Genomic DNA, 902,531 nt, shown 5'->3' with positions numbered 1-902,531 from the left:
GCTGGGCTGGAGTTCTAAGTTATGTCAAATAACGACCAAAAGCGCGACGAAGGCTACATTGAGAAGCTGGTTCAAGTTAACCGCGTAGCCAAAACCGTAAAAGGCGGCCGTATCTTCACTTTCACCGCGTTGACCGTGGTTGGTGATGGTAAAGGTCGCGTTGGCTTCGGCCGTGGCAAGTCGCGTGAAGTGCCTGCTGCGATCCAGAAGGCAATGGAAGCTGCTCGCCGCAACATGATCCAAGTTGATCTGAACGGTACCACCCTGCAGTACGCAATGAAGTCCGCTCACGGCGCTTCGAAGGTGTACATGCAGCCTGCTTCTGAAGGTACCGGTATCATCGCTGGCGGCGCTATGCGTGCTGTCCTCGAGGTTGCTGGCGTTCAGAACGTTCTGGCCAAGTGCTACGGCTCGACTAACCCAGTAAACGTGGTTCACGCCACTTTCAAGGGTTTGAAAGCAATGCAGTCCCCTGAATCCATTGCCGCCAAGCGTGGCAAAAGCGTCCAGGAGATCATCTGATCATGGCTACCGTTAAAGTAACGCTGATCAAAAGCATGACCGGCCGTATCCCTAACCACAAACTGTGCGTTAAGGGTCTGGGTCTGCGTCGCATCGGTCACACTGTAGAAGTCCAGGATACTCCCGAGAACCGTGGGATGATCAACAAGGCTTACTACATGCTGCGTGTCGAGGGTTAATCGATGAAACTCAATGATCTGAGTCCAGCGCCGGGTTCCCGTCGCGAAAAGCATCGTCCGGGCCGTGGTATCGGTAGTGGTTTGGGTAAGACTGGTGGCCGTGGTCACAAAGGTCAGACTTCCCGCTCCGGTGGCACCATTGCTCCAGGCTTTGAAGGCGGTCAACAGCCGCTGCATCGTCGCCTGCCAAAGTTCGGTTTCGTATCCCTGAAGGCCATGGACCGCGCAGAAGTGCGTCTGTCCGAGCTGGCTAAAGTGGAAGGCGACATCGTCACCGTGCAGTCCCTGAAAGATGCCAACGTGATTAACCAAAACGTACAGCGTGTGAAAATCATGCTGTCCGGCGAAGTTACTCGCGCTGTGACTATCAAGGGCATCGCAGCCACCAAAGGTGCGCGTGCGGCTATCGAAGCAGCTGGCGGCAAGTTCGAGGAATAAATGGCTAAGCAAGGTGCTCTCTCTGCGCTCGGCAAAGGCGGTATGTCTGAACTCTGGGCTCGTCTGCGTTTTCTGTTCTTGGCGATTATCGTCTACCGAATAGGCGCACACATCCCGGTTCCAGGTATTAACCCTGACCGACTCGCAGACCTGTTTCGACAGAATGAGGGGACCATTCTTAGCTTGTTCAACATGTTTTCCGGCGGCGCGCTGGAGCGGATGAGCATCTTTGCACTGGGGATCATGCCGTACATCTCGGCATCGATCATCATGCAGCTGATGACCGCCGTCAGCCCGCAGCTGGAGCAGTTGAAGAAGGAAGGTGAAGCTGGCCGTCGCAAGATCAGCCAGTACACCCGCTACGGCACTGTCGTCCTAGCTCTTGTTCAGGCCATCGGCATGTCCGTTGGCCTGGCGGGGCAGGGCGTTGCGTTCACTGGTGACTTTGGCTTCCATTTCGTCGCGGTATCCACTTTTGTGGCTGGTGCGATGTTCATGATGTGGCTGGGTGAGCAGATTACTGAGCGTGGTGTTGGCAACGGTATCTCGATGTTGATTTTCGCAGGTATCGTCGCCGGTCTTCCGAGAGCGATCGGGCAGTCTTTCGAGTCTGCGCGTCAGGGTGATATCAACATTTTTGCCCTGGTTGCCATCGGTTTGCTGGCAGTAGCGATTATCGGTTTTGTGGTGTTCATTGAGCGTGGCCAGCGTCGTATTGCTGTTCACTATGCCAAGCGTCAGCAGGGCCGCAAGGTGTTTGCTGCGCAGACTAGCCACTTGCCGCTGAAAGTGAATATGGCAGGCGTTATTCCTGCTATTTTCGCGAGCAGCATTTTGCTGTTCCCGGCTTCGTTGGGTGCCTGGTTCGGTCAGTCTGAAGGTATGGGCTGGTTGCAGGACATCTCGCAGTCGATCGCTCCTGGTCAGCCGTTGAATATTCTGCTGTTTAGTGCAGGGATTATTTTCTTCTGCTTCTTCTATACGGCGTTGATGTTCAATCCGAAAGACGTAGCGGAAAACCTGAAGAAGTCCGGTGCCTTTATTCCGGGCATCCGTCCAGGTGAGCAGTCTGCGCGCTACATTGATGGCGTTCTGACCCGCTTGACCATGTTCGGTGCTCTATATATGACGGCCGTCTGCCTGTTGCCCCAGTTCCTGGTGGTTGCAGCAAACGTTCCGTTCTACCTTGGCGGGACCTCGTTGCTGATCGTGGTCGTGGTTGTTATGGACTTTATGTCGCAAGTACAATCGCACCTCGTTTCGCACCAGTACGAATCCCTGATGAAGAAAGCCAACCTGAAGGGTTACGGCAGCGGCATGCTGCGCTGACCCATAAGGTTCGAGGAGTTGGTGATGAAAGTTCGTGCATCGGTGAAAAAGCTGTGCCGTAACTGCAAGATTATTCGCCGCGAAGGTGTTGTTCGAGTAATTTGCAGCGCGGAACCGCGTCACAAACAGCGCCAAGGCTGAGTGTGATTGTGCTTCAAGCCCAGCAGCTAGTGCGCTGCTGGGTTGATTATTTGTTATTACAGCGATATTATCTCGCGCCCTATTTCTTGGCTTCCGGGGCGTAGGTAGCTGTCAATTGGAGTCCCACTGAATGGCCCGTATTGCAGGCGTTAACATTCCAGATAACAAGCATACTGTTATCTCGCTGACCTACATCTATGGTGTTGGTCGCACGACTGCGCAGAAAATCTGTGCAGAGACTGGGGTCAACCCAGCCGCAAAGATCAAGGATCTGAGCGACGAGCAAATTGAACAGCTGCGTGGCGAAGTGGCGAAGTTCACCACTGAAGGTGACCTGCGTCGCGAAATCAACATGAAAATCAAACGCTTGATGGATCTGGGCTGCTACCGCGGTCTGCGCCATCGTCGTGGTCTTCCAGTGCGCGGTCAGCGTACCAAGACCAACGCGCGTACTCGCAAAGGTCCGCGTAAGCCGATCCGCAAGTAATCGCACCAGCGAATCGACAGGAATTTAGTCATGGCAAAACCTGCTGCTCGTCCTCGTAAAAAGATTAAAAAGACAGTGGTTGATGGCATCGCCCACATCCACGCGTCTTTCAACAACACCATCGTGACCATCACCGACCGTCAAGGTAACGCTCTTTCCTGGGCAACCTCCGGTGGTTCGGGTTTCCGCGGTTCCCGCAAGTCCACCCCGTTCGCTGCTCAAGTAGCTGCTGAGCGTGCTGGTCAAGCTGCGCTGGAATATGGCCTGAAAAACCTCGACGTTAACGTCAAGGGCCCAGGTCCAGGTCGTGAATCCGCAGTCCGCGCTTTGAACGGCTGTGGCTACAAGATCGCCAGCATCACCGACGTGACGCCAATCCCGCATAACGGGTGCCGTCCGCCGAAGAAGCGCCGCGTGTAATCCAGGAGATTGTAAAGAATGGCTCGTTACATTGGTCCAAAATGCAAACTGGCTCGTCGCGAAGGCACCGATCTCTTCCTGAAGAGCGGCGTGCGCGCTATCGAATCCAAGTGCAACATCGAAGCAGCACCTGGTATCCACGGCCAGCGCCGCGGTCGCCAGTCCGACTACGGCACCCAACTGCGTGAAAAGCAGAAGGTCCGTCGTATCTACGGCGTTCTCGAGCGTCAATTCAGCGGCTACTACAAAGAAGCTGCTGGCAAGAAAGGTGCAACCGGTGAAAACCTGCTGCAACTGCTCGAATGCCGTCTGGACAACGTTGTATACCGTATGGGCTTCGGTTCGACTCGTGCCGAATCCCGTCAGCTGGTATCGCACAAGTCGATCAGCGTAAACGGTCAGACCGTTAACGTTCCGTCCTACCAGGTTCGTGCTGGTGACGTGGTTGCTGTTCGCGAGAAAGCAAAAAACCAACTTCGCATTGTCCAAGCTCTCGATCTGTGTGCCCAACGTGGCCGCGTAGAATGGGTAGAAGTAGACACTGAGAAGAAGTCGGGCGTTTTCAAGAACGTTCCAGCTCGCAGTGATCTGTCCGCCGACATCAACGAAAGCCTGATTGTCGAGCTCTACTCCAAGTAAGGGCTAGAAAATAGGTGCATCCATGCAGATTTCGGTAAATGAGTTCCTGACACCCCGCCATATTGATGTGCAGGTTGTCAGTCCAACCCGCGCCAAGATCACCCTCGAGCCTCTCGAGCGTGGTTTTGGCCACACCCTGGGCAACGCGCTGCGCCGCATCCTGTTGTCCTCAATGCCCGGCTGTGCAGTAGTCGAGGCCGAGATTGACGGTGTGCTCCACGAGTACAGCGCCATCGAAGGTGTACAGGAAGACGTAATTGAAATCCTGTTGAACCTTAAAGGTCTGGCTATCAAGCTGCACGGCCGTGACGAAGTTACGCTGACCTTGTCGAAGAAGGGTTCGGGGGTGGTTACCGCTGCCGATATTCAGCTGGATCATGATGTCGAGATCGTTAACCCCGATCACGTAATCGCTAACCTGGCGTCTAACGGCGCCCTGAACATGAAGCTCGTAGTAGCTCGTGGTCGTGGTTATGAACCGGCAGACTCGCGTCAGAGCGATGAAGACGAAAGCCGCAGCATCGGTCGCTTGCAGCTTGACTCTTCGTTCAGCCCGGTTCGCCGTATCGCATACGTGGTGGAAAACGCCCGTGTCGAGCAGCGTACCAACCTGGACAAGCTGGTTATTGATCTGGAAACCAACGGTACCCTGGATCCTGAAGAGGCTATCCGTCGTGCTGCAACCATCCTGCAACAGCAGTTGGCTGCGTTCGTCGACCTCAAAGGTGACAGTGAGCCAGTGGTAATCGAGCAGGAAGACGAGATCGATCCGATCCTGCTTCGCCCGGTTGACGATCTGGAACTGACTGTACGTTCGGCTAACTGCCTTAAGGCGGAAAACATTTACTACATCGGCGACCTGATTCAGCGTACCGAAGTAGAACTGTTGAAGACTCCGAACCTTGGCAAGAAATCCTTGACTGAAATCAAGGACGTTCTGGCCTCCCGCGGTCTGTCCCTCGGCATGCGCCTCGACAACTGGCCGCCTGCAAGTCTTAAGAAGGACGACAAGGCGACTGCCTGATCGTCGTAATCACCGAACGTTGTGTTTGGTAAGGAATGAACCATGCGTCATCGTAAAAGTGGTCGTCACCTGAGCCGCACCAGCTCGCACCGCAAGGCCATGTTCCAAAACATGGCGGTGTCGCTGTTCGAGCACGAGCTGATCAAAACTACACTGCCGAAAGCTAAAGAACTGCGCCGCGTTGCTGAGCCGCTGATCACTTTGGCCAAGACAGACAGCCTGGCTAACCGCCGTCTGGCTTTCGACCGTACTCGTTCGAAAGCTATCGTTGGTAAGCTCTTCAACGACCTGGGCAAGCGTTACGCTACCCGTGAGGGTGGCTACCTGCGCATCCTCAAGTGCGGTTTCCGCGCTGGCGACAACGCGCCTATGGCGTACGTCGAGTTGGTTGATCGTGCTGTCGGCGGTGAAGCTGTATCCGCTGAGTAAGACGTCAAATACAAAGAACCGGGCCTAGTGCCCGGTTTTTTGTGTCTGCTGTATTAGAAAATTACTATCGATAGCAATCATTTAATGCATTTGATGCTGTCATCTTGATGGTCGATACTCCTCGTCAGCCGATTAGCCGGCAGTTCCAAGACTGACAGAGGAAGATTGAGCATGAGCCAAAACAAAACGCTTACCACCGCAAGTGGCGCTCCAGTCGCCGATAACCAGAATTCCCGTTCTGCTGGCCCTCGTGGCCCGCTGCTGCTCGATGATTTTCACCTGATCGAGAAGCTTGCCCACTTCAACCGTGAAAACATTCCTGAGCGTCGCGTACACGCCAAGGGCTCGGGCGCCTACGGCACTTTCACTGTGACCCGCGACATCACCGAATACACCAGCGCCAAGCTTTTCGAGTCCGTGGGTAAGCAGACTCCTACCTTCCTGCGGTTCTCCACCGTAGGTGGCGAGCGTGGTTCGGCTGATACCGAACGCGACCCGCGCGGTTTTGCCCTGAAGTTCTATACCGAAGAAGGTAACTGGGACATCGTCGGCAACAACACGCCTGTGTTCTTCATTCGCGATCCACTGAAGTTTCCCGACTTTATCCACACCCAGAAACGTCTGCCGCAGAGCAACCTGAAGAGCGGCCAGGCCATGTGGGACTTCTGGTCACACTCTCCCGAGGCGCTGCACCAGGTCACCATCCTGTTCTCGGATCGCGGGATTCCGGACGGCTATCGTCATATGCACGGCTTCGGTAGCCACACCTACAGCTTGATCAACGCCAAGGGCGAGCGTCACTGGGTGAAATGGCACTACAAGACCCGGCAGGGCATCAAGAACCTGGCACCGGCCGAGGCTGCCCGCCTGGCGGGTACCGATCCGGATTACGCCCAACGTGACCTGTTCAACGCGATCGAACGCGGCGACTTCCCGAAATGGAGCGTATGCATTCAGATCATGACCGAGGCTGAGGCTGCTGCTCACTACGAGAACCCGTTCGACGTGACCAAGACCTGGTCGCAGAAGGAGTTCCCACTGATCGAGGTCGGTGAGCTGGAGTTGAACCGCAACCCGCTGAACTACTTCGCGGAAGTCGAGCAGGCTGCCTTTGGTCCTAGCAACATGGTTCCAGGCGTCGGCCTGTCGCCGGACCGCATGCTGCAAGGCCGCGTATTCGCTTACGCCGATGCTCATCGCTATCGTGTCGGCACCAACCACCAGCAACTGCCGGTCAACGCCCCGCGCAGCCCGGTGAACAGCTACCAGCGCGACGGCTCTATGGCCTTTGGCAGCAATGGTGGCGCGGCGCCGAACTATGAGCCGAACAGCTACGCCGATGCGCCGAAGCAGGCTCCTCGCTACGCGGAGCCGGCGCTGGCCCTCAGCGGTGCGGCGGACCGTTACGATCACCGCGAAGACACCGACTACTACAGCCATGCAGGCGCTCTGTTCCGCCTGATGAATGATCAGCAGCAAGTCCTGTTGATCAACAACATCGCCGGCGCAATGGCGGGTGTCAGCTCGGACGTGGTCCAGCGTCAGTTGCAGCATTTCTTCAAGGCTGACCCGGCTTATGGAGAAGGAATCGCAAAGGCGTTGGGCGTACAGCTTAACTAAGTCTAAACGAGAAGCAGAACCGCCCTCATCTGGGCGGTTTTTGCGTTTTTTCGGCTACTTTTCTCTGAAAATCTTCACTTTGTTAGCGTTTTTCCAGTGACCTGCAAGTCAGCTTGGTTCAAAATACAGACTTTCAAGCAGGGAGATGTAGGGCGATGCAAGGTCACCCGGACGTAATCGATTACCTCAACACGTTGCTGACGGGCGAGCTGGCGGCACGTGACCAATATTTCATCCACTCGCGCATGTATGAAGACTGGGGCTTCAGCAAGCTCTACGAGCGCATCAATCACGAGATGGAAGAAGAGACTCAACACGCCGATGCATTGATGCGTCGCATCCTGATGCTCGAGGGCACGCCACGCATGCGCCCTGACGATCTGGATATCGGCACTACCGTGCCGGACATGTTCGCCGCCGACCTGCGCCTGGAGTACAAGGTCCGCGCTGCACTGTGCAAAGGCATCGAACTGTGCGAGAAGCACAAGGACTATGTCAGCCGCGACATCTTGCGTGTGCAGTTGGCCGATACCGAAGAAGACCATACCTACTGGCTGGAAAAGCAGTTGGGGCTGATCAAGTCGATCGGTCTGGAAAACTACCTGCAGTCGCAGTTCTGATGTTCTAGCCCGCGTCTGCAGGCAAATGCAGGACTGACGAGCACAAAAAAGCCCCTGCCATTTCACAATGGCCGGGGCTTTTTCATTGGGCTCAGGCCCGGTCGCGGGTCAGCAGTGGCTTGAGGTAGTAGCCGGTATGGGATTGCGGCATTTCTGCCAGCTGCTCCGGCGTACCCTCGGCAATGATCTGTCCGCCCTTGGAACCGCCTTCCGGCCCCAGGTCCACCAGCCAGTCGGCGGTCTTGATCACGTCCAGGTTGTGCTCGATCACCACCACGGTGTTGCCGTGGTCACGCAGGCGATGCAGAACGTCCAGCAACTGCTGGATATCGGCAAAGTGCAGGCCGGTGGTCGGTTCGTCGAGGATGTAGAGGGTCTTGCCGGTGTCACGCTTGGACAGCTCGCGAGACAGCTTGACCCGCTGCGCCTCACCGCCGGACAAGGTCGTCGCCGACTGCCCCAGCTTGATGTAGGAAAGCCCCACATCCATCAGCGTCTGCAGCTTGCGCGCCAGCGCCGGCACCGGGTCGAAGAACTCCCGTGCTTCCTCGATGGTCATTTCCAGGACCTCGTGGATGCTCTTGCCCTTGTACTTGATCTCAAGGGTTTCGCGATTGTAGCGCTTGCTCTTGCACACATCGCACGGCACGTAGATGTCCGGCAGGAAGTGCATTTCCACCTTGATCAGGCCGTCGCCCTGGCAGGCTTCGCAGCGTCCGCCCTTGACGTTGAAGGAGAAGCGGCCCGGACCGTAGCCGCGCGAGCGCGATTCGGGTACCCCGGCAAACAGTTCGCGGATCGGCGTGAACAGCCCGGTGTAGGTCGCCGGGTTGGAGCGCGGGGTGCGACCGATCGGGCTTTGATCGATATCCACCACCTTGTCCAGGTGCTGCAGGCCATTGATGCTGTCGTGCGCAGCGGCTTCCAGCGTGGTCGCGCCGTTCAGCGCCGTGGCGCTGAGGGGGAACAGGGTGTTGTTGATCAGGGTCGACTTGCCCGAGCCGGAGACACCGGTCACGCAGGTCAGCAGGCCGATCGGAATCTCCAGATCGACGTTGCGCAAGTTGTTGCCGCGAGCCCCCTTGAGGGACAGTGAAAGCTTCTTGTTGCGCGGCGTACGCTTGGCCGGCACGGCGATTTTCACGCGCCCTGACAGGTATTTGCCGGTCAGCGAGTCGGGATGGGACATCACCTCGTCGGGAGTGCCCTCGGCGACGATCTGTCCGCCATGCACGCCAGCGCCCGGGCCGATGTCCACCACATAGTCGGCCAGGCGAATGGCGTCCTCGTCGTGTTCGACCACGATCACCGTATTGCCGATATCCCGCAGGTGCTTCAGGGTGCCCAGCAAGCGATCGTTGTCGCGCTGGTGCAGGCCGATGGAGGGTTCGTCGAGGATGTACATCACCCCCACCAGGCCGGCGCCGATCTGGCTGGCCAGACGAATACGCTGCGCCTCGCCGCCGGACAGGGTATCGGCGCTGCGATCCAGGGTCAGGTAATCCAGGCCGACATTGACCAGGAACTGCAGGCGCTCGCGGATTTCCTTGAGGATCTTGTCGGCAATCTCGCCACGGCGTCCGGTTAGCGACAGGGTGCCGAAGTAATCGGTGGCATCGCCGATCGGCAGGCTGGTAACGGCCGGCAACGTCTTCTCGCCGACCCAAACGTGGCGGGCTTCGCGACGCAGGCGAGTGCCGCGGCAATCCGGGCACGGCTGGGTGCTGAGGAACTTGGCCAGCTCCTCACGCACGGTGGCCGACTCGGTCTCGCGGTAGCGGCGTTCCAGGTTCGGCACTATGCCTTCGAACGGGTGGGAGCGTTTGACGATATCGCCACGATCGTTGAGGTACTTGAAGTCGACGTTCTGCGTGCCGCTGCCGTTGAGAATGACCTTCTGCTGGTCGGCCGGCAACTGGTTGAACGGTACTTCCAGGCTGAAGCCGTAATGCGATGCCAGCGAGCCAAGCATCTGGAAGTAATAGACGTTGCGCCTGTCCCAGCCGCGAATCGCCCCCTCGGCCAGGGTCAGCTCGCCATTGACCAGGCGCTTGATGTCGAAGAACTGCTTGACCCCCAGGCCATCGCAGGTCGGGCAGGCACCGGCCGGGTTGTTGAAGGAGAACAGCTTGGGTTCCAGTTCGCTGATGGCGTGGCCACAGATCGGGCAGGCGAAGCGCGCGGAAAAGATGATTTCTTCACCGGGTTCGTCGTCCATCGGCGCCACCAGGGCGATACCGTCGGCCAGCTTCAGCGCGGTCTCGAACGACTCGGCCAGACGCTGCTGCAGGTCGGCGCGGACCTTGAAGCGGTCGACCACCACATCGATCGAGTGCTTCTTCTGTTTATCCAGCTTCGGCAGCTCATCCAGCTCGTAGAGCTTGCCGTTGACCCGGGCACGGACGAAGCCCTGGGCGCGCAGTTCCTCGAAGACCGATAGGTGCTCGCCCTTGCGCTCGCGAATCACCGGCGCCAGCAGCATCAGCTTGCTGCCTTCCGGCTGGGCCAGCACCAGGTCGACCATCTGGCTGACGGTCTGGGCTTCCAGAGGGATGTCGTGATCCGGGCAGCGTGGCGTACCCACACGCGCATACAGCAGGCGCAGGTAGTCGTAGATCTCGGTGATGGTGCCCACGGTGGAGCGCGGGTTATGCGAGGTGGATTTCTGCTCGATGGAAATTGCCGGCGACAAACCTTCGATGGTGTCGACGTCGGGTTTTTCCATCATCGACAGGAATTGCCGGGCATAGGCCGACAGCGACTCGACATAACGGCGCTGCCCTTCGGCGTACAGCGTGTCGAACGCCAGGGACGATTTGCCGGATCCGGACAGGCCGGTGATGACGATCAGTTTGTCCCGTGGCAGGGTCAGGTCGATGTTCTTCAGGTTGTGGGTTCGGGCCCCACGAATCAGGATCTTGTCCAAAGTGGCCTCGCTCGGCGGGCGTCGAAAACGTAGGAGTATAAGGGCAAATACTGGATGGATGCACACTATCAAATGAGGTCTGTGCAGCCGTAGATGAAACCTGCGCGGCAAAGCGTCGCCATATACCCCGTCAATCGATCGGACTGGTAGAATCGCCGCCGGTTCACACGAGGTTTTTCCATGCATGATCCCCACAGCGAGCGCATGAGTGGCGCCGAGACCCGCGCCGCAAGCGGTCTGGCCCTGGTGTTCGCCTTCCGTATGCTTGGCATGTTCATGGTGTTGCCGGTCCTGGCGACCTATGGGATGGACCTGGCGGGAGCGACCCCGGCCCTGATCGGGTTGGCGATCGGCGCTTACGGCCTGACCCAGGCGATTTTCCAGATCCCGTTCGGGATCATTTCCGACCGCATCGGCCGTCGTCCGGTGATTTACCTGGGGCTGATCGTCTTTGCCCTGGGCAGTGTGCTGGCGGCCAACGCCGATTCGATCTGGGGCGTGATCGCCGGGCGCATCCTGCAGGGCGCCGGGGCGATTTCCGCGGCGGTCATGGCGCTGTTGTCGGACCTGACCCGCGAGCAGCACCGCACCAAGGCCATGGCCATGATCGGCATGACCATCGGCCTGTCCTTTGCCGTGGCCATGGTGGCCGGCCCGCTGCTGACCCGCGCTTTCGGCTTGCCCGGGCTGTTTTTCGCCACCGGCGGCATGGCGCTGCTGGGCATTTTCATCGTCGCCTTCATGGTGCCGCACTCGACCGGCCCGTTGCAGCACCGCGAATCCGGGGTCGCGCGCCAGGCCCTGTTGCCGACGCTCAAGCACCCGGACCTGCTGCGCCTGGATCTTGGTATCTTCGTGTTGCACGCGATGCTGATGTCGAGCTTCGTCGCCTTGCCGCTGGTCCTGGTGGAAAAAGCCGGCCTGCCCAAGGAACAGCACTGGTGGGTCTACCTCACCGCGCTGTTGATCTCCTTCTTCGCCATGATCCCGTTCATCATCTACGGCGAGAAGAAACGCAAAATGAAACGAGTTCTGCTGGGCGCGGTCAGTACGCTGCTGCTCACCGAGCTATTCTTCTGGGAGTTCGGCGACAGCCTGCAGGCGCTGGTGATCGGCACGGTGGTGTTCTTCACCGCGTTCAATCTGCTGGAAGCTTCGCTGCCGTCGCTGATCAGCAAGGTTTCACCGGCCGGCGGCAAGGGCACGGCCATGGGGGTCTACTCCACCAGCCAGTTCCTCGGTTCGGCGCTGGGCGGCATTCTCGGCGGCTGGTTGTTCCAGCATGGCGGTTTGTCGGTTGTATTCCTGGGTTGCGCAGGGTTGGCTGCACTCTGGCTGGCCTTTGCTGTTACCATGCGCGAACCACCTTACGTGACGAGCCTGCGCTTGCCGTTATCGCCCGAAGCGATCCGCGAAGCCGGTCTGGTCGAGCGCCTGAAGGCCGTTGTTGGGGTAACAGATGCAGTGATGGTGGCCGAAGAAGCCGCCATTTACATCAAATTGGACACCGAATTATTGGATCGCGCGACCCTCGAGCAGCTGGTCAACCCAGCCCGATCGGCGTGCGAAGCCTAGGAGAACGTTATGGCCCGTGGGGTTAACAAAGTCATATTGGTCGGCACTTGCGGCCAGGATCCTGAAGTTCGCTACCTGCCTAACGGTAACGCCGTGACCAACCTGAGTCTGGCCACCAGCGAACAATGGACCGACAAGCAGACCGGTCAGAAGGTCGAGAAGACCGAGTGGCACCGTGTGTCGATGTTCGGCAAGGTCGCGGAAATCGCCGGCGAGTACCTGCGCAAAGGTTCGCAGGTCTACATCGAAGGCAAGCTGCAGACCCGCGAGTGGGAAAAAGACGGCATCAAGCGTTACACCACTGAAATCATCGTCGACATGCAGGGCACCATGCAGCTGCTGGGCGGCCGTCCTCAGGGCGACCAGGGCCAGGGCATGGGCAACTCCGCGCCACGTCCGCAGCAGTCGCGTCCGCAGCCTTCGCAGGCGCCACAACGCGAATCGCGTCCAGCGCCTCAGCAGTCCTCGCCACAGCCGGCGCAGAACTTCGACGACAGCTTCGATGACGATATTCCGTTCTGATCCCTCGGAACGCAGGTCATGAGTGAAAAACGGAGCCCTTGATGGGCTCCGTTTTTTTTGGCCGCTCGAAACACCGGCCTGGTGTCGACGCTTTAGAGTTCGACTCGCCGCAGCCTCCCGGTCAAGGGGACGGGCGGGCCGTCGGGGGGGGGCAAGGGGCGGCCACTCAAGCCCATGCCTTCGCTGATCAGTACGGCCCCTGGTACCAGGCACAGGTTGGACGGGGTATCCAGGCCCTGGGCGAGGATACTCACTTCTCTTGTCGGCAGGTTGCAGCACAGCAGGCGGCCGCTGAAGCGGGCGAAGCCGCCGTGCAGGCATTCGCCGTCCCAGTCCGTGAGCAGCGGTTGCAGCAGACGGTCGCAGAGTTCCAGCACCAGCAGCTGTCCCGTTGGGGTCAGTGCCAGGCCGGTGGGCAGTTGTAGGCCTTCGATCAGGACTTCGCTGTGGCCGCTTTCCGGCCAGACCCGGATCACCTGGCCGGCCTGGTCGGCGAAGTCGATGCCCCGGCGGCTCGGGTCCTGGTGCAACTCGCCGGAGAACAGGCTGATCAGCATGGCGCCGGTGCTCGGTTCGTAGACCAGGGTAACGGGCACCGCATCCTGATCCTGGCCCAGGTCGGGCAGCTCGACCAGGACCCGCTCATCGCCGGTGCCACTGAACTCCACCAGTTGGTTGCTATCGGGTTTGACTGCCAGCCAGCGATGACGCGTGGGGTGATAGCACAGGGCGTTGAGGTTGCCGCGGCTGTGAAACAGAGGCTCGGGAGGGCTACAGGCCAGGTCCAGGACTTTCGAGCCTTCGACGTAGTCGGTCAGGCTGGCCAGGCAACGCCCCGCGCCGCAGGCGATATCCGACAGCCCCAGGATTTCGTCGCGCAGCATGCGTGCCTGCATGTTCATGGAGCGAAAACCATGGGCCAGCGTTTCGGGCATCAGGTAGGCACCCGTCCGGCGTGGGTCGGGGCGCAGTCGGCTGATGCGTCCACTGAACGGTTGGTCCGGCCGCCCGGAGCCGGCTTCGGCCAGCAGCAGGCTGCCATCGGCTTGCAGACAGAGGCCCCGGGGGTTGAGCAGGTTCTCGCGAATGACCGTGTGCGCACGCAAGTCTTCATGGGGCCGGGGGGGAATCCGTAGGGGAGCTGTCATCGGTTCTCTCCAGTTGGCATTGGGTCGGTTCATAGCGGCGGCTGCCAGGGCTCGCTGCTGTCCTGCCCGGCGAAAGCCCAGGGACAGAACAGCAGGAGCAATGGCAACAGGCGGCGCAAGAGACGGACGTTCATGGCGGCACTCCTGTGAAGGGCCGGGTGACGCTGTGTCACCCGGTGTTCCCGGTACGGGACTCCTGTCAGCAGGGGGGGAAGTCCTTCATGCTCAGGGGCATCGGCGGGTAATTGTGTTTCACCAGGGCGTTGGCCCAAAGCTCCAGCACGGCCCGCCGGCTCTGCGACATGTCACGGGTGATGGGCATCGAGAGCGTGCTTTCTTCCTGGTACTCCTTGCTGATCAGCACGATCAACTGGTCGATGGCGCCTTCCACGCGCTGCTGGGAGTTGAGCGGCATGAACTTGTTCATGATCGGGTACAGGTAATAGAAGGGCAGCAGGATCTGCGGGTAGATGAAGTTGTTCCACATCAGCTGGCTGGCGTTCAGGTCCCGGTAGATGGTGTTCCAGTAGTCGATGAAGTCCTGCTGCAGCTTCGGCTCCAGCGGCAGCACCCGCAAAGGTGCGAGGCAGTCGGTGTAGGCCTCGGAGTAGTTGAAGCTGAAGGGCACGGCGGGCATCTTGCCGCCTTCGGGCAGGAAGAAACGCAGGGTAGGGAAACCCGGTGCCTCTGCCCTGATTCCCAGTCGGGCGACACCGCTGGCGTCGGTGCGGATCCTGGCGATGCTGTAGTTGACGCTGCTGGTAGCCGTTTCGTCGCGCAGGGTGCCGGTCTGGGCGATGGCATTGTCGAAAACCAGGCAGGGGCGCAGGTTGACGGTAATGGGTTGGTCGAGGAACTGCTGATAACCGACCGGTTCTCCCTCCGGCACGGTATTGGAGGTGACGACCGTGCGCCTGTCCGTGAGCCGGCGGCCGCTGCCAGTGGCCAGATAGCTGACAGCCACCGGCGTGTCGATGAACTGCGGCCGGTTGGAGCGATTCAGCGTAGGTTCTTCCGGGTAATCGTAGAACAGGGTGAAGTCGGCTTCGTTGCTGAATGCCAGGTAATAGTCGCTGGTGGTCACCATATAGGCGTTGCCGTATTCGGCGACCAGCAGTTCGGTGCCCTCCGGCGCGGGCTTGCCGTCCTTCTGCACCATGATCGTCAGCGTCTTGTGGTCGCCTACGTCGATGAAGCCTCCACTCTCGACCACTTCGGCGGTCCACTGTCGCTGGGTGGCGGCGATCACCGGTTCGGCGCTTGCCAGCAGTTGTTGCAGTTCCAGGGGGCCGCTCTCGAGCAGGTTCTTTTGCTCGACAGTCAGGGGCAGGTCGAGAATGCCTGAGCGCTGGTTGAAGGCCGACTGACGGTACAGGGAGTAGGTGATCATGACGGCGGAGATGAACCGGTCTTCCTGGCGCACTCCCAGGTGGAGGATGCCGGCATTGAATTTCTCGGCCACCGCGATGGGGGCCTCGGGATCGACCGGATAGAACGGAATGCCGTTGGACAGATCCAGCGACAGGGTGTCGCCGGTGATCTGGACAGGGATCACGCCCAGCGTGGCCTTGGTGTCTTGCATATCGCCAGGCGTGGTCTTGTAGACCGGCACCGGCTCCGCCGGGACCAGGCGCCGGCCAGCCGGGGCGGTGGGGAATTCGTCGTCGAACCACAGGCCCAGGGTACCCGCCGTGCTGCTGTAGGCCGGGTTGTAGAAAATATCGGCGACGTTGTTCAGCCCCTGCTCATACATCCGCTGCACCTGGGCCACGTCCTTGGGGTTGCTGGAATGGGTATTGACCGGCGGGAAGTCGTTGAACACGCCGTTCTTGTCGTAGTAGGTCAGGTAGGTGGAGAAGCGGAACATCAGCCCCTTGGCGCCTTGCTCGATCATCTGCTGCTGGAGCTGTTGCAGCAGGAGCGAATCGCCGACGGCCCAGTCCAGGTTTTCCCTCGCAAAGCAGGTCTGCCAGGTGGTCGTCACATAGCTCAGGCCGCCGAAGGTGGATGCCCAGTTGAAGTTCAGGAAGCGGTCGAGCATCCGGTACTGGCGGTTGAGGGTCAGGCCGCACTGGGCGTCGCCCAGCACCAGCTTGTCGAAATACAGCGCGGTGAAGGTGTTCTGCCAGGGGCTGATATCGACGAAGCGTGCGGGCGTGGGCGCCTTGCTGCCAAAGGGGTTGCCGAGCAACTGAAAGCTCTTGCTGACCAGCGGGTCCCGGTCGATGTAGGTATTGGCCTGGAGCTCGCCACCAATGATCGTTGACTGGGTGTCCTTGTAGCTCACGGTGCCGCAGGCATTGTCGCCGAACAGGTCCCATTCGGCGGGCATGAACGGATTGCGGAAGGCCCCGGCATTGGTCGGCACCTGCAATACATAGCGAGGTACCTGAGTACTGGACAACGGCTGGATGGTCCAGGGCATCAGCGCTTCGGGGGCGTTCTGGGGATTGATGTCGTAGTAGTTCAGGAACTGCCAGTTGAGGTCCATCCTGACCGCGTCATAGAGCGGCAGTGCATCGTTGTTGTTGGCCGTTGGCGGGTTCCAGAACATATGGCCGTTGAGGTAGATGCGGGGGAAGTTCAATACGCTCATGTCAGGCTCCTTAGCGTTGCCACTGGGCGCGTTTAAGCGACCAGACAAAGTCCAGTTTGTTGTAATCGGCGAAGTCCGAAGCCGGCAGCGGGGTGGTGGGGTAGACGATCCCGCCGTCCTCTTTCATCGCGAAATTGAAGTAACCCTTCTGTTTCGAGTAGGCCGCGGTACCGTGGCAGGCCAGGCACGATGAGGTGTCCTGGAAGGCCGACTCCAGTTGCGAATTGGCCAGCACCTGGGTCACGGGTTGGAACTCGACCCCGATCAACTCGTACTTCGAGAGGTAGGGGTAGTTGCCCTGGAAGCTGCTGTTGACTGGTATGGAGGGGGGCGTCGGCCCGGTGGTGTTGGTCATCGGGGTGGCCGGCACGGCGTTGGTCACGGTGTACTTGTGGTTGTTGACGTTCTCGAAGGTGGTCCAGATCCACTCGGGGCTCAGCTTGTTGATCACGTGCATGCCGCTGAGCGCGGCATAGCCGACCTGATACTGGTTCTGGTGGGGGTAGTAGGCCTGGATGACGTAATAGCCGTCGTTTTCCAGCTGTTGCTTGAACGTGGCATCGGTGCCGATCCAGATCCAGGAGGTTTTTACCTCCCAGGAGGTCTCGGGAAATTTCAGGTTGCTGGTCAGCGCGTACTGACCGTTCATGTTGTAGACCTGTTTCTGCACGATGTAGTCGAAGGTGCCCTGGCCCATCTGCAAGAGAAAACGCACCGGCTGGCCCCGTTGCGCCGCCGGTACCTGGCCGCCCATCAGCAGGGGCAGGCCGTCCACCTGTAGCGTGCTGTCCAGGTCATGGAAGGTCCGGTCGAGGTTCATCCCCAGTTGCCGGGCCTGTTCCAGGACTGCGTCGGGCGCGGGCTGCTCCGGCAGGTAGGGCTGGGGCGGGGCACCATTGGGCAGGAACACCTGACTCGAGGGCTTGAGCCCTTCCCAGACCCGGTTGGGGCTGCCCTGGGCGGACGGCTGGTTGAGGCAGACGAACCAGTTCCAGGCCTGGGTCTCGGGACTGGCGAGGAAGTCGCTGCGGGTCTTCTCGACGTTGGTCCCGTAGGTGAAGAAATTGCTGCAGTCGTAAGGGCTGGCGCTCTGGGCCTGGGCCAAACCGGCCACGGCACTCAGAACTGTTATAGAGATGGCTCGCCGCATGGAAGCTCCTTGGCATTGGCCGGGTCGTGGTGAGGGCGCTCCAGGAAGTACTGCAGGAGCAGTTGCTTGACTGCCGTGGCCGGAAGCTGGTCCGGCAACGACAGACCGCAATTGGTGATCAGCAGCGGACCGGTCGCGCGGCTGGCCGGCAAGCGTCCATGGCTGCCGCGGACCAGCCGGGTATCGAGGGGGATCAGGTCCATGTAGTAGCGAAAGCCGAGTTTCTTCTGCAGCAGGCGCCGCGCCGCTCGCAGTTTCGGAAAGCGGATGGCCGGATCGATGAACAGTTCCAGCGGGTCGTAGCCCGGCTTGCGGTGGATGTCCACGGTGCGGGCGAAGTCGGGGGCCAGGCAGTCGTCGAGCCAGTAGCGGTAATCGAACCAGTAGCCGGCGGCGGCCACCGCCACCAGTTCGCCGCTGCGCTCGTGGTCCAGTTGCCAGTCCCGTTGCGCGGGCTTGTCCAGCACCTGCTCGATGCCCGGCTGGCGCTGCAATAGCGCCTTGACCCGGGCCACGTCCTCGGCGCGTTTCACGTAGACATGGGCGATCTGATGGTCCACCACGGCGAAGGCGGCGCTGGCGCCAGGGTCGAGCAATTCCCAGCTCAGCGACTGGCGGACCTGCAGCCATCCTTCACGGCGCAGCAGGCGGTTGATCGACACCGATTGCCGGACCGCCTCGATGCCGTATTCGGAGAGCAGCATCACCCTGGCGCCCTGGGCTTGGGCGAAGCTCAGCAGGCGCCCCACCTGCTGGTCGATGGCGCGGACCTCGTCGGCGATCGACGGGTCTTGGGGTCCCAGGCGTTGCAGGCTGTAATCCAGGTGCGGCAGGTAGATCAGTTGCAGGTCGGGTCGGTTGAGCTGGAACTCGGCCATGGCGCAATCGACGATCCAGCGGCTGGAGGCGATGCCCGCCGCGGGGCCCCAGAAACCGGGGAAGGGAAACTCGCCGATCTGCCGCTCGAGGGTCTGGTGCAGGCTGGCGGGCGTCGAATAGAGCCCGAACACCTTGCGCCCATCGGCCGGGTAATGGGGGCGTGGAGTGATGGCCGCATCCACCTCTGCGTGCATGTTGAACCACCAGAACAACTGGCTGCAGCGAAAGTCGGGGCGCTGGCGCTTCAGGGTCTGCCAGACCTTTTCCCCCTGGACCAGGGCGTTGGATTGCAGCCAGAAGCGCACTTCGGCCTGGTCGCGAAAGTACCAGCCGTTGCCGACGATGCCGTGTTCCGCGGGCGTCAGGCCGGTCAGCAGCGAGGCCTGCACGGTCGAGGTCACGGCCGGAAACACCGGTTGCAGGCTGGTCATCGCGGCGTTGCGCAGCAAGGCATTGATCCGTGGCGTGGCCTCGCCCAGCAGGCTCGGCGTCAACCCGACCACATTGATCAGCAACAGTGGTGGGCAGCTTGTTTCAGACACCATGGGGGCAGGCCTCCTGCGCGGGGGATGGGGCGCTTAGCAGTTGCCGCTCTCGTAATTGCCCTTCGACCCAGCGCAACTCGGCAACGATGCCCTGGAGCAGCGCCTGTTCGGTCTGTGGCCGCAGCGGAGCGGGCAGTACGTTCCAGCTGTAGGTTTCCACCTCCAGTACCGGGTGCATTTCCGGGTGCTCCGCCAGGTAATCGAAGGTCTGCAACAGCGCGCTCTGGCTGCCGCTGAGTTCGGGCAGCAACAACTGCTCGCTGAACAGCGGCACATGGAAATGAATGCGCAGCTCGGGGCAGGACGCCAGCTCGCCGGCCTGCAGCGCAGCGGGCAGGTCCGGCCAGGCCAGCAGGCGGCCCTGGTGGTCCCGGGCTTTGACCTGATGCAGGTAGGTGGCCTCGACAAAGTCCCCCAGGGCCGTCAGCACCTGCTGGCGCCGCAGCGGGTCTGCTTCCGGCAGGCGGCAGATCAGGGCATTGGAGAGCTGGATCTTGCCCACCGGCACACCGGCCTGGCGCAGCCGCTCCAGGGCGTCATGGCAATGCTCGAAGACCACGGCTTGATGGCAGACATCGAAGCACAGGGCCAGATGCTCATGGTGAGGATCCGTGGCTTGCCAGCGACGGAAGAATTCGATGGCCTGGTCGGTGTGCTCCAGCACGCAGTCGGGCTCCATTTCCAGGCAGAACAGGATCTGCTTGCCGGTCTCCCGGCGCAGCCTGGCCAGGGCCTGGGTCAGCTGGCGCAGCTGCTGCTCGGCCCGTTGCCGGTGGGCCAGGCTCCAGGTGGCGGCATACCCCAGCGGTACGCTGGAAATCACCCCTTTGGGGCAATCCTGCGGCAGGGCCGCGGCCAGGATCCGCGCCAGTTGCAGGCTGTACTCCAGGCGCTGCGGGTCGGCCCAGTTGGGCAGATAGACTTCGGCTTTCACCGCACCCTGGTGGAACTGGCCGTAGGGAAAGCCATTGAGCGAAGTCAGGCGCAGCCCGCTGTGCCGCAACAGCCTGAGAAATCCCATGAGGGCCTGCGGCTGTTGCAGCTCGGCCGCCGCCTGGGCGCTGATCCACAACCCGCTGTCCTGTTCGGGCAGGCCGCGTTGCTGGCGCACGCCCTGGAAGTGCGTCTCGATCGAGGCGCTCAGCGTGGCCAGGTCGGGGGCTGGGTGCACGTTGCTGCAATAGCCGATCCGGGCGGCGCTCCAGCCCCGACGAGTGCTCATTTGACCACCGGTTCCTGGCCGCGCAGGGCGGAGTTGTCCTGCCACTGACGACGCTGGTCGATGGGCAGCGGGGCACTCACCCACTGCTTGTCCAGCTGCCCGCTCTGGGCGAAGAAATCCACCGGGTTGTGGAATAGCACCTGCTCCACCTGGGCTTCGCTGAAGCCGGCGGCGAGCATGGCCTGTCCGGTCTTGGGCACCTTGAGCGGATCGCTGATGCCCCAGTCGGCGGCGCTGTTGACCACCATTTTCTCGGTGCCGTACTCCTTGAGCAGGGCCACCATGCGCTGCTCCGACATCTTGGTGTTGGGGTAGATGGAGTGCCCGCGCCAGCAGTCGCTGTCGAGCACCAGGGGCAGGGTCAGTTCGTTGAGGTGATCGATGATCACCAGATGTTCGACGATGCCCACTTCGCGGATCACCGCCAGGGTGCGCTTGGTGCCGCCGATCTTGTCGCGGTGCGGGGTGTGCACCAGCACCGGCAGGTTGAACTGCTTGGCCAGTTCCAGTTGCGCGGCGAGAAAGCGGTCTTCCTCCGGGGTGATGTCGTCGTAGCCGACTTCCCCTACCGCCACGACGCCGTCCTTGACCAGATAGCGCGGCAGGATCTCCAGCACCTCGTTGGCCAGCGACAGGTCATTGGCCTCCTTGGGGTTGAGGCCGATGGTGCAAAAGTGGTGGATGCCGAACATGCTGGCGCGAAAGCGTTCCCAGCCCAGCAGGGTATCGAAGTAGTCGATGAAGCTGCCGACGCTGGTGCGCGCCTGGCCTTGCCAGAAAGCCGGCTCGATCACCCCGGTGATGCCAGCGGCGGCCATGTTCTGATAGTCGTCGGTGGTGCGGCTGACCATATGAATATGCGGGTCGAAGTATTTCAGCATGGTGAGTCCCTGATGTGGTTGTAGAAAACCGTGGTGGCGCCTGGCTTGTTCAGGCGTCGGCCGTGAGGTGTTCGAGCCAGTGCGGCGGCAGTCGTCGCTGCTGGCACAGGTCGCGCAGACGCAGACGTTGGGCCGGGCTCAACAACTCGAAGGCGATGACCTGGGGCAGCCCGTCGGAAACGTTGCGCTGCGCCGCCAATTGCTCCTCCATCAGGTCCAGCGCCAGCTGGTTGAGATCGACGCTGCGCCGCTGGGCCAGGCCGTTGATCCGGCGGCTGTCCAGGCCCATGCCCAGGCTCTTGAGCACCAGTTGATTGAAGGCCCGGTCGTTGTAGTGGCGGGCCGGGAAGGGGTTGTCCAGGGCGATGGCGGCGAACACCTCGCGGTTGTTGGTACGCCCCGCCTGCAGCGCCAGGTCGAGGCTGTGGCCTTGGCTATCCAGGTCGTCCAGGGCCTTGAGCAGGGCGCTCTTTTCCGAGTCGTCGGCCCAGAGGAACAGCTGGCGCAACAAGGGCAACCGATCGGCGCTGGCCTGCTGTTGCAGAAGCTGCGCCAACAACAGCGCGCGGGCCAGCTGGCTCCGGGTCCAGCCTTGGCTGTCGGGCACCAGGCTGTCACCGAGGCGGCGTTTGCACTGGCTGCTGAGCAGCACCAGGGTATTGGCCGAAGGCTTCCGGGCCAGTTGTTCCAGGGCCTCTTGCCACCAGCGGCGGGTGTCGGGGGCGAGCTGTCCGTCGAGCTGCCGGCGCCGTTCGGCGAAGGCGGCATGGCGGGGGGCGAGCGCATTCGAGGATGGGGCAATGACGTCCATGCTCATGTCGGCTTGATCCAGCGTTGAAGGTGGGGAAGCAGGAAAAACACCAGTACGCACAGCAGGCTGCCCAGGGGTTGGTTGGCCAGGGCCAGTACCAGGGCATCGAACAGTGGCAGGGCGGCCAGGCCGGCACCGATAAAGGCACGGATCTGCCGCTGCCGCGGGTTGGCCAGATGGCGCCGGTAGTGCCAGCCCAACCAGCCCAGCCACAGCAGCAGTACCAGCCAGAACACGCCGTTGTCGGCATAAGCGACCAGGGCCAGCGGGCTGAGCATCAGCAGCAGCGGCAGGCGGCTGAGCAGCTGGTTCTTATGTTCCAGCCGGGCCAGGTAAGTCAGGCCGGCGATGTAGGCGCCCAGCAATGCGGCGCACAACCACAACGGTTGCGGTGGCATGGCCAGGCTGGCGGCGGCGGTCAGGTACAGGGCCGAGCGGCAGCCGCCCATGAGCCAGACGCTGTGGGGGTGTTTTTTGTGCAGCAGGTTGTAGGCCAGGATGAACAGCAGCAACAACCCGGCGCTGGCCAGCAGCCAGCGAGGCTGGGCGATCAACTGGCTGAGCCCTAGCAGCGACAGCAACGCCAACAGCAGCAGGGCGGTGGTGGCCAGGCTCACCTGAGTGCGACTGACCAGGCCGAGGACAATGGGGCGCGGGTTCTGGTGCTGCTGATCCCAGTCGGCATCCAGCAGGTCGTTGAGCAGCATGCCCGCCAGGTAGAGCGCCGAGAGCACCACCAGCAGCAGGGTCCAGACCAGCGACGAGGGCGGCGCCAGGGCGGTGGCGCTGCTGGCCAGCAGGGCGGCGGCCAGGGCGTTGGTCCACACCGTCGGCAGGTTGGAGACCCGCCCCAGGGTCAGCCAGGTGCTCAGCGCTGAAGGCGTCATTGCGCGCAGCCCTCGCTCCAGGCGAAGTCCGCTCTGCCGAGGCTGGCCAGGCGCAACAGGGCTTGTTCCATCACTGGCAGTTCGATGTGGTGCACATCGATGGACTGGCCCAGGCGGTTGAGCATCGGGATCGACAACTGCCCCCCCAGGTGCTGGCGGAACTCTTCCAGCCCTTGCAGCACCAGAGAGCCACCCTGGGCGTCTTTCAGGCGCAGTTCCGCGGGGCACAGGTTGAAGCCGAGCTTGTCGAGCACGTGTAGCAGGCGCTGGGTTTCCCCATCGGACAGCAGGCCGATGGCGTTGGCGTAGAGCGCATCCAGAGCCATGCCCACGGCCACCGCCTCACCATGGCGCAAGCGGTGCCGACTGAGGTTTTCCAGCTTGTGGGCGGCCCAGTGGCCGTAATCCAGAGGCCGGCCGTTGCCCCGTTCAAAGGGGTCGCCGGCACCATTGATATGGCCCAGGTGCAACTCGGCGCAGCGGCGGATGGCATAACGGCTGGCGCTGTGCTCGAAGCTGGCCAGGGCCTCGACCTGCTGCTCCATCCACTGGAAGAACGCATGATCCTTGATCACCGCGACTTTCACTGCCTCGGCGAGGCCGGCGATCTGGTCCCGGTGCGACAGGCTGAGCAGCAGCTGGAAGTCGTTGATCACTGCCGTGGCGGGGTAGAACGCCCCCAGCAGGTTCTTCTGGGCGAAGGCGTTGATGCCGTTTTTCACCCCGATGCCGGCGTCGTTCTGGGCCAGCACCGTGGTCGGGATGCGGACCAGGCGCATGCCCCGGTGGAAGGTGGCGCAGGCGTAGCCCACGGCGTCCAGTACCGCTCCGCCGCCCAGGGCCAGCACATAGCAGTGCCGGTCCAGGCCATGCTGCAGCATGTGCGCATACAACTGCTGGAGCACTTCCGGGGTTTTGCTCAGTTCCCCCGCCGGCACCGCGATCGGCGCGGCCTGCAGATGCAGGTCGGCGGTATGGGCGCTGAAGTAATCGCTGATCTGCCGTGGTAATTGCGCGGAGCACTGCAGCAGTTGCTCGTCGACAAACACCAGCACGGTGGTCCGCCCCGGATGCTGCCGGGTGAGTTGCTGGTGCAGGCAGGCATTGTCCGCCTGGAAGATGTGGTCGGTGAACAGTACCGGATAGTGGTAGCTCACCTCGAAGCGACCCTCCAGGGAGAGCGCTCGATCACCCTGCGGCTGCGCGACGCGTGACTTGAGCAGGCTGCGGCCGCCCAGGAACAGACCCGGCAGGACCATGCTGGCGAGAATGGTCGCCAGCAGGGCGTTCTGCTCTACCAGCAGACTGCCGATGGCGCTGTAGGCCAGGGCCAGTCCGGCGTTGGCCAGGGTGGTGACCAGCAGGAACTGGCGCAGCGGGTAGCGCTGCATGCCGGCGGCCAGCACCGAGGTCTCGGCCAGCACTGGCACACCACGCAGGCAGACCAGCGACAAGGTACTGAGGCGATAGGCCAGTTGCCCGGGTTGCCAGCTTCTGAGACCGAGCCAGTTGGAGAGCAGGCGAAAGTAGCCTGCCCCCAGCCAGTAGCCCAGGCAGGCTCCCAGGCACAGGCCGATAAAGATCACCAGGTAGCCGCCGATGGCACCCAGGGCTGCCACGGCCAGCAGCGCCACCAGGCTTGAAGGTACTGGCAGCAGCACATCCAGCGTCAGCAGGGCTACCAGCAGCAGGGCCAGGCCTAAACGTTGCGTGGGGTCGGTGGGTAGCAAGCTGCCCAGATGATTCAGCAGCTGTTGGATCTGCTGTTCGAACAGCAGGAAGCTGGCGACCACCAGGATCGAGAACAGGAATAACGAGAGCCAGTAATTCTCAGTCGTACCCTTCAGCGAGAAGGCACGAGGCAACGAGCTGCGCTTCATCAAGCATCCCTCTTGATTGATATGACTTATTCCGTGTCAGTTCAGCTTGTAAGGCAGGGGAGATGTTCGGTTATTGAATTCCTCGAAAGGTTCTTATTGGTTTTTGCCCCGTTGGAGAACACTTGGATGGCGATTAGTCATCAACTTAGCCAAGGCCGAGAGTTTTGCAAGTAAACCGAGCGAGCTGGCTGCAATACGCTTTTCTGATTCGTTGGAAAGCCTGGGGATAATGTGTTTTTACTGTTGCGAATAGTCTTGTGGATGGACTGTGATGACCTGTTTTTGTGGGTTTTAGTCAATGGGCTCGGGGCAGTGCAAGATTTTTTGGTGTGGTGTTCGGCTATAGAATGTATTGCCTTTTTTCATATGCAAGAGAAGTAGCCAAAAGAAATAAGCGCCGCAATTTATAAAGGGAATACTTTGGAAAAGTAGTGGGATAAGGCAGGATTTGAAATGACTGTTCTTAGGCTGACTATTAGTTGGCTATTGAGTAGGTGGCTTGTTGGTTTGGCTTTATTGAATTGTGTGGGCGAATTTATTTGGGGGCTTGTTTAAGGAAGCGGTTGTTTTTTTGGTAGTAAGAATCATTCGTGAAGTTGTTCGGTTAAGTTGCCTTGCTTGAAACAATGTGTATTGCCGTGCGCCATGGACCTGGCCGTTTCTGCACCGGTTGTCCGTGACGATCGGGCTGCACGGCGGCTGCGGTGAGGGAGAACTCCCCGCAGCCGTGGGCTCAGGCCGGAGTGACGCGTTCGGCGGCAAGGAACTCTTCGGTGGACAAGACGCTGGCATAGGCGAACGCCAGGGCTGACATGACCGCGCTCTGAACCTGTGCCGCGGCGACTCGCTGGCCATTGAACTCCAGGTCTAGGGTGGCGCAGGCGTCATGGATCACTTTCACCGGGTAGCCCAGGTCGGCGGCGGCCCTGGCGGTACCTTCCACACACATGTGGCTCATGCTGCCGACCACCACCAGTTGTTCGATGCCGTGCTGGTCAAGAATGGCCTTGAGCTCGGTTTCGCGGAACGAGTTGACGAAGTGCTTGAGCACCACCGGCTCGTCGGCGCGGTTGCTGACCTTCGGGTGCAGTTGCGCGCCGCTGGAGCCGGGGGTGAAGAACGGTGCGCTGTCGGAGGTGAATTCGTGGCGGATGTGCACCACCTGCTGGCCGCTGTCGCGGAAGGCCTGGATCAGCCGCGCGGCGTTGTCGGCGGCGGCTTCGGCGCCGACCAGGGGCCACTTGCCGTTGGGGAAGTAGTCGTTCTGGATATCGATTACGATGAGCGCTTGCTTGGCCATGGGTGTTTCCTCTGAAGTAGTGGTTGGCTGTGGAGTCCAGTATTGGCTCCGGCGGGCCGGTCGAGGATTGGCCGCACCGACAATAGCAGGGGGAAAACTGACAATGGGTATGGAAAGCGCAGTCGCCGAACTGGGCGTGCTGATCTATCCCGGCGCACAGATGGCCGCGGTGCATGGCTTGACCGACCTGTTCGAGGTCGCCAACCGCATTGCCGCCGAACAGCGCAGCACACAGTTGCCGCTGCTGCGCATCAGCCACTGGCAGGCCCAGGCCGACCAGGCGCCCGTACGGGTGTACGACAGTCACTCGGGTGCTGACGGTCCATTGCTGGCGGTGCTGATCCCACCCTCGGTGGCCGGTTTTTCCCAGGCGCAGGCACCGCAGGCGCTGATCCAGTGGCTGCGCCAGCAGCATGCCAATGGCGCGACCCTGGGCGGGGTCTGTGTCGGTTCGATCCTGCTGGCCGAAAGCGGCCTGCTCGACGGCCGCAGCGCCACCACTCACTGGACCTCGGCGAAGCGGTTCGCCGAGCGCTACCCGAACATCCGCCTGAACGCCGACAAGCCGATCGTCGACGACGGCGACCTGATCACCACCGCCGGCCTGATGGCCTGGTCCGAGTTGGGGCTGCGCCTGGTCGACCGCCTGCTGGGCCCGAGCATCACCAGCGGCACCGCGCGTTTCCTGGTGATCGAACACAGCGACAGCGCCAGTCAGTGCGGCAGTAACTTCGCGCCGATCCTCGGCCATGGCGACGCGGCGATCCTCAAGGTGCAGCACTGGCTGCAGGCCAATGGCGCGGTGGACGTTTCCCTCGCCGTCATGGCACAGCAGGCCGGGCTGGAGGAGCGCACCTTCCTGCGGCGCTTCCGGGCCGCCACCGGGCTCAAACCCACCGAATATTGCCAGCACTTGCGGGTAGGCAAGGCACGGGAAATGCTCGAGTTCACCAACGGCACCATCGACCATATCGCCTGGACGGTCGGTTATCAGGACCCGGGGGCGTTCCGCGCCACCTTCAAGAAGATCACCGGGCTTGCGCCCAGCGAGTATCGCGCGCGTTTCGGCGTGACACCGCCGGCACCGCTGGCGCGGGCCGGGCAGGGCTGACCCCGCGGGTCGTGCAAAATACCGGGCGTCGCCGGCCGATCGTGCAAAATAAAACAGGCGCAATGCCAGCAGCGATGGCCTGGAGCGCTTATTCCATGGGGGCATTCGACTTCCCCCTGGCCCTGGCGTGATCCCTGCACCCTGTCTTGTACATTCATCACGCCGATGACAAAGGGGGACGCATGACCCCGACGCAACGCAAGAAGCTGGTGGTCGCCCACTCGGTCCATCCGGGGGCCTCGCAGCATGTCGTGGAAACCAATCGCGCGCTGGCCCGCTGGCTGGCGCAGATCCTCGGGTTGCAGTTCGTCGGTGACTACGACCCGCTCGTGCATGGGCAGAGCGAGCTGTACCTGTTGCCGACGCAGACCATCGTCGGCCCCGCCGCGGCCCGGCAATTGCGGCTCAAGGGGCCGGACGACCTATGGGGCGGGTATGTCGAGCATGACTTTATCTGCACCAAGGCCATTACCCATGGTCTGTTGAACAGGAACGCCGTGGCCCCGCCGGGCTGGGCGGCGCTGTTCTCCCAGCGGGTGCGCAATGTGGTGCTGGACGGCCTGAGCGTGTTTTCCCTGAATGACGCCCGGCCAGCGGCCAGTCATTTGCTTTACAGCGGGCCGATCCGCATGAAACCGATCCATGCCTGCGCCGGTCGCGGCCAGCAGGTGATCGAGAGCCTGGAGCGCTTCGACGAGATGCTGGCGCAACCGGACGTCGCCCGGCAGTTCAATCAAGGCGTGGTCCTGGAGCAGGATCTGCAACAGGTGGCCACCTACAGCGTCGGCCAGTCCTTTATCGCCGGCCACGTCCTCAGTTACTGCGGCCAGCAGTACCTGACCGAAGACTCCGACAGCGAGCAGGTCTACGGCGGTTCCGAGCTGTTGGTGGTGCAGGGTGGCTACCCTGAGTTGCTGGCGCTGCAACTGCCGCAGCAAGTGCGCCTGGCGGTGCAGCAGGCGCGGGTTTTCGACGCCGCCGCCGATGAGGCCTATCCCCGATTCTTCGCCTCCCGGCGCAACTACGACATCGCCCAGGGCCTGGACGCCGAAGGCCGGCAGCGCAGCGGCGTACTCGAGCAATCGTGGCGCATGGGCGGTGCCAGCAGCGCCGAAGTGGCGGCTTTGCAGGCCTTTATCGAGCATCCGGAGATGCGCGCGATTCGTGTGTCCGCGGTGGAAACCTATGTCGACCGGCCCTTGCCGGCCGATGCCATCGAGGTCTATCGCGGGCCCGCGGAACATAGTGACTTTCTTCTCAAATATGTAACGGTCCAATCCTATGACGGCTAGAAGCGAAAGCATTCAAATCGACATCGATGACGAGCAGATGCGCGGGACTTTCCTCAGCCCCAAGTCGAAAGTCCCCGGCGTACTGTTTGTCCACGGCTGGGGTGGTAGCCAGGAGCGCGACCTGGAGCGCGCCCGCGGCATCGCCGGGCTGGGTTGCGTGTGCCTGACCTTCGACCTGCGGGGCCACGCCGGCAGCGGCATCCCGCTGAACCGCGTGACCCGCGAAGACAACCTGCGCGACCTGTTGGCGGCCTATGACCGCCTGCTGGCCCATCCGGCCCTCGACACCTCGGCGATTGCGGTGGTGGGCACCAGTTATGGCGGCTACCTGGCGAGCATCCTGACCTCGCTGCGACCGGTGCGCTGGCTGGCGCTGCGGGTCCCGGCGTTGTACCGCGACGAAGCCTGGAACAGCCCCAAGCGCGACCTGGACAAGGCCGACCTGCTGGATTACCGCAGCAGCCTGGTGCGTGCCGACAGCAACCGGGCGCTGCATGCCTGTTCGACGTTCACCGGGGATGTGCTGCTGGTGGAATCGGAAAACGACGAGCATGTGCCCCACGCCACGTTCATGAGCTACCGCGCGGCCTGCCAGCAGACCCATTCAATGACCCACCGGATCATCGATGGCGCCGACCATGCCCTGAGCGATCCCGTGTCGCAGCAGGCCTACACCTCGATCCTGGTGGACTGGATCACGGAAATGGTGGTGGGAGAACGCTTGAGCATCATTCAGTCGCGATAGTCGCAAGCGCTGGTTGAATGAGGCGCGCAAGCTCGCTCCTGGAGAGGAACGCGCGCGTGCGCGATAGCCTCAGCTGCCTTGGCGCGGCTTTTTCTCCACGCGCAACGCCTTGGCCCTGGCCTCCACCACCAGGTACATCAGCAGCGCGATCAGCAGCGGCAGGATGAAGTAGATCGCCCGGTAGGCGATCAACCCGGCCAGCAGGCTGCCGCGGGACACCTCATGTTGCAGCAGGGCGATAAACACCGCCTCCAACACCCCGAGCCCCGCCGGAATATGGGTGATGACCCCGGCGATGCTGCTGATCAGCAGCACCCCGAGCACCACCGGGTAATCGAGCTTGCTGGGCAGCAGGGTAAAGATCACCGCTGCCATCAGCGACCAGTTGAGTGCGCCCAGGGCCAGCTGCAGCAAGGCCATGTGCAACGAGGGCAAGTTGATCTCGACCCCGTGTATCGACCACTCGCGCCGTCGGGAAAACCGACAGGCCGCCAGGTAACCCACGCCCAGCACCAGCAGCAGGACGCCCACCCCCTGCAACGCGCCGTTGCTGAGTTGCCAGCCGGGCGGCAACTTCATCAGGCCACTGGCGAATACCGCGCCGGCCAGGGCCATGTAGCCGAACCAGTTGGTGGCCAGGCTCAGGCCGAGGATCTTGGCGATATTGCCGGTGCTCACCCCGAGCCTGGAATACAGCCGGTAGCGCATGGCGATCCCGCCGACCCAGGCGCTGAGGTTGAGGTTGAAGGCGTAGCTGATGACCCCCACCGGCAGGATCTGCCGCCAGCCGAGGTTCTGCCGGATGTAGGTGCGACCGATCAGGTCGAAGCAGGCATAGACCAGGAAGCTGGCCAGGGTCAGGCCCGCGGCGATGACCAGGGTGCGCACCTTGAAGTCGGCCAGGGTGCCGAGCACTTCGCTCCAGTCGATGCGCCGGGCCAGCAGGGTGAACAGCACGATCAACAGCAGGAAGAAGGCGATGGTCAGCGGTTTCTTCAGGCGTTGCCAGCGCGACCGGGAGTGCGATGCGGCGGGCGTCGAGCCATGGGCGTCAGTGCGGCTCATGGGGCGACTCCCGCGGGGTGGCGGCCTGGCCGAAGGGTTTCAGTTGCGGCTTGTGGGCGGGCAGCCAGCCGGCCCAGGCGGGGAAGTGACGCAGGATGTGAAACACCAGGAAACCCACGGTCAGGCGCCACAAGCGGCCACGCCCGGAGCCCTTGGCCGGCATGGCCTGGCAGTGGTCGCGACTGAGCCGGTCGAGGCGCTCGAACAGGTCGCGATTGAACGCCCGGTCGCGGATCAGCACATTGGCTTCCAGGTTCAGCGACAGGCTCAGCGGGTCGAGATTGCTCGAGCCCACGGTGCTCCAGTCGTCGTCTACCAGCGCCACCTTGCCGTGCAGTGGCCGTTCGCAATATTCGTAGATGGTCACGCCGTCCTTGAGCAGGTAGTCATAGAGCATGCGTGCCGCCAGCCTGGCCACCAGCATGTCCGGCTCGCCCTGCAGGATCAGCCGCACCTCGACGCCACGGCGCGCGGCGTTGCGGATCTCGCGCAGCAGCCGATAGCCGGGGAAGAAGTAGGCATTGGCGATTACCACCCGCTGGCGGGCCCCGCGCAGTACCAGGCGGTAGACCTCTTCGATATCGCTGCGGTGCTGGCGGTTGTCGCGATAGACCAGGCGCACCTGGCCGTCATGGTCGGTCAGGGCCAACTCCGCGCGGCGCTGCCGGCGGCGTTGCCACCAGTAGCGGGCGCGGGCCGGGCGGTCGCCTTGCAGCAGGGCGAAATGGTGGATATCCACCACCGCCGGCCCCTGGATCTCTACCGAATAATCCTGTTTGGCCTGGGGGCCGAAATCGGCCAGGTGATCGGCGGAGAAGTTGATCCCGCCGACAAAGGCGATGGCGCCGTCGACCACCACGATCTTGCGATGCAGGCGGCGGAACCAGTTGGTGCGCACCCCGAAAATCGGCTGTGCCGGGTCGAATATCTGCAAGCGCACCCCGGCGTTGCTCATGGCGGCAAGGAACTCGGTGCTCAATTCGCCGCAACCGAAGCCGTCCAGGCTGACGATGACCCGCACGCCACGCTGTGCGGCCTCGATCAGGATACGGTGCAGCTCGTGGCCGACCTTGTCCTCGAAGAGGATGAAGGTCTCCAGCAGGATCTCGTTCTGCGCCTGGCGCAGCACTTCGAACACCCGGGGAAAATACGCCTCGCCATTCTCCAGCAGCACCACCCGGTTGTTGCTGTGCCAACCGTACTCGAGGTCCATCCGTAGCGGCTCGTGGGCCAGCCCCGCGTCAGGCGGGTGGTCCACCGTGGTTTTTTCCAGGGGCATGTCGTTCATAACTCGACCTCGACCGACAGCGGTGCGTGATCGGAGAGATGGGACCAGGGATGGGTGTCCAGTACCTGGGGCCGGTGGATTTTCAGGTGACGCACGTAGATCCGGTCCAGCCGCAGCAGTGGTAGGCGTGCGGGGAAGCTGCGCGCCGGTTTGCCGTGCTGGCTGACAAAGGCCTCCTGCAAGCCACTGGGGGCGAGCTGTGCATCGGCGCGCAGCCGCCAGTCGTTGAAGTCGCCGGCGACGATCAAGGGCGCATCGACGGGAAGCTCGGCGATCAGCTGCAGCAGCAGATCCAGCTGTTGCTGGCGATGGCTTTCGCGCAACCCCAGGTGCACGCAAATGGCGTGCACTTCCAGGGCATCGCCGGGCAGGCGCAGCACGCAATGCAGCAGGCCGCGGCTCTCGTGCCCGGACAGGGAGATGTCGAGGTTGTCGTAGCGAATGATCTGGAATTTCGAGAGCAGCGCATTGCCGTGGTCGCCGGCCGGGTACACTGCGTTGCGTCCATAGGCGAACTGCGGCCAGATGCTGTCGGCGAGGAATTCGTATTGCGGCATGCTCGGCCAATTGTTGTAGCGCTGCGGGTGCTGGTCGTGGGCGCCGTGCACCTCCTGCAGGAACACCACGTCGGCGGCCACGCTGCGCACCGCCTCGCGCAGCTCGGGCAGGATGAAGCGCCGGTTCAGGGCGGTGAAGCCCTTGTGGGTATTCACCGTCAGCACTGTGAAGCGGCGCGTGGCGGCGAGCCCGATCGCGGGCGGTATCGGGTTGTTGGCCGACTCGTCATGGCTCATGGCAGTACCCCGGGCGCGGCAGGCTCGCCGGGCGCTGTCGCCAGTACCACGCCGTGCTGGCGCAGCAGATGGGTGAATTCGGGCACGGCAAAGCTTGCGTGGCGAATTTCCACGGCATGGCGCATGGCTTTTTTGCCGTAGGCCTTGGTGCTGGCGTGGCCGTTGAGGCGTGGTTCGTGCTGGCGGGCGAGGGCGGCGGCCTGTTCGGTATCGGCGGGCAATTGCTGAAGAAAGGCGCCGAACAGCTCGGCGTCGAACCGAAAGCTTGGCGCAAACTGCCACAGGATCGGCCCGAGCTTGTTCTTGAGCTCCAGCACGCCCGAGGCGAAGAAGTTGGCGATCGGCTTGTGCACATCCCGCAGCCGCAGGATATGGGTGATGTAGCGCGGCGCCTTGACGCTGAACACGAAGTCCTTGGGCGTATCGGCATACCAGTCGGCATAACGCTCGGGGGTCTGCAGCGCGTAGAACGAACCGTTGATTTCGATGCTGTTGACTGCGCGCGAAGCGAATTGCAGCTCGCGCTTGTGCGTCAGCCCCTCGGGGTAGAAATCTCCACGCCAGGGCTTGTAGCGCCAGCCGGAAATACCGATATGAATCGCCGCCATGTCCGCTCCCGTCTAGGGGCCTTCGAACCGCCTCTGTCTTTTGATGACTGCCCGGCTGACGGGAAAGTTTCGACCTTCCTACGGACGGTGTTTTCCAGCCCGTAGCCGCGGGCTGGCGGGTAATGGGCCGGCCGACGGTGGCAAATCCTGCGCCAGGCAGTCGCTAACGCCAGCCCCGCCAGGCGCCACCCTTTATGACCGGGCATAAAAAAACGCAGCCGGCCAGGGCTGCGCTTTTCTGGTTGGGGCCTGCTGGTGGGCTCAGTGCCCGACCACCACCCGGCTCGATCCCTCGGCCGGCTCGGCGTATACCGGGCCGAGGCGATCCAGGCGGCCGCTCCAGGCGGTCAGGGCCAGGGCGCCCAGTACCACCAGGCCACCGATCCAGGCGGTGTGGATCAACCCCAGGTGGGCGACGATCAGGCCGCCACCCCAGGCGCCGCCGGCGATGCCGAGGTTGAAGGCGGCGATGTTCAGGCCCGAGGCCACGTCTACCGCTTGCGGGGTGTGGTGTTCGGCCTGGCGCACCACGTAGACCTGCAGGCCCGGTACGTTGCCGAAGGCCACGGCGCCCCACACCAGTACGGTGGCCAGCGCCAGCCACGGGTTGCCGGCGGTGAAGGTGAGCAGGAACAGCACGCCGGCCAGCAGGGCGAAGATGATCTTCAAGGCGCTGATCGGGCCGCGCTTGTCCGCCAGCTTGCCGCCCCAGATGTTGCCTACGGCGACCGAGAGGCCGTAGACCAGCAGCACCAGGCTGACGGTGCTGGCGCTGAAGCCGGAAATGTCCTGGAGAATCGGCGCGAGGAAGGTGAAGGCGATGAACGAGCCGCCGTAGCCCACCGCGGTCATGGCGTACACCAGCAGCAGGCGCGGTTGTTTCAACACTTGCAGTTGTTGCAGCAAGGACGCCGGTTTGCTGTGGGCGATGTTTTTCGGCACGTAGATCAGGCTGCCGATAAAGGCGATCACACCCAGGGCGGATACCGCGAGGAAGGTTTCGCGCCAGCCGAAATGCTGGCCGATAAAGGTCCCCAGCGGCACGCCGGTGACCAGGGCCACCGTCAGGCCGGTGAACATGATGGCAATCGCGCTGGCGGCTTTTTCCTTGGGCACCAGGCTGGTGGCGATGGTCGAGCCGATGGAGAAGAACACGCCATGGGCCAGGCCGGTGACGATCCGCGCCAGGACCAGGGATTCATAGCTGGGCGCTTGCCAGGCCAGCAGGTTGCCGAGGGTGAACAGCACCATCAGCGACAGCAGCAACAGCTTGCGCGGGACCTTGCCGGTCAGCGCGGTGAGCACCGGCGCGCCGACGGCGACACCCAGGGCGTACAGGCTGACCAGCAGCCCGGCGGACGGCAGGCTGACGCCAAGGTCGGCGCCGATGGTGGGTAACAGGCCAACGATGACGAACTCAGTCGTCCCGATGGCGAAGGCGCTGAGGGTCAGCGCGAGCAAGGCAATGGGCATGGCTGCAACTCCGGTGGATTTGACAATGGAGCGCAGTGTCCGGATTTGAATCGTGCGGAAAAATAGCGGTTCCGGTATTTGATATTTGACCTGAAGGCAAATATCGAGCTGAGCGCGATCACTGCGCTTCTGTAGGAGCGAAGCTTGCTCGCGATAAGGCCGACGCGATGCACCAGGCCGCCCACGACCCGATATCAGTGGCGAATCAACCGGGTCCGCAGCTCAAGGCTGGCCTGCGGCTCAAGGTCCAGCCAGACATGCGGTTTGCCGGCGATCTCGGCGGCCGCGGGCAGGCCGTCGCGGTACACCAGCCGGTTGCCGGCCAGGGCCGGAACCTTCGGCCCGGGCAGCAAGGTGCCGGCGAGGTTCAGCGGGTCGACGCCACACACCGCGATCAGGCTGCCATCCAGCGGGCGGCGGCGCACTTCGCGCAACAGGGCGATGGCCTCGGGCAGGGCGAACTGCTCGCCGGCCAGGCCGCTGACAAAACGCCCGCCGCGAATTTCGCCGCGGGCCTCCAGCCGATGGAAGGTGCGCAACAGTTCGCGCCAGCTCGGCAGCCAGTCGGCCTCGCGTTCCAGCAGGCGCCAGAACACCACGCCATAACGCCGCAACAGGGTCATGGCGATGTGTTCCAGGGTGGCCGGTGGGGTTGCCTGCCCATGACCGCCGACGCCCTCCGGTACTGGCGACGGACGCCGTAGCAGGGCCCAGCGCCCTGCATCGTCCATGCCGCCGACCACGGCCCCGCGCCCGCGTCGGCCGCTGCGGGCCAGACGCTTGCTGGACGGGGTGATCAAGGCGCGCAGGCCGGCAAAACTGTCGGCATTCACCCACCCTGCGGCCACCAGTTCCTGCAGGGCGATCTCCAGCTCGGTGCGCAGGACATGGGCTTCATGCTGCAATTCATCGAAGAACAAGGCGCCGTGCTGGCTCAGGGCCTCATGGACCTTCTGCGCCTTGGGCGACAGCGCGCTGCTGTCGGGCTGTGCGCCCAGCCCGCTCCACAGCGCGACCTGGCTGCGCGGCAGCAGCACGATCGGCGTGTTGCGCAGGGTCGCGCCGGCGGCTTTGTGCGGCGCGCTGAGCCGGCTCCAGACCACCTTGCCGTTGCGGCACAGCTCATCCAGCCAGGTGGCGGAGTAATCCTTGATCCGCGCCGGCAGCAGGTCGCTGTCCCAGGCGCCGGCCGCGGCGGCATAGCCTTCGAACTGGGCGACCGTCTGCGCCAGCATGGCACTGCCCTGGCCCTGGGTGGCGCTGGACAGGTGCTGCCAGTCAAACAGAAAACGCATCAGGTCCTGCAGCGACACCGGTTCGATTTCCCGGCGCAGGCGTTTGACGGTGTAGCGATGAATCCGCGCCAGCAGATGCCGTTCGCACCATTCCTCCCGGGCCTCGCCGGGGCTGAAGCGGCCCCGCAGCACATAACCTTCGCCTTCCAGCTGCGCCAGGACCTGGGCGACCTTGCTGGCGCTCAGGCCCAGGGGCATGGCGATGCTCTCCAGCGGCAACGGGCCGAAGCCACTGAGCCGGGCTCGAATCACTTCGACCACCGCTTCATCGCGCTGCCATCGCTCATCGAAGCCGGGCGGCGCCTCGAGGAGCGGTTGCAGCAGCGCCTGTGGATAAATCGCCCGCAGGCAGCCCAGGCGCTCGATGGCCAGCCACAGGGCCTGTCCGCCGCCGATCTGCAAGCGGCTGGCGCGCCCGCTGTCCGCCAGGGCTTGCAGCCAGTCGGTCCACTGCGGGTTGGCCTGGGCTTCGTCCTCGCTGATACAGGCCAGGCTCATCAGCGCTTCATGCATTTCATCCGGGCTGCCGGGGGCGGGCCAGGCTTCCTCGCGCACCGACTGGATGGCCTCGGCATCCAGGGCGCCCAGATCGTCGCTGGATTCGGGGTCGCTCCAGCGGCGGCTGAGCACGGCCTGGGTGCGGCGCTCTTCCAGCGGTGCGTCGTCGAGGAAGGTGTAGGGCCGGGCGCTGAGGATTTCCGCGGCCAGGGGCGAGGGCGCCGGCAGGTCGCGGCTGATCAGGCGCAGCTCGCCGCGCTCCATGCGCCGCAACAGTGCCAGCCAGCCCTCGCTGTCCATGGCTTCGTGCAGGCAGTCGTCGAGGGTCTGTTCCACCAGCGGATGATCGGGAATCTGCCGTTCGCCGGCGAGATTCTCCAGGCAGGCGATCTGGTCGGGAAACACGCTGGCGATCAGGTCTTCGCTTTTCATCCGCTGGATCTGCGGCGCTACCTTGCGCCCGCCGACAAAGCGCGGCAGCGCCAGGGCCACCCCGGCATTCCAGCGCCAGCGCACGCCGAACAGCGGCGCCTCCAACACAGCCTGGACCAGGATGTGTTCGGCGCTGTTGCTGTGCAGGTAACGCCAGACGTCGTCGAGCTCGAAACTGTGGCCGGTGGACAGCGACAGCACGATGGCGTCTTCGCTGGCGGCGGCCTGCAGTTCGAAGTTGAAGGTGCGGCAGAAGCGCTTGCGCAGCGCCAGGCCCCAGGCGCGGTTGATCCGGCTGCCGAACGGCGTGTGGATGATCAGTTGGGTGCCGCCGGACTCATCGAAAAAACGCTCCATGATCAGCGTGTCCTGGGACGGTAGCGCGCCCAGGCTCTGGCGTGCGCGGGCCAGGTAGTCGACCAGTTGTTCGGCGCTGGCGGCGTCCAGGACCAGGCTGTCGCCCAGCCAGTCGAGGGCGGGCTGTAGTTGGCCGGGGGGGGCGCCGAGCAACTCGTCGAGCCGGGCCAGCAGGCGCGCCACGGCAAATGACAGTTCGGCGCTGCGCCCGGGGGCTTCGCCGAGCCAGAACGGAATGGTCGGCGGCTGGCCGTGGGCGTCCTCGACCCGCACCCGGCCGGTTTCCACCCGCAGAATGCGGTACGAGGTATTGCCCAGCTGGAACACATCGCCGGCGATGCTTTCCACCGCGAAGTCTTCGTTGACGCTGCCGATATTCAGCGCCTGGGGCTCCAGCAGCACGGCGTAGTCGGCGTTGTCGGGGATGGTGCCGCCGCTGGTCACCGCCGTCAGCTGGCTGCCCCGACGACCGCGCAGGCTGCGGTTGACGGCATCGCGATGCAGATAAGCGCTGCGCATGCCCTGACGCCCGTTGTAACCCTCGGCGAGCATGCGCAGCAGCGCCTGGAAATGCCCTTCGTCGAGGTCGCTGTAGGGCGAGGCGCGGCGGATCATCTCCAGCAGCGGCTGCTCCTGCCATTCCTGGTTGCTGACTTCGGCGACGATCTGCTGCGCCAGCACATCCAGCGGCGCCCTGGGGATCTGCAGGGTGTCGAGTTCGCCGCGATGCACGCAGTCGAGCAGGGCGGCGCATTCGATCAGGTCGTCGCGGGTCAGGGCGAACAGGCGGCCCTTGGGCGTGCCGCCGACCTGGTGCCCGGAGCGCCCAACCCTTTGCAGAAAGGCCGAGATCGAACGCGGCGAGCCGATCTGGCACACCAGGTCGACATCGCCGATATCGATGCCCAGCTCCAGCGAGGCGGTGGCGATCAGTATTTGCAGGTCGCCGCGCTTGAGACGCTGTTCGGCGTCCAGGCGAAACTCCTTGGCCAGGCTGCCATGGTGGGCGGCCACCGCGTCCTTGCCCAGGCGTTCGCTGAGGTGGCGGCTCAGGCGTTCGGCCAGGCGCCGGGTGTTGACGAATACCAGGGTGGTACGGTGCTCCCGCGCCAGTTCGGCGATACGTTCGTAGACCCGTTCCCAGACGTCGTTGGCCATCACCGCCGACAGCGGCACGGGCGGCACTTCGATGGCCAGGTCCCGGGGGCGAGCGTGGCCGATGTCGACGATCTCGCAGGGGCGTTCATGGCCGACCAGGAAACGCGACACCGCTTCGATGGGCTTCTGCGTGGCCGACAGGCCGATGCGCGTCAGCGGCTCGGCGCAGAGCGCTTGCAGGCGCTCCAGGCTCAACGCCAGGTGGCTGCCGCGTTTGCTGGCGGCGATGGCGTGGATCTCGTCGACGATCACCGTGCGCGTGCTGGCGAGCATTTGCCGGCCGGAGGCCGAGCCCAGCAGCACATACAGCGATTCGGGGGTGGTCACCAGGATATGCGGCGCGCTTTTGCGCATGGCGCTGCGGTCTTTCTGCAGGGTGTCGCCGGTGCGCACCGCGGTGCTGATGCGCAGTTGCGGCAGGCCCATGCGTTCGAGTTGCGCGGTGATCCCGGCCAGCGGGTCCTGCAGGTTGATCTGGATATCGTTGCTCAAAGCCTTGAGTGGCGAGACGTAGACCACCAGGGTCTGTTCCGGCAGCGTGCCGCCGTTTTCCAGGCCGCGATGAACCAGCTCGTCGATCACCGCGAGGAAGGCGGTCAGGGTCTTGCCCGAGCCGGTGGGCGCGGCGATCAGCGTCGAGCGGCGCTGGCGGATCAGCGGCCAGGCCAGGGCCTGGGCGGCGGTCGCCGCCGGGAAGCAGCTGTCGAACCAGGCGCTGACCGCGGGATGAAAACCCGGCAGGGCGTTGGCGGGGATCTGGGGAAGGTTCATGCACAACGTTATGCGACCGCCGGAGTGAAGTTGCAAGCCTGCCTTGTCGCCGCTGGCGGCAGCAGCCCTGAAGGGCTGTGTGCTTTGTTGCTCTACACTTTCTCAGTGACGGTTGCGCCGGAAACCCGCAAAATGCAACGATTCTGAGCAATATTCATGGCCAAACCCGCGGGTCTGGCCGATTCAAACCATCGTTCCGAACAGATTGGGCCTGCTGACTCTATGCGAATGCGCCTTATGTTACTGGGCGGCGGAAATGCCCTTGGGCAGGCGCTGATTCGCCTCGGTGCGGAGGAAGACATCGGTTTCCTCGCCCCCCGTCCGCCGCAAGACGGCTGGGATGCCGCGAGCCTGACGCAACTGCTCGACGACACCCGCCCGGATGCCTTGATCAACCTTGCGTACTACTTCGACTGGTTCCAGGCGGAGAGTGTCCCCGAGGCACGCCTGGCTGGCCAGGAACGGGCGGTCGAGCGGCTTTCCGAGCTGTGCCAGCATCACAACATCATTCTTCTGCAGCCTTCCAGCTACCGGGTGTTCGACGGTTCGCGGGCCACCGCCTACAGCGAAAAGGACGAACCGGTACCGCTGGGTCTGCGTGGCCAGGCCTTGTGGCGGATTGAGCAGAATGTGCGCGCCACTTGCCCACAGCATGTGCTGCTGCGTTTCGGCTGGCTGCTGGACGATAGCGCCGAAGGCACCCTGGGGCGTTTCCTGGCCCGTGCCGAGCAACCCGAAGAGCTGCTGCTGGCCGACGACCGTCGGGGCAACCCGACGCCAGTGGACGATGCCGCCCGGGTGATCATCTCCGTGCTCAAGCAACTCGATTGCGCCGCGCCGCTGTGGGGCACTTACCACTACGCCGGCCATGAGGCGACCACGCCGCTGGCGCTGGGCCAGGCGATCCTCACCGAGGCCCGCAGCCTGCATCCGCTGGCCATCGAAGCGCCGACCGCCCAGGCCCACGCCGCCCGGCCGGACGCCGCTGAAGAACCGCAGCACGCGGTGCTGGCCTGCAAAAAAATTCTGCACACCTTCGGGATCAAGCCGCGCGCCTGGCGCGCGGCACTCCCGGCTCTACTGGATAGGTTTTATCGTCATGGCTGATGGCCCAATCTTGATCACCGGCGGTGCCGGCTTCATCGGTTCGCACCTGACCGACGCTTTGCTCGCCAAGGGCTACTCGGTGCGGATCCTCGACGATCTGTCCACGGGTAAACCCGGCAACCTGCCGCTGGACAACCCGCGGGTCGAACTGATCCAAGGCGACGTCGCCGACGCGGCCCTGGTGGCGCGGGCCATGAGCGGCTGCCGCGCGGTGGCACACCTGGCGGCGGTCGCTTCGGTACAGGCTTCGGTGGACGACCCGGTGCGTACCCACCAGAGCAACTTCATCGGCACCCTCAACGTCTGCGAAGCCATGCGCCAGGCTGGCGTCAAGCGTGTGCTGTTTGCTTCCAGCGCGGCGGTTTATGGCAACAATGGCGAGGGCGAATCGATCGACGAAGACACGCCCAAGGCACCACTGACGCCCTATGCGTCGGACAAGCTGGCCAGCGAGCACTACTTCGATTTCTATCGCCGCCAGCATGGGCTGGAGCCGGCGATCTTCCGCTTCTTCAATATCTTCGGGCCGCGCCAGGATCCGTCCTCGCCGTACTCCGGGGTCATCAGCATCTTTTGCGAGCGCGCGCAGAAAGGCCTGCCGATCACCGTATTCGGCGATGGCGAGCAAACCCGCGACTTCATGTATGTCGAAGACCTGGTGGACGTGCTGGTGCAGTCCCTGGAAACACCGCAACTGGAAGTCGGCGCGGTCAATGTCGGCCTGAACCAGGCCACTACCCTCAAGCAGTTGCTCGAGGTCCTGGGCGAGGTGGTAGGGCAGTTGCCACCGATCAGCTACGGCCCGGCGCGCTCCGGGGACATTCGCCATTCGCGGGCGAACAACCAGCGCCTGTTGCAGCGCTTCAAGCTCCCCGAACCGACGCCGATGAGCATCGGGCTGGCACGTTTGCTGGGCCGCTGAGCTTTCCCCAGCGATGAAAAAAGGCGCCTTTGCAGGCGCCTTTTTTTGTCTGGCCGATTTAGAACTTGTAGCCCAGGCCGACCATGTAGACCCATGGATCGACGTCCACGTCGACCTTGGCCCGGGTGCCGCCGGCGACCGCGTTGTTGTTCACGTAGGCGGTGGTGTCGATGTCGACGTAGCGCACCTGGGCGTTGATCATCACGTTGTCGGTCAGCATGTAGTCGGCACCGACCTGCCAGGCCAGGCCCCAGGAGTTCTTCGCCCGGAAGTTGTCGAAACCGGCTGCGCTGGCGCGGCTGCCGACGTGTTCGTCATAGATCCAGGTGTAGTTGATGCCGGCACCGACGTAAGGCTGGAAGGCGGCCTTGTGGTCCAGCGGGTAGTACACGACGCTCAGGGTCGGCGGCAGGTGCTTGAGGGTACCGAGCTTGCCGTTGGCGGCGTCCAGCGCGGTGCCCTTGAGCTTGACGTCATGCTCGAACGGGGTGGCCGCGAGCAGTTCGATACCGACGTTGTTGGTCAGCATGTAGGCGAAGTTCAGGCCCAGCTGGGTGTCGCTGCTCATGGTCGCCTTGCCGCCGAGGTTGGCTCCGGCCAATGGACCGCGGTCGACCTTGACGTCGCCGCTATCGGCTTTCGGATTGACGGTGATGGCACCGGCGCGAACGATGATGTCGCCGGCTTCGTGGGCGTGGGCGAGCGGGGCGGCGAGCGCGAGCGCGAACAGGGAGGCGCTGAGCAGGGACTTGTGCATGGGAGCTCCAAAGGACGATTCGAGTTGGCTAGGTCCAATGGTAAGGATCGTCAAGGAACAGGCTTTGACTCAGCTCAATGAAAACCGGATCAGCGCGGGAACGAGGGGGGCAGAGGGTTCTAGGCGCTTTGGAGTCGATCGCGAGCAAGCTCGCTCCTACATGAACAATGCGGTTCTCTGTAGGAGCGAGCTTGCTCGCGATGAGGTTATTTGCGGCACTGCAAAACCGGCGGTTTCACTCCTGCAATTCGTACACGTAAATTTTCTCTGCCTCCATCTGGTAACCCGCGTCGGCGATTTCGCTGGTGGACGCCTTGACCTGCATCGGCCCCTCGATCCAGTACGGCTGATACAGCTCGTCGAGCTTCACGCCGACGGCGCTTTTCACATGCACTATCTGGTTCGACGGCGGTGGCGGCACGTGGATGCAGGCGCCGAAATACGGCACCAGCAGAAACTCCGTGGTGCGGCCTTCCTCGCTGACTTCCAGCGGCACGATGTAGCCGGGCAGGCGCACCGACAGGCCGTCCAGGCTCTGCACCACCGGAGCGTTGGGCATGTCCTGCTTGGCCGCCGGGGCGGACTCGGCGGCCAGGGCGTCGCTCATCTGCGACAGGTCGTGCAGCGGCTGCATGTTCGGCACCTCCGCCGGCGCGTCCGGCGGGATCATTTCCGACCAGGCCAGGTCACGGGGTTCGGCGGCCCATAGCGGCAGGGCGGCCAGCATCAACAGCGCAAGCAGGGCACGGGGCATGCCGGAGCTCCTCATAACCAGAAGTTCCTCATAAACGGATGGACAGGCCATCGGCCAGCGATTGTCGGTAGGCGCGCCAGGCCGGCACGCTGCCCATCAGCAGGGCGGCGATCAGGATACCGCCGAGCAGCGTCCACTCATACTCGCTTGGCCAGGACAGCGGCAGGTACAGGCCGTAGCTCGACTGCACATAACCCTGGGCCAGGGCGATGCCCAGGTACAGCAGGCCCAGCCCGGCGAGCACACCGGACAGCGCCAGGGCGAAGGCCTCCAGCACCAGCAAGGTCGCGATATGCCAGGGGCGAGCGCCGACCGAACGCAGGATCGCCATTTCCCGGCGGCGCTCGTTGAGGCTGGTGAGGATCGCCGTGAGCATGCCGATCAGGCCGGTCAGCACCACGAACAGCGACACCACGAACAAGGCCTTTTCCGCGGTGCCCATCAGGCTCCACAGCTCCTGCAGGGCGACCCCGGGCAAGATCGCCAGCATCGGTTCGCCGCGGTATTCATTGATCTCGCGCTGCACCGCGAAGGTGGCGATCTTGCTGTTCAGGCCGAGCATGAAGGCAGTGATCGCTTGCGGCGTCAGATCCATGTTGCGCGCCTGGTCGGCGCTGATGCGGCCGTTGCCCTGGGCCGGCACGCCGTTGTGCCAGTCGATATGGATCGCCTCCATGCCACCGAGGCTGATGTGCAGCGTGCGGTCCACCGGGGTGCCGGTGCGCTTGAGGATGCCGACCACGGTGAAGGGTTTGTCGTCATGCTTGACCAGGCTGATGGCCGCTACGCCGTGGGCCAGCACCAGCTTGTCGCCGAGCTTGTAATGCAGGGCCTCGGCGACTTCGGCGCCCAGCACCACTTCGAACGGATCGCTGGCGAACTCGCGGCCGCTGGCCAGTTGCAGGTTCTGCTGGTGGCCGTACTGGTAATGCTCGAAGTAGGCCGCGGTGGTGCCCATCACCCGGTAGCCGCGATGGGAGTCGCCGAGGGAAATCGGGATCGCCCATTTCACTTTCGGGCTGCTGGCAAAGTGCTCGAAGCTGTCCCAGCGAATGTTGTTGGTGGCGTTGCCGATGCGGAACACCGAGTACAGCAGCAGGTTCACCGAACCGGAGCGGGCGCCGACGATCAGGTCGGTACCGCTGATGGTGCTGGCGAAGCTGGCGCGGGCTTCGGTGCGCACCCGTTCCACCGCCAGCAGCAGGCAGACCGACAGGGCGATGGCGAAGGCGGTGAGGATCGCGGTGAAGCGGCGGTTAGCCAGGCTGGCCATGGCTAGACGGAACAGATACATCTCAGACCTCCGCGGGCGTGGCGGCGCGATTGAGTTCGGCCAGCGACAGGTTGCGATCGAACAGCGGCGCCAGGCTCTGGTCGTGGCTGACGAACAGCAGGCTGGCCCCGGCCTCGCGGCATTCGGCGAACAGCAGGCGGATAAAGGCTTCGCGGGCGTCGTAGTCCAGCGCCGAGGAGGGCTCGTCGGCGATCACCAGTTCCGGCTGGCCGATCAGCGCGCGGGCGGCGGCGACCCGTTGTTGCTGGCCGATGGACAGCGAGTCGGCGCGGCGACCGAGCAGGCCGGGGTCTTTAAGCCCCAGGTGGGCGAGCAGGGTGGCCGCCGCCTGGTCGACACTGCCGTGGCGCTGTACGGCGCGGCTGGCGCGCAATTTGGAAAAGTGGCAGGGCAACTCGACGTTCTCGCGTACCGAGAGAAACGGCAGCAGGTTGAACTGCTGGAAAATGTAGCCGGTGTGATCGACCCGGAAGCGGTCGCGGGCGCCGGCGGAGAGTTCGGTCAGCTCCTGGCCCAGCAGGCGGATGCTGCCGCGGCCGGGTTTCTGCACGCCGCCGAGCAGGCCGAGCAGGGTGGTCTTGCCGCTGCCGCTGGGGCCCTTGAGGAACAGCGTTTCACCCGCTTCCAGGCGAAAGGCCGGGATATCCAGCAACTGTGGATGGCCGGGCCAGTTGAAGCCCAGGTCGGACAGTTCGATAAGTGCTTGGGTCATGTTGGGCCGATCATGGAGTGAGTTTTGTAGCCGCTGCCGAAGGCTGCGATAAGGTCCGCAGGACCTTGCGAAAACCTCAAGAGCAATGACCCCTTCGGGCTCGATCGCAGCCTGCGGCAGCGGCTACAGGAGTTGCGGTCAGAACTTCAGGCTGGCGGCCTTGGAGGTCGCTTCCACGCCTTGCTGGCCACTTGGCGAGATGAGTTGTACCTGAATTTTCTGGGTGGCGGGGAAGGTCTTGAACACGCCGGCCAGGTCCAGGTTCTTCAGCGCGCCCGGCGTGGCACAGGTGAACTGGTAGTGCGCATGGATCTCGCTGTGTTCGTGATGATGCTCGTGGCCGCCGGCATTCTTCGCGTCGTCATGGTCTTCGTCGTGATCTTCGGGCTTGTCGCCGAACAGCGGGCTTTCCAGTTCCTGTTGCGCCACCACGCAACCGGCGGCGGGCGGCAGGCTGAACAGCGCCAGCGGTTTTTCCAGCTGGGCGCGCACGGCGGCGACCTTGGCCTTGTCCGCGTCGGTGCTGGCGGCGTGCTCGAAGCCCACCAGGTTCATCGCCGGGCTTTCCAGTTCCAGCTCCAGGGTCTGGCCGTCCAGTGCCGCGTTCAGGCGGGCCACGCCATGCTCGTGAGCACCGAGGCTGCCGTGCTCATGGTCGTGGTCGTGTTTTTCGGCCGCGTGAGCGATGGCCAGGGGCAACAGGGCGAACGGCAGGGCGAGCAGCAGACGACGCATGGCAAGTCTCCGGGAGCGAACATGAAAATAATGTTATGTAATCTTATAACGGAAGTGGCGAGAGTTTGACCGCCTGCTTGGCGTTGCGCAAGACGCATGGGAGCATGCTCGTCAGAAAATTTCGGGAGCAGAGCGATGGTGCGGATTCGTGGAAGCATCGGCGAATGGCCGGTGGATTTGACCCTGGAACTGGACGGGGCCGACTGGGATCAGTTGAGTGCCCGACTGGGGACGCCGTTGCAGGCGGCCAAAGCCGAAAGCGGCGCGCCCGTGGCCAAGCCGGCGAGCCAGGATGATGCGTTGTGGCAGATCACCCAGGACCTGCTGCGCAAGGCCGGGCAATTGAGCGGCCCGGATCTTTTGGAGCAACTGGAAGGCCTGACCGGCAGCGCCGTGGCGGGCAAGCGGCTGTTGGTGCGTTTGCGCCATAGCGCACAGGTCAAGGTGGTGAGCGGCGGCGATACGCCGCTCTACAGCTGGATCGAGTAGGCGAGGGCTGCGCCGGCTTGCGATAAACCGGCGCGGCTATCAGCTATGAATCAGTACAGCGCGGCGAACAGCTTGCGACGGTAGGTGGTCACCAGCGGGTGGTCGTTGCCCAGAAGCTCGAACACTTGCAGCAAGGTCTTGTGCGGCAGGCCTTCGTTGTAGCTGCGGTTGCGGATGAACAGCTTGAGCAGGGCATCCAGCGCCGCGTCGTACTGCTGGCGCGCCAGTTGCTGGATGGCCAGCTGATACACCGCCTCGTCATCTTGCGGGTCCTGCGCCAGGCGGCTTTTCAGCTCGGCGCTGTCCGGCAGGTCGGCAGCCTGCTTGAGGAAGGTGATCTGCGCCTTGGCCCCGGCCAGCGCCGCCTTGTGTTCATCGCCGGTGACCGCGTCGAGTACGGTCTGGGCTTCGCCCAGTTCGCCGCGTTCGGCCAGGCAGCGGGCGTAGAGGATCAAGGCCTTGGCGTTGCTGTTGTCTTCACCCAGCAGCACTTTGAGCGTGGCTTCGGCATCGGCGATGCGCCCTTCGGCGAACAGCGCTTCAGCCAGCTCCAGCGGGTCGGCGGCCTTGGGCGGTGGCATCTGCACATGGGGTTCGAGCATGGCGCGCACCGCGGATTCCGGTTGCGCCCCGGCAAAACCGTCCACCGGCTGACCGTCCTTGAACAGCACCACGGTCGGCAGGCTGCGAATGCCGAAGCGGGCAACGATGTCCTGCTCGATATCGCAGTTGACCTTGGCCAGCAGCAGTTCGCCCTGATAGCTCTCGGCGATCTGTTGCAGCATCGGCATCAGCGCCTTGCAGGGCGCGCACCATTCGGCCCAGAAATCCACCAGCACCGGCTTGTGGAACGAGTTCTCGATCACCGACTGGTCGAAGTCGGCGGTGCTGGCGTCGAAAATGTACGGCGTGTCCTGACTCATGGGGGATCTCGAAGAACGTGAATGGGCCAACTATAAGGCTTGGCGGGGGGCGGCTGAAAGCGGGGTATCGGGTGGCCGGTAGATTGTTTCGCGGGCAAGCCGCGCTCCTGCAGATGCTGCTGGACGTTGCTCGATAGAGCACAAGGTGACTTGTCCTTCATCAATCGCGCTGCGCGTGATACAGGCTCACATCGCGGAACTCCCAGGGCTCGGCCAGATCCGGCAGGGTCAGGGCGTGGAGCATTTCCAGGCGTTGGTACAGCGGATGCTGGAAGTCCTTGACCCGGGAATCCGCCACCAGCGCCTGGCGTCCGCGGCTGAGGAACTCATCCAGCAGCGGCAGGTTGGCGCGGTCGTAGAGCACGTCGGCCACCAGGATCAGGTCGAAGCGATCCGCTTGCGCGAAAAAGTCCGTGGAGTAACCCAGTTCAACCCCGTTGAGCGTCGCATTCGCCTTGCAGGCGGCGATGGCCAGCGGGTCGAGGTCGCAGGCCACCACTTCCAGCGCGCCGGCTTTCAGCGCCGCGATACCGGCCACACCGGAGCCGGCGCCGAAATCCAGGACCCGCTTGCCTTGCACCCACTGCGGATGCTCGGCCAGATAGCGTGCCAGGGCCAGGCCGCTGGCCCAGCAGAAACTCCAGTACGGCGGTTCGTGGAGAATTCGCCGGGTTTCTTCCGGGGTGAAGGCGCGGTCCATGTTGTCGGCATCGATCAACCACAGCTTCAGCTCGGTGTCCGGCAGTTCGCAGGCCACCAGTTGGGCGTCGCCCAGCAGTTCGCTCAGGGCGCGTTGCAGGTCGAGCGGTGGGGTCATGGTGCTTTGACGAACTGCAGCTGGCCCACGGCCTGGGTGGTCGGCTGGGTGATGAGTTGCGCCGGCAGGTGCAGGATCAACTGGCCGGACTGGCTGGCACGGCCGCGCAGTTCAACGCGGGAGCCTACCGGGAAGACATCGGGATTGAAGCGCAGGCGAAACGGCAGGACCTTGTTGTTGCCGATCAGGTTGCTGCTGGCCAGCAAACGTTGCGGCCGGCCGCGCTCGTCGATCACCAGCAGCGCCAGTTCCACTTCGGCACCGCTTGGTACGCCCTGCAGGGTGCCGCTCAGTTCACGCTGGTAGGCCGGCAGGGGGCCGAGGTCGGTGGATTCCCGGGCTTTTTTCACACTCTGCTGGGGCGGCACGGTGGAGGCGGCCGGTTTCGGGGCGTCGCTGCTGCAAGCCACCAGCAGGCTGAAAAGGCTGAGCAAAACGAGCGGTCGTAGTGGCATGCGAAGCTCCAACAAGGCGAAATTCCATGTGCAAAACATAATAGTCGGTCTGTATACCGTAAAGGCTATGGCTTGTCTTGCCAGTGGGATGCGCTACCATGGCCCTCCCTTTTTTTGTTGCCTGCCACCATGCACTGTCCCTTCTGCGGTGCCAACGACACCAAGGTCATCGACTCGCGTCTGGTCGCCGAAGGCGAACAGGTGCGCCGCCGGCGTGAATGCCTGGCCTGCGGTGAGCGTTTCACCACTTTCGAAACCGCCGAACTGGTGTTGCCGCGCCTGATCAAGACTGACGGCAGCCGCCAGCCCTTCGACGAAGAAAAACTCCGCGCTGGCATGCAGCGTGCCCTGGAAAAGCGTCCGGTCAGCGTCGAGCGCCTGGAGGCCGCGCTGGTGCATATCAAGCACAAGTTGCGCGCCACTGGTGAGCGCGAGGTCAAATCCCTGGTCGTCGGCGAACTGGTGATGGCCGAGCTGCAAAAGCTCGATGAAGTGGCCTATATCCGCTTCGCTTCGGTCTACCGACGGTTCCAGGATCTCAATGAGTTCCGCGAAGAGATCGACCGTCTCGCCCGCGAGCCGGGCAAAGAATGAATACCTCCAGCGAACAGGCGGTGCTCGACGCCCACTATATGGCGCGCGCCCTGGAGCTGGCCGCAAAAGGCCGTTTCAGCACTCACCCCAACCCCCGGGTCGGTTGCGTGATCGTGCGCGACGGCCAGGTCGTCGGCGAAGGCTGGCATGTGCGGGCCGGCGAGCCCCATGCCGAAGTCCACGCTCTGCGTGCCGCCGGTGCCAACGCCCGCGGCGCCACGGCTTACGTGACCCTCGAACCCTGCAGCCATCACGGCCGTACGCCACCGTGCGCCGATGCCCTGGTGGATGCCGGCGTGGCGCGGGTCGTGGCGGCGATGCAGGACCCCAACCCGGAAGTCGCCGGCCGTGGCCTGCAGCGCCTGGCCCAGGCCGGCATCGCTACCCACAGCGGGGTGATGGAGCAGCAAGCCCGTGCCCTCAACCAGGGTTTCCTCAAACGCATGGAGCACGGCCTGCCGTTCGTGCGGGTCAAGCTGGCCATGAGCCTGGACGGGCGCACCGCCATGGCCAGTGGCGAAAGCCAGTGGATCACCGGCCCCGCCGCGCGTTCCGCGGTGCAGCGCCTGCGGGCCCAGGCCAGCGTGGTGTTGACCGGTGCCGACACGGTGCTGGCGGACAATGCCCGGCTGACGGTGCGGGCCGAGGAGCTGGGGCTGGATGCGGAACAGACCGCCCTGGCCATGAGCCGTCCACCCTTGCGCGTGTTGATCGACGGCCGTTTGCGGGTGCCGCTCGATGCGCCGTTCTTCAAGGCGGGGCCGGCGCTGGTCGCCACCTGCGCGGCGGTGGAAGAACAGTATGCCAACGGTCCGGAATGCCTGATCGTGCCGGGCGCCGATGGCCAGGTGGACCTGCGTCGGCTGTTGGGCGAGCTGGCTGCCCGCGGCGTCAACGAGGTGCTGGTGGAAGCCGGCCCGCGCCTGGCGGGGGCGTTCGCCCAGCAAGGTTTGGTGGACGAGTACCAGATCTTTGTCGCCGGCAAGTTCCTCGGCTCTACGGCCCGGCCGCTGCTCGACTGGCCGCTGGCGCAGATGAGCGAGGCGCCGCGGCTGAAAATCATTGAAATGCGCGCCGTAGGCGATGACTGGCGAGTCATTGCCATTCCTCTGCCAGCAGCGAGCGTATAATTTCGGGCCTTCGCCACGCGGCGACCCTGTTCTCGAGGAGGACTCCATGTTTACAGGCATCATCGAATCCATCGGCAGCATCCGTGCATTGACCCCCAAGGGTGGCGATGTGCGGGTGTATGTGGAAACCGGCAAGCTCGACCTGGGCGACGTGAAGCTGGGCGACAGCATTGCGGTGAACGGCGTCTGCCTGACCGCGGTGGAACTGCCGGGCGACGGCTTCTGGGCCGACGTCAGCCGCGAGACCCTGGACTGCACCGCTTTCCATCAGTTGAAGGCCGGCAGCCGGGTCAACCTGGAAAAGGCCCTGACCCCGACCACCCGCCTGGGCGGTCACCTGGTCAGCGGCCATGTCGACGGCGTCGGCGAAGTGGTGGCCCGGGAAGAAAATGCCCGCGCCATCCAGTTCCGCATCCGCGCGCCCAAGGACCTGGCCAAGTACATCGCCCACAAGGGCTCGATCACCGTCGATGGCACCAGCCTGACGGTCAACGCGGTCAATGGCGCCGAGTTCGAGCTGACCATCGTCCCGCACACGCTGGCCGAAACCATCATGGCCGACTACCGGCCGGGTCGGCAGGTCAACCTCGAAGTCGACCTGCTGGCGCGCTACCTGGAGCGCCTGCTGCTGGGCGACAAGGCCGCGGAGCCTTCGAGCGGTGGCATCACCGAAAGTTTTCTGGCCGCTAACGGCTACCTCAAATCCTGACTCAAGGGGGTGCCGCGTGGCGCTCAACAGCATCGAAGAACTGGTTGAAGACATCCGCCAAGGCAAGATGGTCATCCTCATGGATGACGAAGACCGCGAGAACGAAGGCGACCTGATCATGGCCGCCGAGTGCTGCAAGGCCGAACACATCAACTTCATGGCCAAGCACGCCCGCGGCCTGATCTGCATGCCGATGAGCCGCGAGCGTTGCGAGCTGCTCAAGCTGCCTTTGATGGCGCCGCGCAACGGTTCCGGGTTTGGCACCAAGTTCACCGTTTCCATCGAGGCCACCACCGGCGTGACCACCGGCATCTCCGCCGCCGACCGCGCACGCACGGTGCAGGCTGCCGCCGCCAAGGACGCCAAGGCCGAAGACATTGTCAGCCCGGGCCACATCTTCCCGCTGATGGCTCAGCCGGGTGGCACCCTGGCTCGCGCCGGCCACACCGAAGCCGCCTGCGACCTGGCGCGCATGGCCGGTTTCGAGCCGAGCGGGGTGATCTGCGAAGTGATGAACGACGACGGCACCATGTCCCGTCGCGCCGAGCTGGAAGCCTTCGCCGCCGAACACAACATCAAGATCGGCACCATCGCCGACCTGATTCACTACCGGATGATCCACGAACGTACCGTTCAGCGGATTGCCGAGCAGCCGCTGGACAGCGAATTGGGCCAGTTCAACCTGGTGACTTACCGTGATTCGGTGGAAGGCGACGTGCACATGGCGCTGACCCTGGGCAACATCTGCGCCGAAGAACCGACCCTGGTTCGCGTGCACAACATGGACCCGTTGCGCGACCTGCTGATGGTCAAGCAGCCTGGCCGCTGGAGCCTGCGGGCCGCCATGGCCACGGTGGCCGAGGCCGGCAGCGGCGTGGTGCTGTTGCTGGGCCACCCGCTGGACGGCGACGTGCTGCTGGCGCATATCCGCGAAACGGCCGAGCACGTGCCTGCGAAAAAACCGACCACCTACAGCATCGTCGGTGCCGGTTCGCAGATCCTGCGCGACCTGGGTGTACGCAAAATGCGCCTGATGAGCGCGCCGATGAAATTTAATGCGATATCCGGTTTCGACCTGGAAGTTGTAGAATACGTGCCCTCCGAATAAAAGCCGGTTGTTGCGGGCTTGAAATTCGCGGTTCAAATATCACTAGTGAGCGCGTAGTGAACGCGCTCCGGCTCTTTAAGAGATTTGTCGAATGACCCTGAAGACCATCGAAGGTACCTTCATCGCCCCCAAAGGCCGCTATGCCCTGGTGGTCGGCCGTTTCAACAGCTTCGTCGTCGAAAGCCTGGTCAGCGGCGCCGTTGACGCCCTGGTCCGTCACGGCGTGAGCGAAAGCGACATCACCGTGATTCGTGCCCCTGGCGCCTTCGAGATTCCGCTGGTTGCGCAGAAAGTCGCGCAGAAGGGCGAGTTCGCGGCGATCATCGCCCTGGGCGCGGTCATTCGTGGCGGCACTCCGCACTTCGAATACGTGGCGGGCGAATGCACCAAGGGCCTGGCCCAGGTGTCCATGGAGTTCGGCGTACCGGTCGCCTTTGGCGTGCTGACCGTCGACTCGATCGAGCAAGCCATCGAACGTTCCGGCACCAAGGCCGGCAACAAAGGTGCTGAAGCTGCCTTGTCCGCTCTGGAAATGGTCAGCCTGCTGGCGCAGTTGGAGGCCAAGTGATTAGCGACGATAGCGATCGTTTCAACCCGCGTGATCCGAAACCTGCGGACGCTGGCAAGCCATCCAAGAGCGCCAAGCGTCGCGAAGCCCGTCAGCTCGCGACCCAGGCGCTGTACCAATGGCACATGGCCAAGCACTCGCTGAACGAGATCGAAGCGCAGTTCCGGGTCGACAACGATTTCACCGACATCGACGGTGCCTACTTCCGTGAGATCCTGCACGGCGTTCCGGCCAACAAGAATGAGATCGACAACGCTCTCACCCCTTGCCTGGACCTCACCATCGAAGAGCTGGACCCGGTCGAACTGGCGGTTTTGCGCCTGTCCACCTGGGAACTGCTCAAGCGTGTCGATGTGCCGTACCGCGTTGTGATCAACGAAGGTATCGAGCTGGCCAAGGTCTTCGGTTCCACCGACGGCCACAAGTTCGTCAACGGCGTACTCGACAAGCTGGCCCCGCGTCTGCGTGAAGCTGAAGTGAAGGCATTCAAGCGCTGATCCGCGCTTGCAGCTGCCATGGGCGAGTTTGAGCTGATCCGTAACTTCTTCGCTGCCGCGCCTTGTGCGCAGGGCGGCGAGGGCGTTGCACTGGGGATTGGCGACGACTGCGCCTTGCTGGCTGTTCCCCCTGGCGAACAGTTGGCGATTTCCACCGACACCCTGGTGGCCGGTGTGCATTTCGCAGATCCCTGCGACCCTTTCCTGCTCGGCCAGCGCTCGCTGGCGGTGGCGGTCAGCGACCTGGCGGCCATGGGCGCCGCGCCTGTCGCCTTCACCCTTGCCCTGACCCTGCCGACGGTTGACGCCGGTTGGCTGCAAGCCTATGCCAACGGCCTGAGCGCCATGGCGCAGAGCTGCGGCGTGCGCCTGGTAGGCGGTGACACCACCCGCGGCCCGTTGACCCTGACCATGACCGTGTTCGGTCGCGTGCCCGCCGGCCAGGCCCTGACCCGCAGTGGTGCCCGTCCGGGCGACCTGCTGTGTGTCGGCGGCGAGCTGGGCAATGGCGCCGGTGCCCTGCCCCTGGTGCTCGGACAACGCAGCGCCGAGCCGGCGGTCGCCGAGCCTTTACTGGCCCATTACTGGTCGCCGCAACCGCAACTGGCCCTGGGCCAGGCGCTGCGCGGCAAGGCTACCGCGGCCATGGATATCTCCGATGGCCTGCTGGCCGACTGCGGGCACATTGCTGCCGCTTCAGCTGTCGGCTTGCTGATCGAAAGTGAAAAACTGCCGATGTCCCGGGCGTTGTTGAGCTTTCTCGGTGAGAATGGCGCCCGCTCGGCGGCACTCAGCGGCGGTGACGATTACGTGCTGGTCTTCACCTTGCCCGAAGCCGAGCTGGCGCCGCTGCTCGCCGCCGGCTGGCCGGTGCATGTGCTGGGCCGGGTCGTGGCCGGGCAGGGCGTGGTGCTGCTGGATGCCGAGGGGCGGGACATCACCCCGAACACTCGGGGCTATCAACATTTTCGGGAGACACCGTGACAGATCATCCCAAACAGGTTCCGGCAGAGTTCGTGCCGCCCTCCGTCTGGCGTAATCCCTGGCATTTTCTGGCCTTCGGCTTCGGTTCGGGCACCTTGCCCAAGGCTCCGGGTACCTGGGGCTCGCTGGTGGCGCTACCGTTCATCCCGCTGTGGCAGATGCTGCCGGACTGGGGTTACTGGCTGATGCTCGGCATCACCATGCTGTTCGGCTTCTGGCTGTGCGGCAAGGTGGCCGACGACCTGCGGGTGCATGACCACGAAGGCATCGTCTGGGACGAAATGGTCGGCATGTGGATCACCCTGTGGCTGGTGCCGGAAGGCTGGCAGTGGTTGCTGGCGGGTTTCCTGATGTTCCGCTTCTTCGACATTCTCAAGCCCTGGCCGATTCGCTGGATCGACCGGCATGTGCACGGTGGTATCGGGATCATGCTCGACGACGTGCTGGCCGGTGTCTTCGCCTGGTTGGCGATGCAGGGGCTGGTGTGGTGCTTTACCTGAGGAATCAGCCATGCCGGCCGTTCGCATTCTGCTGGTAATGCTCTGTGTCTTGACCGCCAGCCTGGTCCGGGCCGCCGAGCCGGCGGCGCTTCCCGGCGAAATCCGGGTGGCCAGCGAGGAGTGGGACAGCTACACCCAGGCCGATGGCCAGGGCATGGCCTGGGATATCCTGCGCGAGGTCTTCGAGACCCAGGGCGTGAAGCTCGACATGCGCAGCGTGCCGTACACCCGCTCGGTCGGGCTGGTGCAGCGGCGTGAAGTCGACGCCCTGGTCGGCTCCTATCGGGACGAAACCGATGGCGCCCTGTATCCGCGCTGGAATTACGACACCGACCATATCTATAGCCTGGGCCTGGCGACGAACCCGCCGCCGACCCTGGCCACGCTCGGCAACTACCGCCTGGTCTGGGTACGCGGCTATCGCTACCAGGACTACTTGCCCAATATTCAGCGTTTCAATGAAATCCGCCGGCGTGTCGGTATCTTGCCGATGCTCCAGCAAGGCCGCGCCGACTTCTATATCGATGCCCTGACCGAGGTCGATGTTGTCCTGTCCCAGGCCGGGGACCGCTCGCAGTTCCGGCGCAGCCATTTGGCCGAACTGCCACTGTTCCTGGGTTTTGCCAACAATGAACGTGGGCGGGTGCTGTGCGCCCTGTTCGATCGGCGGATGGCCGAGTTGGTGAAAAATGGCCGTTTGCGCCCGATTTTCCAGCGCTGGCAGCAGCCCTATCCGTTCGATACCGGGCGTCCGCCTGAAGACCGTTGATCTAACTTCTCGATCTTTATGTCCGATAATTCAGCCTAAGCGTCTGTCGGAAGCTGCTGTTACAATGCCGCCTCTGCGAATCTCCAGTCCCATACAGATCAGGAGCACAACGGTGCCCGTCGTTTTTGTTGCCGCTTCCAAGCTGCCTACCCCTTTTGCGCAATTCACCATGCACGGTTTTCTCGATGAAGCCACCGGCCGCGAGCACGTCGTGCTCAGCCTGGGTGATATTGCCGATGGCGCTCCGGTGCTCGGCCGGTTGCACTCCGAATGCCTGACCGGCGATGCCCTGTTCAGCCAGCGCTGCGACTGCGGTTCGCAACTGGAAGCCGCCCTGCAGGCGATCGCCCGCGAAGGCCGTGGCGTGCTCCTGTACCTGCGTCAGGAAGGCCGCGGCATCGGCCTGCTCAACAAGATCCGCGCCTATGAGTTGCAGGATGGCGGCGCCGACACCGTGGAAGCCAACGAACGCCTGGGCTTTGCCGCCGACCAGCGTGACTACGCCATGTGCCTGCCGATGCTCGAGCACCTGGGGGTGAAATCCCTGCGGCTGATGACCAACAACCCGCGCAAGGTCAAGGCCCTGACCGAGATGGGCATAGTCGTCGCCGAGCGCGTTCCGCTGCATACCGGCCACAACCCGCACAACAAACTCTACCTGGCCACCAAGGCCAGCAAGCTCGACCACATGATGGGCAACGAGCACCAGGGCGAGGTAGACCGGGCGTGACCCGCGGTCAGGTCCGGCGGCGCCTGGCCGTCAGCTGGTGGCAATACCTGGCGCTGGCGCTGCTGCCGCTGTTTGTGATCAACCTGGTGTTTGGCCAGGGCGAGCCGCTGCTGCCGATCCTGGCGATGCCGTTTTTCATTGCTGGCGTAGCTTCGATGTTTGTCAGCCTGCGCTTTTTCGGCGGCTACAAACGGGCCTTGATCGCCACCCATAAAGCCCTCGATACCCCCGAAGAGCCAGCGGCCTGGATCGAGCTGGCGGCCCGCCGTCGCGCGGCGTTTCTGGCGGCGGCCCTGCCGGCCTGGGTCGGTGCCCTGGCGGTATTCGTCGGCCTGGAAGCGCTGCCGCTGATCCTGCTGGCGCTGTCCACCGCGGTGCTGTTCTACCTCTACCGCATCCCGCGTCAGCTCGGTTGATGCGCCGCTGGCTGGCAGTCCTGCTGCTGGCCCTCGCAGGCCCGGCGCTGGCCGTGGAGCGCGTGGTCAGCCTTGCGCCTTCGCTATCGGAAATCGTCGTCGAACTGGATTCCGCCGACCTGCTGGTCGGTGTGCTCGACGCCGGCGAGCGCCCCCCTCAATTGCACAACCTGCCGTCGGTGGGCCGCTACGGCCAGCTGGACATGGAGCGGCTGCTCAGCCTCAGGCCGGATCTGCTCCTGCTCTGGCCCGGCAGCGTCGGCCCGGCCCAGCGCGAGCAGCTCGCTCGCCTGGGCATCCCGACCCTGGTGGCCGAACCCCACAGCCTCGACCAGCTCACCACTCAAATTGAAACCGTTGCCGCCCGGCTAGGGCGCCCGCAACGTGGCCTGGAGCGTGCCAATGAGTTGCGGCAGCAACTGGCCGGCCTGCGGCAACGCTATGCCCGCAGCGCGCCCCTGGCGGTGTTCTATCAGGTCTGGGACCAGCCGCTGTACACCGTGGGCGGCGGGCAAATCATCAGTGATGCCTTGAGTGTGTGCGGCGCGCGCAACGTGTTTGCCGACCTGCCGCTGCCGGCGCCCCAGGTCAGCGTCGAGTCGGTGTTGCAGCGCAACCCTGAAGTGATTCTGGCCAGCACCCAGGCGCAACTTGACGCCTGGAAAGCCTGGCCGCAATTGAAGGCGGTGGCGCAAGGCAGGTTGTTGCTGATCAGCGATAAAGGCCTGGAGCGGCCGAGCGGGCAGATGATCGCCGCGACGGCCAAGCTCTGTGAGTTGCTTGATTCCGAGTAGCCGCAGCTAGCGCATCGCGGGCAAGCCTCGCTCCTACAGAAAAATGTGCAATCCCCGTGTAGGAGCGAGGCTTGCCCGCGATAGCGTTCTTACAGGCCCGACCTGACTAAAGCTCCGGCGTCCAGGTCACCCCGAACATCCAGGCCCGGCCTTGCTCCCGATACCCGTACTGCGCGCCGTCATGGCTGTACAGCACCCGGCTGTAGGACTTGTCGAGCAGATTGTCGACCTTCAGTTCCAGCCGGACTTCGCGAGTCAGCGCCCAGCTGCTGCGCAAGCCCAGCAGGGCATAGCCGTCGAGGCGTTGCTGATTGGCCAGGTCGTCATAGCTGCTGCTCACTGCTTGCCAGCTGGCGCCGAGGCCCAGGCGGTCGAACTGCCGATCCAGGTCCAGGCTCAAGGTGCGCCGGGCACGACGGGCCAGGGTGTGGCCGGTGTCGCGGTCGCGGGGATCGATGATCGCCAGCCCCAGATTGCTCTGCCAGCCGAACAACTCCTGCTGCAGCGTCGCCTCGAAGCCGTTGATGCGTGCCGAGGCGACGTTCTGCGGGCGCGAATTGCTGCCGAAGATAATCGCGTCTTCCAGGTCGGTGCGGTACAGCGAGGTCTCCAGGCGAGTGCTCTCGCTCAACTGGCTGCGCCATTGCAATTCGTAGCTTTTCGAGGTCTCGGGCTTGAGGTCGGGGTTGCTGAAGTCGGGGTAATACAGGTCGTTGAAGGTCGGGGCGCGGAAGCCTTCGCTGTAGGTCAGCAGGACATCGTTGTCTGCATTCAACGGCAGGGTGAGGGTGCCGCTCCAGCTGTTCTGACCGCCGAACTGCTGGTTCTGGTCACGACGCAGGCCCAGTTCGGTGGAGAAACTGTCGGCCTTGAAGCGATGCTGGACAAAGGCCGCGCGGTTCCAGCGGCTGTCTTCGGCGAAGGCGGTACTGCTGTTGACCCGGTCTTGGTACCAGTCGCCGCCGCCGATCAGGCTGTTGCGTTCGTCGAGGGTCAGGTCGTTCTGCCAGTTGACCGAGTCGCGATAGGTGTTGAACACCGTGCGTTCGTTGCTGAGCTTGTCGAAGGTCTTCTCGCGGTTTTCGCTGTGGCCCAGCTCCAGGCGCGACTTCCAGACGTCGTTGATACGCCCGTCGACATAGCTGCTGAAGCTGCTGACCGCGAATTCGCTGTAGGGCTTCTGGGGGAGGCTCTCGAAGGCGTTGCCATTGAAATACGAACGCCCGAAGGGGTTGTCGAACTCGCTTTTACCGCGGTTATCCAGCAGGTTCAGACCGGCTTCCCAGTCGTCGTTGAAGGCGTGGCTCAGGCTCAGGCTGAGGGACTGGTTGCGGTAGGCGTCATTGTCGCGATCGCTGGCATAGGACTCATGGGTGCGATTGCTCCCGGCCGTGTCGTCGAGGCTGGCACCCAGGCTGAAGCGGGTCTGCTGGTCGCCGCCGGACAGGCCGATGCTGCGCTCCCAGCTCTGGTGGCTACCCACTCCCAGGTGCAGGCGGGGTTGCAGGCCCTGCTCGGCGCTGCGCCGGGTGAAGATCTGGATCACCCCGCCGATGGCGTCGCTGCCGTAGATCACCGAGCGTGAACCGCGCAGTACTTCCACCCGCTCGATCTGCTGGATATTCAGATGCTGCAGATTGCTGTCGCCGGAGCTCGAACTGCCGATGCGCTGGCCGTCCACCAGCACCAGGGTCTGCGCCGACGAAGTGCCGCGGATATAGATCCCCGGCAGGCTGCCCCGGCCGCCACTCTGCGCCACTTGCACGCCAGGCACCCGTTGCAGCAGGTCGGTGACGCTGGAGGGTTGCAGGCGGTCGATGTCGTCGCGGGTGAACACGGTGTTGGCGGCGCTGCTGTCGTTGCGGGCCTCTACCTGGCGGTTGGCGCTGATCAGCGTGTCGGGCAGCTTGAGGGCCTGTTCGCGGTCGAGAGTGTCGGCCAGCAGTTGGCCGGTGGGCAGCAGGGCAATGGGCAGGACGAGGAGGGCGGGTTTCATCGGCAATCCGTGGCGCTTGGCGAGCGAGGCGGGAGCGGGGGGATAACTCCTGTAGCCGCTGCCGAAGGCTGCGATCGGCCCCGAAGGGGCCGTCGCTTTTAAGGTTTACAGGTTACAGGCCGAGCCGTTGCAGGCGTGCCCGTACGGCGGCTTCGATACCGGCTTCGTCCAGGCCGCATTCGGCCAGCATCTGCGCCGGCTTGGCGTGTTCGACGTAGAGGTCCGGCAGGCCCAGGTGCAGGATCGGCTTGAGGATCGCCTCGCGCGCCAGGAACTCGCCGACCGCGCCACCGGCGCCGCCCATGATGGCGTTCTCTTCGATAGTCACCAGCAGTTCGTGGCTGGCGGCGATTTCGCATACCAGGGCTTCATCCAGCGGCTTGACGAAACGCATGTCGACCACAGTGGCATCCAGCTTGTCGGCGACTTTCAGCGCCTCGGCCAGTTGCACGCCGAATACCAGCAGGGCGACCTTGCTGCCTTGGCGACGGACCACGCCCTTGCCGATCTCGATCGGCTGCAGGTCCTTTTCGATGGTGGCGTTCGGGCCGGTACCGCGTGGATAACGCACGGCGGCCGGGCCGTTGTACAGGTGGCCGGTGCTGAGCATCTTGCGCAGCTCGTTCTCGTCGCTCGGGGTCATCACCAGCATGCCGGGGATGCAACGCAGGAACGACAGGTCGAAGCTGCCGGCGTGGGTCGGGCCGTCTTCGCCCACCAGGCCGGCGCGGTCGATGGCGAACAGCACGTCGAGGTTCTGCACCGCTACGTCATGCACCAGCTGGTCGTAGCCGCGCTGCAGGAAGGTCGAATAGATCGCCACCACCGGCTTGGCGCCTTCGCAGGCCATGCCGGCCGCCAGGGTCACGGCGTGCTGCTCGGCAATCGCCACGTCGAAGTAGCGCAGCGGGAAGCGCTCGCTGAAGGCCACCAGGTCCGAGCCTTCCTTCATCGCCGGGGTAATGCCCACCAGGCGCGGGTCGGCAGCGGCCATGTCGCACAGCCATTCGCCGAACACCCCGGAGTACTTCGGCCCACCGGCCTTTTTCGGCGCGGCGGCAGGGCTGTCCAGAGGGTCGAGCTTGGTGATGGCGTGGTAGCCGATCGGGTCGACTTCCGCCGGGGCGAAACCCTTGCCCTTCTTGGTCACCACGTGCAGGAACTGCGGGCCCTTGAGATCGCGCATGTTGCGCAGGGTGGCGATCAGGGTCGGCAGGTCGTGGCCGTCGATCGGGCCAATGTAGTTCCAGCCCAGCTCTTCGAACAGGGTGCCGGGAACCAGCATGCCTTTTGCGTATTCTTCGGTGCGGCGGGCGATTTCCCAGGCGCCGGGCAGGCGCGACAGCACCTTCTTGCTGCCTTCGCGCATGCTGGCGTAGGTACGGCTGGAAAGAATCTTGGCCAGGTAGTTGGACAGGCCGCCGACGTTGCGCGAGATCGACATGTCGTTGTCGTTGAGGATCACCAGCATGTTGGCGTCCACTTCCGGCGCGTGGTTCAGCGCCTCGAAGGCCATGCCCGCGGTCAGGGCGCCGTCGCCGATCACCGCGATGGCCTTGCGCTCGCTGTTCTGCAGGCGGGCGGCAATGGCCATGCCCAGCGCCGCGCTGATCGAGGTGCTGGAGTGGCCGACGCCAAAGGTGTCGTACTCGCTCTCGGAACGCCGCGGGAAGGCGGCCAGGCCGTCCTTCTGGCGCAGGCTGGCCATGCGCTCGCGACGACCGGTGAGGATCTTGTGCGGATAAGCCTGATGACCCACGTCCCACACCAGACGGTCGTCCGGCGTGTCGAAGACGTAATGCAGCGCGATGGTCAGCTCGATGACGCCCAGGCCGGCACCGAAATGCCCACCGGTCTGGCCGACCGTATAGAGCAATTCCAGGCGCAACTCATCGGCCAGGGTTTCCAGCTCGGCTTCGCCTAACCGGCGCAGGCCGTCCGGCGTGTTGGCACGGTCGAGCAGGGGCGTGGTCGGGCGCTTGCGGGGAATCTCATGAAACGTCGTGGGCATCAGGCGAATCGTTATAGGTATAAAAGAGGCGGCAGTTTACCTTATGCATCGCAAGCTGCCCACGCAGAGCGCGGAACTTGGCCGATATGCGGTCTGCCGCGCCGGGGTCGATCAACTGCGTCGTTCGACGATATAACGCGCCAACTCCCGCAGGGGCTCGGCGCCCGCGTCAAAGGGTCGCAGTGCGTGCAGGGCCTGATCGCGCAGTTCCAGGGCATAGGCTTTGGCCGCTTCCAGGCCGAGCAGGGCCGGGTAGGTCGGTTTGTCCCGGGCGATGTCGGCACCCTGGCGTTTGCCGAGGGTCGCGGTATCGCTTTCCACGTCGAGAATGTCGTCCTGCACCTGGAACGCCAGGCCGATGGCCTGGGCATAGGTCTGCAGGGACTTGAGCTCGTCTTTTTCGGCCCGGCCGCTGGCCAGGGCGCCGAGCTTGACGCTGGCCTCGATCAGCGCGCCGGTCTTGTGCCGGTGCATGTACTCCAGAGCTTTCTGGTCGAGCTTGAGACCCACCGAACCGAGGTCGATGGCCTGGCCGCCGACCATGCCCGCCGGGCCCGCGGCCAGGGCCAGGGCGCTGACCATCCGCAGGCGGATCTCAGCGTTCGAATCGCTCAGGCGCGGGTCGAGCAGGGCGCTGAAGGCCAGGCTCTGCAACCCGTCGCCGGCGAGAATCGCACAGGCTTCATCGAAGGCTTTGTGGGTAGTTGGCTGGCCGCGACGCAGGTCGTCGTCGTCCATCGCCGGTAGATCGTCGTGCACCAGGGAATAGGCGTGGATCAGCTCCACCGCGCAGGCCGCGCCGTTGGCCTGTTCCGGCCGTGCACCGAGGGCTTCGCAGGCGGCGTAGGCCAGCAGCGGGCGCACGCGCTTGCCGCCGTTCATCACGCTGTAGCGCATGGCCTGGTAAAGACGGGCCAGCTCCGGGCTTGGCGCGTGGAACAGGGTTTCCAGTGCAGCATTGACCCGGGCCTGGCTGCTGGCCTGATAGGCCGCGATCATTCTGGCTGTTCCGCGTCGAAGGGTTCTTCGGCCAGCTCGCCATCGCGCTCCAGCAGGATCTGCACCTTCTGCTCGGCCTGGGCCAGCGCCGCCTGGCAATCGCGGGTCAGGCCGATGCCTTGCTCGAAGGCGGTCAACGAGTCTTCCAGCGACAGCTCGCCGTTCTCCAGACGCTCGACCAGCGTTTGCAGGTCGGCGAGGGATTGTTCGAAATCTAAGGCAGCTTTTTTGCGGGCCATGGCGGCTATCCCGGTTGACGTTAAACCGGCGCGACACTAGCAGACATGGGGTTTTGGGGCAAATGAGCGGCGATTGGCGAACGGCTCGGCAGGGCGATTTTCTGCCCTGGGTCAGGGGCCGGTTGCGCGGGTCGACCTTCTGTCGCCATTTCTTGCTTTACGACAAGGAAAGTTGCGCGCACTTGCCTTGCAATGCCCCATCGTTGATTGGCAAGGAGAAGCTGCAATGAGTGTTTTTCGAAGTGTATTGGGGGCCTGGGTGCTGCTTGGCAGTTGTGCCAGCAGCCTGGTCCTGGCCGGTGGGGCAGAGGGTTTGCAGCGGGTGCAGGTCGAGCTGGTCGCACCGCCGCTGGTTCATCCTCATGAGCAAGTGGTCAACGGGCCGCCCAAGGTGGTGCAGTTCCGCATGAGTGTCGAAGAGAAAAAAATGGTCATCGACGACCAGGGCACCACGCTCCAGGCCATGACCTTCAACGGGTCCATGCCCGGCCCGACGCTGGTGGTGCATGAGGGTGACTATGTGGAGCTGACACTGGTCAATCCGCCGACCAACAGCATGCCCCATAACGTCGACTTTCACGCGGCCACCGGCGCCCTGGGCGGGGCGGGCCTGACCCAGGTGGTGCCGGGGCAGGAAGTGGTGCTGCGTTTCAAGGCTGATCGCAGCGGTACCTTTGTCTACCATTGCGCGCCGCAAGGCATGGTGCCGTGGCACGTGGTGTCGGGCATGAACGGCGCACTGATGGTGCTACCCCGTGACGGCCTGCGCGACCCTCAGGGCAAGCCCCTGCATTACGACCGCGTCTACACCATAGGCGAATCCGACCTGTATATCCCCAAGGACAAGAACGGCCACTACAAGGACTACCCGGACCTGGCGTCCAGCTACCAGGACACCCGTGCGGTCATGCGCACCCTGACTCCGAGCCACGTGGTGTTCAACGGCCGTGTCGGCGCCCTGACCGGTGCCAACGCGCTGACCTCCAAGGTCGGTGAAAGCGTGCTGTTCATCCATTCCCAGGCCAACCGCGACAGCCGTCCACACCTGATTGGTGGCCATGGGGACTGGGTCTGGACCACCGGCAAATTCGCCAACCCGCCGCAACGCAACATGGAAACCTGGTTTATCCCCGGCGGCTCCGCGGTCGCGGCGCTGTACACCTTCAAGCAGCCGGGTACCTACGTGTACCTCAGCCACAACCTGATCGAGGCCATGGAGCTGGGGGCCCTGGCCCAGATCAAGGTGGAAGGGCAGTGGGACGATGACCTGATGACCCAGGTGAAAGCGCCGGGGCCGATCGTCGAGAGCAAGTAATAGGTGGACGGGCGGGGATATTGCTCGGATCTTGAACATTTCGTAAAAGTCCGTAGTATCCTCGCCATGCTCATCGACCAAATCAAAGCCCTGGCCAGCGACATCCGTATGCAGATGCTCGAATGGCTGAAGGATCCGGAAGGCAACTTCCCGCCCCAGGGGCATGACGCGCCGAAAGAAATCGGCATCTGCATGACTCACCTGCAGCACAAGGCCGCGCTTTCGGCGTCCAGCACGTCCAGCCATCTGGCGATCCTGCAGCAGGCCGGGCTGGTCGAGGCCACGCGTATCGGCAAATGGACTTACTTTCGCCGTAACGAAGCGGCCATTGCTGCTTTTGCCGAGCAACTGAAGCGCGAACTCTGAGTTTTTTTACTTGAACATTTCGTTATTTTTCGAAATGAAAAGGCAACCCAGGAGGATCTGTTCATGAAAGCAATCTACGTACAACCCGGTGGTGGCTACGACAAAGTAGTGGTCGGCGAGGCGCCGGCCGCGGCGCCACAAGCGGGCGAAATCACCGTGCGCCTGCGCGCCAGCTCCCTCAACTACCACGATTTCGCGGTGGTCAGCGGCATGTGGGGCCCGACTGAGTCGCGCATCCCGATGGCCGATGGCGCCGGTGAAGTGGTAGCGGTGGGCGAGGGTGTCAGTGAATTCGCCGTTGGCGACTCGGTGGTCAGCACCTTCTTCCCCGAATGGCTGGACGGCCGGCCGAATGTCATAGGTTTCGCCACGGTGCCGGGCGATGGCCTGGATGGTTACGCCCGGGAAGTCGTCACCGCCCGTGCCACCTCCTTTACTCGTGCACCCAAGGGCTGGAGCCACGCGGAAGCGGCGACCCTCACCACCGCCGGCCTTACCGCCTGGCGTGCGCTGGTGGACGACGGCCGGGTGACCGCTGGCGATACCGTACTAGTGCAAGGCACCGGCGGCGTGTCGATCTTCGCCCTGCAATTCGCCAAGATGCTCGGCGCTACCGTGATCGCCACCTCGTCCAGCGATGCCAAGCTGGAGCGGCTGAAAGCCCTCGGCGCCGATCACCTGATCAACTACCGCCAGGACCCGACATGGGGCGAAACCGTGCAGAAGCTCACCGCCGGCCGTGGCGTCGATCACGTGATCGAAGTCGGCGGCCCCTCCACCCTGGAGCAGTCGATGATCGCTGCGCGGGTCGGTGGCCATATCTCGGTGATCGGCATCCTGACGGGGGTTGCCGGTGAGTTCCCGATCGTCACCGCGTTGGTCAAGCAACTGCGTCTGCAAGGCGTGCTGGTGGGCAGCCGCCGGCAGCAGCAGGACATGGTCCGCGCGATCGACGCCAACGGCATGCATCCGATCCTCGACAAGCACTTCGCCCTGGACGCGATGGTCGATGCCTTCCGCTATCAGGAAAGCAACCAGCACTTCGGCAAGATCATTCTCGATATCTGATCCTGCTTGGCCGGCCGCCGCGGATCACTCGCTCTGATCCGTGGTGGCCAGCACCTCGTTGATCTTCCAGCAGCCTTTGTCCTTGACCAGCAGCAGGTCGACGATCTGCGTGGTATCCGGCGTATTACCCAGGGTCACCGACTCATGCGCCGAGGTGCCTTGCACCTGCGGTTCGCTGACCTTGATCTGGGTCAGCCACTCATCCATGTAGTCCTGGGTCTTGAGGAAATAATCCTCTTCCAGGCCCTCGGGGCTGCTCATCTGCTTCTTGATCCGTTCGATCAGCGTTTGCGTGACGTACTGCTGCAGGTGCGGCAGGTCATCGGTGATCGGGTCTTTTTCGTTGCTGAAACTCTGCAGGTACCAGTTGTAGAAGGCCTCGGCCACCGGCTTGGGCGAGCTGGCGCAGTCGGCGAAGGCGAGGGGCTGATGGAAAGCCGCGGCGAGGAGCAGCAGGGGGAACAGCTTTCTCATGGGGACGTCCTTACAGGAGTTAAGACATTGAGCCGTTGAGACATCAGATTTATGACCGAGTGCTCGATTTCAACACGCTGTGGCCCGGATCGCTATCGGCCTGTGCGTTGGCAGCGCTTTGCAATACAAATACGCTTTCAAATGCTGTAGTCTTCAAACTACAGTCGCGGGATGATCGAGATCAAACAGACCGCGACCTTTATGGAGTGGGAAAACAGGCTCAAGGATTCCAGAGCCAGGGCGTTGATTGCTGCGCGGATTTTTCGCCTGGCCAACGGTCTTGCCGGGGACGTGTCCCCGGTGGGCGAAGGCGTCAGTGAGTTGCGCATCCATTACGGGCCGGGCTACCGGGTTTACTTCCAGCAGCGCGGCTTGCAACTCGTCATCCTGTTGTGCGGCGGCGACAAGAGTCGCCAGAGCCGCGATATCGAACTGGCCAAATACCTGGCCCGTCGTTGGAGTCGATCATGAACGAACCACTATTCGACTATGACCCCGCCACGGCCTTGCGCGACCCGCAAGCCATCGCCCTGTTCATGGCGGACGCCTTCGAAACCGGTGATGCCGGCTATATCGCCAAAGCCCTGGGTGTGGTGGCGCGGGCCAAGGGCATGACTGAGCTGGCCCATGAAACCGGGCTGTCCCGCGAGCAGCTGTATCGCTCGTTCAGCGACAAGGGCAACCCGACCCTGAAGACCCTGCTGGCGGTGATGCGTGCACTGGGGTTGGACATGACGGCGCGGGTACATGGGGCGTCTTGATGGCTGGGCCGAGCCGCCAATGTCGGGGGGGCGGTCCTGCCTAACACGCCTGGCGGGAATTCATGGAGCACGGGGCGAATGAGCTTCGCCCCGTTCCAGCGTTCGCCGATTTTTAACGCCCCGCGCCAGCCTCGGCCGGCCGGTTAGTGTCGAGCAACGCGCTCACTACGGCATTGGCCATCTCCATCGAGTGGATCATCGACCAGATCAGCCCGCGCTCCACACCGCTGGCGCGTTCGCTGATCTCGTCGCTGACCTGTACCGCGCAATCCAGTAGTAGCGACACATGCACCAAGGCCTCTTCGGCGCTGACGCCGGGGCGGTGGCTTTCAGGTTGCCGAGGATTGAGGTTTCAGCTGTATTCGCGGCCAGGGCCAGGCGGATGCGCTGGGTGGCGAGATCGTGTTCGGGGGTTCTGAATTGCCCGGGCAGGGGCGGATCGGGAACAAGCTTTTTCATGGTGCATCTCCAACGTGAGTGGAGCTGCCAGATGTCGCTGCTAAACGATGGGGTGGCAGCTGTACGCAGGTTAGCAGGCCGGTCACATTGGAAAACCGACGCATCCGAAGATGCCCTGCGCACAGCCACCATGACAGGCAGAATAAAAAATCTACCGACCGGTGACATCGATGCGCCCAATGTGATGTTTCGAGCTGCTAAACCCGATCACTGAATAAGCAGTGACAGGCCGAGCCTAGACAGCAGGTTTCACAGGCGCAAGCGGGTGGGAGTTTCTAGGAAAAGTCGCTCAATAGAAAGCGAAGAACCTTACTTTTGCCGGGGCAGAAACGGGGGCCGATGACCTGTCCGGTCCCATCGGGTTACGCATGAACAGGGTTTTCCAGGCATTAAAAAGCCGGCTTGTGGCCGGCTTCTCGGGGACTGGCTTGGTTCATTTTTGGTAAACCGCACCAGCCTGCAAAACGTACACCCAGCTCTTGCGGCTGGCTGTGGGACTTGGCGAGAAAATCATCTGCCGCGTCGGGCGGATCTGACCGGTTGAACAGGTCGATGCGCAAAGGTGGGGCGCAGCATACTGATATTCGAAGAGAATTCCCAGCGCAAAGCGTTAGCCGGAGCCTGTGACGAGGGTGAAAAGCAGAGGCGTTTTGTATCGGAGGGTGTGATTGGCGGGGGATGGAGTGTTGTTCTGGGGAGATCGCGGGCAAGCCTCGCTCCTACGGGGAGGGCATTCGACAGGCATAAAAAAGCCCCGGGTCAGCAGGGCTTTTTCTTGAAGCTTGGCGCTGGAAGCTTGCAGCTGCTTAGCCTTTGTAGGCGGCAACCGACTTCGTGATCGCGGCGCGGGCGGCGTCGGCGCCGTCCCAGCCTTCGATCTTCACCCATTTGCCTTTTTCGAGATCTTTGTAGTTCGCGAAGAAGTGCTCGATCTGCTGAATCAGCAGTGGCGGCAGGTCGGTGTACTCCTTCACGTCGACATACAGCTGGGACAGCTTGTCGTGTGGTACAGCGATGACTTTGGCATCGCCGCCGCCGTCATCGGTCATGTTCAGGATGCCGACCGGACGGGCGCGGATGACCGAGCCTGGAGCCACCGGGTAAGGGGTCACGACCAGCACGTCGAGGGGGTCGCCGTCGTCGGCCAGGGTGTTCGGGATGTAGCCGTAGTTGGCCGGGTAGAACATCGGGGTGGCCATGAAACGGTCAACGAACAGGCAATCGCTGTCTTTGTCGATTTCGTATTTGATCGGCGCGTGGTTGGCCGGAATCTCGATTGCGACGTAGATGTCGTTCGGCAGGTCTTTGCCAGCCGGAATCTTGCTGTAGCTCATTGGGCGATGCCCCCGTTAGTTGACCAAAATGTCTTGGCCGGATTGACCAAAAAGTGGCGGCGATTATAGGCATATTCCAAGGGCTATGCCACGTACCGAAGGACGTATGGACGCCTTGGGCCAAACGCCGCGAACCCTATGCAGGAGCCGTCGGTCGACGCTCGATTGCTTGCGAAAAGAAGAGTCGCCGCAGCCTGTTTAGTTCAGAGACACCCGTCAGGATCGACGATTATTTCGCCAGCGGGCGCGTTCCGGCAGGACGCCTCAGTGTTGCTGGTAGTGCGGGTCGCTGGCCTGCAATTGCTGGAGCCGGGCCAGCGGATTCTGCCGGTAAAACAGCTGCAGTTGCTGGTAGACCTTCGGATAGGCCTCGTGCAGCAGATCCGGGGCGCTGAAGAAGTACTCGCTGGTGACGGCGAAGAATTCCGCGGGGTTTTCCGCGGCGTAAGGGTCGATGGCGGTTTCGGCGTCCGGGTTGTGATCGAGCTGGCGGTTGAGGTCGTCGTAGGCCGCCTGCATCACCTGCGCCCAGTCGCTGATGCGCATGTCGCTGTGCAGCGGCGGCAGGCCGTTGGCGTCGCCGTTGAGCATGTCCAGCTTGTGCGCCAGCTCGTGGATCACCAGGTTGTAGGCTTCCCAGCCGCCGCTGGCGAGCACGCCGGGCCAGGCCAGGATGATCGGGCCCTGTTGCCAGGCTTCACCGCTGTGTTCGCCGTCCCATTCATGTTCGACGCCACTGGCATCGCGATGGCGCTGGGGGCTGAGGAAGTCGTCGGGGTAGAGGACGATTTCGTGGAAGCCCTGGTACCAGTTCAAATCTCCCAGGTGCAATAGCGGCAACTGGGCCTGGGCGGCCAGCAGCAGGCGTTCGAACTGGTGCAGCTCGACCCCGGGCAGGGCGCTCAGGTGCTTGTCGTCGAGAAACAGGACGCTGGTTTCCCGCAACCACTGGTCCTCGGCATCGCTCAGGCCGTCGAGAAAGGGCAGGTGCTGGCGCACCCGTTGCCACATTTCATCGGCAACCGGGTGCTTGGCCAGCCGACGCCGGCGGCGCCAGGCACTGAGGGGCCACATAGCGATCAGTGGCTTTCAGCCTTTGCCGCCGAGCGGCCCAGGCGGCTGCGCACCACGCCGATGATCATCGGCACCAGCGACAGCAGGATGATCCCCACCACCAGCAGCGACAGGTTTTTCTTGATGAACGGCACGTTGCCGAAGAAGTAGCCCAGGGTCACCAGGCCGCCGACCCACAGGATGGTGCCGGCCACGCTGAAGGCGAAGAAGCGCGGGTACGGCATCTTGGCCACGCCGGCGACGAAGGGTGCGAAGGTACGGATGATTGGCAGGAAACGCGCCAGGGTCACGGTTTTGCCGCCGTGTCGGTCGTAGAAGTCGTGGGTCTTTTGCAGGTAGTCGCGGCGGAAGATCTTCGAGTTCGGGTTGCTGAACAGTCGTTCGCCCACCGTTCGCCCGATGATGTAGTTGGTGCTGTCGCCGAGGATCGCCGCCAGCATCAGCAGGCCGCCGAGCAGCACCGGGTCCATGGCGCCACCGGCGGCGACCGCGCCGGCGATGAACAGCAGGGAGTCGCCAGGCAGGAACGGCGTCACCACCAGGCCGGTCTCGCAGAAAATCACCAGGAACAGGATGGCGTAGATCCATGGCCCGTAGTTGGTCACCAACATGTCGAGGTAAACGTCGAGATGGAGGATGAGGTCGATCGGGTTGAAATCCATTGGGGCACCTGTGGTGACGGCCCGACTCGGCGGGCCTGTGCGATGACTGGGGCAAAAACTTACAGCTGGCGCAGATTCATCTTACGCCCCGAAAAGGTCGGCATTATAAGACCTGATAGGTGAAATGGGCGTTGAGTTTGTAGCGAGGGATGTCTTGACGGCGCTGGCTGGCCAAAGGCGAAAGATCGTGGCCTTCGGCAGCGTCTTCCCAGGCGCTGTCGAAGGTTGTGATCGGGTGGTTGCAGAGGGGTTTAGTCGTCGCTGATCGGCAATATGTAGTTCTTGAACTCGGTATCTTCGCGAAAACCGATGGATTCATAGGTTTTCTGTGCCACTTCGTTGTCACTGCTGGTGGAGACACGCATGCGTACGGCCTGGGTGTCCTTGGCCATTTTCTTCGCGGTGCGGATCAGGTTGTCGGCCACCAGTTGTCGGCGAGCGTCTTCGGCGACGTAGATATCGTTGAGGATCCACACGCGCTTCAGGGACAGGGAGGAAAAGCTGGGGTAGAGCTGACAGAAACCGAGGAGTTTCTTATCGTCATCGTCGGGCAGGGCCAGGTAGATCACCGATTCCTTGCGGCGCAGGCGCTTTTCCAGGAAGGCCCGGGACGAGTCCGGAAAAGGCAGGGCGCCATAGAACTCGCGGTATTTGACGAACAGGGGGGTCAACAGATCCAGGTGTTCGAGGGTCGCTTGAGTAATCCGCATGAGTTGTCCTCAACTTCGAATGGATACGACGGCAAACGGTTCATTACTCGGGCAGCCGTGTTTCGATGCTGCCTAAAGCCTGGAAAAAGCGCAATCGTCTCGAAAAGTCATGGCTTTGCAGGCCCCAGCAGGAAATTGCCCTTGGTGGTGTCGGGCGAGTCGCTGTCCAGCGTGTTCACCTGGGCCTCGTCTTTCAGGTTGACCCCCGAGAGCTGCCGCCTGCAGGCCTCGCGCATCAGGTACAGCAAGCGGTGGGCCGCCATGCCGTAGCTCAGGCCCTCCAGGCGCACGTTGGAAATGCAGTTGCGATAGGCATCGGTGAGCCCGACCTTCGGGTTGTAGGTGAAATATAGCCCCAGGCTGTCCGGTGAGCTGAGGCCCGGGCGTTCGCCGATCAGGATCACGGTCATTTTCGCCCCGAGCAGCTCGCCGATTTCGTCGGCCACCGCCACCCGGCCCTGTTCCACGAGGATTACCGGCGACAGCGACCAGCCTTCGGCCGCGGTCTGTTCTTCAAAACGGGCGAGAAACGGCAGGGTATGGCGATGCACCGCCAGCGCCGACAAACCGTCCGCCACGACCACCGCCAGATCCACCCCGCCCGGGTTGGCGGATGCGTGATCGCGCAGGGCCTGGGCCGAATCGTCGCAGAGCTTGCGCCCCAGGTCCGGGCGTTGCAGGTAGCTGTGACGATCGCTGGCTGCGCTGTGCAGCAGCAGGCTGTCGCGGCCGCGTTCGGCCAGTTGGCTGCTCAGCCCGGCATGGTCGAAGGGCAGGTGCACCGCATCGCGGGCCTGGGCGTGGGCGAACTGGAAGTCCAGCTGGGCGCCGGTGGGCAGGCTGGTGCCGGTGCGGCCCAGGGCGATACGCGCCGGGGTCAGGCGGCGCAGCTCCAGCCAGGGGTTCTGGCTGTCGGTCGGATGTTTGTCCATGAGCCTGTCCTTACTGAAGCTGTGCCAGTGCCTGGCGGAAGGCCGGCGGCAGGTTGTGGCCGAACTGCACCTTGCCGTCGGGCTGGGTGAAGATGCCGGTTTTCGCCAGCCACTGCTCGAACTCCGGCGCCGGTTTCAGGCCCAGGGTCTGGCGGGCGTAGAGCGCGTCGTGAAAGGAGGTGGTCTGGTAATTGAGCATGATGTCGTCGGAGCCGGGGATGCCCATGATGAAGTTGATCCCGGCCACGCCCAGCAGGGTCAGCAGGGTGTCCATGTCGTCCTGGTCGGCTTCGGCGTGGTTGGTGTAGCAGATGTCGCACCCCATGGGCACGCCCAGCAGCTTGCCGCAGAAATGGTCTTCCAGGCCGGCGCGGATGATCTGCTTGCCGTTGTACAGGTACTCCGGGCCGATGAAGCCAACCACGGTGTTCACCAGGAACGGCTTGAAGTGCCGGGCCACGGCATAGGCGCGGGTTTCGCAGGTCTGCTGGTCGACGCCGAAGTGGGCGTTGGCCGACAGCGCGCTGCCCTGGCCGGTCTCGAAATACATCAGGTTCTGCCCCAGGGTGCCGCGCTTGAGGCTCAGGCCGGCCTCGTAGCCTTCCTGCAACACATTGAGGTTGATGCCGAAACTGGCGTTGGCCGCCTCGGTGCCGGCGATCGACTGGAACACCAGGTCCAGCGGCACGCCACGGTTGATCGCCTCGATGGAGGTGGTGACGTGGGTCAGCACGCAGGCCTGGGTGGGGATTTCATAACGCTGGATGATGGCGTCGAGCATTTCCAGCAGGGCGCAGATCGAGGCGATGCTGTCGGTGGCCGGGTTGATGCCGATCATGGCGTCGCCGTTGCCGTAGAGCAGGCCGTCGAGAATGCTCGCGGCGATACCCGCCGGTTCGTCGGTCGGGTGGTTGGGCTGCAGGCGGGTCGACAGCCGTCCACGCAGGCCCAGGGTGCCGCGGAACCGGGTGACCACGCGGATCTTCTGCGCCACCAGCACCAGGTCCTGGACACGCATGATCTTCGACACGGCAGCGGCCATTTCCGGGGTTAGCCCGGGTGCCAGGGCACGCAGGCTCTGTTCGTCGGCGGCGTCGCTGAGCAGCCAGTCGCGAAAGCCGCCGACCGTGAGGTGGCTGACGGTGGCGAAGGCGGCCTTGTCGTGGGTGTCGATGATCAACCGGGTGACTTCATCGGTCTCGTAGGGAATCAGCGCTTCTTCGAGGAAATGCTTGAGCGGAATATCCGCCAGGGTCATTTGCGCGGCGACCCGCTCGCCGTCGTTGAGGGCGGCGACGCCGGCCAGGAAGTCCCCGGAACGCGCCGGGCTGGCCTTGGCCATGACCTCCTTGAGGCTGTCGAAGCGGTAGGTCTGGGCGCCGACGGTGTGGGCGAAACTTGCCATGCAGGTTCTCCGTGACGACGCAGGGACGTGGCCCCTGCGTCGAGGTTTTCGGCGGTTAGTGCAAGGCTTCTTCAGCTTTCTGAATGGCCGCGAATTCTTCTTCGGGCGTGCCTGCTACCAAGTGATGCCGACTGTAGAAAGCAAAGTAAGCAATTAATACTCCATAGATGATCGCGGCGCCAATGACCACCCGCGGATCCACCAGGAAGCCCGCCACCACAGCGATGCAGGCCAGTACCAGGGCCACGCCGGAGGTGAAGATGCCGCCCGGGGTGCGGTACGGACGATCCATTTTGGGGCGGCGGATGCGCAGGGTGATGTGTGCGGCCATCATCAGTACGTAGGAGATGGTCGCGCCGAACACCGCCACCAGGATCAGCAGGTCGCCCTGGCCGGTCAGCGACAGGCCGAAACCGATGATGCCGGGGATCACCAGCGCCAGGACCGGCGCCTTGCTTTTGTTGGTTTCCGACAGCTTGCGCGGCAGGTAACCCGCGCGGGACAGGGCGAAAATCTGCCGCGAGTAGGCGTAGATGATCGAGAAGAAGCTGGCGATCAAGCCGGCCAGGCCCACCAGATTGACGAAGCTGCCCATCCAGGTCGAGCCGCCGTAGGCCTTGGCCAAGGCTTCCACCAGCGGGTTGCCGGAGGTCAGCAGGGCGTTGGCCCCCGCGCCACCGGGGCCGATCACCAGGATCAGCAGGGCGAAGCTCAGCAGTACCAGCATGGCGCCGATCAGGCCGCGGGGCAGGTCGCGCTTGGGGTTCTTGGTTTCTTCCGCGGCCAGCGGGACGCCTTCGACCGCCAGGAAGAACCAGATGGCGTAGGGAATCGCCGCCCATACACCGACATAACCGAACGGCAGGAAGCTGCTGGCACCCACGGCCTCGGTGACCGGGATATCCAGCAGGTTGGCCACCGAGAAGTGCGGCACCATCGCCACCAGGAATACGCCCAGGGCGATGGCGGCCACGGCAGTGATGATAAACATCAGCTTCAGGGCCTCGCCGACCCCGAAGATGTGGATGGCGATGAACACGATGTAGAACGCCAGGTAGATCATCCAGCCGCCGATGCCGAACAGCGATTGGCAATAGGCGCCGATAAACACTGCGATCGCCGCTGGGGCGATCGCATATTCGATGAGGATCGCGGTGCCGGTGAGGAAGCCACCCCAGGGGCCGAAGGCGCTGCGGGCGAAACCGTAGCCACCGCCAGCGGTGGGGATCATCGAGGACAGCTCGGCCAGGGAAAAGCACATGCACAGGTACATGGTGGCCATCAGCAGGGTGGCGAGGAACATGCCGCCCCAGCCGCCCTGGGCCAGGCCGAAGTTCCAGCCTGCGTAGTCGCCGGAGATGACGTAGGCCACGCCCAGGCCCACCAGCAGGACCCAGCCTGCCGCGCCTTTTTTCAGTTCGCGTTGTTGGAAATAGTCGGAGCCGACTTTTTCAAAGTCGACCGAAGAGCCAGCCGACTGCACGCCGGTATGTTCGCTAGGCATAAGGGTTCACCTGTTCTTATTGTTGTGCCCGGTCGGCAGACCGGATCGGTGTTGCAAGGCGATGGAGTGTTCTGCCTTGAGGTCGTCATCGCGAGCTTGCGCGAGCGGCCCCCAAGGGTGAAACCGCGTTGACGGCTTCACCCTTGTCCCTGGCGTTGCTGGTTTTTAGAAGAAGCCCAGCGGGTTGATGTCGTAGCTCACCAGCAGGTTTTTGGTCTGCTGGTAGTGGTCGAGCATCATCTTGTGGGTTTCACGGCCGACGCCGGACTTCTTGTAACCGCCGAACGCCGCGTGGGCGGGGTACAGGTGGTAGCAGTTGGTCCACACACGACCGGCTTTGATCGCCCGGCCCATGCGGTAGGCGCGGTTGATGTCGCGGGTCCAGAGGCCGGCGCCAAGGCCGAACTCGGTGTCGTTGGCAATCGCCAGGGCTTCGGCTTCGTCCTTGAAGGTGGTGATGCTCACCACCGGGCCGAAGATTTCTTCCTGGAACACACGCATCTTGTTGTTGCCCTTGAGCAGGGTCGGCTGGATGTAATAACCGCTGGCCAGGTTGCCCTCGAGTTTCTCCACCTTGCCGCCGGTCAGCAGCTGCGCGCCTTCGCCCTTGGCGATTTCCAGGTACGAGAGGATCTTGTCGAACTGCTGCTCGGAGGCCTGGGCGCCGACCATGGTGTCGGTGTCCAGCGGGTCGCCGCGCTTGATCTGCTCGACCTTTTTCATCACCACTTGCATGAACTCGTCGTAGATCGACTCTTCCACCAGGGCGCGCGACGGGCAGGTGCAGACTTCGCCCTGGTTGAAGAACGCCAGCACCAGGCCTTCGGCGGCCTTTTCGATGAAGCTCGGTTCGGCCTGCATGATGTCGGCGAAGAAGATGTTCGGCGACTTGCCGCCCAGTTCCACGGTGGACGGGATGATGTTCTCGGCGGCGCATTTCATGATGTGCGAGCCCACTGGCGTCGAACCGGTGAAGGCGATCTTGGCGATGCGCTTGCTGGTGGCCAGGGCTTCGCCGGCTTCTTTGCCGAAGCCTTGCACCACGTTGAGCACGCCCGGCGGCAGCAGGTCGCCGATCAGCTCCATCAGCACGCAGATGCCCAGCGGGGTCTGCTCGGCCGGCTTGAGTACCACGCAGTTGCCGGCGGCCAGGGCCGGGGCGAGTTTCCAGGCGGCCATCAACAGCGGAAAGTTCCACGGGATGATCTGCCCGACCACGCCCAGCGGTTCGTGAATGTGATAGGCCACGGTGTTGCCGTCGATTTCCGCGGCGCTGCCTTCCTGGGCCCGCAGGCAGCCAGCGAAGTAGCGGAAGTGGTCGGCGGCCAGGGGGATGTCGGCGTTGAGAGTTTCCCGCACGGCCTTGCCGTTGTCCCAGGTTTCGGTGATGGCCAGCAGTTCGAGGTTCTGCTCGATGCGGTCGGCGATTTTCAGCAGGATCAGCGAGCGGGCCTGTGCCGAGGTAGCACCCCAGGCGTCGGCGGCGGCATGGGCGGCGTCCAGGGCTTTCTCGATGTCTTCGGCGGTGGAACGCGGGAACTCGGCGATCGGTTGGCCGTTTACTGGCGAGGTATTGGTGAAGTACTGACCTTTGACAGGCGCGACGAATTCGCCGCCGATGTAGTTACCGTATTTGCTCTTGAACGAAACGATAGCGCCTTCAGTACCGGGGTGTGCATAACGCATGGTGGGTATCTCCTGGCTTTTGTGCTTATAGGGGAGGACGCGCTGTTGCGCTTGTAAAAGCGTAGAGCAAAGCCCGGGCCACTGCGTTGCGGGCCAGGAAAATCAAGGGTTTACGAATGTTTCAGCGGCTGCGTACCGGGCGTATGTGGCAGTTGTGGCACAGGCCGGGTGACACTTTGTACCGCTTGTGGCACAGCCTGTGACTCATTGGTCGAAGCAGCATTGCAATGCATCCATGGCTGGAGGATGCTGGTGGGCCGCGAGGATCTGAAGAACTCTTCTGTAGCCGCTGCCGCAGGCTGCGAACGACCGCGAAGCGGGCGCTGCTCTTCAGATCGCGGAAGCCCCTGCGGGGCTTGGCGCAGCCTGCGGCAGCGGCTACAGGTGGGTGCCTTCTGAGCAGTCAGCGCAGCAGGAGAACAATAAGAAATGCACAGCAATCACCTCACCCGGCACGCCCAGCAAGTGCTGACCGTGACCCAAGGCAAGGCCCATCTGCAGGGGCCCGGCAGCGATCCTTCCATCGCCCGCTCCTGGCTGCGTTGCCTGGAGGACTATCACCTCGACCCGGCCCTGAGCATGGCGCCCACCGTGCTCGAGCACGGACGTCTGCTGGAAAGCCGCGAACGCCTGCAGCAGGTGCTGCAGATCGCCGGCAACGAGATGACCAGCCTGCACCAGCAGCTGTCCGGCGCCGGCCATGCGGTGCTGCTGACCGACGCCCGCGGGGTGATCCTCAACTGTGTCACCGCGCCCGCCGAGCGCAAGATTTTCGAACGCGCCGGGCTCTGGCTCGGCGCCGACTGGAGCGAGGCCTGCGAGGGCACCAACGGCATCGGCACCTGCCTGGTGGAGCGCCAGTCCCTGACCATCCACCAGGACGAACATTTCCGTGGCCGCCATACCGGCCTGACTTGCTCGGCCAGCCCGGTGTTCGACCCTCACGGTGAACTGCTGGCGGTGCTCGACGTTTCCTCGGCGCGCCCGGATGTGTCGCGCCAGAGCCAGTTCCACACCATGGCCCTGGTCAACCTCTCGGCGAAGATGATCGAGAGCTGCTATTTCCTGCGTTATTTCGACAATCAATGGCTGCTGCGTTTTCACCTGCAGGCCGAGTCCGTCGGCTTGTTCAGCGAAGGCTTGCTGGCATTCGACGGGGAAGGGCGGATCAGCGCGGTGAACCAGAGCGCCTTGAACCTGCTGGGGCATATTCGCGGCGGCTTGCTGGGCAAGCCGGTGGAAGCTTTTTTCGACTGCTCGCTGGACGAGTTGCTGGGCCGCGCCAGTGTCAATGCCAGCGCCAGCTGGCCGCTGCGCACCCGTGATGGGCGGCATCTGTTCGCGGTGTTGCGTGGCCAGCCGCGCAGCGTGCCGCAACCGCTGCCGCCGAGGGCGCAGGCGCTGGAGCGTCCGCGCCTGCCCGAGATCTGCCTGGGCGATGCGGCCCTGCAAGACGACTTCCGCAAATCCTTGCGCGTGTTCGAGCGCGATGTGCCGCTGTTGATCAACGGCGAAACCGGCTCCGGCAAGGAGGCGTTCGCCAAGGCGGTGCACCATGCCAGCCAGCGGGCGGAGAAAGCCTTCGTTGCCTTGAACTGCGCGGCCATTCCCGAAAGCCTGATCGAAAGCGAGCTGTTCGGTTATCGCGGCGGCACCTTCACCGGGGCACGCAAGGAAGGCATGCGCGGCAAGTTGCAGCAGGCCGATGGCGGCACGCTGTTCCTCGATGAAATCGGCGATATGCCGCTGGCCTTGCAGACCCGCCTGTTGCGGGTGCTGGAAGATCGCATGGTGGTGCCTATCGGCGGCGAGCCGCAGGCGGTCAACGTACGCATCATCAGCGCCACTCACCGGGACCTGCTGGAGCGGGTGCGGGATGGCAGCTTCCGCGAGGATTTGTATTACCGGCTCAATGGCCTGGAAATCGCCTTGCCGGCGCTGCGCGAGCGCAGCGACAAATCCCAGTTGCTGGATTTTCTCCTGGCGCAAGAGGCCGGCGACCAGCTGGTCTCGCTCGACGGCCCGGCACGCCAGGCCCTGCTGGACTTCCACTGGCCAGGCAACGTGCGGCAACTGCGCAACGTATTGCGCACCCTGGCGGCGCTCTGCGACGACGGACGCATCGGCCTGGAGGATGTGCCGGCGATGATTCGCCAGGGCCGTCCGGCGCCAATGCCGGCAGCTGCCGAGGAGGCGGGCGGATACCCGTTGGACGATGCCGAACGCCTGGCCTTGCTCAATGTGCTGGAACAACAGCGCTGGCATATGACCCACACCGCCGAGCAGCTGGGGGTGAGCCGCAACACCCTTTATAGAAAGCTGCGCAAGCATGGGATTGCTCGCTAGGCGCGGCACCGCGTTATCGTTCATCGCGAACAATCGAGCGTCGACCGGCTGCTCCTACAGGAATGCGCACTGTATCTGTAGCAGTGAAGCTTGCTCGCGATAGACGGCGCAGCCGCCGATACATCGGTAACCGCGGTCCAAGGCTCCAGCGGCGTTCGAGCGATTCCCCGGCAAAAGCCCCACAGAACTCGTCACAACCTCCGGCAGTGACAACAGCCTGTTCCCCCATCAGCTAAAGAGTGCGATTTGCAGCCCTCTACGCTAACCTGCCTCGATGTTTTACGAGGCCTTCTATGCACATTCATATTCTCGGTATTTGCGGCACCTTCATGGGCTCGATGGCGGTTCTGGCCAAAGAACTGGGCCATCATGTCACCGGCTCCGATGCCAACGTCTACCCGCCGATGAGCACCCAGCTCGAAGCCCAGGGCATCGAGTTGACCCAGGGCTACGACCCGGCCCAGCTTGACCCGGCACCGGACCTGGTGGTGATCGGCAATGCCATGTCCCGCGGCAACCCGGCGGTGGAATATGTGCTGAACAAGGGCCTGCCCTATGTTTCCGGCCCGCAATGGCTGGCTGACCATGTGCTGCAAGGCCGTTGGGTGCTGGCGGTGGCCGGCACGCACGGCAAGACCACCACCAGCAGCATGCTGGCCTGGGTGCTGGAGCATGCGGGCATGAGCCCGGGCTTCCTGATCGGTGGCGTGCCGCAGAATTTCTCGGTGTCGGCCCGCCTGGGCGGCACACCGTTCTTCGTGATCGAGGCCGATGAATACGACAGCGCCTTCTTCGACAAGCGCTCGAAGTTCGTGCACTACCGTCCGCGCACGGCGATCCTGAACAATCTCGAGTTCGATCACGCGGACATCTTTCCCGATCTGCCGGCGATCGAGCGGCAGTTCCACCACTTGGTGCGGACCATCCCGAGCGAAGGCCTGGTCATCCACCCGACCACCGAGCCGGCCCTGCAACGGGTGATCGACATGGGCTGCTGGACCCCGGTGCAAACCACCGGCGCCGGCGGCCAATGGCAGGTCAAGCTGCTCAGCGAAGACGGCTCGAAGTTCGAAGTAATGTTCGAAGGCGAGGCCCAAGGCGTGGTCGAGTGGGACCTGACCGGCCAGCACAACGTCGCCAACGCCCTGGCGACCCTGGCCGCGGCGCGCCATGTCGGTGTGGTGCCATCCATGGGCATCGCTGCGCTGAGCGCGTTCAAGAGCGTCAAGCGGCGGATGGAGAAGGTGGCTGAAGTCCATGGCATCACCATCTACGACGACTTCGCTCACCACCCGACCGCCATCGCCACCACCCTGGACGGCTTGCGCAAGCGCATCGGCGATGCGCCATTGATCGCGATCATCGAGCCGCGCTCCAACTCCATGAAGCTCGGCGCCCACCGTGACGGGCTGCCGGAAAGCGTCAACCAGGCCGATCAGGTGGTCTGGTACGCGCCGGCCAATCTCGGCTGGGACCTGGGCGCCACCGCCGCGCTGTGCAGCGTGCCGTCGATTGTCAGCGACTCCCTGGAAGGCATCATCGAGCGGGTGAAGAGCCAGGCCAAGCCGGGCACCCACGTGGTGATCATGAGCAACGGCGGCTTCGGCGGCCTGCACGGCAAGCTGGCCGAGGCACTGCGATGAACAACGGTCCGGAACGCATCACCCTGGCGATGACCGGCGCCTCGGGCGCCCAGTACGGCCTGCGCCTGCTCGATTGTCTGGTGCGCGAAGATCGTGAAGTGCACTTCCTGATCTCCAAGGCCGCGCAGTTGGTGATGGCGACCGAGACCGACGTGACCCTGCCATCCAAGCCGCAGACCATGCAGGCCTTCCTCACCGAGTACACCGGTGCGGCAGCCGGGCAGATCCGCGTGTATGGCAAGGAAGACTGGATGTCGCCGGTGGCCTCGGGCTCCGGTTCGCCGGCGGCGATGGTGGTGGTGCCTTGCTCCACCGGTACCTTGTCGGCCATCGCCACGGGCGCCTGCAACAACCTGATCGAGCGGGCGGCGGACGTCACCCTGAAGGAACGCCGCCAGTTGATCCTGGTACCGCGTGAGGCGCCTTACTCGAGCATCCACCTGGAAAACATGCTCAAGCTGTCGAACATGGGCGTGACCATTCTGCCGGCTTCTCCGGGTTTCTATCACCAGCCGCAGACCATCGACGACCTGGTGGATTTTGTCGTGGCGCGGATTCTCAACCTGTTGAACATCCCGCAAGACATGCTGCCGCGGTGGGGCGAGCATCACCTGAGCAGCGATGAGTAAGTCGCTGCTGATCCTGCTGGTCGCCCTGCAACTGGGCGGCTGCGCCACGGCACGCACGCTGAACGCGGCCAAGCCAGGCGCACCGGTGGTGTATTCCGGGACGCGCCTGGATCTGTATGTGATGCAGGGCGGTTGTTGCCCGATGGATCGCTTCGGTGCCGAAGCGCCGAGCTATCCGGGTGTCGATCTGCCGGCCAGCGCCTTGCTCGACACGCTGCTGTTGCCGCTGTCGGTGCTGACGGTATTGGGGGTTGGTTTCCAGGCTACAGGCGGGTTGTAACGACCTTGTAGCCGCTGCCGAAGGCGGCGATCGGTCGCGTAGCGGCCGTAGAGGCGGGCGGCGCGGTGGTGCGGCAAATCGCGTCGTCAGCATTGCGCCTGCTGCGCAGTCGATCGCAGCCTGCGGCAGCGGCTACAGGCGCGATCCATGGCGTTTATTTGCCCAGCTTGCGCAATTCGTCGGACTCGACGATCCGCACTCCATCCTGCTCTTCCAGCGCCAGGCGCCACATGGCCCGGGCCAGATGGCAGGCTTCGATGCCGTGGTATTTGCCGGGAATCAGCTTGGACAGCGGGCCGGCCAGCTGTTCGGCGAGACGCGGTTCGATGCGTTCGCCAAGCAGCAGCGACGGCCGGCAAATAGTCAGTTGCGGCCAGTCCTGGGCCTTCAGCGCCTGTTCCATTTCGCCTTTGACCCGGTTGTAGAAAATCGAGGATTTCGCGTCCGCGCCCAGGGCGCTGATCACCACCAGGTGCCGCGCCCCCATCTCCCGCGCGCGTTTGCCGAAGGCCACCACCAGGTCCAGGTCGACGGCGCGGAACGCCTGTTCGGAGCCGGCTTTCTTGAGGGTGGTGCCCAGGCAGCAGAACGCCAGGTCCACCCGGCCGCTGAGCTGCGGCAGGAGTACCGCCGGCTCGCCGACCGGGTTTTCCAGGCGCGGATGTTCGCTCAAGGGCCGCCGGCTGGGCGCCAGTACGCGGGTTACCGTGGGTTCGTTGAGCAGGCGGTCGAGCAAGTGCTCGCCAGTCAGGCCGGTCGCGCCGGCGAGCAAGATATGCTGAGGCGTCAAGTACATAGTGTTTCCCCCTTGATACTGTTTCAGCTTAGTTGCTCTTTGCTTCCTTGCTGTCGTTGGCGGCGCTTTGCAGCGCCTTTCGTGCTTGTTGCTTGCGCAGATGCTGCCAGTGCGCCAAGACCCCCTTGGGCGCCCAGATCTGCGGTTCGGAGGCTTCGAAGTTGTCCGCCAGTTCACGTTCGGCCACGGTCGCCCTGGCCAGCTTGAAGGCCTGTTCCAGGTCGTCGGTCTGGTTCAGCGCCTGGGCGAACAGGGCGTCGCCGAAGTAGGTGAAGTCGGCTTCTTCCGAGCAGCCGAACGATACGCGGTCGGCCTGCGAAGCGGTCATGATCAGGGTCCGCTCATCCTTGAGCGCGGGAATGAACCCGCCGGAATAACAGGCCGAGATCACGATGATCTTGTCGCGGTTTTTCAGTGGCGCCAGTACCGCGGCCAATTCGTCGGCAGGCAGGTCGGCCAGCTCCAGGCGCGGCTGGTCGAGCACCAGTTCGTGTTCGCTGGTGCCGTGGCTGGTCAGGTAGATAAACAGCAGGTCTTCCGGGCCGCTGCGTTCGGCCAGGACCTGTACCGCGCGCCGCAGGTTTTCCCGGGTGGCCATGGGCCGGCTGTCGAGGCGGTCGCGATGGTTGACCAGGCGGATCTGCCCGTAGGCGCCGAAGCGGGTGGCGAGCATGTTGCTGACATAGTCGGCCTCGCGCAGAAACACGCTTTGCTTGCCATCGCCGGCCAGCGTCAGGCTGTAGAGCTCGATGGCGGGGGTCGACGCCGGTACCGCGCCGAGGGCGTCGTCGAGCAGGCGGCCCTGGGCCAGCAGGCCGGTCTCCAGTGGGTCGGGCAACAGTCGGCCGTCGGCATCGCGAACCCGCAGGCCATTGATCCAGTCGCCGCTTTGCACGGAGCCATCGCGCAGCACCAGCACGCCGTGGCCCTGGTAGTTGTCGCCTTCGAAGCCGCCGATATAGAAGCTGCCGTCGCTGAGGTTCAGGCGGCCCTGGCCGCTGAAGCGCCAGTCGCTGAAACGGCCGATGTAGTGGCTGCCGTCGACGCCAATCAGCTCTCCCTTGCCACTGAGGGCGCCCTCCTTGAACTGGCCGATCCAGACATCGCCGTCGGCGTTTTCGTAGCGGCCCTTGCCGCTGAGCTGGTTCTGTTTGAAGCCGCCGACGTAGAGGTCGCCCTCGGCGCTGCTGAAGGTGCCGTTGCCTTCCAGCTGGCCATCGACGAACTGGCCGCTGAACTGGTTGCCGCTGGCATCGCTGCGCTGGCCCTGGCCATTGGGCTTGCCGCGGGAGAACTGGCCCTGGTACTGGCTGCCGTCTTCCAGCTCGAGGCGGCCGAGCCCGGAATACAGGTCGGATTTGAATTCGCCGCGGTAGGTCATGCCGCGTTCCTTGAGGGTGCCTTCACCGTCGCGCCGGCCCAGTTTGAAACCACCGGTGTAGCTGCTGTCCTTGGTGGTCAGGCTGCCCTGGCCGTGGAACAGGCCCTGCTGGAATTGTCCGCGGTAGATCTCGCCGTCGCTGCCGTGCCATTCGCCCTGGCCATGCCACTGGCCGCTGTCGAACTGGCCGGCATACCAACTGCCGTTGGGGTAGTCGATGCGGCCTTGTCCCTGCAACAACCCGTTGACCACATCGCCGCGGTAGCGACCACCGTCCGGCAGACGGGCATCGGGAGGCAGCAGCGATTCGCCGTCTCCACATGCGGTGAGCAACAGGGTCAGAGCCAGGGGTACAAGTGGGCGCATAGCGGGATCCGGATAATTAGGGGACCGAGTATGCCGCAGCAACGAGGCTTATATATAGAGAGGCTGCGCGAAACAGCGTGAGCTGTTTCGCATCAGGAAGGTTTCAGACAAAGCAGAGGGACAAGGGCTCGGCGATGTAGGCTGGTTTTTCCTGGCCTTCGATTTCCAGTGTGGCGGTGGCCTTGAGCAGCCATTGGCCGGGTTTCTTCTCGGTGACGTCCACCAGATCGACCTTGAGGCGGACTCTGGAATCGACCTTGACCGGCTGGATGAAGCGCACGCTGTCCAGGCCGTAGTTGACCGCCATCTTCAGACCCTCGGGCAGGATCAGGATGTCTTCCATCAGTTTCGGGATCAGCGACAGCGATAGGAAACCGTGGGCGATGGTGCCGCCGAACGGCGTCTGGGCGGCTTTCACCGGGTCGACGTGGATGAACTGGAAGTCACCCGTGGCTTCGGCGAACAGGTTGATACGCTGCTGATCGATGGTGAGCCATTCGGAACGTCCTAGTTCCTTTCCGACATAATCTTTGAGCTCTGCAACAGGAACATACGGCATTGAGACTCTCCTTGGGTTCATCGGTTTTATCGTTCTAAAGGGGCGGGGGGCGTACCCCCTGACCACCCACTGTAGATCATCATGGGGGTTTGCTCCGGTCAACCTTCCATGCTTTTGGCGAATGCCGGTGCATAGCGTTCGCGTGCTTATAATGCCCGGCGTTTTTTCGGGGGGGATGAGAGATGTTGTTACGCGGTCTGACATGGCTGGTGCTGTTTCAATTGCTCGGCACGGCGATCAACCATCTGTTCCTGCCGATCCTGCCGGGGCCGATTGTCGGTCTGCTGTTGCTGCTGATTTTCCTGGTGGCGCGCGGCGAGGTAGGCGAGCCGCTGAACCTGGCCGCCTCCAGCCTCCTGCGTTACCTGCCGCTGTTGCTGGTGCCGCCCGCGGTGGGGGTGATGGTGTACGCGGCGGATATCGCCGCGGATTTCTGGGCGATAGTCGGCGCCCTGGTGTTGTCGCTGGTGATCTCCATGGCCTTCGTCGGCGTGCTGATGCAGCGGCTGGTCAAGCGCCACGGACATCGGGAGGACGGCCAATGATGTTCGACTGGCAGGGCGCCTGGACGTCGGTGATCCATCATCCCTTGTTCGGTATCGGCATTACCCTGGGCGCCTATCAACTGGTGCTCGCGGCCTTCGAGAAAACCCGCTGGATCTTTCTGCAACCGGTGCTGGTCTCCATGTTGCTGGTGATCGGTGTGCTGCTCAGCTGCGGCCTGAGCTATGCCGAGTACCGCAAGAGCACGGAGATCCTCAGTGTTCTCCTGGGCCCGGCCACGGTGGCGCTGGCCGTACCGCTGTACCTCAACCTGCGGCGGATTCGACAGTTGTTCTGGCCGATATTTACTACGCTGGTGATTGGAGGGGTGGTCGCCACCGGCCTGGGCGTATTGCTGGGGTGGTGGTTCGGTGCCGAGAACATGATCCTGATGACCATGGCGCCGAAATCGGTGACCTCGCCGATCGCCATGCTGGTGGCCGAACAGATTGGCGGTGTCGCAGCGCTGGCCGCGGTATTCGTGTTGATCACCGGGGTGATCGGGGCGATTTTCGGTCCGGCCATCCTCAATCGCCTGCAGGTGCATAGCCCGGAAGCCCGAGGCATGGCGCTGGGCATGACGGCTCACGCAGTGGGCACTTCGGTGGCCTTGCAGGAAAGTGATGAGTGCGGTGCTTTCGCGGCGCTGGCGATGAGTCTGATGGGTGTGGCCACGGCGGTCTTCCTGCCGTTGGCGGTGTCGTTGGTGGTTTAAGGAAACCTGTATGAGCCTGGCGCTTTTCCCGCTGAATACGGTGCTGTTCCCCGACTGCATTCTTGATTTGCAGATTTTCGAGGCGCGCTACCTGGACATGATCGGTCGCTGCATGAAACAGGGCAGCGGCTTCGGCGTGGTATGCATCCTCGAAGGCGAAGAGGTGGGCATCGCCCCGGAAGGTTTTGCGCGGGTGGGTTGTGAAGCGCTGATCACCGACTTCCATCAGCAGGACAACGGCCTGCTGGGGATTCGGGTCAAGGGCGGGCGGCGTTTTCGGGTGCTGAGCAGCGAAGTGCAGCGCGATCAGTTGCGGGTGGCTGAAGTCGAGTGGCTGGACGAGGCGCCGGAGCGGCCGCTGCAGGATGAAGACGGGGACCTGATCGCCTTGCTCAAGGCGCTGGCCGAACACCCGATGGTCGAAGCCCTGAACATGGGCACCGAAGCCACCGGCCAGCAGTCGCTGGCCAACCAGCTGGCCTACCTGTTGCCGTTCTCCGAGCTGGACAAGATCGACCTGCTGCAACTGGACGATCCGCAGCAACGCCTGGATGCGATCCAGGCGTTGCTGGACGAGTTGCAGGGCGAACTGTTCGCCTGATCCTGATCCCAATCCTGTAGCCGCTGCCGCAGGCTGCGATCGCCCACACAGTGGGCGCAGATTCCGAAACCGCTGAAGGCCTTCGGCCTATCGCAGCCTGCGGCAGCGGCTACAGGGGCGTTCGCTCTATCTAGTAGGCATAACGCAGCATGGCGTGCGGCAGATGCCTGACTGCCTCGAAACCGAACAACGCTACCAGCGCCGGCAATACCAGCCACCAGATCTTGGCCGGCATGGGTTCCAGCGGGGTCTGGCGCTGGGCGAACCACAGGCTGGCGGCGCACACGCAGGCGGCAAGCATGGCGCCGGCAAGGATGTCGGAAGGCCAATGCGCGCCCAGGTAAATCCGCGACACGGCAATCACGGCCGCCGGCAGGCAGCCCAGCAGCAACCAGGTCAGGCGCATGCGCGGCGGCTGGCCGCGACCGGCGAGTATCGCCAGGGTCAGGAACAGGGCGAACGAACCGGAGCTGTGGCCGCTGGGCATGCTGTAGCTGGTCAGTGGGTCGGTCAGGACTTCCGGACGCACGCGGGCAAAGAAGAGCTTGGTGCCGGTGTTGGCCAGCGCGGTGCACAGCAGCGTGGCGCCCGCAAAAATCGCTTGCCGCCATTGCCGGGCAACCAGCAACAGCAGGGTGACCAGAGCGCTGGCGAACAGCATGGTGCGGAATTCGCCGAACTGGGTGAGCACCACCATCACCTCGTCCAGTGTCGGGCTGCGGTGCTCCTGGACCAGCGCCATCAGGCCCTGATCGAAATGGTTCAGGTAGGGGTAACCGATGAACAGCCCCGCCAGGATCGCCAGGCTGAGGCCAGCCACCAGCGGGCTGGCCTTGCGATGGCGGCGCACGGTGCTGTTGATGCTCAGGCCCAGCAGCACGGCGATGCTGGCGGCGACTATTCCCGCCTGCGGCCAGAAGCCTTCAGGCAAGGGCAGGCGGATCGCCGCGCCCGTGGCCCAGCCCGGCAGCAGGTAGGCGACTGTCCAACCGGCCGCGGCCAGCAGGCTGACGGAGAAAAAACGCGGGAACGACATGTCGAACATGCCGGCGACCATCGGCAGCATGGGCCGCAAGGGGCCGATAAAGCGCCCGACCAACAGGCTGGCGATGCCATACCGCTGGAAATAGGCTTCGGCGCCGTTGATCCATTCCGGATGATGGCGCAGGCCCGGCAGGCGACGGATGTTCTGGTGAAATCGGCGGCCCAGCAGATAGGACACCACATCCCCGAGCAAGCCGCCGAAGAACCCCAGTGCCAGGGTTTCACCCAGGGACAGTGCGCCGCTGCCGGCCATCACGGCAATGGCGAACAGCAGCACGGTGCCAGGCACGATCAGGCCGGCAATCGCCAGGCATTCGACGCAGGCGACGATGAACACGGCTGCCGCCAGCCATTGTGGGTTCATCGTCAGCCAGCCGGTTATTCCGTCGAGCCATTGGCCCATAGGTTTTCAACTCCGGTTATTCGGTGGTTTAACTGTAGAAGCGGACTTGCCCGCGATAAAACCATCCGCGGGCACGCCGGTTCCTGCGAAAGGGATCAATCGAGCAGCAAATAGTCGCGACCTTCGACCTGCCCGCGACGTAGCGGGTTCCGGGTGCAGTAGGGTGCGTAGGCGGCGTCGACAAAGCGGTACATCAAGTGCTCATCGCGGCCGTGAGGGATGCCCAGGCGGGTGGTCTGGATAACGCTGGCGACGGGCGTGCCGACATCCTCGACGAACAGCACTTCATGGTCGAAGCGCTTGGCATCCCACACCGGGACTTTCAGGCCCAGGGCCTTGCACAGCAGGGTCTGGCCGGCGCAGAGCTTCTGCGAGGGGCGCGGCCGGCCGCTGGCATCGGGATTGTTCAGGAGCATCTGCGCCAGGCTGGCGGGGCCTGAGACTTCGTCGACCCAGGGGTAGGCCGACTTGATCAGCACCGCGTTGCCCGGTCCCTGGGCGCTGAAGTTCAGCGAATCGCCACCGCGGGCGTAGTACATATAGATGTGGCCACCGTCCAGAAACAAAGCCTTACGCTTTTCTGTGTAGCCGAGGGAGGCATGGCTGCCTTTTTCCTCGCAGTAATAGGCTTCTGTTTCGATAATGCGCGCCGACAGCCACAGATCGCCGACCCGATGGCGGATGATTTTGCCGAGCAGTTCACGGGCCAGGACCTGGGCGTCTCGATCGAAAAAGCGGTCGGGCAGGGCCTTGGGCAGCGTCGGAGTGGACAGAATGGACATGATAGCCAGGAGCGATGACGGGAATTGGGTCGGAATGATATCAATTCCAGGCTTAATTCAGGCTGAACGAGAGGTATTTGCCGTCCATTTCGACCATCCGCCCGTGACCGCTGTCCGTGGACCGGCGCGACAGCTATAATCAGCCGCTTTCCTCTTTGCCAAGACCACAGCAGACCATGACTGAGTCCGTTCTTGACTACATGACCCGTTTGGGTCGCGCTGCCCGTGAAGCCTCGCGGGTAATCGCCCGTGCCACCACTGCGCAGAAAAACCGCGCATTGCTGGCGGCTGCCGATGCATTGGACGCTGCTCGCCCCGAGCTGAGCGCGGCCAATGAGCAGGACCTGGCCAACGGCCGGGCCAATGGTCTGGAACCGGCATTGCTCGATCGTCTGGCGCTGACTCCGGTGCGTATCGACGAAATGATCGAAGGCCTGCGTCAGGTGGCCAAGCTGCCTGACCCCATCGGTGAAATCCGCGATATGCGCTACCTGCCTTCGGGCATCCAGGTCGGCAAGATGCGCGTGCCCCTGGGCGTGATCGGCATCATCTACGAGTCGCGTCCCAACGTGACCATCGATGCGGCCAGCCTGTGCCTCAAGTCCGGCAACGCCACCATCCTGCGTGGCGGCTCCGAGGCGATCAATTCCAACCGTGCCATCGCCACCTGCATTCAGCAAGGGCTGGCGGTGGCCGGCTTGCCGGCGCAAGTGGTGCAGGTGGTGGAAACCACCGACCGCGCGGCCGTTGGCGCGCTGATCACCATGCCCGAATTCGTCGACGTGATCGTGCCGCGTGGCGGCAAGAGCCTGATCGAGCGGGTCAGCCGCGACGCCAAGGTGCCGGTGATCAAGCACCTGGACGGCGTCTGCCATGTGTTCATCGACGTGGCGGCTGACCTGGACAAGGCGATTCGCATCGCCGACAACGCCAAGACCCAGCGCTACGCACCCTGCAACACCATGGAGACCCTGCTGGTCCACGCCGGTATTGCCGAGCGCGTATTGCCGCCGCTGGCGGCGATCTATCGCGACAAGCAGGTCGAGCTGCGCGGTTGCCCGCGTACCCGTGCCTTGCTGGGCGATGATGTGATCGAGGCCACCGAAGAAGACTGGCGTACCGAGTACACCGCGCCGATCCTGTCGATCCTGGTGGTCGACAGCCTGGACGCGGCCATCGAGCACATCAACACCTACGGTTCGCAGCACACCGACGCCATCGTCACCGAGAACTTCACCGACGCCCGGCGTTTCCTCAACGAGGTGGATTCCAGCTCGGTGATGGTCAATGCCTCGACCCGGTTTGCCGACGGTTTCGAATATGGCCTGGGCGCGGAGATCGGTATTTCCACCGACAAGCTGCACGCCCGTGGTCCGGTCGGCCTGGAAGGGCTGACCAGCGAGAAATATGTCGTCTTCGGCGACGGTCATGTGCGCACTTGATGAGCAAACGTATCGGTCTGCTGGGCGGTACCTTCGACCCCGTGCACATCGGTCACCTGCGCAGTGCGCTGGAGGTGGCCGATTCGCTGGGGCTCGATGAGCTGCGCCTGACCCCCAGCGCGCGGCCGCCGCATCGCGATGCACCGCAGGTGTCGGCGCTGGACCGTCTGGCGATGGTCGAGTGTGCGGTGGCGGGCGTTTCACCCCTGGTGGTGGACGACCGTGAGCTGAAACGGGACAAGCCGTCCTACACCCTAGACACCCTGGAACAGATGCGGGCCGAGATGGCCGCGGATGACCAGTTGTTCCTGTTGCTGGGCTGGGACGCTTTTTGCGGCCTGCCTACCTGGCATCGCTGGGAAGAGTTGCTCCAGCATTGCCACATCCTGGTGCTGCAACGCCCGGATGCCGATAGCGAGCCGCCGGATGCGTTGCGCAACCTGCTGGCGGCGCGCTCGGTGAGCGATCCCCTGGCCCTGCAAGGGCCCGGAGGACACATTGCATTCGTCTGGCAGACACCGCTCGCGGTGTCTGCCACCCAGATCCGTCAACTGCTGGCCAGCGGTAAGTCGGTACGTTTCCTGGTGCCTGATGCGGTCCTGGCCTATATCGATGCACACGGTCTTTACCGTGGGCCGAACTGAAGGCGCGCTGCCGGCTGATGCCGTGCAACGCGCCACACATACGAGCTGAACGAGTTTTATATGACTAACCAAGTAATGAAAGGCGAAGATCTGGTCAAGGTGGCAGTCGCCGCGCTGGAAGACGTCAAGGCCCAGGACGTCCTGGTGATCGATGTTCGCGAAAAGCAGAGCATCACCGACTATATGATCATCGCCACCGGTACTTCCAACCGCCAGATCGGCGCGATGCTGGAAAAGGTCCGCGAGATGGTCAAGGCCCAGGGCGTCAAGCCGCTGGGTGAAGAAGGCAAGGGCGACAGCGACTGGGTGCTGCTGGACCTGGACGACGTGATCGTGCACATGATGACCGCTTCCGCGCGCCAGTTCTATGACCTGGAACGTCTGTGGCAGGGCGCCGAGCAGAGTCGTGCGGCCGATGGCAAGCACCACAGCCCGGAGCACACTCATGAGCACTTCACCAAGCTCAACAAAGACCAGCAATAAGGGACGGCTGTGCGCCTGCGTCTGATCGCTGTCGGTTCACGCATGCCCAAGTGGGTGGAAGAGGGTTGGCACGAGTATGCCAAGCGTCTGCCATCCGAGCTGGCGCTGGAACTGGTGGAAATACCGCTCAATACCCGTGGCAAGAACGCCGATGTGGCCCGTTTCATCCGTCAGGAGGGCGAAGCCATGCTGGCCAAGGTCGGCCCGAACGAGCGGATCGTCACCCTCGAGGTCCACGGCAAGCCCTGGAGCACCGAGCAACTGGCGGTGGAGCTGGATCGCTGGCGCCTCGACTCGCGTACCGTGAATTTCATGGTCGGCGGCCCCGAGGGGCTGGCGCCGGAAGTCTGCGCGCGGGCGGATCAGCGATGGTCGCTGTCGCCGCTGACCTTGCCGCACCCGCTGGTACGGATCCTGATCGGTGAACAGCTGTATCGCGCCTGGACAGTCCTGTCCGGGCACCCTTATCACAAATAGTCCGCGCCCCTAATGTCCCAGCCGATCCGTATCAAGGACCACGAAAAAGACGCCCGTCTGGTGCGTGGCCGGGTCGTGTTCGGGGCTATTGCCGTGGTCTGCCTGATCGGGGTGCTGATCGCGCGGCTGTATTACCTGCAGGTGATCCAGTACGACTATCACTCGACCCTGTCGGAAAACAACCGGGTTCATGTCCAGCCGATTCCGCCGACCCGCGGCCTGATCTTCGACCGTAATGGCGTGGTGGTGGCCGACAACCGGCCGAGCTTCAGCCTGAGCATGACCCGCGAGCGTTCCGGCGACTGGCGCCAGGTGCTCGACGTCATTGTCGAGGTGCTGGAACTGACGCCGGAAGACCGGGCGCTGTTCGAGAAGCGCATGAAGCAGGGGCGTCGGCCGTTCGAGCCGGTGCCGATCCTGTTCGAGCTCAACGAAGAGCAGATCGCCCGGATCGCGGTCAACCAGTTCCGCCTGCCTGGGGTGGAAGTGGTGGCGCAGTTGGTCCGTCATTACCCCCAGGGCGCGCACTTCGCGCACTCGGTGGGCTACATGGGGCGGATCAACGAGAAAGAGCTGAAGACCCTGGACCCGGTGAACTACAGCGGCACCCACCACATCGGCAAGACCGGTATCGAGCGCTTCTACGAGCCCGAGCTGCACGGCCAGGTGGGTTACGAAGAGGTCGAGACCAACGCTCGCGGCCGCGTGTTGCGAGTGCTCAAGCGTACCGACCCGATTCCTGGCAAGGACATTGTCCTGAGCCTGGACATCAAGCTGCAGGAAGCCGCGGAGGCGGCATTGGGTGGCCGGCGCGGCGCGGTGGTCGCGCTGGACCCTCGCACCGGAGAAGTGCTGGCCATGGTCAGCCAGCCGAGCTTCGACCCGAACCTGTTCGTCACCGGTATCAGCTTCAAGGCCTATGCCGAGCTGCGCGATTCCATTGACCGTCCACTGTTCAACCGGGTGCTGCGCGGTCTGTATCCGCCGGGCTCGACCATCAAGCCGGCGGTGGCGATCGCCGGTCTTGATTCCGGGGTGGTGACGGCCTCCACACGGGTCTATGACCCGGGCTACTACCAACTGCCCAACTACGATCACAAGTACCGTAACTGGAACCGCAGCGGTGACGGTTACGTCGACCTCGACACTGCGATCATGCGGTCCAACGACACCTACTTCTATGACCTGGCCCACAAGCTGGGGATCGATCGGTTGTCGGCCTACATGAACAAGTTCGGGATCGGCCAGAAGGTCTCGCTGGACATGTTCGAGGAGTCGCCGGGCCTGATGCCGTCGCGGGAATGGAAGCGTGCCACCCGTCGCCAGGCCTGGTTCCCGGGCGAGACGCTGATTCTCGGGATCGGCCAGGGTTACATGCAGTCCACCCCGTTGCAGCTGGCCCAGGCCACGGCACTGGTGGCGAACAAGGGCAAATGGAACCGTCCGCACCTGGCCAAGACCATCGAAGGCGAAAAACCGGTGGATGAAAACCCGATGCCGGACATCATCCTGCGCGATCCGTCGGACTGGACAAAGGTCAATCACGGCATGCAGCAGGTGATGCACGGCGCCCGCGGTACGGCGCGCAAGGCGGCCATCGGCTCGCAATACCGGATCGCCGGCAAGAGTGGTACGGCCCAGGTGGTCGCGATCAAGCAGGGCGAGAAGTATGACCGCTCCAAGGTCCAGGAGCGCCATCGCGACCACGCCCTGTTCGTCGGCTTCGCGCCGGCGGAAAACCCGAAAATCGTGGTCTCGGTCATGGTCGAGAACGGCGAGTCCGGTTCCGGCGTGGCGGCCCCGGTGGTGCGCCAGGTGATGGACGCCTGGCTCCTCGGTCCGGATGGCCTGCTCAAGCCTGAGTTTGCCGGCCCTATCAGTGCGGAGGCTACGGCCCGTGAAGAGTAATTTCGATCGCATCCTGTCCAGCGAGGATGTGATGCGTCGCCGGGCGACGTTGCTGCAGCGCATGCACATCGACGGCCCATTGCTGATCCTGCTGCTGACCCTGGCGGCCGGCAGCCTGTTCGTCCTGTATTCGGCCAGCGGCAAGAGCTGGGACCTGCTGGGCAAGCAGGCGACGTCGTTCGGCATCGGCCTGGTGTCGATGATCGTCATTGCCCAGCTCGAGCCCCGGTTCATGGCGCGCTGGGTGCCGCTGGCCTATGTGTTCGGCGTGATACTGCTGGTGGTGGTGGATGTCATGGGCCACAACGCCATGGGCGCCACCCGCTGGATCAACATCCCCGGGGTGATTCGCTTCCAGCCTTCGGAATTCATGAAGATCATCATGCCGGCGACCATCGCCTGGTACCTGGCCAAGCGCACCTTGCCGCCGCAGCTCAAGCATGTGGGCATCAGCCTGGTCCTGATCGGTATTCCGTTCATTCTGATCGTGCGCCAGCCGGACCTCGGGACCTCGCTGCTGATTCTCGCCGGTGGCGCCTTCGTGCTGTTCATGGGCGGGCTGCGCTGGCGCTGGATTCTCAGCGTGCTGGCTGCCGCGGTACCGGTGGCGATCGCCATGTGGTTCTTCATCATGCACGACTACCAGAAGCAGCGGATCCTGACCTTCCTCGATCCGGAAAGCGATCCGCTGGGCACCGGCTGGAACATCATCCAGTCCAAGGCGGCCATCGGTTCCGGCGGCGTCTTCGGCAAGGGCTGGCTGCTCGGCACTCAGTCCCACCTGGACTTTTTGCCCGAGAGCCACACCGACTTTATTATCGCGGTCATGGGTGAAGAGTTCGGCCTGGTGGGCATTTGCGCCCTGCTGCTGATCTATCTGCTGCTGATCGGTCGTGGGCTGGTGATCACCGCCCAGGCGCAGACGCTGTTCGGCAAATTGCTCGCCGGCGCCCTGACCATGACGTTTTTTGTTTACGTTTTCGTCAACATCGGTATGGTCAGTGGCCTGTTGCCGGTCGTGGGGGTGCCGTTGCCGTTCATTAGCTACGGAGGAACTTCGCTGGTGACGCTGCTGTCAGCGTTTGGGGTTTTGATGTCGATCCATACCCATCGTAAGTGGATCGCGCAGGTTTGAATAAGGTGAAGAATTCAATGCAAGTAATGCGTGGCTGGACTGCTCGGTATGCACCGTGGGTCGGTCTGGTAGGCATCCTTGGTGCGGCGCAGGAAGCGCTGGCCGGCGGCGAATACGAAGGTTCCCCCCAAGTAGCCGAATTCGTGGGCGAAATGACTCGCGACTATGGCTTTGCGGGCGAACAGCTGATGGGCGTGTTTCGCGAGGCCGAGCGCAAGCAGTCGATCCTCGACGCCATTTCCCGGCCCGCCGAGCGGGTCAAGCAGTGGAAAGAATATCGGCCGATGTTCATTACCGACGCGCGTATCGCCCGCGGTGTGGACTTCTGGCGCCAGCACGAAGCGGTACTGGCCCGTGCCGAGCAGGAATACGGCGTGCCGGCCCAGGTGATCGTGTCGATCATCGGCGTCGAAACCTTCTTCGGGCGCAACACCGGCAATTACCGGGTGATCGATGCCCTGTCGACTTTGGGCTTCGATTACCCGCCACGTGCCGAGTTCTTCCGCAAGGAATTGCGCGAATTCCTGCTGCTGGCCCGTGAAGAACAGGTCGACCCGCTGACCCTGAAGGGCTCCTACGCGGGTGCCATGGGTTTGCCGCAGTTCATGCCGAGCAGTTTTCGCGCCTATGCTGTGGACTTCGACGGTGATGGCCACATCAATATCTGGACCAATCCGGACGATGCCATCGGCAGCGTCGCCAGTTATTTCAAGCGTCACGGCTGGGAAGCCGGGCAGCCGGTGGTCAGCCGGGCCGAAGTGCGTGGCGATCAGGTCGACGAAGGCCTGACCACCGGTATCGAACCGACGAAAACCGTCGGGGAGTTGCGGGCGCTGGGCTGGTCGAGTCATGATGCGCTGCGCGATGATATGCCGGTCACGGCTTTTCGCCTGGAAGGTGACAATGGCCCCGAATACTGGATGGGCCTGAAGAATTTCTACGCGATCACGCGTTATAACCGCAGCGTGATGTACGCCATGGCCGTACATCAGCTCTCTGAACAGCTGGTCCAAGCACGGGGCGTCAAGTAATGCTGGCATCGCCAAACCGCAAACCCCTGAAGCTGGTGGCTCTTGCCGCGTTGTCCTTGCTGGTGGTCAGTTGTTCGTCAACCCAGGCGCCGAAACAGAAAGGCCCGACGACGGCCGTACGTGCGACGCCAGGCCTGGACATCAACCGTGCCCACAAAGACGGCGCTCCCTGGTGGGACGTCGATGTATCGCGTATCCCCGACGCCACGCCGACCCTGCACACCGGTCCGTACAAGGCCAACCCTTATACGGTGCTGGGCAAGACCTACTTCCCGATGGCCGAATCCAAGCGTTATGTCGCTTCGGGCACGGCTTCCTGGTACGGCACCAAGTTCCACGGGCAGAACACCGCCAATGGCGAGGTGTATGACCTGTACGGCATGAGTGCCGCGCACAAGACCCTGCCCTTGCCGAGTTATGTGCGGGTGACCAATCTGGACAACCACAAGAGCGTGATCCTGCGGGTCAACGACCGTGGGCCATTCTATTCGGACCGGATCATCGATTTGTCCTACGCCGCGGCCAAGAAGCTCGGTTATGCCGAGATCGGCACCGCCCGGGTCAAGGTCGAGGGCATCGACCCGCAGGAATGGTGGGCCCAGCGCGGCCGGCCGGCACCCTTGATGCTCAATGAGCCGAAAGCCGCGCCAGTGATGACGGCGTCCACGGGGACCGTCGAGCAATGGACGCCACCTGCGCAGCAGCACGCCGCGGCCGTCGTGCCGGTGCAGCTGGATGCAAAAAAAAACGCTTCTGCGCAAGCCTCTGGCCAGTATCTGCAGGTGGGCGCCTTCGCCAACCCGGACGCTGCCGAGCTCCTGCGCTCGAAGTTGAGCGGGATGGTGAGCGCTCCGGTGTTCATCAGCTCGATCGTGCGCAATCAACAGACCCTGCATCGGGTACGCCTGGGGCCGATCGGCTCGCCGGGTGAGATCCAGCAAGTGCAGAACAGTGTTCGGCTGGCCAATCTGGGGCAGCCGAGCCTGGTAACCGCCGAGTAATCGGATTCTGATTCATGGTTCACCCGCGGTATTTGGGGGGGAACCCAGGTTGTTGGCTCGTCGTACAACAAAAGCCCGGCAAGGGTCGTGAGTGAACAACTGAACACGCGACAGCCCTTTAGAAGGCTGTCTGAATAGTTTTGTCCGCGAGGACAAGTTTCCATTAGCAATTTCGAGAGACGGATGAACATCACCACCTTTGCCAAACGCCTGTGTCTGCTTGTCCCGCTGATCATCACGCCTGCCGCCTGGGCGGTAGAAGTGATGCCGTCGCCACCGCAGCTGGCCGCCAAGTCCTATGTGCTCATGGAGGCCAGCAGCGGTAACGTGCTGGTGGAGAACAACGGTGACCAGCGCCTGCCGCCAGCCAGCCTGACCAAGCTGATGACGGCCTACATCGCGACCCTGGAAATCCGTCGCGGCCAGATCGGCGAGAACGACCCGGTGACCGTCAGCGAGAACGCCTGGCGTACCGGCGGTTCGCGGATGTTCATCAAGGTCGGCTCGCAGGTCACTGTCAGCGACCTGTTGCACGGCATCATCATTCAGTCGGGTAACGACGCCAGCGTCGCGGTTGCCGAGCACATTGCCGGCAGCGAAGACGCCTTTGCCGACATGATGAACAAGACCGCCGGCGATCTGGGCATGAGCAACAGCCACTTCATGAACCCGACCGGCCTGCCGAACCCCGAGCACTACTCGTCGGCGCACGACATGGCGGTCCTGGCTCGCGCCATCATTCACGAAGACCCGGCTCACTACGCGATCTACTCGCAGAAAGAGTTCTTCTGGAACGGCATCAAGCAACCTAACCGCAACCTGTTGCTATGGCGTGACAAGACCGTCGACGGCCTGAAAACCGGTCACACCGACGAAGCCGGCTACTGCATGGTGTCCTCGGCCGTGCGTGACGGCATGCGCCTGATCGCCGTGGTGTTCGGTACCAACAGCGAGCAGGCTCGCGCGGCCGAAACCCAGAAGCTGCTGACCTACGGTTTCCGCTTCTTCGAAACCCAGACCTTCTACCAGAAGGGCACCGAGCTGGCTCAGGCCCCTGTCTGGAAAGGCACCACCTCCCAGATCAAGGCCGGCCTGGCCCAGGACCTGACCATGACCATGCCAAAAGGCCAGCTGAAAAAGCTCGCTGCCAGCATGACCATGAATCCACAATTGATCGCGCCTATCGCCAAGGGCGACGTGATCGGTAAAGTCGAAGTGAAACTGGACGACAAGGTGGTGCACAGCGCCGATCTGATCGCTCTGGACGCGGTCGACGAAGGTGGTATCTTCCGCCGCATGTGGGATAGCATCCGTCTATTCTTCTACGGCTTGTTCAACTGATATTGTCGACCCGCGCGGCCCTCGCTCTGAAATAGAGCGGGGGCCGCGTCCGTCGCCACGGCTTACGAGGCCGTTACGCCATGACAGACACCGAAGTAAAGGCGCCAAAGATCGAATTCCCCTGCGCGGATTACCCGATTAAGGTGATCGGCGACACCGGCGTGGGTTTCAAGGACAAAATCATCGCGATCCTTGAAAAACACGCGACCGTTGACCACAAGACCCTGGCCGAGCGCCAGAGCACCAACGGCAAGTACACGACCATCCAGTTGCACATCGTCGCCACCGGTCAAGAACAGCTGTACGACATCAACAGCGAGCTGCGGGCCACCGGCTTCGTGCACATGGTGCTGTGATGCCACAAACGCTGGGCTTTCGCGAGCTCGGCCAGATGGCCTACGAGCCGGTCTGGCAGGCCATGCAACGCTTTACCAACGAACGCGGCACCGACGCTCCCGATGAAGTCTGGCTGGTGCAGCATCCGCCGGTCTTTACCCAGGGCCAGGCGGGCAAGGCCGAACACCTGTTGCTTCCCGGGGATATCCCGGTGGTGCAGGTCGACCGGGGTGGCCAGGTGACCTATCACGGTCCTGGCCAACTGGTGGCTTATCTGCTGCTGGACGTTCGCCGCCTGGGTTTTGGCGTGCGCGACCTGGTCAGCCGGATGGAGCAGTGCCTGGTCGAGCTGCTGGCCAGCTACGGCGTGGCCGCGGCGGCCAAGCCGGATGCCCCCGGCGTTTACGTCGATGGCGCGAAAATCGCCTCCCTGGGCCTGCGGATCCGCCATGGTTGTTCCTTTCATGGCCTGGCCTTGAACGTGGACATGGATCTGCAGCCGTTTCGACGGATTAACCCCTGTGGCTATGCCGGGCTGGCAATGACCCAGCTGAGCGACCACACAGGACCGATTGAATTTGCCGAGGTAAGTGCCCGGCTGCGTGCGCAGCTCGTCAAACACCTCGACTATGCTGAGCAGACGACCCTAACGGGCGGAATCGACTGATATGACTACTGCGCAAGACGCTGTGCAAACCCTGATCCCGACGCTGGATGTTTCCGAGCGCCCGGCCCGTGCGAAAGTTGAAACCGGCGTTAAATTGCGCGGTGCCGAGAAAGTCGCGCGTATCCCGGTGAAGATCATCCCGACCACCGAACTGCCGAAGAAACCGGACTGGATTCGCGTGCGTATTCCGGTTTCCCCGGAAGTCGACCGGATCAAGCAATTACTTCGCAAGCACAAATTGCACAGCGTCTGCGAAGAAGCCTCCTGCCCGAACCTGGGTGAGTGCTTCTCCGGCGGTACCGCGACCTTCATGATCATGGGCGACATTTGCACCCGTCGTTGCCCGTTCTGCGACGTCGGTCACGGCCGTCCGAAGCCTCTGGACGTCGATGAACCGATGAACCTGGCAGTGGCCATCGCCGACCTGCGCCTGAAGTACGTGGTGATCACTTCGGTCGACCGCGACGACCTGCGCGACGGCGGTGCCCAGCACTTTGCCGACTGCATCCGCGAAATCCGCAAGCTGTCGCCGAACGTGCAGCTGGAAACCCTGGTCCCGGACTACCGTGGCCGCATGGACGTAGCGCTGGAAATCACCGCTGCCGAGCCGCCGGATGTGTTCAACCACAACCTGGAAACCGTGCCGCGCCTGTACAAGGCCGCGCGCCCGGGTTCGGACTATCAGTGGTCGCTGACCCTGCTGCAGAAGTTCAAGCAGCTGGTGCCGCACGTACCGACCAAGTCCGGCCTGATGCTGGGGCTGGGCGAGACTGACGACGAAGTCATCGAGGTCATGAAGCGCATGCGCGAGCACGACATCGACATGCTGACCCTCGGCCAGTACCTGCAACCGTCCCGCAGCCACTTGCCGGTGCAGCGTTTCGTGCACCCGGACACCTTCGCCTGGTTCGCCGAGGAAGGTTACAAGATGGGCTTCAAGAACGTCGCCTCAGGCCCGCTGGTACGTTCCTCCTACCACGCCGACGAGCAGGCGAAGCTGGCCAAAGAAGGCCTGGTCTCCTGATGTAATACGCCCGCAAGGTCTTTTCCTTGCGGGCGTCATCTTCCGTTACGCTCGCGTCTCCCTCCCTTCATAGATTTTTCCTGCAAGCGCCGTGGCGTTTCGGCACTTCTGTTTGCCCGCTTTCATGGCTACTGTGCACTAGAGAATCCACACAGGGAGAACCATTGGATGACCCTCCAACCGACTGACGTCCTTTGTGCACAACGGCCAGTGCCGGCGCTGCCTTCGCAAGGGCTGATCGGCTTGATTGCACCCGCCGGGCCCGCGGCCCTGGATACCGAGCAAGCCGCCCGCTGGATGCGCGCTCGAGGTTATTCACTGCGGATTTATCCTGGGGTCCAACAGAAGGACGGCTATCTGGCCGGTAGCGACGAGGTCCGCCTGAACGACCTGCACGCCGCTTTCGCCGATGACGATGTCGATACCATCCTGTGCCTGCGGGGCGGCTATGGCAGCCCGCGCTTGCTCGACCGGATCGATTACGACCTGCTACGCCGCCATGCCAAGCCGTTTGTCGGCTACAGCGACATCACCGCGCTGCATCTGGCCATCAATCGTCATGCGGGTTTCGTGACCTTTCACGGGCCGATGCTCAATGCCGACTTGTTGGGTGACAAGCAGCCACCTACCGAGTCCTCGCTGTTCAGCCTGCTCCGGGGGCAGTTGAAGGCTGGCAGCCTGCTGCCGCATCCGGCGGCTTATTCCTTGACCACCGTCGAGCCTGGCATCGCTTGCGGTCAGTTGCTGGGAGGCAACCTGTCGTTGATCGCCGCGACCATGGGCACGCCATACGAGATCAATGCTGACGGCATCATTCTGTTTATCGAAGACATCAACGAGCCGCTGTACCGGATTGACCGTCTGCTGACGCACCTGCGCCTGGCGGGCAAGCTCGACAGGCTTCGCGGTGTGCTGGTGGGGGATGTGGCTGGAGTGGAGCCCCAGGTGCTTGCCGTACTGCTCAAGCAGACCTTCGAACCCTTGCGCATTCCTGTTCTGGCTGGATGGCGCAGTGGCCACTGCGATCCGAACCTGACCCTGCCGATGGGGGCGATGGTCAGGCTGGATGCGGGGGAGAAGCAGTTGATCCTGGAACAGGACGTGGTATTCGGCTGATCAGCCCGTGCTCGCTGCCCTTGTCGGAGCGAGCTTGCTCAACTATGGCGTCCCTACGATTCGGCGCACAGGCCTGGCTCAACGCGAGCGCAGGCTCTCCAGCAGCTTGTGGGTCGGATAGCCGTCGGCGGGCCAGCCCAGCGATTGTTGGGCGCTGCGAATCGCCTTGCGGGTATTGGCGCCGATAATGCCATCCGGGTTGCCGGCATCGTAATTGTTGGCACTGAGCAGGCTCTGCAGCTCGATGCGCTCGGAGCGGCTGAGGGGCATGTCGTCCTTCGGCCAGACGCCGTTGATCAGGCCTGAACCGTTGAAGCGTTGTGACAGCAGGTTCACCGCCAGGGCATAGGACGAGGAGTTGTTGTACTTCAGAACGGCGCGGAAGTTGTCGAGGATCAGGAACGCCGGACCGCGATAACCCGCCGGCAACAGCAAGGCTGCCGAAAGCTGCTCGGCGCCGGCCGGAACGCTGGCGCCGTTGGGCAGCTGCATGCCCAGGCGCAGCCATTCGGCTACCGGTTTGCGGATCGCGCCATCCGCCAGCGCATAGTCGAAGCCGTTCGCCAGCTGCACTTCGAAACCCCATGGCTGGCCCTTCTGCCAGCCGGAGCTTTGCAGATAGTGCGCGGTCGAGGCCAGGGCGTCGGCCGGGCTGTTCCAGATGTCGCGGCGGCCATCGCCGTCGAAGTCCACGGCATGGGTGTTGTAGGTGGTCGGGATGAACTGGGTCTGCCCCATCGCGCCGGCCCAGGAGCCGAGCATCTTCTCGGGCTGGATGTCGCCGTGCTGGAGAATCTGCAGGGCGGCCAGCAGCTGGCTGTTGGCAAAGGCCGGACGGCGACCTTCGTAGGCCAGGGTCGCGAGGGAACGGATGACCGATTTGTTGCCCTGGAACTCACCGAAGTTGCTTTCCATACCCCAGACCGCCACCAGGGCCTGGCGATCGACGCCATAACGCTGTTCGATCTGCTGCAGGATGTCGGCGTACTGATTGAGCAGTGCCTGGCCCTTGCGCACGCGCAGCGGCGACAGGGCACCGTCCAGGTATTCCCACACTGGCCGGGTGAATTCCGGCTGGCTGCGGTCGGCCTTGATCACGCCCATGTCCGGGGTGATGCCGGCGAATGCACGGTCGAAAAGATCGGCGCGGATCCCGGCGTTCAGGGCTTCGACACGGAAGCCTGCCTGCCATTGGGCAAAGGTCTGGGTTGGCTGGATGTCCAGGTTGTCGACGGCCAGCGGAGCGACGGTTGCAGGCGCGGCGAGAGGGGCGGCTTGAATGCTTTGGAGTGGCTGGGCATCTGCGGCGGTGGGTTTTTCCGCGCAGGCGACGAGCAGGGCAAGGCTGGAGGCAGCGATCAGTTGGCGCAGGTGCCAACGACGGGAAAGACAAAAGGGCATGCACAGGTCCAGAGAATACGAATCAGATACAGACCTTATCACGCCGGCGGGGTTCTCCGCTTTATGCAGCCAGAAAGTAAGAAGCCTCCCAGCTTTTAGACTGGAAGGCTTCGCGGCGGTAGCTGCCTTTGCCCTTGGCGGGTCGTTCCTGACGGCTGCGGAACAGTGGCTGGGCGATGATGGATTTGGCCTTGTTGGGGCCATGCTTGGATGGCTTGCTCATTTTCGGTTCTCGCTTGAGGTGGGTTTGCGCGGCAGATGATCGGCCAGCTTGACCCTGCTGTCCAGCCCTGTGATGCGTAGGGTTTTTCAGCAAACCTTACGGGTTCCCCCCATTCCCTGTAGGAACGAGCCTTGCTTCTGCAAGACGTTGGGGTTACTCGGCTGGGAGAGGCAGGCGTTGCCCGGCCATCAACAGCGACAGGCGGCTCAGGCTGCTCCAGGGCGAACCGGCGGCCTGCCCCTTGATCTGCGCATCGATACGCTGGGCGTCGAGCAGCAATTGCGCCCAGCGCGGCGCGGAATAGCGCTGCAGGGCCTTGCTCATCAGCGGCTTGCGTTTGTCCCAGACGGGCGGACGGGCCTGGCTGAACACTTTATCCAGCGGAGTGCCCTGGCTGTACTGCAGCGACATGTTGGCCAGCGCCCGCAATTCCCGGGACAGTGCCCAGAGAATCACCGGCGGCTCGACACCTTCGCCGCGCAGGCCTTCGAGCATGCGCAGGGCATGCGCGGCCTCGCCATTGAGGATGGCGTCCACCAGCCCGAAAACATCGAAGCGCGCACTGTCGGCGACTGCCGCTTGCACGGTTTCCACCGTGATCTGGCCACCCTCGGCCATCAGCTTGAGCTTTTCGATTTCCTGGGCCGCGGCCAGCAGATTGCCTTCTACCCGGGCCGCAATGAGTTCCACGGCGTCCTGGCTGGCGGAAAGCCCGGCCTGGGACAGGCGTTGGCGAATCCACTGCGGCAACTGGTTGGCATCCACCGGCCAGATCTGAATGAACTGGGTCTGCTCGCCATCGATCAGGGCCTTGCCCCATTTGGTCTTTTGCGCGCTGCCATCGAGCTTGGGCAGGCTGATTAGCAGCAGGGTATCTTCGGCCGGCCGTGAGCAGTATTCGATGAAGGCCGCGGCGCCTTTATCTCCGGGCTTGCCCGAAGGCAGGCGCAGTTCCAGCAGGCGTTTTTCGGCGAACAACGACATGCTCGCGCCGGCTTGCAGCAGCGTTCCCCAATCGAAATTGGCGTCGGCGCTGAATACCTGGCGTTCATCGAAGCCTTGCTGGCGGGCGGCGGTGCGAATGGCGTCGGCGGCTTCCTGGCACAGCAACGGGTCGTCGCCACTGATGACATAGACCGGTGCGAGCGTGCCTTGCAGGTGTTTGCCGAGTTGAGCGGGGGCGAGTTTCATAAGGAAGGGCAAGCGGGGCGCTTGCGCGCCCCACGAGACTTACTGGTTCGGCAGCTGCATGGGCGACTGTTGCGGGGTTTCCGCCTCAGCCTTCTGCGCGGCTTCCAGCGCCTCGGCTTCGGCCTTGGCGCGGGCATCCGCGGTCTGCTGCAGTTGATCCAGCTGGGGCGGGGTCAGCAGTTGCAGGCGCAGCATCATGTTCTGCACCAGGTCGCGACGCATTTCCTTACGCACTTCCAGCGACTCCTGGTCGGAACCCACCAGGTTGTTGCCGTCGTGGATGTAGACCTTCTGCACTTGCAGCTTGTCGCTGAGCAGGGTCAGGTTGTTCTGGCCCTGGATCTCGTAGTTCAGCACGGTGGTCATTTCATATTCGGCCGAACGACCGGCACCGGCGTAGCTGAGGCTGCGCTGGGATTCCTGCTCGCGGGTCAGCACCAGCTTGTAGGGCGCACCGGCGTAGACCTTGACGCCACTGCTCTGCAGAACCTGGCGCAGCTGGGTCACGGTTTCGCCGTAAGCGTTACGGGCGCTCAGGTCGAGTTCCTTGATCGCCAGTTCGGTGGTGCCGGTACCGCGCAGCTGAAAGCCGCAGGCGCTCAGCAGTACGGCCAGGCCCATCACCAGGAGGTTGCGTTTGATCATCTTGTTGCTCCCCTTGAAACCATGTGGGCCGACAGGGCGGCCCTGGAGGTTTTATTCGGCGTCAGCCTTGGGCTGACGCCTGATCCAATTAGCTAGCGACGATATTGACCAGCTTGCCAGGCACGACGATCACTTTACGAATCGTCAGGCCTTCGGTGAAGCGCAGCACGTTCTCGTTGCTCCGGGCGGCGGCTTCGATCTCTTCACGGCTGGCGCTGGCCGGCATTTCGATCTGGCCACGCAGTTTGCCATTCACTTGAATGACCAACTGCAGGCTGTCCTGAACCAGGGCGTTCTCATCCAGCACCGGCCAGCCGGCGTCGATAATGGCGCCGCTGCGACCCAGCTGGCTCCACAGCTCGTGGCTGATGTGCGGGGTGATCGGCGCCAGCAGCAGGGCCACGGTTTCCAGGCCTTCCTGCAACAGGGCTCGGTCCTGCGGGGTAGCTTGCGGTGCTTTTTCCAGCACGTTCATCAGCGTCATGACCTGAGCGATGGCGGTGTTGAACTTGTGGTTCTGGCCGACGTCCTGGCTGGCTTGCTTGATCGCCAGGTGGATGGCACGACGAATGACTTTCTGTTCGTCGTTCAGCGAACCCAGCTCCAGTGTTCCCGGCAGGCCCTGGGCTACGTGAGCCTGAGCCAGGCGCCAGACGCGCTTGAGGAAGCGATGGGCACCCTCGACGCCGGAGTCGGACCATTCCAGGCTCATGTCAGGCGGCGAAGCGAACATCATGAACAGGCGGCAGGTGTCCGCGCCGTACTGTTCGATCATCGACTGAGGGTCGACGCCGTTGTTCTTCGATTTGGCCATCTTCTCGGTGCCGCCGATTTCCACCGGCAGGCCGTCGCTGATCAGCTTGGCGCCGACGATCTTGGCCTTGCTGTCACGCTCCAGCTCGACATCGGCCGGGTTGTACCAGGTGTAGGCACCGTTGGCTTCGCGGCGGTAGTAGGTCTCGGCGACCACCATGCCTTGCGTCAGCAGGTTCTTGAACGGCTCGTTGGAACTGACCAGGCCCTCGTCGCGCATCAGCTTGTGGAAGAAGCGGGCGTAGAGCAGGTGCAGGATCGCGTGTTCGATACCGCCGATGTACTGGTCCACCGGCAGCCAGTGGTTGGCCGCGGCCGGGTCGACCAGGCCACCCTCGTATTTTGGCGAGGCGTAGCGGGCGTAGTACCAGGAGGACTCGACGAAGGTGTCCATGGTGTCGGTTTCACGCTTGGCAGGCTTGCCGCATTTCGGGCAGCTGCATTCGTAGAACTCGGGCATGCGCGCCAGTGGCGAACCGGCGCCGTCCGGCACCACGTCTTCCGGCAGCACTACCGGCAGTTGGTCTTCCGGTACCGGTACATCACCACAGCTGTCGCAGTGGATGATCGGGATCGGGCAGCCCCAGTAGCGCTGGCGGCTGATGCCCCAGTCGCGCAGGCGGAACTGGGTGCGGGATTGGCCGAGGTTTTTCTTCAGCAGGGCAACTTCGATGGCATCGAAGGCGCCGGCAAAATCCAGGCCGTTGAACTCGCAGGAGTTGATCAGTTCGCCGTGCTCGCCGTAGGCGTCCTGCCAAGGCGCAGGCGTTTCGTCGCCAGCGCTGGTGCGCACCACGTTCTTGATCGGCAGGTTGTACTTGGTGGCGAATTCGTAGTCGCGCTCGTCGTGTGCCGGAACGGCCATTACCGCGCCATCGCCGTAGTGCATCAGCACATAGTTGGCGACCCATACCGGGAGTTTTTCACCGGTCAGCGGGTGTTCGACGAACAGCGAAGTCGGCAGGCCTTTCTTCTCTTGAGTGGCGATGTCGGCTTCGGCGACGCTGCCGCCCTTGCACTCGGCGATAAAGGCTTGCAGCGCCGGGTCGTTCTGCGCCGCCAGGGTGGCCAGCGGGTGCTCGGCGGCCACGGCGACGTAGGTCGCGCCCATCAGGGTGTCAGGGCGGGTGGTGAAGACTTTCAGTGCGCCCGCTTCGCCGATGGAGGTCTGGTCGTAGGGGAATTGCACTTCCATGCCACGGGATTTGCCGATCCAGTTGCGTTGCATGGTCTTGACCTGCTCGGGCCAGCCCGGCAGTTCGTCGAGACTCTCCAGCAGCTCATCCGCGTAGGCGGTGATCTTGAAGTAGTACATCGGGATTTCGCGTTTTTCGATCAGCGCGCCGGAACGCCAGCCGCGGCCGTCGATCACCTGTTCGTTGGCCAGGACGGTCTGGTCGACCGGGTCCCAGTTCACGGTGCCGTTCTTGCGGTAGATCACGCCTTTTTCGAACAGGCGAGTGAACAGCCACTGTTCCCAGCGGTAGTAGTCCGGCTTGCAGGTAGTGACCTCGCGGGACCAGTCCACCGCCAGGCCCAGGCTGCGCAGCTGGGACTTCATGTAGGCGATGTTTTCGTAGGTCCACTTGGCCGGTGCAACGTTGTTCTTCATCGCGGCGTTTTCCGCCGGCATGCCGAAGGCGTCCCAACCCATGGGTTGCAGTACGTTCTTGCCTTGCATGCGCTGGTAGCGGGAGATCACGTCGCCGATGGTGTAGTTACGCACGTGCCCCATGTGTAGCTTGCCGCTGGGGTAAGGGAACATCGACAGGCAGTAGTAAGTTTCCTTGCCTGGCTGTTCACTGACTTCAAAGGACTTTTGCTCATCCCAGAACGACTGGGCGGCGGCTTCGATTTCACGGGGCTGATAGTGTTCGTGCATGGCTACTTTTGAACTGAATAGGGGTGGCCTAATCCTCTTCAATGCAACGTTGGGCGGTGATGACGCCAGATATGGCGTTTTCGCTACCCAGTCGAGCTGGAAGTGGAGTTACAGGAAGCGCCGTAGCATACATGACCGCGCTCTACCGAGGGAAACCCTGATTACGCGCCGTGGGCCGTTGGTCGCGGCACCCTGCCGGTTTCGGCAGTGCGGCTAAGCTCAAAAAGGGGGAGTGATTCTTACTTTCATGAGGTGAGTGGATGGTTGAGTCGCAGCGAAAAGTTACAAAACCCGAGTTGTACGAACGATTGATAGATCGTCTGGCTTTGGCCTTGGATACAGCGAAAACAGCAGGGAGCTTGCGTAATGAGCGTCCTGCGGAGTTGGAGTTGCGGGGCCTGAGTCACGCCGAGCTCGAGGTGATCAAAGCCTATTTGGATCGTAGCGAGCGTGAGACGCAATTGAGCGTGCTCGAATGCCTGAGGCACGAAGTGACTCCACATTCGGCCAAGGTCATCTGGTTGAAAGACAAGGTGCCCGCCCGGGATGCGGTAAAGGTCCGATCCCTGCAGTTCAAGTGAGTCTGCGCAGCCCATGCGGGCATCTGCGCAGCGTCAACGCCGCGTACCTTGTGCGTGAAATCTGTTTCGTATCTGTTGTCGCTTTGCTTTTACCCACTTAGGCTTCGAGCATCTTTGGAGATGCTCGATGCCTTTTCGTTATTTCGTCAAACAACTACTCCTGCCGCCAGGTCTTCTGTTGCTGCTGCTTCTGCTTGCCTGGTGGTTTCGCCGCTCGAGGCCGCGACTGGCCGGTGTGTGTTTTGCTCTCGGCCTGGGCGGGTTCTGGTTGATGAGCCTGCCTGTGATGGTGGAGTGGGGCGCCAGTGCCCTGGAAAGTGAGCCGGCGCTGACGCAAAGCCAGTGGTCGACCCTGGCCAAACAGGCCGATGCGATTGTGGTGCTGGGGTCGGGGCGTGAACGTGGCGACCCGGCCTGGGGTTCCGACCAGCCGACCGGTGTCGGCCTGGAGCGCCAACGCTATGCGGCGCGCCTGGCCAAGGCTTCCGGGTTGCCGATTCTGACCAGCGGTGGCCTGCACTACGGCACGCCGCCAACGGAAGCCGCGCTGATGGCCGAGTCGTTGATGAACGATTTCGACGTGACGGTGCGCTGGCAGGAAGGGCGTAGCCGCACGACCTGGGAAAACGCCCAATTCACTGCGCAAGTGCTTAAGCCGCAGGGTGTCAAGCGTGTGGTGCTGGTCACCCAGGCCTGGCATATGCAGCGGGCTGTCTGGAGTTTCGAACAGGCAGGATTCACTGTGGTGCCGGCGCCCGTGGGGTTCCTCGGGGTGGATAACGCCAGGCCGCTGGGTGGCTGGATGCCGGAGTTCAAGTCGATCTGGCAGAGCGGCCAGTTGTTGAACGAGGCGGTGGGGCTGGTGGGCTACAAGCTGTTTTATCGTGGAGAGTAGATTCATCGTGAGCCGGCCCGCTCCTGCAGAAATCGCAAATTCCTGGCAGGAGCAGCCGCTCGACGTTCGATGGCTCGCGATGACGTCAGACGGTCTTGGCGATCCGGCTGGCCAGCAGGGCCCAGCCGAACAGCAGGACGCTCAGGATGATCAGGGGCCACGAGCGCCACTGCAGGTAAGGCGTCAGGTTGTGCATCGGCACCACTTCGCCGTACAGGATTCCGCGTTCGAACTGCGGAATCTGCACGCTGATCTTGCCGAACGGATCGATCAGGCCGGTCACCCCGTTGTTGGTGGCGCGGATCATCCAGCGGCCGGCTTCCAAAGCTCGCATCTGGGCCATCTGCAAGTGCTGCAACGGGCCGATCGAAGTGCCGAACCAGGTGTCGTTGCTGATGGTCAGCAGCAGGTCGCTGCGGGCTGACAGGCTGGCGGCGAATTCCGGGTAGACCACCTCGTAGCAGATGAACGGCGCGATCTGGTAACCCTTGGCTTGCAGTAAAGGCTGGTCGGCGGGGCCGCGGGCGAAGTCCGACATGGGCAGGTCGAAGAACGCAATCAGGCCGCGCAGCAAGTCCTGCAGGGGCACGTACTCACCGAATGGCACGAGCTTCTGCTTGAGGTACTCGCCATCGCCTTCGCCGACTACGGTAATGCCATTGAAGTAGCGCTTCTGATGGTGCACGTCCTGGCGGATCGGTACGCCGGTGATCAGCGCCGAATGCCGGTCGGCGGCGAAATTGCCCATCATGTTCAGATAACCTTCGGCCGACTCCTTGAGCACGGGCACCGCGGTTTCCGGCCATACCAGCAGATCCACGCGCTTGGAACTGAAACTCATGTCGCGGTACAGCGCCAGCTGGGAGTTGAGTTGCGCAGGGTCCCATTTCAGGCTCTGTTCGATATTGCCCTGGATCGCCGCCACGGTCAGCGGCTCGCCCGACGGGCTGGTCCAGGCATGTCCCTTGAGCGCGATGCCGATCACCCAGGGGGCGACCAGCAGCACCAGGCCGGCGGCGATAAACCCCTTGCACCCGGCACGGATCAGGCCGGGCAGGTTGTAGAACAGGGCGGCGGTCAGCGCCAGGGCAAAGGAGATCAGCCACATGCCGCCCAGAGGGGCCAGGCCGGCCAGCGGGCCGTCGAGTTGGCTGTAGCCGGAATAGAGCCAGGGGAAGCCCGTCAGGAACCAGCCGCGGAAGGCTTCCTGGCCCACCCAAAGGGCGGCGAAGGCCAGGGCATCGGCGAGAGGGGCTTCATTGCGACGCAGCCAACGCGCCCAGAGCCAGGCCGGCAGGGCGAAAAAGAAGGCGATGGCGGCAATGAAGGCCAGCATCAGTAAACCGGCCAGCAGCACCGAGGCGCCGCCGTAGGTATGGATGCTGACGTAGATCCAGCTGGTGCCGGCGGCAAACAGGCCGAAGCCGAAACACCAGCCGCGCCACAGCGCCTGACGCGGGCTCAGCTCGCGCAGGCCGGCATAAAAGAAGCCGACCGCCAGCAGTGCCAGCGGCCAGATGTCGTACGGCGCCAGGGCCAGGGTGGTGATTGCGCCAGCCGCCATGGCCAGCAGGTTACCGGGCCAGCCGGGGCGGGTTAAGCGCAGCATGTCGATCCTTAGCGGGGGATAGGCGTTAGTCGCAGCAGATGAATCCGACGGCTGTCGGCATTCAGGATACGGAAGCGATAGGCACCGATTTCGGTGATTTCGTTACGTTTAGGCAGGTGCCCGAACGCGCTCATCACCAGGCCGCCGACGGTGTCGAACTCGTCGTCGGAGAACTCGCTGTCGAAGAACTCGTTGAAGTTCTCGATCGGCGTCAACGCCTTGATCAGGAAATCGCCGCTTGGCAGGGGCTTGATGTAGCTGTCTTCCTCGACGTCGTGCTCGTCTTCGATGTCGCCGACGATCTGCTCCAGCACGTCCTCGATGGTCACCAGGCCTGCCACGCCGCCGTACTCGTCGATGACGATGGCCATGTGATTGTGGTTGGCGCGGAACTCACGCAGCAGCACGTTCAGGCGCTTGGATTCGGGAACGAAGGTCGCCGGACGCAGCAGGTCCTTGATGTTGAAGCTGTCGCCGTTCTCCTTGAGGATCAGCGGCAGCAGGTCCTTGGCCAGCAGGACGCCCATGACGTCGTCATGGCTTTCGCCGATCACCGGATAACGCGAGTGCGCGGAATCGAGGACGGACGGCAGGAATTCGCGGGGAGTCTGGGTCGCCTTGATGCTGATCATCTGCGAGCGCGGAACCATGATGTCCCGTACCTGCAGGTCAGCGACCTGGATGGCGCCTTCGACGATGGCCAGCGCTTCGCTGTCCAGCAACTTGTTCTGATGGGCTTCGCGCAGCAGCTCCAGCAGCTCCTGGCGGTTTTTCGGCTCATGGGCAAAAGCCTGGGTCAGTTTACCCAGCCACGACTTTTGCCCGCTGCTCGATCGGTCTTCGCTCATAGCGATTACTCTAAATCCTTGGTTGTTACAGATGGATGTTCTTCGGTTTCGTCGTCCGCATAAGGGTCGGGATGACCCAGTTCTGCAAGCAACGTTCGTTCCAGTGCTTCCATTTCTTCGGCTTCGTCGTCATCTATATGGTCGTAACCCAATAGATGCAAGCAGCCGTGAATCACCAGATGGGCCCAGTGGGCCTGGAGGTCCTTGCCTTGTTCGGCGGCTTCGCGCTCGACCACTTCGACGCAGATCACCAGGTCGCCGAGCAATGGAATGTCCAGCAGTTCGTCCGGCACGTCGGCGGGGAACGACAGGACGTTGGTGGCGTAGTCCTTCTGCCGCCAGGTGCGGTTCAGTTCGCGGCCTTCGGGTTCGTCCACCAGGCGGATGGTCAGTTCCGAGTCGGCGGTGCGCTGGCGCAGGGCCAGCTCACACCATTGGCGGAACAGGGCTTCACTGGGAGCAGGCTTGTCGCTTGCCAGTTGCAGATCAAGCTCAAGCATCGTGGCGATTGCCTTTTTCCGCGGCGGACTGGGCGGACTCGTCGGCCACGCGCTGCTCGAAGCGCTCATAGGCTTCGACGATGCGTTGCACCAGCGGATGGCGCACCACGTCCTTGGGCATGAAGTGGGTGAAGCTGATGCCCGGGACGTCCTTGAGGACGTTGATCACATGGGCCAGGCCGGACTTGGTGCCCTTGGGCAGGTCGACCTGGGTGATGTCGCCCGTGATCACGGCGGTGGAGCCGAAGCCGATCCGGGTCAGGAACATCTTCATCTGCTCGACGGTGGTGTTCTGGCTTTCGTCGAGGATGATGAAACTGTTGTTCAGCGTACGGCCGCGCATGTAGGCCAGCGGCGCAATCTCGATGACCTGGCGTTCGATCAGCTTGGCGACGTGTTCGAAGCCGAGCATTTCATACAGTGCGTCATACAACGGGCGCAGGTACGGGTCGATCTTCTGGGCCAGGTCACCCGGCAGGAAACCGAGTTTCTCACCGGCTTCGACCGCCGGACGCACCAGCAGGATGCGTCGTACCTGCTCGCGCTCCAGTGCGTCCACCGCACAGGCCACGGCCAGGTAGGTCTTGCCGGTACCGGCCGGGCCTATGCCGAAGTTGATGTCGTTGCCGAGGATTTCCTTGACGTAGCGCTGCTGATTCAAGCCGCGGGGGCGAATCATGCCTTTTTTGGTGCGCAGGGCCACGGCCGCTTCGGCGACAGGGTGATTGTCCAGTTCTTCGACGGCGGATTCCTGGAGGAACAGGTGAACCATGTCCGGCGACAGCTCGGTACCCTTGGTTTCCCGGTACAGGCGGCGCAGGAGGTTTTCCGCGGAGGTGGTGTGCTTGGGTTCGCCGATCAGTTCGAACTGATTGCCGCGGTTGCGGATCTCGATGGTCAGGCGCTGCTCGATCAAGCGCAAATGCTCGTCGAATTGCCCGCACAGATTGGCGAAGCGGCGAGCCTCAAAGGGCTCGAGGATGAAACGATGTGGTTCTATGGGTGCGTTCAAGGTCGTTTTTTAGCCGCCCAACGGCAATAAGGGATGAATTCAAGGATAACGCCAGCGGCCTGGGTGCGAAAGCTCTTATACAAAGCAATGTCTTTCGCCACATTTTCCTTGGAAGCCGGCTTCCCGGCGATGGCGTGCCCGAGGCCGCTACCGCTGGTCAGCCAGCATCGGCAGGAGGTTATTGCAGCAGCGATCCGCGCAGCGAGTGAGGCTGGGCCGAGTCGATGTGCACATCGGCAAACTGGCCGATCAGCGTCGGGTTGTCGCAGCGGAAATTGACGATGCGGTTGTTTTCGGTCCGCCCCTGCAGTTCGCCCGGGTCTTTCTTCGAATAGTCGGTGACGAGGATGCGCTGGATCGAACCGACCATTTGTCGGCTGATTTCGAATCCTTGCTGATTCAGCCGATGTTGCAGCGCGTTCAGGCGTTCCTTTTTCAACTCTTCCGGGGTGTCGTCCGCCAGGTCGGCCGCCGGGGTGCCCGGGCGCTGGCTGTAGACGAACGAGTAGGAGAAGTCGAAGCCGACGTCTTCGATCAGCTTCATGGTCTGTTCGAAGTCTTTTTCGGTCTCGCCGGGGAAGCCGACGATGAAGTCCGAGCTGATGCAGATGCCCGGCACGGCGGCGCGCAGTTTGCGCAGCTTGGATTTGTATTCCAGCGCCGTATGGTTGCGCTTCATGGCCGCGAGAATCCGGTCGGAACCCGATTGCACCGGCAAGTGCAGGTGTTTCACCAGTTCCGGCACTTCGGCGTGGGCCTGGATCAGGCTGTCGGAGAACTCCAGCGGATGGGAGGTGGTATAGCGGATGCGCTCGATGCCATCGACCGCCGCGACCACACGGATCAGTTCGGCGAGGTCGGCCAGGCGGCCGTCGTGGGTCTGGCCACGGTAACCGTTGACGTTCTGCCCCAGCAGGGTGACTTCGCGCACGCCGTTTTCCGCCAGGTGGATGATCTCGCAGATCACGTCGTCGAACGGCCGGCTGACTTCCTCGCCACGGGTGTAGGGCACCACGCAGAAGGTGCAGTACTTGCTGCAGCCTTCCATCACCGAGACATAGGCACTCGGGCCGTCGATGCGTGGCTCTGGCAGGTGGTCGAATTTCTCGATTTCCGGGAACGAGACGTCGACCTGCGGCAGCTTGCTGCTGCGGGCGGCATCGATCATTTCCGGCAGGCGGTGCAGGGTCTGCGGGCCGAAGACCACGTCGACATAGGGCGCGCGATCGCGGATGGCCGCGCCTTCCTGGCTGGCCACGCAACCGCCGACGGCGATGACCATGTCCGGGTTGGCCAGCTTCAGCTCGCGCCAGCGACCCAGTTGGGAATACACCCGGTCCTGGGCTCGTTCGCGGATCGAGCAGGTGTTGAGCAGGATGACGTCCGCGTCTTCGGCGCGGGCGGTGACTTCCAGGGCCTGGTGTTCACCCAGCAGATCGACCATGCGCGAGCTGTCGTACTCGTTCATCTGGCAACCGTGGGTTTCTATGTAGAGCTTCTTGGCCATGGACGGAGTCATCACGTGATTCAAAGAACCGCGCATTATAGGGAACATGGCCTGAGGTTCCTACCGCTGCGCGTCCGGTGGCTATGCTATAGTTCGCGCCCTCTTTTATATCCCCCGATGTGTTACCCGCCCACCATGACCAAACGTGAAGCTCCAATCTACAAGGTGATTTTCCTCAACCAGGGACAGGTGTTCGAAATGTACGCCAAGCAGATCTATCAAAGTGATCTGTGGGGTTTCCTGGAGGTGGAAGAGTTCGTCTTTGGCGAGCGCACGCAAGTGGTCGTCGATCCGAGCGAAGAGAAGCTCAAGGCCCAGTTCGAAGGCGTGGTACGCAGCTTTGTGCCGATGCATTCGATCGTGCGCATCGACGAGGTCGAGCGCCTGGGTACACCGAAGATCAGCGAGGCGCGTGGCGTGAGCAACGTCATGCCGTTTCCGATGCCGATGCCTGAGAAGTAAAGGACTGTATCGAGTGTGCTATCGCGAGCAAGCTTGCTCGCGATGTCATCAAGGCAGGGGTGAGAAGGGCGAACGCCCGTCGGCGCTCTGCAATTCCATCAGGTATTTGCGGAAAATCTGCCCCAGCACCTGGGTGGCGACTTCCAGCTCGTCGCGCTGCATGTGCTCAGCCACTTCGTCAGCCGTGTCCAGTGCCTCTTCGGCGCCATTGACTGCCGCCATCTTCAGCACGATATAGGCCTGAACGTTGTTGGCCGGTACGCCTTCGCCGCGAAAGAACATGGTGCCGAGTTTGAATTGCGCCTGGGCGTGGCCTTGCAGCGAGGCCTTTTCAAAGTAGCTCAGGGCCTGATTGAGATCGCGCGGGGTATTTTTACCTTCGTAGTAGAACTCGCCCAACTCGTATTGCGCTTGCGCATCCCCTTCGTCAGCCGCCTTCTGGCAGACCGCCAGGGCCTCGGACAGATCCTGTGACTGAGTATTGAGGGTGCAGCGACCCATCGCTGGGATCAACAACGAGTTGCCGCCTGCTTGTGCGTGCGCGAGCAGGGGCTGAAGGAGCAACAGGCAGCCCAGTGCAAGGGCGCGGCCGGTGCGGTTCATGGGAATCGACTTACCTCTGAAGGGCGCGCGGACCCATCGAGGGATCCAATAAGCGCGCATTATGAAATAAGCAGGGCCAACCTTACAAAGTCTTTACTCGTTTTTCTGCTGCGCGGGCGCGATATCCGCCGCTTTCGGGGCCGTTTCGGGAGTTGGGGCGCGAATGCAGCGTAAAACAGGCGCCAGCAAGTGTGGCGCCGGTTTGGTGGGGAAGGTTACTTCAGGGCAGCGAAAGCGCGTTCGGCCGCGTCCAGGGTCAGTTTCAGCTCGGCGTCGCCGTGGGCGATCGAGGTGAAGCCGGCTTCGAAGGCACTCGGGGCCAGGTAGACACCGCCTTCGAGCATCAGGTGGAAGAAGCGTTTGAACAGATTGGCATCGCTGGCCATCACATCGTCGAACGTGACGATGTCGTCGGCGCCGCTGAAATACAGGCCGAACATGCCGCCCGCCTGGGTGGTCACGAATGGGATGCCGGCGGCGTCGGCGCGTTGCTGCAGGCCGTCGAGCAGGCGGCTGGTGTAGTCGCTCAGCTCGGCGTGGAAGCCCGGACGGCTGATCAGGCGCAGGGTGGTCAGGCCGGCGGCCATGGCCAGCGGGTTGCCCGACAGGGTGCCAGCCTGGTAGACCGGGCCCAGCGGCGCGATGTGTTCCATGATCTGGCGTTTACCGCCGAAGCAACCCACCGGCATGCCGCCGCCGATGATCTTGCCGAAGGTGGACAGGTCCGGGGTCACCCCGTAGTGCGCCTGGGCACCGCCCAGGGCGACGCGGAAACCGGTCATCACTTCGTCGAAGATCAGCACCACGCCGTGCTTGTCGCACAGGCTGCGCAGGCCTTCGAGGAAGCCCGGGGCCGGTGGCACGCAGTTCATGTTGCCGGCCACCGGCTCGACGATGATGCAGGCCACTTCCTGGCCGACCTCGGCGAGCATCTTCTCGACCGCGTCGATGTCGTTGAACGGCAGGGTCAGGGTGTGTTTGGCGAAGGCCGCCGGTACGCCGGCCGAGCTGGGCACGCCCTGGGTCAGCGCGCCGGAGCCAGCCTTGACCAGCAGGCTGTCGGAGTGGCCGTGGTAGCAGCCTTCGAACTTGATGATGCTGTCGCGACCGGTGAAACCGCGGGCCAGGCGAATCGCGCTCATGGTCGCTTCGGTGCCGGAGCTGACCATGCGCACCATTTCCATGGACGGCACGATGGAGCAGACCAGGTCGGCCATTTCGGTTTCCATGGCGGTCGGTGCGCCGTAGGACAGACCGTGTTCCAGCTGTTTGCGCACCGCGTCCAGCACATCCGGATGGCTGTGGCCAAGGATCATCGGCCCCCAGGAACCGACGTAGTCCACATAACGCTTGTCGTCTTCGTCGGTGACGTAGGCGCCTTCGGCGTGTTTGAAGAACAGCGGCGTGCCGCCCACGCTCTTGAACGCACGTACGGGCGAGTTCACGCCGCCGGGGATGTGTTTCTGGGCATTGGCAAACAGGGTTTCGGAACGAGACATGATCGGACTCTCGAAAATCAGCGGTTAGAAGAGGGCGTTGAAGGCGCGGGCGCGGCGGGTCACTTCCTGGGCGCTGTCGGCGCCGAACAGGCCATGGACCACGGCCAGCAGGTCGACGCCATGGGCGACCAGCGGCGCGGCGTTCTCCAGGGTGATGCCGCCGATCGCGCAGATCGGCAGGTGCAGCCGGGCGCGGGCCTGGTCCAGCAGCTCCAGGTTGGCCGTCGGCGCGCCGGGCTTGGTGTTGGAATTGAAGAAGCGACCGAAAGCGACATAGCTGGCGCCTTCCTTGGCGGCTTGCTCGGCCAGCTCCAGTTGGGCGTGGCAGGTCGAGCCGATGATCGCCTGGCGGCCGAGCAGGGCACGGGCCGGAGTCAGCGGGCCGTCGGTCTGGCCCAGGTGTACGCCGACGCCAATGCGCGCGGCCAACTCGGCGTCGTCGTTGATGATCAGTTGCGTCTTGTAGCGCTCGCACAAGCTGTGCAGGGCTTCGGCTTCGCGCAGGCGGCGGGCCTCGTCGCTGCTCTTGTCGCGGTATTGCAGGAGGGTCACGCCACCGTCGAGCGCCGCCTCCACGTACTGCAGGAATTTGCCGGCCAACAGTTGGCTGTCGGTAATGGCATACAGACCACGTAGTTTCATCGAGCGAGCCTCATGGCTTACGAGCAGAAGTCCAGTGGCAGGCGGCGCGGTACGAACTGGCCTTGGCCCAGTTGCTCGGCGTCGCGCAGGGTGCGCCAGGTGTAATCGAGGGCCGACTTCACGGCGCTGGCCAGGTTTTCACCCTGGGCCAGGCGTCCGGCCAGGGCGCTGGCCAGGGTGCAACCGGAACCGTGATAACTGCCCGGCAGCCGCTGGCAGGTGTAGGTGTGACGGCTGCCGTCGCGGCTGTACAGGCGATTATGCACTTCATGCTCGTCGCCATGGCCGCCGGTGATCAGCAGGTGTTTGACGAACGGCAGGAGCTTTTCCGCGCACTGGTCCGCAGTGCCTTCGGGCAACTCGGCGAGGATTCGTGCTTCCGGAAGGTTCGGGGTGGCGATGGTCGCCAGTGGCAGCAGGCGTTCACGCATGGCGTAACCGACCTCGTCCTTGCCCAGGAGTCCGCCGCCGCCGGCGCGCAATACCGGGTCGCAGACCATCGGCAGGTGCGGATGCGCCTGCAACAGCTCGACCACAGTGTCGACCATTTCCAGCGAGCCGAGCATGCCCAGCTTGACCGCGGCGACCGTGGAGTCGTTGAGGACGGCGTTGGCCTGGGCCAGCACCCACTCGCGATCCAGCACACGGAAGTCGCTGACGTTGACCGTATCCTGCACGGTCAGCGCGGTCACGGCGGGAGCTGCATGGCAACCCTGGGCGAGCAGGGCTTCGATATCTGCCTGCAGGCCGGCGCCACCACTGGGGTCGTGGCCGGAGAGACAGAGGACAACGGGGCGAGAGCTGTAGATATTCATGGTGCGCGAGCTTACCACCAAACGTCTTTTTTGCACGGCTCCTCGCGTGTCGGCCGGGGCTGGTTTTTCCGCCTTGCCGACAAGTTGACCGAGGCAACAGCTCTAGATCAATGGATAGCGCTGAAACGCCCGTTCTAGAGCCTTTAAACTAAAACTTTTCATGGTGTTCTTTGGCCATCAACGGCTATGCTAGAGTGGATCCAAACCAATAACAGGTCATGCCGGTTTTACGTCTACTCAAAGGGAAATGGGGGGCTTCCTGACACCACCGGACAGGCCACGCTGGGGCTTTATGCGCTATTTGCTGATGTTGCTGTTGAGCTTGCCGATGCTGGCTGGCGCGGTCGAGTTCGACGAGTTCACCCAAAGCCTGCCCTTGGGTCGGGTGATGCAGGTGTTTGAAGACGCGAGTGGTCAGGCAACGATCGCGGATGTCAGCACAGCGGCGATGGCCGGCAGTTTCAAGACCCATGACAAGGCCACCCTCAACGCCGGTTACTCCCGCTCGGCATTCTGGCTGAAAATCCACCTCAGCTACCGTCCCGCCAACCCTTCCATACGACACACCTGGCTGCTGGAGCTGGCCTATCCGCCGCTCGATCATCTGGAACTGTATGTGCCCGATGAAACCGGGGGCTACCGTCTGGCCCAGCGCACCGGCGATGCCTTGCCGTTCGACAGCCGACAGATCCGCCAGAACAATTACCTGTTTGACCTGAGCTTCGCGCCCTACGAGCAAAAGACCCTGTTCCTGCGCCTGCAGAGCCAGGGCTCGGTCCAGGCGCCGGTGACGCTCTGGTCCAGCACGGCGTACCTGGAAGCGCAGCCGGTGCGCCTGTATGTACTCGGCCTGATCTACGGCGTGCTGCTGGGGATGCTGGTCTACAACCTGTTCATTTACCTGAGCGTGCGCGACACCAGTTACCTCTATTACATCCTCTACATCGCCTCGTTCGGGCTGTACCAACTGTCGGTGAACGGCGCCGCGGTGGAGTACTTCTGGCCGGACAACCCGTGGTGGGCCAACGCGGCAACGCCATTTTTCATCGGCGCGGCGGCCCTGTTCGGCAGCCAGTTCGCCCGCAGTTTCCTGCAGACCGCCAGCCACAGCCGTTGGGTCGATCGCCTGCTGCTGGTGCTGATCCTGTGCAGCGCCGTGGTGGTGGCCCTGTCGCTGATGACCAGCTACGCCCTGGCGTTGCGTCTGGCCACGGCCCTGGCGCTGATCTTTACCGTGGTGATCTTCGTCTCCGGCATCGTCGCCTGGTGCCGCGGCATGCGCGTGGCGCGCTACTTCATCATCGCCTGGTCGGCGTTCCTGGTGGGCGGGATCATCAATACCCTGATGGTGCTGGGTTATCTGCCGAACATGTTCCTGACCATGTATTCCAGCCAGATCGGTTCGGCCATCGAGGTGGCGCTGTTGTCGCTGGCCCTGGCCGACCGCATCAACTCGATGCGCGAGCAGCAGGCGCAGACCCTGTTCGATGCCGGGCAGAAGCTCGAAGTGCTCAACCAGCAACTGGCCCACAGCAACCGGCTCAAGGATGAGTTCCTCGCCACCCTGACCCACGAACTGCGCACGCCGATGAATGGGGTGATCGGTTCCCTGGAGCTGATGCAGACCGTCGATCTCGATCCGGAGCTGGAGCAATACCAGCAGACTGCCGCCGGTTCGGCCCGGGACATGATGCGCATGGTCAATGGCATCCTGACCCTGACCGAGCTGCAGGCCGGCAAGCTCAGCGCCCAGCACGAGACTTTCAGCCTGCGTTCGCTGCTCGATGCCTTGCTGGGCCAGTTTTGCGCCAACGCCTCGGCCAAGGGGCTGGGCTTCGATGTCGACCTGGCCGCCGGGTTGCCCGATCGGCTGCTGGGCGATCGCGGCAAGTTGAGCCAGTGCCTGGAGTGCCTGCTGGACAATGCCATCAAGTTCACCCGGGTGGGTGGCCTGGTCCTGCGAGTGACTGGCAAGCCGGTGGCAGCCGGGCGGGTGGCGATGACCTTCGCGGTGATCGACACCGGCATCGGTTTCGTCAACCTCGATGAGGCCTCGTTGTACCAGCGCTTCTTCCAGCTCGATGGATCGATGACCCGTGAGTACGGCGGACTGGGCGTGGGGCTGGCGATCTGTCGGCAACTGGTGGATCTGCTGGGCGGCCATCTGACCCATGAATCGGAGCCGGGGCGTGGCAGCTGTTTCCGCCTGGAGGTGACCTTCGAGGTGGACGGCGAGCAGCCGATGGCCTCCCAGCCGGCCCTGCGGGTCCGCGCCGTCCGGCGCATGCCGCAGGATTGCAGTGTGCTGCTGGTGGACGACAACAGCATCAATCAACTGGTGATCCGCGGCATGTTGCTCAAGCTGGGTTATCAGGTACGCACGGCCGAGAACGCTCGCGGGGCGCTGGCGTTGTTGCGCCGGGAGTCGGTGGATGCGGTATTGCTCGATTGCCAGATCGAGCAGGCCGAGGCGCTCAAACTATGCGACCAGGTGCATGGCATGCCGGGTTGCGCCGGCTTGCCGGTGCTGCTGGTGTCGGCCTCGGCACATGGTCTGGATGCTGAGCGCTGCCTGCTCGATTACCTCTCTTGGCCGGTGAAATTCGAAGAGTTGCAAAGCGTTCTGGCGCGTCGGGTACTGGCCTCGGAACAGGGCGAAAGCGCCGGCATTTAGGCGGGTATGCCACTTTGTTCGGTGGGGAGGGGGTGCTTAACTGAGGTTCTGGCACACCCCTCAAGGAGCCCCGACATGAACCTGCATCAGTTCGCCGAGACCCACGAAGTCACCAACCAGCCACCTTCCCTGGACGGTACCAACCTCTATCGAATCGATCTGCCGTTGCAGGAGTGGGCACGGCGTTTCGGCGCCGGCTGGGCCGAATCGCGGATCGACGCCTACGGTGCCCTGGCCGGTGGGCCGCTGATGGAAGCGGGGTTCCTGGCCAACCAGAACAAGCCGGTGTTCACCAGCCATGACCGTTACGGGCATCGCCTCGACCTGGTGGAGTTTCATCCGGCGTATCACGAGCTGATGCGCACCGCCATCGAGCACGGCCTGACGTCCTTGCCCTGGGCTCATCCGCAATCCGGGGCGCATGTCGCCCGCGCCGCCATGACCTATTTGCACAGCCAGGCCGAGGCCGGCAGCGGTTGCCCGCTGACCATGACCTTCGCCTGTGTGCCGGCGCTGAAGCTGCAGCCGGATCTCGCCGAACAATGGCTGCCGAAAGTCCTCGCCACCGAATATGACCCGCGCAATGTCGGCATGGCCCACAAGGCCGGCGTCACCATCGGTATGGCGATGACCGAGAAACAAGGCGGTACCGATGTGCGCGCCAACACCACCAAGGCGTATCCGGTGGGTGCTACGGGGCCGGGGCAGGCTTATGAACTGGTGGGCCACAAATGGTTCTGTTCGGCGCCGATGTGCGACGCCTTCCTGACCCTGGCCCAGACCGAAAAAGGCCTGACCTGCTTCCTGTTGCCTCGCCATCGTCCGGATGACAGCCGCAACCAGTTCTATATCCAGCGCCTGAAAAACAAGCTCGGCAATTGCTCCAATGCCTCCAGCGAAGTGGAGTTCCGTGGGGCCCTGGCGTGGATGATCGGTGAAGAAGGGCGCGGTGTGCCGACCATCATCGAGATGGTGGCCATGACCCGCTTCGATTGCATGGTCGGCTCCAGCTCGCTGATGCGCCAGGCGCTGACCCAGGCCGCCCATCATTGTGCCCATCGGCTGGTGGGCGGGCGTGTACTCAGCGAGCAACCCTTGATGCAGAACGTACTGGCCGACCTGGCGCTGGAAAGCGAGGCGGCGCTGGCCTTGAGCCTGCGCATGGGCCGCGCGCTGGACAACCTGGATGACCCGCAAGAAGCCATGTTCTCGCGACTGGTGACGGCGGTGGGCAAGTACTGGATCTGCAAGCGGGCCCCGGCAATGATCAACGAGGCCGCCGAGTGCATGGGCGGCGCCGGTTATGTCGAGGAGAGCATTCTGCCGCGGCTGTACCGCGAAGCGCCGGTCAACTCGACCTGGGAAGGTTCCGGTAACGTGCAGTGCCTGGATGTGCTGCGCGCCTTGTCCAAGGAGCCGGGCGTGCTCGATGCGTTGTTCGCCGAGCTGGGCGATGGCCATGGCGACAGGCGCCTGGCCGCGCATATCGCCAACCTGAAAGGCGCCTTCCAGGACACCGACGACATTCAGTACCGCGCCCGCCAGCTGACCGAGGACATCGCCCTGGGCCTGCAGGCCAAGCTGCTGCTGGAAGCCGGCAACGCGGCGGTCAGCGATGCCTTTATCGCCAGTCGCCTGGGTTCGGCGGGAAGGGTCTACGGCACCTTGCCGCGAGGGCTGGATGTGGAAGCGATAGTCGCGCGCTCCACCCCGACAGGCTTCTGACTGGTTTGTTGTAGGAGCGAGCTTGCTCGCGATAAATAGTCCAGGCTACCGATCGGCTGGGGCCTGAAAGATCTTTCGCGAGCAAGCTCGCTCCTACGCATATTCCGCTGTTCCCGTGAGACGGCGTTGCAGGCAAGATGAAGGCCTGCAAGATCAGAACACAGGATGCTTACCGTGACCGAAGCTTTTATTGTCGTTCAAACCGCCGAGCAAGCCGTGGACCGGCTTGCCGCTTTGCATGAGCGGGCCACCACGTCGCTGAGCCAGGCGCTCAAGCGTTACCTCAAGGATCGTGTCGAACCGGACGCCGAACAGCGCGCGCTGTTTCGTTACCCGGAATTGCGCCTGACTTATCTCTGTCAGGGCGAAGTTCCACAGACCACCCGGGCCTACGCCAAGGTCCAGTTGCCGGGCACCTACAGCGTCACGGTCACCCATCCCGCCGCCTTCCGTAAGTACCTGCTGGAACAGCTGGTGCCACTGATGCACGACTTCACCGTGACCGTGGAAGTGGGCGTCAGCGAGCAGAACATCCCGTATCCGTACGTGGTCGAGCAGGGCGATGAGCTGGCCGGTTCCGGCGTCACCGCCGCGGTGCTGGCGCGGGTGTTCCCCAGCACCGACCTGTCCGCCGCCACCGATGGCATCGCCGACGGGCTGTACGATTGGGAAAACACCCATCCGCTGCCCCTGGCGCTGTTCGATGCCGCGCGGGTGGATTTCTCCCTGCGCCGCCTGGTGCACTACACCGGCAGCGACTGGCGCCATGTGCAGCCATGGATCCTGCTGACCAACTACCACCGCTATGTCGACCAGTTCATCACCCACGGCCTTGAGCAGTTGCGCAGCGATCCGCGGTTCGTGCGCATGGTCCTGCCGGGCAATGTGATCATCGAGAAGGGCATGGACCACGGCGAAGCCTCGTCGATCGCCGCCGGGGTGGTCTGGCACCGCTACCAGATGCCGGCTTATCACCTGCAGGCCAGCGACGGCCACGGCGTGACCCTGGTGAACATTGGCGTCGGCCCGTCCAACGCCAAGAACATCACTGACCATTTGGCGGTATTGCGTCCGCACTGCTGGCTGATGATCGGCCACTGCGGCGGCCTGCGGCAGTCGCAGACCATCGGCGACTACGTGCTGGCCCATGCCTACATGCGTCGTGACGGCATTCTCGATCGCGTGGTGCCGCCGAACATTCCGATTCCGGCCCTGGCCGAAGTGCAGCTGGCGTTGCAGCAGGCCGCCGCCAACGTCACCGGCGAGAAGGGCGACGACCTGAAAAAACGCCTGCGCACCGGCACCGTACTGACCTACGACGACCGTAACTGGGAGTTGCGCTGGGCCCAGGAGCGTCCGCTGATCAACCTGTCCCGCGCCGTGGCGGTGGACATGGAAAGCGGCACCATCGCCGCCCAGGGGTATCGCCTGCGGGTGCCGTACGGCACCTTGCTGTGTGTCTCGGACAAGCCGCTGCACAGTGAAATCAAGCTGCCGGGGTCGGCCAACGCCTTTTATGAGCGCGCGGTCAGCCAGCACCTGAAGATCGGTATCGCCGCGGTGGATCTGCTGCGCACCGAGCTCAACTCGCTGCACTCGCGCAAGCTGCGCAGCTTCGACGAGCCACCGTTCCGCTGATCGCGGGATGGTCATTTAACGGTCGGGCCACTAGCATGGTCGGCCCTGACCGTTAGATGTTCTGTTCGCCATGTCTCGTCCTCCTCGTCCCGCTTCCCGCCGCCCCGGCGTGAAGAGCCCTTCGTCTTCTTCCGCGCCGCGCCGAGTTGCCAAAGCGCCACCGGCCGAGCCGAAGCTGATCCTGTTCAACAAACCCTTCGATGTGCTGACCCAGTTCAGCGACGGCGAAGGGCGGGCGACCCTCAAGGACTTCATCGCGATCCCCGGCATCTACCCGGCCGGGCGCCTGGACCGCGACAGCGAAGGCTTGCTGCTGCTGACCAACGACGGCCAGTTGCAGGCGCGCATCGCCGACCCCAGGCACAAACTGGCCAAGACCTATTGGGTGCAGGTGGAAGGGGAACCCATGGCCGAGCAATTGCAGCGTCTGCGTGATGGCGTGGAATTGAATGACGGCATGACCCTGCCAGCCGAAGCCCGGCAGCTGGAAGAGCCGCAACTGTGGCCGCGCAACCCGCCGGTGCGCTTTCGCAAGAGCGTGCCCACCAGTTGGTTGGAATTGATCATTCGTGAAGGGCGCAATCGCCAGGTGCGACGCATGACCGCGGCCGTGGGGTTGCCGACATTGCGCCTGGTGCGGGTCAGGATCGGCGACTGGACGATCGAAGGGCTCGATCAGGGCCAGTGGAAGGAGGTTCCGGCGCGCTTATAAGGCGCCGGATTCGATCAGGCCGATCACCACGCTCTTGATAATGAACGCGGCCACGCCCAGGCCCAGGACGAAGAACAGGATGAAAGAGCCGAAGCGTCCGGCCTTGGACTTCTTCGCCAGATCCCAGACGATGAAGGCCATGAAAATGATCAGGATGGTCACCAGGCCGGTCATCATCCACTCTTCGAATACTGCAGGATCCATCGAACATCTCCAGCGCGGGCAAGGCTAAAAGGCGGGGGCGAGTATACGCCAAGGGGCCGCGACCGGGCATTGATCCAGGTGCGCTTCGTCGTCACACCACCGGGGTCTTCCGTAGGAGCGAAGCTTGCTCGCGATAGCGATCTCTAGGTTCAGGTGATGTGTGGCCTGGAATATTTATCGCAAGCAAGAACTGGGCTTCCCCCTCGCTCCTACAGGATGACGGCAGCTCAGTTGCGCAGGTGAGTCAGCGGCAGTTCGGTGCTGTTGAGCACCTGATTGAGCACGAAGCTGGAGCGCACGCTGGTCACGCCTTCGATGCGGGTCAGATGGCCCAGCAGCAGTTTCTGGTAGTGATCCATGTCCGGCACCACCACCTTGAGCTGGTAGTCGGCGTCCATCCCGGTCACCAGGCTGCATTCGAGGACCTGCGGCAGGCTGCGGATCGCCGCCTCGAAGTTCTCGAAACGCTCGGGGGTGTGGCGGTCCATGCCGATCAGCACGTAGGCGGTCAGGCTCAGGCCGAGCATCTTGCGGTCCAGCAGGGCGACCTGGCGGGAAATGTAGCCGTCGTCTTCCAGTTGCTTGACCCGACGCGAACACGGCGAAGGCGACAGGCCGATACGTTCGGCCAGTTCCTGATTGGAGATGCGGGCGTCGCGCTGCAATTCCGCCAAAATGCTGAGGTCGTATCGGTCGAGTTTGCTCATGGAACAGGCCTTTTTAATAAGTATTGCGCAATATTATCTATCCTGAGTTAAAAATTGCGCAAGTCATGTTTATTGGAGCAATCTTCGCAATCCTCTGTCGACGCGCCAGGCCTATTCTTATCACCAGAATCACTGCCCGGACATAGAGTCCACTGCGGCCCGCCGAATCAGGCCTGCCGCGGCCGCCAATCCCACAGGGTTGAGCCGGCCCCCGGGCTACACACTGTCCAGAAGACGGCGTGAGGTGAGCCGGCGCCATAAGCGTCGAGCACGGACGAAATTCTCAAAGGGGGACCGACGGGTCCCCCTTTTTTATTGCCTGCGCGCCAGGAAATATCCCGTGGCGCCTCAATAAATAAGTGTTGCGACTGATAACCTGTGGCAGAACCGGCCTGGGCTTTTCCAGTCTTATCTACAGGCCCCCATCCGTAGTGAGGAATAGCATGAAATCGCGCATCTGGCGTTTGGCAGGTGTTGGTTTGCTGTGTGTGAGCGTCAGTGCGCAGGTGCTCGCCGATGACCGCGATAATCGCAATGACGGTCGCGGTGGCTCCGATGGCGGCCAGCGCGGTGGCGAGGGGCACCCGGGCAGGGGGCAGGGGCGTGGCGAAAACCAGCCGCCGCGCCCGCAGACTGAAATCATTCGCGGCGACAACAGCCAGCAGTTCGAGCGCAACGTCGAGAACGGGCGCTGGCAGAACCACGGGCCGAATGATCAAGGGCGGAGGCGACCGGCACAGCCGTCCGCCAACCTGCCGATCCAGGGCCGCCCCGATACCGTCCGCCAGACCCAGGAACCGCGCCAGGGTTATTACCAGGACATCCCGCGCCGCAACGACTACAACCCGCATTGGCAGGCCGGCGGGCCGGGCTCGCGTCCCTACGACTATCGCTGGCCGGGCCGTCCGGAGGGGCGTGGCAATGGCTGGGGGCCAGGCCCGCAATATCGGCCGGGTTATGTGATCGATCGTTTTCCGGACCGGCATTACCGTGTGCCTTATCGCGGCCGGGACTATTACTTCTCCGGTGGCTATTGGTACCGCCCAGAGGGGCCGCGTTACGTTGTGGTGCGCCCACCCTACGGGATTCGCGTGGCCTACCTGCCGGACTACGCGCGCGAGGTGTGGATCGGCAGCGCGCTGTTCTTCCTGGCCGCGGGCGCCTACTACAGCTACGAGGCCAGTACCCAGCAGTACGTAGTGGTCGAGCCGCCGGTGGCCAGCCCGCCGCCGCAGGCCGGCAATGATTACAACGTGCTGGCCTACCCGGTCAGCGGGCAGAGCCCGCAGCAGATCAATCAGGACCGCTACGACTGTTATCGCTGGGCGGTGCAGCAGAGCGGCTTCGACCCGGCGGCGATGACCTATCCCCCGGCGCCGCAGGTGGTCCAGACCTACCGCCAGGCCCAGGGCGGTTGCTTGAGCTCGCGCGGCTATCAGGTGACTTACTGAGTCCGGGCGGCGAGCACCGCTTCCTGCGGGTCGGCGTGCACCAGCACCTCGGCCCGCGGGTAGGCCGCATGGATCGCCTCGGCGGCCTGATCGCTGATGCCGTGGGCCACCGACAGGGTCAGCTCCCCCGGTAATTCCAGATGCAGTTGCACGAACCAGTGGTTGCCGGAAATCCGCGTGCGCAGGTCATGGGCGCCGAGTACCCCGGGCACGGCGCATACCAGCTCCAGCATGTGCTGGCTGACCTCGGGCGGCAGTTCCTCATCCATCAGCACCGCCACGCTTTCCCGAGCGATCTGGATCGCGCTCCACAGGATGTAGACGGCAATCGCCAGGCCGAACCAGGCGTCCAGTTGCTGCCAGCCGAAACTGGCCAGCACCAGCGCCAGCAGGATGCTGCCATTGAGCAGCAGGTCGGAGCGATAGTGCAGCGAATCGGCGCGTACCGCGGTGGAGCCGGTTTCGCGGATCACCCGGTATTGCACCATCAGCAGCGCCACGGTCAGCGCCAGCGACAACAGCATCACGCCGATACCGATCCAGGGCGCGCCCAGCGGTTCGGGGTTTTGCAGGCGTTCGACGGCCTGTACCCCGATCAGCACCGCGCTCACCGCGATGAACAGCGCCTGGGCCATGCCCGACAACGATTCGGCCTTGCCGTGGCCGTAGCGGTGGTCTTCGTCGGCCGGGCGCAGGGCATAATGCACGGCCAGCAGGTTGAGGAACGACGCGGCGCCATCGAGCAGCGAGTCGGTGAGGCCGGCCAGCAGGCTGACCGAGCCGCTCAGCCACCAGGCGATGGCCTTGGCCACGATCAGGATACTGGCCACCGCCAGCGAGGCGCGGGTGGCCAGGCGCAACAGGCGTGCGTGTTCCGGGCTACTGCTCATACAAGGTTTGTTCCTTCAAGAAACGCGAGGGTCAGGCTGCCGGTTGCAGACCGTACAGGGCCAGTTGCTGCGCGCTGCCCTTGTGCTGGATCAGGCGTGGATCGTCCAGAGGGAAGCTGCGGCCCAGCTCGCTTTCGAGGATAGCCTGCAACTTGTGGTTATCGACCTGGCCGTCGGCGCCTATGGCTTGCTGCAGCTTGTGCGGGTCGACCTGCGCGGTCTTGCCCGGTTCCAGGTAGATGGCGCCGGTGGCGAAGTCGACGCCAAAGGCGATCAGCCCCGGGATCACATAAAACAGCAGGCCCACGGCGTCGAGCACGGCTACCAGCGGGTCGATCTTGCCGTCGATCTGGCCGCGCCGGTCGGGGAAGAAGATCGAGCCGCAGGCGGTGAGCTGAGTCAGCAGGGTGGCAACCAGGACGCCACCGATGATGCGGAAAGGAATACGCATGTAAATCTCCTGAACAGACACGAAAGAGCAAGGCTGAAGCGTTGCCGGTATGAATTCAGACCGTGATTAACGCCAGGCAGTTCGCCGTTATACTCGCGCCTCTGTTTGGGAGCCAGTATGAATTCTTTGCCAATTGATGAAGTTTTACCCGCTCTGCGTGAAGCCCTGGCGACACGCCACGAGGCCGTGCTCGAAGCACCGCCCGGCGCCGGTAAGACCACCCGTGTGCCTTTGGCCCTGTTGAACGAACCCTGGCTGGCCGGACAACGCATTCTCATGCTCGAACCGCGGCGTCTGGCGGCGCGGGCGGCGGCCGAGCGCCTGGCCAGCGAACTGGGGGAAAAGGTCGGCGAGACCGTGGGCTACCGCATCCGTCTGGATAGCAAGGTCGGCCCGAACACCCGCATCGAGGTGGTTACCGAGGGCATCCTGACCCGCCGCCTGCAAGACGATCCGGCGCTGGAAGGCGTCGGCTTGCTGATCTTCGACGAATTCCACGAGCGCAGCCTCGACGCCGACCTGGCCCTGGCCTTGAGTCTCAATGGCCGCGATCTGTTTCGCGACGAGCAGCCGCTGAAAATCCTCCTGATGTCGGCGACCCTGGAAGGCGAGCGCCTGGCCGGGCTGCTGGACGACGCGCCGATCCTGCGCAGCGAAGGCCGCATGTTCCCGGTCGATGTGCGCTGGGGGCGGCCCTTCCAGCCGGGCGAGTTCATCGAGCCGCGGCTGGTGCAGACCCTTCTTGAAGCGCTGAACGATGAAAGTGGCAGCGTCCTGGTGTTCTTGCCGGGGCAGGCCGAGATCCGTCGGGTGCACCAGCAGTTGGCCGACGCCCTGGGCGAGCGCCCGGAGATGCTGCTCTGTCCGCTGCACGGTGAACTGGACCTGGCGGCGCAGCGCGCGGCCATCGAACCGGCCCCGCCCGGCAAGCGCAAAGTGGTGCTGGCGACCAATATCGCCGAGACCAGCCTGACCATCGACGGCGTGCGCGTGGTGGTCGATGCCGGGCTGGCACGGGTGCCGCGTTTCGACCCGGGCAGCGGCATGACCCGTCTCGACACCCAGCGTATTTCCCGTGCCAGCGCCACCCAGCGCGCCGGCCGGGCCGGGCGCCTGGAGCCGGGTGTGTGCTATCGCCTGTGGTCCCAGGACCAGCACGAACAACTGGCGGCCTATGGCAGCGCGGAGATTCTCCAGGCGGACCTGGCGGGCCTGGCCCTGCAACTGGCCCGCTGGGGTGTGGCACCGGCGCAACTGGTGTGGCTGGATGTGCCGCCCGGCGCGGCCTATGCCCAGGCCCAGGACTTGCTCGAACGCCTCGGAGCGCTGACGGCCAAGGCTGGCGAGGACTGCAAGCTGACGCCTCATGGCCAGGCAATGGCCGAGTTGCCGGCCCATCCGCGCATTGCCCATCTGCTGTTGCGCGGCCAGGCCCTGGGGCTGGCGGACATGGCCTGCGACGTCGCCGCCTTGCTCGGCGAGCGCGACATCCTGCGTGGCGGCGGTGCCGACCTGCATAGTCGCCTGGTGCTGCTGTCCGGCGAAGAGCGCGCGGCCCGCGGCGCCCAGGGCGGGGTCCAGCGGGCTCGGCAACTGGCCCGGCAATACCGTGGTTATCTGCGCGGACAACCAAGCCAGGCGGTGGCGGACCCGGATCACCCGCGCTGGCTGGGCGCCTTGCTGGCGCTGGCCTATCCGGACCGGGTCGCCCAGCAACGTCGTCCCGGCGGCGCCGAATACCGGCTGGCCAACGGCCGCGCGGCGCTGTTCAGCGAGACCGACAGCCTGATGAAGCAACCCTGGCTGGTGATCGCCGACCTGGGCAGTCGCCAGGGGCAGCGGGAAGAGCGCATCTACCTGGCGGCGGATTTCGACCCGGCGCTGTTCGACTCGGTCCTGGCCGAGCAGGTGCGCTGCGTCGATCAGCTTGATTGGGACGAGCGCGAAGGGGTGTTGCGTGCCGAGCGCCAGCGCAAGGTCGGCGAACTGGTGCTCAGCCGCGAACCGCTGACCGGCCTGGACGAGGCGGCGCGCTGCCAGGCCCTGGTCAATCTGGTGCGGCGCAAGGGCCTGGAGCTGTTGCCCTGGACCCCGGAGCTGCGCCAGTGGCAGGCCCGGGTGGCTTTGTTGCGCCAGCTCGATCTAGAGGCCAAGGGCGAAAGCCAGTGGCCGGACGTCAGTGACGCGGCGCTGCTCAAGAACCTGGAAAGCTGGCTGCTGCCGTACCTGGGCAAGGTTTCGCGCCTCAGCCACTTCGCCAACCTGGAACTGGCCAGCATTGTCCACAGCCTGCTGCCCTGGCCGTTGCCGCAGCGCCTGGACGAGCTGGCGCCGCACCACTTGACGGTGCCGTCCGGCTCGTCGATCCGTCTTGATTACAGTGAACAACCGCCGATTCTCGCGGTGCGCCTGCAGGAGTTGTTCGGCTTGGCAGAGACACCGCGGATCGCTGGTGGACGGCAGGTGGTCAAGCTGCACCTGCTGTCCCCGGCGCGGCGGCCGGTGCAGGTCACCCAGGACCTGGCGAACTTCTGGCGCAGCACCTACGCCGAGGTGAAGAAGGACCTCAAGGGCCGTTACCCGAAACACTACTGGCCGGACGACCCGCTGGTGGCCGAAGCCACGGCCCGCGCCAAACCGCGCAAGTAACCAGTGTGTAGCCGCTGCCGAAGGCTGCGATAGGTCCGCAGGACCTTTAGCGCCAGTGCCGACGCCAGCGACCGTTCCGGCCGATCGGCGGCAGCGGCTACGGTGCGGCGGGCAGCAGGAAGCGGGCGATCAGTGGCAGGTGGTCGGAGATGCGCAGGGTGTCGTCCTGCCGTACCTGGGCCTCGACTCGCTTGAGCCGCGGGCTGTGGAACAGGTAGTCGACGGTGCGATCCGGGCCGCTCAGGGCCGGGTCGTTGGGGTAGTGGGTCAGCCACAGGGCGCGGTCGATACCGCTGGCTTCGTTGTTGGTGGGAATCATCGGGTACTTGTCCCAGAGCGTGTGCAGCGCGCTGTCGGCGGAGTAGGGCGTGCGTTGCTCGGGGGCGAGCCGCTGGTACTGGCCCAGGGGCAGCAGGCTGAAGTCGCCGCCGATCAGCCAGGGCGTACCACGGGCTTCGAAGCGGTCGAGGATCCTGGTGACCGCGTTCACCTGGGCTTGCAGGGTGTCGTCGGGTTTCGTCGCGCGCTCCAGATGGGTGTTGAGCACCGCCATCTGCCCGCCGTCGCTTAACGGCAGGTAGCTGACCAGCACGGCGTTTTTCGGCTGGAACTGGCGGCTGAGGAGATTGGCCTCGGGCACCGGCAATTGCAGGCGTTCGGCGTGTTCGATGCGGTAGCGGCTCAAGGTCGCCAGTTGCCGGCCGACGCTGCCGAAGATGTGCGGGGAGGGTACGAAGTCGGCCTTCCAGTCGAAGGCCTGTGTGCTGCACGGATACAGGTCGGTCAGGCGTTCCTGCAGCAGCTTGAGCTGGTCCTGGTAGCCGCTGGCCTTGGCGCCGTCGTCCAGCTCCTGCACCAGCACGATGTCCGGCTGTTCATCGCGAATCACCCGGGCCACTTCGTCCAGGCTGAAGGCCATGTCTTCCGGGGTCGGGCGCTCGTCCGGCCCTTGGGCCTGGTCGTTCCAGAACACGTAGCGCTTGCCTGCCAGGTACTGCACGTTCCAGGTCATCACCTTCAGCGCCTGGCCCGGCACCAGGCTGGGCACCTTGCCGGTGCAGGCGACCGGCAGCGACTCCTTGGCGTCGGGGCGCCAGGTCAGGCTGTAGACCAGGGCTGATAACAGGCCTGCGCTGATCAGCAGGCCCAGGAGGATGAAGCGAAATAGGCGGGGCATCGGCTCGGCTTATGGCGTTGCTGGATTGAGCCCGAGCATAACCGAGAGCGGGACCGCGGCCCAAGGGGTAGAGCGGTCGGCCCCCGGGGTCATTGCTGGTCAGGCGAGTCGCCGATCAGCATGAACAGGCGGAATACCACCACGCTGGTGAACAACTGCAGGAAGCTGTGGGCGCTTTCGATCAGCAGCGACAGCATCGGACCCGGCTCGGGGTACGCCGCCAGGCTGGCGCCCTTGAGCACCCACAACGGGGCCATCACGGCCAGGATGCAGACCAGGATCCGCAGGAAGTGCCCGCGGGTCAGGCGGAAGCTTTCCTTGATCGCGGCCAGTGGTTGCAGGCCCTTGAGCACCAGCAGGTATTCGGCGAAGGCCAGGGTCACCATCAGCCACAGCCCGGGCAGGAAATACAGCGACAGGCCCAGCAGGATCAGCAGGGTGTTGATGGCGGTCAGCAGGGCAAAGCGCGGCCACAGGCTGACGGTCGCGGCGAGCAGGTCGCGGGCCAATGGCGATTCGCCACGGCTGCGGGCATCTAGAAACAGGATCAGTACCCCGGTGTAGAGCGGGTAGATCAGCAGGCCGACGATCACGCTGTAGCCGGGAAAGGCCTCGGGGCCCAGCGAGCTGTCGACCGCCTGCTGCAGCAGCGCTTCGAGGACCACCAGCGGCAGGCACAGTTGGACGATACGGCCCAGGTTGCGCTGGCAGAAGTACAGGGAGTCGCGCAGAACGGTTAACGGATTCATCAGTGGTTATCGCAGATCACAAAAAGCGGTTGGACACTTTAACCGATGCAGCCCCGGGGCGAGCAAACGTAAACGTTAGGTAAAGGCCATTGAAAGCTCGCTGGGCAGCCCCATTACTGGTTGCACCTTGCGCATGACGGACAAGGCCCCGTTTTTTACCGGCAATCTAAAGAGGTCGCCATGAACAGCGAAGAGCAAACCCTGATCGATGGACTGTTTTCACGGTTGCAGCAAGCCGAGAAGGATTCAGCCCCGCGCGACGCCCAGGCCGAGGCGCGGATCAAGGAGCATCTGACCCGGCAGCCTGCCGCCGGGTATTTCATGACCCAGGCGATTCTGGTGCAAGAGGCGGCAATCAAGAGCCTCGACGAGCAGAACAAACAACTCACCCAGCAAGTCCAGCAACTGCAGGCCGAGCTGCAGCAGGCCGGGTCCCAGGCCGCGGCGCCGGCGCCCAGCAGCGGTGGCGGCTTCCTTTCGAGCATCTTCGGCAGCGGTTCCCGCGATCCGCAGCCGGCGCCGACGCAAAGCGCTCCGGCCTCGTCCGGCGGTGGCTGGCGCGAACCGGCGCGGCCGGCGTTCAACCCGCAGCCGCAGCAGAACTACCCGCAACAGAGCTATCCCCAGCAAAACTATGCCGCGCCACCTCAGCAGGCTCCGGCCGCGGCTGGCAGCAGCTTCCTCGGCGGCGCGCTGAAAACCGCCGCCGGTGTGGCGGGTGGCGTGATGCTGGCGCAAGGCCTCAGCAGCCTGTTCCACGGCAACCAGCAGCCGCAGGAAATCGTCGAAGTGATCAAGGAAGAACCGGCGCCCGCCAGCGACAACGCGGGTGGCTGGGGCAATGACGAGCAGCGCATGGCCAACAACGACTCCTGGGGCAACAACGACCAGGGTGGTTTCAGCGATGCCGACTACGGCAACGACGACAGCTCGTTCTTTTCCGACGACGATTCCTTCGTCTGATCCGCCATCGGTCCGGAACGCAACAGCGTCCCGGACCGATTATTCGCGGAACCTTCCTTCTGGCTGGCATACTGAGCGACTTTTCAGGGTTTGAGTCCCGGCCCAGTTCGCGCGCGTGAGCGCCATGAGGATAAGCGGTGAAAAAAATCGCTGTGTTCGCCGATGTCCAGAATCTCTATTACACCGTGCGCCAGGCCTATGGCTGCCACTTCAACTATGCCGCCCTGTGGGCCGATATCAGCCAGCAGGGGCAGATAGTCGAGGCCTACGCCTATGCGATCGACCGGGGCGACAGCAAGCAGCAGCAGTTCCAGCAGATCCTGCGCAACCTGGGCTTCACGGTAAAACTCAAACCCTATATCCAGCGCAGCGACGGCTCGGCCAAGGGCGACTGGGACGTGGGGATCACCATCGACATCATGGACGCCGCCGCCCATGTCGACGAAGTGGTGCTGGCTTCCGGTGATGGCGATTTCGACCTGTTGCTCGAGCGCATCATCAGCAAGCACGGGGTCGAAGCGGTGGCCTATGGCGTGCCGGGGTTGACCGCCAATTCGCTGATTCGCGCGGCCACGCGCTACGTGCCGATCGAAGGCGCGCTACTGCTCAAAAGCTGAGCTGACTATTTTTTGTACGGAGCTGGACAGGTTTGGAACGCATCGCAGTCATCGACTTTGAAACCACCGGGATCTCCCCGAGCAGCAGTTGCCGGGCCACGGAAATCGCCGTGGTGATCCTTGAGCAGGGGCGCATCGTCGAGCGTTACCAGAGCCTGATGAACGCCGGCGTGCGGGTGCCGGCCTTCATCGAACAGCTGACCGGCATCAGCAACGCCATGCTGCGCGGCGCGCCGCCGGCCGAGCAGGTGATGAACGAGGTCAACGAGTTCGTCGGCACCACGCCGCTGCTGGCGCACAACGCTGCGTTCGACCAGAAGTTCTGGGACTACGAACTCGGCCGGATCAAGCGCACCCGCTTGCAGAACTTCGCCTGTTCCCTGTTGCTGGCGCGACGGCTGATGCCGGCGGCGCCCAACCACAAGCTCGGCACCCTCACCAGTTTCGCCAGCCTGCCCCATACCGGCCAGGCTCACCGGGCCATGGCCGATGCGGAAATGGCCGCCAACCTCACCGCCCACCTGGCGCTGGAGCTGCGGCAGAAACACGGGCTGCGCGAGCTGTCCCACGATTTCCTGTGCAAATTGCAGAAAGTGCCGGCCGCCAAGATCGGCGAACACCTCAAGCGCCATCGCGGCGCCTGACTCCCGTAGCCGCTGCCGCAGGCTGCGATAAGGCTCGAAGAGCCTTCCGAGGCCCTCAAGAGCGCGTCTCCTTCGGAGCCGATCGCAGCCTGCGGCAGCGGCTACAGTCGGCGCTGGCTGGGTTCACTTGCCGTTGCTTTCCAGATGCCCCAGCGGCACGCGCTGTTCGATGGCGCTGGAGAGCACGATCGAGGTCTTGCTGAACCCGTACTTCGCCACCCGGTTGATCAGCTCTTCCAGCTCCGGCATCGAGCCGACGGCGGCGCGCATGATCACGCACGGATCGCCGGTGACCCGCTGGCATTCGGTGAGTTGCGGGATCCGGCTCAGTTCGTCGTAGGCCTTCTGATTGCCGTGCTGGGCCATGCGCAGTTCGATCACGCACTGGATCGGCAGCCCGAGCTTGGCCAGGTCGACCTTGGCCTGGTAACCGGTGATCACTCCGCTGGCTTCGAGTTTGGCCACCCGTTCGGCCACGGCCGGGGCGGAGAGGTTCACCTTGCGCGCCAGCTCGGCGTAGCTCGCTCGGCCATTTTCCAGCAGGGCGGCGAGGAGCATGCGGTCATATTTATCCATGATAAGGCTCTCAAACTCAGCGACTTTCGAAAGCATGGTTTATAGCCAGAATCTCCATGTTTTGAAAAGTGTACCGATGCTTTAAACAGGTTTTGTAACTTAAGTTCCGCCGGCCGGCTTTCTAGAATAACCCTCTCCCTCGTCCTGTCTTCGAGCTTCCCATGCCTGGCCTACGCCGTTTTCCCTTGCCCCTGATTGCCGCCTTTTTTGCGTTGTACGTGATCTGGGGGTCGACCTACCTGGTGATCCGTATCGGTGTCGAATACTGGCCGCCGCTGATGCTCGCCGGCATCCGTTTCGTTATCGCCGGCAGCCTGATGTACGGCTTCCTGCGCTGGCGCGGGGCGCCGGCACCGACCTGGGCGCAATGGCGGGCGGCGGGGGTGATCGGCATCCTGCTGCTGAGCTGCGGCAATGGCGCGGTCACTGTCGCCGAACACATGGGCGTGGCGTCCGGAGTGGCGGCCCTGGCGGTGGCCACGGTGCCGTTGTTCACCCTGCTGTGCGGTTACTTCTGGGGCGCGCGCAACACTCGCCTGGAATGGGCCGGGATCGTCCTCGGGCTGATCGGCATCGCCATGCTCAACCTCGGTTCCAACCTGCAGTCGAGCCCGACCGGCGCGGCCTTGCTGGTGTTCGCGGCGGCGGCCTGGGCCTTCGGTTCGGTGTGGAGCAAGCACCTGCCGTTGCCGCAAGGGGCGATGGCCAGTGCCGTCGAGATGCTGGTGGGCGGCGTGGTGCTGCTGATCGGCAGCTGGTTGAGCGGCGAGCAACTGGCCGCCGTTCCGCCGATCGAAGGCTGGGCAGCCCTGGCGTACCTGATCGGTTTCGGCTCGATCATCGCCTTCAACGCCTACATGTACTTGCTCAAGCATGTGCGTCCGGCGGCGGCCACCAGCTATGCCTACGTCAACCCGGCGGTAGCGGTGCTGCTGGGGATCGTGTTTGTCGGCGAGACCATCGGCCTGGAGGAGGCGCTGGCGATGGTGGTGATCATCAGTGCCGTGGTGTTGATCGGCCTGCCGCAGTGGAGCCGACCGAAAGTGAAAGTGCTGGCGGAAGAAACGACTGCCTGACACTGGCGGTCGTGATTGCCTGAACCCCCGGGCGAGCGCGCTGCGTTCGCCCGGGGGGCAGTTACAGGGGCATCAGTTACAGGCGCCTTCGTCGCGCCAGACCTTGCCGCTGCCTTCGCCTCCGGTATACGCCGGGTTACCCGGTTCATTGCCCTGGGTCCACCAGCGCGCGGTATAGAAGTGGCCGTTGTGGCTGACCTTGTTGCCGGTCAGGTACGCGCTCTTCGCGTTCCATTGCCCCAGGCAGAGGCTGGGTTGTCCACCTTCCTCGACGCTGACCTTCACGTTGTGCTCGCTGACCGCTGTGTGATGGCCGTTGCTCAGTTCGAGGCTGAAGCGGTAGTTGGCGTCCTTGCCGGTCTTCGGTGCGATGAACGTCAGTTGCGGCCCGTTGGCCTGGAAACTCAGGCTCGGGGTGACGCTCCAACGGTACTCCAGGGGCAGGCCCGCGGGGTCGCTGGAGCCCGAGGCGTCGAGCCGGACCTGCTCGCCGGCCTTGGCTTGGGTCGCACCGTTGATGCTCGGTAGCGGTGGCTCGACCTGAGTGTCGTTGTCGCATGGCCCCAGATCCTTCCACACCTTGCCGCTGCCGTCGGCGCCGGTGAAGTTCGGATTGCCGGGTTCGCTGCCCTGTACCCACCAGCGGGCCATGTATTGGCGACCCTTGTGCTGCACCTGGTTTTTCTCCGTATAGACCTTGCCGGCTTCCCACTGGGCTTGGCAGCTGGCCGCGTTGCCGCCGGCCTTGACCAGCACTTCATGGCTGGCGCTGCTGCTCTGCTTGCCGTTGCTCAGCTTCAACGTGAAGCGGTAGCGGGTGTCGCTGGCCCGTTCGGGCGCGCTGAAGCTCAGGCGCGGGCCGTCGAAGCTGAAGTCCAGGGCCGGCGTCACTTCCCAGGCGTAACTCAGGGCATTGCCCTGCGGGTCGCTGGACGCGGAGGCATCCAGGACCACCTGCTGCCCGGCCTCGGCCTCGGTCTTGCCATTGATCACCGCCACCGGCGGCAGGTCGGCGTCGACCGGCTTGAGGGCGGCGGACTTGACCTCGTTGTCGGCGCTGAATTCGCCATCGGCGAGCAGCGTCCACGGACCGTCCGGGCCGGCGCCGCCATACACCTGGTAATCCTTGATATTGCCGCTCAGGCCCTGGTCCTGGCGTGGCAGGTAATGCAACTGGGAGAAGCGGCTCTCGGTGCCCAGGTCGATCACCAGTTGATGGGGATAACCGGCCCCGGTCGCCGAGGCCCAGTAGGACTTGGGGTTGCCGTCGAGGATGTTGCTGCCGGGCGAACCGGCCTGGGTGCTGCTGGCGGAGTGGATGCGCCAGCCGCGGGGCAGGGATTTGCCGCGGGCATCGGCCAGGTGCAGTTCGGCGATGCTGGCGCCTTCCTTGCCATCCACCGAGGAATTGGCCACCAGCCGCACATAACGCGCCTTGACGGTTTCGTTCTGGGTGGCGAAGGCGTGACCCTCGATCACCATGCCGGCCACGCTCTTGTTCTTTTCCACACGCAACGCCAGGTACCAACGGCCGGCCTGCGGATCGTTGACCGCCAGGGCCACGCCGTTGTTTTCCAGGGAACGGTAGTCATAGTCGCTGACGCTTGGCTGGCTGCCCTGCTTGAGCAGCAGTTGGACCTTGCTCGACGACTCGTTCTGCGGGCCCTGGGTCACGCTGAACACCAGGCGCTGGGTGCCGCTGGGGACGTCCAGGGGGAAGTAGCGTATTTCGTCCTTGGCCAGATCGACCGACTGTTGCAGCAAGGGTGTGGCTTGCTCGTCGGCCAGGGGCACCACGGCAGGCGCGTAGGCGGAGATCTTCGCTGCGTTCTCGCGCCAGACCCTGGCCATGTTCGCGGTCTGCGCATCGCCCAGCGGCACTCCACGGCTGTCCTTGAGATCCGGGTTGGAGTAGTAGGGCACCTGGTTGCCGCAGAGGATGGTGCCGACCCGGCCGTTGTTGTAACCGAAGCGGTAGCTTTTGCCGTCCGAGCAGTGGCTGCCGCCGATGTTGTGCGCCAGTTCATGGCGAAACACCGTCGGCCCATTGATGTAGTTGATCGAGTAGCGCCCGTTGACGTAGGCCCAGCCGACGGCCGTGTCCTGGCCCGGGACGCCGCGCACGAAGCTGGCGACCAGGTCCGGGCTGTACTGCTTGATGCCGTCGGCGAACACTTTGCTGACCTGGCTCAGGGAGCCTGTGGTGATCGGCATGTCATCGCTGACCACCTGGGTACCTACCAGGCGTAAACGCACGCCCTGGATCTGCGATTGCTGCACGGCGCGGTTGACCGCCACCACCTGTGCCAGGGCATAGGCTTCGGGGTCACCGATAAACCTGGCCGACGCCTCCGAGAAGCCTGCCAGCAGGTCGATGAGGATGTCCCCGTTGGCGCTGCGATCAAGCTGATAGCTGCGTTGGCCGCTGCGCGATTCGAGCAGGTTGGGCTGCTCCTTGCCCGGGACTTCCAGGGAGTCCTGGGCATGGGCCGGGCGTTGCGGGCCGTCGAAGCGCAACAGCGACTGCTGGCCATCGGCGGTGCCACGAATGATCGCATTGGCTTGCGGCAACAGCGCGACGAAGCTGCCATCGGCGCGACTGGCGACAATCATTTCGTCCTCCGGCTGCAAGCTGCGGCTATGGGTCTTGCCGACCAGCACCCTGAGGTCCTTGAAGCCATCGGCCGTGGTCGGCACGAGGCTGCGGATGCTCAGGCCGGTTTCCTGTTGCAGGCGTTGGGTGCCGACCTCGGCCGTACTGCGGGCTCCCGGGGCGAGGGTCTGGAGGTTGATGAAGGGGCCGCTCTGGGCGGCCGGAGCCTGCGAGCCGGTCTCCTGGGCCAGTAGCTCGCCGCTCACGGGCAACAGTACGGCCGCCGCGAGGCTGGCGCAGTAAAGGCGGTGGGCGCGGGAAAACGCGGTCAATCTGAAGCGAGGCATAACCATTCCTGAAACCGCACGGACGCCCCCCAGCCGATCGGGATCGACAGAGTGCCTGTGCGGGTAAGTGATGAATAAGGAGGTGTGCCGGCGGCCGGGATCATAGGCGGTGGGTCACTGCCCTGTACATTGACCCGGCGGCTTTTCGTACCCGTCCGAAACGCTCGGTGTCCGGGCGCAAGGTATTTTTACGTGATGCCTGGAAGAGGCCTCCGCTTGAGAGTGTCGGGTAGCGCGCGAGCAAAAACGCCGGGCATTGCCCGGCGTTTTTTGTTCCAGCCTGTCGTACTCAGTCCGGGTTGGACAGCATCACCAGCGCTAGCAGTACCAGGACGAAGGCCAGCATGAACAGCAGGCTGATCCCGGCGACGCGCCACAACGAGAAGAAAGGCCCCTTGCTGAGTTTGTGTTCGATGACAACCGGACCGAAGAGCTGGCGTGCGTAGGTGTTCATCGCAAAAATCGGTGGCAGTACGAAGACCACGGCTGGAACGCTTTCCGGCAGCACCGCGCCCAGCACCATCATCAGGATGAGCAGGCCGATACCGATGTACCAGGCCTTCTTCACTTCGCTTTCACGGCCGAGCGCCTTGAGGTTGGCGGCGATCATGTAGGACCCCGCCACGGAAGTGCCGAGGAAGGTGGCAAGGCCGACAGCGTTGATACTGTACAGGCGCAATGGCGCAGTCGCCGCCGGGGTCTGCAATTCGGCGGTCGGTGTCTGGAAGGGGTTGGGTGTATCCATACAGGTCAGGCTCCTGGATCTTCAAAGGTGCGATAGGGAAAAAGGGGCTGAATTCTCCTCCCGTACCTCAAGGCGCGTCCACCTGCATTCTTCATGCCCGCCAGCTGGCGAGCTGTAGCGGGGCAACTCGTCAGCCCGAAAGAAACCCGCCTGAATTAGGGTAAACTGCCGCCCATTGCACACCTGCGCTGACAATCTCCCTACGGTATCCCCATGACATTCGCCACTCTTGGCCTGATCGAACCCTTGCTGCGCGCCCTCGAAACGCTTGGCTACCAGACCCCGACACCGGTGCAGGCGCAAGCCATTCCGGCGGTGCTGGGCGGTCGCGACCTGATGGCCGCGGCCCAGACCGGCACCGGCAAGACCGCCGGCTTCGCCTTGCCGCTGTTGCAGTTGCTGGCCATGGAAGGGCCGAAAGTCACCGCCAACTCGGTGCGCGCCCTGATTCTGGTGCCGACCCGCGAACTGGCCGAACAGGTGCACGAAGCGGTGCGCCAGTACGCCGAGAACCTGCCGCTGCGCACTTACGCGGTATACGGCGGCGTCAGCATCAATCCGCAAATGATGAAGCTGCGCGGCGGCGTTGACCTGCTGGTGGCCACGCCGGGCCGCCTGCTCGATCTGTTCCGCCAGAACGCGCTGAAGTTCAACCAGTTGCAGACCCTGGTGCTGGACGAAGCCGACCGCATGCTCGACCTGGGCTTTTCCGAAGAGCTGGCGAACATTTATCGCGCCCTGCCGAAAAAGCGTCAGACCCTGCTGTTCTCCGCGACCTTCTCCGATGACATCCGCCTGCTGGCCGGGCAGATGCTCAACGACCCGCTGAGCATCGAAGTCAGCCCGCGCAACGTTGCCGCCAACACCGTCAAGCAATGGGTGGTGACGGTGGACAAGAAGCGCAAGCCGGAGCTGTTCAGCCACCTGCTGCGCAAGAACCGCTGGAAGCAGGTGCTGGTGTTCGCCAAGACCCGCAACGGCGTGGACGCGCTGGTGGAAAGGCTGCAGGGCCAGGGCGTGAACGCCGACGGCATCCATGGCGACAAGCCCCAGGCCACCCGCCAGCGGGCGCTGGACCGCTTCAAGGCCAGCGAGATCCAGATCCTGGTGGCCACCGATGTCGCGGCCCGTGGCCTGGACATCGAGGACTTGCCGCTGGTGGTCAACTTCGATCTGCCGATCGTCGCCGAGGATTACATCCACCGCATCGGCCGCACTGGCCGCGCCGGCTCCACCGGTGAGGCGATCTCGCTGGTGTGCGCCGATGAAGTGAACCTGCTGTCGGCCATCGAGATGCTGACCCGCCAGACCCTCAAGCGCCACGACGAGCCGGACTTCATCCCGGAGCACCGGGTGCCGGAAACCGACGCCAGCGGCCAGGTGATCAAGAAGCCGAAAAAGCCGAAGAAACCCAAGACTTCCGGCGGTGGCGGCAAGCGCAACCTGGGCAAGTGGGTGGACAGCGGCGAAGTGGCCGAAGCCCCGGCGGTGAAACCGGTGCGCAAGGTGCCGGCGTTCAACACCGGGCCGCGCAAGCGCAAGCCGTAAGCCAGAGGCCAACACCGCCCCTGTAGCCGCTGGCGCAGCCTGCGATCGAGGACGCAGTCCTCGTAAAACCAAACGACCCGGTTCTCCTGGAGAAGCCGGGTCGTTTGCTTTGGCGGCCGCTGCGCGGCCGTTCGCAGCCTCGCTTCGCTCGGCAGCGGCTACAGGGCGTAGGCCGGGTTCAGGCCTTTTCCCGCAACCACTCGAGCATTCCCAACCCCGCTGCCCGCCCACTGGCGAAACACGCGGTGAGCAGGTAGCCGCCGGTGGGTGCTTCCCAGTCGAGCATCTCCCCGGCGCAGAACACGCCGGGCAATTGCTTGAGCATCAGGCGTTGGTCCATGGCCTCGAACGTCACCCCGCCGGCGCTGCTGATGGCTTCGTCCAGGGGCCGGGTTTTCACCAGGGTCAGCGGCAGGGCCTTGATCGCCTTGGCCAGCAGCGCCGGGTCGGCGAAGCAGTCGGCGCTGGTCAGTTCACGCAAGAGCGCGGCTTTTAACCCCTCGATGCCCACCTGGCTGTGCAGGTGCTTGGCCATGGAGCGCGAGCCCCGTGGCTTGCTCAGCGCGGCCTGGATCCGGTCATGGGGTTTGCCCGGCAACAGGTCGATATGCACCGTGGCGGTGCCGTGCTTGTTGATTGCCTCGCGAATCGGCGCCGACAGCGCGTAGATCAGGCTGCCCTCGATCCCGGTGGTGGTGATCACGCACTCGCCGAGGCGGGGTATGTCGTCGTTCAGGCCAATGGCCACGTTCTTCAGCGGGGCACCGGCGAACTTGCTGCGCAGCAGATCGCTCCAGTCCTGCACCTCGAACCCGCAGTTGCTCGGTTGCAGGGGCGCCAGTTGCACGCCGCGCTGCTCCAGCGGCAGCATCCAGGCGCCATCCGAACCCAGGCGCGACCAGCTGCCGCCACCCAGCGCCAGCAACACGGCGTCGGCCTGAACCGATTTTTCGCCTTCCGGGCTGTGGATGCGCAGGCTGCCATCGACATTCCAGCCGAGCCAGCGATGGCGGGTGTGGATAACCACGCCGGCATCGCGCAGGCGCTTGAGCCAGGCGCGCAGCAGCGGCGCGGCTTTCATGTCGGTGGGGAACACCCGGCCCGAGCTGCCGACGAACGTCTCGATGCCCAGGCCGTGAATCCATTGGCACAACGCCTCGCTGCCGAACTCGCGCAACAGCGGGGCCATCTGTGGGGCCCGTTCGGCATAACGCGAGAGGAAGGCCGGGTAGGCCTCGGAATGGGTGATGTTCATGCCGCCGACCCCGGCCAGCAGGAACTTGCGGCCTACCGATGGCATGCCGTCGTAGAGATCGACGCGCAGGCCCGCCAGGCTCAGCACCTCGGCCGCCATCAGGCCGGCGGGGCCGCCACCGATAATGGCGACGTGATGGGGCTGGGTGGTGCGGGATAAGGTCATGGCGGGCGGCGGCGTGGCGGAATAAGCCGGGCATTCTACCCGAGGCAGGCCCGTCGCCAATGCTCCATGCGTCCCGCAGCGGCTTATGCAGGGGGCTGATCAAAAAACGTTCAGTGCTCTGCAGGGCTTGTATCCCATGGGCTGCAGAGGCTTGCGCGCAGGTTATCCACAAGCCGCTCCACAGAGATTGGGGGTAAGGCACCCACAATTCCATGACCGCCTGATGAAGGTTTTTGTAGCCGCTGCCGCAGGCTGCGATAGGTCCGCAGGACCTCCAGCGCCAGTGCCGACGCCAGCGACCGTTCCGGTCGATCGCAGCCTGCGGCAGCGGCTACAGGTGTTGGTCGAAAAATGAGCAGTGGGCTGGAAGGCTTGTATTGCCTGGCGTGCAGCGGCTTACGCTCAGGTTATCCACAAGCGGTTCCACAGCGGTTGGGGGTAAGACGCCCATCTTTTGATGACAACCTGATGACGCGACCAGCCCCTATTTCCGTAGCCGCTACCGCAGGCTGCGCAAGGTCCGCAGGACCTCCAGCGCCAGTGCCGACGTCAGCGAGCGTTCCGGTCGATCGCCGCCTGCGGCAGCGGCTAAAGGTGTTGGTCGAAAAATGAGCAGTGGGCTGGAAGGCTTGTACTGCCTGGCGTGCAGCGGCTTACGCGCAGGTTATCCACAGGCGGCTCCACAGCGGTTGGGGGTAAGACGCCCATCTTTTGATGACAACCCGATGACGCGACCGGCCCCCGTTTCCGTAGCCGCTGCCGCAGGCTGCGACAGGTCCGCAGGACCTCCAGCGCCAGTGCCGACGCCAGCGAGCGTTCCGGTCGATCGCCGCCTGCGGCAGCGGCTACAGGTGTTGGTCGAAAAATGAGCAGTGGGCTGGAAGGCTTGTATTGCCTGGCGTGCAGCGGCTTACGCGCAGGTTATCCACAAGCGGTTCCACAGCGGTTGGGGGTAAGACGCCCATCTTTTGATGACAACCTGATGATGCGGCGGCGCTCATTTTTCAATGGCAACCCAATGACGTCCACACCCGTTGCGCGCTGTGGTGCAGGATACCGTGGCGCCGGGCCAGGGCCTGGCGGTCCTTGCTGTAGCCACCGCCGATCACCCCCAGCACCGGGATGTCGCGGCCCAGGCAATGGCGCATCACCTGTTCGTCGCGGGCGGCGACGCCCTGGTCGGTCAGCTTCAGGTAACCCAGGGCATCGTCCTGGTGCACATCCACCCCGGCGTCGTACAGCACCAGGTCCGGCTGGTACAGCGGCAGCAGGTAATTGAGGGCATCGTCGACCACCTTCAGGTAGTCGGCGTCGCCCATGCCCATTGGCAGGGGGATGTCCCAGTCGCTGCTGGCCTTGCGCGCCGGGAAGTTTTTTTCGCAGTGCAGCGAGACAGTCACGGCATCCGGGGTATGTTCGAGAATCCGCGCGGTGCCGTCGCCCTGGTGCACGTCGCAGTCGAAGATCAGCACCCGGCCGACCCGTCCGGCTTCCAGCAGGTAATGGCTGATCACCGCCAGGTCGTTGAAGATGCAGAAGCCCGCCGGGTGGTCGTAGTGGGCGTGATGGGTGCCGCCTGCCAGGTGACAGGCCAGGCCATGCTCCAGGGCCTGTTCGGCGGCCAGCAACGAGCCACCGACGGCGCGCACGGTGCGCCGGGCCAGGGCTTCGTTCCAGGGCAGGCCGAGGCGCCGCTGGTCTTCCCGCGACAACTCGCCGGCCATATAGCGTTCGATATACCCAGGGTCGTGGGCCAGGGCGAGAATTTCCCTGGGGCATAGTTCCGGGCGCAGCAGGTCGGCATCGCGGGTCAGGCCGCTGTCCACCAGGTGGTCGCGCAGCAGGCGAAACTTGTCCATGGGGAAGCGGTGCTCCGCCGGGAACTCAGGGCTGTAGTCTTCGTGGTAGATCAGCGGCAGTGGCATGGCAATTTCATGTAGGAATCCGAAAAGGATCCTACCAGCGATGTAGACTGGCACGCATGGAAATGGAGGGGACGATGGAGCCGATACTGCAACTCGAAAGTGCTCGACTGCTGTTGCGCCAGTGGCGCGACGAGGATTTGCCGGCGTTCGCGGCGATGTGTGCCGACCCGCAGGTGATGCGTTATTTTCCGGCCCCCTTGAGCCGCCTGGAAAGCGCCGCGCTGATCGGTCGGATCCGTGGGCATTTCGCCGAGCACGGTTTTGGCACGTGGGCGCTGGAGCGCAAGGATACCGGGGCCTTTATCGGTTTTACCGGGTTGGGCGTGGTGGGCTTCGAGGCGCCGTTCACCCCGGCGGTGGAAATCGGCTGGCGCCTGGCGCGCGAGCACTGGGGCCTGGGCTATGCCAGCGAAGCGGCCTGGACCGCGCTGCGCTGTGGTTTCGATCGCCTGGCCCTGAAGGAGATCGTCGCCTTCACCACCACCAGCAATCTGCCGTCGCAGAAAGTCATGCAGGCCATCGGCATGCAACACGCTGCGCACGACGATTTCGATCACCCAAAGCTCGGCAGCGAGCATCCGCTGCGTCATCATGTGCTGTATCGCATCAACCGCGAACAATGGTTGGAAACCTTGCATGGATAGCAGGTCGGGGGCATCTGGAGTGTGCCCATGTGTGTGAACCCGATTGAATCGACCGCAGCAGCGAAGACTGCGCGGCATTGCTCTGTGTGAGGAGAGTCTGAATGAGCCACGTGTTGGATGATCTGGTCGACCTGTTGACCCTGGAACCGATCGAGGAAAACCTGTTTCGCGGTCGCAGCCAAGACTTGGGTTTCCGCCAGCTGTTCGGCGGCCAGGTATTGGGTCAGTCCCTGTCCGCGGCCAGCCAGACTGTCGAAGAGGCCCGCCATGTGCATTCGCTGCACGGTTATTTCCTGCGCCCGGGCGACGCGGCGTTGCCGGTGGTGTACCAGGTCGATCGGGTACGCGATGGCGGCAGTTTCAGCACCCGCCGGGTGACGGCGATCCAGAAGGGCAACCCGATCTTCACCTGCAGCGCCTCGTTCCAGTACGACGAGGAAGGCTTCGAGCACCAGGACACGATGCCCCAGGTGGTCGGCCCGGAAAACCTGCCGTCGGAGCTGGAGATCACCCAGCAGCGCGCGCACCTTATCCCTGAGCACATGCGCGAGAAACTGCTGTGCCCCAAGCCCATCGAAGTGCGCCCGGTCACCGAGAAAGACCCCTACAACCCGCAGCCGGCGGACCCGATCAAATACGTCTGGTTCCGCGCCGACGGCAGCCTGCCGGACATTCCCGCGCTGCATAAATACCTGCTGGCCTACGCCTCGGACTTCGGCCTGCTGACCACCTCGATGCTGCCCCATGGCAAGTCGGTGTGGCAGAAGGACATGCAGGTCGCCAGCCTCGACCATGCGCTGTGGTTCCATGCCGACCTGCGCGCCGACGACTGGCTGCTGTATGCCATGGACAGCCCGTGGGCCGGCAATTCCCGCGGTTTCTCCCGTGGCAGCGTGTTCAACCGCGCCGGCCAGCTGGTGGCGTCGGTGACCCAGGAAGGCCTGATCCGCCACCGCAAGGACTGGGCATGAGCCTGGCCGAGGTTCGGCATTGGGTGTTCGACATGGACGGCACCCTGACGGTGGCCGTGCATGATTTCGCGGCTATCCGCGAAGCGCTGGGGATCCCGCCGGAGCATGACATCCTGACCCACCTCGCGGCCTTGCCCGCCGCCGAAGCCGCGGCGAAACACGCCTGGCTGCTGGAGCACGAACGCGACCTGGCGCTGGGTTCGCGCCCGGCGCCGGGGGCGGTGGAACTGGTGCGGGAGCTGGCGGCGCGGGGCTATCGCCTGGGCATCCTGACCCGCAATGCGCGGGAGCTGGCCCATGTCACCCTGGAGGCCATCGGCCTGGCCGACTGCTTTGCCGTCGAGGACGTGCTGGGGCGCGACGAAGCACCGCCCAAGCCTCACCCGGGCGGCTTGCTGAAGCTGGCCGCGGCCTGGGAGGTGGCGCCTGCCGAAATGGTGATGGTCGGCGACTACCGCTTCGACCTTGATTGCGGTCGCGCGGCGGGCACCCACACGGTGCTGGTCAACCTGCCGGATAACCCGTGGCCGGAGCTGGCCGACTGGCATGCCGAGGATTGCAGCGCGCTGCGGCGGATGGTGCTGGCTTAAAAAGCATCGCGGGCAAGCCTCGCTCCTACGGATCTGCGTTGTAGCCCTCTGCCGGGTACGACAACGAACCTGTAGGAGCGAGGCTTGCCCGCGATAGCGTTCTTGCTGATCTCACTCTGTTTATTGGCCGAACAATGCCTTCTGCCCCTCGGGCGAAGTGAACATCTTGTCGCCGTCATGCCCGACCCCGGGCACTTCGATCAATTGCTGTTGCAATCCCTGGGGATGGCGCTGTTTCAGGTAGTCGAAGTAGTTGTGCCCGCGAATCAAGCGGTAGGCGCCCTGGGCCTCGGCGGCGCAGCTGGTGTCCAGCGCCGGGTGGTGCGGGTCGGTGTCCTGTTTGCCTAGCAGGTAGGTGATATCGCGTTTGACGTAGCGCTGTTCCAGTTGCTGCGCGGTCTGGCCGGCGGCGTAGGCCGGCAGCTTGAGCAGGCCGTACTTCCAGCGGTTGAAACCGGGGCACGCGCCGGCATCGACCTTCACCGGGCGCTGCTCGTCGAAGTAGGCATAGGACGACGGGTTGGCGATGACGTAGCGCAGCTTGATGCCGTCATCCTCCAGGCCTGGATGGTGCTGGCCGAGCAGGGCGAAACGCTGCACCACCTGGGCGCCACCGGAGTGGCCGGCGATGACGATCTCGGTCAGGGACGGGAACTGCTGGCGATCGCTCAGCCGCGTGATGATCGCGTCCAGCACCGCATAGGAACTGATCGCCCTGGGCCCGCTGGACGGCTCGCCGGCCATCCAGTCATTGCCCTGCCAGCGCAGCAGCGAACCGGGTAATTGGTGACGCTCGATATCGCTCTGGTTGAGAAACTGCGGGGCGACCACCAGGGTGGACGCACTTTGCCCGGCCTGGCTGGCGGCCTGTTCGGCGCTTTGCAGGTAGGTCTGGGCGTTACGCAGGCGTCCGTGGACAATGATCAGCGCCCGCTGGACCTCGGGCAGCGGCCGCTGCCAGTCCTGGCTCAGGCCGATGGCCAGTTCGCCGCCTTCGAGGTTCAGCCGCGCGGGGCTGATCGTCTTGACGCCATTTTCCGCTGCCTGCGCGCCGGCGCAGATCATCCATAACGTGAGCAGCACCAGTACCCGGCGCATTACAGACTCTTCGCCGCGAAGGTGTCGCACTGGCCGACTTGGCCCTGGGTGAAACCAGCCTTGAACCAGCGTACCCGTTGCGCCGAGCTGCCATGGGTGAAGGAGTCCGGTACCACGCGGCCCTGGCCTTGCTGTTGCAGGCGGTCGTCACCGATGGCGTTGGCGGCGTTCAGGGCTTCTTCGATATCCCCCGGCTCCAGCCAGTTCAGGCGTTTCTGCGCATGGTTGGCCCAGACGCCCGCCAGGCAGTCGGCCTGCAGCTCCTGGCGCACCAGCAGGCCGCCGTCGCCTTCCATCTGCCGGCCTTGTTGGCGGGCCGCCTGGATCTTCGCCGAGACGCCGAGCAGGGTCTGTACGTGGTGGCCGATTTCGTGGGCGATCACGTAGGCCTGGGCGAAGTCGCCGGCGGCCGAGAAGCGTTGGTCCATCTCGCGGAAGAAGTCCATGTCCAGGTACACCTGCTGGTCGGCCGGGCAGTAGAACGGGCCGGTGGCGGAGGTCGCCGAGCCGCAGGCGGAGTTCACCCGGCCACGGAACAGGATGAGCTTGGGTTGCTGATAAGTGCGTCCGGCCTGTTGGAAGATCTGGCCCCAGGTGTCTTCGGTGTCGCCGAGGATGGAGCGCACGAATTCCGCCTGCTCGTCGTTGGCCGGCGGCGCCTGGCGGGTCTGCTGGGTGGTGGCGGGCGCCGAGGACTGGTCCATCTGCCCGACGAGTTGTCCGAGGATTTGCAGCGGGTCCTGGCCGGTGACCCAGCCGATGCCGACGATCAGGATAATGGCGGTCAGGCTCAGGCCCTTGCCGCCGCCAAAGCGCAGACCGCCGCCTCCACCGCCGCCACTGTCATCGCGAGCATCCACCACGTTGTCGCTGCGCCGTCCTTTTTTCCAAAGCATGGGTGAATCCTCGTTCTAATTTGCTGATCAGTGTTGCTGGTGAGTAGGGCAGACGCCAGTCCGGTCGTCAGCCTTTTGCATGCACGCTACCATGGCCCGCAGCCGCATCGATCCTGTCGCGACACATCCGGGGCCTCCTTTGAACATCGATACCCGCATCAAATTCCGTCACCTCGTATGTTTTCTTGAAATGTCTCGCCAGGGCAGCCTGGCGCGGGCGGCGGATGTGCTCGCGGTAAGCCAGCCGGCGATGTCGAAAACCCTCAAGGAACTGGAAGAACTGCTCGACACCCGGCTGTTCGCCCGGAGCAAGGCCGGGCTCAGCCTGACCGAGGCCGGCATGGCCTTTCTGCGTTACGCCGGGCCCTCGGTGCAGGCCCTGCGCGAGGGGGTGAACACCCTGCGCGGTGGCGAATATGCCGCCGGCGTGGTGCGCCTGGGTGTGCTTTCGACCGCCGAAAGTCTGCTGCTGCCGGAGGTGGTGCGGCGCCTGCACGAACGGCATTCGGCGCTGGTGGTGAGCGTGGTCACCGGCCCCAGCGCCTACCTGCTGTCGCAGTTGCGGGTCGGCGATGTCGACCTGGTGGTCGGGCGCATGACGGACAGCCCGCAGATCCAGGGCCTGAGTTTCGAGCATCTGTACAGCGAGTCCATGACCCTGGTGGCGCGCCCCGATCATCCGTTGCTGCACGGGCCATTGGACCGGCATGCGCTGGAGCAGTACCCGCTGGTACTGCCGCTGGCCGGCACCACCATCCGCAAGTTCGCCGACAGCCTGTTCGTGCAGTGCGGCATCAGCCAGTCGCGCCAGCGCCTGGAAACCCTTTCGGTGGCCCTGAGCCGGCGTTACGCGCTGTCCAGCGATGCGCTGTGGATCGCCCCGCTGGATGCGGTGCGCCTGGACCTGGCCAATGGCGAGTTGCGCGAGATCGACCTGGGGCAGCGCGAGCCGGGCGGCTCGGTGGGCATCTCCAGCAACGCCAGCCTGCCGCTGTCGCTGGCGGCGCAATGGTGCGTGGAGGTGCTGCGGGAGGTCGGGCAGGCCTATCGCGAGGGGCGTTATCCATAACCTATTGGTTATGTATTGGAGGGGGCTTTTCAATAGTCGTCGGGCTGCTGTTGTTTGAAACTGTGTGGGCTGCGCTCCATAAATCAAACAACAGGAGACCGACATGTCCGATGCAGACAGCAGTCGTTTCGTTATCCGTGACCGTAATTGGCATCCCAAGGCCCTGACCCCCGACTACAAGACCTCCGTGGCCCGTTCGCCACGCCAGGCGCTGGTGAGCATTCCGCAATCGCTGAGCGAAACCAGCGGCCCCGATTTCTCCCATCTGAAGACCGGGCGTTTCGACAACGACCTGCTGCTCAACTTCAATAACGGCGGCTTGCCGGTGGGCGAGCGGATCATCGTCGCCGGCCGGGTCTGCGATCAGTACGGCCAGCCGATTCCCCACACTCTGGTGGAGATGTGGCAAGCCAACGCCGGTGGTCGCTATCGGCACAAGAACGACCGCTACCTGGCGCCCCTGGACCCGAACTTCGGCGGTGTCGGCCGGGTCCTGACCGACCGCGACGGCTACTACAGCTTCCGCACCATCAAGCCCGGCCCTTACCCGTGGCGCAACGGCCCGAACGACTGGCGCCCGGCGCATATCCACTTCTCCATCAGCGGGCCGGCGATCGCCACGCGGTTGATCACCCAGCTGTATTTCGAGGGCGACCCGCTGATCCCGCTGTGTCCGATCGTCAAGTCGATCGCCAACCCGGACGCGGTGCAGAGCCTGATCGCGCGGCTGGACATGAGCAGCGCCAACCCGATGGACTGCCTGGCCTATCGCTTCGACATCGTGTTGCGCGGCCAGCGCAAGACCCACTTCGAGAATTGCTGAGGAGCCCGCCATGCCTATCCAATTGCTGCCTGAAACCCCTTCGCAAACAGCCGGCCCTTATGTGCACATCGGCCTGGCGCTGGCCGCCGCGGGCAACCCGACCCGCAGCGACGAGATCTGGAACCGGATGGCCGGGCCCGACGCCCAGGGGGAAAAGATCCTGCTGATCGGCCATGTGTATGACGGTAACGGCCATCTGGTGCGCGACTCGTTCCTCGAGTTCTGGCAAGCCAACCACGAGGGCGTCTACGACCCTGTGTTCGATTCGGAGAAAGCCTTCAACAGCTTCGGGCGCACGGCCACCACCTTCGATGCCGGCGAGTGGATGCTGCACACGGTCAAGCCGGGCGTGGTGAACAACGCCGCTGGGGTGCCGATGGCGCCGCACATCAACGTGGCGCTGTTCGCCCGGGGGATCAACATCCACCTGCATACCCGCCTGTATTTCGCCGACGAGCCGGAAGCCAACGCCGCCTGCCCGGTGCTGAACCTGATCGAGCAGCCGCAGCGGCGCGACACCCTGCTGGCGCATCCCTGTGACGTGGATGGGCAGCGGGCGTACCGCTTCGATATCCGCATCCAGGGGGAAGAGGAGACGGTGTTCTTCGATTTCTGATTGGCCATCCGTAACCGCGGGCGTCTCCTGCGGAGCCGATCGCAGCCTCGCGGGCTCGGCAGCGGCTACAGGGATTCCGTGCTTTCTGTAGCCGCTGGCGCAGCCTGCGATAAGGTCCGCAGGGCCTTCAAGCGATCTCAATAACCACGCTCTCTTCGAGGGTGATTGCTGGCTTATTCGTAAGCGCTGGCGCCCGCGATGTGCCGCCCGGCGATATAGCCGAAGGTCAGCGCCGGGCCGAGATTGATACCGCCGGCGGGGTAGTGGCCGCCCATGATGCTGGCCATGTCGCTGCCGGCGGCATACAGGCCGGCGATGGCCTGGCCCTGGCCGTCGAGCACCTGGGCGTGGGGGTTGACCTTGAGCCCGGCGAACGTGCCGAAGCAGCCCGGCTGGACTTTCACCGCGTAGAACGGCCCCTGTTCGATGGGCGCCACGCACGGGTTGGGTTGCTGGCGCGGGTCGCCCTGCTTGCGGTTGTAGGGCGTCGAGCCCCGGCCGAACAGCGGGTCCTGGCCTTGTCGGGCATGCCGGTTGTATTCCGCCAGGGTGGCGCGCAAGCCGTCCGCATCGATGCCGCAGGCCTGGGCCAGCTCCTCGATGCTCGCGCCACGCTTCAGGTAGCCACTGCGGATAAAGGGCGCCAGCGGCACCGGGAAGGGCCGGGAGATGCCCAGGCCATAGCGGCGCTGGAAGCCGTGGCTGCAGATCAGCCACGACGCCACTTCTTCGCTCTCGGGCGCCGCCGCGACCATCGCTCGCACATAGTCGTAGTAACCGTCGGCTTCGTTGACGAAGCGCTGGCCGTTGCGCAAGACGCCGATGACTCCCGGCTTGCTGCGTTCGATGATGTGCGGGAAATGTCCGCGGCTGCCGTCCTGGTAGGGCACCGCGGAGACCGGGGCCCAGGCCACGGGGGATTCCATGTCGGTATCGACCCGGGCACCGACGCTTTCCCCCAGGCGCAAGCCGTCGCCCGAGACCGCCAACGGCGGCAGGGCCAGATGCTCGTGGCCGGTGGGCGTGCGTGGGAACAGCGCCTTGCGCCGCTCGATGTCGTTGGCGAAGCCACCGGCCGCCAGCACCACCGCTTTGCGGGCGCGGATACGAATGGGCCCCCGGGTGGCGCTGCTGACAATCGCCCCGGTCACCGCGTCGCCGTCACGCAGCAATTCGGTGACCGGCGCCGATTCCCAGAGCAGTACGCCAAGGTCCTGCGCCGACTTGGCCAGGCGCGCCACCAGAGCCACACCGTTGACCAGTTGCAGGGCGCGGCGATGGGTGATGAGGTCGAGCAGGTGGCGAGCGACGCGTTTGCTCACGTGCCAGGCCGCCGGCAGCGAGCGACTCAGGTTGAGGAAGGCCGTCAGGTCGGCGCCGGCCATGATCGGCATGCCGATGAACGAGGTTTCGCGCATCGTCTTGCGCAGGCGCTTGAGCAGCGTGCCGACCTCGCGCCCATCGTAGGGCGCGGCGATCACCGAGCGTCCGCCGGTGCCGGCGCCCGGCGTATCGCCGTGGATATCGGCGATGGCGTTGCCGTCGGCGAATTGCAGTGCGGTATGGCGCTCGAAGAACGACACCATGCGCGGGCCGGCTTCGAGGAAGGCGTCGATCATTGCTGGCCGGTAGCGTTCACCCAGTTCATGTTTCAGGTAAGTACGCGGCAGTTCCACGTCCTCGACTATGCCGGCCCGTCGCGCCAGCGGGTTGCACGGCACCCAGGCCCAGCCGCCGGACCAGGCGGTGGCACCGCCGAACACCGGGTCTTTCTCCACCACTATGACCTTCAGGCCATGCCAGGCCGCGGTCACGGCCGCCGAAAGGCCGGCGGCGCCGGAGCCGACGACCAGCACGTCGCAATCGATATCGGGGTGGTGCAGGGAGGCGGTGGCAGGCATGGAAGAAGCAACTCCGCTAAACGAACGATTATTGTTTTTGGAACTTGATTCCAAAAAATATACGGAGTCGAATAGTCGGCAGCAAGGCGAGGGCAGGATCATCTGCGCCGTGCCGAGGTTTTTATGGGCGGTTATCGAACGAGGCCGCGGTGTGTTTCCCATTGCGCCGGTTGTCACTAGAATCGGCCAAATTTCGTCTGGACCCGACCATGGCCGGCAGTCAAATCGAGCGCGTCTTCAGCGTTCTGGAAAGTCTTACCAGCGACCCTCGCGGCCTGCCGATGCAGACCCTGGCCGAGCAGCTGGGCATCCCCAAAAGCGCCACCCACCGGCTGTTGGCGGAGCTGATCCGCCTGGGTTACGTACGCCAGAACCCGGACAACCTGCGCTATCACCTGTCGACCAAGCTGGTGGCCATGGGCTTTCGCTACCTGTCCAGCAGCGGCGCGGATATCGTCCAGCCGGTGCTCGACCGGCTGGCCCAGGAAACCGGCGAGCTGGTGCGCCTTGGGGTGATCGAGGACGAGCGCCAGACCTGGATCGCCAAGTCCCAGGGCGCCCGTTCCGGGTTGCGCTACGACCCCGACATGGGCCGCGAGGCGCCGTTGTTCTATACCGCTTCCGGGCATGCCTGGCTGGCCTGCCTGAGCGATGCCGAGGCGTTATCGCTGGTGGAGCGCCAGGCCGCCGAGATCCCCGCGGACCTGGGCCCGAACGCGCCGCGCTCGAACATCGAACTGCTCGAACGCCTGCGCCTGGCCCGGGAACAGGGCTACGCCTGGGTCGAGGAAAGTTCGGCGGTGGGCACCTCGGCGGTGGCCGCGGTGGTGCGTCATCCGGTCGACGGCCGGGTGGTTGGAGTGCTGAGCATCGCCGGCCCCAGCGCGCGCATGCCGCTGGCGCGCCTGCATGAACTGGCGCCGCTGCTGTTGAAGTTCACCGACGAACTCTCGGCCGCCAGCCAGGCCTCCGAACTCTTCAGCTGACCCTGTAGCCGCTGGCGCGGCCTGCGATCGGCTCCGCAGGAGCCGCAAAACCGCTCACTACGGGTGGGGCAGGCTGAACGCGATCGCCTGTTTTGCGGCCGCTGCGCGCCCGATCGCAGCCTCGCGGAGCTCGGCAGCGGCTACAGGGTTTCCTCGTGTTCTGTAGCCGCTGGCGCAGCCTGCGATCGGCTCCGCAGGAGCCGCAAAACCGGCCTCTGCGGTGGGACAGGCTGAATGCGGTCGCCTGTTTTACGGCCGCTGCGCGCCCGATCGCAGCCTCGCGGGGCTCGGCAGCGGCTACAGGGTTTCCTCGTGTTCTGTAACCGCTGGCGCAGCCTGCGATAAGCTCGGGCCACGCTGGTCGCAGGGCCTTCCCGATCTCAAGCCTTAAAGCTGTTCGCTGATCGGACACTATTTCGTTTTGCTCTTGTGTGAAAGTGGAACCGAGTTCTAAATATTTGAAATCTCACGTTCCCATAACAATCACAAGAGGATCCCGCCTTGCACTCGCCTTTGCGCATTGCCCTGATCGGCGCCGGCAACATGGGCCAGCAGCATTGCCAGCACCTCAAGACCCTGACTGAGGCCAGGCTCTGCGCCGTGGCCGATCCCGGTCCGCTAGCCGCCGGGATCGCCGCGCAGTGGCAGGTGGCGTATTACCCCGACCATGGACTGATGCTCGAACAGGCCCGCCCCGACGCCGTGATAGTCGCCAACCCGAACAACCTGCACGTCGGCACCGCCCTGGATTGCCTGGAGGCCGGGGTGCCGGTGCTGCTGGAGAAACCGGTCGGCGTGCACTTGGATGAAGCGCGCGAACTGGTGGCCGCGGTGAAAAGCAGCGGTGTTCCGGTGCTGGTGGGCCATCACCGGCGCCACAATCCGCTGATCGTTCGCGCCCATGCGCTGGTGCGGGGCGGGGCATTGGGCCGGCTGACCACGGTCACCGCGCTCTGGCAGTTGCAGAAGCCCGACAGCTATTTCGAGATTCCCTGGCGCCGCGAACCCGGGGCCGGGATGCTGCTGACCAACCTGATTCACGACCTCGACCTGCTGCGTCATCTGTGCGGCGAGGTGCATCAGGTGCAGGCCGTCACCAGCAACGCGGTGCGTGGTTTTGCCAACGAGGATTGCGCCGCCGTCCTGCTGCAATTCGCCAACGGTGCCCTGGGCAGCCTGACCGGTTCCGACGCCGTGGCGGCGCCCTGGAGCTGGGAGCTGGATTCCGGCGAAAACCCGGTATACCCGCGCCAGGCCGACCAGCCGTGCTACCTGCTGGCTGGCACCGCTGGCGCCCTGAGCATTCCGCAGCTCAAGCGCTGGCAGTACGCCGAGGCCGGCGCCGGCTGGCATCAGCCGTTGCTGGCGGTCGAGGAACCTTTCACCGCCGCCGAGGCCCTGCGCCTGCAGTTGCAGCATTTCGTCAGCGTGGCGCGGCGCGAGGTCGAGCCGCTGGTCAGCGTGGCCGATGCGGCGCGGACCCTGGCGCTGATCGAGGCGATCCGCGAAGCGGCGGTGACCGGTCGGGCCTGTGCCCCGGCGCTGATCGAGGGATGAGCATGAGCGAACGTATTCTGTCCCTGGCCAGCCTCACGGTGCTGGAAATTTCACCGCCGCAGATGGTCGAGGTGGCGGCCCGTGCCGGTTACAGCCACGTCGGTTTGCGCCTGGTACCGGCGACGCCACAGGAGCATCACTTTGCCCTGGTGGCCGATGCCGAGCTGCGCCGACAGACCCTCAGCCGCCTGCGCGACACCGGCGTCGGCGTGCTGGATGTGGAGATCCTGCGGCTCGAGCCGCACACCCGGGTGGCGGATTTCGAAGCGGTGCTGGCGGTCGGCGCGGAGTTCGGCGCCAGCGAGCTGCTGGTGGCCGGCAACGACCCCGACGAGGGGCGCATGACCGAGCGCTTTGCTGAACTGTGCGACCTGGCGTCGATCTACGGCCTGCACCCGCACCTGGAGTTCATGCCCTGGACCGATGCACGCAACCTGGAACAGGCGCTGCGGGTGGTGGAGAACGCCGGCCGCGACAACGCCGGCGTGCTGGTGGATGCATTCCACTTCGATCGCTCGGCCTCGCGCCTGGAGAACTTGGCAAAGGTCGCGCCGGCGCGGCTGCGTTATGCCCAGCTGTGCGACGTGGCCGGCCCGCGACCGGACGATATGCAGGAGATCCTGCGCCAGGCCCGCAACGAACGGCGTTTCCCCGGGGATGGCGATTGCGACCTGGCGGGGCTCTTGCATTGCCTGCCGGCCAACCTGCCGTTGAGCCTGGAGATCCCCACGGTGAAATTGCTCGAGCAGGGCGTCGGCGCCTTGGAGCGGGCGCAGATCGCCCTGGACAAGACCCGGGCGTTGTTGGCGCGGATTTAGCGGGTAGCAGGTGTGACCCTTTTCGCGGGCAAGCCTCGCTCCTACGGACGCCGCGTCTGTAGGAGCGAGGCTTGCCCGCGAAGCTGTTTCTACAAACAAAACCTATCTTGAGAGACCCTGCGGATGACCCTCAGCACACCCCTTTCCGGTGTCAACCAGCCCTTCAAGGGCATCCTGCTGGTCGTCGTGGCGACCTTTCTGTTTTCCAGCCACGACGCCCTGTCGAAGTACCTCTCGGGGTTCTATCCGATCGTGATGGTGGTCTGGGCCCGCTACCTGATTCATACCCTGCTGATGGCCGGGATCTTCCTGCCGCAATCGGGCCTGCGAGTGTTGCGCACCAAGCGGCCGTTGCTGCAGCTGGCGCGGGCCTTGTGCCTGCTCGGCACCAGCCTGCTGTTCACCTCGGCGCTGCTGTTTATCCCGCTGGCGGAAGCCACCGCGGTCAACTTCCTGGCACCGGTGCTGGTCACCGCGCTGTCGGTGCCGCTGCTGGGCGAGCGGGTCACGAAGGGCCAGTGGCTGGCGGTGATCTGCGGCTTTATCGGCGTGCTGATCATCGTTCACCCGGGCGGCGACCTGTTCACTCCGGCGGTGCTGCTGCCGTTCTGCTCGGCGCTGTTTTTCTGCTTTTACCAACTGCTGACCCGCAAGCTCGCCGAGCATGACAGCCCGACCACCAGCAACTTCTTCGCCGGCCTGTGCAACACCCTGGTGATGAGCGCGCTGGTGCCGTTCTTCTGGCAGGTGCCGAGCTTTATCCATGGCGTGCTGATGCTGGCGCTGGGGGCCTGCGGCATGACCGCCCACCTGTTCCTGACCCAGGCATTCCGCCACGCGGCGCCGGCGCTGCTGGCGCCGTTCGGCTATTGCCAGATCGTTTTCGCCGGGCTGCTGGGCTGGCTGTTGTTCAGCCATACACCGCAGCCGATCACCCAGCTGGGCATCGCGGTGATCTGTCTCAGCGGCCTGGCGGCTGCCTGGCAACAGCGCCGGAGCTGAGCGGAATTCATCAAGGGAGCGCCAGCCGGGTATTGGCTGGCAAGAGGGAGAACGAAAAAAAGCAGGCCCGGAACCGGGCCTGCGAGAGGAAAGCGTCAGTCTTCTACTTTCGGAATCTTGCGGGGGGCCATGAAGTACATCCAGGTCAGGGCAATGAAGTACATCGCCGGGATCAGGGTGAACAGCACGGTGTAGTTGTTGTTGGTGACGGTCAGGATATGGCCCACCAGCTGGGTCATGAACATGCCGCCGATGGCTGCGCACATGCCGCCGAAACCGAACACCGTGCTCATCATGTGCTTGGGCGTGTAGTCCATCACCAGGCTCCAGATGTTGGCGGTCCAGGCCTGGTGCGCGCCGATGGCCAGGGAGATGGCGAGCACCGCGATCCACAGGTTGCTGGCGCCGGCGGCCATGACCACGCTGACGATGCAGCAGGCGAACAGCAGCATGGACATCAGGCGCGCCTTGATCGGGTTGACTCCGCGGCCGATCAGGAACGACGAGAGGATGCCGCCGCCGACGCTGCCGAAGTCGGCGGTCAGGTAGATGATGATCAGCGGGATACCCATCTGGGTCACGTTGATGCCCAGGTTGTATTGCTGGTTGAGGAAGGGTGGCAGCCAGTACAGGTAGAACCAGAACACCGGCGCGGTGATCGAGTAGGCCAGGGCGAAGGCCCAGGTGCCGCGCATGCGCAGGATGCGCGAGAAAGGCACGCGGGTCTGTTCCGGCTCGACTTCTTTCTGGATGTACTCGAGCTCGGACTGTTTGACGCTCGGGTGGTCTTCCGGGTTGAAGTACTTCAGGCCCCAGAACAGCAGCCAGACACCGCCCAGCGCGGCCATGCACAGGAATGCCGCCTGCCAGCCCCAGGCGTGCAGGATCAACGGCAGCAGCATCGGGGTGAACATGGCGCCGACGTTGGTCCCGGCGTTGAAGATGCCGGTGGCCACCGCGCGTTCGCCGGCCGGGAACCACAGGCGCGTGGTCTTCACGCAGGCCGGGTAGTTGGCGGCCTCGGTCAGCCCGAGGATGAAGCGGCAGACCATGAAGCCCGCGGCCGAAGTGGCCAGGCCGTGAGCGCCGGTGGCCAGGCTCCACAGCAGCACCGCGAAGAAGAACACGCGCTTGACGCCGACCCGGTCGATCAGCCGTCCTTGCAGGACGAAACCGATGGCGTAGCCGACCTGGAACCAGAAGTTGATGTTGGCGTAGTCCATCGCCGTCCAGCTCATTTCCTTGGCCAGGATCGGCTGCATCACACCCAGTGCGGCGCGGTCGATGTAGTTCAGGGTGGTGGCGAAGAACACCAGGGCGAGCATGCCCCAGCGGGTCTTGCCGACCGCCATGGCGCCGCGGATCTTGTCGCCGATGCCGCCGGAGGCGGTGCCGAGGCTCGGGGCCATGCGGGAGCTTTGAGAAGGAATCATGTGTGCCATCCGTTCAATGACTGACGAGGGACAACTCGTCGGGACTCAAGGGCGCGTGATCGATCGTCGGCTGGGCGGACGGGCCGCGGGTGAACGCGATGATCGATCGGCTGAGTGCTTTCGGCGACGCGCGTCGGGCGCGGCGGTGGAAAGCGGGCTGGTCAGCGTGCAAGCACGGTTCAGCCCAGGGGCCGTAGTGCGTCCGTCTGAAGGCGGCGGTTGGAGGCGTGGCCGGGTGAGAGCCGCAGGGCCAGGCAGAGAGGTGTGGCGTTGAGTGCAAGCATTAGGGTGTACCCGATTTTTGAAATTTTTATGGTGTGTTCTGGGTCTTTGGCGATTGAAGCCAGCGGTTCGGGGCCGGCTCAATGTGCTGTCGATGGTGCGCAGCGGACGAAAAATCGTCAATTCGCCAACGGCCATTTTGTTCGATAATCGCACGAAAAACTAACTGGTTCGTACACTTTGAATTGCTGTCTGTACTGCCCGGCTCAATAATCCGCCCCATCCAATAACAAACGTACCTGTAGCCGCTGCCGCAGGCTGCGATCGCCCGCGAAGCGGGCGCGGGATCTTCAGTGCGCTGGAGGACCTGCGGCAGCGGCCACAGGCACGGCGCCCGATCTGTGGTCATTACCGGGAGTTGAAACATGCAGCGTTCCATTGCCACCGTCTCCTTGAGCGGTACCCTGCCGGAAAAACTCGAAGCCATCGCCGCCGCCGGTTTCGACGGCGTGGAGATTTTCGAGAACGACCTTCTCTACTACGACGGCAGCCCCCGGGAAATCCGCCAGATGTGCGCGGACCTGGGCATCGCCATCACCCTGTTCCAACCCTTTCGCGATTTCGAAGGCTGCCGCCGCGATCGCCTGCAACGCAACCTGGAACGTGCCGAGCGCAAGTTCGACCTGATGCAGGAACTGGGCACCGACCTGGTGCTGGTGTGCAGCAATGCTGCGGCCGACAGCGTCGGCGACCGGCAGATCCTGGTGGACGACCTGCGCCTGCTGGCCGAGCGCGCTGGCAGCCGTGGCCTGCGGATCGGCTACGAAGCCCTGGCCTGGGGCCGGCACGTCAATACTTATCAACAGGTCTGGGACATCGTCCGCGAGGCCGACCATCCAAGCCTGGGCGTGCTGCTCGACAGCTTCCACACCCTGTCGCTCAAGGGCGACCCGGCGGCGATCGCCGAGATTCCCGGGGACAAGATCTTCTTCGTGCAGATGGCCGACGCGCCGATCCTGGCCATGGATGTGCTGGAGTGGAGCCGGCATTTTCGCTGCTTCCCGGGGCAGGGCGATTTCGACCTGCCGGGGTTCCTCGCGCCGATCATCAAGAGCGGCTACACCGGGCCTTTGTCCCTGGAAATCTTCAACGACGGTTTTCGCGCCGCGCCACCCCGGGCCAATGCCGCGGACGGCTTGCGTTCGCTGCTGTACCTCGAAGAGAAAACCCGCCAGCGCCTGGCACAGGAAGCCACGCCGGTGGCCAATCTCGATACGCTGTTCGCGCCGCCGCCGGCCAGTGAATACGGCGGCACCGAGTTTCTCGAGTTCGCCGTGGACGAAGCGCTGGGCGCCAAGCTCGGTGGCTGGCTGGAACGCCTGGGGTTCGCCAAGGCCGGCCAGCACCGCTCGAAGAATGTCAGCCTGATGCGCCAGGGCGATATCAACCTGATCCTCAACTCCGAGCCTTACTCCTTTGCCCACAGCTTCTTCGAAGCCCACGGCCCTTCGGTGTGCGCCACGGCGATCCGGGTCAAGGACAGCGCCAAGGCGCTGGAGCGCGCGGTGGCCTACAAGGGCCAGCCGTACCGCGGGCTGGTGGGCCCCAACGAACTGGAACTGGCCGCCGTGCGCGAGCTGGATGGCAGCCTGATCTACCTGGTGGATCAGGAGCAGGGTGGGCAGCACCTGTACGACACCGATTTCAATATGCTTCCCGGGGTGGTGGCCAAGGGCGGCCTCAAGCGCATCGACCACATGGCCATGGCGCTGCCGGCCGACAACCTCGACAGCTGGGTGCTGTTCTACAAGAGCCTGCTGGATTTCACCGCCGACGACGAAGTGGTGCTGCCCGACCCCTACGGGCTGGTGAAGAGCCGAGCGCTGCGCAGCCGTTGCAGCAGCATTCGGTTGCCGCTGAACATTTCCGAGAACCGCAAGACCGCGATCTCCCATGCGCTGTCCAGCTATGGCGGCTCGGGTGTGCATCACATCGCCTTCGACTGCGACGACATCTTTGCCGAAGTCAGTCGGGCCAAGGAGGCGGGCGTGCCGCTGCTGGACATCCCGCTGAACTATTACGATGACCTGGCGGCGCGCTTCGATTTCGACGACGAGTTCCTCAGCGAACTGGCCTACTACAACGTGCTCTACGACCGTGACGCCCAGGGTGGCGAGCTGTTCCACGTCTACACCGAGCCGTTCGAGGGGCGCTTCTTCTTCGAGATCATCCAGCGCAAGAATGGCTATGTCGGGTATGGCGCGGCGAACGTCGCGGTACGTCTGGCGGCCATGGCCAAGTCGCGCAGTGGCGGGGTGCGACAGGCCAAGTTGTAGGAGTTTCGTAACGGCGGCGGCAAAGGGCCGCCGTCCTGCTTTCCTTCGCTGCGCGACGCGGCCCATAATCGCCCGCGTGTGCAGCGATGGCCGTGAGCCCCAGAATGACAATGACCACAGAACTCTCCGTAGTGCCCGAGCAGTCCGTGAACGAGCCGCGCAAGAGTCGCAAGAACAACCCGGAAAAGACCCGCGAGAACATTCTTCAAGAAGCCATTGTGGAGTTCGTGCAGCAGGGTCTGTCCGGCGCTCGGGTGGATGCCATCGCCGAGCGCATCCACACCTCCAAGCGCATGATCTATTACTACTTCGGCAGCAAGGAGCAGCTGTACGTCGAGGTGCTGGAGAAGCTCTACGGCGATATCCGCAGCACCGAAAGCCGCCTGCACCTGGCGGAACTGGCGCCGCGCGATGCGATTCGCCGGCTGGTGGAGTTCACCTTCGATCACCACGACCGCAACGTCGATTTCGTGCGCATCGTCAGCATCGAGAACATCCACAACGCCGAGTACGTGAAGCGCTCCGAGGCGATCAAGGCGATGAACAACACCATCCTCCATGCCCTGGGCGAGATCCTCCGGCGCGGGGCCGACGAGGGCGTGTTCCGCGCCGGCCTGGACCCGCTGGATGTGCACTTGCTGATCAGCTCGTTCTGCTTCTACCGCGTGTCCAACCGCCACACTTTCGGCGAGATCTTCCAGATCGACCTGCCCGACGAGACGATCAAGCAGCGTCACCGCGAGATGATCTGCGAGTCGGTGTTGCGTTACTTGCAGGCCTGATTGCCTAAAGGGTTGAGCCCCGTTGCCGATCGATCAGACGGCACAGGGTTTCAACCGCATCCTGCATCGACTCCGCCCGGGTATTGCCAAAGCCCATCAACAAGCCAGGACGTGGCCGGCCCTGGGCACCAACGAAAAACCCTGACAGCGGCGCGACGCCGATTTTTCGGGCATGGGCGGCGGCAGCGATAGCCTGGTCGTCGAGGCCATCGGGCAGTTCGGCGAGCAGATGCAATCCGGTAGCGCTGCTGGCTACCCTCATACGCTCGCTGCCGGCGTTGTGAATGGCTGCCAGCAAGGCTGCGCGACGTTGTGCATAAACCGCCTGGCTACGACGGATATGGCTACCGAGGTGGCCATTGCCGATGAATTCCGCCGCCGTCGCCTGGAGCGACAAAGGTACGCGGTGGCCACTGCCATTGCGCACCTTGCACAACACGTTCACCACCGCCTCGGGGGCGACCAGGAACCCCAGGCGCAGCCCCGGCGCCAGCAGCTTGCTCAAGGTCCCCACATAAATCACCCGCCCCTGATGACCGTCCAGGGCCTTGAGCGCCGGTGTTGACGCGCCGCCGTAACGAAACTCGCTGTCGTAATCGTCTTCGAGGATGAAGGCATCGGCATCGTGGGCCCATTGCAGCAAGGCCAGGCGTCGCGCCAGGCTCATGCCGACCCCCAGGGGATACTGGTGCGAAGGCGATACCAGCGCGAGCCTGGCGTCCGGCGCGAGCCGGCGGCCGGCCTGCACATCCAACCCTTCTTTATCTACTGCAACGCCCACCGCCTGCACGCCAGCCAGCAACACGCTGCGATAGGCCGCATCGTAGCCGGGGTTCTCGACCCAGACGCGATCTCCCTGGTCGGTGAGCGCCAGTGTCGCAATCGACACCGCCGCTTGGGCACCGGGAGTAATCACGATGTGACTGGCCTGGCAGACCACCCCGCGTGCCGCGCCCAGGTAAGCCGCCAAGGCTTCGCGTAATGGCAGGAAACCCTGTGGGTCGCCGTAGGACAGGTCGGGAAGCGGCCGGCGTCGCCAGAACCGACCTTCCAGGCGCCCCCACAGGGCATAGGGAAAGGCGTCCAGCGCCGGCAGGCCCGGAGTCAGCGGCCAGGCGGCGGAGGCCATGGACATCGAGTCGTTCCCCGTCAACGCCCGGGCCCGGGTGGAGCCGATGGTGGCCCCTGTCCGGGCGGGCGGCGAGGCCGTTGGTTCGGCGATGCGGGCCATGACATAGGTGCCCGAACCTGTCCGCGCCTCCAGGAACCCCTCGGCGATCAACTGCCCATAGGCCTCGGTCACGGTCATGCGTGACAGCCCCAGCTGGGCCGCCAGCACGCGTGAGGCCGGCAGGCGGATCCCGGCCTTGACGCTGCCATCGGCGATGCCTTTGCGCAGGAACAGCAGCAATTGCTCGCGCAAGGACAAGTGGCCGTCCTTGGCCAGTTGCAGACGGTTCCAGATGGGATAGGCGGTTTTACGGGTTTTCATCGAGGACCTGTGGATTGTCGGACTGCGCGACAAGCTGGAAAAGTGGTCTGGGATATTGATGGAAAGTGGATATTTTATATAGACCATTACCCGCGGATACTCCCTCACCTCGCCAACACATCCAGAGGGGCCCACCGATGAAAACCGCCAGCATCAGAATTGCCGACCTGCTGCATCCGAGCGTTGCCGCGCTGATTTCGGTCATCGTCAATTACGGGGGAACCTTCATTCTGGTTTTCCAGGGGGCCAAGGCGGCCGGATTGAGTCCCGAGCAGACCGCTTCGTGGATCTGGTCGATCTCGATCGGCGTCGGCCTGACCGGCGCCTGGCTAAGTTATCGCTATCGCGAACCGATCATTACCGCCTGGTCGACCCCGGGCGCGGCCTTCCTGATCGCGGTACTGCCGAGCACGCCTTATCCGGAAATGATCGGCGCCTTCATGCTGTCGGCTGTCGGCTTCGTCGTGCTGGGTATCTCGGGTTATTTCGAGCGGGTGGTGAAGCTGATCCCGCCGGGAATCGCGGCCGGTCTGCTGGCGGGCATTTTGCTGCGCTTCGGGATTGGTGCTTTCGACGGGGCGGGGGTGGATCCTTTGCTGGTGGGCGCGCTGCTGCTCAGCTATGTGCTGCTACGCCGCTTTACCGCGCGTTATGCGATTGTCGGGGTGTTGCTGATCGGCATCGTGCTGTTGCTCGGGCTGGGGCAAGTCAGTTTCGCCAGCCTCGAACTCAAGCCGGCCGTGCCGGTGCTGACCTTGCCGGTGTTCTCGCTGAATGCGCTGCTGAGCGTGGCCCTGCCGTTGTTCCTGATCACCCTGACCGGCCAGTACATGCCCGGCATGCTGGTGCTGCGCAACGACGGATTCAAGACCAGTGCCAATCCGATTCTCACTGCGACAGGGATGGGCTCTTTGTTGATGGCGCCGTTCGGTTCCCATGCATTCAACGTCGCCGCGATTACCGCCGCCATCTGTACGGGCAAGGAGGCGCATGAGGAGCCCGCCAAGCGTTATCTGGCCGGGCTCGCTTGTGGGGTGTTCTATCTGCTGGTGGGGATTTTCGGCAGCACCCTGGCGGCGCTGTTCGTGGTCCTGCCGGCGACCTTTATCACCACCCTGGCGGGCCTGGCCCTGCTGGGTGCGATCGGCGGCAGCCTCGCCACCGCGCTGGTCGAGCCTAGTGGCCGGGAAACCGCCTTGATCACCTTCCTGGCGACCGCTGCCAATATCACCTTGTTCGGTTTGGGCGGCGCATTCTGGGGATTGCTGGCGGGGTTGCTGGCGCACGGCGTGATGCACGGCCGGCTGCGGCCAGCCGGACGTCATGAACGCGCGTAGTCGCAAGGGGAGGAATGCAACGGGCTGCCTGACCGTGTGACAGGCACCTGTCGAGAGCGGAGCTGATCACAGCCCCGCACCGACCCGGTCATGCATTGTCAGCCATTCATGCTCTGGAAATGCGCGAGCATGCGCTGGGCATCCGGCGTTATGCCGCTGAACAGCTCGAACGCCTTCACTGCCTGAAACACCGCCATGTTGCCGCCGTCCAGGGTGCGGCAACCGAGGGCGCGGGCGTTGCGCAGCAGTTCGGTTTCCAGTGGGAAGTAGACGATCTCCGCGACCCACAGCTCAGGGCGCAGCAACTCGACCGGCACCGGCATGCCCGGCAGCTTGGCCATGCCCATCGGCGTGGTGTTCACCAGGCCGTCGGCGGCGGCCAGGGTGGTGGGCAGGTCGACGCCGGCCTTGGCCCGGCCGGGGCCGAAATGCTGGTTGAGGTTGTCCGCCAGGCTCTGGGCGCGGGCGCTTTCCACATCGAAGATATGCAACTGTTGCACGCCTTCGCTGAGCAGCGCATGGGCCACTGCCGCACCGGCACCGCCGGCGCCCATTTGCACCACACGCTCCAGGGCTACGCCCTGCAAGCCGCGGCGGAAACCTTCGGCAAAACCCAGGCAATCGGTGTTGTGGCCGACGCGCCTGCCGTCCTTGAGCACCACGGTGTTCACCGCGCCGATGCCGCGGGCCTCGGGCGACAGCTCGTCAAGCAGCGGGATGATGCTCTGCTTGCAGGGAAAGGTGATGTTCAACCCGGTGAAGTTCATGCGCTCGGCGGCCAGCAGCAGGTCGGGCAGAGCGTTGCTGTCGAGTTGCAGATGGTCCAGGTCGATCAGCCGGTACAGGTAGCGCAGGCCCTGGGCATCGCCTTCGTGCTCATGCAGCGCCGGGGTGCGCGAGGCCTGGATGCCGGCGCCGATCAGTCCGGCCAGTACTTTGTTCTGCTGGGTCATGCCTGGGCTCCTTGAAAACGCTGGCTGAAATGCGCCAGGGCCAGGCGATAGCCATGGCTGCCGAAGCCGCACATGACCGCCAGGGCGATGCCCGAGACAAAGGAGTGATGGCGGAACGGTTCGCGGGCGTGGACGTTCGACAGGTGCACTTCGATCACCGGCAGCTCGCTGGCCACCAGGGCATCGCGGATTGCTACCGAGGTGTGGGTCCAGGCCGCCGGGTTGATTACGATCCCGGCGCAACGGCCACGGGCGCCGTGAATCCAGTCCAGCAGTTCGCCTTCGTGGTTGGTCTGGCGAAACTCCACGGTCAGGCCGAACTCCTCGGCGGCACGCCCGCATTGGGCGGAAATGTCGGCCAGGGTCTCGTGACCGTAAGTGGCGGGTTCGCGGGTGCCGAGCAGGTTCAGGTTCGGGCCGTTGAGCACCAGAACGATAGGGCGCATGAGGGGAATTCTCCGTTGTTATTGTGGGCGCGGCTTGAGCGGCCAGCGGCTGTCGCTAAATTGTACTAACTAGTTAATTTGGTCAATGAGCCGGGGGACGGCCCCGAAATAATGGTTCGATAATCGAACAATACCCGGATGAGTGGAGAAGTTCTTTCACCTTCTCGGCAGAAGATGCGTATTCATATCAATTGAAAGTAATTCTTAGTAAGCCGTAAGATGCCGGCCAATTTCCTTCAAGTTCCAGGGAGTCGGTTTGTCGGACGTGGATCTCAAGGGGCTGTTTCTCAAGCATGCCGCTACCTTGCGTGGGTATCTGGCGCGCAAGGTACGGGACCCGCAGTTGGCCGCTGATCTGGTGCAGGAGAGTTTCCTGCGGCTGGCCGAACAGACGCGCGGCGAGCGCATCGACAATTCCCAGGGTTATCTCTACCGAACGGCGAACAATCTGCTGATCGACCATGTCCGTCAGGAAGCGCGGCGCAAGACCGACACCGTGCCCCATGAGGCCCTGGCCGAGATCGAAGACGAGCAGGCCGGTCTGGAGGCTCAGGCGATGGCGCAGCAACAGCGCAAGGCATTGAAGCAGGCCATTCTGGAGTTGCCGTCGCGCACTCAGGAGATTTTCCGCTTGAACCGGATCGAAGGCATGACCCACGCCGAAGTGGCCAGGCATCTGGAGATTTCCGACAGCTCGGTGCAGAAACACCTGTCCAGGGCCCTGGCCCATGTGATGCAGCGCCTGGCTACCGGCGGTCGGGCGGCCGACGAGTGAGTTACGGTAAAAACCGGGGTCAGTCGTCACTGCTTATATATAACGAGAAATCGAGATTCACACGTGAATAGCCAGGGTCCGCAAGAGCGCAGTATCACTGAGGCCGCCGCCGACTGGGCGGTGCGTTTGCATGCCGCTGGACTGAGTGCCGCCGAGCAGGCCGAGCTGGAGCAATGGCAGGCGCGGGACCCGCGCCATGCCCAGGCGCTGGCGTTTGCCCGGCAGACCTGGGACGCGCTGGGCGAGCTGCGCCTGGAGCCGCAACTGGCGCAAGCGCGTCGGGCGCCCGCGTCCCGAGCCACGGCTATTCCCCGGCCGCGCCGTCGGCGTTTCCTGCCGCGGGCGGCCAGCGCCGCGGTGCTGGTGCTGGCCGTCGCGCTCGGCGGGTGGCAAGGGCCGCAAGCCTTGCTGCACATGCAGGCCGACTACCTCACCGGCAAAGGCGAAGTGCGCACCGTGCAGCTGGCCGACGGCAGTACCGTGGAGCTGGATTCGTCCAGCGCCATTCGCCTCGATTTCAACCAGACCCAGCGCCATGTGCATTTGCTCGCCGGCTCGGCGGTGTTCGACGTGGCGCCCATGGGCGGCGAGGAGAGCCGCCCTTTTGTGGTCGAGAGTGCCGGCGGGCAGACCCGCGCCCTGGGCACGCGCTTCGTGGTGGGGCGCGAGAGCGACCGGCAGGCCTGGGTCGGCGTGCTGCAACACAGCGTTGCCGTGAGCCTGGATACGCCAGCGCAGCAGGGCGCTTCCGAACGGGTGCTGCAGGAAGGGCAGAGCGCGCGCTACAACCCGCTGTCGGGGGTGGTTGCCCTGGAAGGTGTCGATCTGCAACGGGCCACCGGCTGGCGTCGTGGCGTGCTGGTGTTCGATCGCCAGCCGCTGGCGCTGGTAATCGAACAGCTCAATCGTTATCGCCCCGGCCGGGTGGTGCTGGGTAATGAGGCCTTGGCCCAGCGCCAGGTCAGCGGCGTATTCCGCCTGGACATGCTCGACACCGCCCTGGCCACCCTGACCCGGGAACTGCAGGTGCGGCACTTCGATCTGGCCGGCGTCAGCCTGATTTACTAAGGCCTGGCGCCGCCTGTTTCCTCCCCGTGAAAAATAATTGGAAAAAACCTTACTGAGTTTTCCTGCCTGGCACGTCTAGCTAACTGAGATGCATTCGCATCAATAAAACAGCCAGCGCAGGAATACGAGTATGAGGGTAAGCAGTCGCACTGGAGTTCACGCCGCAAGCCGCTTGGCCCTGGCCATTCACCTGGGCGCCGCGGGGCTGCTGCTCGATGCCGGCCTGGTGCGCGCGGCGCAGAGTGCCGCTGTTGCCGGCGCCGAGCAGCCAAGCCGCCTGATGTTCGACATTCCTGCGCAAGCCCTGGACAGCGCCGTGCTGGCCTTCGCCGAACAGGCCGGGCTGCAAGTGCTGTTCGACAGCCAGCGCCTCAAGGGCCTGCACAGCTCGCCGCTCAAGGGCAGCTACAGCGTCCAGGAAGGCCTGGCGCGTCTGCTGGGCAATGCGCCAGTGGAATACCGCTTCACCGGCGACAGCCAGGTCACCCTGAACCGTGTCGCCGCCGAGCACCAGGGCGCTTTGGCCCTGGCCACCACCACCGTGTCCGGCAACCTCGAAGGGCGAAAAAGCGATTGGGTCTACAGCACGCCGCGTTCGGTGAGCGTCGTCAGCCGTGAGCAGATCGATCGCAACCCGCCCCGGCACGCGGCGGACATGCTCGAAGAAACCAGTGGCGTGTATTCGGCGGTCAGCCAGCAGGACCCCGGCCTGTCGGTGAACATCCGCGGCATCCAGGATTACGGCCGGGTCAACATGTCGGTCGACGGCATGCGCCAGAACTACCAGCAGAGCGGCCACCAGCAACGCAACGGCACCCTGTATGTCGACCCCGAGCTGCTTTCCGAGGTGGTGATCGAGAAGGGCGCGTCCTCCAGCATGGGCGGTGCCGGGGTGATTGGCGGGATCGCCAACTTTCGCACCCTGGAAGCCCGCGACCTGATCAAGCCGGGCGAGGAAATCGGTGGGCGCATTCGCTTGACCAGCGGCCTGGGCGGGCGCAGCAACGGCACGCACTTTATCGGCAGTTCGGCCTTCGCCATCGGCACTGAGGTCTGGGACATGCTGGTCGCCGCCAGCGAGCGGCACCTGGGCGACTACGATCCGGGGACCCGCGGCAGCATCGGCGAACTGCGCACCGGCGGCTGGCGGGACCCTTCGATCAACGACCGGGTAAAGAACTCGCCGGTGGCCTATTCAGGTTCGGTGATGCGCTCGCGCCTGGCTAAGCTCGGGCTGAACCTGCCCCAGGACCAGCGCCTGCAATTCAGCTACCTGACCACCCAGGTGTCCTACGACGACGCCAACATGCTCAACACCGAGAAGGACCAGTTGTGGGAGAAGCTGGGCAGCAGCGATGTGCGCTCGCAGAACTTCGCCCTCGACTACAGCTACACCCCGGACAACTCACTGGTGGACTTCAAGGCCAAGCTCTATTACGTCGACAACCGCAACGACCAGAGCACCCTGCAACGGGGCATCACCCCCGGTTATTCGATCACCTACCAGACCGACACCTACGGCGCCCAGGCGCAGAACACCTCGACCTTCGCCCTCGGCGAGCTGTCGACGCTCAAGGCCAACTACGGCCTGGAGTTCTTCTACGACAAGGTGCGCCCGGACTCCAGCCAGCCGCTGGCGAGCGGTTCGGCGGTGAACGCCCCGGCCTCGGAAGGCATGACGCCCAAGGGCGACCGTGCGCTCGGCAGCCTGTTCGCCCGCCTGGACTATGACTACGACGGCTGGCTAAACCTGAATGCCGGGTTGCGCTACGACCGTTACCGGCTGCGCGGCGATACCGGGATCAATACCCGCACCTTCATTCTCGGCACCACCCGGCAAACCACGGTGCCGGTCAACTATGACGTGGACACCGAGGAAGGGCGTTTCTCGCCGACCTTCGGCCTGTCGATCAAGCCCGGCGTGGAATGGCTGCAACTGTTCGCCAGCTACGGCAAGGGCTGGCGTCCGCCGGCGATCACCGAGACTCTGATCACCGGCCGCCCCCACGGCGGCGGTGCCGAGAGCATGTACCCGAACCCCTTCCTGCGTCCGGAGCGTTCCACCACCTGGGAAGCCGGGGTCAATGTGTTCAAGGAAAACCTGTGGTTCGACGATGACCGGCTGGGGATCAAGGTCGCCTACTTCGACACCCGCGTCGAAGACTTCATCTTCATGAACATGGGCATGCAGCCCCCCGGCTACGGCATGGCCGGGATCGGCAACAGCGCCTACGTCAACAACCTGCAGGACACCCGCTTCAAGGGCGTGGAGTACCAGCTTGACTATGACGCCGGGCGCGCCTACGGGCAGTTGGCCTACACCCACATGATCGGCAGCAACGACTTCTGCTCGAAGACCGCCTGGCTGGGCGGAGTGACCCAGACCGTGAAGAACAGCACGGCCGGTCGCGCCCCGGTGGTCGGCATGCGTCCGGACCAACAGGCCAACAGTGCCAGCCACTGCAGCGCGATCCTCGGCTCGGCCGAACACATGCCGATGGATCGCGGCACCTTGACCCTGGGCGCGCGCTTCTTCGAGCGCAAGCTGGATATCGGCGCCCGGGCCCGCTACAGCGCGGGCTACTCGGAAGGCGGCAGCAACACCCGCACCACCACCAGCGTCTACCCCGCGGACTGGAAGTCCTACACCGTTTACGACCTGTACGGCAGCTACCGCGCCACCGAAGAACTGACCCTGCGCCTGGCGATGGAGAACGTCACCGACCGCGCCTACCTGGTGCCCATGGGCGACGTGCTGGCCTTCACCCTGGGGCGTGGCCGCACCTTGCAGGGCACCCTCGAATATCAGTTCTGACCGCTTTTGCCCAGAGAAGGGCAAAACCGCAGCGGGCATCGGCCCGCTGCGGAGTGACCAACCTATGTACTGGAGTTTTGCATGAGCATTTCCATTTCCTACAGCGCTACCTACGGCGGCGTCAGCGTTGCGAACTACCTCAATGACTGGTCGGCCTACTTTGGCGACGTCAACCATCGCCCGGGCCAGGTGGTCGATGGCACCAACACTGGCGGCTTCAACCCGGGCCCGTTCTCGGGTACCGAGTACGCGCTGAAGAGCACCAACAGCGACGCCGCGTTCGTGGCCGAAGGCAACCTGAACTACACCCTGTTCGAGAGCCCGAGCCACACCCTGTGGGGCAACCTGAACACCGTCTCGCTGGGCGACACCCTGACCGGTGGCCCGAGCGCCGGCGGCTACAACCTGGTCAGCCAGGAAGTCAGCTTCACCAACCTGGGCCTCAACAGCCTGCGCGACGAAGGCCGTGCCGGCGAGGTGCACAAGGTGGTCTATGGCCTGATGAGCGGCGACAGCTCGGCGCTGGCCGGGGAGATCGATGCCCTGCTCAAGGCGATCAGCCCGAACCTGTCGATCAACTCGACGTTCGACGACCTGGCCGCGGCCGGTGTCGCCCACGTCGCCCCGGCATCCGCCGCCGCGGCCGACATCGGCCTGGTGGGTGTGCAGGACGTGGCCCAGGACTGGGCGCTGGCAGCCTGAATGGCCGCTTGAGGCATAAAAAAACGAATGAAAGATCGCTCTTCCATTCGTTCGCTTGAATCACCCCCGTCGCCCGAGTTTTCGGAGGCCAGGGCGGCGGCGGTGGCAAATTCTGGGGAGCGCCGCGATGGCTGTCAACGCACGCGGCGCGCCTCTTGCCGACCCGCTCCGACGGAACGGGTGGCTGTGTATTTCTCGACTCCCAACAGGACACCTCGATGAGCAGGCCGAACCCACTTGCCGGTTCCGAGACGCTGGCGGCCCTGGCCGCCTATAAGAGCGGCTTCTTCAACATCGGCCTGTTCTCGGCGGTGATCAACCTGCTGATGCTGGCGCCCGCGCTGTACATGCTGCAGGTGTACGACCGGGTGCTGGCGTCCGGCAACCAGATGACCCTGTTGATGCTGACGCTGATGATCGTCGGTCTGTTCGGCCTGATGGGCGCCCTGGAGTGGGTGCGCAGCCAGGTGGTGATCCGCCTGGGCACGCAGATGGACATGCGCCTGAACCAGCGGGTCTACGACGCGGCCTTCGAGGCCCAGCTCAAGGGCAGCCCGCAAGCCGCCGGCCAGGCCCTGAATGACCTGACGGCCCTGCGCCAGTTCGCCACCGGCAATGCGCTGTTCGCGTTTTTCGATGCGCCGTGGTTTCCGGTCTACCTGCTGGTGATCTTTATGTTTCACCCCTGGCTCGGTTTGCTGGCCCTGGGTGGCGCGCTGCTGTTGGTGGCCCTGGCCTGGATCAACCAGCACATCTGCCAGGCGCCGCTGGCCGAGGCCAGCGAGCTGTCCATCGGCACCAGCCAGCAGGCCACGGCCAACTTGCGCAACGCCGACGCCATCGAAGCCATGGGCATGCTCGCCGCGCTGCGCGGGCGCTGGTTCGGCGGGCACCAGGCGTTCCTGGCCCAGCAGAACCTGGCCAGTGAAAAGACCGCGTTGATCAGCGCCTGGTCCAAGGGCGTGCGCCTGGCCCTGCAATCCTTGGTGCTGGGCCTCGGCGCGCTGCTGGCGGTGCAGGGGGAAATCACCCCGGGGATGATGATCGCCGGTTCGATCCTGATGGGCCGGGTGCTCAGCCCCATCGACCAACTGATCGCCGTGTGGAAACAGTGGAGCTCGGCGCGCCTGGCCTATGCGCGGTTGTCGGAGATGCTGCAGGCCAATCCGCCACGCCCGGCGCGCATGAGCCTGCCTACGCCCAAGGGCGAGTTGAGTGTCGAGCAGTTGAGCGCCTGCGCCCCCGGCAGTCGCCGGCCGGCCCTGGCCAACCTGGGGTTTACCCTGCCGGCCGGGCAGGTGCTGGGAGTCATCGGCCCCTCCGGTTGTGGCAAGTCGACCCTGGCGCGGCTGTTGGTGGGGGCCTGGACGCCGCTGGCGGGCAAGGTCCGCCTCGACGGCGCGGAACTGGGCCAGTGGGACCGCCAGCAACTTGGCCCGCACATCGGTTACCTGCCCCAGGATATCCAGCTGCTCGCCGGTAGCATCGCCGAGAACATCGCGCGCTTTGGCGAGGTGAACGCCGACCAGGTCCTGGCGGCGGCGCAGATGGCCGGGGTGCATCAGCTGATCCTGCAACTGCCGCAAGGCTATGACACGCGCCTGGGGGAGGGCGGGGCTGGACTGTCCGGGGGGCAGAAGCAGCGCATCGCCCTGGCCCGCGCGCTGTATGGCCTGCCGGCGCTGATCGTGCTCGACGAGCCCAACGCCAACCTCGATGAGGCCGGCGAGCAGGCGCTGTTGCAGGCGATTGCCCAGCTCAAGCAGCAGCGCCGCACCCTGGTGCTGATCACCCACAAGCCCAATGTGCTGAGCCTGACCGACCAGCTGATGATCCTGCGCGAGGGCCAGCTGCAGGCTTTCGGGCCGACGACGCGGGTCCTGGAAAGCATGCACAAGCCCAAGGCTCCGGTGGCGCCGGCGAGCACCCCGGCGGCCAGCATGAATGTCAGTTATCGCCTGGGCGTGGCCGCCACCGGCGAAGGAAAAAAAGCATGAGCCAAGCACAACCCATAGGTCGCCTGCCGACCGCCGACAACAACTATCGCGCCCCAGGCAACCTGCTGGCCCTGGACGAGAAGAAATACTCGCGCCTGGGCTGGCTGCTGGTGCTCGGCGGTTTTGCCGGCTTCCTCGGCTGGGCCGCGCTGGCGCCGCTGGACAAAGGGGTGGCGGTGGCTGGCAAGGTCATGGTCTCGGGGCATCGCAAGGCGGTGCAGCACCCCAGCGGCGGCATCATCGAGCGCATCGAGGTGCGCGACGGCGAAGTGGTCAGCGCCGGCCAGGTGTTGATTCGCCTCAAGGAACTGCCGCTGCGCACCCAGGTGCAGTCACTGCGCACGCAGTTCCTCGGCTCCCTGGCCAGCGAGGCCCGCCTGAACGCCGAGCGCGATGGCAGCCAGGTGCTGGCCTTTGCCCCGGAACTGCTGGCCCAGGCCGATGACCCGGAGGTGGCCGCCACCATGGCCCTGCAACGCCAGCTGTTCAGCAGCCGCGCCCAGGCCCTGGCCATGGAGCAGCAAGGCATCGCCGAAAGCATCGCCGGCTCCGAGGCTCAACTGCGCGGCACCCGCGATTCCCAGGCGAGCAAGGTGCTCCAGCGCAGCGCCTTGGACGAACAACTGCAAGGGCTGCGCGAACTCGCGCGCGACGGCTATATCCCGCGCAACCGGCTGCTGGACAGCGAGCGCCTGTATGCGCAGATCGACGGTTCGATCTCCGAGGATTTCGGGCGCATCGGCCAGTTGCAGCGGCAGATCCTCGAGATGCGCCTGCGCATTCGCCAACTGGCCGAGGAGTTCCAGAAAGAGCTGCGCAGCCAGCTGGCCGAAACCCGTACCCGCAGCGAAGACCTGCGCAACCGCCTGGCGTCGGCCGAGTTCGAGCTGGCCAACAGCCTGGTGCGCGCACCGGCGGCCGGGGTGGTGGTGGGGCTGGAGGTGTTCACCGAAGGCGGGGTGGTCAAGCCAGGGCAAGCGCTGATGGAGATCGTGCCCCAGGGCGAGCCGCTGCTGGTGGAGGCGCGGGTGCCGGTGCAGATGATCGACAAGGTGCACCCCGGGCTGCCGGTGGAGTTGATGTTCTCGGCCTTCAGCCAGAGCACCACGCCGCGGGTCGCCGGGCAGGTGACCCTGGTGTCGGCCGACAGGCAGGTGGACGAGCGCACCGACGAGCCCTATTACACCTTGCGGGCCGAGGTCAGCGCCGACGGCATGCAGCAGCTGCGCGGCTTGCAGATCCGTCCGGGCATGCCGGTGGAAGCCTTTGTGCGCACCGGCGAGCGCTCGATGCTCAATTACCTGTTCAAGCCGTTGCTGGACCGCACGCACATGGCACTGGTGGAAGAATGAACCGGCGTTTTATCCCCTGGCTGCTGGCCAGCCTGTATGGCCTGTGTACCCCGGCGGCCCACGCCCTGGGGCTGCTGGACGCCTACGCGCTGGCGGTGCGCAACGACCCGACCTTCCAGGCGGCGATCCAGGAACGCGACGCCGGCGAGGAGAACCGCGCACTGGGCCGCGCCGCCCTGTTGCCGACCCTGTCGTGGAACTACAACAACTCGCGCAACCAATCCGAGGTGACCCAGACCACGCCCCTGGGCGACTCTTCCACCGATCGCGACTACCGCAGCTACGCCTCGACCCTGACCCTGCAGCAGCCGCTGCTGGATTACGAAGCCTATGCGCGCTTTCGCCAGGGCGCGGCCCAGGCGCTGTTCGCCGACGAGCGTTTTCGCAGCAAGAGCCAGGAGTTGGCGGTGCGGTTATTGGGCGCCTACAGCCAGGCCCTGCTGGCCCAGGAACGTATCGAGCTGAGCCAGGCCCAGCGGCGCGCCTATGCCGAGCGCCTGCAACTGAACCAGCGTTTGCTCAATGGCGGAGAAGGCACCCGCACCGACGTGCTGGAAACCCAGGCGCGGTTGAGCCTGGCCCTGGCCGAGGAGATCGAGGCCCGCGACCTGCAGGACAGCGCCCTGCGTGAGCTGGAAGCGATAGTTGGCCAGCCGCTGCGGGTCGACGAGCTCGACCCGCTGGCCCGCCGATTCGCTATCCAGCCGGTGCAGCCCAACCGCTTCGAGAGCTGGCGCGACCTGGCCATCGCCAACAACCCGGAACTGGCTTCCCAGCAGCACGCGTTGCAGGCCGCGGAATATGAAGTGGAACGCAAGCGCGCCGGGCATCTGCCCACGGTCAGCCTCTACGCCAGCAGCCGCCAGACCAGCTCGGATTCGGAAAGCACCTACAACCAGAAATACGATACCAACAGCGTCGGCATCCAGGTCAGCCTGCCGCTGTTCGCCGGCGGCTCGGTTTCGGCGTCGACCCGCCAGGCGGCCAGCCAGCTGTCCCAGGCGCAATACGAGCTGGATGCGCAGACCGCCAACGTGCTGATCGAGTTGCGCAAGCAGTTCAACCTCAACACCAGCGGCGCCGCGCGGGTCCGGGCCTATGAGATGGCGGTCGAGTCGGCCGAAGCCCTGGTCCAGGCCACCCTGAAAAGCGTGCGCGGCGGCGAGCGAGTCAACCTCGACGTGCTGGATGCCGAGCAGCAGCTGTTCGGCGCCCGGCGCGACCTGGCCGATGCGCGGCATGCCTACCTGCTGGCGCGGATCCAGCTCCGGTTCTATGCCGGCCTGCTCAATGAACAAGACTTGCAGCAGCTGGCCGGCTACTTTCGCCCCATCAGCTGACACTCTTCTGTAGCCGCTGCCGCAGGCTGCGATAAGGTCCGCAGGACCTTCAGCGATTTCAAGATCGCCACGGCCGTTCCGGTCGATCGCAGCCTGCGGCAGCGGCTACAGGAAACCGTGGAATGCAAACAGCCGTCACGAGGACGGCTGTTTGCTGTGCAGCGGGGCGGGTTCAACGCCGGGTCAGCAAGACCCCGGATTCCATGTGGTGGGTCCACGGGAACTGGTCGAACATCGCGCAGCGGGTGATGCGGTGGGTGTCGTGCAATTGGGCGATGTTGGCCGCCAGGGTTTCCGGGTTGCACGAGATGTACAGGATGTTGTCGAAGCGCCGGGTCAGCTCACAGGTGTCCGGGTCCATGCCGGCGCGCGGCGGGTCGACGAACACACTGCCGAACTCGTAGCTCTTCAGGTCCACGCCCTGCAGGCGGCGGAACGGACGCACTTCGTTCAAGGCTTCGGTCAGCTCTTCGGCGGACAGGCGCACCAGGGTGACGTTCTCCACCGCGTTTTCGCTGAGGTTGCTCAGGGCCGCGTTGACCGAGGTCTTGCTGATCTCGGTGGCCAGCACCTTGCGCACCCGGGTGGCCAGGGGCAGGGTGAAGTTGCCGTTGCCGCAGTACAGCTCCAGCAGGTCGTCCGGGCGATCGCCCAGGGCGTCGTAGGCCCAGTTGAGCATCTTCTGGTTGACCGTACCGTTGGGCTGGGTGAAGGCGCCTTCCGGTTGGCGGTAGCTGAAGGTGCGCCCGCCGACTTCGAGTTTCTCCACCACGTAATCGTGGCCGATCACTTCGCGCTTGCCCTTGGAACGGCCAATGACGCTGACGTTCAGGTCGGCCGCCAACTGGCTCGCCGCGGCGTGCCAGTGCTCGTCCAGCGGGCGGTGATAACACAGGGTGATCATCGCGTCGCCGGCCAGGGTGGTGAGGAACTCGACCTGGAACAGCTTGTGGCTCAAGGCGCTGCTGGCTTGCCAGGCGGCCTTGAGTTGCGGCATCAGCTGATTGATGCGCGGGCTGGCGATCGGGAATTCTTCGATCAGGATCGGCGTGCGTTTGTCTTCCTGGGAAAACATCGCGTAGTGACGCTCGCCGGCTTCGCGCCACAGGCGGAACTCCGCGCGCAGGCGGAAGTGCTGCAGCGGCGAATCGAAGACCTGTGGCTCGGGGGCATCGAACGGCGCCAGCAGTTCACGCAGGCGCGCGACCTTGTCGGCGAGCTGGGTGGCGTAAGCCTGGGAATCGAAAGTCATGCGTTGAACCAACCCAACTTGATCACAAACAGTACCGACAGGATCACCAGCGGCGCGTTCAGCTCACGGGCGCGGCCCGACAGCAGCTTGATCGCGGTCCAGGCAATGAAGCCGAAGGCGATGCCGTTGGCGATGGAGTAGGTGAACGGCATGGCCAGGGCGGTGACCACCACCGGCGCGGCGACGGTGATGTCGTCCCAGTCTATTTCCGCCAGGCCCGACGTCATCAGTACCGCGACGAACAGCAGGGCCGGGGCGGTGGCGAAAGCTGGCACGCTGGCCGCCAGCGGCGAGAAGAACAGCGCCAGGAGGAACAGGATCGCCACGACGATGGCGGTCAGGCCGGTGCGGCCACCGGCGCTGACGCCCGCGGCTGATTCGATGTAGCTGGTGGTGGTCGAGGTGCCCAGCAGGGAGCCGGCCATGGCCGCGGTGCTGTCGGCGATCAGGGCCCGGCCCATTTTCGGCATGTGGCCGTCCTTGCCCATCAGGCCGGCGCGCTTGGCGACGCCGATCAGGGTGCCGGAGTTGTCGAACAGGTCGACGAACAGGAAGGCGAAGATCACGCTGACCAGGCCGATGTCCAGCGCGCCCTTGATGTCCAGTTGCAGGAAGGTCGGCGCCAGCGAAGGCGGCATCGAGGTCACGCCGCCGAACGGGGTGAAGCCCAGGGCGATGGAGACGATGGTCACCGAGAGGATGCCGATCAGGACCGCGCCGCGGACCTTCAGGGCTTCCAGGGCGACGATCAGGGCGAAGCCCAGGGTCGCGAGGATCGGGGCCGGTTGTTTCAGATCACCGAGGCCGACCATGGTCGCCGGGTTGCCGACCACGATGCCGGCGTTGTGCAGGGCGATCAGCGCCAGGAACAGGCCGATACCGGCGGCGATCGCCGAGCGCAGCGGCAGCGGGATGCTGTTGATGATCCATTCGCGGATCTTGAAGATCGACAGCAGGAAGAACAGCACCGCCGAGATGAACACCGCGCCCAGCGCCACTTGCCAGGTATGGCCCATGTGCAGGACCACGGTATAGGTGAAGAAGGCGTTCAGGCCCATGCCCGGAGCCAGGGCGATCGGGTAGTTGGCGATCAGGCCCATCACGGTCGAGCCGATGGCGGCGGCCAGGCAGGTGGCGACGAACACCGCACCCTTGTCCATGCCGGTCTCGCCGAGGATGCTCGGGTTGACGAAGAGAATGTAGGCCATGGCCAGGAAGGTGGTGAGGCCCGCGAGAATCTCGGTCCGCACATTGGTGTTGTGTGCCTTGAGTTGAAACAGCCTTTCCAGCATGTCTGCTCCCCGTGGCGCGCAGGGCGCCGTGAATGTATCGACCCAGACAGCAAAGCACAGACCATAAAAAAGCGTCCGGGGATTTTGTGCGGGTCGGAAAAAGCCGCGCATCATACCAGCAGCGCAGGGCTATGGCTGCGATCCTCGGCGATGTTTTGCCCGAGTGGCGACTGGGGCATACTGCGCCGACGTTTTGGGGGGACTTATGCACAGCACGATAAAAACGATGGCCTTGGCGGTAGTGGCCAGCAGCCTGTGGTTGGGCACGGCGCCGGCCATGGCCCGTTCCGCGCCACCCTTGAGCCAGGTGGAAATCCTCAAGGTCGAGTCGCAGTCCTGTGGCCTGGAGGATGTGTCGGACGGACGCGACAAGACCGCCTGCGATCACCAGGGCCCGAACATCAAGGTGTACGTGCTGGAAATCGGCTATGGCCGCCAGCCCCGGGTGGCGCTGGACGGCTTCGAGGTCAACGGCACGCGCGCCGCGGTCTGCGAAGAGGGTTCCAGCCTGGTGCCGTGCGGCAACTCCGGGATCACCGTCGGCTACATCTATACCTTCGACCTGGCCGGCAAACAGGAAGGCACCTTCACCTTCAGCAACACCTCGCTCAACGCGCCGGGCAACAGCATGAGCGCGCAGATCTACATCAAGTGACGGCAGCGTCCGAACGCGGAGGGCTTTAAAGCTGACTAAGCTTTAAAGACCCTACCGCGGACACAGCCCATGACCTTTAGAGCCCTGATTCCCCTCGCCGAGGGTGTCGACGACCTGCAAAGCGTGACCCTGATCGATGTGCTGCGCCGTGCTCAAGTCGAAGTGCTGGTGGCCAGTATCGAAGGGCGGCGCATGCTCACCTGCGCCCGCGGCACCCGCATGACCGCCGACGGCATGCTGGTGGATGTGCTGGCCCAGAACTTCGACCTGATCGTGCTGCCCGGTGGCGCTGTCGGCGCGCAGCACCTGGCGGCCCATCAACCGCTGATGCAATTGGTCAAGGATCAGGCCGCCGCCGGGCGCCTGTTCGCCGGCATCGCCGAAGCGCCGGCCCTGGCGTTACAGAGTTACGGGGTGCTGCGCCAGCGGCGCATGACCTGCCTGCCCAGCGCCAGCCATCAGCTGTCGGGCTGCAACTTCGTCGACCAGCCGGTGGTGGTGGATGGCAACTGCATCACCGCGCAAGGCTCGGGGGCGGCCCTGAGTTTTGCCCTGACCCTGGTGGAACAACTGTGCGGCAGGGGCCGGCGGACGGTGGTGGAGGGGGAGTTGCTGGTTTAGGGGCGACTGCGACTGACGCTCAAAACCGGGTAACAAAGGCTAATTAGCCGCTCCTTGCACAGCCCATCCGATCACACCTATAGTTCGCGCCGTCGCTGCCAATTCAGCGAACGGGTTTGGTCACCCGAAATTAAGAAGGCGCATGCGCCACCCTGGTATTGCGGGCATTTTTTCTATGCCCGCACGCTTTATGGTGGGCTGTGCGCGGGACACCTTCGGGTGTGCCGGGTGCCTTCTTTCCCGGTTGACCAACCTGTGCACAGTCCGCCACCTATCGTTTGGTCACGATTGGGGGCGGTCATTCATAAAGAAGGATTTAAGGATGAATACCCCGAAAACTACCGCTCACTATGTGCCGCTCAAATCCAACATAAGCCGGCCAGGCGTTTTCTTTATCAACGCCAACGCTTCCTCGGAGGCACTTCACGAAGCGGCGGAGCAACGTATGCGTGCGGCTGCCAATCTGCTGGAAAGCCTGTGCTGTCTGAACTTCAGCCACGGCGATGTGAAAGACATACCGCACATCATCGATGTGCTCTATCTGCTGACCCGGGATGGGTGCGATCTATTGGAGGCGGCAAAATGGCGAGTGGTCGATGAGGCGCAGCCCAGCCACTGACGCTTGAGTCTGGCCGCGCCTGTCAGGCGCGGCTTTCGGCCTTGGCTTGTTCTTCCTCCGGCCCATGCATGCGATCGCGACGGGCCAGGGTCGGGAACAGTTTTATCCACACCCCGGTCACCAGCAGGGTGCCGACTCCGCCCAGCACCACCGCCGGCACGGTGCCGAACCAGTGGGCGGTAAGCCCGGACTCGAACTCGCCGAGCTGGTTGGAAGCGCCGATGAACAGGCCGTTGACGGCGCTGACCCGGCCGCGCATTTCATCCGGGGTTTCCAGTTGCACGAAGGAGGCGCGGATCACCATGCTGATCATGTCCGCCGCGCCCAGCACCACCAGCACCGCAAGCGAAAACCAGAACGAGGTCGACAGGCCGAAGGCAATGGTGGCGACGCCGAACACGCCGACGGCGGTGAACATCACCCGGCCGACATGGCGGTCGACCGCAAAGCGCGCCAGCCACAGCGACATCAGCAGGGCCCCCACCGCCGGCGCCGAGCGCAGCAGGCCCAGGCCCCAGGCGCCGGTGAGCAGGATGTCCTTGGCGAACACTGGCAGCAGGGCGGTGGCGCCGCCCAGCAATACGGCGAACAGGTCCAGGGAGATCGCCCCGAGAATGTCCGGGCGGCTGCGAATGAAGCGTACCCCGGCCAGCAACGAATCCAGGGTGGCCTTGCCCTTGTTCAGCGGCGTCTGCCGCGCGAGCAGGTTGAGCATCAGGCAGCAGGCGATCACATACAGCAGCACGGTCGGGCCATAGACCCACACGCTGCCAAAGGCGTAGAGCAGGCCGCCGAGGGCCGGCGCGACGATGGTCGCCGATTGCTGGGCGGACTGTGCGGCGGCCACGGCGCGCGGGAACAGCGCGCTGGGCACGATGCTCGGCAGCAGCGCCTGGGTGGTCGGCATCTCGAAGGAGCGGGCGGCGCCCAGCAGGAACGCGAGGATGAAGATCATCTCGCGAGTGACGTTATGGGTGGCGCTGCCGATGGCCAGGGACAGGGCGATCAGCGCCTGCAGCGACTGGCAGATGGCTGCCACCTTGCGCCGGTCATAGCGGTCCGCCACATGCCCGGTGTGCAGCATGAACAGCACCCGCGGCGCGAACTCCACCAGCCCGACCAGGCCCAGGTCGAGCACGTTACCGGTCAGTTGGTAGAGGTTCCAGCCGATGGCCACGGTGAGCATCTGGAAGCCGCTGGCGGTGAAAATCCGCGCCAGCCAGAAAGCAATGAACGGACGGTGATGGCGAAGCAGCAGAGGGTCTTGGCTGGGCATCTGAAAGGCAGGTCTGGGCGTGGAGTAAGGCGAGGTTATCACCAAGATGTAACCAATAGTTGCAGAATCCTTAGCCTCGCATCTATCTCGTTCATTCGAAATAACCCAATCCCTGTAGCCGCTGCCGCAGGCTGCAATAAGGGCCGAAGGACCTTCGAGGGAGCAGAAATCGCCACGACCGTTCCGGTCGATCGCAGCCTGCGGCAGCGGCCACAGGGAGAGCAAAACTTCGGGGAAACCCCGTACTTGACGTGGTGAGGCAACCTGTCACGCGACAAAAGACCACACAAACCAACGGCGAAAATGCGACTACTCTTTCAGCGTTGATTGATCCAGATCAAAACCTTTTCCAAGGTTGGGTCTGGTGGCCAGATGGCCAGACTCCCTGCGTTGCGATGGGTTTAAAAAGAACGAATTCGAATTCGCCACACTCCAGATCCGTGGGGGCAGTGGGTGCAGGCCTCCAGCCGGCAGCCGGTATTACCTGACAGAGGAAAGCTTATGTTCGGTTTGGAGGCACTAGATCTCGCCCGAATTCAGTTCGCGTTCACCATCTCGTTCCACATCCTGTTCCCCGCCATCACCATCGGTCTGGCGAGCTACCTGGCGGTGCTCGAAGGTTTGTGGCTCAAGACCCGCGACGATACCTACCGTGACCTGTACCACTTCTGGTCGAAGATCTTCGCCGTCAACTTTGGCATGGGGGTGGTCTCGGGCCTGGTCATGGCCTACCAGTTCGGCACCAACTGGAGCCGGTTCTCCGATTTTGCCGGCTCCGTTACCGGGCCGCTGCTGACCTATGAAGTGCTCACCGCATTCTTCCTCGAAGCCGGCTTCCTCGGCGTGATGCTGTTCGGCTGGAACCGGGTCGGGCGCAAGCTGCACTTCTTCGCCACCGTAATGGTGGCCATCGGTACGCTGATTTCGACCTTCTGGATTCTCTCGTCCAACAGCTGGATGCAGACCCCGCAAGGCTACGAAATCGTCGACGGCCGAGTGATTCCAGTGGACTGGCTGGCGGTGGTGTTCAACCCGTCGTTCCCGTACCGCCTGGCGCACATGGCCACGGCCGCCTTTGTCGCCACCGCGTTCTTCGTCGGTTCGTCCGCTGCCTGGCACCTGCTGCGCGGCCGCGATAACCCGGCGATCCGCCGCATGCTGTCGATGGCCATGTGGATGGCCCTGATCGTCGCGCCGATCCAGGCCGTGATCGGTGACTTCCACGGCCTCAACACCCTCAAGCACCAGCCGGCGAAAATCGCCGCGATCGAAGGGCATTGGGAAAACGTCGGTGACGAGCCGACCCCGCTGATCCTGTTCGGCTGGCCGGACATGAAGGCAGAAAAGACCAAGTTCGCCGTCGAGATCCCGTATCTGGGCAGCCTCATCCTCACTCACTCGCTGGACAAGCAGGTGCCGGCGCTCAAGGAGTTCCCGCCGCAAGATCGGCCGAATTCGACCATCGTGTTCTGGTCGTTCCGGATCATGGTCGGCCTCGGCATGCTGATGATCCTCACCGGCCTGTGGAGCCTGTGGCTGCGCAAGCGTGACCGCATCTACCAGAACCGCGCGTTCCTGTACCTGGCGCTGTGGATGGGCCCATCCGGCCTGATCGCGATCCTCGCCGGCTGGTTCACCACCGAGATCGGTCGCCAGCCGTGGGTGGTCTACGGGCTGATGCGTACCGCGGATGCTTCGTCCGGGCACAGCCTGATGCAGATGAGCATCACCCTGGCGCTGTTTGTCGTGGTGTATTTCTCGCTGTTCGGGGTCGGTATCGGCTACATGATGCGCCTGGTGCGCAAAGGGCCGAAGACCAACGAAGGCGCGGAAGTCAGCCACGGTGGTCCTGGCCAGAAACGCACGCCGGCCCGTCCGCTGTCGGCCGCCGACGACGATGCCGAAGACAACGGCACCAGCCTGAACAAGGGGAATTGAGTCATGGGTATCGATCTTCCGCTGATCTGGGCCGTGATCATCATCTTCGGCATCATGATGTACGTGGTCATGGACGGGTTCGACCTCGGGATCGGGATTCTCTTCCCGTTCGTCAAGGACTCCCGCGACCGTGACGTGATGATGAACACCGTCGCCCCGGTCTGGGACGGCAACGAAACCTGGTTGGTGCTGGGCGGTGCCGCGCTGTTCGGCGCCTTCCCGCTGGCCTATTCGGTGGTGCTTTCGGCGCTGTACATGCCACTGATCCTGATGCTCATCGGCCTGATCTTCCGCGGCGTGGCCTTCGAGTTCCGCTTCAAGGCCAAGGAAGCCAAGCGCCACATCTGGGACAAGGCGTTCATCGGCGGTTCGGTGGCGGCGACCTTCTTCCAGGGGCTGGCGCTGGGCGCCTTCATCGATGGCCTGCCGGTGGTCGACCGCCAGTACGCCGGCGGTTCGCTGGACTGGTTCACGCCGTTCACCCTGTTCTGCGGTGTCGCGCTGGTGGTGGCCTATGCCTTGCTCGGCTGCACCTGGCTGATCATGAAGACCGAAGGCAAGCTGCAGGAGCAGATGCATGACCTGGCGCGACCGCTGGCTTTCGTGCTGCTGGCGGTGATCGGTGTCGTCAGTATCTGGACGCCGCTGGCCCACCCGGAAATCGCTTCGCGCTGGTTCACCCTGCCGAACCTGTTCTGGTTCCTGCCGGTGCCGATCCTGGTGCTGGTGACCATGTACGGCCTGCTGCGCGCGGTGGCCCGCAATGCTCACTACACGCCGTTCCTGCTGACCCTGGTGCTGATCTTCCTCGGCTACAGCGGCCTGGGCATCAGCCTGTGGCCGAACATCGTGCCGCCGTCGATCTCGATCTGGGACGCCGCCGCGCCGCCGCAAAGCCAGGGCTTCATGCTGGTGGGCACGCTGTTCATCATCCCGTTCATCCTGGGTTACACCTTCTGGAGCTACTACGTGTTCCGCGGCAAGGTCACCCACGAAGACGGCTACCACTAGTCAATGCGCCGCTCCCCGTGCGGGAGCGGATCTGCTCGCGATGGCGCCCCGAGCGACGCCATCGTCTCCATTCCGAGAGGAGTATTCGATGATGGCTGGTAAACCCACGTTGCAGGAAATCGAAGAAGCCGAGAAGAAACCGCTCTGGCAGCGTCTGGGCTGGCTCGCCGGGATCTGGGTCGGCAGCGTGCTGGCGCTGTTTATCGTCGCCAGCCTGATGCGCATGTTCATGAACGCCGCGGGCCTGACCACACACTGATTTTTACTACCGCTCATCCCATCCCGTTGCCTTGTGGCACGGTTTTATAGCCCTCCTCTGGAGGGTTTTTTTTTGCCTGCGCGATTGCCAAGCTTTTCTTCCGTAGGAGCAGCCGGTCGACGCTCGATTGCTCGCGATGAACGATAACGCAGTGCTTCAGGCATTCCGCGTGGCACGTATCGCGAGCAAGCTTCGCTCCTACAGAGAGGGGGATTATTTGCGGGCTTTGAGGATCACGAACTTGGGCGTGGCGGCCACTTGCTCGACGCCGCGGAACAGCCGCGCCAGCTTGCTGTGATAACCCAGGTGGCGGTTGCCGACGATGTACAGCGCGCCGCCCACCACCAGGGCTTCGCGGGCCTGCTGGAACATGCGCCAGGCGAGGAAGTCGCCGACCACCTGCTGCTGGTGGAAGGGCGGGTTGCACAGCACCACGTCCAGCGACTGCGGTTCCTGGCCGGCCAGGCCATCGCCGGCGCGCACGGTCACTTCGCGCTCGCCCAGGGTCGCGCGCCAGTTCTCCAGGGCCGATTGCACAGCCATGAAGGATTCGTCCACCAGGGTGTAATGGGCATCGGGGTTGTGCAGGGCGCTGGCGATGGCCAGCACGCCGTTGCCGCACCCCAGGTCCGCGACCCGGGCCTTGCCGAGGTTTTTCGGCAGGTGCGGGAGGAACGCGCGGGTGCCGATGTCCAGGCCTTCGCGGCAGAACACGTTGGCGTGGTTGAGCAGCTCGATGGCGGGCTCGTCGAGCTTGTAGCGGGTCGGGTAGGGCGAAACCGCCGGGGGTTTCGCCTCCGGGGTGGCGATCAGTAAACGGGCTTTTTTCACCGCCAGCGAAGCCTGTACCGGGCCGATATAGCGTTCCAGCAGGTCGCCGGCGGCCCGTGGCAGGTGCTTGACCATCGCCGCCGCCACCACCTGGGCGCCCGGGGCCAGTTGGCCTTGCAGGCGGATCAGCTGTTCTTCCAGCAGGGCCAGGGTCTTGGGCACGCGGATCAGTACGCGGTCGAACGGCCCGGTCAACGGCTCGCTGGCCGGTACCACTGTTACGGCGTCGAATGGCAGGCCATTGCGCACCAGGTTTTTCTCCAGCGCCAGCGCGCCGAGAAACGAATCGCCGCTGCTGTGCACCTGTACGCGTCCGACCAGGCTGGCCGCCAGCGCGCCGAAACTGTCGTTGAGCACCAGCACCCGGGTGTCCGCCGTCGGCTGCTGTTCGGCCAGGTGATTGAGCAGGTACTCGTCCGCCGCGTCGAAAGCTTGCAGGGGCTCGTTCTGTTGTTCGGGCTGGCGGATCAGGTCGAGCTGGGCGAAGGGGCTTTCGAGCAGGGGCATGGGACGGACTCTTGGTAATCGGTGAATGTCCTGCCGGCGGGAGGGGCGCGATGCGGGCTGGACCGTTCGGGCAGGTGGCGCGCAGGCCGCGTGGCAGGTGCCCGAAGAGGGGGCCAATGGTACGTTTTTTTGCGCTCGATTGCCCGCGCTCTATGCCATTACAAACCACCGGTGTTTCTGCCGCGCGCTTTGCGGGACACTAAGGGCATTCGCTTATTGGAGCCTGCCATGACTGCCAGTGCAGAAAAATACACGCGCCAGACCTTGCTCGACGTCCAGCCCCTGACTCCCAGCCTGTTTACCCTGCGTGCCACGCGGGATGCGGGTTTTCGCTTTCGCGCCGGGCAATTCGCCCGGCTGGGGGTGACCAAGGCCGATGGCAGCACGGTGTGGCGTGCGTACTCCATGGTGTCTTCGCCCTTCGACGAGTTTCTCGAGTTCTTCTCCATTGTCGTGCCCGGCGGCGAGTTCACCAGCGAGCTGAGCCGGCTGGGGGAGGGCGATACCCTGATGGTGGACCGCCAGGCGTTCGGTTATCTGACCCTGGACCGTTTCGTCGATGGCCGCGACCTCTGGTTGCTGTCCACCGGCACCGGGATCGCGCCTTTTGTTTCGATCCTGCAGGACTTCGAAGTCTGGGAGAAGTTCGAGCGGATTATCCTGGTCTACAGCGTGCGCGAAGCCAAGGAACTGGCTTATCAGCAATTGCTGGCCGAGCTGAAACAGCGCGATTATCTGGCGGAAGTTGCCCACAAGCTGCAAGTCATCACCACGGTGACCCGTGAACAGCATCCGGGCAGCCTCAACGGGCGGATCACTCATCTGATCGAGAGCGGCGAACTGGAACGTGTCGCTGGCGTGCCCCTGAGCGCCGAGCACTCGCGAGTGATGCTCTGCGGCAACCCCCAGATGATCGACGACACCCGCGCCTTGCTCAAACAACGGGACATGCACCTGAGCCTGACCCGGCGGCCCGGGCAGGTGGCAGTGGAAAACTACTGGTAAAAAAATGGCGCCGCCTGCAATACCAGCAGGGGCGCCGTTTTGTTGCGGCAGAAGCCTCAGGGCTTGTTGTTCTGCGCCTTGAGCAGGTCGCGGATCTCGCCCAGCAGCTCTTCTTCCTTGGTCGGAACCGGCGGCAGGGTTGGCGCCACGGCCTCTTCGCGTTTCAGGCGGTTGATCGCCTTCACACCCATGAAGATGGCGAAGGCAACGATGATGAAGTCGATCAGGCTCTGGATGAATTTGCCATAGGCCAGCGTCACGGCCGGTGTCTCGCCGACGGCGTCCTTGAGCGTGATCGCCAGATCACTGAAGTCCACCCCACCGATCAGCAAACCGATTGGCGGCATCACCACATCGCCAACAAACGACGAGACGATCTTGCCGAATGCGGCGCCGATAATAATACCGACGGCCATGTCGACCACATTACCTTTGACCGCGAAGGCCTTGAACTCACTTAGCACGCCCATAGGTTATTCCTTGTTACAGATGAGGTTGGTGAACGCAGTGTAATTCAGCACAAGGCATCTTGCTTGCAACAACTGCTTACAGCGTTCGCAGTTATCGACCGAGTTAACGGCAAATAGTTTACAAAGTGCCATCAATCGCGCGCGAAATACCCGCGCTTGCTCTTACATACCAGCATATTTTTTCAATCAGACTGTTGCGACCTTTCTATTTAGAGTTCGACTCTTTGGTCACTAGCCTCTGACAGGCGCACCTGGATGCGTTCGATTAAAACCAGAGGAATAAAACATGACCATGATCATTGGCCTTGGGAGCTTTTCCCAACGACGCGTATTGGGCGTACTCGCCGCCAGTATGCTTTCTCTTTCCGTACAGGCCGCCACTCTGACCCGCGACAACGGGGCCGCGGTGGGCGATAACCAGAACTCGCAGACCGCGGGCGCTACCGGACCGGTATTGCTGCAGGATGTGCAGTTGATCCAGAAGCTCCAGCGTTTCGATCGCGAGCGCATTCCAGAGCGGGTGGTGCATGCCCGTGGCACCGGTGCCCATGGTTCCTTCACCGTGACCGACAGCCTGAGCGACCTGACCAAGGCCAAGGTATTCGCCGCCGGCCAGGTAACACCGGTATTCGTGCGTTTTTCCGCGGTAGTGCATGGCAACCATTCGCCGGAAACCCTGCGTGACCCGCGTGGTTTTGCCACCAAGTTCTATACCGCCGACGGTAACTGGGACCTGGTCGGCAACAACTTCCCGACCTTCTTTATTCGCGACGCGATCAAATTCCCGGACATGGTGCATGCATTCAAACCTGATCCACGGACCAACCTGGATGACGATTCCCGGCGCTTCGATTTCTTCTCCCATGTTCCGGAAGCCACCCGGACCCTGACCGAGCTGTATTCCAATTCCGGCACTCCGGCCAGTTACCGGGAAATGGACGGTAACGGCGTGCACGCCTACAAGTTGGTGAATGCCAAGGGCGAAGTGCATTACGTGAAGTTTCACTGGAAGAGTTTGCAGGGCATCAACAACCTCGATCCCAAACAAGTGGTCGAGGTGCAGGGGCGCGATTACAGCCATATGACCAATGACCTGGTGACGCATATCAACAAGGGCGACTTCCCGAAATGGGACCTGTATGTCCAGGTCCTGAAGCCGGAAGATCTGGCCAAGTTCGATTTCGACCCGCTGGATGCCACCAAGATCTGGCCGGGCGTGCCTGAGCGCAAGGTCGGGCAGATGGTGCTCAACCGCAACCCGGCCAACGTGTTCCAGGAAACTGAACAGGTGGCCATGGCTCCGGCCAACCTGGTACCGGGCATCGAGCCGTCGGAAGACCGCCTGCTGCAAGGCCGGGTGTTCTCCTATGCCGATACCCAGCTGTACCGCCTGGGCGCCAACGCCCTGCAATTGCCGATCAACGCGCCGAAAGTCGCGGTGAACAATGGCAACCAGGACGGCGCGATGAACAGCGGCAGCACCAGCACCGGCGTGAACTACCAGCCGAGCCGCCTGATGCCGCGTGAAGAGCCGCAAAGCGCGCGCTACAGCCAGCTGGCGCTGAGTGGCAGCACCCAGCAGGCGAAGATCCAGCGCGAGCAGAACTTCAAGCAGGCCGGCGATCTGTATCGTTCGCTGAGCCAGAAGGAGCGTCAGGACCTGATCGAGAACTTCGGCGGTTCCCTGGCGACCACCGATGACGAGAGCAAGCACATCATGCTGTCGTTCCTCTACAAGGCCGATCCGGAGTACGGCACTGGCGTGACCAAGGTGGCCAAGGGCGACCTGGCCCGGGTCAAGGCCCTGGCCGCCAAGCTGTCGGATTGATCCCACCCCGCGTCACGCCCCTGGCGTGACGCTTCCTCTTTATATAGGCGCGAGGCTTGCCCGCGAAAGGCCGCAAAGCGGCTCCAATACCGGTGATGGCGTTCTAGCTGACGAACGTTTGCCCGGGCTGAAGTCATCGCGGGCAAGCCTCGCTCCTACAGAATCTTTGAGACAAGGGAGTCGCACCATGCGCCTGTTCATTTCGCTGCTGCTGGCCGCCTGCTCGCTGGGCGCTCATGCGCAGCCACCGGCCCCCGCGGACCCGGTGGCGGTCAAGGTCCAACTAGAGAATTACTACTTCGATGCGGCCCGTCGCGGTGACGTCGAGATGCTCAATACCTTTATCGAGGCCGGTTATTCCCTCGATACCCAGGACGAGAAGGGCTACACCGCCCTGATCCTCGCGGCATATCACGGCCAGGGGCCGGCGGTGGAGCGTTTGCTGGCCGCCGGTGCCGACGCCTGCGTGCAGGATAAAAGGGGCAACACGGCGCTGATGGGCGCCATTTTCAAGGGCGAGGTGAAGATCGCCCGGCGCCTGCTGGCCACCGACTGCAACCCCGACCAGCGCAACGGCGCCGGCCAGACAGCGGCGATGTACGCCGGGCTGTTCAAGCGGGTGGAGCTGCTCGACGCCCTGGCGACCAAGGGCGCCGACCTGAATGCCGAGGACTCGCTGGGCAACAGCGCCACGCGTCTGGCCGAGGGCGAAATCCGCACGGTGGCGCCGCGCTGATCCGCTCCAGCTGAGCTATCATCGCGGTTTTTGCCCGGGGGATCAGATGGCCAAGGCCAAGCGCATGTACGGCTGCACCGAGTGCGGCGCAACCTTTCCCAAATGGGCCGGCCAGTGCGGCGAATGCGGGGCCTGGAACACCCTGACCGAAACCATGGTGGAAAGCGGCGGTGCCGCGGCCCCCAGCGGTCGTACCGGCTGGGCCGGGCAGCAGGCGCAGATCAAGACCCTGGCCGAAGTCAGCGTCGAAGAGATCCCGCGTTTTTCCACGGCTTCCGGCGAACTGGACCGGGTGCTCGGCGGCGGCCTGGTCGACGGTTCGGTGGTGCTGATCGGTGGCGACCCGGGGATCGGCAAGTCGACCATTTTGTTACAGACCTTGTGCAACATCGCCACCCGCATGCCGGCGCTCTACGTCACTGGCGAGGAATCGCAGCAACAGGTGGCGATGCGCGCCCGGCGCCTGGGCCTGCCCCAGGACCAGCTGCGGGTGATGACCGAAACCTGTATCGAAACCATCATCGCCACGGCCCGGCAGGAGAAGCCCAAGGTCATGGTGATCGACTCGATTCAGACCATCTTCACCGAGCAACTGCAATCGGCCCCCGGCGGTGTTTCCCAGGTGCGCGAGAGCGCGGCGCTGCTGGTGCGTTACGCCAAGCAGAGCGGCACGGCGATCTTCCTGGTGGGCCATGTGACCAAGGAGGGTGCGCTGGCCGGGCCGCGGGTCCTCGAGCACATGGTCGACACCGTGCTGTATTTCGAAGGTGAATCCGACGGCCGTCTGCGCTTGCTGCGGGCGGTGAAGAACCGTTTCGGCGCGGTCAACGAACTGGGCGTGTTCGGCATGACCGACCGCGGCCTGAAAGAAGTTTCCAATCCTTCGGCGATCTTTCTCACCCGTGCCCAGGAAGAAGTCCCGGGCAGTGTGGTCATGGCTACCTGGGAAGGCACCCGGCCGATGCTGGTGGAAGTCCAGGCGCTGGTGGATGACAGCCACCTGGCCAACCCGCGGCGGGTTACCCTGGGCCTGGACCAGAACCGCCTGGCGATGCTGCTGGCGGTACTGCACCGCCACGGCGGCATTCCGACCCACGATCAGGACGTGTTCCTCAACGTCGTCGGCGGGGTCAAGGTGCTGGAAACCGCCTCCGACCTGGCGCTGATGGCGGCGGTGATGTCCAGCCTGCGCAATCGGCCCTTGCCCCACGACTTGCTGGTGTTCGGCGAAGTCGGCCTGTCTGGTGAAGTGCGCCCGGTGCCGAGCGGCCAGGAGCGCCTCAAGGAAGCGGCCAAGCACGGCTTCAAACGGGCCATCGTGCCCAAGGGCAATGCCCCTAAAGAGCCACCGCCGGGCTTGCGAATCATTGCGGTAACCCGTCTGGAGCAGGCGCTGGATGCGCTGTTCGAATGACCCCTTGTGCCACTGAAAGGAAGCAGTTGATGCAGATGACAGGAGCGGGCCTTGGCGCCCTTGGTTTTACGCTATTTTGGGTAAGCGGCCTGGCTGTGGCCAGCCAGGAAGATGCGCCGCACGGCTATCGGATCGCCCAGGAACTGCTGGTCGGCGACGGCACGGTGCTCGAGGTGCTGGAAGACCGACGCATCACCGCGCAATTGCATGCGCAGAGCTGGGGCAGCGGCCTGGACGAGGAAACTTTCGACGAGTCGACGGACAGCGAGCACCAGCCGCAGCTGGAGGCTCGGGTGCGTCTGGTGTCGGAGGTCGGCGAAGTGCTGGCCGAGCAGTCCCTGGGCTACCCGCTGGCGAAGGTGGAGAAGGCGCCGCTCAGTGGCCTGCCATACCCGGCGTTTTTCCTCACCGTCGATCAGACGGCCCCAATGGGCAGCTATAGCGGCCCGGCCACGCAGATCCTGGCGCCGACGCAAAGCCGCTTGGAGCCCGTACTGTATCGGGACGAAAACGGGGAGCAGCGCCCGCTGGCGATGGCCCAGACCGGCAAGGCGGCCTGGCGGATACTTCCATCGGCATCGGGGGCTACCGAGTCGATCGCCCAGGTGTCTTCGGCGCCTGCCAGCGAGGGTGACGATTTTGTGACCACCTACCGGATTTATCGCTGGGTGGACGGGCAGTGGACCGCCGCCAGTCGGCAACAGCCCGGTTATTGGGATATGGAAAGCGAATTTCCCGAGCCCTCGGCGTTCCCCTGAACGGCTGACGGGAAGAGGCGGGCGCTCAAACCTCCAGCAGCGCCCCCAGCTCGCGCTCCAGCTCCTGCGGGTCGGCGAGATTCAGTTCGATCAGCCGGCGCAGATGTTCGATCGACTCCAGGTCTATATGCAGGCAGACGAAGCCCAACTGACCGTGATCGTCGTGCGCCAGTCGCACGTCCATGCGTACTTCGGCGTCATCGCTCAAATGGATATCGGCTTCGAACGGCTGGCTTTCGTCCCCCAGCCAGGGATCGGGGCGCTGGATCAGCATGCCCCTGAGCGAGAGATCGACCAACTGCACGGACCAGCGATAAGGGCCCTGGCTCAGTTCGGTACGGGCATCGAAGGCGATGCGTTTGAAACGGCGACGATCGGAATGGTGTTCGCTCATGAGCAGCCCCTCTGCATGGTGAAATGACTATAGACCCGGGTTTGCCCAACCCGCTACAGCCAGCGGCGCACCTTGCGGCAATAGTCACGGTAGCGGTCGCCGAACAACTCCAGCAGATGGTGCTCGTCCGGCCGGATCACCGTCAGGTTCATCAGGTAAATCAGCAGCGGCAACAGCAGCCACGGCCACAGGCTGCCGAGCAACAGGGCGATGGCGCAGTAACCCAGGGTGTCGCCGAGATTGATGGGGTTGCGCGAGATTGCGAACGGGCCATCGCACAGCAGGCGCCGGGGTTCGCCGGCATTGCTGGTGGTGGTGTGCCGTTGCCTGAGACGCCATATCGCCCAGAACGACAGGCCCTGGCCGCCGATAATCAACAGCAGGGCCAGGGTGCGCAGCCAGCCGTTGACCGGGACCGGCAAGGGCACACCGTCGGCAAGCGACAGCGCCGCCACCAGGAACAGCAGATACAGCAGCGGTGGTGACAACGGCGGTCTATTGGGCGGCGCGGGCATGGGCACTCCAGACGACGAGTCCTTACAGGTGCGACCGCTTTTTCGCTCGGGTGGTTCAGTGCTCCGGGAACGCTTGCACCGAGGCGGTGCAAAACCTAGGAAAAAACTCAAAAGGACGCTCTAGACCAACGTGGGGGGTGGCCTTTGGGGCCAGTAGCGCTAAACTCCGGATGGCTGTCTTTCTTGTCCACCCTGGCTGGAATAATAAAATGAAAAATAATAATAGCCCGCTACGCCACTTACCCTGGCTGGTGCTGGCAATCGTAGGAGCGTGCGCCCTCGGCGTAGTGGCATTGCGCCGCGGCGAGGCGATCAACGCCTTGTGGATCGTGGTCGCTGCCGTGGCCATCTATCTGGTCGCATACCGTTACTACAGCCTGTTCATCGCTAACAACGTGATGCAGCTCGATGCGCGCCGGGCCACCCCCGCCGTGCTCAACAACGACGGTCTGGACTACGTTCCGACCAACAAGCACATTCTCTTCGGTCACCACTTCGCGGCCATCGCCGGCGCGGGCCCGCTGGTGGGGCCGGTACTGGCGGCGCAGATGGGCTACCTGCCCGGCACGCTCTGGCTGATTGCCGGGGTGGTGCTGGCGGGGGCGGTGCAGGACTTCATGGTCCTGTTCATGTCCACCCGGCGCAACGGCCGTTCCCTGGGCGACATGGTCCGTGAGGAAATGGGCCGGATCCCGGGGACCATCGCGCTGTTCGGCTGCTTCCTGATCATGATCATCATCCTTGCGGTGCTGGCGCTGATCGTGGTCAAGGCCCTGGCCGAAAGCCCGTGGGGCATCTTCACGGTGATGGCGACCATCCCGATCGCGATGTTCATGGGCGTCTACATGCGCTACATCCGCCCGGGCCGCATCGGTGAAATCTCCATCATCGGCGTGCTCCTGCTGCTGGGCTCGATCTGGCTGGGGGGCCAGATCGCCGCGGATCCCGTGTGGTCCAAGGCCTTCACCTTCACCGGCGTACAGATCACCTGGATGCTGATCGGCTACGGTTTCGTCGCCGCGGTGCTGCCGGTATGGCTGATCCTGGCGCCTCGCGACTACCTGTCGACCTTCCTCAAGATCGGCACCATCATCGCCCTGGCGATCGGCATCCTGATCACCATGCCCGAGCTGAAGATGCCGGCGCTGACCCAGTTCACCGACGGCACCGGCCCGGTCTGGAAAGGCGGCCTGTTCCCGTTCCTGTTCATCACCATCGCCTGTGGCGCGGTGTCCGGCTTCCACGCGCTGATCTCTTCCGGGACCACGCCGAAGCTGCTGGATAACGAAACCAACGCCCGTTACATAGGTTACGGCGGCATGCTGATGGAGTCCTTCGTGGCCATCATGGCGATGGTTGCCGCTTCGGTGATCGAGCCTGGCGTGTACTTCGCCATGAACAGCCCGGCAGCCATCGTCGGCGGTGACGTGGTCACTGTGGCGCAGACGGTCAGCAGCTGGGGCTTCGCCATCACTCCGGACGCCCTGCAAGCGGTGGCCAAGGACATCGGTGAAACCACCATCCTGGCCCGTGCCGGCGGTGCGCCGACCCTGGCGGTCGGTATCGCGCAGATCCTGCACACGGTGCTGCCGGGCGAGAACACCATGGCGTTCTGGTACCACTTCGCGATCCTGTTCGAAGCGCTGTTCATCCTGACCGCGGTGGACGCCGGTACCCGTGCCGGTCGTTTCATGCTGCAGGACCTGCTGGGCTCCTTCGTGCCAGCCCTGAAACGCACCGAGTCCTGGACCGCCAACCTGATCGCCACCGCCGGCTGCGTGGCCCTCTGGGGTTACCTGCTGTACCAGGGCGTGATCGACCCGCTGGGCGGCATCAACACCCTGTGGCCACTGTTCGGCATCTCCAACCAGATGCTGGCGGGTATCGCGCTGATGCTCGGCACCGTGGTGCTGATCAAGATGAAGCGTCAACGCTACATCTGGGTGACCTTGCTGCCAGCCGCCTGGCTGCTGATCTGCACCACCACCGCGGGCCTCATCAAGCTGTTCGACGCCAACCCGGCAGTCGGTTTCCTGGCCCTGGCCAAGAAGTACAGCGATGCCCTGGCCAATGGTCAGATCCTCGCGCCGGCCAAGGACATCACGCAGATGCAGCACGTGATCTTCAACGCCTACACCAACGCCACGCTGACGGTGCTGTTCCTGCTGGTGGTATTCAGCATCCTGTTCTACGCCCTCAAGGTGGGTATTTCCGCCTGGGGTAAAAAAGAACGCACGGATAAAGAATCGCCATTCCATGCACTGCCAGATGCTTGATCGAGGACTGCAATCGTGTTCAATGACCTGAGTCGCCTCGGTAAATACCTCGGTCAGGCCGCGCGCCTGATGGTCGGCATGCCCGACTACGACAACTACGTCGAGCATATGCAGACCAAGCACCCGGACAAGCCGGTGATGTCGTATGAGGCGTTCTTCCGGGAACGCCAGGAAGCACGATACGGCGGCAAAGCCGGGCCAAAATGCTGTTGATTCGTTAGTCCCTCTGTAGGAGCGAGCGTGCTCGCGAAAAACGTAAAGACGCCGAGTTCATTCTGAACGCACATGGTGTCCTTGAGTTCTTCGCGAGCAAGCTCGCTCCTACAGTTGTTTTTGCGTTCCCATTTTTTCAGGAGAACCGCTTTTGTCCTCTCCAATCCCCGTCACCGTTCTCAGCGGTTTCCTCGGCGCCGGCAAGACCACCTTGCTGCGCCACCTGCTCAAGGCCGAACACGGTCTGAAAATCGCCGTGATCGAAAACGAATTCAGCGATGCCGGTATCGACACCCAGTTGCTGGGCGACGAGCCGGTGCAAGTGATGACGCTGTCCAATGGCTGCGTCTGCTGCACCATCCACACCGATCTGACCAAGGCGCTGTACCTGTTGCTGGAACGGCTGGACAGCGGCGAGATCGCCTTCGACCGGCTGGTGATCGAATGCACCGGGCTGGCCGACCCCGCGCCCGTGGCCCAGACCTTCTTCATCGACGAAGAGCTGCGCGAGCGCTATATCCTCGACGGCATCATCACCCTGGTGGACGCCAAGCACGCCGAGCACCACTTGACCCAGACCATCGCCCAGGCCCAGATCGGCTTCGCCGACCGTCTGCTGGTGAGCAAGCGCGACCTGGTGGACGAGCAGACCTTCAATGCGCTGAGCGAGCGCCTGACCCGGATCAACCGCCGTGCGCCGATCCGTGTGGTCGAGCATGGGCGCATCGATTTGGCCGAACTGCTGGATGTGCGAGGCTTCAACCTGAATGCCGACCTGGGCGGCGGTGTCAGCCTGCGTCCGGTGAGCAAGGCGCCTTCCATCGATCGTATTTCCAGCCTGGTGCTGCGCACCGACGCGCCGCTGGATATCGACCGGCTCAGCGAGTTCATGAACGAACTGCTGGAAGAACACGGCAAGCAGCTACTGCGCTACAAGGGCGTGCTGAACATTGCCGGCGAGCCACGGCGCCTGGTGTTCCAGGGCGTGCTCAAGCTGTACGGTTTCGACTGGGATACCGAATGGGCCGAAGGCGAGGCGCGCGAGAGCGTGATTGTGTTCATTGCCGACGATCTGCCGGAAGAAAAGATCCGTGCCGGATTCGCCCGGATGGCGGCGCAGTAGTTTCGTTACACATTTGCTACGAGGTCATCGCGAACAAGCCCGCTCCGGTCTGCAGGAGCGAGCGTGCTCGCGAAACGCCGGTTACTGTGGAACCGCGCTGGCCTTGAGCAACCTTTCCTCCAGGTGAGCCAGGTGCCCGGTCATCAAGGCGACCGCGGCCTTTACGTCACCGTCTTCGATGGCATCGACAATCGCCGCGTGCTCCTGCCAGGCGCAATGGCTGCAGGCGCGGGTTTCATGGTGGGCAATCGCCAGTGACGTCAGCGGCACCAGGCTGCCGAGGAAATGCGCCAGCGGCGCGTTGCCGGCCACCTCGGCCAATTGCAGGTGGAACTCGCCGGACAGGCGGATCGCCGGGCCACGCAAGCCGCGGTCGATGCAATCGCGCTCAGCGGCGATCAGCTCCCGCAGACGCTTGAGGTTGCGCGGTACCGGTTGCTGGCAGGCGAGCCTGACCAGGGTGATTTCCGTCAGGCGTCGGGCGTGCAGGATCTGTCGCGTTTGCTCGTGGTCCGGAGCCGCCACCTGAGGCCGGTGGTTGGGCCGCAGGATGATCACCTGTTGATGGGACAAGCGCGCCAGGACCTGGCGAATGATGCTGCGGCTGACCCCGAACACTTCGCCGAGGCTGTCCTCGGTGAAACGGCTGGCGGGGGCGATGCGTTGTTCGAGAATGGCATCGAAAATCTGCGGGTAGACATCGTCGACCAGCAGTTTTTTCTCGCCGCTGCGGCGCCGTGGCAGGGCAGCGGGGAGGGGGAATGCAAGTTTGTTCAAGGCGTAGCTGGCCATGGCCTGTCTCCAGTCCGGTTACCGATACGAAAGTGTTGTGCGGCTTAGTTGCCCAGATGGTCGTCCGGGATGTTCAGCTCGATGCCCATGCGCTGGCCTTCCCTGAGGATGTGCCGGCGCATTTCGGCACTGGCCAGCGCGCTGTTCTTGTTGCGGATCGCCCGGACCACCGCTTCGTTTTCTTCCAGGCGTTCGGCCAGGTGCTCCGGCGAGTTGCGCAGGATCTCAGCGCTCTGCTTGAGGGCGTTGCTGGTCTGCTGCACCACGTTCTGGAAGATCGGGTTGGAGGTCAGGGTGAACAGCTCTTCATGGAAGGCGATGTAGGCGTTCATCCCGGCTTCGCTGTCGTTGGCGTCCAGGGCCTCGCGCATGTCCATCAGGGTCAGGCGCAACTGGCCCACTTCCTTGCTGCTGATGGACTGCGCCACCAGGCCGACGATGAACGGCTCGAGGGTGTAGCGCAGTTGCAGCACATCCTCGAGGCTGGCGCCCGCCACGCCGCTGTCGCTGGCCGGTTGTTCGTTGAGGCTGGCCTCCAGCACCACCACGCCTTTGCCGGGCATGGAGCGCACCAGGCCCAGGGTTTCCAGAACAGTCACCGCCTCGCGCAGGCTCGGGCGGCTGATGCCCAGTTGCTCGGCCAATTCACGTTGTCCCGGCAGCATGTCGCCGGAGCGCCATTGGCCACGGGCCAAGGCCGCCCGCAGCTTTTCTACCACTGAATTTACAACCGTTGACGAGGTGATCACTGTTCACTCCCTGGAATATGGCGGATGAGGCCCATGGCAGGCGCTGATTGTTGTGCCTGCCGGCGAGAGGCACAAGGCATGCCTCAGAACTCCTGCTGCTGCGCGCCGGGCAGCGGCTTGCGCGGTTGGAAACCATAGCCCTGCTGGCCGCTCAGGACTTTGTTGGCCCGTTGAATATCGATGTCTTTTTCCCAGCGGGCGATCGCCACGGTGGCGACGCAGTTGCCGATCAGGTTGGTCAGCGCCCGGCCGATGCCCATGAACCAGTCCACCGCCAGCACCAGCACCAGGCCCACCACCGGGATGGCCGGGATCGCCGTCAGGGTGGCGGCCAGGATTACCAGCGCCGAACCGGGAATCCCGTGGGCGCCTTTGGAGGTGATCAGCGATACCAGCAGGATGGTCAGCAGGTCGGACATCGACAACGGCGTACCGGTGGCATTGGCGATGAAGACGATGGCCAGGGTCAGGTAGATCGAGAACCCGTCGAGGTTGAACGAATAACCCGTCGGGATGACCAGGCCGACCGTGGAACTGCCGATGCCCAGGTGCTCCAGTTTGCGCATGATCTGTGGCAGTACGGCGTCGGAGGAGGCGGTGCCGAGGACGATCAGCAGCTCTTCGCGCAGGTATTTGAGGAACGGCAGCATGCGCAGGCCGGAACAGCGCATGACCAGCCCGAGAATCACCGCCACGAAGGCGAAGCAGGTCAGGTAGAACAGGCCCACCAGGCTGCCCAGGTGCTGCAGCGAGTCCAGGCCGTATTTGCTGGTGGTGAAGGCAATGGCGCCGAACACGCCGATCGGCGCCAGGCGCACGATCATGCCCATGATGCGGAAGATGATGTGGCTGAGTTCGTTGATCAGCCGCGAGATGCCGGAAGCGGCTTCGCCCACCAGGTTCAGCGCGCTGCCGAACAGCACGGAGAACAGCAGCACCTGCAGGATGTTGTTTTCGGCGAAGGCGCCCAGTACCGAGTTGGGGATCAGCCCCATCAGGAACTCGGAGGTGCCGTGCATGTGCTGGCTGCGCTGGGCGATGTCGCCCATGTCGGCGGCGGACAGCTGTTCCAGATGGATATTGGCGCCGCTGCCGATGCCGGTGGTAAAGGCGAAGACCAGGCCGATCACCAGGGCGATGGTGGTCAGGACTTCGAAGTAGATGACGGATTTGAGCCCGATGCGTCCGACCTTTTTCAGGTCGCCGGCGCCGGAGATGCCGCTGACCACCACGCAGAAGACGATCAGGCCGATCAGCATCTTGATCAGCTTGATAAAGGCATCGCCCAGTGGCTTGAGTTGCGAGGAGTATTCGGGGAGTGTCAGTCCGCACACGATGCCGAGCATCAGTCCGAGGACTACCTGGAGGAAAATCGAACGCGAGCACCATCTGAGCATGAGGGGAATCCTGGTCGGTGTCCCGGCTGCCGTGCGCGGAGCGCATCAGATTCGGGACTTAATTATTGTGGTCTTACCGGTATGTCCAGTGCAGGCGCAGTCTATGCCCGATTTTCCCGCGAATACAAGGGTAAATCCGAAAATTGGCATGACCGGTCTGACCAGTGGTGCTGGTCCTGTAGCCGCTGCCGCAGGCTGCGATAAGGGCGAAGGCCTTCCTGCGATCTTCAGAGTGTCGCGGCCGTGCCGGCCGATCGCAGCCTGCGGCAGCGGCTACAGGCCCCGGGCCAGGCAATTCGCGGCCGAAAAAAAGCCCGGCGCGAAGGCCGGGCTTTTCAGGTAACGCTCTGCTAATTAAGCGCCGTATACCGGCAGCTTCTTGCAGATGGCTTTGACTTTCTCACGAACGGCGTCGATCACCGCTTCGTTATTCAGGTCAGCCAGGATGTCGCAGATCCAGCCCGCCAGTTCCTTGCACTCGGCTTCCTTGAAGCCGCGAGTGGTCACAGCCGGAGTACCGAAGCGCAGGCCGGAGGTAACGAACGGGGAGCGTGGGTCGTTTGGCACGGAGTTCTTGTTCACGGTGATGAAGGCCTTGCCCAGGGCGGCATCGGCGTCTTTACCGGAGATTTCCTGCTTGATCAGCGACAGCAGGAACAGGTGGTTCTGCGTACCGCCGGAAACCACGTCGAAACCGCGCTCGATGAACACGCCGGCCATGGCCTGGGCGTTCTTCACCACTTGTTGCTGGTAGGCCTTGAACTCAGGCTGCAGCGCTTCCTTGAAGCAGATGGCCTTGGCGGCAATCACGTGCTCCAGCGGACCGCCCTGGGCGCCCGGGAATACCGCGGAGTTCAGCTTCTTCTCGATGTCGGCGTTGGCGCGCGCCAGGATCAGGCCGCCACGTGGACCGCGCAGGGTCTTGTGGGTGGTGGTGGTTACCACGTCGGCGAAAGGCACCGGGTTCGGGTAGACGCCAGCGGCGACCAGTCCCGCAACGTGAGCCATATCAACAAAGAGATAGGCACCGACCTTGTCGGCGATTGCGCGGAAACGTGGGAAGTCCAGGACCTGCGAGTAGGCAGAGAAGCCGGCCACGATCATCTTCGGCTTGTGCTCGACCGCCAGGCGCTCGACTTCGTCGTAGTCGATCAGGCCGTTGGCATCGATGCCGTACTGGATGGCGTTGTACAGCTTGCCGGAGGAGGAAACGCTGGCGCCGTGGGTCAGGTGACCGCCGTGGGCCAGGCTCATACCCAGGATGGTGTCGCCAGCCGACAGCAGCGCCAGGTAAACGGCGGCGTTGGCTTGCGAGCCGGCGTGCGGCTGAACGTTGGCGTAGTCGGCGCCGAACAGCTCCTTGGCACGGTCGATGGCCAGCTGCTCAACGACGTCGACGTATTCGCAGCCGCCGTAGTAACGCTTGCCTGGGTAACCTTCGGCGTATTTGTTGGTCAGCACCGAGCCTTGAGCTTCCATCACCGCAGGGCTGGTGTAGTTTTCCGAAGCGATCAGCTCAATGTGCTCTTCCTGGCGCTGAGCTTCTTGCTCCATGGCGGCAAAGAGATCGGCGTCGTACTTGGCAATAGTCAAATCACGGCTGAACATGGCGGTCCTCAAGGATCGGGGCAGAAAAGGGGGGCATTCTAACCCAACGGGTTTTAGATGGCATATGAAAGGACATCATGTCGCAGACAAGTGGTGTTCATGAGCTGCCCAGGCTGAGTCCTGTAGCCGCTGCCGCAGGCTGTGATCGACCACGCAGTGGTCGTGCTCTTGAGGCCACTGAAGGCCTTCGGCCTTATCGCAGCCTGCGGCAGCGGCTACAGGGATGGCGATGCCCGGGGTCAATCGAACATGAACAGTGCGTCGTTGCTGAACTGCCCTTCGAAGCTGTTGGCCGGCATCGGCCGGCCGAACAGATAGCCCTGGACTTCGTCACAGCCGTGCTCGCGCAGGAAGTCCAATTGCTCATGGGTTTCCACGCCCTCGGCGATCACCGCCAGGTTCAGGCTGTGGGCCATGGCGATGATGGCGCGGGCGATCTGCGCGTCCTGCTCGCCGGACGGCAGGCCGTCGACGAAGGTGCGGTCGATCTTCAAGACATCGATGGGGAACTGCTTGAGGTAGTTCAGCGATGAATAACCGGTGCCGAAGTCGTCGACGGCGATGCTCAGGCCGAGGTTCTTCAGCCCGTCGAGGATCTGCATCGCCTCGCTGACTTCGCGCATCAGGATACTTTCGGTCAGTTCCAGCTCCAGGCAGGCTGGCGGCAGGCCGGTGTCCTTGAGGATGGTGGCGATCCGCATGCCCAACTGGCCATCGGAGAATTGCCGGGCCGAGATGTTCACCGAGACCTTCGGCACCCGGACCTTGGCCTGGTGCCAGGCCTTGAGCTGGCGGCAGGCTTCGCTGATGACCCAGTCGCCGACATCCACCACCAGCCCCAGTTCTTCGAGCACCGGGATGAAGTCCCCCGGCGGTACCAGCCCGCGTCGCGGATGGCGCCAGCGCAGCAGGGCCTCGGCGCCGGTCAGGCGCTTGCCGTCGCCGCTGAACTGCGGCTGGTAGTAGAGGATGAATTCCTGCTGTTCCAGGGCGTGGCGCAGGTCGCTTTCCAGTTCCAGGCGTTCCAGGGCGCTGGCATTCATGTCGGCCTGGTAGAACTGGAAGTTGTTCTTGCCGCGCTCCTTGGCGTGGTACATCGCGGTGTCGGCGTTTTTCATCAGTTGGCTCAGTTCGTTGCCGTCCTGCGGGCTCAGGGCGATGCCGATACTGGCGGTGACGAAGAACTCACGGCCTTCGAGCACGAACGGCTTCACCAGGCTGGCGAGAATCTGTTCGGCGACGTGGATCGCCCGGTTCAGGGCGATCTCGCGGCTGGTCCGCGGTTGCAGGAGCAGGGTGAACTCATCGCCGCCCATGCGCGCCACGGTGTCGTCATCGTCGACGCAATCGAGCAGGCGGGTGGCCATCTCCTTGAGCATCCGGTCGCCCGCGGCGTGGCCCAGGGAGTCGTTGATTGGCTTGAAACGGTCCAGGTCGAGGAACATCAGCACCACCCAGGACTTCTGCCGCTCCGCCGATTGCAGGGCGGTGTGCAGGCGGTCCTGGAACAGGGTGCGGTTGGGCAGGTGGGTCAGGGCGTCGTAGTAGGCCAGGCGGTGAATGCGCTGTTCGCTGGCCTTGCGTTCGCTGATGTCGGTGAAGAAACACACGTAGCTGGCCAGGTCGCCTTCGTCATCGAGCACCGCGGTGATGCCGACCCAGGCCGGATAGTGCTCGCCGTTGCGACGCTTGAGCCAGACCTCGCCTTCCCAGGTGCTGTGCTGGTGCAGCTGCTTGAGCACATAGCGCAGGTGGGCTTCCTGCTGTTCGTCGACGGTGAGCATGTTCGGCAACTGGTCGAGCACCTGGGACACCGCGTAGCCACTGACCCGGCTGAACGCCTCGTTGGCCTGGACGATGTAGCCCGCCGGGTCGGTGATCAGGATCGCCGAGGTCGAGTGCTCGAATACCGTGGCCGCCATGCGCAGGTCTTTTTCCGCGCGACGCTGCTGGCTGATATCGCGGCCGACCCCGAGCACGCCTTCGAAAGCGCCGTGTTCGTCCCACACCAGCACCAGGCGCAACTCGATCGGAATCTTGCGCCCGTCGGCCCGCAGGCAGTCGAACAGGAACAACTGGGTCTGCACCTGGTTACGCAGGCGTGCCAGTTGCTCGGGCTTGTCCAGGGCCTTGCTGACCCGCTCCATCAGGGCGTAGATGCCGGTCAGTTGTTGCGGGTTGGCGATGGTCGATTGCCAGCCGTTCTGGAAGATCCACTCCACGTCATAACCCAGTACCGACTGCACCGAGGGGCTGACATAGTTGAGGGCCATCTTACTGTCGGTGGAGAAAATCACGTCGCTGATGCTTTCGGCGAGCATGCGATAGCGTCGTTCGCTGTCGCGCAGGGATTCGCTGGCCTCGATCTGGTCGGTGATGTCCTTGGCCACGCCGATGATGCGCGTGACCTGATCGTACTTGTCCCGCGCCAGGGCCTGTTCGCGGATGTCGAAACAGCGCCATTGGCCGCTGCGGTGGCGAAAGCGCAAGTGGCACTGCAGCAACTGCAGGTAGCCGGCATGCCGCTGTTCCTGGCGCAGGCGGTGATAGAGGTCGGCGTCTTCCGGGTGCAGGAGGATTTCCCAGAAATACTCGCCCATCTGGTGCAGTTCGGTCTTGTTGTAGCCGAGGGTCTGGCCCAGGTGATGGTTGCTGAAGATCATCCGCTGGCTGATGACGTCCTGCACATAAAGGTGGTCCGGCACGGTGCGCACCACATCCGACCAGAAACCCTCGCGCTCCAGCAGCGACAGCTCGATGAGCTTGCGGCTGGTGATGTCGCTGATGCTGAGGATCACCGCGCGATAGTCGCAGGGGTCTTCCGGCAGGCGCAGTACCAGCCACAGATGCTGGTCGTGGCCCTGGGCGTCGCCGAGGCGGATTTCCAGCTCCAGCTGTTTGTGCTGGTTGATCACGGTCTCCAGCAGCTGGTTGCCGATGGCGCTGTTGTGGAGCGGGCTGCCTTCGATCAGCAGTTTCCAGGCCTGCTCGCAGGAGTCGACGTTGAGCAGCCGCAGGGCCACCTGATTGACCTCGGTGACGCGCAGTTCTTCAAGCAGCAGCTGGCGCTGCTGTGGGCTGTGCTCCAGCCAGGCCTTGAGCTGTTCGCTGTCGTGCAGTTGCGCCTTGTCGAGAAACGCCGGCAGCCCGGAGATATCCAGGACACAGAGAGCGACCCCGGTGCCTTCGAAAATATCCTGATAGCGCCGACGCCCTTCGTGCAACTGACGCTGGCGGCGGCGCATGTTCAGCAACGCGATCACCGGCAGCAGGGAAAACGCCAGCCCCAGCAGGCACTTGGCGATAAACGCCGGCAACAGTTGCTCGATCACCGCGCGCTCGTCGAACAGGCCGCGCAATTGCCAGTCGCTATTGCCCAGTGGCGCGACCAGCACGCTGTTGGCGATGTCGTCGGTGCTCACCGGGGTGTTGCTGCCGTCGTCGCGGCTGAGGGTTTTCTGGTTCAGGCGGTTTTCAATGACCCAGGTCGGGTGAAAACCCTGGTCGGGACTGGGCTCCAGGGATTGGACGAAAGACGGTGCCAGGCGCAGCACCCAGTAACTCTTGAGGGCGCCGCTGGGCTGGTGCAACAGCAGCTGTACCAGCGCGCCGTTGGTGGCGTTGCTGTAGTAGTAGCGCTGGCCGCGGCTGCGGCTGGTCAGCTCGGCGAGCCATGCGGCGTCCTGGCCGTCGGCGCCACTGTCGCTGATGAGCTGGCCCTTGGCATCCAGCAGCGCGATGCTTTGCAGGTCGGGCAGGGACAGCTGCAGCCTTTTCAGCAGCAGTTGTTGCTGTTCGGCATTCTGGGGCGGCTCGACGATCGGCAGCAGGTTGAGGGCGATCTGCGCATTGAGTGCCAGGTTGAGGCTGATGTGCTCGGCCAGGTCGGCGTTGTAGTCGATCGCGTGTTGACGCTGGTCTTTGCGGGTCTGTTGCAGTTGGTCGAGCAGTTGCCAGAACAGCAGGGCGAGCAGCAGCAGGACCAGGGTCGCCAGCACGCCTTTCAGGGTGCCGCGCAGGGGCGAGCCGGACGCAGGTGCAGGTGCGCGCAGGGAAAAGGGCGGAGTGGCATTGGACAAACTGTGATCCTGCGGTTTGGCTGGACTGGCGCGACGTGCACTATAAGCCGGACGCCCGAAGGGCGGCTAGCATGCCTTGAGTTGTGGCAAAGTGCCAGTCCCGGCTGGCTGGACCTTGCCCGGCCATTGAGGTAGCTTTGCCGGTTACGCGGGAGCGCTCCAGCTCCAGACAATCAGGCTTTTTCCGTACGCAGGCATTGATCGCGATCAAATGCCGGCGCCGCGCATGGCCTGGCCCGGGCTTCGCCCGCTCTCCATTCATCAGTCACTGACGCTAGGTTCATCATGGCTCAATACGTCTTCACCATGCATCGGCTGGGAAAAGTTGTTCCGCCGAAGCGGGAAATCCTGAAAAACATCTCTCTGTCGTTCTTCCCGGGCGCCAAGATCGGCGTGCTGGGCCTCAACGGTTCGGGTAAGTCCACCCTGCTGAAAATCATGGCCGGCGTCGACACCGAGTTCGAGGGCGAAGCCCGTCCGATGCCCGAGCTGAACATCGGCTATCTGCCTCAGGAGCCTCAGCTGGATCCGACCAAGACCGTGCGTGAAGTGGTCGAGGAAGCGGTCAGCGTGATCAAGGACGCCCAGGCGCGCCTGGACGAGGTCTACGCGGCCTACGCCGATCCGGATGCCGACTTCGACAAGCTGGCCGCCGAACAGGCCAAGCTCGAAGCGATCCTGCAGGCCAGCGATGGCCACAACCTGGAACGCCAGCTGGAAGTCGCCGCCGATGCGCTGCGCCTGCCGGCCTGGGACGCCAAGGTCGAACACCTGTCCGGTGGTGAAAAGCGTCGCGTGGCCCTGTGCCGCCTGCTGCTGTCCGCTCCGGACATGCTGCTGCTCGACGAACCGACCAACCACCTGGACGCCGATTCCGTGGCCTGGCTGGAACACTTCCTCCATGATTTCCCGGGCACCGTGGTTGCGATCACGCACGACCGTTACTTCCTGGACAACGTCGCCGGCTGGATTCTCGAGCTCGACCGCGGCGCCGGTATTCCTTACGAGGGCAACTATTCGGGCTGGCTGGAAGCCAAGTCCGATCGTCTGGCCCAGGAATCCAAGCAGCAGTCGGCCCATGAAAAGGCCATGAAGGAAGAACTGGAGTGGGTGCGCAAGGGCGCCAAGGCTCGCCAATCGAAATCCAAGGCCCGTCTGGCCCGCTTCGAAGAAATGCAATCGCAGGAATTCCAGAAGCGCAGCGAGACCAACGAGATCTACATCCCGGCCGGTCCGCGCCTGGGCGACAAGGTCATCGAGTTCAAGAACGTCACCAAGGGCTACGGCGATCGCGTGCTGATCGACAACCTGTCGTTCTCCATGCCAAAAGGCGCCATCGTCGGCGTGATCGGCGGTAACGGCGCCGGTAAGTCCACCCTGTTCCGCATGCTGATGGGCAAGGAAACGCCGGACTCGGGCAGCATCGAAGTCGGCGAAACCGTGCAGCTGGCTTGCGTCGACCAGAGCCGCGAAGACCTGGACGGCAGCAAGACGGTGTTCCAGCAGATCTCCGACGGTTCCGACCAGATCCGCATCGGCAGCTACGAGATCCCGTCGCGTACCTACGTCGGTCGCTTCAACTTCAAGGGCGGCGACCAGCAGAAGTTCGTCAAGGACCTGTCCGGTGGTGAGCGTGGCCGCCTGCACCTGGCTCTGACCCTGAAAGAGGGCGGCAACGTCCTGCTGCTCGACGAACCGTCCAACGACCTCGACGTCGAAACCCTGCGTTCCCTGGAAGAAGCCCTGCTGGACTTCCCGGGCGCCGCCATTGTGATCTCCCACGACCGGTGGTTCCTTGACCGTGTCGCGACCCACATCCTGGCGTACGAAGACGACTCGCAAGCGGTGTTCTTCGAAGGCAACTACACCGAGTACGAAGCCGATCGCAAGAAGCGCCTCGGCGACGCGGCAGCCCAACCGCACCGCGTGCGTTACAAGAAACTGGCCTGATCGGCCGGTTGCTTGAAAGAAACGGAGCCTTCGGGCTCCGTTTTTTTTTGCCTGTTTTTCGGGTTCGCCAACATGGGGCGTTGCTGGCGATTCGGATCCCCTGAATGGTGCGTGAAATGCCGAAAATGGCGAAAAATTTATATCAATTGCACCATTTAAATTCATAACTGCGACATTTTGCTCTGTCATGGTGCTGTTCGAGTTGCTAAAGTCCCGGGCAAATCTGCGTTAACGACAATAAATTTGCCGAGACTTTCCCATGATCGAATCCGTCGAAGACTTCCTCGCCCGCTTGAAAAAACGCGACCCGGACCAGCCTGAATTCCACCAGGCGGTGGAAGAGGTGCTGCGCAGCCTGTGGCCGTTCCTGGAGGCCAATCCGCATTACCTGACCTCGGGCATTCTCGAGCGCATCTGTGAGCCGGAGCGGGCGGTGGTGTTTCGTGTGTCGTGGGTCGACGATCAGGGCAAGGTCCAGGTCAATCGCGGGTTCCGCATCCAGATGAACAGCGCTATCGGCCCGTACAAGGGCGGTTTGCGCTTCCACCCTTCGGTCAATCTTGGGGTGCTGAAATTCCTCGCCTTCGAGCAGACCTTCAAGAACTCCCTGACTTCGCTGCCCATGGGCGGCGGCAAAGGCGGCTCGGACTTCGATCCGAAGGGCAAGAGCGACGCCGAGGTGATGCGCTTCTGCCAGGCCTTCATGAGCGAGCTGTATCGCCATATCGGTTCGGACGTGGACGTGCCGGCGGGGGATATCGGCGTGGGCGCCCGGGAAATCGGCTTCCTGTTCGGCCAGTACAAGCGCCTGAGCAATCAGTTCACTTCGGTGCTGACCGGCAAGGGCATGAGTTACGGCGGCAGCCTGATCCGTCCGGAGGCTACCGGCTTTGGCTGCGTGTACTTCGCCGAAGAAATGCTCAAGCGCCGTGACGAGCGGGTGGAGGGCAAGCGCGTGGCGATTTCCGGCTCCGGCAACGTGGCGCAATACGCCGCGCGCAAGGTCATGGACCTGGGCGGCAAGGTGATCTCCCTGTCGGACTCCGAAGGCACGCTGTACTGCGAGGCCGGGCTGACCGAGGAGCAATGGCAGGCGGTGCTGGAGCTGAAGAACGTCAAGCGCGGGCGCATCAGCGAGCTGGCGACGCGGTTCAACCTCGAGTTCCTTGCCGGACAGCACCCCTGGGCGCTGCCGTGCGACATCGCGCTGCCGTGCGCCACCCAGAACGAACTGGACGCCGAGTCGGCACGCACGCTGCTGCGTAACGGCTGCATGTGCGTGGCTGAAGGGGCGAACATGCCGACCACCCTGGAGGCTGTGGATATCTTTATCGAGGCCGGCATTCTGTTCGCCCCGGGCAAGGCGTCCAACGCCGGTGGCGTGGCGGTCAGCGGGCTGGAGATGTCGCAGAACGCCATGCGCCTGCTGTGGAGCGCCGGCGAGGTGGACAGCAAGCTGCACGGCATCATGCAGTCGATCCACCACGCCTGCGTGCATTACGGCGAAGAAAACGGCCGGATCAACTACGTCAAAGGGGCGAACATCGCCGGCTTCGTCAAGGTCGCCGACGCCATGCTGGCCCAGGGCGTGGTTTAAGCCGGGTCGATGCGGATCACCTCGATCAACTGATCGCCTGCCGGCCGCTGCCACAGCACTTCATCGCCAAGCTGGGCGCCCAGCAGCGCCCGGCCCAGCGGCGAGCCCCAATTGATCAGGCCCTTGGCGACATCGGCCTGATCCTCTCCCACCAGTTGCACACACTGCTCGGTGCCGTGCTCGTCGGCGAAGATGACCCGGCTGCCGATCTGCACTTTCGACCGCGATGTCGCCTGGGGAACCACCTGGGCGCTTTGCAGGCGCTGGTTGAAGTAGCGCAGGTCGCGTTCGATATCGGCCAACTGCTGTGGGTCCGCCTGGTCGCCCAGCGCCGATTGTTCGTTGTGCCGGGTTTGCAGGAACGCGACCTTGGCTTGCAGTTCGCTCAGGCCCTGCGGGGTGACGTAGTTGGGCTGCGCGCTGATCTGCCGTTCCACGGGTTGGTCGGCCTGGGCGGCAGTCAGTTCCTCATTGACGAAGGCTCGGCTCATGGGCGTTTTCCCGTAATGGAGGTGTGGGCCATGGTCGCAGCCTTTTGGTTTCTGGCCATGCCTGAAAGCGACTTACTGTGAGCGATAGGCTCGCGCGGCGTCGCGGTCTTTTTCTTCTTGCCAGGCGCGTTCGCGTTCGTCCCAGTGACGTTCCCGATAATCGTTGCGGTCCTGGTTTTCCAGCATGGCCTGGCACTGGCGAAAGCCGTCGCTCCAGCCTTCGGCGTATTGCGGGTCCTTGAGGTAGCGCGGCACGTTCTTGCGAAATTCGCCGTTGATCGCCCCGGCGGCCTGGCGACCGCTGGCGCAGCCATCATCGAAGCCGTCGGCGAAGGCCGGCGGATAACCCTGCTTGAGCAACTGCTCGTGGGTCGTCTCGCAACCGGTCATCAACGCCAGCAACGCTGCCACTACCGCATACCGCCACATCTCTGACTCCCACGCCGTTCAACGGCTGATAGAGAAAGTCTAGAAGGGGATTCGTCAGTGGTCTGTGAAAGCGCGGCAAGAATGCTACCGGGCGTCAGTAGTGGTACCACTTCAGTTCCAGCATCACCTCGTTTTCCGCCGTGGCCAAGTGGCTGAACTCGCGCTGGGCGCTCAGGCGCAGGCCCAGGTTGCGCGACAGCTCCCATTGCTGGTTGAGGCTCAGGCTGCGACGCACCTCGCCATTGGTGAAGTAATCGCCCTTGGCTTCGACGCTGAAGTTGCCCAACGGGTTTTTCCACAGCAGGCCGGTGTTGAAGCCGGCCGCCGGGGTGATGAAACCGGCGAAATCGGCGTTGTGCTCGACGCGCATGGTGCCCAGGGCGAAGCCGAGCATGTTCTCGCTGAGCTGCCAGGTGCCGCCACCGCCACCGTTGACATGGCTGACCAGGGTTTCATCGTCGTGTTTGCCCGGCACCCGCTCCAGGCCGCCGGTGACCTGCCAGGACCAGGGTTGCAGCAGTTCGTTACGCGGCGTCAGCGAACGAATGGTCGCCAGGTCCAGTTGCTGTAGCTGCCAATTGTTGCCTTCATACTGGCGCAGCTTCATCTGCAGGATTTCGATCTGTGCGCCCAGGGGGAAACCTTCGGCGTTGTCATTGAGGTCGTGATAGGCCATGCGCAGCCCGTATTCGCCAAAGGCCTGGTCGCCGCGGGTGCCCACGCCGACCTGCCAGGTGCGCGATTCATGGCCGTCTTCCGGCAGGCCAGGGCGTTCGATGGACAGTTCGGGCGGCGGGTTGCGGTTGATCGCCCGCAACAGCTCGAAACTGCGCTGCGCCCGTTGCGGATCGCGCTCTTGACCGTTGGCCCGGTAGCGCTCAAGGCGATAGGCCGCATCGATGATCAACGCCTGGCGGTCCCGTGGCAGGGCCTTGAAGGCGGGCTCCTGCAGCTGTTGCTGGTCGGCGCTGACCTTCAGCACCCATTGCTGTTCGTCGCTGCTCAGCGGCTTGGCGCGCTCGAGCAGCTCACGTTCGCGGGACGGGCGGTACTCGATCTTCTCCACCAGGCCGGCTTCCTTCACCGCCTTGACGGTGTCGGTAGGAATCGCCGTCAGCGGGAATTGCCCGGTCAGGCGCAGGCTCGGACGGGCGACTTGCAGCAGCTCGAGCAAGCGGTAGGAGCAGTTCTCGTCGAAGAAGAAGTAGTCGAACTTGATCTGCTTCAGTTCCCAGACGTGCTCGACCATGCGTTCGGTTTCGGCCTGGGTCAGGTTCAGCCGGTATTCCCACAGGTCGCGGTTTTCCAGGCTGCGGTATTCCGAGAGCTTCTCCTGGTAGGGCACCAGGGCGAACAGGCCGGGATAGCCGCCCATCAGGCCTTTCCAGGCATAGAGAATGCTGTTGTCCGAGCCTTCGATATAGGCGCCGAAGTTGATCGCGTAGCTGAGCAGGGCGGTGTGGTTGCTTTGGACGTCGGCCTGATCGATGCGCAGCAGGGTATGGCCGAACATCGACGACGGGCTGTTCAGGTAGGCCGCCGGGAAAATCATCACCGTGCTGTGGGGCGAGACGTCCTTGAACCACTGGTTGAACTCATTGCAGTCCACCGCCGGCAGATCGCTCAGGCGCAGCTGGGCCTTGAGCCAGCGGGTGCGGGCGGGGTACACGCATTGAGCATGCTGGTTGCCGCTGCTGGCGGGGGCATAGAGCGCGTCAAGGGTGGCCTTGAGTTCGGCGTCGGGGTGTTCGGCACCGTCTTTGGCGAGGAAAAACTTCGGGTCGCTGATATAACTGCGCCAGCCACCGAGCTTGGCGGTTTCGTAGTGGCCAAGGGAAATCCAGAACGGATCGCTGGCCAGTTGCTGCAAACGTGAGTGGTCGATGTGTGGCGCGGCGGACAGCGGGGCGCAGACACAGAGCGCCAGGGAGGCAAGGCGTTTGAGCATGGTGGGCAACTTGAGTCGGAAAAAACAAAGACCCGGGAGGGGTCATGTCCGAAAAACAAAAGCCCGCTCCCCGAGAAGAGCGGGCGGGTCGAGATTAAGCCGGGGTGGCGTACTTGGCCAGGCGTGCATCGCTTTTCAGCACGGCCAGGGTGTTGGTGTGCACATCTTCCGCGGTCACATCGGCTTTGCTGAAGATCTGCTGGAAGTGCTCGTGGGTGACGGCGGCGAAGTGCGCGCGGTCTTCAGGAGCGACGCCCAGGACCACGGCGTAGGTGGTCAGCGCTTCGCCTTCACCTTTGGCCATGTCTTCGGAGAGCTCGTTCATCATGCCATTCATGGCAAACCAGGATTTGCCGCCGTAAGTCAGCGCGCTGTTGGTCGAGCAGCCGTTGGTGCCGGAAGTCATACCGAAGGTCGCGTTACCGGAGGTGCCGTTGGTGGTGGAGGCCAGGAAGTGAGCCGGAGTGCCGCGCTGTCCTTCGAACAGCAGGTTGCCCCACCCACAATCCGGACCGCCTGGCGCTTGGGCCATTGCATTGATGGAAACAGCGGTGAAGAGAGTACCGAGAAGAATCCGTTTCATAGCTTTGTTCTCTTTATGTGCAAACCAATGGACAAGGGTTCTGGCCCATGTCGGCGCCAGTGGGCCGGTTATTAGTCCAGCCGCGCAGCTTGGAGTTTAGGCAGATTCCAAGGGTTCCGTGTTTTTTTGCATGACATTCCTTGAAATAGACGGTTTTTATGCTGTCTGCGTGGGGCCGGGGATTTGCCCGCGCTTTCGCTGCGTCGCGCCTTGCCAGCCGCTGTACCCGGCGCCAGAATGCCCCATCTGCCCCGTCTGATGTAAGGAAGCCCGATGCCTGATCCTGTTGCTGCCAGCTTGCGTCTAGCGCCCGAAGCGCTGACCCGTCCGTTTTCCGCTGAACAGTTCAGCTTCTCGACCACCAATGATTTGGAGCCCTTTCGCGGTGTGCTTGGCCAGGAACGTGCGGTCGAAGCCTTGCAGTTCGGTGTGGCCATGCCTCGCCCCGGTTACAACGTCTTTGTCATGGGCGAGCCCGGCACTGGCCGCTTCTCTTTCGTCAAACGCTACCTGAAGGCTGAAGGCAAACGTCTGCAGACCCCGTCCGACTGGGTCTACGTCAACAATTTCGATGAGCCGCGCGAGCCACGCGCGCTGGAGCTGCCTTCGGGGGCCGCGGGTGCGTTCATCAGTGACATCAACGGCCTGATCGACAATTTGCTGGCGACCTTTCCGGCGGTCTTCGAGCATCCGTCCTATCAGCAGAAGAAAAGCGCCATCGACCGCGCGTTCAACCAGCGTTACGACCGTGCCCTCGACGTTATCGAGCGCCTGGCGCTGGAGAAGGACGTCGCGCTGTACCGCGACAGCAGCAATATCGCCTTCACCCCGATGCTCGACGGCAAGGCGCTGGACGAGGCCGAGTTCGCGCAATTGCCCGAAGCCGATCGCGAGCGTTTCCATGAGGACATTTCCGCCCTGGAAGAGCGCCTCAACGAAGAACTGGCGAGCCTGCCGCAGTGGAAGCGCGAGTCGAGCAACCAGCTGCGTCACCTCAACGAAGAAACCATCACCCTGGCCTTGCAGCCGCTGCTGGCGCCGCTGTCCGAGAAGTACGCGGAAAACGCCGGTGTATGCGGCTACCTGCAAGCCATGCAGGTGTACCTGCTCAAGACCGTGGTCGAGCAACTGGTGGACGACAGCAAGACCGACGCCGTGGCCCGCAAGCTGCTGGAAGAACAGTACGGCCCGAGCCTGGTGGTCGGTCACCCGGCCAGTGGCGGCGCGCCGGTGGTGTTCGAGCCGCACCCGACCTACGACAACCTGTTTGGCCGCATTGAATACAGCACCGACCAGGGCGCGCTCTACACCACTTACCGGCAGTTGCGTCCGGGTGCCCTGCATCGGGCCAACGGCGGTTTCCTGATTCTCGAAGCCGAGAAGATGCTCAGCGAACCCTTTGTCTGGGATGCCCTCAAGCGGGCCCTGCAATCGCGCAAGCTGAAGATGGAGTCGCCGCTGGGCGAACTGGGACGCCTGGCCACCGTGACCCTGACCCCGCAACACATCCCGTTGCAGGTCAAGGTCGTGATCATTGGTGCCCGCCAGCTGTACTACACGCTGCAGGACCTGGATCCGGACTTCCAGGAAATGTTCCGCGTACTGGTGGACTTCGACGAAGACATCCCGATGGTGGACGAGAGCCTCGAACAGTTCGCCCAACTGCTGAAGACCCGCACTTCCGAAGAAGGCATGGCGCCGCTGACCGCGGATGCGGTGGCGCGCCTGGCAACCTACAGCGCCCGGCTGGCGGAGCACCAGGGGCGCTTGTCAGCGCGTATTGGCGATCTGTTCCAGCTGGTCAGCGAGGCGGACTTCATCCGTCACCTGGCCTCGGACGAGATGACCGATGCCGGGCACATCGAACGGGCACTCAAAGCCAAGGCCACCCGTACCGGGCGGGTTTCGGCGCGGATTCTCGACGACATGCTGGCGGGGATCATTCTGATCGACACCGATGGCGCCGCCGTGGGCAAGTGCAACGGGCTGACGGTGCTGGAAGTGGGCGACTCGGCCTTTGGCGTGCCGGCGCGGATTTCCGCCACGGTCTACCCGGGGGGCAGCGGTATCGTCGACATCGAGCGCGAGGTCAATCTCGGTCAGCCGATTCACTCCAAGGGCGTGATGATTCTCACTGGCTACCTGGGCAGTCGTTACGCCCAGGAATTCCCCCTGGCGATCTCGGCAAGCATCGCGCTGGAGCAATCCTACGGTTACGTCGATGGCGACAGTGCGTCGCTGGGCGAGGCGTGCACGCTGATCTCGGCCTTGTCGAAAACCCCGCTCAAGCAATGTTTTGCCATTACCGGATCGATCAACCAGTTCGGCGAAGTGCAGGCGGTTGGCGGGGTCAACGAGAAGATCGAAGGCTTCTTCCGCCTCTGCGAAGCTCGGGGCCTGACGGGCGAGCAAGGTGCGATCATTCCTCACGCCAACGTCGCCACCCTGATGCTCGATGAGAAGGTGCTGGCGGCGGTCCGCGCCGGGCAATTCCACGTGTATGCCGTGCGCCAGGCTGACGAGGCCCTGAGCCTGCTGGTCGGCGAGCCCGCGGGCGAGCCGGATGCGGATGGCCAGTTCCCGGAAGGCAGCGTCAACGCGCGGGTGGTGGAGCGCCTGCGGGTCATCGCTGAAATGGTCAGCGAGGAGGACCTCAAGGAAGCGGAAAAAGAGCAGGCGCAAGAGGCATTGGCACAAACCAAGCCGGCATGAGCCTTGCCGCGACGAGGGCTTGGCCTTCGTCGCGGCGCCGGTCCGCTGGCGTCAACTTTCGTGAATAGACCATTCGGCGCCTGTTCAGCCGGTCAACTTTGCTTCTCAGGCTTTTCTTCCTATTCTCAGGCAAGGAGAACGACAGTCGTCACTGGATCGAAACAGTCTTCACATGAGGGCTGAATACCGGATCTACCGAGGGTCGCCGCCATGTCGCGCAACCTCTGCCTTACCCGCCAGTGTCTTGGCCTGGTCACCCGTATCGAATGCAGTATCCGCCCGCTGGCGGGAGATAACGGAATGTGGACCCTACTGTTCGCGGCCGGAATGGCTGGCGAGCAACCTTCGGCCATCAAGGCCCAGGGACCTTTCTGCGGTCCCAGCGTGGCCGAATCCATCCTTGATTCCATCGTCGAAAGCCTGACCACCCATGGTTATGAGTTGGCCGACGATCCGCAGATCTGGTGCCTGCACCTTCAGGCGCAACTACGGCAGATCAATGGCGAACGCTGCCGCCATTGACGCAATCTCCCATTAGTCCCTACCGCTGAGTCCTACTCGGCGGGTGGTGGGTTCTCCAGCTTGTCGAGCTTGACCTCAAAGCCATATTCGACGGTATTGAGTTCGCTGCGCTGGTAGGTTTCCAGCTCGGTGGGCTGTCCATAGAAGTAATGCACGTCGAACAAGGCCGGGCCGTTTGCCGGCGCCTCATGGCTGACTGCAAGAATCTCCTTCAGGTACTGGCCGCTGGCGTCCTTGGCGTAGAAACGCCAGGCCTCGGCCGGGAACAGGCGCTGGTCGACGATCAGCGCATTGCCCCGCAGCTCCAGGCCTTTGGGAAGCTGGCTGACGGGCAGGGCTTTCTTCTCGATGCTGGCCAGGAACAGCGGGATCGCACCGACGGCGTAAGCCGGGGTTTCCGGGAACAGAGTCAGGTCGTAAGTGATCGAGCTGCGCATCGGATCGACCTCGACTGCCTCCGATGGCAGTTCGATGGGCTCGCCGCGTTTGCCGTTTTCGTTCTGAGTGAAGAAGGTCACGGGGCTGTCGCCGGTGGAGAAGGACGTGCCCAGCAACTCGTCATTGAAGGTTCTCGGGTGGTCGAACTCGATCCGCGCCGCGCTGGCGTCCTCGGTGGATTGATGAACGACCACGCTTTTCTTCAAGGTTTCTTGGTCGAGGTTGGCGCCCTTGAGGTAGTTCGGTGCCTGATCGTCATACACCACTACCGGCATGGGCAGGGGCTGGATCTTGCTGTCGGTGGTCAGAGGGTCGAAACGTCGCACCGGCAGATTGAGGTCTTTGCGGGTGATGGTGGCTGCGGAGAAGTCCAGCACATTGACTTCGAGCTTGTCGATCAGGCCGTTGAAATACACCTTGGTGTAATGGCTGCGCTGTTCGCGCTCGAAGGCTTTGCGCTCATTTTCAAGCTGCTGCTCGAACGCTTGGCTCCAGGCCTCCTGTTTCTGCATTTCGCTGAGCTGTTTGGTGTAGAAGGCGATCTGTTGGCTATTTTCGTTGATCGACCCGGAGCGCGAAAGGATCTGCCCGGTAGTGTCCCGTGCCTGCACCAGCAATGGGTTGAGCGGCGTCTCGCTGAGTTCGGGCGACAGTGGGGCGCTGTTGGTCAACTCGATTTCGGCGCTGTTCTTGTCCAGGGACAGCAGTTTCACGCTGACATTCTTGTCGCTGCGTTGCTTGCCGATATCGGCCTTGCCCAGTTCGAAGGTGAGGACCTGGTGTGGCGCGATCACTTCGGCCTTGCCTTGCAGCGTCACGGGTTGGGGCTGGTTCTTGTTTTCGACTTCCAGGCCTTCGATGAACGGGTAGGTCACCGTCAGGTCATCCGGGTTGGTCAGGTTGGAACTGGACGGGCTCAACTGGATGCCGGGATCGGTTTCCGACCATTCGGGTTGGAAGGCGATGACCTTGCCGTTGCTCAGGGTCACGGATTGCCATTCCAGGCCGTGGGGGAAGGGGAATTGCGCCGGCATGTTGAAGCTGAAGGGAAACACCGGCTGCAGGTCGGTCAGGTAGTCGGAATTGGAGGTCTTGCGCAGTACGAACAGACCGTTGAGGTAGGTGTCGACCAGCGCCTGCGGGCTGGGGTAGTGCTTGAGCAGGGCCAGGGCGTCATCGCCGTATTCGGTCTCTATGGGCTTGTTCTGGAGCCGCAGTTGCGCGCGTTCGAGCAGTAACAGCGAACCGCCCAGGTCGGCGATGGCGTCCTTGAGCTTGGGGTCCTGGATAGCGTCCAGGGATTGTTCGAACTGTGCGGTTTTCTGTTCCAGGCTGACTTGCTGCTTCTCGTCGCTGGGCGAGCAGCCGCTGCTGAGCAGTACCGCGATACACAGGCCGGTACCCGCCAAAGGCAATCGCAAATCCATTCTCCAGGCTTCCTGTCCGATGTCATTGAGCTGTTCACGTGATTCCGACACTAGCAGAAAACGCTTTGGCAGACGCGCAGGTAATGGATTTGGTTGCGGTTTATGGGCTTTTGGGCGGCTGATATACTCGCCGCCGTTTTCAGACCTGTGTGAGATTCAATGGAACGTTTTATCGAGAATGCAATGTACGCCTCGCGCTGGCTGCTGGCGCCGATCTACTTTGGTCTGTCGTTGGGGCTGCTGGCCCTGGCGCTGAAGTTCTTCCAGGAAGTCTTCCACGTCATTCCCAACGTGTTCAGCATGGCCGAGTCCGATCTGATCCTGGTGCTGCTGTCGTTGATCGACATGGCGCTGGTCGGTGGCCTGTTGGTGATGGTGATGATCTCCGGCTACGAGAACTTCGTGTCCCAGCTGGACATCGACGAGGACAAGGAAAAGCTCAACTGGCTGGGCAAGATGGACTCCTCCTCGCTGAAGATGAAGGTGGCCGCGTCCATTGTGGCGATCTCCTCGATCCATCTGCTGCGGGTATTCATGGATGCGAAGAACATCGAGCCGCAGTACCTGATGTGGTACGTGATCATCCACATGACCTTTGTGATTTCGGCCTTCGCCATGGGCTACCTGGACAAGCTGACCAAGCACTGATCGCCTGGGTCACCGCTGTAGCCGCGCCGCCCGGCCGTTGTGAAACGGACGGGCGGCGTCGTTTGTGGCTTGTGCTTTTACCGGCCGAGGCATATCCCTGTAAAGGTCACGGGCTTGAACTGCGCGAGGTGCACTCATGAACCTGCACGAGTTGAATGCTTATGCCGTCGCCGGAAAAATCGACGAGCTGAACCTGATCTCCCTCGAAGGCGGCATCTATCTGCTCGAGGCGCGGATGCATGGGGCGGCCTATCCGTTGAGCGATGCCCACGGTCAGATGTTGCATCTGCGTTCGGTGGAGCATGCCCGGGAAGTGTTGCACGCCTTTCCCAAGCTGCCCTTCAACCTGATCCATGCCTCAGTGCATGACGAGATGTGTGGCCTCTCGGCCGGTACCGATGACAGCCTGCGGGTGCCCCTCGCCGTCCGCTCGGCCTGACAGGCGGGACACACGTTCATCATCGCCATGGCATCTGTGCTAGTCTGCTCGCCCTTTTGGTTCCGGGCGTCCCGGGATGCGCTGTGTCCGCACGGCGGATTTCCGAGCCGTCCGCACAGCGGAGCAGTGTCATGTCCGAAGTAAATCTGTCCACCGACGAAACCCGCGTCAGCTACGGTATCGGCCGTCAGCTGGGCGACCAGCTGCGTGACAACCCGCCACCGGGCGTGAGCCTGGACGCTATCCTGGCTGGCCTGACCGACGCGTTCGCCGGCAAGCCTAGCCGTGTAGGCCAGGAAGAAATGTCCGCCAGCTTCAAGGTGATCCGCGAAATCATGCAGGCCGAAGCCGCTGCCAAGGCTGAAGCCGCTGCTGGCGCAGGCCTGGCTTTCCTGGCTGAAAACGCCAAGCGTGAAGGCATCACCACTCTGGCCTCCGGACTGCAGTTCGAAGTGCTGACCCAGGGCGAAGGCGCCAAGCCATCCCGTGAAGACAGCGTGCGTACCCACTACCACGGCACCCTGATCGACGGCACTGTGTTCGACAGTTCCTACGAGCGCGGCCAGCCTGCGGAATTCCCGGTCGGCGGCGTGATCGCTGGCTGGACCGAGGCGCTGCAACTGATGAATGCCGGTAGCAAATGGCGTCTGTACGTGCCGAGCGAGCTGGCTTACGGCGCGCAAGGCGTTGGCAGCATCCCGCCGCACAGCGTTCTGGTATTTGACGTCGAGCTGCTCGACGTTCTGTAAGCCTCAGCTGCCGGGGTGAGCTTGCTCGCGATCCATACGCCGTGTTTGCGGTGTAGGGATCGCGAGAAGGCTTGCCTTGGCAGAGGGGTCAGGTGGGGTCATAGACGTATTTTTGCGCTCAGGCCTTGCCCTTCGGCTGTTCCAGCAGGGCGCAAGGCCCGTGCATAGCAGAACAGAAACAGGTTGCGCACCAGTTCCTTGAGCACCACTGGCTCGCTGGAGCTCAGGCCGTTGAGGTCCAGGTCGCCCTGATCCTGCAGCTCGTTCAAGGCTTCTTCTTCCAGTACCGCACAGACTTCCCCGGTTTCCCGATGCAGGATTCTCAGGTAAGGGTGTGGGCGGTCCAGCCATGCGTCGATCAAATAAGTCATGAGTCTCATCTCCTTGATGGGTTTCAATGAGAATAATTCTTATTCAATGAATAGCAAGTACCTATTGGCGGTTTCTGCTTTTTTCTGTGTGGAAATTGTTGTGGGTCAAAAGGGCTGGCCTTTTGATATATAGCGGGAAATGAGGGGAGTCTGACGGGAGCGGGGAGGGCTTCACCCCGTGCCTGGCACGGGGCGATAGCCGGAATATCAGACCTTGCGGACGAACTCGGACTTGAGCTTCATCGGGCCGATACCGTCGATCTTGCAGTCGATGTCGTGGTCGCCATCGCACAGGCGGATGTTCTTGACCTTGGTGCCGACCTTGACCACCAGCGAGGTGCCCTTGACCTTGAGGTCCTTGATCACGGTGATGGTGTCGCCGTCTTGCAGGACGTTACCGACCGAGTCCTTTTTCACGGTTTCATCGGATGCGGCCTCGGCTTCGCCGTTGGCGGACCATTCGTGGGCGCATTCCGGGCAGACCAGTTGGGCGCCGTCTTCATAGGTGTATTCGGAATTGCATTTCGGGCAGGGTGGCAACGTGCTCACTAAGGCTCCTCGGATTCAGGAAGGCTAAAAAAGCGCACATTATATAGGGTTTTGCTTGGGGATGGGGTATAGCGGGGGATCGTGGGCGAAAGCATCACGAACAAGCCCGCCCCTGCGCAGGGCAGGAGCGGGCTTGTGTGCAATCGGATCTTAGTGGGTGCGGGCTACGGCGAATTCGCTCAGTTCCACCAGCGCGTCGCGATATTCGCTCGGCGGCAGGGCTTCCAGGCAGGCAATGGCACGAGCGACATAGTCGCGGGCCAGTTGCGCGGTGTAGTCCAGGGAACCGGAGGTCTCCACGGCAGCGCGGATGCTTTCCAGGTCTTCGATACCGCCTTTCTGGATCGCCTGGCGCACCAGGGCAGCCTGTTCCGGCGTGCCTTCGCGCATGGTGTAGATCAGCGGCAGGGTCGGCTTGCCTTCGGCCAGGTCGTCGCCGACGTTCTTGCCCAGGGTTTCCGCATCGCCACGGTAGTCGAGCAGGTCGTCCACCAGTTGGAAGGCCACGCCCAGGTGATCGCCGAAGGTGCGCAGGGCTTCGCTCTGCTCTTCGGTGGCGCCGGCCAGGGCGGCGGCGCTGTGGGTCGAGGCCTCGAAGAGCATCGCAGTCTTGCCGCGGATGACTTCCATGTAGGTTTCTTCGGTGGTGCTGGCGTCCCGGACTTTCGACAACTGCAGCACTTCGCCTTCGGCGATGATGCGGGTGGCCTGCGAAAGGATTTTCATCACTGGCATCGAGCCCAGCTCGACCATCATCTCGAAGGAGCGCGAGTACAGGAAGTCGCCCACCAGTACGCTTGGGGCGTTGCCCCACATGGCGTTGGCGGTCGAGCGGCCGCGGCGCATGCCGGACATGTCGACCACGTCGTCATGCAGCAGGGTGGCGGTGTGCAGGAATTCGATGGTGGCGGCCAGCAGGCGCAGGTCGTCGCCTTCGCGACCCAGGGCCTTGCCACACAGCAGCACCAATAAAGGACGCAGGCGTTTACCCCCGGCCGAGGTAATGTAGTCGCCGATTTTCGATACCAGCGGCACTCGGGAGGTCAGCTGCTTCTTGATGATGCCGTCGACGGCGCTAAAATCGTCCGCCACCGCGCGGTAGAAAGCTTGGGGTTGCATCAGCGACAGGTGCTCCAGAAGGGTTGCGCGGCATGCTAGGACCCACGTCCGGGGCTGTCAAGGCGCGATGGACGGCCCCTTGCATCGCCAAGACAGCTTGCGTACAATCGCGCACCCTGAACTTCCTGGGCAGCACCTGCCTTACGCAATTGCACTTGGGCCGTTCCAGCCCCATGCAGCCATGCCAGCCAATACCTCTTCTTATAAAGAGCTGGGTGAGCAGGATTATCGGAGAAATACCATGTACGCAGTAATCGTTACCGGCGGTAAGCAATACAAGGTCGCTGAAGGTGAATACCTGAAGATCGAAAAACTGGAAATCGCCACTGGCGAATCCGTGACTTTTGACCGCGTTCTGTTGGTTGCCAATGGCGACGACGTGAACATCGGCGCACCTGTTGTTGCTGGCGCAACCGTCAAGGCTGAAGTGATCTCCCAAGGTCGTCACGATAAAGTCCGCATCATCAAGTTCCGTCGCCGTAAGCACCACATGAAGCGTATGGGCCACCGCCAGTGGTTCACCGAGATCAAAATCACCGGTATTCAGGCTTAATTTCAGCCTAATTCCTCACTAGGAGAATTGAACTCATGGCACACAAAAAAGCTGGTGGTAGTACCCGTAACGGTCGCGACTCAGAAGCCAAACGCCTTGGCGTGAAGATGTATGGCGGCCAGGTCATCAAGGCCGGCAACATCATCGTGCGTCAGCGCGGCACCCAATTCCACGCTGGCTACGGCGTTGGCATGGGTAAGGATCACACCCTCTTCGCGAAAATCGAAGGCGTGATCAAGTTTGAAGTAAAAGGCGCCTTCGGTCGTCGTTACGTGAGCGTCGTCGCGGCTTAATTGCGCGATCGCTGGAAAAGCCCTGTCTCGCGACGGGGCTTTTTCGTTTGTGGGGTGAGTCTCTTGCAAAACTGTTTGTATGGGCTGCCAGCGCTGGATGTTACGGCCGTTGATCGGGGTCGCTGCGCTCATTTTTGCAAGAGTCTTATGTCTTAGTGTTTTTCGGCTCGCCCGTGCGGCGAGAGGCGTTTTGTTATGAAGTTCGTTGATGAAGTTTCGATCCGAGTAAAAGCTGGCGACGGCGGCAATGGCTGCATGAGTTTCCGTCGGGAAAAGTTCATCGAAAACGGTGGTCCGAACGGTGGTGATGGTGGTGATGGCGGCTCGATCTACATGATCGCCGACGAAAACCTCAATACCCTGGTGGACTACCGCTACACCCGTCATTTCGATGCCGAGCGCGGCTCCAATGGCGGCAGTACCGATTGCACCGGCAAGAAGGGTGAGGATCTCGAGCTGCGCGTACCGGTCGGCACCACGGTGATCGACGCCGGGACCCAGGAAGTGATCGGTGACCTGACCAAGGCCGGTCAGCGTTTGCTGGTGGTGCAGGGCGGCTGGCACGGTCTGGGTAACACCCGTTTCAAATCCAGTACCAACCGTGCGCCGCGCCAGACCACGCCGGGCAAGCCGGGTGAGCAGCGTGACCTCAAGCTGGAGCTGAAAGTGCTGGCGGACGTTGGTCTGCTGGGCTTGCCGAATGCCGGCAAGAGCACCTTCATTCGTTCGGTGTCTGCGGCCAAGCCGAAAGTGGCTGACTATCCGTTCACGACCCTGGTGCCGAACCTGGGCGTGGTCAGTGTCGACCGCTGGAAGAGCTTCGTGATCGCCGACATTCCGGGTCTGATCGAAGGCGCTTCGGATGGTGCGGGCCTGGGTATCCGTTTCCTCAAGCACCTGGCGCGTACCCGTCTGCTGTTGCACCTCGTGGACATGGCGCCACTGGATGAAAGCAGCCCGGCCGATGCGGCGGAAGTGATCGTCAATGAGTTGACCAAGTTCAGCCCGTCCCTGGCTGAGCGCGATCGCTGGCTGGTGCTGAACAAGTGCGACCAGATCCTCGAGGAAGAGCATGAGGCGCGGGTCAAGGAGATCGTCGATCGCCTGGAGTGGACCGGTCCGGTGTACGTGATCTCGGCTATTTCCAAAGACGGTACCGAGCGCCTGAGTCGCGACATCATGCGGTATCTGGAAGATCGTGCCGATCGTCTGGCGGCCGACCCGGCCTACGCCGACGAATTGGCCGAGCTCGATCAGCGTATCGAGGACGAGGCGCGTGCCCAGCTGCAGGCTCTGGACGACCAGCGTGCCCTGCGCCGCAGCGGCGTGAAGAGCGTGCACGACATCGGCGACGATGATTGGGATGAGGAAGATGTGGATGACGAAGATGGTCCGGAAATCATTTACGTCCGCGACTGATTCGTTGCAGTAAACTACAAGCGCCGCTCACTGAGCGGCGTTTTAGTATCCGGGAAACGTAGCCACGAATAACTTTATGGGCGCGCTCGGTCGCGTGGCTCTCAAGCTAAGGTTGAAGAAGATGCGGAGTAAGGTGACAGGTGCGCAGCGCTGGGTCGTGAAGATCGGCAGTGCGCTGCTGACGGCGGACGGCAAAGGGCTGGATCGCGCGGCAATGGGTGTCTGGGTCGAGCAGATGGTGGCCTTGCATGAGGCCGGTGTCGAGCTGGTATTGGTTTCCTCCGGCGCGGTCGCGGCCGGCATGAGCCGCCTGGGCTGGACCGCACGACCGAGTGCGATGCATGAGCTGCAGGCGGCCGCGGCCATTGGCCAGATGGGCCTGGTGCAGGCCTGGGAGTCGAGCTTTGCCGAGCACGGCTTGCACACCGCGCAGATTCTGCTGACCCATGACGACCTGTCCGACCGCAAGCGTTACCTCAATGCCCGCAGCACCTTGCGTGCGCTGGTCGAGCTCAAGGTGATTCCGGTCATCAATGAAAACGACACCGTGGTTACCGATGAGATCCGCTTCGGCGACAACGACACCCTGGCGGCCCTGGTGGCCAACCTGGTTGAGGCCGATCTGCTGGTGATTCTCACGGATCGCGACGGCATGTTCGATGCGGACCCCCGTAATAATCCCGATGCCCAGCTGATTTACGAGGCGCGTGCCGACGATCCGGCGCTGGACGCAGTGGCGGGCGGCACGGGTGGCGCGCTGGGGCGTGGCGGTATGCAGACCAAGCTGCGCGCGGCGCGTCTGGCAGCCCGTTCCGGGGCGCACACCATCATTGTCGGTGGGCGTCTGGAGCGTGTGCTGGATCGCCTCAAGGCGGGTGAGCGCCTGGGTACCTTGCTGTCGCCTGAGCGCGGCATGCTGGCGGCGCGCAAGCAATGGCTGGCTGGGCACCTGCAAACCCGAGGTACCCTGGTGTTGGATGATGGTGCGGTGTCGGCCTTGTCCCGGGGCAACAAAAGCTTGCTGCCGGTGGGGGTCAAGCTGGTTCAGGGCAGCTTCCGTCGTGGCGAGATGGTGGTATGCGTGGCGCCGGACGGGCGTGAAATTGCTCGCGGCCTGGCCAACTACAGCGCCCTGGAAGCGCAAAAAATCATCGGTCAGTCCTCTGATGCGATTGTCGGTTTGTTGGGGTACATGGCTGAGCCCGAGCTGGTTCACCGTGACAACCTGATTCTGGTCTAAGGAAAAACCAATGCGTGTAGCAAAAGGGTTGTTGGGGTTGCTGTTGGCGATGCCGCTGCTGGCCTGCGCTGAAGAAATCGGCCAGGTGTCGACAGTGTTCAAATTTGTCGGGCCTAATGACCGCATTGTGGTCGAGGCCTTCGATGATCCGAAGGTGGAGGGCGTGACCTGCTACCTGTCGCGCGCCAAGACCGGTGGCGTGAAGGGTGGGTTGGGTCTGGCGGAGGATCGCGCCGAAGCCTCCATTGCCTGTCGTCAGGTCGGCCCGATCAGCTTCAAGGGTGAGCTCAAGGATGGCGAAGAGGTATTCAAGGAGCGCACTTCGCTGGTGTTCAAGACCATGCAGGTGGTGCGTTTCCTCGACAAGAAGCGCAATACCCTGGTGTACCTGGTCTATAGCGATCGGTTGATCGAGGGCAGCCCGCAGAATGCGGTGACGGCGATTCCGATCCTGCCTTGGGCGCAGACTCCGTAATGGTCTTCAGGGCTGGCTCCTGCAGTGGTTATTCCCTGTAGGGGCTGCCGGTCGATGTTCGATTGCCGGCGATAGTGGTTTGCTGGTCAAGGCAGTAAATCGCAGGCAATAAAAAACCGACCCTGAGGTCGGTTTTTTAACAAGCGTGTCGCTTAGGCTGCAGCAGCAAGGTTCAGAGCCTTGATGTGGCCATTCAGGCGACCTTTATGGCGAGCAGCTTTGTTCTTGTGGATGATGCCTTTATCGGCCATGCGGTCGATAACTGGCACGGCCAGAACATAAGCAGCTTGCGCTTTTTCAGCGTCTTTTGCGTCGATGGCCTTAACTACATTCTTGATGTAGGTACGAACCATGGAACGCAGGCTGGCGTTGTGGCTGCGACGCTTCTCAGCCTGTTTTGCACGTTTTTTGGCGGAAGGTGAGTTGGCCACCGTCGAGCTCCTCGAAAGACTTTTTGGGAAATAGCAAACAAAATAGGCCGCGAATCATGCCGATGAGTTGAAGGCTTGTCAAGGGCAGGTGATGCGTTCCGCTGAGTGGTTGGATCTGAAGAGGCGGGATATTTATTTCCGGCGCTTGACCTGTAAACTCGCGAGCTTTGGCTCTGTGCTGTTGCGGCGCGGAGTATCGCACAAGTGGGCGCATTGTTCGCCTGCTGTTTATCTACAGGCAAAAAACCTTTCCATGAACCTGCTCAAGTCGTTGGCCGCTGTCAGCTCTATCACCATGCTTTCCCGGGTTCTGGGGTTCGTGCGCGATACCATCATTGCGCGCACATTCGGCGCCGGAATGGCGACGGACGCCTTTTTCATTGCCTTCAAGCTACCCAACCTGCTGCGCCGCATCTTCGCCGAGGGGGCTTTTTCCCAGGCCTTTGTGCCGATCCTGGCGGAATACAAAAGCCAGCAGGGTGAGGAGGCGACCCGGACCTTTATTGCCTATGTGTCCGGCCTGCTGACCCTGGTGCTGGCGCTGGTGACGGCGCTGGGGATCATCGCCGCGCCCTGGGTGATCTGGGCGACGGCGCCAGGTTTTGTCGACACCCCGGAAAAATTCACGCTGACCACCGATCTGTTGCGCGTGACCTTTCCTTATATATTGCTGATCTCGTTGTCCTCCCTGGCGGGGGCGATCCTCAATACCTGGAACCGCTTTTCGGTCCCGGCGTTCGTGCCGACGTTGCTGAACGTCGCCATGATCGTCTTCTCGGTATTCCTGACACCTTATTTCGATCCGCCGGTCATGGCCCTGGGCTGGGCGGTTCTGGCGGGTGGCCTGGCGCAGTTGCTGTATCAGCTGCCGCACCTGAAAAAGATCGGCATGCTCGTGCTACCGCGCCTGAACCTGCGCGACACTGGGGTCTGGCGGGTGCTGAAGCAGATGCTGCCGGCCATTCTCGGGGTCTCGGTGAGCCAGATCTCGCTGATCATCAACACCATCTTCGCCTCGTTCCTGGTGGCTGGCTCGGTGTCCTGGATGTATTACGCCGATCGTCTGATGGAGCTGCCTTCAGGGGTTCTGGGAGTGGCATTGGGCACGATCCTGCTACCGACGCTGGCCAAAACTTACGCCAACAAGGACCGGCATGAATATTCGCGGATTCTCGATTGGGGCCTGCGCCTGTGCTTCATGCTGGTGCTGCCTTGCGCGCTGGCCCTGGGGATTCTGGCGGAGCCATTGACGGTGTCGCTGTTCCAGTACGGCCAGTTCAGCGCCTTCGACGCCTCGATGACCCAGCGTGCGCTGGTCGCGTATTCGGTCGGTTTGCTCGCGATCATTGTGATCAAGGTGCTGGCACCGGGTTTCTATGCCCAGCAAAACATCCGTACCCCGGTGAAAATTGCGATTTTCACCCTGATCGTCACGCAACTGCTGAACCTGGCGTTCATCGGCCCGCTGAAACATGCGGGCCTGGCGCTGGCGATCAGCGCCGGGGCCTGTATCAACGCGGGTTTGCTGTTCTATCAGCTGCGCAAGCAGCAGATGTTCCTGCCGCAACCTGGCTGGGGCAAGTTTGCGATCAAGCTGGTCGTTGCGGTGAGCGTGATGTCGGCGGTGTTGCTGGGGCTGATGCAGTTCATGCCGGCCTGGGATCAGGGGAATATGCTCGCACGCTTCCTGCGTCTGGGTGTGCTGGTGGTGGCGGGCGTGGTGGCCTATTTCGGCATGCTGGCGTTGTTCGGCTTCCGTCTGCGCGACTTCAATCGCAAGGCGTTGCACTGAGGTCCTGAGGCACTTGGACGCCGGCGAGGCAGTGGTTTTGTCGGTTCGATCACTTTGGCGCGTGCTGTTGCCTGTCACCGGCCGTCGGGTGTGGTTATAATCGACCACTTTATGAGCAAGAAGTGCGTTATGCAGCTGGTCCGAGGCCTCCACAACCTGCGCCCCCAGCATCGGGGCTGTGTCGCCACTATTGGCAACTTCGACGGTGTTCACCGTGGCCACCAGGCTATCCTGGGCCGGCTGCGTGAGCGTGCGCTTGAGTTGGGCGTGCCCAGCTGCGTGGTGATATTCGAGCCGCAGCCGCGCGAGTTCTTCGCTCCGGATACCGCCCCGGCCCGCCTGGCACGCTTGCGCGACAAGCTGCAGTTGCTGGCCGAGGAGGGCGTCGACCGGGTCCTGTGCCTGGCGTTCAACCAGCGCTTGAGCAAGCTCAGCGCCAGTGAATTCGTCGAGACCATCCTGGTCGACGGCCTGGGTGTGCAGCACCTGGAAGTCGGCGATGATTTTCGTTTTGGCTGCGACCGGGTCGGTGATTTCGATTTCCTGCAAAAGGCCGGTATCACCCACGGGTTTACCGTCGAGGCCGCGCAGACCGTCGAACTGGATGGCCTGCGCGTCAGCAGCACCCAGGTCCGCAATGCGCTGGCGGCTGCCGATTTCGTATTGGCCGAGCGTCTGCTCGGTCGCCCGTTCCGCATCGCCGGGCGGGTCCTGCACGGGCAGAAGCTGGCGCGCCAGTTGGGTACGCCAACCATCAATGTGCAGCTCAAGCGCCGTCGCGTACCGTTGTCCGGGGTGTACCTGGTCGATGTCGATATCGACGGCAAGACCTGGCCGGGCGTCGCCAATATCGGCGTGCGGCCGACGGTAGCAGGTGATGGCAAGGCCCACCTGGAAGTCCATCTTTTAGATTTTGCCGGCGATCTGTATGACCGGCGTTTGACGGTGGTTTTCCACCACAAGCTGCGTGAAGAGCAGCGTTTCGCCTCTCTGGAGGCGCTGAAGACGGCGATCAACGCGGATGTCGCCGCCGCCCGTGCCGAAGTTGCACGTATCCATAGCGCCAATCGCTAATGAAGAGCCTTAAATGACCGACTATAAAGCCACGCTAAACCTTCCGGACACCGCCTTCCCAATGAAGGCCGGCCTGCCTCAGCGCGAACCGCAGATTCTGCAGCGCTGGGACAGCATTGGCCTGTACGGTAAGTTGCGCGAAATTGGCAAGGATCGTCCGAAGTTCGTACTTCACGACGGTCCGCCCTACGCCAACGGCTCGATTCACATCGGTCATGCGGTCAACAAGATTCTCAAGGACATGATCATCCGTTCGAAGACCCTGGCGGGCTTCGACGCGCCTTATGTTCCGGGTTGGGACTGCCACGGTCTGCCGATCGAGCACAAGGTCGAGGTCACCCACGGCAAGAACCTGTCCTCGGACAAGACCCGTGAGCTATGCCGTGCCTACGCCACCGAGCAGATCGAAGGTCAGAAAGCCGAGTTCATTCGCCTCGGCGTGCTGGGCGACTGGGCCAACCCGTACAAGACCATGGACTTCGCCAACGAGGCCGGGGAAATCCGTGCCCTGGCGGAAATGGTCAAGGGCGGTTTCGTGTTCAAGGGGCTCAAGCCGGTGAACTGGTGCTTCGACTGCGGCTCGGCCCTGGCTGAAGCGGAAGTCGAGTACCAGGACAAGAAGTCCTCGACCATCGACGTGGCCTTCCCGATCGCCGACGAAGACAAGCTGGCCGCCGCCTTTGGCCTGGCCAAGCTGAGCAAGCCGGCTTCGATCGTGATCTGGACCACCACTCCGTGGACCATCCCGGCCAACCAGGCGTTGAACGTTCACCCTGAGTTCAGCTACGCCCTGGTCGACGCTGGCGACAAGCTGCTGGTGCTGGCCGAGGAACTGGTGGAGTCCTGCCTGGCCCGCTACAACCTGGAAGGCTCGGTCATCGCCACCGCCCCGGGTTCGGCGCTGGAGCTGATCAACTTCCGTCACCCGTTCTACGATCGTCTGTCGCCGGTGTACCTGGCTGAGTACGTCGAGCTGGGCGCGGGTACCGGCGTGGTTCACTCCTCGCCAGCCTACGGCGAAGACGACTTCGTGACCTGCAAGCGTTACGGCATGGTCAACGACGACATCCTCAACCCAGTGCAGAGCAATGGTGTTTACGCCACCTCGCTGGAGTTCTTCGGCGGCCAGTTCATCTGGAAGGCCAACCCGGCCATCGTCGACAAGCTGACTGAAGTCGGTGCGCTGCTGCACACCGAAACCATCAGCCACAGCTACATGCATTGCTGGCGCCACAAGACCCCGCTGATCTACCGTGCCACCGCGCAGTGGTTCGTCGGCATGGACAAGCAGCCAACCAGCGGCAACACCCTGCGCCAGCGTGCGTTGCAGGCCATCGAAGAGACTCAGTTCGTGCCGGCCTGGGGCCAGGCGCGCCTGCATTCGATGATCGCCAACCGTCCGGACTGGTGCATCTCCCGTCAGCGCAACTGGGGCGTGCCGATCCCATTCTTCCTGCACAAGGAAAGCGGCGATCTGCACCCACGCACCGTCGAGTTGATGGAAGAAGTTGCCAAGCGTGTCGAGCACGAAGGCATCGAAGCCTGGTTCAAGATGGACGCGGCCGAGTTGCTGGGTGACGAAGCCCCGCAATACGACAAGATCAGCGACACCCTGGACGTCTGGTTCGACTCCGGTACCACTCACTGGCACGTACTGCGCGGCTCGCACCCGATGGGCCACGCCAGCGGCCCGCGTGCCGACCTGTACCTGGAAGGTTCCGACCAGCACCGCGGCTGGTTCCACTCGTCCCTGCTGACTGGCTGCGCGATCGATGGCAATGCGCCGTATCGCGAACTGCTGACCCACGGTTTCACTGTCGACGAGAACGGCCGCAAGATGTCCAAGTCCCTGGGCAACGTGATCGCGCCGCAGAAGGTCAACGACACCCTGGGCGCCGACATCATGCGTCTGTGGGTCTCGGCCACCGACTACTCCGGTGAAATGGCGGTTTCCGACCAGATCCTGCAGCGCAGCGCCGACGCCTACCGGCGTATCCGCAACACCGCGCGCTTCCTGCTCTCCAACCTGAGCGGCTTCAACCCGGCCACCGATATCCTGCCGGCCGAAGAAATGCTCGCGCTGGACCGTTGGGCCGTGGACCGCACCCTGCTGCTGCAGCGCGAGCTGGAACTGCACTACGGCGAATACCGCTTCTGGAACGTCTACTCCAAGGTGCACAACTTCTGCGTGCAGGAGCTGGGCGGTTTCTACCTGGACATCATCAAGGACCGCCAGTACACCACTGGCGCCGACAGCAAGGCCCGTCGTTCGTGCCAGACCGCGCTGTTCCACATCTCCGAAGCGCTGGTGCGCTGGATCGCGCCGATCCTCGCCTTCACCGCCGACGAGCTGTGGCAGTACCTGCCGGGCGAGCGCAACGAGTCGGTCATGCTCAACACCTGGTACCAGGGCCTCAGCGAGCTTCCGGAAGGCTTCGAGCTGGACCGTGCCTACTGGGAGCGGATCATGGCGGTCAAGGTCGCGGTCAACAAGGAAATGGAAATCCAGCGCGCGGCCAAGGCCGTCGGTGGCAACCTGCAAGCCGAAGTGACCCTGTACGCCGAGGAAGCGCTGAGCGCCGACCTGGCCAAGCTGAGCAACGAGCTGCGCTTCGTGCTGATCACCTCCACCGCCAGCGTCGCGCCTTTCGCGCAGGCACCGGCGGATGCGGTGGAAACCGAAGTCGCCGGCCTCAAGCTGAAAGTGGTCAAGTCGAGCTTCGCCAAGTGCGCCCGTTGCTGGCACTGCCGTGAAGATGTCGGCGTGCACCCCGAGCACCCGGAAATCTGCGGTCGCTGCGTCGACAACATCAGCGGCGCAGGCGAGGTTCGTCACTATGCCTAATGCCGCGGGCCGTTTCGGCCGTCTGGGCTGGCTGTGGTTGAGTGTGCTGGTCCTGGTCATCGACCAGACCAGCAAGCTGCACTTCGAAAGCTCGCTGTCGATGTACCAGCAGATTGTGGTGATCCCGGATTACTTCAGCTGGACCCTGGCCTACAACACCGGCGCGGCATTCAGCTTCCTGGCGGACAGCTCGGGCTGGCAGCGCTGGTTGTTCGCCCTGATCGCGGTGGTGGTCAGTGCGGTACTGGTGGTCTGGCTCAAGCGCCTGGGGCGCAACGAAACCTGGCTGGCGGTCGCCCTGGCACTGGTGCTGGGCGGCGCGCTGGGCAACCTGTATGACCGCATCGCCCTGGGCCATGTGATCGATTTCATCCTGGTGCATTGGCAGAACCGCTGGTATTTCCCGGCGTTCAACTTTGCCGACAGCGCCATCAGCGTGGGTGCGGTGATGCTTGCGCTGGATATGTTCAAAAGCAAGAAAACCGGAGAAGCCGTTCATGACTGAACAGGTATTGGCTGAACAACGCATCGGCCAGAACACGGAAGTCACTTTGCATTTCGCATTGCGCCTGGAGAACGGCGACACGGTGGACAGCACCTTCGACAAGGCCCCGGCGACCTTCAAGGTCGGTGACGGTAACCTGTTGCCAGGTTTTGAAGCGGCCCTGTTCGGCTTCAAGGCAGGTGACAAGCGCAGCCTGAACATCGAGCCGGAAAACGCCTTTGGTCAGCCGAACCCGCAAAACGTGCAGATCATCCCGCGTTCGCAGTTCCAGGATATGGAGCTGTCCGAAGGCCTGCTGGTGATCTTCAACGATGCGGCGAATACCGAGCTGCCAGGCGTGGTCAAAGCTTTTGATGACGCCCAGGTGACGGTTGATTTCAACCATCCGTTGGCCGGTAAAACCTTGACCTTTGATGTCGAGATCATCGACGTTAAAGCGCTGTAACTAACGAAACCAGCCTGCTGTAGGAGCGAGCTTGCTCGCGAAGTTCTTCAACGATAACGCTGGCATTCAGGATGAGCGCGGCGTCTTTGAGTTCTTCGCGAGCAAGCTCGCTCCTACAGGGCAAGACACGAGGCACAGCATGCAAATCAAACTCGCCAACCCCCGTGGCTTCTGCGCTGGCGTGGACCGCGCGATCGAAATCGTCAATCGCGCCCTGGAGGTCTTCGGGCCGCCGATCTACGTGCGTCATGAAGTGGTGCACAACAAATTTGTCGTCGAAGACCTGCGCGCTCGCGGCGCGATCTTTGTCGAGGAGCTGGACCAGGTGCCGGATGACGTCATCGTGATCTTCAGCGCCCACGGCGTTTCCCAGGCCGTGCGCAGCGAAGCGGCGGGCCGTGGCCTGAAAGTCTTCGATGCGACCTGCCCGCTGGTGACCAAGGTGCATATCGAAGTGGCGCGCTACAGCCGCGACGGTCGCGAATGCATCCTGATCGGCCATGCCGGCCACCCGGAAGTCGAAGGCACCATGGGCCAGTACGACGCCAGCAATGGCGGTGCGATCTACCTGGTGGAAGACGAGCAAGACGTCGCCGAGCTGCAGGTGCGCAATCCTGAAAAGCTGGCGTTCGTTACCCAGACCACCTTGTCGATGGACGACACCAGCCGGGTCATCGATGCCTTGCGCCAGCGTTTCCCGGCGATTGGCGGGCCGCGCAAGGACGACATCTGCTACGCCACGCAGAACCGTCAGGACGCGGTCAAGCAACTGGCCGACGAGTGCGATGTGGTACTGGTGGTGGGCAGCCCGAACAGCTCCAACTCCAACCGCCTGCGTGAACTGGCCGAGCGCATGGCCACCCCGGCGTACCTGATCGACGGCGCCGAGGACATGCAACGCAGCTGGTTTGACGGCGTCGAGCGCATCGGCATCACCGCCGGGGCTTCGGCTCCCGAGGTGCTGGTACGGGGCGTGATCGAGCAGTTGCACGCCTGGGGCGCTACCGGCGCCGACGAATTGGCCGGCCGCGAAGAAAACATCACTTTCTCCATGCCCAAAGAGCTGCGCGTTCGCTCCCTGCTCTGATCAGCCCTGTCTGTCGCATAACGCCTGCGCGGCCTTGTCGCTGCGCAGGCTGACCCGCCCACTGCGGGAAAGCACCACCTGGTGCTGGCTCGTTCCCGGATCGGCCGCGCAGATGTGCAGCGTCCCGGCCTGAAAGGCGCCGCTGGGCAGCTGCGGATCACCCAGGCCACTGAAGCGCACGAAATGCTCCACTGGGCGATTGCCGACAATCGCCACCCGGGCGTCCTCCCGGCGTTCAAGCAATACCGGGTTATCGCTGTCCTGCGAGCCCTCGCCGCTGATATCCAGAATGATCCGCCAGCCTTGGCTCCAGTCATCGTTCAACCCGTGAATCACGGTCCGCTGCTGACGCAGGATGGCTTCGGTGCGCGCATTGCGAATGCCGCTGGCAAGCATCTGTGCGGCATCCAGCCGGCGTGTCGACTGGAACAACTCCCCGAATGAGGCGGTGGCGAACAGCATCAGCAGGCTGGCAAGCGCCAGGCCCACGATTATTTCGATCAGGCCGAAACCCTTCTGCGACATGTTTCTCCCTCCATGGAGTGCGCCAGGTCCGGACAATCCTTGCCCGGCCATTGAGCAAAACCTCAAACCCTCGGTCTATGAAGGTTCGAAGTGCCAGAGCCAGTTATAGCCGCTGGCCGCTCAAGGGGATGGCATGCGTCACCGTACAGAAGGTTTCACGCTGATCGAATTGCTGGTGGCCCTGGCAGTTTCGGCGGTTTTGTTGACCCTGGTGGTTCCCGCGTTCAGTCAGATGGCGCAGCGCTCCAAGGCCGACAGCGACATCAGCGAACTGCTGCGCAGCTTGAATTACGCGCGTCTGGAGGCGATCGACAGCGGCTTGCCGGTTCACCTGCGCCCGGCCGCGGTCGATTCGGACTGGAGCCGCGGGCTGTCGATTTATCAAGGCGACGGACCGGCGACGAATGTATTGCGGGTTGTTCCCGCGGTCAGTCGCGGCGCCCGGCTGACGCTAACCTCTGAATTCGACAGCATTGGCTTCAACGCGTTGGGCGGTGTATCGGCAGCGGTCCCGCCGGTCATGACTTATGTGCTGGGCGAGCAACACAGGACGATCACGCTGTGCCTGAACGGACGGATAGCGGTAAACGGGGAGTGCCAATGACGGGCAGGAGCGTGCAGGCCGGAATGACGCTGATCGAGGTGCTGGTGGCGGTGCTGATTCTCGGCGTCGGCCTGCTCGGTGCGGCGGCGGTCCAGCTCAATGCCCTGCGCTACACCGACAGTGCATTGATGACCAGCCAGGCCAGCTTCATCGCCTATGACATGCTCGATCGCATCCGCGCCAACAGCGCCGCGGACTACACCGTGGCAGCTCCCGAGGCCGGCAATTTCGGCGTGGTTCGGGACCAGGACCTCTATGACTTCCAGCGCAATGTCGAGAGTTTCGGCGGGCCGACCGCCGAGGGCCATATCAGCCTCAAGCAGGGCGTATTCACCATCAGCATCACCTGGGACGACGCCCGTGCCGCCCATGTTTCTGCCCAGCCTGCTGAAGGCTCCCGCAGTTTTGTCCTGAGCAGTCGGGTGGCGGTGGATCCGGGGAGCAAGCCATGAGACGCGGGAGCAGCGGTTTCGGTCTGATCGAAATGCTGGTGGCGCTGGCGTTGAGCCTGATCGTGGCCTTGGGCGTGACGCAGATTTTCATCTCGGCCAAAAACACCTATGTCAGCCAGAACGCCTCGGCCAGCCTGCAAGAGGATGCGCGCTTCGTGCTGAGCAAGATGATCCAGGAGATACGCATGGTCGGCATGTTCGGCTGCCTGCAGAGCATCGCCGATGCCAGCATTGCCGCGGACTTCGCCGGCCATGCGCAAACGCCGATTCGCTGGGACAACGCCAACCACCGGCTGACGCTGGTCACGGCCGATATCGGCGACAGCGGCGGCACCCCGACCTGGACCGTGCTGAGCGATTGCCGCAATAGCGCCACCGCCTACACCGGCGCCCGCAAGGCCCCCTCGGGGCAGCAGGCGTTTGCGGTGCGGCGCCTGGTGTACAGCTTGAAGGACGATCAACTGCTGATGGGCACCGGCACTGGCTCCGGCCAGGCGGTGCTGGTGAACAATGTCAGTGGGTTCGACGTGTCGTTCGGCATCGCCAGCACCGCCACGGATGTCGCGGCCTCCAGCTATAGCCGTGATCCCGCAGACCCGGCACGGATCCGCAGCGTGCGCTTGAGCCTGACCCTGAGCGATCCCCAGGCGCGAGTGCGGCCGCAGACGTTCAATGTGGTGGCCGCCTTGCGCAATCGCCTGTTGTGAGGGAGTTGCCGATGACTTCGTATCGAACGGCTCCCGGGGCGCAGCGCGGCATGGCGCTGTTGATGAGTCTGGTGTTCCTGTTGCTGCTGACCTTGATCGGCATTTCGTCGATGCAGAACGCGACCTTGCAGGAAAAGATGGCCGGCGGCCTGTGGCTGCGCAATCAGTCGTTCCAGGCGGCGGAGATGGCCTTGCGCATCGGTGAGAGCGCGGTGCAGCAGGACAGTTATGTATTGGCAGCCTGTAGCGGCGGCCACTGCGCGCCGCCCGGCGAGTCCGCGGCTGTCAGCGCCGCGGGCCACAACAGCCATTCGGGCGTGACCTGGATCGCCACCGGTAACGGATTTTACGCTGTACAGAACCTCGGTACGACGCTGGGGGCAGTCCATGTGCCGAGCAACACTTCCGCGACCCTGTACCGGGTGACCGCTGTCGGGCTGGCCGGCCACTCGCGCAGCGTGCTGGAGAGCATTTATGCCAAGTATTGAAAGGCCTGGGGGATTGCTGGCTGGCGCTTTGCTGGGCCTCTATCTGAGTGCCCCGGCCTATGGCTTCAGCCCGGCGCAGGCACCTTTGGCGAACGCGGCGGCGGTGGCACCGAATGTGATGCTGCTGCTCGACGATTCGCAGAGCATGAACAGCGTCGTCTATGCCCCGGGCTTCGATCCCGGGCTGGCGCGGGCGCCGGTCAGGCCGTGCCGGATGCAGGCGGGCGAATGCCTGGCCGGAGCCAGTCCGAGCGCGGATTCGCTTGCTCTCTCAACGCTGAGCCAGGCGGGCTGCGCCAGCGGTTATGTCGGTTTCTACCGCGACCATGCCCGGGCACAGTGCCTCAAGCTGCCTGATCCCGCGGGGAACGGCCGCACCCGTTATTCGGCTGCCTATTTGGCTTACCTGCTGGCCCTGGCCGACGGTCGCGATCGGGATTTCACCGATGGCTCGATTCCCGTTCAAGACCGGATGACCCTGGTGCGTGAGGCCGCCAGCAAGCTGGTGGCTGACAACCGCGCGCTGCGCATTGGCCTGGCGAGCTTCAACCCGCCAGCGGGCGGCGATCTGGCGCCGGGTGGGCGTATCGTGCGCGCCATCAGCGATCTGGCTCCGGTCGGCGATCAGGTCAGCCGGGCTCAGGCTGACGACAATTACCGGGTATTGCTGTCCGCCATCGGCGGGCTCAGGGCCTCGGCCGAGGCGCCGCTGGCGGAAACCTATTACGAGATCAGCCGTTATTTTCGGGGGCTGACGCCTTACTACAACAGCACGCCCTCTACCTATGGCAGCCCGATCCAGTATCGCTGCCAGCGCAATTACGGCCTGGTGGTGACCGATGGCCTGCCCAGTTACGACCACAGTTTTCCCTCCCGTGAACCCCAGGGGGCGAGCAGCCTGCCAGATTGGGATGGGGTGCCCAATGACGGCATTAATCCTGGTGGCAACGAGGAGGGCAGCAGTCTGTATCTGGATGACATCGCCAAGCTGGCGGTGGATATCGACATGCGCGCGGCAGGCATGGATATCGCGGGGAAAAGCTGGGATTCGGCGGGCTTCGCGCAACAGCACATGAACACTTACACCATCGGTCTCAACGCGCAGTACCCCATGCTGCTGGATGCGGCGAACTATGGCCGGGGCAAGTTCTACCCGGTGACCGACAAGGCGGGGCTCGACGCCGCGCTGGCCTCGGCCCTGGGCGAGGTTTCGGCTTCCGCCGCCCAGGCGGGCAGCGCCACGGCGGGGGCCGCCGGGCTGGCCAGCGGTTCGAGTTATTTCCAGGCGTCTTATGACCCCGTCGATTGGCACGGCACCATCAGGGCGTATGGCATCAGCCCCGCTGGTGCGGTCGACACCCGTACGCCGCTGTGGAGCACGGACTCGACCCTGGTTGCCGATGCGTCGCCGGGGATCTTCCAGACCTGGAACAGTGCCTCCCGAACCGCCGTTGCCTTGCGCCATGACCAATTGTCCGGCGCGCAGCAGGCCGCGCTCGCCCAGAACCTGCCGCCCGGCACCACCGCGGCCGATCTACTGGCCTGGAGCCAGGGGAGTAACCGGGCTGGGCTCAAGGTGCGTACCCGCCTGCTGGGGGACATCGTCAACTCGCCGCTGGTCATGGCGGCGCCGACCGCGCAGGACGCCGCCGACCTGCAGGGCGACAGCGACTACAGCGACTACAGCGCCTACCTGGCGAGCAAGGCCCAAGGCATGACCCCGAGCCTGTTGGTCAACGCCAATGATGGCCTGCTTTCGCTGATCGACCCTGAGAATGGCCGGCGCCGCTACGCCTATATGCCCTCCAGTGCCTTGCCGCTGCTGCATCACATCGCCGACCCCGGCTATGTCAACGGGGAGCGTCACCGATTTTTGGCCGATGGCCCGGTGGCGGTCTTCGATGCCCAACTCGGCACGGCCTGGGCAACCCTGGCGCTGGCGGGCACCGGGGCCGGCGGCAAGGTGTTTTACGCAGTGCAGCTGTATGGCCAGGCCGGCAATACGCCTCAGGCGCTGTGGGAAATCGCCGCGCCTGAGGTTGCCGATAACAGCCACCCGTTCAATGACCTGGGTTATGCCTACGCCCGCCCGGAAGTGGCACGCTTGGCCGACGGGCGCTGGGCGGCCTTTGTCGGCAATGGCTATGGCAGCCATTCCGGGGTCGCCGCCCTGTATGTGGTGGATATTCGCGATGGCTCGCTGATCAGGAAAATCCCGGTCGATGGCAATGGGCAGGAGAACGGCCTGTCCTCGGTGAAGGTTCGGGTGGACAGCCAGAATGTGGTCCAGGCGGCCTATGGCGGCGATCTCCAGGGCCATCTGTGGAAGTTCGATTTGAGCGGTTCGGCGCCGGACAGCTGGGGCCCGGCCTTTGGTGGTGCTCCGTTGTTCAGCGCTCCGGGTGGCGCGAGCCAGCCGATCACCGCGCAGCCGTTGCTGGTGGATCATCCCGAGGGCGGCAAGCTGGTGCTGTTCGGCACCGGCAAGCTCAGCGAGCTGGCCGACAAACGCAGCAAGGATGCCCAGGGCTTTTACGCGGTCTGGGATGCCCCGGCTGGTACGGGCAGCATCACCGTGGCTGACCTGCAGGCGCAAGCGATCACCGGGCTGTTTGCCGGTAGCGCGGGCTCCTATATCACCAGCACCCAGGCGGATGTCAGTTATCCGGCCGAGCAGGGCTGGTACCTGCCGCTGGGGGAGGCGTCCAGCGGCGAGCGGGTCATCAATCAGGCCACGTTGGTGGCGGGTCGCATTGTCTTCAGCACTGCTGCTGTCGAGGCGGGCGACCCTTGTTCCAGCGCCAGCAACGGCAAATTGGTCGAGCTGGACGCATTCAGCGGTAAGATGCAGGGCGACGCGGTGCTCGACACCAATGGCGATGAAGTGGTCGATGGTCTGGACACGCCTTCCAGCGGCGTCATCTTTACCGGCGGCATTCCTGCGTTGAGCGCTGTCCTTAACCGCGCTACCCGCAAAATCGTCAGCGATTCCGGCGGCGGTATCGCCTCCCTGGTCGAGAAGCCGGGTGGTGGCAGCCGCCGCATCATGTGGCGACAAATACAGTAAGTGAGAGTGAGGCATGCGTAGATCCAACCAAGGTTTTACCCTGATCGAAATCATGATCGTGATTGCGATCATCGGGCTCGTCGTCACCCTGAGCCTGCCCAGCATCACCGAGTACGTGAAGAAAACCCATCGCACGCAAATCGCCGGCCTGCTGTCGGAACAGGCGCAGAGCCTCGAGCGGTTTCATTCCAAGGGCGGTGTCTACAGCAACGCTCCGGGCCTCAGCGCCGGCAACGACGACTACAGCATCACGCCAGTCCTGGCCGACCAGAGCTTTACCCTGACCGCGACGCCGAAAACCGAGAGCATGATGGCCGGCGACAAGTGCGGCGAGTTCACCCTTAGCCACACCGGTGCCATGGGCAACAACAATATGGCCGACGGGGTGACCAGCAAGGATTGCTGGGGGCGCTGAACAATCTTCTCGGACGCTGGCGGCGCCCGGTGTTTTCATTTCCTGGACTGGACTATGGCAAAGCAACAGCAAGTGGTGATTGTCGGCGGTGGAGTGATCGGCCTGCTGACCGCGTTCAATCTGGCGTCCGCCGGGCAGCAGGTGGTGCTGCTCGAACGCTCGAATGTCGGCCAGGAATCCTCCTGGGCCGGCGGCGGGATCGTCTCGCCGCTGTACCCCTGGCGCTACAGCCCGGCGGTCACCGCGCTGGCGCATTGGTCGCAGGATTTTTATCCACAGCTGGCCGAACGCCTGTTTGCCACGACCGGTGTCGATCCCGAAGTGCACACCACCGGCCTGTACTGGCTGGACCTCGACGACGAGGCCGAAGCGCTGGCCTGGGCCCGGCGGGAACAGCGGCCATTGAGCGCTGTGGATATCTCGGTGGCTCATGACGCGGTGCCGGTGCTGGGCGGCGGTTTTTCGCGGGCGATCTACATGGCCGACGTGGCCAACGTGCGCAATCCGCGCCTGGTCAAATCGCTGAAGGCCGCCCTGTCGGCGTTGCCAGCGGTGACCCTTCACGAGCACTGCGAAGTCAGCGGGTTTATCCGCGAAGGTGAGCGAGTGCTCGGGGTGCAGACCTCCCTGGGCGAAATCCGTGGCGATCAGGTGGTGCTGGCGGCAGGGGCCTGGAGCGGCGAATTGCTCAAGAGCCTGGGGTTGGCGTTGCCGGTGGAGCCGGTCAAAGGCCAGATGATCCTCTACAAGTGCGCCTCGGACTTTCTTTCCTGCATGGTCCTGGCCAAGGGGCGTTACGCGATTCCCCGGCGCGACGGCCACATCTTGATCGGCAGTACCCTGGAGCATGAAGGCTTCGACAAGACCCCGACCTCGTCGGCCCTGGAAAGCCTGAAGGCTTCGGCCATCGAGTTGATCCCGGCGCTGGCGCAGGCCGAGGTGGTGGGGCATTGGGCGGGGCTGCGTCCGGGTTCGCCCGAGGGCATTCCCTATATCGGCCCGGTGCCGGGGCTGGCGGGGCTGTGGTTGAACTGCGGGCACTACCGCAACGGTCTGGTCCTGGCGCCAGCGTCCTGCCAGCTGTTCGCCGACCTGATGCTGGGCCGGGAGCCGATCATCGACCCGGCGCCTTATGCGCCCAGTGGGCGAATTTAATCCAGGCCGAGTTTCTTCAGCCGGTAGCGCATCGAACGAAACGACAGGCTCAAGCGCTGGGCCGCCGCCGTGCGGTTCCAGCGGGTGTGCTCCAGGGCCTGGAGGATCAGCCGGCGCTCGACTTCTTGCAGATGTTTCTCAAGGTTGATCACCTGTGCCGGTCCGGGCGTGATGGCCGGGTGGGCGCCGTTGGGCGTCAGGCGCAGGTCGCGTGCTTCGATCCGCCGGTTCTCGCACAGGGTGTGCGCCCGTTCGAGCAGGTTCTCCAGTTCGCGCACGTTACCGGGAAAGTCGTAGCCCTGGAGTGCCAGCAACGCGCTTGGCTGAAGCCGTGTCAGTTGTTGGCCGTTACCCTGCGCCAGGCGCTCGAGGATGGCGGTGGTCAAGGGTTCGATATCGGCCTTGCGCGCCCGTAGCGCTGGCACCGGCAGTTCGATCACGTTCAGGCGGTAGTAGAGATCCTGGCGAAAGCGCCCGGCATGCACTTCCGCCTGCAGCGCCTTGTGGGTGGCGCAGAGAATGCGCACATCGACCTGGACTTCCTGCTGTTCGCCGACGCAACGTATCGCCTTCTCCTGCAGTGCGCGGAGCAATTTGACCTGCATTGCCAGCGGCAGATCGGCCACCTCATCGAGAAACAGCGTGCCGCCGTGTGCCGCCTGGAACAGACCGGGCTTGTCTTCGATAGCGCCGCTGAAGCTGCCTTTGCGATGGCCGAAAAACTCGCTCTCCATCAGTTCCGGTGGGATGGCTCCGCAATTGACCGGCACGAAGGCGTGGCTGGCTCGAGGACCCTGGTCGTGGATTGCGCGGGCGACCAGTTCCTTGCCGCTTCCGGACTCTCCGCTGATATAGACCGAGGCCTGGCTCCGGGCCAGTTTGCCGATTTGTCCGCGCAGCTTGTGCATGGCGGCCGAATCGCCGAGCAATGGACCGGTGGCAGGGGGCGGGGGTGTCGATCCGGGCAGGGCACCATTCAGCAGCTCGCGCAAGCGCGCCAGGGCCACGGGTTTGCTCAGGAAGTCGATGGCGCCGGCCTTCAGGGCGTGGATCGCGGTTTCCTGGCGGGCGCAGGTGCTGAGTATGGCCAGCGGCATTCGCAGCTGGCGGCACCGGATATGCTCGAGTAATTCCAGCCCCGTGCCGTCGGGCAAATGCAGGTCGCTCAGGCACAGGTCGAAGCCTTCCCGCGCCAGCCAGTGACGCGCTTCGCCCAGGGTGCGGGCGCTGCGGGTATGGCGTTGCATCCGGCCGAGGCTGATTTCCAGATATTCGCGAATGCCTGGATCGTCATCGACGATCAAGACTTTTTGTCGTGGGCTCATGCCGCTTACTGCTTCATCCGTGAGCGAAAGAGGTGCGAGAGCACCCGCCATCCTGGCGTGTCGTGAAGTCTAGGCAGGCTTGAGGTCGTTGGCCCGCTCAAGGCCGGGCGGTGCGGGGCCGTTTGGTCGGATTCAAGATGACGCGCAGGGTAATAGCCCCGATTTGCCGAGGGTTGCCGGCCGGAAGCGAGGAGAGGAGGGGCGGTGGCTTTTTTGTAGCGAATTATTCAGCGGTGCAAACAACGTGCTTTTGACGTCATCTGCACCGCTGCGGTCGAGGTTCAGCGATCGCGGGAGATCGGACCTTGCTCCAGGTGCGCCTGGCTGCAATACCACTGTTGCTCGAGGCTCAGCGCCCGGTCGCGGGGCAGGTGCACGCCGCAGTGGGCACAACGCACCATGGGCGTGGTGCTGGGTTCGCGGGGCGCAGCGGTGCCGGAGGCGGGCTGCTTGAATTTGCGCCAGAGCCATACCGCAGCGGCAATCAGGGCGATCCAGAACAGTAGACGAAGCATGGTAGCCAGCTATGTGAGTGAGGAACCGGCAGTTTAGCCAAGGTCATGCCGGGCGCACAGTGCAATCAGCGCTGAAATCCACGGACAAAAAAAGGGAGACTCGAAAGTCTCCCTTTTTTGTGACCGCGGCGGTGTCAGTCGAACACGCCGAAGGTCATGTAGCTGAACCACGAGCGGTCGCTGTTGTTGCCTTCGGCTTCATGCTGTTCTTCTTCGACAGCGTCGCCATTGGCGTCTTTAGGCTTGAGCTCGGCCGGAATCGCGTCCTTGGCGTCCTGGTATTGCTTCATCACGTCCTGGTTGGCGCGGGTTTCTCCCGGCGGCAGCGGTGGACGGGACTCGATCAGGCCCAGGGTGGCCTTGCTCAGCCAGGAGCGGTTGTCCGCCTCGGCGACCCGTGGCACGAACTGGCCGTCGACCAGAGTCGGGTGATCGGGGTAGTTGAGCTTCAGGGTTTCCAGGCTGGTGGCGGCCAGTTCGTCCAGGTGCAGACGCTGGTAAGCCTCGGTCATCACCGCCAGGCCATCGGCCACCGACGGGGTTTCCTGGAAGTTTTCCACCACGTAGCGGCCACGGTTGGCGGCGGCTACATAGGCCTGACGGGTCAGGTAGTAGTCGGCCACGTGGATTTCGTAGGAGGCCAGCAGGTTGCGCAGGTAGATCATGCGCTGCTTGGCGTCCGGCGCGTAGCGGCTGTTCGGGAAGCGGCTGGTGAGCTGGGCGAACTCGTTGTAGGAGTCGCGTGCGGCACCCGGGTCACGCTTGGTCATGTCCAGCGGCAGGAAGCGCGCCAGCAGGCCGACGTCCTGGTCGAAGGAGGTCAGGCCCTTGAGGTAGTAGGCGTAGTCCACGTTCGGGTGTTGTGGGTGCAGGCGGATGAAACGCTCGGCGGCGGACTTGGCGGCCTCCGGCTCGGCGTTCTTGTAGTTGGCATAGATCAGTTCGAGCTGTGCCTGATCCGCGTAGCGACCGAACGGATAACGCGACTCCAGGGCCTTGAGCTTGGCTGTGGCGCTGGTATAGCTGTTGTTGTCCAGGTCGGTCTGCGCCTGCTGGTACAGCTCGACCTCGCTCAGGTTTTCGTCAACGACTTCCTTCGATGAGCAAGCAGCGGTCAGTGCGAGGATGGCGATCAGCAGCAGGTGTTTCACTTGCATGGCGGCTTGCGTCCCTATGACGGCCGCTGTCTTGGGCGGGGCCGTCCTGTTATGATGAGCGCCCCGTTGAAAAAGCCTCGGGGCAAAAGACGCCGTATTTAACCACAAGCGCGCAGCCGAAACCAAAGGCTGTGCCGACGCCTAGTCTGAGCATGTCCGATAAAATTGAACTTCGCGCAGAGGTGCCGTCCGAACTGGGCGGCCAACGCCTCGATCAAGTCGCCGCCCAATTATTCGCTGAGCACTCGCGCTCGCGCCTTTCCGCCTGGATCAAAGACGGCCGCCTGACTGTGGATGGAGCGGTTATCCGCCCGCGAGACATTGTCCATGGCGGCGCGGTTCTTGAGCTGACCGCCGAGCAGGAAGCTCAGGGAGAATGGATCGCTCAGGACATCGAACTGGATATCGTCTATGAAGACGACGATATCCTGGTGATCAACAAGCCTGCCGGCCTGGTGGTCCACCCCGCCGCCGGTCACGCCGATGGCACGCTGCTCAATGCCCTGCTGCACCATGTCCCGGACATCATCAACGTGCCGCGTGCCGGCATCGTCCATCGCCTGGACAAGGACACCACCGGTCTGATGGTGGTGGCCAAGACCATCCAGGCGCAGACCCAGCTGGTCGCCCAGTTGCAGAGCCGCAGCGTCAGCCGCATCTATGAATGCATCGTGATCGGCGTGGTCACCGCCGGCGGCAAGATCAACGCCCCGATCGGCCGGCATGGCCAGCAACGCCAGCGCATGGCGGTGATGGAAGGCGGCAAGCCGGCCGTCAGCCACTACCGCGTGCTGGAGCGTTTCCGTTCCCACACCCATGTCCGGGTGAAACTGGAAACCGGGCGGACCCACCAGATCCGTGTGCACATGGCCCATATCAACTACCCGTTGGTCGGCGATCCGGCCTACGGTGGCCGTTTCCGCATTCCGCCCGCCGCGAACCCGACCATGGTCGAGTCTCTCAAGCACTTCCCGCGTCAGGCGCTGCATGCGCGGTTCCTTGAGCTGGATCATCCGACCACCGGCGAGCGCATGAGCTGGGAGTCGCCGCTGCCGGAAGATTTCGTCTGGCTGCTGACCCTGCTCAAACAGGACCGCGAGGCTTTCGTCGGATGAGTGACTGGCTGATTCCTGACTGGCCTGCGCCGGCCGGGGTCAAAGCCTGCGTCACAACCCGTGCGGGCGGCGTCAGCCTGGCGCCGTTCGACAGCCTCAACCTGGGCGATCATGTCGATGACAACCCAGGGGCGGTGGCCGAAAACCGCCGTCGCCTGACCGATCGTTTCTCTATAAAGCCAGCCTGGCTGAAACAGGTTCACGGTATCGATGTGGTCGAGGCGGATCCGTCCGTTGTCGCCACCGCCGATGCCAGCTGGACCGCCACGCCCGGCATTGCCTGTAGCGCCATGACCGCCGATTGCCTGCCAGCGCTGTTCTGCGACCGCGCCGGTACTCGGGTGGCAGCGGCCCATGCCGGTTGGCGCGGGTTGGCGGCCGGGGTGCTGGAAGCGACGCTCGATAGCCTGAAAGTCGCGCCAGAGGATGTACTGGTCTGGCTGGGGCCGGCCATTGGTCCGCAAGCCTTCGAGGTCGGTCCGGAAGTGCGTGAGGCTTTCGTTCGGCACTTGCCACAGACCGAACAGGCCTTTGTACCGAGCCACAACCCCGGCAAGCTCATGGCTGACATATATATGCTGGCCCGCCTGCGCCTGGCGGCATGCGGTGTCACCGTCGTGTATGGCGGCGGTTTCTGTACCGTGAGCGATCCGCGTTTCTATTCCTACCGCCGCAGCCTGCGCACCGGGCGCTTCGCTTCCCTGATCTGGCTGGAACGCTAGACTCTTCTGACCTGTGTCAAGCTCGCAAGGCTTGAATCTTCCAGAATCGACCGCATCTACAGGGGTATCTGGCAGGTTTCTCTATTTAGGTGTGTCCATCGCTCCGACCTGCTCAAAAGGAAGGTGACTAATGCGTATAGACCGATTAACCAGCAAGCTTCAGCTGGCGTTATCCGATTCTCAATCCCTGGCGGTCGGCCTCGACCATCCGGCCATCGAGCCGGCGCACTTGATGCAGGCGCTGCTCGAACAGCAGGGCGGTTCGATCAAGCCGCTGCTGATGCAAGTGGGCTTCGACGTGAACAGCCTGCGCAAGGAACTGAGCAAAGAGCTCGATCACTTGCCAAAAATCCAGAACCCCACCGGCGACGTGAACATGTCGCAGGATCTGGCGCGCCTGCTGAACCAGGCCGATCGCCTGGCACAACAGAAAGGCGACCAGTTCATCTCCAGCGAACTGGTGCTGCTGGCGGCCATGGACGAAAACAGCAAGCTCGGCAAGTTGCTGCTGGGCCAGGGCGTCAGCAAAAAAGCGCTGGAAAACGCCATTAATAACCTGCGTGGTGGCGAGGCGGTGAATGACGCCAACGTCGAGGAGTCGCGTCAGGCCCTGGATAAATACACCGTCGACCTGACCAAGCGCGCCGAAGACGGCAAGCTCGACCCGGTGATCGGCCGTGACGACGAAATCCGCCGGACCATCCAGGTGCTGCAACGTCGGACCAAGAACAACCCGGTGCTGATCGGTGAGCCTGGCGTGGGTAAAACCGCGATTGCCGAAGGCCTGGCTCAACGCATCATCAACGGCGAAGTGCCGGACGGCCTGAAAGGCAAGCGCCTGCTGTCCCTGGACATGGGCGCGCTGATCGCTGGCGCCAAATACCGTGGCGAGTTCGAAGAACGCCTGAAATCCCTGCTCAACGAGCTGTCCAAGCAGGAAGGGCAGATCATTCTGTTCATCGACGAACTGCACACCATGGTCGGCGCCGGTAAAGGCGAAGGTTCGATGGATGCGGGCAACATGCTCAAGCCAGCCCTGGCTCGGGGTGAGCTGCACTGTGTCGGCGCCACCACGCTCAACGAGTACCGCCAATATATAGAGAAGGACGCGGCCCTCGAGCGGCGCTTCCAGAAAGTCCTGGTGGACGAGCCGAGCGAAGAAGACACCATTGCCATCCTGCGCGGCCTGAAAGAGCGTTATGAGGTGCACCACAAGGTGGCGATCACCGATGGCGCGATCATTGCCGCGGCCAAGCTCAGCCATCGCTACATCACCGACCGGCAGTTGCCGGACAAGGCGATCGACCTGATCGACGAAGCCGCCAGCCGTATCCGCATGGAGATCGACTCCAAGCCGGAAGTCCTGGACCGCCTGGAACGGCGCCTGATTCAACTGAAGGTCGAATCCCAGGCCCTGAAGAAAGAAGACGACGAGGCGGCGATCAAGCGCCTGGAGAAGCTCCAGGAGGAAATCACCCGCCTGGAGCGCGAATATGCCGATCTGGAAGAAGTCTGGACCTCGGAGAAAGCTGAAGTGCAGGGTTCGGCGCAGATTCAGCAGAAGATCGAGCAGTCCCGCCAGGAGCTGGAAGCCGCACGCCGCAAAGGCGACCTGAACCGCATGGCCGAGTTGCAGTACGGGGTGATCCCGGACCTGGAGCGCAGCCTGCAGATGGTCGACCAGCATGGCCAAAGCGAGAACCAGCTGTTGCGCAGCAAGGTGACCGAAGAGGAAATCGCCGAAGTCGTGTCCAAGTGGACCGGTATTCCGGTGTCGAAGATGCTCGAAGGCGAGCGCGACAAGCTGCTGAAGATGGAAAGCCTGCTGCACCAGCGTGTCATTGGCCAGGACGAAGCCGTGGTGGCGGTAGCCAACGCAGTGCGGCGTTCTCGCGCCGGGTTGTCCGATCCGAACCGGCCAAGTGGTTCGTTCATGTTCCTCGGCCCGACCGGTGTGGGTAAGACCGAGTTGTGCAAGGCGTTGGCCGAATTCCTTTTCGATACCGAAGAGGCGATGGTGCGAATAGATATGTCCGAGTTCATGGAGAAACACTCTGTGGCTCGGTTGATTGGTGCGCCTCCAGGCTACGTCGGCTACGAGGAGGGCGGTTACCTGACCGAGGCGGTGCGGCGCAAGCCTTATTCGGTGATCCTGCTGGACGAGGTCGAGAAGGCCCATCCGGACGTGTTCAACATCCTGCTGCAGGTGCTGGAAGACGGCCGCCTGACGGACAGCCACGGGCGTACCGTGGACTTCCGTAATACGGTGATCGTCATGACCTCCAACCTGGGCTCGGCGCAGATCCAGGAGCTGGTGGGGGATCGCGAAGCACAGCGGGCGGCGGTGATGGATGCGGTGTCGACCCATTTCCGTCCGGAGTTCATCAACCGGATCGACGAAGTGGTGATCTTCGAGCCATTGGCCCGGGATCAGATCGCCGGCATCACCGAGATCCAGCTGGGACGCCTGCGCAGCCGCCTGGCCGAGCGCGAGCTCAAGCTGGAGCTGAGTGGCGAGGCCTTGGACAAACTGATTGCCGTGGGTTACGACCCAGTCTATGGCGCGCGTCCGCTGAAACGGGCGATCCAGCGCTGGATCGAGAACCCATTGGCACAGTTGATTCTGTCCGGCAGTTTCCTGCCGGGGGCCACTGTGACGGCCAAGGTGGAAAACGACGAAATCGTCTTCGCCTGAGCCCGATAGGGCGTCGTTGTGAAGGAGGCCTCGCATTGCGAGGCCTTTTTTTGCATAGGGCGTTGAACTGTAAGGCAAAGGCTTGTAAAGTGCGCCCCGCAGTACGTCGCCCCAAGGCTTTTTCCTCCCCGAGGAAAAAACTGAAATAAGTTGCAAATCATTGTCTTGAAAGCAATTTAGGGGGTTGACAGAGGTTTTTAAGATTGTAGAATAGCGCGCCTCAGAGACATGAACGTAGCGATACGGACCAGGTCGACGAGGAGGCTTCTAGAAATAAAAGCCTGCTGTAAAGGTTGTAAAATTGAAATGTTCAGTTCCGTGATAGCTCAGTCGGTAGAGCAAATGACTGTTAATCATTGGGTCCCAGGTTCGAGTCCTGGTCACGGAGCCAATTTCAAGCCGGGGTATAGCGCAGTCCGGTAGCGCGCCTGCTTTGGGAGCAGGATGTCAGGAGTTCGAATCCCCTTACCCCGACCATATTTGGGTCGTTAGCTCAGTTGGTAGAGCAGTTGGCTTTTAACCAATTGGTCGTAGGTTCGAATCCCACACGACCCACCATTTTTGAAACCAGTTCGCTGGAATCGAATCTTAAGATCAGACGCCAAAAGCTCTGTTCGCAGAAGGCGCCTTTAAAAGGTGCCTTTTTTTTACCGGGGTATAGCGCAGTCCGGTAGCGCGCCTGCTTTGGGAGCAGGATGTCAGGAGTTCGAATCCCCTTACCCCGACCATATTAAAAATCCTCGTATCGACAGATACGGGGATTTTTTTTGCCCGGAATTCGGCGTCAGTTGTATCTGCCCCTTCCTGAATAAGGTTTACGCCTTCTGATCTCTTCTCAGGAGGGCGTAATGGAAGCGGGAAAAGGCGCAGTCAGTGAGGCGACACGCTGACTTTTAAATCGTTGGTCGCCGACCAAGTTGAAAAGGCGAGCTGAGTCATAAAGAGGCTCAGGCGCGCTGCGGCATTCAAGGCAAGACGACCGTTCTGATGTGGCTCCGCAAGCATGGTCGGCAGGATTGGAGCGCAGGCGCACATATTGGCTCGCTGAAGATAGTTTCATGCCTTGGGCGTGAAGTAAAAAAGCTCCGATAATTCGGGGCTTTTTTGGGGGGAGATTTGGGTTGTCCACTGTCGTTCAGTGCGTATCCCTTTGCCGGCCCTCGTTTCGCTGCCATTCACTGTCTGGCGGGCATATTCGATATAGATGAGGTGAGTAGGGGGATGTGCTGGCTGGGAGCGCTAGCTTGGCCAGGCTCGTGCCAATAAACGCAATGTGGGAGTGAACAGCTTATGTCTCTGTGGCCAGCCCCTCGTTGCGAGGGGCGTTTACAGTGCTCACAAGACCCGGCAAAGGCCATCCACGCGCTCGTAAGCCAGTTCCTTGTTTGTGGGCGGTAGCTTGTAGTCCACCATGCAGCTGCCTTCGGCCCAGCGAATCTCCAGCCGGCCCTGGTCGGGAACGCCAAAGACCAGCAGGCGCGACAGGTTGTCGACCATGCCCAGGGGCTTGCCTTGTTCGTCGTAGCCTTGGGCGCCGAAGGGGATTGGATCGCCCTTGTCCGCGCGCAGGACGAATTGCAGGCGACGACCGGTTTGTGCGGTATAGGTGGCCTTGACGATGGCGCCACGGGTTGGCACCAGCACCTTGGAGGTTTCGTTGATCTCGGTGTCGGTCCCCAGGGTCTGGGTATCCAGGTTCAGCCAGTTGTAGCGATAAGGCTGCATATAGGGCACCACCGCGTAACCCTTGCCATTGGTGCGTACGGCGTTCCAACCGGATACCCCGACGCCGTCGACGTCCGGAACTTCCAGCAAACCGAAAGTCTCGCCAAGCGGCTGGCCGAGGGTAACGCCGCCGCTGTGCACCACCAGCGAGCCAGACGCACCCAGGTCGATATGCTTGTCGTCACGCCCCTGGTTATAGCCACCACGCAGCTTGGCGACGGGGGTATCCCAGTCCAGGCTGGCGCCGGCGGTGCTGCCATTTCTCTTGCTGTGGCCGGCCTGCGCCGAGTAGCTGAGGGTCGCCTGGTCGTCCAGGTAGCCGGACACGTTCGACTGCAGCGAGGAATCACCTTTGCTCGAGCTGATGGCGTTGCTGGAGAGGCGGTGAGAACTACCCCGGCCTCCCAGTGGCATGCTGATACTGGCGGTGAGTTGCGTATCCGAACCACCGCTCATGGGATCGCTCTGGGTACGTGACACCGCCAGGTTGTAGCTGACACTGGCGATGCTGTTGCCATAACCAAATTGCCAGTTGCGCGTGCGGCCCTGCTGATTCCAGTAGTTGGTTTCATCCATGCTGAGGTACAACGAGCCTCGCTGTGACAGGCTCTGGTTCACCCGGAGGTTGATTCGGCTCTTTTGCGCGCTGAAACCGGCACGGTCCTGATACATGAGGTCGTCCACGTGCTGGCTGAAGCTGCGATAGCCTTCGGTGGAATAGCGGTAGCCGGCCATGGTGAAGGTGGTATCGGTAGCGTTCAGCGTCTTGGAGTACAGGAAGCGCGCACTGTGACCCTTGTTGCTCCTGCCGTTCTGGGTCTTCGATTCACTGCTGGTGACGTCGAAGGAAATACCGCCGAGGCTGGAGTTCACGCCCGCGCCAAGGTTGACGGCGCGATAGTCCTGGGCGAGCAGCGCACCGCCATAACCGGTCAGGTTGTCGGTCACGCCGTAGACGGCCGTGCCCTGGGTGAACGACGGCGACGGTTGGTCGGTGGAGCGATATTCACCGGCGGTGACGCTGTAGCGAAGGTTGCCGCGCCGGGTCATGACCGGCTGGTAGGCATAGGACTGCAGATATTCGCGTACCCGGCCATCCGCTTCGATGATCTTGATCTGCAGGTCGCCGTTGGAGCCGCTGGGATAGATGTCGGTGAACTCGAAAGCGCCAGGCGGCACCGACGCGGAATAGATCACGTAGCCGTTTTGCCGTACTTCGACAGTGGCATTGCTTTCGGCGATGCCGCGGATCACGGGTGCGTAGCCGATCTCGTTGTCGGGCAGCATGCCGAGGTCCGAAGCAATCTGTGCACCGCGAAAACGCACGCTGTCGAAGATCTCGCCTGGGGTGTACAGCTCGCCCAGGGAAAGCTTGCCTTTCAGGCGCTGGACGTCGCGCTCCAGATAGTTGCGGTTGCTCTTGAATTCGCTTTTTGTGCCGGTTCCGCCGGTCAGGGCGGATTCGTTGCGAAAGCGCCAGCCGGCGATATTGAAGCCGTTGCGCAGGTTCAGGTTGTGGTAGTCGCTTTTCGTTCCCCGGTTGGTGTTGCGGTTGAAGTTGGCCTGGTAGTCGCTGTAGAAGGCCGTGATGCCTTCGTCCCAAACCGAGGGGTCGACGTAACCGCGGGAATAGCGCTGGACGTATGCCTGCGGAATACTGAACTGCAATGCCAGGTTGGTGGCGTCGAAGTCCACCGCGGCGCCGGCGACCTGGGCGCTGACGTCGAACGGCTGCTCATCCTTGGCGTCCGCGGTGATGAGTCCATCCTGCTGGGCTTTGCCCGCGTTGAGGCCGAGCTCTTTGAGCAGCCCGAGCGAGATGACGGGCTTGATCTGCCCGGAGGCGTCGGCGGCGAAGGTGATTTCCTGGCGCTTGATCAGCACATTGTTCAGGTAAAGGTCGACGCTGTAGGTACCTGGCGGAACGGCGCTGCCTTTCTCAAAAAACTTGAGGTCCACCGGGGCACCCTCCATCTTCAGAAAGGAGTCGGCGAACTCGGCCTCCGCGGCGGACAGCTTCGAGGCCAGTCCCAGTGCCACGAGGCAGGTCGCGCACGCTCGCCGGGCGATCCTGAAACTGAGCTCTCTCTGAAAAATGGGCATGCAGAATCCTTTCGATCATGCATCGGATGCCCGAAGCACTGACCTGAGTAAAAAGTCGGATTAGGTAAAGCGATGCGCTCTAGCGAGCGACACGAGTGATGGCTGTGTTTCCGTTAGTTGGAAAGTTTGCTGGTGACTCGGTCCAGCCCGCCGTAATCGTTGATGCTGTCGAATTCCACAGTTGTGGCTCCGGACCTCATGCCAGTCGAGCCTTTGATCGCGACGGTGCGTGTTGCTCCTGGCGCCAGCATTTCCACGGTGGCGGTGCCTGCATCCTTGCCACTGCGCAGCGTCACGCTGCCCCCGGCAAGAGTCACATGGAACGCGGAAGGGTTGGTCACTGAAAGCGCGGCCTTGCCGCCTTGTTCCACCAGCTTCCATTGCAGGCTCTTGGCTGCATTGGCGGCAGTGTCCGGCAGGTTGGCCGGGCGGTAGAACAGCTTCACGCGCTGGCGTATGGCAATTTGCAGGGTGTTCTCGGTCTTGGCTTTTTGCGGGATTTCCTGCACGGCCAGCCAGAACACGGATTCCTTGTCGGTCGGCAGCCCCTGGCCTTGATAGAGAATACGCAGGACCTGTTGCTTGTTGCCTCCCAGGCGAACCAGGGGAGGGGTAATGGCGAACGGTACGTCGGTATTGGCCCCGTTTCTGTCTGGCTCGACCCAGGACTGGATCATGATGTCGTTCGAGCCCTGGTTCCTGACGAGGACGGATGTTTCCTTGGCTGGCGCAGCAAAGATGACGCGGGTGCCATCCAGCGTAATGCCAGCACTGGCCATCGACGCGGAGAGTGTCATGGCGCTGGCGATTGCAATACGCGCCAATAATGAGGTTTTCATAGCGGCTCCAGGTCGGAGGGAGGGGGCAGGCCCCTCCCTTTGGTGCGAGTTACTCGTAGGTCAAGGTAAACGGCAGTTGGCCGTTCGCAGCACCTGGCGTGATCTCATCGCCGTTCGCGACATAACCGGCGCGCAGGTCCAGTTTGGCGGTGTAGGTTTCTTTCCCTTCTTCGCCGACTTTCACCAAGTCACCCGAGATGGTTTCGTTCGCGGCGATGTTCACCAGCTTGTTGCTGCCGTTAAAAATGCCGATGCCCACGCCCTTTGCGCCACCAGCGGCGATTTTCAGCAGCGAGTTGTTCTTGCTGTCGATACCGGAACCACTGTTCGGGTCGAACTGCATGCTCACGGTCTTCAGGCCGTTCGCGGTGCCGCCGCAGTCCAGGTTCAGGTTGATGCTCTTACCGCCAACGATGGTAGAGCCACCAGCATTGCCAGTGAGCGAGTCGGTGCTGACCTTGCCGAGGTCGACAGAAATGGTCTGGGAACCCTTGCCGCCGCCAACGCTGGTGCCGGCGCCGCCGGTGATGGCGCAGGATGCCGCGATGATTTCGCCCTTGAAGTCGATGGTGCCATCTGCCGCGAGAGCGGAAGTGCTGACCGCGCCAGCGATAGCCATGGAGACGATGCTTTTGAGAAGTTTGGACATTTCATGTACCTGCTAAAGTTGGAGGTGCAATCTTGTGTCTTCACTTTGGTCGTTACAATAAGACCATTCTTAAAGTATTGAATGCTCTATGGATTTGAATGGCGGCTGATACTTTTTTGCCTGATATGATTTCAATAAGAAGATTCTTAAAATTTGATCGGGTGGCATGAAGTTGTCGGAATACCTGTCGGCAGCTAAACGGGACGATCGCCGCCAAAATCTTCGATCTTTGTATATAAGCAACTGTTTTGCAGGGGCTAATCCTCAGGGGTAGCAGGTTGGAGTCGAAGGTTTAAGCGTGCAGGGCAAACTATCAATGCAACTAGATAGAGCATGAGTGGCGTCTTGAGTACTATCGGGTCAGCTATCTATATGCCGAAGTAAGAGGTGACGCGGAGGCCGGCGTATGTATTCGATACGCCCGGGGAGAGCAACTTTTTGATGTGGGGGGGTTAAGTCCGGTGGCTCTTCTATTTTAGAATTAAGATTAATCTTAAAGCTGCGCGGAAAGTTGGAAATAGAGTGCAGGAAGTCTCTAGGCACTTCGATCTTTAACAGCCTGCCTGTTTGCCTGAGTCCGTGTTGAACAGGGCGCAAAAAAATGCCCCGATCGCTCGGGGCACTCTTGTCTTGGTCTACAGGCTCAGATTCAGTGCAGCTTGAGGCGTGGCTCGGTGCCGCGGCCGATCCGGCTGCCGAGCATCAGCATGGCGGTACGGAACGGGCCGTAGAGCGCCATCTGGTGCATGCGGTACAGCGACACATAGAACATCCGCGCGAGCCAGCCTTCGAGCATCACGCTGCCGGTCAGGTTGCCCATCAGGTTGCCCACGGCGGAAAAACGCGACAGCGAGATCAGCGAGCCGTAGTCGGTGTATTTGTACTCCGGCAGGGCCTTGCCTTCGATACGCAGTTTCAGCGACTTGGTCAGCAGTGATGCTTGCTGGTGAGCCGCCTGGGCCCGCGGTGGAACGTTGCGATCGGTGCCCGGTTGCGGGCAGGCGGCGCAGTCGCCAAAGGCGAAGATGTTCTCGTCGCGGGTGGTCTGCAGGGTCGGCAAGACCTGCAGCTGGTTGATGCGGTTGGTTTCCAGGCCGTCGATGTCCTTGAGGAAGCCCGGTGCGCGAATGCCCGCGGCCCAGACTTTCAGGCTGGCGGCAATCATCTGGCCATCGGCGGTGATCAGGCTGTCGGCGGTGACTTCGCTGACCGCGGCATTGGTCATGACCTTGACCCCGAGTTTTTCCAGGGTCTTGTGCACCGGGCCGCCGATCCGCTCCGGCAGGGCCGGCAGTACCCGTGGGCCGGCCTCGATCAGGGTGATGTGCATGTTTTCCGGCTTGATCCGGTCCAGGCCGTAGGCCGCCAGCTCGTGGGCGGCGTTGTGCAGCTCGGCGGCCAGTTCGACGCCTGTGGCACCTGCACCGACGATGGCCACGCTGATCTGCTCCACGACATCGGTCTGCCCGGCATGGGCGCGCAGGTAGTGGTTGAGCAATTGCTGGTGGAAGCGTTCGGCCTGTTTGCGCGTGTCGAGGAACAGGCAGTGCTGGGCGGCGCCCTGGGTGCCGAAGTCGTTGGTGGTACTGCCTACGGCAATCACCAGGCTGTCGTAGCCCAGTTCACGAGCGGGCAGCAGTTCCACGCCGTTTTCGTCGTAGGTGGCGGCCAGCTGGATCTTCTTCTGCTGGCGATCGAGCCCACTCATGCGGCCCAGCTGGAACTCGAAGTGGTTCCATTTGGCTTGGGCGACATAGTTGAGTTCGTCTTCGGAAGAGTTCAGCGAGCCGGCGGCCACTTCATGCAGCAAGGGCTTCCAGATGTGGGTCAGGTTCGCGTCGACCAGCATCACACTGGCGGCACCGCGCTTGCCCAGAGTCTTACCCAGACGGGTAGCCAACTCCAGACCGCCGGCGCCGCCGCCAACGATGACAATACGATGAGTCATGGGGATATCTCGCAAGGCTAAAAGAAATCGGTACGGTTACCCGAGCGAGCGCGATGCAGCTCATAGCGTCAGGTAACTGATAAATCGGCTCAGCAGGCCCAGGCCAATGGTGATGGTCACGACTATCACGAGGAGCATCCACGGCCGGAAGGGCCGGCGCTCGACTCGGTGCTGGGCCAGTTGCAGGTATTCTTCGACATGGCGTTGGTCGTCGGGGTTCAGGCGGCTGGTCATAAAAAGCCTCGTCAGCTAGACGTTGCGAAAAGTATGAAGGTTACAGCGCAGTGCCATCTTGTCGGGCTATGCGGCAATGAGCGGAGCATAGCTGCTCGCGGATGCCGGCCTTGTCATCCCGTGAATGATTGCGCTTTGTAACACTCACGCGGTGTTTGCGCCATGCCACGAATGGCCTGAAGGGCTCGGGCAATTCCGCTCCAGGCGGCCTACAGGCTGATACCGACATCGAAGAGGATGCTGCGCCCCAGGTTGCCGCGCAGGAAGTCCGGCGCGTCGGGGTGGGCGAACAGCACGCGGGCGAAGGTCGGCCCGACCAGCGACAACGAGCGCCAGCCCTGGCGCAGGTATTCGGTCGGCGGCGGGAAGTGGCTGTTGAGGTCCAGCACTTCGCGCTTGAGGCTGGCGAAGGCGATGATGTCCAGCTCCCCCAGGTCCATGCCGCGTTCCTTGTAGTTGTGGGCTTTTTTGCGCAGGGTCGGGGCCAGCCTGAGCAACAGTTCGTTGGCCGGAATGCGCTTGGGCTTGGCCTCGCGGCGCACCAGCTGGCTAAGGGAGAAGGCACTGCGGCGCCGTTGCAACTCGTCGCGCCATTCGTCGTTGAGGCGGCGGCCTTCGTCCAGCACGAAGAACACCTCGAAACAGGCCTCGCGAAACAGTACGTCCGGCGGCTCCTGCCCGGCGGGCGTGAACTCGTCGGCACGGTAGGGGATGTTCAAGCCTTGCAGCAGGCGTTGGCAGACCCAACGCTCACGCTCCCATTTGCGCGCATTGGACAGGAACGCGTTGGCTTGTTCGGCCTGAATGGTGAGCAGGCGCAAGTAATCTGAGTCATCCATAGTCCAAGCTTAGCGTCCAAACGCTGATCCAAGAAATACACTCTGCCGGGTCGGCGGGGGCTGACTGCACTTATAACGGATAAGTGTGACATCAGGTCAACCCTCTGCCGCTCGTTCAGGCCCGCCAGGGTTTCAGCCAGAGCCCCAAGGCGATCAGCAAGAGCAGCCCGGCCACTGTGCTGAGCCCCAGTTGCAGCCAGACATTCAATAGCGGATGCAACAGCAGCGCCGCGGCACTCAGCAGAACGGCGCTGACTGCCCAGCGCACCGGCCAGTTGATCAGGGTGAGCAATTGCTGGCGCTGCATCAGCAACAGGTTGGTCAGGAGCACACCGCCGAGGGCCGCCAGAGGAATCGCGGTCAGCCCCAGGACCAGCGGCAGGCCCGCCAGCAGCAAGGCGTTGAGCAGGCTGCCGAGCAGCTCGCAATGCAGTGGCGTGCTGGTATCACCGGCGGCATAGGCGTAACGCGCGAGCATGGCGTTCCAGGCACCAAATACCAACGACACGGCGAACCAGCCCAGCAGTGCCGGCAGCGGGCCGTCGGCGCTCTGGGCGGGCAGCAGCCAGTGGATCAGCGCCGGGCTGGCGCCCACCAGGCCGAGCGCGGCTGGCAGGCTCAGCAGGGTCGCGGCGTCGAGTCCCCGATGCAGCAGCCCCAGGCGCTGATCGCCGGACTTGCCGCTCATCAAGCCAAGCAGGACCTGATTGAGACTCATCAAGGCAATCAGCGGCAGGTTGATCAGCTTGCGCGCCAGGTTGACCCAGGTCACCACGCCTTCGCCCAGGTAGCTGGCGACCAGCCGTTCCACCAGCGCCAGGCCCTGGCTGGCCAGGTTGCTGGTCAACAGCGGGCCGAGGCGGCCGAGCAGTTCCCGGCCGGCACCGGCATCCCCGCGGACTTGCCAGGGGCGCCAGCCGGCCTGCCAGACCGCCGGCACCAGCGACAGGCACATCAGCAGGCTGCCGAGAAAAAATGCCAGCGAAAGGCCGGAGCCAAGGCTCGCCTGGCCGTAGAAAAACAGGTAAAGCACCGGTGGCAGGTTGAACAGCAGCGAGCCTAGCCCCGGCAGGACAAAACGCTGCCGGGCGTGCAGCGGGATGCTGAACAGCGCGTGCATGAGCAGGCCGGGGATGCAGGCGGCCAGGCTGCGCAGGTTGGCGGCGGCTTCGGCCTGGGCTTCGCTGTCGAGCCCGGGGCCGATCAGGCGGATCCACAACGGCGCGCTCAAGGCCAGCAGGGCATACAGCCCCAGACCCAGGCCCAGTAGGCGTGGGCACAGGCCGGCCAGCCAGGCGTGCTGGCGCTGGGCGTCGCGCTCCTGATAGAGCGGCAGGGCCGCGGCCGCGAGAATGCCGGCGGCCAGGGTCATGCGCAGGGCTTCGGGAATGAACACCGCAACCAGGAACGCATCGCTGCGGCTGCCCGCGCCCCAGGCCGCCACCAGCAGCCATTCGCGGGCAAAACCGGCGAGCAGCCCGGCGAGGGTCGCCAGGGTCAGTAGCAGGGTGCTGCCGAGCATCAATAGAACAGGGTGAACAGGCCTTTGCCACCCACCTTGTAGTTCAGGTCGTGAGGGCGCTCGCCCATGGGTTTGGCACCGCTTCCGCCGATGATCTTGTAGGGGGGAACGGCCTTGGCCACGAGGGTGTTGGCGGTCACTACGGCCCCGCGACCGATATGCGAGCCATGGGCGAGCAGCGCCCGGGTGGCGATCCAGGCGTAGTCATCGATGTAGATGGGCGCGGACACCGACCAGAACTCGGGGCTCATCGGGTCATGGCCGCCGGCGAGAATCAGCACGTGAGAGGCGATCGTCACATGATCGCCGATGATCAGCCCGGCCCGGGCGTCGATCTGACAATGCCAGGCGATCACGCTGTCATCGCCGATCACCAGGTTCTCCACCCCCAGCACCTCGGTGTTGCGCCAGATGGTCGAGCCCTTGCCGATTTTCGCGCCGCCCAGGCGCAGCCAGGCGATGCGCACGTGATGGCTGGGGATCTTGTTGATCAGGATGTTGTAGGCCTGTTCCCAGGCCCGCAACCAGCGGTCCTTGAGGGTGGCCAGGTTCTTGCCGTAGCGCGGCACCAGGGTGGTGGGGATGTCCTGCTTCAAGCGGCGATACAGGCTTCGGGCCAGGGGATGTTCGATGATCTGTTCGATGTCCACCGAGGAGATGCTGTAGCGCGCCTGCTCGCCGTCGCCCTCGACGAACAGCACGTCGTTGTTCAGCCCCCAGCTGTAGGCCTCGAGCAGTTCATCGTGGCTGACGCCCAGCTCCGAGGCCAGGGCAGGCAGGCGTTCCGGCAGATCCGCAGAATGGAAAATACGGTGTTTCATGCTTGGCGATCCTTGGGGTTGATGAGGGGGAGGGTGATGGCCGGGCGTAACCGGACCTGTTGCAGGCTCATGCCCATCAACAGCCAGAACAGACCGATCAACACGAAAGTGAAGCTGAAGTAGTGGTCGAACAGACCCGTCAGCAACGCCGCCAGCAGGCCGGAAATGCAGCCCAGCCAGAGCGCGTTGTCGGCAGTCACCTGACGGATCGGCGCCAGCGGGCGCACTTCGCGCCACCACAACAGGGTGACGGCGATGAACAGCAGCATCCCCGGAATGCCAATCTTGTAGATGAAGTTCAGCCACAGGTTGGAGATGCCCGGCAGGTCGGTGCCTGGTACCGGCGGATCGACCTTGAAGCCGATGCCCAGCGGGTAGCGCATCATCGCCTCGGGGAATTTCGCGTACTCGTCGAAACGCACTTCGGTACTGGCGTTGGTCGCCGAGAACATGGTCATCAGCCGTTCCTGCAGCGGCGGATAGAACATCACCAGGGCCACTGCGAAAGCCGCCCCGAGGCCAATGATCCGGCCGCTGTAGGGCACGCGTTTGTAGGTCAGCCAGATCAGCACCAGGGCCAGGGCCAGGATCGCCCCGCGGGAAATACTCAGCAGCAGCCCCGCGCAACCGAGGATCGCCACCGCCAGCCCCAGGGCCCGGCGCGCGCCGGTGCGGGTCCAGCCATAGAGCAGTGCCAGGGGAATGAACAGCACCAGCACGCCGCCCGTGAGGTTGGGGTGAACCCAGGGTGATGCCATGCGCTGGTAGTTGGCGGAGAAGATGTCCTTCACCGCTTCCGGGTGGGCGTACTTGAGGTCGGTGAGGATCGGGATCATCGACATGGCATTGCGCGACTTGATGAACATGCCGATCGACAACAGCAGCATCAGTAGAGTGCCCAGCAACAGGGCGATCACCAGTTTGTCGCGGTCGGCATCGGTACGCAGCAGCAGCGGCACCATGAACAGCAGCGACAGGTTCATCAGCCAGCGCACCCAGTTCACCGGGCCGTTGCCATCGGCATGAATGATCAGCATGCCCCAGACAAAGGGAATGGCGCTGAACAGCATCAGCCAGACCATGGCCCGCTCGGTGGGGCGCCAGAGCATGAGGTTGCGGGTCTTGCCGATGAACGATTGCCAGAACAGCCCGACCCACGTCAGGCCGAGCACCGCTTCACTGACCGTGGTGCGAATCCCCAGCTGCAGCGTGGTGTAGGGAATGCAGGTGGCCAGCACGGCGAAGATCAGCAGGCCCCACAGCGGCTTGCGGATCAGCGTCAGGGTCACGGCCAGGCCGATCACCACGAAGATGACTTTTGCCGGTGGCAGGGCCCACAACAGGATCCCGAAGATCAACCCCAGGGTCAGGCCAATGAATTTTCCTGGCAGCATCAGTGAAAGAGCCCTGTGAGCAAGGTGTCGAGGCGCTGGCGGTGGGCCGGCTCGGCAAATTGCCGGGCCCAGTCGCGCAGGGTATCCGGATCGGGTCTGGCGCTGTCCTGCGCCTGTTCGATCAGCGCGTTGCGCAGGCTGGCGCGATCGCGGGCATTGAAGCGCCGCGCGCCGGGTGGCGTGACCTCGTCGAGCGCCGACCCCCTGGCCACCGCGACCGGCGTGCCCTGCCACAGCGCCTCGACCACCGGCAGGCCGAAGCCTTCGGCGTAGGAGGGCTGCCACAGGCAGTCGGCATGCCGGTACAGGGCCTGTAACTGCTCGTCGCTGACGCCATTGACCCAATGCAGGCCGGGCAACTGGCTCAGGTTCGCGGGCAGGTCGCTGGCATGGCCGACCAGGACCAGCTCCGGTACTTGCGGGTTTTCCTGGCGGCAGCGCTGCCACTGCTCGATGAAGAACGGCATGTTCTTGCGCGGCTCCCGTGTCCCGACGGCCAGCCAGTAACGCTCGGGCAGGCCCGTCGGCAGTGGGCCGATGACGCCCTGGAACTCCGGCACCAGGTTGTTCAGCACGCGGAATTTAGGCCGCGCCCAGGGAAACAGCCGGGCCGCTTCGCTGCAGGAAAACCGCGAAGGGCACCAGACCTCATCGGCGACCCAGATCGACCAGGCGATCGACACGGCGTCGATCAGCCGATAGGCCACGGCCTTGAGCTGCGAACGGTGGAAGTTGCGCTGGGTCAACTGGAACAGGTCATGCAGGATCAGCACATAACGGGTGCCTGCCGGTTTGTGGCCGATGGGCAGGCCCATGTTGGCGGTGGCGATATACAGGTCGACCGACTGCTCGCGAATGGTCGCCGGCAAGAATTTGCGTTCGAAGCGCAGGCGCACGCCGGGGCGTTGCACGCCATCGAGGGGGCTCGGCCAGGCCGGACAGAAGGCGGTCTGGCGTTGCTCATGCTCCAGTGGCGCTTCGCTCACCAGCAGCAATTCGGTGTCTTCACGGGCACGCAGGGCCTGTTCCAGTGCCTTGACCTGACGGGCGATGCCCGAGGAGGGAGCGACCGTGGCCGGACGATAATCGAGGGCTACACGCATGCGGGATGCTCCTGTGTGGAGGGCAGAGTCCGGTAGATCTGTTCCAGTTCGTCACCGGCCACGGTCCAGTCGTGATGCTGGCGGGCATACAGGCGGGCGGCGCCGGCCAGTTGGGCGGCGAGGGTCGGCTCGCGCAACAGGCGAATCACGGCATCGGCCAGGGCCTGGGCATTGTCGCCTGCCAGGTAATGTTCCTCGGGGCGGATGGCCAGGCCCGAGGCGCCTTGCGCGGTGCTGACCAGCGGCAGGCCGGCGGCCATGGCTTCGAGCACCTTGAGCTTGGAGCCGCCGCCCTGGCGTAACGGCGCGATGAACAGCGCGCAACGTCGTTGCAGGTCGGGCAGGTCCGGCACGAAGCCGACCCACTCGATGCGGCTGTCGGTCCAGCGTTCGGGCCAGTGGGCCGGCAAGGCATACCCGGCCACCGCCAGGCGCGCCTCGGGGCAGTGGCTCCAGACCCGCGGGAAGATCTCGTCGAGCATCCACAGCACGGCGTCCAGGTTCGGCGCGTATTCGTAGTTGCCGACGAACAGCACCCGCTGGCTCTGCGGGTCGGCCGAGACCTCGGCAAAGCTGTGGCTGTCGACGCCGTTGACCACCACCTCGACCGGGGTACGGGTCAGCTGGCGCATGGCCCGGGCGTCGCTTTCGGTCACCGCGACCACTTGGCGGGCCGTGTCGAACGCCTTGCGTTCCCACTGCCGGCAGCGCCATTGGTCGTAGCGGACGAAGAGGCTGGCCCAGGCCGGGAAGCGGTCATAGGTCGCGCCGCCCAGGCTGGATTCGAGGTTGTGCTCGGTGAGCACGAAGTCCCGGCCGGCCCGCCGCAGCGGTTGCAGATAGGGTTGCAGGCTGTAGCTGTGCTCGACCTGGATCACATCCCAGGGCTCTTGCAGCAGGCTGTCGAAACGCTCGCGCAAGGGGCGCGACACACCGTTGACCGTGGTCAGCAGTGGCCACGGCGCGAACAGCCCGGCCAGCAGCGTGACCGGGTGCTTCAGCGGGCGCCGGGGCACCAGGATCAGGCGTTCCAGCCAGGGCTCGAGGGCGGCGCGGGTGGCGGCATCGGCCTCGGTCTTCGACTGCACCAGCAAGGTGATGCGGTGACCCCGCTCGCTCAAGGTCCGCAGCAAGTGAAACTGGCGAGTCTTGCCACCGCTGGTCATGGGCCAGGGCAGGTAGGGGAGAATCCAGAGAATCTTCACGTACGGCACTCCAGGTCGAGATCGATTACCACACGAGAATCTGCAGGGACGATTTCACGGCCGGCTGGATGCCGTCCGCGGCCTCGAGACTGGCCCGGGTTCCGCTGAGCGGATCGTAGAGCTCGGCCTGGTGCACTTGCGGCAATTTGATGGTGCCGGCCTTGGCGCTCCAGAACATCAGCAGGCGCTTACCGTCGTCGCGGGTCCAGGACACGCTGTAGAAGGTGTCGGGCAGGTTCGCAAGCTCCGGCGTCTTGCCGGGTTTGAGGCGCGCGCCGGTAATCTCGAGAAACCGCGCGAGCGCCTTGTACACCGGCTTGGGTTCGCCGTTGAGATCGAGCAGGCCGTAATGCTGGTCGCGAGCCGAGGCGCGCGAGTCGAGATCGGAAAGGGCGAAGAGAAAGATCCGCTCGTAGTCCTGGTCGCTCATCAACGCCAGGCGACGCAGGGTGTAGTCGGCCTGGCCGTCGACGCCGATCAGCCGCTGCATCTCCTTGGGCCCGGCGTAGCTTGACCAGCCCCACTCGGTGGCCCAGATCCTCTTCAGGCCGGCGCCGTGCAGCATGTCGTTGAGCTGCTTGCCGCGCAGCAGCACTTCGTTTTTGCCCGGCTCATCGCTTTCCGGGGTTTCCGAATACGGGTGGTAGGCGGCGACCATGCCCAGGCTCTGCACGCCCAGTTCGCCGAGTTTCTCGAACATCAGCGCGTTGCGCTGGGTCGGCATCTGGCTGTAGTAGGCCATGCCGCCCATGACCTGGATCTTGTCCGGCGCCACCTGGTTCAGCGCCTGATGGGTCGCTAGCAGCAGCTCGCCGTAGCCCTTGGCATCGGGTTTCGGCCGCCAGTTGTTGGGTATGTTCTGCTCGTTCCACACCTGCCAGGCGTCGATGTCCGGGTAACGCTGGGCCAGCATGGCCATGCGCGTGGCGAAGACTTTCGGATCGCGCGGCGGGTACTGATCCTGGAACGGCCCGCCCTTGGGGGCGGTGGTCACGAAGGGCGCCGAGCCTACGAGGTAGAACAGCGACTTGAGTTTCGAGTCGCTCAGGGTCCGGTCCAGTTCGTCGAGGGTGCTGAGTTGATAACCCTCTTCGGTGGGTTCGAGCCGATCCCAGTGCAGGTCGACCCGCACCCATTGCAGGCCGAGCTGCTTATAGGCGGTGATCTGTTTGCGGTATTGCTGCGGGGTGAACCACAGGAAATGCGCATTGACCCCCAGGTAGTCCTTCCACACCAGGGTGCGATCGGGGGCCAGGTTGATCGGCGTGGCATCGACCTGTTCGCTGAGCAGCAGGGCGCCGCCTACCGCCAGCGCGGCGACCAGTGGCAGATAGCGCAATAGCGGGCGACGTTTAAGGCCTGGTCGGGTCTTCATTTCGATCGCTCCTTGCACACTTCATTGAACAGTTCGGCGAAGCGCCGCGCGGTGGCGCTCCACTCGCGTTGTTGCCCGGCCTCGCTGGCCTGCGCGGCCCACTGGCGGGCCAGTTCGGGCTCCAGCACCAGGCGGCTCAGGTGCTGGCTCAGCGCTTCGACATCGCCTTGCTGATAGGTCACGCCATTGCCGCCGGCCACCTCCTCGGCAAAGGCCCGGGCATTGGAGGTGACGACCCCGCGACCGCAGGCATTGGCCCAGGACAGGGCGCCGCTGGTGCCGCGCATCTGGCCGAGCCAGGCGAGTTTTTTCGATTCCCGGTACGGCAGCACCATCACATGGTGGGCCTGGATGGTGCGGGCGATCTCGGCGGACGGCAGGTCCAGCTGCCAGTCCACCACATCGTCCAGCTGCAATTCGCGAATGCGCTGGCGCAGGCCGTCGAGGTAGTTGCCGGCCGGGTCGAAAGTCATTTCCGGGGCGGTGCCGCCGGCCAGGGTCAGGCGGACCTGGCCACGGCACTGCGGGTTGGCCGCCAGGGTGCGGGCCAGGGCTTCGATCAGGTCTTCGATGCCCTTGCCGCGGTAGATGAAGCCGAAGTACAGCAGGCGCAACGGCACCAGCGGCGGCAGTTCGGCCGCGGGGATCGGCAGGTTGCCGTGGGCGATCACCGCCACCTGTTGCGGTCGCAGTCCCATGCGTTGGCGCAGGCAGTCGCCGCCCAGCCGGGTCAGGGTAATCAGCCGGCGCATGCCGCGGGCCAGGCGCCGTTCTTCACGCAGGGTCAGCGGGTCGGCGAGCAGCGCCGCCGCTTGCGGCAGCGGGTGCGGCAGGCGTTCGAGCAGGGTCAGTGGCCAGAACAGCCGGGCGCGCCGCCAGATCAGGCGCTCCGGGTCATGCACGGTGGCCGTGCGCGGGATCCGCGGTTGTTCGCTGCTCAGGTAGTCGAGCGCCTGGAATTCGCCGAAGCGGCCACCGCCGAGTTCGGCGTGCACCAGGTCGACGCCCGTCCAGTCGAAGGCGCGCAGGCGCGTCAGCTGTTCCGCGGGATCGTGACAGCCGGCCAGCGGCGTCAACACTTCGATGCCAAGGCCGCGCAGCGCATTGCTGAAATGCGCGGCGTAGTCGGCAATACCGGTCTGTTCCGGCGGCAGCGGGGCCAGCAAGGCGATACGCATCAGGCCGCACCGCGCCAGCTGTTGATCCGCTCCAGCACCCTGGACGGTACTTCGAAGCGGCGACGGTTGAGGATCAGCCCGTCGACCTTGCCGAAGGCGGTAGTCAGCAACGACATTGCATTTTCGATCATCGGCACGGTGCTGGTCCGGGCCTCGATCACCAGGGCGATCAGGTCGGCGCGGCGCAGGATCAGGAAGGCCTCCTGGTTCGACAGCAGGGCCGAGGCATCCAGCAGCAGGACTTCACCGGGCTGGGCCGGCGCGCTGTCGTTGACCCGCACGCGCTGGCCGCGCTCTTCCAGCAGGCGGCGCAGGCGTTCGAGGATGAAACTCACGCCTTCGCCATGGCGCGCCGAGGTCAGGCCCAGGGTCAGGCCCTGGCTCTCGATGCGGTCCATGGGCAACAGGCTGTAGAGCCGGTAGATGCTCGCGGTCATGGCGGCGGGCGTGGCGTCCTCGAGGTCCGGCACACTGCCCCACAGCGGCACCTGGAACAGCTCCGGCAGGCGCGAGCCGTCGTGGATGCGCTGGTCCAGCAGGTAGCAGACATAGATGGTCAGCAAACCCACGGCGATGCCCGCGGGAATGGCGAACAGCAGGATCAGCAGGCTCTTGGGGAAGACCCGCGCCGGGTTGAAGGTGGCGTGCTCGATGATCGCGATGTTGCTGATCTGGCTGCTGTCGAGCTCGTGGTCGATACGCGCCTGTTCCAGGTTTTCCGAGTACAGCGCGTAGCTCTTTTCCGCGGTACGTAACTGCTGGGTCAGGCGGTTGAGTTCGGGCTCGTCGGTCAGTACCCGGTCGCGCTCGGTACGCAGGGCAGCCAGGGTCTTGTCGTAGTTCTCGATCTGCCCGGTCAGCCGGCGCTGTTGCAGCTGGGCATCGATGACCTGCTGCTTGACGTTGGTCACCAGGCTATTGGGCGCGATGTTCTTCGAGCGTTCCAGGCGGCTCTCTTCCTGTTCGCTGAGGGCCTGCAGGTCGTGGATGTTCTGTTCGATCTGCTTGACCGCCGGCGCCTCGGGCAAATAGGTGCGCAGCAAGCGCGCGCGTTCCACCTGCAGGGTGTTGAGCTGGCGCTTGAGGTCGAGCTGGGTCGGGTTGAGGCTGGTCTCGCGACTGGTCACCACTTCGACGGGCTGATCGAGGATCTGCTGGCGGGCGTTGATCAGGAAGCTGCTGATCCCGGACAACTGGTTCTGCGCATTGACCCGGGCATCGGTCAGGCGGTCGATCTGGCTGGTGAGGTTTTCCAGGCGGGCATCGACGCTGATCGAATCGATCTGCTTCAGGCGGCCCTGCAATTGCTCCTTGAGGCTGAGGATCTGCGCGGCCACCTTGTTGCCTTCGCCCTCATAGAAGGCATAGAGGCTCTTGCGACCGAGCACCCGGGCGCGCTCCTCGAGGAAGGTGTCGACCCAGATCTTCACCACTTGCTGCGCGATTTCCGGGTCGTCCCAGGTAAAGCTGATATCGATCACCGACGAACCCGCTTCGTGGCTGACCTGGAAGTTCTTTTCCAGGCGGGTCGCCAGGCGGTCCTGCGGGCTCTGCGGTTCCGACAGGCCGACCAGTTGCAGCAGGCTGCGCAGCGCATCGATGGCCGTGCCCATGGCCTTCTTGGCGTAGAACTTGAGGGTCTTCCAGAAACCCTGGGGTTCGGCGGCCGCGCTCAGTTCCAGGTAGCGCTGGGCGACGATGTGCACGATGGGGCGACCGGTGAGCATCTTCTCCTCATCGACGATCGGGTCGTGCTGGGTGCTGGGCGAGATCAGCGTCTGGCGATTGCCGGCTTCGATCGGCACCGTGGTGCTGTCGCGCCCGGGCTTGACCAGCAGGCGCGCGTCCGACTCGTAGCGCGTCGGCAGCAGGAAGGCGCCCAGCACCGCGACCACGATAGTGGTGATGACCGCCAGCTTGAACTCGCGGCGGAAGATGAAGAACAGGCGCAACAGGTCGCGTAGAGAGCGTATTTCGATCACGGGATCACTCCGTTGAAAGTACTTGTAGCAGTGGCTGATGGAGGCCGATCAAACGCTGTTTACTGCCCCGTCCCGGTACCGGTGGAACTGCTGGTGAAGTTGTTGATCGTGTTGCCGCTGTTCTTCACTTCCTGATCATTCAGGTCGTAGTTGAAGCCCAGGCCGATCCCCTTGTTGATCGGGAACAGCTTGGTGAAGTACATGTCCACCGCTTCCACCGTGCTGCCGATGGTCGATTGCGGCACGTAGATCAGGTCGCCGCGCTGCAGGGCGACCAGCGGATGATCGGGGTTGCTGAGCATGCTGCCGAGGTCGACGAAGTACATCTTGTACTTGCCGTCGGGACCGGTCCTGAGCAGGGCGATGTTGGAGCTGTCGGCCGACGGCAGCACGCCGCCGGAGCTGAGCAGGGCCTGTTCCACCGACACGGTGCCGGCGAGGTTGAAGAACGATGGATTGGCCACCGCGCCGCCAATGAACACCCGGTTGCTCGGGGCAATGGCGATGTTCACGGTCACTTCGGGCTCGCGGTAGACACGGGTGTAGCGTTTGGTGATTTCCTTGCCCAGGTCTTCCGGGGTCAGCAGCGCGGCCTTGATCCGGCCGATGTTGGGCATCGAGATGAAACCGTCCGGTCGCACCACGAACATCGTCATGTCGTCGGAGCTGGCCGGCTCCTGGGCATCGCGCACGATGCGCAGGGTGTCGCCGCTCTGGATCAGCACCTGGGCGGGCGGCAGGTCGGCCAGGGTCAGTGCCGCCGCGTGGCGGGCCTTGAGGGTGTCGCCGTCGGGGAGCGCGACATGGGCGGGGGTCGAGCAGCCGCCCAGCCACAGGGTGGCGGTCAGGATGCTCAACAGACAAAGCCGGGAAGGTCGGTTAATAGTCATCATGACAGCTCAGGTCCAGTAGTTTGAGAACATGCTCAAGCGACGCTTGAGCGGTGTCGGCAGATGCTGTTCGGCGTGGCCGAGGCGATAGCCCAACAGTTTCAGCGCGCTGCGCAGCAGCACTTCCGGTACGCGTTGCAACTGGCCGGCGTCACGCAAGGCGCGCAACTCGGCCTGGACGTAACGCTTGCCTTCTCCGCCCGCGGTGCCGAATGCTTCGCGGATCCAGGGCTCGCGGCCATAAAACACGCCGATATCGAAATAACGGCGGAACTCCTGCATCAGACTGTAGCTGTGCGAATGCTGTACGCAGGCGCTGGCGGCGTAGCGCACCAGATAACCGTTGAGCAGCATGCGCGCCGCGACGTGGGCGTCCTCGCTGCCGATGACGTCCTCGGGAAAGCCGCCCACCGCTTGCAGGGCGCTGCGCCGGTAGACGGAAAACGAGTCCGAACTGAAGCAGGTCTTGATCCCCAGCTCCCCGGCGTCGGCCAGGCTTTTGCTGCGGCTCTGCGGGCTGTAGTTGAAGTGGCGCGACTGCGCCTCGAGAATCCCGGCCCCGGGATGTGGCAGTTGACGACCATAGGCGAGGCCGATCCGTGGGTCTTCTTCCAGCTCCTGGATCAGGTTGGCGAAGGTCTGGGGCGTGGCCGGAATCGCATCCTGGGTCAGCAGGATCAGCGCGTCGGCGTCCACCTGTTCGCTTGCCCAGCGGCGGGTGCCGCCATGGTTGAATTGCTGGGCGGCGATGACCTCCACCCGGGCGCCGAACTGCCGGAAGCGGTCGACGGTGTGGTCCGTGGAGCTGCTGTCGACCACCAGCACGGTGTCCGGTTGCAGCGTCTGCGCGGCCAGCGCTGGGAGCAGCCGGTCGAGGTGCGCTCCGGCGTTGCGGGCGGGAATGATCAGCGCCACCTTCATCATGGTTTTACCTGCGCCGGGGCACGGCCGTAGACGTCTTCGAAACGCACGATGTCGTCTTCGCCCAGGTACTCGCCGCTTTGCACTTCGATCATCACCAGGTCGATGATCCCGGGGTTGCTCAGGCGGTGTTTATGGCCGGCGGGGATATAGGTGGATTCGTTGCTGTTGAGCAGGACCTCCAGGTCGCCATTGGTGATCAGGGCGGCGCCGCTGACTACTATCCAGTGCTCGCTGCGGTGATGATGCATCTGCAGCGACAGCGATTCCTTGGGCTTGACCATGATGCGCTTGATCTTGAAGCGGCTGCTTTCCTCCAGCACGGTGTAGGTCCCCCAAGGGCGGGTGACCGTGCGGTGCAGGCTGTAGGCACTGTGGCCGAGGCGCTTGAGTTCGGTGACGATATGGCGCACGTCCTGGGTCCGCGAGGCATCGGCCACCAGCAGCGCGTCGGGGGTGTCGACGATGATCAGGTCGCTGACGCCGACGGCGCCGAGCACCCGCTTGGGCGAATCGATGTAGCAATTGCGCACGTCATGCAGGATGGCTTCGCCGTTGACCTGGTTGCCGGCGGCGTCGCTCGGGGTCAGCTGGCGCAGCGCATCCCAGGAACCGATGTCGCTCCAGCCGAGGTCGCAGGGCACCACGGCGACCCGCTCGGAGCGCTCCATCAGGGCCACGTCGATCGAAACGTCCGGGGCGCGAGCCAGGCTGTCGGCGTCGAGTTCACGCTGGCGGCAGTGCTTGTTGTCCAGGGTCATGCCTTGTTCCAGGCAGGCCTGGGCGGCGCTCAGCACCTCGGGAGCATGCAGAGTCAGCTCTTGCAGCAGAGTATCGGCGCGGAAGCAGAACATCCCGGCGTTCCACAAGTAGTTGCCGCTGTCGACGTAGGCCTGGGCGGTGGCCAGGTTGGGTTTCTCGACGAAGCGCGCGACCTGGAAACCTTCCTTCAGCGCCGGGCCCTGTTCGATGTAGCCAAACCCGGTCTCGGGTTTGTCGGGCTGAATGCCGAAGGTCGCCAGATAACCTGCTTCGGCAAGGCTGCGCGCCTTGCCCACGGCTGCGGCGAAGGCATCCTGGTCGAGGATCAGGTGGTCGGCCGGAAGGATCAGCAACTGCGCCTCGTCGCCCCAGTACTCGCGCACATGCACGGCCGCCACGGCAATGGCCACGGCGGTGTTGCGCCCGAACGGCTCGAGCAGCAGGTCGAGGCCCAGCTTGCCCTGATTGACGTTGCGGTACTCGTCCAGCGAGCGGAACAGCAGCTCGCGGTTGGTCACCGTGACCACGCAGCTGACGTCCGCCAGGCTGCTGGCGCGGACGAAGGTCTTTTGCAGCAGGCTCTGCCCATCGCGCATGCGTATGAATGGCTTGGGCATGTTCTGCCGAGAGACTGGCCACAGGCGCGAGCCGGAGCCGCCGGAAATAATGCAGGGGATCAATCCAGTGAATGCGCTCATCAGTAGACTTCCTTCGTCGAGAGGACGGCCGGAACCGTCATGAAAACGATGTACAGATCCAGCCAGACCGACCATTTGGAGATGTAATCGAGGTCGTACTCCACTCGTTTCTGGATTTTCTGCAGGGTGTCGGTTTCTCCCCGGTAGCCATTGATCTGCGCCCAGCCGGTGATCCCGGGCTTGACCCGATGGCGCGAGCTGTATTCGCGCACCGCCTGTTCGAACGGCACTCCCGCCGCCTTGGTGGCGGTGGCGTGTGGGCGAGGCCCGACAATCGACATGTTGCCCATCAGCACGTTGAACAGTTGGGGCAGCTCATCGATGCTGGTCTTGCGAATGAAGCGTCCGACCCGGGTGATCCGCGGGTCTTCCCGGGTGGTCTGCCGTTCGGCATTGAGGTCCGCCTGCTCGACATACATCGAGCGGAACTTGAACACACGGATCAGCCGGTCGTTGTAGCCGTAGCGCTTTTGCCGGAACAGCACGGGGCCCTTGGAATCGAGCTTCACCGCCACGGCAGTGGCCAGCAGCACAGGGGACAACAGGACCAGGCCCAGCAGGGCGAGCAGGATGTCCTCGCAGCGCTTGATCAGCGGCGCCCAGCCGCGCAATGGCAGCTCGGAAGTGTTGAACATCAGGATGCCGCCGACATCGGTCATGCGGTTGTGGCCAAAGCGCAGGGTAGTGATGTCGGGCACCAGGGCGACATTCACCGACAACTGCCGCAGCCGTTGCACCAGTTCGCCGATGCGTGCGTGCGCAGCCCAGGGCAGGGCGATCAGGACCTGATTGACCTGCTCGGAACGGATCAGCTCTTCCAGGTTCTGGGTGTTGCCCAGAAAGGGCAGGTCGCAGAAGGCCTTGGGCACGCGGTCGCTGCGATCGTCGATGAAACCGATCAGGCCGGAGCGGATATCGCCGTGGCGCTGCATGTGTTCGGCAAGGAACAGCGCGCTCTCGCTGAAACCGAGGATCACCGTGCGTTGCAGGTATTTGCCCCTGGCCATCCACGAATGGAACAGGCGCAGCAGAAACAGACGCTCGATGCCAAACAGCACGAGGCTGGCGATGAACCAGACAGCCAGGTCCCGCAGGCTGAAGACCGGCAGCAGGTGCAGCCCCAGGTACATGACCAGCAGGATGCAGAAGGCGGAGGTCCAGGCCACCAGCATCGTGCGCAGACGCAGGCGATTGCTGAAGAACTCTTCGGAGTAGACCCCCTGGGCCTGGAACAGGATGACGGTGATGACGGCAAAGAACAGCAGCAGGCCGAGTACGGTTGGCCAGATATCCGCACTGGTGGATTCAAGACTCAGGAGCAGCAGGATTCCAGGCAGGGCGGCGGACAGGGCGTGCGTCAGTTTTACCCCCGAAATGAAGAGTTCCATGAATCCGGTTCGGGTCAGGAACCTGCTATCAATCGATTTCGTAAGCATCGAATCCCGTCGTTGCCAGGTAAGAACCCAGCTCTGTTAAGGGTAAAGCCACTACAGAGGCAGGCTGAAAAAACTAAGGCTTACTGCAAAAAAGTCTGTTTTTTGGCGGCCTATGATGGCCAAACAATACTATTTTTCTGCTTTGATGGTCAATGAATTGACTAATTCTGGCAGATTAATCCTTTTTTTGCATTATGCATCGGTTTTTTGACGGTTCTGCGCATCCAGGACGAATGGCAGCCTGGGCATGTGTCACGAAGTTGGCTCATTCGTGAGCGAGGGCGTGACGGATAAATGGAGTGTTGTTCAGGGGTCGACTCTTGTCCAACCGGTGGCGATTTATTCCCTTTCGCCCGTGATTACGGGGTTCTTGATGGCTGGTGCGGCCCTCGGGTGGGGGCGCTCTGGCGGTGTAGACTGGACGCTGCGAACTAACCGAAGGAAGGGGAAGAAGCTGTGAAGTATTGGTCATTGCTGTTGCTGGGTTTGATGCCATTGCTGGCGCACGCGGTGGAGGTCGGCGAGCGTCTGGCGCCCTGGACCTTGCTCGATCAATTCGACCGGGCCTACAGCCTCGACGGGCAGGCACGGACCCTGCTGGTGGCGCGCAGCATGGATGGCGCCAAGCTGGTGAACGCCGCCTTGCAGGATCGTCCTGCGGGTTATCTGGAGGCCCGGCACACGGTATTCGTCGCGGACATCCAGCGCATGCCGGCGGTGATCGCCAGGATGTTCGCGGTGCCGGCGATGCGTGATTATGGCTACCGGGTCATGCTCGACCGTGACGGGCGGGTGGCGCCGCGCTACGCCGGGGCTGTGGATAAAGTCCTGTGGCTGCAGCTCGACGATGGCCGGCTGGTGGCTCAACGCGAGTACGGCACGGCCGCCGAACTGCGCGCAGCGCTGGAGCAGGCGCAACCATGATCAGTGCCGCGCTGCTGTCGCCGCCCACTCTCGGCGCCGGCTGGCTGATCTATGTGCCAGTGCTGGTCTGGGTCGCCTGGCGCGCGCCCTGGGTCGAGCTGTTCAGCGACAGCCGGCGTCAGCATCTGCTGTTCGGTACGGTGTTCGCGTTGTTCATGTTGTGGCTGGTGCGCCGGGATTTCGATACCGGGGTGTCCTATCACTTCATCGGCATGACGGCGGTGACCCTGTTGCTGGACTGGCCGCTGGCGATCGTCGGCGGCCTGATTGCCCAGGTGGGGCTGGTCGCGCTGGGCCGCCAGGACCTGGCGGCGGTCGGCATCAACGGCGCCTTGCTGATCCTGCTGCCGGTGCTGGTCACCGAATGCTGCGCGATCCTGGTGGAGCGCGCGCAGCCGCGTAATCCCTTTGTGTATATCTTCTGTTCCGGTTTTTTTGCCGCCGCCCTGTCGGCCTTGTTGTGCTTGCTGGTGGGCCTGGGGCTGCTGTGGTTCGACGGGCGTTTTGCCATGCCGGAATGGCTGGAGGACTTCGTCGGCTACCTGTGGCTGATCATCTTTCCCGAGGCCTTCATCAACGGCATGGTGGTCAGCGCCCTGGTGGTGTTCTGCCCCGAATGGCTGGAAACCTTCAACCGCACCCGTTACCTGTCGGCACCGTGGAAGGATGACGATCCGCGTTCTTGATCCATATCAAACACGTTCGGCAGGCGCGGTCCCATGCTCGGCAAAAACCGTTCGGGAGCAGGGTCATGAGTGTGTATGAATGGGCGCGGCAGGAAGTACGCAAGAGTCTGGATACTGCGCAGCAAGAGGGGTTCGAACCGGGCTTGAGCCTGCGCGCCCTGCTCAGCGCGGTGGTGCAGGAGAGTCGGCGGGTGCGCAGCGGCGAGGATCTGGCCGACGAGTTGCAGTTTCTCGCGGAGAACCTCGACGATACGCAGGATTACGCTTTCATGCGGCCTTGAGGCTTTAGTGGGCGCGAGGCGGCAGGTCGTCGGAAAACAGATCGTCCTCGGCATCCGGGCTGACCGGAATCTTGTGTTCTTCGGCAGCCCAGGCGCCGAGGTCGATCAGTTTGCAGCGGTCCGAGCAGAACGGACGGTTGAGGTTGCTCGCGGTCCATTCCACGGGCGCACCGCAGGTTGGACATTCCACGGTCAGGGGTTGGCTCATGACTGGCCTCCACGCAAGGTAAGGTAAAAGTGATGCAGGCGTTCGACCTCGCTGTGCAGCCAGACGAGGTCGCGGTCGTTGACCAGCACATCGTCGGCATGGCTCAGGCGATCTTCGCGGGTCGCCTGGGCCTTGAGAATCGCCTGGATCTGCTGTTCGCTGATCCGGTCGCGTTGCAGGGTCCGCTCGATCTGCAGTTGCTGCGGCACATCGATCACCAGGATCCGCTGGGTCATCGCGTATTGCCCGGATTCGATCAACAGCGGTGACACCAGAATCGCGTAGGGCGACTCGGCACGGGCCAGGTGGGCGGCGATTTCATCGGCAATCAATGGATGCAGCAAGGCTTCCAGCCAGAGGCGTTGTTGCGGCACCTCGAAGATCAGCTTGCGCAGTGCGGCGCGGTCCAGTTGGCCATCGGCCTGCAGCACGCTGTCGCCGAAATGCTCGGCAATGCGGGCCAGGGCCGGGCGGCCGGGTTCCACCACCCAGCGGGCGGCGTGGTCGGCATCCACCACATGAATGCCCAGGTCGATGAAGTGCTGGGCCGCGGCACTTTTGCCACTGCCGATACCGCCGGTAAGGCCGAGGATCCAGGGTTTGAAAACAGGCTTGGTCATCTGAAACCGACAAACTGCAAATAGGAGTCGGTTATTTGACCACCCCAGAGCAAGGCAATCCAGCCGGCAATGGCCAGAAAGGGACCGAAAGGGATAGGCGTGGACATTTGCGCGCGGTTGCGGCGCAGCATGGCGATCCCGGCCAGGGCTCCGGTCAGTGAGGCCAGCAGCAGGGTCATCGGCAGAATCTGCCAACCGCCCCAGGCGCCGAACATGGCCAACAGCTTGAAATCGCCGTGCCCCATGCCTTCTTTGCCGGTCAGCAGCTTGAACAACCAGTACACCGACCACAGGCACAGGTAGCCGGCCACGGCGCCCCACAGCGCATCGTGGAGGCTGACGAACAGGTCGAAGCCATTGACGATCAGGCCCAGCCACAACAGGGGCAGCACCAGCACGTCGGGCAACAGTTGATGATCGGCATCGATCAGGCTCATCGCCAACAGGCCCCAGCTCAGGAACAGCATCAAGCCGGCCTGCCAGCCAAAGCCGAAATGCCAGGCCACGAACGCCGAGGCCAGGCCGCAGGTCAGCTCCACCAGCGGGTAGCGCCGGCCAATCGGGGCCTTGCACGCGGGGCAGCGTCCGCGCAGCAGCAGGTAGCTGAACAGCGGGATGTTTTCCCAGGGGCGGATCGGGTGCGCACAGTGCGGGCACTGGGAGTGCGGGAGCAACAGGTTGTAGGCCGGCCCGGCAGGCTCGTCGGGCAGCCCGAGGATGTCACGGGCCTGGGCGTGCCAGTCGCGTTCGAGCATCTTTGGCAGACGCCAGATCAGCACATTGAGAAAGCTGCCGACAATCAGGCCCAGGATCAGCACCGATGCTACGAAGACCAGCGGGTAGCTGGCCAGGACCTCAGTCAATGACATGTTCAGATCGCTGTGCCGAGTTGGAAGATGGGTAAGTACATGGCGACCACCAGGCCGCCGACGAGGGTGCCCAAAACTACCATGATCACGGGTTCCATGAGACTGCTCAGGGTGTCGACCAGGGTATCGACCTCTTCCTCATAATGGATCGCGACCTTTTCCAGCATGCCGTCCAGGGCCCCGGACTCTTCGCCGATGGCGGTCATCTGGATGGCCATGCCGGGAAAGATGCCGGATGCGCGCATGGAAAAATGCAACTGCATGCCGGTCGCCACGTCCTGCCTGATGCGGTTCACCGCTTGCTTGAACACCTGGTTGCCGGTGGCCCCGGCCACCGAGCCCAGGGCCTCCACCAGCGGCACTCCGGCGGCGAAAGTGGTGGACAAGGTGCGGGCGTAGCGGGCCACCGCGGACTTGTACATCAGTGGCGCTACCAACGGCAGTTTCAGCAGGCCCACGTCCAGCCAGTGGCGAAAGCGTGGTGAGCGCCGGCGGGCATGGCGCAGGCCGAACACACTGAGCAACAGCGCGCCCACCAGCAGCCACCACCAGTGCTGCACGAATTCCGAGAGGGCGATGACCAGTTGCGTGAACACCGGCAATTGCGCGCCGAAGCCCTGGAACATCGACTGGAATTGCGGCACCACCTTGACCAGCAGGATCCCCGTCACCACCAGCGCCACGCAGATCACCGCCAGGGGATAAGTCATGGCCTTGCGGATCCGCGTCTTGAGGTTTTCGCTTTTTTCCTTGTAGGTCGCCACCCGCTCCAGCAGGGTTTCCAGGGCCCCGGCCTGTTCGCCGGCATCCACCAGGCTGCAGTACAGCTCGTCGAAGTACCGCGGCCTCTTGCGCAGCGCGCTGGTGAAGCTGCTGCCGGCGGCGATGTCCTGTTTCAGCTCGCCCATCAGTTTGCGCATGTTCGGGTTATCGAAGCCCTCGGCAATGATGTCGAACGATTGCAGCAGTGGTACGCCGGCCTTGATCAGGGTCGCCAGTTGCCGGGTGAACAGGCTGATGTCGCGGGCCTTGATCGGGGGCGTGCGCTGCAACAGCGAGCTGGACTTCTTCCTGACCCTGGCCGGGTTGATGCCTTGCTTGCGCAACTGGGCCCTGATCAGCGAGGGGGTATGGCCGCTCAATTCGCCGCGCAGTTTGCTGCCTTGCCTGTCGGTGCCTTCCCACAGGTAAACACTGACTTTTGCTGCTTTGACCGCCATGGTGTCGAGTCCCGGGTTGTGATGGATGTCCTCAGGGCCGGCAGTGCCCTGTGCGTTAGCGAGTGGACCGCTGCGCGGCGCGCGGCGTCCGGCTCATAGAGTTTGAATGGCCCGATACGTTCCTTGGATGGGGCGGGCAGTGAATGCAATCGATGATCGAATGACAGCGTAGCCCGTCACGACGACCGGCCCAGGGCACTTGGCTGACAAAAAGTGTCAGATAGTGCGACTTCTGGCGCTCACTGCCGCGGCTTCGCGCCGCTAAAGCCCCGTTCAGCCGGAGTGCAGGCGCTGGCACAGGCTGTGCTATGGCTGTGTGGTGAGTGCCCAGACCCCTGGATATCCCCTGCTTGGAGCAGATAGATGAAGTATCAGAAAGGTTTTACCTTGATCGAGCTGTTGGTCGTTGTGGCGATCATCGGCATCCTGGCCACCTTTGCCATGCCGCTGTATTCCAAATACCAGGCGCGGGCCAAGGTCACCGCGGCGTTGGCCGAAGCCTCGGCGCTGAAGGTCAACTTCGAGGACGTGCTGAACCAGGGCAGCGATCCGACCCTGGAGCTGGTGGGGGGTAAGGCGGCGACGTCGAACTGCACCATGACCGCTGCGGGTTCTGCCTCGACCGGAGCGGGAACAATCGGCTGCACCATCCTCAATGCACCGGCACCGGTGCTGAACAAGACCGTCACCCTGACCCGCACCACGGCCGATGGCTGGGTCTGCACCACCACTGTCCCTGCGGACTACTCCCCTAAAGGCTGCACCGCCAGCGGCAGCTGAGTCCGGTTCTCGCTTGCCTGGCGCGTGAAACGCCACGCGCCAGCGTGCCTTTGGGGAAAATATCGAGAATTCAGGAAGTTAGCTCGCCGGGAAGTGCAACTTGCATGCAGATTATTCACAGGTCATGCATTTTGCATGACCGCGAGTGCTTGGATGATTTTTTAATTCTTTGATATTTAAGGGCTTTATTGTTTTTCTGAACTTGGCATAACGCCTGCAATCTACTTAAGTAACCCTGCTGCCAGGACTTGGAGCAGGTTTTCCAGAAGAACAGGAGTTACTCGTATGAAGAAGTTCGCTATCGCTGCTGCAACTGCTACCGCTCTGACCCTGACCATGGCTAACGTCGCATTTGCCCAGACCACTCAAGCTACTCAGGCGCCAATGGTGCTCGCGGCGGGTGAAGTGACCAAGGCCAAGGAAGCCACTTCCGACACCTGGATCACCACCAAAGTCAAAGCGGATCTCGTAACTGAAAAAGGCATTCCTGGTACCGACATCAAGGTCGAAACCAACAAGGGTGTGGTTTCCCTGTCCTCCACCACTGCTCTGACCGCGGCGCAGAAAGAAACCGCAGTCAACATCGCCAAAAACATCAAAGGCGTGAAGGCAGTATCGGCTGACGGTTTGAAAACCGACTAAGCCTCAAGCTTCTTTCCTGGACAGGGAGAAGATGCGGTAGAGGATTCATCTACCGCTTCCTTGAAGGTTCATGCGAATGGCCACAGGGAAGTGGCTCCTTTTTGTAAACAGAACAGGCCCCGGCACAGTGTGTCGGGGCCTGTTCTGTTCATGGCGGGGGAAAACCGCCGGGCCGACCCGTTTCCGGGGCGGCGGGGAGGGTGGTTATTCGGCGTCCAGGTGCATGGGGGTAATGACCCGACCATCGCTTTCGGCCTGGCCAAGGTTGGCATCGATGAAGTAGACCCGGTCGTCCGCCAGTTGGCCCTTGTCCACCAGGAAGTCCTTGATGCTGCTGGCCCGTTCCTGGCCCAACTGGCGCAACAGCACATCGCTGCCACTCCAGAACTTGATCACGCCTTCACGCATTTTCGCGGTGCGCTCTTCCTTGCCCAGGTCCTTCCATTCGGCCGGTGGCTGGGTCTTGAGGCGTGTGCGATAGATGCCCTCCAGCAGCGGGGCTTTCTCTTTCTCCGGTACTTCCAGCAGCGACGCCTGGGCCGGCACCTTGTCGCCGCGACGCTGGAGCATCTTGTAGTAGTTGTACTGGTATTCCCGCTCCAGGCGTTGCTCGGCGATCAGCGGGCCATCGCTGCTCTGCGCGGCGGTGCCTTCGATCTCCAGGCGCAGGGCCGGACGTTCCTTGAGCGCATTGGACAGCTTGACCAGCGTTGCTTCCGATTCCGGGCTCAAGTCACTCGAGCCCGGGGCGAACGAGACACTGCCCAAGTCTTGCGAACCGCCACCCGCGACCAGCCCGCCAATCAGTTTGAACGGTGCCGCGGCAGCCTTGACGATCAGGTTGCGCAGGGTCTGCCAGACAATCGGCATGACGCTGAACTGCGGGTTGTTCAGATCGCCGGTCACCGGCAGTTCGATGGAGATCTTGCCGTCGACATCCTTGAGCAAGGCGACCGCCAGTTTCAGTGGCAGGCTCACGGCATCCGGGCTGTCGACTTTTTCCCCCAGCTCCAGTTGTTCGACCACCACTTTGTTTTCGGCCTTGAGCTGGCCGTTGGTGATGACGTAGTGCAGGTCGAGGTTGAGCCGGCCCTTGCGGATGCGGTAGCCGGCGAACTTGCCGGAGTAGGGGGTCAGGTTGGTCAGTTCGACGCGTTTGAAGCTGGTGGCGATGTCCAGGGCGGCCATTGGATCGAAGGGGTTCACGCTGCCCTTGATGGTGACCGGAGCATAACGGTCGACCTTGCCCTTGATATCGACGCTGGCCGGTTTTGCCTGGCGGCTGTCGATGGTGCCGATCTGGCCATTGAGTTGCTGGACGGCCGTGGCGAAGTTGGGGGTCAGGCTGAAGTCGGCGAAGTTGGCCGAACCGTCGTTGATGGCGATCTGGCCGATATGGATGCCGAGGGGTTTTTCCTTGGCGGCCGGCTTGGCTGCGCCTTTCGGCGCGCTGTCGGCCGGTTGCGGGATCAGCAGGTCATCGATGTTGGTGGTGCGGTCATCGTTGATCATGAAGCGCGCATAGGGCTGCATCAGGTTGACCTTGTTGATCGTCAGGCTGTCGCCGTGCTGATAGTTCAGGCCTTCGAGCACCAGTTGCTGCCATTTCACGAAATCGCGGGTTTTCAGGGTGTCCAGGGTGTGCAACTGGTCGACCTGGGCGCGGCCAGTCACGCTGAATGTCAGGGGATCGATGTTTTTCAGGTCCACTGCCAGGTCGCTGCCGAGCATGCCGCTGCGCAGCTCCAGGCGAATGAACGGGCTGATGTAGGACTGGGCGACCCGCAGGTCGATGTCCTTGGTCTGCACCGCCAGCTTGGCGGTCACCGGTTGCAGGTTGACCACGCCGTTGGCGAGGATCTTGCCCTGTTTGCCCACTCCGGTGTCGAGCTTGAGGTTGAAAGGCGACTGGTTGAGGCTGTCGAAGTTCTGCACGTCGACGTTCAGCGGGCCGACTTCCAAAGCTACGGCCGGCTTGGCCTGACGGTCCGCCAGGTGCACCTGGTAATTGCGCAGTTGCACGTCCTTGAGCAGCACCTGCCAGGGTTTGCTTGGCGCCGGAGCGGGAGCCGGCGGAGTATCGGCGGCGGCCGGAGCGGGCTTGGCGGCCGGTTTGGCCGGCTGGCTGGCGAACAGCTTCTGCCAGTCCAGTTGACCATCGGCCTCCAGGGCGGCCCAGGTTTCCAGTTTCTGACTGCGGATCTTGCCGACCACCACTTGCTGCTTGGCCAGGTCGACCGTGGTCTCACTGACGTCCAGGCGCTCCAGACGGGCCAGTGGCCGACCGTCCGGGGCCTTGATGGCAAAAGGCGCCACGCTGACCGAGGCATCGCTGAGCAGCAGCTCGGTTTCCTTGGACAGGTTCAGCTTGTAGCGGGTGTTGAGGTTCAGCACGCCGTCTTCGAGGACCAGGGGCAAGGCATCGCGGACATAGGGCCACCAGGCTTTCATCTGGCCGTCGGTGACTTTCAGGGTGCCTTCGGAGGCGATCGGAGTCAGGCTGAAATTGCCGCTCCAATCGATCTGACCGCCCGCGGGGCCCGCGGCGACCAGGGTCATGTCGGCACTGTCATCGGGCAGGGTGCTGAGGTTCTTCAGCTCGAGATCGAGTTTGTCGTAGAGGAAATCGATGGGCTCGCTGGGCCGCGCGTCCTGGAAGTGCACATAACCGCCCGCCAGCTTGATGCGCCCGATACGCAGGGGGAACGGCTTGGCCTCGGGGTCGTCCGGAGTGGGTTCGCTGGCGGGCAGGTTGAACAGGCCCAGCAGGTTGAGCTTGCCGTCCTTGGCGAACAGGATCTCGCTCTTGGGTTTGTCCAGCTCGATATCGGCCAGGTGCAGCGCGCGGGTCCAGAGGCTGTCCAGCTGCAGGTTGGCGTAGAGACGTTCGAAGGCCACCTGCTCCTTGCCCGGCTCGCCGATATTCAGGCCCCAGAGCGTCAGTTCGAGACTGAACGGGTTGAGTTCGATGCGCTGGATCTTTGCCGGTACCGTCGCGTAGTTGGCCAACTGTTGATTGGCCACTCGCAAGGCGATGCCCGGCAAAATCAGAAAGCCCAACAGGCTGTACAGGGCGAGAGCGGTCAACAAGGCGCCAATAGCGCGGATCAATCCTTTGGACATGCGAGGCTTCATCTATCTGAATCGGAAGTGCGTTGGAGTATGGCATGCGTTTCCGGTTCCGAAACAATCCCATGACGGTCGCAAACAGGATTGTTCAGATTCCTCGCAACAGATCACAGATGCAGGATCAGGGTCTTGAGCGGCGGTTGCTGGTCCATGGACGGGAAGTCGCGAGCGGGTGTCAGCACCTGCCATTCGCGCACCGGGCGACCGGCTTTTTCGGCACAGCGCAGCACCTGTTCGCGCCAGTCGTCCAGCGTGACTTTCGCCAGGTTGTTGCAGCAGATCAGCACGCCATTGTCAGCGGTGGCCAGCAGGGCAGGCTTGAGCAGACTCTGATAGTCGCGCAGCAGGTCGACGGTGCCGAATGCACTCTTGGCCCAGGCCGGCGGGTCGAGCAGCACCAGGTCGTACTGGCGGTGTTCCAGGCGTGGGTAGCTGGGCAGCTTTTGTCCACGGCGCTGGCTGATGGGCAGGCCGGCCAGTTGCCGGATCGCCGGGAAGTAATCCGATTGCACGAACTGCATGGCTGGCAATTGCGGATTGAGCTGGCCGTTCTCGCGGCCGACCGCCAGGTTGCCCTCGGCGAAGTCCAGGTTGCAAACCTCGCGGGCACCGCCCGCCGCGGCACTTAGGCCGACGCCACAGGTATAGGCGAACAGGTTCAGCACGCTCTTGCCGGCGCTGTGGGCCTTGACCCAGCCACGGGCGTTGCGCAGGTCGAGAAACAGCAGCGGGTCCTGGCCGGCATGGCGACCGCGTACCCGGTAGTTCAAGCCCCATTCGTGACCGACCAGGTCTTTGAGCGCCTCTTCTTCGGCGCGGTAAACCGAGTCCTCGCGGTCGATGCGTGAGTTGCCCCGGGAGCGGTCGTTGTAGACCAGCAGGGTGTCCAGGCCCAGTTGCTGCTGGACGGTCTCGTGCAATTGCAGCAAGGCATCGCGTTCCAGCGTCTGGTGAAAGCTTTGCACCAGCAGCTGCGGGCCGTAACGATCGATGGTCAGGCCCCCGGCGCCTTCCTGGCTGCCATGGAACAGCCGATAGCAGTCGGTGCCTTGCTGATGCAGCTCGACGAGCAGGTCCTGGCGATGATCGAGGGCGGCGCGCAGCGCCTGATTCAAGGAAGACATGCGGGCGCCTTGCGGATGATTGGGCGGGGCAGTCTACCAGCTTCGGCCACCCCCTGTAGGAGCAGCCGGTCGACGCTCGATCACCCGCGAAACAAACGTCATGGCACCGCAGTGTTACAGGTATGGCGCGTCATCGTTGACGATTTATCGCGGGCAAGCCTCGCTCCTACAGGAAGGGCGCTGGATCAGCGTTCGATTGCCAGCGCCACGCCCTGGCCGCCGCCGATGCACAAGGTCGCCAGGCCTTTTTTGGCATCGCGCTTGAGCATTTCATGCAGCAGGGTCACCAGCACCCTGCAGCCCGAGGCGCCGATCGGGTGGCCGAGGGCGATGGCGCCGCCGTTGACGTTGACCTTGCTCGCGTCCCAGCCCAGCTCCTTGCCCACCGACAGCGCCTGGGCGGCGAAGGCTTCGTTGGCTTCGATCAGGTCCAGTTGCTCCAGGGACCAGCCGGCCTTGTCCAGGCAGCGGCGGGTGGCCGACACCGGGCCGATGCCCATGATCGCCGGGTCGACGCCGGCGTTGGCGTAGGCGGCGATCTTCGCCAGCACCGGCAGGCCCAGGGCCCGGGCCTTGGCGGCGCTCATCAGGATCACCGCGGCGGCGCCGTCGTTGAGCGACGAGGCGTTGCCGGCGGTGACCGTGCCGTCCTTCTTGAAGGCCGGCTTGAGCTTGCCCAGGGATTCGGCGGTGGTGCCGGCGCGCGGTTGTTCGTCGGTGGCGAAGGCCACGGGCTCGCCCTTGCGCTGGGGAATCAGGATCGGGGTGATCTCATCGACGAAACGCCCGCCTTCGATGGCGGCCACGGCCTTCTGCTGCGAGGCGGCGGCAAAGGCATCCTGGGCTTCGCGGCTGATGGCGTATTTGTCCACCAGGTTCTCGGCGGTGATGCCCATGTGGTAGTCGTTGAAGGCGTCCCACAGGCCGTCGCTGATCATGCTATCGACGATCTGGCTGTGACCCATGCGCAGACCGGTGCGGGCACCGGGCAGCACGTAATTGGCCAGGCTCATGTTCTCCTGGCCGCCGGCGATGATCACCTCGGCGTCGCCGCAGCGGATCGCCTGGGCGCCCAGGTGCAGGGCCTTGAGGCCGGAGCCGCAGACCTTGTTCAGGGTCAGCGCCGGCACGGCGTGGGGCAGGCCGGCCTTGATCGCGGCCTGGCGCGCGGGGTTCTGCCCGGCGCCGGCGGTGAGCACCTGGCCCATGATCACCTCATCGACCTGGGCGCCGTCCAGGCCGGTCTGGGCCAGCAGCTGGCGGATCACCGCGGCGCCGAGATCGACCGCGGGAATGTTCGCCAGCGAACCCTGGAAACTGCCGACCGCGGTGCGGGTGGCGGCAACGATTACGACGTCTTGCATGGCGCGAATCCTCATTGTCATTGGCGGCATCGGTCGGTGGCTATGGAAGGTGACCGATGCGCGAGAACTTGGAAAATCATGGTTGCATAGAAGGTCGCGACGCTGCCAATCGCGAACCGATGGGTCGCGTTCTGTTCGCCCGGTCGGGTATTACAGGCCCATGCGCCGGCGTGCGCGATGTATCGAGCCGTTGCGTACCGCCCAGCGCAGCATCGGCGCACTGCGGTTGACGCTGGCGCGGATCAGCTGGCGTTGCAGCAGACCCTGGTTGACGCCCAGCATATCGCTGGCCCAGTCGGGCAACAGGTCGATGCCGGCCTGCATCATCAACGAGCCAAATGGCTTGGCCAGGCGGCTTGGGGCAGGTGCCGCCAAGAGCAAACGCAGCACCTCGCGGCTGCGTTCATCGCAGAGCAACTGGGGGCGCATCCGTGCCAGGTAAGCCGCCACGGCCCGGCGCGAGCGCGGCACATCAGTGGCGCCAAGACGCTCGGCGATCAGCGCGACTTCCCCGTAGTAACGGTCCTGGTCGGCAGGCGACAGGTGCGGGTTGCGATAACGCAGGTGCGCCGCCAGAAAGCTGTTGACCTCGGCCACATGCACCCAGGTCAGCAGTTGCGGATCGCTGGCGGCATAGGGCCGGCCGTCTGGTGCGGTGCCAACAATCTGCAGGTGAATGGTGCGCACCTTGTCGATCAGCCATTCGGCATCCTGCCGCGAGCCGAAGGTAGTGCCGGAAATGAACTGTGCGGTGCGCCGCAGGCGCCCGATCATGTCTTCCCGGAAGTTCGAGTGATCCCAGACCCCGGCCAGGGCCAGCGGGTGCAGGGCCTGCATCAGCAAGGCGCTGATGCCGCCGATCAGCATGCTGCTGAAATCGCCATGCACCTGCCAGCAGATGGCGTCCGGGCCGAACAGGCCCGGGTCGCCCTTCGGGTTGTCCAGGTCGAGCTGGCCCAGCGACAGGCCACCCAGGCTCATCACCTGGGTTTCGATACGACTGCGAATGAATTCCATACCGCTTGGCTGTTCCTTGGTTGAGGCCCGAGGACCCGCTCAGAGGTTCAGGCGTTTATCGATCAGGCCCTCGACCACGCTCGGGTCGGCCAGGGTCGAGGTATCGCCCAGGCTGTCGAGCTCGTTGCAGGCGATCTTGCGCAGGATACGCCGCATGATCTTGCCCGAGCGGGTTTTCGGCAAGGCCGGCGCCCACTGGATCAGTTCCGGCTTGGCGAAACTGCCGATCTCGCGACTGACCAGACTCAACAGTTCCTTCTTCAGTTCTTCGCTGGGCTCGACGCCGTTCATCGGGGTGACAAAGGCATAGATGCCCTGGCCCTTGAGGTCGTGGGGATAGCCGACCACCGCAGCCTCGGCGATGCTGTCGTGCAGGACCAGGGCGCTCTCGACTTCGGCGGTGCCGATGCGATGCCCGGACACATTGATCACGTCGTCGATGCGTCCGGTGATCCAGTAGTCGCCGTCTTCATCGCGCCGCGCGCCGTCGCCGGTGAAGTAGTAGCCCGGGTAGGGTTTGAAATAGGTCTCGACCATGCGCTGCGGGTCGCCGTAGACGCTGCGGATCTGTGCCGGCCAACTGGCCTTGATCGCCAGGATGCCGCTGCCGGCGCCGCTGATTTCCTTGCCGTGCTCATCCAGCAGCACCGGTTGCACGCCGAACATCGGGCGGGTGGCGCAGCCCGGCTTGATGTAGCTGGCACTGACCAGCGGGCTGAGCATGATGCCGCCGGTTTCGGTCTGCCACCAGGTGTCGACGATCGGGCAGCGCTGCTCGCCGACGCTATTGAAATACCACTCCCAGGCTTCCGGATTGATCGGCTCGCCGACAGTGCCCAGCAGGCGCAGGCTTCTGCGCGAGGTGTGTTGCAGCGGCTCGGGGCCTTCGCGCATCAGCGCCCGCAATGCGGTGGGGGCGGTGTAGAAGATGTTCACCCGGTGCTTGTCGATGACCTCCCAGAAGCGCGAACTGCTCGGATAACTGGGCACGCCCTCGAAGATCAGGGTGGTCGCGCCATTGGCCAGCGGGCCGTAGACGATGTAGCTGTGGCCGGTGACCCAGCCGACGTCGGCGGTGCACCAGAAGACTTCGCCTTCGCGGTAGTCCAGTACGTATTTGAAGGTCATCGCCGCTTGCAGCAAGTAGCCGCCGGTGGTGTGCAGCACGCCTTTGGGTTTACCGGTGCTGCCTGAGGTGTAGAGGATGAACAGCGGGTCTTCGGCGTCCATCGGTTGCGGCGGGCAGTCGTCTTCGACGTCGCGCAGGGCCTGGTGATACCAGAGGTCGCGGCCTTCGATCCAGTTCACCGGGTTCTGGGTGCGCTCGATCACCACCACGGTGCTGACGTTCGGGCAGCTTTGCAGAGCCTTGTCGACGTTGTTTTTCAAGGGTATGAACTTGCCGCCGCGCACCCCTTCGTCAGCGGTGATCACGGTGCGGCAGTCGGCGTCGAGAATGCGGTCGCGCAACGCGTCCGGGGAAAATCCGCCAAAGACCACCGAGTGCACCGCACCGATACGGGTGCAGGCGAGCATGGCGTAGGCCGCCTCGGGGATCATCGGCATGTAGATGCACACCCGGTCGCCTTTTTTCACACCGCGGCTTTTCAGGACGTTGGCCAGGCGGCAGACGTAGTGATGGAGTTTCTTGTAGGTGATTTGCAGCGACTCGGCAGGGTCGTCGCCTTCCCAGATGATCGCTACCTGATCGCCGCGTTTTTCCAGATGGCGGTCGATGCAGTTGTAGCTGACGTTCAACTGGCCGCCGGCGAACCAGCTGGCGGCGCCGGTTTTCAGGTCATAGCGCTGCACGGTTTGCCAGGGAGCGCTCCAGTCGAGAAAGCGGGTGGCCTGTTCGGCCCAGAAGGTACTGGGGTGCTCGATGGATTCGCGGTACAGCCGCTGGTAGTCGTCCTGACTCAATTGTGCGGCCCGGCGGACGGCATCGGCTTGGGGGAACATGCTGATATCGAACATGACGGTTCCTTATTCTTGTTTTAGCGACAAGTAATAAAGATGCGCCTTGATCGGAAGGGGTTCAAGGGGAGGGCGGTCTTGGACGACCGATCGAGAATCGGCCCGCTGCTATGCAATGGATGGGGTTTGCACAGCAGCGGGCCGGTTCGCGAAGGGGGATTTCAGCGGGCTATCAACCGCGGTGGCGACCGCGGAAGTAGTTGATCAGGCCCTGGGTCGAAGCATCCTCGGCCGGGGCTTCTTCGCTGCCGACCAGGCGGTTGTAGACGCCCTTGCCCAGCTCCTTGCCCAGCTCCACGCCCCATTGGTCGAAGGCGTTGATGCCCCAGATCACGCTCTGCACGAAGACCTTGTGTTCGTACATCGCCACCAGCGCGCCCAGGCGGCGTGGGCTGATGCGCTCGACCACCAGGGTGTTGCTCGGGCGGTTGCCGGGGATCACCTTGTGCGGTGCCAGCTTCTGGACTTCGGCCTCGCTCAGGCCTTTTTCACGCAGCTCGGTCTCGGCCTCAGCGCGCGTCTTGCCGAGCATCAGCGCCTGGCTTTGCGACAGGCAGTTGGCGTACAGCCACTGGTGATGGTCGGCGACCGGGTTGAAGCTGACGATCGGCACGATGAAGTCGGCCGGAATCAGCTGGGTGCCCTGGTGCAACAACTGGTGGTACGCGTGCTGACCGTTGCAGCCCACGCCACCCCAGATCACCGGGCCGGTGTCGGTGGAAACCGGCGTGCCGTCCTGGCGCACGCTCTTGCCGTTGGATTCCATGTCCAGCTGCTGCAAGTGCTTGGTGATGTTGCGCAGGTAGTGGTCGTACGGCAGGATCGCGTGGCTTTGCGCGCCCCAGAAGTTGCCGTACCACACGCCCAGCAGGGCCAGGAGAACCGGCATGTTCTGCTCGAACGGCGCGGTCTGGAAGTGCTGGTCCATGGTGTAGGCACCGGACAGCAGTTCCTTGAAGTTGGACATGCCGATGGCCAGGGCGATCGGCAGGCCGATGGCCGACCACAGCGAGTAACGCCCGCCGACCCAGTCCCACATCGGGAAGATGTTCTCTTCGCGGATGCCGAAGGCTACCGCGGCGGCGTTGTTGCTCGACACTGCGATGAAGTGGCGATACAGCTCGGCCTCGGAGCCGCCCTGAGCCAGGTACCAGGCGCGTGCGGCCTGGGCGTTCTTCAGGGTTTCCAGGGTATTGAAGGATTTCGACGAGACAATGAACAGGGTGGTTTCGGCGCGGATCTTCGAGGACAGCTCGTGGAACTCGCTGCCATCGATATTGGCCAGGTAATGGCAACGCACGCCTTTCTGGGCGTAGGACAACAGGGCTTCGGACACCAGCTCGGGACCGAGGAAGGAACCGCCGATGCCGATGTTGACCACGTCGGTGATCGGCTTCTCGGTGTAGCCACGCCACAGGCCGTCATGGATGCGCCCGACCAGCTCGGTGATCTGGTTCAGCACCTTGTGCACTTCCGGCATCACGTTGACGCCGTTGACCGACAGCTTGTCGCCCACCGGGCGGCGCAGGGCGGTGTGCAGGGCCGGACGGCCTTCGGAAGAGTTGACCAGCTCACCGGCGAACAACGCCTTGATCGCGTCCTGCAGGCCGGCTTCGTTGGCCAGGCCCACCAGCAGGTTGCGGGTTTCGGAGGTGATCAGGTTCTTCGAGTAATCGAGAAAAAGCCCACAGCCGCTGAGGCTGAATTGATGAAAGCGCTGCGGGTCGGCATTGAAGGCCTCGCGCATGCTGAAATCCTGCATGGCCTGGCGGTGGTCATTCAACGCTTGCCAGGCGGGCAGAGCGGTAACGTCGTGAGGAGTGCGGTAGTACGCCATCGCTGCGGTTTTCCTTTTACTTGAACTGCCTGTTGGACACTGAAAAGCCCGGAACGTCCTGCTCGAAGAATAACGTTCGGTCAAACCTGCGCTGACACGATTAAGCACGCAGGGCGATAACAGTAACTCTCGCGTGCTGATCTGTCTTGGCTTTGTCTGACCTGCGGCCGGTACTTTTTTACACCGGCGCCTCAGAGCCGCGCACGAACGGGATTTCAGGGGGTGAGAATGACTGGGGTTCAGGCGACCTGAACCGGGATGGCATGGCTGGTGTGGCTCAGCTCGTTGCCCGGCGCCATATAGAGCATGCGTGGCTTGAAGTTGAGCAGTTCGGCTTCGCTGTAGTGAGCGTAAGCGCAGATGATCACCCGGTCGCCGACCTTGGCCTTGTGCGCGGCGGCGCCGTTGACCGAGATCATGCGCGAGCCTTCCTCGCCACGAATGGCGTAGGTGGTGAAGCGTTCGCCATTGTCGACGTTGTAGATCTGGATCTGTTCGTACTCACGGATACCGGACAAGTCCAGCCATTCACCGTCGATGGCGCAAGAGCCTTCGTAGTCGAGCACAGCGTGGGTGACTTCGGCGCGATGCAGCTTGGCCTTGAGCATGATGGCGTGCATGAGTGGTTCTCTCGGTCAGGTCCTCGAACAGGGCCCGCAGCATCGCTGCAGGCCCCGGGCGGCGGCAGTTTGCCCGAAGGTCGGGCTTCGGGCAATCGGCCTTTGGGACCTAGGTGTCGAGGTCCAGATGCAGGTTGTCGATCAGGCGGGTAGCGCCCAGATAGGCCGCCGCCAGGATCACCAGGTCGCGGTCTTGCGCGGTGGCCGGGCGCAGGGTCCGGGCGTGGCGGATTTCCAGGTAATCGGGGCGCAAACCTGCGGCTTCGAGCACTCGTTTTTGCTCGTCCAGCAGCTTTGGATAGTCCCGCTCGCCCTGGCTGATGGCCTCGGCGATTTGAGTCAGGCCACGATAGATCACGGGGGCGATGGCACGTTGTTCCTCGCTCAGGTAGCCGTTGCGCGACGACAGCGCGAGGCCGTCGGCGGCACGTACGGTGGGCTCGCCGATGATCTGGATCGGCATGTTCAGGTCATGCACCAGGGCGCGGATCACCGCCAGTTGCTGGAAGTCCTTCTGACCGAAGACCGCAAGGTCCGGCTGCACCATGTTGAACAGCTTGCTGACCACCGTGGCCACTCCTTCGAAATGCCCGGGACGGCTGGCGCCGCACAGGCCTTCGGAGAGTTGCGGCACGCTGACCCGGGTCTGGCCGTCCATGCCGTCGGGGTACATCTCTTCGACGGTCGGGGCGAACAGCAGATGGCAACCGGCTTGCAGGAGCTTTTCCTGGTCGGCGGCCAGGGTCCGCGGGTACTTGTCGAGGTCTTCGCCGGCGCCGAACTGCAGCGGGTTGACGAAAATGCTCGCCACCACGAAATCCACCCGCTGGGCCGCCTTGGTTACCAGGGCGGCATGCCCGCTGTGCAGGTTGCCCATGGTCGGTACGAAGCCGATGCGCTTGCCCTCGCTGCGGGCACGGGCCACGGCGGCACGCAGTTCACGTACGGTTTTGACAGTATTCATGCAGAAAACCCGTGTTCGGCGCCTGGGAAGGTCACGGCCTTGACTTCATTGACGTAGGCGCTCAGGGCGGCCTGGATGCTTTCCTGGCCGACCATGAAGTTCTTCACGAACTTCGGCGCGCGACCGCTCAGGGACAGGCCCAGCATGTCGTGCAGAACCAGCACCTGACCGTCGGTGCCGCTGCCGGCACCGATGCCGATCACCGGAATCTTCACCGCCTGGGTGATTTCCGCCGCCAGTTCGCTTGGCACGCATTCGAGCAGCAGCATCGCTGCGCCCGCCGCTTCCAGGGCGATGGCGTCGGCACGCATCTGCCGGGCCTGGTTTTCGTTACGGCCCTGGACCTTGTAGCCGCCGAGGATGTTCACCGATTGCGGAGTCAGACCCATGTGGGCGCAGACCGGGATACCGCGTTCGGCCAGCAGGCGGATGGACTCCGCCAGCCAGAGCGCGCCTTCGACCTTGATCATGTGCGCACCGGCCTGCATCAACTGGGCGCTGTTGTTCAGGGCCTGTTCGGTGGTGGCGTAGGCCATGAACGGCAGGTCGGCGAGGATCAGGGCGCCACTGTTACCGCGTTTGACCGCGGCGACGTGGTAGGCCATCTCGGTGGTAGTGACCGGCAGTGTGCTGTCGTGCCCTTGCAAGACCATGCCGAGGGAGTCGCCCACCAGCAGTACTTCAACGCCAGCCTGGCAACAGGTGTGGGCGAAGGTCGCGTCATAGCAGGTCAGCATGGTGATTTTTTCACCTTTCTGCTTGAGGCCTTGCAGGGTGGTCAGGGTGATGTCTGGCATGAAAAAAGGTCCTCATTCAGGCGCTCTGGAAACTGCTGCGAGTAACGCGCGTGATTCTTTATCTATGCAGGCGCACGGTCTGTTGTCGTGCTTATAAGGCCTGGATTGCGCCCTGTAACGCCGTGTTGGCGGCAACGGGACGCCTATAGTCGTGAGGAGAACTCGGGAAGTCAATTGCATGTGTTACCGCATTGTTACGGCGTGAGTGTTACCGCCGTAACTGATGCGTTTCAGCAGTCAGGCCAGGCGTTCCAGGCCGACAAATGGGCAGGCGGCGAGCAGATCGCGCAGGTGGCGGCCGTCGGCCAGTTGCAGGTCGACGGGGGCCAGTTCGGCCAGGGGATAGAGGACGAAGGCCCGGGCCTGCATATGGTAATGCGGCACTTTGAGCCGCGGCTCATCGATCAGGCGATCGCCGAACAGCAGGATGTCCAGGTCCAGGGTACGTGGCCCCCAGCGTTCGAGACGCTCGCGGCCCTGGCCGTTTTCGATGGCTTGCAGCGCGTCCAGCAGTTCGAGGGGCGCGAGGCTGCTGTCCAGGGCGGCCACGGCGTTGGTGTAACGCGGTTGGCCGGGCAGCAGGGAGTCGCTTTGATAGAAGGCCGAGACCCCCGCCAGTTGGCTGTGTGGCAACTGCGCCAGGGCGTCGATCGCGCTGCGCAATTGCTCTGCCGGGGCAGCCAGGTTGCTGCCCATGCCGATGTAGATGCGTTCCATCGGGTTATTCGCCGGAAGCGCTCGGTGCGCCGGCGGTGGCGCGTTTGCGTTTGGCGCCACTGCTGCGGCGACGCTTGCGCGGACCTGTGCCGGCTTCGTCCTTGCCGCTCAGATCGCGAATCATGTCGCGGCGACCGGCTTCGTTGGCGTCCTGATAGTCGGTCCACCATTCGCCCAGGCCATCGGTCTGTTCGCCGGCGCTTTCGCGCAGCAGCAGGAAGTCATAGCCGGCGCGGAACCGCGGGTTGTCCAGCAGTTGATCGGCGCGCTTGCCGCTGCGGCGTGGCAGACGTTCCTGCATGTCCCAGATTTCGCGGATCGGCATGGTGAAGCGTTTTGGAATGGCGATGCGCTGGCACTGTTCGCTGATCAATTCGTGAGCGGCCTCCTGCATCGCCGGAATCGGCGGCATGCCGCGTTCCTGAAGGCGCAGCACGCGAGCCGGCAAGGCAGGCCACAGCAGCGCGGCGAACAGGAAGGCTGGGGTTACCGGCTTGTTCTGCTTGATGCGCAGGTCGGTATTGACCAGGGCTTCGCTGATCAGCGTATGGGTGTAGGTCGGGTTGTACTCCAGAGCCTCGGCGCTGGCCGGGAACAGCGGATCGAACAGTTGCAGGTCGACCAGCATCTCGAAGGTGTCGGCGGCATGGCCGGACAGGAACAGCTTGAGCACTTCCTCGAACAGACGCGCCGAGGGGATTTCCCGCAGCATGGGGGCCAGGTCGCGGATCGGTGTGGCAGTGTGTTTCTCGATGCCGAAATCCAGCTTGGCGGCGAAGCGCACGGCCCGCAGCATGCGTACCGGGTCTTCCTGGTAGCGCTGGCGTGGATCGCCGATCAGGCGGACCAGGTGATTGCGAATGTCGTGCACGCCGTTGGCGTAATCGAGGATGCGTTCGCTGACCGGATCGTAATACAGGGCGTTGATGGTGAAGTCGCGGCGCTGGGCGTCCTCTTCGAGGGTGCCGTACACGTTGTCGCGCAGGATGCGCCCGCTTTCGTTGCGCGAGGACTGGTTGCTGTCTTCCTCTTCATCGTTTTGCGGGTGGTTGGCGCGGAAGGTCGCGACCTCGATGATTTCGCGACCGAAGTGGATATGCACCAGCTTGAACCGACGGCCGATGATCCGCGCGTTGCGGAATTCGGCCCGCACCTGTTCCGGCGTGGCGCTGGTGGCGACGTCGAAATCCTTGGGGGTGATATTGAGCAACATGTCGCGCACGCAACCGCCGACCAGGTAGGCCTGGTAGCCGGCGTTCTGCAGGCGTTCGACGATGTTCACCGCATAACGGCTGAACTGGGCGCGTTGCAGCGAGTGTTGGCTGCTGTTGAGCACTTCAGGCGTGCTGCGTTTGTGTTGCGTACGACGCAAGGGAGAACGGAATGACTGGAACAACTTCTTCAGCATGGGATGCACTGTTTGAAGGAATGTTCGGCCATAACGAAGAATGACCGCATGATGGGCGGGGATTCTAGCATTTAGTCGGGGGATGGTGTAGGAAGCTGCGGCGAGTCGTGTGCGGGGCTTTGGAACGCGGGTTGGCGGGGCTTTGCGTCAGTAAAGTCGCAATCGCGGAAACCACAAGGGGAGCCGAAGCTCCCCCAGAAGTGTTTGCGTGCTCTATTTTTATTATTGGTTTCGGGCTTTTTGTTTTTGTTTAACGCCCTTGTCACCTAGTTAACCCAGGATGACCCTCCCAATCGGGAGCCAAGAGCAAACGGATTGCTTTGGTCGCTGTGTTGCAATGATCGATGATCCAACCAGTTCAGGCTCTGCCTTAGGGCAGTTTTTGTTGTTCTCGGCCTGGTTGTGGGGCAAGCCCCAATGACAACGCCTCTCCAAAAGAATCAGTTAGCTGCGCCTCCGCCGTGTTGTTTTTATTGTGCGTGAGTCGATTCGTCTTATTTTTATTGTCTTATGCATTGCTTGTTATTGTTCTTGTACCAAACATATAGCAGGTGCCGTGCCAACTTTTGCGAAGCCCAGTAAAACAAGGGGTTAGGCGTGGTTTTGAGGTTTTCGCGGGCGAAAAAAAGCCGGGGCTTCGTTACCTTAAGCCCCGGCTTTTGTTACGTGAAATGACTGAGGTAACAGTTTTTTCACAAGGTCGCGTGTTACCCGCAACCCGTTACCGCCGGACTTCAGCTTTCGCTGGCGACCCCGGTCTTGCGCCGTGGGATGCCCAGGCGCTGACGGCGTTCCCACAGGCATTTGCGGCTGACGCCCAGTTTGCGCGCCAGTTCGGTCTCGGTCATATGGTCCTGGTGCTCGAGGACGAAATGCTGGAAGTAGTCTTCCAGCGACAGGTCTTCGGTCGGCTCGTGGCTGCTGTTGTTGGCGTTGGCGGCCTGGGGCGCCAGGCCGATGAATTCGTCGTCTTCCAGATCGCTCAGTTCGATATCGATACCCAGCAGCTCGGCGGAGATTTCCGGGCTTTCGCACAGGATGACCGAGCGCTCGACGGCGTTTTCCAGTTCGCGAACGTTACCTGGCCACGAGTAGTGACGAATGGCTTGCTCGGCGTCTGGAGCGAACTTCAGGTCAGTGCGGCCCACGCGCGCGCTTTGACGGGCGAGGAAGGCATTGGCGATTTCGTTGACGTCGGCGCCGCGCTCGCGCAGGGCTGGCAGTTTCAGGGCAATCACGTGCAGGCGGTAATACAGGTCTTCACGGAACTGGCCGATCTTGGCCAGGCTCTTGAGGTCGCGGTGGGTCGCGGCGATCAGGCGCACATCGACCTTCTGCGATTGCACCGAACCGACCCGGCGAATCTCGCCTTCCTGCAGCACACGCAACAGGCGGGCCTGGGCTTCGAGTGGCAGTTCGCCGATTTCGTCGAGGAACAGGGTGCCGCCGTCCGCCGCTTCCACCAGGCCGGCGCGCCCGGCGCTGGCACCGGTGAAGGCGCCTTTTTCATGTCCGAACAGCTCGGACTCGATCAGGGTTTCCGGAATGGCCGCGCAGTTCACCGAGATCATTGGCGCCTTGGCACGCTTGGACAGGTTGTGCAGGGCGCGGGCTACCAGTTCCTTGCCGGTCCCGGACTCACCCTGGATCAGTACATTGGAGTCTGTCGGGGCGACCTTGCGGATCTTGCTGTACAGATCCTGCATCGGTGGGCAGGAACCGATGATGCCGATTTCGCCGTTGCTGGCGCTGGCTTTGTCCGCACCGTTGCCCGGCTTGGCGGCCGGCCGCTCGTTGGGGCTGCTTTGCGCGGTCTGGCGGTCGCGCAGGATGCGCGCCACGGCCTGGAGCATTTCGTCGTGGTCGAAAGGCTTGGCGATGTAGTCCACCGCGCCCATCTTCATCGAGTCGACCGCCGAGCGCAGGCTGGCGTAGCTGGTCATGATCAGCACCGGGGTGCCCTGGCCGAGCTTGATCAGTTCGGTGCCGGGGGCGCCTGGCAGGCGCAGGTCGCTGACGATCAGGTCGAACGTGGGAATGCTGAAACGCTCTTGTGCTTCCTGCACGGAACCGGCTTCGCTGACCTGGTACTGGTTGCGTTCCAGCAGGCGGCGCAAGGCGGAGCGGATAATTGTTTCGTCTTCGACGATCAAAATGTGCGGCATTGATTCGATTCTCTCGACGGTCTCAGTTCACAGCGGACGTCGCTTCGACATGACGCGGTAAAGTCACCCGGATACGGGTGCCGCGTTGGCTTTCGGTGTCAGCCGGGCTGTCGATGGTGATTTGTCCATAATGCTCTTCAACGATGGAATAGACCAGTGCAAGGCCCAGTCCGGTGCCCTCGCCAGGATCCTTGGTGGTGAAGAAGGGTTCGAACAGTCGATCCATGATGCTCGAGGGGATGCCGCTGCCTTCGTCTTCGACGATCAGGTCGATCGTGTGTTCGCCGGCCTCGCTCTTGACCCGTACCGCGCTGCCCGCCGGTGAGGCGTCGCGGGCATTGGATAGCAGGTTGATCAGTACCTGGGCGAGCCGCTGCGGGTCGCCATCGACCCAGTGGTCCGGATCGCACAGGTTGAAGAATTGCACTTCGAAGTTGCGCCGGTTCAGCGCCAGCAGACCAATGGCGTCCTGCGCCACCTCGGCCAGGCACACGGCTTCGTCGTTGTGCTGGTGGCTGCCGGCGTGGGCGAAGCTCATCAGCGACTGGACGATGCGCGATACGCGCTTGGTCTGCTCGAGGATCTGGCCGCTGATTTCGGTGAGTTCGCCGTCTTCTTCGCGCTCCTCGCGCAGGTTCTGCGCCAGGCAGGCGATACCGGTGATCGGGTTGCCGATTTCGTGGGCCACGCCGGCGGCCAGGCGGCCGATGCTGGCCAGCCGCTCGGAATGCACCAGCTTGTCTTCGAGCATCTGGGTTTCGGTCAGGTCTTCCACCAGCAGCACCAGGCCGCTGTTGCCCGGGGCCAGGGGTTCGTCGATGGCGGCCTTGTGCAGGTTCAGCCAGCGGGTCTGGCCGTCGAGGGCCAGGTGCTGTTTATGCAGATGTTCATCGGGGATGTTGATGAAGCCTTGCAGCAGTTCTCTCCAGGGATCGGCGATGGTGCTCAGGCGCGAACCGACCACATGCTGCGCCGGAATGCTGGTGAGCTCTTCCATGGCCTTGTTCCACATGAGGATTTCCTGGTCCTTGGCCAGGGAACAGACGCCCATCGGCAGCTCCTGCAAGGTCTGGCGGTGGTAGCGGCGCAAGGCGTCGAGCTCGGCGGCCAGGCCGGTCAGGCGCGAGTGGTAGTCCTCGAGCCGGCTTTCGATGAAGTGAATGTCTTCGGTCACATAGTTTTCGCCGCCGGCCTTGTAGGGCAGGAAGGTTTCCACCATGTCCTGGGCCACGCTGGGGCCCATCAGGCCGGACAGGTTGGCCTCGATACGGTCGCGCAAGCGGCGCAGGGCATAGGGGCGGCGTTCGTCGAAGGGCAGGTAGAGGTCGCGCAGCGCCTGCTCGACTTCCTTCTGCGCGGCCTTGGCACCCAGGGGCTTGGCCAGCTGGGTGGCGAACTCCTGGGGTGAGGCAGCATGCAGTTCGCGACGTTGCGGCCGGCGCACGTTGTCCACCGCGCAGGCTTCGGCGGCGCTGGCTTCTTCGGAGCTGGCGTTGGTGAACAGCGAAATCAGGGTGAACATCAGGACGTTGGCGGCCAGCGAGGCGATAGCCGCCATGTGCCAACTGGTGTCGTCCAGCACGTAGATCATGTTCAGCAGCGGTATATAAAAGCCCTGCAAGTTGCCGATCAGCGGCAGCAACATGGTCACCAGCCACACCAGCGTCCCGGCCATCAGCCCGGCGATGAAGCCGCGCCGGTTGGCAGTCGGCCAGTACAGCACCGAGAGTACGCCGGGGAGGAACTGCAGGGTCGCGACAAAGGCCACGATGCCGAGGTTGGCCAGGTCCTGTTCGGCTCCCAGCAGCAGGTAGAAGGCATAGCCGGCCATGATGATGGCCACGATCAGTGCGCGGCGGGTCCATTTCAGCCAGCGGTAGATGTTGCCTTCGGCCGGTGGCTGATACAGCGGCAGCACCAGATGGTTGAGGGCCATCCCCGACAGCGCCAGGGTGGTGACAATGATCAGGCCGCTGGCGGCGGAAAGCCCACCGATATAGGCCATCAAGGCCAATGCCGGTTTGTTGGCGGCGATGCCGATGCCGAGGGTGAAGTATTCGGGATTGGTGGTGGCGCCCAGTTTCAAGCCGGCCCAGAGGATCAGCGGTACCGCCAGACTCATCAGCAACAGGAACAGCGGCAGGCCCCAGCTGGCGCTGACCAGCGAGCGCGGGTTGAGGTTCTCGGTGAAAGTCATGTGGTACATGTGCGGCATCACGATCGCCGAGGCGAAGAACACCAGCAGCAGGGTGCGCCACGGTCCTTCCTGCAATGGCGTGTGCAGGGCGGCGAGGGCGGTCTGGTTCTGCAGCAGCCAGAGTTCCAGCTGTTGCGGGCCATCGAACACACCGTACAGGGCATAGAGGCCGACGCCGCCGATGGCGATCAGCTTGATCACCGACTCGAAGGCGATGGCGAACACCAGGCCTTCGTGCTTTTCCCGGGTGGCGATGTGCCGGGAGCCGAAGAAGATGGTGAACAGGGTGATCAGCGCGCAGAAACTCAGGGCCACCCGGTGCTGCACCGGCTCGCGGGTGAGGATACCGATGGAGTCCGCGACTGCCTGGATCTGCAAGGCCAGCAGCGGCAATACCCCGACCAGCATGATCACCGTGGTCAGCGCGCCGGCCCAGGTGCTGCGAAAACGGAAGGCGAACAGGTCGGCCAGCGACGACAGTTGGTAGGTGCGGGTGATTTTCAGGATCGGGTAAAGCAGCACCGGCGCCAGCAGGAAGGCACCGGAAACCCCGAGATAACTGGAAAGGAAACCGTAGCCGTACTGATAGGCCAGGCCGACCGTGCCATAAAAGGCCCAGGCGCTGGCGTAGACCCCGAGGGACAGGGTGTAGGTCAGCGGGTGGCGGATGATCGAGCGCGGGATCATGCCGCGTTCGCTGATCCAGGCCACCCCGAACAGCACCAGCAGGTACGCGGCGCTGATCAGGATCATCTGGGTCAGGCTAAAGCTCATCGGCATCTTTTTGGCTCTGCAGGATGAAGGTCACGACGATCAGGATCAGCCAGAGCAGATACGGGCGATACCAGGCGCCCGTAGCATCGATCCACCAATCCATGATGGCGGGGGAGAACAGATAGATCCCCACTACCAGCAGCAGGACCAAGCGATAGATGTACATCTCGGCCTCTCTTTATTGTGTGCGTGCCCGAAAACGTGCGGCGATGGTAACGGATGGGCGCCAACCTGCAAGGGGCGTCAGCGGATTTGCGCTTCGGGCACGCTCAGTGTGCGTGGGATCAGTAAAGCATCCCAGTGTTCGATGCCCCAGCTCAGCACTTCCCGAGGGCTGGCATGGACCATTTCGCTGTCGGTTTTCTGCCCCAGGGCGCGCAGGGCACGCAACAGCAGTGGTGTGGCCTGGTCCGCGGCCAGCGGCGGGGAGCGGTAGGACTTGCCCAGTTTATGCCCATCCGGCTGGGTGATCAGCGGCACATGCAGGTAGCGCGGCTGTGGCAGGCCGAGCAACTCTTGCAGGTACAGCTGGCGCGGGGTGGAGTCCAGCAGGTCGGCGCCGCGGACGATATCGGTCACCCCTTGCCAGGCGTCGTCGAGCACCACTGCCAGTTGATAGGCGTAGAGGCCGTCGCGGCGGCGGATCACGAAGTCGCCCACATCCCGTCCCAGGTGCTGGCGGAATTCGCCCTGGACCCGATCGGTGAAACGATATTCCAGCTCCGGTACGCGCAAGCGGATGGCGGCATCTTCCTGGCCATGTCCGGCATTGCGGCACAGGCCCGGATAAATGCCGTGGTAGGGCTCCAGTTGCTTGCGTGAACAGGTGCAGGCGTAAGCCAGGCCCTGGTTGAACAGACGGTCGAGGACTTCGGCGTAGGCCGCGTGCCGCTCGCTCTGGCGGACCATTTCACCGTCCCACTCGAAGCCGTAGCTTTCCAGGGCCTTGAGAATGGCCGCCTGGGCGCCGGGCTCTTCCCGGGGGGGATCAAGGTCTTCCATGCGCAACAACCAGCGGCCGCCGACGGCGCGGGCATCGAGGTAGGAGGCCAGGGCTGCGACCAGCGAGCCGAAATGCAGGTGCCCGCTGGGGGTTGGGGCAAAGCGCCCGATGTAGGAAGAGGCGTGAGAGGCAGTCATGGAGAGGATGTTACTTCGTTCGGTCCCAAGGTGACGATGGCGTCTGGCGGATCGCCATCGCGAGCAAGCTCGTTCCTACAGGGGGGAGGCGGCAGAAACAAAAACGGAGCGTTCGCACGCTCCGTTTTTCATTCAAGCCAGCGATTATTTGCCGACTTGTTTTTCCTTGATTTCCGCCAGGGTCTTGCAGTCGACACACATGTCGGCGGTAGGGCGGGCTTCCAGGCGGCGAATACCGATCTCGACGCCGCAGGATTCGCACCAGCCGTATTCTTCGTCTTCGATCAGTTGCAGCGTCTTGTCGATCTTCTTGATCAGCTTGCGCTCACGGTCGCGGGCGCGCAGTTCCAGGCTGAATTCTTCTTCCTGGCTGGCACGGTCGGCCGGATCGGGGAAGTTGGCTGCTTCGTCTTTCATGTGATCAACAGTGCGATCGACTTCCTGCATCAAGTCCTGTTTCCACTTGTTCAGGATCTTGGTGAAGTGCTCGCGCATGGGCTTGCCCATGTACTCTTCGCCTGCGGTTTCAACATAAGGCTCGAAGCCGCTGATCGATTGATTCTGTTGCTTTGCTTGGGTGGGCATGAAATGGACCGCCTCTACTCATGTAATCCATTGCGCAGGATTGCTCCATCACCGACACATGCCGGCCCTGCGACTGCAAGCGGGCGAACTTACCAGATCAAATCGGACGGCGCTACTCCCGGTTGTCGAGCCCGCGTCCCGCGGCGCTTGCAAAGGTCGATGCCGCCTGGCCTGGTCTGTTCGGGGGCCTGGTCAATTAATGATTTTAGCCAAGCCTGGGCCTGGTGTCGGTGTTCTTTAATGGGTTGGATGGCGGGGCTCAAAGGCTTTGGGCTCTCCCTTGTCCCCGGGGTTGGGTAGAATCGGTTTTTTGCTCACTTCAATGAAGGAAGGCTAATGGCTCAGCCCTACAGTGCGCGCAGCCGCGCTATCGAACCTTTCCACGTGATGGCCCTGCTGGCCCGTGCCAATGAGCTGCAAGCGGCCGGGCACGATGTGATTCACCTGGAAATCGGTGAACCGGACTTCACCACGGCTGAGCCGATCATCAAGGCCGGGCAGGCCGCGCTGGAAGCGGGCAGGACCCGCTACACCGCCGCCCGCGGGATTCCCGAGCTGCGCACGGCCATCTCCGGTTTCTATCGGCAGCGTTACGGGCTGGACATCGACCCCGAGCGCATCATGATCACTCCCGGTGGTTCCGGTGCGCTGCTGCTGACCAGCAGCTTGCTGGTCGACCCCGGCAAGCACTGGCTGCTGGCGGACCCAGGCTACCCCTGCAACCGGCACTTCCTGCGCCTGGTGGAAGGCGCGGCGCAACTGGTGCCGGTCGGTCCGGACGTGCGTTATCAGCTGACACCGGATCTGGTGGAGCGCTATTGGGATCAGGACAGTGTCGGCGCCCTGGTGGCATCACCGGCCAACCCCACCGGGACCTTGCTTTCCCGCGACGAACTGGCGGGGTTGTCGGCCGCGGTGAAGGCGCGTAACGGTCATCTGGTGGTGGACGAGATCTACCACGGCCTGACCTACGGCTGCGATGCCGCCAGCGTGCTGGAAGTCGATGACAGCGCCTTTGTCCTTAATAGCTTTTCCAAATATTTCGGCATGACCGGCTGGCGCCTGGGCTGGCTGGTGGCGCCGCAGGCGGCGGTCGGCGAGTTGGAGAAGCTGGCGCAGAACCTCTACATCAGTGCCCCGAGCATGGCCCAGTACGCTGCGCTTGCCTGCTTCGAGCCAGACACCATCAGTATTCTCGAAGAGCGTCGCAACGAGTTTCAGCGGCGCCGCGACTTCCTCCTGCCAGCCCTGCGCGAGTTGGGTTTTGGCATTGCGGTAGAGCCGGAAGGGGCGTTCTACCTGTATGCCGATATCAGCGCCTTCGGCGGCGATGCCTTTGCCTTCTGCCGGCATTTCCTCGAGACCGAACACATTGCCTTTACCCCGGGGCTGGATTTCGGTCGCCATCAGGCCGGGCACCATGTCCGGTTCGCCTACACCCAGAGCCTGCCGCGCCTGCAGGAAGCGGTGGAGCGGATTGCCCGTGGCCTGCGGAGCTGGCAAGGCTGATGCGTTTTCATCCCCCACTCGAAGAAGGTCGCCTGGTCCGTCGTTACAAGCGTTTTCTCGCTGATATCGAGACCATTGGCGGCGAGTTGCTGACCATTCACTGTCCCAACACCGGTTCCATGTTCAATTGCATGGTCGAGGGCGGGCAGGTCTGGTTCAGCCGTTCCAATGACCCCAAGCGCAAATTGCCGGGGACCTGGGAAATCAGCGAAACGCCCCAGGGGCGGCTGGCTTGCGTCAATACGGCGCGGGCCAACACGCTGGTGGAAGAAGCCTTGCACGCCGGGGTGATCGCTGAGTTGAACGGTTTTACCGCCCTCAAGCGGGAAGTGCCCTATGGCCAGGAAAACAGTCGTATCGACTTCCGCCTGGACTATCTGGACGGCCCGGCTTTTGTCGAGGTCAAAAGCGTCACCCTGGGCTTTGACGGCTCCGCGGTCGCGGCCTTTCCGGATGCGGTGACCCAGCGTGGGGCCAAGCACCTGCGGGAATTGGCCTGTCTGGCGCGGGACGGTATTCGCGCGGTGCAGTTGTATTGCGTCAACCTGTCGGGTGTCGAAGCGGTGCGACCGGCCGAAGAGATCGACCCCGGTTATGCCGCGGCGCTGCGCGAGGCGGTGGCGTCCGGGGTCGAGGTACTGGCCTACGGGGTACGCTTGACCGCCGAGGAAGTGTTCATCGACCGTCGTCTGGACGTATTGCTCAACGGCTAAAGCTGAACCCAGATGCCCTGGCTGTCTTCCCGGCAGGGGATGGCCGTCAGGGATTGCCCGGCACAGGGGCCGGCCACGCATTCACCGTTTTCGATCAGAAACAGCGCACCGTGGGTGGCGCACTGGATCAGGCTGGCGCTGGGATCGAGGAACTGGTCGGGTTGCCACTCCAGAGCGACCCCGCGATGGGGGCAGCGATTGGTGTAGACGTATACCTGTCGATCGCGGCGCACTGCGAAAAGCGGCTGGCCTTCAAGGTTGAAACCTCGGCTGGAAGCCTCCGGCAGATCGCCGGGGGGGCAAAGAAACTTCATGTCTATCCTCGGTAACCGACGGCTCTGGGCTCAGGCTGTCACAGTTTTCCTGTGGGCGCTTGGTGAAACATGTCTGTGCTTGACGGTCAAATGCAAACAATTATCAAATGGCCGCTTCGCCTGTGGGGCGCTTGCTCATTTCGATGCCTGGGTTGCAGGGCATGTCACATGTACGGCGGTTTCCGTGGGCCCACTCTCTGAAGGAAATACCTTTATGCGTTCGAGTGCCCGCGCAATCGCGCTCTGTGTCGGACTTCTGGCCAGCCATGCCGCTGCGGCGGCCGAGCTACCACAACGCTGGGTGAGCGCCGGCGGCGCCTTGTCCGAATGGGTGAGCGCGCTGGGCGCCGAATCGAAGCTGGTGGGCGTGGACACCACCAGCCAGCATCCCGAATCCCTGAAGAGCCTGCCGAGTATCGGTTATCAGCGTCAGTTGTCGGCGGAAGGCATTCTCAGCCTGCGCCCGCAGATTCTGGTGGGTACCGAAGAGATGGGGCCGCCGCCAGTACTCTCGCAGGTGCGCAGCGCTGGGGTGCAGGTCGAGCTGTTCTCGGCCCAGGCCGACCTGCCGACCCTGCGGGGCAATTTGCAGCATCTGGGCAAGTTGCTGGGTAGCGAAGACAAGGCGACGCAGCTGTTCGAGCAATACCAGCAGCAGTTGGAGCAGCAGCGGGCCTGGGTCGGCCAGGCCCAGAAGAAACAGGTCGCGCCAGGTGTGCTGCTGTTGCTCGGGCATGCGGGTGGCAAACCTCTGATTGCCGGTAAGGACACGGCCGCCGACTGGCTGCTGCAGCAGGCGGGCGGACGCAACCTTGCGACCCACACGGGCTACAAGCCCTTTTCCAATGAGTCGTTGGCCGAACTCAACCCCGAGGTGCTGGTGTTTGCCGATCGCAGCCTGAGTGGTGAGGCAGCCCGCGCCGCGCTGTTCAAGGAGAACCCGATTCTCGCCTCCAGCGGCGCGGCCAAGGCCGGCCGGGTCTTCGAGATTGATCCGACCTTGCTGGTGGGAGGCCTGGGGCCGCGCTTGCCACAGAGCCTGAAAAGGCTGTCGGCCGGTTTCTATCCAGCCGAGTCGAGCCAGGCCAGCACCGCCCAATGACCCCTTTGCTTAAACCCCGTGCGCTGTTCATTGGCCTGAGCCTGCTGTGTCTGTTGGCGATCTGGCTGTCCCTGGCACTCGGGCCGGTCAGCCTGCCGTTGCTCGACACCCTGCGTGCCGCCCTGCGTTTGCTGGGCCTGCCTATTGAGGGGCAGGGGCTGGAGCAGGCTGAACTGATCCTCGGGCAGATTCGCCTGCCACGCACCTTGCTGGGGTTGGCCGTAGGGGGCGTCCTGGCCCTGTCCGGCGTGGCGATGCAAGGGCTGTTTCGCAATCCCCTGGCCGACCCGGGGCTGGTAGGCGTTTCGAGTGGCGCGGCGCTGGGCGCGGCCTTTGCCATCGTCGGTGGCTCGTTGCTGGGTGGCGTGCCGGAAGCGATCGGTCCTTACCTGCTGTCGTTCTGTGCCTTTCTCGGTGGTCTGGTGGTGGCGTGGCTGGTCTACCGCCTGGGGCGGCGCAACGGCCAGACCCATGTGGCGACCATGCTGTTGGCCGGGATCGCGTTGACGGCGCTGGCCAGCTCGGCGGTGGGCCTTTTCACCTACCTGGCCGACGACGCGACCTTGCGCACCCTGACGTTCTGGAACCTGGGCAGTCTCAACGGTGCCAGTTATTCGAGGTTGTGGCCGCTGCTGCTGATCAGCGCGGCCGTGGCATTGTGGCTGCCACGCCGGGCCAAGGCCTTGAATGCCTTGCTGCTGGGGGAGTCTGAAGCCGGTCATCTGGGGATCGATGTCGAACGGCTGAAGCGGGAGTTGGTGTTCTGTACCGCGCTGGGGGTCGGCGCGGCTGTCGCTGCTGCCGGGTTGATCGGCTTTGTCGGGCTGGTGGTGCCCCATCTGGTGCGACTGCTATCGGGGCCTGACCACCGGACCTTGTTGCCGGCGTCGATACTGGCCGGCGCCAGCCTGCTGTTGCTGGCGGATCTGGTGGCGCGCCTGGCGCTGGCGCCTGCGGAGCTGCCCATCGGCATCGTGACTGCTTTCATCGGGGCGCCATTCTTTCTGTTTTTGTTATTGCGAGGGCGCGCCTGATGCTGCGAGCGGAAAATCTGGCGGTGCGCCGTGGCAGGAAAACCGTGCTGGAAGGGATCGACCTCGAGCTCAAGCCCGGTGAAGTGCTGGGAGTGCTGGGGCCCAATGGCGCGGGCAAAAGCACCTTGCTGGCGGCCTTGTGCGGCGAGCTGAAACCCGATCAGGGGCAGGTCTGGCTGGATCAGCGTGAGCTCTCCAGGTGGGACGGCGGGCAAAAGGCGCAAAGGCTGGCGGTGTTGCCGCAAAGTTCGACGCTCGAGTTCGCCTTCCGGGTCGAAGAGGTCGTCGGCCTGGGGCGCCTGCCTTATCAAAGCGGCCGGGCGCGGGATGACGAGATCGTCCTGCAGGCCCTGCAAGCGGCGGATGCCGGGCACCTGCACGGTCGCAGCTATGTGGCCTTGTCGGGTGGCGAGCGTCAGCGCGTGCACCTGGCCCGGGTGTTGGCGCAGCTGTGGCCGGGCGCGGTCGGCCAGACCCTGTTGCTCGATGAGCCGACCTCGGCCCTCGATCCCTTGCATCAACATGTCACGTTGCAGGCCATCCGCGAATTTGCCGATCGTGGGGTCGCGGTCCTGGTGATCCTGCATGATCTGAACCTCGCCGCGCGATATTGTGATCGCCTGTTGCTGCTCGAAGGCGGGCGGCCCCACTCGCTGGACAGCCCGGCGCAGGTGCTGCGGCCCGAACCGCTCAAGGCGGTGTTCGGACTGGAGGTACTGGTGCAGGCGCACCCCGAGCGCGGCCACCCTTTGATTATCGCCCGCTGAGGCGATTCGCGGAGACGCCACATGCGTGTGTTATTGATCCTGAGTGTGTTGCTGCTGGGCGCCTGCGAGGGCGTGCCGGTCATGCCTGAACTTCCGGTCCAGGCTGAACACGGGGCGATTCAGGACCTGCGCAGTGGAAAGCTCCTGACTCCAGAGGAACTGGTCATTCGTCTGGCCCGGGCGCCGCGGGTGATTGTCGGCGAGCAGCATGACCACCCCGAGCATCACGCCTTGCAGCTGTGGTTGTTGCAGGCGATGGCGACCCAGCGCACGCAAGGCAGCCTGCTGTTGGAGATGCTCACGCCGGACCAGCAGCCGCGGGTCGACTCGCTCCGCCAGCACAAGGCGGCGCAGGGCTTGCCCGATGATCTGCCAGGTGCATTGGCCTGGTCGCCGGGGTGGGACTGGGCGCTGTACGGACCTGTCGTGCACTATGCGTTGCTCCAGCCTTATCCGTTGCTGGCCGCCAATCTGGATAGCTCCGAAGTTCGCGACATCTATCGCCAGGCACCAGCCTTGAGTGGCGAGCACTCGAATGCCGCCCTGGTGCGCAATGAGTTGCTGCAGCAAGTTCGTGATTCCCATTGTGGCCTGCTGCCCGAAAGCCAGATGCCGGCGATGCTGGCGGTTCAGCAGCAGCGCGACCGACGCATGGCCGAGCGCTTGCTGGCGGCACCGACGCCGGCGCTGCTGTTTGCCGGGGCCTTTCATGCACGCAGGGATGTCGGGGTGCCGGTTCACCTGCGGGACCTCGACGCATCGAACGGCACCGTGGTACTGATGCTGGCGCAGAAGGGCATGCACGTATCGCCGCAAAGCGCGGATTACGTGTGGTACAGCGCGCGGTTGCCGGAGAAGGACTACTGCGCCCAGATGCGCCAGTAGGCTTTTTTCAGGCAAAAAAAGACCCGGCAAGAGCCGGGTCAAATAACCGTGATTAGCCTGATGAGGAGATAATCTGAGAGTCCGAACCACTGGTCTTCCAGGTTATCGACTGATCTCGCGACCAGCTGTGATAATCATAACGATTCTCATTTCCAAGTCAACAAAGTTTTTCCTGTTTCTGCGAATTCCGCCAAACGCTCGTTTGGATTGCTTGTAAAACGGGGCTTCAAAGGTTAGCGCTCAGGCTGTGCAGGCGGCTGACTTCCTTGTTCAACAGGTCGATTCGCCGTGCCATGCTTTCGATCAGGCTATGGGCGATACGTGGATTACTCTGGGTCAGGCTGAGAAACTGGCTCTTGGGGATCAGCATCAGGGTGGATGGCTCGCTGGCAATCACGCTGGCGTTGCGTTTCTCCCCGGTAAAAATGGCCATCGCACCAAAGATCTCGTCCTTGGGCACATCCCCGACCTTGTGCCCGTCGACAAAGGCTTCGGCGTGCCCTTCGATGATGACGAACACATGATCGGCGTCATCGCCCTGGCGAATCAGCACTTCGCCCTTGGCCACGCGTTGAAAGCCGTTGCTGTTGCGCAACTCGGGCTGCTTGAGGCGGGCAACGGCATCGGAGAGCAGGGCGGTTTGTCCGATCAGGTACTGTAGAAACAGTTCGGCCCGCTGTTCGTCGGCATACAGATGCTGGAACACCGCGGAACGCTGATAGGGGATCAGGCTCAACGGCTGCTCGCTGCTGAGTTGCCAGTGAGGCAACTCAGCTCCTCGGCGCAGTCCGAGCAGATCGCCTTCATGCAGATAAAACAGTGGGCGCTCATCGACGCTGGCTTGTACCTGGCCGCTTCCGAGCAGGAACAACTGGCTGTCGGCAAGGCTGCTGGAGAGGTCTTTGGAAGGGGCCACTTCCAACACATCGCCGGACGGCAGCAGGCCTTCCAGCAGGCGCGGCGGGATGCTCTGCAGCTGATTGATCAAGGCATCGGCGTAAGCCGGTTGTTCCCCCAGTAAATACATAAAAAGCCTGCCAGGTCAGTTCTTTTGGCGTGAAGAAATGGCATCCAGCTGTTTGTTGAGTGCTTCCTTGCGTTCTGCCGGAATGTCATTCCAGTGCACATCCATCAGTGCGCCTTCAATGGCGTACAACAGCACCTTCGAGGCTCGAAACCCTCGGGTCCGCACGGCCCGATAGGCATCCACCGCCCCCAGGCGGCGCAAGTCCGAAGCGCTATGGATGCCCACCGCATGCAGCCATTGTGCCGACGTCTTGCCAAGGTTTTTCAGGTGTTGCAATTCATCATTCATCAAGCCTCCTTGCGACGGCCGAATGGTGCGTGGGCAAGTCTCAAAGGAGTGTAGCGCTCAGTAGGAAAAGCGCTGTTCTTTGGTCGGTTTTGGCGCAAAAGCTTCTAAGGCGACAGAGGAAAGTACGCCAGAAACAGAGGGAAGAGGGGGCGGGAGAAGACCAAGTCCAGCGTAAGGCAGAGAGCGCCGGACCTCGGAGCAAAAAGGGGCGATTACTTGGTGCGGTAGCGCAGGCGAGTGCCGAAATTGACGGACATCAGGATTTCATCGGCAGTCAGTTCGGGCGGAAAGTAGGCGCCGGAGATTTGCGCATGGGCCAGGCTGGCGCCTTCCATGGAGGAATTACGCAGGTCGAGGCCGCGCAGGTCGGCAGAACGGAAGTAGGCGTCGGTGAAGTCGATGCCGTCGGCATTCAGTTCACGCAGGTCGAGCCCACGAAAATCGCCGCCGCGCATGTCGACAGTCTGGTCTTTCGGGCGTTCCCGGTTAAAGCCGTCGATGTCGTCTTTGTGCAGCAAAGCGTAAAGGGGAGTATCGAGAAGTTTGGGCTGACTCATGGGGCGTCACCTGCTGGAATTATGACGCCAGTATAGTGCCACTATTTTTCAGCCGTGAAGCCTTTGCGATTTCACGGCTGAAATAGTTGATTACAAGCCTGGGAGACGCTGGCGAATGTTCGCGACCAGGGCGTCGAGGCTCCCGCTTTCATTGGTCTCGACGCGCTTGCTGCGTAGCACTTCCTCGGCGCTCAGGGCTTCGCGATTGGCTTGCTGCTGTTCGATCACGGCCAGGGTCGCGTCCGAGGGGTCGTTGCGATCGACCTGGCGTTGTGCCAGCCAGCTGGCAATGACGGCCTGCGGGGCATTGCAGTCGATGATCAGGCAAGGCGTGCCGGTCGCTTCGGCAACCTTGGCCGCGGCATCACGCTGGTCGCGCTTGAGGTAGGTGGCATCGATGACCACCGGGAAACCGGCGCGCAGGACGATACCGGCAAGTTCATGCAGGCGGTCATAGGTCGCGGTATTGGCTTGGGCATTATAAATGCCGGCATTCGGATCGTTCTGTACCTGCTGCTCGCCAAACAGGCGTTTGCGCTCGACATCGGAACGCAGGCGAACGGCGCCCAGGGCTTCCACCAGACGCATGGCCACATGGCTTTTGCCAACGGCGGAAACGCCAGAAGTGATCGCCAGGAAGCGCGATGGAATGGTGCTGTAGCTTTCTGCCAGGTTGGCGTAGTTGCGGTACTGGCGCAGGGCCGTGGCGCGCTGCATCGGACTGGCGTCGGCCGGCATGCTGAACAGGGCGACCTTGGCTCGTACCAGGGCGCGATAGGCTTTGTAGAAATTCAACAGCTCCAGGCCCTGATAGTCACCGGTCTGTTCCAGGTACTGGCTGATGAAACGGCGTGCCAGGCATTTCAGGCCGCGGTCCTCCAGGTCCATGGCGAGGAAACCGGTGTCGGCATAGACGTCAGTGAAGCGGAACGGCTCGTTGAACTCGATGCAATCGAAGATCACCACCTTGCCATCGATAAGCGTTGCGTTACCCAGGTGGATGTCGCCGTGGCATTCACGGATGAAGCCTTCGGCCTTGCGCTGGGCGAGGAGTGGCTTGAGTCGTTCGAAGCTGCTTTCGGCCCAGGCTTGCAGGGCTTCGAGCTGTTGCAGGTCGGCCTTGTCGCTGAGGAATGGGCGGATCTGCTCGAAGTTCTGACGCACCGGCTCCATGACGCTTTCCGGGGTGCCGGCTTCGTGGGCTGCCGGGACCCGTGGGGCTTCGAGGTGGAACCTGGCAATCTGCCGGGCCATTTCGTCGATGTGCGCGGTGGTCAGTTCGCCATTGGCTTGCAGCGTACTGAGCAGCTGGCTTTGCGGAAACTGGCGCATTTTCAGGGCGTATTCGATAACCGGGCCGTCACCCGCGATCTGTGGCGCTTCGGCACTGCCGGTGATCGGCAACACTTCCAGATACAAATCATCGGTCAGGCGCTGGTTCAGACGCAGCTCTTCGCCGCAGAAGTGCCCGCGCGCTTCAAGGCCGGTGAAATCGAGAAAGCCGAAGTTGACCGGCTTTTTCAGCTTATAGGCATAGGGACCGGTGAGCAGGACCCAGGAGATATGGGTCTCGATGACCTGGAATCCGTCTACGGAATGCGGGTAGAGGGCCGGGTTTTGCAGGGCGGCGATCAGGGATTGGCTCACAGGCGATCCTTCAGAGTCGGGGGAAATTCAAGGGCGTCATTATGGCCGCTGACAGGGCTAACGCAAACCTCGGGCCGCTCCTGTTGACGATGAATAAAGTGCGTATAATCCGCCGCCATGACTCGTACTCGATCCCCCCGTTCCGCTAAAAAACGTCCGTCTAGTGGCCCGCGCCCCTGGCTGGGCTGGGCCTTGAAGCTCGGTCTGGTCGCTCTGGTGGTGCTCGCCGGCTTTGCGGTTTATCTCGATGCCGTGGTCCAGGAGAAATTCTCCGGCAAGCGCTGGACCATTCCGGCCAAGGTCTATGCGCGCCCGCTGGAGCTGTTCGTCGGACAGAAGCTCAGCAAGGACGACTTCCTCACCGAACTCGACGCACTCGGCTATCGCCGCGAAAGCGTGGTCAATGGCCCTGGCGCTGCGTCGGTCAGTGGTAACACCGTTGAACTCAATACCCGCGGTTTCCAGTTCTATGAAGGCATGGAACAGGCGCAACCGGTGCGGGTGCGTTTTTCCGGTGACTACGTGGCCGAGCTGTCAGGTAGCAAAGGCTCGAAACTGGCCGTGGTACGCCTGGAGCCGCTGCTGATCGGCGGCCTGTATCCGAAGAATCTCGAAGACCGGATCCTGATCAAGATCGATCAGGTGCCACCTTATCTGCTGGAAACCCTGGTGGCGGTCGAGGACCGGGATTTCTACAGCCACTTTGGCGTGTCGCCCAAGTCGATCGCACGGGCGGTGTGGGTCAATACCTCGTCCGGCGCCATGCGCCAGGGCGGCAGTACCCTGACCCAGCAGTTGGTCAAGAACTTCTACCTGACCAACGAACGCAGCCTGAGCCGCAAGCTCACCGAAGCGATGATGGCCCTGCTGCTTGAGCTGCATTACGACAAGCGCGAGATCCTCGAGGCGTACCTCAACGAGGTCTTCGTCGGCCAGGATGGCCAGCGTGCCGTGCACGGTTTCGGCCTGGCCAGCCAGTTCTTCTTCAGCCAGCCGCTGGCCGAACTCAAGTTGCATCAGATCGCCTTGCTGGTGGGGATGGTCAAGGGGCCGTCCTATTACAACCCGCGTCGTTATCCGGAGCGCGCGCTGGAGCGGCGTAACCTGGTGCTCGATCTACTGGCACAGCAGGGTGTGGCGACTCCGGAGCAGGTCGAAGCGGCGAAGAAAATGCCCTTGGGCGTGACCAAACGCGGCAGTCTGGCGGACAGCTCGTTCCCGGGCTTCCTGGATCTGGTGAAGCGTCAGCTGCGTGAGGATTACCGCGACGAAGATTTGACCGAGGAAGGCCTGCGGATCTTCACCAGCTTCGACCCGATTCTGCAGATGAAGGCCGAGGCTTCGGTCGGGGATACCTTCAAGCGCCTGGCCGGGCGCAAGGGATCGGATGAAGTCGAAGCAGCGATGGTGGTGACCAACCCGGAAACCGGCGAAGTCCAGGCCATGATCGGCAGCCGCCAGGCCGGTTTTGCCGGTTTCAACCGGGCGCTGGATGCGGTGCGGCCGATCGGCTCCCTGATCAAGCCCGCGGTTTACCTGACGGCGCTGGAGAAACCCAGCCAATACACCCTGACCAGTTGGCTCTCCGACGAGGCGTTCTCGGTGAAGGGTGGCGACGGACAGGTGTGGAAACCCCAGAACTACGACCGTCGTTCCCACGGCACGGTCTTCCTTTATCAGGGGCTGGCCCATTCCTATAACCTGTCGACCGCGCGCCTGGGCCTGGAAGTCGGTGTGCCGAATGTGCTGAAAACCCTGGGGCGCCTTGGTGTCACCCGCGAATTCCCGGCGTTCCCTTCGATGCTGCTGGGGGCGGGGGGCTTGAGCCCGATGGAAGTCGCCACCATGTATCAGACCCTGGCCAACGGCGGTTTCAATACCCCGATGCGCGGGATCCGTAGCGTGCTGACCGCTGAGGGCGAACCGCTGAAGCGTTATCCGTTCCAGATCCAGCAACGTTTCGACCCGGGCTCGATCTACCTGATCCAGAGCGCGATGCAGCGCGTCATGCGCGAAGGTACCGGTAGTTCGGTCTACAACGTGCTGCCGCGCTCCCTGGCGCTGGCGGGCAAGACCGGTACCAGTAACGATTCTCGCGACAGCTGGTTCGCCGGTTTCAGCCAGGATCTGCTGGCCGTGGTCTGGCTGGGGCGTGATGACAACGGCAAGACACCGTTCACCGGTGCCACCGGTGCGCTGCAGGTCTGGACCAGTTTCATGCGCAAGGCCGACCCGTTGCCATTGGATATGCCACAACCGGATAACGTGGTGCAGGCCTGGGTCGACTCGCGGACCGGGCAAGGCTCGGATGCCAACTGTCCGGGCGCGGTACAGATGCCGTATATTCGCGGCAGCGAACCTCCTCCCGGTCCGGCATGCGGTGGCGAAAGCCCGGCGTCCGGCGAGTCGGTGATGGATTGGGTCAAGGGCTGGATGAATTAAGCGAAGAGGGTTTGACGTGAACAAGTGGTGGATTCCAGCTATTACAGCTCTGGCTTTGCTCAATGGTTGCGCCAGCGTGCAGCGTGGCTCGATTCCGGTGGTGGACTCCGGTACCGCAGTGTCCAACAGCGAACGCATTTCGGCCAATGGCGGCTTCCGTCAGACGACCATCAAGCGTCCTGCGCAAGCTCAGGCTCAAAGTATTCCCCAGGACTCGGGCGTGGTGGTGATGGTGCCGGGCGGGGCTGCGGCCACTGCCGCGCCGATCAGCAGCGCACCGATCACCCCGGGCCCGATCACCCCAGGTCCTATCGATACCGCGCCGATCCAGTCCGCGCCGATCAATCAGGGCAGCTACAGCCTGCCGCCGACGCCGAGCGGAGTGCCTTCGGCCAGCTCCGGCGGGCTGTCCGCCGATGAGCAGCTGGACGGTCCGGTGCTGGCCCTGTTGACCACCGCTCAGCAGCAACAGGCGAGTGGTGATCTGAACGGTGCTTCCTCCAGTCTTGAGCGCGCCCAGCGTGTCGCGCCGCGTGAGCCGCAGGTGCTGTATCGCCTGGCCCAGGTACGCATGGCCCAGGGCGATGCCCCGCAGGCTGAACAGTTTGCCCGTCGCGGCCTGAGCTTCGCCAACGGTCGTCCGGATCTGCAGGCCAGCCTGTGGGCATTGATTGCCCAGGCACGCGAGAAACAGGGCGATGCCGCTGGTGCCGCTCAGGCCCGGCAAAAAGCCAAGGTGTCGCTCTGATGGATGCACGTTTTCCAAAGATTGCCGATCAGTTGCTGTTGATCGAACGTGAGATGCGGTTGCAAGGGCTGTGGGATGACACCCCGCCGAGTGCCGAAGCGCTGGCCAGTGTCGAGCCGTTTGCCGTGGATACGCTGGAGTTCGAGCAGTGGCTGCAGTGGATCTTCCTGCCGCGGATGAAGGCGATTCTTGAGCAGGATCTGCCTTTGCCCAACGCCTCGGGTATCCAGGAAATGGCCGAAGTGGTATTCGCCGGTCGCTCGATGCAAGGCCGGGACCATCAGTTGCAGATCCTGCTCAAGGAGTTTGACCAACTGATCGGCGGCGCCCGCTAAACCTTCTGCAACCACTGCCTAGCGGCAGTGGTTGTCTATCGCCTTCTGTGTTTCCGCAATGCGCTGCTGCCGTTGTTCCTCGGTCAGGCGGCGCACTCCCCCCTCTGTGTTCTCGCTCAGGCGCGGGTTGTTCTGCAACTGCGCCAGGCTGGCCCGTGCCTGTGTGCAAAAACGCCTGCGTTCGGCTTCCTGCCTGGCGAGCTGCTGCTTGACCTGATTGTCCATGACTTGTTGCTGAGGGCCCGGCTTGTCGGGCGGCGGCGTACTGCTCGCACCTTTCGGCGCTTTTGGCAGGGTGATGGCAGTGCTGCCCACGCCTTGGGGTGGCTGGGCGTCGAAATGGGTGACTCCCTGGGCGTCGACCCATTTGTAAATCTGGCCGGCCTGGCACGGGAGGCTCATGGCGAGCAGCAGTCCAGCGGTCATGGCGAAGGTTCGCATTTTTGAATTCCTTATCCAGGATTGCGCAATTGAAGCGCAGACACTCGCGGTTTACAGGTTTTTTCTTGCGTTCTCATGCGCTTAGTTCGAATAAAGCACATTGACGTCTTGACTTGCAGAGGGCGAAACAGAAGAATCCAAAGTCCGCTGTAGAGGGACTGCCAGAAGCAGACCCACTCGGCAGAACATGAGGCGCACATCCGCGCCGACCTGCTACACCCGCAACGCGTTACCTCGCGCTGGGTGGGAAAACCCCGCAACACTTGGGGCACTCCCAATACTTGCTCAGTCAGTGCTGACGTAGTCGGCGACCACCGTCGCTCATGCTCTGCTGAGAAGTAAACCTATTAAGACCCGTCCCCTTTCAAGAGGGCGGTATTCTGGCGTTTTAGAGGTGAACAACGTGGAGCTTTTATCTGGCGGTGAGATGCTCGTCCGCTTTTTGCGTGACGAAGGCGTCAAATATATCTATGGGTACCCGGGTGGTGCTCTCCTTCATGTTTACGATGCCCTGTTCAAAGAACCGGAAGTGACCCACATCCTGGTTCGTCACGAGCAAGCGGCTACCCATATGGCTGACGGCTACGCCCGTGCCACCGGCAAGGCCGGCGTGGTACTGGTGACTTCCGGCCCTGGCGCGACCAATGCCATCACCGGTATCGCCACTGCCTATATGGACTCCATTCCAATGGTGATCATTTCCGGTCAGGTGCCTAGCACCATGGTCGGTACCGACGCGTTCCAGGAAACCGACATGATCGGTATCTCCCGGCCGATCGTGAAGCACAGCTTCATGATCAAGCATGCTTCGGAAATCCCGGAAGTCATGAAGAAGGCGTTCTACCTGGCGCAATCCGGTCGTCCGGGTCCAGTCGTGGTCGATGTCCCTAAGGACATGACCAATCCGGCTGAAAAGTTCGAATACGTTTTCCCTAAAAAAGCGAAGCTGCGCTCCTACAGCCCAGCTGTTCGTGGTCACTCCGGGCAAATCCGCAAGGCGGCAGAAATGCTCCTGGCGGCCAAGCGTCCTGTGCTGTACGCAGGCGGCGGGGTGATCCTCGGTGGCGGTTCCGCGCCGCTGACCGAATTGGCACAAATGCTCAACCTGCCGGTCACCAATACCCTGATGGGCTTGGGTGCCTATCCTGGCACCGATCGTCAGTTCGTCGGCATGCTCGGCATGCACGGCAGCTACACCGCCAACCTGACCATGCACCATGCCGATGTGATCCTGGCAGTCGGCGCGCGTTTCGACGACCGTGTCATCAACGGTCCGGCGAAATTCTGTCCGAACGCCAAGATCATCCATGTCGACATCGACCCGGCGTCCATCTCCAAGACCATCAAGGCAGACGTGCCGATCGTGGGTCCGGTAGAGAGCGTCCTGACCGAAATGGTCGCGGCCCTCAAGGAAATCGGCGAAGCCCCGAACAAGGACACAGTCGCCAGCTGGTGGAAGCAGATCGAGGAGTGGCGCGGTGATCGCGGCCTGTTCCCTTACGACAAGGGCGACGGCAGCATCATCAAGCCGCAGACCGTGATCGAGACCCTCTGCGAAGTGACCAAGGGCGATGCCTATGTGACCTCCGACGTGGGTCAGCACCAGATGTTCGCGGCGCAGTACTACCGGTTCAACAAACCCAATCGCTGGATCAACTCCGGTGGCCTGGGCACGATGGGCTTCGGTTTCCCTGCGGCCATGGGCGTCAAGCTGAGTTTCCCTGATGCTGACGTTGCCTGTGTAACGGGCGAGGGCAGTATCCAGATGAACATTCAGGAGCTGTCGACCTGCCTGCAGTACGACCTGCCGGTCAAGATCATCAACCTGAACAACGGTGCGCTGGGTATGGTGCGGCAGTGGCAGGACATGAACTACGGTAGCCGTCACTCGCATTCCTACATGGAATCGCTGCCTGATTTCGTCAAGCTGGCCGAGGCCTATGGGCACGTGGGCATTCGCGTCACGGACCTGAAGGATCTGAAGCCGAAGATGGAAGAAGCGTTCGCCATGAAAGATCGCCTGGTGTTCCTCGACATCCAGGTCGATACCAGCGAGCACGTCTACCCGATGCAGATCAAAGACGGCTCCATGCGCGATATGTGGCTGAGCAAGACGGAGCGTACTTAATCATGCGGCACATTATCTCCTTGCTTCTGGAAAACGAACCGGGCGCCTTGTCTCGTGTGGTTGGCCTGTTTTCGCAGCGCAACTACAACATCGAAAGCCTGACCGTGGCGCCGACCGAAGACCCGACCCTGTCGCGTCTGACGCTGACCACCGTGGGGCACGATGAAATCATCGAGCAGATCACCAAGAACCTGAACAAGCTGGTTGAAGTGGTCAAGCTGGTCGACCTGTCGGAAAGCGCTCACATCGAACGCGAGCTGATGCTGGTCAAGGTCAAAGCCACTGGCGCCCAGCGCGCCGAGGTCAAGCGCACCACCGATATTTACCGTGGGCAGATCGTCGATGTCAGTGCCAGCGTGTATACCGTTCAATTGACCGGTACCAGCGACAAGCTCGACAGTTTCATCCAGTCGATCGGCACCGCCTCGATTCTGGAAACCGTACGCAGTGGCGTCACCGGCATTGCCCGTGGCGATAAAGTACTCAGCATCTAACTCAAATTAGCGAACGGCCTGAACGGCCTGATATAGGGGAAATTCATGAAAGTTTTCTACGATAAAGACTGCGACCTCTCGATCATCCAGGGCAAGAAAGTTGCCATCATCGGTTACGGTTCCCAGGGCCACGCTCAAGCGTGCAACCTGAAAGACTCCGGCGTTGATGTCACCGTTGGCCTGCGTAAAGGCTCGTCCACCGTTGCCAAGGCTGAAGCCCATGGCCTGAAAGTGACCGACGTAGCCGCTGCCGTTGCCGGCGCCGACCTGGTCATGATCCTGACTCCGGATGAGTTCCAGTCCCAGCTGTACAAGAACGAAATCGAGCCGAACATCAAGAAGGGCGCCACCCTGGCCTTTTCCCACGGCTTCGCGATCCACTACAACCAGGTTGTTCCGCGCGCCGACCTCGACGTGATCATGATCGCGCCGAAGGCCCCAGGCCACACCGTACGTTCCGAGTTCGTCAAGGGTGGTGGTATCCCTGACCTGATCGCTATCTACCAGGACGCTTCCGGCAACGCCAAGAACGTTGCTCTGTCCTACGCGGCAGGCGTGGGCGGCGGCCGTACCGGTATCATCGAAACCACCTTCAAGGACGAGACTGAAACCGACCTGTTCGGCGAGCAGGCTGTTCTGTGTGGCGGTACCGTCGAGCTGGTCAAGGCCGGTTTCGAAACCCTGGTCGAAGCTGGCTATGCGCCGGAAATGGCTTACTTCGAGTGCTTGCACGAACTGAAACTGATCGTTGACCTCATGTACGAAGGCGGTATCGCCAACATGAACTACTCGATCTCCAACAACGCCGAATACGGCGAGTACGTGACCGGCCCTGAAGTGATCAACGCCGAATCCCGTCAGGCCATGCGCAACGCCCTGAAGCGCATCCAGGACGGCGAGTACGCCAAGATGTTTATCAGCGAAGGTGCTACCGGCTACCCATCGATGACCGCCAAGCGTCGTAACAACGCTGCTCACGGTATCGAAATCATCGGTGAGCAACTGCGCTCGATGATGCCGTGGATCGGTGCCAACAAAATCGTCGACAAAGCCAAGAACTAAGTTCGAGTCTTGTCAGGGAAAAACGCGGCCTAGGCCGCGTTTTTTCGTTTGGATAGACAGGTTCTGGTATAAAGCTGGATCCTTTGTGGTCCAATCGTGACCCTGGGTATCGTCGAAACTTTTCACACCGTTGCAAGGTAATGTCCATGAGCGAACGTCCCGAAGAGCCAAACCAGGCCTCTGACGCCGAAAGCCTGCTACCCATCGATGAGCATGTCGAAGAAGGGCATGACGCTGAAGGCCGTAAAGTCCGGCATCGTGGTATCTATCTGCTGCCGAATCTCTTCACCACCGCGAACCTGTTCGCCGGTTTCTACTCGATCATCAACTCCATGAGTGCCCAGAGCGCGTTGAGCGCCGGGGACGCGGCAGGAGCGAGCAAGTATTTCGCGTTCGCGGCCATCGCGATTTTTGTCGCCATGGTGCTCGACGGTCTGGATGGGCGCGTGGCCCGCATGACCAATACCCAGAGCGCTTTTGGCGCCGAGTATGACTCGCTGTCCGACATGGTTGCCTTCGGCGTTGCGCCTGCCTTGCTGGCATTCGGTTGGGCGCTGGGCGACATGGGTAAGGTCGGCTGGATGGTCGCCTTCATCTATGTAGCTGGCGCAGCGTTGCGTCTGGCTCGCTTCAACACCCAGGTGGGGACTGCCGACAAGCGTTACTTCATCGGCCTGGCCAGTCCGGCCGCGGCGGGTGTGGTGGCCGGTATTGTCTGGGCGTTCAGCGATTACGGCATCCAGGGTTCGAAGATGTCGTTCCTGGTGGCGCTGATGGTGGCGGCGGCCGGCATGCTGATGGTCAGCAATATCAAGTACAACAGCTTCAAGGAGCTGGACCTGAAGGGGCGTGTACCTTTCGTGGCGATTCTCGCCGTGGTTCTGGTATTCGCCGTGGTCTTCAGTGATCCGCCGCGGATTCTGCTGCTGGTTTTCCTCGCTTATGCGGCGTCCGGTCCAGTGCAATACCTGCTGCGTCTTCGTCGACGCAAAACGTTGCCTTAATGTAATTTCCCCCATACTCCGCAGTCTATTGGTGCATCAGTCCTCCAATACTGCGGAGTTGCCATGTTGATCAAAATCCCCAAGTCGTCTGACTGCAAAGAGTCGGACGTCACGCCTGAATCTCTTTATTTCTCTCGCCGTAGCCTGTTGGGTGGGGCCATTGCTGGCTTGGCTGCCAGTGCGCTGCCACGTTGGGCCAGTGCCGAAGACGCTGGGCGCTATCCAGATGTCGAGCCTGGCAAGGCGCCGTCATGGTTTGCGCAAAAGCTGCCGGAAACCAAATGGCAGGCGGTCAACGTCAAGGATGAGGCGATCACTCCGTTCAAGGATGCCACCCACTACAACAACTTCTATGAGTTCGGTGCCGACAAGGGCGACCCGGCTGCCAATGCCGGCGCGCTGAAAACCGAGCCCTGGAGTGTGGTGGTGGACGGGGAGGTGGGCAAGCCAGGGCGTTATGCGCTGGAAGACTTCATGAAGCCTTATCAATTGGAGGAGCGGATCTACCGGCTGCGTTGTGTCGAGGCCTGGTCCATGGTGATTCCCTGGATCGGTTTCCCGATCTCCGAGCTGCTCAAGCAGGTCGAGCCAACCTCCAAGGCCAAGTTCATCCGCTTCGAAACCCTTCAGGATCCTAAAAGCATGCCCGGTCAACGTTCGGGTTTTGCTCTGATCGATTGGCCTTATGTAGAAGGGCTGCGCCTGGATGAGGCGATGCACCCCTTGGCGATTCTTGCCGTGGGGATGTATGGCCGTGAGCTGCCCAACCAGAACGGCGCACCGTTGCGTTTGGTAGTGCCCTGGAAGTACGGCTTCAAGAGCATCAAGTCCATCGTGCGTATCAGTCTGGTAGAGGAGCAGCCGAAAACCACCTGGCAAAGCATCGCTGCCAATGAGTACGGTTTTTACGCGAACGTGAATCCCACGGTTGATCACCCTCGCTGGACTCAGGCACGCGAACGTCGATTGCCTAGCGGTCTGTTCAGTCCCAACGTGCGTGAGACACAGATGTTCAATGGCTACGCGGATGAAGTCGCTTCTTTATATACCGGCCTGGATCTGCGGAAGAATTACTGATGCGCTACCCACTCTGGCGCCTTGGCGTCTTCATCGTTGCTGCTATCTGGCCTTTGCTTTGGTTGTACCAGGCTTGGGCCTCCGCCCTCGGGCCCGACCCGGGAAAGGTACTGGTCGATCGATTGGGTCTGGGTACCCTGATCTTTTTACTGATCACCCTGAGCATGACGCCCCTGCAGAAACTCACGGGATGGGCGGGGTGGATCGCGGTACGACGCCAGCTTGGTTTGTGGTGCTTTGCTTATGTAGTGCTGCATTTAAGTGCTTACGCTGTATTTATCCTCGGGCTCGACTGGTCGCAGTTGGGCGTGGAGTTGCGTAAGCGGCCCTACATTATTGTAGGAAGCCTGGGCTTTCTCGGATTGTTGGCCTTGGCGGTGACTTCCAATCGATACAGCCAGCGTCGCCTGGGCAGTCGTTGGAAGAAGTTGCATCGGTTGGCGTATCTCATTCTCGGGCTGGGTTTACTGCATATGCTCTGGATTGTTCGGGCTGATCTTAAAGAGTGGGCTATCTACGCCTCTATTGGCGCGTTGTTGTTACTGTTGCGGGTGCCGCCGGTGACACGGCGAATCCCGCGTTTAGTGGGGAAAAACCATCTTTTGCAACAAAAGCGTAATTAGGGGTTGACGGCAGATTCTGGAAGTCTATAATTCGCCCCACTTCCGGCGCAGTCGAAACGGAAAACTCCTTGAGATTCAACGAGTTACGCGGTTTTCGGCAGTGGTTACGCTTCAGTTCATCGAAGCCCGAAGGAGTTGATTCGGCAGTAAGTTTTCGCCGAGTTAACGATTCGATCTTCTCGGTCGAAAGCGGAGAAAAAGAGGTGTTGACAGCAGCGTGTAACGCTGTAGAATTCGCCTCCCGCTGACGAGAGATCGAAAGCGCAAGTGGTTGAAGTTGCAAAGGAAACTTTGAAAACTTCTTAAAATAACCGCTTGACAGATGCAGAGGCTGCTGTAGAATGCGCGCCTCGGTTGAGACGAAAGACTTAACCAACCGCTCTTTAACAACTGAATCAAGCAATTCGTGTGGGTGCTTGTGGAGTCAGACTGATAGTCAGAAAGATTATCAGCATCACAAGTTACTCCGCGAGAAATCAAAGATGTAACCAACGATTGCTGAGCCAAGTTTAGGGTTTTCTCAAAACCCAAAGATGTTTGAACTGAAGAGTTTGATCATGGCTCAGATTGAACGCTGGCGGCAGGCCTAACACATGCAAGTCGAGCGGTAGAGAGGTGCTTGCACCTCTTGAGAGCGGCGGACGGGTGAGTAATGCCTAGGAATCTGCCTGGTAGTGGGGGATAACGTTCGGAAACGGACGCTAATACCGCATACGTCCTACGGGAGAAAGCAGGGGACCTTCGGGCCTTGCGCTATCAGATGAGCCTAGGTCGGATTAGCTAGTTGGTGAGGTAATGGCTCACCAAGGCGACGATCCGTAACTGGTCTGAGAGGATGATCAGTCACACTGGAACTGAGACACGGTCCAGACTCCTACGGGAGGCAGCAGTGGGGAATATTGGACAATGGGCGAAAGCCTGATCCAGCCATGCCGCGTGTGTGAAGAAGGTCTTCGGATTGTAAAGCACTTTAAGTTGGGAGGAAGGGTACTTACCTAATACGTGAGTATTTTGACGTTACCGACAGAATAAGCACCGGCTAACTCTGTGCCAGCAGCCGCGGTAATACAGAGGGTGCAAGCGTTAATCGGAATTACTGGGCGTAAAGCGCGCGTAGGTGGTTCGTTAAGTTGGATGTGAAATCCCCGGGCTCAACCTGGGAACTGCATCCAAAACTGGCGAGCTAGAGTATGGTAGAGGGTGGTGGAATTTCCTGTGTAGCGGTGAAATGCGTAGATATAGGAAGGAACACCAGTGGCGAAGGCGACCACCTGGACTGATACTGACACTGAGGTGCGAAAGCGTGGGGAGCAAACAGGATTAGATACCCTGGTAGTCCACGCCGTAAACGATGTCAACTAGCCGTTGGGAGCCTTGAGCTCTTAGTGGCGCAGCTAACGCATTAAGTTGACCGCCTGGGGAGTACGGCCGCAAGGTTAAAACTCAAATGAATTGACGGGGGCCCGCACAAGCGGTGGAGCATGTGGTTTAATTCGAAGCAACGCGAAGAACCTTACCAGGCCTTGACATCCAATGAACTTTCCAGAGATGGATTGGTGCCTTCGGGAACATTGAGACAGGTGCTGCATGGCTGTCGTCAGCTCGTGTCGTGAGATGTTGGGTTAAGTCCCGTAACGAGCGCAACCCTTGTCCTTAGTTACCAGCACGTTATGGTGGGCACTCTAAGGAGACTGCCGGTGACAAACCGGAGGAAGGTGGGGATGACGTCAAGTCATCATGGCCCTTACGGCCTGGGCTACACACGTGCTACAATGGTCGGTACAGAGGGTTGCCAAGCCGCGAGGTGGAGCTAATCCCACAAAACCGATCGTAGTCCGGATCGCAGTCTGCAACTCGACTGCGTGAAGTCGGAATCGCTAGTAATCGCGAATCAGAATGTCGCGGTGAATACGTTCCCGGGCCTTGTACACACCGCCCGTCACACCATGGGAGTGGGTTGCACCAGAAGTAGCTAGTCTAACCTTCGGGAGGACGGTTACCACGGTGTGATTCATGACTGGGGTGAAGTCGTAACAAGGTAGCCGTAGGGGAACCTGCGGCTGGATCACCTCCTTAATCGACGACATCAGCTGCTTCATAAGCTCCCACACGAATTGCTTGATTCATTGAAGAAGACGATTGGGTCTGTAGCTCAGTTGGTTAGAGCGCACCCCTGATAAGGGTGAGGTCGGCAGTTCGAATCTGCCCAGACCCACCAATTACTGGTGCACCCTGTAGCGATACGGGGCCATAGCTCAGCTGGGAGAGCGCCTGCCTTGCACGCAGGAGGTCAGCGGTTCGATCCCGCTTGGCTCCACCATTACAGATTGGTGTCCATCGTTTAAAGCTTAGAAATGAGCATTCCATCAAGTTGATGGTGAATGTTGATTTCTGATCTTTATCAGAATCGTTCTTTAAAAATTTGGGTATGTGATAGAAAGATAGACTGGATAGCACTTTCACTGGTGTTGTTCAGGCTAAGGTAAAATTTGTGAGTTTAATCGCGAATTTTCGGCGAATGTCGTCTTCACAGTATAACCAGATTGCTTGGGGTTATATGGTCAAGTGAAGAAGCGCATACGGTGGATGCCTTGGCAGTCAGAGGCGATGAAAGACGTGGTAGCCTGCGAAAAGCTTCGGGGAGTCGGCAAACAGACTTTGATCCGGAGATGTCTGAATGGGGGAACCCAGCCATCATAAGATGGTTATCTTGTACTGAATACATAGGTGCAAGAGGCGAACCAGGGGAACTGAAACATCTAAGTACCCTGAGGAAAAGAAATCAACCGAGATTCCCTTAGTAGTGGCGAGCGAACGGGGACTAGCCCTTAAGTGGCTTTGAGATTAGCGGAACGCTCTGGAAAGTGCGGCCATAGTGGGTGATAGCCCTGTACGCGAAAATCTCTTAGTCATGAAATCGAGTAGGACGGAGCACGAGAAACTTTGTCTGAATATGGGGGGACCATCCTCCAAGGCTAAATACTACTGACTGACCGATAGTGAACTAGTACCGTGAGGGAAAGGCGAAAAGAACCCCGGAGAGGGGAGTGAAATAGATCCTGAAACCGTATGCGTACAAGCAGTGGGAGCAGACTTTGTTCTGTGACTGCGTACCTTTTGTATAATGGGTCAGCGACTTATATTCAGTGGCGAGCTTAACCGAATAGGGGAGGCGTAGCGAAAGCGAGTCTTAATAGGGCGTTTAGTCGCTGGGTATAGACCCGAAACCGGGCGATCTATCCATGGGCAGGTTGAAGGTTAGGTAACACTGACTGGAGGACCGAACCGACTACCGTTGAAAAGTTAGCGGATGACCTGTGGATCGGAGTGAAAGGCTAATCAAGCTCGGAGATAGCTGGTTCTCCTCGAAAGCTATTTAGGTAGCGCCTCATGTATCACTGTAGGGGGTAGAGCACTGTTTCGGCTAGGGGGTCATCCCGACTTACCAAACCGATGCAAACTCCGAATACCTACAAGTGCCGAGCATGGGAGACACACGGCGGGTGCTAACGTCCGTCGTGAAAAGGGAAACAACCCAGACCGTCAGCTAAGGTCCCAAAGTTATGGTTAAGTGGGAAACGATGTGGGAAGGCTTAGACAGCTAGGAGGTTGGCTTAGAAGCAGCCACCCTTTAAAGAAAGCGTAATAGCTCACTAGTCGAGTCGGCCTGCGCGGAAGATGTAACGGGGCTCAAACCATACACCGAAGCTACGGGTATCACGTAAGTGATGCGGTAGAGGAGCGTTCTGTAAGCCTGTGAAGGTGAGTTGAGAAGCTTGCTGGAGGTATCAGAAGTGCGAATGCTGACATGAGTAACGACAATGGGTGTGAAAAACACCCACGCCGAAAGACCAAGGTTTCCTGCGCAACGTTAATCGACGCAGGGTTAGTCGGTCCCTAAGGCGAGGCTGAAAAGCGTAGTCGATGGAAAACAGGTTAATATTCCTGTACTTCTAGTTATTGCGATGGAGGGACGGAGAAGGCTAGGCCAGCTTGGCGTTGGTTGTCCAAGTTTAAGGTGGTAGGCTGGAATCTTAGGTAAATCCGGGGTTCTAAGGCCGAGAGCTGATGACGAGTTACCTTTCAGGTGACGAAGTGGTTGATGCCATGCTTCCAAGAAAAGCTTCTAAGCTTCAGATAACTAGGAACCGTACCCCAAACCGACACAGGTGGTTGGGTAGAGAATACCAAGGCGCTTGAGAGAACTCGGGTGAAGGAACTAGGCAAAATGGCACCGTAACTTCGGGAGAAGGTGCGCCGGTGAGGGTGAAGGACTTGCTCCGTAAGCCCATGCCGGTCGAAGATACCAGGCCGCTGCGACTGTTTATTAAAAACACAGCACTCTGCAAACACGAAAGTGGACGTATAGGGTGTGACGCCTGCCCGGTGCCGGAAGGTTAATTGATGGGGTTAGCTAACGCGAAGCTCTTGATCGAAGCCCCGGTAAACGGCGGCCGTAACTATAACGGTCCTAAGGTAGCGAAATTCCTTGTCGGGTAAGTTCCGACCTGCACGAATGGCGTAACGATGGCGGCGCTGTCTCCACCCGAGACTCAGTGAAATTGAAATCGCTGTGAAGATGCAGTGTATCCGCGGCTAGACGGAAAGACCCCGTGAACCTTTACTATAGCTTTGCACTGGACTTTGAATTTGCTTGTGTAGGATAGGTGGGAGGCTTTGAAGCGTGGACGCCAGTTCGCGTGGAGCCATCCTTGAAATACCACCCTGGCAACTTTGAGGTTCTAACTCAGGTCCGTTATCCGGATCGAGGACAGTGTATGGTGGGTAGTTTGACTGGGGCGGTCTCCTCCTAAAGAGTAACGGAGGAGTACGAAGGTGCGCTCAGACCGGTCGGAAATCGGTCGTAGAGTATAAAGGCAAAAGCGCGCTTGACTGCGAGACAGACACGTCGAGCAGGTACGAAAGTAGGTCTTAGTGATCCGGTGGTTCTGTATGGAAGGGCCATCGCTCAACGGATAAAAGGTACTCCGGGGATAACAGGCTGATACCGCCCAAGAGTTCATATCGACGGCGGTGTTTGGCACCTCGATGTCGGCTCATCACATCCTGGGGCTGAAGCCGGTCCCAAGGGTATGGCTGTTCGCCATTTAAAGTGGTACGCGAGCTGGGTTTAGAACGTCGTGAGACAGTTCGGTCCCTATCTGCCGTGGACGTTTGAGATTTGAGAGGGGCTGCTCCTAGTACGAGAGGACCGGAGTGGACGAACCTCTGGTGTTCCGGTTGTCACGCCAGTGGCATTGCCGGGTAGCTATGTTCGGAAAAGATAACCGCTGAAAGCATCTAAGCGGGAAACTTGCCTCAAGATGAGATCTCACTGGAACCTTGAGTTCCCTGAAGGGCCGTCGAAGACTACGACGTTGATAGGTTGGGTGTGTAAGCGCTGTGAGGCGTTGAGCTAACCAATACTAATTGCCCGTGAGGCTTGACCATATAACACCCAAGCAATTTGCGCTTAACAGCCAGATTGCGGTGTGTGAAGACGAAACGAACCGAAAGTTCGAAAAAACACACAAACTATCGCATACCCAATTTGCTGAAGCGTCGAAAGACGACTCGGCACACCGAATTTCTTGACGACCATAGAGCATTGGAACCACCTGATCCCATCCCGAACTCAGCAGTGAAACGATGCATCGCCGATGGTAGTGTGGGGTTTCCCCATGTGAGAGTAGGTCATCGTCAAGATTAAATTCCGAAACCCCAATTGCGAAAGCAATTGGGGTTTTGTTTTTGCGCGTAGAAAACGGTTCTTATCTCCAAACAATTTTGCACAGTTATTTTCGGGACGGACCTCTAGAATAGCTTCACGCCTTTTCAGAGCCAGAGCCTTGTATGTCAGATACGGTTGACGCCCCCGGGCTGTCGGAGTTGCCGCTGGACGATCTGGTGGCCTGCCACGAATGCGACTTGTTGATGCGCAAGCCAGAGCTGGCCCACGGAGAAAAAGCCCAGTGCCCCCGCTGTGGTTACGAGCTATACGCACACCGCCATAACGTCGTGGATCGCAGCTTGGCATTGGTTATTGCCGCGCTACTGCTCTATGTCCCCGCGAACTTTTTACCCATCATGCAGCTCAATCTACTCGGACAATCCTCTGAGGACACTGTGTGGAGCGGCGTTATCGGTTTGTTCAATACCGATATGCAAGGCGTGGCGGTGGTGGTGTTTCTCTGCAGCATGGGCATTCCATTGCTCAAGCTGGTCTGCCAGTTGCTCGTGCTCCTGAGTATTCGCCTGGACATAGGTCGCAGTTACGGCCTGTTGCTGTACCGCATTTATCACCACTTGCGGGACTGGGGCATGCTCGAGGTCTACCTGATGGGGGTATTGGTCGCCATCGTCAAGCTGGCGGACCTGGCTGCCATGACGGTCGGCCTGGGGTTGGTGTGTTTTGTCAGCCTGTTATTGGTTCAAGTGTGGCTTGAGGTGGTCATGTCGCCCCATCAGATATGGGATGCCCTGGCCGGGGAGGATGCGTATGCGGGCGATTGATGCGGGCATTCTGGTCTGTAATGAATGCCACGAGCTGAACAGGCAGGAACCCGATACCGATGAGCAAACCTGCACTCGTTGCGGGGCCCTGGTGCATGCTCGTCGCCCCAACAGCATCATGCGTACCTGGGCACTGCTGATTACTGCGGCGATCCTGTACATCCCAGCCAATGTACTGCCGATCATGACGGTCACGTCACTCGGCCAGGGTGACCCCAGCACCATCATGTCGGGGGTGATCGTACTGGTGCAGCACGGCATGATCCCGATTGCGGCGGTGGTGTTCATCGCCAGTATCCTGGTTCCTACCTTCAAGCTGGTGGGGATTGCCCTGTTGCTGTTTTCGGTCCAGCGCCACCAGCCGTTATCGGCGCGACAACGCATTTGGATGTACCGCTTTATCGAGTTCATCGGCCGCTGGTCGATGCTGGATATCTTTGTGATCGCCATCCTGGTGGCGGTGGTGAACTTCGGCCGACTTGCCAGTATCGAGGCCAATCTCGGTGCAGTGGCCTTTGCCAGCGTGGTGATTCTGACGATGCTCGCTGCAGTAACTTTTGATCCCCGACTGATCTGGGATAACACGGAGTCGGACGACGACAATGAGTGATTTGCCTAAAGCTAAAACCCGTCCGGCTTCGAACTGGTCGGCCATCTGGGTCCTGCCTCTGATCGCGTTGCTGATTGGCGGATGGTTGGGCTGGCGTGCCTACAGTCAGACCGGTATCGAGGTCCAGGTGCGCTTTGAAAGCGGCGAGGGCATTCAGGCCAACAAGACCGAGGTGGTCTACAAAGGGATGTCGGTGGGCAAGGTCAAGGCCCTGGCCCTGGACGACGAAGGCAACACCAGAGGGGTGATTGCCACTGTCGAGATGAACAAGGACGTCCAGCAATACCTGAAGAGCAGCACACGCTTCTGGCTGGTCAAACCGAGCGTGACCCTGGCCGGGATCACCGGGCTGGAGACGCTGGTTTCAGGTAACTACATCGCCATCAGCCCGGGAGAGGGCGAGCCTGCGCGCAAGTTCAAGGCGCTGGTCGAAGAACCACCGTTATCGGACGCCAAGCCGGGCTTGCACTTGACCATCAAGGCGGATCGCCTGGGATCGTTGAACCGCGGCAGCCCGGTGTTCTACAAGCAGATCCAGGTGGGGCAGGTGAAAAGCTACCTGCTCTCCGAAGACCAGAACACGGTGGAGATCAAGGTCTTTATCGAGCCGACCTACGCCAACCTGGTGCGCAAACATACGCGTTTCTGGAACGCCAGCGGCATCAGCATCGACGCCAACCTGTCCGGAGTGAAAGTGCGTAGCGAATCCCTGGCCAGCATCGTCGCCGGCGGTATCGCCTTTGCTACCCCGGAGAATCGCCGGGACAGCCCGCCAACCGACCCGACCCTGCCGTTCCGTCTCTACGAGGACTTCGACGCGGCGCAGGCGGGCATCCGGGTCAAGGTCAAGCTGAGTGATTTCGAAGGGCTCCAGGCAGGCCGCACACCGGTCATGTACAAGGGGATTCAGGTCGGTAACCTCAAGGCCCTCAAGGTCGACCCGGATCTGTCCAGCGCCACGGCGGAGCTGACCCTGGACCCCCTGGCCGAGGATTACCTGGTGCAAGGCACCCAGTTCTGGGTGGTCAAGCCTTCGATCTCCCTGGCGGGTATCACCGGTCTGGAAGCCCTGGTCAAAGGCAACTACATCGCGGTGCGCCCAGGTGACAAGGGCGGTGCTCCGCAACGCGAATTCGAGGCGCGGCCCAAGGCGCCGCCGCTGGACCTGCGCTCCCCTGGCCTGCACCTGGTGCTGTTCACCGAAAACCTCGGTTCGCTGGAGGTGGGCAGCCCGATTCTGTACAAGCAGGTCAAGGTCGGCTCGGTGCAGAGCTACCAGTTTTCGCGGACCCGCAAGCAGTTGGTCATCGGCGTGCATATCGAGAAGGAATACGAAGGGCTGGTGAACGGCTCGACGCGCTTCTGGAATGCCAGCGGTGTCACCTTGACCGGTGGCCTGACCGGCGGCATCCAGGTCAAGAGCGAGTCGCTGCAAAGCCTGATGGCCGGCGGTATCGCCTTCGACACGCCGGAACCCAACGTGCCGCTGAAAAAGCGCATCCCACGTTTCCGCTTGTATGCCGACAAGGAGCAGGCGACACAGAAGGGCACCCTGATCAGCATCAAGGTCGATCGCGCCGATGGCCTGCGTCCGGGCACGCCTATCCGCTTCAAGGGGCTGGATGTCGGCAAGGTCGAAGACGTCGACCTGAGCGGCGATCTGCAGTCGGTGCTGCTCAAGGCTCGGATCACCGAGGTGCCGGAGCGTATCGCGCGGGTCGGCAGCCAGTTCTGGGTGGTCAAGCCGGAGCTTGGCTTGATCAAGACCGCCAACCTGGAAACCCTGGTGACCGGGCAGTACATCGAAGTGCAGCCGGCGGCGAAGAACCTCGGCGCGCAAACCAGCTTTGTCGCCTTGCCCCAGCCACCGGAAACCGCGGTCGCCGAGGCCGGCCTGAGCCTGGTGCTGAGCGCGGCGCGGCGCGGCTCGCTGAAGGTCGGCGTGCCGGTGACTTACCGCGAGGTAACGGTGGGCAAGGTCACGGGCTACGAACTGGGCCAGACTGCCGACCGGGTGTTGATCCATATCCTGATCGAGCCGAAGTACGCGCCGCTGGTGCGTGGCGGTACGCGTTTCTGGAACAGCAGTGGGTTCGGTATCGACATCGGCCTGTTCAAGGGCGCAACCGTCCGTACCGAGTCGCTGGAGACCCTGATCCAGGGCGGCATCGCCTTTGCCACGCCGGATGGCGAGCGCATGGGCAACCCGGCACGGCCGGAACAGACCTTCCCGTTGTTCGACAAGTTCGAGGACGAATGGCTGACCTGGGCACCGAAAATCCCCCTGGGCAAATAACCCAGAAAGCAAAAAGGCCGTGATCGAAAGATCACGGCCTTTTTGTTTTACGGCTTCGGCGGTTACACCTCGTCCAGCTCCGCTTCGGCTTCTGGTTCGACGTTCAGGGTGGCCTTGACCTGATCGTGACGGCGGATGTACTTCCAGTCCGCCTCGTCGATGTAGATACCGTTCGGGCCGCTGCCGCCTTCCAGGTCGATGGCGACCTGGGCCGACACCTGCGGCTTCACGCTGGCCAGGATCGGCACGAAGCCCAGTTGCAGGCTGGTTTCCAGCAGCGCTGCCTGGTTCTTCTCGTCGATGTCCGCAGCCTCGTCGAGGTAGTACGGCAGGCGGATGCGCCCGGCCTGCTCGCGGTCCATCAAGTGCAGCAACAGGTACATGTTGGTCAGCGCCTTGATGGTCATGGTGGTGCCGTTGGACGCCGCGCCATCGATATCGGTGTGGATCACCGGCTGGCCATTGACCTTGGTGATCTCGAACGCCAGCTCGAACAGATCCTTGAGGCCCAACTGGTTGTGGTTGGCCGCTACCAGGCGGGCCAGGTATTCCTTGGCCTCTTCGTTCTTGCTGTCCTGTTCGGCGCTCTGGCTCAGGTCGAACACCGACAGGGTCTCGCCTTCTTCGTACTGGCCGGCGCTGTGGATGATCTGGTCGATGTGCTTGAGGGCTTCCTTGTTCGGTGCGAGCACGATACGGAAGCTCTGCAGGTTGGACACCTGGCGTTTGTTGATCTCGCGGTTGAACAGCGCCAACTGATGCTCGAGGCTGTCGTAGTCGCTGCGGATGTTGCGCAGGGTCCGGGCGATATCGGTGACGGCCGCGCGACGCGCCTTGCCCAGGGTCAGGGCTTCGTCGGTGCGGTGCGCATAGGCGTTGATCAGCAGTTGCAGGCGACGCTCCATGTCGTCTTCGCTGTCGAACTTGGCCACGCCCTTGAGGCGCACCTGAGCGTACAGCGCCTCAATCTGGCCATCGACCCGCTGCAGACCTTGCCAGCTGTCCTGATAGTCGTTGAGCAGGGGCAGCAGGTTGTCCATGGAGTCGTCCACCGGCTCCATGAACGGCGTGCCGAACGGCAGGTCCGCCGGCAACAGCTGGCGACGGCGCAGGGCATCGTCGAGGGTGCGTTGCTTGGCTTCCATGTCGCCGATCTGCCGGCCCACGAGTTGCAGCTTGGCCGACAGCTGCTGGACGCGTTCGGTGAAGGCGTCACTGGAGCGCTTGAGTTCGTCCTGGGCGGCTTCCATCTGCGCCAGCTGTTCCAGCTTTTCGCCTTCCTCGGCGCTCAGGGTCTGCGCGCGGCGGAAATCTTCCAGGGCTTTCTGCGCATCCAGCACCTGCTGGTACAGCGCTTCGGTCTGGGTCTTGCTCGCGGCGCGGTCGGCGGCCACTGCGGCCTGGGTTTTCAGCTGCTTGAGTTCTTTGTCCAGGCGCTCTTTCTGGTCGCGCAATGCCGCGCGATCCGCCAGGGCCTGCAAGGCCGGCGGTTCGATGTGGGAAATGTCGATGGACAGCCCCGGCACTTCGAAGCGCTCGCCCTTGAAGCCATCGAGGATCAGCTCCACGGACTTGACCCAGTCGCCGTTCTCGTCCAAGGCAATGCCATGTTCGCCCAGCGGCAGGCTGAACAACTGGCTGTTGAACAGGCGCATCAGGCGCTCGACGTCCTGTTGCGAGAATTCCTCGCGCAGGCGCGCATAGCTGTTGTTGTCGGCGTTATCGAGCTGCTGCTTGACCGACTTCAGGCGTTTTTCCAGATCCCGCAGGCGCTCTTCCAGGTCCTCGGCGGAGAACTGTCGGGACTGGGCCAGGGCGCCGGCCAGTTCGTCGTGGGCATCCTTGGCCGCCAGCAGTTGCTGCTCCAGGACCTTGACATCGTCCACCAGGGCGAAACGATGCTTGAGCACCGAGAGCTCACCGAGCCAGCGCTGGGTGCCGGTGATTTCCCGCTCCAGGCGCATCATTTCCTGGGTGCTGCTGCGCTGGTCGTTCTGCAGTGCGTCCTGCTCGTTGCGGTAGTGCTCGGCCTGGATGGTCAGCTCTTCCTTGCGCGCGCTGGCGTAGTCGGACCAGGTGCCCAGCAGCGAATCAAGCAGCGGCGACAGGCGATGCAGTTTGCCGCGCAGGATGTCGCGCTGTGTCACGCCGTTGGCCAGGGCTTCCACCAGGGGACCCGCGGCCACCAGCGAGTTGTAGTCCTGCTCCATGCGGCGCACGTCGCGGAAGGCATCTTCGCAGGCGGCGATGTAGTCGACGCTGCCGGAACGCAGGCTGTGCTCGAAGGCATCGAGGAACAGCTGCTTGAGCTTGGCCGCGGTGATTTCGCGCATGTGCAGCAGGTTGATGAACAGCGCGCGGAAGGTCTTCAGGCTCTGCTCGCTGGTGGAGCGCAGCGGGATCAGGGTCAGGTCCAGCGGAATCGAGGTATGTCCGCCGACCAGCAGGCGACGCAGTTCGTCCGGCTTGAGTTCATAGGCCTTCAGGCCCTGGCGCTCGAGGTTGGTGAACAGCTCTTTCTGCCGCAGGCAAGTGTCGTCTTTCTGGTAGTGCGCCAGGTCCAGCGAGCCGGCATAGGCGAAGAACTGGTGACCGAAACTGCCGCCCGGACCGCGCCCGGCCACGCCGATCACATGCGGGCCATGGGGCAGGGACACTTCCACCAGGATGTAGCTGGTATCGGTAGCGAAGTAGAAACGCCGCGACTGTTCCAGGCTGTACTTGCCGAAGCTCATGTCCGACATGCGTGCCAGGATCGGGAATTGCAGAGCGTTGATCGAAGCGGACTTGCCCAGGTTGTTCGCGCCGTAGACCGACAGCGGCTCTTCCAGCGGGAACAGGCCCAGGCTGTAGCCGGCGGTGTTCAAAAGGGCAAAGCGGCGGATGCCGTAGCGTTCCTTGCTCATGCGTCGAGCTCCTGTTCTTCGGCAATGGCGCGGGCCAGTGCGTCTTCTTCACTTTCCGATTCGACGAATTCGCTGAGGTCCAGCGGGTCGTCGGTCTGCAGCAGTTTTTCGTCGCTGTCTTCGTCGATCAGCACCGGCGTCGGCAACGGCAGCACGCTGTGCAGGCTGGCGGCCAGGTCACGGTCCTGCTGCACCGACAGGCACACATCGAGGAAGCGGTGCATCGGCGGCAGGAAGCGGTAGATGCCCGGCTCCTCGCCGGCAAAACCCAGTTGGGTCATGCGCCGCATGATTTTTTCTTCCAGTTCTTCATGGGTCTGCACTTCGGCCTGGATGAACAGGTCGCGGTACTTCTCCAGCAAGGACGGCAGTTCGTCGCGGCCGAGGCTGCCGCCGTCGAGCACGGCGACCGGGTCGCGGCCCTGGTCGGCCAGGTGCTCCACCAGGATGAAGGTGAACAGCGCCAGGCGCTGGGCGGTCTTGTTCACCTGGGCGGCGGCGTTCTCCGGCACGAAGTAGTAGAAACCACGGGTGTCGCATACCAGTTCGAAGCCCAGGGCCTTGAACAGGGTGCGGTACTGGTCCTGGAAGTTCGACAGCTGGGAGTACAGCTCCGGGTCGCGGCGGCTGACGTGATAACCCTTGAACAGCTCGCGAAAGATCGGCGCCAGCTGGGACAGTTCGGAAAGATCAAGATGCATGTGGAGTGCTCGCAGAATTCTCGGTCACGTCATCGCGGGCCGAGAGCAGGGCGAAGGAGCGCAGGCTGACCTGGTGCTCGTGGGTGTGGTAGTCGCGGCGTTCCAGACGCTCGCGCTTGAAGCGTTTTTCCCGCGACAGACGGGAGAACCAGTACAGCAACTCGTCGGTGGCACCGTCGGGTTCCTGCTCCAGCAGCCAGGTCATCAGGTCCGGCATCGGCAGGGCGTCTTCGCAGCGGTCGAGCATCTCGCGGACCGTACGTGGCGCCCGTGGCGCATTGCCGCCCTTGTGGGTCTTGTGCGCCTTGGGGAAGCGCGTCGGCTTCGGCTCGAAGCTGGCCAGGGCATAGACATAAGCCTCGACCTGGCCGGAGCTGCCGAGGAAGGTGCTTTGCGGACGGGTGAACAGTGGCATGGCCGCTTGCGGCACGGCGTCGATGCCCTTGCGCCGGATGGCCGACAGCGCCAGGGCCGCGCCGCGGGTCACGGCGTTGTGCCGGCGGGCTTCTTCACGCAGCGGCAGCAGCAGTTCCCGGGCGTGACGCAGGGTCAGCTGGGCGCTGGTCTGCATTTCCAGGATCCGCGCGTGGGTGCGCAGCAGCATGTCGTCGTCCACCAGGTGGCCCAGGCGCTGCTGTTCGGTGAGCATGCGCAGCAGGACGTTCTCGACCTTGCGCACGCCTTGCTCGAAGGCGCCGTCGGCGTTCACCAGCTGGATCATCGGCTCGACGTATTCGTCCCAGGTGGCCAGTACCTCGGCGTATCGCTGGCGCAGGGGAATCTGCCGGTCGCTGGTCTTGGCCCGCTCGGCGACGGCCACCAGGGCCTGTTCGTCGTTGGCGAGCTTTTTCAATACATCGCGCACGCGCATGTCCAGCAACCGCAGCTGGCGGGCCAGGTCATGGCCGTCGCGGATGTCGAAGGCGTCCTGAATGTAACCGGCCAGGCGTTCGAGGTGGCGCAGGTAGGCTTCGATTTCCAGGCACAGGCCCAGGCGGTGCTCGCGCCGCAGGTAGGCGAGGAAGTCGTGGATCTGTGCGTTGAGCTCGAAACGGTTCGGGCTTTTCGCCACCGGAACCAGGATATCCAGGCGGATCCACACGTCCAGCAGGCTGGTAATGTCCTGTGGCGTACTGTCAATTTGCTGGGTGGCCAGCTGTGAACGCAGTTCGGCGAGGCTCAGGGTGCCTTGGTCGAAGTGCTCGCACAGTGGCTCCAGAAGTGCCCAGTGTTCGGCGAGGGCGCGCAACACGCGCTTGGGTTCGATCATCGGAATGGCCGGCTGGTTGGCAATGAAAAGCAGCGATTGTACTGCATCGGAAGGCTGACGATTCACCCCTCGGTCTTGTCATGGGCTGGACCGGTGTTTTTGTGACGAATCAACTGCGGGCGATCTTCGGCGAAGGACGGTAGAATCCCCCCACTTCAGTTATCCACAAGTGGCCGACCTTTGCTTATCGAGTCCCGCCGTCGCGCTTATCTGTCCGCCATGCAGGTGGTCAGCTGGCTGCCGCGCACCGAGTTGCCCTTTGCGGCGCCGTCCCGTCCCGAGTTGCTGGTGATTGCCGAGCCCGTGGTCGAGGCCCCGGCAGCCCCTGCACCTGTGGCCAAAACGGTTGCCGAGCCTGTGGCCAAGCCTGCCGAACGGCCGAAAATCGAAGTGCCGCGTCCCGCCGGCGCTGCCGTTCGTCCGGTCAGCAAGCCCGTGGTCGATGCCGAGGAGGCCCCGGCGCCGGTCAAGGCCCCGCCCGTGCCGCCACCGCGTTTCGCCCTGCAATTGCTGCGCGCCGGTCGTTGCCTGCTGCTGGTGGAGTTACCCACAGGCGAAGCCTTCCAGAGCCGCGACCCGGCCTATCTGCTGCTCAAGGACATGCTGCGCGCCGCTGGCCTGCCGGACAGCCCGCAGATCCTCGCCGAGCCGGTGCGCTGGCCGATGCTGACCCGCGGCAATCTCGACCAGGGGCCGGACGCGGCGCGGGATTTCGTCCAGGCCTTTGTCGGGGCGCGCGTCGAAGAAGAACCTTGTGTCTGCCTGTGGCTGATCGGCCTGCCGGCGGTGCGTTTCGCGGGCGAGGCTGATGCGCAGTCCTACAACCGTGAACTCCAGGTCGAAGGCCTGGGCTCGGCCTGGGCGCTGCCTGGGCTGGAACAATTAATGGAAGAGCCACAGCGTAAGGCTGATGTCTGGCAAGCCATGCGTCGGCTGATGGCGCGTTGGAAAAGTAGCAATGAGTGACGCTTTATCGTTCCGCCAGGCCACCGAGGCGGATCTGGATGCCATCCTGAAAATCGAATACGCGGCGTTCAGCCATCCCTGGACCCGCGGCATTTTCACCGATGCCCTGAAATCCTATGAAGTCTGGCTGATGTTCGAAGGCAGCCAGCAGGTTGGCCACGGAGTGATCCAGGTGATCATCGACGAAGCCCACCTGCTCAATATCACCGTCAAGCCGGAAAGCCAGGGCCGTGGCCTGGGCCTGCGCCTGCTGGAAGAATTGATGAAGCGCGCCTACCAGAAAGACGCGCGCGAATGCTTCCTCGAAGTGCGTTCCAGCAACCAGACCGCCTACCGGCTGTACGAGCGCTACGGTTTCAACGAAGTGGGCCGCCGCCGCGATTACTATCCGGCGACAGGCGGGCGCGAAGATGCGCTGGTGATGGCCTGCACCCTGGTCGATTGACGGCGTATCGAGCCGCTATCGTAGGAGCGAGGCTTGCCCGCGATAGCGCTGTGTCAGGCAAACCGCTATCGCGGGCAAGCCTCGCTCCTACAGTTGTTAAAGGCAGGTATCAGCGTTTGCCATCCAGTGGGTCGCGCTGGGCCAGTTCGGCTTCGTCCAGGCCGTTGCCGCCGCCGATATCGTTTTCATCGACAATGCTCAGGTCCCAGTCGGCCGGCTGGTCTTCACCGGCTTCATGGGCGGAGCGGGCGCCGTCTTCGCGGATCAGGTTTTCCGGGGTCAGCTCATCGTCGTTGGGCTCATCCTCGGCGTTGCCGGTCAGGCTGGAGCCATGGATGTGCCTGTGGGGAGTACGATGCTCCACAGGGCTGGAAGCAGGGTCGCCGACCCTGGCGCCGGGTTCTTCTTCATCGAAATCCAGCTCTTCCATGGAACCCATGCGGTCTTCGTTGTCGTCGATGGGCTCGGGCTGAGGCGCGCCATAGGGACGTCGTGATTCAGTCATGACGGTTGCTCATACTTTTGGGCTTAAAGAGTGGACCCACCAGACCCGGCAAGATTCAAAGGGGTGGATAAGCGGTATCTGCATAGACGCGCGTGACCCCGATAGACAGTCGTCTGTCATAGCAACGCATCAATCCTGAGGTTTCACAGCATGAACGAACTACAAGACCTGATTGATAACAACGAGCGTTGGGCCGAAGCGATCAAGCAGGAAGATCCTGAATTCTTCTCCAAGCTGGCCCGCCAGCAGACGCCGGAATACCTGTGGATCGGCTGTTCGGACGCCCGTGTACCGGCCAACGAGATCGTCGGCATGCTTCCCGGGGATCTGTTCGTACACCGCAACGTGGCCAACGTGGTGCTGCACACCGACCTCAATTGCCTGTCGGTGATCCAGTACGCGGTGGACGTGCTCAAGGTCAAACACATCCTGGTCACCGGTCACTATGGCTGTGGCGGCGTGCGCGCCTCGATGCAGGATCGCCAGCTGGGCCTGATCGACGGCTGGCTGCGCTCGATTCGCGACCTGTACTACGAACATCGCGAAGTCCTGGGGCAACTGGCCACCGAGGAAGAACGGGTCGACCGCCTCTGCGAGCTGAACGTGATCCAGCAAGTGGCCAACGTCGGCCACACCAGCATTGTGCAAAACGCCTGGCATCGTGGGCAGAGCCTGTCGATCCACGGTTGCATCTATGGCATCAAGGACGGTCGCTGGAAGAGCCTGAACGCCACCATCAGTGGCTTCGAGCAGCTGCCGCCGCAGTACCGCCTGCGTCCGGTCGGGGCGCTCTGAGGCGCTGAAAACCCATCGCGAGCAAGCTCGCTCCTACGGGCGATGTGCCGTTCTTAGGAGCGAGCTTGCTCGCGATGGGATGTAGCTGTTACCGCTTGTCCGTCAGATATGCGGCGGTACTTCGGCACTCATCGACGGTGCCGGCGCCTTCAGCTGCTTCAGCTGGGTCTGTACCGGCTCGCTGGTGCACTTGGCCTGGGCCTGCTCCGGCGTCAGCTTGCGGATCGAGGTGTAGAACAGGGCGCAGGTCTGCTCTTTGTTGGTCACCTGCCAGTTCTGCGTGCAGCTTTTGAGTTGCACTGTCGGGTCGCTGCCCGGCTTGCTGCCCATCCCGGCCTGCCAGCAGGCCGCGCTCAGATCCTGCCCCATCACCTTCAAGCCGGCCGCGTCGGCCTTGGCCTCGTCGCCGTCGTAGTTCTCTGGATCCGCCGCGTACCAGATGTAACTCGGGTGGTTGGAGCCCAGCACCGGCACCTTCAGGCCCGCGCTCGGGCTGATCTGCGCCAGGCCCAGTACGTTCACGGTCGGGCCGTACTGCTGCTTGATCCAGTTACGCACCGGCGCGCCGAAGGCCACCATTGGCAGGGCGGCGCCGCTGGCACTCTGGCTGATCTGCTTGACCATGGTGGTCTGGTAGTCCTGGAAGTAGCCATAGACGCCTTCCAGGTCCTTGCCCGCGCTGGAGGGGGCGGCGATCGGTGCAATGTCGATGATGGTCTGGTAGCCCGGGGTCTGCTCGGCGGGAATGCCATTGGTGGTGAGCAGGGTGGCCCAGCGGTCGGTGGTGGCCGATTTCAGGTAGTCCTGGGCCTGAGTCAGCGAGTAGTCCGGCGGGAAGTGCAGCAACTCGACGCTCTTGCGGTTTTCCAGGGCCATGCCCAGGGGCAGGAACAGGTACCAGCTGTAGGTCCATTTGCCGTCGCTGTTGAGCTTGCTGGCGCCCTTGTAGGCCAGGTCGCCGGCATCCAGCAGGGCGGTCAGCGGCTTGCCATAGTCCTTCGGAACACCGCTGATGTTGGCGTACAGCTGGTTGTTATCGGTCTTCACCTTGACCTTGGCGGTGCTGTAGCCATCGCGTTTCACGCTTTGGGTCAGGTAATGCTCGACGGTCTGTTCCAGCGTCCAGTTGCGAAAGCAGATCACGTTGCAGTTGTTGGGGTAGGAGAAGAGTTGGGTGACGCGCTGGGTGTTGCCCAGCTTCAGATCGACGTTGGCCTGGGCTGCGGTGCTCAGGGTCAGGCCGCCCAGGGTCAGGGCGGCGAGGGGAAGGGACAATCCTGTGAGTTTCATGCTTGGCTCCTTGTCAGCGTTGGCCTCGTCTGGGCGAGGTAAGTTCCACCCTGAAACAGTAGCGGGTGACAAGGAAAAGGGTGGAATAAATCTTCATTTCTGCACCCACAAACGGCCGCCCGGGCGGCCGCTGCCGCCGGTTCAGGCCGGGAAGTACAGGGCATTGCTCAGGTCGCCCATGGGCGCCTGCCCCCGGGCGATCATCGCCGCGTCCCGTTGCTTGAGGCCGTCGAGCGGTTCCAGCTGGAACACCCGGGTGATCAGCCGCAGGATCGACGCGGTGTCGTACACCGTATGGTCCACCGTGCCCTTGCGGGCGAACGGTGACACCACCAGCGCCGGGATGCGTGTCCCCGGCCCCCAGCGGTCGCCCTTGGGCGGGGCGACGTGGTCCCACCAGCCGCCGTTCTCATCGACCGTGACGATCACCACCATGTTCTGCCACTGCGGGCTTTCGCGCAGCACCTTCAGGGCGCGCACGATATGCCGGTCGCCGGCGGCCACATCGGCATAACCGGCGTGCATGTTGAGGTTGCCCTGGGGCTTGTAGAACGCCACCGGCGGCAATTTGCCGGCCTCGGCATCGGCGAGGAAGCGGTTGCTGCTCGACTCATCGCCCAGGCCCGCATCGCGCAGGTGGTGGTTACGTTCGTTGGGATGCTCGGGACCGAACTGCGCGAAGTAGTTGAACGGCTGGTGGTGGTACTGGAAGTTGGGGATCTTCGGAATCCCCGCCGAATCCTTGTAGGCGTCCAGCGTGACCTGCCAGGCGCCGGCGTACCAGGCCCAGTCGATGTCCTTGCGCGAGAGCTTGTCGCCGATGGTGTCGTGGCGCTGCGGTACCAGCACATTGGGCAGGTCGGCCTTGGAATAGGCCGGGCGCTGCGGGTCGCGGATCCAGGTCGGCCAGTAGGGCGGGGCCATGGTATTGACCGCGTAGCCGTCCGGGGTCAGCAGGCTCGGGCCGAATTGCGGCGGGCCGCTCATGGCGCTGGCCGGGGATTGCTCCAGCGGCTTGAGACGGCTGTCGAGCGGGTCGTCGCTCTGCAGGGTGGCGATCTGTGGCTTGGCCACCGAATTGGCCGCGTCCGGATAAAACGGCACCGCGGCGCTGATCAGGTACTGGTGGTTGAGAAACGAACCGCCGAAGGTGCCCTGGAAGAAGTTGTCGCACAGCACGAATTCCCGGGCCATATCCCACAAGCGCAGCTCATAGCGGCTCTGGGCGTAATACCCCATGGGCAGGCCGCCGGCGTCGGCCCAGGCGACGAAACCGTCGTTCTTGCCGCCGTTGATCTGCATCTGGTTCTGGTAGAACACGTGCCACAGGTCGCGGGTGACCAAGCCCAGGGGCAGGTCTTGGCCATCGGGGCCCTTGAGGGCGAAGGGCGCGTTGGGCAGGTGCTCCTGGTACTGGGTACCGACCGGGTAGGTCACGCCATCCAGGGCCTGGGGCCCGACCTGGGTGACGCCACCCCAGACCGGCGGCAAGACCGACAACAGGCTGCCGTCGCGGTCGCGTTGCTGATAGTCGGCGGGCTTGAGGGCCGAGAGCGGTTTTTCCAGCCCCGGGAAGTCGGCGAACAGGTTGTTGAAGCTGCGGTTCTCGGCATAGATCACCACCACGTTCTTCACGTTGTCGCGCAGCGCCCGGTCCAGCTCGGCCGGCGACAGCGGGCGCTCCACCGGCTTGCCCGGCGCCGGGTCGTTGTGGCCGCAGGCGCTGAGCGTCGCGCCGACACCCAGCACCGCCACGCCGCCGAGAAAACGCCGGCGGCTGGTGTCGGTGGGTGGCTCCGTGGCCTTGGAATGTTCTGGGTCTTTCGAGTGTTCGTCGCTCATGCCGGGTCCCTGATTACCTTTCGATCAATTCGTAACAAAGTATTTCGGCTGCACGGTAGCAACCGAATATGACGGAAAGACTACAGAAAAGGCTCTGGGACGGGGCTTAGAAGATAGTAGGGGGAGGCTGGAAAGGATGTAGGGCTGCTTCTGCAGGAGCGGCCGGTCGACGCTCGATTGCCCGCGATGAGGGCATGGCGGGCACCCTCGGCCTGGCGGCCGATCGCGAGCAGACTCGCTCCTACAGGGAAGCGAGCCGCTGGCAACAGATTACGGCGCCACGGGCGGCATGTAGCTCAAGGTGGTGCCCAGTGCCCACAGCAGCACCAGCACCAGCGGTGCGTGGACCAGCAACTGGACGAAGGAGAAGCCGATCAGGTCCCGCGCCTTGAGCCCCAGCACCCCCAGCAGCGGCAGCATGTAGAAGGGGTTGATCAGGTTCGGCAGTGCCTCGGCGGCGTTGTAGATCTGCACCGCCCAGCCCAGGTGGTATTGCAGGTCATTGGCCACCTGCATCACGTAGGGCGCCTCGATGATCCACTTGCCGCCGCCCGACGGAATGAAGAAGCCCAGCACCGCCGAGTAGACCCCCATCAGCAGCGCGTAGGTGTCGTGGGAGGCGATCTGCACGAAGAAGGTCGAGATATGGTGGGCCAGGGTCTGGCCGTCGACGCCCTTGACCACCGTCAGCAAGGCCGCGATGGAGCCGTACAGCGGGAACTGGATCAGCACCCCGGTGGTGGTCGGCACGGCGCGGGCCACGGCTTCGAGGAAGCTGCGCGGGCGCCAGTGCAGCAGCGCGCCGAGCATCAGGAACAGAAAGTTATAGGTGTTGAGCCCGGAAATCGCGGTGATCGCCGGCTTGGTGGCGAACTCATGGTAGAGCCAGCCGGCTGCCAGCAAGGCCAGCAGGATGGTCAGCAGCGGGCTGTATTCCAGCCACTCACCGGGGCGGGTGCGCGGTTGTGGCTTGGGCATGCTGAAGCTCGGGTCGATGCCGCAGGCCTTGGCGTCGCGCGCCGAGTTCGGACCGGGCGCGGTGGCATAGGCGATGACCAGCGAGACCAGGATCAAGGCCAGCAGCAACAGGCCCGACTGCCAGAGAAAGATGGTCTGGGTGAACGGAATCACCCCGGTGATCGACAGGATCGACGGCGGCAGGCTGCCCGGGTTGGCCTGCAATTGCGCGGCCGAGGACGACAGGCCCAGGGCCCAGACCGCGCCCAGGCCCAGGTAGGCCGCGGCCCCGGCGGCGCGGTAGTCCATGCGCAGCTCGGTACGCCGGGCCAGGGCCCGCACCAGCAAGCCGCCGAACACTAGCGACAGGCCCCAGTTGAGCAAGGAGGCGACCATGGAGATCAGTGCGACCCAGGCCACGGCGGAACGGCCGTTCTTCGGGATGCGTGCCAGCTTGTCGATCAGCTTCACCGCCGGCGGCGAGCTGGCGACCACATAACCGCCGATGACCACGAAGGCCATCTGCATGGTGAAGGGGATCAGGCTCCAGAAACCGTCGCCGAAGGCCATGGCGGTGTCGGTGGGCTTGGCGCCCATGGCCATGGTGGCCAGGGCGACGATGACCACCGCCAGCGCGGCGAACACCCAGGAGTCGGGGAACCAGCGCTCGGCCCAGTTCGAGCAGCGCAGGGCAAAACGGGCGGAACGGCTGTCTTCAATGTCTGTGGACACGTCGATACCTCAAGTCTTTTTATGATTGTCAGGAGGTCGGTCGCCTCAGGCTGGGGCGATCGAGAACTGTGCAAGAATGCGGCAATTGGTAACCACTGCAAAGGATTGAAGTACATGCCATTCCCGCTCGAAGAACGCCAGGCGCTGCTCAAGCTCAAGGGTGTCGGCGAAAACGTGGTCGCCCGTCTCGAACAACTGGGCATCGATTCCCTCGCCCAACTGGCCCAGGCCGATGCCCTGGAGATCGTCACCCAGGCCTCGGCCCTGGTCGGCTCCAGCTGCTGGAAAAACAGCCCCCAGGCCCGCGCGGCGATCCAGGCGGCGATTGCCCTGGCCAAGGACGCTTGACGCGGTGAGCCGCGAAACGCCTTTCGCCTATCAGGCGGTCTACCGCTACCTGGTGGAGTGGCTGGACGGCGCCAGCGCGGCCGAGCAGCGCCTGCCGTCATTGCGCGCCCTGGCCCAGCGCCTCAAGGTCTCGGTTTCCACCACCAAGTACGCCTACGGCTTGCTCGAGGATGAAGGGCGGATCTATGCCCGGCCCAAGCAGGGTTACTTCAGCCGCCCCGTGCCGGCGCCAGGGCTGGCGCCGGATACGGAGTTGCTGGACAGGGTCTATGCCTACGCCCGCCAGCCCGGAATGCTGGCGCTGTGCAGCGACGCCCCGGCGATGCTGCTGTCGCTGGACAATCCCCTGTTGAGCGCCGAGCGCGAGCTGGTACGCCAGTACCCACGCTCTCAGGCACCGCTGTACCAGCCGTTTGGCGAGGCGGAGCTGCGCACGGCGCTGGCCGAGCGCTACACCCGCTCGACCACGGATTACTGGCAGGCCGAGCAGGTGTTTCTCGGCACGGATTTGCGCGCGGTGCTGGCATTGTCGCTGGATGCCCTGGAGCTGAACGGCAGCGTCGCCCTGGTGGAGTCGCCTTGTTCCTGGGCGATCCTGCGGCAATTGCAGGCGGCGAAGATCCGCGTGATCGAGCTGCCGCTGGACGCCGCAGGACGCTTCGATCGCCAGCGCCTGCATGAGGTGCTGCAACGCGAACCGGTGCGCCTGGCGCTGCTGTCTTCGACCCTGAGCGCGCCCCACGGCAGCCTGATGCCCGCGGCGGACAAACGGCAGCTGTGCCGCTGGCTGGGGGAGCACGGTATCTGGCTGTTGGAAAATGACAGCTATGGCGAGTTCTGCTTTACACCGGCGCCGGCGCGGTATCGCGATTACGCCGATCCCGAGCGGCTGCTGGTGTTTTCCACCTTCGACAAAGTCATCGGTTCCGAGGCGCCCTTCAGCTATGTGCTGTGCCGTGGCCAGGGCGCTCGCTTGCAGCGGCACTTTCTCGAGCGCGCGTTCCGCCTGTCACCGATCCGCCAGAAGGCCGTGGCCAAACTGCTGGGCAGCGGCCGGGTCGATCAGCACCTGGTTCAGTTGCGCGGCCTGCTGCGTGAACGCATGGGCCAGCTGCAGGCGCTGCTGGCCGAACACGCCGCCGAGCAGTTGCGGGTGGTTACCCCGGCCGGCGGCGCGACCCTCTGGGCCGAGGCCACGCGCCCGGTGGAGATGCTTCAGGTCTATGAGCAATTGCTGGGGCAGGGCATCGTCATCGCCCCGGGGCAGATGTTCAGCCAGCAAGGCCTGTGGCGCCATCACCTGCGCCTGAGCTTCACCCTCGACTGGCGCCAGGACATCGCCGGCGCCGTGCAACGCCTGGCCCGGGCCATCGATCAGACGCCGTAGCAGTGCCGCACCTCGGGGAAGCGGCCATCGCGCACCTCGGCGGCGAACCGCTCGCAGGCCTGGCTGATCAGCGCCCCGACATCGGCGTACTGTTTGACGAAGCGCGGCACCTGGGGCCCGCCCAGGCCCAGCAGGTCCTCGGTCACCAGCACCTGGCCGTCGCAGGCGGGGGAGGCGCCGATGCCGATGGTTGGCATCGCCGAAAAGTCGCTGATACGCCGCGCGAGGTTTTCCGCCACCCCTTCCAGCAGCAGGCTGAACGCCCCGGCTTCGAGATGGGCACGGGCGTCGGCTTCGATGGCCTGGGCCGTGGCGTCGTTCAGGCCCTGGGCCTTGAAGCCACCCATGACGTTCACGTACTGGGGCATCAGGCCGATATGGGCCATAACCGGAATCCCGCGTTGCACCAGGAACTCCACGGTCGGCGCCAGGGCCAGCCCGCCTTCGAGCTTGAGCGCGTCACAGCCGGTGCGCGCTAGCACCTCGGCGCAATTGCGGTAGGCCTGTTGCGGCGATTCCTGGTAACTGCCGAACGGCATGTCGGCGATCACGCAGGCCAGTCGGGTACTGGCGACCACGGCGCGGGTGTGGCCGATGATCTCTTCCAGGCTCATGTCCAGGGTCGAGGTGCGGCCATAGCCGACCATGGCCGTGGAGTCGCCGATCAGCACGAAATCGACGAACGGGTCCATCAGCCGCGCCATGTGGCTGGTGTAGGCGGTCAGGGAGACGATCTTCTGCTGGCCTTTCATGGCCACCAGTTGCGGCACGGTCAGGCGTTTGCTGCGGGTATGGATGCTCATGGCGGCTTTCCTGTTGCGGGTGGGAAAGTCGCCGATTATTGGCGTCCGCGGCGGCGATTCAATGCACAGGAAAAGCCTAAAAACCGACCCAGAAGGGTGTTGCGGTTGTCCCTCGCGGCGTTTGCGTAGACCATGGGCGCCTTGAATTGTGCCCAACACCGAGTGGCTTTATGTCCTTTTCCCCTGACGCGCGGCCGGCGCCGTTTTCCCGGTCCGACTACAAGACCCTGGGCCTGGCGGCACTGGGCGGCGCCCTGGAAATCTACGATTTCATCATCTTCGTATTTTTCGCCCTGACCCTGAGCCAGCTGTTCTTCCCGCCGGAAATGCCCGAGTGGCTGCGGTTGTTGCAGAGCTTCGGGATCTTCGTCACCGGCTACCTGGCGCGGCCACTGGGCGGCATTCTCATGGCGCACTTCGCCGACCGCCTGGGGCGCAAGAAGGTGTTCAGCCTGAGCATCCTGATGATGGCCCTGCCGTGCCTGCTGATCGGCATCATGCCGACCTACGCGCAGATCGGTTATTTCGCGCCGCTGTTGCTGCTGGCGCTGCGGGTGCTGCAAGGCGCGGCGGTGGGTGGTGAAGTGCCGAGCGCCTGGGTGTTCGTCGCCGAGCACGCACCGGCCGGCCATCGCGGTTACGCCCTGGGCTTTCTGCAGGCCGGGCTGACCTTCGGCTACCTGATCGGCGCGCTGACCGCGACCCTGCTGGCGCAACTCTTCACCCCGGCGGAAATCCTCGATCACGCCTGGCGTTACCCGTTCCTGCTCGGTGGGGTGTTCGGTGTGATCGGCGTCTGGCTGCGCCGCTGGCTCAGCGAAACCCCAGTGTTCATGGCCATGCAGGAACAGCGCGACAGCGCCGTCGAACTGCCGTTGCGCACCGTGCTGCGCGAGCATCGCCTGGCCCTGTTGCCGGCGGCGATTCTCACCTGCGTGTTGACCTCGGCGGTGGTGGTGTTCGTGGTCATCACCCCGACCATGATGCAGAAAACCTTCGGCATGAGCGCCAGCCACACCTTCGCCCTGAGCAGCCTGGGCATCGTGTTCCTGAATATCGGTTGCGTGCTGGCCGGGCTGATCGTCGACCGCATCGGCGCCTGGCGCACGGTGATGCTCTACAGCCTGCTGCTGCCGCTGGGCATCGGCCTGCTTTATGGCTGCCTGATCAGCGGCGGCGCCTGGGTCGGCCTGGCCTACGCCATCGCCGGCCTTGGCTGTGGCGTGGTGGGCGCAGTGCCGTCGGTGATGGTCGGTTTGTTCCCGGCGCGGATTCGCGTCTCCGGCATTTCCTTTACCTACAACATCGCCTACGCGCTGTGGGCGAGCACCACGCCTTTGCTGCTGATCGGCCTGATGCCCTGGAGCCCGTGGATCTGCGTGATCTATTGCGCGGTGATGGGCGCGGTCGGGGTGGTCAGCGCGGGGTACTTCGGTACGCGCATGCCGAGGCTGGCAGGCAGTGGGGCGCCTGGGGTCTGTGCCGGGTCCTGAGGCGCTTTCGCGCAGCAGAAAAATTCGCCCCCGCAAACGCCTGCAGGCGCCGGGGAACGCGGGCTAGAGCCTTCGCTGCCAGCCCGCGTTTTAGCCCGACCCATACCGCTGAAAGTTGTGCTTAGCCAAGGCCCATTTACCCGCTAATCTCTCGAAAAAAAACGCGCGGTCCACGCGCCAGTTTTCGGGAGCTGCCTTGATCCGGTCCGTCCTGCGTTCCCTGCGTGATTTCTCCACGCTGCCCCCGCTGCTGCAGGCGGCGTGGTTGTCCTTTGCCATTGGCTTGTTCATGACCCTGCTTCATCTGTGGATCTTCAACCTTGTCGACTATGGGCTGGACGGTGCCAACGTCGAATCCCTCAGCGGCAAGGTGCTGTATGCCGACCGTGGCGGGATGCTGATAGAGGACGCGGACAGTGGCGAATACACCCGGCTCAAGGTGGTTCGTGGCATCAGCTATCTGAACGTCGGCCATGACCAGATCCTGGGGCGCACGCTGAGCTTCACCCACCTGCGCGACGCGGTGCTGAGCTGCACCCTCGATGGCCAGGAGCTGTGCATCGCGCAATGCGCCAACGCCATGGAATGCCTGGACAGCCGCCGCGAGCGCGAGACGCCGCAGGGCATGTTGATCGTAGCGTTCGGCACCAGCCTGGTGTGCCTGGGCCTGCATGTGCTGCGCCGGCGCAAGCCCGCGTCGGGTAGCGGGATCTTTTGAATTGCCGCCGGGCACCGTTGCCCCTAGGCTGTGCGGCATCCGTTTCAGACCAGGAGCCCCGCATGCAGGTCGTGCCGATACTCGAGACTTGTGCACAGGTGCAGGCGCGTGTGCGCGAGCTGCGCAACCAGCCGGACGTGCGCAAGTACATGTACACCTCCCACGAGATTTCCGAGGCCGAGCACCGTGCCTGGCTCGACTCGCTGGTGGGCAATCCGCGGCAGTCGGTGTTCGTGGTGCTGCAAGAGGGAATCGCCTGCGGCGTGGTGTCGCTGAACGCGATCAATGCCCTGCACAAGAGCGCCGACTGGGCCTTCTACCTGGACAGCGGCTTGCAGGGCAAAGGCCTGGGCAGCCAGCTGGAATTCTGGCTGCTCGACCATGCCTTTGGCGCGGCCGGCCTTGCGAAGCTCAACTGCGAGGTGCTGGCGCTGAACCAGGCGGTGATTCGCCTGCACCAGAAATTCGGTTTCACCCTCGAGGGTGTGCGCCGGCAGAACGTCGAGAAGGACGGCCAGCGCATCGACGTGGTGCTGCTCGGCATCACCCGCGAGGAATGGGTCGCCCGGCGCCCGGATATGCTCGCGGTGATGGCGCGCCTGGGGCGCTGAAAGCCGTCATCCATAACCGCCAGATGGCAGCAGCATGACCATTGCGTCATTTTGCCGGGGCCGGCTGCCTGGGCCGGCTATCATCAGCCACGACGATTTCCACAGGTGGGGGCTTTCATGGGCGCAGGGCACAGTCACGGACAGGTTCGGGCCGGACACGAACGCACGTTATGGATGGCCCTGGGGCTGACGGGCAGTTTCATGATCGCCGAGGTGATCGGCGCCTTTGTCACCGGCAGCCTGGCGCTGCTGTCCGATGCCGCCCATATGATGACCGACGCGCTGGCACTGGCGATCTCCCTGGTGGCGATCCAGGTCGGCAAGCGCGCGGCCGATCGCAAGCGCACCTTCGGTTATGCGCGCTTCGAGATTCTCGCCGCGGCGTTCAACGCCCTCCTGTTGTTCGTGGTCGCCTTCTACATCCTGTTCGAGGCCTGGCAGCGCCTGTCCGCGCCAGCGGAAATCCAGTCCACGGGCATGCTGGTGATTGCGGTGCTGGGGCTGGTCGTCAACCTGATTTCCATGCGCCTGCTGGCCTCGGCGAGCGCCGAAAGCCTCAACGTCAAGGGCGCCTACCTGGAGGTGTGGAGCGACATGCTCGGCTCCATCGGCGTGATCGTCGCGGCCTTGGTGATCATGTACACCGGCTGGGGCTGGGTCGATTCGCTGGTGGCGGCGGCCATCGGTTTCTGGGTGCTGCCGCGCACCTGGACATTGCTCAGGGAGAGCATGAACGTGTTGCTGCAAGGCGTGCCGGACGGCATCGATATCGATCAGGTCGAACAGGCCGGCTTTCACGAACAGGGGCACGAAGAGCACGTACATTAATCACCTGCAGCCCCTGTAGCCGCTGCCGAGCCCGCGAGGCTGCGATCGACCGCGCAGCGGGCGCCGCTCTTGGGCGCGCTGGAGGTCCTTTGGACCTATCGCAGCCTTCGGCAGCGGCTACACCGATCGCGGCACTGAACTATCGGGTTGCACCCTGTAGCCGCTGCCGAGCCTGCGAGGCTGCGATCGACCGCGAAGCGGGCGCCGCTCTGTGGGGCGCCGGAGGTCCTTTGGACCTATCGCAGCCTTCGGCAGCGGCTACATCGATCGCGTGTACCGAACCATCGGGTTGCCCCTGTAGCCGCTGCCGAGCCCGCGAGGCTGCGATCGACCGCGAAGCGGGCGTCGCTCTTGGGCGCGCTGGAGGTCCTTTGGACCTATCGCAGCCTTCGGCAGCGGCTACATCGATCGCGTGTACCGAACCATCGGGTTGCCCCTGTAGCCGCTGCCGAGCCCGCGAGGCTGCGATCGACCGCGAAGCGGGCGTCGCTCTTGGGCGCGCCGGAGGTCCTGCGGACCTATCGCAGCCTGCGGCAGCGGCTACACCGATCGCGGCACTGAACTATCGGGTTGCACCCTGTAGCCGCTGCCGAGCCTGCGAGGCTGCGATCGACCGCGCAGCGGGCGCCGCTCTTGGGCGCGCTGGAGGTCCTTTGGACCTATCGCAGCCTTCGGCAGCGGCTACATCGATCGCGTGTACCGAACCATCGGGTTGCCCCTGTAGCCGCTGCCGAGCCCGCGAGGCTGCGATCGACCGCGCAGCGGGCGCCGCTCTTGGGCGCGCCGGAGGTCCTTCGGACCTATCGCAGCCTTCGGCAGCGGCTACACCGATCGCGGCACTGAACTATCGGGTTGCACCCTGTAGCCGCTGCCGAGCCTGCGAGGCTGCGATCGACCGCGAAGCGGGCGCCGCTCTGTGGGGCGCCGGAGGTCCTGCGGACCTATCGCAGCCTTCGGCAGCGGCTACAGGGTTTCAGTCGCGCTCTTCGAGCACGTAGCCGACGCCGCGCAGGGTGTGGATCAGTTTGCTCTCGAACGGGTCGTCGATCTTGGCCCGCAGGCGGCGGATCGAGACTTCCACCACATTGGTGTCGCAATCGAAGTTCATGTCCCACACGAACGAGATGATCTGGGTCCGCGACAGCACCACGCCGCTCTGGCGCATCAGCAGGTGCAGCAGGGCGAACTCCTTGGTGGTCAGGTCGATGCGCTGTTTGCCGCGAAACGCCCGGTGGCGGCCCTGGTCCAGCTCCAGGTCGGCCACCCGCAGCACGTCGGGGGTCGGCGACTGCTCGCTGCGCCGCAGCAGGCTGCGCACCCGCGCCAGCAGCTCGGGGAATTCGAACGGCTTGACCAGGTAATCGTCGGCGCCCAGGTCCAGGCCCTTGATCCGGTCCACCAGCCGCCCCTGGGCGGTGAGCATCATGATCCGCGTATTGCTGTTCTGGCGAATGCGCTGCAGCACCCCCCAACCGTCCAGCTCCGGCAGATTGACGTCGAGAATCACCAGGTCGTAGGCGTGCTGGCGGGTCAGGTGCAGGCCGTCGGCGCCGTTATTGGCGCAATCGACGACGTAGCCGCTTTCGCTCAATCCCTGATGCAAGTAGTCGGCGGTTTTCGGTTCATCCTCGATCACCAGAATGCGCATGCTGAATTAGCCTCGGTGTTTAATGCAGTGGGGCAGTCCAATAACTTCGTTGGAAGTAACGGGCTGGATGATTCAACTTTCAAAGTTGCGGATTTCAAGGTTATTAATTTAAAGGCTCTGAATTTAAAAGCTTCGAAGTGTCGTGCGGGGAGAAGTTGTTTCTCTATATTTCAAGTTGTGGATTTATTGAGCTTGCTCTCGGGTCGATGGCCGGGATGTTAATGCATAAGCCCGTGGCAGAGCGTTTGCTAACGGATTTGTAATCTTTGCGCCACCCTGTCGATAAGTACCGAAGGCTACATTTGGCCGGCACTAAATACTCACCTGTTAGTTGTTTTATGGGTGGAGTGTGGATGCGTCGTGCCGGTTCAACTTCCTCGCACCGCAGAGCCTCCGCCGTCACTCTGTATCGGTAAGGGGCCAGAACGCGTTATGCCAACCTTCATTAAAAAACTTGCCTGGATAGTCGGGGCATTGTCCGGCGTCCTGTTGTTGGCCAGTGCCGCGCTGCAGGACGCCGCGGCGGCCGAGAGTCGGGTGCTGAGCCTCGACAACGCCCTGGCCAGTGCCTTTGCCAACAACCCCGAACTGGCGGCGGCGCGCTGGGAAATCGACATCGCCCAGGGTGGCCGCCAGCAGGCCGGGTTGATCCCCAATCCGGTGTTGTCCTGGGACGCCGAAGACACCCGCCGCAGCTCGCGCACCACCACCGTCAAGCTCAGCCAGACCCTGGAACTGGGCGGCAAGCGCGGCGCGCGCATCGATGTCGCCAGCCGTGCCCAGGACGCCGCGGCGCTGGAGCTGGAACGCCAGCGCAACCAGCTGCGCGCCGATGTGATCGCCGCCTTCTACGGCGCCTTGCGTGCCCAGGAGCGCAGCGATCTGGCCGGCCGCTCCCTGGCCCTGGCCGAGCGCGGGCTGACGGTGGCCAAGGGCCGGGTCAGCGCTGGCAAGGCCTCGCCCGTGGAGGCCACCCGCGCCCAGGTCCAGCTCTCGGAAGTGCGCCTGGAGCTGAGCCGCGCCGAGATGGATCGGGCCAACGCCTATCGCCAGCTGGCGACCGTGACCGGGGCCGCCACCACCGACTTCAGCGCCGTCGCGGAGCCGGCCAGCGGGCTGCCGTCGCTGCCGCCTTCGGCGCAATTGCTGGCGCGCTTGCAACAGACCACTGAACTGCGCCTGGCCGAAATGCAGGTGGTGCAGCGCGAAGCCTCCCTGGGGCTGGAAAAGGCCCAGCGCATTCCCGACCTCGATATCAGCGTGGGCAGCCAGTACGACGCCAGCGTGCGCGAGCGGGTCAACCTGGTCGGGGTGTCGATGCCGATTCCGCTGTTCAACCGCAACCAGGGCAACGTCCTGTCGGCGGCGCGCCGTGCCGATCAGGCCCGGGATCTGCGCAACGCCGCGGAGCTGCGCCTGCGCACTGAAACCCGTCAGGCCCTGGATCAGTGGAGCACCGCCAGCAACGAAGTGCAGTCGTTCAACCAGGTGATCCTGCCGGCCGCGCAAAACGCCGTGGACACCGCGACCCGTGGCTTCGAGATGGGCAAGTTCAACTTCATCGAGGTGCTCGACGCCCAGCGCACGCTGATCAGCGCCCGCACCCAGTACATCGCCGCCGTGGCCCAGTCCACCGACGCCTGGGTGCGCATCGAGCGCATCTACGGCGATCTCGTCGGCCCCGATCGCACACTGTGAGAACCGCGTTGTTCGTCCTGTTGTGCCTGGGCGCGCTGCTGGTCACCGATTGCAGCGTCCCGCTGCCGAGCCGGGTCGAGGAGGGCGCGTCCCATTGGTGCCTGCATGAGCTGCATCGGGCGCTCGGCGATTTCTTTTTTCCACAGACCTCATGACGCGTCGCTGTTGCCGGTTGGCGCGTCGAGTCGATTTTTTCAGGAGCATGCATGGACAAGAAACGAAGCACAGCCTTGGCGTTGGCCGTGGCGATCGCGCTCGGCGTGGCCGGGTTGATGTGGCAGGAGCTGTTCCAGGCGGCGCCGGTGGCCGCGCAGGCGAAACCCGCGGCCAAGGCGGACACGCACCAGGACGGCGAGGCGCATCGGGAAGGCGAAGAGGGGCAAGCGGAAGCTGAGGGGCATGCCGAGGAAGAGGGCAAGGTCGAGCTCAGTGCCGAGCAGATCAAGGCCGCGGACATCCAGCTGGCCGAGGCCGCACCGCGCAATCTCAGCAGCTTGCTGACGCTGCCGGGGGAGATCCGCTTCGACGAGGACCGCACCTCGCACATCGTGCCGCGCGCGGCCGGAGTGGTGGAGTCGGTGGCGGTCAATCTCGGCCAGACGGTGAAGAAGGGCGAGCTGCTGGCGGTGATCGCCAGCCAGCAGATCTCCGACCAGCGCAGCGAACTGGCCGCCGCCGAGCGCCGGGTCGAGCTGGCGCGCACCACCTTCCAGCGCGAGCGCCAGTTGTGGGTCGACCAGATCTCCGCCGAGCAGGATTACCTGTTGGCGCGCCAGACCCAGCAGGAAGCCGAAATCGCCCTGAACAACGCCCGGCAAAAGATGAATGCCCTGAGTGGCAGCGCGGTGCTGGCGGGCGGCAACCGCTATGAGATGCGTGCGCCGTTCGACGGCGTGGTGGTGGAAAAACACCTGAGCGTCGGCGAGGTGGTGGGTGAGACCAGCGCCGCCTTCACCCTGTCCGACCTGTCCCGGGTCTGGGTCACCTTCGGCGTGTTTCCCAAGGACCTGAACAAGGTCCGGGTCGGCAAGCCGGTCCGGGTGCAATCCACCGAGCTGGGCACCCAGGTGCAGGGCACGGTGGCCTATGTCGGCAGCTTGCTGGGCGAGCAGACTCGGACCGCCACGGTGCGGGTCACCGTACCCAACCCGGACGATGTCTGGCGGCCGGGGCTGTTCGTCTCGGTGCAGGTGGCGACCGACACCTACCAGGCCGGGGTAACCGTGCCGCAGAGCGCGATCCAGAGCGTGGAAGACAAGCCTGCGGTGTTCGTGCGCGTCGCCGACGGTTTCCAGGCCACCCCCGTGGTGCTGGGCGGCAGCGAAGGCGGCTTCGTTGAGATCCGCGAAGGCTTGCGCGCCGGGGCGCAGGTGGCGACCACCGGCAGCTTCATCCTCAAGTCCGAACTGGGCAAGGGCTCGGCCGAGCACGGCCATTGATCCGCACTGAGTGTTTCCCTGGAGAGTGACTTCCCATGTTTGAACGCATCATTCAATTCGCCATCGAGCAGCGCATCATCGTGCTGCTGGCGGTGCTGCTGATGGCCGCCGTGGGCGTCGGCAGCTACCAGAAACTACCGATCGACGCGGTGCCGGACATCACCAACGTCCAGGTCCAGGTCAACGCCAGCATGCCCGGCTACTCGCCGCTGGAGACCGAGCAGCGCATCACCTACCCGGTGGAAGTGGCCATGGCCGGCCTGCCGGGCCTGGAGCAGACCCGCTCGACCTCGCGCTCGGGCCTGTCCCAGGTGACGGTGATCTTCAAGGAAGGCACCGACCTGTACTTCGCCCGGCAACTGGTCAACGAGCGCCTGCAGGTGGCCCGCGAACAGCTGCCCGAAGGCGTGGAGGCGAGCATGGGGCCGATCTCCACCGGCCTCGGCGAGATCTTCTTCTGGACGGTGGAAGCCGAGCCGGGTGCGCTCAAGGAGGACGGCACGGCCTATACGCCGACCGACCTGCGGGTGATCCAGGACTGGGTCATCGCCCCGCAACTGCGCAACGTGCCGGGGGTGGCCGAGATCAACACCATCGGCGGTTTCGCCAAGCTCTATCAGATCGCCCCGGACCCCAGGCGCCTGGCGGCCTACAACCTGACCCTGAGCGACCTGATGACCGCCCTGGAGCGCAACAACGCCAACGTCGGCGCCGGTTACATCGAGCGCAACGGCCAGCAGTTGCTGATCCGCGCGCCGGGGCAGGTGAAGTCCATCGAGGACATCGCCAACATCGTGATCAACACCGTGGACGGCACGCCGATCCGCGTCAGCAACGTGGCCACCGTGGACATCGGCCGCGAGCTGCGCACCGGCGCGGCCACCGAGAACGGCCGCGAAGTGGTGCTCGGCACGGTGTTCATGCTGGTGGGGGAAAACAGTCGCACGGTGTCCCGGGTGGTGGCGGAAAAACTCGCCGAGATCAATCGCTCGCTGCCCAAGGGGGTGACGGCGGTCACCGTGTATGACCGCACCAACCTGGTGGACAAGGCCGTGGCCACGGTGAAGAAAAACCTCATCGAAGGCGCGCTGCTGGTCATCGCCATTCTGTTCCTGTTCCTGGGCAATATCCGCGCCGCGCTGATCACCGCCATGGTGATCCCGCTGGCCATGCTGTTCACCTTCACCGGCATGTTCACCAACAAGGTCAGCGCCAACCTGATGAGCCTCGGCGCGCTGGACTTCGGCATCATCGTCGACGGCGCGGTGGTCATCGTCGAGAACGCCATCCGCCGCCTGGCCCATGCCCAGCAGCATCACGGGCGCATGCTCACTCGCTCCGAGCGTCTGCACGAAGTCTTCGCCGCGGCCAAGGAAGCGCGCCGGGCGCTGATCTACGGGCAGCTGATCATCATGGTGGTGTACCTGCCGATCTTTGCCCTGTCCGGGGTGGCCGGGAAGATGTTCCACCCGATGGCCTTCACCGTGGTGATAGCCCTTCTGGGGGCGATGATCCTCTCGGTGACGTTCGTCCCGGCGGCGATCGCGCTGTTCGTCACCGGCAAGGTCAAGGAGGAAGAAAACTTCGTCATGCGCGGCGCCCGCCGGGGTTACGAACCGGTGCTGCGCTGGGTGATGAGCCACCGTTCCCTGGCCTTTGCCCTGGCCGTTCTCAGCGTGCTGGTCTCGGGCCTGGTGGCCAGTCGCATGGGCAGTGAATTCATCCCCAGCCTCAGCGAAGGCGACTTCGCCCAGCAGGCGATGCGTGTGCCCGACGCCAGCCTCACTCAGTCGGTGGAAATGCAGAAGACCCTGGAGAAAACCCTGCTGGCGCAGATCCCGGAAATCGAGCGCGTGTTCGCCCGTACCGGCACCGCCGAGATCGCTTCGGACGTGATGCCGCCGAACATTTCCGATGCCTACCTGATGCTCAAGCCCAAGGCGCAATGGCCGGACCCGGGCAAGTCGCGCGAGGCGATCATTGCCGACATCGAACGGGTCAGCAACAGCCTGCCGGGCAACGTCTACGAGCTGTCGCAACCGATCCAGCTGCGTTTCAACGAACTGATTTCCGGGGTGCGCAGCGATGTCGCGGTGAAGGTCTTCGGCGATGACATGGAGGTGCTGAACAAGACCGCCGAAGAGATTTCGCAGACCTTGCAGAAGATCGACGGCGCCGCCGAAGTGAAGGTGCAGCAGACCACCGGCCTGCCGGTGCTGACGGTGAATGTCGACCGCGACAAGGCCGCGCGTTTCGGCCTCAACGTCGGCGATGTGCAGGACGCCGTGGCGATTGCCGTGGGCGGGCGCAAGGCGGGCATTCTGTATGAGGGCGACCGGCGCTTCGACATGCTGGTGCGCATGTCCGACAGCCTGCGCACCGACATCGACGGGCTGTCGCGCCTGCTGATTCCGGTGGCGGCGGCCGCGGGCAGCGTCAACGGGCAACTGGGTTTCATCGCCCTCTCGGAAGTCGCCAGCGTCGACCTGGTGCTCGGCCCGGCGCAGGTCAGCCGCGAGAACGGCAAGCGCCTGGTGATCGTCAGCGCCAACGTGCGCGGGCGCGACATGGGTTCCTTCGTCGAAGAGGCGACCCGGGCGATTGGCGATCAGGTACAGATCCCGACCGGCTACTGGATCACCTGGGGCGGCCAGTTCGAACAGTTGCAGGAAGCCTCCAAGCGCCTGGAGATCGTGGTGCCGGTGGCGCTGCTGCTGGTGTTCGGCCTGCTGTTCATGATGTTCAACAACCTCAAGGATGGGCTGCTGGTGTTCACCGGGATTCCCTTCGCCCTGACCGGCGGGATCATGGCCCTGTGGCTGCGCGACATCCCGCTGTCGATCTCGGCGGGGGTGGGCTTCATCGCGCTGTCGGGGGTGGCGGTGCTCAACGGCCTGGTGATGATCGCCTTTATCCGCAACCTGCGCGAAGAAGGGCGGATGCTCGCCGCGGCGGTCAACGAAGGCGCACTGACCCGCCTGCGCCCGGTGCTGATGACCGCGCTGGTGGCGTCGCTGGGGTTCATCCCCATGGCCCTGGCCACCGGCACCGGTGCTGAAGTGCAACGGCCGCTGGCCACCGTGGTCATCGGCGGCATCATCTCCTCCACCGCCCTGACCCTGCTGGTGCTGCCGGCGCTGTACCACTGGGCGCACCGCAAGGAAGAAGAGCAGGAACTGCAGGACCTGCTAAACGACTGACCCGCGACTGGCGTCAACCAACCCCGCCTGCGTCATGCGCAGGCGGGGTTTTGTTTATCCCGAGAGCACCCGCCTGTAGCCGCTGCCGCAGGCTGCGATGGTCCGGGCCACGCTGGTCGCAGGACCTCTTGCGATTTCAAGAGCTGCGCCCGCTTTGCGGTCGATCGCAGCCTCGCGGGCTCGGCAGCGGCTACAGGCCGATGTGTAGCCGCTGCCGCAGGCTGCGATAGGTCCGCAGGACCTCTTGCGATTTCAGAAGCGGCGCCTGCTTCGCAGTCGATCGCAGCCTCGCGAGCTCGGCAGCGGCTACAGGGATCTGGAAACATCTGCTGAAAGAGTGCTCCCGCATGCGAAAGCATGAGCAGCTAGGTTGAGGTAAATGACCTGTATGGAGAGCAAAGGAATGCTTGTCCACTCCAATGGCTACCGCCTACTCAAAGGACGGGTATCGGAAGCCGGCCGTATCTATTCGATTACCGTCGTGACCCAGCAACGGCGCCCCTTGTTTCGCGACTTTCGTGTTGGCCGCCTGGTGGTTGATCAGCTCAAGCAAGTCGACGAAGCCGATCATGTACGTTCACTGGCTTGGGTTGTCATGCCTGACCATCTTCACTGGCTATTTGAACTGCGAGACAGATCTTTGGGAAAGGTGATGTGCCGTTTCAAATCCAGAAGCAGCCTGCAGATCAATCAACACTTCGGCTGTCAGGGCCGTCTCTGGCAAAAGGGCTATCACGACCGCGCCCTGCGCAAGGAAGAGGACCTGAAGGCCATCGCCCGCTACATCATTCTCAATCCGGTGCGAGCAGGGCTCGTTCAACGTCCCGGCGACTATCCCCTCTGGGACGCCATCTGGCTTTGATGTAGCCGCTGCCGAAGGCTGCGAAAGGTCCGCAGGACCTCCTGCGATTTCAGAAGCGGCGCCTGCTTCGCAGTCGATCGCAGCCTCGCGGGCTCGGCAGCGGCTACGGGGGCAGATGTAGCCGCTGCCGCAGGCTGCGAAAGGTCCGCAGGACCTCCTGCGATTTCAAGAGCTGCGCCCGCTTCGCGGTCGATCGCAGCCTCGCGGGCTCGACAGCGGCTACGGGGACAGATGTAGCCGCTGCCGAAGGCTGCGATAGGTCCGCAGGACCTCCTGCGATTTCAGAAGCGGCGCCTGCTTCGCAGTCGATCGCAGCCTCGCGGGCTCGGCAGCGGCTACGGGGGCAGATGTAGCCGCTGCCGAAGGCTGCGATAGGTCTGCAGGACCTCCTGCGATTTCAAGAGCTGCGCCCGCTTTGCGGTCGATCGCAGCCTCGCAGGCTCGGCAGCGGCTACGGGGAGGGAAGTGGCGGGCAAAAAAAAGCGCCCCATGCGGGACGCTAAAAATTCATCTCTTTCCAAAGGAGCATTCGAAAAAACGCTTCAGAGATGAATGTGCTCGGGGTGGGCCGGCGTCAGCGGGAGGCTGTGCATGCCTGGGGCCCTGCGGTTCTGTGAGGGGCGGCGCCGGTTGCGCCGTTGTGGTTGTTTTCGCCGTTGTGCTGTTGCTGGCCGAGCCAGAATTGTTCCAGGGCATGCCTGGCGCGTTCGCTGCTGTTATCGCTGGGAAGCGCGCTGGGCTGGCCAGGCGGAGTCAGGTGGGCAGGCTTCAAGACATGATCTCCCGCAAGTGGCTGGCCGCCAGCGAAGCGCTGTCGGCTCGGGCATGCGGGCAAGTATACGAAGGCCAACCTGACGAGAAGGTGAGGGCGATATTACAGTTCTGAAAGACAGGAGTCTGTGAAGAAGTTTTAACGTCGGGCGGGCTTAGGCGCTGTCCGAAAAGTGGCTGCGCGTTGGGCGCCTTCGGCGCTATGCAGGTCATGCTGCGTTTAAAACAGCCTGACCTTCGCTTGCCGACTTTTCGGACAGACCCTTGCGCCTGCCCGGCGCAAGGGCTCAGAGAATGGCCAGCGGGTATTCGACGATCAGGCGGAATTCCTCCAGGTCGGATTCGAAGCTGCTGGAGCGCACGGTGGCCTGGCGGATGCGCAGCGACAGGTCCTTGAGCGTGCCGCCCTGCACCACGTACTTGGCTTCGATATCGCGTTCCCAGCGGCGCTGGTCGGTCAGCGGATTGCCGTCCGCACCGCGGCGCATGTACACCGAGTTGGCATTGCTGTAGTCGGCGTCGCTGCCTTTGCCATAGCGGGTCATGAACGACAGGCCGGGGATGCCCAGGGGCTGCATGTCGAGGTCGTAGCGGACCATCCACGAACGTTCCTTCGGCGAGTTGAAGTCGCTGTACTGGATCGAGTTGTCGAGGAAGATCGAGTCCGACTGGCGCAGGTAGTCGAAGTCGTCGTCGCCGTTGTTGCGCTGGTGCGACAGCGACAGGGTGTGGGCGCCATAGGTGGCGCCGATCTTGGCGCTCCAGATGTCGTTGTCGAACTCGCCGAGCAGTTTCTTGCCCTCGTCCACCGCCTTGTAATAGTTGAACCCGGCGAACAGCGAGAGCTCGTCGGAGATCGGCCAGGTCGCCGCGGTGCCGAAGTAGTACTGGTCCCAGGCGTCCTTCAGGCGGCTGCTGTAGAGGCTGAAGCTGAGGTGCTTGTTCAGGCTGTAGTCGCCGCCGAAGTAGGCGACCCAGGGCGAGTCGACCTTGCCGGCATAGAAGGTGGCGAAACCGTCGCGCAGGCTACTGCTGTCGGGCTGGCTCATGCTGTGCAGGCGCCCGCCCTGGAGGCTCAGGCCGTCGATGCTGGTGTTCTCGAAGGTGGCGCCGCGAAAGCTTTCCGGCAGCAGGCGCGAGTCGCCGTAATGTACCACCGGGGTTTTCGGGAAGACGTCGCCGACCTTGATCACGGTGTCGAGCAGGCGCATTTTCGCCGCGCCGCCGACCTTGCTGTAGTTGTCGGCCGGCTGGTTGTCGCTGTCCACCGGCAGCATGCCGAACGACCCGCGACCGCCACTGCGGCCGGCGCCCGAGTCGAGCTTGAGGCCATACATGGCAAAGGCGTCGAGGCCGAAACCGACGGTGCCCTGGGTAAAGCCGGATTCGAACTTGCCGATCAGCCCCTGGGCCCAGGCCTGCGAATAGCCGTTGCCGGTGGGGCTGGACTGGCCCTTGCGATCGTCGCGATTGAAGTAGTAGTTGCGGGCCAGCACGTTGAGGCTGCTGCCTTCGATAAAACCTTCGGGCTGGTCGTCTGCCGCGTTCACGGCCAACGGGCTCAGCCCCAGTACCGCAGAAAACACGGACAGGGACCAGCGGGTTTGAATGCGCATGTTGTTTGCTCCTGGATATGGGCAGCTATCAGCTGTTATGTCGCCTGGGGCGTTCTTGTTAGTTGTACTCGCGAACCGTCTGGTTAACGGCTGGAGTCAGCGTCGATAGTTGCAAACAACAGATAACGCGGAGGTGACCCGGTTATTACAATTCTGCAAGGATAAAAGTTGTAAGTTGTATTTGTTTTTAGTTGGAGGCCTTGTTTTATATGGGGTTTTCTCAAGGGCAAGAAGCGGTCTCGGGTTTATTACATATAAGTAATGTACCCGTGATCTTCCCGACAGGGTCTGTTGGTTATCCTCGTTGCAACTAACCAGAACGAGGAAACAGTCATGAAGTTATTTAAATTGAGTATCGCCGCGCTGGTACTTTCCATTTCGTCTCTGGCCATGGCCGAGGGCGGCGGCGACCGCACCTTCGACCGCGCCATGCAGGCAAATGAGAAGGCCATGGCGGCCTACGCGGCGAAGCAGGGCAAGGAGGCGCCGGTGGTGGAAAACTATCGCTACGGCATGCCCCTGGACATCCAGAAGGTGGTCAACGTGACGCCGCCGGCCAAGGCCTGCAACCCGGTGCCGTCACGCATGACCTATGAGGATTCGGCCGGACAGCTCAAGACCGTTGAGTATCAGGTCATGGGCCAGTGCCGCACCAATGGCAGCTAGGGCCCTAATCCTCAACGTCCTCATGGGGCGCGGGAAGCGGTTCGAGGGCTACGATCATGTCGATTTCCACCGCGGCATTCTTCGGCAGCTGATAGACCCCGAGGGACGTGCGGGTGTGCACCCCGGCCTCGGCAAAGATCGAATAGAGCACTTCGGAGGCCGCGTCGGCGACTTCGCTCTGCTGGGTGAAGTCGGCGGCGCTTTGCACATAGACGTTGAGCCGCAGGACTTTTTTCACCCGCTGCAGATCGCCCAGCAACTGGGCGAGGATCGCCAGGGCGCGCATGGTGCAAATACGTGCGGCATACCGGCCGTCTTCCAGCGAAACATCGCCACCGACCCGCCCGACCACCTTCACGGTGTTGTCGATGCGGGGGATCTGCCCGCTGACGTACACCTCGTCGCCGTTCTGCACCGCGGGCACATAGTTGCCGCCGATGCGCATTTCACCGTCGAAAGCGTGTCCCAGACGCGTCGCCACCTGGTCGAACAGGGCCTTGCGTGAAGCCTCCATAGATTGCACTCCGTCGATTGCCGTTGATTTTCCAGAGCACGACTATAGCCCCTCTTCCGGGCTCCGGAGCATGGGTTGTAGCCCCGCGGGGCCGGGGCCCGAGGCGTTTCAAAGTTTTTTGGTCGGATATGTCTTATGGGGTCTTCAGAAAAATACTCAAGCGCCGATGGCTAGAGACAATGCTGCCCATTATTACTGCCCATCGGTGCATCCCATGTTCAACAAAAGCTTGAAGCAAGAGCTGTTGGCTCTACGCGAAGAACTCTCGAGCCTCCAGCAAGTAAAGGACAGTCTCGACAGCGAAATGCTGGTGCTGGTTCTCGATCCCGATGGACGCATTTTGTCGGTCAACGACAACTTCAACCTGGAAATGCTCTACAGGGGCAGCGAACTGGTCGGTCGTCACATCGAGGACATTGTGCCGGCCCACGTCAAGACCGATGAGTTCCACCACCGTTTCAAGGCGACGCTGACCCGTGGCGAGCATTTTGCCGGCGCGGTACGCCTGCTGCGCGGCAACGGCCAGGAAGCCTGGTTGCGCTCGATCTCCCAGCCGGTTCGCGATTCCCAGGGGCGGATCAAACAGTTCTCGATCTACTCCAGCGACCTGACCCGCACCATCGAAGCCTCTCGCGAGCACGAGAATCTGATCGGCGCGCTGGTCCGCTCCACGGCGGTGATCGAGTTCGACCTCAACGGCAACGTGCTGACGGCCAACGAGCGTTTCCTCCACGGCATGGGCTACAGCCTGGCGCAAATCCAGGGCAAGCATCACCGTACCTTCTGCGAGCCTGAGGAATACAACAGCGCGGAGTACCAGGCATTCTGGAAGCGCCTGAACGCCGGTGAGTTCGTCGCCGGGCGGTTCAAGCGCATCGACAGCTACGGTCGCGTGGTCTGGCTCGAGGCTTCCTACAACCCGGTGGTCGATGCCAACAACCGGCTGTACAAGGTGGTGAAGTTCGCCACCGTGATCACCGACCAGGTGAACCAGGAGCAGGCAGTCGCCGAGGCGGCGAACATTGCCTACAGCACCTCCTTGCAAACCGACAACAGCGCCCAGCGCGGCACCACCGTGGTGACCGAGGCGGTGAACGTGATGCGCGACCTGGCCAAGCACATGCAGCAGGCCGGTGAAGGCATCGAGGCGCTGAACGAGCAGTCGCTGGTGATCGGCACCATCGTCAAGACCATCAGCGGCATTGCCGAACAGACCAACCTGTTGGCGCTCAACGCGGCCATCGAAGCGGCGCGGGCCGGTGAACAGGGACGCGGCTTTGCCGTGGTGGCCGACGAAGTCCGGCAACTGGCCTCGCGCACCAGCAAGGCCACCGACGAAATCGTCGGCGTGGTACGGCAGAACCAGGACATGGCGCGCGAGGCCGTGGCGCTGATGACCGATGGCAAGGCCCAGGCCGAGCAGGGCCTGGCCCTGGCCGCCGAAGCCGGCACGGTGATCGTCGAGATCCAGGACGGTGCGCAGAAGGTGGTGAACGCCGTCGGCCAGTTCGCCAGCCAATTGTCCAACTGAGTCCTGTCCCGGACCCGGCGTCAGGCCTTTTCCAGGCCATGACGTCGGGTGCCGAGTGGCCGCCAGGTCGACGGCCACGATCTGCTCCAACGCCAGCGCGCCCTGCGCGGGTGGTTAGGAAGTTTCCTGTCTCTATGGAAGATAAATCCTAAAGAGCCTTGAGCGCGTCAAGAACGCGTTTCCAACGCCGATGGTGAGGCTGCTGCAGTCTCCAATCACAGGCTATCGGTGTATCCATGTTCAATAAACGTTTGAATCAGAAGCTCCTCGCGTTGGGTGAGGAGTTTCGTGCGCTCGAGCAGGTCAAGGAAGGTTTCGAGCGCACCCAGCTCAGTGTCGATCTCGATCCGCAGCGCCGGATCCTGGTGGCGAACCGCAATTTCACCCAGGGCATGCATTATTCCCCCGAGGCGCTGCTGGGCTGGCCCATCGACAATCTGCTGCCGGACGATGCCCGGCCCGAAGAGGCGCACTCGCGTTTCATGACGGCGCTGGCCTGCAGCGAGCCTTTCGACGACACCCTGCGTCTGCGTCGTGGTGACGGTCATGACGCCTGGCTGAGGGTGATCCTGCAGCCGATCTTCAACTCCGAGCGGCAACTCAGGTCCTTTTCCCTGATCGCCAATGACCTGACCGAAACCGTGGAAACCGCCTGCGAGCACGACAACCTGATCGCGGCCCTGCTGCGTTCGACCGCGGTGATCGAGTTCGACCTCAAGGGCCGGGTACTGACCGCCAACGAGCGGTTCCTGAGCTGCATGGGCTACAGCCTCGAGCAGATCCTGGGCCAGAACCACAGCCTGTTCTGCGAGCCGCAGGAGTACAACAGTCCGGCCTACAAGGTGTTCTGGGAGCGGCTGAATGCCGGCGAGTACGTCGCCGACCGCTTCAAGCGCATCGACAGTCTCGGCCGCGTGGTCTGGCTCGATGCCTCGTACAACCCGGTGGTCGATGCCAACGGCAAACTCTACAAGGTGGTGAAATTCGCCACGGTGATCACCGAGCAGGTCAAGCAGGAGCAGACCGTCGCCGACGCCGCGGAGATCGCCTACACCATCTCGCAGCAGACCGACAGCAGCGCCCAGCGCGGCTCTTCGGTGGTGACCGAAGCGGTGCAGGTGATGCGCGACCTGGCGACCCACATGCAGCAGGCCAGCGACAGCATCGAGGCGCTGAACGAGCAGTCGCGGGTGATCGGCAGCATCGTCAAGACCATCAGCGACATTGCCGAACAGACCAACCTGCTGGCGCTCAACGCGGCCATCGAAGCGGCCCGCGCGGGTGACCAGGGGCGCGGCTTCGCGGTGGTGGCGGACGAGGTCCGGCAACTGGCCTCGCGCACCAGCAAGGCCACCGACGAGATCGTCGGCGTGGTCCGGCGCAACCAGGACATGGCCCGCGACGCGGTGGTGCTGATGGTCGACGGCAAGACCCAGGCCGAGCAGGGCCTGGGCCTGGCCGCCGAAGCCGGCACGGTGATCGTCGAGATCCAGGACGGCGCGCAGAAGGTGGTAAGCGCCGTCGGCCAGTTCGCCCATCAGTTGTCCGGCTGATGGGCTGGCTGCAGCCAGCAGCCTGGGTGGGGCCGCTGTCAGTCCTGCCGGTCGTTTTCGAGATGGGGCGCGATCAGGGTTTCGAACCATTCGATAAAGGCGTTCAGCCGGCGCGAGCGATGGTTGCGATTGGGATAGAGCGCGGAAATCGCCATGGACGCGGGGCGAAAACCGGGCAGGACTTCCACCAGTTCGCCCCGGTCGAGCAGGTACTGCACGTCGAAGCGCGGGATCTGGATCAGGCCCAGCCCGGCTCTGCAGCAGGCGATGTAGTTTTCGGCGTTGTTGACGATCACCCGGCTGGGCAAATTCAGTTCCAGCTCGTGACCTTCGGCCAGGTATTCCCAGGGCTGTTCGCGGCCCGTGCTGGGGGAGCCGTAGCCGACCATCCAGTGACCGTCGGCCAGGTCGCCCGGCGTTTGTGGCTGGCCGTGCCGGGCCAGATAGTCAGGGCTGGCGCAATTGATCAGGGCCAGGTGGCCCAGGCGCCGGACGATCAGGCTGCTGTCGCGCAGGGTACCGACGCGGATCGCGCAATCCACGCCTTCCTGCACCAGATCGATGGAACGGTCGGTGGAGCCCAGCGCCAGCTTCAGGCTGGGGTAGCGGGCGAAAAGCTCGGGCAGGGCGGGGGCGATGAAGCGCCGGGCAATGCGGCTGGGCACGTCGACATTGAGCCGGCCACAGACGTCCAGTTGACGGGTGTGAAACAGCTGCTCGAGTTCCACCGCATCGCTCAGCAACAGACGCGCGCGCTCCAGCAGGACCGCGCCGTCGGCGGTCAGCTGAACCTGGCGCGTGGTGCGGTGCAACAGGCGCGTGGCGAGGGCGGTTTCCAGTTGCTGTACCGCTGCCGAGACGGTAGCCCGGGGCAGTTCAAGGGCGTGCGCGGCCTTGATGAAACTGCCCATGTCAGCCACCTGGATGAATACACGGTACTGCTCGAGCTTATCCATGAATGGGGCGTTGTTCCGGAGCTTGTGGGTGGTGCGCTGGGTACTGTTGTAGGTGCGAGCAAGCTCGCTCCTACGGGATCATGTCGCACCTGATGGCGATCTTTCGCAAACGCCAATCTACCTCGCCCCTTGGCGGATTACTCGGGTCGATGACAACCGTCGATCAGAAGGCCGGGCCTCACTTGGTGGTGTAGCCGCCGTTGATCAGCAGGGTCTGGCCGGTGATCCACCAGCCGTCGGTGACCAGATGACGGATGAAGGGCACCACGTCCTTGATGTCGGTCAGGCCGGTCTTGCTGAAGCCGGACAGCGCCGCGGCGGTCTTGTGGTAAGCCACGGCGTCCGCGCCTTCGGCCGGGTAGAAGAATGGCGTGTCCATCGGCCCAGGGCCCACGGCGGTCACCGAGATGCCGCGGGCGCCGAATTCCTTGGAGGCGGCGCGGGTGAAGTGTTCCACCGGTGCCTTGGCCCCGCCGTAGGCAGCATAGAACGGCGTGTAGGCGCCGAGCAGCGAGGTCACCAGCGACACCAGCTTGCCGTGGTCCTCCAGGTGCTTGCCGGCTTCCTTGATAAAGAAGAACGCGCTCTTGGAGTTGACCGCGAACATGTCGTCGTACTCGGCTTCGCTGATCTCGACTATGGGTTTTTTCAGGACCTTGCCCACGGTGTTGATGGCGATGTCGATCTTGCCGAAATGCGCCTTGGCGTCGCTGAAGAGTTGCTCCACGGCCGCGGCGGCGGTCAGGTCGGCCTGCCAGGCGTGGGCATCGACGCCCAGGTTCTTGATCGCCGCCACGGTCCGGTCGGCGTCGGCCTTGCTGGCGGCGCTGTTGTAATGCACGGCGATGGCCTTCGCGCCATGGGCGGCCAGGTCCCGGGCGATCAGGCCGCCCAGGTTCTTCACGCCACCGGCGATCAACGCGACCTTGTCTTTCAACGAGTGGTTTTTCAAAGAATGGTCTGCCATGGAAAAGCTCCTTCAGCCTGTGAGGTGAAGGCCCAGTCTAAGCAGCCGCGAGTCAGGGATAAGCCCGGTCAATCTGGATGGATTGTCCAGGGAAATTGCCCAATCCCGACTGCCGTGCCGAACCGGGATGTCGCTACAATCGACGTTTTTCTCCTGGAGCCTTACCCATGAGCCCATCCCATCGTCGTCCGGTTCCGCTGGCCAAGGCCTACCGTCTGCTCAACCACGGGCCGACCGTGCTGGTCAGCGCCACCCATGGCGGCCAGCGCAACATCATGGCCGCGGCCTGGGCCATGCCGCTGGATTTCGAGCCGCCGAAAGTCGCCGTGGTGCTCGACAAATCCACCTGGACCCGGCAACTGCTGGAAGCCTCCGGCACCTTCGTGCTCAACGTGCCGTGCGCCGCCCAGGTCGATATCGCGCAGACCGTGGGCTCCACTTCCGGCCTGGAACTGAACCGCGACCAGGGCCGCGACAAGTTCGAGCGCTATGGCCTGGCGACCTTCGCCGGCGAGCTGATCGACGCGCCGCTGCTCGAGGGTTGCGTGGCCTGGCTCGAATGCCGGTTGCTGCCGGAACCGCACAACCATGAACGCTACGACCTGTTCCTCGGCGAAGTCATCGCCGCCCAGGCCGATGAGCGAGTGTTCAGCGCCGGCCGCTGGCATTTCACCGGGCACGATGCCTTGCGCACCCTGCACCATGTGGCGGGCGGGCATTTCCTGACGATTGGCGACTCGCTGGACGGCAAGACCCTGGCCTTGTGAACCGCCTGCGCCGCTACCCCCGTAGCCGCTGCCGAGCCCGCGAGGTTGCGATCGATCGCGCAGCGGTCGCCAAACCAGGCGCCGCATTCATCCAGCTAAACCGCGTGCGCAGGTTTGGCGAGGACTGCGTCCTCGAACGCAGCCTCGCTTCGCTCGACAGCGGCTACAGGCGGGCTTACCAGCTGACGGTGTTCAGGGCGTCGGCGAAGACCTTGAGTTTCGGCGAGTACTGACGCGACGGCGGGTAGACCAGCGACAGCGCCCGGCTGCGTCCGGAGAAGGTCTGCAGGATCGGCACCAGGCGGCCGTCGGCGAGGGCGTCCTCGACGGCGAAGTTCATCAACTGGGCGATGCCGAAGCCCCCCAGCACACCGTCCACCAGCGCGTCGCCGATATCGAAGATCAGCCGGCTGGGCACGCTGACATCGCGCACCTTGCCGTCGCGCGTGAACTGCCAGTCCACCAGGCGCCCGCTGCGCAAATTGCGCACGGTCAGGCAGTTGTGCTGTTGCAGCTCTTCCACCGTCTGCGGCGTGCCATGGCGCGCCAGATAGTCCGGGGACGCCACCGTGACCCAACGCAGCGGCGCCAGGGGCCGGGCGATCAGGCGCTGGTCCTGGATCTCGCCGGTGCGCAGGATGGCGTCGAAGCCTTCGTCGACGATGTCCACCAGCCGATCGGTCATCACCGCCTCGATGCTCAGGTCCGGGTATTGCTCGGTCAGGCGGCCGATCAACGGCATCACCACCTTGCGTCCGAACAGCGACGGCGTGCTGATTTTCAGCAGCCCGGTGGGCGAGTCGCGGCGGTCCAGCAGCAGGCTTTCGGTCTGCGCCAGTTCGGCCAGCAGCGGCGCGGCGCGCTCCACCAGCAGTTGGCCGTCCGGGGTCAGGCTGACGCTGCGGGTGTTGCGTTGCAGCAGGCGCACGCCCAGTTGCTGCTCCAGGCGCGAAATGGCCCGCGACAGGCCGGACTGGGTCAGCCGCAGATCGCCGGCGGCGCGGGTAAAGCTGCGGGTCTCGGCGACCCGGACCAGCAAACGAACGGCGTTCAGATCCATGATTAAAGTCATCACTGAAAGAGCAATGACGGTATTTATCATCTAATCAGCATCAAAGAAACTGAGGGTCCTTGATTCATCCCCCCTTTATTTTCCACACAAGGACTCGACGTGATGCCCGCCACCTCTTCAGCCAGGCCGTCAGGCTGGATGCTGCTCCTGCTGGCCAGCGCGCAGCTGATCATCGCCCTGGACGCGACCATCGTCTTCGTCGCCTTGCCGGAGATCGGCAGCCACCTGGGGTTTTCCGCGCAACAGCTGCAATGGGTGGTCAGTGCCTACAGCGTGGCCTTCGGCGGCTTCCTGCTGCTGGGCGGTCGGGCGGCCGACCTGCTGGGCAAGCGCCGTTTCTACATCGTCGGGCAAAGCCTGTACGCCCTGGCTTCGCTGGCCGGTGGCCTGGGCGGCAGCGCACTGCTGCTGGTGCTGGCGCGGGCGGTGCAGGGTGTCGGTGGGGCCATGCTGTTCCCGGCGACGCTGGCGCTGATCAACAGCCATTACCCCGAAGGGCCGGCGCGCAACCGGGCGTTCGCGGTGTGGAGCGCGGCCTCGGCGGCGGGCCTGGCCCTGGGCGCGTTGCTCGGTGGCGTGCTGACCCAATGGTGGGGCTGGGAGGCGGTGTTTCTGGTCAACGTTCCGCTGGCTGGGGCCTGTGCCTTGCTGGCCCGGCGCTGGATTCCGGCCGATGGCCAGCGCGAGCGCGGCCGGCGTTTCGACCTCAGCGGCGCCTTGACCGTGACGGTGGGCGGCACGCTGTTGGTGTTCGCCATCGTCCAGGGCCCGGAATGGGGCTGGAGCGCCCCGGCGACCCTGGGCTGCGGGGCGCTGGCGCTGTTGCTGCTCGGGGTGTTCGTGTGGATCGAACAGCGTGGCCACGACCCGCTGATGCCGCTGCGCCTGCTGGCCCATCGCGAGCTGCGCCTGGCGATGTTTCTCACGGCCTTGTTCATGAGCAGCTTCGGCGTGCAGTACTACTTCCTCGCCCTGTATTTCCAGCAGGTCTATGGCTACAGCGTGCTGCAAAGCGGCGTGGCGTTTTTGCCGGCGACGCTGCTGTGCACCGTGGGCATCTGGCTGGCCGAACGTTCGTTGCTGCGCTTCGGGCTGCGGGCGACCCTGGTCAGCGGCTTGCTCCTGGGTGCACTGGGCATTGGCGGGGTGTATGTGGCGCTGCCCGATGGGGCAGGGTTCTGGAGCCTGATGCCGGGCATCGTGGTGCTGAGCATCGGCCAGGGCATGACCTGGACCGCCATGTGGGTCTCGGCCGGGCAGGGCATCGCGCCGGGCGAGCAGGGCGTGGCGGCGGGCATTGCCTCCACGAGCCAACAGATCGGTGGCGCGCTGGGGCTGGCGCTGCTGGTGTCGCTGGCCAACGCCGGGCTGGGCGGCTCACAGGCGGCCGGCATCGAGCAGGCGGTGGGCGCCAGCGCCTTGCTCGCCCTGCTGGGGGCGCTGTTGGCCCTGCGTTTGCGAGTGCCGGCGTCTGGCTCCGAGAGCCTGGCGGCAACTGCCGAGCGCGGCTGAGTGGCAGCAGATGACAGTGCACCTGTAGCCGCTGCCGAGCGAAGCGAGGCTGCGAACGAGGACGCAGTCCTCGCCAAACCTGCGCATACGGTTTGCCTTGAAGAATGCATTGCCCGTCTTTACGGCCGCTGCGCTGCCGATCGCAGCCTCGCGTTGCTCGGCAGCGGCTACAGGGTGAGTCAGCGTGAGAGCTCAGATCCACACATCATTGGCGGCCGTGCGTTCGCCGCCTTCTTCACCGGTGTTGCGCACGCCCTTGGGTTCGATCAGCAGCAACTTGACCTCCTGTTCGGCGTACGGCTTGTGCTTCATGCCCTTGGGCACGACAAACATCTCACCCTGGTTGATGGTCACCTGGCCGTCGGCGAAGTCGATGCGCAGTTGGCCTTCGAGGACGATAAAGGTCTCGTCGGTGTGCGGGTGGTCGTGCCAGATGAAGTCCCCTTGCAGCTTCACCAGTTTGAACTGGTAGTCGTTCATTTCGGCGATGACGCGGGCTTGCCAGTGGTCGTCGAACAGGCTGAGTTTGTAGGCGAAATTCAGGCTCTGGTAAGTGATGGGCGTGGTGCTGGCCGGGTTCATGCTGCGGCTCCGTAAAGAGGGGATCGGGCCTCTACGGTAATCAGCGCGGTGCTGCGGTTCTTGTACGATTGTGCGTGCCGGGCGGCGTTCAGCGGCCGTGCATTTTCAGCCAGCGCGCTGGCGGCAGGCCGTAGGTCTTGCTGAATTGCCGGGTCATGTGGCTCTGGTCGGTAAAGCCGGCCAGCAGCGCCGCGCTGACCAGCGACTGGCCTTGCAGCAACAGCGCCCGGACCAGGTCCAGGCGGCGCATGGTCAGGTAGCGATAGGGGCTGGTGCCGAACAGCAGGCGAAAGTCCCGCGACAGGCTCCAGCGGTCGCGACCGCTGTGGGTGGCCAGTTCGTCGAGGGTGATGCTCTGGTCCAGGGCGCTGTGCATGTATTCCCGCGCCCGCTCCGCGGCCTGATAGTCGAAGCGCTGCGCCGGCCGGGAAACGCCGGACACGGCATTCAGCGCATGGGCCAGATCGAACAGCGCGTCTTCCTGTTCCAGCGGATCCAGCGGGCCGTCCATGCTGCGCAGCAAGGTGTCGGTGGCGGCGAACAAGCGTAGGTCGGTGGACAGGCCGTTCTTGATGAAGGGCAGCGGCTGGCCGCCGAGGATCTGCTGGATCAGCGCCGGCTCGATATACAGCATGCGGTAATGGAAACCGTCCTGGGTGCCGGCTTCGCCGTCGTGGACTTCATCCGGATGCAGCACCATGGTCCCGCCCGGCAGGTTATGGCGCCAGCCGCCGCGGTACTGGAAGCTCTGCACGCCAGACAGCGTGCGACCGATGGCGTAGGTGTCGTGACGGTGCAGGTCGTAGCCATGCCCGGCGAAAAACGCCTCGATACGCTCCAGCCCCCGGGCGGGAGGCGCGCGGTGGACCCAGTCTTTGCGGGGGGCGGGCTTGCCCATGAAACTGTCCTCGACACAACGTCAGGCCAGTACGGTAACCCAGGAGGGCGCACCTGTCTTCAGCGCGTCATCTGCCCGCGTCGGCTTCCTTGGCCTCTTTGCCGAGGGTGCCGAACTCGATCGGCGTCTTGATGTAGAACAGCGCAATGTCCTCGTCCTCCAGGCGTTCGAACAGCCGGGCCGACTCCTCTTCGGTGAGTGCCAGGCGGACCTCGATGGGCTGGTCGGCCAGTTCGAAAAAGTGTGCGGAGTGCAGCCGGCCGGTGTGGCCGAAGCCTTCGATGGCGGTGCTCATGGTCGCGCCGCGCAGGCCCAGTTCATTGGCCAGGTCGACGAGCCAGTCCCCCAGCATTTTGCCGTGATAGCGGCGATTCTGCTGGGTGAAGAAAATCACCAGGAAACCGTTCATGAGCGTTCTCCAATGGCCTCCATTACTTTCAGCATAGCCCCGGGGTATCGCTGGGCTTATGAATTTAATGATCGAAAAACAAAAATTAATTATTGTTTTACGATAATTAATTATTTATGGTTTCTCCCACATTCCTTCCTCTGGAGCCTTCCCATGACGTCCCAAGGTCTTGCCCGGTTCAGCCAGCGCATGTCGGCTGTCACCCTGTTACTGATCATTGCCATGCTGCTGCTCAACGCGGCGCTGTGGCTGTTTCCGCAGTTGAGCGCGGAAAATGGCTATGGGTTCGGGTTTGGCCTGAGCAATGGCCTGTCGAGCCATCTGGCTGCCGGTGCCGCTTTTCCCTGGTGGCAAACCCTGGGCGGTATTTTGCTGTCGAGCATCCCCCTGCTGGCGCTGGCCTATGGCTTGAGCCATCTGCGCCGGCTGTTCCAGAGCTATGCCCGTGGCGAGTATTTTTCCTGTGCCGCGGCGGTGCACCTGGGCAAGGTCGGCCGGGGCGTGGGGCTGTGGGTGTTGCTGGATTTTCTCTGCGAGCCGTTGCTCAGTGTCTGGGTCACCCTGAACGCGCCAGTGGGCGAACGCCTGATCAGTCTCAGCATCACTGCACCGACCTTTGTCGCGCTGTTTTTGGCGGCGTGTATTTCCATCATCGCGCGTATCCTCTGGCAGGCCAGTGAAGTGGATTCGGAAAACCGCGCCTTCGTGTGAGATCAGTATGTCAATTGTTATTCAGCTGGACGTGATGCTGGCCCGGCGCAAGGTCAAATCCAAGGACCTCGCCGCGGCGATCGGCATCACCGAGGCCAACCTGTCCCTGCTCAAGCAGGGCAAGGTCAAGGGCCTGCGGCTCGCGACCCTGGATGCGATCTGCCAATACCTGGAGTGTCAGCCGGGCGACCTGTTGATCCATGAGCCCGAGGTGGAGTAGCGTCAGCGTCCCCCCTCATGTGACAAAAGGCGGTTGTGTCATGGCGCTTGAACATTGGCTGTATGCCGGTCCGCTGCTGTCGCTGGCGCTGCTCTGGACCGTGGCCGTGGTCACGCCGGGGCCGAATTTCTTTACCACGGCGCAATTGGCCGCCAGCTGCTCGCGTCGGCATGGCATGACCGCGGCGCTGGGCGTCGCCACTGGCACGGTGCTCTGGGGCTTGGCCGGCGGCCTGGGGATCAAGTCGCTGTTCAGCGCGGCCCCGGCCCTGTACCTGGCCTTCAAGATTGCCGGCGGCTGCTACCTGATCTACCTCGGCCTCAAGCAGTTCAAGCGTAAACCGGCGCCGACCGGGGGGGGCAACGGTTTGCCTGACGAGTCGGGCCGTAGCCTGTTCTCGGCCTATCGCCTGGGCTTTCTCGGCAACATGACCAACCCCAAGTCGGCGCTGTTCGTCGCTACCATTTTCGCCACCTCGATGCCGGCGTCACCGCCGCCGTTGCTGCTGGCCCTGGCCGTGCTCACCATGGCTTCGCTGTCATTCACCTGGTACTGCTGCGTTGCGCTGTTCTTCGCCAGCCGCCGCATGGCTGCCGTCTATAGTCGTTCACGCAAATGGCTGGACCGCTTTGCCGGCAGTTGCTACCTGCTGTTCGGCGCCCATCTGGTGGCCAATCGCTGAAACCGGGGCCGGGCGCACGCCATGGATTTTCAGGGTCAGGAGACAGGACATGAGCTTCACTTTTCGCCCCGTGCAGGATCGGGATATTCCACGGATCTGCGGTTTTGCCCGGGATCCCGGCGAGTTGTTTTTCTTTTTCCCGGCGGCCAGCTGGCCGCTGACCCATGAGCAACTGCGCGACTCCATTGCCCAGCGTTCCGATTCGACAGTGATCGAGCGAGACGGCCAGGTGCTGGGTTTCGCCAACTTCTACCAATGGGGTACCCACGGCACCTGCACCATCGGCAATCTCATCGTCGATCCCGAGGCCCGCGGCGCCGGTGTCGCCGGGCAGCTGATCGGCGAGATGCTGCGCATCGCCCGGGACAAGCACCAGGCCGCGCAGGTGACCCTGTCCTGCTTCAATGACAACGTGGCGGGCCTGCTGCTGTATCCCAAGCTCGGTTTCGTGCCGTTCGCCATCGAAGAACGCCGGAACAAACAAAATCAGCGGGTGGCGCTGATTCACCTGCGACATCAGCCGGCTTGAGCGGTCCGATACAAGCGCTGAACCACTTTTTTAACGGGAACAAACCATGAGCAAGCTGCGGGTCGGGATTATTTTTGGTGGCCGTTCGGCCGAACACGAAGTGTCGCTGCAATCGGCGCGCAACATCGTCGACGCGCTGGATCGCGAACGCTTCGAGCCGGTGCTGATCGGCATCGACAAGAACGGCCACTGGCACCTCAACGACACCTCGAACTTCCTGATCAACCAGGAAAACCCGGCGCTGATCGCCCTCAACCGGTCCAACCGCGAACTGGCGGTGGTGCCGGGCAAGGCCAGCCAGCAACTGCTGGAAACCTCCAGCCAGGAACTGTTGGGCCACGTCGATGTGATTTTCCCCATCGTCCACGGCACCCTCGGCGAAGACGGTTGCCTGCAGGGCCTGCTGCGCATGGCCGACCTGCCGTTCGTGGGTTCCGATGTGCTGGGTTCGGCGGTGTGCATGGACAAGGACATCAGCAAGCGCCTGCTGCGCGATGCCGGCCTGGCGGTGACGCCCTTTATCACCCTGAACCGGGCCACCGCGGCGCGCACCGACTTTGCCCAGGCGCAGGGCAAACTGGGCCTGCCGATGTTCGTCAAGCCGGCGAACCAGGGCTCGTCCGTGGGCGTGAGCAAGGTCACCAGCGCAGCGGAGTACCACGCTGCCATCGAGCTGGCGCTGGGCTTCGATGAAAAGGTCTTGGTGGAGTCGGCGGTCAGTGGTCGCGAGATCGAATGCGCGGTGCTGGGCAACGACCGGCCGATCGCCAGCGGTTGCGGGGAAATCGTGGTCGGCAGCGGTTTTTATTCCTACGACAGCAAATACATCGACGACCAGGCGGCCCAGGTGGTGGTGCCGGCGGACCTCAGCGAAGAGGTCAGCGAGCGCATTCGCACCCTGGCGGTCGAGGCGTTCCAGGTGCTGGGCTGTTCGGGGTTGGCACGGGTCGATGTGTTCCTGACCCAGGGCGGCGAAGTGTTGATCAACGAGATCAATTCGCTGCCCGGTTTCACCCGCATCAGCATGTACCCGAAGCTGTGGCAGGCCGCGGGCATGACCTACAGCGAACTGGTCAGCCGCCTGATCGAGTTGGCGCTGGAGCGCCATGCGGCGCGCCAGGCGTTGAAAATCAGCCGCTGAATTCTGGAGTGAACAATGAGCGTTGCCACTGAAGCGTCGCAGTACCTGTTTTCCTACGGCACCTTGCAGGACAAGGCCGTGCAACTGGCCAACTTCGGTCGCGAGCTGGAGGGCAGCGCGGACGCGCTGCCGGGGTATGAACAGGCCTGGGTGCAGATCACCGACCCCCAGGTGCTGGCCACCAGCGGCAAGACCCATCACCCGATCCTGCGCCCGGGCAGCGCGGCCAGCGCGCCTATCCCGGGGACGGTGTTTCGCATTACTGCCCAGGAGCTGGCCGCGGCGGACAGCTACGAGGTGGCGGACTACAAACGCGTGAGCGTGGTGCTGCAGTCCGGGATCGAGGCGTGGGTGTATGTGAGCGTTTGAGGCCCGGGCTCAGTTCACAGTCGTGGCCATGTAGTACAGCATCGTGCACCACAGCGTTGCCCCGAGAGCCATGAACACATAGTTGATCGGGGTGAACCGCGCGTTGCTTTCGCCCAGTGGGTCACCGGCGGCGGCGTTGAGGCCGCGCTGGCCCTTGAAGGTCACCAGCGCCTGGATCGGCAACAGCACCAGGCTGGTGATATCCAGCCACAGATTGTCGGGATGCCTTTTGGACATGCCATCAAGGCCGTGGCTGATCAGCAGTATCACCACGAACTGCGAAGCCAGGTCCCACGGTAGCCAGTCATGGCGACGGCCGTTTTTCTTGATCAGGGTATTGGCTTCGCGGTACAGCGCGTGGGTGTAGAACAGCATGAGCATGGCTCGGGCGATGGGCCACATGGGTTGTCCGCTGGCCTGCTTGAACTGCTGCCAGTTCTTGTAGGCCCAGTACAGCAGGTAGAGGCCGAAGGTCAGCATGAACAGGGTCATGAACTTGGTCTTGGACACTACGTAGAAAGGGCGCTGCACGTCGCTGGCAGTGGCCAGCTGGGCTTGAGACGGGGCATAGAGCTTGTCAGACACGATCATTCCTTTGTGGGTCTACAGGGCGCGCAAGATTAACCCGGTGCGATGCCAAGGACCTATCGCGATAAATCTGAAGATGCGGTTTCAGGCGCGCCCGATCCAGGAATACTGGAAGGACTTCTCCTCGCCCCGGTGGCCGCGGCGGCGATAGCTGGCCAGGGTCGCGCTGGAACAGTAGGTGCAGTGTTCGCAGTGTTCGATCTGTTCCTCATCGATGCCTGCCGCGCGCAACAGGTTCAGGGCATAGAGGCTCAGGTCGAACCACAGCGAGTCCGGCCGGGTCGGCGCTGGCGGGGCAATCTCCGGGGGCAGCCGTGGCGCCGGGCGCTGCTGGCTCCAGGGTGTCTGCTCCGGCGACCACAGGTGGCCTTGGGTGGCCGACAGGGTGTTAATGAAATCCGGGCTGACTTCGTAGCAGCAAGGCTTGATCGACGGGCCGAACGCCACGCGCAACTGATGGGCGGCGATGCCCTTGGCGGCGAAGTGCTGCAGCACATTGTCGATGATGCCGCCGTGCAAGCCTTTCCAGCCGGCATGGACCGCGGCGACCCACGAGGCGTCCTCGCTGCTGATCAGCAGCGGCAGGCAGTCGGCGGTGATCACCGCAATGGGGCGACCGGTGCGGGTGAACACCGCGTCGCCGCGGATGATGCCGCTCGGCAGGGTGGTGCTGGCCTCCACCACCTCGCCGGTGTGGGCCTGGGAGCAGAAGAACAGGTTGGCGGGCTTTGTTGCCCCGATACGCGAAAACTCGTGACGGATGCCCGGTATCTGCTTCAACACTGGCGCCTGGAAACTCATCGGACCTTCGCTCTGTTGCCTTGGACTGCTACAGAGCATAGCGGGATCATGAGTCCTTTTGCTGACAGAGGCCTGTCAACTGGTCGGCAGCTCGTCCGATCGCGGCATCAGTTTTTCAGCGGGATATAGAGTTCGACCACGCTGTCCGGGTGCATCGGCCCGAAAAAGCGCTCCCCGGTGTACTCGAACTCCACCCCTTCATCGGCCCGCATCCCGGCGGCCGGCAGCCATTCGCTGTAGGCGGCGCGGAAGGTCTCCGGCAGGGTCTGCACCGTGCCCCGATGCTCGACCCGGGCGTACTGGCGGGCGGGGATTTCCAGTTCCACCATGCCTTCCACCAAGGGCGCCTCGGCGCTGACCGGCAGCCCGGCGACGTAGCGCCATTGGCCGTCGCCCAAGGGCTGGCAAATACCATAAGTGCCGACCGGTTCGGCCAGGCGCTGGATCTCCTGCTCCCGTGGCTCGAAGCGCTGCCACAGCTCGGCAATCGAGCCCTGGTCATCCTGCTGCCAGGCCATGCCGATGATGCGCTGCGCCGCCAGCGTCACCCGCACCGGCGTCTGCGGCGCCGGCAGGCTGTGCTCGGGCTGCGCCAGATAACGCTGCAACTGGCCGAGCACGTTCTGGCTGCGGGCGATCTGGGTTTCCAGCTCACCGGCATGGGCCTGCAACGCCTGGCGCAGACTCAACACACTGTGCAGCGCACCGCTGTCCGCCAGCCCACGAATCTCCTCCAGCCCCATGCCCAGCTGCCGCAACCAGACAATGCGCCCGAGGATGCCGATCTGCTCCGGCTTGTAATAGCGATAACCGTTGTCCTGCCCGGTCAGCGCCGGGGTGAACAGACCGATGCTGTCGTAGTGGCGCAAGGTCTTGGTGGTGAGGTCATGGCAGCGGGCCATTTGACCGATGGTGAGCATGCAAACGTCCTTTTTTGTGGTGAGGGTCGAGCGGCACTTTAGGGGTTTACCCAAGGGCAAGCTCAAGGCCGTCTTCTCTTTTTTCTGGTTATCACGGGGGGATGTTCGGACCTGTCATGGGGTCGGGGCCCACAGCGATGGAGTTCACATGAAAATGCCATCGTGGACAACGAGGGCATAGGGCATAGGGCGGTGATGGTGGATGTATGCAGCGGATGGAGCGGCTCAGACCGATTTCACCGGCTTGATCAGGCTCTCGGCGGGGATGCCGAACAGTTGGTGCAGTTTCCAGATCATTGGCAGGGTCAGGGCGCGTTTGCCGTTGAGTACTTCGTAGACCCGGTTGGTTCGGCCGATGGCGGGAGCCAGGTCGGCGGCCGACAGACCCGATTGCTCCATGCGGAACTTGATGGCGTCGATCGGGTTGGGCAGGTCGACCGGGAAGTGCTTGGCTTCATAGGCTTCGATCAGAGTGATCATCACGTCGAAGTAGTCGCCTTCTGCGGTGCCGGGTTCGGGCTCGTTATCGAACAGCACCGACACTTGCTTGAGCGCCGCGCGGTAGTCCTGGTCGGTGTGGATAGGGCGAATCTGCATGGTCGTTACTCCATTTCAACGCGGTCGGCGTCGATGGCATCGTACTGCTGGTGAGTGCCAACGAACTTGATGTAGAGGGCGCCAAAGCGGTAAGCCACGGCGACTACCAAGCGGTAGTCATTGCCTTTGATGTTGAACACCACACGACGGCTTTTAAGAATGCTGGCGCTGCAAAACTGCTCCTTGATCTGTGCCGGATTGGACCAGTTGGCATTGCGCGCTTCATCGATCCAGGCCAGAAGCGGTTGTTCGACATCCGGGTGCTGTTCCCAGAACGTCTTCAAATGATTGACGGCGATAATCCTCATGGCTCGAAATCCTAGTCCCGTCATGGGACTTAAGCAATGGGGTGAGAGAGGAAGCCGATGGACGGATAGTCATCGAGGCTACCCGTCCCAGAGGTGTGGCTCAGTGTCGATCAGCGCCTGCTGTCATCGCGGTGTGCACATCATCCATCACCGCTTTACCCATCTCACCCAGGTAATGTGCCGCCCAAGCATAGCGGTCCGCCTGTGGTTCCATGGCCGCGTCCAGGGTCAACTGTTTTGCCAGATGTAGCAGCAACGAAGCGTGTTCCAGGGCGTCGGCCAGGGGCACGTCGGCGTTGACCCGCAGCAGCGGACGTTGGCCTTCGCCACAATTGGCAAAGGTTATTTCGCCGAGGGTGTGCAGGGAGGAAGGGGACGGATTGAGGGGGTGTTTCATGGTGAACCTCCTTGATTCGAAGAATCATCACCGTCTGCCGCCAAACAGATCAGGGTGACGGGTTACGCAGGATTGGCGGACCGGGAATCAAGGCAACCGGCGAACCCGAAGGTTCTCCCACGCAACCCGTCATAACGCAGGTATGCGGGCGCAAAAAAAAGCGCCTGCAAAGGTGGGGGCGCTTGTGCGCCTCGATTCTATCAGGCCGCCAAGCCTGTTCGCTGGTTTTGCAGCGATGGTCGAACCATAGGGTGGAAGAGATGGAGTCGCAACGCTGTTACTGCGACATTCTGTGACTATGGGATGTGCGCATTTCTTGAATGCCCTAAAGGATTCTGTAGCCGCTGCCGAAGGCTGCGATAAGGCCCGAAGGGCCTTCGGCGTCAGTAAGATCGCTGCGCCCGTTCCGGTCGATCGCAGCCTTCGGCAGCGGCTACCCAAAAGGCCTAACGCACCAGTCGAAAGCCCATTGGCCCCTGTAGCCGCTGCCGAAGGCTGCGATAGGACCGAAGGTCCTCCAGCGGTCGCAAGATCCCTGCGCCCCTGCGGGGTCGTTAGCAGCCTCGCGGGCTCGGCAGCGGCTACAGGCCTGTGTTCAGCACCTTGGCCATTTCCGCGGTGGCCGCCCAGCCCAATCCGGCATACACCGGCTTGCCCACCTCGGTCGCATGCAACACGGCGAAGCTCAGCCCGCGCTGGATGAATTCGGCTTCCGCCAGCTTCATCAGCGCCGAGGCCAGCCCTCGGCGCCGGTAGGCGGGTTCGACGTACAGGTTGAGCACATAACCGCGCTGGTCCTGGGTCGGATGGGCCGGGTGGGGCGGCCAGTCGATGCTCATCAAGCCAATCGCCGCCACCGGTTGCTGGCCGTCCAGCAGGGCAAAGCCGTAATAGCGGCCATCGGGCAAGCGCTCGCGCAGCCAGGGGCGGAAGTGTTCGCTCATCACTTGCAGGGCCGCGGGTTCACCTCCCGCTTCGAGGAACATCGCCTCGCGGTGCCGGCAGACCAGTTCGAGGTCGTCGGCCACCAGTCGGCGCACCGTTAAGCCGGAAAAATCGATACCGCCGGGAATCGGGTTCATCGCCTGCACCTCGGCCAAAAAACCTGATGCTAGGAGCGATCGAAAGACGGCGTCAGACACAGAACGCAGGAAAAATCGGCATACAGCATTCATCACCCATGCCCGCGCTTGCGCGGCGTGAAAAATAAAAAGGGCCCACCTCGCGGCAAGCCCCTTGGGTTTTCCTGCGTTGGCCTCAATCCCCCAACGCTGCCCCTTCACGCCGTGGATCGGCGCCACCGGCCCATGAGGTTTTACCCTGGGCATCGCGTACCCGCACGATCGCCTGGGTGCCGCTGGTCATGTCGATGTCGGTCACCTCATGCCCCTTGGCTTTCAGCGCCGCTTTCAACCCAGGGGTGAACTGGCCTTGTTCCAGTTCGGTCGGGCCGTTGCGGCTGCCGAAGTTGGGCAGGCTGATGGCGGCTTGCGGGTCGAGGTTCCAGTCGAGCATGCCGATCACCGACTTGGCCACGTACTCGATGATCTGCGAGCCGCCCGGCGAGCCGACGGTGGCCAGCAGTTCACCGCTGTCGCGGTCGAAGACCAGGGTCGGCGCCATGGACGAGCGTGGGCGTTTGCCCGGCTGCACGCGGTTGGCCACCGGCTGGCCGTTCTCTTCGGGGATAAAGGAGAAGTCGGTCATCTGGTTGTTGAGCATGAAGCCCTGGACCATCAGGTGCGAGCCGAAGGCCGCCTCCACGGTGGTGGTCATGGACACCGCGCCGCCCTGGTCATCCACCGCCACCACTTGCGAGGTGGAGATACGCATCGGCGAGCGATCCGGGGCGTAGGCCACCTGGATGCCCTGGGGCTTGCCGGGCTCGGCCTTGGCCATGCTGCGCTCGCCGATCAAGGCAGCGCGCTGGGCCAGGTATCGCGGGGCGACCAGGCCGGCGATCGGCACCGGGGCGAAGTCCGAATCCGCCACGTACAACGCGCGGTCGGCGTAGGCCAGGCGTTCGGCTTCGGCGATCAGGTGCACGGCTTCAGGCGCCGGTTCGAGGCCGGCCGGCAGATGGGTCTTGGCCGGTTTCAACGGTGGCAGCGCATAACGCGGATCGCGGGCTTCCAGCGCCTGCAGGGTGCCGAGTATCTGCGCCAGGGCGATCCCGCCCGACGAAGGCGGCGGCATGCCGCAGACCTGCCAGCGCTTGTAGTCGGTGCACAGCGGTTCGCGCTCCTTGGCGCGGTAGCCTTGCAGGTCGTTGAGCGACAGGCTGCCCGGGTTGGCGTGGCCCTGCACCTTGGCGACGATTTCCCGGGCGACCGGCCCTTGGTACAGAGCGTTCGGGCCCTCTTTGGCGATGCGTTCGAGCACGGCGGCCAACTGCGGGTTTTTCAGCAGGGTGCCGACGGCTTTCGGCGTGCCATCGGCCTGCAGGAAGTAGGCGGCCATGTCCGGCGATTTCGCCAGGTACGGATCGGCGACGATCATGCTGTGCAGGCGCGGAGAGATCGGGAAACCCTGGTCCGCCAGGCGAATCGCCGGCTCGAACAGCTGCGCCCACGGCAGGCGGCCGTGTTTTTCATGGGCCAGTTCCAGGGCGCGCAGCACGCCGGGCGTACCCACCGAACGGCCGCCGATCTGTGCCTGCGGGAACGGCATGGGCTTGCCGTCGGCTTGCAGGAACAGCTTCTCGGTGGCCCCGGCCGGCGCGGTTTCGCGACCGTCGTACGTGCGCACCGCCTTGCCGTCCCAGAGCACGATCAAGGCCCCGCCGCCGATACCCGACGACTGCGGCTCCACCAGGGTCAATACCGCTTGCATGGCAATCGCCGCATCGATGGCCGAACCACCCTTGCGCAACATTTCGCGCCCGGCTTCGGCCGCCAACGGGTTGGCCGCGGCCGCCATATGCCGGTCGGCGTGTTGCACTTGCAGGTCGGTGCGATAACCCGAAGCGATTTCCGGGGCGGGGGGCAGGGCGGTGTGGGAAGGGGCGCAAGTGTTGCAGGCGGCGAGGCTTAAGGCGACGGCGAGCAGCGAGAAACTGGCAAGCCGGCGGTGACGCGGATTGAGGGTCGAGAACACGCGTTGAACTCCGTTCACTGGGTAAATGATGTGTCGTCCGTGGGGAGGAATGTACAACAGTGAGCGGGCCCATGCTGACCCTTTCGCTGGGCGCTACGGTGCCGGGATTGCCGGTGCTTGCGGGCAAGGCCCGATGCCGGACACTGGCCTGGAGGTGGCCGGTGGCGCTGCTGGGATTTGGCATTGAAGGCGCGGGGCGCGGGGCGCCTTGAATCAAGGTAGAAACATCATGCCGGCAATGGCAGCCACAGGCCGGCGGGCCTGCCTGTGGCTGCCTCAGGCTCGTATCAGAGCGAGATCCCGTGCAAACGTAGCCAGGCATCCAGCGCCAGCGCTGTTTCCAGGCTGTGCCGGCTCATTTGCGTATTGAAGTGGCCCTCGGGCTGGCGCAGTTCCTCGGCCATATAGGCGTGGGATACGATGCCGAACACCGGGTTCCCCGTGTCCTGCAGAAGCTGCCGGGCACTCTGGCGCAGGAAGCGTTCGTAACCCAGGTCGGCTGAGGTCGGATAGGGGCTCTTGCGGCGTTTGAGCACCGCCTCCGGTACGAAGTCGGCACAGGCCTGCTTGAGCAGCCACTTCTCCTCGCCATCCTTGCTCTTGATCGACCAAGGCACGTTATAGATGTACTCGACCAATTGGTGATCGGTGAACGGCACACGTACCTCGAGGCTGTTGCACATGCTCAGGCGGTCCTTGCGATCCAGCAGCATCACCATCCAGCGTTTCAGGTGCATGTGGCAAAGCTCGCGCATCCGGCGTTCGTGCGGGCTGTCTTGCGCCAGGTGTTCGACCTGGCGCAGCGCATCGTCGTAGCTCGCCTGTTGGTACTGGGCGAGATCGCATTGGCGGTTGAAGTCGGCATTGATAAACGCGGCCGGCAACTTCACTCGCGACGCCCATGGAAAGGACGCGGAGGCGATGACCTGAGGATCACGGAACCAGCCATAGCCACCGAAGACCTCATCGGCACCCTCCCCGGAGATGGCCACCGTGGAGTGCTTGCGAATTTCCCTGAACAACAGGTTCAACGAGGTATCCATGTCGCCGAAGGTGAACGGTACGTCCTTGGCGCGGAATACCTCCTCGCGCGCCAGGTCGGAGATCAGTTCCTCATTGTCGATGAGGACGGTCTGGTGCCGGCTACCGATGAACTCCGCGGCCAACAGGGCAAAGGGCTGGTCCTGGTCGGGACGCAGGTCGTCGCTCTTGAACTGCGCGGACTGGCCAGTGAAGTCCACCGAAAAGGAATTGATATCCCCGCCGGTCTTCGCCTTGACGATACGTTGCGCGATGGCCGTGAGGGTGGTGGAGTCGAGCCCGCCGGACAGCAGCGAGCACACGGGAACGTCGGCATACAACTGCGAACCCAGCGCGTGGGTGACCAACTCGCGGGTCTGTTGCACGGTCGTCTGCAGGTCGTCCTGGTGCTCCTGACGGCGTACCTTCCAGTAGCACTGGATCTTCATCTGCCCATTGGGGCGCCAGGACAGGAAGTGGCCGGGAAGCAGCTCCATCAGGTTCCTGAAAGGCGTCTGGGCGGTTCCCTTCGACAGCGTGAGCACGTCGACCAGCCCCGTCACCTCCAACCCCGTGGTGAACTCCGGGTGAGCCAGGATGGCCTTGATCTCCGAGCCGAAGAGCAGCCCTTCGCGATGCCGGGCATAGAACAGCGGCTTGATCCCCAGGCGATCGCGTACCAACAGCAGGTGGCCATCGCGTCCGTCGAACAGGGCGAAGGCGAACATGCCTGTCAGGTGATCGCAGCAACGCTCGCCCCATTCCAGGTAGGCATGCAGCACGACCTCGGTATCGCTGCGGGTCTGAAATTCATGCCCCGCCTGTCGTAGCTGGTCGCGCAACGCATCGTGGTTGTAGACCTCCCCTGTGTAGACCAGCGAGACCTCCTGGCCGTCCGCAAAGCGATAGACCATTGGCTGGGTACCGCCGCTCAGGTCGATGACCGCCAGCCGCCGATGCCCCAGCAGAGCATGTCGATGTTTCCATATGCCTTCGGCATCAGGCCCGCGCAGTGCGAGCGTATTGGTCATGGCGCGAATCGCAGGGTCTTCCCCTTCGAGCCTGCGCGTATAGTCTACCCATCCTGTGAGACCACACATTTAGTAACTCCTGTCATTAATCATTGAACCGCGCCAGCTCTGTCTTGAGCGAGTCATGCCACCTTGGTTGACTCGTCGACGAGGCGGGTCTTGTGCAAATACCTGCGTTATTCAGGGTTGCAAACGCCGCACCTTCCAGCCCGTATCGCTGCGGTCATAGCGCAGGCGCTCATGCAGGCGCTCCTGGCCGTTACCCCAGAACTCCAACGACTCAAGCCGCAACTCAAACACGCAATAACCCTCGGGACGCGGCAGCGGACCTTGCACGTCGGCCAGTTCCCTGGCGGCGCTGCGCATGGCTTGAACATCCTTGAGTTCTTCACTCTGGCGAGACACCGATGACATCGGATGCGTGGCATAAGGACGCTTCAGCCACGCCTCGTCAGCCTTGGCATCCGGCAAGCGCACGGCCTGGCCATTGAGGATGATCTGCTGGCTGGTTTCGCGCCAATACAGCACACCCGAGGCCCAGGGGTTCTCTGTCAGTTCGCGGCCTTTCTGGCTTGCGGCATGGGTGCTGAACAGCACCCCGGTGTCATTGATCTCACTGATCACCACGATGCGCGTCGAAGGCCGGCCCTGGCTGTCCGCCGTGGCCAGCGCCAGCGCACGGGGTTCGCGGATGCCCACGCGGCGTGCGCGTTCGAGCCAGTTGTGCAGCACGCTCATGGGATTGGCAGGCAGCGTCTGGTACTCGGGAAACGGCGCATCCAGTGTGCCAGTCAGGGATTCCGACATGCCTTTACCCAGCAGCGGCTGGCCTAGTACTGAACTGTTCATAGAACGATGGTCCCCCGTCCGAAGGTGACGCCATTGCCTGATACTTCGACCCGCGTCAGTTGATCGGCGTGGCCCTCGGTCCTGGCGAACATGAGTGAAGGGCGGCCGATTTCCACGCCCTGAAGAATCTCGATCTGCTGGCCGAACTCGATCTGGCCATGACGCGCCAGATGAATCGCCAAGGGCCCGGCAGCGGAGCCTGTGGCCGCATCCTCGACCACCCCATAGGCCGGTGAGAACATCCGGCTGCGCCAACGCCGTCCCGCGCCGGCAAAACAATTGATGGCCATGTCGTGGAAGCTGGACAGGGCACGGTGGTCGGGGTGCAGGGCGGACAACGCGGCGATGCTCGGCAGGCCGACGAACACATGACGCGGGCCGTTGTGATAGATCTCGATGGGAAAGGTCGAGTCGCTGATGCCCAGGGCCTTGAGCAATTCGGCGTCGCGCCCCAGGGCCGTCCAGGTCGGTATCGGCTGGTCCATGCTGGCGGCGACGACGTTGCCGTTCTGGCGCTCCAGGTCAAAGGCGATGGTGCCCATCTGGGTTTCCAGGAACAGCCGGTGATTGTCGGTGTGCGCCCCCAGGGCAATGGCCGTGCCCAGCAACGGGTGTCCGGCGAAGGGCAGTTCGTTGACCGGGGTGAAGATCCGGATCAGCGCATCGCCACAGTTGCGTGGCTTGAGCACGAAGGTGGTTTCCGACAGGTTCATCTCCCGGGCGATGCGTTGCATTTGCTCGGCCGACAAGTCATCGGCGTCAAAGAACACCGCGACCGGATTGCCTTCCAGCGGGGCGCTGGCAAAGGCGTCGATGATGACGTAATGGTGCATGGTTATCTCCCGGCGGCCGAAGCGTTACTCTCGACAGGTGTGTGGATGAGGGCGTGCCGCAGCAGGTCGGCGATGATGCGCGGGCCTTCCTGGGTCAGCAGCGACTCGGCATGAAACTGCATGGAGGCGAACGACGGCCCACGCAGGGCATGCACCTCGCCGGTCTCGCTGTCGCGGCTGATTTCGACGGTGCCGATGCCGTCGATGTCCAGGCGGTCACTCGAACTCTGGGCGGCGAAGGTGTTGTAGAAACCCACCCGTTCGGCGTTGCCAAACAGGTCGATCTGTTTTTGCACACCCTGGTTGGGAATGGCTTTGCGCTGCAGTTCCAGGCCCAGGCACAAGCTCAGCACCTGATGGCTCAGGCACACCGCAAGGAACGGCCGCTGCTGGCTGAGCAAGGAGCGGATGGCCACGTGCAGGTGGTTGATTTTCGGCTGTTGGACTTCGCTCGGGTTACCGGGGCCGGGGCCCATGATGACCAGGTCGTAGCCGTCAAAGCTGTATTCGTCGCTGAAGCTGCACACCGTCACCACCAGGCCCAGGGCCCGCAGTTGCTTGGCGATCATCGAGGTGAAGGTGTCTTCGGCGTCGACGATCAGTACCTGGCGCCCACTGAAGTCGGCCTGGATCTGCTCCCGCTGCTGGCTGTCCATCAGCCAGAAGTCCGAGACGTAGGCATTGCGGCTGGCCAGTGCGGCGCGCACTTGCAGGTGATTGCCGAAGCGCGAGGGCGCCTGGTTTTTCAGTGCGCTGATCAGGCCGGTGGCCTTGGCCCGGCTTTCGGCAGCCTCGGTCATCGGGTCGGAATGGCGCACGATGGTCGAGCCCACGCTGATCCGCACCTCGCCGCTGTTATCGATGTCGGCGGTGCGAATCAGGATCGCCGAGTCCAGGGAACGCCCGCCCTTGCCATCGCTGCCGATCAGCGCGGCCATGCCGCTGTAGTACGCGCGGCCTTGCGGCTCATAGCGCTGGATGACCCGGCAGGCGCTTTCCAATGGGCTGCCGGTGACGGTCGGGGCAAACAGGGTTTCGCGCAGGATTTCCCGCACATCGCGATGGGTCCTGCCTTCGATGAAGTACTCGGTGTGAGCCAGGTGCGCCATTTCCTTGAGGTAAGGGCCGAGGACATGGCCGCCGTCCTCACAGATGCGCGCCATCATTTTCAGCTCTTCATCCACCACCATGTAGAGCTCGTCGGCTTCCTTGCGATCCGCCAGGAAGTCCATGACTTCGGTCAGGTTGGGGCCGGCGGGCGGATAGCGGTAAGTGCCGCTGATGGGGTTCATCACCGCGAGCCCATCCTTGATGCTGATGTGGCGCTCGGGGGACGCACCCACGAAGGTACGGCTGCCGGTGTGGATGATGAACGTCCAGTAGGCGCCTTTCTCCCGTTCCAGCAGATGGCGAAAGAACGACAGCGCACTGGCCGGGCCGTACTCGCTGATCTCGGCCAGGAAGGTGCGCTTGATGACGAAGTTGGCGCCTTCCCCGGAGCCGATTTCGTTGGCGATCACCTGGCTGACGATCTCGGCGTAGCTCGCGTCGCTGAGGTCGAAGCGTTCGCTGTTCAACTGGATCGGCACGTTGGGCAGCAACCCCAGCAAGCGTTCGATGCTGATGGATTGCTGCTCGGTGATGTTCATCGCCAGCAGCGGCGACTGATCGTCCACCGCCTCGAAACCGCGCTCGGCGATCTGCCGGTAGGGGATCAGCGCCAGTACATCCAGGCGAGGCGCGCCGATCGAGGTGGCAGGCAAGTCGATATCGGCCAGGACCTGCGGTTCCGACATTTCGCCGATCAGCACGTCCAGCAGGCCGGGGCCGCTGGATTCCGGGCGGTACAACAGGGCAAACGGCTCGGGAGCCGGTTGCAGGATGCGTTCCATGAGGTGGGCTGCGGTCTGGCTCATAGCACTACCTCGTCGGTGGTGATGACCATGGCGCAACGGCTGGCGGCGTATTCGATGGCCATCCAGTGGTGCTCCTTGCTGAAGTCGGCGATCGCGTCGGCAACGAGGAACGGCTGGATATCGTTGGAGTAGGCGTCCACGGTGGAAATCAGTACCCCGACATGGGCGTACACCCCGCACAGGATCAACTGATCGCGCTCGTTGGCGCGCATGCGTTCCAGCAGGTCGGAGTTGAAGAACGCACTGTAGCGCCACTTGGTCAGCAGCCAGTCGCCGGGCTTGGGCGCCAGGGCGCCGACCACCTCGCGGTCGGCGGGGCTGGCCTTCATGCCCGGGCCCCAGAAGTCCTTGAGCAGCCCGCGTTGCTCCTCGCTCATGCTGCCGGGCTGGGCGGTGTAGGCCACCGGAACGCCGTTGTCGGCAGCCCACTGGCGAATGCGCGCGGCATTGCTCACGACTTCGTCACGCAGGGCGTCGGGCAAGGGGCGCAGGAAGTAGCGCTGCATGTCATGCACCAACAGCACGGCACGCTCGGGGTCGATGCTCCATTGTGCGAGGTTGACGGGCAGGTCGCGGTTGGTAGGCAAGGCGTAAGGGACGATCGATGGAATGCCGGTCATGACGACAAACTCCAGTCAAAAGGAGGCAAGGGTTGAGGAGGGCTGGTTTTTCCAGGCCATCACCGCAGTAATGGCTTGCCAGGGGTTCAGGCGCGGGTCGCACAGGCTTTTGTAGCGGCTGGCGACCTGATGCAGGCCGGCGGCATCGGAAGCGCACTCGCTGACGTCGTCAGGGGTGGTTTCCAGGTGCAGGCCGGCGGCCACGCCACCGGCAGAGGTCACGGCATGCTTGAAGGCGGCGATTTCCTCGGTGATGGCCTGCACCATGCGGGTCTTGTTGCCGCAGGGCGCGACGATGGTGTTGCCGTGCATCGGGTCGCTCAGCCAGATGATCTTGTGGCCGGCCTGGCGCACCGCTTCGACCAGCGGAGGCAGGCGCTCGGCGACCTTCTGGGCGCCCATGCGGGCAATCAGGGTCAGCCGGCCGGGTTCGCGCTTGGCGTCCAGGCGCTCACACAGGCTCAGCAGCTGGTCCCGGGTAATGTCCGGGCCGACCTTGCACGCCACTGGGTTGAGCACTTCGCTGAGCAGCGCCACGTGAGCGCCCGTTAACTGACGGGTACGCTCGCCGATCCACGGCCAGTGGGTAGAACCGAGAAATACCCGGCCCTGTTCGTCCTGGCGCAGTTGTGGCAGTTCGTAGTCGAGTACCAGCATTTCGTGGCTGGTCCAGGCCGGTGAACCTATGAGTTGCTCCTGGCCTGCCGACGCTTTCCAGCCCAGGTGCTGCATGATGTCCCGTGCGGCGCCATAGCCTCGAACCAGGCGTTGCGCATCGTGCTGGCGATGGCCGCAGACGGCCTCGCGGCCGTTGACCATGTCGCCGCGATACACCGGCAACTCGAGATCGCCAATGCGTTCGTTGTTATTGGAACGGGGCTTGGCGAACTGCCCGGCAATCCGTCCCACCCGTACCACCGGTTGCTGGGTCACGAGCCGGAACGCTCCGGCCAGGATGTCCAGCACCGCTGCTTTGCGGGCCACATGATCGGGAGTGCTTTCATCCATGTCCTCGGCGCAGTCACCGGACTGGATGACCATCGCTTCGCCGGCCGCTACACGCGCCAGGGTGGCGCGCAGCACCAGGATGTCTTCCACTCGAATCAATGAGGCGCTGTCCCTGAGGTAGGCCTGCGCGTCATGCAATTGTGATGGTTCGCTCCATTGAGGCTGCTGGAACGCTTCACAACTTAGAACCCGTTTCAGTAAGTCTTCCATGATGCGATCACTCTCACGAGGATTAAGTTGGAATGCCTTCACGTTTGATTTGCGGTACTGGAATACCCAGGGCGCGCAGTTGTTGAAAGACGTTCATGAATTCGCGATTGCGTTTTACTTTGCCGTCTTCCAGCTCGAAGGAGTGCAGGAAGTGGTTCTCGTAATAGCCTTCCGGATAGCCGGGAAAGAGGATCTTGCCGTGGCCATCACACTCGACCCAGATATGGTTAGGGTCATCGGTTTCAAATACTTTGACGTTGTACCACTCCCAGTCCGGGAAGCACTTGAGTGACCAAACAGCATGTTCGGCCAACTTGGCCTTGCCACTGATTACAATCGGCGCGCCGGTATCGGTGGTCCATAAGCCGCCTGAACCATCTTCGGTAAATAGTTCATGGCGGCGCAGGCGGTCTTGGCCTTTGGTGCGCATATATTGCTCGACCGTGGCGCGGTTCTTGCGGCGAAGTTCAGTGATGTCGCTAGCGGTTAGTTGTTGCGCTGCGCTATTGGGCATGCTCAGTCTCCAATGAATAAGGGGGGGTTATGAGGCGGGGATACCTTCACGCTTGATTTTTGGAACGGGGATGCCCAAGGCGCGAAGTTGTTGGAAGGGGTTCATGAATTCACGGTTCTGCGTGATCTTGCCGTCGTCCAGTTCGAAAGAATGGATGTAATGATTTTCGCAATAACCTTCGGGGTAACCGGGAACCAGGGTCTTGCCGCGACCGTCGCTTTCCACCCAGAAGTGGTTGGGGTTATCGGTTTCAAACACCCGGACGTTGTGCCATTGCCAGTCCGGAAAGCACTTCTCCAGCCATACGCCGAGGGCAGCCAGCTTCGTGTGGCCTTTAAACACAAGGGGTTCACCGGTTTCGGTGTTCCAGGAACCGCCACTGCCGTCCTGAGTGAACAGTTCATGACGACGCAGGCGATCTTTGCCGTTAGTGCGCATGTACTGTTCGACCGTGGCGCGATTTTTTTGGCGAAGTTCAAGGTGATCATTAAAGCCGCTAGGGGAAAGCGAAGCAGGCATGGGCAGCATCCTCCTTAGTTGGGGTTGTGTTTTTGAAAGTAAATATTTAGTTAATTGGCGCGGGTGAATGTTTACAGTTTTTAACTATTGTTCCTTCGTGGCCGTGCCGAGCGGGTGTTGTTTATACACCTGCATTTCTTGGGGGTGGAACTACCAGATCTTGTAGTGATGTAGGACGTGAACGGGCAGACTGCAGTCCGCCGGATGAACTGTTGCATTATTATGAAGAGGCAGGTTCATTCGTCGGCTGAGAGGCGGTAATGGCTTACTAGCATCGTCAGGATGCAATGTTCTATTTGGTTAGTTGTATTAGATGCAATAAATCTAGTGCTAGTGCGAAGCAGCCTATGACTGTGTGGTTTTGCTTGTTGACAGAGGGTCAGGTTGGTCTAGGCTAACGGCCTGTTTTCAACTTTGGTGGTGCTCAGAATGGAATTAGGGCAGCAGTTGGGATGGGATACGTACTTTTATAGTATCTTTGCGCGAACCATGGACATGCAGGAGTTTACAGCTGTCGCGTTGAGGGCCTTGCGCGAACTACGGTTTGATTTTTTTGCCTACGGCATGTGCAGCGTGACTCCGTTCATGCGGCCCAGGACTTATATGTATGGCAATTATCCCCAGGACTGGGTGCAGCGATATCAGGCGGCTAACTACGCGGTGATCGATCCCACGGTGAAGCACAGCAAAGTCTCGTCGTCCCCCATTTTGTGGAGCAATGAGTTGTTCCGGGGGTGCCCGGATCTGTGGTCCGAAGCCAACGACTCGAATTTACGCCACGGCCTGGCACAACCCTCGTTCAACACCCAGGGGAGGGTTGGGGTGTTAAGCCTGGCGCGCAAGGATAATCCCATCAGTCTTCAGGAGTTTGAGGCGTTGAAGGTGGTGACCAAGGCGTTTGCCGCAGCGGTCCACGACAAGATTTCCGAGCTGGAGAGCGACGTGCGTGTCTTCAATACGGATGTGGAGTTCAGTGGGCGGGAATGTGATGTGCTGCGCTGGACGGCCGACGGCAAGACCTCGGAGGAAATCGGCGTGATCATGGGGGTGTGCACCGATACGGTGAATTACCACCACCGCAACATCCAGCGCAAGATCGGCGCCAGTAACCGCGTGCAGGCAGTCTCTTACGCCGTCGCGATGGGCTATATCTGAGGGTCTTCAAGAAGGACGACTCGGCCTGTATCAAGCGGTCTCTCTCAATAATGTGTCGGACATGAAGGCTGACGGTGCGACTGCGCTGCGGTGATGCTCGCGGTGGGCCGAGAGTTTGATGGCGAGGATTTTTTCATTCTGATGCACCGTGACCGGGCCCAGTCGTTCGTAGTGGACGCCGTTGATTTTGTAATAGCGCTCCATGGTGCTGTTGACGATCCCGACGATGGCATCTGCGCCCGCCAGGCTGGCCGTCTTGAGGCTTCTCCAGAACAACGGCATCGCCAGTTGCGGTTCGCGGGTGGTGAAGCGAGTCATTTCCCAGATGGCTGGATGCTTGGGCGGCGCCCCGGCGCAGGTATGGCCGAACACTCCTTCAAGCAGGTTGGGGAACGTGGTGGGAATCAGGCGGGCGCAGCCAACGATGGCGCGGTCTTCATTGAACGCCAGGAGGTAGCGGGCGTGCTCGGTGTCGTATTGATCCCATTCGCAACCTGCCTGGCTCGGATGGGCCGGCAGCCGCCATCCGAGTTTCTCGACGAATTGTTCGTGCCGAAAGCGGCCGAGCATGAGTTTCAGCTCGTCGCTCATTTCGTTCAGTGTGTGCTCTTCCATGTGCATTACTGAAGTTTTCCTTAGGGATGAAGGGAGTGCAGTTTTATAGAGGACTTGTACCGGCTTGGCACCTGCAAGATCTGGTAGGGGCATCGGTGGCATCGAGGTGAAGCCATTCGCTGGGGACTGTGCCGAAGCGGGCGGCGACAACAGTGGCGTTGATCCGGCCGTCGGCATTGAAGGCGGCAGTCTGGCCCAGGGAGTCGTAGAGAATGGCTGGTGCGCTCATGGGGCAGGGGGTGCGGCGTTTTGGGCTTGCATCCCCCTCAGTTCAATTATTTGGCGAGGATAGGAGATACATGGAGGGAAGGTGGAGAGATAGCCAGAAACAACAAAGCCCGCACAAGGCGGGCTTTGTTGAGGTACTTGGTGGCTACACAGGGACTTGAACCCCGGACCCCAGCATTATGAATGCTATGCTCTAACCAACTGAGCTATGTAGCCAAGTGGCGCGCATTATTCGCGTAGAACGGTAAGGCGTCAAGCGCTTTTTATAAAAAAATTATCTACGCTATCAACCGTTTATCCAATTCCCTCCTGTAGCCGTCAGCGCATCCTGCGATTGCACGCGCAACGCGCCGTGAACCCTGGTCCGCGTTTTAGTCGCTACACCGTATTGGCTGGTTTGCGTCGGCCGTGCCGCTGAACGCAGGCTTCGATGTTTTGTCGTGCCGCGCATCAAGCAAAATATTCAAGTCGTTAGCAAGCTAAGGGGATAGCCGCGGCGCACCGAAAAATGGCACATTGGCCACCCCTGCAACTGCGCATCCATCTGCTGTACGGAAACTCTCATGGCTATCAGCAATGTTCAGTCCGCCTCCGTGGCGACTCCCGCGCCTTCACACAGCAGCCCCCTGGTGCTGCGCATCATTGGCGCGGTGGCGCTGGCGCATTTGATCAACGACCTGATCCAGGCGGTGCTGCCGGCGATCTACCCGATGCTCAAGGCCAGCTACGGCCTGACCTTCACCCAGGTCGGCCTGATTACCCTGACCTTCCAGCTCACGGCCTCGCTGCTGCAGCCGTGGGTCGGCTATTACACCGACCGCCACCCCAAGCCGTACCTGTTGCCGGTGGGCATGGTCTGCACCCTGATCGGCATTCTGATGATGTCCCAGGTCGGCAGCTTTGCCTTGATCCTGCTGGCGGCGGGGCTGATCGGCGTCGGCTCCTCGACCTTCCACCCGGAAGCCTCGCGGGTGGCGCGGCTGGCCTCCGGCGGGCGTTATGGCCTGGCGCAATCGACCTTCCAGGTCGGCGGCAATGCCGGCACGGCCTTCGGCCCGCTGCTGGCGGCGGCCATCATCATTCCCTTCGGCCAGGGCAATGTGGCCTGGTTCGGCCTGTTGGCGGTGTTCGCCGTGGCGCTGCTCTACGCCATCAGCCGCTGGTACGCCAACCACCTCAAGCTGTTCAAGCTCAAGCAGGGCCAGGCGGCGACCCACGGCCTGTCCAAGGGGCGGGTGCTCAGCGCCCTGGTGGTGCTGGGGCTGCTGGTGTTCTCCAAGTATTTCTACATGGCCAGCCTGACCAGCTACTTCACCTTCTACCTGATCGAGAAGTTCGACCTGTCGGTGGCCAGCTCGCAGCTGCATCTGTTCCTGTTCCTTGGCGCGGTGGCGGCCGGGACCTTCTTCGGCGGGCCGATCGGCGACAAGATCGGGCGCAAGGCGGTGATCTGGTTCTCGATCCTCGGCGTGGCGCCGTTCACCCTGCTGCTGCCCCATGTCGACCTGTTCTGGACCAGCGTGCTCAGCGTGGTGATCGGCTTCATCCTGGCGTCGGCGTTCTCGGCCATCGTGGTCTACGCCCAGGAGCTGGTGCCGGGCAACGTCGGCATGATCGCTGGGGTGTTCTTCGGCCTGATGTTCGGGTTCGGCGGGATCGGCGCGGCATTGCTGGGCCACTTGGCGGACATCCACGGCATCGAGTACGTGTACTTCCTGTGCTCGTTCCTGCCGCTGTTCGGCCTGCTGGCGATCTTCCTGCCGCGGACCCGAAAAGCCTGAGTGCATGCCTTGAACGAAAGGGCCCGGGACGTGCCGAGCTTGGGCCTGGCCGAAGAGTCGCTGGCAGCTGCCGACAGTGAGTTGATCTGCCGGGAACGTCCGTTCGCCGCTGAAACCATGGAGTAAGGTAATGACCCCTGAGCGTATAACCCTCGATGCCCTGTTGACTGGCCGCGCCGTGGCCTATAGCCGCCCGGGGTCCATGAGTGCGATCGCCAAGACCCCGCGCACCGGCAGCCTGCAGGTCGGTCCGCAGGGCCTGCTGGAAGACGAGCAAGGCGACCGGCGGGTGCATGGCGGCACCGAGAAAGCCATTCATCACTATCCCCGCGAGCATTACGCCGCCTGGGCCGCCGAGCTGGGGCCGCATGCCTTGCTGGAGCAGCCGGGCGCCTTTGGTGAGAACTTCAGCAGCCACGGCTGGACCGAGCATAACGTCTGCCTGGGCGACCGGGTCCGGGTCGGCAGCGTGTTGCTGGAGGTGTCCCAGGGCCGCATGCCGTGCTGGAAACTCAATGACCGCTTTGCCGTGAAAGACATGTCGCTGCGGGTCCAGCAGAGCGGACGCACCGGCTGGTATTACCGGGTGCTGGAGGCGGGCAGCCTGAGCGCCGGGGACGTGTTGCAGCAGGTCGAGCGCCCGTTCGAGCAGTGGCCGCTGTCGCGCTTGAGCGCGGTGCTGTTTTCCCGCGAGGTGGCGCTGGAGGAGATTCGTCTGTGCCTGGAGCTGCCGCTGGTGCCCTCCTGGCGCCGTACCCTGGAGCGCCGGGTCGAGCAGGCGGCGGTCGAGGATTGGGCCCCGCGCCTGCAGGGCACTGTGCCTGCCGATGAGGAGCCCGTTCGCTGAGCGGCGGGCGCGATCAGTTCGCCTCCAGGGTCAGGCGGGCCTGGACCAGGGCCTGAGGGTCGACCTCCAGCTGCAGCGACACCAGGTTGACGCCCTGGTTTTCCACGTCGTCCAGCCAGGTCAGCAGGTCTTGCAGCGCGCCGCCCAGGCTGAGATTGAGGCGTCCGGACTCTTCGCTGTCCATGCGTTCGATGCTCAGGTTGGCCGCGGCCGTGCTGGCGGTGATCAGGCCGGCCAGGGTTCGGCCGTTGGCCTGCGGGCCGCGGGCCTGGGTGGACGAAGGGAGTTTGAGCAGATCGGTTTGCAACTGCAGGGCCTCCTGGAACTGCTGTTCAGCCTGGCGCAGGGCCTGGCGCTGAGGACTCCAGAGCAGGGTCCAGAACAGCGTCACGGCCAGAAACAGGCTGAGCAGCTTCAGGGCCAGGCGATCGCGAGGCGGTAGCTGCTGCCAGCGGTTCGAGTAACGATTGAAAAGGGTGGTCATGGGTTAGTCCGTGATTTTCAGGCGGGCGCTGACCCCGTCGGGAGCGAGCACGGCCGAGTCGGCCTGCACATTCGCGCCCTGCTGCGCGAGGGCTTCGCGCAGGCGTTCGAGGGTGGAGAAATCCGGCGCGTTGACTTGCAGGGTCCAGCCTTGCGCCTGTTGGTAGTCCAGCCGGCGAACCCGCGTATCGCCGCCATCGCTGCCGGTCCATTGGCGGGCCAGGCTGTCGAGCCGGCGCGCCAGGCTTTGTCGGGGCTGGCCGGCCTGCTGGGCACGGGCCTGGACCTGGCGGGCGAGGTCGATCACCCGGGGCTCGTCGGGGAAGCGCTGGCGCCAGAGTTCCAGGCTGGCCTCGGTCACCTCGGCGGCCTTGTGTTGCAGCAACCAGCGATGACCCACGTCCTGGGCCACTTGAGCGCCGCAGGCGATGACCAGGATTGCCAGCAACGCCCGCCATGGCGTGCGCGACGGGCTGCGCGGGGCGAAGGCTCCCTGGCGCAGATCGATGGCTTGCGCGCTGCCCCGGGCCAACAGCGGCCAGGGCGCTTCCTCGCTGCGTTGCAGGTTGTCGGGTAGCAGCGGGGCCAGCTCTTCGAGGGCCCGGTCGTCGAGCGCCAGGCGTTGCTGGCAGGCCCCGCCGATCAGCCAGCGGTCGTGGCAACGCAGGGCCAGGGCCTGGCTGTCCGGCAGGCAGTCGGCATCGACATGAATGCGCTCGGCCGTCAGGCCATGACTGGCCAGGCGTTCCAGCAGTTGCTCCAGCCACTGCCGTTGCAGGGCGAACAGGCGACAGTGCCGCCGCGCCTGCAACGGCCCACGGGCCAGGTGCAATTGCTCGGGGTCGTCCAGCAGCCGTTCTTCCAGCACCGAATGGATGGCTTGCTGCAACCAGCGGCCGCTGCGCGGTGGTACGTCGAAGCGGTGATGGCTGGCGATTTCCGCCGGCAGCAGCAGGGTCAGGCGCTGGCCGGCCAGCACCGCCGCCTGTTGCAGCGTGCCGTGCACCGGCTCGCCGTCGGTTTGCCACCAGGTGACGGGCGAGTCGTCGTCCACGGTCACGGTGGTGAGGTAAAGCCAGGCTTGCATGGGGTTTACTCCGGAAAACGGGAAGGGGCGGCGAGGGTGCGCTGCAGTACGCTGACCTGACCGTCCTGCTCGATGCGCAGGCGGCTGATCAGGCGCAATTGGCGGTCGCCCAGTTCGACATCCAGCACCGCCTGGAAATAGCGGCTGCTGACATCGAGCCCCTGGCTGTTGATCTCGTGCTGTTTCAGCACGGGGGCGTCGAGAAACTCCTGCACCGTCTTGTAGCCATCGGCGGGACGCGCCTGCACCAGGGCGGTGGCCTGGGCCAGGTCGAGCTTGCCCAGGCTGGCCAGTTGTTCGGCCGGGGCGGTGTTGAGGTTCAGCGCCCCCGGCGTGGTTCTGACCCAGGGTCGCAGGCGTTCCATGACCGCTGTGTCGACGCCTTCCAGGCGCATCAGCTCACTGCTGTCGTTCCAGGCCAGCGGCTTGCCGTCGAAACCACGGACCGGCGGCAGGCGCCTGGGGTCGTGGGGCGGCAGGCCGAGCACTTGCAGCAGGCGTTGATAGCGCAGGCGACTGATGCGGTCGTTGGGCGTGCGCAGGGTGCCGAGGTTGAAACGCGCGCCGAGGTCTTGCAGCTGGATGCGGATACGCCCGCTGTCGATGTCGAAGGTCGGCGTGCTGTGGGCCCAGCGTTGGCCCAGGTGTACGCGCTTGGGTTCCGGCTCGTCGCGCCAGTCGTCGCGCAGTTGGCCGCGGGCCCAGGCTTCGCCACTGAGCGCCAGTTGCCACAGTTGTTGCTGCAGCAGCTGGTTGGAGCTGCCGATCAGGCTCAGGCGCTGGCGGGCCAGCATGTCACTGACGATCAGGGTCGCCAGGGAGGTGATCAACAGCACGCTGATCAGCGCGATGCCCCGTTGTCTACAGGCCTTAACCATGGTCCAGCCCCTTGAAGCCCGGCAGCAGGATCACCCGCCGCAGGCCGGGATAACCCGGAGCGTCGAGTTCCAGTTCAATCGCCTGGGGCAGGCTCAATGGCGCCTGGCCGACGGGCCAGTTGGAATGGGCCTGACCCTGGTCGTCGATGTAGCGCAGGCGTTCGAGGCGGACGCCATCGAGCAGCAGTTGTTGCGCGGCAGTGCCGGACAGGTCGGGACCGTCCACCGGGCTGCGGTACTCGCGCAGCCATTGGCTGTCGCTCCAGCGATAGGTGACCAGCAGCAGGTCGTTGCGCGCCTGTTGCAAGGGATTGCTCCAGCCGCCGCGTACCAGCTGGATGCGCCCCGGTTCGCCGATCAGGGCCTGGCGCGCCGAACTGCCATTGACCGGATAGGCGATGGCCTGGGTCAGGTCACGTTCGAAGATACCCACCGCGCGTTGCAGGCGCCGCAGTTGCAGTTCGTGCTGATGAATCCGCTGGTCGGTGTGCATCATGCGTTCGAGCAACTGATAGCAGGCCAGGCCGAGCAGGCTGAACAGGGCCATGGCGATCAGCACTTCGAGCAGGGTGAAACCCTGTTGCCGGCGTTTCATGGGCGGGCCTCCAGGTAACCGGCCAGGCGCGCGCGCTGCCGGGGCATGGGGGCGTCGGTGGAGACTTCGAGCACGATCTTCAGCAGACGCGGGTCGGGCGCCGCGGCGGTTTCGCTGGTCAGCAGCCAGTCGCGCCCGGCGAAGCGGACCGGTTCCTGGCGCTGGCTCTGGGGCTGGCGCATGCCGGCGCGCAGTTCGTTCAGGCGGTTGTCCGCCAGCCATTGCGCCAGGGTCCGTTCGCTGAGGCCGCCGTTGTTGCCGATCAGGTGTTCGGTGGCGCTGTAGAGCGACAGCGACAGCACGGCGAAGATGGCCAGGGCGACCATCACTTCCAGCAGGGTGAAGCCCGCCTGTTTATTGCACCGGGGCAAGACGCACCTCCTCGACACCGTCGCTGGACAGCGACAGCAGCGGTTGCTGGCGGTACTCCAGCTGCAGGCTGAAGGGCGAGATCTGGTCGTTGGCCAGCACCCAGAGTTGCGGCTCCTTGCCCTGGCCCAGGCGTTGGCTCTGGCCTGGTGGCTCCTGCAGGTTCAGGCGCAGTTCGCCGGGCAGCCGGTGTTCCTTGAAGCGTTTGTCGGCCTGCCACTGGCCGCCGCGGTCGAGGCTCAGCACTGTGTAGTGGTCCGGCTCCAGGCGCAGCCCGTGATTGAGGTTGTTCAACACCGCGTCTTCGCGCAGCAAGCCAATGAGGTTTTGCAGGTGCTCGGCCTCGCGCCGGGCCTTCTGCCCGCCCGAGTCGCTCTGGACCAGCCCGACCATGCTGGCCAGCAAGCCGATGATCACCATGACCACCAGCAGCTCCAGCAGGGTGAAACCCGCCATTGGCTTGCGCACCTCAAGGCTCCCAGTTGCCGATGTCGGCGTTGGTCCCGTCGCCGCCGTTGCGGCCGTCGGCACCGAAGGAATACAGGTCGTAGGCCGAGCCTTCGCGACCCGGGGCGAGGAACTGATAAGGGTTGCCCCAGGGGTCCTTGGGCAGGCGCTTGAGGTAGCCGTCGGGGTTCCAGTTGAGGGCCGCCGGCATGCCCGCCGGTTTCTTCACCAGGGCTTCCAGGCCCTGCTGGGTCGACGGGTAGTGATGGTTGTCGAGCTTGTAGATTTCCAGGGCGGTGGCCACGGCCTTGATGTCGCTGCGGGCGGCGGTGACCTTGGCCTGGTCCGGACGGCTCATGATCTGCGGGACCACCAGGGCGGCCAGGACACCGAGAATCACCACGACCACCATGATCTCGATCAGGGTGAAGCCGCGTTGGCGGGAAGGGTTGCGCATGTTGTGTGCTCTTCAGGTGATGAGTTGGTTGAGGTTGAGAATGGGCATCAGGATCGCCAGGACGATCACCAGCACGCTGGCGCCCATGAACACCAGCATCGCCGGCTCGAACAGCCCGACCAGCATGGCGATGCCGTTGGACAGCTGGGTCTGCTGCTGGTGGGCGGCGCGTTCGAGCATGCTGTCCAGTTCCCCCGAGCGTTCGCCGCTGGCGATCATGTACAGCATCATCGGCGGGAAATCGCCGCTCTGTTCCAGGGCTCGGGTCAGCCCGCTACCTTCGCGTACGGCACGCGCCACGTCTTTCATACGAGTACGAATCTGCTGGTTGGCGACCACTTCGCCGGAAATCTCCAGAGCATCAACAAGTGGCACGCCACTGCGTCCGAGAATCGCCAGGGTGCTGACAAAACGGGTGCTGTTGCTGGTCTGGATGACCCGCCCGATCACCGGCAAGCGCAGCTGGGCCTGATGCCAGCGCATGGCCAGGGCGGGCTTGCGCAGGGCCACGCGCAGGCCGACGGCGAGGCTGCCGAGCATCAGCAGCAGGAGCAGGCCGTAGTCCCGGGCGAAGTCGCTGGTGGCGATCAGGCCGCGGGTCAGCACCGGGAGTTGCTGGCCGCTGTCGATGAACACCTTGACCACATCCGGCACCACGAAACTGAGCAGGAAACCGACGATGCCGAAGGCCGCCAGCAGCAGGATGCTCGGGTACAGCATGGCCAGTTGCAGCTGCTGGCGGGCGGCATGCCGGGCCTCGGTATAGTCGGCCAGCTGCATCAGCACCTGGGCCAGGTGGCCGGCGCGTTCGCCGGCGGCCACCGTGGCCCGGTACATCGAGGCGAAGGCGCGCGGGTATTCGCCCATGGCTCGGGCCAGGTCATGGCCTTCCAGCACCCGTGCGCGGATCGCCAGCATCATGCTTTGCTGCGCGCGCTTGCTGCATTGCGCGGCGACGGCGGCCAGCACTTCTTCCAGGGGCAGAGCGGCCTGGACCAGGGTCGCCAGCTGGCGGGTGAGCAAGGCCAGTCGCGCCGGGCTGAGGCGTTGGCTGCTGGTCAGCGTGGCGCCGGAGCGGTCCTGTTGCCCGCGGGCCGGCTTGACCTGCAGGGCGATCAGGTTGCGTTCGCGCAGCAGCTGGCGGACCTGCCGGGCGCTGTCGGCTTCCTGCACGCCGCGGGTCTTGCGCCCGGCGTTGCACATGGCGAGGTATTCGTAGGCGGCCACGATCAGTGCTCCCGGGTTACGCGTAGCAGTTCTTCGACGCTGGTGACGCCTTGCAGCACCTTGTCCCGGCCGTCGGCGAACAGGCTGTGGGCATGCTGGCGCGCGTACTGGGTCAAGGCGGCCTCGCCAGCCCCTTCGTGGATCAACTGGCGCAGCGGTTCGTCGAACAGCACCAGTTCGTAGATGCCCTGGCGGCCGCGATAGCCGCTGTGCTGGCAGGCCGGGCAGCCGACCGGGTGATAGAGCAGCGGGGCCTGTTGCGGGTCGAGGTGCAACTGGCGGCAGGCCGCGGCGTCGGCCGGCGTGGCGCTCTTGCAATCGCCGCAGAGCACCCGCACCAGGCGCTGGGCGACCACGCCGAGCAGCGAGGTGCATAGCAGGAAGGGCTCGATGCCCATGTCCAGCAGGCGGGTGACGGCGCCGATGGCGCTGTTGGTGTGCAGGGTGGACAGCACCAGGTGGCCGGTGAGGGAGGCCTGCACGGCGATGTCGGCGGTTTCCCGGTCACGGATCTCGCCGACCATGACCACGTCCGGGTCCTGGCGCAGAATGGCGCGCAGGCCACGGGCGAAGGTCATGTCGACCTTGGTGTTGACCTGGGTCTGGCCGATGCCGGCCAGGTGGTATTCCACCGGGTCTTCGATGGTCAGGATGTTGCGCGTCTGGTTGTTCAGGCTGCTGAGCCCGGCATACAGCGTGGTGGTCTTGCCGGAGCCGGTAGGGCCGGTGACCAGCAGGATGCCGTGGGGGCGCCGCAGGGCGTCTTCCAGCTTGTCGCGGATCGCCTCGGCCATGCCCAGCCGCCCCAGGTTCAGGCGCCCGGCCTGTTTGTCGAGCAGGCGCATGACCACCCGTTCGCCGTAGGCCGAAGGCAGGGTGGAGACCCGCACGTCCACTTCATGGCCGCCGATGCGCAGGGCGATGCGGCCGTCCTGGGGGATGCGTTTCTCGGCGATGTCGAGCTTGGACATGACCTTGATCCGCGACACCAGCAGGCCCGCCAGTTCACGGCGCGGGCGCAGCACTTCGCGCAGCAGGCCGTCGACCCGCAGGCGCACGGACAGGTGCTGCTCGAAGGTTTCCAGGTGGATATCCGAAGCCTTGACCTTCACCGCTTCGCCGAGGATCGCATTGATCAGGCGAATGATCGGCGCGTCGTCTTCCTGCTCCAGCAGGTCGGTGATCTGCGGCAGTTGCTCGGCCAGGCTGGCCAGGTCGTCCTGGCCGGCGATCTGGTCGCCCAGGCCCTCGGCCATTTGCATGGCGTCGTCGCGTCCATCGCGATAGTGCTCGGCCAGCAGTTCGGCGAAACCCTCGGCGTCGAGTATCCGGTGGCCCAGCAGCGGGCCATGGCAGCGGCGGATCTCGGCGAGGATTTCCACCGGCGTATCGGCCCGGCAGTAAAGCCGCAGGCCGCTCTCCAGGGGCTCCAGCAGGACCCCATGGCGCTTGGCGAAACCAAAGGGCAGGCGCGCGACCGGGTTCATCGGCGTGGCTCTCTGGCGCGCATGTCGATGGTCCCATCCTGCGGGGCGGCATCGAACAGTTGGCGTGAATCGGCGGGCAGGGCCAGGCCGCTGCGGCTGTCACCGTTGGCGCGCAGCTTGCGCAGGTCGTTGTACTTGCGCTGGCTGACGTTGACGGCATCGGCGCTGCCGCGCACCAGGGTCGGCCGCAGGAAGACCATCAGGTTGGTCTTTTCGGTGACGTCCTTGGTGCTGGTGAACAGCCGGCCGAGCAGGGGAATGCTGCCCAGCACCGGCACCTTGCTGACCTGGGTCTTGACGTTGTCCTTGATCAGGCCGCCGAGCACGATGATCTGCCCGTCGTCGGCGAGGATGGTGCTTTTCACCGAGCGCTTGTTGGTGATCACGTCGCTGGTGGTGATGCCGGGCGGGGCGCTGGCCAGTTCCGAGCTTTCCTGCTCGACCTTCAGGCGCAGGGTGTTGCCCTCGTTGATGTGCGGCGTCACCTTGAGGGTCACGCCGACGTCCTGGCGTTCCACGGTGGTGAAGGGGTTGCTGGCGCCGGCGGTGTCGGTGGTGTACGAGCCGGTCTGGAACGGCACGTTCTGGCCGACGAGGATTTCCGCCGCTTCGTTGTCCAGGGTCAGCAGGCTCGGGGTGGACAGCAGGTTGTTCTTCGAGTCGCTGGACAGGGCGGTGACCAGCGCGCCGAAATTGCTGGTGCCGATGCCGATGATGGCGCCGTCCGGCAGGGTGATGTTCTTGTCCTTGCCCGAGCTCAGCAACGTACCGATCGACAGGCCGGTGCCGCTGAAGTTGGTGCCGCCGGCGACGTTGCCGGCGCGCGCCGCCCATTGCACGCCGAGGGCTTCGTTGATGTCGCCGCTGACTTCGACGATGGCCGCTTCCACCAGCACCTGGGCCCGTGGCTGGTCCAGCTGGGTGATGACTTTGTCGAGCATGCTCAGTTGCGCCGGGTCGGCCATCAGCACCAGGGCGTTCTGGCTTTCGTCGGCGCTCACCAGGATCGAGTTGCCGCTGCCCTTGCCTTCGCCGCCACCGCGATTGCCGTCTTCCAGGCGCTTGCCGATGCCGTCGAGCAGCTTCGAGAGTTTTTTCGCATCGCTGTGGTGCAGGCGCACCACCCGCGCGCTGTCATTGGCATTGCTCGGCACGTCGATGGCCTTGACCAGATCGGCCATGCGCTGGCGGGCCTGGGCGGAGCCCGCGAGGATCACCCGGTTGCTGCGGGCGTCGCCCACGGCCTTGGCGTCGCTGGGGCCGTTGCCCGTCTGGCTGATGCTTTCGTTCAGGGTCCGGGCCACATCGCTGGCCCAGGCATGCTTGAGCGCCACGGTGCTGAACGAGCGATTGCCGGCCTGGTCCAGTTCGCTGACCACCTGGCGGATGCGTTCGACATTGCTGGCGCTGTCGGAAACCACCAGGGCATTGGAGCTGGCCGAGGGCGCGACATAGGCGTCGTCGCTCACCAGTGGGCGGACCACCCCGGAGATTTCCGCGGCGTTGGCGTTGCGCAGGTCCAGGACCCGGGTCACGAACTCATCGCCCGATTGCTCGCTGGATTTGGTCTTGGCTTCCACCGCCGGCACGATCAGCACCCGGTCGCCCTGGTCCAGGGCGACGAAACCCTGGCTGCGCAGCACGCTGAGGAACAGCGAGTAGATACCGTCCTTGTCCAGCGCACTGGACGATTGCACGCTGACCTTGCCTTGCAGCCGGGCATCGACCACCAGGGTCTTGCCGGTGATTTCACCGACTTCGCTGGCCAGGTCGCGCAGTTCGGCGTCCTTCATGTTCAGCGTCCACAGGCGCTGGGTGGTGAGGGCCGCGGTACTGGGCAGGGCGCTCAAAAGAAGGCCGAGGCTGAGCACGGCGCCTGCAATCTTGGACAGTTTCATGGTGTGTTCTCTATCGCTCGCAGAAGGGCCGTGGCTTTTCGGTCGGCGACCTCCGGTGGGGTTGTCTGGGGGCTGAGCAGGCGCAGTTGGCGCCCGGGTAGCAGCAGGTTCTGTTCACGGCCGTTGCGCAGCACCACCACCTGATCGGCGCTGACACTCTTGAGCAGCGTGCCGTCGGGCAGGCGTTCGCCCGGGGAGTAGAAGGCCCGGCTGTCGGCGTACTGGATCAGGGCCCTGGATTGTTCGGGCTGGCTGCCCAGCAGGCTGGCGAGCAGGACCAGCGGCAGGCTGGCCTGCGCGCTGTCGAATTCGACCGGTACGGCGCCGAACACCCTGGCGATGTTGCGATCGTCCAGGGGCGCGGGCAGCCGCTGTTCGGCGCTGGCGCTCGGTACCGCGCTCGGCACCGGCTGGCCCGCCACGACTTGCCGGTAGGTCCAGCTGTCGAGGCCGAGCCAGCTCAGCCAGAGACCCAGGGCGACCAGGCTTACGGGCAGTAGATAGCGCTGGCCGGCGCCGCGCGGGCGCCATGAGAGCAGCGTTTTCATGGGCGTTTGGGCAGCATGCGTCTGAGCACGCCCTGCCCGCGCCATTGGTGGAGGATCACCGCGGCGATATGGCCGGCTACCAGCAGGGCCAGGGCCATGCAGCTGTAGTGGTGAAGCTCTTCGAAAAAGGTGATGGCCGCCGGGTCCTGCAAGGGTTGCGGGAGCTGCAGGCCGAACAGGTCGATCGGGCGCGACATCATCAGCACGCCGCTGAATAGCACGGTACCGAGGGTGACCAGCAGGGCGCCATGCCCGGCATGCACCAGCTTGCGCTCAGCCGCGCTCTGATGGGCGGGCGCCGCCGGAGCGGGATGACGCACCAGGTAGAACAGCCGCAGGACGAACAGCGGCACCAGCAGGGTGGTCAGCGAGACATTGATAAAGGCGATCGCCTGTTGGACCGAGCTTGGCGGCTGCAACAGGGCGCTGGCATAGCCGCTGATCGTGGCCCACAGCACAACGGCGGCGAACAGCCAGTGCAGCAGCCTGCGCGGTCTTGAGTAGTGAGGGTGATTCATGTCGATTCCCAAGGTCCGCAACGCGGTGCCGAGGCACCACGCTGCGGTTGGTCAGGTTATGGATTACTTGCGAATCCAGGCGTCCTTCCAGTTGCTGCCCACGCCAGGCTCGAACTGAGTGGCGCCAGCGTTCCACTGGATGCAGTAGCCGCTGTAAGGGAACGGCTTGCATTCATAGACGTTGCCGTCCTTGGCCAGGACCTTGGTGCCGGCCTTGTAGCCGGTCAGGCCTTTGGGGAAGACGAAGTCGTAATCACCGCCGCCGCCCACTTCCTCGGCTTTGAGGGTGATGCGCTGGCTTTGTTGCAGCTGCTCGCCTTTCTCCGGCTTGGCCACGACCACCACGTCGTACTCACCTTCGCTGACATTACGCAGCGGGATGGAGAAGTGCGGGGTGTTGTTGCCAGGCTCGGCTTGTACGTGAGCAATGCTTTCGTTCTTGCCGTTGAAGACCGTCGAGCTGATGGTGTACTTGCCGCCCTGGGCAATGGCGTTGAAGTGCAGGTCGGTGGCGTTGTCCTTCAAGGTGTACTCGGCCTGCAGGCCGGAAAGTTTCAGCTCGCCAGGAATGCTCGGCTGCTCTTTCTGGATTTCCACACGCACCACGTCGCTGTTGTTCTTGGCGTACATGGTGTTCTTGCCGTAGTTGGGAACGACTTCGTTGTTGGCGTTGAGCTCGCCCATCACATAGCCGGCATTGGCCTTGTTGACCTTTTCCGCCAACAGGAACGGCCAGGTGTTGGCCTGGGCCTGCTCGGCGGTTTCGATGTTCAGGCGGGTCTGGCGGTTCTGCTGTTCACCGGCATTGGTGAACACGCGAGTGCTGACCTTGTCGCCGACACGCAGTTGTTCAGGCTGTACCGCGCCGAGGATTTTCCAGTCGGGAATCGGCGCGCCATCGTTGTCGATGTTGACGTCGATGGCCTGGTAGAAGGTGGCGGCGGTGTCGGCGATTTTCCAGGTCGCCAGGATCACGTGGTAACCGCTGCGGTCAGCAGGAATGTTGACCTTGTGCTTGGTCTTGCCACCGGCCGGCGGACGCACGCCACCGGCGTTTTCATTGAGCAGCGGGGTCATCTCGAAGGAGTCGCGGGTCAGCGGCTGGTTCGGGTTCCAGTCTTTCTTGGTGATGTAGAACTGGTAGTAGGCGCTGGCGTGACCGGCGGAGTAGTGCCAGGTGAATTCATTCATGCCCGGCTTGATCGTGGTTTTCTCCCAGCGGGTCGCCGTCTGCTCGTTGAGCTGCGAGAAGCTGGTGATGCCGCCCGCCGGGATGGTGCCGTTCGCCGGACCGCATTGGGTGAAGTCGCCCGAGCAGTAATCCTTGGGGTAGTGATGCTGGACCGATGGCGAGTACTCGACACTCTGCGGTTCGTAAGTGACGGGGCCGCAATCGCGGTTGAGGTTGCCGCCGGTGGCGGAGCACATGAAGGCACGGGACTTCGGACTTTCGACATAACCGTGGGCGAAGGCTTGCTGGCTGGCCAGTGAAGCCAGGCCGAGGGTGATGGCCAACGGAAGCTTGCGCATGGCGCTGGCGCGGGTGTTATGAAGCATCGAATCACCTTGAATTAGGGATGTGAAAGAGTCTTTTTTGAGTTCTTCGATGCCGGCCGCCCAATGAGTCGACCTGGAATGTTCCTGGTCCGCGGCGCCCGGCTTCGAAGGGGGCCTAGGATGCCGAGCGGGGCTTTTGCCTTGTATGAGACGAGTACGAAACGGCGAGCCAGGGAATGGAACAAAATGTTTCAGGAGGGCAGCCTGGGGTTGCCCAGGGCCGGAATTGTTGCTCAGGGCTGTCCGGGATGGGTCAGGCGTGGTGTTCGATATCGCGCAGCATGCGTTCGATGACCGACAGCACCGCGTGGCGTTGCGCCTCCAGGGCCTGCTCGCCTTCATGAGTCGCACGTTGCAGGTCGAGGCAGGCCCGCATCAACGCCGGCGAATCGACCGTGCAGGCCAGGCCGCTGACCCGGTGGACCCACTGTTCGAGGAAATCCGGTGTGTCGGGCAGCGGGGCGCTCAGCAGCTCGCGCTCCTGTTCCAGGTTCCGGCGCAGCTCCTGGAGCAAGCGCTCCTTGAGCTGCGGATCGTTCTGGAAACCCTCCAGGTAGGACAGGTCGAACGTCGCGGCAGCCTCCTCGTCAGGCGCTGGGGCGAGGGGCGGCGTGAGGGGGGCGTTGAGAGATGAACTGGATAGCCCGGGCGCTTTCAGCTTGCCGAGTATTTCCCGCAGACGCTCGAGGACGATGGGCTTGATCATCAGGTCATCCATGCCGGCCGCCTGGCAACGCTGCTTTTCGTCTGCCAGGGCGCGGGCGGTGTAGCCGATGATCGGGATCCTGGGTAGCCCGCGCGCCTGTTCTGCGGCACGGACATTGCGGGCCAGGGCGTAGCCGTCCATGTGCGGCATGTTGCAATCGGTGACCAGCACATCGAAGTGGCCCTGCTCCCAGGCTTGCAACGCCGCCTTGCCATTGCTGACGTAGGTCCCGCGATGGCCGAGCCTGAGCAGTTGCTGTTCGAGCACCAGGCCGTTGGTGGAAACGTCGTCGACGATCAGTACATTCAACCCGGCCACCGCCGTAGCGCCTTGAAGGGCATGCTGCGGCTCGTCCTCGTCCGGTTGCCAGGGCAGGGTCAGTTCGAAGCTGACCCGGCAACCCTGGCCCGCTGCACTGGCGAGGCGGATGCTGCCGCCCATGAGTTCGACCAGCTGTTTGCAGATGCTCAGGCCCAGGCCGGAGCCGCCGTGCAGGTGGGCGATCTCGGCGTGGGCTTGTTGGTAAGGCGCGAAAATCTGCGGCTGCTGATCCTCGGCGATGCCGATGCCGGTGTCGCTGACATGGAACATCAGGCGGCTTTGCCGAGGCCCCGAGTCCAGCTCCTGGACCGACAGTTCGACCCAGCCCTGGTTCGTGAACTTCAAGGCGTTGGACAACAGGTTGTGAAGGATCTGCGTCAGGCGCAGGGCGTCCACCTGGTAGCGCCGCTCGGGGGGCAGGCGGTGTCGCAGCTTCAGCTCCAGGTGTTTTTCCCGGGCCTGCGCGGCGAACAGCTCAAGGCAGTTGGCCAATAGTTGATCGAGGTCGGTGGGGCCGGGCACCAGCTCCATCTGGCCAGTCTCGACCTTGTCCAGATCGAGAATATTGCCGATCAGGTCGATCATCGATTGCGCCGACTGCTGGGCGATGCTGAGGTTTTGCGAAGGGGTGGACGCGCCGCTGGTTTCCAGCTCCAGCAGGCCGACCATGGCGTTCAGCGGGGTGCGCAGCTCATGGCTCATGGTCGCGAGGAACTGGCTTTTCGCCGCGCTGGCGTCGATTGCCTGCTGCTGGGCTTCGAGCAGCTTGTGTTCCAGGTGCTTGCGCACGCTGATGTCGATCCAGCCGCCCAGCAGGCCCTGCTGCTTGCCGAGGGCGGTGTAGAAGGGCACCAGCCATTGGTAGATATGATGGGCCTGGCCATCGACCTCGATCACGCTGTCGAGGAATTGCGACTGGCGGTTATCCAGCAGCCGTTGGTGCTGCTCCTCCAGATCCAGGGCCAGGGCGCGTGGGGCGATGCCTTGCTCTTGCGGCGTGGTGCCGCGCATCTCGTCCAGGGACCGGCCGAAGAACTGCTCATAAGCGTGGTTGCAGGTGCTCAGCCGCCCTTGCAAGTCACGCACGTAAAGCGGGATGGGCAAGCCGTTGAGCAAGGCGAACTGGAAGGCCAGTTGGTCCTTGAGCTGATTCTGCGCGACGCGCCGCTGGCGGATCTGAATCCGCAGGCGCCAGTTCCAGTAAAACGACAGCAGCACCAGCACCAGGACCAGCGCGGCGCTTTGCCAGACCCAGCTCGGCAGGTAGGCCCAGAGCGAACCCTTGGTGGCGGGGCGCGCCTGGATGCTGATGCGGTCCTGGTTGCCGTCCGAAGTTTTCAACGAATACAGGAGTTTGTTGAGAATGCTCAGGAGTTCGGGGTGCTTGGCCGATACGGCGAACACCAGGGGCTCGGCCTGGGCCTGGAACTGCTTGCCGGCCCGGAGCCGGGGATTGTCCAGCTGTTGGGCATCGGCTGCGCTGTTCAGCGTGGCGTCGACCATGCCCTGTTCGACCAGATGCAGGGACTGGGAGTAGTGGTCGGTGAGTACCAGTTCGATGCTCGGATAGCGGCTCTGGAGCAGAGGCTGCAGGGGATGTCCGGCGGCGATCGCCAGGCGCCTGCCCCCCAGGGCCGCCAGCGAGCTGGGGGAACTGGCGCCCTCGCGGGTAATGAAGGCCCAGTACTCGGTGCCGAAGCCATCGCTGAATAACAGGCTCTTTTGCCGGACCGGAATCGGTGCCAGCGATAGGGCGATTTGCGCCTCATCCCGTTCCAGGCGCTGGCGGTCGATGTCCGGGGACTGGCTGTCGATGATGTTCAGTTGCAGTTGATAGTCGTCGGCCAGGCTGCGCAGCACATTGAACGCCAGTCCGGCCCATTGGCCGTCGTCCTTGCGGTACAGGTAATTGGGGATTTCGTGGGCGATCAGGTTCAGCGAAGGAAGATGCTTGAGCCAGTTGTCTTCCGCGCTGTTGAGGGCGAAGGAGTCGGTCGGCGCGAACAGCCAGGGCGAGCGTTCCCAGTGCTGCAATATCTCCTGCTTGCGCTCCCGGGAAACCGTCTTCAGCGCGGCGTTGATCAGGGGCACCAGATTGTCCTCATGCCCGCGGGCGGCGAAGCTGAAACCCATGGCCGGCAGATTGGCGACGTACTTGTTCTGCAACTTGAGGTTGGCCAGGCTGCGCATGTAGAAATTGGTGCGCAGCTGATCGCCGATCAGGGCGTCGGCTTCGCCGTCGGACAGGCGCTGCAGGCCTTCGACAATGCTGTTGATCACGATCAGTTCAGCCTTGGGATAGGCCTTGCCGACTGTTTCAGCCTGCACGTAGTAGGCCGGAACCAGCACGCGTTTGCCCGCCAGGTCAGGGGACAGGTCCTTGTCGGCGATGCGTCCGACGATGATCGGCTCGTTGTCCAGGTAGGGCTTGCTGTAGACGAACCCTGGCTGTTTTCTTTCGTACTCGGTGGCGCGGGGCATCAGGTCGATGTCCCCAGCGATCAGGGCGGCGATGGCACTGTCCACCGAAGGGTAGGGCACCCGTTGAATCGGCAGTTCGAGAAACTGACTGATATGTTCCAGGTAGTCGTTGGTGATCTGGTTGAGCACATCGTTGCCACGAGGCTCGGGTTGCTCGTTGGAGGCGCTCACTTCGGCGACCCGTAGCGGGCGAGGGGGCAGCGTCTGACGCATGGCCATCAGCGTGGCCAGGGACAGCGGAGCAGGCTCAGGCTCGGCGGCGCCCAGGGACGCGACACTGGTCAGCAAGAGCATGATCCAGAGGATCAGGCGCGGCAGGCCGGCTGGAGGGTTCGGCATAGTCTCAGGCCAGCCCGACTTCCTGGATGTACAGGTAGAGGCTGGCATTGCTGTCCAGGCCCAGCTTGCGCATGGCACTGCTCTTCTGGCTGCTGATGGTCTGCTTGGAACGATTGAGGTGCGTGGCTATTTCATTGACCGACAGCCCGGCGCCGTAGAGGCGTAGCACCTCGACTTCGCGAGGGGACAGTTGTTCGACCTCGGCCAGAGGCTCCATGGGGTCGAACAGATGCCGGATGGACGGGGAGACGAAGGGTTTGGCCTGGCTGGCGCGAATGGCCTTTTGCAGGTCGCCTTGTACCCCGCGCTTGCTGATCAACCCCTGGACCCCCAGCTTGAGGATCGAGGCCAGCAGCGCCGGGTTGTTGAGCATGGTCACCACGATGACTGCGATCTCGGGGTAACGGCGGCGCAACTGTTCGATCAGGCGGATGCCGTCGGCCTGTTCGCTGTGGGGCATCATCAGATCGGTGACGACCAGATCGCAGGGCTGTTCGGCCAACAGCTGGAACAGCCCTTCGACATTCTGGGCCTCGCCGACGATCTGCAACGTGCTGTCGCCGCTGAGCGAGGCGCGGATGCCGATCAGTGTCAGCAGATGATCGTCGACGAGTATTACTTTCCTTTGCATCTGTGGTGGGTTCCTGTCCGTGCGTAGCGAGAGCATAGAGTTAAGCAGAACGCATGCAAGTATCTGACAGTGTCAGCGGTGCGCAGGGTACTCCTGTCGAGTGGCGCGATGAAGTGTCCACCGCTTCAGGCAAAACAGGCATTGGCCTGACAGCGGGCATGGGGCAGGGGATGTCCGTAAAACATTGGCAAATAGGAGGGAGTAAGGGGGGGGCGTAACAGCCAGCAGGGCCAGGAGTCCCATCGGCGAGCCCGTGGCTTGGGTTTCAAGCCACGGGGCATTTCGCACAGGTCAGATCAGACGTTGAAGCGGAAGTGCATCACGTCGCCGTCCTTGACGATGTAGTCCTTGCCTTCCAGGCGCCATTTGCCGGCTTCCTTGGCACCGGCTTCACCCTTGAACTGGATGAAGTCGTTGTAGGCGATCACTTCGGCGCGGATGAAGCCTTTCTCGAAGTCGGTGTGGATCACCGCGGCGGCCTGCGGAGCGGTAGCGCCGACGCGGACGGTCCAGGCGCGCACTTCCTTGACGCCGGCGGTGAAGTAGGTCTGCAGGTGCAGCATCTCGTAGCCGGCGCGGATCACGCGGTTCAGGCCAGGTTCTTCGAGGCCCAGGGCTTCGAGGAACATGTCTTTCTCTTCGCCGTCTTCAAGTTCGGCGATTTCCGCTTCGATCTTATTGCAGACCGGCACCACCACGGCGCCTTCTTCTTCGGCGATGGCCTTGACCACGTCAAGGTGCGGGTTGTTTTCGAAACCGTCTTCAGCAACGTTGGCGATGTACATGACCGGCTTGGTGGTCAGCAGGTGGAAGCCTTTGATCACTGCTTTTTCGTCGGCGCTCATGTTCTTCATCAGGCTGCGCGCTGGCTTGCCTTCGGTGAAGTGCGCGATCAGTTGCTCGAGCAGGGCTTTCTGCGCCACGGCGTCCTTGTCACCGCCCTTGGCGTTGCGCGCAACTTTCTGCAGTTGCTTTTCGCAGCTGTCGAGGTCGGCGAAGATCAGTTCCAGGTCGATGATCTCGATGTCGCGTTTCGGGTCGACGCTGTTGGACACGTGGATCACGTTGTCGTCTTCGAAGCAGCGGACCACGTGGGCGATGGCATCGGTTTCGCGGATGTTGGCCAGGAACTTGTTACCCAGGCCTTCACCTTTCGAGGCGCCCGCCACCAGGCCGGCGATGTCGACGAACTCCATGGTGGTCGGCAGCACGCGCTCGGGCACCACGATGGCGGCCAGGGCGTCCAGACGCGGATCCGGCATCGGCACGATGCCGCTGTTCGGCTCGATGGTGCAGAAGGGGAAGTTCTCGGCCGCGATACCGGATTTGGTCAGGGCGTTGAACAGGGTGGACTTGCCGACGTTAGGCAGGCCGACGATGCCGCAGTTGAATCCCATGGTGTTTCCCCTCGGATAAGAGTCAGGCCTTCTGGCTGTGCAGGTTTTTCATCGCACGGTTCCATTCACCGGCGAAGATATCCGGCAGCACGCCGAGGGCAAAATCGATGCTGGCATCGAGCTTTTCCTGTTCGGCGCGCGGCGCACGACCCAGGACAAAGTTCGAGACCATGCTGGCGACGCCTGGGTGGCCGATGCCAAGCCGCAAGCGGTGAAAGGTATTCTGGTTGCCCAGTTGCGCGATGATGTCGCGCAACCCATTGTGCCCGCCATGCCCGCCGCCCTGTTTGAGCTTGGCGACGCCGGGTGGCAGGTCGAGTTCGTCATGCGCCACCAGGATTTCTTCGGGCTTGATACGGAAGAAACCGGCCAATGCCGCCACGGCCTGGCCGCTGCGGTTCATGTAGGTGGTGGGTATCAGCAGACGAATGTCCTGACCCTGGTGCGAAAAGCGCCCGGTCAGGCCGAAATATTTGCGATCGGCCACAAGGCTGACGCCTTGTTTCTCGGCGATGCGCTCAACAAAAAGGGCCCCTGCGTTATGCCGGGTCTGTTCGTATTCGGCGCCTGGATTACCCAGGCCAACGATCAGTTTGATGGCAGTCACGATAGGGGCCCTTCCTTGGAGTTGTGGATAACATCGCCGCGACTGGAGTGTGCGGCGAAAGTGGACGACAAGTGCTCATTTACCATTATGTAAACTCCGCGTTCCCGCCCGCTTTCTCGCTACGTTCCAGTCCGCGATGTTTCCGGTAACTCCGGCAAGCAGAGTGAATTACTCTGCAGCGCCTTCTGCAGCTTCTGGAGCAACACGTGGAGCGTGAACGTTGGCAACAGCCAGGTCGTTACCGTGAGCCAGAGCAACGAACTCAACGCCTTTAGGAGCCTTGATGTTCGACAGGTGAACGATGGTGCCGATTTCAGCGTCGCCCAGGTCGACTTCGATGAACTCAGGCAGGTCTTTCGGCAGGCAGGACACTTCGATTTCAGCGATAACGTGCGAAATCTCGCCGCCTTTCTTGACCGGAGCAGCTTCGTTGATGAAGTGCACTGGAACGATAGCGGTCAGTTTCTGACCAGCAACAACGCGTACGAAGTCAGCGTGCATCACGTGGCCTTTGGCCGGGTGACGTTGCAGCGCCTTGATCACGACGTTTTGCTTGGTGCCGCCAACGTTCAGTTCGATAACGTGGCTGAAAGCCGCTTCGTTTTCGAGCAGTTTGGCAACTTCTTTGGCCAGCATGCTGATGGATTCAGGGGCTTTGTCACCACCGTAAACTACAGCTGGAACCAGGCTTGCGAGACGACGCAGGCGGCGGCTCGCACCTTTCCCCAGGTCGGAACGCAGTTCAGCATTCAGAGTAAAATCGTTCATGTTGTATCTCCAAAATAACCACACTCGCCCCAGCGTTTGCGACCAGCGCTAAAGGCGATATGGGCAAAAAAGCCCCGCCCCAACAGGAATGCTGGGGCGGGGCGCTTTTCGTCATCGAGATGTAAGGCTAGGGCAGGGCCCTAGCGGAACATCGCGCTGATCGATTCTTCGTTGCTGATACGGCGAACCGCTTCGGCAACAACCGGTGCGATATCCAGTTGACGGATACGCGCACAGGCTTGTGCTGCAGCGGACAGCGGGATGGTGTTGGTCACCACCAGCTCGTCCAGCACGGAATTTTCAATGTTCTCGATTGCTCGACCCGACAGCACAGGGTGTGTGCAGTAGGCAAAGACCTTGGCAGCGCCATGCTCTTTCAGGGCCTTGGCCGCGTGGCACAGGGTGCCGGCGGTATCGACCATGTCGTCAACCAGGATGCAGGTACGGCCTTCAACGTCACCGATGATATGCATCACTTCAGAGTGATTGGCTTTCTCGCGGCGCTTGTCGATGATCCCGAGATCCACGCCCAGGGATTTGGCCACGGCACGTGCACGCACGACGCCGCCAATGTCCGGGGAGACGATCATCAGGTTTTCGAAACGTTGGTCTTCGATGTCATCCACCAGAACCGGGGAGCCGTAGATGTTATCTACTGGAATATCGAAGAAGCCCTGAATCTGGTCAGCATGCAGATCAACCGTGAGAACACGGTCGATGCCGACTACGGTAAGCATGTCAGCCACGACTTTCGCGCTGATAGCCACACGTGCGGAACGCGGACGGCGATCCTGACGGGCATAACCAAAGTAAGGAATTACAGCAGTGATTCGAGTCGCTGAGGAGCGGCGGAAGGCATCAGCCATCACGACGAGTTCCATCAGGTTATCGTTGGTCGGAGCGCAAGTCGGCTGAATAATGAAGACGTCTTTACCGCGGACATTTTCATTGATCTCAGCGGTAATTTCGCCGTCGGAAAATTTACCGACAGAGATGTCACCGAGAGGGATATGCAGCTGACGTACGACACGTCGAGCCAGATCGGGGTTAGCGTTCCCCGTAAAGACCATCATCTTGGACACGCGCAGTACCTGAAGGCTGAGGGTATACCTGGATGAGTATAAGGAAAATGGCAGGGGCGGCTGGATTCGAACCAACGCATGGCAGGATCAAAACCTGCTGCCTTACCGCTTGGCGACGCCCCTGTATCTGTTGCATCAAGTGCCTGGCACTTGGTTCCTTTTAGAGCAGGCTTTGCAGCTTGCGATGCAACATCGAAACGTTGCTTCCTTTTGCTACAAACCCTGTAAGGGTCTCTGTAAGAAGGGCCGAGACTTTATCAGCTTCAGCTTTGCTTGGGAAGCCCCCAAACACACAACTTCCAGTTCCGGTCAGTTTTGCTTCGGTAAATTTACCTAGCAAATTCAATGCGTTACGTACATCTGGATAACGCCTTGCAACCACCGGCAAACAGTCATTTCTGCCGTTTCCCTTGGGAACGGGGCGCACTTTAATGGGCGGAGTGTCACGTGTCAACAGCGGATCTGAAAAAATTTCTGCTGTACTTACAGAGACTTGCGGCACCAGCACGAGATACCAAGGTTCCTCGGGGTCTACCGGGGTGAGTTTTTCTCCCACGCCCTCGGCGAAAGCTGCATGCCCCCGCACGAAAACCGGCACGTCGGCGCCCAGGGAAAGGCCCAGCGCGGCCAGGCGATCTTCGTTCCAGCCCAGTTGCCAGAGGTGATTCAGGCCCAGCAGAGTGGTTGCTGCATTGGAACTGCCGCCACCGATGCCGCCGCCCATGGGCAGGACTTTCTCGATCCAGATATCGATGCCCAACGGGCATGCGGATTGTTCCTGAAGCTGTTTGGCCGCGCGCACGATCAGGTTGCTGTCGTGGGGGACGCCGGCGAACTCCGTATGCAGGCGAATGACGCCGTCATCGCGCACGGCAAAGGTGATTTCATCGCCGTAATCGAGAAACTGAAAAATCGTCTGCAGTTCGTGATAGCCGTCTTCACGGCGGCCGAGGATATGCAGCATCAGATTGAGTTTTGCCGGGGAGGGCAGGGTCAGTCGTGGCGCGCTCATGCTTACTGCCCCAGCTTGCGTGGTTGCCATTCCTTGATCACCAGCGTGACGTCAAGGTCGCGGCCATGCAGCTTGATCCGCTCGGGCAGCCAGTAACCGCTCTGTTGTGCATAACTCAGGTATTCGACCTGCCAATTGTCCTGTTCGAGATTGGACAGGCGGCTGTCGCCGTCCAGGGTCAGGCGACTCTTGCTGTCGGGGGCGGGCAGCCCGCGAACCCACCAGGCCAGATGCGAGACCGGCAGGTTCCAGCCCAACTGTTCTTCGAGCAGGGCTTCCGGAGTCGGGGCTTCGTAACGTCCCTGGTTGGCGACTTCCAGCGCGACCTTGCCGGGACGTCCGGTCAGGCGGGCGGCGCCGCGACCCAGCGGGCCGGACAGGCGGATATCGTAGTAATCCTGGCGCTGCAGCCAGAACAACGTGCCGCTGCCCGAATCCTTGGGGGCGCGAATGCCGATCTTGCCGTTGATCTGCCAGCCGTCGAGGCCGCTCAGTTGCTGTTTGTGCTCGCGCCATAGCGCAGGGCTGCCGTGACCCTCGACGGATTCGCGGGTGCCGAAACCCGAGCAGCCGGCGAGCAGAGCGATAAAGCCGAAAACGATAAGGTGGCGCAAAAACATAGTCTTAAAGGGTCTCTGATCCGGTCAGGCGCTTGATGGTGCTGCGCAGGATAGGGCTGTCTGGCTGGTCCTTGAGGAACTTGCTCCAGATCTGCTTGGCTTCGCGTTGCTTGCCATTGGCCCAGAGCACTTCGCCCAGGTGCGCGGCGACTTCCTGGTCGGGAAAGCGTTCCAGCGCCTGGCGCAGCAGGCGTTCGGCTTCCGCGAGGTTGCCCAGGCGATAGTTCACCCAGCCCAGGCTGTCGAGTACCGCCGGATCGTCCGGGGTCAGCTGGTGGGCCTGTTCGATCAGGGCCTTGGCTTCGGCGTAGCGGGTCGTGCGATCCGACAGGGTGTAGCCGAGGGCGTTCAATGCCATGGCGTTGTCCGGCTCGCGCTTGATGATCAGGCGCAGATCCTTTTCCATCTGGGCCAGGTCGTTGCGCTTCTCGGCCTGCATCGCACGGGTGTAGAGCAGGTTCACATCGTCCGGGTATTGCTGCAGGGCTTGCTGGAGAATCTTCCAGGCCTTGTCGCCCTGTTTGTTGGCGGACAGGGTTTCGGCTTCGATCAGGTACAGCTGGATGGCGTAGTCCGGCTGGGTGTCGCGGGCGGCGGCCAGGCGTTTTTCGGCTTCGGCGGTACGGCCGTTGTTCATCAGGATGTCGGCCTGGCGCAATTGTGCCGGCAGGTAGTCGGTACCTGGGCCGACCTGGCCGTATTCCGCCAGCGCGCCTTGCGGGTCGTTGAGTTCTTCGGCGATACGGCCCAGGTTCAGGTGCGCCGAATCGACGTGGCTTTCCCGGGCGATCAGGTCCTCCAGGTAACCCTTGGCTTCTTCCCAGTCCTTGGCTTCCAGGCAGACCAGCGCCAGGGAGTAACGCAGCTCGTCGTCTTCCGGGTACTGCTGGACCAGGCTGGAGAACTGGGCCTTGGCGTCGTCCATGCGATCCTGCTCGACCAGCATGCGCGCGTAAGTCAGGCGCAGGCGCTTGTCGTCCGGGTACTTGCGAATGCTTTTTTCCAGCAGCGGCAGGGCTTCGTCGGCGCGGCTGAGGCTCTGCAGCAGGCGGGCGCGCAGGAGGATCGGCGCGATCTCGCCTTCTTCCGGCGGATTCTGCTCCAGCAGCTTAAGGGCTTCGCGGGTATCGCCGTCCTGTTGCAGCAGCAGCGCCTTGCCGAACACCAGTTGGCCGTTGTTCGGGTGTTTTTGCAGCAGGCGGTCGAAGCTCTTCATCAGCCCGTTACGCGTGTCCTGGTCGGTGTCGGCGGCCGACAGCGCGAGGAAGTCGAAATGGGTGTCGCCCTTGCCCTGCAGGACTTTCTCCATATAGACCATGGATTCGTCGTAGCGCCCGCTGCGGGCCAGCTGGATGGCGGCGGCACGCTGGGCTTCCAGGTCGTCCGGGGCGTTTTTCGCCCAGATCAGCGCAGTGTCCAGCGCGGCCTGGTCGGCGCCCAGGTATTCGGCGATGCGAAACGCCCGCTCGGAGATGCCCGGATCCTGGGTATTGATGGCCTGGGTGACATAGTTGTCCAGGGCAATGTCGAAACGATTGCGTTGGCCAGCCAGCTCCGCGCTCAGCAGGCTGAAGACCGTGTCTTCGCTGAACGAGGAGTAAACCTTGGGCTTTTCAGGAGCCGGGGTAGTGTCTTCGACCGGCGGCGTACCGTCCGGTGAAACGGGTGCCAAGGCCTGGCAGCCGCTGAGGAAGACAAAAGCGAGGAGCAACGCGGAAGATCTATTCATATAGGAAGAGGACGACTAACCTGCGGTCGGATCATCATGACACAAGCCTTCGGCCAAACATAACCGAGACTCAGCGGATGCCTTACAGAGGCAGTCTATTGGGACAATAGTCGGCAGTGGTTGTTCTGAATCTTTCGAAGTAGGACAATTGTCGGCTTCTCGACATCATCAGCGACCTTGAATGGCCTTCCTCGCACTCGGTATTAACCACAAGACTGCTTCAGTAGACGTCCGCGAGCGCGTGGCCTTTACCCCTGAGCAGTTGGTTGAGGCCTTGCAGCAGCTCTGCCGCCTCACCGACAGCCGCGAAGCTGCGATCCTCTCCACCTGCAATCGCAGTGAACTCTATATAGAACAGGATCACCTTTCGGCGGATGTCGTGCTGCGCTGGCTGGCCGAGTATCACCATCTGAGCCTCGAAGACCTGCGCGCCAGTGCCTATGTGCACGAAGACGATGCGGCCGTTCGTCACATGATGCGTGTCGCCTCGGGGCTGGACTCGCTGGTGCTGGGCGAACCGCAGATCCTCGGGCAGATGAAGTCCGCCTACGCCGTGGCGCGTGAGGCCGGAACCATAGGCCCGCTGCTGGGGCGGCTGTTCCAGGCCACCTTCAGTGCCGCCAAGCAGGTACGTACCGACACCGCCATCGGCGAAAACCCGGTTTCCGTGGCCTTTGCCGCGGTGAGCCTGGCGAAACAGATTTTCAGCGATCTGCAGCGCAGCCAGGCGCTGCTGATCGGCGCCGGCGAGACCATTACCCTGGTCGCCCGCCACCTGCATGACCTGGGGGTCAAGCGCATCGTGGTCGCCAACCGCACGCTGGAGCGCGCCAGCACCCTGGCCGAACAGTTTGGAGCCCATGCCGTGCTGCTGTCGGATATTCCTCAGGAGCTGGTGCACAGCGATATCGTCATCAGTTCCACCGCCAGCCAGTTGCCGATCCTTGGCAAGGGCGCGGTGGAAAGCGCGCTGAAGCTGCGCAAGCACAAGCCGATCTTCATGGTGGATATTGCCGTTCCGCGGGATATCGAACCGGAAGTCGGCGAGTTGGACGACGTTTACCTCTATACCGTCGACGATCTCCACGAAGTGGTCGCCGAAAACCTCAAGAGCCGCCAAGGCGCGGCGCAGGCGGCGGAAGAGCTGGTGAACATCGGCGCCGAGGACTTCATGGTGCGCCTGCGCGAGCTGGCTGCGGTGGACGTGCTCAAGGCGTATCGTCAGCAGAGCGAGCGCCTGCGCGATGAAGAACTGCAAAAGGCCCTGCGCATGCTGAGCAACGGCAGCAGTGCCGAAGACGTCCTGATGCAACTGGCTCGCGGCCTGACCAACAAACTGCTGCATGCGCCCAGCGTCCAGTTGAAAAAACTGACCGCTGAAGGCCGCCTGGATGCGCTGGCCATGGCCCAGGAACTCTTTGCCCTCGGTGAGGGCGCTTCGGACTCTTCGGATAAAAAACCGCAATGAAAGCGTCACTGCTCAATAAGCTGGATGTCCTCCAGGACCGTTTCGAGGAACTGACCGCGTTGCTTGGCGACGGCGAAGTCATTTCCGATCAGGCCAAGTTCCGCGCCTATTCCAAGGAGTACGCGGAAGTCGAGCCGATCGTCGAGACCTATAAACAGGTGCTCAAGGTCCAGGCCGACCTCGAGGGCGCCCAGGCGCTGCTCAAGGACAGCGATCCGGACATGCGCGAAATGGCGGTGGAAGAAGTTCGCGAGGCCAAGGAACAACTGGTCGAACTGGAAAGCACCCTGCAACGCATGCTGCTGCCCAAGGACCCCAACGACGGGCGCAACGTGTTCCTGGAAATCCGCGCCGGCACCGGTGGCGACGAGGCGGCGATCTTCTCCGGCGACCTGTTCCGCATGTATTCGCGTTATGCCGAGCGGCGTGGCTGGCGGCTGGAGATCCTCTCGGAAAACGAGGGTGAGCACGGCGGCTATAAAGAAGTCATTGCCCGGGTCGAAGGCGAGAACGTCTACGGCAAGCTGAAATTCGAATCCGGTGCCCACCGCGTGCAGCGGGTGCCGGCCACCGAGTCCCAGGGCCGCATCCATACTTCGGCCTGCACCGTGGCGGTATTGCCCGAGCCGGACGAACAGGAAGCCATCGAGATCAATCCCGCGGACCTGCGGATCGATACCTATCGCTCCTCCGGTGCCGGTGGCCAGCACGTCAACAAGACCGACTCGGCGATCCGCATCACCCACATCCCGTCGGGAATCGTGGTCGAGTGCCAGGAAGAACGTTCCCAGCACAAGAACCGGGCGCGGGCCATGTCCTGGCTGTCGGCCAAGCTCAACGACCAGCAGACCAGCGCCGCAGCCAACGCGATTGCCAGCGAACGCAAGCTGCTGGTGGGTTCGGGCGACCGTTCCGAGCGCATTCGCACCTACAACTTTCCCCAGGGTCGGGTGACCGATCACCGTGTCAACCTGACCCTCTATTCCCTGGATGAAATCCTCGCCGGTGGCGTCGAAGCCGTGATCGAACCGCTTCTGGCCGAATACCAGGCCGATCAACTTGCGGCACTGGGCGAGTAAACATAAATGACCATCATCGCCAGCCTGTTGCGCGCCGCCCAATTGCCCGATTCGCCCACGGCCCGCCTGGATGCCGAGTTGCTGCTGGCCGCTGCCCTGGGCAAGCCGCGCAGCTTCCTGCACACCTGGCCCGAGCGGATCGTGCCCAGCGAAGCGGCACTGACTTTTGCCAGTTACTTGCAGCGGCGCCGTTCCGGCGAGCCGGTGGCCTATATCCTTGGCCAGCAGGGCTTCTGGAAGCTCGACCTGGAAGTGGCGCCACACACCCTGATTCCGCGTCCCGACACCGAATTGCTGGTGGAGGCGGCGCTGGAACTGCTGCCCGCCACCCCGGCCAGAGTGCTCGACCTGGGCACCGGCAGCGGCGCCATCGCCCTGGCCCTGGCCAGCGAGCGCCCGGCGTGGCGGGTCACCGCGGTCGACCGGGTGCTGGAAGCCGTGGCCTTGGCCGAACGCAACCGCCAGCGCCTGCAACTGGACAATGTCACGGTGCTGAGCAGCCATTGGTTCAGTGCCCTCCCAGGCGAGTGTTATCAGCTGATCATCAGCAACCCGCCCTATATCGCCGACGCCGACCCGCACCTGGCGGCTGGCGATGTGCGTTTCGAGCCGGAGAGCGCCCTGGTCGCGGGCAAGGACGGGCTGGACGACCTGCGCCTGATCATTGCCCAGGCGCCAGAGCACCTCGAGGCTGGCGGCTGGTTGATGCTCGAGCATGGCTACGACCAGGCGCCGGCTGTACGCGACCTGTTACTCAGCCAAGGGTTTGCCGAGGTGCACAGCCGTGTCGACCTGGGCGGTCATGAACGCATCAGCTTAGGAAGCCTGCCGTGCTGAACGATCAGGAGTTGTTGCGCTACAGCCGGCAGATTCTGTTGCAGCACGTCGACATCGACGGCCAGTTGCGGCTCAAGGCCAGCCGCGTATTGATCGTCGGCCTGGGTGGCCTGGGTGCTCCGGTGGCCTTGTACCTGGCCGCCGCGGGTGTCGGCGAGCTGCACCTGGCCGACTTCGACACGGTCGACCTGACCAACCTGCAACGCCAGATCATTCATGACACTGACAGCGTCGGCCTGAGCAAGGTCGATTCGGCAATGCGCCGCCTGTCCGCGATCAATCCCGAGATCCAGCTGGTGCCTCATCGTGCCGCGCTGGATGCCGACTCCCTGGTGGCCGCGGTCACGGCGGTGGACCTGGTGCTCGATTGCACCGACAACTTCTCGACCCGCGAAGCAGTGAATGCCGCCTGTGTCGCCGCCGGCAAGCCGCTGGTCAGCGGCGCGGCGATTCGCCTGGAAGGGCAACTGTCGGTGTTCGACCCACGGCGTCCCGAGAGCCCGTGCTACCACTGCTTATATGGGCACGGCAGCGAAGCCGAACTGACCTGCAGCGAGGCCGGTGTGCTCGGGCCGCTGGTGGGGCTGGTGGGCAGCTTGCAGGCCCTCGAGGCCTTGAAGCTGCTGGTGGGGTTCGGCGAGCCGCTGGTGGGGCGCCTGTTGTTGATCGATGCCCTGGGCACGCGCTTTCGCGAACTGCGGGTCAAGCGCGACCCGGGCTGCAGCGTCTGTGGGGGCCCACATGCGTGAGGCGCCGATCGGTGTCTTCGACTCCGGCGTCGGCGGCCTGTCGGTGCTGGCGGAGATCCAGCAGCGCCTGCCCCATGAATCGCTGCTATATGTAGCCGATTGCGGCAACATTCCCTACGGCGAGAAAACCCCCGAATTCATCCGTCAGCGTTGCAGCCTGGTCGCCGGGTTTTTCCGCGAGCAGGGCGCCAAGGCGCTAGTGCTGGCCTGCAACACCGCGACTGTGGCCGCTGTCGCCGACCTGCGTCGGGACTACCCGGACTGGCCTATCATCGGCATGGAGCCCGCGGTCAAGCCGGCTGCTGCCGCCACCCGCAGCGGCGTGGTCGGCGTGCTGGCCACCACCGGAACCTTGCAGAGTGCCAAGTTCGCCGCCTTGCTCGATCGTTTCGCCACCGATATCAAGGTCATTACCCGGCCATGTCCGGGCCTGGTGGAACGGATCGAAGCCGGGGACCTGCACAGCCCCGCGTTGCGCCAACTGCTGCAGGGTTATGTCGAACCGCTGCTGGCGGCCGGCTGTGACACCCTCATCCTCGGCTGCACCCACTATCCGTTTCTCAAGCCGTTGCTCAAGTCGATGATCCCCGAGGACATCAGCCTGATCGATACCGGGGCCGCGGTTGCCCGCCAGTTGGAGCGCCTGCTCGGCGAGCGCGAGCTGTTGGCTGCGGGGCCTGCACGCCAGGCCCGGTTCTGGACCAGTGGCGATCCGTGTCACTTCAGACATATTCTGCCGTTGCTCTGGAAAGAGGCGGGAGCGGTGCAAAGCTTCGCTTTATAAAAAATCCTGCAGAAGCGCTGATTTGCTCTGAACTTCTGTTCAAGCGCAGATTTCTATTAACGTGTCTGCGGAATCTGTACAACACCATACAAATCGTTTGAAAAGGATGTTCCTGATGAGACGAATGTTTTGTTTGGCCGCGCTTGCGGCCGCGCTGTTGGGGCAAAGTTTTTCGGCACAGGCGGCCGGCGTCGAGTTTTCGGTGGGGCAGACCGGCGATTCGACCCAGACCTATCGCCTGGGCATGCAATTCGATTGGGACAAAAGCTGGCTGCAAAGCGATGTCGGTCGCCTGACCGGCTACTGGAGCGGCGCCTATACCTTCTGGGATGGCGACGAGAAGTCCAGCAACCACAGCCTGTCGTTCTCGCCGGTGCTGGTGTACGAATTTGCCGGGCAGAACATCAAGCCTTACATCGAGGCGGGGATTGGCGTGGCGGTGTTCGCCAACACCGAGGTGGAGGACAACAAGCTGGGTTCGGCGTTCCAGTTCGAGGACCGCTTCGGTTTCGGCCTGCGGTTCAACGGCGGGCATGAAGTCGGTCTCCGTGCCACGCACTATTCCAACGCTGGCATCGCGACGCCCAACGACGGTGTAGAGAGCTACTCGCTGCATTACACCATGCCGTTGTAAGACCCTTTCAGCGATACGCCGTGGCGATGCCGCGGCGTTCGTTGAGGCAGTCCGCTTCCCCCATCTCGAATTCCCGGCAGATCAGTGGCCGTTGTTCGTAGATGCTGCACAGCATGCTGTTGCGATCCAGCGCAGCACACCAGCCATCATCCAGTCGCAACATGACTTCGCCGCCCCAGTCGTCGGTGTCGATAAAACGTTCGGGCACCCCGGTTTCGGTGATCAGCATCACTTCCAGTTGGCAGCAGCAGGCCGCGCAGCTCGAGCAGGTGACCGCCGTTTCGGCGATCTGGGTGACAGGAATAGTGGTCATAGGCGCGCAGTGTAAGGCAAGTGGCCGCAGGCTGTGTGAAACCACTGACGGACGCCTGCCGCCCTTACTCCCGATACTCCTCGGCCGCCACCCGTGACGGCAGGTTCTTGAAGGCCGCCAGGGCGCGCTCGCGGGACATCGACAGATCGACCATCGGCGGCGGGTAATCGGCCACGCCGAACAGGCCACCCATGGCAGCCGGGTTGTGGATATCTTTTTCGCTCAATCCCGCCAGCTCTGGCAGCCAGTGCTTGATGAACGTCCCTTGGCTGTCGAACCTCTGCGACTGGCTCAAGGGGTTGAAGATGCGGAAGTAGGGCGCCGAATCGGTGCCGGTGGATGAACTCCATTGCCAGCCACCGTTATTCGCCGCCAGGTCGCCGTCGATCAGGTGGCGCATGAAAAAACGCTCGCCCTGGCGCCAGTCGATCAGCAGGTTCTTGGTCAGGAACATCGCCACGATCATCCGCAAACGATTGTGCATCCAGCCGGTTTCCAGCAACTGGCGCATGGCTGCATCGATGATCGGCAGGCCGGTGCGGGCCTGCTGCCAGGCCGCCAGCTCCTCGGGGGCATCGCGCCAGGCCACGGCTTCGGTTTCCGGGCGGAAGGCCCGGTGCCGGGACACCCGCGGATAACCCACCAGGATGTGTTTGTAGAACTCGCGCCAGAGCAGTTCGTTGATCCAGGTGACGGCGCCGGGGCTACCACTGGCGAACTCGCCCCGGTTGTTTTGCAGCGCCGCGTGCAGGCATTGGCGCGGCGACAGCACGCCGGCGGCGAGGTAGGGCGAAAGCTGGCTGGTGCCGGGCCTGGCCGGCAAGTCGCGCTCGGCTTGGTAGTGGTCGAGCTGCGTCTCGGCAAAGCGCGCCAGGCGTTGTTGCGCCGCGGTTTCACCGGCCGGCCATAGCGCCTGCAGGTGCGGGCCGGGTGTGGGGAAGCCCTCGACCTGCCAGGGCAGCGCATCGGCCTTTATCCTCAGCGCGGCTTGCGCCCTGGGAGCCGCCAGCTGTGGCGGCAGGGCGCTGTGCAGCCGGTTGTAGCAGACCTTGCGAAACTGGCTGAAGACCTGGAAGTAGCCGCCGCTCCTGGTCAGCACACTGCCGGGCCGGAACAGCAGTTGGTCGAGGTAACTGTGGAAGCCCACGCCCTGGCTCTTCAGCAGGCTGGCCACCGCCATGTCACGGCGACTCTCGTGAATGCCGTATTCCTCATTGACGTGCAGCGCCTCGATGGCCAGTTCCCGGCACAGCTGCAACAGCACCTGGGGTGCCTGTTCCCAGCTCGGCGCCTGGCGGATCAGCAGCGGGATGTTCAGCCGGGCCAGGTCGCCGCTCAGTTGCTCAAGGTTACGCAGCCAGAAGTCGACCTTGCACGGCGCATCGTCATGCGCCTGCCATTGCCGCGGGCTCAGCAGGTACAGGGCCACGGTCGGCCCGCGCTGGGTTGCGGCGCTCAGCGCGGTGTTGTCATGCAGGCGCAGGTCGCTGCGTAGCCAGATCAGTTGCATGGGAATTCCTGCATTAGAGAAGCCTTAGCCCGGTCAGGGCCTGGTGTGCCGAGAGCGGGTCTGCGGCGAGGTGCAGATTGGCGATCTCGGTAGTGCAGATGGCCAGTTCGGCGTGGTGGATGCTCACTGCTGGGCCGACGATGAGTACCGGGCGGTCGAGGCCGCCGAGCAGGTGTGGCAGTTGCCGCAGGTTGATCGACTGGCTCGAGTACAGCAGCACGCCCCGCGCTTTCAGGTGTTCGGCGGCCAGGGCCAGTTCACCGGGGGGCAGCGGCCAGTCGAAGACTTCCACCGGGCAGTCGGCATTGCTGATCAGCCAGGCGCAGAGCCACAGGTGCGGCTCCAGCGGCAGGTCCGAGTGATTGATCAGCAGCAGCGGGGCGCCTTGCAGCTGGCGATTGTTGTGATAGACCCGCACCGCGAATTTGCTGCGCAGCCAGGAATGGAAAAACACCCGCTCCATCCGCATGCCAAAGCGGCCCTGCCAGCGCTGTTCGAGTTCGCCCAGCAGTGGTAGCAGCAGGTGCTCGCACAAGGTTCGTGGCGGATAGAGCGCCATGGCCTGGTTGAAGCTTTCGTCGACCTGGCGCTCGGCCAGTTGGCTGATGGCCTGAATCAGGCGCTGGCGTTGCAGGTGCCAGTCGTTGTGGGCCGGTTCGCTGGGCGCCGGCTCGGCGTCCAGCAGGTGCTTGACCTGGCTGACCGCCACCCCGCGATCGAGCCAGGTCAGGATCTTCAGGATGCGCTGCACGTGTTCGTTGGAAAACAGCCGGTGACCCTTGGCGGTGCGTTGCGGCACGATCAGCCCGTAACGACGTTCCCAGGCGCGCAGGGTGACGGCGTTGACCCCGGTCTGGCGGGTCACCTCGCGAATCGGCAACCAGCTTTGCTCATGGGCGCCATCGGATTCGCTGGCGGATGCATCCGGGTCGAGCCTCGAGTCATTCATGGTTCAGAGCGCGTTGCGCAGGCTGAGGCTTTCCGGGTGGGGCTGCAGGTACGCCTGTTGCGCGATGTAGGGATCGGGGTGCCGGCGCAGGTGATGCTTGAGCAGGGTCAGCGGCACCACCAGCGGCACGATGCCGTGGCGGTACTGGGTGATGAGGTGCTGCATTTCCTGTTTGTCGTCGCGGCTGATGGCTTGCTTGAGATAGCCGCTGATGTGTTGCAGCACGTTGCTGTGGGTGCGGCGGGTGGCGCACTTTTTCAGGGCCGTCATCAACTGGCTGAAATAACGCGGGCCGACGTGCGCCGGGTCGCTTTGGCCCATGCTGCCCAGCAGATTGCCGAGGACCTTGTATTGCTCCGGGTTGTGGGCCATCAACAGGTATTTGTAGCGCGCGTGAAAGTCGGTCAGGCGGCGACGGCTCAGGCCCTGCCTGAGCACGTCCTGCCAGGCGCTGTAGGCGAATACCCGGGTCAGGAAGTTTTCCCGCAGCACCGGATCCTTGAGCCGGCCGTCTTCTTCCACCGGCAGGTCCGGATGGCGGCTGCAGAAAGCCTGGGCATGGATGCCGCGTCCGCTGAGCTTGGCGGGGCGGCCCAGGTCCTGATAGACCTTGACCCGCTCCAGGCCGCAGGACGGAGATTTCTGCATGAAGATGTAGCCGCAGAGGCTGTCCAGTTCAGCGGCCATGCGCTGGCCGTAATCCGTGAGTGCCCGGGTGACATCCATGGTTTGGTCGACGCTGCCAACGGCCCGCGGTTGCCGCGGATCGCCCATCAGGCGGATCGGTTCGCGGGGGGTACCCAGGCCAATGGCGACTTCCGGGCACAGCGGGACAAACTCGAAAAACTCAGCGAGGGCCTGGCTGCACAGGCGCGATTCCTTGTGCCCGCCGTTGTAGCGCACAGGCGCCCCCAACAGGCAGGCGCTGATGGCGATTCTCGGCTTGTCGGCCTGGGCTGGATTGTCGGGCATGTGAGAGGCTCCGGTTTTATGTACAAAAATAAGATCTTGTACAATTTTCCCTCATCATAGGATCAAAGGTGTGCAAGTCAAATATTTTGTACAGCTTTGCCGCGCAGCCTTTTGGGTTACGTCCTGCTCATCTGTCGTGCGATTGCTGGCTGGCTAACGCATGAGATTGTGGCGCGCGTTTTTCTTCGTCTCGGAACGGTCCGACTGGCAGAAGTGTGTTCGAGTCTTGAGCGGAGCAGACAGGCTGCTGTCCATGGCGACAGCAGCAAGGTTACGCGGGGTGATGCGCTTACAGGTTTTCGTGCAACCGGCGGGCGGCCTCCTGCCCGCTGAGCCAGGCTCCTTCGACGCGACCGGACAGGCACCAGTCGCCGCACACATAGAGCCCCAGGTCGACATCCGCCAGGGCTCCCCACTCATGGCTGCTGGCCGGGCGAGCGTAGAGCCAGCGGTGGGCGAGGCTGAAGGTCGGGGCGGGCATGGCGCTGTGCAGCAGTTCGGCGAATGCGCCGTGCAGCTGTTCGATCACGGCTTCTTTCGGCAGATCGATGTGCTGGCGGCTCCAGGTGCTGCTGGCATGCAGGACCCAGGTGTCGAGGCTGTTGTCGCGTCCTGGCTTGCTACGGTTGCGGGCTAGCCAGTCCAGCGGGCTGTCCTGTACGAAGCAGCCTTCCACCGGGGTTTCCAGCGCGCTCTCGAATGCCAGGGCGACAGCCCAGGTCGGGTCCATTTTCACCCCGGCGGCGGCACTCGCCAGTTTCGGTGCGGCGGCCAGCAGGGCGGTGGCCTGGGGGGCCGGCGTGGCGATGATCACGTGGCTGAACGGACCATGGGTGAAACCTTCGGCATCCTGCAGGTGCCAATGCTGTTCGCCGCGGTAGACCTCGGTGATGCGGCAGGCGAAATGCACCTCCGTTTCGCCCAGCAGGCCACGGGTGATGGCGCTCATGCGTGGGGTGCCGACCCAGCGGGTCTGTTCGTCCGGCGACGGGGTGAGCTGGCCGCCATGGAAGTTGTACAGCTGCGGCGCCCATTCGGCGGCCCAGCCATTGGCTTGCCAGCGCTGGACTTCGGTGACGAAGCGCCGGTCGCGGGCGGTGAAATATTGCGCGCCCATGTCCAGCGCGCCGGCGTCGCTGCGTTTGCTGGACATACGCCCGCCGCTGCCGCGGCTCTTGTCGAAGAGTTGCACGACATGCCCGGCGTCTCTCAGCGCCTGGGTGGCGGAGAGTCCGGCGATGCCGGTACCAATGATTGCGATGGGTACGGTCATAGGGGCCTCGTTTACCTTTCTGTGCAGACTACGCCGTCGTTAAAATCTGTACAATTTTGTTGTTTGGTATAACTTTCGGCGTTATCGGTTTTACAGGGTGTCCTATTGTTAAACACAGAGCCTGCCCGATTGAAAAGATCCCTGCTTATAAAAATAGACTAGGGATGGGGGTAAAACGCCACGCGAGGAAGATGTCATGCACATATTGCTGACCGGCGGTACTGGTTTGATAGGACGTCAGCTCTGCCGTCACTGGTTGACCCAGGGCCATCAGTTGACCGTATGGAGTCGTCGGCCCACCGAGGTGCCCAAACTGTGTGGCACTCAGGTCCGCGGCATCGCCCGCCTGGACGAGCTCGCAGAGGAACCGGTCGACGCCATCATTAATCTGGCGGGAGCACCGATCGCCTATCGGCCCTGGACTCACAGGCGCAAGGCGTTGCTCTGGAGCAGCCGCATTACCCTGACGGAAAAGCTGCTGGCCTGGCTGGAAAGCCGGGGGCAGAAGCCCGGGTTGCTGATCTCCGGGTCGGCCGTGGGCTGGTATGGAGATGGCGGGGAGCGCGAGCTGAACGAGGATTCGCCCCCGGTCAGTGAGGATTTCGCCAGCCAGTTGTGTATCGCCTGGGAGGAGACCGCGCAGCGTGCCGAGGCCATGGGCCTGCGTGTGGTGCTGATTCGCACGGGCCTGGTGCTGGCGGCCGAGGGCGGCTTTTTGTCGCGCCTGCTGCTGCCCTTCAAACTGGCGCTGGGCGGGCCGATCGGCAACGGTCGGCAGTGGATGCCGTGGATTCATATCAAGGATCAAATCGCCCTGATTGATTTTCTTCTGCACCGCAGTGATGCCAGCGGTCCTTATAATGCCTGCGCGCCCAAGCCGGTGCGCAATCGCGAGTTCGCCAAGACCCTGGGCAGCGTCTTGCACCGGCCGGCGGTAGTGCCGGTGCCGGCCTTTGTCTTGCGTGTCGGCCTGGGGGAATTGTCGTTGTTGCTGCTGGGTGGTCAGCGCGCGGTCCCCGCGCGGTTGCAGGCCGCCGGATTCACTTTCCAGTTCACTGATTTGCGTGCGGCCCTGGACGACCTGTCCAGCCGCCTCTGAAATAGGACGTTGCATGACCGATCACGCGTTGCTCCTGGTCAACCTGGGTTCGCCGGCCTCCACCTCGGTGGCGGATGTTCGCAGCTACCTCAATCAATTCCTGATGGACCCTTACGTGATCGATCTGCCGTGGCCGGTTCGGCGGCTGCTGGTGTCGCTGATCCTGATCAAGCGGCCGGAGCAATCGGCCCATGCCTACGCCTCGATCTGGTGGGAGCAGGGTTCGCCGCTGGTGGTGCTCAGCCGCCGCTTGCAGGAAGCCATGACGCGGGAGTGGAAGCACGGCCCGGTGGAACTGGCGATGCGTTATGGCGAGCCGTCCATCGAGTCGGCGTTGCTGCGCCTGGTGGCCCAGGGGCAGAAGAAGATCACCCTGGCGCCGCTCTATCCACAATTCGCCGACAGCACCGTGACCACGGTGGTGGAGGAAGCCCGGCGGGTGATTCGGGACAAGAAGCTGGACGTGCAGCTTTCGGTGCTGCGGCCGTTTTACGATCGGCCGGAGTACCTCGAAGCGCTGGTGGCCAGTGCCAGGCCGCACCTGCAACAGGACTTCGATCATCTGCTGCTGAGCTTCCATGGCTTGCCCGAGCGGCACCTGAAAAAGCTCAATCCCGGCCACAGCCTGGAAGGCGATTGCTGCCGCGACGCGACACCCGAGGTGGCCGCCACCTGTTACCGCGGCCAGTGCCTGAGCACGGCCCGGGCATTCGCCGAACGCATGGGGCTGGCGGACGGCAAGTGGTCGGTGTCGTTCCAGTCCCGTCTGGGGCGTGCCAAGTGGATCGAGCCCTATACCGAAGCGCGCCTGGATGAATTGGCCCGACAGGGGGTGAAGAAGATCCTGGTGATGTGCCCGGCGTTTGTCGCCGACTGCATCGAGACCCTGGAAGAGATCGGTGATCGCGGTCGCGAACAGTTCCGCGAAGCGGGAGGGGAGGAATTGGTGCTGGTGCCGTGCCTGAACGACGACCCGCAATGGGCCAAGGCATTGAACACCTTGTGCGAGCGTGCGCCTTTGGCGTTGTAAACGCATCGCGGGCAAGCCTTGCTCCTACGGCAACACCGTTGGTAGGAGCGAGGCTTGCCCGCGATGGATTTCCGGCTGACGCGGATCCTCAGATCAGCGGTTCCTCAGCCTTCTTGTTCTTCCAGCCATCGTTACCCGGCAGGATCAGGTTCAGCGCAATCGCGACGACGGCGCACAGGGCGATCCCTTTCAGGCCGAAGTCGTCCGGACCTGTACCGGTACCGATCAACACCCCGCCAATCCCGAACACCAGGGTCACCGAGACGATCACCAGATTGCGGGCTTCGCCCAGGTCGATCTTGTGACGGATCAGGGTGTTCATGCCCACCGCCGCGATCGAGCCGAACAACAGGCAGAGAATCCCGCCCATCACCGGTACCGGAATGCTTTGCAGCAGTGCGCCGAACTTGCCGATAAACGCCAGGCTGATAGCGAAGACTGCCGCCCAGGTCATGATTTTCGGGTTGTAGTTCTTGGTCAGCATGACCGCGCCAGTCACTTCGGCGTAGGTGGTATTGGGCGGACCGCCAAACAGGCCGGCGGCGGTGGTGGCGATGCCGTCACCGAACAGGGTGCGATGCAGGCCGGGCTTCTTCAGGTAATCGCGACCGGTCACGCTGCCGACTGCGATCACCCCACCGATGTGCTCGATGGCGGGTGCCAGGGCCACAGGGACGATGAACAGGATCGCCTGCCAGTTGAACTCCGGCGCGGTGAAGTGCGGCAGGGCCAGCCAGGGGGCCGCGGCGATCTTCGCGGTATCGACCACGCCGAAGTAGAACGACAGGGCAAAGCCCACCAGTACCCCGGAGATGATCGGCACCAGGCGGAAGATGCCTTTGCCGAACACCGCGACGATCAGGGTGGTCAGCAGCGCCGGCATCGAGATCATCATCGCCGTCTGGTAATGAATCAGCTCGCTGCCGTCGCCGGCCTTGCCCATCGCCATGTTGGCGGCGATCGGTGCCATGGCCAGGCCGATGGAAATGATCACCGGGCCAATCACCACCGGCGGCAGCAGCCGGTCGATGAAACCGGTGCCCTTGATCTTCACCGCCAGGCCCAGGAAGGTATAAACGAAACCGGCCGCCATCACCCCGCCCATGGTCGCGGCCAGGCCGAACTGGCCCTTGGCGAGAATGATCGGGGTGATGAAGGCAAAGCTGGAGGCCAGGAATACCGGTACCTGGCGCCCGGTCACGAGCTGGAACAACAGAGTCCCGAGACCCGCCGTGAACAGCGCCACGTTGGGGTCGAGACCGGTAATCAGCGGCATCAACACCAACGCGCCAAAGGCCACGAAGAGCATCTGCGCGCCAGACAGCACCTGGCGCCAGAGCGGATCGTTGAACTCATCCCGCATGCTCAGGCGTCCTTCTGCTTGGTGCCGAAGATCTTGTCGCCGGCATCGCCCAGGCCTGGGATGATGTAGCCGTGCTCGTTGAGTTTCTGATCGATGGATGCGGTGTAGATGGTCACGTCCGGGTGAGCTTTCTCGACGGCTTCGATGCCCTCGGGAGCGGCGACCAGCACCATGGCGCGGATGTCCTTGCAGCCAGCCTTTTTCAACAGGTCGATGGTCGCGACCATGGAGCTGCCGGTGGCGAGCATCGGGTCGATGATCATGGCCAGGCGTTCGTCGATTTCCGGAACCAGTTTTTCCAGGTAGGTGTGCGCCTGCAGGGTTTCTTCGTTGCGGGCCACGCCCACGGCGCTGACCTTGGCGCCCGGGATCAGGCTGAGCACGCCTTCGAGCATGCCGATACCGGCGCGCAGGATCGGCACCACGGTAATCTTCTTGCCGGCGATCTTCTCGACCTGGACGGGGCCGCACCAGCCCGGAATCTCATAGGATTCGAGCGGCAGGTCTTTGGTGGCTTCGTACGTCAGCAGGGCACCGACTTCCTGAGCGAGCTCGCGAAAGTTCTTCGTGCTAATGTCGGCGCGGCGCATAAGGCCAAGTTTGTGTCGGATCAGCGGATGGCGGATCTCACGGATGGGCATAGGGAAAGGCTCCGGCGGCGGGCAAAAAAACCGGCCTAGATTAATCTATCCGAGGGTGTTGTCCTATAGACATCTAAGTACGTTAGTCCAGAAACGCTTGATCTGACCGGGCCGGATGCGTACCTTTGCTCGCTTTTCCGAAACTGCCACCCCCCTGGAGAGCGCCATGTCCGCTGATCTCGAGCATATCCGTCAAATCATGCGCGAGGCTGACTGCCTGTACACCGAAGCTGAGGTCGAGGCGGCCATCGCCCGAGTCGGTGCACAAATCAATGAACAACTGGCGGAACGCAATCCGGTGGTTTTCTGCGTGATGAACGGTGGCCTGATCTTCTCCGGCAAGCTGCTGACCCACCTCAAATTTCCGCTGGAAGCTTCCTACCTGCACGCTACCCGCTATCGCAACGAAACCAGCGGCGGCGAGCTGTTCTGGAAATCCAAGCCGGAAGTGTCCTTCATCGACCGTGACGTGCTGATCATCGACGACATCCTCGACGAGGGTCATACCCTGGGCGCGATCATCGACTTCTGCAAACACGCCGGTGCCCGCGCGGTGCACACCGCCGTGCTGATCGACAAGGACCACGACCGCAAGGCCCGTCCCGACCTGAAAGCCGACTACGTCGGCCTGCCCTGCGTGGACCGCTACATCTTCGGTTATGGCATGGACTACAAGGGTTACTGGCGCAACGCTGCCGGCATTTTTGCCGTCAAGGGCATGTAAGCCATGAGCGGGCCGAGCTATCTGGATCAGTCGCTGTTTGCCGAACTGACCGAAAAAGCCTCGGCCAGCCCCCGTGGTCGCCATCACCACAATTTCCATCAGATGCCAGAGCCTTGTCACCGCATGGCGGTGGGGCTGCAGCCATCCACCTATATCCCGCCCCATCGCCACCTGAGTGACGACAAGGCCGAGACTCTGCTGGTGCTCAAGGGGCGCCTGGGCCTGCTGATTTTCGACGACGCCGGTCAGGTACTGGAAAAACGTGTGCTGCAGGCGGGTGGCGATTGCATGGGCGTCGACCTGCCGGTCGGCGTCTTCCATGGCCTGGTGGTGCTTGAGCCCGATAGCCTGATGTTCGAATGCAAGGCCGGGCCTTATCGCCCGGTCGGCGAAGGTGAACTGGCCGCTTGGGCGCCCCGCGAGGGGGAGTCGGGTGTGGCTGAATACCAGGCCTGGATGCGCGCCCAGTTCGACTGAGCGCCATCCTCGCGCTTGAGCTGTAGCCGCGCCTGCAAAAATCTGCTCTGACCCATGCTAGAGTGCCAGGCCTTGTGTCCGGAGCCTGTCATGAGCCTTTTGATTCGCAGTTGCGCGGCCTTTGTTCTGATCCTGAGCCTGCCCCTGGCCGCCGCCCCGGCGCCCATGCATGCGCAGTTCCTGCCTCCCGATGATCTGACCCTGCGTGACGCCGCCCCCGAGCAGCAACAGTTGTTGCAGGTCACCGAATACTCGGTGGTCATCGGCAGCCAGCGCCAATCCAACCAGCAACCGATCCCGGTCACTTCGCCGCTGCTGGTCCGGCTCAAGGGCAAGCCGTTGAACAAGGGCGCGACCATCAGCCAGGTGCTGGTGAATTTCGACGGCGAGAGCAAAAGCCTGAAAAAGCCCCAGTTCGACGCCAAGAGCAAGACCCTCACCCTGTTCTATCCATTGGCCCAGTATCGGGTGGTGATGGACCTGTTGCGCAACGACACGGTGTATTGCCAGTTCCTCAGCTACGCCAACGGCCACATCTGGGCCGATCTGCACACCGGCGCCGTACGCTCGCGTTGAGGCCCGACGCAGCCTGGGGGTAAACTGCCTGCCCCGTGAAATGTCTGCGAGCTGGAGTCGGCAATGCGTAAAGATAAGAAACAAGTGATTGGTGACGAGATCGGCGATGCGCAGATCAAACTGTTCCTCGATTTCGAGCCGGCCGACGCCACTTCGCCGTCCCTGCACAAGCTGATCAAGGCCTATCGTGGCCTGCGTATCGACGATTTCGAGCGTTTCCTGGTGTTCTTCGTCGAGGCCGGCTACGACCTGGACGGCAAGGACGAACACGGCAAGGACTTCGTGGCCCTGATCCAGGACCAGCGCAATGCCGCCGACTACATCGAACTGATCGAAAAAGCCCGCGGCTGAAAATGCGCCGCGCCGGCTGTGGTTGTCTTTAAGCAGCCATAAAAAAACGCCCCGTTCTCCAAGAGAGCGGGGCGTTTTTCATGAGCGCGGCTTAAGCGTAGCTTTCGGCTTCGCTGCTCTGTTCGACCAACTCCAGGCTGACGTTGTTCTCGCTGTTGATCTTGCGGTACAGCGCGGCGTCGGTTTCCAGGGCCTTTTCACGGGCCGGGAAGATTTCCTTGAGCTTGCTGGCCCACTCGCCGCTGGCCTTGGCCGGGAAGCAGCGCTCGATCAGTTCCAGCATGATCGAGACGGTCACCGAAGCGCCTGGCGAAGCGCCGAGCAGGGCGGCGAGGGAGCCGTCCTTGGCCGCGACCAGCTCGGTACCAAACTGCAGCACGCCGCCTTTCTTCGGATCCTTCTTGATGATCTGCACCCGCTGGCCGGCCACTTCCAGGCGCCAGTCTTCGGCCTTGGCCTCCGGGTAGAAGCGGCGGAGGGATTCCAGACGCTGCTCCATGGACTGCATCACTTCGCTGACCAGGTACTTGGTCAGGTCCATGTTGTTCTTGGCCACGGCCAGCATAGGGCCGATATTGCCGGCGCGAACCGACATCGGCAGGTCCATGAACGAACCGTGCTTGAGGAACTTGGTGGTGAAGCCGGCGTAAGGTCCGAACAGCAGGGACTTCTTGCCATCGACCACGCGGGTGTCCAGGTGCGGCACGGACATCGGTGGCGAACCGACCGCGGCCTGGCTGTAGACCTTGGCCTGGTGATGCTTGACCACTTCCGGATTGTCGCAGCGCAGCCACTGGCCGCTGATCGGGAAGCCGCCGAAGCCTTTGCTTTCCTCGATGCCCGAAGCCTGTAGCAGCGGCAGGGCCGCGCCACCAGCGCCGAGGAACACGAACTTGGCGTCGACTTCACGGGTGTTGCCGCTGTTGACGTCCTTGATGCTGACGGTCCAGCCGTTGTCCTTGTTGCGTTTCAGGCCGGTCACGCGCTTGCAGTACTTGACCTGGGCATCGGGTGCGCTGGTCAAGTGCTTGAGCAACTGGTTGGTCAGGGCGCCGAAGTTGACGTCGGTGCCGTTGATCACACGGGTGGCGGCGAGGACTTCGTCAGCCGCGCGCCCCGGCATCATCAGCGGCATCCACTCGGCCATCTTGGCCTTGTCTTCGGTGTATTCCATGTCCGCGAAAGCGTGGTGCTTGCTCAGCACTTCAAAGCGCTTCTTCAGGAAGGACACACCGCTGTCGCCCTGGACGAAGCTCAGGTGCGGCACCGGGCTGATAAAGGACTTGGACGAGCCGAAGGTGCCTTTCTTGGTCAGGTAGGACCAGAACTGCTTCGACACCTCGAACTGGGTGTTGATGTGCACGGCTTTCTTGATATCGACGGAACCGTCGGCGGCCTGTGGCGTGTAGTTCAGCTCACAGAGGCCGGCGTGGCCGGTACCGGCGTTGTTCCACGGGTTGGAACTTTCCGCGGCACCCGAATCCATCAGCTCGACGACTTCCAGCTTGATCGCGGGGTCGAGCTCCTTGAGCAGTACAGCGAGGGTGGCACTCATGATGCCGGCCCCAACCAATACGACGTCTACTGCTTCGTTATGCGCCATTAACGCGTCTCCAAAATCTGCAGCACCAAATTGACGGCATAGCTGCCAGGAGTAAGGGGCGGTTCACGTTATGCCCCGGGTCACTCATGGCCAGGATCGCCATGTCCGAATCTTCGCAATTTTTCGCAACTTCGACGGACGCTACCAACCGGGCCTGATCCGCGTATGAACGCATTTCAGGGCAGGGCCGGCAATTCGACTTATGGTCAAGAGTCCGTTTGTGCAACCAAATCCGTAGCGGACAGGCTTCAAGCGCAAGTATCTGAGGCGTGCTCGGTCCTGTGTAATCGGGCTGTTGTAGACGCTAATGGTGCCAGTACAGACGCAAAACTATTCATTTGCTCGCCACACTCTTGTGAAGTTGTGAAAACCCGTTTTTTCACGCTCTTTTGAAGACGTGAACCTCAAAAAAGGGCTGTCCAAGCCTGGCACCGGCCCGAGGGGTGAATGCCGACATGGAGCACGTGGCATTAACGGGCGAACAGCTTAGTGGCCGAGCAATGGCAGCTCTGCAGATGCGCGAAAAGCGGTGGTTTGCAAGATGAACAGCAAGCACGCCGGCTTCACTCGATCTGTGTGGGCGGCTCTCTGTGGGCAATGCGGGGGAGCTGAAGCTGATGCATCAGCGATGCTGCGAGGCCCGATCAGGAGACGTCCTTATAATCGGGGGGAGATTGTAACGAAGAAACGCGCGGAAATGATCCTGTTTAATGACTTTTATTAGTCTTTTGGTCAGGTAGCCATCATCGGTTGCACCCGGGCGCGGGCAATGCGTGGGCTGACGCGGGCGCTGGCGGGTAGCGGCTGGTGCAACCAGTTGAGACGGATTTCCTCGATTTCCACCCAGCCGTCGCCCATTGGCGGCACTTTGCAGTGCTTGAAAGCCTGGCAGCGGCCCTGCGGGTCGAGCTTGGCGAAGCTGCGGTATTTCTGGCGCGGAGCGAACAAGGACCAGAGGAAATGCATGGCGATGTACCTGTTGGGCAGTTGCGATGAAGAATGCCGCCCGGGCGTTACATGGCCATGTAACGTCCGTGACGGGGAGGTTACAGCAAGCGCCTTGTGCCGAACCTGTATGAGAGCTGACTGACTCGCGCCGGGCCGCTGGTTAGCGGCCGCTGACCCCCGCTATACTGCGCGTCTGTCTGTGCCTGATTCCTGGAGAAATGAGCATGTTGCAACGCCTGTTGTTCGGTTTGATCACTGTGACCAGTTTGACGCTGGCTGGCTGCGCCCATAGCCCGCAACAACTCAGTCCGGAACCGAAGCTCACCACTCAGCTTGCGCCGGTCGGCCATGGTCAGCCGGTGGTCGTGAAAGTGGTCGATGGCCGTCCGTCGCCAACCCTGGGTACCCGCGGCGGGCTGTACCCTGAAACCAGTGCGATTACCGTCCAGGGCGCGCAGATCCTGCCGAAGCTGCAGGCCCAGGCCGAAGCTGCGGTACGTTTGCTTGGCTTTACCCCGACCGCCAACGCGCTGAACGCTCCGCAACTGACCGTGACCCTGGCCGAGCTGAAGTATCAGTCGCCCAAGGAAGGCCTGTACGTGACCGAGGCCACCATCGGCGCGACCTTCCGTTCCGATGTGCAGAACGCCAACCGCCGCTACAGCGGTCGCTACGGTGCGTCCCTGGACCAGCGTTTCGGCATGGCGCCGAACCAGGAAACCAATACCAAGCTGGTCAGCGACGTACTCAGCGACGCCTTGACCCGGCTGTTCAAGGACCCGAGCATCGGCCAGATTCTCGGCGAATAATGTGAGCCTTGTGTAGCCGCTGCCGCAGGCTCGGGCCGCGTTCGGACGATAAGGCCCGAAGGGCCTTGCTTGACGCCTTGAGCTCCCTACACAAAAAAGCCCGGTTTCCATTGGAAACCGGGCTTTTTTATTTCCTGTTGATTCCTGTCAGGCCAGAAGTCACGCCGCCTCGACGTAAAAATCCAGCACGCTGACGCCTGTCAGCAGGTCGGTTTCCGGCAGGTCGGCATGCTGGTGCCCGCCGAGGGCGCAATACACCAGCCAGTGGCGGTCCTGGACGTTGAAGGCCAGGGCGCCGACCAAGGCTTCCTGTTCGTCGCTGGGGGCGATCAGGTAGAGGCGGTCCTGGTTTTCTGCGTGCAGCATGACAAGCTCCGTGTCGGTTTCGAGGGGCGCCAGACTGGCCTGTTTGTATGACGAACGTATGACAGGGCGAATTAACCGGCAGGCGGCTTGTTATCTGTCGGAAAGCCCAGGCAGAAAGTGGGCCTTTGGGTAAAATCCGCGCCGCGAGTCGCCAGGGCTCGTTATCCGGTTTCATTCGAGGTTCGTGATGTCGCTGCAACTGATCTGGTCGCTGTTCAGCGCCCACCCCGCCAAGCTGATCAATATTCTTGCCTTGCTGTTCGCCTTTCCCGGTAGCTGGTTGTTGCACGCCACCCGACGTCGTGAGCAGCGTGCGCTGGCGAATCTGGCCGCCCAGGGCCAATCCCGCTCCCAGGATCTGCCGGCCCAAGTGCTGGACGATGCGACCTTGCGCATGAACCGGTTCTTCTACCGCTTCGGTTTTGCCTGCCTGGGGCTGGCGTTGCTGGTGTCCTGGATCAGTACGCGGTTCTGAAAGCCGAGGCCGCTCTCGCGAGCAAGCTGGCGATCGGCATCGTTTCCCGGCACACATTGCACAAACGACAACGGCGCCTTCTGGCGCCGTTGTCGTGTGCGATGAGCGTTATGGCAATGCCAGTCCCGCCTTGACCCGATACTGATTGCGCACCGGCGTCGCATATTGCAGCACCAGGTACGGGCGATGTTCCTCCGGGCAGGCGTCCAGGCGCCGTTGCCACTCTTCCTGGGCCTTGGCCAGTTCGTCCGCCGGGAACACCTGGGCCGCGCTCGGTACCTGCAGCGCCGGGTCGGCATCGCTCCACTGGGCGTAGGCCAGGTAATGCACCGGGAACAGGCGATAACCGCCGAGGATCTGCCGGTCCATCTCCACCGCCAATTGCTTGGTGTCCTCGAACAGCTCGCTGATCGGCGCGGCGAAGTTCACGTGGACCCGGCCCTTATAGCCGGTGATGCCCTTGGCGATGCTGATGTCGTCCTCGCCCGGGGCCTTGGTGTAGCTGCCGGTGGTGGCGCGGATATACAGCTCGCGGGCCTTGGCCTGATCGCAAGGGTCGTATTCGTAGCTGATCGACACCGGGGTCAGGTTCAGCGACTGGATGACCTCGCCGAACGGCTCGTCCTTGCGGCTCATATGGAACATCTTGAGGATCGCCGACTCGGTACGGTCGTCGCCGTCCTTGGCCCGGCCTTCGGCCTGGGCGATCCAGATCGACGCGCAATCGTTGCGGATCGAGTGGTTGATGTAGGCCGACAGCAGTTGGTAGGCGGCCATCTTTTCCCGGCGTCCGCTGATAGAACGGTGCACGATGAAGCTCTTGTTCAGACGCATCAGGTCGCTGACGAAGGGCTTTTGCAGCAGGTTGTCGCCGATGGCGATGCGCGGGGTCGGCAGCCCGGCGTGGTACACCGCGTAATTGACGAAGGCCGGGTCCATCACGATGTCGCGGTGGTTGGCGATAAACAGGTAGGCGCTGCCGGACTTGAATTGCTCGACCCCGGTGTAGGTCACGCCGTCGGTGGCCCGCTCGATGGTGCGGTCGACGTAGAACTCGACCTTGTCCTGCAGGGTCGCCACCGAAGTGACCGCGGCGAACTCACGGCGCAGCCGATGAGCTATAAGGGGTTTGAGCAGCCAGCCGAAAGCACCGGCAAAGCGCGGGAAGCTGAAGTGGGTGAGGATATCTAGAAACGCCTTGTCGCCGAGCAGTCGAGCCAGCACCGCTGGTACTTCAGTGTCGTCGTAAGGTCGGATGGCATCGAATTCGCCCATCATGCTCTCTTGTTGGAAACGGCTAGGTAAGAAAAGGTTTGGATCGAAAAATAGCCGGGCGCGGTCTGAAAAGTAAGCTCAGATCTCAATAGCCCTGCAAATAGACCGGCGATTATACGCACAAGTCACTCCGGAGGCCGCGATGCTGGAAACCGAGCGCTATCAATGTCCCTACTGTGGTGAAGAGGCCGAGGCTGTACTGGACCTGTCCGGGGGCGATCAGCAGTACATCGAGGATTGTCCGGTCTGTTGTCGGCCCATTGTGTTCACCCTGCAGACCGACGGGCAGGAATGGATGCTCGACGTGCGCAGCGAAAACGAGTGACGGGGGGCTTTATGCAGCGAATCTACGAACCGGAAAACCTGCTGGAGGCAGAGTTGCTCCAGGGCATGCTGGCCAGCGAGGGGGTCGAGGCGCATCTGGTGGGGCGGGATTTGCTTGGCGGTACCGGTGAGTTGCCCATGTTCGGCCTCCTTGGGCTGGCGGTGGATAACGATCAGGCGCAATACGCTCGGGAGCTGATCGCCGCGTACAATGCCGCGCTGCCGATGCCCGGCGACGAGCCGGCCAATCATGCCGGTGTGCTGATCTGTTAGGCTGGCCGCCGATTTTCCGAGAGTTGTTTGCCCCATGTGTGGACGTTATGCCCTGTTTCGCTGGAACCAAGCGTTTGCCGCCTTGCCCGGATTTCCGGCGGACCAGCAGGCGCAGTGGAACATTTCACCCAACGATTCGGTGCTGATCCTGCGCAGCAGCGACGGCCAGCGCAACCTTGCCCGCGCCCGCTGGGGTCTGACGCCGCCCTGGCTGACCGATCTGTCGCGCACCCCGGCCCATGCCCGTGCCGAAACTCTGGCCGAACAGCCGATGTTCCGCGAAGCCTTTCGCCAGCGCCGCTGCCTGCTGCCGGCCAACGGTTTTTACGAATGGCGCGGCGGCACCCGCAAACGCCCGTACTGGCTGACGCCGGGGGAGGGTTCGTCGCTGTTCTTCGCAGCGATCTGGGAAGCCTATCCAGTGCAGGAACAGGTCTGGCTGAGCACCGCGGTGGTCACCCAGCCGGCGGCCAGCCAGCGTCGGCCATTGATTCTCGATGCCCAGGGCCAGGAAGCCTGGCTCGACCCCGATACACCGTTGCCGATGCTGCAAGCCTTGCTGGCCAGCCCACCAGCCGCCTTGCGCGAGCGGGTGCTGGCCAACCTGGTGAACGATCCGAAGCTCAACGCCCCGGAATGCCTGACCCCGGGTTGACGCCGTCCCTGAATCGCGTGGCCTGATTCGGCGAGCGCTTCGCACGGAGTGCCGCCCAACTCGATCGCTGCCGAAGGCTGCGCAAGGTCCGCAGGACCTTTTTTACACCTTGAACTGATTGATCAGGCGCCGCTGCTGCTCGGCCAGCTTGGTCAGGCCGGCGCTGGCCGCGCTGGATTCGTCGGCGCCGCCCGCCACTTCGTTGGCCACCTGGCCGATATTGATCACGTTGCGGTTGATGTCCTCGGCGACCGCGCTCTGCTCTTCGGCGGCGCTGGCGATCTGGGTGTTCATGTCGTTGATCACCGACACCGCCTGAGTGATGGTTTCCAGGGCCTCGGCTGCTTTTGCCGCGTGCTGCACGCTTTCGTCGGTGCGGTTCTGGCTGTCCTCCATGACCCGCACCACATCGCGGGTGCCTTGCTGCAGTTGCTGGATCATCGACTGGATTTCTTCGGTCGCCTGCTGGGTCTTCTGCGCCAGGTTGCGTACTTCGTCGGCCACCACGGCAAAGCCGCGGCCCTGTTCGCCGGCGCGGGCGGCTTCGATGGCGGCGTTGAGGGCCAGCAGGTTGGTCTGTTCGGCGATGCCGCGAATGGCGATCAGGATTGCGTTGATGTTTTCGCTGTCCTTGGCCAGGGTCTGCACGACGCCCACAGCCCGGCCGATTTCCACGGCCAGGGCGCCGATGGCGGTCGAGGTGTCGCGCACGATCCGCATGCCCTGGCTGGCGGCCTGGTCGGCATGGTTGGCGGCTTGCGCGGCCTGGGTCGCGTTGCGGGCCACGTCCTGGGCGGTGGCGGTCATTTCATGCACGGCGGTGGCCACCTGGTCGATCTCGGCCATCTGCTTGTGCACGCCCTGGTTGGTGCGAATGGCGATATCGGCAGTGTGTTCGGAGGAGTCGCTGACACTCTGCACCGAGGTCACCACCTGGCTGATCATTGCCTGCAGCTTGGCCAGGAAGGTATTGAAGCCCTTGGCGATCGAGCCCAGTTCGTCGGCGCGGTCGCTGCTCAGGCGGCGGGTCAGGTCGCCTTCGCCCTGGGCGATATCGTCGAGCATGGCCACCATTTGCTTGAGCGGACGGGCGATGCCGTGGCCCACCAGCCAGATCACCAGCAGGCCGAGGCCGGCGATGATCAGGCCGACCATGGCCATGCCGAAGGTGTCGGCCTTGCGTTGTTCGGCCAGGTCGCTCTGCAGTTTCTGCAGGTCGGCCATGACAGCGTCCAGCGGCAGTTGCAGCATCAGGGTCCAGCGGGCGTCGGCCTGGCCAATGCCGAACGGCAGGTACAGCTCGATCCGTCCGTTGGCCTGATCGACGTTGTAGTTCACTTCGCCGCGCTTGAGGTTGCCCAGCTTGGCGACTTCCTCGCTGTCGAGAATGTCGCTGACCTTTTCGCCGAACTTGCTCGGGTCCTTGGTGTAGGCCACCAGCCGGCCATTGCCACCGATCAGGGCCATTTCGCCCACGCCGTTATAGAGTTTCCGGTTGGCGCCCAGGAGCATGTCCTGGATGAAGTTCACCGACAGGTCGGCGCCGACGATGCCCTGGAAGGCCCCGTCGAGCAGGATGGGCTCAATAAAGGAGGCGAGCATGACGATCTTGTCGCCGACCTTGTACGGCGCCGGGTCGATCACGCAGGATTTCTTGCTTTCCTTGGAGCACAGGTAGTACTCGCTGGCACGCACGCCAGTGGACAGGACTTTCTGGTCGTCCACGTCCACCAGTTTGTCCAGGCCCAGGCTGCCGTCTTCGTTGCGGAACCACCACGGCAGGAAGCGTCCGTTGCTGGCATCGATACCCACCACCTTGGTGTCGACATAGGCGCTGTCGTTATGGTCGATGGCGTTCTTTTCCCAGCCTATATAGGCACCGAGAATCTTCGGGTTCTGCGCGACGTTTTCCTTGATCAGGTTGATCAACTGCTCGCGGCTGAGATTGAGCTGTGGATTGCCGTCCGCGCCCTTGCTGCCGATCAGCGCGTTGATCCGCACCAGCCCGCCGGCGATCAGCAGGGGCGCCTCGAGTTCACGCTGGATCTGGCTGACCTGGGTCTGCGCCAGTCCGACCAGTCGCTGCTCGATGACTTGCTCGAATTGAGCCTGGGTTTGCTGCTGCACCATCTCCTGGGTCCGAGCGCCGGCGAACAGGGCGTACAGCACCAGGGCGACGACCACGCTGAGGACGATGGCACCGGCCAGGGCGGCCACGGAAAACTGGATCGACTTGAATTTCATAAGGGCTCCGGACGCAGGAATGACGTCTGCCCCGTTGTATCGGCAAGGCCCTCGCCGACCATGAGCGAGGATTGGAAAAATGGCTGTTTTGTAGGCTGGCATGTCGCAAATGGACAGCTGCCGGCCGTTGCCAGCGCGGAGGGGAAGGTTCTGTGAATTTTTTCCTACGGCGCCGTATCTGAAAACAGTGTGCTACACGTCCGTTGTATCTGGCGTCGATACACAACTGGGCCTAGGATACGCGCCATGTTTTCAGGGAGCGTTTTCATGAGTAAGAAGCAGGTTTTGGGTGCACTCACCGCTGCGTTGCTGCTGTCGGGTTGCCAGTCGGTCAACACCACCAGCGGTGGCGCTGTTGGGGTCGATCGCAAGCAGTACATGTTCAGCATGCTGTCGACCGATGAAGTCAACCAGTCCTACGCGCAGTCCTATCAACAGACGATCGGCGAGGCGAGCAGCAAGAACGTGCTGGACAAGTCCAGTGCCAATGCCAGGCGCCTCCAGGCGATCGCTAACCGGCTGATTGCCCAGGCCCCGGTGTTCCGCCCGGATTCCGCGCAGTGGAATTGGGAAGTCAACCTGATCAAGAGCGATGAGCTCAACGCCAACTGCGGTCCTGGCGGCAAGATCATTTTCTACACTGGGATCATCGACAAGTTGCAACTGACCGACGATGAAATCGCCGCGGTCATGGGGCATGAAATCGCTCACGCCTTGCGCGAGCACGGCCGTGAAGCGATGTCCAAGGCCTACGGTGTCAGCGCACTGAAGCAGATTGCGCTGATCGCCGGCGCGCCGCAGGAAGCGGTCGCCGTGGGCGACAACGGGGTCAACCTGCTGATGACCCTGCCCAACAGTCGCGGCAATGAAAACGAAGCCGACCTGATCGGCCTGGAACTGGCGGCCCGCGCCGGCTACAACCCGAACGCGGCCATCACCCTGTGGAACAAGATGAGCAAGGCCTCGGAAGGCGCGCCACCTGAATTCCTCAGTACTCACCCGGCGTCCGGCAGTCGTATTTCCTCGTTGGAAGCGGCGATTCCGAAGGTGATGCCGTTGTACCAGCAGGCCAAGAGGCCCTGATCGTCTGGCGTCGTTGTTGACGACAGGGTCGTGAACAAGCCGGCCCCCTGCAAAAAAAGCCCCGACTGGTTCGGGGCTTTTTTGTGCTCGCAGGTTTGCCTGGAGGCGTGCCTGCTGATGGTGCGCTTACAACCAGCCGCTGCTCTGCATGGCCTTGTACACCGCGACAATGGCCAGGATGAAGAACGCCGAGGCCGCGAGGCGACGGATCAGGGTCAGGGGCAGTTTCTCCGCCGCGAAGTTGCCGGCCAGTACCACCGGGACGTTGGCGATCAGCATGCCGGCGGTGGTGCCGATGATCACCAGCCACAGTTCCGGGTATTGCGCCGCGAGCATGACGGTGGCGATCTGGGTCTTGTCGCCGATTTCAGCGAGGAAGAACGCGATCAGCGTGGTCAGGAAGGGGCCGAACTTGCGGGCAGTGCTGGCTTCGTCGTCGTCCATCTTGTCCGGCACCAGGGTCCAGAGCGCGGTCGCGGTAAAGCTCGCGGCGAGGATCCAGTGCAAGGTCGCGTCCGAGAAGAAGCTGCCGAACCAGGCGCCTACCGCACCGGCTGCCGCATGGTTGGCCAGGGTCGCGGCGACGATGCCGGCGATGATCGGCCAGGGTTTGCGAAAGCGCGCGGCGAGAATGAGGGCAAGCAGTTGCGTCTTGTCGCCGATTTCGGCCAAGGCAACGATCGCGGTGGGAACCAGTAGAGAATCCAGCATCAGGGCATTCCTAAGGGGCGGGTCGACACGGCTATGACACGTACAGCCTTCCCGCCCCGGGTAAGGTGTGCGTGTCATAGGTCTTGTCAAACCCTGCGGTCCGTCTGTGCGGACTCTTGGGTCGCATGCGCCATGATCTGAGGATCAAGTATGTTGACGCATGCCGGGCGAGCGTGGCGCTCGCGGGAGACTACTCCCCTAGGACGGAGCGGATTCTGCCTAGGCAAAATCCATTCGGCAAGCGTTCTTTTGCAAAAAGGTTTTCAGCCGCGCTTGGCGCTGTAGATGCGAAAACCCTGGCCTTCGGCCTTGATCGAACAAGGGCCGAGATGCTCTTCGATCAGCGGTTGATAACGCAGGAAGCTGTTGGCCACCAGCCGAAGTTCGCCACCGGTTTTCAGATGTTTGGCTGCTTTTCGCAGCAGGTTCTCCGTTGCCTGGTAGTCCGTGTGGACCCCGACATGGAACGGCGGATTGGTCAGGATGGTGTTCAAACCCATAGGCGCGGCATCGATACCGTCACCGGTCAGTACCTCGGCTTCCAGGCCATTGGCGGCCAGGGTCAGGCGACTGCTGGCAGCGGCGAAGGCATCGACATCCAGCAGGGTCACATTGTTATGGGGGTAGCGACGTTTGATCGCCGCGCCCAGAACCCCGGCGCCGCAACCGAAATCCAGCAGGTGGCCGCTGGGCAGTTTGTCCAGGTGTTCCAGCAACAGGGCGCTGCCGCGATCCAGGCGACCATGGCTGAACACCCCCGGCAGGCTGACCACTTTCAGCGGCCCTTCGGCCAACGGCAGTTCATATTCCTGGGCCAGGCTTTCCAGGCTGACGGCTTGTGGCGCGTTGTCGACCGTCACTTGCCACAGCTGGCAGTGCCGCGCGCTGTCGAGCTTGCGCGGTTTGCCGAAGGGGTTGAGCTGCTTGGCCGCGCGTTCGATGCCGCTGCGTTTTTCCCCGACCAGATACAGCTCGCGCCCGGCCAGGCGCGAGGCGAGGGCGTTGAGCAGGTAGTCGGTCAATTCCTTGGACTTGGGCAGGAACAGCACGGCGTTGGCAAAGCCTGGCTCGGGGGCCGTCACGCCGAAGTGGCTGCGCCCGGCGAAGCGTGCATCCAGCGCGGCCTGGTCGCCGGCGTGCCAGCACCAGCCATGGGCGGCCGGCAGGCGGCCGAGCAGGTCATCGGCGGGCAGGCCGGCCAGCAGCAGCGAGCCTTGAAACAAGTCAGCCTGACGAAGCAGTACTTCACTGCGCGGATCCATAATCTGCTCCTGGGAAAAAAGTGGCGCAGTTTATCAACTGACGACCCGCAGCGCTGTACCGCTGAAAAACGCCTGGGCGTTTTCCGCCAGCTGGCCGACGATGCGCTGCCGGGCTTCGCGGCTGCCCCAGGCGGTGTGTGGGGTCACGATCAGCCGCGGGATGTCATGGGCCAGCAGCGGGTTGCCAGCGGTCGGAGGCTCGACGCTCAACACGTCGGTGGCCGCGCCGCCCAGGTGACCGCGGCGCAGGGCGTCGGCCAGGGCTTGCTCGTCGATCAGGCCGCCACGGGCGGTATTGACCACAAAGGCCTGGGGCTTGAGCAGGGCCAGCTCCCGGGCGCCGATAAAGTGCCGGGTGTGTTCGTTGAGCGGGCAGTGCAAGGTCAGCGCATCGACTTGTGGCAGCAATTCATCCAGCGGCAGGCGGTCGGCGCGGGCCGGGCGGCCGGGAATCTGCCCCAGCAGCACGCGCATGCCAAAGGCCTCGGCCAGGCGGGCGACGGCGCCACCCAGCTCGCCATGGCCCAGCAGACCCAGGGTCTTGCCTTGCAGTTCGACGATCGGGAAGTCCAGCAGGCAGAACTGCCGGGCCTGCTGCCAGCGACCGTCGCTGACCGCCTGGCGGTAATCGCCGAGGCGGGTGGCGAGGTTAAGCAGCAGCATGAGGGTGTGCTGGGCCACCGATGGTGTGCCGTAGCCCTGGCAGTTGGCGACGGTGATGCCTTGGGCGCGGGCGGCGGCCAGATCGACATTGTTGGTGCCGGTGGCCGCCACCAGGATCAGTTTCAGCTCGGGGCAGGCGGCCAGGGTTTCGGCATTGAGCGGTACTTTGTTGCTGATCGCCACCTGGGCTCCCTGCAGGCGCTCGACCACCTGTTCGGGGCTGGTCCGGTCATGCAGTTGCAGTTCGTCGAAGCTGTGGCGCAGCGCGCTGAGGTCGAGGTCGCCGAGGTCCAGGGAGCTGTGGTCGAGGAAGACGGCGCGGCGATTGTTAGTCATCAACTGTACCTTTTGCACGAGGGTCTGAAGGCGTAATCTGCCGAGCCTAACAGATGAAATAATTAGATACACAGGAGTGTCCATGTACCTCGCCGAGTTCTTGACCGTCGCCCTTATTCACCTGCTTGCAGTGGCCAGCCCGGGCCCGGATTTCGCCGTCGTGGTGCGCGAAAGCGTGACCCACGGTCGCCGCGCCGGCACATGGACCGCCTTGGGCGTCGGCACCGCGATCTTCCTGCACGTGGGGTATTCGCTGCTGGGTATCGGCCTGATCGTGTCGCAGTCGATCGTGCTGTTCAACGCGCTGAAATGGGCCGCCGCCGCTTATCTGCTGTACATCGGCTACAAGGCCCTGCGGGCGCAGCCGGCCAAGCCTGCTACCGAGAATCTGCACCTGGAAGCTGGCGAGCGCACCGCGCGCGGTGCCTTCACTTCCGGCTTCGTGACCAACGGCCTGAACCCGAAAGCGACGCTGTTTTTCCTGTCGCTGTTCACCGTGGTCATCAATCCGCACACGCCCCTGGCCATCCAGGCCGGTTATGGCGTGTACCTGGCGGTGGCGACGGCTACCTGGTTCTGCCTGGTGGCGCTGCTGTTCAGCCAGCAGAAAGTCCGCGCCGGTTTTGCCCGCATGGGCCACTGGTTCGACCGCACCATGGGCGCGGTACTGATCGCCATCGGGGTGAAGCTGGCCTTTACCGAGATGCATTGAGGCGGTCTTTCTCGTCCAGGTTTATAGGATATTTCTGATCATTAATTGGGATTAATCGTACAATCGTCCGCTTTTATGGCCACTCCGGCAGGTCGAGCCCCTTGACCGTCCGGAGCGCGCGAGACCGGACGCTTGATGACGATACAAAAAGTACCGCAGCAGTTGCTCTATCTGGTTTATGGCGGCAAAGAGGTTTATCGCCATGAAGCGAAGTTCAGCATTCTGACGGCCCTCGACCAGAGCAAGAGTGCCGAGCCGCTGGTGATTCGGGTCATGACCGACCGTCCCGAGGATTACCGCGGCTGGCCGGTGCAAGTGGTGCCGTTGAGCGAGCAAACGCTGGTCGAGTGGCAGGGTGACCAGGGCTACTACCACCGGCGCAAGGCCTGTGCCTTTGCCGCGGGCCTCGTGCTGGCGGACAAGACCCTGTTTGTCGATACCGACACCTTGTTCGAGGCCGACCCGCAGCGGTTGTTCGATCGCATCGCGCCCGGCCGGTACCTGATCGACGAAGACGAGTTTCTCTGGTCCGAAGTCCGTACCCGGCCTGAGTTCGTCAAGCTCGACCGCTATCTGCAGGCCAGCGGTCAGTCGGTAGCCGACGATCAGCGCCTGTTCAACAGCGGGGTTTGTGGCCTGACGGCTGGCGATGGTCCGCTGATGCAAGCCTCGATTGCCTTGATTGACGAGTGGAGCGCCCACATCAAGGACCTGCACACCCTGGAGCAGATCGCCTTGTCATTCGCCTTGCGCGGTCAATCCGTGGGCGAGAGCAAGAGTTGCATCTATCACTACTTCTCCGACAAGGACTTCTTCCACGCCATGCAAGCGCTGTTCTTCCAGCGCCATGGCGAAGCCTTCCGGCCGGAGTTGCTGCGCCTGCAGCGCGAGGTCCCACGGCGTAAACCCTTGCCGTCGCTGTTTCAGCGTTCGCGGATCAAGTTCTACTTGAGGCGGCAGAACAAGGACATGCAAAAAGTCGGACGCGACCTGCTGTATGGCAGCTGCGGCCCGATCTCGCCCTATGTCGAGGCTTGCCGCCATGTCTGGTGGGATCAGGGGCTGCGTCAGATCCAGCGCCGGGGCATGAGCCAGCAGGCGCCGATTCGCGCGCTGGCGCGTGGCGAATGGCCGGCCGGGTTGCCCAGGCCGCGTAACCGCGATGTGGAAAAACGTCTGCGCAGCTACCTGCAACAGCATTTGCAACCGCACGGGGCTACACCCGGGGCTAACTGATGGGGCTGTAATGGGGCCTGGCGCCTTGAGCTGATTCGGGGCGCCGAGCTATTCCCGCGCAGGGTGGCCGAGCAAACGGCTTGACGCTCACGCATGTGCCTTCCCATGGCGAATGTCTGGTCGCGCGAATGCTGGCTTGGAGCTAGCATTCGTACGGCTCTGCAAATCATTCCTTTGGCTGATTTGGCAGAGCCAGCGGCGCTCTAGAGTGAGCGTTCTTCAGCCACGACCGTGCAGTCACGAAAAGGGATGCTTATGTTGCAGACTCGCGTTATTCCGCCAGCCGAAGGCGCCTACCAATACCCGCTATTGATCAAGCGGCTGCTGATGTCCGGCACCCGTTACGAGAAAACCCGTGAAATCGTCTACCGGGACAAGCTGCGTTACAGCTACCCAACCCTGATCGAGCGCGTGGCCAGGCTGGCGAACGTGTTGACGGCTGCCGGGGTCAAGGCCGGGGATACCGTGGCGGTGATGGACTGGGACAGCCATCGCTATCTGGAGTGCATGTTCGCCATCCCGATGATCGGCGCGGTGATCCATACCATCAACGTGCGTCTGTCGCCGGAACAGATCCTGTACACCATGAATCACGCCGAGGACCGCTTCGTGCTGGTCAACAGCGAGTTTGTCGGGCTCTACCAGGCGATCGCCGGGCAACTGAGCACGGTGCAGAAAACCCTGCTGCTGACCGACGGCCCGGACAAGAGCGCCGACCTGCCCAACCTGGTGGGCGAATACGAGCAGCTTCTGGCGGCTGCCAGCACCCAGTACGCCTTCGAGGATTTCGACGAAAACTCGGTGGCCACCACCTTCTACACCACAGGCACCACCGGCAATCCGAAGGGCGTGTACTTCACCCACCGCCAGCTGGTGCTGCACACCATGGGCGTGGCGGTGATCATGGGCAGCATCGACAGCGTGCGCCTGCTGGGCACCAGCGATGTGTACATGCCCATTACCCCGATGTTCCATGTGCATGCCTGGGGCCTGCCTTATGTGGCGACCATGCTCGGCCTCAAGCAGGTCTACCCCGGCCGTTACGACCCGGAACTGCTGGTGGAGCTGTGGCGCAAGGAAAAGGTCACCTTCTCCCATTGCGTGCCGACCATCTTGCAGATGCTGCTCAATGCCAAGGCGGCCCAGGGCACGGATTTCGGCGGCTGGAAGATCGTCATTGGCGGCAGCGCGCTCAACCGTGCGCTGTACGAGGCCTCCAAGGCCAAGGGCATTCAGCTGACGGCAGCCTATGGCATGTCGGAAACCGGGCCGCTGGTGTCCTGCGCTCACCTCAACGAAGAACTGCTGGTGGGCACCGAGGATGAACGCACTACCTACCGGATCAAGGCCGGCGTGCCCGGACCTCTGGTGGAGGCGGCGATTGTCGATGGCGACGGCAACTTCCTGCCGGCCGATGGTGAGACCCAGGGTGAGCTGGTGCTGCGCGCGCCCTGGTTGACCGAAGGCTATTTCAACGAGCCGCAGAAGGGCGCAGAGCTGTGGGAAGGCGGCTGGCTGCACACCGGCGACGTGGCGACTCTCGACGGCATGGGCGTGATCGATATTCGCGACCGGATCAAGGATGTGATCAAGACCGGAGGCGAGTGGGTATCGTCCCTCGCCCTGGAAGACCTGATCAGCCGTCACCCGGCGGTACGCGAAGTAGCAGTGGTGGGGATCCCCGATCCGCAATGGGGCGAGCGCCCGTTCGCCTTGCTGGTGGTCCGTGAAGGGCATGCGATCGAGGCCAAGGAGCTCAAGGAGCATCTCAAGCCGTTTGTCGAACAGGGGCACTTGAGCAAGTGGGCGATTCCCAGCCAGATCGCCCTTGTTACTGAAATTCCCAAGACCAGTGTCGGCAAGCTCGACAAGAAGCGCATCCGCCTCGACATCACCGAATGGCAGGCCAACAACAGCACCTTTCTTTCGACGCTATAAACACCTCCTACCGTGCCCGAAAGGGCACGGTAGAGCCCACCAAGCAAGCGCTTGCCTTGTCAAATCCGAATTTTCAGCCATCCTTGCCGTGCCGGCATTTGCCGGACTGGCGAAAGGACCGTTCCAGAGTGGTTGGAGGCTGCAAATCACACTTTAGAGGGATCAAGCCGTACCACCTGCTGGCTATAGTCCGCCCAAGGATTTTTAAGAACGGGGCAACCGCACAACATGGGGCGATGCAACTTTGAACGATTTCGGGGCTGACTGGGTTCCGCCCGTTCAGAGCGTTTTTAAAAGTGCTCACTGCCATAACAATAAAGCACATGGAGTAGCGTCGATGACATCAGTAAACCAGTTCTGGCGCCGGGCGAAACTGCCTCTGGCCGTCAGTCTCGCCTCTACGCTCGCCGGACCTGCCTTCGGCGTCAGTTTCAACATCGGTGAAATCGAAGGTCAGTTCGACTCTTCTCTATCGCTGGGTGCGAGCTGGTCTACCCAGAGCCCCAACAAGAATCTGATTGGTGTCAACAACGGTGGTCATGGCCTGTCCCAGACCTCTGACGATGGCCACGCTAACTTCAAAAGCGGCGAAACCTTTTCCAAGATCTTCAAGGGCATCCACGACCTTGAACTGAAATACGGCGATACCGGCGTCTTCGTCCGTGGCAAATACTGGTATGACTTCGAGCTCAAGGACGAAAGCCGCGAGTTCAAGGACATCAGCGACAGCAACCGCAAGGAAGGCGCCAAGTCCTCCGGCGGGCAGATCCTCGACGCCTTCATCTACCACAACTACTCGATCGCCGAGCAGCCGGGTTCCGTGCGCCTGGGCAAGCAAGTGGTGAGCTGGGGTGAAAGTACCTTCATCGGCGGCGGCATCAACTCGATCAACCCGATCGACGTATCGGCTTTCCGCCGTCCTGGCGCGGAGATCAAGGAAGGCCTGATCCCGGTCAACATGTTCTATGTCTCCCAGAGCCTGACCGAGAACCTCTCGGCCGAAGCTTTCTATCAGCTGGAATGGGACCAGACCGTCGTCGACAACTGCGGCACCTTCTTCTCCCAGCCGGACATCATCGCCGACGGTTGCAGCGACAATCTGCGCGTGTTGAACAAGCGCTCGACCATTCCGTCGATTGCCCTTGGGCCACTGGCCGCCGCGGGCGTCGACGTCAATCAGGAAGGCGTGCTGGTGCGTCGTGGCCCGGACCGCGATGCACGGGACAGCGGGCAGTGGGGCGTGTCCTTCAAGTACATGTACGAGCCGCTCGACACCGAGTTCGGCGCGTACTTCATGAACTACCACAGCCGTGCGCCGATCTTCAGCGCCACCGGTGCTCCGCAGTCGGTCTTCGACCGTGTCGCGGCCTTGCCTCCAGCGTTCCGCGCCCTGGGCCCACTGGTGGTGGCGGGCAGCTCCGAGTACTTCGTCGAGTACCCTGAAGACATCCGCCTCTACGGCCTGAGCTTCTCCACCACCTTGCCTACCGGTACCGCATGGAGCGGTGAGATCAGCTATCGCCCGAACGCTCCGGTGCAGCTGAACTCCACCGATATCCTGTTCGCCGGTGTTCGCCCCCTGGGCGGCACCCTGGCCAATGCCTCGCTGCTCGACGGCTCCCCGGGTCAGGACCTGCACGGCTATCGCCGTAAAGAGATCACCCAGCTGCAGACCACCTTCACCCACTTCTTCGATCAGGTCATGGGCGCGAGCCGCCTGACCCTGGTTGGTGAAGTCGGCCTGACCTACGTGGGCGGACTGGAAAGCACCTCCAAGGTTCGTTACGGCCGCGATCCGGTCTATGGCCCGGGCGAACTGCCTGCCACCGGCAGCCTGGACACCTGCTCGCAGATCCTCAATACCAGCACCATCAACGGCGCGGGTCCTGGCGCGGCGACCAACAATCGCAGCCGCAACTGCAACGACGACGGCTTCACCACCTCGACTTCCTGGGGTTATCGCGGTCGTGCCATCTGGGAATACAACGACGTGTTCGCCGGTGTGAACCTCAAGCCGAACGTGGCCTGGTCCCATGACGTCAGCGGTTACTCGCCTGGCCCTGGCGGCAACTTCGAGGAAGGTCGCAAGGCCATCAGCCTGGGCGTGGATGCCGAGTACCAGAACACCTACACCGCGAGCCTGGCGTACACCAACTTCTTCGACGGCAAGTACACCACCGTGGATGACCGTGACTTCGTGGCCCTTAGTTTCGGCGTGAACTTCTAAGCACTGCATTTTCAGGAAGAACAAGAATATGAAAGTAACCAAGAGTCTGTTGCAGGTCGGTGTCCTCGGGCTGTCGCTGCTGGCGACCGGGGTCATGGCCGCGGTCTCGGCCGATGAAGCGGCCAAGCTGGGTACCTCCCTGACGCCGATGGGCGCGGAAATGGCCGGTAACTCAGCCGGCACCATTCCGGCCTGGAAAGCCTTGCCGACCAACGCCGGCAGTGTGGATGGCAAGGGCTTCCTGTCCAACCCGTACGCCAGCGAGCAGCCGCAGTTCACCATCACCGCGCAGAACGTCGAGCAGTACAAGGACAAGCTGGCGCCGGGGCAGTACGCGATGTTCAAGCGCTACCCGGAAACCTACAAGATGCCGGTCTATCCTTCCCATCGCGGCGCCACGGTGCCTGCCGATGTGTTCGCCGCGATCAAGGAAAACGCCACCAAGACCAACCTGGTCAGCGGCGGCAACGGCCTGGAAAACTTCAAGACCGCCATTCCGTTCCCGATTCCGAAAAGCGGCGTGGAAGTCATCTGGAACCACATCACCCGCTATCGCGGCGGCAGCGTGACTCGCCTGGTGACCCAGGCGACGCCACAGGCCAACGGCTCGTTCAGCCTGGTGTACTTCCAGGACCAGTTCGTGTTCCGCGACAAGATGAAGGACTACGATCCGGCCAACCCGGGCAACATCCTGTTCTACTTCAAGCAGAAAGTGACCGCGCCAGCGCGTCTGGCCGGTGGTGTGCTGCTGGTGCACGAAACCCTCGACCAGGTGAAGGAGCCGCGTTCGGCGTGGGTCTACAACGCTGGCCAGCGTCGTGTGCGTCGCGCCCCGCAAGTGTCGTATGACGGTCCGGGTACCGCCGCCGACGGCCTGCGTACCTCCGACAACCTCGACATGTACAACGGCGCGCCGGACCGCTACGACTGGAAGCTGGAAGGCAAGAAGGAGATGTACATCGCCTCCAACAGCTACAAGCTCGATTCGCCGCAACTGAAGTACGCCGAGATCATCAAGGCCGGCCACATCAACCAGGACCTGGCCCGCTACGAGCTGCGCCGTGTCTGGCACGTGGTCGCGACCCTGAAGGAAGGTCAGCGCCATATCTACGCCAAGCGTGACTTCTACATCGACGAAGACACCTGGCAGGCCGCGGTGATCGACCACTACGACGGTCGTGGCCAGCTGTGGCGCGTGGCCGAGGCGCATGCCGAGAACTATTACGACAAGCAAGTGCCGTGGTACGCCCTGGAAACCCTCTACGACCTGCAGTCCGGTCGTTACCTGGCACTGGGCATGAAGAACGAAGAGAAATCGGCCTACGACTTCGGCTTCACCGCCACCACCAGCGACTTCACTCCGGCGGCCCTGCGCCAGGATGGCGTTCGTTAACCCGCGGTAAATCGAGGCGCATCCTCGATCGACGCCCCGACTGGTTCGGGGCGTTTTTTATTGTCTGCGTTTTTCTACAAGACCCGGGGTGGCCTCTGGAGCGAGCTTGCTCGCGAAAAATACTCCAGACGATGCCACCTCCCGGTAAAACCGCGCTGCCCTTATCGAGAGCAAGCTCGCTCCTACTGGTACGCGGGGAACGCTGAAAAACCCGGTTGTATTCTTTTTCTATCCATCTGTAGCAAAAATCTTCAACAGGGGGCTTTTTACCGCTAGTCTGCCGACATCTGTATTGCCGACAACAGCACTTCAATAAGAGTTGGCCATGACTGATCTGTCCCGTATCCAGGGGCCTGCCGGTGCGGCCATTCCCGCGCCGGAAGGGCGCTTCTACCGACCTCCCTTGCCCGACGGCTACGTACTGCGGCCGCGTCTGTGCGAGCGCTTGAGCGCGGGCCTCAATGGCCGGCTGCTGTTGGTCAGCGCACCGGCCGGTTTTGGCAAGAGTTCGCTGGCGGTGGAGTTCTGCCAAAGCCTGCCGCCGCACTGGCGCAGCCTGTGGCTGGGGCTCAGTCGCCGGGACAGCGATCCGGGACGTTTTCTCGAGCGCCTGCTTGAGGGGCTGCAACAATATTTCGCCCAACTGGGCAACCAATCCCTCGGGCTGCTGAAGATGCGCCAGCGCCACCAGCCCTTCGCCTTCGAAGAATGGCTGGACGGGCTGCTCGATGAGTTGGCGGCCCATCTTTCCAGTGCTTCTCCCTTGTTGCTGGTACTGGACGATTACCACCTGGCCCAGGGGCCGGTGCTCGATCGCTGCTTGCAGTTCTTTCTCAATCATTTGCCCGACGGCTTGCTGGTGCTGGTAACCAGCCGCCAGCGCCCGGACTGGCACCTGGCGCGTCTGCGCCTGTCGCGGCAGTTGCTGGAACTGCATGAGCAGGACTTGCGTCTGACCTACGACGAATCCCTGACCCTGCTCGACCGGCACAGCAGTTCGCTGCGCGGCGAGGCGCTGGAAAGCCTGATCCTGCGCAGCGAAGGCTGGGTGGCGGGGCTGCGCTTCTGGCTGTTGGCGGCCTCGGAGGCGGGCAGTGGCGCAACCTTGCCGCAGTCGCTGAATGGCGGTGAAGGCCTGATTCGCGATTATCTGCTGGAAGAGGTCATCGATTGCCTGCCTGCCGAAGTGCAGTCGTTCCTCTACGACACGGCGCCCCAGGAACGTTTCTGCATCGACCTGTGCGATGCATTGCGCGAGTCCCACGACAGTGCCGAGATCCTGCGTTACCTGTTGGCCCACCAGGTATTCCTGGTGCCGCTGGACGAGCAGGGGCACTGGTACCGTTATCACCACCTGTTCTCCGACCTGCTGCGCACCCGGCCCACCGCCAACGCGATATTGCCGCCGGCCAGCCTGCACCTGCGGGCCTGTCGCTGGTTCAACGCCCAGGGGCTGCTGGATGAAGCGGTGGAGCAGGCGTTGCGCGCCGGGCACCTGGACGTGGCGGCGAACCTGGTACAGAACCTGTCCGAGGAACAACTGCTGGCCGAGCAGAACGTCGGCATGCTGCTGCGCTGGAAAATGGACTTGCCCGACAGCCTGCTGATCAGCACCCCGCGGCTGATCGTGCTGTACAGCTGGGCGCTGGGGCTGGCGTGCCAGCTGGACGCCGCCGAGGAGCTGGCCAGCCATTTGAGCCGCTTCCTGCCGGCCCCCTCGGCCACCGCGCAGAAATCCATGCTGGCGCAATGGCTGGCCTTGAGCGGGATCGTCGCCCGCGGACGGGGGAATCGCGAGCTGACCCTGCTGTATTGCACCGAAGCCCTGGAAACCTTGCCCCAGAAGCGTTACGGGCAGCGGTTGGTGTGCCTGTCGACCCTGTCCAACCTGGCGATCGCCGATGGCGACCTGTGGCGTGCCCGGGGGCTCAACCGCGAGTCCCTGGAACTGGCGCAGCGGGTCGGCAACCCCTTGTTCGAGGCCCTGGCCCATTACGACCGGGCCCGGGTGCTGCAAGCCCGCGGCGAGATCCTGCGGGCGCTGGATGAGGTCCGCCAGGGCTTGCAGCGCTTGTATGGCCTGTCGGCGCAACGCCTGTACGCGATACGGGCGCGGCTGACGCTGTACGAAGGTTACCTGATGGCGTTGCGCTGCCAGCCCGAGACCGGACTGGCGCGCCTGCGGGCGGGGCTGGTCGAGGCACGGGCCTGTCGCGATATCAGCGTGCTGATCGGCCATTGCGTGATCGCCAACCTGGAAGGTCACAACGGTGAATTTGCCAAGGCCTTTGCCGAACTGGCCGAGGCCGAACGCCTGATGCACATCTGGGACGTACCGCCGATCTACTACCTGGCGATGATCACCCTGGTCAAATGCGAACTCTGGCTGGCCCAGGGCCGCACGGACCTGGCGCAGGCCTGGCTGGCTCGCCTGGGGCAGACCTACACCGGCGACCAGGCCGCAGCGGCGCCGGAATTTCATCCACAGCTGCCGCTGCATATCGAATTGCAGCAAGCCTTGCTCGACAGCATCCAGGGCGAGCCGGCCCTGGCCGAGCAGCGCCTGGACAAACTGCTGGAGCATGGCCGGCAGACCGGGCGGCAGATGCTCAATGTGATGGCGCTGAATCAGAAGGTCGCGCTGTTGCTGGCCCAGGGGCGCGACCCCGAGGCCCGACAGGCCTTTGCCCAGGCGCTGGAGGCTGCCGTGGGCGGGGCATTGCAACCGTTCGAATGGGCGGTGCGGGCGCATCCGGCCTGGGTTCGCGAGCAACTTCAGCAGGGGGCGGCGACGTCATTGCGCCAGACCTTGCTCGAACGCCTGCCGGCCGCCGTGGCACGTGATTCCCTGGAGCAGCATCACGGTGAAGCCCTCAGCTCCCGCGAGCTGGCGGTGCTGCAACTGATCGCCCAGGGCTGTTCCAACCAGGAAATCAGCGATCAGTTGTTTATCTCGCTGCACACCGTGAAGACCCATGCCAGTCATATCAACAGCAAGCTGGGGGTGGAGCGTCGCACCCAGGCCGTGGCCCGGGCTCAGGAGTTGGGATTACTGGGCTGATTGAGCGCTCAGCTGATCTTGCAGGTATCGTCCTCGGCTCGCTCCTGGGGCGAAGCAGGGGGCTCTGCGGTGTTGAAGTCCAGGGTCACGGTGAAGCGCTGTTGTTCGGTGAGGACCTGGATGTGCCAGCCCAGCCTGGCGCACAACTGACGCATCAGCTCCAGGCCCAGGCCGTAGCCGAAGTCGCTGGATTCTTCTGACTGGCTGGTATCACGGATACGGTTGACGATGCGCAGTTGCAGCTGTTCGAAGGTGATTTCGATGCTGCCTTCTTCAGCATATTGCAGGGCATTGCGCAGAAAGTTACCAACCACGATTCGGCAGGCGGTCAGAGGCAGGCGACAAGGCTCGTTGCTGATGTCGAGGATCAGTTCGATATCCCGCTTGCCGATCAGGTAGCGATGCTCCTGGATCAATTCGTTGAACAACTCGGCCATGTCGATGGCTTCTTCCGGCAAGGGTTCAACGCGCTCGCGGCTCATCCACAATAGCGTCTCGGCAATGCGCTGCATGTTCAGCACCGAGCGTTCGATACGCTGCAGAGGCGGGGGCAGGGAGCCCCCGGCCTGCAGGGTCAGCAGTTCCAGATTGGCCTTGAGCACCGCCAGCGGCGTGCGTAACTCATGGCTGGTGTAGCGCAGCAGGCGCCCTTCGCGCTGGCTGGCGGCCTGCACCTGTTGCACGCTCTGGGCCAGGGAGTCGGCCAGGACATTGAACTCCTTGAAACGGAAATTCGGGCGTTGGCTGGACACCTCCTCCGGATCTTTCAGGGTGGTGGACCACTGGGCCAGCCGGCCGAGAGGGCGTACCAGCCACCAGACCAGCAGGGCGATGATGATCAGTGCCGGGATGAATACCGCCAGACTGATGACATTAATGCTGTTCAGTTCGTGATCGAGATAGGCATCCGACAACGGGGTCTCGACCTCGCCACCTTCTTCATGGTCGTGGTCGACATCGAACATGTAGAGGATTTTGCCGTCACCCAGGGGCTGGGCCAGGATCGCTTTGACTTCATCCTGTCCATCGGCGTCCAGTTCACCGAACACCTGCACGGCGCCGAAGGACAGGGTTGGCGGCGTATCCAGTAACTGGCGAATTTTCGGCGGCAGCGCTTCCTTGCCGATAACGCTGCTGAAGAAATAGTTCTGCGGCGGGGCAAGGCTTGGGTCTTTCTTGTAGTGCCTGACGAAATACAGGGCTTCTTCTTCCATCATGGCGCTGGCGGTATAGAGCAGGCCTCGGATGCTATAGCTCGATAGCAGCTGGCTGTAGATCAGCAGCACCACGGCGATCAACAGCAGGAAACTGCCGCTGATCACCCATTTCAGACTCAGGCCTTTACGCATGGGGTCCTCAACTGCACACCGACGCCAGAAATAGTGTGGATCAGCGTTTGGCTGAAATCCTTGTCCACCGCCTTGCGCAAGCGGTGCATGTGCACCTTGAGGGTGTTGCTGTCCGGCGGCTCGTCGCCCCAGACCGTCGCCTCGAGACGTTCGCGCCCCACCGGCTCGGGACTGGCACGCATCAGGCATTCCAGCAGGGTCCAGCAGGTGGGCGACAGGTGCAGTTCCTGTCCGGCGCGACTGACCTTGCGGGTGGACAGGTCCATGGTCAGGTCGGCCACTTGCAGGCGGCTGGCCTGGCCGCTGCGCCGCAGGCTCAGGGCGCGGATCCTGGCTACCAGTTCGGCCAGTTCGAAGGGCTTGACCAGGTAATCGTCGGCGCCCATGGCAAAGCTGGCGAGCTTGTCCGGCAGGGCATCCAGCGAGGTGAGCATCAGGATCGGTGTCTGTTTGCCCTGTTCGCGCAGCTGTTTGCACAGCTGTTGGCCGTCCAGGCGCGGCAGCATGATGTCCAGCAGGATCACATCATAGTGTTGGCTCAGCGCCAGGTTCAGGCCGGTCTGGCCATTACTGGCGTGATCGCAGACGATCCCGGTGATCTCCAGGTATTCGATGACGGTGTTGGCCAGGTCGAGGTTGTCCTCGACCAGCAGCAGGTGGATATGCACGGGAACGTCCCCTTGGACCTGTGTCGCTCAGTGGCCCAGAGGATAACGGAGCCGGCGCGTTTTTTACCGATGTTTACCTGGCGTTAACCTGTCGGACTCTAGGGTGGCGGCTTTTACACCAAGAGAGCGCCACCATGAACCTGTCTCCTGTCGTCAAAGGCATTCTGCTGGTCTTGATTGTCATCGGCCTGATGGCCTGTGCCTTGTCGCCCGGCACGTCTGTGGCGCGCCTGGGCGGGGGTGGGCCGCTGTCAGGGTTCTTGACCGGGAATGGGGGCGGGCTGGCAGCAGGATCGGGCTCTATTGCCTATGCCTTCTGAAAAGACCTGCGCGGGTTACACCGACCAGTTGGTGTTGTGCCTGTTGCTGATTCTTTGCGTGGCGCTTGCGCTGGGTACCTATATCGTCCGGCTCAATGCGCGTATCGATCAACAGCGTGAGCTGTCGCCGGTGCATCTGCTGGAGTGCGGCAACGGGCGCGGGGCTTTTATCGTCGATCCCCACGGCCGGCGCAGCAGCAGTGACAATTGCTATCTGATCGAAGAGGATGAGTAGCCGATGTAGCGGCCCCAGGAAAATCCGGCACTGAGTTCAAGCGCAAGAAACGTAGTTCTTGCGCTTGAATGTCGATCTACAGTGCAGGCGTACCGAGATGAAGGCCAGGTCCGGGCCTGATCTCCCTGGAAGATAAAGGAGGCTTACCATGTCCTGCGTATTCAAATTGATCAACTCGCCCGTCGGTCAACTGACCCTGGTTGCCAGAGGCACGAAGCTCGCCGCGATTCTCTGGGAGAACGAACGCGAAAACAGGGTGCGTCTCGGCCCGTTGCAGCCTGCCGACGATCATCCGGTCTTGCTGGAAACCGAACGCCAGCTCAAGGAGTACTTTGCCGGCAGCCGCGATCGCTTCGAACTGGAACTGGACTTTGTCGGCACCGAGTTCCAGCGCAAGGTCTGGCAGGCGCTGCTGACCATTCCTTTCGGTGAAACCCGCAGCTACAGCCAGATTGCCGCGCAGGTGGGCAGTCCCAAGGCCGTGCGCGCAGTCGGTGCGGCCAATGGCCGGAACCCGATCTCGATCATCGCGCCTTGCCACCGGGTGATCGGCGCCTCGGGCAGCCTCACCGGTTTTGCCGGCGGCCTGCAGGCCAAGCAGTTTCTGCTGGCGCTGGAAGGCGAGGAAACCCTGCAGTTGGCGTTCTGACTGTGAATGATTGCCGTCCCGGGGCGTGGGCGGCAGTTGTCGTTGTCTGCATTGCGCGGCAAAGCTGCGGCTGCAAGCTGTGCGAGAATGGCCCATCGATTTCTTCAGGAACATCCCATGGAAGCCGCCAAGCCCACTCTTATTCGCGAAACCTTCCCCGTCGGTCCCTTGCAGTGCAACTGCACGATCATTGGCGATCCTGTTACAAAAAAGGCCATAGTCGTCGACCCGGGCGGCAATCCCGACCTGATCATGGCGCGGCTCGACGCGCTGGGGCTGAAGGTGGTGAGCATCATTCATACCCATGCCCACCTGGATCACTTCCTGGCATCCGGACAGATGAAGGAAAAAACCGGCGCAACCCTGCACCTGCACAAGGAGGATCAGTTCCTCTGGGACAACCTGGAGATGCAGTGCAGCATGTTCGGCGTACCTTACACGCCGGTACCGGCACCGGATCGCTGGCTGGCGGACGACGAAGAACTGGCCTGCGGTTGCGGCGTGGCCCTGCATACGCCGGGACATACCCCAGGTTCCATGAGCTTCTGGTTCGCAGAGGCTAAGCTGCTGATTGCCGGCGACACGTTGTTCAAGCGCGGGGTAGGGCGCACGGATCTGTGGGGGGGCGACCAGGCCACCATCGTGCGTTCGATCAAGCAGCGTCTGTACACCCTCGACGAAGACGCGACTGTGGTGGCCGGGCATGGTCCGGACACCCGCCTGGGCGATGAAATGCGTGAAAATCCCTTTGTCAGGGCCTGACCTTTGCTGTCAAAAGTTTCACGGAATTTTTGTCATTGGCCGTGTTCAAACGCCTGCAAAGGTCTGTTGCCAACGTCCGCTGCATCACAGAATGAAAAAAGTAGGAGCTTCTCCATGTTCACCTCGCGTCGTTTGATCGTTGTTGCTACCGCTGTGGCCTTGTTGTCCGGCTGTGCTTCGCCTAACCCCTATGACAATCAGGGGCAGGCCGACGGCTCCACGGGCATGAGCAAAACTGCAAAATACGGTGGCCTGGGTGCCTTGGCCGGTGCGCTGGCCGGTGCCGCCATCGACCACAACAACCGTGGCAAGGGCGCGCTGATCGGCGCCGCGGTAGTCGGTGCTTCCGCCGCTGGCTATGGCTACTACGCCGACCAGCAGGAAAAGAAACTGCGTGCCAGCATGGCCAATACCGGGGTCGAAGTGCAGCGCCAGGGCGATCAGATCAAACTGATCATGCCGGGCAACATCACCTTCGCCACCGACTCGGCGAACATCGCCCCAAGCTTCTATCAACCGCTGAACAACCTGGCCAACTCCCTCAAGGAGTTCAACCAGAACCAGATCGAAATCGTCGGCTACACCGACAGCACCGGCAGCCGCCAGCACAACATGGACCTGTCCCAGCGCCGGGCCCAGAGCGTGGCGACCTACCTGACCTCGCAAGGTGTCAGCGGTGCCAACCTGTCGGCCCGTGGCGCTGGCCCGGATAACCCGATCGCCAGCAACGGCGACGTCAATGGCCGTGCGCAGAACCGTCGAGTGGAAGTGAACCTCAAGGCGATTCCTGGCCAGCAGTATGGTGGTCAGCAGCAACAACCGGGTACGGTTCAGCAGTATCCGTAACTGATCGTTTGAATGAAGAAATGCCCGATCCTGTGATCGGGCATTTTTGTGTGTGGCCTTTGCCAGCCTCTTCGCAGGCTTGCCAGCCGCTATCAAATCACCAGATACAAAAAAGCCCCCGGACAACCGAATGGTCCGGGGGCTTTTTACTGGACGCGGAGCCTGATTACTTCTTCAGACCATAATGCTCGTCGAGCATGCCGGGCGCGTTAGGCGTCTTTGGCGCGTAGTCCCGTGGCGGTTCCTGGTCGCGCGGTGGCGTCAGGCGTTCCCGTGGAGCCTGCACCGAGTCGGAGTGCAGCGCGGCCAGCAGGCGTTGGCGGGTCAACTCGTCCAGGGCCAGGCGGTTGGCGCCCTCGGCGAGGTGGTCCTGCACTTCCTGATAGCTTTGAGTGAGTTTTTTCACCAGGGTGGCGGTGCTGTTGAAGTGGGTGACCACTTCGTTCTGATAGCTGTCAAAACGTTCCTGAATATCATCCAGCTGACGTTGCGTGCGGTTAGGCGCGGCATTCGGCAGCAGGCGAGCGACCAGAAATCCAATGGCGACACCCGCGATCAGGGCAAGAGTCGGCAACAACCAAACTAGGAGCGAGTGTTCCACGAGTCCTTCCTCTATAAACGGCTTTGCTTTACGTTAACGGCTCGAACCTGCGCTGTATACCGCGATTCACTCGCAATAGATTGGCACAGACAATTTGCTAGACGAGTCGACCCGATTCGAGGTCACGGAGTTCCTTCCTTGCTTATGCGTGAAACCCCCGTAGTGATTGCCGGCCCGGTCGGCCAACTGGAAGCCCTGTATCTGGATGTCGCCGACGCCCGTGGCGTGGCGCTGATCTGCCATCCGAACCCGGTGCAGGGCGGCACCATGCTCAACAAGGTGGTCTCGACCCTGCAACGTACCGCGCGTGACGCCGGCCTGATCACCTTGCGTTTCAACTACCGTGGCGTCGGCGCCAGCGAAGGCAGCCACGACATGGGCAGTGGTGAAGTCGATGACGCGCAGGCGGCGGCCGAATGGCTGCGAGCCAGGCACCCGGACTTGCCGATGACCCTGCTCGGCTTCTCCTTCGGCGGCTTCGTCGCCGCCAGCCTCGGCGGACGCCTGGAAGCCCGCGGCGAGCCGCTCAAGCACCTGTTCATGGTTGCCGCCGCCGTGATGCGTTTGCGCGATAGCGACCTGCTGCCGCAGAACTGCCCGCTGACCCTGATCCAGCCGGAAACCGACGAAGTGGTCGACCCGCAGCTGGTCTACGACTGGTCCGACGCGCTTGAGCGCCCCCATGAGCTGCTGAAAGTGGCAGAATGCGGACACTTTTTTCATGGCAAGCTCACCGATCTCAAGGATCTGGTGCTGCCACGACTCTCGAATTGATTGCAGTCTGATAAGCGATTACCCATGACTACTCGTACGCGCATCCTCACCGGCATCACCACCACCGGCACGCCGCACCTGGGCAACTACGCCGGCGCCATCCGCCCGGCGATTCTCGCCAGCCGCGACAGCAATGCCGATTCGTTCTACTTCCTGGCCGACTATCACGCGCTGATCAAGTGCGATGACCCGCTGCGTATCCAGCGCTCGCGCCTGGAAATCGCCGCGACCTGGCTGGCCGGTGGCCTGGATGTGGAGCGCGTGACTTTCTATCGCCAGTCGGACATCCCGGAAATCCCGGAGCTGACCTGGTTGCTGACCTGCGTGGCGGCCAAGGGCCTGCTCAACCGTGCTCACGCCTACAAGGCTTCGGTGGATAAAAACGTCGAGACCGGCGAAGACCCGGACGCCGGCATCACCATGGGCCTGTACAGCTACCCGGTGCTGATGGCCGCGGACATCCTGATGTTCAACGCCCACAAGGTACCGGTCGGTCGCGACCAGATCCAGCACGTGGAAATGGCCCGTGATATCGGCCAGCGCTTCAACCATCTGTTCGGCCAGGGCAAAGAGTTCTTCACCATGCCCGAGGCGCTGATCGAGGAAAGCGTCGCCACCTTGCCGGGCCTCGATGGCCGCAAGATGTCCAAGAGCTACGACAACACCATCCCGTTGTTCAGCAGCGCCAAGGACATGAAGGACGCGATCTCGCGCATCGTCACCGACTCCCGTGCTCCAGGCGAAGCCAAGGACCCGGACAACGCGCACCTGTTCACCCTGTTCCAGGCTTTCGCGACGCCGGCCCAGGCCGACGAATTCCGCAGCGAGCTGCTGCAGGGCCTGGGTTGGGGCGAGGCGAAGAATCGTCTGTTCCTGCTGCTGGACAACCAGTTGGGCGAGGCGCGTGAGCGTTATCACCAGTTGATCGAGCGTCCTTCGGACCTGGAAGACATCCTCCAGGCCGGCGCCAAGAAAGCCCGCGCCGTGGCCACGCCATTCCTCAACGAGCTGCGCGAGGCCGTGGGCCTGCGTTCGTTCGTCAATCAGGTACAAGTGGCGGCGACCACCAAGAAGAAAGCGGCCAAGGCCGCGCGCTTCGTCAGCTTCCGCGAAGACGACGGCAGCTTCCGTTTCCGCCTGCTGGCCGCCGATGGCGAGCAACTGTTGCTGTCGCGCAACTTCGCCGACGGCAAGACCGCAGGTGCGGTGACCAAGCAACTGCAATCCGGCCAGGCTCTGGATCTGCGCAGTGAAGCGCTGGGTTTCAGCGTGTGGCTGGAAGGCGAGTGCGTGGCCGATAGCCCGGCCTTTGCCGACACGGCGGCCCGCGATGCGGCGATCGATGCGCTGCGCGTCGCCCTGGCGCCTGTGCAGGACTAACCGCAATCTCCCGACCAAGGGCTGATTGCCATTCTCAAGGGCCGTCGCTACAGTGACGGCCCGTTTTTGTTGCCTTGCTAACGAATTATGACGCCCCTAGAACGATACCAAGCTGATCTGAAACGCCCGGAGTTCTTCCACGACGCCGCGCAGGAAACCGCCGTGCGTCATTTGCAGCGCCTGTACGACGATCTGATCGCCGCGTCGAACAACAAGCCGGGCCTGCTGGGCAAGCTGTTTGGCAAGAAAGACCAAGTGCCGGTCAAGGGCTTGTACTTCTGGGGCGGGGTAGGGCGTGGCAAGACGTATCTGGTCGATACCTTCTTTGAAGCCCTGCCGTTCAAGCAGAAGGTCCGTACTCACTTCCACCGCTTCATGAAGCGTGTGCACGAGGAGATGAAGACCCTGGGCGGCGAGAAGAACCCGCTGACCATCATCGCCAAGCGCTTCGCCGACGAAGCCCGGGTGATCTGCTTCGACGAATTCTTTGTTTCCGACATCACTGACGCGATGATCCTCGGCACGCTGATGGAAGAGCTGTTCAAGAACGGCGTGACTCTGGTGGCTACCTCGAACATCGTGCCGGACGGTCTGTACAAGGATGGCCTGCAACGTGCGCGTTTCCTGCCGGCCATCGCCCTGATCAAGCAGCACACCGAAATCGTCAACGTCGACAGTGGCGTCGACTACCGTCTGCGTCACCTGGAGCAGGCCGAGTTGTTCCACTTCCCGCTGGACGAAGCGGCCCACGAAAGCCTGCGCAAGAGCTTCCGCGCGCTGACGCCGGAATGCACCCAGGCGGTGGAAAACGATGTGCTGATCGTCGAGAACCGCGAAATCCGCGCCCTGCGTACCTGCGATGACGTGGCCTGGTTCGACTTCCGCGAACTGTGCGATGGCCCACGCAGCCAGAATGACTACATCGAGCTGGGCAAGATCTTCCACGCCGTGCTGGTCAGCGGTGTCGAGCAGATGAGCGTCGCCACCGACGATATCGCCCGTCGCTTCATCAACATGGTCGACGAGTTCTACGACCGTAACGTCAAGCTGATCATTTCCGCTGAAGTCGAGCTCAAGGATCTGTACACCGGCGGCCGCCTGACCTTCGAGTTCCAGCGCACCCTCAGCCGTCTGCTGGAAATGCAGTCCCACGAGTTCCTCTCGCGGGCGCACAAGCCTTAACGGTTTCCGGATAAAAGAAGGGCCTGCATTGCAGGCCCTTTTTCATTTACGCGGCTTGTTGGTGAAACTGCTGCCGGTACTGGTTCGGTGACAGCTCGGTGTGCTGGCGGAACAGGCGGGCGAAGAAGCTCGCATCGTCATAGCCGACCTCGTAGCTGATGGTCTTGATGCTCTTGCGCGTCCCCGAGAGCAGGCCCTTGGCGGTTTCGATGCGCAGGCGCTGCAGGTAATGCAGGGGTTTGTCGCCGGTGGCGGTCTGGAAGCGGCGCATGAAATTGCGAATGCTCATGCCATGTTCGCGGGCCACGTCCTCGAAGCGGAACTTGTCGGCGAAATGCTCTTCGAGCCAGTGCTGGATCTGCAGGATGATCACGTCCTGGTGCAGCTTCTGGCCGCCAAAGCCGATACGCCCCGGGGAATAGCTGCGCTGCACTTCATAGAGAATGTCGCGGGCCACGGCCTGGGCCACGTTGGCGCCGCAGAAACGCTCGATCAGGTAGATGTACAGGTCGCAGGCCGAAGTGGTGCCGCCGGCGCAATACAGGTTGTCGGCGTCGGTCAGGTGCTTGTCCTGATTGAGCTGGACCTTGGGGAAGCGTTCGCTGAAGGCATTGAAGAAACGCCAGTAAGTGGTGGCTTCCTTGCCGTCGAGCAACCCGGCTTCGGCCAGCCAGAACACCCCGGTGGCCTCGCCGCAGAGCACGGCGCCGCGGGCGTGTTGCTGGCGCAGCCAGGGCAGGATCTGTGGATAACGTTGGCAGAGGGTTTCGAAATCGTCCCAGAACGCCGGGAGGATGATCACGTCGGTATCTTCCAGGCCGCCGTCCACCGGCATGATCACGTTGCTGAAGCTGCATACCGGTTTGCCATCGGGGCTGACCAGGCGGGTTTCGAAGGCCGGGGTCAGGCCCTGACCCAGCTGCTTGCCGTAGCGCAGGCTGGCCAGATGGAAGAAATCCTTGGCTTGCATGAGGGTGGAGGCGAAAACCCGGTCGATGGCCAGGATGCTGACGCGCCGCAAGGGCGTGGAGGTTTGGTTAGACATAATTAAATTGTTCTTATAGGGGAAAGTGGTCACCAGACGGCTGGATCGTCTTATTTTTTGTCGGATGTGTCCAGTGTCCTGTGTCGTACGCGTGGGCTTAGGCTCTGTGGGCCAATCCCGGCTAACAATAACGACAGGTGGCCCCATGATCCCCAGAACCTTGTTCAGCTCCGAGCACGAACTCTTTCGTGACAGCGTACGTACCTTCCTGGAAAAGGAGGCCGTGCCGTTCCATGGGCAATGGGAAAAACAGGGCTACATCGACCGCGCCTTGTGGAACAAGGCCGGTGAGGCGGGAATGCTCTGCTCCCATCTCCCCGAGGAGTACGGCGGACTGGGGGCTGACTTTCTCTATAGCGCGGTAGTGATCGAGGAGGTAGGGCGCCTTGGTCTGACTGGTATCGGCTTCTCCCTGCATTCCGATATCGTCGCGCCTTACATCCTGCATTACGGCAGCGAGGAGCTTAAGCACAAGTACCTGCCGAAACTGGTGTCCGGCGAGATGGTCACGGCCATCGCCATGACCGAGCCGGGCGCCGGCTCCGACCTGCAGGGGGTCAAGACCACTGCGGTGCTGGACGGTGACGACTATGTGATCAACGGTTCCAAGACCTTTATCACTAACGGCTATCTGGCCGATCTGGTGATTGTCGTGGCCAAGACCGATCCGAAGGCCGGCGCCAAGGGCACCAGCCTGTTCCTGGTGGAGGCGGATACGCCCGGTTTTTCCAAGGGCAAACGCCTGGAAAAGGTCGGCATGAAGGCCCAGGACACTTCCGAGCTGTTCTTCCAGGACGTCCGCGTACCCAAGGAAAACCTGCTGGGGCAGGCCGGAATGGGCTTTGCCTATCTGATGCAGGAGCTGCCGCAGGAGCGTTTGACGGTGGCGGTAGGCGGTCTGGCGTCAGCCGAGGCGGCATTGCAGTGGACCCTGGAGTACACCCGCGAGCGCAAGGCTTTCGGCAAATCGATCGCCGACTTCCAGAACACCCGCTTCAAACTGGCGGAAATGGCCACCGAGATCCAGATCGGCCGGGTCTTCGTCGACCGCTGCCTGGAATTGCATCTGCAAGGCAAGCTCGATGTACCGACCGCCGCCATGGCCAAGTACTGGGGCACGGACCTGCAATGCAAGGTGCTCGACGAATGCGTGCAGTTGCACGGCGGTTACGGCTTCATGTGGGAGTACCCGGTGGCCCGGGCCTGGGCGGATGCGCGGGTGCAGCGGATCTATGCCGGGACCAACGAGATCATGAAGGAAATCATTGCGCGTTCCCTGTAGCGCGTTTTCTCCCGCGTAGAGGCGAGCTTGGCGGGCCAGTTCGCTTCTATTCGGGAGGGCAGGTTACGGCGCCGGATTCGGGTGGTCCTTGTGGATCGCCTCGATGCCGGCCAGCACCTCATTCGACAGCTTCAGCTCGAGACTGGCGATATTGCTGTCCAGTTGTTCGAGGGTGGTCGCCCCAATAATGTTGCTGGTGACGAACGGTTGCTGGGTGACGAATGCCAGGGCCATTTGCGCCGGATCCAGGCCGTGCTCGCGGGCCAGGGCGACATAGCGGCTGCAGGCCGCTTCCGATTGCGGGTTGAAGTAGCGGCTGAAGCGGCTGTACAGGCTCAGGCGGCCTTTGGCCGGGCGCGCGCCGCCTTCGTATTTGCCGGAGAGGAAGCCGAACGCCAGTGGCGAATAGGCCAGCAATCCACATTGTTCGCGAATGGCGATTTCCGCCAGGCCCACTTCAAAGCTGCGGTTGAGCAGGTTGTAGGGGTTCTGGATCGATACCGCCCGTGGCCAGCCGCGGCTCTCGGCGAGGGCCAGGAACTTCATGGTGCCCCAGGGCGTTTCGTTGGACAGGCCAATGTGGCGGATCTTGCCGGCCTTGACTTGCTCATCCAGGGCTTCGAGGGTTTCCTCCAGAGGGGTGAAGTCTTCTTCCTTGTGCTTGTAGCCCAGTTGGCCGAAGAAGTTGGTGCTGCGCTCTGGCCAGTGCAACTGGTAGAGGTCGATCCAGTCGGTCTGCAGGCGCTTGAGGCTGGCATCCACGGCTTGGACTATGTGCTTGCGGTTGTGTTTGAGCTGGTTGTCGCGGATGTAGTCGATGGTGTTGCCGGGGCCGGCGATCTTGCTCGCCAGGATCCAGTCGGCGCGATCGCCGCGAGCCTTGAACCAGTTGCCGATGTAGCGCTCGGTGGTGGCATAGGTTTCGGCCTTTGGCGGCACCGGGTACATCTCCGCGGTGTCGATGAAATTGATCCCGGCAGCCTTGGCCCGTTCGATCTGGGCGAAGGCCTCGGACTCGTTGTTTTGCTCGCCCCAGGTCATGGTTCCCAGGCAGATTGCACTCACGTTCAGGTCGGTCCGGCCTAGCTGGCGATAGTCCATCGGGTGCTCCTTCGGCAAAACAATCATAAAAGCAGGTTGAATTTTTTTTCGCAATCTGCATAATTCCGCAGCTCTTTCTGCAGTGGAAGTGATGCGCCGCCTGCCGAAGAATCTTGCCGTATAACGGACGCGCTGACCCGAGCCCCCGATAGCGTCTGTATCCGGCTGCCTTTGACTTGTCAAAGTACGCACTATTCAGTAAGATCCGCCGTCTAATTTACAGGGCGGCCCCTGAGGCTATAAAGAATGAAAACTTTTACTGCTAAACCGGAAACAGTTAAGCGCGACTGGTTTGTCGTCGACGCTGCTGGTCAGACCCTGGGTCGTCTGGCCACCGAAATCGCGAGCCGTCTGCGTGGCAAGCACAAGCCTGAGTACACCCCTCACGTCGACACCGGTGACTACATCGTCGTGATCAACGCTGAGCAAGTACGTGTTACTGGCGCTAAAACCACTGACAAAATGTACTACTCCCACTCCGGTTTCCCGGGCGGCATCAAGTCGATCAACTTTGAAAAGCTGATCGCCAAGGCCCCTGAGCGCGTGATCGAGACCGCGGTAAAAGGCATGCTGCCTAAGAACCCGCTGGGTCGCGACATGTACCGTAAGCTGAAAGTCTATGCGGGCGCTGCACACCCTCATACTGCTCAGCAGCCCCAAGAACTGAAGATTTAACGGAATAGTTCATTATGTCGGCGACTCAAAATTACGGCACTGGCCGTCGCAAGACTGCAACCGCACGCGTTTTCCTGCGTCCGGGCACTGGCAACATCTCCATCAACAACCGCTCCCTGGATAACTTCTTCGGCCGCGAAACTGCCCGCATGGTAGTTCGTCAGCCGCTGGAACTGACCGAGACCGTCGAGAAGTTCGACATCTACGTCACCGTTATCGGCGGTGGTGTGAGTGGCCAAGCTGGCGCAATCCGCCACGGCATCACTCGCGCTCTGATGGATTACGACGAAACTCTGCGCAGCGCTCTGCGTAAAGCCGGTTTCGTAACCCGTGACGCACGTGAAGTTGAACGTAAGAAAGTTGGTCTGCGTAAAGCGCGTAAGCGTCCGCAGTACTCGAAGCGTTAATTCGCTTTCGCGTTCAAAAAACGCCCAGTCTCCTCGCGGAGCTGGGCGTTTTTTTATGGGTGATTATTTTGCGCTGTGACAACTTGCCACATCTGCAGAGCCCCTATACTACAGGGCTTGGGGCAGGGCCAAGTTGGTAATTACCTTGTCAGAGTAGGGGCTTTTCATTACCATTCGGCAAAATTTTTATAAGTTCAGATTTTTACTTAGTAGATGCCTGATTTAACAGGCCACAAAGCTGATGGGAGAGGACTGAATGAGCAATGACGGCGTGAATGCAGGCCGGCGTCGCTTCCTTGTAGCAGCCACATCCGTGGTGGGTGCTGCAGGAGCGGTGGGGGCTGCGGTCCCGTTCGTGGGGTCATGGTTTCCCAGTGCCAAGGCGAAAGCCGCAGGGGCACCGGTGAAAGTGAATATCAGCAAGATCGACCCAGGTCAGCAGATGATTGCTGAGTGGCGTGGTCAGCCGGTATTCATCGTCCGCCGCACACAGGAAATCCTGGGGAATCTCAAAAAGATCGAGGGTCAACTTTCCGACCCCGACTCCAAGAACTCTGTCCAACCAACCTACGTCGACCCGGAAGTGCGTTCGATCAAGCCAGAGATTCTGCTGCTGATCGGTATCTGCACCCACCTGGGTTGCTCGCCGACTTTCCGCCCTGAAGTGGCGCCTGCGGATCTGGGCAAGGATTGGGTAGGTGGCTATTTCTGCCCTTGCCACGGTTCCCACTACGATCTGGCTGGCCGCGTCTACAAGTCGCAACCTGCGCCTTTGAACCTGCCAGTACCCCCGCATTCCTATGAGTCGGACGACCTTATTGTCATCGGCGTCGATACGGAGAAAGCGTGATGAGCAAGTTCATGGATTGGGTTGATGCGCGCTTCCCCGCGACCAAAATGTGGGAAGACCATCTCAGCAAGTATTACGCCCCGAAGAACTTCAACTTCTTCTACTTCTTTGGTTCCCTGGCTCTGCTGGTTCTGGTTAACCAGATCGTCACCGGTGTCTGGCTGACCATGAGCTACACCCCGTCGGCGGAAGAGGCTTTCGCTTCCGTCGAATACATCATGCGCGACGTCGAGTACGGCTCGATCCTGCGTCTGTTGCACTCCACTGGCGCCTCGGCGTTCTTCATCGTGGTCTATCTGCACATGTTCCGTGGCCTGCTCTACGGTTCTTACCAGAAGCCGCGTGAACTGGTGTGGCTGTTCGGCATGCTGATCTACCTGGCGCTGATGGCCGAAGCCTTCATGGGCTACCTGCTGCCTTGGGGGCAAATGTCCTATTGGGGCGCCCAGGTGATCATCTCGCTGTTTGGCGCGATCCCGGTCATCGGTAACGACCTGACCCAGTGGATTCGTGGTGACTACCTGATTTCCGGTATTACCCTGAACCGCTTCTTCGCCTTGCACGTAGTGGCCCTGCCAATCGTGATTCTCGGTCTGGTAGTGCTGCACATCCTGGCGCTGCACGAAGTGGGTTCGAACAACCCGGATGGCGTGGACATCAAGAAGCACAAAGACGAAAACGGCGTACCGCTGGATGGCATCGCTTTCCACCCGTACTACACCGTGAAAGACATCGTCGGCGTGGTGGTGTTCCTGTTCATCTTCTGCTCGATCGTGTTCTTCTTCCCGGAAATGGGTGGTTATTTCCTCGAGAAGCCGAACTTCGAACAGGCCAACCCGTTCAAGACGCCTGAGCATATTGCCCCGGTTTGGTACTTCACCCCGTTCTACGCGATTCTGCGCGCGGTTCCGGACAAGCTGCTGGGTGTGATTGCGATGGGCGCGGCGATCGCCGTGTTGTTCGTGCTGCCATGGCTTGATCGCAGCCCGGTCAAATCCATGCGCTATAAGGGTTGGCTGAGCAAGATCTGGCTGGTGGTGTTCTGCATCTCGTTCGTGATCCTGGGGATCCTCGGCGTTCTGGCACCGACGCCGGGTCGCACGCTGCTGTCGCAGGTATGTACCTTCCTGTACTTCGCCTACTTCATTCTGATGCCGTTCTACACCAGGCTCGAGAAGACCAAACCGGTTCCGGAAAGGGTGACTGGCTGATGAAAAAGCTATTTGCTGTACTGATTCTTGCTGCTATGCCTGTACTGTCCTTCGCGGCCGAACACGGTGGTCCCGAGCTGGAAAAAGTCGACATCGACGTCTCCGACAAGGCCGCCATGCAGGATGGCGCACGGACATTCGCCAACTACTGCATGGGCTGCCACAGCGCCAAGTTCCAACGCTATGAGCGCGTTGCCGACGATCTGGGGATTCCTCACGATCTGATGATGAGCAAGCTGGTGTTCACCGGTGCGAAAATCGGCGATCACATGAGCATCGGCATGCAGCCGGCTGACGCCAAGACCTGGTTCGGTGCGGCTCCGCCCGACCTGACCCTGGTGGCTCGTGTGCGTGGTACCGACTGGCTCTATGGCTACCTGCGCTCCTTCTACGAAGACCCTGCGCGTCCATGGGGCGTGAACAACAAGGTCTTCCCGAACGTGGGTATGCCTAACGTCCTGGTCGGCCTGCAGGGTCGCCAGGTTGTTGGCTGCAAACAGGTGCAGATCGTCGAAGACGGCAAGAAGCAATACGATCCGCTGACCGGTACCGCTTTGACCCATGAAGCCTGCGACCAGCTGACCGTGCTGCCAAAAACCGGCACGCTCAACGAAGAGCAGTTCGACGAGAAGGTCAAGAACCTGGTGACCTTCCTGGCCTACTCGGCCAACCCGGTCAAGCTGGAGCATCAACGTATCGGCACCTATGTGTTACTGTATCTGGCCTTCTTCTTCGTGTTCGCCTATCTGCTCAAGCGCGAATACTGGAAAGACGTTCATTGATAAAGCTGTAATTCATTGCTGTTAATCGTGCGCGCCCAAGGGCGTCTCTGAAGGTGTAACGAGTCTGGATCATCCAGGCGTTACGGGAGGCGCCCTCTGGGCGCGCTCGTTTTTCTGCTTCCGATAATTTCAACAAGCGAGGAGGACCGCCATGGGCGTGACCAATCGGTTGGCCTGTTACTCCGACCCCGCCGACCACTATTCCCACCGGGTACGTATCGTGCTCGCAGAGAAGGGTGTCAGCGCCGAGATCATCAGTGTGGAGGCGGGGCGTCAGCCGCCGAAGCTGATCGAAGTGAACCCTTACGGCAGTCTGCCCACCCTGGTCGATCGTGACCTGGCGTTGTGGGAGTCGACCGTGGTGATGGAATATCTGGATGAGCGTTACCCGCACCCGCCACTACTGCCGGTTTACCCAGTGGCGCGTGCCAACAGCCGTCTGCTGATTCATCGGATCCAGCGTGACTGGTGTGGGCTGGTGGATCTGATCCTGGATTCCCGGACCAAGGAAGCCGCTCGGGCTCAGGCTCGCAAAGAGCTGCGCGAGAGCCTGACCGGCGTTTCGCCGCTGTTCGCGGAGAAGCCGTTTTTCCTCAGTGAGGAACAAAGTCTAGTGGATTGCTGCCTATTACCAATACTCTGGAGATTACCGATTCTGGGTATTGAATTGCCACGGCAAGCCAAGCCGTTGCTTGATTACATGGAGCGCCAGTTCGCCCGTGAGACGTTCCAGGCAAGTCTGTCTGGCGTCGAACGCGACATGCGCTAAGGCTTAAGGAGCCGCTATGAACTCCAGTCGACCTTATCTGGTCCGCGCGCTCTACGAGTGGATTGTGGACAACGATTGCACCCCGCATATGCTGGTCAATTCCGAATACCCGGCGGTGCAGGTGCCTCAGGGCTTCGCCAGTGACGGACAGATCGTCCTGAATATTTCGCCGAGTGCCGTGCGTCATTTGCACATGGATAACGAGGTGGTGACTTTCGAGGGGCGCTTCGGTGGCGTCCCGCATAGCTTGTACGTCCCTGTGCCGGCGATCCTGGGCATTTACGCTCGGGAGAATGGTCAAGGTATGGTGTTCGATCTGGAGTCGCCCGTGGATGACGAGGACGATGAAATCGAGCCGGATGATGATATTCCACCACCGGATAACGAGCCGCCGCGTCCAAGCGGTCGACCGAGTCTGAAGGTCGTGAAGTAATAAAAAAGGCGATCCATCCGGATCGCCTTTTTTGTGCCCGTACCTTTCGCCTGTATCAGTCGATGTATTCGAACAGTTTGACGATTTTCTGTACGCCGGAAACGCCCTGTACCAGATTGGTCGCCTGGGTGGCTTCCTGTTGGGTCAGCAGGCCCAGCAGGTAGACGATGCCGTTTTCCGTCACGACCTTGATGCGCGAACCTGGAATGCTGGCATCGGTCAGCATCTGGGTCTTGATCTTGGTGGTCAGCCAGGCATCGTTCTGCCGGGCCAGCAGGGAAGAGGGCGGCAGAACCTGCAGTTCGTTGTGGACTTTCTTCACCCGTTGCACGGCGCTGGCGGCCTGCTCGGCGAGTGTCTTGAGGTCGGCGCGCGGGGTCTGGCCAGCCAGCAGAACGATGCCGTTGAAGCTGGTCACCACGATGTGCGAATTGTGGTCCAGGTCCGGACTGGCCTTGGCGACGTTCACTTCGACTTTGGTCTGGATCAGTGAGTCATCGATCTTGCTGCCGAAGGTGCGGGTGCCGCGGTCATCTTCGATCGGGCTTTCGCGGGTGGCAGTAATCACCGAGCTGCAACCGCTGATGCTCAAGGCTAGGGTCAGGGCCAGTAGGCCAAGGCGATTAGGGGTCATTCTTCACTCCCGAACAGTTGGCTGTCGATCAAGTCGCAGAGGCAGTGGATCGCCAGCAGGTGGACTTCCTGGATACGTGCAGTGACATTGGCCGGTACGCGAATCTCGACATCTTCCGGCAATAGCAGGGACGCCATGCCGCCGCCATCGCGACCGGTCAATGCTACGACAATCATTTCGCGATCATGTGCGGCCTGGATCGCTTGAATAATATTCGCCGAGTTGCCGCTGGTGGAGATCGCCAGCAGGACATCGCCAGGCTGGCCCAGGGCGCGAATCTGCTTGGAAAAGACTTCGTTGTAGCTGTAGTCGTTGGCGATCGAGGTAATCGTCGAGCTGTCGGTGGTCAGCGCAATGGCTGGCAGGCTCGGGCGCTCGCGCTCGAAACGGTTGAGCAGTTCGGAGGAGAAGTGCTGGGCATCGCCGGCCGAGCCACCATTGCCGCAGGAGAGCATTTTTCCTTCGTTTAGCAGGGCGTTGACCATGACCTGGCTGGCTTGCTCGATGTGCGGTGCAAGTACGTCCATCGCCTGCTGCTTGGTGTCGATACTGGCCTGAAAAAGCTGGCGAATTCGGGATTGCATGTCCATCTGTGTGACCTTAAGTGGCGCGGCTTTCTGGCACATGAATGTGCTGCCCGCATAGCAAAGAGCAAAAATGTTGAGTGAAAATGTCCGGCTCGGCCCGAGAGCGTCGATCAGCTTTCAAAGGCATTCCGTAGCCAGTTCAAATGAGTGGTCGTACCTGGGGCGCTGTCTATGGCGACCACATCGAAACGGCAAGGGTGGTTGGACCAGCGCGACTCGCGCTGCAGGAAAAACTGTGCGGCGAGTATCAGTTTCTGACGCTTGCGTGCGTCGATGCTGCCTAGTGCGCCACCCCATTGCGTGTGTTGTCTGTAGCGGACTTCGACGAATACTACTGTATCGCCGTCAAGCATGACCAGATCAAGCTCGCCGCGTTTGCACAACCAGTTCTGCGCCAGCAGGCGCAGCCCTTGTTGTTCAAGATGCCGGAGCGCTTGGGCTTCGGCATCCTGACCGCTTTGCTGGCGTGATCGTTGTGGCATTAGCGCTGGGTGTCAGGCAGGCGAGTGATCTGGCCGCTGACGAACTCGGCCCATGGCAGCTGGCGTTGAACACGCTGGCTCGGGCTCATGGTCAGGCTGCCCGACAGGCCTTCGATGCGGCTGTCCGGCAGGGCCTTGAGTTGCCCCAGGCGTGGTGCCAGGCGGTAGGCGTCGGCGCCCATCGCATACAGTCGACCCAGGCTGCCACCGGCTTGTGGCCATTGCGCGGCGACCTGTCGGCGCAGCGGGTCATTGGCATCCAGCAGCCAAGGCGTCTCGCAGAAGCGTATGCCGTTCATGTCGTTGTACTGGTTCTGGTCGCCGCTGGCGCTGAAGACATGAGAGGTGGCGTAGACAGGTACATCGCCGGCGTACTGGAAGTTCAGGGTCGGCTTGATCTGTTGTGCCTGTTGCGGAGTGGATGCCAGGAAAATGAACTCGATGTCCTGGCGGCGCGAAGGTTGTGCGGCCACTTGAGTACCGGCGGCGTTCTGCAGGCTCTTGGCGCGGGCTTCGCTCTGGCGCAGTTGGAACAGGTCGGCAATCTGCTGGGCCAGGGCTACTGGCTGATCGACGCGTTCGATACCGACCACGCTACCGCCGTTGCTTTCCCAGTCCTGACGGAAAGCCTTGAGCACACGATCACCCCATTCGCCGCGTGGCACCAGGACCGCAGCGCGGTGCAGGCCGTCGGCGCGGGCGCGGCGGGAGACTTCGCGAGCCTCATCTTCGGCGGCCAGGCCGAACTGGAACAGTTGCGCGGGGCCTTGTTCGCCTTCGCTGTAGTTCAGCGCCAGGGTGGTGATAGGCAGTTGCGGGCGCGCGGCGAGCTGTTTGACCAGCGGTTTTTCCAGCGGGCCGACGACCAGTTGCACGCCATCTGCCTGGGCCTTGCGATAGAAGTCATCCAGCGAAGTCAGGCGCGAGCTGTCGTAGAACTCGATGCTGGGTGGTTTCTGACCGGCTTGCTGAGCCTGATAGTGCGCGGCCATGAAGCCGTCGCGCAGGGCCTTGGAGACCGCGGCCAGCGGGCCGTCCTGCGGCAACAGCAGGGCGATCTTGGACAGCGGCTGGCTGGCCAGCTCCTTGAGTTTGGTCAGCGGCAGCGGCAGCTGAATGGCCGCCGGATGCTTGGGGTTCTGTGCGCGCCAGTTGTCGATGGCGGCCTGCTGTTGTTCCAGGGTGCCGGCGGTCTTCACTGCCAGCGCCAGGCTCATCCAGCCGCCCAGGTCATCGTTGCCGACGGCTTGCAGTTGATCGGTCGGCAGGCTGGCAATCAACGCCCAGATGGCTTCGTGGTTCTTGCTCGCGGCGTCGTCCTTGAGCAGTGGCGCAATGAAAATGCGCTCCCGTGCCGCGGCGAGGGCCTGGCCGTCAGCCTCTAGTGCGCGAGCGTGGACAGTGCCGGTGCGGATCTGCTGCTCTTCCGGCAGTTCGCTCAGGCGTTGCAGGCTCGGGTGGCTCAGGGCGGTCAGGGCGGCCTTTGGCTGGTTGCGAGTCATGGCCAGTTCGGCGGCCAGGGTGCTGGCGAAAACCTGCTGGCCGGGCTTGAGTTGCTCCATCGGCACTTGTTGCAGGATTTGCGCGGCCTGGCCGGCGTTGCCCTGGCGATAGGCCAGGTCGGCAGCGCTCAAGCGCAGCAGGGCTGCCTTGTCGGGCGTTTTGCTGTTGGCGGCCTGTTCGAGCAGTTGCTCGATGCTGGCATCCGGGGTCCGTGGAAGTTCGCCAAGGCTGGAGGAGGGCGAGCTGGCGCAAGCCGCCAGGAGGGCGGCAAGGCATAAGGCAGAGAACAGCCGCAGGCAAGCGATCATGTAAGTGTTCCTGATACTCGATCAAATTAGCGTGGAATTGTACCCAAGCACTGGCCGGGGCGCGATGTTACTGGCAATAAACCGTCTATTTTAGGTCGAGCAAATGTTGCAGTGCTTTAGAACGGCAGGCGCTGTCGCAGGCGTGAGGTGCCTGTGGCGCGCATTCCGAAGGCTTCTACGCGCTACAATGGCGCTTTTACCGATCAAGAGGTGTGCGCTTTGACTGCTCCAGGTCCTTTGAATTCCGCTGCTGGCTCGCTTTATGTGGTGGCGACGCCCATCGGCAACCTGGACGACATCAGTGCCCGGGCCTTGAAGATCTTGCGTGAGGTGGCGCTGATTGCCGCCGAAGACACGCGCCACTCGCAACGTTTGATGCAGCACTTCGGGATTTCCACACCGCTGGCCGCCTGCCATGAACATAACGAACGGGATGAAGGCAGCCGTTTTCTCACGCGTCTGTTGGCGGGAGACAGCGTTGCGCTGATTTCCGACGCGGGCACGCCGTTGATCTCCGATCCGGGTTACCACCTGGTGCGTCAGGCGCGTGCGGCGGGTATCAATGTCGTTCCTGTTCCTGGGGCTTGCGCTCTGATTGCGGCCTTGTCGGCGGCGGGGCTGCCTTCCGATCGTTTTATCTTCGAGGGCTTTCTGCCGGCCAAGGCGGTAGGACGGCGCGGGCGTCTTGAGCTATTAAAGGAGGAGCCGCGCACGCTGATTTTCTATGAGGCGCCACACCGTATTCTCGAGTGCTTGCAGGATATGGAGTCGGTGTTCGGTGGCGAGCGTCCGGCATTGCTGGCCCGGGAGTTGACCAAGACCTTTGAAACCCTCAAGGGGCTGCCGCTTTCGGAGTTGCGGGCTTTCGTCGAGGCAGACGGCAATCAGCAGCGCGGCGAATGCGTTGTACTGGTAGCGGGGTGGTCAGCGCCGGAGAGCGACGAGGCTGTGAGCAGTGAGGCGATGCGGGTTCTCGACCTGCTGCTCAACGAGATGCCGCTCAAGCGGGCCGCGGCATTGGCGGCGGAAATTACCGGCGTGCGCAAGAATGTGCTCTATCAAGTGGCGCTGGATAAACAGAAAGGCGAGTAAACGCGATCGGCGGAATGGCAAAAGGCTTTTATCCCTTGTTCTTCCGCCGCTCTGCCGTTAACCTGCGCGGCGGAGAGTCGATTGGACAGTCGCTGCCCTCTATGAAAATTAGAGGGGGGAGGAAAGTCCGGGCTCCATAGGGCGGAGTGCCAGGTAATGCCTGGGAGGCGCGAGCCTACGGAAAGTGCCACAGAAAATAACCGCCTAAGCACTTCGGTGCCGGTAAGGGTGAAAAGGTGCGGTAAGAGCGCACCGCACGTCTGGCAACAGTTCGTGGCTAGGTAAACCCCACTCGGAGCAAGACCAAATAGGGTTCCAAGGCGTGGCCCGCGCTGGAACCGGGTAGGTTGCTAAAGATGTCCAGTGATGGCCATCGTAGAGGAATGACTGTCCTCGACAGAACCCGGCTTACAGATCGACTCTCCACCTTTTCCCTCCCTGCTTGAATCAATAGCAGAAGCGCTTTTGTAATACCGAAAAGATCTTACTCTTAACAAATTACTTTAACTTCGCGATACAGCTTCTTGAGCTGATTGAAGTTATTGCGCCAAATCCTTCGCCAAATTCCCGTTACCCCTCCTTTTAGTCTCCTAAATCTCCGTTCTATAAGGCTTTTCCGTCGCTCCGTGCCTTGACGGTGTGGTGGGCGCATTCCTATAGTGTGCGCAAGTGGCGGAAAGTGGCATGAAGTGGGTTTTTTGGACGTAAAACGCTAAAATTTGGAGAAACGCTGACGTGTTTCGCGGAGCTAACGCTATCAGTCTCGACGCAAAGGGCCGTCTCGCCATGCCGAGCCGGTACCGTGACGAGCTCGTTTCGCGTAGTTCCGGGCAACTTATCGTCACTATTGATGCCGTTGATCCGTGTTTGTGTGTCTACCCCCTCGACGAGTGGGAAATTATTGAAACCAAGCTGCGTGCGCTGCCTTCGCTACGTGAAGAAAACCGTCGCTTGCAGCGTTTGCTGATTGGTAATGCCGTCGACCTCGAACTCGATGGCAGTGGTCGTTTTCTGGTTCCGCCGCGTCTGCGCGAATATGCCAAGTTGGATAAGCGCGCAATGTTGGTAGGCCAATTGAACAAGTTCCAACTGTGGGACGAGGATGCCTGGAATGCTGTTTCCGCAGCGGACCTGGCAGCTATTCAACAACCGGGCGCCATGCCTGATGAACTGCGTGATTTGATCCTGTGACTATTGATAGCGGCTTTAACCACATCACCGTACTGCTTGACGAAGCCGTCGAGGCTCTCGCCGTACGTCCTGATGGCTGCTATCTGGATGGCACCTTCGGTCGCGGTGGTCATAGTCGTCTGATCCTCAGCAAGCTTGGGCCGGATGGTCGGCTGCTCGGATTCGACAAAGATCCTCAAGCGATTGCCACCGGGCAAGCGCTAGCGGCCGAAGACGGCCGCTTTGTCGTTGTGCAGCGCAGCTTTGCCGAACTGGGCTCGGAAGTGGCCGAGCGCGGCCTGGATGGCAAGGTCAGCGGCGTGCTGCTCGACCTGGGTGTGTCTTCGCCGCAGCTCGACGATCCTGAGCGCGGCTTCAGTTTTCTCAATGATGGTCCCCTGGATATGCGCATGGACCCGTCCCGCGGCATCAGCGCGGCGGAGTTCGTCAACACCGCGCCGGTGGAAGAAATCGCCCGTGTATTCAAGGAATACGGCGAAGAGCGTTTCTCCGGTCGTATGGCCCGCGCCGTGGCTGAGCGCCGCGACATCAAGCCGTTCGAACGTACCGCCGACCTGGCGGAAGTCTTGAAAGTCGCCAACCCGGCCTGGGAAAAGGGCAAGAACCCGGCAACCCGTGCGTTCCAGGGGCTGCGCATTCATGTCAACAACGAACTGGGCGATCTGGAAGCCGGCCTCGAAGCCGCGCTGGAATGCCTGGAGGTCGGCGGCCGTCTGGTGGTCATCAGTTTCCACTCGCTGGAAGACCGCATCGTCAAACTGTTCATGCGCAAGCTGGTGAAGGGCGAGGCGGACAACCTGCCTCGCAACCTGCCGGTGCGCCATGTGGCTTTCGAGCCGAAAATCAAAGTCCATGGCAAAGCGCAGACGGCCTCCGATGCCGAGCTCAAGGCCAACCCGCGTTCCCGTAGTGCTGTCATGCGCGTTGCGGAGAAGCTGCGGTGAGCAAGCTTTTCGCCAAGCCACTTCCAGGCGGAAGCTTTTTCATGCTTCTGCTGTTCATCGGCGTCCTGGTGTCCGCGATTGCGGTGTCCTATAGCGCCCACTGGAATCGCCAACTGCTCAACACGCTGTACGGCGAGTTGAGTGTGCGTGACAAGGCACAAGCGGAGTGGGGACGGCTGATTCTCGAGCAAAGCACCTGGACCGCCCATAGCCGGATCGAAGTGCTGGCCACCGAGCAACTGAAAATGCGCATTCCCGGCGCAGCAGAAGTCCAGATGGTGGCGCCATGATGAAGCTTGAAGGCGCACTCTTCCCCTGGCGGTTCCGCCTGGTGCTGGGCTTGCTCGGTATCATGGTGGCGGCGATCGCCTGGCGCATCATCGACCTGCAGGTCGTCGATCGCGACTTCCTCAAGGGGCAGGGCGATGCGCGCAGCGTTCGGCATATTCCGATCCCGGCTCACCGTGGCTTGATCACCGACCGTAACGGCGAGCCGCTGGCCGTCAGTACGCCAGTGACCACCCTGTGGGCCAACGCCAAGGAAATGCAGCTGGCCAAGGACAAGTGGCCGGCATTGGCTGCTGCCTTGGGACAAGACCCCAAGGCGCTGGCTGAGCGCCTTGAAGCGCAAGCCAATAAAGAATTCATCTACCTGGTGCGCGGCCTGACGCCCGAGCAGGGCCAGCAAGTTCTCGATCTCAAAGTGCCGGGGGTGTATGGCATCGAAGAGTTCCGGCGCTTCTACCCGGCCGGCGAAGTGACCGCGCATATGGTCGGCTTTACCGACATCGACGATCGCGGCCGCGAAGGGGTCGAACTGGCTTATGACGAGTGGCTCGCCGGAGTTCCGGGCAAGCGCCAGGTCATCAAGGACCGGCGCGGCAGACTGATCAAGGATGTCCAGGTCACCAAAAACGCCAAGGCCGGCAAGCCCTTGGCGTTGTCGATTGACCTGCGCCTGCAATACCTGGCCAACCGCGAGCTGCGCAACGCCATCGTCGAGAACGGCGCCAAGGCCGGCAGCCTGGTCATCATGGACGTGAAGACCGGCGAGATCCTGGCCATGGTCAATCAGCCGACCTACAACCCGAACAATCGTCGCAACCTGCAACCGGCGATGATGCGCAACCGCGCCATGATCGACGTGTTCGAGCCGGGTTCGACCATGAAAGCCATCTCCATGAGCGCGGCGCTGGAAACCGGCCGCTGGAAACCGAGCGACACCGTCGAGGTTTATCCAGGCACGCTGCAGATCGGCAAATACACCATTCGTGACGTATCCAAGAGTGAAGGCGCGGTACTCGACCTGACCGGGATTCTGATCAATTCCAGTAACGTCGGCATGAGCAAGATCGCCTTCGATATCGGTGGCGAAGCCATCTTCCGCCTGGCCCAGAAAATCGGTCTTGGCCAGGACACCGGCCTCGGCTTCCCGGGCGAACGTGTCGGCAACCTGCCGAATTATCGTGAATGGCGCAAGGCCGAGACAGCCACACTGTCGTATGGCTACGGCATTTCGGTGACCGCGATCCAGCTGGTTCACGCCTTCTCGGCCCTGGCTAATAACGGTCGCATCGCTCCGCTGACTCTGATCAAAACCGACAGGACACCGGAAACCGCCCAGGTGATTCCGGAAAAGGTCGCCAAGACCATGCAAGGCATGTTGCAGCAGGTGATCGAGGCGCCGCGTGGCGTGTTCCGTGCCCAGGTACCGGCTTATCACGTGGCCGGCAAGAGTGGTACTGCGCGTAAGACTTCGGTCGGTACCAAGGGTTATGCCGAGAACTCCTACCGCTCCCTGTTCGCCGGTTTCGGCCCGATGAGCGATCCGCGCTACGCCATCGTCGTGGTGATCGACGAGCCGAGCAAGGCTGGTTACTTCGGTGGTCTGGTATCGGCGCCGGTGTTCAGCAAAGTGATGTCCGGCACCCTGCGTCTGATGAATATCTCGCCGGACAACCTGCCACCTACCCAACAAGCCAATGCGGCACCAGCTAAAGGAGGGCGCGGCTGATGTCTCTTAGCCTGAACAAAATTTTCGCCCACGCTGGTCGTGATCTGCTGATTCGTGAACTGACTCTGGACAGCCGTAATGTGCGCGCCGGCGATCTGTTTCTCGCGGTGCCTGGCGGCAAGTTCGATGGTCGTGCGCACATCGCCGACGCCTTGCAGCGCGGTGCGGCTGCGGTGGCTTATGAAGTCGAAGGCGCGACCGTCCTGCCGATTACCGATGTGCCGCTGATTCCGGTCAAAGGCCTGGCGGCGCAGCTGTCGGATATCGCCGGGCGTTTTTATGGCGACCCGAGCCGCAACCTCAACCTGATCGGGGTGACCGGTACCAACGGCAAGACCAGCGTGACCCAGTTGGTGGCGCAGGCACTCGATCTGCTGGGCCAGCACTGCGGCATTGTCGGCACCCTCGGCAGCGGTTTTTATGGCGCGCTGCAAAGCGGCATGCATACCACGCCGAACCCGATTGCCGTGCAGGCCACCCTGGCCGACCTGAAAAAGGCCGGCGCCAAGGCCGTGGCGATGGAAGTGTCGTCCCATGGTCTGGACCAGGGGCGAGTCAGTGCTCTGGCCTTTGACGTGGCGGTGCTGACCAATCTGTCTCGCGATCATCTGGATTATCACGGCACCATGGAAGCCTACGGCTCCACCAAGGCCAAGCTGTTCGGCTGGACCGATCTGGGGTGCCGTGTCATCAACCTCGACGATGACTTCGGTCGGCTGCTGGCCAGTGACGAACAGGATTCGCGGTTGATTACCTACAGTCTCAAGGATCCGCGGGCCTATCTGTACTGCCGCGAAGCGCAATTCGACGACGAAGGCGTGCGTGCAACCCTGGTGACTCCGCAGGGCGAACATCATCTGCGTAGCACCTTGCTCGGTCGTTTCAACCTGAGCAACGTGCTGGCCGCTGTCGGCGCCTTGCTCGGCCTGGATTACGCCCTCGACGAAATCCTTCACGTACTGCCGAAACTGGAAGGCCCGGCCGGTCGCATGCAGCGCCTGGGCGGTGGTTCGCAACCGCTGGTGGTGGTCGATTACGCCCATACCCCGGATGCCCTGGAAAAGGTATTGCTGGCCCTGCGTCCCCATGCCAAGGGCCGTTTGCTGTGCCTGTTCGGCTGCGGCGGCGATCGCGATCGCGGCAAGCGTCCGCTGATGGCGGAAGTGGTCGAGCGCCTGGCCGACGGCGTGCTGGTCACCGACGACAACCCGCGCACGGAAGATCCGGCGCAGATTTTCGACGACATTCGTGCCGGCTTTAGCGCAGTGGACAAGGTCGAGTTCGTTTCCGGTCGCGGCCTGGCCATCGCCCAGTTGGTCGCCGGCGCTTCGGTGGACGACGTGATTGTCCTGGCCGGTAAAGGTCATGAGGACTATCAGGAAATCAATGGCGTGCGTCTCGACTTCTCCGACCTGGTGGAAGCCGATCGAGCGCTGACCGCGTGGGAGGTGGCCCATGCTTAAGGCCCTGAAACTCAGTGAACTGAGCGGACCGCTGGCGGGGCGCCTGCTGGCTGGCGATTGCGGCTTCGATGGCGTGAGCATCGACAGCCGGGCGATCAAGCCGGGCCAACTCTTTATTGCCCTGGCCGGCCCACGTTTCGACGGGCACGACTACCTGAATGAAGTCGCCGCCAAAGGCGCCGTCGGGGCCCTGGTCGAACGCGAAGTGCCAGACAGCACGCTGCCGCAGCTGCTGGTCAGCGATACCCGGCAGGCGCTCGGCCAACTGGGGGCGTTGAATCGCGCGGCTTTCACCAAGCCGGTAGCGGCGATTACCGGCTCCAGCGGCAAGACCACAGTCAAGGAAATGCTTGCGAGCATCCTGCGCACGCGCGGGCCGGTGCTTGCCACACGCGGCAACCTGAACAACGACCTGGGCGCGCCCTTGACCCTGCTGGAACTGGCCCCGGAGCACACCGCGGCCGTGATCGAGCTGGGGGCTTCGCGCATCGGCGAAATTGCCTACACCGTGGCGATGAGCAAGCCGCAGGTCGCCATCATCAATAATGCCGGTACCGCTCATGTGGGCGAGTTTGGCGGGCCGGAGAAAATCGTCGAGGCCAAGGGCGAGATCCTTGAAGGGCTGGATGCTTCCGGTATCGCTGTGCTCAACCTCGACGACAAGGCCTTCCCGATCTGGAAAGCCCGCGCCGCTGGCCGTCAGGTGCTGAGTTTTGCCCTGACCAACAATGCCGCCGACTTTTACGCCTCGGATATCCAGCGCGATGCCCGTGGCTGTCCGAACTTCACCCTGCACGCGGGCAACGGTTCCGAGCGTGTCCAGTTGAACCTGCTGGGTACCCATAACGTTGCCAATGCCCTGGCCGCTGCCGCTGCCGCGCATGCCCTGGGCGTGTCGTTGTTCGGCATCGCCACCGGGCTCAACGCGGTGCAGCCGGTCAAGGGCCGCACTGTCGCCCAGCTGGCGAAAAACGGTATGCGGGTAATCGACGACACCTATAACGCGAACCCCACGTCAATGTGCGCGGCCGTTGATATACTCGCCGGCTTTTCCGGTCGCACCGTCCTGGTGCTCGGAGAGATCGGCGAGTTGGGCGATTGGGCGGAGCAGGGGCACCGCGAAGTGGGTGCTTATGCCGCCGGCAAGGTGTCGGCGCTCTATGCCGTGGGTCCAATGATGGCCCACGCGGTCGCCGCCTTCGGTGAGCACGCCCGACACTTCGCCAGCCAGGCCGAGCTGATTGCAGCCCTGGGCGCCGAGCAAGATACAAACACCACTATTTTGATCAAGGGATCGCGCAGCGCGGTGATGGAAAACATCGTCGCGGCTTTGTGTGGTTCCAGCACGGAGAAACATTGATGCTGCTGCTGCTAGCGGAGTACCTGCAACAGTTCTACAAAGGCTTCGCGGTCTTTCAGTACCTGACCCTGCGCGGGATTCTCGGGGTACTGACTGCACTGGTGCTGTCCTTGTGGCTGGGGCCGTGGATGATCCGCACTCTGCAGACCCGTCAGATCGGCCAGGCCGTGCGTAATGACGGTCCGCAATCGCACCTCTCCAAGTCGGGTACTCCGACCATGGGCGGCGCGTTGATTCTTTCGGCAATCGGTATCAGCACCCTGCTTTGGGCCGACTTGAGCAACCGTTATGTGTGGGTGGTGTTGCTGGTCACCCTGCTGTTCGGCGCCATCGGCTGGGTCGATGACTATCGCAAGGTAATCGAGAAGAACTCCCGTGGCTTGCCTAGCCGCTGGAAGTACTTCTGGCAGTCGGTATTTGGCCTGGGCGCGGCGATCTTCCTGTACGTCACCGCACAAACCCCGGTCGAAACCACCTTGCTGATCCCCATGCTCAAGGACGTCAGTATTCCGCTGGGTATCGGCTTCGTGGTCCTGACCTATTTCGTGATCGTCGGCTCCAGCAACGCGGTCAACCTGACCGATGGCCTCGACGGCCTGGCGATCATGCCGACCGTGATGGTAGGCGGCGCCCTGGGTATCTTCTGCTACCTGTCGGGTAACGTGAAATTCGCTGAGTACCTGCTGATTCCTTACGTTCCGGGCGCGGGTGAACTGATTGTGTTTTGCGGCGCGCTGATCGGCGCCGGGCTCGGTTTCTTGTGGTTCAACACTTACCCGGCACAAGTCTTCATGGGCGACGTCGGCGCGCTGGCGCTGGGCGCGGCCCTGGGCACCATCGCGGTGATCGTTCGCCAGGAAATCGTCCTGTTCATCATGGGCGGCGTGTTCGTGATGGAAACCCTGTCGGTGGTCATTCAGGTGGCCTCCTTCAAGTTGACCGGTCGTCGTGTCTTCCGCATGGCGCCGATTCACCACCACTTTGAACTCAAGGGCTGGCCCGAGCCGCGTGTGATCGTCCGTTTCTGGATCATCACCGTGATTCTCGTGCTGATCGGCCTTGCCACCCTGAAGCTGAGGTAGAACGAGTGTCTCTGATCGCTTCTGACCACTTCCGCATCGTTGTCGGCCTCGGCAAGAGCGGCATGTCCCTGGTTCGCTTCCTGGCGAACCGGGGCGTGTCGTTTGCCGTCGCCGATACGCGGGAAAATCCACCGGAACTGGCCACGCTGTGCCGTGACTATCCGCATGTGGAAGTGCGTTGTGGCGAGCTGGACGTCGACTTCCTGTGCCGTGCCGACGAGCTCTACGTGAGCCCCGGCCTGGCCCTGGCGACCCCGGCCCTGCAAGCCGCCGCCGCCCGTGGGGTGAAACTCTCCGGCGATATCGAGCTGTTCGCGCGTAACGCGAAGGCGCCGATCGTCGCCATCAGCGGTTCCAACGCGAAAAGCACCGTGACCACCCTGGTGGGGGAAATGGCTGCGGCGGCGGGCAAGCGGGTCGCCGTGGGCGGCAACCTGGGCACGCCGGCCCTGGACCTGCTCAGCGACGACGTCGAGCTGTATGTCATGGAGCTGTCCAGCTTCCAGCTGGAAACCACCGACCAGTTGGGGGCCGAAGTGGCCACCGTGCTGAACATCAGCGAAGACCATATGGACCGCTACAGCGGCCTGCCGGCGTATCACCTGGCCAAGCACCGGATCTTCCGTGGCGCCCGGCAAGTGGTGTTCAACCGCCAGGATGCCCTGACTCGGCCATTGATCGGCGAAGGCCTGCCGTGCTGGACCTTTGGCCTGAGCAAACCCGATTTCAAGGCGTTCGGCCTGCGTGAAGAGAATGGCGAGAAATACCTGGCCTTCGAATTCCAGAACCTGATGCCGGTGCGCGAGCTGAAGATCCGTGGCGCCCATAACCAGTCCAACGCCCTGGCGGCGCTGGCCCTGGGACATGCGGTCGGCCTGCCGTTCGATGCCATGCTCTCGGCCCTGCGCACCTTCGCCGGCCTCGAGCACCGCTGCCAATGGGTTCGTGACCTGGATGGCGTGGGGTATTACAACGACTCCAAGGCCACCAACGTCGGCGCCGCACTGGCGGCCATCGAAGGCCTGGGCGCGGATATCGAAGGCAAGATCGTGCTGATCGCCGGTGGCGACGGCAAGGGTGCCGAGTTCAAGGACCTGCGCGATCCGGTGGCGGCCAACTGCCGCGCCGTGATCCTGATGGGCCGCGATTCCGACAAGATCGGCGAGGCCATCGGCGAGGCCGTGCCGCTGATTCGTGTCGGCTCCCTGGTCGACGCCGTGGCGCAATGCCGTGCCGCCGCCCAGTCCGGCGACGTGGTGCTGCTGTCGCCTGCCTGCGCCAGTTTCGACATGTTCAAGAATTACGAAGACCGTGGTCACCAGTTCGTCCGCGCCGTGGAGGATCTGGCATGAACCTGAGAGACATCATCAAGCCTTATCCATCGCCGATCATCACCGGGCGCGGCGTCGACCTCGACTTCCCGATGCTCGCCGGCTGCCTGACGCTGCTTGGCCTCGGGCTGATCATGATCGCCTCGGCCTCCACCGAAGTGGCGGCGGTGCAATCGGGCAGCGCCCTGTATTACATGATTCGCCACCTGATCTACGTGGTGCTGGGCCTGGGTGCCTGCATCGTCACCATGATGATTCCGATCGCCACCTGGCAACGCCTGGGCTGGATGATGCTGCTCGGTGCCTTCGGTTTGCTGGTGATGGTGATCATTCCGGGGATCGGCCGTGAGGTGAACGGTTCGATGCGCTGGATCGGTTTCAGTTTCTTCAACGTCCAGCCTTCCGAGATTGCCAAGGTGTTCGTGGTGATCTACCTCGCCGGTTATCTGGTACGTCGCCAGAAAGAAGTGCGCGAAAGCTGGATGGGCTTCTTCAAGCCGTTCATCGTGCTGCTGCCAATGGCTGGCCTGCTGCTGATGGAACCGGACTTCGGTGCCACCGTGGTGATGATGGGGGCGGCGGCGGCGATGCTGTTCCTCGGTGGGGTCGGGCTGTTCCGTTTCTCCTTGATGGTGGTCCTGGCGGTCGCGGCGGTGGTCCTGCTGATTCAGATGCAGCCCTATCGAATGGCGCGCCTGACCAACTTTGCCGACCCTTGGGCCGACCAGTTCGGCGCTGGCTACCAGTTGTCCCAGGCCTTGATCGCTTTTGGCCGCGGCGAATGGCTGGGCGTTGGCCTGGGCAACAGCGTGCAGAAGCAGTTCTACCTGCCGGAAGCCCACACCGACTTCGTGTTCTCGGTCCTGGCCGAAGAGCTGGGCGCCGTCGGTTCCCTGTGCACGGTGGCGCTGTTCGTCTTCGTCTGTATCCGTGGCATGTACATCGGCCTGTGGGCCGAGAAAGCCAAGCAGTTCTTTGCCGCCTATGTCGCTTATGGCCTGTCGTTCCTGTGGATCGGCCAGTTCCTGATCAACATCGGGGTGAATGTCGGCCTGCTGCCGACCAAAGGCCTGACCTTGCCGTTCCTCAGTTATGGCGGCAGTTCGTTGGTGATCTGCTGCGCCTGTCTGGGCCTGTTGCTGCGTATCGAGTGGGAGAGTCGGACCCACCTGGGCAGCGAGGAAATGGAGTTCAGCGAGAGCGACTTCGCCGAGGAGCCAAGCCATGGGCGCTAATGTGCTGATCATGGCCGGTGGCACCGGCGGTCACGTGTTCCCGGCGCTGGCCTGTGCCCGCGAATTCCAGGCGCGCGGTTATACCGTGCACTGGCTCGGCACTCCGCGCGGTATCGAAAACGAGCTGGTGCCGAATGCCGGCCTGCAGCTGCACCTGATCAACGTCAGCGGCCTGCGGGGCAAGAGCAAGCTGTCGCTGCTCAAGGCGCCATTCGTGCTGCTCAAGGCCGTGCTGCAGGCGCGTCGGATCATCCGTCAGCTCAAGCCGGTCTGCGTGCTGGGCTTTGGCGGTTATGTGACCGGCCCTGGCGGTGTCGCGGCCAAACTGTCCGGCGTGCCGGTGATCGTTCATGAACAGAACGCGGTCGCCGGTACCGCCAATCGGCTGCTGGTGCCGTTGTCGGCCCGAGTCTGCGAAGCTTTCCCGGACACCTTTGGTGCCTCCAGCAGCCGGCGTACCACCGGCAACCCGGTGCGCACCGAGCTGTTCCTCGATACACCGCGCGAGGCCCTGGCCGGACGCAAGGCGCGTTTGCTGATCCTGGGTGGAAGCCTGGGAGCAGAGCCGTTGAACAAGTTGCTGCCTGAAGCCCTGGCGCTGGTCTCCCCCGAACTGCGTCCGGAAGTGTTTCATCAGGCCGGCAAAAACCACGATGAAGTGACTGCAGAGCGCTATCGCGCCGCCGGCGTCGAGGCGCAGGTGCAGCCGTTCATCAAAGACATGGCCCAAGCCTACGGCTGGGCTGACCTGGTGGTCTGTCGCGCAGGTGCGTTGACCGTCAGTGAACTGGCTGCCGCCGGTCTGCCTTCGATGCTCGTGCCTTTGCCTCACGCCATCGACGATCACCAGACCCGCAATGCCGATTATTTGGCTCGTGAAGGCGCTGCCTTCCTGATGCCGCAAAGAACGACTGGCGCAGCGGACCTTGCCGCTCGCCTGACAGAGGTTTTGATGCAACCGGAACGACTCAACAGCATGGCCGACGCCGCACGTCGCCTGGCCAAACCCGATGCCACCCGTAGCGTGGTCGATATCTGCCTGGAGGTGGCCCATGGTTGAGAATCAGAAAGCCATGCCACAACCGGAAATGCGCCGTATCCGTCGCATCCACTTCGTCGGTATCGGCGGCGTGGGCATGTGCGGGATCGCCGAAGTACTGCTGAACCTGGGCTACCAGGTTTCCGGCTCCGACCTCAAGGCGTCGCCGGTCACCGAGCGCCTCGAGTCCTTTGGTGCGCAGATCTTCATCGGCCATCGTGCCGAGAACGCCGCCAACGCCGATGTACTGGTGGTGTCCAGCGCCGTGAACACCTCCAACCCGGAAGTGGCCACCGCCCTGGAACGCCGCATCCCGGTGGTGCCGCGCGCGGAAATGCTCGCCGAGCTGATGCGCTACCGCCACGGCGTCGCCGTTGCCGGTACCCATGGCAAGACCACCACCACCAGCCTGTTGGCCTCGGTGTTCGCCGCCGGTGGCCTGGACCCGACCTTCGTCATCGGTGGCCGGCTGAATGCAGCTGGCACCAATGCACAGCTGGGCACCAGCCGCTACCTGATCGCCGAAGCCGATGAAAGCGACGCCAGCTTCCTGCACCTGCAGCCGCTGGTGGCCGTGGTGACCAACATCGACGCCGACCACATGGCGACCTACGACGGTGACTTCAACAAGCTGAAGAAAACCTTCGTCGAATTCCTGCACAACCTGCCGTTCTATGGCCTGGCCGTGCTGTGCCTGGACGACCCGGTGGTGCGCGAGATCCTGCCGCAGGTCAAGCGTCCGACCGTCACCTACGGTTTCAACGAAGGCGCCGACGTGCGCGCGATCAATGTACGCCAGCAGGGTATGCAGACCTTCTTCACCGTGCTGCGTCCCGATCGCGAGCCGCTGGATGTCTCGGTGAACATGCCGGGTAACCACAACGTGCTGAACGCCCTGGCGACCATCTGCATCGCCACCGACGAAGGCATCAGCGATGAAGCCATCGTCCAGGGCCTGTCGGGCTTCCAGGGCGTGGGACGTCGCTTCCAGGTCTACGGCGAACTGCCGGTGGATGGCGGCAATGTGATGCTGGTGGACGACTACGGCCACCACCCGACCGAAGTCGCGGCGGTGATCAAGGCCGTGCGCGGTGGCTGGCCTGAGCGTCGCCTGGTGATGGTCTACCAGCCGCACCGTTTCAGCCGCACCCGCGACCTGTACGACGATTTCGTCCAGGTATTGGCGGACGCCAACGTCCTGCTGTTGATGGAAGTCTATCCAGCGGGCGAAGAGCCGATCCCGGGGGCGGACAGCCGTCAGCTGTGCCACAGCATCCGTCAGCGCGGTCAATTGGACCCGATCTACATTGAGCGTGGGGTCGACCTCGCGCCGCTGGTCAAGCCGCTGCTGCGCGCCGGCGACATCCTGCTGTGCCAGGGCGCCGGTGATATCGGCGGTCTTGCGCCGAAGCTGCTGGGCAGCCCGTTGTTCGCGGGCGCCGTGCCTGCCGGTCAGGGGAAGTCGAAATGACCGCCGCCTACGCCTCTCTGTTTTCGACCCTCGCGCCGAAGGATTTCGGTCGCGTCGCCGTGCTGTTCGGCGGCAAGAGCGCCGAGCGCGAAGTCTCGCTGAAGTCCGGTAACGCCGTGCTCGAAGCCTTGCTGAGCGCTGGTGTGGACGCCTTCGGCATCGACGTCGGTGACGACTTCCTGCAGCGCCTGCTGAACGAGAAGATCGATCGCGCCTTCATCATCCTCCACGGTCGTGGCGGCGAAGACGGCAGCATGCAGGGCCTGCTGGAATGCATGGGCATTCCCTACACCGGCAGCGGCATCCTGGCTTCGGCGCTAGCGATGGACAAACTGCGTACCAAGCAGGTCTGGCACAGCCTCGGTATTCCGACGCCACGCCACGCCGTACTTGGCTCCGAGGCCGATTGTATTTCTGCGGCTACGGAACTGGGCATGCCTTTGATCGTCAAACCGGCGCATGAAGGTTCCAGTATTGGTATGGCCAAAGTGACATCCGCGTCCGAACTGATCGACGCATGGAAAGCGGCCAGTACCTACGACTCGCAAGTCTTGGTTGAACAATGGATTCAAGGTCCGGAGTTCACCATCGCCACGCTGCGCGGCCAGGTATTGCCACCGATCGCCCTGGGCACGCCCCACACGTTTTACGACTACGACGCCAAGTACCTGGCTTCCGATACCCAGTACCGGATTCCGTGTGGCCTCGACAGCAATAAAGAGCAGGAGCTCATGGACCTGACGGCGAAAGCCTGCGGGGCGCTCGGTATCGCCGGTTGGGCGCGTGCCGACGTGATGCAGGACGCTGATGGCCAGTTCTGGTTCCTGGAAGTGAACACCGCTCCCGGCATGACCGATCACAGTCTGGTTCCGATGGCGGCCCGTGCCGCCGGCCTGGATTTCCAGCAGCTGGTTCTGGCCATCCTGGCGGAGAGTGTCGTCAGTAACGCAGAGCCGCGAGGTTAAGGCCATGCAAGGCGCCCAGCTACGTCATCAGCAACCCGCTCCCGGCCGCAAGCCGGTGCCGCGTGGTGCCAGCCGGATGGTGGCCAAGGAGCCGATGTCGGCGCGCCTGCCGAAAGCCAACTTTGGCGTGCTGAAAAGCCTGATGTGGCCGGTGCTGCTGGTCGCGCTGGGCTTCGGCACTTACGAGGGCGCGCAGCGCCTGTTGCCCTATGCCGACCGGCCGATCACCAAGGTCGCGGTGCAGGGCGACCTGAGTTACATCAGCCAGCAGGCGGTGCAGCAGCGGATCGCGCCCTACGTCGCGGCGAGCTTCTTCACCATCGACCTGGCGAGTATGCGTACCGAGCTGGAACAGATGCCATGGATCGCTCATGCCGAGGTACGGCGTGTGTGGCCGGACCAGGTGGTGATTCGCCTGGAAGAGCAGTTGCCGGTGGCCCGTTGGGGCGACGAGGCGCTGTTGAACAACCAGGGCCAGGCCTTCACCCCGCGTGAGCTGGCGAACTACGAGCACTTGCCACAGTTGTTCGGCCCGCAGCGGGCCCAGCAGCAGGTGATGCAGCAGTACCAGGTGTTGAGCCAGATGCTTCGCCCGATGGGTTTCTCCATTGCCCGTCTGGAGTTGCGCGAGCGCGGCAGCTGGTTCCTGACCACGGGGGCCGGCAGCGCCGGTCCTGGTATCGAACTGTTGCTCGGACGCGATCACCTGGTGGAGAAGATGCGCCGCTTCATTGCCATTTATGAAAAAACGCTGAAAGAACAGATTACGAACATCGCGCGCATCGATCTGCGTTATGCCAACGGCCTGGCCGTCGGCTGGCGGGAACCTGTAGCGCCCACGACGGCCCAACCCGCCGTCGCGAAGAATTAAGAAGAGGCAGGACCATGGCAAACGTGCAAAGCGGCAAAATGATCGTCGGTCTGGATATCGGTACCTCCAAGGTGGTGGCGCTGGTAGGCGAGGTCGCGGCCGATGGCACGCTGGAAATCGTCGGTATCGGCACCCATCCATCGCGCGGCCTGAAGAAGGGCGTGGTGGTGAATATCGAGTCCACCGTTCAATCGATCCAGCGCGCGGTAGAAGAAGCGCAACTGATGGCCGGTTGCCGTATCCACTCGGCGTTCGTCGGCGTGGCGGGCAATCACATTCGCAGCCTGAACTCCCACGGCATCGTGGCGATTCGTGATCGCGAAGTGAGCTCGGCGGACCTGGAGCGGGTACTCGACGCGGCGCAGGCCGTGGCGATTCCGGCCGACCAGCGGGTGCTGCACACCCTGCCGCAGGATTACGTGATCGATAACCAGGAAGGCGTGCGCGAGCCCCTGGGCATGTCCGGCGTACGCCTGGAAGCCAAGGTGCACGTGGTGACCTGCGCGGTGAATGCCGCCCAGAACATCGAAAAGTGCGTGCGTCGCTGCGGCCTGGAAATCGACGACATCATTCTCGAACAGCTGGCCTCGGCGTATTCGGTGCTGACCGACGACGAGAAAGAGCTGGGCGTGTGCCTGGTGGATATCGGTGGTGGCACCACCGACATCGCGATCTTCACCGAAGGCGCAATCCGCCATACCGCGGTGATCCCGATTGCCGGCGACCAGGTGACCAACGACATCGCCATGGCGCTGCGTACGCCGACCCAGTACGCCGAAGAAATCAAGATTCGTTATGCCTGCGCCCTGGCCAAGCTGGCCGGTGCCGGCGAAACCATCAAGGTGCCAAGCGTTGGCGACCGTCCGCCGCGCGAGCTGTCCCGCCAGGCCCTGGCCGAAGTGGTCGAGCCGCGTTACGACGAGCTGTTCACCCTGATCCAGGCCGAACTGCGTCGCAGCGGCTACGAAGACCTGATCCCGGCCGGCATCGTGCTGACCGGCGGTACTTCGAAAATGGAAGGCGCGGTCGAACTGGCCGAAGAGATTTTCCACATGCCGGTCCGCCTGGGCGTGCCGCACACCGTCAAAGGCCTGTCCGACGTGGTGCGCAACCCGATCTACTCCACCGGCGTGGGCTTGCTGTTGTACGGGCTGCAGAAGCAGTCCGACGGTATCTCGTTCTCCGGCATCGGTAGCCGAGACAGCTACAGCAGCGATGAACCCAAGGCCGCCTTGCTCGATCGCATCAAGAGCTGGGTGCAGGGCAATTTCTGAAGATTTACCGCAACACCGTTGTAAGCAGTAGGCGAAAAAACTAGAGAAATGAAAGGAGAGGGAAAATGTTCGAACTCGTAGACAACGTCCCCGCAAGTCCGGTAATCAAGGTTATCGGTGTCGGCGGTGGCGGCGGCAACGCCGTCAATCACATGGTCAAGAGCAACATCGAAGGCGTCGAATTCATCTGCGCCAACACTGATGCTCAAGCGCTGAAAAACATCGGCGCGCGGACCATCCTGCAACTGGGTACCGGCGTGACCAAGGGCCTGGGTGCTGGCGCCAATCCTGAAGTCGGCCGTCAAGCCGCCCTGGAAGACCGCGAGCGTATCGCTGAAGTGCTGGCGGGCACCAACATGGTGTTCATCACGACCGGCATGGGCGGTGGTACCGGTACCGGTGCTGCGCCGATCATCGCCGAAGTGGCCAAGGAAATGGGCATCCTCACCGTTGCGGTGGTGACCCGTCCGTTCCCGTTCGAAGGCCGCAAGCGCATGCAGATCGCCGATGAAGGCATCCGCGCGCTGAGCGAAAGCGTCGATTCGTTGATCACCATTCCCAACGAAAAGCTGCTGACCATCCTCGGCAAAGACGCCAGCCTGCTGTCGGCTTTTGCCAAGGCCGACGACGTCCTGGCCGGTGCCGTTCGCGGTATCTCCGACATCATCAAGCGTCCGGGCATGATCAACGTCGACTTTGCCGACGTACGCACCGTGATGAGCGAAATGGGCATGGCGATGATGGGCACTGGCTGCGCCAGCGGTCCTAACCGTGCACGTGAAGCGACCGAAGCGGCGATCCGCAACCCGCTGCTGGAAGACGTGAACCTGCAAGGTGCGCGCGGCATCCTGGTGAACATCACCGCCGGTCCCGACCTGTCCCTGGGTGAGTACTCCGACGTGGGTAGCATCATCGAAGCCTTCGCTTCCGAGCACGCCATGGTCAAGGTCGGTACCGTTATCGATCCGGACATGCGCGACGAGCTGCACGTGACTGTGGTTGCCACAGGTCTGGGCGCGAAAATCGAGAAACCTGTGAAGGTCATCGACAATACCGTGCAAACCTCCATGGCCGCTGCACAGGCGCCAGCACCTGCGCGTCAGGAACTGCCGTCGGTCAACTACCGTGATCTGGACCGTCCGACCGTCATGCGCAACCAGGCCCAGGCCAGTGCTGCGACTGCGGCGAAGCTGAATCCGCAAGATGATCTGGACTACCTGGACATCCCGGCTTTCCTGCGTCGCCAGGCCGATTGATGGAATGTATCAGGGGTATTAGGGTGATTGGTGTTCAGCAAAGGTCTGGTCTGCTATTATCGCCAGCCTTTGTTGATACCAGTTCGCAATTTGCGCTGAAGCGGCCCAAGCCATGATTAAACAACGCACCCTGAAGAATATTATCCGTGCCACAGGTGTAGGCCTGCACTCCGGGGAGAAGGTTTACCTGACCCTCAAGCCTGCGCCTGTCGACACCGGCATTGTGTTTTGTCGTGCCGACCTGGACCCTGTGGTGCAGATTCCTGCTCGCGCGGAAAACGTTGGTGAAACCACTATGTCGACCACCCTGGTCAACGGTGACACCAAAGTGGACACGGTGGAGCACTTGCTCTCGGCCATGGCTGGCCTGGGCATCGATAACGCCTACGTCGAGCTCTCCGCGTCCGAAGTCCCGATCATGGATGGCAGCGCTGGACCCTTCGTATTCCTGATTCAATCTGCCGGCCTGGAAGAACAGGACGCAGCCAAGAAGTTCATCCGCATCCTTCGCGAGGTGACAGTGGAAGACGGCGACAAGCGCGCCACTTTCGTGCCTTTCGACGGTTTTAAAGTGAGCTTTGAGATCGATTTCGATCACCCGGTTTTCCGTGACCGCACCCAGAGTGCAAGCGTGGACTTTTCCAGCACTTCGTTCGTGAAGGAAGTCAGCCGCGCCCGTACCTTTGGTTTCATGAGTGATATCGAGTACCTGCGCAAGCACAACCTCGCACTCGGCGGCAGCGTGGAAAACGCCATCGTGGTCGACGCGGATGGTGTACTGAACGAGGACGGCCTTCGCTACGAAGACGAATTCGTGAAGCACAAGATCCTCGACGCAATTGGTGACCTCTACCTGCTGGGCAACAGCCTGATAGGTGAGTTCAAAGGCTTCAAGTCGGGCCATGCACTGAACAACCAGCTTCTGCGCAAGCTCATTGAGCAGAAAGACGCTTGGGAAGTCGTGACCTTCGAAGATGCCAGCACTGCACCGATCTCTTACATGCGTCCGGTTGCGGCCGTGTAAGTAACACTCTCTTTCCTTTAGTTTTTAAAGGCTGCCTTCGGGTGGCCTTTTTTTATGCCTGCAGATTGCTGCGCGGCTGATGAGGTTATCGCGGGCAGCACGGGCCCCGTAGGAGCGAGGCTTGCCCGCGATGAGGTTAACCCACCACCCGGTTTCGCCCTTCGGCCTTGGCCTGGTACAGCGCCTTGTCGGCCATCGAGCACAGCGCTTCCAGGCTGGGCTTCGGCGTGCCCGCCCAGGTGCTGAGGCCGATGCTGATGGTGATCGGCGAGGCGCCGTCCCGGATCGGCGGCAGGAGCTCGATCGCCAGGCGGATATGCTCGGCGATACGCCGGGCGCCTTCGTTATCGGTCTCCGGCAGGACCACGGCGAACTCTTCGCCGCCGTAGCGTGCGGCCAGGTCGCCGGGGCGCCGGATATTGTCACTGATCACCCGGGCCACGATGCGCAGGGCTTCATCGCCAAGCGGGTGGCCGTAGCGGTCGTTGAAGGCCTTGAAGTGATCCACGTCCAACATCAGCAGCGACAGGGCGCTGTGGGAGCGTTGCGCGCGTCCCCATTCGCGGGCCAGGGTCTGGTCCAGGCTGCGGCGGTTGTCCAAGCCGGTGAGCGCGTCAGTGGCGGCCAGTTGCGCGAGTTCCTGCTCGGCGCTCTGGCGGCGGCGCAATTCCCGGCAAAGCAGCCAGGTCAGCCACAGCAGGCCCAGGCACAGCGCACCGGTGGCGCCGCCGACCACCAGCGCGGTGCGCTGCCAGGAGGCGAAGACTTCATTGCTGGAGAGCGCCACGATCACGATCAGCGGCAGGTCTCCGACCTGGGAGAAGGTATACAGGCGCGGCTGCTGGGTGCTGGACATGCCTTTGAAGCTGCCGTTCCCCTCGCGCAGGATGCGGATGAAATTGGGCCGTTGGCTGAAGTCCTGGCCGATCAGGTTGTCCGCTCGCGGTGGTTCCTGGGCCAGCAGGATACCGTCGCTACTGATCAGGTTGACCGAGCTGTCGCGGCCGACATTCAGGCTTTTGAACAATTGGCTGAAGTAGTCCAGGCGCATGGCCGCTTCGGCCACGCCGAGGAACTCCCCGCGCTCGCCGGACACCCGGCGGCTGAAACTGATGCGCCAATCCAGCTCGGGCGGGCGGGCGCGGAACGGTCGGCTGATCAGCATGCCCGGATCAGGGTTGTTCACATGGGACTGGAAATACTCCCGGTCGGAAAAGTTGCCCTGGCGCGGTTCGACCGAGGCGGAATCGGCGAGCACGTCGCCGCGCGAGTCGAGCAGCAGGATGTTGCCCTTGTAGGGGGCCGCGGTGGCCCGGTCGAACAGCGCCATATGGCGAATGGTCGGCGATACCTGTTTCAGGTCGTCGCGTTGCGAGGCGCTGATCAGGCCACGCAGGGATACGTCGTACAGCTCGACGTTGCGCAGCACGTCGGCGTCGATCAATTGCACGATGTTGGAGGCCGCGCGGGTGGCGGCCATTTCGGCGCTGCCGCGTTCGCGAATCAGCAAGAAGGTCACGATGCTCAGGATGGAGATGACCATCAGTGAGCTTCCAAGAATCAGCATCCTTTCCGACCGGGTCAAAGTGGTCGTGTTGCGGGGTGTCGCACTACTCACACTCATGGTTCTGACTTCTGCGGTGTGTACGTTTCAGGGGTGTTTCCGGATGAAGCAAGCAGAGTTGCAGAGACCGATCGCGCCTGCGGGCGCATGTATAAATCGCAGACAAAAAAAAGGCCAGCAAAATGATGCTGGCCTTTTGCTTATTCGCGCTTAGAACACATTGAATGGGTAATCGACGATCACCCGGTATTCGTCGGTGTCATTGTCCAGCGCCCCATAACCGTTGCCGCCACGGTTGGTGGCCCACTGCAGGCGGACCGCCAGATCCTTGGCCTTGCCACCCTGCACCACGTACTTGAGGTCGAGGTCGCGTTCCCAGTGCCTGGCGTGCTCGCCGCCGGCGCTGTACCAGTTGGCGTAGCCACGGCTGTGCGGGTCGACCTTGGTCAGGTCCAGCTCGCCGCGCGAGTAGGAGAGCGCCGAAGTCAGGCCCGGCAGGCCGAGGCCGGCGAAGTCGTAGGCGTACTTGAGTTTCCACGAACGCTCGTTGGGGCCGTTGAAGTCCGAATACTGCTGGGAATTGTCCAGGTAGATGCTGTCGCCCTGGTTGATGTAGTCGAACGGGGTGTTGCCGTTCACCCGCTGATAGGCGGCGGTGAGGCTGTGATGGCCGATGCCCAGGGTGAAATGCAGGCTGTAGGTGTTGTTGTCGATGTCGCCCAGCAGCGCGTCGCCGGTGTCCTGGGTGTGATAGAAGTGCAAGCCCGGGTTCAGGGTCACCCGCTCGTTCAGCGCATAGCTGTAGTCGAGGTCGTAGTAGTACTGGTTCCAGATGTTCTTGAGTTCGGCGGCGTACAGGCTGCTGGTCAGCCCGGGCACGCCGCTCCAGGCCACGCCGGCCCAGTTCAGGTGGCGGCTTTCGTCGCCATTCGCCAGTTTGCCGTAGGCCGTGTCGATACGTCGGCGGCCGCTCTGGTTATAGGGCTTGGTGAAGCTGGCCTGGCCGCCTTCGAGCAGCCAGCCGTCGAAGCTGTGGTTGGCCAGGCTGACCCCGCGGAAGGTCTGCGGCAGCATGCGGCTCTGGCCACCGGCGATCACCGGATTGTTGAGGAACAGATCGCCGGCCTTGAGCTCGGTGTCGAAGGCGCGGATTTTCAGGGTGGTGCCAGCCGTGGAAAACGAGGTCGGCGCTTTGCCGCTGCCATCGCTGACCGGCAGGATGCTCGAGCTGTCGGTTCCGCCACCGCCATCGAGTTTCAAGCCAAGCATGGCGTTGGCATCGATGCCGAAACCGACCGTGCCCTGGGTATAACCCGACTCGAAGATTCCCAGGAAACCCTGGCCCCATTCGATATTGTCGGGAGCCTGCTGGTGGCGGTTGCGATTCATGTAGTAGTTGCGGGCGTTGAGCTTGAGGCTTGCGCCTTCGACGAAGCCTTCGGGGCTGGCCTCGTCGGCGGCCTGGACACAGGGGGCGATAGTTGCAGCCATTGCAATGAACAACGGGCTGAGAGTTGAAGTGACCTTCACCGGTAAAAAGCTCCTTGGATGAATGATGACAGTTGTTATTGTCGATTCGGGTGTTTCTTGTTCTGGGTGAAACGAATGAAACAGGTAGTTCTACATGGCAAAAAAAAGCCGCTGTTATCAGCGGCTTTAAGACAACTTACTCCAGGGTTAGAGCAGAGAAGTTGTCGAGGGAAACGAGTCGGTAGCGGGTGTCAGCTGTCCTTCTGAACGTCCGGCTGGCGTTGTTCCGCCGTGATTTCCTGCGGCTGCTTGCCGTTCTGTTGCTTGGCAGCCAGCGCTTCCTGGGCGTCCTGGAAGGCAGCGGCGCGCGCGGCGTTATGCGCGGCGAAAGTCTGCGATTCTTCGGCCATGGCCATAGGGGCCAAGAACAGGGAGGACAAAACAAAGGCGCTGGCAATACCCATACTGTTGGACATTTCTGAAGACCTTCTTGCAGAGCAAGTTCAAATTAGGTGCGACAAAAATATAACTTCAAGACGGCTGGAAAAAGCGCCGAACAGGATAAGCACTGTTACGCCAAAAGCAATAGTTGACACCGCTTCTGTAGGCGCCAGGCTTGCCGGTGATAGAGGTAATGCGATGTATCTGACATGCCGCCATCGCGAGCAATCGAGCGTCGACCACAGAGGAGAGGGAGAGGTCAGATCGGCAGGTAGAGGCCGAAGGTGTTCATGCCGTCATCGCTGCGCACGAACACGTCGCCGCCGTGCATCAGGGCGATGGCCTTGACGATCGCCAGCCCCAGGCCGTGGTTGGCGCCGCTGTTGCTGCGGGAGGCGTCGACCCGGTAGAAGCGCTCGAACAGCCGTGGCAGATGCTCGCGGGCGATGGCCTGGCCGGGGTTGCTCACGGCGATGGCCACCTGGTGTTCCTGCACATCGATCTGCACCCGGATCACCTGCCCGGGCTCGGTGTGCTGCACGGCATTGCTCAGCAGGTTGATCAGCGCCCGGCGCAGATGGGCGATCTCGATCTGCACCTGGGCATCGCCGCGCACCTCGACCTTGACCTGGGCGTCTTCGAGGATGAAGTCCAGGTAGTCCAGGGTGGTGGCCACTTCACTGGCCAGGGAGGTGCTGGTGAGCTTGGTGGCCTTGCTGCCCTGGTCGGCGCTGGCCAGGAACAGCATGTCGTTGATGATCGAACGCAGACGTTCCAACTCTTCGAGATTGGATTGCAGCACCTCGAAATAATGCTCGGCGGAGCGCCCGCGAGTCAGTGCCACCTGGGTCTGGCCGATCAGGTTGGTCAGGGGCGAGCGCAGTTCGTGGGCGACGTCGGCATTGAAGGATTCCAGGCGCGAATAGGCCTGTTCCACCCGCTCCAGGGTCGAGTTGAACGAGTTGGCGAACTGCGTCAGCTCTGGCGGCAGCGACGACAGCTGCAGGCGTCCGGAAAGCCTCGGCGGGGCCAGGCGCTGGGCTTCTTCGGACAGCCCGATCAAGGGCTTCAGGCCGATGCGCGCCACCCAGTAACCCAGCGCCGAGGCCAGCAGCACGCCGATGATGGCCAGGCTGATCAAGGCAATCAGCAGCTGGTGCTGGGTCTCGTAGAAGGTCTCGGTGTCGATGGCGATCAGAAAGCGCAGCGGCGGGCGCAGCTCCTTGGCCGGCAGCTGGCTGACCAGCACTTTCAGCGGATAGGGATGCCCGGGCAGGGTCAGGTCGCGCATGCCCAGCGGGCCCTGGGCGAAGCGGCGGATCTGCGGGTCGGGGTTGCCGTATTCGTAGGCGGGGTCGCCGCTGACCACCCAGAAACGGATGCGCTTGTCTTCTTCGCTGAGCAGCTTGAGCTTGTTGTTGATCTTGGCCCAGTGCTCCGGGTTGCCGAAGCGCGTCAGGGCCGACTCCAGCACGCTGTAGCGCGCGTCCAGCTCGGCCTCGGGCAGCAGGCCCAGGCCCTTGTCCACCTGTTGATAGAGCGCGCCGCCGATCAGCAGGAAGATCAGCAGGGCGACCAGGGTGAACAGCCCGCTCAGGCGCAGGGCAATCGAATTACGAGGCACCGCGGTTCTCCAGCACATACCCCATGCCGCGGATGGTGTGCAGCAGTTTCTGCTCGAACGGCCCGTCGAGCTTGGCCCGCAGGCGCTTGATCGCCACTTCGACGACATTGGCGTCGCTGTCGAAGTTGATGTCCCAGACCATCTCGGCGATCGCGGTTTTCGACAGGATCTCGCCCTGGCGCCGGGCGAGCACACTGAGCAGCGAGAACTCCTTGGCGGTCAGGTCCAGGCGCGTACCAGCGCGGCTGGCCTTGCGGCTGATCAGGTCGATCCACAGGTCGGCGATGCTGATCTGCACCGGTTCGTGGCCGCCGCTGCGGCGGGTCAGGGCCTGCAGGCGCGCCACCAGTTCGAGGAAGGAAAAGGGCTTGCCCAGGTAATCGTCGGCGCCATCGCGCAGGCCCTTGATGCGGTCTTCGACGCGCTCGCGGGCGGTGAGCATGATCACCGGCGTCTGCTTGCGCGCGCGCAGCGCCCGCAGCACGCCGAAGCCGTCGAGGCCGGGCAGCATCACGTCGAGCACGATCACCGCGTAGTCGCCTTCCAGCGCCAGGTGCAGGCCCTCGACGCCGTCGCGCGCGAGGTCCACGGTGTAGCCTTGTTCGGTCAGGCCGCGGTGCAGATAGTCCGCGGTTTTCTCTTCGTCTTCGATAATCAGAACGCGCATGACCCCGCCTCAGGATGTGCTCGCCAGCGCTGGCGCTGGTGTGGGCCGATGGAATAGCCGCTCGAGCCACAAGTATATGACCGGAGTGGTGAACAGCGTCAGCGCCTGGCTCACCAGCAGGCCACCGACCACGGCGATCCCCAGCGGCTGGCGCAGCTCGGCGCCGGCGCCATAGCCGAGCATCAGCGGCAAGGCGCCGAGCAAAGCGGCGAGGGTGGTCATGATGATCGGCCGGAAACGGGTGATACAGGCCTGGTAGATCGCCTCCTGCGGCGACAGCCCGCCCTGGCGCTGGGCTTCGAGGGCGAAGTCGATCATCAGGATGCCGTTTTTCTTGACGATGCCGATCAGCAGCACCAGGCCGATCAGGGCCATGATCGAGAAATCCTGGCCCAGCAGCCAGAGCATGATCAGCGCGCCAAGGCCGGCCGAGGGCAAGGTGGAAATGATCGTCAGCGGGTGGACGAAGCTCTCGTAGAGCACGCCGAGGATGATGTACACCGCCACCAGCGCCGCGAGGATCAGCCACGGCTGGCTGGCCAGGGAACTCTGGAAGGCCTGGGCCGCGCCCTGGAAATTGCCGGCGATGGAGGCGGGCATGCCGATCTGGTTTTTCGCCTGGTCGAGCATGATCACCGCGTCACCCAGGGCCACGCCCGGCGCCAGGTTGAACGACAGGTTGGCGGCCGGGAACATGCCGTCGTGGGCGATGGACAACGGGCCGACGGTGGGCGGGTCGACCTTGGCCAGCGCCGACAGCGGCACCATCTCGCCGCTCAGGGGCGAGCGCAGGTAGAAGTAATTCAGGCTCTCGGCCTTGCCGCGCTGCCGGGCGTCCAGTTCGAGGATCACGTTGTACTGGTTGGTCTCGGTCTGGAACTCGTTGACCTGGCGCTGGCCGAAGGCGTCGTAGAGCGCTTCGTCGACATCGGTGGCGGTCAGGCCGAAACGCGCCGCGGCGCTGCGGTCGATGCTGATATGGGTGATGCTGCCGCCCAGTTGCAGGTCGTTGGACAGGTCGCGAAAGGCCGGGTTGGCCCGCAGTTTTTCCGTCAGGCGCTGGGTCCAGGTATTCAGCGTCGGCCCGTCGTTGCTCTTGAGCACGTACTGGTACTGGCTGCGGCTCGGCCCGGAGCTGAGGTTGATGTCCTGGCCGGCCCGCAGGTACAGGACGATGCCCGGGACCTTGGCCAACTGCGGGCGAATGCGGTCGATGAACTGGCTGGCGGAGACGTCCCGCTGGCCGCGGTCCTTGAGGGCGATCCAGAAGCGGCCGTTGGCGATGGTCTGGTTGTTGCCGGTGACGCCCACCGAGTGGGAGAAGGTTTCCACCGCCGGGTCGGCGCCGAGGATCTTCGCCAGGGCCAGGTGCTTTGCCACCATGTCCGGGTAGGAGATGTCGGCCGCCGCTTCGCTGGTGCCGAGCACGAAGCCGGTGTCCTGGACCGGGAAGAAACCCTTGGGAATGAAAACATAGCCGGCGATGGCCAGGCCCAGGGTCAGGCCGAACAGGCCGAGCATCAGCCGTTGATGGGCCAGGGCTCGGCTCAGCCCACGCTCGTAGAGTGCCAGCAGGCGTTCGCCGAAGCCCGGGCGATCGTGGGGATGATCAGTCGGCGCGCGCATGAACAGCGCCGCCAGGGTCGGCGCCAGGGTCAGCGACACCACCACCGAAATCAGGATGGTCGAGGTGGCGGTCAGGGCGAACTCCTTGAACAGCCGCCCGACCACGCCGCCCATGAACAGCAGGGGAATGAACGCGGCGATCAGCGAGAAGCTGATGGACACCACAGTGAAGCCGATTTCGCCGGCGCCCTTGATCGCCGCCTCGCGCATGCCATCGCCGGCTTCCAGATGGCGATGGATGTTCTCCACCACGACAATCGCGTCGTCGACCACGAAGCCCACCGAGATCACGATGGCCACCAGGGTCAGGTTGTTCAGGCTGAAGCCCATCACATACATCAGCGCGAAACTGGCCACCAGCGACACCCCGAGCACGCTGGAGACGATCAGCGTCGCCGACAGCTGGCGCAGGAACAGCGCCATCACCGCCACCACCAGCAGCACCGCGATCAGCAGGGTGATTTCCACTTCATGCAAGGACGCGCGGATGGTCTTGGTGCGGTCCGAGAGCACGGTCACGTCCACCGAGGCCGGCAGCATGGCCTCCAGGCGCGGCAACTCGCCCTGGATGCGGTCCACGGTGTCGACGATGTTGGCCCCCGGCTGGCGGAAGATCACCAGGTTGAGCCCCGGCTGGTCGTTGGACCAGGCCTGCACATAGGCGTTTTCCGGGCCGCTGATGACCCGGGCGACGTCCTTGAGCTGCACCGGCGCGCCGTTCTTGTAGGAGACGATCAACTGGCCGTAGTCCTCGGGATGGAACAGCTGGTCGTTGGTCGACAGGGTCGAGATGCTCGACTCGCCATACAGCGCACCCTTGGCCAGGTTGAGGCTGGCCTGCTGCAGGGCGACACGGATATCGGCCAGGGTCAGGCCGATGGCCGCCAGCCGGTCGGGCGAGGCCTGGACGCGGATCGCCGGGCGTTGCTGGCCGGTGATGTTGATCAGGCCGACACCGTCGATCTGGCTGATCTGCCGGGCCAGCAGGGTTTCCACGTAGTCGCTCAGTTCAGTGCCGGGCATTTGCGTGGAACTGATGCTGAGGATCAGCACCGGGCTGTCCGCCGGGTTGACCTTGCGCCAGGTGGGCAGGCTCGGCATGTCGTTGGGCAGCTTGCCCGAGGCGGTGTTGATCGCCGCCTGTACTTCCTGGGCGGCGGTGTCGATGCTCTTGTCGAGGGTGAATTGCAGGGTCAGGTTGGTCGAGCCCAGGGCGCTGCTGGAGGTCATCTGGGTCATGCCGGGGATGGCGCTGAACTGCACCTCCAGCGGCGTGGCCACCGAGGAAGCCATGGTTTCCGGGCTGGCGCCGGGCAGTTGCGCGGTGACCTGGATGGTCGGGAATTCGGCCTCCGGCAGCGGCGCTATGGGCAGCCGGGGAAAGGCGATGGCGCCCAGCAGCACCAGGGCGAAGGTCAGCAGCAGGGTGGCGACCGGATGGTCGACGCACCAGGCGGAGATCGAGCCGTGGCCCTTCATGGCTGTGGCTCCGCGTTCGCCGCCTGGATCTGTTGCGGCGGTTCGCTGAGCACTTCGATATGTGAGCCGGCCTTGAGTCGCGACTGGCCGTCACTGACCAGCAGGTCGCCGGCCTGCACGCCCTTGATGATGTTCTGGCCGCTGTCCTGATAGACCATCTGCACCGGGACGATTTCCACCTTGTCGTCCTTGACCCGATACACGAAGTGTTTGTCCAGGCCGCGCTGCACCACGCCGGGCGGTACCACCAGGGCGGCTTTTTCCACGGCGGTCTGGATCTTGATGGTCACCAGTTGGCCGGGCCAGAGCTTTTGCCCGGGGTTGCTGAATTCGGCCTTGGCGCGGATGGTCCCGGTGTTGGTGTCGATCTGGTTGTCGATCAGGCTCAGGTGACCTTCGCCCAGGCGCTCGCCCGTGTCGGAGTCGGTATCGGCGCCCAGGTAGGCGTCCACCGAGGCCGGGTGCTCGGCGACCAGCAGCCCCTGCAAGGTCGGCAGCATCTGTTGCGGCAAGGAAAACTCGACCGCGATCGGGTCGATCTGGGTCACCGAGAACAGGCCCTGGGTATCGCTGGTGCGCAGGAAATTGCCTTCGTCGACGGTGCGGATGCCGACGCGGCCGGACACCGGCGAGCGGATCTGGGTATAGGACAGCTGCACCTGCGCCGCATCGATGGCGGCCTGGTTGCCCTGGACGCTGGCCTTGAGCTGGTTGACCAGCGCCTGCTGCTGGTCGTAGGTCTGCTTGGACACGCCATCATCCACCGACAGCAGCTTGTAACGCTTGAGGTTGACCTGGGCCACTTGCAGTTGCGCCTGGTTTTCCGCCAGTTGCGCCCGGGCCTGATCGAGGCTGGCGCGGATCGAGCGGTCGTCGATGGTCGCCAGCAGGTCGCTGGCCTTGACCAACTGGCCTTCCTTGACCAGCAGCCGGGTGAGGATGCCGTCCACCTGGGGGCGAATCACCACGCTGTGCAGCGAAAGCACCGAGCCGATGCCACTGACATGCCGCGGTACATCCTGCTGGGCGACGCTGATCACCCGCACCGGCACGGCGGTCGGCGCCGCCAGTTTGGGGCTGGGCGGCTTGAGCAGGGACCACAGGCCAGCGGCGGCGAGAACGGCGAGCACGCCTGCGAGCACAAGGGTTGTTTTTCGATTACGCATGGACGCCAGCGCCGGGGGGCAGGGGGACGGGAAGATGGCCAGAATCGATGGCCCCTTTATAGCCGGCCGACCCGGTCAGCAACGTGACGCCTGCCTGACAGCGCTGTCAGCAAAGGCCGACCGATGACCTTTGGCCGATGACGGTCGCGGCCGCTCAACGATCCGTAACGCGGGTATACTGCCGGCCTTCGCGGCCCGCTTCCCCGGGCCCGGCCTTTGCTTTTCACCCGGAGCTTCCATGACTACCCCAGCACAACCGCCTGTGTCCGACGCGCCCAGCGCCGACCAGGTCGACGACGCCAGCGCGCCTGGCGAAGGCAAGCCGGCGATCGCGCCGTTCAAGTTTCCGTTCAAGCCGTCCGAGTTCGCCCAGGCCAAGAATGCCCAGCAACCCTGGTACAAGAACGGCGCCACCAACGGCCACACCAAGACCCCAGGCGCGGCGCCACCCGGCACCCGCCGCTCGATGGGCAAGCGCTGAGTCCAAGCTTCTGTAGCCGCTGCCGAAGGCTTGGGCCGCGTTCGGACGATCGACCGCGAAGCGGGCGCACGACCTTAAGATCGCCGAAGACCTTCGGCCTTATCGCAGCCTGCGGCAGCGGCTACAAGTTCCGCGAATGCCGCGATATCCCAATCCGTGCAGCCGCTGCCGCAGGCTGCGTACGAGCGGCGCGCTCGCAACGATTTGACGGACACCGGAGACTCTGCGGGTCAGCGGCAGGGCTTCATGCTGCCCGCAGGGAAATGAAGGCGTAGGTGAGCGGCGCCTCGGTCACCACCTGGGCGCCGGCGTCCTGCACTTGCCCGGCAATGTCTTCACCGGATACATGGAACAGCCACTCGCCGGTCGGCGCCGCCAGCGGTTGCGCCTGGACCCGCTCGATGGCTTCGGCCAGGGCTGCCATGTCCGGCAGGTAGGCGGTAAAGCCATCGCCCTTGAGGGCGGTGGTGTGAATGCCCAGCAGTTGGCAGATGGCTTGTTTGCTGTGGATATCGTCGCGGTCGGCCTGGCGCGAGCGCTGGATCAGTTCGGCCAGTTCCAGGTCCACCAGCTCACCGCCGACAATCAGCTGCGGGCCTTTTTCCCAGGACTCGGGCGGGCAATCCTTGACCGCCGGGTTGAGCGGGATGTGCGGATTGATTTCCATCGGGTAGATGCGGCACACCAGCGGCCGGCGTTCATAGATCCGGCACAGCTGGTCTTCGTCAAGATTCCGGCAGGGGCCGACGTTGTAGGCGGCGAAGGTGATCGCCACGTGGGCCTGGGCATTGCCGCTGGGCACCACGCAGGAACGCCGTTCGGCGTGCTCACGCTGCTGGGCCGGCAGCCCCAGGCCATTGCTCAGGAAGCCTTCCACCAGCACGATCACCTGGCCGCCATCCAGCGCCCACTGGCGGGCTTCGCCGAGGGTCAGGGGAACGTGGTGATCGTTGCAGCACTTGCCGCAGCCTACGCAGGAAAAACGAGTATTCATTGAGCCGGCAGCCATAGTCGAAAGGCGGAAGCGGCGACGGAATGACTCACATCGCCCTCTAAATAGCGCTCTCGAAGCAAGTTATGCGCCAGTCACCGGCCCTTGGCCTCGAGGGCGGGACGGATCGAATCCCATTCGGTGACATGGGCGCTCTTGCGCTGTTTGTCGTACAGGCACAGTTCCACGCCAATCTGGCCCTTCATGTGTTTTTGCGGGTACTGGCCCTGAAGCAGCAACGCGCTGTAGCCGACCCGGTCGTCGAACTGCGCGGCGTTGCCCAGCACTTTGACATTCTTCAACTGGCTGGCCTTGGTGCAACTGGCCCGTACCTGCTTGTCGAAGGTCGCCCAGGCGTCCGGGCTGGAGGCCTGGGCCTGGCTGGCGAGGAGGGCGGTGAGGCAGGCGAAGCTCAGGGACAGGGCTTTCATGGCAGGGCGCTCCTTCGTTCACGAGTGTGCGCGGGAGTATGCCTGAGGCGCCGACAATGAAAATCGCTGTAGCCGCTGCCGCAGGCTCGGGCCGCGTTCGGACGATCGGCCGGAACGGCCGCGGCGATCTTGAAATCGCTGAAGGTCCTGCGGACCTTATCGCAGCCTGCGGCAGCGGCTACAGGTTACAGCGGCGTGTGGGGAACCTGCTCACGGCGGATCGCGACCATGCCGACGCTGTCGTACAGCCCACGGGCTCGCTGGTTGTCTTCCAGCACCCGCAGGTCGACAAAGGCTTCGCGGCGCTGGCGGAAGGCCTCGAAGGCCTGCAGCAGCAAGGCCCGTCCCAGGCCCTGGCGGCGGGCCCGCGGATGCACCACCAGGTCCTTGATATAGGCGCTGGTCCAGCACTGGATCACCCCGACGACGCCCTCGGCATCCTGCGCCACCAGGCACAGTTGCGGGTCGTATTCGGCGTCGCTTTCGAAACGCTGGCGCCAGCTGTCCAGCTCCGGCACGCTCCCGCCGCCGTCCTGGTAGCCGAGGTGCATCAGGCCATGCACCGCTGCGGCCAGCTCCGGTCGATAGCTGTCGAGGCTGAAGGTGGCCGGCCAACTGGCGGGCTCCGGTTGCCCGGTCAGGTCGCGGCGCATCAGCAGGCAATAGTCGTCGGCCACGGCTCAGGCGCTCTGGGCGGCGACGTGACGGGCCGCTTCGATCAGGCAGCGGGTCAGGTCCGGCGAGGAGAACTTGGTCAGCACCGCGTTGGCGCCGGCCAGGCGGGCCTTTTCCGCGTTCATGGCACTGTCCAGCGAGGTATGCAGCAAGACGTAGAGGTGGGCGAAGTCCGGGGTCTCGCGCAGGGTGCGGGTCAGGGCGTAACCGTCCATCTCCGACATCTCGATGTCCGAGACGATCAGGTTGATCTCCTGGGCGGTGCCTTGCAGGTCCAGCAGGCAGTCGATGGCCTCCTTGGCGCTGCGCGCGGTGTGGCATTGCAGGCCGAGGTTACGCAGGGTATGCACCGACTGCTGCAGGGCCACCTGGCTATCGTCGACCACCAGGATCCGCGCGTTACCCAGCAGTTCGGCGTCTTGCATGCTCAGCTCGGTCGGCGCGGTTTCGATCTGCGCCGGGGCGATGCCATGGATGACTTTCTCGATGTCCAGCACCTGCACCAGGGTGCCGTCGACCTGGGTGACCCCGGTGATGTAGGACTTGACCCCGCCGGAGCCATAGGGCGGCGGGCGGATATCGGTGGTCAGGCAATGCACGATCTTGCTCACCGCCTGCACATGCAGGCCCTGCTTGGAACGGCTGACGTCGGTGACGATCAGGCAGCCGCCCTCCGGGTCTTCCAGCGGCCGTTCGCCGATGGCCCGGCTCAGGTCGATGACCGACAGCGAATTGCCGCGCAGGGTGGCGATGCCTTTCACGTGCGGGTGCGATTCCGGCAGTTTGGTCAGCGGTGGGCAGGGAATGATTTCACTGACTTTGAGCAGGTTGATCGCCATCAGCTTGCCGCTGCGCAAGGTGAACAGCAGAAGCGAAAGAGAGTCTGCGCGGGCTTTGTTGGAAGACATAAAAACCTTCTGTGGAAAAAAGGTGGTTCGCGCCATGGGTCGCGAACAGCTAGCGATAACGGGTTATCGACGTGCAAAGGGCTGGCTTTAGGCTTAATCCCAATATCCGCGACCCGCGCAATCCGTAGCCGCTGCCGAAGGCTGCGATCGAGGACGCAGTCCTCGCAAGATCAGCCACTGCGTCGTTTCGGTCACACCTCATGTATCGGGTTCATGGCCGTTTCGTGGCAATGCCGCCTAAGCCGATCGCAGCCTTCGGCGGCTACAGGTGAGTCACTTCAAGCCTAGCCTCTTGGCCATGCGCCCCAGGTTGGCGCGGTCCAGGCCCAGCTCGCGGGCGGCGCTGGCCCAGTTGTGCTGGTGGCGCTCAAGGCAGGCACTGATCAGTTGGCGCTGGTAGTTTTCGGTGGCCTGCCGTAGATCGCCGGTGCCGGGAAGGTCGGCCATGGTCGTCGCAGCCGGGGGCTGGGGCGTGAGCGGCGCCGAGGCGTCCGGCAGGTCCAGGTCGGCGGCGCTCAGGCTGAGGATCTTCGGTCGTTCGCGGCAATTGCCCAGGGCCTTGAGGGCGCTGCGGCCGATCAGGTGTTCCAGCTCACGCACGTTGCCCGGCCAGGCGTAGGCCAGCAGCGCCGCCTGGGCATCGCTGGTCAGGCGCAGGCTGCCCAGGCCCATGCGCGAGCGATTCTGTTCGAGGAAGTAGCCGCTGAGCAGCAGCACATCGCGGCCGCGGTCGCGCAGGGCCGGCACCAGCAGCGGGTAGACGCTGAGGCGGTGATAGAAGTCCGCGCGATAGCGGCCGCTGCGCACTTCTTCGGCCAGGTCGCGGTTGGTGGCGGCGATCAGCCGCACGTCGACCTGATGTTCCTGGTCCGAACCCAGGCGTTGCAGCTGGCCGCTTTGCAGCACGCGCAGCAGCTTGGCCTGCACTGTCAGCGACAACTCGCCCACCTCATCGAGAAACAGCGTGCCGCCATTGGCCAGCTCGAATTTGCCGCGGCGGTCGTTGGTGGCGCCGGTAAAGGCGCCCCGCACATGGCCGAACAGTTCGCTTTCCACCAGGGTGTCGGGCAGGGCGGCGCAGTTGAGGCTGATGATCGGTTTGTCGGCCCGGGGCGAGGCGGCGTGGATGGCCTGGGCCACCAGTTCCTTGCCGACCCCGGTTTCGCCGGTGATCAGCACCGTGAGGTCGCTGCCGCCGACCAGGCCGATTTCCTCCAGCAGGCGTTTGTGAGCTTTGCTCTGGCCGATCATCTCGCGGTTCTGGCCGCTGGCCTGGCGATAGACCTCGGCGCGCTGGTGTTCGTCTTCGGCGCGCAGGGCCAGGCGCTCGATGCGCTCGGCGGCGTTGACGGTGGCCGCCGCCAGGCTGGCGAACGCCTGCAGGGCATCCAGCTCGATCGGCTCGAAGCGCTGCGGGTCGAGGGCATCCAGGGTCAGCAGGCCCCAGGGGCGCTCGTCGATAAACAGCGGGCAGCCCATGCAGTCGTGGACTTCCAGGTGTTCGTGCAGGCCATCCACCAGGCCGTCGTAAGGGTCCGGCAACTCGCTGTCGCTGGCGAAGCGGGTAGGGCCGGGGTGGCTGAGCAGGGCGGCGAAACGCGGGTGTTCGCTGACCTTGAAGCGTCGGCCCAGGGTGTCGGTGCTCAAGCCGTCCACCGCCAGCGGCACCAGCCATTCGCCATCCAGGCGCAGCAGCGCGGCGGCGTCGCAGGGCAGCAGGGCGCGCATGGCTTCCAGCAGGCGGCGGTAGCGCTCGCCTTCGGGCAGTTCGCGGGACAGGTCGGAGACCAGGGGCAACAAGGCGGTGAGCAGGGATTTTGCGGTCATAATGACTCCGTATGGTCTTAATGACTATAAATGCGGCTTTGTCGATATGACTACAAATATTTCAAGTAATTGATTTGTATGGTTTTTATTGTTGGCACGAAAACTGATTGGTAAAGGGCAACCTGCAAGTAGTCAGAAAGCTCAGGAGTTGTACTTATGCTTAGCGTCGAAGATCGTGCCATCATCAAATCCACCGTTCCGTTGCTGGAAAGCGGTGGCGAAGCCCTGATCACCCACTTCTACCGGATGATGCTCTGCGAGTATCCGCAAGTGCGCCCACTGTTCAACCAGGCGCACCAGGCCAGCGGCGACCAGCCACGGGCCCTGGCCAATGGCGTATTGATGTACGCCCGGCACATCGACCAGCTCGACCAGTTGGGCGACCTGGTGGCCAAGATCATCAACAAGCACGTGGCCCTGCAGATCCTGCCGGAGCATTACCCGATCGTCGGCAGCTGCCTGCTGCGCGCCATCTCCGAAGTGCTGGGCGAAGAGATCGCCACGCCGGCGGTGATGAGCGCCTGGGGCGCGGCCTATAACCAGCTGGCGGACATCCTGATCGGTGCCGAAGGCGCGATCTACGACCAGAAGGCCCAGGCCCCGGGCGGCTGGCGTGGTGCGCGGGAGTTCAAGCTGGTCCGCCGCGAGCAGGAGAGCGCGGAAATCACCTCGTTCTATTTCGAGCCTGTGGATAACGGCCCGATTCTCGCCGCCGAGCCGGGTCAGTACATCGGCATGCAGCTGTTCCTCGAGGGTGAGGAAATCCGCCGCAACTACTCGCTGTCGGCCCTGTCCGACGCCGGCCAGTATCGCATCAGCGTCAAGCGCGAGGCCGGTGGCCGCGCTTCCAACTACCTGCACGACCAACTGCAGATCGGCGCCAGCATCCAGCTGTTCCCGCCAGCGGGCGAATTCACCCTGGCGGACAGCGACAAGCCGCTGGTGCTGATCAGTGGTGGCGTTGGCATCACCCCGACCCTGCCGATGCTTGAAGCCGCGCTGGCCACCGAGCGTCCGGTGCACTTTATCCACTGCGCGCGCAACGGTGGGGTGCATGCGTTCCGCGATTGGGTCGACGGCCTGGCCGCGCGTCATCCACAACTCAAGCGCTTCTACTGCTACGCCGAAGACGACGGCATCAGCCCGGCGGCGGACAAGGTCGGCCTGCTGAGCCAGGAACAACTGGCCGAATGGTTGCCGCAGGAGCGTGACCTGGACGCCTACTTCCTCGGCCCGAAAGCCTTCATGGCGGCGATCAAGCGCCACCTCAAGGCCCTGGGCGTACCGGAAAAACAAAGCCGTTACGAGTTCTTCGGCCCGGCCGCGGCGCTGGAGTAACCCCACCGGCCAGCCTCCGCCCGGAGGCTGGCCTCTTTGTAGCCGCTGGCGCAGCCTGCGATCGGGGCACAGCCCCGTAAACCTGGCGACGCGGTATACCGGAGCTCCGGTGTCGCCTGGTCTCGCGGTCGCTGCGCAACCGATCGCAGGCTGCGCCAGCGGCTACAGGGGCGCACTCGTAAAAATCCTTTAAAGGTTAATCCGTTCTTAACCTGTTTATCGTTAATTCCCCGATGCTGATGATAGGCGCTCGTTCGCACTGATCAGGATCATCCCATGCAACTCTCAGCCATTTCCCGCATCACCCTGGCCGCGACCCTGCTCGCCAGTCCCCTGGTTTTCGCCGAGCCGGCCTTGCTCCAACCGCAGACCCTGATCGTCGATCAGAGCCTGCCCAAGGCCCAGCGTGAAGCCATGGAGCTGGCCGCGCGGCGCTACGGCAGTTTCTGGAACAGCGGCGATGAAAGCCTGGCCAGGGCCGCGCTGGCGGAGAATTTCGTCGATATGACGCCGCCTGCAGGGCGGGTCCAGGGGCCGACGGGGCCGCTGCTGGCGTCGCGGTTCTTTCGCACGGCGGTGCCGGACCTGAGCGCAGACATCGAGCAGATGATCGTGGCCGGGGATCGGGTGGTGCTGCACCTGCATTTTCGCGGGCACTTCAGCGGGACCTTCAATGCACTCAAAGGTCATGGTCAGCGTGTAGACTTCCGGGCAACCGACATCTATCAGATCGCCGATGGCCGGATCACCGCCAATTGGCATATCGAAGACAACCTCAGCCTGATGCAGCAGTTGCAAACGCTGCCGTCGGGTTGAGCCACAGACAGAAAGGAATTGAGGATGACTGACGACACACTGCGTTTGGGGCGCGAGCGACGTTTTCTGGTGTTGCTGGGGGTGATCTGCCTGGCGCTGATCGGCGGCGCGCTGTACATGCAGGTGGTGCTGGGCGAGGCGCCGTGCCCGTTGTGCATCCTGCAGCGCTACGCGTTTCTGCTGATCGCGATTTTCGCCTTCATCGGCGCGGCCATGCGCAGCCGTCGCAGCCTCACCGTGCTGGAAGCGCTGGTAGTGATCAGCGCGCTGTTCGGGGCGGCGGTGGCGGGGCATCACGTCTACACCCAGGCCCATCCTGCGGTCAGTTGCGGCATCGATGTGTTGCAGCCGATCGTCGACAGCCTGCCGCTGGCGACCGTCTTCCCGCTGGGGTTCCAGGTCGATGGCTTCTGCTCCACGCCGTACCCGCCGGTGCTGGGCCTGTCCCTGGCGCAGTGGGCGCTGGTGGCCTTTGTGCTGACCCTGGTGCTGGTGCCGCTGGGCATCATTCGTAACCGTCGCAAGAGCGCCTGACCCGGCGCAAAAAGCCCCGGTCCCGATGTTCGGGGCCGGGGCTTTTTTGCGTGTAGGACAATGTGTGAAGGGGGCGTGATATGGGGCAATCGGATGCGCGATAAAAGTGCGACATGTTGTCACATGGTGATGTCGCAGCTGTGTTTCAGAGGATGACGTCGAGACGATTTTTCTTGCGCCAGGAGCGAAAAAAGTCTGTCAGTTCGTGTCGGCGCGGTGAACGGCCAGGCAAGCATAGCCTGCTATCTAAATAAATCGGTTCAGCCCTCGTTTTACAAGGGGTAGCGCGATGCCATCGGTGGATTTTGTACGGGTGAAAGGCGCCTTTTTCGACTTGGCTGGAAGGTGTTTTTGGGGCTTTTTATTGCGAATGAATCTCGATATGATCGCGACCCGTTGCAATAATCGCCACGCATTGTTGCGCGAGCCGATAAAAATTATTTCGGGATAAGACATGGTTTATAAAACGCTACATATCTACAATCGCCCGCACTGAATTTCCGGCGCTGCTCACCCCTGAGCATACGGCGGCGGTCGAGGGGCGTTGGACGCTCCATGCGACCCCAGGTGTCGGCACCTTCCAAATATCCGCACCAAATGGAATTGGTCTGTAAAAGGCCTTTGACCACGAATTCGAATAAGAACTCACTGCTAGCCCAGGATTTGTCAAACAACGCGTAACGCGTCGGGCAGGCCCTTATTCAATCGAAGAAAAAATGCCAACCCTTGGCACGGTGAAGTGTTGGCGATCAAAACCCAACTGCATGGCGCAAGCTGCTTTAGAGGTCGTGAGATGAGTAAAAACAGGTACCCCCGATTACTAGGCTTTTTGCCGCTGCTTGGCATGATGTTAATGCTGGGAGGCTGCAAGTGGACCTTGCTCGACCCGAAGGGACAGGTCGGTCTGGATGAGCGAAACCTGATCATCACCGCTACCCTGCTGATGCTGCTGGTCGTGATTCCGGTGATCGTGATGACCTTCGCGTTCGCCTGGAAATACCGCGCGTCCAACACCAACGCGACCTACGCGCCCAAGTGGTCGCACTCCACCAAGATCGAAATCGCGGTGTGGCTGGTCCCGATCCTCATCATCATTGCCCTGGGTTATGTGACCTACAAGTCCACCCACGCGCTGGACCCGTATCGTCCGCTGGAATCCGACGTCAAGCCGATCAACATCGAAGTGGTCGCGCTGGACTGGAAGTGGCTGTTCATCTACCCGGACCAGGGTATCGCCACTGTTAACCAGATCCGGTTCCCGGAGCACACTCCGCTGAACTTCAAGATCACCTCCGACGCCGTGATGAACTCGTTCTTCATCCCTGCCCTGGGCGGCCAGATCTATGCGATGGCAGGCATGCAGACCAAGCTGCACCTGATCGCCAACCAGAAAGCTGAAATGGAAGGCATCTCCGCTAACTACAGTGGCGCTGGCTTCACCGGCATGAAATTCAAAGCGATCTCGACGAGCCAGGAAGATTTCGACGCCTGGGTAGCCGAAGTCAAGGCCGCACCTAAACAGCTTGATCAAGCTGAATACGAAGCCCTTGCCAAGCCAAGCCAGAACAACCCTGTCGCGCTGTACTCCTCGTACACGCCGGACCTGTTTCAGAAAATTGTCGACAAGTATGAAGGCATGAAACCAGGCGCACCGGTCAAGCACGAGAAGAAAGAAGTGGCCGCTGTGGAAGGGACTGACATGAGCTCGCATTCAGCTGCTGGGGCAGAGGAGTAAACGATGTTTGGTAAATTAAGTCTGGACGCGATACCGTTCCACGAGCCGATTGTCATGGTGACCGTTGCCATGATCATCCTCGGTGGTCTGGCGCTTGTCGCGGGTATCACGTACTTCAAGAAATGGTCCTACCTGTGGACCGAATGGCTGACTTCGGTCGACCACAAGAAAATCGGCGTGATGTACATCATCGTCGCCATGGTCATGCTCCTGCGCGGCTTCGCCGACGCGATCATGATGCGTACCCAGCTGGCCATGGCCACCGAGGGTTCGCCGGGCTACCTGCCTCCTGAACACTATGACCAGATCTTCACCGCCCACGGTGTGATCATGATCATCTTCATGGCGATGCCTTTCTTCACCGGCCTGATGAACCTTGCAGTGCCGCTGCAGATCGGTGCGCGTGACGTTGCCTATCCGTTCCTCAACTCCCTGAGCTTCTGGCTGCTGGTTTCCGGCGTCGTGCTGATCAACCTGTCCCTGGGCGTCGGCGAATTCGCCAAGACCGGCTGGGTTGCCTATCCGCCGCTGTCGGGCCTGCAATACAGTCCGGGCGTGGGTGTCGACTACTACATCTGGGCGCTACAGCTATCAGGGCTAGGGACGACGCTGACGGGGGTCAACTTCCTGGCCACCGTGCTGAAAATGCGTACCCCTGGCATGAAGATGATGGACATGCCGATCTTCACCTGGACCTGCACCTGGGCCAACGTGCTGATCGTGGCTTCGTTCCCGATCCTGACCGCTACCCTGGCACTGCTGACCCTCGACCGTTACATGGATTTCCACATTTTCACCAATGAACTTGGTGGCAATCCAATGATGTACGTGAACCTGTTCTGGGCCTGGGGTCACCCTGAGGTGTACATCCTGATCCTGCCGGCGTTCGGTATCTTCTCCGAAGTCATCTCGACCTTCTCGGGCAAGCGCCTGTTCGGCCACCACTCGATGATCTACGCTTCCGGCGCGATCTCGGTACTGGGCTTCATGGTCTGGCTGCACCACTTCTTCACCATGGGTTCGGGGGCCAGCGTCAACGCCTTCTTCGGCCTGGCGACCATGCTGATTTCCATCCCGACGGGGGTGAAGCTGTTCAACTGGCTGTTCACCATCTACCACGGCCGTCTGCGTATCACCAGCCAGGTCCTGTGGACCCTGGGCTTCATGGTGACCTTCGCCATCGGCGGCATGACCGGCGTACTGCTGGCCATCCCGGGTGCCGACTTCGTCCTGCACAACAGCCTGTTCGTGATCGCGCACTTCCACAACGTGATCATCGGTGGTGCCGTGTTCGGCTACATCGCCGGTTTCAGCTTCTACTTCCCGAAAGCGTTCGGCTTCAAGCTGCACGAAGGCTGGGGCAAGGCTGCATTCTGGTTCTGGATCTCGGGCTTCTTCGTCGCGTTCATGCCGCTCTATGCACTGGGCTTCATGGGCATGACCCGTCGTCTGAACGCCACGACCAACCCTGAGTGGGTGCCGTACCTGTACGTCGCCATGTTCGGTGCGGTGATGATCGCCATCGGTATCGCCTGCCAGCTGATCCAGCTGTACGTCAGCGTGCGTGATCGCAAGCAGAACCAGACCGTTTCCGGCGACCCGTGGAATGCCCACACCCTGGAATGGTCGACTTCGTCGCCACCGCCGTTCTACAACTTCGCCGTACTGCCGAAGGCCAATGGCATCGACCCGTTCACCGAAGCCAAGGAAAACGGTACCGCGTACCAGAAGCCTGCTCGCTACGAACCGATCCACATGCCGAACAACACCGCCACCGGCCTGGTGATGGGTGCTCTGTTGACCGTCTTCGGTTTCGCGATGATCTGGCACATCTGGTGGCTGGCGATCGCTAGCCTGGCCGGTACCGTGATCTATTTCGTGATCCACGCGGCTCGCGATGATCAAGGCTACATGGTGCCGGTCGACGTGATCGAACGCATCGAAGCCGAGCAGCACGCTCGCCTGGTAGCCGAGAAGAAGATTCCGGCCAACCGTGTAGAAACCTCGTTGGAACAGGCTTAAACCATGTCGAACTTAGTGACCAATGCTGGACACACCCATGTCGATGACCATGGGCACGATGACCATCACCACGACTCGGGCGAGATGACCGTATACGGTTTCTGGCTCTACCTGATGACCGACTGCATTCTGTTTGCGTCGATCTTCGCGGTGTACGCGGTACTGGTAAACAACGTAGCGGGTGGCCCGTCGGGCCACGACATCTTCGAACTGCCTTACGTGCTCGGCGAAACCGCCTTGCTGCTGTTCAGTTCGATTACCTACGGCTTCGCCATGCTGGCGTTCTTCCGGGGCAACAAGAAGCAGGTCCTGGGCTGGCTGGCCCTGACCTTCCTGTTCGGCCTGGGCTTCATCGGCATGGAGATCAACGAGTTCCACCTGCTGATCTCCGAAGGCTACGGCCCTAGCCGCAGTGGCTTCCTGTCCGGGTTCTTCACCCTGGTCGGCACCCACGGTCTGCACGTGACCGCCGGCCTGATCTGGATGGCGATCATGATGTATCAGGTCAACAAGCACGGCCTGACCGCAACCAACAAGACCCGCCTGAGCTGCCTGAGCCTGTTCTGGCACTTCCTGGACGTGGTCTGGATCTGCGTCTTCACCGTTGTTTACCTGATGGGGACTATGTAATGGCTAATGCACACTCCCATGACAGCCATGATGCGGGCCACGGCAGCGTAAAGTCGTACGCCATCGGCTTCATCCTGTCGGTGATCCTGACGATCATCCCGTTCGGCCTGGTGATGTACCCGACCCTGCCGAAATCCATCACCCTGATGATCGTGCTTGCCTTCGCGGTGATCCAGGTCCTGGTTCACCTGGTGTACTTCCTGCACCTGGACCGCTCCGAGGCCCAGCGTAACAACGTGATCGCGTTCGTCTTCGCTGCCCTGGTGATCGTCCTGCTGGTTGGTCTGTCGCTGTGGATCATGTTCAGCATCCACACCTACATGATGGCGAAGTGAGGTAAGACCCGATGTCGCTCAAGCACTTTATCCAAATCACCAAACCGGGGATCATTTTCGGTAACGTGCTTTCTGTGGCGGGCGGTTTTTTCCTGGCCTCCAAGGGACATGTCGATCTGGCCATCTTCCTGGCCGCGATGATCGGCACGTCCCTGGTGGTGGCTTCCGGTTGCGTGTTCAACAACTGCATCGACCGTGACATCGACCTGAAGATGGAACGCACCAAGAACCGTGTGCTGGTTCAGGGCCTGATCTCCCTGAAAGTGGCACTGGTCTACGCGACCATTCTGGGTGTCGCCGGCGTTGCGTTGTTGTACAAGGTGGCCAATCCGCTGGCGGCGCTGTTCGCCGTGATCGGCTTCGTCATCTATGTCGGCTTCTACAGCCTGTACCTCAAGCGCAAGTCGGTGCACGGCACGCTGGTGGGCAGCCTGTCGGGGGCGATGCCGCCGGTAATCGGCTACGTGGCCGTGAGCAACAGCTTCGACATGGCCGCGCTGACCCTGCTGGTGATGTTCAGCCTGTGGCAGATGCCGCATTCCTATGCCATCGCGATCTTCCGCTTCAACGATTACCTGGCCGCATCGATTCCGGTTCTGCCAGTGAAGCGCGGCATCCTGGTGGCCAAGAAGCACATCCTGCTCTACATCCTGGCGTTCCTGGTGGCGACCCTGATGCTGACCTTCAGCGGGTATGCCGGCATGAGCTACCTGGCCGTCGCGGCCGCGATGGGCATGTACTGGCTGTACATGGCCTGGACCGGCTACAAGGCGGTGGACGACACCGTCTGGGCGCGCAAGCTGTTCGTGTTCTCGATCTTCACCATCACCGCGCTGAGCGTGATGATGTCCCTGGATTTCAAGGTACCGAGCGAGCTGCTGCTGACCTACGCGCCATAAGCTGCAAACGCTATGAAAAAGCCCCGCCTTCGAGAGAAGCGCGGGGCTTTTTTATTGAGTGTCAGTCAGTGGGCTGTTTAAATATTCAAATGACTCTATTCATGCAGGAAGCAGAATGATGAAGAAAAAAGCCGTTGTCGTATTTAGTGGCGGGCAGGACTCGACGACCTGTCTGATCCACGCATTGCCGCTCTATGATGAAGTGCACTGCATTACCTTTGATTACGGTCAGCGCCACCGCGCGGAAATAGAAGTGGCGCAGCAACTCGCGAAGCAATTGGGGGCGACCGTCCACAAAGTGCTGGATGCTTCGCTACTCAATGAATTGGCGATCAGCAGTCTCACTCGGGACAATATCCCGGTTCCCACGGTGAACAGTTCGGGCGAAAGCCTGCCCAGCACTTTCGTGCCAGGAAGAAATATTCTGTTTTTAACCCTGGCCTCTATCTATGCCTACCAGGTAAAGGCTGAAACGGTCATTACCGGGGTGTGTGAAACGGACTTCTCCGGCTATCCCGATTGCCGCGACGAGTTTGTAAAGGCCTTGAACAAGGCCGTCGAGTTGGGCATGGAATACCGCCTGCGCCTTGAGACTCCGCTGATGTGGCTGAACAAGTCGGAGACCTGGGCGCTGGCGGATCATCACCATCAGTTGAGCCTGGTTCGCGAGCAGACCCTGACCTGCTACAACGGCGTTATTGGCAGCGGTTGTGCCAATTGCGATGCGTGCAATCTTCGTAGCAGAGGGCTGAATGATTATCTGGGGAACAAGGCAGCAGTCATGAGCAGCTTGAGAAGCAAGATGAACCTGCAATGAAGGCTTGATCGACCGTCTCAATGGAGTTCAACACTGCATCTGCCTGCTGGATGAGTGTTGAATCCATCAATTTGAGCTAAAGCGTACTTGTACTATTTTGCCTGGCTGTCCGTTATATATCTTTTGAACAGTGACCTTGCGCCATAGGCAGGCAAGATGTTGAAGAAGGCAAAACATACCTTGATCGCGATCTGCACATAAATCATGTTCAGGATGTCGTTGTTCTCCATCGAGCCGTAAAAGGCAATGTAGCAAAACACGAAGCTGTCAATAATGACCGCGAACAGCGTGCTCAAGAATATCCGCAGGAACAGGAATCTGGAGTTGGTCAGCTCTTTTATCTTGCATAGCAAGTATGAGTTTATGTTTTCAGAAACCAGGAACGAGACCGAAGACGCCACCAGCACGGATGACACATGAATGATGACGTCATTGTACGGGGTGTCGAGCTTCCAGCCTGGCAGGCCGGGGAGAAAGGTCGAGCCATAGAGTAGGATGATAATCATGGCGTTGCTGGCAAAGGCAAAGAAAATCGCTTTTCTTGCCAGCCTGAGTCCAAAGTTTTCGTTCAACAGGTCAACGATCAGGAAGGTCAGCGGGTAAAGAAAGGTGCCCGGAGTGATAATGATGCCAAGGGATTCAAGATAAATGGGCTTGGTGGCGGCAATGCTGGTGAATATATAAAATGTAAAGAGCAGTAGATTCAGGATGATATAAATCATCCATGAGCTTTCGTGGCGGTCATTCAGGTCGTATGCGGTAAGTGCTCCTCCTTGGGAGTAGAACTTCTTGTAAATGTTTTTAACTTCCATTTTGTTCAGGTTTTCCATTATTTCGCTGTTAAGCACTTCGCTTAATTTGATCTTTATGACTTTGCCTGTGGCGATGATCATGATCACGGCCAGGTTCTTGTTGTTTTCAAAGCCCAGAAGTTTGTATTTGCTGTTCTCGAGTTCGCCTTCATAAGCTGCCATTGAACCGCTCCTCGATGATGTCACCCACCACAAATACTCGATCTGAGTCGGAGCATGGCTCATTGATGATGAACAGCTTTTTTGTCTGCCTGTCGTAAACCAGTTTTTCCTTGTCGTCGGTCGACGTTGCCTTTTGAATGATCAACAGGTCACCGGCCTCGTACAGGCCCTTGATCTCATTCTCGAGCAGCACCGCTATCAAGTTGTAGGATGCGCCGAAGTAATAAGTCAGTGGGTGAAGTATGGCCAGTTCGCCAATCCGTTTGTCCATGTTGATCATCAGCAGGCTTTCCTTGAGGATCGGAACCGCCGCCGGGTTCATGTTTCCTTGTGGGGAAATACTGCTGTCGATGATCTCCTTCTCTTCAAAATCGACGGTTTCTATTTCTTCGTAGGAGACACCGAAGAAATCGGAGATTTTGCGAATGGTGGATTGCTGTACGTTGCTGACCTTGCCTTCCAGGATGTTGTATATGGTCGTTCGGGTCAGGCCGCTGGCATTGCACAAAGACAGTTGCGTCTCGCCGCGACTTTTTATCAGGTATTTGATGTTGCTCTTCAAATACTCTGTTCTTTCTCTTCTGTGCATCAAATGCTCACCATTTCCTTATAGTCGCCACGCATAGGGTCTTTCATGGAATGCGTGCCGTGCATGACATTCAACTGCTCGACGCCAAAGGTGAGAACAGTCGGATTGATGCGGCAAGAGCTTGTCGGGTTCTTTCGTGGCCTGTACCAACTCGCTAGCACTCCTTTAGCCAGCCTGCATCCATCCTGGGATATTTCGCTGTCGGTATGGGGCGCACTCGGAATTGTCGGGAGGGTCCGGACCGGAGGCGCCGCGGCGGCAAGTGTTGCATGTCCCAGTCATGACAATAAAGCCCCGAAACGTCCGGTGCCCTGGCCTCGATTGACGAATATTCGGCGGCAACGCAAATCTGCTGTCCCCTCCTGATTCTCGGAAAAGAAGCATTTTGTTTGGAAAATGTTTAATTCTTTGATTAATTAGCGGCTCGCGAACGTTAAATCAGGAAGCGTGCTGTCGTTCGTGGCACGCAAATGACAAGGAAGGAATACCGAACGATGGCAGCTTATACAGCACCACTGAGGAACCAGGCCGACCTGCTGCGACGAGGTTTGGCGGATCTGCGGGCAGAAGACGCCGAACTGGCTGGGATCCTGGACGCTGAAGTCAGGCGTCAACACCGCACACTGTCCCTGGTTTCATCTTCCTGCGCGGCCAACCCTCGAATCCTCGCGGCGTCTGCCTCGGCACTGGTCAACGTCACCGCCGAGGGCATACCAGGCAAGCGCCATCATGTCGGCTGCGAGAACGTCGATCTGGTCGAGTCCCTGGCGATTCGCAGGGCGCGGGAGCTGTTCGGGGCGCAATATGCCAGCGTACAGTCGCATTCCGCCTCCAACGCCAACTACCAGGTGCTTGCTGCCCTGCTCGAGCCCGGGGACACCATTCTCGGCATGGCCCTCGATCATGGCGGGCACCTGACCCACGGCAGCCCTGTCGCATTCACAGGCACTCACTACAAGGCGATCCGCTACGGCACCACATCGCAGGGCGTGATCGATTACGCAGAGGTACGCCATCTGGCGCTCGCCCATCGTCCGCGCATCATCATCTGCGGTGCGACGGCCTATTCCCGGGTCGTGGACTTCCAACGCTTTCGCGCTATTGCCGACGAGGCCGGGGCCATCCTGCTGGCGGATATCTCCTCTATCGCCGGGCTGGTCGCAACGGGTCGACATCCGAGCCCGATCGATGTGGCGCACGTCACCACCGCGTGTACCCACAAGCAACTCGCGGGGCCGCGTGGCGGCCTCATCCTTTCCGGCCGGGACGCCGACACCAAGGTTCCCGGCCTGAGGGCGAGCTTCAGTCGTGTCCTTGAGCAAGCGGTATTCCCCGGGATGCAGGGCTCGCCGGCGGTCAACATGATCGCCGCCAAGGCGGCTGCGCTGGGCTACGCGATGACCCCGGAGTTCGACGCCTACATGGGACGGATTCGCAGCACGGCCGATGCAATGGCCAGCGCATTCATGGCACAGGACTACGAAGTCGTGGGCGGGGGGACGGAGAACCACACGATTCTGCTCAGGCTGCGTGGTGGGGTTAGCGGTTCGATTGCCGCCTCGGCACTGGAGCGATGCGGCATCATCGTGAGTAAAAAACGCGCACTGGGGGAAACCCGATCCTCATTCGTCGCCAATGGCTTGTGTATCGGCACGGGCTCCATCGCCCAACGCTACATCGATCCCCAGGGCTGTCGTGAAGTCGTCGAACTGGTCTGCCGGATACTGGACAAGGTGACGCCCCTCAGCGAGCAGAAGTACCGCCTGGAGCCTGAGTTGCAGGAACAGTTCCGTCTTCAGACCGAGGCTTTGTGCGCGATGTATCCCATCGCCGATTACCGGGGCAACTGAGGGGGCCCCGGCCTTTGATTCGTAGGAGCCAGCCGGCGGAAGGGCGCGCTGCACTGTTGCCCTATCCGCCGTCTGCGCGAGCAAGCCCGCGGGTACGGGTTACTGCTGTTGTAGAGCGCTGTAGCCTTCGAACGCGGTCTGCTGCTGGATCGCGGTGACGATGTTCTTGCGCGTGGCCGGCTGTTCGTTGCCGTCCTTGTCGAAGAACACTTCGCTTTCCAGTTCCGCTTCGTCGCCTTCGCCGACAAAGGCGAAACCGAGGAACTCGAAGGCTTCACGGTCGACGTTGGCCTTGGAACGCGGGCGGATCGGCAGGGTGACGCTGATGCCGTCCTTGCTGATGGCGAACACTTCCATTTCCTTCTTGGCCCGCGAGGCCTTGCTCTTGCCGCCACCCGGGCTGCTGATGGCCTGGTGGGTCTGGTTCAGCACCTTCAGCGCCAGGCCGTAGACCAGCTCCTGGAAGCTCGGGTCGTCCTTGTAGCTGGAGAGGATGCGGCTGATCGGGAACTTGCTGCTCAGGTCTTCCAGGGCGGCGCTGTCGGCGGCCTCGGCGTCCTTGAGCTGTTTGAGCTGGCCCATGAGTTCATAGGCGCGGTCGTCGTCGAAGCGGTCGTGAGCCTGGCGGATCTCGGCGCGCAATTCGCGGATCTGGTCGCTTTCCTTGGTGGACTGGAAAGCGTCGAGGACCATCTCGCTGATGGTCTTGGCCTGGGAGACATGCTGTGAAAGATTGATGGCGTTTTCGTATTCCGCTTTGGACGACAAGGCGTTTACGGATTCTTCTGTATTGGAATCGGACATTGATATTTCACTACTTCGTTTAACTGGAAATGAGGCTAGAAAAGCACCGGGCCTTTTCAGGGCGCCTAATTTATGGGACCGAGGCCCCATTGTCACGGACCAACGGACCGGTGCGAAAAGGCGTGGCTCTACTGACCCGCGATCGACGGGAAAATTCCGGCGCCGATCATCCCTGGCGAGCGTTCGCGGGGCAACGCCTCTGCCGCATTTCCTTCAGCGTCGCGCCTGCTGGTGAAACTCGGCGAACGAGACCATGCGCTGGCGCGCTGGGTCCCATAGTTTGAGCCGCAGGCAGCGGTAGATATCCCGCGGGTGCAGTGAGGTGGTGATCGGCGATTGCAGCGCCGGGATCGCCGCCATGGCTTGCGGCAGGCGGTAGAAGGGGATGCCCGAGTTGGCGTGGTGCACATGGTGGTAGCCGATATTGGCGGTGAACCAGGCCATCAGTGGACCGGTGCGCATGTAGCTGGAGGAGAACACCGCGGTGGCCGCGTAGTCCCAGTCGGCGCGCTCGGGGTAACGCACGCCGGGGAAGTTGTGTTGGCAGTAGAACATGTAGGCGCCCAGCGCCGAGCCGGACAGGCTGGGGACCAGCACCCCATACAGCAGGATGTCCGGCGCCAGCAGCGCCAGGGCGACGGCGCTCGCCAGGTTCAGCGCCAGGGCCAACAGCGACCACAGTCGATGCCGCGGCTGGGTGATCAGCGAGACCAGGCAGATGCTGAAAATAAAGATACTGAATGACGCCAGCAGGATCATCAGCGGGTGTCGGGCGACGCGGTAGCGCAAGCGCTTGAGGCGCCCGGCGCGGGCATATTCCTCGGTGGACAGCAGGGGAAAGGTGCCCAGGTCAGTGTGAGTAGAGAGCAGCGGCAGGCGGTTTTTCTCCGCGCCGACATACTGGCAGCTGTGGCCGTGGTGGTAATCGTGGGACTGCTTCCACAGTGTCGGCGGGGCCATCAGCAGCAGGCCGAAAGTCTTGAAAAACACCTCGGCAAAACGCGAGCCCTTGAGGATCGCACCGTGCATGTAGTCGTGGTACAGCACGAACATGCGCACCAGGGACAAGCCCAGCAGCACGCTGCAGCCCAGGCGCAGCGGCCACCACAGCGGCAGGGCCACGGCCGCGCCGAACAGCCCGATCACCAAAAGCGTCGAGTAGAAATGCCACCAGCTCAGGCGGCGGTTTTCCACGGTGAAGGGCAGGGTCTGGCGAATCAGCTCCTTGCCATAACGCGCCAGTTGCTCGCGGTCCAGGCCGTCGGTGGGCCAGGGGATGGCCCCCGGCTGGTGCGGCTCCTGGCCTGCGCCGGCACGGCAACAGGCAGAGGCGGTCGAGGTGTCCAGCGTGCGCATGCTCGGTGCTCTCCTTAGCCGATAACCGCTTCGTCGGGGCTGTGCTGCATGAACAACTGTGGCCGCCGGTCCTTCCACGGGCGTGCCTGTTCCAACTGGCCGGCCAGGCGGAACAACAGGCTTTCCTCGCCAAAGGCGGCGCTGAGCATCAGGCCGATCGGCAGGCCCTCGGCGTTCCAGTGCAACGGCAAGGAAATCGCCGGTTGCCCCGAGGCGTTATGGATGGCGGTGAACGGGCTGTAGTCGATCAGCGGGCCGTAGGTGCTTTCCAGGTCGCTGGAATGGATATCCACTACGCCATTGCGCAGCGGCGGCCGGGCCAGGGTCGGGGTCAGCCAGCAGTCGTAGGTCTGATGGAAGCGCGCCATTTCCCGACCGACCTGCTGCAACACCAGCTCGGACATCTGGTACTCCACCGCGCTGACGCCAAGGCCGCGTTGATGCACGGCCTGGGTCAGGTTTTCCAGCTCGCCGGGCAACGGGCCGCGTCCCAGTTGCAGGCTCATCAGTTCCACGGCGAAGGCAATGCCGGAGAACCACAGGGCGCTGAAGGCTTCGGCGAAGCTTTGCAGGTCCAGCTGCGGTGCCGCTTCTTCCACATGGTGGCCGAGGGATTCGAGCAGGCGCGCGGTGCTTTCCACCGCTGCGATGCAGTCGGGGTGCAGCGGCCGCCCGGCCGGGTCGGTGCTGGAATAGGCGATGCGCAGGCGTCCCGGTTCGCGACCGAGCTGGTCGAGAAAACGCCCCTGCATCGGCGGCGCGCGATACGGGTCGCCCGGCACCACGCCGTGGGTGGCGTCGAGCAGGGCGGCGCTGTCGCGCACGCTGCGGGTCAGCACATGTTCGTCCAGCAGGCCGCTGAGCAGCTCGCCGAAGTCCGGGGCCAGGGAGTTGCGCGCCCGGGTCGGCTTGAGGCCGACCAGGCCGCAGCAGGACGCGGGAATGCGGATCGAGCCGCCGCCGTCGTTGCCATGGGCCGCCGGGACCATGCCGGTGGCCACCGCGGCGGCCGCGCCGCCACTGGAGCCGCCGGTGGAATACTCCAGGTTCCACGGGTTGCGCGCCGGCCCATGGAAGGCGCCTTCGGTGGTGGGCAGAATGCCGAACTCCGGGGCGTTGGTCTTGCCGACGAACACCAGTCCGGCCTGGCGAAAGCGCTTCACCAGCTCGCAGTCCTGGGGCATGACCCGCACTTGCAGCATGCGCGAGGCCAGGGTCGAAGGCAGGTCCTGACAGTCGCCGAGGATGTCCTTGAGCAGGAACGGCACGCCGTGCAGCGCGCCGGTCGGCGGCGCCTTGTCCTGTGCGGCGGCCTGCGCCCGGGCCTTGTCGTAGGCTTTGTAGACCACGGCGTTGACCGCCGGGTTGAAGGCTTCGATGCGGCGTATGGCTTCCTCCAGCAGTTCGGAGGGGCGTACCTGCCCGGTCCTGACCAGATCGGCCAGGCCGACCGCATCGAAGGTGGCGTATTCGCTAAAAGACATCCTGTTCTCCCGTGCTGCGCACGCTGCTGGCGATACCGGGGCGCTCCCGCTCCGGCCTGGGTTTGATGGCATGGCCGGTTGCACAGGCCCGGCTTGCACGGGCCTGGATATATCGGCTTCACACCCTTGAAAAAAGCTGATGACTGCAAGTGATATGGCAAAAAGCCATGCATGCATCGAGCTGTGAGGCGAATATGCGCCGGGGGCGGAAATTGCGGGTATACGCCGTTCGGAGTATTAACTTCGACTGCGCGCTCCCAGAGGATGATCAAGCGTAATGGATGCGCAAGGCCGCAGATTTCGGGCCTTGCGGGAGATGGCTAAGTACGGCTGCCTGGACACAAAATAATGACTACGAACGACCACGATAGCGACGTTCCGTATGCGAATTTTTCGGAATGTCTGCAGCTTCACGCCCATACGATCCCGGACCGATTGGCCTATCGTTTTCTGCACAACGGGCGAGACGAAGAAACCCTGATCACCTTCTCTGAACTGGACCGCGCGGCCCGAGCGGCGGCGGCCCGGTTGCAGGGGCATTGCCAGGCGGGGGACCGGGTGCTGATCCTGCTCAAGCCAGGCCTGGACTATGTGATCGCCTTCATGGGCTGTCTGTATGCCGGGCTGGTGGCGGTGCCGGCCTACCCGCCGGGGGCGACCAAGACCCTGGACCGGCTGGACGGCATCATCGACGACTGCCAGCCGACGGCGGCACTGGCCAGTGGCGAGGATGTCCCGACCATCCTGGCCCGGCTGGGGCAGGCGCAGAGTCCGCGGGTGCTGGACATGGCGAGCCTCGACCTGGCCCTGGCCAGCGAGTGGCGGGCCGTCCCGGTAACCCGGGACGATATCGCCTTTTTGCAATACACCTCCGGCTCCACCGGGATTCCCAAAGGAGTGGCGGTGACCCACGGCAACCTGATTCACAATTCGCGCAGCATCAGCCGCGGTTTTTTGACCCACAAGGACAGCCACCTGGTCAGCTGGCTGCCGCCGTATCACGACATGGGGCTGATCGGCGGCATCCTGCAATCCTTGTTCGTCGGCTTCGGCTCGACCCTGCTGGCGCCGATCCACTTCCTGCAACGGCCGCTGCGCTGGTTGCAGGCCATCAGCACCTACCGCGGCACCGTCAGCGGCGGGCCGAACTTCGCCTATGAATTGTGCCTGCGCAAGATCAAGGACGAAGAGCTGGCCGGCCTCGACCTGAGCAGCTGGGAGGTGGCGTTCAACGGCGCCGAGCATGTGCGGGCGCAGACCATTGCCGCCTTCCATGAGCGTTTCGCCCGCGCCGGTTTTGCCAGCACCTCGGCCTTTCCCTGCTACGGGCTGGCCGAAGGCACGCTGATGGTCAGCGCCGGCGGCAGCAAGCGCGAGCCGGTGATCCGTCAGTTCCATGCCGGCTTGCTGGAGGACAATGTGGCATGCCTGCATGAAGGCCCGGGCAGCGACGCCGAGTTGCGCCTGCGCACCCTGGTCAGCAGCGGCCGCGGGATCCCCGGGCAGGGTCCGTTCATCTGCGACCCGCACACCGAGCAGCCGCTGGAAGACGGGCGGGTCGGGGAGATCTGCATCCTCGGCGACAGCGTCGCCAGCGGTTACTGGCAGCGCCCGGAGAGCACCGCCGCGGCCTTTCGCCCGGCCCCGCCGGCGCTCGGCTGGTCGCGCTACTTTCGCACCGGCGACCTGGGCTTCCTGCTCGACGGCGAGCTGTTCGTCACCGGGCGGCTCAAGGACCTGATCATCGTCAATGGCGTCAACCATCACCCTGGTGATATCGAGAACACCGTGCTGCGCACCCATGACAGCTTTCGCCCGGACGGCACCGCGGCCTTCAGCATCGAGACCGGCGACAGCGAGCAGGTGGTGATCGCCCAGGAAATCGAACGGCGTGCCTTGCGCAGCCTCGACCTGCCACAGCTGCTCAGCGACTTGAAAGCGCGGCTGTGGCAACAGCACCAACTGGCGCGGCCGGTGCTGTTGCTGGTGTTCGGCGGGTCGTTGCCGCGTACCTCCAGCGGCAAGATCAAGCGCCAGGAGTGCCGCAAGCAGTTCGCTCCCTGGCTGGCGGCACTCGATGATGCCGCGCCGGCCGAAGCCCACCCGCTGGACAAGTCGGTGATCGCGGTGGAGAGCAACGGCCGGGTATTGCGTGACATCACCGTCGACAGCCAGGTCGTGGAAGCATGACCAGTCTATCGATCGGCCCGGTGCATGCGCCCAAGCCCGCGGCGCTGCTGTTCGCCCAGCCGGCCTTCTGCGAACCGCGGCTGGAACTGGCCAGCCGCCCGCGGTCGGTGCTGTCGTTGCCGCCCACCGACAGCCAGCAACGGCTGCAACTGACCAGCGTGCTCAACTGCATCACCTCGGCGCGCAGCATCGCCGAGCTGACGCAGCAGACCCAGCTGGCGCTGCCGCAGATCCTGCCCTGTGAGAACTTCGTGTTCGCCAGCGGCAGGGTCCGTGCGCATCGGGTGTTCTTTTCGCACCTGATTCATCCGGACAGCGTCTCCGATGACCTGATCAAGGCCATCGTCGGTCGCGACGGCATGATTCCGCCGCTGGGCATCGACCCCATCGAGCATTGCGGGCGCCCCAAGTTCACCACCCTGGAGCGCCTGGGCAACTCGCAGGACCAGGTGTGGGCGAAAATCTTTCGCGAACACGGCATACGCAACCTGGGCTGGACCCTGCTGCCCGGATTGCACCGCAACACCTTCACCGGCTACTTCTTTCACAACATCTCGGCCACCGTGGCCCACGAAAGCAAAATGCGCATGATGGTCTTCGCCCCGTACCTGCACATCGCCCTGAACCGGGCGCTGGGCAGCAAGCTGTTGCGCCACAACCCGGGGCCGAACCATCAACTGTTGTCCATCCTGTCCAGCCGCGAAGCGGAGATTTCGCGCTGGGTGGCCCGAGGCAAGACCAACTGGGAGATTGGCCAGATCCTCGGCATCAGCGACAAGACCGTGAAAACCCATCTGCAGAACATCTTCTCCAAACTCCAGGCGTCGAGTCGGGCGCAGATCGCGGCGTTGTTCTGCGACGAGTGAGTGCTGCCTGCCTGTCTTTCATCCGGTAACCCTTCCACAGTGCTGACGGGGGTCAGTGCTTCGGCGTCGCCTGCGCCTCTGTAGGAGCGGCCGGTCGACGCTCGATTGGCCGCGATGGGGTCTGTTTGGGTGCTGCATGTTTGGGATGGTGTACATATCCATTTCTACGGTAACGGCTGCTTATGGTTTCGCCCTTACGGCGAGTCCCTTTTTACAAACGCCTAAAAAGGAACCAAAAACGCTTGCCCCTGCGTACGGCCTTCGCTGCGCTCAGGTTCCCTCGCTCCGGCGTCCCTCAGGGGGCATCGACTCCGGTCGGCTTCGCTTCGACCTCCATACGATGTCCTCGACTGCGTCGAGGGGCGCTGCGCGCCATCCCCCTGATGAACACCGGAACGAAGCCTCCCGATGGGGCGGGTAGATCAAGATCAAAAGCCAAAGCCAAAGCCAAAGCCAAAGCCAAAGCCAAAGCCAAAGCCTGGCGCGACCTACCGGTCGGCGCCAAACCCTGTAGCCGCTGCCGAGCCTGCGAGGCTGCGATCGACTGCGCAGCAGGCGCAGGGATCTTGAGGCCGCTGGAGGACCTTCGGTCCTATCGCAGCCTGCGGCAGCGGCTACAGGGCTCGCTACTCCTTACGGAGTATTGAGCTGAACCGGCATGACGCCGAGCATCGGGGTGTAGCAAATAGCCTGCTCCGTCGGGTTATCCACACTCAAAACGCGTTTGCATCATGACGCCTGCCCAAGCGTTGATCCGCTGGTTTCACCACGCGGTTGGCGCGGGCCAACGGCCATGCAAAGGAAGCGAAATACGCTGGGAGGCGACTGTGCACATAGACGAAATAACCTTTGCCGTGACCGAAACCCTGGCCAGCCTGCTGGAGGTCGATTCCGGGTCGCTGGACGTCGAGCGCTCGTTCCACGAGATGGGCGTCGACTCGGTGTTGATCGTCGGCCTGTCCGCCGAGTTCGAGGACCGTTTCGGCATCTCCCTGGACCCTGAGCTGGCCTACCTGCACGACACCGTGAGCAAGGTCAGCCAGCACCTGTACGGCGTCATCAACCAGGGCGCGTTCGGCGCAGTGGGGGAGGTCAGTCATGGCTGATTCATTGCTCAATATCACCCGCCAGGAACTGCTGGAATTCGTCGGCCTCAACGAGACCGTGGTGCGCGCCCAGGGCACCCGCATCGAAACCGCCAGCGGCCAGACCCTGATCGATTTCGTCGGCCAGTTCGGCGCGGTGCCTTTTGGTTATGGCGCGGCGCCTGTTACCGAGGCGATCCACACCTTTCTCGCCAGCGGCCAGGCCTCGCTGGTCCAGCCGCTGATCAACCCCGGCGCCGAAGAACTGGCGCGACGCCTGATCGAGCTGGCGCCGGGTACCCACTCGAAGGTGACCTTCACCACCAGCGGCGCGGAAACCGTCGAAGCGGCGATCAAGCTGTGTCGCGCCGCGACCCAGCGCGAGCTGGTGATCGGCACCCTGACCGGTTTTCACGGCAAGACCCAGGGCGCGGTCGGGGTCACCGGCAAGGCCACTTACCGCGAGCCGTTCCAGATCCGCGCCGACGGTTTCAGCCATGTGCCCTATGGCGACCTGGAGGCCCTCGAGGCGCTGCTGAAAACCCGGCGCGCCGCGGCCTTTTTCGTCGAGGCGGTGCAGGGCGAGGCGGGCATGATCACCCCGCCGCCAGGCTACCTGCTGGCGGCGCAGAACCTCTGCCGCCAATACGGCACTTTGTTCGTGCTCGACGAGATCCAGACCGGCCTGGGCCGCACCGGCGAGCTGTTCGCCGCCACCGCCCACGGTCTGGAACCGGACGTGGTGCTGCTGGCCAAGGCCTTGGGCGGCGGCGTCGCGGCCATCGGCGCGTGCATCTACGGCGAGCAGTGCTGGAGCCGCGATTTCGACCGGCACCACAGTTCCACCTTCGCCGTGAACGGCTTCAGCGCCGCCATCGGCCTGGCCGTGCTCGATCAGCTTACGGCCAACGACGGCGCCCAGCTCAAGCATGCGGCGCAGCAGGGCGCCTACCTGTACGCCGGGCTGTCGCGTCTGGTGCGCGACTATCCCGAGGTGTTCCACAGCCTCGACGGCCGCGGCCTGATGCTCGGCCTGAAGTTCCGCCGCTGGAGCGGCGAGCGCCTGTATACGCTGTCCCTGGCCAGCGCCTTCGGCGCCCTGGTGCCGATCGTCTGCGGCTACCTGAAAAGCCGGCATGGCGTGTACTGCCTGCCGACCCTCACCGAAGGCAACGTGCTGCGCATCCAGCCGCCGCTGTGCATCGAGCGCGCCGATATCGACCTGTTGCTCGAAGGCCTCAAGGCGGTGGCGGAACTGGTGGTGCACAACCAGCAGCATCGCTTGATTCTCGAAGCCCACGGCTATGCCGGGCCACGGGGTGTGCCGAGCCCCTGGGTGGTGCCCGGCAAACCGCGCAGCAGCGGGCGCTGCCTGGGACGCTTCGCCTTCCTGCTGCACCCGACCACCGCCGAGAGCGTCAACGGTGACAGCGTGGTGGACGGCCTGGGGCTGTCGGCGGCGGAAAAAACCTTTATGCAGGGCTGGCTCGACGACTTCTCCGAATGGGCCAAGCCCGACCTCGACGCCGGGGTGTCCTATCACGCCCGCCGGGTCTACAACGATGCCGGCGACTACGTCGAAGGCTGGCTGGTCGGCAGCCTGCTGCAACCGCGCGACCTGATGCGCCTGAGCCTGGGCAAGCGGCGCAAGCTGCTGGCCAACTACCTGGACAGCGTCGCCGAGCTGGAGGTGGATTTCGTCGGGCTGGGGGCCTACACCTCGGTGATTTCCAGTGCCGGCGTGGATGTCATCAACGAGCGGTTCCACACCACCACCGGCAACAGCCTGACGGCCATGGTCGGTGTCGATGCGCTGCTGAGCACTTGCGCCAACCGCGGTGCGCCGCTGGCCAAGCGCCTGACCGGGGTGATCGGTGCCTACGGTTCGGTGGGGCGCCTGGCCAGCCTGCGCCTGGGGCGCTTCTGCGAGCACCTGGTCTTGCTCGGCAATGGGGCCAATCGGGGCGCCATGGACGAGCTGCGGCTGGTGGCCGGCGAGTTGTATCGCGATGCCTTGCTGCAGATCCAGGGCGGCCACAGCAGCGGCATCGCCAAGACCCTGGTGCTGCTCCTGCCGAGCCTGGCCAGCGTCGAGCAACTGCTGGATCGCGACCTTGGCGACGAGGAGCAATTGCGTACGCTGTTCGACAGCGTCGATGCCCTGGCCCAGGGCAAGCCGCAGGTGCAGCCGCCGCTGGTGATCACCGCGGACCTGGGCCACTGGCTGCCGCGCCTGGAAACCGTGCTCTCGGCCACCTCCAATGGCTCGGCCTTTATCGACCCGCTGGTGCTGCATCAGAACGCGATCATCTGCGACTGCGCGCAGCCGCCGGACATCGGCCACGTCACCCTGGCGCTGCGCCCGGACGTCACGGTGATCGAAGGCGGCCTGATCCATCTGCCCGACCGCAGCCAGCGTTTCGGCCAACAGAACCTCACCGGTCTGCCCACGGGCGTGACCTTCAGCTGCCTGGCCGAAACCATGGTCCTGACCATGGCCGGCCTGCAGCGCGACTACAGCATCGGCAAGCGTCCTCCACTGGAGGATGCCGAAGCGATCTTCGACCTGGCCCGAGCCTTCGGTTTCGCCCCCGCGGTGGAGCAGTTGATCGAAAAAGCCGGTTAACCCTGACAACGAGAAAGGAGTCCACACCATGTCGATGCACAACGCCCGCAACGCCACCGAGAAGTACCTGCCGGGCCTGCTCGCCGCCCTCCGGGAGCGCGGCCTGATGGCCCTGGAGCAAGCCGACCCGGCCGTGCTCTGCGGGCTGTTTCGCGACTATCGCGCCGCCGGCCTGATCATCCCCGAGACCTACGGCGGCCTCGGCGCCTCGCCGGAGGAAACCGTGGAGATCCTGCGCGCCATCGGTTCGCTGTGCCCATCCCTGGCGGTGATGATGACCATGCATCACCACACCATCGCCACCATCGTGCAGCTGGGCGGGTTGATCCCGGCGGCGGAAGAGCTGCTGTGGGGCATCACCCAGAACCAGCTGCTGATCGCCTCGGCCTTCGCCGAGGGCAAGCCGGGCTCGGAGATCTTCAACCGCAGCGTCAAGGCGCGGCCGGTGAAGGGCGGTTTTGTCCTCGACGGCAGCAAGAAGCCCTGCACCATGAGCCACCACATGGACGTGATCGTGGTCGGCGTAGCCTGTGAACAGGACGACGGCAGCGTCAGCCAGGGCTTTGCCGTGGTCTTTGCCGATGGCAGCACGATCACCCGCGAACCCTTCTGGAACGCCACGGTGCTACGTGCCACCGACAGCAACGAACTGGTGTTCAACGGCGTGTTCGTGCCCAGCGAGCGCATGCTGCTGGCCGACGGCGCCGACAGCGAAGAAGTGGCCGCCACCGCCATGGAAACCTCGCTCAACGGCCTGAGCTGGTTCCAGCTGATGGTCGGCGGCAGCTACCTGGGCGTGGCTTCGGCGCTGGTCGACCGGCTGCTGAGAAAGCCCTTCGCCGACCCCGCGCAACTGGCCCTGCTGTGCATCGAGCTGGAGGGCGCCCATCAGGCGCTGCTCGGCACCGCCGGCGAATTGCAGGCACAACAGGATGCGCCGATGAACACCTACCACAAGGCGCTGTGCACGCGCTTCCTGGTGCAGGCGGCGATCGAGCGTGCGACCAACCTCAGCGTCGAGCTGTTGGGTGGCATGGCGTTCATCGCCTCCGACGAAGTGGCCTATCTGCTGGCGGCCTCCCGGGCGATCGGCTTCCACCCGATCTCCCGCAGTGCCGCCACGCCGTTGCTGGCGCAGTTCCTGCGCGAGTCCTACAGCGCCTGATTCGCCTGCTACCGCAGCCGGAGCTTCGGCGCCCCTGGCGTCGCTCCGGCCTCGGCAACATGCCTAATGGAGTAGAAGCATGAGTAGCGATTTTCTCTATCCGCCGCGCCCGGCCAATGTCGGTCGCGGGTTTCACTGCCTGGCTATTCCGCTGTTCAGCCTGCTGCTGGTGTTCAACACCGCAGCCATCGCTGTGATTCTGGCCCTGTCATGCACCTTGCAGGCCGGGCGCCGGTCATTGTCGTGGCTGCCGGGCATGAAGGCCCTGGGCAACTGGCTGGTGACGAGCTATCACCGCTTGTTGCAACCCCTGGCCGACCGCTTGCTCAAGGACCCGCGGGACGAGCCGATCCTGGCCGCCGCCATCAGCCTGGGCCTGACCGCCGGGCCGGTGTTCATCGCCCAGCTGTGGCTCAAGGAAATCTCCTGGCTGCTGGTGCTGCTGTTCTACGCCTTCGTCTATGGGCCGAACATTCGCGGCTTTGTCCGCTCCTTCAGCGCCATGCATCAGGAAGGCCATGTGCCCGGCGGTATCTTCAAGCGTTCGAGCCTGCTCGATCGCTGGGTCGGCAATTCCTTCCTGTACATGTTCTTCGCCATTCCCATGGGCCTGATCCCCCATGCGGCGGCGCACCTGCAACAGCATCACCGGGAAAACGCCGGGCCGCTGGATGTCTACGCCACCGCGCGCTACGACCATGCCAGCGCCTGGGATTTCGCCGTGTATATGGTGCGCGAGGTGATGTACCAGCAGTTCATGGTTTCGCCCTGGCTGTACTTCAAGAGCAAACACAAGCGCAGCCAGGCCCGGGCCATGGTCATGGGCAACCTGGTGCATGTCGGGCTGTTCGTCGCGCTGGCGTGCTACAGCCTGCCGATCGCCGTGCTCTACATGCTGGTGCCCTGGTGCGCGAGCAACTTCCTGATGGGCGTCATCCACTGGAGCCAGCACGCCTTCTACGGCGGCCAGCAAGACCCCAAGGACTGGATGTACAACACCGTGACCCTGCTGGAAACACCGGTGAACATCCTCAACGAGGGTTACCACGCCTGCCACCATCACTGGTCTGTCGGCCACTGGTCGGAGAGCCCGGCGCTGTTCGAGCGGCTCAAGCCGGAACTGGCGGCCGCGGGTTCCATGGTGTTTCGCGACCTCAGCGTATTCGGCCTGTTCGTACTGCTGATGCTGCGCCGCTTCGATGCGCTGGCGGACAAGCTCGACTGGTGGCAGCCGCTGGACCACGCAGAGAAAGTCCGCCTGCTGCAATTCCGGGTGCTGCCGGCGCCCATCGCGGCCCATGAACATGCCCATCAACGGCGCCTCGCCACACCGCGCAACGCCGACGAACCCACCCCCGCGCACAGCGCCCTGGGCCAGCCATGAACCGTCCCCTGACCTTGAAAGTCGCCGCCATCGAACGGGAAACCGACGATGCGGTGACCATTCACCTCAAGCAGCCGCTGCTGCGCAAAGTCCGCTACAGCGCCGGGCAGTACCTGACCCTGGAGGTCGACGTCGACGGCGCCAAGGGCTGCCGCGCCTATTCCATCAGCAGCACGCCGGGGCTGGACAAGACCCTGTCGATCACCGTCAAGCGCGTGGCCGGCGGCAAGGTTTCCAACCGCCTGGTGCAGGAGCTGAGCGCCGGCGACGCGGTGCAGACCCTCGGCACCCACGGCCGCTTCACCTTCGCCCCGCAGCCGGGCCGGGGGCGGCACCTGGTGCTGCTGGCTGCGGGCAGCGGGATCACGCCGATCTTCTCGATCCTCAAGTCGGCGCTGCACTTCGAGCCGGATGCCCAGGTGTCGCTGATCTACGGCAACCGCAATCAGGAGTCGGTGATCTTTCGCGACAAGCTCGACCAGCTGCGCCAGACCTTCGGCGAGCGTTTGCAACTGGTGCATGTGCTGTCGCGACCGGACACCCCGGGGGCCCACGAAGGGCGCCTGACCCGGCAGCGGGTGATCGACATTCTCGGCGCGCTGCCCGGCCCGCAAGCCCGCGAATACTACAGCTGCGGCCCCAGCGGCATGATGGACGAGGTGACCGCCGCCCTGGAGGCCCTGGGCATCGCCCCGGAAAGCGTGCACCAGGAGCGTTTCACCCCGGCCAAGGCGCCAGTGGCCAGCGGCGACACGGAAAAACGCGTGGAGCTGCTGATGCAGGGCCAGGCGTTCAGCTTCACGGTCGCCCCGGGCCAGACCCTGCTCGACGCGGCCCTGGCCAGCGGCGTGCAGCCACCGTTTTCCTGCCGCAGCGGTTTCTGCACGGCCTGCGTCTGCACCCGGCTGGCGGGGCAGGTACGCATGCGCGAGGACCATGGGCTGTCGGCGGACGAACTGAACCGGGGCCAGGCACTGTTGTGCGTGGGCTATCCATTGACGGACGACGTGCGCCTGCAAGTCGATTAGCGATACAGACAGAGGAAGGTCAATTCATGAATCATTCAACCCAACACGCCGCCGAGGACGAACTGCGGCTGGCCAAGCGCGCCGAACTGCGGGTCGACCGCGAACGCCAGGCTCAGTTGCAGGCACTGATGCAGCCGCAGCCGCTGAAGTTCGTGCTCTGGTCGGTACTGCATGTGCTGGTCTGGTGCGCGGCGGCGCTGTACATCCTGCTCGGCGACAACCCCTGGGGCCTGGCGCTGGCGGTGCTGGTGCTGGGCAACCAGCTGCATGCCTTCACCGTGCTGCAGCACGATTGCGGGCATGCCAGCGGCTTTCGTTCGGCGGCGCTGAACCTGTGGGTCGGGCGCTTCATGGCCTGGTTCATCGTGTTCCCGTTTTCCTCCTTCACCGAGTGCCACAAATACCATCACCGCTACCTGGGCGATCCGCACAAGGACCCCGACGACTGGAACTACACCGGCGGGGTGAAGTGGATGTTCCTGCGCATCGCCGTGTTCGTGCCGCGCTTCATCTACTTTTCCCTGGTGCGCTACGGCAAGGCGGTGCGCAACCGGGTTCTGCGCGAGCTGGCGTTCAATCTGCTGTCGCTGGCGGCGATCGGCGCCTGGTGCTACAGCCAGGGGCTGATGCTGCAATTCGTGCTGATTTTCATCGTGCCGCTGCTGTTGCTGGCGCTGGTGATCAACCCGATTTCCCGGGGCTACGAGCACTTCCCCATGGCCACCCTGGCGGTTGGCGACCCGCAGCGCCTGGACCTGGCGAAGAACACCGTGACCGTCAGCGACCGGCTGATCGGCCTGTTGTGGGCCAATATCAACTACCACGTCGAGCATCACATCTACCCCGGCGTGCCCTTCGTCAACCTGCCGCGGCTGGCGGCGCTGCTGGACAACAAGCCCTACCTGCGCGACCGCTGGCTGCTGGCGCGGATGTTCGCGCGACGTCCGGTAACAACTTGCGCCGAACCTCGGCGAGCGGCGTGAGCTACATTTACAGCGCCCGAAGGAGCGCCACTCACCGAGGATTCACGGATGACCTGTATTTTCTGCCAGATCGCGGCCGGCGAATTGCCCAGTGCCCTGGTCTATCGCGACACCCACTGCATGGCCTTCATGGATGTGCATCCGCTGGGGCAGGGGCACTTGCTGCTGATCCCGCTGGCCCATGTGGAAAAACTCGAGCAACTGCCCACGGTCATCCGCCAGCACCTGTACCAGGTGTTCGATACCCTGCTCGCCGCCCAGCGGCGCGCCGGCTTCGGGGTGGAAGGCACGCACCTGATCGTCAACGACGGCAAGGCCACCAACCAGCACATTCCCCACGCCCACCTGCACCTGGTACCGCGGCAAAGGGGCGATGGGCTGGGTTTCGGCCTGCGCATGTTCATGCACTTCACCGGCATATTCGGCCGCCGCACGCCCCTGCAGACCCTGCGCCGCCAGGCCCTGGTGATCGCCGCCGAACTCGACCCGCAGGCGCTGGAGAACCTGGCGCACCGGACCAGCAGGCTGCACGCAGCGTCAACCTGACCGCCAGGGCCGGTGAGCGGCCCACCCTCGATCCACGGAACTTCGGAATGAACAGCCGTGCATGCGCTGCGGGCGGTCTCGCCCGGCGTTTGTGCCGCCAGGAGTCAGGAACATGAGTGCGCTACTTCAGGAGCAGGCCGACCCCGCGCGGGTCTATCGGGTCGTGATCATCGGCGCCGGCTTCTCCGGCATCGGCATGGCGATCAACCTGCGCCAGCGCGGCGAACAGGACTTCCTGATCCTCGAACAGGAAGCCGGCGTCGGCGGCACCTGGTGGGTCAATCAGTACCCCGGCTGTGCCTGCGATATTCCTTCCCACCTCTATTCGTTTTCCTTCGAGCCCAACCCCGACTGGTCGCGGCGCTTTTCGCCGCAGCCGGAGATCCGCGACTACCTGCGGCACTGCGCCGACAAGTATCAGGTGCTGCAACACTGTTGCTTCAACACCGCGGTCACCGGCCTGCGCTGGCTGGAAGAGCGCGCCCTGTGGCAGGTGACGGATGCCCGTGGCGGCGTGCGTTTCGCCCAGGTGGTGGTGGCCGGCACCGGGGCCTTGTCGACCCCGGACTATCCCCGACTGCCGGGGCTTGAGCGCTTCAAGGGCCGGGTCTTTCATTCCCAGCATTGGGACCATGACTATGTCCTGGCCGGCAAGCGGGTGGGGGTGATCGGCACCGGCGCCTCGGCGATCCAGTTCGTGCCGCAGATCCAGCCGCGGGTGGCCAGCCTGGCGGTGTTCCAGCGCACGCCGCCGTGGATCATCCCCAAGCCGGACCGGGCCTTTTCCACGACCGCCCAGCGCCTGCTGCGGCGTTTTCCCGCGGTGCAGCGGCTGTTGCGCGGGCTGATCTACACCGCCCATGAAACCCGGGTATTGGGCTTCGTGTTCAACCCGCGGCTGATGGCCTTGCACAAATGGCTGGCGCTCAACCTGTTGCGGCGCCAGGTCAAGGACCCGGAACTGCGCCGGCGACTGACCCCGGACTACGCCATCGGCTGCAAGCGCATCCTGCTGTCCAACGATTATTTTCCGGCCCTGGCCCAGGCCAACACCCGACTGGTCACCAGCGGTATCCGTGAAGTCACCGAGGACGCGCTGATCACCGTCGACGGCCAGCGCCATGCCCTGGATGCGCTGATCTTCGGCACCGGTTTCAAGGCGCGCACGCCGTTCCCGGCGGGGATGATCCTCGGGCGTGGCGGGGTGGACATAGTCAACACCTGGCAGCAGGGCAGCGAAGCCTACAAGGGCACCACGGTCAGCGGCTTTCCCAATCTGTTCCTGTTGATGGGGCCCAACACCGGCCTGGGGCACAACTCCATCGTCTACATGATCGAGTCGCAGATCGCCTACATCCTCGGTGCCCTGGACACCCTGCAACGCCTGGGCGTGACCAGCGTCGATGTCGATCCACAGGCCCAGGCGCGCTTCAACCAGGGCCTGCGCCACCGGCTGCGCGGCGCGGTATGGAGCGTCGGCCGTTGCCAGAGCTGGTACATGGACCCCGACAGCGGGCGCAACGTCGCCCTGTGGCCAGGGTTCAGCTGGCAGTTCCGCCAGCAGACCCGTTATTTCGACGCCGAGGCCTATCGCCTCACCTCGCACCCCCAAGGAGTGAAACCATGAGCCATCCGGGCAAGAGCGTGTTTGTGTTCGGCCTGTACATGTTGTTGCTGGGCGCCGCGTTGGTGCTGGCGCCGAACCTGTTGTTGCCGTTGTTCGGCTTCGCCCTGACCGATGAGGTGTGGATCCGGGTGATGGGCCAGTTGGCCTTGTACCTGGGCGTCTATTACGTCTGGGCCGGCTACACCGAGCGGCGCGAGTTGATGGCCCTGACGGTGGCGATCCGCCTGTCGGTGCCGGTGTTTTTTGCCGCTTTCGTCGCCGCCGGGCTGGTGTCGCCGGTGCTGTTGCTGCTGGCCTTGCCGGACCTGTGCGGCGCGTTGTGGACCTGGCGCGCGCTGAAGGCTGCGCGGGTTTCCCGCCAGTCGCTGGGTAACGCCTGACCCCGCCAGTCTTCTGTTGCCTTGTCCCGCCAGCTAACCCTGGCGGGGTACTCCTTTGCAGTGATTACCGCGCGGCTGCATCCCCTCCATACTCGCCACCAGCCCTGGCGGGTGCCACCCATGTGGCGTCCGGAGACCTGCCGACACTTCAAAGGATCCACGATGAAGATTGAACTGATGCAACTGGCCGGTCGTGACGGCGACACGGCCTACAACCTCGAGCGGGTCCTGCAGGGCGTTGCCGACTGTGATGACGACATCGACCTGCTGGTCTTCCCGGAAACCCAGATCAGCGGTTTCGCCAGCCAGCAGCAACTGGCCGAGGTCGCCGAGCCATTGGACGGGCCGAGTATCCAGGCCGTATTGCGGGCGGTGCGCGCCAAGGGGGTCGCGGTGGTGGTCGGCATCGCCGAAAAAGCCGCCGGCCATTACTACAACACCTCGCTGCTGGTGACCCCCGAAGGGGTGGCGACGAGTTATCGCAAGACTCACCTGTGGCCCGACGAGCGCGGTCTGTTCCAGCCCGGTGACCGTTACACCACCGTGCTCTGGCGGGGCGTGCGGGTCGGCCTGCTGATCTGCTACGACATCGAACTGCCGGAAAGCGCCCGCGCCCTCGGCCAACTGGGCGCCGAGCTGATTCTGGTGAGCAACGGCAACATGGACCCCTACGGCCCGGTGCACCGCACCGCGATCATGGCCCGTGCCCAAGAGAACCAGGCCTTCGCGGTGATGGTGAACCGGGTCGGCAGCGGCACCGGCGGCCTGGTGTTCGCCGGCGGCAGCGCGCTGGTCGATCCCTTCGGCCGACTGCTGTTCGAGGCCGGCCGCGACGAGTGCCGGCAGGTGGTGCAGCTCGACCTCGGGCAACTCAAGGCCGCTCGCCGCGATTACGACTACCTGCACGACCGGCGCCTGCAACTGTCCGGCGAATACGTCGAGCACGCCGATGGCCTTCGCGAGCTGTTGATCCCTTAAACCCCATCGCTGTTTTTCCGCCGCTTTCGGCCCTGCCATAACAATCCATAATCAGCAGGCGAGGCGCACGTCCCTTGGGCGGGTGCCAACGCTCGGAGTCCTCAGATGAAAGCTATCCGCTGTTTGCCCCTGGCCCTGGCCGCACTGTTCGGTTTCGCTACGGCCCAGGCCGCCGAACCGAGCGTGCATTTCTACAACTGGTACGACTACATCGCCCCGGACACGCCCGGACAGTTCCACAAGGAAACCGGCATCAGCGTGCTGCAGGACACCTTCGACAACAGCGACGTGATGCAAAGCAAGCTGATGGCCGGGCGCAGTGGCTATGACGTGGTGGTGGCCAGCAGCGACCTGCTGCCGAACCTGATCAAGGCCGGGGTGCTCCAGGAACTGGACCGCAGCCAGCTCGGCAACTGGTCGCACCTGGACCCCGAGATGCTGGCCAAGGTGCAGAGCAACGACCCCGGCAACCGCTTCGCCGCACCCTACCTGTGGGGCACCACGGGCATCGGTTATGACGTCGACAAGGTCAAGGCGCTGCTCGGCGACCAGGCGCCGGTGGACTCCTGGGACCTGATCTTCAAGGAAGAGAACCTGGCCAGGCTCAGCCAGTGCGGGGTGGCCATGCTCGATGCACCGAACGAAATCATCCCCATTGCCCTGCATTACCTGGGCCTGCCCTACAACAGCCAGAACCCCGAGGATTACAAGAAGGCCGAGGCCTTGCTGCTCAAGGTCCGGCCGCATATCCGCTACTTCGATTCGTCGAAGTTCATCTCCGACCTGGCCAACGGCAACGTCTGTGTGGTGGTGGGCTGGAGCGGCGGGGTGTTCGATGCCCAGGTCGCCTCGCAGAAGGCTGACAACGGCCGTCATCTGGTCTACAGCATTCCGCGCGAAGGCGGGCCGGTCTGGGTGGAGAACCTGGTGTTGCTCAAGGACGCGCCGCACCCACAGGACGGCCTGAAGTTCATCGACTACCTGTTGCGTCCGTCAGTGATTGCCCAGTCTTCCGACTACCTGGGCTACCCCAACGCCAACCGCGATGCCACGGCGCTGGTGGAGCAGAAAATCCGCGACAACCCGGGTGTCTATCCGTCCAGGGAAGTGATGGCCACGCTGTTCCCGCTGGAACCGCTGCCGCTGAAAATGGAACGGGTGCGGACCCGGGTCTGGAGCAAGGTCAAGACCGGGAGCTGAGCCTGGGGGGCGTGGACAGCCATGCTGGCCAAGGGGAAAGGGGCGTCGCGCAAGGAAGGAGCAGAACTGGCTACATCCGTGTAGCCAGTTCCGAAGGGTCGGTACTACGCATTGTTCAATGAAGCTCCTGAGCAAAGTCGCAGTGAGCCAGGCGGGATATCTCGATTCATATCCACAACGGGTTCTTCATCGAACTCGAACCTGCTGCCTGAACGCCCGGTGTCGCTATTACTTGAGCGTTACATCGAGCATCGGCGGGATGTAACCGTAGTCGTACTCAGCCACCACGAAGGTCTGTTGCCCTTTGATCCTGATCCCGACCGTCGGTGCTTCGGTACCGCCGATACGAATCTGCGTGCCGCTTTTGTCGGACGGTACGCTGTCGATAAAGGAGGTCACCAGGCCGTTGGGCATCACACAGTGCGAGTAGGTCTGGAACGGCTGGGAGGACGGGTTGCCCAGCACCAGGCCGGAACCGTTCAACGGCACGTAGGGACCGAACAGCGAATCGGCGACAAAACCGTACACCCCGTCCGGCCCGGTCACGCCGTCGGCATAGGTGAAGGTGTGGCTGATGGTGAACAGGTAGTACTTGCCGTCCTGGAACACGAAGTGCGGGCGTTCGGTCTGGTCGTTGACGCCGACCGCGGTCAGCAGCGGCGGCAGCATTTCCCAGTCGTCGCCGTCTTCGTCGCGGGCCACGGCGATACCGACGCAGGCGGTCTGGAAACGGGAGTTGCCGACGTCTTCATAACCTGGCGGCACGTCGCCGATTTCTGCTTCGCCCACTGTGTGCGAGCCGCGCTCGCCGGCCACGTTGCCTTCGAACAGCATGTACAGCTTGCCGTCGTTGGGGTCGCGGAACGGCCATGGATCGCGGAAGCCCCAGAAGGGGTTTTGCGCTTCGGTCTGGTACATCTTGCCGTCGGCCTCGAACAGCGGCTTGACCTTCTCGAAGCCGACCATGCTGACGCCATGCTCGGTGGTCACCACCCGGCCGCGCACCTTGACGATGGTCGCGCCCGGCGTGACGGCGGTGTAGTACAGGTCCACTTCACCCTGTTCGTTCAACAGGATCGGCGTGCCGGCCCATTCGCGAACCGTGGGCGAAACCCCTTCGGCCATCACCCGGCCACCCAGTTCCCAGTCCTTGCCGGTACGGGAAAACCAGTAGTACATCTTTGCCCGGCCGTGGCGGTCGTTCCAGTCACGGGTGATGTCGTAGTTGCCGTTTTCGTCGATGTATTCCGGGTCGTTCGGATGACGATCTGCGGTCAGGGTGAAGATCACCGACCAGCCGTCGACGGAGGTCACGTTACCGTCCAGGTCGCGCAGCGGCATGGTGTCCCAGATAAACACCTCGTTGCTCAGTACCGGGAAATCCGCGCTGACCAGTGGCTGGGTCGTGGTGGGATCGTCCGCATGGACTTTCAGCGCATCGGCGCGAGTCCAGAGGCTGGGTTGATGGGGTGTTTTGCCGAATTTTTCAGTGTTGCTTTTCATAGGTAATACCTCGTCCGTGAATGGGTTCACATAAATGTTCATCAAAAAATACTGTATGTGCATACAGCAATTTCACCTTAAGCGAGGCGGTTTTTTGGGTCAAGAATAAATTTGCATTTATGCATATTTGCCGTTTTTGCTGAGGCTGATACGTTTCAGCTAGTTCTGTTTCTAGAAGTTCGTTTTCGGCTCGATCAACGACGATGCCTGCAAAATGCGCGCTTGGAACCGCTGGTCGGTCCGAGGGCGCAGAAGGTGAAAGGAGGGAGGCGGAACAAGGTCAAGGGCGGGAGTCGAGCCTGGGCGGATCGGTCAACGCCGCCGAGCGCTGCGAACATTGTCGCTGTCATGGCGCGGACGTAGCCTGAGCCCTCGTCGCCTGAATCACGGTCAGCAGAGGGGGATAGCTCTCATGAAGGGTGCAATCGACGCATGGGCACAACCGGCCAACGGCCGGGCGCGGCTGTTGCTGCCGGAGGTGGCGCGGCTGTTCGAGAAGTCGGGTTCCGCGCATTTGCTGGACCAGCCGCTGAGCATCGAGCAGACCGTCGAGCTGATGGACCAGGCCGGGGTCGAGAAGCTGATGCTGGCGGCCTGGTGCCGGCCGGAGCGCTGGGTGTTCAGCAACGATGAAATCGCCGCCTATACCCGGGCTTATCCCGAGCGTTTTGTTGGTGTGGCCACGGTGGACCTGAGCCGGCCGATGGCGGCGCTGGCCGAGCTGCAGCGGGCGGTGGACGAGCTTGGCTGCAAGGCCCTGCGCATCGTGCCCTGGCTGTGGAAACTGCCGCCCAACCACCGCCTGTACTACCCGCTGTACGCCAAGTGCGTGGAGCTGGGCATTCCCTTCTGCACCCAGGTCGGCCACACCGGCCCGCTGATGCCTTCGGAAACCGGGCGGCCGGTGCCTTATCTGGATGAGGTGGCGCTGGACTTCCCGGAACTGCGAATCATCGCCGGGCACATCGGCCATCCCTGGACCGACGAGATGATCGGCCTGGCCTGGAAGCACGACAATATCTACATCGACACCTCGGCCTACCTGCCGGCCTATTACCCGCCGCAGCTGCTGCATTTCATGCGCAGCTACGGGCAGGACAAGGTGCTGTTCGGCAGCAATTTCCCGCAGTTGCCGTTCGCCAAATGCATGCAGCAGGTCCAGGCCCTGGAGTTGCCGGAGCCGGTGCGGGACAAGTTCCTGCAGGGCAATGCGCGGCGGGTATTCGGCTTGTAGCGCGGCGCCTCAGGCGTGGTCCTGGTAGCGGCGCCGGCTGAAAAATAGCGAGCTGCCCATGGCCACCAGCGCCACGGCAATCAGCCCGGCATCGATCTCGCCCAGCATGGGCGGCAGGAACAGAATCCACAGCAGCCCGGTGAGGCCCAGGGCCAGGCCTGTCCACTTCCTCAGTGGGTAAGGCTTCATCCAGTAGTACAGCGGCGTCAGCAGCAGGTAGACCAGCACAAAGGGAATGTACTGCTTCATGAGTCTTGCTCGCCGCGGCCGAAGATTCCTGGGCTGGCGGCCGTGGGCCGCTCTCTGTAGCTGGGACACGTCATGTTGCACTTCCTTGTCGATGGCATGAGGCGCGCCAGTGTCCATGGCAAGCGGCTTTTGTGCAAACGCGCGGTGTCATGCCAACCGCGCCAGGCAGCCCTCGAGAATATCCAGCCCTTCTTCCAGCACCTGCGGCTCAATGGTCAGTGGCGCCAGCAGGCGGATGATGTGCCGCGACTTGCCGCTGGGCATCAACAGTAGGCCGGCGTCCCGCGCCGCGCTGAGCAGCGCGCTCAGTTGTTCCGGGGCCGGCGAGCCGTCGGCCTTGAGCAGCTCGATGCCGCGCATGGCGCCGACCCCGGTCAGGCGCCCTAGATAAGGTGTCAGGCGCTCGGCCCGCCAGTGCTGGTAGCGGCTGACGATGGCCTGCTCCTGGCGTTCGCCCCAGGTTTGCAGATTGTGGTCGCTCATCTCGTCCAGGGTCGCCAGGGCCGCCGCGCAGGCGATGGGGTTGCCGGAATAGGTGCCGCCCAGGCCGCCCTTGGGCAGGTTGTCCAGCAGCGCCTTGCGCCCGAGCACCGCGCCCAGGGGCACACCGCCGCCGATGCTTTTGCCCAGCAGGACCAGGTCCGGTTCGATCCCCAGCCGCGAGAAGGCGAAGCGCTGGCCGGTGCGGCCGAAACCGGACTGGATTTCATCGGCGATCAGCAGGATGCCTTGCTCATCGCAGAAGCGTCGCAGGGTACGGGCGAACTCGACGTCCAGGGCCAGGAAACCAGCCTCGCCCTGCACCGGCTCGACAATGAAGCAGGCCACTTCGGCGACATCGATCTCCACGCTGAACAGCCGGTCCATGGCCTTCAGCGCCTCCTCGCAGGTCACGCCGTTGTCCGCGCTCGGGTAGGGCAGGTGGTACACCGGGCCGGGCAGCACGCCGATCTTCTGCTTGTAGGGCGCGACCTTGCCGTTGAGGTTGAGGGTGGCCAGGGTGCGGCCATGGAAACCGCCATCGAAGGCGATTACCGCGGTACGCCCGGTGGCGCCCCGGACGATCTTCAAGGCGTTCTCAGCCGCCTCCGCGCCGCTGTTGGTGAGCATGCCGCTGACCGGGTAACTCAAGGGCACGAAGCGCGCCAGCCGCTCCATGAACTCCACATAGGGCCCATGGGGCGCCGCGTTGAATGCGTAGTGGGTCAGCCGGGTGGCCTGCTGCTGGATCGCCGCCACCACCCGCGGATGACAATGCCCCAGGTTGAGCACGCCGATCCCACCGACGAAATCGATGTAGCGCTTGCCATTCTCGTCCCACACCTCGGCATTCCTGCCGTGGCTCAGGCGGATGGGGTGAACGATGGAAATCGACTGGCTGATGCTTTCGCTGCTCATGGGCTAAGGGCTCTGTCTGCCTGGAACATGCGGGCTATCTAAGCCAAGAGCGGGGTGGGGCCGCAAACGAAATAAAGTGCGGGGGTCAGTATGAAAATTCCGGATGTCGGGAGGAGGGTTGGATCAGTCGTTCAGCGGCGCAACGTTCCTGGCTCTGGCCCGGCGCTGGCGCAGCAGTGCGACCGCCACCACCAGCACCACGACACCGAGGACAATCGGCAGGCGATAAGGCTTCAAATCACCGAACAGATGCTCCAGCGCATCGCCGGCCCAGTAGCCGCCGCAGACGAACAGCGTGGCCCAGAGCAGTGCGCCGAGCATGTTCAGCAGGGTGAAACGCAGCGGCGACAGACCGCTGGCGCCGATCACCACCGGGCCGACCCAGCGCATGCCATACATGAAACGCACCGCCAGCACCGAGGTCGAGGGGTAACGCCGGATCAGCCCGCTCACCCGCTCGATGGCGGCCTGCTGGCCCTTCAGGCGCGGCAACAAACGCCCGCCGAAATGCCGCCCGCTCCAGAACAGCAACTGGTCGCCGAACATCCCGCTGACCGTGGCCACGGCAATCACGGCCCAAAGATCCAGCACTTGCTGATGCGCCGCCATGCCGCCCAGGATCAGCACGGTTTCGCCTTCCAGCAGGCAGCCGAGGACGATCACCCAGTAACCGTAGGTCGCGAGCAGGGCGTGCAGGTCGAGGTGTTCGAACATGGGAATGAAAGGGCCTTTGCAGAAGTAGTCCGTAAGCTTTAGAAGCGCCGAGATATCTCTTGGCCTGCCCAAGCATAGGGGAAAAGTTTGCCTGATCGTTGACCTGTTGGTGACGCGCGCTAGGCTGGTGGCTCTATTTGAAAACGCCAGGAGATAGCTCGATGGCGCAAGGATCAGTCTTTAGAAACAGCAGCGGTCAGACTATTTACCTGACTGAGGCTATGGCGTTTCCTGGCGATGTTACGCAAGTGGAGATCATCGCTATGGGGCGTACTCGGGTCATCGCTCCGGCTGGAGAAGCTTGGGACAGTTGGTTTGATGAGGCTTCTATGAGTACGGACTTTATGGCGGACAGGGATCAACCTGCTGAACCGAAAGACGCCTGAGCGACTCGGTTTTTGCCCAGTCGCTCTCACCCCTCAGTCTTCCTCCGGCGCCAGCATCCGGGTTTTCGGCGCGCCATTGGCGTTGTGCTGGTAGATCTCCCGGGGCTGGCCGTGGTCGTTGAAGAATACCTGGCCAATGCCCGCCGAGTTCCACAGCCGTTCGCCGGCCTCGCGATGTTCGGGGCTGTAGGGCACCACTCGCATCAGCCGGCGGCGGGTGAACCAGTTCAACGGCGAGCGTGGCGAATACAGCCAGCGATTGAGACGGTCGAACCATTCCAGCAGAGTCGGTGGAAACTCGTTCTTGATGCCGCTGCTGGTGATCTGCCAGATCTGCGGGCCGCCCTTGCGGTGGCGGATCAGCACTTCGTAGACGAAGGAATAGTGCACGTCGCCGGAGAGGATCACGTAGTTACCCGGGGTGCGCGAGTGGCGGAAAATATTCAGGATCACCTGGGCCGCGCCGCGGTGGGCCATCCAGTTTTCCGCGTCCACCAGCAACGGGTGACCGCACCAGCTGAAGACCTTCTGCACCGTCTCGATCAGCTTGACGCCGAACACCGGCGCCGGTGAAACGATGATCGCCGACGGGTGATCCAGCAGTTCATGTTGCAGCTCGCTCAGAGCTTCCCAATCGAGCAGGCCCGAGGGCTGCGCCAGGTTGAACTCGCTGCGCCAGCGCCGGGTGCGGGTGTCCAGCACCACCAGCGCCGGGGTGGTAGGCAGGGTGTATTGCCATTGCTGGAAGCGCAGCAATTCGTCGATCAGGGTGTCCTGGGTGGTGCTGTCCAGGTAGAGCGCATCGCCCTGGGCCTCGGCGCTCAGGGCGCGGGTGTGTTGCAGCGGCGTGGCGAAGGCATCCGGATTGTTGCCCCAGCCCTGGCATAGCATGTAGGCGATCAGCGCATTGCCGATGATGCGTTTGGAAAACGGGTGGCCGTAGGCGGTTTCTTCCCACTGGGCGCTGAGGTTCCAGTCGTCGGTGATGTCGTGGTCGTCGAAGATCATCAGGCTCGGCAGGTGGGCGAACACCCGCGCCACGCCGTCCAGGCCCTTGGCGAAAGCCTCGATCCGCTGTTGTTCGCGCTGGTAGCGCTGCTGCTCCTTGGCAGCGAGCTGTGGTGGTCGCGGATCGATCAGACTCCAAGGCACCGGCGACCAGACCAGCAGGTACATGGCCATGACCTCGGCGAAGGTCACCAGATGGTTGTCGGCGCTGCTGCTGGTGAAGATCGGCTTCTTCACCCCGCCGAAGAAACGCTCGCGCAGGGTCTCATTGCTTTTCAGCGCCGGCAGCAATTCGGCGCGTTTGTAATAGCTGGCGCGATGCCGGTAAAGCTCAGCGCTGTCGCTCACCACCGCGCCTTCCAGATGTTCGCCGAACAAACCCAGGCGCTCGATCAGCGCATGAATCGCCCGCAGCATCGGCCCGGCCACGTCGTCGGCGTATACCTGGTCGCCGGTCATCAGCAGCAGGGCAGGGCGTTGCTGCGGATCGGCTGTTTCCGCCAGCAGGCGATCGACGCAAAGCAAACCCTCGTCCGCCGCATGATGGGGCTTGCGGCAGGAGCCGTGGACCAACTGCTGGATGCGGCTGTGCAGCACAAAATCCGGCTGCTGCTTTTGCCCATACAGCAAATGCGGCGCCCACTCGGCGATCCCCGAACTGGAGCCGTCGGCGTTGGCGATCAGCAGGTCATAGTCGATGGGCACATCGCAAGGCAGGGGATTGTCCAGCGGCAGATCTATCAGATGGATAAACGCGTGCTGGCCTACAGGGATGACCTGGCACTGCTCGGCGCTGAGCGGGTAGTCGCGGATTTGCGCCTCGCTGCCTGCCTGCAAACGCAACGTCAGCTCCAGCGCCCGCGAGCCCGCCAGCCACAGCACCAGCCGCGTGGGTTCCAGGCGGCGCAGCAGGGGGCCGGCGAGGACGCAGGGCAAGTTGTTGCTAGCAGCGGTCGAGGGGGACGTTCGAGACACGCGAATTCAAAGCTCATACGGCAGACGGAAGCGCCGATAGTACCGCAGCTGATGTCGAAGATTTGTCAGCCAGTGCTCAGGTTGCTAGGGAGAGTCGCGCAGGGAGGGGGTAAGAACTGCGCGGTACTCGTAGAGGGCTACGGGGTCTCGGGTTTATTGATTTCTCGAAGCAGATCGGCAACGGGTAATTGCAGGGTGTTGGAGTAGTAGGCCTTGTAGCCATAGGCGGTGATAAGTGCTTTGCACGGAATCGTCTTTTTGTTGGCTAACAAGGCGTTCAATTCTTCGACAGAGAGGTCGCGACGGGATTGTCCTTTATCGAGGGTTTCACTCAAAAAAGCCTCAGTGAAAAAGATTGAAGTTGGTTGATTCGCTTGAGCCGTATCAGCCTGAATCCTGCCATAGGCAGAACGCGCAATTTCATGCTCAACAGAAAAGTCATAGTCACCGTCTAATGCACAAATAAATTGAGCTGAGGCAATACCTTCTCCCATACCTCTTCCGTAGAGATCCAGAAGGTTGATGTTTGATTCGTAGCGGATGATGTACAGCGAAAGATCCGCTTTGCGTTCGACAGAAATGAAACTCAAGTCTGCTGGCGGTTTCTCATGATCTTTTGCGCAGGAGGAACAGGCGATAGCCAGTAGAAGCAGCCATAGTCTTTTCATGTTTTTTCCAGCTTGTTGGTAATGGATTCAAAGATGATATCGCAGGCGGATTGTGAGCCCACAATTGGCCGCATGAACATACCAAATGCATTTGCATGATTAATATCCATGTTTAGATTCAAATCAGGCCCGCTATTCATTATCCATCTTTCACCAAAGTCCGCGACTTTGTCTGAATCGTCAGGTTTGGATGGTGTGGCTCTGATGTTGATCCACTTCTCTGCAACCGGTGTAGGCGCAGATCCGGCAATGTCAGAGCCAAGCCACACCAGTGTACCTTCTCCGACGGGGTCGAGAGTCACCAGTGTTGTTATGGTGTACCCCCAGTCAGCCATGGTTTTAGTCAAATGCCCGCTGTTCCAGCCTCCCAAGCTATGGCCAATAATGTAAATAGGGCACGATTTATAAGGGATAATATTCAAGACATTTTTCTGAATATCTTTCTTTCCTCTAATCTGGTTGTACCCAAGCCATGCGGATCTGTATTTTCCTTGTTTTTGTAAGGTATTGGCTCGCTTATCTAAGGGCTCTTGTGCGTATTTTATATTTTCATAAGGGCCAGAAAAATAATAACTTTCCTTGTCCCCTGCACCCCCCACAAAAAACACAATGGCCTTGGTGCTTTCGATAGGAATGACTTTGTCACTCTTGTCTTTTTTATCCGTAAGCGTGTGCTCGGCTTTCAACTTGACGGGTTTACCGTTCGCCGAGGTAATGGTGTTGGCTTCCATGCGTCACTCTTCCAAAAACAACTTGATGCTTTCTGCAACATGCGAGCTGATTTCATGGGTGAAGCCAGCGGCGTCCGAAACCCCATGCTCAAGGCGCCCATCGGCACGTTGGATCACGTAAGCATGATTGGGCATCGGTTCGCCCGTTACATCGTTCACCAGCTTCAAGCGGTCGGTGAAGTTGACCGGCATGGGCAAGAGCCCGGTGAAGGGGGCGTTGACCACGGTGTCGCCAATGATGACGGTGCCGGAGCCCCCGATGATGATGTTGCCGTGCCCGCCGGTGCTGTCCAGCGTGGCGGCGTTCAAGCCATTGATGAAAACAGTGCTGGAAACCGCCCCGGTTATCGGGCTGCCACAAGCTGATTGGTCACTCTTTCGAGCGGCGGCCAGGCCGTCGAAAACGACATTGGGCGAACCCGTGACGATAGGGTTGGTGCCGTGGCCGGGAAGCGGGCAGGCGGTTGGGTCGCTGACGCGGGCAGCGGGTTTGCCACTCATGATCGGTCCTTGAAGTGTTGCGAGTCATCCCTTTGGCGCGCGCATGATGCAGTAGCCGAGCAGGTTCTTCAAACCTGAACGGAAAGCTATTTTGTATAAGAGTGAGCCTGACGCGGCTGATCTGAATCGAGTGGAGTTACACCGGTACTTGAGCGTCATTCAGCTCAACCTTCAGTGCTTGGTTGTCCTGAGATTTATCAGCGAATCTCCCTTGAACGTCTTCCGGTAGTCGGTGGTGGACGGCGCGATGGCAAAATAGTAGCTTCGATCCCCAGCGCCTCTGCTTACGGCCCCCAAAAAATGCCGTGGTCCGGCTCTTCATGCTCATTAAGGAAGACGTTCTACCCTAGCTGCCACCTATCAAGGATGAACCATGGCCACCAAGTCCACGCACTCGAACCAGCAAAAACACCTCGCCGTGCTTATCGACGCCGACAACGCCCAGGCGTCGATTGTCGAGGCGTTGTTCGAGGAAATCGCCAAGTACGGCATCGCCAGTGTGAAGCGCATGTACGGCGACTGGACCGGGCCGCAGTTGGGCGGTTGGAAGAAGCTAATGCTGGAGCATTCGATCCAGCCCATCCAGCAGTTCTCCTACACCAAGGGTAAGAACTCCACTGACAGTTCGTTGATCATCGACGCCATGGACCTGCTTTACACCCGGCGTTTCGACGGCTTCTGCCTGGTGTCCAGCGACAGCGACTTCACGCGTCTGGCCGGGCGTTTGCGCGAGGAAGGCATGACGGTATATGGCTTCGGCGAAGAGAAAACGCCCAAGCCCTTTGTCGTGGCCTGTGACAAGTTTATCTACACCGAAATTCTCCGGGCCCAGGACGTCACTGAATCCGCCGCCCAGGGCGATAAGGCCCAGGTCACCCCCGGTCCCATCGAGGAGACGGGCAAACAAACAGCCGCTTCATTTTCCAGCAGTCCGGCAAAAGTACCGGTGGAGTTCATCGCCAAGATCCTCGATGACATCGCCGAAGAGGATGGCTGGGCGCCCTTGGCCATGTTGGGCACCACCATCAGCAAGGTGCGTCCCGCCTTCGACTCCCGGCTGTACGGCCACACCAAACTCAGTGGCCTGATCCGTAGCCAGAGCAAATGGTTTGACCTGGACACCCGTGGCGGCTCGCCCACCGGCGGGGCGGTGTTGTACGTGCGCAACAAAAATAGAGCCCCCGACCAGCAGGCTCGCTGAGTTGGTCGGCCACGACCGATTCGATTGACCTTCCCAGGAGTGATCCATGCGTAACCTTTGTGCCAGCTTGTTGATCGGCGCGACCGTTCTGTTGTCAGGCTGCAACACCACACCCTATGACAGGGCCACCATCTATTACGATCGCACGCAGTTCACGACTCAAGTCAGCAAAGACTTCCCGGACATCAAGGGACCGATCCTGCAACACGGTCGCTGCTCGCTACTTATCCCCACTCCGGGCTCTACCATCGGCACCTACCACTTCTGCACCTTCGCCCTGACCCAGGACGAACTCTACGTCCAGGGCTGGGACGCCACGGCGCTGAAGTACAAGGAAATCCTGCGGGTCGACCTGTCGACCCTGAGCAAGGTCGCTTTGGATTCGTACTTTCGGACCAACCAGGTGCAACTGATCGAACAACGCCGTCAGAGCGCACTGAGTGTGATGATCGATGATGGTGGCTATCACGACACGGCAGCGACGGAGCGCGTGTACGAGACCATCAAGAAGCGCGGAGTGGCTGTGGTGAAGAGCGAAGGAATGATGATGCCGCCGGCTGGGCCGACGCCGATGGTGATTCCGATTGTTATTCCTAAATAGTAGTCAAGCTTTCAGTTAAAAATTTTAAATATCGGTAGATGACCAATGGAGTGGGTGATGATTAAGCAGTTAAAAGAGATTACCAATCTTAGAACGTATGTGGCATCAGTGTTTGTCTTTGTTTTAGGTGTGGTTTTACTTGCGCTGAGTGAGCGGTTTGGCTTTCCTGATGGGTATCTTTGGGTTAAGTCGTTAATGTCTAATATTGGGGCTCTTTTGATTGCCTCGGTATCAATTGCAATGCTTTGGGAGTTGTTCTCGAAAAGGTCTTTTTTGGATGAGTTATTGGCAAAAACTGGGCTTGCTGATGATATACGAACAGTGGGGGTTACGGGGATATCGTTAAATCCGGTTCAAGGTCCTAATTTTTCAAAGCTCATTAGATCTTGTGAGCGGCTTGATATGTTTGTTTGTTATGCAAATACATGGCGAGCTACATTTGAAGAGGATCTTAAGTTTTTGGCTTCTAAGAAAGGTAGTCGGATTAGGTTGATAGTTCCGGATCCTGATAATGAGGAGATAATGAAGGATCTTGCTAAGCGTTTTAATGCAAATGACTCTGCGACAATGCAGGGGCGAGTTAGGCAGGCTATAAATGAATATAAAGACCTATTCGCCTCTGTGGGAAATGATAAGTTGGATTTTAGTGTGTGGATACATGATGAGACTCCTGTGACAAGTTTTTATCGCTTTGATCGTTGTGCAGTCGTTACTTTGTATAAGCATGCAAAGGGGCGAGGGAATGCTCCAACAGTTATGGCTGAACGTGGTGGTAGTCTCTATAACTATATTGAAAGTGAAATTGATTCGATGATTAAAGGTATTCCTCCATACCAAAAGTTGGCTAGGCAAATCTATCCAGGGACTATTTGAGATCTTTGCATTTTTGTGTACTGCATTGTGAGTGCCAGATTTTTTTGCAGAAACGTAATTCACAAGCTACTCTCTATTCGTCGTTGCAAATTCAGCGACCGGGCTTGGAAACCCGCAAAGGTATAGGCGCACAAGCGCCCCGATCACGATTGCAGGCGCTATTTTTTTGCCTGCGGTTTCGTGTAATGGCGGCTGTGCGCGGGAGGGCTTCGGTCCTGCCGGGACCTATACCCCCGGTTTTCCAACCTGCGTACAGCTGCCACCCATTCGCTTGGAAACGAACGTGGTAGCTCTTTCTTAGGTATAGGAGCTAGTCGCATGGACGTTTTGACTCAGTATCTTCACCTCGCAATCTCCAGCCTTCCGGTAATTACTGGAGGTGCACAATGAGTACTTCAATCAAAACCCTCGGTACCGTCACCTTCGCCCCTGTCGGCGAATCCCAACATCCACTGTTTCGCGTCAACCCCGATGTGCCGCTGCGCGAGGCGCTGGAGCATGTGTCGCAGTTGCTGTTCCACGCCAAGATGCTGGCCTTGGATGCGGCCATGGAGCGGGACGATCGTTATGCCTGGGCGTCCCATTATTTCAGCGAGATGGGTAAGGCGATTGTCGATGATTTGTGTCTTGGTGAGTGGCCGGTAGCGGATAGTCGTCGGCCCTGATGTTTATCTGTTACCTGATGTAAGCCCTGAGGGAAGGCCCCTTTGATGGGCCTTCATGCCAAGGCAAAGCACCTTTCACTCGGTAATGCCAACTGCGCTCGCAGGCTTCCTTCAAGCGCAGTGGACGCTTCATGAGTGGAACAACAACGTTATGAGGATACGGAAGGGAATACTGGCTGCTATATGAGAGGGAAGGCAGGATGCAAAAAGGCCCTTAAAGGGCCTTTTTGTATTCAGGTGAAAAGCTCAATCGCTTTCATTGCACTAACCGATAACAGCATGCTTCCCCCAAGTCCCCATACAATATAATGCGATAGGGTGAGCCTTCTTTTAAGTGGCTGGGGAAAGGTGTCTATCTCGTTAGCGTCCAGTATGCCTTTTTTGACATAGGAAGTAGGTCGGGCTAAGAAACCCGCCACCATGCCGACCATTACAAGTCTTCCCCAGGGGCCCATGTGAAGATAGAACCTGCTCCCGGTTATTGCCTTGCAGTTTTTAACGTGGCCAAGTATTTCCTCCATGCGGGTGTACCCCCAATAGAGATAGATACCACCCATACTGAATATGCCAAGAAAAGTCAGGGCGCATAAAACAACAAAAAAATCATGTGGGGAGCTAATCAGGTTCATTTTCCTTTCTCATATATAAACTCTCCTATGCTTCCGCCCCCGGCTTCACCCAGTTTCCCTGCCGCATAAGAGCCCCCTCCGACGACTATCAGGCCGCACACCATGCTACCGATGCCACCTGTAGGGACTCCAATGGCTACACAGACAGTTCCAGTAGCGGCAGTACCTAGTGCCATTCCTGCAAACATTCCACCTGCTACTCCGCCGGTAAAGCTTCCGGTTTCCGTAAAGCGTACCTTCTCACAAGCCTGCTTATTCCCTGCTGAGCAAACGTCCTGAACCTTCACATAAGACGCTCCACCGCCCAACGCTGTCCCAAGCCAACCGCCCCACTTGATTACCTTGGAGGCTGTTGCAACACCTTCAATCTGTGTTGCGTATCCCGGTATCTGTCCCACCGCGCCTGCCTGAGTCCAGCGATGCACCAAGCTGCGGCTTGAAATATTCAAGGCACTCTTGAGTTTGGGGTGATCAGGGAAGGCAATGCTCATTTTCGTGACGGTTGTCAGGTTAGCGTCCAACTGCACGAACAGCTTTTTTCTTTCACTGAAGAACTCGACGCTACGAAGGTGGCCGTCTCGCAGGAAGAACTTCTGATGAAGCGCTTCGATATCCAGCAACGTTCTTTTCAAGCTATCCATATGGTTACCAACGGCCGCCGTGCTGACACCCAAGGCAGTCGAACCATAGGACAGTATCGACTCAACCTGGGCCCGATACTTGAGCATAAAAACCGCTTCCTCATCGCTCAGGGATGCCAAGGCCGCGCTGACCTTTTCCGCCGCTTCCATCAACAGCGCTTCTTCGCGAGTGCATTGGTAGTTGTCAGGATGACTGAGCACGACCAGTTGCCCAGGTTTAGCATCGTTTGAGAGTTGAGGATTGAGCCGACGGAATTTCTCCAGCACCGCCTTATCGGCTTGACCGAACAGCACCGTCTCCAGTGCCGCTCGGCTCATGGGCGTTTGCACGATATGAAAACCCGGCTCTACCAGATGCTGCGTGTCCTGCACGGACAACGGCGGTGAAACGATATCGCCGTGAGCAACGCTCAGGCCGCGCACCTGATCCCGCGGCACCGCATCGGCAAACTCGTTTTGCGGGTAGCCCTTATGAATGGCGTCGGCCCAGCGCTGGGTATTGATCACCGCCGGCCCGACGCAATCGCTGTCGAGCGGGATGGTCGGTTGATTCCCGGAGCAGACCGTCCACTGAGTGGCTACCAGTCGGTTGGCCCCGGTCGGGCAGCCACATTGCACCAGGCTGCCCTCCACCGCCGTGGCTTGCTGGTCATCCACCCAGGTGTGATGGCCCTCGGCGATAAAACCTACTGTCTGGCATACCGGGCACCAGACCGGGTCGGCAATGCGGGCCACTCGTTGATTCACGACAAAGGTGGTGCCCGAGCCGGCGATGACCTTGCCGCCGGTTGTGGTGGGGTCGCCTTCCCTGATGACAAAAGCCATGGCGTACGTTCCTGGTGAGGGATGGGCCCTCGAACGTAACGACGAATATCAGGCTGCTGAATCAGGCGATCCTGAAATGCCTATCTCCTCGGCTGGCCTCAGCCCCGCCGACTCATAACGACGCAAGATCGCTGTCCACCCCTCGCACCAACACCTGCGGTTCCCCCTGCTTGATCACCCACCGTATCAACTCGCTCACGCTGATACGGTGCTGGCGTTCGACCCATTCCAGGCCTTCGGGGCTGTAGTGCTCGCTGTAACGGCTGAGGGTCAGGTGTTGCTGGTCGTCTGACAGGCGCAGGCTGACTTCGCGGCATTGCAGGGAGGCGTCGCCGTGTTTGGCTACGCGTTGCAGCAGGACCAGGGCGTCGGTTTCAGAAGTCATCATGAGTCGCTCCTTCACAGCGGTTTTTCGCGGGGCTGGTAGCGCCTTGCTTGCCTTCCTGCACGAAGGCGGCGCGGTGTTCGGCGTTCACGTCGCGCAGGGCGCTGTAGTAGTCGGGCATGGTTTTCAGGCTGTCGGTCAGCGGCAGCAGGGCGGCGCGGCCGTCCACTACGCCGCCGACCATGGCGACAGTGCCTAGGGTCTGCACGGTGTCGCTGTTGTCGCCGAAGGGGGAGACCACGAAGTTGAGGATCTTGCCCACGGAGTCGCGGCTGTTGTCGGTGCCCAGCAGCGGCAGTTCGACGATGGGACCGTTGCCGATGCCCCACACGCCGAAGGTCTGGCCGAAGTCGGCGGTGTGGCGTGGGATGCCGAGCGGGTCCGAGACGTTGAACAGGCCGAGCACGCCGACCGTGGTGTTGACTGCAAAGCGCCCCAGGCTGTTGACCGAGCGCTGCGGGTTGCCCTGCAGCAGGTCGTTGATGAAGACCTTGGGCTCGCCGAAGTTGCTCGCGAAGTTGTGCACACCCTGTTGCATGAAGTCGGGCAGGTGGCGGTAACCGCGGGCGACCGGTGCCAGTGCGTAGTCGTCGACGGCCTTGTTGAAGGCGAACACGCCACGGTTGACCGGCTCGGCGGGGTCATAGATCGGATAGTCGACCTTCGCGCAGGCGGTTTGGGTAGTGGGGCCCGGGCTGGTACAGCCCGCCAGGTAGGACAGGGACAGCAGCAGGGCGGTATGACGAGGCAGGCGGGCGGAACACAGGAATGAGCGCATGGGCGGCGGACCTTGGGAACAGGGAGGCCGATGCTGGCATGGGCGTTTTGCTTAAAGATGTCTGCTTTATTGCGGGGTTGTCGGTTTGTTACTGCGTTGAAATATATGACGGGCCGCGTCCAATGGTTTTGAATGACAGCTCATTCCGAGCTTGAGTGATACACACTGGTGAGCAGTCTGTTGATCGTGGACGACGACCTTGAGGTCCTCGCGCTGCTGAAGAAATTTTTTGTGCAACACGGCTACTCGGTGGAAGTCGCCACCGAGGGCGCTTCGCTGTGGGCGGCGCTGGAGCGGCAGGTGCCGGACCTGATCATTCTCGACCTGATGCTGCCGGGGGAAAACGGCCTGACCCTGTGCCAGCGCCTGCGCCAGCAGCACGCCGTGCCGGTGATCATGCTGACCGCCATGGGCGAATTGAGCGACCGCGTGGTGGGGTTGGAAATGGGCGCCGACGATTACCTGAGCAAGCCCTTCGATGCCCGCGAGTTGCTGGCCCGGGTGCGCGCGGTGCTGCGCCGGGCCGGGGAGAGTCGACCGGTGACCGGGGAGGTGCCGCGCCCGTTGATCCGGTTCGCCGACTGGCAATTGGACCTGACCCGCCGCGAACTGCGCTCGCCAGACCAGGTGATGATCCCGCTGTCGGCGGGGGAGTTCGACCTGCTGCTGGTATTCGTCGAGCATCCGCAACGCATCCTCACCCGCGAGCAGTTGCTCGACCTGGCGCGCGGGCAGGCCCATGACGCCTTCGACCGCAGCATCGATGTGCAGGTCAGTCGCCTGCGGCGCAAGCTGGAGTTCGACACCAAGCGCCCGGCGATGATTCGCACGGTGCGCAATGGCGGCTATCTGTTCACCCCCAGCGTGACCCGCCAATGAGGGCAAGACACAGACCGGGCGGCCCGCGCGACACCATTGCCCGCTGGATCGCCCTGACCACCCTGATGGCGATGCTCACCGCGCTGGCCTTCAATGCGCTGTTCGTGCAGTTGGCCGGGGTCTGGGCCAAGCCGCCGTTGAGCGAATCCGGCCTGGTGGAAAAGATCGCGTCCATCAGCAATCTGATCGATGCCTCGCAGCCGCTGCAACGCGCGCGCCTGGCCGAGTCGGTCAGCGACCACGGCCTGAGCGTGACCTGGCACCCTACGCGACGGGATATCGAGGTGCCGGTAGTCGATGAGCCTGAGTACCGCGAGGGTTCGACGAAACTCAAGCAACTGCTCAGGCCGGGAGCCGGGCACATTGAAGCCTACCAGCCCAGCGACTGGCCGGAGCCGGGCGGACCTTATGCGTTGCTGATCCAGATGAGCGACGGCTCCTGGCTGATGTTCTCCTCGGTCTCGCGCAACTGGGGGCTGGACGAGGGGCCGCGTAACCTGATCGTGATCGGGCTGGTGTTGTTGTCCACCGTCCTGGTCGCCTTGATCGCCACCCGCCGCCTGGCCAGGCCCTTGCAACAGTTCGCCCTGGGCGCGCGGCGCTTTGGCGTGGACTTTCGCGCACCGCCCATCGAGCCGGTCGGGCCCCACGAGATTCGCCAGGCGATCCTCGCGTTCAACGCCATGCAGGCCCAGTTGCAGCACTTCATCAAGGACCGCACGCAGATGCTCGCGGCGATCTCCCATGACCTGCGTACCCCCCTGACGCGCATGCGCTTGCGCGGCGAGTTCATCGAGGACCCCGAGCAGCAGCGTCGGCTGTTCCATGACGTCGACGAGATGCAGGCGATGATCAACTCGGCCCTGGATTTCTTCCGTGACGATGCGCGGCTGGAGGAGGCGACGTCCTTCGATCTGGCGGAACTGCTGCAAACTCTGGTCGACGATTACCGCGACCAGTCCATCGACATCGCGTTCAGCGGCCCGCCGCGCCTGGTGTATTTCGGCCGCCCGCTGGGGCTCAAGCGGGTCATGAGCAACCTGCTGGAAAACGCCATCAAATATGGCAGCGAACCGGCGATTGAAGTGGTGGCGGATGCCGAGCAGGTGAAGGTCTGTGTGCTGGATCGCGGGCCGGGGATTCCCGTCGAGTGGCAGGAACAGGTGTTCGAACCGTTCTTCCGCATGGAAAGCTCACGCAACCGCAACACCGGCGGCGTCGGCCTGGGGCTTTCCGCGGCGCGGGCGATCGTGCTGGAGCATGGCGGCGAACTGCGCTTGCGCAACCGTGACGGTGGCGGGCTGCAGGCCTGTGTATTGTTGCCGGTGCAGGGTATCTAGCTGGCTGGCCCTGCTTCAGGATCTTTCAGCGATCCTGGAGCGGGGCCCGCTTCAAGGCTGGCTGCCTAGGCGAGTGTCGCCTGCGGATTGCGCACCGGCTCCGCGGCCGCTTCGTTGTACACCCGCTCGTCTTCCTCCATCACCCGCGACGCCCGGCCCACCAGCACAGGGTCGGGTTGATGGGCCACGCGCAGGTTCTTGCCCGGATAGTCGAGGGAATGCAGGAAGTGGCGGATGCAGTTGATCCGCGCGCGCTTCTTGTCGTCCGACTTGATCACTGTCCAGGGCGCATCGGCGGTGTCAGTGTGGAAGAACATCGCCTGTTTGGCGGCGGTGTATTCGTCCCACTTGTCCAGCGACTTGATGTCGATGGGCGAGAGCTTCCAGTGCTTGAGCGGGTCGTCGCGGCGCGAAATGAAGCGGCGCAGTTGCTCATCGCGATTGACCGAGAACCAGTACTTGAACAGCAGGATGCCGCTGTTGCACAGCATGCGTTCCAGTTCGGGCGTCTGGCGCATGAACTCCAGGTATTGCAGGGGCGAGCAGAAATCCATGACCCGCTCGACCCCGGCGCGGTTGTACCAGGAGCGATCGAAGAACACCATTTCCCCGGCGGTGGGCAGGTGCTGGATGTAGCGTTGGAAATACCACTGGCCCTGTTCCTGTTCGCTGGGCTTTTCCAGGGCGACGATCCGCGCGCCCCGCGGGTTCAGGTGCTCCATGAAGCGTTTGATGGTGCCGCCCTTGCCCGCGGCATCGCGCCCCTCGAACAGCACCACGACGCGCTGCCCGGTTTCCTTGACCCAGCTTTGCACCTTGAGCAGTTCGATCTGCAATTCCTGCTTGGCCTTTTCATATTCGGCGCGGCGCATGCGGCTGCGGTACGGGTAACTGGCCGGCAGCTTGGCGGTGGAGCTGTCTTCATTACTGCCATGGGGCGCGCTGGCCACCTGCAGGGCGACCGGCTGCTGGCTGATGGCGCTGATTTCGGCCTCGGCGTTTTTGGCCGCGGCAGGTTTACTGGCCGCACGAGGCCGGCGCGGGCGTGGGGTGGCGGGCTTGCGTGGGGCGCTTTTGCTGCTGGCCGTGACGGTCGGTTTGGCTGTGGGTGTGGCTTTTTCGGGAAGGGGACGCGCGGTGGATTCTTCGCTCATATCGGGCCTGTCTGATCGCTCCAATGTCTTTCAGACAGTCTATGGCGCACAAGTCAGGGCTTCTTGATGCGTATCAAGGAAGCTTTTGAGCAGGTTTGCATTGGCGCTTTTTAGTCCTCTGTAGGAGCGAGGCTTGCCCGCGAAACAGACGCTGCGCAGTAGCAGTCTCTCCGCGTCATCGTTCATCGCGAGCAAGCTTCGCTCCTGCGGAATCCTGGCGCGCAGGGGCTGCGGCACTTTTCTGCAGGCGAAAAAAAAGACCTTGAATTTCAAGGTCTTTTTTAAGTTTGGTGCCCCGAGGGAGACTCGAACTCCCACTTCTCTCGAAAACGGATTTTGAATCCGCCGCGTCTACCAATTCCGCCATCAGGGCTCAATGGCGGCGAAGTATAGAGACGTGCCTACCGTTGGTCAATCAGGTTTCATGGTCAATTTTGGCTATTTCCGCTAAACTTTCCGGCCCTGCTAGACGAACCCCATCATGCGTGTTGCTGACTTTACCTTCGAGCTCCCTGATTCGCTGATCGCCCGCCACCCCCTGGCCGAGCGTCGCGCGAGCCGCCTGTTGACCCTGGATGGGCTCACCGGCGCCCTGGCCCACCGTCAATTCACTGATTTGCTTGAGCATTTGCGCCCGGGCGACTTGATGGTGTTCAACAATACCCGGGTGATTCCGGCGCGCCTGTTTGGCCAGAAGGCTTCCGGCGGCAAGCTGGAAATCCTCGTGGAGCGGGTGCTCGACAGCCACCGTGTGCTGGCCCATGTGCGCTCCAGCAAGTCGCCGAAACCGGGTTCGAAGATCCTGATCGACGGCGGTGGCGAGGCCGAGATGCTGGCCCGCCACGACACCCTGTTCGAGCTGGGGTTTGCCGAGGAGGTGCTGCCGTTGCTGGAGCGCGTCGGCCATATGCCGTTGCCTCCTTATATAGACCGCCCGGACGAAGACTCGGACCGCGAGCGTTATCAGACCGTGTATTCCGAGCGCCTGGGCGCGGTGGCCGCGCCGACCGCGGGGCTGCACTTCGACCAGCCGCTGCTGGAGGCGATTGCCGCCAAGGGCGTCGAGACCGCGTTCGTGACCCTGCATGTCGGCGCCGGGACCTTCCAGCCGGTGCGGGTGGAGCGCATCGAAGATCACCATATGCACAACGAATGGCTGGAAGTCAGCCAGGACGTGGTGGATGCGGTAGCCGCCTGCCGCGCGCGCGGCGGTCGGGTGGTGGCGGTGGGGACCACCAGCGTGCGTTCCCTGGAAAGCGCGGCGCGCGATGGCGTGCTCAAGCCGTTCAGCGGCGACACCGACATCTTTATCTACCCGGGCCGGCCGTTCCATGTGGTCGATGCCCTGGTCACCAACTTCCATTTGCCCGAATCCACGCTGTTGATGCTGGTTTCGGCGTTCGCCGGTTACCCCGAAGCCATGGCCGCCTACAAGGCTGCCGTCGAGCATGGATACCGCTTTTTCAGCTACGGTGATGCGATGTTCATCACCCGCAATCCCGCGCCACGCGGCCCTGAGGATCAAGCATGAGTCGCACCTGTCGTATGTCTTTCGAGCTGCTCGCCACCGATGGCAAGGCTCGTCGCGGTCGTCTGACCTTCCCCCGCGGCACTGTGGAAACCCCGGCCTTCATGCCCGTGGGCACCTACGGCACAGTCAAGGGCATGCTGCCGCGGGACATCGTCGCCACTGGCGCCGAGATTATCCTGGGCAACACCTTCCACCTGTGGCTGCGCCCGGGCACCGAAGTGATCAAGAAGCACGGCGACCTGCATGATTTCATGCAGTGGAAAGGCCCGATCCTCACCGACTCCGGCGGTTTCCAGGTGTTCAGCCTGGGCGCCATGCGCAAGATCAAGGAGGAGGGCGTGACCTTCGCCTCGCCGGTCGACGGCGCCAAAGTCTTCATGGGCCCGGAAGAGTCGATGCAGGTCCAGCGCGACCTGGGCTCGGACATCGTGATGATCTTCGACGAATGCACCCCGTACCCGGCCGACGAAGACGTCGCGCGGGTGTCCATGGAGCTGTCGCTGCGCTGGGCCCAGCGCTCGAAGAACGCCCATGGCGACAACACGGCGGCGCTGTTCGGCATCGTCCAGGGCGGCATGCACCAGGACCTGCGCATGCGCTCCCTGGAAGGCCTGGACAAGATCGGCTTCGACGGCCTGGCCATTGGCGGCCTGTCGGTGGGCGAGCCCAAGCACGAGATGATCAAGGTGCTGGACTACCTGCCAGGCCAGATGCCAGCAGACAAACCTCGTTACCTTATGGGTGTTGGCAAGCCGGAAGATCTGGTTGAGGGTGTGCGCCGCGGTGTGGACATGTTCGATTGCGTGATGCCAACCCGTAATGCCCGCAATGGGCACCTGTTCATTGACACTGGCGTGCTGAAGATCCGCAACGCGTTCCATCGCCATGATGATTCGCCGCTGGATCCGACCTGCGATTGCTATACCTGCCAGAACTTCTCCCGTGCTTATCTGCATCATCTGGACAAGTGCGGCGAAATGCTGGGGAGCATGCTCAATACCATCCATAATTTGCGTCATTACCAACGGCTTATGGCTGGTTTGCGCGAGGCTATTCAACAGGGTACATTGGCCGCCTTTGTCGATTCCTTCTATGCCAAACGCGGGTTACCCGTGCCGCCTTTAGAATAAGTTCTAAAGACGTTTAGACCCACTTTTGCAATTATCCGGAGTGTTACATGAGCTTTTTTATCTCGACTGCAATGGCTGATGCTGCTGCACCTGCTGCTGGCCCCGCCGGCACTGGCTTTGAGTGGATTTTCCTGGTCGGTTTCCTGGTCATCTTCTACCTGATGATCTGGCGTCCACAGGCCAAGCGCGCCAAAGAGCAAAAGAACCTGCTGGGCAGCCTGCAGAAAGGTGACGAAGTTGTGACTACTGGCGGTATCGCCGGCAAGATCACCAAAGTGACCGATGACTTCGTAGTGCTGGAAGTTTCCGACACTATCGAGATGAAGTTTCAGAAAGGCGCGATCGCTGCCACGCTGCCAAAAGGCACGCTGAAGGCGATCTAAGTTTCAACTTTTACCAATCGACGGGGCGCGCAAGGCGCCCCGCTTCATAAACGGGCGGCGTGATGCTGAACAAATACCCTCTGTGGAAATACGTACTGATCCTGGCGGTGCTGGCGATCGGTTTTATTTATTCCGCTCCCAATCTATACCCTGATGATCCGGCCATTCAGGTCAGCGGCGCGAGCACCGCGTTGCAGGTCACTCAGGCGGATCTGGATCGTGCGAGCAAAGCGCTCACCGACGCCGGGATCAACGTCAAGGCAGCGACCATCGCGGCCAAGGGCAAGGGCGGCCTGTTGCGTCTGACCAAGCAGGAAGACCAGCTTCCAGCCAAGGACGTCGTGCGCAAGGCTCTGGGTGACGACTACGTCGTTGCATTGAACCTGGCACAAACCACCCCGCAATGGCTGCGCAACCTCGGCGCGCATCCGATGAAGCTGGGCCTGGACTTGTCCGGTGGTGTGCACTTCCTGCTGGAAGTGGACATGGAAAAAGCCCTCGACGCCCGCCTGAAAGTCTACGAAGGCGATGTGAAGAGCCTGCTGCGTAAAGAGCGTCTGCGCTATCGCAGCCTGCCGCAGCTGGGCGGTGCCATTCAACTGGGCTTCAGCGACGAAGCGACCCGTGAACAGGCCCGTGCGCTGATCCGCAAGAACTTCAACGATTTCGACATTGTTCCGGCCGACCTCAATGGTCAGGCGGTGCTGCGTCTGGCGATGACCCCGGCCAAGCTGGCGGAAATCCGTGAATACTCCATCAAGCAGAACTTGACCACGGTGCGTAACCGCGTCAACGAGCTGGGTGTTGCCGAGCCTCTGGTTCAGCGCCAGGGTGCCAACCGTATCGTGGTTGAGCTGCCGGGCGTGCAGGACACCGCTGAAGCCAAGCGTATCCTGGGCAAGACGGCCAACCTTGAGTTCCGTCTGGCCGCTGAGCCGGGCGCTTCGAAAGCCACTTCCGAGTCTTTCGAGTTCCGTGAAGGCAATCGTCCTCCTGCGCTGATCGAGCGTGGCCTGATCATTACCGGTGACCAGGTGACCGACGCCCAGGCGGGCTTCGACGAGCATGGTCGTCCACAGGTGAACATCAAGCTCGATGGCCACGGCGGCGAGCTGATGAGCCGTTCGACCCGCAGCAACGTCGGTCGCAGCATGGCGGTGATCTTCATCGAGCAGAAGCCGACCACCACTTACACCAAGCAAGTGGTCGACGGTGTCGAGAAAGACGTCGCGGTGCAGAGCTTCAAGGAAGAGAAGAAGATCATCAGCCTGGCGACCATTCAGTCGCCGCTGGGTAGCCAGTTCCGCATCACCGGCCTGAACGGCCAGGGCGAGTCCTCCGAGCTGGCGCTGCTGCTGCGTGCCGGTGGCCTGGCCGCGCCGATGTACTTCGCCGAAGAGCGCACCATTGGCCCGAGCCTGGGTGCCGACAACATCACCAAGGGTATCGATGCGTCGCTGTGGGGCATGCTGTTCGTGTCGCTGTTCATCATCGCCATCTACCGTTTCTTCGGCATCATCGCCACCGTGGCGCTGGCGCTGAACATGGTGCTGCTGCTGGCCCTGATGTCCTTGCTGGGGGCTACGCTGACCCTGCCGGGTATCGCCGGTATCGTGTTGACCATGGGTATGGCGGTGGACGCCAACGTACTGATCTTCTCGCGGATACGTGAAGAGATCGCCGCCGGCATGACCGTGCAGCGGGCAATCAACGAAGGCTTCGGCCGGGCATTCACCGCGATTCTCGACTCCAACCTGACCACATTGCTGGTCGGCGGGATTCTCTTTGCCATGGGCACCGGCCCGGTCAAAGGCTTTGCGGTGACCATGTCCCTCGGGATCTTTACCTCGATGTTCACGGCCATCTGGCTGACCCGCGCGATGGTCAACCTGATCTTCGGCGGTCGTGACTTCAAGAAGTTGTGGATTTAAGGGGCTGCCATGTTACGTACTATCAACTTCATGGGCGTGCGCAACGTTGCGTTCGGCCTCACTGTGCTCCTGACCGTTCTGGCGCTGTTCAGCTGGTTCCACAAGGGGTTGAACTATGGCCTGGACTTTACCGGCGGTACGCTCATCGAGCTGACCTACGAGCGTCCGGCGGATGTGATGAAGGTTCGTGCTCAACTGAGCGAGTCTGGCTATCACGAAGCGATCGTGCAAAGCTTCGGTGCGACCACCGATCTGCTGGTGCGGATGCCGGGTGAAGACCCGCAACTGGGCCACCAGGTGGCGGAGGCGCTGCAGAAGACCGGCGGCGACAACCCGGCGCAGGTCAAGCGCGTCGAGTTCGTCGGCCCGCAAGTGGGTGAAGAGCTGCGCGACCAGGGCGGCCTCGGCATGCTGATGGCGCTGGGCGGCATCCTGATCTACCTGGCCTTCCGCTTTCAGTGGAAGTTCGCGGTCGGCGCCATCGTCTCCCTGATCCACGACGTGGTGGTGACCGTGGGTATCCTGTCGTTCTTCCAGATCACCTTCGACCTGACGGTGCTGGCGGCGGTACTGGCGATCATCGGCTACTCGCTCAACGACACCATCGTGGTGTTCGACCGGGTGCGTGAGAACTTCCGTGTGCTGCGCAAGGCCAGCCTGATCGAGAACATCAACATCTCGACCACTCAGACCCTGTTGCGCACCATGGCGACCTCGATCTCCACCCTGCTGGCGATCGCGGCACTGCTGTTCTTCGGTGGCGACAACCTGTGGGGCTTCTCCATCGCCTTGTTCGTTGGTGTCCTGGCGGGTACCTACTCGTCGATCTACATCGCCAACGTGGTGCTGATCTGGCTGAACCTGAGTAGCGAGGACTTGATTCCTCCGGCTAATACCGAGAAGGAAGTCGACGACCGTCCATAACGGTTTTCCCTTCCCGGCAAGCAGTCGAAAAGGCGCGAGTATTGAACTCGCGCCTTTTTTTATGCTCCAAGGCTGGGAGAAGCGCGGGCTTGTCCCGCTTGTGATGGTCAGGAGGTTCACGTGAACAAGTCGATGCTGGTTGGTGCGGTATTAGGTGCCGTCGCTGTGACTGCTGGGGGGGCTGTTGCCACCTACAAGCTGGTCAATAGTGGCCCTGAGTATGCGCAGGTGCTGGCAGTTCAGCCGGTCAAACAACAGATCAAAACACCGCGTGAAGTGTGCAAGGACGTCACCGTGACCCGTCAGGCTCCGGTGAAGGATCAACATCAGATCGCCGGTACGGTGGTCGGTGCGCTGGCCGGTGGCCTTCTGGGTAACCAGATCGGCGGCGGTACAGGCAAGAAGATCGCCACGGTCGCCGGTGCGGTCGGCGGTGGTTACGCGGGTAACAAGGTGCAGGAAGGCATGCAGGAGCGTGACACCTACACCACCACTCAGACTCGCTGCAACACGGTCAACGACATCAGTGAAAAGGTCGTGGGTTATGACGTGAAGTATGAGCTGAACGGCAAGCAGGGCCAGGTGCGTATGGATCGTGATCCAGGTAGCCAGATTCCGGTCAACAAGGAAGGTCAGTTGATCCTGGGCCAGAACCAGCCGGTGCAATAAGCATCCAGTGTCATCATGAAAAAGCACCCTGCGGGGTGCTTTTTTATTGCCTGCAGGTTTTTGAGGCTTCTACAGGGAGAGTTGTTTTCCGATAAACCCCAGGCATAAAAAAAGCACCCCGAGGGGTGCTTTTTTGTCGCTGGCGCTTAGCGCTTCAGCGAAGCCGGCAGGTGCGGCTGGATGGCGGTGAGGACCGCCTTGAAGCATTTGGTGTTGCCGGCAACCACGTGGCCTTTTTCCAGGAAGTCGTGACCGCCGGTGAAGTCGCTCACCAGGCCGCCGGCTTCTTGGATCAGCAGGGCGCCCGCAGCCATGTCCCACTCGGACAGGCCCGACTCCCAGAAGGCGTCGAAACGACCGGCAGCCACGTAGGCCAGGTCCAGGCTGGCAGCACCGGCACGGCGGATGCCGGCGGTCTGGCCGACCAGGGCGCGGAACATGCCCAGGTAGTTGTCGAGGTTGTCCATCTGGTCGTCACGGAACGGGAAGCCGGTACCCAGCAGGGCGCCGTCCAGGCTGGTGCGGCCGCTGACGCGCAGGCGACGACCGTTCAGTTGGGCGCCGCGACCACGGCTGGCGGTGAATTCTTCCTGGCGCACCGGGTCCAGGACCACGGCGTGTTCCAGGCGGCCACGGTATTTGCAGGCGATGCTGACAGCGAAATGAGGAATGCCGCGCAGGAAGTTGGTGGTGCCGTCCAGCGGGTCGATGATCCACAGATAGTCTTCGCCTTCGCCGCTGCCAGCGTGCAGGCCGGTTTCTTCGCCGAGAATGCCGTGAGTCGGGTAGGCTTTGCGCAATGCGTCGATGATCTTCTGCTCGGCAGCGCGATCAACTTCGGATACGTAGTCTTTGGCGTCTTTTTCGTCGACCTTGATGGTATCCAGGCGCTCGATGGAGCGGAAAATCAGTTCACTGGCGCTGCGGGCGGCGCGCAGCGCGATATTCAGCATTGGCTGCATGGATAGGTCACCTAAGGTTGTTAAAGAAAGCCGAGCATTCTAGCAGAAAACTTTTGCAGATGAAGGTCGACATTCGCTCCGCTTGCCTTGACCTGCCGCTCAAGCCCATAAATACGCGGACATTTTGACGAGTGGTGGTTCGTCTGGAGCTGGTCGGCTTCTATAAGGTGCGATCCAGGAGCAGTTATTTTTGAGGCGGGAGCGCTGGCTGTTCTGTAAGATTTGCTCCCCTTTCCCGTGTCCGAGAGCGCCTCCCTTGCTGCAGAACATTCGTGTCGTCCTGGTCAATACCAGTCATCCCGGAAACATCGGCGGGGCTGCGCGTGCCATGAAGAACATGGGGCTGTCGCGGCTGGTGCTGGTCGAGCCGCGAATTTTCCCTTCCCATGAGGCCGATGCGCGGGCTTCCGGCGCTACCGACATTCTGGAAAACGCTCAGGTGGTCGCCACCCTGGAAGATGCCCTGGCCGGCTGCACCCTGGTGTTTGGCACCAGCGCCCGTGACCGGCGTATTCCCTGGCCGTTGCTCGATCCCCGGGAGTCCGGGGTCAAGGTGGTGCAGGAGGCAGGGCAGGGTGCCGAAATTGCCTTGGTCTTCGGTCGTGAGGATTCCGGCCTGACCAATGACGAGCTGCAGCGATGTCATTTTCACGTGCATATCCCTTCGGACCCGGAGTTCAGCTCGCTGAACCTGGCGACGGCGGTGCAGGTACTGGCTTATGAAGTGCGTATGTCCTGGCTGGCGGCCGAAGGTCAGCCGAGCAAGGTCGAGAAGGATGAAGTGGCGTCGCCGCGCAGTGATGAGCTGGCGACCATGGATGAACTGGAGCGGTTCTACGAGCATCTGGAGCAGACGCTGGTGGCCATCGACTTCCTCGATCCGGAAAAGCCACGGCACTTGATGGCGCGCCTGCGCCGGTTGTACGGACGCAGCTCGGTGAGCCGGGCGGAAATGAATATTTTGCGTGGCATCCTCACGGAGACCCAGAAAGCGGCCCGTGGCGAGCTCCTGAAGCGGAAGAATGATGATGTTTGAGCGTTTGCGTGAAGATATCCAGAGTGTTTTCCATCGTGACCCGGCGGCGCGTAATGCGTTCGAGGTCCTGACCTGCTACCCGGGCATGCACGCCATCTGGATTCATCGCCTGTCCGGCGCGTTGTGGGGCATGGGTTGGAAGTGGCTGGCGCGCCTGGTGTCGAACTTCGGGCGCTGGTTGACCGGGATCGAGATTCACCCGGGGGCCAAGGTCGGTCGCCGTTTCTTTATCGACCACGGCATGGGCATCGTCATTGGCGAGACCGCCGAGATCGGTGACGACGTCACCCTCTATCAAGGTGTGACCTTGGGCGGCACCAGTTGGAACAAGGGCAAGCGTCATCCGACCCTGGAGGATGGCGTGGTGGTGGGGGCGGGCGCCAAGGTGCTGGGGCCGTTCACTGTAGGGGCGGGCGCCAAGGTCGGCTCCAATGCGGTGGTGACCAAGGCGGTGCCGGCTGGCGCCACGGTGGTGGGTATTCCCGGGCGCATCATCGTCAAGTCTGATGACGAGCAGGAAGCCAAGCGCAAGGCCATGGCCGAGAAGCTCGGTTTCGACGCCTATGGGGTCAGTGAAGACATGCCGGACCCGGTGGCGCGGGCCATTGGCCAGTTGCTCGATCATCTGCAGGCTGTCGATGGGCGTCTGGAGGGGATGTGCGGGGCCTTGAAGGATCTGGGCAGTAACTACTGTGCCAAGGATCTGCCGGCGCTGCGCGATGAGGACTTTGCGGGCGTCAAGGACAAGGGCGACAGCCAGGTTGGCTGAGCCTTTCGGGGCTTTGGCGTTGATCGCGAGCTGGCTTGCTTTGTCGAAGTGAGCCTGCTCGCGCAACGTCCAAAAGAGCGTTGGCGACCCATTAGTCACCGAGCAAATCCAGGGCGTGCCATTACCCTGCAGACTTTGCTATGATTCGCGCGCTCTTTTGCGGGTAAACCTGACTAAAGTAGTAGGTCTTATAGTTGACTTAATTACTCGGGAATTGCATACTCGCTCCCATCCCGAAACACTCCGTGGTACTTGTCCATGCGACTGACTACAAAAGGCCGATACGCGGTAACAGCCATGCTTGACTTGGCGTTGCACGCGCAACATGGGCCGGTGTCCCTGGCCGATATCTCTGAGCGCCAAGGCATCTCCCTGTCCTATCTCGAACAGCTCTTCGCCAAGCTGCGCCGCAGCAATCTGGTGTCCAGCGTGCGTGGTCCAGGCGGTGGCTACCAGCTGTCGCGTGACATGCAAGGCATTCAGGTGGCCCAGGTGATCGATGCGGTGAACGAGTCGGTCGATGCAACCAAATGCCAGGGCCAGGGCGATTGCCATTCCGGCGACACCTGTCTGACCCACCACCTGTGGTGCGATCTGAGCCTGCAGATTCACGAATTTCTGAGCGGTATCAGCTTGGCTGACCTTGTGACTCGCCGTGAGGTGCAAGAAGTAGCCCAGCGTCAGGATCAGCGCCGCTGTAATGGCAAGGCGCAGCACCTGGACAAGATTGAAGCGTCCGCCGTCGAATGACAGCCAAAGAGCTAGCGGCACGTCAGCCAGCCTGATTTAGGAGAGAGTCCATGAAATTGCCGATTTACCTTGATTACTCAGCGACCACCCCGGTTGATCCGCGTGTCGCGCAAAAGATGAGTGAATGCCTGCTGGTCGACGGAAACTTCGGTAACCCGGCGTCCCGCTCCCACGTGTTCGGCTGGAAAGCCGAAGAGTCGGTGGAAAATGCCCGTCGCCAAGTGGCTGACCTGGTCAATGCCGACCCGCGTGAAATTGTCTGGACCTCCGGTGCCACCGAGTCCGACAACCTGGCAATCAAGGGTGTCGCGCATTTCTATCACACCAAGGGCAAGCACCTGATCACCTCGAAGATCGAGCACAAGGCTGTCCTGGACACCATGCGCCAACTCGAGCGTGAAGGCTTCGAAGTCACCTACATCGAGCCGGGCGAAGACGGCCTGATCACTCCGGCCATGGTTGAAGCCGCCCTGCGCGACGACACCATCCTGGTTTCGATCATGCACGTGAACAACGAAATCGGCACCATCAACGACATCGCCGCCATCGGCGAGCTGACTCGTTCCAAAGGCATTCTGTTCCACGTCGATGCGGCTCAGTCCACCGGCAAGGTCGACATCGACCTGCAGGCGCTGAAAGTCGACCTGATGTCCTTCTCCGCCCACAAGACCTACGGTCCTAAAGGTATCGGCGCGCTGTACGTCAGCCGCAAGCCGCGGGTTCGCCTCGAAGCGACCATGCACGGCGGCGGTCACGAGCGCGGCATGCGTTCCGGCACCCTGGCCACCCACCAGATCGTTGGCATGGGCGAAGCCTTCCGTGTAGCCAAGGAAGACATGGCTGCCGAAAACCTGCGCATCAAGGCGTTGAGCGACCGTTTCTACAAGCAGGTCGAGCACCTGGAAGAGCTGTACATCAACGGCAGCATGACCTCCCGCGTACCGCACAACCTGAACCTGAGCTTCAACTACGTCGAAGGCGAGTCGCTGATCATGGCGCTCAAGGACCTGGCGGTTTCCTCCGGTTCGGCCTGCACTTCGGCTTCGCTGGAGCCTTCGTACGTACTGCGCGCCCTGGGCCGCAACGACGAACTGGCACACAGCTCGATCCGCTTCACCTTCGGCCGCTTCACCACCGAAGAAGAAATCGATTACGCCGCGCAGAAAGTCTGCGAGGCCGTGACCAAGCTGCGCGCTCTGTCGCCGCTGTGGGACATGTACAAAGACGGCGTCGATATCTCGAAGATCGAGTGGGCGGCACACTAAATATAGAAGCCGCCAGGTACAGCTCCTGTAGCGACGCGGCGACTGACGCAGGCGTAACTACAGGGGCTCAAGAGCGGCCCTGATGAGTGAGGATTAAGAATCATGGCTTACAGCGAAAAGGTCATCGACCACTACGAGAACCCGCGCAACGTCGGCAAGATGAACGCGGAAGATCCTGATGTCGGCACCGGCATGGTCGGCGCTCCGGCGTGCGGCGACGTGATGCGCCTGCAGATCAAGGTCAACGAGCAGGGCATCATCGAAGACGCCAAGTTCAAGACCTACGGTTGCGGCTCGGCGATCGCCTCCAGCTCCCTGGCTACCGAGTGGATGAAAGGCAAGACTCTGGATGAAGCAGAGACCATCAAGAACACTCAGCTGGCTGAAGAGCTGGCCCTGCCGCCAGTGAAAATCCACTGCTCGGTACTCGCCGAAGACGCCATCAAGGCCGCCGTTCGCGATTACAAGCAGAAGAAAGGCCTGATCTGATTTTTGCGGATCAGCTTTCACAGATTGAGCGACAAGTAAGGAGTCACGATGGCTATCAGCATGACAGAAGCGGCTGCTCAACACGTGCGGCGCTCCCTCAACGGGCGCGGCAAAGGTGATGGGATTCGTCTGGGTGTTCGCACCACGGGCTGTTCCGGCCTTGCCTATGTCCTGGAGTTCGTCGACGAGATCGGTGAAGACGATCAGGTGTTCGAGAGTCATGGCGAGAAAGTGATCATTGATCCGAAAAGCCTGACCTACCTGGATGGCACCGAACTGGACTTCGTCAAGGAAGGGTTGAACGAGGGCTTCAAGTTCAACAACCCCAACGTGCGCGGTGAATGTGGCTGCGGCGAAAGCTTCAACATCTGAGGCTGCTCGTGGGTACTCCTTGTCATTTCGCTTTATTTGAGCTGCAGCCGAGCTTCCGCCTGGATCTCGAGCAGCTGGCCACGCGCTACCGTGAGTTGGCGCGTGCCGTTCATCCGGACCGCTTCGCTGACGCTTCCGAGCGTGAGCAGCGGCTGGCGCTGGAACAATCCGCCAGCCTCAACGAGGCCTACCAGACTCTCAAGAGTCCTCCCAAGCGCGCGCGATACCTGCTCGCGATGGGCGGCCATGAGCTGCCGCTGGAGGTCACGGTGCACGATCCGGAGTTCCTTCTGCAGCAGATGCAGTGGCGCGAAGAGCTCGAGGATCTGCAGGACGAGGCCGATCTGGCCGGTATCGCAGCTTTCAAGCGCCGCCTGAAAGTGGCCCAGGATGAATTGAACGAAAGCTTCGCAGCCTGTTGGGATGATGCTGCGCAACGCGAACAGGCCGAGCGCCTGATGCGGCGCATGCAGTTCCTCGACAAGCTCACCTACGAAGTGCGCCAGTTAGAAGAGCGCCTCGACGATTAACCCAGTGCCGCTCCGGTCGCACGCCTGATATACAGATAAGTCCAGATAAACATGGCCCTACTGCAGATCGCTGAACCCGGCCAAAGTCCTCAACCACACCAGCGTCGCCTGGCTGTGGGGATCGACTTGGGTACTACCAATTCGCTGGTCGCTGCCTTGCGCAGTGGTCTTTCCGAGCCGCTGGCCGATGCCAACGGGCAGGTCATCCTGCCGTCTGCCGTGCGCTATCACGCTGATCGTGTCGAGGTGGGCGAGTCCGCCAGGCTGGCGGCGTCTGCCGATCCCCTGAACACTGTGTTGTCGGTCAAGCGCTTGATGGGGCGTGGTCTGTCCGACGTCAAGCAGTTGGGCGAGCAGTTGCCATACCGCTTCGTCGACGGCGAGTCGCACATGCCGTTCATCGACACCATCCAGGGCCCGAAAAGCCCGGTGGAAGTCTCCGCCGATATCCTTAAGGTCCTGCGCCAGCGCGCCGAGTCGACCCTGGGCGGTGAGCTGGTGGGGGCGGTGATCACCGTTCCGGCCTATTTCGACGATGCGCAGCGTCAAGCGACCAAGGATGCGGCCAAGCTGGCCGGTCTCAATGTGTTGCGTCTGCTCAACGAGCCGACCGCGGCGGCCGTGGCCTATGGTCTGGATCAACACGCCGAAGGCGTGGTGGCCATTTATGACTTGGGTGGCGGGACTTTCGATATTTCCATTCTGCGCCTGACCGGCGGTGTCTTCGAAGTGCTGGCCACCGGTGGCGACAGCGCCCTGGGCGGTGATGATTTCGATCATGCGATCGCCGGCTGGATCATCGAGAGCGCCGGCCTGTCCGCCGATCTCGATCCGGGCAAGCAGCGTAATCTGCTGCAAATCGCCTGTGCCGCCAAGGAAGCGCTCACCAATGCCCCGTCGGTCGATGTGACCTATGGCGCCTGGTCGGCACCGCTGACCCGCGAAGTCTTCGATGCCCTGATCGAACCGATGGTGGCGCGCAGCCTCAAGGCCTGCCGTCGTGCCGTGCGTGATTCCAATGTCGAGCTGGAAGATGTCCAGGCAGTGGTCATGGTCGGTGGTTCGACCCGCGTTCCACGGGTTCGCGAGGCGGTCGCCGAAATGTTCGGTCGCCAGCCGCTGACCGAGATCGACCCGGACCAGGTGGTGGCCATTGGTGCCGCGATCCAGGCCGATACCCTGGCCGGTAACAAGCGCGATGGTGGCGAACTGCTGCTGCTTGATGTGATTCCGCTGTCCCTGGGGCTGGAAACCATGGGGGGGTTGATGGAGAAGGTGATTCCGCGCAACACCACCATCCCCGTTGCCCGGGCCCAGGACTTCACCACTTACAAAGATGGCCAGTCGGCCATGATGATTCATGTGCTGCAGGGCGAGCGCGAGCTGATCAGCGACTGCCGTTCCCTGGCGCGTTTCGAACTGCGCGGCATTCCGGCCATGGTCGCCGGGGCAGCGAAGATCCGCGTGACCTTCCAGGTCGATGCCGACGGTCTGCTGAGCGTGTCCGCTCGCGAGCTGGGCTCGGGCGTCGAAGCCAGCATTCAGGTCAAGCCCTCCTACGGTCTGACCGATGGCGAAATCGCCAGGATGCTCAAGGATTCCTTCCAGTACGCCAGCGACGACAAGGTCGCCCGCGTGCTGCGTGAGCAGCAGGTCGATGCCCAGCGCCTGATCGAGGCGGTGCAGGGCGCTCTGGAGGCGGACGGCGAGCGTCTGCTGGATGCCGAAGAGCGCATGGTCATCGAGCTGCAAATGCAGGAATTGAGTGAATTGATGCGTGGCACCGATGGTTACGCCATCGAGCAGCAGACCAAGCGTCTGTCGCAAGTGACCGATGCTTTTGCTGCCCGCCGCCTGGACTCGACGGTGAAAGCCGCTCTGGCGGGGCGCAATCTGAATGAAATCGAGGAATAACTGATGCCGCAGATCATTTTTCTGCCACACGCCGTGTTTTGCCCGGATGGCCTGGTTGTAGAGGCTGCCCCGGGTACCTCGATTCTCGAAGTGGCGCATGACAACCACATCGAGATCGAGAGCGCCTGCGGCGGCGTCTGCGCCTGCACCACCTGCCATTGCATCATTCGCGAGGGTTTCGACTCGCTGAACGAAGCCGACGAGCTGGAAGAAGACTTGCTGGACAAAGCCTGGGGTCTGGAGGCGCAATCGCGTCTATCCTGCCAGGCGATCGTCGGCGAGGAAGACCTGACCGTCGAAATTCCGAAATACTCGCTCAACCATGCAGCCGAAGCGCCGCACTGATTCAAGGAATCATCATGAGTCTGAAATGGGTTGATGTGCTGGAAATCGCGATCCAGCTGGCTGAATCCAAGCCGGATGTGGATCCGCGGTACGTAAACTTTGTCGATCTGCACCAATGGGTTCTGGCGCTGCCGGAATTCAGCGACGATCCGGCTCGCGGTGGCGAGAAGGTTCTTGAAGCCATTCAGGCCGCCTGGATCGAAGAAGCAGACTGAGTCTGTCCCGTACGCAGTTAGGCAATCCCTATAAACCCGCGTATAATTCGCGGGTTTAATTTTTCGCTTTAATCACCGTTTCTGGAGTTACACCATGGCTGTTCAACGTACTTTCTCCATCATCAAGCCTGACGCTGTTGCAAAAAACGTCATCGGCGAGATCGTTACCCGTTTCGAAAAAGCTGGCCTGCGCGTTGTAGCTTCGAAAATGAAGCAACTGTCCAAAGCCGAAGCTGAAGGCTTCTACGCTGAGCACAGCGCTCGTGGCTTCTTCGGCGAGCTGGTTGCTTTCATGACTTCCGGTCCGGTTGTCGTTCAGGTTCTGGAAGGCGAAAACGCTATCGCTCTGAACCGTGAGCTGATGGGCGCTACCAACCCTAAAGAAGCTGCTGCCGGCACCATCCGCGCTGACTTCGCTGAATCCATCGACGCCAACGCCGTTCACGGTTCGGACTCCGAAGCCGCTGCTGCCCGCGAAATCGCTTACTTCTTCGCTTCCACCGAAGTGACCACTCGCTAAGCCAAAGGCCCGTGAGTGAAGGTGAAACCATGACTACATCGACTGGCAAAACTAACCTGTTGGGTCTGACTCAACCGGAAATGGAAAAATTCTTCGACTCAATCGGGGAGAAGCGTTTCCGTGCCGGTCAGGTAATGAAATGGATTCACCACTTTGGCGTCGATGATTTCGACGCCATGACGAACGTCGGCAAGGCCTTGCGCGAAAAGCTCAAGGCCGTTGCCGAAATTCGTGGTCCGGAAGTGGTCAGCGAGGACATCTCCAGCGATGGCACCCGCAAGTGGGTGGTGCGCGTGGCGTCCGGCAGCTGTGTCGAGACCGTTTACATTCCCCAGGGCAAACGCGGCACCTTGTGCGTTTCGTCCCAGGCAGGCTGTGCCCTGGACTGCAGTTTCTGCTCCACCGGCAAGCAAGGCTTCAATAGCAACCTCACCGCCGCCGAAGTCATCGGCCAGGTGTGGATTGCCAACAAATCCTTTGGCAGCGTCCCGGCGACCGTCGACCGTGCCATCACCAACGTGGTGATGATGGGCATGGGTGAGCCGCTGCTGAACTTCGACAACGTCATCTCGGCCATGCACCTGATGATGGACGACCTGGGCTACGGCATTTCCAAGCGCCGCGTGACCCTGTCGACCTCCGGCGTGGTACCGATGATCGATGAGTTGGCCAAGCACATCGACGTTTCCCTGGCGTTGTCCCTGCACGCACCGAACGATGCGCTGCGCAACCAGCTGGTACCGATCAACAAGAAGTACCCGCTGAAGATGTTGCTCGAGTCCTGCCAGCGCTACATGTCGTCGCTGGGCGAGAAACGTGTGCTGACGATTGAGTACACGCTGCTCAAGGACGTCAATGATAAGGTTGAACACGCTGTCGAGATGATCGCGTTGCTCAAGGACATTCCTTGCAAGATCAACCTGATCCCGTTCAACCCGTTCCCGCATTCCGGTTACGAGCGGCCGAGCAACAACGCCATTCGCCGGTTCCAGGATCAACTGCATCACGCAGGCTTCAACGTCACTGTGCGCACCACGCGCGGCGAAGACATCGATGCGGCCTGTGGACAACTGGTCGGGCAGGTGCTGGATCGCACCCGTCGTAGCGAACGTTATATCGCCGTGCGCGAGTTGAGCGCCGACGCCGATATGCCGCAAAGCGCTGCGAATCGTACCTGAGAGAGGATCTCCATGACCTTGCGCGTCGCGCTGCTTCTGCTTTTTGTCAGCCTGTCGGCTGGCTGTGTTCTTTCGGGGGATTTCAACCCGATGAAGACAAGCAAGGGGCGGGACGAGGCGCGTGAGGCCTATGTTCAGCTGGGCCTGGGGTATCTGCAACAAGGCATGACCGAACGGGCGAAAGTGCCGCTGAAAAAGGCCCTGGAGCTGGACGAGTCCGATGCTGACGCCAATGCCGCTCTGGCCTTGGTGTTCCAGGCCGAAATGGAACCCGAGCTGGCTGACCAGCATTACCGCAAGGCCCTGGCTGCGCGTCCCTCCGATGCCCGTATCCTGAACAACTACGGCAGCTTTCTCTTTGAAGAAAAACGTTACAAAGATGCTTATCAGCGCTTTGAACAGGCGGCTGCTGATACCCTGTACCCCGAGCGATCCCGAGTGTTCGAGAACCTTGGCATGACCGCCGCGATGCTGGGTGAGCGTGACCTGGCCCGGCAACAGCTGGAAAAAGCCCTGCGCCTGAACCGCCAGCAGCCTCGCGCATTGCTGGAAATGGCTGAGTTGTCCTTCGAAGATAGGCATTATGTGCCCGCACGCGACTATTACGATCGTTTTAGCCTGCTGAGCGAGCAAAATGCACGTAGTCTATTGCTCGGCGTTCGGCTGGCAACGGTGTTTGAAGATCGCGACAAGGCCGCCAGTTACGGCCTGCAATTAAAACGACTCTATCCCGGTACGCCGGAATATCAGCAATACCTGTCGGAGCAATGATGAAAGCGGCGCATCCCGAAGTTCTAGCAGCGACTCGCGTCAACCCCGGTGAGACCCTGCGTCAGGCCCGCGAAAGCAATGGTTGGTCGCTGGCTGAAGTGGCCCTCAAGCTCAATCTGACCGCAAACTCGTTGAGCAATCTGGAAGCCGGCGCTTTCGACAAACTGCCGGGGCATACCTTCGCCCGCGGTTATATCCGTGCCTATGCCAAGTTGCTGGGGATGGACCAGGCCGTTCTGGTCCAGGCCTTCGACCAATACACGGGCACCGATTCCCAGGGCAGCAATGTGCACAGCCTCGGTCGTATCGAAGAGCCAGTACGGGTTTCCCACACCATTTTGCGCATCGTCAGCCTGTTGCTGCTGATCGCGGTGATCGGTGGTGGTTTTATCTGGTGGCAGGATCAAACGTCCGTGCGCACCAAGGAGCTGGTTGGCCTCAATCAGGAACACGTCGAAGTCGAAGGGGCCGACGGCACCACGCAGATTCATCCGATCGACGAGCCGGAAGACCAGGCGGTCGTGGAAGGTCAGGCCGAGGGTGAAACCGCCCTGGCCCTGCCTGAAACCCCGGCTCCAGGCCAGACCCAGGCTGATGCTACAGCCCCTGCGCCAAGCGCGCCGGCTGCCGCACCTGCGGCCCCGGTTGCTCCTGCTCCAGTGGTCGTGGCACCGGCGGCACCAGCGCCGAGCGCTTCGGCCGCGCCTGCCCCTGTAGCGCCCGTGGTCGCAGCAGCGACTATTCCGGCTGCCCCGGCAGTTCCAACTGCTCCCGCCGCCGCGCCTGTAGCCGGCGCGGGTCAGGTACAGATCCAGTTCACAGCCGATTGCTGGACCCAGATCACCGACGGCAGCGGTAAAGTGTTGTTGAGTGGCCTGAAGCGCAAGGGCGAGACCGCCGATGTTTCCGGCAAGCCGCCATTTGCCGTGCGCCTGGGTTATGCCCGTGGTGCGCAGGTCAGCTACAACGGACAAGCGGTCGATGTGGCTCCGTTCACCAGTGGCGAGACTGCTCGCCTGAAGTTAGGTCAATAAGTCATGCACGGCGAATCTCCAATCAAACGTCGCGAGTCCCGCAAGATCTGGGTCGGCTCGGTACCCGTGGGTGGCGATGCCCCCATTGCCGTGCAGAGCATGACCAACAGCGACACCAACGATGTGGCGGCCACTGTGGCCCAGATCAACCGTCTGGAAGCCGCCGGTGTCGATATCGTGCGGGTTTCCGTACCGGATATGGACGCGGCCGAAGCTTTCGGCCGTATCAAGCAGCAGGTCAAGGTGCCGCTGGTTGCCGACATCCACTTCGACTACAAGATCGCCTTGCGCGTGGCCGAACTGGGCGTCGATTGCTTGCGGATCAACCCCGGCAACATCGGTCGTGAAGACCGCGTGCGTGCGGTGGTGGATGCGGCCCGTGATCGCGGGATCCCGATCCGTATCGGCGTCAACGCCGGTTCCCTGGAAAAGGACCTGCAGAAGAAATATGGCGAGCCGACCCCGGCGGCGCTGGTGGAGTCTGCCCTGCGCCACGTCGAGCACCTTGAGCGCCTGAACTTCAAGGACTTCAAGGTCAGTGTGAAAGCCTCCGACGTATTCATGGCCGTCGAGGCCTATCGCCTGTTGGCCAAGGAAATCATCCAGCCGCTGCACCTGGGGATCACCGAAGCCGGCGGTTTGCGTTCAGGCACGGTGAAATCCGCCGTGGGCCTCGGTATGCTGCTGGCCGAAGGGATTGGCGATACTATTCGCATCTCGTTGGCGGCCGACCCGGTCGAAGAAGTGAAAGTCGGCTACGACATTCTCAAGTCCCTGCATCTGCGTTCCCGTGGCATCAACTTCATCGCCTGCCCGAGCTGCTCGCGGCAGAATTTCGATGTGGTCAAGACCATGAACGAACTGGAAGGGCGTCTCGAGGATTTGCTGGTACCGCTGGACGTGGCGGTCATCGGTTGTGTGGTCAACGGTCCGGGCGAAGCCAAAGAGGCGCATATCGGCCTGACCGGCGGGACGCCGAACCTGATTTACATCGACGGCAAGCCGTCGCAGAAACTGACGAATGACAATCTTGTGGATCAACTGGAAAAGCTGATCCGCGAGAAAGCGGCCGAAAAGGTCGAAGCCGACGCAGCGCTGATCGCGCGCGGCTAATCGAACGAATTAAGGATTTTTTGTGAGCAAGTCTCTGCAAGCCATTCGTGGCATGAACGACATCCTGCCCGAGCAGACGCCCCTGTGGCGCTATTTCGAGGGCACCGTTGCGCGGTTACTGGATAACTACGGTTACAAGCAGATCCGTATGCCGATCGTCGAGTTCACCGAGCTGTTCAAGCGCTCCATCGGTGAGGTGACCGATATCGTCGAAAAAGAGATGTACACCTTCGACGACCGTAACGGCGACTCCCTGACCCTGCGTCCGGAAGGCACCGCGGCGTGCGTGCGCGCTGTGCTCGAGCATGGCATCACTGGCGGTGGCCAGGTGCAGAAACTCTGGTACATCGGCCCGATGTTCCGTCACGAGCGTCCGCAGAAAGGCCGTTATCGTCAGTTCCACCAGATCGGTTGCGAAGTCTTCAACCTCGACGGTCCGGACATCGACGCCGAACTGATCGTGCTGACCTGGCGCCTGTGGGGCGAACTGGGTATCCGTGACGCGGTCAAGCTCGAGCTGAACAGCCTGGGAACCGCCGAAGCCCGTGCGCGTTATCGCGATGCGCTGGTGACGTTCCTCTCGGCACGCATGGACAAGCTCGACGAAGACAGCCAGCGCCGCCTGAAAACCAACCCGCTGCGCGTGCTCGACACCAAGAACCCGGACACTCAAGCCGTACTGGTGGACGCGCCGAAGCTGGCCGACTACCTGGACGAAGAGTCCCGCGTGCACTTCGAGGGGCTCAAGGCCCGTCTGGATGCCGCCGGTATCCCTTATGTGATCAACCCGAAGCTGGTGCGCGGGCTGGATTACTACAGCAAGACCGTTTTCGAATGGGTCACCGACAAGCTCGGTGCCCAGGGCACCGTCTGTGCCGGCGGCCGCTACGACGGCCTGGTCGAGCAGATGGGCGGCAAGCCTACCCCGGGTGTCGGTTTTGCCATGGGTATCGAGCGTCTGGTACTGCTGCTGGAAACTCTGGAGCAGATCCCGGAAGAGATCTCGCGCCAGGTCGACGTTTACCTCTGCGCCTTCGGGGAAGCCGCCGAACTGGCTGCTCTGGCGTTGAGTGAACGGGTTCGTGACCAGTTGCCCAACCTGCGCCTGCAGATCAACGCCGGCGCCGGCAGCTTCAAGAGCCAGTTCAAAAAGGCCGACAAGAGCGGTGCGTTGTACGCATTGATCCTCGGTGACGACGAACTGGCCCAGCAAGTGGTAGGTTTCAAACCCCTGCGTGGCCAGGGCGAACAACAAAGCATTGCCTGGGATGCGCTCGCTGCACACCTGGCCACCTGCGTCGTGCAGGGTTGAAGCTGTCAAACAGCCGATTTAGCGAATAAGGAGTATTGGGGTGTCGAGTACCGAAGATGAACAGCTGGCGGATTTGAAGGACTGGTGGCAGCGCAACGGCAAGCCCCTGGTCACCGGCGGCCTGTTGGCGCTGGTCATCGTGTTCGGCTGGCAGGCCTGGCACAAGTATCAGAACAATCAATCGCAAGGCGCCTCGATGCTCTATCAGCAATTGCTGGAGACCACGCTGACGCCTGACGGCAAGCCGGATGCAGCCCGTGTTGCAGACCTGGCCGGCAAGCTCAACAGTGAGTTCGGCGGTACTGCCTACGCGCAATACGGCAGCCTGTTCGTCGCCAAGGTGGCGGTCGACACCGGCAAGCTGGACGACGCAGCGACCGAACTCAAAGCCATCTCCGACAAGCCGGCCAACCCGACGCTGGGCGAAATCGCCCGTCAGCGCCTGGCCCAGGTCCTGGCCGCGCAGAACAAGGCTGACGAAGCGCTGAAGCTGCTCGAAGGCGATGCCGACAAGGCATTCCTGGCCACTCGCGAAGAGCTCAAGGGCGACCTGCTGGTCCAATTGGGCCGTACTGACGAAGCCCATGCTGCGTATGAAAAAGCCAAGGCCGCGCTGTCCGATGAAGCGGCGGTCGGTGGCCTACAAATCAAGCTGGACGACCTGGCCAAAGGGGATGCGTGACGTGATCCGTTGGAAACATGCAGCATTGCTGGCTCTGGCCGTTCTGGCCGCGGGTTGCAGCAGCAACAGCAAGAAAGAATTGCCACCTGCCGAACTGGTCGACTTCAAAGAAGAAGTGGTCCTGCAGAAACAGTGGAGCCGTTCGGTCGGTGACGGCCAGGGCGAAACCTACAACATGCTGGTTCCGGCGATCGACGGCAGCACCATCTACGCCGCCGACGTCACTGGCGTGGTAGAGGCACTGGATCGCATGAACGGCGACGTCAAATGGAAACAGGACCTGGAGTTGCCTGTGTCCGGTGCCGTTGGCGTGGGTTACGGCCTGGTCATGATCGGTACCCTCAAGGGCGAAGTGGTCGCTCTGGACGCTTCGAGCGGCGAAGAGAAGTGGCGCGCGCGGGTGACCAGTGAAGTACTGGCTCCGCCGTCCACCAATGGCGATGTGGTGGTGGTCCAGACCCAGGATGACCGTGTGATTGGCCTCGATGCCGCCACCGGCAACCAGATGTGGGTCTACGACAGCACCCCGGCGGTACTGACCCTGCGTGGCACCAGTGCGCCAATCACCACCAACCGCCTGGCGGTCGCCGGTCTGTCGACCGGTAAAGTGGTGGCCCTGGATATCCGCAACGGCGTGCCGGTGTGGGAACAGCGCGTGGCTATTCCGCAAGGTCGTTCCGAGCTGGATCGCGTGGTCGACATCGACGGTGGCCTGCTGTTGTCCGGCGGCACCCTGTATGTCGCCAGCTACCAGGGTCGCGTAGCGGCGCTGGACCTGGAAAGCGGTCGTCCGCTCTGGCAGCGCGATGCTTCCAGCTATGCGGGTGTCGCTCAAGGTTTCGGCAGCGTCTATGTGAGCCTGTCCTCCGGCACCGTCGAAAGCATCGACGAGCGTTCCACCACTGCGCTGTGGAGCAACGACTCGCTGGCCCGCCGTCAACTGTCGGCCCCGGAAGTCTTCTCCAGCTACGTGGCGGTCGGTGACCTGGAAGGTTACCTGCACCTGCTGAGCCAGGTTGACGGTCGCTTCGTTGGCCGTGAGCGTATCGACAGCGATGGTCTGCGTGCGCGTCCTCTGGTAGTGGGCAACATGATTTATGTGTATGGCAACAGCGGCAAACTGGAAGCCCTGACCATCAAGTAATGGTTTGACTATGCTTGGGGTTGATCCCCAAGCGGCCTTGCCCCGGCAAGGTTCGCAGCACGTCATGTGCTGCCCCGAGCACCAGCCGCTGCCTCGCAGCGGCTTTTGTATTTTCTGAATTAACGCAGTGGAGAGCCGCATGGTTCCCGTAATCGCCCTGGTGGGCCGACCGAACGTCGGCAAGTCCACCTTGTTCAACCGCCTGACTCGGACTCGCGACGCCATTGTCGGCGACCTGTCCGGTCTGACCCGTGATCGCCAATACGGTGAGGCCAAGTGGCAAGGGCGTACCTACATTCTGATCGACACCGGCGGTATCTCCGGTGACGAGCATGGCATGGACGAAAAGATGGCCGAGCAGTCGCTGCTGGCCATCGAAGAAGCCGATGTCGTCCTGTTCCTGGTAGATGCCAAGGCCGGTTTCACTGCGGCCGACCAGATGATCGGCGAGCACCTGCGCAAACGTAACAAGACCTCTTACGTGATCGCCAACAAGGTCGACAATATCGACCCTGACATGGCGCGTGCCGAGTTCGCCCCGCTGGGCATGGGCGACGCGATCCCGATCGCCGGTGCTCACGGTCGTGGTATCACGCAGATGCTGGAAATCGCCCTGCGCGAGTTCCCGAAAGACGACGCAGACGAGCCGGAAGAGGGCGAGGAAGAAGTCGTAGCCGAAGGCGAGGAAGCCAAGCGCATTCCGGGCCCGAGCGAAAAAGACGGGATCAAGATCGCCATCATCGGTCGGCCGAACGTGGGCAAGTCCACCCTGGTCAACCGCATGCTCGGCGAAGACCGGGTCATCGTCTATGACCAGCCGGGCACCACTCGGGACAGTATCTACATTCCCTTCGAGCGTAACGAAGAGAAGTACACGCTGATCGACACCGCCGGTGTGCGCAAGCGCGGCAAGATCCACGAGGAAGTTGAAAAGTTCTCGGTGGTCAAGACCCTGCAGGCGATCAAGGACGCCAACGTGGTGATCTTCGTCATGGACGCCCGCGAAGGCGTGGTGGATCACGACCTGAACCTGCTGGGCTTTGCCCTGGAAGCAGGCCGGGCGCTGGTCATCGCCCTGAACAAATGGGATGGCATGGACCCGCGCGAGCGTGACTATGTGAAGACCGAGCTGGAGCGCCGGTTGTTCTTCGTCGACTTCGCCGACATCCACTTCATCTCGGCGTTGCACGGTACTGGCGTGGGCAACCTCTACCAGTCGGTGCAGAACTCCTTCAAGTCCGCGGTAACCCGCTGGCCGACCAGCCGCCTGACGCAGATTCTCGAAGACGCCGTGAGCGAGCACGCGCCACCGATGGTCAACAACCGTCGCATCAAGCTGCGTTATGCCCACCTGGGTGGTGCCAATCCGCCGCTGATCGTGATCCACGGCAACCAGGTGGAGAAGGTGCCGAAGTCTTATGTGCGCTACCTGGAAAACACCTACCGGCGTGTTCTGAAACTGGTCGGTACGCCGATCCGCATCGAATTCAAGGGCGGCGAAAACCCGTACGAAGGCAACAAGAACACGCTCACCGACCGTCAGGTCAACAAGAAGCGTCGTTTGATGACACACCACAAGAAGGCCGAGAAGAAGCGCAAAGACAAGCGCTGACACAGCGCTTCGAGTTGCAAGCCACAAGCTACAAGTAGAAAAGTGGCAAGGGCTTGCAGCTTATGGCTTACAGCTTGTAGCTGCGACTAAAAAGGGTCCTTGAGGGACCCTTTTTTAATCGCCGCCCTTTGGGCTATTCTCGGGACCTCCCCGAGCCGCCGTAGAGCCGGGTGTTCAGCAGGGAATCACCCATGATCACCAGTAAGCTGCCGAATGTCGGCACCACCATCTTCACGCAAATGTCGCAGCTCGCCGTGGAAACCGGCGCGCTGAACCTGTCCCAGGGTTTTCCCGATTTCGATGGCCCGCAGGCCCTGCGCGATGCCGTCGCCCGGCATATCGCCAGCGGCCACAACCAATACGCACCGATGACCGGCCTGCCGGCCTTGCGCCAGCAAGTGGCGGCCAAGATCGCCCGCAGTTATGGCGTGCAGGTGAATGCCGATACCGAGGTAACCATCACTCCGGGCGCCACCCAGGCGATCTTCTGCGCCATCCAGGCAGTGATCCAGCCCGGTGATGAAGTGATCGTCTTCGATCCTTGCTACGACAGCTATGAGCCTTCGGTGGAGCTGGCCGGCGGGCGCTGCGTGCATGTACAGCTTGGCCTGAACGATTTCGCCATCGACTGGCAGAAGCTTGGCGAAGCCCTTAGCCCGCGTACGCGGATGATCATTCTCAATGCCCCGCACAACCCCAGCGGTGCGCTGATCAGCCGTGCCGAACTGGACCAGTTGGCGGCGCTGATTCGCGATCGGGATATCTACCTGGTCAGCGACGAGGTGTACGAGCATCTGGTATTCGACGGCATCCCCCACGTCAGCGTGCTGGCCCATGAGGAGCTGTACCAACGGGCATTTGTGGTCAGTTCCTTTGGCAAGACCTATCACGTGACCGGTTGGAAAACCGGCTACGTGGTCGCTCCGCCGGCCCTGAGCGCGGAGCTGCGCAAGGTGCATCAATATGTCAGCTTCTGCGGCGTGACCCCTTTGCAGTACGCTCTGGCGGACTACATGGCCGAACACCCGGAACATGTCGAAGAGCTACCCGGTTTCTATCAGGCCAAGCGCGACCTGTTCTGCGACCTGCTGGCACCTTCGCGATTCAGCTTTACCCGGGTGGCCGGTACTTACTTCCAACTGGTGGACTACTCGCAGATCCGCCCGGACCTGAATGACGTCGAGATGGCGATCTGGATGACCCGCGAGCACGGTGTCGCGACCATTCCGGTGTCGGTGTTCTACCGCGAGCCACCACAAGGACAGCGTCTGGTAAGGCTATGCTTTGCCAAGCGTGAGGAGACGCTGCGTCAGGCAGCGGAGAAGCTATGCGTGATCTGAGTGCTTTGCCCAATCTGAATGTGGCGCTGATCCAGACCTCTCTGGTCTGGCACGACCGCCAGGCCAATCTCGAGCACTTCGAGCTGTTGCTCGAACAGGCCCGGGGCGCCGACCTGATTATCCTGCCGGAAATGTTCACCACCGGATTTTCCATGGAGTCCGAAGCCCTCGCCGAGGCGGAAAACGGTCCGACCAGCAAGTGGCTGCGCAGCCAGGCCGCCAGGCTCGATGCGGTCATCACTGGCAGCGTGATTATCCAGGCCGCCGACGGCAGCCACCGCAACCGCCTGCTGTGGGCTCGCCCTGACGGTGAGGTCTGGCATTACGATAAACGCCATCTGTTCCGCATGGCGGGCGAGCACGATCACTACACGCCAGGCGAGCGTCAGGTGCAATTCGAACTCAAGGGTTGGCGGGTCAGGCCGCTGATCTGCTACGACCTGCGCTTTCCGGTGTGGAGCCGCGATGCCCGGGATACCGACTTGCTGCTGTACACGGCCAACTGGCCGGGGGCACGGCGCCAGCACTGGAACCGTTTGTTGCCGGCCAGGGCCATCGAAAACTTGTGTTATGTGGCCGCGGTCAATCGGGTCGGCACCGACGGCAAGGGGTTTGCCTACACCGGGGATAGCCAGGTGCTGGATTTCCAGGGCGAGACCCTGCTCAGCGCCGGTGAGGCCGACGGAGTATTCCAGGTCTGCCTGAATGCCGCGGATCTGGCGGCCTATCGCGCGCGCTTTCCAGCCTACCTCGATGCGGACACCTTCGAGTTCACCCAGGCTTAAAGATCTGTCGGGGTGGGCCGTTAAGGGGTAAGAGGATTTTCAGGGAGATTTGTCATGACCACTATCGGTGCCGCGAGCATCAATCCATTCCCGTTGGGGGCCGCGCCGCAAAAGCTTAACATCGCCGAGCAGCAGGCCAGCCCGCTCGAGGTGCAGGACAAGGGCGCTGTCGATGACAGCGACTCGGTGAGTGTCGACATGCAGGAGTACGGTGCCAAGGCCGACTTCAGCTCATCCACCGCTGATATCGTCGCGCAGTTGCAGAAGCAGATCGACCAGACCGAAAAGACCCTGTCCGAGCAGCAGTCGCAATTGTCCGGGGTGCAGAAGGGCCAGGCGAGCGAGGAGCAGAAGGCGCAACAGGCCTTGGAGGTGCAGGCGCAGATCGCGATCACCGCCAACAACCTGCAAGTATTGCAGGCGGCCTTGCTCCAGGCGCTGACGGCGCGGATCAATACCACCGCCTGAGCGGGGCAATAAATACACAGCCAAAAAAAGCCCCGGATCATCCGGGGCTTTTTTGTCGCCGTAAAACCGTCAGGCGGCTTTGGCGTCCAGCTGGCTCAGGGAGCGGTTCAGCGCGCTGAACAGGGCCTTGAAGCTGGCGGTGGTGATGTTTTCATCGATACCCACACCGTGCACCGCACGCTCGCCGTTCACGCGCAGCTCGATATAGGCGGCAGCCTTGGCGTTGGTGCCCGCGCCGATGGCGTGCTCGTTGTAGTCCATGATTTCCACCGGAACCGGCAAGCCGGCCACCAGGGCTTCCAGGGCGCCATTGCCCTTGCCACGCCAGTGCAGGTTGGTCTCGCCCTGGCCCTTGCCGGACACTTCCACTTCCACGGCGCTGTGGCCGTTTTCTTCCTGCAGGCGATGGCTGACCAGCGCGTACGGGGTGTTGGCCTGCAAGTATTCGCTGTGGAGCAGCGCGTGGATCTGCTGGGCGGTCATCTCCAGGCCCAGGCGATCGGTTTCACGCTGTACCACCTGGCTGAACTCGATCTGCATGCGGCGTGGCAAGCTGATGCCGTATTCCTGTTCCAGCAGGTAGGCGATACCGCCTTTGCCCGACTGGCTGTTGACACGAATCACCGCCTCGTAGCTGCGACCGATGTCGGCCGGGTCGATCGGCAAGTACGGCACTTCCCACAGCGCATCGGATTTCTGCTGGGCGAAACCCTTGCGGATAGCGTCCTGGTGCGAGCCGGAGAAGGCGGTGTGAACCAGGTCGCCGACATACGGATGACGCGGGTGAACCGGGATCTGGTTGCACTCTTCGACCACTTTGCGCACGCCGTCGATATCGGAGAAATCCAGTTCCGGATCGATGCCCTGGGTGTAGAGGTTCAGGGCTACGGTGACCAGGTCGACGTTGCCGGTGCGTTCGCCGTTGCCGAACAGGCAGCCTTCGACGCGGTCGGCGCCGGCCATCAAGCCCAGCTCGGTGGCGGCTACGCCGGTACCACGGTCGTTGTGGGTGTGCAGGCTGATGATCACGCTGTCACGACGGTTGATGTGGCGACCGAACCATTCGATCTGGTCGGCATAGATGTTCGGCGTGGCGACTTCGACGGTGGCCGGCAGGTTGAGGATCACCTTGTTGGCTGGCGTCGGGTTCCAGACCTCGATCACTGCGTCGCAGACTTCCTTGGCGAACTCCAGCTCAGTGGCGCTGAAGGTCTCTGGCGAGTATTCGAACTGCCATTGGGTTTCCGGCTGCTGGGCGGCATATTTGACGAACAGCTTGGCGGCGTTCACCGCGATCTCTTTCACGCCTTCCTTGTCCTGGTTGAAGACAATGCGGCGGAACGACGGGCTGGTGGCGTTGTACAGGTGGACGATGGCTTTCTTCGCCCCGCGCAACGATTCGAAGGTCCGGGCGATCAGGTCTTCACGGGCCTGGGTCAGCACCTGGATGGTGGTGTCGTCCGGGATGTGGCCGCCTTCGATCAGGGTACGCACGAAGTCGAAGTCGGTCTGCGACGCGGCCGGGAAGGAGGCCTCGATTTCTTTCACGCCGACGGCGACCAGGGTTTTCCAGAAGCGCAGTTTCTTCACCGCATCCATTGGCTCGATCAACGACTGGTTGCCATCACGCAGGTCGGAGCTGCACCAGATCGGCGCGCGGGTGATGGTCTTCGACGGCCAGGTGCGGTCCGGCAAGTTGATGGTCGGGAACGCGCGGTACTTCGAGGAAGGGTCTTTGAGCATGCTCATGGGGAAATCCTTATTGTCCGGGCCGAGAAGAGGCGGCCTGCCGGTGAATCAATGGGTGTGTTGTTTGAAGCAGGGGACGAGGTACCGCGACTCAACCTGGCAGTCGTGCGCTGACGAGGCAGAGGCTTCGGTGTTGACGGCGCTGAATGAGGGTGTGAGAGGTTTTCATGCCCTCAACCCTAACCACTGGGGTGAAAGATGGCAAGCAGTCGAAAAAAATTGAGATAAATCTCTTAAAAATGGTTTTTTGCGAGATTTTATTCTGTCGAGCTTACGGCTGGCTCGATCTTATTGCGCAGAGTTTTGAACCTGCGCAATCCCTGCGGGAGCCACGGCTCAGGGCTGGAAGGCCCCGATAAAGATCGCCGGATCGACCCGGGCGTCGTTCAGGCTGACGTTCCAGTGCATGTGCGGCCCGGTGGCGCGCCCGGTGGAGCCGACTTTCCCGACCACCCCGCCGCGGGCCAGTTGCTGGCCAACCTTCACGTCGATCTTCGACATATGGCAGAACATGCTGATAAAGCCCTGGCCGTGGTCGACGAATACGGTATTGCCGTTGAAAAAGTAATTGCCGATCAGGATCACCTTGCCGGCCGCCGGCGTCTTGATCGGCGTCCCCGCAGGTACCGCGAAGTCCAGCCCGGCGTGTGGATTGCGCTCCTCACCGTTGAAGAAGCGGCGGACGCCGAACTTGCTCGATAGCGGGCCGCTCACCGGCTTGTCCAGCAGCAGATTGCTCGGAGTGTTGGGGCTGAAACTGCGGTAGGCGCGGACCTGCTCGGCCAACTCGGCGTCGATGCGCTTGAGGTCGGCCGGATCGGGGTTGACCTGGCGTTTGTTCTTCAGCGTGATGTGCTGTTCCGGGTATTTCTTGCTGGTCACGCTGAAGTTCAGGCTGCGGCCGCCAGCACTGATTTGCTGGGTACCGGGTTTGACGGTCAGGGGGATGCCGACAATCGCCAGCCAGTTGTTCTGTTCCTTGACTACCAGCAGCGGTTTTCCCTGGTAGCTGGCCTTGGGCGCCTGGGCGGCGCTGCCCAGGTCGATCACCGCCACGCCGCCGGGCACCGGTTTGTTCAGCAGGCGCGTGATGTAGCTATCGGCGTGGGCGTTGAAGGTCAGGCACAGCAACAACAAGGAGCTAAGAAAACGCGGCATGGATCAATCCAGTAAAGAAAGGGTGACAGGCGTCAGGTGATTATCCTCGACCCGGACCTGCAGTTCGCCTTCGCCGAGCCGGGCCTTGAGGCGCTGTCCCGGCTGGGTCTGTGCGGCGCTGCGAATGGCCTGGCCGCGTTCGTCCAGCAGGATGCTGTAGCCACGGCCCAGGGTGGCCAGCGGGCTGACCACATGCAGGGTCTGCATCTGGCTTTGCAGTTGCAGGCGACGGGATTTCAGACCTTCGCGCATGGCCCGTGGCAGGCGTTCGGCCAGGCTGTCGAGGCGTTGCCGCAGCAGCGCCAGTTGACGCCCGGGGTGTTGGCCGACGAGCCGGGTTTCCAGGCGAATCAGGCGCTCGCGGCGGGTATTGAGGCTGCGCTCGAACGCCCGGCGCATACGCATGTCCAGGTCGTCCAGGCGCTGCGCTTGCTGGCGCAGGCGCTCACCTGGGTGACGCAGGCGCCGGGCCATGCCTTCCAGGCGCAGGCGATCACGCAGCAACCGGTCGCGCATGCGCATCACCAGGCGTCGATGCAGGCTTTCGACGCGGTGTTGCAGGTCGCTGGAGTCCGGCGCGAGCAGTTCGGCGGCCGCCGAGGGCGTTGGTGCGCGCACGTCGGCGACGAAGTCGCTGATCGAGACGTCGGTTTCATGACCCACGGCGCTGACGATCGGCGTGACACAGGCATCCACCGCCCGGGCCACGGCTTCTTCGTTGAAGCACCAGAGGTCTTCCAGGGAGCCGCCGCCACGGGCCAGGATCAGCGCGTCGAAGCCCCGGGCATCGGCCATTTTCAGGGCGCGGACGATCTGCGCGGTCGCCTCGCGGCCTTGTACGGCGGTAGGGATCAGGGTCAGGGCCACCTGTGGCGCTCGGCGCCGGAACACGCTGATGATGTCGCGAATCACCGCGCCGGTCGGCGAACTGATAATGCCGATGCGCTGCGGATGGGCGGGCAGCGGCACTTTGCGTTCGCTGCTGAACAGGCCTTCGGCGCTGAGCTTTTCCTTCAGCGCATCGAAGGCCAGGCGCAGGGCGCCGTCGCCGGCCGGTTCGACCGTATCGAGGATCAACTGGTAGTCGCCGCGGCCTTCGAACAGCGAGACCTTGCCGCGCACCTTGACCGCCAAGCCGTCCTTCAGCGCCTGGCGCACCCGCGCGGCATTTTGCCGAAACAGCGCGCAGCGCACCTGGGCACCGCTGTCCTTGAGGGTGAAATACACATGGCCGGACGCCGGGCGGGCGAGGTTGGATATTTCGCCTTCGACCCAGATGTTGCTGAACACGTCTTCCAGCAACACCCGCGCACGGCCGTTGAGCTGGCTGACGGTCAGGACTTCGCGGTCCAGGCCGAGTCTTGCAAAGGGATCTTTAATCATGGGGCGCAGTTTAAAGGCATTCGGCAAACAATCTCCATGGATCGAAACAAAAGGAGACGATGCCTTTGCCGGCCTCGAATACGCCTTCGGCGGTTAAGGCGTGAGAGCGTTGTGGAAGTGTTCGATGAACTGCTTGACCAAAGGTGTCGGATCTTGCCGACAGGCGAGGGCGACCGTGCTCTGGCAGGCCGGGTCCGCCAAGGGCAGGAAGTGCAGGCTGGCGGGCGCGATGTCACGCATCGACTCGGGCAGCAGGGCGATGCCGAATCCAGCCTGGATCAGTTGCAGCTGCGTGGTCTTGCGCGACAGTACCCGTGCCGCCTTGGGGAAAAAGCCCTGGCGCATGCACAGCTCGGCCGACAGGTAACTCAGGCCGCCACGCTGCGGATGGGGAATGGAGATAAAGGCTTCGTTGCGCAGTTGCGCCAGATCCACGCCCTGCTTGGGAGGATCTGCTGCCAGAGGGTGGCCCGGCGGCACGGCCAGCAGCAGGCGTTCGCTGAACAGTGGCGTGATCCGCACGCCCTCGCGCTGGCGCAGTACCGGCAGTCGCAGCAGGCCGATATCCAGCCGGCCTTCGGCGACTTCTTCCAACTGCGCTTCGGAAGACAGGGTGGCGATGTCCATCGAGGCCCCCGGGCACTGCTCCAGGTAACCGCTGATGGCCCGCAGCAGGCGGCCGCTCATGGACACGGTGCTGGAGTGGCTCAGGCGCAATGTTCCCAGCTGCCCCTGGCCGACCTGGGTCGCCAGTTCGCTGGCCTTGTTCAGCTCATCGAGCAGGTTGCGGGCGCGCGGGTAGAACGCTTCGCCCGCCGCCGTCAGCCTGGGCAGGCGCGCGGTGCGCTCGAACAGCGGGGTCTTGAGGTGGGTTTCCAGTTCCCTGATCTGCCGGCTGAGGGCGGACTGGGCAATAAACAGGCGTTCGGCGGCGGCGCTGAAACTGCCGCTGTCGGCGATTTCCACGAAGTAGCGCAGTTGGCGGGTTGAAATCACGCGTCATGCCTTTTTGAGATGGGTGGATGGCTTTGATGATATTAGTCGCAAGGCTTGTGGCTGGCTAAAGTCATTCCTTGATTAAAGAAGGAAGGCGAATCGATGAGCATGGTCGAGTTGTTGGGGCAGTGGTCGTGGGGGACGAGTGGCTGGTTGGCGATCGGCCTGGGGATCGCCCTGGCCTATATCGTGTTTGGCATCGCCGGGTTCGGCACGGCGCTGGTGGCGGGGCCGGTGCTGATCCTGTTCATGCCGCTGTCGAAGATAGTCCCACTGCTGGTGCTGCTGGATTTTGTCGCGGCCTTCGGCAATCTCCTGCCGTCGCGGCGGGATGTAGATCGTTCCGAGCTGTTGCGCTTGCTGCCGTGCATGGCGCTGGGCTGCACCCTGGGGGTGATCTTCCTGCTCAACCTCAAGTCCGATGTGTTGCTGCTGTTGATGGGGCTGTTTATCAGCGCTTATGCGGCGTACAGCCTTTGGGTCAAGGCAAGGCCCAAGGCGCTGGCGGCGGGCTGGGCGATTCCCATGGGGACCGTGGGTGGAACGTTCGGCGCGCTGTTCGGCAGCGGTGGCTTTTTATATGCGATCTATCTGAACAGCCGCCTGCCCAAGGATGCGGCACGGGCTACCCAGAGTGCATTGATCAGTTGCAGCACGGTGGTGCGCCTGAGCCTGTTCGCCATTGCCGGCGTTTATGCGCAACTGCCTTTATTGGTGCTGGCGCTGTGCTTGTTGCCGGCCATGGCCCTGGGCCTGTGGATTGGCCGGCGGCTGACCATGAGATTGTCCCGCGAGGCGTTCGTCCGGCTGGTGACCTGGCTGGTGCTGGCCAGCGGCATGGCCCTGATCGGTCGTTACCTGAGCACTTGACCTGTGGGGTTCAGGGATTAAGCTGCGGGCCCTCGGATCTACCCGGTATGTCGACTTCTACACTTATTGGTAGGTATCGGTTTGCTGGCGGTACTGTTCGAGCAGGCGACGCAGACTTCCCTTCAGACGCTTCAGGCCCCATCCATGAACTCGCAAAGCATCATCGTCCCGAAAATCTCCACCATGCCGGTTCACGAACCCCGCGCCCGGGCGATCGTGCGTTGGTTGGTGCGCAAGAACATCGTCGAGGAAGCCTTGAGCACCTGTGGCCGTACCGGCAATCGTATGGCGCATGCGATCGCCCCTGGCGCGCGGGATGTGGTGCTGCACCCGGAGGCCTTGCCCTTCGGTGAACCGGTCAACGGCCTGGAAATCATTACCAAGCGCTGCATCTATACCCCGGCCAAGGGGTTTCTCGAGGAAGCGGGTTGCGCCGAATGCCGCCAGGAAGTGGGGGAGGCGCTGTTCGAGAGCCTGGAGGACTGGATGCCCGGGCGCACCGATAACTTCACCTGCCCCGAGTGCGGGCATGAAGATGACATCAATGGCTTTCTGTTCTTGCAGGAGTGCGGGTTTTCCAACCTCGGCTTCATCTTCAACAACTGGGCCGAAGCCGGGTTCAAGCAGAGTTTTCTCGACGAGTTCGCCGAATGGCTGGATCAGCCGGTGAGCTGGGTGAAGGTGGAGTTGTAAGGCGATTTCGGCAGCCGGTTCCGGGTGGTGAATTCATCATCGGCAGGTGCCATGTCTGCTCGCGAAACAGATGCTGTGTTCTGGCAAATTCCCCATCCATCACCCCGTTGATAATAGACAGACTTTTACATTGAGCCCGGGTAGGTGTCTGAGTATAATGGCGCGCTTCCATTTTCCCGCTCGGGAGCCCCCGCGATGCTGCGTATCAGCCAAGAAGCTCTGACCTTCGACGACATTCTCCTAGTGCCCGGTTATTCCGAGGTGCTTCCTAACGAAGTCAGTCTCAAGACCCGTCTTACCCGTGGCATCGAGCTGAATATTCCACTGGTTTCCGCCGCAATGGACACCGTCACTGAAGCCCGTCTGGCAATCGCCATGGCTCAGGAAGGTGGCATCGGCATCATCCACAAGAACATGACCATCGAGCAGCAAGCTGCCGAAGTCCGCAAGGTCAAGAAGTTCGAAGCCGGCGTCGTCAAAGACCCGATCACCATCGAGGCTGACGCCACGGTGCGCGACCTGTTCGAACTGACCCGCATGCACAACATTTCCGGCGTTCCGGTACTGCACGATGGCGACCTGGTCGGCATCGTCACGTCCCGTGACGTGCGTTTCGAAAACCGCCTGGACGCCAGCGTCCGTGAAGTGATGACGCCTAAAGAGCGCCTGGTCACGGTCAAGGAAGGCGCCGACAAGAACGACGTGCGCGAGCTGCTGCACAAGCACCGCATCGAGCGCGTGCTGATCGTCGACGACAAGTTCGCCCTCAAAGGCATGATGACCGTCAACGACATCGAAAAAGCCAAGGCTTACCCGCTGGCCAGCAAGGACGATCAAGGTCGTCTGCGCGTAGGGGCTGCCGTCGGTACCGGTAAAGACACCGGTGACCGTGTTGCCGCCCTGGTCAATGCCGGCGTGGACGTGGTGGTGGTCGACACCGCCCACGGTCACTCCAAGGGCGTGATCGACCGCGTTCGCTGGGTCAAGGAGAACTACCCGCAAGTGCAGGTGATCGGCGGCAACATCGCCACCGGTGCCGCAGCCAAGGCCCTGGCCGCGGCGGGCGCCGATGCGGTCAAGGTCGGTATCGGCCCTGGCTCGATCTGCACCACCCGTATCGTCGCCGGTGTCGGCGTACCGCAAATCAGCGCCATCGCCAATGTCGCCGCGGCCCTTGAAGGCACCGGCGTTCCATTGATCGCCGACGGCGGTATCCGCTTCTCCGGTGACCTGTCCAAGGCCATCGTCGCCGGTGCTTCCTGCGTGATGATGGGCTCGATGTTCGCCGGTACCGAAGAAGCGCCAGGCGAAATCGAACTGTTCCAGGGTCGTTCGTACAAGGCTTACCGCGGCATGGGTTCGTTGGGCGCCATGTCCCAGGCCCAGGGCTCTTCCGACCGTTACTTCCAGGACTCCTCCGCGGGTGCCGAGAAGCTGGTTCCGGAAGGCATCGAAGGCCGTGTTCCCTACAAGGGCACCCTGACCGCCATCATCCATCAACTGATGGGTGGCCTGCGTTCTTCCATGGGCTACACCGGTAGTGCCAACATCGAAGAAATGCGCACCAAGCCAGAGTTCGTACGCATCACTGGCGCCGGCATGGCTGAGTCCCACGTCCATGACGTGCAGATCACCAAGGAAGCGCCAAACTACCGCGTAGGTTGATGCTTCAAGCAAAACGTTAAATGACCGGGGCTGTTTTATTCAGCCCCGAGTCGTTTCTGAATCACGACTGTTTTCGAATTACCTAGACGAGACTGAATCATGGCCCTCGACATTCACGCCCACCGCATCCTGATCCTCGATTTCGGTTCTCAGTACACCCAATTGATCGCCCGTCGCGTGCGTGAAATCGGCGTGTACTGCGAACTGCATCCGTTCGACATGGATGACGAAGCGATTCGCGAATTCGCTCCCAAAGGCGTCATTCTCGCCGGCGGCCCCGAGTCCGTGCACGAAGCCAACAGCCCGCGTTGCCCGCAAGCGGTGTTCGACCTGGGCGTGCCGGTCTTCGGTATCTGCTACGGCATGCAGACCATGGCCGAGCAAATGGGCGGCAAGGTCGAGGGTTCCGAACTGCGTGAATTCGGTTATGCCCGCGTCGATGTGGTCGGCAAGAGCCGCCTGCTGGACGGCATCGAAGACCACGTCGACGCCGACGGCCTGTTCGGCCTCGACGTATGGATGAGCCACGGTGACAAGGTCACCAAGATGCCGCAAGACTTCCACATCCTGGCCAGCACCCCGAGCTGCCCGATCGCCGGTATGTTCAACGACGACCTGCGCTACTACGGCGTGCAGTTCCACCCGGAAGTGACCCACACCAAGCAGGGCGGTCGCATCCTGTCGCGCTTCATCCTCGACATCTGCGGCTGCGAAGCCCTGTGGACCCCATCGAAAATCGCTGAAGACGCCATCGCCCAGGTGCGTGCCCAGGTCGGCACCGACAACGTGCTGCTGGGCCTGTCCGGCGGCGTCGACTCCTCGGTGGTCGCGGCCCTGCTGCACAAGGCCATCGGCGACCAGCTGACCTGCGTTTTCGTCGACAACGGCCTGCTGCGCCTGCACGAAGGCGAGCAAGTGATGGCCATGTTCGCCGAGAACATGGGCGTCAAGGTGATCCGCGCCAACGCCGAGGAGCAGTTCCTCAACAACCTGGCCGGCGAAGCCGACCCGGAGAAGAAGCGCAAGATCATCGGCCGTACCTTCATCGACGTGTTCGATGCCGAATCCTGCAAGCTGGACAACATCAAGTTCCTGGCCCAGGGCACCATCTACCCGGACGTGATCGAGTCGGCTGGCGCCAAGAGCGGCAAGGCCCACGTGATCAAGTCGCACCACAACGTGGGCGGCCTGCCGGAAGAAATGAACCTCAAGCTGGTCGAGCCACTGCGCGAACTGTTCAAGGACGAAGTCCGTCGTCTGGGGCTGGAGCTGGGCCTGCCGTACGACATGGTCTACCGTCACCCGTTCCCGGGCCCGGGCCTGGGCGTGCGCATCCTCGGCGAAGTGAAGAAGGAATACGCCGACCTGCTGCGTCGCGCCGACCACATCTTCATCGAAGAGCTGCGCAAGGCCGACTGGTACCACAAGGTCAGCCAGGCGTTCGTGGTGTTCCAGCCGGTGAAATCGGTGGGCGTGGTCGGTGACGGCCGTCGTTACGCCTGGGTCGTGGCCCTGCGTGCCGTGGAAACCATCGACTTCATGACCGCGCGTTGGGCGCACCTGCCTTACGAGCTGCTGGAAACCGTCAGCGGCCGGATCATCAACGAGATCGAAGGCATCTCCCGCGTCACCTACGACGTGTCGAGCAAGCCGCCAGCCACCATCGAGTGGGAATGATCCCGGCCGAGTGATCGGCAACTGATCGTTCAGGCAACAGCAATGGCGATCGAGACCTTCGGGTGTCGATCGCCATTTGTGTTTCAGGGTCTTTAAAAAGCCCGTTTTCCAGCCCTCCCGCAATACCAGGAAAGACATGGGCACATCGTCGCCCGCCTGGCCTGTGTACCCTCGACAGACATTCATCGAACTCCCAGCGGCGGCCTCTGGCGACTCCGGCGCAGGTGTTCAGAATATTTGTGGTTGTCAGTTGACAACCAATTCATTGTTGACGAGACTGGAGGCCATGGATGGCTCGCACACCTCATCCCAAGAAAGACATTGAAATGGCGCTGCGTTACGCCGAATGGCAGGGCTGGCGCGTCGAAGTCGGCGGTAGTCATGCCTGGGGCAAGATCTACTGCCCTTACAACAGCGAGGTGTGTCGTTGCGGCGAGTTCTGCATCACCAGTGTGTGGAGCACGCCGAAAAATCCCCTCCAGCATGCCCGGGCGCTGTGCCGGGTAATCGACAACTGCACGCTGAATCAGCTGCGCGGCGGGAAAGTCCCGCAACCTCGTCGGGAGTCATGACCATGGAATACCTGTTTACCCTCAACTACCTGCTGCCCGCCCACGACTGCGACCCGGACGTGCTGGTGGAGCGCCTCGGCGCGGGGGGCTGTACCGATGCGCTGGTCGGTACCGGGCTGGCGGGGCGCCTGGCGCTGGAGTTCAGCCGCGAGGCCGAAAGCGGTGAGGCGGCGCTGCTCAGTGCCCTGGGCGATATCAAGCGGATCATTCCGGATGCGCGGCTGGTAGAGGCCAGCCCGGATTTCGTCGGCCTGAGCGAGATTGCCGACATCGTCGGGGTCTCCCGGCAGAACATGCGCAAGTTGATGCTCAACCATGCCGGCAGTTTCCCCCTGGCGATCCACGAGGGCAGTGCCTCGCTCTGGCATCTGGCGGAAGTGCTGAGCTGGCTGGAGGCCCGGGGCGGTTACCAGTTGCAGCATCCGGTGATAGAGGTGGCGCGGGTCGCGCAATCCGTGAACGTCGCCAAGGAGGCCCGGCGGGTCGGCACCCCGAGCGCCGAGCTGGTGGCGCTGCTGGGCTGAGCGGGCCTGCCGCGGTGGTCAGCGTCGGGCGACGTCCGAGAAGTAGAACTTGTCCAGGGTATGGCGTGATTCGGTGTACTCGAACTGCCGGCCGTCCTGCAGGAAGGTCTGGTTGCTGACCACTATCACGTGGCTCTGGCCCTCCAGGTCCAGGTGCTGCTGGTCATCCCGGGTGCGCGGGGTGGCCTCGATGGTCCGCTGGGCGTAGCTGATCTGCAATTGCAGGGTCTGTTCGATGTAGGCGTAGATCGAGTGCTCGGCAATCTGCCGGTCCAGCCCCGGGATCAACTCGGCGACGAAGTGGTTGATGTCGAGAATCACCCGTTTGCCATCGATACGCCGCACCCGCTTGATGCGGGTAATCAGGCTGCCTTCCTCGGCCTGCAGGTGTTCGCGCAACGCGCCTTCGAGGGGAAACTGGGTGAACTCCACCACCTCGGTGCTGACGTCGTTGCCCAGGCGCGGATAGGTTTCCTGGAAGCTGACAATGCCGCCCAGCTGGAACTCGATCGGGTGCGGCGACAGCACAAAAGTGCCCTTGCCATGGATCTTCTGGGCGAAGCCGCGCTCCTGCAGCTGCTCTATGGCCTTTCGCACAGTGCCGCGGCTGGCCTGGTAGCTGTCCATCAACTCGGTTTCGGAAGGCAGACGAGCGCCGCGTTCCAGGCGCTCGGTGGTGATGCTGGCAAGCAGATCGCTGTAGATCTGGTTGTATTTACTCATGGGATGGCTCTGTGCCGTCTGCGCTCAAGGCGGGAACCTTAAGGGCCGTGAGCGGATTTGTCTATTTGAGGCGAGTGGGTCGAACGCCTGACTGCGGGTGTCGAAATGGCAATGAAACACCTTACAGCAGTTTAAGAATTTTCTGTCGCGCATGGCGCGCTCTGCCGGAGAGTGTGGATCTAGAGCCGTTTTTGCGCAGCAGAAACTCCCTGCGACCCGGGTTTCGGAGCGATGCCGGCAAACTCGTCTGTACGAGTTGTTGCTTTAACTCGTACAGACGAGTATTTTTCGCTTCGGCGTGCTGCCAATAACAAAAAACCAAAGCGGAAGAACAAGCATGAGCCACGATTACTCCACGATCGCCAGCGAGTTGCTGCACAGCCTCGGTGGCGCCGACAACCTCGAACAAGCCGCGCATTGCGTCACCCGCCTGCGCCTGGCGCTCAAGGACCCGAGCCGGGTGGACAGCGCGACGCTGAACCAGATCGATCTGGTCAAGGGCTCGTTTTTCACCGGTGGCCTGTTCCAGGTGGTCATTGGCCCCGGCGAGGTCGAAAAGGTCTATGCCGCGTTGCGCCAACTCACCGGACTGGCCGCTTCCACCATCGCCGACGTCAAGCAGAAGGGCGCCGACAAGACCAACGCCATGCAGCGTCTGGTGCGGGTGTTTTCCGATGTCTTCATGCCGATCCTGCCGGCGCTGATCATTGCCGGCCTGCTGATGGGGGTGAACAACCTGATCGGCGCCAAGGGCATGTTCATCGAAGGCCGGACCCTGCTCGAGGCCTATCCGACCCTGGACGGCGTGTGGAGCCTGATCAACCTGATGGCCAACACCTCCTTCGTATTCCTGCCGGCATTGGTGGGCTGGTCGGCGGCCAAGCGCTTTGGCGGCAGCGAAATTCTCGGCATCGTGCTGGGCCTGATGCTGGTGCACCCCGACCTGCTCAATGCCTGGAACTACGGCAAGGCCGTGGCCGGGCTGGAGGGCCAGAGCCTGCCGTACTTCGACATCTTCGGCCTGTTCCAGATCGAGAAGGTCGGCTATCAGGGGCAGATCCTGCCGATCCTGCTCGCGGCCTATGTCATGAGCGTCATCGAGAAATGGCTGCGGGCGCGGGTGCCGAATGCGATCACCCTGCTGGTCGTGCCCATCACCACCATCGTGGTCACCGGCGTGCTGGCACTGGCGGTGATCGGCCCGGTGACCCGGCACCTGGGGATCCTGATCACCGAAGGCGTGGTCACCCTGTTCGAACTGGCGCCAATGGTCGGCGGGGCGATTTTCGGCCTGCTCTACGCGCCGCTGGTGATCACCGGCATGCACCACATGTTCCTCGCCGTGGACCTGCAACTGATCTCGACCCAGGGCGGCACCTTCATCTGGCCGATGATCGTCATGTCCAACCTGGCCCAGGGCAGCGCGGCACTGGCGGTGTTCAGCATGAGCCGCAACGCGCGGGACCGCAGCATGGCCTCGACCTCGGCGATCTCCGCCTATTTCGGCATCACCGAGCCGGCCATGTTCGGGGTCAACCTGCGCTACAAGTTCCCGTTCTACGCCGCGCTGATCGGCTCGGCGCTGGGCTGCATTTTCCTCTCGCTGAACAAGGTCCAGGCCTCGGCCATCGGCGTCGGTGGGCTGCCGGGATTCATCTCGATCATTCCCCAGTACATCCCGATGTTCGTGGTCGGCATGGTCGTCGCCCTGGTGGTGCCGTTCGTGCTGACCTGCGGCTTGAGCATGAAGATCATCCGGCCGGGGTATCGCGTCGCTTGATAAATCGCATCGCGAGCAAGCTTGCTCCTACATGACCGCATATTCCTCTGTAGGAGCGAGCTTGCTCGCGATGAGGCCCCCAGGGCCAGTACCCAACCCATTGAAGGAGCCCGCCATGCAAGACTGGCAGCGTTCGGTGATCTACCAGATCTACCCGAAGAGTTTCTACAGCCACAGCGGCCAGGCCACCGGCGACCTGCTGGGGGTGGTCGACAAGCTCGACTACCTGCACTGGCTGGGTGTCGATTGCCTGTGGCTCACCCCGTTCCTGCGCTCGCCCCAGCGCGACAACGGCTACGACATCAGCGACTACTACGCCATCGATCCGAGCTACGGGACCATGGCCGATTGCGAGTTGCTCATTGCCGAGGCCGGCAAGCGCGGCATCAAGCTGATGCTGGACATCGTGGTCAACCACACCTCCATCGAGCACGAGTGGTTCCAGCAGGCGCGCAGCAGCCTCGACAACCCGTATCGCGACTTCTACATCTGGCGCGACCAGCCGAACAACTGGGAGTCCAAGTTCGGCGGTTCCGCCTGGGAATACGAAGCGCAGACCGGCCAGTACTACCTGCACCTGTTCGACCATACCCAGGCGGACCTCAACTGGGACAACCCCCAGGTGCGCTCCGAAGTGTTCAAGATGATGCGTTTCTGGCGCGACAAGGGCGTGGGCGGCTTTCGCCTGGATGTGATCAACCTGATCTCCAAACCGGCGGATTTCCCGGAAGACGCCAGCGATGGCCGGCGCTTCTATACCGACGGCCCGAACGTGCACCCGTACCTGCAGCAGATGCATCGCGAGGTCTTCGAGGGCTTTGACCTGATCAACGTCGGCGAGATGTCTTCCACCAGCCTCGAGCACTGCATTCGTTACTCGCAGCCCGAGTCGAAAGAGTTGTCGATGACCTTCAACTTCCACCACCTGAAGGTCGATTATCCGAACCTGCAGAAGTGGATCCGCGCCGATTTCGACTTCCTCCAGCTCAAGCGCATCCTCTCCGAGTGGCAGAGCGGCATGCAGGCCGGTGGCGGCTGGAACGCGCTGTTCTGGTGTAACCACGACCAGCCACGGGTGGTGTCGCGTTTCGGCGACGACGGCGAGTACCGGGTGGTCTCGGCGAAGATGCTCGCCACTGCGCTGCACTTCCTCCAGGGCACGCCGTTCGTGTACCAGGGCGAAGAGCTGGGCATGACCAACCCTGGCTTTACCCACATCGACCAATACCGCGATGTCGAGACCCTGAACATCTACCGCCTCAAGCGCGAAACCGGCGACAGCGAGGCGGACAACATGGCGGCGATCATGCAGAAGTCCCGGGACAACGGGCGCACGCCGATGCAATGGAATACTGAGGCCCATGCCGGTTTCAGCAGCGTCGAGCCCTGGATCGGTGTGCCGGCCAATGCCGCGCAAATCAATGTCGAGCAGCAGTTCGAAGACCCGGATTCGGTGTTGCACCACTATCGCCAGCTGATTGCCCTGCGCCGTCGCGAGCCGCTGATCCAGGACGGCGAATATCGCCAGCTGCTGGCCGAGCACCCGCAGGTCTGGGCCTATCTGCGCGAGGGCCAGGGCGAGCGCCTGCTGGTGGTGAACAATTTCTACGGCAGCGCCTGTGAAGTGCAGTTGCCGGAGGGAGTGATGACCGAGCGCATGGAGCAGCGCCTGGTCATCAGTAACTACGCAGACCATCAAACCCGCAGTCGCCAGCTGTTCCTGCGGCCTTACGAGTCCTTTGTCCTGCACCTGATCGACCGCTGACAACCTTCCCCGCATGAGCGCGGCGTGCCCGGTACACCGCGAGCTTTCGCTCGCCGGTAGGGCGGCGCCTGCGGGGCACACACAGAATAAAAATAATGGGGTGGCTTATGAAAACAACAATAAATCGCGGTCTCGCAGCCTCTTGCGTCTGCCTGGCCTTGCCGTTCCCGGCCCAGGCCCTGGAGTTCGCCGGTTACTTGCGTAGCGGCGTCGGGACCTCGGTCAACAGCAGCTCGCAATCCTGTTTCCAGTTGCCCGGCGCCCAGTCCAAATACCGCCTGGGCAACGAATGCGAACAGTACGCCGAGCTGGAGCTGCGCCAGGACCTGTACACCCTGGACGACGGCTCGGTGCTCAGTGTCGATGCCATGGCGTCGCTGTATAACCAGTACGACCGCAGCCTGACCTTCCAGGGCGACAACGGCTCGGCGCGCATGCCGCAGATGTATGCCCAATGGTCGAACATGCCCAGCCTCAATGGCGGCTCGCTGTGGGCCGGCCGGCGTTACTACAAGCGCAACGACATCCATATCTCCGACTTCTACTACTGGAACCAGAGCGCCACTGGCGGCGGTATCGAGGACGTGCTGATCGGCGATCTGAAATACAGCTACGCCTTCTCGCGCAAGGACAACCTGTACCAGAAGGACTACATCAACCGGCACGACTTCAATGTCGCCGGTTTCAAGACCAACCCCGGCGGCGAGCTGGAACTGGGCCTGAGCTACATCGACAAGCCCGACAGTCGCGACGCCCATCGGGGTTGGGCGATCACCGCCCAGCATGTGCAAAAGGACTTCCTCGGCGGCAAGAACAAGCTGGCGTTGCAGTACGGCGAAGGCCCGGGCACCGGGCTGGGTTACACCGGCAATGTGCAACTGGACGACAGCAACAAGAGCTACCGCCTGGTGGAGTTCTTCGACTGGCAATTGACCCCGCGGTTTGGCGGGCAGGTCGAGGCGATCTATCAGAAAGACATCCGCCCCGACGGCAACGACCAGAACTGGATCTCCCTGGGCATCCGCCCGGCCTATGCGATCAGCGAGCAGTTCAAGCTGGTCACCGAGCTGGGCCACGATCAGGTCGAGGCCCCCGGCGGCACGCGTAAGCTCAGCAAGTTCACCTTCGCCCCGACCTGGTCACCCAAGGGCCCGGAATTCTGGGCGCGCCCCGAGGTGCGTCTGTACTACACCTATGCCAGTTGGAACCAGGCCGCCAAGCGCGCGGCCAATGAGCTGGCGGCGGGGTCGGCGCTGTCCGATACCGGCGCCTTCGGCACCGCCAGGCATGGCGCGAACGTCGGATTGCAAGTCGAGTACTGGTGGAAATAAGCGATGCTGTCGGGGCTCGCGCTCCATCGGCACTTACAAGAACAAACAGCAGGTGAAGTCATGGCTACAACCCAACAATTGCAACTGCTCGCGCCGCTGTCCGGGCTGCTGATGCCCCTGGAGCAAGTGCCGGACCCGGTGTTCAGCAGCCGGGTCATCGGTGACGGCCTGTGCATCGACCCGACCTCGCAGACCTTGCGCGCGCCGCTGGCCGGTGTGGTCAGCAATGTGCAGGACAGTGGCCATGCGGTGAGCATCACCGACGACAACGGGGTGCAGGTGCTGATGCACATCGGCCTGGACACGGTGAACCTGGCGGGCAAGGGCTTTAGCCGCCTGGTGGAGGAGGGCCAGCGGGTCGAGGCTGGGCAACCGCTGATCGAGTTCGATGCCGACTACATCGCCGTGCATGCCCGCAGCCTGCTGACGCTGATGCTGGTGGTCAGCGGCGAGCCGTTCACCTGGCTGACCGCGGACCGCGCGTTGGTGGACAGCGGCCAGCCGTTGTTGCAGCTGAGCCTGGGCGCGCCTGCGCCAAGCGCGGAGCCCGAGGAAGAGGGCGAGGCGCGGTTTTCCAAACCGGTGACGCTGCCCAATCCCAATGGCCTGCATGCGCGCCCGGCGGCGGTGTTCGCCCAGGCGGCCAAGGGCTTCAAGGCGAGCATCTGCCTGCACAAGCAGCAGGCCAGCGCCAACGCCAAGTCCCTGGTGGCGATCATGGCGTTGCAGACCGCGCAGGGCGATGCCCTGCAAGTCAGCGCGGCGGGTGAGGATGCCGAGAGGGCGATCAAGACCCTGGCCGAGTTGCTGGCGAGTGGTTGTGGCGAGGCGGTGACCGCGGTGATCGCCGCCGAACCTGTGGCGGCGGTTGCGACGCCAGTGGGCAAGTTGCTGCGGGGCGTCTGCGCCTCGACGGGCTCGGCCTTCGGGCAAGTGGTGCAGGTGGCCGAGCAGAAGCTTGAGGTCGTCGAGTTCGCCAGCGATCAGGCCGCGCAGCGCGGGCAGCTGGAACGGGCGCTGGCGCAGGCCAACGCGGCCCTGCAAGTCCTGCGGGACAAGGCCGCCAGTGCAGCCCAGGGCGAGATCTTCAAGGCTCACCAGGAACTGCTGGAAGACCCGAGCCTGCTGGAGCAGGCCCAGGCCCTGATCAGCGACGGCAAAAGCGCGGCATTCGCCTGGAACCGCGCCACCGAAGCCACCGCCGAGCTGTTCAAGGGGTCAGGCAGTCCGTTGCTGGCCGAGCGCGCCCTGGACCTGATGGATGTCGGCCAGCGGGTGCTCAAGTTGCTGCTGGGTGTGCAGGACAGCGCCTGGGCCCTGCCGGAGCAGGCGATCCTGATTGCCGAGCAGCTCACCCCGTCCCAGACCGCCAGCCTCGATACCCACAAGGTGCTGGGGTTCGCCACGGTCGGCGGCGGGGCCACCAGCCATGTGGCGATTCTGGCCCGGGCCCTGGGGTTGCCGGCGATCTGCGGCCTGCCGGTACAGGTGCTGGCGTTGGCCAGCGGCACACCGGTGCTGCTGGATGCCGACCAGGGCGAATTGCACCTGGAGCCTGCGCCGGCGGTGATCGCGCAGTTGCAGGCACGACGTCAGCAGCAACAGCAGCGCCAGCGCCAGGAGCTGGAGCAGTCGGCCCAGGCCGCGGTGACCCGCGACGGCCATCACTTCGAGGTGACGGCCAACGTCGCCTCGCTGGCCGAGGCCGAGCAGGCCATGGACCTGGGCGGGGAGGGCGTCGGCCTGTTGCGTTCGGAATTTCTTTACCAGGACCGCGGCGTCGCCCCGAGCCACGAGGAGCAGGCCGCGACCTACAGCGCCATCGCCCGGGCCCTGGGGCCGGAGCGCAATCTGGTGGTGCGGACCCTGGATGTCGGCGGCGACAAACCGCTGGCCTATGTGCCGATGGAGCCTGAAGCCAACCCCTTCCTCGGCATGCGCGGGATCCGCCTGTGCCTGGAGCGCCCGCAGCTGTTGCGCGAACAGTTCCGGGCGATCCTCGCCAGCGCCGGGCTGGCCCGCCTGCACATCATGCTGCCGATGGTCACCCAGCTGGCGGAGTTGCGGCAGGCACGGCAGATGCTGGAGGACGAAGCCCTGGCCCTGGGGTTCAAGGAGTTGCCAAAGCTGGGGATCATGATCGAAGTGCCGTCGGCGGCGCTGCTGGCCGACCTGTTCGCGCCGGAGGTGGACTTCTTCTCCATCGGCACCAACGACCTGACCCAGTACACCCTGGCCATGGACCGCGATCATCCGCGCCTGGCCAGCCAGGCCGACAGTTTCCACCCGGCGGTGCTGCGCCTGATCGCCTCCACGGTCAAGGCCGCCCATGCCCATGGCAAGTGGGTCGGCGTGTGCGGGGCGCTGGCTTCGGAAACCCTGGCGGTGCCGCTGTTGCTGGGGCTGGGCGTGGATGAGCTGTCGGTCAGCGTGCCGCTGATTCCGGCGATCAAGGCCGGCGTGCGCGAGGTCGAGCTGAGCCAGTGCCAGGCCCTCGCCGGGCGCATTCTCGGCCTGGAAAGCGCCGAGCAGGTGCGTGACGCCTTGCACCAGCATCGGCAATCGACGCTGGCCCCTTCACCGGTTCTGGAGAACTGAACATGTTCGAGAAATTGCAGCGGGCGTTCTGGAAGGCCCTGACCCCGGACCTGGTGCCCGACCAGCCGAAAGCGACGACCCCGGTCAAGGACGACGCCGCCCTGGACGAGGCCGTGATTGCGGCGCTGGGCGGCGCCAACAACCTCAAGACCCGGCAGCGCGTGGCCCTGACCCGGGTGCGGGTGGAATTGCATGACCCGACCTTGCTCGATGCCACAGCCTTGCGTAGCGCCGGCGTGCCCGGGGTGATGGCGCTGGTCGGCGGCGTGGTGCATCTGCTCGTCGGCCTATCTCCGACGTAGCCGCTGCCGAGCTTGCGAGGCTGCGTACGGATGCGAAGCGTCCGCAACCCAGGCAATGCGTTGCACCTGAGCCACCACGTTGGATGCCTTGGCGGGCGCTTCGCGCCCGTACGCAGCCTCGCAAGCTCGGCAGCGGCTACAGGGGCGGTTACGCCTGCGGCCGGTCGCCGCGCCGGCCTTACTGTTTCTCAACTGCGGGTGTATCGTATTCGCCTTTTGCGGGCCCCGGCCCGCCGCGGATACGTGAGGTAGTTGAGTCCATGTCCTTTACCCGTCGACAGATACTCGGTGGTCTGGCCGGTCTTGCAGTGGTTGGCGTGGGCGCCGGCGGCGCGGCGCGTTACTGGCTGGGCAAGATGGCCGACGCCGAGGCGGGCCACGATTATCAACTGATCGCCGCACCGCTGGACGTGGAACTGGTGCCGGGCCACAAGACCGAAGCCTGGGCCTTCGGCCCGTCCGCGCCGGGTACCGAGCTGCGGGTGCGCCAGGGCGAGTGGCTGCGGGTGCGCTTCATCAACCACCTGCCGGTGGCCACCACCATCCACTGGCATGGCATCCGCCTGCCGCTGGAAATGGACGGCGTGCCTTACGTCTCGCAATTGCCGGTGATGCCGGGCGAATACTTCGACTACAAGTTCCGCGTGCCGGATGCCGGCAGCTACTGGTACCACCCCCACGTCAACAGCAGCGAAGAACTGGGTCGCGGCCTGGTTGGCCCGCTGATCATCGAAGAGCGCGAACCCACCGGCTTCAAGTACGAACGTACCCTGAGCCTGAAAAGCTGGCATGTGGATGAAGCCGGCGCCTTCGTGCCTTTCAGCATTCCCCGCGAGGCGGCGCGTGGCGGCACGGCGGGGCGCCTGTCGACCATCAATGGCGTGTCCCAGGCGGTGGTGGAGATCCCGGCCGGGCAGATCACCCGCGTGCGCCTGCTCAACCTCGACAACACCCTGACCTACCGCATCAACATTCCGGGTGTCGAAGCGCAAATCTACGCCCTGGACGGCAACCCCATCGAGCCGCGGCCGCTGGGCAAGGAATACTGGCTGGGGCCGGGCATGCGCATCTGCCTGGCGATCAAGGCGCCGCCGGCCGGTGAAGAATTGTCGCTGCGCAACGGCCCGGTGCGCCTGGGCACCTTGCGTTCGGTGGCCAACAGCGACGCGCCGACCGAGTGGCCGCCGGCGTTGCCGGCCAACCCGATCGCCGAGCCGGACCTGGATAACGCCGAGAAGCTCAACTTCAACTTCGAGTGGGTTGGCTCGGTCTCGGTGAACGTGGACAATGGCAAGCCACCGAGCCTCTGGCAGATCAACGGCAAGGCCTGGGACATCACCGACAAGACCTGCGCCGACCGCCCGATCGCCACGCTCAAGAAGGGCCAGAGCTACATTTTCGAATTGAAGAACATGACTCAGTACCAGCACCCGATCCACTTGCACGGCATGAGCTTCAAGGTCATCGCCTCGAACCGCAAGAAGATCACCCCGTACTTCACCGACACCTACCTGCTGGGCAAGAACGAGCGTGCCCGGGTGGCGCTGGTGGCGGATAACCCGGGGGTGTGGATGTTCCATTGCCATGTGATCGACCACATGGAAACCGGCCTGATGGCCGCCATCGAGGTGGCCTGATGCGGCAGATTCGCCCCGCCCGGATCATCGATCGCAGCCGCGACCAGGACTTCATGCGTGAAGCCCTGGCCCTGGCCGCCCAGGGCGCGGCCCTGGGCGAGGTGCCGGTGGGCGCGGTGCTGGTGCAGGACGGGGAAATCATCGGCCGAGGTTTCAACTGCCCGATCAGCGGCAGCGATCCCAGCGCCCACGCGGAAATGGTCGCGATCCGCGCCGCGGCCCAGGCGCTCGACAACTATCGCCTGCCCGGCAGCACCCTCTACGTGACCCTGGAGCCGTGCAGCATGTGCGCCGGGCTGATCGTGCATTCGCGTATCGCCCGGGTGGTATACGGCGCGCTGGAGCCCAAGGCGGGCATCGTACAGAGCCAGGGGCAGTTCTTCAGCCAGGGTTTTCTCAACCATCGGGTATTGGTCGAGGGCGGGGTGCTGGCCGAGGAGTGCGGCGCGGTGTTGAGCGAGTTTTTCAAGGCGCGCCGGGCCAGTCGCAACTGAGTCCCTGCCTCTGTAGGAGCGAAGCTTGCTCGCGATGACGCCAGCCCGGGCCATGCATACCTCGAACCTGGCGTGACGCTCGAAATCGTTATCGCGGGCAAGCCTCGCTCCTACACGGTGTGGGGCATTTATTTCCTGGCGACGATAACGGCGCGCATCGGCGCCGGCAGGCCTTCGACGGTCTTGCTGTGGTCGTTCGGGTCGAGGAAATCGCTCAGCGACTGGTACTTCATCCACTCGGTGCCGCGCTGCTCCTCGATGCTGGTCACGCTCACATCCACGCAACGCACATCGCTGAAGCCGGCACGACGCAGCCACAGTTCCAGGGCCGGCACCGACGGCAGGAACCATACGTTACGCATCTGCGCGTAGCGGTCTTCCGGCACCAGCACCTGATGCCGGTCGCCTTCCACCACCAGGGTTTCCAGCACCAGTTCGCCGCCCTTGACCAGGCAGTCCTTGAGCGCCAGCAGATGCTCGATCGGCGAGCGGCGGTGGTAGAACACACCCATGGAAAACACCGTGTCGAAGCCTTCCAGGTTGGGTGGCAGGTCTTCGAACGGGAACGGCAGGTGCCACACCGCGGGCTCCGACAGGTAACGCTGCACCGCCTGGAACTGGCAGAAGAACAGCCAGTTCGGATCGACGCCGATCACGCTGTGGGCACCGGCGCCGAGCATGCGCCACATGTAGTAGCCGTTGCCGCAGCCGACATCGAGGATGCGCTTGCCTTGCAGGTCGAGGTGCTTCGCGACCCGCGACCATTTCCAGTCCGAGCGCCATTCGGTGTCCACATGCACGCCGAACAGGTCGAACGGGCCCTTGCGCCAGGGCGATAGGCCCATCAGTGCGCTGCGCATCTGGGCGCGGGTGGCGTCGTCGCAGTCGGTATCGAGGGTCAGGCCGTTGAGCAGGTCGACCGTGCTCGGCTGGATCTTCGGCAGCGCGTCCAGCGCGCTCTGCCAGCGCTCCAGGTCGCCGTGGCCCTTTTCCATCTTGGTGTCGAGTTGCGCTTGCAGGGTGTTGGCCCAGTCGGCCAGCGGCGTACCGGCCAGACGGCGGGCGAGGGGGGACAGATCAATCATGGCAAGGCAATCAACGAGGCAAAGTTAAGACACTGGAACCACGGCACGACTTTCGAGAACCCGGCGGCCAGCAGGCGTTCGCGGTGTTCTTCGAGGCTGTCGGGCTTCATGACGTTTTCGATGGCGCTGCGCTTCTGGGCGATTTCCAGTTCGCTGTAGCCGTTGGCGCGCTTGAAGGCGATGTGCAGGTCGGTGAGCAGCGCATGCTCCTCGGGGTCGTTGAAGCGCAGCTTCTCCGAGAGGATCAGCGCGCCGCCGGGCAGCAGCGCCTGGCGAATGCGCCCGAGCAGGGCCAGGCGCTGTTCGGGGGCGATGAATTGCAGGGTGAAGTTCAGCGCCACCACCGAGGCCGGCTGGAACTCCAGGGCGAGGATGTCGCCTTCGATCACTTCGACCGGCAACAGCTCCTGGAACATCGAGTCCTGGCCGTTGAGGTACTCGCGGCAGCGCTCGACCATGGCCGCCGAGTTATCCACCGCGATCACCCGGCAGCCGTCGGTGCGCACATGGCGGCGCAGGGCCTGGGTCACGGCGCCGAGGGACGAGCCCAGGTCGTAGAGCACGCTGTTGGGCTGCGCGAACTGGGCGGCGAGCACGCCAAGGTTCTCGACAATGGTCGGGTAACCCGGCACCGAGCGCTTGATCATGTCCGGGAACACCCGCACCACGTCCTCGTTGAAGGCGAAGTCGGGCACCTGGGCCAGGGGCTGGGCGAAAAGGCGGTCGGGGTCTTTGCTCACGGCGGTTCCAGCGATGGAGATAGAAAGAGGGGCGGCATTGTAGCCGCTGCCGCAGGCTGCGATAAGGCCCGAAGGGCCTTCAGGGCCGCAAGGGCGACACAAGGCGCCGCCCGCTGGATTCCCCGCCTCTGGCCCTGTAGCCGCTGCCGAGCTCGCGAGGCTGCGCACGAGGACGTAGTCCTCGCCAAGCCTGCGCATGGAGTTTATCTGAAGGACCACGGTGGCCGGTTTTACGGCCGCTTTGTCGGAATGCCGCCCAGACCGATCGCAGCCTCGCGGGCTCGGCAGCGGCTACAGGCTCAGCGGGGCTTCTGGCGGAAGGCCGACGCCGCGATCCCCCATTGCCCCAGCCAGTAACTGAGGATGATCAGGTAGGGCGCGGCATCGAAGGCCACCACAAAACGGCTGATGCCGATCACGCTGTCGGAGAACACAAAGGCCACGGCGCCGGCGGCGGCCAGTTGCGCCGAGCGCTTGGGCACCTCGCTGCCCAGGCGAGCCAGGGCGCGCCAGAGCATAGCGCTGATGGCCAGGCCATAGACGATCACCGGCACCAGCAACGGGCCGAGGCCATGGCTGATCAGGATGCCCAGCAACGCCGCGCCGACGACCAGGGCCAGCAGCAGGGGCAAGGGCGCCAGGCGCCGGCAATCGCTGGTATAGGCCTTGAGATAGGCCAGGTGCGCGACCAGGAAGGCGCCGAGGCCGAACACGAACAGGTCGGCGGGCCAGGCCAGCAGCACGTCGCCGAGCAGGGAGAACAACAGGCCGAGGCTGATCCAGCGGCGATAGTCGCTGGGGGGCGCATCGTGCAGCCAGCCGAGCAGGGCCAGCACCGGCAGCGGCTTGACCAGCAGGCACAGCAGGGTGGCGTGAATGCTCAGGCCGTAGAGGAAGGTCACCGCGCCCATCAGCGCCAGGATCAGCCAGCCCATGTCATTTGACCGAAATGGCGCAGTCGAAGGCTTTCACCGGCGCGACTTCCGGGGCCCAGGGCTGTTGATAGGTCAGCAGCAGGCGCCCGGTGCCGGCTGCGAAGGCCTGGAAGCGCCAGGTGGACTGGCCGGCGCTGCCCACCAGGCCACTGTCTTCGGGGTTGCTGTAGACCTCGGGGCTGATTTTGCGCAGCACGCCGCCGGCCGAGTCCTGGATCGCCCAGCGATAACCCGTGGTCGGGTTGCTCGGCAGGGTCAGGATCAGGTTTTGCCCGTTGCTCAGTTGCACTGGGCATTCGCTCTGGTTCTCGACCGTGACGTTGTGCTTGGGTTGGCTGGCGCAGGCGGCGAGCAGGGCGAGGCTGAGGGGCAGCAACAGACGAATCGGTGACATGGGTCAGAAAGCTCCGGTCATGACAAAGGGCGAGCATAACCGAAGATTGAGGAATATGTGGTGGAGCAGGGCTGTTGTAGGAGCGAAGCTTGCTCGCGATGAACGATGACGCGGTGCGTCAGGTACTACGCGTTACCTTCATCGCGGGCAAGCCTCGCTCCTACAGGTCCGGGGTTAGAACAGCACTTTCGCCACATCGGCGAAACGCTTGGCGAAGTGCACGGTGATGCCTTCCTTGAGGTACTCCGGCAGCTCTTCGAAGTGGCCGCGGTTGGCTTCCGGCAGGATCAGCTCGTAGAGCTTCTGCCGGCGCGCCGCGATGACTTTCTCGCGCACCCCGCCGATGGGCAGGACATGCCCGGTCAGGGTCAGCTCGCCGGTCATGGCCACGCCTTTTTTCGGCGGCTGGTTGCGTGCCAGGGACAGCAGGGCGCTGGCCATGGTCACCCCGGCGCTCGGGCCATCCTTCGGCGTGGCGCCTTCCGGCACGTGCAGGTGGACGAATGCCTCGTCGAAGAACTTGGCATCGCCACCGAACTGCTTGAGGTGCGAGGTGACGTAGCTGTAGGCGATTTCCGCCGACTCCTTCATCACATCGCCCAATTGCCCGGTGAGCTTGAAGCCACGGTTGAGGGTATGAATCCGCGTGGCTTCGATCGGCAGCGTGGCGCCGCCCATGCTGGTCCAGGCCAGGCCGGTGATCACCCCGGTGCCGCTGAGCACCTGCTCGTTGCGGAACACCGGCATGCCCAGGGAGGCTTCCAGGTCCTTGGTGCCGAGCTTGATCACCGCGTCCGGTTCTTCCAGCAGCCGTACCACGGCCTTGCGCACCAGTTTGCCCAGCTGTTTTTCCAGCTGGCGCACGCCGGCCTCGCGGGCGTAACCATCGATCACCGCGCGCAGGGCCGCGTCGCTGATACTCAGGTTGGCCTTGGACACACCCGCCTTTTCCAGCTGCTTGGGCCACAGGTGGCGCTTGGCGATGGCCAGCTTTTCCTCGGTGATGTAGCCCGACAGGCGAATCACTTCCATCCGGTCCAGCAACGGGCCGGGAATCGAATCCAGGGTGTTGGCGGTGCACACGAACAGCACTTTCGACAGGTCCAGGCGCAGGTCCAGGTAGTGGTCGAGGAATTCCACGTTCTGTTCCGGGTCGAGGGTTTCCAGCAGCGCCGAGGCCGGGTCGCCCTGGTAGCTCTGGCCCATCTTGTCGATCTCGTCGAGCATGATCACCGGGTTCATCACCTCGACGTCTTTCAACGCCTGCACCAGCTTGCCCGGCAAGGCGCCGATGTAGGTGCGGCGGTGGCCCTTGATCTCGGCCTCGTCACGCATGCCGCCGACGCTGAAGCGGTAGAACGGCCGGCCCAGGGATTCGGCGATGGACTTGCCGACACTGGTCTTGCCCACGCCGGGCGGACCCACCAGCAGCACGATGGAGCCGCTGATCTCGCCCTTGTAGGCGCCGACCGCGAGGAATTCGAGGATCCGGCTCTTGATGTCGTCGAGCCCGGCGTGGTGCTGGTCCAGCACCTTGCGCGCATGCTTGAGGTCGAGCTTGTCCTCGCCGTACACGCCCCAGGGCACCGCGGTGGCCCATTCCAGGTAGTTGCGGGTGACCGCGTACTCCGGTGAGCCGGTCTCGAGGATCGACAGTTTGTTCATTTCCTCCACGATGCGCTTTTGCGCTTGAGGAGGCAGGACCTTGCCAGCCAGGCGCTGCTCGAACTGCTCGATGTCGGCGCTGCGATCGTCCTTGGTCAGGCCCAGCTCCTGCTGGATGACCTTGAGCTGTTCCTTGAGGAAGAACTCGCGCTGGTGTTCGCCGATCTTGCGATTGACCTCGGCGGAAATCTCTTTCTGCAGGCGCGCGACCTCGACTTCCTTGCGCAGCATCGGCAGGACTTTTTCCATGCGCTTGAGCATCGGCACGCAGTCGAGCACTTCCTGCAGTTCGTTGCCGGTGGCCGAGGTCAGCGCGGCGGCGAAGTCGGTCAAAGGCGACGGGTCGTTGGGGCTGAAGCGGTTGAGGTAGTTCTTCAGTTCTTCGCTGTACAGCGGGTTGAGCGGCAGCAGTTCCTTGATCGCGTTGATCAGTGCCATGCCGTAGGCCTTGACCTCGTCGGTCGGCTCGCTCGGCTGGTGCGGGTATTCGACCTCCACCAGGTAGGGCGGGCGATGGTGCTTGAGCCAGGTGCGGATGCGCACGCGGGTCAGGCCCTGGGCCACGAACTGCAACTTGCCGTTCTCGCGGCTGGCGTGGTGCACCTTGACCAGGGTGCCGTACAGCGGCAGGGCCGAGGTGTCGAAATGGCGTGGGTCTTCCGGCGGGGTGTCCATGAAGAACAGCGCCAGGGAATGGTGTTCGGACTTGCTCACCAGCTCCAGGGTTTCGGCCCAGGGTTCTTCGTTGACGATCACCGGCAAGACTTGCGCGGGGAAGAACGGCCGATTGTGGATCGGGATGATGTAGACCTTGTCCGGCAGATTCTGCCCGGGCAGGGCCAGGCCCTTGCCGGAGGACGTATGGAGTTCGGCGTTTTCCGGGTCGGCGTATTCACTCATGGTTTCAGGAAGTTCTTGCTGGTCGCTCATGGGGCACCTGCGCAATGGGGTATGCCAGGTTAGATGGGGCAGGTGACGAGCGGTTTCAATGGTGCCCGGGCCGGATCAATTATTTCAGTCCTTGTCACCGCAACGCAGTGCAGCCTCCAAAGTGCTGATTGTGAGGCTGTCATTTCTGCGCAAGAACGTTGGTAAATTGGCGGTGACAAAAAAATGACTTTATGAACCCCCTGATTTTATTGCGTGATCTTCTTCTCTTGGCAGTCTAATCTGGACCGATTAAATGTTGTCAGGAAAATGGCATTTATTTGACGCATCTTTAGCTGCCCAGAGGGACGCGTAATGATCAAAGGACTTTTCAGCGGGGAGCGGCGGGTGTCGCCGTGGGGGTGCAGGGTCGACAACAGTGAGGTCGCGGCGACGAGAGCCGTCTCATGAAGTGGCGCCATACGTTCCAGGTAAGGATCACTGGGGTATTGGCGTTGTTGCTGTTGATCGTGATCGGGGTGGTGTATTTCGCCGTCAAGGCCGCGACCAATCATGCGGTGGAAAACCAGGCGCAAGTGCAGCTGCAAACCGGCGCCCGGGTCTTCGAACGCCTGCTCGAACTGCGCGGTCGGCGCTTGCGTTATGGCGTGGACTGGCTGGTGGTGGACTCGCAGTTCCGTGAAGCGGTGATCAGCGGCGACTCGCGGGCGATTCTGGAGGCGCTGCGTCAGCATGGCACTGGCACCCGCGGCAGCGAGCTGTTCGTGCTCGGCGCCGAAGGCACGGTGATCGCCAGCACCCTGGGGGCGATCGCCGAGCGTGAGCATTTCCCCTATGACCGAGCATTGCGCACGGCCCTGCGGCAGAGCAAAAGCATGTTGATCGTCGCGCTCAAGGGCCAGCCTTATCTGCTGGTCCAGGGGCAGGTACTGACGCCGATGCACATGAATCGGGTGGTCATGGCGTTTCGCATGGACGACCTGTTCGCCAGCGAGTTGCGCTCCATGAGCAACCTGGAGGTGTCATTCCTCACCCTGCAGGACGGGCGCGCGGGGGAGCTGTTCAGCACTCAGCCGGACATTTTCTGGGCGACCATCATCACCACCCTGCGCAATGCGTCCTGGCGCGCGCGACCACAGTTGAGCGATGCCCACGGCAAGCGCTTCCTCAATCAGGCCCTGCAACTGGCCAATACCGACGATCCCGACGACCCCAAGGTTCTGGCGTTGCTGCAAAGCCCGCTGGATCACGCCTTGCAGGCCTTCGCGCCGCTGGACCGCGAGTTCCTGGTAATTGCCCTGGTGGCGCTGGTGGTGTCGCTGGCCGGCGCCCTGTTCATGGCACGGCGGGTGTCGCGGCCGTTGAATGTGCTGGCCGATGCCGCCCAACGCATCGGCGCCGGCAACTACCAGGTGCCGGTGGTGCTCAAGCGCACCGACGAGTTCGGCTTGCTGGCCGAGGCGATCAACGCCATGCAGAGCGGGATTGCCAGCCGCGAGCTGCAACTGGCCCACAACGCCCTGCACGACCCCCTGACCGGCCTGCCCAACCGGGCGCTGGCCATGGAGCGCCTGAGCAACGCCATCAGCGCCGGGCGCAAGGTGGTGCTGCTGTACCTGGGCATCGAGGACTATCGGGCGATCAACGAAGGCCTGGGCCCGGAAGGGGTGGAGCAGATGATGCGCGAAGTCAGCCGGCGGCTGTCGGAGACGGTGTCCACCGGCGACACCGCCGCGCGCATCACCGCCAACGAGTTTCTGTTGCTGCTGGAAAATACCGAGATCGATGGCGCGGTGGCCATGGCCGACCGGCTCCATGCGTTATTGAGCAGGCCGCAGCCCCTGCGTGGCGATGAAGTGCAGCGCCAGGTGTGCATCGGCGTGGCGGTCTACCCCACCGACGGGCAATCGGCGGAAGAGCTGATCAGCCGCGCCGCCATCGCCCGCCACGACGCGGCCGCCCAGCCCGGTTACCTGCAGATCTACCAGCAGGACCGCGACCTGGCCCATCAGCGCCAGATCGGACTGATCCGCGACCTGCGCCGGGCCGCGGCGGAAGGCGAGCTGTTCTTGCTGTACCAGCCCAAGCTGGACCTGCGCCACGGCCATGTGCACCAGGCCGAAGCCCTGCTGCGCTGGCAGCACCCGGAGTTCGGTATGGTCTCGCCGGCGGAGTTCATCCCCCTGGCCGAGCGCACCGGCAGCATGAACAGCCTGACCCTGTGGGTGATCGAGGAGGGTATGCGGCAACTGGCCGAATGGAACATGCGCGGGCTGCATCTGCAGTTGTCGCTGAACATCTCGGCGGACGACCTGCATGGCCACGACCTGGCGGCGCGGGTGAGCGTGTTGCTGCAGCGTTATCGGTTGTCCGCCGAGCAGTTGATTTTCGAGATCACCGAAAGCGCCATCATGCGTCACCCGGAGCAGGCGCTGGAGGTGTTGCAGAGCCTGCGCGACTGCGGCATCAGCCTGTCGGTGGACGACTTCGGCACCGGCTACTCGTCGCTGGCGCAATTGCAGCGGCTGCCGGTGCAGGAGTTGAAGATCGACCAGTCGTTTATCCGCAACCTCGACGAAACCAGCGGCGACGCGGTGATCGTACGTTCCACCATCGAGATGAGCCACAACCTGGGGCTCAAGGTGGTGGCCGAAGGGGTGGAGCAGGAGCGCAGCCTGCGCCTGCTGGAGCGCTGGCATTGCGACACGGCCCAGGGCTACCTGATCAGCCGGCCGCTGACTGCCACAGCCTTCGAGGCCTGGCTGTTGAAGTCGCGGATTTCCAGCTGAGCAGCCCTGTGTGGCCGCACCGGGCGCTGCAGCCAGAGATCTGCAGGCCCTGCTTCACGGGGTGAAGTCTGGCGCCATGAACCCTCGGCGATGGGCCGCGGCTTACTGCTTGGTGCACTCTGCGGGGAGCGCCACGACGCCGCCCATGGAGGCGAAGGCGACCATGCCGCCACTGGGCAATACGCAATTGTATTCGCCGTTGCTGGTGCTGGCGGTGAAGTAGGTCTGGGACGCGTCGCTACGCACATTGGAGACCGTGGTCACGGGCTTGCCGAGGGTGGTCTGGGCGCGGTTCTTGAGGTCGTCGTTGCTGGGTTTGGCAATGGCGCAACCGCCCAGGGCGAGCGCCAGGATACTCAGCAGGGCGAGGGGGCGAGCAGTGGGGTGGAGGTTCATGGCGATTCTTCCTTGGCATTGTTGTGTTTTCTACGGCGCAGCCGACCCCGACACCGCAGAGCGGCGGTGTTGAGAAGAGCGAGTGAGTGGTTGGCACTATATCGTCGGGGTGGGGGAGGGTCGATTAGCACAGATGGGCTAATGTCCCTTTGCAATTGCGAGGGGCGGGGTATGGGGTCAGGGCCGGCAGAAGGTCGCCGGCCCCGGATCGAGGTTCAGCTCAGCAGTTGTTCCTGCAGGCGCCGGCCGAGTACGTCCAGCAGGTCGCAACCGTCGCGCAGGGGGATGACGCAGAGCTGGGCGAAATCCTGGAGCAGCGCCGGGTTGCCGTGCAGGTTGGCGTCGCTGGCGAGGTTTTCCAGCAACTGGGCCGCGGCGCGGATGCGGTGGGCGGCGGCTTCGTGCAGCACATCCAATGGCGCCTCGGTGTCGATCAGCAAGGCGGGGATGGTGCAGTCGTTGCTGGTCAGGGCCATGTAGCGGCGGGGTGAGGTGTCGTCGATGAGCGCGGGTGGATCGGGAGTGAGTTTTTTCATTGGTCTGTTCCTAACGTATGAGTCGGAGTCGCCAGAAATCACTTCCACGTAATCAGGTGGCGGCTGTACGCAGGTGTGGAAGACCGGGACGTTAGGCACCCGGCGCACTCAAGAGTGCCCCACGCACAGCCGCCATAAAGTGCAGGCGAAAAAACGCCTGACTCACGTTGCTTTGCGCGCCTAACGATATAAGGGCTTCCACACCCTGTCACTGAGTTTGCAGTGACAGACCAAACCATAGAGTCCGGGGCCCGGCGGGACAAGGTGATGGGAGTCGACGCGTGTTGTAGGAATTTTCGCTATAACCACTGCCACACCGATCTCGGATCAATATTGGCCCTGTAGCCGCTGCCGAGCCCGCGAGGCTGCGATCGGCCGCAAAGCGGACGCCAAACCAGACAACGCGGTGTCTCAGGCCGATGGGGGATACCGCCCTTGCGTCTGCTGCGCAGACGATCGCAGCCTCGCGGGCTCGGCAGCGGCTACATGAATCGTTATCGCCCGGGAGGCTGGTGGTGGTTGGGCGGGCTCTATCGCGAGCAAGCTCGCTCCTACAGGTATTGCACCGTCCTTGTAGGAGCGAGCTTGCTCGCGATGACGTCAGGCCGGGCAATACAAAAATGAAAGGCCGAAGAAACTCCCTCCAAACGCCACCCACAAAAAAGGCGGCTACCCGCAGGTAGCCGCCTTTTCATTCACCGCCGGTAAGGCTTATTCCGACAGTTTGTAGGCGATGATGTAGTCGCCCATCTTGGTGCCCAGCGAGCCGTGGCCACCCACGACCACCAGCACGTACTGCTTGCCATCCTTGCCGGTGTAGCTCATCGGCGTGGCCTGGCCGCCCGCTGGCAGGCGGGATTTCCACAGTTCCTTGCCGTTGTTCACGTCATAACCGCGGATGTACTGGTCCAGGGTGCCGCTGAGGAAGCCCACGCCACCGGCGGTGACCATCGAGCCGCCCATGCTCGGCACGCCGATGGGCAGGCCGATCGGTACCGGCGAGCTGTCGCGGCTGGTGCCGTTCTTGTGCTTCCACACCACTTTGTTGGTGGTCAGGTCGATACCGGCCACGTAGCCCCAGGCCGGGGCCTGGCAAGGTACGCCGAACGGCGACATGAACGGATGCATGATCACCGCGTAAGGCGCGCCGGTGTTGGGTTGCACACCGGAGGTTTCGCTTTCGCGCTTGCTGCCGGCGGCGACTTCGGCGCGTGGCACCAGCTTGGAAACGAAAGCCATGTAGTTCGGGCTGGTGAACAGCAGGTGGCGGACCGGGTCGATCGACACGCTGCCCCAGTTGAACACACCGACGTTACCCGGATAGACCAGGCTGCCCTGGATCGACGGCGGGGTGTACTGGCCTTCGTAGCGCAGTTCCTTGAACTGGATGCGGCACAGCATCTGGTCGAACGGCGTGGCGCCCCACATGCCTTTTTCTTCCAGCGGCGGCGGCAGCAGGTTCAGGTCAGAACGGGCCTGGGTCGGCGCGGTGTGGTCACCTTCGACCGCACCGCCCGGCGCCGGTACTTCCTGGATCGGCACGATCGGGGTGCCGTCGCGACGGTCCAGCACGTACAGGCTGCCTTGCTTGGTCGGCTGGATCAGCGCCGGCTTGATGCCGTCCGCGGTCTTCATGTCCACCAGGGTCGGCTGGCTGCCCACGTCCATGTCCCACAGGTCATGGTGGGTGAACTGGTAGTTCCAGCGCAACTTGCCGGTGTCGATGTCCAGGGCCACGGTGCCGGCGCTGAACTTCTCGGCGCCCGCGGTGCGGTTGCCGCCCCATTGGTCAGGCATCTGGTTGCCCAGCGGCAGGTAGACCAGGCCCAGCTTCTCGTCGACGCTGGCCAGGGACCACATGTTCGGCGAGTTGCGGGTGTAGGTCTGGCCTTCCGGCAGTGGCGTGGTGACGTCGGGGTTGCCGGCGTCCCAGTTCCACACCAGGTGACCGTCGTGCACGTCGAAGGCGCGGATCACGCCGGACGGTTCGTTGGTCGACTCGTTGTCGGTCACGTGGCCGCCGATGATCACCAGGTTACGGGTGATGGCGGCTGGCGACGTCGAGTAGTAGCCGCCCGGGGTGAACGGGCCGATACCGGCCTTCAGGTCCACGGCGCCTTTGTTGCCGAAGTCTTCGCAGACCTTGCCGGTGTCGGCGTTGATCGCGATCAGGCGCGCGTCGGCGGTCGGCAGGAACAGGCGACGCGGGCAGCTGGCGGCGATCGCCTGGCCGGCGGCCGAGAGGCTGGCCGGGGTGCTGATGGCGTCGCTTTTGTTGAAGCTGGCTTCGTCGTAGTACGACACGCCGCGGCAGGTCATGTGTGCCCAGCCACGGAAGTCATCGCCGTTCGGGCCCTGGATTTTTGGGTCGAAACGCCAGATTTCCTTGCCGGTGTCCGGGTCCAGCGCCAGCACCTGGCTGTGGGCGGTGCAGGCATAGAGCATGCCGTTGACCTTCAGCGGGGTGTTCTGGTTGGTGATTTCCACCGGGTCCTTGGCGGTCGGCATGTCGCCGGTGCGGATGCGCCAGGCTTCCTGCAGCTTGCCGATGTTGGCCGGAGTGATCTGGGTCAGCGGCGAGTAGCGGTCGCCGAACTCGGTGCGGCCATACGCCTGCCAGTCGCCTTCGGGCATGGTCGGCGCGGCGCTGGCGGTGTCGGCGCTTGCACGGCCCAGTTCGCCCGAGATCTCGCCCGGATTGGTGAACTGGCTGTTGATCGCGGCACCGCCGGCCAGGACCACAGCCACGCCCAGTACCGCGGTGCTCACAGGCGCCGGGCCGTTGCGCAGCAGCGGACGACGGAACCACGGCAGCAGCAGAACCACACCCAGGGCAAAGAACAGCGACAGGCGTGGCACCAGTTGCCACCAGTCCAGGCCGACTTCCCACAGTGCCCAGACGGAGCTTAAGAACAGCACCACTCCGTAGACGAGCAGCGCGGCACTACGACCGGCCAGCAGCAGCACGCCGCTGACGATCAGGCCGATACCGGCCAGCAGGTAGTACAGCGAGCCGCCGAGCATGCTCAGCTTGATCCCCCCGGCCAGCATGGCCAGGCCCATTAGCAGCAGCAAGATACCGAGCAGGCTCGGCAGCAGGCGGCTCGGACTTGAAGCACCCTCAGTGCTCATAGTGTGGTTCTCCGTGACGTTTAAGGTAGTCCCGCGCTTGTTCACTGTAGATGACGATCAGGCGCGGGCATGGTTCAGCGGTGTTTGGGAAAAACAGTTTTATTCAGATTGGGCGCGTTGCCGGTGCGCCTCAGAACGAGCTCTGGATCTTGATCCCGCCGATCAGCGCGTCGTCGACCTTGTCCACGCCACCCGGGTGGCGGATGTATTGCAGGTTCGGGCGCACGGTCAGCCAATTAGTGACATGCACGCCGTAGTACAGCTCGGCGCTGTATTCGGTGTCCTGGGGCGGCAGGTAGGCCGGGTTGTCGTAGTCCTGGATGAGGTTGGCCTGGTTGCTCGCTTCGGCGTTCTTGCGGTAGGCCGGGTTGACGTGGACCCGGGCCATGGCGAAGCCGATGTCGTCCTTGGCGCGTGCATCGAACAGGCCCTTGTAGACCAGGCCGGCCTGGACGTAGTTGTCGATGGCGTTGGTCTTCTTGTCGTGCATCGTCGCGTTGGCGAACAGGCTCAAGCCGCGCGAGTGGTCGCTGGCCAGGCTGGTGATCTGCTGTTGCGCGCCCAGCCACAGGCCGTGCTTGCTCGAACTGCTGCGATAGGCCTCGCCGCTCAAGGCCGCCGGCTGGCCGTTGCTGTCCTTGTACACGTCGCTGGCCTTGGCGCTGCTGTAGTAGTAGCCGGCGCGGTATTCACCCGGCAGCCCGCCCGGCTTCGGCGTCCACACCAGTTCCACTGGCAGCAGGGTGCCCTGGGTGCCGCTGCCGCTGAGCTTGAAGCCATTGCCGCGCTCGAGGTTGGACGGGTTCTGCTCATAGGCGCCGATCTGCGCGTAGAGCTCAGGGGTCAGGTGATATTTGACCCGCAGCGCCCATTGGCTGACCGGCCAGTTGTACCAGACGCTGCCGGCCCAGTTGCCGACCTGGGAGCCACAGAACGCCAGGTTCTGGAAGTCGCAGGGGAAGCTGTTGAAGTCTTCGCCCTGGCCGAACCGACCGACTTTGATGTCGAGCTTCTGGTCGAAGAATTTCTGCTGGTACCACATCTGCGTCAGGCGCCAGGTCTGGCCGCGGCCCCAGACTTCCTGGGCCGAGGTGAAGCCACCGACCCGCGGGTCGTTGATGCGGTCGTTGCTGATGTTGTCGCCGTCGCGCTTGGTGATGGTCAGTTGGAACTCGGCATCGTTCCAGCCGAGGATCTTGCCCAGGTCCAGGTGGCTGCCGAAGGCGAACTGGTCGCTGAAGCGCGCGGTGCGGTCATGGTCGTAACCGCCATGCAGGTTGGCGCCCATTTCGCCGACGAAGTCGATCTTGAAGTCGTAGCCTTTTTTCGCCAGCTCGGTGCGGTTGCCATTCCAGTCGCCGAGCATCCACGGGGACTCGCTGTCGAAGGCCGGCGCGGCCTGGGCGCAGGTAGCCAGGCCGAGGGCGCTGAGCAGGGCCATGGTTTGGTGCAGGGCGGCAGGGTGAGAGACAGCGCTGTCTTTAAAGGTTTGAACGTCTGGCATAGGTGAAGTCTTGGTCTTATTCAAGGAAATGGGCAGGCAAGCAAAGGCTCGACGTGGCTCGGTTCGCGGCAGTGCGAGCACGTTAATACAGCTGATTCAAAGGGCAGGATTAAAGGTTTCAGCCTGAGCGGCGCGAAGAATAAATCAGGGGCCAGGCGAGAGAAAGGGCTTTTGTTGACATGAATCATTTCGGATTCGGTAACAGTACTGCCTCGCCGCCTGGAGCACAGGGCCTGCTGGCGCGGTGAATGCCAGGAAAGCCGTGGCGCGACGGCCCATTGCAGGCCGTCGCGGGTCAGAGCCTCAGAAGGTGGTGCGCAAGCCGACCTCGATGCTGCGCCCCTGGGCCGGGGCGATGTCGCGCAGGATCGAGCTGGCGTAACGCACGGTCTGGTTGGTCAGGTTCTCGCCCTTGACGAAGGCCAGCCACTGGCTGCTGCCGATGTCGAAGTGGTAACCGGCGCTGGCGCCCAGGGTGGTGTAGCCGTCGGTGCCGCTTTCGTTGTCCGGCACGCGACGCTGGCTGGCGGCGTGTTCGACATCGATGCGCGCCTGCCAGCGATCCAGTTCCCACAACAGGCCGCTGTTCAGGCGCAGCGGCGCGATGCGTGGCAGGGCTTCGCCGTTGTCCAGGTTCTTGGCGCGGGTGTAGTCGCCGGACAGTTCCAGGGCGAACTTGCCGTAGGCGCTTTCGCCGAGCTTCCAGTGGTCCTGGGCCTCGATCCCGGCAAACCGCGCGCGGACCCCGGAGTAGGTGTATTCCGGCATGCCGCCGGCGTCTTCCTCGCCTTCATCGTTGAGGGTACGACCGCTGCCGAGCAGCCCGATGTAGTTGGAGAAGTGGCTGTAGAACACCCCGACGCTGCCTTTGTGGGTGCCGTTGTCGAAACGCAGGGCCAGGTCGCTGGACACGGCTTTTTCTTTCGACAGGTTGGCGTCGCCGACTTCATAGGTGCCGGTGGCCACGTGGGCGCCGTTGGCATACAGCTCGTAGAAGGTCGGCGCGCGTTCGGTGTAGCCCAGGGTGGCGGCCACGGACCAGATCGGCGTCAGGGTGTAGACCGCGCCGGACGACAGGCTGCCGGCGGTGAAACTGTTGGAGCTGTCGGCCTGGCTGAAGCGCTCGTTGCCTTTGCTGTCCGGGTCGACGCGGGTGTGTTCCAGGCGCCCGCCGAGGCTGAGTTTCAGGCGCTCGGAGGCCTGTAGTTCTTCGAGGATGAACAGCGCGGCGCTGTCGGTATCGGTCTGGGGTACGAAGGCTTCCTCGCCGAGCGCGGAAAACTCGCTGCGGCTGACCTGGGTGCCGATCACCCCATTGAGCGGGCCGAGGGGCTGGTGGCGCGCTTCGACCCGGGCTTCGTAACCCTTGTTCTTGAAAATGGTGCCGGTCTCGCCGCCTTCGATTTCGCGGTGCTCGTAATCGGTGTAGCCGGCGTCGAATTTCAGCGAGCTGAAAGGGCCGTCGAGGTTGCGCAGTTCCGAGGCGAAGGCGTAGTGATCCTGCTTCATGCGGATGCGCACGTCGTCTTCGGCGGGCGAGCCGTAGTTGGAGTCGTAGTTGCTGTAGGACAGCCCGGCGTAACCGTCGTCCCAGGTGTAGGAACCGCCGATGGCACCGCCGTCCTGACGGCCGTCGCTGTTGCCCAGGCGGCCCTTTTTGCCATCGCCGTCTTCACTCGCTGGGGCGTGGCGGCTGCGGGCGTAGCCGGGGATTTTCAGGTCGTTGAACTGCCGCGAGTTGGCGTCCAAGTGCAAGGCGAAGGTGCCGTTGCCGGCTTCCAGCTTACCCGCGCTGCTGCGGGTGGTGTCGGCACCGCCATAGCGCAATTCACCGGCACCGTGGATGCCTTCGATGGCGGCGGTGGGGATGCGGTTGTCGAAGGTGTTGACCACGCCGCCGATGGCGCTGCCGCCATACAGCAGGGCGGCCGGGCCACGGACGATCTCGATGCGCTCGACGTTGACCGGGTCCAGTGGCACGGCGTGGTCGTAGGACAGCGACGACGCATCCAGGGCGCCGACACCGTTGCGCAGCAGGCGAATGCGATCGCCGTCCAGGCCGCGAATGATCGGCCGGCTGGCGCCCGGGCCGAAGTAGGACGAAGACACGCCCGGCTGTTTATTCAGGGTTTCGCCGAGGCTGCCTTGTTGTTGCAGGGTCAGCTCGTCGCCTTCCAGTACCGTGCTCGGCGCTGCCGTTTGCTGGCTGCCCAGGGGGTTGGCGGTGATGACCTGCGGTTGCAGCTCCAGGGCGTGGGCCTGGGAGGCGAACAGCAAGGCGGCGGACAGCGGCGTCAGGCGCCAGAGTAAGGAGCGAGAAGGGCGGGGGGCAGAGAGGGACATCGGTCATTCCTTGGCAAGCGCAAGGCTGTGCGCTTTGAGTCAAAAGAGAACAGGCGTGACACGGCGAGGTGTCTGGATCAGGGGTTTGTTTTGTATTGATACAATATAACATCTCTTTCTGCGCAGAAAGAAAGGAACTTTTTCAGGAGAAGGGGGCATTCGTTCCGATGTAGCCGCTGCCGCAGGCTGCGATCGAGCGGAACGCTCGCGGCGATCTCAGGTGCATGAGCGCCTTCGGCGCTATCGCAGCCTGCGGCAGCGGCTACAGTTGATGAGTGTTCGCCCTTCCACGGGCTCGAAGCCTCGGCTAAGGTGCGCGACTTCCTTTTTCTCTTGCTCGAAGGCCCGGCATGACTGCAACGAACAACGACCCGCTGCACGGCGTCACCCTGGAACAGATCCTCAAGGCGCTGGTGGAACACTACGAATGGCAGGGGTTGGCCGAGCGCATCGATATCCGTTGCTTCAAGAGCGACCCGAGCATCAAGTCGAGCCTGACCTTCTTGCGCAAGACGCCCTGGGCGCGGGAGAAAGTCGAGCAGCTGTACGTGAAACTGCAGCGCACCAAACGCCCGCTCTAAGGACCTTCGATGGCTGTCGAGCCGGTTTTTCCTTCAGGCGGCAAACGGCTGTTCACTGCGCTGGCCGCGTTGCTCGGCTGGGCGGGGCTGACGATCCAGCTGTACCTGATCCTCCATCTGCGCTGGACAGTGGACGCCAGCCTGCTGGGCGGGCTGATCAACTTTTTCAGTTTCTTCACCGTGCTCACCAACACCCTGGTGGCGGTGGTGCTGACCTGTGGCTTGAACCTGCGCAGCTCGCGCGGGCAGCGGTTCTTTCTGCAACCCTGGGTCAGCAGCGGCATCGCGGTCAGCATTGTGGTGGTGGGGCTGGCGTACAACCTGTTGCTGCGTCACCTGTGGCATCCCCAGGGCTGGCAGTTGGTGGCGGACGAGTTGCTGCACGACGTGATGCCGCTGCTGTTTCTCGTCTACTGGTGGTGCTGCGTGCCCAAGGGGCGCCTGGGGCTGCGGCATGTCGCCGGGTGGATGCTCTACCCGCTGCTGTACTTCGCTTATGTGCTGCTGCGCGGGCACGTGCTGGGGCTGTATCCCTATCCTTTTGTCGACGTGGGCAAGCTGGGCTATGCGCAGGCGTTCGTGAATGCGCTGGGGATTCTGGCGGGGTTCGTGCTGGTGGCGCTGCTGTTGGTGGGCATTGATCGGTGGCGGGGAGCTGGCTCGGTGTCATCTGGCTGAATGCTTTCGCGGGCAAGCCTCGCTCCTACAGAGGCGGGTCTGTAGGGACGAGGCTTGGCAGTCCGTCACTCTTCTTCGCTACTGTCCAGGCGCCAATAACCGGCGGCCTTGACGAACTCGTCGTCGAGCCGGTGTTCGTCCAGCAGCACCCGGCGAATCTGCCGCGAGACTTTGCTTTCCGTGGCCACCCAGGCGTACAGCTTGCCACTCGGTACCTGCAGCCCGCGCACGGTGCCGATCAGGTCCTGCTGGCCGCCGTCGCGCTCGACCCAGATCACCTCGACCTGCGCCGCGCTCTGCAGCACCTGGCGCTCGGCGGCGTCCTGGATCTCGATCACCGCCAGCACCCGGCGCCCGGCTGGCAATTCTTCCAGGCGCCGGGCAATCGCCGGCAGCGCGGTTTCATCGCCGATCAGCAGGTAGCTGTCGAAGATGTCCGGCACGATCATCGAGCCGCGCGGCCCGCCGATATGCAGGAACTGACCGGGCTTGGCCTGCTCGGCCCAGGTCGAGGCAGGGCCGTCGCCGTGCAGCACGAAATCGATATCCAGTTCACCGATGTCCAGGTCGTAGCGTCGTGGCGTGTAGTCGCGCATGGCCGGCATCGCGCCGTTGTCCTTGCCCGGGCCCAGCACCAGGGTTTCCAGGGCCGCCTGCTGTTCGGCGTTCTGCGGGAACAGCAGCTTTATATGGTCGTCGCTGCCCAGGCTGATGAAACCGGCGAGTTCCGGCCCGCCCAGGGTGATGCGGCGCATGCGCGGGGTCAGGTCGACCACCCGCAGCACTTCCAGGCGGCGGCGTTTGATCTCGTGGCTGACCCGATGAATCGATGGCGAAGTGTCTACGGTCATTCAGCTGACTCCTGAGTGGAAGAGGGGGCCGGGCCGTCGACGATGGCGCGGGCGGTGTTGTTCAGCAGGTCGCGGACGCGCAGGATTTCTTGCGGGTTCCAGCGGCCGTGGTGCATCTGCAGGGCGTGGCGCAGGTTGTGCACCGCCTCGTGGATTTCTGCCGGGCGATCGTGGCCGCGCAGCGAGCGCTTGCTGACGTCGATGCGCATGCGCACGCCATCCAGGGCAATCGCCTGGTCCTGTAAGGACAGACGGCCGGTCTCGGTCACGCTATAGCGTTTTTTCCCGCCTTCGGCGTCGCCGCTGATCAGTTCGCTCTCTTCGAGGAAGGTCAGGGTCGGGTAGATCACGCCAGGGCTGGGGCTGTAGGCGCCATCGAACATGCCTTCGATCTGGCGGATCAGGTCGTAGCCGTGGCACGGCTGCTCGGCGATCAGCGCCAGCAACAGCAACTTCAGGTCGCCGGGGGCGAAGACCCGCGGGCCACGGCCGCCGCGTTCGCGCCCGGGGCGTTTTTCGAAACCGTCGTGGCCGTCGCCGTACTCACGGTGGGGGTGGTGGTGTTCTCTCATTTTCTCTTTCTCCTGTGCGGTTAAGACATAACTTAAGATATATCTTAATGACCGCGCAAGTACTTCCGTGCTGGCCGCACCAGCCGTTTGTCGCAGAGGGGGAGAGTCGAGACAGCCCGTAGCCGCTGCCGAGCCCGCGAGGCTGCGATCGAGGACGCAGTCCTCGCAAAACGGCCTCCGCAGTGATACCTGGAGCAATGGGGTTGCCCGGTTTGCGGCCGCTACGCAGCCGATCGCAGGCTCGGCAGCGGCTACAGGCGGCTACGTTGCGGGGGGAGGTTTCAGCGTTGGGCCAGGCTGCCCAGGCATTGGGTATTGCTGCCCGGTTGCAGGTACGGCGTGAGGATCGGTGCCATGCCCTTGAGCACCTGGACCGGCAAGGCCGAGGTGAACTTGAAGGCTTGCGCCGAGACGCCTGGCACATAGGCGGTCAGGGTGCCGAAGTGGTGTTCGCCGATATAGAACACGAAGGTGGCGGTGCGGTTGATGGATTTCGAGCTGAGGATCCGCCCGCCGGAGCCAATGGCCTCGATACGGTTGTCGCCGGTGCCGGTCTTGCCGCCCATGGCCAGCGGCGTGCCGTCGGCCAGCTTGAAGCTGCCGGAGAGGCGCTTGGCGGTACCGGCATCCACTACTTGCGACAGGGCGCCGCGCAGCGCCGTGGCCACTTCCGAAGGCATCACCCGCTTGCCCTCGGCCGGGTCGTTGACCAGCTTGGTTTCATACGGCGTATCGGCGGCGAAATGCAGGCTGTCGATGCGCAGGGTCGGCATGCGCACACCGTCGTTGAGAATGGTGCCGACCAGTTCGGCCAGCGCCGCAGGGCGATCGCCGGAACTGCCGATGGCGGTCGCCAGTGAGGGCACCAGGTGGTCGAACGGATAACCGACTTTCTGCCAGCGCTGATGAATGTCGAGGAACGCCTCGATCTCCAGCATGGTGCGGATGCGGCTGTCCCGCGCGCTCTTGTGCCGACTCTTGAACAGCCAGCTGTAGACCTCCTGGCGCTCGAATTCGCTGGCTTTGACGATCTCGCTGAACTTGGCGTCGGGGTGGTTCAGCAGGTAGCCGAGCAGCCACAGGTCCAGCGGGTGCACCTTGGCGATGTAGCCCTGGTCGGGCAGGTCGTAGGAACCGGGGCCGTAGCTGTAATAGAGCTTGTCCAGGCGTTCGTCGGTGAGTTTCTCGGTGAGCTTGGCGCCCTTGAGGTGCGAGCGCACGAAACTGTTGAAACTCTCCTGGCTGGCTTCCGGCAGCAGGTAGCGGTGCACGGCCGCCAGGCGGATCGGCGTCGGGTGCATGCTGTCGAGGAAGGTGTCCAGGCGCGCCTGGGTGTCCTTGTTGCGGTATTTCTTCCAGAACCGCAGGAGGAAAGAAGTGCCCTCGCGGTCGGCGAACTTGGCCAGGTATTCCTGGCGCCGCGGGTCGCCGTCGTCCTTGAGCAGGTTGGCGCTGTTGCTCGGGCCGGCGTAGGTGCTGTAGCGCACCAGGTCGCGCATCAGGCGGATGAAGGGCAGGTTGATCGACTCGCGCAGGGCGTCGCGCAGGGTCGGCATGCGGCCGTTGTCTTCCTTGCGGAAGTTATGAAAGGTGTGCAGCCCGCCGCCGGTGAAAAAACTCTCGCCGGGGCTGGCCGAGTATTTGCGATCCAGGGCCGCCTCGAGCATTTTCGGCAGGCTGCGGTCGCTGTTCTGGATCAGGTAGTCCACGGCCCAGCGGCTCAGGCGGTCCTGTTCGGCGATCTCGACTTTCTTCAGCACCGCCGGGGTTTCGGCGCCGTACTGCTCGTACAGTTCGGCAATGATCTGCAGGTAGGTGGTCAGGACCCGCAGCTTGGCGGTGGAGCCCAGCTCCAGCTTGCTGCCTTCGTTGATGTCGAAGGGCTGGTCGGTGCTGTCGGTCTGGACCCGCACCCGCGAACCGTCCGGCGTCAGCTCGAGCAGGGTGAAGCTGTAGCGCACCTGGGTGGTGCTGGTCGGTGTCAGCAGGCGTTCGCCGAGCAGGCCGATCTCGGCGGCGAACACTGGGTCGGCCAGGTGCTTGAGGTACTCGGTGGCCTGGCGTTGCAGGTCGCTTTGCAGGGTGCTGGTGGCGGACAGGTCGAGGCGATCGAGGTCGTACAGCGGCCGGTTGAGCAAGCCGGCCAGGCGACTGCGGGCGACGCTGATGCCCTTGTTGGTTTCGATCGGCTGGATCGTCGGTTGCTGCACCCAGTCGCGGAAGGTGGCCTTGCTGGCCAGGGCGGCGGCCGACAGCGGCGCATCGATCACGCCATTCTGGGTCAGCACGCGGATATGGCTGTCGGTGAGTTCGGCCAGTTCCCGGCGGCCCTTGGACAGGTAATGCGAAGGCCGGCGCTGGGCGATCATCAACGACAGCACCTGGCGCAGGGCCAGGCCGCGTTGCGCCAGGCTCTGCGGATCGCTGGCGGTGCTCGCCAGCTGCTCGTTGACCTGGGCGAAGTCGGCGCCGTACCAGACCCGCAGCCCTTCGGCCATGCCATGCACTTCACCGTGGCCGGGCACGGCCGACAGCGGCACGCTGTTGAGGTAGTCGCGAATGATGCGCCGCCGGGCCTCGAGGGTCTGCTGGCCGCCCTGGTAGGCACGCACGCTGGCGGAAATCATCTGCCGGATCTTTTCCGCGCCGGACACGGTCAGGCCGTCCGGCGAGTGCCGGTACTTTTCCAGCTGGGTCGCCAGGGTACTGCCGCCCGCCGTCTGCCCTGGCAAGTGCAGGAGCTTGGCCACTTGCGACCAGGCGGCCTTGGCGAAGCGCGGCCAGTCCACCGCCGGGTTGGCCAGGGGCTGGTCGGGGTCGAGCAACTCGCGGTTCTCGATGAACAGCAGGCTGCGCACCATCACCGGCGGGATGGCGGCAAAGTTCGAATAGAGCTGTTGCGGGTACTTGAATTGATAGAGCGGCGCCGCGCGGCAATCGGTGATCGACAGCCCGGCCTGAATCTTCTCGGTATAGGGTACGAAGAAGCCGTTTTCGCTGTAGTTCATCAAGGCGGGGGAGAAGCGGGTCTGGGCCTCCACCACGTAACCGCGCTTGAGCAGGCGCGCCAGAAAATCATCGAGGGCGCTGTAGCCCAGGCGCTTGTCGAAGGGCCCGGCGCCGGGGTAGACGATGGCATCGCTGGGGCCGGGCACCATGGAATAGTTCAGGTCCGCGGCGAACTTGCTGAGCTCGCGCGCTTGCAGTTTCGAGGTGCGCATTTCCTTGGACGCGGCAAAGCCCAGTGCGATCAGCGCCATCAGCAGCAATAGCCAGAACAGCCGCCACCAAAGCCGGCTTGAATGGGATTTCTCAGGGATAGGCGCTTCTTCCACGCGATCAGTTGGCACTACTTTTTTACTCGAATCGGTCTGTCGCAAAGCACCCATAGTCGACTGATCCATTCACGCAGATTGATCGGACTTGTCTGAAGCTTAGACGGTGGTAGGCAATGGTGAAAAATTTGTGCGCGACCTGAAAGCATTCATCTCCCCCTGTAGGAGCGAGCTTGCTCGCGATGGTCGTCAACGATGGCTCGGTGTATCCAAAGCATCGCGGCGCCCTCGGGTTTATCGCGAGCAAGCTCGCTCCTACAGGGCATGGGGCGAGGCAAAAGAAGCTTGAGATAGAGCCATCGCGACCAGTAAATAGGTCCTAGGTAGGGGCATGACGCTGCACCATGGCTGTGCAATACTCGGCGCCGTTCAAAAATGACAAACGGCGAAAATTCCAGGTAATGCCACTCGGTAAAACCCGAAAATACCGAGATTTCTCTCTAAATTTAGCTGTTTATAGAGTGAAAAAGCCTGTCGTCAGCTTTTTATACTGCACACCCCACTGATCTTGCAGGATTTGTCCTACAAGACGTGTCGGCCCACAAGGTCGATCCGATCTGGTTGGCACGGGTTATCCATCCGTGCCTCACAGACTCGGTGGCTCATATCCAATAACAAGATGAGGTTGTATCCCTATGCCAGTTGGCAACCACCTGCCCCAAGGCGAGACCGCTCAAGGCGGCCCGCTGAAACGCGAACTCGGCGAACGGCATATTCGCTTGATGGCGCTTGGCGCCTGTATCGGCGTCGGCCTGTTCCTCGGTTCGGCCAAGGCCATCGAAATGGCCGGCCCGGCCATCATGCTGTCCTACATCCTCGGCGGCCTGGCGATTCTGGTGATCATGCGCGCCCTCGGCGAGATGGCCGTGCATAACCCGGTCGCGGGTTCCTTCAGCCGTTACGCGCAAGACTACCTCGGCCCGCTGGCGGGCTTTCTCACCGGCTGGAACTACTGGTTCCTGTGGCTGGTGACCTGTGTCGCGGAAATCACCGCGGTGGCGGTGTACATGGGCATCTGGTTCCCCGATGTGCCGCGCTGGATCTGGGCCCTGGCGGCCCTGGTGAGCATGGGCTCGATCAACCTGATCGCGGTCAAGGCCTTCGGTGAGTTCGAGTTCTGGTTCGCCCTGATCAAGATCGTTACCATCATCGCCATGGTCATCGGTGGCGTCGGCATCATTGCCTTCGGTTTCGGCAATGACGGCGTGGCGCTGGGCATCTCCAATCTGTGGACCCACGGCGGTTTCATGCCCAACGGCGTGACCGGCGTGCTGATGTCCCTGCAGATGGTGATGTTCGCCTACCTGGGCGTGGAGATGATCGGCCTCACCGCCGGTGAAGCGCGCAACCCGCAGAAGACCATTCCCAACGCCATCGGCTCGGTGTTCTGGCGCATCCTGCTGTTCTATGTGGGCGCGCTGTTCGTGATCCTGTCGATCTACCCGTGGAACGAAATCGGCACCCAGGGCAGCCCGTTCGTGATGACCTTCGAGCGCCTGGGCATCAAGACCGCCGCCGGCATCATCAACTTCGTGGTGATCACCGCCGCGCTGTCATCCTGCAACGGTGGCATTTTCAGCACCGGGCGCATGCTCTACAGCCTGGCGCAGAACGGCCAGGCCCCGGCCGGTTTTGCCAAGACCTCGAACAACGGCGTGCCGCGTCGCGCGCTGCTGCTGTCGATCTTCGCCTTGCTGCTGGGCGTGCTGCTCAACTACCTGGTGCCGGAGAAAGTGTTCGTCTGGGTGACCTCCATCGCCACCTTCGGCGCGATCTGGACCTGGGTGATGATCCTCCTGGCCCAGCTCAAGTTCCGCAAAGGCCTGAGCGCCTCGGAACGTGCCGGCCTGAAGTACCGCATGTGGCTGTACCCGGTCAGTTCCTACCTGGCCCTGGCGTTCCTGGTGCTGGTGGTGGGGCTGATGGCCTACTTCCCGGACACCCGCGTGGCGCTGTATGTGGGGCCGGCGTTCCTGGTGCTGCTGACGGCGTTGTTCTACCTGTTCAAGCTGCAACCGAACAATGCCCAACAGGGCGCGGTGCGTTCGGCGTCGTAACGCCATAGGCGATAAAACCAAAAGCCCCGGTCAGTGACCGGGGCTTTTTTATGCGGGCGCTGTTTCTGCGGTTCCGGGTTTTAGTGTTGCAATCGCCCGCTCACCGCAGCCCGGTGAACGGTCAGCTCCCCAACAGCCCTGTGGTGTCCGCATCGAACGCCGCTTTCGCTTGTTGCGCGGCGGGCGCCAGCAGGGCCAGCAACGCGGCCTCGCTGTACAGCTTGGTGCTCGCCAGGTGCTTGGGCGTTGGTTCGATGGGGATCAGCACGTCTTCATCGCTGGCGTGCAGCCAGATCGCCGCGACATGCAGCGCCGAGACAAACAACACTCGCAGCTCGAAGGTCCGGCCTTTGAGGTGCGGCGCCTTTTCCGCCAGGTTCAGCGCATTGACCGTGGCCGACGCCAGGGCGCCGTGGTTCAGCGACGAGAACTCGACCTGGCCGGCGACTTCCGCCAGTTGCGCGTCGGCAATCGAGACTCCGTCGCTGAATACCAGGTAATGCCAGTCCCCCAGCGTGGCCTGCTGCAGGCCTTTGCCCTGGGCCAGGTCTTCCAGGCTCAGCGAGTAGCCGCGGTAGGGCTCGGACAGGCTCACTTTACTGGCGGTGGCCTGGGCGAGCTGGCGGTTGACGCCGAAGCCTTTGCTCTGCAGGGCCGCCTGGAGAGCCGGGCGCAGTACCTGAGCGCCGTTGGCGGGTGCCTTGGGATAAGTCAGTTGCATGCTGCCCTCCTTAGTTTTTCCGGGTGAAGTAGGTGGTGGTCCAGTTGCCGCCGCCGTTGTACGAACGGGGGAAGGTGTTCAGGGCACGGGTCGAATAGCCGTAGATGGAATCCGCAATCAGCAGGTAGCTGCCGTTGGTGCCATAGATCGCCAGAAAGTGCGCGCCGCCGCCAAACCAGGCACAGCGCAGGCCAACGGGGCGTCCCATGTTGATCTGGTTGTCGATGGCCGAGAGTTGGATCGAGCCCTGGCTCATGCCGCCAAAACTGCGGGTGGTGCGCAGGGCCGAGTCCAGGTAGCCATACACGTTGCATGGCCCTGGCTGGTTGCAGCAGGAATTGCGCCCCAGTTCCGTGTTGGCAACCCCGCATTGAGTCCAGGAACCGGTGCGGTAAAAGTTGCCGACCGAGGCCGACAGCGCGGCCCAGCACCAGTTGGTCTGGGTTTGCTGCTGAATGCTGAAGTTGAGGCTGGCGGCCAGGGCGGCGTGTTCCGCGCTGTCGTCGACTTCGCTCAGTCCGGCGTTGAGCAGGGTGCCGACCAGGCACTGTGGCAGTGCCTCGGCAGGACCTGTGCGGGTAAAGGGTGTGTCTTCAAGGGTTAACATTTTCATCCTCCATGAGTGAAAACAAGCGTCCAGCTTGTGTCGTTGTTGCGTGTGGCGATGCAGCGTTTTTCGCAAGCCCGTGACCGGCCTGTAGGGTTCGCCATCCTCGATGGCCTGCTCCGGTCGGGCTCAGGGGTAACCTTAGCTGCAATATGCATTGATGCAAGTTTAAATATGCATTTGTGCAATTCGTTGTGGATAGGCAATCAGGCCAGAGAAGGCCTGGGAGGGGGCTTGCACGACGACGGCCCATGCAGGCCGGCTTGGATGCCACACGTCTGAAAGACCGCCGGATCAGCGATTTCGCCAATCGATGGGCAGAAAAACCTGCCATACAAGTTGAGCAACATTCAACGCGGGAGAGTCACCAATGAGACTCTTATGGAAGGGAATCTCCAGATACACGGTGATCGGCATCGCTAATACCTTTATCCACTGGCTGGTGTTCTTTTTGCTGAGCTTGGTGGCTGGCCTCAGCCAGGCGCTCAGTAACCTGGCGGCCTTTTGCGTCGCGGCGTCGTTTTCTTTCTATATGAATGCGCGCTTCACCTTCGCCGCCAGGGCCTCGGTCGGCGGCTATCTGCTGTTTCTGGGGGGCATGGGGGCGCTGAGCCTGGGTGTCGGGCATGCCGGGGATGTGTGGCGGCTGCCCGGCTTGCTGACGGTGCTGGTGTTTTCCGCCCTGAGCCTGGTGGCGGGTTTTCTGTTCGCCAAGTACCTGGTGTTCCGCGGGTGTGAACGATGAAGATCTCGCTGATCGTTCCGGTCTTCAATGAAGAGCAGGCCATCGGTCTGTTTTACCAGGCGGTGCGTCGCGAGTTGCGGTTCGAGCAGGGCGAAGTCGAGATCGTGTTTATCAACGACGGCAGTTCCGACCGCACGGCCGAAGAGGTCAAGGCCCTGGCGCAGATGGACGAGCAGGTGCTGTTGATCAACTTTTCGCGCAACTTCGGCAAGGAGCCGGCGTTGTTCGCCGGGCTGGAGCACGCCAGCGGCGATGCGGTGATTCCCATGGACGTCGACCTGCAGGACCCGATCAGCGTCATCCCACGGCTGATCGAGGAATGGCAGAAGGGTGCCGATGTGGTCCTTGCCAAACGCCGCAGGCGCACGGCCGACAGTTTTCTCAGGCGCAGCAGCGCGGCGTTGTTCTACCACCTGCTGAACCGTATCGCCTACACCCGGATCGAGGAGAACGTCGGCGACTTCCGGCTGATGGATCGCAAGGTGGTCGATGTGATCCGGACCCTGCCCGAGCATCAGCTGTTCATGAAGGGCGTCCTGTCGTGGGCCGGGTTCACCACGGTGGTGGTGGAATACGAGCGCGCCGGACGGGTGGCGGGCAAGAGCAAGTTCAATGGCTGGAAACTGTGGAACCTGGCGCTGGAAGGCATCACCTCGTTCAGCACCGTGCCGTTGCGCTTGTGGACCTACATCGGTGGCGGCATCTCGATTTTCGCCGTGCTCTACGCGGTGTACATGGTCCTGGACAAGATCTTCTTCGGCAACAGCGTGCCCGGCTACCCTTCGTTGATGACCGCCATTCTGTTTCTCGGCGGCGTGCAGTTGATCGGCATCGGCATCCTCGGCGAGTACGTCGGCCGTATCTACATCGAGGCCAAGCATCGGCCGCGCTACGTGATCAAGGACGTCATCGGCGGCAAAGACCGCCTGGGGCTCTAGCATGGACAGAATGGGCAGCTTGCTCAGCGGGGAACTCGGGCGTCGCCAGGCCTGGCTGTTTTTTCTGTGCGCCACCTTGTTGTATGTGCTGCCGCTGATCCTCGCGGACTTTCCCTATATCGATGACAACTGGCGCTCTCTGTCGGCCGGCACCGCCTGGACGGAGCAGGGGCGGCTGTTTACCGAGCTGTTCTACAACGCCCTGACCTTCAGCGGCGCTGCGCCAAACATCTTTCCCTTGCCGCTGCTGATCGCCACGCTCGCCATGGCCGCGGCCTTGACCAGCCTGACGTTCCATTACTACCCGCAGCCGACGGCGGCCTGCTGCCTGGTGCTGTTGCCGCTCTGGTACAACCCGTTCTTTCTGCAGAACCTGTCGTATCAATACGACGGCCCGGCCATGGCCTTGAGCCTGGTGGCGGTGATCTACGCCATCACCTATCGCAACCCGTACCGTGTACTGCAATGGCTGGTGCCGGCCTTGCTGGTGGCGCTGGCCATCGGGCTGTATCAGATCAGCATCAATGTGTTCCTGGGCCTGTGTTGCCTGGAGGTGATCCGCGGCGCCAATGACAAGAGTGCCTGGTCGCGCTGGTGGGAAACGATCGGCTGGAAGATCGCCCAGGCGGCCCTGGGCTGGATGATCTATTGCGTCACCGCCTACCCCTTCATGGAACAGACCCGCACCTTGCTGCTGAATGGGTCGGCGCAGCCCTTGCTGCAACTGCAAGTCAACATCGCCAGGGTGCTGGAAAAAGTCGTGCTGCTGTTTCACGGCGGGTTCGCCTGGGTGTTCGCCGCGCTGGCGCTGTGCGCCCTGGCCGGTTGCGTGCGGCTGGGGGCGAACCTGTTCCAGCGGCCGGACAGCGGCCTGAAAAAAGTCGTGATGGCCCTGGTCTGCCTGCTGGCATTGCCGCTGGTGCTTGTGCTGGTGTCGGGGATCGCGCTGTTTTTCCGCGACTTCAATGAAGGCGCCCGGACCTTGATGGGCTTCGCGGTGTTGTGGGTGCTGCTGTTCTATCTGAGCCACCTGGCGCTGGCAGCGCTGCATGAGCGCTTGCCGCTGCTGCTGATGGTGCCGCTGCTGGCGATGCTGGCGCTGTCGTTCGCCTATGGCCGAGTGCTGACGGTGCAGAAAACCCTGGTGGCCAGCGCGCTGTCGAGCCTTGAGCGCGACATCACCAGCCACCGGCCGTTGCGCGAGGCCAAGCGCATCTATATGTCGGTGACCTATTCCGATCACTGGCTGCTGGCGGCCGCGGGCTCGTTCAAGCAGATGCCGGTGCTGCACTACCTGCTGAACATCGACTTCTTCATGCTGGCCGAGAACCTGCCCAAGGTGGGTATTACCAACGTGGTCGCGGAAAGGGAGCGGCGCAATGCGACCCTGGTCGGTTACCAGGGCTATCCACCGCTGGTGGACAGCCGCTACTACCGGATCTATCTGCTGGGCGATTACGGTTTTATCGTCATGAAGGAACCGGCGCCGATCAAGACGCTGCACTGGTGAGGCGCCGGGCTTATCCGCTGGATCAGAACTGATCCATCAGCAGCACACGGCATTCCCTGGCCTGGAAGGCGTTGATCTGTGGCACCAGGCGGGTGAAGTGCTCGGTCTGGCAATGGGCCTCGAGCGCCGCGCGGTCTGGCCATTGTTCGATAAAGATGAAGTGCCCCGGGTCTTGCTGGTCGACGAACAGGTCGTAGGCGATGCAGTTCGGCTCCTGGCGGGTTTTCTCCACCAGTTCGGCGTACCAGGGGCGCACGGTGTCGAGGTGTTCGGGCTTGATGAAATCTTCGGCGATGACTTTGAGCACTTGGGTTGCATCCTTTGCATGATGGATAGCGCCCCGCCGTTGCGGCGGGGCGCCGAGTGTGGCCGGTCAGGCCGCGGCTTCGCTGTTGGGCTCGAAGCTGTCGGCGCGCGCCAGCTGCCACATGCGCGAATAGAACTCGCCGCTGACCGCGCCGGTGAGCAGTTCGCCGGGCTTGAGGAACACATGCAGCTGCGAGAACAGCTTGATCTCGGTGGCCGACATGCGTCGTACCAGGTGCTTGGCTTCCAGTTGTGACGGGTGATTCAGGCCGGCGGCGGCGAGCATTTCGGCCAGGGCCTTGAGGGTGTTGCGGTGGAAACTGAACACCCGCTGCGCCTTGTCCGGCACCACCAGCGCGCGCTGGCGCAGGTTGTCCTGGGTGGCGACGCCGGTCGGGCATTTGTTGGTGTGACAGCTTTGCGACTGGATGCAGCCGATGGCGAACATGAAGCCGCGCGCCGAGTTGGCCCAGTCGGCGCCGATGGCCAGCACACTGGCGATATCGAAGGCGCTGACGATCTTGCCGCTGGCGCCGAGCTTGATCTTGTCGCGCAGGTTCAGGCCCACCAGGGTGTTGTGCACGAACAGCAGGCCTTCGCGCATTGGCACGCCGATGTGGTCGGTGAACTCCACCGGTGCCGCGCCGGTGCCGCCTTCCTTGCCGTCGACCACGATGAAGTCGGGGAGGATGCCGGTTTCCAGCATGGCCTTGGCGATGCCCATGAACTCCCACGGGTGGCCGAGGCAGAACTTGAAGCCTACGGGCTTGCCGCCGGACAGCTCACGCAGCTGCTGGATGAAATGCATCATTTCGATCGGCGTGGAAAAGGCGCTGTGACTCGATGGCGAGATGCAGTCCTCGCCCATGCGGATGCCGCGGGTATCGGCGATTTCCTGGGTCACCTTGTGCTTGGGCAGGATGCCGCCGTGGCCGGGCTTGGCGCCCTGGCTCATCTTGATTTCGATCATTCGCACCTGCGGGTCCTGCGCCTGCCTGGCGAAACGCTCCGGGTCGAAACGGCCGTCGCTGGTGCGGCAGCCGAAATAACCGCTGCCCAGTTCCCAGGTCAGGTCGCCGCCGTTTTCCCGGTGGTAAGGGCTGATGCTGCCTTCGCCGGTGTCATGGGCGAAGTTGCCGAGCTTGGCGCCCTGGTTGAGGGCACGGATGGCGTTGGCGCTGAGGGAGCCGAAGCTCATGGCCGAGATGTTGAACACCGAGGCCGAATAGGGCTGCTTGCACTGCGGGCCGCCGACCGTGACGCGGAAGGTGCTCGGGTCGCTCAGGGGCGCCGGGCGCATGGAATGGCCGATGAATTCGAAACCCGACTGGTAGACGTCGACCAGGGTGCCGAACGGCTTGTCGGCGCTTTCGTTCTTGGCTCGCGAATAGACCAGCGAGCGCTGGGCCCGGGAGAAGGGCAGGGCGTCGCTGTCGGACTCCAGCAGGTACTGGCGGATTTCCGGGCGGATGCCTTCCACCAGGTAGCGGATATTGCCCAGGATCGGGTAGTTGCGGCGCACCGCGTGGGGGCTTTGCAGCAGGTCGAAAATGCCCAGCAGGCTGAGCAGGAAGGTGACCAGGGTGATTGGCCAGAGCCAGTCATGTTCGAGAAAGGGCAAGCTGGCGAGGGTGAAAATCACGCAGGCAGCAAAGAAGGCGTAGCGGCTCAGGAGGGACAGGCTCATACGGTTTCCTTGGTTCGGACTCTATAGATTTCGTTTTTGGGTACTCATTCTTCTTGTGTGGCCAACGATCTTGTTGTTGTAGAGAACGGCTGTGGCGCAGCCAGTGCGCGCACAGGGCAGCTTCAGGCGTCAGGCAGTGCGCGCCTGGAGAACAATCGAAAACAGTTCGGACCGGGACTTGATGCCCCGCTTGCCGTAGATGTGTTTCTTATGGACGTTCACGGTTTCGGCAAAGGTTTGCAGCTTACGAGCGATCTCCTTGCGGGAGCAACCGCTTGAGCATCAGGTGTCCGCCCTGGTGCCAGGTGTTGATGAGGGCGATAGACGATTTGCTGCTTTCCTTATTGCAACTGGTTCTCGTTTCCATGGTTGGATAATGTTACTGTATAACGAATTAAATCATCACCCAGCCCTCGGAGACTGCCATGAAAGCCAATATCCATCCCGCCTACCGCACCGTACTGTTCCACGACACCGCCGCGGATGTGTACTTCCTGATCGGTTCCACCGTGGACACCGACCGCACCCAGCGCCACAGCGATGGCAACACCTATCCCTATGTCACCCTCGACGTCTCCAGCGCCTCGCACCCGGTCTACACCGGCCAGCAGCGCAAGACCCAGTCCGAAGGGCGGATCGCCGGCTTCAACAAGCGTTTCGCTTCGTTCGGTTCGTCCGGCAAGACCGGCAACGCTTGAGGGCCCCGGCCCTTGCCGCACAGCCGCTGGTTCCTGCATCCCTGTAGGAGCGGGCGGCATCCTCTGGTCCATTCCCCTCTCTATTCCAACCCGCCCATGGAAGGCCTGGGTGGCAAGCGCTTGGTCCCGCCCGAGGCGCCGGGTGTATGGAAAAAACAGCGGCCGACTGTGTCGTGACGACGCCTCGCCAGTCATGGGATCCTTGCCGCCTCGCGTAACCGATCCAGGTTTTTCATGACTCTTTCAAGCGCTGCATCCCCCCTTATCCGTATCGCCGCGGCCCTGTTGATCGGCCCGGACGGCCGTACCCTGCTGGTGCGCAAGCGCGGCACCCTGGCCTTCATGCAGCCGGGCGGCAAGATCGAGCCGGACGAGTTGCCGGCCCAGGCCCTGGCCCGTGAACTGGAAGAAGAACTCGGGCTGCGGATCGCCCCGGCCGACGCCCGTTACCTGGGACGTTTTTCCGCACCGGCAGCCAACGAGCCGGGTTTTGTGGTCGAGGCCGAATTGTTTCGCCTCGATCTGGACACCGACGAGGTCCGGCCCGCGGCGGAAATCGAGGAGGTCTGCTGGATCGATCCGCAGGCTGGCGACGAGCTCACATTGGCCCCATTGACACGCGACCTGATCTTGCCGTTCTATCGCGCCTCGCAACTGGCCTCGGCCTGATTTTTCAAGGACAAAGGATTGCCCATCATGATTCCCCTTCACGACATGTTGATCTTCATCGCCGCAGCCTTGCTGATGGTGCTGACCCCCGGCCCCAACATGATCTACCTGATCTCCCGTTCGATCTGCCAGGGGCGCCGGGCAGGCGTGACCTCGCTGGTCGGCGTGGTGGCCGGTTTCTTCGTCCACCTGTTCGCCGCGGCGATCGGCCTGACCGCGGTCTTCATGGCGGTGCCGGTGGCCTATGAAGTGCTCAAGTGGGTCGGCGCTCTGTACCTGATGTGGCTGGCCTGGCAGGCCCTGAAGCCGGGCGCGCGTTCGCCGTTCGAGGCGCAGCAGTTGCCGCCGGATTCGTCGCGCAAGCTGATCCTGATGGGTTTTCTCACCAGCGCCCTGAACCCGAAGATCGCGGTGTTCTACCTGTCGGTCTTTCCCCAGTTCATCAGCCCGGAACACGGTTCGGTGTTCACCCAGAGCATCATCCTCGGCCTGACCCAGATCAGCGTGAGCTTCAGCGTCAACCTGCTGATCGCGCTGTTCGCTTCGGGCATCGCCGCCTGGTTCGTGCACAACCCGCTGTGGCTGGCGACCCAACGTTATTTCATGGGCTTCGTGCTGGCCGGGCTGGCGGTGCGTCTGCTGCTGGAACAACGCCAGACGGTCTGACCGTTTCATTCACCTGCGGCCCGGGGGCCTCGACCGACCATGTCCATCCAGCGCCTCGATGCCGGTCACGCCGCTGCCTACCGCGCGCTGATGCTCGAAGCCTACGAGCATCATCCGCAGGCCTTTACTTCCAGTGTCGTCGAACGTGCGGTGATGCCCTTGAGTTGGTGGGAGTCGCGGCTGAGCAGCCCGCTGGACCTGTTGCTGGGGGCTTTCGAGGATGGCGAACTGATGGGCATCGTCGGCCTGGCGTTCGAGGTCCGGGAAAAAGCCCGGCACAAGGCCACGCTGTTCGGCCTGTATGTGGCGCCGCCTTATCGCCACGGCGGCCTGGGTTACCGGCTGGTCCAGGCGCTGCTGCAGGAGGCGCGCAAACGCCCTGGGGTGCGGCTGGTGCAACTGACGGTCACCGCCGGCAACGACGCCGCCCTGGCGCTGTACCAGCGTTGCGGTTTCGTCCAGTTCGGCCTGGAGCCGCTGGCGGTGCGGGTGGGCGTCGAGTACTTCGACAAGCTCCACCTGTGGCGTGAAGTTGTCTCCCCCCTCTGACAGTCCCCGTTCCTGCAGGCCGATGGCGCTTTTCAACGCACCGCGCTGACCCCGTCCAGGGTCGAGAACGAGGTGTCCTTGGCGGTCAGCAGGAAGTCGCGCATATAGGGCGCATCCAGCATGTCGGCGCGGATCGCCGCGTACAGCGTGGCGAACAGGCCTTTTTCCCCCAGGCGCTTGGCCTTCACATAGCCCCGCGAGCTGTATTCATGCAGCGCCCAGTGGGGCATGCCGCACACGCCTCGGCCGCTGGCCACCAGTTGCATCATCATCACCGTCAGCTCCGAGGTGCGGACCTGGGCCGGTTCGATGTCGGCGGGCTCCAGGAAGCGGGTGAAGATATCCAGGCGATCGCGCTCCACCGGGTAGGTGATCAGGGTTTCGCTGAGCAGGTCTTCCGGAACGATGTAGGGTTTGCTGGCCAGGCGGTGCTGGTTGGCCACCGCCAGCATGGCTTCGTAGGTGAACAGCGGCACGTAGGTGATGCCCGCCAGCTCCAGCGGGTCGGAGGTCACCACCAGGTCCAGGTCGCCACGGGCCAGGGCCGGCAGCGGGGCGAAGGAGAAACCCGAGGCCAGGTCCAGCTCGACTTCCGGCCAGGCGTCGCGGAACTGGTCGATGGTCGGCATCAGCCACTGGAAGCAGCTGTGGCATTCGATGGCCATGTGCAGGCGCCCGGCGGTACCGCCGGCCAGGCGGGAAATGTCCCGTTCGGCGGCGCGCAACAACGGCAGGGTGGCGTCCGCCAGTTGCAGCAGGCGCAGGCCGGCGCTGGTGAAGCGCACCGGCTTGGTCTTGCGCACGAACAGCGGCATGCCCATGCGCTCTTCCAGTTCCTTGAACTGGTGGGACAGGGCGGACTGGGTCAGGTGCAGGCGTTCGGCGGCTTCGACCAGGCTGTCGGCTTCGCGCAGGGCGTGCAGGGTCTTCAGGTGACGGATTTCGAGCACCAGGGTCTCCATGAGTAAATTTTGTGATCAACACGAAAAGGTTGAGTTTGTCTCATGTTAGGTTGGCTGTCGACAATAGCGCCATCTTTTACAGGGAGGAACCCACTCATGGCCTTGGCCCACACCCTTGGTTTTCCGCGCATCGGCGCCGACCGCGAACTGAAAAAAGCCCTCGAATCCTACTGGAAGGGCGACCTTGACCGGCAGGCGCTGCAAGACGTCGGACGCCAGTTGCGGGCCCGGCACTGGCAACTGCAAAAGGACGCCGGCATCGACCTGCTGCCGGTGGGCGACTTCGCCTGGTACGACCAGGTGCTGACTCACTCGCTGACCTTCGGCGTGGTTCCCGAGCGCTTCGCCAGCAGCCAGGACGCCCAGGGCCAGCCGACCCTCGACACCCTGTTCGCCATGGCCCGCGGCGCCTCGGCGGGCTGCTGTGGCGGCGATCACGCAAAGACCCAGTACGCCCAGGAACTGACCAAGTGGTTCGACACCAACTACCACTACCTGGTCCCGGAATTCAGCGCCGACCAGTCGTTCAAGCTGAGCTGGGAACAGCTGTTCGACGAGGTCGATGAAGCTCACGCCCTGGGGCACCGGGTCAAGCCGGTGATCATCGGCCCGCTGACCTACCTGTGGCTGGGCAAGGCCAAGGGCAATGACTTCAACAAGCTCGAGCTGCTGGAACGCCTGCTGCCGGTCTACGGCGAAATCCTCAACCGCCTCAAGGCCCAGGGCGTGGAGTGGGTGCAGATCGACGAACCGATCCTGACCCTCGACCTGCCGCAGGACTGGAAGAGCGCCTTCGAGCGTGCCTACCACATCCTCCAGTACTCGCCGCTGAAAAAGCTGGTGGCCACCTACTTCAGCGGCCTGCAGGACAACCTCGGGCTGGCCGTCGGCCTGCCGGTGGACGGCCTGCACATCGACGCCGTGCGGGCGCCGGAGCAACTGACCCAGGTGCTCGACCGCCTGCCGACCTACAAGATTCTGTCCGTGGGCCTGGTCAACGGTCGCAACGTCTGGCGTTGCGAGCTGGAGCAGGCGCTGGCGCAGCTGCAAGCGGCGCAGGAACGTTTTGGCGACAACCTGTGGGTCAGCAGTTCCTGCTCCCTGTTGCACAGCCCGGTGGACCTGTCCCGGGAAGACCAGCTGGATGCCGAGCTGAAAAGCTGGCTGGCCTTTGCCGTGCAGAAATGCGGCGAGATCTCGGTGCTGCGTGACGCCCTGAACGATCCCCAGGCCCCGGCGGTGCAAGCGGCCCTGGCCGCAAGCCGCCAGGTGCAGGCCAGCCGGGCGCAGTCGCCGCGCATCCACAAGGCCGAGGTCCAGGCGCGGCTCAAGGCGGTCAGCGCCGCCGACAGCCAGCGTCATTCGCCCTTCGCCCAGCGCATTACCCAGCAGCATGCCCGCTTGAAGCTGCCGGTGTTCCCGACCACTACCATCGGTTCGTTCCCGCAGACCGCGTCGATCCGCCTGGCCCGCCAGGCGTTCAAGCAGGGCAAGCTGTCGAACAACGACTACACCGATGCCATGCGCTGCGAAATCCGCCATGCGGTGCAGGTCCAGGAGCGCCTGGGGCTGGATGTGCTGGTGCACGGCGAGGCCGAACGCAACGACATGGTCGAATACTTCGCCGAGCAACTGGACGGCTACCTGTTCACCCGCTTCGGCTGGGTGCAGAGCTACGGTTCGCGCTGCGTGAAACCGGCGGTGATCTACGGCGACCTGAGCCGCCCGCAGGCCATGACCGTTGACTGGATCACCTACGCCCAGAGCCTGACCGACAAGGTGATGAAGGGCATGCTCACCGGGCCGGTGACCATGCTGATGTGGTCCTTCCCCCGCGAGGATGTGCCGCGTGAAGTACAGGCGCGGCAACTGGCGCTGGCCTTGCGCGATGAGGTGGTGGACCTGGAAAAGGCCGGGATCAAGATCGTGCAGATCGACGAGGCGGCGTTCCGCGAGGGCCTGCCGCTGCGCCGGGCGGACTGGCAGCCGTACCTGGACTGGGCGGTGGAAGCCTTCCGCCTGACCGCCTCTGGGGTGCGCGACGAGACCCAGATCCACACCCACATGTGCTACAGCGAGTTCAACGACGTGATCCAGGCCATCGCGGCCATGGATGCCGACGTGATCACCATTGAGACGTCGCGTTCGGACATGGAGCTGCTGGAGGCGTTCGAAGCCTTCGACTACCCGAACGACATCGGCCCGGGGGTGTATGACATCCACTCGCCGCGGGTGCCGGACACCGCCGAGATGGTCAAGCTGATGAGCAAGGCGGTCCAGCGCATTCCCGCCGAGCGCTTGTGGGTCAACCCGGACTGCGGCCTGAAGACCCGCGCCTGGCCGGAGACCGAAGCCGCGCTGGTCAACATGGTCGCCGCCGCCCGTCAGTTGCGTAACCAGCAGGCCTGAATGCACCCATAGCCCCTGTAGCCGCTGCCGAAGGCTGCGAAAAGGACCGAAGGGCCTTCAGCGGATTCAAGATCGCTGCGTCCCTTCGGGCCGATCGCAGCCTGCGGCAGCGGCTACAGGGTTTTATGACCGCTGGGCAATCTTCATCAAACTGTCACGTAACTGTGGCAGCGCGCTCGACCAAAGTTCATCAGACTCGCGCTCTACTGGGCTTCTGCGTTTCGGTGTTTCTTCATGTGGGCAAGATTTTTTTCAACGACTGTTTTCCTGGCCGCGCTGCTGTTCGGCCTGCCGTCTCAGGCGGCGTCTCGCTGCGATGTCAACGTACCGACCCAAAGGGTCGAACTGGAGCAGGTGAGCCTGGCCTACCAGAGTATCGGCCGTGCCTCCGATCCGGCCCTGCTGCTGGTGATGGGCCTGGGCGGGCAGCTGATCCACTGGCCGGACGAAGTGGTCGTTGCCCTGTGCCAGCAGGGTTTTCGGGTGATCCGTTACGACAACCGCGACGTCGGCCTGTCCACCTGGCGCCAGGCGCCGGTCAGCGCCAACCTGACGTTCGAGGTGCTGCGCTACAAGCTCGGCCTGCCGGTGGCCGCGCCCTACAGCCTGACCGACATGGCCGACGACGCCCTGGGCCTGATGAATGCCCTGCAGGTCGAGCAGTTCCATGTCCTGGGCGCGAGCATGGGCGGGATGATCGCCCAGCACCTGGCGGCCATGGCGCCGCAGCGGGTCGAGAGCCTGACCCTGATCATGACCAGCTCCGGCGCCGAAGGCCTGCCGGCGCCCAATGCGGCGCTGGTGCAACTGTTGTCGCGGCGCGGCGCGCCGAACCGTGAGGTGGCGCTGGAGCAACAGGCCGACCTGCTGGCCGCCCTCGGCAGCCCGCAGGTCACCGACGATCGGCAGGCGCTGCTGCATCAGGCGGCGGAGGCCTATGACCGGGCCTTCAACCCGGAAGGGGTGAAGCGCCAGATCATGGCGATCCTCGCCGAACCGAGCCGGGTGGCCCTGCTCAACCAGCTGCGCGTGCCGACCCTGGTGGTGCATGGCACCGCCGATCCGTTGCTGCCGGTGATGCACGGCGTGCACCTGGCGGCGCATATCCAGGGCAGCCAATTGAAGCTGATTCCGGGCCTGGCCCATCGCTTTCAGGAAGCCTTCAAGGCGCCGTTACTGGCGGCGGTGTTGCCGTACCTGCAACGCCATCGTGAAGACACTTCGCACTGGGCACAGATCGATCCGCTGCCTGCGCCGAATCTTCTTTGAGCTGATGCTCATGTAGGAGCGGACGGCGCCTGGCTTCTGTAGGCGCCAGGCTTGCCAGCGATGGAGGCAACGCGGTGAGTCTGAAATATCGCCATCGCGGGCAACAGGCTTTGGTGGATCAGCGAACGATCTTGTCGACCTGGATCCCGAGTTTCTTCAGGCGGTACCAGAAGCTGCGCTCGGAAATGCCGATCAGCTGCGCGGCGGCGGCCTGCACGCCGTTGCTCTGTTGCAGGGCGGCGAGGATGTAGGCCTTCTCCACTTCGGCCAGGGCTGCGTCCAGGTCGCTGGGCACGTTGAGGCTGTCGCCGGGCAGGGCGCAGGCCCCGGCGTTCACGGGAGGTGAGCTGAACAGATAGCCCGGCAGGTCGCTTTCCTCGATCACCGCGCCCGCGGCGACTATGGTCGCGCGCTCGACGCAGTTCTGCAGTTCGCGGATATTGCCCGGCCAGGCGTAATTGGCCATGGCCTGCAGGGCCTGCGGGCTGAAGCCGGTGATGCGTTTGCCGGCGGTGGCGCCCAGGGTGTGGGCGAAGTGCCGGGCCAGGGGCGCGATATCCTCGACCCGCTCGCGCAGGGCGGGCAGGGGGATCGGGAAGACATTGAGGCGGTAATACAGGTCTTCGCGAAACTCCTTGTTGGCCACCGCTTCCAGCAGGTTCTTGTTGGTGGCGGCGATCACCCGCACATCGACCTTGCGCTCGCGCGGGTCGCCCACCGGTTCGATCACCCGCTCCTGCAAGGCACGCAGGATCTTCGCCTGCAGGGCCAGGGGCATGTCGCCGACCTCATCGAGGAACAGCGTGCCTTTGTCCGCCTGCTGAAAGCGCCCGACCCGGTCGGCCACGGCGCCGGTGAAGGCGCCCTTGCGATGGCCGAACATTTCGCTTTCCAGCAGGCCTTCGGGGATCGCCGCGCAGTTGACCGCGACAAAGGGTTTGTTGGCGCGGTTGCCGTGCTGGTGGATGGCCCGGGCGACCATCTCCTTGCCGGTGCCGCTTTCGCCGGTCAGCAGGATGGTGGCGTTGCTTTCGCGCACCGAGTCCACCGCTTGCAGGACCCGGCGGAAGGTCGGGCTGTCGCCCACCAGGCTATCGATCTGCCGGTGCTCGTCGAGCTCGGCGCGCATGCGCTGGTTGTCTTTGAGAATGTCGCGAAACTGCAGGGCCTTGCTGACGGTGATGTCCAGCTCGTCGATGTCGAAGGGCTTGGCGATGTAGTCGTAGGCGCCGTTGCGCATCGACTGCACGGCATTTTTCACCGTGCTGTAGGCGGTCATGACGATCACCGGGATCTGTGGGTAGCGCTGCTTGACCTCGGCCAGCAGCTGCGGGCCGTCCATGCCGGGCATGCGCCAGTCGCTGATCACCAGGTCGATCTCTTCCTGCTCCAGCACCTTGAGCGCATGCAGGCCATTGCCGGCGGTGAACACCTGGATGCCGTCCTGGCTCAGCGCCGAGGACAGCAGGTCGCAAAGCTTGGGCTCGTCGTCGACCACCAGCAGGTTATGCGTCATGGCTGGGCCTTTTGCTCGTCTTGATCATCTTCGTCGTCCTCACCTTTGGCCGGAATGTACAGGCTGAAGGTGGCGCCGGCATCTATTTCGCTGCTGCATTCGATGTGCCCGTCATGGTTTTCCATGATCGAGAACACCTTGGCCAGGCCCAGCCCGGTGCCCGAGGCCTTGGTGGTGACGAAGGGGGTGAAGATGCGTTCGAGCATGTCCGGCTCGATGCCCTGGCCGGTGTCGGCGACCCGCAGGATGGTGTGCTCGGCGTCCTGGGCGATGCCCAGGGTCAGGCGTCCGCCGGCGGGCATGGCGTCGATGGCGTTGAGGATCAGGTTCAGGCAGGCCTGCTTGAGCTGGCGGGCGTCGGCGTACAGGGTCGCGCCTGGCGCCTGGTCGTCGATCCGGGCGTCGATCTTGTGGCTGGCCAGTTCCGGCTCGCAGAAGCCGATCAGTTCCTCCACCAGCGGCCGCGCCAGCAGGGTCGAGCGGATCGGCGCGCTGGGTTTGGCGAAGTCGAGGAAATCGGTGATCAGGTCGTTGATCCGGCTGACTTCGCTGATCACGTATTCCAGGTGGCGCTTGTCGCCTTCGGGCAGGTCCGCCCGGCGGTGCAGCAATTGGGTGGCGGTCTTGATGATGCCCAAAGGGTTGCGGATCTCGTGGGCCAGGCCCATGGCCACTTCGCCCAGGGCGTGCAGGCGGTCGCGACGGCGCAACTGGGCTTCCAGGTGATGCAGTTCGCCCAGGCGTTCGCTCATATGGTTGAAGGTACTGCTCAGCTCCGCCAGCTCGTCGCCGCCAATCACCGGCACGCGTTGCCGGTAGTCGCCGGCGATCACCGCCTGGACCCCCTTGGACAAGCCGCGCAGGGGCATGGTCAGTCGTTTCGACACCAGCCAGCCGACGGCCAGCGACGCCGCCGAGCTGAGCAGGAAGATCAGGATGAACAGGTTGCTCTGGTTGACCAGCCCCACCAGGCTGCTGTGGCGCAGCAGGCCGCTGAAAATCACCCCCACCAGCTCGCCGCTGTCGTTGAAGATCGGCCGGTACAGCCCGCTGTAGCGGCTGGTGAACTGCTCGGTGGGTTGGCGAGTGTCGCGCAGGATGTTCTCGATCTTTTCCGGCACCTGGGTCGGGTGGTCTTCGAAACGCTGGGTGGCGAAGATCTCGGCGAAGTCGTTGGCCTTGGCCAGGTACAGGCGCAGGTCGAGGGAATGCACGTCGGCCACGCTGGTGAGGAAGCTGGCGTCCAGGTAGGTGGCGATCAGCAGTTGGTAGTCGATGCCGTCGAGGGTGGTCTGGAAGGTCGAGACCACGGCTCCCGTGGCCACGCCGCCGACCTGCAGGGTCTGCAGCACGGCGTTGTGGGCCAGGCTGATCTGCCCGACGATGTCGTCGGCGGCGGTGCTGAACACCACCTGCTGGTCGCGCTTGCGGATCAGCGCCACCACATCGATGCCCATGGAGTCGGCGATGTCGGCGGTGAGCTTGTCGTGCCTGGCCGCGTTGCGGTCGGTGGGCGACCTGGTGTAACGCAGGAACAGCTGGGCGATGCGCGCGTTGTCGCGCAGGGTCTCGGTGATTTCGTCCTCGACGATCTTGGTCGACTCCTGCAGCCAGATGCGCACGTTGCTGTCGAAGATCTGCGACAGGGTGGTGGCCGCCAGCTCTGCGGCGATCATGGTGGGGATCACGCTGACCATCCAGAACGCCAGCACCAGCTTGCGCTGCAGGCTCCAGCGGGAGATGGCGAAAGGGCGAGGGGCGCGGCGGTCTTTTCTGGTCATGAACTTTCGCTTAGTGCAGCAGCCATGGCGGGGTCGGTGCGATCCGGCCGGAGAACATATTTCAGCCCTTTGAGCAGGGTGTCGAGCAGCGGGTTGCGATGCTGGAAAAACAGGCTGTTGCCGGTGAAGGTACAGCCCAGGCGCAGCTTGCTGGCATAACCGGCCTGGCCACATTCGTAGAGCGCGATCCGGTGCTGGATACAGTAGTCGACATTGGCCATCCAGCTGCGCAAATACAGGTTGTGCTCACGAGTGATATCCAGGTCGTGGGCGAAGAATTTGTCGATCAGCCGGTGCTCGTCCAGCAGCACCAGGTTGAAGGCCACCAGTTGGTCGTCGACCCAGTACAGCACGCAGGCGGCCCGTTCCCCCAACTGCTGGAGGATACCGGTGAAATAGGGCGCGGGTAAGCGTTCGAATTGCAGTTCGCTGCGCCGCAGGGTGGCTTCGTACAGGCGCATGACCTCGGGCAGCACATCGTCGATGTTGTGTCGCCATTCGATTCGCAGCCCGGGCGCGCGCAACTTGCGGCGCAGGTCCTTGCGCGTGGACTTGCCCAGGGTGCCGAGGTAGGCATCCAGCGAGCCGAAGGGCACCGGCAGCAGGGCGCTGGGCAGGCTGGGCATGGTTTGCAGGCCGAACGCCTGGCAGCTGGCGGCCCATTGCCGATCCTGGCTGGCGGCATCCTTGACCGCCAGCAGGCCGATGCCCTGGGCGTCGGCATCGCGCCGGGCCAGGTGCAGCAGTTGCTCCAGCAGGGCCTGGCGGCGCACCGCGGGAATATGGCTGGCGGTGCCGGCGTGGCACTGTTCGGCCACCGGCGAACCGATGGCGTACAGGCGCAGTTGCAGCAGCCCCGGCCACCAGCGTTGCAGGCGTTCGCTCAGGCGCTTGGCCGGGCCCGAGACGGTGGTGTCCAGGCGATAGCAGGTGGTGAAGGCCGGAGCGACGGCCACCAGCTTCGAATCTTCGAACACTGCCAGATAGCGCCAGCTGAAGCCCTCGATGCCGGCGTTCTGTACCGCCAGGTAATAATCCCAATCTTCCAGGGCGCCGGGAAAACAGTCGTTCCAGGCGCTGCGGTCGATGGCCTGGATGCTCGAAAAGACTTGGCTGGTGATCACGTGCGGTCCTTGAGTCAGGCGAACTGGCGCTGGTCGTCGTACGCTGCGGGCCGCGGGTCCGCCTGGCGTTCGATGAAGTCCGCGCTCAACTCCACCACCCGGCGGTACTGCAGGTCGACGGTGATCATGTGGTAGCAGTTGTCGAGCAGCACCTTGACCACCGGGCCGCCGAGCTTGCGCTCGACATAGTCGGCGTTCCAGCGGCTGGTGATGTCGTCCTCGATGGAGTGCAGCACCAGGGCCGGGGTGGTGATCGACGGCATGCGTTTTTTCACCACCGCGTTCATCCGGTGCAGCTCGCGCACGGTCACCCCCTCCATGGTGAGCAGGCCGGCACTGCTGCTTTCGCCGGCCTTCATCTGCCGCTCGACCACCGCCCGCAGGCGCTCGTTCTTGATGCCGTACGGCGGCTTCTCCTCGAAGCTGCAGATGTGCACGCCGAACGGAATCTTCATCAGCAGCGGGGTGAGGAACGCCAGCTTGTTGATGCTCCAGCCGTCGTACTTGAGGGTGGTCGAATACATCAGCAGGCCGCTGACCTGCCCCGGGTGTTCCGAGGCCAGGTACATGGACATGACGGCGCCCATCGACAGGCCGCCGACGAATACCTGCCGGTGGCATTGGCGGATGCCGACGAAGGTCCGGCGCACGCCCTCGTACCAGTCCTGCCAGCCAGTGGCCTGCAGGTCGGCGTTGTTGCCGCAGTGCCCGGCCAGGGTCGGCACGTACACCGTGCACCCTGCGTTGGCCAGGCCGACGGCCACCCGACGCAGTTCCGTCGGGGTGCCGGTGAGGCCGTGGATCAACAACACCGCGACCTCGCCACTGCCGAGCACGAACCCGGCATCGCCCTGGCCCAGGTCGATGCCTTCGTCCAGATCGATCGGTGCGCTCATCGCTTCATGGCCCGGTCCAGCAGACGGTCGAGCAGGGCGATGCCGAGGTCGATCTCCGCGTAGCTGATTTCCAGCGAGGGGGCCAGGGTGATGACGTTCTTGTAGTAGCCGCCCACATCGAGAATCAGCCCCAGGCGCTGGCCGTTGATTTCGATGTCGCCCTTCATGCCTTCCTCGACCATGTAGTCCAGGGTCGCCTTGTCCGGGGTGAAACCGTCGCTGGTGCAGATCTCGCAGCGCAGCGCCAGGCCCAGGCCGTCGACGTCGCCGATGATCGGGTAGCGCTTCTGCAGGTCTTGCAATCCGGCCAGGAAGTATTTGCCCTTGTCCATGACCATCGCGCCGTAGTCGGTCTCGCTGGTCATCTTGAACATTTCCAGGCCCACCGCGGTGCCCAGCGGGTTGGAGGCGAAGGTCGAGTGGGTCGAACCCGGCGGGAACACCTTGGGGTTGATCAGTTCTTCGCGGGCCCAGATGCCGCCCAGGGGGTTGAGGCCGTTGGTCAGGGCCTTGCCGAAGACGATCACGTCCGGCTTGACGTCGAAGTGCTCGATCGACCACAGCTTGCCGGTGCGGTAGAAGCCCATCTGGATCTCGTCGACCACCATCAGGATGCCGTGCTGGTCGAGCACGTGCTTGAGCTCGCTGTAGAAGTTCATCGGCGGGATCACGTAGCCGCCGGTGCCCTGGATCGGCTCGACGTAGAAGGCGGCGTATTCGCTCTGGCCGACTTTCGGGTCCCACACGCCGTTGTATTCGGTCTCGAACAGTCGGGCGAACTGCTGCACGCAGTGGCTGCCGTACTCTTCCTTGGTCATGCCCTTGGGGCCGCGGAAGTGGTAGGGGAAGGGAATGAAGTTGGCGCGCTCGCCGAAGTGGCCGTAGCGGCGACGGTAGCGGTAGCTGGAGGTGATCGACGAGGCACCGAGGGTGCGGCCGTGGTAGCCGCCCTCGAAAGCGAACATCAGGCTCTTGCCGTTGGTGGCGTTGCGCACGACTTTCAGCGAGTCCTCGATGGACTGCGAGCCGCCGACGTTGAAGTGCACGCGGCCGTCGAGGCCGAATTTCTTCTTGGCATCGACCGCGATCATTTCCGAGAGCTCGATCTTGCCCTTGTGCAGATACTGGCTGGCGATCTGCGGCAGGCTGTCGATCTGTTGCTTGAGGGCGTTGTTCAGGCGCGGGTTGGCATAGCCGAAGTTCACCGCCGAGTACCACATCTGCAGGTCGAGGTAGGCCTGGTCGCTGGTGTCCCAGACGTAGGAGCCCTCGCAGCGGCTGAAGATCCGTGGCGGTTCGATGTAGTGGACGGTGTCGCCGTAGGAGCAGTACTTGGCTTCTTTTTCCAGAAGCACCTGGTCTTCTGCGGTAGCGATACGAATGTCAGACATGGTGGAAGAGTTCCTGAGTGTGTACGGAGTGTTCGGTGGTGTTGTCGAGGGTGAAGGTGCCGGCGTTGGCCGCGTCGTTGGGCAACAGCGCCAGCAGTGCCGGCAGTTCGGCGAAGGAGTCGAAGGTCGCGTGGGGAATGGCGTGGCGTTGGCAGTACTCGGCCAGGCGGCCCTTGGCGAACACGAAGTCGGCGCTGGCGGCCACGCACATGTCGGACTGGCCGTCGCCGATCACCAGCACCCGCTTGCCCTTGGGCGTGGATTTGCATTTGCAGTTGCCGGACGCGGCGCGGCAGGCGTCGCTGGAATGCGGGAAGTCGATGCGCCAGCTGTGCTGGTCGACCTGGCGCAGGCGGTTGGCGAGGATCGGCAGCAGGCTCACGTAGTGGCGCGCGAGGATTCGCGCGATGCCTTGCTCGATGCCGTCGCTGACCACTTCCAGGGACGCGCCCAGGCCGATCACGTGATCGACGAAGTCGGGGAAGTCGGGATCGATCTCGACGCTGTCGAAGCAGGCCAGCAATTCGGCGGGCGAGGCCTTGACCAGCGCCAGTTGGCGGCTGAGGCATTCCCGGGAGCCGATATGGCCATCCAGCCATTGCTGCTCGATGTCTTCCCAGCTCGGGTCGGCGAAGCGTTGGAGGACGTTGTCGATCACGTCGGTGCGGGTGATGGTCCCGTCGAAGTCACACACGATATGCCAGTGCATCATCTGCAGTTACCTGTTGTAGAGGAGCGCACTTTGCGCATGCCAGGTACTGGAGCAGGGACTGTGCCAAGTGGCTCAAGCCCAGGCGGGCTGGGCTTTGCGCGGGAACAAGGCGTTGGATGGGCGGGTTGGAGCTACAAATTTTGTAGCTCGCTACAAACAACATCAGTGCTTGCAGGGAGGGGGCACGGTGGTGATTGATGCGCGCATCTTCACTTAAGGAAACCCGCGCCATGTTCAGCTTCACACGCTCCGCCCTGCTCGCCGCCCTGCTGTCTCTGGGGGCTGTCTGCGGGGCTTTCGCCGAGGACGGGGGCCAGGATGGATTGAGCGGCGCGCTGGGCCTGGGCATCGGTTACCAGCCCCATGACCCCAGCGGCAGCCGGCATGACACCGTGCCCTTGCCCTATGTCGATCTGGAGTGGGGCGATGTCAGCCTCGACACCGACGACGGCCTGACCTGGGACGCCTTCAAGGCCAAGGGTTTCAGCGCCGGGCCCTATATCAACTACTTGTCGGGACGCAACGCCAACGGCTCGCTGCGCGGCCTGCGGGATGTGCCGAACATGGCCGATGTCGGCGGCTACATCCAATACGCGCCGGACGACTTCTGGCGCCTGTTCGCTTCCCTCGGCAGCGCGGTGGGCGCGGGCTCCGGCCAGGGCGGCCTGCTGGGCAAGGTCGGCGGCGAAATCGGTTATCCCCTGGGCCTGGGGATCATCGGCAGCAGTAACCTCACCGCGCATTTCGCCGACGCCCGGCAGACCCAGACCTTCTTTGGCATCAGCGACGCCGAAGCCCAGGCGACGGGCATCGGCCGCTACAGCGCCGGCGGCGGTCTGCAGAACCTGACCCTGACCCAGAACCTGCAGGTGCCCCTGGGCGGCAACTGGTCGTGGATGACCAGCGCCAGCTGGATTCACCTGACAGGCTCGGCGGCCGACAGCACCCTGGTGCGCGAGCGCGGCGAAGTGAACCAGGGCCAGGTCCAGACCGCCCTCAGCTACCAGTTCTGAGGCCGGCAAGGCCTTATCACCGGGCTTGCGGGGCGACGGCGTTTTCCAGGCCGTCATCGCGGGCCAGCCTCGCTCCTACAAAAGCGCGGCTGAATACCTCTGCCGGCATGCGCTGTTTCTGTAGGAGCGAGGCTTGCCCGCGATGCAGGCGTAGCCTGCCTTTTGTGCTGTATTTCTCTCCGGTTATCTGGATGATCTCGGGGTTTTTCGCGAGCAAGCTCGCTCCTACAGGGAGAGCCTGTGTCATTGCTGTCGCGAACCGTTTCGTTATTACGTCTGAGAAATTGGTCCACCCTTTGCACTGGCAGCCATGAACCCACTTTTCAGGAAGTTCTTCATGGCTCGTCCCGCTTATCGCCTGCTCGCCCATTCGCTGTGGGACATCGTCCCGATCCTGATGGCCCTGGCGCATTTTTCCTTCGTCCTGTGGCTGGTGCTGGCCTTTCACAGCCTGTCCTGGTGGGTGATCCTGCCGGCGGCGTCGTTGTATGCGCTCAGCCTGTCGTGGAGCATCAACAGCATTTCCCACAACCAGATCCACAACGCCTATTTCAGCCTGCCGTGGCTGAACCGCGGCTTCGATCTGCTGCTGTCGGTGACCATCGGTTTTTCCCAGACCCTGTACCGCGATATCCACAACCGCCATCACCGTGGCAACTCGGATCGGCCCGGGCCGGACGGCACCACGATCGACCCGCTGTCGATCTACCTGCATGGCCGCAACGGCCAGCCGGACAATGTCTGGGCCTATACCTTCCTGAGTTTTTTCCGCGACGACCCCAAGGCCATCTACCAGGAAATGCAGCGCAAGCGCCCGGCGGACGCGCGTTGGGTCAAGGTGGAAATCGGCGTGACGGTATTGGCCTACGTGGCGCTGGGGCTATACGACTGGCATGCGCTGCTGGTGCTGCTGCCGTTCTGGTACCTGGGACAGTCGCTGTCCTCGCTCAACGGCTATTACGAGCACCTGGGCGGCAACCCGGACCTGCCGATCGCCTGGGGCGTGAGTAGCTACAGCCGGCTGTATAACCTGATCTGGATGAACAACGGCTACCACGCCGAACACCACTACCGGCCGAAGATGCACTGGACCCGGGTCAAGGCCTTCCACCGGGAGATCCGCGAACAGCAGCGGGCGGCGGGGGTGAAGGTGATTCCGCTGGCCCATGGCCTGGGCTTTCTGCTGAAACACCCCAAGCGCTGACACCCGCGCACCTGTAGCCGCTGCCGCAGGCTGCGATCGACCGGTACGGTCGTGGCATTCTGAAGACCGCAGGTTCGGCGGGAGATTGGGAACCAAGGCCCTGCGGGCCTTATCGCAGCCTCGTGGGCTCGGCAGCGGCTACAGGGGCGTTATGCGCCCCCATGTCCTAGGCTTCTTCGCCCTCGGCCAGCAGGGCGATCCCGCTGACTATCACCAGCACGCCGACCCAGTGCAGCAGGCTGATCTGCTCGCCCAGGCCCAGCCAGGAGCCGAGCAACACCACCACGAACACCAGCGAGCTCAGGGGGAAGGCCAGGGACAGGCTGCTGCGCCGCAGGATCAGCATCCACACGAAGAACGCGCCGATGTAGCAGGCAATCGCCAGCAGCACCCCCGGGTTGACCGCCACCGCGGCCAGCCATTGCAGGTTGAAATCCATCTGGCCCAGTTGGTCGCCGCCGACTTTGGTGGCGATCTGGCCGGCGCTTTCGAAGCCGATCAGCAGGGCCCAGAGCACCAGGGTGCCGAGGCGCCCGTGGAGCCAGCCGTGAGTCTGTGCAGTCATGAAATCTTTCCTTGTGAAGCGTTGAGGGGGCTCAGGTGCTGGCGACGCACACCAGCATCACGCCGAGGGTGATGACCAGGGTGCCCAGCCAGCGTCGGCGGCTGACGTGCTCGCCGAGAATCAGCTTGCCGGCCAGGACCACGCCGCAATAGGCCAGGGCCGCCGCCGGAAACAGCAGGCTCAGCGGCGCGCGGGACAGGGCTTCGAGCCAGACGAAAAACTCGATCACATAGGCGCCGATGCCGCACCACAGCAGCGGCGCGTTGAACACCTGGCCCCAGAAGGCGTTCAGGCGAAAACCGCCTTCCAGTTCCGGCAGGCGGTCCAGGCCGAGCTTGAAACAGAGCTGGCCGATCACGTCCAGGACAATGGAAAACGCCACCAGCAAGACAACGGTCAGGGTCACGGGAACAGCTCCTCGAACAGCGCCATCAGGGCTTCGTTGGTGGTCGAATTGCGTAGCAGGTCGGCCGCGCTCCAGCGTTCGGCCGGCGGTTGGTCGGAGCGTGCTTCCCAGCGCTTGAAGGCGTTGCTGAAGGCCGGCGCGGCGAACTCGCCGCAGATGTCGATACCGAGGATGCGCTTGCCCGCCGCCAGGCTGCGCAGGGCCTGCAGCAGGTGGCTCAGGCGCATGCCGCCCTGGTCCCAGTTGGTCGCGGCGTCGGCACTGGCCAGCACGTCCTTGTCGATGGTGATCCAGATCGCCTGGGTGGGCAGGCTGGCGATCAACTGGTCGAGGAAGGCTGGCCAGTCGAGCCCGGCCAGGTTGCGCCAGTGCAGGTGGTTTTCCTGCTGCTGGTGCCCGGCGCCGTCGCCGACCCGGCCCCAGACCTTGGAGGGCGCGTGCTCCCAGGGAAACAGCTGCAGCTTGCCGTGGCGCAGCGCGCCGAGGTTGCCGCCGCGCAGCTGCGGGTTGTGCAGGTCGTCGCTGCACGGCCCTAGGGTGACGATGCGCTGGATGTGCGGCAGCTGCAGCGCCCGGTTGACCCAGGAACCGCAGTGGCGGCGCGGCGCGAAGCGCACCCAGTCGGGGTGGTTGTCGAAGTGGATCAGGCTGACCGGCTGTTGCAGGTCGGCGAGGAAGGCCGGGGTCAGGTGGTGGTAGTCACCGGAGCCGACAAAGAAGATTTCCGGCTGCGGGCCGCTGTGGGCGGGCCTTTGCCGCAGGCGTTCGGTGAAGTGGCGGTAGGTGCGTTCGGTGGACCAGAGCCGCAGTTTCGGGCCCAGGTCCAGCAGGTCCAGGCGTCGCGCCTGGCCGCTGCGCAGCCGGCGCTGGACAGGCTCCTGGGCGGTCAGGCTGTGGTCGAGATCGAGAATGTTCAAAGCAGGATTTACCCATGGCAGCGCCCCTCGGAAAAGCCTGCGTCACAGGTCGCGGACGCAGGCAGAGCGGGCTTTACAGGGTAAATGCAAGGGACGGGCCAGGGCGCTGAACGGCACCTGTAGCCGCTGCCGAGCCCGCGAGGCTGCGATCGCCCCCGCAGGGGGCGCAGAGGTCTTGAGATCGCTGAAGACCTTCGGCCTTATCGCCGCCTGCGGCAGCGGCTACAGGGGGGGAGTCAGGCGTGGACGCGGACCCAGACGCTGACCAGCACGGTGGCGGCCATCAGCCAGGCCACCGCGGCCACTGCCAGGGAGGCTTCCAGGCGCAGGCGGTCGACCATCACGTAGAGGGTCGCCAGGTACACGAAGTAGGGAATGATCGACCACATGCCGAACAGGATTGTGGTCTTCAGGTCGTCGATGGAACGGCCCTTGCCGACGATGTAGTGGGCGATCAGGGCGAAGGTCGGGAACAGCGGCACCAGGCCGGCGATGTAGTAATTCCGGGTCTTGGCCAGGGCGGCGAGGATCACCACCACGGCGGCGCCCAGGCAGGCTTTGAGCAATAAATCCACGGTACTTCTCGCAGTCTGGTTAGTGGCTCAGGCCGTATTTCTTGACCTTGTCGAACAGCGTGGTCTTGGCCATGCCCAGTTCCTGGCTGGCCTGGGTCAGGTTGCCGCCGCTGCGTTGCAGGGCGTCGCCCAGCAGGTTGCGCTCGAAGGCCTCGACCGCCTCGGCAAAGCCCAGGCCCTGCGCGGCGTTGCCGCTGGACTTCTTGAACGCCGGCAGGCCCAGGGCAAAACGTTCGGCGACGTTGCGCAACTCGCGCACGTTGCCCGGCCAGTCGTGGCTCATCAGGTTCGACAGGGTCTGGTTGTCCAGCTCCGGTGCGGCGCGGTCGAAGCGCAGGGACGATTGCTGCAGGAAGTGTTCGAACAGCTGCAGGATGTCCTCGCGACGCTCGCGCAACGGTGGCAGCTCCAGGGTCACCACGTTCAGGCGGTAATACAGGTCGCTGCGGAACTGGTTGGCGCGCCCCAGTTCGTCGAGGTCGGACTTGGTCGCCGCGATCACCCGGCAATCCACCGCCACGCTCTGGTTCGAGCCCAGGCGCTCCAGGGTGCGCTCCTGCAACACCCGCAGCAGTTTGATCTGCAGGTTCATCGGCATGCTTTCCACTTCGTCGAGGAACAGCGTGCCTTCGTGGGCGTGCTCGATCTTGCCGATGCGCCGCTTGCCGGCGCCGGTGAAGGCGTTGGCCTCGTGGCCGAAGATCTCGCTTTCGAACAGGTTTTCCGGCAGGCCGCCGCAGTTGAGGGCGACGAACTGGTGGGTGTGGCGGCGGCTGAAATCATGCAGGCAGCGGGCGACCAGTTCCTTGCCGGTACCGGTCTCGCCTTCGATCAGCACGTTGGCCGAGGTGTCGGCGACGTTGGCGATCAGTTCCCGCAGGTGCTGCATGGCCGGCGAGCGGCCGATGATCCGCCCTTCGAGGGAGTCGCGCTCGGCCAGCTGGCGGCGCAGCGACGACACTTCCCGGGCCAGCCCGCGCTGCTCCAGGGCTCGGCGGGCGACGTCCACCAGGCGCTCGGGGGAGAAGGGCTTTTCCATGAAGTCATAGGCGCCTTTCTGCATCGCGCCGACGGCCATGGAGATATCGCCGTGGCCGGTGATCAGCACCACCGGCAGGCTGCGGTCACGGGCCTTGAGGCGGGTCAGCAGCTCCAGGCCGTCGATGCCCGGCAGGCGGATATCGCTGATGACGATGCCGGCGAAGTTGTCGCCGACCCGCTCCAGGGCTTCTTCGGCGCTGCCAACGCCGACGCAGGGAATGTCTTCCAGGGCCAGGGCCTGCTGGCAGCCGAGCAGGACATGGGGGTCGTCTTCGACGATCAGGACGGTAAGGTCGTTGTTCATAGCGGCTCGGCTTGTGTAGGGCTGACCAGGGGCAGGCTGAGGACGAAGGCGGTGCCGCCGTCGGCCGGGTGCTCGACGCCCAGGTTGCCACCCGTGGCGGCGGCCAGGCTGGCGGACAGGGTCAGGCCGAGGCCCAGGCCCTGCTCGCCGGGTTTGGTGGTGAAGAAGGGTTCGAACAGATGCTTGCGCGCCTCGGCGTCGATGCCGTGGCCGTTGTCGCGTACCCGCAGGCGGTATTTGCCTTCGACGCTTTCGCCTTCCAGCCACAGCTCCGGTCGCGGCTGGGCCTGCATGGCGTCCAGGGCGTTGCCGATCAGGTTGACCAGGATCTGCTCCAGGCGGGTCTGGTCGATCCGCACCTGGACTTCGTTGAAGTCGCGGTGCAATTGCAGCGGCAGGTTTTCCAGGCGTGCGTTGAGCAACTGCAGGGCAGCGTCCACGGCCTTGCCGAGGCTGGCTTCGCCCTGGTCCTCGCCACGACGGGCGAAGGAACGCAGGCTGGCGGTGATGCGGCCCATGCGGTCGATCAGTTCGTTGATGGTCTTGAGGTTGGTGCTGGCGGTATCCAGGGCGCCGCGCTCGAGGAAACGCACGGTGTTGCCGGACAGGGTGCGCAGGGCGGCCAGCGGCTGGTTCAGTTCATGGGCGATGCTGGTGGACATCTGGCCGATGGCGGCGAGCTTGCCGGCCTGGACCAGTTCGTCCTGGGCGCGGCGCAGGGTTTCCTCGGCCTGGCGGCGCTCGCGGATCTGGCCCTTGAGCCGTTCGTTGCTGGCGCGCAGGTCGCTGGTGCGTTCGGCGATCCGCCGTTCCAGCTGGTTGTTGGCTTCCTGCAGGGCTTCGCGGGCGGCGAGGCGGGTGGCGATGACCTTGCGCCGCTCGTTCCAGGCAATCAGCAGGAAAGCCACCAGGGCGAAGGCCACGGCCACCAGGATGCCCTGGTTGATGGCTTCGCGGCGCAGGTCCTTGAGCGGGGTCAGCAGGGTGAAGTTCCAGGGCGTATCGCTCAGGGGCCGGGTCTGGGACAGGTAGCTGATTTCCTTGTCGTCTGACACCAGCTCGGTGTTGGCCGGGAAGGTCAGCTTCTCCACGCCTTCGGCCAGGCGTTCGCGGGCCAGCGGCTCCAGTTCGTTGAGGGTGAACCAGTAATACTGCAGGCTGCGCGCCAGGCGCTCCTTGGTGTCGTCGCTCAGCGGGCGTACCGAGCGGAGGCGCCGGGCCGGGTCGCTGGAGAGGATGATGATGCCGTTCTCGTCGCTGACGAAGCCTTCCAGGCGGGCGCGTTGCCAGCGTTCTTCCAGGGCCTCCAGGCGTACCTTGACCACCGCCACGCCGATGATCTTGCCCTGTTCTTCCAGGCCGTGGGCCAGGTAGTAGCCGGGCTCGCCGTTGGTACTGCCGATGCCGTAGAAGCGCCCAGGCTGGCCGCGCACGGCATTCTGGAAATAGGCCCGGAACGACAGGTCTTCACCCAGGTAGCTGTCGACGTCGCGCCAGTTGCTGGTGGCCAGCACGCGACCGGTGGTGTCCATCACGTAAATGGCCCGACTGCGGCTGCGCCGGTTCAGGCCTTCGAGGTAATTGTTGACGGTCTGCCGGTGCTCCGGCGTCGGGTCGTTGAGCAGCAGCGACACACTGGATTCGAGTTCCAGCAGGCTGGGCAGGTAGGTGTATTTGCTGATCTCGCTTTCGACCGCGCGGGCGTGCAGTTCCAGCTGGCGTTCGCCGTTCTCGCTGAGGCTGCGGATGCCGTAATGCTCGCTGATCCAGAAGCCGACGTAGCCCAGGCCGATCATCAGCGCGATGACCAGGGGCGGCAGGAACAGGTGGCGGATCAGACGGGGTTTCACGGCGAGTGATGGCGGCGCGGCGCGATAAAGAGTGGGGTCGCATTTCATCACAGATGCCTTGGGTCAACCACTGCACGATTCCTGTAGCCGCTGCCGCAGGCTGCGATAAGGTCCGCAGGACCTTCTTCGGATCCGAAGAGCACGTCTCCTTCGGAGCCGATCGCAGCCTGCGGCAGCGGCTACAGGCTGTGCTTTAGTGCTGCAGGATTTTCTCGAGGAAATGCTGCGCACGCTCGGAGCGGGCGTTGATGTCGCCGAAGAATTCCTCTTTCGGGCAGTCTTCGATGATTTTGCCGGCGTCCATGAAGATCACCCGGTCCGCGACCTTGCGGGCGAAGCCCATTTCGTGGGTCACGCACATCATGGTCATGCCTTCGTGAGCCAGTTGCACCATCACGTCCAGCACTTCGTTGACCATTTCCGGGTCGAGCGCGGAAGTCGGTTCGTCGAACAGCATGACGATCGGGTCCATCGCCAGCGCGCGGGCGATCGCCACACGCTGCTGCTGGCCGCCGGACAACTGGCCCGGGTGCTTATGGGCGTGGGCGGACAAGCCGACGCGTTCCAGCAACTGCAGGCCTTTCTTGGTGGCTTCTTCCTTGCTGCGGCCCAGCACCTTGATCTGCGCGATGGTCAGGTTTTCGGTGATGGTCAGGTGCGGGAACAGCTCGAAGTGCTGGAACACCATGCCCACGCGCGAGCGCAGTTTCGGCAGGTTGGTCTTCGGGTCGGCGATGGAGGTGCCGTCGACCACGATGTCACCTTTTTGGAACGGCTCCAGGGCGTTGACGCATTTGATCAGGGTGGATTTGCCGGAGCCGGACGGTCCGCACACCACGATCACTTCGCCTTTCTTGACCTCGGTGCTGCAATCGGTCAGCACCTGGAAGTCCCCATACCACTTGTTGATGTTCTTGATAGAGATCATACGGCAAACCTTTTTTGCAGACGCTTGACCAGCAGCGAGGCGGCAAAGCTGATTGTGAAATACACCAGACCGGCAACGATCAGGAACTCATTGGAGCGGCCGATGATGTCGCCGCTGGAGCGCGAAGCATTGAGGAAGTCCACCAGGCCCACGGTGTACACCAGCGAGGTGTCCTGGAACAGGATGATGCTCTGCTGCAGCAGCAGCGGGGTCATCTTGCGGAACGCCTGGGGCAGGATGATCAGGCGCATCATCTGGCCATAGCTCATGCCCAGTGCCTGGGCGGCGCCCATCTGGCCCTTGGGGATCGACTGCACGCCGGCGCGGACGATTTCGCAGAAGTACGCCGCTTCGAACATCATGAAGGCCACGATGCACGAGCCGAACGCGCCGATCGGGGTGTCTTCGCCGGTGATCCAGCGCAGCACGAAGGGGACCGCCAGGTAGAACCAGGTGATCACCAGCAGCAGCGGGATGGAGCGGAAGTAGTTGACGTAGACGCCGGCGATGTTCGACAGCAGCTTGCTGTGGGACAAGCGCATCAGCGCCAGGATGGTGCCGAGGACGATCCCGCCGACGACGCCCAGGGCCATCAGCTTGAGGGTCATCAGCATGCCGTTCCACAGGCCGGGAATGGCCGGGACGACGCCAGTGAAATCGAATTCCATTATTTGCCCCCCACGGAGATCAGGCCGGGCACTGCGACTTTCTTCTCGACCATGCGCATCAGCAGCATCAGGCTCATGTTCAGGGTGAAGTAGATCAGCGTGGCCAGGGTGAAGGCTTCAAACAGGTTGGCCGAGAATTCGGCGGTCTGCTTGGTCTGCGCCAGCAACTCCATCAGGCCGATCAACGAGGCCACGGAGGAGTTCTTGAAGACGTTGAGGAATTCCGAGGTAAGCGGCGGAATGATGATCCGGTAGGCCTGGGGCAGCAGCACGTTCCAGTAGATCTGCGGCAGCTTGAAGCCCATGGCGCGGGCCGCGGATTCCTGGCCGCGTGGCAGCGCCTGGATACCGGTGCGCACCTGTTCGCAGACACGGGCGGCGGTGAACAGGCCCAGGCACACGACGACGCTCAGGTAGGCCGAGGTGGTCGGGTTGAGGTCCTGCTTGTACCAGTCCTGCAGGTTTTGCGGCAGCAGGTCCGGCACCAGGAAGTACCAGATGAACAGCTGAACCAGCAGCGGTACGTTACGGAAAATCTCCACGTAGACGGTGGCGATGCCCGACACCAGGCGGTTCGGCACGGTACGCATGACGCCCAGGATCGAGCCCAGCAGCAGTGCGACGATCCAGGCCACCACGGCGATGGCGATGGTCCAGCCCAGGCCCGCGATGTACCAGTCGAGATAGGTCTCGCTGCCCACGCCGGTGGACTTGAAGAACACGCTCCAGTCCCAGTTGTAATTCATTAGGGTCTCCCCTCTGATCGATCGATGTACAAGCACCCGCTTGGGGAAATCCGTTCCCGCCTGGATGACGCCCAGGCACACGCGATCGGCTCGACAACCACCGGTTCGAGTGTTTCCAAAAAAAGCCAGCAGGTAGTGACAGGCTCCTGAAAGGGCCGCGCCCTTTCAGGAGACAAGGTTAGTCAGGAATCAGGACTTTTTATCGTCAGCCGCTTTGTCGGTCGGGTTGGCGATCAGGGCCTTGAGCTCGTCGCTCATCGGGAACATCAGGTTCAGGCCTTTTGGCGGAATCGGCGACTGGAACCATTTGTCGTAGATCTTGTTGATCTCGCCCGACTTGTAGGTGGCGACGATGGCGTCGTCCACGGCCTTCTTGAATGGTGCGTCGCCCTTGCGGACCATGCAGCCGTAGATTTCGTAGGATTGCGCGGTACCGGTCACAGCCCAGTCGGTCGGTTTGCGGGCCTTGGCCATTTCACCGGCCAGCAGCGCGTCGTCCATCATGAAGGCGACGGCGCGGCCGCCTTCGAGCATGTTGAAGGACTCGCCATGGTCCTTGGCCGAGATCACGTTCATGCCCATCTGCTTGTCGGCGTTCATCGCCTTGAGGATGCGCTCGGACGTGGTGCCGGCGGTGGTCACGACGTTCTTGCCCTTCAGGTCGGCGAAGTCCTTGTAAGGCGAATCCTTCTTGGACAGCAGACGGGTGCCGATCTCGAAGATGCCGACGGAGAAGTCGACCTGCTGCTGACGCTCGACGTTGTTGGTGGTGGAACCGCACTCGACGTCCACGGTGCCGTTTTGCACCAGCGGGATACGGGTCTGCGAGGTAACCAGGTTGTATTTGACCTTGAGATCCGGCATGTCGAGGTCTTTCTTGATGGCTTCGACGATTTTCAGCTGGATGTCGTGGGAGTAGCCGACTGGAACGCCGGATGCATCCGCGATGTAGGAGAACGGAATGGAAGCGTCGCGATGTCCGAGGGTGATGGTGCCGGAGTCTTTGATTTTCTTCAGCGTGCCGGTGAGTTCGGCGGCGACCACTGGAGTGCTAATCAGAGCAGCAGCAATGGCTGCGCCCAACAGATGGGGAACGATGCGCATCAATATTTCCTCGACATTTGTTTTTTTTATGAAGCCAGTTCGACGGCTCTCTTATACAGCGAATGCCTTGACGGCTCCTGATGTGTGTTGGCCCATCAGGCATTCGTCGAAGAGTGTAGAGCATGAGTCGTGCCAGGCCAGCTGATCCGTATCAAGACCTTGATTTGAAAGGCTATTAAATATTTATGGCGGATATTGTCGGCGGTCTTTATCCGGTTATCCGAATTGACCCGAAAGTCGCGTTCGGAAAACCGAATGCCCAGCAGGGCCGGGCTCATTCCCGTAGGAGCGAGGCTTGCCCGCGATGGCATCACCGCGCTGATCCTGTTGCACCGCGTTGCGCGGATCGCGGGCAAGCCTCGCTCCTACAAAAGCTGCGGCCATGAAAAAGCCCCCGGGCCATGTGGCGCGGGGGCTTCTTTATAGGACGGGCGATCAGGCGGCCTCGATCTTCGCCCGGTTCTGCTCGACCTTCTGCAGGTAGTGCTGCAGTTTTTCCTGCTCTGCCGGGGTCGTGAACAGCCCCAGCTTGCTGCGGCGCCACAGGATGTCCTGGGCATTGACCGCCCATTCTTCGCTGCACAGGTAATCGACTTCACGGGTGTACAGGCCGCCACCCAGGTGCTCGCCCAGGTCGCTCAGGCTGTGTACGCCTTCCAGCAGGCGCCAGGTGCGGCTGCCGTAGCTGGTAGCCCAGCGGCGGGCGATTTCGCTGGGTACCCAGTCGAACTTCTGGCGAATCGCTTCGGCCAGTGCCTGCGGGGTGCTCATGTCTTCGCCGCCGGGCAGGGTCGAGTGGGCGGTCCAGCTCGGCTTGATGCCCTTGAAGAACGGCGTTAGCTGGGCCATGGCCGATTCGGCCAGCTTGCGGTAGGTGGTCAGCTTGCCGCCGAACACCGACAGCAGCGGCGCTTCGTCGGCATTGCCGGACAGCGCCAGGGTGTAGTCGCGGGTCACGGCCGACGGGTTGTCGGATTCGTCGTTGCACAGCGGGCGCACGCCGGAGTAGGTGTGCACGATGTCCTGGCGGCTCAGCTGCTTTTTGAAGTGGGCGTTGACCACTTTCAGGATGTAGTCGGTTTCGCCTTCGGTAATCGCCACCTTCGCCGGGTCACCGGTGTACTCGCGGTCGGTGGTGCCGATCAGGGTGAAGTGGTTCAGGTACGGAATGGTGAAGACGATGCGCTGGTCTTCGTTCTGCAGGATGTGCGCATGTTCGCCTTCGTACAGCTTCGGCACGATCAGGTGGCTGCCCTGGATCAGGCGGATGCCGTAAGGCGAATCCAGCTTCAGGTCATCCTTGATGAACTTGGCGACCCATGGGCCGGCGGCGTTCACCAGGGCCTTGGCTTGAATCGAGAACAGGCTGCCGTCGGCGCGCTCCAGGTGCAGGTGCCACATGCCCTTGCTGCGGCGGGCGCTGATGCAGCGGGTCTGGGTGTGCACGTGGGCGCCTTTTTCGCGGGCGGCCATGGCGTTCAATACCACCAGGCGAGCGTCGTCGACCCAGCAGTCGGAGTATTCGAAGCCTTTGGTGATCTCGGCTTTCAACGGGCTGTCGGGACCGAACTTGAGGCTCTTGGAACCGGCGAGTTTTTCCCGCTTGCCCAAGTGGTCATAAAGGAACAGGCCGGCGCGGATCATCCACGCCGGACGCAGGTGCGGGCGGTGCGGCAGGACGAAACGCATCGGCTTGACGATATGCGGGGCCTTGGCCAGCAGCACTTCGCGTTCGGCCAGGGCTTCGCGCACCAGACGGAATTCGTAATGTTCGAGGTAGCGCAGACCACCGTGGATCAGCTTGCTGCTGGCCGAGGAGGTATGGCTGGCCAGGTCGTCTTTTTCGCAAAGGAACACGGACAGGCCACGCCCGGCGGCATCGGCGGCGATACCGACGCCATTGATCCCACCACCGATCACGGCAATGTCATAAAGCTCGGCGAGAGGGGGCGCGGGCAAGGTGGAAGTGGGCATCGACTGGCCTCGTGTTCTTCTGGTATTTGAAATCGAACATTAATGTTCATTTGCGAAAATACTAGCGCAGAAACACGCCGACAGCCAGTGAGGTTCGATTGAAAAAACTCATCGAAAGGCAGGGAAAGGAAAATTTACGAACATTGTCGGACGCAAGGCGTCCACGGCTTGCGGAAGGGGGATCTGTAGCCGCTGCCGAAGGCTGCGATCGCGCCCGAAGGGGGCGCAGGATCTCCAGTTCGCTGAAGGCCTTCGGCCTTATCGCAGCCTGCGGCAGCGGCTACGCGGGGAGGGGGTCAGACGACTTCCAGGCGAATCTTGTGCTGCTGCAGCAACTGGGTCAGCGCCGGAACCGGCTGCTGGTCGGTGACCAGGCAATCGATCAGGCTGATGGGGCCGAGGCGGATCATGGCATTGCGCCCGAACTTGCTGGAGTCGGCGGCCAGGATCACCTGCCGGGCATTGGCGATGATTGCCTGGGACACCCGCACTTCCTGGTAGTCGAAGTCCAGCAGGCTGCCGTCTTCGTCGATACCGCTGATGCCGACCAGGGCGAAGTCGACCTTGAACTGGTTGATGAAATCGACGCTGGCCTGGCCGACCACGCCGCCATCGCGACGCACATTGCCACCGGTCAGCAGCACGTCGAAGTCGTCCTTGGCGCTGAGCATGGAAGCCACGTGCAGGTTGTTGGTGATGATCTTCAGGTGGCTGTGATTGAGCAGCGCCCGGGCAATGGATTCGGTGGTGGTACCGATATTGATGAACAGCGAGGCGTGATCGGGGATCTGCGCGGCGATGGCTTCGCCGATGCGTTGTTTCTCATCGCGCATCTGGTCGGCGCGCATGGCGTAGGCGGTGTTTTCGACACTGGAGTCGTAGGCTGCGCCGCCATGGTAGCGACGCAACAGGTTCACTTCCGCCAGTTGGTTGATATCGCGGCGGATGGTTTGCGGTGTAACGACGAACAGCTGGGCCATTTCCTCGATGCTGACATAGCCGCGTTCGCGGACCAGCTCGAGGATTTGCTGCTGACGGGGAGGCAGATTCATGGGGCTTCCTTTGGGCTGCCATGCAAAATTTGCCCATGATGCCGCAGGAATCTACTCCCGACCAGTTACAACCCGATACGAATCCGCGACTTGGCTTATTCAGCGCCTTCGTGCGGTTCCCAGTCGCGGGTGCGGCTGACGGCTTTTTTCCAGCCGGCGTAGAGCTTTTCCTTCTCGGTTTCGGCCAGCTGTGGTTCGAACTCGCGCTCGATCACCGCCTTGCCGCGCAGCTCTTCCAGGCTGCCCCAGAAACCGCAGGCCAGGCCAGCCAGGTAGGCCGCGCCCAGGGCCGTGGTTTCGCGCATTTGCGGGCGCTCGACCTGGGTGCCGAGGATGTCGGCCTGGAACTGCATGAGGAAGTTGTTGGCCACCGCGCCGCCGTCCACGCGCAGGGCCTTGAGGCGCTCGCCGGAGTCCTGCTGCATGGCGTCGAGGACGTCGCGGGTCTGGTAGGCGATCGACTCCAGCGCGGCGCGGATGATGTGGTCCACGCGCACGCCACGGGTCAGGCCGAACAGCGCGCCACGGGCGTAGGGGTCCCAGTACGGAGCGCCCAGGCCGGTGAAGGCCGGGACCAGGTACACGCCGTTGCTGTCCTTGACCTTGCTGGCGAAATATTCGGTGTCGTGGGCGTCGTTGATGATCTTCAGTTCGTCCCGCAGCCACTGCACGGTGGAACCGCCGTTGAACACCGCGCCTTCGAGGGCGTAAGCCACTTCGCCGCGAGGGCCGCAGGCGATGGTGGTGAGCATGCCGTGCTTGGACTTGACCGCCTTGTCGCCGGTGTTCATCAGCAGGAAGCAGCCAGTGCCGTAGGTGTTCTTCGCCTGGCCCGGCTCGACGCACATCTGGCCGAACAGCGCGGCCTGCTGGTCGCCGGCGATACCGCCGATGGCGATGCCGCTTTTGGTGCGGCCGTAGATTTCCGAGGACGACTTCACTTGTGGCAGCATTTCCCGCGGGATATCCAGCACTTCCAGCATCTTCGCATCCCACTCCAGGGTGTGGATGTTGAAGAGCATGGTGCGCGAGGCGTTGGTGTAGTCGGTGACGTGGGTCTTGCCGCCGGTGAATTTCCAGATCAGCCAGCTGTCGACGGTGCCGAACAGCAGTTCGCCGTTGCGCGCGCGTTCGCGGCTGCCTTCGACGTTGTCGAGGATCCACTTCAGTTTGGTGCCGGAGAAATACGGGTCGGTGACCAGGCCGGTGGTGTCGCGGATGTACTCTTCCAGGCCGTCACGCTTGAGCTGCTGGCAGATCTCGGTGCTGCGGCGGCACTGCCAGACGATGGCGTTGTAGATCGGCCGGCCGGTGGTCTTGTCCCAGACCACGGTGGTTTCACGCTGGTTGGTGATGCCGATGGCGGCGACCTGGTCATGGTGCAGGCCGGCTTGCGCCAGGGCCTCGACCATCACCGCGCTCTGGGTGGCGAAGATTTCCATCGGGTCGTGTTCGACCCAGCCGGCTTGCGGGTAATGCTGGACGAATTCGCGCTGGGCGGTGCACACAACGTTGGCGTCGCGATCGAAAATGATCGCGCGCGAGCTGGTCGTACCCTGATCGAGGGCAATGATGTAGTTCTTATTCTGAATGTCGGTCATGTCGATTGCCTTGGACAAAAATAAGGAAGTGGGCAAGAGGCGCAGGTCGGGGTTGGGCAGGACCTTGCGCCGCCGGTTTCAAGAAGTTCTTACTTTGCCGTCAATGGCTTTTTCGGCATCCGTTGGAGCAGGGGCGACGGTTGGCAGGTGGCGGGCAATCAGCCCGCGGTAAGCCACGGCGCCGAGGCAGGCACCGATAATCGGCGCGAAGATCGGAACCAGGAAGTACGGAATGTCGCGGCCGCCGGTAAAGGAAATCTCGCCCCAACCCATGAAGAATGTCATCAGTTTAGGGCCAAAATCCCGCGCCGGGTTCATCGCGAAACCAGTCAGCGGCCCCATCGCGCTGCCGATCACGGCGATCAGCAGGCCGATCAGCAGCGGCGCCATCGGGCCGCGCGGCAAGCCGTTGTTGTCGTCGGTCAGGGACATGATCACGCCCATCAGGATCGCGGTAATCACCACTTCGACCAGGAACGCCTGGGCGGTGGACAGCGCCGGGTTGGGATAGGTGGAGAATACCGACGCCAGTTCAAGGCTGGCCTGGGAGCCGCGGACCATCTGGTGGGCTTGTTCGTAATCGAAGAACAGGTTGCTGTACAGCGTGTAGACCAGCAGCGCCGCGCAGAAGGCGCCGGCGATCTGGGAGACGATGTAGAACGGCAGTTTGCGTTTCTCGAAGTCGGCAAAGATGCACAGCGCGATGCTGACCGCGGGGTTGAGGTGCGCGCCGGAAACGCCGGCGGTGAGGTAGATCGCCATGCTCACGCCGATCCCCCAGATGACGCTGATTTCCCACAGGCCGAAGCTGGCGCCCGCGACCTTGAGCGCGGCGACGCAACCGGTGCCGAAGAAGATCAACAAGGCTGTACCCAGGAACTCGGCCATGCACTGGCCGGAGAGCGACGGTTGTTGTAACGCAGTTGTCATGGAAAACCTCGGTTTTTGTTGTTGTCTGGCACTGGCGTGAAGGGCGCCGAGCGTGATTTTCACCGTCGGCAGGATCCCCATCCTGGACGCGGCTTACTGCTGGGTACGGCTGTTGGATCTACCACATGATATTCGCAAACGAAAAAATATAGACAAGAAACATTACTGTCAAAGGTCGAAAGTGAACCATTAGTCATTTTATAACTATCAGTCATGTGAATGATCCTGCGGGAAGCGCATGGGTTTTGCGCAAAAGGCGCGGCCAGCCTGGTGCCGGCGGCTGCCGGGACTGAGGTATGGGCCCTGGAATAGAGCCTTTTGCTGGCGGATATCCTAGAATCGCCGGTGTTCTTTTCCCTGCCTATGGAGTTGCCATGACCCCTGCACTGGATCTGCTGAAAAAAGTTCGCGCCGAACATCGGGTGCACAGTTATGAACATGACCCGAAGGCGGCCTCCTATGGTCTGGAGGCAGCGGAAAAGCTTGGCCTCGACCCGGCGCAGGTGTTCAAGACACTGTTGGCCAGCAGTGAAAAGGGCGAATTGCTGGTGGCCGTGGTGCCGGTCGTCGGAAGTCTCGACCTCAAGGCCCTGGCGCACGCGGCGGGGGTGAAAAAAGCCGAGATGGCCGACCCGGCTGCGGCGCAGCGAGCGACCGGTTACCTGCTGGGCGGGATCAGCCCCCTGGGCCAGAAAAAGCGCCTGCGCACCTTTATCGATAACAGTGCGCAACCTTTTCCCAGCATCTTCGTCAGCGCCGGTCGGCGTGGGCTTGAGGTCGAACTCTCGGCTGCCGTGCTGGCCGAGCACACCCAAGCGGCATTCGCCGATATCGGGCGCGACTGACCGCCAGTGCGCCGATAAGTATCGGCGCTGTATGGCAAAAAATAACTTTCTCTGTGGCTGTCGGCGTCAGGACGGGCAGCCCCATGCTTGCGCGGCATGTTCAAGGAGAATTGTTTATGCAGCTTGAGTTTCATCAGGTCGATGCATTCAGCGATCGTCCATTTAGCGGCAACCCGGCGATGGTCTATCGACTGCCGGCCTGGCCGGCTGATGAGTTGATGCAGAACATCGCCGCCGAGCACAACCTGGCGGAGACCGCTTTTGTCGTGCGCGAGCCTCAAGGCTGGCGTATCCGCTGGTTTACCCCGACCACCGAAATCGCCTTGTGCGGCCATGCCACCCTTGCTAGCGCCCATGTGCTGTTCGAGGTGTATGGCGAGCCGGGGCCGCGTATCGACTTCATCTGCCAGTCGGGCTCCTTGAGCGTCAGTCGCGAAGGCGCGCAGCTTTGGCTGGATTTCCCGGTTCGCGCGCCGCGCGCGATCGATGGCCGCGAACAGCTGGAGCGCGTTTTGGGCACGAGGGTCGTGGCGTTACTGGGGGCTAACGAGTTGTTCGCGGTGCTGGAGTCCGAGCAGGCGGTGCTCGACTGTCAGCCGGACATGGCGGCGTTGGCCAAGTTGCCCTGGCCTGGCGCGATCGTGACCGCGCAGGGCAACCAGCATGATTTTGTCTCGCGCTATTTTGCGCCGGCCATTGGCATCAACGAAGACCCGGTCACCGGCTCGACCCACTGCGCCCTGATTCCGTATTGGGCCGAACGCCTGGGCAAGACGAGCCTGACGGCTTATCAATGCTCGAAGCGCGGAGGGGCGTTGTTCTGTCGGCTGGAAGGGGAGCGGGTGAAGATTGGCGGGCAGGCGACGCTGGTGGCCAGTGGCAAGCTGTTCCTGGATTGAAAGCGCAGGCGCCGGTTGAGCGGCGCCTGCGGTATCCGCTGGATCAGTGGGCGCTGCTGTAGCGGCGAACGCCCGATTCAGCTTGTGGCAGCTGCGCCGCGGTGCTGCCGGAGGCCTGGAACAGCACCAGGTGTTCGGCGGCGACGCGGATTCCGACGTCAGCGCCTATCAGATGATCGGCATGGCTTGGGAAGATCGACTCGAGCTGGCTGCCGGTCGGCAGTTGTAGGCGGTACAGGGTCGACGCGCCCTGGAAACTCTTGCCGACGATCCGCGCCTTGAGGTCGCTGTCCGGTGCATAAACGATGTCGTCCGGGCGTAGCAGTACATCCACCGCGCCGCCGGGCGGCCAGGTGTAGGCACGGTTGCCGCGCAGTACGCCGAGTTCGGTTTGCACCGATTCCGGGCTGTCCAGCTGGCCGCGAATGAAATAGCCCTGGCCGATAAAGCTCGCCACGAACGGCGTCAACGGTTCGTGATAGAGGTTGTACGGCGTGTCCCATTGCTCCAGGCGGCCTTCCTTGAACACTCCGACGTGATCGCTGACGGCGAAGGCTTCTTCCTGGTCGTGGGTCACCAGAATCGCACTGGTGCCCCGCGCCTTGAGGATGTCGCGCACTTCGTGACTGAGCTTGCGCCGCAGTTCGCCATCGAGGTTGGAGAAGGGTTCGTCGAGCAGCAGCAACTGCGGCTCCGGCGCCAGGGCCCGGGCCAGTGCGACGCGCTGTTGCTGGCCGCCGGACAGCTCATGAGGGAAGCGCTTGCCGAGGTTCTTCAGGTTGACCAGTTCCAGCAGCTCCTCGACCACCCGGTTCTTCTGCGGGTGCTTGCGGATGCCGAAGGCAATGTTGTCCGCCACGCTCAGGTGCGGGAACAGGGCGTAGTCCTGGAACACCATGCCGATCCGCCGGCGCTCCGGCGCCAGGGTGAAGCCGGCGCGGGAGATGGTTTCGCCGGCCAGCTGGATTTCACCTTCGTGCACCGGCTCGAAACCGGCAATCGCGCGCAGGGTGGTGGTCTTGCCGCAGCCGGAGGAACCAAGCAGGCAACCGATATCGCCGGCGTTGAGGTGCAGGTTGAGGTTCTGCACGACCCGTTGGTCCTGGTAGCCGCAGGCGAGATTGCGCAGGTTAAGCAGTAATGGCTGGCTCATGCGTGGTGGTACGCCGGCTCGACCAGAAACTCGAGCAGGGCCTTTTGTGCGTGGAGACGGTTTTCTGCCTGGTCCCACGCCACGGAGCGTGGATCGTCCAGCAGGTCGAGGCTGATTTCTTCGCCGCGGTGGGCGGGCAGGCAGTGCATGAACAGCACGTCTTCGGCGGCCAGGTCGAGCAGCGCGCGATTGACCTGGAACGGCGCGAACAGCTTGAGGCGCAGGGCGGTTTCTTCTTCCTGGCCCATGGAGGTCCAGACATCGGTGCTCACTAGGTGGGCGCCGATCACCGCGTCTTGCGGATCGCGCACGATGCTCACCCGGTCGCCGGCGCGGGCGACGAATTCAGGGTTGGGGTCGTAGCCTTCAGGGCAGGCGATGCGCAGTTGGAAGTCGAACTGGATCGCCGCTTCTATATAGCTGTTGCACATGTTGTTGCCGTCGCCGATCCAGGCCACGGTCTTGCCCTGGATCGAGCCGCGGTGTTCGAGGAAGGTTTGCATGTCGGCCAGCAACTGGCACGGGTGCAGGTCGTCGGACAGGCCGTTGATCACCGGTACGCGGGAGTTGGCCGCGAACTCGGTCAGGGTGCTATGGGCAAAGGTACGGATCATCACCGCGTCGAGCATGCGCGACATGACGATGGCGCAGTCGCTGATCGGCTCGCCGCGACCCAGTTGGGTGTCGCGCGGGGACAGGAAGATTGCCTGGCCGCCGAGCTGGATCATGCCGGCTTCGAAGGACAGGCGGGTGCGGGTAGACGACTTCTCGAAAATCATCCCGAGAACGCGGTTTTTCAGGGGCTCGAAGAGTACGCCGCGGTTACGCAGGTCCTTCAGCTCGATGCCTCGACGAATCACGCTGACCAGCTCTTCGGGCGTGCAATCCATCAGGGAGAGAAAGTGCCTTGCGCTCATCATTAACTACCTTTTTGCAACAGACCGCAGATACTCAAAGCCTTGTTTTATCGAGAAACGGGCGAGACCTGCGGCGAAAGCCGCACGGGGCGACGAAATAGGGGAAGGCGCGATCTTATAATTAAATGTCGCGTCTTACCAATAGCAGGCTTGGTTTCTAAGGCTTTCACCACTTGCAGAGAGTGGCCTGGGCCAAAAAAGTGGGCCATTCGTGACGTTTTACAGCATGTTCAGATGGGCCCAGTCGGATGTGGAGCCGATCCACTTTGCATAGGTCCGCAGCAGCATTTGTACACTGCGCCTCGGCCGCTTTGCAACGCGCCTCGTGGCGCATGCCGCTATCAGGCATATGGCTGGCGCGGGCTGGGTTTTTCTCTGCCGGGCTCTTGGGCACTTCGAGCAGGGCGAGAAATGGAAAGGCTCGCGGCAGGGGATCTCGGCAGAAATATTTCCTCAGGCAAAGGGCTGGGGTTATAAATGCGCACCGGCAACAGGGAAGTGCTTGGAATGGACTCGAAAGAACAGCAACTGAAGACACTGTTGGGGTTGACGACGCGAACCCTGACCGACCTGACGGCATCGATCACCTCGATGTCCTTCGAGTTGCTACGCAGCGAGGACAGCACGACGCGCAACGCCGCGCGACAGATGATCGAGCGCATGCTGACCATCAGCAGCAATCTCGATGAGCATTGGCGGCTGCTTGCCGAATTCAGCGGGGTGCAGGGCGGTGAGGCGTCGATGGACGGCATGACGCCGATCGCCCGGCAGGACGATCCACCGAGGCTGCCCTCCAACTGAGTCATCGGCTGGCTTGATGCTTGCCGATTCACAGGATGAACGTCTCTGGTGCTGATGCCGGTCTGGCACCATAGTTTTGTTCCCGCGGCCTGACGCTGGCCGCCCCGAATAAAATAGAGACTGGCCATGACCAAGACTCTCCATCACCGTGCCTGCCACCTGTGTGAAGCCATCTGCGGCCTGACCATCGAAACCACCGAAGTCGACGGCGCCGGCCCGCAGATCACCTCGATCAAGGGCGATGCCCAGGACAGTTTCAGCCGCGGCCATATCTGCCCCAAGGCGGTGGCGCTGCAGGACATCCAGAACGACCCGGACCGGCTGCGCCAGCCCATGCGCAGGGTCGGTGGCGATTGGCAGGCGATCGAGTGGGACGAGGCCTTCACGCTGGTGGCCGAGCGCCTGGCGGCGATCCAGGAGCGGCACGGCAACCATGCGGTGGCGGTCTATCAGGGCAATCCCAGCGTGCACAATTATGGGTTGATGACCCACAGCAACTATTTCCTCGGCCTGCTGAAAACCCAGAACCGCTTTTCCGCCACCTCGGTGGACCAATTGCCGCAGCACTTGAGCAGCTACCTGATGTATGGCCATGGGTTGCTGCTGCCGATCCCGGATATCGATAACACCGATTTCATGCTGATCCTGGGCGGCAACCCGCTGGCGTCCAACGGCAGCATCATGACCGTGCCGGACGTGGAGAAGCGCCTGAAGGCGATCCAGGCGCGAGGCGGCAAAGTGGTGGTGGTCGACCCACGGCGCAGCGAGACGGCGGTCATGGCCGACCAGCATGTGTTTGTCCGTCCCGGCGGGGATGTGGCGCTGCTGTTCGGTATGCTGCATACGATTTTCGCGCAGGGGTTGGCGCGTGACAGCCATCTGCCGGTGGACGGCCTGGCCGAGGTGCATGAGGCCATTTCCCGTTTCAGTGCCGAAGCCATGAGTCCTTTGTGTTCGGTGCCGGCGCAGCAGATCCGCCAGTTGGCGCGCGACTTCGCCGCGGCGGACAGGGCGGTGTGTTATGGCCGGATGGGTGTGTCCACCCAGTCGTTCGGTACCCTCTGCCATTGGCTGGTGCAACTGCTCAACCTGGTGACCGGTAACCTCGACCGGGTCGGCGGCGCCCTGTGCACCGAGCCGGCGGTGGATCTGGTGGCGGCGACTTCGGGCGGGCACTTCAATGCCTGGCAAAGCCGGGTTTCCGGACGCCCTGAATATGGCGGCGAACTGCCGGTCTCGGCCCTGGCCGAAGAAATGTTGACCGCAGGCGAAGGGCAGGTACGGGCGCTGATCACGGTGGCCGGTAATCCGGTGCTCTCCACTCCCAATGGACGGCAGTTGGAGCAGGCGCTGGAGGACCTGGAGTTCATGCTCAGTATCGACCTGTACATCAACGAAACCACCCGTTATGCGGACCTGATCCTGCCATCGACCTCGGCCCTGGAGAACGATCACTACGACACCACGTTCAATATGTTCGCGGTGCGCAATGTCAGCCGCTTCAACCGGGCGATCCTGCCCAAGCCGGAAGGCGCGCTGCATGACTGGGAAATCTTCGTCGGCCTGGCCAGGGCCTTCGCCGCGCGGACCGGCAAGGAACTCAAGCCGACCGTACCGCCGGCACAGATGATCGACAGGGGGCTACGAGCGGGGCGGTATGGCGAGGCGTCCGGGTTCAATCTGTCGGTGGCGACGCTGGCCGACCACCCCCACGGGATCGACCTGGGGCCACTCAAGCCCAACCTGGCAGCGCGCCTGAAAACCGAGAACCGTTGGGTACAGGCCGCTCCCGCGGCGATCATGGCGGACCTCGAGCGCTTTGCCGCGTTGCAGGCTCCGGCAGCCGATGAGCTGGTGATGATCGGCCGGCGCCATGTACGCAGTAATAATTCGTGGATGCACAACTACCATCGGTTGGTGAAGGGCAAGCCACGGCACCAGTTGCTGATGAATCCCGATGATCTGGCCCGGCGAGGGCTGACTGACGGACAGCGCGTGCGGGTCAGTTCGCGGGTCGGGGCGATCGAGGTGGAAGTCCTCGCCAGCAGCGAGATGATGCCCGGGGTGGTCAGCCTGCCCCATGGCTGGGGGCATGGTCGGCCGGGGGTGCAGATGAGCATCGCCATGGCCCAACCCGGGTCGAGTGCCAATGACCTGACCGACGAGCGTCAGCTGGACGAGCTATCGGGCAATGCGGCGCTCAATGGCGTGCCGGTGACGGTGGAGGCGGCCTGAGGAGTCTGTCGGAGAGGCCGAGCATGGCGCTCGGCTTTCCGTTACAATGCGCCACCGTGTCGACAACAGAGTCGGAAAGTTCAGCCGAGGTGCTCCATGGATATCATCGAAACTATTAAAGAGCAGATTGCCAACAACACCATTCTGCTTTACATGAAAGGCTCGCCGAATGCCCCGCAGTGTGGCTTTTCCGCGAAAGCCGCTCAGGCCGTGATGGGGTGTGGTGAGAAGTTCGCTTACGTGGACATCCTGCAGAACCCGGAAATCCGCGCCAACCTGCCTAAATACGCCAACTGGCCTACTTTCCCGCAACTGTGGGTAGCCGGCGAACTGGTCGGCGGCAGCGACATCATGGCTGAGATGTTCGCCAATGGTGAGTTGCAGACCCTGATCAAGGCCGCCGCTGAAAAAGCCGCTGCCAAGACCGAAGCCTGATTTGCCCCCTACAGGAGCGACAAGTTCGCTCCTGTAGGGTTGTGTGGATTTATCCACGCAATTAAAAAGCCCCGCCCTCGTGAAGAGAGGCGGGGCTTTTTTATGGGGTGAAGCTTTTGCTTGGGAGGAATTACTCGTCGCCCATCTGCGATTGCAGGTAGTTCTCCAGGCCGACTTTATCGATCAGGCCCAGTTGGGTTTCCAGCCAGTCGATATGTTCTTCTTCCGATTCCAGGATGTCTTCCAGCAGCTCGCGGCTACCGAAGTCGCCGACCGATTCGCAATGGGCGATGGCGGCTTTCAGGTCGGCATGGCCGGTACGCTCGATGCGCAGGTCGCACTCGAGCATTTCCTTGGTGTGTTCGCCGATGTGCAGCTTGCCCAGGTCCTGGACGTTCGGCAGGCCTTCGAGGAAGAGGATGCGCTTGATCAGCTTGTCCGCATGCTTCATCTCGTCGATGGACTCGTGGTATTCGTGCTTGCCCAGCTTGTTCAGGCCCCAGTCTTCATACATGCGTGCGTGCAGGAAGTACTGATTGATCGCGACCAGTTCATTGGCAAGGATCTTGTTGAGATGCTGGATGACTGTGACGTCGCCTTTCATGATGGGGTCCTGCCCTGTAATTAGCGGTATATAAGGCAGAGTCTGAGCCGCACGATGATTAGTGTCAAACCTAAGTTATTGAATAATATATGAAAATTAATCGGAATAAGAATGTTTGTGTTCCGCGTTTTGATGCTAAGCGATTGAATTACAGACATAAAAAAGCCGGACACGAAGTCCGGCTCTTTTAAATGGCGTTAATTACGCAACATTAAATTCTACTGGGTAAGGAATCGCTGGCTGGCTGCTTTGCAGTTCGGCCAGGGTTTCACGTACCACCTGCTTGGCGAGGCAGGCACATTTGCCACATTGACTGGCCACGCCGGTCGCTTGGCGTACTTCACGATAGCTGCAGCAACCGTCGTAGATTGCATCGCGGATTTGTCCGTCGGTGACGCCAGTGCAGAGGCAGACATACATAGGGTGAGAACCGTCGCTGGTTATGGCTCAATGCGACGGATCTTAATGTTAACGAGAATGATTGTCAAAGTGGTTTCCTGGGGCTTTTTGCCAGATGCGTATCTGGCAGACGAACGGTTTTTTCTAGCACGGGTGACGAACTGTCCAGCAGGGCGACTTTTTTGCGGCCTGAATCCGGGAGATGGAAAAACCACTAAGGACAGCTCAAAAACGCGGTGTATGATGTGCGGTCCTTACGAAGCGGGATCGAGTCACAGGGCTGTCGCTTGGCGGCGGCAAACTGGGCTGGATCTCATTCTTCATTCGATCACACCAGGAGATATCCAATGAGCGTACTCGTAGGCAAACAAGCCCCTGACTTCACCGTTCCCGCCGTTCTCGGCAATGGCGAAATCGTCGACAGCTTCACCCTGTCCTCGGCCATCAAAGGCAAATACGGCCTGGTGTTCTTCTACCCGCTGGACTTCACCTTCGTCTGCCCGTCCGAGCTGATCGCTCTGGACCACCGCATGGCTGACTTCAAGGCACGCAACGTTGAAGTGATCGCGGTTTCGATCGACTCGCACTTCACCCACAACGCCTGGCGTAACACCCCGATCAATGCCGGTGGCATCGGTCAGGTCCAGTACATCATGGCTGCTGACATGAAGCACGACATCGCCAAGGCCTACGACGTTGAGTCCGAAGGCGGCGTGGCTTTCCGTGGCGCGTTCCTGATCGACGACAAAGGTGTCGTTCGTTCGCAGATCGTCAACGACCTGCCGCTGGGCCGTAACATGGAAGAGCTGATCCGTCTGGTCGACGCTCTGCAGTTCCACGAAGAGCACGGCGAAGTCTGCCCGGCCAACTGGAAGAAAGGCGACAAGGGTATGACTGCTTCGCCAGAAGGCGTTGCTGCTTACCTGAGCGAGAACGCCGGCAAGCTGTAAGCCGCGCTTCACGCATAAAAAAACCGGCCCCAGGGCCGGTTTTTTTATGCGCGGTCGTTCAGCGACGGTATCAGTCGTTGAAGTCTTGCCAGCCGCCCATTTCCTTCCAGCGATTGACGATGCCGCAGAACAGGTCGGCAGTCTTCTCGGTGTCGTAGCGGGCGGAATGCGCCTCACGGCCATCGAAGTCGATATCGGCAGCCTGGCACGCCTTGGCCAGCACGGTTTGGCCATAAGCCAGGCCGGCAAGCGTCGCGGTGTCGAAGCTGGAGAACGGATGAAACGGGTTGCGTTTCATGTCCAGGCGCGCGACAGCCGCGTTGAGGAAGCCCAGGTCGAAGCTGCTGTTGTGCCCGACCAAGATCGCGCGCTTGCAGCCGTTGGCCTTTAGCGCCTTGCGCACGCTGCGGAAAATATCGTTCAGCGCGGTTTCTTCACTGACGGCCATGCGCAGCGGATGGTCGAGCTTGATCCCGGTGAACTCCAGCGCCGCGGCCTCGATGTTGGCGCCTTCGAAAGGCTCTACCCGGAAAAACAGGGTGTGCTCGGGGAACACGAAGCCCTTTTCGTCCATGCCGATGATGGTCGCGGCAATTTCCAGCAAGGCGTCGGTGGCCGAGTTGAAACCACCGGTTTCAACGTCGACGACTACCGGCAGGTAACCGCGAAAGCGTGCCGCCATTGGATGACGCGAGCCACCACCGTTGTGACCGTCCTGCTCGTCGTCGAAATGGTCTTCACTCACGCGTGTTCCTCCAGCAGGCGCCAGCGCAGTTTTTCACCGGCGCGCAGCGGGATGACGGTCAGCTCGCCGAAAGGCAGGCTGGCAGGGGCGGTCCATTCTTCACGAACCAGGGTGATGCGATCGGTGTTGGCCGGCAGGCCATAGAAGCGTGGGCCGTTGAGGCTGGCAAAGGCTTCCAGCTTGTCCAGCGCGTTGCGCTGTTCGAAGGCTTCGGCGTACAACTCGATCGCGGCATAGGCGGTGTAGCAGCCGGCACAGCCGCAGGCCGCTTCTTTGGCATGCTGGGCGTGGGGCGCGGAGTCGGTGCCGAGGAAGAACTTCTGGCTGCCGCTGGCGGCGGCGTCGAGCAGCGCTTCCTGGTGCACGTTGCGCTTGAGAATCGGCAGGCAATAGAAGTGCGGGCGAATGCCGCCAACCAGCATGTGGTTGCGGTTGTACAGCAGGTGATGGGCGGTGATGGTCGCGCCGACGTTGGCCGAGGCCTCGTTGACGAACTGCACGGCGTCACGGGTGGTGATGTGTTCGAACACCACTTTGAGCGTCGGGAAGCGCTCGACGACACGGCGCATGTGCTCGTCGATGAACAGCTTCTCGCGGTCGAACACGTCGACTTCACCGCGGGTGACTTCACCGTGGATCAGCAGCGGCAGGCCGACTTCGGCCATGGCCTCCAGCGCCGGGAAGATCTTGTCGATGCTGGTGACGCCCGAGTCCGAGTTGGTGGTCGCACCGGCCGGGTAGAGCTTGGCGGCATGGACGAAACCACTGGCCTTGGCCGCGCGAATTTCTTCGGGCTGGGTGCGATCGGTAAGGTAGAGCACCATCAGCGGCTCGAAGCGGCTGCCGGCCGGCCGCGCAGCGAGAATGCGCTGGCGATAGGCGTCGGCTTCAGCGGCGTTGCGCACCGGAGGTACCAGGTTAGGCATGATGATGGCGCGGCCAAAGGTGCGCGCGACATCCGCGACAGTATTGGTCAATACGGCACCATCGCGAAGATGAATATGCCAGTCGTCGGGACGCAGCAGGGTCAGGCGGTCGGACATTGGGGATTCCAGGCGGGTCAAACTCCAGTGAATGCTACCGGAAAAGACTCTTCCAGGCACTCGCTATCAAGTTTTGCGTGAAGCTTCCGATATCCCGAAGGTATGCCGTAAACAGGCATTTCGATTTTCGTGATGTACAAGTCAGTGGAGCCTCCCGTGCGCCAGCGTTATCTAGCCTTGCTCAGTGTGTTCGCCAGTCTTCCCGCGATGGCGCTGACTTTCCAGACCCGTCTGGAGAGCATTGAGTGGACGGTCGAAGGCGATAAATTCGAGTGCCGTCTGAGCCAGCCGATCACCGATTTCGGTTCCGGGGAGTTCGTGCGTCGCGCCGGCGAGCAGGCGACCTTTCGCCTCAAGGCCTACAACCCGATGCTCGCTGGCGGTTCGGCCACGCTGCTCGCGGCGGCCGCGCCGTGGCAGCCGGGACGGGGCGACATCAACCTGGGGTCGGTGCGGCTCGGCAATGGCGATGTGCTGTTCAACAGCTCGCAACTGCAGGCCGGGCGACTGATCGGCGGATTGATGGATGGGCGCAGCCCGGTGGTTCGCCACTATTCCCGCGAGGGCGGGGTGTCCGAGGTGCGCTTGTTGCCGGTCAAGTTCAGCAAGGCGTATGGCGACTACCAACGCTGTGTCGCCAAGTTGCTGCCGAAGAACTTCGATCAGGTCAGGCAATCCGAGGTCGGCTTCCCCGGGGGCGGCATCGACCTGGACGCCAAAGCCAAGGCCAGGCTGCAGGTGATGCTCGAGTTTCTCAAGGCCGATCCGACGGTCAATCACATCCAGCTCGATGGCCACTCGGACAACAGCGGCAACCGTTTGACCAACCGTGACCTGTCGCGGCGCCGGGCGCTGGCGGTGATGGAATTCTTCAAGGCCAACGGCATTCCCGAATCGCAGATCGAGATGCGTTTCCACGGTGAACGCTATCCATTGGCGCCCAACACTAACGCGGCGAATCGAGCCAAGAACCGTCGGGTCAACGTTCAGCTGCAACGTGTCCCGGTCGCGGAAAAACCGGCACCCCAGGCCGCTGCTCCCGCCAACGCCGCGGCGACTTCCTGAAACGGCTGTCGTCGCCCGCTCGACATAATCTGTCGCTTCGTCGTCATAAGCTGTCGCGCCTCTGTAAATTATCCGCGTTGATCGGTAGACTTGATGGCTTTCCGTAGAACCCCGTGGAGTGATGGCATGGCGGACGTAAACAAGGTCGTTCTGGCGTATTCCGGCGGCCTGGACACTTCGGTGATCCTCAAGTGGCTGCAGGATACTTATAACTGTGAAGTGGTGACGTTCACCGCTGACCTGGGTCAGGGCGAAGAGGTCGAACCGGCACGTGCCAAGGCGCAAGCCATGGGCGTGAAAGAGATCTACATCGACGATCTGCGCGAAGAGTTCGTCCGCGATTTCGTTTTCCCGATGTTCCGCGCCAACACCGTTTACGAAGGTGAGTACCTGCTGGGTACCTCCATCGCTCGTCCGTTGATCGCCAAGCGCCTGATCGAGATCGCCAACGAAACCGGTGCCGACGCCATTTCCCACGGCGCTACCGGCAAGGGCAACGACCAGGTTCGTTTCGAACTGGGCGCCTACGCTTTGAAACCAGGGGTGAAAGTGATCGCTCCCTGGCGTGAGTGGGACCTGCTGTCCCGCGAGAAGCTGATGGACTATGCCGAGAAGCACGCGATCCCGATCGAGCGTCACGGCAAGAAGAAATCCCCGTACTCGATGGATGCCAACCTGCTGCACATCTCCTATGAAGGCGGCGTGCTGGAAGACACCTGGACCGAGCACGAAGAAGACATGTGGCGCTGGACCGTCTCCCCGGAGAAGGCTCCCAACACCCCGACCTACATCGAGCTGACCTATCGCAATGGCGACATTGTGGCGATCGACGGCGTCGAGATGACCCCGGCCACCGTGCTGGCGACCCTGAACCGCATCGGCGGTGAAAACGGCATCGGTCGTCTGGACATCGTGGAAAACCGCTATGTCGGCATGAAGTCTCGCGGCTGCTACGAAACCCCTGGCGGCACCATCATGCTGCGCGCTCACCGGGCGATCGAATCGATCACCCTGGATCGTGAAGTCGCTCACCTGAAAGACGAGTTGATGCCCAAGTACGCCAGCCTGATCTACACCGGCTACTGGTGGAGCCCTGAGCGTCTGATGCTGCAACAGATGATCGACGCCTCCCAGGCCCACGTGAACGGCGTGGTTCGCCTGAAGCTGTACAAGGGCAATGTGATCGTCACCGGTCGCAAGTCCGATGAGTCGCTGTTCGATGCCAACATTGCGACCTTCGAAGAAGACGGCGGCGCCTACAACCAGGCGGATGCGGCTGGCTTCATCAAGCTCAATGCCCTGCGCATGCGTATTGCGGCCAACAAGGGCCGGACTCTGTTCTGATGCCTTGAGTCGTTTTAAAAGAGCCCCGCCATGAGCGGGGTTTTTTTATGCCTGATGTTTTAATCGATCAAGCGGGTGTCTGGAGACCATAACTAAAAGTTTCCACTGGCCATTGTTTCAATGGGACCTCGACTATCTTTCAGTCTGTTCTTTTCAATACGAAGTGTAGGGGAGTCAGGAGTAGTTATATATAGGGGGCGACGTTCAATTTTTCCTTGTAGGGCAAATCCGTATTGTTTGTAAGGAACTTCTCGGGGCGATGCTGGCCCAGGGCATGGCCATGCCACGGGCCAAATGACTGGGTTATGGTGTTTGCTTGAAAAACCAATAGCGGACTCTGGACTTACCCATGAAGAAAGTTTTGATCGTAGATGATCATCCCGTCACTCGTCTGGCTGTGCGCATGCTGATGGAGCGGCACGGCTTTGAAGTAGTTGCCGAGGCGGACAATGGCATGGATGCCCTGAAACTGTCTTATGAACATGTTCCAGACATCCTTATTCTTGATATTGGTATTCCCAAACTCGATGGCCTGGAAGTTATCGCCAGACTTTCGTCAAAAGCCATGTCGACCAAAGTGCTGGTATTGAGCCTGCAAGTACCTGGGCCTTTCTCCATGCGCTGCATGCAGGCTGGTGCGGCGGGTTATGTGTGCAAGCAGCAGGACATCACTGAATTGATCAGTGCCGTCAGGGCAGTCCTGGCCGGCTACAGTTATTTTCCCAACGAAGCCTTGCATACCCTGCGCTCGAGCCTGGGCATCGCCAGCGAGGAGGGGATGTTGTCCAGCCTGTCGGGTCGAGAGTTGATGGTCCTGAAGCAACTCGCCGGTGGGCAGACCAACAAGGAGATTGCCGAGGGCCTGTGCTTGAGCAGTAAAACGGTGAGCACCTACAAAAGGCGGCTGTTGGGGAAACTCAACGCCCGCTCGCTGGTGGACCTGATCGAGTTTGCCAAGCGCCATCAGTTGGCATGAAGGTGAGGCGTTACAACAAGGCTCGCGAGGGAAAAACCAGCGGCTTTTGCGAGCCTTCATTGCGTTGTGGGCTTGCCGGTCTGTCGGCGATGTTGGATCCCTCAGCCGCGCATGGCCTGTTTTGAAAAGAAACGACTTGGAATGTTGGCTGGCGTAACAAAAAAGCCTCCGTCAAAGGAGGCTTTTTGTTACTAAAGATCAAAGTCGTAATCGGCCAGTTGCTTTTGCAAGCGCCGCTCTTCCAGAAGGTTGTCGATGGTCCGACGTTTGCTCAAGTTGGTCTTGGCCACCTCTACCACAGGCTCCGCATCTTCTGTTTCAACAGGGGTGAAGTCGTCTTCTACGTCCAGTTGTTCTTTGCCAGTACTCATAAGGTTAACTCCAGGCTAAGACTGCCATTGGCGCTCCTTATATCGATATTCTCGGGACTGGTAAAAAAGATTTTTTCAATCGACCTATCATCAAAATCAATAGTTGCTCAATCGTCAGAGGTCTTGTGCTTGTATTCGCACAGGTCCTCGATCCGGCAGCTTCCACAGCGCGGCTTGCGGGCCAGGCACACATAGCGGCCATGGAGGATCAGCCAGTGATGGGAGTCGAGGAGATACTCCTTGGGCACGAATTTCATCAGTTTCTTTTCGACCTCCACGACATTCTTCCCGGGGGCCAGCCCTGTGCGGTTGCTGACCCGGAAGATGTGCGTATCGACGGCCATGGTCAGTTGGCGGAAAGCCGTATTGAGTACCACGTTGGCGGTCTTCCTGCCGACGCCTGGCAGGGCTTCGAGCTCTTCCCGGGTCTGCGGGACTTCGCTGTTGTGCCGTTCCACCAGCAGACGGCAGGTCTCGATCACGTTTTTGGCCTTGCTGTTGTACAGGCCGATGGTCTTGATGTACTCGGACAGGCCTTCGACGCCCAGGGCATAGATGGCGGCCGGCGTATTGGCCACGGGGAAGAGCTTGGCCGTCGCCTTGTTGACCCCGACATCGGTGGACTGGGCCGAGAGAATCACGGCAATCAGCAGCTCGAAGGGCGACGAATAGGCCAGTTCGGTTTTCGGTTCCGGATTGTCTTCGTGCAGCCTGCGGAAAATTTCCAGGCGTTTTGCGGCATTCATGGGTGAGTCATTTCCTTGAAGGCGGTCGGTGTGAGGTCGTAGAAGCGGCCCAGGCTTGCCTGGCGGCCAGCAACAGCCCCAGCAGGATAAAACCGCCAGGTGCGAGTGTAAGCAGGTGCAAGCCGCCCCGGGCGGTCAGAACCCAGCCTGGCCAGTCGACGTCGTTCATTCCCAGCAGCCATTGCAGATGATTGCCGATCGAGCCACTGCCGAAGGCTTCGCGCAATGCACCCAGGGTAATCAGCAGCAGGCAGAACTGGCCGGCGAAACGCAAGCGCACGGGGCGCAGGAAAAAATCCTGGTATTCCAGCACTACGCATTGCACGGCAATCAGGCCCAGGTAGAGGGCCAACTGTTGTTGCAGCTCGAACGCCCAGGCCTGCGCGGCCAGCATGGCACAACTGGTGAGCGTGGCGCTGAGCAGGATACTGGCGCCCAGGCGGCCCTGGCCAGCCAGGCGTGGGCGCAGGGCATTCATGCACAGGCCGAATACCGCGCTCACACAGAGAAATACCAGGGCCAGGCCCAGGGCCTTGACCAGTGAGTCGCTGGCGCCCATCAGCGGCGCGAGCATCAGGGCGTTCTGCAGGGTCGAGGATTTATTCATGGGCGGGACTTCCCAGCAGTTGTTCGCGGTGCTCGTCGAAGTAACGCAGGCTGTCGTGAATCCCCTCGACCACCGCCCGTGAGGTGATGGTGGCCCCGGCCATCTGGTCGAATTGGCCATGGTCTTTTTTCAGCGCCCAGCCGGCGTCGCCCGGATCACCCAGTGACTTGCCGATAAAACCCTGCAGCCAGGTATTCGGGCGCTCGGCGATGCGCGCGCCCAGCCCGGGCGTTTCCGAATGCCGCAGAGCCTTGCTGCCCAGCAGTTTGCCGTTGGCGGCGACGCCGATCAGCAGCTCGATCGGGCCGCCATAACCGCTGACCTGGCTGCGCAGCAGCACAGCGCTGGGTTGGCCGTTGCGCGTGGCGCGATAACCGGCGAGCAGGGTGCTGTGACTGAGCTGGATGTTATCGATGGCCAGCGGCTGATCCAGCGGCTGATTGTCGTAGCTGTCGACGGGCAGGAGATCCAGCAGATTGCGTGCCTGGATGGCGCGCTGTTCGCGCTCGATGCGGGGAGCCGTCGTCTGCTGGACGAAGAAAGTGCCAGTGGCGCCGACAGCCGCCAGCAGTGCCAACACTCCCAGACTCGTTGCGCGGTTCATGGCAGGGAAGGCTCGGGAGGCGGAGCAGCCAGGCGCTCCAGGGCGGGGACGGCGAGGTTCATCAGCAGTACGGCGAAGGCGACACCGTCCGGGTAACCGCCCCAGGTGCGGATCAGGTAAGTCAGCAGGCCGACCCCGACCCCGAACAGCAGGCGTGCCTTTGCGTTCCTCGGGCCGGAGACCGGCTCGGTGACGATAAAAAAGGCGCCAAGCATGGTCGCGCCGCTCAGCAGGTGGAAAAACGGCGAGCCGTGGGAGTCCGACCCGGAACCGTTCCAGCACAGCAGGCTGATGACGAACAGGCTGCCGAGCATGCCGGCCGGGGCGTGCCAGCTGAACACCCGTTGCTGCAGCAAAAAGGCGCCGCCGGCGAGAAAGGCCAGGTTGACCCATTCCACGCCTTTGCCGCCGAAATGGCCGAAGGCGGCATTGCCGGCGAACAGTTCATCGATGGTCAGGCTCTTGTTGATGCGCAGGCTGTCGAGTGCCGTGGCCTGGGCCCAGGCATCGGGCGCCGTGCTGTCGAGGGCTATGCCGAAGATCTGCTGCAGGCCGCCCGGCAGGTCCAGGCCATGGGAGGCCGGCCAATGAGTCATCTGCTGGGGGAAAGAGACCAGCACCAGGGCATAACCGAGCATCGCCGGGTTGAACGGATTCTTGCCGACGCCACCATACAGGTGCTTGCCGAACAGCAAGGCACAAGCGGCCGCGCTGACTGTCAGCCACCACGGGCAATACGGCGGCAAGGCCAGGGCCAGCAAGGTGGCGCTGACCAGGGCACTGCCATCGCCAAGGAAAGGACGCAATGGCCACTGGCGCAATCGCAGCACCGCGGCTTCGACGGCAAGGGCGGTGGCACAGGCCAGCAGCAGGTTGATCAGAATCCCCCAGCCAAACAGCCAGAACAGCGCCAGCAGTCCCGGCAGGGTCGCCAGAAGCACACGCTGCATGGCTTGTCGCAGGCGTTCGTCCGGTTGCTCAAAGGGCGTCATGGGCTTGTACCTGGCGCTCGGCTTCGGCCAGTCGCTCGCGGGCCTTGGCCAACAGTGGCGGCGGGGTGTCGCTGTGACGCTCCAGCTTGCTGACTTCTGCCCGCGCGTAAGCCAGTTCGGTTTTCAGTTGCCGCAGGCGGGTGTCGATCGGGCGTTTTTCGACTCGCACCAGATTGGGCGCCGGTTGCCCGCTGGCTTCTTCGGTCGCGTGCAAGGCCTGTTCTGCGTCTTTCAGTGCCTGCTGCAGACTGGCCAGTTGCTCGGCAGGCGCCTGGTTGGCCTGGGCCTTTTTCAGTTCCGCGCGGCGCATCGCCAGCTGGATTTTTGCGCGCTTGAGCTCGGCGTCTTTGGCCGGGGGCGCTGAGGCCAGGGTTTCGACCGTGGTTTCGGCCGCGCTTTCGAGCTGGGCATGAGCCTGTTCGGCGGCCATGAACTGGCGCTGCAGGACGATCAGTTGCGACTGTTGCTCGAAGGTCGGCGGATGGCCGAAGGCTTTCAGCGATTTGTTCAACTGGGCCCGGCTCATCGCCAGATCGATCTTGGCTTTTTTCACCGCCGCATCGGCGGCGGCCGCCTTTTGCGCGCGCACCCGCTCGATGGCCGCCTGCACCGGGTCCAGGCTGGTTTCACTGGGCTGCGCCGCACGTTGCGCGCGGGCGGCACGTTCAGCCTGCTTGTGCTGTTCTTCGCGTTGCAGCCGGGCATTGCGGCGCTCGAAGCGCTGGCGCGCGTGATCGCGTTTGGCGGTCCGGGCGCGCAGTTCTTCGAGACCGGTGGCCAGGCCGCCGACGATCGGCAATACGTCATTCAGCGGCAGCGGATGCATCTCGATACAGTCCACCGGGCACGGCGCCACGCAGAGATCGCAGCCGGTGCATTCGTCGATCAGCACCGTGTGCATCTGCTTGGCCGCGCCGACTATGGCATCCACCGGGCAGGCCTGGATGCACTTGGTGCAGCCGATGCATTCGGCTTCGCGGATAAAGGCCACCTGGGCCGGCGCCGGGCCGCGACTGATGTCCAGTTCCATGACCGGGATATTCAGCAGCCTGGCCAGGCCGGCAATGGTTTCGTCGCCGCCGGGCGGGCACTTGTTGATCGCCTCGCCGTTGGCGATGCCTTCGGCGTAGGGCTTGCATCCGGGGTGGCCGCACTTGCCGCATTGGGTCTGCGGCAGCAGGGCGTCGATGCGTTGAATCAGACTCATGGGTTGAGCAGTCCGTTGAAACCGAGAAATGCCACCGCCATCAGGCCGGCGCTGATCAGGTCGATCGGCAGGCCGCGAAAGGGCAGGGGCACATCGTTGTTGAGAATGCGCTGGCGCAGGTCGCTGAACAGGCTCAATACCAGCCAGAAACCGAGGCCCGCACCCAGGCCCAGGGCGAGGCCATGACCGAGCCCGCGATTGGCCTGGACCGCCAGTAGCAACGCGCCGAGTACACCGGCATTGCCCAGCAGCAGCGGCCAGAGGCCGTCGAATGGCAGCCCGGGCAACATCCGGGTCAGCAGCTTGAGCAGCGGTGCGATCAGCAGCACGCCCAGCGGCAGGAACACGAACAGTTGCAGCGAGGCCAGGCCCAGCGGTACCAGCAGCGCCTGATAAAGCCCGTAGCCCAGCAGGCTGCAGAGCAGCATCAGGCAACTGGTGGCGATCCCCAGGGCATGGATCCGCCGCCGCGCAACCTGCGGGTCGGCACTGGCCTGCAACAGCGGATCGACGCCCAGCGGCCACTGCAACACGAAGTTGTTGATCAGGGCAGCGCTGATGAGCGTGAGGACAATCTCGGTCATGTTCGTGGCCGGTGAGGGCGGGCGGATACCTGAAGACTAGGCAATTATCCGGCAAGGGCGCAGGCCCATCCAGATATGAAAATCCCCCCGCCACGCAGCGGCGCGACGGGGGGATCGATCCCGCAAGCGGAGTTACTTGATCCGCTGGCCCGGCTTGGCGCCGCTGTCCGGGCTCAGCAGGTAGATCTCTTCGCCACCAGGGCCGGCCGCCATCACCATGCCTTCGGAGATGCCGAATTTCATTTTCCGTGGCTTGAGGTTGGCGATCATCATGGTCAGGCGACCGTCGAGCTTGGACGGATCCGGGTAAGCGCTCTTGATCCCGGAGAACACGTTGCGTTGCTCGTCGCCGATATCCAGGGTCAGGCGCAGCAGCTTGTCGGCGCCTTCCACATGCTCGGCCTTGACGATCAGCGCCACGCGCAGGTCGACGGCGGCAAAAGTGTCGAAGTCGATTTCCGGCGACAGCGGATCCTTGGCCAGCTCGCCGTTGCCCGCAGGCTTGGCTTCACCGGTGTCGGTCTGGCTGGCGGTCAGGTCTTCTTTCGAGGCGTCGGTCATGGCTTGTACTTTCACGGGGTCGATCCGCGTCATCAGCGGCTTGAATGCGTTCAGCTGATGGTTGCTCAGCAGGTGCTGGTGGTCGTTCCAGGTCAGCGGGGCGACATTGAGGAACGCCTCGGCGTCGGCGGCCAGCAGCGGCAGCACCGGCTTGAGGAAAATCACCAGCTGGCGGAACAGGTTGACGCCGGTGGCGCAGATGGCCTGGACCTCATCCTGCTTGCCTTCCTGCTTGTTCAACGACCACGGCGCCTTGTCGGCGATCCAGGCGTTGGCGCGGTCGGCCAGGGCCATGATTTCACGCATGGCGCGGGCGAAGTCGCGAGCCTCATAGGCGTCGGCGATGCTCGGCGCGGCCGCCAGGAAGGCGTCGGTCAGCTCCGGAGCGGCGTTCTGGTCCACCAGCACGCCGGCATTGCCTTTGTGGATGAAACCGGCGCAACGGCTGGCAATGTTCACCACCTTGCCCACCAGGTCGGAGTTGACCTTCTGCACGAAGTCTTCGAGGTTCAGGTCCAGGTCGTCGACGCCGCGGCCCAGCTTGGCCGCGTAGTAGTAACGCAGGTATTCCGGCGACAGGTGGTCGAGGTAGGTCCGGGCCTTGATGAAGGTGCCGCGGGACTTGGACATCTTCTGGCCGTTGACGGTCAGGTAGCCGTGCACGTTGATGCCGGTCGGCTTGCGGTAGCCGGCGCCTTCGAGCATGGCGGGCCAGAACAGCGCGTGGAAGTTGACGATGTCCTTGCCGATGAAGTGGTACAGCTCGGCGGTCGAGTCCTTGCCCCAGAACGCATCGAAGTCCAGCTCCGGCGTGCGGTTGCACAGGTTCTTGAAGCTGGCCATGTAGCCGATCGGCGCGTCCAGCCAGACGTAGAAGTACTTGCCCGGCTCGTCGGGGATCTCGAAGCCGAAATACGGCGCGTCGCGGGAGATATCCCACTGCTGCAGGCCGACATCCAGCCATTCGGCGATCTTGTTCGCCACGGCGTCCTGCAGGGTGCCGCTGCGGGTCCATTGCTGCAGCATCTGCTGGAAGTCCGGCAGCTTGAAGAAGAAATGCTGGGAATCCTTGAGCACCGGGGTGGCGCCGGAAATCGCCGACTTCGGATCCTTCAGGTCGGTCGGCGCGTAGGTGGCGCCGCATTTTTCGCAGTTGTCGCCGTACTGGTCCTCGGTGCCGCATTTCGGGCAGGTGCCCTTGATGAAGCGGTCGGCCAGGAACATTTGTTTTTCCGGGTCGAAATACTGAGTGATCGAGCGCGTGGCGATGTGCCCGGCGTCGCGCAGCTTCAGGTAGATCTGGCTCGACAGCTCACGGTTTTCTTCAGCGTGGGTCGAGTGGAAATTGTCGAAGTCCACCAGGAAATCGGCAAAGTCGGCGCTGTGTTCGGCCTGGACGTTGGCGATCAGTTGTTCCGGGGTGATGCCTTCCTTTTCCGCGCGCAGCATGATGGCCGAGCCGTGAGCGTCGTCCGCGCAGACATAGATGCATTGGTTGCCGCGATGCTTCTGGAAGCGCACCCACATATCGGTCTGGATGTACTCAAGCATATGGCCAAGATGGATGGAACCATTGGCATAGGGCAGGGCGCTGGTGACGAGGATCTTGCGTGGCTCGGACATGGGGCTCGGCTACTTGATGAAACGGAGGTCGGCCACTATAAAGCGCCGAGAAATATATTTCACCCCGTGAGCCCGGTTTTCCGCGGCCGTCGTAGCCATCGGCGGGCGTGCTATATGATGCTTTGGCATCCCGCCCACGCCACGGAACAGGTAGGATAGCCGCCTGATTTTCCCGTCTTGTTATCGGAGTTGCCCATGAGCGCCGTCAATCGCGCAGCGGTGGAAGCCGTTCTTCGCCAATACACCGACCCCTACCTGAACCAGGACCCGGTCAGCGCCGGTTGTGTCCGTTCCATCGACATCCAGGGCGACGAGGTGCGTGTCGAACTGGAGATCGGTTATGCCGCCGGTCTGTTCAAGAGCGGCTGGGCCCAGTTGCTGAAGCTGGCCATCGAAAACATGGACGGCGTGGTCATCGCTCGCGTCAATGTCACCAGCGTGATTGCCGCGCACAAGGCTCAGGCGCAGATTCCGGGCCTGGCCAACGTCAAGAACGTGGTGGCGGTGGCATCCGGCAAGGGCGGTGTGGGCAAGTCCACCACCGCGGCCAACCTGGCCCTGGCCCTGGCCCGCGAAGGCGCCAAGGTGGGGATTCTCGATGCCGACATCTATGGCCCGAGCCAGGGCATCATGTTCGGCATCGCCGAGGGTACCCGGCCGCAGGTCAAGGACCAGAAGTGGTTCGTGCCGATCAAGTCCCACGGCGTCGAGGTCATGTCCATGGCCTTCCTGACCGACGACAACACGCCGATGGTCTGGCGCGGGCCGATGGTCTCCGGCGCCCTGCTGCAACTGGTGACCCAGACCGCCTGGGGCGACCTGGACTACCTGGTGATCGACATGCCGCCGGGCACCGGCGATATCCAGCTGACCCTGGCGCAGAAGGTCCCGGTGGCCGGCGCGGTCATCGTCACCACCCCGCAGGACCTGGCGTTGCTGGACGCGCGCAAGGGCGTGGAGATGTTCCGCAAGGTCAACATCCCGGTGCTGGGTGTGGTGGAAAACATGGCCGTGCATATCTGCTCCAACTGCGGCCATGCCGAGCATCTGTTTGGCGAGGGTGGTGGCGAGAAGCTGGCGACCCAGTACGGTGTCGAACTGCTGGCCTCGCTGCCGCTGTCGATGCTGATTCGCGAGCAGGCCGACGGTGGCAAGCCGACCGTGATCGCCGAGCCGGAAAGCCAGATCGCCATGGTCTATCAGGAACTGGCCCGCCATGTCGGCGCGCGCATCGTGTTGCAGGAAGCCGCGGCACCGGCGATGCCGAACATCACCGTCAGCGACGACTGAGCCGGTTGGGCCAACAAAAAAGCCCGGTGCGCTGCACCGGGCTTTTTTATGGATGTTTTATGAGCGGGCTCAGATCCGCAGGCCGCCGTCCAGCTCGAGAATCCGGCCGGTGTAATAGTCGTTCTCGAAGATGTAGGCCGCCGAATGAGCGATTTCTTCCGGCTTGCCCATGCGCTTGAGCGGGATGCCGGAGGTCATTCTTTCCAGGGCCTCGGGTTTCATGCCCAGGGTCATTTCGGTTTCGATGAAGCCCGGTGCGATGCCGGCCACGCGGATGCCGTAGCGCGCCAGTTCCTTGGCCCAGGTCACGGTCGCCGCGGCGACCCCGGCCTTGGCCGCGGAGTAGTTGGTCTGGCCGATATTGCCGGCGCGGGAAATCGACGAGATGTTGATGATCGCGCCACTGGTTTTCAGCTCGACCATCTTTGCCGCGACTTCGCGGGTGCAGAGAAACACGCCGGTCAGGTTGACGTCGATCACCGACTGCCACTGGGCCAGGCTCATCTTGGCCATCTCACCGTCCTTGACCTTGAGCAGCAGGCCGTCGCGCAGGATGCCGGCGTTGTTGATCAGGCCGTGAATGGCGCCGAAGTCTTCGGCGACCTGGGCGACCATGTGTTCCACCTGCTCTTCATTGGCAACGTTGCACAGGTAGGCGCGGGCTTCGACTCCCGCCGCCTGGCAGGCGGCAACGGCCTGGTCGAGCTTTTCCTGGTTCAGGTCGACCAGTGCCAGCCTGGCGCCTTTGCTGGCGAAATACTCCGCCATGGAGCGGCCCAGCCCCTGGCAACCGCCGGTGATAATGATTACTTTGTCATTGAGTTGCATTCGCATGCTCCGAAAGCAGAACTGGAGTGGTGTCTTTCAAGGCGCCTCTCTTGTGCGTCGGGCATGGCCTGGCTGCAGATTGAGAATTGCCCCGATGGCGTCGCTGGAACTTTGCTCCAGACGCCCGTCCGTTTTAGACGGATTCTATATAAGGAGTCATAAATTGAGCGTTGAAGCTGCGAAGCATGCACGAGAATTACTGCTCAAGGAATACCGTGGCGTGCTGTCGACGCACTCCAAGGCCATGCCGGGTTTTCCCTTTGGTTCGGTGGTTCCTTATTGCCTGGACGAGCAGGGGCAGCCGCTGATCCTGATCAGCCGCATTGCCCAGCACACCCATAACCTGCAGAAGGATCCCAAGTGTTCGCTGCTGGTGGGCGAGCGCGAAGCTGAGGACGTCCAGGCCGTGGGGCGCCTGACCTATCTGGCCGAAGCCGAAAAGCTCGAAGACGCCGCGGCGATCGAGGCGGCCGCCGAACGTTACTACCGGTATTTCCCGGAGTCGCAGAACTACCACAAGGCCCACGATTTCGATTTCTGGCGGCTCAAGCCGGTACGTCATCGCTACATCGGCGGCTTTGGCGCGATCCACTGGATCGACCAGGTGACGCTGGCCAACCCGTTCGCCGGCAAGGCCGAGCTGAGCATGGTCGAGCACATGAACAGCGATCACGCCAAGGCGATCGCCCATTACGTGGACCTGGCCGGCCTGCCGAAAACTGCCGCGGCGCAACTGGCCGGCATCGATACCGAGGGCATGCACCTGCGGATCGGCCAGGGGTTGTACTGGCTGCCGTTCCCAAGCCCTTGTAATACGCCGACACAAGTACGCGAGGCCTTGGTTTTTCTGGCTCACGCCGAGCAATGGCCGAAAAATGCCGGGGCCGAGGCTTGAATTCACGAATTGCCGACGTCATCTAGGGTCTACTGGAAGGCATTCTTCCGTAGAGGAAACCATTTGATGCGCCCTTTTCTGTTGCTCTTTCTGCTGTTCCCGGTGCTAGAGCTGTTCGTCTTCGTCAAAGTCAGCGGTGCGATCGGGTTTTTCCCGGCGCTGCTGCTGATCATCCTGGGCTCGATGCTGGGTGTGCTGGTCCTGCGCGTCGCGGGGCTGGCCACGGCATTGCGTGCCCGTGAAAGCCTGAACCGCGGCGAGCTGCCGGCCCAGACCATGCTCGAAGGCTTGATGCTGGCCCTGGCGGGCGGCCTGTTGATCCTGCCTGGCTTCATCAGCGATATCTTCGGCCTGTTCATGCTGTTGCCGATCACCCGTCGCCTGCTGGCCAACAAGATGCGCCAGCGCGCCGAAGAACAGGCCATTCGTCAGCGTGCCTTCGCCGACGACATGCAGGCTGCCCGTGGCGGACCCGCGCCGCAGCGCCCTCTGGGGCGTGAGCCGAATGTGATCGAAGGCGAGTTCGAGCACCGCGATTCCTGAGTCTCTCAATGATCGACACGGCACCTTCGGGTGCCGTGTTCGTTTTGCCCGACTGAAAATCTAAAAAAATTCATTGGGCAGCCCTTGTAATAAGCATATGCGCCCACATGTATCGGTCACCGCAAGGTTTCTGGTGGCGACACCAGACAGACTTCCGCGTCTCGCTCGTCGAGCCGCAACCGGCCACGCCGGATTTGTTAACCCGCCGGTAACGACACCGGCCGCTGAAAACCATAATTAGGAGAGATCGACAATGAAGCTTCGTCCTCTGCATGACCGCGTCGTTATCCGTCGCAGCGAAGAAGAGAAGAAAACCGCTGGCGGTATCGTTCTGCCAGGTTCGGCTGCTGAAAAAGCCAACACCGGTGAAGTTCTTGCTGTAGGTCCAGGCCGCGCTCTGGAAAACGGTGAAGTACGTGCGCTGGCCGTGAAAGTGGGTGACAAGGTTGTGTTCGGCCCTTACTCCGGCAGCAACACTGTGAAGGTAGACGGCGAAGACCTGCTGGTAATGGCTGAGAACGAAATTCTCGCCGTTATCGAAGGCTGATTACCCGCTCATTTTCCCGTTACTACAAAGTATTTAAGGAATATCGATCATGGCTGCTAAAGAAGTTAAATTCGGCGACTCCGCCCGCAAGAAAATGCTCACCGGCGTTAACGTCCTGGCTGACGCGGTAAAAGCGACCCTGGGCCCGAAAGGCCGTAACGTGATCATCGAGAAGAGCTTCGGCGCTCCGACCATCACCAAGGACGGCGTTTCCGTCGCCAAAGAAATCGAGCTGAAAGATCGCTTCGAAAACATGGGCGCGCAGCTGGTAAAAGACGTTGCTTCCCGTGCCAACGATGACGCCGGCGACGGTACCACCACCGCCACCGTACTGGCTCAGTCGATCGTCAACGAAGGCCTGAAAGCCGTCGCTGCCGGCATGAACCCGATGGACCTGAAACGCGGCATCGACAAGGCGACCATCGCCATCGTCAAAGAGCTCAAAGGTCTGTCCAAGCCATGCGCCGATTCCAAGGCCATCGCTCAGGTCGGCACCATCTCCGCCAACTCCGACAACTCCATCGGCGACATCATTGCCGAAGCCATGGAAAAAGTCGGTAAAGAAGGCGTGATCACCGTTGAAGAAGGCTCGGGCCTGGAAAACGAACTGTCTGTCGTTGAAGGCATGCAGTTCGACCGTGGCTACCTGTCCCCTTACTTCATCAACAAGCCGGACACCATGGTCGCCGAGCTGGACGGCCCGCTGATCCTGCTGGTGGACAAGAAGATCTCCAACATCCGCGAAATGCTGCCAGTGCTGGAAGCCGTTGCCAAAGCCGGCCGCCCACTGCTGATCGTGGCTGAAGACGTTGAAGGCGAAGCCCTGGCGACTCTGGTTGTGAACAACATGCGTGGCATCGTCAAAGTCGCTGCCGTCAAGGCACCAGGCTTCGGCGACCGTCGCAAGGCCATGCTGCAGGACATCGCCGTCCTGACCGGCGGTACCGTCATCTCCGAAGAGATCGGCCTGAGCCTGGAAAGCACTACCCTGGAGCACCTGGGTAACGCCAAGCGCGTGATCCTGTCCAAAGAAAACACCACCATCATCGACGGTGCTGGCGTTGAAGCGGACATCCAGGCTCGTGTGACCCAGATCCGTCAACAAGTGGCCGACACTTCGTCCGACTACGACCGTGAAAAACTGCAAGAGCGTCTGGCCAAGCTGTCCGGCGGCGTTGCGGTGATCAAGGTTGGCGCCGGTTCCGAAGTTGAAATGAAAGAGAAGAAAGCCCGCGTTGAAGACGCCCTGCACGCTACCCGTGCAGCCGTTGAAGAAGGCGTGGTACCTGGCGGTGGCGTAGCCCTGATCCGTGCCCTGCAATCGATCAGCGGCCTGAAAGGCGACAACGCCGACCAGGACGTGGGTATCGCTGTTCTGCGTCGCGCTGTCGAAGCACCTCTGCGCCAGATCGTTGCCAACTCCGGCGACGAGCCAAGCGTAGTGGTCGACAAGGTCAAGCAGGGTGAAGGTAACTACGGTTACAACGCTGCTACCAGCGAATACGGCGACATGATCGAAATGGGCATCCTGGACCCAACCAAGGTGACCCGTTCGGCGCTGCAAGCGGCATCCTCCATCGGCGGTCTGATCCTGACCACCGAAGCGGCTGTTGCTGAAATCGTTGAAGACAAGCCTGCAGCTGGCGGCATGCCAGACATGGGCGGCATGGGTGGCATGGGCGGCATGATGTAAGCCAGCCTTACCCCTGTACGAAAAAGCCCCGCCGGCGAAAGCCGGCGGGGCTTTTTTATGGGTGGGCGTTTTTGCCTGGGCCATCGCCGCGAGCAAGCGTGCTCCTACAGGTGTGCGTGGTTTTGTAGGGAGGGCTCGCTCGTGAAAAGACCTCAGGCCTTCACCGGCTCCACCTCCATCGCCGGATCGGCCTTGGCTGCCGGTCGATAGAGAATGAAGTAGTACGCCCCCAGGCAGATCAGCCAGCAGAAGATCGCGGTCCAGACGTTGTGGGAGAAGAAGTGCGCGCCCTGCAGCATGCGCCCGACCGAGAACACCGTGCCGAGGGCAAAGGCGAACACCAGCGCCTTGCGCGCCAGGCGCGGGCGGCGATCACGCAGGACAAAAAACAGCGCGAACAGGGTGAAACCGGTAGCGGCATGGCCGCCTGGCCAGCAGCGACCAGGCTTGTCGGTCGCTGGCCGGGGGCTGAGCAGTTCGCTGTAGGTTTCCTTGCCGCCGAACTCTTTCAGGCTCCACGGGCACTGCACGGCGGTGACCGCCTTGACCGGGGTGACAAAGGCGGTGGCCAGGCCCAGGGACAGCACCAGGCAACCCAGTTCGCGCTTGAACGGCTTGAGACGCTGGACGAAGAAGGCGCCGATGAAGCCGACAATGGCCAGCACTGAAAAGACGATGACCAGCTGCTTGGCCCGGTCATGCAGGATATTTTCCAGGAAATAACTGTGGCCGCCGATGAAACCGCCAGCGGCGGGGTCATAAAAGTACCGGGCCAGGTCCATGTCCAGGGTAGTCAGTTCAAGCAGCAGCAGGATGACGGCAGCCAGGGCGGGTATGCCCAGGCAGATCCACCAGTTCAGCGCTCTGGAGGCGGGGCGGGCGAGGGTCAAAGCCATGGAAAGTCCTTCGAAGGAAGCGTTGCGGTCGCGGGTTCCCGCGGAGTCTGGAGCGGCCCTTGTCGTCAGCGTGTGAACCCTGGGTGAAAAACTCGTCAAGGCCCTGGAACCCTGCGGCGGCATTCGCCCCGGGGGCTTGAACAACCCTAGCCGTCAGCCACGCTTGGCCTTAAGCTGCGCGAGCCAAGACGGCCGTAACTGTGTGCGGAGAGAGTGCCCATGCGAATTCTACTGGTTGAAGACAACCGCGATATTCTGGCCAACCTGGCCGACTACCTGGGGCTTAAAGGCTACACCGTGGACTGCGCCCAGGACGGTCTGTCGGGCCTGCACCTGGCCGCCACCGAACATTACGACCTGATCGTGCTCGACATCATGCTGCCGGGTATCGACGGTTACACCCTGTGCAAGCGCCTGCGCGAAGATGCCCGCCGCGATACGCCGGTGATCATGCTCACCGCCCGCGATCAACTGGACGATCGCCTGCAAGGCTTCAAGTCCGGGGCCGACGATTACCTGGTCAAGCCCTTCGCCTTGTCCGAGCTGGCCGCGCGGGTCGAGGCGGTCATGCGCCGGACCCAGGGCGGCGGGCGCCGGGCCCTGCAGGTCGGCGACCTGAGTTATGACCTCGACACCCTGGAGGTCACCCGCGAAGGGCGCCTGCTCAAGCTCAACCCGGTGGGGCTCAAGTTGCTGGCGGTGCTGATGCAGAAGAGCCCCCATGTGCTGCGCCGGGAAATTCTCGAAGAGGCGCTGTGGGGCGACGACTGCCCGGACAGCGACAGCCTGCGCAGCCATGTCCACCAATTGCGCCAGGTGATCGACAAGCCGTTCGGCAAACCGTTGCTGCATACCGTGCACGGTGTCGGTTACCGCCTGGCCGAGGGTCGTGATGGAGTTTAAGCAAAGCCTTTCCCAGCGGATCATCATCGCCTTTGCGCTGATGAGCGCGCTGGTCGCTGGAGCCTTCGCCCTGGGTATCGTGGCGACGGTGCACCTGGTGGAAGAGAAGCTGATTTCCGCGGGCCTGGGGGGTGACCTTCAGCGTCTGCTGTTGATGGACAACGTTTCCGACTGGAGCCACCGTCCCGAGCCGGACCAGCTGTTTTATTTCAGTGGCGGGCGCGGCGATTTCGAGCTGCCCAAGGATCTGCGGCATCTGGATCCGGGCTTTCATGAGGTCTTCCGCGAACAGCTGTCGTATCACGCCATGGTCGAAGTGGTCGACGGTCGACGCTATGTGCTGCTGCAGGACCAGAGCGATTTCGAAGAGCGCGAACGGGTGCTCTTCGCGGTGGTGCTGGTGGGCTTTGTGCTGAGCCTGGCCTTGGCAGTGTTCCTCGGCTGGGTGCTGGCGCGTCGGGTCATGGCGCCGGTGGTAAGGCTGGCGCGGCAGGTGCGCCACCGCGACCAGTTGCTGGGGCTGGCGCCACCATTGGCACCGGACTACGCGGCCGACGAAGTGGGGGAACTGGCGGTGGCCTTCGACGCCACCCTGGGGCGCTTGCGCCAGGCCCTGAACCGCGAGCGCCTGTTCACCAGCGATGTCAGCCACGAACTGCGTACGCCGCTGATGGTGCTGGCCAGTTCCTGCGAGTTGTTGCTGGAAAACCCGGCGATCGATCAGCGCGGTCGGGCGCAGGTCGAGCGTATCGCCCGGGCATGCGGCGAAATGCGCGAGCTGGTCCAGACCTTCCTGATGCTGGCCCGCGCCCAGCGCGAAGACGGCGGCATGTCGCCCCAGGCAACCTTGAGCCAGGTGGCCGAGGACCTGATGGGCCTGTGGGGCGGACCGATCCGGCAAAAGGGCCTGGAGCTGATCTTCGACGCCGGCCAGCCGCTGGACACCCGCTATAACGCCACCTTTTTGCACGCGGTGATGGGCAACCTGCTGCGCAATGCCTTGCATTACACCGAGCACGGCTTCATTCGCTTGAGCCTTGAGCCGAGCGGCTTTGTGGTCGAGGACAGCGGTGTGGGCATTCCCGAGGAGAAACGCGAGGCGATGTTCGAGCCTTTCGTGCGCGGCAACGAGAAGCGCGGCGAGGGCCTGGGCCTGGGCCTGTCGCTGGTGCAGCGGATCTGCGAGGACCAGGGCTGGAGCGTCAGCCTCAGCACCATGGAGCCCAACGGCTGCCGGTTTCATGTCGAGTTGAACCGCCGCACGGCATGATGGGTCTCCATGACTGCTGCGTGGGTCGTCACGGGAATTTCCCCGGTTGATGGCCCCAGGCCACTTATGGGAGCCTGTAAAACTCTGAAATATTTCCACTCTGGACCGGACGAAGTTTTCACAAAGACATGACCTGACGCTGACAAGCCGCTGCCTAAGGTGGGGCCATCAGATTCAGGAGACTGTGTGATGGCGACCCCGATCAAGCTGGAATTTTCCGAGAAGTACGACGAACAGCACGCTCAGGAGTATCTGCTCAAGCATCAGGATGGCGTCGCTCGCCGTCTGTCCCACAAGCGCGACGAGCAGTTGGCGCGTGCGGCGCTGGCCATGGCCGGAGAGCCGGGGCTGGTGCTTGACCTGCCCTGTGGTACCGGGCGTTTCTGGCCGTTGCTGGCGGAGAAACCCAACCGCGTGATCATCGGTGCGGACAATTCCGCGGCGATGTTGAAGATCGCCACGGTGGCGCAACCGGCCGACGTGGTGAAACGGGTACAACCCTTGCAGACGTCTGCCTTCGACATCGACTTGCCGGATAACGCCGTTGACAGCATTTTCTGCATGCGGCTGCTGCACCACATTGGCGAGTCGTCCCATCGCCTGGCTCTGCTCCGGGAGTTCCAGCGGGTTACCCGGGACAGCGTGATCGTTTCACTGTGGGTCGATGGCAATTTCAAGGCCTGGAAACGCAAGCGCATGGAAGTGCGGCGCAAGGAGGAATCCGGGCAGGAAGGTTACCAGAACCGTTTTGTGTTACCGGCTGCCACGGTTGAAGAAGAATTCAAGCAGGCCGGGTTTCGCGTTCAGGATCATCTGGACTTTTTTCCGCTCTACGCCATGTGGCGAGTCTACGTATTACGCAAGAGGTAACAGGATGGCCGTTGAATGTGCACCGGAAATGGAAGTCGCTGCTGCAGACCGTTTCGACTACTTCTGGAGTCAACAGGGGGAGTGGGTCGAAGAGCCCAATCAGCGTCGCGGCGGGGAAAGTGGCGTCCAACGTCTTCCGGGCACTGACGGGCGTGTGCTGTATGCCAAGCGCCAGGTCGGCCATATCTATCGCAGCTGGTTGCACCCCTTCGGCCGCCCCACGGTGCTGCGCGAACAGGATGCGCTCAAGGGCCTGAGCCAGCTCAACGTGGCGGTGCCGCACCTGGTGTTCTGCGGTGCGCAGCGTGACTCCCAGGGCCAGTGGCGTGCGTTGCTGGTGACCGAGGCGCTGGACGGCTTCGTGGAAATCGACCACTGGTATGCCGCTGGCGAGCGCGAGCGCCACGGCGAGGCGCTGCACGAGCGTGTGCTCAAGGAACTGGCGGCCACGCTGGCGCGCATGCACCGGGGCCGCTGGCAGCATGGCTGCCTGTATAGCAAGCATGTGTTCGTGCGGGTCACGGGTGAGGGCGAAGCGGCGAAGGTGGATATCGCGCTGCTGGACTTCGAGAAATGCCGCCAGCGCCTGACCGCTAAACGGGCCGCCGCCCATGACATCAAACAATTGCGGCGCCACTCGTCGTGGAGCACCACGGACTGGGACAAACTCTACTATTTTTATAGGACGGCGTTTGGCAGCGCTATCAAAGGCTTATAGTGATGAAGCTCGAAATTGCACGAGGTTTGTTTTTAGTAGGAGCCTTGGCAGTTGCATCCTTGGCGGTGGCTGCATGGGAGCAGCCACGCATGGAAGTCCTCAGTACGGCGCAGGGTGATGCGCATTGTCCGTTGCCACGGGTCGTCAAGACGACCCAGGGAGCCCAGCCCGATCGTGACCTGTTGTTGTTCATGTTCGGCCTGACTCAGGGAATGAGGCCACAGAGTTGAAGACCATCAAGCCCGATAAAAAGGCCTCGCATCGCGAGGCCTTTTTTATTGCGCGCCCTTCACTTGTCCGGCCTGGCCAGCAGGGTGTAGATGCAGGGCAGCACGAACAGGGTGAACAAGGTACCGATCGACATCCCCGTGGCGATCACCGTGCCGATGTCGAACCGGCTGACCGCGCCGGCACCGGTGGCCAGGATCAGCGGCACCATGCCGAAGACCATCGCCGCGGTGGTCATCAAGACCGGCCGCAGGCGAATGGCCGCGGCGGCTTCCACGGCCTCGCGCGGCGTCAGTCCCTGGTCCTTGCGCAGCTGGTTGGCGAACTCGACGATCAGGATCCCGTGCTTGCTGATCAGGCCGATCAGGGTCACCAGCCCGACCTGGGTATAGATGTTCATGCTCGACCAGCCGAGAAACAGTGGGATCAAGGCCCCGCAGATCGACAGCGGCACCGTCACCAGGATCACCACCGGATCGCGGAAACTCTCGAACTGCGCCGCCAGCACCAGGAAAATGATCGCCAGCGCCAGGCCAAAGGTCACCCACAGCGCGCTGCCTTCCTGGACGAACTGTCGTGACGCCCCGGCATAGTCGAAGGCGTAGCCTGGTGGGGTCTCTTCCTCGGCGATCTGGCGCACGGTATCGATCGCTTCACCCATGCTCACGACCGGGAATCCGGAAATGGTCGCGGCGTTGAGTTGCTGGAACTGGTTGAGCTGCCGAGGCCGGGCCCGATCGTGGACGCTGATCAGCGTCGACAGCGGCAGCGCCTCGCCCTTGGCGTTTTTCACGTAGTAGTTGTTCAGCCATTCGGGGTTGTCGCGATAAGGTCGTTCGACCTGGGCGATGACCTTGTAGCTGCGTCCCTCGATGGTGAAGCGGTTGATTTCCGCCTCGCCGAGCAAGGTGGCCAGGGTTCCGCCCAGGTCCAGCATCGACACCCCCATTTGCGCGGCCTTGGCGCGGTCGATGTCGACCACCACTTCCGGCTTGTCGAAGGCCAGGTCGATATCGACAAAGGCGAACTTGCCCGACTCCATGGCGCGTTTCTTCACCCGGTCGGACAGTTCCAGCAGCGACTCGTAATCGTTGGGGCTATTGATAATGAAGGCGAACGGCAGCCCTTCGCCGGTGCCCGGCAGGGACGGCAGGTTGAAACCGAAGACCTGCAGCCCGGCGATGCCCGCGAGCCGGGCCTGGACTTCGGGCAGGATCTGCATCTGCGTGCGCTTGCGCTCGTTCCAGGGCTTGAGCAGGAAGCCGCCGATACCCGATTGCACGCCGTTGAAGCCGTTGATCTGGAACGAGGAGTAGTACTCGGGGAACGTCTTGAAGATCTCCAGGAACTCGTCGGTGTAGGCGTTGAGGTAATCCAGGTTGGCCGGCTGGGGTGCGGTGGCCATCATGAAAATGATGCCCTGGTCCTCGTCCGGGGCCAGTTCCGACTTGGTGAAGGTGAGCAGGGCCGGGATCAGGCACAACACGATCAGGGCGAACATCAGGACCACCGGCCGAGTGTTGAGGGTGCCATGCAGCAGGCTCTGGTAGCGGCGCTTGAGGCTTTCGAAAATCAGGTCGAGGCGGTGGGCCAGGCCGCTGGGGTTTTCATCGTGGCGCAGCAGCAGGGCGCACATCATCGGCGACAGGGTCAGGGCGACGATGCCGGAAATCACCACCGCGCCGGCCAGGGTCAGGGCGAACTCCTTGAACAGCGCCCCGGTGAGCCCCTGCAGGAAGCCGATGGGGGCGTAGACCGCCGCCAGGGTGATGGTCATCGACACCACCGGCATGGCGATTTCCCGGGCGCCTTCGAGGGCCGCGTCCAGCGGCGTCTTGCCTTCCTCGATATGGCGGTGGATGTTTTCCACCACCACGATCGCGTCGTCCACCACCAGGCCGATGGCCAGCACCATCGCCAGCAGCGTCAGCAGATTGATCGAGTAGCCCATCAACTGCATGAAGAACATCACGCCGATCATCGACAGCGGAATGGTCACCACCGGGATCACCACCGAACGCAGCGCGCCGAGGAACAGGAACACCACCACGATCACGATCAGCACGGCTTCGAACAGGGTCTTCACCACCTCGTTGATCGAGGCCTGGATGAACAGCGTGGCGTCGTAGGCGATCTCCGACTTGAGGTTGGGCGGTAGCTGGGCCTCCAGCTCCGGCATGATCTTGCGCACTTCCTTGATCACGTCCAGCGGGTTGGCGTTGGGGGTTGCCTTGATGCCGATATAGACCGAAGGAATGCCGCCAAAGGAGCTGATGGCGTTGTAGTTCTCCGCGCCCATCTCGACCCGTGCCACGTCGCTGAGCAGCACCCGGCTGTCGCCCTCGGTCCGCAGGGGAATGGCGGCGAAGGCTTCGGCGGATTTCAGTTCGGTGCTGGCGTTGATGCTGGTGACCACGTACTCGCCCTTGATCTCACCGGCCGCGGACAGGAAGTTGTAGCGGCGCACCGCGCTGGTCACGTCGCTGGCGCTCAGGCCGTAGCCGGCGAGCTTGACCGGGTTCAGCCACAGGCGCATGGCGAACACCTGGTTGCCGAGAATCTCGGCCTCAGCCATGCCCGGCAGGGTTGCCAGCTTCGGCTGGATCACCCGCGACAGGTAGTCGGTGATCTGTGGGTTGTTCAGCTCCTGGCTGAAGAAGCTGATGTACATCAGCGCCGAGGCGTCGGCGGCTTCCTTGCTCAGCACCGGGTCCTCGGCGTCCTGGGGCAGCTTGTTCTTCACCTCGTTGGCCTTGGCCAGCAGCTCGGTGAACAGGCGGTCGCTGTTGGCGCCGATACGGGCGTAGACCGAGATCACCGAGAAGTTCTGGCGGCTGACCGAGGTCATGTAGTCGATCCCCTCGGCGCTGGCCAGGCTCTGCTGCATCGGTTGGGTGATATAGCCCTGGATGGTCTCGGCGTTGGCTCCGGGGTAGGCGGTGGTCACCGTGATCAGGGCGTTTTCCATTTGCGGATACTGGCGCAGCGGCAGTTTGCTCCAGGCCTGGAAGCCCAGCAGCACGATCAGCAGGCTGACCACGGTGGCCAGGACCGGACGACGGATGAACGGATCTGTAAAAGCCATAAGGATTCCTTGATCAGTTCGCGCGTGGCTGGCCGCTCTGTTCGGGGGGCAGCATCTTGTCCGGGGTGATGGCGATGTGGGCGCCATGGTCCAGCTTGATTTGCCCGGCGCTCACCACCTGTTCGCCGCTGCTCACGCCCTTGTTGATCAGCACCAGGCCGTTGCGCCGTTCGCCGGTTTCGATGAAGCGCCGCTCGGCGATCAGCACCGGCTGGCCCTTGTCGTCTTTCTCCGGGCTGCCATCAGCGGCCTTTTTCTCGGCCACCACGTACAGCGAGTTACCGTACAGGGTGTAGGTGATGGCGCTCTCCGGTACCACCACCCGGGGCTGCGGATCGGGCAGTAGCACCTGCAGGTTGGTGAACATGCCCGGCAGCAGCTTGCCGTCGGGGTTGGCCAGGGTGGCGCGCACCTGCACGTTGCGCGTGGTGTCTTCGACCTTGGGGTTGATGGCGCTGATGGTGGCGCTGAACTGTTCCGCCGGATAGGCGGAGACCGTCACGCTGACCGATTGGCCCAGGGCGATTTTCGGCACGGCCTGTTCCGGGACGAAGAAGTCCACGTACAGGCTGCTGAGGTCTTGCAGGGTGGCGATCACCGTGCCGCTGGCGAGGTAGTCGCCGACATCCACATGGCGAATGCCGATGGTGCCGCTGAAGGGCGCGAGCAGGCGTTTTTTCGCCAGTGCCGCCTTGAGCTGATTGACCGTGGCCTTGTTCTTTTGCAGCACTGCCGACAATCGATCGTATTCGCCGCGGGAAATTGCCTGGCTGCCCACCAGTTGGCTGCCGCGGCCGAAGTCCAGCCGGGACAGGCCCAGGTCGGCCTGGGCGGTTTCCAGCAGGGCGCTTTCCACGTCGCTGTCGAGTTGCAGCAAGGGCTGCCCGGCGCTGACCTTCTGCCCTGACTCGAACTGCAGCTCCTTGACGGTCCCGGCCACTTCCAGGCTGAGGTTGACCCCCTGCAGGGCCTTGAGGGTGCCGACCGTGGGCAGGCGGGTTTGCCACGGTTGTTCGCGAGCCGTGGCCACGGCCACGCTGATCGGCGGCTTGGGCACCGAGAAGAGCTTGACCTGCTGATAGATGGAGAAGGCCTTGTAGCCTGCCAGCAACAGCACGATCAGCAGGACGACACCCAACATGATAAACATGCGGCGACGCAGCATATTCCGGTTCCTTGGAAAACGAAGCTGGGAAAACCAAGCTGATTGCCGAAGACATTACTCCGACTTTTCGGGGGCTTCCAGATGACAATCCGGTCATCCAGAGTCCTGTTTTCCAATCCTGTGTGGCGGCGAAAAACTAGACCAGGTGCAAATGGTTGTCCCAGAGCCCTGCCGGCAAATCCAGGGGTTTTGCCACCAGTTGTTTCTGGCGACAGTCATAGAAGCGGCAACGCCCCTGGCCCGAGGTCACGACAAAACCATCGGCCACCGCACCGACCCCGGCACAGTCCGGCAAGGGCGCGTCCAGGCGCACTTCGGCGCTGTCCAGGTCCCAGATGAAAAAGCGGTTGCCGCGCGGGGCGGTGAGGGCCACCAGGCGCAGTTCGCTGTGCACCGCGACGCTGGCGGTGTAATGCCCCATCGCCTGCAACTGGTGCTCGGCCACCGGGAAGGCCTGGAACGGTTGGCCCGGGCGCTTGATCGCCAGCAGTTGCGACGACTCGTGGGCATCGCCCATGAACTGCTGGCCGGTGACGATGGTGCCGTCGCCGGCGATGCCCATGTGGCGCACGCTGTTCATCTGCTGGGCCAGGGTTTCCTTGCTCAGCAGGTTGCCGTCGCGCTGCATCAGCACCAGGCTCGGCTCCATGGCGTCGAGGTTCATCTCGACGCGGCTTTCCGCTTCGGTGCGAATCCCGCCGTTGGCCACCACCAGGGTTTCGCCGTCCGGCATCCACGACACCTGATGCGGGCCGATGCCGTGGGTCGGGATCTCGCCGCTGTGCACCAGGCGTTCGCCCTCGAACCGGTACACCCCGAGCAGGCCACGACCCGGATCGCTTGTGTCGTTCTCGGTGGTGTACAGCCAGTCGCCGCTCTTGTGGATCACCGCGTGGCCATAGAAGTGCCGGTTCGGCTGCGAGGCCAGGGTTTGCAGGAGGGTGCCGTCGCGCAGGTCGATCAGGTAGCTTTCGGTGCCCGGGCGACGGGCGACGAACAGGGCGATCGGCAGCGTCGGGTGGTTGACGATGTCATGGCAGCGTTGACCGACCCGGGTGGCGAACACTTGCGTGCCGTCCAGGCGATAGCCGACGGCGTAGTGCTTGCCGTCACCATCATCGCGCGCCGAGAGCAGCAGCGGGCCTTGGTCCTTGTGCTTGAACAGCGTCCAGCCACCCAGCGTGACGGCGCTCAGCAGCAGGCTGCCGAGTGCCAGAGCCTGACGTCGCAGCATGATCAGTCACCGTCGTTGGCGTTGAAGCCCAGTTGGATGCCCAGTGCCTTGGCCAGTTCGCCTTCGTGCAGGCGGTGGACGACGTTGAGGCTGTCGTAGATATCGTTCAGTTGCTGGCGGCCGGCGTCGTCGGCCAGCAGCTCGGTCAGCGAACGCTGGGTGCTGGCGAACAGCTTCAGCGAGGCGGTGTAGGCGGCGTCGATCTTGTCGGCCAGCGGCTTCTGCTCGGCCGGCAACAGGCCGCGCAGGCCCTTGTTGTCGACCCCGGCCCAGACGGTCTGGGCTGCGGCGAGGCTGGCTTCCAGGCTCTGCATGGACGATTGGCTGCGCCAGGCGTCGGCCTGGAACGGCTGTGGAATGCCCTTGCTCTGACGGCCCATCGGCGTGCCGAGCTTCTTCTTCAGGGTATCCAGCGCGGTGACCTGGACCCGCAGCAGATCGGCGATGGCCTCATGGGAGTCGGCGTAGCGCTGGTTGGGGAACTTGCTCATCTGCGCGAGCATGCCGTCGCTGGTGTTCCAGCGCGACAGGATCTCTTCGGCGAGCTGCTTCTGGCGTTCGCCAATGGCGCTCAGCAGCGGGCAGTAGCGGGCTTTCTGCTCGCTGTTTGCCATGTCGATCTTGCTGTCGAACAGGATGTATTCGTAGGCCGAGAGGCCTTGTACCACGACGCTGGACTTGGCCAGGGCGGCGGCGTCGATCTGCGGCGTGGCGCTGACCAGCTGTTCGACCTGACGGCCGACCAGGTTCTTCTTGTCCGGCCAGAACTGCACTTGCCAGGAGCGGTTGCCCTCGGCCAGCGGCCCGATCAGCAAGGGTTGCAGTTCGGCCCAGGCTTTCTGCGCGTGCAGGAAGTCGGCACGGGCGGTGTCCAGGCTTTGCTTGCCTTCACAGAAGGCCAGGGCGCTGATCGCCAGCTGGCGGTCGGCTTCGACCCAGCGGCTGTAGGTCGGCAGGATCACCTGTTTGGCGATGGCCGCCGAGGTCACGGCTTGTGGGTCCTGCGGCGAGCAGGCGCCCAGGGCGAGCGCGGCAAGGCTGGTGAACAACAGCTTGGGACGGAACATGTTCGGGCTCCCGTTTCTTGTAAGAAGGCGTTAAAGAGAATTCAGGAATGCCAGCAACGCAGCGCGCTGTTCGGCATTGAAGGATAAAACCTGTCGCTGCGCCGCCTGGGCCTCGCCGCCGTGCCAGAGCACGGCTTCGAGCAGGTTGCGGGCGCGACCGTCATGCAGGAACTGGGTGTGGCCGCTGACCGTTTGCGTCAGGCCGATCCCCCACAACGGCGGCGTGCGCCAGTCGCGGCCGCCGGCCTGGAATTCGCTGCGGTGGTCGGCCAGGCCTTCGCCCATGTCGTGCAGCAGCAGGTCGCTGTAGGGGCGTATCACTTGATTGGCCAGCTCGGGTTCCGCGGCGTCGGCGGCGGTGGTGAATCGGGGGGTATGACAGGACTGGCAGCCGGCCTGGTAGAACAGGTTCTTGCCGGCCAGCACCTGTGGCGAGCCAACCTCGCGCCGCGCCGGCACCCCGAGGTTGCGGCTGTAGAACAGCACCAGGCGCAGGATGTTGTCGCTGACTTCCGGTTCGCCATCCGGCCCGTTGCCGTTGGGGGCTTGCTTGCAGGCGGTCTGGGCGTCGGTGCAGTCATCGAAGGGTCTCAGGCTGGTGGTCAGGCCCATATCACCAGAGAACGCGTGAACATTTTGTTGATTGAGGTTGGGTTGTCCGGCTTTCCAGCCAAAACGCCCGAGTACGGTCTTTTGCTGGGCATCGTCCCAGACCCGGTTCGGCCGTCCGGCAATGCCATTGCCAGCCTTGGCTTGCGCTTGGGCATTGGCCAGGATCGCCGCCTCGGGGATGGCTTCGAGCAGGCCCAGGCCGATCATCGGCGGCGCCACGCGGGCCGAGAAGCGGGTGTCGGGATGCATCGGGCCATAACCGAGCTGAGTGATCTGCAGCTTCGGCTTGCGCAGTTCGACTTCGCTGCCGTCCTTGAAGCGCACGGTCAGCGGCTCGTACTCGACCCGCACCTTGCCTTCCGGGGCGACGCCAGGCACCGCCATGTCCTGAAACTGCCCGCCATACACCGGTTCGGGCACTATGCCCAGCTGCTCGATGACCTTGGCGTAGGCCGGCTCATTGGGGATCGACAGGCGCACCAGCATCGACACGGCATTGTCCGAGTCGGGCGTCGGCGGGTGGCCGCGGCCGTCCTTGATATGGCAGTTCTGGCAGCCGTTGGTGTTGAACAGCGGGCCCAGGCCATCGCGGGCGGTGGTGGTCGAGGGAGCGATCACCCAGGGGCTGCGGAAGAAACTGTTGCCGACGCTGAAGTCCAGGCGCCGGGTCGGCGACAGGTTGGCCGACGGCATGGAAAAGGCGTTCTGGTCGCTCTTGCGCACGGTCGCCTCACCGCCGGAACGCGCTTCGCCCGGCTCGGCCTGGGTAAAACGCGGGGCGTCATCGCAGGCACTCAGGCTCAAGGCCATGAACAGCGCAGACCAGCGAAGCAGCGACGGGGGCATCGGATATCCTGCAGGACGAGCAAAACAAGGGCGCAAAGTCTAACAGGGCAGGGGAGTTTGAATAAGAGGAATTATCGTTCCGCTTGACGTGGGACAACGCAAGCGAAGCCTGCCTGTCCCTGTCCCCTGGCTCTGGTCTGGTCCTGTAGCCGCTGCCGCAGGCTGCGATCGCCACCGAAGGGGGCGCAGGGTTTCAAGATCGCTGAAGGCCTGCGGCCTTATCGCAGCCTGCGGCAGCGGCTACAGGGGCGCGTCATAGACAGGCACAAAAAAGGCGACCCGAAGGTCGCCTTTTCATTCCCGCAACGCTGATCAGAACTCGTGATCGGCGCTGTCCGGGTTCAGGTCGCTGATACCCAGCTTGCCCGCGGCCTGTTCGATCGAACCGGTCTGCTTGACCAGCGCGGCGATGGCGTCACGCACGATCTGGTTGCCCGCGTCGTTGCCGGCGGCGATCAACTGGTCGTAGTGCTCACCCTTGTTGGCGTGATCGACCATGACCTGGATCTTGGCTTCGGTGGCGGCCAGGTCGGCCTTCAATGCGGTGTCGGCGGCCGGGTCGATTTTCGCCACCAGCGACGACAGGCTGGCGCCGGTCAGCTTGGTGCCGTCGACGCGGGTGTATTCGCCCAGGTACACGTTGCGGATGCCCTTGGCATCGTAGAAGTGCGAGTTGTGGGTGTTGTCGCTGAAGCAGTCCTGTTCGTCTTCAGGGGAGTTGGCTTCCAGGGACACCTTCATGCGCTCGCCCGCCAGTTCGCCCAGGGACAGACTGCCCATGCCGAACAGCATTTTGCGCAGGCCGCTTTCAGCCGGTTCCGCTTCCAGGGTGGCGCGGTAGTTGTCGGCCACGTTCGGCTTCCAGTTGCCGACCATTTCTTCCAGGTCGTTGACCAGCAGTTGGGTCACGGCTTTCAGGTAGGCACGGCGACGGTCGTTGTGGCCGCCGGTGGCGCCGGCGCCTTCCAGGTAGTCGGAAGCCGGACGGTTGCCGGCGCCAGGGCCGGTGCCGTTCAGGTCCTGGCCCCAGAGAAGGAATTCGATGGCGTGGTAGCCGGTGGCGACGTTGGCCTCGGAACCGCCCAGCTCGTTGAGGCTGGCGAGTTTTTCCGGGGTGATGTCCTTCACGTCGACCTTGTCTTCGCCGACCTGGACTTCAGTGTTGGCGATGATGTTGGCGGTGGCGCCCGGGTTACCCAGCGCGTGCTCGTAGGACTTGTCGACGTAATCGATCAGGCCTTCGTCCAGCGGCCAGGAGTTCACCTGGCCTTCCCAGTCGTCGACGATGGTGTTGCCGAAGCGGAACACTTCGCTCTGCAGGTAAGGCACGCGAGCCGCGACCCAGGCAGCCTTGGCGGCTTTCAGGGTGTCGGCGTTGGGCTTGGCGAGGAAGGCGTCGATCGCGGTCTGCAGGGTCTTCGCGGTGGATTCGGCATCGCTGTACACGGCGAAGACCATGTCGGCGTAATGCGCGACGACCGCCTTGGCCGCCGCTTCATCGACCTTGCCGGCCGCAGGAGCGGTGGCCGGGGCTGCGGTGCTGGCGGCTGGGGTAGCGGCTTGCGGCGCGGCAGCCTGGTCTTTGCCTTCGCCGCAACCGGCGAGGGAAATAGCGATGGCCAACAGACTGGCGGTAGCCAGAGGCATACGAATCATGGCGAACATCCTGCTTCGAGAGAGGGGTGGAGTGGCGCGGAGGACGCGCAAAACTGCGACATAATGCGAAAGATTTGCATTATGTGTAAAGGGTTGCGGTTGTAAATATTTCCTATTCAGGAAGCGATTGCGCTGGATCAGGCTTATGCGCGCAATCGGGTCTTCAGAGGATGGCCGCGTTACTGCGCTGGGCCTGTTTCAGGTAGGCGCTCAGCTCTCGTGCCGGCAGGGGTTTGCTGTAGTGATAACCCTGACCTTCGTGGCAGCCTTCGGAGATGATGTAGGCCTCTTGTTCGGCGGTTTCCACGCCCTCGGCGATCACCTGCATGCCCAGGCTTTTGCCCAGCTGGATGATCGCCCGCACGATGGTCGCATCGTCGTCGTCATCCAGCAGGTCCTGGACGAAGCTCTTGTCGATCTTGATCTTGTCCAGCGGCAGGCTCTTGAGGTAGCTCAGGGACGAGTAGCCGGTGCCGAAGTCGTCGATGGCGATCAGCGCCCCCGAGCGGCGCAGGCTCAACAGGTGCTGGGCGGCGGTGCTGATGTCTTCCATCAGGCCGGTTTCGGTGACTTCCAGCTCCAGGCTGCGCGGCGGCAGGCGGTAGATCTGCAGCAGGTTGTTGACCACCCGCGGCAGCTCGGCGTGGTGCAGTTGCACGGTGGACAGGTTGACCGCCATGCGCAGGTCGCTGAAGCCCAGGTCATGCCATTCGCGCAGTTGGCGGCAGGCCTGGTCCAGCACCCATTCGCCGATGGCGATGATGGTGCCGTTCTGCTCGGCCAGGGGAATGAACAGGTCCGGCGGGACGAAGCCGTGTTCCGGATGCTGCCAGCGCAGCAGCGCCTCGACCCCGACCACACGATGATCGCGGTAGCTGATCTGCGGCTGGTAGACCAGGTGGAACTGCTCGCGGCTCAGGGCTTCGCGCAGGTCTTTTTCCAGTTCGCGGCGCCGGCGCATCTCGCTGTCGACGCTGGCGATATAGAACTGATAACGGTTGCGCGACCGGCTTTTTGCCAGGGTCATGGTCTGCTCGGCTTTCTGCAGCAGCTTCTCGGTGCTGTCGCCGTCCTCCGGGAACAGGGTGATGCCGATGGTGGCGCGCAGGCGGATTTCCTGGTGATCGAGGGCGAACGGTGCTTCCAGGTCGTCGAGAATGCTCTGCGCCAGTTCGGCGGCTTCGTAGGGTTGTTCGATATCGGCCTGGACCAGGGCGAACTGGTCGCCGCCAAGGCGGGCGAGGGCGCCCAGGCGACCACTGTGGGCCCGCAGGCGATCGGCCAGGGCCAGCAGCAACTGGTCGCCGGTCTGGTAGCTGAACTGTTCGTTGATGCCTTTGAAGTCGTCGAGGCCGACACAGAGCACCGCGACCCGGCGTTGCAGGCGGCCGGCGTCGATCAGGATCTTGTCCAGTTGCTGTTGCAGTTGCTGGCGGTTGGGCAGGCCGGTGAGGAAGTCGTACTGGGCCATGCGCAGCAGGCTGTTTTCCGCTTCATGGCGCAGGTGCGTGTTGCGTTCGATCGACGCCAGCAACTGGTTGGCGGTATTGATCCAGATCCCCAGCTCGTTTCGCTCGTGGCCCTTGAGCAACGGGATCTGATGTTCGCTGGGGCGGTCCGGATTGATGGTGGTCAGGTGCTCGATGATCCGCGACAGCGGCTTGGTCAGCAGCCAGTGGTAAACCAGGTACAGCACCAGGCCCATGGCCAGGGCGCGCAGTACGCCGGAAATGAAAATGATCACCGAGCTGACGATAAAGCCCTGGCCGTAGGTGGCCGTGTCGAGGGTGATGCTCAGGTCGCCGTAGTATTCGCTGTAGGGGCCACGACCCACCAGTTGGGTGGTGAAGGTGCGCTCCTTGCCGAGGATCAGATCGGTCAGCCAGCGGCTGGGGGAATTCTGCAACTCACGGGTTTTTTCCGCGAGCATGGTTTCGTTGGGATGGCCAATGGAGGCCATGCGCACAGCATCATCCTGGAACAGGCCTTCGATGACTTGCATGCCCATTTCGCGGTCCAGGCTGTAGACGGCCTGGGTCGAGGGGTCGCGAAACATGTCGAGAATGCGCTGGGCATCATTAGCGACCGCCTGCCGAGTCTTATAAGCATCGAAGACGATTTGTGCGCAGCTCAGCACTACGCCCACTATCAGTGCCGACAGCAGCACAACCCGGAGCAACTTCACCGACAAGCTGTTTTTGAGTTCCAGCTTCAAAGGGTTATTCCTTGTTCCGTGCGGGTAGCGTCAAGTTGCCATGAGTATTGGCAATCCCGTGATGGCAGTCAAAGGGACAATCAGGCCCAGGATATTTCACCTGTAGGCTTGGTTGGAATGCCGGGAGCCAGCATATCCGCGCTTATCGGTTATATGTCGGTAGCCAAGCCTTGCAACTTGAGGGACGGCGGAGATTTTTTAGCTGAATAGAGAGGTTGGTCCGCCGGGCTGGCGCGGCAAACCTGGCCCTTGCCGGTAAAACGAAAAAACCCGGCAATGCCGGGTTTTTTTGACTGCAAACGGGCTTAGGCGACGAAGGTCTTGCCTTCGAACTGCTCGGCCACGAATTTCCAGTTGACCAGGTTCCAGAACGCTTCGACGTACTTTGGACGCAGGTTGCGGTAGTCGATGTAGTAAGCGTGTTCCCAGACGTCGCAAGTCAGCAGCGGGGTGTCGCCGCTGGTCAGCGGGTTGCCGGCGCCGATAGTGCTGGCCAGGGCCAGGGAACCGTCAGCCTTTTTCACCAGCCAGCCCCAACCGGAACCGAAGGTGCCGACGGAAGTCTTGGTGAATTCTTCTTTGAACTTGTCGAACGAACCGAAAGCGGCGTTGATGGCTTCAGCCAGAGCGCCGGTTGGTTGACCGCCGGCGTTTGGCGCCAGGCAGTTCCAGTAGAAAGTGTGGTTCCAGACCTGAGCGGCGTTGTTGAAGATACCGCCCGAGGAAGACTTGACGATCTCTTCCAGGGTCTTGCCTTCGAACTCGGTGCCTGGCACCAGGTTGTTCAGGTTCACGACATAGGTGTTGTGGTGCTTGTCGTGGTGGTATTCCAGGGTTTCCTTGGAAATGTGCGGCTGCAGGGCATCGTGTGCGTAAGGCAGCGGCGGCAATTCGAAAGCCATGATGATTCTCCTAATCAGGTCAGTTGCGGTGAGCGCAAGGCCGATCACGGGCGGCCAGACAAGCGCCGGGGAGTTTGTACTCTTTGCGGCGCAGGGTTCGGATCATAGCACCGGGGGTGCGGCTTAACCACGCAACAACTGTGTGGGATAGAGGTTCAAGGGGATGCCCTCGCTAAATGACGAAACGCGTTGGCGCTGTGATCGTGCCAGGCAAGGCGCGGGACGCAGAGGATGCTTTTTGCCTCTTCAAGTCCCGCAACGCAGCATGGCACGATCACAGCGCCAACCCGAAGGGCCGTCGCCCCGCAAAGCGCAATCCGTCGTTGTTCGTCGCTCATTTGGACCACCAAACCACGCTCCTCACGCCTAGTCTTGCGCTTTGCGGGGCGGCGGCGCGCTCGTCATTTAGCGAGGGCATCCCCTTAGCCTTTTGGAATAAATCACCCGGCGGTCATCAACTGGATCGCGACACTGAACATCATCACCGCCACCAGCAGATCGAGAATGCGCCAGGTGCTCGGCCGCGCCAGCCATGGAGCCAGCCATGCGGCGCCGAGGGCGAGGGTGAAAAACCACAGCAGCGAAGCACTGGCCGCGCCGACCACATAGGCGCCGGGTTCGGTCTGTTGCGCGCCCAGCGAGCCGATCAGCAGCACCGTGTCCAGGTACACATGGGGGTTGAGCAGGGTCACCGCCAGCGCACTGAGCAGCACCGCGCGCAGCGAGCGCACGGTCTGGTTCTCGCCCTGTTGCAGGCTCTGCCTGGAACAGGCGCGACGCAGGGCCTGGCTGCCGTACCAGATCAGGAACGCGGCGCCGCCCCAGCGGGCAACCGCCAGCAGCGTCGGGCTCTGCGCCAGCACCGTGGCCAGGCCGAATACCCCGGCCGCCACCAGCAACGCATCGCAAGTCACGCACAGCACGGCCACCGGCAGGTGGTGTTCACGGCGCAGGCTCTGGGCCAGGACAAACGCATTCTGGCTGCCGATCGCCATGATCAGCCCGGCCGCCACCAGCAGCCCGTTAACGTAGCTCTGCCACATGGCGTTTACTCCTCGCCCGAGGCCAGTTGCCGCAGCACGCCCATGGCGCGCTCGGCATCGGCCTTAGCGACAAACAGATGATCGTGGTAGTAGCCGGCGATCACGTTGCAACTGATCCCGGCCTTGCCCAGGGCGCTGGCGAACGCGGCGGTCAGGCCGACGGCTTCCAGGGCCGAGTGCACATTCAGGGTGATCCAGGCCGCGACGTAGTCGAAACCCAGCCCCAGCCGTTCGGCCTGCTGGCGTTCGAGGATCACCGTGAGCCCTTCCTGCTCGCGAAAGCTGCCCAGTACGTCGCTACCTTCGAGCAGCGCGCGATCGGCGATGGAGCAGAACACGTAGTCACCGTGGTTGAGCTGCGGGCTCATGCTGCGCAGCAGGGTATCGAGGGAGGTTTCGCCAGCCATGAAAAAGGTCCTTGAACGAGAAAGCATGCTGGCTATTCTCCGGTGGCAGGCTGTATAAGAAAAACCAATATTGCTGATCGCTCATTAGGAAAACTGATGTTCGACTATAAATTGCTGTCCGCCCTGGCCGCGGTGATCGAACAGGCCGGATTCGAGCGTGCCGCGCAGGTGCTGGGGTTGTCGCAGTCGGCCATTTCCCAGCGGATCAAGCTGCTCGAGGCGCGGATCGGGCAGCCGGTGCTGGTGCGGGTTACGCCGCCGGCGCCGACGGAAATCGGCCGGCGCCTGCTCAACCATGTGCAGCAGGTACGCCTGCTCGAACGCGACCTGCAGAGCCAGGTGCCGGCCCTGGACGAGGAAGGTTTGCCGGAGCGTCTGCGCATCGCCCTCAACGCCGACAGCCTGGCCACCTGGTGGGCCGAGGCGGTGGGCGACTTCTGTGCCGAGCAGCACTTGCTCCTCGACCTGATCGTCGAAGACCAGACCGTGGGCCTCAAGCGCATGCGCGCCGGCGAAGTGGCGGCCTGTGTCTGCGCCAGCGAGCGGCCGGTGGCGGGCGCCCGCAGTGTGCTGCTGGGCGCCATGCGCTACCGTGCCCTGGCCAGCCCGGCCTTCCTTGCGCGGCATTTTCCGCAAGGCGTGCAAGCCGAGCGCCTGGCTCGCACGCCAGCCCTGGTGTTCGGCCCGGACGATTTCCTGCAGCACCGCTACCTGGCGGCGCTGGGGGTCGATGGCGGGTTCGAGCATCACCTGTGTCCCTCGTCCGAGGGCTTCATCCGCTTGACCGAGGCCGGCCTGGGCTGGGGGCTGGTGCCCGAATTGCAGGTGCGCGACCAGTTGGCGCGGGGGGTGTTGGTGGAGCTTTTGCCAGATAAGCCGATCGATGTGCCGCTGTACTGGCATCATTGGCGCAATGGTGGCCAACTGCTGGGCCTGCTCACCGAGCACCTGGCGCGTTCTTCGGCGCAATGGCTGGTGCCCTTGGAGCAGCCATAAGCGTCAAGCGACAAGCTCCAAGTGGGCAGCTTGCGCTTTGGTTTTCAACTTGCAGCTTGCAGCTTGTAGCTCGTCACTGCGTTTTTTTAGGAGCAAGTCATGAAAATTCTGGTCACCGGCGCAAGCGGCTTCATTGGTGGACGCTTCGCGCGTTTTGCCCTTGAGCAGGGCCTGGATGTACGGGTCAACGGGCGTCGGGCCGAAGGTGTGGAGCATCTGGTGCGGCGCGGGGCCGAGTTCGTCCAGGGCGACTTGAGCGACGCGGACCTGGTGCGCGACCTGTGTCGCGACGTCGACGCGGTGGTGCATTGCGCGGGAGCGGTGGGGCTCTGGGGGCGCTATCAGGATTTTCATCAGGGCAACGTGCTGGTCACCGAAAACGTGGTCGAAGCCTGCCTCAAGCGCCATGTCCGGCGTCTGGTGCATCTGTCGTCACCGTCGATCTATTTCGACGGTCGCGACCATCTGGGCCTGACCGAAGAACAGGTGCCCAAGCGCTTCAAGCATCCTTATGCCGCCACCAAATACCTGGCGGAGCAGAAGGTGTTCGGCGCCCAGGAGTTCGGCCTGGAGGTGCTGGCGCTGCGCCCGCGCTTTGTCACCGGCGCCGGCGACATGAGCATTTTCCCGCGCCTGTTGAAGATGCAGCGCAAGGGCCGTCTGGCGATCATCGGCAACGGCCTGAACAAGGTCGACTTCACCAGTGTGCAGAACCTCAACGAAGCGCTGCTCAGCGGTCTGCTGGCCAGCGGCTCGGCCCTGGGCAAGGCCTACAACATCAGTAACGGCGCGCCCGTGCCGTTGTGGGACGTGGTGAACTACGTGATGCGCCAGATGGGCGTTCCGCAGGTCACGCGCTACCGCTCCTTTGGCCTGGCCTACAGCGTGGCGGCCCTCAATGAAGGCTTCTGCAAGCTCTGGCCGGGCCGTCCGGAGCCGACCCTGTCGCGCCTGGGCATGCAGGTGATGAACAAGAACTTCACCCTGGATATCAGCCGCGCCCGCCATTATCTGGATTACGAACCTAAGGTCAGCCTGTGGACGGCCCTGGATGAATTCTGCGGCTGGTGGAAGGCCCAGGACATACGCTGAAAATAAACACTGAACCGAGTTCGGGGTTCAGGGTCGATCAGGGCGGCGGGTTAGCGGTTTATACTCGCCGCATTCAGCTATCACCGCGGTTTAGAAAGGTTGCCCCATGCGTAACGATGCCAACGACGACTTCGACGATGTTCCAAGCCTGCGTGCCGATACCCTCGACGATGATTTCCCGACCACCGCCGCGGGCCGCGCGCGTACTTCGGTGCATTCGCGCAGCGTGCCGGCCGCCAAGGTCAAGACCCCGAATGCCGGGCCGCTCTGGGCGCTGGTCGGCGCCTTGTTCTTCGCCTTTATCGGCCTGGCCTGGTGGAGCTTCCAGCAGATCTCGCTGATGGAGCAGCAACTGGTCGCCACCCAGGAAAGTTTCGCCCGCATCAGCGAAGAAGCGGCGGGGCGCCTGCAGGATATTTCCGGCAAGGTGGTGGCCAGCCAGTCCAGCGTCAACAGCGACAGCGAAGCCTTGAAGCTGCAGATCAAGCAGCTGGAAAGCCGCCTGCAGGACCAGGGCAAGCAGCAGCAAGGCGTGGCCGGGCAGGCCACGGACCTGGACAAGCGCCTGGCCCAGATGACCGCGCAGGCCACCGAGCAGCAGGCGGCCAACAGCCAGTTGCAGGCACAGGTGAAAACCTTGAGCAGCGAACTGGCCGCCCTGAAAAGCGCGCCTGCCGACACCAGCAAGGTCGATGCCCAGTTCAAGAGCCTGAACGGCGAGATCGCGGCCTTGAAGAAACAGGGCAACCCGAGCGCCGCCATCGAGCGTCTGGAGCAGGACATCATCGTGCTCAAGAGTCAGCAGGACAATCGTCCCGCCGCGGCCCAGGGCGGTACCAACACCGCCGAGTTCGATGCTTTCCGCGGCCAGGTCACTCGCAACATCAATACCCTGCAGAGCCAGATCCAGAACCTGCAGCAGCAGCTCAATACCCGCCCCTGACCCTGGCGACCTTCCCGCGCGTGGCGTGGGAAGGTCGCGGTTTTGCCTCTCGCCTCCCTGCTTCGCTGAATACTCGACCATATCCCGCAGCCGTCTACGCTCTTGAAACACCAACAAGAACGAGGGACGCGCAATGAGGGGATTGCTTAGAGCCACGGTGCTGGGGTGGCTGCTGATGTTCTGCGCCAGCCAGGTCCAGGCGGCGGACGATGCCACGGCGGCCAAGGCCCTGCTGGAGAAGGCCCTGGCCTACTACCACGACCAGGGTGACAAGGCCTTCGCCGCGTTCAGCCGCCAGGGCGAGTTCGTCGACAAGGACCGTTATGTGTTTGTGGTCGACACCAAGGGGGTGATGCTGGCCAGTGGCGGGCCGTCGTCGGCGCTGATCGGCCGCGATGTTTCCGAGGTGCTCGGGCCGGATCTGCAAAAGGCCTTCAAGGACGCGCTGAAGATTCCCGAGGGCAATGGCATCCAGCAAGCCGAATACCGCTGGCAGAACTGGGCCGATGGCAAGGTCGAGCGCAAGCATGTGTATTACCAGCGGGTCGGCGAGCGGATCCTGGCGGTCGGCTATTACCTGCCACGGGCTTCCGCCGAGCAGGCCAAAGCCTTGCTGGACAAGGCGGCGATCGAACTGGTCAAGGATGAGAAGGGCACGCTGACAGCGATCAACTCGCTCAAGGGCGGCTTCCTGCAGGACGACCTGTATGTGTTCGTGGTCGACCTGGACAACCAGCGCTACGTGGCCCACGGCACCAATCTGCGGCTGATCAATACCGACTTCGGCAAGGTCAAGGACCCGGACGGCAAACCGGTGGGCGAGCCGATCCTGGCGCTGATGGCCACCCAGGAGCAGGGCGAGTATGAGTACCGCTGGAAGAACCCGGTGACGGCCAAGGTGGAAGACAAGCACGCCTACCTGCGCAAGGTCGGGCACTTCCTGGTGGCGGTGGGGTACTACAGCCCGTAAAGGTCGCTCGCCAGCCAGCTCGCCTGTAGCAGAGCTGGCTGGCGATGCCGTTATTTGACCTTGTCTTCGCGCCCGCGCAGCAGCGCGTTGGGCATGGCCAGCGCCGCCGCCAACCCGAGCAACGACACCGCCGCGCTGACCATCAGCAAGTGTTTGAAGGTCAGCAGCAACTCAGCCCGCAAGGCGCCCTGTTCCGGCCCCGGCGCGGCGTTCAGGCCGTCGAGCAGCACATTGCCCGAGTGGCCTTCGCCGATCAGCGCCGAGCCGCTCAACTGGGCGAAGCTGGAATCCTGCAACAGCGCCAGCAACAGCGCCGACATCAAGGCCACGCCCACCGCACCGCCCAGGGAGCGGAACAGATTGGTGGTGCTGGTGGCGACGCCGATGTCCCGTTGTTCCACCGAGTTCTGGCTGCCCACCAGCGACGTCGGGAACTGCATGCCCGAGGCAATCCCGCTGAACAACATGAACACACTGCTCAGCAGCACCGCCTGGGGCGGGCTGAAGGCCATGCCGAGAACGGTCAGTGGCATCAGCAGGGCGCCACCGAGGATCATCGGCTTGTAGCGGCCGGTCACCGAGGTCATGCGCCCGGCGAAGTAGGCGCCCATCGGCAGGCCGATGGCCAGCGGCAGCAGGTGCAATGCCGCGCTGTCGGCACCGGCGCCGGTGACGCTCTGAAAGCGCAACGGCATCAGCACCGTCAGCGAGATGGCCTGGAAGCTGGTGAAGAACACCGTGCACCAGCACAACATGGCGTTGCGGTTGGCGAACAGGTGCATGGGCAGCAGCGGCTCTTGCGTGCGCCGTTCATGCCAGGCGAACAGGGCCAGGGCGACGACGGCACACGCCAGCAGGCCTAGCACTTCGCTGCTGCGCCAGGCGTGGCCCTGGCCGAAATGGGTGATCGCCAGCAGCAGGGCCGTCAGGCCGATGATCATCAGCAGCGTGCCGAGGTAGTCGATGATCGGTTTGCGCTGCGGAATCGGCAGCCCGCGCAGATTGCGCCTGGCTACCAGCCAGGCGCCCAGGCCCAGGGGCAGGTTGATCAGGAACACCCAGCGCCAGGACAGGTATTCGGTCATGTAGCCGCCGAGCACCGGGCCGGCGACGCTGGCCGCCGCGTACATGCTGCTGAAATAGCCCTGGTAACGCCCGCGCTCGCGGGGCGGCACGATGTCGCCGATGATCGCCTGGCTGACCGAAATCATCCCGCCGGCGCCGATGCCCTGGAAGATCCGCGCCAGGACCAGCTGTTCCATGTTCTGCGCCATGCCGCAGAACAGCGACGCCAGGGTGAACAGGCCCATGCCGAACAGCATCAGCTTGCGCCGGCCGTAGAGGTCGCCGAGCTTGCCGTAGATCGGCACCGACACAGTCATGGCCACCATGTAGCCGGAAATCACCCAGGCCAGCAGGCTGACGTCCTTGAATTGCGCGGAGATGGCGGGCATGGAGACCGCGACTATGGTCTGGTCCAGGGCGCCGAGGAAGATCGCCAGCATCAGGGCGATCAGTACGCTGCGAAGAGCCGGTTTGGGCTGGCCAGGCTGGTTGGGATTGGACACGAAATAACCTGCGGGCAGTGATTGACCCGCAGGGTGCAAGGCGAGCGGGAATGCTCGCCAGTGTACTCGATAGGCTCCTACTCGATAGCCTCGTAAGGAAGGCCGACGTAATTTTCCGCGATGGTTTTGCGCCCGGCCTCGGAGTCGACGAAGTACGCCAGCTCCGACTCGGCGATGCGCTGGCTGAAGTCGTCGGAGTCGGGGAAACGGTGCAGCATCGCGGTCATCCACCAGGAGAAACGCTCGGCCTTCCAGATCCGCCGCAGGCAGATTTGCGAATACTTCTGCAGCAAGTCGGTGCGCTGCTCGCGGTAGACCTTGAGCAGGATGTTGAACAGCGTGCTGACATCGCTGGCGGCCAGGTTCAGGCCCTTGGCCCCGGTGGGGGGCACGATGTGCGCGGCGTCGCCGACCAGGAACAGCCGTCCGTATTGCATCGGCTCGACCACGAAGCTGCGCAGCGGCGCGATGCTTTTCTCGATCGACGGCCCGGTCACCAGGCGTTCGGCCAGCTCCTCGGGCAGGCGCCTCTTGAGCTCGTCCCAGAAACGTTGATCGGACCAGTCGGCGACATTTTCTTCTGCCGGTACTTGCAGGTAGTAGCGGGTGCGGGTGGTCGACCGCATGCTGCACAGGGCAAAGCCGCGTTCATGGCGGGCGTAGACCAGTTCGTCGTGGACCGGCGGGGTGTCGGCGAGAATGCCGAGCCAGCCGAACGGATAGACGCGTTCGAACACCTTGAGCTTGTCGGCCGGGATCGACTGCCGGGCGACCCCGTGGAAACCGTCGCAGCCGGCGATGTAGTCGCAGTCCAGGCGATGGGGTTCGCCCTGGTAATCGAAGGTCAGGTAGGGCTGGTCGCTGTGCATGTCGTGGGGGCGCACGTTGTCGGCCAGGTACAGGGTCCGGGCGCCGACGGCCTGGCGGGCTTGCATCAGGTCGCGGGTGACTTCGGTCTGGCCGTAGATCGTCACGCTCTTGCCATTGGTGAGGGTGTGCAGGTCGATGGTCACCCGGCGGCCGTCGAGGGCCAGTTCGAAACCACCGTGCACCAGGCCTTCGGCGTCCATGCGCTGGCTGACCCCGGCCTGGCGCAGCAGGTCGACCATGCCTTGTTCCAGCACCCCGGCGCGGATGCGCCCGAGTACGTAATCCGGGGTTTGTCGTTCGAGGATCAGGGTATCGATGCCGGCCTTGTGCAGCAGTTGGCCGAGCAGCAGTCCGGAGGGGCCGGCGCCAATGATGGCGACTTGAGTTTTCAGGGTTTTCATTGTTTTTATGACTCGCAAGCTTCACGCGAACAGGTTCGCTGACTGATTTTTATGTTTCGAGTGCCTGCATTTTTCACTTGTGATGCTGTCAGTTGAAGGTGAAAACTGAGCCGATACCTGTTCATTTCACCAATCGGTGCGATTATCGCCCGTCACCCAGAGGCCTGGATTGCAGTTATGAATAAGCCTGCCTTGCCTTCAATTCCGGTGTTCAAACTCTATGGGGAAAGCCTGGATTGGCCGACACCGGACCTGCTGCACTGCGAAACCATTTCCAAGCGCAGCCGCGAGCACCATTGGGAAATCAAGCCGCATCGGCATGCCGATCTCTGTCAATTACTGTTCGTGCATCGCGGCCAGGCCGAGCTTGAGATCGAAGGCCAGCGCACGTTGCTGGGGGAGTCGGCGCTGCAGATCCTGCCGGCCCTGTCGGTGCACGGCTTTCGTTTTTCCGAAGACATCGACGGTTATGTGGTGACCCTGGCGGCGCCCTTGATGGCCCATCTGCAAGCCCAGCTGGGGCATTCGGTAAATGCCCTGGCCGTGGCCGAGAGCTACCCGGCGGGCGCCGACGGCGACTACCTGAACAGCTTGTTTGCCGCGTTGCAGAACGAGTACCAGGGGCGTGAGCCGGCGCGGGAAATGCTCATGCACTCGCTGGTCAGCGTGATCATGGTGTGGGTCAGCCGCCAGGCGATCCGGCGCCGCAGCGCCAGCCAGCGACCGCAGCGGGCGCGGGAGTATTTCAATGGGTATATCCAACTGGTGGAGGCCCACTATCGCGAGCATGTGAAGGTCGAGGACCTGGCGCACAAGCTGGGGATTTCCGTTTCCCACCTCAATGGCACCTGCCGTGAACTGGCGGGCCAGCCGGCCCTGCAGATCATGCATGAGCGTCAGCTGCTGGAGGCCAAGCGCCTGCTGACCTACACCAGCATGACCATCTACGAGATTTCCGACACCCTGGGGTTTTCCGATCCCACCAACTTCACCCGGTTGTTCCGCCGCCGGGTCGGGATCTCGCCCAAGGCTTTCCGCGACCGGCTGAAGACCGATCACGAGCCGTGACGCCGCGCGCCTGCATCATTTCAGGGAGTTGAGGGTCGCGTTGTGCGGGATGCACTGGTCGACGTTGCAGCTGGCGTAGACACGTGGCTGTTGCCGGGCCTGCTCGACGCGATAGGCCGCTGTTCCATACAGCGCCAGGGTCGCGGTGCAGGTGACGAAAATGGCCAGGTATCTTCTTGTTTTGATGTTCATGGCAAACACCTCTGAACGAATACCCCTGCGCGTGTGGGGGTACTGTTATCAGCATAGATCAGCCATGTGGATCAGCCATGGCCGCCGGCCAGGTCGCGGGCAGCGTGTTGACGGGGTATTCAGCGGTCTTATCGGGCTTTAAAGGCCCTTGTCCCACTCCGGCTCCTCGGGGAAGCGCAGCACCAGGAAATCCAGCATGCTGCGCAGGGCCGCCGGCATGTGTTTGCGCGAGGCGTAGACCGCGTACATGTTCATTTGCCGGGGCTCTGCGTGGGGCAGCAGGCGCACCAGTTCGCCGCTGTGGATATGCACCCCGGCCTGGTAGCTGGGCAGCATGGCCACGCCGGCCCCGGCCATGGTCGCGCGCAACAGGGTGCTGGCTTCGTTGGCGCTGATATTGCCCTGCACAGGGACCGAAACCTGTTCGCCGTCCTGCTCGAAATGCCACAGGCTCTTGCCGAAATAGGAGTGGGTCAGGCAGTTGTGCTGGCTGAGTTCCTCGACGCGTTGCGGTGCCGGGTGCTCGCGCAGGTAGGCCGGCGAGGCGCAGATCACCGAGCGGCAGACCGTCAGGCGCCGGGCGATCAGGTTCGGGTCCAGGTCGTTGCTGGTGCGGATCGCCAGGTCGATGCGCTCGTCCACCAGGTTCACCGTGCGGTCGAGCATCTGCAAGTCGATGCTGACGCCGGGGTAACGCTTGACGTAGGTGGCCATGGCATCGGCCAACTGGGCCTGGCCGAACGAGGTGCTGACGCTGATGCGCAGCAAGCCGCGGGGCGCGTCGTCGGGTTCGCTGACGGCGGCCTGCATGTCCGTCGACAACTCGAGCATCTGCCGGCAGCGCGGCAGGATCTCCGTGCCCGCCGCGGTCAGGCTCAGCTTGCGAGTGGTGCGGTGCATCAGCCGGGCGCCGACCCAGTCCTCCAGTTCCGCCAGATAGCGCGAAACCACCGGCCGCGAGAGGTCCAGGTGGTCGGCGGCGGCCGACTGGCTGCCAAGGTCGACTACGGTGACGAAGACGCGCATTGCTTGAAGACGATCCATGATTTGCCCGCTTTCAGAAACAAACTATGTCCAAGCATCGCATTTTTTGTAACGAGTGCGGCAACTAAGCTTCATCTCCATCGCCACTTACCTATCGCCACCTACCCTGGCCACTTACGGCCGACAGACCATCGGAGCTGCACATGATCGGATTCACCTCACTCAAGCGCCTGCTGCTGGCCACCGCCACCCTGGGTTTCGCCGCCCATGCCGCCGCCGTCGAGCCGGCCCTGAAGCTGGATGTGTACAATCCGGGCGCCGCGGCGATCTTCCCGGTGACCTCGGTGCTGGTCAGCGGCAAGAAGGAAGCGATCCTGGTGGATGCGCAGTTCGGCAAATCCCAGGCCGAGCAACTGGTGGAAAAGATCCGCGCCAGCGGCAAGCAATTGACCACCATCTACATCAGCCACGGTGACCCGGACTACTACTTCGGCCTGGACACCATCACCCGGGCCTTCCCCAAGGCCAAGGTCGTGGCGTCGCAGCCGACCGTCGAGCACATCAAGGCCACGGTCGACGGCAAGCTTGCATTCTGGGGCCCGAAAATGGGCGCCGACGTGCCGGCCAAGACCATCGTGCCGGGCGTGCTCAAGGGCCACAGCCTGAGCCTGGAAGGGCAGAAACTGGACATCATCGGCCTGGACGGCAAGCAACCTGACCGTACCTTCGTCTGGATCCCGTCGATCAAGGCGGTCGTCGGTGGCGTGGTGGTCGCGGAAAACATCCATGTGTGGATGGCCGATACCCAGACCGCGCAATCCCACAAGGACTGGCTGACCACCCTGGACACCATCGCTGCGCTGAAACCCCAGACCGTGGTGCCCGGCCATTACCTGGGCGAAAGCGCCCGCTCCCTGGCTCCGGTGCATTTCACCGCCGACTACATCAAGGCCTTCGATGAAGAAACCGCCAAGGCCAAGGATTCCGCCGAACTGATCGCGGCGATGAAAAAGCGTTACCCGGACCTGGGCGAAGACAGCTCCCTGGAGCTGAGCGCCAAGGTCGCCAAGGGCGAAATGAAGTGGTGATTCGACCGTCCCCGCGCCTGGCGCGGGGGCATTCCCTGTAAGGCTTTGTGTCACTTATCGGAACTGGAGAACTGTCATGAGCAAGATCGCAATCATTGGGGCCACCGGCCGTGCCGGTAGCCAACTGCTGGAAGAAGCCCTGCGTCGTGGTCACAGCGTTACCGCGATTGCCCGTAACCCGGCGAAAATCGGCAATCGCGCCGGTGTGGTGAGCAAGGCGGTCGACGTGCTGGACGGCGCGGCGTTGCAAGCGGCGATCGCCGGTCACGATGCGGTGATCAGTGCGGCGCACTTTTCCACCATCGCGCCCAAGGCCGTGATCGAGCCGGTGAAAAAGGCCGGGGTCAAACGCCTGCTGGTGGTGGGCGGTGCCGGTTCGTTGCTGTTGCCCGACGGCAGCCGGGTGATCGATGCCGCCGGTTTTCCGGACGAATACAAGGCCGAAGCCAGTGCCGGCAGTGTGTTCCTCGATACCCTGCGCCAGGAGAAAGAGCTGGACTGGACCTTCCTGTCGCCATCGGCGGAGTTCGTCGAAGGCGAGCGCCGCGGGCAGTTCCGCCTGGGCCAGGACCATCTGCTGGTGAGCGCCGAAGGCAAGAGCTGGATCACCTTCTCCGACTTCGCCATCGCCATGATCGATGAGCTGGAAACACCGAAGCACTCCCGCCAGCGTTTCACGGTCGGTTACTGAGACATCCTGTAGCCGCTGCCGGAGGCTGCGATTGGCTGCGCAGCAGTCGTAAAACCAGATACCGCGTTTTTGCAGGTACAACGTGTTGACCGGATTACGACCGCTATGCGCTCGATCGCAGGCTGCGCCAGCGGCTACAGGGCTATCGTGCCCGGGCCTGTTCCACCAGCCAGTCCAGCAACGCCCGCAACTGCGGCGACGGTGCCGAGCGATCGGGGTGTACCAGGTAATAGCCCAGCCCCGTACGGACCTTCAATTCAAATGGCATGACCAGCCGCCCGGCGCTCAGGTCTTCGCCGATCAATGCCCAATCGCCTATAGCTACCCCCGTCCCCTGGGAAGCAACCGACATCGCCAGGTCCAGGGTTTCGAAATGCTGGCCCTTGTCGATGTTGTTCAGCACCGTCCCCGAGGCTTTCAGCCAGGTACTCCAGTCATGGGTATCCAGGGTCGGATGCAGCAGCATGTGTTGCTGCAGGTCGGCCGGGGTCTGGAGCGGTATCGCCCCTTCGAGCAATGCAGGTGAACACACCGGCGTCAGCTGTTCGTCGAACAGGTGATAGGCACCGAGGGTGGAAGGTGGCGGGGCACCGTAAATCACCGCGGCGTCGAACTGCTCGCGGCTGAAGTCCACCCCATGCTGCACCGTGGTGGTCAGCCGCACAGGCACGTCCGGACGCTCCTTCTGCCATTGCATCAGGCGTGGCAACAACCAGCGCATCACGCAGGTGGACGCCTTGAGTTGCAGGGTGTCGCGGTTCACCCCGACCTGTTCCACCCCCTCGCTGATCAGGCCGAACACCTGTTCCACCCGTGGCAGCCATTCCCGGCCTTCGGCCGTCAGGCTCAGGCCGCGGGCCTGGCGCTGGAACAAGGCATAACCCAGGTGACTCTCCAGGCCGGCGATCTGCCGGCTCACCGCACCCTGGGTGATATGCAGCTGCTCGGCCGCGTGGGTGAAGTTGCAGCAGCGCGCGGTGATCAGAAAGGTGTGCAGCGCGGGTAGGGGCGGGAGGCGTTTCATAAAGGGCCAAGGCATGACGTGAGGACATGGCGAGTATGACTTTTTATCCATTGTTCCCGCTACACGCGGCCCGTTCCAATGACGCCTTCCCCGTGCCTGGCCATGCAGCGGCCAGCCAGGCACACCGTCTCAAGCGAACAAGAAGGGCAAGACATGGCGACGTGCGGCGAAGTGTTGGTCAAGTTACTCGAAGGTTATGGCGTCGAGCAGGTCTTCGGCATTCCCGGGGTGCACACCGTCGAGCTGTATCGCGGCCTGGCCCGTTCGAGCATCCGGCATGTCACGCCGCGCCACGAGCAGGGTGCCGGTTTCATGGCCGACGGCTATGCCCGCACCAGTGGCAAGCCGGGGGTGTGCTTCATCATCACCGGCCCGGGCATGACCAACATCACCACCGCCATGGGCCAGGCCTACGCCGATTCGATTCCGATGCTGGTGATCTCCAGCGTGCAATCGCGCAGCCAGCTCGGCGGCGGTCGCGGCAAGCTGCACGAGTTGCCGAACCAGGGCGCCCTGGTGGGCGGCGTGGCGGCGTTCTCCCATACCCTGATGTCGGCGGCGGAACTGCCGGGTGTGCTGGCCCGCGCCTTCGCGTTGTTCCAGGCCGGCCGCCCGCGCCCGGTGCACATCGAAATCCCCCTCGACGTGCTGGTGGAGGAGGCCGACGACCTGCTCGACAGCGAGCCGGTGAGCATCGCCCGGGCCGGCGCTGCGCCCGCCGCCATCGCGCGGATGAGCCAGTTGCTGGCCGGCGCCAGGCGTCCGCTGATCCTCGCCGGCGGTGGCGCGATCGATGCCGCCGCGTCCCTGACCCGCCTCGCCGAATCGCTCCAGGCGCCTGTGGCCCTGACCATCAACGCCAAGGGCATGCTGCCGTCGCGGCACCCGCTGCTGATCGGTTCGACCCAGTCGCTGGTGGCGACCCGCGCCCTGGTGGCCGATGCCGACGTGGTCCTGGCCATCGGCACCGAGCTGGCCGAAACCGATTACGACGTGACCTTCGCTGGTGGTTTCGAGATTCCTGGCGCCCTGCTGCGCATCGACATCGATCCTGACCAGACCGTGCGCAACTATCCGCCGAAAGTGGCGTTGGTGGCCGACGCGCACAGCGCAACCGAAGCCTTGCTGGCCGAGTTGGGCAAACAACCGCTGAGCGAGCGCGACAGCGCCTGGGGCGCGGCCCGTGCCGCTGCCCTGCGTAGCGCACTGGAGCAGCAGTGGGACGCGCCGACCCGGGTGCAGACCCTGTTCCTCGAAACCGTCCTGCAGGAGCTGCCGGAGATCGTCATCGTCGGCGACTCCACGCAGCCGGTGTACAGCGGCAACCTGACCTTCAACCCCGAGCGTCCGCGCCGCTGGTTCAACTCCTCGACCGGCTACGGCACCTTGGGTTATGCCTTGCCGGCGGCGATCGGCGCCTGGCTCGGTGGCGCTTCCGAACGCAAGGCCCGGGGCCCGGTGGCGTGCCTGATCGGCGACGGCGGCCTGCAGTTCACCCTGTCGGAACTGGCCTGCGCGGTGGAAGCGCGCACGCCAATCATCGTGCTGCTGTGGAATAACCAGGGCTATGAAGAGATCAAGAAATACATGGTCAACCGCGACATCGAGCCGGTGGGCGTGGACATCTACACGCCGGACTTCATCGGCGTGGCCAAGGCCCTGGGCTGCGCCGCCGAGGCCATCGACAGCATCGACGGATTGCGCGATGCGTTGCGCGCGGCCAGCGATCGCCAGGGCCCGACCCTGATCGAAATCGACCAGGCCGGCTGGATGCGGGCGGTGCAGGCATGAACCCGACAAACCTGTTGAACGGCCTGTATATCGATGGCCAGTGGCATGCCGGCAGCGAGCGGTTGCCGGTGATCAATCCGTCTACCGAAGAGCCACTGGCCGTGGTCGGTGGCGGCGATCAACACAGCGTCGAGCAGGCGGTGAGTGCCGCCCAGGCCGGGCTCGCCGAGTGGGCCGCGACCTGCGGCGCCGAGCGTGGCGCGGTGTTGCGGCGGATCGCCGCCGGGGTCGCCGAGCGCCGTGAACGCCTGATGCACCTGCAGTCGAGCAACAACGGCAAGCCGCAATTCGAAGCGGCCATCGACGTCGACGACGTGATTGCTACCTTCGAGTATTACGCGGGGCTGGCCGAAGGCCTGGACGCCGCCCAGGACCGCGATGTGCCGCTGCCCAGCGATGATTTCAGCGCCCGTGTGCGGCGTGAGCCCTGTGGCGTGGTCGGCCTGATCGTGCCGTGGAATTTCCCGATGGTCACCACCGCCTGGAAGCTCGCGCCGGCCCTGGCCGCCGGTTGCAGCGTGGTGCTCAAGCCCTCGGAAGTCACCCCGCTGCCGGAACTGGAACTGGCGGCGATCATCGCCCGGAGCGGCTTGCCCAAGGGCGTGTTCAATCTGGTCTGCGGCACCGGGCTGGCGGTGGGCGCGCCGCTGGCGGCGGATCCGCGGGTGGCGAAGATCTCCTTCACCGGCAGCAATGCGGTCGGGGTCCAGGTCATGCAGCGCGCGGCGGAGACGGTCAAGGGCGTGAGCCTGGAGCTGGGTGGCAAATCTTCGCTGTTGGTGCTGGCGGATGCCGATCTCGAACTGGCGGTGGAGCTGGCTTGTAGTGGTGGTTTTTTCAACGCCGGACAGATGTGCTCCGCCACCAGCCGGGTGCTGGTGGCCGACGAGCTGGCGGACGAATTCCTCCTGCGCCTCAAGGCACGGGCCGAGGCGATTCGGGTGGCGGACCCTTTCGATCCGGACGTGGAAATGGGCGCGCTGGTCAACCAGGCGCAATACCAGCGCGTGCTGGGCCATATCGATCGCGGGCTGAGTGTCGGGGCCAAGTTGGTATGCGGTGGCGAGCGCCCGGCGGACCGCGCGCGCGGCTTTTTTATACGGCCGACCATTTTCACCGAAGTGCCCCTCGACAGTGCGCTGTGGCGTGAGGAGATCTTTGGCCCGGTGCTCTGCGTGCGCAGTTTCGCCAGCGAGGCCGAGGCCATCGCGCTGGCCAACGACAGCGAATTCGGCCTGGTGGCCAGTGTGGTCGGCGCCGATGTGCAGAACGCCGAGCGAGTCGCCAATGCCTTGCAGGCCGGGCTGGTGTGGATCAACGCACCGCAAGTGATCTTCCCGCAGACCGCCTGGGGCGGCTACAAGCAGAGCAGCATCGGCCGCGAACTGGGGCCTTGGGGGTTGCAGGCGTTCCAGGAGATCAAGCACGTGGTTCGCGCGCGGTAACAGTCTTTTGAAGCGAGATGGTTCTCTGTAGGGGGGAGTCAGACGCTGCTGCGCAGGCGCGCCATGTCGCGCAGCGGCGGGGCGCCGAACTGGCGGCTGTATTCGCGGCTGAACTGCGAGGGGCTTTCGTAGCCGACCCGGTAACCGGCGGCGGACGCCTCCAGCCCTTCAGTCAGCATCAGGCGCCGGGCTTCCTGCAGGCGCAGTTGCTTCTGATACTGCAAGGGGCTCATGGCGGTCATGGCCTTGAAACGGTGGTGCAGGGTGGACACGCTGAGGTTCACCCCTCGCGCCAGATCGTCGATGCGCAGCGGTTGCTCGTAGTTGCCGTTCAGCCACTTGATGGCCTGGCTGACCCGGTGGCTCTGGCTGTTGGCGATGGCGATCTCATACAACCGGTGGCCCTGCGGGCTGCGCAACAGCCGGTAGAGAATTTCCCGACGAATCAACGGCGCGAGCATGGCGATGTCTTTGGGTGTGTCCAGCAGGCGGGTCAGGCGCAGCACGGCGTCGAGCATCGGCGTGTCCAGGCGTTCCACATACAGGCCGCGGCCGACAGGACGGTTCGGCACCCCCAACGGCCCGGCATCGGCGATCAGCGTACTGATCTCGGCCGGGTCGATGTCCAGGCGCAGGGCCAGGACCGGCTCCAGCGGCGAGACATCGGCCAGGCGCCCGCTCAATGGCATGGAAACCGAGACCACCAGGTAGTTGAGCGGGTCGTAGTTGAACTCCTCGTCGGCCAGCCGCACTTCCTTGCGCCCCTGGGCCATGATGCACAGGGCCGGCTGGGCCAGCACCGAGGCGAACTCGTGGGAGTGGCTGTGGCGCGAGACGAACAGCGACTGGATCGCCGTGGCATAGCTGCCGTCTTCGCCGGTATTGCGAGCAATGATCCCGGCCAGCTCCGCCCGCTGTTTTTCCATTTCCGCATCCAGTGGCGGCTGCTGGGTTTCGAGCGATGACATGAAGGCCCCTCCGAGAAGATTGCGAATGGCCACAGCTTAAATTTGTGCAAGCGCCAGGGGTAGGCGATTCCTGCGTAAATCTTGCCTGATCCTGCCACGCGTGCGCGCGTGAGTAGAGCCGAGTCCTGTGCGCGGGCTGTCACTTGCTTGAAACAACGTTGTGGGTTTTTTTCCCTTACCGGGCAGGATTCGGCGTTCCCGGGCAAGACTCGCAGGATTGTGCAATAGGCCGGCAGGAATCGACTAACGAGCATTACGCCGGGCGCTTAATCTTGGATCCTGTCGCAGCCCGTCCCATGGCTGCCTCGACACCACCCTGGGAGGGTCGCACATGTCCACGCATATTCCCGTCAGCCACATGGCATTCGTTCGCGCCCGCGCCGGCCGCTCAACGGAGTTGGGTGCTCGCTTGAGCAGTCTGATCGAACCATCCCGCCAGGCCACAGGTTGCCTGCAGTTCGCCTTGCAGCATTCGCAGTGCGACGCTGACCTGTGGTTGATATCCGGATTCTGGAGCAGCCAGCAGGCGATGACCGATTACTTCTGTTCGCCGGCCATGGCGATCTTCGCCGAGCTGGTCCAGGACCTGGTGGTCAACAGCCTGGATTTCCATACTTTCAGAGATGTCTCGGCGGCCCAGGCCGAAGGCGAATACGCGCAACTGAACGGGGCACCGGTACACCAGCTGGCCAGCTGAGGGTTTAGAATGGCCGACTTTCCATTGGCCAGGACCAGCAACATGGCACGTAAAGAGTTTGCAGCATACGAAGCGGTTTCCGCCGTGGTTCCAGGTGAAGGGGGCTACAGTGCCGCCATCGCGGTCAAGGCCCTGGGTGGTTCAGGGGCACCGCGCTTTCACAAAGTCCTCGACGACCAGAAATTCAAGACCGCCCATGACGCCGACCAGGCTGCCGCGCAGAAGCTTGAGCAGTTGATCGACGTGACCGAAGACGGCGAACTGGCCTGGGCAACGGCCTGATCCAGGTTGCTGATCTGAAAAGCTATCTGATCTGAAAAACTACCTGACCGCCCCCGGGCGGAACATCTTGAACAAGGCCTCTGGCCCCAGCTGGAAATAATCCGCCGGCCCGCCGCCGCGCAGAATCGGCTCTGCCGCGGCGGTGTCGTATACCCCGTCCTTGAGCAGCCATTTGGCGATATGCACGGCGACCACTTCGCCGAGGATCAGCCAGCTGGGCACCAACTCCTGATCCGCGCGCTGCAGTTGAATGATCTGCGTGACCTTGCATTCGAAGGACACCGGGCTTTCGGCTACCCGCGGCACCGCAATCACTTTCGAGGCCACGGGCGTCAGCCCCGCCAGTTCGAACTCATTGACCTCGGCCGGCACGGCCGCGCAGCTCTGGTTCATCCGCTCGGCGAGCGGGCGGGTGGCGAGGTTCCAGGCGAACTCGCCGGTCTGCTCGATGTTGTTCAGGCTGTCTTTGCGACCGACGCTGGAGAAACCGATGATCGGTGGAATGTAATTGAAGGCGTTGAAAAAACTGTAGGGCGCCAGGTTCAGCCGGCCTTGCTGGTCCTGGGAGGAGATCCAGCCGATCGGGCGCGGGCCGACGATGGCGTTGAACGGATCGTGGGGCAGGCCGTGGCCCTGGGCGGGTTCGTAGTAATGGATGTCTTCGGACATGACGGGCTCTTGCGCGGACAAAGAGGGAAGGCCGCCATAGTGCAAGCCATTGAAAGTGAATGCCAGCCTTGCGGCGTGCGGTTTTCCCCGGGCCATAAACAACCACGCCCGGCCGAAGCCGGGCTGCGGGGCATCCCTGAGGGTTAGCCGATGGCGGCGGCAGTCCCGGTGCGATCGAAGCCGTCGGCAGCGATTGCGCCTGCGGTACCGGTGTGGTCGAAGCCATCGGAGGCGATAGCGGCGGCGGTGCCGGTGCGATCGAAACCGTCGGAAGCCAGGCTGGCGCTGGCCGAGCTGCCCGAGGTGAAAGTAGCCGAGCCGGTGCGGTCGTAACCATCGGCGGCAAAGGTATTGGCAGCCAGTACGGAAAGGGTCAGGGCGAGGATCAGTTTGCTTTTCATGAGGGTCACTCCAGGTTCGGTGAGTTTTGTGCAGTGGGTGTGAAATGGATACTACGCCAGTTAATTTGATTAAAAAGCGCAAATAAATGCTAAAAAATATCGAATTAATAGATGTTTATGGCGTCAAGAATCACTGCATAAGGCCTCTTGCCTGCTTCTGCCGCGTTTGACGCGCCGACACCGATTTCGATGGAGGCAGAGTGAGGGCTGGGCATTAACCGGTCATTAACCTGCCCGCACCGTCGAAAAATCACGATCAACGGTTTACCCGGCAGGGGCGGGAATGCTGTTGGCGATGAATGCCGGAGGGCTTGCTACGTAAGCTGGAGGGCGTGTCTTGATCGTGGAGCGGCTGCGTCGCGGCTATCGTGAGCAAGCCCCGCTTCTGTAGGAGCGAGGCTTGCCCGCGATAGGCTTTACCTGATGACACCACAGCGCGAGGGCCTTGCACCCTCGCGCTTTTTTTGTCGGTCAGTCAGTCTCGATCCGCGAGTGTTTGCGCGTATCTTTCATGGTGATGTAGACCAACAGCGACACGGCGATGCAGGCGGTGACATACCAGTAGTAACCGGTTTCCATGCCGATGCTCTTGAACCACAGTGCGATGTATTCGGCGGTGCCGCCGAAGATCGATACGGTCAGCGCGTAGGGCAGGCCCACGCCCAGGGCGCGGATCTCGGTCGGGAACAGCTCGGCCTTGACCACCGCGTTGATCGAGGTATAGCCGCTGACGATGATCAGCGCCGCCATGATCAGGAAGAACGCGCCCCACCAGCTCTGGACGGTGTGCAGGGTGGTGAGGATCGGCACGGTGAAAAGGGTACCGAGGATGCCGAAGGCGATCAGGATCGGACGGCGGCCGATCTTGTCCGACAGCGCGCCGACCACCGGTTGCAGGCACATGAACAGGAACAGGGTTGCTGCGGAAATGGTGGTGGAGTCGGAGATGCTCATGCCGACGGTGTTCACCAGGTATTTCTGCATGTAGGTGGTGTAGGTGTAGAAGGCCAGGGTGCCGCCCATGGTCAGGCCGACCACGGTCATCAGCTCTTTCGGATGACGCATCAGGGTGCGCATCAGGCTTTCTTTCGGCTTTTCCTTCTTCTTGGTGAAGGACTCGGTTTCTTCCATGCCACGACGCAGGTACAGCGCGACGATCGCGCACAGGGCGCCGATGCCGAACGGAATGCGCCAGCCCCAGGATTGCAGCTCTTCAGTGGTCAGCACGTTCTGCAGCACGATCAGGACCGCCAGGGCGATGAGCTGGCCGGAGATCAGGGTCACGTACTGGAAGCTGGAGAAGAAGCCCCGACGTTCCTTGGTCGCCATCTCGCTGAGGTAGGTGGCCGAGGTGCCATATTCGCCGCCGACCGACAGGCCCTGCATCAGGCGCGCCAGGACCAGCAGGATCGGGGCGCCGACGCCGATGGTCTCGTAGCCGGGAGTCAGGGCGATGATCAGCGAGCCGAAGCACATCAGCAGCACCGAGGCCATCAACGCGGCCTTGCGGCCCTTGCGGTCAGCGTAGAGCCCCATCAGCCAGCCGCCGATCGGACGCATCAGGAAGCCCACGGCGAAGATCGCGGCGGTGTTCAGCAGTTGCGCGGTGGTGTCGCCCTTGGGGAAGAAGACTTTGGCGAAGTACAGGGAGAAGGCGGCGTAGACGTACCAGTCGTACCACTCGACCATGTTGCCGACCGAACCGCTGAAGATCGATTTCAGGCGGCTGGCGGTGGTCTTTTCTTTGGCAGGCGCAGCTGCCGACCCAAGAGGCAGGGTTTGCGAGTTATCCATGACGGATCCTTCATTTAATTGTTTTTGTGGAGCGCGCCGAAACGCAGCCTGCTGGAGCTATAGCAGGAGCTGTGCCAGGAGCCGAAAGGCCCGGTTTAGAAGGGTCTGGAGATTTTAATGAGCGGAAATCCGCTCATTGCTGGAAGGGCGTAAGCGGAAAGCCGCCGACTTGCCCGCGAAGACGTCAGAATGAACGACACAGCCCTTGAGCTTCACTCCTCCCCAAGAAACATTTCCCGCGCCAGCCCATGGCGCTGCATCTTTTCATTGAAGGTGCGGCGCGGCAGTTGCAGCTCAACGAGCACCGCCTTGATGTCGCCCTTGTGCCGGGTCAGCGCGGCCCGCAGGCATTGCGCCTCGAAAGCTTCCTGCTGCGCCGCCAGGGACTGGCCGGGGTCGATGGTTTCCGGCTCGGGCTCGCCCAGGCCCAGCACCTGGCGTTCGGCGACGTTGGCCAGTTCGCGCACGTTGCCCGGCCAGTCGTGGCTCAGCAGGCGGCTCAACTGCGCCCCGCTCAGGGGCGCGACGCTACGGCCCAGGCGCTCGGCGGCGGCGTGGGCGAAATGTTCGTACAGCAGCGGGATGTCCTCGCGCCGCTCGCGCAGCGGCGGCAGGCGCAGTTGCGCGACGTTCAGGCGGTAGGCCAGGTCTTCGCGAAAACGCCCGGCGCGGGCTTCGTCCAGCAGGTCCGGCTTGGTCGCGGCAATGATCCGCAGGTCCACCTCGATGCTCTGGTTGGACCCTAGGCGTTCGAGCTTCTGTTCCTGCAGCACCCGCAGCAGTTTGACCTGCTGGGCCAGCGGCATGCTTTCGATCTCGTCGAGGAACAGGGTGCCGCCGTCGGCGTATTCCAGCTTGCCGATGCGCTTGCCCTGGGCGCCGGTAAAGGCACCGCTTTCATGGCCGAACAGTTCGGCTTCGAACAGTTGCTCGGGGATCGCCGCGCAGTTCAGGGCGACAAAAGGTTTGTCGGCGCGTGGCCCGAAATCGTGCAGGCAGCGGGCGACCAGTTCCTTGCCGCTGCCGGTCTCGCCGCGGATCAATACGTTGACCGGCAGCGCGGCCAGGTCGACCACCTGGCGCCGCAGGGTCTGCAAGGCGCGGGACACACCGAGCAGGGTGGAGTCGATTTTCTCCCGGGTATCGGCCTGTTCGTGCAGGCGTCGGTTCTCCAGGACCAGGCCGCGTTTGTCCAGGGCCCGGCGCAGGCTGCTCAGCAGGGTTTGCGGGCTGAAGGGTTTTTCCAGGAAGTCGTAGGCGCCGTCGCGCATCGCTTCCACCGCCATCGGCACGTCGCCGTGGCCGGTCAGCAGGATCACCGGCAGGTCGGCGTCGCGCTGCTGCACTTCTTTGAGCAGCTCCAGGCCACTGATGCCGGGCATGCGCACGTCGCTGAGGATCACCCCGGGGAAGTCCCTGGGCAGCCGGGCCAGGCAGTCCTCGGCGCGACTGAACAACTGCACCTCGAAGCCCGACAGGCTCAGCCATTGTTCGACGGCGGTGCGAATACTGGCTTCGTCGTCGACCAGCATCACCGAATTCAACATGGGATATGCGCCTCCAGGTCGATGGGCAGGCTCAGGGTGAAGATCGCGCCCTGGCCTTGATTGCCGGCGCTCAGGCGCCCGCCCAGTTCGTGGACGATAGCGTAGGACACCGCCAGGCCGAGGCCCAGGCCGTCGCCCACCGGCTTGGTGGTGAAGAACGGATCGAAGACGTTCGGCAGGTGTTCTTCGGCGATGCCGCCACCGCTGTCGATGACGCTCAGGCTCCACAGCTGCTGGTCGGCTTCGAGGCGGATTTCCAGGTGCTTGAGGGGCTTGTCGCGCATGGCGTCCAGGGCGTTGCGCAGCAGGTTGATCAGCACCTGCTCCAAGCGTATGGCATCGCCGCGGACCCAGGCCGGGCGCGTCAGTTGCAGGTGTGTGTCGACCTGTTCGTCGCGTAGCCGGGTGTCCAGCAGTTGCAGGGCCTGATCCACCACCGCCGCCAGGTCCAGGCGTTCGCGCAGGCCGCTGGGGCTTTTGCGGGCGAAGGTTTTCAGGTGGCCGGTGAGGCTGGCCATGCGGGTCAGCATATCGTCCAGCGGTTTCAGGGCCTGGTAGGCCTCGTCGATCCGCCCGTGATCGAGCAGCAGGCGCAGGGTGGCCAGCTGCATGCGCTGGGTGGTCAGCGGCTGATTGATTTCATGGGCCAGGGCTGCGGACATCTGCCCCAGGGCCGCCAGCTTGGCCGATTGCACCAGGCCGTCCTGGGCGGTGCGCAGGTCGCGGGTGCGCTCCTCGACCAGGCGTTCGAGCTCCTCGCGGCTGCGCTGGCGCAGCCTGGCCAGGCGCCAGCGCTGATTGAGGAACAGCAGCAGGAACACCAGGGTCAGCCAGGCGCCGGCCGCGGCCAGACCGGCATTGCGGCGGTCCTCAAAGGCGATCTGCGGACGTCGCAGCAAATGAAGGGTCCAGCCTTCGGTGGCCAGGGGCAGGGATTCCCACAGGTAGTCGACGCTGCCGTCCGGACCCTCGACCCGGGTCAGCGTACTGTCGTCGTCAAAGCGTCGCAGCGGCCGATGTTCGAGCGGCGTCAGCCGTTGCTTGTCGTATTGCCGGGTGGCCTGGAGTTCGGCGCGGTCGCTGTCCGACAGCGGGCGCAGTTGGCGATAACGCCAGCCTGGCTGGTTGGCGATGAACACGATGCCCCGGGCGTCGCTGACCAGCAGGGTGTCGCTGCCCTGGCTCCATTCGCGCTCCAGTTCGGGGAACTCCAGTTTCACCACCATGGCGCCGAGGAACTGCTCCTGCTCGCCCTTGACCGCGCTGGAGAGGAAATAACCGGGAATGCCGCTGGTGACGCCCACCGCATAGAAGCGCCCGCTGCCCTGGCTGCGGGTCTGGCTGAAGTAGGGGCGAAAACCGTAGTTGTGCCCGACATAGCTGCTGGGCAGGCGCCAGTTGCTGGCGGCCACGGCGAGGCCGGTGTGGTCCAGCAGCTCCAGGGTCGAGGAGCGGGCGGCGCCGTTGATTTGTTCCAGTTTGCGGTTCAGGGCGTCCTGCTGCTGCGGGCCGACCGGGCCCTTGAGCGCCGAGCGCAGTTCCGGGTCCAGCGCCAGCACGGCGGGCAGGGCGCGGTAACGCTCGATCAGGGTATGCAGGGAGTTGGCATACAGCGCCAGTTGCTCGCTGGCGCGGGCGGCATCGTCCTCCAGCGCCTGGCGCTCGGCATGGCGCATGGCGAAGGTCGCGCTGACCACGGCGCCGGCGAGAATCACCAGGGTATAGAAGGTCAAGCGCAGCGGGCGGGAGATCTGGACCATGAGTCAAGGGCAGGCTGAAAGGGGGCAGGAAAGATAACACGCCTGTCCGAGGCTTCGTTGATCGTGGACAGTCCTTGCCCGGCCAGGCATGAAAAAGGCGGCGCTGCTCATCGAGCAACGCCGCCTTGGGTAACAGCAAGCAGCGCTTACTGCACTTCTACCGCCAGGCTTTCACTGATCTTTTTCTGCCAGATGGCAGGACCGGTGATGTGCACCGACTCGCCTTTGCTGTCGACCGCGACAGTGACCGGCATGTCTTTGACTTCGAACTCGTAGATCGCTTCCATGCCCAGTTCGGCAAAGGCCAGGACCTTGGACTTCTTGATCGCCTGGGCCACCAGGTAGGCAGCGCCGCCGACGGCCATCAGGTACACGGCCTTGCTGTCCTTGATCGCTTCGATCGCGGTCGGGCCGCGCTCGGACTTGCCGATCATGCCCAGCAGGCCAGTCTGCTCGAGGATCTGGCGGGTGAACTTGTCCATCCGCGTCGCGGTGGTCGGGCCAGCCGGGCCAACCACTTCGTCACCGACCGGATCGACCGGGCCGACGTAGTAGATGAAGCGACCCTTGAGGTCCACCGGCAGGGTTTCGCCCTTGTTCAGCATCTCGACCATGCGCTTGTGCGCGGCGTCGCGACCGGTGAGCATCTTGCCGTTGAGCAGGACGGTTTCGCCCGGCTTCCAGCTCTGCACTTCTTCCGGGGTCAGGGTGTCGAGGTTGACGCGACGGGCCGACGGACCGGCTTCCCAGACGATTTCCGGGTAGGCGTCCAGAGGTGGCGCTTCCAGGGAAGCAGGACCCGAGCCGTCGAGCACGAAGTGCGCGTGACGGGTCGCGGCGCAGTTCGGGATCATGCACACCGGCAAGGAAGCGGCGTGGGTCGGGTAGTCCATGATCTTCACGTCGAGCACGGTGGTCAGGCCGCCCAGGCCCTGGGCGCCGATGCCCAGCTGGTTGACCTTCTCGAACAGCTCCAGGCGCATCTCTTCGATACGGTTCTGTGGGCCGCGGGCCTTCAGCTCGTGGATGTCGATGGACTCCATCAACACTTCCTTGGCCATCACCGCGGCTTTCTCGGCGGTGCCGCCGATGCCGATGCCGAGCATGCCCGGCGGGCACCAGCCGGCGCCCATGGTCGGAACGGTCTTCAGCACCCAGTCGACGATCGAGTCGGACGGGTTGAGCATGGCCATCTTCGATTTGTTCTCGGAGCCGCCGCCCTTGGCCGCCACGTCCACTTCCACGGTGTTGCCGGGAACGATGGAGTAGTGGATGACCGCCGGGGTGTTGTCCTTGGTGTTTTTACGAGCGCCCGCCGGGTCGGCGAGGATCGAGGCCCGCAGGACGTTTTCCGGCAGGTTGTAAGCGCGACGCACGCCTTCGTTGATCATGTCGTCCAGGCTCATGGTCGCGCCGTCCCAGCGCACGTCCATGCCCACGCGTACGAATACGGTGACGATACCGGTGTCCTGGCAGATCGGGCGGTGGCCGGTGGCACACATGCGCGAGTTGATCAGGATCTGCGCCATGGAGTCACGGGCCGCTGGCGATTCTTCGCGCAGGTAGGCTTCGTGCATCGCCTGGATGAAGTCCACGGGGTGGTAGTAGGAAATGAATTGCAGGGCGTCGGCAACGCTCTGAATCAGGTCGTCTTGCTTGATCACGGTCATGAGTCGCGCTCCTCTAAAAGACGGGAACATTTAATAAGGTGCTTGCAGCTTGGGTGCATCGGTCGGTTGCAAGCACCTTCAAGGCACGCCGGACACACTGGCGCGACGCTAAAAAGGCGCGGCAGTATACCGCGCCTCGGAGCCGGGCACACGCGCCGGCAGTCAAACCAAAGTCGCATGCCGGGGATGCGCCGGTCGGGGGATGGCGCCAGGCATGACGGTGGGCGCGGCCCCGGGCCGGATGGCGCTGGGCGGGAACAAAAATGGGATAGTTATTTTTTGGCGACACCACTAAAGTGGCAAGTGGCCTGTAGGGTAGGAAACTCTTTAAAGCCCCCTTTCGCATGGTGAGTCAACGATTGACCCATAACGCTATCCAGAGTCTTTTACTCAAGCGCTTCGTTCTTGCGGCGGGTACCTATGGACTGGCGTTGCTGCTGCTCTGGCTGGCCATTTTCAGTGGCTACTATTCGGCGCCGGTGCATTCGGCGCTGATCGATACCGGCCTGGTGGTGCTGAGCCAGGCGCTGCTGTTCTGGCTGTTTGTCTCCGGGCGCAACCTGCGCTTTCGCGACCCGAGCCTGACCGAGATCCAGATACTCCTGGCCATCGGCTGGCAGACATGGCTGCTGGCCCACCTCGATACGGCGCGCGGCACCTTCCTGGTGTTCTATCTGTTGACGCTGCTGTTCGGCCTGTTCCACCTTCCGCGCCGGGCCTTCGTGCGCTGCGCCCTGTGTATTTTCATCGGCTTTGCCGGAATCACGCTGTGGGACGGCTACCACTTCCGGCTGGCCGATCCGATGCTCGCCGTCCTGCAGGTGTGCGTGCTGTTCGCGGTGCTGATCTGGCTGTGCCTGTACGCCAGCTATGTGCAGACTTCCCGGCAGCGCATGCGGCAACGGCGCTTCGCCTTGCAGGCGCACCAGGACACCTTGCGCGGCATGATGCGACAACTGGAGGATCTGGTTGCCACCGACGAACTGACCGGCCTGTACAATCGACGGCATTTCCTGCGGCTGGCGTCGCGTGAACTGCACACGATGAGCCTGGAGCAGATGCATGGCCTGGCGCTGATCGACCTCGATCACTTCAAGCGGATCAACGACGTGCACGGCCATGCCGCCGGCGATCAGGTGCTGCAGGCGTTCGCCGCCGTAGCCAGCGCCTGCTTGCGCGATGGCGATGTATTGGCCCGCTACGGCGGCGAGGAGTTTGTCATGTTGTTGCCCGATTGCGATCCCGAACGCCTGACCTCCTGCTGCGAGCGTCTGCGCGTGGCCTTTATGGACGCCCAGTTGATCGGGGTCGAGGTGCCTGGCCTGAGCCTGTCCGTCGGCATGACCCTGGTGGAGCTGGGCGACGACCTGGACGATGCCCTGCAACGTGCCGACCAGGCGCTGTATCGGGCCAAGCGCGACGGACGCAATCGCTGCGCCGCGGCCTGGGAAAATATCGATGCCTGAGCTGCGTGTCGGTGAGCGGCAGTGGTCGGTGGTCGCGGGCAGCAATCTGCTGGATGCCTTGAATCAGGCCGGCGTGGCGGTGCCTTACAGCTGCCGCGCCGGCAGTTGCCATGCTTGCCTGGTGCACTGTGTCGAGGGCCTGCCCAGCGACAGCCGGCCCGATGCCTTGAGCGACGATCAGCGCCAGCGCGGCTGGCGGCTGGCCTGTCAGTGTCAGGTGGTGGAAGACCTGCGGGTCGAAACCTACGACCCGCTGCGCGATGGCGCGCCGGCCGAGGTGGTCGGTGTGGACTGGCTGTCGGCCACAGTGCTGCGCCTGCGTTTGCAGCCGGAGCGCAACCTGCGTTATCAGGCCGGCCAGCACCTGGTGCTGTGGACGGCTTCCGGCGTGGCGCGGCCGTATTCGCTGGCGAGCCTGCCTGGCGAAGACCGCTTTCTCGAATTCCATCTCGATTGCCGCCAGCCCGGCGAGTTCAGCGACGCGGCGCGCCAGCTCAAGCCCGGCGATGGGCTGCGCCTGGGCGAGCTGCGCGGCGGGGCGCTGCACTACGACCCGGACTGGCAAACCCGGCCATTGTGGCTGCTGGCGGCGGGCACCGGGCTGGGGCCCTTGTTCGGTATCCTGCGCGAGGCTTTGCGCCAGGATCATCAGGGCGACATCCGCGTCATTCACCTGGCCCATGACGCCAGCGAACATTACCTGGCCAAGCCCCTGGCGGCGCTGGCGGCGAGCCATGCCAACCTCAGTGTCGAGCTGTTGACCGCGACCGAGCTGCCAGCGGCTTTGGCACAACTGCGGCTTGTTTCGCGGCAAACCCAGGCTTTACTCTGCGGGCACCCCGACAGCGTCGATGCTTTCGCCCGACGCTTGTACCTGGCGGGGTTGCCGCGCAATCAACTGCTGGCCGACGTATTCCTGCCCCGCGGCTGAGCGCTGATCCGGCCTGAGCGAGACCACCCATGACCGATACCATCCTGCTTGAACGCGAGGGCGGGCTGCTGACCCTGCGCCTGAATCGCCCGGACAAGAAAAATGCCCTGACCCGGGCCATGTACAGCCAGCTGGCCGAAGGGCTGCGGCAAGCCGACGCCGACCCTGAGGTCCGCGCGGTACTGCTCAGCGGCAGCAGCGACTGCTTTACCGCCGGCAACGACATTGCCGACTTCCTCCAGCAGCCACCTACCGGTCTCGACAGCCCGGTCTTCCAGTTCATGCTCAGCCTGTTCGAATGCCGCAAGCCGGTGGTCGCCGCGGTTGCCGGGCCGGCCGTGGGGATCGGCACCACCCTGCTGCTGCACTGCGACCTGGTGTACGTCAGCCGCGATGCCCGGTTGCGCATGCCTTTCGTCAATCTCGGTTTGTGCCCCGAGTTCGGTTCCAGCCTGATCCTGCCACGCTTGCTCGGGCAGGCCAGGGCCGCCGAACTGTTGCTGCTGGGCGAAGGTTTCAGCGGTGAACAGGCTGCGCAGTGGGGGATTGCCAACCTGGCCTTGGCCGATGGCGCGGCGACCCTGGACAAGGCCCGGGAGATGGCGCTGCGTTTCGAGAAGCTGGCGCCGCAGGCGGTGCAGATCAGCAAGCAGCTGATGCGCACGCCCGATCGCGAACAGCTGCGCAAGGTGATCGAGGAGGAGGGCGCCCTGTTCACCCAGCGCCTGCATTCGCCGGAAGCGCTGGCGGCCTTGTCGGGCTTTTTCGCTAAAAGCTGAAATCGGCACCGCTCGTGTCGCCGCTACCGAAGGTTGCGATCGATTTGGGCGGCATTCCGACGAAGGGGCGTAAGGTCTCAAGATCGCTGAAGGCCTGGCGGTAGCGGCTACAGGTTCGTGAGTTCCATAAATGTGCCCCCATGAAAAAGCCCCGCAGTCTTCACTGCGGGGCTCTTTATTGTTGCGTCAGGGGACTCAGACCATCGGGTCGCCAACGTGCAGGATCTTCATGCCGTTGGTGCCGCCGGTGGTGTGGTAGCTGTCGCCCTTGGTCAGGATCACCCAGTCGCCTTTCTTCACGACGCCGCGCTTGACCAGCTCGTCGATGGCCTTCTGGCTGACTTCGCTTGGCGGCAGGGACGCCGGGTCGAACGGGATGGTGTAGACGCCACGGAACATCGCGGTGCGGGCCTGGGCTTCGCGGTGCGGGGTGAACGCGTAGATCGGCACCGAGGAACGGATACGCGACATGATCAGCGGGGTGTAGCCGCTTTCAGTCAAGGCGATGATCGCCTTCACGCCCGGGAAGTGGTTGGCGGTGTACATGGTAGCCAGGGCAATGCTCTCGTCGCAGCGCTCGAAGGTCTTGCCGATGCGGTGGCTGGAGGTCTTGCTGGTCGGATGCTTTTCCGCGCCGATGCAGATGCGGTCCATGGCCTGGACGGCTTCGAGCGGGTAGGCGCCGGCGGCGGATTCGGCCGAGAGCATCACGGCGTCGGTGTAGTCGAGCACGGCGTTGGCCACGTCGGACACTTCGGCGCGGGTCGGCATCGGGTTCTGGATCATCGACTCCATCATCTGGGTCGCGACGATCACCGCCTTGTTGTGGCGACGGGCGTGCAGAATGATTTTCTTCTGGATGCCCACCAGCTCGGCGTCGCCGATTTCCACGCCCAGGTCGCCACGGGCCACCATCACGGCGTCGGAGGCCTTGATCAGGCCGTCGAGGGTTTCGTCGTTGGCCACGGCTTCGGCGCGCTCGATCTTCGCCACCAGCCAGGCGGTGCCGCCGGCCTCGTCGCGCAGTTGGCGGGCGTATTCCATGTCAGCGGCGTCGCGCGGGAAGGACACGGCCAGGTAGTCCAGGTCCATGGCCGCGGCCAGTTTGATGTCGGCCTTGTCTTTTTCGGTCAGGGCCGGAGCGGTCAGGCCACCACCGCGACGGTTGATGCCTTTGTGGTCCGACAGCGGGCCGCCGATGGTCACGGTGCAATGCAGTTCGGTGCTGGTGGCGGTGTCGACGCGCATCACCACGCGGCCGTCGTCGAGCAGCAGCTCGTCGCCCACGCCGCAGTCCTTGACCAGGTCCGGATAGTCGATGCCGACGATGTCCTGGGTACCTTCGGTCAGTGGGTGGCTGGTGGAGAAGGTGAACTTGTCACCGATCTTCAGCTCGATGCGCTTGTTGGCGAATTTGGCGATACGGATCTTCGGGCCTTGCAGGTCACCCAGCAGCGCGACGAAGCGCCCATGCTTGGCGGCCAGGTCACGCACCAGCTTGGCGCGAGCCTTGTGCTCGTCCGGGGTGCCGTGGGAGAAGTTCAGGCGGGCGACGTCCAGGCCAGCCAGAATCAGCTGTTCGAGAACTTCCGGCGAGTTACTGGCCGGGCCAAGGGTAGCGACGATTTTGGTACGACGGACGGACATGCAAAGACTCCTGAGTTCAAGCGCAACGAGAGGCTACTATGGTCCGCAGCTGTAGTCATTGTTCGTTTGCACTACTTATTCGTTTGTTTCTTTAAACGAACATTCCTGAAGATTTTCCAACGCGGGTCGATAACGTGCACAAGACAGGAGAACCCCCATGCGATTCGTGCTCATTGCTGCCCTGGCCGTCAGTGTTGTCGGCTGTACCCGCTGGTCGATGGACCATCATCTGAATACCGCCTACCGCGCCTACGACGCCGGCAACTGCGAACGGGTGATGCTCGAACTGAGCCAGGTCGACCGCACGAGTCGCTCGCGCCCTTATATCCAGCCTGAAGTATCGATGCTGCGCGGACAGTGCCTGGAGCGGCAGAAGCTGTTCCTCGATGCCGCGCAGACCTACCAGTACATCATCACCGAACATCCGAACAGCGAGTACGCCTACCGCGCCCGCGCGCGCCTGGAAACCCTGCAGCAACTGGGTCATTACCCTTTGCGCAACAGCGCTCAGGCGCGTCCGACCGCGTTGTAATACTCGTCATCAGGCTATTGCTGATCTCGCGTGAGCCTTGAGCTAACATCTGTGGGCCTGTTTTAGAGTATTGTTTCTAAAATGGGCCGGCCGGGGCCGACAGTCCTCGGCGCGACGATGCGCAATGACCTTCCTAAATAGCGATGCATGACATGTTCACGGACCGGCGGATCGAGCGGCACCAGTTGCCGTGTTTTTTGAAAGTCTTCAATCGGCTGACCGATCGACCCATCGGTTATCTGGGCAACGTTTCCGAAGATGGCTTTATGTTGATCAGCCAGTTGCCGATGCTGATCGGCGCCGATTTCGAGTTGCGCCTGCAGGTTCCCGGCCGCGACGGCCAGTTGCAACCGATCGAGATCACCGCCTCCTGCCGTTGGTGCCATGAAGATGTCACGCCCCATCATTACGACACCGGCTTCGTGCTGCTGCGTTCGCCTCCCGAGTACCGCGAGCTGGTGACGGCCTTGCGCAGCTACTTCAGTTTCTATCCGGTGCAGACCTCCGCCTGACCGCTACAGCGTCCCGGCCTTTTTCCAACTGAGGTAACGGGTCACCAGTTCCGCCCCCAGTTCACCCGGCCGCACATCGAGCAGGGCAACGCCCTGGGCGCTCAGGCGTTCATGCAGGTCGGTGCGGGCATTCAGGTAATTGATCGTGCCGCAGTAGGTCAGGGCATCGGGCAGGTTGTGCACCGGCGCCTGGCGCAACTGATCGAGGACTTCCTCGCGCAGGCTGGCCACCAAGACCCGGTGCTGGCGCCCGAGGCGCTTGACCGCGGTCAGCAGTTCCTCGTCGTCCTCGTCCCGCAGGTTGGTCACCAGCACTACCAGGGCCCGGCGTTTCTGTCGGGCCAGCAGCTCGCTGGCGGCGGCCTGGAAGTCGGCGCAGCGCTGGCTGCTGTCCAGGTCGTAGACAGTGTTGAGCAAGGCGCTCAACTGGCCCGCGCCCTTGACCGGCGCCAGATAGCGGCGGCGTTCGCCGGCAAAGGTGCAGAGGCCCACCGCGTCGCCCTGGCGCAAGGCGACATAACTGAGCAGCAGGCAGGCGTTGAGCGCGTGGTCGAAATGCGCCAGTTCGCCGTCCTGGCTGCGCATGCGCCGTCCGCAGTCGAGCATGAAGACGATCTGCTGGTCGCGTTCGTCCTGGTACTCGCGGGCAATCGGCGTGCGTTGCCGGGCGGTGGCTTTCCAGTCGATCTGGCGCAGGCTGTCGCCCTCGCGAAACTCACGCAGCTGGTTGAACTCCAGGCCCAGGCCACGACGCGGCGTTTGCCGCACGCCGATCTGGTTCAGCCAGTTGTCGACGGCCAGCAGCCGGGCGCCGTAGAGGCGGGCGAAATCCGGGTAGACGCGCGTGCTGTCGTCGAGCTTCAGCAGCCGACGCGCCGACCACAGGCCCAGCGGGCTGGGCAGGCTGACCTCGCAGCGCTCGAAGTTGAAATGGCCGCGCTTGAGCGGGCGCACCCGATAACCCAGTTCCTGCGACTGGCCCGGCTCCAGGAGCAGCGACTGCGGCAGGTATTCGAAGCCCAGGCCATCGGGCACATGGTCGAACAGCTCCAGGGTCAGCGGTTGGGTAAAGTCGTGGCGAACCTCTAGGCGCACTTCGCTCCAGCGCCCCAGGGGCAGGCTGCCGGGCAACTGGCGCCGCAGTTGGGGCGAAGGCAGGCGCCTGAGCCGGAAGGCGTCCAGCACGGCCAGCAGCAACAGGGCCAGGAGCAGGCCCCAGGCGATCGCTTGCAGGCTGGCCGCGACCACCAGGCCGTAGGCCCGTGCGGCGCCGAGCAGCACGTCCAGCGCCAGCAATACGCCGAGCCAGGTCAGAAACAGGCGTGAGGGTTTCATTGCTTTGGCGGGCTCACAGTCGTGGTGCCGGCACTTGATCGAGCAGTTGCTTGAGCACCTGCTCCACCGACAAGCCTTCGATATCCAGCTCCGGGGCGATCCGCACGCGATGCCGCAGCACCGCCAGGGCGCAACCCTTGATGTCATCCGGAATGACGAACTCGCCGCCGCGCAGCAAGGCCCTGGCGCGGGCCCCACGGACCAGGGCGATCGACGCTCGTGGCCCGGCGCCGAGGGTCAGCCCCGGCCAGCTGCGGGTGGCCCGGGCCAGCCGCACGGCATAGTCGAGGACCTGCTCGTCCAGCGGCAGGTCGCTGGCGATCCGCTGCAGGGCCAGCACGTCCTTGGCCTGCAGCAGGGTACGCAGCGGCTGCACGTCGAGCATGTCGGCCCGGGGCGAGCGGGTGACCTGGCGGACCATGTTCAATTCCTGGTCGCTGTCTGGGTAATCCATGCGCAGCTTGAGCATGAAACGGTCGAGTTCGGCTTCCGGCAGCGGGTAGGTGCCTTCCTGTTCGATCGGGTTCTGCGTGGCCAGGACCATGAAGGGCTGGGCGATGGGCAGCGCCCGGCCTTCGAGGGTGACCTGGCGCTCCTGCATGGCTTCGAGCAGGGCGGCCTGGGTCTTGGCCGGCGCGCGGTTGATCTCGTCGGCCAGCAGCAAGTGGGTGAACAAGGGGCCCTTGCGCAGCTTGAACTGCTCGGTCTGCAGGTCGTAGACCGCATGGCCGGTGACGTCGCTGGGCATCAGGTCCGGGGTGAACTGGATGCGCGCGAACTCGCCGCCAAAGCAACGGGCCAGGGCGCGCACCAGCAAGGTCTTGCCCAGCCCGGGCACGCCTTCGAGCAGCACGTGGCCGCCGGCGATCAGGGCGGTGAGCACGTCGTCGATCACCGCGTCCTGGCCGATCACCGCCTTTTGCAGTTCGTGGCGCAGGGCCTGGGCCAGCTGGCTGGCGCGCTGGCGTTGCTGGACGGCATGCGCTTGCGCATGACCGGGCTCGGTGGCGGGAAGCGGTTCGGCGGGAAGGTCGCTCATAGGGCATTCCTGAGAGTTTGCAGGTGGGTGACCAGGCGGCTGAAGTCGGCGCTGGAAAGGCGTTGTGCCGGCTGGGGCGCCAGGGCCTGGCTGATGACGCTGTCCGGTTGCCGGGTAAGGCGGGCCAGGACCTGCCCTTGTTCGGCGGCGGTGAGTCGTTCGAAACCGGGATGACGATGCTGGGCGCGGCGCAGGATGTCCTGCCGCAGGCTATGCAGCAGCCCCTGCTGACCGGTGTGGCGCAACAGGAAGCGGGCGCTGGCTTGCAGGTGCTCGCGCAACTGGCGCCGGGCCCTGGGCATCGGGGCCTGCATCGGTCCGTGGCGAAGCCCTACATGCCACAGCCACAGGCCGAGCAGTGCCGCCAGGGCCACCAGCGCCTGGGGGAAATACTTCAGCAGCAGGCTCCAGAGGCTGTCGTGATCGGTGTCGAACAGCAGGGTGACGTCGCTGTCGGCGCTCAGGTACCAGAGCAGCCAGGCGTTGTCGTACTTGGCAATCAACGGCGTCTTCCAGATCTCGGCATCGGTGAGCACGGTCACCGAACCCTGGCCGTAGCTCAGTTGCATCATGTGGGTGGCCCGGGCGCTGTTGGCCCAGGACTGGGCGAGGTTGTCCGGGTCTTCCAGGTGGAAGTCGGTGTCGAAACCGATGTAGGCCGGCGCGTCTTGGTCTTCCAGGTAGAGCTTGGTCAGTTTCGGGTAGGGCTCTTTGCCAGCGCCTGGCGGCGGGGCTTTGAGGTCCTTGCTGAGAAACTGGCGCAGGTGCAGGCGATCGAGCAACAGGTCGCCGCTGCGTCCGGCCTCTTTGTTCCACAGCGCTTCGGCGACGAACAGCAGGCGCCCGCCGGCCCTGGCCCAGTCCAGCAGTTGCTCGACCTGCTGCGGCGTCATGTTCGAGCGCTCGCCCAGCAGCAACAGGCTGTTCTGCTGCGGCTTGAGGGTCGGCAGCACCTCCAGGCCGTTGGCGTGGTGAACCTGCAAGCCGCGCTGGCGCAGGAACATTTCCGCCGCCAGGTAAGGGTTGGCGCGGGCTTGCGGGGAGGGGCCGTGGTCGATGGTTTCCTGGTAGGGCCGGGCGTTGAGGTAGAGGTACAGCAGCAAGCCGCCGAGCAGGCCAGCGACCAGCAGCGCGAGCAGCGGCAGCAGGCGCCGGTTCATCGTGGGGCTCCCGGGCCGAACAGGGTGCGCCAGCCATCGCATAGTTCCTGCTTCAACTGCGCGGGAGGCAGGCGATGACCGTAGGCCAGGTTCTGCCAGTGCCGGGTCAGGCTGTTGCTGAACGCCTGCAGCTGGGGCAACTGCAAAGCCTTGATCTGCTCGAGGACCTGGCCCTCGGTGTCCGCCGGTTTCAACGGCAGGCGGAAGTCATGCAGGAGCCGGCTCAGTAGCGCGCGGTACAACAGCCCGAGGGCTTCGCGTGGCTGCTGTGGCCAGAGCGCCTCGGCAGCGGCGGCGACATCCTCGGGCAAGGCGTCGGGGCTGAGGTCCAGGCCGAACAGCTGGTGCGGAGCGGCTCGCGCGGGTAACTTGCCCGGCAGCGGACGGCGGCCGACAAAGGCCCGTAACCACTGACGATGACGCCACACCAGCAGGGCCAGCGCCCCCAGCAGCAGGGCCCAGAGCAGGATCTCCAGGGCCTTGGCCGCAGCGCCGAAGACGCTGCTGTCGAGCCGATCGATCAGGGCCTTGAGCCAGCCCGGTATCTCAGATTGTTCAGCGCTTTTCGGGCGGTCTTCGTCGAACCGGTAACGGGTCACGGTCTGCGGGTTCTTGAAGGGCGGCTGGTCGAGGATCTGGCTGATGCTGTCTTTCGCGGCCTGGCTGGTCAGCGGCTGATCCAGCAGGCGCGGGCTGTCAGGGCCAGTGGCCGGCTCGGCGGCCCAGGCCTCGGACAGCATGGGCAGCAGGCTCAGGCTGCCCAGGACCAGCAGCAGGGCGGCGCCACTCAAGCGCTGCCGCAGGCGACGCAGCACCAGTTCGATATCCCAGGCCTCCAGCAGCGTGCGGCGATTGAGGTAGAGGCTGAAGCCGCAGGCGACGTACACCGGCTCCCAGACAATCAGGACCAGCGCGTAAAAAGCGTTGGTCAGGTGTTCGAGCCAGAGCCAGTCCTGCTCGGCGGCGGCAATCAGCGTCTGCCAGTCCCAGTCCAGCTCGATCTGTTGTGGCAGCAATAGATAGAACAACGCCAGCAGGCCGATCCACAAGATGCCTTCCAGGTGCACGCCGATCAGGGTCAGCCAGTGCGCGGCCCCGGCATTGCGCTGTTGCAGCACCCGCACCCGTTGCTGGCGCGCCTCGCCACTCAGGCCCTCGAGCTGCACCACGGGCATGATGAAACTGCGGCTCAGGCTCAGGCGGCGCCAGGTCAGGCTGGCCAGCAGTTGTGGCTTGAGCAGTCTGGGCCATTGGCGCAGGGCCTGGCGCAAGGTCGGGGTTTCGCCGAACAGGGCTTTGGCGAGGATGTACAGCGGCAGCCGTTCGAAGGCCGGCTTGAGCCACCAGAACAGCAGCAGGGCGAGGGTAGGCGAGTCCCAGAGCAACAGGCTGAGCAGGGCGAATACCGGGAGCGTGATCAGCGCCCAGCTGGTCATCAGCAGGCGTCGGTGGCGCTGGCTCAGCAGTACTCCCAGGTCCATGGCTTCCCAAGTCGTGCGCGGGCGAATCACCACGCTGGCTTCACTCAGGCGCATGGCGGCGTCCAGCGAATATCAGGTAGGCCAGGACCAGCAGCCAGCAGATGCCGCCGACCAGGTATTTGATCCAGGCCGCGGGCCAGGTCAGGGAGGACCAATAGGCTTCGATAAAGGCAGCGATCAGCAGGAACAGGATGACCCCGCAGATCAACTGCACGCTGGTGCGCGCGGCCAGCAGCAAGGCTTCGCCGCGGGGCAGGCGTCCGGGGGCGATCAGCGCCCAGCCCATTTTCAATCCCGCCGCGCCGGCCAGGGCGATGGCGCTGAGCTCGAAGGCACTGTGGCCGACGACAAACGACCAGAAGGTGGCGCCATAGCCGATCTGGGTCAGGTGCCCGGCCACCGCGCCGATGGTCAGGCCGTTGAAGAACAGGAAGAACAGGCTCCCCAGGCCAAACAGCAGGCCGCTGGCAAAGGTCTGAAAAGCGATGCCGATGTTGTTCATGATGTAGTAGCCGAACATCATCCAGTCTTCGCCGGCGGCCCGATTGGCGAGGCGGCCCAGGCGACTGGCATCTGGATCGTAGAGGCGTTGCATTTCGGCCACCTGTTGCGGGCTGACCACGCTGTAGATCAGTTCGGGCACCAGGTACACCAGCAGGCCGATACCCAGCAAGCTGCCAAAGAACACCAGGCTGGCGGCCAGGACGAAGCGCCATTGTTCGCGCACGAGCTGTGGGAAACCGGCCAGGACAAAGCCCAGGACCCGGGCGCCCAACGGGCTGCGTTGGCGATAGAGCTGCTGATGGCCGCGCAGCGCCAGTTGTTGCAACGGGTCGACCAGGAAGCTGCTGTAGCCGCGTTCCTGGGCCAGGGCCAGGTGTTGGCACAAGCGGCGGTAATCCTCGGGAAAACGGGCATGGGTCTCGGGCGTCGCCTGGCCGCGTTCCAGTTGTTCGAGCTGTTCGCGCAGGCGCTGCCACAAGGCGTGATGACGGTTTTCGAACAGGCTCTGTTTCATGTCGGCCCCAGCAGTCCGCGGGCGATGCCATTGAGTTCGTCACGGGCCTGCGCGGGCGTTACGTGCAGAGGTTCGGCGAGCAGGGCGGCCAGCTCCTGGACCCGGTCCGCGGACAGTTGTTCCTGGCGTTCGGCGAAGCTGAGGATGGCCCGTTGTTCAGTCAGGCTCAGGGCGAAGGCGGCGGTTCTGGCGGGCACTGCCGGCAAGGTCGGGCGAACCACCGGCTGCTCGCGGTAGATCACCAGGGTGCCGGCGGCCAGGTCGCCGAGGCGCTTGAAGGTCGGGTGCTGCAGGCAACTGATGGCGCCGAGGCAATAACCGAACGGCAGCATGTCGACAAAACGCAGCAGGTTGCGGGTCAGGGAAGGGCCCCAGCCGATGGGCGTGCCATCGTCCTGCACGACCCGCAGGCCCATCAGCTGCTTGCCTGGCGAGCAGCCCTGATTCAACACCTCGAACAGCACCATGTACCACCAACTGACCAGAAACAGCAGGATCGAGCCCAGCCCCATGCCGAGCTGGCCGAGAAACCCCAGGACAATAAACAGCACGCCGAGGATCAGGCCACGAAAGCCCAGGTCGATGGCAAAGGCCAGGGCGCGCGACATCAGCCCCGCCGGCCGCAGCGGCAGGTCGATGCCTTCTGGCGTTTCGACCTGGTAGCGGGTGTCCAGTGGCGGGGGCAATGCTTTCCCTGGCAGTGCTGTCGTCTCGAGCATAGGCAACTTGAGGCTGGCCTGGTGGCGATGGATGACCGCCTGATGCTAGCAGTGTCGGAGGGGCGAACGACATCATTAACTGTGCTGCGTGACGTGCGCCGTTACCCTTGAATCATCACAAGGCTGGCCGCGGCTGGTGCCAAGCGCCTAGACTTTGCCGGTCTTTTGCTCAGGAACAGCCCGTGACTTCCATCTTCTGGTACGACTACGAAACCACCGGCATCAACCCGCGCTGCGATCGGCCGTTGCAGGTGGCGGGGATTCGCACCGACTTCGAACTCAACGAGATCGGCGAGCCGGTCAATCTTTACTGTCAGCCCAGCGACGACATCCTGCCCCATCCAGCGGCCTGCATGATCACCGGCATTACCCCGGGCCGGCTGGCCGAACAGGGGCTGAGCGAAGCCGATTTCATGACCCGGGTGCACGCCCAGCTGGCGGCACCGGGCACTTGTGGCGCCGGCTACAACACCCTGCGCTTCGACGACGAGATGACCCGCTACAGCCTGTACCGGAATTTCTTCGACCCTTATGCCCGCGAGTGGCAAGGCGGCAACAGCCGCTGGGACCTGATCGATGTGGTGCGCACTGCCTATGCCTTGCGCCCGGAAGGGATTGTCTGGCCGCGGGACGAGGAGGGGCGGGTGACCCTGAAGCTGGAGCGCCTGACCGCCGCCAATGGCATCGATCACGGGCATGCCCACGAAGCACTCTCCGATGTCCGCGCCACTATTGCCTTGGCCAAGTTGATTCGGGACAAGCAGCCGAAGTTGTATGAATGGCTGTTCCAGTTGCGCAGCAAGCAGAAAGTCATGGACCAGGTTCGCCTGCTGCAACCGCTGGTGCATATTTCCGGACGCTTTTCCGCGGCGCGCAGTTATGTCGGCGTGGTCCTGCCGTTGGCCTGGCATCCGCGCAACCGCAACGCCCTGATTGTTTGTGACCTGCACCTGGACCCACAGGGATTGCTCGACCTGGACGCCGAGACGCTGCGCCAGCGTTTGTATACCCGCCGCGAAGACCTGGCCGAAGGCGAATTGCCGGTGCCGTTGAAGCTGATCCATATCAACCGCTGCCCGGTCGTCGCGCCGCTGAATGTATTGCGTGGCGAGGACCAGCAGCGTTTGCAACTGGACATGGCGGAATATAAGGCCCGGACGCTGCGGCTAAGTGACGCACAAGAAGTTTGGCGGGATAAACTTGCGGCAATTTATGCCAGCGAGGATTTTGCCCCCAGCGTCGATCCCGAGCAGCAGTTGTACGACGGTTTTATCGGCGATCGCGACCGACGCTTATGCGAACAAGTGCGCAATGCCGAGCCGCTTCATTTAGGGCAAGAGCAATGGCCGTTCGATGATGAACGTTTGCCTGAATTATTATTTCGTTATCGCGCCCGTAACTTTCCTGAAACCTTGAACGGGGAGGAGCAAGAGCGCTGGAAGTCATTCTGTCAGCAGCGCCTGTGCGACCCGCAATGGGGAGCGCCCAATACCCTGGAAAGTTTCAATCAGGCGGCTGCCGAACTACGGCTGAGTGCTACAACGATTCAGCGTCAGGTGCTGGATGAATGGCAGGATTACAGCCGGTCGCTGGCCCTGCGTTTCGGGCTTTGATTGTTCGGCTTAGTACATTTCGGGTATTTGCCGGAAATAAAAAAAACGCCAGCAAGCTGGCGTTTTTTCATAAGGTCGCAAATCCCTCTGTGACGGGTGTACGGCTTAACCCAGCAGGGTTGCCCAGCCTTCGACCACGTCGCCGCCCCACTTGGCTTTCCACTCTTTCAGGGTTTTGTGGTTGCCGCCCTTGGTTTCGATGACTTCGCCGTTGTGCGGGTTCTTGTATTGTTTGACCTTGCGTGCGCGCTTGGTGCCGGTAGTTTTGGCGGCAACACGTGGCGCCTTAACTTTCGAGTCCGGATCCAGCAGCGCGATGATGTCGCGCAGGGACTTGGAGTATTCACCCATCAGGGCGCGCAGTTTGCCTTCGAATTCCAGCTCGGCTTGCAGTTTGTCGTCTTGCGACAGGTTCTTCAAACGGGCTTGCAGCTCTTTGATAGCTTCTTCTGTGGCGCGGTATTCGTTGATCAGGGACATGAGAATTGCCTTATGTTGAGTGCTGAGTGGCAGGTGACAGTGGCGTAATAATAGTCAGGCAGTTTCCTCAAGTAAACAATAAAGCCGGCTTTTATTTAATTTGATTAGAGTGTTTAGCAAAGATCCTGATTGATGAGTTAAATATTGTGAACGAGTCCGTACGACTATTTCCCACAAAGTTATAGGACTATTTCCAAGTGTGACTGATTCCCCTCTCGCATCGGGCATGAGCCCTACAGGCTGGTCAGAGGAATCGGATTCCGACATCACGAATACTGCAGTTTTGTCGCGCAATCGCTAGAATGGCGGCCTTTGCGAAGTTCTGGAGTTTCCCCCTCATGCGCACTTTTCGGTTGGTGATTTCCTGCCCGGACCGCGTTGGCATCGTTGCCAAAGTCAGTAACTTTCTGGCGTCCCACAACGGCTGGATCACCGAAGCCAGTCACCACTCGGATGACCTGAGTGGCTGGTTCTTCATGCGTCACGAAATACGTGCCGACTCTTTGCCGTTCGGCCTTGAAGCCTTTCGTGAAGCCTTTGCGCCGATTGCCGAAGAGTTCTCGATGGACTGGCGCATCACCGATACCGCGCAGAAGAAACGCGTGGTGTTGATGGCCAGTCGCGAGTCCCACTGCCTGGCGGACCTGTTGCACCGCTGGCACAGCGACGAACTCGACTGCGAGATCTCCTGTGTGATTTCCAACCACGATGACTTGCGCAGCATGGTCGAGTGGCATGGCATTCCTTATTACCACGTGCCGGTCAACCCTCAGGACAAGGAGCCGGCGTTCGCCGAGGTCTCGCGCCTGGTCAAGCAGCACGACGCCGAAGTGGTGGTGCTGGCGCGCTACATGCAGATCCTGCCGCCGGAACTGTGCAGCGAATACGCGCACAAGGTGATCAACATTCACCACAGCTTCCTGCCGTCGTTCGTCGGCGCCAAGCCTTACCACCAGGCTTCCCTGCGTGGTGTGAAGCTGATCGGCGCGACCTGCCACTACGTGACCGAAGAGCTGGATGCCGGCCCGATCATCGAGCAGGACGTGGTCCGTGTCAGCCACAGCGACAGCATCGAAGACATGGTGCGTTTCGGTCGTGACGTCGAGAAGATGGTCCTGGCCCGCGGCCTGCGCTACCACCTGGAAGACCGCGTGCTGGTGCACGGCAACAAGACTGTCGTGTTCTGATCCAGAGTGTTCTGATTAAAAGCGCTCTGATCGAATCCGCCGGGCCCGGGCATCCAAGCTCCGGGTCCGGCGATTTTTCATGAGGATCGACCGATGAGTGATCCACTGGACAAAGCCACATCCAAGGCACCCGCCACCCTCGGCGAGGGCTGCCTGAGCCGTTACGACCCGGACGATATGAGCGTCGAGGACGGTACCGAGTTTCCCGGCGCCGCCGAGTTGTGGCAGCAGTTGCAGCAGGATGCCCTGGATACAGAGCCGCCTAAGCCTGCTTGAGCTTCATCAGGGTGCGCAGCAAGGGGCGCCCGACCATCATCAGGAATACCGGCCCGCCGGCCAGCAGATAGAAATAGTAGGTAACGGCCCGCCAGATCAGGATGGCCGCGGCCGCCGTCGACTTCCCCACCATGGGCGCCAGCAGCGCCGCCGATGTCAGCTCCGCCGCTCCCGCGCCGCCGGGCAGCAGGCTGAATTGCCCTGCGCTCAGGGCGAGCATCTGGATCAGAAAGGTCCAGGCCCATTGCAGGTCCACCCCCAGCCCGCGCAACGCCAGGTACAGCACGCTGTAGCGCAGCGCCCAATGCATGCAGGTCAGGGCAAAGACCCCCGTCAGGGTTTGCCAGGGCAGTTTCAGGCTATCGCCGAAGGCCTTGAGGAAATGCAGCCATTTGCGCGCCCGGCGCCGACGGGTCGCGGGGCGAATCTTGAAGGGCGCAAGCAGATGGCCGCTGAGCAGGATCAGGCGACGGTGGTAGCGGGCTATCGCCAGGCAGATGCATAACCCGCCGAACAGCGAAAGGCTGCTGAGGGCCAGCAGCCATTCCAGGCGCTGGCTGAGGTTCTGGAACAGCGCGTAGAACAGGATCCCCAGCAGCGCGCAGAGGAAGAACAGCAGGTCGCTCAGCTGATCCATGGCAAACACCGCGCTGCCGCGAGCCGGGCGCACGCCGTTACGCGCCAGCAGGGCCATCAAGGTCAAGGGGCCGCCACTGCCGCCGGGCGTGGCGCACATGGCGAACTCGGTGGACATCACCACCGCGAGGCTCTTCCAGCGTCCCAGCTGGCCGCGGTGTCGGCCCAGCAGCAGGCTCAGGCGCAGCGAATTGATGATCCAGCACAGTAGGATCATGCTCAGCATGCCGAGCAGCAACGGCAGGGAAAAACGCTGGACCCGCCCCCACAGTTCGCCGCCGCCCAGCAGCAGCGGCACCAGGATCGCCGCCAGCAAGGCCATGGCCAGCCAGATCGCCCGGCTCATGGGGTACCGCGCGCCCTTGGAGGCTGGGTGTCGAGCCAGTCGGCCTTGGTCAGTGGCTGGCGTCCTTGCTCCAGCAGGCGTTCGAGGGTGTCCAGCCAGTACTGGCGCGAGTCGGGGTGACGCATGTCCACCGGGTGCAGGCCGAGGCGAATCACCGCTGCCTGCTGCCAGTGTCGTTCGCGTTGCAGGCTGAGCAGCCGGGAGGCTGTTCGGCGCCAGGCGCTGCGGGCGCTCCACACCAGGCCGGGGGCGGCGATCGGCGAGAAGTCCGGCAGCCGGTACAGATGCTGCGGGCCGCTGGTGTAGCGCAGGGGCAGTTGGCGCAGGGCCTGGCGTGTACCCGGGCTCATCAGCCAGGCGGGGGCGACGAACCCTTGCAAGGGCCAGTTGTAACGCTGGAACAATTCCAGGCCGGCATGCAGGCGTGCCAGGGCGGCGTTTTCCGAGAGGTTGTAGAACTCACCCTCATGGGTGTACACGCGACGCATGAACCAGTCATACGGGGTGCGCGGTGGCGGGCCCTCGTCGCAATGGAAGTAACCGTGCAGCACCAGTTCGTCGCCGCGTTCCAGGCGCGCGCTGAGCAGCCGGCGAAAGCCGGGATGAGCATCGAGCGGGTTGTGCCGGTGAAAATCCGGTACCACCAGCCAGGTCATCGGCACATTGCCCATGGCGTCGACGGTTTCGACGAAGGGTTGGTAGTCGATCCAGGTTTGTGGCGCGACATCGTGCAATACCAGCAGCACGCTGGGCACCCCGGCGGACTCAACCATGGGCCAGCATCGGCTGCTGGGTGCCGAGCACGGCGCGATAGTGCTCCAGCAGGCTGGCGACCACCGTATCCCAGGCGTAATAACGTTCGACATGGCGGCGCGCCCGTTGGCCCCGCTCGGCGCAGCCTTGGGCGAACAGCTCCTGCACGGCATGGGCCATCGCCAGCGGATTGTTCGGCGCACAGAGCAAGCCGCCTTCCGCGGTGACGATTTCCTGGAAGGCCCCGGCGGCCACCGCCACCACGGGAATGCCGCTGGCCATGGCTTCGAGGATCACCAGACCAAAGGTTTCCTGGTCCCCGGCGTGAACCAGGGCATCGGCGCTGGCCATCAGCCGGGCGACCTGAGGGGCCGGGCAGAACTCGTCGATCACCGTGACGTTCTCCGACACGGCGGTCGGCATGGCCGAGCCCACCAGCAGCAGGTGGTAGCGCTTGCCCAGGCGCTGCATGCAGTTGAGCAACACCGGCAGGTTCTTTTCCTTGGAACCGCGACCGGCAAAGATCAGCAGGCGGCTGTCTTCGGCAATCCCCAGTTCGGTGCGCAGGGCAGGGTCGCGATGACTCGGGTGGAAGGTCTGCAGGTCGACGCCCAGCGGCTGCACATAGACGTTGCGCACGCCCAGGCCGATCAGTTTGTCGGCCATGACCTGGCTGGGGGCCAGGACCCGGTCGAAGTTGCCGTACAGCTTGCGCACGTAGGCCTCGACATTCGGAGTGAACCAGGGGCCCATGCGGTTGCTGACCAGCAGCGGCAGGTCCGAGTGATAAAAGCCGATCACAGGTACGTCCAGCTGGCGCCGCGCATCCAGGGCCGCCCAGGCGGTGAGGTAAGGGTCGCCGACTTCGATCAGGTCCGGTTGCAGGTCATGGAGAATATTGCGCCAGGGCCCCAGGCGCAGGGGAAAACGGTAGCCCTTGCCAAAGGGCAGGGCGGGAGCGGGGACTTTATAGATACCGTCGCGTTCGCTGAAGTGGGCCCCGGGGATCAGCAAACTGTGGCGGATTCCTGGTTGGCGTCCCAGGCGACGATGCTTGGCGTCCAGATAAGTGCGCACGCCACCGCTGGCAGGGGCGTAGAACATGGTTATGTCAGCGATATGCACGATGATCATCCCTCCGATCCGGTGTTCTCCCTAGGGTTGACCCTTATCAAGGATAGATGTTCGGTCGGGATGCCGTGGCGGTTGGCGATGTGCCTGGATGAACGGTTTGCTGCGGATGCGGGAGGGATTGTCGGCAGTCCGGTGCCTGAGTTTTGTCCAGGCACCGGATGGCTGAAGGGATCAGATACGGAAGCTGCCGACCAGTTGTTTCAGGCGTGCGGCCTGCTGCTCCAGGTCGGAACAGGCGCGCAGGGTCGACTGCAGGTTTTCCACCCCTTCCTGGTTCAGGGTGTTGATCTCGGTGATGTCCATGTTGATCGACTCCACCACCGAGGTCTGTTCCTCGGTGGCGGTAGCCACGGACTGGTTCATGCCGTCGATCTCGCCGATGCGCTGGGTCACGCTGTTCAGGCGTTCGCCGGCCTGGTTGGCGATCTCCACGCTGTCCTGGCTGTGGCGCTGGCTGTTGCTCATGGTGCTGACCGACTCGCGGGCGCCGACCTGCAGTTCCTCGATCATGGTCTGCACCTGTTGTGCCGATTCCTGGGTGCGGTGGGCCAGGTTGCGCACCTCGTCGGCAACCACGGCAAAACCGCGCCCGGCCTCGCCCGCCCGCGCCGCCTCGATGGCCGCGTTGAGGGCCAGCAGGTTGGTCTGCTGGGAGATGCTGGTGATGACTTCGAGGATCTGCCCGATGTTCACGGTCTTGCTGTTGAGGGTTTCGATGTTGCTGCTGGAGGCGCTGATCATGTCCGACAGCTGGTTCATCGCCAGGATGCTGCGGTCCACCACTTGCTGGCCGTCCTCGGCCAGGTTGCGCGCGTCGCTGGCCTGTTGCGAGGCCTGGGCGGCGTTGCGGGCGATTTCCTGGGCGGCGGCGCCGAGCTGATTGATCGCCGCGGCCACGCTGTTGGTGCGGCTGGCCTGCTCGTCGGAATTGAGCATCGACGAATTGGAGGCACTGACCACGCGCAGGGCGACTTCGTTGACGTGCTCGGTGGCCGACGACACTTCGCGGATCGAACCGTGGATGCGTTCCACGAAGCGGTTGAACGCGGTGCCGAGGATGCCGAATTCATCCTGGTTCTGGATGGTCAGGCGGCGGGTCAGGTCGCCTTCGCCGTCGGCGATGTCCTGCATGGCGCGGGTCATGACATGCAGGGGCTGCATCAGCACCCGGATCAGCATGCCCAGCAGGGCGATGATGATGGCCACGGCGATGATGGTGGCAATGATGGCCGAAGCGCGGAACTCGCTGAGCATCGAGAACGCCTTGTCCTTGTCCACGGACAGGCCGATGTACCAGTTCACCGACGGCAGGCCCTTGATCGGGGTGAAGGTGACGATGCGGGTCTTGCCCTCGACTTCGATTTCGCTGAAATCGCCATTGATGCGTGGCGTGTTCTGCGGGTAGGCCTCGCTCAGGCTCTTCATCACCAGCGCCTTGTCCGGGTGCACCAGGATCTTGCCGTCGGCGCTGACCAGGAAGGCATAGCCCATGCCGTCGAAATCCAGGGCGTTGAGGGTTTCGATCAGGGTTTGCAGGCTCAGGTCGCCGCCCACCACGCCGATGCTCTGCCCGCCGTTACGCGAGGCGGTGGCGACGGAAATGATCAACTGGCCGGTGGCTGCATCTATATAGGGTTCGGTGAGGGTCGAGCCGCTGCTGCTTTCGGCACCTTTGTACCAGGGGCGAACGCGCGGGTCGAAGCCGTCGGGCATCTTCGCGTCCGGGCGGATGGTGAAGCTGCCGCTGGCATCGCCCAGGTAGGAGGCCATGAAGGTCGAGGTCAGAGCCTTCTGTTCGAGCAGGCTGGCGACCTTGGTCGATTGCGGGTCGAACGCCAGGTTTTGCGCCAGGTTTTCGATCAACAGGATGCGCCCGGTGAGCCAGGTCTGGATGTTGCTGGCGGTCACATCGCCCATTTCATGCAGGTAATTGTCCAGGTCTTCGCGGATCGCGTTGCGCTGTAAGTAGTCGTTGTACAGCGTGAAGGAAGCGAAGGCGGCAATAACGATGAGGGCGGCGGCAAGCAGGATTTTATGGCTGAAGCGCAGGTTTTTGTTCATGGCTTGTGGTGTCCGCTAGGTCTTAATGTCACGAGCGTGCTCTTATAAAAGCGCGCAAAATGGGCGGGGTTGAAAGTAAGTTGATATTTCCACCTCTCCTTGGGGAATTATCTGAACTATTTTTCAGTCTTTTCTGATCTATCGGCCGGTCAAGGCTAAAGATTAACCATGGGTGACAAAATGCCGGATTCATCGCAACTCGTTATCGGTGCCGATCTCGCGGGGCAACCGATTGCCCAGGCCATGCGCCTGGCAAACCGTCACGGGCTGGTGGCAGGCGCTACCGGGACAGGGAAAACCGTCACCTTGCAGCGACTGGCGGAAGCGTTCAGCGATGCCGGTGTCGCGGTGTTCGCCGCGGACATCAAGGGTGACCTGTGTGGCTTGGGCGCCGCGGGCAATCCCCAGGGCAAGGTCGCCGAACGTATTGCCGGGATGCCGTGGCTGAACCACAAGCCCCAGGCTTATCCGGTCACGTTGTGGGACATTCACGGGCAGTCCGGGCACCCGCTGCGCACTACCCTGAGTGAAATGGGCCCGCTGCTGCTGGGCAGCCTGCTGGAGCTGACCGACAGCCAGCAATCGGCGTTGTACGCGGCATTCAAGGTGGCCGACCGCGAAGGGCTGTTGCTGCTCGACCTGAAAGACCTCAAGGCGTTGCTCAACCACCTCAAGGACAACCCGCAGTTGCTGGGGGATGACGCGGCGCTGATGACCACCGGCTCCAGCCAGGCCTTGCTGCGGCGCCTGGCGACCCTGGAACAGCAGGGCGCCGAAGCCCTGTTCGGCGAGCCGGCCCTGCAACTGGAAGACATCCTGCAGCCGGCCAGTGACGGGCGCGGGCGGATCCATCTGCTCGACGCCAGTCGCCTGGTGCACGAGGCGCCCAAGGTCTATGCGACCTTCCTGTTGTGGCTGCTGGCCGAGCTGTTCGAGCAACTGCCGGAGCGCGGCGATGCGGAAAAGCCGCTGCTGGCGCTGTTTTTCGACGAGGCCCACCTGCTGTTCGCCGGCACGCCGAAGGCGTTGCAGGACCGGTTGGAACAGGTGGTGCGGCTGATTCGCTCCAAAGGCGTGGGCGTGTACTTCGTCACCCAGTCGCCAGGCGACTTGCCGGACGACGTGCTGGCGCAACTGGGGCTGCGCGTCCAGCACGGCTTGCGGGCCTTTACCGCCAAGGAACAGAAGTCCTTGCGCGCGGTGGCGGACGGCTTCCGGCCGAACCCGGCGTTCGATGCGCTATCGGTGTTGACCGAGCTGGGGATCGGCGAGGCGCTGGTCGGTACCCTGCAGGAAAAAGGCACGCCGGAGATGGTCCAGCGAGTGCTGGTGGCACCGCCGCAATCGCGCATCGGGCCGCTGACCGAGGCCGAACGTACTGCGCTGATCAACAGTTCACCGTTGGTCGGCCGCTATGACAAACCGGTCGACCGCGAGTCGGCCTATGAAGTGCTGATGGGGCGCAAGGGCCTGGCACCAGAGGCCGAGGCTGCGCCGGGCAAACCGGCCGCGGAGGAGCCGAGCTTTACCGATCGGGCCGGCGAGTTCCTCGGCACTGCCGCCGGTCAGGCCCTGAAGTCCGCCATGCGTCAGGCCGCCAATCAGTTGGGCCGGCAACTGGTGCGCGGGTTGATGGGGTCTCTACTGGGTGGCAGCAAGCGCCGCTGATCGGCGGCTGGCCAGTTACGCCCGTGGTTTGGCGTGGCTGGCCAGGCGCTCCAGGGCAGCGCGCAGGTTGGGATCGGTGATGCCGTCGGCGGTGGCTTGAATGGTCTCGGCGGCGTTGCTCGACAGGTCCATGGTGTGGCCGGCTGCGCCGCGTTGCACGGTGGGAGGCTGCACTTTGAACAGGATCCGCGTCAGATTATTGAACTCATTGAACTCCAAAAGCTGACGTTGCAGGCGTTTTTGCTGATAACGCAGGCGCGTCGCCCAGTGGCCGTCGGTGACGATCAGCAGCAGGCTGCCTTCACGCCAGGAGGCGACATGGCAGTGCTCGCGCGCGGCCGGTTGCAGCTGGCTTTCCAGCAGACGCTGCAAATGCGCCAGGCGCTGGGCGTGGCCGAGTATGGCTTTGAGAGGCTTGGCTTCGCGAAGGAGTACGGCGGGTGCTCTGGCCGTAAGAGGGCGAAATGCCATGATCAGACACCTGAAGTTACAGAGCCGCCATGGTAGCAGAAAGCGCTGGCCGGACCTCGTTCATCGCTGCGGCTGCGCTTTATCCATTAAATCAATGGTTAACTTCGTACTCGTCCGGGTTGAAACTGGCGCAAAAGGCCTTATTGTAAGTGAGCCCCGTCACAGCGCTGTACCAGCATCGTGGAATAACGCCACTTTCCTCACCATCGTTTCCGGGTAGAATGCTCGTTCGCATGCGGCCATGAGGGCTGCACGGGCGACTCACGGGGCCGCCCTCCATCCCTATGTGTGGAAGATCCTGCCGATATGTTTGCGCCTTTGTTAAAGAAACTTTTTGGAAGCAAGAACGAGCGTGAAGTCAAACGCATGCTCAAGACGGTACAGATCGTCAATGCCTTCGAAGAGCAAATGGTGGCCCTTTCGGACGATCAGTTGCGCGCCAAGACCGAAGAGTTCAAGGCCCGCATAGCCAAAGGTGAAACCCTCGACAAACTGCTTCCCGAAGCCTTTGCGGTCGCCCGCGAAGCCGGCAAGCGGGTCATGGGTATGCGCCACTTCGACGTACAGTTGATCGGCGGCATGACCTTGCATGAAGGCAAGATCGCCGAAATGCGTACCGGTGAAGGCAAGACCCTGGTGGCAACACTGGGCGTTTACCTCAACGCGCTGTCCGGCAAGGGCGTGCACGTGGTCACGGTGAACGACTATCTGGCCCGCCGCGACGCCAACTGGATGCGCCCGCTCTATGAATTCCTCGGCCTGACGGTCGGCGTGGTCACGCCGTTCCAGCCGCCGGAAGAGAAGCGTGCCGCCTACGCCGCCGACATCACCTACGGCACCAACAACGAATTCGGTTTCGACTACCTGCGCGACAACATGGCTTTCAGCATGGAAGACAAGTTCCAGCGCGAGCTCAATTTTGCCGTGATCGACGAAGTCGACTCGATCCTGATCGACGAGGCCCGTACCCCGCTGATCATCTCCGGCCAGGCTGAAGACAGTTCCCGTCTGTACACCGAAATCAACAAGCTGATCCCGCGCCTTGAGCTGCACGTCGAGGAAGTGGAAGGCGAGGTCACCAAAGCCGGTCACTTCACCGTCGACGAGAAGACCCGTCAGGTCGAACTCAACGAAGCCGGTCACCAGTTCATCGAAGAGATGCTGACCCAGGTCGGCCTGCTGGCTGAAGGCGAGAGCCTGTACTCGGCGCACAACCTGGGCCTGCTGACCCACGTCTATGCCGGTCTGCGCGCACACAAGCTGTTCAACCGCAACGTCGAATACATCGTCCAGGATGGCCAGGTGGTCCTGGTGGACGAACACACCGGTCGTACCATGCCGGGTCGCCGTCTGTCCGAGGGCCTGCACCAGGCCATCGAAGCCAAGGAAAACCTCAACATCCAGGCCGAAAGCCAGACCCTGGCGTCGACCACCTTCCAGAACTACTTCCGTCTGTACACCAAGCTGTCCGGCATGACCGGTACCGCGGACACCGAAGCGTTCGAGTTCCATCAGATCTACGGCCTGCAGGTGATGGTGATTCCACCGAACAAGCCGCTGGCTCGCAAAGACTACAACGACCTGGTGTTCCTGACCGCGGACGAGAAATATGCCGCGATCATCAACGACATCAAGGAATGCATGACCCAGGGCCGTCCGGTTCTGGTGGGTACCGCGACCATCGAAACTTCCGAGCACATGTCCAACCTGCTCCAGAAGGAAGGCATCGAGCACAAGGTCCTGAACGCCAAGTTCCACGAAAAAGAAGCGGAAATCATTGCCCAGGCCGGTCGTCCGGGCGCCCTGACCATCGCCACCAACATGGCCGGTCGTGGTACCGACATCCTGTTGGGCGGTAACTGGGAAGTCGAAGTCGCCTCCCTGGAAAACCCGACCCCCGAGCAGATTGCCCAGATCAAGGCCGACTGGCAGAAGCGCCACCAGCAAGTGCTGGAGTCCGGCGGCCTGCAGGTAATCGCGTCCGAGCGTCACGAATCGCGTCGTATCGACAACCAGCTGCGTGGTCGCGCCGGTCGTCAGGGCGACGCCGGTTCCAGCCGTTTCTACCTGTCTCTGGAAGACAGCCTGATGCGCATCTTCGCCTCCGACCGGGTGAAGAACTTCATGAAGGCCCTGGGCATGCAGTCCGGCGAAGCGATCGAGCACCGCATGGTGACCAACGCGATCGAAAAGGCCCAGCGCAAGGTAGAAGGCCGCAACTTCGACATTCGCAAGCAACTGCTCGAGTTCGACGACGTCAACAACGAACAGCGTAAAGTGATCTATCACATGCGTAACACGTTGCTGGCCGCGGACAACATCGGCGAGACCATCTCCGACTTCCGCCTGGACGTGCTCAACGCCACCGTCAGCGCGCACATTCCTCCACAATCGCTGCCTGAGCAGTGGGACGTGGCCGGTCTGGAAGCTGCGCTGCAAAGCGACTTCGGTGTGTCCCTGCCGATCCAGCAATGGCTCGACGAAGACGATCACCTGTACGAAGAAACCCTGCGCGAGAAACTGCTCAACGAGCTGGTGGCGGCGTACAACGAGAAAGAAGACCAGGCCGGTGCCGAAGCACTGCGCACCTTCGAGAAACAAATCGTTCTGCGCGTCCTGGACGACCTGTGGAAAGACCACCTGTCGACCATGGATCACCTGCGTCACGGTATTCACCTGCGTGGTTATGCGCAGAAGAACCCGAAACAGGAATACAAGCGCGAGTCCTTCACCCTGTTCTCCGAGCTGCTGGATTCCATCAAGCGCGACTCGATCCGTGTGCTGTCGCACGTTCAGGTTCGCCGCGAGGACCCGGTCGAGGAAGAGGCGCGCCTGCGCCAGGAAGCCGAGGCACTGGCCCAGCGCATGCAGTTCGAGCATGCCGAAGCCCCGGGCCTGGAACAGCCGGAAGCGCTGGAAGAGGGCGTCGATGTCGACGTGGCCCTGGCTTCGGCTCCGGTACGCAACGAGCAGAAACTGGGCCGCAACGAACTGTGCTACTGCGGTTCGGGCAAGAAGTACAAACACTGTCACGGCCAGATCAACTAAGATTTTCGCCAGACACTGAAATACCCGCGCCGCGACCGGCATCAGCCGTCGCGGCGTTTTTCCATTCGCCGCACTGCCTTTTGCGATGGCGGTGCACACATCAGGTTAAAGAGGAGCGCATTCATGGCTGTTGGTCTTGGTCCTTTGCCAACGTTGCACCCGGTTGCCGGTTTTGAACTTGGTATCGCTTCGGCGGGCATCAAGCGCCCGGGGCGCAAGGATGTTGTGGTCATGCGCTGTGCCGAGGGTTCTACGGTGGCCGGTGTGTTCACCTTGAACGCGTTCTGCGCCGCTCCGGTGATCCTGGCCAAGCAGCGCGTGCAGGGCCCTGTGCGTTACCTGCTGACCAACACCGGTAACGCCAACGCCGGCACCGGTGAGCCAGGCCTGGCCGCCGCGACCCGTACTTGCGCCAAGCTGGCCGAGCTGGCTGGCGTCGATGCCAGCGCCGTACTGCCGTACTCCACGGGGGTCATCGGCGAGCCGCTGCCGGTCGAGAAGATCGAAGGCGCGCTGCAGGCTGCACTGGATGACCTGTCCGTGGACAACTGGGCCGCCGCCGCCACGGGCATCATGACCACCGACACCCTGCCCAAGGGTGCCAGCCGCCAGTTCCAGCACGACGGCGTGACCATCACCGTCACTGGCATCAGCAAGGGCGCGGGCATGATTCGTCCGAACATGGCGACCATGCTCGGCTACATCGCCACCGACGCCAAAGTCTCCCGTGAAGTGCTGCAGAACCTGCTGCTGGACGGCGCCAACAAGTCGTTCAACCGCATCACCATCGACGGCGATACCTCCACCAACGACTGCTGCATGCTGATCGCCACCGGCCAGGCAGCCCTGCCGGAAATCACCGAGGCCAGCGGCCCGCTGTTCGCCGCGCTGAAGCAGGCGGTGTTCGACGTGTGCATGGAAGTGGCCCAGGCCATCGTGCGTGACGGTGAAGGCGCGACCAAGTTCGTCACGGTCGAAGTCAACGGCGGCGGCAATCACCAGGAATGCCTGGATGTCGGCTATACCGTGGCCCACTCGCCACTGATCAAGACCGCGCTGTTCGCTTCCGACCCGAACTGGGGGCGTATCCTGGCCGCTGTCGGTCGTGCCGGCGTGCCGGACCTGGATGTGAGCAAGATCGACGTTTTCCTCGGTGAGGTGTGTATCGCCAGCCGTGGCGCGCGTGCCGCCAGCTACACCGAAGCCCAGGGCGCGGCGGTGATGCAGCAGGAAGAAATCACCATCCGCATCGAGCTGGGACGCGGTGATTGCAGCGAAACCATCTGGACCACCGACCTGTCCCACGAGTACGTGAAAATCAACGCGGAATACCGTACCTGATACACCGTTACTCGCTTCTACATGGACGCGACGCATCACGTGTAGGAGCGAGTCTGCTCGCGATGGAGGCCCCGGGCCTCCATCTCCTCTGAAAGGTGCCCGACATGAATCTTCACCTGATCATCGGCGACAAACTCTATTCCTCCTGGTCGCTGCGCGCCGCCCTGGCGCTTGAGCTGGCCGGCGCGACTTACACCGAAGAACTGATCAAGCTGAACCAGCCCGATACCCGCGAGCTGATTCTCAAGCATTCGCCAACCGGCAAAGTCCCGTTGCTGAAGACCGAGCACGGCACCATTGCCGACTCCCTGGCGATTGCCGAATACCTGGTCGAGCGTTTTCCCGAAGCCGAGCTCTGGCCGCGGGATGTGGCCGCCCGTGCCCAGGCCCGCTCCGCCTGCGCGCAGATGCACAGCGGCTTTTTCGGCTTGCGCGGCAACCTGCCGTTCGACCTGAGCCGCGATGCCGCGCTTTCACCCATGCCGCCCGAGGCCCAGGCCGATATCGAACGGATGCTGGCGTTATGGGCCGAATGTCGCATGGCTGCGACCGAGCCAGGGCCTTTCCTGTTTGGTCGGGTCAGCCTGGCGGACGCCTTTTTTGCGCCAATCGCCGTGCGCCTGCGCACCTATCGGGTGGCGCTGCCGGCTGTCGATGCCGCCTATGTTGAAACGATCTATCAATGGCCAGCCTTCAAGGCCTGGCAGAAAGCCGGTTTAGAGGAAGCAGTGCGGTGAAACGAGTACATGTGGCGGCGGCCGTTATCCGTGATGCCGACGGCAGGATCCTGATTGCCCGACGTGCCGATACCCAGCATCAGGGCGGCCTCTGGGAGTTTCCCGGCGGCAAGGTCGAAGCGGACGAGGCGGTGAAAGCGGCGTTGACCCGTGAGCTGCAGGAGGAACTGGGCATTCTGGTGTCCCAGGCGCGGCCGTTGATCAAGGTGCAGCACGATTACCCGGACAAACAGGTGTTGCTGGATGTCTGGGAAGTGTGCGCCTTTACCGGCGAACCCCATGGCGTCGAGGGCCAGCCTTTGGCCTGGGTCACGGCCCGTGAGCTGGAGAACTACGAGTTCCCGGCGGCCAACCAGCCGATCGTGGCGGCGGCGCGCTTGCCGAGCGACTACCTGATCACCCCGGAAGGCCTGGAAACACCGGCGCTGTTGCGGGGCATGCAGAAGGCCATTGCCGGTGGCAGCAAGTTGATCCAGCTACGCGCGCCCAACGGCTACGACCCGCAATACCGCGACCTGGCGGTAGATGCGGTCGGCCTGTGTGCGGGCAAGGCGCAATTGATGCTCAAGGGGCCGTTCGAATGGCTGGGGGATTTCCCCTCGGCGGGCTGGCATATCACTGCGGCGCAGCTGCGCAAATACGCCAGCGCCGGACGTCCCTTTGGCAAGGAGCGCTGGCTGGCGGCGTCTTGCCATGACGCTGAAGAGTTGTCCCTGGCGCAGCAGATGGATGTGGACTTTGTGACGCTGTCGCCGGTCCAGCCGACCCAGACTCACCCTGAGGCGCAGCCACTGGGTTGGGAGCAGGCCGCCCGACTGATCAGCGGTTTCAACAAGCCGGTGTACCTGCTGGGGGGTATCGGTCCGGATCAGCGCGAGCAGGCCTGGCAGGCCGGTGCGCAAGGGGTGGCGGGGATTCGCGCGTTCTGGCCCTGAGGCCAGTCACCCGCCAGTTCGCTCCTGCATAAGTTGCAGGAGCGGGCTTGCTCGCAATCTGAAGGGTAAATGTGCCCGTTATTCGGGTTTCGCTGCCGCCTGCCAGAGAATCTCGGCAATCCCCTGGCGCTTGGCAATCAGGCGCGCCGCGACAAACAGCAGGTCGGACAGGCGATTGATGTAGGCCAGGCCGACCCCCTCCAGCGGTTCCACGGCATTCAGATGTTGGCAGTGTCGCTCGGCGCTGCGCGCCAGGCTGCGGCAGACATGGGCCTGGGCGATCAAGGTCGAACCGCCCGGCAAGATGAAGTTCTCCAGCGGCCCCAACTCTTCGTTCCAGGTATCGATGGCTGCTTCCAGGCGTTCGACTTCCGCGGTATTGAGTGCCTGATACACCGGCATGGCCAACTCGCCGCCCAGGTCGAAGAGGCGGTGCTGGCAAGGCGCCAGGACGTCGATCAGTTCCTGCAGGCCGGGATGCTCGATGCGTTGTTCGATCAGCCCGGCCAGGAGCAGCCCCAGCTGGCTGTTCAGCGTATCGACTTCGCCGATGGCCTCGACCCGCGGATGGTCCTTGGGAACCCGGCGCCCATCACCCAGCCCGGTTTCACCTTTGTCGCCGGTGCGGGTGTAAATCTTCGACAAGCGAAAGCCCATGCTTACCTCTCCAGTGGGGGATGTTCCAGTGGTGGCGGCTGACTGCCCGCCAATGGCAAACGCAAGGTGAAGCAAGTGCCCTGGCCCTGCGTCGACTGCACTTCCATCTGGCCTTTGTGATTGTTGGTAATGATGAAGTACGAAACCGAGAGCCCAAGGCCGGTGCCCTGGCCGATCTCCTTGGTGGTGAAGAACGGCTCGAAGGTGCGTTTTCGCACGTTTTCGCTCATGCCGATACCGTTGTCCTCGACCTGGATTTCCGCCCAGGGCGGGTTCAGCCGGGTGCGCAGGATGATGCGCCCGGGTTCGCTGTCGTCTACCCGCTGGTGAATGGCCTGGGCGGCGTTTTTCAGCAGGTTGAGCAGGACTTGCTCCAGTTCGTTGGCGGTACCGGGCACCGGCCCCAGTTGCGGGTCGAACTGGCGGATGATGGCCTGGCCCTTGAAGTCGAAGCCTATGGCCAGGTCGAAGTCGTTGCCGGCAATCTCCACGGCCTGGTCGATCAACGCCGGCAGGTCACAAGGCGCCATCTGCCGGTTGCTGCGCCGGCTGAAGCTGAGCATATGGGTCACGATCTTCGCCGCCCGGGCTCCGGCCTGCTGAATGCCATCGAGCAGTTGCGGCACTTCGCGGCTCTGAAGGTAATGGTTGACGGTTTCCAGCTCGATGCCGATCTGCTCGGCGTGTTCCTGATTCTTCGGCAGCTCGGGGGACAGGCGCCGACGAATGTTCTGCACGTTGTGCAGGATGGCCCCCAGCGGGTTGTTGATTTCGTGAGCCATGCCGGCGGCCAGGCCGCCCACGGAGAGCATTTTTTCCGACTGCACCATCATTTCTTCCAGGGACAGGCGCTGGGTGATGTCGTCGATCCGGATCACCACGCCGCGCCCGGCACCACCCATCAGCGGATAGAAGGTCAAGGCGTAATGCCGGGCTTCGTCATCCTTGACCCAGGTGACCCGCTCGACCTTGGTGACCGTATGTTGCTCCACGGTTTCCTTGAGTTGTGGCAGGAACGGCTTGAGCGGTTCGAAGGCGAGGAAGATCGGCTGATTCAGCGCTTCGTCCAGGCGGGTGCCGGAGAGGGCGCTGGCCTCCTGGTTCCATTGGGTGACATAGAGCTGCTCGTCCAGGGCGATCAGCGCCGAGGGCATCGAGTCGATGATGCTGTTGAGGTAGTTCTGAAAGCCGGTGAGTTTCTTTTCGATCTTGCTGCGCACCTGGACTTCCAGCTCCAGCTTGCGGTTGGTGTGACGGGTTTCCTCGGCCAGGCCCTGGGCCTGGTCATAGGCCGCCTGGGAGTCGTCGCGGGCCCGCTTGAGTTGCTGTTCTCGCGCTTCGATGCGCGACAGCATGGTGTTGAAGGCCTCGGCCAGGCTGCCGATTTCATCGTGGTTGCCACGGGCGGCGCGCAGGGAGTAGTTTTCCTCGCGTGTCACCTGCCGGGAAAGTTCTTCCAGCTGATGGATGGGTTGGGTGATCAGCCGTTTGATCTGCCGGGCAATGATCAGCCATAGCAGCACGCTGAAGATCAGGATGCCCAGGCTCGCGGTCAGGGTGCCGGTGTAGAAGGCCATCGGCAGCTCACTGCTGGCCACCAGCAACAGGTGGCCGGGGGGCTGGCCGGCGCGGGGCAGGGTGATGATCTGGTTGCTGCGAAATTCGGTCAGTTGCCAGGCTTCGATATGCCGATAGCGTTCCGGCAGATTCAGGCGTTCGCCATGTTGCAACTGGGCCAATCGGGTGCCCTTGCCGTCATAGATCGCTGCGGCACGCAGGGGAGAGTAGCTGTTGAGTTCGTTGAGCAGCTTCTCGGCGTTTTGTGGCGAGTCCAGCGCCTGCACGGCCAGGGTCGGGTTGGATACCAACCGGCCGATGGTCTGCAAGGCTTGCGGCGCCATGCTTTCCTGAGAGATCCAGTAGGCGGCGCTGATGAAGGTCAGGTTGGCGACCAGCAGTACGGTAATCAGCAGGACGAGCAAGGCGGCCAGCAGTTTTTGGCCGACCGGCAGGTTTTCAAGGCGCTGGCGCAATGGCATCGGGGACGTCGCTAGAGAGGAACACGTGGGCAGCGTAGCCGCTGCTCAGTCGCTGGGCAATCCGCGCTGTTGCAGGTGTTCCACCAATAGCCGGCGCAGGCGGCCGAGGTTGGGCAGGTGCAACTGGTGCCTGGCGGCAACGTCGCAGGCATGCCCCAATAAATAGCTGATTTCGGTTCTGCGCCGATTGGCAACGTCCTGGTACATGGAGGAGTAGTTGGCGGCGGTCGCCTGGATCACCCGCTCCACTTCCTGCTGCAGGTTCTCGGCCGCGGCGGGCTGGCCGCAACGTTCCAGCAGTTCGCTCAGCTCGACGCACAGCATCGCCACTTCGCAATGATGCTGCAGCAGGCCGCCGTTGCGGCAGTCGTGCAGGACCGTCAGGGGGTTGATCGCGCAGTTGAGCGCCAGCTTGCGCCAGAGTCGGGTCAGGATATCCGCGCTCCATTCATGGGGGATGCCGCTGGCGCTCAGGTCGTCGAGCCAGAAGGGCGCGGTGGGGTGGCTGGCGTCCCCCAGCCAGGTGTAGCCGTGGCCGGCGAACACCACGCGCCAGTCGCCATCGCGAAAGGCGCCTTCGGTGCTCGAGGCATAAATGCAGCGGGCCTGCGGCACTTGGGCGGCCACGGCGTCCTGGCTGCCCAGGCCGTTCTGCAGCAGGATCAGTTCGGCATCCGGCGTCAGGCGCGAGACCAGCTGGCTGACGGCCTGTTGCGCGTCATAGGCCTTGCAGGCCACCAGCAGGCGAGTGATGGGCTCAGGGCTGTCGACCGTCTCGCCGGGAATGGCGTGAAAACTGGCCTGCCCTTGTTCCACCAGCGTCAGCCCACCCGCGGCCTGGTAGGCCTGCAGGCGGGCCTGATCGCGCAGGATCAGGCGTGCCGGCAAGCCGGCCCGGGCCAGGCGTGTCGCCCACAGGGTGCCGAGGCTGCCTGCGCCCAGAATGTGCCAGGTCGTCGACATCAGCGTGGTGCTCGGTTTGGCAGGCGCATGCGAGGCTCGCAGTGAAGGAGGGGAAAGACCCGTTATAATGAGCCCGGATTTTAACCGCAAACCGGGCGTGCTCCATCTTTATCGAGCTGCGCCCCTTTTTTTATTGGAGAAATTACATGCCGTCGTTCGACGTGGTATCCGAACTGGACAAACACGAAGTCACCAACGCAGTGGAAAACGCCGTCAAGGAGCTGGACCGCCGCTATGACTTGAAGGGCAAGGGCAGCTTCGAGTTCAAGGAAAAGGAACTCACCGTCAACCTGACCGCTGAAGCCGAATTCCAGCTGGAAGCGATGATCGAGATCCTCAAGCTGGCCCTGGTCAAGCGCAAGATCGATGTGCAGTGCCTTGAGGTCAAGGACGCTTACGCTTCGGGCAAGGTGATGAAGCAGGAAGCCACCCTCAAGGAAGGCATCGACAAAGAGCTGGCGAAAAAGATCGTTGCCCACATCAAGGACGCCAAGCTGAAGGTCCAGGCTGCGATTCAGGGTGAGCAGGTACGGGTGACCGGCAAGAAGCGCGACGATCTGCAGGAAGCCATCGCCGCCCTGCGGGCGAAAGAGTTCGGCATGCCGCTGCAGTTCAACAACTTCCGCGACTGATGGGATTTTTCGGGAACCTCGCGAGCTTATTGGCGTCCGAGGCCCGAGTAGTGGGCAGAAACGATTGAGCCTTTATAAAGCTACTCGTTCTGCCCTTGTTTTTTGTGTGCCCGGCAGCCGGGAATCAGGAGAGATAGATGGATTTGAATGCTGAAGTGGACAACCTGGTCAAGGCTTCCCAAGCCTGGGTTCCAATGATCATGGAATACGGCAGTCGGGTACTGCTGGCCGTCATCACGCTGGCCATCGGCTGGTGGTTGATCAACAGGTTGACGCACAAGGTCGGCAAGCTGCTGGCGCTGCGTAATGCGGACCAGGCCCTGCAGGGTTTTATCAGCAGCCTGGCGAACATCATTCTTAAGGTGCTGCTGATTGTCAGCGTGGCCTCGATGATCGGTGTCGAAACCACTTCGTTCGTTGCCGCGATCGGTGCGGCGGGCCTGGCCATCGGCCTGGCCTTGCAAGGCAGCCTGGCCAACTTCGCCGGTGGTGTGCTGATCCTGCTGTTCCGTCCTTTCCGCATCGGTGACGTGATCGAAGCCCAGGGCATCAGCGGCACGGTCGACAGCATCCAGATCTTCCACACGGTGCTGCGTACCGGTGACAACAAGACCGTCATTGTGCCTAACGGCAACCTGTCCAACGGCATCATCACCAACCACAACCGCCAGATGACCCGCAAAGTGATCTTCGATGTCGGCGTGAACTACGAGGCTGACCTGCAAAAGGCCCGTGAGGTTCTGCTGGACCTGGCCAAGGACGAGCGTGTGCTGGCCGATCCGGAGCCGGTGGCGGTGGTTTCCATGCTGGGTGACAGCGCCATTACTCTTTCGCTGCGTGTCTGGGTGAAGACTGCCGACTACTGGGACGTGATGTTCCGCTTCAACGAGTTGTCTCGTGATCGCTTGAAGGCAGCGGGTATTGATATTCCGTTTCCACAGCGCGTGATTCGTGTGGTTCAGGAAGCGGCTGTTTGAGTCAGTAACGGGGATAGGGATTAAAAGTCTGATCGAGTGGTCAGGCTTTTAACGCGGTATTCGCTGGAGAGTATTTGAAACCTGGTTGTAACAATAAGCTGTCGATAACCGGAGCTTCAGCGAGCTGCCAGCCCCAATAAAAAGGCCCATCGAATGATGGGCCTTTTTTATTACTCGCGAAGTAACCGCTATTACAAGATCGACAGTGGGTAGTCGACGATCAGGCGGAACTCTTTGACATCACCTTCGGCCTGGTCGGCGTTGGCAGTGTGCCAGGCCTGACGAACGCGGAACGATAGGTCTTTGGCTGGGCCGGTCTGAACAACGTACTTGGCTTCGAAGTTGGTTTCGTGGTGCTTGCCGTCTGCGCCATAACCGTATAGGCGGTATGGGCTATCAGCGTCCATCTTGGTGCCGTCGATGTCCCAACCTTTCACGTAGCGGGTCATGAAGCTCAGGCCAGGCACGCCGTATTCGGCCATTTTCAGGTCGTAACGGATCTGTGCGGACTTCTCGTTCGGGCCGTTGAAGTCAGAGTACTGGATGGAGTTGGCGAGGAAGATCGAGTCGCCGCCACGGTTGGAGCCACGCTTGGTGGTGTCGTGGCCACCGATACCGATGTAGTCGAATGGCGTGTCGCCATTGACCTTCTGGAACCCGACGGTAAGGGTGTGCGCTTTCAGGAACGAGAAAGCCGCTGCCAGGGAGAACGTGGTGTTGCTGATGTCACCAGCCTTGGCGCTACCAGAGTCGGTGGTACGGTAGATGTTGCCGTCCAGGTTCAGCGACTGATCGCCACCCATCGGGATGGTGTAGTTCAGGTTGGCGTAGTACTGGTTCCAGATATCTTCCAGCTTGGCGCCGTAGAGCGATGCACTCAGGTTGTCGGTGATGCCGTACTTGCCACCGAAGTAGTCGATGCTGTTGGATGCGATGCCGGCATAGTTAGCATACAAGTTGCCGTTACGGGCGTTGGAATCCTGGCTGGTGCCCGAATAGAAGTGACCGCCTTCCAGATCAAGGTTTTTGATCTCGCTGCTCTGCAGTTGGAAACCGCTGGCCGTTTGAGGAAGGATACGGGAACCGCCGACCGCGAAGACCGGGGCGGTGCTTGGCTGCATGTCGCCGACTTTCAACTCGGTCTTGGAGACGCGGAATTTCACCGCAGCGCCGGCTTTGCCCTGGCTCTTGTTGACGTCGCCGTCGGAGTCGCGGCTCATGTTGCCGGTACCGCCAGTGCCGTCGCCGCCGTCCAGTTTGATCGCCAGATAACCGAACGCATCGACGCCGACGCCTACAGTACCCTGGGTGTAACCGGAGCTGAAGTTACCCCAGATACCCTGGGTCCAGTCTTTCTGGTCGTTGTTGCGATTTTTGTTGTCACGGTTGAAGTAATAGTTACGCAGCAGTACGTCGAACTTGGCGTCTTCAACAAAGCCCTTGGCTTCAGACTGGTCACTTACAAAAGGTGCGGCCGTAGCCACTTGAGTACTGGCGGCTGCTGCAACTGCCAGTGCGATCATGCTCCACTTCATCACGCGCATCGTGATTTGCTCCTTTGGTTTTTAGAAGAGTACTGCCGTCCCACCTGTTTTATTATCTGGGCGGCTCTTTCTTTTTGTGTCGGCGCAAACTTATATCACGCCGACAATGTTGGCGATACTTGCGTATCAGTCCTTTCAGCTTCTTTACGACCCTGTCGCAAAATGCTCGATCAATGTCGCAAATCCGCAGTCCGCATGTACCCGGACTGACAACTTCAGCGCTGTTTTCGAAGGCTTGAACCTGGAACAAAAAGAACTTTGGTCAAGCAGTCAAATCTCCATGGGGCAGCCTTGCCACTATTGTTATTAGTCACAGGAGAAGCCTTTTCCGATGGCTACTCCTGGGACAATGTAGGTGTGAATGCAACAAGCGTGCACAAAACGCAAAGGCACCGAGTTTTTTTCGGTGATAGCCCTTCTGGCTGTAAAAACCGCATAAAACAGTGGTTTTAAGGTCGTTTTGTTTGGGCTTGACGTTCCCTGTCCTCCTGGTGTTGATCCCTGAAAAAAACGCATGACATTCCAAAACGTTACCGGTTCACCCTGCTTAGTGAGTAGATGGCGGATGGTTAACGCACTGAGCGTAGACGCACTGTGAGGTTTTGGTGCAAAAGTTTCTTGATGCAGCTCAATCGTCATCTGGCGTCGGGCCCTGGAAGAATGCGCAGGCAAGGGGGTCTTTCGTGGTTTTCTCCTTGTTTTTTATGAGCTTCGTTCTGTCGTGGTGCAGCCCGCTGGAAAATGTTCCAGGCCGGGGCGCTCTGACGTGTGGCATCGAGGATGAATGTTGAGGCGGGATCTGCGCAGCAGAGCGATGAACGCAAGAGCTTTCGCAGGTATGCTGCCGTTCTGTCGCTTGGCGGGCAGCCGGTCATGGCGTTCGCTAAGCTGAAACTTGATGAGCTGAGCGGGAGTGCGCGCGGTGTTCGCTTTAGATCCACGACTTCAACAAGACACACTGCCCATTGGGGATTTCCCCCTTTGCCGGCTGCTGTTGTCCAACGATTCCAATTACCCGTGGTTCATCCTGGTACCGCGCCGGGAAGATATCAGTGAGTTGTTTCAATTGGATGACGCGGACCAGCAGCAACTATGGCGAGAAACCACGGCGCTGGCGGAGTTGCTTAAAGACTCGTTCGATGCGGACAAGTTGAATGTGGCGACTCTGGGTAATGTCGTCAGCCAGTTGCACATGCACGTTATCGTTCGCAAGCGCGACGATGCGGCCTGGCCTGCTCCGGTATGGGGCAAGCTGCCTGCCAAGCCCTACGGCGCCGAACAGGTGGCTGCGATTCGTGAGCGGTTACGACTGGTCCTGACCGATGATTTCAAGTTTCTGGAGGGCTGAGTCATGAACCTGGAAGAGCGGGTAACCGATCTGGAAAGCCGATTGGCTTTTCAGGATGACACCATTCAAGCCCTGAACGACGTGCTGGTAGGGCAGCAGCGGGTGGTCGAACGTCTGCAATTGCAGATGGCCGCCTTGCTCAAACGTCAGGAGGAAATGGTGGGGCAGTTCGAGTCATTCGAAGAAGAGGCTCCGCCACCACATTACTGAGCATCGGGCGGCCTGCCGTTCAGGCAATAAAAAACCGCGAGCAGCATGGCTGCGTCGCGGTTTTTTTATGGGCGTGAATCAGCGCCGCGGCAATGCCGCAATCACGTCTTCGGCTTGCAGGCCCTTGTCGCGATTCATGACGGAGAACTCCACGCGCTGGCCTTCCACCAGGACGCGGTGACCTTCGCCACGGATGGCGCGGAAGTGCACGAAGATATCATCGCCGGAGTCGCGAGAGATGAAGCCGAAACCCTTCGAAGTGTTGAACCACTTGACGGTGCCGGTATCGCGATTGCTCATGTCATAGGTTTGCGAGGTATTGGCCGAGGGAGACGATTTGTAGAAGCTGACGGCCAGGTGCAGAAGAACGGCGATCGCCGCGGTCAGCAGGCTGAACAGCACAGCCGGTTGACCTGCGATAACCGGCATTGGTGCCAGCAGGGTCAAGGTCTGCAAGACCACCGCCAGCACCAGGAGCGCGCTGACCAGGTTTTGCAGTTGGTGACGCGGGCCTTTGTTCCAGTAGGGGATAACCGGAGCCAGTGTCAGGTTGAGCAGGCCGAAAAAGGCCAGGTAAAGAGCATCGGGTTGTTGCAGGAAGGGAACGGCTTCAGATCGCAGGCTAGGGATAAAGGACAGCAGCAAGGCTGCTGCGCCCGTTAGCAGGTGGACGATTTTCAACATTTTAATGAACTCACGTTAAGACGGATCACAAGGAAGAGCTGAGCGTGCACGGTTCGCTTCTGAACAATGGGAGGCGGTGAGCACGTGCGCGGGATCAGCCTATGCGCTGAGGCCGAGAAATAGGCAACAACGACACGGCCTCTATTTAACAGCAAAGCCCAGACCTTCTCAAATCAGGCGCTGTGGCCGGGAGGAGGGAGAAAGCCCTGGTTGTCCTGAGGGAATACCGGACTATCGGGCAAAGCCTTGTTCTAGAGAGCCAGCCCCCAAAAAAGTAGAACGGCGGCTTTTCAGGCGGGTCACAACCGGCGTGGGCCTTCTTGCAGGTACTGGCCGCCCGCTTGGTGGGCAATCTGTCGCAGTGCCTCGGGCAATCCCGGGCTGCGGGTGCAGGGCAGTCTTGTTAGAGTGGTCCGGTACCTGACCTGTTGAATTCAATGTGCTAACGGAGATAGACATGGCAATCGATATCGGTATCAGTGCAGAAGATCGCAAATCCATCGTGGAGGGGCTCTCTCGCCTGCTTTCAGATACTTATGTGCTTTATCTGAAGACCCATAATTTCCACTGGAACGTCACGGGGCCGCAATTCCGCACGCTGCATCTGATGTTCGAGGAGCAGTACAACGAACTGGCGCTGGCGGTGGACCTGATTGCCGAGCGTATCCGCGCCCTGGGGTTCCCGGCTCCGGGTGCCTATTCCATCTACGCGCGTCTTTCTTCGATCAAGGAAGAAGAGGGTGTGCCAAGCGCCGATGAGATGATCAAGCAACTGGTGGCGGGGCAGGAAGCTGTGACCCGCACTGCCCGTGGCATTTTCCCGATCATCGACAAGGTCAGCGACGAACCCACCGCAGACTTGCTGACCCAGCGGATGCAGGTGCATGAGAAAACCGCGTGGATGCTGCGCTCGCTGTTGAGCGAACAATAGTCCCGCAGACCGAATGGCGCCGTTATCGGCGCCATTTGCCTTTATGGGGCGCGACTTGTCGTCTGATCATCGCTGTTCGTCCTCAGGCCGATGAGTGGGGTATGGCAGCGGGAAGCTGGCTTTGTTTCGGCGGGCGGTGGTCTATCGGCGCCGTCATACGGCTGCACAGGGCCGATTTAATGGATATAATCCCGCCCTTTGCTATATAACCCGGGCCTCGGCACGGGTTAAGCCAGACGTTAAGTACGCCGAGACGCTCTCATGCCCATGTACGACTACCAATGTGCTTCCTGTGGTCATCAGCTGGAAGCCATTCAAAAGATCAGCGCGCCTGCGTTGGTCGATTGCCCTGCCTGCCAGGCGCCCGAGCTGAAAAAAATGCTGTCCATGCCAGGTTTCCGCCTCAGCGGTTCGGGCTGGTATGAGACCGACTTCAAAACCGGCGCCAAGAAGAACCTGGCCGGTGGCGACAAAGCTGATTAAGTTGAACGACACGCGCGAGCTCTTGCATTATCCGGTACCCCGAGGTGCGCAAGGCCTCCCATCGAATTTCGAATTACGAGAAGTGAAACCACTACCATGATGCGCAGCCATTATTGCGGCCAACTGAACGAAAGCCTGGAAGGTCAGGAAGTCACCCTTTGCGGATGGGTCCACCGTCGTCGCGACCATGGCGGGGTGATCTTCCTCGATATCCGTGATCGTGAAGGTCTGGCCCAGGTGGTGTTCGACCCGGACCGCGCTGAAACCTTCGCCGCTGCCGACCGCGTGCGCAGCGAGTACGTGGTCAAGATCACCGGCAAGGTGCGCCTGCGTCCGGCCGGTGCCGGCAACGCCAACATGGCTTCGGGAATGATCGAAGTCCTGGGCTACCAACTGGAAGTGCTGAACGAAGCGGAAACTCCGCCGTTCCCGCTCAACGAATACTCCGACGTGGGCGAAGAAACCCGCCTGCGCTATCGCTTCATCGACCTGCGCCGTCCGGAAATGGCCGAGAAGCTGCGTCTGCGCTCGCGCATGACCACCAGCATTCGTCGCTACCTGGACGAGAACGGTTTCCTCGACGTCGAAACCCCGATCCTGACCCGTGCCACCCCTGAAGGCGCGCGTGACTATCTGGTGCCGAGCCGTACCCACGCCGGCAGCTTCTTCGCTCTGCCGCAATCGCCACAGCTGTTCAAGCAGTTGCTGATGGTCGCCGGCTTCGACCGCTACTACCAGATCGCCAAATGCTTCCGCGACGAAGACCTGCGTGCCGACCGTCAGCCTGAGTTCACTCAGATCGACATCGAAACCAGCTTCCTCGATGAAAAAGACATCATGGGCCTGACCGAAGGCATGATTCGCAACCTGTTCAAGGAAGTGCTGGATCTGGAATTCGGCGAATTCCCCCACATGACCTTTGAAGAAGCCATGCGTCGCTACGGTTCCGACAAGCCGGACCTGCGTAACCCGCTGGAGCTGGTGGACGTTGCCGACCAGCTCAAGGACGTGGAATTCAAGGTGTTCAGCGGTCCGGCCAACGATCCGAAATGCCGTATCGCCGCCTTGCGCGTTCCTGGCGGGGCGAGCATGCCGCGCAAGCAGATCGACGATTACACCAAGTTCGTCGGCATCTACGGTGCCAAGGGCCTGGCCTACATCAAGGTCAACGAGCGCGCCAATGGCGTTGACGGTCTGCAGTCGCCAATCGTCAAGAACATCCCGGAAGCCAACCTGAATGTGATCCTCGATCGCGTGGGTGCGGTCGACGGCGACATCGTGTTCTTCGGTGCCGACAAGGCCAAGATCGTCAGCGAGGCCCTGGGCGCGCTGCGGATCAAGCTCGGTCACGACCTGAACCTGCTGACCTGCGAATGGGCGCCGATGTGGGTTGTCGATTTCCCGATGTTCGAAGAGAACGACGACGGCAGCTTCACCGCCTTGCACCACCCGTTCACCGCGCCGAAATGCTCGCCGGAAGAACTGGAAGCCAACCCGGCGACCGCTCTGTCGCGCGCCTACGACATGGTGCTCAACGGCACCGAGCTGGGTGGCGGTTCGATCCGTATCCACCGCAAGGAAATGCAACAGGCGGTCTTCCGTCTGCTGGGCATCGATGAAGCGGAACAGGAAGAGAAGTTCGGCTTCCTGCTGGACGCCCTGAAGTACGGCGCGCCGCCGCACGGTGGCCTGGCGTTCGGCCTGGACCGCCTGGTGATGCTGATGACCGGCGCCCAGTCGATCCGTGAAGTGATCGCCTTCCCGAAAACCCAGAGCGCCGCTTGCGTGATGACCCAGGCTCCTGGCCTGGTCGACGCCAAGGCGCTGCGCGAACTGCACATCCGTTTGCGCGAACAGCCAAAGGCTGAGTAAGGCCGACCTGAAGGCGCATCTGCGGATGCGCCTTTTTCTATTGGGTCGAGATATTTGTTGCCCGCCCGCTGTTACAGGCGTTGCGGGCAATGTTTCAAAGAGAATTTGGAGCGCGTTATGGCAGGTCATTCCAAGTGGGCGAACATCAAGCACCGCAAAGAGCGTCAGGATGCCAAGAGAGGCAAGATCTTCACCAAGTGGATCCGTGAGCTGACGGTCGCCGCTCGTCAGGGCGGTGGCGAGCCTGGTTCCAACCCGCGTCTGCGCCTGGCCCTGGACAAGGCCCTGAGCGCCAACATGAGCCGCGACATCATCGATCGCGCCATCGCCCGTGGTGCGGGTGCGACCGAGGCCGACAACGTCGAAGAACTGACCTATGAGGGTTACGGCCCGGGCGGCGTGGCGGTGATGGTCGAGTGCATGACCGACAACCGCAACCGTACCGCAGCGGCCGTGCGCCATGCGTTCAGCAAATGTGGCGGCAATCTTGGCACCGACGGTTCGGTGGCGTATCTGTTCGAACGCAAGGGACAGATCAGCTTCGCGCCGGGCGTCGATGAGGACGCACTGACCGATGCGGCGCTGGAAGCCGACGCCGATGACGTGGTCGTTCACGAAGACGGCTCGATCGACGTATTTACCTCGTTCACTGGCTTCTATGCAGTGCGTAACGCGCTCGAAGAGGCCGGTTTCAAGGGCGATGACGCGGAAATTGTCATGCAGCCGACCACCAGTGCCGAGCTGGATCTGGAAGGCGCCGAGAAGGTCCTCAAGCTGATCGACATGCTCGAAGACCTGGACGATGTGCAGAACGTCTACTCCAACGCGGATATTCCCCAGTCGGTTGCCGAGCAACTCGGCTGATAGCGCGATAAAAGATCGCAGCCTTCGGCGGTTTCCCCCCTTTACACACAGGGTTACGCTGTACCTGTAGGGGAGCTGTCGAAGGCTGCGTTTTTTTGTTTTTCCGGCTTCTTCCGGCGTTACCTTAGGCAACCGAATTTTCTCTTTGCAGGCGTTATGACTCTTATTCTTGGTATCGACCCGGGTTCGCGCATCACCGGTTACGGCGTGGTACGTGATACCGGGCGTGGCTGCGTGTACGTGGCCTCGGGCTGTATTCGCACGGGCGCCGGCGAGCTGCATGAGCGGCTGCAAATTGTCTATCGCGGGGTTCGCGAGGTCATTCAGACCTACGGTCCGGTGACCATGGGCATTGAAAAGGTGTTCATGGCGCGTAATGCCGATTCGGCCCTGAAACTGGGTCAGGCCCGTGGCGCGGCGATCGTGGCGGGAGCCGAGGAGAGCCTGGAAATCGCCGAATACACCGCCACTCAGGTCAAGCAGGCCGTGGCGGGCACCGGTGGGGCCAACAAGGAACAGGTGCAAATGATGGTCATGCACTTGCTCAAGTTGACCAGCAAGCCGCAGATCGACGCCTCGGACGCCCTGGCGATTGCCATCTGTCATGCCCACACCCGTTCCAGTCTGCTGCCCCACGGCCTGGGTACCGCACGCAGTCGTGGCGGCCGCCTGCGTCTCTGATAGCATCTGCGCAAACATTTGATGAGTGGAGTGTCCCGCGCCTGTCTGCCCGGCCCGGATCTTCGCTGTATGACTCGCCGGCCGCTGATCTGGCCTGAGCTAAGGATCTGAAACGTGATTGGACGCTTGCGCGGCACCTTGGCTGAAAAACAGCCGCCGTACCTGATTCTCGATGTAAACGGCCTGGGTTACGAGGTGGAAGTCCCCATGACCACCCTGTACCGTCTGCCGTCGGTCGGTGAACCGCTCACCCTGCACACCCATTTGGTCGTGCGTGAAGATGCCCAGTTACTCTATGGCTTTGCCAGCAAGCGCGAGCGGGACTTCTTTCGCGAACTGATTCGCCTCAACGGCGTGGGGCCGAAACTGGCGCTGGCGCTGATGTCCAGCCTGGAGGTCGACGAGCTGGTGCGTTGCGTGCAAGCGCAGGACACCTCGGCGCTGACCAAGGTGCCGGGGGTTGGTAAAAAGACCGCGGAGCGCCTGCTGGTCGAGCTCAAGGACCGCTTCAAGGCCTGGGAAACCGTACCGAGCATGTTTGCCCTGGTGCCGAACCAGCCGGATGCGCCGATGCCGGTGGCCAGTGCCGAGACCGATGCGGTCAGCGCCCTGATCTCCCTGGGCTACAAGCCGCAGGAAGCCAGCAAGGCCGTTTCCGCGATCAAGGAAAAAGGCCTGAGCAGTGAAGACATGATTCGCCGCGCCCTGAAGGGAATGATTTAAGTGATAGAAGCAGATCGTTTGATCGCCGCCACGGGCCCCCGTGAGCGCGAGGAAGTCCAGGACCGTGCGATTCGCCCCGTCAGCCTGGCCGAATACATCGGCCAGCCAACGGTGCGCGAGCAAATGGAGCTGTTCATCCAGGCTGCCCGCGGGCGCAACGAGTCGCTGGACCACACCCTGATCTTCGGCCCGCCGGGCCTGGGTAAGACCACGCTGGCCAACATCATCGCCCAGGAAATGGGGGTGTCGATCAAGAGCACCTCGGGGCCGGTGCTGGAGCGCCCAGGGGACCTGGCGGCGCTGCTGACCAATCTCGAACCGCACGACGTGCTGTTTATCGATGAAATCCATCGCTTGTCGCCGATCGTCGAGGAAGTGCTGTACCCGGCCATGGAAGATTTCCAGCTGGACATCATGATCGGCGAAGGGCCGGCGGCCCGTTCGATCAAGCTCGACTTGCCGCCGTTCACCCTGGTGGGGGCGACGACCCGCGCGGGCATGCTGACCAACCCGCTGCGCGATCGCTTCGGTATCGTCCAGCGCCTGGAGTTCTACAGCACCGCGGACCTGGCGACCATTGTCGGGCGCTCCGCCGGCATTCTCGGCTTGCCGCTGGACCCGGATGGCGCCTTTGAAATCGCCCGGCGCGCCCGCGGGACGCCGCGTATCGCCAACCGTTTGTTGCGCCGGGTAAGGGACTTTGCCGAGGTTCGCGCCAAGGGCCACATCACCAAACCCATCGCCGGCCTGGCGCTGAACCTTCTGGATGTCGACGAACGTGGCTTCGACCACCAGGACCGGCGCCTGCTGCTGACCATGATCGAGAAGTTCGACGGCGGGCCGGTGGGGGTCGACAGCCTGGCGGCCGCCATCAGCGAGGAGCGGCATACCATCGAGGATGTGCTCGAGCCCTATCTGATCCAGCAAGGCTATATCATGCGTACGCCGCGGGGGCGTGTGGTGACCCGGCATGCCTATCTGCATTTCGGGCTAAACATCCCGTCACGATTGGGGGAGATGCCTGTGATAGACGAATTCCTCGATGCCGTGGACGATTAATAACCGCTTGGGCAGCGATTTATTCGCAGCTTGTGCGGTCCTAGGGGGCTGGCATTGTCGTTATTTCGCCAGAAAGCCGTTCGAGAATGAAAAACAGTTGCCCGGCCGGATTGGCAACCTGAGGAGTAAGCACTAGAGTATGCGCGCGCAAAACGGGCTTGAGTCGTTCGCACATCGTTGTCGCGTTTATTACGAAGACACCGATGCCGGCGGCATCGTGTATTACGTTAATTACCTTAAGTTTATGGAACGGGCTCGAACCGAACGGCTACGAGATCTGGGCTTTGCCCAATCGCAGCTGGCAGGGGAGAACCTGTTGTTCGTCGTGCATTCCAGCGAAGCGCGCTACCACGCGCCGGCGCGACTGGACGACGAGCTTCTGGTAAGTGCAGAAGTCATCGAATTGAACCGGGCCAGCCTGCGCTTCAAACAGCAGGTCAGGCGAGCCACGGATAATGCACTGCTCTGCGAAGGGCAGTTTCTGGTGGCCTGTGTGCGCACCGACAATTTGAAACCCCGGGCCATTCCCGAAGCTCTACGTGCGGCCTTTGCCGACGTGAGCGGCGCGGGTACACACTCAGAGCAGGAGATAAAGCGTGGAAGCTAACGTCGTCGACCATTCCTCCATGTGGAGCCTGGTCAGCAATGCCAGCATCGTTGTGCAGTTGGTAATGCTGACCCTGGTAGCCGCATCGGTGACCTCATGGATCATGATCTTTCAGCGCAGCAACCTGCTGCGTGCCGGTCGACGCGCCCTGGAGAGCTTCGAAGAGCGCTTCTGGTCGGGTATCGACCTGTCCAAGCTGTACCGTCAGGCGGGCAGCAACCCGGACCCTGATTCGGGCGTGGAGCAGATCTTCCGTGCCGGCTTCAAGGAATTCTCGCGCCTGCGCCAGCAGTCGGGCGTTGATCCCGAGGCGGTCATGGAAGGTGTCGCGCGTGCCATGCGTGTCGCGATCTCCCGAGAAGAAGAGAAGCTCGAGCAGAGCCTGCCATTCCTCGCCACTGTCGGCTCGGTCAGCCCTTACATCGGTCTGTTCGGTACCGTCTGGGGGATCATGAACTCCTTCCGCGGCCTGGCCAGCGCCCAGCAGGCGACCCTGGCGACCGTTGCGCCGGGTATCGCCGAAGCCCTGATCGCCACCGCGATCGGCCTGTTTGCCGCGATCCCGGCCGTTATCGCCTACAACCGCTTTGCGGCCCGTGGCGAGACCCTGATCAGCCGTTACTACACCTTCGCCGACGAGTTCCAGGCGATCCTGCACCGTAAAGTGCACACCAGCGAAGAGTGAGCAGGTAAATCCCCATGGCCCGAGTTCGCCACAAACGCAAGCCGGTTGCCGAGATGAACGTGGTGCCCTACATCGACGTGATGTTGGTACTGCTGGTTATCTTCATGGTGACCGCGCCGATGCTCAATCAGGGCGTGAAAGTCGATCTGCCCAAGGTTTCCAGCGAAGCCTTGCCGCAGGACAACAACACCCAGGTCCTGACCATTTCGATCAAGGCTGACAAGACCTACTACTGGAACCTTGGCAGCGAAGTCGACACCGACAAGCAGATGGACAAGGCCATGACCTTGCCGCAGATGACCGACGCCGTGACCAAGATCATTCGCGCCGGCAATGAAGGCGGCAAGCATACCCAGGTGTTCATTCGCGGCGACAAGTCCGTCGACTACGGCGCCGTCATGGGCGCCATGGGCGGACTGCAGAAGGCCGGCGTCGGTAACGTTGGCTTGATTACCGAGGCGCCCTGATGCAGCAACAGCGAGAGCCGTCCGCCTCGGAAAGCTACTTCTGGCCTAGCGTGTGGGCAATTGCCCTGCACGTTCTGGTGTTCGGCATGCTGTTCGTCAGTTTTGCCATGACGCCGGAGTTGCCGCCGTCCAAGCCGATCGTCCAGGCGACCCTGTATCAGCTGAAATCGAAAAGTCAGGCGACCACCCAGACCAATCAGAAGATTGCGGGTGAGGCGAAGAAATCCGCCGCGCGCCAGACCGAAGTCGAGCAGATGGAGCAGAAAAAGGTCGAGCAGGAAGCGGTCAAGGCTGCGGAACAAAAGAAAGAAGAGGCTGCTCAAAAAGCCGAGGAAGCGAAAAAGGCCGACGAAGCCAAGAAAGCGGATGAGGCGAAGAAGGCTGATGAAGCCAAGAAAGCCGACGACGCGAAGAAGGCTGCGGAAGCGAAAAAGGCTGAAGAGAAACAATTGGCTGATATAGCCAAAAAGAAAGCCGAAGAAGAAGCCAAGAAAGCCGCCGAAGAAGAGGCCAAGAAAAAGGCCGCTGAAGAGGCGAAGAAAAAGATAGTCGAAGACGCGAAGAAGAAAGCCGCGGAAGACGCCAAGAAGAAAGCTGAAGCAGACGAGGCGAAGAAGAAGGTCGCCGAGGACGCGAAGAAGAAAGCCGCCGCCGACGCAGCCAAGAAAAAGGCTCAGGAAGCAGCGCGTAAATCCGCCGAAGATAAAAAGGCCCAGGCCCTGGCTGATTTGCTTTCCGACACGCCGCAGCGTCAGCAGGCCTTGGCGGACGAGCAGGGCGATGAAGTCGCGGGCAGTTTCGACGATCTGATTCGTGCTCGTGCGGCGGAAGGCTGGGCTCGTCCTCCTTCGGCGCGCAACAACATGACTGTCGTGCTGCAAATCGGCATGTTGCCGGATGGTACGGTGACTTCCGTGTCGGTGGCCAAGTCCAGCGGCGATGGTCCGTTCGATGCCTCGGCGGTAGCTGCGGTCAAGAACATTGGACGTTTGACAGAAATGCAGGGAATGAAGCCGAGCGATTTCGCTCCGTATCGTTCATTCAAGATGACATTCACACCTGAGGATCTAGCCTTGTGAGAAACCTTCTTCGAGGATTGCTTGTCGTTATTTGCTGTATGGCAGGGATAGCGACAGCGGATGAAAAGAACATTCTGGTCACCAGTGGCAGTGACCGGGCCACGCCAATCGCCGTAGTGCCATTCGGTTGGCAAGGGGGCAGCGTGCTGCCCGACGACATGGCGGAAATCATCGGCAACGACCTGCGCAATTCGGGTTACTACTCGCCGATTCCAAAGCAGAACATGATCAGCCTGCCGACCCAGGCCAGCGAAGTCATCTACCGTGACTGGAAGGCCCTGGGCGCCCAGTACATCATGGTCGGCAGCATTGTTCCGGCGGGCGGTCGCCTGCAGGTGCAATACGCCCTGTTCAACGTCGCCACCGAACAGCAAGTGCTGACCGGCAGCGTCTCGGGCAGCGTCGACCAGTTGCGCGACATGGCTCACTACATCTCCGACCAGTCGTTCGAAAAGCTCACCGGTATCAAGGGCGCCTTCTCGACCCGCATGCTGTACGTCACGGCAGAGCGTTTCTCCGAGAAGAACACGCGCTACACCCTGCAACGCTCCGACTATGACGGCGCGCGCGCGGTGACCCTGCTGCAATCCCGTGAGCCGATCCTGTCGCCGCGCTTCGCGCCGGACGGCAAGCGCATTGCCTATGTGTCGTTCGAACAGAAGCGCCCGCGCATCTTCGTTCAGCACATCGACACTGGCCGTCGCGAGCAGATCACCAACTTCGAAGGCCTGAACGGCGCGCCTGCCTGGTCGCCGGACGGCCAGCGCCTGGCGTTCGTGCTGTCCAAGGACGGCAACCCGGACATCTATGTGATGAACCTGGGTTCGCGTCAGATCTCGCGTGTGACTGCGGGGCCTGGCATCAACACCGAGCCGTTCTGGGGCAAGGATGGTTCGACCATCTACTTCACCTCGGACCGTGGTGGCAAGCCACAGATCTACAAGACCAGTGCTGGTGGTGGCGGTGCGGAACGGGTGACTTTCGTGGGCAACTACAACGCCAACCCGAAACTGTCCGCGGATGAAAAAACCCTGGTCATGATTCACCGGCAGGACGGCTTCACAAACTTCAAGGTAGCTGCTCAGGATTTGCAGCGTGGCAACGTAAAAATCCTTACCGACAGCACACTTGATGAGTCGCCTACTGTTGCGCCCAACGGCACCATGGTAATCTACGCCACCCGCCAGCAGGGCCGGGGAGTCTTGATGCTCGTGTCCATTAATGGACGCGTGAGGCTCCCGCTTCCTACCGCTCAAGGCGAAGTCAGAGAACCGTCCTGGTCCCCTTACCTGAACTGACGCGGCGCTTTACGTTTTACTTAACACACTGGGGTTCATTAGGAGTTTCACGATGGAAATGCTGAAGTTTGGTAAGTTTGCTGCGCTGGCTCTGGCCATGGCTGTAGCTGTAGGTTGCTCCTCCAAAGGCGGCGACAACGCTGGTGAAGGCGCTGTTGATCCAAACGCTGGTTACGGCGCTAACACCGGTGCAGTTGACGGCTCCCTGAGCGAAGAAGCTGCTCTGCGCGCAATCACCACCTTCTACTTCGAATACGACAGCTCGGACCTGAAGCCAGAAGCCATGCGCGCTCTGGACGTTCACGCCAAAGACCTGAAAGCAAACGGCGCTCGCGTTGTTCTGGAAGGCAACACCGACGAACGTGGTACTCGTGAGTACAACATGGCTCTGGGCGAGCGTCGTGCGAAAGCCGTTCAGCGCTACCTGGTGCTGCAAGGCGTTTCCCCAGCTCAGCTGGAACTGGTTTCCTACGGCGAAGAGCGTCCAGTTGCTACCGGCAACGACGAGCAGTCCTGGGCTCAAAACCGTCGCGTCGAACTGCGTAAGTAATTCGTCATGCGAACGTGCCGTCGTGCTCTAACTGTCTTGGCTCTCAGCCTCGCGCCGCTTTCGGCGTGGGCTGCGGTTCCTGTGGTCGATAACAACTCGGGCTATAACAATAGCGGAGGCAGTTATCCGCCAGCGGGTTATGGCACGAACGGCGCCTATGCCGGGGGAGGGGTTTCGACCCCTGTCTCGGCACAGGGCGAGCTGTTCCAGCAACTGCAGCAAATGCAGGATCAAATCGCACGGCAACAAGGTGTGATTGAAGTACTGCAAAACGATATTGCGCGTATGAAGCAGGAAAGCCTGGAGCGTTACCAGGATCTTGATCGACGCATTGGAGCGGGCGGTGCACCTGCCGCGACTCCTGATAATTCTTCTGCCGGTGGCGATGCCAGTGCCGCCGGTGCAGCTGCCGGGGCTGCCTCGCAAGCTCCAGCGGCAAGCAGTGAACCGGGCGATCCGGCGAAGGAAAAGCTGTATTACGAAGCAGCCTTCGACCTGATCAAGGCCAAGGATTTCGACAAGGCCAGCCAGGCTTTCGCCGCGTTCCTGCGTAAATACCCAAACAGCCAATACGCGGGTAATGCCCAGTACTGGTTGGGCGAAGTGAACCTGGCCAAAGGTGACCTGCAAGGTGCCGGCCAGGCATTTGCCAAGGTTTCCCAGCTGTATCCGAAGCATGCCAAGGTGCCAGATTCGCTGTATAAGCTGGCTGACGTAGAGCGCCGCCTGGGCCACACTGACAAGGTCAAGGGCATTCTGCAGCAGGTGGTGGCCCAATATCCGGGTACTTCCGCCGCCCAGCTGGCTCAGCGCGATCTGCAACGCATGTAATCGAGTTTGAGCTGTTTTGAAGAAACCCGCGCTTGTCGCGGGTTTTTTCGTTAGAATCCATGCCCTTTTTATGAAACACGCTTCCTGGGATTACCGTGTTTGCGGGATTCCTCGAGGTGCCTGACGGAGGCGGACAGCCTGTTTAGCTGTTACGCCCGTGGCGACTATGCAAGACACATTGAGAATTACCGAAGTTTTCTACTCGTTGCAGGGTGAAACTCGGACTGCCGGCCTGCCCACGGTATTTGTGCGCCTGACCGGTTGTCCGCTGCGTTGCCAATACTGCGACAGTGCCTACGCCTTCAGCGGTGGCAGCATCCGCACCCTCGAGAGCATTCTCGAGCAGGTCGCCGGTTTCCGCCCGCGTTACGTCTGTGTGACCGGTGGCGAGCCTCTGGCGCAGCCTAATGCCATTCCCTTGCTCAAGCAGCTGTGTGACGCCGGTTACGAAGTCTCGCTGGAAACCAGCGGAGCCCTGGATATTTCCGCGGTCGATCCGCGTGTCAGTCGAGTGCTCGACCTGAAGACGCCGGGGTCGCAGGAAGCTCAGCGCAATCGTTACGAAAACATCGAACTGCTGACGCCGAACGATCAGGTCAAGTTTGTCATCTGTTCCCGTGAGGACTATGACTGGGCGGTTTCCAAGCTGATCCAGTATGGTCTGGAACGGCGGGCGGGCGAGGTGCTGTTCTCGCCGAGCCATCACGACCTGAATGCGCGCGATCTGGCGGACTGGATCGTTGCGGACAACCTGCCGGTGCGCCTGCAATTGCAGCTGCATAAATACCTTTGGAATGACGAGCCGGGGCGCTGATATGAATGAACAAGTTGCCACTGAAAAGCGGGCGGTAATCCTGCTGTCCGGCGGTCTGGACTCGGCCACCGTAGTGGCCATGGCCCGCGCCGAAGGGTATCGCTGCTACACCATGAGCTTCGATTACGGCCAGCGTCATCGCGCCGAGTTGCAGGCGGCTGAACGTGTCGCTCACGACCTGGGAGTGGTGGAGCACAAGGTGATCGGCCTCAACCTCAACGGTATCGGCGGCTCCGCGCTGACCGACAGCTCCATCGATGTGCCCGAGGCCCCGAGCGAAGGGATCCCCGTCACCTACGTACCGGCACGTAACACCGTGTTCCTGTCCCTGGCACTGGGCTGGGCGGAAGTGCTGGGCGCGCGGGACATCTTTATTGGCGTCAACGCCGTGGACTATTCGGGGTATCCGGATTGCCGTCCGGAGTTTGTCGAGGCCTTCGAACGCATGGCCAACCTGGCGACCAAGGCCGGGGTAGAGGGGCAGGGGTTCCGTATCCAGGCACCGCTGCAGAACCTGAGCAAGGCCGATATCGTCAAGGCGGGCGTCAAGCTCGGGGTTGATTACGGCCTGACCGTGTCCTGCTACCAGGCCGATGATCAAGGGCGTGCTTGCGGCAAGTGCGACAGCTGCCGTCTGCGCGCGGAAGGGTTTGCTGCGGCCGGTGTCAGCGACCCAACACCTTATTTTTGATTTTTTTCATATTGGGTGTTGAATTCTTTTTATAAATCAGTATTATACGCGCCACCACACAGCGGGTCGTTAGCTCAGTTGGTAGAGCAGTTGGCTTTTAACCAATTGGTCGTAGGTTCGAATCCCACACGACCCACCATTTTCTAGCAGTATTTAAAATCCGAAAGGCCCACGAAAGTGAGGATTTTCGGGTTTTTTTTTGCCTGCAGAAAATGTAATGGCGCACTGGATTGGCCTGTTCACCGACCTTCGATACGCAGCGGCAGGCTGTCGATCACCTGTGACAGCGTTTGCTCCAGTTCCGCCTCTTCTTTTTTTACCCGTTCCGGGATTCTTCGGCGTTGTCGGTATTCGCTGGGGCTGGCGCCCGCGAATTGCTTGAAGGCGCGGGCAAAGTAGGACGGGTCCTTGAAGCCGACTTCATAGCCGATGCTGGTGATGGGCATCTGGCTGTTGTCGAGCAGATTCTTGGCGCAATCCATGCGTTTGCTCAGGATGTAGTCCATGAATCCCAGGCCATGGACCTCCTTGAACAGCCGGCTGAAGCGAAACGTGGTCATGCCGCAACGCTTAGCCAGCTCTTTCTGGTCGATGCTTTCACGAAAATTCTGCTCGATGTACAGCAGCACATCGCTGAGTGCCTGATGTTTCTGGTGCTCTACGGTTAGCCGGATGCTGTCCGGCAGGGACGGGCCGTGTTCGATCTGCAGCGTCTTGTTGTCGGGGCCGCTGCTGTGGCGCAGTTCGTAGAGCTGCTTCAGCGCATGCAGGAAGCGCCGGATCTCGGCACTCGAGAGAGGGAGCACCATGTATTCCCAGACACGCGAGCGCATGGCCCAGACGGCGAGTTCTTCGGAGTGTTGCACCGTGAACATGGCGATGGGAATGGAGGGAATCTTGTGTTTGATCTCCAGCAACAGATTGAGCCCCGGCATGTCCGGGCGGTCATAGTGCATGCAGATCATGTCCGGTAGAGGATGGGTGTCCTTTTCGGGCAGGGACGCATCTGTCGACACCCGGCAATCGCAGGTTGGGCGAAACAGCGCGATCAGTTCTTCAGAGGACCGGTCGCGGGTGAGGTCGAACCATAAAAGAGAGGGTTTTTGGGCCGACTCAGGTTTCATTTCCTTATTCCTTCCTGGTGTCTCGCTGTCACTTCCTGGGCTGTCAGTATCGCCACTGGGCTTTGCGGGCAAAGGATCAAGTTCTGATAACGCTTCATAAATTTTCTTGATTACCTTCTATGTCTGACAGCGAGATAAGAGTCACAGGCAGCTCCTTGCTGTTGCGATCGCCTTTTCTTGCACCACCGGCCATGGCTGAATCAATTTAGTTTTATATGAGAACAGTTCCTTTTCTGAAAAAAAAACTCCCTCTGCCAGGTTTAGTTTCATTGGTGTTCTTTGCTGTCTTGCCAAGCATTGCAAAAAAGTCCTAGAAACCGGCAATAAACTCCTAACTCTTTCTGTTAGCCCCTGACTAGGATTCAGTCAGGCGGCACAAATACTGATCGCCTTAAAGCAACTTTTCTTATATATGAGGTGAACAAAATGAATCTGCAAACAATCAAAACCTCGGTGCTGGCATTCATCAAGGACGAAGAGGGTCTGACCATCGTGGAATACGCCGTGGCCGGTGGTCTGATTACGCTGGGCGCCGTTGCCGCGTTCGTGACCCTGGGCGGCAACGTGGCCACCGCCATCACCAGTCTGGGTTGCGCTGTTCAGGGCGTGGTGTGCTAACGACAGCCGTTGTGCCGAGTCTTCAGTCCTGGGCGGGAGCTGCTTGTTGCTCGTACGCGGCCAGACTTTTTGGGTCTGGCTGCGAAGAGCGGTTTCCCTCGGGCTGAGGCCGTACCTGTGGTGCATGTGTGTTTCCGCCGTTGTTCTGTCTGCGCTCGTCTGGACAGGATGGAGCCTTCTCAATCGGTATGTGCAGTCAGCGCACAGTAGATGACGGATGGCTCCAGTCCTGGTCTCGAGCGAGTTCAAATTGTCAAAGTGACCTTTGGCCGAGCACGGCTCCATCGCTCTACCGCAGCCTGCAAATTCTCTTTCCAGCTTCAGGAGTATCGTCGCTGTATTGCTCGCGTGAAGATCAAATCCTGATATGGAAGCCTCGGTTTACTTCGTTTCGCACTATGGTTGGGGTGCAGCGAATATGGCCGGGGCTTTTGTCTTTGTCGGCCAGTGCTCAGGCCGGTCTTTCATCGACGGCAAGACTGTTTCAAGGCGACTCTTCAATTATTCCTTCCTTAGATAAGCCATTTGTTCCTTGTGTTGTTTCTGGTGCTTTTTTGCATCTTTCAACAACAGCAATAAAGTCCTAACGATCAGCAAAAAACTCCTAACCCTTCCAATGCTTCCCTGACTAATGTTCAACCAGGCAGTACGACAGTGCTGCTCTTAAACAAAAACACTTGAGTGAGGTGGGAAAATGAATCTGCAATCGATCAAGACTTCGATCATCAAGTTCGCCAAAGACGAAGACGGCCTGACCATTGTGGAATATGCGGTGGCCGGCGGCCTGATCACTTTGGGCGCTGTTGCTGCATTTATCACCTTGGGCGGCAACGTGGCCACGGCCATCACCAGCCTGGGATGTGCTGTTCAGGGTGTCGTCTGCTAATACGCCAACTTCCACCGAGGGCTGCAGTCATGGGCAAAGAGCAATTATTCGTTGTTGCATTGATGCTGGGACTGCTGGGGATTGCGGTGGTGAGCGATCTTCGTCGCCACCGTATTCCCAACCTCTTGGTGCTGGTGGGGCTGGGGCTGGGGATTGCCGGCCAGGTCTATTCCTCAGGCGTCATCGGGTTTGGTTATGGACTGCTGGGCATGTTGATCGGTTTTGCCGTTTTTCTTCCCCTGTACGCCTTTGGCGGGATGGCAGCCGGCGACGTCAAGCTCATGGCCATGGTTGGCACTTTTCTCACTCCGCAGCACGCCCTCTGGGCTGCATTTTTCAGCCTGATCGCCGGCGGCGCGTGCGGGGTACTGATTGTGTTGGTACGTGGTCAAGTTCAACAGACCATGGGGCGCTACTGGCAGATTTTGAGAGCCAGGGCCTATTTTTCGCCGGCGGACGATGAAGTGGCCGGCAAACCCTTTCCCTATTCGGTTGCGATCCTGCTCGGCACATTGGCCAGCTTTTACCTCTGGTTGCCCCTTGGCCAGTAGCTCAGGAGAACATTATGTACGCCATCAGTAACAGCCGTCCGACCGGCAATGACCGGGAAGCAGTGCAGCGACTGGCTCCACAGCCACGCACGATCCTCGAGACCGGGCTGGCCGACAATTTCCTGGGAGACCTGGTCTGCAAGCATTTGCACGATGCGGGTGTACTGGACATGCCTCGACTGGTAGAGCGCCTGGCGCTGACGGGGGCGGTGGTTGAAGAAGTCCTGACCTTCCTGCGTCAGGATCACCGGGTCGAGATCCTTGGCCAAGCCGGTGGCCAGGGCTTGCGCTACGGGCTGACCGAGCGCGGCCGCAATGCTGCCCGCGATGCCTTGTCGCGCAGTGGTTATATCGGCGCGGCGCCCTTTCCGGTGAGCGCCTATCGCTCGCTGCTCAAGGTACAGACCATTCACCATGGCCGTATCAGCGCCCGGGACATGCAGGCTTCCTTCGGCTCCATGGTGCTGGCGCAGAACATGCTCGATCAGTTGGGCGTGGCCCTGAATTCCGGGCGCGCCATCATGATTTACGGGCCGGCGGGGACGGGCAAGACCTATGTCAGCAGTCGCTTGATCCGGCTGTTTTCCGAGTCCGTCTGGGTGCCCCATGCGATTGCGATCAACGATGCGGTGATCGAGATCTATGACCCCCAGGTACACCGGCGCCTGGATGTCGGCGATCCGCAAAACAGCCTGATGCTCAATGAGGGGATCGACCGCCGGCTCCTGTGCTGTGAACGGCCGATCGTCATCACCGGCGGCGAGCTGACCATGGAACAGCTGGATATCCGCTACGACCCCTTCACTCGCCAGTACCAGGCACCGTTGCAGCTCAAGGCCAGCAATGGCCTGTTCGTCATCGACGACATGGGGCGCCAGCGCATGGCGCCCGCGGAATTGCTCAATCGCTGGATCGTACCGATGGAGGAGAAACGCGACTTCCTCAACCTCGGCGGCGGGCGGCACTGCGAGTTGCCGTTCGACCTGATCCTGGTGTTTTCCACCAACCTGAACCCGTTGGAACTGGCCGACGAGGCGTTCCTGCGGCGGATTGGCTACAAGCTGCAGTTCGGCTACCTCAAGCCCGAGGAGTACGAACGTATCTGGATTCAAGAGACAGAGCGCCTGAACATCCAATACGACCCGCTGCTGTTGCGCTACGTCCTGGATGAACTCTATGGCGCTGAAAACATGCCGCTGGTGCCTTGTCACCCACGGGATCTCTTGAGCATGGCGCTCGATCGCCAGCGTTATCTGGGCGCCAGCGGCCCCCTGTCAACCCTGGAACTGGAGTGGGCATGGCACAGCTACTTCGTCCAGCTCGACTTTCTTTGAGTAAGGAGATTTCGACATGAGTTCTCGTACTTTCACTCTGGTGACCCTGTCCGTGGTTCTGGGCCTGGGCGCGGCATGGATGGCCAACACCTGGCTCAATGCACGGCTCAACGCCACCCCCGACGATAACCAGCAGAACGTGGTGGTGGCGACTGTGGAAATCGCTTTCGGGCAAATGGTCGAGCCACAGCAGGTCGCGCTGGTCCGTATGCCCAAGGAAACGGTGCCCGAGGATGCTTTCGATGCGACCGAGAAGGTGGTGGGCAAGATCGCCACCTTCTCCATGCTGCGCGGCGACATCCTGCGCGGTGCGCGTCTGGCCGAACACCTGGGCGGCAGCACCCTGGCGTCGCTGATCGAGCCCACCAAGCGCGCGATCTCGGTCCGGGTGGACGACGTGGTCGGCGTGGGTGGCTTCCTGTTGCCGGGCAACCGGGTCGATGTGCTGGCTACCCGGCAGACCGGCAATACCGGCGATGCCGAATCCAAGACCATCCTGGAAGACTTGCGGGTGCTGGCGGTGGACCAGACGGCCAGTACCGACAAGACCCAACCGGTGGTCGTGCGCGCCGTGACCCTGGAAATGACCCCCCAGCAGGCCGAGGAACTGGTCAAGGGGATGGCGGCCGGCAAGCTGCAACTGGCCCTGCGCAATCCGCTGGACAACCAGAAGCAACCGGCGATGGTCGAGCCGGTCGCCATGATCCAGGAAGTGCCTGCCCCGCCAGTGGTTCGGCCGATTGTCCGGCGTCGTCCCAGCGGCGATAGCGGGATCACGGTGATCCGCGGGATCGAGGTCAACGTTGTGAAGTCCCAGCTGTAAATGATCGGGTACGACATAGACGAACAATGAGGGCTTGATGATGAGTGCGCGTATCCAACAGCCATTGAGTGCATTTCCACGGCAGCAGCGCGGCGCAATGCTTGTACTGGTGGTGATTGCCCTGGCCGCGATGCTGCTAATGGGGGCCCTGGCGTTGGATGGCGGCCATATGCTGGTGAACAAGTCCCGCCTGCAAAATGCAGTGGATGCCGCGGCGCTGAGCGGTGCCAAGACCCTCAGTACGGTAATGGGTACCACGGGAGCCGCCAGCCTGGCGCAGAACGCTGCGCTCAATACCCTGACCCTGAATGCCAATGCCAGCGGCAATCAGGAGCTGGCCACCGCCATCGCCAACAATGTCGGCGGCTTTGCCACGGTGGAGTTGGCGTCCACTGTCTATGGGCCTTTCTCTTTCCCGGGGCCGGCCAATGCGAGTTACGTGCGGGTGACGGTCACCAACTATTCCCTGGCCGGATTCTTCTGGGGCGTCTTTCAGACCCTGGGCAATGGGGTCGGTAACAAGTTCGTGAGTGCGGTCGCTACCGCCGGGCCCAGCCCCGCCAGCCCTTGCGACCTCACACCGCTGATGGTGTGCGGCGACCCGACGAAAAACAACCCGTCCACCGGGATGTTCTGGGGGTTCCAGTTCGGCGATCCGCAGGTGCTGAAAACCGCCGCAGGCAACAGCTCGCCGATTGGCCCCGGCAACTTCCAATTGCTCGATTTCGGCTCCGGCGGCAGCACGGTCAGGCAGGGCTTGGCTGGCGGTATCAGCCAGTGCAACAGCGTCGGTTCGAATGTCCAGACCAAGCCGGGGAATACCGTGGGGCCTGCCTCGCAGGGCCTCAATACACGCTTCAACCAGTATTCCGGCGGTCTCAAGGCTGCGGACTATCCACCGGACCTGGTGATCACCACCAACCCCAAGTCGTTCACTTACGACGATGCGCTCGCACAGATTCAGTACAACAATCAGGCGGTTACCTCCAGCAGCGGCAATTTGTCCGCGGGTGGCAGCGCCTTGTACGACTACAACAACTGGGTGCAGGACTCCGCCAACTGCGTTGCCGGTAGCGGTGGTGGCTGCCAGAGCGGTGGGTCGTTCGAGCGGCGGATCATCAAGATCGTGATCGGTGACTGTTCGGGCAAGAACGACGGGGCGTCCTCGATACCGGTGTTGGGTTTCGGCTGCTACTTCGTCCTGCAACCGGCGTCGCAAAAGGGCAATGAGTCGCAGATATTCGGTCAGTTCGAGAGTGTGTGCGAAGGCGACAACGTGCCGGGTCCCAACCCGGCCAATACCACCGGGCCGCAGATCATCCAGCTGTACAAGACCTATATCGACAACAGCCAGACGCCAAGTACCGATTCTTAGGAGGCTTTATGGGACGCAGAGGATTCAGGTCGCCGCGCAACCAGGGCGGCTTGGCGATGGTGGAGCTGGTATTGACGTTGCCGCTGCTGCTGTTGCTGATGCTGACCTTCGCCGAGTTCGGCCGCATGTTGTTCCAGTACAACAGCCTGATGCAGGCCAGTCGCGATGCCGGGCGTTATGTCGCTGACAAGGCGTGGAACGCCACCCTCGGCAAGCTCGACCTGAGCGGCACGCTGCAGACCCAGGCCAAGAACGTCGCTGTCTATGGCGTGCCCGCCAACCCCAATGGCTACCCGGCGGTGGTGTCGGGGCTGACGCCGGCGAATGTCACGGTCACCACGGTGGGAGCCCAGCATGTCCAGGTCAGCATTACCTACACCTATGTGCCGGTGATCGGCAGTGCCTTGCCCGCCTTGTATGGCAGCAACGTGCCGCTGGGCCTGGCCTTGACTTCCACTGTCGTCATGAGGGCCTTGTGATGAACGTCAAAGGTATGCGTGGGCTGTACACCGTCGAGTTCGCGATCACCAGCCTGGTGCTGTTCACCGTGCTGTTCGGTGTGCTGGAAATGGGCCGGCTGTACTTCACGGTCAATGCCCTGAATGAAACCGTGCGCCGCGGTGCGCGTCTGGCGGCAGTGTGCGATATCCAAGATCCGGTGATCCTGCGTCGGGCGATGTTCAACGCTTCCACCGACGGCGGCCCGAGCAGCCTGCTCAATAACCTGACGGCTGCCAACCTGAACCTGGTTTATCTGGACGCCAACGGCGCGGTCGTCACCAGCCCCAACGATCTGAGCGGTACCGGCGGCTTTGTCGCCATTCGTTATGTCCAGCTACAGGTATTCAATTTCAGTTTCAATCTGCTGATTCCTGGGTTCAACGGGGTGTTTGTCTTACCGGTATTCAGGTCGACCGTGCCACGTGAAAGCCTCGGTCGGCAGCCCCAGGCAGCAGTCACACCGGAGATCACGCCATGTTGAGTACCCGAGAAGCGCCCGTCGCTGCCGCTACTGAAAAGCAAGGCAAACGCCTGCTGATCAGTGGGCGCGACGTGACCACCTTGAATCATCTGAAAGCGTTGAGCCAAGGGTTGCCGAACTTGCAGGTAACCACTCGCCTGGTGAGCAACGGTCATACCGATCCGCTGTATGGGCTGGAGCAGATGCCCGACTTCCTGCTGTTGCGCGTCAGCCATCTGTGGCGCGAAGAGCTGGCGGCCTTGTTGCAGCATCCGCTCAAGGAGCGCCCACCGCTATTGGTCTGCGGCCCGCTGGATGAGCGCGAGGGCATGCGCCTGGCGATGCAGGCCGGCGCCCGGGACTTTCTCCCCGAGCCGGTAGCGGCAGAAGAGTTGCAGGCGGCCATCGGCCGTATGCTCATGGAGGCCAATGCGGAGCAGGGGACCGGTGGCAAGCTGATTGCGGTGATGAACGCCAAAGGCGGTTCGGGAGCCTCGATGCTGGCTTGCAACCTGGCGCATCAGCTCTCCATCCGCGGTGGCAGGACCCTGCTGCTGGACCTGGACCTGCAGTTCGGCAGCGTGGCGCATTGCCTGGATGTGGTGCCTACCCACAGCCATGTGGATGTACTGAAGCAGATCGAGTCCCTGGACAGCATCGCCTTGCGTGGCTATTGCAACCACTTCAGCCCGACCCTGCATGTGCTGGGCGGGCGTACCGGGGAGCTGTGCCTGACGCAGGATGTGCATCTGGACCAGCTGGAAAAACTGTTGCGCCTGGCCCGTGGGACCTACGACTGGGTCGTGGTGGATCTGCCACGACAGATCGATCACCTCACCGGCGTCACGCTCGAACAGGCCGATCGCATCTACGTCGTGCTGCAGCAGAGCCTGAGCCACCTGAAGGACGGTACCCGCCTGACCCGCATCCTGCGCGACGACCTGAATGTGCAGAGCAACCGGATACAGGTGGTGGTCAACCGCTACAACAAGGCCTCGCCAGTGAGCCTCAAGGATATTGCCGATGCCCTGCGCTGCACGACCCTGCAAGCCGTGCCCAATGACTATGCGGTGGTCAGCGAGAGTCAGAACACCGGTGTGCCGCTCGAGCTGCATGCGCCACGTTCGGGGGTGACCCTGGCCCTGCGCGAGGTGACCCAGAACCTGATCGGAATCGAGGTCGCCGAGAAGAGTTTGTTCAAACGTACCTTCAATCGTCTGTTCGGAGGCTAGGCCATGCTCAGCGACTTTCGTAATCGCCTGCGTCAGCAACCCGGTAGACAGGCACCGGCAGAAACGCAGGACGCGTCCCTCGACGGCAAAGAGTGCGCCAGCGTGCTCATGGCCTGGGAGGCCAGTGTGCCGGACCTGCTCTATGAAACCAGGACCAAGCTTGGCCCGATGGAGGCCGAGTGGCGGGAAAAGATCTACCAGCAGTTGCTCAAGGTCATGGACCTGTCGCTCCTTGATTCCCTGGAGCCGGCCGAAGCCGGGCGGCAGATCCGCGACATCTGCCAGCGCCTGCTCGACGAGCATTCGGCGCCGGTCAATTCCAGCAGCCGTCAGTTGATCCTCAAGCAGATCGCCGACGAGGTGCTTGGCCTCGGACCTTTGGAACCGCTGCTGAACGACGCGAGTGTGTCCGACATCCTGGTCAACGGTCATGCCTCGGTGTACGTCGAGCGCTTCGGCAAGCTGCAAAGAACGGATGTGCGTTTTCGCGACGACCAGCATCTGCTGAATATCATCGATCGCATCGTTTCCAGCCTGGGGCGGCGCATCGATGAGTCCTCGCCGCTGGTGGACGCTCGCCTGAAGGACGGTTCGCGGGTCAACGCCATCATTCCACCGCTGGCCATCGACGGGCCGAGCATGTCGATCCGCCGCTTCGCCGTGGATTTGCTCAACACCGAGAGCCTGGTGCAGATGGGTACCCTGACCCCGGGCATCGCCCTGATGCTCAAGGCCATCGTCCGCGGCCGGCTGAATGTCCTGATCTCCGGGGGCACCGGCAGCGGCAAGACCACCATGCTCAACGTGTTGTCCAGTTTCATTCCGCACAACGAGCGGATCGTGACCATCGAAGACTCGGCCGAGCTGCAACTGCAGCAGCCCCATGTGGTACGCCTGGAAACCCGTCCGTCGAACATCGAGGGCCGTGGCGAGGTGGGCCAGCGGGAGCTGGTGCGCAACAGCCTGCGTATGCGCCCGGACCGCATCGTCATCGGTGAGGTGCGTGGCGCCGAGGCGCTGGACATGTTGACGGCGATGAATACCGGCCACGACGGCTCGCTGACCACCATCCACGCCAACACCGCCCGCGATGCCCTGGGACGGATCGAGAACATGGTGTCGATGACCGGGGCGACCTTTCCGATCAAGGCCTTGCGTCAGCAGATCGCTTCGGCCATCGGTGTGGTCATCCAGTTGGAGCGGCAGGAGGACGGCACGCGGCGGCTGGTCAGCGTGCAGGAAATCAACGGCATGGAAGGGGAAATCATCACCATGACCGAGATCTTCTCTTTCGTGCGCAGTGGTCTGGGCGAGAAAGGCGAGGTCCTGGGCGAATTCCGCCCCACCGGCATGGTTCCGGCGTTTCGCGATGTGCTGGCCAAACGGGGCATCGAGCTGCCGCTCAGCCTGTTCCGGCCAGACTGGATGGAGGGCTAGTCATGCATCAGATCCCCAGCGAGTTCATCCTGGCGTTTCTCGGCATGGTGTTCACCGCCATATTCCTGCTCAGCCAGAGCCTGGCGGTGCCGGTGTTCGGCGAGGCCGGCAAGGTGCGCAAGCGTATCCGCAGTCGCCTCGACCTGCTGGAACGGGCCAGTAACCTGGAGAACATGCAGTCGGTACTGCGCCAGAAATACCTGCGTCGCCTGTCCCCGCTGGAGGCGCGTCTGGAGCAATTGCCAGCGATGGAGGCCCTGGCGCAGATGATCGAGCAGGCCGGGCATGAGTACCGCGCCTATCGGGTGCTGATGCTCAGCCTGGTCCTGATGATGGTGGCTGGCATGGGGACGTGGCTGTTCACGCAGCTGTGGTGGGCGGCGCTCCCGGCTGCTGCTATGGCCTTCTGGCTGCCGGTGTTGAAAATCTCCCGGGACCGCAACAAACGCTTTGCCCTGTTCGAGGAGCAATTGCCGGATGCGCTGGATGCCATATGCCGTGCGCTGCGTGCCGGACATCCGTTCAACGAAACCCTGCAGTTGGTGGCCGACGAGCACAAGGGGCCGGTTGCCCACGAATTCGGCCTGACCTTTGCCGACATCAACTACGGCAACGATGTGCGTCGGGCCATGCTTGGCCTGCTGGAACGCATGCCGAGCATGACCGTGATGATGCTGGTGACCACTGTGCTGATCCATCGCGAGACGGGCGGCAACCTGACCGAGGTACTGGATCGTTTGAGCAGCCTGATTCGCGGCCGCTTCCGCTTTCAGCGCAAGGTCAAGACGCTCTCGGCCGAAGGGCGCATGTCGGGCTGGATCCTGGTGGCGATGCCTTTTGTACTGGCGGCGGGGATTGTGCTTTCGAGCCCGACCTATCTGCCTCTGCTCATCAATGAGCCACTGGGGCAGAAGATGGTGCTTGGCGCGTTTGTGGCGATGCTGGTGGGAATCTTCTGGATACGCAAGATCATCCGGATCCAGGTGTGAGCACAATCACTCGTAGGGGGTGAGGTCATGGAGTATCTGCTGAGTCTGATTAAAAGTGTGGTCGGTAGCGAGCAACTGGCCCGCCTGCTGTTCGCCGGGGCCATCGGCCTGAGCGTGGTGCTGGCCGTGGCGACCCTGATATTGCTGGTGCAGGGGTTGCAGGACCCGGTGCACCGCCGTCTTCTGCTGATCAAGCGCGGTCATGGCGGCGATGGTCACCGGCAGCAGGGGGCGCCGAGCAACCTGCAATTGATGCTGGAGCAGGTCGGCCAGCGTTTTGCCTCCGGTGAACAGGAGCAAGCCTCGGCGACCCGGACCTTGCTGATCCATGCGGGCTTTCGCTCCCCGGCCGCTGTCCAGATGTACTGGGCGGTGCGCCTGCTGACACCGTTGGCATTGGTGGCGCTGGCGGTCTTGGCGCTGCCGCTGATACCGAAGGTATCGCTGCTTCTGGGGACGGGGCTGGTGATCCTGGCGTTGGGGGTAGGCTGGCTGGTACCGGCCATCTATGTCGACAGCCGCAGGAACGCGCGGATGACCCGTTTGCTCGTCGCCTTTCCGGATGCGTTGGACTTGATGGTGGTCTGCGTGGAGTCAGGCCTTGCCTTGCCCCAGGCGATCGAGCGGGTATCGGAAGAGATAGCGGTCAGCCAGCCTGAGCTGGCCATGGAGCTGGCACTGGTCAACTCCGAGATCCGGGCCGGGATTCCCAGTACCGAAGCGCTCAAGCATCTGGCCGAGCGTACTGGGCTGGAAGACATTCGCGGGTTGGTGAGTCTGCTGGCGCAGAGCATTCGCTTCGGGACCAGCGTGGGGACGACCCTGCGTGTCTATGCCGAGGAGTTTCGTGACCGGCGCACCCAGCAGGCCGAAGAGAAAGCCGCGAAAATCGGCACCAAGCTGGTGTTCCCGCTGATCTTCTGCCTGTGGCCAAGCTTCTTTCTGGTAGCCATAGGACCGGCGATCATCGGCGTCTTCAAAGTATTCGGGAAGTTATAAAAGAGGGGAGGGGCAAGGGCCATCGGCATAGATGGCATTGCCCCCTCTGAACTGAACGCCATCGCGACTTGCTGTCACTTCGAACCACCTGACCCACCCGAACCTACGTACTCTTTGTAGTACTCGGGGATCGGGTGTTTGTAGTTGTCCAGCCAGCGCTGCAGGGTCAGTTCCCGTTCGCTGGGCGAGGCGTTCTGTGGGATGGGCGACTTGACCTGGTTACGACTCTGCAGCAGCAGCCAGGTTTCGGTCGACTGTTGTGACAGGGAGGCCGGGCCGGGTTCGATCGCCTGGGTCACCAGCGGAAGAAGCAAGAGTCCCAGGCAGCTAAGCGTTTGGTATTTCATCACTACCTCTGCGTTATTGGTTGATTGACACTCGATGGCGACGAATCCGTTGCAGTGACTGCCTGATCCTTAGCTGACTTCTTCGTCGCGTTCCTGAGTTTTTCGGCCCGCTCCTTGGCACTGGTGACTTGTTCGGGTTTCAGGCCGGCACGATTGACCAGGTCCGAGGCCTGTTTCCAGTTGCCTTGATAAATCAGCAAGGTCACCAGGTTGAGGGTTGCCAGCTGGTTGTCCTGTTTCAGCTCCATGGCCGTGAGGAACTCAAAGCGGGCCTGGTTGGTATTCCCCTGGTTGAGGTAGACCACCCCCAGGTCGTTGCGGATTTTCTCGTCGGTGGGGGACAGGCGTGCCGCTCGTGTCAGATGTTCCAGGGCCTGCGCGTTATCGTTGCGTGAGGCTGCCAGTTGGCCCAGGCCATGCTCGCCTTCGGCGACCAGGCAGGTGCTGAGCAGGCTGCGGTACAGGGGTTCGGCCTCGCTTTGGCCGAGTTGGCGATAGATCTTGGCCTTGCGCATGCGCACCTGTGGCAGGTCTTCCGGCAGGCGTTGCAGATTGGCCAGGCCGGCGTGCAGCTTGCCTTCGTCGATCATGTCGTCGGCCAGGCTCAGCGACAGTTCCTGATCCGAATCCAGCTTGCTGCAGGCCTGCTTCGACCAGCTACCGCCGCCATTCGTGGCGCAGCCGCTGAGCATGAGCAGCCCTAACGCCGCAATGACTACTTTCATTTTTCCCTCCTGGAACAATCCGATTGTCGAGGAATGGCCAACACCGGACTTGCCGAGTCCGGTGTCATTGCGCCTGAGTGTGGTGAGCAACGAACCAGGTCCCTGGTTCATTGCGAAAGCCCGCTGGCGGCCTGGTCAAAATTGCCGTTTTCCAGGAAGTACAGACGGAACCAGTTCGGGTCGTAGTTGCGCAGTGGCTCGCCAGGCAGTGTTGGCAGCTTGGCATTGACCGCCAGCGGTTGCACCAGATGCGGAGTGACGATCATCAGCAGTTCTTTCTCTTCGCGCCTGATCGAAGAATCACGGAAAAATGCCCCCAGGATCGGGATCTCTCCCAGGCCGGGGAACTTGCTCACGGCCGTGCTATTGGTGGTGCTGATCAGGCCGCTGATCACGAAACTCTCGCCGTCGGCCAGGGAGATGCTGGTGTCGGTGCGACGCACAACCAGGGCTGGCACCGAGATATCGTTGACGGTAATCCCGTTGGTGAAGTCCAGTTCGCTGACTTCCGGGGCGACCTTCAAGGCGATGCGGTTATTTCCGACGATTGTGGGGGTCAGGGTCAGGCGAATACCGAATTCCTTGTACTGGATGGTAATACTGTCGCTGCCGCTGCTGGGGACCGGGATCGGCACTTCACCACCGGCCAGGAAGCTTGCGCTCTGTCCGCTCAGTGCCACCAGGCTCGGACGCGCCAGGGTATAGGCAAACCCACTGCCTTCCAGGGCGTTGATCAGCCCAAGGACGTTACCGCCGCCAATGCCGATATTAAACATGCCGTTGTTGAGCGGTATGTTCGGCCTGAGGCCACCGATATTGCCGGGCGTCACCGTCGTCCCCACCGGGGCGGTGCCCGGGGAGCTGAACAGAAAGTTACCGCTCTTGCCGAAGATCGAGGTGCCGGCCTCTTTCAGCTTGGTGCGGCTGACTTCGACAAAGCGGATATCGGTCTGCACCTGGCTGGCCAGAGCCGGATCTTCGGAAGGGGGTAATAGCGAGCTCACCATTGAATGGGGGCCTTTGCCCTGGACGAACACCATGCTCTGGCGAGGTTCCTTGTCGCAGGCTGTCCAGACCATCAGGCTGGTGGCGCCGGGCGCAATACCCGTCAGCAGGTACGAATCCCGTCCATTGAGATACACATCGGCAATTTTCGGGTCGCCCACGGCCAACCGGGTAATGGCGACGGGGGAGTGCATTATCGTCTGCTGACCCTCTCCCACTTCCACCGTCGACGGCAGTGGCTGCAATCCAGCGCAGTTATTTGACGCCGCCATGGCCATTCCGGTGGGAAGACCAGCGACAATCAATGTCCACGCCACTCTCCTGAGCACCTGTACACAATCACTGTTCATGCACTGCTTCCTTGTTTGGGCTGGGGGAAACCGCAAGGGCCGGTCAGCAGGGATCATCTCTCCGTCATCTGAACCAGAGCCCGCCAAGTGTTGCTGCAACCAACCAGCAGTTAGCTGTTTCTGTAACTGACGTTAGCGCAGAAAGGTAAAATTGCTATGAAGTGTAAAAAAACGCTTGGTCGATCGAGGGGATTCACCGCCAGGCCGAGACTCGCCTGCATGCAATGCGCATAAATGGTGCAAGTGCGCGTTGCGCGTCACTGAACCGTTTGCGCTGTCGGGGCTGCAATTGGCAGGCTTTCATGCCCTTGACCGATGCCTGCTCCATGCCGGGGCGAGCCGTGTGACACAGGTCAGAATCATCTTTTACATCAAGGGGATATTCTGTAGCCTTGCGCAGTTTCAACGCTGCACCTACCTGATGAATACTCACTCTCCCGGCGGTACCCTCAATGGGTCCGGAGCCGGGTGTATACTCGACTTTCGCGCATAAGCGCCCGCAGGTCTTGCGATCATGACGCACATTTCCGAACGCCTTCTGGTTCAGGCCCACCTTGACGCCAAACAGCCCAAGCCGCTGACGGTCGCAGAGGAAGCCCATTACCGTACCGCGATTGCTGCCGAGCTCAAGGCTCAGGACGCCGTGCTGGTGGCTCACTTCTACTGTGATCCGGTGATTCAGGCCCTGGCCGAAGAGACCGGCGGCTGTGTGTCCGACTCCCTGGAAATGGCCCGTTTCGGCAACGCTCACCCGGCCAAGACCGTGGTGGTTGCCGGTGTCAGGTTCATGGGCGAGACGGCGAAGATCCTCAACCCCGAAAAGCGGGTGCTGATGCCTACCCTGGAAGCCACCTGCTCCCTCGACCTGGGGTGCCCGGTGGAAGAGTTCTCGGCGTTCTGCGACCAGCATCCGGAACGCACCGTGGTGGTCTATGCCAACACGTCGGCGGCGGTCAAAGCCCGTGCTGACTGGGTGGTGACCTCCAGTTGCGCCCTGGAAATCGTCGAAAGCCTGATGGATAACGGCGAAACCATCATCTGGGGGCCGGACAAGCACCTGGGCACCTACATCCAGCGCCAGACCGGTGCCGATATGCTGCTGTGGGACGGTGCCTGCATCGTCCACGAAGAGTTCAAGTCCAAGCAACTGGAGGACATGAAGGCGCTGTATCCCGATGCGGCCATTCTGGTCCACCCTGAGTCGCCAACGTCGGTGATCGAGTTGGCCGATGCGGTGGGTTCCACCAGCCAGCTGATTGCCGCCGCGCAGCGCTTGCCGAACAAGACGCTGATCGTGGCGACCGACCGCGGCATCTTCTACAAGATGCAGCAGCTGTGCCCGGACAAGGTGTTCATCGAGGCGCCAACGGCCGGTAACGGTGCGGCTTGTCGCAGCTGCGCCCACTGCCCGTGGATGGCCATGAACACCCTGGAGCGCACCTTGCAGAGCCTGCGTGAGGGCAGCAACGAGATATTCGTCGACCCGGCGTTGATTCCCCAGGCCATTCGTCCGCTCAAGCGCATGCTGGATTTCACTCAGGCGGCGCGGATGAAGCTGGCGGGCAATGCCTGATCGCCTTCGACAAGCGCACAGAAAAACGCCCCGAGATTCGGGGCGTTTTTCTGTGCGGCGGATTATTTTTTCTGCTTGGGAATGCGCACGATCTGGCTGGAAGAGTAGATGTCGTGCCAGCTGCGCTTCTGCTTGTCTACCAGGATCCAGATGAAACCCAGCCCGGCGCACAGCCAGGAAGCGATCGAGACCATGAAGCGCAGGAGGGCCTGCCACAGGCTGATGCGGCTGCCGTCGGCGTTCTGCACACGAATGCCCCAGACCTGCATGCCTAGGGTCTGGCCGGAATGGGTCCAGAACTTGGCGAAGAAGGCGAACAGCACGAACAGCAGGACGGTCGAGTAGAGCGGATCGCCGTCCAGGGCGCCGGATTCGGTCAGGGTGCGCATCCGGGTTTCACCGAGGATCTGCAACTGGATGAACTTGTAGATGCCGCCCGTGACGATCAGCAGTGCGGTGCACAGCAGGAAATCGTAGAACATCGCTGCCAGACGACGGCCCAGGCCAGCGGCGGGGAAATCGCCCTGGGGGGTTAGCAGGTGCTTCGGCATCACAGGCCTCTCGATCGAAAGAAAGAAGCCATTTTACGGAATTGCGCGCACAAAAAAGCCCCTGATGTCAGCATCAGGGGCTTTTTCGTTACAGACGATCAGCCTTCGGCTTGAACTTCGTCAGCCTGCATGCCTTTTTGGCCCTGCACAGCGATGAAGGTCACTTTCTGGCCTTCTTTCAGGCTCTTGAAGCCGTTGCCCTGAATAGCGCGGAAATGCACGAACAGATCCGGACCGCTTTCTGGAGTGATAAAACCAAAACCTTTCTCGTCGTTAAACCACTTGACGGTACCGCTCTGACGTTGGGACATTTCTTATTTCCTTTGACGCTAAAAAATTAATGACAGTCTCTTTCTCATGAAGGAGTACTGGGCTGGGTTGCAGGAAAGTAAGAGACGTCGAACGGGTTGTAGCAAACTTGTTAGCTACTGCCCAGGTCACGATTCCAAGCGACCCATGCAAACACAGTGGGGAAACTCTACGCCAACTATGGGAGAAAAAACAAGCCCTGCGAAACCCCGGTTTTCCTCAGCTTGGTGGCTGTTTGCCGGAACTAGGCATCTGGGCTTATTCGATAGGGTCGTTCAATTGTTTTCAACTGTTATAAGGCAAGTTCAATATCGAAGATATGCACTATTTTATGGCGGTTGCGTTACAGATTAGTGCACTTTTAACGCAACCGCGTTACTTATAGAAACAGTTGATCAACCACGATAGTAGCGTTGTGCAACGAATGGCATTTTGCTTACAAGCATTGGCACCTTTTTCCCACGAACAATTGCCCAAACTGGCGTATCGAGTGCGACATAAGCGCTATCGATGTAACCCATGGCCAACGGACCACCCAGGGTCGGGCCAAAACCGCCGCTGCAGACACTACCGATCACCTCGCCCGCTTCGTTGACGATCTCCGCACCTTCACGCACCGGTGTGCGTTCCTGGGGCAGCAGGCCCACGCGTTTGCGCTTCACGCCATTGAGTTGTGGGGCGAACACCTGTTCCGCGCCTGGGAAGCCGCCAGCCCGCGCGCCATCGGCGCGCCGTGGCTTGGAGATGGCCCACAGCAGGCTGGCTTCGATCGGCGTGGTCTGGCTGTTCATGTCATGGCCATACAGGCACAGGCCGGCTTCCAGGCGCAGCGAATCCCGGGCGCCGAGGCCGATGGCGGCCACTTCCGGTTCGGCCAGCAGGGCGCGGGCCAGGGTTTCGGCGTCAGCCGCCGGTACCGAGATTTCGAAACCGTCTTCGCCGGTGTAGCCCGAACGGCTGACAAAGCAGTCCACGCCCAGCAGCTTCACGCGGGTGAATTGCATGAAGGTCATCTTCGCCACTTCCGGCGCCAGGCGCGCCAGCACGGTGACGGCTGCCGGGCCTTGCAGGGCGAGCAGGGCGCGCTCCTCGAACAGCGGCTCGATGCTGCACAAATGGCCGATGTGCTGGCGCAGATGGGCCAGGTCCTGGTCCTTGCAGGCGGCGTTGACCACCAGGAACAGCTCGTCGTTGCCCAGGTTGGCGACCATCAGGTCGTCGAGGATGCCGCCGTTTTCATTGGTGAACATGGCGTAGCGCTGCATGCCCACGGGCAGGTCGATGATGTCCACCGGCACCAGGGTTTCCAGGGCCTGGGCGGCCTTGGCGCCGGTCAGGCGGATCTGGCCCATGTGCGAGACGTCGAACAGGCCGGCCTGCTCGCGGGTGTGCTGGTGTTCTTTCATCACGCCCAGCGGGTATTGCACGGGCATGTCGTAACCGGCAAACGGCACCATGCGCGCGCCGAGTTCGAGGTGCAGCGAATGCAGCGGGGTCTTCAACAGTGTTTCGGTGGACATGTTCAGCTCCTGGGTAAACGTGAGATGCGTATGTGCGTGCATCAGCACTCGATGATGTTGACGGCCAAACCGCCGCGGGCGGTTTCCTTGTATTTGCTTTTCATGTCGGCGCCGGTCTGGCGCATGGTGCGGATCACCTTGTCGAGGGAGACGAAGTGCTGCCCGTCGCCACGCAAGGCCATGCGCACGGCGTTGATCGCCTTGACCGAGCCCATGGCGTTGCGCTCGATGCAGGGCACCTGCACCAGGCCGCCGATTGGGTCGCAGGTCAGGCCGAGGTTATGTTCCATGCCGATCTCGGCGGCGTTTTCCACTTGTTGCACCGTACCGCCGAGCACTTCGCACAAGGCCCCGGCCGCCATCGAGCAGGCCACGCCGACCTCGCCCTGGCAGCCGACTTCGGCGCCGGAGATGGAGGCGTTTTCCTTGTAGAGAATGCCGATGGCGGCGGCGGTCAGCAGGAAACGCACCACCCCGTCTTCGTTGGCGCCGGGGATGAAGCGCATGTAGTAGTGCAGCACTGCCGGGATGATGCCGGCGGCGCCATTGGTGGGCGCGGTGACGACGCGCCCGCCGTTGGCGTTTTCTTCGTTGACCGCCAGGGCATACAGGTTGACCCAGTCCAGTACCGACAAGGCGTCGCGCAGGGCCGCCTCGGGGTGCTTGCACAGCTGGCGGTGGAGGGCGGCGGCACGGCGCTTGACCTTCAGGCCACCCGGCAGGATCCCTTCGTTGCGGCAGCCGGCATCCACGCAGTCCTGCATCACTTGCCAGATCTTCAGCAGGCCGGCACGGGTTTCCGCTTCCGGTCGCCAGGCACTTTCGTTGGTCAGCATCACCTGGCTGATGGACAGCCCATAGGTGGTGCAGTGACCGAGCAAGTCCTTGGCGCTCTTGAAGGGGAAGGTCAGCTTGGTGGTGTCTTCGACGATGCGGTCGGCACCGGCGGCGTCCTCGTCGACCACGAAGCCGCCGCCCACCGAGTAGTACTCGCGGCTGCGGATCTGCAATCCGGCGGCATCGAAGGCGCGGAAGATCATGCCGTTGGGGTGGTAGGCCAGGGGTTTGCGGATCATGGCCAGGTGTTCTTTCTCGTTGAACGCGATGAGGTGTTCGCCGAGCAGGTTCAAGCGTCCGCTGCTGCGTATTTCCTGCAGGCGAGCGGCGATGTTTTCGGTATTCACGGTATCCGGGTGTTCACCTTCCAGGCCCAGGAGTACGGCCTTGTCGCTGCCGTGGCCCTTGCCGGTGGCGCCGAGCGAGCCGTACAGCTCGACCTTGACGCAGGTGGTGGCGCCCAGCAGTCCGTCGCGCCGCAGGCCTTCGACGAAGCGCGCGGCCGCGCGCATCGGGCCAACGGTGTGGGAGCTGGAGGGGCCGATGCCAATCTTGAACAGGTCGAACACGCTCAAGGACATGTTGGTTCTCCGGTTTCTTATTGTGTTGATCGGCACGCACGGGGGAAGCGGGTATTGCGGTTCGGTCTGGCCGGTATTCGTCGCCAGCCGCCTCGCTCCTACAGGTATACGCAGAAACCGTAGGAGCGAGGCTTGCCCGCGATGGACGGCGATGCCGTCTTAGGCGTCCTGATAGCTTTCGATCGACGGGCAGGCGCACACCAGGTTGCGGTCGCCGAACACGTTGTCGACGCGGCCGACCGGAGGCCAGTACTTGCCTTCGATCAGCGAGGCCACGGGGTACACCGCCTGTTCACGGCTGTAGGGGTGCGACCACTCGCCAACGATTTCCGCCGCGGTGTGCGGGGCGTTTTTCAGCGGGTTGTCGTCCTTGTCCAGGCTGCCGTTTTCCACCGCGCGGATTTCTTCGCGGATGCGGATCATGGCGTCGCAGAAGCGGTCCAGTTCTTCCCTGGATTCGCTTTCGGTCGGCTCGATCATCAGGGTGCCTGCCACCGGGAACGACATGGTCGGGGCGTGGAAGCCGAAGTCGATCAGGCGCTTGGCGACGTCGTCGACGCTGATGCCGCTGCTGTCCTTGAGCGGGCGCAGGTCGAGGATGCACTCGTGGGCCACCAGGCCGTTGCTGCCGGTGTAGAGCACTGGGTAGTGTTCTTCCAGGCGACGGGAGATGTAGTTGGCATTGAGGATCGCCAGCTGCGAGGCACGCTTGAGGCCTTCGCCGCCCATCATGCGGATGTACATCCAGGTGATCGGCAGGATGCTCGCGCTGCCGAACGGCGCGGCGCAGACCGCGCCTTCCTTGCGTTCCATGGCCGCGTGGCCGGGCAGGAACGGCGCCAGGTGCGACTTGACGCCGATCGGGCCGACGCCCGGGCCGCCACCGCCGTGGGGAATGCAGAAGGTCTTGTGCAGGTTCAGGTGCGACACGTCGCCGCCGAACTTGCCCGGGGCGCAGAGGCCGACCATGGCGTTCATGTTGGCGCCGTCGATGTACACCTGGCCGCCGTTGTCATGAATGATGCCGCAGATTTCGCGGATGCCTTCCTCGAACACGCCGTGGGTCGACGGGTAGGTGATCATCAGCGCGGCGAGGTGCTCGCGGTGCTCGATGGCCTTGGCCCGCAGGTCTTCGATATCGACGTTGCCACGGGCGTCGCAGGCGGTGACCACCACGCGCATGCCGGCCATGTTGGCGGTGGCCGGGTTGGTACCGTGGGCGGACGAAGGGATCAGGCAGATGTCGCGACGGTCGTCGCCACGGCTCTGGTGATAGGCACGAATGGCCAGCAGGCCCGCGTATTCGCCCTGGGAGCCGGCGTTCGGCTGCAGGGACACCGCGTCATAGCCGGTGGCGGCGCAGAGCATGGCTTCCAGTTCGCTGGTCAGTTGCTGGTAGCCGGCGCTTTGCTCGGCCGGGGCGAACGGGTGCAGGGCGCCGAATTCGGCCCAGGTGATCGGGATCATTTCGCTGGCGGCGTTGAGCTTCATGGTGCACGAGCCCAGCGGGATCATGGTGCGGTCCAGGGCCAGGTCTTTGTCCGCCAGCTTGCGCAGGTAGCGCATCAGCTCGGTTTCCGAGTGATAGCGGTTGAACACCGGATGGCTGAGGATCGCCGACTGACGCACCAGCGCCGCCGGGATACGGCTCTGTACCGTACTGGCCAGCGCGGCGAAGTCCGGTAGCGCCTGACCGTCGGCCAGCAGGCTCCACAGCGCTTGTACATCGGCCTGGCCGGTGGTTTCGTCCAGCGACAGACCCAGGCGTTCGGTGTCGATCACCCGCAGGTTGATGCGCTGGGCGCGGGCCTTGTCGTGCAGCGCCGCGGTGCGTGCGCCGGTGTGCAGGGTCAGGGTGTCGAAGAAGTTTTCCTGCTCGACCTTGATCCCCAGCTTGCTCAGGCCCTGGGCCAGGATCGCGGTCAGCTGGTGGATGCGCCGGGCAATCCGGCTCAGGCCTTGGGGGCCGTGGTACACGGCGTACATGCTGGCGATGTTGGCCAGCAGCACCTGGGCGGTGCAGATGTTGCTGGTGGCTTTCTCGCGACGGATATGTTGCTCGCGGGTCTGCATGGCCAGGCGCAGCGCCGGCTTGCCGAAACGGTCCACGGACACCCCGACCAGACGGCCCGGCATGTCGCGCTTGAACGCGTCCTTGGTGGAGAAGTAGGCCGCATGCGGGCCACCGAAGCCCAGCGGCACACCGAAGCGCTGGGCGCTGCCGATGGCCACGTCGGCGCCGAATTCACCCGGTGGGGTCAGCACGGTCAGCGCCAGCAGGTCGGCGGCGACCGCCACCAGGGCGTTGGCGGCGTGGAAGCGCTCGGTCAGTTCGCGGTAGTCGAACAGGTCACCGTTGCTCGCCGGGTATTGCAGCAGGGCGCCGAAGAACGGGCTGACGTCGGTCAGCTTGCGCTCGTCGCCGACCACCACGTCGATGCCCAGCGGCTCGGCACGGGTGCGCAGCACGTCGAGGGTCTGCGGGTGGCAATGGCTGGAGGCGAAGAAGGCGTGGCTGCCCTTGTTCTTGCTCAGGCGCTTGCAGAAGGTCATGGCTTCGGCGGCGGCGGTGGCTTCGTCGAGCAGGGAGGCGTTGGCGATCGGCAGGCCGGTGAGGTCGCTGATCAGGGTCTGGAAGTTCAGCAGCGCTTCCAGGCGGCCCTGGGAGATTTCCGGCTGGTATGGGGTGTAGGCGGTGTACCAGGCCGGGTTTTCCAGGAGGTTGCGCAGGATCGGTGACGGCGTGTGGCAGTTGTAATAGCCCTGGCCGATGTAGGTCTTGAACAGCTGGTTCTTGGCGGCGATGGCCTTGATCGAGGCCAGTGCGTCGGCTTCGCTCTGGCCGGCGGGCAGGTCGAGGACGCTGGTGCCCTTGATGCTGTCGGGGATCACGCTGGCGCTCAGGGCTTCCAGGGAGTCGAAGCCCAGGCTGTTGAGCATGGCTTGCTCGTCGCCTTGGCGCGGGCCGATGTGGCGCGCGATGAATTCGTTGGCGGTGCTCAGGTTGACTTGAGTCATGGCGGTTCCTCAGGCGTCGGCGTTGGCTTTGATCAGGCGGTCGTAGGCGTCCTGATCCAGCAGTTGGCCGACAGCGGCGGCGTCCGCGGGAATGAAGCGGAAGAACCAGCCTTCGCCCAGCGGGTCTTCGTTGACCAGCTCGGGGCTGGTTTCCAGGGCCGGATTGGTTTCCACCACTTCCCCGTCCAGGGGCATGTATACGCCGCTGGCGGCTTTTACCGATTCCACGGTGGCGGCTTCGGCGCCCTTGTCGTAGGCCTGCAGTTCCGGCAATTGCACGAATACCACATCGCCCAGGGCGTTTTGCGCGAAAGCCGTGATGCCGACGGTAACGCTGCCATCGGCTTCGGTACGCAGCCATTCGTGATCTTCAGTAAAACGCAACTCGCTCATGGAAACTCCTCAAGGGGCCAGATTCGTCTGGTGGACGCGATTGAATGCTCGTGCAGGGCCGAGCGGAATGGATAAGCCCTTAGCAAAAATGCGGCCAATGTTTTTTAGTTGTTATTAATCAATGAGTTATGAGTTGTTGGTGGTGGCCGAAAGCTAACGGCTGTAGCGAAAACGCTACAGCTGGAGGGCCAGGGAAAAGCCTATGGGGATCAAAGCCTTGCGTAGCGCCGATTACAACTGGCTGTAGCGATATCGTTCCGCTGTAGCGCTTTCAGTACAGGTGGAGGTCGCTTTCAGATGCGACTACGCCACCTGTAGCCGCTGCCGCAGGCAGCGATAAGGCCGAAGGCCTTCGGCGATCTTGAGAGCTTGCGCTCCCTGCGGGAGCGATCGCAGCCTGCGGCAGCGGCTACAACATCAAAAGCCGCGGCGGCTCAGGGCTTGCTGGGGATACCGTATTTGCGCAGGCGATGGGCGATGGCGGTGTGGGAGGTCTGCAGGCGGCTGGCCAACTGGCGGGTCGAGGGGTAGTTGACGTAGAGGCCTTCGAGCAGTGCCTTCTCGAACTCCTCGACGGCCTGTTCCAGGCTTTCGACTTCGGTGTCGTTCTGGCGCGCCACCGAGGTGCCGGCGATATCCAGGTCGCCGATGTCCACCAGGCTGCTTTCGCAGATCGCCGCCGCGCGGAAGATCACGTTCTGCAACTGGCGCACGTTGCCCGGCCAGCGGTTGCCCAGCAGCGCCGGATAGGTGCCGGGCGCCAGGCGGCAGACCGGGCGCTGGATCTGCGCGCAGGCCTGCTGCATGAAGTAGCGCGCCAGCAACAGGATGTCCTGGCCGCGCTCGCGCAGGGGCGGGACTTCCACATTCAGCACGTTGAGGCGATAGAACAGGTCTTCGCGAAAGCTGCCCTCGGCGACCATCTTTTCCAGGTCGCGATGGGTGGCGCTGAGGATCCGCACATTGACCTTGACCTCACGGTCGCCACCCACCCGGCGAAAGCTGCCGTCGTTGAGAAAACGCAGCAGCTTGGCCTGCAAGTAGGGCGACATTTCGCCGATCTCGTCGAGAAACACCGTGCCCTGGTTGGCCAGCTCCATCAGCCCCGGCTTGCCGCCGCGCTGGGCGCCGGTGAAGGCGCCGGGGGCGTAGCCGAACAGCTCGCTCTCGGCGAGGTTTTCCGGCAGGGCGGCGCAGTTCAGCGCCAGAAACGGCGCGCCGTGCCGCGCACTGATGGCGTGGCAGGCCCGCGCCACCAGTTCCTTGCCGGTACCGGTTTCGCCCTGGATCAGCAGCGGCGCATCCAGCGCGGCGACGCGCTGGGCGCGGGCCTTGAGGGTGCGGATGGCCGGGGAGTCGCCGAGCAGCGCATCGAAGCCTTCGGCATGGTCGTGGTGCAGGGCCGACAGGCGTTCGCCGATGCGATTGGGCTGATACAGGGTCAGCAGCGCGCCGGCGTCGGTGATCGGCGTGGCGTCCAGCAGCAGGGTCTGGCCATTGAGAGTGATTTCCCGCAGGGGCAAGCGAAAGCCCTGTTCCAGCAAGGTTTCCAGCAGCGCCGGGTCGTCGAACAGCTCGGCCACGCTTTCCCCGGCCGGCTCGCGGCCATAGAGGGCAATCAGCGCCGGGTTGGCCAGCAGCACCTTGCCAGCGCTGTCCAGGGCCAGCACCGGGTCGGTCATCGCCGCCAGCAGGGCGTCGAGCTGCAGGTGGCGGCGCTGGCCGGGCAGGATGTCGACCACCGTCACCGCCTGCACGCCGCGCACGCTGAACAGCGCGTCGCGCAGCTCTTCCAGCACTTGCGGGCTGAGGGTCGGGGCGTCGATGTAGACGTTGGGCGGCACCATCTCCACCGCATCCAGGTTGAGGTTGCGCCCACCGAGCAGGGCCAGGACTTCCTGGGTGATACCGACGCGGTCGATAAAGCTGACGTGGATGCGCATGGGACGGTCAAGGGTTCTGGAAAACGGAGGGTGGCAAGTATGCCTTGGCGGACGCTGTTTGGTGAAATTCGCCGTGGCCACGGGCTTCTGTAGGAGCGAAGCTTGCTCGCGATAGCCTCAACGATGACGCGGGAAGCCTGGCCTGATACGCCGCGGCGTCCTTGAGTTCATCGCGGGCAAGCCTCGCTCCTACAGGTTAAGCGGGCAGGGGAAGCCCGCGGCCCACGGGCTGGGGTTACTCGAGGTGTTCGGGGTTGACTGGATCCCCGGATTTCATATTCAACTGCACCCGCACATCCTCAAACATCGCGTCGTAATATTTGTGCAGCGAGCCGATGCTGCTCAGTGCCTTGGGAATCCCATACTTCTCGGCGATTTTCGTCACGTTGCTGGCGAAGTTGTAAGCCTGATCCTTGGGCAGAAAGAACGGTTCATCGAGCTCCTTGCCCTGAATCGTTCCATGCATCTTGAACTGCATCCCTTTGCCTTCCTTGGGGTCCTGCGCGACTTCATAGTCGATACAGATGTTGTAGCTGACATCGTCCTTGGTCAGTGCGTGTCGCTCGATGTGTAAATGACCGGGTTCGAACTGGGCCATGGCTCTCTCCTTTACAAGGCATGGGGAGCGGTGCAGGCCAGCGGCCTGCACCCTGAGTTGCTCTTATCGGTAAGTGATGCCCGGCTGGGCCGTGCTGATGCGCGTACCGGCCTTGCCCTGGACGATCGCTTCGATGTCCGAGAGTGAACCGATCACCGCGACTTTTCCAGTATGGCGGGCGAACTCGCAGGCCGCCTGGACCTTCGGTCCCATGGAGCCGGCGGCGAAGCCGAGCTTTTCCATTTCGTCCGGGTGCGCCTGGGCAATGGCTTTCTGCGACGGCTTGCCCCAGTCGATAAAGGCCGCGTTGACGTCGGTGGCGATCACCAGCAGATCGGCCTCCAGCTGTTCGGCCAGCAGTGCCGAGCACAGGTCCTTGTCGATCACCGCCTCGATGCCCCGGAGCTTGCCATCCTCACCGTACATCGTTGGAATGCCGCCACCGCCGGCGCAGATCACGATGCTGCTCTTTTCCAGCAGCCATTTGATCGGGCGGATTTCAAAGATGCGCTTGGGTTTCGGGCTGGCCACCACGCGGCGGTACTTGTCGCCATCGGGGGCGATGGCCCAGCCTTTTTCCTTGGCCAGTTTTTCTGCTTCGTCCTTGCTGTAGACCGGGCCGATGGGCTTGCTCGGGTTCTGGAACGCCGGGTCCTTGGCATCGACCTCGACCTGGGTCAGCAGGGTGGCGAAGGGCACTTCGAAATCCAGCAGGTTGCCCAGTTCCTGTTCGATGATGTAGCCGATCATGCCTTCGGTTTCGGCGCCGAGCACGTCCAGCGGGTAAGGCGACACCGAGGTGTAGGCCGCCGCCTGCAGCGACAGCAGGCCGACCTGCGGACCATTGCCGTGGGCGATCACCAGCTGGTTGCCGGGATGGATCTTGGCGATCTGTTCGGTGGCGATGCGGATATTGGCGCGTTGATTGTCCGCGGTCATGGGTTCGCCCCGGCGGAGCAGGGCGTTGCCGCCCAGTGCGACGACGATACGCATAATGCATTCCTTCCAGAATTCGGTGATCCCGTGGGCGCGTGGCTTGCCTGCGATGGTGGGGTGTCAGGTTGGACGCCTTCGCGGGCGAGCCTCGCGCCTACAGGTCGAGGGCCGACCGCCAGGCGGTCGGCCACGGACGTCGGGGTTACAGGTCGGCCAGGGTCGAGACCAGGATCGCCTTGATGGTGTGCATGCGGTTTTCCGCTTGCTCGAAGGCGATGCAGGCCGGCGACTCGAACACGTCGTCAGTCACTTCGATGCCGTTGGCCAGGTGTGGATACTGCTCGGCGATCTGCTTGCCGACCTTGGTATCGCTGTTGTGGAACGCCGGCAGGCAGTGCATGAACTTGGTCCGTGGGTTGCCGGTGGCCTTCATCAGCTCGGCGTTGACCTGGTACGGCAGCAGTTGCTGGATACGTTCGGCCCAGGCTTCCACCGGCTCGCCCATCGATACCCAGACGTCGGTGTGGATGAAGTCGACGCCCTTGACCGCGGCTTTCGGGTCTTCGGTCAGGGTGATGCGGGCACCGCTTTCTTGCGCGTACTGCTTGCAGCGGCTGACCAGGTCGTCATGGGGCCACAGGGCCTTTGGCGCGCAGATGCGCACGTCCATGCCGAGCTTGGCGCCCACCAGCAGCAGGGAGTTGCCCATGTTGTTGCGGGCATCGCCCAGGTAGGCGTAGCTGATGTCGTGGATCGGCTTGTCGGCGTGCTCACGCATGGTCAGCACGTCGGCGATCATCTGGGTCGGGTGGTATTCGTCGGTCAGGCCGTTGAACACCGGCACGCCGGCGAACTTCGCCAGTTCTTCGACGATTTCCTGCTTGAAGCCGCGGTACTCGATGGCGTCGTACATGCGCCCGAGCACGCGGGCGGTGTCCTTCATGCTTTCCTTGTGGCCGATCTGCGACGAGTTCGGGTCGATGTAGGTGACGTTGGCGCCCTGGTCATAGGCGGCGACCTCGAAGGCGCAGCGGGTACGGGTCGAGGTTTTCTCGAAGATCAGGGCGATGTTGTTGCCCTTGAGGTGCTGCTGCTCGGTGCCGGTGTACTTGGCGCGCTTGAGGTCGCGGGACAGGTCGAGCAGGTAGCGCAGTTCGCGCTCGGTGTGGTGTTCGAGGCTGAGCAGGTTACGGTTGTGGATATTGAACGCCATGATGATTCTCCTTTCCCGACACTGTGAAAGCTACTGCAGGCTGTTCGCCTTCGGCGTTACGCTCGAAATACTGCGTTAAAAACAGGCTCGGAATGCTCATTTACAACCAGTAGAGTCGAGTGCGACTCCAACCGTTCCTCGCCTGTTTTTGCCTTGTCTTTCCTGCGCTCGCTACGCTTTCACAGCGTCGGGTAGTGGTTAATTAATTAGTAATCGATCGGGTCGCGCACGATCGGGCAGGTCATGCAGTGGCCGCCGCCACGGCCGCGGCCGAGTTCGCTGGCGCTGATGGTGATCACTTCCACGCCGGCCTTGCGCAGCAGGGTGTTGGTGTAGGTGTTGCGGTCATAGCCGATGACCACGCCCGGTTCCAGGGCCACCACGTTGTTGCCGTCGTCCCACTGCTCGCGTTCGGCGGCGAAGCTGTTGCCGCCGGTTTCCACCACGCGCAGTTGCTTGAGGTTCAGGGACTCGGCCACCACCTCGATGAACGATTTGCTCTCCCGTCGCACGTCCATGCCATAGGGCTTGCTGGTGTCGGGGCGGATGACGAACGGCACGATTTCCTTGACCACTTCCGGGAAGACCGTGACCAGGTCGCGGTCGCAGAAGCTGAACACGGTGTCCAGGTGCATCGCCGCGCGGGATTTCGGCAGGCCGGCGACCACGACTTTTTCCACCGCGCCCTTGGCGAACAGGGATTGCGCAAGCTGGCCGATGGCCTGGCGCGAGGTCCGCTCGCCCATGCCGATCAGCACCACGCCATTGCCGATCGGCATGACGTCGCCGCCTTCGAGGGTGGCCTGGCCGTGATCCTTGTCCGGGTCGCCATACCAGACTTCGAAGTCGGCGTTGGCGAACTCGGGGTGGAATTTGTAGATGGCGCTGGCCAGCAGGGTTTCCTGGCGCCGGGCCGGCCAGTACATCGGGTTGAGCGTCACGCCGCCGTAGATCCAGCAGGTGGTGTCGCGGGTGAACTGGGTGTTGGGCAGCGGCGGCAGCAGGAAGCTGGAGTGGCCCAGGTAGTCGCGGTACATCTTGATCACGCTGGCGCCTTCGCTTTCCGGCAGGTCCTCGCCGGCCACGCCGCCGATCAGGAATTCGGCCAGCTTGCGTGGCTCCAGGCTTTCGAGCCAGCTGCGCACTTCGTTGGTCAGGCCGACACCGACGGTGTCGGGGGTGATCTTGCGATCCAGAATCCACTTCAGGGCTTCGGGGTTGTGCACCGTATCGGTCAGCAGGTTGTGCATTTCCAGGACTTCGATCCCACGCTCGCGCATTTTGGTGACGAAGTCGAAATGGTCGCGCTTGGCCTGGTTGACCCAGATCACATCATCGAACAGCAGTTCATCGCAGTTGTTCGGGGTCAGCCGCTGATGGGCCAGGCCTGGGGAGCAAACCATGACTTTGCGCAGTTTGCCGGCTTCGGAATGGACGCCGTACTTAACTTTTTCCGTGGTCATTACCGTGATCCTCCAGAGGTAGAAACAATCGTGCGGTTACAGGGTCAGGAAGCCGTCGTAGAGCCCGTAGGCGGCCAACAGGGCGCCTATGACCACTGCGGCGAAAATCAGCTTCTCGACGTTGGTGAAAATCGGTTTGCCCAACTCCCGCTTGGCCTTGGCGAACAGGATCGCGCCGGGGGCGTAGAGCAGGGCGGAGAGCAGCAGGTACTTGACCCCGCCGGCGTACAGCAGCCAGATCGCGTAGAACAGGGCGATGGAGCCGATCAGCAGGTCTTTCTTGCGTTCGGCCAGGGCCGCTTCGTAGGTTTCGCTGCGCACCGCCAGCAGCACGGCATAGGCCGCCGACCACAGGTAGGGCACCAGGATCATCGAGGTGGCGAGGTAGATCAGCGACAGGTAGGTACTGGCCGAGAACAGGGTGATGACCAGGAAGATCTGCACCATGGCGTTGGTCAGCCACAGGGCGTTGACCGGCACGTGGTTGGCGTTCTCGCGGCGCAGGAACTCCGGCATGGTGTGGTCCTTGGCCGCGGCGAACATGATCTCCGCGCACAGCAGCACCCACGACAGTAGTGCCCCCAGCAGCGAGATGATCAGGCCGACGCTGATCAGCACCGCGCCCCAGTGGCCGACCACATGCTCGAGCACCGCCGCCATCGACGGGTTCTGCAGCTTCGCCAGCTCCGGCTGGGTCATGATGCCCAGCGACAGCACGTTCACCAGCACCAGGAACAGCAGCACGGTGATGAAACCGATCACGGTGGCCTTGCCCACGTCCGAGCGTTTTTCCGCGCGGGCGGAGAAGATGCTCGCGCCTTCGATGCCGATGAACACCCACACGGTGACCAGCATCATGTTGCGCACCTGGTTCATCACGCTGCCCAGGTCAGGGTTCTTCACGCCCCAGATGTCCGCGGTGAAGATGTCCAGCTTGAAGGCGAACAGGGCGATCAGCACGAACAGCAGCAGCGGCACCACCTTGGCGACCGTGGTCACCAGGTTGATGAACGCCGCTTCCTTGATCCCGCGCAGCACCAGAAAGTGCACGGCCCACAGCAGCAGCGAGGCGCCGATCACCGCGGCCGGAGTATTGCCCTCGCCGAAGATCGGGAAGAAATAGCCCAGGGTACTGAACAGCAGCACGAAGTAGCCGACGTTGCCCAGCCAGGCGCTGATCCAGTAGCCCCAGGCCGAAGAAAAGCCCATGTAATCGCCGAAACCGGCCTTGGCATAGGCGTAGACACCACCGTCCAGATCAGGCTTGCGGTTGGCCAGGGTTTGAAACACGAAGGCCAGTGTCAACATACCGACAGCGGTAATAGCCCAGCCAATAAGAACAGCGCCTACATCGGCACTTGCCGCCATGTTTTGTGGCAAGGAAAAGATCCCGCCGCCAATCATCGAGCCGACTACCAAGGCGACTAACGCACCAAGCCGTAGTTTTCCGGGAGTGTCAGACATTGCGTGACTCCATTGCAGGAGAAGAGAGATGTCAGAGTAAATCTGCGAGAAATCCGAACAGCTGATTTAGATCAGGTCATTGCTACATTCCATTGTGAATGAACGACTTAAGCTGTCTTTGCGGAAACCGGCGGGAAGCCTGAAAGCGCCATTCCATAAGGCCTCGGGTTCCGGATGAAAGGTCTTCTCATTGGCGCCAGATTGACGCTAGCCCGCTTTCAAGAATGCGCAACTCATTAAAAAGTTATAAGGCTGACCGGCGCGCTGATGGCATTTAGGTTTTATGCATAATAAAAACCCCAACTATTCAATATGTTCTGATCCTCGTCATGTCGATGGCTCCACAAAAGATCAATAATTGACTCTTTTAGTCCGTTTCCAATCTGTGGAAATTAATTAATTTCATATAGTTTGTTGTCGGACAATTGGACCGTACGCAGAGGTAGGTATGCCACAAACCACACAAAAACTGCGACTCGGCGCCTTGATCGCCCTGGTGGTGGGTTCGATGATTGGCGGCGGGATCTTTTCCTTGCCGCAGAACATGGCGGCCCGGGCCGACGCCGGGGCGATCCTTATCGGTTGGGCGATCACCGCCGTGGGCATGCTGACCCTGGCCTTCGTGTTCCAGACCCTGGCCAACCGCAAGCCTGAACTCGACTCTGGGGTGTACGCCTACGCCAAGGCCGGGTTTGGCGACTACATGGGTTTTTCGTCCGCCTGGGGCTACTGGATCAGTGCCTGGCTGGGCAACGTCGGCTACTTCGTGCTGCTGTTCAGCACCCTGGGTTATTTCTTCCCGGTGTTTGGCCAGGGCAACACCCCGGTGGCCATCGCCTGCGCCTCGGTCCTGCTGTGGGCGGTGCACTTTCTGGTGCTGCGCGGGATCAAGGAAGCGGCGTTCATCAACCTGCTGACCACCGTGGCCAAGATCGTGCCGCTGGTGATGTTCATCGTGATTGCCGCGGTGGCGTTCAAGGCGGACATCTTCACCCGCGACATCTGGGGCCGTGGCAACCCGAACTTTGGCGGGGTGATGGACCAGGTGCGCAACATGATGCTGGTCACGGTCTTCGTGTTCATCGGCATCGAAGGCGCCAGCGTCTATTCGGCCCGGGCCGAGAAGCGTGCGGACGTCGGCCGGGCCACGGTGATCGGCTTTATCGGCGTGCTGGCCCTGCTGGTGCTGGTCAACGTGCTGTCCCTGGGGATCATGAGCCAGCCGGAACTGGCGACCTTGCAGAACCCGTCGCTGGCGGCGGTGCTGGAGCGCATCGTCGGTCCCTGGGGCGCGTTGCTGATCAGCGTCGGCCTGGCGGTTTCCCTGCTCGGTGCCTTGCTGTCGTGGGCGCTGCTGTGTGCCGAGATCCTGTTCGCCACGGCCCGCGACCGGACCATGCCGGCCTTCCTGAAAAAGGAGAACGCCAACCATGTGCCGGTCAACGCCCTGTGGCTGACCAACAGCATGATCCAGGTGTTCCTGCTGATTACCCTGTTCTCCGCCGGGACCTACACCAGCCTGATCTACCTCGCCTCGTCGATGATCCTGGTGCCTTACCTGTGGTCGGCGGCCTATGCGGTGTTGCTCAGCGGCCGCGGCGAAACCTACGAGCAGGCCTCGGCCGAGCGCATGAAAGACCTGTGCATCGGTGGCGTGGCCCTGTGTTACGCGGTCTGGCTGTTGTATGCCGGTGGGGTCAAGTACCTGCTGCTGTCGGCCCTGCTGTATGCCCCCGGGGTGATCCTGTTCGCCAAGGCCAAGCGCGAGCAGGGCGAGCCGTTGTTCACCGGTATCGAGAAGGGCATTTTCGCTTGCGTGGTCGCTGGGGCCACCCTGGCCGCCTATGGCCTGTACAGCGGTGTGCTGTCGCTGTGAGGCTGGTTTACCAGCCGCCCTATGACTGGCCGGCGATGCTGGCCTTTCTCCGGGCGCGGGCCATCGAGGGGCTGGAGACTGTCAGTGGCGACCGCTACTCGCGCAGCATCAGCCTCGATGGCGTACACGGCTGGTTCAGTGTGAGCCCGGGCGACAGCGATGCGCTGGCGCTGACCCTGCACTTTCCCGATCCGCAGGCCCACGCGCGGATCGTTGCGCGCATCCGCCGTCTGCTGGACCTGGACACCGACCTGGCGCCGATCCATCGGCAACTGTCCGCCGACCCGTTGATGGCCCGCTTGATCGCCTCGCGGCCGGGGCTGCGCGTACCCGGTGCCTGGGACGGTTTCGAGCTGGCGGTGCGCGCGGTGCTGGGGCAGCAGATCACTGTGGTGGCGGCCATCCGCCTGGCGGGCAAGCTGGTGGCGCAGCTTGGCCAGCCATTGAGCTGCAAGGAGGCGCCAGCGGGGTTGAGTCATGTGTTCCCCGAGCCGGGGCGGATGGCGGGCGCCGATCTGGCGAGCCTGGGCATGCCGCGCAGTCGGGGCCGAACCCTGTCCGGCGTGGCGCAGGCGCTGCTCGACGATCCGCAGCTGTTTGCCCCCAAGGCCAGCCTCGAACACAGCCTGTCGGCCTTGCGGGCGCTGTGGGGTGTCGGCGACTGGACCGCGCATTACGTGGCCCTGCGCCAGTTCCGTGAAGCGGACGCCTTTCCCGCGGCGGACGTGGGCCTGCTCAACGCCCTGGCGGCGCTCGAAGGCGGACCGGTCAGCGCCAGCCAGTTGCTGGCCCGCGCCGAGGCCTGGCGGCCATGGCGCGGCTACGCGGCGCAGCATTTGTGGACTGCTTTGTAATCCCCCAGCACCTGTAGCCGCTGCCGAGCCCGCGAGGCTGCGCTCGAGGACGCAGTCCTCGCCAACCCTGCGCACGCGGTATGAATGACGTAACGCGCGGCCTGATTTACGTCCGCTTTGCGGCCGATCGCAGCCTCGCGTTGCTCGGCAGCGGCTACAGGGTTACGCGCCACAGGGCTCACCATTTCGGGCGATGGGCGCCCAGGTCGCTGGCGGGGTAGGCCCATTGCAGGGGCGTGCCGCTGATCTGCAAGGGTACTTGCAGGCGATGGGCCGGGCCCCAGGAGGTCTGCTCCACCAGCAACCCCTGATCGTCCTGGTCTTCGGTGCGCAAGGCGGGCTCGGCGTTGCCAGGGGGGCGCTCGATCAACAGCTTGGCGGTCCGTGCCAGCGACAACCGTGCGCTGCCGACGGCCCCGGTTTTCAGTCGTTCGTTCAGGGTGCGGATCGCGGCGGCGGCCATCAGGTAGCCGGTGGCGTGGTCCAGGGCCTGCACCGGCAGCGGTACGGGTTTATCGGCCTGCTGCCAGCGCTGGCCGGCCTCGGCAATGCCGCTGCTCATCTGCACCAGGCTGTCGAAGCCACGGCGGTTCTGCCAGGGGCCGCTCCAGCCATAGGCGTTCAGGCACACGTCGATCAACCCCGGGGCGAGGCGCTGGCGTTCGGCGGCCCCGTAGCCGAGGCGTTCCAGGGCATCGGCGCGGTAGCCGTGCAGCAGCAGATCGGCTTCCCCCAACAGGCTTTCGAAGACCTGGCGATCGGCGGCGTCGTGCAGGTTCAGGCGGGCGCAGCGTTTGCCCAGGGTGACTTCCGGGACCACGCCGGGCTCGTTCCACTCCGGTGGGTCGATGCGCAGCACATCGGCGCCCAGCCCGGCGAGAAAACGGCTGGCGATGGGCCCGGCCAACACCCGGGTCAGGTCCAGCACCTTGATCCCGGCCAGGGGGCGTGACAGTGATCCGCGCCAGGGTTGGGCGACGCTGGCGTTGCAGGTCTGGTAATGCACCAGGGGCTCGGCATTCACGGCCTGCCCCTGGGGATGGGCTTGCCACTCGGCCCAACTGCGCATTTCCGCAGCACAGCCGCCTGCCTCGACCACCGCCTGCTCCAGGTCGCTCTTGTTCCACTGCGCGACCTTGGCGGCCATGGCCGGACGATCCGCGACCCGGCCGAGCACCTGTTCGGCTGCCCGCCGATGATGCGGCGCGTTGGTGTGCAGGCGAATCCAGCCGTCCTGGGTGGCGTAGTCGCCGGCGACCGGGTCCCACAGCGGCGGCACGCTCCAGCCCAGCGGACGCAGGGAGGTGGCGAACCAGAAAGAGGCCAGGCGTCGGTCGACGCTCAGGGTGGGCATGCGCCCGGTCTGGCTGAACAACAGCCCGGCCGCCGCCTGGCCGGCCGCGGCGATGCTGGCGCTGGCCAGTTCGGTCACGGCGAAGGCCGAGGGCAGGGCGCCGCTCGAGGTCATGGCAATCGGGGTACGAGGCAAGCCCAGCGCGGCTTGAACAGACGACAGCACATCGGTCATTGCAGGCCCTCCGCAAGAGAGGGGGCAGCATAGATCAAAAAAGTGAAGCGCCGCAGCCCCCCGTAGGAGCGAAGCTTGCTCGCGATGGTCGTCAACGATGACGCCTGATCACTGGCTCAACGCGGCGCTCTCTGGTGCATCGCGAGCAAGCTTCGCTCCTACAGGGGCAAGGTCAAACGCGGAACTGGTCCATCAGCTTCATCTGCTGGGTGGTCAGGGCGTTGAGCTGGCTGCTGACCTGGGCCGATTCGGTGGCCTGCTCGGTGAGGGATTCGGTCACGCTGCGGATCGCCGAAACGTTGCGGTTGACCTCTTCGGCCACCGCGCTCTGCTGTTCCGCGGCGCTGGCGATCTGCAGGTTCATGTCGCTGATCACCGTGACCGCGTCGCTGATCTTGCCCAGGGCCTGCACCGCTTGCTGGATCTGCCCGGCGTTGCTCTGGGCCTGGGCCTGGCTCGAATGCATGGTCGCCACCACGCCCCGGGTGCCGCTCTGGATGCGCTCGATCACCAGGCGGATTTCTTCCACCGAATCCTGGGTGCGCTTGGCCAGGTTGCGCACCTCGTCGGCGACCACCGCGAAGCCGCGGCCGCTTTCCCCGGCGCGCGCCGCTTCGATGGCGGCGTTGAGGGCCAGCAGGTTGGTCTGTTCGGCAATGCTGCGGATCACTTCCAGCACCGAGCCGATTTGTTCGCTGTTGACCGCCAGGGCCTCGACCTCGACCACCGCCTTGCTGACTTCCTCGGCCAGGGTGCTGATGTCGCGGGTGCTGCGTTCGATGATGGTCATGCCATCCCTGGCCGACTGGTCGGCGCCACGGGCGGCGTTGGCGGCGTTCGAGGCACTGTTGGCGACATCGTGGGCGGTGGCGCTCATTTCGTTGGAAGCGGTGGCCACCTGGTCGATTTCGCGGAACTGCACCTGCATGCCTTCGCTGGTCTGGCGGGCGATCTCCGAGGACTGGTCGGCGGTGCCGCGGGCGTCGGTGATGCTCTGCTTGATCTGCGCGATGGTCGGTTGCAGCTTGTCGAGGAAGCGGTTGAACCAGCCCACCAGCTCGCCCAGTTCGTCTTGCTTGCTGTACTTCAGGCGCTGGGTCAGGTCGCCGTCGCCGCTGGCGATTTCCTTGAGCATCTGCGCGACGCTGTTGATTGGCCGGGTCACGCCGGAGGCGGTCAGCCAGATCAGCAGCAGGCCGATCACGCCGGCGACCGCCGCCACCAGCAGCGACACCAGGGTGCCCTGGGCCTGGGCGTCGTCGAGCACACCCTGGAGTTTCACGGTGTCGGCCAGCAGCACTTGCTCCGGCAGGTCGATCACCACGCCCCAGGGGCGGGCGTCGGCGATCGGGCTGACTGGATACACGGCGCGGATCAGGTCGCCCTGCTTGAGGATTTTCGGGGTATTGCCAGCCAGCAGTTGCAGCACATCCTTGCCTTCGGCGCCGAGGGTGTCGGCGATGCCCTTGCCGACCTTGGCTGCATCGTTGCTGTAGGCGGCGAGGATGCCGCTGCCGGCGACGACCAGCATGTGCCCGGCACCGTCGAACAGCCCGCGCTGGGAGTCGGCGGCCGCGGCCTGCAGGGCATCCAGGGCGATGTCCACGCCGACCACGCCTATGACTTTGCCGTCGACGATCAGCGGCAGGGAAATGGTGGTCATCAGCATCAGCTTGCCGCCCACGGTATCGGCGTACGGGTCCAGCAGGCAGGTGCGCTTGCTGTCGCGCGGGCAGGTGTACCAGCTGTTGTAGGGGGTGCCGCTGACGCTCAGGGTGGTCTTGTTCATGTCCTCTTCGACCATCACCGTGTTCAGCCCGGTGCCGCCGGCACGGCTCCAGTAACTGGCGAAGCGCCCGGCTTCGTTGGAGGCGTGGCCGGCGTCGTTGGCGAACTCGCTGTCCTTGCCGTCGAGGGCGTTGGGCTCATAGGCGAGCCAGATGCCCAGCACCTTGGTGTTGCGTTCGAAGGCGGTTTTCAGGCTGTGGTTGAGTTCTTCACGCAGCGCCGCGGCGTCCAGCGAACGCTTGCCGGCCATGGCCCGCAGGTCGTTGATCTGGTCGGCCAGGGCGGTGATCACCAGCAGGCTCTCGCCAAAGGTTTTCTGTACCCGCACCGCCTGCTCCGCAGCCCGGGCCTGCAGCAGGTTCTGCACGCTGTCGGTGAGCATTCGCGAGCTGGAGCTGCTGACCAACTGATCGTTCTGGTTGGTCTGGTAGATGTTCATCCCGACGATCAGGCCCACCACGCCGAGCAGGCAGAGTCCGGACAACAGCACGATTTTCAGGCGAATGGACAGAGAGTCGAACATGGGGCGATCTCGCGAATGGATAGGGGTGAGCGGTGAGTCGGATGACTCCGGTCGCCAAGTCCATTCAGCGCCATGCCCGGAACATCGGCTTGGGCGGCATTTGTCTGAGAGAAAGCCGACGAGCGGTCATGTGTTTGACATAAACGAGGAGCAGGGCGATTTCGCTGGAGAGCATGTCGCGAGCAGCCGAACGTCGACCGGCTGCTCTTGCAGAGGAATCAAGAGGCCTGGGCCAGAGCCTCCGGGCGCGACCAGATCCACAGGTTGCCCAGGCCCATGCCGGCCAGCGCCAGGTACAGGGTCCAGTGATGGTTGAGCAGGCTCAGCATCAGGCCGGCGCACAGCAGCATGCTGACGGTGGCGCTGACCTTGGCCCGGCGGCTGACGATCCGGCCATTGCGCCAGTTGCTCAGGATGGGGCCGAACAGGCGGTGGTTTTCCATCCAGGCGCTCAGGCGTGGCGAGCTCTTGGTCGCGGCCCAGGCGGCGAGGAGCACGAACTCGGTGGTCGGCAGGCCGGGGACGACGATGGCGATCAGGCCGATGGTCAGGCTGATGTAAGCCAGGCAGCCGAAGAACAGGCGGGAGGCCTTGGACGGGGATCGGGTTGTGCCGGTCATGGGGTCGATGATGAGGTGACGAGCATGGGGCTCAATCCACAAGGGGTGGGAATAACGGCTGACGCCGGCGGGTTCGTTCCTGCAGCGGGCGTGAGTCTACGCCTTCAATACAGGAACGAGGGTGCCGGCGAAAAAATCAGGCCAGTTCAGGCGCCGTGTCGTAGGCCTTTTCCAGCAGCACGGTAAAGCGGTTGAAGGCATCCAGCGCGCCTTTTTCCGCCGCGGCTTCCTCTTCGGCACTGAACGCCAGGCCATCGAGGGTGCGGGTGAAGGTTTTCCAGCCTTCGGCGCGACCGCCGGCCGGCTCGCCCAGGTGCCGGGCACCGAAGGTTTCGCCGAGGCCCAGGCCCACCGCGCGCTTGATCAGGAACGCCGCGCCGAGCTTGGAGCCCTCGGAGACGAACAGCCAGCCCAGGGCCTCGGCCTTGCTCGGGTTCTGCACCGCGCCCGCCACCGGGGCCGGGACTTCGGTGTCCAGGTCCGCCAGGTCGGCCTTGGCCGCTTCGGCGCGGCAACGTTCTGCCAGGTCCGGGACTATGGCGATCAGCGCGGGGTCGTTGTACAGGGCGACCAGTTCGGACTGGAACAGGTACTGGGCGACGACGAAACGGGCAAAGCTGCTGGCGCTTTCGAATGGCGCGTGGGCCTTGACCAGGGCGTCGAGCCTGGCATGGGGTTCGTGGGTGATCTGGTTCAGGCGCTGGGAGCGCAGGCTCGGGCGCTGTGGGGAATCCTGGGTGGTCATGACGATGTCCTTGGTCAATGGAAATGAGAGCTGCTTAAAAATAAGAGCGGCTTGAAATGAGAAGCACTTGCTAACTAGACGAACAAGTAGACGCGGCACAGTAAAAAATCCTCACTGCGCCCCATCGAAAAGCGCAGTGAGGCAGACCGGATCAGATGTCCCAGATCAGGTTGACCGCGAAGTTGCGGCCCGGCTGGGTCAGGCGGTCGAGGTTGGCCGGGCTGAGCACGGCGGCTTCGCCGACGCTGTCGTAGCCGCGCACGTCATCCCACAGCCAGTACTTCTTGTCGGCCAGGTTGTAGATACCGGCGCTGACGGTGACGTCGTCGCTGACCTTGTAGAAGCCGGTCAGGTCGAGCACGCCGTAGCCCGGGGTCTTGAACTGGCTGCTGGTGCCGTCAGGGGTCTTGAAGCTGCTGCTGTCGACGCGGTCCTTTTTCTTCACCAGGGTCCAGCTGAGCAGGGCGCCGTAGTGGTCCTGGTCGTAGCCCAGGCCGAACACGCCGGTCAGCGGGTTGACCGCGTTCAAGGGTTCGCCGGTGTCGTTGTTGCGACCGTAGGCATAGGCCACCGAACCCTGGGTGTACAGGCCCTGCGGCGCGCCCAGGGCGTCGAGGTTGAGCCGGCCTTTGACTTCCACGCCCTTGATGGTGGCGTGCTTGATGTTGTTGCTCTGGAACGTCAGTTCGTCGTAGCCCGGGGTCACCGCGTCTTCGTTGATGAAGTCGCGGTACTTGTTATAGAACACCGCCACGTCGAAGTTGCCGGACTCGAAGTTGCCGCGCAGGCCGGTTTCATAGCTCTGGCTTTTCTCCGGCTTGAGGTTCGAGTTCGGCGCCACGCGGTAACCGGTGGTGGTGTTCTCGAAGCGGCCGTACAGCGCCTTGGCGGTCGGGGTGCGGAACCCTTCGGCGTACTGGCCGTACCAGGTGTACTGGTCGCTCAGGGCGTAGGTCAGGCCGAACTTGGGCGATACCCGGTGCCAGGTCTTGTTCTGGTCGCTCACCTCACCATTGCCATCGGCGGCCACGGTGTTGAGGAACTCCTGGGTAATGTGCGGCTTGAGCTGGGTGTAGTCGTAGCGCAGGCCCGGCAGGAAGGTCCACTGGTTCCAGCTGATCTGGTCCTGTGCGAACAGGCTGTAGGTGTTGATGGTCGGGTCGGGGAAGTCGCTGGACTTCTTCAGCACGTCGGACGGGCTGATGGCGCCGACCGCCGTGCAACCGCGACCGACCGCCAGGCAGGTGCCGCTGCCACTGCGCGAGCCGGTGACCTTTTCCTGCTTGATGGTGGTGCCGTAGGTCAGCAGGTGCTCGGTTTCACCGATGGCGAAGGCCTTGTCGGCCTGGGCGTCGAAGACCCACTGCTTCTCCTGGTAGAGGGTTTCGCGGCTGCGCATGACGTTGCGGCTGAACGGGAAGTAGTTTTCCAGGGTGCTCTGGTCGGTCTTGGCGATCTGGTAGTTCAGGCTCCACTTCACGTGGTCGGCCAGCAGGCTGTCGAGGGCGAAGTGGTTGTCCAGGCCGAAGCGTTCGCGGGTGATGGTGTCGTTACCGGTGCGCGAGCGGTACATGCCCAGCGGCTGGCCGGCATTGAACGGGCCGCCCACGGCGCTTTTCTGGTTGGTGTCGCGGTCGTCCTTGTACTTCTCGTAGGTCAGGCCCAGGCGCGCGTCGTCGGCATAGTTCCAGCCGGCCTTGGCCAGCACGTTGCTGGTGCGCACGTCTTCCGGGTTGGCGGCGGTGCGCGCCAGGCCGGTGCCGTTGTGACTGCCGTAGGAGTCGGTTTCGTGGCCGTCGCGCTGGCTGAAGTGCAGCAGGCCGTCGAACTGACCACTGCGTCCAGCCACAGTGGCGGATTTCAGCCAGCTGTCGTCGGCCGAGCTGTAGCCGGTCTTCAGGCGGGCGCCGACGTCCTGGCCTGGCTTGATGATGTCGTCCGGGTCGAGGGTGAAGTAGCTGACCGCGCCGCCGATGGCGTTGCTGCCGTACAGCACCGAGGCCGGGCCGCGGAGGATCTCCACGCGCTTGATGATTTCCGGGTCGACGTAATTGCGCTGGGTCTTGGCATAGGGGCCGTTGAAGAAGCCGTTGGGAATCTCCACGCCGTCGACCTGGGTCAGGATACGGTCGCCGTCGATGCCGCGGATGTTGTAGCCGCTGATGCCGCCGCCGCGCTGGCCGGCGCCGCCGACCGAAACGCCCGGCTCGTAGCGCACCAGATCCTTGATGGTGTTGACGTTGTTGCGGTCCAGGTCCTGGCGGTCATGCACGGTCACGGTGCTGGGCACGCTGCTGACGTCCTGTTCCTGGCGCGTGGCGCTGATGGTCACCTGTTGCAGGTTCAGGGCGCCGCCGCTGGCGCGTTTTTCCAGGACGATGTTGTTGGCGCCCAGCTTGCGGTAGCTCAGGTTGGTGCCCATCAGCAGGCGGTCCAGGGCTTTTTCCGGTGGCAGCGAACCGCGCACGCCCGGGGAAGCGATGCCTTCGCCCAGTTCCGCCGGCAGGCCGACCTGCCAGCCGGTGACGGCGGTAAAGGCGTTCAGCGCCGACACCAGCGGCTGCTGGTCGATGGCGAAGCTGTAGTCGCCCATGTTGCGTGCTGGCAGGGTCTTGGCCCCGGCGGTGGCGGCCATGACTGGCGCGGCCCCGGCCAGCAGAATGGCGGCGGTCAGCAGGGACAGCGTGCAGTTCTGCAGGCGGGCCTGGCGGGAGGATGAAGAGGACCGGCTGTTGAGGCGAGAGGACATCGATAGCGCTCCGTGTCGCACGAATCTTTATAGGTGCTGATTCGCCATTTTTAATGCGAATCAATTGCATTGGCTATAACGAGACGAACGACCGACAGCGATTGCGTAAAAATAAATGCGCTTTAGTTGAGGATGACCAGCGCCGGGAATTCCTGCAGGCGCGCCGAGGTGATGTGAGCCAGGGAACGCACCACGTCCAGCGGCTGGTCGAGGCGGTAATTGCCGGTGACGGCGACATCGGCCAGGCGCTCGTTGTTGTTGACGATCCAGCCCGGGTAATACCGACGCAATTCGGCCAGCACCTGGTTCAGCGGGCAGTTCTCGAACACCAGCCGGCCCTGGACCCAGGCCAGGTCCTTGTCGAGGTCGAGCTTGGCCGGGCGGTCGAAACCGTTGGGGCCGATGCGGATGCTTTCGCCGGCCGACAGGCGCACCCGGGCATCGTCGTGGGTGGCGCGCAGGTCGACATCGCCGCGCTGCACCCGCACCTGGGCCACGCCGTCCAGGTAACGCACGGCGAAGGCGGTGTCGCGCACGCTGGCGCGTACCGGGCCGGCGTCGAGTTCCAGTGGCTGGCCGCGGCTGGCGGGGATCTCGAAGAAGGCTTCGCCCTGGTACAGGCGGGCCACGCGCTGGCGCTCGTCGATGCTGCTGGAGAAGGCCGAGTTGGTATTGAGCAGGACTTTCGAGCCGTCCTCCAGTTGCAGGCGCTGGCGCTCGCCGACCACGGTCAGGTGGTCGGCCTGCAGGCGCAGGGGCAGGTTGCTGAAACTGAACAGGCCGAGGATCAGCACCGCCGCGGTCGCCAGGGGCCGCCAGTGCGGACGCAGGCGCGACAGCAGGCTGAGCTTGGTTTTTTGCGTGTCCAGGTTTTGCGCGCAGCGCACCACTTGCGGGCCGTTCCAGATCGCCTGGGCCTTGTCGAAGGCTGCGCTGTGCAGGGGCGAGGCGTTCAGCCAGTCGTGGAATTGCCGGGTCTGCTCGGGGCTCGGGTTCTCCAGCAGGATCAGCCAGTCCAGGGCCTGGTCCATGGCCTGATCCGCAGTACGGCGAGTGGCTGTTTCCCCGTCCTGGGCGGTCGGCTGGGTGCGGTGGATGTCCGTCACGGGTGTTCCTCGGCTGTGTCTGTGCACGGCTGTTTTTTAGATGGAGAGCGCAGGGCGGTCAAGGGTAGCAAAGGGCCGCGGCTGATGCCCGCCCGGCTGGGCCTCAATGACCGTTCAAGCGCTCGGCGACGCCGATGCAGATGGCCATGATCAGCTTCAGCTCCTTTTGTACCGTGCTCTGGGAGACCTCGAGTTTCTCGGCGATTTCCAGGTAGCTGTGGCCGTGCAGGCGGCTGAGGATGAAGATCTGCTGTTGGCGCGGGCTGAGTTGGGCAAGGCTCATGTTCAGGCGTTCCAGCAACTGTTCGGCATGGGCGGCATCCTCGGCGCTGCTCAGGGGCGCGGCCACGCTTTCGACCACGTCCACCGGCACGTCTTCGAGCAGGGTGCGGGCCTGGATGCGTCGTGCGCGCAGGTGGTCGAGCGCCAGGTTGCGGGCGGTCTGGAAGACGAAGGGTTCGAGGTGGTCGATGGCCCGTTCGCTCAGGGCCCGGGTCACCCGCAGGTAGGTTTCCTGCAGCAGGTCCTCGGCGGTGCTGTGGTTGTTGACCATCCGCTCCAGCGTGCGCAGCAGCGAAACGCGCTGGGTGAGAAAGACGTGATTGAAGCGGGATTGGCTCACAACAGGACCTGGCTGATTTTTTCAGCAGATGATAATGCTTATCATCTACGTCGATGGTCAAGCCCTGAGTGAATCATCGACGCCCGGAGAGGTAGGCCGGGTAGTCCGGAATCCGGTAGCTGTGCGCCTGCTCCATCAGCGGGCTGCTGAGCAGGTAGTCGGCGCTGCATTCGTTGCAGGCCACGGGAATGTTCCAGACCGCCGCGACCCGTAGCAGGGCCTTGATGTCCGGATCGTGGGGCTGGGGTTCGAAGGGGTCCCAGAAGAACACCAGCATGTCCACCCGCTGCTCGGCGATCCGCGCGCCGAGTTGCTGGTCGCCGCCCAGGGGGCCGCTGATCATGCTTTCCACCGGCAGGCCGAGACGTTTGTGCAGCAACTGGCCGGTGGTGCCGGTGGCCAGCAGATCGTGCTCGGCGAGCCGGTCTTTCTGTCGCTCGGCCCAGTCGAGGAGGAAACTCTTGCAATGGTCGTGGGCCACCAGGGCGATGCGCTTGCGCGCCGCCATGCTGGCCTGGGTGAAGCTGATACCGATCATCGGTGGTGGCTCCGGGAGGGAGAGAGTCTGCAGGAGCTGCCGAGGCTGCGATCTTTGCGCGCTTGAACCTCGAATGTGAAGATCAAAAGATCGCAGCCTGCGGCAGCTCCCGCGCCGCAGGCCATGGGTTTACTCGGCGCTGCACAGGGCCAGGCAGTTATCCAGCATGCGGTTGGAGAAGCCCCACTCGTTGTCGTACCAGGCCAGGACCTTGAGCAGCTTGCCGCCGCTGACCTTGGTGTGATTGGCGTCGAAGATCGACGACAGCGGGTTGTGGTTGAAGTCGCTGGAAACCAGCGGCAGGCTGTTGTAGCCGAGGATCTTCGAGTGCTGGCTGGCGCTCTTGAGCAGGGCGTTGACCTCCTCGGCGGTGGTGTTGCGCTTGAGCTGCACGGTCAGGTCCACCAGCGATACGTTGATCACCGGGACGCGCACCGCCATGCCGGTCAGCTTGCCCGCCAGCTCCGGCAGCACCAGGCCCACGGCTTCGGCCGCGCCGGTCTTGCTCGGGATCATGTTCTGGGTGGCCGAACGGGCGCGGTACGGATCGCTGTGGTAGACGTCGGTCAGGTTCTGGTCGTTGGTGTAGGCGTGGATGGTGGTCATCAGCCCGCTTTCGATGCCCAGCTCGCGGTTCAGCACCTGGGCCACCGGCGCCAGGCAGTTGGTGGTGCACGAAGCGTTGGAAATGATCTGGTGCGACTGGCGCAGAATGTCGTGGTTCACGCCATACACCACGGTGGCGTCGGCGCCTTTGGCCGGGGCGGAAATAATCACTTTGCGGGCGCCGGCGCTGAGATGGGCGGCGGCCTTGGCACGGTCGGTGAACAGACCGGTGCATTCGAATACTACGTCAATCTTCTCGGCGGCCCAGGGCAGTTCGGCCGGATTGCGGATGGCGCTGACGGCGATCCGGTCGCCGTTGACGGTCAGGCTTTCCTGATCGTGCTGCACCTCGGCATCGAAGGTGCCGTGGACGGTGTCGTATTTGAGCAGGTGGGCATTGATCGAGCTATCACCCAGATCGTTGATGGCGACGATCTGCAGATCCTGACGATAGCCTTGGGTATAAAGTGCGCGCAGGACGTTGCGGCCGATGCGGCCAAAACCATTGATTGCGATTCGTAGAGTCATAGAAAAGCGCCTGCCGTAGTTTTGTTGTTGGAATTACAAGATTATTCGCAAAAAAATAGAAAACAAGCCTTTTTGATGGCAATATTTTGTTTTATCTACAACGAGTGACCTGAATCAACTGGTCCAAATGGTCAAGAAACCCTCTGCCATCCCCTGTGCCGCGGGCGTTTTGACCAGCATAGACAAACAGGTCGCCACATCCGTTAGCCTGGAGTTCTACACATGCATCCCCGCGTTCTTGAGGTCACCGAACGGCTTGTCGCCCGCAGTCGCGCCACTCGCGAGGCTTACCTCGCCCTGATCCGCGGCGCCGCCAGCGATGGCCCGCAACGGGGCAAGCTGCAGTGTGCGAACTTCGCCCACGGCGTTGCCGGCTGCGGCTCGGAAGACAAGCACAGCCTGCGCATGATGAATGCCGCCAACGTGGCGATTGTTTCGTCATATAACGACATGCTCTCGGCGCACCAGCCGTACGAGCACTTTCCCGAACAGATCAAGAAGGCCCTGCGCGAGATGGGCTCGGTCGGCCAGTTCGCCGGCGGCACGCCCGCCATGTGCGATGGCGTGACCCAGGGCGAGGCCGGCATGGAGCTGAGCCTGCCGAGCCGCGAGGTGATCGCGCTGTCCACCGCGGTGGCCTTGTCCCACAACATGTTCGACGCCGCGCTGATGCTCGGCATCTGCGACAAGATCGTCCCGGGCCTGATGATGGGCGCGTTGCGCTTCGGCCACCTGCCGACCATCTTCGTCCCGGGCGGGCCGATGCCGTCGGGTATTTCCAACAAGGAAAAGGCCGACGTGCGCCAGCGTTACGCCGAGGGCAAGGCGACCCGCGAAGAGCTGCTGGAGTCGGAGATGAAGTCCTACCACAGCCCGGGCACCTGCACCTTCTACGGCACCGCCAACACCAACCAGCTGCTGATGGAAGTCATGGGCCTGCACTTGCCGGGCGCGTCCTTCGTCAACCCTTACACGCCACTGCGCGACGCCCTGACCCATGAGGCGGCGCAGCAGGTCACCCGCCTGACCGCGCAGAGCGGCAACTTCACGCCGATCGGCGAGATCGTCGACGAGCGTTCGCTGGTCAACTCCATCGTTGCCCTGCACGCCACTGGCGGTTCGACCAACCACACCCTGCACATGCCGGCGATCGCCCAGGCTGCGGGCATCCAGCTGACCTGGCAGGACATGGCCGACCTCTCCGAGGTGGTGCCGACCCTGTCCCACGTCTATCCGAACGGCAAGGCCGACATCAACCACTTCCAGGCCGCGGGCGGCATGGCGTTCCTGATCCGCGAACTGCTGGAAGCCGGCCTGCTCCACGAAGACGTCAATACCGTGGCCGGCCGTGGCCTGAGCCGCTACACCCAGGAGCCGTTCCTGGACAACGGCAAGCTGGTGTGGCGCGACGGCCCGATCGAAAGCCTCGACGAAAACATCCTGCGCCCGGTGGCCCGCGCGTTCTCGCCGGAAGGCGGCCTGCGGGTGATGGAAGGCAACCTCGGTCGCGGGGTGATGAAAGTCTCCGCCGTGGCGCTGCAGCACCAGATCGTCGAAGCGCCGGCGGTGGTGTTCCAGGACCAGCAGGACCTGGCCGATGCGTTCAAGGCCGGCGAGCTGGAAAAAGACTTCGTGGCGGTGATGCGCTTCCAGGGCCCGCGTTCCAACGGCATGCCGGAACTGCACAAGATGACGCCGTTCCTCGGTGTGTTGCAGGACCGCGGCTTCAAGGTCGCTCTGGTTACCGACGGGCGCATGTCCGGGGCCTCGGGCAAGATCCCGGCGGCGATCCACGTCAGCCCGGAAGCCCAGGTCGGCGGCGCGCTGGCGCGAGTACGCGACGGCGACATCATTCGCGTGGATGGCGTAAAGGGCACGCTGGAGCTTAAGGTAGACGCCGACGAATTCGCCGCCCGCGAGCCGGCCAAGGGCCTGCTGGGCAACAACGTCGGCAGCGGCCGCGAATTGTTCGGTTTCATGCGCATGGCCTTCAGCTCGGCGGAGCAGGGCGCCAGCGCCTTTACCTCTGCCCTGGAGAACCTTAAGTGAAGTTAGCGCTGGTCGGTGACATTGGTGGAACCAATGCGCGTTTTGCGTTGTGGAAAGACCAGCGCCTGGAGTCGATCCAGGTGCTGGCGACGGCGGACCACGCCAGCCCGGAAGAAGCCATCGGCGTCTACCTGGGCGGCCTCGGCCTGGCGCCGGGTGCGATCGGCGCGGTGTGCCTGTCGGTGGCCGGCCCGGTCGGCGGCGACGAATTTCGTTTTACCAACAACCATTGGCGCCTGAGCCGCAAGGCCTTCTGCCAGACCTTGCAGGTCGATGAGCTGCTGCTGGTCAATGACTTCTCGGCCATGGCCCTGGGCATGACCCGCCTGCAGCCCGGCGAGTTCCGGGTGGTTTGCGAAGGCACCGCCGAGCCGTTGCGCCCGGCGGTGGTGATCGGGCCGGGCACCGGCCTGGGCGTCGGCACCCTGCTGGATCTGGGCGAAGGCCGCTGGGCCGCCTTGCCGGGCGAGGGCGGGCATGTCGACCTGCCGTTGAGCAGCCCGCGGGAAACCCAGTTGTGGCAGCACATCTACAGCGAGATCGGCCACGTCAGCGCCGAGACCGCGCTCAGCGGCGGCGGCTTGCCCCGGGTCTATCGGGCGATCTGCGCGGTGGATGGGCATGAGCCGCTGCTCGACACCCCGGAAGCCATCACCGCCGCGGGCCTGGCCGGCGACCCCATCGCCCTGGAAGTGCTCGAGCAGTTCTGCTGCTGGCTGGGCCGGGTGGCGGGCAACAACGTGCTGACCACCGGTGCGCGCGGTGGCGTGTACATCGTTGGTGGGGTGATCCCGCGGTTCGCCGACTTTTTCGTCGAAAGCGGTTTTGCCCGTTGTTTTGCCGACAAGGGCTGTATGAGCGATTACTTCAAGGGCATTCCGGTATGGCTGGTGACGGCGCCGTACTCGGGCCTGACCGGTGCCGGAGTGGCGCTGGAGCAGGCGTTCGCCTGATCCAGTGCACTACATCCGTAGCCGCTGCCGAGCCTGCGAGGCTGCGATAAGGCCGAAGGCCTTCAGCGATCTTTAAATCCCTGCGCCCGCTTCGTCGGAATGCCGCCCAGGTCGATCGCAGCCTCGCGGGCTCGGCAGCGGCTACAGAGCCTTGGTATCTACGTTTCGTTGATCGGTAAGGCATAATCCGGCCCCATCCATAACAACAAAGGACGGCCCGCGTGAGTTCAGTCAGTAAGTCGATCTTGTTGGTTGATGACGATCAGGAAATCCGCGAGCTGCTGGAGACCTACCTCAGTCGCGCCGGCTTCCAGGTCCGCAGCACGCCCAACGGCGCCGGTTTTCGCCAGGCGCTGAACGAGGCGCCGAGCGACCTGGTGATTCTCGACGTGATGCTGCCGGACGAAGACGGCTTCAGCCTGTGCCGCTGGATTCGCCAGCATCCGCGGGTCGGCCAGGTGCCGATCATCATGCTCACCGCCAGCTCCGACGAAGCCGACCGGGTGATCGGCCTGGAGTTGGGGGCCGACGATTACCTGGGCAAGCCCTTCAGCCCTCGCGAGTTGCAGGCGCGGATCAAGGCCCTGTTGCGCCGTGCGCAGTTCGGCCAGGAGCGCACCGGCGGCGAGGTGCTGTGCTTCGACGAGTGGCGCCTGGACATGGTCAGCCACCGGCTGTTCCACAACGACGGCGAGGAAGTGATCCTCTCCGGCGCCGACTTCGCCCTGCTCAAGCTGTTCCTCGACCACCCCCAGGAAATCCTCGACCGCGACACCATCGGCAATGCCACCCGCGGCCGAGAACTGATGCCCCTGGACCGTATCGTCGACATGGCGGTCAGCCGCCTGCGCCAGCGCCTGCGCGATACCGAGAAGCCGCCGCGGCTGATCCGCACCGTGCGCGGCAGCGGTTACCAGTTGGCAGCCAATGTGGTTGCCGGCAATGCTCACTGAGTGGCCGCGCAAGCTGCTGGCGCGGGTGCCGGTGCCGCGTTCGCTGCTGGGCCGGATGTTGCTGCTGACGCTGCTGGCGGTGTTGTTCGCGCAAACCTTGTCCAGCGTGATCTGGGTGTCGCAATTGCGCGCCACCCAGCTCGAAGGCCTGGTCACCAGCGCCCGCAGCCTGGCCCATTCGATGACCGCCAGTGTCAGCTACTTTCGCTCGCTGCCGGTGGCGTACCGGCCGCTGGTGCTCGACCAGTTGCGCAGCATGGGCGGCACCCGTTTTGTCGTGACCCTCAACGACAAGCCGCTGGGCATGGAAGTGCTGCCGATCACGCCACGCAAGCAGGCGGTGCTCAAGGCGGTGGAGGAAGTGCTGCGCCAGTCCCTGGGCAACGATGCCTACATCTCGGTGACCTTCGTCAGCCCCGAGGACCTGCGGATTTTCAACGGCGGCCTGAAACTCGATGAGTTGCCGCGCTCCTGGGCCCACTACGCCCTGACCCTGGAACCGGTGAACCCGCCGGTGCTGGTCACCCAGATCCAGATGGCGCCGGGCGAGTGGCTGTACATCGCCTCGTTGTTGCCCGAGCCCTACACCAGCCTCGAAGAACAGGGGCTGCCGGCGCAGCAGGTGTGGTTCATCGTGCTCACCAGCGGTTTCCTGCTGCTGTTCATCGGCCTGCTGGTGCATTGGCAGAGCCGGCCGCTCAAGCGCCTGGCGCGGGCCGCGCGGGACATGTCCCTGGGCGCCGATGTGCAGCCGGTGGCCGAAGGCGGCGGCAGCGAAGTGGTGGAAGTCGGCCGGGCCTTCAATGCCATGCGCGAGCGCATCAGCCGTTACCTGACCGAACGCAGCCAGCTGTTCAGTGCGATTTCCCACGACCTGCGCACGCCCATCACCCGCCTGCGGCTGCGGGTCGAACTGCTGGAGGACGAGCAGTTGCAAACCAAGTTCGGCCGCGACCTGGATGAGCTGGAGTTGCTGGTCAAGGGCGCGCTGCAATGCGTCAAGGACACCGATATCCATGAGAACATCGAGCCGGTGGACCTCAACCAGGTGCTCGACTGCCTGGTGGAGCCTTACCTGGCGCCCAACGGCAACGGCCGCGTGACCCAGCAGGGGCGGGCGCTGGCGCCTTATCCGGGCAAGCCCCTGGCGCTCAAGCGCTGCATGGGCAACCTGATCGACAACGCGCTGAAGTACGGGCAGAACGCCCACCTGCACATCGACGACGATGCCAATGCGTTCATCCTGCATGTCGACGACGAAGGCCCGGGCGTGCCGGAGCAGCGCCTGGAGCAGGTGTTCGAGCCGCACTTCCGCCTGTCCGGCCAGCAGCAGGGCTACGGCCTGGGCCTGGGCATCGCGCGCAACATCGCCCACAGCCATGGCGGCGAGGTCAGCCTGCAGAACCTGCGCGAAGGCGGTTTGCGCGTGACCCTGTACCTGCCGCGCTCCATGGATTGATGCCCTTGTAGCCGCTGGCGAAGCCTGCGCCCGACCGCGTAGCGGTCGTAAAACGTTATGCCGCGCTAGGCTGTATGACCGAGGCGTCGGTTTTGCGAGCCCTGCGGTCTCGAGCGCAGCCTGCGGCAGCGGCTACAAGGTTGTTTGTCACGGCTTGGTGACATTTCCTGTGACCTTCGTTACCTGCCCGCGCGAACCCGTTGTTTAGACTCAAGGCCCTGATAAGAACAACAACAGGTTCGCCATGAACAGTATTCCACTGACGTTCAGCAGCTGGCTGAACGCTCCTGCCCATCATCAATGGCTGGCCGCCGAAGGCCAGCGCCTGCTGGGGTTCGCCCGCGCGGCACGGCTGCCCGAAGGCTTCGGCGACCTGGACGAGCGCGGGCGCCTGCCGAGCGGTGCCCGCGCCGGCACCATGAACACCGCGCGCATGACCCACAGTTTCGCCATGGCCCATATCCAGGGCATTCCCGGTTACGCCGCGCTGGTAGACCACGGCATCGCCGCGCTCAACGGTGCGCTGCGCGATGGCCAGTACGGCGGCTGGTTCGCCAGCCCCGGACAGGGCGACGGCAACAGCGGCAAGGCCGCCTACCTGCATGCCTTCGTCGCCCTGGCGGCGAGTTCCGCGGTGGTGGCCGCGCGCCCCGGCGCCGAGGCCTTGCTGGCGGAGGCGATCCGGGTCATCGAAACGCATTTCTGGAGCGAGGAGGAGGGCGCGATGCGCGAGTCCTTCAACCGTGACTGGAGCGGCGAGGAGGCCTATCGCGGCGCCAACAGCAACATGCACGCCACCGAGGCGTTCCTCGCCCTGGCCGATGTCACCCAGGACCCGCGCTGGCTCAACCGTGCCCTGCACATTGTCGAGCGGGTCATCCATGAGCACGCCGCCGCCGGCGATTACCGGGTCATCGAGCATTTCGACCGGCAGTGGCAGCCGCTGCCGGATTACAACCAGGAACATCCGGCCGACGGTTTCCGCCCCTATGGCACCACCCCCGGGCACGCCTTCGAGTGGGCCCGCCTGCTGCTGCACCTGGAAGCCGCGCGCTGCCAGGCCGGCATGCTCAGCCCCGGCTGGCTGCTGCTGGATGCCCAGAAACTCTTCGAGAATGCCTGCCGTGACGCCTGGGACGTCGATGGCGCGCCGGGCATCGTCTACACCCTGGACTGGCAGCAGCGCCCCGTGGTGCGCCAGCGCCTGCACTGGACCCACGCCGAGGCCGCGGCGGCGGCCAGTGCCTTGCTGCAACGCACCGGGGAGGCGCAGTACGAAACCTGGTATCGGCGCTTCTGGGAGTTCACTGCCGAGCATTTCATCGACCCGCTGCACGGCAGCTGGCATCACGAGCTGGATAGCAACAACAGGCCCAGCGCCGAGATCTGGGCCGGCAAGCCGGACCTGTATCACGCCTGGCAGGCGGTGCTGATTCCGCGCCTGCCCCTGGCACCGAGCATGGCATCGGCCTTGGCCGAAGTGTCTAGACTGGGCATTGTGTAACCATATGGTGACATTCGCGCATCCCTTCGTTACCTGCGCGGGTGGGTCCCCTGTTTAGAATCCTATGCAGCGCAAGCACCAGACTTGCATGCATAACAACAAGAAAGGTACACCTCAGATGAATGCGATTTCTCGTCTAGCTGCTGTCATTTCCGTTGCCTCGTTGTTTCCCCTCAGTGCGTTCCCTCTCGTTTCCGTTGCCGCCGATGCCAAAGGTTCCGTGGAAGTCGTCCACTGGTGGACTTCCGGCGGTGAAAAAGCGGCGGTCGATGTGCTCAAGGCCCAAGTCGAAAAAGACGGTTTCACCTGGAAAGACGGCGCAGTCGCCGGCGGTGGCGGTGCCACGGCCATGACCGTGCTGAAAAGCCGCGCCGTTTCCGGCAACCCGCCGGGCGTTGCCCAGATCAAGGGCCCGGACATCCAGGAGTGGGGCAGCACCGGCCTGCTCAGCACCGACGCGCTGAAAGACGTGGCCAAGTCGGAAAACTGGGACGGCCTGCTTTCCAAGAAAGTCTCCGACACCGTGAAGTACGAAGGTGACTATGTCGCGGTGCCGGTGAACATCCACCGCGTCAACTGGCTGTGGATCAACCCGGAAGTCTTCAAGAAGGCCGGGATCGACAAGGCCCCGACCACCCTCGAAGAATTCTATGCCGCCGGCGACAAGCTCAAGGCCGCCGGCTTCATCGCCCTGGCCCATGGCGGCCAGCCATGGCAGGACAGCACCGTGTTCGAAGACGTGGTGCTCTCGGTCATGGGCGCCGATGGCTACAAGAAAGCCCTGGTCGACCTGGACCAGAAAACCCTCGCCGGCCCGGAGATGACCAAGGCTTTCACCGAGCTGAAGAAAGTCACCGGCTACATGGACCCGAACCGCGCCGGGCGTGACTGGAACATCGCTGCCGCCGACGTCATCAACGGCAAGGCCGGCATGCAGATGATGGGCGACTGGGCCAAGAGCGAGTGGACCGCGGCGAAGAAAGTCGCCGGCAAGGACTACCAATGCGTGGCCTTCCCGGGCACCGACAAAGCCTTCACCTACAACATCGACTCCCTGGCGGTGTTCAAGCTCAAGGCCGATCGCAAAGGCGATATCGCCGCGCAGCAGGACCTGGCCAAGGTCGCCCTGGGCAAGGACTTCCAGAAGGTCTTCAGCATCAACAAGGGTTCGATTCCGGTGCGCACCGACATGCTCAACGACATGGCCGCGCAAGGCTTCGACTCCTGCGCCCAGGCGGCGGCCAAGGACTTCCTGGCCGACGACAAGACCGGCGGCCTGCAACCGAGCATGGCGCACAACATGGCCACCTCCCTGGCCGTGCAGGGCGCGATCTTCGATGTGGTGACCAACTTCATGAACGACAAGGACGCGGACCCGGCCAAGGCCAGTGCGCAGCTGGCATCAGCCGTCAAGGCCGCCCAGTAAGGTCCGGTGCCGCAGGCTAGCCTGCGGCTGTTCCTGAGAGCGCTCTTCCCCTGCAGGAGCGAGGCTCGCCCGCGAAAGCGTCGTACCTGACACGACGCGTGATCGTTCATCGCGAGCAAGCTTCGCTCCTGCAGATACTCACTCCTTCAACTGGATTATCCCGATGAGCTCTGTGGCGGTTTTCAGCAAAGCCTCACCGTTCGACGCGCTGCAGCGCTGGCTCCCCAAGTTGGTCCTGGCGCCAAGCATGCTGATCGTCCTGGTCGGTTTTTACGGTTACATCATCTGGACGTTCATTCTGTCCTTCACCAACTCCAGCTTCATGCCGAGCTACAAGTGGGTCGGCCTGCAGCAATACATGCGCCTGATGGACAACGACCGCTGGTGGGTGGCGAGCAAGAACCTGGCGCTGTTCGGCGGCATGTTCATCGGCATCAGCCTGGTGCTCGGCGTGTTCCTGGCGGTGCTGCTGGACCAGCGCATCCGCAGGGAAGGCTTTATCCGCACCGTCTACCTGTACCCGATGGCGCTGTCGATGATCGTCACCGGCACCGCCTGGAAATGGCTGCTCAACCCCGGCCTGGGCCTGGACAAGATGCTGCGTGACTGGGGCTGGGAAGGCTTTCGCCTGGACTGGCTGGTGGATCAGGATCGCGTGGTGTACTGCCTGGTGATCGCCGCCGTGTGGCAGGCCTCCGGCTTTGTCATGGCGATGTTCCTCGCCGGCTTGCGCGGCGTCGACCAGTCGATCATCCGCGCCGCCCAGGTCGATGGCGCGAGCCTGCCGACCATCTACCTGAAGATTGTCCTGCCGAGCCTGCGCCCGGTGTTCTTCAGCGCCTTCATGATCCTCGCGCACATCGCGATCAAGAGCTTCGACCTGGTGGCGGCGATGACCGCCGGTGGCCCTGGCTACTCGTCCGACCTGCCGGCGATGTTCATGTATTCCTTCACCTTCAGCCGTGGGCAGATGGGCATAGGTTCGGCCAGCGCCATGCTTATGCTGGGCGCGGTGCTGACCATCCTGGTGCCGTACCTGTACTCCGAACTGCGAGGCAAACGCCATGACTAACCAGCTCGGAAAACCTGCGCTGAACTTCAGCCGCATCGCCATCTACGCCACCTTGCTGCTGGCCGCGGCGGTGTACCTGGTGCCGTTGGTGGTGATGCTGCTCACCAGCTTCAAGACCCCGGAAGACATCCGCACCGGCAACCTGCTGAGCTGGCCGGCCGTGATCGACGGCATCGGCTGGATCAAGGCCTGGGATACCGTGGGCGGCTACTTCTGGAACTCGGTGAAGATCACCGTGCCGGCGGTGATCATCTCGACCTTCGTCGGCGCGATGAACGGCTACGTGCTGTCGATGTGGCGCTTTCGTGGTTCGCAGCTGTTCTTCGGCCTGCTGCTGTTCGGCTGCTTCCTGCCGTTCCAGACCGTGCTGCTGCCGGCGTCCTTCACCCTCGGCAAGTTCGGCCTGGCCAACACCACCAGCGGCCTGGTGCTGGTGCACGTGGTCTACGGGCTGGCGTTCACCACGTTGTTCTTCCGCAACTACTACGTGAGCATCCCGGACGCCCTGGTCAAGGCCGCGCGCCTGGACGGCGCGGGCTTCTTCACCATCTTCGGCAAGATCCTGCTGCCGATGTCGGTGCCGATCGTCATGGTCTGCCTGATCTGGCAGTTCACTCAGATCTGGAACGATTTCCTGTTCGGCGTGGTGTTCGCCAGCGGCGATGCGCAACCGATCACCGTGGCCTTGAACAACCTGGTCAACACCAGCACCGGGACCAAGGAATACAACGTTGATATGGCGGCGGCGATGATCGCCGGGCTGCCGACACTGCTGGTCTACATATTCGCTGGCAAGTATTTCCTGCGTGGGCTGACGTCCGGCGCGGTCAAGGGGTAAAAGATGGCAACTCTCGAATTACGCAACGTCAACAAGACCTACGGCAGCGGCTTGCCGGACACCCTGAAGAACATCGAACTGAAGATCGATGACGGTGAGTTCCTGATTCTCGTGGGGCCCTCGGGCTGCGGTAAATCCACCCTGATGAACTGCATCGCCGGCCTGGAAAACATCAGCGGCGGGGCGATCCTGGTGGACGACGCCGACATCAGCGGCATGAGCCCGAAAGACCGTGACATCGCCATGGTGTTCCAGTCCTACGCGCTGTACCCGACCATGAGCGTGCGCGACAACATTGCCTTCGGCCTGAAGATCCGCAAGATGCCGGCCGCCGAGATCGACGAGGAAGTGGCGCGGGTGGCCAAGCTGCTGCAGATCGAACACCTGCTCAGCCGCAAGCCCGGCCAGCTGTCCGGCGGCCAGCAACAGCGCGTGGCCATGGGCCGGGCCCTGGCGCGGCGGCCGAAGATCTACCTGTTCGACGAACCGCTGTCCAACCTCGATGCCAAGCTGCGGGTCGAGATGCGCACCGAAATGAAACTGATGCACCAGCGCCTGAAAACCACCACGGTCTACGTCACCCACGACCAGATCGAAGCCATGACCCTGGGCGACAAGGTGGCGGTGATGAAGGACGGCATCATCCAGCAGTTCGGTACTCCGAAACAGATCTACAACGACCCGGCCAACCTGTTCGTGGCCAGCTTCATCGGCTCGCCGCCGATGAACTTCATCCCCCTGCGCCTGCAGCGCAAGGACGGCCGCCTGCTGGCCCTGCTGGACAGCGGCCAGGCCCGTTGCGAGCTGCCGTTGGGCATGCAGGACGCCGGCCTGGAAGACCGTGAAGTGATACTCGGCATCCGCCCGGAGCAGATCAGCCTGGCGAACGGCGAGGGCAACGGCCTGCCAACCTTACGCGCCGAGGTCCAGGTTACCGAGCCGACCGGTCCCGACACCCTGGTGTTCGTCAACCTCAACGGCACCAAGGTCTGCTGCCGCCTGGCGCCGGATGTGGCGCCGCAGGTCGGTGAAACCCTGACCCTGCAATTCGATCCGGCCAAGGTTCTGCTGTTCGATGCCAAGAGTGGCGAGCGCCTGGGTGTTGCGGCCCCTGCGCAGGCCGAAACCCACGCCAGCAACGTGGCGCAGTTCAAGGGGCGTTGAGGCCGGCGTTATTGGAGCAAGGACCTACCGAATGCGCGGCGGATGGCCTGTCATCCGTCGCATCAGGTGTAAACCGCGTTAGAGAAAAACAGTTAATAACAATAAAGACGAGGATGTAGGGATGAAAAAGAAGAGCACCAATGCACGCTTGATCTGCCAGTTGTCAGCGATTGCGGCAATGACCCTGGCCGGTAGCGCGCACGCTGACGAAGCGTTCAGCGCCGATTCGAAATGGATGACCGGTGACTGGGGTGGCGAGCGGACCAAGCTGCTCGAGAAAGGGATCGACATCAAGGCCGATTACGTTGGCGAAATGGGCGCCAACCTGCACGGCGGCTACAACGACGACAAGACCGGACGCTACAGCGACCAGTTCGGCCTGGGCGTGGCCCTGGACCTGGAAAAACTCTGGGGCTGGGATAACACCCAGGCGAAGATCCAGCTGACCAACCGTAACGGCCAGAACATCTCCAACGACCGTATCGGCGACCCGCGTGCCGGCACCCTGAGTTCCTCCCAGGAAGTCTACGGCCGTGGCCACATGGTGCGTCTGACCCAATTGTGGATCCAGCACCAGTTCCTCGACGGCAAGCTCGACGTCAAGGCCGGTTACTTCGGCGAAGGCGAAGACTTCAACACCTTCCCCTGCGACTTCCAGAACCTGGCGTTCTGCGGCTCCCAGGTGGGCAACTGGGCGACCAACATCTGGTACAACTGGCCGGTCAGCCAGGCGGCACTGCGGGTGAAGTACCACATCACCCCTGAGCTGTATGCGCAGATCGGTGCGTACAACCAGAACCCGTCGCAACTGGAGCACGGCAACGGCTTCAAGCTCAGCGGCAGCGGTACCAAGGGCACCGTCCTGCCGGTCGAGCTGGTCTGGTCGCCGAAGGTCAACAACCTGCCGGGCGAGTACCGCGTCGGTTACTACAAGAGCACCGCCGATGCCAGTGACGTGCGCGAGGACGTCAATGGCCGGGACGCTGCGGTCACCGGCGACAGCTATCGCGTGCACAGCAGCAAGCACGGCTACTGGTTCGTCGGGCAGCAGCAACTCACCACCCACAACGGCGATGCGACCCGCGGTCTGAATATCGCGGCCAACGCCACGTTCCACGACAAGGACACCAACTTCATCGACAACTACCAGTCGCTGATGTTCGTGTACAAGGGCCCGTTCGACGCACGTCCGAAGGATGACGTCGGCATCGGTTTCGCCCGTATCCATGTCAACGACGACGTGAAGAAAAACGCCCAGTTGCTCAATGACACCAACGGCGTCAGCAACTACGACGATCCGCTGTTCTCGCCGATCCGCGAGACTGAGTACAACTACGAAATCAACTACGGCTTCCATGTCACCAACTGGCTGACCGTGCGTCCCAACCTGCAGTACATCACCCATCCAGGCGGTGTGGATGAAGTCGACAACGCCCTGGTGGCCGGCCTGAAAATTCAGTCGGTGTTCTAACGCTGTTGCGATAAGCTCCTCCTCTATGTGCGCATTTTTGCGGATGGCCTTGGCTATCCGCTTTTTTTTGGGGACGAACCCGTTCCCTACAGGGCTTTGCGCATCAATGATGAATATCGGTACAGCAATGATCTTCAGGACCGTGGCCCATGCATGAGCATCCGCTACAACGCTTTTTCAAATCCTTGCGCGAGCGCCCGACCTTCGCCTGGGAGCGCTATCAGATGCGCGATGTGCTGGTGATCGACCATCCGCTGTGCCAGGCGGTGTTCAGTCGCCAGGGCGCGCAGCTCCTGCACTTCCAGCCGACCGGGCAGAAGCCCTGGCTGTGGTGCGCGGCGAAGTGGCCGCAGGTCGGGGCGATCCGTGGCGGGGTGCCGGTATGCTGGCCCTGGTACGGCCGTCACCCGAGCGAAAACGCCTGGCCGTCCCATGGCTGGGCCCGGCTGATCGACTGGAAGCTGCTCGACAGCCGCAGCGATGACGAGGGCGTGTACCTGCACTGGCAGTTGCAACTGTGCGACTGGCAGGTCGACCTGCACGCGCACCTGGGCGAAAGCATGGACCTGCGCCTGAGCACCGAGCACCAGGACAGCCTGCCGTGCCAGCTGAGCCAGGCTTTGCACGCCTACTGGCGTATTGGCGACGTCGGTGAGGTAGCGCTGTCTGGGCTTGATGGCGCCGAGGGTTACGACCAGTTGAGCCGCCAGGCGTGCCGGCAAACGGGCGAGCTACGGGTCGATGGCGGCTGCCAGCGGGTGTTCCAGCACGAGGGCGAATTGCAGCTCAAGGATCACGCCTGGCAGCGCGAATTGCGCATCGACACCGGCGACACCGCCGACACCGTGGTCTGGCATCCAGGCAGCCGGCCGCTGCTGGGGGTGAGCTGGAACGAGGTGTCCGGGTTCGTCTGCGTCGAGGCGGCGGCGGGCGGCACCGACAGTCTGTGCCTGGCGCCGGGGGAGCGGGCGCATCTGAGCCTGCAGGCGCGAGCGGGGGCGTAGTGGCGGGTTGGCGGTGTGGCTGCTGCCGTCATCGCGGGCAATCGAGCGTCGACCGGCCGCTCCTACAGTTCGATGTGTTCCTGTAGGAGCGGCCAGGCGAAACTCAGTTGTACTCGTCGCCCACCGGATAACGGCTGGCGTTGAGGCTTTCCTTGATCTTGCGCAGGTGCGGCTGGAAGTCCACGCCGCGGCGCAGGGTCATGCCGGTGGCGAGGACGTCGAGCACGGTGAGCTGGATGATCCGCGAGGTCATCGGCATGTAGATGTCGGTGTCTTCCGGCAGCGGGATGTTCAGGCTCAGGGTACTGGCCTTGGCCAGCGGCGAGCCGGCGGCGGTCAGGCCGAGTACCGAGGCGCCGTTTTCCCGGGCGATGCGCGCCACTTCCACCAGCTCGCGGGTGCGCCCGGTGTAGGAGATGATCACGAACAGCTCGCCGGTGTGCGCCACCGAGGCGATCATCCGCTGCATCAGCACATCGGCATGGGCGGTCACCGCCAGGTTGAAGCGGAAGAACTTGTGCTGGGCATCTAGGGCCACCGGGGCCGAGGCGCCGAGGCCGAAGAAGTGGATCTGCCGGGCCTGGATCAGCAGGTCGACGGCGCGGCTGATCAGGTTCGGGTCCAGGGCCTGGCAGGCGCTGTCCAGGGAGGCGATGGCGCTGCCGAAGATTTTCTGGGTGTAGGCTTCGGGGTTGTCGTCGGCTTCCACCGCGCGGCTGACGTAGGCCGCGCCGCTGGCCAGGCTCTGGGCCAGTTGCAGCTTGAGTTCGGGGTAGCCGCTGACGCCGAACGAGCGGCAGAAACGGTTGACCGTCGGCTCGCTGACCGAAGCGGCCTGGGCGAGGGCAGCAATACTGAAGCGGGTCGCCTGCTGTGGGTTGAGCAGGATGACTTCGGCGACTTTACGTTCCGCCTTGTTCAATTCTTCAAGGCGATTCTGGATCTGTTCCAGAAGATTTCGCACGCGGTCCATTAGGGTTTTCCTGGTTCGGCAATGCAAAGGAAGCCGGTCTTAGCCGGTCTTTGGCGGTGGCCTATCCTACTGATGGCTCCGACGGACCACCACTTCGAATCTATATTTTGCTAAAATGTTGTGGTTATTACTACATTTTCCCTTGAGTGATGCCTTGAAAAAAGGTATTTGTAGCTTAACTTGATAAAAGAACAAACATCATGCCTTCGATAACGGTTGAACCGTGCACCTTTGCCTTGTTCGGCGCGCTGGGCGATCTGGCGCTTCGCAAATTGTTTCCTGCCCTCTACCAACTCGATGGCGCCGGCCTGCTGCATGACGACACGCGCATTCTGGCCCTGGCCCGCGAGCCGGGCAGCGAACAGCAGCACCTGTCATTCATTGAAGCGCAATTGCGCAAGTATGTCGGTGCCAAGGAGATCGACACGGCGGTGCTGGAGCGCTTCCTGGCGCGCCTGACCTACCTGCACGTGGACTTCCTCAAGGCCGAGGATTACCAGGCCCTGGCCGAGCTGGCCGGGCGCGAGCAACGCCTGATCGCCTATTTCGCCACACCGGCGGCGGTGTACGGGGCGATCTGCGAGAACCTGTCGAAGGCCGGCCTGGCGGAAAACACCCGCGTGGTGCTGGAAAAGCCCATCGGTTCGGACCTGGAGTCGTCGCGCAAGGTCAACGACGCGGTGGCGCAGTTCTTCCCGGAGAACCGCATCTATCGCATCGACCACTACTTGGGCAAGGAGACGGTGCAGAACCTGATCGCCCTGCGTTTCGCCAACAGCCTGTTCGAGACCCAGTGGAACCAGAACTACATCTCCCACGTGGAAATCACCGTGGCCGAGAAGGTCGGCATCGAAGGCCGCTGGGGCTACTTCGACAAGGCCGGCCAGCTGCGGGACATGATCCAGAACCACCTGCTGCAACTGCTCTGCCTGATCGCCATGGACCCGCCCGCCGACCTCTCGGCCGACAGCATCCGTGACGAGAAGGTCAAGGTGCTCAAGGCCCTGGCGCCGATCAGCCCGGAAGGCCTGACCACCCAGGTGGTGCGTGGCCAGTACATCGCCGGGCACAGCGAAGGCAAGGCCGTGCCGGGGTACCTGGAGGAAGAGAATTCCAACACCCAGAGCGACACCGAAACCTTCGTCGCCCTGCGGGCCGACATCCGCAACTGGCGTTGGGCCGGGGTGCCGTTCTACCTGCGTACCGGCAAGCGCATGCCGCAGAAGCTGTCGCAGATCGTCATTCACTTCAAGGAGCCGTCGCACTACATCTTCGCCCCCGAGCAGCGCCTGCAGATCAGCAACAAGCTGATCATCCGCCTGCAGCCGGACGAAGGTATCTCCCTGCGGGTGATGACCAAGGAACAAGGCCTGGACAAGGGCATGCAACTGCGCAGCGGCCCGTTGCAGCTGAATTTTTCCGATACCTATCGCAGTGCGCGGATTCCCGATGCCTACGAGCGGTTGTTGCTGGAAGTGATGCGCGGCAACCAGAACCTGTTTGTCCGCAAAGATGAAATCGAAGCCGCGTGGAAATGGTGTGACCAGCTGATCGCCGGGTGGAAGAAATCCGGCGATGCGCCCAAGCCGTATGCGGCCGGGTCGTGGGGGCCGATGAGCTCCATCGCACTGATCACGCGGGACGGGAGGTCATGGTATGGCGATATCTAAATTGAAACTGCCTGCGGGCGTGTACGCCCACGAGTTCCACAGCCCGGCGCTGCTGGCCGAAGGCCTGGCGCTGAAGGTGGCCGGGCAACTGAGCCAGGCGATCCAGGTGCGCGGCGAAGCCACCCTGGTGGTGTCCGGCGGGCGCAGCCCGGTGGCGTTTTTCCAGCACCTGGCCAAGCAGCACCTGGACTGGTCCAAGGTGTTGATCACCCTGGCGGACGAGCGCTGGGTCCCGGTCGAACATGCCGACAGCAACGCCGGCCTGCTCAAGCGCTACCTGCTGCAAGGGCCGGCGGCCAAGGCGAAGTTCCTCAGCCTGTACAACGCCGCGGCGAACCTCGAACAGGCCGCGGAGCAGGCCGATCGTCTGCTGGCCGAGTTGTCGGCCATCGACGTGCTGATCCTGGGCATGGGCGACGACGGTCACACCGCCTCGCTGTTCCCCAACAGCCCGAACCTGACCGAAGCCCTGCGGGCCGACGGCCAGCGACGCTGCTGGCCGATGCTGGCGCCGAGCGTGCCCCATCAGCGCCTGAGCATGAGCCGCGCCTTGCTGGCCTCGGCCACGTACAGCGTGCTGTCGATTTCCGGTCAATCCAAATTGACCACCCTGAGTGCCGCACTGGCCGGTGACGATGTCGCCGCGATGCCGATTCGTGCCTTCCTGCAACCTCCGTTAGAGATTTACTGGTGCCCATGAGCCAAGGATCAGCCGCTATGACAATTCCACAACCGACCGTTTCCATGGCGGACAAAGTTGCCCTGATCGACAGCCTCTGCGCCAAGGCGCGGATTCTGCCGGTGATCACCATCGCCCGCGAACAGGACGTGCTGCCCCTGGCCGACGCCCTGGCCGCCGGTGGCCTGACCGCGCTGGAAGTGACCTTGCGCTCGCAGTTCGGCCTCAAGGCCATCCAGATCCTGCGCGAGCAGCGTCCGGAGCTGGTGACCGGCGCCGGTACCGTGCTCGATCGGCAGATGCTGGCCGCCGCCGAAGCCGCCGGTTCGCAGTTCATCGTCACCCCGGGCATTACCCGCGACCTGCTGGAAGCCAGTGTTGCCAGCCCGATCCCGCTGTTGCCGGGGATCAGCAATGCCTCCGGGATCATGGAGGGTTACAGCCTGGGCTATCGCCGCTTCAAGCTGTTCCCGGCGGAAGTCAGTGGTGGTGTGGCCGCGATCAAGGCCCTGGGTGGCCCGTTCGGCGAAGTGAAATTCTGCCCGACCGGCGGTGTCGGCCCGGCCAATATCAAGAGCTACATGGCGTTGAAGAACGTGATGTGCGTCGGCGGTAGCTGGATGCTCGATCCCGAGTGGATCAAGAACGGCGACTGGGCGCGGATCCAGGAGTGCACGGCCGAGGCCCTGGCGCTGCTGGACTGACAGCTTTCCTGCTTTTTTCAAAGATTCGTTGGTGTGTTCTACGGCTTTACGGTGCGCTTGGTCGGTGCACCGTTTTTTTTTGCCTGGAGAAAAGCTGCCTGGCGACGCCGGGTCTTCTGTAGGAGCGCAGCTTGTTCGCGATGACGCCGGGGCGGACAACGCGATCTGAATGGTCGCTACTGTCTGTAGCCGCTGCCGCAGGCTGCGATCGGCCGAAAGGCCGTAGCGTCATCTGGATCGCAGAAGGTCCTTCGGACCTGTCGCAGCCTGCGGCAGCGGCTACAGGTCATTCAACTGCCAGTTCAGTCAATGCCTCGACCAGCATCTGGATATCCGCGCTCGGCGTGGTAAAGCCCGGAGTCACCCGGATACAGGGCCCGCAACGCGAACCGCTGCGCGCCACGGTGAACAGGTTGTATTCCTGGAGCAGCCGCTCGGCCATCGCCTGCTGGTCCGGCTGGCGGGTGAAGCGAAACGAGGTGATGCCGCAATACAGCCGTGGATCGTCCGGGGTCATGACTTCAATGCCGGGCAGGTCGCGCACCTGGCTCACCCACAGGTCGCGCAGGTAATTCAGGCGTGCGCCCTTGAGGGCCGAGCCGCCCATGCCGCGGTGCTCCTCGAACACCCGTGGCAAGGTCAGCCAGGCCGGGATGTTCGGCGTGCCATAAGGCGCCCGTGAGCGGATATCGTCCAGGGCATAACGTTGCTCGCCCATGTCCGGATCGATATCGGCCAGGCGTTGCGGGTCGATATAGACAAAACCCAGGCTCAGCGGCGCGCCAATCCACTTCTGCAGGTTATAGCCGGCGAACGCCACGCCCAGTTCACTGAGCTCGAAATCGACCTGGGCCAGGGCGTGGGCGCCGTCGAGGATGACGTCGATTCCCCGTTCGCGGGCATCCAGGGCGATGGCCTGGACCGGCAGTACCAGCCCGGTGCGGTGGGTGACGTGGGTCAGGGCCATCAGCTTCAGCCGAGGGTAGCGCTCGAAGGCCTCGCGATAGCTGCCCAGCAGGCTGTCGAAACTCGCCGGATGAGCATGCTCGATCTCGATGACCTCGACCCCGCGATGGCGCGCCAGCCAGCGCATGGCGCCCTTGACGCTGTCGTATTCCAGGTCGCTGATCAGCACCTGATCGCCCGGCTGGAGGCGGTTGTAGTTGCGAATCAGCGATTGCAGCGCCTCCGAAGCGCTGCGGGTGAGGGCGATGGCCTGGCGATCGACGTCAACCAGCTCGGCCAATTGCTGTCGAATCTGCAAATTGCCGATCTGTTCGAAATGCTGGCGCACATGCACCGAGTTGCTGCGGTTCACGAAGTCGATCTGGCGCTGGTATTCCTCGACCACGGCGCGGCTCATGCGCCCGAAATAGCCGTTTTCCAGGTTGATCGGCCCGGGCTCGATGTCATATCGGCGGGCAATCGCCAGCCAGTAATCTTCGTCGCGGGCGAGTTGGGCATTACATGGCATGGCGGTCTTCTTAATGACGGGGTTTGGGTTTGCCGTGTTTGGCGCGCAGCGGGTCCAGTAGATCGGAGAGGCCGTTGTGATCGATTTCCTGCATCAATGCCAACAGGCCGCCCAGCTCGCCGTGGGGGAAACCTTCGCGGGCGAACCAGTTCAGGTAGGGGCCGGGCAGGTCGGCGAGGATGCGGCCCTTGTACTTGCCGTAGGGCATTTCGCGGGTGACCAGAAGTTCAAGTTTTTCGGGATTCATGGCGGCTGTCTGTAGAGGTGACGAACACCTTGGAAAATACAGGCATTCTGCATGCAGGCCAAATGACAGATCATGCAAATAACGCGGATACAGAAAGCGGTAAAAAATTTAACTATTTGAAAAATAATGGAAAAATTTTCATTCCAGGACTGGCATGCAGGGTGCAACACCTATGACAACTCCCTCAATCTGGAAGGAATGAAAAATGACTGACATCAACAAAGAAGCGATTTCGATCCTCAACGACCTGATCGAAACCAGTAAGGACGGTCAGGAGGGGTTCAAGACCTGCGCAGAAGACATCAAGCAGCCTGAGCTCAAAGCGCTGTTCGTCAAGCGCTCCGCCGATTGCGCCACCGCCGCGGCCGAATTGCAGGCCAGCGTGCGTTCCATGGGCGGCGATCCGCAGACCTCCACCAGCGTCAGTGGCGACCTGCACCGCCGTTGGGTCGACCTCAAGTCCCTGGTGACCGGCAAGGACGAAGAAGCGGTGCTCAACGAAGCCGAGCGCGGCGAAGACCACGCCCTGAAGGCCTACAAGGATGCGCTGGAGAAAATCAGCAAACACAACCTGGTCGGCATTCGTGACCTGGTGGAGCGTCAGTACCATGGCGTACAGCGCAACCACGATCAGGTCAAAGCCTTGCGCAACCAGGCCCGCGCCCGTTCATAGCGGGCTAAACCTGTCAAAAACGCCAGCCTGCCTGGCGTTTTTTTGTGCCTTGAAATTAATGCTGGACGACTGATAGTTAGCTAGCTAATAATTTGTGGGCGTCATCTCTCGCTCCCGGGCATCTATCGTTGTTTTGTCCTTCCCAGGGTTCTTTCCGTGCGTATCACTTTGCAGGCGTTGTTCGCCCCCAATCTTGCGGCCGTGCAGTTCGCGATCAAGACCGTGCTCGGCGCCGGCCTGGCGTTGTGGTTGGCCATGCGGTGGGGCCTGCAGCAGCCGTCCTGGGCCCTGATGACGGCGATCATCGTCGCCCAACCGCTGTCCGGGATGGTCCTGCAAAAGGGCATGGCACGGCTGGTGGGGACTTTGGTGGGAACCTGCATGTCGGTGCTGTTCATGGGGCTGTTCGCCCAGACACCGTGGCTGTTCCTGCTGGCCCTGGCGCTGTGGCTGGGGCTGTGCACCGCCAGTTCGACCCTGCTGCGCAGCGCCTGGTCCTATTCCTTCGTGCTGGCCGGCTACACCGTGGCGATCATCGCCTTGCCGGCGATCTCCCATCCGTTGTCGATCTTCGACCAGGCCGTGGCGCGCTGCACGGAAATTTCCCTGGGCATTATCTGCGCCACCGCCAGCAGTGCCTTGCTCTGGCCGATGCGGGTCGAGCGGCAGTTGACCGCCCAGGCGCGCAGCGCCTGGCAAAGCGGGATGCAGGCGGCGCGGGCGACCCTGGCCGGCGATGCCCTGGCGCGCAAGGGCCTGCTGGAAATCCTCGGGCGCATCGTCGCCGTGGACTCCCAGCGCGAACATGCCTGGTTCGAAGGTCCGTCGGGGCGGCAGCGGGCGCGGGCGATCAGCGGCCTGAGCCAGAAGCTGCTGATGCTGCTGCGGATCTCCCGTTCGGTACGCCGGCAATGGAAGCAATTGGACCAGGCCGAGGCGCAGCAACTGGCGCCGTGGATGGAGCAAGTGCAGCAAGCCCTGGCGGCCATGGACAAACCGACCTTGCAGGCGTTGCGACCGCAGTTGCTGGACGCTTCCCATGACTCGGCGATCAGCTCGGCGCAAAGCTATTGCCTGGCCCGTTTCACCCTGTTGCTGGATACCGCCCTGGCCGCCGGCGAGGCGCTGCGGGCGGTGGAGGAGGGCAAGGCGCCGGTGGAGCAGCCCGCCACCCTGAGCCCCCATCGCGATCTGTCGCTGGCGCTGCTGTTTGGCGCGCGCAGCGCCCTGGCTTTCCTCACTGTGGCCTGTTTCTGGCTGGCCACGGCCTGGCCGGCGGCCTCCGGGGCGATGCTGCTGACCTGCGTGGTGTGCGGCCTGTTCGCCAGTCGCGAAAACGGCGCGCAGATCGGCATGAGTTTCATGCGCGGCATCTTCCTGGCGATTCCGGCGGCCTTCATGGTCGGGCAGATCCTGCTGCCGCAGTGGAGCAGTTTCGCCCTGCTGGCGATGGCCATGGGCGTGCCGTTGTTTTTCGGCGCGCTGGGCATGGCCAAACCGCAGATCGGCGCCACGGCGACCTCGTTCTGCCTGCACTTCGTGGTGCTGATTTCACCGCAGAACCCGATGACGTTCGACGTGGCGAATTTCTTCAACAGCGCCCAGGCGATGGTGCTCGGCGTAGGCGCCGCAGTGTTGGCGTTTCACCTGCTGATCCTGCGCGACCCGGCCTGGCATGGGCGGCGCCTGCTGGCGGCGACCCTGCAGGATCTGGTGCGCTTGACCCGGCGCAATCTGCGCGGCGCGGAAAGCTGGTTCGGCGGGCGCATGGCCGATCGCCTGCTGCAACTGGCGCGGCACTACCCGGAATTGCCGGAACAGGCGCGCAGCCGCTGGGACGATGGCCTGCTGGGCCTGGATATCGGCGATGAACTGATGCATTTGCGGTTGAGCCTGGCGGTAGCCCAGGTGCCCGCGGATGCTTCGCAGCGAAGTTATTTCGAGCATCTGGAACAGGTGCTGGAACAAGGGCCGGCCGCCGGTCGCGACGATGCGCTGGCCGACGCCAGCACGGCCTTGCTCGAGGCCCTGGGCAGCCAACCGCCGAGCGATGCGTTGAAGCTGGCCCAGGGCGCGGTGGTGCAGTTGCAGAAGAGCTGGCGCACCTGGTGCCGGCAGCAGGAGGAAAACCATGGGGCTGCGTGAGTGGTCGCTGGGCGGAGTGTTGCTCAGCCCGTTTCTGATTTATGTGGTGCTGGCGCTGGTGCTGACCGGGGTGTTGCGCATGCTGTTGCGCGCAACGCCTCTGGGGCGCTGGATCTGGCACGAAGCACTGTTCGATGTGGCCTTGTACGTCTGTGTCCTGACGTTGGTCACTGTCGTACTCGGACCTTTATAAGGAGTTGTTCATGCGTGCCTCCGTGCGTATCGCTTTTACTTTGTGCCTGGTGGCTGCGGCGCTGTTTGCCGGCTTTCATCTGTGGCAGTACTACATGCTCACGCCCTGGACCCGGGATGCGCGGATTCGCGCCGACGTGGTGATAGTCGCCCCCGATGTGTCGGGCTGGGTGCGTGAACTCAAGGCCTATGACAACCAGGCGGTGAAGGCCGGCGACCTGTTGCTGAGCATCGACCGCGACCGCTTCGAGGCGGCGCTGGAAAAGGCCCAGGCGGTGGTGCAGACCCGCCAGCAGCAACTCAGCCTGAAAGAGCACGAAGCCAGCCGCCGGGCCAGCTTAGGCCCGCAGGCGATCAGCGCCGAGCTGCGGGAAAACGCGCAGATCAATGCCGGGGTGGCCCGTGGCGAGCTGCGCCAGGCCCAGGCCGACGCCAAGGTCGCCGAACTCAACCTGGCACGCAGCCAGGTCCGCGCGCCGCGCAGCGGGCACATCACCAACCTGCGCCTGGCCGAAGGCAACTATGTGAACGCCGGGCAATCGGTGATGGCCCTGATCGACGATTCGACGTTCTACGTGCAGGCCTATTTCGAGGAAACCAAACTGCCGCGGATCAAGGTCGGCGACCCGGTCAAGGTGTGGCTGATGAGCGCTGGAGAAGCCTTGCAGGGGCATGTGGAAAGCATCAGCCGCGGCATCACCGACCGCAACGCCACGCCGGACGGGCAACTGCTGGCGGAGGTGGAACCGACCTTCAACTGGGTGCGCCTGGCGCAGCGGATTCCGGTGCGCATCAGGCTCGACAAGGTGCCCGAAGGCGTCAACCTGAGCGCCGGGATGACGGCGAGCGTGCAGGTGGAGGAGGGGGGGCGCTAATCCCGCCTGTAGCCGCTGCCGAGCCTGCGAGGCTGCGCCAGCGGCTACAGGGCGGTTCAGCCGATATTGATGGCCGGCAAGGTCGGCAGGGTGACGGTCTGCTGTTTGCGTGGGGCGAGGATTTCGGCTTCGCCGTCCACCACCAGCTCATCGCGCTGGTTGAACACGCGGGTGGCGATACGCACGCGGAACTTCGGCAGTTTTTCGAGGATTTCCAGGCGCACGGTCAGGGTGTCGCCGATCTTCACCGGCTTCTGGAAGCTCATCTGCTGGCCGATATAGATGGTGCCCGGCCCAGGCAGCTCGCAGGCCACCGCGGCGCTGATCAGCGCACCGCTGAACATGCCGTGGGCGATACGCTCCTTGAACATGCTGGCGGCGGCGAATTCGGCGTCCAGGTGCACTGGGTTGTGGTCGCCGGACATGGCGGCGAACAGTTGGATGTCACGCTCTTCCACATGCTTGCTGTAGCTGGCGGTCTGGCCGACTTCGAGGGCTTCGTACGGGGTGTTGGTAACCTGGGTCATCTCTCTCAAGTCCTGTGCTGAGCGTTGATTGGTATATCGATTTGAAACAGGGTCATTCAGTCTTCGGCGGTCGGCGATGCCGCAGGGCCTGGTCGAGCCAGGCCAGTACATCGGCAGTCACTTCGTCGCGGTTGCTTTCATTGAACAATTCGTGCCGTGCCTGCGGGTAGATAGTGAGCTGCAGGCACTGGCTGCCGGCCTCGCGCAGAGCACCGGCCAGATCCTTGAGACGTATGCCATTGCTCACCGGATCACATTCCCCGCCGATCACCAGCAATGGCAGGCCCGGATCGATCTGGGCCAGGTTGGAGGCCTTGCTGATTTGCTGCAGGCCACCCAGCAGGTCGACCCACAGCTGGTTGCTGCAGCGAAAGCCGCAGAGCGGGTCGTGGGCGTATTTGTCGACTTCGTCGGGGTCGCGGCTGAGCCAGTCGAAGGCGGTGCGGTTGGGTTTGAAGGCCTTGTTGAACGAGCCGAAGGACAGCCATTCGATCAACGCGCTGCGTCCCAGGGGCCCCTGGCGCCAGCGTTCGAAGCGGGCGATCTGGCGAGCCGCGCGGTACAGCGCCACCGGCTGGAAATTCGAGCCGCTGAGGATCGCCCCGTCGAGGCTGGCGCTGTGGTGCAGCAGGTAGGCCTGGGCGATGTAGCTGCCCATGCTGTGGCCCAGCAGCACGATCGGGGTTCCCGGGTGCTGCTGGCCGATGTGCTGGTTGAGGCTGGCCAGGTCGCCGACCACCTTGCACCAGCCGTCATCGTCGGCCAAGTGCCCGAGTACCCCGTGCTCGGCGGTCTTGCCGTGGCCGCGCAGGTCCAGCGCATAGACTCCGTAGCCTTCATTGCACAGCGCCTCTGCCAGCCTGGCGTAGCGCCCACTGTGTTCGGCCATGCCGTGGGCCAGCAGGATCACGGCCTTGAGCGGGGCCGCCGGGAGCCACTGGTTGACGTAGAGCTGGCTGTGGTCGCTCGCGGTCAGCCAGAAAGAGTGGTGGATCATGGCGATTCCTTTGCACGGGGTCTTTGCACGGGGTCGTTGCATTGTATAGCTCATCGTCGCGGCCCCGTCCGATCCGCGCGCGCCATGGCGGCAAGATTCACGTTATCAATGACGCGCCCGGCCTTATTTGCCCTATCCGCCATAGCTGCTAACGTCCGCAGAGCCCCGCCTTTCGTAGCGTGAGAGAAGCGGCCCGGACAGCTCAGGTTAAAGAGGACAAGAACAATGCAGCCTGATTTCTGGAATGACAAACGCCCGGCCGGAGTGCCCACCGATATCGATCTGGGTGCCTACAAGTCGGTGATCGAGGTGTTCGAGCGTTCCTGCAAGAAATTCGCCGACCGCCCGGCCTTCAGCAACATGGGCGTGACCATGACTTACGCCGAGCTGGAACGCTACAGCGCGGCCTTTGCCGGTTATCTGCAGAGCAGTACCGACCTGGTGCCGGGCGATCGTATCGCGGTGCAGATGCCCAATGTCCTGCATTACCCGATCGCCGTGTTCGGCGCCTTGCGCGCCGGGCTGATCGTGGTCAACACCAACCCGCTGTACACCACCCGGGAAATGCGCCACCAGTTCAAGGATTCCGGAGCGCGGGCCCTGGTGTACATGAACCTGTTCGGGCAGAAGGTCGAGGAGGTGCTGCCCGATACCGATATCCAGTTCCTGATCGAGGCGAAGATGGGCGACCTGATGCCGTCCGCCAAGGGCTGGCTGGTCAATACCCTGGTCGACAAGGTCAAGAAGATGGTGCCGGTCTATCGCTTGCCCCAGGCCGTTTCCTTCAAGAGCGCGCTGCGCCTGGGCCGTGGCCAGCCGATCAAGCCTTTGAACGCCCGCCTGGACGACGTCGCCGTGCTGCAATACACCGGCGGCACCACGGGGCTGGCCAAGGGCGCGATGCTGACCCACGGTAACCTGGTGGCCAACATGCAGCAGGCCCGTGCCTGCCTCGGGCAACTGGGGCCGGACGGCCATCCGCTGCTGCGTGAAGGCCAGGAGGTGATGATCGCGCCGCTGCCGCTGTACCACATCTATGCCTTCACCGCGAACTGCATGTGCATGATGGTCACCGGCAACCACAACGTGCTGATCACCAACCCACGGGACATCGGCGGTTTCATCAAGGAACTGAAGCAGTGGCGCTTCTCGGCGCTGCTGGGGCTGAACACGCTGTTCACCGCGCTGATGGATCATCCCGAGTTCAAGAACCTCGACTTCTCCAATCTCAAGCTCACCAACTCCGGGGGCACGGCGCTGGTCAAGGCCACCGCCGAGCGCTGGACGCAGGTGACCGGTTGCCGCATCACCGAAGGCTACGGCCTGACCGAAACCTCGCCCGTGGCCTGCACCAACCCTTACGGCGACCAGTCGCGCCTGGGCTCGGTGGGCTTGCCGGTGCCGGGCACGACCCTCAAGGTCATCGACGATGAGGGCGTCGAGCAGCCGCTGGGCGAGCGCGGCGAACTGTGCATCAAGGGGCCGCAGATCATGAAAGGCTACTGGCAGAAGCCGGAGGCCACCGAGGAGGTGCTGGATGCCGAGGGCTGGTTCAAGTCCGGCGATATCGCGGTGATCGATCCGGATGGCTTCGTGCGCATCGTCGATCGCAAGAAGGACATGATCATCGTCTCGGGTTTCAACGTGTACCCCAATGAAATCGAGGACGTGGTGATGGCCCACCCGAAAGTCGCCAACTGCGCGGTGATCGGCGTGCCGGACGAGCGTTCGGGGGAGGCGGTGAAGCTGTTCGTGGTGGCCCGCGAGTCAGGGGTCAGCCTCGAAGAGCTGAAGGCCTACTGCAAGGAAAACTTCACTGGCTACAAGGTGCCGAAACACATCGTGTTGCGTGAGTCGTTGCCGATGACGCCGGTAGGCAAGATTCTGCGCCGGGAGTTGCGCGACATCGCCTGATGTTTCACCGCATGTAACAGTCCCGCGCTATAGCGCGGCTATCGCGAGCAAGCTCGCTCCTACAGGGATCCGTACACTTCCTGTAGGAGCGAAGCTTGCTCGCGATGCTTTTGAAGGGTCGAAAAGCCCATTCCAGAGCCTTGCATGGCTAGATAGAATCTTTACTCTAAAAGTGACTATTGAATATTCTTGAGTCACCAAAGTGACTGTTTAGGCCGATTTTGGCTCTAGGCGGCCTTTGGCAAAGCTGCTACTCTCGGCGCGCTTTGTGACTTCTCGGCCTATGTAGACAGCCAGACTCACCAACAATAGACATCAATAAAAAACACACACAAATAATAATCGCATCAAATGCGCTGACGAATTCGCGTTGCTGAGGAGTGGGCTTCCATGATCCAAGACTTTTGGAAGGATAAGTACCCAGCTGGGATTGCTGCCGATATCAATCCAGACGAGTATCCGAATATTCAGGCGGTGTTGAAGCAGTCCTGCCAACGTTTTGCCAACAAACCGGCCTTTAGCAACCTCGGCAAGACACTCACCTACGGTGAGCTGTACGAACTGTCCGGTGCTTTTGCCGCGTACCTGCAACAGCATACCGATTTGCAACCCGGCGATCGAATCGCCGTGCAACTGCCCAACGTCCTGCAGTACCCGGTCGCGGTATTCGGCGCCATCCGCGCCGGCCTGATCGTGGTCAACACCAACCCGCTGTACACCGCGCGGGAAATGGAACACCAGTTCAACGACTCCGGCGCCAAGGCCCTGGTCTGCCTGGCCAACATGGCGCACCTGGCCGAAGCCGTGGTGCCCAAGACCGGCGTCAAGCATGTGATCGTCACCGAAGTGGCGGACCTGCTGCCACCGCTCAAGCGCCTGCTGATCAACAGCGTCATCAAGTACGTGAAGAAGATGGTGCCGGCCTATCACCTGCCCAAGGCCGTCAAGTTCAACGACGTGCTGAGCCAGGGCCACGGCCAGCCGGTCAAGGACGCCAACCCGGCCAGCAGCGATGTCGCCGTGCTGCAATACACCGGCGGCACCACCGGCGTGGCCAAGGGCGCGATGCTGACCCACCGCAACCTGGTGTCGAACATGCTGCAGTGCAAGGCGCTGATGGGCTCCAACCTCAATGAGGGTTGCGAGATCCTGATCACCCCGCTGCCGCTGTACCACATCTATGCCTTCACCTTTCATTGCATGGCGATGATGCTGATCGGCAACCACAACATCCTGATCAGCAACCCGCGCGACCTGCCGGCGATGGTCAAGGAACTGTCGAAGTGGAAGTTCAGCGGTTTTGTCGGCCTCAACACCCTGTTCGTCGCCCTGTGCAACAACGAAGCCTTCCGCAAGCTGGATTTCTCGGCGCTGAAAGTCACCCTGTCCGGCGGCATGGCGCTGCAACTGGCGGCGGCCGAGCGTTGGAAAGACGTGACCGGTTGCCCGATCTGCGAAGGTTACGGTATGACCGAAACCAGCCCGGTGGCCACCGTCAACCCGATCCAGAATATCCAGATCGGCACTATCGGCATCCCGGTGCCGTCGACCCTGTGCCGGATCATCGACGACGCTGGGACCGAGCTGCCCCTGGGCGAAATCGGTGAGCTGTGCGTCAAGGGCCCGCAGGTCATGAAGGGCTACTGGCAGCGCCAGGACGCCACCGACGAGGTGATGAGCGACGGCTGGCTGAAGACCGGCGATATCGCGCTGATCCAGCCTGATGGCTACATCCGCATTGTCGATCGCAAGAAAGACATGATCCTGGTCTCCGGTTTCAACGTTTATCCGAACGAGCTGGAAGACGTGCTGGCGGGCCTGCCGGGCGTGTTGCAGTGCGCGGCGATCGGCGTGCCGGACGAGAAGTCGGGCGAGTCGATCAAGATCTTCATCGTCGCCAAGCCGGGCGTGACCCTGACCAAGGAGCAAGTGATGGAGCACATGCGCGCCAACGTCACCGGCTACAAGGTGCCCAAGGCCGTCGAGTTCCGCGATGCGCTGCCGACCACCAACGTCGGCAAGATCCTGCGTCGCGAATTGCGCGACGAAGAGCTGAAGAAGCTGGGCGTGAAGAAGTAACACACCAGGCAAACAAAAAGCCCCGCATCCGCGGGGCTTTTTATTGGGGGGTTGTGTAGCCGCTGCCGAAGGCTGCGATCGACCTCGCAGAGGGCGCTGTTCTTGCCGGCGCAGGAGGTCCTGCGGACCTTGCGCAGCCTGCGGCAGCGGCTACAGGTGGATCACTGCTGGAACTGCGCGAAGTTCACGCCGGTGCCGGCGGGGCGTACGTCCTTGAGGAACGAGTCCTTGTCGGCGCTCAGTTCCAGGCTCAGGGCCGCCTTGCGCTTGCCGGCGTTGCGTACCACCAGGCCTTCGAGCTTCTCCCGCAGGAACAGGGTCGGCACTTTCAGGTGCAGCAACTGGTCGGTGCTTGGGGTGTACAGCAGCAGGTGGACCCATTCGTACTGCCCGATGGCCAGGCGGCCGACCGGCAGATCGAACCACCAGATATTGCGGCTGCGGCTCAGTTCCGCGAAGTGGCAGTTGTTGACGCCCAGCACCGCACCGCCCAGTTCCTGGTTCCGGCGGGCGATGGCCAGCTTTTTATCGAGTTTCATAACATTCCTACGGGATTGGATCTTCAGCGCAGTGCCTGAATACGTTGCGCATTCTCGTGGGTTGGTCGCCAAACATAAAGCGCAACCTGCGTGCGGCGGGCAAATAAGGCGATGAAATGCCCCGCTGAAAATAATTGAAACTCCGCGCAAGGGCCTTGGGTCAACCTCAGGGCAGGACCCCAAACCCTCGATTGTTCTACGGATCTATGGATCTACGGAGAAACACCATGGGCAGCACAGCGGACAAGGCAAAAGGCCTGGCCAACGAGGCCGTTGGTCATATCAAGCAAGGTGTCGGCAAAGCGACTGATAACGATCGGTTGGAAACCGAAGGCAAGATTCAGGAAAAGAAAGGCGAAGCACAGCAAGCCCTCGGCAAGGCCAAGGATGCGTTGAAAAAGACCATCGACAAGGCCTGATTCACTGGCTCGCACTGCGACACGACGGCCATCCGCGGATGGCCGTTTTTACATCGGCCATGGCACCAAAACAGGACGAAACGGTTCAAAATCGCCAAACTAGGCTAGTTTGTTGTACAAAACGGCCCCTGAGTCGCCACCGACCCTGAATTCTTGCGGCGAAAGGAGACGCTATGTTCTTGCCGAATTTGAAAGGCCTGCCCCTCCATCGTGTGCTGGTGCGCACGGTCACTGAGTTCATCGACGATGAAATGTCGACCTACGCCTCGGCACTGGCCTATCAGATGCTGTTTTCGTTGTTCCCCTTCATCCTGTTCCTGATCGCCTTGATCGGTTTCCTGCACCTGCCGGACTTCTTCTCCTGGTTGCGCCTGCAATCGGAACTGGTGTTGCCGCCCCAGGCGCTGGAGCAGGTCAACCCGGTGATCGACCAGTTGCAGCAATCCAAGGGCGGCCTGCTGTCGGTGGGTATCGTGATTGCCCTGTATACCGCCTCGGCCGGCGTGCGGCTGATGATGAGCGCGATGAACGCCGCTTATGACGTGGTGGAAAAGCGCCCGTTGTGGAAACGTTTTCCGCTGTCGATTTTCTACACCATCGGCATCGCCGGCATGCTCCTGGCGGCCGCGGCCTTGATGGTGCTCGGGCCGCAGGTGATGGGCTGGATCGCCGCGCAGGTCGGCCTGGAAGACTTTATCGTCACGGTCTGGACCATCCTGCGCTGGCCGGTGATCGTGATCCTGATGATGGTCGCCGTGGCGCTGATCTACTACGTGATGCCCGACGTGAAGCAGGAGTTCCGCTTCATCACCCCGGGCTCGGTGCTGGCGGTGGTGGTGTGGATCATTGCCTCGTTGGGCTTCGCGTTCTACGTGAAGACCTTTGCCAACTACAACGCCATGTATGGCAGTATCGGAGCGATCATCGTCCTGCTGCTGTACTTCTATATTTCCTCGGCGGTGCTGTTGCTGGGGGCCGAGATGAATGCGGCGATCGAGCACATGTCGTCCGACGGCAAGAACCCTGGAGAAAGGGTGCCCGGCGAGCACGACGAACCCAAACAACACGTATCGGGACTGGGCCGGGACCACTCGCTCAAGCCGACCACTGACGAAGTCTGATCATGATCCGTGAAATCCTCAAAATGGGCGACGAGCGCCTGCTGCGCATCGCGCCACCGGTGCCGCCCGAGATGTTCGACAGCCCCGAGCTGTGGCAACTGATCGACGACATGTTCCAGACCATGGAAAGCGTCGGCGGGGTCGGCCTGGCCGCGCCGCAGATCGGCGTCGATCTGCAACTGGTGATCTTCGGTTTCGAGCACAGCGAGCGTTACCCGCAAGCCGAGGCTGTGCCGCAGACCATCCTGATCAATCCGCTGATCACGCCCTTGAGCCCGGTGCTGGAAGAAGGCTGGGAAGGCTGTCTGTCGGTGCCGGGGCTGCGCGGAGCGGTCGAGCGTTATCAGCACATTCGCTACGAAGGCGTCGACCCCAGGGGCGAGCCGATCGTGCGGGTAGCCTCGGGTTTCCATGCGCGGGTGGTGCAGCATGAATGCGATCACCTGATCGGCCGCCTGTACCCGTCGCGGATCCGCGACTTCAGCAAATTCGGTTTTACCGAGGTGATGTTCCCCGACCTCGATCCCCACGCCGACGATTGAAACAGACAGCCTGAAGCGTCGGTTTCATGGACCTGCCGGAGGCCGGTTTGTCGCCGAGGCGGGCACGCGCTCCAGGGCCCGCGATCACACCCTGTCGCGGGTCGAGCCGATCAAAGGATCGATGCCCATGGCGATCAGGCTCTTGCTCCTGCGATAACGCTCCAGGCGATCCGCCAGGGCCTGGGGCAGGGCGGGGGCGGTGGCAAAGCCCATGCGTTCGTACAGGGCTTGCAGGTCCGGATGACAAAACAGCCACAGCGGCCCCGGCAGCTGCGCGCGTGCCCGTTCGACCAGTATCGCGGCAATGCCCTGGCCGCGATGGGCCGGGTCGACGAACAGCCCGGTCAGCCAGTGGCCCTGGGCGATGGGCGTGAGGTTCAGCCCGGCAATGATCGCTCCGCGTTTCGCCACCCATGATTGCCCTTCGCCGGCCGCGCGCATTGGCGAATTGTGGGCGCGATAGAACTTGTTCAGCAGCGGTCGCAGGGTGTCGGCAAGCAGCAGGTATTGGGTGTCGGGCATGGGTTTTCGCAGGGTGGGCCGGGGCGGTGATTATAAAAGTACGAAGTGCGCGGGATAGGTGTATACCAGATGAACGATCCCCTGCGAGTGGAGTGTGCATCATGTCCAAAGGTATGAATGCCAAAAAGACGGCGAAGAAAAAACCCAGCCGGACCGCCGATGAAAAGCGCGCGGACAAGAAAGCCAAGAAGATCGAGCACAATATTTTCGGTCATTGATCCCCTGCGAAGCCCGCCCCGCGGGCTTCCTTGTTTTTGCTTCTAAGTAAATAACCCATCGATCTGCAAGTTTTCCCCTTCTCGTTGCACAGAACAGCAAGACGCCGAAGGTTCGCCCCTCGGCCAGCCCCTGTCCTGAGTAGCGCCATGGCCCATTACTTTGATCCGCTGCACCGCGAACAAATCGACACCCTGCGCCAGAGCTTCAGCGCCCGCACCGAATGGCCCACCTGGCTGTTGCTGATCGGCACCAGCACCAGCTGGTTCGCCGTGCTGCTGGCCAGCCCGCTGCTGGGGCTGTGGCCCAGTACCTTGTTGCTGATTCCGATCCTGGTGCTGTGGCTGTCGGTGCAGCATGAGCTGCTGCACGGTCATCCCACGCGCTGGCTGTGGCTGAACAAGCTGCTGGGTTATGCGCCGTTTGCCGTCTGGTACCCCTATACCCTCTACCGCGACAGCCACCTGCAGCATCACCGTGACGAAGACCTGACCCTGCCCGGTCGCGACCCGGAGAGCCGTTACCTGGGTCAGCGGCAATGGCACAGCCGTTCGCTGTTCGAGCAGGGCCTGCACTGGCTGAACAAGACCCTGCTGGGGCGGCTGCTGCTCGGCGCGCCCCTGGCCTTGCTGGCGCTGGCGCGGGAGGAAGGGGCGCGCCTGCGCCAGGGGCAACGCCAGGCCTGGCTGATGTGGCTGACCCATGGTGCGCTGACCCTGCTGATGCTGGCCTTTATTGCCCGCTACAGTGTGTTGCCGGTCTGGCATTACCTGCTGCTGGTGAGCGTGCCGGCGCTGTCGGTGGCGATGGTCCGTTCCTACTACGAACACCGCCCCCATGCCCGGGTGGAGCAGCGTACGGTGCTCAACGAAGCGGCGTGGCCCTGGAGCTGGCTGTTCCTGCACCTCAACCTGCACCTGGTGCACCATGATTTTCCCGGGCTACCGTGGTATTGCCTGCCACGGGCCTATCGGCAGCGCCGCGAACAATGGCAGGCGCGCAGCGGCGGCTTTGTGGTGCAGGGGTATGGCGAGCTGTTGCGGCGCCATGCCCTCAAGCCGATCGACAGCCCGGAACATCCCTTCGCCCTGTAGTCGTGCCCGAAGAGCCTGAACCATGACCGCTTGTTATGCCGAACTGCTGATGTACGTCGCCCCCGAGCCGGTGCGCCAGGCCAATGAGCAGTGGCTGGCGGCGATCTTGCAGCGCCTCGAAGGTGACCGGCTCGATGCCCGGGAACTGGACCTGATGCAGCTGTGGCTGTCGCCGCGCCTGCTGCTGACCCAGACCTGCGGTTACCCGCTGATGACCGCCCTGCGCGGCCAGGTCCGGGTCATCGGCCGGCCACGTTACGAGCTGCCGGACAGCACCGCCGGCAATCATTGCAGCCTGCTGCTCGGTCGCGACGACGACCCGCGCCGGACCTTGCAGGCCCTGCGAGGCAGTCGCGGGGTGATCAATGGCGAAGACTCCAACAGCGGCATGAACCTGCTGCGCCAGCGCCTCGCGCCGCTGCAGCGCGACGGCCGGTTTTTCGCCAGTGTCGGCATCAGCGGCAGCCACCGGGAAAGCCTGCGCTGGCTGCGCGAAGGATGGGCCGACCTGGCCGCCATCGACAGCGTGACCTTCGCCTACCTGGCGCGTTATGCCGAGGAGGAGGTGGCCGGCCTGCGGGTGATCGCCCGCAGCGCCTTCAGCCCGACCCTGCCTTATATCGGGGTGGCCGGCCTTGGCGAGGAACAGGCCGAAGGCATTCGCGCGGCGATGAACCAGGCGCTGGTGGCACTGCCCGCGGTGGCCGAAACCTTGGGGCTGCACGAGGTGCTGCCGGCCACCGAGGCGGACTACCAGATCCTGCTCGACTATCAGCGCGAAGCTGAAGAACTGGGTTACGCGCGGCTACGTTGATGCGCCCCAGGAGGGCGGCTTGGCCGGTAAAAAAGCATCAGGCGCGGCCTCTCTTTTAATTCCATAAAATTCTATAAAAATGAAATTTAAATATTATTAAAGAATAAGCCTTCCTTGTTAGGATCGCCGCACCGGAACACCGGACATACCGCGCAACCTTCTTCATTGGAGCCACTATGTCCGGCGCCGACACCACCCACAGCGACTATGTGGGCGGCCTGTTCCGCAGTCATTACGACTGGCTGTGCAGCCGCCTGCGTTACCACCTGCACCACTCCCTGGATGCCAGCGCCGAAGACATTGCCGCCGATACCTTCGTCCAGCTGTTGAGCAGGCCCGAAGTGCTGCCGATCCGTCAGCCACGGGCCCTGCTGACCACCATTTCGCAACGCCTGGTGTATCAGCTGTGGCGCCGCCGCGACCTGGAGCGGGCCTACCTCGATGCCTTGCAGTATGACGAGGAAACCGTGCAGCCCTCGCCCCAGGACCTGGCGCAGATGCTCGAGGCGCTGGAAGCCATCGACCGCCTGCTCGACGGCCTGCCGGCCAAGGTCAGGGCGACCTTCCTGCTGTCCCAGGTCAACGGCCTGACCTACCCGCAGATCGCCGAGCAACTGGGCATTTCGCAACGTTCGGTCAGCGACTACATGACCCGGGCCGCCCAGCGCTGTCTGCGCCTGAGCCTGGAATGACATGAGCCGCGAACCGAGTCGGGAACAGCTGATCGACGATGCCACCCGCTGGTGGGTGCTGATGAATTCGGGGCAGGCCAGCGAGGCCGAGCGTCGTGCCTACCAGCGCTGGCGCGACGCGGATCCGCGGCACGAGCAGCTGTGTCGCCAGCTGGAAACCCGCCTTGGGGTGTTCCAGGTGCCGATTGCCCAGGGCGTCGATGGCGAGCTGTTGCAGCGGGCGCTGAACGTGCCGAGCAGTCGGCGCAAGGTGCTGCAGCGGGCCTTGCTCGGCGCCGGGGTGGTCCTGGGCGCCGGTGCGCTGGTCAGCCAGCGTGGCCTGCCTTTGGCCGAGCTGACCGCGGACCTGCACACCGGCACCGGCCAGCGCCAGTCGCTGACCCTGCCGGACGGCAGCGAGTTGCGCCTGAATGCCCGGAGCGCGGCGAACATCGATTTCGATCGCCAGCGTCGGGTAGTGCATTTGCTGGACGGCGAAATGCTGCTGAACCTGGCCAGCGATCCGGCCCGACCGTTTTTCATCCACACCGCGCAGGCGCGGATCCAGGCCACGGGCAACCGCTTATTGGTGCGCGAACGCGATGGCCAGGGGCATGCCACGGCGCTCAACGGCCCCTTGGACATCGCCGCGGGCGGTGGCGAGCGCCTGCAATTGCCCGGCGGCCATGAGGTGGCCTACGACGCCTTGCATTTCGGCCCGGTGCGCCCGAGCCGTGGCAGTGCCACGGCCTGGGTCGACGGTTTGCTGGAGCTGCGCGACACGCCGCTGTCGGAGGTGGTCGAGGCACTGCGCCCGTATCGACGCGGGGTGTTGCGCCTGGATCCGGCCATCGCCGGGTTGCGGGTCAGTGGCCTGTTCCGCCTGGACAACCCGCAACAGATCCTCGACAGCCTGGCCCGCACCTTGCCGATCCGCGTCACCCGCCATACCGAGCTGTGGGTGACCCTGAGTGCCACCTGAACCTGCTTCTGTAGGAGCGAGGCTGGCCCGCGATGGCGGTTTCCCTGGCCCACCGCGTTGGCGGCATCGCGCAAGCTGCTCTCCAGCAGAAGCACTGGCCTGCGCCGCTTGCGGTGGTTCTAAGGCCATAACCAAACGATCTGCAAGTTTTCCCCCGGCCGTTGCACATCACTCCCGTAAACGCTGCGGGGAGCAGCGTTGTTGGATGCTTTTGGGGGAGAGAGTCATGTTGCCTATATCCACAACCGTGCAGCGTCGTTCGCGCCTGGCCTTGGCCATCGGCCCCTTGGCCGCGGTGTTTTTCACGGGCGCCCAGGGGGCCGAAGCCGCCTGGCAGCAATATCACCTGGCACCCGGCCCGCTGGACGAGGTGCTGCTGAGCATCAGCCGGCAAAGCGGCCAGGTGATTTCCTTTACCCCGCAGCTGGGCAATTACTCGTCGGCCACGGTCGACGGTTCGTTGTCCGCCGAGCAGGCGGTGGCGGCCGCCTTGCGCGGCACCGGCCTGCAACTGCAAGTCAGCCCGGATGGCGCGTTCATCATCAAGGAAGGCCCGCAGCCGGCGAGCTCGGCTGGCAGCAGGGCCAAGGCCCAGACCAGCGAAGCCGCGGCGCCGACCCTCGACCGGGTGGTGGCCATCGGCACCCGGCGCAGCGACGCCACGGCCCTGACCAGCGCGGCGCCGGTGGACGTGATCAACAGCGAAGAGCTGGTGCAGACCGGCGCCACCAGTCTCAACCAGGCGTTGTTCCAACTGCTGCCATCGTTCAACTTTCCGCAGAACCAGAGCGCCACCCGCGGGCAGAACCCCAAGGGCGCTTCCCTGCGCGGGCTGTCGCCGGACCAGACCCTGGTGCTGATCAACGGCAAGCGCCGGCATGCCTCGGCGGTGGTCAACATCTCCGGCGGCGTGCCGTTCATTGGCGCGCAGCCGGTGGACCTGGACATGATCCCCATCAGCGCCATCGACCATGTCGAAGTGCTGCGCGACGGCGCCTCGGCGCAGTACGGTTCCGACGCGGTGGCCGGGGTGGTCAATATCGTGCTCAAGGAACGTGACAGCGGTGGCCAGCTCAACAGCCAACTGGGCCAATACGCCCAGGGCGACGGCTTCAGCAAGAGCGCCGATGGCTGGTACGGCCTGGGCCTGCCGGGGGATGGTTTCCTGACCCTGAGCTTCAACGGCCTGAACAACAAACCCACCGACATCGGCGACAAATATGAAGCCGGCGGCCAGTTGCAGGACCCGCGCTGGGGCGGCGCCAGTCGCGACAAATACAACCTGGCGGCCAACGCCGAAGTCGGCCTCAGCGATCAATGGCGGCTTTACAGCTTTGCCACCTTCGGCCAGGACAAGTCGGTCAATAACACGCCGCCGCTGCTGGCCAGCAACCCCAACAACGTCGCCTCGATCTACCCCAACGGCACCATTCCCAAGTACCGCTACCGCTATGAGGATGGCGCGCTGACCGTGGGCAGCCGCTACGAGGACGAGCGCATCGGGCGCTTTGACCTCAGCGCCACCTACGGCCGCGACAAGCATGACGAACTGGCCTTCAACACGGTCAACCCGAGTTACGGCGCCAACAGCCCGACCAAGTTCGACGTGGCGACGCTGGTCAACGAACAGACCAACCTGACCCTGGATTACGCCAAGGACCTGGACGTCGTCTGGTCGGAGCATCCGCTCACCGTCTCGGCGGGGGTGGCCTATCGCGACGAGCAGTACCGGCTGGAGGAGGGCGACTATGCCTCCTATTCCTTCGGCGGCATCGACGGCGTGCAGGTCGGCGCGGTGCAGGCGTCCGGCCTGACCCCGGACGATGCCGGGACCTACAAGCGGCATGTCGGCGGGGTGTATTTCGGCCTGGAAAACCAGGTCACCGACAAGTTCCAGCTCGGCCTTGCCGGGCGCACCGAGCACTATTCCGACTTTGGCTCGGCCACCACCGGCAAGCTCTCGGCGCGCTACGACTTCACCCCGCAGGTGGGCTTGCGGGCTACGGTCAACAACGCCTATCGCGCGCCGACTCTGGGGCAGATCGGCACTTCCTGGACCACCACCACCAACGTCGATATCAACGGCAACCCGGTGCTGACCCGCATGCTCCCGGCAGACCACCCGGCAGCCCGCGCCCTGGGCGCGCAGTCGCTGAAGCCGGAGAAGTCCACCAACTATTCCCTGGGCCTGGTGCTGCGGCCGAGCGAGCAGGCGTCGCTGACCATCGACGCCTACCAGATCTCCATCCGCGACCGCCTGCTCTACAGCGGCGGGATTTCCGGGCCGGACGCCGAACGGATTCTCAGCGAGGCCGGGTTCGGCCAGTACACCTGGGCGCAGTTCATGACCAACGCCGCCGACACCCGCACCCGCGGCGTCGACATCGTCGGCAAGTACAACCTCGACCTGCAACGCTACGGCGCCCTGAGCCTGTCGGCCGGCTACACCAAGGCGCGCACTACCATCGAGAAGATCCATTCCAACCCGTTCGGCTTCGACGTGCTGACCCGCGAAGCCCAGGGCTTCCTCGAACATGGCTACCCCGAAGACAAGCTGGTGCTGGGGGCGATCCATCGCTACGGCCCCTGGACCATCGCGCTGTCCGAGACCCGCTACGGCGAGTACCGCAAATACGCGGCGTCGGCGGCCAACGCGCAGTACGACCAGACCTTCTCCGCGCAGTGGAACACCGACCTGGACGTCAACTACGCCTTCACCCGGCAACTGCGCCTGTCGGTGGGCGCCAACAACCTGTTCGACAGCAAGCCCGACGACTTCAACAGCCGCCTGCGCCAGACCCCGGGGCAGCAGTACAGCTACCTGTCGCCGTCGGCGCCGGAGGGGGCGTTCTATTACACCAGGCTCAGCTACGACTTTTAACCCTGTAGCCGCTGCCGAAGGCTGCGCCAAGGTCCGCAGGACCTTCCCGGCGGGCGGTCTTGAAACCCACGAACAACCAGCAAGAGGCTCACCATGAAGATCATCAAACACCTGCTCGGCACCTCGCTGCTGACCTTCAGCCTGCTGGCCCAGCAGGCACCGGCGGCGGACCGGGCGGCGCCGATCCACTTCGGCGACATCACCTGGGAAAGCGGCAGCCTGATCACCGAGGTGCTGCGGCTGATCGTCGAGAAGGGCTACGGCTATCCGACCGAGACCCTGCCCGGCAGCACCGTCAGCCTCGAAGCGGCGCTGGCCAAGAACGATATCCAGGTGATCGGCGAAGAGTGGGCCGGGCGCAGTCCGGCCTGGGTCAAGGCCGAAGCCGAGGGCAAGGTGTTCGGCCTGGGTGATACGGTCAAGGGCGCCACCGAAGGCTGGTGGGTGCCGGAATACGTGATCAAGGGCGACGCCGAGCGCGGTATCAAGCCGTTGGCGCCGGAGCTGAAATCGGTGGCCGACCTGGCGCGCTACAAGGAGGTGTTCCGCGATCCGGAAGACCCGGGCCGTGGGCGCTTTCTCAACAGCCCCACCGGCTGGACCTCGGAAATCGTCAACAGCCAGAAGCTCAAGGCCTATGGGCTGAGCGACAGCTTCGTGAACTTCCGCACCGGTTCCGGCGCGGCCCTGGATGCCGAGGTCAGCTCGTCGATCCGCCGTGGCAAACCGGTGCTGTTCTACTACTGGTCGCCGACGCCGCTGCTGGGCAAGTTCAAGCTGGTGAAGCTCGAAGAACCGGCCTTCGATGCCGAGGCCTGGAAGACCCTGGCCGATGCCGGCAACCCCCATCCGCGGGGCACCCGCTCAATGCCGGCGCACCTGGCCATCGGCGTGTCCGCGCCGTTCAGGGCGCAGTACCCGGAACTGGTGAGTTTCTTTGAAAAGGTCGACCTGCCGATCGACCTGCTGAACCGCACCCTGGGCCGGATGAGCGAAACCCGCCAGCCACCGCGCCAGGTCGCCGAGGCCTTCCTGCGCGAGCAGCCGCAGGTCTGGCAAGGCTGGGTGCCGAGCGAAGTCGCCAGCCGCGTCAGCGCCGCGCTGTAAGCCGCTTGCGCCTGGCGCGGCAGCGCCTCTGTAGGAGCGCAGCTTGCGCGCGATGCAGGCGGCGGGGTGTGTCAGGGGGATCGCTTTCGCGGGCAAGCCTCGCTCCTACATTGGCCGGCGGCGTTTCTGGCTTCTGTAGGAGCCAGGCTTGCCGGCGATGAGGCCGTCATGGCCGACAGTGTTTTCAATTGGTTTGGGAGTCACCGATGTTCAAAGGTTTTATCGTCACCCTGTGTCTCACGCTCTGCGCTTCGCTGGCCCTGGCCGCCGAGCCTGGGCAATTGCGTATCGGCTATCAGAAAAGTTCGGTGAGCATGGTCCTGGCCCGCGAGCACCAGCTGCTGGAGAAAGCCTTGCCGGGCACCCAGGTGCAATGGATCGAATTCCCCGGCGGCCCGCAGCTGATCGAGGCGCTGAACGGCGGCAGCGTCGATGTGGGCAATATCGGCGACATCCCGCCGATCTTCGCCCAGGCCGCGGGGATCGACTTGCAGTACATCGGCGTCGAGCCCAGCGACGGCAAGACCGAAGCCATCCTGCTACCCAGGAACAGCCAGGCGCAGAGCCTGGCCGACCTCAAGGGCAAGCGGGTGGCGTTGCTCAAGGGCTCCAGCGCGCACAATTTTTTCCTCAAGAGCCTGCAGCGCGCCGGGTTGAAACTCAGTGACCTGAACCTGGTGTACCTGTCGCCGGCCGACGCCCGCGCGGCGTTCGAGCAGGGCAAGCTGGACGCCTGGGTGATCTGGGACCCTTACTATTCGGCGGCCCTGCTCGACGGCAGCGCCCGCCTGCTCAGCGATGGCCAGGGCCTGGATTCCGGCGGCAGCTTCTACATCGCCAGCGGTGCCTTCGTGCGCCAGCACGGCGCTGCCGTCGCCCCCATCCTCAAGGCCTTCGGCGCGGCCCAGCAGCTGTCCTTCGACCAGCGCGACGCCAGCATTGACAGCATGGCGCGCATCCTCGGCCTGCAACGGCCGGTGGTGGAAAGCTACTTCAGCCATCGTTCGCGCTCGCCGCTGCAAGGCATCGATGCCCGGGTCGTGGCCAGCCAGCAGCGCACCGCCGACCTGTTCCTCGCCAACCACTTGATCCCCAAGGCCGTGCGGATCGAGCAGATCGTGTTCAAGAGCGAGTGAGGCCCATGCAACCCATCTATATCGACTTTCTCAACGGCCTGGACATCGCCGAGCTGGCCCTGAGCAACGACGAAATCCTCGCCGCCATCGAAGCCGGCCTGGTGCTCCAGGGCCGTGGCGAGGCGGTGATCGAGCCGCGCACCCACCTGATTCCCGGGGGCGCAATCAACGGCCATTTCAACGTGCTGCGCGGGGTGCTGGGGGGTGACATCGGCCACGCCGGGGTCAAGGTGGTGGGTGACTTCGTCGACAACTACCGCCAGGGCCTGCCCTCGGAACTGGCGATCCTCAACCTGCTGGACCCGGCCACCGGCGTGCCCCAGGCGATCCTCGACGCCTCGGCGATCACCGATATGCGCACCGGCGCGATCACCGCCATCGGCGCCAAGTACCTGGCGCGCCCGGACAGCAAGGTGCTGGCGCATATCGGCGCCCGCGGCACGGCGTACTGGAACGTGCGGCTGCTGGACCATCTGTTCGATTTCGAGGAAATCCGCGTGCACTCGCGCCGCGAGGACAGCCGCGAGGCCTTTGCCGAACGCCTGCGCCGCGACCTGGGCAAGCCGGTGATTGTCACCCACGACTGGGAGAGTGCGGTGCGCGGCGCGGACATCGTGGTCGAGGCCTCGCGGCTGAACCAGCCCGAACCTTTGCTGCGCACCGAATGGATCAAGCCCGGCGTCTTTGTCGTGCCCTACGGCACCATGAGCGCGGTGGAGCTGTCGCTGACCGACATCATGGACAAGTTGGTGGTGGACGACTGGGGCCAGTGCAAGGGCGGCCTGTTCGGTTCGCTGCGGGCCCATGTCGAGGCCGGCAAACTCAGTGAGCAGACCCTGCACGCCGAGCTTGGGCAGATAGTCGCAGGCCATAGAAGCGGCCGGCAGCACGCCGAGGAAAACATCCTGTTCTGGCACCGCGGCCTGAGCCTCAGCGATATCGCCCTGGGCCACGCCCTGCTGCAAAAAGCCCGGCGCCTGGGCATCGGTCAGCGGCTGCGTTTCGCATGATCGGCCTGGGCCCGGAAGGCCTGGCGCTGACTGACCTGCTGCGCATTGCCCGCGAGGAGGCGGCGCTGCAATTCACCCCGGCCGCCCGGCAACGGATCGCCGCCGGCCATGGGCTGTTGCGGGAACGGATGGCCGCGGGCGACGCCATCTACGGCGTGACCACCGGCCTGGGCGCGGCGGTGGATGTGGCCCTGACCCAGCCGGATGACGACCTGCAACGGCGCATTCCCCTGGGCCGGGCCGTGGGCCTCGGGCGCCTGGCCACGCGGCCTGAACTGCGGGCGATGATTGCCGCGCGCCTGGCCGGGCTGGCCCAGGGCCGCTCGGGTATTTCCCTGGCCAGCGCCGACAGCCTGCTGGCCTTGCTCAACGCCGGGATCGAACCCGAGGTGCCGTTGCTTGGCTCCCTGGGGGAAAGCGACCTGGCGCCATTGGCGCACCTGGGCCTGGCGCTGATCGGCGAGGGCTGGGTGCGCTGGCGTGGCGAGCGGCTGCCGGCGGGGGAAGCCTTGCAGCGCAGTGGCCTGCAACCGGCGCGGCTGCTGGACAAGGACGGTCTGGCGCTGGTCTCGGCGAATGCGGCGAGCCTTGGCCTGGGGGCCTTGTTGCTGGCCGAGGCCGACCAGGCCCTGGACAGCCTGCTGGCGGCGCTGGCGCTGTCTTGCGAAGGCTATCGGGCCAACCTCAGCCCCTTCCAGCCCTGGGCGTCGCGCTTGCGGCCGGCGGCGGGCCAGGTCGAGCAATCGGCGGCGCTGCTGGACTTGCTGGAGGGCGGCCAGTTGCGCCAGCCCGGTAGCGCCCGGCGCTTGCAGGATCCCTTGAGCTTTCGCTGTGCCGGCGTGGTGCAGGGCGCGGCGCGACAGGCCTGGGCACAACTGCGCGAACATCTGCAACTGGAGCTGGCCAGCGGCGCCGACAACCCGGCCTTGATCGACGAGCAGCGCCAGGTCCTGGCCACCGCCAATTTCGACAGCACGCATCTGGCACTGGCCGGGGAAGGCCTGGGGTTGGCTTTGAGCCGGGTCGCGGCCTGTTGCGCCGAGCGTATCGCCAAGCTGCTGTCTCCAACCTCCAGCGAACTGCCGCGCTTTCTTATCGAGCGGCCTGGGCATCTCGGCATGGCCGCCTTGCAACGCAGTGCCGCGGCGCTGCTGGCGGAGATCGGCCATCTGGCCAATCCGCTGCCGGCGGTCTGCGTGCCGGTGGCCGATCGGGTCGAAGACTACGCCGGCCAGGCTCTGGCGGTGATCGAGAAAACCCGGCAACTGACCCAGCGCCTGGCCTGGCTGGCGAGTATTGAGCTGATAGTCGCGGCCCAGGCCATCGACCTGCGCGGACCCTTGCAGCTGGGTGTCGGCAGCGCCCGCATCCACCGCGCGGTGCGCAGCCAGGTGGCGTTTCTCGATCAGGATCGGCCGGGCTCGGTGGATGTGCTGGCCCTGACTGAATTTATTCAACGGGGAGGGCTGGGCTGAGCAGGCGAGCGGCTTCTGTAGGAGCCAAGCTTGCTGGCGACGCGGACAATCGAGCGTCGACCGGCCGCTCCTACAGAACAATCTCGGCCGCCAGTGCCGCTTGCACCGCTTCGCGCTGGGCGATTCGCGCCTGGAAGCGCGCCAGCGCCGGCCATTGTTCCAGGTCGATGGCGAAGCCGGCGGTCCAGCGCAGCACGGTGAACAGGTAGGCGTCGGCGACACCGAAGGATTCGCCCAGCAGGTAGGTTTGTTGTTGCAGCGTTTGCTCCAGCAGCGTCAGGCGCTTGAACAGTTTCTGCCGGATCAGCGCCTGGGTCGCTTCGGGAAACTCAGGGTTGAACAGCCAGCCGAGGCCGCCATGGATCTCGCTGGAGACGAAGTTGAGCATCTCCTGCAACCGCACCCGTTGCCAGCTGCCATTGGCCGGTGCCAGGCCCGCCTGCGGCTTGAGGTCGGCCAGGTATTGCAGGATCGCCGGGCCTTCGGTCAGCACCTGGCCGTCCTCCAGTTCCAGCGCTGCCACATAACCCTTGGGGTTGATCGCCAGGAAGTCGCCGCCGTCGGCCGTGGTTTTATTGCGGTTGTCGACCCGGACCAGGGTGAACGGCAGGGCCAGTTCGCGCAGCACGATGTGCGGGGCCAGCGAGCAGGCGTGGGGCGAGAAATACAGGTTCATCGAGGGCTCTCCAGAGGGGGGAGATCAGTGTCATAGTCCGCGCTGCTCTCAGTAAAATTAATCTTTCAGAAAAACCCCATAAGGACAGCTACTGCCATGATGAACCTGATGCACTGGCGCATGCTGGTGGCCGTGGCGGATACCGGCAACATCACCCGCGCCGCCGAGCGGGTTGGCATGACCCAGTCCGGCGCCAGCCAGGCCCTGGCGCTGCTCGAAGACAACCTGGGCGTGCAGCTGTTCACCCGGGAGAACCGCCAGGCCCTGCCCACCGCCATTGGCGAACAGGTGGTGGAACAGGCGCGGCTGATGCTCGCGGCGTTGCAGAACATCCGCGACACCGCGGACGCCTGCCGGGACATTCAGCGCGGCACCATTCGCCTGGCGAGTTTCCCCATGGTGCTGGCGACTTTCCTGCCGCCGCTGCTGCGGCGCTTCAAGCAGTTGTATCCGGGCATCCAGGTGGTGGCGCTGGAGGTCAGCGACGACGAGGTCGAGGCCTTGCTCGAGGCGCGCTTGATCGATGTCGGGGTGCTGCTCAACCCTGCGCCCGAGCGCAGTGTCGGCCTGCTGGGACGCGATGCCTGGGTGGCGGTGCTGCCGGCGGGGCATGCCCTGGCGCGCCGTGCTCAGGAGCAGGGGGTGACCTTGCAGGAACTGGTGAGCCAACCCTTCGTGCTGGCCACCGGCGGCTGTTCGGTGAATGCCCGCAGCCTGGCGGCGGGTGCCGGCCTGGAGCTGGCGGATGTGCGGGTCGAGGTGCGGGAGTGGAGCAGCGCCTTCACCCTGGTTCGCGAGCAAGTGGGGGTGACCCTGGTGCCGCAGATGACCTTGCCGGAGCAACGCCACGGTTTGTGCGTACTGCCATTGAGCGAGCCGATCCCGCGCACCTTTGCCCTGGTGCTGGCCGAGGGCAGCGAGCCGTCGCCGGCGCTGCGGGCCTTGCTCGATATGCTGGCCCAGGGCTGAGCGCAGCCGCTCAAGTCAACTCATAAAAAAGGGTTCCCGTGGGGAACCCTGTTTCGGCTGGCCGCTTTTAAAGCGCCGCGAGGAACTTGTCGGTGACTTGTTTCTCGACGCCGCTGGCGTCCTTCTCGACTTGCGCCAGCTTCAGTTTGTCCTGAACCCGCTGGGCAATTTCCTGAGCCACCGCGTGCTGTTTCTCCGGCGGCATGTTTTTCAGGTCTTCCTCGGTAATGCCCATCTCTTCGAGGATGCGGTCGCGCATGCGCTGTTCAGGGGACTTGCTCATGTAGTCCTTGAACTCATCCAGGGCCGAGCTCTGGGTGGCGCTGTTGGCCTGCGCGGTACTGGCGGTCGGCGGGGTGGCCTGCAACAGCACGCGGGTCTTGGCGAAGGCCGCGGCGACATTGTCGCTGACCGTGTTGCTGGCCTGCTGCACGGCCTGGGACGCTTGCAGGGTCGCGGTGTTCTGCACGTTCTGCATCAAACCGCTGTACAGCGCGCTGGCGGCCGCGGTGCTCGGGTCCATGTCGGACCGCTGGGAGGGCTGGATTGCCGTGGTTTTCTGGGCACTGACCAACATGATTGGGTACCTGTGTGTAAGGGCTGTCCAAGGCTGCGCAGCAATTTGCATGCCGCCGCGCTGGAGGATCCTGGGACGGGGCTCTTTGCCAGGGCTTTGCGCCGATTGCCCGGCAAGGCTGGCGGCACGCGGCGGACAAGCCTTGCCGCTTGCGGCCAGCGGCGACCGGTCAACGCTGGGCGATGTTCTCCAGGGCCAGGTTGCGGGTACGCGGGCCGAAACGGCCGATGGTGAACATCACGATCAGCATGCTGCCGACAATGAACGCCAGGACCCCGGGCGTGCCGAAGCGGTCGAGGAAAAAGCCGATCAGCAGGCTGCTGAACACCGTCGACAGGCGGCTGAACGAGTAGCAGAAACCCACCGCCCGGGCGCGGATATTGGTGGGGAACAACTCGCTTTGATAGGAGTGGTAACTGAAGCTCAGCCAGGCGTTGCAGAAGGTGATCATTACCCCGCAGACGATCAGCCCCAGGGCCGTGCTCTGCCAGGCGAACAGGGTGCCGAAGGTCATGGCGCCGAGGGCCGAGCCGACGATCTGCCACTTGTTCTCGAAGCGGTTGGCGAACTTGACGAACAGCAGCGGCCCCAGCGGATAGGCGAGGGTGATGATAAAGGCGTACATCAGGCTGTGGGTGACGCTCACGCCCTGGCCCGAGAGCAGCGCCGGCAGCCAGTTGCCGAAACCGAAGAAACCGATGGCCTGGAATACATGGAACACGATCAGCATCAGTGCCCGGCGCCGATAGGGCGGTTGCCAGATATCGGCGAAACGCCCCGAGCCCTGGACACCGAGGGCCTCGGGTTGCGGGGTGTCCAGCGGTTTGCCGTGGTCCTTGGCGCAGCGCGCCTCGATGCCGTCCATGATCCGCTCGGCCTCGGCGAAGCGCCCATGCTGGGCCAGCCAGCGCGGCGACTCGGGCAGGCGTGAACGCAACCACCAGATAAACAGCGCGAACACCGCGCTGGCCAATACCACCCAGCGCCAGCCGGCGATGCCGAACGGGTCCTGCGGCACCAGCCACCAGGACATCAGCGCCACCGCCGGTACCGAGAGAAACTGCACAAAAAAGGCAAAGGCGAAGGCTGAGCTACGCATGTGCTTGGGCACCAGCTCGGAGAGGTAGGCGTCGATGGTCACCAACTCGATGCCCAGGCCGATGCCCACCAGAAAGCGCATGCCGATGATCCCCAGGGCCGAGGTCTGCACGCCCATCAGCACCGTGGCCACGGTGTACCAGATCAGGGCGAAGGTGAAGATCGCCCGGCGCCCGAAGCGGTCGGCGATCGGGCTCAGCAGGCTGGCGCCGAGGAATAGGCCGAGAAAGGTCGCCGAGGCGAAGGCTGCCTGGTCGGAAAAACCGAACACACCCCGGCTGCCGGTGGCGAAGATCCCGTCGCGGATCAGGCCGGGGCTGATATAGGCGGTCTGGAACAGGTCATACAGCTCGAAGAAACCGCCAATCGACAGCAGCGCCACCAGGCGCCAGACCGTGGTGACGGCGGGCAGGCGATCGATGCGGGCGGAGATATTGGCGGCGCGGACCGGGTCGAGGCCGTCGGTGGCGACAGTGGGGGCGAGGGACGACATGGGCGGGATTCCAGGTTTCGGTGAAGAGGAATCTTAGCTGGCTAACGGAAATCAATGATTGTGAATGCGGGCTCGGAAGTCGGGCTGTGCGCTGATTTATTGTCGTATTCCGTTACATCTTGGCGGTTTGTGCCGCAGCATCAACCAAAGCGGCATCCAGCTCCTACAGAAAAAGGACGATTCAGGGAATGCCATTGCGTCCATGCAGCAGGAAGGCCGGGCGTTCGCTGAGCCGTGCGTAATAGGCGGCGATGGCGGGGAAGTCGGGGCGCTCCATGGGCGTCATCATCCAGCGATGCACCGACAGCCCGAGGACGATATCGGCCAGGCTGAACTGCGAGCCGAGCACATAGTCGCCGCTGCTTGCCAGTTGCTGTTCGAGCAGGGCCATCTTGGCGTTCCAGCCGCGAAGGCCGGCGGCGATCCGCAGCGGGTCCTGAAAGTCCGGGTTCTGCCGGACCAGGGCGACGAAGGCGTAGCTCCACGCCGGATTGAGCTCTGTGGCCTGCCAGTCCATCCACTGCTCCACCAACGCCCGGGCCCGGGGTTCGCCGGGCAGCAGCCGTTGCACGGCGACCTTGCCGGTCAGGTACCGGCAAATACTGTTGGACTCCCACAGCGCGCCGGCGTCATCGATCAGCACCGGCACCTGGGCGTTGGGGTTGAGCCGGAGAAACTCCGGTGTGTGGGTCGACTGGAAGCCGCTGCCCCAATCCTCGCGTTCGTAGGGCAGGCCCAGTTCCTCGCAGGTCCACAGCACTTTTCGGACATTGATCGACGAGGCTTTACCGAGAATTCTCAGGGTTCCCATGCAAGCTTTCCTTGGCGGGTGGAGGGCCCTGGAAATCTAACAGCGGCGCCGCTCTTGGGCGATGCCGATTTGCACTCTGGCCTCAGACCGGGTCCGGCAGCGCCGACGCCGGCAGGCCAAAGACCCGGTCGAACAGCCAGTTGAAGACGAAGGTGTAGCAGGGGATGAACAGGATCAGCGCCAGGTCGAGCAGGAAGGCCTGCACCAGGCTGATGTGCATCCACCAGGCGATCAGCGGGATCAGGAACAGGATCAGCGTCAGCTGGAAACCCACGGCATGGGCGATCCGCCGCTTGACCGTGCGGGTCCGCGAGACCTGGCGGCTTTCCCAACGCTCGAACAGGCTGGTGTAGATGAAGTTCCAGGTCACCGCGATGCTGGTGATCACCACCGCCAGCGGGCCGGTGCTGCTCGGCGAGGTGCCGGACAGCAAGGCCAGGCCCAGGGCCGAGAAGGTCATGCCGAACACCTCGAACAGTGACACGTAAACCAGTTTGCGCTTGATGCCTTGCATGCTTTTTTTCCTCCGCGTTCGTTGGCCCGGGCCGCTCCTTTTGCAGGAAGGGCTGGCGAATGCGGCGCAAGATAGCTTCAATGTGCCTGACAGAAAAAGTCAGTAGCTTTCAGGTTTACTGATAGGTCGACATCCTAGACAGGCGTCTGCATGAACTTCTCCAGCGACAGCATCCAGTTGTTTCTCGCCGTGCTCGAGCGCGGTTCGTTTTCCGCGGCGGCCCGAGCCCTGGGCAAGGTGCCTTCGGCGGTGAGCATGGGTATCGCCAACCTTGAGGCGGAGCTGGGCTACCCCCTGTTCGACCGCAGCCATCGCGAGCCAGTGCCCACCGCCATGGCCAATGCCCTGGCGCCCCACGCGCGGCTGATCGCCGAGCAGCTCAAGCACTTGCAGGTGCATGCGGTGGAGTTGTCCCTGGGGTTGGAAAGCCGGCTGTCCATCGGCGTGGTCGAGGACATCGACAAGTCCCGGGTGCTGGCGGCGATCAAGCGGATCGCCGAGCGTCATCCGTTGCTCGACATCGAGGTACTGAGCGCGCCCCAGGACGATCTGTTGCAACTGCTGCACACTGGCCGGATCGCGGTCGGCGTGGCCTTCGCCGGGCTGAGCCTGAACGTGCTGGAGTATTTCCAGTACGTCGGCAGCGAGCGGATGATCGCCTGCATTTCCGCGCGCCATCCATTACCCGAGGCGCCGGATGCCACCCTCTATCTGGAAGAGCTGGTCAACGTGCGTCAGGTGGTGGTTGCCAGCCGCGACCTGCCGATCCGCGACACCCGGCCACTGATCGCCGAGTCCTACTGGCGCACCGACAGCCTGGCCATGGCCCTGGACATGGTCGAGTCCGGCATTGGCTGGGGCAATTTCCCGCTGTCGGTGATCGCGCCCTTGCTCAAGGCCGGGCGGCTCAAGCGCCTGACCTTCAAGAACATCGACAACGGCCTGCTGCTGCCGGTGCACGCGGTATGGCTGAAGAACCAGCCCCTGCAAAAGGCCGCCCAGGCTTTTGTGCAGTTGCTGGGTGGGCAGGATCCGGCGCTGGCCCCGCAGGTTCATGCCGAGGTGAGGCCGTAAGCCTGTCCGCTTATGGGGCCGGGCGGGTGGCGTCGTGCTGCTCGCTGCCCAGCGCCTGGTGACGCAGCCAGTCGAGCAAGCGGGCAACGGGCGAGTCCGGGTCGACAGCCTCGGGCGACAACAGGTAGTAGGCGCTGCCGTCGGCGATAAAACCGAAAGGCGCGACCAGCAGGCCCGACTCCAGGTCGTCGCGCACCAGTTGCCAGGGCGCGATGGCCAGCCCCAACCCAGCCACCGCCGCTTGCAGGCTGAAGTAGAAATGCTCGAAGACCTGCTCCGTGCCCGGCGCCTGTTGCATTCCCTTGAGGGTCAACCATTGCTCCCAGGCCGCTGCCCGGGTCGCGCTGTGCAGGCGTGGCGCCGTATCCGATAGCCGCACTCTGCCGCTTGCATCGCGGGTCCAGCCGACGGCCTGGTCCGGGCGACACACCGGGCCGATGGCTTCATCGAACAGCCACTGCGCATGGGTGTGGGGCGGCCAGGGAAAGTCGTTGCGGCGGATCGCCAGGTCGATGCCTTGAGCAAAGGCGAAGGGCCCACCGCCGGCCACCAGTTGCAGGGGGATATCCGGATGAGCGGCGAAGAAGGCCGGGATCCGTGGAATCAGCCAGCGCATCAGCAGAGTCGGTTCGCAGGACAGCACCAGGGCCGCGGCCTTGTCGGGCGTTCGCAGTTTGCGGGCGGTGGCGTCGATCAGGTCGAAGGCATGCTCCACGCTGTGCAGCAATTCGCGGCCAGCTTCGGTGAGAAAGACCCGATGGCTGCGACGCTCGAACAGCCGTGTGCCGAGGTCTTCTTCCAGGGTGCGGACGGCACGGCTGATGGCGCCGTGGGTCAGGTGCAGGGCTTCGCCGGCGCGGGTGAAGCTCTCCAGGCGAGCGGCGGCCTCGAAACAGCGCAGGGCGCTCAGGGGTGGCAGGCGGCGATGGGTTGTCTGTGAGTTTTTATCACCGTGAATGTCAGTTTTCATCGTTCGCTCTGTGACGGTTCGTGCCCATAAAGTATGGGCCGGATTCTATAGCGAAGGCGCTTGAAAATGACTGAACTGTTAGTAGTAATCACCATCACCATCCTCGCGGTGCTCAGCCCGGGGCCGGATTTCGCCATGGTCACGCGTAACAGCCTGGTGCTGTCGCGTCGGCATGGGGTGTTCACGGCGCTGGGGATCGGGCTCGGAGTGATGCTGCATATCGGCTACACGCTGTTGGGCGTCGGCCTGCTGGTCAAGGAATCGCTGCTGCTGTTCAGCGTGCTGAAAATCGCCGGGGCGCTGTACCTGGTTTATCTCGGTATCGGCATGCTGCGCAGCCGTGCGGTCGAGGAAGAGGTAGCGGTCGATGCGCCGCGGGTCTCGGCGTGGGCGGCGTTGCGTACGGGGTTTTTGACCAATGCGCTGAATCCCAAGACCATGATTTTCGTGGTCAGCCTGTTCATGCAGGTGATGCAGCCAGGTACCGCGCCGGGTGTGCAGATCGGCTATGGCGCGATCATTGTCCTGGCCCATGTGCTGTGGTTCGTGGCGGTGGCGCTGTTCTTTTCGGCACCGGGCATCCGGGCCCGGCTCATGGCTTACAAACGGCGTATCGACCAGCTGTTCGGCGTTCTGCTGGTAGGTTTCGGCGTGCTGCTCAGCGCCCTGAGCCTGCGTTCCTGAACGCGGCTCAGGTACTCTCGCGCACCATCAGCTCGAAGCCCATGTCCACCACCGGCTTGGCCACGCTGTTGCCGGCCATCAGGGTCAGCAGCTGTTCCGCGGCGCGGCGGCCGATGGCTTCGCGCGGGGTGCTGATGCTGCTCAGGCGCGGCACCATGTGCGCCGAGGCGGGCAGGTCGTTGAAGCCCATCACCGCCACTTGCTCGGGGATCCTGATGCCGCAACGCATGGCTTCCAGCAGGGCGCCGTGGGCCAGGTCGTCGTTGCCGAAGAAGATCGCGTCCACGTCCGGGTGGCTGTGCATCAACTGCAGGAAGAGTTCGCCGCCCAGGCCCACCGACGAGGGGCGCGGGGTGAGGACTTCCAGTTTCGGGTCGTAGAGGCCGGCTTTCTCCAGGCCGCGGCGGAAACCTTCGCCGCGCATCAGGGTGCGCTGGTCGAGCTGGGCGCCGATATAGGCCAGGCGCTTGCGGCCGCGGGAGATCAGGTGCTCGGCGGCGGTTTCCCCGGCGTTGTGCTGGGAGAAACCCACGCAGTTCAGGCCGGCCTCGGGGTTGAGGTCCATCATGTAGACGCAGGGAACGTTGCTGGCTTCGACCATCCGTCGGGCGCTTTCGGTCCGGTCGAAGCCGGTCAGCAGCAGGCCGCGGGGCTGGTAGGCCATGTAGTTGCGCAGCAGGTTTTCTTCTTCGTCGGGGGAATAGTGGAAGTTGCCGATCAGCACTTCGAAGCCCTTGGGCCGCAAAACCTGATGAATGGCTTCCAGGGTATCGATGAACAGCAGGTTGGACAGCGACGGCACCAGCACCACCACCGAATGGCTCTGGGCCGAGGCCAGGGCGCGGGCGGCGGGGTTGACCACGTAGTTGAGTTCGCGGGCGGCCTTCTGCACCTTTTCCACCAGTTCAGTGGCCACTGTGTCGATGCCGCGCAGGGCTCGCGAGGCGGTGATCGGGCTGACGCCGGCCAGGCGCGCGACTTCGTTGAGGGTCGGGCGCCCCGTGGTGCGGGTATTTTTATCGTTCTTGGAGGAGGTCATCAGACGGCTTGCCAAACAAAATTCAAGTCACTAAGGTAGCGCTGTCTCGAAACAGCTGCAATGCGTGAGCGCGGTCGGCCTGACCCGCACTCTTTGGTTTCGCGGCCTATATACGCGGCAACCCACAAAAATGACAAGAAGGCGTCGGCATAAACTATTTTTGCACTAGCGTTTTCAAGAGCGAAGGTAGCGCTGTCTGCGCGCTGAGGTGTTACATGAGTCAACCCATCACCGCCCTGGTCATCATGGGCGTTGCCGGCTGCGGCAAGTCCAGCGTCAGTGAAGCGCTGTGCCAGCGCAGCGGCGCCACGGCCATTGAAGGCGATACGTTCCACCCTGCCGCCAATATCGCCAAGATGAGTGCCGGTATTCCCCTGAACGACGACGACCGTGCCGGCTGGCTCGACAGCCTGTGCGACGAGTTGCGTCGCGCCCTGGCCGCCGGACAACGTCCGGTGCTGACCTGCTCGGCGCTCAAGCGCAAGTACCGCGACCGCCTGCGCAGCGCCACGCCCGGCCTGGGCTTCGTTTTCCTGCAATTGACACCACAGGTGGCCGCCGATCGCGTGGCCCACCGTCCGGGGCATTTCATGCCTTCGACCCTGATCGACAGTCAGTTCGCGACCCTCGAATCTCCCGTGGGCGAACCCCTGACCCTGGCATTGGACGCCACCATCCACAGCGTTGACCGGCTGGCCGAACAGGCCCATGGCTGGTGGCTGGAGCACGGGCTGGACTCACCCCGATAAGCTTCGGCTCACCTAGATAGCGCTATCCCACTCGGCTCACGTTTTTAACGCTTGAATAAAAACAACAAACCGGAGGCAACCCCATGTTTGGCATGTCCCAAGAGACCTATCTGCTGGTAGACGCAGTGGTCACCATTATCGGGCTGATCGTGCTGATCACTCGATTCAAGCTGCATCCCTTCATCGCCCTGACCATCGCCGCGGGTTTCCTCGGCCTGACGTCGGGCATGCCGGTGGACAAGATCATCAAGGCGTTCCAGGACGGCTTCGGTGGGGTACTCGGTTTCGTCGGGATCATCCTCGCGCTGGGCACCATGCTCGGCAAAATGATGGCCGAATCCGGCGGCGCGGATCAGATCGCCCAGACCCTGATCCGCTCGTTCGGCAAGGAGCGGGTGCAGTGGGCGATGATGTTCGCCGCCTTCCTGGTGGGCATCCCGCTGTTCTTCGAGATCGGCTTCGTGCTGCTGATCCCGCTGGTGTTCATCGTCGCCCGGCGCACCGGCGTGTCGATCATCAAGATCGGTATCCCGCTGCTGGCCGGCCTGTCCGCGGTGCACGGCCTGGTGCCGCCGCATCCGGGCCCGCTGCTGGCCATCGGCGTGTTCGGCGCCGACATCGGCAAGACCATTCTCTACGGCCTGATCGTGGCCCTGCCGACCGCGATCATCGCCGGTCCGATCTACGGCACCTTCATCGCCAAGCACATCCCGGGTCATCCGAACCAGGAACTGGTGGACCAGCTGGCGCGCGAAAACACCTCGGCCAACCTGCCGAGCTTCAGCGTGACCCTGCTGACCGTGCTGCTGCCGGTGTTCCTGATGCTGCTCAAGACCTTCGCCGACGTGGCCTTCCCGGACGGGCATTTCTTCCGCATCTGGATGGACATGATCGGTCACCCGATCAGCGCGCTGCTGCTGGCCTTGCTGCTGTCGCTCTATACCTTCGGTTCGCGCCAGGGCATCGGCTCCAAGCAGATCCTCAAGCTGCTCGACGCCAGCCTGGCGCCGACCGCGGCGATCATCCTGATCATCGGTGCCGGCGGTGGCTTCAAGCAGATGCTGGTGACCAGCGGCGTGGGTGACGTGATCGGCCACATGGCGGTCAACGCGCAGATCTCGCCGATCCTGTTGGCGTGGCTGGTGGCGGCGGTGATCCGGATCGCCACCGGTTCGGCGACCGTGGCGACCATCACCGGCGCGGGCATTGTGGTACCGGTGGTCGGCATGATTCCTGGGGTCAACCGCGAGCTGCTGGTGCTGGCCACCGGCGCCGGCTCGCTGATCCTGTCCCACGTCAACGACGCCGGTTTCTGGCTGGTGAAGCAGTACTTCAACATGACCGTGGCGGAAACCTTCAAGACCTGGACCGCGATGGAAACCATCCTCTCGGTGGTGGGCCTGATCTTCATCCTGCTGCTGTCGCTGGTGGTCTGACCCGAACCCTGTAGCCGCTGCCGAAGGCTGCGATAAGGCTCGAAGAGCCTTCAGCGATTGCAAGATCGCTACGGCCGTGCCGGCCGATCGCAGCCTGCGGCAGCGGCTACAGGGGCGACAGACAGGCACAAAAAAACCGCATCGCTGCGGTTTTTTTGTGCCTGCTTATAGGGCGACGCGGATCAGCCTTTCTGCACCAGGCCATCGGCGCGGAACATGCCGCGGATGCCGCGCACGGCCTGGCGGATGCGGTCCTGGTTTTCGATCAGGGCGAAGCGCACATGGTCGTCGCCGTACTCACCGAAACCCACCCCTGGCGAGACGCAGACCTTGGCCTCGGCCAGCAGCTTCTTGGCGAACTCCAGCGAGCCCAGGTGCGCGTAGGCCTCGGGAATCTTCGCCCAGACGTACATCGAGGCCTTGGGGTTCTCGACCATCCAGCCCAGCTCATGCAGGCCCTTGACCAGCACATTGCGGCGCTGGCGGTACTGCTCGGCGATGTCTTTCACGCACTGCTGGTCGCCTTCCAGCGCAGCGATGGCCGCCACCTGCAGCGGGGTGAAAGTGCCGTAGTCGTGGTA

839 protein-coding genes, 10 tRNA genes, 3 rRNA genes, 1 other RNA gene, 9 pseudogenes and 1 riboswitch (2 of these 863 only partly in view) are annotated in these 902,531 nt (G+C 62.9%); of the genes and pseudogenes, 459 read left to right on the top strand and 403 right to left on the bottom strand.

Annotation, left to right across the window (positions count from 1 at the left end):
* From rplR to bfr (AC3RCP_RS28645), 13 genes are all read left to right on the top strand, one after another.
* Positions 1-18, top strand: partial view of a 50S ribosomal protein L18 gene (gene rplR / locus AC3RCP_RS28705; RefSeq protein WP_003186037.1) — the end only. Its footprint begins 333 nt before the window's first position; the window shows 18 of its 351 coding nt (coding positions 334-351); its start codon lies off the left edge, out of view; its stop codon occupies positions 16-18.
* Positions 19-21: 3 nt separating this feature from the next.
* Complete coding sequence (rpsE, locus tag AC3RCP_RS28700; RefSeq protein ID WP_007924184.1) at positions 22-522, top strand: 30S ribosomal protein S5; 501 nt, start codon at positions 22-24, stop codon at positions 520-522.
* Positions 523-524: 2 nt separating this feature from the next.
* Positions 525-701 carry a 50S ribosomal protein L30 gene (rpmD, locus tag AC3RCP_RS28695; protein WP_003176408.1) on the top strand — a complete coding sequence of 59 codons (177 nt, stop codon included), beginning with the start codon at positions 525-527 and terminating at the stop codon, positions 699-701.
* 3 nt (positions 702-704) lie between these two features.
* Positions 705-1,139 carry a 50S ribosomal protein L15 gene (rplO, locus tag AC3RCP_RS28690; protein ID WP_007924183.1) on the top strand — a complete coding sequence of 145 codons (435 nt, stop codon included), beginning with the start codon at positions 705-707 and terminating at the stop codon, positions 1,137-1,139.
* Positions 1,140-2,468: a preprotein translocase subunit SecY gene (gene secY, locus AC3RCP_RS28685; RefSeq protein WP_007924182.1), complete on the top strand. Its 1,329-nt coding sequence runs from the start codon at positions 1,140-1,142 to the stop codon at positions 2,466-2,468. It begins immediately after the preceding gene.
* A 24-nt stretch (positions 2,469-2,492) separates the two neighbouring features.
* Positions 2,493-2,609: a 50S ribosomal protein L36 gene (rpmJ, locus tag AC3RCP_RS28680; RefSeq protein WP_002555468.1), complete on the top strand. Its 117-nt coding sequence runs from the start codon at positions 2,493-2,495 to the stop codon at positions 2,607-2,609.
* A gap of 130 nt (positions 2,610-2,739) precedes the next feature.
* The gene (gene rpsM, locus AC3RCP_RS28675; protein WP_009045849.1) at positions 2,740-3,096 is read left to right on the top strand and encodes a 30S ribosomal protein S13; all 357 of its coding nucleotides are present in this window, start codon (positions 2,740-2,742) and stop codon (positions 3,094-3,096) included.
* Between the two features lie 30 nt (positions 3,097-3,126).
* Positions 3,127-3,516 (top strand): 30S ribosomal protein S11, encoded by a 390-nt coding sequence (gene rpsK / locus AC3RCP_RS28670; protein WP_007924177.1) that lies wholly within the window; start codon positions 3,127-3,129, stop codon positions 3,514-3,516.
* An 18-nt stretch (positions 3,517-3,534) separates the two neighbouring features.
* Positions 3,535-4,155: a 30S ribosomal protein S4 gene (gene rpsD, locus AC3RCP_RS28665; RefSeq protein ID WP_003176404.1), complete on the top strand. Its 621-nt coding sequence runs from the start codon at positions 3,535-3,537 to the stop codon at positions 4,153-4,155.
* 22 nt (positions 4,156-4,177) lie between these two features.
* Positions 4,178-5,179, top strand: a complete 1,002-nt coding sequence (locus tag AC3RCP_RS28660) for a DNA-directed RNA polymerase subunit alpha (RefSeq protein ID WP_007924176.1) — start codon at positions 4,178-4,180, stop codon at positions 5,177-5,179.
* A 42-nt stretch (positions 5,180-5,221) separates the two neighbouring features.
* Positions 5,222-5,608, top strand: a complete 387-nt coding sequence (gene rplQ / locus AC3RCP_RS28655; RefSeq protein ID WP_007924175.1) for a 50S ribosomal protein L17 — start codon at positions 5,222-5,224, stop codon at positions 5,606-5,608.
* Positions 5,609-5,779: 171 nt separating this feature from the next.
* Positions 5,780-7,228, top strand: coding sequence for a catalase (locus AC3RCP_RS28650; protein ID WP_492571914.1), 1,449 nt, complete (start codon positions 5,780-5,782; stop codon positions 7,226-7,228).
* Between the two features lie 155 nt (positions 7,229-7,383).
* Positions 7,384-7,848 carry a bacterioferritin gene (gene bfr / locus AC3RCP_RS28645; RefSeq protein ID WP_007924173.1) on the top strand — a complete coding sequence of 155 codons (465 nt, stop codon included), beginning with the start codon at positions 7,384-7,386 and terminating at the stop codon, positions 7,846-7,848.
* 91 nt (positions 7,849-7,939) lie between these two features.
* Here bfr (AC3RCP_RS28645) and uvrA read toward each other — a convergent pair whose 3' ends face one another.
* Positions 7,940-10,774, bottom strand: a complete 2,835-nt coding sequence (gene uvrA, locus AC3RCP_RS28640; RefSeq protein ID WP_007924172.1) for an excinuclease ABC subunit UvrA — start codon at positions 10,772-10,774, stop codon at positions 7,940-7,942.
* Positions 10,775-10,954: 180 nt separating this feature from the next.
* On the opposite strand from uvrA, the gene AC3RCP_RS28635 reads away from it, so the two are divergent.
* Positions 10,955-12,349: an MFS transporter gene (locus tag AC3RCP_RS28635; protein ID WP_492571913.1), complete on the top strand. Its 1,395-nt coding sequence runs from the start codon at positions 10,955-10,957 to the stop codon at positions 12,347-12,349.
* Between the two features lie 9 nt (positions 12,350-12,358).
* Positions 12,359-12,871, top strand: a complete 513-nt coding sequence (locus AC3RCP_RS28630) for a single-stranded DNA-binding protein (RefSeq protein ID WP_009045846.1) — start codon at positions 12,359-12,361, stop codon at positions 12,869-12,871.
* Positions 12,872-12,963: 92 nt separating this feature from the next.
* Here AC3RCP_RS28630 and AC3RCP_RS28625 read toward each other — a convergent pair whose 3' ends face one another.
* The 10 genes from AC3RCP_RS28625 to AC3RCP_RS28580 all read right to left on the bottom strand — a co-directional run bounded on the left by AC3RCP_RS28625 (position 12,964) and on the right by AC3RCP_RS28580 (position 26,170).
* The gene (locus AC3RCP_RS28625; RefSeq protein ID WP_492571912.1) at positions 12,964-14,019 is read right to left on the bottom strand and encodes a hypothetical protein; all 1,056 of its coding nucleotides are present in this window, start codon (positions 14,017-14,019) and stop codon (positions 12,964-12,966) included.
* Between the two features lie 199 nt (positions 14,020-14,218).
* A complete protein-coding gene (locus tag AC3RCP_RS28620; protein ID WP_101339257.1) occupies positions 14,219-16,615 on the bottom strand; it encodes a hypothetical protein in 2,397 nt (798 codons plus the stop codon).
* A 10-nt stretch (positions 16,616-16,625) separates the two neighbouring features.
* A complete protein-coding gene (locus AC3RCP_RS28615) occupies positions 16,626-17,765 on the bottom strand; it encodes a hypothetical protein (protein WP_053262845.1) in 1,140 nt (379 codons plus the stop codon).
* Positions 17,744-19,189 (bottom strand): alkaline phosphatase family protein, encoded by a 1,446-nt coding sequence (locus tag AC3RCP_RS28610; RefSeq protein ID WP_492571911.1) that lies wholly within the window; start codon positions 19,187-19,189, stop codon positions 17,744-17,746. Before AC3RCP_RS28610 ends, AC3RCP_RS28615 begins: the two co-directional genes overlap by 22 nt.
* Positions 19,179-20,411 carry a metabolite traffic protein EboE gene (eboE, locus tag AC3RCP_RS28605; protein ID WP_492571910.1) on the bottom strand — a complete coding sequence of 411 codons (1,233 nt, stop codon included), beginning with the start codon at positions 20,409-20,411 and terminating at the stop codon, positions 19,179-19,181. Before eboE ends, AC3RCP_RS28610 begins: the two co-directional genes overlap by 11 nt.
* On the bottom strand, positions 20,408-21,292 hold the full coding sequence (locus AC3RCP_RS28600) for a TatD family hydrolase (protein ID WP_101339254.1): 885 nt from the start codon (positions 21,290-21,292) through the stop codon (positions 20,408-20,410). The genes eboE and AC3RCP_RS28600 overlap by 4 nt, the downstream gene beginning before the upstream one ends.
* Before the next feature lie 49 nt (positions 21,293-21,341).
* Complete coding sequence (locus tag AC3RCP_RS28595; RefSeq protein WP_101339253.1) at positions 21,342-22,109, bottom strand: EboA domain-containing protein; 768 nt, start codon at positions 22,107-22,109, stop codon at positions 21,342-21,344.
* On the bottom strand, positions 22,106-22,990 hold the full coding sequence (locus tag AC3RCP_RS28590; RefSeq protein ID WP_101339252.1) for a UbiA family prenyltransferase: 885 nt from the start codon (positions 22,988-22,990) through the stop codon (positions 22,106-22,108). Before AC3RCP_RS28590 ends, AC3RCP_RS28595 begins: the two co-directional genes overlap by 4 nt.
* Entirely contained in the window at positions 22,987-24,870 is a 1,884-nt protein-coding gene (locus AC3RCP_RS28585; protein ID WP_101339251.1) for a 3-dehydroquinate synthase, read from the bottom strand. The genes AC3RCP_RS28590 and AC3RCP_RS28585 overlap by 4 nt, the downstream gene beginning before the upstream one ends.
* 733 nt (positions 24,871-25,603) lie before the next feature.
* The gene (locus AC3RCP_RS28580; protein ID WP_102679432.1) at positions 25,604-26,170 is read right to left on the bottom strand and encodes a cysteine hydrolase family protein; all 567 of its coding nucleotides are present in this window, start codon (positions 26,168-26,170) and stop codon (positions 25,604-25,606) included.
* Between the two features lie 103 nt (positions 26,171-26,273).
* Between AC3RCP_RS28580 and AC3RCP_RS28575 the strand changes: the two genes are divergently transcribed.
* The 3 genes from AC3RCP_RS28575 to AC3RCP_RS28565 all read left to right on the top strand — a co-directional run bounded on the left by AC3RCP_RS28575 (position 26,274) and on the right by AC3RCP_RS28565 (position 29,318).
* Entirely contained in the window at positions 26,274-27,281 is a 1,008-nt protein-coding gene (locus tag AC3RCP_RS28575; RefSeq protein WP_492571909.1) for a GlxA family transcriptional regulator, read from the top strand.
* 182 nt (positions 27,282-27,463) lie between these two features.
* Entirely contained in the window at positions 27,464-28,573 is a 1,110-nt protein-coding gene (locus AC3RCP_RS28570) for a DUF3182 family protein (RefSeq protein WP_492571908.1), read from the top strand.
* Entirely contained in the window at positions 28,563-29,318 is a 756-nt protein-coding gene (locus tag AC3RCP_RS28565; RefSeq protein WP_062824457.1) for an alpha/beta hydrolase family protein, read from the top strand. Before AC3RCP_RS28570 ends, AC3RCP_RS28565 begins: the two co-directional genes overlap by 11 nt.
* A gap of 69 nt (positions 29,319-29,387) precedes the next feature.
* Here AC3RCP_RS28565 and AC3RCP_RS28560 read toward each other — a convergent pair whose 3' ends face one another.
* From AC3RCP_RS28560 to AC3RCP_RS28535, 6 genes and pseudogenes are all read right to left on the bottom strand, one after another.
* Positions 29,388-30,383, bottom strand: coding sequence for a lysylphosphatidylglycerol synthase domain-containing protein (locus AC3RCP_RS28560; RefSeq protein WP_492571907.1), 996 nt, complete (start codon positions 30,381-30,383; stop codon positions 29,388-29,390).
* Positions 30,370-31,671, bottom strand: a complete 1,302-nt coding sequence (gene clsB, locus AC3RCP_RS28555; protein ID WP_101339246.1) for a cardiolipin synthase ClsB — start codon at positions 31,669-31,671, stop codon at positions 30,370-30,372. The genes AC3RCP_RS28560 and clsB overlap by 14 nt, the downstream gene beginning before the upstream one ends.
* Positions 31,668-32,465, bottom strand: coding sequence for an endonuclease/exonuclease/phosphatase family protein (locus tag AC3RCP_RS28550; RefSeq protein ID WP_492571906.1), 798 nt, complete (start codon positions 32,463-32,465; stop codon positions 31,668-31,670). The genes clsB and AC3RCP_RS28550 overlap by 4 nt, the downstream gene beginning before the upstream one ends.
* A gap of 32 nt (positions 32,466-32,497) precedes the next feature.
* Positions 32,498-33,073 (bottom strand): annotated as a pseudogene (locus AC3RCP_RS28545) (DUF72 domain-containing protein); the annotation flags it as partial.
* 261 nt (positions 33,074-33,334) lie between these two features.
* Positions 33,335-34,546, bottom strand: coding sequence for an MFS transporter (locus AC3RCP_RS28540; protein ID WP_102679440.1), 1,212 nt, complete (start codon positions 34,544-34,546; stop codon positions 33,335-33,337).
* Between the two features lie 194 nt (positions 34,547-34,740).
* Positions 34,741-39,057: a DEAD/DEAH box helicase gene (locus AC3RCP_RS28535; RefSeq protein ID WP_492571905.1), complete on the bottom strand. Its 4,317-nt coding sequence runs from the start codon at positions 39,055-39,057 to the stop codon at positions 34,741-34,743.
* A gap of 222 nt (positions 39,058-39,279) precedes the next feature.
* Here AC3RCP_RS28535 and AC3RCP_RS28530 point away from each other — a divergent pair, with 222 nt between their 5' ends.
* Both AC3RCP_RS28530 and AC3RCP_RS28525 read left to right on the top strand, forming a co-directional pair.
* A complete protein-coding gene (locus AC3RCP_RS28530; protein WP_037034303.1) occupies positions 39,280-40,164 on the top strand; it encodes a sugar nucleotide-binding protein in 885 nt (294 codons plus the stop codon).
* Positions 40,157-41,086, top strand: coding sequence for an NAD-dependent epimerase/dehydratase family protein (locus tag AC3RCP_RS28525; protein WP_101339243.1), 930 nt, complete (start codon positions 40,157-40,159; stop codon positions 41,084-41,086). The genes AC3RCP_RS28530 and AC3RCP_RS28525 overlap by 8 nt, the downstream gene beginning before the upstream one ends.
* Before the next feature lie 58 nt (positions 41,087-41,144).
* On the opposite strand, the gene AC3RCP_RS28520 is transcribed toward AC3RCP_RS28525, so the two are convergent.
* The 5 genes from AC3RCP_RS28520 to AC3RCP_RS28500 all read right to left on the bottom strand — a co-directional run bounded on the left by AC3RCP_RS28520 (position 41,145) and on the right by AC3RCP_RS28500 (position 45,338).
* Positions 41,145-41,843, bottom strand: a complete 699-nt coding sequence (locus tag AC3RCP_RS28520) for an OmpW/AlkL family protein (RefSeq protein ID WP_101339242.1) — start codon at positions 41,841-41,843, stop codon at positions 41,145-41,147.
* 235 nt (positions 41,844-42,078) lie between these two features.
* Positions 42,079-42,597 carry a DUF3299 domain-containing protein gene (locus tag AC3RCP_RS28515; RefSeq protein WP_101339241.1) on the bottom strand — a complete coding sequence of 173 codons (519 nt, stop codon included), beginning with the start codon at positions 42,595-42,597 and terminating at the stop codon, positions 42,079-42,081.
* A 28-nt stretch (positions 42,598-42,625) separates the two neighbouring features.
* Entirely contained in the window at positions 42,626-43,891 is a 1,266-nt protein-coding gene (locus tag AC3RCP_RS28510) for an ABC transporter permease (RefSeq protein WP_101339240.1), read from the bottom strand.
* 1 nt (position 43,892) lies between these two features.
* Positions 43,893-44,603 carry an ABC transporter ATP-binding protein gene (locus tag AC3RCP_RS28505; RefSeq protein ID WP_101339239.1) on the bottom strand — a complete coding sequence of 237 codons (711 nt, stop codon included), beginning with the start codon at positions 44,601-44,603 and terminating at the stop codon, positions 43,893-43,895.
* A gap of 138 nt (positions 44,604-44,741) precedes the next feature.
* Complete coding sequence (locus tag AC3RCP_RS28500; RefSeq protein WP_101339238.1) at positions 44,742-45,338, bottom strand: DUF2796 domain-containing protein; 597 nt, start codon at positions 45,336-45,338, stop codon at positions 44,742-44,744.
* A 135-nt stretch (positions 45,339-45,473) separates the two neighbouring features.
* Between AC3RCP_RS28500 and AC3RCP_RS28495 the strand changes: the two genes are divergently transcribed.
* Positions 45,474-45,827, top strand: coding sequence for a hypothetical protein (locus AC3RCP_RS28495; protein ID WP_492571904.1), 354 nt, complete (start codon positions 45,474-45,476; stop codon positions 45,825-45,827).
* A gap of 50 nt (positions 45,828-45,877) precedes the next feature.
* Here AC3RCP_RS28495 and trxA read toward each other — a convergent pair whose 3' ends face one another.
* The 3 genes from trxA to AC3RCP_RS28480 form a co-directional block, all read right to left on the bottom strand.
* The gene (gene trxA, locus AC3RCP_RS28490) at positions 45,878-46,750 is read right to left on the bottom strand and encodes a thioredoxin (protein WP_007924137.1); all 873 of its coding nucleotides are present in this window, start codon (positions 46,748-46,750) and stop codon (positions 45,878-45,880) included.
* 160 nt (positions 46,751-46,910) lie between these two features.
* Positions 46,911-47,567 carry a class I SAM-dependent methyltransferase gene (locus AC3RCP_RS28485; protein WP_101339237.1) on the bottom strand — a complete coding sequence of 219 codons (657 nt, stop codon included), beginning with the start codon at positions 47,565-47,567 and terminating at the stop codon, positions 46,911-46,913.
* Positions 47,564-48,022, bottom strand: a complete 459-nt coding sequence (locus tag AC3RCP_RS28480; RefSeq protein WP_492571903.1) for a hypothetical protein — start codon at positions 48,020-48,022, stop codon at positions 47,564-47,566. Before AC3RCP_RS28480 ends, AC3RCP_RS28485 begins: the two co-directional genes overlap by 4 nt.
* Positions 48,023-48,151: 129 nt before the next feature.
* On the opposite strand from AC3RCP_RS28480, the gene nrdR reads away from it, so the two are divergent.
* From nrdR to AC3RCP_RS28420, 12 genes are all read left to right on the top strand, one after another.
* The gene (nrdR, locus tag AC3RCP_RS28475; RefSeq protein ID WP_007924133.1) at positions 48,152-48,616 is read left to right on the top strand and encodes a transcriptional regulator NrdR; all 465 of its coding nucleotides are present in this window, start codon (positions 48,152-48,154) and stop codon (positions 48,614-48,616) included.
* Positions 48,613-49,746, top strand: coding sequence for a bifunctional diaminohydroxyphosphoribosylaminopyrimidine deaminase/5-amino-6-(5-phosphoribosylamino)uracil reductase RibD (gene ribD, locus AC3RCP_RS28470; protein ID WP_007924130.1), 1,134 nt, complete (start codon positions 48,613-48,615; stop codon positions 49,744-49,746). The genes nrdR and ribD overlap by 4 nt, the downstream gene beginning before the upstream one ends.
* Positions 49,747-49,792: 46 nt before the next feature.
* Positions 49,793-50,455 (top strand): riboflavin synthase, encoded by a 663-nt coding sequence (locus AC3RCP_RS28465; RefSeq protein ID WP_007924128.1) that lies wholly within the window; start codon positions 49,793-49,795, stop codon positions 50,453-50,455.
* A 16-nt stretch (positions 50,456-50,471) separates the two neighbouring features.
* On the top strand, positions 50,472-51,563 hold the full coding sequence (gene ribBA / locus AC3RCP_RS28460; protein ID WP_007924126.1) for a bifunctional 3,4-dihydroxy-2-butanone-4-phosphate synthase/GTP cyclohydrolase II: 1,092 nt from the start codon (positions 50,472-50,474) through the stop codon (positions 51,561-51,563).
* Between the two features lie 91 nt (positions 51,564-51,654).
* A complete protein-coding gene (ribH, locus tag AC3RCP_RS28455; protein WP_007924117.1) occupies positions 51,655-52,131 on the top strand; it encodes a 6,7-dimethyl-8-ribityllumazine synthase in 477 nt (158 codons plus the stop codon).
* Positions 52,128-52,628: a transcription antitermination factor NusB gene (nusB, locus tag AC3RCP_RS28450; RefSeq protein WP_007924115.1), complete on the top strand. Its 501-nt coding sequence runs from the start codon at positions 52,128-52,130 to the stop codon at positions 52,626-52,628. Before ribH ends, nusB begins: the two co-directional genes overlap by 4 nt.
* 18 nt (positions 52,629-52,646) lie before the next feature.
* Positions 52,647-53,612 (top strand): thiamine-phosphate kinase, encoded by a 966-nt coding sequence (thiL, locus tag AC3RCP_RS28445; RefSeq protein WP_492571902.1) that lies wholly within the window; start codon positions 52,647-52,649, stop codon positions 53,610-53,612.
* Positions 53,609-54,112, top strand: a complete 504-nt coding sequence (locus AC3RCP_RS28440) for a phosphatidylglycerophosphatase A family protein (protein ID WP_053262819.1) — start codon at positions 53,609-53,611, stop codon at positions 54,110-54,112. Before thiL ends, AC3RCP_RS28440 begins: the two co-directional genes overlap by 4 nt.
* A gap of 10 nt (positions 54,113-54,122) precedes the next feature.
* Positions 54,123-54,881 (top strand): substrate-binding periplasmic protein, encoded by a 759-nt coding sequence (locus AC3RCP_RS28435; RefSeq protein WP_087091869.1) that lies wholly within the window; start codon positions 54,123-54,125, stop codon positions 54,879-54,881.
* Between the two features lie 112 nt (positions 54,882-54,993).
* On the top strand, positions 54,994-55,611 hold the full coding sequence (ribA, locus tag AC3RCP_RS28430; RefSeq protein ID WP_007924108.1) for a GTP cyclohydrolase II: 618 nt from the start codon (positions 54,994-54,996) through the stop codon (positions 55,609-55,611).
* A complete protein-coding gene (locus AC3RCP_RS28425; RefSeq protein ID WP_492571901.1) occupies positions 55,608-56,027 on the top strand; it encodes an MFS transporter in 420 nt (139 codons plus the stop codon). The genes ribA and AC3RCP_RS28425 overlap by 4 nt, the downstream gene beginning before the upstream one ends.
* Positions 56,027-56,821, top strand: a complete 795-nt coding sequence (locus AC3RCP_RS28420; protein ID WP_101339233.1) for a cobalamin-binding protein — start codon at positions 56,027-56,029, stop codon at positions 56,819-56,821. The genes AC3RCP_RS28425 and AC3RCP_RS28420 overlap by 1 nt, the downstream gene beginning before the upstream one ends.
* A 106-nt stretch (positions 56,822-56,927) precedes the next feature.
* Here AC3RCP_RS28420 and AC3RCP_RS28415 read toward each other — a convergent pair whose 3' ends face one another.
* The 4 genes from AC3RCP_RS28415 to AC3RCP_RS28400 all read right to left on the bottom strand — a co-directional run bounded on the left by AC3RCP_RS28415 (position 56,928) and on the right by AC3RCP_RS28400 (position 62,066).
* Positions 56,928-58,817, bottom strand: a complete 1,890-nt coding sequence (locus AC3RCP_RS28415; RefSeq protein WP_492571900.1) for a TonB-dependent receptor domain-containing protein — start codon at positions 58,815-58,817, stop codon at positions 56,928-56,930.
* 112 nt (positions 58,818-58,929) lie between these two features.
* Complete coding sequence (gene dxs / locus AC3RCP_RS28410) at positions 58,930-60,828, bottom strand: 1-deoxy-D-xylulose-5-phosphate synthase (RefSeq protein WP_007924104.1); 1,899 nt, start codon at positions 60,826-60,828, stop codon at positions 58,930-58,932.
* 111 nt (positions 60,829-60,939) lie between these two features.
* Positions 60,940-61,827 carry a (2E,6E)-farnesyl diphosphate synthase gene (ispA, locus tag AC3RCP_RS28405; RefSeq protein WP_101339231.1) on the bottom strand — a complete coding sequence of 296 codons (888 nt, stop codon included), beginning with the start codon at positions 61,825-61,827 and terminating at the stop codon, positions 60,940-60,942.
* Positions 61,824-62,066, bottom strand: a complete 243-nt coding sequence (locus AC3RCP_RS28400) for an exodeoxyribonuclease VII small subunit (RefSeq protein ID WP_007924102.1) — start codon at positions 62,064-62,066, stop codon at positions 61,824-61,826. Before AC3RCP_RS28400 ends, ispA begins: the two co-directional genes overlap by 4 nt.
* Positions 62,067-62,292: 226 nt before the next feature.
* Between AC3RCP_RS28400 and nirK the strand changes: the two genes are divergently transcribed.
* The 3 genes from nirK to AC3RCP_RS28385 all read left to right on the top strand — a co-directional run bounded on the left by nirK (position 62,293) and on the right by AC3RCP_RS28385 (position 64,815).
* The gene (nirK, locus tag AC3RCP_RS28395; RefSeq protein ID WP_492571899.1) at positions 62,293-63,381 is read left to right on the top strand and encodes a copper-containing nitrite reductase; all 1,089 of its coding nucleotides are present in this window, start codon (positions 62,293-62,295) and stop codon (positions 63,379-63,381) included.
* A 66-nt stretch (positions 63,382-63,447) separates the two neighbouring features.
* The gene (locus tag AC3RCP_RS28390) at positions 63,448-63,747 is read left to right on the top strand and encodes an ArsR/SmtB family transcription factor (RefSeq protein WP_007924100.1); all 300 of its coding nucleotides are present in this window, start codon (positions 63,448-63,450) and stop codon (positions 63,745-63,747) included.
* 63 nt (positions 63,748-63,810) lie between these two features.
* Positions 63,811-64,815, top strand: coding sequence for a zinc-dependent alcohol dehydrogenase family protein (locus AC3RCP_RS28385; RefSeq protein WP_092420571.1), 1,005 nt, complete (start codon positions 63,811-63,813; stop codon positions 64,813-64,815).
* A 24-nt stretch (positions 64,816-64,839) separates the two neighbouring features.
* Here the strand turns inward: AC3RCP_RS28385 and AC3RCP_RS28380 are convergent, their stop codons facing one another.
* Positions 64,840-65,289, bottom strand: coding sequence for a DUF3828 domain-containing protein (locus AC3RCP_RS28380; RefSeq protein WP_492571898.1), 450 nt, complete (start codon positions 65,287-65,289; stop codon positions 64,840-64,842).
* Between the two features lie 171 nt (positions 65,290-65,460).
* Between AC3RCP_RS28380 and AC3RCP_RS28375 the strand changes: the two genes are divergently transcribed.
* Both AC3RCP_RS28375 and AC3RCP_RS28370 read left to right on the top strand, forming a co-directional pair.
* The gene (locus AC3RCP_RS28375; protein ID WP_007924097.1) at positions 65,461-65,760 is read left to right on the top strand and encodes a type II toxin-antitoxin system RelE/ParE family toxin; all 300 of its coding nucleotides are present in this window, start codon (positions 65,461-65,463) and stop codon (positions 65,758-65,760) included.
* A complete protein-coding gene (locus AC3RCP_RS28370; protein ID WP_007924096.1) occupies positions 65,757-66,050 on the top strand; it encodes an addiction module antidote protein in 294 nt (97 codons plus the stop codon). The genes AC3RCP_RS28375 and AC3RCP_RS28370 overlap by 4 nt, the downstream gene beginning before the upstream one ends.
* A gap of 112 nt (positions 66,051-66,162) precedes the next feature.
* Here AC3RCP_RS28370 and AC3RCP_RS28365 read toward each other — a convergent pair.
* The 9 genes and pseudogenes from AC3RCP_RS28365 to exaC form a co-directional block, all read right to left on the bottom strand.
* Positions 66,163-66,509 (bottom strand): annotated as a pseudogene (locus AC3RCP_RS28365) (hypothetical protein).
* A gap of 806 nt (positions 66,510-67,315) precedes the next feature.
* The gene (ppa, locus tag AC3RCP_RS28360; protein ID WP_003228599.1) at positions 67,316-67,843 is read right to left on the bottom strand and encodes an inorganic diphosphatase; all 528 of its coding nucleotides are present in this window, start codon (positions 67,841-67,843) and stop codon (positions 67,316-67,318) included.
* Positions 67,844-68,107: 264 nt separating this feature from the next.
* Complete coding sequence (locus AC3RCP_RS28355) at positions 68,108-68,917, bottom strand: M90 family metallopeptidase (RefSeq protein WP_053262809.1); 810 nt, start codon at positions 68,915-68,917, stop codon at positions 68,108-68,110.
* Between the two features lie 5 nt (positions 68,918-68,922).
* A complete protein-coding gene (locus AC3RCP_RS28350; protein WP_007924093.1) occupies positions 68,923-69,579 on the bottom strand; it encodes a DedA family protein in 657 nt (218 codons plus the stop codon).
* A 251-nt stretch (positions 69,580-69,830) separates the two neighbouring features.
* A complete protein-coding gene (locus AC3RCP_RS28345) occupies positions 69,831-70,289 on the bottom strand; it encodes a GNAT family N-acetyltransferase (RefSeq protein WP_007924092.1) in 459 nt (152 codons plus the stop codon).
* Positions 70,290-70,396: 107 nt separating this feature from the next.
* Positions 70,397-71,221, bottom strand: coding sequence for an ethanolamine ammonia-lyase subunit EutC (gene eutC / locus AC3RCP_RS28340; protein ID WP_492571897.1), 825 nt, complete (start codon positions 71,219-71,221; stop codon positions 70,397-70,399).
* A 10-nt stretch (positions 71,222-71,231) separates the two neighbouring features.
* Entirely contained in the window at positions 71,232-72,626 is a 1,395-nt protein-coding gene (locus AC3RCP_RS28335) for an ethanolamine ammonia-lyase subunit EutB (protein WP_023969298.1), read from the bottom strand.
* Positions 72,627-72,681: 55 nt separating this feature from the next.
* Positions 72,682-74,130: an ethanolamine permease gene (eat, locus tag AC3RCP_RS28330; RefSeq protein ID WP_007924089.1), complete on the bottom strand. Its 1,449-nt coding sequence runs from the start codon at positions 74,128-74,130 to the stop codon at positions 72,682-72,684.
* A gap of 165 nt (positions 74,131-74,295) precedes the next feature.
* Positions 74,296-75,816 (bottom strand): acetaldehyde dehydrogenase ExaC, encoded by a 1,521-nt coding sequence (gene exaC, locus AC3RCP_RS28325; RefSeq protein WP_007924088.1) that lies wholly within the window; start codon positions 75,814-75,816, stop codon positions 74,296-74,298.
* Positions 75,817-76,245: 429 nt separating this feature from the next.
* On the opposite strand from exaC, the gene AC3RCP_RS28320 reads away from it, so the two are divergent.
* The 4 genes from AC3RCP_RS28320 (at position 76,246) to AC3RCP_RS28305 (ending at position 80,714) form a co-directional block, all read left to right on the top strand.
* Positions 76,246-78,162, top strand: coding sequence for a sigma-54-dependent Fis family transcriptional regulator (locus AC3RCP_RS28320; RefSeq protein ID WP_101339229.1), 1,917 nt, complete (start codon positions 76,246-76,248; stop codon positions 78,160-78,162).
* A gap of 293 nt (positions 78,163-78,455) precedes the next feature.
* Positions 78,456-79,805, top strand: coding sequence for a UDP-N-acetylmuramate:L-alanyl-gamma-D-glutamyl-meso-diaminopimelate ligase (gene mpl, locus AC3RCP_RS28315; protein WP_007927128.1), 1,350 nt, complete (start codon positions 78,456-78,458; stop codon positions 79,803-79,805).
* Entirely contained in the window at positions 79,802-80,434 is a 633-nt protein-coding gene (ubiX, locus tag AC3RCP_RS28310) for a flavin prenyltransferase UbiX (protein ID WP_007927126.1), read from the top strand. Before mpl ends, ubiX begins: the two co-directional genes overlap by 4 nt.
* Positions 80,427-80,714 (top strand): YceK/YidQ family lipoprotein, encoded by a 288-nt coding sequence (locus AC3RCP_RS28305; protein WP_009051050.1) that lies wholly within the window; start codon positions 80,427-80,429, stop codon positions 80,712-80,714. The genes ubiX and AC3RCP_RS28305 overlap by 8 nt, the downstream gene beginning before the upstream one ends.
* A 154-nt stretch (positions 80,715-80,868) precedes the next feature.
* On the opposite strand, the gene AC3RCP_RS28300 is transcribed toward AC3RCP_RS28305, so the two are convergent.
* The 3 genes from AC3RCP_RS28300 to AC3RCP_RS28290 all read right to left on the bottom strand — a co-directional run bounded on the left by AC3RCP_RS28300 (position 80,869) and on the right by AC3RCP_RS28290 (position 83,816).
* Positions 80,869-81,510, bottom strand: a complete 642-nt coding sequence (locus AC3RCP_RS28300) for an oxidoreductase (RefSeq protein WP_101339228.1) — start codon at positions 81,508-81,510, stop codon at positions 80,869-80,871.
* 28 nt (positions 81,511-81,538) lie between these two features.
* Positions 81,539-83,257, bottom strand: coding sequence for a C13 family peptidase (locus AC3RCP_RS28295; RefSeq protein WP_101339227.1), 1,719 nt, complete (start codon positions 83,255-83,257; stop codon positions 81,539-81,541).
* 103 nt (positions 83,258-83,360) lie between these two features.
* Positions 83,361-83,816, bottom strand: a complete 456-nt coding sequence (locus AC3RCP_RS28290) for a MaoC family dehydratase (RefSeq protein ID WP_053281082.1) — start codon at positions 83,814-83,816, stop codon at positions 83,361-83,363.
* 182 nt (positions 83,817-83,998) lie between these two features.
* Between AC3RCP_RS28290 and AC3RCP_RS28285 the strand changes: the two genes are divergently transcribed.
* From AC3RCP_RS28285 to AC3RCP_RS28275, 3 genes are read left to right on the top strand one after another with little or no spacing between them, the layout of a single operon-like run.
* Positions 83,999-84,361, top strand: a complete 363-nt coding sequence (locus AC3RCP_RS28285; protein ID WP_492571895.1) for a CidA/LrgA family protein — start codon at positions 83,999-84,001, stop codon at positions 84,359-84,361.
* Positions 84,358-85,074, top strand: a complete 717-nt coding sequence (locus AC3RCP_RS28280; RefSeq protein WP_101339226.1) for an LrgB family protein — start codon at positions 84,358-84,360, stop codon at positions 85,072-85,074. The genes AC3RCP_RS28285 and AC3RCP_RS28280 overlap by 4 nt, the downstream gene beginning before the upstream one ends.
* Before the next feature lie 10 nt (positions 85,075-85,084).
* Positions 85,085-85,675 carry an LON peptidase substrate-binding domain-containing protein gene (locus AC3RCP_RS28275; RefSeq protein ID WP_007927116.1) on the top strand — a complete coding sequence of 197 codons (591 nt, stop codon included), beginning with the start codon at positions 85,085-85,087 and terminating at the stop codon, positions 85,673-85,675.
* Between the two features lie 130 nt (positions 85,676-85,805).
* On the opposite strand, the gene AC3RCP_RS28270 is transcribed toward AC3RCP_RS28275, so the two are convergent.
* Entirely contained in the window at positions 85,806-87,122 is a 1,317-nt protein-coding gene (locus tag AC3RCP_RS28270) for a bifunctional DedA family/phosphatase PAP2 family protein (RefSeq protein WP_101339225.1), read from the bottom strand.
* Positions 87,123-87,217: 95 nt separating this feature from the next.
* A complete protein-coding gene (locus AC3RCP_RS28265; protein ID WP_101339224.1) occupies positions 87,218-87,904 on the bottom strand; it encodes a DNA-3-methyladenine glycosylase in 687 nt (228 codons plus the stop codon).
* Between the two features lie 176 nt (positions 87,905-88,080).
* Here AC3RCP_RS28265 and AC3RCP_RS28260 point away from each other — a divergent pair, with 176 nt between their 5' ends.
* The 13 genes from AC3RCP_RS28260 (at position 88,081) to AC3RCP_RS28200 (ending at position 100,509) form a co-directional block, all read left to right on the top strand.
* Positions 88,081-89,346 (top strand): glutamate-5-semialdehyde dehydrogenase, encoded by a 1,266-nt coding sequence (locus tag AC3RCP_RS28260; RefSeq protein ID WP_101339223.1) that lies wholly within the window; start codon positions 88,081-88,083, stop codon positions 89,344-89,346.
* The gene (gene nadD / locus AC3RCP_RS28255; protein WP_007927112.1) at positions 89,346-89,990 is read left to right on the top strand and encodes a nicotinate-nucleotide adenylyltransferase; all 645 of its coding nucleotides are present in this window, start codon (positions 89,346-89,348) and stop codon (positions 89,988-89,990) included. Before AC3RCP_RS28260 ends, nadD begins: the two co-directional genes overlap by 1 nt.
* A gap of 60 nt (positions 89,991-90,050) precedes the next feature.
* On the top strand, positions 90,051-90,473 hold the full coding sequence (rsfS, locus tag AC3RCP_RS28250; protein ID WP_007927111.1) for a ribosome silencing factor: 423 nt from the start codon (positions 90,051-90,053) through the stop codon (positions 90,471-90,473).
* Positions 90,474-90,482: 9 nt separating this feature from the next.
* Positions 90,483-90,950: a 23S rRNA (pseudouridine(1915)-N(3))-methyltransferase RlmH gene (gene rlmH, locus AC3RCP_RS28245; RefSeq protein ID WP_003185785.1), complete on the top strand. Its 468-nt coding sequence runs from the start codon at positions 90,483-90,485 to the stop codon at positions 90,948-90,950.
* Between the two features lie 12 nt (positions 90,951-90,962).
* On the top strand, positions 90,963-92,858 hold the full coding sequence (gene mrdA / locus AC3RCP_RS28240; RefSeq protein WP_009045790.1) for a penicillin-binding protein 2: 1,896 nt from the start codon (positions 90,963-90,965) through the stop codon (positions 92,856-92,858).
* 31 nt (positions 92,859-92,889) lie between these two features.
* A complete protein-coding gene (rodA, locus tag AC3RCP_RS28235) occupies positions 92,890-93,993 on the top strand; it encodes a rod shape-determining protein RodA (protein WP_051003959.1) in 1,104 nt (367 codons plus the stop codon).
* Positions 93,994-94,010: 17 nt separating this feature from the next.
* A complete protein-coding gene (gene mltB / locus AC3RCP_RS28230) occupies positions 94,011-95,024 on the top strand; it encodes a lytic murein transglycosylase B (protein WP_009045789.1) in 1,014 nt (337 codons plus the stop codon).
* Positions 95,024-96,025: a septal ring lytic transglycosylase RlpA family protein gene (locus tag AC3RCP_RS28225; RefSeq protein WP_101339222.1), complete on the top strand. Its 1,002-nt coding sequence runs from the start codon at positions 95,024-95,026 to the stop codon at positions 96,023-96,025. The genes mltB and AC3RCP_RS28225 overlap by 1 nt, the downstream gene beginning before the upstream one ends.
* A 183-nt stretch (positions 96,026-96,208) precedes the next feature.
* Positions 96,209-97,366: a D-alanyl-D-alanine carboxypeptidase family protein gene (locus tag AC3RCP_RS28220; protein ID WP_101339221.1), complete on the top strand. Its 1,158-nt coding sequence runs from the start codon at positions 96,209-96,211 to the stop codon at positions 97,364-97,366.
* Positions 97,367-97,446: 80 nt separating this feature from the next.
* Positions 97,447-97,722, top strand: coding sequence for a DUF493 domain-containing protein (locus tag AC3RCP_RS28215; RefSeq protein WP_007927103.1), 276 nt, complete (start codon positions 97,447-97,449; stop codon positions 97,720-97,722).
* Complete coding sequence (gene lipB / locus AC3RCP_RS28210; protein WP_025807692.1) at positions 97,722-98,369, top strand: lipoyl(octanoyl) transferase LipB; 648 nt, start codon at positions 97,722-97,724, stop codon at positions 98,367-98,369. Before AC3RCP_RS28215 ends, lipB begins: the two co-directional genes overlap by 1 nt.
* A gap of 1 nt (position 98,370) precedes the next feature.
* Entirely contained in the window at positions 98,371-99,393 is a 1,023-nt protein-coding gene (gene lipA / locus AC3RCP_RS28205) for a lipoyl synthase (RefSeq protein ID WP_007927101.1), read from the top strand.
* A gap of 168 nt (positions 99,394-99,561) precedes the next feature.
* On the top strand, positions 99,562-100,509 hold the full coding sequence (locus AC3RCP_RS28200; RefSeq protein WP_492571894.1) for a S66 peptidase family protein: 948 nt from the start codon (positions 99,562-99,564) through the stop codon (positions 100,507-100,509).
* A 78-nt stretch (positions 100,510-100,587) separates the two neighbouring features.
* Here AC3RCP_RS28200 and AC3RCP_RS28195 read toward each other — a convergent pair whose 3' ends face one another.
* The 5 genes from AC3RCP_RS28195 to leuS form a co-directional block, all read right to left on the bottom strand.
* Complete coding sequence (locus AC3RCP_RS28195; protein ID WP_007927094.1) at positions 100,588-101,910, bottom strand: lytic murein transglycosylase; 1,323 nt, start codon at positions 101,908-101,910, stop codon at positions 100,588-100,590.
* 61 nt (positions 101,911-101,971) lie between these two features.
* Entirely contained in the window at positions 101,972-102,133 is a 162-nt protein-coding gene (arfA, locus tag AC3RCP_RS28190; RefSeq protein ID WP_007927093.1) for an alternative ribosome rescue factor ArfA, read from the bottom strand.
* A gap of 153 nt (positions 102,134-102,286) precedes the next feature.
* On the bottom strand, positions 102,287-103,324 hold the full coding sequence (gene holA / locus AC3RCP_RS28185; RefSeq protein WP_007927092.1) for a DNA polymerase III subunit delta: 1,038 nt from the start codon (positions 103,322-103,324) through the stop codon (positions 102,287-102,289).
* A gap of 39 nt (positions 103,325-103,363) precedes the next feature.
* The gene (locus AC3RCP_RS28180) at positions 103,364-103,969 is read right to left on the bottom strand and encodes an LPS-assembly lipoprotein LptE (protein ID WP_492571892.1); all 606 of its coding nucleotides are present in this window, start codon (positions 103,967-103,969) and stop codon (positions 103,364-103,366) included.
* An 88-nt stretch (positions 103,970-104,057) separates the two neighbouring features.
* Positions 104,058-106,664, bottom strand: coding sequence for a leucine--tRNA ligase (leuS, locus tag AC3RCP_RS28175; protein WP_492571891.1), 2,607 nt, complete (start codon positions 106,662-106,664; stop codon positions 104,058-104,060).
* A gap of 260 nt (positions 106,665-106,924) precedes the next feature.
* Here leuS and AC3RCP_RS28170 point away from each other — a divergent pair, with 260 nt between their 5' ends.
* Positions 106,925-107,245 carry a hypothetical protein gene (locus AC3RCP_RS28170; protein WP_009045783.1) on the top strand — a complete coding sequence of 107 codons (321 nt, stop codon included), beginning with the start codon at positions 106,925-106,927 and terminating at the stop codon, positions 107,243-107,245.
* A gap of 127 nt (positions 107,246-107,372) precedes the next feature.
* Positions 107,373-108,140, top strand: a complete 768-nt coding sequence (locus AC3RCP_RS28165) for a YdcF family protein (protein WP_492571890.1) — start codon at positions 107,373-107,375, stop codon at positions 108,138-108,140.
* A gap of 85 nt (positions 108,141-108,225) precedes the next feature.
* On the opposite strand, the gene lnt is transcribed toward AC3RCP_RS28165, so the two are convergent.
* From lnt to miaB, 5 genes are all read right to left on the bottom strand, one after another.
* Positions 108,226-109,749: an apolipoprotein N-acyltransferase gene (lnt, locus tag AC3RCP_RS28160; RefSeq protein WP_492571889.1), complete on the bottom strand. Its 1,524-nt coding sequence runs from the start codon at positions 109,747-109,749 to the stop codon at positions 108,226-108,228.
* Positions 109,750-109,757: 8 nt separating this feature from the next.
* A complete protein-coding gene (locus tag AC3RCP_RS28155) occupies positions 109,758-110,597 on the bottom strand; it encodes a CorC family transporter (protein ID WP_007927086.1) in 840 nt (279 codons plus the stop codon).
* A 5-nt stretch (positions 110,598-110,602) separates the two neighbouring features.
* Positions 110,603-111,097, bottom strand: coding sequence for an rRNA maturation RNase YbeY (gene ybeY / locus AC3RCP_RS28150; protein ID WP_007927084.1), 495 nt, complete (start codon positions 111,095-111,097; stop codon positions 110,603-110,605).
* A complete protein-coding gene (locus tag AC3RCP_RS28145; RefSeq protein ID WP_007927082.1) occupies positions 111,090-112,109 on the bottom strand; it encodes a PhoH family protein in 1,020 nt (339 codons plus the stop codon). The genes ybeY and AC3RCP_RS28145 overlap by 8 nt, the downstream gene beginning before the upstream one ends.
* A gap of 178 nt (positions 112,110-112,287) precedes the next feature.
* Positions 112,288-113,616 carry a tRNA (N6-isopentenyl adenosine(37)-C2)-methylthiotransferase MiaB gene (gene miaB / locus AC3RCP_RS28140; protein ID WP_162235145.1) on the bottom strand — a complete coding sequence of 443 codons (1,329 nt, stop codon included), beginning with the start codon at positions 113,614-113,616 and terminating at the stop codon, positions 112,288-112,290.
* Between the two features lie 135 nt (positions 113,617-113,751).
* On the opposite strand from miaB, the gene AC3RCP_RS28135 reads away from it, so the two are divergent.
* Complete coding sequence (locus AC3RCP_RS28135; RefSeq protein WP_007927079.1) at positions 113,752-114,078, top strand: DUF1820 family protein; 327 nt, start codon at positions 113,752-113,754, stop codon at positions 114,076-114,078.
* Between the two features lie 48 nt (positions 114,079-114,126).
* Here AC3RCP_RS28135 and AC3RCP_RS28130 read toward each other — a convergent pair whose 3' ends face one another.
* From AC3RCP_RS28130 to AC3RCP_RS28115, 4 genes are all read right to left on the bottom strand, one after another.
* Positions 114,127-114,681 carry a tetratricopeptide repeat protein gene (locus AC3RCP_RS28130; protein WP_007927077.1) on the bottom strand — a complete coding sequence of 185 codons (555 nt, stop codon included), beginning with the start codon at positions 114,679-114,681 and terminating at the stop codon, positions 114,127-114,129.
* A 215-nt stretch (positions 114,682-114,896) separates the two neighbouring features.
* Entirely contained in the window at positions 114,897-116,180 is a 1,284-nt protein-coding gene (gene hemL, locus AC3RCP_RS28125; protein ID WP_007927075.1) for a glutamate-1-semialdehyde 2,1-aminomutase, read from the bottom strand.
* 24 nt (positions 116,181-116,204) lie between these two features.
* Positions 116,205-116,822 carry a thiamine phosphate synthase gene (thiE, locus tag AC3RCP_RS28120; RefSeq protein WP_009045778.1) on the bottom strand — a complete coding sequence of 206 codons (618 nt, stop codon included), beginning with the start codon at positions 116,820-116,822 and terminating at the stop codon, positions 116,205-116,207.
* Between the two features lie 17 nt (positions 116,823-116,839).
* Positions 116,840-117,637 carry a hydroxymethylpyrimidine/phosphomethylpyrimidine kinase gene (locus AC3RCP_RS28115; protein ID WP_101339493.1) on the bottom strand — a complete coding sequence of 266 codons (798 nt, stop codon included), beginning with the start codon at positions 117,635-117,637 and terminating at the stop codon, positions 116,840-116,842.
* Positions 117,638-117,929: 292 nt separating this feature from the next.
* On the opposite strand from AC3RCP_RS28115, the gene AC3RCP_RS28110 reads away from it, so the two are divergent.
* From AC3RCP_RS28110 to AC3RCP_RS28095, 4 genes are all read left to right on the top strand, one after another.
* The gene (locus AC3RCP_RS28110; RefSeq protein WP_492571888.1) at positions 117,930-120,311 is read left to right on the top strand and encodes a hybrid sensor histidine kinase/response regulator; all 2,382 of its coding nucleotides are present in this window, start codon (positions 117,930-117,932) and stop codon (positions 120,309-120,311) included.
* Positions 120,312-120,386: 75 nt separating this feature from the next.
* The gene (locus AC3RCP_RS28105; protein WP_007927066.1) at positions 120,387-122,036 is read left to right on the top strand and encodes an acyl-CoA dehydrogenase family protein; all 1,650 of its coding nucleotides are present in this window, start codon (positions 120,387-120,389) and stop codon (positions 122,034-122,036) included.
* Positions 122,037-122,201: 165 nt separating this feature from the next.
* Complete coding sequence (gene amn / locus AC3RCP_RS28100) at positions 122,202-123,674, top strand: AMP nucleosidase (RefSeq protein ID WP_162136172.1); 1,473 nt, start codon at positions 122,202-122,204, stop codon at positions 123,672-123,674.
* Between the two features lie 70 nt (positions 123,675-123,744).
* On the top strand, positions 123,745-124,386 hold the full coding sequence (locus AC3RCP_RS28095; protein ID WP_101339212.1) for a pseudouridine synthase: 642 nt from the start codon (positions 123,745-123,747) through the stop codon (positions 124,384-124,386).
* Here the strand turns inward: AC3RCP_RS28095 and AC3RCP_RS28090 are convergent.
* Together AC3RCP_RS28090 and AC3RCP_RS28085 are read right to left on the bottom strand one after the other, a co-directional pair.
* Positions 124,381-124,590 carry a DUF2788 domain-containing protein gene (locus AC3RCP_RS28090; RefSeq protein WP_007927060.1) on the bottom strand — a complete coding sequence of 70 codons (210 nt, stop codon included), beginning with the start codon at positions 124,588-124,590 and terminating at the stop codon, positions 124,381-124,383. The two genes, AC3RCP_RS28095 and AC3RCP_RS28090, sit on opposite strands and share 6 nt — an antisense overlap.
* A gap of 227 nt (positions 124,591-124,817) precedes the next feature.
* Positions 124,818-125,297, bottom strand: coding sequence for an Lrp/AsnC family transcriptional regulator (locus tag AC3RCP_RS28085; protein WP_009045772.1), 480 nt, complete (start codon positions 125,295-125,297; stop codon positions 124,818-124,820).
* A gap of 443 nt (positions 125,298-125,740) precedes the next feature.
* On the opposite strand from AC3RCP_RS28085, the gene AC3RCP_RS28080 reads away from it, so the two are divergent.
* The gene (locus AC3RCP_RS28080) at positions 125,741-126,748 is read left to right on the top strand and encodes a DUF6515 family protein (RefSeq protein WP_492571887.1); all 1,008 of its coding nucleotides are present in this window, start codon (positions 125,741-125,743) and stop codon (positions 126,746-126,748) included.
* On the opposite strand, the gene AC3RCP_RS28075 is transcribed toward AC3RCP_RS28080, so the two are convergent.
* The gene (locus AC3RCP_RS28075; protein ID WP_101339210.1) at positions 126,742-127,638 is read right to left on the bottom strand and encodes a cation diffusion facilitator family transporter; all 897 of its coding nucleotides are present in this window, start codon (positions 127,636-127,638) and stop codon (positions 126,742-126,744) included. The genes AC3RCP_RS28080 and AC3RCP_RS28075 overlap by 7 nt on opposite strands.
* A 31-nt stretch (positions 127,639-127,669) precedes the next feature.
* Positions 127,670-128,089, bottom strand: coding sequence for a hypothetical protein (locus AC3RCP_RS28070; RefSeq protein WP_007927053.1), 420 nt, complete (start codon positions 128,087-128,089; stop codon positions 127,670-127,672).
* Positions 128,090-128,206: 117 nt separating this feature from the next.
* On the opposite strand from AC3RCP_RS28070, the gene hrpB reads away from it, so the two are divergent.
* Entirely contained in the window at positions 128,207-130,738 is a 2,532-nt protein-coding gene (gene hrpB, locus AC3RCP_RS28065; RefSeq protein ID WP_492571886.1) for an ATP-dependent helicase HrpB, read from the top strand.
* Between the two features lie 97 nt (positions 130,739-130,835).
* Here hrpB and AC3RCP_RS28060 read toward each other — a convergent pair whose 3' ends face one another.
* Positions 130,836-131,915: an endonuclease/exonuclease/phosphatase family protein gene (locus tag AC3RCP_RS28060; protein WP_492571885.1), complete on the bottom strand. Its 1,080-nt coding sequence runs from the start codon at positions 131,913-131,915 to the stop codon at positions 130,836-130,838.
* 89 nt (positions 131,916-132,004) lie between these two features.
* The gene (locus AC3RCP_RS28055) at positions 132,005-132,664 is read right to left on the bottom strand and encodes a DUF7847 domain-containing protein (protein ID WP_007929142.1); all 660 of its coding nucleotides are present in this window, start codon (positions 132,662-132,664) and stop codon (positions 132,005-132,007) included.
* Positions 132,665-132,844: 180 nt separating this feature from the next.
* Here AC3RCP_RS28055 and AC3RCP_RS28050 point away from each other — a divergent pair, with 180 nt between their 5' ends.
* The 3 genes from AC3RCP_RS28050 (at position 132,845) to AC3RCP_RS28040 (ending at position 134,888) form a co-directional block, all read left to right on the top strand.
* Positions 132,845-133,627, top strand: coding sequence for a DUF2076 domain-containing protein (locus tag AC3RCP_RS28050; RefSeq protein WP_492571884.1), 783 nt, complete (start codon positions 132,845-132,847; stop codon positions 133,625-133,627).
* A gap of 137 nt (positions 133,628-133,764) precedes the next feature.
* On the top strand, positions 133,765-134,244 hold the full coding sequence (locus AC3RCP_RS28045; protein WP_007929138.1) for an NYN domain-containing protein: 480 nt from the start codon (positions 133,765-133,767) through the stop codon (positions 134,242-134,244).
* A gap of 32 nt (positions 134,245-134,276) precedes the next feature.
* Positions 134,277-134,888: a 3'-5' exonuclease gene (locus tag AC3RCP_RS28040; protein ID WP_007929135.1), complete on the top strand. Its 612-nt coding sequence runs from the start codon at positions 134,277-134,279 to the stop codon at positions 134,886-134,888.
* A gap of 123 nt (positions 134,889-135,011) precedes the next feature.
* Here AC3RCP_RS28040 and AC3RCP_RS28035 read toward each other — a convergent pair whose 3' ends face one another.
* The gene (locus tag AC3RCP_RS28035; RefSeq protein WP_007930752.1) at positions 135,012-135,464 is read right to left on the bottom strand and encodes an Lrp/AsnC family transcriptional regulator; all 453 of its coding nucleotides are present in this window, start codon (positions 135,462-135,464) and stop codon (positions 135,012-135,014) included.
* Between the two features lie 161 nt (positions 135,465-135,625).
* Here AC3RCP_RS28035 and yedA point away from each other — a divergent pair, with 161 nt between their 5' ends.
* Positions 135,626-136,540, top strand: coding sequence for a drug/metabolite exporter YedA (gene yedA, locus AC3RCP_RS28030; RefSeq protein WP_009045765.1), 915 nt, complete (start codon positions 135,626-135,628; stop codon positions 136,538-136,540).
* A 72-nt stretch (positions 136,541-136,612) separates the two neighbouring features.
* On the opposite strand, the gene AC3RCP_RS28025 is transcribed toward yedA, so the two are convergent.
* Entirely contained in the window at positions 136,613-139,480 is a 2,868-nt protein-coding gene (locus tag AC3RCP_RS28025) for a discoidin domain-containing protein (RefSeq protein ID WP_492571883.1), read from the bottom strand.
* A gap of 289 nt (positions 139,481-139,769) precedes the next feature.
* The gene (locus AC3RCP_RS28020) at positions 139,770-140,225 is read right to left on the bottom strand and encodes a hypothetical protein (RefSeq protein WP_085534561.1); all 456 of its coding nucleotides are present in this window, start codon (positions 140,223-140,225) and stop codon (positions 139,770-139,772) included.
* 213 nt (positions 140,226-140,438) lie between these two features.
* Here AC3RCP_RS28020 and rhlE1 point away from each other — a divergent pair, with 213 nt between their 5' ends.
* Positions 140,439-141,773, top strand: coding sequence for an RNA helicase RhlE1 (rhlE1, locus tag AC3RCP_RS28015; RefSeq protein ID WP_009045762.1), 1,335 nt, complete (start codon positions 140,439-140,441; stop codon positions 141,771-141,773).
* 178 nt (positions 141,774-141,951) lie between these two features.
* Here rhlE1 and AC3RCP_RS28010 read toward each other — a convergent pair whose 3' ends face one another.
* Entirely contained in the window at positions 141,952-143,193 is a 1,242-nt protein-coding gene (locus AC3RCP_RS28010; RefSeq protein WP_492571882.1) for a TIGR03862 family flavoprotein, read from the bottom strand.
* 1,004 nt (positions 143,194-144,197) lie between these two features.
* Positions 144,198-145,118, bottom strand: a complete 921-nt coding sequence (locus tag AC3RCP_RS28005; protein WP_007928907.1) for a histone deacetylase family protein — start codon at positions 145,116-145,118, stop codon at positions 144,198-144,200.
* Positions 145,119-145,192: 74 nt separating this feature from the next.
* On the opposite strand from AC3RCP_RS28005, the gene AC3RCP_RS28000 reads away from it, so the two are divergent.
* The 3 genes from AC3RCP_RS28000 (at position 145,193) to AC3RCP_RS27990 (ending at position 147,323) form a co-directional block, all read left to right on the top strand.
* Positions 145,193-145,762 (top strand): GNAT family N-acetyltransferase, encoded by a 570-nt coding sequence (locus tag AC3RCP_RS28000; protein ID WP_007928906.1) that lies wholly within the window; start codon positions 145,193-145,195, stop codon positions 145,760-145,762.
* A 101-nt stretch (positions 145,763-145,863) separates the two neighbouring features.
* Positions 145,864-146,733, top strand: coding sequence for an acyl-CoA thioesterase II (gene tesB, locus AC3RCP_RS27995; protein ID WP_007928905.1), 870 nt, complete (start codon positions 145,864-145,866; stop codon positions 146,731-146,733).
* Positions 146,730-147,323 carry an HAD family hydrolase gene (locus AC3RCP_RS27990; RefSeq protein WP_007928904.1) on the top strand — a complete coding sequence of 198 codons (594 nt, stop codon included), beginning with the start codon at positions 146,730-146,732 and terminating at the stop codon, positions 147,321-147,323. Before tesB ends, AC3RCP_RS27990 begins: the two co-directional genes overlap by 4 nt.
* Before the next feature lie 120 nt (positions 147,324-147,443).
* Here AC3RCP_RS27990 and AC3RCP_RS27985 read toward each other — a convergent pair whose 3' ends face one another.
* Both AC3RCP_RS27985 and ypfJ read right to left on the bottom strand, forming a co-directional pair.
* Positions 147,444-148,421, bottom strand: a complete 978-nt coding sequence (locus AC3RCP_RS27985; protein WP_101339205.1) for a hypothetical protein — start codon at positions 148,419-148,421, stop codon at positions 147,444-147,446.
* Entirely contained in the window at positions 148,421-149,317 is an 897-nt protein-coding gene (gene ypfJ / locus AC3RCP_RS27980; protein ID WP_492571881.1) for a KPN_02809 family neutral zinc metallopeptidase, read from the bottom strand. Before ypfJ ends, AC3RCP_RS27985 begins: the two co-directional genes overlap by 1 nt.
* A gap of 139 nt (positions 149,318-149,456) precedes the next feature.
* Between ypfJ and pcaQ the strand changes: the two genes are divergently transcribed.
* From pcaQ to pcaG, 3 genes are all read left to right on the top strand, one after another.
* Entirely contained in the window at positions 149,457-150,386 is a 930-nt protein-coding gene (gene pcaQ, locus AC3RCP_RS27975) for a pca operon transcription factor PcaQ (RefSeq protein ID WP_009045756.1), read from the top strand.
* 103 nt (positions 150,387-150,489) lie between these two features.
* Entirely contained in the window at positions 150,490-151,209 is a 720-nt protein-coding gene (gene pcaH / locus AC3RCP_RS27970; RefSeq protein ID WP_492571880.1) for a protocatechuate 3,4-dioxygenase subunit beta, read from the top strand.
* A 10-nt stretch (positions 151,210-151,219) separates the two neighbouring features.
* Positions 151,220-151,825 carry a protocatechuate 3,4-dioxygenase subunit alpha gene (gene pcaG / locus AC3RCP_RS27965; protein WP_101339203.1) on the top strand — a complete coding sequence of 202 codons (606 nt, stop codon included), beginning with the start codon at positions 151,220-151,222 and terminating at the stop codon, positions 151,823-151,825.
* A gap of 173 nt (positions 151,826-151,998) precedes the next feature.
* Here the strand turns inward: pcaG and AC3RCP_RS27960 are convergent, their stop codons facing one another.
* Entirely contained in the window at positions 151,999-153,726 is a 1,728-nt protein-coding gene (locus AC3RCP_RS27960) for an FAD-dependent oxidoreductase (RefSeq protein ID WP_492571879.1), read from the bottom strand.
* A gap of 209 nt (positions 153,727-153,935) precedes the next feature.
* On the opposite strand from AC3RCP_RS27960, the gene AC3RCP_RS27955 reads away from it, so the two are divergent.
* The 4 genes from AC3RCP_RS27955 (at position 153,936) to AC3RCP_RS27940 (ending at position 158,089) form a co-directional block, all read left to right on the top strand.
* The gene (locus AC3RCP_RS27955) at positions 153,936-154,712 is read left to right on the top strand and encodes an IclR family transcriptional regulator (protein WP_007928890.1); all 777 of its coding nucleotides are present in this window, start codon (positions 153,936-153,938) and stop codon (positions 154,710-154,712) included.
* Positions 154,713-155,213: 501 nt separating this feature from the next.
* Positions 155,214-156,269: a Gfo/Idh/MocA family protein gene (locus AC3RCP_RS27950; RefSeq protein WP_492571878.1), complete on the top strand. Its 1,056-nt coding sequence runs from the start codon at positions 155,214-155,216 to the stop codon at positions 156,267-156,269.
* Positions 156,270-156,271: 2 nt separating this feature from the next.
* Positions 156,272-157,087 (top strand): sugar phosphate isomerase/epimerase family protein, encoded by an 816-nt coding sequence (locus tag AC3RCP_RS27945; protein WP_492571877.1) that lies wholly within the window; start codon positions 156,272-156,274, stop codon positions 157,085-157,087.
* Between the two features lie 123 nt (positions 157,088-157,210).
* Positions 157,211-158,089 carry a DMT family transporter gene (locus tag AC3RCP_RS27940; protein WP_492571876.1) on the top strand — a complete coding sequence of 293 codons (879 nt, stop codon included), beginning with the start codon at positions 157,211-157,213 and terminating at the stop codon, positions 158,087-158,089.
* 95 nt (positions 158,090-158,184) lie between these two features.
* Here the strand turns inward: AC3RCP_RS27940 and AC3RCP_RS27935 are convergent, their stop codons facing one another.
* Positions 158,185-159,522 carry an MFS transporter gene (locus AC3RCP_RS27935; RefSeq protein WP_492571875.1) on the bottom strand — a complete coding sequence of 446 codons (1,338 nt, stop codon included), beginning with the start codon at positions 159,520-159,522 and terminating at the stop codon, positions 158,185-158,187.
* A gap of 647 nt (positions 159,523-160,169) precedes the next feature.
* Here AC3RCP_RS27935 and quiC point away from each other — a divergent pair.
* The gene (gene quiC / locus AC3RCP_RS27930; RefSeq protein WP_492571874.1) at positions 160,170-162,080 is read left to right on the top strand and encodes a 3-dehydroshikimate dehydratase QuiC; all 1,911 of its coding nucleotides are present in this window, start codon (positions 160,170-160,172) and stop codon (positions 162,078-162,080) included.
* 104 nt (positions 162,081-162,184) lie between these two features.
* Positions 162,185-162,862 (top strand): TetR/AcrR family transcriptional regulator, encoded by a 678-nt coding sequence (locus tag AC3RCP_RS27925; RefSeq protein WP_492571873.1) that lies wholly within the window; start codon positions 162,185-162,187, stop codon positions 162,860-162,862.
* A 4-nt stretch (positions 162,863-162,866) separates the two neighbouring features.
* On the opposite strand, the gene pdxR is transcribed toward AC3RCP_RS27925, so the two are convergent.
* Positions 162,867-164,354, bottom strand: a complete 1,488-nt coding sequence (pdxR, locus tag AC3RCP_RS27920; RefSeq protein WP_492571872.1) for a MocR-like pyridoxine biosynthesis transcription factor PdxR — start codon at positions 164,352-164,354, stop codon at positions 162,867-162,869.
* A 137-nt stretch (positions 164,355-164,491) separates the two neighbouring features.
* On the opposite strand from pdxR, the gene AC3RCP_RS27915 reads away from it, so the two are divergent.
* Positions 164,492-165,691, top strand: a complete 1,200-nt coding sequence (locus AC3RCP_RS27915) for a benzoate/H(+) symporter BenE family transporter (protein ID WP_492571871.1) — start codon at positions 164,492-164,494, stop codon at positions 165,689-165,691.
* Between the two features lie 98 nt (positions 165,692-165,789).
* Here the strand turns inward: AC3RCP_RS27915 and AC3RCP_RS27910 are convergent, their stop codons facing one another.
* Both AC3RCP_RS27910 and aroQ read right to left on the bottom strand, forming a co-directional pair.
* Positions 165,790-166,644: a shikimate dehydrogenase gene (locus AC3RCP_RS27910; protein WP_492571870.1), complete on the bottom strand. Its 855-nt coding sequence runs from the start codon at positions 166,642-166,644 to the stop codon at positions 165,790-165,792.
* Positions 166,641-167,090 carry a type II 3-dehydroquinate dehydratase gene (gene aroQ, locus AC3RCP_RS27905; protein ID WP_053262762.1) on the bottom strand — a complete coding sequence of 150 codons (450 nt, stop codon included), beginning with the start codon at positions 167,088-167,090 and terminating at the stop codon, positions 166,641-166,643. Before aroQ ends, AC3RCP_RS27910 begins: the two co-directional genes overlap by 4 nt.
* A 256-nt stretch (positions 167,091-167,346) precedes the next feature.
* Between aroQ and AC3RCP_RS27900 the strand changes: the two genes are divergently transcribed.
* From AC3RCP_RS27900 to AC3RCP_RS27870, 7 genes are all read left to right on the top strand, one after another.
* Positions 167,347-167,865, top strand: coding sequence for an RNA polymerase sigma factor (locus tag AC3RCP_RS27900; RefSeq protein ID WP_415261618.1), 519 nt, complete (start codon positions 167,347-167,349; stop codon positions 167,863-167,865).
* Positions 167,866-167,928: 63 nt separating this feature from the next.
* Positions 167,929-168,933, top strand: a complete 1,005-nt coding sequence (locus AC3RCP_RS27895) for a FecR family protein (RefSeq protein ID WP_492571869.1) — start codon at positions 167,929-167,931, stop codon at positions 168,931-168,933.
* 130 nt (positions 168,934-169,063) lie between these two features.
* Complete coding sequence (locus AC3RCP_RS27890) at positions 169,064-171,748, top strand: TonB-dependent receptor (RefSeq protein ID WP_492571868.1); 2,685 nt, start codon at positions 169,064-169,066, stop codon at positions 171,746-171,748.
* Positions 171,749-171,829: 81 nt separating this feature from the next.
* Positions 171,830-172,450 carry a heme acquisition protein HasA gene (locus tag AC3RCP_RS27885; RefSeq protein ID WP_097305187.1) on the top strand — a complete coding sequence of 207 codons (621 nt, stop codon included), beginning with the start codon at positions 171,830-171,832 and terminating at the stop codon, positions 172,448-172,450.
* Between the two features lie 218 nt (positions 172,451-172,668).
* The gene (locus AC3RCP_RS27880; protein ID WP_492571867.1) at positions 172,669-174,447 is read left to right on the top strand and encodes a type I secretion system permease/ATPase; all 1,779 of its coding nucleotides are present in this window, start codon (positions 172,669-172,671) and stop codon (positions 174,445-174,447) included.
* Positions 174,444-175,799: an HlyD family type I secretion periplasmic adaptor subunit gene (locus AC3RCP_RS27875; RefSeq protein ID WP_492571866.1), complete on the top strand. Its 1,356-nt coding sequence runs from the start codon at positions 174,444-174,446 to the stop codon at positions 175,797-175,799. Before AC3RCP_RS27880 ends, AC3RCP_RS27875 begins: the two co-directional genes overlap by 4 nt.
* Positions 175,796-177,139, top strand: coding sequence for a TolC family outer membrane protein (locus AC3RCP_RS27870; protein ID WP_492571865.1), 1,344 nt, complete (start codon positions 175,796-175,798; stop codon positions 177,137-177,139). The genes AC3RCP_RS27875 and AC3RCP_RS27870 overlap by 4 nt, the downstream gene beginning before the upstream one ends.
* Positions 177,140-177,311: 172 nt before the next feature.
* Here AC3RCP_RS27870 and trmA read toward each other — a convergent pair whose 3' ends face one another.
* Positions 177,312-178,391, bottom strand: a complete 1,080-nt coding sequence (trmA, locus tag AC3RCP_RS27865) for a tRNA (uridine(54)-C5)-methyltransferase TrmA (protein ID WP_492571864.1) — start codon at positions 178,389-178,391, stop codon at positions 177,312-177,314.
* Positions 178,388-179,683, bottom strand: a complete 1,296-nt coding sequence (locus AC3RCP_RS27860) for an NCS2 family permease (protein ID WP_007930015.1) — start codon at positions 179,681-179,683, stop codon at positions 178,388-178,390. The genes trmA and AC3RCP_RS27860 overlap by 4 nt, the downstream gene beginning before the upstream one ends.
* Before the next feature lie 205 nt (positions 179,684-179,888).
* On the opposite strand from AC3RCP_RS27860, the gene AC3RCP_RS27855 reads away from it, so the two are divergent.
* The 3 genes from AC3RCP_RS27855 (at position 179,889) to AC3RCP_RS27845 (ending at position 181,578) form a co-directional block, all read left to right on the top strand.
* Complete coding sequence (locus tag AC3RCP_RS27855; protein WP_037035572.1) at positions 179,889-180,338, top strand: DUF4879 domain-containing protein; 450 nt, start codon at positions 179,889-179,891, stop codon at positions 180,336-180,338.
* A 69-nt stretch (positions 180,339-180,407) separates the two neighbouring features.
* On the top strand, positions 180,408-180,959 hold the full coding sequence (locus AC3RCP_RS27850; protein WP_009050978.1) for a DJ-1 family glyoxalase III: 552 nt from the start codon (positions 180,408-180,410) through the stop codon (positions 180,957-180,959).
* Positions 180,960-181,281: 322 nt separating this feature from the next.
* The gene (locus tag AC3RCP_RS27845) at positions 181,282-181,578 is read left to right on the top strand and encodes a hypothetical protein (RefSeq protein ID WP_492571863.1); all 297 of its coding nucleotides are present in this window, start codon (positions 181,282-181,284) and stop codon (positions 181,576-181,578) included.
* Positions 181,579-181,600: 22 nt separating this feature from the next.
* Here the strand turns inward: AC3RCP_RS27845 and AC3RCP_RS27840 are convergent, their stop codons facing one another.
* Complete coding sequence (locus AC3RCP_RS27840) at positions 181,601-182,854, bottom strand: MFS transporter (protein ID WP_492571862.1); 1,254 nt, start codon at positions 182,852-182,854, stop codon at positions 181,601-181,603.
* Between the two features lie 501 nt (positions 182,855-183,355).
* Between AC3RCP_RS27840 and AC3RCP_RS27835 the strand changes: the two genes are divergently transcribed.
* The 3 genes from AC3RCP_RS27835 to AC3RCP_RS27825 all read left to right on the top strand — a co-directional run bounded on the left by AC3RCP_RS27835 (position 183,356) and on the right by AC3RCP_RS27825 (position 186,062).
* Positions 183,356-184,792: a cytochrome ubiquinol oxidase subunit I gene (locus AC3RCP_RS27835; RefSeq protein ID WP_101339187.1), complete on the top strand. Its 1,437-nt coding sequence runs from the start codon at positions 183,356-183,358 to the stop codon at positions 184,790-184,792.
* 3 nt (positions 184,793-184,795) lie between these two features.
* The gene (gene cydB, locus AC3RCP_RS27830; protein WP_053262756.1) at positions 184,796-185,803 is read left to right on the top strand and encodes a cytochrome d ubiquinol oxidase subunit II; all 1,008 of its coding nucleotides are present in this window, start codon (positions 184,796-184,798) and stop codon (positions 185,801-185,803) included.
* Positions 185,804-185,894: 91 nt separating this feature from the next.
* Positions 185,895-186,062 carry a DUF2474 domain-containing protein gene (locus tag AC3RCP_RS27825; RefSeq protein ID WP_023969448.1) on the top strand — a complete coding sequence of 56 codons (168 nt, stop codon included), beginning with the start codon at positions 185,895-185,897 and terminating at the stop codon, positions 186,060-186,062.
* Positions 186,063-186,275: 213 nt separating this feature from the next.
* Here AC3RCP_RS27825 and AC3RCP_RS27820 read toward each other — a convergent pair whose 3' ends face one another.
* On the bottom strand, positions 186,276-187,400 hold the full coding sequence (locus AC3RCP_RS27820; RefSeq protein ID WP_492571861.1) for a methyltransferase: 1,125 nt from the start codon (positions 187,398-187,400) through the stop codon (positions 186,276-186,278).
* Positions 187,401-187,628: 228 nt separating this feature from the next.
* Between AC3RCP_RS27820 and AC3RCP_RS27815 the strand changes: the two genes are divergently transcribed.
* Entirely contained in the window at positions 187,629-188,405 is a 777-nt protein-coding gene (locus AC3RCP_RS27815; RefSeq protein ID WP_009045734.1) for a ferredoxin--NADP reductase, read from the top strand.
* 56 nt (positions 188,406-188,461) lie between these two features.
* Here AC3RCP_RS27815 and mscL read toward each other — a convergent pair whose 3' ends face one another.
* The gene (gene mscL / locus AC3RCP_RS27810) at positions 188,462-188,875 is read right to left on the bottom strand and encodes a large-conductance mechanosensitive channel protein MscL (protein ID WP_009045733.1); all 414 of its coding nucleotides are present in this window, start codon (positions 188,873-188,875) and stop codon (positions 188,462-188,464) included.
* Positions 188,876-189,161: 286 nt separating this feature from the next.
* Here mscL and katB point away from each other — a divergent pair, with 286 nt between their 5' ends.
* The 4 genes from katB (at position 189,162) to AC3RCP_RS27790 (ending at position 193,611) form a co-directional block, all read left to right on the top strand.
* Positions 189,162-190,703, top strand: a complete 1,542-nt coding sequence (gene katB / locus AC3RCP_RS27805) for a catalase KatB (RefSeq protein ID WP_009045732.1) — start codon at positions 189,162-189,164, stop codon at positions 190,701-190,703.
* A gap of 187 nt (positions 190,704-190,890) precedes the next feature.
* Complete coding sequence (locus tag AC3RCP_RS27800; RefSeq protein ID WP_007930033.1) at positions 190,891-191,439, top strand: ankyrin repeat domain-containing protein; 549 nt, start codon at positions 190,891-190,893, stop codon at positions 191,437-191,439.
* 46 nt (positions 191,440-191,485) lie between these two features.
* Positions 191,486-192,853 carry a DNA repair protein RadA gene (radA, locus tag AC3RCP_RS27795; protein ID WP_007930034.1) on the top strand — a complete coding sequence of 456 codons (1,368 nt, stop codon included), beginning with the start codon at positions 191,486-191,488 and terminating at the stop codon, positions 192,851-192,853.
* A 29-nt stretch (positions 192,854-192,882) separates the two neighbouring features.
* The gene (locus AC3RCP_RS27790) at positions 192,883-193,611 is read left to right on the top strand and encodes a hypothetical protein (protein ID WP_101339183.1); all 729 of its coding nucleotides are present in this window, start codon (positions 192,883-192,885) and stop codon (positions 193,609-193,611) included.
* A gap of 25 nt (positions 193,612-193,636) precedes the next feature.
* Here the strand turns inward: AC3RCP_RS27790 and AC3RCP_RS27785 are convergent, their stop codons facing one another.
* The gene (locus tag AC3RCP_RS27785; protein ID WP_007930036.1) at positions 193,637-194,005 is read right to left on the bottom strand and encodes a PilZ domain-containing protein; all 369 of its coding nucleotides are present in this window, start codon (positions 194,003-194,005) and stop codon (positions 193,637-193,639) included.
* A gap of 53 nt (positions 194,006-194,058) precedes the next feature.
* Positions 194,059-194,520, bottom strand: a complete 462-nt coding sequence (locus AC3RCP_RS27780) for a methyltransferase family protein (protein WP_101339182.1) — start codon at positions 194,518-194,520, stop codon at positions 194,059-194,061.
* 209 nt (positions 194,521-194,729) lie between these two features.
* Here AC3RCP_RS27780 and AC3RCP_RS27775 point away from each other — a divergent pair, with 209 nt between their 5' ends.
* The 3 genes from AC3RCP_RS27775 to yjiA all read left to right on the top strand — a co-directional run bounded on the left by AC3RCP_RS27775 (position 194,730) and on the right by yjiA (position 198,132).
* A complete protein-coding gene (locus AC3RCP_RS27775) occupies positions 194,730-196,796 on the top strand; it encodes a carbon starvation CstA family protein (protein ID WP_007930038.1) in 2,067 nt (688 codons plus the stop codon).
* Positions 196,797-196,811: 15 nt separating this feature from the next.
* Positions 196,812-197,009: a YbdD/YjiX family protein gene (locus tag AC3RCP_RS27770; protein WP_007930039.1), complete on the top strand. Its 198-nt coding sequence runs from the start codon at positions 196,812-196,814 to the stop codon at positions 197,007-197,009.
* Between the two features lie 151 nt (positions 197,010-197,160).
* Positions 197,161-198,132, top strand: coding sequence for a GTPase (gene yjiA / locus AC3RCP_RS27765; RefSeq protein WP_053262749.1), 972 nt, complete (start codon positions 197,161-197,163; stop codon positions 198,130-198,132).
* Positions 198,133-198,213: 81 nt separating this feature from the next.
* Here yjiA and AC3RCP_RS27760 read toward each other — a convergent pair whose 3' ends face one another.
* From AC3RCP_RS27760 to AC3RCP_RS27740, 5 genes are all read right to left on the bottom strand, one after another.
* Entirely contained in the window at positions 198,214-198,924 is a 711-nt protein-coding gene (locus tag AC3RCP_RS27760) for a GntR family transcriptional regulator (protein ID WP_492571860.1), read from the bottom strand.
* A 44-nt stretch (positions 198,925-198,968) separates the two neighbouring features.
* Complete coding sequence (locus AC3RCP_RS27755; protein WP_007930042.1) at positions 198,969-199,673, bottom strand: FadR/GntR family transcriptional regulator; 705 nt, start codon at positions 199,671-199,673, stop codon at positions 198,969-198,971.
* An 83-nt stretch (positions 199,674-199,756) separates the two neighbouring features.
* Entirely contained in the window at positions 199,757-201,070 is a 1,314-nt protein-coding gene (locus AC3RCP_RS27750; RefSeq protein ID WP_009045724.1) for a C4-dicarboxylate transporter DctA, read from the bottom strand.
* Between the two features lie 354 nt (positions 201,071-201,424).
* A complete protein-coding gene (glyA, locus tag AC3RCP_RS27745) occupies positions 201,425-202,678 on the bottom strand; it encodes a serine hydroxymethyltransferase (RefSeq protein WP_007924771.1) in 1,254 nt (417 codons plus the stop codon).
* Between the two features lie 239 nt (positions 202,679-202,917).
* The gene (locus tag AC3RCP_RS27740) at positions 202,918-206,757 is read right to left on the bottom strand and encodes a sensor domain-containing protein (protein ID WP_492571859.1); all 3,840 of its coding nucleotides are present in this window, start codon (positions 206,755-206,757) and stop codon (positions 202,918-202,920) included.
* Positions 206,758-207,042: 285 nt separating this feature from the next.
* On the opposite strand from AC3RCP_RS27740, the gene ettA reads away from it, so the two are divergent.
* Entirely contained in the window at positions 207,043-208,707 is a 1,665-nt protein-coding gene (gene ettA, locus AC3RCP_RS27735; RefSeq protein ID WP_007924767.1) for an energy-dependent translational throttle protein EttA, read from the top strand.
* 259 nt (positions 208,708-208,966) lie between these two features.
* Positions 208,967-210,304, top strand: a complete 1,338-nt coding sequence (gene gdhA, locus AC3RCP_RS27730; protein WP_062824535.1) for an NADP-specific glutamate dehydrogenase — start codon at positions 208,967-208,969, stop codon at positions 210,302-210,304.
* Here gdhA and AC3RCP_RS27725 read toward each other — a convergent pair.
* The 4 genes from AC3RCP_RS27725 to AC3RCP_RS27710 all read right to left on the bottom strand — a co-directional run bounded on the left by AC3RCP_RS27725 (position 210,301) and on the right by AC3RCP_RS27710 (position 213,755).
* The gene (locus AC3RCP_RS27725) at positions 210,301-210,795 is read right to left on the bottom strand and encodes a GreA/GreB family elongation factor (RefSeq protein ID WP_492571858.1); all 495 of its coding nucleotides are present in this window, start codon (positions 210,793-210,795) and stop codon (positions 210,301-210,303) included. The genes gdhA and AC3RCP_RS27725 overlap by 4 nt on opposite strands.
* Positions 210,796-210,867: 72 nt before the next feature.
* On the bottom strand, positions 210,868-211,224 hold the full coding sequence (locus AC3RCP_RS27720) for a hypothetical protein (RefSeq protein ID WP_009045718.1): 357 nt from the start codon (positions 211,222-211,224) through the stop codon (positions 210,868-210,870).
* A gap of 94 nt (positions 211,225-211,318) precedes the next feature.
* Positions 211,319-213,172 carry an Lnb N-terminal periplasmic domain-containing protein gene (locus AC3RCP_RS27715; protein ID WP_492571857.1) on the bottom strand — a complete coding sequence of 618 codons (1,854 nt, stop codon included), beginning with the start codon at positions 213,170-213,172 and terminating at the stop codon, positions 211,319-211,321.
* A gap of 94 nt (positions 213,173-213,266) precedes the next feature.
* Positions 213,267-213,755, bottom strand: coding sequence for a DUF3015 domain-containing protein (locus tag AC3RCP_RS27710; protein ID WP_007924760.1), 489 nt, complete (start codon positions 213,753-213,755; stop codon positions 213,267-213,269).
* 273 nt (positions 213,756-214,028) lie between these two features.
* Here AC3RCP_RS27710 and AC3RCP_RS27705 point away from each other — a divergent pair, with 273 nt between their 5' ends.
* Entirely contained in the window at positions 214,029-216,467 is a 2,439-nt protein-coding gene (locus AC3RCP_RS27705) for a Lon protease family protein (protein ID WP_007924759.1), read from the top strand.
* 210 nt (positions 216,468-216,677) lie between these two features.
* Complete coding sequence (locus tag AC3RCP_RS27700; RefSeq protein ID WP_007924756.1) at positions 216,678-216,989, top strand: PA4575 family protein; 312 nt, start codon at positions 216,678-216,680, stop codon at positions 216,987-216,989.
* Between the two features lie 32 nt (positions 216,990-217,021).
* Here the strand turns inward: AC3RCP_RS27700 and AC3RCP_RS27695 are convergent, their stop codons facing one another.
* Positions 217,022-218,854, bottom strand: coding sequence for a hypothetical protein (locus AC3RCP_RS27695; protein WP_492571856.1), 1,833 nt, complete (start codon positions 218,852-218,854; stop codon positions 217,022-217,024).
* A gap of 159 nt (positions 218,855-219,013) precedes the next feature.
* Here AC3RCP_RS27695 and AC3RCP_RS27690 point away from each other — a divergent pair, with 159 nt between their 5' ends.
* The 3 genes from AC3RCP_RS27690 to bamJ all read left to right on the top strand — a co-directional run bounded on the left by AC3RCP_RS27690 (position 219,014) and on the right by bamJ (position 220,690).
* On the top strand, positions 219,014-219,502 hold the full coding sequence (locus AC3RCP_RS27690; RefSeq protein ID WP_007924753.1) for a TIGR00645 family protein: 489 nt from the start codon (positions 219,014-219,016) through the stop codon (positions 219,500-219,502).
* A 136-nt stretch (positions 219,503-219,638) separates the two neighbouring features.
* Positions 219,639-219,941, top strand: a complete 303-nt coding sequence (locus AC3RCP_RS27685) for a DUF6482 family protein (protein ID WP_009045713.1) — start codon at positions 219,639-219,641, stop codon at positions 219,939-219,941.
* A 131-nt stretch (positions 219,942-220,072) separates the two neighbouring features.
* Positions 220,073-220,690 (top strand): BamJ family beta-barrel-assembly machinery protein, encoded by a 618-nt coding sequence (bamJ, locus tag AC3RCP_RS27680; protein WP_007924751.1) that lies wholly within the window; start codon positions 220,073-220,075, stop codon positions 220,688-220,690.
* Positions 220,691-220,788: 98 nt separating this feature from the next.
* Here the strand turns inward: bamJ and AC3RCP_RS27675 are convergent, their stop codons facing one another.
* The 3 genes from AC3RCP_RS27675 to AC3RCP_RS27665 all read right to left on the bottom strand — a co-directional run bounded on the left by AC3RCP_RS27675 (position 220,789) and on the right by AC3RCP_RS27665 (position 222,729).
* The gene (locus AC3RCP_RS27675) at positions 220,789-221,061 is read right to left on the bottom strand and encodes a PA4570 family protein (RefSeq protein WP_009045712.1); all 273 of its coding nucleotides are present in this window, start codon (positions 221,059-221,061) and stop codon (positions 220,789-220,791) included.
* Between the two features lie 207 nt (positions 221,062-221,268).
* On the bottom strand, positions 221,269-221,610 hold the full coding sequence (locus tag AC3RCP_RS27670; protein ID WP_007924748.1) for a zinc ribbon domain-containing protein YjdM: 342 nt from the start codon (positions 221,608-221,610) through the stop codon (positions 221,269-221,271).
* 150 nt (positions 221,611-221,760) lie between these two features.
* Positions 221,761-222,729: a polyprenyl synthetase family protein gene (locus AC3RCP_RS27665; protein ID WP_492571855.1), complete on the bottom strand. Its 969-nt coding sequence runs from the start codon at positions 222,727-222,729 to the stop codon at positions 221,761-221,763.
* 241 nt (positions 222,730-222,970) lie between these two features.
* Between AC3RCP_RS27665 and rplU the strand changes: the two genes are divergently transcribed.
* The 5 genes from rplU (at position 222,971) to AC3RCP_RS27640 (ending at position 226,709) form a co-directional block, all read left to right on the top strand.
* Entirely contained in the window at positions 222,971-223,282 is a 312-nt protein-coding gene (gene rplU, locus AC3RCP_RS27660; RefSeq protein ID WP_007924746.1) for a 50S ribosomal protein L21, read from the top strand.
* Between the two features lie 35 nt (positions 223,283-223,317).
* Positions 223,318-223,575, top strand: coding sequence for a 50S ribosomal protein L27 (gene rpmA / locus AC3RCP_RS27655; protein ID WP_003228360.1), 258 nt, complete (start codon positions 223,318-223,320; stop codon positions 223,573-223,575).
* A 195-nt stretch (positions 223,576-223,770) separates the two neighbouring features.
* On the top strand, positions 223,771-224,994 hold the full coding sequence (gene cgtA / locus AC3RCP_RS27650) for an Obg family GTPase CgtA (protein WP_007924745.1): 1,224 nt from the start codon (positions 223,771-223,773) through the stop codon (positions 224,992-224,994).
* Positions 224,995-225,115: 121 nt separating this feature from the next.
* A complete protein-coding gene (gene proB / locus AC3RCP_RS27645) occupies positions 225,116-226,234 on the top strand; it encodes a glutamate 5-kinase (protein WP_101339177.1) in 1,119 nt (372 codons plus the stop codon).
* Between the two features lie 10 nt (positions 226,235-226,244).
* Positions 226,245-226,709: a CreA family protein gene (locus AC3RCP_RS27640; RefSeq protein ID WP_007924741.1), complete on the top strand. Its 465-nt coding sequence runs from the start codon at positions 226,245-226,247 to the stop codon at positions 226,707-226,709.
* 152 nt (positions 226,710-226,861) lie between these two features.
* On the opposite strand, the gene rpsT is transcribed toward AC3RCP_RS27640, so the two are convergent.
* The gene (gene rpsT, locus AC3RCP_RS27635; RefSeq protein WP_007924739.1) at positions 226,862-227,140 is read right to left on the bottom strand and encodes a 30S ribosomal protein S20; all 279 of its coding nucleotides are present in this window, start codon (positions 227,138-227,140) and stop codon (positions 226,862-226,864) included.
* A 253-nt stretch (positions 227,141-227,393) separates the two neighbouring features.
* Here rpsT and murJ point away from each other — a divergent pair, with 253 nt between their 5' ends.
* The 6 genes from murJ to ispH all read left to right on the top strand — a co-directional run bounded on the left by murJ (position 227,394) and on the right by ispH (position 234,888).
* Positions 227,394-228,932 (top strand): murein biosynthesis integral membrane protein MurJ, encoded by a 1,539-nt coding sequence (gene murJ, locus AC3RCP_RS27630; protein ID WP_062824545.1) that lies wholly within the window; start codon positions 227,394-227,396, stop codon positions 228,930-228,932.
* 129 nt (positions 228,933-229,061) lie between these two features.
* Positions 229,062-230,006, top strand: coding sequence for a bifunctional riboflavin kinase/FAD synthetase (ribF, locus tag AC3RCP_RS27625; protein ID WP_007924736.1), 945 nt, complete (start codon positions 229,062-229,064; stop codon positions 230,004-230,006).
* Positions 230,007-230,019: 13 nt separating this feature from the next.
* On the top strand, positions 230,020-232,851 hold the full coding sequence (ileS, locus tag AC3RCP_RS27620; protein ID WP_492571854.1) for an isoleucine--tRNA ligase: 2,832 nt from the start codon (positions 230,020-230,022) through the stop codon (positions 232,849-232,851).
* The gene (gene lspA / locus AC3RCP_RS27615; RefSeq protein WP_101339175.1) at positions 232,844-233,356 is read left to right on the top strand and encodes a signal peptidase II; all 513 of its coding nucleotides are present in this window, start codon (positions 232,844-232,846) and stop codon (positions 233,354-233,356) included. Before ileS ends, lspA begins: the two co-directional genes overlap by 8 nt.
* A 7-nt stretch (positions 233,357-233,363) precedes the next feature.
* On the top strand, positions 233,364-233,801 hold the full coding sequence (fkpB, locus tag AC3RCP_RS27610) for an FKBP-type peptidyl-prolyl cis-trans isomerase (protein ID WP_177323788.1): 438 nt from the start codon (positions 233,364-233,366) through the stop codon (positions 233,799-233,801).
* Positions 233,802-233,940: 139 nt separating this feature from the next.
* A complete protein-coding gene (gene ispH, locus AC3RCP_RS27605; protein WP_007924732.1) occupies positions 233,941-234,888 on the top strand; it encodes a 4-hydroxy-3-methylbut-2-enyl diphosphate reductase in 948 nt (315 codons plus the stop codon).
* On the opposite strand, the gene AC3RCP_RS27600 is transcribed toward ispH, so the two are convergent.
* Positions 234,889-235,413: a GspH/FimT family pseudopilin gene (locus tag AC3RCP_RS27600; protein ID WP_101339174.1), complete on the bottom strand. Its 525-nt coding sequence runs from the start codon at positions 235,411-235,413 to the stop codon at positions 234,889-234,891. It abuts the gene before it with no gap.
* 133 nt (positions 235,414-235,546) lie between these two features.
* Here AC3RCP_RS27600 and AC3RCP_RS27595 point away from each other — a divergent pair, with 133 nt between their 5' ends.
* The 7 genes from AC3RCP_RS27595 to thiO are packed head-to-tail and all read left to right on the top strand — an operon-like array spanning position 235,547 to position 242,301.
* Complete coding sequence (locus AC3RCP_RS27595; RefSeq protein ID WP_007924730.1) at positions 235,547-236,017, top strand: GspH/FimT family pseudopilin; 471 nt, start codon at positions 235,547-235,549, stop codon at positions 236,015-236,017.
* Positions 236,014-236,469: a type IV pilus modification protein PilV gene (gene pilV, locus AC3RCP_RS27590; RefSeq protein ID WP_007924729.1), complete on the top strand. Its 456-nt coding sequence runs from the start codon at positions 236,014-236,016 to the stop codon at positions 236,467-236,469. The genes AC3RCP_RS27595 and pilV overlap by 4 nt, the downstream gene beginning before the upstream one ends.
* Complete coding sequence (locus AC3RCP_RS27585; RefSeq protein ID WP_492571853.1) at positions 236,466-237,176, top strand: PilW family protein; 711 nt, start codon at positions 236,466-236,468, stop codon at positions 237,174-237,176. The genes pilV and AC3RCP_RS27585 overlap by 4 nt, the downstream gene beginning before the upstream one ends.
* A gap of 11 nt (positions 237,177-237,187) precedes the next feature.
* Complete coding sequence (locus AC3RCP_RS27580) at positions 237,188-237,664, top strand: pilus assembly PilX family protein (RefSeq protein ID WP_256593442.1); 477 nt, start codon at positions 237,188-237,190, stop codon at positions 237,662-237,664.
* On the top strand, positions 237,651-240,731 hold the full coding sequence (locus AC3RCP_RS27575) for a pilus assembly protein (RefSeq protein ID WP_492571852.1): 3,081 nt from the start codon (positions 237,651-237,653) through the stop codon (positions 240,729-240,731). The genes AC3RCP_RS27580 and AC3RCP_RS27575 overlap by 14 nt, the downstream gene beginning before the upstream one ends.
* Before the next feature lie 13 nt (positions 240,732-240,744).
* Positions 240,745-241,146, top strand: a complete 402-nt coding sequence (locus AC3RCP_RS27570; protein WP_007924724.1) for a type IV pilin protein — start codon at positions 240,745-240,747, stop codon at positions 241,144-241,146.
* 54 nt (positions 241,147-241,200) lie between these two features.
* Positions 241,201-242,301 carry a glycine oxidase ThiO gene (gene thiO / locus AC3RCP_RS27565; RefSeq protein WP_492571851.1) on the top strand — a complete coding sequence of 367 codons (1,101 nt, stop codon included), beginning with the start codon at positions 241,201-241,203 and terminating at the stop codon, positions 242,299-242,301.
* Here the strand turns inward: thiO and AC3RCP_RS27560 are convergent.
* From AC3RCP_RS27560 to AC3RCP_RS27550, 3 genes are all read right to left on the bottom strand, one after another.
* Entirely contained in the window at positions 242,298-243,626 is a 1,329-nt protein-coding gene (locus AC3RCP_RS27560) for a sigma-54-dependent transcriptional regulator (RefSeq protein WP_492571850.1), read from the bottom strand. The two genes, thiO and AC3RCP_RS27560, sit on opposite strands and share 4 nt — an antisense overlap.
* Positions 243,627-243,907: 281 nt before the next feature.
* Complete coding sequence (locus AC3RCP_RS27555) at positions 243,908-244,141, bottom strand: PP0621 family protein (protein WP_007924721.1); 234 nt, start codon at positions 244,139-244,141, stop codon at positions 243,908-243,910.
* Positions 244,142-244,275: 134 nt separating this feature from the next.
* Positions 244,276-245,298 (bottom strand): outer membrane protein assembly factor BamD, encoded by a 1,023-nt coding sequence (locus AC3RCP_RS27550; RefSeq protein WP_007924720.1) that lies wholly within the window; start codon positions 245,296-245,298, stop codon positions 244,276-244,278.
* Between the two features lie 152 nt (positions 245,299-245,450).
* Between AC3RCP_RS27550 and rluD the strand changes: the two genes are divergently transcribed.
* From rluD to AC3RCP_RS27510, 8 genes and pseudogenes are all read left to right on the top strand, one after another.
* Positions 245,451-246,413, top strand: coding sequence for a 23S rRNA pseudouridine(1911/1915/1917) synthase RluD (rluD, locus tag AC3RCP_RS27545; RefSeq protein ID WP_007924719.1), 963 nt, complete (start codon positions 245,451-245,453; stop codon positions 246,411-246,413).
* The gene (gene pgeF / locus AC3RCP_RS27540) at positions 246,410-247,135 is read left to right on the top strand and encodes a peptidoglycan editing factor PgeF (RefSeq protein ID WP_492571849.1); all 726 of its coding nucleotides are present in this window, start codon (positions 246,410-246,412) and stop codon (positions 247,133-247,135) included. Before rluD ends, pgeF begins: the two co-directional genes overlap by 4 nt.
* A 130-nt stretch (positions 247,136-247,265) precedes the next feature.
* A complete protein-coding gene (gene clpB / locus AC3RCP_RS27535) occupies positions 247,266-249,830 on the top strand; it encodes an ATP-dependent chaperone ClpB (RefSeq protein WP_320448738.1) in 2,565 nt (854 codons plus the stop codon).
* A gap of 315 nt (positions 249,831-250,145) precedes the next feature.
* Positions 250,146-250,221: transfer RNA gene (locus AC3RCP_RS27530), tRNA-Asn, on the top strand.
* Between the two features lie 9 nt (positions 250,222-250,230).
* Positions 250,231-250,307: transfer RNA gene (locus AC3RCP_RS27525), tRNA-Pro, on the top strand.
* Between the two features lie 5 nt (positions 250,308-250,312).
* Positions 250,313-250,388: transfer RNA gene (locus tag AC3RCP_RS27520), tRNA-Lys, on the top strand.
* 93 nt (positions 250,389-250,481) lie between these two features.
* Positions 250,482-250,558, top strand: a tRNA-Pro gene (locus AC3RCP_RS27515).
* A 158-nt stretch (positions 250,559-250,716) separates the two neighbouring features.
* A pseudogene (locus AC3RCP_RS27510) lies at positions 250,717-250,853 on the top strand (IS3 family transposase); the annotation flags it as partial.
* 312 nt (positions 250,854-251,165) lie between these two features.
* Here AC3RCP_RS27510 and AC3RCP_RS27505 read toward each other — a convergent pair.
* The 18 genes from AC3RCP_RS27505 to AC3RCP_RS27420 all read right to left on the bottom strand — a co-directional run bounded on the left by AC3RCP_RS27505 (position 251,166) and on the right by AC3RCP_RS27420 (position 273,454).
* Complete coding sequence (locus AC3RCP_RS27505) at positions 251,166-253,658, bottom strand: fimbria/pilus outer membrane usher protein (protein WP_492571952.1); 2,493 nt, start codon at positions 253,656-253,658, stop codon at positions 251,166-251,168.
* A 113-nt stretch (positions 253,659-253,771) separates the two neighbouring features.
* On the bottom strand, positions 253,772-254,497 hold the full coding sequence (locus AC3RCP_RS27500) for a fimbrial biogenesis chaperone (protein WP_101339162.1): 726 nt from the start codon (positions 254,495-254,497) through the stop codon (positions 253,772-253,774).
* Positions 254,498-254,546: 49 nt separating this feature from the next.
* Positions 254,547-255,146: a fimbrial protein gene (locus AC3RCP_RS27495; protein WP_101339161.1), complete on the bottom strand. Its 600-nt coding sequence runs from the start codon at positions 255,144-255,146 to the stop codon at positions 254,547-254,549.
* Positions 255,147-255,795: 649 nt separating this feature from the next.
* On the bottom strand, positions 255,796-257,094 hold the full coding sequence (locus tag AC3RCP_RS27490; RefSeq protein WP_101339160.1) for an NAD(P)/FAD-dependent oxidoreductase: 1,299 nt from the start codon (positions 257,092-257,094) through the stop codon (positions 255,796-255,798).
* Positions 257,095-257,154: 60 nt separating this feature from the next.
* Positions 257,155-257,328: a DUF3094 family protein gene (locus AC3RCP_RS27485; RefSeq protein ID WP_007924710.1), complete on the bottom strand. Its 174-nt coding sequence runs from the start codon at positions 257,326-257,328 to the stop codon at positions 257,155-257,157.
* A 209-nt stretch (positions 257,329-257,537) separates the two neighbouring features.
* Positions 257,538-258,167 carry a DUF1780 domain-containing protein gene (locus AC3RCP_RS27480; protein WP_007924708.1) on the bottom strand — a complete coding sequence of 210 codons (630 nt, stop codon included), beginning with the start codon at positions 258,165-258,167 and terminating at the stop codon, positions 257,538-257,540.
* 115 nt (positions 258,168-258,282) lie between these two features.
* Complete coding sequence (locus AC3RCP_RS27475) at positions 258,283-259,689, bottom strand: lipid II flippase MurJ (RefSeq protein ID WP_007924706.1); 1,407 nt, start codon at positions 259,687-259,689, stop codon at positions 258,283-258,285.
* On the bottom strand, positions 259,689-260,510 hold the full coding sequence (locus AC3RCP_RS27470) for an acyltransferase (RefSeq protein ID WP_007924704.1): 822 nt from the start codon (positions 260,508-260,510) through the stop codon (positions 259,689-259,691). Before AC3RCP_RS27470 ends, AC3RCP_RS27475 begins: the two co-directional genes overlap by 1 nt.
* Positions 260,507-261,904: an O-antigen ligase family protein gene (locus tag AC3RCP_RS27465; RefSeq protein WP_007924702.1), complete on the bottom strand. Its 1,398-nt coding sequence runs from the start codon at positions 261,902-261,904 to the stop codon at positions 260,507-260,509. The genes AC3RCP_RS27470 and AC3RCP_RS27465 overlap by 4 nt, the downstream gene beginning before the upstream one ends.
* Positions 261,904-263,007, bottom strand: coding sequence for a glycosyltransferase family 4 protein (locus AC3RCP_RS27460; protein WP_007924700.1), 1,104 nt, complete (start codon positions 263,005-263,007; stop codon positions 261,904-261,906). The genes AC3RCP_RS27465 and AC3RCP_RS27460 overlap by 1 nt, the downstream gene beginning before the upstream one ends.
* Positions 262,998-264,212 (bottom strand): glycosyltransferase family 4 protein, encoded by a 1,215-nt coding sequence (locus AC3RCP_RS27455; protein WP_101339156.1) that lies wholly within the window; start codon positions 264,210-264,212, stop codon positions 262,998-263,000. Before AC3RCP_RS27455 ends, AC3RCP_RS27460 begins: the two co-directional genes overlap by 10 nt.
* A 25-nt stretch (positions 264,213-264,237) precedes the next feature.
* Entirely contained in the window at positions 264,238-265,587 is a 1,350-nt protein-coding gene (locus tag AC3RCP_RS27450; protein ID WP_492571953.1) for a glycoside hydrolase 5 family protein, read from the bottom strand.
* On the bottom strand, positions 265,584-266,765 hold the full coding sequence (locus AC3RCP_RS27445) for a glycosyltransferase (RefSeq protein ID WP_492571954.1): 1,182 nt from the start codon (positions 266,763-266,765) through the stop codon (positions 265,584-265,586). The genes AC3RCP_RS27450 and AC3RCP_RS27445 overlap by 4 nt, the downstream gene beginning before the upstream one ends.
* Positions 266,765-268,747 carry a GumC family protein gene (locus AC3RCP_RS27440; protein ID WP_150052923.1) on the bottom strand — a complete coding sequence of 661 codons (1,983 nt, stop codon included), beginning with the start codon at positions 268,745-268,747 and terminating at the stop codon, positions 266,765-266,767. The genes AC3RCP_RS27445 and AC3RCP_RS27440 overlap by 1 nt, the downstream gene beginning before the upstream one ends.
* 59 nt (positions 268,748-268,806) lie before the next feature.
* The gene (locus tag AC3RCP_RS27435; RefSeq protein WP_053262711.1) at positions 268,807-269,640 is read right to left on the bottom strand and encodes a polysaccharide biosynthesis/export family protein; all 834 of its coding nucleotides are present in this window, start codon (positions 269,638-269,640) and stop codon (positions 268,807-268,809) included.
* Between the two features lie 6 nt (positions 269,641-269,646).
* Positions 269,647-270,558, bottom strand: a complete 912-nt coding sequence (locus AC3RCP_RS27430; RefSeq protein ID WP_492571964.1) for a glycosyltransferase family 2 protein — start codon at positions 270,556-270,558, stop codon at positions 269,647-269,649.
* A complete protein-coding gene (locus AC3RCP_RS27425) occupies positions 270,558-272,018 on the bottom strand; it encodes a mannose-1-phosphate guanylyltransferase/mannose-6-phosphate isomerase (protein WP_492571955.1) in 1,461 nt (486 codons plus the stop codon). Before AC3RCP_RS27425 ends, AC3RCP_RS27430 begins: the two co-directional genes overlap by 1 nt.
* On the bottom strand, positions 272,018-273,454 hold the full coding sequence (locus AC3RCP_RS27420) for an undecaprenyl-phosphate glucose phosphotransferase (RefSeq protein WP_101339152.1): 1,437 nt from the start codon (positions 273,452-273,454) through the stop codon (positions 272,018-272,020). The genes AC3RCP_RS27425 and AC3RCP_RS27420 overlap by 1 nt, the downstream gene beginning before the upstream one ends.
* Before the next feature lie 456 nt (positions 273,455-273,910).
* On the opposite strand from AC3RCP_RS27420, the gene AC3RCP_RS27415 reads away from it, so the two are divergent.
* The 3 genes from AC3RCP_RS27415 to AC3RCP_RS27405 all read left to right on the top strand — a co-directional run bounded on the left by AC3RCP_RS27415 (position 273,911) and on the right by AC3RCP_RS27405 (position 275,345).
* Entirely contained in the window at positions 273,911-274,378 is a 468-nt protein-coding gene (locus AC3RCP_RS27415; RefSeq protein ID WP_007924686.1) for a hypothetical protein, read from the top strand.
* Positions 274,375-275,064 carry an energy-coupling factor ABC transporter permease gene (locus AC3RCP_RS27410; protein ID WP_101339150.1) on the top strand — a complete coding sequence of 230 codons (690 nt, stop codon included), beginning with the start codon at positions 274,375-274,377 and terminating at the stop codon, positions 275,062-275,064. Before AC3RCP_RS27415 ends, AC3RCP_RS27410 begins: the two co-directional genes overlap by 4 nt.
* A gap of 65 nt (positions 275,065-275,129) precedes the next feature.
* Complete coding sequence (locus AC3RCP_RS27405) at positions 275,130-275,345, top strand: hypothetical protein (RefSeq protein WP_007924682.1); 216 nt, start codon at positions 275,130-275,132, stop codon at positions 275,343-275,345.
* A 4-nt stretch (positions 275,346-275,349) separates the two neighbouring features.
* Here AC3RCP_RS27405 and yacG read toward each other — a convergent pair whose 3' ends face one another.
* The 4 genes from yacG to AC3RCP_RS27385 are packed head-to-tail and all read right to left on the bottom strand — an operon-like array spanning position 275,350 to position 278,262.
* Positions 275,350-275,553, bottom strand: a complete 204-nt coding sequence (gene yacG / locus AC3RCP_RS27400; protein WP_007924679.1) for a DNA gyrase inhibitor YacG — start codon at positions 275,551-275,553, stop codon at positions 275,350-275,352.
* The gene (coaE, locus tag AC3RCP_RS27395; RefSeq protein WP_007924677.1) at positions 275,550-276,173 is read right to left on the bottom strand and encodes a dephospho-CoA kinase; all 624 of its coding nucleotides are present in this window, start codon (positions 276,171-276,173) and stop codon (positions 275,550-275,552) included. Before coaE ends, yacG begins: the two co-directional genes overlap by 4 nt.
* Entirely contained in the window at positions 276,170-277,042 is an 873-nt protein-coding gene (locus tag AC3RCP_RS27390) for a prepilin peptidase (RefSeq protein WP_492571956.1), read from the bottom strand. Before AC3RCP_RS27390 ends, coaE begins: the two co-directional genes overlap by 4 nt.
* 2 nt (positions 277,043-277,044) lie before the next feature.
* Complete coding sequence (locus AC3RCP_RS27385; RefSeq protein WP_492571957.1) at positions 277,045-278,262, bottom strand: type II secretion system F family protein; 1,218 nt, start codon at positions 278,260-278,262, stop codon at positions 277,045-277,047.
* Between the two features lie 363 nt (positions 278,263-278,625).
* Between AC3RCP_RS27385 and AC3RCP_RS27380 the strand changes: the two genes are divergently transcribed.
* On the top strand, positions 278,626-279,042 hold the full coding sequence (locus AC3RCP_RS27380; RefSeq protein ID WP_007924673.1) for a pilin: 417 nt from the start codon (positions 278,626-278,628) through the stop codon (positions 279,040-279,042).
* 285 nt (positions 279,043-279,327) lie between these two features.
* Positions 279,328-279,684 (top strand): BON domain-containing protein, encoded by a 357-nt coding sequence (locus AC3RCP_RS27375; protein WP_009045666.1) that lies wholly within the window; start codon positions 279,328-279,330, stop codon positions 279,682-279,684.
* Between the two features lie 204 nt (positions 279,685-279,888).
* Here AC3RCP_RS27375 and AC3RCP_RS27370 read toward each other — a convergent pair whose 3' ends face one another.
* From AC3RCP_RS27370 to dksA, 16 genes are all read right to left on the bottom strand, one after another.
* Complete coding sequence (locus AC3RCP_RS27370) at positions 279,889-282,807, bottom strand: DUF748 domain-containing protein (protein WP_101339146.1); 2,919 nt, start codon at positions 282,805-282,807, stop codon at positions 279,889-279,891.
* 113 nt (positions 282,808-282,920) lie between these two features.
* Positions 282,921-283,937: a class I SAM-dependent rRNA methyltransferase gene (locus AC3RCP_RS27365; protein WP_492571958.1), complete on the bottom strand. Its 1,017-nt coding sequence runs from the start codon at positions 283,935-283,937 to the stop codon at positions 282,921-282,923.
* A 185-nt stretch (positions 283,938-284,122) separates the two neighbouring features.
* Entirely contained in the window at positions 284,123-285,301 is a 1,179-nt protein-coding gene (locus AC3RCP_RS27360; protein WP_007924669.1) for an acetyl-CoA C-acetyltransferase, read from the bottom strand.
* A gap of 150 nt (positions 285,302-285,451) precedes the next feature.
* On the bottom strand, positions 285,452-286,318 hold the full coding sequence (locus AC3RCP_RS27355; RefSeq protein WP_101339145.1) for an oxygenase MpaB family protein: 867 nt from the start codon (positions 286,316-286,318) through the stop codon (positions 285,452-285,454).
* 39 nt (positions 286,319-286,357) lie between these two features.
* On the bottom strand, positions 286,358-288,295 hold the full coding sequence (gene acs / locus AC3RCP_RS27350; protein ID WP_492571959.1) for an acetate--CoA ligase: 1,938 nt from the start codon (positions 288,293-288,295) through the stop codon (positions 286,358-286,360).
* A gap of 172 nt (positions 288,296-288,467) precedes the next feature.
* The gene (pgi, locus tag AC3RCP_RS27345) at positions 288,468-290,132 is read right to left on the bottom strand and encodes a glucose-6-phosphate isomerase (protein WP_101339143.1); all 1,665 of its coding nucleotides are present in this window, start codon (positions 290,130-290,132) and stop codon (positions 288,468-288,470) included.
* A gap of 239 nt (positions 290,133-290,371) precedes the next feature.
* Positions 290,372-290,752, bottom strand: a complete 381-nt coding sequence (panD, locus tag AC3RCP_RS27340) for an aspartate 1-decarboxylase (protein WP_007924662.1) — start codon at positions 290,750-290,752, stop codon at positions 290,372-290,374.
* A 109-nt stretch (positions 290,753-290,861) separates the two neighbouring features.
* On the bottom strand, positions 290,862-291,716 hold the full coding sequence (gene panC / locus AC3RCP_RS27335; RefSeq protein WP_492571960.1) for a pantoate--beta-alanine ligase: 855 nt from the start codon (positions 291,714-291,716) through the stop codon (positions 290,862-290,864).
* Entirely contained in the window at positions 291,713-292,513 is an 801-nt protein-coding gene (gene panB, locus AC3RCP_RS27330; protein ID WP_101339141.1) for a 3-methyl-2-oxobutanoate hydroxymethyltransferase, read from the bottom strand. Before panB (AC3RCP_RS27330) ends, panC begins: the two co-directional genes overlap by 4 nt.
* Positions 292,514-292,750: 237 nt before the next feature.
* Complete coding sequence (gene folK / locus AC3RCP_RS27325; RefSeq protein ID WP_087091974.1) at positions 292,751-293,230, bottom strand: 2-amino-4-hydroxy-6-hydroxymethyldihydropteridine diphosphokinase; 480 nt, start codon at positions 293,228-293,230, stop codon at positions 292,751-292,753.
* Between the two features lie 4 nt (positions 293,231-293,234).
* Complete coding sequence (locus AC3RCP_RS27320) at positions 293,235-294,638, bottom strand: polynucleotide adenylyltransferase PcnB (RefSeq protein ID WP_009045657.1); 1,404 nt, start codon at positions 294,636-294,638, stop codon at positions 293,235-293,237.
* A gap of 734 nt (positions 294,639-295,372) precedes the next feature.
* Entirely contained in the window at positions 295,373-296,803 is a 1,431-nt protein-coding gene (locus AC3RCP_RS27315; RefSeq protein WP_007924652.1) for a sigma-54-dependent transcriptional regulator, read from the bottom strand.
* Between the two features lie 22 nt (positions 296,804-296,825).
* Positions 296,826-299,780 (bottom strand): sensor histidine kinase, encoded by a 2,955-nt coding sequence (locus AC3RCP_RS27310; protein ID WP_009045655.1) that lies wholly within the window; start codon positions 299,778-299,780, stop codon positions 296,826-296,828.
* Positions 299,764-299,940 carry a hypothetical protein gene (locus AC3RCP_RS27305; RefSeq protein ID WP_003176118.1) on the bottom strand — a complete coding sequence of 59 codons (177 nt, stop codon included), beginning with the start codon at positions 299,938-299,940 and terminating at the stop codon, positions 299,764-299,766. The genes AC3RCP_RS27310 and AC3RCP_RS27305 overlap by 17 nt, the downstream gene beginning before the upstream one ends.
* Before the next feature lie 77 nt (positions 299,941-300,017).
* A complete protein-coding gene (gluQRS, locus tag AC3RCP_RS27300; RefSeq protein ID WP_101339140.1) occupies positions 300,018-300,914 on the bottom strand; it encodes a tRNA glutamyl-Q(34) synthetase GluQRS in 897 nt (298 codons plus the stop codon).
* Between the two features lie 144 nt (positions 300,915-301,058).
* On the bottom strand, positions 301,059-301,499 hold the full coding sequence (dksA, locus tag AC3RCP_RS27295; RefSeq protein WP_007924645.1) for an RNA polymerase-binding protein DksA: 441 nt from the start codon (positions 301,497-301,499) through the stop codon (positions 301,059-301,061).
* A 336-nt stretch (positions 301,500-301,835) separates the two neighbouring features.
* Here dksA and AC3RCP_RS27290 point away from each other — a divergent pair, with 336 nt between their 5' ends.
* Positions 301,836-303,008 (top strand): pyridoxal phosphate-dependent aminotransferase, encoded by a 1,173-nt coding sequence (locus AC3RCP_RS27290; protein WP_101339139.1) that lies wholly within the window; start codon positions 301,836-301,838, stop codon positions 303,006-303,008.
* Complete coding sequence (gene sfsA, locus AC3RCP_RS27285; protein WP_492571961.1) at positions 303,008-303,721, top strand: DNA/RNA nuclease SfsA; 714 nt, start codon at positions 303,008-303,010, stop codon at positions 303,719-303,721. Before AC3RCP_RS27290 ends, sfsA begins: the two co-directional genes overlap by 1 nt.
* Here sfsA and AC3RCP_RS27280 read toward each other — a convergent pair.
* Positions 303,718-304,035, bottom strand: a complete 318-nt coding sequence (locus AC3RCP_RS27280; protein ID WP_009045652.1) for a Rieske (2Fe-2S) protein — start codon at positions 304,033-304,035, stop codon at positions 303,718-303,720. The genes sfsA and AC3RCP_RS27280 overlap by 4 nt on opposite strands.
* A 214-nt stretch (positions 304,036-304,249) precedes the next feature.
* Between AC3RCP_RS27280 and AC3RCP_RS27275 the strand changes: the two genes are divergently transcribed.
* The 4 genes from AC3RCP_RS27275 to AC3RCP_RS27260 are packed head-to-tail and all read left to right on the top strand — an operon-like array spanning position 304,250 to position 307,823.
* Positions 304,250-305,137: a heme/hemin ABC transporter substrate-binding protein gene (locus AC3RCP_RS27275; RefSeq protein ID WP_492571962.1), complete on the top strand. Its 888-nt coding sequence runs from the start codon at positions 304,250-304,252 to the stop codon at positions 305,135-305,137.
* 50 nt (positions 305,138-305,187) lie between these two features.
* Complete coding sequence (locus AC3RCP_RS27270; RefSeq protein ID WP_177323787.1) at positions 305,188-306,171, top strand: FecCD family ABC transporter permease; 984 nt, start codon at positions 305,188-305,190, stop codon at positions 306,169-306,171.
* Positions 306,171-306,938, top strand: a complete 768-nt coding sequence (locus AC3RCP_RS27265; protein ID WP_007924639.1) for a heme ABC transporter ATP-binding protein — start codon at positions 306,171-306,173, stop codon at positions 306,936-306,938. The genes AC3RCP_RS27270 and AC3RCP_RS27265 overlap by 1 nt, the downstream gene beginning before the upstream one ends.
* A 21-nt stretch (positions 306,939-306,959) precedes the next feature.
* A complete protein-coding gene (locus AC3RCP_RS27260; protein ID WP_492571963.1) occupies positions 306,960-307,823 on the top strand; it encodes a ChaN family lipoprotein in 864 nt (287 codons plus the stop codon).
* A gap of 226 nt (positions 307,824-308,049) precedes the next feature.
* On the opposite strand, the gene AC3RCP_RS27255 is transcribed toward AC3RCP_RS27260, so the two are convergent.
* From AC3RCP_RS27255 to AC3RCP_RS27240, 4 genes are all read right to left on the bottom strand, one after another.
* Entirely contained in the window at positions 308,050-308,850 is an 801-nt protein-coding gene (locus AC3RCP_RS27255; RefSeq protein ID WP_007924636.1) for a Crp/Fnr family transcriptional regulator, read from the bottom strand.
* Between the two features lie 15 nt (positions 308,851-308,865).
* Complete coding sequence (locus AC3RCP_RS27250) at positions 308,866-309,138, bottom strand: TfoX/Sxy family protein (protein ID WP_007924634.1); 273 nt, start codon at positions 309,136-309,138, stop codon at positions 308,866-308,868.
* Positions 309,139-309,350: 212 nt separating this feature from the next.
* Positions 309,351-309,695: a pentapeptide repeat-containing protein gene (locus AC3RCP_RS27245; protein WP_007924632.1), complete on the bottom strand. Its 345-nt coding sequence runs from the start codon at positions 309,693-309,695 to the stop codon at positions 309,351-309,353.
* Positions 309,696-309,785: 90 nt separating this feature from the next.
* Complete coding sequence (locus AC3RCP_RS27240; RefSeq protein ID WP_101339134.1) at positions 309,786-311,342, bottom strand: bifunctional aminoglycoside phosphotransferase/ATP-binding protein; 1,557 nt, start codon at positions 311,340-311,342, stop codon at positions 309,786-309,788.
* Between the two features lie 117 nt (positions 311,343-311,459).
* On the opposite strand from AC3RCP_RS27240, the gene mrcB reads away from it, so the two are divergent.
* The 3 genes from mrcB to AC3RCP_RS27225 are packed head-to-tail and all read left to right on the top strand — an operon-like array spanning position 311,460 to position 314,867.
* Positions 311,460-313,784 carry a penicillin-binding protein 1B gene (gene mrcB / locus AC3RCP_RS27235; RefSeq protein WP_007924629.1) on the top strand — a complete coding sequence of 775 codons (2,325 nt, stop codon included), beginning with the start codon at positions 311,460-311,462 and terminating at the stop codon, positions 313,782-313,784.
* Positions 313,785-313,800: 16 nt separating this feature from the next.
* Entirely contained in the window at positions 313,801-314,532 is a 732-nt protein-coding gene (locus AC3RCP_RS27230) for a tetratricopeptide repeat protein (RefSeq protein ID WP_007924627.1), read from the top strand.
* Positions 314,532-314,867 (top strand): YqcC family protein, encoded by a 336-nt coding sequence (locus tag AC3RCP_RS27225; RefSeq protein ID WP_009045645.1) that lies wholly within the window; start codon positions 314,532-314,534, stop codon positions 314,865-314,867. Before AC3RCP_RS27230 ends, AC3RCP_RS27225 begins: the two co-directional genes overlap by 1 nt.
* An 18-nt stretch (positions 314,868-314,885) precedes the next feature.
* Here AC3RCP_RS27225 and AC3RCP_RS27220 read toward each other — a convergent pair whose 3' ends face one another.
* The gene (locus tag AC3RCP_RS27220) at positions 314,886-315,308 is read right to left on the bottom strand and encodes a DUF4124 domain-containing protein (RefSeq protein ID WP_087091984.1); all 423 of its coding nucleotides are present in this window, start codon (positions 315,306-315,308) and stop codon (positions 314,886-314,888) included.
* Between the two features lie 403 nt (positions 315,309-315,711).
* On the opposite strand from AC3RCP_RS27220, the gene AC3RCP_RS27215 reads away from it, so the two are divergent.
* The 14 genes from AC3RCP_RS27215 (at position 315,712) to AC3RCP_RS27150 (ending at position 331,115) form a co-directional block, all read left to right on the top strand.
* A complete protein-coding gene (locus tag AC3RCP_RS27215) occupies positions 315,712-317,436 on the top strand; it encodes an acetolactate synthase 3 large subunit (protein ID WP_198919386.1) in 1,725 nt (574 codons plus the stop codon).
* A gap of 2 nt (positions 317,437-317,438) precedes the next feature.
* The gene (gene ilvN / locus AC3RCP_RS27210; RefSeq protein WP_007924620.1) at positions 317,439-317,930 is read left to right on the top strand and encodes an acetolactate synthase small subunit; all 492 of its coding nucleotides are present in this window, start codon (positions 317,439-317,441) and stop codon (positions 317,928-317,930) included.
* A 45-nt stretch (positions 317,931-317,975) separates the two neighbouring features.
* Positions 317,976-318,992 (top strand): ketol-acid reductoisomerase, encoded by a 1,017-nt coding sequence (gene ilvC, locus AC3RCP_RS27205; RefSeq protein WP_007924618.1) that lies wholly within the window; start codon positions 317,976-317,978, stop codon positions 318,990-318,992.
* A gap of 146 nt (positions 318,993-319,138) precedes the next feature.
* Complete coding sequence (pssA, locus tag AC3RCP_RS27200; protein ID WP_009045643.1) at positions 319,139-319,996, top strand: CDP-diacylglycerol--serine O-phosphatidyltransferase; 858 nt, start codon at positions 319,139-319,141, stop codon at positions 319,994-319,996.
* A 63-nt stretch (positions 319,997-320,059) separates the two neighbouring features.
* On the top strand, positions 320,060-321,073 hold the full coding sequence (gene msrP, locus AC3RCP_RS27195; protein ID WP_101339132.1) for a protein-methionine-sulfoxide reductase catalytic subunit MsrP: 1,014 nt from the start codon (positions 320,060-320,062) through the stop codon (positions 321,071-321,073).
* On the top strand, positions 321,073-321,696 hold the full coding sequence (gene msrQ, locus AC3RCP_RS27190; RefSeq protein ID WP_087091986.1) for a protein-methionine-sulfoxide reductase heme-binding subunit MsrQ: 624 nt from the start codon (positions 321,073-321,075) through the stop codon (positions 321,694-321,696). The genes msrP and msrQ overlap by 1 nt, the downstream gene beginning before the upstream one ends.
* Positions 321,697-322,235: 539 nt before the next feature.
* A 16S ribosomal RNA gene (locus AC3RCP_RS27185) occupies positions 322,236-323,772 on the top strand.
* A 65-nt stretch (positions 323,773-323,837) separates the two neighbouring features.
* Positions 323,838-323,914: transfer RNA gene (locus AC3RCP_RS27180), tRNA-Ile, on the top strand.
* 26 nt (positions 323,915-323,940) lie between these two features.
* Positions 323,941-324,016 (top strand) — tRNA-Ala (locus tag AC3RCP_RS27175).
* 239 nt (positions 324,017-324,255) lie between these two features.
* Positions 324,256-327,147 (top strand): 23S ribosomal RNA (locus tag AC3RCP_RS27170).
* Between the two features lie 139 nt (positions 327,148-327,286).
* Positions 327,287-327,402, top strand: a 5S ribosomal RNA gene (gene rrf, locus AC3RCP_RS27165).
* The 16S, 23S and 5S rRNA genes sit together here with 2 tRNA genes alongside, the layout of an rRNA operon.
* 147 nt (positions 327,403-327,549) lie before the next feature.
* A complete protein-coding gene (locus AC3RCP_RS27160; protein WP_053262660.1) occupies positions 327,550-328,209 on the top strand; it encodes a paraquat-inducible protein A in 660 nt (219 codons plus the stop codon).
* Positions 328,196-328,819 (top strand): paraquat-inducible protein A, encoded by a 624-nt coding sequence (locus tag AC3RCP_RS27155; RefSeq protein ID WP_007930128.1) that lies wholly within the window; start codon positions 328,196-328,198, stop codon positions 328,817-328,819. The genes AC3RCP_RS27160 and AC3RCP_RS27155 overlap by 14 nt, the downstream gene beginning before the upstream one ends.
* Positions 328,812-331,115 (top strand): PqiB family protein, encoded by a 2,304-nt coding sequence (locus AC3RCP_RS27150; protein WP_492570692.1) that lies wholly within the window; start codon positions 328,812-328,814, stop codon positions 331,113-331,115. Before AC3RCP_RS27155 ends, AC3RCP_RS27150 begins: the two co-directional genes overlap by 8 nt.
* Positions 331,116-331,177: 62 nt before the next feature.
* On the opposite strand, the gene mksF is transcribed toward AC3RCP_RS27150, so the two are convergent.
* Genes mksF through mksB form a run of 3 tightly spaced genes read right to left on the bottom strand, consistent with a single transcriptional unit; the run spans position 331,178 to position 335,992 of the window.
* Entirely contained in the window at positions 331,178-334,021 is a 2,844-nt protein-coding gene (gene mksF, locus AC3RCP_RS27145; RefSeq protein WP_007930131.1) for an Mks condensin complex protein MksF, read from the bottom strand.
* A complete protein-coding gene (gene mksE, locus AC3RCP_RS27140; RefSeq protein ID WP_007930132.1) occupies positions 334,018-334,722 on the bottom strand; it encodes an Mks condensin complex protein MksE in 705 nt (234 codons plus the stop codon). Before mksE ends, mksF begins: the two co-directional genes overlap by 4 nt.
* A complete protein-coding gene (gene mksB / locus AC3RCP_RS27135; protein WP_053262682.1) occupies positions 334,712-335,992 on the bottom strand; it encodes an Mks condensin complex protein MksB in 1,281 nt (426 codons plus the stop codon). Before mksB ends, mksE begins: the two co-directional genes overlap by 11 nt.
* A gap of 180 nt (positions 335,993-336,172) precedes the next feature.
* Here mksB and AC3RCP_RS27130 point away from each other — a divergent pair, with 180 nt between their 5' ends.
* Together AC3RCP_RS27130 and rimI are read left to right on the top strand one after the other, a co-directional pair.
* Complete coding sequence (locus AC3RCP_RS27130; RefSeq protein WP_101339131.1) at positions 336,173-336,958, top strand: energy transducer TonB; 786 nt, start codon at positions 336,173-336,175, stop codon at positions 336,956-336,958.
* Positions 336,951-337,403 carry a ribosomal protein S18-alanine N-acetyltransferase gene (gene rimI / locus AC3RCP_RS27125; RefSeq protein ID WP_009045633.1) on the top strand — a complete coding sequence of 151 codons (453 nt, stop codon included), beginning with the start codon at positions 336,951-336,953 and terminating at the stop codon, positions 337,401-337,403. The genes AC3RCP_RS27130 and rimI overlap by 8 nt, the downstream gene beginning before the upstream one ends.
* A gap of 109 nt (positions 337,404-337,512) precedes the next feature.
* Here the strand turns inward: rimI and AC3RCP_RS27120 are convergent, their stop codons facing one another.
* Complete coding sequence (locus tag AC3RCP_RS27120; protein WP_007930138.1) at positions 337,513-337,908, bottom strand: hypothetical protein; 396 nt, start codon at positions 337,906-337,908, stop codon at positions 337,513-337,515.
* A gap of 150 nt (positions 337,909-338,058) precedes the next feature.
* Between AC3RCP_RS27120 and can the strand changes: the two genes are divergently transcribed.
* Entirely contained in the window at positions 338,059-338,703 is a 645-nt protein-coding gene (gene can / locus AC3RCP_RS27115) for a carbonate dehydratase (RefSeq protein ID WP_007930139.1), read from the top strand.
* Positions 338,704-338,805: 102 nt separating this feature from the next.
* Here can and AC3RCP_RS27110 read toward each other — a convergent pair whose 3' ends face one another.
* The 3 genes from AC3RCP_RS27110 to AC3RCP_RS27100 form a co-directional block, all read right to left on the bottom strand.
* Positions 338,806-339,993, bottom strand: a complete 1,188-nt coding sequence (locus tag AC3RCP_RS27110; protein WP_101339130.1) for a hypothetical protein — start codon at positions 339,991-339,993, stop codon at positions 338,806-338,808.
* Positions 339,994-340,134: 141 nt separating this feature from the next.
* Positions 340,135-341,835: an acid phosphatase gene (locus tag AC3RCP_RS27105; protein WP_492570693.1), complete on the bottom strand. Its 1,701-nt coding sequence runs from the start codon at positions 341,833-341,835 to the stop codon at positions 340,135-340,137.
* A gap of 270 nt (positions 341,836-342,105) precedes the next feature.
* On the bottom strand, positions 342,106-343,524 hold the full coding sequence (locus tag AC3RCP_RS27100) for a short-chain fatty acid transporter (protein WP_492570694.1): 1,419 nt from the start codon (positions 343,522-343,524) through the stop codon (positions 342,106-342,108).
* A gap of 114 nt (positions 343,525-343,638) precedes the next feature.
* On the opposite strand from AC3RCP_RS27100, the gene AC3RCP_RS27095 reads away from it, so the two are divergent.
* Positions 343,639-343,872: a Pathogenicity locus gene (locus AC3RCP_RS27095; RefSeq protein WP_101339127.1), complete on the top strand. Its 234-nt coding sequence runs from the start codon at positions 343,639-343,641 to the stop codon at positions 343,870-343,872.
* A 4-nt stretch (positions 343,873-343,876) separates the two neighbouring features.
* Entirely contained in the window at positions 343,877-345,259 is a 1,383-nt protein-coding gene (locus tag AC3RCP_RS27090) for an aminotransferase-like domain-containing protein (protein ID WP_101339126.1), read from the top strand.
* Here the strand turns inward: AC3RCP_RS27090 and panB (AC3RCP_RS27085) are convergent.
* Positions 345,247-346,062 (bottom strand): 3-methyl-2-oxobutanoate hydroxymethyltransferase, encoded by an 816-nt coding sequence (gene panB, locus AC3RCP_RS27085; RefSeq protein WP_101339125.1) that lies wholly within the window; start codon positions 346,060-346,062, stop codon positions 345,247-345,249. The two genes, AC3RCP_RS27090 and panB (AC3RCP_RS27085), sit on opposite strands and share 13 nt — an antisense overlap.
* A 170-nt stretch (positions 346,063-346,232) precedes the next feature.
* Here panB (AC3RCP_RS27085) and AC3RCP_RS27080 point away from each other — a divergent pair, with 170 nt between their 5' ends.
* The 4 genes and pseudogenes from AC3RCP_RS27080 to AC3RCP_RS27065 form a co-directional block, all read left to right on the top strand.
* Positions 346,233-347,555 carry an MFS transporter gene (locus tag AC3RCP_RS27080; RefSeq protein ID WP_007930155.1) on the top strand — a complete coding sequence of 441 codons (1,323 nt, stop codon included), beginning with the start codon at positions 346,233-346,235 and terminating at the stop codon, positions 347,553-347,555.
* Between the two features lie 196 nt (positions 347,556-347,751).
* Positions 347,752-348,273, top strand: a complete 522-nt coding sequence (locus tag AC3RCP_RS27075; RefSeq protein WP_492570695.1) for a hypothetical protein — start codon at positions 347,752-347,754, stop codon at positions 348,271-348,273.
* A 62-nt stretch (positions 348,274-348,335) separates the two neighbouring features.
* The gene (pseH, locus tag AC3RCP_RS27070; RefSeq protein ID WP_101339123.1) at positions 348,336-348,884 is read left to right on the top strand and encodes a UDP-4-amino-4,6-dideoxy-N-acetyl-beta-L-altrosamine N-acetyltransferase; all 549 of its coding nucleotides are present in this window, start codon (positions 348,336-348,338) and stop codon (positions 348,882-348,884) included.
* 117 nt (positions 348,885-349,001) lie between these two features.
* Positions 349,002-349,673, top strand: a pseudogene (locus AC3RCP_RS27065) (cation diffusion facilitator family transporter); the annotation flags it as partial.
* Between the two features lie 1,012 nt (positions 349,674-350,685).
* Here the strand turns inward: AC3RCP_RS27065 and AC3RCP_RS27060 are convergent.
* Positions 350,686-351,360, bottom strand: coding sequence for a heavy metal response regulator transcription factor (locus AC3RCP_RS27060; protein ID WP_007930804.1), 675 nt, complete (start codon positions 351,358-351,360; stop codon positions 350,686-350,688).
* Positions 351,361-351,792: 432 nt separating this feature from the next.
* Between AC3RCP_RS27060 and AC3RCP_RS27055 the strand changes: the two genes are divergently transcribed.
* The 5 genes from AC3RCP_RS27055 (at position 351,793) to AC3RCP_RS27035 (ending at position 358,559) form a co-directional block, all read left to right on the top strand.
* On the top strand, positions 351,793-353,058 hold the full coding sequence (locus tag AC3RCP_RS27055) for a TolC family protein (RefSeq protein WP_101339121.1): 1,266 nt from the start codon (positions 351,793-351,795) through the stop codon (positions 353,056-353,058).
* Positions 353,055-353,213: a hypothetical protein gene (locus AC3RCP_RS27050; protein WP_157832274.1), complete on the top strand. Its 159-nt coding sequence runs from the start codon at positions 353,055-353,057 to the stop codon at positions 353,211-353,213. The genes AC3RCP_RS27055 and AC3RCP_RS27050 overlap by 4 nt, the downstream gene beginning before the upstream one ends.
* A 51-nt stretch (positions 353,214-353,264) precedes the next feature.
* Positions 353,265-354,497: an efflux RND transporter periplasmic adaptor subunit gene (locus AC3RCP_RS27045; protein ID WP_492570696.1), complete on the top strand. Its 1,233-nt coding sequence runs from the start codon at positions 353,265-353,267 to the stop codon at positions 354,495-354,497.
* A gap of 35 nt (positions 354,498-354,532) precedes the next feature.
* Positions 354,533-357,697 carry an efflux RND transporter permease subunit gene (locus AC3RCP_RS27040; protein WP_492570697.1) on the top strand — a complete coding sequence of 1,055 codons (3,165 nt, stop codon included), beginning with the start codon at positions 354,533-354,535 and terminating at the stop codon, positions 357,695-357,697.
* A 403-nt stretch (positions 357,698-358,100) separates the two neighbouring features.
* Positions 358,101-358,559, top strand: coding sequence for an REP-associated tyrosine transposase (locus AC3RCP_RS27035; RefSeq protein WP_101339118.1), 459 nt, complete (start codon positions 358,101-358,103; stop codon positions 358,557-358,559).
* Between the two features lie 1,058 nt (positions 358,560-359,617).
* Here AC3RCP_RS27035 and AC3RCP_RS27030 read toward each other — a convergent pair.
* Positions 359,618-360,946 carry an OprD family porin gene (locus AC3RCP_RS27030; RefSeq protein ID WP_101339117.1) on the bottom strand — a complete coding sequence of 443 codons (1,329 nt, stop codon included), beginning with the start codon at positions 360,944-360,946 and terminating at the stop codon, positions 359,618-359,620.
* A gap of 333 nt (positions 360,947-361,279) precedes the next feature.
* Between AC3RCP_RS27030 and AC3RCP_RS27025 the strand changes: the two genes are divergently transcribed.
* Positions 361,280-361,612: a DUF2790 domain-containing protein gene (locus AC3RCP_RS27025; protein WP_007928829.1), complete on the top strand. Its 333-nt coding sequence runs from the start codon at positions 361,280-361,282 to the stop codon at positions 361,610-361,612.
* A gap of 4 nt (positions 361,613-361,616) precedes the next feature.
* On the opposite strand, the gene AC3RCP_RS27020 is transcribed toward AC3RCP_RS27025, so the two are convergent.
* On the bottom strand, positions 361,617-362,126 hold the full coding sequence (locus AC3RCP_RS27020) for a RidA family protein (RefSeq protein ID WP_007928830.1): 510 nt from the start codon (positions 362,124-362,126) through the stop codon (positions 361,617-361,619).
* Between AC3RCP_RS27020 and AC3RCP_RS27015 the strand changes: the two are divergent.
* The 4 genes and pseudogenes from AC3RCP_RS27015 to AC3RCP_RS27000 all read left to right on the top strand — a co-directional run.
* A pseudogene (locus tag AC3RCP_RS27015) lies at positions 362,050-363,117 on the top strand (PAS domain-containing protein); the annotation flags it as partial. The gene AC3RCP_RS27020 and the pseudogene AC3RCP_RS27015 sit on opposite strands and share 77 nt — an antisense overlap.
* Positions 363,118-363,225: 108 nt before the next feature.
* Complete coding sequence (locus tag AC3RCP_RS27010; protein ID WP_232539795.1) at positions 363,226-363,657, top strand: methyl-accepting chemotaxis protein; 432 nt, start codon at positions 363,226-363,228, stop codon at positions 363,655-363,657.
* Between the two features lie 236 nt (positions 363,658-363,893).
* Positions 363,894-364,667, top strand: a pseudogene (locus AC3RCP_RS27005) (PAS domain-containing protein); the annotation flags it as partial.
* The gene (locus AC3RCP_RS27000; RefSeq protein ID WP_371860915.1) at positions 364,650-365,210 is read left to right on the top strand and encodes a methyl-accepting chemotaxis protein; all 561 of its coding nucleotides are present in this window, start codon (positions 364,650-364,652) and stop codon (positions 365,208-365,210) included. The pseudogene AC3RCP_RS27005 and the gene AC3RCP_RS27000, both read left to right, overlap by 18 nt.
* A gap of 38 nt (positions 365,211-365,248) precedes the next feature.
* Here the strand turns inward: AC3RCP_RS27000 and AC3RCP_RS26995 are convergent, their stop codons facing one another.
* A complete protein-coding gene (locus AC3RCP_RS26995) occupies positions 365,249-366,166 on the bottom strand; it encodes a LysR family transcriptional regulator (RefSeq protein WP_101339115.1) in 918 nt (305 codons plus the stop codon).
* Positions 366,167-366,344: 178 nt separating this feature from the next.
* Positions 366,345-367,118 (bottom strand): SDR family oxidoreductase, encoded by a 774-nt coding sequence (locus AC3RCP_RS26990; protein ID WP_492570863.1) that lies wholly within the window; start codon positions 367,116-367,118, stop codon positions 366,345-366,347.
* Between the two features lie 182 nt (positions 367,119-367,300).
* Between AC3RCP_RS26990 and AC3RCP_RS26985 the strand changes: the two genes are divergently transcribed.
* A complete protein-coding gene (locus tag AC3RCP_RS26985) occupies positions 367,301-367,900 on the top strand; it encodes a flavin reductase family protein (protein ID WP_101339114.1) in 600 nt (199 codons plus the stop codon).
* 175 nt (positions 367,901-368,075) lie between these two features.
* Here the strand turns inward: AC3RCP_RS26985 and AC3RCP_RS26980 are convergent, their stop codons facing one another.
* On the bottom strand, positions 368,076-368,960 hold the full coding sequence (locus AC3RCP_RS26980) for a LysR family transcriptional regulator (RefSeq protein WP_101339113.1): 885 nt from the start codon (positions 368,958-368,960) through the stop codon (positions 368,076-368,078).
* A gap of 114 nt (positions 368,961-369,074) precedes the next feature.
* Here AC3RCP_RS26980 and AC3RCP_RS26975 point away from each other — a divergent pair, with 114 nt between their 5' ends.
* Positions 369,075-370,484, top strand: a complete 1,410-nt coding sequence (locus tag AC3RCP_RS26975; RefSeq protein ID WP_492570698.1) for an MFS transporter — start codon at positions 369,075-369,077, stop codon at positions 370,482-370,484.
* Positions 370,485-370,676: 192 nt separating this feature from the next.
* Here the strand turns inward: AC3RCP_RS26975 and AC3RCP_RS26970 are convergent, their stop codons facing one another.
* The 3 genes from AC3RCP_RS26970 to AC3RCP_RS26960 all read right to left on the bottom strand — a co-directional run bounded on the left by AC3RCP_RS26970 (position 370,677) and on the right by AC3RCP_RS26960 (position 372,373).
* Complete coding sequence (locus AC3RCP_RS26970) at positions 370,677-371,066, bottom strand: cupin domain-containing protein (protein ID WP_007926239.1); 390 nt, start codon at positions 371,064-371,066, stop codon at positions 370,677-370,679.
* Between the two features lie 88 nt (positions 371,067-371,154).
* The gene (locus AC3RCP_RS26965) at positions 371,155-371,964 is read right to left on the bottom strand and encodes an AraC family transcriptional regulator (RefSeq protein WP_101339111.1); all 810 of its coding nucleotides are present in this window, start codon (positions 371,962-371,964) and stop codon (positions 371,155-371,157) included.
* 67 nt (positions 371,965-372,031) lie between these two features.
* Positions 372,032-372,373 (bottom strand): DUF190 domain-containing protein, encoded by a 342-nt coding sequence (locus tag AC3RCP_RS26960; RefSeq protein WP_007926241.1) that lies wholly within the window; start codon positions 372,371-372,373, stop codon positions 372,032-372,034.
* 153 nt (positions 372,374-372,526) lie between these two features.
* Here AC3RCP_RS26960 and AC3RCP_RS26955 point away from each other — a divergent pair, with 153 nt between their 5' ends.
* Genes AC3RCP_RS26955 through AC3RCP_RS26930 form a run of 6 tightly spaced genes read left to right on the top strand, consistent with a single transcriptional unit; the run spans position 372,527 to position 376,025 of the window.
* Complete coding sequence (locus tag AC3RCP_RS26955) at positions 372,527-373,084, top strand: DUF2975 domain-containing protein (protein WP_053262637.1); 558 nt, start codon at positions 372,527-372,529, stop codon at positions 373,082-373,084.
* A gap of 7 nt (positions 373,085-373,091) precedes the next feature.
* A complete protein-coding gene (locus AC3RCP_RS26950) occupies positions 373,092-373,304 on the top strand; it encodes a helix-turn-helix domain-containing protein (RefSeq protein ID WP_009050838.1) in 213 nt (70 codons plus the stop codon).
* Positions 373,305-373,344: 40 nt separating this feature from the next.
* Positions 373,345-373,986, top strand: a complete 642-nt coding sequence (locus tag AC3RCP_RS26945; RefSeq protein WP_492570699.1) for a LysE family translocator — start codon at positions 373,345-373,347, stop codon at positions 373,984-373,986.
* Between the two features lie 49 nt (positions 373,987-374,035).
* Positions 374,036-374,515, top strand: coding sequence for a GNAT family N-acetyltransferase (locus AC3RCP_RS26940; RefSeq protein WP_101339109.1), 480 nt, complete (start codon positions 374,036-374,038; stop codon positions 374,513-374,515).
* Between the two features lie 46 nt (positions 374,516-374,561).
* Entirely contained in the window at positions 374,562-375,656 is a 1,095-nt protein-coding gene (gene ddlA / locus AC3RCP_RS26935; RefSeq protein ID WP_492570700.1) for a D-alanine--D-alanine ligase, read from the top strand.
* Positions 375,657-375,671: 15 nt separating this feature from the next.
* Positions 375,672-376,025 carry a gamma-glutamylcyclotransferase family protein gene (locus AC3RCP_RS26930; protein ID WP_009045601.1) on the top strand — a complete coding sequence of 118 codons (354 nt, stop codon included), beginning with the start codon at positions 375,672-375,674 and terminating at the stop codon, positions 376,023-376,025.
* Between the two features lie 9 nt (positions 376,026-376,034).
* Here AC3RCP_RS26930 and AC3RCP_RS26925 read toward each other — a convergent pair whose 3' ends face one another.
* The 16 genes from AC3RCP_RS26925 to AC3RCP_RS26850 form a co-directional block, all read right to left on the bottom strand.
* Positions 376,035-376,616 (bottom strand): hypothetical protein, encoded by a 582-nt coding sequence (locus AC3RCP_RS26925; protein WP_492573201.1) that lies wholly within the window; start codon positions 376,614-376,616, stop codon positions 376,035-376,037.
* Between the two features lie 81 nt (positions 376,617-376,697).
* Positions 376,698-377,414, bottom strand: a complete 717-nt coding sequence (locus AC3RCP_RS26920) for a purine nucleoside phosphorylase YfiH/LACC1 family protein (protein WP_492570702.1) — start codon at positions 377,412-377,414, stop codon at positions 376,698-376,700.
* A gap of 107 nt (positions 377,415-377,521) precedes the next feature.
* Positions 377,522-378,334: a MerR family transcriptional regulator gene (locus AC3RCP_RS26915; protein WP_492570703.1), complete on the bottom strand. Its 813-nt coding sequence runs from the start codon at positions 378,332-378,334 to the stop codon at positions 377,522-377,524.
* 225 nt (positions 378,335-378,559) lie between these two features.
* A complete protein-coding gene (locus AC3RCP_RS26910) occupies positions 378,560-378,931 on the bottom strand; it encodes a helix-turn-helix domain-containing protein (RefSeq protein WP_092417716.1) in 372 nt (123 codons plus the stop codon).
* 5 nt (positions 378,932-378,936) lie between these two features.
* The gene (locus AC3RCP_RS26905; RefSeq protein WP_492570704.1) at positions 378,937-379,239 is read right to left on the bottom strand and encodes a type II toxin-antitoxin system HigB family toxin; all 303 of its coding nucleotides are present in this window, start codon (positions 379,237-379,239) and stop codon (positions 378,937-378,939) included.
* Positions 379,240-379,339: 100 nt separating this feature from the next.
* Positions 379,340-379,636 carry a DUF3077 domain-containing protein gene (locus tag AC3RCP_RS26900; RefSeq protein WP_101339103.1) on the bottom strand — a complete coding sequence of 99 codons (297 nt, stop codon included), beginning with the start codon at positions 379,634-379,636 and terminating at the stop codon, positions 379,340-379,342.
* A gap of 581 nt (positions 379,637-380,217) precedes the next feature.
* On the bottom strand, positions 380,218-380,718 hold the full coding sequence (locus tag AC3RCP_RS26895; protein WP_101339102.1) for a GNAT family N-acetyltransferase: 501 nt from the start codon (positions 380,716-380,718) through the stop codon (positions 380,218-380,220).
* Between the two features lie 175 nt (positions 380,719-380,893).
* Positions 380,894-382,732, bottom strand: a complete 1,839-nt coding sequence (gene ggt / locus AC3RCP_RS26890) for a gamma-glutamyltransferase (RefSeq protein WP_492570705.1) — start codon at positions 382,730-382,732, stop codon at positions 380,894-380,896.
* Positions 382,733-383,019: 287 nt separating this feature from the next.
* Entirely contained in the window at positions 383,020-384,852 is a 1,833-nt protein-coding gene (gene asnB, locus AC3RCP_RS26885; RefSeq protein ID WP_150052859.1) for an asparagine synthase (glutamine-hydrolyzing), read from the bottom strand.
* Between the two features lie 111 nt (positions 384,853-384,963).
* A complete protein-coding gene (phzG, locus tag AC3RCP_RS26880; RefSeq protein WP_101339099.1) occupies positions 384,964-385,632 on the bottom strand; it encodes a phenazine biosynthesis FMN-dependent oxidase PhzG in 669 nt (222 codons plus the stop codon).
* On the bottom strand, positions 385,629-386,465 hold the full coding sequence (locus AC3RCP_RS26875) for a PhzF family phenazine biosynthesis protein (RefSeq protein WP_087092059.1): 837 nt from the start codon (positions 386,463-386,465) through the stop codon (positions 385,629-385,631). Before AC3RCP_RS26875 ends, phzG begins: the two co-directional genes overlap by 4 nt.
* A gap of 2 nt (positions 386,466-386,467) precedes the next feature.
* Positions 386,468-388,357, bottom strand: a complete 1,890-nt coding sequence (locus AC3RCP_RS26870) for an anthranilate synthase family protein (protein WP_492570864.1) — start codon at positions 388,355-388,357, stop codon at positions 386,468-386,470.
* Positions 388,358-388,377: 20 nt separating this feature from the next.
* Complete coding sequence (locus AC3RCP_RS26865) at positions 388,378-389,001, bottom strand: isochorismatase family protein (protein ID WP_007923187.1); 624 nt, start codon at positions 388,999-389,001, stop codon at positions 388,378-388,380.
* 15 nt (positions 389,002-389,016) lie between these two features.
* Positions 389,017-390,219, bottom strand: coding sequence for a 3-deoxy-7-phosphoheptulonate synthase (locus tag AC3RCP_RS26860; protein ID WP_053262621.1), 1,203 nt, complete (start codon positions 390,217-390,219; stop codon positions 389,017-389,019).
* Positions 390,220-390,241: 22 nt separating this feature from the next.
* The gene (locus tag AC3RCP_RS26855; RefSeq protein ID WP_007923191.1) at positions 390,242-390,733 is read right to left on the bottom strand and encodes a PhzA/PhzB family protein; all 492 of its coding nucleotides are present in this window, start codon (positions 390,731-390,733) and stop codon (positions 390,242-390,244) included.
* Between the two features lie 27 nt (positions 390,734-390,760).
* A complete protein-coding gene (locus tag AC3RCP_RS26850; RefSeq protein WP_101339097.1) occupies positions 390,761-391,252 on the bottom strand; it encodes a PhzA/PhzB family protein in 492 nt (163 codons plus the stop codon).
* Between the two features lie 489 nt (positions 391,253-391,741).
* Between AC3RCP_RS26850 and AC3RCP_RS26845 the strand changes: the two genes are divergently transcribed.
* Positions 391,742-392,407: an autoinducer binding domain-containing protein gene (locus AC3RCP_RS26845; RefSeq protein WP_492570706.1), complete on the top strand. Its 666-nt coding sequence runs from the start codon at positions 391,742-391,744 to the stop codon at positions 392,405-392,407.
* A gap of 30 nt (positions 392,408-392,437) precedes the next feature.
* Here the strand turns inward: AC3RCP_RS26845 and AC3RCP_RS26840 are convergent, their stop codons facing one another.
* Both AC3RCP_RS26840 and AC3RCP_RS26835 read right to left on the bottom strand, forming a co-directional pair.
* Complete coding sequence (locus AC3RCP_RS26840; RefSeq protein ID WP_007923204.1) at positions 392,438-393,028, bottom strand: acyl-homoserine-lactone synthase; 591 nt, start codon at positions 393,026-393,028, stop codon at positions 392,438-392,440.
* A 361-nt stretch (positions 393,029-393,389) separates the two neighbouring features.
* A tRNA-Met gene (locus tag AC3RCP_RS26835) sits at positions 393,390-393,466 on the bottom strand.
* 347 nt (positions 393,467-393,813) lie between these two features.
* On the opposite strand from AC3RCP_RS26835, the gene AC3RCP_RS26830 reads away from it, so the two are divergent.
* Together AC3RCP_RS26830 and AC3RCP_RS26825 are read left to right on the top strand one after the other, a co-directional pair.
* Positions 393,814-395,031: an MFS transporter gene (locus AC3RCP_RS26830; protein ID WP_085532420.1), complete on the top strand. Its 1,218-nt coding sequence runs from the start codon at positions 393,814-393,816 to the stop codon at positions 395,029-395,031.
* Positions 395,032-395,161: 130 nt separating this feature from the next.
* The gene (locus AC3RCP_RS26825) at positions 395,162-395,878 is read left to right on the top strand and encodes an MOSC domain-containing protein (protein WP_492570707.1); all 717 of its coding nucleotides are present in this window, start codon (positions 395,162-395,164) and stop codon (positions 395,876-395,878) included.
* A 13-nt stretch (positions 395,879-395,891) separates the two neighbouring features.
* On the opposite strand, the gene gspM is transcribed toward AC3RCP_RS26825, so the two are convergent.
* The 23 genes from gspM to AC3RCP_RS26710 all read right to left on the bottom strand — a co-directional run bounded on the left by gspM (position 395,892) and on the right by AC3RCP_RS26710 (position 419,122).
* Complete coding sequence (gspM, locus tag AC3RCP_RS26820) at positions 395,892-396,362, bottom strand: type II secretion system protein GspM (protein WP_457274907.1); 471 nt, start codon at positions 396,360-396,362, stop codon at positions 395,892-395,894.
* Positions 396,363-396,365: 3 nt separating this feature from the next.
* Positions 396,366-397,448 carry a type II secretion system protein GspL gene (gspL, locus tag AC3RCP_RS26815; RefSeq protein WP_492570708.1) on the bottom strand — a complete coding sequence of 361 codons (1,083 nt, stop codon included), beginning with the start codon at positions 397,446-397,448 and terminating at the stop codon, positions 396,366-396,368.
* 5 nt (positions 397,449-397,453) lie between these two features.
* Entirely contained in the window at positions 397,454-398,326 is an 873-nt protein-coding gene (gspK, locus tag AC3RCP_RS26810; RefSeq protein ID WP_492570709.1) for a type II secretion system minor pseudopilin GspK, read from the bottom strand.
* Complete coding sequence (gene gspJ / locus AC3RCP_RS26805) at positions 398,319-398,921, bottom strand: type II secretion system minor pseudopilin GspJ (RefSeq protein WP_101339090.1); 603 nt, start codon at positions 398,919-398,921, stop codon at positions 398,319-398,321. Before gspJ ends, gspK begins: the two co-directional genes overlap by 8 nt.
* The gene (gene gspI, locus AC3RCP_RS26800; protein ID WP_007923211.1) at positions 398,918-399,292 is read right to left on the bottom strand and encodes a type II secretion system minor pseudopilin GspI; all 375 of its coding nucleotides are present in this window, start codon (positions 399,290-399,292) and stop codon (positions 398,918-398,920) included. The genes gspJ and gspI overlap by 4 nt, the downstream gene beginning before the upstream one ends.
* The gene (gene gspH / locus AC3RCP_RS26795) at positions 399,276-399,758 is read right to left on the bottom strand and encodes a type II secretion system minor pseudopilin GspH (protein ID WP_492570710.1); all 483 of its coding nucleotides are present in this window, start codon (positions 399,756-399,758) and stop codon (positions 399,276-399,278) included. The genes gspI and gspH overlap by 17 nt, the downstream gene beginning before the upstream one ends.
* Before the next feature lies 1 nt (position 399,759).
* Positions 399,760-400,194, bottom strand: a complete 435-nt coding sequence (gspG, locus tag AC3RCP_RS26790) for a type II secretion system major pseudopilin GspG (protein ID WP_009045575.1) — start codon at positions 400,192-400,194, stop codon at positions 399,760-399,762.
* A 12-nt stretch (positions 400,195-400,206) separates the two neighbouring features.
* Positions 400,207-401,421, bottom strand: coding sequence for a type II secretion system inner membrane protein GspF (gene gspF / locus AC3RCP_RS26785; RefSeq protein ID WP_492570711.1), 1,215 nt, complete (start codon positions 401,419-401,421; stop codon positions 400,207-400,209).
* Positions 401,422-401,423: 2 nt separating this feature from the next.
* Positions 401,424-402,908 (bottom strand): type II secretion system ATPase GspE, encoded by a 1,485-nt coding sequence (gene gspE / locus AC3RCP_RS26780; RefSeq protein WP_492570712.1) that lies wholly within the window; start codon positions 402,906-402,908, stop codon positions 401,424-401,426.
* Positions 402,905-404,806, bottom strand: a complete 1,902-nt coding sequence (gene gspD / locus AC3RCP_RS26775) for a type II secretion system secretin GspD (RefSeq protein ID WP_101339085.1) — start codon at positions 404,804-404,806, stop codon at positions 402,905-402,907. The genes gspE and gspD overlap by 4 nt, the downstream gene beginning before the upstream one ends.
* On the bottom strand, positions 404,803-405,354 hold the full coding sequence (locus tag AC3RCP_RS26770) for a type II secretion system protein N (protein WP_492570713.1): 552 nt from the start codon (positions 405,352-405,354) through the stop codon (positions 404,803-404,805). The genes gspD and AC3RCP_RS26770 overlap by 4 nt, the downstream gene beginning before the upstream one ends.
* Positions 405,351-405,872: a cytochrome b gene (locus tag AC3RCP_RS26765; RefSeq protein ID WP_492570714.1), complete on the bottom strand. Its 522-nt coding sequence runs from the start codon at positions 405,870-405,872 to the stop codon at positions 405,351-405,353. The genes AC3RCP_RS26770 and AC3RCP_RS26765 overlap by 4 nt, the downstream gene beginning before the upstream one ends.
* 63 nt (positions 405,873-405,935) lie before the next feature.
* Positions 405,936-407,429 (bottom strand): N-acetylglucosamine-binding protein GbpA, encoded by a 1,494-nt coding sequence (gene gbpA, locus AC3RCP_RS26760; protein ID WP_492570715.1) that lies wholly within the window; start codon positions 407,427-407,429, stop codon positions 405,936-405,938.
* Between the two features lie 253 nt (positions 407,430-407,682).
* Positions 407,683-411,276: an ATP-binding protein gene (locus AC3RCP_RS26755; RefSeq protein ID WP_101339081.1), complete on the bottom strand. Its 3,594-nt coding sequence runs from the start codon at positions 411,274-411,276 to the stop codon at positions 407,683-407,685.
* Positions 411,277-411,280: 4 nt separating this feature from the next.
* Positions 411,281-411,907 carry a response regulator gene (locus AC3RCP_RS26750; protein ID WP_101339080.1) on the bottom strand — a complete coding sequence of 209 codons (627 nt, stop codon included), beginning with the start codon at positions 411,905-411,907 and terminating at the stop codon, positions 411,281-411,283.
* A 296-nt stretch (positions 411,908-412,203) separates the two neighbouring features.
* The gene (gene ychF / locus AC3RCP_RS26745; protein WP_007928338.1) at positions 412,204-413,304 is read right to left on the bottom strand and encodes a redox-regulated ATPase YchF; all 1,101 of its coding nucleotides are present in this window, start codon (positions 413,302-413,304) and stop codon (positions 412,204-412,206) included.
* Positions 413,305-413,326: 22 nt separating this feature from the next.
* On the bottom strand, positions 413,327-413,911 hold the full coding sequence (pth, locus tag AC3RCP_RS26740) for an aminoacyl-tRNA hydrolase (RefSeq protein ID WP_007928340.1): 585 nt from the start codon (positions 413,909-413,911) through the stop codon (positions 413,327-413,329).
* Positions 413,912-414,079: 168 nt separating this feature from the next.
* A complete protein-coding gene (locus AC3RCP_RS26735; protein WP_007928342.1) occupies positions 414,080-414,679 on the bottom strand; it encodes a 50S ribosomal protein L25/general stress protein Ctc in 600 nt (199 codons plus the stop codon).
* A gap of 140 nt (positions 414,680-414,819) precedes the next feature.
* Entirely contained in the window at positions 414,820-415,761 is a 942-nt protein-coding gene (locus AC3RCP_RS26730) for a ribose-phosphate pyrophosphokinase (protein ID WP_003171603.1), read from the bottom strand.
* 48 nt (positions 415,762-415,809) lie between these two features.
* Positions 415,810-415,884, bottom strand: a tRNA-Gln gene (locus AC3RCP_RS26725).
* A 37-nt stretch (positions 415,885-415,921) separates the two neighbouring features.
* On the bottom strand, positions 415,922-416,773 hold the full coding sequence (gene ispE / locus AC3RCP_RS26720) for a 4-(cytidine 5'-diphospho)-2-C-methyl-D-erythritol kinase (RefSeq protein ID WP_053262602.1): 852 nt from the start codon (positions 416,771-416,773) through the stop codon (positions 415,922-415,924).
* Between the two features lie 2 nt (positions 416,774-416,775).
* On the bottom strand, positions 416,776-417,393 hold the full coding sequence (gene lolB, locus AC3RCP_RS26715) for a lipoprotein insertase outer membrane protein LolB (RefSeq protein ID WP_492570716.1): 618 nt from the start codon (positions 417,391-417,393) through the stop codon (positions 416,776-416,778).
* A 4-nt stretch (positions 417,394-417,397) separates the two neighbouring features.
* Positions 417,398-419,122 (bottom strand): tetratricopeptide repeat protein, encoded by a 1,725-nt coding sequence (locus AC3RCP_RS26710; RefSeq protein ID WP_007928348.1) that lies wholly within the window; start codon positions 419,120-419,122, stop codon positions 417,398-417,400.
* A gap of 181 nt (positions 419,123-419,303) precedes the next feature.
* Here AC3RCP_RS26710 and hemA point away from each other — a divergent pair, with 181 nt between their 5' ends.
* The 6 genes from hemA to AC3RCP_RS26680 all read left to right on the top strand — a co-directional run bounded on the left by hemA (position 419,304) and on the right by AC3RCP_RS26680 (position 424,673).
* Positions 419,304-420,590 (top strand): glutamyl-tRNA reductase, encoded by a 1,287-nt coding sequence (gene hemA / locus AC3RCP_RS26705; protein ID WP_009045563.1) that lies wholly within the window; start codon positions 419,304-419,306, stop codon positions 420,588-420,590.
* Positions 420,587-421,669, top strand: a complete 1,083-nt coding sequence (gene prfA / locus AC3RCP_RS26700; protein ID WP_007928353.1) for a peptide chain release factor 1 — start codon at positions 420,587-420,589, stop codon at positions 421,667-421,669. Before hemA ends, prfA begins: the two co-directional genes overlap by 4 nt.
* A gap of 6 nt (positions 421,670-421,675) precedes the next feature.
* Positions 421,676-422,506: a peptide chain release factor N(5)-glutamine methyltransferase gene (prmC, locus tag AC3RCP_RS26695; protein WP_101339078.1), complete on the top strand. Its 831-nt coding sequence runs from the start codon at positions 421,676-421,678 to the stop codon at positions 422,504-422,506.
* Complete coding sequence (locus AC3RCP_RS26690) at positions 422,500-423,255, top strand: molybdopterin-synthase adenylyltransferase MoeB (RefSeq protein ID WP_101339077.1); 756 nt, start codon at positions 422,500-422,502, stop codon at positions 423,253-423,255. The genes prmC and AC3RCP_RS26690 overlap by 7 nt, the downstream gene beginning before the upstream one ends.
* Positions 423,248-424,039: a glutamate racemase gene (gene murI, locus AC3RCP_RS26685; RefSeq protein WP_101339076.1), complete on the top strand. Its 792-nt coding sequence runs from the start codon at positions 423,248-423,250 to the stop codon at positions 424,037-424,039. The genes AC3RCP_RS26690 and murI overlap by 8 nt, the downstream gene beginning before the upstream one ends.
* Before the next feature lie 115 nt (positions 424,040-424,154).
* Positions 424,155-424,673, top strand: a complete 519-nt coding sequence (locus AC3RCP_RS26680) for an acyloxyacyl hydrolase (RefSeq protein ID WP_007928361.1) — start codon at positions 424,155-424,157, stop codon at positions 424,671-424,673.
* 7 nt (positions 424,674-424,680) lie between these two features.
* Here AC3RCP_RS26680 and AC3RCP_RS26675 read toward each other — a convergent pair whose 3' ends face one another.
* The 5 genes from AC3RCP_RS26675 to AC3RCP_RS26655 all read right to left on the bottom strand — a co-directional run bounded on the left by AC3RCP_RS26675 (position 424,681) and on the right by AC3RCP_RS26655 (position 429,690).
* The gene (locus tag AC3RCP_RS26675; protein WP_007928363.1) at positions 424,681-424,986 is read right to left on the bottom strand and encodes a YkgJ family cysteine cluster protein; all 306 of its coding nucleotides are present in this window, start codon (positions 424,984-424,986) and stop codon (positions 424,681-424,683) included.
* A 64-nt stretch (positions 424,987-425,050) separates the two neighbouring features.
* Positions 425,051-426,496, bottom strand: coding sequence for a deoxyribodipyrimidine photo-lyase (gene phrB, locus AC3RCP_RS26670; RefSeq protein WP_492570717.1), 1,446 nt, complete (start codon positions 426,494-426,496; stop codon positions 425,051-425,053).
* 13 nt (positions 426,497-426,509) lie between these two features.
* The gene (locus AC3RCP_RS26665) at positions 426,510-427,445 is read right to left on the bottom strand and encodes a MerR family transcriptional regulator (RefSeq protein WP_492570718.1); all 936 of its coding nucleotides are present in this window, start codon (positions 427,443-427,445) and stop codon (positions 426,510-426,512) included.
* Between the two features lie 3 nt (positions 427,446-427,448).
* Positions 427,449-428,417: a YbgA family protein gene (locus tag AC3RCP_RS26660; RefSeq protein WP_492570719.1), complete on the bottom strand. Its 969-nt coding sequence runs from the start codon at positions 428,415-428,417 to the stop codon at positions 427,449-427,451.
* A gap of 289 nt (positions 428,418-428,706) precedes the next feature.
* Positions 428,707-429,690 carry an NAD(P)/FAD-dependent oxidoreductase gene (locus AC3RCP_RS26655; protein ID WP_007928371.1) on the bottom strand — a complete coding sequence of 328 codons (984 nt, stop codon included), beginning with the start codon at positions 429,688-429,690 and terminating at the stop codon, positions 428,707-428,709.
* Positions 429,691-429,886: 196 nt separating this feature from the next.
* On the opposite strand from AC3RCP_RS26655, the gene AC3RCP_RS26650 reads away from it, so the two are divergent.
* On the top strand, positions 429,887-430,789 hold the full coding sequence (locus AC3RCP_RS26650) for a TIGR01777 family oxidoreductase (RefSeq protein ID WP_492570720.1): 903 nt from the start codon (positions 429,887-429,889) through the stop codon (positions 430,787-430,789).
* Positions 430,790-430,802: 13 nt separating this feature from the next.
* Positions 430,803-431,819 carry a ferrochelatase gene (gene hemH, locus AC3RCP_RS26645; protein WP_492570721.1) on the top strand — a complete coding sequence of 339 codons (1,017 nt, stop codon included), beginning with the start codon at positions 430,803-430,805 and terminating at the stop codon, positions 431,817-431,819.
* Between the two features lie 88 nt (positions 431,820-431,907).
* Here hemH and AC3RCP_RS26640 read toward each other — a convergent pair whose 3' ends face one another.
* Both AC3RCP_RS26640 and upp read right to left on the bottom strand, forming a co-directional pair.
* On the bottom strand, positions 431,908-433,182 hold the full coding sequence (locus AC3RCP_RS26640; RefSeq protein ID WP_053262590.1) for a uracil-xanthine permease family protein: 1,275 nt from the start codon (positions 433,180-433,182) through the stop codon (positions 431,908-431,910).
* Between the two features lie 2 nt (positions 433,183-433,184).
* Positions 433,185-433,823, bottom strand: coding sequence for a uracil phosphoribosyltransferase (upp, locus tag AC3RCP_RS26635; protein WP_007928379.1), 639 nt, complete (start codon positions 433,821-433,823; stop codon positions 433,185-433,187).
* A gap of 166 nt (positions 433,824-433,989) precedes the next feature.
* Here upp and AC3RCP_RS26630 point away from each other — a divergent pair, with 166 nt between their 5' ends.
* The 4 genes from AC3RCP_RS26630 (at position 433,990) to AC3RCP_RS26615 (ending at position 435,951) form a co-directional block, all read left to right on the top strand.
* Positions 433,990-434,547 (top strand): hypoxanthine-guanine phosphoribosyltransferase, encoded by a 558-nt coding sequence (locus tag AC3RCP_RS26630; protein ID WP_007928381.1) that lies wholly within the window; start codon positions 433,990-433,992, stop codon positions 434,545-434,547.
* Between the two features lie 3 nt (positions 434,548-434,550).
* A complete protein-coding gene (locus AC3RCP_RS26625) occupies positions 434,551-435,024 on the top strand; it encodes a WbuC family cupin fold metalloprotein (RefSeq protein ID WP_101339069.1) in 474 nt (157 codons plus the stop codon).
* Positions 435,025-435,114: 90 nt separating this feature from the next.
* Entirely contained in the window at positions 435,115-435,600 is a 486-nt protein-coding gene (locus AC3RCP_RS26620) for a hypothetical protein (RefSeq protein WP_007928383.1), read from the top strand.
* 63 nt (positions 435,601-435,663) lie between these two features.
* Positions 435,664-435,951: a PA4642 family protein gene (locus AC3RCP_RS26615; RefSeq protein WP_007928384.1), complete on the top strand. Its 288-nt coding sequence runs from the start codon at positions 435,664-435,666 to the stop codon at positions 435,949-435,951.
* A 91-nt stretch (positions 435,952-436,042) separates the two neighbouring features.
* On the opposite strand, the gene mqo is transcribed toward AC3RCP_RS26615, so the two are convergent.
* Both mqo and AC3RCP_RS26605 read right to left on the bottom strand, forming a co-directional pair.
* A complete protein-coding gene (mqo, locus tag AC3RCP_RS26610) occupies positions 436,043-437,554 on the bottom strand; it encodes a malate dehydrogenase (quinone) (RefSeq protein ID WP_053262586.1) in 1,512 nt (503 codons plus the stop codon).
* Positions 437,555-438,286: 732 nt separating this feature from the next.
* Positions 438,287-438,520, bottom strand: a complete 234-nt coding sequence (locus AC3RCP_RS26605) for a hypothetical protein (protein ID WP_025806225.1) — start codon at positions 438,518-438,520, stop codon at positions 438,287-438,289.
* A gap of 206 nt (positions 438,521-438,726) precedes the next feature.
* On the opposite strand from AC3RCP_RS26605, the gene AC3RCP_RS26600 reads away from it, so the two are divergent.
* Positions 438,727-439,311, top strand: coding sequence for a YajG family lipoprotein (locus AC3RCP_RS26600; protein WP_009045547.1), 585 nt, complete (start codon positions 438,727-438,729; stop codon positions 439,309-439,311).
* A gap of 159 nt (positions 439,312-439,470) precedes the next feature.
* Here the strand turns inward: AC3RCP_RS26600 and AC3RCP_RS26595 are convergent, their stop codons facing one another.
* Complete coding sequence (locus AC3RCP_RS26595) at positions 439,471-439,677, bottom strand: hypothetical protein (RefSeq protein ID WP_007928392.1); 207 nt, start codon at positions 439,675-439,677, stop codon at positions 439,471-439,473.
* 187 nt (positions 439,678-439,864) lie between these two features.
* Between AC3RCP_RS26595 and AC3RCP_RS26590 the strand changes: the two genes are divergently transcribed.
* Complete coding sequence (locus AC3RCP_RS26590) at positions 439,865-440,152, top strand: hypothetical protein (RefSeq protein ID WP_101339068.1); 288 nt, start codon at positions 439,865-439,867, stop codon at positions 440,150-440,152.
* Positions 440,153-440,260: 108 nt separating this feature from the next.
* On the opposite strand, the gene AC3RCP_RS26585 is transcribed toward AC3RCP_RS26590, so the two are convergent.
* Positions 440,261-441,427, bottom strand: a complete 1,167-nt coding sequence (locus tag AC3RCP_RS26585; RefSeq protein ID WP_178081089.1) for a 1-acyl-sn-glycerol-3-phosphate acyltransferase — start codon at positions 441,425-441,427, stop codon at positions 440,261-440,263.
* Positions 441,428-441,569: 142 nt separating this feature from the next.
* On the opposite strand from AC3RCP_RS26585, the gene AC3RCP_RS26580 reads away from it, so the two are divergent.
* The 3 genes from AC3RCP_RS26580 to AC3RCP_RS26570 are packed head-to-tail and all read left to right on the top strand — an operon-like array spanning position 441,570 to position 442,679.
* The gene (locus AC3RCP_RS26580; RefSeq protein WP_007928395.1) at positions 441,570-441,752 is read left to right on the top strand and encodes a CPXCG motif-containing cysteine-rich protein; all 183 of its coding nucleotides are present in this window, start codon (positions 441,570-441,572) and stop codon (positions 441,750-441,752) included.
* 11 nt (positions 441,753-441,763) lie between these two features.
* Entirely contained in the window at positions 441,764-442,024 is a 261-nt protein-coding gene (locus tag AC3RCP_RS26575) for a putative signal transducing protein (protein WP_007928396.1), read from the top strand.
* A 34-nt stretch (positions 442,025-442,058) separates the two neighbouring features.
* Entirely contained in the window at positions 442,059-442,679 is a 621-nt protein-coding gene (locus AC3RCP_RS26570; protein WP_101339066.1) for an SOS response-associated peptidase, read from the top strand.
* Between the two features lie 102 nt (positions 442,680-442,781).
* On the opposite strand, the gene AC3RCP_RS26565 is transcribed toward AC3RCP_RS26570, so the two are convergent.
* On the bottom strand, positions 442,782-443,525 hold the full coding sequence (locus AC3RCP_RS26565; RefSeq protein ID WP_370686835.1) for a methyl-accepting chemotaxis protein: 744 nt from the start codon (positions 443,523-443,525) through the stop codon (positions 442,782-442,784).
* 111 nt (positions 443,526-443,636) lie between these two features.
* A pseudogene (locus tag AC3RCP_RS26560) lies at positions 443,637-443,834 on the bottom strand (HAMP domain-containing protein); the annotation flags it as partial.
* Positions 443,835-445,190: 1,356 nt separating this feature from the next.
* On the opposite strand from AC3RCP_RS26560, the gene AC3RCP_RS26555 reads away from it, so the two are divergent.
* Complete coding sequence (locus tag AC3RCP_RS26555) at positions 445,191-446,006, top strand: M48 family metallopeptidase (protein ID WP_492570722.1); 816 nt, start codon at positions 445,191-445,193, stop codon at positions 446,004-446,006.
* A gap of 126 nt (positions 446,007-446,132) precedes the next feature.
* Here the strand turns inward: AC3RCP_RS26555 and AC3RCP_RS26550 are convergent, their stop codons facing one another.
* The 3 genes from AC3RCP_RS26550 to AC3RCP_RS26540 form a co-directional block, all read right to left on the bottom strand.
* Complete coding sequence (locus AC3RCP_RS26550; protein WP_009045541.1) at positions 446,133-446,717, bottom strand: TMEM165/GDT1 family protein; 585 nt, start codon at positions 446,715-446,717, stop codon at positions 446,133-446,135.
* An 88-nt stretch (positions 446,718-446,805) separates the two neighbouring features.
* Positions 446,806-446,929, bottom strand: a riboswitch (yybP-ykoY riboswitch).
* A gap of 51 nt (positions 446,930-446,980) precedes the next feature.
* Positions 446,981-447,979 carry a methyltransferase gene (locus tag AC3RCP_RS26545; protein WP_101339064.1) on the bottom strand — a complete coding sequence of 333 codons (999 nt, stop codon included), beginning with the start codon at positions 447,977-447,979 and terminating at the stop codon, positions 446,981-446,983.
* A gap of 33 nt (positions 447,980-448,012) precedes the next feature.
* Complete coding sequence (locus AC3RCP_RS26540) at positions 448,013-448,978, bottom strand: 2-hydroxyacid dehydrogenase (protein ID WP_101339063.1); 966 nt, start codon at positions 448,976-448,978, stop codon at positions 448,013-448,015.
* Between the two features lie 82 nt (positions 448,979-449,060).
* On the opposite strand from AC3RCP_RS26540, the gene AC3RCP_RS26535 reads away from it, so the two are divergent.
* The 6 genes from AC3RCP_RS26535 to AC3RCP_RS26510 all read left to right on the top strand — a co-directional run bounded on the left by AC3RCP_RS26535 (position 449,061) and on the right by AC3RCP_RS26510 (position 459,545).
* Complete coding sequence (locus AC3RCP_RS26535; protein ID WP_007928409.1) at positions 449,061-449,690, top strand: LysE family translocator; 630 nt, start codon at positions 449,061-449,063, stop codon at positions 449,688-449,690.
* Between the two features lie 135 nt (positions 449,691-449,825).
* Entirely contained in the window at positions 449,826-450,926 is a 1,101-nt protein-coding gene (locus AC3RCP_RS26530) for a hypothetical protein (RefSeq protein ID WP_101339061.1), read from the top strand.
* A 255-nt stretch (positions 450,927-451,181) separates the two neighbouring features.
* On the top strand, positions 451,182-452,864 hold the full coding sequence (locus AC3RCP_RS26525) for a fatty acid--CoA ligase (RefSeq protein ID WP_101339060.1): 1,683 nt from the start codon (positions 451,182-451,184) through the stop codon (positions 452,862-452,864).
* A 337-nt stretch (positions 452,865-453,201) separates the two neighbouring features.
* On the top strand, positions 453,202-455,091 hold the full coding sequence (locus tag AC3RCP_RS26520; RefSeq protein WP_101339059.1) for a DUF1302 domain-containing protein: 1,890 nt from the start codon (positions 453,202-453,204) through the stop codon (positions 455,089-455,091).
* 28 nt (positions 455,092-455,119) lie between these two features.
* Positions 455,120-456,484: a DUF1329 domain-containing protein gene (locus AC3RCP_RS26515; protein ID WP_007928419.1), complete on the top strand. Its 1,365-nt coding sequence runs from the start codon at positions 455,120-455,122 to the stop codon at positions 456,482-456,484.
* A 325-nt stretch (positions 456,485-456,809) separates the two neighbouring features.
* Positions 456,810-459,545, top strand: coding sequence for a winged helix-turn-helix domain-containing protein (locus AC3RCP_RS26510; protein WP_492570723.1), 2,736 nt, complete (start codon positions 456,810-456,812; stop codon positions 459,543-459,545).
* An 8-nt stretch (positions 459,546-459,553) separates the two neighbouring features.
* Here AC3RCP_RS26510 and AC3RCP_RS26505 read toward each other — a convergent pair whose 3' ends face one another.
* Together AC3RCP_RS26505 and AC3RCP_RS26500 are read right to left on the bottom strand one after the other, a co-directional pair.
* Positions 459,554-460,894, bottom strand: coding sequence for a sensor histidine kinase (locus AC3RCP_RS26505; protein WP_007928421.1), 1,341 nt, complete (start codon positions 460,892-460,894; stop codon positions 459,554-459,556).
* Positions 460,879-461,562, bottom strand: coding sequence for a response regulator transcription factor (locus AC3RCP_RS26500; RefSeq protein ID WP_101339057.1), 684 nt, complete (start codon positions 461,560-461,562; stop codon positions 460,879-460,881). Before AC3RCP_RS26500 ends, AC3RCP_RS26505 begins: the two co-directional genes overlap by 16 nt.
* 134 nt (positions 461,563-461,696) lie before the next feature.
* On the opposite strand from AC3RCP_RS26500, the gene AC3RCP_RS26495 reads away from it, so the two are divergent.
* The 5 genes from AC3RCP_RS26495 to AC3RCP_RS26475 all read left to right on the top strand — a co-directional run bounded on the left by AC3RCP_RS26495 (position 461,697) and on the right by AC3RCP_RS26475 (position 464,374).
* Complete coding sequence (locus AC3RCP_RS26495; RefSeq protein WP_087092015.1) at positions 461,697-461,882, top strand: hypothetical protein; 186 nt, start codon at positions 461,697-461,699, stop codon at positions 461,880-461,882.
* Positions 461,872-462,117, top strand: a complete 246-nt coding sequence (locus AC3RCP_RS26490; RefSeq protein ID WP_172963001.1) for a hypothetical protein — start codon at positions 461,872-461,874, stop codon at positions 462,115-462,117. The genes AC3RCP_RS26495 and AC3RCP_RS26490 overlap by 11 nt, the downstream gene beginning before the upstream one ends.
* A gap of 148 nt (positions 462,118-462,265) precedes the next feature.
* Positions 462,266-462,766: a methylated-DNA--[protein]-cysteine S-methyltransferase gene (locus AC3RCP_RS26485; protein WP_009045529.1), complete on the top strand. Its 501-nt coding sequence runs from the start codon at positions 462,266-462,268 to the stop codon at positions 462,764-462,766.
* Between the two features lie 117 nt (positions 462,767-462,883).
* Positions 462,884-463,528 (top strand): MBL fold metallo-hydrolase, encoded by a 645-nt coding sequence (locus AC3RCP_RS26480; protein WP_007928426.1) that lies wholly within the window; start codon positions 462,884-462,886, stop codon positions 463,526-463,528.
* Positions 463,529-463,642: 114 nt separating this feature from the next.
* Positions 463,643-464,374, top strand: a complete 732-nt coding sequence (locus AC3RCP_RS26475; protein WP_009045527.1) for a YiaD family glycine zipper/OmpA-like lipoprotein — start codon at positions 463,643-463,645, stop codon at positions 464,372-464,374.
* A 166-nt stretch (positions 464,375-464,540) separates the two neighbouring features.
* On the opposite strand, the gene AC3RCP_RS26470 is transcribed toward AC3RCP_RS26475, so the two are convergent.
* The gene (locus tag AC3RCP_RS26470) at positions 464,541-464,975 is read right to left on the bottom strand and encodes a Z-ring associated ZapG family protein (RefSeq protein WP_007928428.1); all 435 of its coding nucleotides are present in this window, start codon (positions 464,973-464,975) and stop codon (positions 464,541-464,543) included.
* A 144-nt stretch (positions 464,976-465,119) separates the two neighbouring features.
* Between AC3RCP_RS26470 and AC3RCP_RS26465 the strand changes: the two genes are divergently transcribed.
* The 3 genes from AC3RCP_RS26465 (at position 465,120) to zapE (ending at position 468,311) form a co-directional block, all read left to right on the top strand.
* The gene (locus tag AC3RCP_RS26465; RefSeq protein WP_037035259.1) at positions 465,120-465,749 is read left to right on the top strand and encodes an alpha/beta hydrolase; all 630 of its coding nucleotides are present in this window, start codon (positions 465,120-465,122) and stop codon (positions 465,747-465,749) included.
* Between the two features lie 24 nt (positions 465,750-465,773).
* Positions 465,774-467,129 carry a tryptophan--tRNA ligase gene (locus AC3RCP_RS26460; protein WP_492570725.1) on the top strand — a complete coding sequence of 452 codons (1,356 nt, stop codon included), beginning with the start codon at positions 465,774-465,776 and terminating at the stop codon, positions 467,127-467,129.
* A gap of 87 nt (positions 467,130-467,216) precedes the next feature.
* Positions 467,217-468,311, top strand: a complete 1,095-nt coding sequence (gene zapE, locus AC3RCP_RS26455; protein ID WP_007928431.1) for a cell division protein ZapE — start codon at positions 467,217-467,219, stop codon at positions 468,309-468,311.
* Between the two features lie 46 nt (positions 468,312-468,357).
* Here zapE and AC3RCP_RS26450 read toward each other — a convergent pair whose 3' ends face one another.
* Positions 468,358-469,257 carry a GlxA family transcriptional regulator gene (locus AC3RCP_RS26450; protein WP_172963002.1) on the bottom strand — a complete coding sequence of 300 codons (900 nt, stop codon included), beginning with the start codon at positions 469,255-469,257 and terminating at the stop codon, positions 468,358-468,360.
* A gap of 244 nt (positions 469,258-469,501) precedes the next feature.
* Between AC3RCP_RS26450 and AC3RCP_RS26445 the strand changes: the two genes are divergently transcribed.
* The gene (locus tag AC3RCP_RS26445) at positions 469,502-470,638 is read left to right on the top strand and encodes an acyl-CoA dehydrogenase family protein (protein WP_007928433.1); all 1,137 of its coding nucleotides are present in this window, start codon (positions 469,502-469,504) and stop codon (positions 470,636-470,638) included.
* Between the two features lie 63 nt (positions 470,639-470,701).
* Here the strand turns inward: AC3RCP_RS26445 and AC3RCP_RS26440 are convergent, their stop codons facing one another.
* Entirely contained in the window at positions 470,702-471,739 is a 1,038-nt protein-coding gene (locus tag AC3RCP_RS26440) for an NADP(H)-dependent aldo-keto reductase (RefSeq protein ID WP_492570726.1), read from the bottom strand.
* Positions 471,740-471,985: 246 nt separating this feature from the next.
* Here AC3RCP_RS26440 and rplM point away from each other — a divergent pair, with 246 nt between their 5' ends.
* The 7 genes from rplM (at position 471,986) to AC3RCP_RS26405 (ending at position 476,866) form a co-directional block, all read left to right on the top strand.
* Positions 471,986-472,414 carry a 50S ribosomal protein L13 gene (gene rplM / locus AC3RCP_RS26435; RefSeq protein WP_007928449.1) on the top strand — a complete coding sequence of 143 codons (429 nt, stop codon included), beginning with the start codon at positions 471,986-471,988 and terminating at the stop codon, positions 472,412-472,414.
* Between the two features lie 14 nt (positions 472,415-472,428).
* Positions 472,429-472,821, top strand: coding sequence for a 30S ribosomal protein S9 (gene rpsI / locus AC3RCP_RS26430; RefSeq protein WP_003228056.1), 393 nt, complete (start codon positions 472,429-472,431; stop codon positions 472,819-472,821).
* Positions 472,822-473,077: 256 nt separating this feature from the next.
* Positions 473,078-473,671, top strand: a complete 594-nt coding sequence (petA, locus tag AC3RCP_RS26425; RefSeq protein WP_007928454.1) for a ubiquinol-cytochrome c reductase iron-sulfur subunit — start codon at positions 473,078-473,080, stop codon at positions 473,669-473,671.
* Positions 473,671-474,882, top strand: a complete 1,212-nt coding sequence (locus tag AC3RCP_RS26420; RefSeq protein WP_007928456.1) for a cytochrome b — start codon at positions 473,671-473,673, stop codon at positions 474,880-474,882. Before petA ends, AC3RCP_RS26420 begins: the two co-directional genes overlap by 1 nt.
* Positions 474,882-475,664, top strand: coding sequence for a cytochrome c1 (locus tag AC3RCP_RS26415; protein WP_007928459.1), 783 nt, complete (start codon positions 474,882-474,884; stop codon positions 475,662-475,664). The genes AC3RCP_RS26420 and AC3RCP_RS26415 overlap by 1 nt, the downstream gene beginning before the upstream one ends.
* Before the next feature lie 151 nt (positions 475,665-475,815).
* Positions 475,816-476,433: a glutathione S-transferase N-terminal domain-containing protein gene (locus AC3RCP_RS26410; RefSeq protein WP_007928460.1), complete on the top strand. Its 618-nt coding sequence runs from the start codon at positions 475,816-475,818 to the stop codon at positions 476,431-476,433.
* 16 nt (positions 476,434-476,449) lie between these two features.
* Complete coding sequence (locus tag AC3RCP_RS26405; protein ID WP_007928461.1) at positions 476,450-476,866, top strand: ClpXP protease specificity-enhancing factor; 417 nt, start codon at positions 476,450-476,452, stop codon at positions 476,864-476,866.
* A 55-nt stretch (positions 476,867-476,921) separates the two neighbouring features.
* On the opposite strand, the gene AC3RCP_RS26400 is transcribed toward AC3RCP_RS26405, so the two are convergent.
* The 4 genes from AC3RCP_RS26400 to AC3RCP_RS26385 form a co-directional block, all read right to left on the bottom strand.
* Positions 476,922-477,500: a BON domain-containing protein gene (locus AC3RCP_RS26400; protein WP_007928462.1), complete on the bottom strand. Its 579-nt coding sequence runs from the start codon at positions 477,498-477,500 to the stop codon at positions 476,922-476,924.
* The gene (locus AC3RCP_RS26395; protein ID WP_007928463.1) at positions 477,497-478,090 is read right to left on the bottom strand and encodes a phosphoheptose isomerase; all 594 of its coding nucleotides are present in this window, start codon (positions 478,088-478,090) and stop codon (positions 477,497-477,499) included. The genes AC3RCP_RS26400 and AC3RCP_RS26395 overlap by 4 nt, the downstream gene beginning before the upstream one ends.
* A 107-nt stretch (positions 478,091-478,197) precedes the next feature.
* Positions 478,198-478,569, bottom strand: a complete 372-nt coding sequence (locus AC3RCP_RS26390; RefSeq protein ID WP_007928464.1) for a YraN family protein — start codon at positions 478,567-478,569, stop codon at positions 478,198-478,200.
* Complete coding sequence (locus tag AC3RCP_RS26385; protein ID WP_277589570.1) at positions 478,569-480,380, bottom strand: penicillin-binding protein activator; 1,812 nt, start codon at positions 480,378-480,380, stop codon at positions 478,569-478,571. The genes AC3RCP_RS26390 and AC3RCP_RS26385 overlap by 1 nt, the downstream gene beginning before the upstream one ends.
* Before the next feature lie 237 nt (positions 480,381-480,617).
* Between AC3RCP_RS26385 and rsmI the strand changes: the two genes are divergently transcribed.
* The 18 genes from rsmI (at position 480,618) to lpxC (ending at position 499,992) form a co-directional block, all read left to right on the top strand.
* Positions 480,618-481,472, top strand: a complete 855-nt coding sequence (gene rsmI / locus AC3RCP_RS26380; RefSeq protein ID WP_492570865.1) for a 16S rRNA (cytidine(1402)-2'-O)-methyltransferase — start codon at positions 480,618-480,620, stop codon at positions 481,470-481,472.
* Between the two features lie 73 nt (positions 481,473-481,545).
* Positions 481,546-481,899: RNase P RNA component class A (gene rnpB / locus AC3RCP_RS26375), an RNA gene on the top strand.
* A 308-nt stretch (positions 481,900-482,207) separates the two neighbouring features.
* A complete protein-coding gene (mraZ, locus tag AC3RCP_RS26370) occupies positions 482,208-482,663 on the top strand; it encodes a division/cell wall cluster transcriptional repressor MraZ (protein WP_003205355.1) in 456 nt (151 codons plus the stop codon).
* Positions 482,660-483,607: a 16S rRNA (cytosine(1402)-N(4))-methyltransferase RsmH gene (gene rsmH, locus AC3RCP_RS26365; RefSeq protein ID WP_053262562.1), complete on the top strand. Its 948-nt coding sequence runs from the start codon at positions 482,660-482,662 to the stop codon at positions 483,605-483,607. Before mraZ ends, rsmH begins: the two co-directional genes overlap by 4 nt.
* Complete coding sequence (gene ftsL, locus AC3RCP_RS26360; RefSeq protein ID WP_009050721.1) at positions 483,604-483,897, top strand: cell division protein FtsL; 294 nt, start codon at positions 483,604-483,606, stop codon at positions 483,895-483,897. Before rsmH ends, ftsL begins: the two co-directional genes overlap by 4 nt.
* The gene (locus AC3RCP_RS26355) at positions 483,897-485,621 is read left to right on the top strand and encodes a peptidoglycan D,D-transpeptidase FtsI family protein (RefSeq protein WP_177323803.1); all 1,725 of its coding nucleotides are present in this window, start codon (positions 483,897-483,899) and stop codon (positions 485,619-485,621) included. Before ftsL ends, AC3RCP_RS26355 begins: the two co-directional genes overlap by 1 nt.
* A complete protein-coding gene (locus tag AC3RCP_RS26350; protein ID WP_492570727.1) occupies positions 485,621-487,084 on the top strand; it encodes a UDP-N-acetylmuramoyl-L-alanyl-D-glutamate--2,6-diaminopimelate ligase in 1,464 nt (487 codons plus the stop codon). The genes AC3RCP_RS26355 and AC3RCP_RS26350 overlap by 1 nt, the downstream gene beginning before the upstream one ends.
* Entirely contained in the window at positions 487,077-488,444 is a 1,368-nt protein-coding gene (locus tag AC3RCP_RS26345; protein ID WP_492570728.1) for a UDP-N-acetylmuramoyl-tripeptide--D-alanyl-D-alanine ligase, read from the top strand. The genes AC3RCP_RS26350 and AC3RCP_RS26345 overlap by 8 nt, the downstream gene beginning before the upstream one ends.
* Complete coding sequence (mraY, locus tag AC3RCP_RS26340) at positions 488,444-489,526, top strand: phospho-N-acetylmuramoyl-pentapeptide-transferase (protein WP_007928475.1); 1,083 nt, start codon at positions 488,444-488,446, stop codon at positions 489,524-489,526. The genes AC3RCP_RS26345 and mraY overlap by 1 nt, the downstream gene beginning before the upstream one ends.
* A 5-nt stretch (positions 489,527-489,531) precedes the next feature.
* Positions 489,532-490,878: a UDP-N-acetylmuramoyl-L-alanine--D-glutamate ligase gene (gene murD / locus AC3RCP_RS26335; RefSeq protein ID WP_492570729.1), complete on the top strand. Its 1,347-nt coding sequence runs from the start codon at positions 489,532-489,534 to the stop codon at positions 490,876-490,878.
* Positions 490,875-492,092, top strand: a complete 1,218-nt coding sequence (gene ftsW / locus AC3RCP_RS26330; RefSeq protein WP_007928477.1) for a putative lipid II flippase FtsW — start codon at positions 490,875-490,877, stop codon at positions 492,090-492,092. The genes murD and ftsW overlap by 4 nt, the downstream gene beginning before the upstream one ends.
* On the top strand, positions 492,082-493,152 hold the full coding sequence (gene murG, locus AC3RCP_RS26325) for an undecaprenyldiphospho-muramoylpentapeptide beta-N-acetylglucosaminyltransferase (RefSeq protein ID WP_009050717.1): 1,071 nt from the start codon (positions 492,082-492,084) through the stop codon (positions 493,150-493,152). The genes ftsW and murG overlap by 11 nt, the downstream gene beginning before the upstream one ends.
* Entirely contained in the window at positions 493,145-494,602 is a 1,458-nt protein-coding gene (gene murC, locus AC3RCP_RS26320; protein ID WP_007922136.1) for a UDP-N-acetylmuramate--L-alanine ligase, read from the top strand. The genes murG and murC overlap by 8 nt, the downstream gene beginning before the upstream one ends.
* Positions 494,599-495,567: a D-alanine--D-alanine ligase gene (locus tag AC3RCP_RS26315; RefSeq protein ID WP_007922135.1), complete on the top strand. Its 969-nt coding sequence runs from the start codon at positions 494,599-494,601 to the stop codon at positions 495,565-495,567. Before murC ends, AC3RCP_RS26315 begins: the two co-directional genes overlap by 4 nt.
* 4 nt (positions 495,568-495,571) lie before the next feature.
* Entirely contained in the window at positions 495,572-496,438 is an 867-nt protein-coding gene (locus AC3RCP_RS26310; protein WP_007922133.1) for a cell division protein FtsQ/DivIB, read from the top strand.
* Between the two features lie 14 nt (positions 496,439-496,452).
* Positions 496,453-497,712, top strand: coding sequence for a cell division protein FtsA (gene ftsA / locus AC3RCP_RS26305; RefSeq protein ID WP_007922131.1), 1,260 nt, complete (start codon positions 496,453-496,455; stop codon positions 497,710-497,712).
* Between the two features lie 65 nt (positions 497,713-497,777).
* A complete protein-coding gene (gene ftsZ / locus AC3RCP_RS26300) occupies positions 497,778-498,968 on the top strand; it encodes a cell division protein FtsZ (RefSeq protein WP_007922129.1) in 1,191 nt (396 codons plus the stop codon).
* Positions 498,969-499,080: 112 nt separating this feature from the next.
* Positions 499,081-499,992: a UDP-3-O-acyl-N-acetylglucosamine deacetylase gene (lpxC, locus tag AC3RCP_RS26295; protein ID WP_009045509.1), complete on the top strand. Its 912-nt coding sequence runs from the start codon at positions 499,081-499,083 to the stop codon at positions 499,990-499,992.
* A 136-nt stretch (positions 499,993-500,128) separates the two neighbouring features.
* Here the strand turns inward: lpxC and AC3RCP_RS26290 are convergent, their stop codons facing one another.
* From AC3RCP_RS26290 to AC3RCP_RS26260, 7 genes are all read right to left on the bottom strand, one after another.
* Positions 500,129-501,616 (bottom strand): sensor domain-containing diguanylate cyclase, encoded by a 1,488-nt coding sequence (locus AC3RCP_RS26290; RefSeq protein ID WP_101339021.1) that lies wholly within the window; start codon positions 501,614-501,616, stop codon positions 500,129-500,131.
* Between the two features lie 150 nt (positions 501,617-501,766).
* Positions 501,767-503,047: an OprD family porin gene (locus AC3RCP_RS26285; protein WP_492570866.1), complete on the bottom strand. Its 1,281-nt coding sequence runs from the start codon at positions 503,045-503,047 to the stop codon at positions 501,767-501,769.
* Positions 503,048-503,277: 230 nt separating this feature from the next.
* Positions 503,278-503,502: a hypothetical protein gene (locus tag AC3RCP_RS26280; protein ID WP_053262556.1), complete on the bottom strand. Its 225-nt coding sequence runs from the start codon at positions 503,500-503,502 to the stop codon at positions 503,278-503,280.
* Positions 503,503-503,726: 224 nt separating this feature from the next.
* The gene (locus AC3RCP_RS26275; protein WP_492570730.1) at positions 503,727-505,091 is read right to left on the bottom strand and encodes a heavy metal sensor histidine kinase; all 1,365 of its coding nucleotides are present in this window, start codon (positions 505,089-505,091) and stop codon (positions 503,727-503,729) included.
* Positions 505,081-505,758: a heavy metal response regulator transcription factor gene (locus AC3RCP_RS26270; RefSeq protein WP_007922121.1), complete on the bottom strand. Its 678-nt coding sequence runs from the start codon at positions 505,756-505,758 to the stop codon at positions 505,081-505,083. The genes AC3RCP_RS26275 and AC3RCP_RS26270 overlap by 11 nt, the downstream gene beginning before the upstream one ends.
* A gap of 9 nt (positions 505,759-505,767) precedes the next feature.
* The gene (locus AC3RCP_RS26265) at positions 505,768-508,863 is read right to left on the bottom strand and encodes a multidrug efflux RND transporter permease subunit (RefSeq protein WP_492570731.1); all 3,096 of its coding nucleotides are present in this window, start codon (positions 508,861-508,863) and stop codon (positions 505,768-505,770) included.
* On the bottom strand, positions 508,860-510,029 hold the full coding sequence (locus AC3RCP_RS26260; RefSeq protein ID WP_492570732.1) for an efflux RND transporter periplasmic adaptor subunit: 1,170 nt from the start codon (positions 510,027-510,029) through the stop codon (positions 508,860-508,862). Before AC3RCP_RS26260 ends, AC3RCP_RS26265 begins: the two co-directional genes overlap by 4 nt.
* Before the next feature lie 238 nt (positions 510,030-510,267).
* Between AC3RCP_RS26260 and AC3RCP_RS26255 the strand changes: the two genes are divergently transcribed.
* A complete protein-coding gene (locus AC3RCP_RS26255; RefSeq protein ID WP_007922116.1) occupies positions 510,268-510,510 on the top strand; it encodes a hypothetical protein in 243 nt (80 codons plus the stop codon).
* Between the two features lie 244 nt (positions 510,511-510,754).
* On the opposite strand, the gene AC3RCP_RS26250 is transcribed toward AC3RCP_RS26255, so the two are convergent.
* The 5 genes from AC3RCP_RS26250 to norR form a co-directional block, all read right to left on the bottom strand.
* Positions 510,755-511,504 carry a YkgJ family cysteine cluster protein gene (locus AC3RCP_RS26250; protein ID WP_492570733.1) on the bottom strand — a complete coding sequence of 250 codons (750 nt, stop codon included), beginning with the start codon at positions 511,502-511,504 and terminating at the stop codon, positions 510,755-510,757.
* Positions 511,505-511,596: 92 nt separating this feature from the next.
* Positions 511,597-511,932, bottom strand: coding sequence for a hypothetical protein (locus AC3RCP_RS26245; protein WP_101339016.1), 336 nt, complete (start codon positions 511,930-511,932; stop codon positions 511,597-511,599).
* Positions 511,933-512,117: 185 nt separating this feature from the next.
* The gene (locus AC3RCP_RS26240) at positions 512,118-512,609 is read right to left on the bottom strand and encodes a GNAT family N-acetyltransferase (protein ID WP_492570734.1); all 492 of its coding nucleotides are present in this window, start codon (positions 512,607-512,609) and stop codon (positions 512,118-512,120) included.
* Positions 512,610-512,612: 3 nt separating this feature from the next.
* Positions 512,613-513,515, bottom strand: coding sequence for a chemotaxis protein CheV (locus AC3RCP_RS26235; protein ID WP_009045497.1), 903 nt, complete (start codon positions 513,513-513,515; stop codon positions 512,613-512,615).
* 273 nt (positions 513,516-513,788) lie between these two features.
* A complete protein-coding gene (gene norR, locus AC3RCP_RS26230) occupies positions 513,789-515,342 on the bottom strand; it encodes a nitric oxide reductase transcriptional regulator NorR (protein WP_101339014.1) in 1,554 nt (517 codons plus the stop codon).
* Between the two features lie 156 nt (positions 515,343-515,498).
* On the opposite strand from norR, the gene hmpA reads away from it, so the two are divergent.
* From hmpA to queC (AC3RCP_RS26185), 9 genes are all read left to right on the top strand, one after another.
* Complete coding sequence (gene hmpA, locus AC3RCP_RS26225; RefSeq protein WP_101339013.1) at positions 515,499-516,680, top strand: NO-inducible flavohemoprotein; 1,182 nt, start codon at positions 515,499-515,501, stop codon at positions 516,678-516,680.
* A 276-nt stretch (positions 516,681-516,956) separates the two neighbouring features.
* The gene (locus AC3RCP_RS26220) at positions 516,957-517,496 is read left to right on the top strand and encodes an ester cyclase (RefSeq protein WP_101339012.1); all 540 of its coding nucleotides are present in this window, start codon (positions 516,957-516,959) and stop codon (positions 517,494-517,496) included.
* Positions 517,497-517,520: 24 nt separating this feature from the next.
* Complete coding sequence (locus AC3RCP_RS26215) at positions 517,521-518,030, top strand: disulfide bond formation protein B (RefSeq protein ID WP_007929696.1); 510 nt, start codon at positions 517,521-517,523, stop codon at positions 518,028-518,030.
* Positions 518,031-518,823: 793 nt separating this feature from the next.
* On the top strand, positions 518,824-519,765 hold the full coding sequence (gene cyoA, locus AC3RCP_RS26210; RefSeq protein ID WP_007929698.1) for a ubiquinol oxidase subunit II: 942 nt from the start codon (positions 518,824-518,826) through the stop codon (positions 519,763-519,765).
* Between the two features lie 3 nt (positions 519,766-519,768).
* Positions 519,769-521,787: a cytochrome o ubiquinol oxidase subunit I gene (gene cyoB / locus AC3RCP_RS26205; RefSeq protein WP_007929700.1), complete on the top strand. Its 2,019-nt coding sequence runs from the start codon at positions 519,769-519,771 to the stop codon at positions 521,785-521,787.
* A gap of 3 nt (positions 521,788-521,790) precedes the next feature.
* Positions 521,791-522,417: a cytochrome o ubiquinol oxidase subunit III gene (locus AC3RCP_RS26200; protein ID WP_007929702.1), complete on the top strand. Its 627-nt coding sequence runs from the start codon at positions 521,791-521,793 to the stop codon at positions 522,415-522,417.
* Positions 522,417-522,752 (top strand): cytochrome o ubiquinol oxidase subunit IV, encoded by a 336-nt coding sequence (gene cyoD / locus AC3RCP_RS26195; protein WP_007929704.1) that lies wholly within the window; start codon positions 522,417-522,419, stop codon positions 522,750-522,752. Before AC3RCP_RS26200 ends, cyoD begins: the two co-directional genes overlap by 1 nt.
* Before the next feature lie 11 nt (positions 522,753-522,763).
* Entirely contained in the window at positions 522,764-523,651 is an 888-nt protein-coding gene (cyoE, locus tag AC3RCP_RS26190) for a heme o synthase (RefSeq protein ID WP_025806166.1), read from the top strand.
* A gap of 118 nt (positions 523,652-523,769) precedes the next feature.
* Positions 523,770-524,468 (top strand): 7-cyano-7-deazaguanine synthase QueC, encoded by a 699-nt coding sequence (gene queC, locus AC3RCP_RS26185; protein ID WP_101339482.1) that lies wholly within the window; start codon positions 523,770-523,772, stop codon positions 524,466-524,468.
* A gap of 92 nt (positions 524,469-524,560) precedes the next feature.
* Here queC (AC3RCP_RS26185) and AC3RCP_RS26180 read toward each other — a convergent pair whose 3' ends face one another.
* Together AC3RCP_RS26180 and AC3RCP_RS26175 are read right to left on the bottom strand one after the other, a co-directional pair.
* Positions 524,561-525,442: a queuosine precursor transporter gene (locus tag AC3RCP_RS26180; protein WP_101339011.1), complete on the bottom strand. Its 882-nt coding sequence runs from the start codon at positions 525,440-525,442 to the stop codon at positions 524,561-524,563.
* Positions 525,429-526,031 (bottom strand): helix-turn-helix transcriptional regulator, encoded by a 603-nt coding sequence (locus AC3RCP_RS26175; protein WP_101339010.1) that lies wholly within the window; start codon positions 526,029-526,031, stop codon positions 525,429-525,431. The genes AC3RCP_RS26180 and AC3RCP_RS26175 overlap by 14 nt, the downstream gene beginning before the upstream one ends.
* Positions 526,032-526,525: 494 nt before the next feature.
* Between AC3RCP_RS26175 and glyA (AC3RCP_RS26170) the strand changes: the two genes are divergently transcribed.
* A complete protein-coding gene (gene glyA / locus AC3RCP_RS26170; protein WP_492570735.1) occupies positions 526,526-527,881 on the top strand; it encodes a serine hydroxymethyltransferase in 1,356 nt (451 codons plus the stop codon).
* Positions 527,882-527,980: 99 nt separating this feature from the next.
* Here the strand turns inward: glyA (AC3RCP_RS26170) and AC3RCP_RS26165 are convergent, their stop codons facing one another.
* The 3 genes from AC3RCP_RS26165 to AC3RCP_RS26155 form a co-directional block, all read right to left on the bottom strand.
* Positions 527,981-528,685 (bottom strand): hypothetical protein, encoded by a 705-nt coding sequence (locus tag AC3RCP_RS26165; protein ID WP_007929715.1) that lies wholly within the window; start codon positions 528,683-528,685, stop codon positions 527,981-527,983.
* 213 nt (positions 528,686-528,898) lie between these two features.
* Positions 528,899-530,041 (bottom strand): fatty acid desaturase family protein, encoded by a 1,143-nt coding sequence (locus AC3RCP_RS26160; protein ID WP_492570736.1) that lies wholly within the window; start codon positions 530,039-530,041, stop codon positions 528,899-528,901.
* Between the two features lie 14 nt (positions 530,042-530,055).
* A complete protein-coding gene (locus tag AC3RCP_RS26155; RefSeq protein WP_492570737.1) occupies positions 530,056-531,525 on the bottom strand; it encodes an amidase in 1,470 nt (489 codons plus the stop codon).
* Positions 531,526-531,873: 348 nt separating this feature from the next.
* Here AC3RCP_RS26155 and AC3RCP_RS26150 point away from each other — a divergent pair, with 348 nt between their 5' ends.
* The 13 genes from AC3RCP_RS26150 to AC3RCP_RS26090 all read left to right on the top strand — a co-directional run bounded on the left by AC3RCP_RS26150 (position 531,874) and on the right by AC3RCP_RS26090 (position 547,583).
* Positions 531,874-533,715: a fatty acyl-AMP ligase gene (locus tag AC3RCP_RS26150; RefSeq protein ID WP_492570738.1), complete on the top strand. Its 1,842-nt coding sequence runs from the start codon at positions 531,874-531,876 to the stop codon at positions 533,713-533,715.
* Positions 533,712-534,581 carry a LuxR C-terminal-related transcriptional regulator gene (locus tag AC3RCP_RS26145; RefSeq protein ID WP_101339006.1) on the top strand — a complete coding sequence of 290 codons (870 nt, stop codon included), beginning with the start codon at positions 533,712-533,714 and terminating at the stop codon, positions 534,579-534,581. Before AC3RCP_RS26150 ends, AC3RCP_RS26145 begins: the two co-directional genes overlap by 4 nt.
* Positions 534,582-535,408: 827 nt before the next feature.
* The gene (locus AC3RCP_RS26140; RefSeq protein ID WP_087089996.1) at positions 535,409-535,687 is read left to right on the top strand and encodes an acyl carrier protein; all 279 of its coding nucleotides are present in this window, start codon (positions 535,409-535,411) and stop codon (positions 535,685-535,687) included.
* Positions 535,680-538,292 carry an aminotransferase class III-fold pyridoxal phosphate-dependent enzyme gene (locus tag AC3RCP_RS26135; protein ID WP_492570739.1) on the top strand — a complete coding sequence of 871 codons (2,613 nt, stop codon included), beginning with the start codon at positions 535,680-535,682 and terminating at the stop codon, positions 538,290-538,292. The genes AC3RCP_RS26140 and AC3RCP_RS26135 overlap by 8 nt, the downstream gene beginning before the upstream one ends.
* 28 nt (positions 538,293-538,320) lie before the next feature.
* Positions 538,321-539,457 carry an acyl-CoA dehydrogenase family protein gene (locus AC3RCP_RS26130; RefSeq protein WP_101339002.1) on the top strand — a complete coding sequence of 379 codons (1,137 nt, stop codon included), beginning with the start codon at positions 538,321-538,323 and terminating at the stop codon, positions 539,455-539,457.
* Positions 539,458-539,536: 79 nt separating this feature from the next.
* Positions 539,537-540,841, top strand: coding sequence for a fatty acid desaturase (locus AC3RCP_RS26125; RefSeq protein ID WP_053262533.1), 1,305 nt, complete (start codon positions 539,537-539,539; stop codon positions 540,839-540,841).
* Positions 540,838-541,869 carry a ferredoxin--NADP reductase gene (locus AC3RCP_RS26120; protein ID WP_092417661.1) on the top strand — a complete coding sequence of 344 codons (1,032 nt, stop codon included), beginning with the start codon at positions 540,838-540,840 and terminating at the stop codon, positions 541,867-541,869. Before AC3RCP_RS26125 ends, AC3RCP_RS26120 begins: the two co-directional genes overlap by 4 nt.
* 26 nt (positions 541,870-541,895) lie before the next feature.
* Positions 541,896-542,852, top strand: a complete 957-nt coding sequence (locus AC3RCP_RS26115; protein ID WP_492570740.1) for a fatty acid desaturase family protein — start codon at positions 541,896-541,898, stop codon at positions 542,850-542,852.
* A gap of 48 nt (positions 542,853-542,900) precedes the next feature.
* Entirely contained in the window at positions 542,901-543,398 is a 498-nt protein-coding gene (locus AC3RCP_RS26110; RefSeq protein WP_007929455.1) for an HIT family protein, read from the top strand.
* Between the two features lie 112 nt (positions 543,399-543,510).
* Positions 543,511-545,025 (top strand): flavin-containing monooxygenase, encoded by a 1,515-nt coding sequence (locus AC3RCP_RS26105; protein ID WP_492570741.1) that lies wholly within the window; start codon positions 543,511-543,513, stop codon positions 545,023-545,025.
* Positions 545,022-545,405, top strand: a complete 384-nt coding sequence (locus AC3RCP_RS26100) for a hypothetical protein (RefSeq protein ID WP_101338999.1) — start codon at positions 545,022-545,024, stop codon at positions 545,403-545,405. The genes AC3RCP_RS26105 and AC3RCP_RS26100 overlap by 4 nt, the downstream gene beginning before the upstream one ends.
* A gap of 162 nt (positions 545,406-545,567) precedes the next feature.
* Positions 545,568-546,383: a carbon-nitrogen hydrolase family protein gene (locus tag AC3RCP_RS26095; protein WP_492570742.1), complete on the top strand. Its 816-nt coding sequence runs from the start codon at positions 545,568-545,570 to the stop codon at positions 546,381-546,383.
* A gap of 105 nt (positions 546,384-546,488) precedes the next feature.
* Positions 546,489-547,583, top strand: a complete 1,095-nt coding sequence (locus tag AC3RCP_RS26090; RefSeq protein WP_101338997.1) for a polyamine ABC transporter substrate-binding protein — start codon at positions 546,489-546,491, stop codon at positions 547,581-547,583.
* A 228-nt stretch (positions 547,584-547,811) separates the two neighbouring features.
* On the opposite strand, the gene AC3RCP_RS26085 is transcribed toward AC3RCP_RS26090, so the two are convergent.
* Complete coding sequence (locus AC3RCP_RS26085) at positions 547,812-549,086, bottom strand: glycoside hydrolase family 68 protein (protein WP_492570743.1); 1,275 nt, start codon at positions 549,084-549,086, stop codon at positions 547,812-547,814.
* 412 nt (positions 549,087-549,498) lie between these two features.
* On the opposite strand from AC3RCP_RS26085, the gene AC3RCP_RS26080 reads away from it, so the two are divergent.
* Entirely contained in the window at positions 549,499-550,320 is an 822-nt protein-coding gene (locus AC3RCP_RS26080; protein WP_492570744.1) for an amidohydrolase family protein, read from the top strand.
* A gap of 9 nt (positions 550,321-550,329) precedes the next feature.
* On the opposite strand, the gene AC3RCP_RS26075 is transcribed toward AC3RCP_RS26080, so the two are convergent.
* The 3 genes from AC3RCP_RS26075 to AC3RCP_RS26065 all read right to left on the bottom strand — a co-directional run bounded on the left by AC3RCP_RS26075 (position 550,330) and on the right by AC3RCP_RS26065 (position 552,681).
* Positions 550,330-550,569 carry a hypothetical protein gene (locus AC3RCP_RS26075; RefSeq protein WP_492570745.1) on the bottom strand — a complete coding sequence of 80 codons (240 nt, stop codon included), beginning with the start codon at positions 550,567-550,569 and terminating at the stop codon, positions 550,330-550,332.
* Between the two features lie 147 nt (positions 550,570-550,716).
* Positions 550,717-551,967: a 2-aminoadipate transaminase gene (locus AC3RCP_RS26070; protein WP_492570746.1), complete on the bottom strand. Its 1,251-nt coding sequence runs from the start codon at positions 551,965-551,967 to the stop codon at positions 550,717-550,719.
* A gap of 123 nt (positions 551,968-552,090) precedes the next feature.
* Positions 552,091-552,681: a DedA family protein gene (locus tag AC3RCP_RS26065; RefSeq protein WP_492570747.1), complete on the bottom strand. Its 591-nt coding sequence runs from the start codon at positions 552,679-552,681 to the stop codon at positions 552,091-552,093.
* Between the two features lie 161 nt (positions 552,682-552,842).
* Between AC3RCP_RS26065 and vapB the strand changes: the two genes are divergently transcribed.
* The gene (gene vapB / locus AC3RCP_RS26060) at positions 552,843-553,067 is read left to right on the top strand and encodes a type II toxin-antitoxin system VapB family antitoxin (RefSeq protein ID WP_123572607.1); all 225 of its coding nucleotides are present in this window, start codon (positions 552,843-552,845) and stop codon (positions 553,065-553,067) included.
* A gap of 33 nt (positions 553,068-553,100) precedes the next feature.
* On the opposite strand, the gene AC3RCP_RS26055 is transcribed toward vapB, so the two are convergent.
* The 4 genes from AC3RCP_RS26055 to AC3RCP_RS26040 form a co-directional block, all read right to left on the bottom strand.
* Positions 553,101-555,050: an alkaline phosphatase D family protein gene (locus AC3RCP_RS26055; protein ID WP_492570748.1), complete on the bottom strand. Its 1,950-nt coding sequence runs from the start codon at positions 555,048-555,050 to the stop codon at positions 553,101-553,103.
* A 137-nt stretch (positions 555,051-555,187) separates the two neighbouring features.
* Positions 555,188-555,718, bottom strand: coding sequence for a hypothetical protein (locus AC3RCP_RS26050; protein WP_256593435.1), 531 nt, complete (start codon positions 555,716-555,718; stop codon positions 555,188-555,190).
* Positions 555,715-556,449 carry an alpha/beta hydrolase gene (locus AC3RCP_RS26045; RefSeq protein WP_492570749.1) on the bottom strand — a complete coding sequence of 245 codons (735 nt, stop codon included), beginning with the start codon at positions 556,447-556,449 and terminating at the stop codon, positions 555,715-555,717. The genes AC3RCP_RS26050 and AC3RCP_RS26045 overlap by 4 nt, the downstream gene beginning before the upstream one ends.
* Positions 556,450-556,452: 3 nt before the next feature.
* Positions 556,453-556,950 carry a PAAR domain-containing protein gene (locus AC3RCP_RS26040; protein WP_492570750.1) on the bottom strand — a complete coding sequence of 166 codons (498 nt, stop codon included), beginning with the start codon at positions 556,948-556,950 and terminating at the stop codon, positions 556,453-556,455.
* Positions 556,951-557,323: 373 nt separating this feature from the next.
* Here AC3RCP_RS26040 and AC3RCP_RS26035 point away from each other — a divergent pair, with 373 nt between their 5' ends.
* From AC3RCP_RS26035 to AC3RCP_RS26020, 4 genes are all read left to right on the top strand, one after another.
* A complete protein-coding gene (locus AC3RCP_RS26035; RefSeq protein ID WP_492570751.1) occupies positions 557,324-558,151 on the top strand; it encodes an NYN domain-containing protein in 828 nt (275 codons plus the stop codon).
* A 46-nt stretch (positions 558,152-558,197) separates the two neighbouring features.
* Complete coding sequence (locus AC3RCP_RS26030; protein WP_492570752.1) at positions 558,198-558,752, top strand: hypothetical protein; 555 nt, start codon at positions 558,198-558,200, stop codon at positions 558,750-558,752.
* A 57-nt stretch (positions 558,753-558,809) separates the two neighbouring features.
* Positions 558,810-559,625: a hypothetical protein gene (locus AC3RCP_RS26025; RefSeq protein ID WP_492570753.1), complete on the top strand. Its 816-nt coding sequence runs from the start codon at positions 558,810-558,812 to the stop codon at positions 559,623-559,625.
* Positions 559,626-560,011: 386 nt separating this feature from the next.
* Positions 560,012-560,290 carry a DUF3077 domain-containing protein gene (locus AC3RCP_RS26020; protein ID WP_492570754.1) on the top strand — a complete coding sequence of 93 codons (279 nt, stop codon included), beginning with the start codon at positions 560,012-560,014 and terminating at the stop codon, positions 560,288-560,290.
* A gap of 233 nt (positions 560,291-560,523) precedes the next feature.
* On the opposite strand, the gene AC3RCP_RS26015 is transcribed toward AC3RCP_RS26020, so the two are convergent.
* The 4 genes from AC3RCP_RS26015 to AC3RCP_RS26000 all read right to left on the bottom strand — a co-directional run bounded on the left by AC3RCP_RS26015 (position 560,524) and on the right by AC3RCP_RS26000 (position 563,548).
* Complete coding sequence (locus AC3RCP_RS26015; RefSeq protein WP_492570755.1) at positions 560,524-560,919, bottom strand: hypothetical protein; 396 nt, start codon at positions 560,917-560,919, stop codon at positions 560,524-560,526.
* Positions 560,916-562,385 carry a PAAR domain-containing protein gene (locus AC3RCP_RS26010; RefSeq protein ID WP_492570756.1) on the bottom strand — a complete coding sequence of 490 codons (1,470 nt, stop codon included), beginning with the start codon at positions 562,383-562,385 and terminating at the stop codon, positions 560,916-560,918. The genes AC3RCP_RS26015 and AC3RCP_RS26010 overlap by 4 nt, the downstream gene beginning before the upstream one ends.
* Positions 562,386-562,497: 112 nt before the next feature.
* A complete protein-coding gene (locus AC3RCP_RS26005) occupies positions 562,498-562,773 on the bottom strand; it encodes a hypothetical protein (protein ID WP_007929492.1) in 276 nt (91 codons plus the stop codon).
* On the bottom strand, positions 562,760-563,548 hold the full coding sequence (locus AC3RCP_RS26000; RefSeq protein WP_092417643.1) for an MlaA family lipoprotein: 789 nt from the start codon (positions 563,546-563,548) through the stop codon (positions 562,760-562,762). The genes AC3RCP_RS26005 and AC3RCP_RS26000 overlap by 14 nt, the downstream gene beginning before the upstream one ends.
* Positions 563,549-563,716: 168 nt before the next feature.
* On the opposite strand from AC3RCP_RS26000, the gene AC3RCP_RS25995 reads away from it, so the two are divergent.
* The gene (locus AC3RCP_RS25995; protein WP_009045463.1) at positions 563,717-564,427 is read left to right on the top strand and encodes a response regulator; all 711 of its coding nucleotides are present in this window, start codon (positions 563,717-563,719) and stop codon (positions 564,425-564,427) included.
* Complete coding sequence (locus AC3RCP_RS25990; RefSeq protein WP_492570757.1) at positions 564,424-565,767, top strand: ATP-binding protein; 1,344 nt, start codon at positions 564,424-564,426, stop codon at positions 565,765-565,767. The genes AC3RCP_RS25995 and AC3RCP_RS25990 overlap by 4 nt, the downstream gene beginning before the upstream one ends.
* 65 nt (positions 565,768-565,832) lie before the next feature.
* Here AC3RCP_RS25990 and ppk2 read toward each other — a convergent pair whose 3' ends face one another.
* On the bottom strand, positions 565,833-566,921 hold the full coding sequence (ppk2, locus tag AC3RCP_RS25985; RefSeq protein WP_492570758.1) for a polyphosphate kinase 2: 1,089 nt from the start codon (positions 566,919-566,921) through the stop codon (positions 565,833-565,835).
* 288 nt (positions 566,922-567,209) lie between these two features.
* Positions 567,210-567,294 (bottom strand) — tRNA-Leu (locus tag AC3RCP_RS25980).
* 108 nt (positions 567,295-567,402) lie between these two features.
* Here AC3RCP_RS25980 and queA point away from each other — a divergent pair.
* The 6 genes from queA (at position 567,403) to AC3RCP_RS25950 (ending at position 573,489) form a co-directional block, all read left to right on the top strand.
* A complete protein-coding gene (queA, locus tag AC3RCP_RS25975; RefSeq protein WP_007929508.1) occupies positions 567,403-568,452 on the top strand; it encodes a tRNA preQ1(34) S-adenosylmethionine ribosyltransferase-isomerase QueA in 1,050 nt (349 codons plus the stop codon).
* Positions 568,453-568,466: 14 nt separating this feature from the next.
* Entirely contained in the window at positions 568,467-569,582 is a 1,116-nt protein-coding gene (gene tgt, locus AC3RCP_RS25970) for a tRNA guanosine(34) transglycosylase Tgt (protein WP_162096445.1), read from the top strand.
* A 47-nt stretch (positions 569,583-569,629) separates the two neighbouring features.
* Positions 569,630-569,965: a preprotein translocase subunit YajC gene (yajC, locus tag AC3RCP_RS25965; protein ID WP_007929510.1), complete on the top strand. Its 336-nt coding sequence runs from the start codon at positions 569,630-569,632 to the stop codon at positions 569,963-569,965.
* Between the two features lie 62 nt (positions 569,966-570,027).
* Positions 570,028-571,896 (top strand): protein translocase subunit SecD, encoded by a 1,869-nt coding sequence (gene secD, locus AC3RCP_RS25960; RefSeq protein WP_007929511.1) that lies wholly within the window; start codon positions 570,028-570,030, stop codon positions 571,894-571,896.
* Between the two features lie 9 nt (positions 571,897-571,905).
* The gene (gene secF / locus AC3RCP_RS25955) at positions 571,906-572,820 is read left to right on the top strand and encodes a protein translocase subunit SecF (RefSeq protein ID WP_044464854.1); all 915 of its coding nucleotides are present in this window, start codon (positions 571,906-571,908) and stop codon (positions 572,818-572,820) included.
* Positions 572,821-572,940: 120 nt separating this feature from the next.
* Positions 572,941-573,489: a glycine zipper 2TM domain-containing protein gene (locus AC3RCP_RS25950; protein ID WP_007929513.1), complete on the top strand. Its 549-nt coding sequence runs from the start codon at positions 572,941-572,943 to the stop codon at positions 573,487-573,489.
* A 146-nt stretch (positions 573,490-573,635) separates the two neighbouring features.
* On the opposite strand, the gene suhB is transcribed toward AC3RCP_RS25950, so the two are convergent.
* On the bottom strand, positions 573,636-574,451 hold the full coding sequence (suhB, locus tag AC3RCP_RS25945; RefSeq protein ID WP_007929514.1) for a type III secretion system regulator SuhB: 816 nt from the start codon (positions 574,449-574,451) through the stop codon (positions 573,636-573,638).
* Between the two features lie 256 nt (positions 574,452-574,707).
* On the opposite strand from suhB, the gene trmJ reads away from it, so the two are divergent.
* The 22 genes from trmJ to AC3RCP_RS25835 all read left to right on the top strand — a co-directional run bounded on the left by trmJ (position 574,708) and on the right by AC3RCP_RS25835 (position 594,095).
* Positions 574,708-575,487 carry a tRNA (cytosine(32)/uridine(32)-2'-O)-methyltransferase TrmJ gene (trmJ, locus tag AC3RCP_RS25940; protein WP_007929516.1) on the top strand — a complete coding sequence of 260 codons (780 nt, stop codon included), beginning with the start codon at positions 574,708-574,710 and terminating at the stop codon, positions 575,485-575,487.
* Positions 575,480-576,256: a serine O-acetyltransferase gene (cysE, locus tag AC3RCP_RS25935; protein WP_007929518.1), complete on the top strand. Its 777-nt coding sequence runs from the start codon at positions 575,480-575,482 to the stop codon at positions 576,254-576,256. Before trmJ ends, cysE begins: the two co-directional genes overlap by 8 nt.
* A gap of 258 nt (positions 576,257-576,514) precedes the next feature.
* Complete coding sequence (gene iscR / locus AC3RCP_RS25930) at positions 576,515-577,006, top strand: Fe-S cluster assembly transcriptional regulator IscR (RefSeq protein WP_009045442.1); 492 nt, start codon at positions 576,515-576,517, stop codon at positions 577,004-577,006.
* 50 nt (positions 577,007-577,056) lie between these two features.
* Positions 577,057-578,271, top strand: coding sequence for an IscS subfamily cysteine desulfurase (locus AC3RCP_RS25925; RefSeq protein WP_009045441.1), 1,215 nt, complete (start codon positions 577,057-577,059; stop codon positions 578,269-578,271).
* Positions 578,272-578,373: 102 nt separating this feature from the next.
* Complete coding sequence (gene iscU, locus AC3RCP_RS25920; protein WP_007929523.1) at positions 578,374-578,760, top strand: Fe-S cluster assembly scaffold IscU; 387 nt, start codon at positions 578,374-578,376, stop codon at positions 578,758-578,760.
* A 48-nt stretch (positions 578,761-578,808) separates the two neighbouring features.
* Positions 578,809-579,132: an iron-sulfur cluster assembly protein IscA gene (iscA, locus tag AC3RCP_RS25915; protein ID WP_007929524.1), complete on the top strand. Its 324-nt coding sequence runs from the start codon at positions 578,809-578,811 to the stop codon at positions 579,130-579,132.
* A gap of 8 nt (positions 579,133-579,140) precedes the next feature.
* A complete protein-coding gene (gene hscB / locus AC3RCP_RS25910) occupies positions 579,141-579,662 on the top strand; it encodes a co-chaperone HscB (RefSeq protein ID WP_007929525.1) in 522 nt (173 codons plus the stop codon).
* A 51-nt stretch (positions 579,663-579,713) separates the two neighbouring features.
* Positions 579,714-581,576 (top strand): Fe-S protein assembly chaperone HscA, encoded by a 1,863-nt coding sequence (hscA, locus tag AC3RCP_RS25905; protein WP_101338987.1) that lies wholly within the window; start codon positions 579,714-579,716, stop codon positions 581,574-581,576.
* 3 nt (positions 581,577-581,579) lie between these two features.
* Entirely contained in the window at positions 581,580-581,921 is a 342-nt protein-coding gene (gene fdx, locus AC3RCP_RS25900; RefSeq protein ID WP_007929527.1) for an ISC system 2Fe-2S type ferredoxin, read from the top strand.
* 14 nt (positions 581,922-581,935) lie between these two features.
* The gene (iscX, locus tag AC3RCP_RS25895; protein ID WP_007929528.1) at positions 581,936-582,136 is read left to right on the top strand and encodes a Fe-S cluster assembly protein IscX; all 201 of its coding nucleotides are present in this window, start codon (positions 581,936-581,938) and stop codon (positions 582,134-582,136) included.
* A 94-nt stretch (positions 582,137-582,230) separates the two neighbouring features.
* Positions 582,231-582,656 carry a nucleoside-diphosphate kinase gene (ndk, locus tag AC3RCP_RS25890; protein WP_007929529.1) on the top strand — a complete coding sequence of 142 codons (426 nt, stop codon included), beginning with the start codon at positions 582,231-582,233 and terminating at the stop codon, positions 582,654-582,656.
* A gap of 29 nt (positions 582,657-582,685) precedes the next feature.
* Complete coding sequence (gene rlmN, locus AC3RCP_RS25885; protein WP_007929531.1) at positions 582,686-583,834, top strand: dual-specificity RNA methyltransferase RlmN; 1,149 nt, start codon at positions 582,686-582,688, stop codon at positions 583,832-583,834.
* Positions 583,835-583,846: 12 nt separating this feature from the next.
* Positions 583,847-584,605 carry a type IV pilus biogenesis/stability protein PilW gene (gene pilW / locus AC3RCP_RS25880; protein WP_007929533.1) on the top strand — a complete coding sequence of 253 codons (759 nt, stop codon included), beginning with the start codon at positions 583,847-583,849 and terminating at the stop codon, positions 584,603-584,605.
* The gene (locus AC3RCP_RS25875) at positions 584,605-585,639 is read left to right on the top strand and encodes a RodZ domain-containing protein (protein ID WP_101338986.1); all 1,035 of its coding nucleotides are present in this window, start codon (positions 584,605-584,607) and stop codon (positions 585,637-585,639) included. The genes pilW and AC3RCP_RS25875 overlap by 1 nt, the downstream gene beginning before the upstream one ends.
* A gap of 3 nt (positions 585,640-585,642) precedes the next feature.
* Entirely contained in the window at positions 585,643-586,752 is a 1,110-nt protein-coding gene (gene ispG, locus AC3RCP_RS25870; RefSeq protein ID WP_007929536.1) for a flavodoxin-dependent (E)-4-hydroxy-3-methylbut-2-enyl-diphosphate synthase, read from the top strand.
* A 22-nt stretch (positions 586,753-586,774) separates the two neighbouring features.
* Entirely contained in the window at positions 586,775-588,064 is a 1,290-nt protein-coding gene (gene hisS / locus AC3RCP_RS25865; protein WP_009045435.1) for a histidine--tRNA ligase, read from the top strand.
* 40 nt (positions 588,065-588,104) lie between these two features.
* Positions 588,105-588,746, top strand: a complete 642-nt coding sequence (locus AC3RCP_RS25860; RefSeq protein WP_492570759.1) for a tetratricopeptide repeat protein — start codon at positions 588,105-588,107, stop codon at positions 588,744-588,746.
* A complete protein-coding gene (gene bamB / locus AC3RCP_RS25855; RefSeq protein WP_009045434.1) occupies positions 588,739-589,890 on the top strand; it encodes an outer membrane protein assembly factor BamB in 1,152 nt (383 codons plus the stop codon). The genes AC3RCP_RS25860 and bamB overlap by 8 nt, the downstream gene beginning before the upstream one ends.
* A gap of 139 nt (positions 589,891-590,029) precedes the next feature.
* Positions 590,030-591,502: a ribosome biogenesis GTPase Der gene (der, locus tag AC3RCP_RS25850; protein WP_007929542.1), complete on the top strand. Its 1,473-nt coding sequence runs from the start codon at positions 590,030-590,032 to the stop codon at positions 591,500-591,502.
* Between the two features lie 191 nt (positions 591,503-591,693).
* A complete protein-coding gene (locus AC3RCP_RS25845) occupies positions 591,694-592,842 on the top strand; it encodes a pyridoxal phosphate-dependent aminotransferase (RefSeq protein ID WP_101338984.1) in 1,149 nt (382 codons plus the stop codon).
* On the top strand, positions 592,830-593,627 hold the full coding sequence (locus AC3RCP_RS25840; RefSeq protein WP_007929544.1) for an amidohydrolase: 798 nt from the start codon (positions 592,830-592,832) through the stop codon (positions 593,625-593,627). The genes AC3RCP_RS25845 and AC3RCP_RS25840 overlap by 13 nt, the downstream gene beginning before the upstream one ends.
* Before the next feature lie 54 nt (positions 593,628-593,681).
* Positions 593,682-594,095 carry a hypothetical protein gene (locus AC3RCP_RS25835; protein WP_087090054.1) on the top strand — a complete coding sequence of 138 codons (414 nt, stop codon included), beginning with the start codon at positions 593,682-593,684 and terminating at the stop codon, positions 594,093-594,095.
* A 69-nt stretch (positions 594,096-594,164) separates the two neighbouring features.
* Here the strand turns inward: AC3RCP_RS25835 and leuA are convergent, their stop codons facing one another.
* The 4 genes from leuA to AC3RCP_RS25815 form a co-directional block, all read right to left on the bottom strand.
* The gene (gene leuA, locus AC3RCP_RS25830) at positions 594,165-595,844 is read right to left on the bottom strand and encodes a 2-isopropylmalate synthase (RefSeq protein WP_007929549.1); all 1,680 of its coding nucleotides are present in this window, start codon (positions 595,842-595,844) and stop codon (positions 594,165-594,167) included.
* A gap of 336 nt (positions 595,845-596,180) precedes the next feature.
* Complete coding sequence (locus AC3RCP_RS25825) at positions 596,181-597,002, bottom strand: peptidoglycan DD-metalloendopeptidase family protein (RefSeq protein ID WP_063432877.1); 822 nt, start codon at positions 597,000-597,002, stop codon at positions 596,181-596,183.
* A 3-nt stretch (positions 597,003-597,005) separates the two neighbouring features.
* Entirely contained in the window at positions 597,006-598,385 is a 1,380-nt protein-coding gene (xseA, locus tag AC3RCP_RS25820) for an exodeoxyribonuclease VII large subunit (RefSeq protein ID WP_492570760.1), read from the bottom strand.
* A gap of 93 nt (positions 598,386-598,478) precedes the next feature.
* On the bottom strand, positions 598,479-599,381 hold the full coding sequence (locus tag AC3RCP_RS25815) for a LysR family transcriptional regulator (RefSeq protein WP_101338981.1): 903 nt from the start codon (positions 599,379-599,381) through the stop codon (positions 598,479-598,481).
* Positions 599,382-599,483: 102 nt separating this feature from the next.
* On the opposite strand from AC3RCP_RS25815, the gene AC3RCP_RS25810 reads away from it, so the two are divergent.
* From AC3RCP_RS25810 to AC3RCP_RS25785, 6 genes are all read left to right on the top strand, one after another.
* On the top strand, positions 599,484-600,251 hold the full coding sequence (locus tag AC3RCP_RS25810; protein WP_007929557.1) for a sulfite exporter TauE/SafE family protein: 768 nt from the start codon (positions 599,484-599,486) through the stop codon (positions 600,249-600,251).
* Between the two features lie 144 nt (positions 600,252-600,395).
* Complete coding sequence (locus tag AC3RCP_RS25805; protein ID WP_007929559.1) at positions 600,396-600,944, top strand: hypothetical protein; 549 nt, start codon at positions 600,396-600,398, stop codon at positions 600,942-600,944.
* A 195-nt stretch (positions 600,945-601,139) separates the two neighbouring features.
* On the top strand, positions 601,140-602,609 hold the full coding sequence (gene guaB / locus AC3RCP_RS25800) for an IMP dehydrogenase (RefSeq protein WP_007929561.1): 1,470 nt from the start codon (positions 601,140-601,142) through the stop codon (positions 602,607-602,609).
* 99 nt (positions 602,610-602,708) lie between these two features.
* Positions 602,709-604,286 carry a glutamine-hydrolyzing GMP synthase gene (gene guaA / locus AC3RCP_RS25795; RefSeq protein WP_007929562.1) on the top strand — a complete coding sequence of 526 codons (1,578 nt, stop codon included), beginning with the start codon at positions 602,709-602,711 and terminating at the stop codon, positions 604,284-604,286.
* 290 nt (positions 604,287-604,576) lie between these two features.
* Positions 604,577-604,858, top strand: a complete 282-nt coding sequence (locus tag AC3RCP_RS25790) for a hypothetical protein (RefSeq protein ID WP_007929564.1) — start codon at positions 604,577-604,579, stop codon at positions 604,856-604,858.
* A gap of 2 nt (positions 604,859-604,860) precedes the next feature.
* Entirely contained in the window at positions 604,861-605,382 is a 522-nt protein-coding gene (locus AC3RCP_RS25785; RefSeq protein WP_007929565.1) for a helix-turn-helix transcriptional regulator, read from the top strand.
* 18 nt (positions 605,383-605,400) lie between these two features.
* On the opposite strand, the gene treR is transcribed toward AC3RCP_RS25785, so the two are convergent.
* Positions 605,401-606,105, bottom strand: coding sequence for a trehalose operon repressor (gene treR / locus AC3RCP_RS25780; RefSeq protein ID WP_007929570.1), 705 nt, complete (start codon positions 606,103-606,105; stop codon positions 605,401-605,403).
* Positions 606,106-606,442: 337 nt separating this feature from the next.
* On the opposite strand from treR, the gene treP reads away from it, so the two are divergent.
* The 7 genes from treP (at position 606,443) to tadA (ending at position 616,012) form a co-directional block, all read left to right on the top strand.
* Entirely contained in the window at positions 606,443-607,885 is a 1,443-nt protein-coding gene (gene treP, locus AC3RCP_RS25775) for a PTS system trehalose-specific EIIBC component (protein ID WP_009045423.1), read from the top strand.
* 115 nt (positions 607,886-608,000) lie between these two features.
* Positions 608,001-609,650 carry an alpha,alpha-phosphotrehalase gene (gene treC / locus AC3RCP_RS25770; protein ID WP_492570761.1) on the top strand — a complete coding sequence of 550 codons (1,650 nt, stop codon included), beginning with the start codon at positions 608,001-608,003 and terminating at the stop codon, positions 609,648-609,650.
* A gap of 107 nt (positions 609,651-609,757) precedes the next feature.
* On the top strand, positions 609,758-610,981 hold the full coding sequence (locus AC3RCP_RS25765; RefSeq protein ID WP_492570762.1) for a maltoporin: 1,224 nt from the start codon (positions 609,758-609,760) through the stop codon (positions 610,979-610,981).
* A 60-nt stretch (positions 610,982-611,041) separates the two neighbouring features.
* Positions 611,042-613,579: a phosphoenolpyruvate--protein phosphotransferase gene (gene ptsP, locus AC3RCP_RS25760; protein ID WP_492570763.1), complete on the top strand. Its 2,538-nt coding sequence runs from the start codon at positions 611,042-611,044 to the stop codon at positions 613,577-613,579.
* A 2-nt stretch (positions 613,580-613,581) separates the two neighbouring features.
* On the top strand, positions 613,582-613,881 hold the full coding sequence (locus tag AC3RCP_RS25755) for a PTS sugar transporter subunit IIB (RefSeq protein ID WP_101338978.1): 300 nt from the start codon (positions 613,582-613,584) through the stop codon (positions 613,879-613,881).
* Positions 613,882-614,141: 260 nt separating this feature from the next.
* Complete coding sequence (locus AC3RCP_RS25750) at positions 614,142-615,518, top strand: multicopper oxidase family protein (protein ID WP_007929587.1); 1,377 nt, start codon at positions 614,142-614,144, stop codon at positions 615,516-615,518.
* Positions 615,518-616,012 carry a tRNA adenosine(34) deaminase TadA gene (gene tadA / locus AC3RCP_RS25745; protein WP_007929589.1) on the top strand — a complete coding sequence of 165 codons (495 nt, stop codon included), beginning with the start codon at positions 615,518-615,520 and terminating at the stop codon, positions 616,010-616,012. The genes AC3RCP_RS25750 and tadA overlap by 1 nt, the downstream gene beginning before the upstream one ends.
* Before the next feature lie 128 nt (positions 616,013-616,140).
* Here the strand turns inward: tadA and cmoB are convergent, their stop codons facing one another.
* The 5 genes from cmoB to lon form a co-directional block, all read right to left on the bottom strand.
* Complete coding sequence (gene cmoB / locus AC3RCP_RS25740) at positions 616,141-617,097, bottom strand: tRNA 5-methoxyuridine(34)/uridine 5-oxyacetic acid(34) synthase CmoB (RefSeq protein ID WP_492570764.1); 957 nt, start codon at positions 617,095-617,097, stop codon at positions 616,141-616,143.
* A complete protein-coding gene (gene cmoA / locus AC3RCP_RS25735) occupies positions 617,094-617,837 on the bottom strand; it encodes a carboxy-S-adenosyl-L-methionine synthase CmoA (RefSeq protein WP_492570765.1) in 744 nt (247 codons plus the stop codon). Before cmoA ends, cmoB begins: the two co-directional genes overlap by 4 nt.
* Before the next feature lie 299 nt (positions 617,838-618,136).
* The gene (locus AC3RCP_RS25730; RefSeq protein WP_053262490.1) at positions 618,137-618,772 is read right to left on the bottom strand and encodes a lysoplasmalogenase; all 636 of its coding nucleotides are present in this window, start codon (positions 618,770-618,772) and stop codon (positions 618,137-618,139) included.
* Between the two features lies 1 nt (position 618,773).
* Positions 618,774-619,166: a protease inhibitor I42 family protein gene (locus AC3RCP_RS25725; RefSeq protein ID WP_007930776.1), complete on the bottom strand. Its 393-nt coding sequence runs from the start codon at positions 619,164-619,166 to the stop codon at positions 618,774-618,776.
* A 174-nt stretch (positions 619,167-619,340) separates the two neighbouring features.
* Entirely contained in the window at positions 619,341-621,761 is a 2,421-nt protein-coding gene (lon, locus tag AC3RCP_RS25720) for an endopeptidase La (RefSeq protein ID WP_492570766.1), read from the bottom strand.
* A 404-nt stretch (positions 621,762-622,165) separates the two neighbouring features.
* On the opposite strand from lon, the gene AC3RCP_RS25715 reads away from it, so the two are divergent.
* Positions 622,166-624,508, top strand: a complete 2,343-nt coding sequence (locus AC3RCP_RS25715; RefSeq protein WP_101338974.1) for a putative bifunctional diguanylate cyclase/phosphodiesterase — start codon at positions 622,166-622,168, stop codon at positions 624,506-624,508.
* Positions 624,509-624,610: 102 nt separating this feature from the next.
* Here the strand turns inward: AC3RCP_RS25715 and AC3RCP_RS25710 are convergent, their stop codons facing one another.
* The 5 genes from AC3RCP_RS25710 to AC3RCP_RS25690 form a co-directional block, all read right to left on the bottom strand.
* Positions 624,611-624,904, bottom strand: a complete 294-nt coding sequence (locus AC3RCP_RS25710) for a hypothetical protein (protein WP_038576166.1) — start codon at positions 624,902-624,904, stop codon at positions 624,611-624,613.
* 215 nt (positions 624,905-625,119) lie between these two features.
* Positions 625,120-625,440, bottom strand: a complete 321-nt coding sequence (locus AC3RCP_RS25705; protein ID WP_062824756.1) for a hypothetical protein — start codon at positions 625,438-625,440, stop codon at positions 625,120-625,122.
* Between the two features lie 711 nt (positions 625,441-626,151).
* Positions 626,152-628,572, bottom strand: coding sequence for a glucose/quinate/shikimate family membrane-bound PQQ-dependent dehydrogenase (locus tag AC3RCP_RS25700; protein ID WP_492570767.1), 2,421 nt, complete (start codon positions 628,570-628,572; stop codon positions 626,152-626,154).
* Positions 628,573-628,702: 130 nt separating this feature from the next.
* Positions 628,703-630,076, bottom strand: a complete 1,374-nt coding sequence (locus AC3RCP_RS25695; protein WP_492570768.1) for a carbohydrate porin — start codon at positions 630,074-630,076, stop codon at positions 628,703-628,705.
* Between the two features lie 303 nt (positions 630,077-630,379).
* A complete protein-coding gene (locus tag AC3RCP_RS25690; RefSeq protein WP_492570769.1) occupies positions 630,380-632,419 on the bottom strand; it encodes a TonB-dependent receptor in 2,040 nt (679 codons plus the stop codon).
* A gap of 350 nt (positions 632,420-632,769) precedes the next feature.
* On the opposite strand from AC3RCP_RS25690, the gene AC3RCP_RS25685 reads away from it, so the two are divergent.
* Together AC3RCP_RS25685 and AC3RCP_RS25680 are read left to right on the top strand one after the other, a co-directional pair.
* A complete protein-coding gene (locus AC3RCP_RS25685; protein ID WP_007923118.1) occupies positions 632,770-633,000 on the top strand; it encodes a VF530 family protein in 231 nt (76 codons plus the stop codon).
* Between the two features lie 9 nt (positions 633,001-633,009).
* Positions 633,010-633,678 (top strand): Pr6Pr family membrane protein, encoded by a 669-nt coding sequence (locus AC3RCP_RS25680; RefSeq protein WP_492570770.1) that lies wholly within the window; start codon positions 633,010-633,012, stop codon positions 633,676-633,678.
* Positions 633,679-633,743: 65 nt separating this feature from the next.
* On the opposite strand, the gene AC3RCP_RS25675 is transcribed toward AC3RCP_RS25680, so the two are convergent.
* From AC3RCP_RS25675 to AC3RCP_RS25665, 3 genes are all read right to left on the bottom strand, one after another.
* The gene (locus AC3RCP_RS25675) at positions 633,744-634,529 is read right to left on the bottom strand and encodes a siderophore-interacting protein (protein WP_101338969.1); all 786 of its coding nucleotides are present in this window, start codon (positions 634,527-634,529) and stop codon (positions 633,744-633,746) included.
* A complete protein-coding gene (locus AC3RCP_RS25670) occupies positions 634,526-635,101 on the bottom strand; it encodes a PadR family transcriptional regulator (RefSeq protein WP_101338968.1) in 576 nt (191 codons plus the stop codon). The genes AC3RCP_RS25675 and AC3RCP_RS25670 overlap by 4 nt, the downstream gene beginning before the upstream one ends.
* A 281-nt stretch (positions 635,102-635,382) precedes the next feature.
* Positions 635,383-638,490 (bottom strand): transglycosylase domain-containing protein, encoded by a 3,108-nt coding sequence (locus AC3RCP_RS25665; protein ID WP_007923134.1) that lies wholly within the window; start codon positions 638,488-638,490, stop codon positions 635,383-635,385.
* Positions 638,491-639,071: 581 nt separating this feature from the next.
* On the opposite strand from AC3RCP_RS25665, the gene AC3RCP_RS25660 reads away from it, so the two are divergent.
* Entirely contained in the window at positions 639,072-640,493 is a 1,422-nt protein-coding gene (locus tag AC3RCP_RS25660) for an amino acid permease (RefSeq protein WP_007923136.1), read from the top strand.
* Between the two features lie 121 nt (positions 640,494-640,614).
* Here the strand turns inward: AC3RCP_RS25660 and AC3RCP_RS25655 are convergent, their stop codons facing one another.
* Both AC3RCP_RS25655 and AC3RCP_RS25650 read right to left on the bottom strand, forming a co-directional pair.
* Positions 640,615-641,214 carry a hypothetical protein gene (locus AC3RCP_RS25655; protein ID WP_492570771.1) on the bottom strand — a complete coding sequence of 200 codons (600 nt, stop codon included), beginning with the start codon at positions 641,212-641,214 and terminating at the stop codon, positions 640,615-640,617.
* A gap of 10 nt (positions 641,215-641,224) precedes the next feature.
* Positions 641,225-641,821: a papain-like cysteine protease family protein gene (locus AC3RCP_RS25650; RefSeq protein WP_087090097.1), complete on the bottom strand. Its 597-nt coding sequence runs from the start codon at positions 641,819-641,821 to the stop codon at positions 641,225-641,227.
* A gap of 370 nt (positions 641,822-642,191) precedes the next feature.
* Here AC3RCP_RS25650 and AC3RCP_RS25645 point away from each other — a divergent pair, with 370 nt between their 5' ends.
* The 3 genes from AC3RCP_RS25645 to AC3RCP_RS25635 are packed head-to-tail and all read left to right on the top strand — an operon-like array spanning position 642,192 to position 645,014.
* A complete protein-coding gene (locus tag AC3RCP_RS25645) occupies positions 642,192-642,566 on the top strand; it encodes a GtrA family protein (RefSeq protein WP_101338966.1) in 375 nt (124 codons plus the stop codon).
* A complete protein-coding gene (locus tag AC3RCP_RS25640; protein WP_053262475.1) occupies positions 642,563-643,504 on the top strand; it encodes a glycosyltransferase family 2 protein in 942 nt (313 codons plus the stop codon). The genes AC3RCP_RS25645 and AC3RCP_RS25640 overlap by 4 nt, the downstream gene beginning before the upstream one ends.
* A 1-nt stretch (position 643,505) precedes the next feature.
* Complete coding sequence (locus AC3RCP_RS25635; RefSeq protein WP_492570772.1) at positions 643,506-645,014, top strand: glucosyltransferase domain-containing protein; 1,509 nt, start codon at positions 643,506-643,508, stop codon at positions 645,012-645,014.
* Positions 645,015-645,036: 22 nt separating this feature from the next.
* Here the strand turns inward: AC3RCP_RS25635 and AC3RCP_RS25630 are convergent, their stop codons facing one another.
* The 3 genes and pseudogenes from AC3RCP_RS25630 to AC3RCP_RS25620 form a co-directional block, all read right to left on the bottom strand.
* Positions 645,037-645,321: a putative quinol monooxygenase gene (locus AC3RCP_RS25630; RefSeq protein ID WP_097134934.1), complete on the bottom strand. Its 285-nt coding sequence runs from the start codon at positions 645,319-645,321 to the stop codon at positions 645,037-645,039.
* A 66-nt stretch (positions 645,322-645,387) separates the two neighbouring features.
* Positions 645,388-647,007 carry an FMN-binding glutamate synthase family protein gene (locus AC3RCP_RS25625; protein ID WP_101338964.1) on the bottom strand — a complete coding sequence of 540 codons (1,620 nt, stop codon included), beginning with the start codon at positions 647,005-647,007 and terminating at the stop codon, positions 645,388-645,390.
* 129 nt (positions 647,008-647,136) lie between these two features.
* Positions 647,137-647,283 (bottom strand): annotated as a pseudogene (locus AC3RCP_RS25620) (LuxR C-terminal-related transcriptional regulator); the annotation flags it as partial.
* Positions 647,284-647,432: 149 nt separating this feature from the next.
* On the opposite strand from AC3RCP_RS25620, the gene AC3RCP_RS25615 reads away from it, so the two are divergent.
* The 4 genes from AC3RCP_RS25615 to AC3RCP_RS25600 all read left to right on the top strand — a co-directional run bounded on the left by AC3RCP_RS25615 (position 647,433) and on the right by AC3RCP_RS25600 (position 649,589).
* Complete coding sequence (locus AC3RCP_RS25615; RefSeq protein ID WP_009045397.1) at positions 647,433-647,705, top strand: type B 50S ribosomal protein L31; 273 nt, start codon at positions 647,433-647,435, stop codon at positions 647,703-647,705.
* Between the two features lie 234 nt (positions 647,706-647,939).
* Positions 647,940-648,374, top strand: coding sequence for an NUDIX hydrolase (locus AC3RCP_RS25610; protein WP_101338962.1), 435 nt, complete (start codon positions 647,940-647,942; stop codon positions 648,372-648,374).
* 27 nt (positions 648,375-648,401) lie between these two features.
* Positions 648,402-649,040, top strand: coding sequence for a LysE family translocator (locus tag AC3RCP_RS25605; protein ID WP_007930534.1), 639 nt, complete (start codon positions 648,402-648,404; stop codon positions 649,038-649,040).
* A 39-nt stretch (positions 649,041-649,079) separates the two neighbouring features.
* Positions 649,080-649,589 carry a GNAT family N-acetyltransferase gene (locus tag AC3RCP_RS25600; protein ID WP_492570773.1) on the top strand — a complete coding sequence of 170 codons (510 nt, stop codon included), beginning with the start codon at positions 649,080-649,082 and terminating at the stop codon, positions 649,587-649,589.
* Positions 649,590-649,621: 32 nt separating this feature from the next.
* On the opposite strand, the gene metR is transcribed toward AC3RCP_RS25600, so the two are convergent.
* The gene (gene metR, locus AC3RCP_RS25595; protein ID WP_007930536.1) at positions 649,622-650,539 is read right to left on the bottom strand and encodes a transcriptional regulator MetR; all 918 of its coding nucleotides are present in this window, start codon (positions 650,537-650,539) and stop codon (positions 649,622-649,624) included.
* Positions 650,540-650,647: 108 nt separating this feature from the next.
* Here metR and metE point away from each other — a divergent pair, with 108 nt between their 5' ends.
* Together metE and AC3RCP_RS25585 are read left to right on the top strand one after the other, a co-directional pair.
* Entirely contained in the window at positions 650,648-652,960 is a 2,313-nt protein-coding gene (gene metE / locus AC3RCP_RS25590; RefSeq protein ID WP_101338960.1) for a 5-methyltetrahydropteroyltriglutamate--homocysteine S-methyltransferase, read from the top strand.
* 234 nt (positions 652,961-653,194) lie between these two features.
* The gene (locus AC3RCP_RS25585) at positions 653,195-654,229 is read left to right on the top strand and encodes an alpha/beta fold hydrolase (RefSeq protein WP_492570774.1); all 1,035 of its coding nucleotides are present in this window, start codon (positions 653,195-653,197) and stop codon (positions 654,227-654,229) included.
* 118 nt (positions 654,230-654,347) lie between these two features.
* Here the strand turns inward: AC3RCP_RS25585 and AC3RCP_RS25580 are convergent, their stop codons facing one another.
* The 6 genes from AC3RCP_RS25580 to AC3RCP_RS25555 are packed head-to-tail and all read right to left on the bottom strand — an operon-like array spanning position 654,348 to position 661,649.
* Positions 654,348-655,745, bottom strand: a complete 1,398-nt coding sequence (locus AC3RCP_RS25580; protein ID WP_101338958.1) for a sigma-54-dependent transcriptional regulator — start codon at positions 655,743-655,745, stop codon at positions 654,348-654,350.
* Complete coding sequence (locus AC3RCP_RS25575) at positions 655,742-657,526, bottom strand: sensor histidine kinase (protein WP_492570775.1); 1,785 nt, start codon at positions 657,524-657,526, stop codon at positions 655,742-655,744. Before AC3RCP_RS25575 ends, AC3RCP_RS25580 begins: the two co-directional genes overlap by 4 nt.
* A complete protein-coding gene (locus AC3RCP_RS25570; RefSeq protein ID WP_101338956.1) occupies positions 657,523-658,650 on the bottom strand; it encodes a GNAT family N-acetyltransferase in 1,128 nt (375 codons plus the stop codon). Before AC3RCP_RS25570 ends, AC3RCP_RS25575 begins: the two co-directional genes overlap by 4 nt.
* A gap of 14 nt (positions 658,651-658,664) precedes the next feature.
* Positions 658,665-659,546, bottom strand: coding sequence for an alpha/beta hydrolase (locus AC3RCP_RS25565; protein ID WP_492570776.1), 882 nt, complete (start codon positions 659,544-659,546; stop codon positions 658,665-658,667).
* Positions 659,543-660,937, bottom strand: a complete 1,395-nt coding sequence (locus AC3RCP_RS25560) for an aspartate aminotransferase family protein (RefSeq protein WP_492570777.1) — start codon at positions 660,935-660,937, stop codon at positions 659,543-659,545. The genes AC3RCP_RS25565 and AC3RCP_RS25560 overlap by 4 nt, the downstream gene beginning before the upstream one ends.
* Positions 660,930-661,649, bottom strand: a complete 720-nt coding sequence (locus tag AC3RCP_RS25555) for an MtnX-like HAD-IB family phosphatase (RefSeq protein WP_101338954.1) — start codon at positions 661,647-661,649, stop codon at positions 660,930-660,932. The genes AC3RCP_RS25560 and AC3RCP_RS25555 overlap by 8 nt, the downstream gene beginning before the upstream one ends.
* A gap of 230 nt (positions 661,650-661,879) precedes the next feature.
* Here AC3RCP_RS25555 and AC3RCP_RS25550 point away from each other — a divergent pair, with 230 nt between their 5' ends.
* The gene (locus AC3RCP_RS25550) at positions 661,880-662,662 is read left to right on the top strand and encodes a MipA/OmpV family protein (protein ID WP_492570778.1); all 783 of its coding nucleotides are present in this window, start codon (positions 661,880-661,882) and stop codon (positions 662,660-662,662) included.
* Positions 662,663-662,678: 16 nt separating this feature from the next.
* Here AC3RCP_RS25550 and AC3RCP_RS25545 read toward each other — a convergent pair whose 3' ends face one another.
* Complete coding sequence (locus tag AC3RCP_RS25545) at positions 662,679-662,879, bottom strand: hypothetical protein (protein ID WP_492570779.1); 201 nt, start codon at positions 662,877-662,879, stop codon at positions 662,679-662,681.
* 120 nt (positions 662,880-662,999) lie between these two features.
* Between AC3RCP_RS25545 and AC3RCP_RS25540 the strand changes: the two genes are divergently transcribed.
* Positions 663,000-663,866, top strand: a complete 867-nt coding sequence (locus AC3RCP_RS25540; RefSeq protein WP_101338952.1) for a fatty acid desaturase family protein — start codon at positions 663,000-663,002, stop codon at positions 663,864-663,866.
* A gap of 166 nt (positions 663,867-664,032) precedes the next feature.
* Here the strand turns inward: AC3RCP_RS25540 and AC3RCP_RS25535 are convergent, their stop codons facing one another.
* The 14 genes from AC3RCP_RS25535 to AC3RCP_RS25470 all read right to left on the bottom strand — a co-directional run bounded on the left by AC3RCP_RS25535 (position 664,033) and on the right by AC3RCP_RS25470 (position 678,527).
* A complete protein-coding gene (locus tag AC3RCP_RS25535) occupies positions 664,033-664,431 on the bottom strand; it encodes a DMT family transporter (RefSeq protein ID WP_053262460.1) in 399 nt (132 codons plus the stop codon).
* Between the two features lie 31 nt (positions 664,432-664,462).
* Positions 664,463-664,837 carry a DMT family transporter gene (locus AC3RCP_RS25530; RefSeq protein ID WP_053262459.1) on the bottom strand — a complete coding sequence of 125 codons (375 nt, stop codon included), beginning with the start codon at positions 664,835-664,837 and terminating at the stop codon, positions 664,463-664,465.
* A complete protein-coding gene (locus tag AC3RCP_RS25525; RefSeq protein ID WP_007927145.1) occupies positions 664,834-665,754 on the bottom strand; it encodes an arginase family protein in 921 nt (306 codons plus the stop codon). Before AC3RCP_RS25525 ends, AC3RCP_RS25530 begins: the two co-directional genes overlap by 4 nt.
* Positions 665,755-665,990: 236 nt before the next feature.
* Positions 665,991-666,320, bottom strand: a complete 330-nt coding sequence (locus AC3RCP_RS25520; protein WP_162136174.1) for a GlpM family protein — start codon at positions 666,318-666,320, stop codon at positions 665,991-665,993.
* Between the two features lie 28 nt (positions 666,321-666,348).
* Entirely contained in the window at positions 666,349-667,674 is a 1,326-nt protein-coding gene (gene aauR / locus AC3RCP_RS25515; protein WP_053262457.1) for a two-component response regulator AauR, read from the bottom strand.
* Entirely contained in the window at positions 667,671-669,572 is a 1,902-nt protein-coding gene (gene aauS / locus AC3RCP_RS25510; protein WP_007927142.1) for a two-component sensor histidine kinase AauS, read from the bottom strand. The genes aauR and aauS overlap by 4 nt, the downstream gene beginning before the upstream one ends.
* Before the next feature lie 145 nt (positions 669,573-669,717).
* On the bottom strand, positions 669,718-670,452 hold the full coding sequence (locus tag AC3RCP_RS25505; protein ID WP_007927141.1) for an amino acid ABC transporter ATP-binding protein: 735 nt from the start codon (positions 670,450-670,452) through the stop codon (positions 669,718-669,720).
* Positions 670,449-671,120 (bottom strand): amino acid ABC transporter permease, encoded by a 672-nt coding sequence (locus AC3RCP_RS25500; RefSeq protein WP_007927139.1) that lies wholly within the window; start codon positions 671,118-671,120, stop codon positions 670,449-670,451. Before AC3RCP_RS25500 ends, AC3RCP_RS25505 begins: the two co-directional genes overlap by 4 nt.
* The gene (locus AC3RCP_RS25495; RefSeq protein WP_009045378.1) at positions 671,120-671,866 is read right to left on the bottom strand and encodes an amino acid ABC transporter permease; all 747 of its coding nucleotides are present in this window, start codon (positions 671,864-671,866) and stop codon (positions 671,120-671,122) included. The genes AC3RCP_RS25500 and AC3RCP_RS25495 overlap by 1 nt, the downstream gene beginning before the upstream one ends.
* 189 nt (positions 671,867-672,055) lie before the next feature.
* Entirely contained in the window at positions 672,056-672,970 is a 915-nt protein-coding gene (locus AC3RCP_RS25490) for a glutamate/aspartate ABC transporter substrate-binding protein (protein WP_007927135.1), read from the bottom strand.
* Positions 672,971-673,405: 435 nt separating this feature from the next.
* A complete protein-coding gene (gene glpD, locus AC3RCP_RS25485; protein WP_492570780.1) occupies positions 673,406-674,944 on the bottom strand; it encodes a glycerol-3-phosphate dehydrogenase in 1,539 nt (512 codons plus the stop codon).
* Between the two features lie 296 nt (positions 674,945-675,240).
* Positions 675,241-675,996, bottom strand: a complete 756-nt coding sequence (locus tag AC3RCP_RS25480) for a DeoR/GlpR family transcriptional regulator (protein WP_007922413.1) — start codon at positions 675,994-675,996, stop codon at positions 675,241-675,243.
* 95 nt (positions 675,997-676,091) lie between these two features.
* On the bottom strand, positions 676,092-677,597 hold the full coding sequence (gene glpK, locus AC3RCP_RS25475) for a glycerol kinase GlpK (RefSeq protein ID WP_009045375.1): 1,506 nt from the start codon (positions 677,595-677,597) through the stop codon (positions 676,092-676,094).
* 78 nt (positions 677,598-677,675) lie between these two features.
* Positions 677,676-678,527 carry an MIP/aquaporin family protein gene (locus tag AC3RCP_RS25470; protein WP_492570781.1) on the bottom strand — a complete coding sequence of 284 codons (852 nt, stop codon included), beginning with the start codon at positions 678,525-678,527 and terminating at the stop codon, positions 677,676-677,678.
* A gap of 374 nt (positions 678,528-678,901) precedes the next feature.
* Here AC3RCP_RS25470 and ybaK point away from each other — a divergent pair, with 374 nt between their 5' ends.
* Both ybaK and AC3RCP_RS25460 read left to right on the top strand, forming a co-directional pair.
* The gene (ybaK, locus tag AC3RCP_RS25465; RefSeq protein WP_007922416.1) at positions 678,902-679,372 is read left to right on the top strand and encodes a Cys-tRNA(Pro) deacylase; all 471 of its coding nucleotides are present in this window, start codon (positions 678,902-678,904) and stop codon (positions 679,370-679,372) included.
* A 116-nt stretch (positions 679,373-679,488) separates the two neighbouring features.
* On the top strand, positions 679,489-680,271 hold the full coding sequence (locus AC3RCP_RS25460; RefSeq protein WP_492570782.1) for a PhzF family phenazine biosynthesis protein: 783 nt from the start codon (positions 679,489-679,491) through the stop codon (positions 680,269-680,271).
* Between the two features lie 43 nt (positions 680,272-680,314).
* On the opposite strand, the gene AC3RCP_RS25455 is transcribed toward AC3RCP_RS25460, so the two are convergent.
* Together AC3RCP_RS25455 and argF are read right to left on the bottom strand one after the other, a co-directional pair.
* Complete coding sequence (locus tag AC3RCP_RS25455; RefSeq protein ID WP_007922418.1) at positions 680,315-681,424, bottom strand: ABC transporter ATP-binding protein; 1,110 nt, start codon at positions 681,422-681,424, stop codon at positions 680,315-680,317.
* Positions 681,421-682,341, bottom strand: a complete 921-nt coding sequence (gene argF / locus AC3RCP_RS25450; protein WP_009045370.1) for an ornithine carbamoyltransferase — start codon at positions 682,339-682,341, stop codon at positions 681,421-681,423. Before argF ends, AC3RCP_RS25455 begins: the two co-directional genes overlap by 4 nt.
* A gap of 507 nt (positions 682,342-682,848) precedes the next feature.
* Here argF and plzR point away from each other — a divergent pair.
* From plzR to grxD, 3 genes are all read left to right on the top strand, one after another.
* Entirely contained in the window at positions 682,849-683,142 is a 294-nt protein-coding gene (gene plzR, locus AC3RCP_RS25445) for a PlzR type 4 pili assembly inhibitor (RefSeq protein ID WP_101338947.1), read from the top strand.
* Positions 683,143-683,268: 126 nt separating this feature from the next.
* Positions 683,269-685,377 (top strand): molybdopterin oxidoreductase family protein, encoded by a 2,109-nt coding sequence (locus AC3RCP_RS25440; RefSeq protein WP_492570783.1) that lies wholly within the window; start codon positions 683,269-683,271, stop codon positions 685,375-685,377.
* Between the two features lie 96 nt (positions 685,378-685,473).
* Positions 685,474-685,812 (top strand): Grx4 family monothiol glutaredoxin, encoded by a 339-nt coding sequence (grxD, locus tag AC3RCP_RS25435; protein WP_007922425.1) that lies wholly within the window; start codon positions 685,474-685,476, stop codon positions 685,810-685,812.
* A 130-nt stretch (positions 685,813-685,942) separates the two neighbouring features.
* On the opposite strand, the gene bfr (AC3RCP_RS25430) is transcribed toward grxD, so the two are convergent.
* Positions 685,943-686,416: a bacterioferritin gene (gene bfr, locus AC3RCP_RS25430; protein WP_007922427.1), complete on the bottom strand. Its 474-nt coding sequence runs from the start codon at positions 686,414-686,416 to the stop codon at positions 685,943-685,945.
* 201 nt (positions 686,417-686,617) lie between these two features.
* On the bottom strand, positions 686,618-686,836 hold the full coding sequence (locus tag AC3RCP_RS25425) for a bacterioferritin-associated ferredoxin (RefSeq protein ID WP_492570784.1): 219 nt from the start codon (positions 686,834-686,836) through the stop codon (positions 686,618-686,620).
* A 326-nt stretch (positions 686,837-687,162) separates the two neighbouring features.
* Between AC3RCP_RS25425 and AC3RCP_RS25420 the strand changes: the two genes are divergently transcribed.
* The gene (locus AC3RCP_RS25420) at positions 687,163-687,765 is read left to right on the top strand and encodes a peroxiredoxin (protein WP_007922432.1); all 603 of its coding nucleotides are present in this window, start codon (positions 687,163-687,165) and stop codon (positions 687,763-687,765) included.
* 70 nt (positions 687,766-687,835) lie between these two features.
* On the opposite strand, the gene rnt is transcribed toward AC3RCP_RS25420, so the two are convergent.
* On the bottom strand, positions 687,836-688,510 hold the full coding sequence (gene rnt, locus AC3RCP_RS25415; RefSeq protein ID WP_007922434.1) for a ribonuclease T: 675 nt from the start codon (positions 688,508-688,510) through the stop codon (positions 687,836-687,838).
* Positions 688,507-689,553: a dihydroorotase gene (gene pyrC / locus AC3RCP_RS25410; RefSeq protein WP_009045366.1), complete on the bottom strand. Its 1,047-nt coding sequence runs from the start codon at positions 689,551-689,553 to the stop codon at positions 688,507-688,509. The genes rnt and pyrC overlap by 4 nt, the downstream gene beginning before the upstream one ends.
* Positions 689,554-689,709: 156 nt before the next feature.
* On the opposite strand from pyrC, the gene AC3RCP_RS25405 reads away from it, so the two are divergent.
* From AC3RCP_RS25405 to AC3RCP_RS25395, 3 genes are all read left to right on the top strand, one after another.
* A complete protein-coding gene (locus tag AC3RCP_RS25405; RefSeq protein ID WP_101338944.1) occupies positions 689,710-690,618 on the top strand; it encodes a flagellar protein MotY in 909 nt (302 codons plus the stop codon).
* A gap of 126 nt (positions 690,619-690,744) precedes the next feature.
* Complete coding sequence (locus AC3RCP_RS25400; protein ID WP_009045364.1) at positions 690,745-691,962, top strand: argininosuccinate synthase; 1,218 nt, start codon at positions 690,745-690,747, stop codon at positions 691,960-691,962.
* A 349-nt stretch (positions 691,963-692,311) separates the two neighbouring features.
* Positions 692,312-692,938 carry a response regulator transcription factor gene (locus tag AC3RCP_RS25395; RefSeq protein WP_101338943.1) on the top strand — a complete coding sequence of 209 codons (627 nt, stop codon included), beginning with the start codon at positions 692,312-692,314 and terminating at the stop codon, positions 692,936-692,938.
* 191 nt (positions 692,939-693,129) lie between these two features.
* Here AC3RCP_RS25395 and AC3RCP_RS25390 read toward each other — a convergent pair whose 3' ends face one another.
* The 8 genes from AC3RCP_RS25390 to metG form a co-directional block, all read right to left on the bottom strand.
* Entirely contained in the window at positions 693,130-693,309 is a 180-nt protein-coding gene (locus AC3RCP_RS25390; RefSeq protein ID WP_007922443.1) for a PA3496 family putative envelope integrity protein, read from the bottom strand.
* 107 nt (positions 693,310-693,416) lie between these two features.
* Complete coding sequence (gene nth, locus AC3RCP_RS25385; protein ID WP_007922445.1) at positions 693,417-694,055, bottom strand: endonuclease III; 639 nt, start codon at positions 694,053-694,055, stop codon at positions 693,417-693,419.
* Positions 694,056-694,062: 7 nt separating this feature from the next.
* A complete protein-coding gene (locus AC3RCP_RS25380) occupies positions 694,063-694,662 on the bottom strand; it encodes an Rnf-Nqr domain containing protein (protein ID WP_492570785.1) in 600 nt (199 codons plus the stop codon).
* The gene (locus AC3RCP_RS25375; protein WP_101338941.1) at positions 694,655-695,266 is read right to left on the bottom strand and encodes an RnfABCDGE type electron transport complex subunit G; all 612 of its coding nucleotides are present in this window, start codon (positions 695,264-695,266) and stop codon (positions 694,655-694,657) included. Before AC3RCP_RS25375 ends, AC3RCP_RS25380 begins: the two co-directional genes overlap by 8 nt.
* Positions 695,263-696,258, bottom strand: coding sequence for an RnfABCDGE type electron transport complex subunit D (locus tag AC3RCP_RS25370; protein ID WP_492570786.1), 996 nt, complete (start codon positions 696,256-696,258; stop codon positions 695,263-695,265). The genes AC3RCP_RS25375 and AC3RCP_RS25370 overlap by 4 nt, the downstream gene beginning before the upstream one ends.
* Positions 696,245-697,465 (bottom strand): electron transport complex subunit RsxB, encoded by a 1,221-nt coding sequence (gene rsxB, locus AC3RCP_RS25365; protein WP_492570787.1) that lies wholly within the window; start codon positions 697,463-697,465, stop codon positions 696,245-696,247. Before rsxB ends, AC3RCP_RS25370 begins: the two co-directional genes overlap by 14 nt.
* Positions 697,462-698,049, bottom strand: coding sequence for an Rnf-Nqr domain containing protein (locus AC3RCP_RS25360; RefSeq protein WP_101338938.1), 588 nt, complete (start codon positions 698,047-698,049; stop codon positions 697,462-697,464). The genes rsxB and AC3RCP_RS25360 overlap by 4 nt, the downstream gene beginning before the upstream one ends.
* Before the next feature lie 132 nt (positions 698,050-698,181).
* Positions 698,182-700,233, bottom strand: a complete 2,052-nt coding sequence (gene metG, locus AC3RCP_RS25355) for a methionine--tRNA ligase (protein ID WP_009045358.1) — start codon at positions 700,231-700,233, stop codon at positions 698,182-698,184.
* A 195-nt stretch (positions 700,234-700,428) separates the two neighbouring features.
* On the opposite strand from metG, the gene apbC reads away from it, so the two are divergent.
* A complete protein-coding gene (gene apbC / locus AC3RCP_RS25350; RefSeq protein WP_009045357.1) occupies positions 700,429-701,523 on the top strand; it encodes an iron-sulfur cluster carrier protein ApbC in 1,095 nt (364 codons plus the stop codon).
* Between the two features lie 69 nt (positions 701,524-701,592).
* On the opposite strand, the gene AC3RCP_RS25345 is transcribed toward apbC, so the two are convergent.
* Positions 701,593-702,351, bottom strand: coding sequence for an SDR family oxidoreductase (locus tag AC3RCP_RS25345; RefSeq protein ID WP_492570788.1), 759 nt, complete (start codon positions 702,349-702,351; stop codon positions 701,593-701,595).
* Between the two features lie 163 nt (positions 702,352-702,514).
* Between AC3RCP_RS25345 and AC3RCP_RS25340 the strand changes: the two genes are divergently transcribed.
* From AC3RCP_RS25340 to groL, 4 genes are all read left to right on the top strand, one after another.
* Positions 702,515-703,246: a HugZ family pyridoxamine 5'-phosphate oxidase gene (locus AC3RCP_RS25340; protein ID WP_492570789.1), complete on the top strand. Its 732-nt coding sequence runs from the start codon at positions 702,515-702,517 to the stop codon at positions 703,244-703,246.
* Between the two features lie 66 nt (positions 703,247-703,312).
* Complete coding sequence (locus AC3RCP_RS25335) at positions 703,313-703,789, top strand: FxsA family protein (RefSeq protein WP_009045354.1); 477 nt, start codon at positions 703,313-703,315, stop codon at positions 703,787-703,789.
* 253 nt (positions 703,790-704,042) lie between these two features.
* Positions 704,043-704,336 carry a co-chaperone GroES gene (locus tag AC3RCP_RS25330; protein WP_007932704.1) on the top strand — a complete coding sequence of 98 codons (294 nt, stop codon included), beginning with the start codon at positions 704,043-704,045 and terminating at the stop codon, positions 704,334-704,336.
* A 49-nt stretch (positions 704,337-704,385) separates the two neighbouring features.
* On the top strand, positions 704,386-706,029 hold the full coding sequence (gene groL / locus AC3RCP_RS25325) for a chaperonin GroEL (protein WP_007932705.1): 1,644 nt from the start codon (positions 704,386-704,388) through the stop codon (positions 706,027-706,029).
* 152 nt (positions 706,030-706,181) lie between these two features.
* On the opposite strand, the gene AC3RCP_RS25320 is transcribed toward groL, so the two are convergent.
* Positions 706,182-706,925, bottom strand: coding sequence for a phosphatase PAP2 family protein (locus AC3RCP_RS25320; protein ID WP_007932711.1), 744 nt, complete (start codon positions 706,923-706,925; stop codon positions 706,182-706,184).
* Positions 706,926-707,144: 219 nt separating this feature from the next.
* Here AC3RCP_RS25320 and colR point away from each other — a divergent pair, with 219 nt between their 5' ends.
* The 5 genes from colR to AC3RCP_RS25295 all read left to right on the top strand — a co-directional run bounded on the left by colR (position 707,145) and on the right by AC3RCP_RS25295 (position 710,916).
* Positions 707,145-707,828, top strand: coding sequence for a two-component system response regulator ColR (gene colR / locus AC3RCP_RS25315; RefSeq protein ID WP_009050537.1), 684 nt, complete (start codon positions 707,145-707,147; stop codon positions 707,826-707,828).
* Positions 707,818-709,098 carry a sensor histidine kinase gene (locus tag AC3RCP_RS25310; RefSeq protein ID WP_053262437.1) on the top strand — a complete coding sequence of 427 codons (1,281 nt, stop codon included), beginning with the start codon at positions 707,818-707,820 and terminating at the stop codon, positions 709,096-709,098. The genes colR and AC3RCP_RS25310 overlap by 11 nt, the downstream gene beginning before the upstream one ends.
* Before the next feature lie 189 nt (positions 709,099-709,287).
* Positions 709,288-709,968, top strand: a complete 681-nt coding sequence (locus tag AC3RCP_RS25305; protein ID WP_492570790.1) for a class I SAM-dependent methyltransferase — start codon at positions 709,288-709,290, stop codon at positions 709,966-709,968.
* 4 nt (positions 709,969-709,972) lie between these two features.
* Positions 709,973-710,686 carry a lipopolysaccharide kinase InaA family protein gene (locus AC3RCP_RS25300; RefSeq protein WP_101338933.1) on the top strand — a complete coding sequence of 238 codons (714 nt, stop codon included), beginning with the start codon at positions 709,973-709,975 and terminating at the stop codon, positions 710,684-710,686.
* A gap of 2 nt (positions 710,687-710,688) precedes the next feature.
* Entirely contained in the window at positions 710,689-710,916 is a 228-nt protein-coding gene (locus tag AC3RCP_RS25295; protein WP_037004964.1) for a hypothetical protein, read from the top strand.
* Between the two features lie 59 nt (positions 710,917-710,975).
* Here the strand turns inward: AC3RCP_RS25295 and AC3RCP_RS25290 are convergent, their stop codons facing one another.
* The 10 genes from AC3RCP_RS25290 to AC3RCP_RS25245 all read right to left on the bottom strand — a co-directional run bounded on the left by AC3RCP_RS25290 (position 710,976) and on the right by AC3RCP_RS25245 (position 725,146).
* Entirely contained in the window at positions 710,976-713,999 is a 3,024-nt protein-coding gene (locus AC3RCP_RS25290) for a multidrug efflux RND transporter permease subunit (RefSeq protein ID WP_492570791.1), read from the bottom strand.
* A gap of 13 nt (positions 714,000-714,012) precedes the next feature.
* Positions 714,013-715,164, bottom strand: coding sequence for an efflux RND transporter periplasmic adaptor subunit (locus AC3RCP_RS25285; protein WP_492570792.1), 1,152 nt, complete (start codon positions 715,162-715,164; stop codon positions 714,013-714,015).
* 136 nt (positions 715,165-715,300) lie between these two features.
* On the bottom strand, positions 715,301-716,398 hold the full coding sequence (locus AC3RCP_RS25280; RefSeq protein WP_492570793.1) for a DUF1513 domain-containing protein: 1,098 nt from the start codon (positions 716,396-716,398) through the stop codon (positions 715,301-715,303).
* Between the two features lie 2 nt (positions 716,399-716,400).
* Positions 716,401-717,465 carry an imelysin family protein gene (locus AC3RCP_RS25275; protein ID WP_053262432.1) on the bottom strand — a complete coding sequence of 355 codons (1,065 nt, stop codon included), beginning with the start codon at positions 717,463-717,465 and terminating at the stop codon, positions 716,401-716,403.
* 30 nt (positions 717,466-717,495) lie between these two features.
* Positions 717,496-718,923, bottom strand: a complete 1,428-nt coding sequence (locus AC3RCP_RS25270) for a di-heme oxidoreductase family protein (protein WP_085532145.1) — start codon at positions 718,921-718,923, stop codon at positions 717,496-717,498.
* A gap of 312 nt (positions 718,924-719,235) precedes the next feature.
* Complete coding sequence (locus tag AC3RCP_RS25265; RefSeq protein ID WP_007929763.1) at positions 719,236-720,579, bottom strand: imelysin family protein; 1,344 nt, start codon at positions 720,577-720,579, stop codon at positions 719,236-719,238.
* 163 nt (positions 720,580-720,742) lie between these two features.
* Positions 720,743-722,794 carry a putative bifunctional diguanylate cyclase/phosphodiesterase gene (locus AC3RCP_RS25260; RefSeq protein ID WP_007929764.1) on the bottom strand — a complete coding sequence of 684 codons (2,052 nt, stop codon included), beginning with the start codon at positions 722,792-722,794 and terminating at the stop codon, positions 720,743-720,745.
* A 305-nt stretch (positions 722,795-723,099) separates the two neighbouring features.
* Positions 723,100-723,696: a superoxide dismutase gene (locus AC3RCP_RS25255; protein WP_007929765.1), complete on the bottom strand. Its 597-nt coding sequence runs from the start codon at positions 723,694-723,696 to the stop codon at positions 723,100-723,102.
* 440 nt (positions 723,697-724,136) lie between these two features.
* Positions 724,137-724,739, bottom strand: a complete 603-nt coding sequence (locus AC3RCP_RS25250) for a LysE/ArgO family amino acid transporter (RefSeq protein WP_053262430.1) — start codon at positions 724,737-724,739, stop codon at positions 724,137-724,139.
* 5 nt (positions 724,740-724,744) lie between these two features.
* Positions 724,745-725,146, bottom strand: coding sequence for an ACT domain-containing protein (locus tag AC3RCP_RS25245; RefSeq protein WP_007929768.1), 402 nt, complete (start codon positions 725,144-725,146; stop codon positions 724,745-724,747).
* Between the two features lie 96 nt (positions 725,147-725,242).
* On the opposite strand from AC3RCP_RS25245, the gene AC3RCP_RS25240 reads away from it, so the two are divergent.
* From AC3RCP_RS25240 to AC3RCP_RS25225, 4 genes are all read left to right on the top strand, one after another.
* Complete coding sequence (locus AC3RCP_RS25240) at positions 725,243-726,142, top strand: LysR family transcriptional regulator ArgP (protein ID WP_087090178.1); 900 nt, start codon at positions 725,243-725,245, stop codon at positions 726,140-726,142.
* Positions 726,143-726,241: 99 nt separating this feature from the next.
* Positions 726,242-727,234: an NAD-dependent epimerase/dehydratase family protein gene (locus AC3RCP_RS25235; protein ID WP_062824801.1), complete on the top strand. Its 993-nt coding sequence runs from the start codon at positions 726,242-726,244 to the stop codon at positions 727,232-727,234.
* A 106-nt stretch (positions 727,235-727,340) separates the two neighbouring features.
* Entirely contained in the window at positions 727,341-728,177 is an 837-nt protein-coding gene (locus tag AC3RCP_RS25230) for an ATPase (protein ID WP_101338927.1), read from the top strand.
* Positions 728,178-728,310: 133 nt separating this feature from the next.
* Positions 728,311-729,147 (top strand): cache domain-containing protein, encoded by an 837-nt coding sequence (locus tag AC3RCP_RS25225; protein WP_492570794.1) that lies wholly within the window; start codon positions 728,311-728,313, stop codon positions 729,145-729,147.
* A 50-nt stretch (positions 729,148-729,197) separates the two neighbouring features.
* Here AC3RCP_RS25225 and AC3RCP_RS25220 read toward each other — a convergent pair whose 3' ends face one another.
* Positions 729,198-730,715, bottom strand: coding sequence for an MDR family MFS transporter (locus tag AC3RCP_RS25220; RefSeq protein ID WP_101338925.1), 1,518 nt, complete (start codon positions 730,713-730,715; stop codon positions 729,198-729,200).
* A gap of 77 nt (positions 730,716-730,792) precedes the next feature.
* Positions 730,793-731,977, bottom strand: a complete 1,185-nt coding sequence (gene pobA, locus AC3RCP_RS25215; protein WP_492570867.1) for a 4-hydroxybenzoate 3-monooxygenase — start codon at positions 731,975-731,977, stop codon at positions 730,793-730,795.
* Positions 731,978-732,163: 186 nt separating this feature from the next.
* Between pobA and AC3RCP_RS25210 the strand changes: the two genes are divergently transcribed.
* The gene (locus AC3RCP_RS25210; RefSeq protein ID WP_053262424.1) at positions 732,164-733,054 is read left to right on the top strand and encodes a helix-turn-helix domain-containing protein; all 891 of its coding nucleotides are present in this window, start codon (positions 732,164-732,166) and stop codon (positions 733,052-733,054) included.
* A gap of 15 nt (positions 733,055-733,069) precedes the next feature.
* On the opposite strand, the gene AC3RCP_RS25205 is transcribed toward AC3RCP_RS25210, so the two are convergent.
* Both AC3RCP_RS25205 and AC3RCP_RS25200 read right to left on the bottom strand, forming a co-directional pair.
* Positions 733,070-733,246, bottom strand: coding sequence for a hypothetical protein (locus tag AC3RCP_RS25205; protein WP_007929787.1), 177 nt, complete (start codon positions 733,244-733,246; stop codon positions 733,070-733,072).
* Positions 733,247-733,384: 138 nt separating this feature from the next.
* On the bottom strand, positions 733,385-734,290 hold the full coding sequence (locus AC3RCP_RS25200; protein ID WP_037035534.1) for a LysR family transcriptional regulator: 906 nt from the start codon (positions 734,288-734,290) through the stop codon (positions 733,385-733,387).
* A gap of 143 nt (positions 734,291-734,433) precedes the next feature.
* On the opposite strand from AC3RCP_RS25200, the gene AC3RCP_RS25195 reads away from it, so the two are divergent.
* Together AC3RCP_RS25195 and AC3RCP_RS25190 are read left to right on the top strand one after the other, a co-directional pair.
* On the top strand, positions 734,434-735,318 hold the full coding sequence (locus tag AC3RCP_RS25195) for an MBL fold metallo-hydrolase (RefSeq protein WP_101338923.1): 885 nt from the start codon (positions 734,434-734,436) through the stop codon (positions 735,316-735,318).
* Positions 735,319-735,394: 76 nt separating this feature from the next.
* Positions 735,395-736,009: an NAD(P)-dependent oxidoreductase gene (locus AC3RCP_RS25190; RefSeq protein ID WP_101338922.1), complete on the top strand. Its 615-nt coding sequence runs from the start codon at positions 735,395-735,397 to the stop codon at positions 736,007-736,009.
* Between the two features lie 142 nt (positions 736,010-736,151).
* Here AC3RCP_RS25190 and AC3RCP_RS25185 read toward each other — a convergent pair whose 3' ends face one another.
* Complete coding sequence (locus tag AC3RCP_RS25185; RefSeq protein ID WP_492570795.1) at positions 736,152-737,033, bottom strand: LysR substrate-binding domain-containing protein; 882 nt, start codon at positions 737,031-737,033, stop codon at positions 736,152-736,154.
* Between the two features lie 153 nt (positions 737,034-737,186).
* On the opposite strand from AC3RCP_RS25185, the gene AC3RCP_RS25180 reads away from it, so the two are divergent.
* Together AC3RCP_RS25180 and AC3RCP_RS25175 are read left to right on the top strand one after the other, a co-directional pair.
* Positions 737,187-738,824 (top strand): 5-guanidino-2-oxopentanoate decarboxylase, encoded by a 1,638-nt coding sequence (locus tag AC3RCP_RS25180; RefSeq protein ID WP_492570796.1) that lies wholly within the window; start codon positions 737,187-737,189, stop codon positions 738,822-738,824.
* Entirely contained in the window at positions 738,821-740,269 is a 1,449-nt protein-coding gene (locus AC3RCP_RS25175; RefSeq protein WP_492570797.1) for an aldehyde dehydrogenase family protein, read from the top strand. The genes AC3RCP_RS25180 and AC3RCP_RS25175 overlap by 4 nt, the downstream gene beginning before the upstream one ends.
* A gap of 38 nt (positions 740,270-740,307) precedes the next feature.
* Here the strand turns inward: AC3RCP_RS25175 and AC3RCP_RS25170 are convergent, their stop codons facing one another.
* On the bottom strand, positions 740,308-741,237 hold the full coding sequence (locus AC3RCP_RS25170; RefSeq protein WP_101338919.1) for an AraC family transcriptional regulator: 930 nt from the start codon (positions 741,235-741,237) through the stop codon (positions 740,308-740,310).
* 331 nt (positions 741,238-741,568) lie between these two features.
* On the opposite strand from AC3RCP_RS25170, the gene AC3RCP_RS25165 reads away from it, so the two are divergent.
* Together AC3RCP_RS25165 and AC3RCP_RS25160 are read left to right on the top strand one after the other, a co-directional pair.
* Complete coding sequence (locus AC3RCP_RS25165) at positions 741,569-741,934, top strand: antibiotic biosynthesis monooxygenase family protein (RefSeq protein ID WP_007931229.1); 366 nt, start codon at positions 741,569-741,571, stop codon at positions 741,932-741,934.
* 9 nt (positions 741,935-741,943) lie between these two features.
* Positions 741,944-742,216: a hypothetical protein gene (locus AC3RCP_RS25160; protein WP_037035873.1), complete on the top strand. Its 273-nt coding sequence runs from the start codon at positions 741,944-741,946 to the stop codon at positions 742,214-742,216.
* 39 nt (positions 742,217-742,255) lie between these two features.
* On the opposite strand, the gene AC3RCP_RS25155 is transcribed toward AC3RCP_RS25160, so the two are convergent.
* The 6 genes from AC3RCP_RS25155 to AC3RCP_RS25130 form a co-directional block, all read right to left on the bottom strand.
* Complete coding sequence (locus tag AC3RCP_RS25155) at positions 742,256-742,885, bottom strand: flavin reductase family protein (RefSeq protein ID WP_009045323.1); 630 nt, start codon at positions 742,883-742,885, stop codon at positions 742,256-742,258.
* A gap of 143 nt (positions 742,886-743,028) precedes the next feature.
* Complete coding sequence (locus AC3RCP_RS25150; protein WP_101338918.1) at positions 743,029-743,286, bottom strand: hypothetical protein; 258 nt, start codon at positions 743,284-743,286, stop codon at positions 743,029-743,031.
* Positions 743,287-743,757: 471 nt separating this feature from the next.
* Entirely contained in the window at positions 743,758-745,080 is a 1,323-nt protein-coding gene (locus AC3RCP_RS25145) for an MFS transporter (RefSeq protein WP_101338917.1), read from the bottom strand.
* A gap of 212 nt (positions 745,081-745,292) precedes the next feature.
* Positions 745,293-746,627 (bottom strand): sigma-54-dependent transcriptional regulator, encoded by a 1,335-nt coding sequence (locus AC3RCP_RS25140; RefSeq protein ID WP_101338916.1) that lies wholly within the window; start codon positions 746,625-746,627, stop codon positions 745,293-745,295.
* The gene (locus AC3RCP_RS25135) at positions 746,621-748,387 is read right to left on the bottom strand and encodes an ATP-binding protein (RefSeq protein ID WP_492570798.1); all 1,767 of its coding nucleotides are present in this window, start codon (positions 748,385-748,387) and stop codon (positions 746,621-746,623) included. The genes AC3RCP_RS25140 and AC3RCP_RS25135 overlap by 7 nt, the downstream gene beginning before the upstream one ends.
* Before the next feature lie 146 nt (positions 748,388-748,533).
* Positions 748,534-750,057, bottom strand: a complete 1,524-nt coding sequence (locus AC3RCP_RS25130) for a fumarate hydratase (RefSeq protein ID WP_007931196.1) — start codon at positions 750,055-750,057, stop codon at positions 748,534-748,536.
* A gap of 359 nt (positions 750,058-750,416) precedes the next feature.
* Between AC3RCP_RS25130 and AC3RCP_RS25125 the strand changes: the two genes are divergently transcribed.
* From AC3RCP_RS25125 to AC3RCP_RS25115, 3 genes are read left to right on the top strand one after another with little or no spacing between them, the layout of a single operon-like run.
* Positions 750,417-751,523 (top strand): GGDEF domain-containing protein, encoded by a 1,107-nt coding sequence (locus AC3RCP_RS25125; protein ID WP_037035869.1) that lies wholly within the window; start codon positions 750,417-750,419, stop codon positions 751,521-751,523.
* Positions 751,516-752,454 carry an iron-sulfur-binding ferredoxin reductase gene (locus tag AC3RCP_RS25120; protein WP_007931193.1) on the top strand — a complete coding sequence of 313 codons (939 nt, stop codon included), beginning with the start codon at positions 751,516-751,518 and terminating at the stop codon, positions 752,452-752,454. Before AC3RCP_RS25125 ends, AC3RCP_RS25120 begins: the two co-directional genes overlap by 8 nt.
* A 29-nt stretch (positions 752,455-752,483) precedes the next feature.
* Entirely contained in the window at positions 752,484-753,233 is a 750-nt protein-coding gene (locus tag AC3RCP_RS25115) for an enoyl-CoA hydratase-related protein (RefSeq protein WP_101338913.1), read from the top strand.
* Positions 753,234-753,428: 195 nt separating this feature from the next.
* Here AC3RCP_RS25115 and pyk read toward each other — a convergent pair whose 3' ends face one another.
* On the bottom strand, positions 753,429-754,880 hold the full coding sequence (gene pyk, locus AC3RCP_RS25110) for a pyruvate kinase (RefSeq protein ID WP_007931191.1): 1,452 nt from the start codon (positions 754,878-754,880) through the stop codon (positions 753,429-753,431).
* Between the two features lie 157 nt (positions 754,881-755,037).
* Between pyk and AC3RCP_RS25105 the strand changes: the two genes are divergently transcribed.
* Both AC3RCP_RS25105 and AC3RCP_RS25100 read left to right on the top strand, forming a co-directional pair.
* Entirely contained in the window at positions 755,038-755,412 is a 375-nt protein-coding gene (locus AC3RCP_RS25105) for a hypothetical protein (RefSeq protein ID WP_007931190.1), read from the top strand.
* 152 nt (positions 755,413-755,564) lie between these two features.
* Positions 755,565-755,924 carry a PilZ domain-containing protein gene (locus tag AC3RCP_RS25100; RefSeq protein ID WP_037035875.1) on the top strand — a complete coding sequence of 120 codons (360 nt, stop codon included), beginning with the start codon at positions 755,565-755,567 and terminating at the stop codon, positions 755,922-755,924.
* A gap of 3 nt (positions 755,925-755,927) precedes the next feature.
* Here the strand turns inward: AC3RCP_RS25100 and AC3RCP_RS25095 are convergent, their stop codons facing one another.
* The 6 genes from AC3RCP_RS25095 to AC3RCP_RS25070 are packed head-to-tail and all read right to left on the bottom strand — an operon-like array spanning position 755,928 to position 762,676.
* Positions 755,928-757,259, bottom strand: coding sequence for a DUF58 domain-containing protein (locus tag AC3RCP_RS25095; RefSeq protein ID WP_492570799.1), 1,332 nt, complete (start codon positions 757,257-757,259; stop codon positions 755,928-755,930).
* 13 nt (positions 757,260-757,272) lie between these two features.
* On the bottom strand, positions 757,273-758,298 hold the full coding sequence (locus AC3RCP_RS25090; RefSeq protein WP_101338912.1) for an AAA family ATPase: 1,026 nt from the start codon (positions 758,296-758,298) through the stop codon (positions 757,273-757,275).
* Positions 758,295-759,458, bottom strand: a complete 1,164-nt coding sequence (locus tag AC3RCP_RS25085; RefSeq protein WP_101338911.1) for a DUF4350 domain-containing protein — start codon at positions 759,456-759,458, stop codon at positions 758,295-758,297. The genes AC3RCP_RS25090 and AC3RCP_RS25085 overlap by 4 nt, the downstream gene beginning before the upstream one ends.
* A complete protein-coding gene (locus AC3RCP_RS25080) occupies positions 759,455-760,993 on the bottom strand; it encodes a DUF4129 domain-containing protein (RefSeq protein WP_101338910.1) in 1,539 nt (512 codons plus the stop codon). The genes AC3RCP_RS25085 and AC3RCP_RS25080 overlap by 4 nt, the downstream gene beginning before the upstream one ends.
* Complete coding sequence (locus tag AC3RCP_RS25075) at positions 760,980-761,957, bottom strand: stage II sporulation protein M (protein WP_101339480.1); 978 nt, start codon at positions 761,955-761,957, stop codon at positions 760,980-760,982. The genes AC3RCP_RS25080 and AC3RCP_RS25075 overlap by 14 nt, the downstream gene beginning before the upstream one ends.
* On the bottom strand, positions 761,954-762,676 hold the full coding sequence (locus tag AC3RCP_RS25070) for an RDD family protein (protein WP_009045307.1): 723 nt from the start codon (positions 762,674-762,676) through the stop codon (positions 761,954-761,956). Before AC3RCP_RS25070 ends, AC3RCP_RS25075 begins: the two co-directional genes overlap by 4 nt.
* A 182-nt stretch (positions 762,677-762,858) precedes the next feature.
* On the opposite strand from AC3RCP_RS25070, the gene sbcB reads away from it, so the two are divergent.
* Positions 762,859-764,289, top strand: coding sequence for an exodeoxyribonuclease I (sbcB, locus tag AC3RCP_RS25065; RefSeq protein ID WP_101338909.1), 1,431 nt, complete (start codon positions 762,859-762,861; stop codon positions 764,287-764,289).
* A 105-nt stretch (positions 764,290-764,394) separates the two neighbouring features.
* Here the strand turns inward: sbcB and mvaT are convergent, their stop codons facing one another.
* Entirely contained in the window at positions 764,395-764,769 is a 375-nt protein-coding gene (gene mvaT, locus AC3RCP_RS25060; RefSeq protein WP_007931174.1) for a histone-like nucleoid-structuring protein MvaT, read from the bottom strand.
* A gap of 338 nt (positions 764,770-765,107) precedes the next feature.
* Between mvaT and purU the strand changes: the two genes are divergently transcribed.
* On the top strand, positions 765,108-765,956 hold the full coding sequence (purU, locus tag AC3RCP_RS25055; protein ID WP_007931173.1) for a formyltetrahydrofolate deformylase: 849 nt from the start codon (positions 765,108-765,110) through the stop codon (positions 765,954-765,956).
* 93 nt (positions 765,957-766,049) lie between these two features.
* Complete coding sequence (locus AC3RCP_RS25050; RefSeq protein WP_101338908.1) at positions 766,050-766,232, top strand: hypothetical protein; 183 nt, start codon at positions 766,050-766,052, stop codon at positions 766,230-766,232.
* On the opposite strand, the gene gpgF is transcribed toward AC3RCP_RS25050, so the two are convergent.
* The 5 genes and pseudogenes from gpgF to AC3RCP_RS25025 all read right to left on the bottom strand — a co-directional run.
* Complete coding sequence (gene gpgF / locus AC3RCP_RS25045) at positions 766,219-767,214, bottom strand: glucosaminyl phosphatidylglycerol flippase (protein WP_101338907.1); 996 nt, start codon at positions 767,212-767,214, stop codon at positions 766,219-766,221. The two genes, AC3RCP_RS25050 and gpgF, sit on opposite strands and share 14 nt — an antisense overlap.
* On the bottom strand, positions 767,211-767,987 hold the full coding sequence (gene gpgD, locus AC3RCP_RS25040) for an N-acetylglucosaminyl phosphatidylglycerol deacetylase (protein WP_190304745.1): 777 nt from the start codon (positions 767,985-767,987) through the stop codon (positions 767,211-767,213). Before gpgD ends, gpgF begins: the two co-directional genes overlap by 4 nt.
* The gene (gene gpgS / locus AC3RCP_RS25035) at positions 767,980-769,101 is read right to left on the bottom strand and encodes an N-acetylglucosaminyl phosphatidylglycerol synthase (RefSeq protein WP_101338905.1); all 1,122 of its coding nucleotides are present in this window, start codon (positions 769,099-769,101) and stop codon (positions 767,980-767,982) included. Before gpgS ends, gpgD begins: the two co-directional genes overlap by 8 nt.
* A 171-nt stretch (positions 769,102-769,272) precedes the next feature.
* Positions 769,273-770,037, bottom strand: coding sequence for a methyl-accepting chemotaxis protein (locus AC3RCP_RS25030; protein ID WP_370686811.1), 765 nt, complete (start codon positions 770,035-770,037; stop codon positions 769,273-769,275).
* Positions 770,038-770,130: 93 nt separating this feature from the next.
* Positions 770,131-771,162 (bottom strand): annotated as a pseudogene (locus AC3RCP_RS25025) (HAMP domain-containing protein); the annotation flags it as partial.
* 180 nt (positions 771,163-771,342) lie between these two features.
* On the opposite strand from AC3RCP_RS25025, the gene AC3RCP_RS25020 reads away from it, so the two are divergent.
* Positions 771,343-772,830, top strand: coding sequence for a helicase HerA-like domain-containing protein (locus tag AC3RCP_RS25020; RefSeq protein ID WP_009045300.1), 1,488 nt, complete (start codon positions 771,343-771,345; stop codon positions 772,828-772,830).
* 15 nt (positions 772,831-772,845) lie between these two features.
* On the opposite strand, the gene AC3RCP_RS25015 is transcribed toward AC3RCP_RS25020, so the two are convergent.
* Positions 772,846-773,301: a DUF721 domain-containing protein gene (locus tag AC3RCP_RS25015; RefSeq protein ID WP_007931160.1), complete on the bottom strand. Its 456-nt coding sequence runs from the start codon at positions 773,299-773,301 to the stop codon at positions 772,846-772,848.
* Positions 773,302-773,607: 306 nt separating this feature from the next.
* On the opposite strand from AC3RCP_RS25015, the gene secA reads away from it, so the two are divergent.
* The 4 genes from secA to AC3RCP_RS24995 all read left to right on the top strand — a co-directional run bounded on the left by secA (position 773,608) and on the right by AC3RCP_RS24995 (position 779,362).
* Positions 773,608-776,349 (top strand): preprotein translocase subunit SecA, encoded by a 2,742-nt coding sequence (gene secA, locus AC3RCP_RS25010; RefSeq protein WP_101338903.1) that lies wholly within the window; start codon positions 773,608-773,610, stop codon positions 776,347-776,349.
* 123 nt (positions 776,350-776,472) lie between these two features.
* On the top strand, positions 776,473-777,690 hold the full coding sequence (argJ, locus tag AC3RCP_RS25005; protein WP_053262401.1) for a bifunctional glutamate N-acetyltransferase/amino-acid acetyltransferase ArgJ: 1,218 nt from the start codon (positions 776,473-776,475) through the stop codon (positions 777,688-777,690).
* Between the two features lie 104 nt (positions 777,691-777,794).
* Positions 777,795-778,427, top strand: coding sequence for a glutathione S-transferase (locus AC3RCP_RS25000; protein WP_007931154.1), 633 nt, complete (start codon positions 777,795-777,797; stop codon positions 778,425-778,427).
* The gene (locus AC3RCP_RS24995) at positions 778,424-779,362 is read left to right on the top strand and encodes a Nudix family hydrolase (protein WP_492570800.1); all 939 of its coding nucleotides are present in this window, start codon (positions 778,424-778,426) and stop codon (positions 779,360-779,362) included. The genes AC3RCP_RS25000 and AC3RCP_RS24995 overlap by 4 nt, the downstream gene beginning before the upstream one ends.
* Before the next feature lie 78 nt (positions 779,363-779,440).
* Here the strand turns inward: AC3RCP_RS24995 and AC3RCP_RS24990 are convergent, their stop codons facing one another.
* The 3 genes from AC3RCP_RS24990 to AC3RCP_RS24980 are packed head-to-tail and all read right to left on the bottom strand — an operon-like array spanning position 779,441 to position 783,021.
* Entirely contained in the window at positions 779,441-780,019 is a 579-nt protein-coding gene (locus AC3RCP_RS24990) for a cob(I)yrinic acid a,c-diamide adenosyltransferase (protein ID WP_101338901.1), read from the bottom strand.
* 2 nt (positions 780,020-780,021) lie between these two features.
* Positions 780,022-782,058: a sensor histidine kinase gene (locus tag AC3RCP_RS24985; RefSeq protein WP_492570801.1), complete on the bottom strand. Its 2,037-nt coding sequence runs from the start codon at positions 782,056-782,058 to the stop codon at positions 780,022-780,024.
* A gap of 45 nt (positions 782,059-782,103) precedes the next feature.
* Complete coding sequence (locus AC3RCP_RS24980; protein ID WP_492570802.1) at positions 782,104-783,021, bottom strand: putative 2-dehydropantoate 2-reductase; 918 nt, start codon at positions 783,019-783,021, stop codon at positions 782,104-782,106.
* Positions 783,022-783,167: 146 nt separating this feature from the next.
* On the opposite strand from AC3RCP_RS24980, the gene AC3RCP_RS24975 reads away from it, so the two are divergent.
* A complete protein-coding gene (locus AC3RCP_RS24975; RefSeq protein WP_007931144.1) occupies positions 783,168-783,653 on the top strand; it encodes a YajQ family cyclic di-GMP-binding protein in 486 nt (161 codons plus the stop codon).
* Between the two features lie 137 nt (positions 783,654-783,790).
* Positions 783,791-784,630, top strand: a complete 840-nt coding sequence (locus AC3RCP_RS24970; RefSeq protein ID WP_101338898.1) for a mechanosensitive ion channel family protein — start codon at positions 783,791-783,793, stop codon at positions 784,628-784,630.
* 191 nt (positions 784,631-784,821) lie between these two features.
* Here AC3RCP_RS24970 and AC3RCP_RS24965 read toward each other — a convergent pair whose 3' ends face one another.
* Entirely contained in the window at positions 784,822-786,174 is a 1,353-nt protein-coding gene (locus tag AC3RCP_RS24965) for an OprD family porin (protein WP_101338897.1), read from the bottom strand.
* Positions 786,175-787,096: 922 nt separating this feature from the next.
* Between AC3RCP_RS24965 and AC3RCP_RS24960 the strand changes: the two genes are divergently transcribed.
* Together AC3RCP_RS24960 and AC3RCP_RS24955 are read left to right on the top strand one after the other, a co-directional pair.
* Positions 787,097-787,522, top strand: a complete 426-nt coding sequence (locus tag AC3RCP_RS24960; protein ID WP_101338896.1) for an HIT family protein — start codon at positions 787,097-787,099, stop codon at positions 787,520-787,522.
* Positions 787,523-787,525: 3 nt separating this feature from the next.
* Positions 787,526-787,732 (top strand): SlyX family protein, encoded by a 207-nt coding sequence (locus tag AC3RCP_RS24955; RefSeq protein ID WP_007931136.1) that lies wholly within the window; start codon positions 787,526-787,528, stop codon positions 787,730-787,732.
* A 78-nt stretch (positions 787,733-787,810) separates the two neighbouring features.
* Here the strand turns inward: AC3RCP_RS24955 and AC3RCP_RS24950 are convergent, their stop codons facing one another.
* Positions 787,811-788,416: a cold-shock protein gene (locus tag AC3RCP_RS24950; protein ID WP_007931134.1), complete on the bottom strand. Its 606-nt coding sequence runs from the start codon at positions 788,414-788,416 to the stop codon at positions 787,811-787,813.
* 457 nt (positions 788,417-788,873) lie between these two features.
* Here AC3RCP_RS24950 and AC3RCP_RS24945 point away from each other — a divergent pair, with 457 nt between their 5' ends.
* The 17 genes from AC3RCP_RS24945 (at position 788,874) to AC3RCP_RS24865 (ending at position 802,190) form a co-directional block, all read left to right on the top strand.
* Positions 788,874-789,347 carry a Dps family protein gene (locus AC3RCP_RS24945; protein ID WP_009045289.1) on the top strand — a complete coding sequence of 158 codons (474 nt, stop codon included), beginning with the start codon at positions 788,874-788,876 and terminating at the stop codon, positions 789,345-789,347.
* Between the two features lie 261 nt (positions 789,348-789,608).
* A complete protein-coding gene (locus AC3RCP_RS24940) occupies positions 789,609-789,830 on the top strand; it encodes an FmdB family zinc ribbon protein (RefSeq protein WP_007931131.1) in 222 nt (73 codons plus the stop codon).
* A 96-nt stretch (positions 789,831-789,926) separates the two neighbouring features.
* On the top strand, positions 789,927-791,702 hold the full coding sequence (aspS, locus tag AC3RCP_RS24935; protein WP_007931129.1) for an aspartate--tRNA ligase: 1,776 nt from the start codon (positions 789,927-789,929) through the stop codon (positions 791,700-791,702).
* 117 nt (positions 791,703-791,819) lie between these two features.
* Complete coding sequence (locus AC3RCP_RS24930; protein WP_101338895.1) at positions 791,820-792,566, top strand: YebC/PmpR family DNA-binding transcriptional regulator; 747 nt, start codon at positions 791,820-791,822, stop codon at positions 792,564-792,566.
* 156 nt (positions 792,567-792,722) lie between these two features.
* Complete coding sequence (gene ruvC, locus AC3RCP_RS24925; protein ID WP_007931118.1) at positions 792,723-793,247, top strand: crossover junction endodeoxyribonuclease RuvC; 525 nt, start codon at positions 792,723-792,725, stop codon at positions 793,245-793,247.
* 114 nt (positions 793,248-793,361) lie between these two features.
* A complete protein-coding gene (gene ruvA / locus AC3RCP_RS24920) occupies positions 793,362-793,970 on the top strand; it encodes a Holliday junction branch migration protein RuvA (protein WP_007931117.1) in 609 nt (202 codons plus the stop codon).
* Entirely contained in the window at positions 793,971-795,029 is a 1,059-nt protein-coding gene (ruvB, locus tag AC3RCP_RS24915) for a Holliday junction branch migration DNA helicase RuvB (protein WP_492570803.1), read from the top strand.
* A gap of 139 nt (positions 795,030-795,168) precedes the next feature.
* Positions 795,169-795,636, top strand: coding sequence for a tol-pal system-associated acyl-CoA thioesterase (gene ybgC / locus AC3RCP_RS24910; RefSeq protein ID WP_025805902.1), 468 nt, complete (start codon positions 795,169-795,171; stop codon positions 795,634-795,636).
* Entirely contained in the window at positions 795,626-796,321 is a 696-nt protein-coding gene (gene tolQ / locus AC3RCP_RS24905) for a protein TolQ (protein WP_007931111.1), read from the top strand. Before ybgC ends, tolQ begins: the two co-directional genes overlap by 11 nt.
* Positions 796,322-796,335: 14 nt before the next feature.
* Positions 796,336-796,788 (top strand): protein TolR, encoded by a 453-nt coding sequence (tolR, locus tag AC3RCP_RS24900; protein WP_007931110.1) that lies wholly within the window; start codon positions 796,336-796,338, stop codon positions 796,786-796,788.
* Positions 796,788-797,867 (top strand): cell envelope integrity protein TolA, encoded by a 1,080-nt coding sequence (gene tolA / locus AC3RCP_RS24895; RefSeq protein WP_007931108.1) that lies wholly within the window; start codon positions 796,788-796,790, stop codon positions 797,865-797,867. Before tolR ends, tolA begins: the two co-directional genes overlap by 1 nt.
* A gap of 38 nt (positions 797,868-797,905) precedes the next feature.
* Positions 797,906-799,165 (top strand): Tol-Pal system beta propeller repeat protein TolB, encoded by a 1,260-nt coding sequence (gene tolB, locus AC3RCP_RS24890; protein ID WP_007931107.1) that lies wholly within the window; start codon positions 797,906-797,908, stop codon positions 799,163-799,165.
* Between the two features lie 52 nt (positions 799,166-799,217).
* Positions 799,218-799,715: a peptidoglycan-associated lipoprotein Pal gene (gene pal, locus AC3RCP_RS24885; protein WP_003178634.1), complete on the top strand. Its 498-nt coding sequence runs from the start codon at positions 799,218-799,220 to the stop codon at positions 799,713-799,715.
* 6 nt (positions 799,716-799,721) lie between these two features.
* Entirely contained in the window at positions 799,722-800,546 is an 825-nt protein-coding gene (gene ybgF, locus AC3RCP_RS24880; RefSeq protein WP_038576387.1) for a tol-pal system protein YbgF, read from the top strand.
* Between the two features lie 166 nt (positions 800,547-800,712).
* Positions 800,713-801,360, top strand: coding sequence for a 7-carboxy-7-deazaguanine synthase QueE (queE, locus tag AC3RCP_RS24875; RefSeq protein ID WP_007931105.1), 648 nt, complete (start codon positions 800,713-800,715; stop codon positions 801,358-801,360).
* A gap of 1 nt (position 801,361) precedes the next feature.
* Positions 801,362-802,051, top strand: a complete 690-nt coding sequence (gene queC, locus AC3RCP_RS24870) for a 7-cyano-7-deazaguanine synthase QueC (protein WP_492570804.1) — start codon at positions 801,362-801,364, stop codon at positions 802,049-802,051.
* Positions 802,052-802,114: 63 nt separating this feature from the next.
* Positions 802,115-802,190: transfer RNA gene (locus AC3RCP_RS24865), tRNA-Lys, on the top strand.
* Positions 802,191-802,290: 100 nt separating this feature from the next.
* Here the strand turns inward: AC3RCP_RS24865 and AC3RCP_RS24860 are convergent.
* On the bottom strand, positions 802,291-803,175 hold the full coding sequence (locus tag AC3RCP_RS24860; protein WP_101338891.1) for a helix-turn-helix domain-containing protein: 885 nt from the start codon (positions 803,173-803,175) through the stop codon (positions 802,291-802,293).
* A gap of 141 nt (positions 803,176-803,316) precedes the next feature.
* Positions 803,317-803,445, bottom strand: a complete 129-nt coding sequence (locus tag AC3RCP_RS24855; RefSeq protein WP_492570805.1) for a hypothetical protein — start codon at positions 803,443-803,445, stop codon at positions 803,317-803,319.
* A 156-nt stretch (positions 803,446-803,601) separates the two neighbouring features.
* On the opposite strand from AC3RCP_RS24855, the gene AC3RCP_RS24850 reads away from it, so the two are divergent.
* The 12 genes from AC3RCP_RS24850 to AC3RCP_RS24795 all read left to right on the top strand — a co-directional run bounded on the left by AC3RCP_RS24850 (position 803,602) and on the right by AC3RCP_RS24795 (position 814,380).
* Entirely contained in the window at positions 803,602-803,793 is a 192-nt protein-coding gene (locus AC3RCP_RS24850; protein WP_009045270.1) for a Flp family type IVb pilin, read from the top strand.
* A 694-nt stretch (positions 803,794-804,487) separates the two neighbouring features.
* Positions 804,488-804,679 (top strand): Flp family type IVb pilin, encoded by a 192-nt coding sequence (locus tag AC3RCP_RS24845; RefSeq protein ID WP_009045269.1) that lies wholly within the window; start codon positions 804,488-804,490, stop codon positions 804,677-804,679.
* A 29-nt stretch (positions 804,680-804,708) separates the two neighbouring features.
* On the top strand, positions 804,709-805,230 hold the full coding sequence (locus tag AC3RCP_RS24840) for an A24 family peptidase (RefSeq protein WP_101338890.1): 522 nt from the start codon (positions 804,709-804,711) through the stop codon (positions 805,228-805,230).
* Positions 805,231-805,244: 14 nt separating this feature from the next.
* Positions 805,245-806,564, top strand: coding sequence for a DUF8689 domain-containing protein (locus tag AC3RCP_RS24835; protein ID WP_101338889.1), 1,320 nt, complete (start codon positions 805,245-805,247; stop codon positions 806,562-806,564).
* A 16-nt stretch (positions 806,565-806,580) separates the two neighbouring features.
* Positions 806,581-807,387 carry a Flp pilus assembly protein CpaB gene (cpaB, locus tag AC3RCP_RS24830; protein WP_009045266.1) on the top strand — a complete coding sequence of 269 codons (807 nt, stop codon included), beginning with the start codon at positions 806,581-806,583 and terminating at the stop codon, positions 807,385-807,387.
* 37 nt (positions 807,388-807,424) lie between these two features.
* Positions 807,425-808,762: a TadE/TadG family type IV pilus assembly protein gene (locus AC3RCP_RS24825; protein WP_101338888.1), complete on the top strand. Its 1,338-nt coding sequence runs from the start codon at positions 807,425-807,427 to the stop codon at positions 808,760-808,762.
* Between the two features lie 8 nt (positions 808,763-808,770).
* Entirely contained in the window at positions 808,771-809,241 is a 471-nt protein-coding gene (locus AC3RCP_RS24820; protein ID WP_101338887.1) for a TadE/TadG family type IV pilus assembly protein, read from the top strand.
* Positions 809,241-809,744 (top strand): TadE/TadG family type IV pilus assembly protein, encoded by a 504-nt coding sequence (locus AC3RCP_RS24815; protein ID WP_492570806.1) that lies wholly within the window; start codon positions 809,241-809,243, stop codon positions 809,742-809,744. The genes AC3RCP_RS24820 and AC3RCP_RS24815 overlap by 1 nt, the downstream gene beginning before the upstream one ends.
* Entirely contained in the window at positions 809,738-810,955 is a 1,218-nt protein-coding gene (locus tag AC3RCP_RS24810) for an AAA family ATPase (protein WP_101338886.1), read from the top strand. Before AC3RCP_RS24815 ends, AC3RCP_RS24810 begins: the two co-directional genes overlap by 7 nt.
* A 3-nt stretch (positions 810,956-810,958) precedes the next feature.
* Entirely contained in the window at positions 810,959-812,392 is a 1,434-nt protein-coding gene (locus AC3RCP_RS24805; protein WP_101338885.1) for a TadA family conjugal transfer-associated ATPase, read from the top strand.
* A gap of 2 nt (positions 812,393-812,394) precedes the next feature.
* Positions 812,395-813,381 (top strand): type II secretion system F family protein, encoded by a 987-nt coding sequence (locus AC3RCP_RS24800; protein ID WP_101338884.1) that lies wholly within the window; start codon positions 812,395-812,397, stop codon positions 813,379-813,381.
* A 27-nt stretch (positions 813,382-813,408) separates the two neighbouring features.
* Complete coding sequence (locus AC3RCP_RS24795) at positions 813,409-814,380, top strand: type II secretion system F family protein (RefSeq protein WP_007931083.1); 972 nt, start codon at positions 813,409-813,411, stop codon at positions 814,378-814,380.
* A 74-nt stretch (positions 814,381-814,454) separates the two neighbouring features.
* Here the strand turns inward: AC3RCP_RS24795 and AC3RCP_RS24790 are convergent, their stop codons facing one another.
* From AC3RCP_RS24790 to AC3RCP_RS24780, 3 genes are all read right to left on the bottom strand, one after another.
* Positions 814,455-814,727: a DUF3613 domain-containing protein gene (locus tag AC3RCP_RS24790; protein ID WP_062824881.1), complete on the bottom strand. Its 273-nt coding sequence runs from the start codon at positions 814,725-814,727 to the stop codon at positions 814,455-814,457.
* A gap of 2 nt (positions 814,728-814,729) precedes the next feature.
* Positions 814,730-815,452: a tetratricopeptide repeat protein gene (locus tag AC3RCP_RS24785; protein WP_101338883.1), complete on the bottom strand. Its 723-nt coding sequence runs from the start codon at positions 815,450-815,452 to the stop codon at positions 814,730-814,732.
* Between the two features lie 107 nt (positions 815,453-815,559).
* Positions 815,560-816,807: a type II and III secretion system protein family protein gene (locus AC3RCP_RS24780; RefSeq protein ID WP_101338882.1), complete on the bottom strand. Its 1,248-nt coding sequence runs from the start codon at positions 816,805-816,807 to the stop codon at positions 815,560-815,562.
* 514 nt (positions 816,808-817,321) lie between these two features.
* Here AC3RCP_RS24780 and nadA point away from each other — a divergent pair.
* A complete protein-coding gene (gene nadA / locus AC3RCP_RS24775) occupies positions 817,322-818,380 on the top strand; it encodes a quinolinate synthase NadA (protein WP_492570807.1) in 1,059 nt (352 codons plus the stop codon).
* A gap of 62 nt (positions 818,381-818,442) precedes the next feature.
* On the opposite strand, the gene AC3RCP_RS24770 is transcribed toward nadA, so the two are convergent.
* The 12 genes from AC3RCP_RS24770 to arcD (AC3RCP_RS24715) form a co-directional block, all read right to left on the bottom strand.
* On the bottom strand, positions 818,443-818,931 hold the full coding sequence (locus AC3RCP_RS24770) for an RDD family protein (RefSeq protein WP_009045255.1): 489 nt from the start codon (positions 818,929-818,931) through the stop codon (positions 818,443-818,445).
* A 98-nt stretch (positions 818,932-819,029) separates the two neighbouring features.
* Entirely contained in the window at positions 819,030-819,242 is a 213-nt protein-coding gene (locus AC3RCP_RS24765) for a cold-shock protein (RefSeq protein ID WP_007931076.1), read from the bottom strand.
* Positions 819,243-819,635: 393 nt separating this feature from the next.
* Positions 819,636-820,760, bottom strand: a complete 1,125-nt coding sequence (gene gcvT / locus AC3RCP_RS24760) for a glycine cleavage system aminomethyltransferase GcvT (RefSeq protein WP_492570808.1) — start codon at positions 820,758-820,760, stop codon at positions 819,636-819,638.
* A 41-nt stretch (positions 820,761-820,801) separates the two neighbouring features.
* The gene (locus AC3RCP_RS24755) at positions 820,802-822,178 is read right to left on the bottom strand and encodes an L-serine ammonia-lyase (protein ID WP_007931066.1); all 1,377 of its coding nucleotides are present in this window, start codon (positions 822,176-822,178) and stop codon (positions 820,802-820,804) included.
* A 159-nt stretch (positions 822,179-822,337) separates the two neighbouring features.
* Positions 822,338-825,196, bottom strand: coding sequence for an aminomethyl-transferring glycine dehydrogenase (gene gcvP, locus AC3RCP_RS24750; protein ID WP_101338878.1), 2,859 nt, complete (start codon positions 825,194-825,196; stop codon positions 822,338-822,340).
* A 9-nt stretch (positions 825,197-825,205) separates the two neighbouring features.
* Entirely contained in the window at positions 825,206-825,589 is a 384-nt protein-coding gene (gene gcvH, locus AC3RCP_RS24745) for a glycine cleavage system protein GcvH (protein WP_007931060.1), read from the bottom strand.
* A gap of 434 nt (positions 825,590-826,023) precedes the next feature.
* On the bottom strand, positions 826,024-827,532 hold the full coding sequence (gcsR, locus tag AC3RCP_RS24740) for a transcriptional regulator GcsR (protein WP_101338877.1): 1,509 nt from the start codon (positions 827,530-827,532) through the stop codon (positions 826,024-826,026).
* A 235-nt stretch (positions 827,533-827,767) separates the two neighbouring features.
* Positions 827,768-828,130 (bottom strand): DUF5064 family protein, encoded by a 363-nt coding sequence (locus tag AC3RCP_RS24735; protein ID WP_053262373.1) that lies wholly within the window; start codon positions 828,128-828,130, stop codon positions 827,768-827,770.
* Positions 828,131-828,193: 63 nt separating this feature from the next.
* Complete coding sequence (arcC, locus tag AC3RCP_RS24730; RefSeq protein ID WP_007926268.1) at positions 828,194-829,123, bottom strand: carbamate kinase; 930 nt, start codon at positions 829,121-829,123, stop codon at positions 828,194-828,196.
* 145 nt (positions 829,124-829,268) lie between these two features.
* Positions 829,269-830,279: an ornithine carbamoyltransferase gene (locus tag AC3RCP_RS24725; protein ID WP_007926269.1), complete on the bottom strand. Its 1,011-nt coding sequence runs from the start codon at positions 830,277-830,279 to the stop codon at positions 829,269-829,271.
* Positions 830,280-830,485: 206 nt separating this feature from the next.
* A complete protein-coding gene (gene arcA, locus AC3RCP_RS24720) occupies positions 830,486-831,742 on the bottom strand; it encodes an arginine deiminase (protein ID WP_492570809.1) in 1,257 nt (418 codons plus the stop codon).
* A gap of 36 nt (positions 831,743-831,778) precedes the next feature.
* Positions 831,779-833,206: an arginine-ornithine antiporter gene (gene arcD / locus AC3RCP_RS24715; protein WP_492570810.1), complete on the bottom strand. Its 1,428-nt coding sequence runs from the start codon at positions 833,204-833,206 to the stop codon at positions 831,779-831,781.
* Positions 833,207-833,654: 448 nt separating this feature from the next.
* On the opposite strand from arcD (AC3RCP_RS24715), the gene arcD (AC3RCP_RS24710) reads away from it, so the two are divergent.
* Both arcD (AC3RCP_RS24710) and AC3RCP_RS24705 read left to right on the top strand, forming a co-directional pair.
* Positions 833,655-835,082, top strand: a complete 1,428-nt coding sequence (gene arcD, locus AC3RCP_RS24710) for an arginine-ornithine antiporter (protein ID WP_102678994.1) — start codon at positions 833,655-833,657, stop codon at positions 835,080-835,082.
* Complete coding sequence (locus tag AC3RCP_RS24705; protein WP_492570811.1) at positions 835,079-835,936, top strand: DNA-3-methyladenine glycosylase family protein; 858 nt, start codon at positions 835,079-835,081, stop codon at positions 835,934-835,936. The genes arcD (AC3RCP_RS24710) and AC3RCP_RS24705 overlap by 4 nt, the downstream gene beginning before the upstream one ends.
* 178 nt (positions 835,937-836,114) lie before the next feature.
* Here AC3RCP_RS24705 and AC3RCP_RS24700 read toward each other — a convergent pair whose 3' ends face one another.
* From AC3RCP_RS24700 to gap, 9 genes are all read right to left on the bottom strand, one after another.
* A complete protein-coding gene (locus AC3RCP_RS24700) occupies positions 836,115-837,464 on the bottom strand; it encodes a CoA transferase (protein ID WP_492570812.1) in 1,350 nt (449 codons plus the stop codon).
* A gap of 172 nt (positions 837,465-837,636) precedes the next feature.
* Positions 837,637-839,775, bottom strand: coding sequence for a methyl-accepting chemotaxis protein (locus AC3RCP_RS24695; protein WP_101338874.1), 2,139 nt, complete (start codon positions 839,773-839,775; stop codon positions 837,637-837,639).
* A gap of 218 nt (positions 839,776-839,993) precedes the next feature.
* Positions 839,994-840,395, bottom strand: a complete 402-nt coding sequence (locus AC3RCP_RS24690) for a YbaN family protein (protein ID WP_101338873.1) — start codon at positions 840,393-840,395, stop codon at positions 839,994-839,996.
* Between the two features lie 136 nt (positions 840,396-840,531).
* Entirely contained in the window at positions 840,532-841,140 is a 609-nt protein-coding gene (locus tag AC3RCP_RS24685) for a biliverdin-producing heme oxygenase (protein WP_007926298.1), read from the bottom strand.
* A 151-nt stretch (positions 841,141-841,291) separates the two neighbouring features.
* Positions 841,292-843,889, bottom strand: a complete 2,598-nt coding sequence (locus AC3RCP_RS24680) for a TonB-dependent receptor (protein ID WP_101338872.1) — start codon at positions 843,887-843,889, stop codon at positions 841,292-841,294.
* A gap of 122 nt (positions 843,890-844,011) precedes the next feature.
* Positions 844,012-844,995: a FecR family protein gene (locus AC3RCP_RS24675; RefSeq protein WP_007926304.1), complete on the bottom strand. Its 984-nt coding sequence runs from the start codon at positions 844,993-844,995 to the stop codon at positions 844,012-844,014.
* Between the two features lie 103 nt (positions 844,996-845,098).
* A complete protein-coding gene (locus AC3RCP_RS24670; protein ID WP_007926306.1) occupies positions 845,099-845,617 on the bottom strand; it encodes an RNA polymerase sigma factor in 519 nt (172 codons plus the stop codon).
* A gap of 73 nt (positions 845,618-845,690) precedes the next feature.
* Entirely contained in the window at positions 845,691-846,155 is a 465-nt protein-coding gene (locus AC3RCP_RS24665; RefSeq protein ID WP_007926308.1) for a methylglyoxal synthase, read from the bottom strand.
* Between the two features lie 129 nt (positions 846,156-846,284).
* Positions 846,285-847,289: a type I glyceraldehyde-3-phosphate dehydrogenase gene (gene gap / locus AC3RCP_RS24660; RefSeq protein WP_007926310.1), complete on the bottom strand. Its 1,005-nt coding sequence runs from the start codon at positions 847,287-847,289 to the stop codon at positions 846,285-846,287.
* Positions 847,290-847,511: 222 nt separating this feature from the next.
* Between gap and edd the strand changes: the two genes are divergently transcribed.
* From edd to AC3RCP_RS24605, 11 genes are all read left to right on the top strand, one after another.
* A complete protein-coding gene (gene edd, locus AC3RCP_RS24655; RefSeq protein WP_087090301.1) occupies positions 847,512-849,338 on the top strand; it encodes a phosphogluconate dehydratase in 1,827 nt (608 codons plus the stop codon).
* Positions 849,335-850,291: a glucokinase gene (locus tag AC3RCP_RS24650; protein WP_274304435.1), complete on the top strand. Its 957-nt coding sequence runs from the start codon at positions 849,335-849,337 to the stop codon at positions 850,289-850,291. Before edd ends, AC3RCP_RS24650 begins: the two co-directional genes overlap by 4 nt.
* A 221-nt stretch (positions 850,292-850,512) precedes the next feature.
* Positions 850,513-851,244: a response regulator gene (locus AC3RCP_RS24645; protein WP_087090306.1), complete on the top strand. Its 732-nt coding sequence runs from the start codon at positions 850,513-850,515 to the stop codon at positions 851,242-851,244.
* Between the two features lie 31 nt (positions 851,245-851,275).
* Positions 851,276-852,703 carry an ATP-binding protein gene (locus tag AC3RCP_RS24640; protein WP_202949040.1) on the top strand — a complete coding sequence of 476 codons (1,428 nt, stop codon included), beginning with the start codon at positions 851,276-851,278 and terminating at the stop codon, positions 852,701-852,703.
* Positions 852,704-852,947: 244 nt separating this feature from the next.
* Positions 852,948-854,207, top strand: a complete 1,260-nt coding sequence (locus AC3RCP_RS24635; protein ID WP_492570813.1) for a D-mannose isomerase — start codon at positions 852,948-852,950, stop codon at positions 854,205-854,207.
* A 118-nt stretch (positions 854,208-854,325) separates the two neighbouring features.
* A complete protein-coding gene (locus AC3RCP_RS24630) occupies positions 854,326-855,633 on the top strand; it encodes an ABC transporter substrate-binding protein (RefSeq protein ID WP_007926323.1) in 1,308 nt (435 codons plus the stop codon).
* A 163-nt stretch (positions 855,634-855,796) separates the two neighbouring features.
* On the top strand, positions 855,797-856,705 hold the full coding sequence (locus tag AC3RCP_RS24625; protein ID WP_007926330.1) for a carbohydrate ABC transporter permease: 909 nt from the start codon (positions 855,797-855,799) through the stop codon (positions 856,703-856,705).
* On the top strand, positions 856,698-857,543 hold the full coding sequence (locus tag AC3RCP_RS24620) for a carbohydrate ABC transporter permease (RefSeq protein WP_007926331.1): 846 nt from the start codon (positions 856,698-856,700) through the stop codon (positions 857,541-857,543). Before AC3RCP_RS24625 ends, AC3RCP_RS24620 begins: the two co-directional genes overlap by 8 nt.
* Before the next feature lie 3 nt (positions 857,544-857,546).
* Positions 857,547-858,707 (top strand): ABC transporter ATP-binding protein, encoded by a 1,161-nt coding sequence (locus AC3RCP_RS24615; protein ID WP_102678985.1) that lies wholly within the window; start codon positions 857,547-857,549, stop codon positions 858,705-858,707.
* 121 nt (positions 858,708-858,828) lie between these two features.
* Positions 858,829-860,178, top strand: a complete 1,350-nt coding sequence (locus tag AC3RCP_RS24610; protein ID WP_492570814.1) for a carbohydrate porin — start codon at positions 858,829-858,831, stop codon at positions 860,176-860,178.
* Positions 860,179-860,327: 149 nt separating this feature from the next.
* Entirely contained in the window at positions 860,328-861,182 is an 855-nt protein-coding gene (locus AC3RCP_RS24605) for a D-hexose-6-phosphate mutarotase (RefSeq protein WP_226303610.1), read from the top strand.
* Positions 861,183-861,285: 103 nt separating this feature from the next.
* On the opposite strand, the gene AC3RCP_RS24600 is transcribed toward AC3RCP_RS24605, so the two are convergent.
* Positions 861,286-862,146: a MurR/RpiR family transcriptional regulator gene (locus AC3RCP_RS24600; RefSeq protein ID WP_169914959.1), complete on the bottom strand. Its 861-nt coding sequence runs from the start codon at positions 862,144-862,146 to the stop codon at positions 861,286-861,288.
* A 209-nt stretch (positions 862,147-862,355) separates the two neighbouring features.
* On the opposite strand from AC3RCP_RS24600, the gene zwf reads away from it, so the two are divergent.
* From zwf to AC3RCP_RS24585, 3 genes are read left to right on the top strand one after another with little or no spacing between them, the layout of a single operon-like run.
* Positions 862,356-863,825 carry a glucose-6-phosphate dehydrogenase gene (zwf, locus tag AC3RCP_RS24595; RefSeq protein ID WP_492570815.1) on the top strand — a complete coding sequence of 490 codons (1,470 nt, stop codon included), beginning with the start codon at positions 862,356-862,358 and terminating at the stop codon, positions 863,823-863,825.
* Positions 863,812-864,525, top strand: a complete 714-nt coding sequence (pgl, locus tag AC3RCP_RS24590) for a 6-phosphogluconolactonase (RefSeq protein WP_085532030.1) — start codon at positions 863,812-863,814, stop codon at positions 864,523-864,525. Before zwf ends, pgl begins: the two co-directional genes overlap by 14 nt.
* Before the next feature lie 17 nt (positions 864,526-864,542).
* Entirely contained in the window at positions 864,543-865,208 is a 666-nt protein-coding gene (locus tag AC3RCP_RS24585; protein ID WP_007921959.1) for a bifunctional 4-hydroxy-2-oxoglutarate aldolase/2-dehydro-3-deoxy-phosphogluconate aldolase, read from the top strand.
* 286 nt (positions 865,209-865,494) lie between these two features.
* On the opposite strand, the gene AC3RCP_RS24580 is transcribed toward AC3RCP_RS24585, so the two are convergent.
* Positions 865,495-866,682 carry an aminotransferase class V-fold PLP-dependent enzyme gene (locus tag AC3RCP_RS24580; protein ID WP_492570816.1) on the bottom strand — a complete coding sequence of 396 codons (1,188 nt, stop codon included), beginning with the start codon at positions 866,680-866,682 and terminating at the stop codon, positions 865,495-865,497.
* Positions 866,683-866,692: 10 nt separating this feature from the next.
* Complete coding sequence (locus AC3RCP_RS24575; protein WP_007925076.1) at positions 866,693-866,929, bottom strand: DUF3820 family protein; 237 nt, start codon at positions 866,927-866,929, stop codon at positions 866,693-866,695.
* A gap of 205 nt (positions 866,930-867,134) precedes the next feature.
* Here AC3RCP_RS24575 and AC3RCP_RS24570 point away from each other — a divergent pair, with 205 nt between their 5' ends.
* From AC3RCP_RS24570 to AC3RCP_RS24555, 4 genes are all read left to right on the top strand, one after another.
* Complete coding sequence (locus AC3RCP_RS24570; RefSeq protein ID WP_101338867.1) at positions 867,135-867,602, top strand: ferritin-like domain-containing protein; 468 nt, start codon at positions 867,135-867,137, stop codon at positions 867,600-867,602.
* Between the two features lie 156 nt (positions 867,603-867,758).
* The gene (locus tag AC3RCP_RS24565; RefSeq protein ID WP_492570817.1) at positions 867,759-869,747 is read left to right on the top strand and encodes an FUSC family protein; all 1,989 of its coding nucleotides are present in this window, start codon (positions 867,759-867,761) and stop codon (positions 869,745-869,747) included.
* Entirely contained in the window at positions 869,734-869,940 is a 207-nt protein-coding gene (locus AC3RCP_RS24560; protein ID WP_007925079.1) for a DUF1656 domain-containing protein, read from the top strand. The genes AC3RCP_RS24565 and AC3RCP_RS24560 overlap by 14 nt, the downstream gene beginning before the upstream one ends.
* Positions 869,941-869,950: 10 nt before the next feature.
* Entirely contained in the window at positions 869,951-870,814 is an 864-nt protein-coding gene (locus AC3RCP_RS24555) for an efflux RND transporter periplasmic adaptor subunit (protein ID WP_053262350.1), read from the top strand.
* 56 nt (positions 870,815-870,870) lie between these two features.
* Here the strand turns inward: AC3RCP_RS24555 and AC3RCP_RS24550 are convergent, their stop codons facing one another.
* On the bottom strand, positions 870,871-871,341 hold the full coding sequence (locus AC3RCP_RS24550) for a MaoC family dehydratase (RefSeq protein ID WP_007925083.1): 471 nt from the start codon (positions 871,339-871,341) through the stop codon (positions 870,871-870,873).
* 52 nt (positions 871,342-871,393) lie between these two features.
* A complete protein-coding gene (locus tag AC3RCP_RS24545) occupies positions 871,394-872,338 on the bottom strand; it encodes an alpha/beta hydrolase (RefSeq protein WP_101338865.1) in 945 nt (314 codons plus the stop codon).
* Between the two features lie 225 nt (positions 872,339-872,563).
* Here AC3RCP_RS24545 and fadD2 point away from each other — a divergent pair, with 225 nt between their 5' ends.
* Together fadD2 and fadD1 are read left to right on the top strand one after the other, a co-directional pair.
* Positions 872,564-874,252 carry a long-chain-fatty-acid--CoA ligase FadD2 gene (fadD2, locus tag AC3RCP_RS24540; protein ID WP_492570819.1) on the top strand — a complete coding sequence of 563 codons (1,689 nt, stop codon included), beginning with the start codon at positions 872,564-872,566 and terminating at the stop codon, positions 874,250-874,252.
* 390 nt (positions 874,253-874,642) lie between these two features.
* The gene (gene fadD1, locus AC3RCP_RS24535; protein ID WP_009045218.1) at positions 874,643-876,331 is read left to right on the top strand and encodes a long-chain-fatty-acid--CoA ligase FadD1; all 1,689 of its coding nucleotides are present in this window, start codon (positions 874,643-874,645) and stop codon (positions 876,329-876,331) included.
* A gap of 161 nt (positions 876,332-876,492) precedes the next feature.
* Here fadD1 and AC3RCP_RS24530 read toward each other — a convergent pair whose 3' ends face one another.
* Positions 876,493-876,870, bottom strand: coding sequence for a hypothetical protein (locus AC3RCP_RS24530; protein WP_007925090.1), 378 nt, complete (start codon positions 876,868-876,870; stop codon positions 876,493-876,495).
* A gap of 227 nt (positions 876,871-877,097) precedes the next feature.
* On the opposite strand from AC3RCP_RS24530, the gene AC3RCP_RS24525 reads away from it, so the two are divergent.
* The 3 genes from AC3RCP_RS24525 to def all read left to right on the top strand — a co-directional run bounded on the left by AC3RCP_RS24525 (position 877,098) and on the right by def (position 878,952).
* Positions 877,098-877,289, top strand: coding sequence for a CsbD family protein (locus tag AC3RCP_RS24525; protein ID WP_053262347.1), 192 nt, complete (start codon positions 877,098-877,100; stop codon positions 877,287-877,289).
* A gap of 173 nt (positions 877,290-877,462) precedes the next feature.
* Entirely contained in the window at positions 877,463-878,410 is a 948-nt protein-coding gene (locus tag AC3RCP_RS24520; RefSeq protein WP_007925094.1) for a YihY/virulence factor BrkB family protein, read from the top strand.
* A 2-nt stretch (positions 878,411-878,412) separates the two neighbouring features.
* Positions 878,413-878,952 carry a peptide deformylase gene (gene def / locus AC3RCP_RS24515; RefSeq protein WP_007925095.1) on the top strand — a complete coding sequence of 180 codons (540 nt, stop codon included), beginning with the start codon at positions 878,413-878,415 and terminating at the stop codon, positions 878,950-878,952.
* A gap of 84 nt (positions 878,953-879,036) precedes the next feature.
* Here the strand turns inward: def and AC3RCP_RS24510 are convergent, their stop codons facing one another.
* Positions 879,037-879,474, bottom strand: a complete 438-nt coding sequence (locus AC3RCP_RS24510) for a GNAT family N-acetyltransferase (RefSeq protein ID WP_492570820.1) — start codon at positions 879,472-879,474, stop codon at positions 879,037-879,039.
* A gap of 365 nt (positions 879,475-879,839) precedes the next feature.
* On the opposite strand from AC3RCP_RS24510, the gene AC3RCP_RS24505 reads away from it, so the two are divergent.
* The 9 genes from AC3RCP_RS24505 to AC3RCP_RS24465 all read left to right on the top strand — a co-directional run bounded on the left by AC3RCP_RS24505 (position 879,840) and on the right by AC3RCP_RS24465 (position 890,860).
* On the top strand, positions 879,840-880,784 hold the full coding sequence (locus AC3RCP_RS24505) for a fatty acid desaturase (protein WP_101338862.1): 945 nt from the start codon (positions 879,840-879,842) through the stop codon (positions 880,782-880,784).
* A 22-nt stretch (positions 880,785-880,806) separates the two neighbouring features.
* Positions 880,807-881,598 (top strand): phosphate/phosphite/phosphonate ABC transporter substrate-binding protein, encoded by a 792-nt coding sequence (locus AC3RCP_RS24500; protein ID WP_492570821.1) that lies wholly within the window; start codon positions 880,807-880,809, stop codon positions 881,596-881,598.
* A 176-nt stretch (positions 881,599-881,774) separates the two neighbouring features.
* The gene (locus AC3RCP_RS24495; RefSeq protein WP_492570822.1) at positions 881,775-882,290 is read left to right on the top strand and encodes a sigma-70 family RNA polymerase sigma factor; all 516 of its coding nucleotides are present in this window, start codon (positions 881,775-881,777) and stop codon (positions 882,288-882,290) included.
* A 1-nt stretch (position 882,291) separates the two neighbouring features.
* Complete coding sequence (locus tag AC3RCP_RS24490) at positions 882,292-883,251, top strand: FecR domain-containing protein (RefSeq protein WP_492570823.1); 960 nt, start codon at positions 882,292-882,294, stop codon at positions 883,249-883,251.
* Between the two features lie 226 nt (positions 883,252-883,477).
* A complete protein-coding gene (locus tag AC3RCP_RS24485; protein WP_492570824.1) occupies positions 883,478-886,132 on the top strand; it encodes a TonB-dependent receptor plug domain-containing protein in 2,655 nt (884 codons plus the stop codon).
* Between the two features lie 93 nt (positions 886,133-886,225).
* Positions 886,226-887,239, top strand: a complete 1,014-nt coding sequence (locus AC3RCP_RS24480) for an ABC transporter substrate-binding protein (RefSeq protein ID WP_492570825.1) — start codon at positions 886,226-886,228, stop codon at positions 887,237-887,239.
* Between the two features lie 206 nt (positions 887,240-887,445).
* Positions 887,446-888,375 (top strand): aliphatic sulfonate ABC transporter substrate-binding protein, encoded by a 930-nt coding sequence (locus tag AC3RCP_RS24475; RefSeq protein ID WP_102678971.1) that lies wholly within the window; start codon positions 887,446-887,448, stop codon positions 888,373-888,375.
* Between the two features lie 5 nt (positions 888,376-888,380).
* Positions 888,381-889,385: an ornithine cyclodeaminase family protein gene (locus tag AC3RCP_RS24470; protein WP_101338856.1), complete on the top strand. Its 1,005-nt coding sequence runs from the start codon at positions 888,381-888,383 to the stop codon at positions 889,383-889,385.
* Complete coding sequence (locus tag AC3RCP_RS24465) at positions 889,382-890,860, top strand: HAL/PAL/TAL family ammonia-lyase (protein WP_492570826.1); 1,479 nt, start codon at positions 889,382-889,384, stop codon at positions 890,858-890,860. Before AC3RCP_RS24470 ends, AC3RCP_RS24465 begins: the two co-directional genes overlap by 4 nt.
* Positions 890,861-890,930: 70 nt before the next feature.
* Here the strand turns inward: AC3RCP_RS24465 and gstA are convergent, their stop codons facing one another.
* Positions 890,931-891,536 (bottom strand): glutathione transferase GstA, encoded by a 606-nt coding sequence (gene gstA / locus AC3RCP_RS24460; protein WP_492570827.1) that lies wholly within the window; start codon positions 891,534-891,536, stop codon positions 890,931-890,933.
* A 96-nt stretch (positions 891,537-891,632) separates the two neighbouring features.
* On the opposite strand from gstA, the gene AC3RCP_RS24455 reads away from it, so the two are divergent.
* Positions 891,633-892,505: a LysR family transcriptional regulator gene (locus AC3RCP_RS24455; protein WP_492570828.1), complete on the top strand. Its 873-nt coding sequence runs from the start codon at positions 891,633-891,635 to the stop codon at positions 892,503-892,505.
* A 67-nt stretch (positions 892,506-892,572) separates the two neighbouring features.
* Here AC3RCP_RS24455 and AC3RCP_RS24450 read toward each other — a convergent pair whose 3' ends face one another.
* The 4 genes from AC3RCP_RS24450 to AC3RCP_RS24435 form a co-directional block, all read right to left on the bottom strand.
* Positions 892,573-893,082, bottom strand: coding sequence for a hypothetical protein (locus tag AC3RCP_RS24450; protein ID WP_492570829.1), 510 nt, complete (start codon positions 893,080-893,082; stop codon positions 892,573-892,575).
* Between the two features lie 169 nt (positions 893,083-893,251).
* A complete protein-coding gene (locus AC3RCP_RS24445) occupies positions 893,252-894,673 on the bottom strand; it encodes an MFS transporter (RefSeq protein ID WP_492570830.1) in 1,422 nt (473 codons plus the stop codon).
* Positions 894,674-894,854: 181 nt separating this feature from the next.
* The gene (locus tag AC3RCP_RS24440) at positions 894,855-895,484 is read right to left on the bottom strand and encodes a glutathione S-transferase family protein (RefSeq protein ID WP_492570831.1); all 630 of its coding nucleotides are present in this window, start codon (positions 895,482-895,484) and stop codon (positions 894,855-894,857) included.
* Between the two features lie 82 nt (positions 895,485-895,566).
* Positions 895,567-895,998, bottom strand: a complete 432-nt coding sequence (locus tag AC3RCP_RS24435) for a PACE efflux transporter (RefSeq protein ID WP_009045208.1) — start codon at positions 895,996-895,998, stop codon at positions 895,567-895,569.
* Positions 895,999-896,148: 150 nt separating this feature from the next.
* On the opposite strand from AC3RCP_RS24435, the gene AC3RCP_RS24430 reads away from it, so the two are divergent.
* Positions 896,149-897,072, top strand: coding sequence for a LysR family transcriptional regulator (locus AC3RCP_RS24430; protein WP_492570832.1), 924 nt, complete (start codon positions 896,149-896,151; stop codon positions 897,070-897,072).
* 10 nt (positions 897,073-897,082) lie between these two features.
* On the opposite strand, the gene AC3RCP_RS24425 is transcribed toward AC3RCP_RS24430, so the two are convergent.
* Entirely contained in the window at positions 897,083-898,042 is a 960-nt protein-coding gene (locus AC3RCP_RS24425) for a LysR family transcriptional regulator (RefSeq protein ID WP_492570833.1), read from the bottom strand.
* 66 nt (positions 898,043-898,108) lie between these two features.
* On the opposite strand from AC3RCP_RS24425, the gene AC3RCP_RS24420 reads away from it, so the two are divergent.
* A complete protein-coding gene (locus tag AC3RCP_RS24420; protein ID WP_101338846.1) occupies positions 898,109-898,726 on the top strand; it encodes a LysE family transporter in 618 nt (205 codons plus the stop codon).
* 7 nt (positions 898,727-898,733) lie between these two features.
* On the opposite strand, the gene gntR is transcribed toward AC3RCP_RS24420, so the two are convergent.
* A complete protein-coding gene (gene gntR / locus AC3RCP_RS24415) occupies positions 898,734-899,765 on the bottom strand; it encodes an HTH-type transcriptional regulator GntR (protein WP_007925129.1) in 1,032 nt (343 codons plus the stop codon).
* Between the two features lie 215 nt (positions 899,766-899,980).
* Here gntR and AC3RCP_RS24410 point away from each other — a divergent pair, with 215 nt between their 5' ends.
* Both AC3RCP_RS24410 and AC3RCP_RS24405 read left to right on the top strand, forming a co-directional pair.
* Complete coding sequence (locus tag AC3RCP_RS24410) at positions 899,981-900,514, top strand: gluconokinase (RefSeq protein ID WP_009045204.1); 534 nt, start codon at positions 899,981-899,983, stop codon at positions 900,512-900,514.
* 83 nt (positions 900,515-900,597) lie between these two features.
* Positions 900,598-901,950 carry a GntP family permease gene (locus AC3RCP_RS24405; RefSeq protein WP_007925132.1) on the top strand — a complete coding sequence of 451 codons (1,353 nt, stop codon included), beginning with the start codon at positions 900,598-900,600 and terminating at the stop codon, positions 901,948-901,950.
* Between the two features lie 182 nt (positions 901,951-902,132).
* On the opposite strand, the gene alaC is transcribed toward AC3RCP_RS24405, so the two are convergent.
* On the bottom strand, positions 902,133-902,531 hold the end of the coding sequence (gene alaC / locus AC3RCP_RS24400) for an alanine transaminase (RefSeq protein ID WP_007925133.1). Its footprint extends 813 nt past the window's final position; the window shows 399 of its 1,212 coding nt (coding positions 814-1,212); the start codon falls outside the window, past its right edge; it ends in the stop codon at positions 902,133-902,135.

The sequence above is a fragment of the Pseudomonas sp. GW822-FHT05A08 genome, from assembly GCF_058800485.1.
Note: the sequence above shows the minus strand (reverse complement) of the source record. Positions and strands in the feature narration are given on the sequence as shown.

Bases quoted from the DNA above. Each gene is read 5' to 3' on its own strand.
- AC3RCP_RS28420 (WP_101339233.1), top strand. From the start codon at position 56,027: ATGCGCCGCTGGCTGGCAGTCCTGCTGCTGGCCCTCGCAGGCCCGGCG.
- bamJ (WP_007924751.1), top strand. From the start codon at position 220,073: ATGTCCGAAGTAAATCTGTCCACCGACGAAACCCGCGTCAGCTACGGT.
- AC3RCP_RS25235 (WP_062824801.1), top strand. From the start codon at position 726,242: ATGAAAATTCTGGTCACCGGCGCAAGCGGCTTCATTGGTGGACGCTTC.
- rsxB (WP_492570787.1), bottom strand. From the start codon at position 697,465: ATGAGTCTGATTCAACGCATCGACGCCCTGCTGCCGCAGACCCAATGC.
- AC3RCP_RS27500 (WP_101339162.1), bottom strand. From the start codon at position 254,497: ATGAAAACCTCATTATTGGCGCGTATTGCAATCGCCAGCGCCATGACA.
- AC3RCP_RS24665 (WP_007926308.1), bottom strand. From the start codon at position 846,155: ATGATCGGTATCAGCTTCACCCAGGCCAGCATGGCGGCGCGCAAGCGC.
- AC3RCP_RS27835 (WP_101339187.1), top strand. From the start codon at position 183,356: ATGTTCGGTTTGGAGGCACTAGATCTCGCCCGAATTCAGTTCGCGTTC.
- AC3RCP_RS25105 (WP_007931190.1), top strand. From the start codon at position 755,038: ATGCGATTCGTGCTCATTGCTGCCCTGGCCGTCAGTGTTGTCGGCTGT.
- AC3RCP_RS24815 (WP_492570806.1), top strand. From the start codon at position 809,241: ATGAACGTCAAAGGTATGCGTGGGCTGTACACCGTCGAGTTCGCGATC.
- AC3RCP_RS28350 (WP_007924093.1), bottom strand. From the start codon at position 69,579: ATGGATTTCAACCCGATCGACCTCATCCTCCATCTCGACGTTTACCTC.
- AC3RCP_RS27375 (WP_009045666.1), top strand. From the start codon at position 279,328: ATGAAGAAGTTCGCTATCGCTGCTGCAACTGCTACCGCTCTGACCCTG.
- AC3RCP_RS26650 (WP_492570720.1), top strand. From the start codon at position 429,887: ATGCACATATTGCTGACCGGCGGTACTGGTTTGATAGGACGTCAGCTC.
- cyoB (WP_007929700.1), top strand. From the start codon at position 519,769: ATGTTTGGTAAATTAAGTCTGGACGCGATACCGTTCCACGAGCCGATT.
- AC3RCP_RS26160 (WP_492570736.1), bottom strand. From the start codon at position 530,041: ATGCGCACGCTGGACACCTCGACCGCCTCTGCCTGTTGCCGTGCCGGC.
- AC3RCP_RS25680 (WP_492570770.1), top strand. From the start codon at position 633,010: ATGGCTGTCGAGCCGGTTTTTCCTTCAGGCGGCAAACGGCTGTTCACT.
- AC3RCP_RS28075 (WP_101339210.1), bottom strand. From the start codon at position 127,638: ATGAGCAGTAGCCCGGAACACGCACGCCTGTTGCGCCTGGCCACCCGC.
- ppk2 (WP_492570758.1), bottom strand. From the start codon at position 566,921: ATGAGCGAAGAATCCACCGCGCGTCCCCTTCCCGAAAAAGCCACACCC.
- AC3RCP_RS25925 (WP_009045441.1), top strand. From the start codon at position 577,057: ATGAAATTGCCGATTTACCTTGATTACTCAGCGACCACCCCGGTTGAT.
- aauR (WP_053262457.1), bottom strand. From the start codon at position 667,674: ATGAACAACGACCTTACCGTCCTGATCGTCGAAGACGACCCCCATGTC.
- AC3RCP_RS25165 (WP_007931229.1), top strand. From the start codon at position 741,569: ATGTCCACGCATATTCCCGTCAGCCACATGGCATTCGTTCGCGCCCGC.
- AC3RCP_RS25425 (WP_492570784.1), bottom strand. From the start codon at position 686,836: ATGTATGTCTGCCTCTGCACTGGCGTCACCGACGGACAAATCCGCGAT.
- zapE (WP_007928431.1), top strand. From the start codon at position 467,217: ATGACGCCCCTAGAACGATACCAAGCTGATCTGAAACGCCCGGAGTTC.
- AC3RCP_RS26280 (WP_053262556.1), bottom strand. From the start codon at position 503,502: ATGTCCAACAGTATGGGTATTGCCAGCGCCTTTGTTTTGTCCTCCCTG.
- AC3RCP_RS25290 (WP_492570791.1), bottom strand. From the start codon at position 713,999: ATGGCTTTTACAGATCCGTTCATCCGTCGTCCGGTCCTGGCCACCGTG.
- ppa (WP_003228599.1), bottom strand. From the start codon at position 67,843: ATGAGCTACAGCAAGATTCCGGCTGGCAAAGACCTGCCGAACGACATC.
- nadD (WP_007927112.1), top strand. From the start codon at position 89,346: ATGAGCAAACGTATCGGTCTGCTGGGCGGTACCTTCGACCCCGTGCAC.
- AC3RCP_RS24490 (WP_492570823.1), top strand. From the start codon at position 882,292: ATGAGCCGCGAACCGAGTCGGGAACAGCTGATCGACGATGCCACCCGC.
- AC3RCP_RS24825 (WP_101338888.1), top strand. From the start codon at position 807,425: ATGATGAGTGCGCGTATCCAACAGCCATTGAGTGCATTTCCACGGCAG.
- AC3RCP_RS25205 (WP_007929787.1), bottom strand. From the start codon at position 733,246: ATGAACATCAAAACAAGAAGATACCTGGCCATTTTCGTCACCTGCACC.
- AC3RCP_RS26965 (WP_101339111.1), bottom strand. From the start codon at position 371,964: ATGGGCAAGCCCGCCCCCCGCAAAGACTGGGTCCACCGCGCGCCTCCC.
- AC3RCP_RS25230 (WP_101338927.1), top strand. From the start codon at position 727,341: ATGCGTAACGATGCCAACGACGACTTCGACGATGTTCCAAGCCTGCGT.
- AC3RCP_RS27940 (WP_492571876.1), top strand. From the start codon at position 157,211: ATGACCCTCAGCACACCCCTTTCCGGTGTCAACCAGCCCTTCAAGGGC.
- AC3RCP_RS28060 (WP_492571885.1), bottom strand. From the start codon at position 131,915: ATGCCCCGCCTATTTCGCTTCATCCTCCTGGGCCTGCTGATCAGCGCA.
- AC3RCP_RS28585 (WP_101339251.1), bottom strand. From the start codon at position 24,870: ATGAAGCGCAGCTCGTTGCCTCGTGCCTTCTCGCTGAAGGGTACGACT.
- AC3RCP_RS25140 (WP_101338916.1), bottom strand. From the start codon at position 746,627: ATGTTGAATTCGGTGATGCTGGTCGACGACGAAGCCAGTATTCGCACC.
- AC3RCP_RS26570 (WP_101339066.1), top strand. From the start codon at position 442,059: ATGTGTGGACGTTATGCCCTGTTTCGCTGGAACCAAGCGTTTGCCGCC.
- aroQ (WP_053262762.1), bottom strand. From the start codon at position 167,090: ATGCGCCCTATCGTTCTGGTGCTCAACGGCCCGAACCTGAACCTGCTC.
- tolB (WP_007931107.1), top strand. From the start codon at position 797,906: ATGGCAGGGATAGCGACAGCGGATGAAAAGAACATTCTGGTCACCAGT.
- AC3RCP_RS27870 (WP_492571865.1), top strand. From the start codon at position 175,796: ATGAACCGGCGTTTTATCCCCTGGCTGCTGGCCAGCCTGTATGGCCTG.
- AC3RCP_RS27575 (WP_492571852.1), top strand. From the start codon at position 237,651: ATGCCAAGTATTGAAAGGCCTGGGGGATTGCTGGCTGGCGCTTTGCTG.
- xseA (WP_492570760.1), bottom strand. From the start codon at position 598,385: ATGATTAAAGATCCCTTTGCAAGACTCGGCCTGGACCGCGAAGTCCTG.
- gspG (WP_009045575.1), bottom strand. From the start codon at position 400,194: ATGCGCAACCCTTCCCGCCAACGCGGCTTCACCCTGATCGAGATCATG.
- AC3RCP_RS28260 (WP_101339223.1), top strand. From the start codon at position 88,081: ATGACTGAGTCCGTTCTTGACTACATGACCCGTTTGGGTCGCGCTGCC.
- AC3RCP_RS24970 (WP_101338898.1), top strand. From the start codon at position 783,791: ATGGATTTGAATGCTGAAGTGGACAACCTGGTCAAGGCTTCCCAAGCC.
- AC3RCP_RS25500 (WP_007927139.1), bottom strand. From the start codon at position 671,120: ATGGAATTCGATTTCACTGGCGTCGTCCCGGCCATTCCCGGCCTGTGG.
- rplQ (WP_007924175.1), top strand. From the start codon at position 5,222: ATGCGTCATCGTAAAAGTGGTCGTCACCTGAGCCGCACCAGCTCGCAC.
- AC3RCP_RS26415 (WP_007928459.1), top strand. From the start codon at position 474,882: ATGAAAAAGCTATTTGCTGTACTGATTCTTGCTGCTATGCCTGTACTG.
- proB (WP_101339177.1), top strand. From the start codon at position 225,116: ATGCGGAGTAAGGTGACAGGTGCGCAGCGCTGGGTCGTGAAGATCGGC.
- argJ (WP_053262401.1), top strand. From the start codon at position 776,473: ATGGCTGTTGGTCTTGGTCCTTTGCCAACGTTGCACCCGGTTGCCGGT.
- AC3RCP_RS25370 (WP_492570786.1), bottom strand. From the start codon at position 696,258: ATGACGCCCTTTGAGCAACCGGACGAACGCCTGCGACAAGCCATGCAG.
- hrpB (WP_492571886.1), top strand. From the start codon at position 128,207: ATGAATTCTTTGCCAATTGATGAAGTTTTACCCGCTCTGCGTGAAGCC.
- AC3RCP_RS27555 (WP_007924721.1), bottom strand. From the start codon at position 244,141: ATGCTTCGTCTACTGTTCTGGATCGCCCTGATTGCCGCTGCGGTATGG.
- AC3RCP_RS28370 (WP_007924096.1), top strand. From the start codon at position 65,757: ATGAACGAACCACTATTCGACTATGACCCCGCCACGGCCTTGCGCGAC.
- AC3RCP_RS27150 (WP_492570692.1), top strand. From the start codon at position 328,812: ATGAGTGATTTGCCTAAAGCTAAAACCCGTCCGGCTTCGAACTGGTCG.
- AC3RCP_RS25180 (WP_492570796.1), top strand. From the start codon at position 737,187: ATGGCGACGTGCGGCGAAGTGTTGGTCAAGTTACTCGAAGGTTATGGC.
- AC3RCP_RS26510 (WP_492570723.1), top strand. From the start codon at position 456,810: ATGACTGATCTGTCCCGTATCCAGGGGCCTGCCGGTGCGGCCATTCCC.
- AC3RCP_RS25490 (WP_007927135.1), bottom strand. From the start codon at position 672,970: ATGCGCATCGTTCCCCATCTGTTGGGCGCAGCCATTGCTGCTGCTCTG.
- murJ (WP_062824545.1), top strand. From the start codon at position 227,394: ATGAACCTGCTCAAGTCGTTGGCCGCTGTCAGCTCTATCACCATGCTT.
- fdx (WP_007929527.1), top strand. From the start codon at position 581,580: ATGCCGCAGATCATTTTTCTGCCACACGCCGTGTTTTGCCCGGATGGC.
- mscL (WP_009045733.1), bottom strand. From the start codon at position 188,875: ATGGGCGTGCTAAGTGAGTTCAAGGCCTTCGCGGTCAAAGGTAATGTG.
- AC3RCP_RS24725 (WP_007926269.1), bottom strand. From the start codon at position 830,279: ATGGCGTTCAATATCCACAACCGTAACCTGCTCAGCCTCGAACACCAC.
- AC3RCP_RS27250 (WP_007924634.1), bottom strand. From the start codon at position 309,138: ATGAATGATGAATTGCAACACCTGAAAAACCTTGGCAAGACGTCGGCA.
- AC3RCP_RS27390 (WP_492571956.1), bottom strand. From the start codon at position 277,042: ATGTCATTGACTGAGGTCCTGGCCAGCTACCCGCTGGTCTTCGTAGCA.
- ileS (WP_492571854.1), top strand. From the start codon at position 230,020: ATGACCGACTATAAAGCCACGCTAAACCTTCCGGACACCGCCTTCCCA.
- AC3RCP_RS27265 (WP_007924639.1), top strand. From the start codon at position 306,171: ATGCTGCGAGCGGAAAATCTGGCGGTGCGCCGTGGCAGGAAAACCGTG.
- AC3RCP_RS27815 (WP_009045734.1), top strand. From the start codon at position 187,629: ATGACTGCCAGTGCAGAAAAATACACGCGCCAGACCTTGCTCGACGTC.
- AC3RCP_RS26075 (WP_492570745.1), bottom strand. From the start codon at position 550,569: ATGAAGCAGTACATTCCCTTTGTGCTGGTCTACCTGCTGCTGACGCCG.
- AC3RCP_RS28215 (WP_007927103.1), top strand. From the start codon at position 97,447: ATGACAGACACCGAAGTAAAGGCGCCAAAGATCGAATTCCCCTGCGCG.
- folK (WP_087091974.1), bottom strand. From the start codon at position 293,230: ATGGAACGCATCTACATCGGCATGGGCAGCAACCTGGCTGCCCCGGCA.
- sfsA (WP_492571961.1), top strand. From the start codon at position 303,008: ATGCGTTTTCATCCCCCACTCGAAGAAGGTCGCCTGGTCCGTCGTTAC.
- AC3RCP_RS24605 (WP_226303610.1), top strand. From the start codon at position 860,328: ATGCATGAGCATCCGCTACAACGCTTTTTCAAATCCTTGCGCGAGCGC.
- queA (WP_007929508.1), top strand. From the start codon at position 567,403: ATGCGTGTTGCTGACTTTACCTTCGAGCTCCCTGATTCGCTGATCGCC.
- AC3RCP_RS27410 (WP_101339150.1), top strand. From the start codon at position 274,375: ATGATCAGTGCCGCGCTGCTGTCGCCGCCCACTCTCGGCGCCGGCTGG.
- pcaH (WP_492571880.1), top strand. From the start codon at position 150,490: ATGTCCGATGCAGACAGCAGTCGTTTCGTTATCCGTGACCGTAATTGG.
- AC3RCP_RS26115 (WP_492570740.1), top strand. From the start codon at position 541,896: ATGAATCATTCAACCCAACACGCCGCCGAGGACGAACTGCGGCTGGCC.
- AC3RCP_RS26945 (WP_492570699.1), top strand. From the start codon at position 373,345: ATGGCGCTTGAACATTGGCTGTATGCCGGTCCGCTGCTGTCGCTGGCG.
- AC3RCP_RS28390 (WP_007924100.1), top strand. From the start codon at position 63,448: ATGCTCATCGACCAAATCAAAGCCCTGGCCAGCGACATCCGTATGCAG.
- apbC (WP_009045357.1), top strand. From the start codon at position 700,429: ATGAGCGCCGTCAATCGCGCAGCGGTGGAAGCCGTTCTTCGCCAATAC.
- mksE (WP_007930132.1), bottom strand. From the start codon at position 334,722: ATGCATCTTGATCTTTCCGAACTGTCCCAGCTGGCGCCGATCTTTCGC.
- AC3RCP_RS28465 (WP_007924128.1), top strand. From the start codon at position 49,793: ATGTTTACAGGCATCATCGAATCCATCGGCAGCATCCGTGCATTGACC.
- AC3RCP_RS26155 (WP_492570737.1), bottom strand. From the start codon at position 531,525: ATGTCTTTTAGCGAATACGCCACCTTCGATGCGGTCGGCCTGGCCGAT.
- mrdA (WP_009045790.1), top strand. From the start codon at position 90,963: ATGTCCCAGCCGATCCGTATCAAGGACCACGAAAAAGACGCCCGTCTG.
- AC3RCP_RS24780 (WP_101338882.1), bottom strand. From the start codon at position 816,807: ATGAACAGTGATTGTGTACAGGTGCTCAGGAGAGTGGCGTGGACATTG.
- AC3RCP_RS25725 (WP_007930776.1), bottom strand. From the start codon at position 619,166: ATGTCACCGATTCGTCTGTTGCTGCCCCTCAGCCTCGCCCTGCTCGCC.
- AC3RCP_RS28535 (WP_492571905.1), bottom strand. From the start codon at position 39,057: ATGAACCTTCCCCAGATCCCCGCCAACGCCCTGCCGGGTTTTCATCCC.
- queE (WP_007931105.1), top strand. From the start codon at position 800,713: ATGCAAGACACATTGAGAATTACCGAAGTTTTCTACTCGTTGCAGGGT.
- fadD2 (WP_492570819.1), top strand. From the start codon at position 872,564: ATGCAGCCTGATTTCTGGAATGACAAACGCCCGGCCGGAGTGCCCACC.
- AC3RCP_RS25300 (WP_101338933.1), top strand. From the start codon at position 709,973: ATGGCCGTTGAATGTGCACCGGAAATGGAAGTCGCTGCTGCAGACCGT.
- petA (WP_007928454.1), top strand. From the start codon at position 473,078: ATGAGCAATGACGGCGTGAATGCAGGCCGGCGTCGCTTCCTTGTAGCA.
- AC3RCP_RS24465 (WP_492570826.1), top strand. From the start codon at position 889,382: ATGATCGGCCTGGGCCCGGAAGGCCTGGCGCTGACTGACCTGCTGCGC.
- AC3RCP_RS28630 (WP_009045846.1), top strand. From the start codon at position 12,359: ATGGCCCGTGGGGTTAACAAAGTCATATTGGTCGGCACTTGCGGCCAG.
- AC3RCP_RS26915 (WP_492570703.1), bottom strand. From the start codon at position 378,334: ATGCTCACCATCGGTCAAATGGCCCGCTGCCATGACCTCACCACCAAG.
- AC3RCP_RS28035 (WP_007930752.1), bottom strand. From the start codon at position 135,464: ATGGATAAATATGACCGCATGCTCCTCGCCGCCCTGCTGGAAAATGGC.
- AC3RCP_RS26105 (WP_492570741.1), top strand. From the start codon at position 543,511: ATGAGTGCGCTACTTCAGGAGCAGGCCGACCCCGCGCGGGTCTATCGG.
- AC3RCP_RS27025 (WP_007928829.1), top strand. From the start codon at position 361,280: ATGAAGTTATTTAAATTGAGTATCGCCGCGCTGGTACTTTCCATTTCG.
- rpsE (WP_007924184.1), top strand. From the start codon at position 22: ATGTCAAATAACGACCAAAAGCGCGACGAAGGCTACATTGAGAAGCTG.
- AC3RCP_RS27480 (WP_007924708.1), bottom strand. From the start codon at position 258,167: ATGGATGACTCAGATTACTTGCGCCTGCTCACCATTCAGGCCGAACAA.
- rplM (WP_007928449.1), top strand. From the start codon at position 471,986: ATGAAAACTTTTACTGCTAAACCGGAAACAGTTAAGCGCGACTGGTTT.
- AC3RCP_RS26975 (WP_492570698.1), top strand. From the start codon at position 369,075: ATGCCCGCCACCTCTTCAGCCAGGCCGTCAGGCTGGATGCTGCTCCTG.
- AC3RCP_RS27010 (WP_232539795.1), top strand. From the start codon at position 363,226: ATGCGCGACCTGGCCAAGCACATGCAGCAGGCCGGTGAAGGCATCGAG.
- AC3RCP_RS28285 (WP_492571895.1), top strand. From the start codon at position 83,999: ATGTTGTTACGCGGTCTGACATGGCTGGTGCTGTTTCAATTGCTCGGC.
- AC3RCP_RS24940 (WP_007931131.1), top strand. From the start codon at position 789,609: ATGCCCATGTACGACTACCAATGTGCTTCCTGTGGTCATCAGCTGGAA.
- holA (WP_007927092.1), bottom strand. From the start codon at position 103,324: ATGAAACTCGCCCCCGCTCAACTCGGCAAACACCTGCAAGGCACGCTC.
- nirK (WP_492571899.1), top strand. From the start codon at position 62,293: ATGAGTGTTTTTCGAAGTGTATTGGGGGCCTGGGTGCTGCTTGGCAGT.
- AC3RCP_RS26950 (WP_009050838.1), top strand. From the start codon at position 373,092: ATGTCAATTGTTATTCAGCTGGACGTGATGCTGGCCCGGCGCAAGGTC.
- phrB (WP_492570717.1), bottom strand. From the start codon at position 426,496: ATGCAACTGATCTGGCTACGCAGCGACCTGCGCCTGCATGACAACACC.
- AC3RCP_RS24610 (WP_492570814.1), top strand. From the start codon at position 858,829: ATGAAAAAGAAGAGCACCAATGCACGCTTGATCTGCCAGTTGTCAGCG.
- AC3RCP_RS24545 (WP_101338865.1), bottom strand. From the start codon at position 872,338: ATGATCCACCACTCTTTCTGGCTGACCGCGAGCGACCACAGCCAGCTC.
- AC3RCP_RS26100 (WP_101338999.1), top strand. From the start codon at position 545,022: ATGAGCCATCCGGGCAAGAGCGTGTTTGTGTTCGGCCTGTACATGTTG.
- AC3RCP_RS27425 (WP_492571955.1), bottom strand. From the start codon at position 272,018: ATGAGCGCATTCACTGGATTGATCCCCTGCATTATTTCCGGCGGCTCC.
- AC3RCP_RS27600 (WP_101339174.1), bottom strand. From the start codon at position 235,413: ATGTCGCAGAAGGGTTTCGGCCTGATCGAAATAATCGTGGGCCTGGCG.
- AC3RCP_RS25200 (WP_037035534.1), bottom strand. From the start codon at position 734,290: ATGGATCGTCTTCAAGCAATGCGCGTCTTCGTCACCGTAGTCGACCTT.
- AC3RCP_RS25455 (WP_007922418.1), bottom strand. From the start codon at position 681,424: ATGAGCCAGCCATTACTGCTTAACCTGCGCAATCTCGCCTGCGGCTAC.
- leuS (WP_492571891.1), bottom strand. From the start codon at position 106,664: ATGCACGAACACTATCAGCCCCGTGAAATCGAAGCCGCCGCCCAGTCG.
- AC3RCP_RS26395 (WP_007928463.1), bottom strand. From the start codon at position 478,090: ATGGACATGCAATCCCGAATTCGCCAGCTTTTTCAGGCCAGTATCGAC.
- AC3RCP_RS26040 (WP_492570750.1), bottom strand. From the start codon at position 556,950: ATGAGTGGCAAACCCGCTGCCCGCGTCAGCGACCCAACCGCCTGCCCG.
- AC3RCP_RS25400 (WP_009045364.1), top strand. From the start codon at position 690,745: ATGGCGGACGTAAACAAGGTCGTTCTGGCGTATTCCGGCGGCCTGGAC.
- AC3RCP_RS27055 (WP_101339121.1), top strand. From the start codon at position 351,793: ATGCCAACCTTCATTAAAAAACTTGCCTGGATAGTCGGGGCATTGTCC.
- AC3RCP_RS26545 (WP_101339064.1), bottom strand. From the start codon at position 447,979: ATGGATCCGCGCAGTGAAGTACTGCTTCGTCAGGCTGACTTGTTTCAA.
- AC3RCP_RS26285 (WP_492570866.1), bottom strand. From the start codon at position 503,047: ATGGCTGCAACTATCGCCCCCTGTGTCCAGGCCGCCGACGAGGCCAGC.
- bamB (WP_009045434.1), top strand. From the start codon at position 588,739: ATGCGTGACGTGATCCGTTGGAAACATGCAGCATTGCTGGCTCTGGCC.
- murI (WP_101339076.1), top strand. From the start codon at position 423,248: ATGCGTGAGGCGCCGATCGGTGTCTTCGACTCCGGCGTCGGCGGCCTG.
- AC3RCP_RS26200 (WP_007929702.1), top strand. From the start codon at position 521,791: ATGTCGAACTTAGTGACCAATGCTGGACACACCCATGTCGATGACCAT.
- AC3RCP_RS27675 (WP_009045712.1), bottom strand. From the start codon at position 221,061: ATGACTTATTTGATCGACGCATGGCTGGACCGCCCACACCCTTACCTG.
- thiL (WP_492571902.1), top strand. From the start codon at position 52,647: ATGGGCGAGTTTGAGCTGATCCGTAACTTCTTCGCTGCCGCGCCTTGT.
- AC3RCP_RS27045 (WP_492570696.1), top strand. From the start codon at position 353,265: ATGGACAAGAAACGAAGCACAGCCTTGGCGTTGGCCGTGGCGATCGCG.
- AC3RCP_RS27020 (WP_007928830.1), bottom strand. From the start codon at position 362,126: ATGGAGGCTTCACGCAAGGCCCTGTTCGACCAGGTGGCGACGCGTCTG.
- ettA (WP_007924767.1), top strand. From the start codon at position 207,043: ATGGCTCAATACGTCTTCACCATGCATCGGCTGGGAAAAGTTGTTCCG.
- AC3RCP_RS27715 (WP_492571857.1), bottom strand. From the start codon at position 213,172: ATGCTCAAACGCCTTGCCTCCCTGGCGCTCTGTGTCTGCGCCCCGCTG.
- AC3RCP_RS26010 (WP_492570756.1), bottom strand. From the start codon at position 562,385: ATGGCTTTTGTCATCAGGGAAGGCGACCCCACCACAACCGGCGGCAAG.
- suhB (WP_007929514.1), bottom strand. From the start codon at position 574,451: ATGCAGCCAATGCTGAATATCGCGCTGCGCGCCGCCCGCAGCGCCAGT.
- AC3RCP_RS28305 (WP_009051050.1), top strand. From the start codon at position 80,427: ATGAGTAAGTCGCTGCTGATCCTGCTGGTCGCCCTGCAACTGGGCGGC.
- aauS (WP_007927142.1), bottom strand. From the start codon at position 669,572: ATGAAATGCGACCCCACTCTTTATCGCGCCGCGCCGCCATCACTCGCC.
- iscX (WP_007929528.1), top strand. From the start codon at position 581,936: ATGAGTCTGAAATGGGTTGATGTGCTGGAAATCGCGATCCAGCTGGCT.
- AC3RCP_RS27260 (WP_492571963.1), top strand. From the start codon at position 306,960: ATGCGTGTGTTATTGATCCTGAGTGTGTTGCTGCTGGGCGCCTGCGAG.
- colR (WP_009050537.1), top strand. From the start codon at position 707,145: ATGCGAATTCTACTGGTTGAAGACAACCGCGATATTCTGGCCAACCTG.
- AC3RCP_RS26825 (WP_492570707.1), top strand. From the start codon at position 395,162: ATGACCCCTGAGCGTATAACCCTCGATGCCCTGTTGACTGGCCGCGCC.
- AC3RCP_RS28515 (WP_101339241.1), bottom strand. From the start codon at position 42,597: ATGCCCCGTGCCCTGCTTGCGCTGTTGATGCTGGCCGCCCTGCCGCTA.
- AC3RCP_RS26680 (WP_007928361.1), top strand. From the start codon at position 424,155: ATGAGACGAATGTTTTGTTTGGCCGCGCTTGCGGCCGCGCTGTTGGGG.
- tolA (WP_007931108.1), top strand. From the start codon at position 796,788: ATGCAGCAACAGCGAGAGCCGTCCGCCTCGGAAAGCTACTTCTGGCCT.
- iscR (WP_009045442.1), top strand. From the start codon at position 576,515: ATGCGACTGACTACAAAAGGCCGATACGCGGTAACAGCCATGCTTGAC.
- dxs (WP_007924104.1), bottom strand. From the start codon at position 60,828: ATGCCCACGACGTTTCATGAGATTCCCCGCAAGCGCCCGACCACGCCC.
- ndk (WP_007929529.1), top strand. From the start codon at position 582,231: ATGGCTGTTCAACGTACTTTCTCCATCATCAAGCCTGACGCTGTTGCA.
- AC3RCP_RS27825 (WP_023969448.1), top strand. From the start codon at position 185,895: ATGGCTGGTAAACCCACGTTGCAGGAAATCGAAGAAGCCGAGAAGAAA.
- gspM (WP_457274907.1), bottom strand. From the start codon at position 396,362: ATGACCACCCTTTTCAATCGTTACTCGAACCGCTGGCAGCAGCTACCG.
- AC3RCP_RS27465 (WP_007924702.1), bottom strand. From the start codon at position 261,904: ATGCTGCCAGGAAAATTCATTGGCCTGACCCTGGGGTTGATCTTCGGG.
- AC3RCP_RS24620 (WP_007926331.1), top strand. From the start codon at position 856,698: ATGACTAACCAGCTCGGAAAACCTGCGCTGAACTTCAGCCGCATCGCC.
- secA (WP_101338903.1), top strand. From the start codon at position 773,608: ATGTTTGCGCCTTTGTTAAAGAAACTTTTTGGAAGCAAGAACGAGCGT.
- AC3RCP_RS25250 (WP_053262430.1), bottom strand. From the start codon at position 724,739: ATGTGGCAGAGCTACGTTAACGGGCTGCTGGTGGCGGCCGGGCTGATC.
- AC3RCP_RS27935 (WP_492571875.1), bottom strand. From the start codon at position 159,522: ATGATTCCTTCTCAAAGCTCCCGCATGGCCCCGAGCCTCGGCACCGCC.
- AC3RCP_RS27105 (WP_492570693.1), bottom strand. From the start codon at position 341,835: ATGAGCGACGAACACTCGAAAGACCCAGAACATTCCAAGGCCACGGAG.
- trxA (WP_007924137.1), bottom strand. From the start codon at position 46,750: ATGAGTCAGGACACGCCGTACATTTTCGACGCCAGCACCGCCGACTTC.
- AC3RCP_RS26220 (WP_101339012.1), top strand. From the start codon at position 516,957: ATGCAACTCTCAGCCATTTCCCGCATCACCCTGGCCGCGACCCTGCTC.
- AC3RCP_RS25610 (WP_101338962.1), top strand. From the start codon at position 647,940: ATGACTCTTTCAAGCGCTGCATCCCCCCTTATCCGTATCGCCGCGGCC.
- secF (WP_044464854.1), top strand. From the start codon at position 571,906: ATGTTACGTACTATCAACTTCATGGGCGTGCGCAACGTTGCGTTCGGC.
- katB (WP_009045732.1), top strand. From the start codon at position 189,162: ATGACCATGATCATTGGCCTTGGGAGCTTTTCCCAACGACGCGTATTG.
- ychF (WP_007928338.1), bottom strand. From the start codon at position 413,304: ATGGGATTCAACTGCGGCATCGTCGGCCTGCCTAACGTCGGCAAGTCC.
- radA (WP_007930034.1), top strand. From the start codon at position 191,486: ATGGCCAAGGCCAAGCGCATGTACGGCTGCACCGAGTGCGGCGCAACC.
- AC3RCP_RS27080 (WP_007930155.1), top strand. From the start codon at position 346,233: ATGTCCTTTTCCCCTGACGCGCGGCCGGCGCCGTTTTCCCGGTCCGAC.
- AC3RCP_RS25625 (WP_101338964.1), bottom strand. From the start codon at position 647,007: ATGAGCCTGTCCCTCCTGAGCCGCTACGCCTTCTTTGCTGCCTGCGTG.
- miaB (WP_162235145.1), bottom strand. From the start codon at position 113,616: ATGGCCAAGAAGCTCTACATAGAAACCCACGGTTGCCAGATGAACGAG.
- gbpA (WP_492570715.1), bottom strand. From the start codon at position 407,429: ATGCTTCATAACACCCGCGCCAGCGCCATGCGCAAGCTTCCGTTGGCC.
- AC3RCP_RS26050 (WP_256593435.1), bottom strand. From the start codon at position 555,718: ATGAAAAGACTATGGCTGCTTCTACTGGCTATCGCCTGTTCCTCCTGC.
- AC3RCP_RS26575 (WP_007928396.1), top strand. From the start codon at position 441,764: ATGCAGCGAATCTACGAACCGGAAAACCTGCTGGAGGCAGAGTTGCTC.
- AC3RCP_RS27225 (WP_009045645.1), top strand. From the start codon at position 314,532: ATGGATGCACGTTTTCCAAAGATTGCCGATCAGTTGCTGTTGATCGAA.
- gcvT (WP_492570808.1), bottom strand. From the start codon at position 820,760: ATGTCCACCGAAACACTGTTGAAGACCCCGCTGCATTCGCTGCACCTC.
- AC3RCP_RS26520 (WP_101339059.1), top strand. From the start codon at position 453,202: ATGACATCAGTAAACCAGTTCTGGCGCCGGGCGAAACTGCCTCTGGCC.
- AC3RCP_RS24635 (WP_492570813.1), top strand. From the start codon at position 852,948: ATGAACAGTATTCCACTGACGTTCAGCAGCTGGCTGAACGCTCCTGCC.
- AC3RCP_RS26400 (WP_007928462.1), bottom strand. From the start codon at position 477,500: ATGACCCCTAATCGCCTTGGCCTACTGGCCCTGACCCTAGCCTTGAGC.
- rsfS (WP_007927111.1), top strand. From the start codon at position 90,051: ATGACTAACCAAGTAATGAAAGGCGAAGATCTGGTCAAGGTGGCAGTC.
- rpmD (WP_003176408.1), top strand. From the start codon at position 525: ATGGCTACCGTTAAAGTAACGCTGATCAAAAGCATGACCGGCCGTATC.
- AC3RCP_RS27850 (WP_009050978.1), top strand. From the start codon at position 180,408: ATGACCTTTAGAGCCCTGATTCCCCTCGCCGAGGGTGTCGACGACCTG.
- rlmN (WP_007929531.1), top strand. From the start codon at position 582,686: ATGACTACATCGACTGGCAAAACTAACCTGTTGGGTCTGACTCAACCG.
- AC3RCP_RS27220 (WP_087091984.1), bottom strand. From the start codon at position 315,308: ATGCGAACCTTCGCCATGACCGCTGGACTGCTGCTCGCCATGAGCCTC.
- pyrC (WP_009045366.1), bottom strand. From the start codon at position 689,553: ATGTCCGACCGCCTGACCCTGCTGCGTCCCGACGACTGGCATATTCAT.
- AC3RCP_RS26345 (WP_492570728.1), top strand. From the start codon at position 487,077: ATGCTTAAGGCCCTGAAACTCAGTGAACTGAGCGGACCGCTGGCGGGG.
- rimI (WP_009045633.1), top strand. From the start codon at position 336,951: ATGAGTGACGCTTTATCGTTCCGCCAGGCCACCGAGGCGGATCTGGAT.
- AC3RCP_RS26080 (WP_492570744.1), top strand. From the start codon at position 549,499: ATGAAGGGTGCAATCGACGCATGGGCACAACCGGCCAACGGCCGGGCG.
- AC3RCP_RS25000 (WP_007931154.1), top strand. From the start codon at position 777,795: ATGAATCTTCACCTGATCATCGGCGACAAACTCTATTCCTCCTGGTCG.
- nth (WP_007922445.1), bottom strand. From the start codon at position 694,055: ATGAATGCCGCAAAACGCCTGGAAATTTTCCGCAGGCTGCACGAAGAC.
- AC3RCP_RS27155 (WP_007930128.1), top strand. From the start codon at position 328,196: ATGCGGGCGATTGATGCGGGCATTCTGGTCTGTAATGAATGCCACGAG.
- AC3RCP_RS25170 (WP_101338919.1), bottom strand. From the start codon at position 741,237: ATGTCATCGCTCGAAACCCAGCAGCCGCCACTGGATGCGGAAATGGAA.
- AC3RCP_RS24860 (WP_101338891.1), bottom strand. From the start codon at position 803,175: ATGAAACCTGAGTCGGCCCAAAAACCCTCTCTTTTATGGTTCGACCTC.
- AC3RCP_RS26655 (WP_007928371.1), bottom strand. From the start codon at position 429,690: ATGACCGTACCCATCGCAATCATTGGTACCGGCATCGCCGGACTCTCC.
- AC3RCP_RS28130 (WP_007927077.1), bottom strand. From the start codon at position 114,681: ATGAACCGCACCGGCCGCGCCCTTGCACTGGGCTGCCTGTTGCTCCTT.
- AC3RCP_RS25135 (WP_492570798.1), bottom strand. From the start codon at position 748,387: ATGGTCCAGATCTCCCGCCCGCTGCGCTTGACCTTCTATACCCTGGTG.
- AC3RCP_RS27785 (WP_007930036.1), bottom strand. From the start codon at position 194,005: ATGAGCGAACACCATTCCGATCGTCGCCGTTTCAAACGCATCGCCTTC.
- cmoB (WP_492570764.1), bottom strand. From the start codon at position 617,097: ATGATTGATCTGTCCCCCCTCGCCCGCCGTCTGGCCGGTACGCCGCTG.
- AC3RCP_RS26605 (WP_025806225.1), bottom strand. From the start codon at position 438,520: ATGCATTTCCTCTGGTCCTTGTTCGCTCCGCGCCAGAAATACCGCAGC.
- metE (WP_101338960.1), top strand. From the start codon at position 650,648: ATGGCCTTGGCCCACACCCTTGGTTTTCCGCGCATCGGCGCCGACCGC.
- AC3RCP_RS24625 (WP_007926330.1), top strand. From the start codon at position 855,797: ATGAGCTCTGTGGCGGTTTTCAGCAAAGCCTCACCGTTCGACGCGCTG.
- AC3RCP_RS26920 (WP_492570702.1), bottom strand. From the start codon at position 377,414: ATGAGTTTCCAGGCGCCAGTGTTGAAGCAGATACCGGGCATCCGTCAC.
- AC3RCP_RS24440 (WP_492570831.1), bottom strand. From the start codon at position 895,484: ATGGGAACCCTGAGAATTCTCGGTAAAGCCTCGTCGATCAATGTCCGA.
- eboE (WP_492571910.1), bottom strand. From the start codon at position 20,411: ATGAGCACTCGTCGGGGCTGGAGCGCCGCCCGGATCGGCTATTGCAGC.
- AC3RCP_RS25085 (WP_101338911.1), bottom strand. From the start codon at position 759,458: ATGAACCGGCGCCTGCTGCCGCTGCTCGCGCTGCTGGTCGCTGGCCTG.
- AC3RCP_RS28625 (WP_492571912.1), bottom strand. From the start codon at position 14,019: ATGACAGCTCCCCTACGGATTCCCCCCCGGCCCCATGAAGACTTGCGT.
- AC3RCP_RS26020 (WP_492570754.1), top strand. From the start codon at position 560,012: ATGAGTACTTCAATCAAAACCCTCGGTACCGTCACCTTCGCCCCTGTC.
- ispE (WP_053262602.1), bottom strand. From the start codon at position 416,773: ATGAGCGCGCCACGACTGACCCTGCCCTCCCCGGCAAAACTCAATCTG.
- pssA (WP_009045643.1), top strand. From the start codon at position 319,139: ATGAGCGAACGTCCCGAAGAGCCAAACCAGGCCTCTGACGCCGAAAGC.
- AC3RCP_RS25550 (WP_492570778.1), top strand. From the start codon at position 661,880: ATGTTCAGCTTCACACGCTCCGCCCTGCTCGCCGCCCTGCTGTCTCTG.
- AC3RCP_RS27550 (WP_007924720.1), bottom strand. From the start codon at position 245,298: ATGCAAGTGAAACACCTGCTGCTGATCGCCATCCTCGCACTGACCGCT.
- cyoD (WP_007929704.1), top strand. From the start codon at position 522,417: ATGGCTAATGCACACTCCCATGACAGCCATGATGCGGGCCACGGCAGC.
- AC3RCP_RS26350 (WP_492570727.1), top strand. From the start codon at position 485,621: ATGTCTCTTAGCCTGAACAAAATTTTCGCCCACGCTGGTCGTGATCTG.
- AC3RCP_RS28050 (WP_492571884.1), top strand. From the start codon at position 132,845: ATGAACAGCGAAGAGCAAACCCTGATCGATGGACTGTTTTCACGGTTG.
- AC3RCP_RS24820 (WP_101338887.1), top strand. From the start codon at position 808,771: ATGGGACGCAGAGGATTCAGGTCGCCGCGCAACCAGGGCGGCTTGGCG.
- AC3RCP_RS25840 (WP_007929544.1), top strand. From the start codon at position 592,830: ATGCGTGATCTGAGTGCTTTGCCCAATCTGAATGTGGCGCTGATCCAG.
- AC3RCP_RS25310 (WP_053262437.1), top strand. From the start codon at position 707,818: ATGGAGTTTAAGCAAAGCCTTTCCCAGCGGATCATCATCGCCTTTGCG.
- AC3RCP_RS26165 (WP_007929715.1), bottom strand. From the start codon at position 528,685: ATGTCCGATTCCAATACAGAAGAATCCGTAAACGCCTTGTCGTCCAAA.
- AC3RCP_RS26910 (WP_092417716.1), bottom strand. From the start codon at position 378,931: ATGCAGATTCGCCCTATCCACACCGACCAGGACTACCGCGCGGCGCTC.
- AC3RCP_RS25575 (WP_492570775.1), bottom strand. From the start codon at position 657,526: ATGACCAGAAAAGACCGCCGCGCCCCTCGCCCTTTCGCCATCTCCCGC.
- AC3RCP_RS26475 (WP_009045527.1), top strand. From the start codon at position 463,643: ATGTTCACCTCGCGTCGTTTGATCGTTGTTGCTACCGCTGTGGCCTTG.
- AC3RCP_RS26235 (WP_009045497.1), bottom strand. From the start codon at position 513,515: ATGTCTTCCAACAAAGCCCGCGCAGACTCTCTTTCGCTTCTGCTGTTC.
- AC3RCP_RS24850 (WP_009045270.1), top strand. From the start codon at position 803,602: ATGAATCTGCAAACAATCAAAACCTCGGTGCTGGCATTCATCAAGGAC.
- lnt (WP_492571889.1), bottom strand. From the start codon at position 109,749: ATGCTGCGCTTAACCCGCCCCGGCTGGCCCGGTAACCTGCTGGCCATG.
- AC3RCP_RS26630 (WP_007928381.1), top strand. From the start codon at position 433,990: ATGTCCGCTGATCTCGAGCATATCCGTCAAATCATGCGCGAGGCTGAC.
- AC3RCP_RS27820 (WP_492571861.1), bottom strand. From the start codon at position 187,400: ATGCCCCTGCTCGAAAGCCCCTTCGCCCAGCTCGACCTGATCCGCCAG.
- AC3RCP_RS28165 (WP_492571890.1), top strand. From the start codon at position 107,373: ATGCCTTTTCGTTATTTCGTCAAACAACTACTCCTGCCGCCAGGTCTT.
- AC3RCP_RS28020 (WP_085534561.1), bottom strand. From the start codon at position 140,225: ATGGATACACCCAACCCCTTCCAGACACCGACCGCCGAATTGCAGACC.
- AC3RCP_RS26710 (WP_007928348.1), bottom strand. From the start codon at position 419,122: ATGAATAGATCTTCCGCGTTGCTCCTCGCTTTTGTCTTCCTCAGCGGC.
- ispA (WP_101339231.1), bottom strand. From the start codon at position 61,827: ATGATCGCGGCCTATCAGGCCAGCAGCCAGGCCCGGGTCAATGCTGCA.
- AC3RCP_RS27725 (WP_492571858.1), bottom strand. From the start codon at position 210,795: ATGAGCCGAGCCTTCGTCAATGAGGAACTGACTGCCGCCCAGGCCGAC.
- exaC (WP_007924088.1), bottom strand. From the start codon at position 75,816: ATGCGTTATGCACACCCCGGTACTGAAGGCGCTATCGTTTCGTTCAAG.
- AC3RCP_RS28000 (WP_007928906.1), top strand. From the start codon at position 145,193: ATGGAGCCGATACTGCAACTCGAAAGTGCTCGACTGCTGTTGCGCCAG.
- AC3RCP_RS25585 (WP_492570774.1), top strand. From the start codon at position 653,195: ATGTGGGCAAGATTTTTTTCAACGACTGTTTTCCTGGCCGCGCTGCTG.
- AC3RCP_RS26620 (WP_007928383.1), top strand. From the start codon at position 435,115: ATGAGCCTTTTGATTCGCAGTTGCGCGGCCTTTGTTCTGATCCTGAGC.
- AC3RCP_RS28280 (WP_101339226.1), top strand. From the start codon at position 84,358: ATGATGTTCGACTGGCAGGGCGCCTGGACGTCGGTGATCCATCATCCC.
- AC3RCP_RS25660 (WP_007923136.1), top strand. From the start codon at position 639,072: ATGCCAGTTGGCAACCACCTGCCCCAAGGCGAGACCGCTCAAGGCGGC.
- AC3RCP_RS26625 (WP_101339069.1), top strand. From the start codon at position 434,551: ATGAGCGGGCCGAGCTATCTGGATCAGTCGCTGTTTGCCGAACTGACC.
- AC3RCP_RS24770 (WP_009045255.1), bottom strand. From the start codon at position 818,931: ATGCCGAAGCACCTGCTAACCCCCCAGGGCGATTTCCCCGCCGCTGGC.
- AC3RCP_RS26665 (WP_492570718.1), bottom strand. From the start codon at position 427,445: ATGAATGACTCGAGGCTCGACCCGGATGCATCCGCCAGCGAATCCGAT.
- gluQRS (WP_101339140.1), bottom strand. From the start codon at position 300,914: ATGACTGCCTCTCACGCCTCTTCCTACATCGGGCGCTTTGCCCCAACC.
- arcC (WP_007926268.1), bottom strand. From the start codon at position 829,123: ATGCGTATCGTCGTCGCACTGGGCGGCAACGCCCTGCTCCGCCGGGGC.
- pdxR (WP_492571872.1), bottom strand. From the start codon at position 164,354: ATGAAAACCCGTAAAACCGCCTATCCCATCTGGAACCGTCTGCAACTG.
- secD (WP_007929511.1), top strand. From the start codon at position 570,028: ATGCTGAACAAATACCCTCTGTGGAAATACGTACTGATCCTGGCGGTG.
- rpsD (WP_003176404.1), top strand. From the start codon at position 3,535: ATGGCTCGTTACATTGGTCCAAAATGCAAACTGGCTCGTCGCGAAGGC.
- AC3RCP_RS25100 (WP_037035875.1), top strand. From the start codon at position 755,565: ATGTTCACGGACCGGCGGATCGAGCGGCACCAGTTGCCGTGTTTTTTG.
- AC3RCP_RS27275 (WP_492571962.1), top strand. From the start codon at position 304,250: ATGCGTTCGAGTGCCCGCGCAATCGCGCTCTGTGTCGGACTTCTGGCC.
- AC3RCP_RS25560 (WP_492570777.1), bottom strand. From the start codon at position 660,937: ATGTCTGACATTCGTATCGCTACCGCAGAAGACCAGGTGCTTCTGGAA.
- AC3RCP_RS25390 (WP_007922443.1), bottom strand. From the start codon at position 693,309: ATGAGTACTGGCAAAGAACAACTGGACGTAGAAGACGACTTCACCCCT.
- AC3RCP_RS27855 (WP_037035572.1), top strand. From the start codon at position 179,889: ATGCACAGCACGATAAAAACGATGGCCTTGGCGGTAGTGGCCAGCAGC.
- AC3RCP_RS25015 (WP_007931160.1), bottom strand. From the start codon at position 773,301: ATGGCATTTCGCCCTCTTACGGCCAGAGCACCCGCCGTACTCCTTCGC.
- coaE (WP_007924677.1), bottom strand. From the start codon at position 276,173: ATGACCAAGCCTGTTTTCAAACCCTGGATCCTCGGCCTTACCGGCGGT.
- AC3RCP_RS25755 (WP_101338978.1), top strand. From the start codon at position 613,582: ATGTTCGAGAAATTGCAGCGGGCGTTCTGGAAGGCCCTGACCCCGGAC.
- AC3RCP_RS28290 (WP_053281082.1), bottom strand. From the start codon at position 83,816: ATGCCGTATGTTCCTGTTGCAGAGCTCAAAGATTATGTCGGAAAGGAA.
- rplU (WP_007924746.1), top strand. From the start codon at position 222,971: ATGTACGCAGTAATCGTTACCGGCGGTAAGCAATACAAGGTCGCTGAA.
- AC3RCP_RS26005 (WP_007929492.1), bottom strand. From the start codon at position 562,773: ATGATGACTTCTGAAACCGACGCCCTGGTCCTGCTGCAACGCGTAGCC.
- AC3RCP_RS25810 (WP_007929557.1), top strand. From the start codon at position 599,484: ATGAGCATGGTCGAGTTGTTGGGGCAGTGGTCGTGGGGGACGAGTGGC.
- pyk (WP_007931191.1), bottom strand. From the start codon at position 754,880: ATGTCCGTCCGTCGTACCAAAATCGTCGCTACCCTTGGCCCGGCCAGT.
- AC3RCP_RS25615 (WP_009045397.1), top strand. From the start codon at position 647,433: ATGAAAGCCAATATCCATCCCGCCTACCGCACCGTACTGTTCCACGAC.
- AC3RCP_RS27490 (WP_101339160.1), bottom strand. From the start codon at position 257,094: ATGACTCATCGTATTGTCATCGTTGGCGGCGGCGCCGGCGGTCTGGAG.
- AC3RCP_RS26955 (WP_053262637.1), top strand. From the start codon at position 372,527: ATGACGTCCCAAGGTCTTGCCCGGTTCAGCCAGCGCATGTCGGCTGTC.
- AC3RCP_RS28300 (WP_101339228.1), bottom strand. From the start codon at position 81,510: ATGTACTTGACGCCTCAGCATATCTTGCTCGCCGGCGCGACCGGCCTG.
- AC3RCP_RS26070 (WP_492570746.1), bottom strand. From the start codon at position 551,967: ATGAGCAGCGAAAGCATCAGCCAGTCGATTTCCATCGTTCACCCCATC.
- AC3RCP_RS25990 (WP_492570757.1), top strand. From the start codon at position 564,424: ATGAGGGCAAGACACAGACCGGGCGGCCCGCGCGACACCATTGCCCGC.
- AC3RCP_RS28055 (WP_007929142.1), bottom strand. From the start codon at position 132,664: ATGAATCCGTTAACCGTTCTGCGCGACTCCCTGTACTTCTGCCAGCGC.
- AC3RCP_RS27110 (WP_101339130.1), bottom strand. From the start codon at position 339,993: ATGAAACTCACAGGATTGTCCCTTCCCCTCGCCGCCCTGACCCTGGGC.
- AC3RCP_RS25295 (WP_037004964.1), top strand. From the start codon at position 710,689: ATGAAGCTCGAAATTGCACGAGGTTTGTTTTTAGTAGGAGCCTTGGCA.
- amn (WP_162136172.1), top strand. From the start codon at position 122,202: ATGCTTACCGTGACCGAAGCTTTTATTGTCGTTCAAACCGCCGAGCAA.
- AC3RCP_RS25360 (WP_101338938.1), bottom strand. From the start codon at position 698,049: ATGACCGAGATTGTCCTCACGCTCATCAGCGCTGCCCTGATCAACAAC.
- AC3RCP_RS26840 (WP_007923204.1), bottom strand. From the start codon at position 393,028: ATGCACATGGAAGAGCACACACTGAACGAAATGAGCGACGAGCTGAAA.
- AC3RCP_RS26830 (WP_085532420.1), top strand. From the start codon at position 393,814: ATGGCTATCAGCAATGTTCAGTCCGCCTCCGTGGCGACTCCCGCGCCT.
- AC3RCP_RS25095 (WP_492570799.1), bottom strand. From the start codon at position 757,259: ATGAAACCCTCACGCCTGTTTCTGACCTGGCTCGGCGTATTGCTGGCG.
- AC3RCP_RS28660 (WP_007924176.1), top strand. From the start codon at position 4,178: ATGCAGATTTCGGTAAATGAGTTCCTGACACCCCGCCATATTGATGTG.
- AC3RCP_RS27485 (WP_007924710.1), bottom strand. From the start codon at position 257,328: ATGACCAGCCGCCTGAACCCCGACGACCAACGCCATGTCGAAGAATAC.
- edd (WP_087090301.1), top strand. From the start codon at position 847,512: ATGCATCCCCGCGTTCTTGAGGTCACCGAACGGCTTGTCGCCCGCAGT.
- AC3RCP_RS26465 (WP_037035259.1), top strand. From the start codon at position 465,120: ATGCGTGAAACCCCCGTAGTGATTGCCGGCCCGGTCGGCCAACTGGAA.
- rhlE1 (WP_009045762.1), top strand. From the start codon at position 140,439: ATGACATTCGCCACTCTTGGCCTGATCGAACCCTTGCTGCGCGCCCTC.
- AC3RCP_RS28200 (WP_492571894.1), top strand. From the start codon at position 99,562: ATGACCCTCCAACCGACTGACGTCCTTTGTGCACAACGGCCAGTGCCG.
- mksF (WP_007930131.1), bottom strand. From the start codon at position 334,021: ATGAGCAAGGAACGCTACGGCATCCGCCGCTTTGCCCTTTTGAACACC.
- ilvN (WP_007924620.1), top strand. From the start codon at position 317,439: ATGCGGCACATTATCTCCTTGCTTCTGGAAAACGAACCGGGCGCCTTG.
- AC3RCP_RS28105 (WP_007927066.1), top strand. From the start codon at position 120,387: ATGAACCTGCATCAGTTCGCCGAGACCCACGAAGTCACCAACCAGCCA.
- lipA (WP_007927101.1), top strand. From the start codon at position 98,371: ATGACTACTGCGCAAGACGCTGTGCAAACCCTGATCCCGACGCTGGAT.
- leuA (WP_007929549.1), bottom strand. From the start codon at position 595,844: ATGAGCATGCTCAAAGACCCTTCCTCGAAGTACCGCGCGTTCCCGACC.
- AC3RCP_RS27305 (WP_003176118.1), bottom strand. From the start codon at position 299,940: ATGTACATCTATCGCTTGGTCCTGCTGCTGGTAGTGGGGATCTATCTG.
- AC3RCP_RS26550 (WP_009045541.1), bottom strand. From the start codon at position 446,717: ATGCTGGATTCTCTACTGGTTCCCACCGCGATCGTTGCCTTGGCCGAA.
- AC3RCP_RS24680 (WP_101338872.1), bottom strand. From the start codon at position 843,889: ATGTCCTCTCGCCTCAACAGCCGGTCCTCTTCATCCTCCCGCCAGGCC.
- AC3RCP_RS26260 (WP_492570732.1), bottom strand. From the start codon at position 510,029: ATGCGTAATCGAAAAACAACCCTTGTGCTCGCAGGCGTGCTCGCCGTT.
- AC3RCP_RS24685 (WP_007926298.1), bottom strand. From the start codon at position 841,140: ATGACCACCCAGGATTCCCCACAGCGCCCGAGCCTGCGCTCCCAGCGC.
- AC3RCP_RS25655 (WP_492570771.1), bottom strand. From the start codon at position 641,214: ATGCAACTGACTTATCCCAAGGCACCCGCCAACGGCGCTCAGGTACTG.
- AC3RCP_RS25285 (WP_492570792.1), bottom strand. From the start codon at position 715,164: ATGCTGCGTCGCCGCATGTTTATCATGTTGGGTGTCGTCCTGCTGATC.
- AC3RCP_RS28195 (WP_007927094.1), bottom strand. From the start codon at position 101,910: ATGCCCTTTTGTCTTTCCCGTCGTTGGCACCTGCGCCAACTGATCGCT.
- rluD (WP_007924719.1), top strand. From the start codon at position 245,451: ATGTCCGATAAAATTGAACTTCGCGCAGAGGTGCCGTCCGAACTGGGC.
- AC3RCP_RS28525 (WP_101339243.1), top strand. From the start codon at position 40,157: ATGGCTGATGGCCCAATCTTGATCACCGGCGGTGCCGGCTTCATCGGT.
- vapB (WP_123572607.1), top strand. From the start codon at position 552,843: ATGGCGCAAGGATCAGTCTTTAGAAACAGCAGCGGTCAGACTATTTAC.
- AC3RCP_RS24475 (WP_102678971.1), top strand. From the start codon at position 887,446: ATGTTCAAAGGTTTTATCGTCACCCTGTGTCTCACGCTCTGCGCTTCG.
- cpaB (WP_009045266.1), top strand. From the start codon at position 806,581: ATGAGTTCTCGTACTTTCACTCTGGTGACCCTGTCCGTGGTTCTGGGC.
- AC3RCP_RS25805 (WP_007929559.1), top strand. From the start codon at position 600,396: ATGAACTCGCAAAGCATCATCGTCCCGAAAATCTCCACCATGCCGGTT.
- AC3RCP_RS24990 (WP_101338901.1), bottom strand. From the start codon at position 780,019: ATGGGCTTTCGCTTGTCGAAGATTTACACCCGCACCGGCGACAAAGGT.
- mpl (WP_007927128.1), top strand. From the start codon at position 78,456: ATGCACATTCATATTCTCGGTATTTGCGGCACCTTCATGGGCTCGATG.
- AC3RCP_RS25080 (WP_101338910.1), bottom strand. From the start codon at position 760,993: ATGCGCCTGAGTGAAGCCAGCGTGGTGATTCGCCCGCGCACGACTTGG.
- AC3RCP_RS24810 (WP_101338886.1), top strand. From the start codon at position 809,738: ATGTTGAGTACCCGAGAAGCGCCCGTCGCTGCCGCTACTGAAAAGCAA.
- cyoA (WP_007929698.1), top strand. From the start codon at position 518,824: ATGAGTAAAAACAGGTACCCCCGATTACTAGGCTTTTTGCCGCTGCTT.
- glyA (WP_492570735.1), top strand. From the start codon at position 526,526: ATGGCAGCTTATACAGCACCACTGAGGAACCAGGCCGACCTGCTGCGA.
- AC3RCP_RS27370 (WP_101339146.1), bottom strand. From the start codon at position 282,807: ATGTCCAAAGGATTGATCCGCGCTATTGGCGCCTTGTTGACCGCTCTC.
- AC3RCP_RS26410 (WP_007928460.1), top strand. From the start codon at position 475,816: ATGGGCGTGACCAATCGGTTGGCCTGTTACTCCGACCCCGCCGACCAC.
- AC3RCP_RS24520 (WP_007925094.1), top strand. From the start codon at position 877,463: ATGTTCTTGCCGAATTTGAAAGGCCTGCCCCTCCATCGTGTGCTGGTG.
- AC3RCP_RS24455 (WP_492570828.1), top strand. From the start codon at position 891,633: ATGATGAACCTGATGCACTGGCGCATGCTGGTGGCCGTGGCGGATACC.
- AC3RCP_RS25380 (WP_492570785.1), bottom strand. From the start codon at position 694,662: ATGAATAAATCCTCGACCCTGCAGAACGCCCTGATGCTCGCGCCGCTG.
- AC3RCP_RS25790 (WP_007929564.1), top strand. From the start codon at position 604,577: ATGGCTCGCACACCTCATCCCAAGAAAGACATTGAAATGGCGCTGCGT.
- AC3RCP_RS28375 (WP_007924097.1), top strand. From the start codon at position 65,461: ATGATCGAGATCAAACAGACCGCGACCTTTATGGAGTGGGAAAACAGG.
- AC3RCP_RS28295 (WP_101339227.1), bottom strand. From the start codon at position 83,257: ATGCGCCCACTTGTACCCCTGGCTCTGACCCTGTTGCTCACCGCATGT.
- AC3RCP_RS27365 (WP_492571958.1), bottom strand. From the start codon at position 283,937: ATGTCTTCCTTGAATCAGGCGCTGCGCGCCGCCCTCGATCATCGCCAG.
- AC3RCP_RS27470 (WP_007924704.1), bottom strand. From the start codon at position 260,510: ATGAAACACCGTATTTTCCATTCTGCGGATCTGCCGGAACGCCTGCCT.
- AC3RCP_RS26025 (WP_492570753.1), top strand. From the start codon at position 558,810: ATGATTAAGCAGTTAAAAGAGATTACCAATCTTAGAACGTATGTGGCA.
- ybgC (WP_025805902.1), top strand. From the start codon at position 795,169: ATGCGCGCGCAAAACGGGCTTGAGTCGTTCGCACATCGTTGTCGCGTT.
- AC3RCP_RS24765 (WP_007931076.1), bottom strand. From the start codon at position 819,242: ATGTCCCAACGTCAGAGCGGTACCGTCAAGTGGTTTAACGACGAGAAA.
- AC3RCP_RS24755 (WP_007931066.1), bottom strand. From the start codon at position 822,178: ATGTCCTTGAGCGTGTTCGACCTGTTCAAGATTGGCATCGGCCCCTCC.
- ftsW (WP_007928477.1), top strand. From the start codon at position 490,875: ATGAACCTGAGAGACATCATCAAGCCTTATCCATCGCCGATCATCACC.
- AC3RCP_RS27890 (WP_492571868.1), top strand. From the start codon at position 169,064: ATGAGGGTAAGCAGTCGCACTGGAGTTCACGCCGCAAGCCGCTTGGCC.
- AC3RCP_RS27290 (WP_101339139.1), top strand. From the start codon at position 301,836: ATGGCTCAGCCCTACAGTGCGCGCAGCCGCGCTATCGAACCTTTCCAC.
- AC3RCP_RS28320 (WP_101339229.1), top strand. From the start codon at position 76,246: ATGCACAGCAATCACCTCACCCGGCACGCCCAGCAAGTGCTGACCGTG.
- AC3RCP_RS27695 (WP_492571856.1), bottom strand. From the start codon at position 218,854: ATGGATTTGCGATTGCCTTTGGCGGGTACCGGCCTGTGTATCGCGGTA.
- arcA (WP_492570809.1), bottom strand. From the start codon at position 831,742: ATGACCACGGAAAAAGTTAAGTACGGCGTCCATTCCGAAGCCGGCAAA.
- asnB (WP_150052859.1), bottom strand. From the start codon at position 384,852: ATGTGTGGTCTCACAGGATGGGTAGACTATACGCGCAGGCTCGAAGGG.
- mltB (WP_009045789.1), top strand. From the start codon at position 94,011: ATGCAAGTAATGCGTGGCTGGACTGCTCGGTATGCACCGTGGGTCGGT.
- lon (WP_492570766.1), bottom strand. From the start codon at position 621,761: ATGAGCGACCAGCAAGAACTTCCTGAAACCATGAGTGAATACGCCGAC.
- AC3RCP_RS25160 (WP_037035873.1), top strand. From the start codon at position 741,944: ATGGCCGACTTTCCATTGGCCAGGACCAGCAACATGGCACGTAAAGAG.
- AC3RCP_RS24785 (WP_101338883.1), bottom strand. From the start codon at position 815,452: ATGAAAGTAGTCATTGCGGCGTTAGGGCTGCTCATGCTCAGCGGCTGC.
- AC3RCP_RS25730 (WP_053262490.1), bottom strand. From the start codon at position 618,772: ATGGGCTGGCTGATCCTGGCGCTGATGGGCGCGGTGACCTTCCTCTAC.
- groL (WP_007932705.1), top strand. From the start codon at position 704,386: ATGGCTGCTAAAGAAGTTAAATTCGGCGACTCCGCCCGCAAGAAAATG.
- AC3RCP_RS27710 (WP_007924760.1), bottom strand. From the start codon at position 213,755: ATGAAACGGATTCTTCTCGGTACTCTCTTCACCGCTGTTTCCATCAAT.
- AC3RCP_RS26125 (WP_053262533.1), top strand. From the start codon at position 539,537: ATGAGTAGCGATTTTCTCTATCCGCCGCGCCCGGCCAATGTCGGTCGC.
- AC3RCP_RS26960 (WP_007926241.1), bottom strand. From the start codon at position 372,373: ATGAACGGTTTCCTGGTGATTTTCTTCACCCAGCAGAATCGCCGCTAT.
- AC3RCP_RS24965 (WP_101338897.1), bottom strand. From the start codon at position 786,174: ATGCGCGTGATGAAGTGGAGCATGATCGCACTGGCAGTTGCAGCAGCC.
- AC3RCP_RS25255 (WP_007929765.1), bottom strand. From the start codon at position 723,696: ATGGCTTTCGAATTGCCGCCGCTGCCTTACGCACACGATGCCCTGCAG.
- AC3RCP_RS26850 (WP_101339097.1), bottom strand. From the start codon at position 391,252: ATGCCTGCTTCGCTTTCCCCTAGCGGCTTTAATGATCACCTTGAACTT.
- AC3RCP_RS26385 (WP_277589570.1), bottom strand. From the start codon at position 480,380: ATGATCGCTTGCCTGCGGCTGTTCTCTGCCTTATGCCTTGCCGCCCTC.
- hscA (WP_101338987.1), top strand. From the start codon at position 579,714: ATGGCCCTACTGCAGATCGCTGAACCCGGCCAAAGTCCTCAACCACAC.
- AC3RCP_RS28505 (WP_101339239.1), bottom strand. From the start codon at position 44,603: ATGACCCAAGCACTTATCGAACTGTCCGACCTGGGCTTCAACTGGCCC.
- AC3RCP_RS26460 (WP_492570725.1), top strand. From the start codon at position 465,774: ATGACTACTCGTACGCGCATCCTCACCGGCATCACCACCACCGGCACG.
- AC3RCP_RS27505 (WP_492571952.1), bottom strand. From the start codon at position 253,658: ATGCCCATTTTTCAGAGAGAGCTCAGTTTCAGGATCGCCCGGCGAGCG.
- AC3RCP_RS26765 (WP_492570714.1), bottom strand. From the start codon at position 405,872: ATGAATCACCCTCACTACTCAAGACCGCGCAGGCTGCTGCACTGGCTG.
- AC3RCP_RS25150 (WP_101338918.1), bottom strand. From the start codon at position 743,286: ATGAAAAGCAAACTGATCCTCGCCCTGACCCTTTCCGTACTGGCTGCC.
- AC3RCP_RS27840 (WP_492571862.1), bottom strand. From the start codon at position 182,854: ATGCCCAGCCAAGACCCTCTGCTGCTTCGCCATCACCGTCCGTTCATT.
- AC3RCP_RS28635 (WP_492571913.1), top strand. From the start codon at position 10,955: ATGCATGATCCCCACAGCGAGCGCATGAGTGGCGCCGAGACCCGCGCC.
- AC3RCP_RS26265 (WP_492570731.1), bottom strand. From the start codon at position 508,863: ATGAAGGGCCACGGCTCGATCTCCGCCTGGTGCGTCGACCATCCGGTC.
- AC3RCP_RS27640 (WP_007924741.1), top strand. From the start codon at position 226,245: ATGCGTGTAGCAAAAGGGTTGTTGGGGTTGCTGTTGGCGATGCCGCTG.
- AC3RCP_RS28090 (WP_007927060.1), bottom strand. From the start codon at position 124,590: ATGGATCCTGCAGTATTCGAAGAGTGGATGATGACCGGCCTGGTGACC.
- AC3RCP_RS27385 (WP_492571957.1), bottom strand. From the start codon at position 278,262: ATGGCGGTCAAAGCAGCAAAAGTCAGTGTTTACCTGTGGGAAGGCACC.
- cysE (WP_007929518.1), top strand. From the start codon at position 575,480: ATGTTTGAGCGTTTGCGTGAAGATATCCAGAGTGTTTTCCATCGTGAC.
- AC3RCP_RS26585 (WP_178081089.1), bottom strand. From the start codon at position 441,427: ATGGGCGAATTCGATGCCATCCGACCTTACGACGACACTGAAGTACCA.
- gspK (WP_492570709.1), bottom strand. From the start codon at position 398,326: ATGGTTAAGGCCTGTAGACAACGGGGCATCGCGCTGATCAGCGTGCTG.
- AC3RCP_RS25750 (WP_007929587.1), top strand. From the start codon at position 614,142: ATGTCCTTTACCCGTCGACAGATACTCGGTGGTCTGGCCGGTCTTGCA.
- AC3RCP_RS27880 (WP_492571867.1), top strand. From the start codon at position 172,669: ATGAGCAGGCCGAACCCACTTGCCGGTTCCGAGACGCTGGCGGCCCTG.
- AC3RCP_RS28225 (WP_101339222.1), top strand. From the start codon at position 95,024: ATGCTGGCATCGCCAAACCGCAAACCCCTGAAGCTGGTGGCTCTTGCC.
- AC3RCP_RS25240 (WP_087090178.1), top strand. From the start codon at position 725,243: ATGTTCGACTATAAATTGCTGTCCGCCCTGGCCGCGGTGATCGAACAG.
- AC3RCP_RS26675 (WP_007928363.1), bottom strand. From the start codon at position 424,986: ATGACCACTATTCCTGTCACCCAGATCGCCGAAACGGCGGTCACCTGC.
- AC3RCP_RS28510 (WP_101339240.1), bottom strand. From the start codon at position 43,891: ATGTATCTGTTCCGTCTAGCCATGGCCAGCCTGGCTAACCGCCGCTTC.
- panB (WP_101339125.1), bottom strand. From the start codon at position 346,062: ATGAGCATCCATACCCGCAGCAAACGCCTGACCGTGCCGCAACTGGTG.
- AC3RCP_RS27910 (WP_492571870.1), bottom strand. From the start codon at position 166,644: ATGACCCAGCAGAACAAAGTACTGGCCGGACTGATCGGCGCCGGCATC.
- AC3RCP_RS25245 (WP_007929768.1), bottom strand. From the start codon at position 725,146: ATGGCTGGCGAAACCTCCCTCGATACCCTGCTGCGCAGCATGAGCCCG.
- AC3RCP_RS26045 (WP_492570749.1), bottom strand. From the start codon at position 556,449: ATGGAAGCCAACACCATTACCTCGGCGAACGGTAAACCCGTCAAGTTG.
- treR (WP_007929570.1), bottom strand. From the start codon at position 606,105: ATGAGTAAATACAACCAGATCTACAGCGATCTGCTTGCCAGCATCACC.
- AC3RCP_RS25505 (WP_007927141.1), bottom strand. From the start codon at position 670,452: ATGATCTCTATCAAGAACATCAACAAGTGGTATGGGGACTTCCAGGTG.
- AC3RCP_RS24615 (WP_102678985.1), top strand. From the start codon at position 857,547: ATGGCAACTCTCGAATTACGCAACGTCAACAAGACCTACGGCAGCGGC.
- hemH (WP_492570721.1), top strand. From the start codon at position 430,803: ATGACCGATCACGCGTTGCTCCTGGTCAACCTGGGTTCGCCGGCCTCC.
- ybeY (WP_007927084.1), bottom strand. From the start codon at position 111,097: ATGCTTGAGCTTGATCTGCAACTGGCAAGCGACAAGCCTGCTCCCAGT.
- eutC (WP_492571897.1), bottom strand. From the start codon at position 71,221: ATGGACAAACATCCGACCGACAGCCAGAACCCCTGGCTGGAGCTGCGC.
- AC3RCP_RS25090 (WP_101338912.1), bottom strand. From the start codon at position 758,298: ATGAGCGACCTTCCCGCCGAACCGCTTCCCGCCACCGAGCCCGGTCAT.
- AC3RCP_RS26255 (WP_007922116.1), top strand. From the start codon at position 510,268: ATGACTACCCCAGCACAACCGCCTGTGTCCGACGCGCCCAGCGCCGAC.
- AC3RCP_RS26530 (WP_101339061.1), top strand. From the start codon at position 449,826: ATGACGATACAAAAAGTACCGCAGCAGTTGCTCTATCTGGTTTATGGC.
- AC3RCP_RS24840 (WP_101338890.1), top strand. From the start codon at position 804,709: ATGGGCAAAGAGCAATTATTCGTTGTTGCATTGATGCTGGGACTGCTG.
- AC3RCP_RS25320 (WP_007932711.1), bottom strand. From the start codon at position 706,925: ATGGCTTTGACCCTCGCCCGCCCCGCCTCCAGAGCGCTGAACTGGTGG.
- prfA (WP_007928353.1), top strand. From the start codon at position 420,587: ATGAAAGCGTCACTGCTCAATAAGCTGGATGTCCTCCAGGACCGTTTC.
- AC3RCP_RS27380 (WP_007924673.1), top strand. From the start codon at position 278,626: ATGAAGTATCAGAAAGGTTTTACCTTGATCGAGCTGTTGGTCGTTGTG.
- AC3RCP_RS25330 (WP_007932704.1), top strand. From the start codon at position 704,043: ATGAAGCTTCGTCCTCTGCATGACCGCGTCGTTATCCGTCGCAGCGAA.
- pcaG (WP_101339203.1), top strand. From the start codon at position 151,220: ATGCCTATCCAATTGCTGCCTGAAACCCCTTCGCAAACAGCCGGCCCT.
- AC3RCP_RS25020 (WP_009045300.1), top strand. From the start codon at position 771,343: ATGCCGGATTCATCGCAACTCGTTATCGGTGCCGATCTCGCGGGGCAA.
- AC3RCP_RS26930 (WP_009045601.1), top strand. From the start codon at position 375,672: ATGAGCGTTGCCACTGAAGCGTCGCAGTACCTGTTTTCCTACGGCACC.
- AC3RCP_RS25030 (WP_370686811.1), bottom strand. From the start codon at position 770,037: ATGCTCAATTCCGACGAGCAGGCCAGCCGCACCAACAGCGTGGCCGCG.
- AC3RCP_RS25845 (WP_101338984.1), top strand. From the start codon at position 591,694: ATGATCACCAGTAAGCTGCCGAATGTCGGCACCACCATCTTCACGCAA.
- AC3RCP_RS24985 (WP_492570801.1), bottom strand. From the start codon at position 782,058: ATGCCATTGCGCCAGCGCCTTGAAAACCTGCCGGTCGGCCAAAAACTG.
- AC3RCP_RS28610 (WP_492571911.1), bottom strand. From the start codon at position 19,189: ATGGTGTCTGAAACAAGCTGCCCACCACTGTTGCTGATCAATGTGGTC.
- ilvC (WP_007924618.1), top strand. From the start codon at position 317,976: ATGAAAGTTTTCTACGATAAAGACTGCGACCTCTCGATCATCCAGGGC.
- glpK (WP_009045375.1), bottom strand. From the start codon at position 677,597: ATGACCGACATTCAGAATAAGAACTACATCATTGCCCTCGATCAGGGT.
- hmpA (WP_101339013.1), top strand. From the start codon at position 515,499: ATGCTTAGCGTCGAAGATCGTGCCATCATCAAATCCACCGTTCCGTTG.
- plzR (WP_101338947.1), top strand. From the start codon at position 682,849: ATGGACTCGAAAGAACAGCAACTGAAGACACTGTTGGGGTTGACGACG.
- AC3RCP_RS26895 (WP_101339102.1), bottom strand. From the start codon at position 380,718: ATGAACCCGATTCCCGGCGGTATCGATTTTTCCGGCTTAACGGTGCGC.
- AC3RCP_RS28380 (WP_492571898.1), bottom strand. From the start codon at position 65,289: ATGAGAAAGCTGTTCCCCCTGCTGCTCCTCGCCGCGGCTTTCCATCAG.
- AC3RCP_RS25480 (WP_007922413.1), bottom strand. From the start codon at position 675,996: ATGAATCTGCCTCCCCGTCAGCAGCAAATCCTCGAGCTGGTCCGCGAA.
- AC3RCP_RS27450 (WP_492571953.1), bottom strand. From the start codon at position 265,587: ATGAAGACCCGACCAGGCCTTAAACGTCGCCCGCTATTGCGCTATCTG.
- ispG (WP_007929536.1), top strand. From the start codon at position 585,643: ATGCACGGCGAATCTCCAATCAAACGTCGCGAGTCCCGCAAGATCTGG.
- pal (WP_003178634.1), top strand. From the start codon at position 799,218: ATGGAAATGCTGAAGTTTGGTAAGTTTGCTGCGCTGGCTCTGGCCATG.
- AC3RCP_RS25685 (WP_007923118.1), top strand. From the start codon at position 632,770: ATGACTGCAACGAACAACGACCCGCTGCACGGCGTCACCCTGGAACAG.
- pilW (WP_007929533.1), top strand. From the start codon at position 583,847: ATGACCTTGCGCGTCGCGCTGCTTCTGCTTTTTGTCAGCCTGTCGGCT.
- mraY (WP_007928475.1), top strand. From the start codon at position 488,444: ATGCTGCTGCTGCTAGCGGAGTACCTGCAACAGTTCTACAAAGGCTTC.
- AC3RCP_RS25305 (WP_492570790.1), top strand. From the start codon at position 709,288: ATGGCGACCCCGATCAAGCTGGAATTTTCCGAGAAGTACGACGAACAG.
- AC3RCP_RS26355 (WP_177323803.1), top strand. From the start codon at position 483,897: ATGAAGCTTGAAGGCGCACTCTTCCCCTGGCGGTTCCGCCTGGTGCTG.
- AC3RCP_RS24420 (WP_101338846.1), top strand. From the start codon at position 898,109: ATGACTGAACTGTTAGTAGTAATCACCATCACCATCCTCGCGGTGCTC.
- AC3RCP_RS25650 (WP_087090097.1), bottom strand. From the start codon at position 641,821: ATGTTAACCCTTGAAGACACACCCTTTACCCGCACAGGTCCTGCCGAG.
- AC3RCP_RS24950 (WP_007931134.1), bottom strand. From the start codon at position 788,416: ATGTTGAAAATCGTCCACCTGCTAACGGGCGCAGCAGCCTTGCTGCTG.
- AC3RCP_RS28620 (WP_101339257.1), bottom strand. From the start codon at position 16,615: ATGAGCGTATTGAACTTCCCCCGCATCTACCTCAACGGCCATATGTTC.
- tesB (WP_007928905.1), top strand. From the start codon at position 145,864: ATGAGCCACGTGTTGGATGATCTGGTCGACCTGTTGACCCTGGAACCG.
- AC3RCP_RS27885 (WP_097305187.1), top strand. From the start codon at position 171,830: ATGAGCATTTCCATTTCCTACAGCGCTACCTACGGCGGCGTCAGCGTT.
- AC3RCP_RS25440 (WP_492570783.1), top strand. From the start codon at position 683,269: ATGACCAAGACTCTCCATCACCGTGCCTGCCACCTGTGTGAAGCCATC.
- AC3RCP_RS24495 (WP_492570822.1), top strand. From the start codon at position 881,775: ATGTCCGGCGCCGACACCACCCACAGCGACTATGTGGGCGGCCTGTTC.
- AC3RCP_RS26660 (WP_492570719.1), bottom strand. From the start codon at position 428,417: ATGCCCGACAATCCAGCCCAGGCCGACAAGCCGAGAATCGCCATCAGC.
- aspS (WP_007931129.1), top strand. From the start codon at position 789,927: ATGATGCGCAGCCATTATTGCGGCCAACTGAACGAAAGCCTGGAAGGT.
- AC3RCP_RS25190 (WP_101338922.1), top strand. From the start codon at position 735,395: ATGAGCAAGATCGCAATCATTGGGGCCACCGGCCGTGCCGGTAGCCAA.
- AC3RCP_RS26565 (WP_370686835.1), bottom strand. From the start codon at position 443,525: ATGGCCGAGATCGACCAGGTGGCCACCGCCGTGCATGAAATGACCGCC.
- AC3RCP_RS28435 (WP_087091869.1), top strand. From the start codon at position 54,123: ATGCCGGCCGTTCGCATTCTGCTGGTAATGCTCTGTGTCTTGACCGCC.
- AC3RCP_RS28355 (WP_053262809.1), bottom strand. From the start codon at position 68,917: ATGTGGCCCCTCAGTGCCTGGCGCCGCCGGCGTCGGCTGGCCAAGCAC.
- AC3RCP_RS24585 (WP_007921959.1), top strand. From the start codon at position 864,543: ATGACAATTCCACAACCGACCGTTTCCATGGCGGACAAAGTTGCCCTG.
- gcvH (WP_007931060.1), bottom strand. From the start codon at position 825,589: ATGAGCGAGTTGCGTTTTACTGAAGATCACGAATGGCTGCGTACCGAA.
- clpB (WP_320448738.1), top strand. From the start codon at position 247,266: ATGCGTATAGACCGATTAACCAGCAAGCTTCAGCTGGCGTTATCCGAT.
- AC3RCP_RS27355 (WP_101339145.1), bottom strand. From the start codon at position 286,318: ATGGAATTCATTCGCAGTCGTATCGAAACCCAGGTGATGAGCCTGGGT.
- rodA (WP_051003959.1), top strand. From the start codon at position 92,890: ATGCGTCGCCGGGCGACGTTGCTGCAGCGCATGCACATCGACGGCCCA.
- AC3RCP_RS25070 (WP_009045307.1), bottom strand. From the start codon at position 762,676: ATGCTCGAGACGACAGCACTGCCAGGGAAAGCATTGCCCCCGCCACTG.
- AC3RCP_RS26970 (WP_007926239.1), bottom strand. From the start codon at position 371,066: ATGAACCCGGCCAGCACCACGCCCATCACTTACCAGAGCCTGAATTTC.
- AC3RCP_RS24630 (WP_007926323.1), top strand. From the start codon at position 854,326: ATGAATGCGATTTCTCGTCTAGCTGCTGTCATTTCCGTTGCCTCGTTG.
- AC3RCP_RS26150 (WP_492570738.1), top strand. From the start codon at position 531,874: ATGACTACGAACGACCACGATAGCGACGTTCCGTATGCGAATTTTTCG.
- mqo (WP_053262586.1), bottom strand. From the start codon at position 437,554: ATGGCGCATAACGAAGCAGTAGACGTCGTATTGGTTGGGGCCGGCATC.
- AC3RCP_RS25375 (WP_101338941.1), bottom strand. From the start codon at position 695,266: ATGAACCGCGCAACGAGTCTGGGAGTGTTGGCACTGCTGGCGGCTGTC.
- AC3RCP_RS27360 (WP_007924669.1), bottom strand. From the start codon at position 285,301: ATGCAAGACGTCGTAATCGTTGCCGCCACCCGCACCGCGGTCGGCAGT.
- msrQ (WP_087091986.1), top strand. From the start codon at position 321,073: ATGCGCTACCCACTCTGGCGCCTTGGCGTCTTCATCGTTGCTGCTATC.
- AC3RCP_RS24510 (WP_492570820.1), bottom strand. From the start codon at position 879,474: ATGCCCGACACCCAATACCTGCTGCTTGCCGACACCCTGCGACCGCTG.
- AC3RCP_RS27760 (WP_492571860.1), bottom strand. From the start codon at position 198,924: ATGGCCAGCTACGCCTTGAACAAACTTGCATTCCCCCTCCCCGCTGCC.
- AC3RCP_RS27445 (WP_492571954.1), bottom strand. From the start codon at position 266,765: ATGCGTATCGCCTTGCTGGCCCCGCTGCCGCCGGAACAGACCGGTATT.
- AC3RCP_RS27255 (WP_007924636.1), bottom strand. From the start codon at position 308,850: ATGTATTTACTGGGGGAACAACCGGCTTACGCCGATGCCTTGATCAAT.
- AC3RCP_RS24700 (WP_492570812.1), bottom strand. From the start codon at position 837,464: ATGACCGATGTGCTGTCGTCTGTTCAAGCCGCGCTGGGCTTGCCTCGT.
- AC3RCP_RS27040 (WP_492570697.1), top strand. From the start codon at position 354,533: ATGTTTGAACGCATCATTCAATTCGCCATCGAGCAGCGCATCATCGTG.
- AC3RCP_RS28025 (WP_492571883.1), bottom strand. From the start codon at position 139,480: ATGCCTCGCTTCAGATTGACCGCGTTTTCCCGCGCCCACCGCCTTTAC.
- bfr (WP_007922427.1), bottom strand. From the start codon at position 686,416: ATGAAAGGCGACGTCACAGTCATCCAGCATCTCAACAAGATCCTTGCC.
- gspJ (WP_101339090.1), bottom strand. From the start codon at position 398,921: ATGAAACGCCGGCAACAGGGTTTCACCCTGCTCGAAGTGCTGATCGCC.
- guaA (WP_007929562.1), top strand. From the start codon at position 602,709: ATGGCCCTCGACATTCACGCCCACCGCATCCTGATCCTCGATTTCGGT.
- AC3RCP_RS25540 (WP_101338952.1), top strand. From the start codon at position 663,000: ATGGCTCGTCCCGCTTATCGCCTGCTCGCCCATTCGCTGTGGGACATC.
- quiC (WP_492571874.1), top strand. From the start codon at position 160,170: ATGCAGCGTTCCATTGCCACCGTCTCCTTGAGCGGTACCCTGCCGGAA.
- AC3RCP_RS28530 (WP_037034303.1), top strand. From the start codon at position 39,280: ATGCGAATGCGCCTTATGTTACTGGGCGGCGGAAATGCCCTTGGGCAG.
- prmC (WP_101339078.1), top strand. From the start codon at position 421,676: ATGACCATCATCGCCAGCCTGTTGCGCGCCGCCCAATTGCCCGATTCG.
- nadA (WP_492570807.1), top strand. From the start codon at position 817,322: ATGACGCACATTTCCGAACGCCTTCTGGTTCAGGCCCACCTTGACGCC.
- AC3RCP_RS27435 (WP_053262711.1), bottom strand. From the start codon at position 269,640: ATGATGACTATTAACCGACCTTCCCGGCTTTGTCTGTTGAGCATCCTG.
- AC3RCP_RS27320 (WP_009045657.1), bottom strand. From the start codon at position 294,638: ATGCTGAAGAAGTTGTTCCAGTCATTCCGTTCTCCCTTGCGTCGTACG.
- AC3RCP_RS24560 (WP_007925079.1), top strand. From the start codon at position 869,734: ATGGGGCTGCGTGAGTGGTCGCTGGGCGGAGTGTTGCTCAGCCCGTTT.
- pgi (WP_101339143.1), bottom strand. From the start codon at position 290,132: ATGGCGTACTACCGCACTCCTCACGACGTTACCGCTCTGCCCGCCTGG.
- AC3RCP_RS26580 (WP_007928395.1), top strand. From the start codon at position 441,570: ATGCTGGAAACCGAGCGCTATCAATGTCCCTACTGTGGTGAAGAGGCC.
- tolR (WP_007931110.1), top strand. From the start codon at position 796,336: ATGGCCCGAGTTCGCCACAAACGCAAGCCGGTTGCCGAGATGAACGTG.
- AC3RCP_RS25825 (WP_063432877.1), bottom strand. From the start codon at position 597,002: ATGCCGCGTTTTCTTAGCTCCTTGTTGTTGCTGTGCCTGACCTTCAAC.
- AC3RCP_RS25050 (WP_101338908.1), top strand. From the start codon at position 766,050: ATGAGTGATCCACTGGACAAAGCCACATCCAAGGCACCCGCCACCCTC.
- AC3RCP_RS28270 (WP_101339225.1), bottom strand. From the start codon at position 87,122: ATGGGCCAATGGCTCGACGGAATAACCGGCTGGCTGACGATGAACCCA.
- AC3RCP_RS24975 (WP_007931144.1), top strand. From the start codon at position 783,168: ATGCCGTCGTTCGACGTGGTATCCGAACTGGACAAACACGAAGTCACC.
- rpmJ (WP_002555468.1), top strand. From the start codon at position 2,493: ATGAAAGTTCGTGCATCGGTGAAAAAGCTGTGCCGTAACTGCAAGATT.
- gpgS (WP_101338905.1), bottom strand. From the start codon at position 769,101: ATGATCATCGTGCATATCGCTGACATAACCATGTTCTACGCCCCTGCC.
- AC3RCP_RS27495 (WP_101339161.1), bottom strand. From the start codon at position 255,146: ATGTCCAAACTTCTCAAAAGCATCGTCTCCATGGCTATCGCTGGCGCG.
- AC3RCP_RS25280 (WP_492570793.1), bottom strand. From the start codon at position 716,398: ATGCTGCGACGTCAGGCTCTGGCACTCGGCAGCCTGCTGCTGAGCGCC.
- AC3RCP_RS26905 (WP_492570704.1), bottom strand. From the start codon at position 379,239: ATGAGGATTATCGCCGTCAATCATTTGAAGACGTTCTGGGAACAGCAC.
- treC (WP_492570761.1), top strand. From the start codon at position 608,001: ATGCAAGACTGGCAGCGTTCGGTGATCTACCAGATCTACCCGAAGAGT.
- AC3RCP_RS25395 (WP_101338943.1), top strand. From the start codon at position 692,312: ATGAAGAAAGTTTTGATCGTAGATGATCATCCCGTCACTCGTCTGGCT.
- pilV (WP_007924729.1), top strand. From the start codon at position 236,014: ATGACGGGCAGGAGCGTGCAGGCCGGAATGACGCTGATCGAGGTGCTG.
- AC3RCP_RS26120 (WP_092417661.1), top strand. From the start codon at position 540,838: ATGAACCGTCCCCTGACCTTGAAAGTCGCCGCCATCGAACGGGAAACC.
- AC3RCP_RS26755 (WP_101339081.1), bottom strand. From the start codon at position 411,276: ATGCCGAACCCTCCAGCCGGCCTGCCGCGCCTGATCCTCTGGATCATG.
- AC3RCP_RS27685 (WP_009045713.1), top strand. From the start codon at position 219,639: ATGAACCTGCACGAGTTGAATGCTTATGCCGTCGCCGGAAAAATCGAC.
- arcD (WP_102678994.1), top strand. From the start codon at position 833,655: ATGCCACAAACCACACAAAAACTGCGACTCGGCGCCTTGATCGCCCTG.
- AC3RCP_RS27120 (WP_007930138.1), bottom strand. From the start codon at position 337,908: ATGACTGAATCACGACGTCCCTATGGCGCGCCTCAGCCCGAGCCCATC.
- pseH (WP_101339123.1), top strand. From the start codon at position 348,336: ATGCAGGTCGTGCCGATACTCGAGACTTGTGCACAGGTGCAGGCGCGT.
- AC3RCP_RS26290 (WP_101339021.1), bottom strand. From the start codon at position 501,616: ATGAGTGTGAGTAGTGCGACACCCCGCAACACGACCACTTTGACCCGG.
- AC3RCP_RS26085 (WP_492570743.1), bottom strand. From the start codon at position 549,086: ATGAAAAGCAACACTGAAAAATTCGGCAAAACACCCCATCAACCCAGC.
- arcD (WP_492570810.1), bottom strand. From the start codon at position 833,206: ATGTCTGACACTCCCGGAAAACTACGGCTTGGTGCGTTAGTCGCCTTG.
- AC3RCP_RS25195 (WP_101338923.1), top strand. From the start codon at position 734,434: ATGATCGGATTCACCTCACTCAAGCGCCTGCTGCTGGCCACCGCCACC.
- AC3RCP_RS24955 (WP_007931136.1), top strand. From the start codon at position 787,526: ATGAACCTGGAAGAGCGGGTAACCGATCTGGAAAGCCGATTGGCTTTT.
- AC3RCP_RS26540 (WP_101339063.1), bottom strand. From the start codon at position 448,978: ATGACTAACAATCGCCGCGCCGTCTTCCTCGACCACAGCTCCCTGGAC.
- ybaK (WP_007922416.1), top strand. From the start codon at position 678,902: ATGACCCCTGCACTGGATCTGCTGAAAAAAGTTCGCGCCGAACATCGG.
- glpD (WP_492570780.1), bottom strand. From the start codon at position 674,944: ATGCCCACTTCCACCTTGCCCGCGCCCCCTCTCGCCGAGCTTTATGAC.
- AC3RCP_RS26860 (WP_053262621.1), bottom strand. From the start codon at position 390,219: ATGGAAGACTTACTGAAACGGGTTCTAAGTTGTGAAGCGTTCCAGCAG.
- AC3RCP_RS26600 (WP_009045547.1), top strand. From the start codon at position 438,727: ATGTTGCAACGCCTGTTGTTCGGTTTGATCACTGTGACCAGTTTGACG.
- ftsZ (WP_007922129.1), top strand. From the start codon at position 497,778: ATGTTCGAACTCGTAGACAACGTCCCCGCAAGTCCGGTAATCAAGGTT.
- rplO (WP_007924183.1), top strand. From the start codon at position 705: ATGAAACTCAATGATCTGAGTCCAGCGCCGGGTTCCCGTCGCGAAAAG.
- AC3RCP_RS28575 (WP_492571909.1), top strand. From the start codon at position 26,274: ATGGGTATGGAAAGCGCAGTCGCCGAACTGGGCGTGCTGATCTATCCC.
- AC3RCP_RS28010 (WP_492571882.1), bottom strand. From the start codon at position 143,193: ATGACCTTATCCCGCACCACCCAGCCCCATCACGTCGCCATTATCGGT.
- AC3RCP_RS26000 (WP_092417643.1), bottom strand. From the start codon at position 563,548: ATGCGCTCATTCCTGTGTTCCGCCCGCCTGCCTCGTCATACCGCCCTG.
- AC3RCP_RS24470 (WP_101338856.1), top strand. From the start codon at position 888,381: ATGCAACCCATCTATATCGACTTTCTCAACGGCCTGGACATCGCCGAG.
- gpgD (WP_190304745.1), bottom strand. From the start codon at position 767,987: ATGGTTGAGTCCGCCGGGGTGCCCAGCGTGCTGCTGGTATTGCACGAT.
- AC3RCP_RS25185 (WP_492570795.1), bottom strand. From the start codon at position 737,033: ATGAAACGCCTCCCGCCCCTACCCGCGCTGCACACCTTTCTGATCACC.
- AC3RCP_RS28650 (WP_492571914.1), top strand. From the start codon at position 5,780: ATGAGCCAAAACAAAACGCTTACCACCGCAAGTGGCGCTCCAGTCGCC.
- AC3RCP_RS26420 (WP_007928456.1), top strand. From the start codon at position 473,671: ATGAGCAAGTTCATGGATTGGGTTGATGCGCGCTTCCCCGCGACCAAA.
- AC3RCP_RS24845 (WP_009045269.1), top strand. From the start codon at position 804,488: ATGAATCTGCAATCGATCAAGACTTCGATCATCAAGTTCGCCAAAGAC.
- ribH (WP_007924117.1), top strand. From the start codon at position 51,655: ATGACCCTGAAGACCATCGAAGGTACCTTCATCGCCCCCAAAGGCCGC.
- AC3RCP_RS28265 (WP_101339224.1), bottom strand. From the start codon at position 87,904: ATGTCCATTCTGTCCACTCCGACGCTGCCCAAGGCCCTGCCCGACCGC.
- AC3RCP_RS26490 (WP_172963001.1), top strand. From the start codon at position 461,872: ATGCCTTCTGAAAAGACCTGCGCGGGTTACACCGACCAGTTGGTGTTG.
- AC3RCP_RS27690 (WP_007924753.1), top strand. From the start codon at position 219,014: ATGGAACGTTTTATCGAGAATGCAATGTACGCCTCGCGCTGGCTGCTG.
- AC3RCP_RS25695 (WP_492570768.1), bottom strand. From the start codon at position 630,076: ATGCCAGACGTTCAAACCTTTAAAGACAGCGCTGTCTCTCACCCTGCC.
- AC3RCP_RS28495 (WP_492571904.1), top strand. From the start codon at position 45,474: ATGGTGCGGATTCGTGGAAGCATCGGCGAATGGCCGGTGGATTTGACC.
- rpsI (WP_003228056.1), top strand. From the start codon at position 472,429: ATGTCGGCGACTCAAAATTACGGCACTGGCCGTCGCAAGACTGCAACC.
- gspD (WP_101339085.1), bottom strand. From the start codon at position 404,806: ATGAAACTGTCCAAGATTGCAGGCGCCGTGCTCAGCCTCGGCCTTCTT.
- gdhA (WP_062824535.1), top strand. From the start codon at position 208,967: ATGATCGAATCCGTCGAAGACTTCCTCGCCCGCTTGAAAAAACGCGAC.
- AC3RCP_RS27915 (WP_492571871.1), top strand. From the start codon at position 164,492: ATGAAAACCGCCAGCATCAGAATTGCCGACCTGCTGCATCCGAGCGTT.
- AC3RCP_RS25225 (WP_492570794.1), top strand. From the start codon at position 728,311: ATGAGGGGATTGCTTAGAGCCACGGTGCTGGGGTGGCTGCTGATGTTC.
- AC3RCP_RS24930 (WP_101338895.1), top strand. From the start codon at position 791,820: ATGGCAGGTCATTCCAAGTGGGCGAACATCAAGCACCGCAAAGAGCGT.
- AC3RCP_RS26130 (WP_101339002.1), top strand. From the start codon at position 538,321: ATGTCGATGCACAACGCCCGCAACGCCACCGAGAAGTACCTGCCGGGC.
- AC3RCP_RS28615 (WP_053262845.1), bottom strand. From the start codon at position 17,765: ATGCGGCGAGCCATCTCTATAACAGTTCTGAGTGCCGTGGCCGGTTTG.
- AC3RCP_RS27800 (WP_007930033.1), top strand. From the start codon at position 190,891: ATGCGCCTGTTCATTTCGCTGCTGCTGGCCGCCTGCTCGCTGGGCGCT.
- gpgF (WP_101338907.1), bottom strand. From the start codon at position 767,214: ATGAGCCGGGCGATCTGGCTGGCCATGGCCTTGCTGGCGGCGATCCTG.
- AC3RCP_RS26505 (WP_007928421.1), bottom strand. From the start codon at position 460,894: ATGCGTAAAGGCCTGAGTCTGAAATGGGTGATCAGCGGCAGTTTCCTG.
- AC3RCP_RS28540 (WP_102679440.1), bottom strand. From the start codon at position 34,546: ATGCCCATTGCCTTGCTCGCGCTGACCCTCAGCGCCTTCGCCATCGGG.
- AC3RCP_RS24500 (WP_492570821.1), top strand. From the start codon at position 880,807: ATGACCGCTTGTTATGCCGAACTGCTGATGTACGTCGCCCCCGAGCCG.
- AC3RCP_RS25145 (WP_101338917.1), bottom strand. From the start codon at position 745,080: ATGGATAACTCGCAAACCCTGCCTCTTGGGTCGGCAGCTGCGCCTGCC.
- AC3RCP_RS26535 (WP_007928409.1), top strand. From the start codon at position 449,061: ATGTACCTCGCCGAGTTCTTGACCGTCGCCCTTATTCACCTGCTTGCA.
- gspE (WP_492570712.1), bottom strand. From the start codon at position 402,908: ATGAACCCGGTCGCGCGCCTGCCCTTTGGTTTCGCCAAGCGCCATGGG.
- AC3RCP_RS25495 (WP_009045378.1), bottom strand. From the start codon at position 671,866: ATGAATTACAACTGGGACTGGAGCGTGTTCTTCAAGTCCACCGGCGTG.
- upp (WP_007928379.1), bottom strand. From the start codon at position 433,823: ATGCCCATCCGTGAGATCCGCCATCCGCTGATCCGACACAAACTTGGC.
- AC3RCP_RS26315 (WP_007922135.1), top strand. From the start codon at position 494,599: ATGACCGCCGCCTACGCCTCTCTGTTTTCGACCCTCGCGCCGAAGGAT.
- AC3RCP_RS28520 (WP_101339242.1), bottom strand. From the start codon at position 41,843: ATGCACAAGTCCCTGCTCAGCGCCTCCCTGTTCGCGCTCGCGCTCGCC.
- pgeF (WP_492571849.1), top strand. From the start codon at position 246,410: ATGAGTGACTGGCTGATTCCTGACTGGCCTGCGCCGGCCGGGGTCAAA.
- AC3RCP_RS26735 (WP_007928342.1), bottom strand. From the start codon at position 414,679: ATGAACGATTTTACTCTGAATGCTGAACTGCGTTCCGACCTGGGGAAA.
- AC3RCP_RS25580 (WP_101338958.1), bottom strand. From the start codon at position 655,745: ATGACGCATAACCTGCTGGTGGTCGACGACGAGCCCAAGCTTTGCGAC.
- AC3RCP_RS24980 (WP_492570802.1), bottom strand. From the start codon at position 783,021: ATGTCGACGACCTGGCACATTCTGGGCGCAGGCAGCCTCGGCACCCTG.
- AC3RCP_RS24530 (WP_007925090.1), bottom strand. From the start codon at position 876,870: ATGAAACTCGATAAAAAGCTGGCCATCGCCCGCCGGAACCAGGAACTG.
- AC3RCP_RS27990 (WP_007928904.1), top strand. From the start codon at position 146,730: ATGAGCCTGGCCGAGGTTCGGCATTGGGTGTTCGACATGGACGGCACC.
- gcsR (WP_101338877.1), bottom strand. From the start codon at position 827,532: ATGCGCATCCACGTCAGCTTTATCGACCGCGTCGGTATCACCCAGGAA.
- AC3RCP_RS25470 (WP_492570781.1), bottom strand. From the start codon at position 678,527: ATGACAACTGCGTTACAACAACCGTCGCTCTCCGGCCAGTGCATGGCC.
- AC3RCP_RS24505 (WP_101338862.1), top strand. From the start codon at position 879,840: ATGGCCCATTACTTTGATCCGCTGCACCGCGAACAAATCGACACCCTG.
- thiO (WP_492571851.1), top strand. From the start codon at position 241,201: ATGGCAAAGCAACAGCAAGTGGTGATTGTCGGCGGTGGAGTGATCGGC.
- AC3RCP_RS25705 (WP_062824756.1), bottom strand. From the start codon at position 625,440: ATGAAAAAACTCACTCCCGATCCACCCGCGCTCATCGACGACACCTCA.
- AC3RCP_RS26495 (WP_087092015.1), top strand. From the start codon at position 461,697: ATGAACCTGTCTCCTGTCGTCAAAGGCATTCTGCTGGTCTTGATTGTC.
- AC3RCP_RS27315 (WP_007924652.1), bottom strand. From the start codon at position 296,803: ATGCCGCACATTTTGATCGTCGAAGACGAAACAATTATCCGCTCCGCC.
- AC3RCP_RS25765 (WP_492570762.1), top strand. From the start codon at position 609,758: ATGAAAACAACAATAAATCGCGGTCTCGCAGCCTCTTGCGTCTGCCTG.
- treP (WP_009045423.1), top strand. From the start codon at position 606,443: ATGAGCCACGATTACTCCACGATCGCCAGCGAGTTGCTGCACAGCCTC.
- AC3RCP_RS24550 (WP_007925083.1), bottom strand. From the start codon at position 871,341: ATGACCCAGGTTACCAACACCCCGTACGAAGCCCTCGAAGTCGGCCAG.
- AC3RCP_RS28070 (WP_007927053.1), bottom strand. From the start codon at position 128,089: ATGCGTATTCCTTTCCGCATCATCGGTGGCGTCCTGGTTGCCACCCTG.
- ddlA (WP_492570700.1), top strand. From the start codon at position 374,562: ATGAGCAAGCTGCGGGTCGGGATTATTTTTGGTGGCCGTTCGGCCGAA.
- AC3RCP_RS24425 (WP_492570833.1), bottom strand. From the start codon at position 898,042: ATGAAAACTGACATTCACGGTGATAAAAACTCACAGACAACCCATCGC.
- AC3RCP_RS26980 (WP_101339113.1), bottom strand. From the start codon at position 368,960: ATGGATCTGAACGCCGTTCGTTTGCTGGTCCGGGTCGCCGAGACCCGC.
- AC3RCP_RS25700 (WP_492570767.1), bottom strand. From the start codon at position 628,572: ATGAGCACTGAGGGTGCTTCAAGTCCGAGCCGCCTGCTGCCGAGCCTG.
- AC3RCP_RS24555 (WP_053262350.1), top strand. From the start codon at position 869,951: ATGCGTGCCTCCGTGCGTATCGCTTTTACTTTGTGCCTGGTGGCTGCG.
- AC3RCP_RS26445 (WP_007928433.1), top strand. From the start codon at position 469,502: ATGATCCCCAGAACCTTGTTCAGCTCCGAGCACGAACTCTTTCGTGAC.
- AC3RCP_RS27875 (WP_492571866.1), top strand. From the start codon at position 174,444: ATGAGCCAAGCACAACCCATAGGTCGCCTGCCGACCGCCGACAACAAC.
- nrdR (WP_007924133.1), top strand. From the start codon at position 48,152: ATGCACTGTCCCTTCTGCGGTGCCAACGACACCAAGGTCATCGACTCG.
- AC3RCP_RS28560 (WP_492571907.1), bottom strand. From the start codon at position 30,383: ATGAGCCGCACTGACGCCCATGGCTCGACGCCCGCCGCATCGCACTCC.
- AC3RCP_RS25645 (WP_101338966.1), top strand. From the start codon at position 642,192: ATGAGACTCTTATGGAAGGGAATCTCCAGATACACGGTGATCGGCATC.
- AC3RCP_RS26870 (WP_492570864.1), bottom strand. From the start codon at position 388,357: ATGGAACGCATCCTGCAACCGGCTCCCGAGCCGTTTGCCCTGTTGTAC.
- hemA (WP_009045563.1), top strand. From the start codon at position 419,304: ATGGCCTTCCTCGCACTCGGTATTAACCACAAGACTGCTTCAGTAGAC.
- ypfJ (WP_492571881.1), bottom strand. From the start codon at position 149,317: ATGCTTTGGAAAAAAGGACGGCGCAGCGACAACGTGGTGGATGCTCGC.
- AC3RCP_RS24790 (WP_062824881.1), bottom strand. From the start codon at position 814,727: ATGAAATACCAAACGCTTAGCTGCCTGGGACTCTTGCTTCTTCCGCTG.
- AC3RCP_RS24570 (WP_101338867.1), top strand. From the start codon at position 867,135: ATGACTGACATCAACAAAGAAGCGATTTCGATCCTCAACGACCTGATC.
- ruvC (WP_007931118.1), top strand. From the start codon at position 792,723: ATGACTCTTATTCTTGGTATCGACCCGGGTTCGCGCATCACCGGTTAC.
- AC3RCP_RS28220 (WP_101339221.1), top strand. From the start codon at position 96,209: ATGAACATCACCACCTTTGCCAAACGCCTGTGTCTGCTTGTCCCGCTG.
- AC3RCP_RS26145 (WP_101339006.1), top strand. From the start codon at position 533,712: ATGACCAGTCTATCGATCGGCCCGGTGCATGCGCCCAAGCCCGCGGCG.
- AC3RCP_RS28275 (WP_007927116.1), top strand. From the start codon at position 85,085: ATGAGCCTGGCGCTTTTCCCGCTGAATACGGTGCTGTTCCCCGACTGC.
- AC3RCP_RS26065 (WP_492570747.1), bottom strand. From the start codon at position 552,681: ATGTTCGAACACCTCGACCTGCACGCCCTGCTCGCGACCTACGGTTAC.
- pgl (WP_085532030.1), top strand. From the start codon at position 863,812: ATGGCGATATCTAAATTGAAACTGCCTGCGGGCGTGTACGCCCACGAG.
- bfr (WP_007924173.1), top strand. From the start codon at position 7,384: ATGCAAGGTCACCCGGACGTAATCGATTACCTCAACACGTTGCTGACG.
- ftsA (WP_007922131.1), top strand. From the start codon at position 496,453: ATGGCAAACGTGCAAAGCGGCAAAATGATCGTCGGTCTGGATATCGGT.
- AC3RCP_RS27160 (WP_053262660.1), top strand. From the start codon at position 327,550: ATGTCAGATACGGTTGACGCCCCCGGGCTGTCGGAGTTGCCGCTGGAC.
- AC3RCP_RS24410 (WP_009045204.1), top strand. From the start codon at position 899,981: ATGAGTCAACCCATCACCGCCCTGGTCATCATGGGCGTTGCCGGCTGC.
- AC3RCP_RS26590 (WP_101339068.1), top strand. From the start codon at position 439,865: ATGTCGCTGCAACTGATCTGGTCGCTGTTCAGCGCCCACCCCGCCAAG.
- AC3RCP_RS27955 (WP_007928890.1), top strand. From the start codon at position 153,936: ATGGCCGGCAGTCAAATCGAGCGCGTCTTCAGCGTTCTGGAAAGTCTT.
- iscU (WP_007929523.1), top strand. From the start codon at position 578,374: ATGGCTTACAGCGAAAAGGTCATCGACCACTACGAGAACCCGCGCAAC.
- AC3RCP_RS26405 (WP_007928461.1), top strand. From the start codon at position 476,450: ATGAACTCCAGTCGACCTTATCTGGTCCGCGCGCTCTACGAGTGGATT.
- gspL (WP_492570708.1), bottom strand. From the start codon at position 397,448: ATGCAAGCCTGGCTTTACCTCACCACCGTGACCGTGGACGACGACTCG.
- AC3RCP_RS24795 (WP_007931083.1), top strand. From the start codon at position 813,409: ATGGAGTATCTGCTGAGTCTGATTAAAAGTGTGGTCGGTAGCGAGCAA.
- AC3RCP_RS25565 (WP_492570776.1), bottom strand. From the start codon at position 659,546: ATGAGCGCACCGATCGATCTGGACGAAGGCATCGACCTGGGCCAGGGC.
- AC3RCP_RS24855 (WP_492570805.1), bottom strand. From the start codon at position 803,445: ATGAAACTAAACCTGGCAGAGGGAGTTTTTTTTTCAGAAAAGGAACTG.
- AC3RCP_RS27925 (WP_492571873.1), top strand. From the start codon at position 162,185: ATGACAATGACCACAGAACTCTCCGTAGTGCCCGAGCAGTCCGTGAAC.
- AC3RCP_RS27570 (WP_007924724.1), top strand. From the start codon at position 240,745: ATGCGTAGATCCAACCAAGGTTTTACCCTGATCGAAATCATGATCGTG.
- guaB (WP_007929561.1), top strand. From the start codon at position 601,140: ATGCTGCGTATCAGCCAAGAAGCTCTGACCTTCGACGACATTCTCCTA.
- msrP (WP_101339132.1), top strand. From the start codon at position 320,060: ATGTTGATCAAAATCCCCAAGTCGTCTGACTGCAAAGAGTCGGACGTC.
- arfA (WP_007927093.1), bottom strand. From the start codon at position 102,133: ATGAGCAAGCCATCCAAGCATGGCCCCAACAAGGCCAAATCCATCATC.
- AC3RCP_RS27430 (WP_492571964.1), bottom strand. From the start codon at position 270,558: ATGAAGGTGGCGCTGATCATTCCCGCCCGCAACGCCGGAGCGCACCTC.
- AC3RCP_RS26940 (WP_101339109.1), top strand. From the start codon at position 374,036: ATGAGCTTCACTTTTCGCCCCGTGCAGGATCGGGATATTCCACGGATC.
- cyoE (WP_025806166.1), top strand. From the start codon at position 522,764: ATGTCGCTCAAGCACTTTATCCAAATCACCAAACCGGGGATCATTTTC.
- AC3RCP_RS24445 (WP_492570830.1), bottom strand. From the start codon at position 894,673: ATGTCGTCCCTCGCCCCCACTGTCGCCACCGACGGCCTCGACCCGGTC.
- purU (WP_007931173.1), top strand. From the start codon at position 765,108: ATGCGCACTTTTCGGTTGGTGATTTCCTGCCCGGACCGCGTTGGCATC.
- AC3RCP_RS27595 (WP_007924730.1), top strand. From the start codon at position 235,547: ATGCGTCACCGTACAGAAGGTTTCACGCTGATCGAATTGCTGGTGGCC.
- AC3RCP_RS26440 (WP_492570726.1), bottom strand. From the start codon at position 471,739: ATGGACTATCGCCAGCTAGGCCGGACCGACCTGAACGTGAGTGCAATC.
- AC3RCP_RS26095 (WP_492570742.1), top strand. From the start codon at position 545,568: ATGAAGATTGAACTGATGCAACTGGCCGGTCGTGACGGCGACACGGCC.
- AC3RCP_RS28155 (WP_007927086.1), bottom strand. From the start codon at position 110,597: ATGAGCGAAGACCGATCGAGCAGCGGGCAAAAGTCGTGGCTGGGTAAA.
- AC3RCP_RS26110 (WP_007929455.1), top strand. From the start codon at position 542,901: ATGACCTGTATTTTCTGCCAGATCGCGGCCGGCGAATTGCCCAGTGCC.
- lpxC (WP_009045509.1), top strand. From the start codon at position 499,081: ATGATTAAACAACGCACCCTGAAGAATATTATCCGTGCCACAGGTGTA.
- AC3RCP_RS25665 (WP_007923134.1), bottom strand. From the start codon at position 638,490: ATGGGTGCTTTGCGACAGACCGATTCGAGTAAAAAAGTAGTGCCAACT.
- AC3RCP_RS24690 (WP_101338873.1), bottom strand. From the start codon at position 840,395: ATGACCGGCACAACCCGATCCCCGTCCAAGGCCTCCCGCCTGTTCTTC.
- AC3RCP_RS24735 (WP_053262373.1), bottom strand. From the start codon at position 828,130: ATGGCCCAGTTCGAACCCGGTCATTTACACATCGAGCGACACGCACTG.
- phzG (WP_101339099.1), bottom strand. From the start codon at position 385,632: ATGAACAGTTCAGTACTAGGCCAGCCGCTGCTGGGTAAAGGCATGTCG.
- AC3RCP_RS25210 (WP_053262424.1), top strand. From the start codon at position 732,164: ATGAATAAGCCTGCCTTGCCTTCAATTCCGGTGTTCAAACTCTATGGG.
- AC3RCP_RS28415 (WP_492571900.1), bottom strand. From the start codon at position 58,817: ATGAAACCCGCCCTCCTCGTCCTGCCCATTGCCCTGCTGCCCACCGGC.
- norR (WP_101339014.1), bottom strand. From the start codon at position 515,342: ATGACCGCAAAATCCCTGCTCACCGCCTTGTTGCCCCTGGTCTCCGAC.
- AC3RCP_RS27860 (WP_007930015.1), bottom strand. From the start codon at position 179,683: ATGCTGGAAAGGCTGTTTCAACTCAAGGCACACAACACCAATGTGCGG.
- iscA (WP_007929524.1), top strand. From the start codon at position 578,809: ATGGCTATCAGCATGACAGAAGCGGCTGCTCAACACGTGCGGCGCTCC.
- AC3RCP_RS25120 (WP_007931193.1), top strand. From the start codon at position 751,516: ATGCCTGAGCTGCGTGTCGGTGAGCGGCAGTGGTCGGTGGTCGCGGGC.
- murC (WP_007922136.1), top strand. From the start codon at position 493,145: ATGGTTGAGAATCAGAAAGCCATGCCACAACCGGAAATGCGCCGTATC.
- trmA (WP_492571864.1), bottom strand. From the start codon at position 178,391: ATGACTTTCGATTCCCAGGCTTACGCCACCCAGCTCGCCGACAAGGTC.
- AC3RCP_RS26180 (WP_101339011.1), bottom strand. From the start codon at position 525,442: ATGGCAGCTTATGAAGGCGAACTCGAGAACAGCAAATACAAACTTCTG.
- AC3RCP_RS25785 (WP_007929565.1), top strand. From the start codon at position 604,861: ATGGAATACCTGTTTACCCTCAACTACCTGCTGCCCGCCCACGACTGC.
- AC3RCP_RS26855 (WP_007923191.1), bottom strand. From the start codon at position 390,733: ATGCCCAATAGCGCAGCGCAACAACTAACCGCTAGCGACATCACTGAA.
- eat (WP_007924089.1), bottom strand. From the start codon at position 74,130: ATGCCTAGCGAACATACCGGCGTGCAGTCGGCTGGCTCTTCGGTCGAC.
- AC3RCP_RS25335 (WP_009045354.1), top strand. From the start codon at position 703,313: ATGCGCCCTTTTCTGTTGCTCTTTCTGCTGTTCCCGGTGCTAGAGCTG.
- AC3RCP_RS25835 (WP_087090054.1), top strand. From the start codon at position 593,682: ATGACCACTATCGGTGCCGCGAGCATCAATCCATTCCCGTTGGGGGCC.
- AC3RCP_RS27585 (WP_492571853.1), top strand. From the start codon at position 236,466: ATGAGACGCGGGAGCAGCGGTTTCGGTCTGATCGAAATGCTGGTGGCG.
- AC3RCP_RS25130 (WP_007931196.1), bottom strand. From the start codon at position 750,057: ATGACCGTGATCAAGCAAGACGACCTGATTCAGAGCGTTGCCGACGCC.
- AC3RCP_RS25420 (WP_007922432.1), top strand. From the start codon at position 687,163: ATGAGCGTACTCGTAGGCAAACAAGCCCCTGACTTCACCGTTCCCGCC.
- zwf (WP_492570815.1), top strand. From the start codon at position 862,356: ATGCCTTCGATAACGGTTGAACCGTGCACCTTTGCCTTGTTCGGCGCG.
- AC3RCP_RS27560 (WP_492571850.1), bottom strand. From the start codon at position 243,626: ATGAGCCCACGACAAAAAGTCTTGATCGTCGATGACGATCCAGGCATT.
- AC3RCP_RS26865 (WP_007923187.1), bottom strand. From the start codon at position 389,001: ATGACCGGCATTCCATCGATCGTCCCTTACGCCTTGCCTACCAACCGC.
- AC3RCP_RS26215 (WP_007929696.1), top strand. From the start codon at position 517,521: ATGACTGACGACACACTGCGTTTGGGGCGCGAGCGACGTTTTCTGGTG.
- AC3RCP_RS27035 (WP_101339118.1), top strand. From the start codon at position 358,101: ATGCTTGTCCACTCCAATGGCTACCGCCTACTCAAAGGACGGGTATCG.
- metG (WP_009045358.1), bottom strand. From the start codon at position 700,233: ATGTCCGAGCCACGCAAGATCCTCGTCACCAGCGCCCTGCCCTATGCC.
- AC3RCP_RS26925 (WP_492573201.1), bottom strand. From the start codon at position 376,616: ATGATCGTGTCTGACAAGCTCTATGCCCCGTCTCAAGCCCAGCTGGCC.
- AC3RCP_RS28550 (WP_492571906.1), bottom strand. From the start codon at position 32,465: ATGAGCCATGACGAGTCGGCCAACAACCCGATACCGCCCGCGATCGGG.
- AC3RCP_RS28080 (WP_492571887.1), top strand. From the start codon at position 125,741: ATGAAATCGCGCATCTGGCGTTTGGCAGGTGTTGGTTTGCTGTGTGTG.
- AC3RCP_RS25670 (WP_101338968.1), bottom strand. From the start codon at position 635,101: ATGAGAGAACACCACCACCCCCACCGTGAGTACGGCGACGGCCACGAC.
- ribD (WP_007924130.1), top strand. From the start codon at position 48,613: ATGAATACCTCCAGCGAACAGGCGGTGCTCGACGCCCACTATATGGCG.
- AC3RCP_RS27460 (WP_007924700.1), bottom strand. From the start codon at position 263,007: ATGCGTGTAGCCCTCGATTATCGTCCGGCCACGGTCGCTCCCTCCTCG.
- AC3RCP_RS26615 (WP_007928384.1), top strand. From the start codon at position 435,664: ATGCGTAAAGATAAGAAACAAGTGATTGGTGACGAGATCGGCGATGCG.
- AC3RCP_RS28485 (WP_101339237.1), bottom strand. From the start codon at position 47,567: ATGACCCCACCGCTCGACCTGCAACGCGCCCTGAGCGAACTGCTGGGC.
- AC3RCP_RS27310 (WP_009045655.1), bottom strand. From the start codon at position 299,780: ATGCCGATGAGCTTTAGCCTGACCCAGATGATCCTGATCAGCGCCGCG.
- AC3RCP_RS28600 (WP_101339254.1), bottom strand. From the start codon at position 21,292: ATGCTGAAATACTTCGACCCGCATATTCATATGGTCAGCCGCACCACC.
- AC3RCP_RS25460 (WP_492570782.1), top strand. From the start codon at position 679,489: ATGCAGCTTGAGTTTCATCAGGTCGATGCATTCAGCGATCGTCCATTT.
- AC3RCP_RS28335 (WP_023969298.1), bottom strand. From the start codon at position 72,626: ATGGCAAGTTTCGCCCACACCGTCGGCGCCCAGACCTACCGCTTCGAC.
- AC3RCP_RS28345 (WP_007924092.1), bottom strand. From the start codon at position 70,289: ATGCGGATTACTCAAGCGACCCTCGAACACCTGGATCTGTTGACCCCC.
- AC3RCP_RS25710 (WP_038576166.1), bottom strand. From the start codon at position 624,904: ATGAACCTCCACCCCACTGCTCGCCCCCTCGCCCTGCTGAGTATCCTG.
- panC (WP_492571960.1), bottom strand. From the start codon at position 291,716: ATGAATACTGTCAAAACCGTACGTGAACTGCGTGCCGCCGTGGCCCGT.
- AC3RCP_RS26250 (WP_492570733.1), bottom strand. From the start codon at position 511,504: ATGAATACTCGTTTTTCCTGCGTAGGCTGCGGCAAGTGCTGCAACGAT.
- AC3RCP_RS26090 (WP_101338997.1), top strand. From the start codon at position 546,489: ATGAAAGCTATCCGCTGTTTGCCCCTGGCCCTGGCCGCACTGTTCGGT.
- AC3RCP_RS25605 (WP_007930534.1), top strand. From the start codon at position 648,402: ATGATTCCCCTTCACGACATGTTGATCTTCATCGCCGCAGCCTTGCTG.
- AC3RCP_RS28110 (WP_492571888.1), top strand. From the start codon at position 117,930: ATGCGCTATTTGCTGATGTTGCTGTTGAGCTTGCCGATGCTGGCTGGC.
- panB (WP_101339141.1), bottom strand. From the start codon at position 292,513: ATGCCAGACATCACCCTGACCACCCTGCAAGGCCTCAAGCAGAAAGGT.
- AC3RCP_RS28115 (WP_101339493.1), bottom strand. From the start codon at position 117,637: ATGAATATCTACAGCTCTCGCCCCGTTGTCCTCTGTCTCTCCGGCCAC.
- AC3RCP_RS25265 (WP_007929763.1), bottom strand. From the start codon at position 720,579: ATGATTCGTATGCCTCTGGCTACCGCCAGTCTGTTGGCCATCGCTATT.
- secY (WP_007924182.1), top strand. From the start codon at position 1,140: ATGGCTAAGCAAGGTGCTCTCTCTGCGCTCGGCAAAGGCGGTATGTCT.
- AC3RCP_RS24435 (WP_009045208.1), bottom strand. From the start codon at position 895,998: ATGCAAGGCATCAAGCGCAAACTGGTTTACGTGTCACTGTTCGAGGTG.
- AC3RCP_RS26525 (WP_101339060.1), top strand. From the start codon at position 451,182: ATGTTGCAGACTCGCGTTATTCCGCCAGCCGAAGGCGCCTACCAATAC.
- AC3RCP_RS27420 (WP_101339152.1), bottom strand. From the start codon at position 273,454: ATGCTTACGAAATCGATTGATAGCAGGTTCCTGACCCGAACCGGATTC.
- AC3RCP_RS26390 (WP_007928464.1), bottom strand. From the start codon at position 478,569: ATGCCACAACGATCACGCCAGCAAAGCGGTCAGGATGCCGAAGCCCAA.
- AC3RCP_RS28565 (WP_062824457.1), top strand. From the start codon at position 28,563: ATGACGGCTAGAAGCGAAAGCATTCAAATCGACATCGATGACGAGCAG.
- AC3RCP_RS27945 (WP_492571877.1), top strand. From the start codon at position 156,272: ATGAGCGAACGTATTCTGTCCCTGGCCAGCCTCACGGTGCTGGAAATT.
- AC3RCP_RS24805 (WP_101338885.1), top strand. From the start codon at position 810,959: ATGCTCAGCGACTTTCGTAATCGCCTGCGTCAGCAACCCGGTAGACAG.
- AC3RCP_RS25535 (WP_053262460.1), bottom strand. From the start codon at position 664,431: ATGACTGCACAGACTCACGGCTGGCTCCACGGGCGCCTCGGCACCCTG.
- AC3RCP_RS25675 (WP_101338969.1), bottom strand. From the start codon at position 634,529: ATGACCGTAGACACTTCGCCATCGATTCATCGGGTCAGCCACGAGATC.
- can (WP_007930139.1), top strand. From the start codon at position 338,059: ATGAACGAACTACAAGACCTGATTGATAACAACGAGCGTTGGGCCGAA.
- ybgF (WP_038576387.1), top strand. From the start codon at position 799,722: ATGCGAACGTGCCGTCGTGCTCTAACTGTCTTGGCTCTCAGCCTCGCG.
- AC3RCP_RS27960 (WP_492571879.1), bottom strand. From the start codon at position 153,726: ATGCCTGCCACCGCCTCCCTGCACCACCCCGATATCGATTGCGACGTG.
- cgtA (WP_007924745.1), top strand. From the start codon at position 223,771: ATGAAGTTCGTTGATGAAGTTTCGATCCGAGTAAAAGCTGGCGACGGC.
- fadD1 (WP_009045218.1), top strand. From the start codon at position 874,643: ATGATCCAAGACTTTTGGAAGGATAAGTACCCAGCTGGGATTGCTGCC.
- AC3RCP_RS25115 (WP_101338913.1), top strand. From the start codon at position 752,484: ATGACCGATACCATCCTGCTTGAACGCGAGGGCGGGCTGCTGACCCTG.
- AC3RCP_RS25875 (WP_101338986.1), top strand. From the start codon at position 584,605: ATGAAAGCGGCGCATCCCGAAGTTCTAGCAGCGACTCGCGTCAACCCC.
- AC3RCP_RS28500 (WP_101339238.1), bottom strand. From the start codon at position 45,338: ATGCGTCGTCTGCTGCTCGCCCTGCCGTTCGCCCTGTTGCCCCTGGCC.
- AC3RCP_RS28095 (WP_101339212.1), top strand. From the start codon at position 123,745: ATGTCTCGTCCTCCTCGTCCCGCTTCCCGCCGCCCCGGCGTGAAGAGC.
- AC3RCP_RS25600 (WP_492570773.1), top strand. From the start codon at position 649,080: ATGTCCATCCAGCGCCTCGATGCCGGTCACGCCGCTGCCTACCGCGCG.
- gstA (WP_492570827.1), bottom strand. From the start codon at position 891,536: ATGAACCTGTATTTCTCGCCCCACGCCTGCTCGCTGGCCCCGCACATC.
- AC3RCP_RS25715 (WP_101338974.1), top strand. From the start codon at position 622,166: ATGAAGTGGCGCCATACGTTCCAGGTAAGGATCACTGGGGTATTGGCG.
- AC3RCP_RS25075 (WP_101339480.1), bottom strand. From the start codon at position 761,957: ATGAAACAGAGCCTGTTCGAAAACCGTCATCACGCCTTGTGGCAGCGC.
- hemL (WP_007927075.1), bottom strand. From the start codon at position 116,180: ATGTCTCGTTCCGAAACCCTGTTTGCCAATGCCCAGAAACACATCCCC.
- rpmA (WP_003228360.1), top strand. From the start codon at position 223,318: ATGGCACACAAAAAAGCTGGTGGTAGTACCCGTAACGGTCGCGACTCA.
- glyA (WP_007924771.1), bottom strand. From the start codon at position 202,678: ATGTTCAGCCGTGATTTGACTATTGCCAAGTACGACGCCGATCTCTTT.
- AC3RCP_RS26175 (WP_101339010.1), bottom strand. From the start codon at position 526,031: ATGCACAGAAGAGAAAGAACAGAGTATTTGAAGAGCAACATCAAATAC.
- lipB (WP_025807692.1), top strand. From the start codon at position 97,722: ATGCCACAAACGCTGGGCTTTCGCGAGCTCGGCCAGATGGCCTACGAG.
- mvaT (WP_007931174.1), bottom strand. From the start codon at position 764,769: ATGTCCCTGATCAACGAATACCGCGCCACAGAAGAAGCTATCAAAGAG.
- ribF (WP_007924736.1), top strand. From the start codon at position 229,062: ATGCAGCTGGTCCGAGGCCTCCACAACCTGCGCCCCCAGCATCGGGGC.
- AC3RCP_RS26480 (WP_007928426.1), top strand. From the start codon at position 462,884: ATGGAAGCCGCCAAGCCCACTCTTATTCGCGAAACCTTCCCCGTCGGT.
- AC3RCP_RS24945 (WP_009045289.1), top strand. From the start codon at position 788,874: ATGGCAATCGATATCGGTATCAGTGCAGAAGATCGCAAATCCATCGTG.
- dksA (WP_007924645.1), bottom strand. From the start codon at position 301,499: ATGCCCACCCAAGCAAAGCAACAGAATCAATCGATCAGCGGCTTCGAG.
- ubiX (WP_007927126.1), top strand. From the start codon at position 79,802: ATGAACAACGGTCCGGAACGCATCACCCTGGCGATGACCGGCGCCTCG.
- AC3RCP_RS28135 (WP_007927079.1), top strand. From the start codon at position 113,752: ATGACCAAACGTGAAGCTCCAATCTACAAGGTGATTTTCCTCAACCAG.
- AC3RCP_RS28580 (WP_102679432.1), bottom strand. From the start codon at position 26,170: ATGGCCAAGCAAGCGCTCATCGTAATCGATATCCAGAACGACTACTTC.
- def (WP_007925095.1), top strand. From the start codon at position 878,413: ATGATCCGTGAAATCCTCAAAATGGGCGACGAGCGCCTGCTGCGCATC.
- AC3RCP_RS27780 (WP_101339182.1), bottom strand. From the start codon at position 194,520: ATGCCCGCGCCGCCCAATAGACCGCCGTTGTCACCACCGCTGCTGTAT.
- AC3RCP_RS26515 (WP_007928419.1), top strand. From the start codon at position 455,120: ATGAAAGTAACCAAGAGTCTGTTGCAGGTCGGTGTCCTCGGGCTGTCG.
- yedA (WP_009045765.1), top strand. From the start codon at position 135,626: ATGCCTGGCCTACGCCGTTTTCCCTTGCCCCTGATTGCCGCCTTTTTT.
- AC3RCP_RS24695 (WP_101338874.1), bottom strand. From the start codon at position 839,775: ATGTTCGACTCTCTGTCCATTCGCCTGAAAATCGTGCTGTTGTCCGGA.
- AC3RCP_RS25635 (WP_492570772.1), top strand. From the start codon at position 643,506: ATGGACAGAATGGGCAGCTTGCTCAGCGGGGAACTCGGGCGTCGCCAG.
- rpsK (WP_007924177.1), top strand. From the start codon at position 3,127: ATGGCAAAACCTGCTGCTCGTCCTCGTAAAAAGATTAAAAAGACAGTG.
- lspA (WP_101339175.1), top strand. From the start codon at position 232,844: ATGCCTAATGCCGCGGGCCGTTTCGGCCGTCTGGGCTGGCTGTGGTTG.
- AC3RCP_RS25175 (WP_492570797.1), top strand. From the start codon at position 738,821: ATGAACCCGACAAACCTGTTGAACGGCCTGTATATCGATGGCCAGTGG.
- AC3RCP_RS25155 (WP_009045323.1), bottom strand. From the start codon at position 742,885: ATGTCCGAAGACATCCATTACTACGAACCCGCCCAGGGCCACGGCCTG.
- AC3RCP_RS27280 (WP_009045652.1), bottom strand. From the start codon at position 304,035: ATGAAGTTTCTTTGCCCCCCCGGCGATCTGCCGGAGGCTTCCAGCCGA.
- grxD (WP_007922425.1), top strand. From the start codon at position 685,474: ATGGATATCATCGAAACTATTAAAGAGCAGATTGCCAACAACACCATT.
- AC3RCP_RS26985 (WP_101339114.1), top strand. From the start codon at position 367,301: ATGAGCCCATCCCATCGTCGTCCGGTTCCGCTGGCCAAGGCCTACCGT.
- AC3RCP_RS27060 (WP_007930804.1), bottom strand. From the start codon at position 351,360: ATGCGCATTCTGGTGATCGAGGATGAACCGAAAACCGCCGACTACTTG.
- AC3RCP_RS27095 (WP_101339127.1), top strand. From the start codon at position 343,639: ATGCCATTCCCGCTCGAAGAACGCCAGGCGCTGCTCAAGCTCAAGGGT.
- AC3RCP_RS28570 (WP_492571908.1), top strand. From the start codon at position 27,464: ATGACCCCGACGCAACGCAAGAAGCTGGTGGTCGCCCACTCGGTCCAT.
- AC3RCP_RS24430 (WP_492570832.1), top strand. From the start codon at position 896,149: ATGAACTTCTCCAGCGACAGCATCCAGTTGTTTCTCGCCGTGCTCGAG.
- AC3RCP_RS26750 (WP_101339080.1), bottom strand. From the start codon at position 411,907: ATGCAAAGGAAAGTAATACTCGTCGACGATCATCTGCTGACACTGATC.
- cydB (WP_053262756.1), top strand. From the start codon at position 184,796: ATGGGTATCGATCTTCCGCTGATCTGGGCCGTGATCATCATCTTCGGC.
- AC3RCP_RS27775 (WP_007930038.1), top strand. From the start codon at position 194,730: ATGAAAAATAATAATAGCCCGCTACGCCACTTACCCTGGCTGGTGCTG.
- AC3RCP_RS26015 (WP_492570755.1), bottom strand. From the start codon at position 560,919: ATGAACCTGATTAGCTCCCCACATGATTTTTTTGTTGTTTTATGCGCC.
- AC3RCP_RS25690 (WP_492570769.1), bottom strand. From the start codon at position 632,419: ATGTCCCTCTCTGCCCCCCGCCCTTCTCGCTCCTTACTCTGGCGCCTG.
- AC3RCP_RS26875 (WP_087092059.1), bottom strand. From the start codon at position 386,465: ATGCACCATTACGTCATCATCGACGCCTTTGCCAGCGCCCCGCTGGAA.
- queC (WP_101339482.1), top strand. From the start codon at position 523,770: ATGAAGAAAAAAGCCGTTGTCGTATTTAGTGGCGGGCAGGACTCGACG.
- AC3RCP_RS25275 (WP_053262432.1), bottom strand. From the start codon at position 717,465: ATGTTCCGTCCCAAGCTGTTGTTCACCAGCCTTGCCGCGCTCGCCCTG.
- AC3RCP_RS28170 (WP_009045783.1), top strand. From the start codon at position 106,925: ATGGTTGAGTCGCAGCGAAAAGTTACAAAACCCGAGTTGTACGAACGA.
- yacG (WP_007924679.1), bottom strand. From the start codon at position 275,553: ATGAGCCAACCCCTGACCGTGGAATGTCCAACCTGCGGTGCGCCCGTG.
- gntR (WP_007925129.1), bottom strand. From the start codon at position 899,765: ATGACCTCCTCCAAGAACGATAAAAATACCCGCACCACGGGGCGCCCG.
- AC3RCP_RS24580 (WP_492570816.1), bottom strand. From the start codon at position 866,682: ATGCCATGTAATGCCCAACTCGCCCGCGACGAAGATTACTGGCTGGCG.
- AC3RCP_RS27985 (WP_101339205.1), bottom strand. From the start codon at position 148,421: ATGCGCCGGGTACTGGTGCTGCTCACGTTATGGATGATCTGCGCCGGC.
- AC3RCP_RS27665 (WP_492571855.1), bottom strand. From the start codon at position 222,729: ATGCAACCCCAAGCTTTCTACCGCGCGGTGGCGGACGATTTTAGCGCC.
- AC3RCP_RS27580 (WP_256593442.1), top strand. From the start codon at position 237,188: ATGACTTCGTATCGAACGGCTCCCGGGGCGCAGCGCGGCATGGCGCTG.
- AC3RCP_RS28180 (WP_492571892.1), bottom strand. From the start codon at position 103,969: ATGATCAAACGCAACCTCCTGGTGATGGGCCTGGCCGTACTGCTGAGC.
- AC3RCP_RS27845 (WP_492571863.1), top strand. From the start codon at position 181,282: ATGAATACCCCGAAAACTACCGCTCACTATGTGCCGCTCAAATCCAAC.
- AC3RCP_RS27750 (WP_009045724.1), bottom strand. From the start codon at position 201,070: ATGCTCAGATGGTGCTCGCGTTCGATTTTCCTCCAGGTAGTCCTCGGA.
- AC3RCP_RS28400 (WP_007924102.1), bottom strand. From the start codon at position 62,066: ATGGCCCGCAAAAAAGCTGCCTTAGATTTCGAACAATCCCTCGCCGAC.
- tadA (WP_007929589.1), top strand. From the start codon at position 615,518: ATGCGGCAGATTCGCCCCGCCCGGATCATCGATCGCAGCCGCGACCAG.
- gcvP (WP_101338878.1), bottom strand. From the start codon at position 825,196: ATGACTCAAGTCAACCTGAGCACCGCCAACGAATTCATCGCGCGCCAC.
- argF (WP_009045370.1), bottom strand. From the start codon at position 682,341: ATGAGCGCAAGGCACTTTCTCTCCCTGATGGATTGCACGCCCGAAGAG.
- lolB (WP_492570716.1), bottom strand. From the start codon at position 417,393: ATGTTTTTGCGCCACCTTATCGTTTTCGGCTTTATCGCTCTGCTCGCC.
- AC3RCP_RS24835 (WP_101338889.1), top strand. From the start codon at position 805,245: ATGTACGCCATCAGTAACAGCCGTCCGACCGGCAATGACCGGGAAGCA.
- der (WP_007929542.1), top strand. From the start codon at position 590,030: ATGGTTCCCGTAATCGCCCTGGTGGGCCGACCGAACGTCGGCAAGTCC.
- AC3RCP_RS27720 (WP_009045718.1), bottom strand. From the start codon at position 211,224: ATGTGGCGGTATGCGGTAGTGGCAGCGTTGCTGGCGTTGATGACCGGT.
- AC3RCP_RS27405 (WP_007924682.1), top strand. From the start codon at position 275,130: ATGAGTGTGTATGAATGGGCGCGGCAGGAAGTACGCAAGAGTCTGGAT.
- thiE (WP_009045778.1), bottom strand. From the start codon at position 116,822: ATGAAACTACGTGGTCTGTATGCCATTACCGACAGCCAACTGTTGGCC.
- AC3RCP_RS26900 (WP_101339103.1), bottom strand. From the start codon at position 379,636: ATGAAACACCCCCTCAATCCGTCCCCTTCCTCCCTGCACACCCTCGGC.
- mksB (WP_053262682.1), bottom strand. From the start codon at position 335,992: ATGATCGAACCCAAGCGCGTGTTGCGCGCCCTCGCCGAACACTGGGCA.
- AC3RCP_RS27790 (WP_101339183.1), top strand. From the start codon at position 192,883: ATGCAGATGACAGGAGCGGGCCTTGGCGCCCTTGGTTTTACGCTATTT.
- panD (WP_007924662.1), bottom strand. From the start codon at position 290,752: ATGCACGCCATCATGCTCAAGGCCAAGCTGCATCGCGCCGAAGTCACC.
- AC3RCP_RS28595 (WP_101339253.1), bottom strand. From the start codon at position 22,109: ATGAGCATGGACGTCATTGCCCCATCCTCGAATGCGCTCGCCCCCCGC.
- AC3RCP_RS26595 (WP_007928392.1), bottom strand. From the start codon at position 439,677: ATGCTGCACGCAGAAAACCAGGACCGCCTCTACCTGATCGCCCCCAGC.
- AC3RCP_RS28590 (WP_101339252.1), bottom strand. From the start codon at position 22,990: ATGACGCCTTCAGCGCTGAGCACCTGGCTGACCCTGGGGCGGGTCTCC.
- mrcB (WP_007924629.1), top strand. From the start codon at position 311,460: ATGACTCGTACTCGATCCCCCCGTTCCGCTAAAAAACGTCCGTCTAGT.
- AC3RCP_RS27475 (WP_007924706.1), bottom strand. From the start codon at position 259,689: ATGCTCGGCAGCACCCTGCTACTGACCCTGGCGACCCTCGCCGGGCTG.
- gap (WP_007926310.1), bottom strand. From the start codon at position 847,289: ATGACTCTACGAATCGCAATCAATGGTTTTGGCCGCATCGGCCGCAAC.
- AC3RCP_RS24405 (WP_007925132.1), top strand. From the start codon at position 900,598: ATGTTTGGCATGTCCCAAGAGACCTATCTGCTGGTAGACGCAGTGGTC.
- ptsP (WP_492570763.1), top strand. From the start codon at position 611,042: ATGGCTACAACCCAACAATTGCAACTGCTCGCGCCGCTGTCCGGGCTG.
- rpsM (WP_009045849.1), top strand. From the start codon at position 2,740: ATGGCCCGTATTGCAGGCGTTAACATTCCAGATAACAAGCATACTGTT.
- AC3RCP_RS25345 (WP_492570788.1), bottom strand. From the start codon at position 702,351: ATGCAACTCAATGACAAAGTAATCATTATCACCGGCGGTTGCCAGGGG.
- AC3RCP_RS26555 (WP_492570722.1), top strand. From the start codon at position 445,191: ATGAGTAAGAAGCAGGTTTTGGGTGCACTCACCGCTGCGTTGCTGCTG.
- AC3RCP_RS26030 (WP_492570752.1), top strand. From the start codon at position 558,198: ATGCGTAACCTTTGTGCCAGCTTGTTGATCGGCGCGACCGTTCTGTTG.
- AC3RCP_RS26245 (WP_101339016.1), bottom strand. From the start codon at position 511,932: ATGAAAGCCCTGTCCCTGAGCTTCGCCTGCCTCACCGCCCTCCTCGCC.
- clsB (WP_101339246.1), bottom strand. From the start codon at position 31,671: ATGAACGACATGCCCCTGGAAAAAACCACGGTGGACCACCCGCCTGAC.
- AC3RCP_RS26995 (WP_101339115.1), bottom strand. From the start codon at position 366,166: ATGGATAAGCTCGAGCAGTACCGTGTATTCATCCAGGTGGCTGACATG.
- AC3RCP_RS24450 (WP_492570829.1), bottom strand. From the start codon at position 893,082: ATGTTGGTCAGTGCCCAGAAAACCACGGCAATCCAGCCCTCCCAGCGG.
- AC3RCP_RS27705 (WP_007924759.1), top strand. From the start codon at position 214,029: ATGCCTGATCCTGTTGCTGCCAGCTTGCGTCTAGCGCCCGAAGCGCTG.
- ispH (WP_007924732.1), top strand. From the start codon at position 233,941: ATGCAAATCAAACTCGCCAACCCCCGTGGCTTCTGCGCTGGCGTGGAC.
- AC3RCP_RS24800 (WP_101338884.1), top strand. From the start codon at position 812,395: ATGCATCAGATCCCCAGCGAGTTCATCCTGGCGTTTCTCGGCATGGTG.
- AC3RCP_RS24575 (WP_007925076.1), bottom strand. From the start codon at position 866,929: ATGAATCCCGAAAAACTTGAACTTCTGGTCACCCGCGAAATGCCCTAC.
- AC3RCP_RS26270 (WP_007922121.1), bottom strand. From the start codon at position 505,758: ATGCGCGTTCTGATTATCGAAGACGAAGAGAAAACCGCGGACTATCTG.
- AC3RCP_RS27700 (WP_007924756.1), top strand. From the start codon at position 216,678: ATGTCGCGCAACCTCTGCCTTACCCGCCAGTGTCTTGGCCTGGTCACC.
- AC3RCP_RS27245 (WP_007924632.1), bottom strand. From the start codon at position 309,695: ATGAGTCAGCCCAAACTTCTCGATACTCCCCTTTACGCTTTGCTGCAC.
- acs (WP_492571959.1), bottom strand. From the start codon at position 288,295: ATGTTCGATATCAGCATGTTCCCCCAAGCCGATGCCGTCCGCCGGGCC.
- AC3RCP_RS26640 (WP_053262590.1), bottom strand. From the start codon at position 433,182: ATGCGGGATGAGTTCAACGATCCGCTCTGGCGCCAGGTGCTGTCTGGC.
- AC3RCP_RS28005 (WP_007928907.1), bottom strand. From the start codon at position 145,118: ATGCCACTGCCGCTGATCTACCACGAAGACTACAGCCCTGAGTTCCCG.
- AC3RCP_RS25640 (WP_053262475.1), top strand. From the start codon at position 642,563: ATGAAGATCTCGCTGATCGTTCCGGTCTTCAATGAAGAGCAGGCCATC.
- AC3RCP_RS26035 (WP_492570751.1), top strand. From the start codon at position 557,324: ATGGCCACCAAGTCCACGCACTCGAACCAGCAAAAACACCTCGCCGTG.
- AC3RCP_RS25270 (WP_085532145.1), bottom strand. From the start codon at position 718,923: ATGCCCCCGTCGCTGCTTCGCTGGTCTGCGCTGTTCATGGCCTTGAGC.
- AC3RCP_RS28385 (WP_092420571.1), top strand. From the start codon at position 63,811: ATGAAAGCAATCTACGTACAACCCGGTGGTGGCTACGACAAAGTAGTG.
- AC3RCP_RS24485 (WP_492570824.1), top strand. From the start codon at position 883,478: ATGTTGCCTATATCCACAACCGTGCAGCGTCGTTCGCGCCTGGCCTTG.
- AC3RCP_RS28480 (WP_492571903.1), bottom strand. From the start codon at position 48,022: ATGCCACTACGACCGCTCGTTTTGCTCAGCCTTTTCAGCCTGCTGGTG.
- yajC (WP_007929510.1), top strand. From the start codon at position 569,630: ATGAGCTTTTTTATCTCGACTGCAATGGCTGATGCTGCTGCACCTGCT.
- AC3RCP_RS28085 (WP_009045772.1), bottom strand. From the start codon at position 125,297: ATGAGCAAACTCGACCGATACGACCTCAGCATTTTGGCGGAATTGCAG.
- queC (WP_492570804.1), top strand. From the start codon at position 801,362: ATGAATGAACAAGTTGCCACTGAAAAGCGGGCGGTAATCCTGCTGTCC.
- AC3RCP_RS26135 (WP_492570739.1), top strand. From the start codon at position 535,680: ATGGCTGATTCATTGCTCAATATCACCCGCCAGGAACTGCTGGAATTC.
- tgt (WP_162096445.1), top strand. From the start codon at position 568,467: ATGTCTTTCGAGCTGCTCGCCACCGATGGCAAGGCTCGTCGCGGTCGT.
- AC3RCP_RS26485 (WP_009045529.1), top strand. From the start codon at position 462,266: ATGTCCTGCGTATTCAAATTGATCAACTCGCCCGTCGGTCAACTGACC.
- AC3RCP_RS27030 (WP_101339117.1), bottom strand. From the start codon at position 360,946: ATGCGCATTCAAACCCGCTGGTCCCTGTCCGTGTTTTCTGCGGTACTG.
- AC3RCP_RS24525 (WP_053262347.1), top strand. From the start codon at position 877,098: ATGGGCAGCACAGCGGACAAGGCAAAAGGCCTGGCCAACGAGGCCGTT.
- AC3RCP_RS25555 (WP_101338954.1), bottom strand. From the start codon at position 661,649: ATGATGCACTGGCATATCGTGTGTGACTTCGACGGGACCATCACCCGC.
- AC3RCP_RS26845 (WP_492570706.1), top strand. From the start codon at position 391,742: ATGGACATGCAGGAGTTTACAGCTGTCGCGTTGAGGGCCTTGCGCGAA.
- AC3RCP_RS24480 (WP_492570825.1), top strand. From the start codon at position 886,226: ATGAAGATCATCAAACACCTGCTCGGCACCTCGCTGCTGACCTTCAGC.
- AC3RCP_RS26310 (WP_007922133.1), top strand. From the start codon at position 495,572: ATGCAAGGCGCCCAGCTACGTCATCAGCAACCCGCTCCCGGCCGCAAG.
- murG (WP_009050717.1), top strand. From the start codon at position 492,082: ATGGGCGCTAATGTGCTGATCATGGCCGGTGGCACCGGCGGTCACGTG.
- AC3RCP_RS26770 (WP_492570713.1), bottom strand. From the start codon at position 405,354: ATGAAAACGCTGCTCTCATGGCGCCCGCGCGGCGCCGGCCAGCGCTAT.